The sequence below is a fragment of the Tessaracoccus sp. genome, assembly GCF_016714275.1.
GTDB lineage: Bacteria > Actinomycetota > Actinomycetes > Propionibacteriales > Propionibacteriaceae > Arachnia.
This window is the reverse complement of the sequence record NZ_JADJNP010000001.1, coordinates 1129927-1839588: the sequence shown is the minus strand read 5'-3', so window position 1 is coordinate 1839588 and position 709662 is coordinate 1129927. Positions and strand designations below refer to the sequence as shown.

639 protein-coding genes, 9 tRNA genes, 10 pseudogenes and 2 riboswitches (1 of these 660 only partly in view) are annotated in these 709662 nt (G+C 68.7%); of the genes and pseudogenes, 409 read left to right on the top strand and 249 right to left on the bottom strand.

The annotated features are described in order from the left end of the window. Positions 1-372 (top strand): annotated as a pseudogene (locus tag IPJ61_RS08540) (anthranilate phosphoribosyltransferase); the annotation flags it as partial. Between the two features lies 1 nt (position 373). On the opposite strand, the gene IPJ61_RS08535 reads toward IPJ61_RS08540, so the two are convergent. Further along, positions 374-1009 (bottom strand): prepilin peptidase, encoded by a 636-nt coding sequence (locus tag IPJ61_RS08535; protein ID WP_297105445.1) that lies wholly within the window; start codon positions 1007-1009, stop codon positions 374-376. A 48-nt stretch (positions 1010-1057) separates the two neighbouring features. On the opposite strand from IPJ61_RS08535, the gene IPJ61_RS08530 reads away from it, so the two are divergent. The 5 genes from IPJ61_RS08530 (at position 1058) to IPJ61_RS08510 (ending at position 5497) form a co-directional block, all read left to right on the top strand. Then, on the top strand, positions 1058-2257 hold the full coding sequence (locus IPJ61_RS08530; protein WP_297105442.1) for a winged helix-turn-helix domain-containing protein: 1200 nt from the start codon (positions 1058-1060) through the stop codon (positions 2255-2257). A gap of 56 nt (positions 2258-2313) precedes the next feature. Beyond that, complete coding sequence (locus IPJ61_RS08525; protein WP_297105440.1) at positions 2314-2541, top strand: ribbon-helix-helix domain-containing protein; 228 nt, start codon at positions 2314-2316, stop codon at positions 2539-2541. Next, positions 2538-3002 (top strand): type II toxin-antitoxin system VapC family toxin, encoded by a 465-nt coding sequence (locus IPJ61_RS08520; protein ID WP_297105437.1) that lies wholly within the window; start codon positions 2538-2540, stop codon positions 3000-3002. Before IPJ61_RS08525 ends, IPJ61_RS08520 begins: the two co-directional genes overlap by 4 nt. A gap of 196 nt (positions 3003-3198) precedes the next feature. Beyond that, positions 3199-4296 carry an SDR family oxidoreductase gene (locus IPJ61_RS08515; protein ID WP_297105636.1) on the top strand — a complete coding sequence of 366 codons (1098 nt, stop codon included), beginning with the start codon at positions 3199-3201 and terminating at the stop codon, positions 4294-4296. Positions 4297-4669: 373 nt separating this feature from the next. Further along, complete coding sequence (locus IPJ61_RS08510) at positions 4670-5497, top strand: hypothetical protein (protein ID WP_297105434.1); 828 nt, start codon at positions 4670-4672, stop codon at positions 5495-5497. Positions 5498-5569: 72 nt separating this feature from the next. Here IPJ61_RS08510 and IPJ61_RS08505 read toward each other — a convergent pair whose 3' ends face one another. From IPJ61_RS08505 to IPJ61_RS08475, 7 genes are all read right to left on the bottom strand, one after another. Continuing rightward, positions 5570-7057 carry a class I SAM-dependent DNA methyltransferase gene (locus IPJ61_RS08505; protein ID WP_297105431.1) on the bottom strand — a complete coding sequence of 496 codons (1488 nt, stop codon included), beginning with the start codon at positions 7055-7057 and terminating at the stop codon, positions 5570-5572. A gap of 58 nt (positions 7058-7115) precedes the next feature. Then, positions 7116-8015, bottom strand: coding sequence for an Abi family protein (locus IPJ61_RS08500; protein WP_297105428.1), 900 nt, complete (start codon positions 8013-8015; stop codon positions 7116-7118). A gap of 92 nt (positions 8016-8107) precedes the next feature. Then, positions 8108-9010 (bottom strand): GIY-YIG nuclease family protein, encoded by a 903-nt coding sequence (locus tag IPJ61_RS08495; protein ID WP_297105425.1) that lies wholly within the window; start codon positions 9008-9010, stop codon positions 8108-8110. Next, positions 9007-10344, bottom strand: a complete 1338-nt coding sequence (locus IPJ61_RS08490; protein ID WP_297105423.1) for a restriction endonuclease subunit S — start codon at positions 10342-10344, stop codon at positions 9007-9009. Before IPJ61_RS08490 ends, IPJ61_RS08495 begins: the two co-directional genes overlap by 4 nt. Then, complete coding sequence (locus tag IPJ61_RS08485; RefSeq protein ID WP_297105420.1) at positions 10341-13121, bottom strand: type I restriction endonuclease subunit R; 2781 nt, start codon at positions 13119-13121, stop codon at positions 10341-10343. Before IPJ61_RS08485 ends, IPJ61_RS08490 begins: the two co-directional genes overlap by 4 nt. Before the next feature lie 207 nt (positions 13122-13328). Further along, complete coding sequence (locus tag IPJ61_RS08480; protein ID WP_297105418.1) at positions 13329-14069, bottom strand: hypothetical protein; 741 nt, start codon at positions 14067-14069, stop codon at positions 13329-13331. 355 nt (positions 14070-14424) lie between these two features. After that, positions 14425-15330 carry a sunset domain-containing protein gene (locus tag IPJ61_RS08475; protein WP_297105415.1) on the bottom strand — a complete coding sequence of 302 codons (906 nt, stop codon included), beginning with the start codon at positions 15328-15330 and terminating at the stop codon, positions 14425-14427. Between the two features lie 144 nt (positions 15331-15474). Here IPJ61_RS08475 and IPJ61_RS08470 point away from each other — a divergent pair, with 144 nt between their 5' ends. Further along, positions 15475-15984, top strand: coding sequence for a peptidylprolyl isomerase (locus tag IPJ61_RS08470; RefSeq protein ID WP_297105412.1), 510 nt, complete (start codon positions 15475-15477; stop codon positions 15982-15984). On the opposite strand, the gene IPJ61_RS08465 is transcribed toward IPJ61_RS08470, so the two are convergent. Continuing rightward, entirely contained in the window at positions 15930-17690 is a 1761-nt protein-coding gene (locus IPJ61_RS08465; RefSeq protein WP_297105410.1) for a DEDD exonuclease domain-containing protein, read from the bottom strand. The two genes, IPJ61_RS08470 and IPJ61_RS08465, sit on opposite strands and share 55 nt — an antisense overlap. 122 nt (positions 17691-17812) lie before the next feature. Here IPJ61_RS08465 and IPJ61_RS08460 point away from each other — a divergent pair, with 122 nt between their 5' ends. Further along, positions 17813-18892 (top strand): C40 family peptidase, encoded by a 1080-nt coding sequence (locus IPJ61_RS08460; RefSeq protein WP_297105407.1) that lies wholly within the window; start codon positions 17813-17815, stop codon positions 18890-18892. 57 nt (positions 18893-18949) lie between these two features. On the opposite strand, the gene IPJ61_RS08455 is transcribed toward IPJ61_RS08460, so the two are convergent. Further along, complete coding sequence (locus IPJ61_RS08455) at positions 18950-19699, bottom strand: alpha/beta hydrolase (protein WP_297105404.1); 750 nt, start codon at positions 19697-19699, stop codon at positions 18950-18952. Continuing rightward, positions 19696-20607, bottom strand: a complete 912-nt coding sequence (locus IPJ61_RS08450; RefSeq protein WP_297105397.1) for a helix-turn-helix transcriptional regulator — start codon at positions 20605-20607, stop codon at positions 19696-19698. The genes IPJ61_RS08455 and IPJ61_RS08450 overlap by 4 nt, the downstream gene beginning before the upstream one ends. Before the next feature lie 208 nt (positions 20608-20815). On the opposite strand from IPJ61_RS08450, the gene IPJ61_RS08445 reads away from it, so the two are divergent. The 14 genes from IPJ61_RS08445 (at position 20816) to adhP (ending at position 34239) form a co-directional block, all read left to right on the top strand. Beyond that, the gene (locus tag IPJ61_RS08445) at positions 20816-21958 is read left to right on the top strand and encodes an ethanolamine utilization protein EutH (RefSeq protein ID WP_297105394.1); all 1143 of its coding nucleotides are present in this window, start codon (positions 20816-20818) and stop codon (positions 21956-21958) included. Positions 21959-21962: 4 nt separating this feature from the next. Further along, complete coding sequence (locus IPJ61_RS08440; protein ID WP_297105391.1) at positions 21963-22253, top strand: EutN/CcmL family microcompartment protein; 291 nt, start codon at positions 21963-21965, stop codon at positions 22251-22253. Between the two features lie 18 nt (positions 22254-22271). After that, positions 22272-23756 (top strand): ethanolamine ammonia-lyase reactivating factor EutA, encoded by a 1485-nt coding sequence (locus tag IPJ61_RS08435; RefSeq protein WP_297105388.1) that lies wholly within the window; start codon positions 22272-22274, stop codon positions 23754-23756. A gap of 30 nt (positions 23757-23786) precedes the next feature. Then, entirely contained in the window at positions 23787-25154 is a 1368-nt protein-coding gene (locus IPJ61_RS08430) for an ethanolamine ammonia-lyase subunit EutB (protein WP_297105634.1), read from the top strand. Positions 25155-25158: 4 nt separating this feature from the next. Then, positions 25159-26070: an ethanolamine ammonia-lyase subunit EutC gene (gene eutC / locus IPJ61_RS08425; RefSeq protein ID WP_297105385.1), complete on the top strand. Its 912-nt coding sequence runs from the start codon at positions 25159-25161 to the stop codon at positions 26068-26070. 14 nt (positions 26071-26084) lie between these two features. Then, a complete protein-coding gene (gene eutL / locus IPJ61_RS08420) occupies positions 26085-26741 on the top strand; it encodes an ethanolamine utilization microcompartment protein EutL (RefSeq protein ID WP_297105382.1) in 657 nt (218 codons plus the stop codon). 12 nt (positions 26742-26753) lie between these two features. Continuing rightward, on the top strand, positions 26754-28265 hold the full coding sequence (locus IPJ61_RS08415) for an aldehyde dehydrogenase family protein (protein WP_297105379.1): 1512 nt from the start codon (positions 26754-26756) through the stop codon (positions 28263-28265). Positions 28266-28434: 169 nt separating this feature from the next. Then, complete coding sequence (gene eutM, locus IPJ61_RS08410; protein ID WP_366505387.1) at positions 28435-28722, top strand: ethanolamine utilization microcompartment protein EutM; 288 nt, start codon at positions 28435-28437, stop codon at positions 28720-28722. A 44-nt stretch (positions 28723-28766) separates the two neighbouring features. Continuing rightward, positions 28767-29381: a cupin domain-containing protein gene (locus IPJ61_RS08405; protein WP_297105376.1), complete on the top strand. Its 615-nt coding sequence runs from the start codon at positions 28767-28769 to the stop codon at positions 29379-29381. Positions 29382-29386: 5 nt separating this feature from the next. Continuing rightward, positions 29387-30280, top strand: a complete 894-nt coding sequence (eutJ, locus tag IPJ61_RS08400; RefSeq protein WP_297105373.1) for an ethanolamine utilization protein EutJ — start codon at positions 29387-29389, stop codon at positions 30278-30280. Next, positions 30280-30912, top strand: a complete 633-nt coding sequence (locus IPJ61_RS08395) for a hypothetical protein (protein WP_297105370.1) — start codon at positions 30280-30282, stop codon at positions 30910-30912. The genes eutJ and IPJ61_RS08395 overlap by 1 nt, the downstream gene beginning before the upstream one ends. Positions 30913-30921: 9 nt before the next feature. Beyond that, entirely contained in the window at positions 30922-31197 is a 276-nt protein-coding gene (locus IPJ61_RS08390) for a hypothetical protein (RefSeq protein WP_297105367.1), read from the top strand. A 4-nt stretch (positions 31198-31201) separates the two neighbouring features. Continuing rightward, on the top strand, positions 31202-33214 hold the full coding sequence (pta, locus tag IPJ61_RS08385; protein ID WP_297105364.1) for a phosphate acetyltransferase: 2013 nt from the start codon (positions 31202-31204) through the stop codon (positions 33212-33214). 2 nt (positions 33215-33216) lie between these two features. After that, on the top strand, positions 33217-34239 hold the full coding sequence (gene adhP, locus IPJ61_RS08380) for an alcohol dehydrogenase AdhP (protein WP_297105361.1): 1023 nt from the start codon (positions 33217-33219) through the stop codon (positions 34237-34239). An 85-nt stretch (positions 34240-34324) separates the two neighbouring features. Here the strand turns inward: adhP and IPJ61_RS08375 are convergent, their stop codons facing one another. Continuing rightward, positions 34325-34768, bottom strand: coding sequence for a VOC family protein (locus tag IPJ61_RS08375; protein ID WP_297105357.1), 444 nt, complete (start codon positions 34766-34768; stop codon positions 34325-34327). Positions 34769-34873: 105 nt separating this feature from the next. On the opposite strand from IPJ61_RS08375, the gene IPJ61_RS08370 reads away from it, so the two are divergent. After that, positions 34874-36229 (top strand): DNA polymerase IV, encoded by a 1356-nt coding sequence (locus tag IPJ61_RS08370; protein WP_297105354.1) that lies wholly within the window; start codon positions 34874-34876, stop codon positions 36227-36229. A 136-nt stretch (positions 36230-36365) separates the two neighbouring features. Here the strand turns inward: IPJ61_RS08370 and IPJ61_RS08365 are convergent. The 4 genes from IPJ61_RS08365 to bcp all read right to left on the bottom strand — a co-directional run bounded on the left by IPJ61_RS08365 (position 36366) and on the right by bcp (position 38261). Next, positions 36366-36447 (bottom strand) — tRNA-Leu (locus IPJ61_RS08365). Positions 36448-36467: 20 nt separating this feature from the next. Further along, entirely contained in the window at positions 36468-37031 is a 564-nt protein-coding gene (gene thpR / locus IPJ61_RS08360) for an RNA 2',3'-cyclic phosphodiesterase (RefSeq protein WP_297105353.1), read from the bottom strand. A 101-nt stretch (positions 37032-37132) separates the two neighbouring features. Further along, a complete protein-coding gene (locus tag IPJ61_RS08355) occupies positions 37133-37789 on the bottom strand; it encodes an IMPACT family protein (protein WP_297105351.1) in 657 nt (218 codons plus the stop codon). Beyond that, positions 37782-38261: a thioredoxin-dependent thiol peroxidase gene (bcp, locus tag IPJ61_RS08350; RefSeq protein ID WP_297105349.1), complete on the bottom strand. Its 480-nt coding sequence runs from the start codon at positions 38259-38261 to the stop codon at positions 37782-37784. The genes IPJ61_RS08355 and bcp overlap by 8 nt, the downstream gene beginning before the upstream one ends. A gap of 138 nt (positions 38262-38399) precedes the next feature. Here bcp and IPJ61_RS08345 point away from each other — a divergent pair, with 138 nt between their 5' ends. The 3 genes from IPJ61_RS08345 to IPJ61_RS08335 are packed head-to-tail and all read left to right on the top strand — an operon-like array spanning position 38400 to position 39962. After that, positions 38400-38732: a DUF3618 domain-containing protein gene (locus IPJ61_RS08345; protein ID WP_297105347.1), complete on the top strand. Its 333-nt coding sequence runs from the start codon at positions 38400-38402 to the stop codon at positions 38730-38732. After that, on the top strand, positions 38729-39052 hold the full coding sequence (locus IPJ61_RS08340; RefSeq protein WP_297105344.1) for a GroES family chaperonin: 324 nt from the start codon (positions 38729-38731) through the stop codon (positions 39050-39052). Before IPJ61_RS08345 ends, IPJ61_RS08340 begins: the two co-directional genes overlap by 4 nt. A 13-nt stretch (positions 39053-39065) precedes the next feature. Then, positions 39066-39962: a ribokinase gene (locus IPJ61_RS08335; RefSeq protein WP_297105340.1), complete on the top strand. Its 897-nt coding sequence runs from the start codon at positions 39066-39068 to the stop codon at positions 39960-39962. A gap of 55 nt (positions 39963-40017) precedes the next feature. Here IPJ61_RS08335 and IPJ61_RS08330 read toward each other — a convergent pair whose 3' ends face one another. Both IPJ61_RS08330 and IPJ61_RS08325 read right to left on the bottom strand, forming a co-directional pair. After that, the gene (locus tag IPJ61_RS08330) at positions 40018-41436 is read right to left on the bottom strand and encodes an MFS transporter (RefSeq protein WP_297105338.1); all 1419 of its coding nucleotides are present in this window, start codon (positions 41434-41436) and stop codon (positions 40018-40020) included. Between the two features lie 66 nt (positions 41437-41502). Next, a complete protein-coding gene (locus IPJ61_RS08325) occupies positions 41503-42468 on the bottom strand; it encodes a nucleoside hydrolase (RefSeq protein WP_297105335.1) in 966 nt (321 codons plus the stop codon). A gap of 197 nt (positions 42469-42665) precedes the next feature. Here IPJ61_RS08325 and IPJ61_RS08320 point away from each other — a divergent pair, with 197 nt between their 5' ends. After that, entirely contained in the window at positions 42666-43457 is a 792-nt protein-coding gene (locus IPJ61_RS08320) for a GntR family transcriptional regulator (RefSeq protein WP_297105333.1), read from the top strand. Positions 43458-43466: 9 nt separating this feature from the next. Here IPJ61_RS08320 and IPJ61_RS08315 read toward each other — a convergent pair whose 3' ends face one another. Continuing rightward, a complete protein-coding gene (locus IPJ61_RS08315; protein ID WP_297105330.1) occupies positions 43467-45146 on the bottom strand; it encodes an AMP-binding protein in 1680 nt (559 codons plus the stop codon). A gap of 123 nt (positions 45147-45269) precedes the next feature. Between IPJ61_RS08315 and hxlA the strand changes: the two genes are divergently transcribed. Both hxlA and hxlB read left to right on the top strand, forming a co-directional pair. Beyond that, positions 45270-45938 (top strand): 3-hexulose-6-phosphate synthase, encoded by a 669-nt coding sequence (gene hxlA, locus IPJ61_RS08310; RefSeq protein ID WP_297105327.1) that lies wholly within the window; start codon positions 45270-45272, stop codon positions 45936-45938. Then, complete coding sequence (hxlB, locus tag IPJ61_RS08305; protein ID WP_297105324.1) at positions 45935-46495, top strand: 6-phospho-3-hexuloisomerase; 561 nt, start codon at positions 45935-45937, stop codon at positions 46493-46495. Before hxlA ends, hxlB begins: the two co-directional genes overlap by 4 nt. A gap of 176 nt (positions 46496-46671) precedes the next feature. Here hxlB and IPJ61_RS08300 read toward each other — a convergent pair. From IPJ61_RS08300 to IPJ61_RS08290, 3 genes are all read right to left on the bottom strand, one after another. Continuing rightward, a tRNA-Lys gene (locus IPJ61_RS08300) sits at positions 46672-46747 on the bottom strand. A gap of 16 nt (positions 46748-46763) precedes the next feature. Then, complete coding sequence (locus IPJ61_RS08295; protein WP_297105321.1) at positions 46764-48488, bottom strand: SulP family inorganic anion transporter; 1725 nt, start codon at positions 48486-48488, stop codon at positions 46764-46766. A 19-nt stretch (positions 48489-48507) separates the two neighbouring features. Beyond that, a complete protein-coding gene (locus tag IPJ61_RS08290) occupies positions 48508-49056 on the bottom strand; it encodes an HdeD family acid-resistance protein (protein ID WP_297105318.1) in 549 nt (182 codons plus the stop codon). 180 nt (positions 49057-49236) lie between these two features. On the opposite strand from IPJ61_RS08290, the gene ptsP reads away from it, so the two are divergent. Both ptsP and IPJ61_RS08280 read left to right on the top strand, forming a co-directional pair. Then, positions 49237-51819, top strand: coding sequence for a phosphoenolpyruvate--protein phosphotransferase (gene ptsP, locus IPJ61_RS08285; RefSeq protein ID WP_297105315.1), 2583 nt, complete (start codon positions 49237-49239; stop codon positions 51817-51819). A gap of 3 nt (positions 51820-51822) precedes the next feature. Further along, positions 51823-53613, top strand: a complete 1791-nt coding sequence (locus IPJ61_RS08280) for a PTS transporter subunit EIIC (protein WP_366505385.1) — start codon at positions 51823-51825, stop codon at positions 53611-53613. 57 nt (positions 53614-53670) lie between these two features. Here IPJ61_RS08280 and IPJ61_RS08270 read toward each other — a convergent pair whose 3' ends face one another. After that, complete coding sequence (locus IPJ61_RS08270) at positions 53671-54747, bottom strand: GNAT family N-acetyltransferase (RefSeq protein WP_297105313.1); 1077 nt, start codon at positions 54745-54747, stop codon at positions 53671-53673. A gap of 16 nt (positions 54748-54763) precedes the next feature. Beyond that, complete coding sequence (locus IPJ61_RS08265; RefSeq protein WP_297105310.1) at positions 54764-55012, bottom strand: hypothetical protein; 249 nt, start codon at positions 55010-55012, stop codon at positions 54764-54766. Between the two features lie 334 nt (positions 55013-55346). On the opposite strand from IPJ61_RS08265, the gene IPJ61_RS08260 reads away from it, so the two are divergent. From IPJ61_RS08260 to IPJ61_RS08205, 12 genes are all read left to right on the top strand, one after another. Beyond that, positions 55347-56162: an alpha/beta fold hydrolase gene (locus IPJ61_RS08260; protein ID WP_297105307.1), complete on the top strand. Its 816-nt coding sequence runs from the start codon at positions 55347-55349 to the stop codon at positions 56160-56162. A 79-nt stretch (positions 56163-56241) separates the two neighbouring features. Continuing rightward, positions 56242-56856, top strand: a complete 615-nt coding sequence (locus IPJ61_RS08255) for an esterase/lipase family protein (protein WP_297105304.1) — start codon at positions 56242-56244, stop codon at positions 56854-56856. A 205-nt stretch (positions 56857-57061) separates the two neighbouring features. Next, positions 57062-58420, top strand: a complete 1359-nt coding sequence (gene mgtE, locus IPJ61_RS08250) for a magnesium transporter (RefSeq protein ID WP_297105302.1) — start codon at positions 57062-57064, stop codon at positions 58418-58420. Between the two features lie 182 nt (positions 58421-58602). Continuing rightward, positions 58603-60984: a nitric-oxide reductase large subunit gene (locus IPJ61_RS08245; RefSeq protein WP_459251272.1), complete on the top strand. Its 2382-nt coding sequence runs from the start codon at positions 58603-58605 to the stop codon at positions 60982-60984. Beyond that, complete coding sequence (locus tag IPJ61_RS08240; protein ID WP_297105299.1) at positions 60981-61619, top strand: hypothetical protein; 639 nt, start codon at positions 60981-60983, stop codon at positions 61617-61619. The genes IPJ61_RS08245 and IPJ61_RS08240 overlap by 4 nt, the downstream gene beginning before the upstream one ends. After that, positions 61612-62475 carry an SPFH domain-containing protein gene (locus IPJ61_RS08235; RefSeq protein WP_297105297.1) on the top strand — a complete coding sequence of 288 codons (864 nt, stop codon included), beginning with the start codon at positions 61612-61614 and terminating at the stop codon, positions 62473-62475. Before IPJ61_RS08240 ends, IPJ61_RS08235 begins: the two co-directional genes overlap by 8 nt. Beyond that, positions 62472-62768 (top strand): hypothetical protein, encoded by a 297-nt coding sequence (locus IPJ61_RS08230; protein WP_297105294.1) that lies wholly within the window; start codon positions 62472-62474, stop codon positions 62766-62768. Before IPJ61_RS08235 ends, IPJ61_RS08230 begins: the two co-directional genes overlap by 4 nt. Further along, positions 62765-63187, top strand: coding sequence for a hypothetical protein (locus IPJ61_RS08225; protein WP_297105292.1), 423 nt, complete (start codon positions 62765-62767; stop codon positions 63185-63187). Before IPJ61_RS08230 ends, IPJ61_RS08225 begins: the two co-directional genes overlap by 4 nt. Then, complete coding sequence (locus IPJ61_RS08220) at positions 63184-63366, top strand: hypothetical protein (protein WP_297105289.1); 183 nt, start codon at positions 63184-63186, stop codon at positions 63364-63366. Before IPJ61_RS08225 ends, IPJ61_RS08220 begins: the two co-directional genes overlap by 4 nt. Positions 63367-63420: 54 nt before the next feature. Continuing rightward, positions 63421-64320 carry a siderophore-interacting protein gene (locus IPJ61_RS08215; protein WP_297105286.1) on the top strand — a complete coding sequence of 300 codons (900 nt, stop codon included), beginning with the start codon at positions 63421-63423 and terminating at the stop codon, positions 64318-64320. A 146-nt stretch (positions 64321-64466) separates the two neighbouring features. Next, entirely contained in the window at positions 64467-65351 is an 885-nt protein-coding gene (locus IPJ61_RS08210) for an HhH-GPD family protein (protein WP_297105284.1), read from the top strand. 155 nt (positions 65352-65506) lie between these two features. Continuing rightward, positions 65507-66040 carry a hypothetical protein gene (locus IPJ61_RS08205; RefSeq protein WP_297105281.1) on the top strand — a complete coding sequence of 178 codons (534 nt, stop codon included), beginning with the start codon at positions 65507-65509 and terminating at the stop codon, positions 66038-66040. Between the two features lie 14 nt (positions 66041-66054). Here the strand turns inward: IPJ61_RS08205 and IPJ61_RS08200 are convergent, their stop codons facing one another. The 3 genes from IPJ61_RS08200 to IPJ61_RS08190 are packed head-to-tail and all read right to left on the bottom strand — an operon-like array spanning position 66055 to position 68339. Next, positions 66055-67092, bottom strand: a complete 1038-nt coding sequence (locus tag IPJ61_RS08200; protein ID WP_297105278.1) for a LacI family DNA-binding transcriptional regulator — start codon at positions 67090-67092, stop codon at positions 66055-66057. A 36-nt stretch (positions 67093-67128) separates the two neighbouring features. Continuing rightward, entirely contained in the window at positions 67129-67995 is an 867-nt protein-coding gene (locus tag IPJ61_RS08195; protein ID WP_297105275.1) for a carbohydrate ABC transporter permease, read from the bottom strand. Beyond that, the gene (locus IPJ61_RS08190) at positions 67995-68339 is read right to left on the bottom strand and encodes a carbohydrate ABC transporter permease (RefSeq protein ID WP_297105624.1); all 345 of its coding nucleotides are present in this window, start codon (positions 68337-68339) and stop codon (positions 67995-67997) included. The genes IPJ61_RS08195 and IPJ61_RS08190 overlap by 1 nt, the downstream gene beginning before the upstream one ends. Here IPJ61_RS08190 and IPJ61_RS22175 point away from each other — a divergent pair. Together IPJ61_RS22175 and IPJ61_RS08180 are read left to right on the top strand one after the other, a co-directional pair. After that, positions 68262-68798: an ABC transporter ATP-binding protein gene (locus IPJ61_RS22175; RefSeq protein ID WP_366505419.1), complete on the top strand. Its 537-nt coding sequence runs from the start codon at positions 68262-68264 to the stop codon at positions 68796-68798. The genes IPJ61_RS08190 and IPJ61_RS22175 overlap by 78 nt on opposite strands. Further along, positions 68791-70713: an ABC transporter ATP-binding protein gene (locus IPJ61_RS08180; protein WP_297105272.1), complete on the top strand. Its 1923-nt coding sequence runs from the start codon at positions 68791-68793 to the stop codon at positions 70711-70713. Before IPJ61_RS22175 ends, IPJ61_RS08180 begins: the two co-directional genes overlap by 8 nt. Positions 70714-70797: 84 nt before the next feature. On the opposite strand, the gene IPJ61_RS08175 is transcribed toward IPJ61_RS08180, so the two are convergent. After that, positions 70798-71148 carry a hypothetical protein gene (locus IPJ61_RS08175; protein WP_297105269.1) on the bottom strand — a complete coding sequence of 117 codons (351 nt, stop codon included), beginning with the start codon at positions 71146-71148 and terminating at the stop codon, positions 70798-70800. 29 nt (positions 71149-71177) lie between these two features. Here IPJ61_RS08175 and IPJ61_RS08170 point away from each other — a divergent pair, with 29 nt between their 5' ends. From IPJ61_RS08170 to IPJ61_RS08160, 3 genes are all read left to right on the top strand, one after another. After that, positions 71178-72611 carry a sensor histidine kinase gene (locus IPJ61_RS08170; RefSeq protein WP_297105266.1) on the top strand — a complete coding sequence of 478 codons (1434 nt, stop codon included), beginning with the start codon at positions 71178-71180 and terminating at the stop codon, positions 72609-72611. Further along, positions 72599-73243 carry a response regulator transcription factor gene (locus tag IPJ61_RS08165; protein WP_297105263.1) on the top strand — a complete coding sequence of 215 codons (645 nt, stop codon included), beginning with the start codon at positions 72599-72601 and terminating at the stop codon, positions 73241-73243. The genes IPJ61_RS08170 and IPJ61_RS08165 overlap by 13 nt, the downstream gene beginning before the upstream one ends. 67 nt (positions 73244-73310) lie before the next feature. Continuing rightward, positions 73311-73583 carry a DUF7218 family protein gene (locus tag IPJ61_RS08160; protein ID WP_297105260.1) on the top strand — a complete coding sequence of 91 codons (273 nt, stop codon included), beginning with the start codon at positions 73311-73313 and terminating at the stop codon, positions 73581-73583. A 108-nt stretch (positions 73584-73691) separates the two neighbouring features. On the opposite strand, the gene IPJ61_RS08155 is transcribed toward IPJ61_RS08160, so the two are convergent. Together IPJ61_RS08155 and IPJ61_RS08150 are read right to left on the bottom strand one after the other, a co-directional pair. Beyond that, complete coding sequence (locus IPJ61_RS08155; protein ID WP_297105257.1) at positions 73692-74225, bottom strand: VOC family protein; 534 nt, start codon at positions 74223-74225, stop codon at positions 73692-73694. A 118-nt stretch (positions 74226-74343) separates the two neighbouring features. Beyond that, complete coding sequence (locus tag IPJ61_RS08150; protein ID WP_297105253.1) at positions 74344-75039, bottom strand: helix-turn-helix domain-containing protein; 696 nt, start codon at positions 75037-75039, stop codon at positions 74344-74346. A gap of 64 nt (positions 75040-75103) precedes the next feature. On the opposite strand from IPJ61_RS08150, the gene IPJ61_RS08145 reads away from it, so the two are divergent. After that, positions 75104-75760 carry a CueP family metal-binding protein gene (locus IPJ61_RS08145; protein WP_297105251.1) on the top strand — a complete coding sequence of 219 codons (657 nt, stop codon included), beginning with the start codon at positions 75104-75106 and terminating at the stop codon, positions 75758-75760. A 57-nt stretch (positions 75761-75817) separates the two neighbouring features. Here IPJ61_RS08145 and pdxT read toward each other — a convergent pair whose 3' ends face one another. Together pdxT and pdxS are read right to left on the bottom strand one after the other, a co-directional pair. Further along, positions 75818-76405, bottom strand: a complete 588-nt coding sequence (pdxT, locus tag IPJ61_RS08140; RefSeq protein WP_366505417.1) for a pyridoxal 5'-phosphate synthase glutaminase subunit PdxT — start codon at positions 76403-76405, stop codon at positions 75818-75820. After that, the gene (pdxS, locus tag IPJ61_RS08135) at positions 76399-77295 is read right to left on the bottom strand and encodes a pyridoxal 5'-phosphate synthase lyase subunit PdxS (protein ID WP_297105247.1); all 897 of its coding nucleotides are present in this window, start codon (positions 77293-77295) and stop codon (positions 76399-76401) included. Before pdxS ends, pdxT begins: the two co-directional genes overlap by 7 nt. A gap of 138 nt (positions 77296-77433) precedes the next feature. Between pdxS and IPJ61_RS08130 the strand changes: the two genes are divergently transcribed. Next, positions 77434-78114, top strand: a complete 681-nt coding sequence (locus tag IPJ61_RS08130; protein ID WP_297105245.1) for a GntR family transcriptional regulator — start codon at positions 77434-77436, stop codon at positions 78112-78114. 32 nt (positions 78115-78146) lie between these two features. Here IPJ61_RS08130 and IPJ61_RS08125 read toward each other — a convergent pair whose 3' ends face one another. Continuing rightward, positions 78147-79079: a carbamate kinase gene (locus tag IPJ61_RS08125; RefSeq protein WP_297105242.1), complete on the bottom strand. Its 933-nt coding sequence runs from the start codon at positions 79077-79079 to the stop codon at positions 78147-78149. A 73-nt stretch (positions 79080-79152) separates the two neighbouring features. Between IPJ61_RS08125 and IPJ61_RS08120 the strand changes: the two genes are divergently transcribed. From IPJ61_RS08120 to IPJ61_RS08085, 8 genes are all read left to right on the top strand, one after another. Continuing rightward, on the top strand, positions 79153-79761 hold the full coding sequence (locus tag IPJ61_RS08120) for an ankyrin repeat domain-containing protein (RefSeq protein ID WP_297105238.1): 609 nt from the start codon (positions 79153-79155) through the stop codon (positions 79759-79761). A 13-nt stretch (positions 79762-79774) separates the two neighbouring features. Further along, entirely contained in the window at positions 79775-80632 is an 858-nt protein-coding gene (locus IPJ61_RS08115; protein WP_297105234.1) for an oxamate carbamoyltransferase subunit AllH family protein, read from the top strand. 11 nt (positions 80633-80643) lie between these two features. Beyond that, the gene (gene fdrA / locus IPJ61_RS08110; RefSeq protein WP_297105230.1) at positions 80644-82203 is read left to right on the top strand and encodes an acyl-CoA synthetase FdrA; all 1560 of its coding nucleotides are present in this window, start codon (positions 80644-80646) and stop codon (positions 82201-82203) included. After that, a complete protein-coding gene (locus tag IPJ61_RS08105) occupies positions 82200-83624 on the top strand; it encodes a YlbE family protein (protein WP_297105227.1) in 1425 nt (474 codons plus the stop codon). The genes fdrA and IPJ61_RS08105 overlap by 4 nt, the downstream gene beginning before the upstream one ends. A gap of 138 nt (positions 83625-83762) precedes the next feature. Next, a complete protein-coding gene (locus IPJ61_RS08100; protein WP_297105224.1) occupies positions 83763-85286 on the top strand; it encodes a SulP family inorganic anion transporter in 1524 nt (507 codons plus the stop codon). Positions 85287-85345: 59 nt separating this feature from the next. After that, positions 85346-86530: an amidohydrolase gene (locus IPJ61_RS08095; RefSeq protein WP_297105222.1), complete on the top strand. Its 1185-nt coding sequence runs from the start codon at positions 85346-85348 to the stop codon at positions 86528-86530. A 44-nt stretch (positions 86531-86574) separates the two neighbouring features. After that, positions 86575-88011, top strand: a complete 1437-nt coding sequence (pdxR, locus tag IPJ61_RS08090) for a MocR-like pyridoxine biosynthesis transcription factor PdxR (RefSeq protein WP_297105219.1) — start codon at positions 86575-86577, stop codon at positions 88009-88011. A gap of 26 nt (positions 88012-88037) precedes the next feature. Further along, positions 88038-92801, top strand: a complete 4764-nt coding sequence (locus IPJ61_RS08085) for an NAD-glutamate dehydrogenase (protein WP_297105216.1) — start codon at positions 88038-88040, stop codon at positions 92799-92801. A 6-nt stretch (positions 92802-92807) separates the two neighbouring features. Here IPJ61_RS08085 and IPJ61_RS08080 read toward each other — a convergent pair whose 3' ends face one another. The 6 genes from IPJ61_RS08080 to IPJ61_RS08055 form a co-directional block, all read right to left on the bottom strand. Continuing rightward, positions 92808-93743: a cation diffusion facilitator family transporter gene (locus IPJ61_RS08080; RefSeq protein ID WP_297105214.1), complete on the bottom strand. Its 936-nt coding sequence runs from the start codon at positions 93741-93743 to the stop codon at positions 92808-92810. Then, positions 93740-96007 (bottom strand): heavy metal translocating P-type ATPase, encoded by a 2268-nt coding sequence (locus IPJ61_RS08075; protein ID WP_297105210.1) that lies wholly within the window; start codon positions 96005-96007, stop codon positions 93740-93742. The genes IPJ61_RS08080 and IPJ61_RS08075 overlap by 4 nt, the downstream gene beginning before the upstream one ends. Beyond that, positions 96004-96189: a hypothetical protein gene (locus tag IPJ61_RS08070; RefSeq protein ID WP_297105207.1), complete on the bottom strand. Its 186-nt coding sequence runs from the start codon at positions 96187-96189 to the stop codon at positions 96004-96006. Before IPJ61_RS08070 ends, IPJ61_RS08075 begins: the two co-directional genes overlap by 4 nt. 173 nt (positions 96190-96362) lie before the next feature. Continuing rightward, a complete protein-coding gene (locus IPJ61_RS08065) occupies positions 96363-96956 on the bottom strand; it encodes an NADPH-dependent FMN reductase (protein ID WP_297105205.1) in 594 nt (197 codons plus the stop codon). 100 nt (positions 96957-97056) lie between these two features. Beyond that, complete coding sequence (locus IPJ61_RS08060; RefSeq protein ID WP_366505377.1) at positions 97057-97425, bottom strand: DUF2200 domain-containing protein; 369 nt, start codon at positions 97423-97425, stop codon at positions 97057-97059. A 19-nt stretch (positions 97426-97444) separates the two neighbouring features. Further along, complete coding sequence (locus tag IPJ61_RS08055; protein WP_297105201.1) at positions 97445-98158, bottom strand: hypothetical protein; 714 nt, start codon at positions 98156-98158, stop codon at positions 97445-97447. A gap of 147 nt (positions 98159-98305) precedes the next feature. Here IPJ61_RS08055 and IPJ61_RS08050 point away from each other — a divergent pair, with 147 nt between their 5' ends. The 4 genes from IPJ61_RS08050 to IPJ61_RS08035 are packed head-to-tail and all read left to right on the top strand — an operon-like array spanning position 98306 to position 101478. Next, entirely contained in the window at positions 98306-98500 is a 195-nt protein-coding gene (locus IPJ61_RS08050) for a hypothetical protein (RefSeq protein ID WP_297105199.1), read from the top strand. Between the two features lie 6 nt (positions 98501-98506). Continuing rightward, positions 98507-99304 carry a Bug family tripartite tricarboxylate transporter substrate binding protein gene (locus IPJ61_RS08045; protein WP_297105616.1) on the top strand — a complete coding sequence of 266 codons (798 nt, stop codon included), beginning with the start codon at positions 98507-98509 and terminating at the stop codon, positions 99302-99304. Then, on the top strand, positions 99301-99927 hold the full coding sequence (locus IPJ61_RS08040; RefSeq protein ID WP_297105196.1) for a tripartite tricarboxylate transporter TctB family protein: 627 nt from the start codon (positions 99301-99303) through the stop codon (positions 99925-99927). Before IPJ61_RS08045 ends, IPJ61_RS08040 begins: the two co-directional genes overlap by 4 nt. 3 nt (positions 99928-99930) lie before the next feature. Next, on the top strand, positions 99931-101478 hold the full coding sequence (locus IPJ61_RS08035; protein ID WP_297105193.1) for a tripartite tricarboxylate transporter permease: 1548 nt from the start codon (positions 99931-99933) through the stop codon (positions 101476-101478). 6 nt (positions 101479-101484) lie between these two features. Here the strand turns inward: IPJ61_RS08035 and IPJ61_RS08030 are convergent, their stop codons facing one another. Both IPJ61_RS08030 and IPJ61_RS22520 read right to left on the bottom strand, forming a co-directional pair. Beyond that, complete coding sequence (locus IPJ61_RS08030; protein WP_297105190.1) at positions 101485-102153, bottom strand: 4a-hydroxytetrahydrobiopterin dehydratase; 669 nt, start codon at positions 102151-102153, stop codon at positions 101485-101487. A gap of 134 nt (positions 102154-102287) precedes the next feature. Continuing rightward, positions 102288-102587, bottom strand: a complete 300-nt coding sequence (locus tag IPJ61_RS22520) for a DUF1016 N-terminal domain-containing protein (RefSeq protein ID WP_459251257.1) — start codon at positions 102585-102587, stop codon at positions 102288-102290. Between the two features lie 74 nt (positions 102588-102661). Between IPJ61_RS22520 and IPJ61_RS08025 the strand changes: the two genes are divergently transcribed. The 4 genes from IPJ61_RS08025 (at position 102662) to IPJ61_RS08010 (ending at position 105257) form a co-directional block, all read left to right on the top strand. Then, complete coding sequence (locus IPJ61_RS08025; protein WP_297105187.1) at positions 102662-103225, top strand: GNAT family N-acetyltransferase; 564 nt, start codon at positions 102662-102664, stop codon at positions 103223-103225. A gap of 106 nt (positions 103226-103331) precedes the next feature. Further along, positions 103332-104072 (top strand): dienelactone hydrolase family protein, encoded by a 741-nt coding sequence (locus IPJ61_RS08020; protein ID WP_297105185.1) that lies wholly within the window; start codon positions 103332-103334, stop codon positions 104070-104072. A gap of 151 nt (positions 104073-104223) precedes the next feature. Next, complete coding sequence (locus IPJ61_RS08015) at positions 104224-104835, top strand: sugar O-acetyltransferase (RefSeq protein WP_297105182.1); 612 nt, start codon at positions 104224-104226, stop codon at positions 104833-104835. An 11-nt stretch (positions 104836-104846) separates the two neighbouring features. Further along, positions 104847-105257, top strand: a complete 411-nt coding sequence (locus tag IPJ61_RS08010) for an arsenate reductase ArsC (RefSeq protein ID WP_297105179.1) — start codon at positions 104847-104849, stop codon at positions 105255-105257. Between the two features lie 76 nt (positions 105258-105333). Here IPJ61_RS08010 and IPJ61_RS08005 read toward each other — a convergent pair whose 3' ends face one another. After that, complete coding sequence (locus tag IPJ61_RS08005) at positions 105334-105903, bottom strand: dihydrofolate reductase family protein (RefSeq protein ID WP_297105176.1); 570 nt, start codon at positions 105901-105903, stop codon at positions 105334-105336. Positions 105904-106106: 203 nt separating this feature from the next. Here IPJ61_RS08005 and IPJ61_RS08000 point away from each other — a divergent pair, with 203 nt between their 5' ends. Then, a complete protein-coding gene (locus IPJ61_RS08000; protein WP_297105173.1) occupies positions 106107-106766 on the top strand; it encodes a Type 1 glutamine amidotransferase-like domain-containing protein in 660 nt (219 codons plus the stop codon). A 150-nt stretch (positions 106767-106916) separates the two neighbouring features. Here IPJ61_RS08000 and IPJ61_RS07995 read toward each other — a convergent pair whose 3' ends face one another. Together IPJ61_RS07995 and IPJ61_RS07990 are read right to left on the bottom strand one after the other, a co-directional pair. Continuing rightward, positions 106917-107108, bottom strand: a complete 192-nt coding sequence (locus IPJ61_RS07995; RefSeq protein WP_297105170.1) for an adenine nucleotide alpha hydrolase family protein — start codon at positions 107106-107108, stop codon at positions 106917-106919. Further along, complete coding sequence (locus tag IPJ61_RS07990; protein ID WP_297105167.1) at positions 107105-107488, bottom strand: AlbA family DNA-binding domain-containing protein; 384 nt, start codon at positions 107486-107488, stop codon at positions 107105-107107. The genes IPJ61_RS07995 and IPJ61_RS07990 overlap by 4 nt, the downstream gene beginning before the upstream one ends. A 445-nt stretch (positions 107489-107933) precedes the next feature. Here IPJ61_RS07990 and IPJ61_RS07985 point away from each other — a divergent pair, with 445 nt between their 5' ends. The 3 genes from IPJ61_RS07985 (at position 107934) to IPJ61_RS07975 (ending at position 110300) form a co-directional block, all read left to right on the top strand. After that, positions 107934-109172 (top strand): IS256 family transposase, encoded by a 1239-nt coding sequence (locus tag IPJ61_RS07985; RefSeq protein ID WP_297105164.1) that lies wholly within the window; start codon positions 107934-107936, stop codon positions 109170-109172. A gap of 185 nt (positions 109173-109357) precedes the next feature. Beyond that, the gene (locus IPJ61_RS07980) at positions 109358-109687 is read left to right on the top strand and encodes a helix-turn-helix domain-containing protein (RefSeq protein WP_297105161.1); all 330 of its coding nucleotides are present in this window, start codon (positions 109358-109360) and stop codon (positions 109685-109687) included. Next, entirely contained in the window at positions 109680-110300 is a 621-nt protein-coding gene (locus tag IPJ61_RS07975) for a hypothetical protein (protein ID WP_297105158.1), read from the top strand. Before IPJ61_RS07980 ends, IPJ61_RS07975 begins: the two co-directional genes overlap by 8 nt. On the opposite strand, the pseudogene IPJ61_RS07970 reads toward IPJ61_RS07975, so the two are convergent. Continuing rightward, a pseudogene (locus IPJ61_RS07970) lies at positions 110225-111397 on the bottom strand (IS3 family transposase). The gene IPJ61_RS07975 and the pseudogene IPJ61_RS07970 overlap by 76 nt on opposite strands. A gap of 330 nt (positions 111398-111727) precedes the next feature. On the opposite strand from IPJ61_RS07970, the gene IPJ61_RS07965 reads away from it, so the two are divergent. From IPJ61_RS07965 to IPJ61_RS07920, 10 genes are all read left to right on the top strand, one after another. Next, on the top strand, positions 111728-112264 hold the full coding sequence (locus IPJ61_RS07965; RefSeq protein WP_297105155.1) for a hypothetical protein: 537 nt from the start codon (positions 111728-111730) through the stop codon (positions 112262-112264). 10 nt (positions 112265-112274) lie between these two features. Beyond that, positions 112275-112985 carry a hypothetical protein gene (locus IPJ61_RS07960; RefSeq protein ID WP_297105152.1) on the top strand — a complete coding sequence of 237 codons (711 nt, stop codon included), beginning with the start codon at positions 112275-112277 and terminating at the stop codon, positions 112983-112985. Between the two features lie 91 nt (positions 112986-113076). Next, positions 113077-114186 carry a hypothetical protein gene (locus tag IPJ61_RS07955; RefSeq protein WP_297105150.1) on the top strand — a complete coding sequence of 370 codons (1110 nt, stop codon included), beginning with the start codon at positions 113077-113079 and terminating at the stop codon, positions 114184-114186. Positions 114187-114625: 439 nt separating this feature from the next. Beyond that, a complete protein-coding gene (locus IPJ61_RS07950; RefSeq protein WP_297105147.1) occupies positions 114626-115360 on the top strand; it encodes a helix-turn-helix domain-containing protein in 735 nt (244 codons plus the stop codon). Between the two features lie 269 nt (positions 115361-115629). Then, a complete protein-coding gene (locus tag IPJ61_RS07945; RefSeq protein WP_297105145.1) occupies positions 115630-115992 on the top strand; it encodes a hypothetical protein in 363 nt (120 codons plus the stop codon). A gap of 121 nt (positions 115993-116113) precedes the next feature. Then, positions 116114-116860, top strand: coding sequence for a hypothetical protein (locus IPJ61_RS07940; RefSeq protein ID WP_297105141.1), 747 nt, complete (start codon positions 116114-116116; stop codon positions 116858-116860). Between the two features lie 3 nt (positions 116861-116863). Continuing rightward, the gene (locus tag IPJ61_RS07935) at positions 116864-118021 is read left to right on the top strand and encodes a helix-turn-helix domain-containing protein (protein WP_077351351.1); all 1158 of its coding nucleotides are present in this window, start codon (positions 116864-116866) and stop codon (positions 118019-118021) included. Positions 118022-118056: 35 nt separating this feature from the next. Next, on the top strand, positions 118057-118296 hold the full coding sequence (locus IPJ61_RS07930) for a DUF2188 domain-containing protein (protein ID WP_297105138.1): 240 nt from the start codon (positions 118057-118059) through the stop codon (positions 118294-118296). Between the two features lie 60 nt (positions 118297-118356). Further along, positions 118357-121545: a DEAD/DEAH box helicase gene (locus IPJ61_RS07925; RefSeq protein WP_297105135.1), complete on the top strand. Its 3189-nt coding sequence runs from the start codon at positions 118357-118359 to the stop codon at positions 121543-121545. A gap of 75 nt (positions 121546-121620) precedes the next feature. Then, a complete protein-coding gene (locus IPJ61_RS07920; RefSeq protein WP_297105132.1) occupies positions 121621-122673 on the top strand; it encodes a DNA-processing protein DprA in 1053 nt (350 codons plus the stop codon). Here the strand turns inward: IPJ61_RS07920 and IPJ61_RS07915 are convergent. Together IPJ61_RS07915 and mobF are read right to left on the bottom strand one after the other, a co-directional pair. Beyond that, the gene (locus IPJ61_RS07915; protein ID WP_207473693.1) at positions 122654-123028 is read right to left on the bottom strand and encodes a sulfate permease; all 375 of its coding nucleotides are present in this window, start codon (positions 123026-123028) and stop codon (positions 122654-122656) included. The genes IPJ61_RS07920 and IPJ61_RS07915 overlap by 20 nt on opposite strands. A gap of 140 nt (positions 123029-123168) precedes the next feature. After that, a complete protein-coding gene (mobF, locus tag IPJ61_RS07910; protein WP_297105123.1) occupies positions 123169-126789 on the bottom strand; it encodes a MobF family relaxase in 3621 nt (1206 codons plus the stop codon). A gap of 272 nt (positions 126790-127061) precedes the next feature. Here mobF and IPJ61_RS07905 point away from each other — a divergent pair, with 272 nt between their 5' ends. Further along, positions 127062-127694 carry a DNA cytosine methyltransferase gene (locus IPJ61_RS07905; protein ID WP_297105119.1) on the top strand — a complete coding sequence of 211 codons (633 nt, stop codon included), beginning with the start codon at positions 127062-127064 and terminating at the stop codon, positions 127692-127694. A 115-nt stretch (positions 127695-127809) separates the two neighbouring features. Here IPJ61_RS07905 and IPJ61_RS07900 read toward each other — a convergent pair whose 3' ends face one another. From IPJ61_RS07900 to IPJ61_RS07815, 18 genes are all read right to left on the bottom strand, one after another. Then, a complete protein-coding gene (locus IPJ61_RS07900) occupies positions 127810-129315 on the bottom strand; it encodes an IS1634 family transposase (protein ID WP_297105117.1) in 1506 nt (501 codons plus the stop codon). 189 nt (positions 129316-129504) lie between these two features. After that, entirely contained in the window at positions 129505-129768 is a 264-nt protein-coding gene (locus IPJ61_RS07895; RefSeq protein WP_297105113.1) for a hypothetical protein, read from the bottom strand. Further along, positions 129765-131495 carry a UvrD-helicase domain-containing protein gene (locus IPJ61_RS07890; RefSeq protein ID WP_297105110.1) on the bottom strand — a complete coding sequence of 577 codons (1731 nt, stop codon included), beginning with the start codon at positions 131493-131495 and terminating at the stop codon, positions 129765-129767. The genes IPJ61_RS07895 and IPJ61_RS07890 overlap by 4 nt, the downstream gene beginning before the upstream one ends. Continuing rightward, entirely contained in the window at positions 131492-133345 is a 1854-nt protein-coding gene (locus tag IPJ61_RS07885; RefSeq protein ID WP_297105106.1) for an ATP-dependent nuclease, read from the bottom strand. Before IPJ61_RS07885 ends, IPJ61_RS07890 begins: the two co-directional genes overlap by 4 nt. After that, positions 133345-135474 (bottom strand): BREX system Lon protease-like protein BrxL, encoded by a 2130-nt coding sequence (gene brxL, locus IPJ61_RS07880; RefSeq protein WP_297105103.1) that lies wholly within the window; start codon positions 135472-135474, stop codon positions 133345-133347. Before brxL ends, IPJ61_RS07885 begins: the two co-directional genes overlap by 1 nt. Before the next feature lie 14 nt (positions 135475-135488). Continuing rightward, positions 135489-137984, bottom strand: coding sequence for a BREX-1 system phosphatase PglZ type A (gene pglZ, locus IPJ61_RS07875; RefSeq protein WP_297105100.1), 2496 nt, complete (start codon positions 137982-137984; stop codon positions 135489-135491). Beyond that, positions 137981-138925, bottom strand: coding sequence for a PDDEXK nuclease domain-containing protein (locus IPJ61_RS07870; RefSeq protein ID WP_297105097.1), 945 nt, complete (start codon positions 138923-138925; stop codon positions 137981-137983). The genes pglZ and IPJ61_RS07870 overlap by 4 nt, the downstream gene beginning before the upstream one ends. Further along, positions 138918-142337, bottom strand: a complete 3420-nt coding sequence (gene pglX, locus IPJ61_RS07865) for a BREX-1 system adenine-specific DNA-methyltransferase PglX (protein WP_297105094.1) — start codon at positions 142335-142337, stop codon at positions 138918-138920. Before pglX ends, IPJ61_RS07870 begins: the two co-directional genes overlap by 8 nt. Before the next feature lie 12 nt (positions 142338-142349). After that, positions 142350-145880 carry a BREX system P-loop protein BrxC gene (brxC, locus tag IPJ61_RS07860; RefSeq protein WP_297105091.1) on the bottom strand — a complete coding sequence of 1177 codons (3531 nt, stop codon included), beginning with the start codon at positions 145878-145880 and terminating at the stop codon, positions 142350-142352. Between the two features lie 5 nt (positions 145881-145885). Beyond that, the gene (locus IPJ61_RS07855) at positions 145886-146482 is read right to left on the bottom strand and encodes a DUF1788 domain-containing protein (protein WP_297105088.1); all 597 of its coding nucleotides are present in this window, start codon (positions 146480-146482) and stop codon (positions 145886-145888) included. Then, positions 146482-147102 (bottom strand): DUF1819 family protein, encoded by a 621-nt coding sequence (locus tag IPJ61_RS07850; RefSeq protein WP_297105085.1) that lies wholly within the window; start codon positions 147100-147102, stop codon positions 146482-146484. Before IPJ61_RS07850 ends, IPJ61_RS07855 begins: the two co-directional genes overlap by 1 nt. A gap of 89 nt (positions 147103-147191) precedes the next feature. Next, the gene (locus IPJ61_RS07845; protein WP_128773205.1) at positions 147192-147392 is read right to left on the bottom strand and encodes a helix-turn-helix domain-containing protein; all 201 of its coding nucleotides are present in this window, start codon (positions 147390-147392) and stop codon (positions 147192-147194) included. Positions 147393-147526: 134 nt separating this feature from the next. After that, positions 147527-148033: an alpha/beta hydrolase family protein gene (locus IPJ61_RS07840; RefSeq protein WP_297105610.1), complete on the bottom strand. Its 507-nt coding sequence runs from the start codon at positions 148031-148033 to the stop codon at positions 147527-147529. Beyond that, entirely contained in the window at positions 147925-148662 is a 738-nt protein-coding gene (locus IPJ61_RS07835) for a hypothetical protein (protein WP_297105641.1), read from the bottom strand. Before IPJ61_RS07835 ends, IPJ61_RS07840 begins: the two co-directional genes overlap by 109 nt. Beyond that, the gene (locus tag IPJ61_RS07830; protein WP_297105078.1) at positions 148659-149300 is read right to left on the bottom strand and encodes a DUF6545 domain-containing protein; all 642 of its coding nucleotides are present in this window, start codon (positions 149298-149300) and stop codon (positions 148659-148661) included. The genes IPJ61_RS07835 and IPJ61_RS07830 overlap by 4 nt, the downstream gene beginning before the upstream one ends. Continuing rightward, positions 149297-149671, bottom strand: a complete 375-nt coding sequence (locus tag IPJ61_RS07825; RefSeq protein WP_297105076.1) for a hypothetical protein — start codon at positions 149669-149671, stop codon at positions 149297-149299. The genes IPJ61_RS07830 and IPJ61_RS07825 overlap by 4 nt, the downstream gene beginning before the upstream one ends. Beyond that, positions 149668-150132, bottom strand: a complete 465-nt coding sequence (locus IPJ61_RS07820; protein WP_297105073.1) for a hypothetical protein — start codon at positions 150130-150132, stop codon at positions 149668-149670. Before IPJ61_RS07820 ends, IPJ61_RS07825 begins: the two co-directional genes overlap by 4 nt. Before the next feature lie 61 nt (positions 150133-150193). Next, positions 150194-150625, bottom strand: a complete 432-nt coding sequence (locus IPJ61_RS07815) for a hypothetical protein (protein WP_297105070.1) — start codon at positions 150623-150625, stop codon at positions 150194-150196. A gap of 311 nt (positions 150626-150936) precedes the next feature. Between IPJ61_RS07815 and IPJ61_RS07810 the strand changes: the two genes are divergently transcribed. The 13 genes from IPJ61_RS07810 (at position 150937) to IPJ61_RS07750 (ending at position 161989) form a co-directional block, all read left to right on the top strand. Continuing rightward, positions 150937-152025: an ImmA/IrrE family metallo-endopeptidase gene (locus IPJ61_RS07810; RefSeq protein ID WP_297105066.1), complete on the top strand. Its 1089-nt coding sequence runs from the start codon at positions 150937-150939 to the stop codon at positions 152023-152025. 106 nt (positions 152026-152131) lie between these two features. After that, entirely contained in the window at positions 152132-152956 is an 825-nt protein-coding gene (locus IPJ61_RS07805) for a bifunctional DNA primase/polymerase (protein ID WP_297105063.1), read from the top strand. Continuing rightward, the gene (locus IPJ61_RS07800) at positions 152956-153642 is read left to right on the top strand and encodes a helix-turn-helix domain-containing protein (protein ID WP_297105060.1); all 687 of its coding nucleotides are present in this window, start codon (positions 152956-152958) and stop codon (positions 153640-153642) included. The genes IPJ61_RS07805 and IPJ61_RS07800 overlap by 1 nt, the downstream gene beginning before the upstream one ends. Continuing rightward, positions 153639-154049: a hypothetical protein gene (locus tag IPJ61_RS07795; protein WP_297105057.1), complete on the top strand. Its 411-nt coding sequence runs from the start codon at positions 153639-153641 to the stop codon at positions 154047-154049. Before IPJ61_RS07800 ends, IPJ61_RS07795 begins: the two co-directional genes overlap by 4 nt. A 92-nt stretch (positions 154050-154141) precedes the next feature. Further along, positions 154142-155017 (top strand): hypothetical protein, encoded by an 876-nt coding sequence (locus IPJ61_RS07790; RefSeq protein ID WP_297105054.1) that lies wholly within the window; start codon positions 154142-154144, stop codon positions 155015-155017. Then, complete coding sequence (locus IPJ61_RS07785; RefSeq protein ID WP_297105051.1) at positions 155014-155688, top strand: ParB N-terminal domain-containing protein; 675 nt, start codon at positions 155014-155016, stop codon at positions 155686-155688. Before IPJ61_RS07790 ends, IPJ61_RS07785 begins: the two co-directional genes overlap by 4 nt. A 7-nt stretch (positions 155689-155695) precedes the next feature. Next, on the top strand, positions 155696-156010 hold the full coding sequence (locus tag IPJ61_RS07780; protein WP_297105047.1) for a hypothetical protein: 315 nt from the start codon (positions 155696-155698) through the stop codon (positions 156008-156010). A 36-nt stretch (positions 156011-156046) separates the two neighbouring features. Continuing rightward, entirely contained in the window at positions 156047-156739 is a 693-nt protein-coding gene (locus IPJ61_RS07775) for a hypothetical protein (protein WP_297105044.1), read from the top strand. Between the two features lie 11 nt (positions 156740-156750). After that, on the top strand, positions 156751-158367 hold the full coding sequence (locus IPJ61_RS07770; RefSeq protein ID WP_297105041.1) for a M23 family metallopeptidase: 1617 nt from the start codon (positions 156751-156753) through the stop codon (positions 158365-158367). After that, complete coding sequence (locus tag IPJ61_RS07765; RefSeq protein ID WP_297105038.1) at positions 158367-158633, top strand: DUF6112 family protein; 267 nt, start codon at positions 158367-158369, stop codon at positions 158631-158633. Before IPJ61_RS07770 ends, IPJ61_RS07765 begins: the two co-directional genes overlap by 1 nt. A 152-nt stretch (positions 158634-158785) precedes the next feature. Beyond that, complete coding sequence (locus IPJ61_RS07760) at positions 158786-159106, top strand: DUF6112 family protein (RefSeq protein WP_142113274.1); 321 nt, start codon at positions 158786-158788, stop codon at positions 159104-159106. A gap of 30 nt (positions 159107-159136) precedes the next feature. After that, a complete protein-coding gene (locus tag IPJ61_RS07755; protein WP_297105035.1) occupies positions 159137-160516 on the top strand; it encodes a conjugal transfer protein TrbL in 1380 nt (459 codons plus the stop codon). 3 nt (positions 160517-160519) lie between these two features. Beyond that, positions 160520-161989 carry a PrgI family protein gene (locus IPJ61_RS07750; RefSeq protein WP_297105032.1) on the top strand — a complete coding sequence of 490 codons (1470 nt, stop codon included), beginning with the start codon at positions 160520-160522 and terminating at the stop codon, positions 161987-161989. Positions 161990-162119: 130 nt separating this feature from the next. Here the strand turns inward: IPJ61_RS07750 and IPJ61_RS07745 are convergent, their stop codons facing one another. Then, positions 162120-162797, bottom strand: a complete 678-nt coding sequence (locus tag IPJ61_RS07745) for a hypothetical protein (RefSeq protein WP_297105030.1) — start codon at positions 162795-162797, stop codon at positions 162120-162122. A gap of 89 nt (positions 162798-162886) precedes the next feature. On the opposite strand from IPJ61_RS07745, the gene IPJ61_RS07740 reads away from it, so the two are divergent. The 8 genes from IPJ61_RS07740 to IPJ61_RS07705 all read left to right on the top strand — a co-directional run bounded on the left by IPJ61_RS07740 (position 162887) and on the right by IPJ61_RS07705 (position 170676). Continuing rightward, a complete protein-coding gene (locus tag IPJ61_RS07740; protein ID WP_297105027.1) occupies positions 162887-163714 on the top strand; it encodes a hypothetical protein in 828 nt (275 codons plus the stop codon). Then, the gene (locus IPJ61_RS07735; protein WP_297105024.1) at positions 163711-165195 is read left to right on the top strand and encodes an ATP-binding protein; all 1485 of its coding nucleotides are present in this window, start codon (positions 163711-163713) and stop codon (positions 165193-165195) included. Before IPJ61_RS07740 ends, IPJ61_RS07735 begins: the two co-directional genes overlap by 4 nt. Beyond that, positions 165192-165746 carry a hypothetical protein gene (locus tag IPJ61_RS07730; protein WP_297105021.1) on the top strand — a complete coding sequence of 185 codons (555 nt, stop codon included), beginning with the start codon at positions 165192-165194 and terminating at the stop codon, positions 165744-165746. Before IPJ61_RS07735 ends, IPJ61_RS07730 begins: the two co-directional genes overlap by 4 nt. Continuing rightward, positions 165743-167518, top strand: coding sequence for a type IV secretory system conjugative DNA transfer family protein (locus IPJ61_RS07725; RefSeq protein ID WP_297105018.1), 1776 nt, complete (start codon positions 165743-165745; stop codon positions 167516-167518). The genes IPJ61_RS07730 and IPJ61_RS07725 overlap by 4 nt, the downstream gene beginning before the upstream one ends. Before the next feature lie 43 nt (positions 167519-167561). Beyond that, complete coding sequence (locus IPJ61_RS07720) at positions 167562-168038, top strand: single-stranded DNA-binding protein (RefSeq protein ID WP_297105015.1); 477 nt, start codon at positions 167562-167564, stop codon at positions 168036-168038. Between the two features lie 172 nt (positions 168039-168210). Next, the gene (locus tag IPJ61_RS07715; RefSeq protein ID WP_459251256.1) at positions 168211-168609 is read left to right on the top strand and encodes a hypothetical protein; all 399 of its coding nucleotides are present in this window, start codon (positions 168211-168213) and stop codon (positions 168607-168609) included. A gap of 3 nt (positions 168610-168612) precedes the next feature. Further along, entirely contained in the window at positions 168613-168819 is a 207-nt protein-coding gene (locus IPJ61_RS07710) for a hypothetical protein (protein WP_297105013.1), read from the top strand. A 177-nt stretch (positions 168820-168996) separates the two neighbouring features. Next, a complete protein-coding gene (locus IPJ61_RS07705) occupies positions 168997-170676 on the top strand; it encodes a recombinase family protein (protein WP_297105011.1) in 1680 nt (559 codons plus the stop codon). Here IPJ61_RS07705 and IPJ61_RS07700 read toward each other — a convergent pair. The 3 genes from IPJ61_RS07700 to IPJ61_RS07690 form a co-directional block, all read right to left on the bottom strand. Continuing rightward, positions 170669-170744, bottom strand: a tRNA-His gene (locus IPJ61_RS07700). The two genes, IPJ61_RS07705 and IPJ61_RS07700, sit on opposite strands and share 8 nt — an antisense overlap. Positions 170745-170824: 80 nt before the next feature. Next, positions 170825-171751, bottom strand: a complete 927-nt coding sequence (locus tag IPJ61_RS07695; protein ID WP_297105008.1) for a VOC family protein — start codon at positions 171749-171751, stop codon at positions 170825-170827. Between the two features lie 94 nt (positions 171752-171845). Then, positions 171846-173261 (bottom strand): serine hydrolase domain-containing protein, encoded by a 1416-nt coding sequence (locus IPJ61_RS07690; protein ID WP_297105005.1) that lies wholly within the window; start codon positions 173259-173261, stop codon positions 171846-171848. A gap of 114 nt (positions 173262-173375) precedes the next feature. Between IPJ61_RS07690 and IPJ61_RS07685 the strand changes: the two genes are divergently transcribed. The 6 genes from IPJ61_RS07685 to IPJ61_RS07660 all read left to right on the top strand — a co-directional run bounded on the left by IPJ61_RS07685 (position 173376) and on the right by IPJ61_RS07660 (position 179838). Next, the gene (locus IPJ61_RS07685) at positions 173376-174662 is read left to right on the top strand and encodes an efflux RND transporter periplasmic adaptor subunit (protein WP_297105002.1); all 1287 of its coding nucleotides are present in this window, start codon (positions 173376-173378) and stop codon (positions 174660-174662) included. Continuing rightward, positions 174659-175345 (top strand): ABC transporter ATP-binding protein, encoded by a 687-nt coding sequence (locus tag IPJ61_RS07680; protein ID WP_297104999.1) that lies wholly within the window; start codon positions 174659-174661, stop codon positions 175343-175345. Before IPJ61_RS07685 ends, IPJ61_RS07680 begins: the two co-directional genes overlap by 4 nt. Further along, positions 175342-176568, top strand: coding sequence for an ABC transporter permease (locus IPJ61_RS07675; protein WP_297104996.1), 1227 nt, complete (start codon positions 175342-175344; stop codon positions 176566-176568). Before IPJ61_RS07680 ends, IPJ61_RS07675 begins: the two co-directional genes overlap by 4 nt. 17 nt (positions 176569-176585) lie before the next feature. Next, positions 176586-177437 (top strand): hypothetical protein, encoded by an 852-nt coding sequence (locus tag IPJ61_RS07670; protein ID WP_297104993.1) that lies wholly within the window; start codon positions 176586-176588, stop codon positions 177435-177437. Then, positions 177434-179341 (top strand): HlyD family efflux transporter periplasmic adaptor subunit, encoded by a 1908-nt coding sequence (locus IPJ61_RS07665; RefSeq protein WP_297104990.1) that lies wholly within the window; start codon positions 177434-177436, stop codon positions 179339-179341. The genes IPJ61_RS07670 and IPJ61_RS07665 overlap by 4 nt, the downstream gene beginning before the upstream one ends. A 74-nt stretch (positions 179342-179415) precedes the next feature. Further along, a complete protein-coding gene (locus IPJ61_RS07660) occupies positions 179416-179838 on the top strand; it encodes a glyoxalase/bleomycin resistance/extradiol dioxygenase family protein (protein ID WP_297104987.1) in 423 nt (140 codons plus the stop codon). Between the two features lie 57 nt (positions 179839-179895). Here the strand turns inward: IPJ61_RS07660 and orn are convergent, their stop codons facing one another. Further along, the gene (gene orn, locus IPJ61_RS07655; RefSeq protein ID WP_297104984.1) at positions 179896-180510 is read right to left on the bottom strand and encodes an oligoribonuclease; all 615 of its coding nucleotides are present in this window, start codon (positions 180508-180510) and stop codon (positions 179896-179898) included. A gap of 202 nt (positions 180511-180712) precedes the next feature. On the opposite strand from orn, the gene IPJ61_RS07650 reads away from it, so the two are divergent. After that, a tRNA-Arg gene (locus IPJ61_RS07650) sits at positions 180713-180786 on the top strand. 3 nt (positions 180787-180789) lie between these two features. Here IPJ61_RS07650 and IPJ61_RS07645 read toward each other — a convergent pair. After that, on the bottom strand, positions 180790-181380 hold the full coding sequence (locus IPJ61_RS07645; protein ID WP_297104982.1) for a 2'-5' RNA ligase family protein: 591 nt from the start codon (positions 181378-181380) through the stop codon (positions 180790-180792). 57 nt (positions 181381-181437) lie between these two features. Between IPJ61_RS07645 and IPJ61_RS07640 the strand changes: the two genes are divergently transcribed. The 4 genes from IPJ61_RS07640 (at position 181438) to ettA (ending at position 187889) form a co-directional block, all read left to right on the top strand. Next, positions 181438-182817, top strand: a complete 1380-nt coding sequence (locus IPJ61_RS07640; protein WP_297104980.1) for a PrsW family intramembrane metalloprotease — start codon at positions 181438-181440, stop codon at positions 182815-182817. Beyond that, positions 182814-184538: a P-loop NTPase family protein gene (locus IPJ61_RS07635; protein WP_297104977.1), complete on the top strand. Its 1725-nt coding sequence runs from the start codon at positions 182814-182816 to the stop codon at positions 184536-184538. Before IPJ61_RS07640 ends, IPJ61_RS07635 begins: the two co-directional genes overlap by 4 nt. Further along, complete coding sequence (locus IPJ61_RS07630) at positions 184538-186139, top strand: GTPase (protein ID WP_297104974.1); 1602 nt, start codon at positions 184538-184540, stop codon at positions 186137-186139. The genes IPJ61_RS07635 and IPJ61_RS07630 overlap by 1 nt, the downstream gene beginning before the upstream one ends. A gap of 70 nt (positions 186140-186209) precedes the next feature. Continuing rightward, entirely contained in the window at positions 186210-187889 is a 1680-nt protein-coding gene (ettA, locus tag IPJ61_RS07625) for an energy-dependent translational throttle protein EttA (protein WP_297104971.1), read from the top strand. A 62-nt stretch (positions 187890-187951) separates the two neighbouring features. On the opposite strand, the gene IPJ61_RS07620 is transcribed toward ettA, so the two are convergent. From IPJ61_RS07620 to IPJ61_RS07610, 3 genes are read right to left on the bottom strand one after another with little or no spacing between them, the layout of a single operon-like run. Next, positions 187952-188878, bottom strand: coding sequence for a hypothetical protein (locus tag IPJ61_RS07620; RefSeq protein ID WP_297104968.1), 927 nt, complete (start codon positions 188876-188878; stop codon positions 187952-187954). A 59-nt stretch (positions 188879-188937) separates the two neighbouring features. Then, positions 188938-189867, bottom strand: a complete 930-nt coding sequence (locus tag IPJ61_RS07615) for an integrase core domain-containing protein (protein ID WP_297103143.1) — start codon at positions 189865-189867, stop codon at positions 188938-188940. Between the two features lie 18 nt (positions 189868-189885). Next, a complete protein-coding gene (locus IPJ61_RS07610) occupies positions 189886-190203 on the bottom strand; it encodes a helix-turn-helix domain-containing protein (RefSeq protein WP_297104965.1) in 318 nt (105 codons plus the stop codon). An 83-nt stretch (positions 190204-190286) separates the two neighbouring features. On the opposite strand from IPJ61_RS07610, the pseudogene IPJ61_RS07605 reads away from it, so the two are divergent. Then, positions 190287-190556: pseudogene (locus tag IPJ61_RS07605) on the top strand (hypothetical protein); the annotation flags it as partial. A 175-nt stretch (positions 190557-190731) separates the two neighbouring features. Here IPJ61_RS07605 and IPJ61_RS07600 read toward each other — a convergent pair. From IPJ61_RS07600 to IPJ61_RS07585, 4 genes are all read right to left on the bottom strand, one after another. Then, the gene (locus IPJ61_RS07600) at positions 190732-191271 is read right to left on the bottom strand and encodes an AAA family ATPase (protein WP_297104963.1); all 540 of its coding nucleotides are present in this window, start codon (positions 191269-191271) and stop codon (positions 190732-190734) included. Next, entirely contained in the window at positions 191268-192443 is a 1176-nt protein-coding gene (locus IPJ61_RS07595) for a hypothetical protein (protein ID WP_297104960.1), read from the bottom strand. The genes IPJ61_RS07600 and IPJ61_RS07595 overlap by 4 nt, the downstream gene beginning before the upstream one ends. A 656-nt stretch (positions 192444-193099) precedes the next feature. Beyond that, complete coding sequence (locus IPJ61_RS07590; protein WP_297104958.1) at positions 193100-195892, bottom strand: FAD-binding and (Fe-S)-binding domain-containing protein; 2793 nt, start codon at positions 195890-195892, stop codon at positions 193100-193102. Positions 195893-195897: 5 nt separating this feature from the next. Beyond that, a complete protein-coding gene (locus IPJ61_RS07585; protein ID WP_297104955.1) occupies positions 195898-196353 on the bottom strand; it encodes a MarR family winged helix-turn-helix transcriptional regulator in 456 nt (151 codons plus the stop codon). A 112-nt stretch (positions 196354-196465) separates the two neighbouring features. Between IPJ61_RS07585 and IPJ61_RS07580 the strand changes: the two genes are divergently transcribed. Genes IPJ61_RS07580 through araB form a run of 3 tightly spaced genes read left to right on the top strand, consistent with a single transcriptional unit; the run spans position 196466 to position 200874 of the window. Further along, positions 196466-198298 (top strand): AMP-dependent synthetase/ligase, encoded by a 1833-nt coding sequence (locus IPJ61_RS07580; protein ID WP_297104952.1) that lies wholly within the window; start codon positions 196466-196468, stop codon positions 198296-198298. Next, positions 198299-199165, top strand: coding sequence for an acyl-CoA thioesterase (locus IPJ61_RS07575; protein ID WP_297104948.1), 867 nt, complete (start codon positions 198299-198301; stop codon positions 199163-199165). Between the two features lie 59 nt (positions 199166-199224). Continuing rightward, positions 199225-200874, top strand: coding sequence for a ribulokinase (gene araB / locus IPJ61_RS07570; RefSeq protein WP_297104946.1), 1650 nt, complete (start codon positions 199225-199227; stop codon positions 200872-200874). 32 nt (positions 200875-200906) lie between these two features. Here araB and IPJ61_RS07565 read toward each other — a convergent pair whose 3' ends face one another. After that, entirely contained in the window at positions 200907-201830 is a 924-nt protein-coding gene (locus tag IPJ61_RS07565; protein WP_297104942.1) for an arabinan endo-1,5-alpha-L-arabinosidase, read from the bottom strand. Between the two features lie 101 nt (positions 201831-201931). Further along, complete coding sequence (gene arfA, locus IPJ61_RS07560; protein ID WP_297104939.1) at positions 201932-203428, bottom strand: arabinosylfuranosidase ArfA; 1497 nt, start codon at positions 203426-203428, stop codon at positions 201932-201934. A gap of 241 nt (positions 203429-203669) precedes the next feature. Here arfA (IPJ61_RS07560) and IPJ61_RS07555 point away from each other — a divergent pair, with 241 nt between their 5' ends. From IPJ61_RS07555 to IPJ61_RS07540, 4 genes are all read left to right on the top strand, one after another. Further along, positions 203670-205019, top strand: a complete 1350-nt coding sequence (locus IPJ61_RS07555) for an ABC transporter substrate-binding protein (RefSeq protein WP_297104936.1) — start codon at positions 203670-203672, stop codon at positions 205017-205019. A 66-nt stretch (positions 205020-205085) separates the two neighbouring features. Then, positions 205086-206018: a carbohydrate ABC transporter permease gene (locus tag IPJ61_RS07550; protein ID WP_297104934.1), complete on the top strand. Its 933-nt coding sequence runs from the start codon at positions 205086-205088 to the stop codon at positions 206016-206018. Between the two features lie 13 nt (positions 206019-206031). Then, entirely contained in the window at positions 206032-206868 is an 837-nt protein-coding gene (locus IPJ61_RS07545; protein ID WP_297104931.1) for a carbohydrate ABC transporter permease, read from the top strand. 1 nt (position 206869) lies between these two features. After that, complete coding sequence (locus IPJ61_RS07540; RefSeq protein WP_297104928.1) at positions 206870-207523, top strand: YesL family protein; 654 nt, start codon at positions 206870-206872, stop codon at positions 207521-207523. Between the two features lie 9 nt (positions 207524-207532). Here IPJ61_RS07540 and IPJ61_RS07535 read toward each other — a convergent pair whose 3' ends face one another. Together IPJ61_RS07535 and arfA (IPJ61_RS07530) are read right to left on the bottom strand one after the other, a co-directional pair. Next, positions 207533-208552 carry a LacI family DNA-binding transcriptional regulator gene (locus IPJ61_RS07535; protein ID WP_297104925.1) on the bottom strand — a complete coding sequence of 340 codons (1020 nt, stop codon included), beginning with the start codon at positions 208550-208552 and terminating at the stop codon, positions 207533-207535. Between the two features lie 97 nt (positions 208553-208649). Beyond that, positions 208650-210146 carry an arabinosylfuranosidase ArfA gene (gene arfA / locus IPJ61_RS07530; protein WP_297104921.1) on the bottom strand — a complete coding sequence of 499 codons (1497 nt, stop codon included), beginning with the start codon at positions 210144-210146 and terminating at the stop codon, positions 208650-208652. A 145-nt stretch (positions 210147-210291) separates the two neighbouring features. On the opposite strand from arfA (IPJ61_RS07530), the gene IPJ61_RS07525 reads away from it, so the two are divergent. Genes IPJ61_RS07525 through IPJ61_RS07510 form a run of 4 tightly spaced genes read left to right on the top strand, consistent with a single transcriptional unit; the run spans position 210292 to position 213377 of the window. Further along, positions 210292-211128, top strand: a complete 837-nt coding sequence (locus IPJ61_RS07525; RefSeq protein ID WP_297104918.1) for a type 2 periplasmic-binding domain-containing protein — start codon at positions 210292-210294, stop codon at positions 211126-211128. Positions 211129-211187: 59 nt separating this feature from the next. Then, positions 211188-211601: a hypothetical protein gene (locus IPJ61_RS07520; RefSeq protein WP_297104915.1), complete on the top strand. Its 414-nt coding sequence runs from the start codon at positions 211188-211190 to the stop codon at positions 211599-211601. An 8-nt stretch (positions 211602-211609) separates the two neighbouring features. Continuing rightward, positions 211610-212503: a carbohydrate ABC transporter permease gene (locus IPJ61_RS07515; protein ID WP_297104911.1), complete on the top strand. Its 894-nt coding sequence runs from the start codon at positions 211610-211612 to the stop codon at positions 212501-212503. Continuing rightward, positions 212496-213377 carry a carbohydrate ABC transporter permease gene (locus tag IPJ61_RS07510; protein WP_297104908.1) on the top strand — a complete coding sequence of 294 codons (882 nt, stop codon included), beginning with the start codon at positions 212496-212498 and terminating at the stop codon, positions 213375-213377. Before IPJ61_RS07515 ends, IPJ61_RS07510 begins: the two co-directional genes overlap by 8 nt. A gap of 27 nt (positions 213378-213404) precedes the next feature. Here IPJ61_RS07510 and IPJ61_RS07505 read toward each other — a convergent pair whose 3' ends face one another. The 5 genes from IPJ61_RS07505 to IPJ61_RS07485 form a co-directional block, all read right to left on the bottom strand. Further along, complete coding sequence (locus tag IPJ61_RS07505) at positions 213405-214430, bottom strand: LacI family DNA-binding transcriptional regulator (RefSeq protein ID WP_297104907.1); 1026 nt, start codon at positions 214428-214430, stop codon at positions 213405-213407. A 98-nt stretch (positions 214431-214528) separates the two neighbouring features. After that, positions 214529-215386, bottom strand: coding sequence for a DNA-formamidopyrimidine glycosylase family protein (locus IPJ61_RS07500; protein WP_297104904.1), 858 nt, complete (start codon positions 215384-215386; stop codon positions 214529-214531). Next, a complete protein-coding gene (locus IPJ61_RS07495) occupies positions 215379-220094 on the bottom strand; it encodes a DEAD/DEAH box helicase (RefSeq protein ID WP_297104901.1) in 4716 nt (1571 codons plus the stop codon). The genes IPJ61_RS07500 and IPJ61_RS07495 overlap by 8 nt, the downstream gene beginning before the upstream one ends. 178 nt (positions 220095-220272) lie before the next feature. After that, complete coding sequence (locus tag IPJ61_RS07490; RefSeq protein ID WP_297104896.1) at positions 220273-220788, bottom strand: AAA family ATPase; 516 nt, start codon at positions 220786-220788, stop codon at positions 220273-220275. Between the two features lie 46 nt (positions 220789-220834). Beyond that, complete coding sequence (locus IPJ61_RS07485) at positions 220835-221431, bottom strand: class I SAM-dependent methyltransferase (RefSeq protein WP_297104894.1); 597 nt, start codon at positions 221429-221431, stop codon at positions 220835-220837. A 44-nt stretch (positions 221432-221475) separates the two neighbouring features. Between IPJ61_RS07485 and IPJ61_RS07480 the strand changes: the two genes are divergently transcribed. Continuing rightward, entirely contained in the window at positions 221476-222150 is a 675-nt protein-coding gene (locus IPJ61_RS07480; protein WP_297104891.1) for a class I SAM-dependent methyltransferase, read from the top strand. 10 nt (positions 222151-222160) lie between these two features. Here IPJ61_RS07480 and IPJ61_RS07475 read toward each other — a convergent pair whose 3' ends face one another. The 5 genes from IPJ61_RS07475 to pyrR all read right to left on the bottom strand — a co-directional run bounded on the left by IPJ61_RS07475 (position 222161) and on the right by pyrR (position 227271). Further along, complete coding sequence (locus IPJ61_RS07475; RefSeq protein ID WP_297104889.1) at positions 222161-222763, bottom strand: GNAT family N-acetyltransferase; 603 nt, start codon at positions 222761-222763, stop codon at positions 222161-222163. Positions 222764-222971: 208 nt separating this feature from the next. Next, the gene (gndA, locus tag IPJ61_RS07470; protein WP_297104886.1) at positions 222972-224414 is read right to left on the bottom strand and encodes an NADP-dependent phosphogluconate dehydrogenase; all 1443 of its coding nucleotides are present in this window, start codon (positions 224412-224414) and stop codon (positions 222972-222974) included. A 95-nt stretch (positions 224415-224509) separates the two neighbouring features. Beyond that, the gene (locus IPJ61_RS07465; protein WP_297104883.1) at positions 224510-225772 is read right to left on the bottom strand and encodes a dihydroorotase; all 1263 of its coding nucleotides are present in this window, start codon (positions 225770-225772) and stop codon (positions 224510-224512) included. Positions 225773-225784: 12 nt separating this feature from the next. Continuing rightward, entirely contained in the window at positions 225785-226720 is a 936-nt protein-coding gene (locus tag IPJ61_RS07460; protein ID WP_297104880.1) for an aspartate carbamoyltransferase catalytic subunit, read from the bottom strand. Next, complete coding sequence (gene pyrR / locus IPJ61_RS07455; RefSeq protein ID WP_297104877.1) at positions 226717-227271, bottom strand: bifunctional pyr operon transcriptional regulator/uracil phosphoribosyltransferase PyrR; 555 nt, start codon at positions 227269-227271, stop codon at positions 226717-226719. Before pyrR ends, IPJ61_RS07460 begins: the two co-directional genes overlap by 4 nt. 171 nt (positions 227272-227442) lie before the next feature. On the opposite strand from pyrR, the gene IPJ61_RS07450 reads away from it, so the two are divergent. After that, positions 227443-227637: a hypothetical protein gene (locus tag IPJ61_RS07450; protein WP_297104874.1), complete on the top strand. Its 195-nt coding sequence runs from the start codon at positions 227443-227445 to the stop codon at positions 227635-227637. A 62-nt stretch (positions 227638-227699) separates the two neighbouring features. Here the strand turns inward: IPJ61_RS07450 and IPJ61_RS07445 are convergent, their stop codons facing one another. After that, complete coding sequence (locus tag IPJ61_RS07445) at positions 227700-228428, bottom strand: FadR/GntR family transcriptional regulator (RefSeq protein WP_297104872.1); 729 nt, start codon at positions 228426-228428, stop codon at positions 227700-227702. A 94-nt stretch (positions 228429-228522) separates the two neighbouring features. On the opposite strand from IPJ61_RS07445, the gene IPJ61_RS07440 reads away from it, so the two are divergent. From IPJ61_RS07440 to IPJ61_RS07405, 8 genes are all read left to right on the top strand, one after another. After that, positions 228523-230145, top strand: coding sequence for an ABC transporter substrate-binding protein (locus IPJ61_RS07440; RefSeq protein WP_297104868.1), 1623 nt, complete (start codon positions 228523-228525; stop codon positions 230143-230145). 75 nt (positions 230146-230220) lie between these two features. Continuing rightward, a complete protein-coding gene (locus IPJ61_RS07435) occupies positions 230221-231186 on the top strand; it encodes an ABC transporter permease (RefSeq protein WP_297104865.1) in 966 nt (321 codons plus the stop codon). Further along, the gene (locus IPJ61_RS07430) at positions 231186-233252 is read left to right on the top strand and encodes a dipeptide/oligopeptide/nickel ABC transporter permease/ATP-binding protein (RefSeq protein ID WP_297104862.1); all 2067 of its coding nucleotides are present in this window, start codon (positions 231186-231188) and stop codon (positions 233250-233252) included. The genes IPJ61_RS07435 and IPJ61_RS07430 overlap by 1 nt, the downstream gene beginning before the upstream one ends. After that, entirely contained in the window at positions 233253-234044 is a 792-nt protein-coding gene (locus tag IPJ61_RS07425; RefSeq protein ID WP_297104858.1) for an ATP-binding cassette domain-containing protein, read from the top strand. Between the two features lie 16 nt (positions 234045-234060). Beyond that, the gene (locus tag IPJ61_RS07420) at positions 234061-234978 is read left to right on the top strand and encodes a dihydrodipicolinate synthase family protein (RefSeq protein WP_297104855.1); all 918 of its coding nucleotides are present in this window, start codon (positions 234061-234063) and stop codon (positions 234976-234978) included. Beyond that, positions 234975-235901: an ROK family protein gene (locus tag IPJ61_RS07415; protein ID WP_297104852.1), complete on the top strand. Its 927-nt coding sequence runs from the start codon at positions 234975-234977 to the stop codon at positions 235899-235901. Before IPJ61_RS07420 ends, IPJ61_RS07415 begins: the two co-directional genes overlap by 4 nt. 38 nt (positions 235902-235939) lie before the next feature. After that, positions 235940-236617 carry an N-acetylmannosamine-6-phosphate 2-epimerase gene (locus IPJ61_RS07410; protein WP_297104848.1) on the top strand — a complete coding sequence of 226 codons (678 nt, stop codon included), beginning with the start codon at positions 235940-235942 and terminating at the stop codon, positions 236615-236617. Further along, positions 236598-237677 (top strand): sialidase family protein, encoded by a 1080-nt coding sequence (locus IPJ61_RS07405; RefSeq protein ID WP_297104845.1) that lies wholly within the window; start codon positions 236598-236600, stop codon positions 237675-237677. Before IPJ61_RS07410 ends, IPJ61_RS07405 begins: the two co-directional genes overlap by 20 nt. A 1-nt stretch (position 237678) precedes the next feature. Here IPJ61_RS07405 and pepN read toward each other — a convergent pair whose 3' ends face one another. Next, the gene (gene pepN, locus IPJ61_RS07400; protein ID WP_297104842.1) at positions 237679-240264 is read right to left on the bottom strand and encodes an aminopeptidase N; all 2586 of its coding nucleotides are present in this window, start codon (positions 240262-240264) and stop codon (positions 237679-237681) included. A gap of 50 nt (positions 240265-240314) precedes the next feature. Here pepN and ligA point away from each other — a divergent pair, with 50 nt between their 5' ends. Together ligA and IPJ61_RS07390 are read left to right on the top strand one after the other, a co-directional pair. Beyond that, a complete protein-coding gene (gene ligA, locus IPJ61_RS07395; RefSeq protein ID WP_297104838.1) occupies positions 240315-242408 on the top strand; it encodes an NAD-dependent DNA ligase LigA in 2094 nt (697 codons plus the stop codon). 220 nt (positions 242409-242628) lie between these two features. Then, positions 242629-243486 carry an Fpg/Nei family DNA glycosylase gene (locus tag IPJ61_RS07390; RefSeq protein ID WP_297104835.1) on the top strand — a complete coding sequence of 286 codons (858 nt, stop codon included), beginning with the start codon at positions 242629-242631 and terminating at the stop codon, positions 243484-243486. On the opposite strand, the gene IPJ61_RS07385 is transcribed toward IPJ61_RS07390, so the two are convergent. Beyond that, positions 243462-244133, bottom strand: a complete 672-nt coding sequence (locus IPJ61_RS07385) for a fructose-6-phosphate aldolase (RefSeq protein WP_297104831.1) — start codon at positions 244131-244133, stop codon at positions 243462-243464. The genes IPJ61_RS07390 and IPJ61_RS07385 overlap by 25 nt on opposite strands. Before the next feature lie 71 nt (positions 244134-244204). Between IPJ61_RS07385 and IPJ61_RS07380 the strand changes: the two genes are divergently transcribed. The 4 genes from IPJ61_RS07380 to IPJ61_RS07365 are packed head-to-tail and all read left to right on the top strand — an operon-like array spanning position 244205 to position 249532. Continuing rightward, complete coding sequence (locus IPJ61_RS07380; RefSeq protein WP_297104828.1) at positions 244205-244996, top strand: HAD-IIB family hydrolase; 792 nt, start codon at positions 244205-244207, stop codon at positions 244994-244996. Between the two features lie 20 nt (positions 244997-245016). Next, a complete protein-coding gene (locus IPJ61_RS07375; RefSeq protein ID WP_297104825.1) occupies positions 245017-245730 on the top strand; it encodes an HAD family hydrolase in 714 nt (237 codons plus the stop codon). Continuing rightward, on the top strand, positions 245730-248231 hold the full coding sequence (locus tag IPJ61_RS07370; RefSeq protein ID WP_459251271.1) for a glycoside hydrolase family 65 protein: 2502 nt from the start codon (positions 245730-245732) through the stop codon (positions 248229-248231). The genes IPJ61_RS07375 and IPJ61_RS07370 overlap by 1 nt, the downstream gene beginning before the upstream one ends. 2 nt (positions 248232-248233) lie before the next feature. After that, positions 248234-249532, top strand: a complete 1299-nt coding sequence (locus IPJ61_RS07365) for a hypothetical protein (RefSeq protein ID WP_297104819.1) — start codon at positions 248234-248236, stop codon at positions 249530-249532. 1 nt (position 249533) lies between these two features. On the opposite strand, the gene IPJ61_RS07360 is transcribed toward IPJ61_RS07365, so the two are convergent. Genes IPJ61_RS07360 through IPJ61_RS07340 form a run of 5 tightly spaced genes read right to left on the bottom strand, consistent with a single transcriptional unit; the run spans position 249534 to position 254377 of the window. Beyond that, the gene (locus tag IPJ61_RS07360) at positions 249534-250550 is read right to left on the bottom strand and encodes an exo-alpha-sialidase (protein WP_297104816.1); all 1017 of its coding nucleotides are present in this window, start codon (positions 250548-250550) and stop codon (positions 249534-249536) included. Then, positions 250547-252043 (bottom strand): tripartite tricarboxylate transporter permease, encoded by a 1497-nt coding sequence (locus tag IPJ61_RS07355; protein WP_297104813.1) that lies wholly within the window; start codon positions 252041-252043, stop codon positions 250547-250549. The genes IPJ61_RS07360 and IPJ61_RS07355 overlap by 4 nt, the downstream gene beginning before the upstream one ends. Next, positions 252040-252522, bottom strand: coding sequence for a tripartite tricarboxylate transporter TctB family protein (locus IPJ61_RS07350; protein WP_297104808.1), 483 nt, complete (start codon positions 252520-252522; stop codon positions 252040-252042). The genes IPJ61_RS07355 and IPJ61_RS07350 overlap by 4 nt, the downstream gene beginning before the upstream one ends. Before the next feature lie 3 nt (positions 252523-252525). Beyond that, positions 252526-253497: a tripartite tricarboxylate transporter substrate binding protein gene (locus IPJ61_RS07345; RefSeq protein WP_297104805.1), complete on the bottom strand. Its 972-nt coding sequence runs from the start codon at positions 253495-253497 to the stop codon at positions 252526-252528. Positions 253498-253519: 22 nt separating this feature from the next. Next, positions 253520-254377, bottom strand: coding sequence for a dihydrodipicolinate synthase family protein (locus IPJ61_RS07340; RefSeq protein WP_297104802.1), 858 nt, complete (start codon positions 254375-254377; stop codon positions 253520-253522). A 118-nt stretch (positions 254378-254495) separates the two neighbouring features. Between IPJ61_RS07340 and IPJ61_RS07335 the strand changes: the two genes are divergently transcribed. Then, positions 254496-255155, top strand: a complete 660-nt coding sequence (locus tag IPJ61_RS07335) for a GntR family transcriptional regulator (RefSeq protein WP_297104800.1) — start codon at positions 254496-254498, stop codon at positions 255153-255155. Positions 255156-255174: 19 nt separating this feature from the next. Here IPJ61_RS07335 and IPJ61_RS07330 read toward each other — a convergent pair whose 3' ends face one another. Continuing rightward, a complete protein-coding gene (locus IPJ61_RS07330) occupies positions 255175-255978 on the bottom strand; it encodes an HAD hydrolase family protein (RefSeq protein ID WP_297104797.1) in 804 nt (267 codons plus the stop codon). Between the two features lie 121 nt (positions 255979-256099). Here IPJ61_RS07330 and IPJ61_RS07325 point away from each other — a divergent pair. The 9 genes from IPJ61_RS07325 (at position 256100) to IPJ61_RS07285 (ending at position 267621) form a co-directional block, all read left to right on the top strand. Continuing rightward, positions 256100-256170: transfer RNA gene (locus tag IPJ61_RS07325), tRNA-Gly, on the top strand. A 25-nt stretch (positions 256171-256195) separates the two neighbouring features. Next, positions 256196-256271 (top strand) — tRNA-Pro (locus tag IPJ61_RS07320). A gap of 78 nt (positions 256272-256349) precedes the next feature. Further along, positions 256350-257741: a trigger factor gene (gene tig, locus IPJ61_RS07315; RefSeq protein WP_366505347.1), complete on the top strand. Its 1392-nt coding sequence runs from the start codon at positions 256350-256352 to the stop codon at positions 257739-257741. Between the two features lie 202 nt (positions 257742-257943). Then, entirely contained in the window at positions 257944-258537 is a 594-nt protein-coding gene (locus tag IPJ61_RS07310; RefSeq protein ID WP_297105604.1) for an ATP-dependent Clp protease proteolytic subunit, read from the top strand. Further along, complete coding sequence (locus IPJ61_RS07305) at positions 258537-259184, top strand: ATP-dependent Clp protease proteolytic subunit (protein WP_297104794.1); 648 nt, start codon at positions 258537-258539, stop codon at positions 259182-259184. The genes IPJ61_RS07310 and IPJ61_RS07305 overlap by 1 nt, the downstream gene beginning before the upstream one ends. A gap of 102 nt (positions 259185-259286) precedes the next feature. Continuing rightward, positions 259287-260567, top strand: a complete 1281-nt coding sequence (clpX, locus tag IPJ61_RS07300) for an ATP-dependent Clp protease ATP-binding subunit ClpX (protein WP_297104791.1) — start codon at positions 259287-259289, stop codon at positions 260565-260567. A 64-nt stretch (positions 260568-260631) separates the two neighbouring features. After that, positions 260632-263874, top strand: coding sequence for a S41 family peptidase (locus IPJ61_RS07295; RefSeq protein ID WP_297104788.1), 3243 nt, complete (start codon positions 260632-260634; stop codon positions 263872-263874). An 80-nt stretch (positions 263875-263954) separates the two neighbouring features. Then, entirely contained in the window at positions 263955-266702 is a 2748-nt protein-coding gene (locus IPJ61_RS07290; protein ID WP_297104784.1) for a CHAP domain-containing protein, read from the top strand. A gap of 100 nt (positions 266703-266802) precedes the next feature. Next, positions 266803-267621 (top strand): CHAP domain-containing protein, encoded by an 819-nt coding sequence (locus IPJ61_RS07285; RefSeq protein WP_297104781.1) that lies wholly within the window; start codon positions 266803-266805, stop codon positions 267619-267621. A 6-nt stretch (positions 267622-267627) separates the two neighbouring features. Here the strand turns inward: IPJ61_RS07285 and valS are convergent, their stop codons facing one another. Both valS and IPJ61_RS07275 read right to left on the bottom strand, forming a co-directional pair. Further along, entirely contained in the window at positions 267628-270171 is a 2544-nt protein-coding gene (gene valS, locus IPJ61_RS07280; protein WP_297104778.1) for a valine--tRNA ligase, read from the bottom strand. A gap of 26 nt (positions 270172-270197) precedes the next feature. Further along, positions 270198-271016 carry a DsbA family protein gene (locus IPJ61_RS07275; RefSeq protein WP_297104775.1) on the bottom strand — a complete coding sequence of 273 codons (819 nt, stop codon included), beginning with the start codon at positions 271014-271016 and terminating at the stop codon, positions 270198-270200. A 160-nt stretch (positions 271017-271176) separates the two neighbouring features. On the opposite strand from IPJ61_RS07275, the gene IPJ61_RS07270 reads away from it, so the two are divergent. From IPJ61_RS07270 to IPJ61_RS07235, 8 genes are all read left to right on the top strand, one after another. Beyond that, the gene (locus IPJ61_RS07270; protein ID WP_297104773.1) at positions 271177-272520 is read left to right on the top strand and encodes a bifunctional folylpolyglutamate synthase/dihydrofolate synthase; all 1344 of its coding nucleotides are present in this window, start codon (positions 271177-271179) and stop codon (positions 272518-272520) included. Then, positions 272517-272870 (top strand): DUF4233 domain-containing protein, encoded by a 354-nt coding sequence (locus IPJ61_RS07265; protein WP_297104771.1) that lies wholly within the window; start codon positions 272517-272519, stop codon positions 272868-272870. Before IPJ61_RS07270 ends, IPJ61_RS07265 begins: the two co-directional genes overlap by 4 nt. Further along, a complete protein-coding gene (ndk, locus tag IPJ61_RS07260; RefSeq protein ID WP_297104768.1) occupies positions 272867-273274 on the top strand; it encodes a nucleoside-diphosphate kinase in 408 nt (135 codons plus the stop codon). The genes IPJ61_RS07265 and ndk overlap by 4 nt, the downstream gene beginning before the upstream one ends. Before the next feature lie 7 nt (positions 273275-273281). Then, positions 273282-274328, top strand: coding sequence for a CPBP family intramembrane glutamic endopeptidase (locus IPJ61_RS07255; RefSeq protein ID WP_297104765.1), 1047 nt, complete (start codon positions 273282-273284; stop codon positions 274326-274328). Positions 274329-274390: 62 nt separating this feature from the next. Next, on the top strand, positions 274391-276343 hold the full coding sequence (locus IPJ61_RS07250; RefSeq protein WP_297104762.1) for a TIGR03960 family B12-binding radical SAM protein: 1953 nt from the start codon (positions 274391-274393) through the stop codon (positions 276341-276343). A gap of 282 nt (positions 276344-276625) precedes the next feature. Beyond that, positions 276626-276877 carry an addiction module protein gene (locus tag IPJ61_RS07245; RefSeq protein WP_297104759.1) on the top strand — a complete coding sequence of 84 codons (252 nt, stop codon included), beginning with the start codon at positions 276626-276628 and terminating at the stop codon, positions 276875-276877. Next, on the top strand, positions 276874-277062 hold the full coding sequence (locus tag IPJ61_RS07240) for a hypothetical protein (RefSeq protein WP_297104756.1): 189 nt from the start codon (positions 276874-276876) through the stop codon (positions 277060-277062). The genes IPJ61_RS07245 and IPJ61_RS07240 overlap by 4 nt, the downstream gene beginning before the upstream one ends. 74 nt (positions 277063-277136) lie before the next feature. Then, the gene (locus IPJ61_RS07235) at positions 277137-278627 is read left to right on the top strand and encodes a DUF1846 domain-containing protein (protein WP_297104753.1); all 1491 of its coding nucleotides are present in this window, start codon (positions 277137-277139) and stop codon (positions 278625-278627) included. Between the two features lie 24 nt (positions 278628-278651). On the opposite strand, the gene IPJ61_RS07230 is transcribed toward IPJ61_RS07235, so the two are convergent. Then, entirely contained in the window at positions 278652-279839 is a 1188-nt protein-coding gene (locus tag IPJ61_RS07230) for an MFS transporter (protein WP_297104750.1), read from the bottom strand. A gap of 73 nt (positions 279840-279912) precedes the next feature. Between IPJ61_RS07230 and IPJ61_RS07225 the strand changes: the two genes are divergently transcribed. Further along, positions 279913-280611, top strand: a complete 699-nt coding sequence (locus tag IPJ61_RS07225) for a TIGR03936 family radical SAM-associated protein (protein WP_297104747.1) — start codon at positions 279913-279915, stop codon at positions 280609-280611. Between the two features lie 194 nt (positions 280612-280805). Next, positions 280806-283430: an Rne/Rng family ribonuclease gene (locus tag IPJ61_RS07220; protein WP_297104744.1), complete on the top strand. Its 2625-nt coding sequence runs from the start codon at positions 280806-280808 to the stop codon at positions 283428-283430. Positions 283431-283443: 13 nt separating this feature from the next. Here IPJ61_RS07220 and IPJ61_RS07215 read toward each other — a convergent pair whose 3' ends face one another. Further along, positions 283444-283629, bottom strand: a complete 186-nt coding sequence (locus IPJ61_RS07215; RefSeq protein WP_297105601.1) for a hypothetical protein — start codon at positions 283627-283629, stop codon at positions 283444-283446. 143 nt (positions 283630-283772) lie between these two features. Here IPJ61_RS07215 and IPJ61_RS07210 point away from each other — a divergent pair, with 143 nt between their 5' ends. The 5 genes from IPJ61_RS07210 (at position 283773) to IPJ61_RS07185 (ending at position 288913) form a co-directional block, all read left to right on the top strand. Next, positions 283773-284192 (top strand): peptidoglycan-binding domain-containing protein, encoded by a 420-nt coding sequence (locus IPJ61_RS07210; RefSeq protein ID WP_297104740.1) that lies wholly within the window; start codon positions 283773-283775, stop codon positions 284190-284192. A 132-nt stretch (positions 284193-284324) separates the two neighbouring features. Continuing rightward, positions 284325-284510, top strand: coding sequence for a 50S ribosomal protein L28 (gene rpmB, locus IPJ61_RS07205; protein WP_297104738.1), 186 nt, complete (start codon positions 284325-284327; stop codon positions 284508-284510). A 105-nt stretch (positions 284511-284615) separates the two neighbouring features. Further along, positions 284616-286853 carry an ATP-dependent DNA helicase RecG gene (locus IPJ61_RS07200; RefSeq protein WP_297104735.1) on the top strand — a complete coding sequence of 746 codons (2238 nt, stop codon included), beginning with the start codon at positions 284616-284618 and terminating at the stop codon, positions 286851-286853. Next, positions 286850-288013 carry a dephospho-CoA kinase gene (gene coaE / locus IPJ61_RS22170; protein ID WP_366505344.1) on the top strand — a complete coding sequence of 388 codons (1164 nt, stop codon included), beginning with the start codon at positions 286850-286852 and terminating at the stop codon, positions 288011-288013. The genes IPJ61_RS07200 and coaE overlap by 4 nt, the downstream gene beginning before the upstream one ends. Before the next feature lie 84 nt (positions 288014-288097). Further along, complete coding sequence (locus IPJ61_RS07185; protein WP_297104732.1) at positions 288098-288913, top strand: hypothetical protein; 816 nt, start codon at positions 288098-288100, stop codon at positions 288911-288913. Between the two features lie 165 nt (positions 288914-289078). Here IPJ61_RS07185 and IPJ61_RS07180 read toward each other — a convergent pair whose 3' ends face one another. The 6 genes from IPJ61_RS07180 to uvrB form a co-directional block, all read right to left on the bottom strand. Then, entirely contained in the window at positions 289079-289354 is a 276-nt protein-coding gene (locus IPJ61_RS07180) for a DUF1540 domain-containing protein (RefSeq protein WP_297104729.1), read from the bottom strand. 154 nt (positions 289355-289508) lie between these two features. Further along, the gene (locus tag IPJ61_RS07175) at positions 289509-290321 is read right to left on the bottom strand and encodes an ABC transporter permease (RefSeq protein WP_297104725.1); all 813 of its coding nucleotides are present in this window, start codon (positions 290319-290321) and stop codon (positions 289509-289511) included. A gap of 88 nt (positions 290322-290409) precedes the next feature. Then, a complete protein-coding gene (locus IPJ61_RS07170; protein ID WP_297104722.1) occupies positions 290410-291291 on the bottom strand; it encodes an ATP-binding cassette domain-containing protein in 882 nt (293 codons plus the stop codon). A gap of 89 nt (positions 291292-291380) precedes the next feature. Then, positions 291381-291884 (bottom strand): Clp protease N-terminal domain-containing protein, encoded by a 504-nt coding sequence (locus IPJ61_RS07165; RefSeq protein ID WP_297104719.1) that lies wholly within the window; start codon positions 291882-291884, stop codon positions 291381-291383. Continuing rightward, complete coding sequence (locus IPJ61_RS07160; RefSeq protein ID WP_297104716.1) at positions 291877-292113, bottom strand: hypothetical protein; 237 nt, start codon at positions 292111-292113, stop codon at positions 291877-291879. Before IPJ61_RS07160 ends, IPJ61_RS07165 begins: the two co-directional genes overlap by 8 nt. Before the next feature lie 237 nt (positions 292114-292350). Next, entirely contained in the window at positions 292351-294414 is a 2064-nt protein-coding gene (gene uvrB, locus IPJ61_RS07155) for an excinuclease ABC subunit UvrB (protein ID WP_297104715.1), read from the bottom strand. A gap of 97 nt (positions 294415-294511) precedes the next feature. On the opposite strand from uvrB, the gene IPJ61_RS07150 reads away from it, so the two are divergent. Then, positions 294512-295159: a hypothetical protein gene (locus IPJ61_RS07150; RefSeq protein WP_297104712.1), complete on the top strand. Its 648-nt coding sequence runs from the start codon at positions 294512-294514 to the stop codon at positions 295157-295159. A gap of 40 nt (positions 295160-295199) precedes the next feature. Here the strand turns inward: IPJ61_RS07150 and IPJ61_RS07145 are convergent, their stop codons facing one another. Continuing rightward, complete coding sequence (locus IPJ61_RS07145; protein ID WP_297104710.1) at positions 295200-295886, bottom strand: maleylpyruvate isomerase family mycothiol-dependent enzyme; 687 nt, start codon at positions 295884-295886, stop codon at positions 295200-295202. A gap of 26 nt (positions 295887-295912) precedes the next feature. Between IPJ61_RS07145 and uvrA the strand changes: the two genes are divergently transcribed. Beyond that, positions 295913-298756, top strand: coding sequence for an excinuclease ABC subunit UvrA (gene uvrA / locus IPJ61_RS07140; protein ID WP_297104707.1), 2844 nt, complete (start codon positions 295913-295915; stop codon positions 298754-298756). 3 nt (positions 298757-298759) lie between these two features. Here the strand turns inward: uvrA and IPJ61_RS07135 are convergent, their stop codons facing one another. Next, complete coding sequence (locus IPJ61_RS07135) at positions 298760-299416, bottom strand: hypothetical protein (RefSeq protein WP_297104704.1); 657 nt, start codon at positions 299414-299416, stop codon at positions 298760-298762. Positions 299417-299519: 103 nt separating this feature from the next. Here IPJ61_RS07135 and uvrC point away from each other — a divergent pair, with 103 nt between their 5' ends. The 7 genes from uvrC (at position 299520) to IPJ61_RS07100 (ending at position 307858) form a co-directional block, all read left to right on the top strand. Then, on the top strand, positions 299520-301439 hold the full coding sequence (gene uvrC / locus IPJ61_RS07130) for an excinuclease ABC subunit UvrC (RefSeq protein ID WP_297104701.1): 1920 nt from the start codon (positions 299520-299522) through the stop codon (positions 301437-301439). Between the two features lie 99 nt (positions 301440-301538). Beyond that, complete coding sequence (locus IPJ61_RS07125) at positions 301539-302117, top strand: hypothetical protein (protein ID WP_297104699.1); 579 nt, start codon at positions 301539-301541, stop codon at positions 302115-302117. A 110-nt stretch (positions 302118-302227) separates the two neighbouring features. Then, positions 302228-302824: a biotin transporter BioY gene (locus IPJ61_RS07120; protein ID WP_297104695.1), complete on the top strand. Its 597-nt coding sequence runs from the start codon at positions 302228-302230 to the stop codon at positions 302822-302824. Then, entirely contained in the window at positions 302821-303519 is a 699-nt protein-coding gene (locus tag IPJ61_RS07115) for an energy-coupling factor ABC transporter ATP-binding protein (RefSeq protein WP_297104693.1), read from the top strand. The genes IPJ61_RS07120 and IPJ61_RS07115 overlap by 4 nt, the downstream gene beginning before the upstream one ends. Beyond that, the gene (locus IPJ61_RS07110; RefSeq protein WP_297104691.1) at positions 303516-304142 is read left to right on the top strand and encodes an energy-coupling factor transporter transmembrane component T family protein; all 627 of its coding nucleotides are present in this window, start codon (positions 303516-303518) and stop codon (positions 304140-304142) included. The genes IPJ61_RS07115 and IPJ61_RS07110 overlap by 4 nt, the downstream gene beginning before the upstream one ends. A gap of 126 nt (positions 304143-304268) precedes the next feature. After that, complete coding sequence (locus IPJ61_RS07105; protein ID WP_297104688.1) at positions 304269-306095, top strand: ABC transporter ATP-binding protein; 1827 nt, start codon at positions 304269-304271, stop codon at positions 306093-306095. Further along, on the top strand, positions 306092-307858 hold the full coding sequence (locus IPJ61_RS07100; RefSeq protein ID WP_297104685.1) for an ATP-binding cassette domain-containing protein: 1767 nt from the start codon (positions 306092-306094) through the stop codon (positions 307856-307858). The genes IPJ61_RS07105 and IPJ61_RS07100 overlap by 4 nt, the downstream gene beginning before the upstream one ends. A 22-nt stretch (positions 307859-307880) precedes the next feature. On the opposite strand, the gene IPJ61_RS07095 is transcribed toward IPJ61_RS07100, so the two are convergent. Then, complete coding sequence (locus IPJ61_RS07095) at positions 307881-308348, bottom strand: 2'-5' RNA ligase family protein (protein WP_297104681.1); 468 nt, start codon at positions 308346-308348, stop codon at positions 307881-307883. 137 nt (positions 308349-308485) lie between these two features. On the opposite strand from IPJ61_RS07095, the gene IPJ61_RS07090 reads away from it, so the two are divergent. After that, positions 308486-309010 carry an HIT family protein gene (locus tag IPJ61_RS07090; protein WP_297104678.1) on the top strand — a complete coding sequence of 175 codons (525 nt, stop codon included), beginning with the start codon at positions 308486-308488 and terminating at the stop codon, positions 309008-309010. A 220-nt stretch (positions 309011-309230) separates the two neighbouring features. Here the strand turns inward: IPJ61_RS07090 and IPJ61_RS07085 are convergent, their stop codons facing one another. Then, the gene (locus IPJ61_RS07085) at positions 309231-309371 is read right to left on the bottom strand and encodes a hypothetical protein (RefSeq protein WP_297104676.1); all 141 of its coding nucleotides are present in this window, start codon (positions 309369-309371) and stop codon (positions 309231-309233) included. 328 nt (positions 309372-309699) lie between these two features. Here IPJ61_RS07085 and rapZ point away from each other — a divergent pair, with 328 nt between their 5' ends. From rapZ to tpiA, 6 genes are all read left to right on the top strand, one after another. After that, on the top strand, positions 309700-310560 hold the full coding sequence (gene rapZ / locus IPJ61_RS07080) for an RNase adapter RapZ (RefSeq protein WP_297104674.1): 861 nt from the start codon (positions 309700-309702) through the stop codon (positions 310558-310560). Continuing rightward, positions 310557-311504, top strand: coding sequence for a gluconeogenesis factor YvcK family protein (locus IPJ61_RS07075; protein ID WP_297104671.1), 948 nt, complete (start codon positions 310557-310559; stop codon positions 311502-311504). Before rapZ ends, IPJ61_RS07075 begins: the two co-directional genes overlap by 4 nt. 30 nt (positions 311505-311534) lie before the next feature. Then, positions 311535-312518, top strand: a complete 984-nt coding sequence (gene whiA / locus IPJ61_RS07070; RefSeq protein ID WP_297104668.1) for a DNA-binding protein WhiA — start codon at positions 311535-311537, stop codon at positions 312516-312518. 111 nt (positions 312519-312629) lie between these two features. After that, positions 312630-313625, top strand: a complete 996-nt coding sequence (gene gap, locus IPJ61_RS07065; protein ID WP_297104665.1) for a type I glyceraldehyde-3-phosphate dehydrogenase — start codon at positions 312630-312632, stop codon at positions 313623-313625. 99 nt (positions 313626-313724) lie between these two features. Beyond that, positions 313725-314939 (top strand): phosphoglycerate kinase, encoded by a 1215-nt coding sequence (locus IPJ61_RS07060; protein WP_297104663.1) that lies wholly within the window; start codon positions 313725-313727, stop codon positions 314937-314939. Beyond that, a complete protein-coding gene (tpiA, locus tag IPJ61_RS07055) occupies positions 314939-315718 on the top strand; it encodes a triose-phosphate isomerase (protein ID WP_297104660.1) in 780 nt (259 codons plus the stop codon). Before IPJ61_RS07060 ends, tpiA begins: the two co-directional genes overlap by 1 nt. Positions 315719-315782: 64 nt before the next feature. Here tpiA and IPJ61_RS07050 read toward each other — a convergent pair whose 3' ends face one another. From IPJ61_RS07050 to IPJ61_RS07040, 3 genes are all read right to left on the bottom strand, one after another. Then, positions 315783-316682: a carbohydrate ABC transporter permease gene (locus tag IPJ61_RS07050; RefSeq protein ID WP_459251255.1), complete on the bottom strand. Its 900-nt coding sequence runs from the start codon at positions 316680-316682 to the stop codon at positions 315783-315785. Beyond that, positions 316679-317572, bottom strand: coding sequence for a carbohydrate ABC transporter permease (locus IPJ61_RS07045; protein ID WP_297105592.1), 894 nt, complete (start codon positions 317570-317572; stop codon positions 316679-316681). The genes IPJ61_RS07050 and IPJ61_RS07045 overlap by 4 nt, the downstream gene beginning before the upstream one ends. Before the next feature lie 77 nt (positions 317573-317649). Beyond that, the gene (locus tag IPJ61_RS07040) at positions 317650-318966 is read right to left on the bottom strand and encodes an ABC transporter substrate-binding protein (RefSeq protein ID WP_297104657.1); all 1317 of its coding nucleotides are present in this window, start codon (positions 318964-318966) and stop codon (positions 317650-317652) included. 319 nt (positions 318967-319285) lie between these two features. Between IPJ61_RS07040 and IPJ61_RS07035 the strand changes: the two genes are divergently transcribed. Genes IPJ61_RS07035 through IPJ61_RS07020 form a run of 4 tightly spaced genes read left to right on the top strand, consistent with a single transcriptional unit; the run spans position 319286 to position 325575 of the window. Further along, a complete protein-coding gene (locus IPJ61_RS07035; protein WP_459251270.1) occupies positions 319286-320050 on the top strand; it encodes a DeoR/GlpR family DNA-binding transcription regulator in 765 nt (254 codons plus the stop codon). Further along, complete coding sequence (locus tag IPJ61_RS07030) at positions 320047-321441, top strand: 6-phospho-beta-glucosidase (RefSeq protein WP_297104652.1); 1395 nt, start codon at positions 320047-320049, stop codon at positions 321439-321441. Before IPJ61_RS07035 ends, IPJ61_RS07030 begins: the two co-directional genes overlap by 4 nt. After that, a complete protein-coding gene (locus tag IPJ61_RS07025) occupies positions 321434-324556 on the top strand; it encodes an alpha-mannosidase (protein ID WP_297104649.1) in 3123 nt (1040 codons plus the stop codon). The genes IPJ61_RS07030 and IPJ61_RS07025 overlap by 8 nt, the downstream gene beginning before the upstream one ends. Continuing rightward, positions 324553-325575 (top strand): alkaline phosphatase family protein, encoded by a 1023-nt coding sequence (locus IPJ61_RS07020; RefSeq protein WP_297104645.1) that lies wholly within the window; start codon positions 324553-324555, stop codon positions 325573-325575. The genes IPJ61_RS07025 and IPJ61_RS07020 overlap by 4 nt, the downstream gene beginning before the upstream one ends. Positions 325576-325582: 7 nt before the next feature. Here the strand turns inward: IPJ61_RS07020 and IPJ61_RS07015 are convergent, their stop codons facing one another. Continuing rightward, on the bottom strand, positions 325583-326554 hold the full coding sequence (locus IPJ61_RS07015) for a carbohydrate kinase family protein (protein WP_297104642.1): 972 nt from the start codon (positions 326552-326554) through the stop codon (positions 325583-325585). Between the two features lie 108 nt (positions 326555-326662). Here IPJ61_RS07015 and IPJ61_RS07010 point away from each other — a divergent pair, with 108 nt between their 5' ends. From IPJ61_RS07010 to IPJ61_RS06995, 4 genes are all read left to right on the top strand, one after another. Beyond that, positions 326663-327307: an HAD family hydrolase gene (locus IPJ61_RS07010; protein WP_297104640.1), complete on the top strand. Its 645-nt coding sequence runs from the start codon at positions 326663-326665 to the stop codon at positions 327305-327307. 11 nt (positions 327308-327318) lie between these two features. Next, positions 327319-328587: a glycoside hydrolase family 125 protein gene (locus tag IPJ61_RS07005; RefSeq protein WP_297104637.1), complete on the top strand. Its 1269-nt coding sequence runs from the start codon at positions 327319-327321 to the stop codon at positions 328585-328587. Positions 328588-328652: 65 nt separating this feature from the next. Further along, entirely contained in the window at positions 328653-328913 is a 261-nt protein-coding gene (secG, locus tag IPJ61_RS07000) for a preprotein translocase subunit SecG (protein ID WP_297104634.1), read from the top strand. 57 nt (positions 328914-328970) lie between these two features. Then, on the top strand, positions 328971-329327 hold the full coding sequence (locus IPJ61_RS06995) for an RNA polymerase-binding protein RbpA (RefSeq protein ID WP_297104630.1): 357 nt from the start codon (positions 328971-328973) through the stop codon (positions 329325-329327). Positions 329328-329345: 18 nt separating this feature from the next. On the opposite strand, the gene pgl is transcribed toward IPJ61_RS06995, so the two are convergent. Genes pgl through zwf form a run of 3 tightly spaced genes read right to left on the bottom strand, consistent with a single transcriptional unit; the run spans position 329346 to position 332521 of the window. Then, positions 329346-330077 carry a 6-phosphogluconolactonase gene (pgl, locus tag IPJ61_RS06990; RefSeq protein WP_297104627.1) on the bottom strand — a complete coding sequence of 244 codons (732 nt, stop codon included), beginning with the start codon at positions 330075-330077 and terminating at the stop codon, positions 329346-329348. After that, a complete protein-coding gene (locus tag IPJ61_RS06985) occupies positions 330077-330982 on the bottom strand; it encodes a glucose-6-phosphate dehydrogenase assembly protein OpcA (RefSeq protein ID WP_297104625.1) in 906 nt (301 codons plus the stop codon). Before IPJ61_RS06985 ends, pgl begins: the two co-directional genes overlap by 1 nt. Before the next feature lie 9 nt (positions 330983-330991). Continuing rightward, positions 330992-332521 carry a glucose-6-phosphate dehydrogenase gene (gene zwf / locus IPJ61_RS06980; RefSeq protein ID WP_297104622.1) on the bottom strand — a complete coding sequence of 510 codons (1530 nt, stop codon included), beginning with the start codon at positions 332519-332521 and terminating at the stop codon, positions 330992-330994. Positions 332522-332956: 435 nt separating this feature from the next. Between zwf and IPJ61_RS06975 the strand changes: the two genes are divergently transcribed. The 3 genes from IPJ61_RS06975 to IPJ61_RS06965 all read left to right on the top strand — a co-directional run bounded on the left by IPJ61_RS06975 (position 332957) and on the right by IPJ61_RS06965 (position 336712). Beyond that, positions 332957-333868: a heme o synthase gene (locus IPJ61_RS06975; protein ID WP_297104619.1), complete on the top strand. Its 912-nt coding sequence runs from the start codon at positions 332957-332959 to the stop codon at positions 333866-333868. Between the two features lie 91 nt (positions 333869-333959). Then, on the top strand, positions 333960-335276 hold the full coding sequence (locus IPJ61_RS06970; protein WP_297104614.1) for a DUF4921 family protein: 1317 nt from the start codon (positions 333960-333962) through the stop codon (positions 335274-335276). 23 nt (positions 335277-335299) lie between these two features. Further along, the gene (locus IPJ61_RS06965; RefSeq protein WP_297104611.1) at positions 335300-336712 is read left to right on the top strand and encodes an MDR family MFS transporter; all 1413 of its coding nucleotides are present in this window, start codon (positions 335300-335302) and stop codon (positions 336710-336712) included. Here IPJ61_RS06965 and IPJ61_RS06960 read toward each other — a convergent pair. From IPJ61_RS06960 to IPJ61_RS06940, 5 genes are all read right to left on the bottom strand, one after another. Further along, positions 336709-336999: a hypothetical protein gene (locus IPJ61_RS06960; RefSeq protein WP_297104608.1), complete on the bottom strand. Its 291-nt coding sequence runs from the start codon at positions 336997-336999 to the stop codon at positions 336709-336711. The two genes, IPJ61_RS06965 and IPJ61_RS06960, sit on opposite strands and share 4 nt — an antisense overlap. A gap of 71 nt (positions 337000-337070) precedes the next feature. Continuing rightward, complete coding sequence (locus tag IPJ61_RS06955; protein ID WP_297104606.1) at positions 337071-338246, bottom strand: TRAFAC clade GTPase domain-containing protein; 1176 nt, start codon at positions 338244-338246, stop codon at positions 337071-337073. Between the two features lie 102 nt (positions 338247-338348). Next, positions 338349-338891, bottom strand: coding sequence for a GNAT family N-acetyltransferase (locus IPJ61_RS06950; RefSeq protein WP_297104603.1), 543 nt, complete (start codon positions 338889-338891; stop codon positions 338349-338351). Further along, entirely contained in the window at positions 338884-339159 is a 276-nt protein-coding gene (locus tag IPJ61_RS06945; protein WP_297104600.1) for a type II toxin-antitoxin system TacA family antitoxin, read from the bottom strand. The genes IPJ61_RS06950 and IPJ61_RS06945 overlap by 8 nt, the downstream gene beginning before the upstream one ends. 58 nt (positions 339160-339217) lie before the next feature. Beyond that, complete coding sequence (locus tag IPJ61_RS06940) at positions 339218-339805, bottom strand: TetR/AcrR family transcriptional regulator (RefSeq protein WP_297104597.1); 588 nt, start codon at positions 339803-339805, stop codon at positions 339218-339220. A gap of 102 nt (positions 339806-339907) precedes the next feature. Between IPJ61_RS06940 and IPJ61_RS06935 the strand changes: the two genes are divergently transcribed. From IPJ61_RS06935 to IPJ61_RS06925, 3 genes are all read left to right on the top strand, one after another. Next, positions 339908-340717: a sugar phosphate isomerase/epimerase family protein gene (locus IPJ61_RS06935; protein ID WP_297104594.1), complete on the top strand. Its 810-nt coding sequence runs from the start codon at positions 339908-339910 to the stop codon at positions 340715-340717. After that, on the top strand, positions 340717-341847 hold the full coding sequence (locus IPJ61_RS06930) for a Gfo/Idh/MocA family protein (protein WP_297104592.1): 1131 nt from the start codon (positions 340717-340719) through the stop codon (positions 341845-341847). The genes IPJ61_RS06935 and IPJ61_RS06930 overlap by 1 nt, the downstream gene beginning before the upstream one ends. A 233-nt stretch (positions 341848-342080) precedes the next feature. After that, positions 342081-342545 (top strand): aminoacyl-tRNA deacylase, encoded by a 465-nt coding sequence (locus IPJ61_RS06925; protein ID WP_297104589.1) that lies wholly within the window; start codon positions 342081-342083, stop codon positions 342543-342545. Here IPJ61_RS06925 and IPJ61_RS06920 read toward each other — a convergent pair. Genes IPJ61_RS06920 through IPJ61_RS06900 form a run of 5 tightly spaced genes read right to left on the bottom strand, consistent with a single transcriptional unit; the run spans position 342542 to position 347447 of the window. Next, complete coding sequence (locus tag IPJ61_RS06920) at positions 342542-343108, bottom strand: DinB family protein (protein WP_297104586.1); 567 nt, start codon at positions 343106-343108, stop codon at positions 342542-342544. The genes IPJ61_RS06925 and IPJ61_RS06920 overlap by 4 nt on opposite strands. Beyond that, a complete protein-coding gene (locus IPJ61_RS06915) occupies positions 343108-345084 on the bottom strand; it encodes a M3 family metallopeptidase (RefSeq protein WP_297104583.1) in 1977 nt (658 codons plus the stop codon). Before IPJ61_RS06915 ends, IPJ61_RS06920 begins: the two co-directional genes overlap by 1 nt. Continuing rightward, positions 345035-346003: a COX15/CtaA family protein gene (locus IPJ61_RS06910; RefSeq protein WP_297104581.1), complete on the bottom strand. Its 969-nt coding sequence runs from the start codon at positions 346001-346003 to the stop codon at positions 345035-345037. Before IPJ61_RS06910 ends, IPJ61_RS06915 begins: the two co-directional genes overlap by 50 nt. Further along, positions 345991-346749, bottom strand: a complete 759-nt coding sequence (locus tag IPJ61_RS06905) for an ABC transporter permease (RefSeq protein ID WP_297104577.1) — start codon at positions 346747-346749, stop codon at positions 345991-345993. Before IPJ61_RS06905 ends, IPJ61_RS06910 begins: the two co-directional genes overlap by 13 nt. After that, entirely contained in the window at positions 346746-347447 is a 702-nt protein-coding gene (locus IPJ61_RS06900; protein ID WP_459251254.1) for an ABC transporter ATP-binding protein, read from the bottom strand. The genes IPJ61_RS06905 and IPJ61_RS06900 overlap by 4 nt, the downstream gene beginning before the upstream one ends. Positions 347448-347597: 150 nt before the next feature. Between IPJ61_RS06900 and IPJ61_RS06895 the strand changes: the two genes are divergently transcribed. From IPJ61_RS06895 to IPJ61_RS06855, 9 genes are all read left to right on the top strand, one after another. Beyond that, the gene (locus tag IPJ61_RS06895; RefSeq protein ID WP_297104576.1) at positions 347598-348278 is read left to right on the top strand and encodes a helix-turn-helix transcriptional regulator; all 681 of its coding nucleotides are present in this window, start codon (positions 347598-347600) and stop codon (positions 348276-348278) included. Positions 348279-348292: 14 nt separating this feature from the next. After that, positions 348293-349735 (top strand): Fe-S cluster assembly protein SufB, encoded by a 1443-nt coding sequence (gene sufB / locus IPJ61_RS06890; protein ID WP_297104573.1) that lies wholly within the window; start codon positions 348293-348295, stop codon positions 349733-349735. Positions 349736-349777: 42 nt separating this feature from the next. After that, the gene (gene sufD, locus IPJ61_RS06885) at positions 349778-350953 is read left to right on the top strand and encodes a Fe-S cluster assembly protein SufD (protein WP_297104570.1); all 1176 of its coding nucleotides are present in this window, start codon (positions 349778-349780) and stop codon (positions 350951-350953) included. Between the two features lie 74 nt (positions 350954-351027). Further along, on the top strand, positions 351028-351309 hold the full coding sequence (locus IPJ61_RS06880; protein WP_459251269.1) for a non-heme iron oxygenase ferredoxin subunit: 282 nt from the start codon (positions 351028-351030) through the stop codon (positions 351307-351309). Positions 351310-351323: 14 nt separating this feature from the next. After that, on the top strand, positions 351324-352088 hold the full coding sequence (gene sufC, locus IPJ61_RS06875; protein WP_297104567.1) for a Fe-S cluster assembly ATPase SufC: 765 nt from the start codon (positions 351324-351326) through the stop codon (positions 352086-352088). Between the two features lie 219 nt (positions 352089-352307). Beyond that, positions 352308-353585 carry a cysteine desulfurase gene (locus IPJ61_RS06870; protein WP_297104564.1) on the top strand — a complete coding sequence of 426 codons (1278 nt, stop codon included), beginning with the start codon at positions 352308-352310 and terminating at the stop codon, positions 353583-353585. A 4-nt stretch (positions 353586-353589) separates the two neighbouring features. Further along, on the top strand, positions 353590-354033 hold the full coding sequence (sufU, locus tag IPJ61_RS06865; protein WP_297104560.1) for a Fe-S cluster assembly sulfur transfer protein SufU: 444 nt from the start codon (positions 353590-353592) through the stop codon (positions 354031-354033). Between the two features lie 74 nt (positions 354034-354107). Next, a complete protein-coding gene (locus IPJ61_RS06860; RefSeq protein WP_297104557.1) occupies positions 354108-354500 on the top strand; it encodes a metal-sulfur cluster assembly factor in 393 nt (130 codons plus the stop codon). Positions 354501-354568: 68 nt separating this feature from the next. Continuing rightward, positions 354569-355399, top strand: a complete 831-nt coding sequence (locus IPJ61_RS06855; protein WP_297104554.1) for an alpha/beta fold hydrolase — start codon at positions 354569-354571, stop codon at positions 355397-355399. A gap of 213 nt (positions 355400-355612) precedes the next feature. On the opposite strand, the gene IPJ61_RS06850 is transcribed toward IPJ61_RS06855, so the two are convergent. The 3 genes from IPJ61_RS06850 to IPJ61_RS06840 form a co-directional block, all read right to left on the bottom strand. After that, entirely contained in the window at positions 355613-356782 is a 1170-nt protein-coding gene (locus tag IPJ61_RS06850) for a sensor histidine kinase (RefSeq protein ID WP_297104551.1), read from the bottom strand. A gap of 42 nt (positions 356783-356824) precedes the next feature. Beyond that, on the bottom strand, positions 356825-356965 hold the full coding sequence (locus tag IPJ61_RS06845; protein WP_297104548.1) for a hypothetical protein: 141 nt from the start codon (positions 356963-356965) through the stop codon (positions 356825-356827). 337 nt (positions 356966-357302) lie between these two features. Then, the gene (locus tag IPJ61_RS06840; protein ID WP_297104545.1) at positions 357303-357950 is read right to left on the bottom strand and encodes a response regulator; all 648 of its coding nucleotides are present in this window, start codon (positions 357948-357950) and stop codon (positions 357303-357305) included. Between the two features lie 122 nt (positions 357951-358072). Here IPJ61_RS06840 and rarD point away from each other — a divergent pair, with 122 nt between their 5' ends. The 5 genes from rarD to IPJ61_RS06815 all read left to right on the top strand — a co-directional run bounded on the left by rarD (position 358073) and on the right by IPJ61_RS06815 (position 363210). Beyond that, entirely contained in the window at positions 358073-358990 is a 918-nt protein-coding gene (rarD, locus tag IPJ61_RS06835) for an EamA family transporter RarD (RefSeq protein ID WP_297104542.1), read from the top strand. A 4-nt stretch (positions 358991-358994) separates the two neighbouring features. Then, positions 358995-360593: an ABC-F family ATP-binding cassette domain-containing protein gene (locus tag IPJ61_RS06830; protein WP_297104539.1), complete on the top strand. Its 1599-nt coding sequence runs from the start codon at positions 358995-358997 to the stop codon at positions 360591-360593. Between the two features lie 193 nt (positions 360594-360786). Beyond that, a complete protein-coding gene (locus IPJ61_RS06825) occupies positions 360787-362214 on the top strand; it encodes a phosphoglucomutase/phosphomannomutase family protein (protein WP_297104537.1) in 1428 nt (475 codons plus the stop codon). Next, positions 362214-362969, top strand: coding sequence for a 5'-methylthioadenosine/adenosylhomocysteine nucleosidase (locus IPJ61_RS06820; RefSeq protein ID WP_297104534.1), 756 nt, complete (start codon positions 362214-362216; stop codon positions 362967-362969). The genes IPJ61_RS06825 and IPJ61_RS06820 overlap by 1 nt, the downstream gene beginning before the upstream one ends. Positions 362970-363021: 52 nt before the next feature. Then, positions 363022-363210: a hypothetical protein gene (locus IPJ61_RS06815; RefSeq protein WP_297104531.1), complete on the top strand. Its 189-nt coding sequence runs from the start codon at positions 363022-363024 to the stop codon at positions 363208-363210. Between the two features lie 258 nt (positions 363211-363468). Here IPJ61_RS06815 and IPJ61_RS06810 read toward each other — a convergent pair whose 3' ends face one another. The 5 genes from IPJ61_RS06810 to IPJ61_RS06790 are packed head-to-tail and all read right to left on the bottom strand — an operon-like array spanning position 363469 to position 368745. Next, complete coding sequence (locus tag IPJ61_RS06810; RefSeq protein ID WP_297104528.1) at positions 363469-365436, bottom strand: alpha-glucosidase; 1968 nt, start codon at positions 365434-365436, stop codon at positions 363469-363471. Then, positions 365414-366826 (bottom strand): glycoside-pentoside-hexuronide (GPH):cation symporter, encoded by a 1413-nt coding sequence (locus IPJ61_RS06805; protein WP_297104524.1) that lies wholly within the window; start codon positions 366824-366826, stop codon positions 365414-365416. Before IPJ61_RS06805 ends, IPJ61_RS06810 begins: the two co-directional genes overlap by 23 nt. Positions 366827-366857: 31 nt before the next feature. Next, positions 366858-367649 (bottom strand): putative RNA methyltransferase, encoded by a 792-nt coding sequence (locus IPJ61_RS06800; RefSeq protein ID WP_297104521.1) that lies wholly within the window; start codon positions 367647-367649, stop codon positions 366858-366860. Beyond that, the gene (locus IPJ61_RS06795) at positions 367646-368413 is read right to left on the bottom strand and encodes an SURF1 family cytochrome oxidase biogenesis protein (protein ID WP_297104518.1); all 768 of its coding nucleotides are present in this window, start codon (positions 368411-368413) and stop codon (positions 367646-367648) included. Before IPJ61_RS06795 ends, IPJ61_RS06800 begins: the two co-directional genes overlap by 4 nt. Next, on the bottom strand, positions 368410-368745 hold the full coding sequence (locus IPJ61_RS06790; RefSeq protein WP_297104515.1) for a DUF3099 domain-containing protein: 336 nt from the start codon (positions 368743-368745) through the stop codon (positions 368410-368412). Before IPJ61_RS06790 ends, IPJ61_RS06795 begins: the two co-directional genes overlap by 4 nt. 71 nt (positions 368746-368816) lie before the next feature. On the opposite strand from IPJ61_RS06790, the gene fabG reads away from it, so the two are divergent. The 5 genes from fabG to IPJ61_RS06765 all read left to right on the top strand — a co-directional run bounded on the left by fabG (position 368817) and on the right by IPJ61_RS06765 (position 373020). Next, positions 368817-369530: a 3-oxoacyl-ACP reductase FabG gene (fabG, locus tag IPJ61_RS06785; protein ID WP_297104513.1), complete on the top strand. Its 714-nt coding sequence runs from the start codon at positions 368817-368819 to the stop codon at positions 369528-369530. 32 nt (positions 369531-369562) lie between these two features. After that, entirely contained in the window at positions 369563-370336 is a 774-nt protein-coding gene (gene fabI / locus IPJ61_RS06780; RefSeq protein WP_297104510.1) for an enoyl-ACP reductase FabI, read from the top strand. Between the two features lie 117 nt (positions 370337-370453). Then, positions 370454-371239 carry an ABC transporter ATP-binding protein gene (locus tag IPJ61_RS06775; RefSeq protein WP_297104506.1) on the top strand — a complete coding sequence of 262 codons (786 nt, stop codon included), beginning with the start codon at positions 370454-370456 and terminating at the stop codon, positions 371237-371239. Continuing rightward, complete coding sequence (locus IPJ61_RS06770) at positions 371236-371712, top strand: NfeD family protein (protein WP_297104503.1); 477 nt, start codon at positions 371236-371238, stop codon at positions 371710-371712. The genes IPJ61_RS06775 and IPJ61_RS06770 overlap by 4 nt, the downstream gene beginning before the upstream one ends. Positions 371713-371745: 33 nt before the next feature. Continuing rightward, positions 371746-373020 carry an SPFH domain-containing protein gene (locus IPJ61_RS06765; protein WP_459251268.1) on the top strand — a complete coding sequence of 425 codons (1275 nt, stop codon included), beginning with the start codon at positions 371746-371748 and terminating at the stop codon, positions 373018-373020. Here IPJ61_RS06765 and IPJ61_RS06760 read toward each other — a convergent pair. Continuing rightward, positions 372922-374556 (bottom strand): annotated as a pseudogene (locus tag IPJ61_RS06760) (chorismate-binding protein); the annotation flags it as partial. The gene IPJ61_RS06765 and the pseudogene IPJ61_RS06760 overlap by 99 nt on opposite strands. A gap of 83 nt (positions 374557-374639) precedes the next feature. Between IPJ61_RS06760 and IPJ61_RS06755 the strand changes: the two are divergent. Beyond that, the gene (locus IPJ61_RS06755; RefSeq protein ID WP_297104497.1) at positions 374640-375413 is read left to right on the top strand and encodes a TrmH family RNA methyltransferase; all 774 of its coding nucleotides are present in this window, start codon (positions 374640-374642) and stop codon (positions 375411-375413) included. Positions 375414-375416: 3 nt separating this feature from the next. On the opposite strand, the gene def is transcribed toward IPJ61_RS06755, so the two are convergent. Next, a complete protein-coding gene (gene def / locus IPJ61_RS06750; protein ID WP_297104495.1) occupies positions 375417-376034 on the bottom strand; it encodes a peptide deformylase in 618 nt (205 codons plus the stop codon). A gap of 101 nt (positions 376035-376135) precedes the next feature. Here def and IPJ61_RS06745 point away from each other — a divergent pair, with 101 nt between their 5' ends. Next, positions 376136-377038, top strand: a complete 903-nt coding sequence (locus IPJ61_RS06745; protein WP_297104492.1) for a tyrosine recombinase XerC — start codon at positions 376136-376138, stop codon at positions 377036-377038. On the opposite strand, the gene IPJ61_RS06740 is transcribed toward IPJ61_RS06745, so the two are convergent. After that, a complete protein-coding gene (locus IPJ61_RS06740) occupies positions 376991-377581 on the bottom strand; it encodes a murein hydrolase activator EnvC family protein (protein ID WP_297104490.1) in 591 nt (196 codons plus the stop codon). The two genes, IPJ61_RS06745 and IPJ61_RS06740, sit on opposite strands and share 48 nt — an antisense overlap. Positions 377582-377882: 301 nt before the next feature. Here IPJ61_RS06740 and rpsB point away from each other — a divergent pair, with 301 nt between their 5' ends. From rpsB to IPJ61_RS06665, 15 genes are all read left to right on the top strand, one after another. Next, positions 377883-378746, top strand: coding sequence for a 30S ribosomal protein S2 (gene rpsB, locus IPJ61_RS06735; RefSeq protein ID WP_297104487.1), 864 nt, complete (start codon positions 377883-377885; stop codon positions 378744-378746). A 38-nt stretch (positions 378747-378784) separates the two neighbouring features. Further along, a complete protein-coding gene (gene tsf / locus IPJ61_RS06730; protein ID WP_297104484.1) occupies positions 378785-379594 on the top strand; it encodes a translation elongation factor Ts in 810 nt (269 codons plus the stop codon). 97 nt (positions 379595-379691) lie between these two features. Next, a complete protein-coding gene (gene pyrH, locus IPJ61_RS06725; RefSeq protein ID WP_297104481.1) occupies positions 379692-380399 on the top strand; it encodes a UMP kinase in 708 nt (235 codons plus the stop codon). A gap of 33 nt (positions 380400-380432) precedes the next feature. Next, positions 380433-380987, top strand: a complete 555-nt coding sequence (gene frr, locus IPJ61_RS06720) for a ribosome recycling factor (protein WP_297105582.1) — start codon at positions 380433-380435, stop codon at positions 380985-380987. 2 nt (positions 380988-380989) lie between these two features. Next, positions 380990-381838: a phosphatidate cytidylyltransferase gene (locus IPJ61_RS06715; RefSeq protein WP_297104479.1), complete on the top strand. Its 849-nt coding sequence runs from the start codon at positions 380990-380992 to the stop codon at positions 381836-381838. A gap of 29 nt (positions 381839-381867) precedes the next feature. Further along, positions 381868-382992 (top strand): dual-specificity RNA methyltransferase RlmN, encoded by a 1125-nt coding sequence (rlmN, locus tag IPJ61_RS06710; RefSeq protein ID WP_297104476.1) that lies wholly within the window; start codon positions 381868-381870, stop codon positions 382990-382992. 60 nt (positions 382993-383052) lie between these two features. Beyond that, complete coding sequence (locus IPJ61_RS06705) at positions 383053-383553, top strand: ECF transporter S component (RefSeq protein WP_297104473.1); 501 nt, start codon at positions 383053-383055, stop codon at positions 383551-383553. Next, positions 383550-385514, top strand: coding sequence for an ATP-binding cassette domain-containing protein (locus tag IPJ61_RS06700; RefSeq protein ID WP_297104470.1), 1965 nt, complete (start codon positions 383550-383552; stop codon positions 385512-385514). The genes IPJ61_RS06705 and IPJ61_RS06700 overlap by 4 nt, the downstream gene beginning before the upstream one ends. Positions 385515-385645: 131 nt before the next feature. Continuing rightward, positions 385646-386986, top strand: a complete 1341-nt coding sequence (gene gdhA, locus IPJ61_RS06695; protein WP_297104467.1) for an NADP-specific glutamate dehydrogenase — start codon at positions 385646-385648, stop codon at positions 386984-386986. 383 nt (positions 386987-387369) lie between these two features. Next, positions 387370-388497: a sensor histidine kinase gene (locus tag IPJ61_RS06690; RefSeq protein ID WP_297104464.1), complete on the top strand. Its 1128-nt coding sequence runs from the start codon at positions 387370-387372 to the stop codon at positions 388495-388497. Beyond that, positions 388490-389119 (top strand): response regulator, encoded by a 630-nt coding sequence (locus tag IPJ61_RS06685; protein ID WP_297104462.1) that lies wholly within the window; start codon positions 388490-388492, stop codon positions 389117-389119. Before IPJ61_RS06690 ends, IPJ61_RS06685 begins: the two co-directional genes overlap by 8 nt. A 172-nt stretch (positions 389120-389291) precedes the next feature. After that, the gene (locus tag IPJ61_RS06680) at positions 389292-390050 is read left to right on the top strand and encodes an ABC transporter ATP-binding protein (protein ID WP_297104458.1); all 759 of its coding nucleotides are present in this window, start codon (positions 389292-389294) and stop codon (positions 390048-390050) included. A gap of 91 nt (positions 390051-390141) precedes the next feature. Beyond that, positions 390142-391419 carry a hypothetical protein gene (locus IPJ61_RS06675; protein WP_297104455.1) on the top strand — a complete coding sequence of 426 codons (1278 nt, stop codon included), beginning with the start codon at positions 390142-390144 and terminating at the stop codon, positions 391417-391419. Beyond that, a complete protein-coding gene (locus tag IPJ61_RS06670; protein WP_297104453.1) occupies positions 391416-392099 on the top strand; it encodes a hypothetical protein in 684 nt (227 codons plus the stop codon). The genes IPJ61_RS06675 and IPJ61_RS06670 overlap by 4 nt, the downstream gene beginning before the upstream one ends. A 90-nt stretch (positions 392100-392189) precedes the next feature. Further along, positions 392190-392459 (top strand): type II toxin-antitoxin system Phd/YefM family antitoxin, encoded by a 270-nt coding sequence (locus tag IPJ61_RS06665; protein ID WP_297104450.1) that lies wholly within the window; start codon positions 392190-392192, stop codon positions 392457-392459. Between the two features lie 156 nt (positions 392460-392615). On the opposite strand, the gene IPJ61_RS06660 is transcribed toward IPJ61_RS06665, so the two are convergent. Continuing rightward, a complete protein-coding gene (locus tag IPJ61_RS06660; RefSeq protein ID WP_297104447.1) occupies positions 392616-392966 on the bottom strand; it encodes a hypothetical protein in 351 nt (116 codons plus the stop codon). Positions 392967-393308: 342 nt separating this feature from the next. Between IPJ61_RS06660 and IPJ61_RS06655 the strand changes: the two genes are divergently transcribed. Beyond that, the gene (locus tag IPJ61_RS06655; protein ID WP_297104444.1) at positions 393309-393908 is read left to right on the top strand and encodes a nucleotidyltransferase domain-containing protein; all 600 of its coding nucleotides are present in this window, start codon (positions 393309-393311) and stop codon (positions 393906-393908) included. After that, entirely contained in the window at positions 393908-394324 is a 417-nt protein-coding gene (locus IPJ61_RS06650) for a hypothetical protein (RefSeq protein ID WP_297104443.1), read from the top strand. The genes IPJ61_RS06655 and IPJ61_RS06650 overlap by 1 nt, the downstream gene beginning before the upstream one ends. Before the next feature lie 5 nt (positions 394325-394329). On the opposite strand, the gene IPJ61_RS06645 is transcribed toward IPJ61_RS06650, so the two are convergent. Next, a complete protein-coding gene (locus IPJ61_RS06645; RefSeq protein ID WP_297104440.1) occupies positions 394330-395040 on the bottom strand; it encodes a phosphotransferase in 711 nt (236 codons plus the stop codon). 31 nt (positions 395041-395071) lie between these two features. Between IPJ61_RS06645 and dxr the strand changes: the two genes are divergently transcribed. From dxr to IPJ61_RS06620, 5 genes and pseudogenes are all read left to right on the top strand, one after another. Next, positions 395072-396274 (top strand): 1-deoxy-D-xylulose-5-phosphate reductoisomerase, encoded by a 1203-nt coding sequence (gene dxr, locus IPJ61_RS06640; RefSeq protein ID WP_297104437.1) that lies wholly within the window; start codon positions 395072-395074, stop codon positions 396272-396274. After that, a pseudogene (locus IPJ61_RS06635) lies at positions 396271-397553 on the top strand (M50 family metallopeptidase). Before dxr ends, IPJ61_RS06635 begins: the two are co-directional and overlap by 4 nt. A gap of 19 nt (positions 397554-397572) precedes the next feature. Further along, positions 397573-398715, top strand: a complete 1143-nt coding sequence (gene ispG, locus IPJ61_RS06630) for a flavodoxin-dependent (E)-4-hydroxy-3-methylbut-2-enyl-diphosphate synthase (protein WP_297104434.1) — start codon at positions 397573-397575, stop codon at positions 398713-398715. 10 nt (positions 398716-398725) lie between these two features. Next, on the top strand, positions 398726-399562 hold the full coding sequence (locus IPJ61_RS06625) for a GNAT family N-acetyltransferase (RefSeq protein WP_297104431.1): 837 nt from the start codon (positions 398726-398728) through the stop codon (positions 399560-399562). 54 nt (positions 399563-399616) lie between these two features. Next, positions 399617-401371, top strand: a complete 1755-nt coding sequence (locus IPJ61_RS06620) for a proline--tRNA ligase (protein WP_297105579.1) — start codon at positions 399617-399619, stop codon at positions 401369-401371. 92 nt (positions 401372-401463) lie between these two features. Here IPJ61_RS06620 and IPJ61_RS06615 read toward each other — a convergent pair whose 3' ends face one another. Beyond that, a complete protein-coding gene (locus tag IPJ61_RS06615) occupies positions 401464-403038 on the bottom strand; it encodes a glycoside hydrolase family 32 protein (RefSeq protein ID WP_297104429.1) in 1575 nt (524 codons plus the stop codon). A 372-nt stretch (positions 403039-403410) separates the two neighbouring features. Between IPJ61_RS06615 and IPJ61_RS06610 the strand changes: the two genes are divergently transcribed. The 8 genes from IPJ61_RS06610 to IPJ61_RS06575 all read left to right on the top strand — a co-directional run bounded on the left by IPJ61_RS06610 (position 403411) and on the right by IPJ61_RS06575 (position 414235). Continuing rightward, entirely contained in the window at positions 403411-404418 is a 1008-nt protein-coding gene (locus IPJ61_RS06610) for a LacI family DNA-binding transcriptional regulator (RefSeq protein WP_297104427.1), read from the top strand. A 63-nt stretch (positions 404419-404481) separates the two neighbouring features. Further along, positions 404482-406173 carry an ABC transporter substrate-binding protein gene (locus tag IPJ61_RS06605; protein ID WP_297104424.1) on the top strand — a complete coding sequence of 564 codons (1692 nt, stop codon included), beginning with the start codon at positions 404482-404484 and terminating at the stop codon, positions 406171-406173. A gap of 62 nt (positions 406174-406235) precedes the next feature. Then, a complete protein-coding gene (locus tag IPJ61_RS06600; RefSeq protein ID WP_297104421.1) occupies positions 406236-407213 on the top strand; it encodes an ABC transporter permease in 978 nt (325 codons plus the stop codon). A gap of 10 nt (positions 407214-407223) precedes the next feature. Beyond that, on the top strand, positions 407224-408186 hold the full coding sequence (locus IPJ61_RS06595) for an ABC transporter permease (protein ID WP_297104418.1): 963 nt from the start codon (positions 407224-407226) through the stop codon (positions 408184-408186). Positions 408187-408189: 3 nt separating this feature from the next. Then, complete coding sequence (locus IPJ61_RS06590; protein ID WP_297104415.1) at positions 408190-409104, top strand: ABC transporter ATP-binding protein; 915 nt, start codon at positions 408190-408192, stop codon at positions 409102-409104. Continuing rightward, on the top strand, positions 409101-410126 hold the full coding sequence (locus IPJ61_RS06585; RefSeq protein ID WP_297104411.1) for an ATP-binding cassette domain-containing protein: 1026 nt from the start codon (positions 409101-409103) through the stop codon (positions 410124-410126). The genes IPJ61_RS06590 and IPJ61_RS06585 overlap by 4 nt, the downstream gene beginning before the upstream one ends. Before the next feature lie 128 nt (positions 410127-410254). Further along, positions 410255-411586 (top strand): glycoside hydrolase family 32 protein, encoded by a 1332-nt coding sequence (locus IPJ61_RS06580; RefSeq protein WP_297104408.1) that lies wholly within the window; start codon positions 410255-410257, stop codon positions 411584-411586. Between the two features lie 66 nt (positions 411587-411652). Further along, the gene (locus IPJ61_RS06575; RefSeq protein ID WP_297104405.1) at positions 411653-414235 is read left to right on the top strand and encodes a PEP/pyruvate-binding domain-containing protein; all 2583 of its coding nucleotides are present in this window, start codon (positions 411653-411655) and stop codon (positions 414233-414235) included. A 218-nt stretch (positions 414236-414453) separates the two neighbouring features. Here IPJ61_RS06575 and IPJ61_RS06570 read toward each other — a convergent pair whose 3' ends face one another. The 3 genes from IPJ61_RS06570 to IPJ61_RS06560 form a co-directional block, all read right to left on the bottom strand. Beyond that, positions 414454-414759: a monooxygenase gene (locus tag IPJ61_RS06570; RefSeq protein ID WP_297104402.1), complete on the bottom strand. Its 306-nt coding sequence runs from the start codon at positions 414757-414759 to the stop codon at positions 414454-414456. Positions 414760-414795: 36 nt separating this feature from the next. Next, the gene (locus tag IPJ61_RS06565) at positions 414796-416268 is read right to left on the bottom strand and encodes an MFS transporter (RefSeq protein ID WP_297104399.1); all 1473 of its coding nucleotides are present in this window, start codon (positions 416266-416268) and stop codon (positions 414796-414798) included. Between the two features lie 97 nt (positions 416269-416365). After that, on the bottom strand, positions 416366-416851 hold the full coding sequence (locus IPJ61_RS06560) for a MarR family winged helix-turn-helix transcriptional regulator (RefSeq protein ID WP_297104396.1): 486 nt from the start codon (positions 416849-416851) through the stop codon (positions 416366-416368). 107 nt (positions 416852-416958) lie between these two features. Here IPJ61_RS06560 and IPJ61_RS06555 point away from each other — a divergent pair, with 107 nt between their 5' ends. Beyond that, on the top strand, positions 416959-420573 hold the full coding sequence (locus IPJ61_RS06555) for an efflux RND transporter permease subunit (protein ID WP_297104393.1): 3615 nt from the start codon (positions 416959-416961) through the stop codon (positions 420571-420573). On the opposite strand, the gene IPJ61_RS06550 is transcribed toward IPJ61_RS06555, so the two are convergent. Next, positions 420469-420900 carry a hypothetical protein gene (locus tag IPJ61_RS06550; RefSeq protein ID WP_297104390.1) on the bottom strand — a complete coding sequence of 144 codons (432 nt, stop codon included), beginning with the start codon at positions 420898-420900 and terminating at the stop codon, positions 420469-420471. The genes IPJ61_RS06555 and IPJ61_RS06550 overlap by 105 nt on opposite strands. Before the next feature lie 18 nt (positions 420901-420918). Then, on the bottom strand, positions 420919-421854 hold the full coding sequence (locus IPJ61_RS06545) for a hypothetical protein (protein WP_297104388.1): 936 nt from the start codon (positions 421852-421854) through the stop codon (positions 420919-420921). Positions 421855-421975: 121 nt separating this feature from the next. Between IPJ61_RS06545 and rimP the strand changes: the two genes are divergently transcribed. The 3 genes from rimP to IPJ61_RS06530 are packed head-to-tail and all read left to right on the top strand — an operon-like array spanning position 421976 to position 425273. Further along, the gene (rimP, locus tag IPJ61_RS06540; protein WP_297104386.1) at positions 421976-422458 is read left to right on the top strand and encodes a ribosome maturation factor RimP; all 483 of its coding nucleotides are present in this window, start codon (positions 421976-421978) and stop codon (positions 422456-422458) included. Between the two features lie 2 nt (positions 422459-422460). Then, positions 422461-423435 (top strand): transcription termination factor NusA, encoded by a 975-nt coding sequence (gene nusA, locus IPJ61_RS06535; RefSeq protein WP_297104383.1) that lies wholly within the window; start codon positions 422461-422463, stop codon positions 423433-423435. Between the two features lie 20 nt (positions 423436-423455). After that, positions 423456-425273 carry an LTA synthase family protein gene (locus tag IPJ61_RS06530; protein ID WP_297104380.1) on the top strand — a complete coding sequence of 606 codons (1818 nt, stop codon included), beginning with the start codon at positions 423456-423458 and terminating at the stop codon, positions 425271-425273. 25 nt (positions 425274-425298) lie between these two features. Here the strand turns inward: IPJ61_RS06530 and IPJ61_RS06525 are convergent, their stop codons facing one another. Then, entirely contained in the window at positions 425299-425883 is a 585-nt protein-coding gene (locus tag IPJ61_RS06525; RefSeq protein WP_297104377.1) for a hypothetical protein, read from the bottom strand. Positions 425884-426006: 123 nt separating this feature from the next. Between IPJ61_RS06525 and IPJ61_RS06520 the strand changes: the two genes are divergently transcribed. From IPJ61_RS06520 to IPJ61_RS06500, 5 genes are all read left to right on the top strand, one after another. Beyond that, entirely contained in the window at positions 426007-426261 is a 255-nt protein-coding gene (locus IPJ61_RS06520; protein WP_297104374.1) for a YlxR family protein, read from the top strand. 164 nt (positions 426262-426425) lie between these two features. Beyond that, on the top strand, positions 426426-429293 hold the full coding sequence (gene infB / locus IPJ61_RS06515) for a translation initiation factor IF-2 (protein WP_297104371.1): 2868 nt from the start codon (positions 426426-426428) through the stop codon (positions 429291-429293). Next, positions 429293-429730 (top strand): 30S ribosome-binding factor RbfA, encoded by a 438-nt coding sequence (gene rbfA, locus IPJ61_RS06510; protein ID WP_297104368.1) that lies wholly within the window; start codon positions 429293-429295, stop codon positions 429728-429730. The genes infB and rbfA overlap by 1 nt, the downstream gene beginning before the upstream one ends. Further along, complete coding sequence (gene truB, locus IPJ61_RS06505; RefSeq protein WP_297104365.1) at positions 429727-430590, top strand: tRNA pseudouridine(55) synthase TruB; 864 nt, start codon at positions 429727-429729, stop codon at positions 430588-430590. Before rbfA ends, truB begins: the two co-directional genes overlap by 4 nt. Before the next feature lie 20 nt (positions 430591-430610). Then, positions 430611-431519, top strand: a complete 909-nt coding sequence (locus IPJ61_RS06500) for a bifunctional riboflavin kinase/FAD synthetase (RefSeq protein WP_297104362.1) — start codon at positions 430611-430613, stop codon at positions 431517-431519. 10 nt (positions 431520-431529) lie between these two features. Here IPJ61_RS06500 and IPJ61_RS06495 read toward each other — a convergent pair whose 3' ends face one another. Continuing rightward, complete coding sequence (locus IPJ61_RS06495) at positions 431530-432009, bottom strand: GNAT family N-acetyltransferase (RefSeq protein WP_297104359.1); 480 nt, start codon at positions 432007-432009, stop codon at positions 431530-431532. A 188-nt stretch (positions 432010-432197) separates the two neighbouring features. Here IPJ61_RS06495 and rpsO point away from each other — a divergent pair, with 188 nt between their 5' ends. Beyond that, positions 432198-432461: a 30S ribosomal protein S15 gene (rpsO, locus tag IPJ61_RS06490; protein WP_297104355.1), complete on the top strand. Its 264-nt coding sequence runs from the start codon at positions 432198-432200 to the stop codon at positions 432459-432461. Positions 432462-432603: 142 nt separating this feature from the next. Further along, positions 432604-433788 (top strand): cytochrome P450, encoded by a 1185-nt coding sequence (locus IPJ61_RS06485; protein ID WP_297104351.1) that lies wholly within the window; start codon positions 432604-432606, stop codon positions 433786-433788. Between the two features lie 42 nt (positions 433789-433830). Here IPJ61_RS06485 and IPJ61_RS06480 read toward each other — a convergent pair whose 3' ends face one another. Genes IPJ61_RS06480 through IPJ61_RS06470 form a run of 3 tightly spaced genes read right to left on the bottom strand, consistent with a single transcriptional unit; the run spans position 433831 to position 436505 of the window. After that, a complete protein-coding gene (locus IPJ61_RS06480) occupies positions 433831-434274 on the bottom strand; it encodes a CBS domain-containing protein (RefSeq protein WP_297104348.1) in 444 nt (147 codons plus the stop codon). A gap of 54 nt (positions 434275-434328) precedes the next feature. Then, a complete protein-coding gene (locus IPJ61_RS06475; RefSeq protein ID WP_297104345.1) occupies positions 434329-435729 on the bottom strand; it encodes an FtsX-like permease family protein in 1401 nt (466 codons plus the stop codon). Further along, a complete protein-coding gene (locus IPJ61_RS06470; RefSeq protein WP_297104342.1) occupies positions 435729-436505 on the bottom strand; it encodes an ABC transporter ATP-binding protein in 777 nt (258 codons plus the stop codon). Before IPJ61_RS06470 ends, IPJ61_RS06475 begins: the two co-directional genes overlap by 1 nt. A gap of 109 nt (positions 436506-436614) precedes the next feature. Here IPJ61_RS06470 and IPJ61_RS06465 point away from each other — a divergent pair, with 109 nt between their 5' ends. Together IPJ61_RS06465 and IPJ61_RS06460 are read left to right on the top strand one after the other, a co-directional pair. After that, the gene (locus IPJ61_RS06465) at positions 436615-437775 is read left to right on the top strand and encodes a sensor histidine kinase (protein WP_297104339.1); all 1161 of its coding nucleotides are present in this window, start codon (positions 436615-436617) and stop codon (positions 437773-437775) included. Continuing rightward, entirely contained in the window at positions 437772-438419 is a 648-nt protein-coding gene (locus IPJ61_RS06460) for a response regulator transcription factor (protein WP_297104336.1), read from the top strand. Before IPJ61_RS06465 ends, IPJ61_RS06460 begins: the two co-directional genes overlap by 4 nt. Positions 438420-438639: 220 nt before the next feature. On the opposite strand, the gene IPJ61_RS06455 is transcribed toward IPJ61_RS06460, so the two are convergent. Continuing rightward, the gene (locus IPJ61_RS06455) at positions 438640-439896 is read right to left on the bottom strand and encodes an MFS transporter (RefSeq protein WP_297104333.1); all 1257 of its coding nucleotides are present in this window, start codon (positions 439894-439896) and stop codon (positions 438640-438642) included. 43 nt (positions 439897-439939) lie between these two features. Beyond that, complete coding sequence (locus tag IPJ61_RS06450; RefSeq protein WP_297104331.1) at positions 439940-443215, bottom strand: bifunctional proline dehydrogenase/L-glutamate gamma-semialdehyde dehydrogenase; 3276 nt, start codon at positions 443213-443215, stop codon at positions 439940-439942. 241 nt (positions 443216-443456) lie between these two features. On the opposite strand from IPJ61_RS06450, the gene IPJ61_RS06445 reads away from it, so the two are divergent. After that, positions 443457-445658, top strand: coding sequence for a polyribonucleotide nucleotidyltransferase (locus tag IPJ61_RS06445; protein ID WP_297104328.1), 2202 nt, complete (start codon positions 443457-443459; stop codon positions 445656-445658). 260 nt (positions 445659-445918) lie between these two features. Next, entirely contained in the window at positions 445919-446650 is a 732-nt protein-coding gene (gene dapB / locus IPJ61_RS06440) for a 4-hydroxy-tetrahydrodipicolinate reductase (protein ID WP_459251267.1), read from the top strand. Here the strand turns inward: dapB and IPJ61_RS06435 are convergent. Beyond that, positions 446647-447183 (bottom strand): GNAT family N-acetyltransferase, encoded by a 537-nt coding sequence (locus IPJ61_RS06435; protein ID WP_297104323.1) that lies wholly within the window; start codon positions 447181-447183, stop codon positions 446647-446649. The two genes, dapB and IPJ61_RS06435, sit on opposite strands and share 4 nt — an antisense overlap. 76 nt (positions 447184-447259) lie before the next feature. Between IPJ61_RS06435 and IPJ61_RS06430 the strand changes: the two genes are divergently transcribed. The 5 genes from IPJ61_RS06430 (at position 447260) to proB (ending at position 452318) form a co-directional block, all read left to right on the top strand. Further along, positions 447260-448924: a ribonuclease J gene (locus tag IPJ61_RS06430; RefSeq protein WP_297105576.1), complete on the top strand. Its 1665-nt coding sequence runs from the start codon at positions 447260-447262 to the stop codon at positions 448922-448924. 120 nt (positions 448925-449044) lie between these two features. Further along, entirely contained in the window at positions 449045-449353 is a 309-nt protein-coding gene (rplU, locus tag IPJ61_RS06425) for a 50S ribosomal protein L21 (protein WP_297104320.1), read from the top strand. A 10-nt stretch (positions 449354-449363) separates the two neighbouring features. Beyond that, positions 449364-449615: a 50S ribosomal protein L27 gene (rpmA, locus tag IPJ61_RS06420; protein ID WP_219080266.1), complete on the top strand. Its 252-nt coding sequence runs from the start codon at positions 449364-449366 to the stop codon at positions 449613-449615. 110 nt (positions 449616-449725) lie between these two features. Further along, positions 449726-451234 carry a GTPase ObgE gene (gene obgE, locus IPJ61_RS06415; protein ID WP_297104309.1) on the top strand — a complete coding sequence of 503 codons (1509 nt, stop codon included), beginning with the start codon at positions 449726-449728 and terminating at the stop codon, positions 451232-451234. After that, positions 451224-452318 (top strand): glutamate 5-kinase, encoded by a 1095-nt coding sequence (gene proB / locus IPJ61_RS06410; RefSeq protein WP_297104307.1) that lies wholly within the window; start codon positions 451224-451226, stop codon positions 452316-452318. Before obgE ends, proB begins: the two co-directional genes overlap by 11 nt. 33 nt (positions 452319-452351) lie before the next feature. Here the strand turns inward: proB and IPJ61_RS06405 are convergent, their stop codons facing one another. After that, positions 452352-452993, bottom strand: a complete 642-nt coding sequence (locus tag IPJ61_RS06405; RefSeq protein WP_297104304.1) for a response regulator transcription factor — start codon at positions 452991-452993, stop codon at positions 452352-452354. Between the two features lie 122 nt (positions 452994-453115). On the opposite strand from IPJ61_RS06405, the gene IPJ61_RS06400 reads away from it, so the two are divergent. The 3 genes from IPJ61_RS06400 (at position 453116) to IPJ61_RS06390 (ending at position 455554) form a co-directional block, all read left to right on the top strand. Then, positions 453116-453574 carry a hypothetical protein gene (locus IPJ61_RS06400; RefSeq protein ID WP_297104301.1) on the top strand — a complete coding sequence of 153 codons (459 nt, stop codon included), beginning with the start codon at positions 453116-453118 and terminating at the stop codon, positions 453572-453574. Next, on the top strand, positions 453571-454827 hold the full coding sequence (locus tag IPJ61_RS06395; protein ID WP_297104299.1) for a sensor histidine kinase: 1257 nt from the start codon (positions 453571-453573) through the stop codon (positions 454825-454827). Before IPJ61_RS06400 ends, IPJ61_RS06395 begins: the two co-directional genes overlap by 4 nt. A gap of 121 nt (positions 454828-454948) precedes the next feature. Beyond that, positions 454949-455554 carry a hypothetical protein gene (locus IPJ61_RS06390; RefSeq protein WP_297104296.1) on the top strand — a complete coding sequence of 202 codons (606 nt, stop codon included), beginning with the start codon at positions 454949-454951 and terminating at the stop codon, positions 455552-455554. Positions 455555-455594: 40 nt separating this feature from the next. On the opposite strand, the gene IPJ61_RS06385 is transcribed toward IPJ61_RS06390, so the two are convergent. Beyond that, a complete protein-coding gene (locus tag IPJ61_RS06385) occupies positions 455595-456329 on the bottom strand; it encodes a cobalt-precorrin-6A reductase (RefSeq protein WP_297104293.1) in 735 nt (244 codons plus the stop codon). Between the two features lie 54 nt (positions 456330-456383). Here IPJ61_RS06385 and IPJ61_RS06380 point away from each other — a divergent pair, with 54 nt between their 5' ends. Then, positions 456384-456947: a histidine phosphatase family protein gene (locus IPJ61_RS06380; protein WP_297104288.1), complete on the top strand. Its 564-nt coding sequence runs from the start codon at positions 456384-456386 to the stop codon at positions 456945-456947. 5 nt (positions 456948-456952) lie between these two features. Here the strand turns inward: IPJ61_RS06380 and IPJ61_RS06375 are convergent, their stop codons facing one another. Then, complete coding sequence (locus IPJ61_RS06375; RefSeq protein ID WP_297104285.1) at positions 456953-458827, bottom strand: DUF2207 domain-containing protein; 1875 nt, start codon at positions 458825-458827, stop codon at positions 456953-456955. Between the two features lie 217 nt (positions 458828-459044). Between IPJ61_RS06375 and IPJ61_RS06370 the strand changes: the two genes are divergently transcribed. The 12 genes from IPJ61_RS06370 (at position 459045) to IPJ61_RS06315 (ending at position 472522) form a co-directional block, all read left to right on the top strand. Next, positions 459045-460748 carry an RCC1 domain-containing protein gene (locus IPJ61_RS06370; protein WP_297104282.1) on the top strand — a complete coding sequence of 568 codons (1704 nt, stop codon included), beginning with the start codon at positions 459045-459047 and terminating at the stop codon, positions 460746-460748. 130 nt (positions 460749-460878) lie between these two features. Then, positions 460879-461862: a pirin family protein gene (locus IPJ61_RS06365; protein WP_297104278.1), complete on the top strand. Its 984-nt coding sequence runs from the start codon at positions 460879-460881 to the stop codon at positions 461860-461862. A 3-nt stretch (positions 461863-461865) separates the two neighbouring features. Then, positions 461866-463380, top strand: a complete 1515-nt coding sequence (locus IPJ61_RS06360; RefSeq protein WP_297104276.1) for an ATP-dependent DNA ligase — start codon at positions 461866-461868, stop codon at positions 463378-463380. A 13-nt stretch (positions 463381-463393) separates the two neighbouring features. Then, positions 463394-464413: a cobalamin biosynthesis protein gene (locus tag IPJ61_RS06355; protein WP_297104273.1), complete on the top strand. Its 1020-nt coding sequence runs from the start codon at positions 463394-463396 to the stop codon at positions 464411-464413. Further along, the gene (locus IPJ61_RS06350) at positions 464410-465852 is read left to right on the top strand and encodes a cobyric acid synthase (RefSeq protein WP_297104270.1); all 1443 of its coding nucleotides are present in this window, start codon (positions 464410-464412) and stop codon (positions 465850-465852) included. Before IPJ61_RS06355 ends, IPJ61_RS06350 begins: the two co-directional genes overlap by 4 nt. Before the next feature lie 66 nt (positions 465853-465918). Next, entirely contained in the window at positions 465919-466770 is an 852-nt protein-coding gene (pdxY, locus tag IPJ61_RS06345) for a pyridoxal kinase PdxY (protein ID WP_297104265.1), read from the top strand. Between the two features lie 84 nt (positions 466771-466854). Beyond that, positions 466855-467337 (top strand): cytochrome c nitrite reductase small subunit, encoded by a 483-nt coding sequence (nrfH, locus tag IPJ61_RS06340; RefSeq protein WP_297104262.1) that lies wholly within the window; start codon positions 466855-466857, stop codon positions 467335-467337. A 5-nt stretch (positions 467338-467342) separates the two neighbouring features. Continuing rightward, the gene (locus tag IPJ61_RS06335) at positions 467343-468818 is read left to right on the top strand and encodes an ammonia-forming cytochrome c nitrite reductase subunit c552 (protein ID WP_297104257.1); all 1476 of its coding nucleotides are present in this window, start codon (positions 467343-467345) and stop codon (positions 468816-468818) included. Continuing rightward, the gene (locus IPJ61_RS06330) at positions 468796-469626 is read left to right on the top strand and encodes a tetratricopeptide repeat protein (protein WP_297104255.1); all 831 of its coding nucleotides are present in this window, start codon (positions 468796-468798) and stop codon (positions 469624-469626) included. The genes IPJ61_RS06335 and IPJ61_RS06330 overlap by 23 nt, the downstream gene beginning before the upstream one ends. A gap of 2 nt (positions 469627-469628) precedes the next feature. Continuing rightward, entirely contained in the window at positions 469629-471035 is a 1407-nt protein-coding gene (locus tag IPJ61_RS06325; protein WP_297104253.1) for a cytochrome c biogenesis protein ResB, read from the top strand. Beyond that, positions 471028-471942 (top strand): c-type cytochrome biogenesis protein CcsB, encoded by a 915-nt coding sequence (gene ccsB / locus IPJ61_RS06320; protein ID WP_297104251.1) that lies wholly within the window; start codon positions 471028-471030, stop codon positions 471940-471942. Before IPJ61_RS06325 ends, ccsB begins: the two co-directional genes overlap by 8 nt. Further along, a complete protein-coding gene (locus IPJ61_RS06315; RefSeq protein WP_297104248.1) occupies positions 471935-472522 on the top strand; it encodes a TlpA family protein disulfide reductase in 588 nt (195 codons plus the stop codon). The genes ccsB and IPJ61_RS06315 overlap by 8 nt, the downstream gene beginning before the upstream one ends. Positions 472523-472561: 39 nt before the next feature. Here the strand turns inward: IPJ61_RS06315 and IPJ61_RS06310 are convergent, their stop codons facing one another. Both IPJ61_RS06310 and IPJ61_RS06305 read right to left on the bottom strand, forming a co-directional pair. Beyond that, positions 472562-474574, bottom strand: coding sequence for a SulP family inorganic anion transporter (locus IPJ61_RS06310; protein ID WP_297104245.1), 2013 nt, complete (start codon positions 474572-474574; stop codon positions 472562-472564). Positions 474575-474632: 58 nt separating this feature from the next. Further along, positions 474633-476705 carry a hypothetical protein gene (locus IPJ61_RS06305; RefSeq protein ID WP_297104243.1) on the bottom strand — a complete coding sequence of 691 codons (2073 nt, stop codon included), beginning with the start codon at positions 476703-476705 and terminating at the stop codon, positions 474633-474635. A gap of 383 nt (positions 476706-477088) precedes the next feature. On the opposite strand from IPJ61_RS06305, the gene IPJ61_RS06300 reads away from it, so the two are divergent. From IPJ61_RS06300 to IPJ61_RS06245, 12 genes are all read left to right on the top strand, one after another. Then, positions 477089-485410 (top strand): DUF6603 domain-containing protein, encoded by an 8322-nt coding sequence (locus IPJ61_RS06300; RefSeq protein WP_297104241.1) that lies wholly within the window; start codon positions 477089-477091, stop codon positions 485408-485410. A gap of 1 nt (position 485411) precedes the next feature. Further along, a complete protein-coding gene (locus IPJ61_RS06295; RefSeq protein WP_297104238.1) occupies positions 485412-488390 on the top strand; it encodes a hypothetical protein in 2979 nt (992 codons plus the stop codon). A gap of 13 nt (positions 488391-488403) precedes the next feature. Continuing rightward, positions 488404-494133, top strand: coding sequence for a hypothetical protein (locus IPJ61_RS06290; RefSeq protein WP_297104237.1), 5730 nt, complete (start codon positions 488404-488406; stop codon positions 494131-494133). A gap of 8 nt (positions 494134-494141) precedes the next feature. Continuing rightward, a complete protein-coding gene (locus IPJ61_RS06285) occupies positions 494142-495932 on the top strand; it encodes a hypothetical protein (protein ID WP_297104235.1) in 1791 nt (596 codons plus the stop codon). 341 nt (positions 495933-496273) lie between these two features. Beyond that, a complete protein-coding gene (locus IPJ61_RS06280; protein WP_297104232.1) occupies positions 496274-496858 on the top strand; it encodes an AAA family ATPase in 585 nt (194 codons plus the stop codon). Positions 496859-496948: 90 nt separating this feature from the next. Beyond that, a complete protein-coding gene (locus tag IPJ61_RS06275) occupies positions 496949-497212 on the top strand; it encodes a helix-turn-helix domain-containing protein (protein ID WP_297104230.1) in 264 nt (87 codons plus the stop codon). Then, positions 497209-498462, top strand: a complete 1254-nt coding sequence (locus tag IPJ61_RS06270; RefSeq protein WP_297104227.1) for a HipA domain-containing protein — start codon at positions 497209-497211, stop codon at positions 498460-498462. The genes IPJ61_RS06275 and IPJ61_RS06270 overlap by 4 nt, the downstream gene beginning before the upstream one ends. 45 nt (positions 498463-498507) lie before the next feature. Continuing rightward, a riboswitch (cobalamin riboswitch) is annotated at positions 498508-498617 on the top strand. A 31-nt stretch (positions 498618-498648) separates the two neighbouring features. Then, positions 498649-499386, top strand: coding sequence for a precorrin-2 C(20)-methyltransferase (cobI, locus tag IPJ61_RS06265; protein ID WP_297104224.1), 738 nt, complete (start codon positions 498649-498651; stop codon positions 499384-499386). Beyond that, positions 499383-500219 (top strand): precorrin-4 C(11)-methyltransferase, encoded by an 837-nt coding sequence (gene cobM, locus IPJ61_RS06260; protein ID WP_297104221.1) that lies wholly within the window; start codon positions 499383-499385, stop codon positions 500217-500219. The genes cobI and cobM overlap by 4 nt, the downstream gene beginning before the upstream one ends. Next, the gene (gene cobJ, locus IPJ61_RS06255) at positions 500216-502588 is read left to right on the top strand and encodes a precorrin-3B C(17)-methyltransferase (RefSeq protein WP_297104218.1); all 2373 of its coding nucleotides are present in this window, start codon (positions 500216-500218) and stop codon (positions 502586-502588) included. The genes cobM and cobJ overlap by 4 nt, the downstream gene beginning before the upstream one ends. Beyond that, the gene (locus tag IPJ61_RS06250; RefSeq protein ID WP_297104215.1) at positions 502585-503811 is read left to right on the top strand and encodes a CbiX/SirB N-terminal domain-containing protein; all 1227 of its coding nucleotides are present in this window, start codon (positions 502585-502587) and stop codon (positions 503809-503811) included. The genes cobJ and IPJ61_RS06250 overlap by 4 nt, the downstream gene beginning before the upstream one ends. After that, positions 503811-504461 (top strand): precorrin-8X methylmutase, encoded by a 651-nt coding sequence (locus IPJ61_RS06245; protein ID WP_297104211.1) that lies wholly within the window; start codon positions 503811-503813, stop codon positions 504459-504461. The genes IPJ61_RS06250 and IPJ61_RS06245 overlap by 1 nt, the downstream gene beginning before the upstream one ends. A 38-nt stretch (positions 504462-504499) precedes the next feature. Here the strand turns inward: IPJ61_RS06245 and vapC are convergent, their stop codons facing one another. Both vapC and IPJ61_RS06235 read right to left on the bottom strand, forming a co-directional pair. Next, positions 504500-504898, bottom strand: a complete 399-nt coding sequence (vapC, locus tag IPJ61_RS06240; RefSeq protein ID WP_297104208.1) for a type II toxin-antitoxin system VapC family toxin — start codon at positions 504896-504898, stop codon at positions 504500-504502. Next, positions 504895-505104, bottom strand: a complete 210-nt coding sequence (locus IPJ61_RS06235) for a type II toxin-antitoxin system VapB family antitoxin (protein WP_297104205.1) — start codon at positions 505102-505104, stop codon at positions 504895-504897. The genes vapC and IPJ61_RS06235 overlap by 4 nt, the downstream gene beginning before the upstream one ends. A gap of 242 nt (positions 505105-505346) precedes the next feature. Between IPJ61_RS06235 and IPJ61_RS06230 the strand changes: the two genes are divergently transcribed. Genes IPJ61_RS06230 through IPJ61_RS06215 form a run of 4 tightly spaced genes read left to right on the top strand, consistent with a single transcriptional unit; the run spans position 505347 to position 507895 of the window. Next, positions 505347-506030 carry an energy-coupling factor ABC transporter permease gene (locus IPJ61_RS06230; protein ID WP_297104202.1) on the top strand — a complete coding sequence of 228 codons (684 nt, stop codon included), beginning with the start codon at positions 505347-505349 and terminating at the stop codon, positions 506028-506030. Further along, on the top strand, positions 506023-506346 hold the full coding sequence (locus IPJ61_RS06225; RefSeq protein WP_297104198.1) for an energy-coupling factor ABC transporter substrate-binding protein: 324 nt from the start codon (positions 506023-506025) through the stop codon (positions 506344-506346). Before IPJ61_RS06230 ends, IPJ61_RS06225 begins: the two co-directional genes overlap by 8 nt. Continuing rightward, positions 506343-507098 (top strand): cobalt ECF transporter T component CbiQ, encoded by a 756-nt coding sequence (cbiQ, locus tag IPJ61_RS06220; protein ID WP_297104195.1) that lies wholly within the window; start codon positions 506343-506345, stop codon positions 507096-507098. Before IPJ61_RS06225 ends, cbiQ begins: the two co-directional genes overlap by 4 nt. Further along, on the top strand, positions 507095-507895 hold the full coding sequence (locus tag IPJ61_RS06215) for an energy-coupling factor ABC transporter ATP-binding protein (protein ID WP_297105574.1): 801 nt from the start codon (positions 507095-507097) through the stop codon (positions 507893-507895). The genes cbiQ and IPJ61_RS06215 overlap by 4 nt, the downstream gene beginning before the upstream one ends. Here the strand turns inward: IPJ61_RS06215 and cbiT are convergent. Further along, positions 507892-508494, bottom strand: coding sequence for a precorrin-6Y C5,15-methyltransferase (decarboxylating) subunit CbiT (gene cbiT, locus IPJ61_RS06210; protein ID WP_297104192.1), 603 nt, complete (start codon positions 508492-508494; stop codon positions 507892-507894). The two genes, IPJ61_RS06215 and cbiT, sit on opposite strands and share 4 nt — an antisense overlap. Positions 508495-508792: 298 nt before the next feature. On the opposite strand from cbiT, the gene cobO reads away from it, so the two are divergent. The 9 genes from cobO to IPJ61_RS06165 all read left to right on the top strand — a co-directional run bounded on the left by cobO (position 508793) and on the right by IPJ61_RS06165 (position 520702). Continuing rightward, positions 508793-509389, top strand: a complete 597-nt coding sequence (cobO, locus tag IPJ61_RS06205) for a cob(I)yrinic acid a,c-diamide adenosyltransferase (protein ID WP_297104189.1) — start codon at positions 508793-508795, stop codon at positions 509387-509389. A 55-nt stretch (positions 509390-509444) separates the two neighbouring features. After that, positions 509445-512087 carry a cobyrinate a,c-diamide synthase gene (locus tag IPJ61_RS06200; protein ID WP_459251253.1) on the top strand — a complete coding sequence of 881 codons (2643 nt, stop codon included), beginning with the start codon at positions 509445-509447 and terminating at the stop codon, positions 512085-512087. Next, positions 512072-512827 carry a uroporphyrinogen-III C-methyltransferase gene (cobA, locus tag IPJ61_RS06195; protein WP_297104183.1) on the top strand — a complete coding sequence of 252 codons (756 nt, stop codon included), beginning with the start codon at positions 512072-512074 and terminating at the stop codon, positions 512825-512827. The genes IPJ61_RS06200 and cobA overlap by 16 nt, the downstream gene beginning before the upstream one ends. Positions 512828-512941: 114 nt before the next feature. Continuing rightward, positions 512942-514210 (top strand): Na+/H+ antiporter NhaA, encoded by a 1269-nt coding sequence (nhaA, locus tag IPJ61_RS06190; RefSeq protein WP_297104181.1) that lies wholly within the window; start codon positions 512942-512944, stop codon positions 514208-514210. A gap of 28 nt (positions 514211-514238) precedes the next feature. Continuing rightward, positions 514239-514443: riboswitch (cobalamin riboswitch) on the top strand. Between the two features lie 11 nt (positions 514444-514454). After that, a complete protein-coding gene (locus IPJ61_RS06185) occupies positions 514455-517064 on the top strand; it encodes a ribonucleoside-diphosphate reductase subunit alpha (protein ID WP_297104178.1) in 2610 nt (869 codons plus the stop codon). A 57-nt stretch (positions 517065-517121) separates the two neighbouring features. Next, positions 517122-518102, top strand: coding sequence for a ribonucleotide-diphosphate reductase subunit beta (locus IPJ61_RS06180; RefSeq protein WP_297104175.1), 981 nt, complete (start codon positions 517122-517124; stop codon positions 518100-518102). An 82-nt stretch (positions 518103-518184) separates the two neighbouring features. Continuing rightward, on the top strand, positions 518185-519105 hold the full coding sequence (locus tag IPJ61_RS06175; RefSeq protein ID WP_297104173.1) for a metal ABC transporter substrate-binding protein: 921 nt from the start codon (positions 518185-518187) through the stop codon (positions 519103-519105). After that, positions 519102-519842 carry a metal ABC transporter ATP-binding protein gene (locus IPJ61_RS06170; RefSeq protein ID WP_297104171.1) on the top strand — a complete coding sequence of 247 codons (741 nt, stop codon included), beginning with the start codon at positions 519102-519104 and terminating at the stop codon, positions 519840-519842. The genes IPJ61_RS06175 and IPJ61_RS06170 overlap by 4 nt, the downstream gene beginning before the upstream one ends. Next, positions 519839-520702, top strand: a complete 864-nt coding sequence (locus IPJ61_RS06165) for a metal ABC transporter permease (protein ID WP_297104169.1) — start codon at positions 519839-519841, stop codon at positions 520700-520702. Before IPJ61_RS06170 ends, IPJ61_RS06165 begins: the two co-directional genes overlap by 4 nt. A 266-nt stretch (positions 520703-520968) precedes the next feature. On the opposite strand, the gene IPJ61_RS06160 is transcribed toward IPJ61_RS06165, so the two are convergent. The 3 genes from IPJ61_RS06160 to IPJ61_RS06150 all read right to left on the bottom strand — a co-directional run bounded on the left by IPJ61_RS06160 (position 520969) and on the right by IPJ61_RS06150 (position 524232). After that, entirely contained in the window at positions 520969-521649 is a 681-nt protein-coding gene (locus IPJ61_RS06160) for a metal-dependent transcriptional regulator (protein WP_297104166.1), read from the bottom strand. Next, positions 521576-522898 (bottom strand): TIGR04053 family radical SAM/SPASM domain-containing protein, encoded by a 1323-nt coding sequence (locus IPJ61_RS06155; RefSeq protein ID WP_297104164.1) that lies wholly within the window; start codon positions 522896-522898, stop codon positions 521576-521578. Before IPJ61_RS06155 ends, IPJ61_RS06160 begins: the two co-directional genes overlap by 74 nt. A 230-nt stretch (positions 522899-523128) precedes the next feature. Beyond that, complete coding sequence (locus IPJ61_RS06150; protein WP_297104162.1) at positions 523129-524232, bottom strand: cobalt-precorrin-5B (C(1))-methyltransferase; 1104 nt, start codon at positions 524230-524232, stop codon at positions 523129-523131. 150 nt (positions 524233-524382) lie between these two features. On the opposite strand from IPJ61_RS06150, the gene IPJ61_RS06145 reads away from it, so the two are divergent. The 6 genes from IPJ61_RS06145 to IPJ61_RS06120 all read left to right on the top strand — a co-directional run bounded on the left by IPJ61_RS06145 (position 524383) and on the right by IPJ61_RS06120 (position 528216). Further along, positions 524383-525624, top strand: coding sequence for a glutamate-5-semialdehyde dehydrogenase (locus IPJ61_RS06145; RefSeq protein ID WP_297104160.1), 1242 nt, complete (start codon positions 524383-524385; stop codon positions 525622-525624). Positions 525625-525653: 29 nt separating this feature from the next. Then, complete coding sequence (locus tag IPJ61_RS06140; RefSeq protein WP_297104158.1) at positions 525654-525791, top strand: hypothetical protein; 138 nt, start codon at positions 525654-525656, stop codon at positions 525789-525791. Then, positions 525788-526459, top strand: a complete 672-nt coding sequence (gene nadD, locus IPJ61_RS06135) for a nicotinate-nucleotide adenylyltransferase (protein WP_459251252.1) — start codon at positions 525788-525790, stop codon at positions 526457-526459. The genes IPJ61_RS06140 and nadD overlap by 4 nt, the downstream gene beginning before the upstream one ends. Further along, positions 526446-526853, top strand: coding sequence for a ribosome silencing factor (rsfS, locus tag IPJ61_RS06130; protein WP_297104156.1), 408 nt, complete (start codon positions 526446-526448; stop codon positions 526851-526853). Before nadD ends, rsfS begins: the two co-directional genes overlap by 14 nt. Positions 526854-526868: 15 nt before the next feature. Continuing rightward, positions 526869-527474 (top strand): histidine phosphatase family protein, encoded by a 606-nt coding sequence (locus IPJ61_RS06125; RefSeq protein ID WP_297104153.1) that lies wholly within the window; start codon positions 526869-526871, stop codon positions 527472-527474. Between the two features lie 502 nt (positions 527475-527976). Continuing rightward, entirely contained in the window at positions 527977-528216 is a 240-nt protein-coding gene (locus IPJ61_RS06120) for a hypothetical protein (RefSeq protein WP_297104152.1), read from the top strand. Between the two features lie 18 nt (positions 528217-528234). On the opposite strand, the gene hemQ is transcribed toward IPJ61_RS06120, so the two are convergent. From hemQ to IPJ61_RS06105, 3 genes are read right to left on the bottom strand one after another with little or no spacing between them, the layout of a single operon-like run. Further along, entirely contained in the window at positions 528235-528945 is a 711-nt protein-coding gene (gene hemQ / locus IPJ61_RS06115) for a hydrogen peroxide-dependent heme synthase (RefSeq protein ID WP_297104151.1), read from the bottom strand. An 11-nt stretch (positions 528946-528956) separates the two neighbouring features. Further along, on the bottom strand, positions 528957-530000 hold the full coding sequence (locus tag IPJ61_RS06110) for a ferrochelatase (RefSeq protein WP_297104150.1): 1044 nt from the start codon (positions 529998-530000) through the stop codon (positions 528957-528959). Continuing rightward, on the bottom strand, positions 529997-531265 hold the full coding sequence (locus IPJ61_RS06105; protein WP_297104148.1) for a glutamyl-tRNA reductase: 1269 nt from the start codon (positions 531263-531265) through the stop codon (positions 529997-529999). Before IPJ61_RS06105 ends, IPJ61_RS06110 begins: the two co-directional genes overlap by 4 nt. 57 nt (positions 531266-531322) lie before the next feature. Here IPJ61_RS06105 and hemE point away from each other — a divergent pair, with 57 nt between their 5' ends. From hemE to hemC (IPJ61_RS06075), 7 genes and pseudogenes are all read left to right on the top strand, one after another. Further along, positions 531323-532330, top strand: coding sequence for a uroporphyrinogen decarboxylase (gene hemE, locus IPJ61_RS06100; protein ID WP_297104145.1), 1008 nt, complete (start codon positions 531323-531325; stop codon positions 532328-532330). Then, complete coding sequence (locus IPJ61_RS06095) at positions 532327-533610, top strand: protoporphyrinogen/coproporphyrinogen oxidase (protein ID WP_297104143.1); 1284 nt, start codon at positions 532327-532329, stop codon at positions 533608-533610. The genes hemE and IPJ61_RS06095 overlap by 4 nt, the downstream gene beginning before the upstream one ends. After that, positions 533607-534491 (top strand): annotated as a pseudogene (hemC, locus tag IPJ61_RS22515) (hydroxymethylbilane synthase); the annotation flags it as partial. The gene IPJ61_RS06095 and the pseudogene hemC (IPJ61_RS22515), both read left to right, overlap by 4 nt. A 57-nt stretch (positions 534492-534548) precedes the next feature. Next, positions 534549-535232 carry a uroporphyrinogen-III synthase gene (locus IPJ61_RS22510; protein ID WP_459251266.1) on the top strand — a complete coding sequence of 228 codons (684 nt, stop codon included), beginning with the start codon at positions 534549-534551 and terminating at the stop codon, positions 535230-535232. Next, a complete protein-coding gene (gene hemB / locus IPJ61_RS06085; protein ID WP_297104139.1) occupies positions 535232-536197 on the top strand; it encodes a porphobilinogen synthase in 966 nt (321 codons plus the stop codon). The genes IPJ61_RS22510 and hemB overlap by 1 nt, the downstream gene beginning before the upstream one ends. Beyond that, on the top strand, positions 536194-537480 hold the full coding sequence (gene hemL, locus IPJ61_RS06080; RefSeq protein WP_297105570.1) for a glutamate-1-semialdehyde 2,1-aminomutase: 1287 nt from the start codon (positions 536194-536196) through the stop codon (positions 537478-537480). The genes hemB and hemL overlap by 4 nt, the downstream gene beginning before the upstream one ends. A 35-nt stretch (positions 537481-537515) precedes the next feature. Continuing rightward, complete coding sequence (gene hemC, locus IPJ61_RS06075; protein ID WP_297104137.1) at positions 537516-539192, top strand: hydroxymethylbilane synthase; 1677 nt, start codon at positions 537516-537518, stop codon at positions 539190-539192. A 10-nt stretch (positions 539193-539202) separates the two neighbouring features. Here the strand turns inward: hemC (IPJ61_RS06075) and IPJ61_RS06070 are convergent, their stop codons facing one another. Next, positions 539203-540036 carry a CHAD domain-containing protein gene (locus IPJ61_RS06070; RefSeq protein WP_297104135.1) on the bottom strand — a complete coding sequence of 278 codons (834 nt, stop codon included), beginning with the start codon at positions 540034-540036 and terminating at the stop codon, positions 539203-539205. A 189-nt stretch (positions 540037-540225) separates the two neighbouring features. On the opposite strand from IPJ61_RS06070, the gene IPJ61_RS06065 reads away from it, so the two are divergent. Together IPJ61_RS06065 and IPJ61_RS06060 are read left to right on the top strand one after the other, a co-directional pair. Beyond that, positions 540226-540298: transfer RNA gene (locus IPJ61_RS06065), tRNA-Ala, on the top strand. Positions 540299-540511: 213 nt separating this feature from the next. Then, positions 540512-540982 (top strand): methylglyoxal synthase, encoded by a 471-nt coding sequence (locus IPJ61_RS06060; RefSeq protein WP_297104133.1) that lies wholly within the window; start codon positions 540512-540514, stop codon positions 540980-540982. Between the two features lie 48 nt (positions 540983-541030). On the opposite strand, the gene IPJ61_RS06055 is transcribed toward IPJ61_RS06060, so the two are convergent. From IPJ61_RS06055 to IPJ61_RS06045, 3 genes are all read right to left on the bottom strand, one after another. Beyond that, on the bottom strand, positions 541031-541564 hold the full coding sequence (locus tag IPJ61_RS06055) for a dihydrofolate reductase family protein (protein ID WP_297104131.1): 534 nt from the start codon (positions 541562-541564) through the stop codon (positions 541031-541033). Between the two features lie 314 nt (positions 541565-541878). Next, positions 541879-542745 (bottom strand): alpha/beta fold hydrolase, encoded by an 867-nt coding sequence (locus tag IPJ61_RS06050; protein ID WP_297104129.1) that lies wholly within the window; start codon positions 542743-542745, stop codon positions 541879-541881. Positions 542746-542841: 96 nt separating this feature from the next. After that, positions 542842-543528, bottom strand: a complete 687-nt coding sequence (locus IPJ61_RS06045) for a HEAT repeat domain-containing protein (RefSeq protein WP_297104127.1) — start codon at positions 543526-543528, stop codon at positions 542842-542844. Positions 543529-543574: 46 nt separating this feature from the next. Between IPJ61_RS06045 and IPJ61_RS06040 the strand changes: the two genes are divergently transcribed. From IPJ61_RS06040 to IPJ61_RS06020, 5 genes are all read left to right on the top strand, one after another. Beyond that, the gene (locus IPJ61_RS06040; protein ID WP_297104125.1) at positions 543575-544600 is read left to right on the top strand and encodes a nitronate monooxygenase; all 1026 of its coding nucleotides are present in this window, start codon (positions 543575-543577) and stop codon (positions 544598-544600) included. A gap of 79 nt (positions 544601-544679) precedes the next feature. Beyond that, a complete protein-coding gene (locus tag IPJ61_RS06035) occupies positions 544680-544835 on the top strand; it encodes a hypothetical protein (protein ID WP_297104123.1) in 156 nt (51 codons plus the stop codon). A 114-nt stretch (positions 544836-544949) separates the two neighbouring features. Further along, entirely contained in the window at positions 544950-545459 is a 510-nt protein-coding gene (locus IPJ61_RS06030; RefSeq protein ID WP_297104120.1) for a hypothetical protein, read from the top strand. Between the two features lie 66 nt (positions 545460-545525). After that, positions 545526-545711 (top strand): DUF5302 domain-containing protein, encoded by a 186-nt coding sequence (locus IPJ61_RS06025; protein WP_297104118.1) that lies wholly within the window; start codon positions 545526-545528, stop codon positions 545709-545711. 79 nt (positions 545712-545790) lie between these two features. Next, complete coding sequence (locus IPJ61_RS06020; protein ID WP_297104117.1) at positions 545791-546753, top strand: squalene cyclase; 963 nt, start codon at positions 545791-545793, stop codon at positions 546751-546753. On the opposite strand, the gene IPJ61_RS06015 is transcribed toward IPJ61_RS06020, so the two are convergent. Together IPJ61_RS06015 and IPJ61_RS06010 are read right to left on the bottom strand one after the other, a co-directional pair. Beyond that, entirely contained in the window at positions 546754-548358 is a 1605-nt protein-coding gene (locus IPJ61_RS06015; RefSeq protein WP_297104115.1) for a trypsin-like serine peptidase, read from the bottom strand. It lies immediately after the preceding gene. Positions 548359-548367: 9 nt separating this feature from the next. Continuing rightward, on the bottom strand, positions 548368-549492 hold the full coding sequence (locus IPJ61_RS06010; RefSeq protein WP_297104113.1) for an endonuclease/exonuclease/phosphatase family protein: 1125 nt from the start codon (positions 549490-549492) through the stop codon (positions 548368-548370). A 56-nt stretch (positions 549493-549548) separates the two neighbouring features. On the opposite strand from IPJ61_RS06010, the gene IPJ61_RS06005 reads away from it, so the two are divergent. Then, positions 549549-549851, top strand: a complete 303-nt coding sequence (locus IPJ61_RS06005; RefSeq protein WP_297104111.1) for a putative quinol monooxygenase — start codon at positions 549549-549551, stop codon at positions 549849-549851. A 27-nt stretch (positions 549852-549878) separates the two neighbouring features. Here the strand turns inward: IPJ61_RS06005 and IPJ61_RS06000 are convergent, their stop codons facing one another. The 8 genes from IPJ61_RS06000 to IPJ61_RS05965 all read right to left on the bottom strand — a co-directional run bounded on the left by IPJ61_RS06000 (position 549879) and on the right by IPJ61_RS05965 (position 557713). Then, on the bottom strand, positions 549879-550610 hold the full coding sequence (locus IPJ61_RS06000) for a PIG-L deacetylase family protein (protein WP_297104109.1): 732 nt from the start codon (positions 550608-550610) through the stop codon (positions 549879-549881). 43 nt (positions 550611-550653) lie between these two features. After that, positions 550654-551949 carry an MFS transporter gene (locus IPJ61_RS05995; RefSeq protein WP_297104107.1) on the bottom strand — a complete coding sequence of 432 codons (1296 nt, stop codon included), beginning with the start codon at positions 551947-551949 and terminating at the stop codon, positions 550654-550656. A 46-nt stretch (positions 551950-551995) separates the two neighbouring features. After that, positions 551996-553348 (bottom strand): L-serine ammonia-lyase, encoded by a 1353-nt coding sequence (locus IPJ61_RS05990; RefSeq protein ID WP_297104105.1) that lies wholly within the window; start codon positions 553346-553348, stop codon positions 551996-551998. Next, positions 553345-554055 (bottom strand): DUF3100 domain-containing protein, encoded by a 711-nt coding sequence (locus IPJ61_RS05985; RefSeq protein ID WP_297104103.1) that lies wholly within the window; start codon positions 554053-554055, stop codon positions 553345-553347. The genes IPJ61_RS05990 and IPJ61_RS05985 overlap by 4 nt, the downstream gene beginning before the upstream one ends. After that, positions 553985-554692: a DUF3100 domain-containing protein gene (locus IPJ61_RS05980; RefSeq protein WP_297104101.1), complete on the bottom strand. Its 708-nt coding sequence runs from the start codon at positions 554690-554692 to the stop codon at positions 553985-553987. The genes IPJ61_RS05985 and IPJ61_RS05980 overlap by 71 nt, the downstream gene beginning before the upstream one ends. Before the next feature lie 61 nt (positions 554693-554753). Then, on the bottom strand, positions 554754-555965 hold the full coding sequence (locus tag IPJ61_RS05975) for a M20 family metallopeptidase (protein WP_297104099.1): 1212 nt from the start codon (positions 555963-555965) through the stop codon (positions 554754-554756). A 246-nt stretch (positions 555966-556211) separates the two neighbouring features. Continuing rightward, positions 556212-556499, bottom strand: coding sequence for a hypothetical protein (locus tag IPJ61_RS05970; RefSeq protein ID WP_297104097.1), 288 nt, complete (start codon positions 556497-556499; stop codon positions 556212-556214). Further along, positions 556499-557713, bottom strand: coding sequence for an inorganic phosphate transporter (locus tag IPJ61_RS05965; RefSeq protein WP_297104095.1), 1215 nt, complete (start codon positions 557711-557713; stop codon positions 556499-556501). The genes IPJ61_RS05970 and IPJ61_RS05965 overlap by 1 nt, the downstream gene beginning before the upstream one ends. Positions 557714-557828: 115 nt before the next feature. Here IPJ61_RS05965 and IPJ61_RS05960 point away from each other — a divergent pair, with 115 nt between their 5' ends. The 3 genes from IPJ61_RS05960 (at position 557829) to IPJ61_RS05950 (ending at position 560881) form a co-directional block, all read left to right on the top strand. Next, entirely contained in the window at positions 557829-558557 is a 729-nt protein-coding gene (locus IPJ61_RS05960; RefSeq protein WP_297104093.1) for a M48 family metallopeptidase, read from the top strand. 93 nt (positions 558558-558650) lie between these two features. Further along, positions 558651-559829: a L,D-transpeptidase family protein gene (locus IPJ61_RS05955; protein ID WP_297104091.1), complete on the top strand. Its 1179-nt coding sequence runs from the start codon at positions 558651-558653 to the stop codon at positions 559827-559829. Between the two features lie 110 nt (positions 559830-559939). Then, on the top strand, positions 559940-560881 hold the full coding sequence (locus IPJ61_RS05950; protein ID WP_297104089.1) for a hypothetical protein: 942 nt from the start codon (positions 559940-559942) through the stop codon (positions 560879-560881). Here IPJ61_RS05950 and IPJ61_RS05945 read toward each other — a convergent pair. Continuing rightward, positions 560878-561495 (bottom strand): hypothetical protein, encoded by a 618-nt coding sequence (locus IPJ61_RS05945; protein ID WP_297104088.1) that lies wholly within the window; start codon positions 561493-561495, stop codon positions 560878-560880. The two genes, IPJ61_RS05950 and IPJ61_RS05945, sit on opposite strands and share 4 nt — an antisense overlap. Positions 561496-561628: 133 nt before the next feature. Here IPJ61_RS05945 and IPJ61_RS05940 point away from each other — a divergent pair, with 133 nt between their 5' ends. The 7 genes from IPJ61_RS05940 to IPJ61_RS05910 all read left to right on the top strand — a co-directional run bounded on the left by IPJ61_RS05940 (position 561629) and on the right by IPJ61_RS05910 (position 570127). Further along, positions 561629-562537 carry a DUF4192 family protein gene (locus IPJ61_RS05940; RefSeq protein WP_297104087.1) on the top strand — a complete coding sequence of 303 codons (909 nt, stop codon included), beginning with the start codon at positions 561629-561631 and terminating at the stop codon, positions 562535-562537. Positions 562538-562601: 64 nt separating this feature from the next. Beyond that, positions 562602-563525: a carbohydrate kinase family protein gene (locus IPJ61_RS05935; protein ID WP_297104085.1), complete on the top strand. Its 924-nt coding sequence runs from the start codon at positions 562602-562604 to the stop codon at positions 563523-563525. A 106-nt stretch (positions 563526-563631) separates the two neighbouring features. Continuing rightward, on the top strand, positions 563632-566103 hold the full coding sequence (gene leuS / locus IPJ61_RS05930) for a leucine--tRNA ligase (RefSeq protein ID WP_297104083.1): 2472 nt from the start codon (positions 563632-563634) through the stop codon (positions 566101-566103). A 334-nt stretch (positions 566104-566437) separates the two neighbouring features. Next, the gene (locus IPJ61_RS05925; RefSeq protein ID WP_297104081.1) at positions 566438-567055 is read left to right on the top strand and encodes a helix-hairpin-helix domain-containing protein; all 618 of its coding nucleotides are present in this window, start codon (positions 566438-566440) and stop codon (positions 567053-567055) included. 44 nt (positions 567056-567099) lie between these two features. After that, positions 567100-569421: a ComEC/Rec2 family competence protein gene (locus IPJ61_RS05920; RefSeq protein WP_297104079.1), complete on the top strand. Its 2322-nt coding sequence runs from the start codon at positions 567100-567102 to the stop codon at positions 569419-569421. Positions 569422-569496: 75 nt separating this feature from the next. Beyond that, on the top strand, positions 569497-569724 hold the full coding sequence (locus IPJ61_RS05915; RefSeq protein ID WP_297104077.1) for a hypothetical protein: 228 nt from the start codon (positions 569497-569499) through the stop codon (positions 569722-569724). Beyond that, positions 569717-570127, top strand: coding sequence for a PIN domain-containing protein (locus tag IPJ61_RS05910; RefSeq protein WP_297104075.1), 411 nt, complete (start codon positions 569717-569719; stop codon positions 570125-570127). Before IPJ61_RS05915 ends, IPJ61_RS05910 begins: the two co-directional genes overlap by 8 nt. A 36-nt stretch (positions 570128-570163) precedes the next feature. Here the strand turns inward: IPJ61_RS05910 and IPJ61_RS05905 are convergent. Further along, a pseudogene (locus tag IPJ61_RS05905) lies at positions 570164-570535 on the bottom strand (cupin domain-containing protein); the annotation flags it as partial. Between the two features lie 13 nt (positions 570536-570548). Then, complete coding sequence (locus IPJ61_RS05900; protein WP_297105639.1) at positions 570549-570851, bottom strand: hypothetical protein; 303 nt, start codon at positions 570849-570851, stop codon at positions 570549-570551. Here IPJ61_RS05900 and IPJ61_RS05895 point away from each other — a divergent pair. Together IPJ61_RS05895 and IPJ61_RS05890 are read left to right on the top strand one after the other, a co-directional pair. Then, positions 570738-571235 (top strand): helix-turn-helix domain-containing protein, encoded by a 498-nt coding sequence (locus IPJ61_RS05895; protein ID WP_297105567.1) that lies wholly within the window; start codon positions 570738-570740, stop codon positions 571233-571235. The genes IPJ61_RS05900 and IPJ61_RS05895 overlap by 114 nt on opposite strands. Before the next feature lie 34 nt (positions 571236-571269). After that, positions 571270-572049: an NAD-dependent epimerase/dehydratase family protein gene (locus tag IPJ61_RS05890; protein WP_297104073.1), complete on the top strand. Its 780-nt coding sequence runs from the start codon at positions 571270-571272 to the stop codon at positions 572047-572049. A 19-nt stretch (positions 572050-572068) separates the two neighbouring features. Here IPJ61_RS05890 and IPJ61_RS05885 read toward each other — a convergent pair whose 3' ends face one another. Genes IPJ61_RS05885 through IPJ61_RS05870 form a run of 4 tightly spaced genes read right to left on the bottom strand, consistent with a single transcriptional unit; the run spans position 572069 to position 577352 of the window. After that, positions 572069-573055 (bottom strand): Gfo/Idh/MocA family protein, encoded by a 987-nt coding sequence (locus tag IPJ61_RS05885; protein WP_297104069.1) that lies wholly within the window; start codon positions 573053-573055, stop codon positions 572069-572071. Between the two features lie 41 nt (positions 573056-573096). Continuing rightward, complete coding sequence (locus IPJ61_RS05880; protein ID WP_297104067.1) at positions 573097-573945, bottom strand: PRD domain-containing protein; 849 nt, start codon at positions 573943-573945, stop codon at positions 573097-573099. A 27-nt stretch (positions 573946-573972) separates the two neighbouring features. Next, entirely contained in the window at positions 573973-575424 is a 1452-nt protein-coding gene (locus tag IPJ61_RS05875) for a glycoside hydrolase family 1 protein (protein WP_297104066.1), read from the bottom strand. Beyond that, the gene (locus tag IPJ61_RS05870; protein ID WP_297104065.1) at positions 575421-577352 is read right to left on the bottom strand and encodes a beta-glucoside-specific PTS transporter subunit IIABC; all 1932 of its coding nucleotides are present in this window, start codon (positions 577350-577352) and stop codon (positions 575421-575423) included. The genes IPJ61_RS05875 and IPJ61_RS05870 overlap by 4 nt, the downstream gene beginning before the upstream one ends. A 323-nt stretch (positions 577353-577675) precedes the next feature. On the opposite strand from IPJ61_RS05870, the gene IPJ61_RS05865 reads away from it, so the two are divergent. Both IPJ61_RS05865 and holA read left to right on the top strand, forming a co-directional pair. Continuing rightward, the gene (locus tag IPJ61_RS05865) at positions 577676-579703 is read left to right on the top strand and encodes a beta-galactosidase (protein WP_297104064.1); all 2028 of its coding nucleotides are present in this window, start codon (positions 577676-577678) and stop codon (positions 579701-579703) included. A 37-nt stretch (positions 579704-579740) separates the two neighbouring features. Continuing rightward, positions 579741-580706 (top strand): DNA polymerase III subunit delta, encoded by a 966-nt coding sequence (holA, locus tag IPJ61_RS05860; protein WP_297104063.1) that lies wholly within the window; start codon positions 579741-579743, stop codon positions 580704-580706. 108 nt (positions 580707-580814) lie between these two features. On the opposite strand, the gene rpsT is transcribed toward holA, so the two are convergent. Then, complete coding sequence (rpsT, locus tag IPJ61_RS05855) at positions 580815-581075, bottom strand: 30S ribosomal protein S20 (protein ID WP_297104061.1); 261 nt, start codon at positions 581073-581075, stop codon at positions 580815-580817. 136 nt (positions 581076-581211) lie between these two features. Between rpsT and lepA the strand changes: the two genes are divergently transcribed. Further along, positions 581212-583053, top strand: coding sequence for a translation elongation factor 4 (gene lepA, locus IPJ61_RS05850; protein WP_297104059.1), 1842 nt, complete (start codon positions 581212-581214; stop codon positions 583051-583053). Positions 583054-583394: 341 nt separating this feature from the next. Here lepA and hrpB read toward each other — a convergent pair whose 3' ends face one another. Genes hrpB through IPJ61_RS05830 form a run of 4 tightly spaced genes read right to left on the bottom strand, consistent with a single transcriptional unit; the run spans position 583395 to position 589021 of the window. Continuing rightward, positions 583395-585932 carry an ATP-dependent helicase HrpB gene (gene hrpB / locus IPJ61_RS05845; RefSeq protein ID WP_297104057.1) on the bottom strand — a complete coding sequence of 846 codons (2538 nt, stop codon included), beginning with the start codon at positions 585930-585932 and terminating at the stop codon, positions 583395-583397. Between the two features lie 2 nt (positions 585933-585934). After that, positions 585935-586759 (bottom strand): carbohydrate ABC transporter permease, encoded by an 825-nt coding sequence (locus IPJ61_RS05840; protein ID WP_297104055.1) that lies wholly within the window; start codon positions 586757-586759, stop codon positions 585935-585937. Then, the gene (locus tag IPJ61_RS05835) at positions 586756-587718 is read right to left on the bottom strand and encodes a carbohydrate ABC transporter permease (protein ID WP_297104053.1); all 963 of its coding nucleotides are present in this window, start codon (positions 587716-587718) and stop codon (positions 586756-586758) included. The genes IPJ61_RS05840 and IPJ61_RS05835 overlap by 4 nt, the downstream gene beginning before the upstream one ends. Before the next feature lie 10 nt (positions 587719-587728). Next, the gene (locus IPJ61_RS05830; protein WP_297104050.1) at positions 587729-589021 is read right to left on the bottom strand and encodes an ABC transporter substrate-binding protein; all 1293 of its coding nucleotides are present in this window, start codon (positions 589019-589021) and stop codon (positions 587729-587731) included. A 112-nt stretch (positions 589022-589133) separates the two neighbouring features. Between IPJ61_RS05830 and hemW the strand changes: the two genes are divergently transcribed. Then, on the top strand, positions 589134-590324 hold the full coding sequence (gene hemW, locus IPJ61_RS05825; RefSeq protein ID WP_297104048.1) for a radical SAM family heme chaperone HemW: 1191 nt from the start codon (positions 589134-589136) through the stop codon (positions 590322-590324). Between the two features lie 166 nt (positions 590325-590490). Continuing rightward, the gene (locus IPJ61_RS05820; protein WP_297104046.1) at positions 590491-591387 is read left to right on the top strand and encodes an alpha/beta fold hydrolase; all 897 of its coding nucleotides are present in this window, start codon (positions 590491-590493) and stop codon (positions 591385-591387) included. Positions 591388-591394: 7 nt separating this feature from the next. Here the strand turns inward: IPJ61_RS05820 and IPJ61_RS05815 are convergent, their stop codons facing one another. Then, a complete protein-coding gene (locus IPJ61_RS05815; protein ID WP_297104044.1) occupies positions 591395-591670 on the bottom strand; it encodes a hypothetical protein in 276 nt (91 codons plus the stop codon). A gap of 268 nt (positions 591671-591938) precedes the next feature. Between IPJ61_RS05815 and IPJ61_RS05810 the strand changes: the two genes are divergently transcribed. The 8 genes from IPJ61_RS05810 (at position 591939) to araA (ending at position 598801) form a co-directional block, all read left to right on the top strand. Beyond that, positions 591939-592316, top strand: a complete 378-nt coding sequence (locus IPJ61_RS05810) for a GntR family transcriptional regulator (protein WP_297104042.1) — start codon at positions 591939-591941, stop codon at positions 592314-592316. Further along, entirely contained in the window at positions 592313-593017 is a 705-nt protein-coding gene (locus IPJ61_RS05805) for an ABC transporter ATP-binding protein (RefSeq protein ID WP_297104040.1), read from the top strand. The genes IPJ61_RS05810 and IPJ61_RS05805 overlap by 4 nt, the downstream gene beginning before the upstream one ends. Then, the gene (locus IPJ61_RS05800; protein WP_297104038.1) at positions 593002-593817 is read left to right on the top strand and encodes a hypothetical protein; all 816 of its coding nucleotides are present in this window, start codon (positions 593002-593004) and stop codon (positions 593815-593817) included. The genes IPJ61_RS05805 and IPJ61_RS05800 overlap by 16 nt, the downstream gene beginning before the upstream one ends. 14 nt (positions 593818-593831) lie before the next feature. Then, positions 593832-594671: a DUF3097 domain-containing protein gene (locus IPJ61_RS05795; protein ID WP_297104036.1), complete on the top strand. Its 840-nt coding sequence runs from the start codon at positions 593832-593834 to the stop codon at positions 594669-594671. 24 nt (positions 594672-594695) lie between these two features. Then, positions 594696-595469: an inositol monophosphatase family protein gene (locus IPJ61_RS05790; RefSeq protein ID WP_297104034.1), complete on the top strand. Its 774-nt coding sequence runs from the start codon at positions 594696-594698 to the stop codon at positions 595467-595469. Between the two features lie 2 nt (positions 595470-595471). After that, complete coding sequence (locus IPJ61_RS05785; protein ID WP_297104031.1) at positions 595472-596470, top strand: LacI family DNA-binding transcriptional regulator; 999 nt, start codon at positions 595472-595474, stop codon at positions 596468-596470. Between the two features lie 92 nt (positions 596471-596562). After that, positions 596563-597282 (top strand): L-ribulose-5-phosphate 4-epimerase, encoded by a 720-nt coding sequence (locus IPJ61_RS05780; protein ID WP_297104029.1) that lies wholly within the window; start codon positions 596563-596565, stop codon positions 597280-597282. 7 nt (positions 597283-597289) lie between these two features. Further along, on the top strand, positions 597290-598801 hold the full coding sequence (gene araA, locus IPJ61_RS05775) for an L-arabinose isomerase (protein ID WP_297104027.1): 1512 nt from the start codon (positions 597290-597292) through the stop codon (positions 598799-598801). On the opposite strand, the gene IPJ61_RS05770 is transcribed toward araA, so the two are convergent. Continuing rightward, on the bottom strand, positions 598802-599581 hold the full coding sequence (locus IPJ61_RS05770; protein WP_297104025.1) for an MBL fold metallo-hydrolase: 780 nt from the start codon (positions 599579-599581) through the stop codon (positions 598802-598804). It abuts the gene before it with no gap. 70 nt (positions 599582-599651) lie between these two features. Between IPJ61_RS05770 and hrcA the strand changes: the two genes are divergently transcribed. The 4 genes from hrcA to tgt are packed head-to-tail and all read left to right on the top strand — an operon-like array spanning position 599652 to position 603832. Beyond that, on the top strand, positions 599652-600653 hold the full coding sequence (hrcA, locus tag IPJ61_RS05765) for a heat-inducible transcriptional repressor HrcA (protein WP_297105564.1): 1002 nt from the start codon (positions 599652-599654) through the stop codon (positions 600651-600653). Positions 600654-600693: 40 nt separating this feature from the next. Further along, positions 600694-601860 carry a molecular chaperone DnaJ gene (gene dnaJ, locus IPJ61_RS05760; protein ID WP_297104023.1) on the top strand — a complete coding sequence of 389 codons (1167 nt, stop codon included), beginning with the start codon at positions 600694-600696 and terminating at the stop codon, positions 601858-601860. After that, the gene (locus IPJ61_RS05755) at positions 601848-602615 is read left to right on the top strand and encodes a 16S rRNA (uracil(1498)-N(3))-methyltransferase (RefSeq protein ID WP_366505285.1); all 768 of its coding nucleotides are present in this window, start codon (positions 601848-601850) and stop codon (positions 602613-602615) included. The genes dnaJ and IPJ61_RS05755 overlap by 13 nt, the downstream gene beginning before the upstream one ends. Further along, positions 602612-603832, top strand: coding sequence for a tRNA guanosine(34) transglycosylase Tgt (gene tgt / locus IPJ61_RS05750; RefSeq protein WP_297104021.1), 1221 nt, complete (start codon positions 602612-602614; stop codon positions 603830-603832). The genes IPJ61_RS05755 and tgt overlap by 4 nt, the downstream gene beginning before the upstream one ends. 85 nt (positions 603833-603917) lie before the next feature. On the opposite strand, the gene IPJ61_RS05745 is transcribed toward tgt, so the two are convergent. Next, positions 603918-608624 (bottom strand): RCC1 domain-containing protein, encoded by a 4707-nt coding sequence (locus tag IPJ61_RS05745; protein WP_297104019.1) that lies wholly within the window; start codon positions 608622-608624, stop codon positions 603918-603920. Between the two features lie 466 nt (positions 608625-609090). Between IPJ61_RS05745 and IPJ61_RS05740 the strand changes: the two genes are divergently transcribed. Continuing rightward, complete coding sequence (locus IPJ61_RS05740; protein WP_297104017.1) at positions 609091-610008, top strand: hypothetical protein; 918 nt, start codon at positions 609091-609093, stop codon at positions 610006-610008. A 90-nt stretch (positions 610009-610098) separates the two neighbouring features. Here IPJ61_RS05740 and IPJ61_RS05735 read toward each other — a convergent pair whose 3' ends face one another. Beyond that, complete coding sequence (locus IPJ61_RS05735) at positions 610099-610803, bottom strand: queuosine precursor transporter (RefSeq protein WP_297104015.1); 705 nt, start codon at positions 610801-610803, stop codon at positions 610099-610101. 139 nt (positions 610804-610942) lie between these two features. Between IPJ61_RS05735 and IPJ61_RS05730 the strand changes: the two genes are divergently transcribed. The 11 genes from IPJ61_RS05730 to IPJ61_RS05680 all read left to right on the top strand — a co-directional run bounded on the left by IPJ61_RS05730 (position 610943) and on the right by IPJ61_RS05680 (position 623999). After that, a complete protein-coding gene (locus tag IPJ61_RS05730; protein ID WP_297104014.1) occupies positions 610943-611365 on the top strand; it encodes a DUF5709 domain-containing protein in 423 nt (140 codons plus the stop codon). A gap of 72 nt (positions 611366-611437) precedes the next feature. Next, positions 611438-612466 carry a PhoH family protein gene (locus IPJ61_RS05725; RefSeq protein ID WP_459251265.1) on the top strand — a complete coding sequence of 343 codons (1029 nt, stop codon included), beginning with the start codon at positions 611438-611440 and terminating at the stop codon, positions 612464-612466. Further along, positions 612463-612918: an rRNA maturation RNase YbeY gene (ybeY, locus tag IPJ61_RS05720; protein WP_297104013.1), complete on the top strand. Its 456-nt coding sequence runs from the start codon at positions 612463-612465 to the stop codon at positions 612916-612918. Before IPJ61_RS05725 ends, ybeY begins: the two co-directional genes overlap by 4 nt. A 72-nt stretch (positions 612919-612990) precedes the next feature. Beyond that, positions 612991-614307 (top strand): hemolysin family protein, encoded by a 1317-nt coding sequence (locus tag IPJ61_RS05715; RefSeq protein WP_297104012.1) that lies wholly within the window; start codon positions 612991-612993, stop codon positions 614305-614307. Further along, on the top strand, positions 614300-615226 hold the full coding sequence (gene era, locus IPJ61_RS05710; protein WP_297104011.1) for a GTPase Era: 927 nt from the start codon (positions 614300-614302) through the stop codon (positions 615224-615226). Before IPJ61_RS05715 ends, era begins: the two co-directional genes overlap by 8 nt. A 138-nt stretch (positions 615227-615364) precedes the next feature. Next, positions 615365-616633, top strand: coding sequence for an ABC transporter substrate-binding protein (locus tag IPJ61_RS05705; RefSeq protein ID WP_297104009.1), 1269 nt, complete (start codon positions 615365-615367; stop codon positions 616631-616633). A 16-nt stretch (positions 616634-616649) separates the two neighbouring features. Beyond that, positions 616650-617528: a carbohydrate ABC transporter permease gene (locus IPJ61_RS05700; protein ID WP_297104007.1), complete on the top strand. Its 879-nt coding sequence runs from the start codon at positions 616650-616652 to the stop codon at positions 617526-617528. Positions 617529-617531: 3 nt separating this feature from the next. Next, the gene (locus IPJ61_RS05695; RefSeq protein WP_297104005.1) at positions 617532-618386 is read left to right on the top strand and encodes a carbohydrate ABC transporter permease; all 855 of its coding nucleotides are present in this window, start codon (positions 617532-617534) and stop codon (positions 618384-618386) included. Between the two features lie 216 nt (positions 618387-618602). Then, positions 618603-620369 (top strand): 2-isopropylmalate synthase, encoded by a 1767-nt coding sequence (gene leuA / locus IPJ61_RS05690; RefSeq protein ID WP_297104003.1) that lies wholly within the window; start codon positions 618603-618605, stop codon positions 620367-620369. Positions 620370-620477: 108 nt separating this feature from the next. After that, entirely contained in the window at positions 620478-621353 is an 876-nt protein-coding gene (locus tag IPJ61_RS05685; protein WP_297104001.1) for a metallophosphoesterase, read from the top strand. A 93-nt stretch (positions 621354-621446) separates the two neighbouring features. After that, positions 621447-623999 (top strand): DEAD/DEAH box helicase, encoded by a 2553-nt coding sequence (locus tag IPJ61_RS05680; RefSeq protein WP_297103999.1) that lies wholly within the window; start codon positions 621447-621449, stop codon positions 623997-623999. A gap of 16 nt (positions 624000-624015) precedes the next feature. Here the strand turns inward: IPJ61_RS05680 and IPJ61_RS05675 are convergent, their stop codons facing one another. Both IPJ61_RS05675 and IPJ61_RS05670 read right to left on the bottom strand, forming a co-directional pair. After that, positions 624016-625182 (bottom strand): ankyrin repeat domain-containing protein, encoded by a 1167-nt coding sequence (locus IPJ61_RS05675; RefSeq protein WP_297103998.1) that lies wholly within the window; start codon positions 625180-625182, stop codon positions 624016-624018. Positions 625183-625373: 191 nt separating this feature from the next. Continuing rightward, complete coding sequence (locus IPJ61_RS05670) at positions 625374-626138, bottom strand: isoprenyl transferase (protein WP_459251251.1); 765 nt, start codon at positions 626136-626138, stop codon at positions 625374-625376. A gap of 32 nt (positions 626139-626170) precedes the next feature. Here IPJ61_RS05670 and recO point away from each other — a divergent pair, with 32 nt between their 5' ends. After that, a complete protein-coding gene (gene recO, locus IPJ61_RS05665; RefSeq protein ID WP_297103996.1) occupies positions 626171-626893 on the top strand; it encodes a DNA repair protein RecO in 723 nt (240 codons plus the stop codon). A gap of 101 nt (positions 626894-626994) precedes the next feature. Here the strand turns inward: recO and IPJ61_RS05660 are convergent, their stop codons facing one another. From IPJ61_RS05660 to IPJ61_RS05645, 4 genes are read right to left on the bottom strand one after another with little or no spacing between them, the layout of a single operon-like run. After that, positions 626995-627402, bottom strand: coding sequence for a Fur family transcriptional regulator (locus tag IPJ61_RS05660; RefSeq protein WP_297103994.1), 408 nt, complete (start codon positions 627400-627402; stop codon positions 626995-626997). Further along, the gene (locus IPJ61_RS05655; RefSeq protein WP_297105553.1) at positions 627389-628372 is read right to left on the bottom strand and encodes a metal ABC transporter permease; all 984 of its coding nucleotides are present in this window, start codon (positions 628370-628372) and stop codon (positions 627389-627391) included. The genes IPJ61_RS05660 and IPJ61_RS05655 overlap by 14 nt, the downstream gene beginning before the upstream one ends. Continuing rightward, positions 628372-629124: a metal ABC transporter ATP-binding protein gene (locus tag IPJ61_RS05650; RefSeq protein WP_297103992.1), complete on the bottom strand. Its 753-nt coding sequence runs from the start codon at positions 629122-629124 to the stop codon at positions 628372-628374. The genes IPJ61_RS05655 and IPJ61_RS05650 overlap by 1 nt, the downstream gene beginning before the upstream one ends. Further along, positions 629111-630100, bottom strand: a complete 990-nt coding sequence (locus IPJ61_RS05645) for a metal ABC transporter substrate-binding protein (protein WP_297103990.1) — start codon at positions 630098-630100, stop codon at positions 629111-629113. The genes IPJ61_RS05650 and IPJ61_RS05645 overlap by 14 nt, the downstream gene beginning before the upstream one ends. Positions 630101-630200: 100 nt before the next feature. Here IPJ61_RS05645 and IPJ61_RS05640 point away from each other — a divergent pair, with 100 nt between their 5' ends. Further along, the gene (locus IPJ61_RS05640) at positions 630201-630503 is read left to right on the top strand and encodes an antibiotic biosynthesis monooxygenase (protein WP_297103988.1); all 303 of its coding nucleotides are present in this window, start codon (positions 630201-630203) and stop codon (positions 630501-630503) included. Between the two features lie 70 nt (positions 630504-630573). Then, on the top strand, positions 630574-632721 hold the full coding sequence (locus IPJ61_RS05635) for an alpha-galactosidase (RefSeq protein ID WP_297103986.1): 2148 nt from the start codon (positions 630574-630576) through the stop codon (positions 632719-632721). A gap of 3 nt (positions 632722-632724) precedes the next feature. Here the strand turns inward: IPJ61_RS05635 and IPJ61_RS05630 are convergent, their stop codons facing one another. Together IPJ61_RS05630 and IPJ61_RS05625 are read right to left on the bottom strand one after the other, a co-directional pair. Next, positions 632725-633675, bottom strand: coding sequence for a LacI family DNA-binding transcriptional regulator (locus IPJ61_RS05630; protein ID WP_297103976.1), 951 nt, complete (start codon positions 633673-633675; stop codon positions 632725-632727). 95 nt (positions 633676-633770) lie between these two features. Continuing rightward, positions 633771-634982, bottom strand: a complete 1212-nt coding sequence (locus IPJ61_RS05625) for a Gfo/Idh/MocA family protein (RefSeq protein WP_297103974.1) — start codon at positions 634980-634982, stop codon at positions 633771-633773. 245 nt (positions 634983-635227) lie between these two features. On the opposite strand from IPJ61_RS05625, the gene IPJ61_RS05620 reads away from it, so the two are divergent. The 5 genes from IPJ61_RS05620 (at position 635228) to IPJ61_RS05600 (ending at position 639723) form a co-directional block, all read left to right on the top strand. After that, positions 635228-636148 (top strand): carbohydrate ABC transporter permease, encoded by a 921-nt coding sequence (locus tag IPJ61_RS05620; RefSeq protein WP_297103971.1) that lies wholly within the window; start codon positions 635228-635230, stop codon positions 636146-636148. Between the two features lie 14 nt (positions 636149-636162). Further along, positions 636163-636678: a carbohydrate ABC transporter permease gene (locus IPJ61_RS05615; RefSeq protein ID WP_297103969.1), complete on the top strand. Its 516-nt coding sequence runs from the start codon at positions 636163-636165 to the stop codon at positions 636676-636678. Between the two features lie 146 nt (positions 636679-636824). Beyond that, on the top strand, positions 636825-637913 hold the full coding sequence (locus tag IPJ61_RS05610; RefSeq protein WP_297103968.1) for an ISAs1 family transposase: 1089 nt from the start codon (positions 636825-636827) through the stop codon (positions 637911-637913). A 9-nt stretch (positions 637914-637922) separates the two neighbouring features. Beyond that, positions 637923-638366 (top strand): carbohydrate ABC transporter permease, encoded by a 444-nt coding sequence (locus IPJ61_RS05605; RefSeq protein ID WP_297103966.1) that lies wholly within the window; start codon positions 637923-637925, stop codon positions 638364-638366. Positions 638367-638499: 133 nt separating this feature from the next. After that, positions 638500-639723, top strand: coding sequence for an ABC transporter substrate-binding protein (locus IPJ61_RS05600; RefSeq protein ID WP_297105551.1), 1224 nt, complete (start codon positions 638500-638502; stop codon positions 639721-639723). A gap of 59 nt (positions 639724-639782) precedes the next feature. Here IPJ61_RS05600 and IPJ61_RS05595 read toward each other — a convergent pair whose 3' ends face one another. The 3 genes from IPJ61_RS05595 to IPJ61_RS05585 are packed head-to-tail and all read right to left on the bottom strand — an operon-like array spanning position 639783 to position 642836. Beyond that, positions 639783-640778, bottom strand: a complete 996-nt coding sequence (locus tag IPJ61_RS05595) for a LacI family DNA-binding transcriptional regulator (protein ID WP_297103964.1) — start codon at positions 640776-640778, stop codon at positions 639783-639785. Between the two features lie 4 nt (positions 640779-640782). Continuing rightward, positions 640783-641400: an alpha-amylase family protein gene (locus IPJ61_RS05590; RefSeq protein WP_297103962.1), complete on the bottom strand. Its 618-nt coding sequence runs from the start codon at positions 641398-641400 to the stop codon at positions 640783-640785. Then, entirely contained in the window at positions 641397-642836 is a 1440-nt protein-coding gene (locus IPJ61_RS05585) for an alpha-galactosidase (protein WP_297103960.1), read from the bottom strand. Before IPJ61_RS05585 ends, IPJ61_RS05590 begins: the two co-directional genes overlap by 4 nt. A 172-nt stretch (positions 642837-643008) precedes the next feature. Here IPJ61_RS05585 and dusB point away from each other — a divergent pair, with 172 nt between their 5' ends. The 3 genes from dusB to IPJ61_RS05570 all read left to right on the top strand — a co-directional run bounded on the left by dusB (position 643009) and on the right by IPJ61_RS05570 (position 646675). Further along, the gene (dusB, locus tag IPJ61_RS05580; RefSeq protein WP_297103958.1) at positions 643009-644160 is read left to right on the top strand and encodes a tRNA dihydrouridine synthase DusB; all 1152 of its coding nucleotides are present in this window, start codon (positions 643009-643011) and stop codon (positions 644158-644160) included. Between the two features lie 85 nt (positions 644161-644245). Continuing rightward, the gene (locus tag IPJ61_RS05575; protein WP_297103956.1) at positions 644246-645532 is read left to right on the top strand and encodes a citrate synthase; all 1287 of its coding nucleotides are present in this window, start codon (positions 644246-644248) and stop codon (positions 645530-645532) included. Between the two features lie 78 nt (positions 645533-645610). Further along, on the top strand, positions 645611-646675 hold the full coding sequence (locus IPJ61_RS05570; protein WP_459251264.1) for an HD domain-containing protein: 1065 nt from the start codon (positions 645611-645613) through the stop codon (positions 646673-646675). A gap of 10 nt (positions 646676-646685) precedes the next feature. Here the strand turns inward: IPJ61_RS05570 and IPJ61_RS05565 are convergent, their stop codons facing one another. Then, positions 646686-647450, bottom strand: coding sequence for an ABC transporter permease (locus tag IPJ61_RS05565; protein ID WP_297103952.1), 765 nt, complete (start codon positions 647448-647450; stop codon positions 646686-646688). 67 nt (positions 647451-647517) lie between these two features. Here IPJ61_RS05565 and dnaG point away from each other — a divergent pair, with 67 nt between their 5' ends. Further along, on the top strand, positions 647518-649359 hold the full coding sequence (gene dnaG / locus IPJ61_RS05560; protein ID WP_297103951.1) for a DNA primase: 1842 nt from the start codon (positions 647518-647520) through the stop codon (positions 649357-649359). On the opposite strand, the gene IPJ61_RS05555 is transcribed toward dnaG, so the two are convergent. Continuing rightward, positions 649307-650176 carry a sigma factor gene (locus tag IPJ61_RS05555; RefSeq protein ID WP_297103950.1) on the bottom strand — a complete coding sequence of 290 codons (870 nt, stop codon included), beginning with the start codon at positions 650174-650176 and terminating at the stop codon, positions 649307-649309. The genes dnaG and IPJ61_RS05555 overlap by 53 nt on opposite strands. A 104-nt stretch (positions 650177-650280) precedes the next feature. Between IPJ61_RS05555 and IPJ61_RS05550 the strand changes: the two genes are divergently transcribed. The 3 genes from IPJ61_RS05550 to IPJ61_RS05540 all read left to right on the top strand — a co-directional run bounded on the left by IPJ61_RS05550 (position 650281) and on the right by IPJ61_RS05540 (position 651632). Next, positions 650281-650772 (top strand): hypothetical protein, encoded by a 492-nt coding sequence (locus IPJ61_RS05550; protein WP_297103948.1) that lies wholly within the window; start codon positions 650281-650283, stop codon positions 650770-650772. Between the two features lie 66 nt (positions 650773-650838). Continuing rightward, a tRNA-Asn gene (locus IPJ61_RS05545) sits at positions 650839-650914 on the top strand. 352 nt (positions 650915-651266) lie between these two features. Next, complete coding sequence (locus IPJ61_RS05540; RefSeq protein WP_297103945.1) at positions 651267-651632, top strand: hypothetical protein; 366 nt, start codon at positions 651267-651269, stop codon at positions 651630-651632. A gap of 581 nt (positions 651633-652213) precedes the next feature. Here the strand turns inward: IPJ61_RS05540 and IPJ61_RS05535 are convergent. Next, complete coding sequence (locus tag IPJ61_RS05535) at positions 652214-653605, bottom strand: alpha,alpha-trehalose-phosphate synthase (UDP-forming) (RefSeq protein ID WP_297103943.1); 1392 nt, start codon at positions 653603-653605, stop codon at positions 652214-652216. A 100-nt stretch (positions 653606-653705) separates the two neighbouring features. On the opposite strand from IPJ61_RS05535, the gene otsB reads away from it, so the two are divergent. The 6 genes from otsB (at position 653706) to IPJ61_RS05505 (ending at position 662154) form a co-directional block, all read left to right on the top strand. Beyond that, complete coding sequence (otsB, locus tag IPJ61_RS05530; protein WP_297103941.1) at positions 653706-654560, top strand: trehalose-phosphatase; 855 nt, start codon at positions 653706-653708, stop codon at positions 654558-654560. Between the two features lie 125 nt (positions 654561-654685). Beyond that, the gene (locus IPJ61_RS05525; RefSeq protein ID WP_297103940.1) at positions 654686-656152 is read left to right on the top strand and encodes a M15 family metallopeptidase; all 1467 of its coding nucleotides are present in this window, start codon (positions 654686-654688) and stop codon (positions 656150-656152) included. Positions 656153-656223: 71 nt separating this feature from the next. Then, positions 656224-656297: transfer RNA gene (locus tag IPJ61_RS05520), tRNA-Ile, on the top strand. Between the two features lie 225 nt (positions 656298-656522). After that, positions 656523-659369, top strand: a complete 2847-nt coding sequence (leuS, locus tag IPJ61_RS05515; RefSeq protein WP_297103939.1) for a leucine--tRNA ligase — start codon at positions 656523-656525, stop codon at positions 659367-659369. Positions 659370-659490: 121 nt separating this feature from the next. After that, the gene (locus tag IPJ61_RS05510) at positions 659491-661260 is read left to right on the top strand and encodes a hypothetical protein (RefSeq protein ID WP_297103938.1); all 1770 of its coding nucleotides are present in this window, start codon (positions 659491-659493) and stop codon (positions 661258-661260) included. A gap of 45 nt (positions 661261-661305) precedes the next feature. Then, complete coding sequence (locus tag IPJ61_RS05505) at positions 661306-662154, top strand: phospholipase A2 (protein WP_297103937.1); 849 nt, start codon at positions 661306-661308, stop codon at positions 662152-662154. Between the two features lie 28 nt (positions 662155-662182). On the opposite strand, the gene IPJ61_RS05500 is transcribed toward IPJ61_RS05505, so the two are convergent. Then, entirely contained in the window at positions 662183-662809 is a 627-nt protein-coding gene (locus tag IPJ61_RS05500) for a YdhK family protein (protein ID WP_297103935.1), read from the bottom strand. A 47-nt stretch (positions 662810-662856) separates the two neighbouring features. Continuing rightward, positions 662857-663348, bottom strand: coding sequence for an SRPBCC domain-containing protein (locus IPJ61_RS05495; protein ID WP_297103933.1), 492 nt, complete (start codon positions 663346-663348; stop codon positions 662857-662859). 16 nt (positions 663349-663364) lie between these two features. Here IPJ61_RS05495 and IPJ61_RS05490 point away from each other — a divergent pair, with 16 nt between their 5' ends. Further along, on the top strand, positions 663365-663718 hold the full coding sequence (locus tag IPJ61_RS05490; protein ID WP_297103931.1) for an ArsR/SmtB family transcription factor: 354 nt from the start codon (positions 663365-663367) through the stop codon (positions 663716-663718). Here the strand turns inward: IPJ61_RS05490 and IPJ61_RS05485 are convergent. From IPJ61_RS05485 to IPJ61_RS05465, 5 genes are all read right to left on the bottom strand, one after another. Next, complete coding sequence (locus tag IPJ61_RS05485; protein ID WP_297103929.1) at positions 663699-664721, bottom strand: LLM class flavin-dependent oxidoreductase; 1023 nt, start codon at positions 664719-664721, stop codon at positions 663699-663701. The two genes, IPJ61_RS05490 and IPJ61_RS05485, sit on opposite strands and share 20 nt — an antisense overlap. A gap of 168 nt (positions 664722-664889) precedes the next feature. Then, complete coding sequence (locus tag IPJ61_RS05480; protein ID WP_297105548.1) at positions 664890-667940, bottom strand: ATP-binding protein; 3051 nt, start codon at positions 667938-667940, stop codon at positions 664890-664892. 5 nt (positions 667941-667945) lie between these two features. Further along, the gene (locus IPJ61_RS05475) at positions 667946-669757 is read right to left on the bottom strand and encodes a trypsin-like serine peptidase (RefSeq protein ID WP_297103926.1); all 1812 of its coding nucleotides are present in this window, start codon (positions 669755-669757) and stop codon (positions 667946-667948) included. Beyond that, on the bottom strand, positions 669754-672555 hold the full coding sequence (locus IPJ61_RS05470; RefSeq protein WP_297103924.1) for a S8 family serine peptidase: 2802 nt from the start codon (positions 672553-672555) through the stop codon (positions 669754-669756). The genes IPJ61_RS05475 and IPJ61_RS05470 overlap by 4 nt, the downstream gene beginning before the upstream one ends. Before the next feature lie 139 nt (positions 672556-672694). Further along, entirely contained in the window at positions 672695-673621 is a 927-nt protein-coding gene (locus IPJ61_RS05465; RefSeq protein WP_297103922.1) for an antibiotic biosynthesis monooxygenase, read from the bottom strand. A 186-nt stretch (positions 673622-673807) separates the two neighbouring features. Between IPJ61_RS05465 and IPJ61_RS05460 the strand changes: the two genes are divergently transcribed. Then, complete coding sequence (locus IPJ61_RS05460) at positions 673808-674272, top strand: helix-turn-helix domain-containing protein (RefSeq protein ID WP_297103920.1); 465 nt, start codon at positions 673808-673810, stop codon at positions 674270-674272. A gap of 13 nt (positions 674273-674285) precedes the next feature. Then, on the top strand, positions 674286-675578 hold the full coding sequence (locus tag IPJ61_RS05455; protein ID WP_297105545.1) for a serine/threonine-protein kinase: 1293 nt from the start codon (positions 674286-674288) through the stop codon (positions 675576-675578). Between the two features lie 36 nt (positions 675579-675614). On the opposite strand, the gene IPJ61_RS05450 is transcribed toward IPJ61_RS05455, so the two are convergent. Then, complete coding sequence (locus IPJ61_RS05450; RefSeq protein ID WP_297103918.1) at positions 675615-676454, bottom strand: CPBP family glutamic-type intramembrane protease; 840 nt, start codon at positions 676452-676454, stop codon at positions 675615-675617. Between the two features lie 61 nt (positions 676455-676515). On the opposite strand from IPJ61_RS05450, the gene IPJ61_RS05445 reads away from it, so the two are divergent. Further along, positions 676516-676842: a YqfO family protein gene (locus IPJ61_RS05445; protein ID WP_297103916.1), complete on the top strand. Its 327-nt coding sequence runs from the start codon at positions 676516-676518 to the stop codon at positions 676840-676842. A gap of 95 nt (positions 676843-676937) precedes the next feature. Here IPJ61_RS05445 and IPJ61_RS05440 read toward each other — a convergent pair whose 3' ends face one another. Beyond that, entirely contained in the window at positions 676938-677516 is a 579-nt protein-coding gene (locus IPJ61_RS05440; RefSeq protein ID WP_297103914.1) for a nitroreductase family protein, read from the bottom strand. Between the two features lie 100 nt (positions 677517-677616). After that, positions 677617-678546 (bottom strand): DinB family protein, encoded by a 930-nt coding sequence (locus IPJ61_RS05435; protein ID WP_297103912.1) that lies wholly within the window; start codon positions 678544-678546, stop codon positions 677617-677619. Between the two features lie 89 nt (positions 678547-678635). On the opposite strand from IPJ61_RS05435, the gene IPJ61_RS05430 reads away from it, so the two are divergent. Further along, entirely contained in the window at positions 678636-679325 is a 690-nt protein-coding gene (locus IPJ61_RS05430) for a DedA family protein (RefSeq protein ID WP_297103910.1), read from the top strand. A 61-nt stretch (positions 679326-679386) separates the two neighbouring features. Here IPJ61_RS05430 and IPJ61_RS05425 read toward each other — a convergent pair whose 3' ends face one another. Beyond that, the gene (locus IPJ61_RS05425) at positions 679387-679944 is read right to left on the bottom strand and encodes a pyridoxamine 5'-phosphate oxidase family protein (protein WP_297103908.1); all 558 of its coding nucleotides are present in this window, start codon (positions 679942-679944) and stop codon (positions 679387-679389) included. Between the two features lie 172 nt (positions 679945-680116). Between IPJ61_RS05425 and IPJ61_RS05420 the strand changes: the two genes are divergently transcribed. Next, positions 680117-680812 (top strand): peptidoglycan-binding domain-containing protein, encoded by a 696-nt coding sequence (locus IPJ61_RS05420; RefSeq protein ID WP_297103906.1) that lies wholly within the window; start codon positions 680117-680119, stop codon positions 680810-680812. 93 nt (positions 680813-680905) lie between these two features. On the opposite strand, the gene IPJ61_RS05415 is transcribed toward IPJ61_RS05420, so the two are convergent. Next, entirely contained in the window at positions 680906-681298 is a 393-nt protein-coding gene (locus IPJ61_RS05415) for a DUF4259 domain-containing protein (RefSeq protein ID WP_297103905.1), read from the bottom strand. 152 nt (positions 681299-681450) lie between these two features. Between IPJ61_RS05415 and IPJ61_RS05410 the strand changes: the two genes are divergently transcribed. Both IPJ61_RS05410 and IPJ61_RS05405 read left to right on the top strand, forming a co-directional pair. After that, positions 681451-681735, top strand: coding sequence for a type II toxin-antitoxin system Phd/YefM family antitoxin (locus IPJ61_RS05410; RefSeq protein WP_297103903.1), 285 nt, complete (start codon positions 681451-681453; stop codon positions 681733-681735). After that, entirely contained in the window at positions 681722-682141 is a 420-nt protein-coding gene (locus IPJ61_RS05405; RefSeq protein ID WP_297103902.1) for a type II toxin-antitoxin system VapC family toxin, read from the top strand. The genes IPJ61_RS05410 and IPJ61_RS05405 overlap by 14 nt, the downstream gene beginning before the upstream one ends. Before the next feature lie 25 nt (positions 682142-682166). Here IPJ61_RS05405 and IPJ61_RS05400 read toward each other — a convergent pair whose 3' ends face one another. Continuing rightward, complete coding sequence (locus tag IPJ61_RS05400; protein ID WP_297103900.1) at positions 682167-682805, bottom strand: dihydrofolate reductase family protein; 639 nt, start codon at positions 682803-682805, stop codon at positions 682167-682169. 278 nt (positions 682806-683083) lie between these two features. On the opposite strand from IPJ61_RS05400, the gene IPJ61_RS05395 reads away from it, so the two are divergent. Beyond that, positions 683084-683461, top strand: a complete 378-nt coding sequence (locus tag IPJ61_RS05395; RefSeq protein WP_297103898.1) for a YqfO family protein — start codon at positions 683084-683086, stop codon at positions 683459-683461. A gap of 581 nt (positions 683462-684042) precedes the next feature. Here IPJ61_RS05395 and IPJ61_RS05390 read toward each other — a convergent pair. From IPJ61_RS05390 to IPJ61_RS05355, 8 genes and pseudogenes are all read right to left on the bottom strand, one after another. After that, positions 684043-684327 (bottom strand): metal-binding protein, encoded by a 285-nt coding sequence (locus IPJ61_RS05390; RefSeq protein WP_297103896.1) that lies wholly within the window; start codon positions 684325-684327, stop codon positions 684043-684045. Between the two features lie 65 nt (positions 684328-684392). Further along, the gene (locus IPJ61_RS05385) at positions 684393-684956 is read right to left on the bottom strand and encodes a DUF3293 domain-containing protein (RefSeq protein ID WP_297103894.1); all 564 of its coding nucleotides are present in this window, start codon (positions 684954-684956) and stop codon (positions 684393-684395) included. Between the two features lie 78 nt (positions 684957-685034). Then, positions 685035-685325, bottom strand: a pseudogene (locus tag IPJ61_RS05380) (IS3 family transposase); the annotation flags it as partial. Between the two features lie 503 nt (positions 685326-685828). After that, positions 685829-686848 (bottom strand): annotated as a pseudogene (locus tag IPJ61_RS05375) (IS3 family transposase); the annotation flags it as partial. Between the two features lie 1119 nt (positions 686849-687967). Next, complete coding sequence (locus tag IPJ61_RS05370) at positions 687968-688177, bottom strand: hypothetical protein (RefSeq protein ID WP_297103892.1); 210 nt, start codon at positions 688175-688177, stop codon at positions 687968-687970. Then, positions 688174-688515 (bottom strand): transposase, encoded by a 342-nt coding sequence (locus tag IPJ61_RS05365; RefSeq protein WP_297103890.1) that lies wholly within the window; start codon positions 688513-688515, stop codon positions 688174-688176. Before IPJ61_RS05365 ends, IPJ61_RS05370 begins: the two co-directional genes overlap by 4 nt. Before the next feature lie 266 nt (positions 688516-688781). Further along, entirely contained in the window at positions 688782-688994 is a 213-nt protein-coding gene (locus IPJ61_RS05360) for a hypothetical protein (protein WP_297103889.1), read from the bottom strand. 254 nt (positions 688995-689248) lie between these two features. Continuing rightward, complete coding sequence (locus tag IPJ61_RS05355; RefSeq protein ID WP_297103888.1) at positions 689249-689428, bottom strand: hypothetical protein; 180 nt, start codon at positions 689426-689428, stop codon at positions 689249-689251. A 94-nt stretch (positions 689429-689522) separates the two neighbouring features. Here IPJ61_RS05355 and IPJ61_RS05350 point away from each other — a divergent pair, with 94 nt between their 5' ends. Further along, positions 689523-689852, top strand: a complete 330-nt coding sequence (locus tag IPJ61_RS05350) for an ATP-binding protein (protein ID WP_366505412.1) — start codon at positions 689523-689525, stop codon at positions 689850-689852. Here the strand turns inward: IPJ61_RS05350 and IPJ61_RS05345 are convergent. The 4 genes from IPJ61_RS05345 to IPJ61_RS05330 form a co-directional block, all read right to left on the bottom strand. Then, positions 689845-690093, bottom strand: coding sequence for an integrase core domain-containing protein (locus IPJ61_RS05345; protein WP_297103887.1), 249 nt, complete (start codon positions 690091-690093; stop codon positions 689845-689847). The genes IPJ61_RS05350 and IPJ61_RS05345 overlap by 8 nt on opposite strands. Before the next feature lie 52 nt (positions 690094-690145). Then, a complete protein-coding gene (locus IPJ61_RS05340) occupies positions 690146-690553 on the bottom strand; it encodes a hypothetical protein (protein WP_297103886.1) in 408 nt (135 codons plus the stop codon). Further along, complete coding sequence (locus tag IPJ61_RS05335) at positions 690516-690764, bottom strand: hypothetical protein (protein WP_297103885.1); 249 nt, start codon at positions 690762-690764, stop codon at positions 690516-690518. The genes IPJ61_RS05340 and IPJ61_RS05335 overlap by 38 nt, the downstream gene beginning before the upstream one ends. Before the next feature lie 106 nt (positions 690765-690870). Beyond that, on the bottom strand, positions 690871-691056 hold the full coding sequence (locus IPJ61_RS05330) for a helix-turn-helix domain-containing protein (RefSeq protein ID WP_459251250.1): 186 nt from the start codon (positions 691054-691056) through the stop codon (positions 690871-690873). Positions 691057-691239: 183 nt separating this feature from the next. Between IPJ61_RS05330 and IPJ61_RS05325 the strand changes: the two genes are divergently transcribed. Then, positions 691240-692277 carry an ApeA N-terminal domain 1-containing protein gene (locus IPJ61_RS05325; protein ID WP_366505266.1) on the top strand — a complete coding sequence of 346 codons (1038 nt, stop codon included), beginning with the start codon at positions 691240-691242 and terminating at the stop codon, positions 692275-692277. A gap of 1965 nt (positions 692278-694242) precedes the next feature. On the opposite strand, the gene IPJ61_RS05320 is transcribed toward IPJ61_RS05325, so the two are convergent. After that, positions 694243-696126: a 2OG-Fe(II) oxygenase gene (locus tag IPJ61_RS05320; protein WP_297103881.1), complete on the bottom strand. Its 1884-nt coding sequence runs from the start codon at positions 696124-696126 to the stop codon at positions 694243-694245. Between the two features lie 146 nt (positions 696127-696272). Here IPJ61_RS05320 and IPJ61_RS05315 point away from each other — a divergent pair, with 146 nt between their 5' ends. The 4 genes from IPJ61_RS05315 (at position 696273) to IPJ61_RS05300 (ending at position 702537) form a co-directional block, all read left to right on the top strand. Next, the gene (locus tag IPJ61_RS05315) at positions 696273-696395 is read left to right on the top strand and encodes a hypothetical protein (RefSeq protein WP_297103877.1); all 123 of its coding nucleotides are present in this window, start codon (positions 696273-696275) and stop codon (positions 696393-696395) included. A 223-nt stretch (positions 696396-696618) separates the two neighbouring features. Next, entirely contained in the window at positions 696619-698898 is a 2280-nt protein-coding gene (locus tag IPJ61_RS05310; RefSeq protein ID WP_297103875.1) for a DUF4011 domain-containing protein, read from the top strand. A gap of 43 nt (positions 698899-698941) precedes the next feature. Then, positions 698942-700054 (top strand): hypothetical protein, encoded by a 1113-nt coding sequence (locus tag IPJ61_RS05305; protein WP_297103873.1) that lies wholly within the window; start codon positions 698942-698944, stop codon positions 700052-700054. A 38-nt stretch (positions 700055-700092) separates the two neighbouring features. Further along, on the top strand, positions 700093-702537 hold the full coding sequence (locus IPJ61_RS05300) for an AAA domain-containing protein (RefSeq protein ID WP_297103871.1): 2445 nt from the start codon (positions 700093-700095) through the stop codon (positions 702535-702537). A 37-nt stretch (positions 702538-702574) separates the two neighbouring features. On the opposite strand, the gene IPJ61_RS05295 is transcribed toward IPJ61_RS05300, so the two are convergent. The 3 genes from IPJ61_RS05295 to IPJ61_RS05285 form a co-directional block, all read right to left on the bottom strand. Next, positions 702575-703774, bottom strand: coding sequence for a DUF6895 family protein (locus IPJ61_RS05295; RefSeq protein WP_297103869.1), 1200 nt, complete (start codon positions 703772-703774; stop codon positions 702575-702577). Between the two features lie 20 nt (positions 703775-703794). Beyond that, positions 703795-703986, bottom strand: a complete 192-nt coding sequence (locus IPJ61_RS05290; protein ID WP_297103867.1) for a hypothetical protein — start codon at positions 703984-703986, stop codon at positions 703795-703797. A 444-nt stretch (positions 703987-704430) separates the two neighbouring features. Continuing rightward, entirely contained in the window at positions 704431-705453 is a 1023-nt protein-coding gene (locus IPJ61_RS05285) for a DUF6924 domain-containing protein (protein ID WP_297103865.1), read from the bottom strand. A 109-nt stretch (positions 705454-705562) separates the two neighbouring features. Here IPJ61_RS05285 and IPJ61_RS05280 point away from each other — a divergent pair. Then, a pseudogene (locus IPJ61_RS05280) lies at positions 705563-705799 on the top strand (HigA family addiction module antitoxin); the annotation flags it as partial. 56 nt (positions 705800-705855) lie between these two features. Here IPJ61_RS05280 and IPJ61_RS05275 read toward each other — a convergent pair. Then, the gene (locus IPJ61_RS05275; RefSeq protein WP_297103863.1) at positions 705856-706839 is read right to left on the bottom strand and encodes an ADP-ribosylglycohydrolase family protein; all 984 of its coding nucleotides are present in this window, start codon (positions 706837-706839) and stop codon (positions 705856-705858) included. Positions 706840-707072: 233 nt separating this feature from the next. Here IPJ61_RS05275 and IPJ61_RS05270 point away from each other — a divergent pair, with 233 nt between their 5' ends. Next, complete coding sequence (locus tag IPJ61_RS05270; RefSeq protein ID WP_297103861.1) at positions 707073-708080, top strand: hypothetical protein; 1008 nt, start codon at positions 707073-707075, stop codon at positions 708078-708080. On the opposite strand, the gene IPJ61_RS05265 is transcribed toward IPJ61_RS05270, so the two are convergent. Then, positions 708077-708445 carry an ArsC/Spx/MgsR family protein gene (locus IPJ61_RS05265; protein ID WP_297103859.1) on the bottom strand — a complete coding sequence of 123 codons (369 nt, stop codon included), beginning with the start codon at positions 708443-708445 and terminating at the stop codon, positions 708077-708079. The genes IPJ61_RS05270 and IPJ61_RS05265 overlap by 4 nt on opposite strands. A gap of 72 nt (positions 708446-708517) precedes the next feature. Here IPJ61_RS05265 and IPJ61_RS05260 point away from each other — a divergent pair, with 72 nt between their 5' ends. Continuing rightward, positions 708518-708916, top strand: a complete 399-nt coding sequence (locus IPJ61_RS05260) for a DUF1801 domain-containing protein (protein ID WP_297103858.1) — start codon at positions 708518-708520, stop codon at positions 708914-708916. 96 nt (positions 708917-709012) lie between these two features. On the opposite strand, the gene IPJ61_RS05255 is transcribed toward IPJ61_RS05260, so the two are convergent. Further along, on the bottom strand, positions 709013-709662 hold the 3' portion of the coding sequence (locus IPJ61_RS05255; protein ID WP_297103856.1) for a YdeI/OmpD-associated family protein. 19 nt of this gene lie beyond the right edge of the window; 650 of the gene's 669 nt are visible here — the last part of the coding sequence; its start codon lies off the right edge, out of view; the stop codon is at positions 709013-709015.

Below are 709662 nucleotides of genomic sequence, written 5' to 3'. Positions count from 1 at the left end.
TTCGACGGCCTCGACGAGCTCACCACCACGTCCGAGTCCGACGTCTGGCTGGTGGCCGAGGGTCGTGTGCACCGCACCTCGCTCGATCCGACGACGCTGGGTCTCGAGCCCGCCGCGCCGCATGACCTGACCGGCGGTGACCCCGCGCACAACGCGCAGGTCGTCCGCGATGTCGTCGGGGGCAAGCCCGGCCCGGTGCGCGACATCGTCGTGCTCAACGCGGCCGCCGCACTGCTGGCCTACCGCGGGATCTCCACGGTGCAGGAACTCAAGGACCAACTGGCGCAGCCGCTGGCCGACGCCAAGGAGGCGATCGACTCCGGTCAGGCCGCTGCCACGCTCGACGCGTGGATCGCTGCCACGCAGCAGTAGGTCAGCCGAAGAGCGCCGCGACGATCGGCCCCAGCCAGAGCGCGGGGCCGTAGGCGAAGTGGCGCTCCCGCGTCGGGTCGCGCCGGGCCCAGAGTGCGTGGCCGATCCCGTGCAACGCGCCCAGCACGGTGCCCGCGAGCAGCGCCGTCGTCCACGCCGTGACGCCTGACTGTCCCGCGACCGCGCCGATCAACAGCGCCAAGCGGACGTCCCCGAAGCCCAGGTTGGCCGTGAGTCGGTAGGCGACGAAGAAGAAGACGAACGCCGCGAGGGCGCCTGCCAATGCGCCCAACGCTGCGGTTGGGTGGACGACGGCGAGCGTGACGCCGCCGACGACCATGCCGCCGAGGGCCACGTAGTGCAGCCGCCGGGGCAGGAAAGTCGTGCGCAGGTCGACAGCGACCAGGGGCGCGCCCACTGCGAGGTAGGGCACCCAGAGCAGCCACGCCGTCGGCTCCTCGCGCCAGAGCGCGAGCCCGCAGAGCAGCGTGGCGACGGCGACCAGGAGGGTCGAGTGCCAGGAGGCGAGCGATTTCAGGTCGGGCGCCTCGGGATCGTCGATCCGGATGCGCGGCACGATGAGAGACCAGATGACGGCGGCGACCACCGCCGCGCCTGCCGCCCCCGCCATCGTCATGGGCCGACCCTACGCGGTCTTGTCGGCGGCGGCCGATAGTCTGCGGCGATGGCCAAGAGACTCACCGCTGCCGCAGCCCGCAGGATCGCCGTCGCCGCCCAGGGGCTGGCCGCGCCCCGACCTCGGGTGGCGGGTGCGGCCGCGCTGAACCGCGCGATCTCGCGGCTCGGGGTCTTGCAGATCGACTCGGTAAACGTCTTCGAGCGGGCGCACTACCTGCCGCTGCTCGCACGTGTCGGCCCGTACGACCGCGCGGACCTCGACAAGCTGCTGCACCACGACGCCGGGAGGGGGCTCGGGCGCTACACCGAGTACCTGGCGCACGAGGCGGCCGTCCTGCCGGTGGCGGACTGGCCGCTGTGGGCCTGGCGCCGGGAACTGCCGGTGCGCGACGGCTTTCGCGAGTGGGCCGCCGAGCGGGGCACGCTGATCGATGAGGTGCTCGCCGAGGTGGCCGAGCGTGGCGAGACCCGGGTCCGCGACCTGGAGCACCCGGCCAACGTCTCGCTCGGCGGTGGGTGGTGGAACCGCAACGACGTCCGGATCGCGGCCGATTGGCTGTTTCGCCACGGCGACCTCGTCGTCACCGGGCGGCAGCGGTTCGAGCGGAGGTACGCCGTCGCCGATGCGTTGCCGGCCGCCGCGCGCGAAGCCGTGCCGCGGGAGGAGGCGGTTGTCGAGCTGGTGCGCCGTGCGAGCGTCGCATACGGCGTCGCGACCCTCGACGACCTCGCGGACCACCCCCGGGTGAAGTCGGCGACGGCGCGGGCCGCGGTCGCCGAGCTGGTCGCAGCGGGGGAGTTGGAACCCGTCGAGGTGGAGGGCTGGGCCGAGCCCGCCTACCTCGCCCCGGGGGCGCGCATCCCGCGCCGGGTCGAGGCCGCGGCCCTGCTCGCGCCGTTCGACCCGCTCGTCTGGTACCGGCCACGGGCGCTGCGCCTCTTCGGGTTCCACTACCGGATCTCGATCTACACGCCCGCCGCGCAGCGCGAGCACGGTTACTACGTGCTGCCGGTGCTCGTCGATGACGAACTCGTCGGCCGGGTGGATCTCAAGAGCGACCGTCAGGCCGGCGTGCTGCGGGTCCGGCACGCGCACGTCGAGCCCGACGCTGCCCCCCGCGCCGTCGACCTCGCGGAGAGGGTCGCGCCGCTGCTACACGAGGCCGCAGCCTGGCAGGGCCTCAGCGACGTCCAGGTCGACGCCGTCGGCACCTGGGCCGCGCCCCTGGCCGGCGCCGTCGGCTGACGCGGCTTGGTCGCCACGGGCCAGGTCGCCCCCGAACGTAGGGTAATATGTAGGGCATGGTGAAGACGAGCGTGTATCTCGATGAGGCCCAGAAGGCGCGGCTCGACGAGGCGGCGGCCGTCTCCGGCCTGTCCCAAGCCAGTCTGATTCGCCAGGGGATCGATCAGGTGATCCAGGATCACCTGCACATTCGTCCGAAGATGAAGGCACACGTCAACGCCCCCGAACTGGTCGGCCGCACCGACGAACTCCTCGCCGACCTGGGCAGCGAAGCCGCGTCGTGAGAGTGATTGCGGACACGGGCGGCATCGTTGCCGCCATCAACACGGCAGAGCCCGGCCACGCCGAGTTCCTTGGAGTCCTCGAGTCCGCGTCGGCAGTGTTCGTGACGCCGCTCGTGGTGACAGAGGTCCACCACGTGCTGACGTCCGCCGGCCTCGGCGAGGCCGCGGACGACTTCCTCGACGACGTCGGCGGCGGCTTCTACGACCTGGTGAACCCCAGCGTCGCCGACTTCGCCAAGGCCAGCGAGCTCGTTCAGCGCTACCGAGGATCCATGCAGCGCAAGCGCCGGAAGCCCGGATCGCTGGACCTCGCCGACGCGATGAACGTCGTCGTCGCCGCAGCGAAGGGCACGAACCTCATCGTGGCCACCGACCAGGACTATCGCCGGGTCGTCCCCCTGTCCGGGCACCCCGCCTTCGCCCTCCTCCCGCAAGACCTCGGTGCATCCATCGGCGGCTGAGCCTGGTGGGAGGGCTAGCGTGTACGTCAGAGTCAGATAGTTGACTTTGACGCGCACGTTCTCCGGTTCAGGCCGCGGATCGAACGTTTGCAGCCACGGTAAAGGTCTGAGGATCCTCTGAGCGGTGCGGCGGCGGAACCACGTAGAGGGAGGAGAATGGTTAACAACAAACTCGCGCGGAAGGCCGGTGAGGCGGATGGAGAGTGTTCTAGTCGCTGGAGCGACCGGCTACCTTGGACGCCACCTGGTTGTCGAGTTGGCCGGACGGGGTCATGCCGTACGCGCTGTCGTAAGGTCACGGGAACGCGCTGAGCAGCCGGGTCCCTTTGGTGCGCCGAGTATCGCAGGAGCCGTCGCCGAGTGGATCGAGGGCCCCGTCACCGAGCCCGACTTTGTCCGCGGTCTCACCCGAGGGGCGGAACGCGTCGTTTCCGCGCTGGGAGTCACCCGCCAGAAGGCCAGTCCGTGGGACGTCGACTACCTTGCCAACCGTCACCTGCTGGAAGATGCCGAGCGCGAAGGTGTCCGCTCGTTCCTGTACGTCAACGTGATGCATGCAGACACCGGCACCTCGCTGATCCTGCGTTCCAAGGCCGCATTCGCGGCGACCCTTGAGCGCTCCGCAATCGCCCATCAAGTCATCAATCCGTCAGGCTATTTCTCCGACCTCACCGACTTCTGGGCGATGGCCAGGCACGGACTCGTCCTGTTGCCTCCTGGCGGTGACACCCGTGTGGCACCCATCCATGGCGTCGACCTCGCGGTGTTCTGCGCAGATAAGCTCGGCGACACCAGCGGGACCTGGGACGTCGGCGGGCCCGATGTCCTCACCTACCGGGAGATCGCCGAAATTGCTATCAAAGCATCAGGGCACGGGGCCCGTATCTTGGCCATCCCCCACGGCGCGCTCTCTGCGGCGGTCTGGGTCGCGTCCCGGTTGGGTGAACGCCCCCGAGACCTCGCCGAGTTCTTTGCCGAAGGACTCACCCACGACGCGGTGGGTGAACGCTTCGGCACCCGTCACTTGGCAGACTACTTCGCGAGCCTCCGGGGGCACGGCCCCGATGAGCAGGTATCACTCGGCGGCCGTCGTGGGCGAGCGTCGGTGGAGCCAAGGAGGCTGACGGGCAGGGAGAGGGACCGCACGACGGTCCGGCTCAGCCCACACCTACACCCTGGATTGCGAAGGCACTTTGGGTGGACTCCATCGACCACTACGGGAACAGGCGACGCTGGGTCGAGCGGCTCGTTCCCGCGTGGAGTCAAGGGTCTAGAGTCGCCGTTGAACTCGTAAATGAGCCCGATGACGCGCTTGTCGCGGCGTCGACAGAGCCAAGGAGACGCGCTCGAACTCGGCTGACGTACGAGGAAGTGGACGCTATGCGAACAGCCGCGCCAATGGCGCCAGCGTTACCGCGTTGGCGAAGCAGTTCGGCGTCCACCGCGGCACCGTCTGGACGAAGACCCACCGGTATAGCACTCCAAAGTCCAGGCCATCGGAGCGTCACCGAGTTCTGTACTGTCGCCACCTGTAGATTTCGACACGCGAGCAACGGCCCGACAGATCGATGATCGGCTTGTCGGGCGTGGAAGCTGAGGTGCCACGATGCGGAACCTCCCTCGAGTCGTGGCGGCCCGAGCGCAACGGCTGTATGACAAGGACATGGATGCATGAGAACGGTGGCGCAGACGACGCCCTGACGAGGATGATTGCGTCGGGCGCGGGTGCGCTTGGAATAGCCGCGGGTGCGGCACTCGGCACAGCTGTGGCTGGCCCTCCTGGAGCAGTTGTTGGAGCGGCGGCAGGTGCCCTTCTACAGGATGGCATGAAGTCCGTTGCCGGTGATGTGGCGGCGCGATTTACGGCGCAGACCGAGCAGGATCGCATGGGCTCGTTGTACGTGCTCGCTCAGAACCAAGTAGTGGAACGCCTGCACGGGGGTGAGCAACTGCGGTCGGAGTCCTTCTTCAGGCCGCGAGAGCGAAAGAAGGCGAAGAGACTCCGCTCCGAGGCAGATGAGCTACTTGAAGGGACCTTCTTGGCGGCTCGGAAAGCCTTTGAGGAACGAAAGGTAGCGCTCCTCGCAAACTTCTACACCAACGTGGTGTTCAGGGATGATCTCGACTCCGGACACGCCAATTACATCTTGTCGCTCATGGAGTCGCTGACCTACAGACAGCTCATTGGCATCTTCATCATCGGCAGCGGGCAGCTATCGAGCGCAGTGAGAGCAAGAGATTTTCGAGGAGGGGGAACTCTCGATCCACTCCAGGTCGGCGTTCTCTTTGAACTCTATCAACTGGTCAAACTCGACCTGCTCGCCGATTCTGGGTCGAGTTACATACTTGGAGTCGCCGACATCAATCCGTCGCAGCTGCGGCTCCAAGGAACCGGAGCTGAACTCTTCAATCTCATGAGACCACTGAACCTCGACTTCGACGAGTACGGATACTTCATCAACGCGTTCAAACCGGATTTCATGAACTCTCAGTAGGTGGCGCGATGGGAGCAGCACCACCACCTCGGCGGTTTCTCCGTTCAGACGCCTCGATGCAACCCTGCTGACCTACTCTGCGGAGGCGGCTTCCAAAGCGGCAGCAACCGCTTCGAACTCGGCGAGAGCCGCGGTGAGGTCTTCGACGATCTCGCGTGCGATGACCTCGGGTGCGGGCAGTGAGTCGAGGTCATCGAGGGAGTCGTCGCGCAGCCAGGTGATGTCGAGGTTAACCTTGTCGCGTGCGATCAGTTCGCCATAGGTGAACGACTTCCAGCGCTCCGACTCTGCGGACTCCACACGGTTGTCGCGCGACTCACCCGGCCGGTACGACTGCACGAACTCATCCAGATGCGTCCGCCGAAGTGGGTTCTGCTTGAGGGTGAAGTGCTGGTTGGTGCGCAGGTCGTAAAGCCAGAGTTTGCGCGTCCACGGTGTCTCACTCGCGGGCTTCTTCTCGAAGAACAGGACGTTCGCTTTGACTCCCTGCGCGTAGAAGATACCGGTGGGCAGTCGCAGGATGGTGTGGAGGTCGAAGTCGGCAAGCAGCTTGCGACGCAGCACCTCGCCTGCTCCTCCCTCGAAGAGCACGTTGTCGGGGAGCACGACGGCGGCACGCCCGCCGATGTCCAGGATTGTCATGATGTGCTGCAGGAAGTTGAGCTGCTTGTTCGAGGTCGTGGTTACGAAGTCAGCCCGCTCGATCTCGGTGTCTTCCCTGGACTCGCGCCCGTCGGCGCCGACCATCGTTACCGAGGACTTGCGACCGAACGGCGGGTTCGAGAGCACCACGGAGTAACGGCCGCCAGGGTCGGCGATGAGTGCGTCGCGCACGTCGATCAATGAGTCGCCATCGGGGGTTCCGATGCCGTGCAACAACAAGTTCATCGCGGCGAGCCTTGCCGTGCTGTCGACGAGCTCGGTGCCGTGAACGAAGGAATCCCGTAGGTGATCGCGCTGGGTGGGCGTGAGGTCAGCGGCATGCTGTGAGGCGTAATCGTGAGCTACGAGCAGGAAGCCGCCGGTACCACATGCCGGGTCGATCACCGTGTCGTCTGCGGTTGGCTGAATGACGTCGACGATTGCCTGAATCAGATCGCGAGGGGTGAAGTACTGCCCCGCACCCGAGCCTTTGTCGGACGCGCCCTTCGCGAGCAGCTGCTCGTACGCGTCACCCTTCAGGTCGCTGCCTGTGGCGGACCATTGCTCCTTGTCGATCAAGTCCACGATGAGACGCTTGAGCTTTGCCGGGTCTTGGATACGGTTCTGCGCCTTGCGGAAGATCACGCCAAGCGTGCCGGGCTGCTGCGCGAGACCAACCAGGATCTTCGTGTACTCGAACTCCAGTGCCACGCCTTCGGCGTCAAGCAGTCGCTGCCAGGAGTACTCATCGGGCACGATCTGCTGCGGCTTGAGCCTACGGGTGGCGCGCTCGTGCGCCATCTTGAGGAAGAGCAGGTAAGTGAGCTGTTCGATGTAGTCGAGCACACCCACGCCGTCGTCGCGCAGCAGGTTGCGAAACGAGTCGAGCTTGTCGACCAGGCGGCGGGAATCAGTCATTGCGGCCTCCTCGACCAAAACGGATCGTCATACCAGCTGTCGGGAACCCCCATGCCCTTCAACGGCACGTCGGGATGCGCCTCGAATAGCTCGCGGAGCCTGACGCCCCATGTGGATCGTGGGGAGATCGTGTGCAGAATCGTCTGCAACGAGACAAGCACTGGATAGAGACGCTGCCTTCGCCAGTGATCGTCGTGGGGTCGGTGAGCCAGGCGACCGAACGCGATTTCGGGAGTGCTGGATAGACACCAAGACCACGGTTCCACAGACGGCCATGATGAGCACAGATGTTGCGGACCCGCTGGTAGCTCTTCAGCCAAGACGACAGGACGGGTGCAACGACCCCGAGCGAGCGCGCAATGTCGGCTTGCATCTCTCGCGAGGCAAGGCCGTCGAACACCGCCCTGGTGGTACCGAAGTTGAGTTCCTCGAACACGATCCATGTCGGTGGGCGCAGCGGCTGGTCGTAGTTGGCAACGTAGTGGTCAAGAGCGGAGACGAACCGATCCCCGCTCAGCCCGCTTTCGGGACGCCGTGCGCGCTGGAGCCGCAGCATTTCGTCAACATCGGCGAGGAGCTTCGCATGGGTACCACTGTTCGTGAAGTGCTTGGGGTTCTCATACCAGTGCGGGCCGTCGATACGCGACAGATGGTCGCTGATTGAGGCGCGCAGTGCGACTTCGACGCGCTCGATGGCGTCAAGAAGGTGCAAGCGGAGCTTACGGTCGAATATGTACAGGTCAAGGACATCATCGAAGGTAGTGCCAGGTCGCAGCACATCCCGCTCAGCGCCTTCGAAGCTTCTGACGTATGCGGAGAGCCGATAGTAGCCGATGTGCCGGAGGTAGCGAAGTGCCCGCCGCTCGTCGGGAAGCAGGAGGCCCTTGGACCGCCACTGCCTCAGCAACTCGCTCTCCGTCAAAGCAGGTTTGATGTAGGTGCGGGGAGTCTCAGACATGAGAAAATCCCCCGGTTGCGCATCGTGGAGAGGCTCGGGAGATGTTGTGCTTCCACACTACACGACCTCCCCGACACTCGCCAGCACCGGGCCTACTCATCCTCGACCCCACGGGTCTCCCACGCACCGAAGGAGCCCTCCGCGCTCACCCACTCCACACGCCCGTTGCAGGAGCGGCCCAGAGCGACGGCGCCAGCCGTCGAGGGCGACGAGAACACGATGTCTCGCATAGTGCGCGCCCTGGTGCCCTCGACCACGATCGAACCGTCAGCGATCAAGCCCTCATGCTGCGCACGATAGCTCGCATAGGCCTTCTGGGTACTCGCAGCGCTACCTACCCCATGCCAAACCGGAACAACGACGGAGCCTGTGAGCATGATGAACTCGCCGTCTATCTGCTGAGCACGAGCATCGACGCCCTGCCGCTTGCTCGTCAACGTGAACACAGGAGATTCCACTGACTCCGAATGATCAGATGGCGCCTTCGTCGTTCGCACCCTGATTACGTTCACTCCGAGCACGGGAAGAACGATCTGCAACTGACCGAGGAAGTACTCCATGTCTGACACGTCGGCCTCAGGCAAGCGCGGACGGGGTGGAGCGGTGCCGTTCTCCAGCGTGACCCGGCCAGCCTGGTGGGCCAGCTCGATCAGACGAGACTCCAGATAGCGAACGTGCGATTTGGTGAGATTCGTGTCCTTCGACGTGATGAGCACCGCGTGACTCCAGAACGGCTTGTCCTTGGCATGACTGCGCAGCCGCGTCGCCACCACGTCGGCCTCGCCGACATAGCAACGAGTGTCACCGACCGCTTCTTCATCTTCGCCAAGCAGCAGGTAGACGCCGGTGCGCTCAGCCTCCTCACGCCGCAGAAGCTCAGCGAGATCAGATCGCCGCGCCGAGACCACACTGCCAGTCCAGTTCGTGATCTCTGCGGTCGTCAGACCACCCGGGCTGCCATCGACGAGGAAAAGTTTGACCTGCTTGCCATTCATGTCCCCGTCCTCCCAGCCACCACTGACATCTCTTCCGCGGAACCAGTGAGGCGACCGGAGAAGGCGGCGGTGAGGAGGGAACGGCGGAGCGCCTCAGAACGCTTCTTCGCACTCTTGAGCGAGCACTCTAGACGTCGGTTGTTCTCACGAAGCTCCTCCCAGCGCGAAACGAGTGTTCTCTGGGTGGCCAAGGGTGCGATGGGGACTGGAAACTTCTGAATCGCCGTCTTATTTAGAGCTGGTTGCTGGCCGCCCGCCCCACCCCGTCGCGTTTCCAGATAGCGCTCCTCAAGATATCCGTAGATGTACTCGGGGAGCACCTGAGTCTCGGATACACGGATCGAGGCACAGTTCTGATTGTGCGCGGCCTCAACATCGAGAATCGCAGCTTGGCCTCGTGTCTTTCCCTCGCCGATCATCGCGAGCAGTATGGTTCCGGGAGGCTGGATACGTGTTCTGGGATTACCGGCTGCCGCACGTTCGATTGTTTCCCGGGTAGATGCTAATCGACAGAACGAGACTTCACCGCTCGATACCCAGGGAAGGTCTCCGGACCAAGCATGGCTATCACCGCGCGGTGGGGTCGAACCGATGTTGACCTGAAACAGGTCTCCGATCCTCGCCCAACGCCAAGAGCTGGGAACTGACCAAACTCGATCCTGCTCGCCGGCTTCAAAGACGACGTCGTCCGTGAGAAGTGCGGATGCGCCACCCTCTGACAAGTCATCAGGCACAAGCTCACCACGAAGCCCCACGGTGAGTGCCGAGCGGAGGAGCGCGGCCCCACACCTTCGTGCCTTCCGGAGCTGCTCATCAGCGGCGTCGAGGCGGGAGAGTTGGTCTTCGAGGATCGCGATGATCCGGCGCTGCTCCTCCAGTGGTGGCACCGGTAACTCAAAGTTGTACCATCGGGGCATTTCGATCGAGGCGACCGTGGTCCCGGCCTTGCGAGTGTCGCGTAGTAGGTCGCGTTCGAATGCGCGAAGGCCCCAGGCGATCCAGCGAGCATCGATGCCCGAACCGGGTGCGACGGCCTTCATGTCCTGGTTCATGGTCGTCTCGAACGGCACCAGAGCGACAGGAATCGTTCTCTCAAGGATGCCTGATCTTGTGACCACAGCCACGGAGCCTGCGGGCACGAGCTTGGTGGATGACGCGGTAATCGCCGCTCGTGTGACGTGATCCTGCGTGTCGGCCAGTGTCTCAGCGCCCATGTCCTTCGGCGAAAGCCATGGGATGGTGCCACCCGTCCAGAAGTCCAGGTTTGCCTTTGACGGAGTCCCCCCGCCATACCAGGTCCCAAGGTCTCTGAGGCGCACGCGCTCCCAGCTCACGCGGCGAGCTCTCGGTTGAGTTCTTCGATGAGGTCTCCGGCTCGGTCGCCGAGGTCGCGAAGGGCACCGTCGATGCCGCCGCGCTCGTCGAAGGGCGCGTTGTCGAGGTCGTCAACGTCAATCCCTGCCGATGACGCGATGATCCTTGCCATCTGATCCAGCCACCATCGCTGGGTCTCGGTGAACACCGCTCCCGCCTGCTCTTGGCGAGAAAGCCAGTTCGCATAGCGTGACTCAACCTGCTCCATGTACGGCATGAGAGCATCGTCGACGCCGGCTTCGAGGCGCAGCAGGGAGATCAGGTCGGTTGCCGCGTGCCGGTTCCGATTTTCGGGCCGACCCTTGTACTCCACTTCAAGGGAGAGGTAGGCGTTCCAGATGAAGTCGACGGTCCAGTTGTGGGGTGGACGGGCGATGCGATCGGCGAGTTCCTGAATCTGCTCGAAGCGGATGCCTCGCCCCTTGGCCTCGAACATCAACTCGATGGCGCTGATCTCGCTTCGGTGCTCTTGCAGGTATTCCCGCCATGAGGTGATGGTGTGCTTGGCTTTGTCAGGGTCGATGACGCCATAGGCGCCGAGCACCTCGTCCCGGCTCACTTCATCGATGATCTGATCCTTCGCGCGGCGTAGCTCAATGATCCTCGTGCGAAGTTCGGGGTTCGACGCAAGCGGTTCGATCGCAGCATCTAGCAGTTCCTGCACGACCTCTGCGGGGTCGCACTCCGGAGCCGCCGTGCGCGCTGCTGCCTGGGCTTCGGGGTCGACCGCATCGACGAGTGCCCGCACGATCTGGTGCATCGATGTGTGCGCAACTTGGTCAAGTTCGGAGCGCTCTGCCGGGGTGAGCTGCCGATCCAACGCCGCCAAGCGGCTGGCGAGGGTGGCCGTTTCGTCCTCGGTGAGATTCAGAGTTGCCGCCTTATCGAGGAGCTTCTTCAGGCTGATCGACTTCTCTCGGTTGAGCGGCGGCTCGACGAAGTCGTGCTCGGTGACTCCGATCGCGTCCACTATGACGAAGCGGGTCTTCGCGGTCGCGTCGTCGGTGACGGCACGAAAGTCTGCGGGGTCAATGGTGCGGGCGCCGCGGCCCTTCATTTGTTCGAAATACTGCCCGCTGCACACGTCACGCATGAAGAACACGCACTCCAGCGGCTTCACATCGGTGCCGGTCGCGATCATATCGACGGTCACCGCGACGCGCATGGCGGGGCTCGTGCGAAAGGCTTTCAGGTGTCCCTTCGGGTCTTTGGCGGAGTAGGTGATCTTTGCGGCGAAGTCGTTGCCCTTGCCGAATACCTCGCGCACGGTCTGCACGATCTCCTCCGCGTGGTTGTCGTCCTTGGCGAAGATCAGGGTCTTGGGCACCGTGCGGCGTCCGGGGAAGATCTCGGTGAAGACGCGGTCGCGGAAGGTCTCAAGTACGAGTCTGATCTGATGCTTTGCTGTCACCGCGCGGTCGAGTTGTCCCGGCGTGTAGTCGAGGTCGGTATCGAGTCGCACCAGCTTCTGCTCTCGCGAGGTACGGTCCACGGTCGGCACATAGGTGCCCGCGTCGATGGTTGAGCCGTTCTCCGTGATCTCGGTCTTGATGCGGTAGATGTCGAAGTCGACGTTCACGCCGTCAGCGACGGATTGCGGGTATGTGTACTCCGAGACGAGGTTCTGCTGGAAGAAGCCGAAGGTCTGCTTGCCAGGCGTCGCGGTGAGGCCGACGATATGAGCGTCGAAGTACTCCAGCACCCCGCGCCAGACGCCGTAGATCGAGCGGTGTGCTTCATCCACGATGACAAGATCGAACGTTTCGGGCGGTAGCTCCGGGTTGTAGCTGACTGTGACGGGCTCGTCCGGGCGGAACTCGTCGATCCCCTGGTCGTCACCGTCGGGCACGTCTTCATTCTTGATCGCTTTGAACACGCGTTGGATCGTTGAGACCGCAACCCTAGTCGAGTCGGGCATCCCGCCCCTGGAGAGCTTCGTGACGTTATAGAGCTCCGTGAAGCGGCGACCGTCATCGGGCGTGCGATAGTTTTGGAACTCGCCCATGGTCTGATCAGCAAGATTGTTGCGATCCACAAGGAACAGCACTCGCTTGAATCCGCCCCACTTCAGCAACCGATACGCCTCGGTCACCGCCGTATAGGTCTTGCCCGCACCGGTGGCCATCTGCACCAGAGAGCGACCGTAGCGCTGCTCGGCAAGGCTGCGTTCAATCCCGTGAATCGCGTCAACCTGCGCGGGCCTCAGCGGACTTGGGTCGAGAGCGGGCAACGTGCGTACTCGGCCCCGCCAGGTCGGCGACTGATCCGGGTGTTCACGAGCGGCGCGGACTGTGATCGCGAGTGTCTCTGGCCTCGGGAATGCGAAGATGCGCCGTGCGCGCGGCTCGGGGTCGAAGCCGTTCGTGAAGTGTGTCTCGGTTCCTGAGGATTCGAAGACGAACGGTAGGCGGCCTTCGGGGTCGAGAGCCTTTCTGCGCACATCGTCGGGCAGCCCGGTCGCGTACATTGCCGACTGCCATTCGACACCCGAAAGCGGCGTGCCCATCGGTTTGGCCTCGATCACGCCCACTACTTCTTTGTCGACATACAACAGGTAGTCGACGCGGCCGTGCCCGGGCTTCATGATGGCCTCGCGCACCGCGATCCCGCGCTGTGGAGCGAAGAGATTGACGGAACCACGATCCTGCACCGCCCAGCCCGCAGCATCCAGCTGGCGGTCGATCAGCACCCGTGCCCGCTGCTCCGCCGCCAGGCGCTCGTCTCCCTGCTCAACCATCAGCATCGATCCTACCGGGGGCACTGATTCTTGTGCTGGCCAGCCGAAAGGACGGACCTCCGTTTCCCGAGAACGGCTGCTCGCCGTCGGGTTCGCAACTACGATCCCGATGCACCACCACCACTCTTCTCCGTTGACTCCGGGTCCCGCCGGGTGAAGCGTTGCATGTTGCGCTGCACTGGGTTCAGCGGTTCGGCCTCCTCCTCCTCAGCTTGCCCGTCGGGTTCTGGTGGCTCGTAGCTTGCGGCGCGCTTGACCAGGGCCTCGTAGAGCACCTCGGTGTTGTTGTAGGAGGTCCCAGAACCTTGGCTGATCGGGGCTGAAGGCGGGGTCGTGGCCTCCTCGGACGGCTTCGATGAGTGCCCAGATCACGTTCACGAGCGCATCGTCGTTGGCGAACACCTCGAGGATGCACTCGGTTCGTGGGTGCGGCACATCGATGCGGCGTTCCCTGATCTCGGTGACAACGCGCTCCACGACCTGGACATTGACGGCTCCGTCTCGATGGGCGCGCCGATCTTCGTAGGCGGCCTTCCGGCAGGCCGGGGAGCAGTAGATGCGCGGTCTACCCGTCGGCCTCACATCCTTGAGTTGGCTGCCGCAGCGAGCGCATTTCGTGGGTAGCTCGACGGTGCCTCCGATGCGGGTCGTGCGGTCAAGACGGCGCTGCCTGGCCTTGTGCAGTTCACGGATGCGTGCGGTTTCGTGTGGGCGAAGCTCGCTGAGGAGGACGATCAGGCGTTGCTCCATCGCCCGCTGCCCGGGCCTTCCGAGGTCGTCGCTCTCGACGGCGAAGAACCTGTCGAGCACCCGGCTGTTTAGGGTGGGGATCGCGATCGTGGCTTCGAGGAGTTCGGCTTCGTCGCCGGGTTCGAGGGCGTCAAGCCATCGCTGGTAACGGGTATCGGACTCCGCCTCGCCGACATCGATCAGCGCCTCACCCAGCACGACGAACACCACACGGGCGCGCGGGCGTTCCTCCGCGACCCGCTACGGCTTCTCACCGACGCACACCATGCCTACGCTCGATCCGGCGACGCCGACCGGTGCTTGGCGAACCAGGCGTTCTACGACCGGCTTGAGATCACCGACGACGAGCAGCTACGCCCCCGCCTCGCGGAGCCGTTCGCGACCATCGTCACCGAGGCGATGAGCGCCGGGGCAGACAAGGAAGCCAAACGGGAACACTCCACACCTTCCGATGTCGCGTGTTCCCGTAAGACACTTGGGGTGGACTTGTTGCGCCTCGAACATGCGACGGCGGCGGCCCCGGGAGGGACCGCCGCCGTCTGTGCGCGTGAGGTCAGCGCTGGGCCTTGACGAAGCCGGCCTCCGCCGCGGCCTCCTCCGAGTTGAACCAGACCTCGGCGATGGTGCGTTCGTACCCGCCGGTACCCGGCAGGTGGTACTTCTTCGAGCGCTCGTTGCCCTTGATGGTGTAGCCCTCCGGGGGAGTTGCGCCGACGAAGGCGCCGTCGCCGTAGCCGGCATGACGCGCGGCGTCTTCACCGGTGACGAACTCGGCGTCCGGGGCGGGACCACCCTCCGAGGTCATGTCGTCCTGCTCCTGGATCTCCTCCTCGGTGACGACCTCGATATGGTCCTCCTTGGCCTCGGCCTCCATATCGGCCGCGAACTTCGCCGCGTTGGAGAAGGTGTCGTTGTTGTTGACGTACGCTTTCGACGGTTCGTGCGCCGTCCAGCCGTCGTCCTTGGGGGAAAGGAAGTGACGCAGGGCCGCCACGGCGCCGGCCACAGCCGCCCCGATGGCCAGGAACTTCACCACCGACTTCAGCTTGCTCTTCTTCTTCTCCGGCTGGACCGGCTCCAGATCGCCCGCCAGGGCCTGCACGGCCGCGGTGCCGCGCTGCGTGGCCTCGACGACGAGCGGATGTTCCGCGGCTTGGTGCAGCACATCCTGCAGCTTCGGCAGCAGATCCTCTGCAACCTTCTCGCGTGCGGCCTCGACGGCAGGCGTTACCTTCTCCAACGCCTCCTTGATGTGCGGCTCGAGGTCGTCGAGGCGCTTCGACGCGAAGTCGGCGGTGCGGACCTTTGCGTCGTGCAGCGCTGGCCCGGCCTGCTTCTGGGCTTCTGCCAGCAACTGCTGGGCCAGCTCCAGCCCGTCCTTCAGTGCGGCGGATGAGTACTCGGCGGCGGCGGAGGCGGTCTCCACGGCGGCCTTCTTCAGCTCTTGTGACTTGTTCACAAGTTCCTCCAATGGTTGTGGCTCGTGATCGAGCACTCACAACGCTACCGGGGTGTGGGGAAACCACAAGAGGGAACGTCAGATTGGCCTCGCCGCGAGGATGGGCCAGACTTGGTCGGGTTAGAGCCCGAAAGGAAACCCCACGTGAGCACCATCACCCTGCACACCAACCGCGGCGACGTCGTCATCGACCTGTTCGAGGATCAGGCCCCCAAGACCGTCGCGAACTTCGTCGGCCTCGCCGAGGGCACCAAGGAGTATGTCGACCCCGAGACGGGCGAGCCGACCACCGGCAACTACTACGACGGCCTCAGCTTCCACCGCGTGATCGACGGTTTCATGATCCAAGGCGGCTGCCCGGTCGGCAACGGCACCGGCGGACCTGGCTACGAGTTCGCGGACGAGTTCCACCCCGAGCTCAGCTTCAACCGTCCCTACCTCCTGGCGATGGCCAACCGCGGGCCCGGTACCAACGGCTCGCAGTTCTTCATCACCGTCGTGCCGACCCCGCACCTGAACCGTCGCCACACCATCTTCGGTGAGGTGACCGACGCCGCCAGCCAGGCCGTCGTCGACGCCATCGCCACCACCCGCACCGGCTACGGTGACCGCCCCGTCGAGCCTGTCGTGATCGAGTCCGTCACCGTCGGCTGAACACAGCGCTGCCCGAGGATTTCCTCGGGGAGTGCGGAGGCGGCGACGCCGGCGTGCAGGGGCCAGGCCCATTCGCCGTCGGTCTCGATGAGCCGCACCCCGGGAAGCTCGAGCCAGGCGGCGATCCGCTCGGCCTCCTCGACGCTCCCCGCGGGCAGCCCCTCCGGCGGGGGCAGCACCGTCTCGGCCGCTGCCTCCGCCTCCTCCGCTGCCGCCCTCGCTCGCTCCGACGGCGCGGAGGTGGCCGCCGCGAGACGGCCGTAGCGGATCACGTGAATGTCCCACCCCCGGGACGATGGAAGCGCCGCCACGATCTGGCGCGTCGTCGCCAGGGAACGGAGGCGATGGAACCTCAGCGATGCCCGGTGGTAGTCGGTGAGCCGGCCCGCTACTTCTCCCGCCTCCTCGTAGCGCTGCTGCGCCACGAGATTCCTGAGCCGGTCCCGGGCGCTGCCCAAGACGGGACGCACATCGCCCAGCCAGCTCTCCCGCAGCGCGTCCACGGACGCCTGATAGCGCTCGGCGCCGACGCCCAGCTCGCACGGCGCGAGGCAGCGCCCCATCTCGCCCAGCGCGCACGACGACGTCGGCCTCCGCGCGCTCAGCCGTGCGGTGCATCGTCGCACGCGGAAGGCGTCGTACAGTGCGAGCGCTGCCTGGTCAGCCGCCTCTCTGCTGCGGAACGGGCCGAACGCCGGACCGTCTCCGGGCCGCCGCACGATCGACAGCCGCGGGAACGCCTCCTGCGTGAGGCGCAGCCAGATCAGCCCGCGCTGGTTCTTGGAGCGCCGGTTGTAGCGTGGCGACAGCGACTCGATCATGCGCAGCTCCCTCACCTCGGCCTCCAGGTCCGTTGCGCACGTGACGTAGTCGACACCCGTGGCCACGCGCACCATCTCGTGGATCCGGCCGCGTTTCTCCGCGGCGGAGAAGTAGGAGCGGAGGCGCCGCCGCAGGTTGTTCGACTTGCCGACGTACAGCACCTCGCGCCGTGCCCGCCCGTCTGCGTCCACACCGTCGGCGTAGAAGGAGTAGACGCCCGCGGCCTCCGGTGCCGCGGAGGCCCACACGCGCTTTGCCCTGCGGTCCGGCGAGACCTGCAACGCGAACTCGGCGAGGTCCTCCACTGTGTGGACGCCGAGGTTGCCCACCCGCTCGAGTAGCCCGTGGAGCACGTCGACCGTGGCGCGTGCGTCGCTCAACGCGCGGTGGTTGGGTTCCGTGGAGGAGCGGAAGTAGCGCGCGAGCGTGGCCAGCTTGCAGTTGGGTACCTCGTCGCGCAGCAACGCGGTCCTCGCCACCGCGACGGTGTCGACGACGGTGGGCCGTGGCCACGCCATCCCCAGTTGCTCGTAGCCGCGGCGCAGGAAGCCCGTGTCGAAGCGGGCGTTGTGGGCAACGAGCACCGCGCCCGCCGCGAACTCCGCGAACGCGGGAAGCGCGGCCGCGGGCGGGGGAGCGGTGGCCACCATCGCCGACGTGATCCCGGTCAGCACCTGAATCATCGGCGGCACCGGCCCGGACGGCCGCACCAGCGTCTGGAACTCGCCAAGGACCTGCCCGCCGCGCACCTTCACCGCGCCGATCTCCGTGATCTCGGCGTCGGCTGCCCCACCTGTGGTCTCCAGGTCCACGACGACGAATGTCGTGTCCGACAAGGGGAAGCCCAAGTCGTCGAAAGAGGGCTGAGTAGCGGTTGAGGTCATGCCACGAGGCTAGGAGGACCGACTGACAATTCTCGGAGCCGGAAACGCCGCCCGGCGGGTTTGGGAAACCCCTGAAGGACGTTTAGGATTCTCTCAGACTTGTACCCGTCGATGGAGTCCTCGTGAATCGAATCCGCGCCTCGGTAGCCGCCGCCATCGCGGTCGCCTGTCTGGTGACCGGCAACGTCGTGGCCCACGCGGATCCCGATGCGGTGGCTGAGGCGAAGGCCGAGCTGGATCGCATCCATCAGGAGGCCAGCGCGATCGACCAGCAGATCATCGAGGCCCACGAGGCGGCCGATGCCGCCACGGCGAAACTGAAGACGTTGAGCGCCGACCTGAAAGCGCAGGAGACGAAGGTCGCGGCGCTCGCCTCGCAGCTCGGCGACGCCGCCGTCCTGCAGATGCACACGGACCATGTCTCGCTCGCCGCCCAGTTGCTGACCACCACGGACGCCGAAGCGTTCCTTTCCGGACTCGGCGCGATGCAGGCGGAGGTCGACCGCTCCAACGCCGGCGTGCAGCGCTTCCAGTTGGACCAGGCGAAGCTCACGGCGCTGCGCGCCGACGCCAAGGACGCTGAGGCCGAGCTCGCGAAGCAGGCGAAGGCCAAGGAAGAGCTGGCGAAGGAGTACGACGCGAAGGAGGCGACCGCGCAGGCCGTCTTCGACCGCCTCTCCGCCGAGGAGCAGGCCCGTCTCGCAGAGCTCGAGGCGCAGCGGCTCGCGGAGGCGGAGGCCGCGCAGGCCGCCGCCGAGGCTCGCACCGACCGCGACCGCCCCAGCCGAGACGGCTCCTCTGAGAAGGCGGAGGAGAAGGACGACGCTCCCGTCGAGACCGGGTCGTCGGACCGTGCCCAGGCTGCCGTCAAGTACGCGCTCAGCAAGGTCGGCAGCCGCTATGTCTGGGGCACCTCCGGCGAGAGCACCTTCGACTGCTCCGGCCTCACGAGCTGGGCCTACCGCAAGGTCGGCATCAACATCACGCGCTCCTCGCGCGGCCAGTGGTCGTCGGTAGGCAAGCGGGTCTCCAAGTCCGAGCTCCGCCCAGGCGACCTGGTGTTCTACTACAGCCCCGTCAGCCACGTGGGCCTGTACATCGGCGGCGGCAAGATCGTCGACGCCGCTAATCCCCGCCGCGGCGTCAGGGTCACCAGTCTGGACTCGATGCCCTTCACCGGCGCGCGCCGGGTCGTCGGCTGAGGCTACTGGCTCGCGTCCATTGGTTTCGACACGGGCGCTCGTTCCTCGCGGCCCGGCTCAACCAGCGGTAATGAACCTTCGCGACTCCTCGAAGATGAGGGACGCGTCGTTGTCGAGGGTCGCCACGTGGTAGCTGTTCGGGAGCTCGACGAAGCGAAGGTCGCTGACCTTCTTCCGGAGGATCTCTGCGGTCAGATCGTCGACGACGTGGTCCACCGCTGAGCGCATCAGGAGCACTGGTGCCGAGAGGCGGCCCAGGTTCCTGCGCACGTCGCGCCACAGGGAGGTCATCGTCGCAAGGCTGGTAACGGAGAAGCGCGGGTAGCCCATCTCGGTCGCGCCCGGGAGAGCGATGTCGTCGGCCACGCCCGTCTGTGAGGGCATCAGCCGGTGGAGCAGGGCCGCAGGGGGAACCCGTCGGTCCCTCGTGGCGATCGCGGGGTTGACAAGCAGAGTTCCGGCCACGGACTCGCGCTCCGACAGCCGAAGGGCCAGCGCCCCGCCCATCGAGAGGCCTGCCACGAACACGCGGTCGCACTGGGCGTTCAGTTCGTGGTACGCGTCCTCGACCGCGCCGTACCAGTCCCACCACCGGGTGCGTGCCAGATCGCGCCAGTGTGTCCCGTGGCCCGGCAGCCTCGGGGCGACGACGCGGACGCCCTGCCAGTCGGGTCCCGGCTCGGCGAGCGCCCGCGCCCACGGAGCGATCGACTGCACGGAGCCCGTGAAGCCGTGGCTCATCACGACGCCGACGGGGCCGTCGCCGAGCCGCAGCGGCCGTGCCTCGGGCCAAACGGGAGTGTTCATGCGGCATCCCTCGCAAACTTCTGCCGGTACTGGCTCGGCGTGAGGCCCACGTACTTCTTGAACGTGCGTGAGAAGTAGTTGACGGGCTGGAAGTCCAGCTCGGTGGCGATCCGCAGCACGGGCCTTTCCGTGTGCGTAAGCAGGAGCTTCGCGCGCTCCACCCGCTTGCGGGTGATGTACGGGATGTAGTTCTCTCCGGTGTGCTGCTTGAACTGGCGCGCGAAGTAGGACTCGGAGAGCGCGAGGTGAGCGGCAGCCTTGCCGACGGTGAGGAACGCCGTCGGGTCCCGCTCGATCTCGTTCAGTAGCGTCGTCATCGTGGGGCGGCGCTCGGATTCCGCGGGCTCCAGCAGATCGTGCAGACGGAGGAGGAGCCGCTCGCAGTGCACCTGGCACTCGTACCGGTTCATGGCGGCACGGCGGAACTCGCGCTTGCCTGCGATCGCGGACGCCATCGACCGCGCGCAGCGCGGGCCATCCGACGCCGCGAGCTCCGTCAGTGCGCGCTCGAAGGGGGCGAGGGCCTCACGCGAGACCTTCTGGCTCCAGCGGGGCAGCAGCCGGTCGAGGTAATCGTTCAAGAGTTCGAGATTGGCGACGACGTCGCGATGTCGGAGATGCACGGCGAGCGCCTCGACGTCGAGCGCGGCGCCGACTTCGGGTCGTATCAGCGGCGTCGTGGAGGACTGCCCGAGGGTGTCACTGGCCGCCCGGACGATCGCATCGGCCGCGCGCTGCAGGTCGTCGAGCGTGGCGGCCTCGTGCTCCTCGTCGAGCAGCACGGTTCCCGCGAGGACCGTGCCCGCAACGCTGCCGATGGTGATCGAGACCGAGAAGTCGACCGGGCCGTTTCCCTGTTCCGCGGCGCACCCGTGGGAGATCCAGTCCTGGACGTCGGTCGTCTCCATGGGGCCCGCTCCCTCCGCAACGCTGCACCGGTTAAGGCATCGTAACAGCGCCTTCCGGCGCCCCGCGGGCGGCCCCGACAAGTCGGCTTTGTGTAACAATCCGACCGATTCGTGTATGCGATGCGCGCTAGCGCCTCCCTAGGCTTCCGGCTAGGTGGACGACACCGTTCACCGAAGACCTTTCAGTGCTGAGGGGGTTTGATACGTAATGGGTATCAACGACATCATCGTCTGGATCCTGATGATCTGCATGGTCCTTGGCGGCCTCGACCGGGCGATCGGCAACAAGTTCGGGCTCGGCGAGAAGTTCGAAGAGGGTTTCAATGCCATGGGCCCGTTGGCGCTGTCCATGGTGGGTGTCTACGCGCTTTCCCCGGTCCTGGCAAAGGTGCTCGGGCCCATCGTGAAGCCCGTCTACGAGCTCTTCGGCGCCGATCCCGCCATGTTCGCGGGCACGCTGCTCGCCAACGACATGGGTGGCTGGCCCCTGGCGCAGGCGATGACGGACAACCCCGACGCGCAGCGCCTCTCGGGCCTGATTCTCGGCGCCATGATGGGCGCGACGGTCGTGTTCACCATCCCGGTCGCGCTCGGCATCATCGACAAGTCAGACCGGCCGTTCCTGGCGAAGGGCGTCTTGGCGGGCATCGTCACCATCCCGATCGGCGTCATCGTCTCAGGTGCCGCCGCCGGCATGCCGATGGGGTTCGTGTTCGTCAATGTCATCCCGATCATCCTGACCGCAGCGCTGATCGCGTTCGGCCTATGGCGGGCACCCGACGCGATGACGAAGGGCTTCATGGCGTTCGGCAAGGGCTTGGTGTTCGTGATCTCGATCGGCCTCGTCATCGGCGTGTTCGAGACGGTCACCAAGGTCAGGATCATGCCGGAGGGCTGGGAGCTCCTCCCCGTTGAGGACGGCATCGCGATCGTCGGCTCCATCGCCATGATGCTGCTCGGCGCCTTCCCCGCGGTCCACCTGATCGTCACCTTCGGCGCGAAGCCGCTGTCGGCGCTCGGCAAGCTCGTTGGCATCAACAAGTCGGCTGCCGGCGGCCTGATCGCGACGCTGGCCAACAACATTGCGATGTTCGAGATCTTCAAGAACATGGACCGGCGCGGAAAGATCCTGAACGCTGCCTTCGCCGTCGCCGCGGCCTTCGCGCTCGGCGACCACCTCGGCTTCACCGCGGGCGTCGCGCCCGACATGATCGCCCCGATGATCGCGGGCAAGCTCGTCGCCGGCATCACCGCCGTCGCGCTGGCCTACCTCCTGTTCGCCAAGTCCAACCCCGCGGTGAGCGCGGACGAGGAGGCGGCGGAGGACGCCGCGGCAGGGTCGGAGGGCTGACCGGATGATCATCGCGCGTGTCATCGGTTCGGCGGTGTCGACCATCAAGGTCGACTCGCTGCACGGCAGCAAGCTCCTGGTCGTCCAGCCGGCGACGGCCAGGGACGAGCTGCACGGCGAGCCGTTCGTCGCCGTCGACGCCATCGGCGCCGGCGAAGGCGAGCTGGTGCTCATCGCTCGCGGGAGCGCCGGCCGCCACACGGACCGCACCACCGGCGCCCCGGTCGACGCCGTGATCTTCGCCATCCTCGACTCGCTCGAGGTCGATGGCGAGACCACGTTCAGGAAGAGCTGAGCGGGGAGGACGGGCGAGATGGCCACGAGGAACATGCTGAGCGTCGGGATCGACGTCGGCACGACCACGACCCAGCTCGTACTGTCCGACCTCGCCATCAGCAACCAGCACCGGCTGGGGCTCGTTCCGAAGCTCGACATCGACGCCCGCGAGGTGCGGTACCAAGGCGACGCGCACTTCACGCCGCTGCGCGCAGCCGACGAAGTCGACGTCGACCGCCTCACCACCCTGATCCGTTCCGAGTACCGGCGTGCGGGGGTCGACCCTGCGGAGGTTGAGACCGGCGCGGTCATCATCACGGGGGAGACGGCGCGCACCCGCAACGCGGAGGACATCCTCCACGGCCTCGGCGACCTCGCCGGCGACTTCGTCGTCACCGTGGCGGGCCCGAACCTCGAGTCACAGATCGCGGGGCGTGGATCCGGTGCGGCGGAATGGTCCGCGACCAACTACGCCTCGGTGGTCAACGTCGACATCGGCGGCGGCTCGTCGAACGCGGCCCTCTTCCGGTCCGGGCGTCACATCGCATCGGCGGCGTCGATGGTCGGGGGGAGGCAGGCCGTCCTCGAGACGGGCACCGGACGCCTCCTCCACCTCGCACCGACGGGGCGGATCATCGCCGACAACCTGGGCCTCGATCTCCGCGTCGGACAGGTCCCGAGGCTCGCCGACCTCGGGCGCCTCGCCGCGGCGATGGCGGACATCGTCGTCGACCTCTGCCTCGGCATCGAGACGCCGCTGGGCGACCAGGCGGCGCTCAGCCCGCGCCTGGACGTCGACGGCAAGGTCTCGGCCTACTTCGTCTCCGGCGGTGTAGGCCAGCTGTACTACGACAACGCCCCGGCCTCGACGCTGGCGGAGGTCAGCACCTACGGGGATATCGGCCCGCTGCTGGCGCAGGCGCTGCGTGAGAACCCGCGCTGGGGCGAGTTGCGGGTTGAGCGGCCCGCACAGACGCTGCGGGCCACCGTCCTCGGCGCGGCGAGCCAGCAGGTGACCCTTTCCGGGTCGACGATCTGGGCGGAGAAGGACCACCTTCCGCTGCGCAACGCGCCGGTGATTGAGCCGCGGCTGCTCGAGCGGGACCCGGGGCTGACCAGCGCCGAGGCCATCTCGGCCGCGCTCGGCGAGGCGGTCGAGCGCTGGGATCGGGGCGCGGGCAAGGAGGGCGACTTCGCGGTCTCGCTTCCGTTGCCGGGGCGGATCGACTTCGCCCAACTCACCACGCTCGCCGACGGCGTGGCGCAGTTCGCCCGTCGGCACCTGCCCCCCGACCGGCCGCTCGTGCTGGTCATCGAGCAGGACTACGCACAGGTGCTCGGCCAGACGGTCAAGCAGAAAGCGCCGGAGCTGGCGCTCATCGTCGTCGACCAAGTCCAGTTGGGCGAGGGCGACTTCATCGACATCGGCGAGCCACTCTTCGACGGGCGCGTGGTGCCCGTCTCCGTGAAGACGCTCGTCTTCTATCAGGCAACCGAGAACAAAACACGACCCGGGAGTTGACATGGGCAGAAAGACCAGGGGGTGACGGAGATGCTGTTGCGGACGAAACTGTTCGGACACACCTACGAGTTCGCCGACATCAAGGACCTGTTGGCCAAGGCCAACGAGGAGAAGTCGGGCGACCAGCAGGCGGGCATCGCGGCCCGTAGCGCTGCGGAGCGCGTGGCGGCTAGACATGTTCTCGCCGAGGTACCGCTGAGCGTGCTGCGCGAGAACCCGGTGGTCCCTTACGACGAGGATGAGGTCACCCGGGCGATCGACGACGCCGTCAACGAGCGGATCTATGACGAGGTCAAGGGCTGGACGGTCGGCGACTTCCGCGAGTGGCTCCTCTCGAACAAGACCAGCGGCGACGAGATCCGGCGCGTGAGCAACGCGCTGACCGGCGAGATGGTGGCAGCCGTCACCAAGCTCATGGGCAACCTCGACCTGGTGGTCGCGTCGCGCAAGATCCGGGTCGTCACCCACAACGCCAACACGATGGGCCTGCCCGGCACCCTCGCCTCGCGGCTCCAGCCGAACCACCCGACCGACTCGGTCGACGGCATCCGCGCGGCCACCTACGAAGGCCTCTCCTTCGGCTCCGGCGACTCGGTCATCGGCATCAACCCGTCCGATGACACGGTTGGCTCGGTCTCCCGGCTCCTCGAGATGACCTGGGGAGTCATCGACAAGTGGGAGATCCCGACGCAGAACTGCGTGCTCGCGCACGTCACGACGCAGATGGAGGCCATGAAGCGCGGTGCGCCCGTCGGACTGATCTTCCAGTCCATCGCCGGTTCGCAGAAGGCGATGGAGAGCTTCGGCGTCTCCGTCGGCCTGCTCGACGAGGCCTACGCGCTGGCGCAGAAGCACTGCATCACAGCCGGCCCGAACTACATGTACTTCGAGACCGGGCAGGGATCGGCGCTGTCGGCCGACGCCCATCACGGCGCCGACCAACTGGTGCTCGAGGCCCGCAACTACGCCATCGCCAAGCGGTGGCATCCGTTCCAGGTGAACACGGTCGTCGGCTTCATCGGCCCCGAGTACCTGTACGACTCGGTCCAGATCATCCGCGCCGGCCTTGAGGACCACTTCATGGGCAAGCTCATGGGCATCTCGATGGGCTGCGACGTGTGTTACACCAACCACGCGAAGGCTGACCAGAACAGCAACGACAACCTCGCCGTCCTGCTCGCCAGCGCAGGCGTCAACTTCATCATGGGCATCCCGATGGGCGACGACGCCATGCTGAGCTACCAGACGACGAGCTACCACGACGCGCCCTCGCTGCGGCAGGCCCTCGGGCTCCGGCCGCTGCCCGAGTTCGAGGCGTGGATGGAGGAGGTGGGCCTGTGGAAGGACGGCCAGCTCACCGACATCGCAGGCGACGCGTCCTTCTTCCTGAAGAGGTGAACCGATGAGTGTGGATGTGAATATCGAGGACATCGTTGCCCGGATTCTCGCCGAACTGCGGCAGGAGGGGCTCGAGCCGAAGGCGGCCGCCGATGCGTCCGGTCCTTCGGTCATCAACCGCGACGGCGGCGACCTGGTCATCGACCTGGCCGACCCGACGCTCGACGCGCCCCGACACGCGATGCTGGTCGACGACCCGTATGACGCCGACGGCCTGCGCAACCTGATGGCCACCACCAGCGCGCGGCTGGGCGTCGGCAGGGCGGGCCCCCGCCCCAAGACGGCGACGGCGCTGCTGTTCCAGGCCGACCACGGCGTCACGCAGGACGCCATCTACGGCGTCGTCTCGGACGAGGTGCGAGATGCCTTCAACCTCTTCACCGTGACGACTCGCGTGGCGGACCGTGGCGAGTACCTGCTGCGCCCCGACCTCGGCCGCCTCCTCAGCGACGAGGGAAAGAAGCTCATCGCCGAGCGCTGCGTGAAGGGTCCGGACGTGCAACTGTGCGTCGTCGATGGCCTGTCCGCCGCGGCGATCGACAACAACCTGCGCGACATCTACCCGGTGATCGAGCAGGGACTGAAGTCGGCGGGGCTGAGCGTCGGCACGCCGTTCTTCATCGAGAACGGCCGCGTCGGCATCATGAACGACGTCAACGCGATCATCAAGGCGAAGGTCGTCGTCCTGCTCATCGGCGAGCGTCCCGGTCTCGGGATCGCGGACGCGATGAGCGCCTACATGGGCTTCGACCCGCAACCGGGCAAGTCCGACGCCGACCGCGACCTGATCTGCATGATCACCACGCACGGCGGCACCAACCCGCTGGAGGCCGGCGCGTACATCGTCGAGTTCATCAAGCGGATGATCAAGTACAGCGCCAGCGGAGTGCGGCTCCGCGAGGTGGCCGGGGACTAAGGGAAGGAACGGAAATGGGAATCCTCGAACCGGTTAAGCCGTCGATCCTGGCGGTGCGCATCATCTCCAACATCGATCGGGGCCTTGCCGAGAAGCTGAATCTCGAAGACCACCAGCGCGCGATCGGGCTTCTGACCTGCGACATCGACGACTCGCTCTACGTGTCGCTCGACGAGGCGACGAAGTACGCCGAGGTCGACGTCGTGTACGCCAAGAGCTTCTACGCCGGCTCCGGCTATCCGTCCGGCCCGCTCTCGGGCGAGATCATCGGCATGCTAGCCGGCCCGACACCGGCTGAGGTCCGGGCAGGTGTCGACGCCTGCATCTCGTACTGCGAGGAAGAGGCGTGGTTCTACTCCGCCGACGAAGCGGGGGAGCTGAACTTCTTCCCTCACCTGATCTCCAGCACGGGCAGCTACCTGTCGAAGGAGGCGGGCATCCGGCAGGGCGAGCCGCTCGCCTACCTGATCGCCCCGCCCCTGGAGGCGACGTACGCGCTCGACCTCGCGGTGAAGGCCGCTGACGTCTCCGTCGCGACCTACTTCGAGCCGCCCAGCGAGACCAACTTCTCGGGTGGCTGGCTGACCGGATCGCAGAGCGCCTGCCGGGCCGCCTGCGCCGCCTTCCAGGACGCCGTGCTCGAAGTGGCGGCCCATCCGAAGAAGTACTGACGGAGGAACGCCATGAACTCCAACAACATGGATTCCGACCTCCGGTCGGTGCAGCAGGCCCGCGACCTCGCCGTCGCGGCCCGGGAGGCGATGCGCGCATTCCAGTTCGCCCCCCAGGAGGAGGTCGACCGCATCTGCGAGGCGATGGTCGCCGCCGCGATGCGCGAGGCGGGACGCCTGGGGCAGATGGCGCACGACGAGACGGGTTTCGGGTATCCCGCGCACAAGAAGCTGAAGAACGAGTTCGCCGCGCAGGGCGTGTGGGACTCGATCAAGGACATCCCTACGTGCGGCGTGCTGCGGCGCGACGAGGCCAGGAAGATCGTCGAGATCGGAGCACCGGTAGGCGTGCTCTGCGCGCTGACGCCGTCGACGAACCCCACATCGACGGCGATCTTCAAGATCTTGATCGGCGTGAAGGCGCGCAACGCGGTCATCGTCGCGCCCCACCCGTCGGCCAAGAACTGCACTGCGGAGGCGGCCCGGGTGATGATCGCTGCCGGCGAGGCGGCGGGCATGCCGAAGGGCCTTGTCTCCTGCATGACGGAGCTCAGCATCCAGGGCACCAACGAGCTGATGAACCACTATGCGACGTCCATGATCCTCGCCACTGGCGGGCCCGGAATGGTCCTCGCGGCGCATTCGTGCGGCAAGCCTGCCCTCGGCGTCGGTCCGGGCAATGTGCCCGCCTACGTCGACCGGACGGCGGACGTGACGCGGGCCGCACAGATGCTCGTGGAGTCCAAGTCGTTCGACTGCTCCACCATCTGTGCGACGGAGCAGGCGGTCATCGCCGATCGGCCGATCGCCGAGCAGCTCAAGGCCGACATGCAGCGCTTCGGCGCCCAGTGGCTCACCCGTGACGAGGCGGACCGGTTGGCGGGAAAGATGTTCCGCCCGAACGGCATGATGATCGCCCCCTACGTGGGCCGTACTCCGCAGGAGCTCGGCAGGCTGGCGGGCATCGATGTCCCGGCCAGCACCCGGATCCTTGTGGCGGAGCTCGACGGCATCGGGCCGAAGTACCCGCTGTCGCGCGAGAAGCTGACGTCGGTGCTCGGCTGGATGGTCGAGGATGGCTGGAGGGCGGGCTTCGAACGCGCCACCCAGATGCTCACCTTCGGCGGCGACGGCCACTCGGCGGTCATCCACTCGGGTGACGAGGAATCGATCATCGCCTACGGCATCGAGCAGCCCGCGTTCCGCGTTCTCGTGAACACGTGGGGCTGCCTCGGCGGCGTCGGCTACACCACCGGCGTGCGGCCGTCGTTCACGCTCGGGCCTGGAGGCGTCGGCGGCGCGGTCGTCAGCGACAACATCACCGTCGAGAACGTGCTCAACGTCAAGCGCCTCGCCTCCCACCTGCGCGACGCCCCTGCTTCGGCGCGCGCTCATGGGGGCATCGTCGACGGCGCGGTCCCGCAGGCCGGGGGAGCGACGTCGGCGAGCGGCGGCACAGCGGAGGCGAAGGTCATCGAGGACGTCGTCCGTCGGATCCTCACCGAGCTGAAGCAGAAGAGCTAGGAGGTAGCCCATGAGCGAGTCCCCACCCCCTGCGCCGAAGCGCACCCGAAAACGACCGGCCGCCCCGGCGGCAGGCACAACTGAAAAGTCCACCGTCCAACGGGCAGATACATCGTCTGCCCCTGACCCAGCACCCACCCAAACCGCTGCTACCAGAAGGAGCACTCCCATGGCAGATGTCCAGATGATCGCCCTCGGCATGGTCGAGACCAAGGGCCTGATCGGCGCTATCGAGGCCGCCGACGCAATGGTCAAGGCCGCCAACGTCCGGCTGATCGGCAAGGAACAGATCGGATCCGGCCTGGTCACGGTCTTCGTCCGTGGCGACGTCGGCGCCGTCAAGGCCGCCACCGACGCCGGTGCGGCCGCCGCCGGCCGTGTCGGCGAACTCGTCTCCGTGCACGTGATCCCGCGCCCGCACGGCGACGTCGAGATCATCCTCCCTCACCGGGACTGATCGTTTCCTCTACACGTTCCACGAACCAATGAGTGAGTGAAGAAATGGGTAAGCCAGTCATCACCGCAGCCGAGGTCCAGCAGGCCTCGGGAGGGACCCTCGTCGTCGCGCGCGACGCGATCGTGACGCCCCTGGCGCGCGACATCGCCCGCGACCGGGGGGTCGACATCGTGCGCGAGGGGGAGGCCCCGCCTGCCCCCGCGCCGTCGGGCGGTGACCCGCTGGCGGACCAGGTTCGTGCGCTCGTGACCGCGATGCTGGGATCGGGTGGGGGCGTACTCACCGCCCCCACCACCACGGCGCGGCATCCCGTCAAGCTGGCCCGCATCGGCGAGTCCCGGCTCGACCCGTTCCCCTACCCGGGCCCTCCGCCCGGCATGCAGGTGGCCACCGGCGACGTCGTGACCGACGCGGATGGCGCGCCCATGGCGGCGGGGTACATGACCATCACCCAGGGGAGCTTCCCCTGGACCCTCAACTACGACGAGGTGCAGATCGTGCTCGAGGGAGAGCTGCACCTGGGAGGCGACGCCGGCGGTAAGATCGGCCGGCCCGGCGACATCCTCTACGTGCCCAAGGGGTCGAGCATCACCTTCGGGACGCCGACCTGGGCGAAGTTCGTCTACGTCACCTTCCCCGCGAACTGGGAGGACGCGTAATCCCCATGTTCTCTCCTCGTAGCGACGCGCGCGGCCGGCCCCGACCTGAGGGGCCGGGGGTTTCGCGCGACGTCACGAAACGGATGAAGCAGGCGGCCGCCGCGCTCAGGCGCCCTGCGGCGATCCCCTCATCTGTCCCTATCAAGGTGGGCGTGGACCTCGGCACCGCGTTCACGGTCATCGTCGTCACCGACGAGGCCGGGCGCCCGCTCGCCGCGGCGAACGTCTTCGCCGACGTGGTCCGCGACGGCGTGGTGTGGGACTTCACCGGCGCCCAGCAGGTGGTCAGAGGACTGAAGCACCGGCTAGAGGAGGCAACCGGGCGCGAGCTCACGCGGGGCTCCGTCACCATCCCGCCCGCCGTCACCACCTCCGATCACCGCGCCCACCGCTACGTCGTCGAGGGCGCGGGCATCGACTGCACAGCGGTCATCGATGAGACCACCGCGGCGAACGCGGTCCTCGGCATCACCGACGGAGCCGTTGTCGACATCGGCGGCGGAACTACCGGCGTGGCCATCCTCAAGGGCGGCGAGATCGTCGCCAACATCGACGAGCCAACGGGTGGGACCCACCTCAGCCTCGTCATCGCAGGGGCACACAAGATCCCGTTCGAGAAGGCGGAGAAGCGCAAGCGTTCGCCGAAGTGGCAGGCCGAGTTGCTGCCCGTCGTCCGTCCGACCCTGGAAAAGGTGGCCACGATCGTCGGCCGCGCCATCGCAGGCCACGAGGTCGACACGATCCACCTCGTTGGCGGCACGGCCGCGTTCCCCGGCATCGCCGACATCATGACCGACATCACCGGGGTGCCCTCGTCCGTCGCACCCCAGCCCATGCTCGTGACCCCGCTCGGGGTGGCCGGGTGGGCAGAACCAATCACATCGAAGGGAGGCCGATGATGGCCGACAAGTCCGAGTTCCAGCTGAGGGCGTTCTGCCACCTCGACCGCATCCAGCCGCAGTTCGCGGCGTTCGTGGGGACCATCGCGGCAGGCTCGCCCCCGGTTGAGGGCATGAGCAGCCTCTACGTCGAGATGGCCCCGGGCAACTGGGTCTTCCGCGTGGTCGACAGCGTCCTCAAGGCGGTCGACGTCAAGCCCGGCGCCCAGGTCGTCGAGCGTCAGTTCGGCATGTTCGAGGTGCACTCCGAGGCGCAGGCCGAAGTGCTCCGCGCCGGCGAGGTCGTCCTGGAGTCGCTCGGCCTCTCCGTCGAGGACCGGTTGGCGCCGAAGGTGGCCTCCGAGCAGATCGTGACCAACATCCATCCGCTGCAGGCGCAGGTGCTCAACAGGTTCAACCAGGGCACGATGATCGAGGGTGGCCAAACGATGCTCGTGCTCGAGGTCGAGCCCGCCGCCTACATCACGCTGGCGGCGAACGAGGCCGAGAAGGCCGCGCCCGTGTTCCTCAACCACATGAGCTCTATCGGCGTGTACGGCCGCATGTGGATGTCGGGCACCGAGTCCGACGTCATGGCGGCCCGTGACGCGGCGATCACCGCGATCAACGCGGTGTCGGGGCAGCAGAGCTAGGAGCGGACCATGGCGCGCCGCATCCTCACCACCGCCACCGTCGACGAGTTGCTCGCCGCAGGGACGACGGAGCTCAGGCTGGGCCCGGGAGACATCGTCACGGCGCTCGCGCGTGAGTACGCGCTGAAGAAGGGCGTCCGGCTCATCCCCGGCGACGCGCCCGCGCCCGCGGCGGGAACGGCAGAAGAGCCCACCACGGCCGTGCGGATCCACACCGCCGTCGTGAAAGCGCTCGGCTATGAGCCCGATGACCTGGACGCCATCATCGCCCGTGCCCTGAGGTGACCCGATGATCGCCCTCTATCTCTGCCCGACGCTGCACTGCCCGCACCTGGTGCAGCTGGGCGCCGGAGCCCTGGCCCACCTCGCCGCGCGCGGGGGAGTCGTGCGCGTCTTCCGGCCGATCGTGGCGGAGGCGGTGGGCGACCCGGTGCTGGACGCTCTCGCGGAGGTGGCGGGTCAGGACCCGACCGCGGCCTGGGGTGCCACCGCGGAGGAGCTGCTAGTCAACCCGACCGCGGCCGTCGGGCAGGTCATCTCGCGCTTCCGCGCATGTGCGGACGGTGCGGACCAGGTGCTTGTCCTTGGCAGCGAGTACGACTGCTCACTCGCGCCCGTGGAGTTCGCCTGGAACACGAGGATCGCAGCCAACCTCGGCGCGCCGATGGTGCTGGTCGTGCCGTCCGACGGCGGGCCTACCCAAACCCGTGCGCGGATCGACGTCGCCCTCGACGAGGCCTGGCGGAATCTCGCACAGGTGCTCGCGGTGCTCGTGCCGACGGCGGAGACGTCGATCGACGTGGGGTCGGCGGGGGTGCCGGTGCATGCGGTCAGCGACGCGCTGCCCGCGCGCACCCTCGGCGATGCCCTCGCCGCGCTCGGTGCGACGTCGGTCGGCCAGGCGCCGGTCCCCGCGCGGGCCGGGGCGGTCGTCGTGGCGGACATGACGCTCACCAACCTGTTGCCGCAGGTCCGCGATGACTCGGTCGTCGTGTTCTCCGCCGACCGTGCCGACATCGGCGTCGGGCTCGCAGTGGCGGGGATCAGCGGTACGTTCCCCTTCCCGGCCGTCGCGCTCGCCGCGGGGCCGTGGCCGCTCGCCGACGGCGTCGCCGACGTCTGGGCGCGCACCGCGTCCCGGGTTCCGCTGCTCCGCACGCCGCAGCCGGTCGAGGTCGCCCGGCTCGCGTTCGCTGCGCACTCCGCGCCCGGAAGGATCGACCCGGCCGTCGTCGCGGAGGCCGAGCGCGACCTGCGGGCCGCCGTCGACCTCGATGCCTTGGTGTCCGCCGCCGCCCAGGGCCGTTCCGATGTCGTGACCCCCTTGATGTTCGAGCACCGGCTCCTGGAGGACGCCCGTGCCGCGAACCAGCACATCGTGCTGCCTGAAGGCACCGAGGAGCGCGTCCTCAAGGCTGCCGACCGGCTGCTCGCACAACGTGTCTGCCGGCTGACGCTGCTCGGCGACGAGGCCGCGATCCGTGCCCAGGCCGCCAAGCTGGGCCTGAGCCTCGCCGGCGCGCAGATCGTCGACCCCGTGACCAGCGAGCTGCGCGACCGCTTCGCCGCCAGGTACGCGGAGTTGCGGGCCAAGAAGGGCGTCACGCTCGAGCAGGCCCACGAGCGCGTGGCCGACGTCAGCTACTTCGGCACGATGATGGTGCTCGAGGGGCTCGCCGACGGCATGGTCTCCGGCGCCGTCAACACCACCGCGCACACCATCAGGCCCGCGCTCGAAGTGATCAAGACCCGCCCCGGCATCTCTGTGGTCTCCTCGGTGTTCCTCATGTGTATGGCCGATCGCGTGCTGGTCTTCGGCGACTGCGCCGTCAACCCGAACCCCACGCCGGAACAGGTCGCGGAGATCGCGATCGCGTCCGCCTCGACGGCGCGCCAGTTCGGGATCGAGCCGCGCGTGGCGATGCTGTCCTACTCCACCGGCGCCTCCGGCAGCGGGCCGGACGTCGAACAGACGATCGAGGCGACGCGGCTGGTGCGCGAGCGGGCGCCGGAGCTCGCCGTCGACGGGCCGCTGCAGTACGACGCCGCGGTCGACCCGGACGTTGCGCGCACGAAGATGCCGAACTCGCCGGTGGCGGGTAAGGCGACCGTGTTGATCTTCCCGGACCTGCAGACCGGCAACAACACATACAAGGCCGTGCAGCGCAGCTCCGGCGCGCTGGCGATCGGTCCGGTCCTCCAGGGCCTCAACAAGCCCGTCAACGACCTGTCCCGTGGGGCACTGGTCTCCGACATCATCAACACGGTCGCAATCACCGCCATCCAGGCGGGAATGGAGTAGCCATGAGCGCGACGATGCGCGCCGCGGTCGTCACCCGGTTCGGCGAACACCTCGACCTCCGGGACGTCCCCGTCCCGGTCCCGAAGCACGGGCAGGTGCTGGTCCGGGTCCGCGCCTGCGGTGTCTGCCACACGGACCTGCACACAGTGCACGGGGACTGGCCCGACAAGCCGACCCTTCCCCGGATCCCCGGCCACGAGGCCGTCGGCGAGGTCGTCGAGGTCGGCAAGGGCGTCGAGGAGGTCGAGGTCGGTGACCGGGTCGGGGTGCCGTGGCTGCACCGCGCCTGCGGGCGTTGCGACGACTGCCTCTCCGGCTGGGAGACGCTCTGCGCGAAGCAGGTGCGCTCCGGCTACGACGTCGACGGCGGATTCGCGGAGTATGTCGTCGCCGACGCGGCCTACGTCGCGCATATCCCGGATGGCCTCAGCTACGAGCAGGCCGCGCCGCTGATGTGCGCGGGACTCACCGTCTACAAGGGCCTGAGCGTCGCGGACGTGATCGCGGGAGACTGGGTGGTGATCTCCGGTGTCGGCGGGCTGGGTCACCTGGCCGTCCAGTACGCCCGGGCGATGGGGTACCGCGTCGTGGCCGTCGATGTCGACGACGCGAAGCTCACGCTGGCCGCCCGGCTCGGCGCGCACATGACCGTCAACGTGCGCCAGACCGACCCGGTCGGCTATCTGCAGCGCCGGATCGGCGGCGCGCACGGCGCGCTGGTGACCGCCGTGTCGCCAGCGGCGTTCGGGCAGGCGGTGGGGATGATGCGCCCGGGCGGCACCGTCGTCCTGAACGGGCTGCCGCCCGGCGCGTTCCCGCTGGAGATCTACGACATGGTGATGCGCGCGATCACGTTGCGCGGGTCGATCGTCGGCACGCGTTTCGATCTGAAGCAGGCGCTGATCCTGGCAGCCCAGGCGGGTATCAAGGCCGAGGTGCATCCCGCGCGGCTCGACGACGTCAACGACGTCCTCGACAAGATGGAGTACTCGTCCCTCCCTGGCCGCACGGTCTTGGAGTTCTGACCCACCGCTGGTTGAGCCCACCGCTGGTTGAGCCGGACCCCTGCGCGAAGCGTCGGGGTCCGCCTAGAAACCGATAAGCCGATGGTCAGTGCACGTCCTGCACGAGTTCGACGGGCGTTCCGTCGGGATCATTCAGGTAGGCGACGATGTTGCCTGCCCACGGGCCGTTCGGCACGACCTGCGGCTCGGAGTTGAAGGCGACGGTGTCCTTCAACCGCTCGTACACGCCGCGGACGTCGTCGCAGTTGAGCGCCACGTGCATCGCGCCGACGTCGCGGTTGGGGCGATCGTTGTCCTTCTGCCCTTCGGGGTGCGTGTACTCGAGCAGTTCGAGCACGGTGCCGTCGTCCATCTTGAGGAACGCGACGTCGATCACCGCCTCGTCCTCCGCGACGAGGTTGCTCAGCCACTCGCCCTGGATGGTGAACACCATGTCCGCCGGCGGTTCGCCGAAGCCGAGTTGAGTGTAGAACGCGATGGAACGCTGCAGGTTGCCTACCGTGATGCCCACGTGATTGAGGAGACCCATGAGGTCGTGTCCTTCCTTGTGACGTCGATGTCGAAACGTTTTAAGTCTAGCGGCCGGACGGGTGGTGGTGCCGTCTTGTGGGTTGGTCGCCACTACTCTCTGGGCATGACCCGAAGGATCCTGCACCTCGACCTGGACGCGTTCTACGCGGCCGTCGAGCAGCGCGACAAGCCGTCGCTGCGAGGGAAGGCGGTGGTCGTCGGCGGAGCGGGGCCGCGAGGCGTGGTGGCGACGGCGTCGTACGAGGCACGTCGGTTCGGGGTTCGCTCGGCCATGTCGGGGACGGAGGCGCGGCGGCGGGTGCCGCACGCGGCGTTTCTCGGGGGACGTTTCGAGGCGTACCGGGAGTCGTCGCGGATCGTGATGGGGCTGCTGAGGGAGGTGTCGCCGCTGGTGGAGCCGCTGAGCCTCGACGAGGCGTTCGTCGATCTCGCTCCTGCGGGATGGACGGCCGATGAGGTGCCAGATCGCGTGGTCTGGCTGCGACGTGAGCTGACCGAGCGCACCGAGGGCCTGACCGCATCGGTAGGGGTGGCGACGTCGAAGTTCCTCGCGAAGCTCGCGAGCGAGGCGGCGAAGCCGGACGGCGCGCGCATCCTCGATCCCGCCGACGAGCTCGGCTTTCTGGCGCCGATGCCGGTGCGGGCGATCCCGGGGATCGGTCCTGCCACAGAGCAGCGGCTTGTCGCGATCGGGTGCTACACCGTCGATGACGTGCGCGCCGCGGACCGTGCAGAGTTGGTGCGCGAGCTGGGGTCGGCCGTGGGCAACGGGCTTGCGGAGCTGGCGTGGGGTCGCGACGAGCGCCGGGTCGAGTCGCGGCGGGAGCCGAAGTCGATCTCGACGGAGGACACGTTCGCGACGGACCTCACCGATCGCGCCCAGCTGGAGGTGATCCTGATGCGTGACGCCGCCGCGGTCGCGGCGCGCCTGACCAGAGCGGGGCTGTTCGCCAGGACGGTGACCGTGAAGGTGCGCTTTCCGGACTTCTCGACGCGAACCATCGCCCGGAGCCTCGGCGGGGCGACGGACGCCGTCGACACCATCACCGCCGTGGGCCTCGCGCTCCTGCGGGAGGTCGACGTGCGGGCGGGCGTCCGGCTGTTGGGCATAGGTGTCAGCGGGTTCGCGACCGCGGCGCAGGAGAGCCTGTTCGGCGAGGAGCCGGAGCTGACGGAGGCCTCGGCGACGACGCGGGAGTCGGCGGAGCTGAGTGGGGTCCGCGGCCGCGGCTGGTTCCCCGGCGCCGACGTCGCGCACGACGAGCGCGGCCGCGGTTGGGTCTGGGGCGCGGGCCTGGGCCGGGTCACGGTCCGGTTCGAGACAAGGACCACCGGCCCCGGCCCCATCCGCACGTTCGCCGCCGACGACCCGGCGCTCCACACCGTCGGCATCGAGCCGCTGGCGCGGGCGCTGAGCCATGGGGGCGAACGGGACGAGGAACTCTCCGACGAGGAGTGAATACGCCTCGCGGACACGTCGAAAATCACCTGCGTGGTCGGAACGACGTTACTGCGGCTGCGTGCGTCGCCCTGGGGACGGAAGCAGCCGCGTTAGCCAAGAAAAGACGCATCGGCGACCAACAGGCACTTGCAGGTACCGCAGAAGGGACTTGAACCCTCACGCCCGAAGGCACAGGAACCTAAATCCTGCGTGTATACCAATTTCACCACTGCGGCTCGCCCCGACTGGAGCGGACCTAGTCTAGGCCAGTGGTGGCGAGGGGGAAACGCTGGACCACGTCGTAGCGGCGGCCGATCTGGTGCGACTCGATCAGCACCAACTCTTCCGCGGTCCACTCCCAGACCGGGAACGATGACAGCACTTCCAGCCAGCGCTTCGCCGAAACCCCGCGGTGGTGTCTCGCGAGTGTCATGTGGCCGACGTAGCGGGCGCCGTCGACATCCACCCCGGCGCGGTTCGCGGCCGACCGGGTCGATGCCGCCACCGCGGCGAGCGGCTCATGTCCGATCCCAACGGCGAGCGCCAACACCCGCGCCTTCATCGGATCAGGGAAGGTGACCCCACCGGCGAGCGCCAGTGGGAACGGCGCGGTCCGGGAGGCAACCTCGGCCAAGTTCTCCTCCAGCGTGTCCAGCCGGTAGCGGTCGACGCTTGCCATGAACGTCGTCGTGACGTGCCAGCCGTCCGGGCGCGTCCAGCGCAGCGACGAGTCGGCTTCGCGGCGCGGGTCGAGCAGTCTGTCGAGCTCCTCGACGACGTCGCGGGGTGGAAGGACGGCGGTAAACATGCGCGCTGCCATGCCGCCAGCCTATCGGCAGCGCGATTCCGACGGATAAGTCCCTCGAGATGCTTCGGAAACGTTCGCAATCGCCGGAGTGCCGATGTAACAGCACTTGTCCGTCAGAAGTCGGTCCAGCGTTCGCCGATGGGTGTCGCAGTGAGCGCGCCGGCCGAAAGGGTGGCCAGTGCCGCAGTCAACTCTGCGGCGAGCGCGGTGGGCACCGCGACATCGATGTGGGCGCGATCCATCCACTCCACGCCGTCGACGATCACCGGCGCCCCGCTGGGGAGGACGAGCCCGCGGAGCTGATCCTCGACCTGGCCCGCGGCGGCGAAGTCGACGTCGACCCGGAACAACCCGGTGAGCCGCACCTCCCGCGTCCCGACGGCGGCCACGGCCTGCGCGACGGCGTCGGTATAGGCCCGCACCAGGCCTCCCGCGCCGAGCTTCACCCCTCCGAAGTAGCGGGTGACGACGGCGACGACATCGGTGAGTCCCACACGTTGGAGCGCGGTGAGCATCGGGACGCCCGCGGTTCCCGCAGGCTCGCCGTCGTCTGAGCTGCGTGCGGTGCGACCATCCGGGCCGAGGATGAACGCGGAGCAGTGGTGCCGTGCGTCGAAGTAGGTCGAGCGGCGCTCCTCGACGACGGCGCGCGCCTGCTCCTCCGTCGCGACCCGGCGGATCCTGGTCAGGAAACGGGAGCGTTTGATCTCCAACTCGACGTCCACGCCCTCGCCGGGCGCGGCGTCGATGGTGAGGAAACGGTCAGACACCGAGCTCGCGGCGCAGCTTCGCGACGTGACCCGTGGCCTTGACGTTGTACTGCGCGACGCGGACCTGGCCCACGCCGTTGGCGTCGACGTCGATCACGAAGGTGGAGCGCAGCACGCCCTCGATCTCCTTGCCGTACAGCTTGCGGAGGCCGTAGGCGCCATAGAGGTTGAGGACGCCCTTGTCGGGGTCCGCCAGCAGGGTGAAGCCCAGGTTGGAGCGCTCAGCGAACTTCGCGAGCTTCTCGACGGGGTCTGGCGAGCAACCGAGGACGATGTAGCCGGCGTCCGTGAAAGCGGGCATGGCCTCGGAGAAGTCGACGGCCTGCGTGGTGCAGCCGGGCGTCATGGCGGCGGGATAGAAGTAGAGGATGACGGTGCGGCCGGCGTAGTCGGAAAGCGAGACGTCCGTCCCATCCTGGTTGGGCAGCGTGAACGCGGGCGCCGTCGAACCGGCCGTCAGTCGTGCAGTCATGCGGCACAGTGTATCCGCGCGGGTAGTTCGCATCGGCCGACGACATACGAAGCCAATCGCCGCATGGCCTCCTATACCCGCGCATCTGCGCGCGACGGCCCACTAAGCTGTGAGGTGACTTCGAGGAGGACCACCGACATGGGCAACCGAACCGTGGAGCAAATCCGCGCAGATCTCGCCGCTAACCGGGCGAAGCTCGTCGACGCGACCAACGAGGCCGTGGAGGCGCTGAAGCCGCAGAACATCGCCCGCGAGTCTGTCTCTCAGGTCAAGCAGTTCGCGCGCGCCGAGTTCGACAGCGCCACGTCGCAGTTCCGCGACGAGAAGGGCGGATGGCGCCGCGACAAGATTCTGCTGATCGGCGGGGCGGTGCTGGGCGCAGTCGTGTTCGCCGTCGTGCTCTCGCGCGCCGCCAACCAGCGCCAGCTGAACACCGCGGCCCGCAAGGCCCTTGAGGCCAGTCGCGCATGAGCGAGCAGCCGCTGGCTATCCGCATGCTGCACGATCGCGTACTCGTTGACCCGGACTCTGGGGCCTCCGAGCGACGCAGCGGCGGGGGGATCCTGATCCCCGCGACCGTGCAGATGGGACGGCGCCTCTCCTGGGCGAAGGTCGTTGCGATAGGCCCGAACGTGCGCTCGGTCGAGGCGGACGACCGGGTGCTGTTCGACCCGGAGGAGCGCGCGGAGGTCGAGCTCCAGTCGAAGACCTACGTGCTCCTGCGGGAGCGCGACATCCATGCCGTGGCCTCCGGCGTCATCGTCGACGGCGGCACGGGGCTTTATCTATAGAAGGGACTTCGCGATGTCGCGAGTTGTCGTCGTCGGGTCGCTGAATGTCGACCTGCATTTGCTGCTTGAGCGGCACATCCTGCCAGGCGAGACGCTGCTCGCCGGCGGGGGGACCTTCTCCCCGGGGGGCAAGGGAGCGAATCAGGCCTGTGCCGCCGCATTGGCCGGCGTGCCAACCACCATGCTGGGCGCGATCGGTGACGATGCCGCGAGTTCCGTGGCGACGTCGCGGCTGGAGGAGGCAGGTGTCGACCTGACCCACGTCGCCCGTGTGCCAGGACCCAGTGGCCTTGCCGTAGTGAGCGTCGACGCGCAGGCCGAGAACACCGTCGTCGTGGTCCCGGGCGCGAATGCGCTGGTCACGCCGGAGATGGTCGAGGGCTGGCGGAAGCAGATCGAGGCGGCCGACGTCGTGGTGCTGCAGGGTGAGATCTCCGCGGAGAGCAACCTGGCTGCTTCCCGGCTCGTGAAGGGTCGGCTGGTGGTGAACCTGGCGCCGGTGATCCAGGTCGACCCGGCCATGCTGCTGGCCGCGGACCCGTTGGTCGTGAACGAGCATGAGGGCGCGGAGGCCCTGACCCAGTTGGGCGGCCCCGAACTGACGGAGCCAAGCGAGATCGTCGCGGGGCTGCGCGCCGCGGGCGTCGGGACGGTGGTCATGACGGTCGGCTCGGCGGGGTCGCTGGTCGCCGAGGGCGACGCCGTGACCGCGGTGCGGTCGCCAAAGGTCAAGGCCGTCGACACCGTCGGTGCCGGTGACGCGTTCTGCGGTGCCCTCTCGGCCCGCCTCGCCGCGGGAGACTCCCTGCTCGACGCCGCCGCCTACGCCAGCCGGTTCGCGGCGTACACCGTGCAGTTTGAAGGCGCCCAGTCCTCGTACCCGGCGCCCGGCGCGGAACTGCCCGCCTGACGCATAGCCGAGGCCCGCATGCAGGAGCGTATGCGGGCCTCAGCTGTGCGTCAGGTCAGTCCTCCTTGGCGACCTGAGGCTTGGGGAGCAGCAGCGTGACCGCCCAGGCTGCGGCGACGATGCCGATCGCGATCCAGAGGGCGCTGACGTAGCCCGCTGTGGACGTGGAACCGACGGCGGATCCCGAGGTGATCGCCTGACCGAGGATCGTGAAGCTCAGCCCCGCGCCGATACCGAATGAGGCTCCGTTCAGACCCGGCAACAGGCCGGTGGCCTTCGCGGGCGAGAGCAGGATGCCCAGGCCATTGAGCATGACGTTGGTCACGCCCGCATAAGTGATGCCGAGCAGGAAGACGAGGACGCCGAAGGCTACGGCGTTGCCCATGCCGAACAGGACGAGGGCGACGAGCACCGCCAGGGAGGAGAGAAGCCCTGCCTGGAGCATCCGCTTGTATCCGTACCGGGGCGCGAGGCGCCCGGCGAAGGGGCCGATCAGCCAGCCGACAAGGGCGTAAGGGGCCATGAACAGCAGCGAGGTCGTGGTGGCCGACATGCCCCAACCCGCGGTGGGGTTCTGTGTGAAGGAGGGGACGAGGAGGTTGACGACGGCCATGATGCCGGTCAGCGTCAAGATGGTCGTCAGCGGCATCGCCCAGATCGCGCGGTTGCCGAGCTGATCGGAGGAAATCAGCGGGTTCGCCGTGCGACGCTGGTGAGCGATGAACGCCACGCCGCACAGCGCCGCGACGAGGATGTAGCCGATGCTCCACACGCTGGGGAAGCGGTGACCGAACGGGTCGCCGCCCACCGCCCACGTGAGGCCGACGACCACGACGGTGATGAGAGCGACGCCGGGCCAGTCCATGCGCTCGCCGCGCGACGGGGCGGACTCGGGGATCCAGCGGAAGGCGGCGACGAACGCGAGGATCGTGGCCACGAGGGTGAAGGCGAGGATGGAACGGAAGCCCCAATGGTCGGCCATCCAGCCGCCGAGCACGACATCGACGCCGGCGATACCGCCGTTGATGGCGATGATCACCCCGAGCTTCGTCCCGTACTCCTTCTCGGTGGTCGTCGCCTCGCGCAGAGTCAGCAGCGCGATCGTGAAGACCGGCCCGCACGCGCCCTGGATGGCGCGACCGAGATAGAGCCATCCGACGGTGGGCGCCACCATGGCGATGACGGTGCCGATGGTGAGGATCCCCAGGGAGATGAGCAGGATTCGCCGGCGACCCACCATGTCGGAGAGCCGGGGCATGAACACCTGGAAAACGGCCTTCGAGAGGAAGAACATCGCGGTCGTGAAGGCGATCTGCGCCGTCGTCGCGCTGAGTTCGTCCTGCATGTGCTCGACGGCGGGGTTGAGCATGGTGGCATTCAGCTGGAATGCGACGACGGAGAGGACGAGGCCGACGAGCAAGGTGGTCTTGCTCGAGCTGATCGGGTGCGCGTCGGTGAGCGTGGGATCGGACATGGTGATGAGTCCTTCTGTGAGTGTGTGGGTGGGGGATGTAGCGGGCTGCGGAAGCGGTGGGGCGAGCTACGGAAGCCTGCTCAACACCTCGACGAGGTGCGGTGCGACGGGGGAGCCGATCTCCAGGACAACCCGGCAGTGGGCGCCGTCCTGCGCCGGGAAGTCTCGGTACAGGCCGCTGAGGGCGCAGAGGGTCTGGCCGCGACCGGGTCCGCGCGTGTCATCGACATCGACGTTGACTACCGGGGCGAGCTTCGGGCCGATGCCACCGGCCGCGATGATGGCGGCGAGAGGGTCGTGTAGGGCTGAGCAGCGTCGGCCGTAGACGTCGAGATGGAAGTCGAAGTAGAAGTCGAGGACCTCTGCGAGTAGCCGGCATGTCGTGCTGCCGGAGGCGAGGAGCGCCTGGCGGTGCTCCTCCTCGAAGGTGTTGGCCATGGTGACGTCGAGTCCCGCCATGGTCATCGGCCAAGGCTGGGCGTACACGATGCGGGCCGACTCGGGATCCTTTCCGATGTTGGCCTCGGTGACGGGGGAGATATTGCCCGGGTGGAGCGCAGCACCGCCCATGAGCGTCAGGTGCTTGATCAGGTGCGGCAGTTCCGGCTCGATCACGAGCGCTTCCGCGATGTTGGTGAGCGGGCCGACGGTGATGATCTCGAGTTCCCCGGCGTGCGTCCTCGCGAGATCCACGAGGAGCTCGGCCGCGCTGCCGGCGATCGGCGTCGTGTCCGACTCCGGAAGCCGGACCGCGCCCGTGCCGTGCTCGCCGTGGATGTGCTTGGGGCCGCCGCGGTACTCGCCATGGCTGGGCCCCTTCGCGCCGACGGCGACCGGGACGTCGGGAGCGCCCATGACCGACAGCCAGTCGCAGGCGTTCCTGGCCCCGATGTCGGCTGGGCAGTTTCCGAAGACGGTCCCGACGCCGACGAGCCGGACGAGCGGGCTGGCCACCAGGTAGCCGAGGGCAAGAGAGTCGTCGACTCCGGGATCGCAATCCAGGTAGATCGGGCGGCGGATAGGTGAGTCCATGTGGATCTCCTCGTTGAAATCGGTGAGCGCTCCCCGGGGACGAGGGAGCGGAGATGCGGTGTGCGGCTTGGGTGCCCGAGGCATGGAGTCGCTTCGATGCGTCCACCCATATGCTCCTGCATCTGAGTAAGTATGATGTTATACCTCTTGGTTAGACTTTGACAAGGGGGTGTGAGACTCGTGGTTGAATTACCTTCATGACAACGCTTGTCGATGAGTTCCTTGCCCCGCCGCTGCTGGTGCGGACCGGGCAGCCGCTCCGGGTTGCGCTGTATGCCCGCATCGCCGAGGGAATCCGGTCAGGGGTGTTTCCGCTCGGCTCGATGCTGCCGCGCGAGACCGAGTTGGGTGTCGCGGTGGGGGCCTCCCGGACGGTCGTCCGCGAGGCGCTGATGCTGCTCGAGGAGGACGGTCTGGTGGTAACCAGGCGGGGCGTCGGACGCTTCGTCGCCGACCAACTCCCTGAAACGGGGCTGGAGGAGTTGCGCCCGTTCGAGGAGGTTCTCGCCACGCGGCGGATGCCCGTGACGGTACGCTCCGGCGAACTCGTCCTTCAGGCCGCCACGCCCTACACCGCCGGCCACCTGGGAATCGACGAGGCGGCCAACACGTGGTTCTGCGAGAGCGTCGTCGAGTCCGATGGACGTCCCGTCGCCATCGTCCAGGAGCACCTACCCGCCGGCAGGTATCTGAGCGATGCGAGCCGCCTGGTGGCGTCGAACCTGGAGCCAGCGCACGCCGATCCGGGCACGATCCTCGCCGCGCTGATCGAACGCTGCGGTCCGATCTTCAGCTCCGGGGTCTGTGAGGTGACGGCGAATGTCGTCGGGACGTCGAGAGGCAAGCTCCTGGGACTCGGTCCCGCGGCGCCCGTGCTGATCCTGACGCAGACCGCCTTGGTGGGCGCGCATGCCGCGTACGTCGCCAAGTGCATCGTCTCCTCCGAAGTAGGAAACCTCAAGGTCTTCCAGTCGGGTTCGCCGGCCTAGTGGTGTGCCTCAGCGGCGCTTGAGTTCCGGGAAGCTCTCGTAGTGGAAGTCGTCGATCTCCGCGGCGGGATCGTGCTCGCGGGCACGGAGCGCAACACGGCGGACCTTGCCGCTGATGGTCTTCGGCAGGTCCGCGAACTCGATCCGGCGCACGCGCAGGTACGGTGCCAGGTTGTCACGGGCGTAGAGCAGGATCGAGAGCGCGGTCTCCCGGGTGGGCTCGTAGCCCGCGGCCAGCTTCACGTACGCCTTCGGGACGGCGTGCCGGATGGGGTCCGGGGCGGGAACGATCGCGGCCTCGACGACGGCGGGGTGCTCGATCAGCACCGACTCCAGTTCGAACGGTGAGATCTTGTAGTCGGAGGCCTTGAACACGTCGTCGGTGCGGCCGACGTAGGTGAGGTAGCCGTCGTCGCTCACGGAGACGAGGTCGCCGGAGTGGTAGCGGCCGTCCTCATCGGCGGTCGCGGGAACCCCGCCGAGGTAGCCGGGTGTGAGGTTGAACGGCCACGGGTCCAGCGGGAACGTGATCTCGCCGTGCTGCGACACCTCGCCGGTGTCGGGGTCGACGACCTCGAGCCGCACGCCGGGCATGACCTTGCCCATCGAGCCCGGCCGCACCTCCTCGCCGGGCGCGTTGCCGACGGTGCATGTCGTCTCGGTCTGGCCGTAGCCGTCGCGGATGGTGAGCCCCCAGGCCCGCTCCACCGACGAGATGACCTCGGGGTTCAGCGGCTCACCGGCGCCGACGGCCTCGCGCAGCGACGACGGCTTCTCGCCCAGATGGGCTTGGATCATCATCCGCCACACGGTCGGGGGAGCGCAGAAGGTGGTGACCGCGGAGTCGTCGAGTTCCTTGAGCATCGCGGCGGCGTCGAAGCGCTCGTAGTTGTAGCTGAACACCGTCGCTTCGGCCAGCCAGGGGGAGAAGAAGCTCGACCAGGCGTGCTTGCCCCAGCCGGGGGAGGAGATGTTGAGGTGCACGTCGCCGGGGCGCACGCCCAGGAAGTACATCGTGGAGAGGTGCCCGACGGGGTAGCTGACCTGGGTGTGGACGACGAGCTTCGGCTCCTTCGTGGTGCCCGAGGTGAAGTAGTAGAGGACGGGATCGTCGGCGTCGGTGACGACGGCGCGGGGTTCCGCGGGGAGGGCGGAGGCGTCGGCCATGGCGAGCCAGTCGTCGTGCGCTGGCCCCGTCGTGATGCGGGTGATGCCGTTGATGCCGTCGAACTTGTCCTCATCGATCGCGTTGGCGATGACCGCGGACGCGGAGGCCCGGGCGACGCGGTCGGCGAGGTCGTGGTGTTGCAGCGCCTGCGCCGTGGGCAGGATGACGCCACCCACCTTCATGACCGCGAGCATCGCGTCCCACAGTTCCACCTGGTTGGCGAGCATGAGCATGACGACGTCGCCCTTGCCGACGCCGTGCGCCTTGAGCCAGGCGGCGAGCCGGTCGGAGCGCTCGACCATATCGCCGTAGGTGTAGCGCTCGTCCTGGCTGTGCTCGTCGCGGAGCCAGAGCGCGATGTCGGTGCGGTCGCGGCCGACGGCGTCGAACCAGTCGATGGCCCAGTTGAACGGCCCGGCGATCTCGGGCCAGGCGAAGGCGGCGCGGGCCTCGTCGCCCTGGCCGCGCAGCCCGAGCAGCAGATCGCGGGCGGAACGGATGGCCTCGGTGGCGTTCGACATGGTTCTTCCTCACTCACGGATGCTGAGGAAAAACTACTACCGCTGGACGATGAGAGGCCCCAGATAGGAGATCATGGTGGTCGGCGCCGGGAACAGGACGGGCCTGAAGGTGGGAAACGTACGGTGAAGATCCAACTCGCGATCGATGACATGGCGCTGGCGGAGGCGGTCAGCCTGTGTGTGCAGATCGCTGACTACGTCGACATCGTCGAAATCGGCACGCCGATGATCATCCAAGAGGGGATGCGTGCGGTACGAGCGATCCGAGAGGTACTGCCCGACCATGTGGTCCTGGCGGACACCAAGATCATGGACGCCGGCGCGTACGAGGCCGATCTGGCCTTCGACGCGGGCGCCAACTACTGCACGGTGCTCGGCGTAACCGACGACCTCACCGTCATGGCATGTCTCGAAGCAGCGGCGGCCAAACGGGCGGGGGTATTCGTGGACCTGATCTGCGTGCCTGACGTCGCGCGGCGCACCCGCGAGTTGGAGAAACTCGGTGTGGACCTGATCGCGGTCCATACTGGCGTTGATCGGCAAGCGGAAGGGGTCACCCCGTTCGCCGAGTTCCTCCAGGTCGAGGCTGCTAGCTCTGTCTCGGTGATCTCCGTGGCCGGCGGCATCAATGAGGACAGCATCAGCCAGTACCTTGCCGAAGGATGCGACATCGTCGTGATTGGGGCGGGAATCACGCGGGCGGCGGACCCGGTCGAGGCGGCACGCAGGCTGTCCCTGCTGGCGAGACGGAAAGCCGGCCACCACCCACTACAGGGAGGGAACTCCACATGAGCGTCACCGGGAACCTCTCCCAGATCCTGGTCGAGCTCACCACTAACCAGCGCGTCATAAGGGAAGAGGCGCTGGAAGCACTGGTCACGGAGATCTGCCAGGCGAACCACATCTTCCTCGCCGGCGCCGGACGCTCCGGCATCGCCGTCCGCGGCTTCGCCAACCGTCTGATGCACCTCGGCAAGTCGGTTTCGTTGGTTGGTGACGTCACCAACCCCCACAGCAGTCCCGGCGACCTCCTCATCGTCGGGTCGGGCTCGGGCGAGACCGAGAGTTTGGTCGCACTCGCCCGCAAGGCCCGGCGTGGCAACGTCAAGATCGGCCTGATCACGATGGACGAGGCGTCCACCATCGGTCAGCTCGCCGACGTCGTTGTGGTCCTGCCTGGCGTCTCGCCCAAACTTCGGAGCATGACCCAGGTGACCTCCGTCCAGCCGATGGGCTCCGCGTTCGAACAGATGTCCTTCCTCACCTACGACGCGATCATCCTCGAACTCATGCAGCAGACGGGCGAGACGACCGACACCATGTTCCCCCGCCACGCCGACCTCGAATGACGGTACTGCGGCTGCTTCCGTCGGTCCGTCGTCTCGGAATGGGTTACTGCGGTGCGCGCGTCGGCATAGCGACAGAAGCAGCCGCGTTACCTGTCAATCGGCCTCGGGCTCGACGGACGCAGCCGCACTCATCGAGGAGAGCAAAAACGCCCCGGTCGTCGACCGGGGCATTTGTCTGGTACACCTCCAGGGACTCGAACCCTGAACCCGCTGATTAAGAGTCAGCTGCTCTGCCAGTTGAGCTAGAGGTGCGCGGCGAGAAGTAACTCTAGACCTCGTCGGTGGGGCTGTCCAATCGGGCGGCGGCAAGCCAGCGCTCGTAGGCGTCGACGGCGGTGGGGAGTGTGGCGTACAGGCGGTCGGGGCCGAGGCGGCCGAGGAAACCCGCCGCGTCGAGCTGGTCGCGGAGGTCCTGCTTGACTCGGGCGAGGGCGAACCGAACGCCGCGCTCGTGCAGCCACACGCGGAGTTGGTCGAGCATGTCGATGGCCGTCAGGTCGATTTCCACGTTCGCCTCGGTGTTCAACAGGAACCAGTGCACCGGCTGCTCGGCGTCGGTCACGGCCGCCTTCGCGCGGGAGAGGAAGTCGTCGGCGTTCGCGAAGAACAACGGGGAGTCGTAGCGATAGACGACGAGGCCAGGCACCTGGGTGGCGGTGGGGTAGTCGTCGATGTCATGCATTCCGGGCACGCCGGGGACGTGGCCGAGCACGCCGTCGTGGGGGTGCGAGATGCGGCGGATGAGGTCGAGCAGCGACAACGCGACGGCGATTCCCACGCCGACGAGTACATCGAAGAGAATGACTGCGGCCGCCGTCGACAGGGCCAACACCAGTTCGCTGTGCCGGAAGCGCCCGATGCGTCGCAGCTCCGCGATGTCGATCAGCCGGGTCGCCGCGTAGATCACCAAGGCGCCGAGGGCGGCGGTCGGGAACGACTGCAACACGGGGCCCGCGAAAAGCAGCGTTACGACGACGCACGCCATCGCCAACAGCGAGTGGAGCTGCGTGCGGGAACCGACGGTGTCACCGATCACGGTGCGGGACCCGCTGGACGATACGAGGAAGCCCTGGAAGAGCCCCGTCGCGACGTTGGCGACACCGAGCGCGAGAAGCTCCTGACCCGCGTCGATCTCCTCCTCGCGGCGGGCGGCGAAGGCCCGGCCGGTGAGCACGTTGTCCGAGTACCCGACGACGGCGATGCCGGCGGCCAGCGGCAGGAGTGCCCAGACGGAGAGGTCGCCCAGGGCTGGCACATGAAAGGCGGGAAGGCCGAGCGGGACGTGCCCGATGACGTCGATCCCGAGGCCGTCGAGGCCGAACCAGCTGACCGCCGCCGCGGCGGCCAGCAGCACGATCAGAGGGCCGGGCGCCCTGGGCGCGAGGCGCCGTCCGACGAGCAGGAGCAGCAGCGTCGTCGCAGCCAGGACCACGGTCGGAAGATGAGCCTGTGGAAGCAGGCCCAGCACGGACCAGGTCTTCTGGAGGACGTTGCCGCTCGCCACCGTGAGCTTCGTGACGGTTCCCAGCTGGCTGACGATCATCAACACGGCGACGCCGACCATGTACCCGACGAGCACTGGTCGCGACAGCAACCGGGAGAGGAACCCGAGCCGGCCGAGCCAGGCAGCCAAGGACACAACTCCGACGGCGATCGCCAACAGCGCCGCGACCTCCGCGTAGCGCTCGCCTCCGCCCGCGGCCGCGACCAATGCGCCGACGCCCGCGGCGGTCATCAGGGCCGTCGTCGACTCCGGGCCGACGGATAGCTGACGCGACGAGCCGAGGACGGCGTAGACGAGGAGCGCGGGCAAAGCCGCCCACAGCCCGACGACGGGCGCAAGCCCCGCGATGGCCGCATAGGCCATCACCTGCGGAACCAGGTAGGCCGCGACGGTCAGGCCGGCGACGGCGTCGCCGGGCAGCCAGGCGCGGTCATACGACCGGAGGGCGGCGGCTCCTGGGAACAGACGCTCCCAGGAGGGTCGTTCCATACCGACGCCAGCCGGTGCGTCAGTCCTTGTTTCGCCCGAAGATCGCGCGGCCGACGTTCAACGCGCCCATCGCGATCATGCCGACGGCCAGGAACCACCACAGGAACACCGCGCCCATCAGCGGGCTGCTGATCAGCGTGAAGCCGGCGATGATCGAGATCAGCGCGAACAAGATGGTGAGGCCCTTGGACTCGGACTGGCCGAGGGAGAAGAGCGCCACGAATCCCTCGACGACCCACAGGGCGCCCATCATGATGACCAGGAAGATGGCGAGGAAGGCCGCGGACTGCTGCAGCTGGGTGAAGGCGATGATGCCGGCGCCCGCGTACAGAAGGCCGAGCAGGACGTTTCCGACACGGCCGCCGACGCCGAGCTCCTTCGCGGTGATGCCGCGGGCGAGGTAGATGATCCCGCCGACGATGGCCTGGAAGGCGATGACGCCGGTAAGCGCGATGGCCGTCTTGGCGGGCCAGAAGAGGATGACAACGCCGAAGGCGATGGCCGCGAGTCCGGCAGCCAGCAGGATGGTGCGGCTGATCCTCGCGGGAGAGGCAGTGGTGGTGGACATGTGGGCCTCCAAAGGGGAAGGGCGACTCTTGCGTCGAACTCTATTCCCCTCGCGGCCGATTGGGCACAAAGTGGCTGCCGCGAGTTGTGTGTCCCTTGCCAGGTCCCGTGGCACCTCCGATAGGCTCCGGCTTGAGCGTTGCGCTGATGCAGCGCGCCACACGAGTGGAAGTGAGTGCCGATGAGCGAGCAATCGACTGTCACCCGCACCGAGATCTCTGCCCCGCTGACCGGCATCATGGTGCCGATCGAGCAGGTGCCGGATCCGGTGTTTGCCAGAAAGATGGTGGGAGACGGGTTCTCCATCGATCCCCTGAGTAATCTCCTGGTCGCGCCGGTCGCGGGTGAGGTCGTCGACCTCCAGCCGTCGCACCACGCGGTGACCCTCCGCACGGCCGACGGGCTTGAGATCCTGATGCACATCGGGCTCGACACCGTCTCGCTGCTGGGCAAGGGCTTCACCCCCAAGGTGAAGGAGGGCGCCACCGTCGCGGTCGGTGATCCCCTCATCGAGTTCGATCTCGACATCGTGGCGCGGGAGGCCAAGAGCCTCCTCACCCAGGTCGTCATCACCAACACCGAACGGGTCGCGAGCATCGTGCCGGCGACGGGCCTGGTCAACACGGGCGATGTCGCGGCCACCGTAGAGCTCGCCGACGTCGAGGAAACGGCCGACCGTGCGGCCGGCGGTGACGTGACGGTCACCTCCGAGGCGCTCATCGTGCCGAACCCGACAGGTCTGCACGCCCGCCCGTCCGCGACGCTGGTGAACCTCGCCAAGCAGTACTCCTCTGACATCCGGCTCCGCCGCGGCGACGACACAGCCAACGCCAAGTCGATCGTCTCGATCATGGGCATGGCCGTCGGCTACGCCCAGAAGATCGTCATCACCGCGCACGGCGCCGACGCCGCCGAGGCCGTCGAGGCAATCGCCCAGGCTGTCAGGGACGGCCTCGGCGAGGACTGCCCGCCCCCGTCGGGGACCGAGGACACCGCACCCATGCGGGCCATCGAGGTGGAACCCGAGCCCGAGCCGGAGCCGACGGGCCCGCGCTCCGGCGACTGGAACCTCCTGCTCGGCGTTTCCGCCTCGCCCGGCTTGGGCGTCGGCACCGTTTTCCAGCTGCGGCGCGAGGACATCGTCGTCACGGAGAACGCGAGCGACCACCACCTCGAGCGCCGCAAGCTGAACTCCGCTATCGATCGCGCCCTCCTCGACCTGTCCGCGCTCGAGCGCAAGCTGGAGCAAGACGCGTCTCCGGACAAGGCCGCGATCTTCGCCGCACACCAGGAGATCCTGGGCGATCCTGAGCTCCTCGACATCGCGGCCAGCGCCATCGACAAGGGCAAGTCCGCCCCGTTCGCCTGGCGCGCCGCCTACCTCACCTTCGCCGATCAGCTCGCAGGTCTCGCCGACGAGGTGCTCGCCGGCCGCGCCAACGACGTCCGTGACGTCGGCCAGCGCGTGCTTGAGGAGCTGACCGGGCAGCGCAGCGAGAAGCCGGAACTCGCCGAGGGCACCATCCTGATCGCCGAGGACCTCACCCCTTCTGACACCGCGCAGCTCGACCGCAGCAAGGTCGTCGGCTTCGCCACCACCGGCGGCGGCGCATCGTCGCACGTCGCGATCATCGCCCGCTCGCTCGACATCCCCGCCGTCGCGGGCATCGAGTCGCGCGCGCTGGACATCGCCGACGGCACCCGTGTCGTCCTCGACGGCTCGAAGGGCACCCTGCAGCTGAACCTCTCCGACGAGGAGATCGACGGCATCTTCGACCGCCAGAAGCGCCTCGCCGAGCGCAAGGCGGAGGAGGACTCGCACAAGGATGAGCCCGCCACCACCACCGACGGGCACCGGGTTCACGTCGTCGCCAACATCGGCGGCGTCGAGGACGCCCAGAAGGCGATGACGAAGGGCGCCGAGGGCGTCGGCCTGCTGCGCTCCGAGTTCGTGTTCATGGGCCGCTCGACGGCGCCGACGGAGGCCGAGCAGGCCGAGGTCTACGCCGACTGCTCCCGCGCCCTCAAACCCGGGCAGCCGCTGGTCATCCGCACGCTTGACGTCGGCGGCGACAAGCCTCTCGACTACCTGCCGATCCCGGCAGAGGAGAACCCGTTCCTGGGCGTCCGCGGCGTGCGTGTCGGGCTGGAGAAGCCGGAAGTGCTGCGCACGCAGCTGCGCGCCATCCTCGCGGCGGCCGACGCCGGTGCGGAGCTGTACGTGATGTTCCCGATGATCGCCACGATCGACGACTGGCGCCAGGCCAAGGCGATCTGGGACGACGAGAGGGCAAAGAGCGGCGTAACCGCCAAGGTGAGCGTCGGCATCATGATGGAGGTTCCCTCAGTCGCGGTGATGGCCAAGCAGTTCGCCGCCGAGGAAGGCTGCGACTTCTTCTCCGTCGGCACCAACGACCTCACCAGCTACACGCTGGCGATGGACCGGGGCCACCCGAAGCTGGCCGCGCAGGTCGACCCGTGCAACCCGGCCATCCTGACGCTGATCGGCAACGCTTGCGAGGCGCTGCACGAGCGTGGCAAGTGGCTGGGCATCTGCGGCGGCGTCGCGTCCGATCCACAGGCGGTACCGATCCTCGTCGGCCTCGGCGTCGACGAGCTCAGCTGCTCGATCCCGGCGATCCCCGCCGTCAAGGCCGCCGTGCGGTCCTACTCCCTCGAGCAGTGCAAGGAGATGGCAGCCAAAGCCGTCCTCTGCTCGACGCCCGAAGAAGTCCGTTCGCTCGTCCCGGTGGAAGAGGTCTGAGTCATGAGTGCAGCAGAAGAGATCGTCGACGTCGTCGGCGGCGCCGACAACATCGTCAGCCTGACCCACTGCGCCACGCGCCTGCGCTTCCAGCTGGTAGACGCGTCGAACATCGACGTCGCGCAGGTGGAGTCCATCAAGGGCGTCATGGGCGCCGTCCCCCAGGCGGGGGAGCGGTTCCAGATCATCATGGGCGGCGCCGTCCAGACCTACTACGAGCAGATCAACGCCCTGCCCGTGATGCAGGGTAAGCGCCAGCCCACGGACGAGGAGATCAAGGCCGCCGCCCGCGCGGGCGGTGTGCGCGGCAAGTTCGCCTGGGTGGACTCGTTCTTCGAGTTCCTCTCCGACTCGTTCCGCCCTATCCTCGGCGCGCTGCTGGGCGCGTCGCTGTTCATCACGTTCATGGCGCTGATGTCGTCGCTCGGTATCATCGGCAACTGGGCGGACCCGCGAACCGAGCTGGCTCCCGGCTGGCAGTTCGTCAACCTGATGTGGCAGTCGGTGTTCGTGTTCCTGCCGCTGATGGTGGCCTACAACGCGGCCAAGAAGGTGGGGGCCGACCCCTGGGTGGGCTTCGCCATCATGGCGTTGGTGATGCTGCCCGGCTATACCGCGCTGCACAGCCACCCAGACGTCTACGTGCGCATCGTCGCCGGCAGCGAGATGAACATGCTCGACATCTTCGGGGTCCCGCTCACGTTGTTCACCTACAACTCGCAGGTGTTCCCGCCGCTCTTGATGGCGGGCGTGCTCGGCCCGCTGTACAAGCTGCTGAAGAAGATCATCCCCGAGAACCTGCAGCTGATCTTCGTGCCCTTCCTCGCGATGCTGATCATGCTGCCGCTGACCGCCTTCCTGATCGGCCCCATCGGCGTGTACGTGGGCGCGTGGCTGGGCGGCGTGCTCGGCGCGATCAACGGCTTCAGCCCGCTGATCTTCGCGCTCATCATCCCGATGATCTACCCGTTCATGGTGCCGCTCGGCCTGCACTGGCCGCTGAACGCCGTCATGCTGGCCAACATCTCCACCCTGGGCTACGACTTCATCCAGGGCCCGATGGGTGCGTGGAACTTCGCCTGCTTCGGCGCCACCGCCGGTGTGCTGGTGCTCGCCATGCGCGACAAGGAGGTCCAGATGCGGCAGACAGCGACGGGCGCGCTGGCCGCCGGCCTGCTGGGCGGCATCTCCGAGCCGTCGCTCTATGGCATCCATCTGCGGTACAAGAAGATCTACCCGCGCATGCTGGTGGGCTGTGTCGTCGGCGGCCTGACGATCGGCATCGGCGGCATGCTGGCCGGCGGCGGCGTCACCACGAACGCGTTCGTGTTCACCTCGCTGCTGACCATTCCGGCGTTCTCGAACATCCCGCTGTACGCCATCACGGTGGCGGCGGCGTTCTTCAGCGCCATGGCGATGGTCGTCATCTTCGACTACCGCACGCCGGAGCAGAAGGCCGCCGCGCGTCGCGCGGGCGCCGGTCTTGAGGACGCGCCCGTCGTCGAGACCAAGGTCATCGTCGTCGGCGACATCGAGACCAACCAGGCGAAGCAGTGGGTGGCTGCGCTCGGCGGCGAGGCGAACATCGTCTCGGTCGCGCCGATCGCCGAGACCCGCGTCCGGGTGGAGGTCAAGAACTCCTCCGCGGTCGACGCCGAAGCCCTGCGCCGCGCAGGGTTGGCGGGTGCCGTCGAGGTGTCGCCAGGGGTGTGGCACCTGGTTGCCGGCCTTGAGGCGGAGCAGTACGCCGAGGGCATGCGCCGAAGGCTCGCCTCCGTCGCCACGGCGGTCTGACGCCCACGCAATACGCCCGCCCCGCAGTCGCGGGGCGGGCGTTTCGCGTGTGATCGGTCAGAGGGTGATGGTCTTCTTCCAGGCGCCGATGTAGGCCAGCGGCGCAAACCCCATGGCCTCGTTGACGTCCAGCATGTACCGGTTCTCCTCCGCGTTGTAGGTGATCACCTTGCCGGAGTCGGGCGCGATCTCCCGCCACGCGAGCAGGTTGGCGCACTTCAGCCACTGGCCGAGGCGGTTGCCGCGGTGCTCGCTCAGCACGAGAGTGTCGACCTGGCTCGTGACCAGGGTCTTGTCCTCGCCGATGGCCAGCTCGGTGAACCCGGCCAACTGGCCGGTGGCGTCGTGCCGGGCCGCGGTGACGAGCACCGTCTGGCCGCCGTCGAGCATCCTCTGATCGTGGCGTTCGACGCGCGCGGCGTCCCACGCCTCCGCGTCGTACTCCATCTCGCCGGAGGGGGCGTCGGTCGACATCCGGCTCTTCATCCGGGCGTAGTCGTCGACGTACTCGTGCGGCGTGGGCAGCATCCAGCGGACCAGCGAATAGCCGTCGGGCCGTGCCTCGTCGAGCAACTGCTCGACGAGCGCGAGCGATCCGTTCAACTCGAGGCCGCTCTTGCGCTCGATCTGCCCCAGTTCGTAGCCGTGCCGGACATAGAAGCGCGCCACGTGGTCCATGGGCACCGTGCCGAAGCCCGTAGGGGCGGCGACGCGGTCCTGGTCCTGGTCGTCTGACTCGGCGTGCTGGGCCCACGACTGAAGGAGCGTGCGGCCGTGACCCCGCGCCGTCTGCTCGACCAGCGGAAGGGCCGACGTGCCGATGCCACGACCCCAGTAGGCGCGCAGCAGTTCGACCTGCCAATAGGCAGAGCGAGAGCCCTCCTCGAGCGGGATGTCCACGCCGACGCGTCCGATGACCTCGCCGTCGGCGAGGACCAGCCAGCCGTGGTGGATCTCGTCCGGGCTCGGCTGCCAGTACGGAAGCAGCTCAGCCGCGGTCATGTCCTCGTCGCCGTTGCCGTTGATCTCGCGGTAGATGACGTTGCGGATGTCAGCCATCGCGACGAAATCGGCGGCATCCGCGCCGTCGAGGTTCGTCGGTACGACGAGGGTACGGAACTCGATGTCGTTCATATCTTTCTTCTCTCTTTTAGTTCAGGGGAAGGCGCAGGTGGCGGAGCTCCCAGGAGAGCTCCCGCTGTGCGCGTTCGTTGTCGTTGTGGATGTTGTGGGCGTCCTCGCCGTATGTCGAGGCTGGGCGAGTGCTCCAGATGAGCACGCGCAGCGCGACGTGCATCGCGACTCGGGTGAAGAGCGACGTACGCGGAACGCGATCGGACAAGGGCGGCAGCGGGGCGTCGGTGATGACCGGATCCAGCTGCACGGTGATGGCAGGCATGATGTGGCTTTCGCTGAAGATGAGGTGTCATATGCCGACGGTGGGCCGGCGGAAGAGTCGAGCGACTCGTGAAGAGGTCACAGTTGTGCCCTGGAAAAGGGCAGAGTTATCCCGTTATCGGGTCAGCTGACCGGTGTCAGGACAGGGAACGCACCGAAGGAGACGAACCCGCGACGCACGACAATCGCGTCTGTGCGAACCAAAATGGTCATCATCATTGCGGGCCTCCTTTCTCGACTTCGAGTTCCAGGGGCGACGTTAGTCGCGGAACGGGCCAGGAGTCAAGGGAAGAGGACGACCCCAGTGGTGCGACACGCGGCACTAGGCTGAGGGCATGTCTTCACGGCGCCACTCGTCCCGGGTCGAGGAGCGCTACCGCAAGCGGTTCATCGGCGACGTCGAGTACCACACCAGCCGCTCCGGGTACGGCGATGCCTCTCTCGTCGCCTACCGGTTCCCCTGTCAGGTGCCCGAGAAGGACGGTCCCGACTTCGTGCTCGTGCACGGCATCGGGGTTTCGGCCCGCATGTACGGCCCGACGGCGGTCGAGCTCGCCCAGCGCGGCGACGTGCATCTCATCGATATGGCGGGCTACGGGCGCTCGCCGCGGCCAAGCCGCGACCTGACGATCGCCGACCACGCGGAGCTGATCGCCCGGTACCTGGAGGAGCACGAACTGGAGCGGCCGGTCGTCGTCGGGCACTCGATGGGGGCGCAGGTCGTCGCGGAACTGGCCGCCGGGTTCCCGGACCAGGTGGACCATATCGCGCTGATCGCACCGGTCATCGCCCCGACGGCGCGGACGCTGGCGAAGGTGGGGCCGCTGCTGCTCGCCAACGGCCTCAAGGAGCCGGGGCTCGTCACGTTCCTGGCCGTCTACGACTATTTCTTCCGCGCGGGCATCCCGTACATGATCCAGCAGACGCCCCATCTGCTGGCCACGGATCTCGACGACATCGCCGCTCGCGTCGCGGCGAAGACCCTTGTGATCTGCGGTCTTGACGATCCCATCGTGCCCCTGGAGTGGGGCAAGGAGCTGGCGGACGCCTTCCGGCACGGCTGGTACGCCAGCGTCCCAGGCCCGCACGCCACCATGTTCGCGGCCCCGCGCACCATCGCTGCGCTGATCGACGAGCATGCCCACCGGTAGCCGTCGCCCGGGCTCGCGGAGACGGCGCGTCTTCTCGGCGATCACACGAGGGCGGGCCTGGGCTGCCGACTATTGGTGGGTGAGCCGCGCGCTGGCCGGCGGACTCGTCCGCCGCGACGTGCCAGAGGCGTACACGAAAGGCGAAGGCGCGCCCGTCGTCCTCATCCCGGGCGTGCTCGAGGAGTGGACGATGATGCGCTCCATCGCCGACGCGTTGAGCGCGGCCGGGCACCCGGTCCACACGTTGCCCGATCTGAGGCGCAACACAGCGACGGTGGCGGATGCAGCGGCGCTCGTCGGCACCTACCTGTCCGCGAAGGACCTCACCGGGGTGCTGCTCGTCGCGCACAGCAAGGGCGGGCTCATCGCGAAGTGCCTGCTGCTGGGGGAGGAGGGGCATCGCGTCCGGGGCGTCGTCACCGTCGCGACGCCCTTCGGGGGCTCTGTTCTCGCGCGGCTGGTGCCGCACCCCGTCGTCCGGTCGCTGGCGCCCGACGACGCGACCATCGTCGAGCTGGCGGCCCGCTCCGAGGTGAACCACCTCATCACATCGATCTGTCCCGCCTTCGACCCGCACATCCCCAGCGGCTCCCGCCTGGAGGGGGCGACCAACGTCCCCGTCGCCGCCATGGGCCACTTTCGCGTGCTCGCCGATCGGGACGTGATCGACGCCGTCGTCGCGGCCTGCGCCTGAGCGGGCTAAGCTATCCGGTGGCCAAGGCCGACAAGACCGCACCCGAAGAGGTGCCCGACGGTGAGTGAGGTGAGTCCGATGAGTAGCGACAGTTGCGACAAGAGTCACCATCCGGAAACCGCACCCGCGCGCCGTCCCGTCCTGTCCTCCTGAGTCCACGTCGGGGGCGTCGTGCGCGCGTGCCCTTGACGAAACGAGCAGCGCCATGACCACTCAGCGCATCGAGGAACTGACCGACATCACCGACCGCATCGTCGGCCACATCAACCACGGCGACCTCGCCGGTCTCGCCGACACGATCGCCCCCTTTTCGACGCCGGAGCTTGTCGACATCTGCGAACGGCTCAGCGGACGTCACCGTGCGGTGATGTACCGCCTCCTGCCGAAGCAGCGCGCGCTGGAGGTCTTCGAGGCGCTCGATCCCGCGCTGCAGAGCGACCTTGTGCGCGGCCTCCAGGACGCGGAGGTCGCGGAGCTCTTCGCGGCGATGGACCCTGACGACCGCGTGTGGCTGCTCGACGAGCTGCCGGCGTCGGTGGCGCCGCGGCTGCTCCGCGGCCTGCCCGCCCGCGAGCGGCAGCTGACCGCCAACGTGCTCGGCTACCCGCACGGCTCCATCGGTCGCAGGATGAGCCCGGAGTACGTCAGCACCCACCCGAACCTGACGGTCGCGGCGACCCTCGCGCGCGTCCGTCTGCGCCTCGACGACGCCGAGACCGTCTACACGCTGCCGGTGCTCGACGGCGAGCGCCGAGTCGTCGGCGTCGTCAGCCTGCGCGACCTGCTCGGTGCCGACGAGACGACCCTCGTCGGCGACATCATGCGCGCGGCTCCCGTCGCCACCGCGGACACGGAGGAGGAGGTCGCGGCCCGGCGCTGCGCGGAGCAGGGCCTGCTGGCGCTGGCCGTCGTCGACAGCGAGTCGCGGCTGGTCGGCATCCTCACCATCGACGACGCGGTGCGCATCCTCGAACAGGAGGAGAGCGAGGACGCCGCGCGTCAGGGCGGCACCGAGCCGCTGCGCCGGCCGTACCTCTCCACGCCGATCCGCACCCTCGTGCAGTCGCGGGTGGTCTGGCTGCTGGTGCTCGCCGTCGGCGCGACGCTCACCGTTCAGGTGCTGTCGGTCTTCGAGGACACGCTGGCCCAGGTGACCGTGCTGGCGCTCTTCGTGCCGCTACTGATCGGCACGGGAGGCAACACCGGAAATCAGGCGGCGACGACCGTGACCCGCGCCCTCGCGCTGAACGACGTGACGCCCCGCGACCTGGCCAAGGTGCTGTCGCGGGAGCTGCGCGTCGGCTTCTCGCTCGGCGTCCTGCTCGGCACCATCGGGTTCGCGCTGTCTGCGCTGTTCTACGACGTGCGCATCGGGCTGGTGATCGGCCTCACCCTGCTCGCGGTCTGTACGGTCGCTGCGACGATCGGCGGGATCATGCCGCTGCTCGCGCGCGCCATCCGCGTCGACCCCGCGGTGTTCTCGAACCCCTTCATCACGACCTTCGTCGACGCCACGGGCCTGGTGATCTACTTCCTGATCGCGCGTGCGGTCCTCCAGATCTGAGTTGGTGCGGGCGGAGCGTCGACGGGGGCCGCCCGCGTCGATGACCCCATCGTCGACGAGTTTTTCCAAGAAGTTGCTGCAATACCCGTCGTCTGCCCGTAGTGTCTATGGTCAACACACAAGCATCGCGGCTTGCTACGGGCCGTCGTCCCTCCGGTGCGGAAGGTGGATCTGGCGTGAGTATCACCGACAAGGGCCTCCAGCAGCCCTCCAAGGCAGAGATCACGATCTCGAAGGCATGGGTCCAGGGCGTCGCCCTTGTGCTGATCTTCGGGTTCTTCGTCATGGGAGTCCTGGCGTTCCGTACCTATACCGCCGCCATGCCGCAGCCGCAACGGGTGGTGAGTCAGACGGGTGAGGTGGTGTTCACCGGTGACGACATCACGGCCGGGCAGGAGACCTTCCTGCGACGCGGGCTCCAGCAGTACGGCTCCATCGTCGGTCACGGCGCCTACCTCGGGCCCGACTTCACCGCCGAGTATCTGCGCATGTCGAGCGAGCACGTGCTCGCGGCGCTGCAGGAGCAGGGTGTGGCAGATTCGGCTGACGCCGTCGTCGAGATGATGCGCGCCAACCGCTACGACGAAACGACCGGCACTCTGGTGTTCACCCAGGAGCAGATCGACGCGTTCGCGGCGGCGCGCGACTACTACGCGGAGTTCTTCGGTGTCCCCACCACTGAACACGGACTCCTGCCGTCGGTGATCGACGACCCACAGGAGATCCACGAGCTCACCAGCTTCTTCGCCTGGACGGCCTGGGCGGCGGCGGCGGAGCGCCCGGACCACGACTACTCGTACACGAACAACTGGCCGGCGGAGCCGCGGGTCGACAATCGGCCGACGGCCGACATCCTGGTCTGGTCGGCCATGTCCTTGATTGCGCTGCTCGGCGGCTTGGGCGCACTCTTCGCGCTCTACGGCAGGTGGAGCAAGACGATCGGCTGGCACGGCAGCGAAGCCCCAACGCTCGCCTTCCTCCAGCCCGGGACGGTCGGGATCACCAAGACGCAGCGAGCAACGGCGTGGTTCTTCCTCGTTGTCGCCCTGCTGTTCCTGATCCAGGCCACCCTCGGGGCGGCGATCGAGCACTACCGCGCCGACCTGTCCAGCTTCTTCGGACTAGACCTCGCGCGGCTCCTGCCGTACAACCTCGCCCGGACCTGGCACGTCCAGCTCTCCCTGTTCTGGACGGCCGCGGCATTCCTGGCCGCCGCCATCTTCCTCGCCCCGATCATCTCCGGCCGCGAACCGCGCAGGCAGCACGTGCTGGCCTACGGCCTGCTCGGGGCGCTGGCCATCGTCGTCGGCGGGACCCTGGCGGGCACCGCGATCAGCACCTTCGGCCCGGAATGGGCAAAGGGCTCCATCTTCTTCGACCAGCAGTGGGAGTACCTCGACCTGCCGCGCTTCTGGCAGATTCTTCTTGTCGTCGGGCTGTTCCTCTGGATCCTGATGATCTACCGCGCGATCCGGTCGCGGCTGCGCACCGAATCCAAGTTCAACATGCCGTGGCTGTTCCTGTACGCGGGCCTGGCGATCCCGGCGTTCTACGCCGTCGGCCTGCTCGCCACGAACGGCACCCATCTCACCGTGGCCGAGTTCTGGCGATTCTGGGTCGTCCACCTGTGGGTGGAGGATTTCCTGGAGCTGTTCACCACGGTGATGGTCGCCTACATCTTCGTCATGCTCGGCGTGGTGCGGCGCAAGATCGCGATCCAGATCATCTTCCTCGACGTGATCCTCTACTCGATCGGTGGCGTCATCGGCACGATGCACCACCTGTACTTCTCCGGGACGCCGGTCGAGCACATGGCCCTCGGCGCGTTCTTCTCGGCGCTTGAGGTCATCCCCCTGACCTTCCTCACGGTGGAGGCATGGACGTTCCTGCAGCTCGGATCCCGGCAGGAGTCCCGCAGCAACGCGCCCTTCCCGCACCGGTGGGCGGTGATGTTCCTGGTCGCGGTCGGCTTCTGGAACTTCGTCGGCGCGGGCGTCTTCGGCTTCCTGATCAACCTGCCGATCGTCTCGTACTACCAGATCGGGACGGCGCTCACCGCCAACCATGCGCACGGCGCCATGATGGGCGTCTACGGGATGCTCGCCGTCGGTCTGGCCCTGTTCGCGCTGCGCTACATCATCCCGCCGGAACGCTGGTCGGACCGCCTGGCCAAGTTCTCGTTCTGGGCGCTGAACCTCGGCCTGGCGTGGATGGTGTTCGCGACGCTGCTGCCACTCGGCGTCCTGCAGTTGTGGTATTCGGTGAGCGAGGGCTACTACGAGGCCCGCACCCTCGGCTACATCGCCCAGCCCGGGAACGCCGTTCTGGAGTGGATGCGACTCCCTGGTGACGTGGTCTTCCTCGTCGGCGTCCTGCCGTTCCTGTGGCTGGCCTGGCTCGGCGTCCGGTATGGAATCAAGCCAACCGTCACGCGGATGGAGCCCGAGACCTTGTTCGTCGAGGAACATCGGCAGGCCCGCGAGGACCGCACCGGCGACGGCCGGCCATCCAGCCGCTACGCGTCCGATCGCCGGAGTGACGCGGAGGAGGAACCCGCGCCATGACCGGCATCGAGGTGGCTGCGTGGCTGGCTGCCGGCTACGGCGTCGTGCTCGTCCTCATCGCCTACGGAATCGACCTCTTCGCCCGACGCGCCCACACCAGGCTTGAGGACACTCGGACGCCTGGGTTCAGGTACCACGAAGACCACGACGCCTGGTTGTGCCCCGAGGACCAGTGGCTGTGGCCGCGGTCCTTCGACCCGGAGAACCGGGTCATGCGCTATCGGGGCAGCCCGAGCGTGTGCAACTCCTGCCCGGTCAAGGACACCTGCACCACCTCCAACGACGGACGCGAGCTGCGTCGCGGAGTGGACACGTGGCCGGCGTCGGAATCGGCGCGGTTCCACCGCGGCATCGCCTGCATGGTGACGGTGTTGGCCGTTCTCTGGCCGCTGGTCACCGCCTTCACCGTCGACCAGTGGAGCAGCCAGCTGCTGCTTCTCGTCGTTGCCCTGGTGATCGGGTTGGCCTCCCTGCCCTTGTGGGCTCACCTGCGACACACCCCGGCCGACCCCCACGGGGTGCTGGTGAAGTCGCTGGAGGAGAACGTCGAGGAGAGGACGGTCGCCGCGGCTGCCCTCGTGCGGCGCCGCACGACCTACGCCTCCGATAGAAGGGAACCCGAACAGCATGCCTAGTCAGCTCCTCGCGGTCATCGTGATCGGGGTGGTCCTCGTCATCTTGGCGGTCGCCTCCGTGCGTGTGGTGCGCGAGTACGAGCGGGCGGTCGCGTTCCGCCTGGGCCGGCTGCGCGGGGCGCTCGGGCCGGGCGTCGTGTTCGTGCTGCCGTTCTTGGAGAGGATCGTACGGGTGGACCTGCGGATCGTGACGCTCACGATTCCCCCGCAGGAGGTGATCACGCGCGACAACGTGACGGCCCGGGTCAACGCCGTTGTGATGTTCAAGGTCGCCGATCCGGTGCAATCGGTCATGGCCGTTGAGAACCACGCGGTTGCGACGTCGCAGTTCGCCCAGACCACGCTCCGTTCCGTCGTGGGACGCGCCGACCTCGACACCCTGCTGGCCCATCGCACCGAGCTCAACGAGGATCTCGCCCAGTCGATTGCTCGGCAGACCGAGTCCTGGGGTGTCGAGGTCTCCGTCGTAGAGATCAAGGACGTCGAGATCCCCGAGATGATGCAGCGAGCCATGGCCCGTGAGGCCGAGGCTGAACGTGAGCGCCGGGCCAAGGTGATCAGCGCCCACGGCGAGCTGCAGGCGTCCAAGGAGCTGCGGGACGCCGCGCTCACGCTCAGCGAAGCACCCGCGTCGCTGCAGCTTCGCTACCTGCAGACCCTGCTGGAACTCGGGGCCGACCAGAACTCCACCGTCGTCTTCCCGCTGCCGATGGACATCGTCGGCCCGTTGGTGAAGGCCGTGGAGAACTTCAGTTCCGGCCCCGCCGTCGCGGAGAGTAGGAACTCGTTCGAGGCCACGTCCGAGCGACCTGGCTTGACGATGGTCGACGATCGCATGGAAGGTGGAACCCGATGACTGAAGACACAGCTCTGTCCGCTCCGCCCGGACGACCCGTCCGGCTGATTCCGGCGCCGCCGGGTTTCTGGATGACCCTGCTCGGCGTGGCGACCGCAGCGATCGCGCCCCTGTTCGGCTTCCTCATCGGCTCGATGATGGGAGCCCCCACCGGCGAGACGGTGCTGAGCCCGATGTACTGGGGCCTGTTCATCGGCATCGTCATCGGTGGCGTGGGCGTTCTGGCAGCGGTGGCGGGCGGTTACCGTCTCTGGAGGCACCTGCATGGAAAAGCGGGCGGTTCGTCGTCATGAGTCTTCCGGCCGACGCGTCCGTCGCCGAGCCTCTCGCGCCCTCGATGTACCGGTCGGATGGCCCTGCGGACCGGTTCATGCGACGGCTGCTCCGGGTCGGGGAGCTGGATCGACGCTCCGGCGCGGGTGCGCATCGGGCCTTCCGTATCTCGGTGGTCGTCTCTGGCGTGCGGTGCCTGATCACCTACCTGGCCATCCCTCTGCTGGTGCCCATTGCGAGTCTCGCCGGATGGCTCGCAACGCCGATCAGCATGGCGCTGTGCGTGCTGGCATTCGTCAACGGTATCGTCAGCGCCCGGCGATTCTGGAAGTCCGACCATCGCCACCGTTGGCTGTACACCGCGTTCATCACCGTCGTCTTCATCATCCTCGCTATTGCGCTCGCTACTGATCTGCAGCGGCTGGAGGTGATCACATGAGCATGGACACGCAGCCCAGCACCGACATGGAGGAGCCCCCGGCCGACCTCGCCTCGGCCCAGCAGACCGACCTCGATGATCCAGAACCTCGAGAGCTTGAAAGCGCCCTGCTGAGCTTGGCCCTCTTCGGCGGCCTCATTCTCTTCGGCATCGGTTGCATGGTCTTCGGGTGGAACTGATGAGCCGTCCGTCGGGGTAAGGTCCGTCATTGTGTGGAAAGAACCTGCAATCCCATGACCAAGGCGGGCGTGAACCTCGTCCACCGCGTCGAGGTCGCGGAGGTCCATCGGCTCACGCCCGGAATGGTGCGCGTCGTCTTCGCCGGCGAGGGACTCGACGGCTTCCGCTCCACGGGTGTGGGGGACGAGTACCTGCGCCTCTTCCTCCCCGCTGAGGGGCACGTCGAACCCACCCTCCCCGAGCCCACGGAAGACGGATACTGGCGCTTTCTCGACGGCGTCGAGCCCGCGGTCGTGCGCACCTACACGGTGCGCGCGTGGGATGAGAAGGCCCGCCGTGTGACGATCGACTTCGTGGTGCACGACGGCGGCGTCGCGGCACGCTGGGCCTTGGGCGCGAGGCCGGGTCACGTCGTCGGCATGAACACCCCGCGGGGCCTGTACGCGCCGGGAGCCGCTATCGAGTGGCAGCTCCTCGTCGCCGACGCCGCCGGTCTGCCAGCCGCGCTCCGCCTCGCGGGACAGACCCCGCCCGGCGTCCGTACCCGCGTGGTGATCGAGGTCCCTGGCCCCGATCACGAGCATCCCGTCGCGCTGGCCGAGGGCGTCGAACTCGTGTGGGTGCATGGCGGCAACGGTCACGGGCCCAGCAGGCTGGAGGACATCGTCAGGGCGACGAAGTTCCCACCCGGCCCGGGGTACGTGTGGGTGGCCGGGTCCGCGAAGGTCACTCGGGCCGTGCGCAGGTATCTGCGCCACGAACTTCGCTGGCCGTCGAGCGCCTACAAGGTGGTCGGCTACTGGACCGAGGACCTCGAGCGGTGGCTGGAGCGCTACGACGCCCTCGACGACGACGTACGCGCCCGGTTGAGGGACATGTGGGCCGACAGCGAGCGCGACGTCGAAGAGGTCACTGACGAGTACGAGGCGACCCTTGAGGCCCTGGGCCTCTGAGAGCCGGTTTGGCGGCCCGCGAGGCTAAGCCGCTCGGATTTTGGTAATCGTGAGCTTCGGGTTTTGGTAAGTTGAACCCCGCAGCTTCATGGTCTCGGTTCTCTTGGCGTCCGAACGCCATCGGCGCGTCGGGCTAGGGTCGTCCCATGACTTACCGAGTCGGGCAGGCCGTCGCTCAACGCCTCGTCGACTGGTACGGAACCCATGCCCGGGATCTGCCTTGGCGGCATCCCGAGTTCGGCGCCTGGGGTGTACTCGTAAGTGAGTTCATGCTGCAGCAGACGCCCGTGAACCGCGTGATCCCGATGCTGGAGGCCTGGCTGGAGCGCTGGCCGACACCCGCCGCGCTCGCCGCGGCGTCACCCGCCGAGGCGGTGCATCAGTGGGCCAACCTCGGCTACCCGCGCCGCGCGCTCTGGCTTCGCGAGGCGGCCATGGAGATCAGGGACCGGCACGGCGGCGTCGTCCCGCACGACGTCGATGACCTCTTGGCGCTCAAGGGGATCGGTGACTACACGGCGCGGGCGGTCGCGGTCTTCGCGTACGGTGAGCGGCGTCCCGTCGTCGACACGAACACCCGACGGGTCCTGGCGCGGGCCCTCGACGGGCGCTCGCAGCCGGGTCCACCCTCCCGGCGCGACCTCGCGACCATGTCGCGTCTCCTGCCGGACGAGGCCGGCGCCGCGGCGGTGGTCAACGCCGCAGCGATGGAGCTCGGCGCGACCGTGTGCCTGTCGCGGGAACCGCGCTGCGGCCGGTGCCCCGTCGTGGACCTGTGTGCCTGGTACGCCGCCGGGCGGCCGGACACCGGCGACGGGCGGCGGAAGCAAGCCGCATACGTTGGAAGCGACCGGCAGGCGCGCGGTGCCGTCCTCCGGGCCCTGCGGCACGCGGCGAGCCATTGTTTACCCACCGACGCCGTGTGCGCGGGTTGGCCGGACCCCGACCAGCGCGACCGGGCGATCGCCTCGCTCACGGCGGACGGCCTGGTCGAAGAGGTTGACGGTCTGCTGCGCCTGCCAGCCGCGTAGCAACGGTGCCATGTCGGCCACCCCTCGTGGTACCGAAATACCCGTGAGATCAACTTTCGGCGAATGATCCGCGCCCTTAAGCAGGGTGCCCGCGGCGCCCCCCGGAACAGGCGGCATACGCGCGCCGACCCCTCGTGGGACGCGACAATGGGCGCATGAGTGGTGTACCTGCGAAGGCACGGGATCTAGAGTCGCCCGTCTGGGCGATGCTGGCGTCGGAGTCAGCGGTGTACGGGGTCGTGCTCGTCTCCGGCCTGCTCGTCATCGTGGCCAACAAATCGGAGGCCGAACCCGGCGCGGTGCTCCTGAAGGTCCTGGGAACCGCGCTGGTCTTCTGGCTCGCCCATGTCTACGCGGGCGCGCTCTCCCACCTTGCGGACGAGAGGGAACCGGACGCCTCGGCCGCGGAGCGGCTCGCCCATGCTGTCGGGCACTCGCTGGGGCACCTCTGGGGGATGCTCGTTGCTCCCCTCGTGCCCGCCGTCATCCTTGGCGCCGGCGCCGTGGGATGGATCTCGCCTGAGCGGGCGATCTGGGGGACGCTCTGGGGCAACGTGGTGCTGCTGGCGGTACTCGGGTACCGAGGCGTCTCCCGCTGGTCCGGACGAACCTGGCTCCGTCTGGCCGGCGCGCTCGTCACCGCTGGGCTGGGCCTGATCCTCGTGCTGCTGAAGGCGCTGATCCACTAAGAGGGACGTGCGGCTCAGGGGGTGACCGCGCGGACGGAGTCGCGCGCGACCACCGGGCAGTCGAGCCGCATCGTGGCGCCTGCCGCCAGCTTCTCGTGCCCGAGCAGCACGCGGACTCCGGCGGCGCCGAGCTCGTAATGCGGTAGCTGGACGGTGCTCAGTGGAGGGCGGAGGTGCGCGGAGATCACCTCCTGGTTATCGAAACCGACCACGGCGAGGTCCCCGGGAATCTTCAGGCCGCGCACGCGCACCGCGTCGTACAGGCCCATGGCGACGCGGTCGTTGTGACAGAACACGGCAGAGGCGCCGGACTCGCGGATCCTGTCGTACGCGTCGTAGCCGCCCTCCTGGTCAGAGACGGCGTCGATGACCAGCGTCGGGTCGAAGGGCACGTCGTACGCCTCGAGCGCCTGTCGGTAGCCCTGGAGGCGGCCGACGCGGGCGGGGGACTCCGTCACGGTGTTCACCATCGCAATCCGGCGATGCCCTTGGGCCAGCAGCATCTCGGTGGCCGCCCGCCCGCCCTGCACCTCGTCGGGTACGACGGAGCGCACCGTATCGTCGTCGGAGTAACAGTTGACGAGGACGGTATCGGCAATGGGCAGGCCGCTCGGCACCGTGACCCGACGGTGGAACCAGGTCGAGTACAAGATGCCGCGCACCCGATGATCCAGCATCATCTCGATGGCCTCGGTCTCGACTGCGGTGTCGGAGTCCGTGTTGGCGACCAATAGGACGAAGCCGTGCCGCCAGGCCTCGTCCTGGGCGCCGCTGATGATCTGTCCCGCGAACGGGGTGGTGGCGATGGCGTCGGCGACCAGCCCTATGAACTGCGAGCTGCCCTTGACGAGGTGTTTCGCCAAGGCGTTCGAGCGGTAGCCGAGCTCGTCGATGGTGGCCTGCACCCGCTGCCGGGTCTTGTCTGACATGCGCACGTCGGTGCGCCCGTTGGCGACGTGCGACGCCGTGGCCACCGAGACGCCTGCGGCCTTCGCGACGTCGTGGAGCGTGACGGCCGGACGGCGTCCACCGGTCGCTCCTGCCACGTTCATGACCGAAACGATAGCGGGCGGACGCCGTCGCACCTCTTATCCCTTGGTCGCCCCGCTCTCCAAGCCGTAGATGATCGACTTGTTGAGGACGAGGAAGACCAGCAGCAGCGGCGTGACGGTGACACATACCGCCGCGAAGGTGGCCGTCCAGTCCACCGAGCCCATCGCGCCTATGAAGTTCTGCAGACCCAACGGAATGGTCTTGAGCCCCTCCTCGAACACGAACGTGTTGGCGAAGATAAAGTCGTTCCAGATGAAGATGCCGTTGACGAAGACCACCGTCACGACCGTGTTGGTCGACAGGGGCATCGTGATCTCGAAGAACACCCGGTATGGCCCCGCGCCGTCCAACGCCGCGGCCTCGTAGGTCTCCCTCGGGATGTACTCGAAGAAGGAGACGAACAGGTACACCGCCGTCGGCAGGGCGAACCCTACCAGCGGGATGATCATCGACTGATAGGTGTTGAGCAGCCCGACGCGAGAGTAGTTGACGAACAACGGCACCAGCGCGATCTGCACCGGCACGATGATGCCGATCAGGAACGCGACCATGACGACCTTGCTGCCCTTGAATCCGAGAACCTTGATGGCGTAGGCGGCCATCATGCCGAGGACCACGATCAGGATGCTCGAGGCGCCCGTCACGATCAGGCTGTTCAGGATGTTGCGGCCGAGGTCCGCGGTCTCGAAGGCGCGCACGTAGTTGTCGAGCGTGAGCGCCCGCGGGATGCCGAAGGCGTTGCCGGAGGCCAGTTCCTGGTTGGGGCGGAGGCTAGTCACGAACAGCCAGAGCAGGGGATAGACCTGGACGGCGACGATCAGGACCACCAGCACGTTGACGAACTTGCGAGCCAGGTGGAGCCGACGGCGCCGCTCCGGCGCGGAGATGGAGGAGGTGGTCATCACTTGTCCTGTCCTCGTCGAAGCAGCAGGAAGATCAACCCGACGGCGACGATGCACTCGATCACGATGAAGACCGCGATGGTGCTGGCGTAGCCGAAGTCGGTGCTGCGGAAGGCGGTCTTGAACATGTAGGTGGTGAGCAGCTCGGACGCCTGTCCCGGACCGCCGTTGGTGAGCAGGTAGGGGATGTCGAAGCCGCGGAGGGCGTAGGTGGTGGCCATGATCATGATCGTGACCCACACCGGCCGGATGTAGGGGAACCGCACCTGGGTGAAGATCTTCCACCGGGCCGCCTCCTCGAGTTCCTTCGGCACCGCCAGGATCGCGGCATAGAGGATCAGCATGTACAGGCCGGTGAAGACGCCGTCGACCCGTGGGGCACGCACACCCGCCGGGAGGCGGAGGCTGCCCTCATCACGGCGTGCGCCGAGGACGTCTTCGACGCGCTGCCCGGTGGGTGGCAGGGAACCGTCGACGAGAAGGGCCGCGGGCTGTCCGGCGGCCAGCGGCAGCGCGTCGTGCTCGCTCGCGCCCTCGTCGCCGACCCCGACGTGCTGTGCCTCGTCGAGCCCACCTCTGCCGTCGACGCCCACACCGAGGCGCGGATCGCGCCCAGGCTGGTCGCGCACCGCGCGGGGAGGACCACCGTCGTCGCGACGGCGTCCCCGCTGATCCTGCATTCGGCCGACGAGGTCGCCTTCCTCGCCGATGGGCGCATCGTCGCCCGCGGCCGCCACGTCGACCTGCTCAAGAGGGCCGATTACCGCCAGGTGGTCGCCCGAGGAATGGACGATGATGACTGACCTGCTTTCCGAGGAGCTCCCCGGCTCGAGGGCAACGTGGCGCGAGGGGGCGCCGGAGCCGCGGATTCCCGCGGAACTGACGGTCGACCGCACGCTCACCCCGTCGGAACGACTCGCCGCCTGGAAGCACCGGCACGCCGTGCGGGCGGAGCGCGCCCGGGCGGTGTTCAACGCCTCGCGCAACCCGGAACGTGGCCTTCCCGTCGCGCGGGCCGGCCGTGCGTTCGGCTTCGTGCGCGAACTGCTGTCGACCCGCAAGGCAGCCGCCGTGGCGCTGGTCGGCTTCAACGTGCTTGCCGCTGCTTCCGCCCTCGTCATCCCGCGGATCCTCGGCGACCTTGTCGACGCCGCGGCTACCGGAGCGGAACTCGGCAGCACGGACGCGGTGCTCGTCGGCGTCCTCGTCTTTGTGCTCGCCCAGGCAGTGTTCACGTTCCTCGCGAAGCGTGCAGACGCGGTGCTCGGCTACGACCTGCTCGCCGCGGCGCGCGAGTACATCGTGCAGACGGTGCTGCGGCTGCCGCTCGGAAGGGTCGAGTCGGCGTCCAGCGGCGACCTGATCACCCGCATCACCGCGGATGTCGGCAAGATGAGCTCCTCGGTGCGCTGGGCGCTGCCGCAGATGGTCACTTCGCTCACGATGGTGGTCCTGACGGTGGTGGCGCTGCTGCTCAACTCGCCTCTGCTCACGCTGCCGGTCGTCACCACGGTGGTCATCCTGTTCTTCGCCTCGCGGTCCTACCTCCGGCACGCCGCAGCCGGGTACATCACCGAACAGTCCACCTACAGCCGCATCAACTCCACCATCACCGAGACGGTTGAGGGTGCACGCACCGTCGAGGCGCTCGGGCTCGGGGAACTGCGGCAGCAGAGGCTTGACGACGACATCGCCGAGTCGGCGCAGGCCGAGCGGTACACGATGAGCCTGCGCAACCTTCTGTTCGTCTGGCTCGACTTCGCCTTCCAACTGCCCATCGTGCTGGTCATCCTGCTCGGCACGTGGGGCTTCGATCAGGACTGGGTCACGGTGGGCCAGGTGACGACGGCGGCCATTTACCTGCAGCAGCTGATCGGACCGCTCGACCGCCTGATTCAAATCGCCGACAACCTGCAGGTCGGCGTCGCCGCAACCACCCGTCTCCTCGGGGTGGCCGAGGTCCCCGACGACCGCACGCCCGGCGACCTGCTTCCCGCCGCGGCCGATGTCGAGGGGCACGATCTGAGGTTCGCCTATCGGGACGGCCACGACGTGCTGCACGGCGTCGACCTCGCGCTCAAGCCGGGGGAGCGGCTCGCGATCGTCGGACCGTCGGGCTCAGGCAAGTCGACGCTGGGTCGGCTCGTCGCAGGCATCAACCGCCCACGCACGGGCGAGGTCGAGGTCGGCGGCGTGGATGTCATGGATCTGCCGCTCGACGTGCTCCGTACTGAGGTGTGCCTTGTCACGCAGGAACACCACGTGTTCGTCGGCAGCGTGCGCGACAACGTCGTGCTCGCCCGCGAGGGGACCGCGAGCGATCAGGAGGTGTGGCGCGCGTTGGAGGCGGTCGACGCCGCGGAGTGGGTCGGACGCCTTCCCGGCGGCCTTGGCGCGCAGCTCGGCCACGGCCACTCGTCGCTGACGCCGGCGCAAGCCCAGCAGATCGCGTTGGCGCGGCTGCTGGTTGCCGACCCGCACACGCTCGTCCTCGACGAGGCGACGTCGCTGATCGACCCGCGCACCGCGCGCCACCTGGAGGGGTCGATGGCGGCGTTGCTAGCCGACCGCACGGTCGTCGCCATCGCCCACCGCCTGCACACGGCCCACGACGCGGACCGCATCGCGGTGGTCATCGACGGCCGAATCGCCGAGTTCGGCAGCCACGACGAGTTGCTGGCCGCAGACGGTGAGTACGCCCACCTCTGGCGCACCTAGAGCAGCTAGACCCATCACTGCCGGCAACAACGGCTACTCACCAGCCCGAAAAAGGCTAGTGAGTAGCCAATGCCTCGTGTCTGACTATCTCCGTCGGGCGGTTGCGATCTGCCATGCCCCGAAGATCACCAGCGGGAACATAGATAGCAGGAGGGCAGCCGCTGCCAGCCCTGTGTGGAAGGCGAGCAGCATCGCGGCTCCGAACAGCGCAATGACGACGGTCGTGGCCCGCGTGCGTGCCGTGATCGCCGCGCTCAGCAGCCAGGCAAGCACGCACAGGCCTGCGGTGCCGGCCAGGCCTTGGGTGACGACAAGGATCGAGAAGCCGATCATCTGCCGCGCGCCCGCCTCGGGCTGGATCGTGGCCAGCGCATCTCCGAAGCCCGCGAAGCTTTCCGAGTACATCGTCGAGTTCATGCCCGACGACACCAGCATCAGTGCTGGCCTCGGCGGTTTTCCTTGTCGTGACCGCAGCCGCTTCCGGCCTGCCCAACAACCCGCCCTTCCGGGATGTGCCCCCGCTTGTCAGCGATCCCACGCCGTGGCAGGAGGGGCTCTCGATCGTCGCCGTCGTCGTCTTCTTCGCGCTGCTGTGCCTCACGGCAGGTCTCGGGGTCGCGAGGGTGAGGGGCGCCGACGGTGTGCTTCGCGCTCAACTGCGGTGGGTCCTCGCCGGGGCGAGCGTGTTCCTGGTCTTCCCGCTCATCTGCGGCGCAGAGATACTCCTGCGCGGTCAACCGGGGTGGGGCAGCCTGATCGTCGCCGCCGTCGGGCTGGCGGCGCTTCCCGTGGGGGTGACGGTCGGGATGCTCAGGCACGACCTCTACGACGTCGACCGGGTGCTGGCCGAGGCCGTCTCATGGGCGCTCGTGGCCGGGGCCGCCACTGCGGTGCTGGGACTCGGGACGGCGATCGGCGGGTTGCTCCTCGGGGCGGGTTCGCTGGTCGGCACGGTGGTCGCCTCTGCCCTGAGCTTCCTTGCGTTGTTGCCGGCGTATCGCTTCATTAGGTCTCGACTGCTCGCGCGGTTGTATCCCACACGGCGTGCCGCCCTCGAAGCGATACGGGACCTGGAGTACAGGGTCGACCGGGGTGAGGGCGACCCTGAGGAACTGGAGCCCCTGCTGCGCGCCGCGCTCCGTGACGCGGCCCTGGCCATCGACTACCGCCGGGGTGAGTTGAGGTCGTCGACGGTGACTCCCAGGCTCCGGGAGGAGCTCACCGAGGCGGCCGTGCCGCTGTTCACCGTCGTCAGACTGCGGGCGGAACTCCAGGCGTCGCTCACCGAGGCGGAGGCCTCGCGGGCCCGGCTGGTCAAGGCGGAGGCCGAGACCAGACGTCGGTTCGAACGGGATCTGCACGACGGCGCGCAGCAGCGCCTCGTGTCGTTGGGACTATCGTTGCGGATCGCCCAGCGGGCGCTCGCCACGGGCAGCCTCGACGTCGCGGGAGTGCTCGACGGCGCAGTAGCCGAGCTGTCGACGGCAATCGCCGAGTTGCGGCGGCTCGCCCATGGTATCCGGCCCAGCGTTCTCGACGACGGTCTCCCTGTTGCCGTCGTCTCACTCGCCCGCGCGGTGCCGATCCCGGTCGAGGTCGACGCAGGGGACGTCGGCGTCGTTCCGGACGACGTCGCGATGACTGCCTATTACGTCGTTGGGGAAGCCCTTGCCAACGCCGTGAAGCACTCCGCCGCGGAGAGGATCCAGGTCGGCATGGCGGCGAACGCGGGCGAGCTTGTGATCACCGTGAGCGACAATGGCGTAGGCGGCGCGATGATCACCCCGGACGGCGGTCTGACCGGGCTTGAGGACCGGGTGCGCGCGGTCGGAGGGACAATGAGGGTCCGCGGTGGGTCCGGCACGACGGTGGAGGTGTGCCTGCCGTGCGGATCGTGATCGGTGAGGACTCCGCGCTGTTTCGCGAGGGCCTCGCGCGGCTGCTGGAGGATAGCGGGCACGAGGTCGTGGCCAAGGCCGCCGACGCGCCGTCGCTTGAGGCCATGGTGGAGGAGTTCCTGCCGGAGCTGGTCATCGCCGACATTCGCATGCCGCCCGATCACACCGACGACGGGGCGCGGGCGGCACGCGCGATCAGGGCACGGTATCCGGAGCTGGGGATCGTCCTGCTCTCGCAGCACGTCGAGTCGGCGCACTCGGTGGCGCTGACGACGCAGGGGTGCTTCGGGTACCTGCTCAAGGACCGCGTGCTTGACGTCGACGACTTCATCTCGGCAGCGGAGCGCGTGGCCAAGGGGGGTACGGCGCTCGACCCTGAGGTGGTCGCACGGCTGCTGAGGCCCGTCGGACGGGAGGATCGGCTCGCCGCCCTCACGCTGAGGGAGCGTGAGGTGCTGGCGCTCATGGCGGAGGGCCTCACCAACGCGGCCATCGCGCGTCGGTTGTGGCTGAGCGAGCGCACGATCGAGACGCACGTGACAGGGATCCTGTCTGGCCTGGGGCTACCCGATAGCGCTGACGATCATCGGCGCGTCCTCGCAGTGCTCGCCTATCTGGAGGCCGCTGGATAGCCGGGTGACCGACGCTGTTTGCTCACGGCGCGTGTGGGTACCGGGAAGTCTGACAAAGGAGGCACACATGCCCAAGCGAGAGGATCCAGGACCCGCGGTCAAGGACAAGGAACTGTACGAGGCGCTGCGTGACGACGGCGCGAGCAAGGAGAAGGCGGCACGCATCGCCAACGCCGCGGCGGGCTCGTCGCGGGAAGAAGTGGGGCGCAAGGGCGGTACCGCGAAGGACTACGACGACCGCACCAAGCAGGAGCTGCTGCAACGGGCGCGGGAGCTCGGCATCGAGGGACGCTCCAAGATGTCGAAGCCCGAACTGATCGACGCCCTGCGCAACCACTGAGTGCTGTGGGTCACCGCGACGTCGGATTGACTGTTCAACTGCTCATCGGAATGGTCGCGGGGGTCATCGCCTTCCCGTCTTCCTGTTTCTCTGGGTGGCGCTGCGGGGCTACTCGGCCTCGGGATCCTTGAGGTTCGCCATGATCTCCATCAGGCTGTCGCGGATGTAGGAGAGCTCGGGCGAGATGGCGCCCCAGTCCTCCGCGGGCGCGTCGCCGTCCCACGCGTCGGCGTTGGCGTCCTCGTCCCAGACCATCTCGCCGTGCTGCCAGATCCACCAGCTGTTGCCCCGCGGGTCTTGACCGCGGGAGAACACGGTGCCGAAGAAGTCCGTCGGCTTCGTGAGAACTCGCGCGCCGCGGGCGAGGGCGCGCTCGATGGTCGCATCGATATCATCGACGTAAATCTGCAGGAAGCTCGGGGTGAAGCCCCAGCCGGGCTTGCGCTCGGCCAGCATGATCGTGGTGGTGCCGACGATCACCTCGCCCTGGAGCAGCAACCCGTCGACGTCGACGGTGCGGGACTCGAGCCGCTCGGTGCCGCCGAAGACTTCGACGATGAAGGCCGTGATCTCCTCGGCGCCCCGCGTGATGACGAACGGGTTGACGGTGGCGTAGCCCTCGGGTGCGGTGGGAATGGACATCTCCTGCTCCTCTGTTCGGTGTAGCTGGTGCCTCTATTCCACCAATCCGGGTACCGCTGCGGATTGAAGATTTCCGCCATCACGGTCTGTCGTTCCTGAAGGCACGGAGAGTGGGCATTCAGGCGCGACGGGCAGCGAGGATGCGCGCGGGGGTCTCGCCGTGCAGTAGCCGCAACGACCGGGTCAGGTGCGCCTGGTCTGCATAGCCGCACGTCGCGGCGCATTCCGCGGGGACGACGCCCCCCTGAAGCAGAGCGTAGGCTTCTCGCGCCCGGGCCAGCTGCGAGATCTGCTTCCGCGTGATCCCCGTCGAGGCGCGGACCTGCCGCTGCCAGTGCCGCTCCGAGTACCCGGCCTCGTCGCCGGCCAACGCGCGGCGGACGTCGTCGTCGGACCGCAGGACGCCGAGACGCAGCAGTTGTTCGACGAAGTCCTCCAGGCCCTCGATTGAGGGCATAGGGAGGCGCTGCCCCGAGATCTCCACCTGGCCACCGGCGACAGGCAGCCGCACCTCGCCACCCAGGAGGAGCTTCTTGGCGACTCCGGGAACGACGACGTGCGCGCGCAACTGCACGCCCCACCCGTACTCCCCGACGACGGACGCGATCCACCGCGAGCCGAGAGCGGGGCCGGAGAGGCCAGCGACCATACGACCATCGGGCTCGCGCGCGAACCAGATGTCCCAGTGCTCGATGGCGGGGACCAGGTAGCGCTCCTCGCGCACCGCCCGCGCCTGCCATGTGCACTCGACGTGCGGCGAGGCGCCAACCCGCTCCTCGTACAGCCCCTCGGTGGCTGCGTCGTCGTCCGGCATGCCCGGATTCTACGAGGGGCCGGTGTCCGGTGGAGGACCTCCGCCTCGTAGGGTGGACCTCGATATGAACACTGAGATCCGCCGCACGCTGTCCGCCCCCGTCAAGGCCGTGCTCGCCGCCGCGTTGGCGCTGCCTCTCATCGCCGCCTGCGCCCCAACTCCGGTCTCGCCCGACCCCGCGTCGGTCTCTCCCCAGCCCGCGCCGTCGGTCACGCTCACCGAGGCCGCCGCGCCCAGCGGTGACCTGCTCGCCGACCACGGGCTGGAGGGTCTCGACGTCGTGGCGATCATCGACAAGCTCGACGCCCTCGCGCTCGCCGACCGGCCTACCGACCTGATCGCGTCGATCAGGCCCACCCACCTGCTCCTGAAGGACGAGAGCGGACGGGAGCAGAGCCTCCCGATGCCCGACGACGCGTTCTACGTCTCGTTCGCGCCGTACCTCACCCAGACGCACGACTGCCACTTCCACAGCCTCACCACGTGCGTCGGCGAACTGCAGCACGCGAACCTGGCTGTGACCATCACCGACGACGCGACGGGCGAGGTGGTCGTCGACGAGGCGCTCACCACGTTCGACAACGGGTTCGCCGGTGTGTGGTTGCCGCGCGGCATCGACGCGACGCTCACCGTCGAGTACGAAGGCAAGACGGCGACGGCGCCCATCACGACAGACGGCGACGACTCGGCGACCTGCATCACCACGCTGCAGCTCGCCTGATCGGGTCAGTCAACGCCGCATTCGGCATCCCTCGGACACCTCTGGGCGCTGCGCGTCTCAGCCTTCCGCATCGGTCAGGAGCCTGCGATGAAACAGGGGCTCCTCCATCAGCTCCGGGTGGAAGGAAAGGCCGGTGATCGCGCCCTGGCGGACGCCGACGATGCCGCCAGCGTGCCTGGCGAGGACCCCCACCCCACGGCCGACCTCCGTGACCTCAGGGGCGCGGATGAACGCCACCCGGGCGGGGCCGTCGGCGGTGTCCAGGTCGGTCTCGGTCGAGTCGACCTGCGGGCCGAACGCATTGCGGCGCACGACGATGTCGAGAACGCCGAGCGATTGCTGACCCGGAGCAGGGTCCAGTACCTCCCGGGCCAGCAGGATCAACCCCGCGCAGGTGCCGAGGGTGGGCAGGCCGCCGCGGATCGCGGTGGCCAGCGGGTCCTGGAGTTCGAAGAGGCGCAGCAGCCGGTCGATCGTCGACGACTCGCCGCCGGGCAGGACCACGGCGTCGACGCGCAGCCCGTCCGGGCCGGTCAGGTCGGCGGGAACTCGCAGCAGCGTGGTCCGCGCCCCGAGACCCTCTACCAGGCGCACGTGTTCGCGCACGCCGCCCTGCAGCGCGAGCACGCCGACGGTGGTCACCAGCCGCGCTCGGCGAGGCGGTGCGGCGCCGGGAGGTCAGCGACGTTGATGCCCACCATGGCCTCACCGAGACCCCGCGATGCCTCCGCGATGGCGGCCGGGTCCTCGTAGAGGGCTGTGGCCTTGACGATGGCCGCGGCGCGCGCCGCGGGATCGCCGGACTTGAAGATTCCCGAACCGACGAACACGCCGTCGGCCCCGAGCTGCATCATCATCGCCGCGTCCGCGGGCGTGGCGACCCCGCCCGCGGTGAAGAGCACCACCGGAAGGGATCCTCGCTCGGCAACCTCCCTGACGATGTCGTACGGCGCCTGCAGCTCCTTGGCCGCCACGTACAGCTCGTCGGGGTTCGCCTCGTAGGTGGCCTTGAGGACGGCGATCTCCCGCCGGATCGTGCGGATGTGCTTCGTCGCCTCTGAGACGTCGCCGGTTCCGGCCTCGCCCTTGGAGCGGATCATGGCCGCGCCCTCGGCGATGCGGCGCAGCGCCTCGCCGAGGTTGGTGGCGCCGCACACGAACGGGACGGTGAAGGAGTGCTTGTCGATGTGGTTGACGTAGTCAGCGGGGGAGAGGACCTCGGACTCGTCGATGTAGTCGACCTTCAGGTGTTCGAGGACCTGGGCTTCGACGAAGTGCCCGATCCGTGCCTTCGCCATCACGGGGATGGAGACGGTGTCGATGATGGCACTGATCAGGTCCGGGTCGCTCATGCGGGCCACGCCGCCCTGGGCGCGGATGTCGGCGGGGACGCGCTCGAGCGCCATGACGGCGACGGCGCCCGCGTCCTCCGCGATCCGGGCCTGTTCCGGCGTGACGACGTCCATGATGACGCCGCCCTTGAGCATGTCGGCCAGGCCGCGCTTGACGAGGGGGGAACCAGTGGATTCATTCATGCGGTCCATCGTGGGGTCAATACCGGACCATTTCTAGAGCCAGAATCTACGTATTCTGCATGGTCCAGTAAGTGTCGGGCTCTCGGCGACCCGTGCGACTACGCGTCGCGCGGCTGTCAATCGCTACACTCGGCCTCTATGGCGACGCGCGAGATTCCAGACCGGGGCAAGCCCGGTGCCGTCGTTCCGTCGCTCGCCGATGTCGCTCAGGACTACATCCGCGACCGGATCACCGGCGGCGACTACTCTCCCGGTTACCGGTTGAAGGAGCGCGACCTCGTCGAGGAGATCGGAATCTCCCGGATCCCGCTTCGGGAGGCCCTCCGCAGCCTCGCCACCGAGGGGTTCGTCACGCTCGTTCCCCGCAAGGGCGCCGTGGTGACGCAGCTGAAACCCAACGACCTCGAAGAGATCTTCGAGGTGCGCGAGGCCCTGGAGACGCATCAAGCGGTGCTGGCGACGCGCAAGGCCACGCAGCCGGAGGTCGCGGAGTTGTTTCGCGAGGTCGAGGCCTCCGAACGGGCGTGGGCCGCGGGCGATCGGCAGGCGGCCGACCGCGCGAACGTCGCGTTTCACGCGGTCCTGGTGCAGATGACGCACAACGACCTCTTCACGCGGCTGCTTGAGCCGCTGCAGAACCGCCTGAACTGGCTGCTTCGCCAGAACGCCGACCAGCGCGAGCTCTGCCTCGAGCACCGCGACCTCGCGGAGGCGATCGCGGGTGGCGACGAGATCGCGGCCCAACGCCTGGCGCGGCAGCACGTCCACACGTCGAAGCGGGTCGCCCTTGAGCTGCTGTTCGGCGACGAGCCCGACTGACGTGATCGAGCCGCTGAGATGTCGGCCGGCGCTCAGGGCACGACGATGGTGCCTGCCTCTCCGGTCAGCGCTCCGCTGATCCGCTCGAGCGACGTGATCACGGCCTTTGCCCCGGTCCGCTCGACGAAGCGGCAAGCCGATTCGACCTTTGGGCCCATGGACCCGGGCGGGAACTGCCCTTCGGCGAGGTAGCGGCGCATGTCCTCGAGCCTCACCTCGTGCAGCGGGCGGGCGGTCTCTTTCCCCCAGTCGAGCCACGCGTTGTCGACGTTTGTCGCGATCACGAGCGCGTCGGCGCTGATCTGGTCGGCGAGGAGGATCGAGGAGAGATCCTTATCGACGACGGCCTGAACGCCGTGCAGGGTGCCGTCGTCGTGCCGGATGACGGGGATACCGCCGCCGCCGGCGGCCACCACGAGGAAGCCGGCGGCAAGCAACGACTCGACGGCCGGGGCTTCGATGATTTCGATAGGCTGCGGGCTCGCGACGACGCGGCGCAGGCCCTTGTCGTCGATCCGGACGTAGTGCTGGCCGAACTGGGTGAGACGTCCAGCGGTCTCCTCGTCGACGAAGCGACCGATGGGCTTGGTGGGGTTGTCGAAGGCGGGGTCATCCGCGGCGACAAGGGTCCGCGATACCAGTACGACGGAGCGGACGTCGGAGCCCTCGGCGAGAAGCGCTGCGTCGAGCGCGTTCAGCAGCACCTCTCCGATAGAGCCTTGGGAGTTGGCCACGCACCAGTCGAGCGGCACGGGGGTGAGGGCGAATGAGGCGAGATCGTTCTTCGCCAGGATGTTGCCCACCTGGGGTCCGTTCCCGTGGCTGAGGAGGACTTGATGGCCCGCCGTGACCAGTTGGGCGACCTGGCCGGCCGCGGATTCGGCGGCGGCGATCTGGTGATCGGGGCGGACGGATTCGTTGGGGCCGACTAAAGCGTTACCCCCCAGAGCAATCAGGATTCGCATGGCATATGGTATACCAGAGATGAACGGGCTCGGCTGGATTTCGCCGAGGAAGAACGAACGAAGAGGTTGCTCAATGAGAACACCACCGCAGACTGCAGGCGACTGGCCGACGCTGGCCGCAGCCGGGTCCGTCGAGGAGATCCGCGACGCCTTGGAGGGCGGCGCGCAGATCGACGCCACCGACACCCAGGGCCGCACCGCGATCCTGATCGCGGCCAAGGCGAACCGGCTGGACGTGGTGCGCCTGCTCATCGCGGCAGGTGCCGACATCGATGCCCAGGACCAGGTGAACCTGAACCCCTTCCTCTGGGGCTGCATCTCCGGAAACCTCGACCTGGTCACGACGATGGTCGAGGCCGGTGCCGATCTCGATCGGCACACCCGGTTCGACGGTGTGGGCATTCACCCCGCTGCCGAGAAGGGCCATGTCGAGATCGTCCGCTACCTCGCCGAACAGACCGACATCAACGTCAACTACACCAACCTCTGCGGCTGGACCCCCTTGCTCGAGGCGATCATCCTGCGCGACGGCGGACCGGCGCAGCAGGAGATCGTGCGCCTGCTGCTGGCGGCCGGGGCCGACCCCGCCATGGTCGACCAGTGGGGCGTTTCGCCGCTCGCGCACGCCCAGGAGAAGGGCTTCGCCGAGCTCGCCGACCTCCTCCAAGCCGCGCTGGCCTGACGACCCGCTGCCGATGACGACGATGTTGATGGATGCCCTGAGCGTGGACGCCGAGCTGCTGCCGGCGCTCTCCGGCGACGCCACGGTCCACTCGGTGTTCGGCTCTGTCGTCAACGTCGTCGCCGGGCAGCGGCTGTGGAGCCTCGGCGCCCGCCACGTGCCACTTGCACCTGGCGCGATCCGGGTCTCCGTCGACGACTTCGACGGCCTCGGCCTGGCCCCCGGCACCCTCGTGCGCGCGGGCCAGTCGACGATCCGGCTGGGCGAGATCACGGTCGACCTTTCCGGGGCCGCCCGCTGGAGGCCCGAGCCGATAGCCGGCCCGGTGCGGGCGGACCGGTTCGAGGCGTTCGCCGCCGAGCTGGCCGCGCACGGGCGACCCGGCGGTGTCGTGCCCGGCCAGGACCCGTTCTCGCGGGCCGTGGCCGAGCGGATCGCCGACGGCCTGAGCGCGATCGAGCGGGCCGTCGTCCGCGACGACCCGCAGGCGCTGGGATCCGCCGTCGCCCGCTTGGTCGGCCTTGGTACGGGCCTGACTCCTGCCGGTGACGACCTGCTCACAGGCCTCGCCTTCGCCTCCGCCACGCTCGGCGGATCGCTCTCGGCCATTCCCGCGGCCGTCGCCCGCGCCGCGCGGCCCGACGCCACCCACGTCGTCTCCGTCGCCGCGATGCGGGAGGCCTGTTCGGGGCGCGCCGTCGAGCCGCTGTCTGACGTCCTCGCCACGCTCTGCGGCCGGGGACCCGACGGACGCACTCCCGAGGTCGTCGCCGCCCTGCTGGCGATCGGCCACACCTCCGGCACAGACCTGGCGCACGGCCTCGCTGCCGCCGTGCGACTACACCGAACCACCCCACTCACCCAGAAGTAGCGAGGAAAGTGATGCCCACCAGGACGCTCATCAAGAAGAACACCTACATCGACTCCGTGTCGTTGATGTCGATCTCGACCAAGGCCGCCGCCTTGGAAGGGGTCGTCAACGCGGTGGCTGCGATGGCCACCGCCATGAACAAGGAGATCCTCACCAACCAGGGCCTGATCACCCCGGAGATCGAGGAGGCCACCCCCGGCGACCTCGTGCTGATCGTCGTCACCGACGGCGAGGAGGACGCTGCGGACGCCGCCCTCGAGGGCCTCGTCGGACTGCTCGACCGCAAGCCGAGCGGGGAGGCCGCGGAGGTGACCTACCGGACGATCGCGACCGCGGCCGCCGGGCGTGCGGACGCCAACTTCGCGGTGATCAGCGTCAACGGGGCCTTCGCCGCGGGGCAGGCCCACAACGCGCTGGACGCAGGGCTGAACGTGATGCTGTTCTCCGACAACGTCGCGCTCGAGGACGAGATCGCGCTGAAGAGGAAGGCCCACGAGGCCGGCCTGCTGATGATGGGACCCGACTGCGGTACGGCCATCATCAACGGCGTCTCGCTGTGCTTCGCCAACAAGGTGCGTCGCGGCCGGATCGGTATTGTCGCGGCCTCCGGCACCGGCGCCCAGGAGATGAGCGTCCGGATCCATGATTTCACCGGCGGCGTCAGCCAGCTCATCGGCACGGGCGGACGCGACCTCTCGGCGGAGGTGGGCGCGATCATGATGCTCGACGGCATCGATGCCCTCGACGCCGACCCCGCGACCGACGTCCTCGTGGTGATCTCCAAGCCGCCGGCGAGCGAGGTCGCCGAGAAGGTGCTCGATCGCCTCGCCGCGTCCGACAAGCCCGCCATCGTCTGCTTCCTCGGCGCAGGCGACGAGGTGGCCGAGGCGGCGAAGGCCCGCGGCATCGCCTTCTTCGACCGCACCAAGCCTGCCGCGCTGGCCGCGGTGGTCGCCAGCGGCGTCGACGAGTCGACGCTCGACCTGCATCCGCTCAACTGGCCGCTGATCGAGGAGGTCCGGGCCAAGCTGAACCCGGAGCAGAGATACATCCGCGCCCTGTTCTGCGGCGGCACGCTGTGCGACGAGTCGATGTTCCTCGCGATGGAGAAGTACGACGACGTGTACTCCAACCTCGCCAAGGACCCGGCCAAGAAGCTCGGCGGAAACGACGCCTCCCGGGCGCACACCTTCCTCGACTTCGGCGAGGACGAGTTCACCAACGGAAAGCCGCACCCGATGATCGATCCGTCCAACCGGATCGAGCGGTTCGCGGTCGAGGCGACCGACCCGGAGGTCGGCGTGATCGTGCTCGACTTCGTGCTGGGCTACGGCGCCAATCCGGACCCGGTGGGCGTGATGCTCCCGGCCATCAACGCGGCCAAGGCGAATGCTGCTGCCGCCGGCCGCCACCTGGAGATCCTCGCCTTCGTGCTCGGCACCGCGGAGGATTCCCAGAACTTCGACGACCAGGTCGCCAAGCTCGCCGAAGCCGGCGTCACCTGGGCCTCGTCGTCCACCAACACAGGGCTGCTGGCCCGCGAGTTCGTCTACAAGGGAGAAAACGCATGAGCAAGATCGCGGACATCTTCGACCGCCCGCTGTCGGCGGTCAACGTCGGCGCGGCGATGTTCGCCGAGGACATCGCGGCCCAAGGGGCCTCGGTGACGCACTTGGACTGGACGCCGCCGGGTGGCGGCCGTCCGGACGTCGTGGCTGCGCTGGCGACGCTGGCCCGCCCCGACCTGGCCGAGAAGATCGAGGCAGCCAACGCCCTCGCGGTGGAGCGGATCGTCACCTCGCAGCCGGTGCTCGTCGGCTTCGGCCAGGCCATCGACGTGGTGCCCGGCATGACCAAGAAGACCATCCTGCACGCCGGCCCCCCGATCTCCTTCGAACGGATGGCCGGCGCCATGAAGGGCGCCGTCACCGGCGCGCTGGTCTTCGAGGGCCTCGCCAAGGACCTCGAAGAGGCCTACGAGCTGGCCGCCTCCGGCGAGATCGACTTCTCGCCCTGCCACGAGCACAACGCGGTGGGCTCGATGGCCGGCGTCACGTCGGCATCGATGTTCATGCACGTCGTAGAGAACCGGCCCTACGGCAATTACGCCTACACCAACCTCTCCGAGCAGTTGGCGAAGATCCTGCGGATGGGCGCCAACGACCAGACGGTGATCGACCGGCTCATCTGGATGCGCGACGTGTTCGGCCCGATCCTGCGCGACGCGATGGTCTCGGCCAAGGAGATCGACCTTCGGATGATGCTCGCCCAGGCGCTGCACATGGGCGACGAGGCGCACAACCGCAACAACGCAGGCACCACGCTGCTGATCCAGGCGCTCGCACCGCACATCCTCGACTCCGGCTTCTCCACCAAGGACAAGCAGGACGTGTTCAACTTCGTCGCCAGCTCGGACTACTTCTCCGGGCCGACCTGGATGGCCTGCTCAAAGGCCGCCATGGACTCGGCGCACGACATCGAGTACTCCACCGTCGTCACCACGATGTGCCGCAACGGCGTCGACTTCGGCATCCGGGTCTCCGGTCTGGGGCAGGGCACCTGGCTCACCGGGCCGGCGCAGGTGGTGGAGGGGCCGCTGTTCGCCGGCTTCACCGTCGACGACCGCGGCCTCGACATCGGCGACTCGGCGATCACCGAGACCTACGGCATCGGTGGCTTCGCCATGGCGTGCGCCCCGGCGATCGTGCCGCTGGTCGGCGGCACCGTCGACGAGGCGATCGGGTACTCCCGCACCATGGCGGAGATCACCACCACCACCAACCCCGCCTTGACCATCCCGATCCTCGACTTCCGGGGAACCGCCACCGGCATCGACGTCAGGAAGGTCGAGGAGACCGGCATCCTCCCCGTGATCAACACCGCTATCGCGCACAAGGAGGCCGGGATCGGGATGATCGGCGCAGGCATCACCCACCCGCCGATCGAGGCCTTCCACGCCGCCACCCTCGCTCTGGCGGAGAAGTATCAGTAACACCCTGGCCCGCAGCCACTGAGCCTGGCCCCACCGTTTCCGCAAGGCGATCGAAGCGCCCGCGGAGGTGGAGCCAGGCGTTGGTGGGCGAACCCCTGCCTTCCTGCTTTTCCACTTTCATTCAGAAGGAATTCGTCCATGTCACAGACTACTCTCGCCCCTCCGAAACCCCAGTTCTGGGCGAAGGGCGACTGGGCCGCCTACTTCGGCCTCCTCGTGAACAATCTCACCAACCTCCTGACCATGGTCTCGCTGCTGACCCTCGTGGTCGGCCTGCCCGTCGACATGGTGTTGGGCCGGATCGCACCGGCCTTCGGCCTCGCCGTGTTCGTAGCCAGCGTCTGGTACACCTTCCTCGGGTACCAGATGTACAAGCGCACCGGCCGCAAGGACATCACCGTCCTCCCTTCGGGCCCGAGCGCACCCTCGATCTTCACCGTCACCTTCCTGGTCCTGCTGCCGGTGTACCAGACCACCAAGAACGCCGAACTCGCCCTCGCGATCGGCCTGGTGTGGTGCCTGGTGGAGGCGAGCATCCTCGTCGTCGGCTCGTTCGTCGGCGACTGGCTGCGACGGGTGATCCCGCGGTCGGTGCTGCTGTCCTGTCTCGCCGGCCTCGGCCTGCTCCTGCTGGCGATGAACCCCATGCTCCAGTCGTTCCACACGCCCGTCGTCGCCTTCGTCGTGCTCGTCCTGATCTTCATGAACTGGTTCGGCCGCAAGCCGCTGTTCGCGAAGATCCCGACGGGCCTGCTGATCCTGCTCGTCGGCACCGGTCTCGCCTGGCTCTCCGGCATGATGTCGCCCGAGGCGATCACCGTCGCGCTCGCGGAGGCGGGCTTCCAGCCGCCGACGCTGCACGTCTCCAACATCGTCGAGGGCATCCCGATGTCGCTGCCGTTCCTCGCCTCCGCGGTCCCGCTCGGCTTGGCGAACTACGTCTTCGACCTCGAGAACATCGAGTCCGCGCACGCCGCAGGCGATCCCTACCCGACGCGCTCCGTCATGCTCGGCAACGGCATCACGTCTGCCATCGGTGCGTGCTTCGGCAACCCGTTCCCGGTCACGGTCTACATCGGCCACGTCGGCTGGAAGCAGCTGGGCGCCCGGATGGGCTACTCCGTCGCCTCCGGCTTCACCATGCTGATCTTCGGCATCTTCTCGCTCGGCGCGGTGCTGCTTTCGATCATCCCGATGGCCGCCGTCGCCCCGATCCTGGTCTACATCGGCATCGTGTCGGCCAACCAGGTGGTGAGGGAGACGCCGCGCAACGAGGTTCCCGTGATCTTCGTCGCCCTCTTCCCGTGGATCGCGAACTGGGCCCTCACCCTCATCGGAAAACGTGCTCAAGGCCGCAGGCACGAACGCCGGCGAGGTGGGCGGCGACGCGCTCCAGGCCGCCGGCGTCGACTGGCTCGGGCTGAGCCATCTCGGCAACGGCGCACCGCTGGCTTCGATCCTCTGGGGCTGCATAGCCATCTTCGCGATCCGCAACCAGAGCATCCGCGGCGCCGTGATCGCGGTGATCTCGGCGGGCCTGTCCGCGTTCGGCATCATCCACTCCGCGACGGTCGGCTGGCTCACGGGAGACACCGGCGTCGTCGCGCTGGCATATCTGCTTGTCGCCGCGGTGTTCGTCCTCAAGTACGTTACCGACGGTGACAACCGCGGGCCGGTGGATCTGCCGGACAGCGCGCTACACAGCTAGGAAAGAAGGAGCCATGTCACACCCTCACGCAACGGTCTACCGGTCCGGGCTGATCGCCGGCCAGGTAACGGACCTCTACGTGGTCGATGGCCGGATCGCCGCCGTCGGTCCCGATCTCGAGGTGCCCGCGGGCACCACGTCGGAGTCGCTGGCCGGAACGGTCGTCATCCCCGGGCTGGTCGACGCGCACGCCCACCTGGACAAGACGCTGTGGGGCGGTCCCTGGGTGCCGAACACCGCCGAGCCGGGCCTCGCCGGACGGATCCACAACGGCCGCGTCCGCCGACCCGAGTTCGGGATTCCCAGCGTGGACTTCGTCACCGCCCTCCTCACGGAGATGGTGACGTTGGGCACCACGCACGCCCGCTCGCACGTGGACGTCGATCCCGATGTCGGACTGGGCTCTGTCGAGGCCGTGCGCAAGGCGGTGGCGAACCTCGACGGCCGCATCACCGTCGAGCTGGTGGCCTTCCCCCAGACCGGGATGCTGATCAGCCCCGGGACCGAGGAGCTCATGGACGCCGCGCTCGCGCAAGGAGTCGAGCACGTCGGCGGGATCGATCCGGCAGGCCTCGAGCGCGATCCGGTTCGTCACCTGGACACCATCTTCGCCATGGCCGTTAAGCACGGCTCGGGCGTCGACATCCATCTGCACGACGGAGGCTCCCTCGGCATCTACCAGTATGAGCTGATCATCGAGCGCACCAAGGCGCTCGGGCTCGCGGGCCGGGTGACGATCAGCCACGGCTTCGCCCTCGCCGACGCCGACCCGGCGACGCGGGCGCGCCTGATCGAGGGCCTCGCCGAGGCCGGGATCTCGATCGCCTCCGCCGCGCCGTCGAGGGCGCTTCCGCAGCGGGAACTGGCCGCCGCAGGGGTCCCGTTCGGCCTCGGGAACGACGGCGTGCGCGATCTGTGGAGCCCCTGGGGAACCGGCGACATGATCGAACGGGCCGCGTTCCAGGCGAGGCACTCCGGTTTCTCGTCCGACGAGGAGATCGCGCTCGCGGTTGACGCCGCCACCTACGGCGGCGCGGGCGTCTGCCGTCTCGAGGACTACGGGCTGTCGGTCGGCAGCCGCGCGGACTTCATGGCCGCTCCTGGCCGGACCCTCGCCGAGGTCGTCGTCACCCGCCCCGGTCGAAGGATCGTGGTCAAGGGCGGGCGCGTGGTCGCCCGCGACGGTCAGCTCGTCTGAGGCGTCCAGACCGGCGTGCTCTTCCTCGGCAGTAGGCTGCCGGCGTGCGCAGCACTCCGGAGATCGCCCTTCCCCTCCTGCTCGATCGCGGGCCGGGGGAGGGCTCCCTGCCCGCACGGATTGCGGCCGAGTTCCGTCGCCTGATCGGGGAGACGGTGCTGGCGCCAGGCGACGTCGTGCCGTCGAGCCGCGCGCTGGCGGCTCACCTCGGGGTCTCGCGCGGATCCGTGGTCGCCGCCTACGACCAGCTGCTGGCGGAGGGATACCTCAGCGCCACCGTCGGCCGTTCGACGGTGGTCAATCCCCATCTGCGGCGGGTGCATCCGGCCCTGCGTGCCGTGTCGGTCCGGCCGCTCCGGGATGGGCCGACGACGTCAGGCGCGCCGGCCACCCTCGATCTTCGCCCGGGCCAGCCCTGGGCAGCGGACGTCGTCGGCGCGGCTTGGAAGGCGGCCTGGAGGGAGGCGTCGGCAGCGCGGGTGGACGGCACGGTCCCCGCGATGGGTCTGCCGAAGCTGCGCTCGGCCTGGGCCGAGCACCTGCGCCGGATGCGCGCGGTGCTGAGGGATCCTGCCCAGATCGCGGTCTCCGGTGGCGGCAGGGAGGGGTTCGCGCTGCTGCTCCTCGCGCTCGGCGAAGGGAACCCGTCGCGGCTCAGGGTCGGAGTCGAGGAGCCCGGATACCCATCGCTGCGCCGGGTTCCCACCCGCTTCGGCGCGACGGTGGTGCCCGTTCCGGTGGACGAGCGCGGCCTCCGCGTGGAGGACCTGCCCGCGGGCTCGGATGCGCCGGACCTGCTCATCGTCACGCCCAGCCACCAGTACCCGCTGGGAGGCTCGTTGCCGGTGGACCGGCGACAGATGCTGCTGGACTGGGCGCGGCGTCACCGGGTGGTTGTCGTCGAGGACGACTATGACTCCGAGCTGCGCTACACCTCGGACCCGTTGCCCGCGCTGGCCGCCCTGGACGACCCGGTCGACGGCCGGGTGGTCCTGCTGGGCACGCTGGCAAAGATCCTGACCCCGGCGCTCGCCACCGGGTTCCTCGCGCTGCCCGCCTGGCTGGTGCCGGCGGTGGCCGAGGCGCGCGCGGAGCTGGGGCAGCCCGTCGGTCTCGTGGCGCAGCGCGCCGTCGCCGAATATCTGGACAGCGGCGCGCTGCGGCTGCATACGCAGCGGGTGCGCAACCGCTACCGGCGCCGTCGCGCCCAGGTGGTGGCGGCGCTGTCCGGTGTGCCCGGCCTGCGCGTCTCGCCGATGGACGGCGGCCTGCACGCCGTCGTCGAGACCCGGCGTTCGGAGGCTGACGTCGTCGCCGAACTCGCCGCGCGCGGCGTGACCGTCAGCCCGCTGTCGGAGTACTGGTCGGGAGCGGGCAGCTCGGGGATCGTGTTCGGCTTCGGCGCCGTCAGCGAGGCGGAGCTCGCCCATGGCCTCAACTTGATCGCCGCGATCTCCACATCGGGACTAGATTGGGGGTAGCGCGACCCAAGGAGCAGTGATGCACCATGACCGTCCTCGACGAGCGAAGAGAAGCACTGCTGGCGGAGGCCGCGAGCGGCATCGACACCGCCCCGATCGCCCCGCGGGAGCTGATCGACGCCTACCACCGGCACGTCCTGACTGAGGACCTCGCGGAGAGGTATCCCGACGACATCCGCGGGGCGGTGCTGAGTCACCTGGCGCTTGCCAGGACGCGGAAGCCGGGCGAGATCCTGGTCAGCGGCTTCACGCCGCGGGTCGACACGCATGGGTGGGCCACGGGCAACACGGTGCTGCAAGTGGTGACCGACGACGCCCCGTTCATCGTCGACTCCGTCACCGCGGAGCTCGACCGGCAGGGTCACGGGGTCAGGCTCCTGATCCATCCACAGCTTGAGGTCTCCCGCGACGCCGAAGGGGTCCTCATCGGTCTCGGCGACGGGCCGCGCGAGTCCTGGCTGCACATCGAGATCGGGCGCGTGGTGGGCCAGGATGCTCTCGACGCCCTCATCACCCGGGTGCGGGCGGTGCTCACGGACGTGGCCACGGCGGTCGCCGACTGGGAGCCTATGGTGCGGCAGGCCGTCGAGGTCTCGGCCGCGCTGGCGGCAGGCCCCGAGTCGGTCCCGGCTGCGGAGCGGCAGCAGGTGCGTGACCTGCTCGACTGGCTGGTCGATGACCACTTCGTCTTCCTCGGCTACCGCAGCTACCGCTACTCCGACGACGACGGCGTGCTGGAGCAGGTGCCGGGCAGCGGACTCGGCCTCATGCGCGGCGACTCCGGCACCTCGCGGCGTGCGCTCCGCGGCAGAGTCGGCGAGAAGGCGGGCGAGCGGCAGCTGCTGATCATCACGAAGGCCAACTCGCGCTCGACGGTGCACCGCTCCGTCTACCTCGACTACATCGGCGTCAAGACGGTCGACGAGAACGGCGTCGTCAACGGCGAGCACCGGTTCATCGGCCTCTTCACCTCGAACGTCTATCACGGCTCGGTGCGGGCCATCCCCTTCCTCGCCGCGAAGGTGCAGCGGGTGATGGAGGCCAGCGGGTTCGCCCCGGACAGCCACTCGGGCAAGCGGCTGCTGAACGTCCTGGAGACCTACCCGCGCGACGAGCTCTTCCAGGGCGACGCCGAGTACCTCACCGACGTGGCGCGCCGGATCGTCGCCTCGCGCTATCAACGCCAGACGCAGCTGTTCGCGCGCCCGGACGTCTACGGCAGGTTCACCTCGTGCCTCGTGCTGCTGCCGCGCGACAGGTACAACACCGACGTGCGCCTCCGGATCCAGGACATCCTGATGAACTCGTTCCATGGCACCGGCGTCGAGTACACGACCCGGGTCGACGACTCGGCGACGGCGATGGTCCATTACGTCATCCGGCGCGACGCCAGTAGCGCGCCCCCGGCGGAGGATCTCGACGACCTGCAGGAGTGGTTGCGGCGCGCGGTCCAGACGTGGGACAGCGACTGGCAGGCTGCGATGGTCGCCGAGTTCGGCGAGATCGAGGCCGCGCGGCTGGTGGCCCGGTGGGGCGGCGGCCTCGACGAGGCGTACAAGGCGATGCATCAGCCGCGGATGGCGGCGGTGGACGTGCGGCGTCTCGAGGAGCTCGTCGAAGGCATCGAGGCCAGCCTGTACCAGGAGATGTCGGCCCACCCCGGCGAGCGCCGCCTCCGCCTGTACTGCGACCGGGCCCTCGGCCTGACCGAGGTCCTGCCACTGCTGCTCGACTTCGGCCTCGCCGTGTCCGACGAGCGGACCCACCGTGTCGTCGCTCGCGATGGCGTCACGCGCCACATCCTCGACTTCGGCGTGTCCGCGGGGGACGAGAGCTGGTGGGCCCCCTCCGACGGCGAGGGCGCGGGCTTCCTGGCTGCCTTCCTCGCGGTGTGGGAGCGGCGGGCGGAGAGCGACCGGTTCAACCAGCTCATCGGCTCGGTCCGGCTCACCTGGCGGCAGGTCATCATCCTGCGCATGATCGCCGCCTATCTGCGGCAGACGATGCACTATTCGACCGGTTCCCTTGAGTCGGCCCTGGTGGAGAACCCGGACATCGCGCGCCAGCTCGTCGACGTGTTCGAGGCCCGGTTCCTGCCCGGAGACGTGACCGACCGCGATGCGCGGGAGCAGGCGGCGGCTGACGCCGTGCTCGCCGGCGTGGCGGACGTCCCCAGCCTCGACCACGATCAGATGATCCGTGCGTTTCTCGCGGTGATCCGCGCGGGTGAGCGCACCAACTTCTACCGTCCGGAGTCCGGCGGCGCCGTCGCCTTCAAGCTCGACCCGCAGCGCGTGCCGCACCTGCCCGCTCCGCGCCCGTTCGTGGAGACGTGGGTGTACAGCACGCGGCTGGAGGGCGTCCACCTGCGCTTCGGCAAGGTGGCGAGGGGTGGTCTGCGCTGGTCCGACCGGCGCGACGACTTCCGCACCGAGGTCCTCGGTCTCGTCAAGGCGCAGATGGTCAAGAACGCGGTCATCGTTCCGACGGGAGCGAAGGGCGGCTTCTACCCGAAGGGCTTGCCCGACCCGCAGCGCGACCGCGCGGCGTGGCTCGCGCAGGGCCGCGCCGCCTACCGCGAGTTCGTGAGCGCGCTGCTCAGCGTGACCGACAACCGGGTCCAGGGCCACACTCGCGGCCCCGACGGCGTGGTCCGGCACGACGGCGACGACAGTTACCTCGTGGTCGCCGCGGACAAGGGCACCGCCGCATTCTCCGACCTCGCCAACGAGGTCTCCACCGAGGACGGCTTCTGGCTGGGTGACGCGTTCGCGTCGGGCGGCTCGACCGGGTATGACCACAAGAGCATGGGCATCACCGCCCGCGGCGCGTGGGAGTCGGTGACGCGGCATTTCCTCGAGCGGGGCACCGATCCTCAGACGACCGACTTCACCGTCGTCGGTGTCGGCGACATGAGCGGCGACGTGTTCGGCAACGGGATGCTGCTGAGCGAGCACATCCGGCTGGTCGCCGCGTTCGATCACCGGCACGTCTTCGTTGACCCCACGCCCGACCCGGCGACGAGCTTCGCGGAGCGCGGGCGCATGTTCGCGCTGCCGTTCTCATCCTGGGCGGACTACGACACCACGCTGATCAGCGCGGGCGGCGGGGTGTTTCCCCGCTCTGCCAAGTCCATCGCGATCACGCCGGAGATGCGCGCGGCCCTCGGCCTCGGCGACGACGAGCACCTGACGCCTGCCGAACTCATGACGGCGATCCTGAAGGCTCCGGTCGACCTCTTCTGGAACGGCGGCATCGGCACGTACGTCAAGGCATCGACGGAGCAGCACGGTGAGGTCGGCGACCGGGCCAACGACGCCGTCAGGGTCAACGGCGCGGACCTCCGCTGCCGCGTCGTCGGTGAGGGCGGCAACCTCGGCGTCACGCAGCGCGGCCGCATCGAGGCGGCCCAGCGGGGGATCGGTATCAACACCGACGCCATCGACAACTCAGGCGGCGTCGACTCGTCGGACTACGAGGTCAACATCAAGATCCTGCTCGGCAGCCTCCTGGCGAACGGGCAGATGACAGAGCGGCAACGCAACGACCTGCTCGCCTCGATGACCAACGAGGTGGCCGCCAGCGTGCTGCGCACGAACTACGAACAGAACGTGCTCCTGAGCAACGCCCGGCACCTGGGCGGCGCGATGCTCGGCCCGCACGAGCGACTGATGGCGTGGCTGGAGGAGCACCGCGGGCTCGACCGTGCGCTCGAGGCGCTGCCCAGCGCCGCGGAGATGGAGCGCAGGGCGAAGGAGGGGCGCGGCCTCACCTCGCCGGAGTTCTCGGTACTGGTGGCTTACGCGAAGCTGGCGCTGAAGGATGCGCTGCTCGCCTCGACGGTCCCGGATGATCCGTGGCTGGAGTCCGAGCTGGCCGCCTATTTCCCCGGCCCCCTGCGCGGATTCGCCCAGGCGCGGCAGGAGCACCCGCTGCGCAGGGAGATCATCGCCAACCGGATCGCGAACTCGGTGGTCAACCGCGGCGGCATCACGTTCGCGCACCGTGCGATGGAGGAGTCCGGCGCCGGCCTCGCCGAGGTGGCGAAGGCGTTCGTGATCGCGCGGGAGGTGTTCGACCTGCGCGGCTTCGTCGGTGCGGTCGGTCAGCTCGACGGCGCGGTGCCGACGGCGATGCAGTGTCGGCTCTACGTCGAGTTCCGGCGCCTGCTGGACCGGACCGTCCGGTACCTCCTCGCACGGCGTCCCCAGACGGCCGACATCGGTAGCGAGATCGAGGCGTACCGCGGGACCGTGCAGCAACTGGCCGCCACGATCACCGACCTCTACGACGAGGCGGGCCTGGTCCGCTACCGCCAGCGCGTCGCCGACTTCGCCGCGGGCGACGCCCCCGACGAGCTTGCCGCCCGCACGGCGGGTCTGCTCGACGGCGTCGCGTTCCTCGGCGTGGTGGACCTCGCGCGCCAGGTCGACCTCGATCCCGAACTCGTCGCGCGCGGCTACCTCCACCTCGCGGGAGTCGTGGGCCTCGACGACCTGCTCGAGATGCTGGCTCGGCTGTCGAGCGAGGGCCGCTGGGACGCCGTCGCGAAGTCCGCGCTGCGCCAGGATCTCTACCGGCTCACGCTGTCGCTCACCGCCGATGCCCTCTCAGGCGACGACGCGGAGGACCCGGCCGAGCGGGTGCGTCTGTGGGCGACCCGTCACACGACGGCGCTGGCCGGTCTGCGGGCGACCCTCGGCGACCTGCAGGGGGAGTCGGCGGCGGGCCTCGGCCAGATGTGGGTGCTGGTCCGCGACCTCGGTCTGCTGACAGGCGCGCCGGAGTAGCCCGAGCTATCCGTGTTTCGTCGCGTCCGGTTCGTGTTCGGCGATGTGCGCGGTCTCGATCTGGAACGTTGAGTGGTGGACGGACACGTCGAAGTGCTCGGCGACGCACTCCCGGACGTCGTGCAGCATCCGGGCGGCGTGCCCGTCGGTGAAGCACTCGTCGTCGACGACGACGTGCGCGGTCAGCGTCGGGAGCCCGGTGGCGACCGTGGAAGCGTGCAGGTCGTGGACGTCTCGGACGTGGTCGAGGGCGAGGATGTGGCTGCGCACCTCGTCGAGGTCGAGGCCCTTGGGCGTGAACTCCATCAGCACGCTTGTGGTCTCGCGCATCAGCGTGAACGCCCGCGGTACGATTAGCGCGGCGATGACGAGGCCCGCGATGGCGTCGGCCTGCTGGAACCCCGTGGTGGCGATGACGATCGCGGCGACGATCACCCCCACCGAGCCGAGGGCGTCGTTCAGGACCTCGAGGAACGCCGCGCGCATGTTGAAGTTCGCGCCGCGGCTGGACGCGAGGACCGCGATCGCGATGACGTTGGCGACGAGGCCGATGATGCCGAAGACCAGCAGCTCGGTGGCGGGAACCTCCGGCGGCGCGAACAGACGCCGAACCCCCTCGACGGCAGCGTAGATGCCGACGGCGAGGAGCAGGACGGCTTGGCCGAGCGCTGCGATGACCTCGATCCTGCGGAATCCCCAGGTGCGGTGCGAGTCCGCGGGCTTGAGCATGAGCGTCGCGGCGATGAGCGCCACGAGCAGGCCTGAGGCGTCGGTGATCGCGTGCGCGGTGTCCGTGAGCAGCGCGAGGCTGCCGGTGACGACCGCGCCGACCGCCTGCGCGACGACGATGGTGGCGGTGATCGCGAAGGCGATCCACAGCCGGGCCCGGTGATCTCCCGGCTGCCCGGCCTCGGCGGCGTGCCCGTGGCTGTGCCCGCTCATGCGGCGGTGACGCTCCGGAACCCGCGCAGGCGGAGGCTGTTGCCGACGACGAAGACGCTGGAGAACGCCATCGCCGCGCCCGCGAGCATGGGGTTGAGCATGCCGAGCGCCGCGATCGGGATGGCGGCGACGTTGTAGGCGAACGCCCAGAACAGGTTGGTTTTGATGGTGCCGAGCGTCCTGCGGGACAGCCGGATGGCGTCGACGGCGCCGCGTAGGTCTCCGCGGACAAGGGTGAGGTCCGAGGCCTCGATCGCGACATCGGTGCCTGTTCCCATGGCGAGGCCGAGGTCCGCCTGCGCGAGCGCCGGGGCGTCGTTGACGCCGTCGCCGACCATCGCGACGATCTTGCCCTCCTTCTGGAGGCGAGCGACGACCTCGACCTTGTCCTTCGGCAGTACCTCGGCGATCACCTGGTCGATGCCGACCTCGGCGGCGATCTGGCGGGCGACCGTCTCGTTGTCGCCGGTGAGCAGCACGGGTACCAGGCCGATCTCCTTGAGCTCGGCGACGGCCTGCGCGCTGGTGGGCTTGACCGTGTCGGCGACGACGAGGAGGCCTCGCGCGGCTCCGTCCCAACCGGCGGCGACGACCGTCTTGCCCTCGCGCTCCGCCTCGGCCTTCGCCGCGGCGAGTTCAGGGGAGAGAGGGAGCGCGTCGTCGGCGAGCAACGACTGGCGGCCGACGACGACGGAGCGGCCATCGACGACGCCACGCACGCCCTTGCCCTCCACGTTGGCGAAGTCGGTGGGTGTCGGGAGCTGCCCGACCTCCTTTGTGGCAGCCTTCGCGATCGCCTGCGCGATGGGATGCTCAGAAGCATCTTCCAGCGCGCCCGCGAGGCGCAGCAGCTCGCCGCGGTCGACGCCGGGCCCTGCCACGACATCGACGAGCGTCATCTTGCCAGTGGTGACGGTGCCGGTCTTGTCGAGCACGATGGTGTCGACCTTGCGGGTCGACTCCAGCACCTCGGGGCCCTTGATCAGGATGCCCATCTGGGCGCCGCGCCCCGTGCCGACGAGCAACGCCGTCGGCGTGGCGAGTCCCAACGCGCAGGGGCACGCGATCACGAGGACGGCGACCGCGGCGGTGAAGGCGGCGGTGGCCGGGAACCCCGCGCCGAGCCAGGCGCCCAGCGTCGCGACCGCGATGACGATGACGATGGGAACGAAGACGCCGGAGATCCTGTCGGCCAGCCGCTGCACCTCCGCCTTGCCTGTCTGCGCGTCCTCGACCAGCTTTGCCATTTGCGCGAGCTGGGTGTCGGAGCCGACGCGCGTCGCGCGGACGACGAGGCGACCGCCTGCGTTGACGGTGGCGCCGGTGACGGGATCCCCGACGCCGACCTCCACGGGGACCGACTCGCCGGTCAGCATCGAGGCGTCGACGGCGGAGGTGCCGGACACGATCACGCCGTCGGTGGCGATCTTCTCGCCCGGGCGGACGATGAACTCGTCGCCGACCCGCAGATCCTCGATCGCGATCTTGACCTCGGCGCCGCCCCGGACCACCGAGACCTCCTTCGCGCCCAACTCGAGTAGGGCGCGAAGCGCGGCGCCTGCCTGCCGCTTTGAGCGCTTCTCGAAGTAGCGTCCGGCGAGGATGAACATCGTCACGCCGGCGCCGACCTCAAGGTAGATGTTGGCCGCGCCGTCGGACGGGGCGATCGTGAGCTCGAACGGGTGCACCATGCCCGGTGTGCCCGCTGTTCCGAGGAACAACGCATACAGCGACCAGAGGAACGCTGCGGAGGTGCCCATCGAGATGAGGGTGTCCATCGTCGCGGCGCCGTGCTTCAGGTTGGTCCACGCGGCCTTGTGGAACGGCCACGCCGCCCAGACGATTACCGGCGCGGCGAGCGCGAGCGAGGCCCACTGCCAGTAGGTGAACTGCAGCGCGGGGATCATGGCCATCGCGATCACGGGGACGGTGAGCACGATCGACCCGATCAGCCGCTGCCGCAGCGCCGTCAGTTCGGCGTCGTCAGCGGTACCCCCGGAGTCGACCGGTGTTGCCTTCTCGACCTTCGGCTTCGGGAGCGCTGCGGTGTAGCCGGTCTTCTCGACCTCGGCGATCAACAGCGCGGGGTCGTACCCCTCCGGGACGGTGACCTTCGCCTTCTCTGTCGCGTAGTTCACGGTTGCGGAGACGCCGTCGAGCTTGTTGAGCTTCTTCTCGATCCGGTTCGCGCAGGAGGCGCAGGTCATGCCGCCGATCTCCAACTCGAACGTGGGGATCCCGCCCGGAATCGGGTGCGCGCTCATCGCTCCTCCTCGGTCTCGTCGTGGCCGTCGGATCCGTGGTCTGGCGCGCCGTGGCCGTCGGCCTGGTTCATCCACGAGGTCACGACGCTCTCCGGCACGACGACGCTGGCCAGCCCATAGGCCGCGCCGAATGCTGCCAGCAAGCCGACTCCGTAGATCGCGAGCTTGGTGCCTGCCTTCATGGATCTCCTCGTGTCTCAGTACCCCCATAGGGTATCTCTCTCTGAGAACCGTATACCCTATGGGGGTATTCCACAAGGGCCGAGATGGCGCCCCGCCATGACTCCCTCCTCCGCCTTTTCACTCATCCCGCCTGACGCCGCGTCCTATCCGCACCTTTGGACGCGACAGACCACTAGGAGCGTGGGATCACCGCGAGTACCCGGCGCATGTAGTCGTAGAAGGCGGCCATGAAGTTGGTCAAAAACTCGCGCGTCGAGTCGACCGTGACGGTGCCGTCGTCCTCGATGAGGCCGGGTGTGAAGTGGACGTATGCCTCGGGTGAGGTCATCTGACGGGCATTGAGGAAGCTCAGGGTCGCGCGCAGCGACTGCTGCCCGACGGCGGTGCCGATCGATCCCGGCGAGGCGCCGATGACGGCCGTCGGTAGCTGCGCCCACACGTTCTCTCCCCATGGGCGGCTGCCCCAGTCGATGGCGTTCTTGAGCGCCCCGGGGAGGGAGCGGTTGTACTCGGGGGTGACGAACAGAAGCGCGTCGGACGCCGTAATCTTTTCCTTGAAGTCGACGGCGGCCCGCGGGTAGTCGGCGTCGAAGTCCCGGTTATACAGAGGGAGTTCGGCGTAGGAGATCTCGTGGAACTCGAGCTGGGGAGGCGCCAGCCTCTCCAGCGCGTTGGCCAGCTTGCGGTTGATCGAGTCGCGCGAAAGGCTGCCGATGATGACGCCGACGCGGTACGGCGGCTCGTGCTCGAAGATCTGAACGGGCATTGCTGTCCCTCCTCTGGGCTGGGTGTACTGTCCCCAGCCTCCTCCTTCGACGGCGCTCCCGCCAGCCCCGTTTTCTACGGGCTGAGGGCGTCGCGCGGCGTCAGCCTGCTGCCGGCTCCCGGAGGATGGAGGCCATCTTCTTGCCGCGGGCCAGTTCGTCGACCAGTTTGTCCATGTACCGGATCCGCTGCATCAGCGGGTCCTCGATCTCTTCGACGCGGTAGCCGCAGATCACGCCGGTAATGAGCGACACGTTCGGGTTGATCGCGGGAGCTTCGGCGAAGAAGGACTCGAGCGTCTCCTCGTCGTCGATCGCCTTCTGCAGGCCGGCCTTGTCATATCCCGTCAGCCAGGTGAGGACCTGATCGAGCTCCTCGCAGGTACGGCCCTTGCGCTCGACCTTCTCGATGTAGAGCGGATAGATGCTCGCGAACGGCATCCGGAAGACGCGCTGGAGGTTGTGTGCCACGAAAGGCAGTCTCTCACGGTCAGGCGGCGACCAGCTGGCCCGAAGGGTTGTCGGAAGGAGCCGGGCTTCCTCCGCGCCCGATGTTCCAACCGAGGACGCCGACGAGCAGGCCGCAGATCACCATCAGCGCAGCGGTGAGGTAGCCGCTCCCGGGCGGCATGTCCCAGTTGGCGTCGCTGAGACCGATCATCATCATGTAGTCGAGCACCGTGTGCGCGACCCCGAAACCGGTCACCGCGAGCAGCCCGAGCAGGCTGAGGGAACGCTCGCGACCCTTGGGCGACCAGACGAGGATCACGATGGCAGCGACCAGCCCTGCCAGTTCGATCGCCCCCGAAGTCCGAGTCAACTCCCAGAGCGTGTCGGCGTCGAGCGTCCGTCGCGTCTCCATGGCGTACCACACGAGCGGAACGACTGGGAGCAGGACAACCGTCTTCAGCCGCGCATTCAGGCGGAGCCGGGGGACGAAGGTCAACCAGCCCACCCCGAGCAGCAGGGCTGACAGCGCCTTGGCCTCCGCGGTGCCGGCGGCGAGCGGCACGGCATCACTGCCATCCATGCGCTGTAGGCAGGCATCAGTGAACTCGGCCGGGTATTGGTAGCCGGCCAGGATGCTCCCGCTGAGTCCGGCGTCGTCGCACGGCAGCCACGCCAGCCAGGTCGCGACGCCGGCGGCGATGCCGGCCGCAACGAGTGTCAGCGAAAGAAATACATACGCGAATCTTGCCCCCATGCAAGGAGCGTAACCTGTACGCCGACGCAGGGGAAGGGCGGGCCGCGACGCCGCGAGCGTGGTGTCCCCATCGCCTTTCGGTGATTGACGCGACGGCATGTCGCCTACCACTATAGGGCGCAGCCCGGTAGACGGAGGACGTACTCCATGGCAACGAAGCTCAACATCAAGGCGACTATCGGGGTGCTCGTCGTAGCCGTCCTGGCCGGTTTCGCCGTCGCAGACGCGCGCGACACCGACACCAGCGGCCGATCCCGAGCCGCCCTCACCGTGATGGCGCCGGCCGCGGCCGGAGGCGGATGGGACCTGGTCGCGCGCGAGACGCAGGCCGCGCTGCGGTAGAACCGCATCGTCAGCACGGTCCAGGTCTCGAACGTGCCCGGTGCCGCGGGGACCATCGGGTTGAGCCAGCTTGCCCGGATGAAGGGCAAGCCCGACATCATCATGGTCACCGGCACGGTCATGCTGGGCGGCATCGCCCGCGGCTCCGACTTCACCCTTGCGGACACGACGCCGATCGCCCGGCTCGCCGAGGACTTCCAGGTGATCGCCGTCCCGAGCAGCTCCCCGTTCCAGACGCTTGACGACCTGCTTGAGGCGTGGAAGGCCGATCCCGAGTCGATCCCGATCGGCGGCGGCTCGGCGGGCGGCGTCGACCACTTGGTCGCCGGGCAGATGGCGCGCGCCATCGGGCTCGATCCCGCCGAGGTGAAGTACACGCCCCACTCCGGCGGTGGCGAGTTGACGATCTCGCTGCTCTCCGGAGCCGCCGGCACCGTCAACGTCGGCATCAGCGGGTTCAACGACTTCCGCGACATGATCGAGGCCGGCCGCATCCGCGGACTGGCCGTCGTCGCCCCTGAGCCGCTCGCCGGCGTCGAGATCCCGACGATGAACGAGCTGGGCTATCCCGAGGTGAACCTCACCAACTGGCGCGGCTTCGTGGCGGCCCCAGGCATCACCGAGGCCGACCGCGCGGAGCTGATCGCGATCGTGAGCGAGATGGTTGTCACCCCCGAGTGGCAGGCGGCGGTCGAACGTAACCGGTGGAAGGAGAACTTCCTCGCCGGCGACGACTTCAGGGCATTCATCGATGAGGAGCAGGAGTCGATCTCGACGCTGCTGAAGGAGCTGGGACTGGTATGAACGCACCTGAGAAGAACCTGCCGTCCGCCGACGCCTCGGCTGAGAGCGGCGTCCCGACGCGACCCGCGCCGGTGCGCGGTGTCCTCGTGATCGCTGCGGTCCTCGTGGTGATCGCCGGGCTGCTGATCTACGGCAATCTGACGATGAAGGTGGCCAACCCCGGGCCGTTCGGGCCCCAGGTGTTCCCGTGGATCGTCGCCGTCGTCTGCCTGCTTGCCGCCACCCTCATCGTCATCGAACAGATCCGGCACCCCCGAACCGTTGCCGACGGCTTCAACCCGGACCCGTTCTCGGGTGTCGGCGTGGTCCACGACCCGTTCGACGAGAGCGTCGCCCCGCAGCTCAAGGCGGAGGCCGCAGAGGATGCTCCGCCGGAGGGCGTCAACTGGGTGAAGCTCGGCTCCGCACTCGCGACGATGGTCGTGTTCACGCTCATCCTTGAGCCCGTCGGGTGGCTCATCAGCGCGACCCTGCTGTTCGCCGCGATGTCGCTGTCGCTCGGCGGCACGAAGGTGGTGCCCTCGCTCGTCATCGGGTTGGGCCTTGCGTCGGTCATTCAGGTGGTATTCAGCGGCATGCTCGGCATGACGTTGCCCGCCGGGATCCTGCTTCTGGGGGTGTGAGTCATGGAACAGCTGTCCCACCTGATCGAGGGCTTCGGCCAGATCCTCACTCTGCAGAACCTGCTGTGGGTCACCATCGGTGCCTTCCTCGGCACTGCCATCGGCGTCCTACCGGGCCTCGGGTCGGCCATGGCCGTCGGACTGCTGCTGCCGCTCACGTTCACGCTCGAGCCGCTGTCGGCGTTGACGATGTTCGCAGGCATCTACTTCGGCGGCCTCTTCGGTGACTCCATCGCCGGCATCCTGATGAACACGCCGGGCAACAGCACGGCGATCGCGAGCGCGTTCGAGGGCCACATGATGGCCCGGAGGGGCAAGGCTGCCCAGGCGCTCGCCACCGCTGCCATCGGTGCGTTCACCGGCGGCATCATCGCAACCACGCTTGTGGTGTTCTTCGCGCCGTCGATGGCCTCGCTTGCCGAGCAGTTCGGTCCCGCGGAGTACTTCGCCCTTGCGTTGTTCGCGTTCGTCGCGATCTCGACGGTGGTGGCCGACTCGGTGGTCCGCGGTCTTGCCGCCCTGGCCATCGGCCTGGCGCTGGCGATGGTCGGCATCGACCAGTCGACGGGCACGGCGCGCTTCACATTCGGCATCCCGGCCCTTTTCGACGGCATCTCGGTGGTGGTGATCACGGTCGCGCTGCTGGCGATCGGCGAGGTGCTGCACGTCGCGTCCAAGGTGGGGCGCCCCGACGACAAGACGCTCATCAAGACAGAGGGCCGCCCGTGGCTCAGCAAGGCGGAGTTCCGGGCGGCCCTGCCCGCCTGGCTCCGCGGCACCGCGTTCGGCGTCCCGTTCGGCATCATCCCCGCGGGCGGCGCGGAGGTCCCGACGTTCCTCGCCTACGGCACCGAACGCAAGCTCGACGCCCGCCGCAAGGTCCCGATGTTCGGCAAGGGATCCATCCAAGGCGTCGCCGGACCGGAGGCCGCTGGCAACGCCACCGCCGGCTCCGCGATGGGTGCGCTGCTGGCGCTGGGCCTTCCGACGTCGGCCACCGCGGCCCTGCTGTTGGTCGCCTTCCGCCAGTACGGGATGCAGCCTGGGCCGCTGCTCTTCGAGCGCAGCGCCGACATTGTGTGGGCACTGCTCGCTGCGCTGTTCATTGCCATGGTGATCCTGCTGATCCTCAACCTGCCGTTCGCGCCGATGTGGGCCATGTTGCTGCGGGTGCCGAAGGAGTATCTGTACGCGGGGATCACCGTCTTCGCCGCGTTCGGCGTGTACGCCGCGGGGGCGTCGACGATCGACCTCGCCGTCATGATCGCGATCGGCCTGCTCGGCTACGTGATGCGCCAGTACGACGTCCCGCTGGCGCCCGTCCTGATCGCGCTCATCCTTGGCCCGCTCGCGGAGTACTCGCTGCGCGACGCGATGGCGAACTCGGGCAACAACCCGGCGGTCCTCGTCAGCTCGCCGATCACGATCGGCCTGTATGCGGTGCTGATCGGCGGCGTGATCTGGAACGGCTACCGCCGCGTCCAGGAGAAGAAGTTGGCGGCCGAACTGATGGCGGTCTCCGAGGCCGACGAGGAGTCGACGACCCGTTGACGCCCCTCAGCCTTCGAGTGGTCCGGCGACCGAGCAGACACAGGAGCGGTTGCCGTCGGCGTCCTCGACGACCCAGAACGACGGCGCCATCGCGTCGCTGACGAGTGTTCCGCCCGCTGCCAGGATGGCGTCGACGCGTGCCTCGGCTTCGTCGATCGGGACCCAGACGTCGAGATGCCAGCGCTGCGGCGGGGACGCCGGCGGCAGCAGCGGCGTGTCGGTACTCGGCTCCTGGAACCACATCGGCGGCGCCTGCCCGGGAGCCAAGTCACCGCTCCCGGTGTCCTTCGCGTCGAGGAGGGCGGCGTAGAACCCGACGACGGCGGTGTGATCGTCGGTGTCGAGGGCGAGATCGACATCCGTGATCGATGTGTCGTGGCCGATGCCGAGGTCGGCCGCGATGGTTGAGATCTCGCGCGCGAGGTCGATGTCGCGGCCGGTGATTCCGCCGAGGTCGTGGCTCGTGAGCGACACTCCGACCTCGGGGTAGGTGAGGGTGATGTCCGGGTGGTGGTTGCGGCGCTCGGCGGCGTCGCCGATGCGGTTGATGAGTTCGAGGCCGCGGGCGAAGTCGCCGGTGCGGAATCGGGCTCGCAGGGTGTGCCGGATCTGTCGCCATTCGGCGAGGCCGGCCGCCGCGACCTGCGCGGGCGAGAGACGTGTCTGATCGTTCATTCCTCCACCTTGCCACCGTCTGGATCTGCCGTCTGCCGTGATCGCGCGTCGGTGGGGGGAAGCCGAGGAAGTAGGGGTCGCGGAAGCTGTCGATGGGCAAAGCCGAACCGCCGAGAGCCTGCGCATTCCCGATGTCATTGCGCTCGAACCCCTGACGGCCGATGAGTTCCTTGAGCGCACGGACGCTCAGACGCCCGTCGAGGGTCTGGGCCACGTAGAAGCCCCCGCCTCGGGGGTCCCTGACGGGAATAAGCGCCGCGAAGTGGCTCCAACTCGATTGTTGCGACAAGTGTCCCAACAGCTTCCGCCTGAGGGAACGCGCGAGCGAACGTCACCATCCGGTGCAAGTTGGACCGACCGAAACCCCGGCCGAGCGTCCTCCTCAATTGTCGCGACAGCGTGGCGACAATCTCTTGGTGCCGGGCGCGGAACAAGCACCCGCTGCATAGCCCGCGAGGCGGTCTGCTTGAATGTGGATCCCGGCGTCAGGAACACGAGAAGGCTGAACATGCGATTCATCACCGACCGGTTGACGATCCGTCGATTCGAGCCGGACGACTGGCGAGATCTGCACGACTACCTATCCCGGCCCGAAGTCGTCGCATACGAGCCGTACGACGTTTACTCGGAGGCCCAGGCGAGGGAGGAGAGCGCGCGTCGGGCGGAAGACCCCGCGTTTTGGGCGGTCGAGGCGAGAGGCGAGGCCAGGGTCGTTGGCAACGTATGGCTGGGCGAGAACGGGGTGGAGACCCGGGAGCTGGGCTATGTGTTCAACTCCCGCGACTGGGGAAAGGGGTTCGCGTCAGAGGCCTGCCGGGAACTGGTCGGATGGGCGTTCTCCGAAGGAACGCGTCGGATCGTCGCCGAGTGCAACCCGCTCAATCTCGCGTCGTGGCAGCTGCTGGAGCGGCTCGGCTTCCGCCGTGAGGGGCACCTGATCGAGAACGTGGCCTTCCGCCGAGACGACGAGGGGCGCCCGGTGTGGCAGGACACCTACGTCTACGCACTGTTGGCCAGCGAGTGGATGCCCAGGCATGGGGCTATGCTCGGTCATGCCGTGCGAGCTGAATGAGGAGGTGGTGCCCGTGACCGACACGAACTGGGTGCTCCCCTCGGGAGACACGGTCGGGCGATAGGTCGTCCGGGAGCGCCCCACTGCACTCCCGAAAGGCACGACCATGCATTTCCTCTCTGAACGACGCCTCGATGAGGGCGTCCTCGAACGCGACTTCGCGCTGGGCGACGTGCCCGGCACCCTCTGGACCCCGCCCGACGCGACCGCGCCGGTGCCCCTGATCCTGCTCGGTCACCCCGGCGGACTAGACCGGATGTATCCGCGTCTCCTCGCCCGTGCGCGACACTCCGCTCGCCGCGGCTTCGCGGTGGCGACGATCGAACTCCCGGGCGGCGGAAGCCGTCCACCATTGCCCGACGTCGACAGCGCACGGGTCGATCTCCGGCAGGCGATCCGCGCGGGGCAGCCTGTCTCGAACGACGTCGTGGACCGGCTCGTCCTGCCGCTCGTGGAACGGGCGGTGCCCGAGTGGCAGGCGACGATCGACGCGCTGCTCGACCTGCCCGAGATCGACGGGCCGGTCGGCTTCTCCGGCGGCGTGATCGCGATCGGTGTCCGGCTCGCGGCGGTCGAGCCGCGGATCCGGGCCGCCGGGCTGTTCGCGGGCAGCTTCGTGCCGCGCTCGATCATTGAGGAGGCCAGGAAGGTCACCATCCCGCTGCTGATGCTGCTCCAGTGGGACGACGAGCACAACGACCGCCAGATGGCGCTCGACCTGTTCGACGCGTTCGGTTCCACGGAGAAGACGCTGCACGCCAACATGGGCGGCCACACCGGCGTCCCTGCGTTCGAGGCCGAGGACAGCGGCGGCTTCTTCGACCGCCACCTCCGGGGCGTGGCATGACATAGTCGCCGATTCGCGCCCGCATGGGCGGCCGGCGCTGCGATCACGAGGCTGGGCTTGCCGGGGTCGGGAATCTGACCAGCGGCCCCTGCGCGTCGCTGCTGGCCTAGGCTGAGCCGCGACACACAGCGGTGACGACACGGAGGACAGTATGACCGACAGCACGGAGCGCGAACGGATGATTGCGGGCCGCACCTACCGCTCTACTGATCCCGAGCTCACCGCGATGAGGGCCGCGGCAAAGCGCGTGCTGCACGAGTACAACAACACCCACCCTGACGATGAAGAGCGTCGCATGGAGCTGCTGCGCGGCCTTCTCGGCAGCGTCGGACAGGCGTGGATCGAGCCGCCGTTCCGCTGCGACTACGGTGCCCAGATCTCGCTGGGGGAGTTCGTGTTCGCGAACTACGACCTCACGATCCTCGATTGCGCGCCGGTAACCATCGGCAACATGGTGCTCTTCGGCCCCCGCGTGACCCTTGCGACGGCGAGCCATCCCATCGACTTCCAGCAGCGCACCGTCGACATGTTCGAGTATGCGGAGCCGATCACGATCGAGGAGGGGGCCTGGCTCGGTGCGCACGTCATCGTCGGACCCGGCGTCACCATCGGCGCGCGCTCGGTGATCGGGGCGGGCAGCATCGTCACGCGTGACATCCTGCCGGGCGTCGTCGCCGTGGGGAACCCCTGCCGGGTGATCCGCGAGATCACGGAGCAAGACCGCGCCGACTATCTCGCCGCGTACGGTGCGGCCGCGTCCTGAGGGGCACCCCGATGACTGAGTTCACACCGACCGTTCTCTTCGTCTGCGTCCACAACGCTGGGCGCTCGCAGATCGCCGCGGGGTATCTGCGGCACTACGCGGGCGACGATATTGAGGTTCGCTCAGCGGGCTCCATCCCCGCGGAGCAGATCAACCCCGTCGCTGTCGAGGTCATGAGTGAGGTCGGCATCGACATCACCTCGGAGCAGCCGAAGGTTTTGACCATCGACGCCGTCCGGACCGCCGATGTCGTCGTCACCATGGGCTGCGGCGATGCCTGCCCGTTCTTTCCCGGCAAGCGCTACGAGGACTGGAAGCTTGACGATCCGGCCGGCCAGCCCATCGAGGTCGTGCGTAGCATTCGCGACCAGATCGCGGCCCGCGTGCGTGACCTCATCAACTCGCTGGCTGCCGACGTCTAGGCGGGCTGCATTCGTCGTCCTGCCGCTCGGCCTTGTGCGTGGCGCTCTTTGTACCAGCGCCGCGGGAGGCGGTCAGTCAGGTCCGGGGATGTGCGGGTCGGAAGCGCAGGGCCATGGCCCCGGACCGGAACTCCCGGCGATCGACGAGCTCAAGCCGGATGCGCTCGTGCAGGCCCGCGAGCAGCGTCGGACCGTGGCCGGCGAGGATCGGCTGGATGAGGAACTCGTACTCGTCGATCAGGCCCAGGTCCGCCAGAGCGCGGGGGAGTGTCACTCCACCCACCCAGAGGCCCTCGCCCGGCTCCTGCTTGAGCTGCTGGACTGCTCGGGCCAGGTCGCCTCGCAGGAGTTCAGCGTTCCAGTCGACCTCGTTCAGGGTGCTCGACACGACGTACTTCTTCGCGCCGTCGATGGCCTCGGCGAACGGGACCTCCCACTCTTCCATCCAGTCGGGCCACGGGCCACCGGCGGGCTTCCGCCAAGCCGACTCCATCATCTCGTAGGTCGTCCGGCCGAGGAGCAGTGCGTCAGCCCGTCCCATCTCGGTGGTCCAGTAGGTCATCGACTCCTCGTCCGGAGGCAGCCCCGCCTCGTGGTGGCAGCAGCCATCGAGCGTGACGTTGATCGAGTAGCGAAGCGTTCTCATCGCGTTGCTCTCCCTTGATGCGCGTGGCGATTCGGCCGGATGGTGGCCAGGTTACCGCTGGAGGCCCGCCTGGCGGGGTATCTGGTCTGTGGCAACCGGGCGTCGTGGCTGGCCTAGGCTAGGCCCGCGACACACGGCGGTGCCCGTTCGCGCGGGACGTGGGCCGCGGTCGGAGACCGTGAGCGGGAATCTGAGGAGAAACCGTGAAGCTCTTGCTCACATCAGGCGGCGTCACCAACCCGAGTATCCGCGCGGCACTCGTACAGCTCCTCGGCAAGCCGATCGCCGAGTCCCATGCCCTCGTCGTCCCGACGGCCCAGTGGGGGCACCCGATGTGCGGGCCGGCGTCAGTGCGCGGCCTTGTCGCCGCGGAGCCCCGCTGGGAGCACCTCACGGGCTTGGGGTGGAAGTCGCTCGGTGTCCTTGAACTCACCGCGCTGCCCACGATCGGCAAGGAGCGGTGGTTGCCTTGGGTTCAGGAGGCCGACGCGCTCCTTGTCGACGGCGGCGACGCGACCTACTTGAGTCACTGGATGCGAGAGTCCGGCCTTGCCGCGCTGATTCCGTCGTTCCCTGACACGGTCTGGGTGGGGGTGAGTGCGGGAAGCATGGTGATGACTCCCCGGATCGGCGAGTACTTCGTCGAGTGGCCGTCGGCTCCCGACGACCGCACGCTGGGGATCGTGGACTTCTCCCTCTTCCCTCACCTGAACCTCTTCCCGACGAACACGCCGACCCACGCAGAACGCTGGGCTGCGGATATCGGCGGTCTGGCGTACGCCATTGACGAGCAAACGGCCATCAAGGTTGCCGACGGTGCTGTGGAGGTCGTCTCCGAAGGCAACTGGACCATGTTCGGGTAACAGGACGAAGCCAGGATCTCGACATCGCTCATCCGGTCGTACGCCGGACCGAGGTTAGCGTTGGAGCGAGCCTCGTTTCCGGTCTACCGCAGTGCTTGTCAGCGGCGCAGGTCGAGCTCTATCGCAACGACGTCGGAACCTCGACGCCGTCTACGGGTGACCGGGGGCGGGAGGAATGGACGCGATGCTCGGTGCCGCCTCGGGCCAGACGAGCAACACCGTGCAAGGTGCATGGTCGACGACGAAACGGGTCTCACGCCCGAGGCTCCGAGGCCCCAGCCGTTTCATGTCGCCGTCGCGTCCCAGGATGAGATAGTCGGCTCCGGCCGCGGCAGCAGTCACGACGCGTTCCGTCGGACCGGTCTCCAGCCGTACTTCTGCCTCACGGGAGAGGCGATGCTGCGGGTGCTCAGAGGAACGTCAACGATAAGGATCGTCGCGTCGTCGACGGTGACGAGGTCGATCGCGGGGACCAACTGCGGCGAGATCCGATCAGCAATCAAGCTCGTGATGCGCTCTTCCTCGCTGAGCGGATCGGAGACACCAACAACCGTGCCATCGTCCTCAACGCCGATGACCAGGCGACCGCCGGCGGAGTTAGCGAACGCGACTATCGTTCGCAATGGCCTTGTCGGCGAGGACAGATCACGTTTGAACTCCAGGATCTTTCCTTCGAGCGCCCGCACCCGACCATCCTCGTCGAAATCGAGGACCTCCTGCATGATGCTTCACCTCCACCGATTGCTGTTCCTGCGAGACTCGGACCGGGATGGAGTTGGAGACTCTTCCTGCCTCGGGATACCGGTCGTTAGTTTCCGCTCATCTGTCGGCGGACACGGAAAAATGCCCAGTGACGGTCATGTAGTTGCCCGCTGGCGGTCATGAAATCTGCCCGGTGGTGGCCATGGGATCTGCCCGACACGTTCGTCTGTTGCCTGGCCGCGTCCGCGGTTGGGGCCCCTTCCTCGAGTAGCGATGGCGGTGCTGAAGCGCTGAATCCACTCGAGGAAGGGACATGTTGAAGTCTGCCGAGGAGATCATGGAAAGTAGAGCCCCTTAGAGTGGTGTAGCGCCCAGGGTGGCCGGTGTCGTCTGGGACGACGGCGCGGTCACCGTGGGATCCTTCGAGTTCACGTCTCAAAGCTCTTCTCAAAGGACCAGATCACGATGACCGCTCCTCATATTGTCGACCCTGCCCACGTGCTGAGCAACCTCCTGACCGAGGCCTCCCCGGACATGATGCGCAGCCTGTTGCAGACCATGATCAATCAACTCCTTTCCGCCGACGCCGATCTCGTGTGCGGCGCCGAATGGGGTCAACCCTCGGCAGGGCGGGTAGCGCAACGCAACGGCTACCGCCACCGGCCCCTGGACACCCGTGTCGGCACGATCGACGTCGCGGTGCCGAAACTCCGCTCGGGGACCTATTTCCCCGAGTGGCTGCTGGAGCGCCGTAAACGCGCCGAAGCGGCACTGATCACGGTGATCGCGGACTGCTACCTCGCCGGGGTGTCTACGCGCAGGATGGACAAGCTCGTCAAAACCCTCGGCATTGACGGGCTCTCGAAGTCCCAGGTGTCCCGGATGGCGGCCGAGCTGGACGAGCACGTCCACCAGTTCCGGCACCGCCCCCTTGACCAGGCTGGCCCGTTCACGTTCGTCGCCGCCGACGCGCTCACCATGAAGGTCCGCGAGGGGGGCCGGGTGATCAACGCCGTCGTCCTGGTCGCGACCGGGGTCAACGGCGACGGCCACCGCGAAGTCCTGGGCCTGCAGGTCGCCACCAGCGAGACCCGCAGCGCCTGGAACACGTTCTTTGCCGACCTCGTCGCCCGCGGCCTGGGCGGGGTCCGCCTCGTGACCTCCGACGCCCACGCCGGGCTGGTTGAAGCCGTTGCGGCGAACCTGCCCGGCGCCTCGTGGCAGCGCTGCAGGACCCATTATGCCGCCAACCTGATGGCCGTCACCCCGAAGAGTCTCTGGCCGGCGGTCAAGGCGATGCTGCACTCGGTCTACGATCAACCCGACCAGGCATCCGTGGAGGCGCAGTTCGACCGGCTGCTGGACTACACCAGCGAGAAGCTCCCCGAAGTCGCCGAACACCTCGAGCAAGCCCGCCCCGACGTGCTCGCGTTCGCGACGTTCCCCAAAGACGTCTGGACCCAGATCTGGTCCAACAACCCCGCCGAACGCCTGAACCGGGAGATCCGGCGCCGCACCGACGCCGTCGGGATCTTCCCGAACAGGGAAGCGATCATCCGGCTCGTCGGCGCCGTCCTGGCTGAACAGACCGACGAATGGGCAGAGGGCCGCCGCTACCTCGGCCTCGACATCCTCGCACGCTGCCGACTCACCACCATCACCAACATCGAGGAGGTGACCGAACCCCTCACCCTCACCGCCTAGACGAAGGAACCGCTTACACCACTCCCCGGGACTTGACCCTGTGCGGAGGGCTCTGGTCGAAGCCAGCGCAGCCGGGGAGCCCGAATGAACCGCCACCGTGAGGAGGAGTTGTGGGCCCAGCGCTCGACTAGCAATGTGGACATTTAGCGATGTGTAAGTGGTCACGGCGGAGTATGCTGGGGAGCATGAGCAGCATGACGGTGGACCCGGCGCACCTGTCGAATGAGGACTGGGTGCGGGTGCGTGCGTTCCTGGACTCGGCGAAGAAGCGCGGTGAGGTCGTCGACTTCTCCACTCGGGTGGAGTTGCTGACCCCAGCAGAGGTCGCCGGGCGGCTGGGGATGTCTCGGTCCACGGTGTTGCGCCGGATCGCCGACGGCGACATCAAGGCAACGAAGGTCGGCACTCACCACCGCATACCACTGAACGAGTACGAGCGATACAGCCGCGAACTCCTGCGCCGCATGGCCGAGGCGTCTGCTGCCGATATCGAGGCCGAGTTGTTCGGTGAGTAACGCACCGCTGCTCTTCTTGGACGCCAACGCGCTCGCTTCGCCGGTGACCCGCACCTTGCTGATCGCCGGGGCCCGTGCGGACGGTCTGAGGTGGACGTGGTCGAGGCACGTCGAGGTCGAAGCCGATCGGCACGCGCGCGGCCAGGCATCGCGGACATCGATCGTTCGTACGAAGATTCTGGGCACGGAGTTATCGCCGACCGCGCAGAGCACCGAAGGTCTAGTGACTGACACGACCAAGGATCGGCAGGTGGTGGCTGACGCGATCTGTGCGGGAGCCAGGTATCTGATCACGACCGATGTCGATGATTTCGCACTCGATGATCTCGCGGCGCATGGAATGAGCGCGGTCAGCCCGGACTACTTCATGGCGTTACGGTTCACCGAGCAGGCATACCGAGAAGGCGTTGATCTGCTCGCAGCTGTGCAGAAGAACCCGTCGCGTACGGCGACCGAGGTACACCGGATGCTCGGCCGCAGACATCCCCGCCTGGTCGCACAGTTGGGTCCGCTGAAGGTTTGGTTGACCTCCGGGGTTTATGCCGCCAGTCTAGCGGTTGGTTTCATGATGAGTTCGAACTCGACCGGGGTGAGTTTCCCGAGCCTGCGTTGACGGCGTTTCCGGTGGTACTTCCCCTCGATCCAGGACACGATCGCTAGCCGCAGTTCCTCTCGTGTACTCCAGGACCGTCGGTCGAGGACGTTCTTCTGCAGGAGCGCGAAGAACGACTCCATCGCGGCGTTGTCACCGCATGCCCCCACGCGGCCCATGGAGCCGGTCAGGCCGTGGCGTTTGAGGGCCTTCAGGAAGCGTCTGGGCGGAATTGGGACCCGCGGTCGGAATGCACGATCACCCCGGCGGGCCGGCCTCGGTGGGCCACTGCCATCTGGAGCGCGTTGACGGCGATACGGGCCTTCATCCGCGAATCGATCGAGTAGCCCACGATCCGGTTGGAGAACACGTCCTTGATCGCACAAAGGTAGACCTTGCCCTCGCGGGTGCGGTGCTCGGTGATGTCGCTCAGCCATAGCTCGTTGGGGCCGTCGGCGCTGAACTGCCTGTTGACCAGGTCATCGTGGACGGGAGCGCCGGCCTTCTTGTACCGGGTCTTGCGCCTGGTGAACACCGACTGGATGCCAGCGACCCGGCACAGCCGCCACACTCTGCGCTCCGACAACTCGTAGCCCAACTCGGCAATGTCATCGGCCAGGACGCGGTAGCCGCCCTCCGGGTCATCATCGTGGAGCTGGTGGAGCACGTCGATCAGCTCACGCTCTTCGGCCTCGCGGGCCGACACCGGCTGCTTGAGCCACTTGTAGTAGCCCTGCTTGGAGAATCCCAACACCCGACACGCGACCGCCACCGGCACCCTCACGGTGGCACCGACCGCAGCCATCTCCTTCACGAGCGGGTAGATCATTTTGGGGGCGTGATGTGAGCCTGCGACAGATACGCCGCCGCTCGCCGTAGGACCTCGTTCTCCATCTCCAGCTCGCGGATCCTGCGTAACGCCTGGGCCATGTCCTTGCGCTGCTCAGGATCGGTGGTCGGGGTCATCCGTGGGACTGGAAGCGAGCGTCGCGGACCCAGGCTTGAAGGGTGGTCTTGGCCATCCCCATGTCCTTGGCGACCTGCTTCTGCGGGATGCCTGAGGCGACCAGCGCGACCGCGTCGCGCTTGAACTCGTCGGTGTAAGCGATCTTCGGCATGGATGCCATCCTTCCAGCACGACCCTCTCGTGAGAGTCATGCGATCTTGGAGTCAACCAAACCTTCAGCAGTCCCGTTCGCTGATGCCTACGACGCGACACCGGTCCAGGCCGACCCAGACCAGCCGAGCACGATCTTCCGAGGCATCGCCTGCGTCCGCTGTGAGGCGTATCTTGACGATGCGGTGGGTCTACAACACGGACTGTGTCCCGAGCACCGGGTCTGACCGGGCATCACTTGTCAGCGGCGCCAGCTACGGTTCTGAGTATGGCGAGTAGTTCACAAGTGAGCCCATACGGCTCGGCGCGCGATCTTCCATCTGTCAAGGAGATGGAGCAGCAGATGGCGGCGTTTAGGTTGCTCGGTTTCCTGCTGTCGAAGGACCAACGGAAGCAACTCAAGGACCTACAGCGTGAGCATCGGCGCATCACCGAGATCGTGGACACGTTCTATGCACTTCTCGGAGAACGGAACTGGGTGTTCACTAGCGACCTCAACCTCCCCGCGGTCGAGCACGTCATCGCTGCTGGAGACGCGGAGACCGCGGAGGCGCGTCTCATCGACTACTACAAGACGGCTGATCGCATCACGTTCCCACTCCGCCGCCTCCACCGCTTCGAGGCGATGCGCCCTCGCATCGACCTGCTGCAGAAGGCGCTGACCGATTACCAGGCCGGTCGCTACTACAGCACTGTCCTGGTGCTGCTATCCGTGATGGACGGTTTCGTCAACGACCTGGACACCGCGGCTCGCCAGGGTCTGCATGCGCGCGCGGTGGAGGACATGGTGGCATGGGACAGCGTGGCTGGGCATCACCTGGGCCTGAGTCACGCTCCAGTCGTTCGTCAAAGGGGTCTACAAGACTGACACGGCCGAAGTGACCGATCTGTTCCGCAACGGCATCATGCACGGCACCCTGGTCAACTTCGACAACGAGGTCGTCGCCACCAAAGCCTGGAACCGTCTCTTCGCCGTTGCCGATTGGGCAGATGCGCGGAGACGGCAAGCGAAACCCGTCGAACCCACCCCCACCCTGCGGGAGTCGCTCAACCGATGGCAAGAGGTCCAGAATCAGAAGGCCAGGATCGAAGAGTGGCAACCCCATGAGTACGAACCCGACCTCACCGCTGGAGACCCACCAGAGCTTGCGCGAGTCTGCGCGGACTTCCTCGCAAGGTGGCAGAAGCAGCAGTGGGCACCAGTCGGTGCGCACTTCATGGAACTTGGGAGCACCCGATCGTCCGTCGGCAAGCTCGCTGTTGAGGCCAAAGACCTCTATCGGACCCATGAACTCTCCTCCTGGATGATCCTGCGCGTTCGTCACGTCGCGGCCGCCGTCGCGCACACTGATGTGGAGATTGTGGTGAATGGCGCCACCTACCGGACCGACTTGCGATGGGTTCGCATCGACGATGCCGGAAGTACCGCAACGGAGTGGGAGCCAGGACGCTGGGCACTTTCGATGTATGGGCCTTCGCACTTCCTAAGACGTGAAGCCATCATCGAGCAGCCAGAGTCGCATGGTTCTCCGACGACTGGAACGGAGCCTTCATCTCCTGGCCAAGACCACGATAACGAGATGGCGTGACGCCTCCCGCCCTGCGGAACTGGGGCTGGCGGAATCATGGTCGCGCCACTCGAATGCGTGGGGTGATCAGACGACGAAGAGAGGCCCTGCCATGACGGTGGCACACCTTCCCAATCACCCTATTTCGGTCGCTCGTCAGATGGTGGCAGAGGACGCTCGCTGGATTGCCGATGTTCTGCTGTTCGCTGGACGGGCCAGCGAGCCGATCGTTCCGCTGCTGTTCGTGGGTCATGCCGGCAGGATCGTGTATGAGGGAACCGCACTGGCTCGATCGAAGACGAAAGCGGTCGCTGATCCTGCCCTTGCGGCACGGCTACCGTCCTCGCACGATGACCTGATCGAGAGAGCGCGGCACGCCACCAAGCTGTTCGATGACACCTCACGCCCTTACGAGGTTCTGCTGAGCCACATGGATGCCGATCTGGCCCAGGCACGACAGGAGTTCCTGGGTAACACGCCTTTCAGATGGGCGCGGCGATTCGAAGGGGATCTTGGCATGTTCCGACGCGGGCGTCGGCTTGTCGCCGTGACTCCCACCTTGTCCTACCGGATGGGTGAACCGCCTGAAACGTCGGCGGTCGATTTGGCGGCCAAAGTGCTGTCTGTGTCTACCGCCTACGGTCAAGCGATCAGCGTTCTCGCGGAATCTGCTGGACATCCGTACGCGGCCACTCGAACTCTCTCCCTCAAGCACTTGGGTTATCTATCCCACCGAGATCGTCGCTCCGACAAGTATCTGTCACGTAGGTTCGACGCATCGTACGCCGAGCCGCTGAAGCTGGTCCTGACGCACGTAGCCGGCGAACTCAATGCTCTTCGCTATGTCCTTCCGAGTCTGGCGGTCGGACACGAAGACGCAGCATTTCGCGCCACTGTGGTTGGTGTCTATCACGCGGTCAGCGCCTTGGAGCACGCAGATAAGGAGCAACCCGCGCCAGCTTCCCGGCATGTGGACCGCATGCGAGCGCTGCTCGGCTCGCCGGAGTGGCAGCGATTGATCTCGCCGCACGGAAAACTGGTGCGGAATCGGTCCATGCACTACGAGATCAGAAACAAGCTCACAAGCCCGCTTAATCCGGCTCAGCCCATGAACGGCATCATCGAGGCGCTCCCTGGTGGCCGCTCTTACGTCGACTATCTCGCAGATCTCACTGCGGTTCACATTGAAGCATCGGATCTGCTCCACTACTGGCGGTCCTAGTCGAGGTAAGCGGTGTGCAGACCTTGGCCCAGAGTCACCATCGCGCACGGGACTGTAAGAGATAACGGCGTGTGGCGGCGTGATCTGATCCGAGAGGGTCTGCATCACGTGTTGGTTGGATGAGGCCATGAAGACACCTGGCCTGACAATGGCGTCGTGAGCGTGGACGGGGAGAACGTGCCACCGACGAGAGGCGATCCGGAGATCCGGGGGGCTGCTTGAGTCCCTGATGCTGCCGCCCGACCCGGCTCAGCAGAGACTCCTGGAACTGATCAAGAAGCACCCCGAGATGCTGGGGCCGCAGGAAACCTCGGGGAACTCCGAAGGTCGCGAGCAGCGAGGACGATCGGATCGCGGAGGACGAGCCAGCGGTGCGCATGGTTATGGCCCGGGTGGTGGTGAGCGAAGGGACACGGGTGGCGCGAGGAGTAGTCCGGCGGTGTTGTTGCCGCTGGTGGTGGACTATGCCAATGGCATGACGCAGGTCGAGATCGCGAGGAAGCATCGGCTTCACGTTCAGACGGTGAGGAAGCGGCTTGGGGAGGCTGGCGTGCGAGTCCGTGAGCACAATCGTGTGCTCAGCGAGGAGGACCTGTGGCACGCTCGGCGCCTCTTGAATGGCGGGGTCGGTTCCCGTGAGATTGCGCAGCGCTATCAGGTCGCGCACACGACGCTCTTGCGGGCTCTCAAGCGGGAAGTCTCCCCGGTAGAGCACAGGGCGGCGCAACGACCGTGGCGCGACGATCGGATGGAGGAGAGCAGCCCCGATGGGGTGTCGGGCGGCGAAACGGGCGTGTTTCTGCCGCAAGGGCGGGGCGGCGTTGCCGATGCGCGTGGCAGGGTGGTTCGATCGTCGGAGCATCGGCTTTTCCCGCGATATTTGACGCCCCACGAGGTGGACGCGCTTGTGGCTGACTATTCGGCGGGGATGCCGGTGGGGAAGATCGCTGAGAAGTATGGGATCCATCGGGCGACGGTCACGGCACATCTTCGTCGTCGCGAGGTTCCAGCTGCTGCAGCGGGGCTTGATCGGGAGCAGAGAGCCGAGGCACTCCGCCTCTATCGCGAAGGCTTGTCGCTTCGTGAGGTCGGCCGGCGGATGGGGACGGATCGGAAACTCGTCCGGGCGGCGCTGGTGGCAGAGGGCGAGGAAATCAGGCCGCGTCCGACATGAGAACCACCATCGCGCACCAGCGGCGGCGTTGAAATCGTGAGCCTTTCGCCATTGCGCACCATGGTGAAACCGGCTCCGACAAGGGGAAACGCGAGAAATAGTCCTGGCCCCAGCGTCGAGAGCTGGGGCCAGACTTGGGGTGCCTGAGTAGCACGTTCGGCAACTCCGCCCCCAAGACAAAAACGCTGGTCAACCGCCTAGACCGTGGAGTCTACGAGGTCTCTCGACGCCCCCAGAATACCGCTCCGAAGGACGATCGTGGCCCCGTCGTGAGGACTGTCGAGACGGCTCAAACTTTTCTCACCGCCGCCGAGGTGGACGCGCTCGTCGGCGACTACCTCGCCGGGATGAGCGTCAAGGCACTCGCCGAGAGGTACGGCATCCACCGCGCCACCGTGTTCTCGCACCTGCGTCGCCGCAACGTGCCGAGCCGCCGACCAGGGCTGGGAATCGACGAGAAGGCCGAGGCCGTGCGCCTCGCCCGAGCGGGCGTCTCGATGCGAGCGATCAGTCGCCGGATGGGCGTGGACCGCAAGGCAGTACGTGCAGCGCTGGTCGAGGCTGGACTCATCGTGGATGACACCGACGATTCGCGTCTTGACCGACTCGCCGGGTCCGATCTGACAGACTGAGGGTGTTGAGCCGAGTGAAGAGTGACCTCGGCAGCCATCCTGTTGGTGCTAACTCTGACGGATTGCCGCGTGATACTAAAGTTGTGTGCTAGAGTCCTTCGTGACGACGAAGGAGGCCCCGGTGGCTCAGCAACACGACAGCGACGACTGGCGCAGCGAGTTCCAGCCAGCAGAGCTCGCGGCACTCCGCGAACGAATCCCGACCGCGATCCAGCGCAGCCAGGATCGCTCGGCCCGCGCTCAGGCAGCATATGACGATCCCGATGGGGACCAGGACGTGTACGGGGCTGGCATGGCCCGTGGTGTGCAGAAGGAGCTCCGCACACTTCTGTCCGACCTACCTACCTATCGGGAGGCAAAGGTCCCGACGACCCGACGGATGCTGACCTTCGTCGGCAACACACTCATCTTCGCGCAACGGGTGGGCAAGCAGATGCCGCGCAACGTTCGCCGTGTTCGGCTCAGCTACTTGCCTGACTCGCGCCGTGAACTCCTCTCGAAGACGAGCAACGTCAAGTACTCGGACCCCGGGCTCTTCGACATCAGTGACGTTCTCGAAGGAGATCAGCCTGCATCGCTTGAGGATGCGCTCAGCCACGTCGAACTGGCTGTGCCTCGCACTACGCTCTTCGTTCCCTACTACAGCAGTACGCCGCAGGGTGTGGGAACGGTCTACTTCGCACCTGCGCGACTGAACGGCCGGTACCTGGAGTTTGCAGACCCCGAGCGGCTCACCTATGAGCGCACGCCTTCTTCGGTCGATGCTCCGCACACCATGTTGAAGCCTGTCGCTGGGTTCAACAGCGGCGACCGTCCGCGTACCTCGGTGAAGCTGCGCCAGCGGCGGTCCGAGCAGGAAGGCAACTGACCCATGCCGACTGAGTACGTAGGCGACGCTGACCTAGCGGCGGTTGCCAGGATGTTTGACCCAGCGCGGCTAGCTCAGGCTCGTCGGATCAGCAAGATGTCCAAGGCTGACCTTCATCGCAAGGTTGGCGTATCGGCCGCCGCGATCGGGCAGTACGAGCGTGGAGAGGTGCGTCCCCGCGCAGAGACGGTCGCTGCCCTAGCCACGGCGCTCGGTGTTCCGCCGGGCTTCTTCGCGCTCGGGCGTCCACGCGTCCAGGTGGACATCGCTGAAGCGTCGTTCCGTCGACTCCGTTCAACGACTGTCACGCAACAGCAGCAAGCGACTGCGTATGTCGAACAAGCCTGGGAACTCAGCTGCTACCTCGAAGAGAGCGTGGAGTTCCCTGATCTAGACCTCCCTACCTGGGCGCAGGTCGACTCATCGGATGTGCCCGACCCCGTGACAGCAGCGCGAGCCATGCGCCAACACTGGATGCTCGGGACCGTGCCGATCAATCACCTCGTGTACGAGCTTGAACAGCATGGCATCCTGACAGTCTTCTTCTCCATGAAGGAAGACCTCGCACTTGACGAGAAGAGCCGGATCGACGCCTTCTCGACCACCGCACTGCCACGTCCCATGATCGTGCTGACCCCAGACAAGGCCAACGATGTTATGCGGCATCGGTTCTCGGCCGCGCACGAACTTGGACACATCGTCCTTCATCACGGCCGGCAAGGAACAGATAGCCAACTTGAGCGGCAGGCAGACATGTTCGCGGCCGAGTTCCTCACTCCTCGCGATGCGATCCGTGACCAGTTGCCTCGGCGCATCAACTTCAACCGGTACGAGGAACTTAGCCAGCTGTGGGGGGTCTCCATCAACTCTCTGATCTTCCGGTCCCGGGAGCTTGATCTTATCTCGGAGTCCACAGCCCGTCGCGCGTACATCACGCTGAATGGGATCGCTCGGCGACCTATGCCGGTTCACGACTATCCCGGCGAGCGACCCGAACTCCTGAAGTCCGCGCTTGAGCTGCTTGACCAGGCAGGTGTGCCACTGACTCAGGTCGCGGAGGACCTCCAGATGACGCCTCGTCACATACGACGGCTAGCTGGCATCGACGATCCCCAGCCCAAGCTGACGCTGGTGAAAGACCACCCAGACAACAGGAAGTAGTGGGCAGCAGTCCCATCCGAGAAAGAGGAAAGATCATGACAGAACCCAACAAGCGAGTAGTCCAGCGCCGAAGCGACGGCGACTGGGACGTACGGAAGCCAAGAGCTGATCGTGCCAGCGCCGTAACCTCGACACAGGCCGAAGGCATTCAGCGCGCCCGCACGATCCTCGGCAACGACGGAGGCGGCGAGCTACAGGTCCGTTCGCTCAAGGGGACGATCCGCGCGCAAGACACGATCGCACCTGGGAACGACCCTAGGTCATCCAAGGGGTGATCGCGGCGCACTTGTTGGCAGTCGCGTTCCTTGGATAGGCGAAGAAGAAAGAGGCTCGACGTGGAATACCGCACCGAGGATGTCTGGGCGACGTCCCACGTCACGGGCAAGAACGTAGTCCGTCAACTGCTGGTCCCGACGTGCGACGACATCGAGGTGTTTGAGACCGAGCCAGGCATCGAAGTGGTGAAGACACCCTTCGGACAGTGGCCTACAACGTGCACTGCTGATCTTCCGACTGATGGGCCGCTCGCGGCGAGGCTCCCTGGAGATCACTCCCCGAACGCCCAGATCGAATGGGGCGGTAGTCGAGAGGCGGCTCAGGCGAGCGAGGTCATCCAATCCTTCGAAGGTGCCATTGGGTTCACTGCGCATGACCTACCCCGCAGCCTGAGACGACCGCAGATCGCAGCGCTTCACTCCATCGTCGGTTACCAGTCGTCCGGCCTGTCTGAGCCCGGGATCGTGGTCATGCCGACAGGCACAGGCAAGACAGAGACGATGCTGGCGTGGCTCGTGGCACAACGGCCCGAACGTGTGCTGGTGGTCGTTCCCTCCACTGCGCTTCGCGATCAGATAGCGAGCAAGTTCGAGACCCTGGGCATCCTTCAGATCGAAGGCATCGTCGACCACCGCGCGTTGCGCCCCAGAGTCGGCCGGGTAGAGGGCCGGTTCACCGATGGTGCCGAAGCGAGGGCTTTCGTCGAGGCAGCGAACGTCGTCGTTGCAACACCCAACGCGATCCACGCCAACGAGCCTGACGTGCGCGCAGCCTTCTTCGAGAGCTTCACACACCTGCTCGTCGACGAGGCGCACCATGCGCCGGCTCGAACATGGACAGAGATCATCCGTGTATTCGCGAACCGGCCAACGCTTCTGTTCACGGCGACACCGTTCCGTCGCGACGGATTGACACTGCCCGGCCGCGTCATCTTCCGCTTCCCGCTACGGGAAGCTCAGAAGGAGGGATACTTCAGCACCATCGACTTCACTGCGGTACTCGATCTGGATGATGACGATGAGGCATTGGCACTCGCCGCAGTCTCGCGGCTTCGAGATGACTTGGTCGCCGGCCACGAGCATCTGCTTCTGGCACGGGTGGGGTCGAAGGCGAGGGCGGATGAAGTTCATGCGCTCTACTCACGCATCGCTCCCGAGCTCACGCCGAAGGTCATCTACGACTCGATGTCAGCACGCCGCCGAGCCGAGACGCTCAAGGCGATGCGCGACCGGACGAGCCGTGTGATTGTCTGCGTCGACATGCTTGGCGAGGGATTCGACCTACCGACGCTGAAGGTAGGGGCATTTCACGACGCACACCGATCGCTGAGCCCGATGGTGCAACTCATCGGTCGGCTCGCGAGGACATCTTCTCCACTCCCGATTGGCAGGGCGAGCGTCTACGTGCGCCAGGACCCACGTCACGCGCTCTCGCCGATGCGGTTCCTTCTTCGTGAAGACCCTGACTGGGACAAGGTGCTGAGCGACATCACCGAACGCGCCACTGAACGTGCAAACGAGGTCAGTGAGTTCGAGGCGTCGTTCGTTGACAACCCTCCGGATGTGCCAGTCGGCCTCTTGGAACCCAAGATGAGCGCCAAGGCCTTCGCGACATCCACCATCGACTGGGACCCGCTCGCAGCACGCGAAGTCTATGGAGACGCCGTGCTGGACGACCTCATCAGCGTGAACGCAGAGAACACCATTGCGTGGTTCGTGGTCGAGACCATTGCGAACCTCCGATGGGGTGACATCCCGTCGCTGCGCGCCACTGACTACACACTCCTCGCCATGTACCTTGATCGTGCGCAAGGCATCCTCTACATCCACTGTTCTGACACGAAGCACAGTCTCGCCGACCTCGTCGAGGCAGTGCTCGGCCACGAGCCGAGACCACTCAACGGATACGACACCTTCAAGGTCTTCTCGAAGCTGGACAGGCTCATCCCCACCAACATCGGCCTTCTCGATGCCCGCGATCGCGACAAACGTTTCTCCATGCACGTCGGCAGTGACGTGGAGACAGCGCTCACGGAGGCTGAACGCACGCACAAGTCCAACACCCACGTCGCGGCGAAAGCGTTCGAGGAAGGCGAGCGCGTCACCATCGCAGCATCGCTCTCGGGAAGGTTCTGGTCCATGCGCACGGCGCCGAACCTTGCCGAGTGGCGCACCTGGTGCCGACAGCAAGGCGCGAAGCTGAACGACGGCAGCGTCGATATTCATTCGCTCTTCCGCTCCATGATCATCCCGACCGACGTAAGCGAACGACCAGGCTTCCCCGTCCTGGCGATGGAGTGGCCCTGGAATCTGTACCTAGGCAACGGAACATCCTCCAGACTTAGCCACAAGGACTCAAGCGTGCTCCTCACCGATGCCGAGTTCAGGATCGACGACTTTGGCACCAGCGGCCCGCTCCGCTTCTCGATCATGACTCCCGGCTGGGAGTTGGCCTACGAGGGGCAGTTCGGCTCGCACGGTCTGCATTACAGCGCAAAGGGTGATGATGCCGAGGTTATCGGCTGGCGAGACGCGACGACCCCCTTCTCGACCTGGCTCAACAACCACAAGCCAACCCTCTTCCTGTCGGGAGATCGGATGGTGACAGGCGACGATCGGCTCCTCGCGCCACGGACCGAGCTGGCTCCATACCCGCGCGAGCAGCTCCGAGCCCTCGACTGGGTGGGCAATGGTGTTGATATCACTGTGGAATCGCAAGGGACCGACCGCAAGGCGAACTCTATTCAGGCGTACATGGCCCGATTCCTGTCGCAAGACCAGACTTTCGATATCCTCATCGACGACGACCGCGCTGGCGAAGCCGCCGACCTTGTTGGTATCCGCGTCGACAAGGGCGATCTTCTTGTCACGCTGGTGCACTGCAAGTACTCATCGAAGCCCACAGCCGGCTCACGCCTCAGCGACCTGTACGAGGTATGTGGGCAAGCGATGCGAGGTGCGCGATGGCGCGATAACGGAGCCCTTCCGTTGCTGGAGCATCTTGACCGCCGCGCCAAGGCGTACACCATGCGCACTGGTCTCAGCCCTTTTGAGATCGGCGATCGAGAAGCCCTCTTCCGCATCCGGCAGCAAGCCCCCCAACTGTTCCCCCGCATCTCGACCGTCATCGCCCAACCAGGCCTCAGCATCAAGGCATCCTCAGACGAACAACTCAGGCTGATCGCTGGGGCAGCGTCGTACGTGCAGAGCGTCACCAAAGGTAGCTTCGACGTCTACGCGTCTACATAGGTGGTCCAGGCGCACTCGACCATTCAGGCGACGTAAGCGCACCTCGTCGGTATCAAATCCCGAGAGGAACCGACGATGGCTGGGCTGAGTGACCTCGCAGACGACGAGCGAACCGCGCGGATGGTGCTGTCCATGCTCGTCGAGCCCAACGATCCGGTGACGGGCCGAGTCATGAATGGACTCGGGGCGATGGAGACGCTCCGACTTGCCGAGCGCGACGGCGCCGTGGTGGGTCTTAGCGCCGTCGGCGCGCAGGTCTGGCGCGACCACTTCGACGCACCTGCGGCGAAGGACATCGCTGCCCGTCTCGACCAGGCTCAGCAGTCAGGCATCCAGGTTCTTGTCCCCGGCGACGCCAACTGGCCGGTCGCCCTCAACGACCTTGGCGATCTCGCTCCCTACGTGTTGTGGACGCGCGGCGCCTCATCGTTCCTCGCTCGCCCGTTGCAGGACTTCGTCACGATCACCGGGTCGCGCGCATCCACTTCCTACGGCGACCATGTTGCCCGCGAACTCGCCGCTTCGACGGCCGCGGATGAACGAGTGGTCGTCGCTGGCGGCGCCTACGGGATCGAAGGTGCTGCGCACCAAGCCGCCCTCGCGGCAGGTGGCGACACCATCGCGATCCTCGCCAACGGCGTCGACCGTCCTTACCCTGCTGGCCACTGCGACCTACTCGAACGCGTGGCTGATGTCGGGCTTCTCGTCAGCGAGGTGCCGCCTGGCACAGTTCCGACACGGCATCGGTTCATCGCTCGCGGGCGACTAATGGCGGCGCTCGCGTCTACGACGGTGATCGTCGAGGCAGCAGGCCGGTCAGGCTCGTTGGAGGTGGCGCAGCACGCTTTCGAGCTGGGCCGGAAGGTGGGAGCAGTGCCTGGCCCGGTGACGAGTGCCGCGAGCGCCGGGCCGCATCGGCTCCTGCGGGAGGGCACCGCGTCACTGATCGCCGACAGCGTTGATCTTGCGCGTCTGGTGGAACGCGGCAACGCGCGCCAGGTCTCAGCGCCGCGTACGCAAGTTGATGCGGATCGAGTCCGTCCGGCTACGCCTGAACCAACACGGTCGTTGCAGCAACGCTGCGACGGCGGAATGGGCGGAAGTGTGCTCAGCGGCTGCTGCTCGTGAGTTCACGCGTAGACACTTCAGCGTCTACCTCGCGCTCGGCACGCTTCCGGGCCTGGCGTTCCCTGGCGCGTGCCCTCACGAGCAGCGCCACGCTCACCGGGCCGATGATGACCATCTTGAGAGCGTTCCAGATACAGACCAGGACCACGAGGTGGAGCCATCCGGGGCCGCCGGACTCGATGAGAGTAGTGCACCAGGCAGCGACGCCCAGGTACGGAGCGGCCAGCAGCATCGCTGGCACGCCCCACTTCAGCCCGTTCCTCGTTCGGATCAGGTCGAGAAGGACGTTGCTCGGCATGTAACGACGTAGGAAGTAGCGGACCTCCGTGCTGACTGTCCACAGTAGGCGGATCATGATGGGCTCCTCTCAACACGCACGTATGTTGTCGAGACGGTGCGTGGGGAGTGACCCGAAGGTCTGCCGCGAGCGGCCCAAAGGTAAGGAGAAATCCGCCTCGCTTCAAGGCTACGTCGAGGCGGGGACATTTGGAAGGGTCAGATGCTGCGTCCTGTCTGAGGTTGCTCCCGCCTGGCGGTGTTGAGCCCAGCCTCCGGCGAAGCGCTCTGGGCAGTGAGAAGGAGCATCCTGTCGAGTGCTGCTCGCGCCCTCGCGGCGTCGATCTTCTGCGCGGCCGACTCGGCCGGGGCACCAAGGGGTGCATCGTCGGTGATGCGGTACCGGTTCCGGTAAGCGGCAACGACTCGTGCAGCCCTGCGCCAGGTCGCGGCTCGTCGTCGCTCGTTTGGTGGCGTTCCGAGTGCCCTTGTCCACGAGACGCCTTCGGCAAGCGCGGTGTCGAGCATGGCGTCGGCGCGGGCTTCGATCAGCGTCTCCCGCTCGTCGAGTGCGGCTCGCATCTCGGCGTCCACCACGCCAACGGCGTGTGGGATGAGTCCGGCAATGAGGCGCGGCGGTTTCCGGGTTCGTCCTGATCCCGCTGGTCGAGAGGTCGCGCGCTCGACGCGGTAGTGGAGGACGGCGGCGATGTCGTCGGCGTCGCCGAACCCGAGCGCGGCCACGAGGCGCGGCAGGAGCGTATCGACGTTGTGGTGGTTGGCCTCGGCGCGGCGGAGCTCGGCGGCGAGTGGGCCGAATGCCTCGGAATCGATGGCGCTGTCGGCCTGGTCGTCGGTGAGGCCGGAGCTGCGGATGAGGGCAGCCCAGCGGTCGTGTTGGGCTGCGGCGGCGATGGTCTCGTACTCGGCGGCGAGCTGGGCGATCGAGCCCCACTGCTCCTGCTCGGCAACGATGGTCTCGTGCGCCGAGAGCTCGGCTCCGCTGTGCTGGAGAACGCCGTAGAGCACGCTGCGGGTGGTCGCGTTGGGGTCGTCGCCGGGGTGCGGCTCTGCATGGTCGTCGGCGCGGTCAAGGGTGACGTAGGCGCGGTTGGAGTGGCGGCCTCGGGTCATTGCGACATAGAAGGTCTCTCTGGTCGAGGTCGGTTCGACCAGTACGTGCGCAGTGTCGGTCGTGACGCCTTGGGCACGGTAGGCGGTGACTGCGTAGCCGAGATCGACATGTTCGGCTACATACGAGGCTGGGAGGACGATGCTGCCGCCGAACCTCCGTCCGCGCTTCCGAGCACTGATGGTTCCATCGGCGCGGACGGTGGTGCCGGTCCCGTAGTCGCGTGCGATGGTGATGGTCCCGTCGTCGCCGACGGCGGTGATCGTCCAGATGTCGCCGTTGCGCACCCAGTCCCGCCCGGCCAGGGTGCGGAGGTTCCGGTTGTTGAGTCGGGTGATGATGGTGTCGCCGACGCCGGCGGCGGTGCCGTCGCGCAGTTCGACCTCGCGGTCGGGGTTCAGCGTCTTGTTGAGGATCAGGTCGGCGCGGGCGCGTCGGTTGAGCTCCGTCACGTCTTCGTGGGTCTCGGCGATCAGCACCGAGACGAGCCCCTTGTCGCGGTCGGCTCGCCATGCGTTGTAGGCGGCATCGGTCATGGTCTCGGCGTCGCCGCCGGTGATGCGCTGATGGGAGAGGTAGGCGTCGACGGCCTGGGCGCGTCCATGGCGCAGCTCGAGTGAGGCGGCCTTCTCCCACGGATGGGTGAAGCGGTAAACTTCGACCAGTTCCGGGGTGTCGTCCCGGTCTCTGGCGATCATCGCGAATGCGCCGCCGGCGTCCACGGATTGCAGTTGGGCGTAGTCGCCGACCAGCAGCACCTTCGCGCCCGCGTCCTGGGCGAGGTGGGTGATGCGGTCCAGTGACAGGGTGCCGGCGAGGGAGGCTTCGTCGATGATGACGAGTTGTCCCGCCTCGAAGGTGGTGCCGTGGATGAGGTGGTTCTGCCACCACTTCGCCGTGTTCTCGGTCGCGATCCCGAGATCGTCGGCGAGAACCTGTGCGGCGACCGCTGACGGTGCGAGACCGACGACGGAACCGGGGCCGTGCTCGGCTTCCCAGGCGCGGCGGAGTGCGTTCATGGCGGTGGTCTTGCCCGCCCCGGCGGGGCCGACGAGCACGTCGAGCATCCGTCCCGACACCGCGATGCGGGTCAAGGCGTCGGCTTGGTCGTCGCCGAGCATCCGCCCTTCAGGGTCGGCGCGACGCGTGATCTTCTCGACCGTCGCGAGCGCAACTGTCGGCCCGGCCAGGTTGCTGGCGCGTTCGAGGAGTCTGTCCTCCGCCGCGAGCTGGGACTCGGAGGTGAACACCGTCGAGCTCTTCGGACGGAACACGGAGCTGCCGTCTGGCCGACGGAACACAACCGGTGACGTGGCGAGTTCAGGAGGCGTCAGCCGGAGGGAGACCCGTTCGGCGGCGTCGGCGACCATTGCGACGATGGCTTCTCGGTCTTGCATGGTCGCGAACCGCCAGCCCATCGTCTGCCTGGATGCCTCGGCCATGAGGTTCCATCGTCGCCAGGTCGAGCGCTTCTCACCGACAACCTCCACGACCGAGCGCCCGATCTCGCCGATCACGTCGAGCGGCACGTCGTCGGCGCGAAGCAGCAACGGCTTGTCGTTGTCGGTCACCTCGCGCGCCCACATCGTCGCGTCCCGGCCCAGCGTCTTCGTAGCGCGGTCGCGCCACTCGGCGGTCAGGTCGGCCAGGGACCGGACCTGCTTCTCCGGCCGAGTCGTCAGGGTCGCTTGGGCTCGCAGTTTGAGGATCGTCGCGTTCGATGGTTGGCGTCCGTGCTGGGCAACGTACTCGTCGATGAGTCGGTTCTTCTCCGCGTCGATGTGGCGGGCGCGGGTGGAGAACTCCGCGACCAGCTCCTCTAGCACGCCGGTGATCGCCCACGCTGGGTTCCGGTCGCGGCCCATCTCGCGCGCCTCCCAGGAGACGCCGAAGGTGCGCGTCATGTGGTCGGCGAACACGGCTTCGTGTAGTTCGGAGAGCGCGACGACGGCGGCGTGCATCGGTCTGCCGTCGAGCGAGCGCCACTTCCCGTCGAGGACGGTCTTGGCCTTGTTGCTGATGACGACGTGCGTGTGGAGGTGGGGGTCGCCGGCTCGGGAGTCGAAGTGATCGAACGCGGTCGCGATGAGCCCGGTGACATCGACCTGCGCAACCGCGCCGTCCCCGGCGGTTGCGCCCGTGCGGGTGGCTGCAACCTCGCGTTCCATGAACGCAACCACCTCCGCAACCGCTCGATGATGCGCCTCGGCGATCAGCGCCTGCACTCCGGCGTCGGCGACTGCCCACAGCACTGATGCGGACTTCGGGATGGAGAAGGTGAAGTCGAAGCCCGCCACCGCACGCCGTGTGCTCCGGGCGCTCTCCTCGGCAACGATCTGCGCGACGGCTTCGCCTTTGGCGCCAGGCGTCATCGTCGGGTCGAGGTCGGCGATCCGCACCTCGATCCGCTGCTCCTGGCTCTTGTAGGTCGGGAACGCTCGACCGAGCGGCTCGTCGGTGATCGGATCGTGGCCCCTCCCCATCAGTAGCTGGAGTTGGTGTTCTGATACTCGGTCGCCCACCTGAATCTCGCCCTTGCCCAGGGCCGCCACGCCCGTGCCGAGCCAACGACCAGGTGGGGTGCCTTCTTCCATGTAGTAGCGAGTGAGCGGCGTGGAGAGTGGCCTGTTGCCGTCGGCGGCCGCGACCGTCTTGAGCAGGTACTTGTAGCCGTCACCCGCCGACATCACGCGCATCGAAACCGTCATGCTCGCCTCCGCTCCTGCCTGGCAGGTGAGCAACCGCACCCGGTGACTTCTGCCGCGGTAATGCCTGACTCAACCTCGATCTGCAAGACGCGTGTGACCTCGGATGGCGGTCGGAGCTGAGGCCGGAGATGGAGGACCTCGGACGGCGGCAAGCGGGGACTCGGTTGAGCAGCGGGCGTGTGGCGGAGTCGTGCACCTGACAAGTGACCAGCTCGGCATCAGTTCTCGACTAAGCACGGATGCCGGGGACGACCGTCACCGGAGCAGACTTCATGCACGACCTCAACGCCCGCGGCGACTCACGACTCAGGATCGGGTCGCTGTTCAGCGGCTATGGCGGCCTCGACCTCGCCGTCGAGCACGTCTTCAACGCCAAGACCGTGTGGTTCTCTGAACTCAACGAACCCGTCGCCCGCGTCTTCTCTCGCCACTGGCCCGAGGCTCCGAACCTCGGTGACATCACGACCATCGACTGGCGCCAGGTCGAGCCCGTGGACATCCTCATCGGCGGGTTCCCGTGCCAAGACGTTTCGATGGTCGGCAAGCGGGCCGGCCTCGCGCCTGGGACACGCTCGGGCCTGTGGGCGCACATGGCCGCCGCCATCGACGCGCTCCAGCTCGAATGGGTCATCATCGAGAACGTCCGCGGGCTGCTGTCCTCCCCAGCGACACGGCCACCCGCAGAAGGAGACGACCATGACCAACGCAACCCCGGCGATGCAACCCCCGACGGCGCAACCCTTCGCGGCATGGAACCCGACCCGTGGCATCTGGGAGACAACGCAGCTCGACCTCTACGGGCTCTCGGCGCCGTTCTCGGCGATCTGGCCGACCTGCGGCTGGATGCACGTGATGGCGGCACCTTCCACGACTTCCAGGAGGTAGGTGGTGGCCTCGTTGCTTGACAGGGCGCGAAGGCTCTCGTGGTGGGCTGCGCCCAGGACCGAGCGGCAACGTTCAACCGCTTCGGAGTGCACTGGCAGCGGATCACGACCCGACTTGGGCCATCGTGGTGTCCCCTCAGCGGGCGGCGTGATCGATCTTGGTGAGGGCTTCGCGGAGGTCGTCGGGTAGCGGTTTCCTGATCGGCACGGTTTGGGTGCCGAGTTTGGCCCAGGTGGTGCGGTAGCGCCTGGCGGTGGTGATGAACTTCTTGATCGACCATCCCGTGGTGGTCTCGATCCAGTGGCTGACGGCCATCGCGGCGAACACGATGGTCAGGTGCGCGTCGATCGACTCGCGTAGCCGGTGGTAGACCGGGCGCACGGCCAGGTCGGACTTGGCCATGCGGAACGTCTTCTCGATCTTGTACAGGTTCTGGTAGGCGCCGATCACGCGTTCGGGGGTCGGGTCCTCGATGTTCGTCAGGTAGGCCTTGAACCCGGCCAGGGCGCGGGCCTTGGCTTCCAGGTCCCGGTTGATCTTCTTGGTCGCACCGTCGAGTTTGATGAACCGGTTGCGTTTGACCGTGTCCTTGCCAGCGACCTGGGCTTCGGCCTTGGCGATCTGCTTGTCGATCCCGCGCAGCGTGCGCGCGGCCCGCGCTTGCTTGAACTGGTAGTAGGTCGCGTGATCGGCGCGGTTCTTCTTGCCCGTGCCCACCGGTTCGCGGGCGACCCACACCTGCCCGTCGGCGTACTCAGTATCGGGGTGGTCGGTGCGCCATCGCTGCACGACGTAGGGCACCTGGGGGATCTTCGCCCCCAGGACGAAGGAGAGTCCTTCGGCTTCGATGGCCTTCCAGTTCGCTTCGGAGATCATCCCCGCGTCGGCCACGACCACCACGTCACGCAACTGGTGGGCGGCCATAAACGCCTTCAAGGTGGGGATCATCGTCTTGGTCTCAGCGGTGTTGCCCTCCCACGCGGTGATCATCAACGGCATCCCGGTCGCGTCAGCGAGCAGCCCGATCTGAATGAGCGGGTCGACCCTGCGCTCCTTGGAGAACCCGGGGATGCGGAAGTCGTCTTCCTTGTCGGTCTCGAACCACAAGTTCGTCACGTCGAACAGCACCAAGCTCGCCGGCCCCAGCTTCGCGGCTCGGGCGCACGCGGCGGCCAGCGAGTCACGAAACCCTTCGGCCGCATACAGGCGCAACCGCCGCTTGACGGTCCGGTAAGACGCGTGCGGAACACCGATCTCGGGCAAGACCCGCTCGACGGCCGCTTGCTTCGAGGTGGGCTCGACAATCCTGGCCAGGACCAGATCGCGGAACACCTCATCGTCGGCCGCCTCGTCGAAGCCCAACGCCCCGAAGGCCGTGGTCAACGCCTCCCACAGCACCGCCATCTGCGAAGCGACTTCTTCCAGCGGCTCACCCGGGTGGCGCGGGCCGTCAACATCGAGGTCCAGGACGCCCTGGCCTGCGTTGATGCGCTCACGGGCCTGGGCGAGCAGGAGCTCAATCTCCTCATCCGTGCGCCCAGAGCCGACGTACTCGACCTTCCGCTTGCCCTCGCGCTTGCCCCACGAGATCTGGACCTGGCGCGTGCCATTCGCACGCTTCAGCACCCGCGGATGAGCCATCCCGCCAGCCTATGGTGCCCCCCGTGGTGTCCCCTCCAGGCCACCACCCCACACATCACCGCAGGTCAGGAACCCGCCGACCAGTCACGCCCCCGAACCTGGCCCAAGTCGGGTGCAACCCCCGACGGCGCAACCCTTCGCAGCGTGGAATCCGACCCGTGGCATCTGGGAGACAACGCAACTCGACCTCTACGGGCTCTCGGCGCCGTTCTCGGCGATCTGGCCGACCTGCGGCTGGATGCACGTGATGGCGGCACCTTCCACGACTTCCAGGAGGTAGGTGGTGGCCTCGTTGCTTGACAGGGCGCGAAGGCTCTCGTGGTGGGCTGCGCCCAGGACCGAGCGGCAACGTTCAACCGCTTCGGAGTGCACTGGCAGCGGATCACGAGCCATCGGTTCAGGTCCGAAGAACTGATCACGCGCCTGGGGGCTCCAGTCGTGTCGCGCCTTCATGCTGCGGGCCCTTCAGATGCCGGAGGACACGTGAGGGGTGGCGCGGTACTCGGGCGCACGAGAATGACCTGGTGACGTGCTCTGGTGATCCCGACGCGGAGGAGGCGGCGAGTCGCGGCGAAGGGTGGTCTTTCTCGTTTCTCGTTGAAGAATGCCCCGGCGTACTGGCCCTCCACGATGACGACACCATCGAACTCCTTGCCTTTGGACTTGTGCAAGGTCATCAGCACAACCCCACGAGGCTCGGTCTCGGTCGCCAGCAACTTTCCCATATTGAGGGCGCGTTGGACGATGATTCGGGCACCTTGGTAGGTTCCAGATTCGGCCCACTGTGCTGTCAGTCGTCCGCCGATCTCATCGGTTGCTCGGAAGAGCCTTACGAACCGCGCGGCGGTGAGCAGTTCCGCGAGTTTGTCGCTGGACTCCAGGATCGCGCGCGCAGTGAGCCAGTCAGCGATCGCGTCACCCGAGAAGGCGAGACCGGCCTCGCAGGCGCGCTTGACGGCCTTCGCGGCTGCTGATCGAGGTTCCTTGCCTGCTCGGACGTTCGATGCTGCCGCGCGGTAGCTGGCTGCTGTGGTCTGGGCAGACTTGCTTGGATGCTCCGCGTTCTTCATGTCGTAGAAGTCCGCAATGCAGTCCAGAGTGGACGCCGCCGCTGACGTGATCTCGCGGAGCGGCCACTCAAGGATCGAAGCAACGACTTGGGCAGCTGCGGCCGTCAGCTCTGCATCCCAAACGACGTGATGTTCCAGTGGATTCAGAGTGTGCTGCTTGTACGTGTGCTCCCTGCCGAGCATGAGCGAGATGTCGCTCACGTAGCCATTCGACCGACCGAAAACTGCGACGCTTGGAGATTCGATTCCGGCCTTTCGAAGCTGCGACATCATCCAAGTGACGGCAGCATGTACCGAGGCTTCGTGGCTCCTCTGGTACGTGGAGAGTTGCTTCACATCGCTGGTGGACGGCAGTGCCTCGTTTGTCATGACGGCATCCGCAAAGGACAAGATGCTCGCGTTGGGGCTGCGGTGATTAGTACCACCGAAGTCGAACTCCTCCGGCGAAAAGGCTGCGCGGTACTGGTCCAGCCGACGTGGATCGATGTCCGCCTGGTAGTCGAAAATCCGCTGGTCGGGATCGGCGAGCGTTACCAGAGTGCTGTCGAGCGCGAGTTGCTGCACGAGCGCCCACTGCGCATCGTCGGTGTCCTGAAACTCGTCGAGGATCACGATTGGGTACATTTCCGAGATCAGCTCCCGAACGCTCGACGAGTGGGCGAGGAGGGCAGCAGCGCGGTCGGCGAAGATGGAGAAGGCGTATCTTCCCTCCTCAAGAGCCAGGCGCTGCACTTCTACCGCCCAGTCGCCGCCGTACTGGGCCTTGGCGAGCCGTTCAGGACCAGGGAACAGGATGGTTGGAGGCTTCCCGTTGAGGAGACGACCGTGACTCCTGAGGATGTCCATACAGAAGGCGTGGTACGTCCTCACTGCGATCTGTCTGCGTTCCCCCGCGGTGAGGATGTCCTTACACCTCAGAAGCACCTGTCGAACGGCCGCCCGCGAGAAGCTCAGGAAGAGAACCTCTTGGCCGGGTTCTAGCGAGGCGATCTGCCGCTGCGCCTTGAGGAGCGCGAGAGTGGTCTTCCCCGATCCAGGCCCGCCGGTGACGAGCACAGGCCCGTCCGCCTCAAGTGCGGACAGGCCCACATCGGAGAGAGTGATGTTCATTCGTCGCCGTCAGCAGCTTCATCGTCAACGGGCCGCCCGTAAGCGTCAGCGGCAGTGGTTGCCGGTGACAAGACTTCGTTTATCCGTTCGAGAGCAGCAACCAGGAACTCTGGCAGGTCGTCTCGGCTCTGGCAGCCTTCGATGAGCAATGCGGCATAGCCGTAGGCATCGCCCTTGCGCGCCTTCAGTGTCTTCAGTGCGATCTCGGGGAGCTGGGCATCCGTGGTCGAGGAGTCGTACTTCGCCTGGTGTGTCGGGAAATCTGGCAGTTGAACCGCTTCGTCCATGAAGCGCCGCAGCACGGCAGTCGGTACCTGGGAAACGATCAGCTCTTCGATACCTTCGACCGGCGACTCCCAAAACTCCTCGAAGGACTTGAGGGCCGTTGCGTTGACTCCGCTGTACGGTTTGCCCTGCTTGTCGACCATTCCGAACGGGACCTTGCCAAGCGCTCGGAGGATCGGTGCCCATCGGGGCACGTCGCCGTCGCCGTTCGCGGTGAAGATGGTGACGCCAGCAAGGTCTGGGTGGATATAGTCAGCGCTCGACGTCTCCAAGACTGCTGCTGCGATCGGGATAATGGACGCTTCGGTCTCGCCCTCGACGACGAGGACTCCCCGGCTCAGGATTGCTTCGGAGAATTGGCGACGTTGGCTGCGATAGCTCTTCAGCTTGATGCCCGCTGGGTCGATGGGCATACCCTCCACGTCGCCGCCGGATTCATGACTGAGCATGACGATCTCGTTCGGTTCGAACTGCTCAATGACGTACGGCGAGTGCGACGTCACGATGGCCTGCCCCATTTCCCTCTTCACGAACCGCGCTACTCGGCGCTGAGTGTGTGGAGGGAGCGCGATTTCGGGCTCTTCCATCGCGAAGATGACGGACTGTCGCTCTTTCAAGTCAGCAATCATCGTGAGCAACGCGAAGACCAAGAGGTTGACGGTGCCTGTCCCTTGTCGCGTAAAGGGGACGGCGTGATCACTTGGCCCTGTCGCTACGAACAGCCTCACGACTTCCCGAAGGTGCTCACGGGTGAGGTCCGAGGCAAAGAAGGCCGTGGCGTCCTCGTTGCCTGCCAGCCGAACGAAACCGCCCGCTCGTTCGCGAATCTGAGTGAGGAGTGACTCCAGGTCTGGGATTGCACCGATCGCCGGGTCGAGGTCACGCATCTGCCGAAGCGTTTCCATCCACATCTCGGCAGAACCCTCTTCGCTCAGCCGGAGGACCGTGTCGAGGAGTGACCCGCGCTGGAGTCCAAGCGCTCGCGATCCAGTGCGCAGAGCGCGGAGATACACGAACCCGCAGAGCCGCTTGTGAGCCCTGGTGAAACGATCGCGTCCCTCGCCGAGTGAACTCGCCTCGTCGTCATCAAGCTCGTCAAGTTCCGGAAGTGGATGCTCAAAGAACGTATCAGCTTCGAAGTCGTCCTCGACGGCGTCATATCGCGCGCGGAAGGAGACTTGAAGCGCCCAGGTTACGCCCTCGTCGTCAGCGTGCTCCGCGCCATTCTCCAGATCATCGACGAAGCTCCGATCCGTGTCGTTCCACCGTCGGAGGTGGCCTCCGAACCTTCGGCGTGCTTCGTCGGGCAGGTCAACAACAACTGCGCGAATAATGATCGGGACGGCCTTCTTGTCAGCGTCCACGTATGTGCTCCTGTGGAAGTCGTGCTCGTCCACAACAGGGCGCCGACTCGTGCGCTCGGGCCCAAGGACGAGGTCAAGAGCCTCGCAGACGGTTGACTTGCCGACGTTGTTCCCACCAACCAGCAGAGTGTTGTCGGCGAAGACAACCTTGCCCGCGCGGACACCACGGAAGTTCTCGATTTCCAGCTGGCGAACCTTCATCAGTTCGCCTCGGTTTCAGTCTCGCGAATGTAGGTGATGCCGAACGCGAAGACCTGACGGAACTCCTGGCGGCGGGAGCCGAGGTCGAACTGGCTACCAGAACCTTTCTGGAAGATGTCGAGGCCGCGTCCGAGGAGGAGCTTCCAGCCGTGCTCCGTGCGGATCGACCGGTCATGGATGGTCTCATCCCAGTTGACGGTGAACTGGATGCCGACGGTGGCGGCGCTGTCCTGGATGTCCTTGAGCATGAGGAGGTGCTGCTGGGCGTACTCGCCGCGATCTTCCTTGGTCACCAGCGTCACCGCGATCTCGTCGGCAGGGTCCTTGGCCGCTGCCAGCAGAGCGAGCAGATCGACGAGGTTGCGTCCCTGGTGCGGGAGCCGGATGTAGGGGTCGACGATGGTGATGTCGGTGGCACCGCGCAGGTAGGGCATGAGCAGCGTCTCGTACGAGACTCCACGCTGGTTCTCCTGGAACTCCCGGTGTCCCTCGAACAGGGGCGCCGCCACCTCTGGCGCCACTGGAGCCACAACTTTGGCTTCTTCTTGCGCGGGCTCGGACTCCGCCGACGGCTCTGCCTCATGCTCGGTCTCGGGGCGGCGAGCTTGATAGTAGTCGGGGTACTCGTCCTCTTCCAGTGTCGTGACACCGCGCCAGGCACCGGTCTTGTCGGAGTAGCCGAAGTTGACGGCGGCCATTGTGGAGTCGATCCGAAGAATCTGGTCCTTGACGCGCTTGCGTCCTTCGACGGCGAAGCGCAGCAGTTCTTCGATCTCCTCTTGCGTTGCCTCGCCTCCGGGGTAGATGAGCTTCATCAGCCCGGAGAAGGTCTTGTGGATGCCGTCGCGGTCTCGTGTGGAGATGTCTGAGCCGAGGGTGAAGTGTTGCTGGTAGCGGTCGGAGTAGTCGGTGTTGCGCATAGATCGCAGCACTTCGGCGATGTAGTCGACGACGAAGCCGTAGCCGGAGGAGAACATCTCGCTGCGGATCGTGTCTACCTCCCAGCCGGGGATGTAGAAGTGGAGTCGGTCGAGGTAGGCGGAGTCGTGGTACGCCTCCGGAAGCTCGTCGAAGAGGTCAGAGTGCTTGAGCATGTGGGGCACGTTGTGGGAGGTGTTGCCCACGAACACCATCGACGCTTCAGCTCCAAGGGTCTCGACGCCACGGGAGAACGACTTGTTCGCCATGTAGTTCTTCATGATGTCGACGAGCGCCTTGTCGGTGCGCTTCTTCTTGCCGGCGAACTCGTCGAAGGCGACGACGTCCCAGTAGCCGACGAGGCCGATGCGGCCGTTGGCGTTGTTGACGAAGAGCTTGGGAACGGTGACCTCGCCACCAGAGATCAGCATGCCGTGGGGCGAGAACTCGGAGTAGATGTGCGACTTGCCGGTGCCCTTCGGTCCCAGCTCAACCAGGTTGTAGTTCCGCTCAACGAACGGGATGAGACGTACGAGCTGCAGCAACTTGGCCCGCCGCCCGAACATCTCAGGGTTGAACCCGATGGACTGGATCAGCAGGTCGATCCACTCCTCAGTATTGAACCCCGTCCGCGACGCAAGGTACCCCTCGTAGTCAAAACTCGACATCTGGATCGGCTTCAGGCTCCCCAGAATCCAAGGCACGACGCGGGCGTCATCGCTGTGGAAGTACTCGATGTCGCAGATGCACCACACGCCGCCGACCAGCAGCTTCGGGTTCGCCTTCACTGTCGAGGGTTCGACGATCACGCCGGTAAGCCCCAGATTGGCGAACGAAGCCTGGTACACATCTTGCTTGTCGTTCAGCGTCACTGTCACCTTGTCGATGATCCGGTGGCGACCCTTCTCGCGGATGGTGGACTTCACCAGTTCCGACTCGTTGCGGTGCACGTAGTGGTCGGCAAGAATCTTTCGCACCGCGTCGATACCCGCCTGGATCGTTGCTTCGTCGTCGGAGGCGGCGTACTGGCCGAGCAGGTACTCAAGAACGTAGGAGGGGACGATCGCGTTGCCCTTGACGGCCTTGACGAGGTCTTTGCGGACGACAGAGCCGCCGAACAGCAGGTTGATCTTATAGTCAAGATCGCTCTGCTGCGGTGTGCCGGGCTCGCCGCTCGGTGTCTCGCCGGAGTGGCTCTCGGTGTCCGTCATGGCTGCTGCTTCCTCTAGAAATCGAAGTCCGATGTGAACGAGCGCTTGAGCAGGTACTGAGCCCGCTGGTAGACGCGCCACTGGGTTGTGTTGGGTATCTGCTCTTCGAGCCGGAACTCGACCGTGCGGTTGTTGAACTCGTTGGCGTCCTGGCTGAGGAGCATCCGTGCACTCTGGTAGCGGTCGCGCTTGTCATCGGAGGGCTGGTCGAAGAGCAGCTCGGGCTGATTCGAGATCAGGGTCTCGCCGACGTAGAGGCCGCCGCGTAGCGTGCGAGCCTGGACCTTCTCGCCAACCGGCTCGGACTGGAAGAGCTTCACGACGAGCTGGCCGGTGGTGATCTTGTCCGTCTCGGGCAGCACCTCGACGTTGACGGGGCGAGTGTCGCTCTTGCGCTTCTTGTTGACGGTGAGCACCGGAACAACGATTTCCTGGAGTGCGGCGCCGCCGTGGACGAACCTGGAGCCTGCGCCCGGCAGCTTGAGTCGATGGATCGACTTGGGAAGCTGCACCTCAAGGTCGCTACTCAGCCCGAGCTGTTCAGGCTCGAACTTTCGGAACGCGGGATCATCCTTGAGTCCCCGGCCGAGCACGTATCGACGGTTCGTCACCACGAGCTCGTCCCCCTGCGGCTTGGTCGAGAGGTAGGAGACATCGGCAAGCGCGGTGTCCTGGTAGAGGAAGCCGTGGTCAGCAGTCACCAGGATGTTCGTGGCGTTCGCGTTCGTCAGTCGCTTGATGAGGTCGACCAGTTCGCGCAGCGCGTCGTTGGCGGCCTCGAACACCTGACGTTCGGTGCGGGCCTTGTCGCCTGCGGCGTCGATCCGGTCGTGGTACACGTACAGCACTTGGTGCGCTCCGTAGAGTTCGCGCAGTTCGCCGCGCGGCATCGCGAGGACGTCCTCTGCCTGGATCGCGAACCCGTCCACCGGAGCCAGCACCTTGTTGCGGTTCGCCGTCCCGTCGGAACGCTGGCCGTCAACGAGCACCGGGTCGCCATCGTGCGAGTGGGCCAGCGTCTTGTGCGGAAGCAGGGCGGCCATACCGAGTTGGGTGTAGCTCGGAAGCACGCCCAGCATCGTGTCGAGTTCCGCGTCGAAGCGGTCTTCCTGACGGATACGTGAACCCAATTCTTCGGCGACCTCGTAGCGCAGCGCATCGGAGATGATGACGACGGCCTTCCGGTTGCCCTTACGGACAATCGGCTCGACGTGATCGGTGAAGAACCTCGTCTGCGGGCGGAGCGTGACGGACCGCCAGTCGTGCACAGCATCGACCTGCTGCTGCCAGGAGTTGCCAAGTTCGTAGAGGTACCGATTCGCGTAGTGCTTCTCCACCTCGACCCGGAGCGCTTCGAGTGGGCCGGCGTACTCGGTGGTGCGGGCGGCGAAGTGGAACTGCCGGTAGAGCTGGTCGATACGGAACCAGTGCTTGCGGTACCGGTCAAGCCCTTCATCAAATGAGGCGATCTCGAATCGCGCCGTCGCGAGTTCGCTCAGCAGGTCAGAGGCGGCACCGAGTGCCGCGTACAGCTCCCGGTATCCGTCGACCCAGATGCTGCTCTGGCGAGCACGGATCACCTCGGACACCTCGCGCGCGCTCATGGTCCGGCTGACGACCGCGTGAGCGAGCGCACTGATGACCTTGCGCTCCACGTCCTCGAAGAGGTCGTTACCCACCAGGTCAGCAAGTTCTGCGTCTTCGATGCTGCTGGCGTAGTCGAGACTCTCCGCTGCACTCCGAGCCAGGATGGCGAGAGCATCCGCGCTGCGCCGGTCGTTGCGCAGGCTCGCGAAGTCGAGCTGAATGTTGCGCAGGGCTCCGGGCGTGTCTGACGCGAACCCGTTGATTGCCTGCCGGAACATCCACAGCACGAAGTCATCGACGCTGGGCTCACTTGCTTCGTAGCCGTAAATCCTGGCAACGCCGGCCCAGTGGAAACCGTCCAAACCCTGCTCGACCAGCGCGGAGTACTTGGTGTGCGCGCCCCGCGCGTTCTCGATCAGCAACGCGCGCGTGAGCTCCAGCATGCTGTGCTCGCGCTGACCAAGCACCACGGCCGACATCTTCGCTTGCAACCTGTCGGCGTCGTCGTCCGTCGCGAGGAGTGCCTTGAGGCTCTGGACTCGCTTCCCAGCACGGAAGAACTTTTCGTGCTCCCGCACCACCTCGACGATCCCGTTACCACTGAGACCGAGGTCCTGACTCACGAGCGCGGTCCGGTCAGCAGTGAAGACTCCGTAAGCCAGCTCAAGATCAAGCAGCCAGTTGCCAATGCCCGAAGGCACCGGCGCGCCTCGGTAAAGGAGGAACTTGCCGCTTGGCTCGTCGTGGAGCACTCGGTTCTTCACGGCGTACTCGTTGTTCTCTACCCGCAACGTGGTAATCCCGGCGAGGTGGAGTGCGTCGAGGTCAGAGGCGTACTCGCCTTCGGCGTCGTGCCAGAAGACGAGTCGCTGCGACTCGAACCGCTGTTCCAGGTGCGGCAGGACTGCGCTGAGTGAGCTCATTCAGCATCCCCCTGTTCTGAGGGCACTTCGATCTCGCGCCTTGCGACCCGTTCGGATGCCGCTCGGTAAATCGGCTGGATGCGCGCCTTCAACTCAGCCTTCGGAGGCAGCGCAGTCCAGTACTCCGCGACGACGATCCCGTCCTTGTGCATCTCCAGCAACTCGACTTGCTCGCGGCTCGTCTCCGTACACAGGATCAGACCTATCGGCGACTCTTCGCCTTCTCGACGTTCGTAGCGATCAAGCCACTTGAGGTAGAGCTTCATCTGGCCCTCGTAGGCGGCCTTGAACTTGCCGATCTTCAGTTCGACGGCGACGAGGCGGCGCAATGGTCGGCTGACGAAGAGCAGATCGAGGTGGTAGTCATCGTCGTCGATGATCATCCGCTTCTGCCGTTCGACGAAGGTGAGGCCGTTCCCCGCTTCGAGCAGGAAGGCCTCCATGTCGCGGAGGATCGCGGCCTCAAGATCGCGTTCGTGGAAGGTGTCTTCCAGACCTAGGAAGTCCTGCAGATACGGGTCGCGGAACACATCGCGCGGCACGGCGGTCTTGACGACGATCTGCGCGTTAGCGATCTCAAGCCGCTCGTAACCCTTCCGTGCGATCCGCTGCCGCAGGCCGCGAACACTCAGCCCCTGGCCTACTGCCTCCTGCACGTAGAAGGCACTGGCTTCGGGAGACTTCAGAGGAATCAGCGCCCGGAAGTGGGCCCAGCTCAATTGTCGTCCCAGTGAGACGACAATCTGCTCCCCGTAGGCTGCGCGCTCCGAGCCGAGCACCTCCTCGCCGACGAGGCGGCTGAGCCGCCAGAAGGTCAGCGTGAGAGCCAGGTTGGCCTGGCGAGCGGCCGCAGCTTGCCCCTCTTCGATCACCGCTGAGGCGCGAGCAATCAGGGCTCGCTCTGCCCCTCCGCCGCCGCTGCTCCGAGCAATCTCAGTCATCGACAGCCTCCAACCCCGTGATCTTCTTGAGGGCCGGGTAGAACTTCGGGTAGTTGACCTTCACCCCATCATCGAGATCGATTGCGATCTGCTGCGATGCCAGGGGGTAAAGCACGTCATGTTCATACTCACTGAGCTCCACCAGCACCTTGCGAAGCCGCTCAGCCTCCTTCAGTGCCGCTGCCTTCTCGCGAGGCGTACCATCACCGGCTGCGAGACGCTCCTGGTGCTGAAGATTCGCTTCCAGCTTCGACTCGAACTCACGCAGGTACTCGTTGAGCACCGTCGACACCGTCGAAGGCGTGTAGCGGTGCATGTAGATCAGCGCATTGAACGACCCTCGCGGGCTGGAGAACAGCCAGTAGATCGGGCGCTTCTTGTACCGCTTCACATGATCGTCGTAGAACCTCGACCGCCCAGCGCGGGTAACGAAGTACTCCCGCAGAGTCTTGACGCTGAGTGACTCCTCAACGAACCGCAGATTCTCCTCGAAGTGCTCCTCGCCGAACGCTACCCGCAGGAACTGTCGGAAACGCGCCACGATGTCGTCCTCAAACCACTCGCCGTCAACAATCGGCAGAACGTTGTCTGCATCAGGAGCGAACGCAGGCTCCGGTACCTTGGCGAGATAGTCCTGCACGGTTGCACCCTGGTCGGCCAGGACCAGCCCCGGCTCATCGAGGCTGTAGCGACCAAACATGCAGCCGACCGCGTGCGAAACAAGATCTCTCGCCAGTGCTTCATCCCATGCAGTTATGTCTGGCGCTGCATTCGGCTCCCTTTTCGGGCATGCCATACCCCAGTCCTCGGAGACAACTATGTCGATAGCTGAGAGCGTTCGGGCGACAGCCTCCGATTCCTCCCGCGCCTGCTCTCGCCGCTCACTGGCTACCTCGCGCAATGAAGACTTCTGGACGCCATCGCAAAGCGCGGTACTAGCTACGAACTTCGGGCTGGTCTCGCGATACTCGTGTCGCTCATCGGCTAGCCGATAGGCCGCTCTAGCCAATGGCGCAAGTTGGTCGAGGGACGCAGCTCCCAACGTCGGCAGAGAGAGGATGTTGCCGACCACTGTGTTCATGGTCGGATTGATTGCCTCGAGGAGCCTTGCTGCGGCCGAGGAGTTCAGTACGGCCAGGTAGGCCCAAGCCTCCTCTTCGCTGTCACAGACAATCGTCGGGCTACCCGAGCTAAAGAGATCGTCAGCCCCTCGAAGGCGGAAGGAATCAGCAGCGGAGCCGACTAGCGTCCAGGTGACTCCCAGACGACCCATCGCTTCGGGCTTAGGCATCCCCCCGTTTGCGGCGTAGTTGCGTTGGGCGTCGATCGACCAGTCGGCGACCTCCTCGTCGTTGCCATAGAATGCCGCTCGGGTTCCGCCGTTGTGCAAGAACCGCCACTTGTCCCCGCTTGCCGCAGATACCTCCCACCAGTGACGTACGTAGCGGGCATTGTTGTGCGTCTTCAGACGTCCTGCCGAAGTGAAGCGACTCCCGAGGTTCTGGCGCGTGAACACCCGACGCTCATCGAGATCGTAGGCGATTGGAGCACCTGGAACGAGTTGGAAGTGTGGTGATGGGACACGGAAGGTGTGCCCGCTGCCTGTGCGCAGCGAAGCGAGGTAGCCCTCTTCCTTACCAACCTCACCGATGGAAGCAGTCAAATCAACGTAGTAGCCCGGATGGTCTGTGACACGACCGGCATGGAGCACGAAGGCGCAAGTGGACACGACAGAGCCGCCGATAGTGGAGAAGGCCCCTGGTCCCAGATGCACAAGCGCGTCAATGGATGATGCATCAAGCAGTCGCGTCCGCAACTTCTCAAATGACGTGAGGTACATCCAAGACTGCATCGTAATCATGGCTACGCGACCATCTTGCGCAGCTAAAGTGAGGCACCGTTCGATAAACATGGCGAACAGATCGGACCACGAAGCCGGATAGGTTTCCTTCCCGAAGCGCGTGAGTGCGGGCCCCATGTTCCCGCCGCCCATGTAGGGCGGATTGGCGACGACAGCGGCGTAATTGCGGGCAAGGAAGCCGGCCTGCCGCACGGCGCGTTCGGCCCGGACGATTACGTCTACCTTTAGCAGGTCGCCTTCATCATCAAGAGCCTCAAGATGCATCGCGAGGCGAGTAGTCAGGCCCAGGTCCGGCTTGATGAGAGACCCAAGAGTGTCGGCCTCGGTGAACTGGTTCCAGAACGCCTCCTCGGCGTGCTTGTCCCCATCCTTGCTGATGAGGGAGTCCAACTCGTCGGGGCTGAATGAGATCGGTTCAATCACGCAGATTCTCGGCTCGACCTGCTTGTTGAAGAAGGTTCGCTGCTTACCACGGGCCTTCATCGCCAATGCAAACGCCGCTAACGATCCAGCGCGCGGGTCGATCTCGGTGCCATAGAGGTTGTGAGTGAGGATCAGTTCGGGGATCTCGGAGGGTGGGTAGCCTTCCTCCTCGTAGATCGCGTGGAGCAGGTCGAAGGCGTAGGTGAGCATGTGACCAGAGCCGCAGGCCGGGTCTATGACCGTCAGCTCTTCGGGCGCGGTGATCTTGAGGAAGTCCGTCTCTTCGTCGACAGGTGCGATGTAGTAGTCCATCTGCTCGACGAGCCGAGAGGACGGATGGTTGAGCATCCAGAGTCGGCCAACGGAATTCTCGACTAGATAGCGGACGATCCAGTGCGGGGTGAAGAGCTGTGTCGCAGCGGGGATTTCGGCAGCTCCGGCCTTATTGCCCTTCTTGAATCCGGCGAAGACTTCGTCTTTACGTTCAGAGATGTAGAACTGGTAGAGCCAGCCGATGACCTCGACGTCCTGGCAGACCTGCTCGGTGAGTGCTTCCGTGGCCTTGGTGAGGATGGAGTCTGCGGCGAGGAGGTTTGCGGGAATGAGGAGTTCCGTATAGTCCCCCTCACGCTCGAACATGAACGGCATCGAACGGTTCCAGCAGCGGCAGTACTCGGCGAGCAGAAGCGTGTAGGCCTCGCTTTGGGGGTCTGGGCTGGGGCGGGTTCCATCCAGCAGTCCGACGATCGTGTCGAGAGTGCGATTGTTGCTGACAACAGCGGGGTCGATGCTGCCACGCTTGGCATCTGCGAGTATCTCTGGCTGCCCGGTCTGCTGGCCGTGGGCTGGCGAGACGATGCCGATTCCGGTGTATCCGTTGGCGTCCATGAAGCGGAGGGCGATGATGCGGTTGAACCAGGTGTAGGCGACCTTGTCAGCGATGGTGTCCTTGCCCTTGGCGCCGCCGCCCGCGGCCGTGATGTCGCGTTCGAGCACGGCCACGGCGTGCTGGTTCTCGACTCGCTCTGGTGACGCGGGCGCGAGTACGGCTGCCAGCCGGGCGCTGACCTGGGTGATGAGTTCGCGCCTGGCCCAGGTGGCGAAGCTCTTCAGCGGTGCGGTATCCATGCGTGTTGTCTCCTACAGCGCGATGCGCTTGTCGTCGTTGAGAGCCTGGACCAGTGCTACGCGCAGCGCGTCGAGGTAGCGATCGATGTCTTCTTCGGTCTCCAGCACCCCGTGTATGCCGGGGGCACTGATGCTCTTGACCGAGACGGTCTGCTTCTTGATCGGTGTCGGCTCGTCGCTATCGTTTGCAGTGCTGACGCTTGGGGACGCGGCGAGTTGGTCGAGGATGGCTGGGTAGGTGCGTTCCTCGAAGGTGTTCGCGATCTCGCGGACGACGGCGATCTGGTTCTCCCGGCTGATCCGATCGAGGATCGCGTTGACCTTCTGGCTCACGCTTCGCTGTGCGTCGTCCGTGGCCTTCAGATAGATCGTGCTGGTCTGTAGAGGCGCCCACCGGGAGTCGATCTCCAAGACTGCTCCATCACGGTTGGCTGCGAGCGCTTCGTCGATGCGGGATTGGAGCTCGACGGCGGCTGCCTTGAGTTTGGTCATCCGGTTACCGCGGAAGGCTTGTGGATCGGCGAGGAGCTGCGCCACCTCCTGACTGCTGCCCGAGGGGAGGTAGTTGAGGTTGCTGGCGTTGTCGGCGAGCAGCTGGGTCGCCTCGTCAAAAATCTTGCGCTGAGCGCCTCGCTGCTTCTCGTCACCGAAGAAGGCTTGGATCGGGTCGATGATGTCGGTCTTCGCATCGAGCAGATCGTCCGCGAGCGCGAAGTCGCTCAGGTACCAGTCGTCAGGCTTGCCAACCACGGATTCCAGCAGTGCGATGGGGGCTTCGAGCTGAGTCACGAAGGGGTACTTCGAGCCGCTGACTCGCGCCTTGAGCTCCTCACACTTGGCGCGGAGGCGTTCGCTCGCGTGCCGGGCCAGTTCGAGCGGGTCCTTCGGCGCCGTGGGCTCATCAAAGAAGTCCGTACAGAAGGTGCGCAGCGCTGCGATCTTGCGCTGGTCGAACGTCTTCTGCGGGGCGACGACGGCATGGGAGTGCTTCTGTGTGTTGCGCAACACGGCGGCGACTTCGCTGCGCTTAAGGGTGTTCGAGTCGACGGTGAGGGTGATCTTCGAGGTGCCGACGAGCCAAGCCGTGACGCACTCGATAGAGGGAAGGTCCCAGCCGTAGGGCTTGGCCTGGAAGTGATCGACGATCTTCTTGACGGTGACTTGCTCACCGAGCCGGTCTCGTTGCAGCAGGTACGACAGCACCTCATCAGCCGGTGCGGCGAGCGCGTGGATCGAGGAGTCGTCGATCATCGCGGACTGGTCGGGGTTCGCGAACCCAGCGACTTGCTGCTCGGAGTAGGTGCGCCCGCCGAGGAGGCTGAGCTGCGTGTAGGTGCGAGCGATGAGATCCTGGAATCCCTCGGTAATCCGGGTGAGCGCGTCCTCCGAACCCGCTGTGAGGTCTGCGGCATTGATCACGAGACCGGCGCGTCCGACGGCGCGGCGGATGCGCTCGACCAGTTCCTTCTCCCGTTGGGCGTTCTGGGTTGCCTTGGCGCGCAGAATCTGTTCCTCGACCGGCGACAGCGAGCTGGTCTGCTTGCGCTTGGTGTACTTCTCGGTCTTGATCAGCAGCCGGAGGTCCGCCAGCACCCGGTCGTCGGGGGCCAGGATCACGCGCAGTTCGTCCTTGCCTGCCGAGTGCATCCGAATCTCCTCCGGTCCGTAGGGGTACTCGGGAGTGATGAAGTGCACTGAGAGTTCACGCTGCTGGCCGAATGCCTGGTCGTCGAGTTTGTACCCGAACGCAAAGTCCTGACCGTTTTTGGCGTAGCGGAGTTTGGAGGTCTTGATGACATCGCCGGAGAGGATCTTGTTCAGCCGAGTTGAGACTTCGGAGGAGTCGATCTCGACGTTCTTGATCTCTTCCTCGATCACCTGTTCTTCGTTGGTCAGGTACTCGTAGAGGTTGCCGTTGCGCTGCACGTACGTCTGCGTCTCCAAGAGCGTGAGCGCTTCCTGGACCTGCTTGGACAAGGCGGGTAGATCAAGCCCGAACCGGTCATACATCAGCACGGTCAGGTTGCGCGGGGTGGCTTGGAAGCTCTCGACATACTTCACCAGGAAGAGTGCCTTGAGGAGCCGTACCGCGAGCTTGGTGACCGGTGAGCCGCTGTCGGGGAGGTCACGCTCGGCACGGTCGATAGAGCGTTGGGCTGCGGATTTCAACGAAGCACGGATACCGGCGAACATGGCGTCGAAGGTGGCCAGCGAGCCGATCTCGACATCGCCGATGTCCTTGGCGACCTGCTGCACGACGCCGAGCATGGAGCGCTCGCCGACGGAGCTGTTGCGGCCCTCGAACACGTTGTGGTCGGAGATGCCCTCGATCGCCGCTTGGAACAGCGGGAACTGATAGCTCACGAACGGGTAGGTGCCGACGAAGTGGCCCTCGTCGGTGAAGTTGCGATATGTCTTCGCGCCGTCAACGAAGTCGAACAGGGTCTTGAAATTCGCCGACTCCTGCGCGTAGACGGCTTCGAGGACCTGGGTGCCCTTGTCGTTCTTCTCCAGGAGGCGTTTGCGGATGACCTCTTCCACGTCAGCGGAGGTGAGCTTCACTCGGGTCTTGAACCGGGCCTGAATCTTCGAGAAGTCGTTGCCCTGCTGCTTGGTGCGGTCGCCGACAACCTTGTCCATGTCCTCCTGCGAGGTCACGAACACCCAGGCTCGGCCGCCGCACTTCGTGTTCAGAGACTCGGCGATGGTCTGAAGGTTCAGCATCAGGTGTGTGTTGGAGCCGATGAACTGTCCAACCTCATCGACGAAGAAGTTCAGTCGGTAGCCCGCGGGCTGCTTGTCCAGCCATGCGCGGACCTCGTCGGCGAAGTCCTCGATCGACACCGAGTAGGTGTCTTGGTACGTCTTGAGGATGTCGGGTGTGTTCGTCGCGTCAAGTCCGGTGATCTGGGCGTATGCCTCGTTGACCTGGCGGCGTACGGTCGGGAGCCCGAAGCTCGGGCGGCGCTCCACCCAGTCACGTCCCGACACCGCACGGAACGCGTCCTTGAAAGCGTCGAGCTGGCCCTCGTCGTCGAGCTGCCGCTCAAACCGCGCGATGTGGCCCTGATCGCCGTAGTAGCCGCGGGACTCGTCGAAGACCTTCACGAAGACCCGCAGCAGGGCATCAGTCTGGTCCTTGCTGATCAGGGTGGCCTTCTGGTCGATGTTGAACAGCAGGCTCTTCGCCGGGATGCGCTCGGCCTTGTTGAGCAGCGGCGGAAGGAAGGCATCCGTCGCCTTGGCGCGGAAGCTTTCTGAGACGCGTTCACGGGGGAAATCGTCGCCTTCCACGTCGCCGAGGAGGTGCGCGAGCATCTTCAACAGGTGCGACTTACCGGAGCCGAAGAAGCCGGAGATCCAGACACCGTTGGCGTTGGTGTAGTTGGTGTAGGCCTCAAGCAGGATTTCGAGCCCCTTGGCGGCCTCGTTGGTCAGGACGTACTCGTCGACCTCGGTGCCCAGGTGGGCAACGTCATCAGCCTTGATGACGCCCTCGATGGGCCGCTGAACGTCCTTGGCGAAAATCTCAGTGAGGTGCATGGCGGTCACGGTTCCTGTTCCAGAATGTTCTTGGCGCGGTAGTACTTGTCGTCCTTCAACCTGCCGAACAGCACCAGCGATGAGCCGAGCGTGTCGGACTGCTCGTAGCGGCCGGGAAAGAACATGAGCATCGGTCGGCCCACCACGACGCTCTGCAAGTTGTTGAGCACGTTGTGGGAGCGGATGTAGGGGAAGACCTCGCCGATCCCGGTCAGGAACACGATGTCGAAGTCGCCGTCTGCGAGTCGTGCTCGGATCGCTGGTGCGAGGTGCTGCTGCGGGTTGAGCATGGACTGCAACATTTCGGTGAACTCGACCTTGTCCAGTTCGGGCTCGACCTCAAGCACCTCGTCCCAGTCTCCACGCGCCTTGAGCACCTCGACCGAAAGGTCGTAAAGGTTGATCTCGCGGACCTCGATGCCGCTGCTGGCCAGACGGTTCTTGACTCGCTTCTTCGCCTTGGCCACATCGAGAGCATGTTCCGGCTCGTACGGGTATATGAAGAACGGGACCTCGTTCGACAATCCCTCCATCTTCAAGAAGCGATCGCCACTGAGCACCGCAAACAGATGCTCTTCCTGGCGAGTGAGTTCATGGGACATCACAGCGCGACCTCCTTGTTGTCACGAGTGGGGAGGAACCGAACGTCGCTTTGAACCTGTGCATCGAGCGCATCTCGGACTCGCTCGGACAAGGGTGCATGGACGATCTCATCGTCAACGAGCAAGCCGGCCTCGGTCAGCATCCTGAACACCGTCGACCGGAGCTTCTGCAACGTCGAGTCCTTCACCTCAGCGAGTTCCGGGTGCCATAGGGCCTTGCCGCGAACGAAGCTGTCGAAGTCGTCATAGCCCAACGTGGGGGTGAGCAGCAGGAAGCGTTCGCGCACAACTTCCTCGGCGAAGTCGCCGATGAACGCGTAGCGGCGGCATGCCGCAATCCACATCAGGTGACCGCGTTCACTGGGGCTGGCGTCTTGCAGCAGGTCCAGTTCGGCGTCCGTGAGCACCGCCAAGCGCTGGGCCACCTCGCGTGCCAGCCGGAACCCCGACGAGGCCGTTCGAGCCTGGAGCAGGTTCTCTGCACGGAGCCGATTGCGGACCGCGTTCCAGTCACGAACCTCAAGGAACAGCGGCGCGGCGATGACCGCCTCCCGAGTCAGGAGGGCACCGCTGGTGAAGGACAGGGCGTATCGGTCATGTCCCTGAGACGCGATGCTCATCTGGTGCCTCCTTCCGATTTTGGGCAGTGGATCAGGATATGGGGTGCCACCGACAAAGTGTCAGCGGCGACTCGAAGCGAGCGAAGCGCTCACCCCGGCGGAGAGGGGTCGGAGTCGGCGGCAGCACCACCTCGGCGCACCCAGTCGTCGATCTCGCTGGCTTGGAACTTCCAGAGGCGTCCGACCTTGTGGGCGGGCATGGCCTTCTCGGCGATCCAGGTGTAGACGGTGTCTTTGGTGACCCCGAGGTGGGCGGCGATGTCGTCTGCGGACAGCCACGGCTCAGCCACGTTGGTCCTCCCTCGCTCTATGGCCAGGCAGGCCAACACTCACGATGATACCGGCGGAGGTACGGCTTGAGTGGGGTTTCTCCGGGCGTGGCCGAACGAGATGGGTGCCGAGGTTGGTCGCTCCGTTCAGCCGATCAGCGTGGGACACGCGCCTGGAGCCAGGCGGTCACTGCGTCCTGCCATCGGTCGGGGTCGGTGTTCCAGCAGAGCGTGTGGCCGGCGTCGAAGGTCTCCAACTCAATGATGTCCGGGCGGGCGTTTCGGAGTGCTTGTGAGAGCTGGAGCGGTACGGAGTCGTCTCGGGTGCCGTGGAGGATCAGGGTCGACGTGGTGAGGTCTGCGGCTCGAGCGGTCCAGTTGAAGGAGCGGAGTGGGATGCGGTCTGGCAGGCCTGTCGCGCGTGCCAGTGCGCCGCTGGTGAGCCACGGGATCGCGAGGTGTCCGGCTGCTACGGGTATTCCGCTTCGGGCGCAGTTGGTCTTGATGACTTCGGTCCAGTTGAGGACTGGTGAGTCGAGTACGAGTGCGGCGATCAGCCCTTGGTGTCGGGGGTGGTCGGTGAGTTGGAGGGCGATGGCGGCCCCCATCGACCAGCCAAAGAGCACGACTTGCTGCGCTCCGCGTCGAACGGCGTATCCGATAGCTTCGTCAACGTCGCTCGTCTCGGTGTGGCCGAGGGTTGTTCGGCCGGTGCCGACTCGTGGCCCTTCTGTGGTGTGCGGTGGCTGACGACGAGGGAGGTGTAGCCGAGTTCGGTTGCGGCGAGGACGCCGCGGAGGGTGCCGGCGCGGGTGCTGCCGAGGCCGTGGATGTGGATTGCCCAGGTCGATGGGTCGCCGTCGATGCGCCAGGCCGGGCAGCTTCCTGCGGGGGTCGTGATGGTGATGTTGCGTGCGTCGAGTCCGGCCTCGTGCGGGGTCGCGTAGTAGATGCCGCTCCACGAGGTGCGATCACCGGCTCTCGGCGCGAGGTCTGAGGCTGTTCCAGTGATCAGTCGCGCGATGCGGGTTGGCCCGCGGTCGTGGACTTCTGCGGCGAGCTGTGCCCAGCCGCCGTGCTCGAACCAGAGGTTGTAGATGCCGTGCGCGGTGGTCTGCTCGGTTCGGTCGAGAACGATCAGGTCGCCATTGTCGTCGTGCTCAACGCTGCGGATGGTGAGGTCGAACGTGCGTGGGCCGACGGGTGCCGTGAGTCGCCGCGCGATGGTCCACCCGAGCCCGGCAGCCGCTGCCGCCGCGATCCCGCCGCCAAGCACGATGCGGCCGATCACGCTCCACGCTCCTCAACGTCGGGAACGGGCAAGGTCGCTGCGAGGGCGCTATCGCTTCCGACGAGGTGGCTCTCGGCGCGTTCGAGTAGGTCGCGGTCGTCGGTGCTGATGTCGAAGGTGATGCGGGGGTCGATCATCGCGTCGCGGATTTCGACGATCACTCGGTGGAGGTGTCCTTCGGGGTCTTCGCTGTTGGCGGCGAGGGGGTCGGCCTGGCTCAGCCCGGGTCGCGCGCGTGTCGCTCGGAGCCAGAGCGGCTCCAGCTGCGCCGTGAACGAGATCGTGTTCCGTCGTCGGGCGCGGTGCTGGGCTCGGCGGACGGCGGGCTGGACCGCGAACCCGGCGCAGAGGAAAACGAAAGTGAGGACGGACAGCGGATCGTAGGCGGCCTGGATGACGTGCATGAGGTCGAGGTGGTCGGCGGCGTGGGCGATGTCCATGACGATTACGGCGAGGCAGAGCGTGACACCGAACGCCGATCCCAGGCTGAGCAGCGCGGCGGGGAGGCGCTGGATGCCGGCGCTGTGCCGATACTGCCGGGCTGCGAGGACGAGCATCGTCGCGATGACGAGTGCTCCGTAGCTGAAGTTGATGATTGAGTAGACCGCTGCTGCTGGCTGTGCGCCGAGGTCGCTCATGAATCGTGTGGTGGTGGTGCCGCGGTCGATGAACAGGAACGATGCGGTGATCGCGAGTAGCGCGATGAGCAGGACATGGGTGCGCTGACGGCGGCGCGGACGAACCTGGGCCGGTACTCGCCGGACTTCATGACGCCGCGCCCGAGGAAGAACAGCCCGGTCATCAGGAGCGCGTCCGCGATCAGCGTCGCGATGTTCGTGCCGCCGAGGCGCGGATCGACGACCGTGTAGATGCCATCGACGTTCAGGGTCATCGCGATGGCGATGGTGATCGCGGCGTAGGTGATGCTGCGGTCGGTGCGTTTGCGGCGGAAGATGAGCAGGCTCGCCACGAGCGCCCACATGAGCGTCGCGACGAGCGTCTGGATCATCCGAAGACCTCCGAGTAGGCCGTCTCGGCGAACACCGATCCTCGGATGCCGGCGGCGAGCCGGTCGGCGAGGGACTCGGCGGCAATCTCGGTTTCGCTGTCGAGGTCTTGCCGAGTGAGCAGGCGTGCGCGGGTGTACGGCGGGATGTTGGGCAGCAGTGCTTCCTCGACGGCGCAGTCGTCGCCGTCGCAGTGCCCGAGGATCATGTGAGCAAGCTCGTGGAGCACGAACTGCTGGCGATGGAGTGCGGAGTCGCTGCGGGCGTGGAGCACGAAGTCTTCGGCGTCGGTGGAGAGCAATGCCGCGCAAAGGCCGTCGTGGGCGTCGAGGTCTGCGAGTTCGACGATGCGGAGCCGCCGGTGCCGCCGGTCTTGGACGGTGTGGCGGAGGTTGTCGAAGGTGAAAGTGTTGCCGAGATGAAGGCCCGCGACGGCCGCCGATACGGTCTGTTCGATATTCACGGTTCGCCCCTTGTCTGTGGGGAGCAGAGACCGGTATCGGCTCCGTGTCGTGCGGTACCGGTCAGTGCTCGGGCATGTGTGTCATTTCCTCGTCCAGGAACTTGGTGATGGCATTGAGTGCTTTCGGCGAGATGTCGCCGAGTGTGCGCGCTGCGTAGGACTTCACCTTCGCTGCCCGCATGGACCGAACCAGATCGAGCTGCGCTGAGACCTTCTCGGGGGTAGCGGCACCGTTCTCACCGAGCAGGAACGCGGCGTCCACGCCGAAGAACGCGGCCAGCCCCTCGAAGACGGCGGGGTCTTGGACGTAGCGGTGGCCGTTGACCATGTACGTCCAGCGCGACCGCGACAGGTTGGTGCCTCGTTCGCGGAGGTAGTCGGCGATCTGCGAGTAGGTCGGTTCCGTGCCGGACTCGGCGACGGCGACATCCATCAGGAGCCGCAGACGCTTGGCGAGGTCTTCGGCCGCAGCCTGGCTCTCGTCTTCGGTCATAACGGTGACCCCCTTCCCTTCGCGACGGGCAAGGCATCCATGTGATCCACCCCGGAGGGTGGTTGTGCATGCTCAAACCTACTCGTTGAGCATGCACAAATCAAGGCTTGCGCATGCTCAACGGTCGGTGTTAGAACAGGACTCCAGGACATTTTGAGCATGCTCAATGCTGCGTCCCGGTCTCGGCTCGGGCTGCCTCAGGGAGGTGAACGATGTCCAGCTCACGGTCCGGGCGCGGGTGTTCGCGCCTACCTGCCAGGTGTACCGCCGCGCGCAATCTTGGCGCGGCCCGCCGAAGAGGAGGCCGGAGCATGGCATCGAACGAGGACGCCCGCGCGGCGCGAGAGGCGAAGCTCGACGAGCTGCACGAGAAGCTGACCGGCGCGGTCGAGTCGCTGGTCTCGGGTGACGACTGGCGGCAGGCGCTGGCCTTCGCGGCACGGTTCCGGTCGCGGTCGTTCAACAACACGATGCTGATCTGGGTGCAGCACGAGGCGGCGTTCGAGGCGGGCCGGGTGCCGGAGCCCTTCCCGACTCTGGTTGCCGGGTACCGGCAGTGGCAGGGGCTCGGGCGGCAGGTGATGAAGGGCCAGCCGGGCTACATGATCTTCGCGCCCGTGACGGGCCGGTTCGCCTCGTCCAATCCTGCCGATCCGAACTCGTGGCGGCGGCTCGGGCCGAGGGAGAAGCCGAAGGCCGGCGAGGTGGTGCGCTCGCGGATGGTCGGAGCGCGCCCGGCCTACGTGTGGGATGCCTCCCAGACCGACGGAGAACCATTGCCAGTTCCGCCCGCTCCGACGCTGCTGGAAGGTGAAGCACCTGCGGGGCTGTGGGAGGGGTTGGCCGGGCAGATTCGCGGCGCGGGGTTCGAGGTGCTGCGGGTGCCGCACGAGGGGATGATCTCCGGCGCGAACGGCATGACCGACTACGAGGCGCGCACGGTCGCGGTGCGGGAGAACATGGACCCTGCCGCGCAGGTCAAGACCCTCGCGCACGAACTGGCGCACGTGGTGATGCACGATCCCGACGACGAGGAAGCCCGGCAGCATCGCGGCATCCGCGAGGTCGAAGCCGAGTCCGTCGCGCTGATGATCGGTGCCGCGCACGGCATGGACACCGCCGGGTACACGATCCCGTACGTCTCGACCTGGGCCGCCCGCGTGGACGGCCAAGAGCCCGCCCAGGTGGTGCAGGCCACCGGCGAACGCGTCCGCAAGACCGCGCTGACGATCCTCGACCAGCTCGACACCCTCCAGATCGGCGACGGCACCCCACCCGGACTCGAACGCGACACACCCGCGCGCGGCTCGGCCGCCGTGAAGCAGGCGGCGTCTCCCGCGCCGTCGGCGGAGCGGGAGCGTCCGTCGGGTGTGCCGGTGCTGGCGGGGCGGGGGCTGTGATGCCCGACCCATTCGATGTCCTTGCCGCGCTGATTCGCGCGGATGGTTCACCGAGCCTCCCGGTGGCGGCGCGCAGCCTCGCTTCGGCGGGCGTGCCCGTGTTCCCGTGCCTGCCCGGGGGGAAGCGTCCGCTGACCCGCCGCGGGTTCCTCGACGCGAGCAGCGACCCGCGCAGGTCGCCGCGTGGTGGTCGCGCACCCCGAACGCGAACATCGGCATCCCGACCGGCGCCACATCCGGTGTCGTCGTGGTGGATGTCGATGTCCACGGGCCTACCGATGGCCGCGTGGCATGGAAGCGCGCTGCTGACGCGGGGCTCGTCAGCGGAGCGGGTCTGCTGGTGCGCACCCCAACCGGTGGTACGCACGCGTACTTCCCGGCGACGCCGGGCAGGGAGCAGCGGTCGTGGCAGGCCGCCGCCGCGGGGGTCGATTTCCGGGGCGATGGTGGCTACATCATCGCCCCTCCCTCCCAACGGATTATCGACGGCAGCGTGAAGCGGTACCGGGTCGCCGACCTCGCTGCGCACTCGGTCGGCCCCGTGGACGCGGTCCGGTTGCGGGACTTCCTCGACCCACGCCCCGTGGCCCCCGCACGACCCAGCACCGGCCAGGTGGGTGTGGATGCTGAACGACTGGGCGCATGGGTCGCCGGGCGCGGTGAGGGCGAACGGAACCGCTCGCTGTTCTGGGCCGCCTGCCGCCTCGCGGAGAACGGCATCTCACCAGGTGACGCGCTCGATGCTCTGGGTGCCGCGGCGCAGTCGGTGGGCCTGAGTGATCGCGAGATCACCACGACGGTGCGCTCCGCCTACCGTGCCACCCAGCCCACCTCCGAAGGCCCGTCGCACGGCGGGACGCGGAGCAGGGATCGGTGGTGCGACCGCGCCGGGAACACGCCATCGGCCGTGTCGGGGCGGGCGGGCCTGTGATGCGTGAGGTCAAGGCGCGACGTTGGGCCGCGTTGACGGCGGTCGCCGGGACGGTGTTCATCGCCGCTGGCGCGTTCTGGCTGTCCTTCACCTCGCTGGCCGATCTCGCCGCACGCTCTGGGATCGGGGCCGGGCAGGCGTGGGCCTGGCCGCTGATCGTGGACGGCATCATCGTCGTCGCCACGGTCGCCGTCGTCGCTCTCGCCGGGCAGCGTTCGGCCTGGTATCCGTGGGCGCTGCTGGTCGGCGGCGCGCTCGTCTCGGTGACGGCGAACGCCATCCACGCCGTCGTCGCCGCAGACGCCGACGTGCCACGCATCCTCGCCGCATCCGTCGCCGCCGTCCCGCCTGTCGTGCTGCTCGCGATCACCCACCTCACCGTCATCCTGACCCGCACTCCCGAGACCAGGCCGGAGGCCCGGCTGTCGCGTCGTTCCCGGCGGTCGCCGGGCGAAGCCACGCACGCGCTGCCCTCCGGCGACCTAGACCTGAGCACTCCTGACGACGGCAGCACGGCGGCGGATCGGCGGGCTCGGGGCTGGGAACTGCGGGAGGCCGGCTGGTCGAACAAAAGGATCGCCCGCGAGCTGGGCGTGCATCCCTCGACGGTGGGCCGCTGGTTCGCCGTCGCGCACCTGACCGGCACAACCGACACCGCCGACGAGCGGGAGGAGACGACCCCATGAACACCACCGACAACCCCCAGCAGCACCACGACACGAACCTGCCCGATCCAGCGCGCCCGGTGCCCAGCGAGCCGCGCGAGCGTCCCGAGCCTCTGGAAGCAGCGACGGCACCGGAGGCGGTGCGGGCCGCGCAGGTCGCCCGCGAGGACAAGCAGCACGCGATCGTTCGCGGTCGGGGCGTGGAGTGGGTGCGCCCGACCGACCTGATCGCCCGACACTCGGCACACGCCGCCGGGCGTGGTCTGGACTTCCAGGCCGAGCTGGCACGCCGCACCCGCACCCCGATCGGTGCCGGTGTCCGTCGCCTCGGGGACCGTGCCCGGCGGCTGCCGCCGATCTCAGCGTTTGGCCGCAGCACCGCCCCGCAGACCCGGCAGGTGTCCCGGTCCGGGGTCTCGATGAGCTGAGCGTGGTGACAGGTCATGACCCCGACGGCATCGGCAGGAGGACGCGCTCGTGGGAGCGAGTGCGCACCTGCCTGCCAGGAGGTGCCGACACCATGACCACAACCACCACCGGCTTTCCAGAACCGGCTGAGGACTTCACGACCAGCGAAGGGCTACGTGCCCTGTTGATCCGGCTGTATGAGGGTGGTGAGGATGCCTGGGTTCACGACCCGGTGGCCCGCGACCTGATGGAGTTCGCCGCCGACAAGTACCGAGCACTGGCACGCAAGCACAAGCTCGACACCTGGGAGGCCGTCGCGGCGGCGTTCGACGCGATGCAGTACCGCTCGACCCGCGAAGCCAACGACCCGTGGGCGATCATCACCCACGCCGTGCGGATCACCTGCGTCTACGAGGAACGCGCCCAAGGCCTGCTCTGCTCGGTGCACCAGGCCCGCCGCGCGCACGTCTCGGCGTTCCACGACCCCGAACGATTCTCCGACCGCGACACCGCGCTGGCCGACTACCATCCCGCGTTCCACACCACCGACACCCACCCCTCCGACATCGACACCGAGCCCCGCGACGTTCTCGGGTCGGCGCAGGCGTGCATGTCCGCCGGATCGGCGGCCGAGGATGCGATCGCGATCTTGTGCCTGCTCGACTGGCCCGCCGACACCGCCCGTGCCTCGGTGGAACACGTCTGCGGCGCGTTGATGAAGGCTGGCACCCGCCAGTCCGCCTACGAGGCACTCCGCCGCGACCGCCACGCCCGGGCACTGCTCGATCTGCCGCGCCGCTCCTGGACCGCCCTGCTCAAAGCACTGCTCGGGAACCCGCACCCGGCCTACGCGGCCACCACGACCGGGCGCGGCGTGCTGCTGCGGCTGCTGCTCGGCGAGACCCTCGACCTGCTGCTCCGCGACGACGACCTGATCCTCGCGCTCGCACTTGCCGCTCCGAGTGGTGGAGGCGGTGAGTCGTCGTGACCGAGCCGCAGATCGGCAGCATCCAGCTCGACCGCACCGTCGATTCGATCCTCGTCGGCACACGGCACCGCGCCGACCTCGGCGACATCGACGCGCTGGCCGCGTCCATCGAACGCGACGGCCTCCTGCAACCGCTGACCATCACCATCGACGGCGTGCTCGTCTGCGGAGCCCGACGCCTCGCCGCCATCAAACGGCTCGGCTGGCGCACCGTCAACGTGTGGGTGCGAAGCGGCCTGTCGGACCGGCTCGGGCAGCTCCTCGCCGAGCAGGACGACAACATGCTCCACAAGCCCTACACCCAGCTCGAAGCCGCCGGTCTCTACCGCGAGATCAAGCAGGTCATGGCCGAAGACGCCGCCCGCCGCAAGGCCGCAACCCAGTTCAGCAGCGAGAACCAGCCAGGTGATGACGGTCCCGGAAAATTTCCGGGACCGTCAGGTGCACTCGGCGACGCACGAGAACTCGCCGCTGCGATGATCCCCGGCGGCGCGTCGTACAAGACTGGAGAAGATCGGCTACCTCGAAGACATCGCCAACAACCCCGCTCAGCCCGAGACGTTGCGCGCCGAGGCCGCCGCCGGGCTGGAGCGGATCGAGGCCGGCGATCCGGTGCATCCGATCTACCAAGCGATCCGCGAATCTGCCGAGACCGCCGCGCAGGCGCGTGAGGCGACGATGCACGCCCGCGCCGAGGATGCCGTCGCACGCGCCAACGCCATGAAGAAGGGCAAGAAGCCCAAGCCGCGACTCAAGCCGCTCGTGCCCGACGACGCACCGCCCGTGCAGTACCCAGTGCGGGCGTTCGTCCAGACCTGGGGCGAACTGGCCAACTGGTGGACCCACTACGACGCCGACACCCTCGCGCGCGAGCTGACCGACGAGCAGTTCGACAACTTCCTCGCCACCGTCGAAGGCACCACCCGCTTCGCCGCCGCACTCCACGCCGCCCGCGACGACACCGCCGTGCGGCCACGCCTGCGCGCACTCTGACCACCGGCACGGGCAGCGGGTGCGCACCTGCTCGGCATGAGCCCTGCACCCCCTGATCCCTCGAATCGTCGCCGACTCGTCGCCCTCATCGCCGCCGGTATCGTCCTGCTGCTCCTGGCTGGCGTCGGCATCTACGGACTTCTCACCGGCCCCCGCACCACGGCCACCAGCACTGACGATCCGAAACCAGGACCGGTCACGACGGCACCGCCCCGGTGGCCGCCGGGCACGCCCGAGCCGCCGCGGGTTCCGGCGGTGCCGCGTTCCGCCGACCCGGCGACGTTCGCCCAGGGGGTCGCGTCCACGCTCTTCTCGTGGGACACCGCCTCGGGGTTGTGGCCGCTGGACTACACCTCGGCGATCCTCGCGGTCGGTGACCCCAGCGGAGACGAACAAGCCGGGCTCGCCTCCGACGTGGCCGCGTACCTGCCGAACCGGGACGCCTGGATCGAGCTGCGCCAGTACGCCACCACCCAGCACCTCACCATCGACACCGCCTACATCCCCGACGCCTGGGCCGACGCCGTCGAGCAGGCACAGCCCGGACAGCTCGCCCCTGGAACGGTCGCGGTCACGATCGAGGGCACCCGCCACCGCGAAGGCGTCTGGAACGGGCAGCCGGTCACCTCGCAACACGAGGTGACGTTCACCGTGTTCGTCGTCTGCGCACCGACCTATCCGACCTGCCACCTGCTGCGGTTGTCGCAGCTCGACAACCCGCTGCGCTGACAGGTGGCGTCGTGTTCCGCAAACTCGCCATCGCAGCCCTCGCGCTTATGTTCTTCGCACCCGCCGCCACACTGCTCGGAATTGGCGTGCTGATGAACCCCGCCGCCGCCCACTGCGTCACCCCCGCAGGGACTGTGAACCTCGGCCCGATCCCGGACTCGCTCACCGTGACCACCGCGAACGGTGAGACCTCCACCCTCAATCGTCAGCAGCTCACCCACGCGGCCACGATCATCGCCATCGGCAACGGCCAAGGCGAGGTAGGACGGCCCGGAATCAAGATCGCGCTCATGGCCGCGCTCACCGAGTCCACGTTGCGGATGCTCACCAACACCGGCACCTACCCCGAGTCGGCGAACTATCCCAACGACGGCAACGGCTCCGACCATGACAGCCTCGGCCTGTTCCAGATGCGCCCCCAATCCGGCTGGGGCACCGTCGCCGAACTCATGGACCCCACCTACCAAGCCCGCGCGTTCTTCGGCGGACCGACCGGCCCGAACTACCCCTCACCGCGCGGCCTGCTCGACATCCCCGGCTGGCAGCAGATGGACCCCGGCTCCGCCGCCCAAGCCGTCGAGGTCTCCGCCTACCCCGACCGCTACCGCAACTACGAACCCGTCGCCGAAACCATCCTCACCGCCCTCACCAGCAGCCGCGGGCCTGGGCTCGGAGCAAGTGGCCCCGCAGTGGTGTCGTCGCGGGTGGTGTTCCCACTGCCCGAGGGCACCTGGGTGCTGACCTCCCCGTTCGGGATGCGAACGCACCCGATCACCGGGGAACGGAAGCTGCACACCGGCACCGACTTCGCCGCACCCGACGGCACCCCGATCCTCGCCGCCGCCGACGGCGTAGTCACCGTCGCGGAGTTCTCCGGCGGCTACGGCGGCCTCATCGTCATCGAGCACACCATCGACGGCCAGACCGTCGCCACCGCCTACGCGCACATGTGGCAGCACGGCATCCACGTCCACGCCGGAGACCGAGTGAGCGCCGGGCAGCACATCGGCGATGTCGGCAGCTCGGGCATGAGCACCGGAGCCCACCTGCACTTCGAGGTCCGCCCCGGCGGCACCAACAGTGAGGCCATCGACGCCGCCGCCTGGCTCAACCAGCACGGAGCCGCGAACCTCCCCACCGCGACCAGCGGATCACCAGCCGCCTGCAACACCGCCGGCACGCCCGGCGCGCCAGGCGGCGTCGACGGAGACCCCGACCGGCTCGTCGACGATCCCACCAGCAACGGCAAGATCACCGCCCGGATGCTGCACCTCTACCAGCAGACCCTCACCGCGTTCCCCGACACCGGCTGGGGCTGCTACTCACCCCGCCCCGGCACGAAGTCCGAGCATCCCCTCGGCCGCGCCTGCGACATCACCTTCGGCAACCAGATCGGCCAACGCCCCAACCCCGCGCAGCTCGAAGCCGGGTGGCGAGTCACGAACTGGATGAAAGACAACGCCGACGTACTCGGCGTCCAGTACCTCATCTGGCAAGGCCAAATCTGGTCCCTCGCCCGAGACGCCGACGGCTGGCGCCCCTACAACGGCGGCGGCATGCACGACCCCGCCTCCATCACCGGTGGCCACTACGACCACCTCCACGTCACAGTCAAAGTGGGTGCGTGATGGGCGTCTTTCCCGACTTCGACGGCCTCGGCGGCATCGGAGACCTCCGTGCCATCGTCGGCGCGCTCTTGACCTTCGTCCTCATCGTCGCCGTCCTCATGCTGATCGTCTCGGCGATCGTGTGGGCCATCGCGACCGCCCACGGCAACTACGCCACTGCCAGCAAAGGACGCACCGGAGTCCTCGTATCCCTCGGTGCCGCCGTCCTTGCCGGAGGCGGCGTCGCCTGGATGAACTGGCTCCTCAACCTCGGGCAACAACTCTGAGCCGCAACCCCCAACCCCGGCGGTGCCCACGTCCTCAATGACGTGGGCACCGTCGTCTCTGCTGCCGGCCGAGCGGGAGCGCGGGCGCACCTGTCGCGTGTACCCCGTCTGCGAGTTCGTGGGCGGGCCGCCCGTCGCCAAGGAGACCTACCGTGTTCGATCTGCTCGCCAACGTCATGTCCGCGCCGCTGCTGGTGCCGATGGACATCAACATCGACCCCAACACCAACGGGTTGCCGGGGATCAACCAGCTGCGCACCATCGTCGGCGCGGTGATGACCATCGGCCTGATCCTCAGCGTCCTCGCGCTGATCGTGTCCGCGATCGTGTGGGGCTTCGGAGCCAACTCGTCAAACCCGCATCTCGCTTCGCGCGGAAAGATCGGCGTGCTCGTCTCCTGTGGCGCGGCGGTGATCTGCGGCGCGTCGGTGACGCTCATCAACTTCTTCTGGAACGTCGGCCAGCAGGTCTGAGCCGCCGGTCGTCGAGAGCTGGAGTTCGACATGGGCGTGTGCGACGTTCCCGTGATCTCCTCGGTGTGCGATGCCGTCGGCGAAGGTGCCGCTTCCTTGGTTGCGGCCCCGTTCGACTGGCTTGCCCAGGCGATGGGCGCCGCCGCCGGGTGGCTGTTCGAGGCGGTCTGGTCGGTGTTCGACACCACCACGCTGGTGGATGTCACCAAGCCCGGCTACGTCGCCGTCTACAACCTGCTGTTCGGCATCGCGGTCTTCGTGATGCTGATCTTCTTCTGCCTCCAACTCATCACCGGCCTGATCCGCCGCGACCCCACCGCGCTCACCCGCGCCGCGCTCGGACTGGCCAAATCCGTCCTCGGATCGTTCGTGGTCATCACGCTCACGGCGCTGCTGTTGGAAGTCGTCGATCAGCTGTGCATCGGGATCGTGCAGGCCGCCGGGGAGACCACCGAGTCGATGGGCGACAAGATCGCCCTCCTCGCCGCCGGGCTGGTCGGGATCAATATCGCCGCCCCCGGTGTCGGAGCGATCATCACCATCTTCATGGCCGGCCTTGCGATCACCGCCGCCGCCATCGTGTGGCTGTCCCTTCTCGTCAGGAAAGCGCTGCTGCTGGTCGCGGTCGTCTTCGCTCCGCTCGCGTTCAGCGGCGCATCCTGGGACGCCAGCCGGGGATGGATCGGGAAGTGGGCGATGTTCGTCGTCGCGCTGATCTGCTCCAAGCTCGTCCTCGTCGTGATGTTCCTCGTCGCGATCACCCAGGTCTCCGCACCCATCGACGCCGACCTCGCCTCGGTCAGCGATCCCATCGCGGGGATCGTGCTGATGGCGATGGCCGCGTTCGCCCCGTATCTCACCTACAAGTTCATCGCGTTCGTCGGGTTCGACATGTACCACGCGATCGGCTCCGAACAGGACGCCAAGAGCGCACTCAACCGCCCGATCCCGGTCCCGTCCAAGCCGCAAGGCGGCGGAGACCCGAAGAAGGTACTCGACGGCAGCAGTGGCGGCGGCAACGCGAGCGGAAGCTCCGGCAGCGGGAGCAGCGCGCCGCCACCGCCGAAGACCCCGGCACCTACTCCCGCTGCGAGCGGCGGAGGCGCGGCAGGCGGTGGAGGTGCCGCAGCGGGCGGGGGCGGTGCAGCCGCGGCCGGCCCCGTGGCCGCGGGCGTGGTGATCGGGGCGAGTGTCGCCAAGGGTGCCGCCACCGCCGGACCGAAGGCCGGGACGGCGCTGGGAGCCCAGGGCGAGCACGCCGCCGACGCAGCCGCGCAGACACCGCCACCGCCCGCCGCATCGCCAGCGGTGGCACCGCCGTCCAGCCCGGCACCACGACCGCCGAGCACCGACCCGTCACCGCCGCCGAAGCAGCCCCCGCAGCCCGCGCCACGCCCACCGAAGGAGTAGACGATGAGCAGCACGAACAACGACCGGCCGACCGCGGGCGAGCTCGTGCCGGTGAAGTTCTCCCGCCTCACCCGACGCGGTGTCCTCCTCGGGCTGTCGCTGACGCAGCTCATCACCCTCGCGATCGGCGGAGCGACGTTGATCGGTGCGTTCTACGCCGGCGGCGGGATGCTGCTCGCCTACACCGCCCCGGTCTGGGTACTCGCCGCCGCGCTGACCTGGATACCCATCGCAGGCCGACCGATCGTGGAATGGCTGCCCATCGCCTGCTGGTGGCTGTGGCGCACCACCGGCGGGCAACTGCTGTACCGACGCAGGATCGTCGTGCCGCGCCCCGTCGGGACGCTCGCGCTGCCCGGTGACATGGCGCGGTTGCGCGAGTACACCGACCCCGAGACCAGCGCGGGGATGATCCACGACCCGCACGCCGCCACCCTGACCGTGGTGTGCGAGGTCACCCATCCCGCGTTCGTGCTCCTCGACCCCGGCGAGCAGGAACGCCGCGTCACCTCCTGGGGCCGCGTGCTCGCCACCGTCTGCCGGTCCGGGCGAATCGCGACCCTGCAAGTCCTCGAACGCACCCTCCCAGACTCCGGCACCGGACTCGCCGAATGGTGGGCCACCCACGGCACCCCGGACGGATCGTGGGCGGCCGACACCTACGCAGAGCTCATCGACCGCGCCGGACCCGCCGGCGAACGCCACGCCACCACGCTCTCGCTGTCACTGGACATGAAGACCAGCGCCCGGCAGATCAGAACCGCCGGCGGCGGGATACGCGGTGCCGCCGCCGTCCTGCGGCAAGAGATGAACACCCTCGTCGCCGCGCTCCGCTCGGCCGACCTGTCACCCTCGGAGTGGCTCACCCCAGGGCAGATCGCGGTCATGCTGCGCTCGGCATATGACCCGGCCATCGCTGCGACTCTGGAACGTCACGGCAGGCTCGGCCAGTCGCTCGCCACGGCGGGGCCGGTTGCAGTCACCGAGACCTGGGGCCGGCTGCGCACCGACTCCGCTCACCACGCGGTGCTCTGGGTCAGTGAGTGGCCGCGGTCGCTGGTGTATCCGGGGTTCTTGTCGCCGGTGCTGCTGTCCACCGGCATCCAGCGGTCGTTCTCGCTGATCTGCACCCCGATGCGCTCCGACCAGGCCGCCCGCGACATCCGCAAGAAGAAGGTCGAGCACATCTCCGACCAAGCCCAGCGCGCGAAGATCGGCCAGATCGAGGACGCCTCCCAGACCGCCGAGTACCACGACGTGCTCCAGCAGGAAGCCGACCTCACCGCCGGGCACGGCATCCTGCGCTACACCGGCCTGGTCGCCGTTTCCGCGCCCACCGTGGAGGAACTCGACGCCGCGGTCGCCGCCATCGAGCAAGCCGCGATCCAGGCATCCTGTGAGACCCGGCTCCTCGTCGGCCAGCAAGCCGCCGCGTTCACCGCCGCCGCGCTCCCGCTCTGCCGGAGGGTCTAAAACAAAGGGCGTGGGAGCTACTCAGTCGCGTCCTTGGGGTAGCTGGCGGAACTCTTCCTGGGCAGGGCGATTGACTCTCGCAAGCACGCTTGCCAACTCGGCCAGCGTCTCTTCGCCGAGCATTGAAGGATCAGTGACCATCCTGGACATCAGCTCCCGCACCTCGCTGGGCGGCAGTTCGCGCTCCTCGCTTCGACCTCGGCGAGGTGTTCTCCGATCTGAGGATGTCCGCGCTCCGAACCATCCTCATCTGCTCCTCGCTGAACGCGCGCGCGGCCATTGCTGCGAGATACCGGGCTTGGGCTTCTGCGCTGGACATCTTCGGGCGAGGGAGGCCTGCAGCGCGACCTGGAGCTGGGAGGATTGACTCGGAGTCATCGGAAGGGCGGTCAGATTCGAGGGAAACGCGGTCTGCCTTCAGCGGGCGTCTTGGACGCCGCTGGGACAACCGGACGCGCTGTTCGCCTACGAATGGACGAACTGACTCCGTCCACCACCTCTTGACGTGTGGCTTGGCCCGCTCGATTCCCTTGGCCATGAACGCGATGAGCACCTCGCTGATGAGATCAGCCAGCTCCTGTTGTTCTGGGGTCAGGCGCCTTTCCTCAGCCGGAACATAAACGTGCTCTGTGACGTACTCCGTGACATAGACGGGATCGGGGTCAACCTCATCCGCAGGGACGAACCGCGCACTTCCCTTCAAGCTGCCGTCAGCATCGAACAGGTTCTGGTGAAGCCCGCCCTCCTTCTTGCGTCCCGGGGTCAAGTCATCGTCGTCCCACTCGTAATACCCCGGAATGCGTCCCACGAACCCATCGTATCGAGCGAGTTCGCGAGCCACCGGAGAAGTGGATGACTCAGCGCACCTCCCAGTCACACGCACCAGGGAGGTCCATGATGCCCACGTTCTTCGATTCGACTGCCGACGCCGCTGAGGCGTCTGAGGCTCTGCGGGGTCTGGCTCATGCGAGCCGGGGCTTCGATCAGCCCGCGCAGATGTACGGGGTGATCGGTGACCTGTCGTCGGGGATGCGGTCGCTGCGGCAGGTGCTCGACCAGATCGCCGATGTTCACGAGCGCAAGGCCGCGCACGCGTTCAACGACGACGGCAACCACGAGGCCGGGGTTCGGGACGCGCTGGCTGCTGCGGAGGAGTTGCGCCAGGCGGCGAACCTCGTCGACCACGCCTACGACCGGCTCGCGGAGGGCTTCATCGCGGCCGGCAAGATCGCCTGGCACCCCGACCCCGCCGTCGAGGAGGCCGCGCCGTCCAGGTGGGTCAACGTGGTCTTCCTCCAGGGCGATGAAGCCGACAGGCCGTTGCGCATCCTCGGTGAGCTGGGGCATGTCGATGCGGTGGACTACCTCGCGCAGTGGGACTACGGCGACGAGACCACGCAGGCCGCGCTGGAGAACGGGTACGTCTACGACGAGCCCGGCGAGGGCACCAACGACCAGGTGGCGATCTCGGGCGACTACGCGCTGGTCGTCAACCCGCACCTCGGCTACGTCTCGCTGCTGCGCCGCTACACCGAACCCGACACCGAGACCCAGGATGCCGAGCTGGCCGGGCCGTCCCCGATGCGGCACGGCCCGGAGTTGCTGGTGTCGTACTCATCGCCAGGCGCGCCGAAGCGAGCGGATGTGCCATCGAAGCGGGATGGGTCGTGGTTCGAGTCGACGAAGATCGCTGCGGTGAAGCAGGCGCGGGGGCTGGGGCTGTGACCCAGGATCGCGAGCGGCTGCACACCGCCGTTCTGGTGGCACCGTCGAAGGAACGCCGAAAGCTCCGCAAGCAGCGCCGCCGCGCAGAAGCCCGCTTGCATGCCGAGCAGCGCAAGAATGTGCTCGCTGCCGCGAAGGCGAAGGCCGAGCAGGAGCGGACCGAGCGGCGCGCCACGGTCTACCTGCCGAAGGCCGGCGAGCCAGGTGCCGCGCGGTTGCGGACGCCGGGCCGGTTCCATCTGATCCGCCATCAGGACACGTCGGCGACGTTGGCGGGTGCGTATCCGTTCGTCGCCGAGGGTGGTCTCGGTGCGGATGGGGTGTTCGTGGGTCAGGACCTGTACTCGGGTGGGAGCTTCGTCTACGACCCGTGGGTGTTGTACGCGCGCGGGATCATCACCGCCCCGAACGTGGTGCTGGCCGGGATCGTCGGCTCCGGGAAGTCGAGCCTCGCCAAGTCGCTCTACACGCGGTCGTTGCCGTTCGGGCGGCGCGTGTACGTGCCCGGCGACCCGAAGGGCGAGCACACCGCCGTCGCCAACGCCGTCGGCGGCCGGGCGATCGTCCTCGGCCACGGCCTCAACACCCGCCTGAACCCGCTCGACGAGGGCCACCGACCCGCCGGGCTGTCGGATGAGCAGTGGGCCTCGACGGTTGCGGCCCGGCGTCGTGACCTGATCGGCGCGCTCGCCGAGACCGTGCTCGCGCGAGGGTTGTCGCCGTTGGAGCACACCGCGATCGACATCGCCCTGACCCAGACGGTGCGGGAGAACGATGTGCCGATCCTGCCGATGGTCGTCGAACGCATCCTGACCCCCAGTTCGGATGCCGACGGCAGGCTGGCAGAGGACGGTCGGCTGGTCGGTCACGCGCTGCGCCGTCTCGTGGCCGGTGACCTGGCCGGGCTGTTCGATGGGCCGTCCACGGTCAGGTTCGATCCGTCGTTGCCGATGATCTCCCTCGACCTGTCCCGGGTCACGGAGAACTCGACGCTGATCTCGGTGTTGATGACGTGCTCGTCGGCGTGGATGGAGTCCGCGCTGCTCGACCCGAATGGCGGACAGCGGTGGGTGATCTACGACGAAGCCTGGCGGCTCATGTCCCACCCGGCGCTGCTGCGGCGGATGGACGCACACTGGCGACTCGCCAGGCACTACGGGATCGCGAACATGCTGATCTTCCACAAGCTCACCGACCTCGACAACGTGGGCGACCAAGGCTCAGCGATGCGGTCCCTGGCCAACTCGCTGCTCGCGAACGCAGAGACGAGGATCGTGTACCGGCAGGAGTCCGACCAGCTCGGGCCGACCGCGACCGCCCTCGGTCTGACCGGCACCGAGCAGCAGCTCTTGCCGAACCTCGGCGTCGGCCAAGGGCTGTGGCGGATCAAAGCCAGGAGCTTCGTTACCCAGCATCAGTTGCACCCTGCCGAGCTCGCCCTGTTCGACACCAGCAGCCGCGCGGCAGGAGGCCACAGATGAACCTCACCAGCCCGCGCCGATCCCACCCGAACGACGACGACGAGCAGCCGGTTCCGGTTGAGCTGCCGCACGTCCTCGTCACCGTCGCCGCGGACGGCACCCTCGCCGCGACCGTGGACGGAACACCGTTCCCGTCGCCGGACGCGAGCGCGTGGACGCGGGCGACGTTCGGGCCGCTCATGGATGCCATCACCAAGGACCGAACCGTCGCGGTCCGGGTGGAGGTACGCGAGTGCGACGGGAGCGTCTTCACCGACATCATCCGCCCCCGCACACCCCGACGCGCCGCACCCCTGTCTGAGAAGCCGGTGCCGGAGACGCGGCGGAGTCGTCACGCACGCCGGGTGCCGCGCTTGATGGAGGTCACCGCCGACGGGTTCGTCCCCGGCGAGGATGTCGCCGTCGCGGTGATCGTCTCCCACACCGACGCCACCGGAACCGGCGACGCCCGCGCGCTCATCGACCTAGACACCCTCCCCGACACCACTGGGCAGGAAGTCATCCTGCTCGGCCGTATCTCGGGCACGTACGCGGTGCGGCGGCTGACATGAACCAGCGACAAGCCGGGGGCATGGGCGACGAACTCACCAACGCCGCCCTCATCGGGCTGATCGGCATGTTCGGCATCGCGCTCGTCCTGCGCGCAGCCGGCAGCATCACCGCGTTCCTCACCGGCCTGCCACAGCCGGACGCCGGCCCGGCCGCGGGCCTCGGAGTGCTGTTCAACCCCGCCGACCCCGCGACCGCACTCGGTGCCGACGGGCTGAACCCGATCCTGTACTGGCTCGTCAGTGCCGTCATGCTCGGAGGGCTCGCCGCCGTCGCGGTCTGGCTGTGGATCGTGCTGCGCCACCACACCAGGAAGACCGAGACCGACCCGCACCGCCTCGCCGGGACCGCCACCAGCCAGGAAGTGAAGACAGCCGCGTCGGCGAAGGCACTGCTGCATCGCGCTGGGACGCTGCGGCCGTCGCTGGAATCCCCAACGCCGGAGGATGTCGGCTACCTGCTCGGAGCCAGTCGCGGCACGAAGGTCTGGGCATCGGTCGAGGACTCGATCCTGCTGATCGGCCCGCCCCGCTCCGGCAAAGGCCTCCATGTCGTCATCAACGCGATCCTCGACGCCCCCGGCGCTGTCGTCACCACCAGCACCCGGCCCGACAACCTCACCGCCACCCTCCGCGCCCGCCGCCGTCGCGGCGGCCCGGTCGCGGTGTTCGACCCCCAACACCTGGCCGAGGGCATCCCTGCCGGGCTGCGCTGGTCACCCGTGCGCGGCTGCCACGACCCACTGACCGCGATGATCCGCGCCAACGGCCTCGCCGCCGCCACCGGCCTCTCTGCTGGTGGGGTCGAGTCCGGTGGCTTCTGGGAAGGCAAGACCCGCACCGCGCTTCAGAGCTTGCTGCACGCCGCCGCGCTCGACGGCAGACCACCAGCCGAACTATTCAGATGGACCCTCGACCCCAGCGCTGCGTCCGAAGCGGTCGCGATCCTCAACTCCCACCCGAACGCGGCGATGGGTTGGGACGACTCCCTGGCCGCGATGATCGACGCCGACCCCAAGACCCGCGACAGCATCTGGCAAGGCGTCTCCCTCGCACTCTCCGCGCTCGCCGACCCCCGCGTGCTCGACGCGGTGTCACCGGGGCCGCACGAGCAGTTCGACCCCGAGACCTTCCTCACCGAACAGGGCACCCTCTACTTGCTCGCCACCGGCGCCGGGGCCGGTGCATCGGCGTCGCTGGTCGCGGCGTTCGTCGAAGACCTCATCGAGACAGCGCGCAGGCTCGCCGCCCGCTCGCCTGGTGCCCGACTTGATCCGCCGCTGCTGCTCGCGCTCGACGAGATCGGGAACCTCGCGCCCCTGCCGTCGCTCCCGACGCTCATGGCCGAAGGCGGCGGAACCGGGATCACCACCATGCCCGTGTTGCAGTCGCTCGCCCAAGCCCGCGACCGGTGGAGCGAGCACCAGGCCGGCGCGATCTGGGACGCCAGCATCGTCAAGATCATCCTCGGCGGCGCATCCAACAGCCGCGACCTCCAAGACCTCTCCACCCTCATCGGCGAACGCGACGAGTACACCGACAGCATCACCCTCGGCGATCGCGGCACCCGGTCGAACCAGCGCTCCGTCCGGCGCGTGCCGATCCTGCCGCCAGACCGCATCCGAACGCTGCCGTTCGGCACCGGCATCACCATGCTCCGTTCCGCACCACCCATCGTCACCGACCTACGCGCCTGGCCCACCCGGCAGGATGCCGCGCAGCTCCGTAGCGATCGCGCCGAACTCGAAGCCCTCCTGCGCCGCCCCACACCCTGACGACTCTGGGTGCCGGGGCGCACCTGCCTGACACAGCGACCACATGCAGCTGGTCGCCCGAGTTCAGGAGGACGCCATCATGGCCATTCGCACCCACCAGTCCATCTCCGGTTTCGTTGCTTCGGACCCGCAGCTCAGTCAGACCGAACGCGGCGACGCACGCCTCTACTTGAAGGTCGGCATCGAGCACTACCGCAAGGAGCCCGACAACACCTTCACGCAGTTGGAGACGACCTTCCACGACCTCATCGCGTATCGCGGTGCCGCCGAGCAGGGGGCTGAGCGTCTGGCCAAGGGCGACAACATCATCGCCGACGGCCGGGTGCGCGACTACTCCTACGAGCGGAACGGCCAGCGGTACGAAGGCGAGGAGTTCATCGCGACTCGCATCGGTCACGACCTCGCACGCACGCGCTACGAGGTGGATCGCACCGAGCGGTCTGCGTCCGGGCGCGACTCAGCCGCCTTCGCTGCACCTCAGCAGGCCGCGACGTCGAGCGCGACCGCAATCGGGATGTGAGTAGGCATCATGACCGATCAGTTCCCTGAACATGACGACATGCCACCCGAGCCGGTCCTGGCGGCACCCCGGTTCGACACGCCTGAGCCGCCGCACCCGGTCAACTGGAACCTTCTGACCGCGAACGATCTCGAAGCCGAGTTGCTCGAACTGAATCGCTGGGTGGACTGGCTTGCGCCACACGTACGGTCTTCCGTCCAGCGTCGTGCCGCCGTACTGGCACCGCCATGCCGAACTCCTGTGGGAGCTGTCCGCGCTGCATCTTCACTGGCTGTGCGCCTACGACCCCGACCAGAACGGCTCTGCGCCGCTCGGCTGGCACCGCGACTTCGCCGATGCACGCGCCAGACTTCGCGATTGGGTGGCCGCCTGCGGAACGCGCCTCGACCGCGACCGACCGACACGCCAGACGAGCTGGCCGGGCGAAGACCCCGCACAACCCATCGAGGACTCTCCGATCACCGACCGCGACGAAGACTTCGTCCGGTTCGTCCTAGACGAGGTTGCGGCGCGTCAAGAGGCAGAGGACGCCTTCTTTGCCGCTGCCGACCCGGAGACCGGTGAGGTGTGAGTCATGGCTCGCCGCTACGCACGGAAGACCGGACAGCGCCAGCAGAGCGAGCGCGAGCTGACGATCCGCGCCGACTTCCACGATCCGCCCGACCTCGACAAGCTCAGTGAGCTGCTGATTCGTATGGCGCTCCAGCAGTCGGGCTCGTTCCGTTCAGGAGATGCGACTCGACCGAAGCGTCCCCGGGCTTCGGCGGGCTCGTCGTCGTAGAATGAACACATCCGCCGCGGATGGCGGATGTTGTGGTCCTAGCGCTTCGCCTCCACGGCGAGGCAAAGTAAACGTGGCCGATCCGGCCTAGTCCTACAGCCTTCGGGCTCTTCTCACGATCAACATCCGCCGTCACATAGTCCGCGTCGGCAGGACCAGTGACTGTGGAGAAGAACCATGACGATCATCGACGCGGACCGCACCGCGATAGACAGCCTCGTAGCGCCAACGCCGTTCCCCGGATCGTTCGCCGTCTCGTACCTGCGAGTGTCCACGAAGGAGCAGGCGGAGAAGGGCGGACAAGCGGAGGGCTTCTCGATCCCAGCGCAGCGCGAGGCGAACCAGCGCAAGGCCGACCAGCTCGGCGCAACGATCATCGAGGAGTTCGTCGACGCGGGCGAGTCCGCGCGCAAGGCCGACCGGCCCGAACTGATGCGGATGATCCAGTACGTCGCCAAGCACAAGACGAACTACTGCATCGTCCACAAGGTCGACCGGCTCGCCCGCAACCGTGCCGACGACGTGACCATCCACCTCGCGCTCAAGGACGCCGGAGTCACGCTGGTATCGGCCACGGAGAACATCGACGAGACCCCATCGGGGATGCTGCTGCACGGCATCATGTCCTCGATTGCCGAGTTCTACTCCCGCAACCTCGCCACCGAGGTCGTCAAGGGTCTGTCGCAGAAGGCCGCGCAGGGCGGCACGGTGACGAAGGCACCCATCGGCTATCGCAACGTCGGCGTGCGCGACGACTTCGGGCGCGAGGCACGCACCGTCGAGATCGACGAGGAGCGCGCGCGGCTGGTCAGGTGGGCGTTCCAGGTGTTCGCCTCCGGCGACTGGACCACGAGCCAACTTCATCAGGAGTTGGTGGCGCGCGGGCTGACGACAGCTGCGACGCCGCGGCGACCTTCTCGGCCCATCGCCAAGTCGTCCGTGCACCGGATGCTGACGAACCCCTACTACAAGGGAAACGTGCGCTACCAAGGCGTCACCTACGCCGGAGTACACGAGGCAATCGTCCCCAACGAGGTGTGGGACCAGGTGCAAACCGTGCTCGGCACACACCGCTCGGCCGCGGACGCGACCCAGGTGCACGAGCACTACTTGAAGGGCACGGTGTTCTGCGGGCAGTGCGGCTCGCGCCTGATCGTGTGTAACGCGAAGAGCAGCCAGGGCACGATCTACCCCTACTTCGTGTGTGCGAGCCGGCATGGCGGCAGGGGCGACTGCACCCGACAGGCGATGCTGATCGAGCAGGTGGAACGGCTCATCGAGCGCTTCTATGCCAAGGTCCAGATCGACCCGGAAACGATCGAGGCGGTCTCGGCGATGATCCATGCCCGGTTCGACGAAATGATGGCCGAAGGAGCCGCCGAACTCGCCGACCTCGCGTCCCGGAGAACACAACTCGGAGGCGAGCAGCAGAAGCTGCTCCAGGCTCACTACGCCGGGGCGATCCCGCTCGACCTGCTCAAGAAGGAGCAGGATCGGATCACCGCGTCGCTGGAGACCATCGAGCACCGGATCACCGCGCACCACGGCCACTACGCCGACGCGAGAGCGAACCTCGACGACTCACTGAAACTGCTGTCCAACGCCGCCGACATCTACGAGCACGCCGACGATGCAAACCGTCGGCTCCTCAACCAGGCGCTGTTCAAGACGATCTACATCGACGAGGACAACGACGTGCGCGTCGGCTACCGCAACCCGTACGACGGGCTGAGCATCCCCGGCCTCCATGCCGACGCACTGAGTTGGGCCGCGGAGGCAAAGAAGATGGGCCAGGCTGAACCCTCGACCAAGGGTGGCCCCTTGGTCGAAAGTTCAAACCTGACCCGTTTGGGGTGAGTAACGGGACTTGAACCCGCGACATCCTGGACCACAACCAGGTGCTCTACCAGCTGAGCTATACCCACCATCGTCGCTTGCGGCGACTGCGAGAGTCTAGCGCACCGCGGCGGCGCCGCGGAAATCGGCGTGCGCCGTCTGCCGGCGTCTATTTCGTGAGCAGGTCGGCAGCGGCTGACCCGGGCAGGGAGAGGGTGACGCGGGTGCCCCACGGGTCGTCGACCGCGATCGACGACCCGTCGTCGGCGAAGTCGAGGCCTTGATCGCGCAGTCTCGTGGCGAGGGCGTCGAGGTCCTCGCGGGTGGGGAGGGTCACTGCGACGTCGGCGAGGCCGAGCGTGGCGGCGCGCGGGCCTGCGCCGCGGCTGTTCCACGTGTTCATCGCGACGTGATGGTGGTAGCCGCCCGCGGAGGCGAAGAGCGCCGTCGGATGGATGCCGGCGGTCACCTCGAAGCCGAGCGTGTCGATGTAGAAGGCGCTTGCCACGCCCACGTCGCCGACCTGCAGGTGCACGTGACCGACCCTGCCCGACTGGCGCTCGACGGCGTCGAGCACGACCTCGTCGAGATGCGTGGACAGGTAGGCGTTCGGGTCAAGGTAGAGCGTGTCCATGTGGAGCTGGCCGTTGACGCGGCGCCACGTCTCGCGGGGTCGGTCGGTGTAGAGCTCGATGCCATTGCCCTCGGGGTCGGTGAAGTAGAACGCCTCGCTCACGAGATGGTCGCTGGATCCAGCGAACCTGCTGCGCGGGTCCCGTGCGGTCCGGAACACCGTCGCGGCCAGGCTGGCGGCATCGTCGAAAAGGAACGCCGTATGGAAGAGGCCGGCCGCGCGCGGATTCACCGCGGGAAGGCCCGGGGTGTGCACCAGCCGCACCATCGGCACGTCGCCGCGTCCCAGCACACGATGCACCTCGGAGCCTCTCGATCGCTCCTCGATGGGGATGAGTGCGAGCGCGTTCTCGTAGTACCCGCTCATCTGCTCGAGGTCGCCGACACGCAGGGTTACCGCGTCCATCGCGAGGCCTGCCGAGAGCGTGCGCTCGTTCGTGGTGAGGTCCTGATCGGTCGCCATGCTGATCTCCTGCGACAAGAAGTAGTTTGAGTTTCAACTAAATCTTAGCCGACGTCAACCGAAACTCAACTGTTCAAGCGAGTAACGCCTGGCCTTAGAAGGCGAACGCGGCCGTGGACAACGGACTGGGACCGGTGAGCGGCTCCAGGCGCCAGTTCAGCCGCGCCGCTCCCGTCTCGGGGTCCAGCTCCACGAGGATCGTGTGGGGGGTCTCCACCAGGCGCAGCTCGGCCGTGAAGACGTCGCCCTGCCAGGCGCCGCTGGCGGCCACCGATACCTCCGGACCGCGCGGCGTCGGCCACTGCGACTCCAGCCATTCGCCGTCGCCAACCCGCGTGGTCAGCGGCCCGGACGGCTGATGGAGCAGCAAGACGTGCCCGCTCTCCGTGGGAACCAGCGTCGCGCTGGTGAACTCCGCAGGCAGCTGGGACGACTCGTCGCGGGGGAGCGTCAGCGGAGGGCGGCGCTCGTCGCCGGAGAGCGGCCGATGCGCGAGATCGGCGAGCCGTCGGGCCAGCTCGGCGTCCGCTCCTGGGTCCGTCTCGGCGTCGATCGCCGGGATCAGGTGCTCCCACAGCAGGTCGAGCACCTCCTGCATGTTCTCCACCTCGGACGTGATGGCCACCGCCACGTCCTGCTCAGGGACCACGACGGCGAACTGGCCGAACGCGCCGTCGCCGCGGTAGCCGTGGCGTTGCCCCCAGAAGGAGTGGCCGTATCCGCGGGACCAGTCGCCGACGTCGGTGCTAGCCAGTGAGGCGGCTGTGGGCTGCGGCGCCACCGGGGCGAAGCCCGTCGGCACCACCCATTCGCCCTCCCACACGCCGCCGTCGAGCCAGGTCTGGGCAAGCGCCAGGATCGACGGCGTCGTGAGGCACATCCCGCTGAAGCCGAGGTCGCGACCCTGGTGCGTGCGCTGCGCCTTCGCGGCCGCACCGCCGAAACGGTCGAGGAGCCGCCGCACGTGCGCGGTCACCGGCTCGCCTGTCGCCGCGGCGATCGCCTGCGCCACCAGGTACGTCCCCACCTGGTTGTACGCCCACACCTCGCCCGGTTCGCCGTCGGGCTCCCGGTCCAGGATCAGGGGCAGGAGCTCGTCGTCGGACTCGAGGACGCGGGGCGTCGGCTCGCTGTCGCCGCGCCAGTCCCACGCATCCTCCGTGTGGCCGACGGTCATGGTGATGCAGTGCCGCACGGTGACCCGGCGCCACTTCTCGGGGATCGTGTCGAGGTCGGCGAGGTAGGACCACACCGGGGCATCCAGCGCGATCAGCCCGCGGCCGGCCAGCTCGCCCAACACCGTGGCAGTGAAGCTCTTGCTCAACGAGTAGGCCAGATGCACGCGGTCTCGGTCGTAGGGCGCCCACCAGCCCTCCGCGATCACCTTCCCGTGCCGAGCAATCATGATGGAGTGGAACCCGTGGCCGGGTGTCTCGAACGCATCAAGCAGAGCGAGGAGGCCCCTCCCGTCAACTCCTTCGGCGGCGGGTGTGCTTCGTGGCATCGTCATGGGATTCAGCCTAGTGCCGTCGTGTGCGCCGAAGCGCATTGCGGTGATGTCTCCACAGGTGGCGCATAGGGAGCGCCAAGGGTCGCTACAGGCGGGTCCACCACGCTGCTCGGTGTGAGTGAACACGACCTCGAGACTCCCGACGCCCCCAGCACACCCAGCCGACCCACGCGCACGCGCAGGCGCCGACGGCGTTGGCCCCGCACCGGCAAGGGCCGCGCCGTCCTGGCTTCCGTCCTCGCCCTCGCCCTCGCGGGCGGCGGCTTCGCCGCCTGGAGCCTGTGGCCCCGCGAGGCGCAGGCCCAGGCCATCCGACAGGAGATCACGGTCTCGCCCACGGCACTCAAGACGACGGTGAGCGCCACCGGCACCCTCGAGGCCGCCCGCCGCGCCGACCTCAGTTTCGAGACCTCGGCCGCCGTCACCTCCGTCGACGTCGAGGTCGGCGACCGCGTCGAGGAGGGCCAGAGCCTCGCCGCGATGAACGACGACTCCCTGCAGATCGCGCTGCGCTCAGCCAAGGCCGACCTCACCGCGGCCAAGGAGTCCCTCGTGGACCTTGAGGACGACGACGATTCCTCGGACACCGCCATCCGGGCCGCGGAGGCAGGCGTCCAGGTGAAGAAGAACGCCGTCGCGCAGGCCAAGCTCAACCTCGCCGCCGCGACCCTCACCGCCCCCTTCGCCGGGGTCGTCGCCCAGGTCAACGTCGTCGAGGGCGACACCGCCGGCGGCTCGGGCGGGTCGTCGCAGCCCGCGGGGCAGGGCGCGTCCAGCAGCTCCACCGACGCCGACATCGTCGTCATCGCTGAGGACGCGTTCACCGTCAGCGCTTCGGTCTCCAGCGCCGACATCGCCAGTGTCAAGCGCGGGCTCCAAGCCGAACTCAGCGTGGGCGGCTCCGAGGACATCGTCTACGGGACAGTCGCGAGCGTAGCTGTCGAGGCCACGACGTCGTCGTCCGGTACGAGCTCGTTCCCCGTCACCATCGACGTCACGGGGCACCCCGAGGGACTCTTCGCCGGATCGACCGTGACAGCTGCGATCGTCGTCGCCCAGCACACCGACGTCCTTGCCGTGCCCGCGGCGGCCATCACCACCGTCGACGGAGCGTCGACCGTCACGAAGGTCGTCGATGGCGTCGACACCCCGACTGCCGTGACAACCGGCGAGACCATCGACGGCAGCGTCATCGTCACCGACGGCCTCGCCGAGGGCGACCAGATCGTGATCGAGAGGTACGCACCCGGTGGCTCCCAGAGCACCGGCCAGCAGAACCAGGGCGTCTCTGGCGGCGACCGGGTCGTCGGCGAGGGAGGCTTCCCCGGCGGTGGCGGGTTCCCGGGCGGCGGCGGAAACTTCCAGCCCCCGGCGGGCTTCGAGCCGGGCGGCAACCGATGAACGTCCTCGAACTGATCGACGTCACGAAGACCTACGCCAGCGGCGAGCTGGAGGTCCAGGCGCTGCGCGGCGTCTCACTGACCGTGGCGCAGGGCGACTACATCGCCATCATGGGCCCCTCCGGCTCGGGCAAGTCCACGCTCATGAACATCCTCGGCTGCCTCGACGTCCTCACCACCGGCACCTATCAGCTCGCCGGACGCGACGTCGCCCACCTCGACGAGGAGGAGCTTGCGGACGTGCGGAACCGCTACACCGGGTTTGTCTTCCAGCAATTCAACCTGCTCCCCGCGCTCCCGGCATGGCGCAACGTCGAGCTGCCGCTGCTCTACGCGGGCGTCCAGAAGGCCGAGCGGCGAGCCCGGGCGATCGAGGCGCTGGAGCGCGTCGGGCTCGGCGACCGCGTCGCCCACCGGCCTAGCGAACTCTCCGGCGGCCAGCAGCAGCGCGTCGCCGTCGCCCGGGCGCTGGTCGGCGAGCCAGCCATGATCCTGGCCGACGAGCCCACCGGCAACCTCGACTCGCGCTCGACGGAGGACGTCCTCGCCCTGCTCGACGAACTCCACCAGGCCGGCCGCACCGTCGTGCTGATCACGCACGAGGCCGACGTCGCGGCGCGTGCCGGGCGCGTCCTGCACGTCCGCGACGGGCTCGTCACCTACGAGGAGGCGGTGGCCGCATGAGGTTCCGCAACATCCTCGTCGTCGCGCTGGAAGCGGTGAAGCTCAACCGCACCCGCTCCCTCCTGACCGTGCTCGGGATCACGATCGGCATCGCTTCCGTGACGCTCACCGTCGGGCTGGGTCTCGGTGCGCAGCAGCAGGTCAAGGACCAGATCGGTGCGCTCGGCAGCAACCTTCTGATCCTATCGCCCGGCAGCGCCACCAGCGGGGGAGTGCGTGGCGGCTTCGGCAGCGCGACGACGCTCACCCGCGCCGACGCCGAGGCCCTCTCATCCGACGATGTCGCGCCCAGCATCGCAGCCGTCGCCCCCACGACGTCGAGCAACCAGAGTCTCGCGGCGGGCTCGACCACGTGGACCTCGCAGGTCGTGGCGGTCACACCGTCGTGGCAGACGGTGCGCTCCCGAGACCTCTCCGTCGGCACCTTCCTCACCGACGACGATGTGGCGAACCGCGCGAAGGTAGTCGTGCTCGGCTCGTCGACGGCCGACGAACTGTTCGGCGGACGCGGCGGGATCGGCCAGACGGTTACCATCGGCGGCACCGACTTCACGGTCGTCGGCATCCTCGACAGCAGCGGATCGTCGTCCAGCGGCACCTCGGAGGACGACATGGTCCTCATGCCATGGACCACCGCGGCGGCGACGCTCGGCACGTCGGCCTCGACAGTGTCCACCATCTACGTGACCGCCGCCGACGCCGACCTCCTCTCGGCCGCTTACCAGGAGGCGACGGCCGCGCTCAGCGCGCGCCACGGCATCACGGCCGACGACGACGCCGACTTCAGCATCACCACGCAGGAGGCCATCGTCACGGCGGCCACCTCCACCGACCGCACGATGACGATCCTGCTCGGAGGCGTCGCCGCGATCTCGCTGCTCGTCGGCGGCATCGGCGTGATGAACATCATGCTCGTCAGCGTCACCGAGCGGATCCGAGAGATCGGCCTGCGCAAGGCACTCGGCGCGAAGCCGAAGGTCATCCGCACGCAGTTCCTCGTCGAGGCGGGTGTGCTCGGCCTCGTCGGCGGCGTACTCGGCCTCGGCATCGCCGCCGTCGGCGCCGCGACCCTCCCCAGCCTGATCGACCAACCCGTCCAACTTGTCTGGTGGGCGATCGCCGGCTCGCTCGTCGTCGCTGTCGGCGTCGGCCTCGTCGCGGGTGTTTATCCCGCGAGCCGCGCCGCGCGCCTCGCCCCCATCGACGCCCTCCGCCACGAATGACTGCAAAGGAAACCCTCATGATCTCTCCCCGCATCAGCACCGCCGTCGTCGGCCTCGCTGCCGTCTGCGCCCTGAGCGCATGCTCGGCGAGCGAGCCGCCCATTCCCGTGGCGGACTCCTCGCCGACGGCGCAGGCTACGACGGGTCCGGCAGACCAGCAGGGCCAGCAGGATCGACCGCAGCAGGACGGGTCGCGGGGTCAGCGCATGCCCGGCGTGCAGGGCCTCATCGCGCAGATCGACGGCAGCACCATGCAGGTCCAGGGCAGCGACGGCCAGACCGCCGTCGCCTGGACCGACGACACCACCTTCACGCGCCAGGCCGCGGGATCCGCCGAGGACATCCTCGCGGGCGCCTGCATCACCGCGTTCGGCGACGCGGCCGAGGGCTCCGACGGCGTGCGGGCGACCCGAGTCACGCTGACTGATGCCGTCGACGGCGAATGCAGCGCCTTTGGCGGCGTCTTCCCGGGCGGCGGCGGTACCCCACCGAGTGGCATGCCATCGGACGCGCCGCAGCCTCCGGATGGGCAGGCCGGAGAGGCTGGGGGCACGCCGCCATCGGGCGCGCCCAGCGGCGGCCCAGGTGGCGCCGGAATAGGCAACGTGGTCAGCGGGGAGGTCGTACGCGTCGACGGCTCCACCATCACCGTCGAGCAGGCCCCTCCCGGCGCGGACGCGACCACGGCGACCTTCACACTGACCGACGACGCGACGATCACCGCCACCGTCGATGCGAACGCCGAGGACGCGATCGTCGGGCAGTGCGTCTCGACGCAGGGCGAGACCGACGACGTCGGCGCCGTCACCGCGACCACCATCCGGCTGAGCGAGGCTGTCGACGGCCAATGCACCGGAGGCCGGCGGTGAGGGCCAGGAAGACGAAGAAGCGACGCGGCGCGGTCGTCGGCCTGGTCGTGGCCCTCGCATTGGGTGGAGCGGGGGTCGTCGTCCTCACCCGCCCATCCGCCGCCGACCAACTGGTTCTCGGCGCGACGACGCGCGGCTCGCTGACACAGACTCTGTCCTCCACGGGAACGGTCACCGCGGTTGACCAGGCCAGTGCCTCATTCCCGGCGTCGGCGACCGTGACCGAGGTGTCAGCGGTCGTCGGCGACACAGTGAAGGCTGGTCAGGTGCTCGCCACCATCGACGACACCGCGCTGAGCGACGCACTCGACAAGGCCGCGCTGGACGTCGCCGAGGCGAAGGAGGCCCTCGCCCAGGCAGAGGACGCGGAGGACGAGGGCGACTCGACCTCTTCCTCGTCGTCGGCGTCCTCGATGCCCAGCTCGTCGGCGACGAGTACCCCCACCGCGTCGAGGAGCCCGTCGGCCACCGTTACCCCGACCGCGAGCCCGACAGCGACACCCACGCGGCCCGCCACTGAGGACGCCGTCGCCGCCGCGAAGACCGGCCTCGACCAGGCCCAAACCGCTCTCGACGAGGCCTGGACCCGCTTCAGCGAGGCACTTTCCACAGCAACCGCGGCCTGCCTCGCGACGGAACCTGAGCCGACGCCGAGCCCGTCGCCCATGCCCGAGCCGAGCGCGTCCGCGCCGCCGGAGCCCTCGGCCTCACCGACGCCCACCGCCACGGTGACGCCAACCGTCGAGCCGACCCCGGAACCAACTGAGCCGACCGAGGAGACGTCGGCCGAGCCGACGGGAGAGTCCAGCGTTGAGGCCGCAGAGAGCGCGGGCGACGATGCGGGCCTCACGGCCAATCCGGACGTGGCGAACACCGCCTATGGGAGAGGGACGGACGCGTGTATAGCTGCGCTCGAGTACCTGACGGACCTCGAGGAGGGCCTCGGCGGCGCGCGTGACGCGCAGGCCCGCGCCGTCGATGCCCTTGTAGCCGCCGCCACGACGCCGCAACCGGACGCCGATCCCGGCACGTCGCAGACGCCCGATGACCAAGGTGACTCCTCGCCGACCACCGGCTCCGGGACCGCGCCGTCGGGGGACTCGTCGGCCACCGTCGGATCCGGTTCGGCCCCCAGCGGTTCCACGGGGCAGGCGTCGGGCTCTGGACAGGAAGGCCCCGGCGGCAGTCAGACCGTCGCCCAGGCAGAGGCCGCGCTCGAGGTGGCCCAACTCGCGCATGCCAACGCGGCGCTCGCGCTGGCCGCAGCGACCCTCAAGGCGCCGGCCGCTGGAGTGTTGACGGCCTTGCCGTTCACCGTCGGCCAGGCGGCGTCGACGTCCGACGCCGCGACCGTGCGCACCGGCGACGCGCTCGCCGTGCCGCTCGAGGTGGCGGTCACCGACATCGCCAAGATCGCCGTCGGCCAGGAGGTGCGGCTCGCCTCGGAGACCGGGGGAGCGTCCTCGGGGGCCGTCGGTTCCATCGCGCTGGTGCCCACGACGTCGGAAACCGGATCGACGACCTACACGGTCACTGTCGCGGTGGAAGAGCAGGAGCAGGGCCTCCGGGTGGGGACGACGGCGACGGCCGAGGTCGTCGTCGGCGATGCCCACGACGCAGTGCTGGTGCCGGTGTCGGCGGTGACCCTGACCGGGTCTGACTCCGGGACCGTGCGGGTCAGCAAGGCGGGCACGGTCAGCACCCAGGAGGTCACGCTCGGCGTGCGGGGCGCGACCCACATCGAGGTCGTGGAGGGGCTTGAGTCCGGCGACCAGGTTTTGCTGTCGGACCCGAGCCAGGCGATCCCGAGCTCGACGCAGTCGACAAGGACGAGTGTCCGCATCGGCGGAGGGCTCTCCGGTAGCGGTCTCGAGAGAGGAGGCTTCGGCGGGCCGCCGCGGTAGGTCCCGCCGCGCGAGCGAAGCGAGGCCCAGGATTCCCCTGGTCAGAAGGATCGGGCGTGGGTAGTTTGTGGGTCATGACACAGAACCTCGCCCCGTACATCGCACTCCCGGGAACGACCGCCGAGGCCATGGAGCACTGGCACGAGGTCTTCGGCGGCGAGCTGGAGATTCTCCGCTACGGAGACATGGAGCTTGAAGGGATGCCGTTCACGCCACCGCCGCACGCCGTCGCGCACGCGACGCTCACCCTGCCCGCCGGCGTCATCGCGGGCGGCGACGCCATGGACTTCGATAACGACTACCCCGTCCGCGGCACCGCATACTCCCTGCTGTTCACGACCGACACCCCGGATCAGGCGCGGGAGTTCATCGGCAAGCTGATCGATGGCGGCGGCGAGGCGGGCATGCCCTTTGAGAAGGCCCCCTGGGGCGACTGGTACGGCACGGCCTTCGACCGCTTCGGCGTGATGTGGTCGTTCTCCTGCTCCGCCGCGTAGAAGCGCCACCTATCCGCGGGACCTCTCCCGGGTACCCGCGGGACCGCTGAACTCCTGCTACTCCCCGGAGCCGGTGAGGGCGCCGCGGTGACGGGCGGCGATCTCGCGGAGGTCCGCGCTCGTCGGCCCGGGTTGCGGGACGAACAGCGCCTCGCGGTAGTAGCGCAGTTCCTCGATCGACTCCTGGATGTCGGCTAGCGCACGGTGGTTCCCGCTCTTCGCGGGCGCCTGGTACAGCACGCGCGGGTACCAACGCCGGGCCAGTTCCTTGATCGACGACACGTCGACGTTGCGGTAGTGCACCCACTGCTCGAGTTCAGGCATGTCGCGGGCGAGGAACATGCGGTCGGTGCCGATGGTGTTGCCCGCGAGGGGCGCGCGCCGCGCCGCGGGTACGTGCTCGCGGATGTAGTCCATCGCGAGCCGGGTGGCCTCCTCGATCGTCGTCCCCGAGGCCAGGTCGTCGAGCAGCCCCGACTTGGTGTGCATCTCGCGGACGAAGTCGCCCATGTTGGCGAGTTGTTCGTCCGTCGGCTTGATCAGGACGTCGACACCGTCGCCGAGGACGTTCAGGTCGCCGTCGGTGACGAGCACCGCCACCTCGATCAGCGCATCGTTGACCGGGTCCAGGCCGGTCATCTCGCAGTCGATCCACACCAACTTCTCGCTCATGGGGCCTAACCCTAGGACCTTTGCCCCCGCCAGTCTCGCCGGGTGGGCGTCGTTGGGCGCGGGATACTTGGGGAGGCGACCGGAATCGCCACCAACTGCCCGGTTCTGGAGGGATCCCTCCCAGAACGCCGAGTTAGCGCTCGATTCGTGCGCCTCGGCGAGTAGAGGCGTCCCTCGCGCGACCCGATATGCTTCGCTCGATGCCCCAGTAGCTCAGCTGGATAGAGCAGCGGCCTTCTAATTCGCTGGTCGGAGGTTCGAGTCCTCCCTGGGGTGCCGCTACAGCTCGATGTTCGCCAGTTCGATCCAGTCGAACGTGCCAACCTCCGGGCGGACCGTGACCGACACCAGGTGGACGCGGTCGATGCGCATCGGCCCGACCTGCGGAGCACCCTCCAGCCGCGCAAGGACCGGGCCGTCGTCGATGTCCTGGATCGCGTATGCCAGCGACGTGTGCGGCGTCCGTGGGGGAGCGGGCAACTCGCCGCCCAGGGAGTCCGAGGCCGCGCGCCGGACCCCGGACACCAGCGCCTCCCACTGCGGCACTGACGGCCCCGAGCAGCCGACGGTGTCCGTCGACACCCACGGCGCGCTGAAGTCGATGTCGAACGCGCCGATGCCCTCGACCTCGCGCCCGAGCGCCGCGGCCAGCCGCGTCAGTTCCGCCGCAGGCAGATCGTCGAACTGAGCCAGCCGACTCACCGTCATGTGCAGCCACGACTCCGGCATCCTCGGCAGCCCGACGACGCCATCGATCAGCAGCGACGCCTCGACCAGCCGCTCTCTCACCCGGTCGTCGGGCAGCGCGTACACGTGCAACGATCCCTCGTTCCGGAGCCAGGGCGTCATGTGGTCGAAAAAGCTGCGCATGTTCGGAGCCTATCGGCGGGACCGCCCGCGTGGTCGCGGCCGGTACTCTTGCCCATCATGAGTACTGCGGACGCCGCCACCCGGGACCGGTGGCTCAACGGCTTGGCGACGGTGGACACGCGCCCCTGGTACCGCCGTCTCCTCCGCAGCCCGCTGTTCTGGATGACGGTCGTCCTCCTCCCGGCCTACGCCTACTTCCTCTATGCGCAGTACTGGATGCTGGCCCCCGCCCAGGAGTTCGAGGACGGGTCCATGACGCTCGGCATCTCGAACGAGGCGTTCCGCAAGGCGGGGTTCGCCGCGATGTGGACCGCGCTTGCCTACAGCGCCCTCTTCATCTGGCTAGACCGCTTTCGGGCCTCGTCCCCGGTCGTCTGGTTCCTGACGTTCGGATGGGGGGCCTGCGCCGCCACCTGGTTCTCGATTCACGTCAACAGCTGGGCCGGGCAGATGATGGCGACGACGGAGGCCAACTCCGACGCCGGCTCGCGCGCCGCGATCTTCGCCGCGCCGTTCGTGGAGGAGCTCGCCAAGGCCACGATCCTCGTGCTGCTCGTGGTGCTCTGGCGCAACAAGATCGTGTCGAGGCTGTCGATGGTCGCGCTCGCGGGGCTGTCCGCCGTCGGCTTCGCGTTCATCGAGAACATCATCTACTACGCCCGCGTCTGGATGCAGGCCACGCACGACATCACCATCGCCGACCCCGACGCCACCATGCACGAGCTGGTCATGCTGCGCGGCGTCTACACCTCGTTCGGCCACCCGCTCTTCGGGATGATGACGGCGTCGGGCCTCGTCATCGGGCTGTCCGCGCGCAGCAAGATCGTTCGCGTGCTCGCGCCTCTCGGTGGCTTCATGCTCGCCTGCGCGGGGCACATGTTGTTCAACGGGTTGTCCTCGACCAACCCGATCGAGGCCCTCATGCGCCCCTACTACATGGCGCTGATCGTCATCGCGATCATCGTGGCGTCGCTGATCATCAGCGTGATCGGCAACGCGCAGCTGATCCGCACGCGACTCACCGACTACCAGCGTGCCGGCTGGCTGACGGAGCGCCAGGTCGAGCTGTACGGGCGTCCGATGCGCCGGGTCAAGCTCGTCTGGTACGCGATGATGCGCGGCCCGCGCGCCTGGTGGCAGACCACGCGGTTGCTGCGCCGCGTCACAGAGCTCGCCTACCTCCGCAACCAGATGACGCGCGGGACAGTCGCGGGGCCGGGCGACGCCCGCGCCCGCGAGCTCATCCACCTCATCGACAAGCCCGGCCCTCGCGCACTCACCGACTACCAGGGGCTCCGCATGTTCCCGCCGCGCCGGCGGAAGAACCTGCCGCCCCCGCCGCCTCCCGGGCAGTCGCCCGGTCAAGTCACGCCCCACTACCCGCCGCCCCAGGCGCCCGGCCCCGCTGGTGTCGGCGGCAACTGGCCGGCGCGGTGACCGGCGCCGAGCGGCTGGCCGCCGCCTTCAACACTCTCCAGGACGCGCTGCCCGCCGCGCAGTACCCCCTGCCGATCGAGGGCGCCGACGGCCTGCGCCAGCTCGTCGGCGGGCTCACCCAGCAGACCCGCGACTACCTCATCCCGCGCGCCGCGAGCCTCGACGCCCCGCTGCTGGCCGTCGTCGGAGGGTCGACGGGGGCGGGCAAGTCGACGTTGGTGAACTCACTGCTCCGCGCCCAGGTCACAAGGCCGGGTGTGCTGCGTCCGACGACCAAGTCGCCGGTCCTTATCTGCCACCCGGCCGACGAGGCCTGGTTCCGCTCCGACCGGGTCCTTCCGGCTTTGGTGCGCACGGAAGCCCAGCTGCACGACTCGCGCGCGCTCCACATCATGGCCTTCGACGGCCTCCCGCCCGGCCTCGCGCTGCTCGACGCGCCCGACATCGACTCCATCGACGATGACAACCGCAGCCTCGCTCGGCAGCTCCTCCTCGCCGCCGACCTGTGGCTCTTCGTCACCTCCGCCGCCCGCTACGCCGACGCCGTGCCGTGGGAATACCTCTCGGAGGCCGCGCACCGGAACACCGTCATCAGCGTCATCGTCAACCGCTGCCCGCCCAGCGCCCTCGTCGAGGTCTCGGGGCACCTCTCCCAGATGCTCGCCGAACGCGGGCTCGCCGGCGCCCGGCTGTTCGCCGTCGCGGAGCGCGCCCTGCCTTCAGACGGCATGCTCCCGCCGGACGACGTCTCCGGCCTGAAGCAGTGGCTCAGCCAGCTGGCGGCCGAGTCCGAGGCCCGCTCGCAGGTGGCCGTGCAGTCGCTCGCGGGCACCGTCCGCTCGATCGACACGCAGCTGCACGAGCTCATCGACGGCGTGCAGCGGCAGCGCGATGCACTGGCGGAGCTGCGCCGCGAGTCCGTCGCCCCCTACCAACGCGCGGCCGCCACGGTCGCCGACGTCGCAGGCGACGGCTCCCTGCTCCGCGGCGAGATCCTCAGCCGCTGGCAGGATCTCGTCGGCACCGGCGAGTTCATGCGCTCGATCGAGGAGCGCATCGGCCGCCTGCGCGACCGCCTCGGTGGCTGGTTCCGCGGTGAGGCGAAGGAGGAGGCCATGCAGGCGGCCATCTCAGATACGCTCACCGCCGTGCTCCGCGAAGCCGGCGACCGCGCCGCCGAGGAGACCTGCGCCGCCTGGTCGCTCACCCGCTGGGGCCGCGACATCGTCGCGGCGGAACCCGGCCTGCAGCGCGCCTCGTCGCGTTTCCACGCCGCGGCGGCCGACGCGGTGCGCGCGTGGCAGGCCGACGTCATCGAGCTCGTCAACGAGCAGGGCCGCGGCAAGCGCATGAAGGCGCGGTTCCTCGCCATCGGCACGAACCTCGCGGGGCTGGCCCTCATCGTCGTGGTCTTCGCATCGACCGGCGGCCTCACCACGGCAGAGGTCGGCATCGCCGGAGGCACGTCGCTGCTGGCCCAGCGACTGCTGGAGGCCGTGTTCGGCGAGGATGCGGTGCGCCGGCTAGCCGACCTCGCGCGCCGCCGCCTCGCCGACCGCGTCGAGGGGCTCCTTGCCGACGAGGCGTCCCGCTTCACCACCATCCTCGACGCGCTCGCCGTCGACGCCGACGCCACGGACCGCCTCGAGAGTGCGGCCTCCGCCCTCCGCGACGGCGCCCGCGCGGCCTTCGACGACCTCACCGCCCCGGAGCTGGGCTGATGGCAGATCTCGCCCGCCAACTGGAGCAGCTCGCCCGCGCCGTCGACCTGACAGCTGGACGCGTTCCCGACGACCTCACCGCCCGTGCGCTCGGCGTGCTTGACCACGCGGACCGCCGCCTCGCCGCAGGCCCGCAGACAGTTGTCGCGCTCGGCGGCGCCACGGGATCCGGCAAGTCCAGCCTTTTCAACGCGCTGAGCGGGACCCGTCTCGCACAGGAGGGCGCGCGCCGCCCGACGACGTCGAGGACGCTGGCTGTCAGCTTCTCCGCCACGAACTCCGAACTGCTCGACCTGCTGGGCGTCGTGCGGCGCCGTGAGGCCGTGCCCCCGTCGCCCGACCTCGCCGACGTCGTCCTCCTCGACCTCCCGGACCACGACTCGACGGTCTCCGACCACCGCGTCGAGGTCGACCGGATGGTGCGGCTCGTCGACCAGTTCGTCTGGGTCCTCGACCCCCAGAAGTACGCCGACGCCGCCATCTTCGAGCGCTACCTGCGCCCGCTCGCGGGCCACTCGGAGGTCATGACGGTCGTCCTCAACCACGCGGACCTTCTGACGCCCGCGCAGCTCGACGACTGTCTCGCGCATCTCCGCCGCATCCTCGACGACAACGGCCTGGCCGTAGTGACGCTGCGTCCCACCAGCGCGGTTACCGGGATGGGCGTGGGGGAGCTGCGTGCCCAGCTGGGCAGGATCGCCACCGGTAAGCGTGCCGCCGCAGCGCGGCTGGCGGGCGACGTCGCGGCGATCGCGCGCGAGCTGCACGCCGCCGTCGGCCCCCCACGGCCGAAGGGCGCGGGCGAGCCCGGGGTGGCGGTGCTCGTGGCGCAGCTGTCCGCCGCGGCGGGCGTTCCCGTGGTGGTGGATGCCGTGCGGGGCTCGGTGAAGCATCGCGGGCACCTGGCGACGGGGTGGCCGATGGTGTCGTGGGTCGGGCGGCTGCGCCCGGACCCGCTGAAGCGCCTGCGGCTGGGCGGTGCACCGAAGGAGCTGACGACGGGGGAGGCGATCGTCGACCACAGTTCGCTGCCGGCGCGCTCCGCCAGCTCCGGCGCGCAGCTCGCCATGGGGCTCCGCGAGGTGTCCGAACGGATGGGCGAGGGCCTTCCGCCCGCGTGGGCGCGGGGCGTGTTCGACGTCGTGCGCGCCGCCGAGCGCACGCTATCCGCCGACCTCGACCACGCCGTCGTCACCACCGACCTCAAGGTGGGGCGAACGCCCGCCTGGTGGCATATCATCCGCGCCACGCAGTGGGTGCTGATCGCCGCCGTCGCGGTGGGCGCGCTGTGGCTGACCCTCAACGCGATCCTGAACTACTTCGGCCTCCCGCCGTTCGCGACCTACCCCGTCGGTCCCGAGGGCGGGCTGCGCGTCCCGATGGCCACCGTCCTCGTGCTCGGGGGCGTCGTGGCGGGCATCGCGCTGTCGGGGGTTTCGCAGCTGATCATCGGCGCCTCGGCGAACGGCGCGGCGCGGCGGGCACGGAAGGCGCTGGAGGCGTCGGTCGCGGAGGTGGCGAGGGAGCGGGTGCTCGCCCCAGCCGAGGAGGTCGTCGCCGCGCACGCAGCTGCCAGGAGGGCCGTCGACGCCCTCCTCTGACGAATCGGGGTTCGCGGCGACAAGCTGGCATACTGGCACGCGGTCTACGCGAAAGGGAGCTAGCTCAAAAGTGGCCGAATTCATTTACACCATGCACAACGTCCGCAAGACGGTAGGTGACAAGGTCATCCTCGACAACGTCACGCTGTCGTTCTACCCCGGTGCCAAGATCGGCGTCGTCGGGCCGAACGGCGCGGGCAAGTCCACCATGCTGAAGCTGATGGCCGGCCTCGACCGCGCCAACAACGGCGACGCCAACCTCGCAAAGGGCGCCAGCGTCGGGATCCTGCTGCAGGAGCCCCCACTCGACGAGGACAAGACCGTCATGGAGAACGTCGAGCTCGCCGTCCACGAGACAAAGTCGATGTTGAAGCGCTTCGACGAGATCGGCATGGCGATGGCCGAGCCGGACGCCGACTTCGACGCGCTGCTCGAGGAGATGGGCCACCTTCAGACCGAGCTCGAGCACCGCAACGCGTGGGAGGTCGACTCGATGCTGGAGCAGGCGATGGACGCCCTGCAGTGCCCGCCCGGGGATGCCGACGTGAAGGTCCTCTCCGGCGGTGAGCGCCGCCGTGTCGCGCTGTGCAAGCTGCTGCTTGAGGCGCCCGACCTGCTCCTTCTCGACGAGCCCACCAACCACCTCGACGCCGAGTCCGTCGACTGGCTGGAGAAGCACCTCAAGAACTACCCGGGCGCCGTGCTGGCCGTCACGCACGACCGCTACTTCCTCGACAACGTGGCGCAATGGATCTGTGAGATCGACCGCGGCCGCCTCCACCCGTACGAGGGCAACTACTCCACCTACCTGGAGACCAAGCGTCAGCGCCTCCAGATCGAGGGGAAGAAGGACGCCAAGCGTGCCAAGATCCTCGAGAAGGAACTCGAGTGGGTGCGCGCCAACCCGAAGGCGCGCCAGGCCAAGAACAAGGCCCGCCTCGCCCGTTACGAGGAGCTGGCCGCCGAGGCCGAGCGGAACCGCAACGTCGACCTCTCCGAGATCAACATCCCGCCGGGCCCGCGCCTCGGCTCGGTCGTGCTCGACGTCAAGGACCTCAAGAAGGGCTTCGGCGACCGCGTTCTCATCGACAACCTGTCGTTCACGCTGCCGCGCGCCGGCATCGTCGGGATCATCGGCCCCAACGGCGTCGGCAAGACGACCCTGTTCAAGACCATCACCGGCCTGGAGGAGCCCGATTCCGGGTCTGTCAAGGTCGGCGAGACGGTCTCGTTCAGCTATGTCGACCAGAACCGCTCCGGCATCGCGCCCGACAAGAACGTGTGGGAGGTCGTCTCGGACGGGCTCGACTTCATCAAGGTCGCGAACTTCGAGATGCCGTCGCGTGCCTACGTCGCGTCGTTCGGCTTCAAGGGTCCTGACCAGCAGAAGCTCGCGGGCGTCCTTTCTGGCGGTGAGCGGAACCGCCTGAACCTGGCGCTGACGCTCAAGCAGGGCGGCAACGTCCTCCTGCTCGACGAGCCCACCAACGACCTCGACGTCGAGACCCTCCAGTCTCTGGAGGACGCCCTGCTCGAGTTCCCGGGCTGCGCCGTCGTGATCTCCCACGACCGCTGGTTCCTCGACCGCGTCGCCACCCACATCCTCGCGTGGGAGGGCACCGACGAGGACCCGTCGAAGTGGTTCTGGTTCGAGGGCAACTTCGCGGACTACGAGGAGAACAAGCAGGCCCGCCTCGGCCCGGAGGCCTCGCGGCCGAAGTCGTCGGCGCACCGCCGCCTGACCCGCTGACGGCAGCACACACGGGCCCTGAGCGCTGAGCGCTGGGGCCCGTGTGGCTCCGGGGGAGGCGGTTACTTGACCAGGGTTTCGACCGTCTCTTGCATAGCGGCCGGGATCAGGCACTGCTCGGGAATGTGTTCGTCGTCGGGCGCGATGGAGCAGTTGTGGTCCGGGCCGTAGACGTCCTGGGTCACCCACAGCACGCGGTCGCCGGCGCGTACCAGCAGGGTGTCGGAGAACAGGCCGCCGAACTCACCCGGCGGGTCCATTCCGACGCTGGTCAGGAACGCGTGGTCGGTGGGGGCGCCACCGGCCCACTCCGGGTCGAACGGCAGGTCGGCGGTGTTGTCGTAGCCCTTGGGGTTCGGGTACTTGCCGATCTGCTCGATGCGTTCGGGGCAGTTCGCGACGCCGTCGCGCAGCGTGGCGAACGCCTGCTCGGCACGCTCGACCGACGGGTAACCCAGCACGGTGGCCCAGATGGACTCGCTGATCTCCGCTTCGGGTGAGCCGAAGACCCTCACTAGTTCCGTACTCGGCGTGCCGTAGATGCGGCCCGGATCGCAGTAACCCCGGCCGGACTCGCCTTCGCCCTCGAACTCGCCGACGAGGGACACCCACGGGGCCTGCTGGCGGGCGTTGAAGATCTCCGCGGTCGGCAGGTTGGCCCAGGTCGGAGGGATGACTGCGGGCGCGACAGGGGAGCCCGTGGGGTCGGCCGGCTGCGAAGGTGAGGTGAGCGGGTTCAGCGGCGTCTGGGTGGTTGGTGTTGTGGGTCCCGGGGCCGCCCATTGGGGGGTGCGGATGTTGTCGAGGAGGGGGCTGTTCCATACGGTCACACCGCCAACTGTGAGGGCGAGGACGGCGGCGATGGCGCTGGTGGTGTGGCGGGTGGCGCGGCGGCGGTCGCCGCGGCGTCGGATCTCTGCTGGGGACAGCATGGGGGTCTCCTTTGCGGCGGTGGCGAGGTCGTCGAGTTGGGGGATGCGGTCAGGCATGGTGGGCCTCCAAGTCGGTGTTGAGGAGGCGGGCGAGGGTGGTGCGGCCTTGTCCCGCGTCAAGTAGTTGGCAGGATTTCTTCTCTTTCGAAGTTGGGGATGGTGGGGTCGGCCAGGCCCAGGTGCACCTCCATCGGCCGGTTCCAGGCGATGGCCTCGTGCGGGCGGATCTCGTTGTACTCGATGCGGTAGTCCTCGGCGCGTTCGACGAGCGTGAGCGCGTCGGGGATGTCGTCGAGGAACAGCCGCTCGTACTTCAGCGTCCCGAACCCGCGTTCGCGTGACCCGTTCTGCCCGGGCGATTTCACTCGGGTGCGGACGTGCCGCAGCTCGGGGTGGCGCATGATGAACAGCTCGAAGTTCAGCGACCGGAACGGGCCGCCGTTGTCCGTGACGATCGTGACGACGGGCAGTAGCTCTCCCGTCTCGGCATCGACCTCGCACTGGTCGATGAGCGGGTGCCCGAACATGACCTCGTAGTCGGCGAGGGCGAGCTCGATCGCGGCGATCGCGTCATGCTGATTCGCCGTCGGTGACGTGTGAAACGGATGCTCGACCTTGGAGAACCAGTCCCGGCACCCCGCGATCCGCCACGTCCCGCCGGTGGTGGTCTCGAACTCGCTGAAGTCCAGCTGCCACACCTGATTCGGTCCCGTCGGGTTCCTCGCGAACGCGGCCTTGCGGTCCTTCGCCAGCTCCCGACGCTGCTTCTGATATTCGGACGGCAGGATCAGCCCGTCATCGCGCAGCAGCCGCAGCACGGTTGCCTGCGACACTTTATGCCCGTCGTGGCGGGTCATCGCCCAGATCTTCCGATGCCCCCACTCCGGCTTCTTCAACGCATGCGCGGTGACCAGCGGCCGGGCCGCGTCCCGCGCCGGCTGCGGCCACGGACCCTTCACCGGCCGTTCGGTCTTCACCTTGGCCTGCCAGCGCCGCCAGGTCCGCTCGGGCATGTCGATCAGCTTGCAGAACCTCGCGGTCGACATGCCCGACTGCCACACGGATCACCTCGAGGTCCTCGAAGGGCCCAGACGGCCCTCGGCACTCTTCTTCCACACACGGATCTCGACCGCCGCCTCGCCGAGGGCCTGGGTCAGCTCGGCGACCTCGTCCTGAAGCTGCTGCTCCCGCGACGAGGGCTTGGACTTGCCCGCCTCGATGCCGGCCCTCCCGCCCTCGAGGAACTGACGCTTCCAGTTCCCGATCGCCTGCTCGGACACCTTCTCACGACGGGCCGCCTCAGCGATCGAGATCTCACCCTGCAGCACGGACAACACAATGCGGAGCTTCTTCTCCACCGGGATCGTCGGGGGACGACTCATGACTCAGACCTTTCGATAGGGGCGTTGCCTCAGCAACTAACTACCCCTGCCACATAGTCTGACGCGCGACATTCTTCGGCCACCTCAAGACCGAACACCCACACCTGGACACCATCGACGACCCCGCCGTCATGCGCACCGAACTAGACGCCAGAAGAGAGCACTACAACAACGTCAGACTCCACGAGGGCATCGGCTACGTCACCCCCGCCGACGAGCACTACGGCCGCGGCGACGCGATCCGCAAGGCCCGCCGCGACGGCCTAGCCGACGCCCGCGCGACCCGCATTGCCACCCGCCGCGCCATGCGGCACAATCAACCCAAACAGACCAGCCCGGATGAGGACAATTAAAACCCGCTACTGGTTAATTATTTCAGAAACGTGGCGGGTTGCACCACTTCGCCGGGTTTCTGCCGGGCTAATCCGTGCTGCTCCTCCGCCGCCTTCGGCGGTGTTGACGGATAAGTGCTGTCAGATCGGCATTCCGTGGAACTCGGGGCGACGGCCGCTCGTCGGCGTCCTGGAGTCACTCCCGCCCAGACGGGTCCACGCCGTTGCGGTGGTTGGCGCGACCCTTGTCCAGGATTAGTCGGAGTGTTTCGTCAGCACTTTGGTCGGTCGAGGCGATCCACCATGCGTTGGATCCGAAAACAGCTCTCATATCGTCGACGAGTTCGTCATGCCCGTTGAAGTCGAACGGGTCGTCACGTTGCAGATTCCGCTCGCGGCAGGCCTCGGCTCCTGGGTCGAGGGCGATGAGCCATATCGGTAGCGATGCGAGCCCTTCGACGAACTGGGCCAGCTGCTCGCCGTCTGGGATGATCCAGTCGACGACCGGCGTGAAGCCGGCCTCGGCGCAGTTCTTCGCCAGAGCGACGAGGTTCTGGTTGCCCAGGCGAGTCTGACGGTCGGCCTCGTCTTTCGGCTCCCCCAGCGCCCACACGCGGCCCCCGACGACGAGCGAGTGGATCTGGTCCCCGCCCAGCCATGCGGAGCGTTCCAGATGCTCGGCGAGCCGACGCGCCAGCGTGCTCTTGCCACTCGCGGGCGCCCCGGTGATGATCACGCAACACTCGCCGTGGTCGATACCCGCCGAGGGGGCTCGCTGAAGGAGCCGGCCCGGTTGCGTGCCAGCGAATCGCGGAGCGTTCGCACGTGCTCGTCGGGGTCAGCCCCGCTGACATCGACGGCGTAAACCGGCAGGGCGACTGCGGCGTACTCGCCACGCTGCCGCAGAGCATGCGCGAGCACCGCGGCCTGGGAGTGGCTGTTGGCACCCTTCAGGTCATCACCAGCCAGTCGGGCGCTGTTCCCACCGGTGCGAGCGGTGATGCGGTCGGCGAGTACGTCCCGCGGTGCGTCCAGGTGCACCAGTCGTGCCCGGGACCCACGGAGGGTCGCGATCAGGGGCGGCGTCAGATTGCCGTTCACAATGGTTCGGACGGCACCGGCGTCGGCGAAGTTCTGCCTCAAGGACACAACGGCGCGCTGGATCAGTTCGTCGCGTACTACGCCGTCGGCGTGGATGAACCCGAGCTGGTCCGCGTCGAGATAACCGGTTGGCTCGCCGCTGCCGGCGCAATCCATGAACAGGCCCCACGAGATCGTGGACTTTCCCACCGCGCGCGGCCCGTAGATGACCACGAGGTCACTACTGTCGCCCGGTTCGACTCTCAGAGACGCCTGGCCCGTGGCGGTAGGCCGCAGGGCCAGGAGCGTATCGGCCGTTCTTGCAGCGTCGGCGGGAGTCGTGGCAGAGGTGTCGATGCGAGCGGCCAGCGGCGCAGTCCGCCAGGCGTGCGCATCGGCGAGGACCATGTCGACCAGTTCTTCGGGCCAGCCTCGCTCTCGGATGCGACGGCCCAGCGTGTCGTCGTCGGCGTCCACGCAACACCACGTCACGACGGCCTTCCCCGCTACGCCGGCTTCCAGAACCGGGAGTTGATCCGGGTCGATAACGCCACAGACGATCAACGCTTGGGTGCCAAGATCGCGATGTACGTCAACGATGCTGGCGAGGTTGGCGACAGCCAGATCGAAGGGGTCGCTCGGCCCAGGTGCGAGCATCTTGAGCTGGTCGATATCGACGTGGGCGACCTGTTCATCATCGCGGCTGCAGAACAGCTCCCACGCGACCGCTGACTTGCCGGACCCCGGGGCTCCGCAGATCCACAGCACGGGCAGTGCCCCGCCGGCGGCGTCCAGCTGGGCAGATAGGGCGCCGTCCTGGTCAGTCATGCTCGCAGGCTAGTGCCCCGCCAGCGGTCGCGACGACCGGAACCTTGCCGGCGCCCGCATTCGAACCCGACGGGTAAGTGCTGTCAGATTGAGGCTCTGCCGAATTGGACGTTTGCAGAGCATCTCGCCGCACCTTTCCGGCGTCGTTCGGCTGTAGGCCTACGCGACCTTGGCCAGGAGCCGACGAAGGACGGGCATCAGAGTGTCCATCGTCTCCGCCGTGAACCGGAGCACCGTCCACCCAGCGAGGCGAAGAGCGACGTCGCGTCGGAGCGTACGTTCCCGGCAGGAGCGGCGTGAGTTCGCCGCGCTTTACTGCCGCGTCGATACGTCCGATGAGGTGTGGGTGTTGGCGCCGACTGAGGATGTCGTCGACGGCGAGGGCGTCGTAGAGAGCGGAGTGCATAGCCCAAGGAAACGCCGGGGATGAGGAGAAAGCCAGGGGCCTGCCGCGCACTGTTGATAACTCGACTCTGTCTGTGGATAAGGATAGAGGGTGGGTTTTTCGGCGTTCCGCCGAAAAAGTACACCGAAATGCTTCGCAAACCCCCGATTTTGGGAGAACCCTAATGCGACAGCACTTATCCGTCAGGACTTGGTCGGTCAGTGACGAGGGGAGAGGGTTTTGGCGCGGAGGAGAGGCGGGAGGCTGCTTCTCAGTGCGTGGCGAGGAGCTCCGCGAGCGACATCGACGCGCGGCCGGCCAGCGACTGGAGCTGGGTCTGGCAGCTGAAGCCGTCGGCGAGGACGATGGCGTCGGGATGCGCCTCGATCGCCGGGCCGAGGTCGTGCTCGAAGACCTTCACGCTCACGTCGTGGTGGCCGATCTCGACGCCGAAGTTGCCCGCCAGGCCGCAGCAGCCGCCGACGACGACGAGCTCGGCGCCCGTCGTGGCCAGGAGCGCGCGATCCTTTGCCCAGCCCAGCACCGACGCGTGGTGGCAGTGCGGCTGAGCGACGATCGTGTGCCCACGAAGGTCCGGGGCAACGAAGTCGGGGTCATCGGCGAGGAACTCCGCCAGGGTCCGGACCGCGCCGTTCAGCGCCGCGACGTCGGCGTTGTCGGGCAGCAGCTCGGGGGCGTCGCTCCGCCATACCGCGGTGCACGACGGCTCGACGCCGAGGATGGGCACGCCGTCGGCGACGTAGGGGGCCAGCACCCTCGCCGCGTTCGCGAGCTGGCGCCGGGCGCCGTCGAGCTGTCCGGTGGAGATCCAGGTCAGCCCGCAGCACGCGGTCTCGTTCAGGACCTCGGGCTCGTAGCCTAGCCGGACGAGCACCTGCACCATCGCGGCGAAGGACTGCGACTCGAAACAGTCGGAGAACGAGTCGACCCAGATGAGGACGCGGCCCTTCTTGCCCGGCTCAACCAGTGGTAGCAGTGGTAGCTGCGAGCGGGCCGTGCGGGAGGCGAACTTCGGGATCTCGCGGCGGGCGTCGACGCCGGCGGCCCAGCGGAGGGCGCGGCCGAGGCCGGGGGCCTTGCCGACGGTGTTGATCAGCGCGCCGAGGCCCGGCACCGTCGTGATCAGGCGGCCCCAGCGCGGCAGCCAGCCCAGCGCGTAGTGGTTGCGGGGGCGTAGCCGACCCTTGTAACGCTCGTGTGTGACCCGCGCCTTGTAGGCGGCCATGTCGATGCCGGTGGGGCAGTCGCGTGCGCAGCCCTTGCAGGAAAGGCAGAGGTCGAGCGCCGCGTGGACCTCGGGGGAGCGCCAGCCCTGCGAGATCAGCGAGCCGTTGACCATCTCCTGCAGCGCCCGGGCGCGGCCCCGCGTCGAGTCCTTTTCGTCGCGCGTGGCCTGGAAGCTCGGGCACATCACGCCGCCTGCGGCGGTCGAGTTGGCGAGGCACTTGCCGACTCCCGAGCATTGGTGCACGGCCTCGACGAACTCGGCGTCGGTGCTCGACAGTGGAGACCGGCTGGCCGCGACCATGCGCAGGTTCGCCTCGACGGGGTCTGGGTCGACGAGCACACCCGGGTTCATCAGGCCCTTGGGGTCGAAGATGGCCTTGACGGCGCCGAAGATCCGCAGCGCCTCGGCCGAGTACATGTAGGGGAGCAGCGCGGAGCGGGCGCGGCCGTCTCCGTGTTCGCCGGACATCGAGCCACCGAATCGGGCGACGAGGCGGGCGGCCTCGTCGACGAACGCCTTGTACCGCGCTGCCCCGTCGGGCGCCTCGAGGGGGAAGTCGATGCGGCAGTGGACGCAGCCGTCGCCGAAGTGCCCGTAGGGGAGGCCGTGCAGGCCGTGCTTCGCGAGCAGCGCGTCGAACTCGCGGAGGTAGCTTCCCAGGTGCTGCGGCGGGACGGCCGCATCCTCCCAGCCGCCGTACGCCGGCTTCTCGAGGCTCACCCCGGCCAGGCCCGCACCGTCGGCCCTGATCTGCCAGAGCTGCGCGGCGCGGACGGGGTCGTCGACGACCCAGCCCTCCGTCGAAGCGGCGCGCGCGACGATCGCCTCGGCGCGCGCGCGCACTTCGGCGGGATCATCGCCGACGACCTCCAGGAACATCCAGCCGTCGCCCTCCGGCAGCACGCCGACGGCGTCGGGCCCGAACTTCCCGACGACGACGTCGACGATGCGGCGGTCCAGCCCCTCGCAGGCGGTGGGGCGGAAGTCGAGCAGGTTGGAGATGTCGTCGCCGGCGTGGGGCATGCTGGGGTAGCCCAGCGCCACCATCACGCGGTGCGGTGCGTCCGCGACGAGCCGGACGGTGGCACGAACGATCACTCCCAGCGTGCCCTCCGTCCCGGCGAAGAACTTCGGCACGTCGAACCGGCGCTCCGGCAGCAGGTGCTCCAGCGAGTAGCCGGAGACCTGGCGGATGAACGTGCCGAACTCTGTGCGGATCACCCCGAGGTTCGCGGCCACCAGCGCACGCAGTTCCGGAAGGTCGTCGACGCCGAGCGTGACCAGCTCGCCCCTGCCGTCGATGATGTCGAGGCTGACCACGTTGTCGGCCATGCGTCCATAGCCCAGCGCGCGGGGTCCGCACGCGTTGTTGCCGATCATGCCGCCGACGGTGCACCGCGACGACGTCGACGGGTCGGGCCCCAGCCGCAGCCCGAACGGGCGGCCGGCGGACTGCAATTGCTCCTGCACGACACCGGGGTCGATGACGGCGGTGCGGGCCTCGGGGTCTATGGAGTGGATCCGGTTGAGGTGTCGCGCGACATCGATCACCAACCCTGGACCGACGGCGTTTCCCGCGCACGAGGTGCCGGCGCCGCGCGCGGTGATCGGCATCCCGACCTTCAGCGCGGCCCGGACCACGGTGACCAGTTCGTCGGCGGTGCGCGGGCGGGCGACGGCGGCCGGCGCGATCCGGTAGAGCGAGGCATCGCTGGAGTACAGGGCGCGCGTCAGTGTTGAGGTGTCGACGATCTCCGCCAGGTCCCCCAACTCGGCCAACAGCGGAAGCTCAGGGGTGAGGAGGGCGCGATTCACGGCGCCTAGTCTGCCACCGCCAGCACGGCCTCCATCGCGCGGCCCAGGGCGATGTAGTCGTCGGCGTCGATGGCGTCGACGAACACGCGGCGCACCGAGTCGACATGCGCGGGCGCGGCGCGCTCCAGGAGCGCGAGGCCCTTGGGTGTCAGGCACGCCTGCACCCCGCGGCCGTCCGAGTCGCACGCCGAGCGCGCGATCAGGCCGGCGGACTCCATCCGCTTGGCCGTGTGGGTGAGGCGTGAGCGCGAATGGCCCACGGAAGCCGCCAACTCGCCCATGCGAATGGTCTGGCCCGGGGACTCGCTCAGCCGGACGAGCAGCTCGTACTCCGCGAGGCTCAGATCGAATGCCCGGAGTGCTGCCTCCAGGTACTCGTTGATGTGCGCGTTCGCCAGGAGGTAGGCGCGCCAGATGCGCTGCTGCTCCTGGGAGAGCCACCCTGCGACCGGTTCCGACATGCGGCCCACCTTACCATGAAAGTTGATTCTTCAAGCAGTTGTGAGCGAACGTCCTAGTGGTGTGTCCCGGGACCCGTTAGGCTTGCCTCCAACCGATTCGGAGGGTTTCAGCGTGGACATTCGAGATCAGCTCTTGGAGCAGGCAGCCAACAGTGTGGGGGACATGCTGCGGAGGAGGGTCGCCGAAACGCCGAATGGCAGGGCATTCCTTTACCCGCAGGGGACGGCTGAACCCACCAACTGGGTGACGCTCACCTGGAAGCAGACCAACGACATCGTCGAGCAGTTGGCCGCGGGCCTCCTCGCCCGTGGTCTCGCCTACGAGGAGCGGGTCGCGATCTGTTCCAATACCCGCATCGAGTGGATCCTCGTCGACCTCGCCATCGCGGCCGCCGCCGGCGCCACCACCACCATCTACCCGTCGACCGGCCCCGACGACGTCCACTACGTTCTCTCGGACTCCGGGTCGGTCATCCTGGTCGCTGAGGACGCGGCGCAGGTGGAGAAGATCAGCGGCTTCGCAGACCTCGCAGAGCAGATCCGCACGATCGTCGTCATCGACCCCGCGGGCGTCGAGCTGAGCGACCGCATCATCTCCTACGACCAGCTCAAGGCCGACGGCGTCGCCTACCTCGCCGAGCACCCCAGCGCCGTCGACGACTCGATCGCCAGCACCAACCGCGACACCCTCTCCACGCTGATCTACACCTCCGGAACGACGGGTCGCCCCAAGGGCGTGCGGCTCAACCACTTGTCGTGGGTGTACGAGGGTGCGGCCACCAAGCACCTCAACGAGCTCGATGAGAACGACCTGCAGTATCTCTGGCTTCCTCTGAGTCACGTGTTCGGCAAGGCCCTCATCGCGGTGCAGCTGGCCTACGGCTTCGCGTCGGCCGTCGACGGCAGGATCGACAAGATCGTCCAGAACCTCGGCGAGGTGCGCCCCACCTTCATGTGCGGTGCCCCGCGCATCTTCGAGAAGGTCCGCGGCGCGGTCCTGACCAATGCGACGGGCGTCAAGGCGAAGATCGCGCGGTGGGCCTTCTCCGTCGGCTACGCGTCGATCGACGACCGACTGGCCGGCCGCGAGCTGAAGGGCGCGCTGGCGGTCAAGTACAAGATCGCCGACAAGCTCGTGTTCTCGAAGCTGAAGGAGCGCCTCGGGGGCCGCATGCGGTTCATGATCTCGGGCTCGGCGAAGCTCAGCCCGCAGGTGCAGCGGTGGTTCTACGGTGCGGGCATCCTGATCGTCGAGGGCTACGGCGCCACCGAGACCAGCGCGATCGCCACGCTTGACCTCCCGGAGGACCCACACTTCGGCAGCATCGGCCCGGTCCTGCCCGGGATGGAGGCGAAGCTGGCCGACGATGGTGAGCTCCTGCTCCGCGGCCCCATCATCACGCCCGGCTACCACAACCTTCCGGACAAGACGGCCGAGGTCCTCACCGACGACGGCTGGTATCACACCGGCGACATCGCCGAGATCAGCCCCGCGGGCATCATCAAGATCACCGATCGCAAGAAGGACCTTTTCAAGACCTCGGGCGGCAAGTATGTCGCCCCCCAGAAGGTGGAGAGCGCGATCCAGGCGAACATTCCGTACATCGCGCAGTCGATCGCCGTCGGCGAGGGGCGGAAGTTCGTGTCGGCGCTCGTCGTGCTCGACCCCGCGCTGCTGCAGAAGTGGGCGGACAAGCACGGCCACACTGGGAGCTACGCCGAGCTGTCGCAGCGTCCCGAGATCAAGGCCTCCATCGAGCGCCAGATGGCGCGGGTCAACGAGAAGCTCGAGCGCTGGGAGACGGTGAAGAAGTTCGCCATCCTCGACCACGAGCTGACGGTGGAGAACGACGGCGTGACGGCGAACATGAAGATCCGCCGCTCGGTGGTCACGGACAAGTACAAGGACATCGTCGACGGGCTGTACCCGAAGGAAGAAGACTGAGTGTTCGTCGTCGAATGCCCGCTGCGCTGGTCTGACCTCGACGCGCAGGGGCACGTCAACAACGCCGTCATCGTCGACTACCTGCAGGAGGCCCGCGTCGCGTTCCTTCGGCGGGGGCCGGCGTCGGATCTGCTCGACAGCGGGATCATCGTCGTCTCGCACCAGGTGGAGTTCCGCGGTTCGATCTCCTATGAGACTGGGGCGGTCCGGGTGGAGTTGGGGGTATCCGCGCTGGGCGCGGCACGCCTGGAGATCGCCTATCGGGTGTTCGCATCTGAGGGCGCGGGTGCGGCCCGCGAGGTGGTCGCGGCGCGCACGGTGCTGTGTCCTTTCGACTTCGACCTGCAGCGCCCCGTGCGACTGCGGCCGGAATACCGGGCATTTCTGCAGGAGCACAGGATCGACGCCGAGCCGTTCCGGGAGTTGGCGGCGCCTGGCCTCGACGGGCGCGCGACGGCCGTGCCGCTCTTCGTCCGCTGGACCGACCTCGACGCGTACGGCCACGTCAACAACGCGAAGGTCTACGACTACTTGCAGCAGGCGCGCGTCACGGCGACGACAGCCTGGGATCCGACGATGGCTCGCGCGGGCGCAGAGGGCAGCGAGCATCTCTGGCTCGTGGCCCGTCAAGACGTCGACTACATCGCTCAGATCGAGCACCGCCTTGAGCCGTATGCCACGCGCATCGCGCCGGTGCGGTTGGGGACGTCGTCGTTGACGCTGGCCGCGGAGATCATCGACGGCGACTCTGTCCTGGCGCGTGGCCGCACCGTCCTAGTGTGTGCTGACAAGGACTTCCGCCCTGTTCCGCTGACCGAGGAGATGCGTGCGACGCTCGGTTCCTACATCGTTGAAAGCGGTGTGTGACCTCCTGCTAGGGTGAGCGGAAACGGGCCCGGGTCGGGCCCCGTCGAGGAGGACGAGACGTGGCCGACGAGCTGGTGGTAGGGATCGACTTCGGCACGCTGTCGGGCCGCGTCGTTGTGGTCAGGGTGAGCGACGGCGCGGAGCTCGGGACCGCGGTGCACGAGTACGAGCACAAGGTTATGGAGGAGCGATTCACGGCCGGCGACGGGCGTCGGCTGCCCCCGGGGTGGGCGCTGCAGAACCCCGACGACTACCGTCAGGTGCTCCGCACGGCCGTGCGCGAGGCCCTCAGGGATGCGGGCGCCGACCCTGCCGACGTCGTCGGCCTCGGCCTCGACTTCACGGCAGCCACCTTCATCCCCGTCCTCGCCGACGGCACACCGCTCTGTGAGACCGACGAGTTCCACGACAACCCGCACGCCTACGCGAAGCTGTGGAAGCACCACGCCCCGAAGTCGCAGGCAGACCGCATCACGGCGCTCGCCACCGCGCGGAACGAGCCGTGGCTGTCGCGTTACGGCGGACTGGTCTCGGCGGAGTGGGAGTTCCCGAAGGCGCTCGAGCTGTACGAGGAGGCGCCCGAGGTGTACGGCGCCATGCGCTACCTCGTCGAGGCGGGCGACTGGATCGTCTGGGAGCTCACCGGGAGCTATGTCCGCGGCGCGGGCATGGCCGGCTACAAGGGCCTCTACCAGGACGGCAGCTACCCGAGTGCGGAGTTCCTCGATGCGCTCGCCCCAGGGTTCTCGGGCCTCGTTACGGAGAAGCTCGACGTGCCCATCGTGCCGCTGGGCGCGCGGGCCGGGCTGCTGACCGCAGAGGGAGCGGTGCGCACGAGTCTGCGCGCGGGCATCCCTGTCGCCGTGGCGAACATCGACGCGCACGTCACCGCTCCCGCTGCCCAGGCCGTCGACCCCGGCCAGCTCGTCGCCATCATGGGTACCTCGACGTGCCACATCGTGTGCGGCACGGAACTGCGCGAGGTGCCCGGTATGGGCGGTGTCGTCGACGGCGGCGTCGTCGCCGGGAGCTACGGCTACGAGGCCGGGCAGTCGGGTGTGGGTGACATCTTCGCGTGGTTCGTGGACAACTGCGTCCCGGCCTCCTACGCGGAGGCCGCCGCGGCCGCCGGGATCTCGGTGCACGAGCACTTGACCGCTCTCGCCGCGCAGCAGGCGGTGGGCGAGCACGGTTTGGTCGCGCTCGATTGGCACTCAGGCAATCGCTCCGTGCTCGTCGACCACGAGCTGTCCGGCGTCATCGTGGGTCAGACGCTGCGGACGCGCCCCGAGGATCAGTACCGCGCGCTCATCGAGGCGACGGCGTTCGGCACTCGCACCATCGTCGACACCTTCGTAGCCGCGGGCGTCGAGATCACTGAGGTCGTCGCGGCGGGTGGGCTGCTGAAGAATGCGTTCCTGATGCAGCTCTACGCCGACGTCCTGCAGCTACCCATCGCCACCGTCGGTTCCGCGCAGGGCGGGGCGCTGGGGTCGGCCATCCATGGCGCGGTTGCGGCCGGCCGCTATCCGGACGTCCCGACGGCGGCCCGTTCGATGGGCCGGCGCGGCGAGAAGACCTACCTGCCGAACCCCGGCAACGCCGCGGCCTACGACCGCCTCTACCGCGCCTACACCCGCCTCCACGACTGGCTCGGCCGCGAGTACCGCGACCTGATGCACGACCTAAGAGGTTCCGCGGGCAGGTAGCCGCCTGTTGCGACGAGTAGTCCTGGTGACGACTAGGAATCCTCGGGTGCGGTGGTTTGCAGGATCGGCCAGCCATCAGCTGTCCACCCCAGTTCACGGAGAGCCAACCGAGGCTCGCCGGCAAGGGCGGCGTCGTAGTAGTGAAAGGCCATGACGTTGCCGGACACCGACTGCCCTCCCGGTCCGATCCGGTCGCCCTCAGCCTCCAGCAGGAGCGTGCCGCCGCCTTCGGAGAGAGCGACGCCGTCTGCGTCGAGGTAGGGTCCTTGGACTTCGCGGGCACGCCCGACGTTGATGTTGTAGGTGCTCGCGGTGCCTCTGCAGCATGAGTCGAACGACACGAAGAGGTAGTACCACCCGTCGCGGTGCAGCAACGCGGGCGCCTCGATGGCGTTCGGCGGCGAGCCGCGGTCGGCGATCGTCGCCGGCTCTGCACCCACCGGGGGCTTGCCTGAAGGAAAGTCGATGGGGAGTAGCTGGATCCCGCCCCAGAACGAGCCGAAGGCCATCCATCCTTGGCCGTCCTGGTCGATCAGGAGGGTGGGATCGATGGCGTTGTAGTTGCGCGTGCCGTCCGAACTCCACACTTCGCCGCGGTCGATCCACCCGTCGGACGGCCGTTCCGGGTCGAACGAGTCGTTGGTCCGGAGTCCGATGGCGGAGGTATTCGACCCGAACGTGGAGACCGCGTAGTAGAGGTACCACGTGCCATCGTGGACAAGGACCTCAGGTGCCCAGAAGTTCTCGACGCCGGTGATCTTTTCCACGGCCCAGACCGGCTCCGTCGAGGGCGTCCACACCACCCCGGCGTCGGTCCATTCCCTGCCGTCGGGTGAGGTCCGGAGCTGGATGGCGCCCAGGCCGACCCGCAGGTCGCCGGTCGAGAAGACCAGCCAGGGACGTGTGGAGGTGCCGACGACCAGGCCCGGATCATGCACCCGGGTGTCGCCCGACACAGGAATCTCGATAGCGACCGGTCGAGCCGCGGATTCTGGTTGGCTGCATCCTGCGAGAAGCGTTGCGCATCCTAGCGCGGCGGCCGCCCAGTGCCGAGAGCTCACCGGGCCAGCCTGAGCATCGTCCAGGAGACCGGGGGGAGGGTGACGGCCACCCCTGTCGTGTGGAGGACCGCGGTGTCGTTGGACCGAGGGGCCACGGTGGTGTCGTCCGTCGGGCTTGCCTGCCACCGCGGATCGTCGTGAGCGAGGGTGATCGCCTCGACCAACCGATGGCCAGGTGGCACGGCGATCTCCATCGCGACGGCCTCTCGCTCATGGCGGTTGACCATGAAGATCGCCCCTTCGTCGGAGTCCCAGGTCGCTACGGCATCGACGGCCTGGACCGTTCCGAACTCCTGGCTGGCGATCGTGGGTCCGTCGAGAACGACCCGGAGGACTTTCCCCTTCGCGTATGCGGAGGTGAGGGCGAAGGGATGGAAGATTGTTTGCTTCCACGTTGGGCCGCCGGGCTCGGCCATGATGGGCGCGATCACGTTGACCAGCTGCGCCAGGCTGGCCGACCATACCCTGTCGGTGTGGCGAAGCAGCGAGATCAGGAGGTTGCCGACGACGATGGCGTCGGCAACCGAGTAGTTGTCCTCTAGGAGCCTGGGAGCGACCGGCCAGTCGTCCCCGGTTGGAGGGAGCGAGGGCGTGCGATCCTGGTACCAGACGTTCCACTCGTCGAACGAGATCCCGATGACCTTTTCGCTCTTTCTGGCGGCGCCCACGGCGTCGGCGGTCGCGGCTACCTGGTCGATGAAGCGGTCCATGTCCTCGGCGCTCACAAGGAACTCCTGGAGGCCGGCCTCCTTCTCCCAGTAGTAGGCGTGTGCAGAGATCATGTCGACCTGGTCCCAGGTCTCGGAGAGTACCTCGCGCTCCCACTCGCCGAACGTCGGCATCGCTCGGCCCGAGGAGCCGCAGGCGACGAGCTCCAGACTCGGGTCGATCATTCGCATGGCTCTGCCGGTCTCGGCCGCGAGGCGGGCATACTCGGCCGCCGTCTTGTGGCCGATCTGCCATGGGCCGTCCATCTCGTTGCCGAGGCACCACATCCTGACGCGGTAGGGCTGGTCGGCCCCGTTGGCCCGGCGCTGCTCGGCGAAGTGCGATACGGCTGGCACGTTGCAGTACTCGAGGAGGTCGAGGGCTTCCTGCACGCCGCGGGTGCCGAGGTTGACGGCCATCATCGGTTCGACGCCGGCCTTCTCGGCCCAACGCATGAACTCGTCGGTGCCGAACGTGTTCGGGTCGGAGGAGTGCCACGCGAGGTCCAGGCGGTGGGGTCGCCGCTCGACGGGCCCCACGCCGTCCTCCCAGCGGTAGCCGGACACGAAATTGCCGCCGGGGTAGCGGACCGTGGAGACACCTAGCTCTCGGATGAGTTCGAGCACGTCGGTGCGGAGCCCCTCCTCGTCGGCACGAGGATGCCCGGGCTCGAAGATCCCGCTGTAGACGCAACGTCCGAGGTGCTCGATGAAGGAGCCGAAGGTGCGGCGGCGAACGGGGCCGACGACGAAGGTGGGATTGATGGTGAGGCGTGCGGTGCGCAAGGCGGATCAACTCCTGCGTTGATGATAGGTACATCGATGAATCATCATCATGGCAAGCGGATTTCCCTGGGTCAACCCCGTAACTGAGCGTAATTCTGACTCGCTCGACGTCGGTCGCCGGGTTGATATGTTCATCGATTACCTTCAGACTGATACCCAGGAGTAACCCGGTCTTGGCCACCTCGTACATCGCCAAGGAAGGCAATCGCGTGGCCGTGACCCTGAAACGAAAGGGGCGAGTATGTCCAACACAATCTCCCGCCGCTCACTGCTGACCGGCATCGGAGCAACGGCCGTGGCGGCGGGACTGACCGCATGCGGAGGAAGCGGCACGCCCAGCCCGCAGGGCACGTCGGGAACGACGGGCGGCGGCTCCGGAGCAGGGGCGGAGCTCACCTACATGTTCCGCGGCGGAGCGGACGAGCGGGAGGCGTACAACAAAGCCATCGCACAGTTCGAGCAGCAGACCGGAGCGAAGGTGAAGGTGATCGTCACTGACGCGGACCAGTACCGCACCAAGCTCCAGGCGGCCATCGCGGGCAACCAAGTGCCGGACGTGTTTTACCTGGAACAGGGATCTGTCATGGCGTTCGCCAAGAACGGCGTCGTCCGCAGCATGTCACCAGACATCGCGAGTGCCGGCCTGGACATCAGCAAGATCTGGAAGTACGGCGTCGACTCGTACCGTTTCGACGGCGACAGGGTCGGCCAGGGCGACATCTACGGCCTCCCCAAGGACGTCGGTCCGTTCTCCTTCGGGTACAACAAGACCATGTTCGAGAAGGCCGGCATCCCGCTGCCCGACAAGGACACGCCGTACACGTGGTCTGAGTTCCGCGACGTCGCCAAGAAGCTGACCAGCGGCGAGCAGTGGGGGACCGGCCTCAACGTTGTGTGGAACCTCCAGGCGTGGGTCTGGTCGAACGGCGCGGACTGGGCCGACCCCGAACGTCGTACGGTCACCATCGATACACCGGAGTTCGCGGAGGCACTCCAGGACTTCGCCGACATTCAGTTGATCGACAAGTCGACCCCGTCCATCGAGCAGGCGCAGACCATGGACACCTATCAGCGATGGATGCGCGGTCAGATCGGCTTCTTCCCGGTGGGGCCGTGGGACGTGAGCACCTATCAGAAGCTCGACTTCGATTGGGACTTGATTCCCTATCCAGTTGGAAGGACGGGGCAGACGGCCACCTGGCTGGGGTCGCTCGGCATCTCGGTATCGAACAAGACGAAGCATCCGGAACTCGCGACGCAGCTCGCGATGTTCCTCTCGGCGGACGAGGACGCGCAACGCAGCCTCTACCAGGCAGGCATCCAGATCCCCAACCTCGTCGATATGGCGAAGGGGGAGTACCTCGAACAGGAGGGGAAGCCGGAGAACCGGGAGGAGTTCGTCAAGATCGCGGACCGGTACGGCCGTGCGCTGCCGGCGGCGACCACGTGGTCGCCCGAGTGGTACGACGACTTCTGGGTCGACATCCAGCAGGTCCTCGACGGCAAGGTCACAGCGGCGGAATGGCTCCCGGGGGTCCAGACGCGAATGCAGCAGAAGCTCGACCAGGCCAATCAGGCCGCGGGGCGCTGACCATAACCCACTTGACGGGGCGGACCCCTCAATCGGGTCCGTCCCGTCCCAACGTCGGAGAACCGCATGAGCGCACTACTGATCGACACGCCGACACCGCCGCAGAGTCGACGCACATCCACCCTCTACCGCCGGGAGCACAGGGTCACGGCGGCCTTCATCGCGCCGCCGCTGCTGGGCTTTCTGATCTTCGTGATCGCCCCGTTCCTGTACAGCGTCTACGCGTCCTTCACGAACTGGAACATGTTGAGTTCGCCGACTTGGGTGGGCTTCGCCAACTACGTCCAGGCTTTCAACGACCCCTACTTCCTGAAGTCGCTGTACAACACCTTCTTCTACATGATCGGCATCCCGATCGGCCTGGTCATCTCGCTGACTCTCGCTCTGGCGATGAATCGTAGGATGCCGGGTCAGTCGTTCTTCCGATCCATCTACTACGTGCCGGTGGTGTCGTCGCTGGCCGCGGTCTCCATCCTCTGGCAATGGGCGTACAACGGTGACTTCGGCCTCGTCAACCAGGCGCTCGCGGTCTTCGGCATCGACGGCCCCAACTGGCTTCAGGACGTCCGCACGGTCAAGCTGGCCCTGATCATCATGGCGGTCTGGAAGGGTCTGGGATACTCAATGCTCCTCTATCTCGCCGCCCTGCAGAGCGTTCCTCGGACGCTTTATGAGGCGGCGGAACTCGACGGCGCAGGTTCCTTCAAGAGATTCCTCCACATCACGTTGCCCATGGTGCGGCCGGTCACGTTCTTCCTCGTGGTCACGAGCATCATCGGAGGCTCGCAGATCTTCACCGAGATCAACATCATGACCCCCACGGGAGGGCCCGAGTTCTCCTCGGCATCGGTGGTCTGGTACATCTGGCGCCAGGCGTTCTCGAACCTGCAGATGGGCTATGCCTCAGCGATGGCCGTGCTGCTGGGAACCCTCGTCTTCGCCATCACCGCGTTCCAGTTCTGGCTGAACGCGCGCAACTCGCACGAGGGAGTGGAGTGACGTGGCCAGATCGATGAAACAGAGCTACCGCACCGGCAGCATCCTCGTTGCGATCGCCTTACTGATCGGGGGCGTCTTCATGGTCGCCCCTCTGCTCTGGATGGTGTCGACGTCGCTCAAGACGCAGGAGGGCGTGTTCGCGCTTCCCCCTGAGTGGATCCCGCCGGTTCCTCAGTGGGAGAACTATGTGCGCGTCTGGTCGGCAGGTCCGCTGCTTTCGGGCATAAAGAACTCGTTGGTCGTGTCGCTGACCGTGACGATCGTCGGATCGATCACGTCGACGCTGGCTGCTTTCGCGTTCGCGAAACTACGCCTTCCCGGGAAGAACGCGATCTTCCTGGGCATGCTTGCCGGCTTGATGATTCCGTTCCCCACGCTGATGATCCCGCAGTTCGTCATGTTTGCGAACCTGAACTGGGTGGACACGCTGCTTCCGCTGATCATTCCCGGCCTGTTCGGAAACATCATGATGATCTTCTTCCTGCGGCAGTATCTGCACAGCGTGCCCGACTCGCTGATCGAGGCCGCCAAGATCGACGGAGCGGGGTACCTCCGGATCTTCGGATCTTTGATCCTGCCGTTGATCCGGCCGGCTATCGCGGCGCAGTTCATCCTCTGGTTCATGGCGGTGTGGAACGACTATCTCGCGCCCTTGATCTACCTGAACACGCCGGAAAAGCAGACGCTGCAGGTGGTCATCGCGAACTTCAATGCCAACTACGCCATCCAGACGGACTATCCCCTGATCATGGCGGCGTCGGTGATTGCGCTGATTCCGGTCTTCGCGATCTTCGTGGCCTTCCAGAAGCAGATCATCGAGTCGGTCGCGCTGAGTGGCTCGAAGGGCTGACGTGGCGGGCTCGGGCGAGGCCGGCGACTGGTCCCACGCGGCGATGCGCTGGCTCGGTCGCGTGACACAAACGGTCGAGGTCTCCGTGCTCTCGCTGCTGGGGACCGCTGCCGGTGCGGTTCTTCTCGGTTGGCTTCCCTCCGGGGTTGCCGCCTGCGACGTCCTTCACCGGCTCTTGTCGGAAGAGCCGAGCGGACAGCCGATCCGGGAGTATGCCGATGCGTGGCGCGCCAGCTTTGCGCGGGCTAACCGAGTCGGGTGGCCTGCGACGCTCGCCGTGGCCGTCCTGGCGCTGGACTTCTGGATCCTGCGGGGGTTCAGCGGTCCCTGGGCCGGGACGGCCCTGGTGCTCACCGCCGTCGTCGCGGCGTGGTTGTTCTTCGCCATCGGCTTCCTCGTCAACCTGCTGGCGCTTCCGGCGGCCGAGGAGGCTACGGCCTGGTCGCTGTGGCGCATCGCCCTGGTGATGCCCCTCGTGTCGCCTGGTCACGTGCTGGTGTGGTTGACCTGTCTGGCCTCGATCGGAGTCCTGGTATGGGTAGCCCCGGTGGCCGCGGTCCTACTTGCGCCCGGCCTCATCGCGCTTCTGACGGCCTGGCTGGCACGCAGGCGGCTGCACATCGTCGGCGTGCCCGTTGACCCGCGCCACCCCTGACCGTCGGCGTCAGCCGCTCGACTCCCGAACGACAACCTCGTAGTCGGCAAGGATGCGCTTAATCGGTGCTCGGCTCTCCAGGGGGAGGCGGGTCTCGCCGATCCTCAAGGTGAGCAGTTCGACCGCTTCGCGTGCGATCTGTTCTCTGCCGGGCGCGACGCTGGTGAGCGTTGGCCTCGTGTATGCCGCCTCGTCGATGTTGTCGAATCCCACGACCGCGACGTCGTCCGGCACTCGGAGACCATGGGAATGCAGGCTCCGCAGGACACCCATGGCGAGCGTGTCGTTCAGAGCGAAGACGGCGTCGAAGTCGACGCCGTCTTCGAGTAGTTCGTCGGTCGCGGTCGCACCGGTGTTGCGGTGCCACATCACGGTCGTCCGGATGAGGGCCTCATCGATGGGGAGCCCTGCGTCGCGCAAGGCCTCGCGGTACCCCTGTTCACGCAGCGCGGCCGAGCCTACCCGCTCTCCCGGGTGCGCGCCGACGACCGCGATCCGGCGGCGCCCCCGCTCAAGGAGGTGGCGGGTAACCGCCTTGGCTGCCTCGACATTGCTCATGGTGATGTGGTCGTTGACGGAGCCGAACACTCGTTCGCCGAGCAACACCAAGGGAAAGTCCACCCTGAAAAGACCGATGTCCTCCTGACCCAGCGCGAGCGGCGAGAAGATCAGGCCATCGGTCATGAGCCGTCGCTGACCGTGGAGCACGTCGATCTCGCGAGCACGGTCGGAGTTGGTCTGCTCGATCATCACGCGGAGCCCGACTGCCTCAGCCTCGCAGATGATCGAGTCGGCCAGTTCCGCGAAGTAGGGGAGCTTCAACTCCGGCAGCGCCACGCCAATCAGCCCGGTCCTGCCCTGCCGGAGGTTTCGTGCCGTGAGGTTCAGCTCGTAGCCGAGTTTGTCGATCGCGTCCTGCACCCGCTCCCTGGTCGCAGCGCTGACTCGTGGGTGGTTGTTGACGACGTTGGAGACCGTCTTCGCGGAGACCCCCGCGAGCTTGGCAACATCCTGCATGGTCGCCGCCATACCAGACCCCCTTCGATCGGTTCAGCGGTTGGCAGCGGCCATTGTGTCACAGGAGGCGATGCGGCCGGAGCGGCCCAGCCGCGTTCGCAGCGAGGGTTCAGCCGAGGCGCACCATCGACCAGCTGACCGGTGGCAGGTCGAGGGAGAGCTCGTCGTCGGTCAGCGAAGCCGAGGCGTTCGGCTGCGGCACGACGGAGTCGTGGTCACCGGCGCTGGCCTTGTACTGGTTGTCTTCGTTGTGGAACGTGACGGCCTCGACCAAGCGGGCGCCGGGGACGGTGGCCCGGACGGTGATCGTCTCGGTGGCGCTGCGGTTGACCAGGAAGACCGCGGTCTCGCCGGAGGCGACGTCGTGCGTGGCCACGGCGTCGATCGCCGGCGCCTCGCCAAACTGCGGGGAGTCGATGATCGGCGCGTCGAGATTGACGCGCAGCACCTCGCCCTGCGCGTGGCGAGCGGTCAGCGCGAACGGGTGGAAGATGGTCTGCTTCCACGCCGGACCGCCGACCTCGGTCATGATCGGTGCGATCACGTTGACGAGCTGGGCCTGGTTCGCGACCCAGACGCGGTCGGTGTTCCGGAGAAGGCTGATCAGCAGGTTGCCGACGACCACCGCGTCGGCGACGGTGTAGTTGTCCTCGAGCAGATGCGGAGCCACCGGCCAGTCGTCGCCGGTGGGGGTCTGCGAAGCCTCACCGTCGCTGTACCAGACATTCCATTCATCGAAAGAAATTCCGATCCGCTTTGTCGACTTCCTGGCGGCGGCTACGGCGTCGGCCGTCGCGGCGATGGAGGCGATGAAGCGGTCCATGTCGACGGCGCTGAGGAGGAACCCCTGCAGGTCTCCGTCCTTGACCCAGTAGTAGCTGTGCGCGGAGATCATGTCGACGTCGTCGAAGCACTCCTGCAGCACCTCGCGCTCCCAGGTGCCGAAGGTGGGCATGCCAGAGTTCGACGAGCCGCACGCAACCAACTCGAGGTCCGGGTTGACCATGCGCATGGCCTTCGCCGTCTGGCTCGCGATCCGGCCGTACTCGTGGGCCGTTCGGGCGGCGGTCTGCCAGGGACCGTCCATCTCGTTGCCGAGGCACCAGAGTGTGATCCGATGAGGCTCCTCGGCGCCGTTGGCCCGGCGCTGGTCGGAGAGCGTCGTGCCGCCAGGAATATTGGCGTATTCGAGGATATCTAGGGCCTCAGCCACGCCGCGGGTGCCGAGATTTACGGCCATCATCGGCTCGATGTCGGCCTTATGCGCCCAGTCCATGAAGTCGTCCAGGCCCACCCAGTTGGGGTCCGTGGAGTGCCAGGCGAGGTCGAGGCGCCGCGGCCGCTGGTCGCGCGGGCCGACGCCGTCCTCCCAGCGGTACCCGGAGACGAAGTTGCCGCCGGGATACCGGACGGTGCTGACGCCCAACTCCCGCACGAGCTCGATCACGTCGCCGCGGAAACCCTTGGCGTCGGCGGTGGGATGGCCGGGCTCATAGATGCCCTCGTACACGCACCGTCCGAGGTGCTCGACGAACGACCCGAACGTGCGTCGGCGGACGGGTCCGACGACGAAGTCCGGTGTGAAGGTGATGCGCGCTTCGCTCATGGTCTTCTCCTGAGGGTGAAGGGTTCGGCTGTCTCTGGTGCCGCGCCGGTGCGGTCGACTCACACTAACACGAATGCGTTGACATCGATGTAAATTTGACTTACTGTCGGGCGGCAGGACCACCAACGGAGGAGGTCATCCGCAAATGACACCTATTTCCACACGACTCAGCCGACGGCGGCTGATCCAAGGGGCCGGCGCGATCGGCGTGGCAGGCGCCCTGTCGGCCTGCGCTTCGGCGACGGCAGACGGGCGCGTCCCCGTACAGCTCTGGCACCTGTTTACCGGCGGCGACGGCGGCGTGTTCCAGAGCATGATCCAGACCGTGCAGGAGAGCCTGCCGGAGTACCAGATCAACCCCGTCGTCCTCACCTGGGGCGGGCCCTACTACACGAAGCTGACCATGGCGTCGGTGGGCGGGCGCGCGCCCGACCTCGCCGTCATGCACCTGACCAGGGTCTTCGGCTACGCGCCCGGCGGGCTCCTCGACCCGTGGGATCTCGACAGGCTCGCCAGCATGGGCATCACGGAGGACAAGTTCCAGCCTGCGCTCTGGGAGCGGGCCTTCGTGGGCGACAAGATGTATGCGCTGCCGCTCGACTTCCACGCGTTCGTGCAGTTCTTCAACACGGACATCTGCGGCCAGGCCGGCGTCCTCGACGGCAATGGTCGGCTCGTCGGCGTCGATTCGCCTGACGGCTACGTCGAGGTGGGCCGAGAGGTCGCGAAGGTTACGGGCCAGCAGGGCATCAGCTACGGCTACACCTCCGACGGTGCCCAGATGTCGCGCATGTTCTGGGGTCTTTACCACCAGACCGGCGCCGATGTCGTCCTCAACCCGGGCTCCCAGGCCGTGTTCGACACGGACGCAGCGGCCGAGGTCGTCAAGTTCGTCCAGTCGTGGCTCGATGACTCCATCGCGCTGCGTAACCAGGACTACGGCAGTTCGCTCGCGTCTTTCTCCAACGGTCGCTCGGGCTGAACTGGAACGGCAACTGGGAGGTTGCCACCTTCAAGGGGGCGGAACTCCCCTTGGGCGCGATGTCGTGCCCGCAGATCTTCGACCGCCCCGGAACGTACGGCGACGCGCACTCCTTCGTGCTGCCGCACCAGAGCGTCGTCGACGAGGAGCGCCGCGAGGCTGCCTACCGCATCGCGGCGGGCATGCTCCAGAACTCGCTCGACTGGGCGCAGGGCGGCCACATCCCCGCCTACAAAGACGTCGTCAACTCTCCCGAGTACAAGGCCATCAAGCCGCAGTCCGACTATGCCGATGCGATGGAGAACCCGGTTTTCGACCCGCAGGCCTGGTTCACCGGCTCCGGTTCGACCTTCCAGGGCACCTTCGGCGTGCCGATCGAGGAGGCATGGCTCAACTCCGCAGACCCGGGCAAGACCGCCCAGCAGCTGAAGGACATCCTGAACGCCGCCCTCCAGACCCAACCCCCAGCGTGAGGTGAGACATGGCTAACACAACCTCTCGCACGACCGCCCGCACCGGAAGCGGCTGGCCGTTCGTCGCGCCGTTCCTGCTGCTGGTCGTTGCGTTCCTGATCGTGCCCACGCTCTACGGCGTCGGCCTCTCGTTTACGAGCCAGTCCCTCATGGGACGCGGCGGCTTCGTCGGCTTCGACAACTACGTGAAAGCGTTCTCTGACCCTGTCATGTGGCAGACCATGGGCAACACCCTGCTCTTCACGCTGCTCAGCACCGTCCCGCTCGTCGTCGTCGCGCTCGCGATGGCGCTGCTCGTGCAGACCGGAATGCCAGGGCAGTGGCTGTGGCGGTTCGCGTTCTTCGCCCCGTACCTGCTGCCCGTCGCCGTCGTCGTCCAAATCTGGGTGTGGCTCTTCCAGCCCCAGCTCGGCCTCATCAACAACGCGCTCGAGGCCATCGGCATCCCGGGCCCGCAGTGGCTGACCCAGCCCGGCGTTGCGATGTGGGCGATGGTGATCCTGACGCTGTGGTGGACGGTGGGCTTCAACTTCCTGCTGTACCTCTCCGCGCTCCAGGCCATCCCCGACCACCTTTACGAGGCGGCCTCGATCGACGGCGCGGGCCCCTGGCGCCGTCTCTGGTCGATCACCATGCCGCAGCTGAACGGCACCACGATGCTGGTCGTCGTGCTCCAGGTCATCGCATCGCTGAAGATCTTCGACCAGATGTTCATCGCCTTCAACGGGGGCCCCGGTCCGCAGGGCTCGACGCGGCCGATCCTGCAGTACGTCTACGACACGGGCTTCACCGACTACCGGGTCGGCTACGCGTCGGCCATCAGCTACGTCTACTTCGCGCTGATCATCCTGATCACGCTCGTCCTGCAGTTCATCATCCAGAGGAGGAACCGCAATGTCTAGGGCAACTCACGCCGCGGAGCTGAAGCGGGCGCGCACCCTCGCGCTCGGCAGCTCGAAGACCGCGCGCATCCTCGCGGGCGGCGTGCTCGTCCTGCTCGCCGTCACTTGGCTCGTCCCCTTCGTATGGGCCGTCGTCACCGCGTTCAAGACGGAGCTCCAGGCCCAGCGGCTTCCGCTGGAGTGGATCCCCGCGGACGGCTTCACGCTCGAGCAGTTCCGCACCGTGCTCTCGCGCGGCGACGTCCTGCTGTGGATGGGCAACACGTTCATCATCGCCAGCATCGTCACGGTCGTCGGCGTCACCGTCTGCGCGCTCGCGGGATACGCGTTCTCGCGGACGAGCTTCCGCGGCCGCAACTGGCTGTTCGCGGGCACGATCGCGCTGATCATGATCCCGACGCAGATCCTGATCGTGCCGCTGTTCAAGCAGATGGTGCTGCTGAACGCCGTCGACACGTTCGCCGGCGTGATCCTGCCGCAGCTCGTTGCCCCGACGATGGTGTTCATCTTCAAGAAGTTCTTCGACGCCATCCCCCAGGAGATCGAGGACGCCGCCCGGGTCGACGGCGCCAGCCAATGGAGGATCTTCTCCGCCATCGTGATCCCGATCTCGCGACCGATCGTCTCCGCCGTCGCGATCTTCGTGTTCATCGGCGCGTGGAACAACTTCATGTGGCCGTTCATCGTCACGAACGACCCGGACCTGATGACGCTGCCGGTCGGCCTCGCCACGGTGAAGGACGCCTACGGCGTGATCTACGCCCAGACCATGGCCGCGGCGCTCGTCGCATCGCTGCCGCTGATCATCGTGTTCATGCTGTTCCAGCGTCAGATCATCAAGGCCGTCGCTACGACGGGCCTCGGCGGTCAGTAGCGCCAGAAAAGGGGAGTCCTCGGGCCGTCAGCCACGGCTCGTGGACTCCCTTTGCATGACCTGGAAACCGGCTTGGATGTTCTGCACGGGCAGGCGCCTGAGGGACGGGTCGGCCGCCTCGGCGATGCGGTACAGGAGCAGGCGAACCGCCTCCCGGGAGATCTGGGCGCGTCCGGGCTGGACGGTGCTGAGCGTGGGGTGGGCGAACGACGCGTCCTCGACGTCGTCGAAGCCGATCACGGCGATCGCGTCCGGCACCGCGATGCGGTGGACGTTCAAGCTGTGCAGGATGCCCAAGGCCAGAGAGTCGTTGGCCGCGAAGATGCCGTCGATGTCGAGGCCGTGGCGGAGGAAGCTGTCCATGATGCCCGCACCGGTGGTGCGATGCCAGGGCCCTGCCTCCACGATGAGGCGCTCGTCCACGGGGATGCGGGCCTCGGCGAGCGCCGCGCGGTAGCCGCGCTCGCGCAGCGCTGCCGACCCGACCACCTCGCCGGCGTGCGCCCCCATCATCGCTATCCTGCGGCACCCGGCGTCGATCAGGTGCTTCGTCGCGGCCTGTGCCGCCTCCACGTTGCTCATGGTCACGTGGTCGTTCGGGGAGCCGAAGATGCGTTCGCCCAGCAGTACCATCGGGAATCGCACGGAGAAGTGCTCGATGTCGTCGGGACCGAGCGCGAGTGGGGAGAAGATGACGCCGTCGACGATGCGGCTGGCGCTACCACGGAGCAGCTCAAGCTCACGCTCGCGGTCGCCGTTGGTCTGTTCGACGAGCACCCGTAAGCCCACCTTGTCCGCCTCGGCGATGATCGCCCCAGCGAGTTCCGCGAAGTACGGGACGCGCAACTCGGGCAACGCAAGGGTGATCAGGCGCGTGCGGCCGGTGCGCAGGTTGCGGGCGCTGATGTTGACCTCGTAGCCGAGGGCGTCGATGGCCTCCTGCACCCGGGTGCGGGTCTTCGCGGAGACATGCACGTACTCATTGACGACGTTCGAGACGGTCTTCACCGAGACGCCGGCCAGGCGCGCGACGTCCTGCATGGTCACTGCCACCCGGCACCTCCCTCAGCTGATCTACGGAACCATTGATCAATCGCTCCTCGGCTGCGGCGCACTGGATGATCAGTGCCTCCTAACCGTTGGGGAAAACCCTATCCCCTCCGGAGGTGCGCTCCGACCTGGCACCTTGGGCACCACCAGATGAGGCGCTCCTGGCCGGCCTGCGGGCCGGCGGCGCTGGAGGCTCCGCCCAGGGTGTCGGAGAGGATCGCCGTGCCGCAGCGCAGGCAGGGGCGGCCCTTCCGGCCGAAGACGAAGGTGGTCTCGCCCTTGCGGTGATCACCGGTGAAGGTGCGCACCGGGCTCTTCAGGTTGCCGCGCATCAGCTTGACTGCGAAGTCGACGACGGCGGGGACATCCACGTCGCGCACCGGGAGCGCGGGGTGGATGCCGCGGAGGAAGCAGACCTCGGCGCGGTACTCGTTGCCGATCCCCGCGAGGTTGCGTTGGTCGAGCAGCGCCTCGCCGATGCTGCGACCGGGATCCGCGAGGATCCGGCGGAGCGCCTCGTCGCGGCCGGTTGGATGCCACCGGCCGGGTGCTGCCCAGTCGTCGGCGAGAAGGTCGGGGCCGAGGTAGCCCATGTGTCGATCGAACTGGTCGGCGGGCCACAACTCGACCAATCCGAGGCTGTGGCCCACGAGTTCGATCCCTCCGGATACCTGCACGACGAGCCGTGCCGTGTGCGCCGGGCTGGACCAGCGGGTGCCGACGGCGTGAATCCGCCAGTTGCCCTCCATCCGCAGGTGCGTGTGCAGGATGCGGGTGCCCGCGTCGTCGTCGAGGCGCCAGAACAGGTGCTTGCCGTGCGGCCAGACCCGGGCGATGGTGGCGCCGTCGAGACTGGCCGTCGCGAGCTGCGGCACCCGGAAGCTGGAGCGCTCGACCGTGCGGCCGACCAGCGGCTGCAGCCGCTCGGACAACCGCCAGACGGAGTCGCCCTCAGGCACGGTGGGCCTCGATCGAGATGCCCTTTGGGGTAAGCCGTGCCCCGGCATCCAACAGTGCGGGCTCGAGCCCGCTGGCGCCGGGACGTGCGCCGTCGATCTCCTCGATGCGCAACCGCGACATTCGGCCCTCGGCGACGGCATCCTGCAGCGCCCGGACCACGAGGCCCGCGCGCTCCTCGCGGTGTTCGGCGCCGAAGAGGGTGAGCACCCGGCCGCCGCGGGTGAGGTGCGCGAGGCACACGCCGTCGGCGAGGACGACGATGGCACCCGCGGAGCGCGACGGCCGTGCCGTCGCGTGGTCGGGCCAGGGGAGCACGCTGCCGTACGGGTTGGCGGGATCGAGCGCGGCGAGGACCAGCGGGGCGGGGTGCCTCGTGCCGGACGGCCAGTCGCCCTGGTCCGGGGAGTCGGCGAAGCCGCGCAACTGACCTACCGTCTCCTGGGTGCTGAACTGCGCACCTCCCAACCCCTCGACGAGGTACCCCCGGATCAGCTTGCCCGCCGACTCGAGCTGTGCGAGCAGACGATAGGCCGCGGCGAAGCCGCCAGGGATGCCGTCGGTCGTGACGCCGCCGCGGGTGATCACGCCGAAGCGCGCGAGCCAGGAGGAGGCCAGCGCGAGAGCGGCGTCGGCTGGCGAGGGCTGCGGATCCCGGACGCGGTACCAGCGGCCGATCGCCGACGGCGGCGCGCCCGGGACGGTCAGCGCCCGACCGAGCCGCGGCAGGCGGGCGCGCCGCCGCGGTGACGGGCGTGAGGCCTTGTGCGCACCGCGGGTGGCGCCCCCGACGCGGGCACGCACGGGGGCCATGGACGCGGGCGCGATGGCGCCCTCTTCCGCGGTCCGCCACCACTCGTCGACGGCGGCGGTGCGCTCCGCGCCGTCAAGACTGGGAACGTTGCGCGTGGCGGCCCATCCGGCGAAGGTGCCGTCGCCCTCGGCCAAGGCGGTGGCGACCGCGAGAGACTGTTCGCTGGGCGGTGCGGCAGGTGGGGCGACCAGGTCGAGGTCGTCGGCCGGCACGATCGCCACCAAGGGATCGTTGGGACCCGCGGAGCCCCGCACGCGGATCATCGCCTCGCCCTCCGCGAGCAGGGCATCGAGGTGGGCAGGGGAGTAGTGCCGCAGACGGGCGGGCAACACGTGCGTCTCCCAGGCCGAGGCGGGCAGCGCGGCGCCGGCGAGGCCCTGCAGCGCGAGGAGCACCTCATCAGGGCTGGACTCCGGCCGGTCGTCGAGCTGCTGCGTCGAGGCCAGGAACCGCGCATACCCCGTCGCCGAGACCGGCTGCAGCTGGGCGCGGGCGCGGGCAAGGGACCGCGAGCGGAGCCGCCGCAGCACCTCCGGGTCGACGAAATCGGCGTCGGCGTTGCCGGGGGTGAAGCGCCCGGTCATCAGCCTTCGCGCCGCAGTCTCCCTTTCCAAGACCAGGCCGACCGTAGCCACGCCTAGCCCGAAGGCGGCGGCCACCTCGGCGGCCGTGAACGGCCCATGAGTGCGGGCGAACCGCGCCACCAGCTGGGTGAGGGGGTCGCGGCCCTCCGCGCTCGCGGGCGCCGAGCGGCCGAGAGGGAGCGGGATGCCGAGCGCGTCGCGGAGGAGACCGAGGTCCGCGGCAGCGACGAGGTGCGGCTCGCCGGCCAGCTGCACGACGGCGATTCGCGCGCCCAGCGCGGGGATCGCTTCGTCCGGGTCGAGCCCTTCAATGCGCTCTGACAAGGAACTGAGTGGGATCGGACCGAGGATGCGGGGAAGGTCGGAGAGGGCGTCGATGGTGCGAGCACGGCGGTCCGGCGCCGTGTGTTGCAGCTCGGCGGCGACTTCCTCTACGACGTCCGGATCGAGCAGCTCGCGGAGATCGAGCGAGCCGAGAGCGGCGGCCAGCAGCTCGGGGTCGAGCGAGAGCAGCGCGGCGCGGCGCTCGGCGAGCGGCGTGTCGCCGTCGTAGAGGAAGGCGCCGGGGTACCGGAAGAGGAGGGTGGCGGCGAACGGGCTGGGCTGTTCGGTGACCACCTCCACGAGCCGCACGCCGCCGGAGCGCAGCGCGCGCGCCAGCTCGACGAGCGCGGGAACGTCGTAGACGTCCTGCGTCACCTCGCGCACCGTCTCCAGCACGATGGGGAACCGTGGGTGGTGCCGGGCGACCTCCAGTAGCTGAGCCGAGCGCTGGCGCTGCTGCCACAGGGGCGCTCGCTTACCGGGGTTCGGCCGCGGCAGCAGCAGGGCGCGTGAGGCGCACTCGCGGAACCGGCCGGCGAACAGCGCGGTGCCGCCCACCTGCTCGGTGACGATCTGAGCCACCTCGTCGGGCTCGGGGAGGAGGAACTCGGGCAGGCGCTCGATGGCGTCGGAGTCCGGCAGGCGGAAGACGATGCCGTCGTCCGCGGCCATGGGCTGGATGTCGAGGCCGGCCTCGCGGGACAGCGCCTCGCCGATCACGAGCGCCCACGCGGCAAGCACCCGCCGACCGAGAGGGGAGTGTACGACGACCCGCCAGTCGCCCAGCTCATCGCGGAACCGCTCGAGGACGACGGTGGCCTCGTCGGGCACGACGCCGGTTGCGGTGCGCTGCTCGGCGAGGTAGCGGGCGAGGTTGGCGCGCGTGTTGTCGTCGAGGTATGCGCCGTCGAGCCGCTCGGGCTTGCGGGCCGCCTCGCGCTGGAGGCGCCCGATCTGACGGCCGAGCTCCGCGGGGCGTCCCTCGTCCTCGCCCTTCCAGAACGGCAGCCGCCCGGTGTTGCCGGGGGCGGGGGAGACGCGCACCTGGTCGCGGGTGATCTCCTCGATCCGCCACGACGACGCGCCGAGCGTGAAGACGTCGCCGACGCGCGACTCGTAGACCATCTCCTCATCCAGTTCCCCTACGCGCCGCGCCCCCTGTTCGTCGCCGACGAGGAAGACGCCGAAGAGGCCGCGGTCGGGGATGGTGCCGCCTGACGTCGCGGCCAGCCGCAGTGCCCCCGGGCGCGCGTACAGACGGTGGTCGTCGCCGAGGACGAGGCGTGCGCGAAGGTTCCCGAAGTCCGCTGAGGGGTAGGCGCCGGTCAGCAGTTCGATCGTCGCGTCCAGGAGCGAGCGGTCGAGAGAGGCGTACGGCTGGGAGCGCCGCACCGTCGCGTACCACTCGTCGATGTCGAGGCCCGCGTCTCCCGCCCCCGCCGCGGCGGCCACCGTCTGCTGGGCCAGAACGTCCAGCGGAGCGCGCGGGACCCGCAGCTCCTCGATCTGCCCAGCGAGCATCCGTTCGGTGGTGACGACGGCGGCCGCGAGGTCGCCGCGGTGGAGCGGATAGACGTCGCCCGCGGACACGGCGCCGACGACGTGCCCTGCGCGCCCGATCCGCTGCAACGCGCTCGCCACCGACGGCGGCGCCGACACCTGGATGACACGGTCGACTGCGCCCATGTCGATGCCGAGTTCCAGCGAACTCGTGGCTACGACACAGCGCAGCTCGCCGGACTTCAGCGCGGCCTCGACCTGGGCGCGCTGCTCCTTGCTGACCGACCCGTGGTGCGCCCGCGCAATCACCAGGGGCGCTCCCCGCCCTGTGCCCGACTGGGCGATGATCTGCGAAGGCGGCCGTGCGGGGATCGGCGGGAGGGTCGCGGGGTCGTTCTCCTCGGCCCACAGCTCGTTCAGCCGGGCGGTCAGCCGCTCTGCTGTGCGCCTGCCGTTAGTGAAGACGAGCGTCGAGCGTCCCCTCTTCACCGTCTCGTAGACCTGCTGCTCGACGTGCGGCCAGATCGAGCCCGTCGGCGCGTCCGCGGTCAGCGTGTCAGTGTTGGAGCCTGCAAGCAGGGGATCGATGGCGACCTGTCCGTCGAGACCGATTGCGGGTGCGCCGCCTGTTTCCATCGTCGAGGCGGAGGCTCGTGCGGGGCCGGGTGGTGTCGGCGCAGGCCCGGGGTCTGCGATGTCCTCTACGGGGAGCCGGACGGTGACGTCCCAGCGCTTCTCAGCGGGCGGTGCGACCACGGTCACGGGCCGGTCGCCCCCGAGGAAGGCGGCGACGCGCTCGATGGGCCGCACCGTCGCCGACAGCGCCACGCGTTGCACGTCGTGCCCGACCAGAGCGTCAAGGCGTTCCAGGCTGAGTGCGAGGTGGCTGCCGCGCTTGGTGCCCGCGACGGCGTGGATCTCGTCGACGATCACGGTCTCGACACCGGTCAGCGTCTGCCGTGCGGAGCTGGTCAGCATGAGGTACAGCGATTCGGGAGTGGTGATCAGGATGTCCGGCGGCCGCCGCAGCAGCGCCGCGCGCTCCCTCGACGTCGTGTCGCCCGACCGCACGCCTACCGTCACATCGGCGAGCGGGACACCGAGCCGTTCGGCCGCGAGCCTGATCCCGGTCAGCGGCGCGCGTAGGTTCCGCTCGACGTCGACCCCGAGCGCTTTCAACGGTGAGACGTAGACGACCCTCGTGCTCGCCCGAGGTTGCGGACCCTGTGAGACGACGCCGTGCCCGGCCTCGCCCGGGCTCTCGTTGCGCCGGCGCGTCGTCTCCTCAAGGAGCGATGAGGTCAAGGAATCGATCGCCCAGAGGAAAGCCGCCAGCGTCTTGCCCGACCCGGTCGGCGCGACGACGAGCGCGTGCTCGCCGGCGGCGATCGCCTGCCACGCCTTGGCCTGCACGGCCGTCGGCGCGGGGAACACACCGGCGAACCACTCCCTCGTGGGAGGGGAGAAGCGCGCCAGCGGGTCGGTCATGGAAGAAGTCTGCCAGCCGCCACTGACAAGGCGAGCCCGGTGGAGCAATGCGGCTGCGTCCGTCGGACTCAGGGCTTGTTACGGACTACTGCGGCTGCTTCCGTCGCTCTACCGACACAGGCAGCCGCAGTAACTCGGATCTGCCTGTGAACCCGACGGAAGCAGCCGCGTTGGCGCTTCAGTTTCCTTCCTTGTGCGTGGCACAGGGGTTTTCGGTCAGGAGTTCGTCGGCCGACGGCGGCTCGAACTGACCAGTCCACTCCTTGAGCTTGGCCTCAGGCACAGGGAACGCGCCGGCGGGTGAGTGGGCGTTCCTGGCTCTGATGCGGCTCAGCATGAGCTCGTCCGAGGCGCCCGAGTAGTGGATCTGGAAGCCGACGCCGAGGTCCTGGGCGAGGGCGCGAAGTTCGTCGCGCTCGCTCCTGGCCCAGAATCCGAAGTCCAGAATCACGTCCACCCCCAGGGCGAGCACCCTCGTAGCGGTCTCCTGAAGGAGGGCCTCGACTGCTGCGTGACGCTGGTCATGCAGTAGCCAGGCTGCGTGATCGCTGTCGTCGTCGACGTCGGACCCGAACAGTCGAATGTGCCACTCATCGACGGTGAGCCTCAGTGCAGAGTGCTCGGCCTCAAGCCTCCGCGCCGTGGTGGTCTTTCCGCTGCCAGGAAGCCCCACCATCAGATGCAGCGTCGTCATGAGCCAATTGTCCAACGCTGCCCACGGTCGCCCGGGGCGGGCTCGGTCAGCGGACGGCGAGGATCGCGCCGTGCGTTCGGTTCGGGCGGTCGGTGCGGGACTCCGTGTGTCTCACGGTGAAGCCTGCGGCTTCGACCTTCGATGCGAGCAGGTCGATCGGCCAGTGGTAGGCGGTCGTGATCGCGTGGGCGAACGAGCCAAGCTCCGAGCCCGCGAAAAAGCCGACAGCGAGACCGCCGTCCGGGCGCAGGCAGCGGGCGAACTCCGCGAGCGGTTCGTCTATGCGCGCGGGATCGGTGTGGATGAGCGAGTACCACGCGAGCACTCCGCCGAGTGTCCCGTCGTCGACGCCGAGGCTCTCCGACCTGCCCGCCCGATAGCGCACACCGGGATACGTCGCCCGTGCGTGCTCGATGAACGCGGGCACGGGGTCGACGCCCTCGACGGACACGCCCAGCTCCATGAGATGGTGCGTCCACTGGCCAGGCCCGCAGCCGACGTCCAACACGTGACCCTCCAGCGCGGTGGCCCACTGCGTCACGAGTGCCAGGTCTGCCTCAGCCACGTGTTCGATGCGCCCGACGGCATCGATGTACTCGACAACCCGCGAGCCGTAGGCATCGGAGATCGATTCGAGAGTCACGTCGTCACCCTAATCTCGGGTTGCGTCGATGCGAGGATGGAGTCATGGCAGGACAACGGATCAGCGACGCGGTGGGCGCGGCATTCCTCGAACGCATGCGGAGGCTGAACGCTCGGCATCCGTGGAGTCACAACGATCATTTTCACAGCTGGATCGTCGCGAACCTGCCGGAGCCGTGCCGGTCGGTGCTGGATGTCGGCTGCGGACGGGGCGAGCTCCTCGCAGCTCTCGCGCCGCATGTCGGGCGGGTCGTCGGGGCTGACATCGACGCCGAGATGCGCGCGCACGCAGCGAGCCGCTGTACGGGGTTGCCAAACGTCTCCATCACCGACCGGCCGTGGAACGAGGTCGACGGCCAGTTCGATGCGGTGACGATGATCGCCGTGCTGCACCACCTGCCGACCGAAGAGGCGCTGCGCGATGTGAGGCGCCTGCTTTCCCCGGGCGGGCGCTTCCTCGCCGTCGGACTGGCTGTCCCCGCGAGCGTCGTCGATCACGCGTGGGACATGGTGTCGATGGCGACGAACCCGCTGATCGGGATGGTCAAGCACCCATGGCCGAGCCGCGTGACGGAGTCGTCGGACCCGTTCCCTGTGAAGGACCCCACGCTGTCGTTGGCCGAGCTCGAGGAGATCGTGCAGAAGGTCTTGCCTGGAGCGGTCGTGCGCCGTCACCTCGGCTTCCGCCACACCATCTGGTGGACGAAGCCAGCGGCCTAATCCCCAGCCGTCAGCTCGCCGGTTCTCCAGCGTTCTCTCGTGGCTCACTCAGGGTCTGCCAGGTGTGGCGGTCGATGGCGAAGTCGAGGTGGGGCATGTCGACGCCGCGGTAGTGCTTCATGAAGCGTCGACGCACCGTCATCCCGTTGCGGATGGCCACGTTCATCGACGCGATGTTCGTGTCGCGGATGATCGAGTGGATGCGCTCGGCGCCGAGTTCGCGGAAGGCCCAGTCGCGGCAGGCCCGCGCGGCTTCGATGGCGTAGCCGCGGCGCCAATGCGCGCGGTTGAACAGGTAGCCGACCTCGAGGACGCGCTCGTCGCCGACCAACTGCCACGTCACGCCGCACTGCCCGATCATCGGGCCGGCGCCGTCCAACTGCACGGCCCACATGCTGAACCCGTCGGTGCGGTCGCGCTCCTGCATCCGCTCCAACCAGCGTTGCACTTCCTCGTCGCTGAAAGGACCCTCGTAGGCCACCATCGTTTCGGAGTCCTGCAGGATCGCGGCCAGATCCGGCAGGTCAGCGTCGACCATCCGGCGAAGCCCCAGCCGCTCCGTCGTCAGCACGAAACCATCGTCTGCGGGTTTGTGCGCGAGGGAGTCGGTCATGCGAGGAAGTCTGCCAGGCAGGAACTGTACGGGCGCGGTGCGACGGAGAAAGTCGTCTGAAGTGGGTGCTACTCGGCAACCCGAACGGATCCACCGCTACTTCGCCTTTTTGGGAGGAGATCCTCCCAAAAAGGCCAGTTAGCGGCGGATCGAGTCGGGTTGCCGAGTATGCGGGCGAGGAGAGCCGACGGTACGGCTCCCGGCCGGGTCAGTGGCCGTCGGTTGCGCTGATCTCGGCGCCGTCGGTCGACCAGTTGACGTGGAAGGCGCCCTCGCGGTCGATCCGCTTGTAGGTGTGGGCGCCGAAGTAATCGCGCAGGCCCTGGGTGAGGGCCGCGTTCAGACGCGGGGCGCGGGCCTGGTCGTAGTGGGCCAGGGCGGCGGCGAAGCCAGGGACGGGGACGCCGGCCTTGACGGCGACGGCGACGACCTCGCGCCACGCGTCCTGCGCGTCGGCGAGATCGGCCGCGACCGACGGCGCCTCCAGCAGCGTGACCAGCTGCCCGGCGGCGTACTCGGAGCGGATGCGCTCCAGCAGCTTCGCGCGGATGATGCAGCCGCCGCGCCAGATCTTCGCGACCTCGCCGACGTTGATGTCCCAGCCGTACTCCTCGGCGGCCATGCGAATCTCGTCGAGACCTTGCGCGTACGCGACGACCTTCGATGCCCACAGCGCCTGCCGGATCTGCTCAACGAAGACGTCGCGGTCGGCGACGGCGATCGTGCCGTCAGGCCCGCTCAGCGCCTTCTGTGCCGCGGCGCGCAGCGCGGGAGACGAGGAGACGGCGCGGGCGAAGACGGACTCGGCGATCGTGTTGACCGGCGTGCCCAAATTCAGCGCCGACTGCACCGTCCACGTGCCGGTGCCCTTCATGCCTGCAGCGTCGACGATCACCTCGACGAGCGCCTTGCCCGTGGTCGCGTCGACCTTGCGCAGCACCTCGGCGGTGATCTCGATCAGGTAGGAGTCGAGATCGCCGGTGTTCCAGGTGGCGAAGACGTCGGCCATCTCGGCGTGGCTGAGGCCAAGGCCCTTCAGAAGCTCATAGGCCTCGCCGATGAACTGCATGTCGGCGTACTCGATGCCGTTGTGCACCATCTTCACGAAGTGCCCTGCGCCGTCGGTGCCGATGTAGGTGCAGCACGGCTCGCCGTCGACCTGAGCGGCGATGGACTCCAGGATCGGGCCGAGGGCCTCGTACGAGGCGGGCGAGCCGCCGGGCATGATCGACGGCCCCTCAAGCGCGCCGACCTCGCCACCGCTGATACCCGCGCCGACGAAGTGCAGGTTGTGCTCGCGCAGCGCCTTCTCGCGGCGACGCGTGTCCTCGAAGAAGGCGTTGCCACCGTCGACGACGATGTCGCCCTCGTCCAGCAGCGGCACAAGCGCGTCGATGGTGGCGTCGGTGCCGGCACCGGCCTGGACCATGATGATGATCCGACGGGGCTGCTCCAGCGAGGCGACGAACTGGGGCAGGTCGACGGCGGGGCGGAAGTCGCCCTCGGTGCCGTGCTCGGCCATCACGGCGTCGGTCTTCGACGTCGTGCGGTTGTAGATGGCCACGCGGTGCCCGCGGCTCGCCAGGTTGCGCGCCAGGTTCGAGCCCATCACGGCCATGCCGATCACGCCGACGTTCGCCAGCTCAGTCATATCGTCTCCTGTAGTTCGGTGTTGTCGGGAGTCTATTGGTTTCACTTCGACACGACTCGCGCGAGCTTCACCCAGCGAGTCGGCTCGGCTGCGCCTCAACCAGCGCGATAGGTCTCCCTGCCGCGGAGGTAGGTGGCCACGACGGGGTCGGGGAGGGTGAGTCCGTGGTACGGATTGTTGCGGCTCAACGACGACGAGGCCTCCCGGTCGACGGTGTGTGTGCGCGACGGGTCGATCAGCACGAGGTTCGCGGGTTCCCCGACGGCGAGAGGCCGCCCCTGTCCGGTCAGCGAGGCGACGCGCGCGGGGGAGTGGCTCATCCGCTGGGCGACGCCGGCCCAGTCCAGTCGACCCGGCTTCACCATCGTCTCGATCACCACGGCCAACGCCTGCTCGAGTCCCAGCATTCCGGGGCGGGCATCGACGAACGCGTGGTCCTTGTCCTGGGTCGCGTGCGGTGCGTGGTCGGTGGCGACGACGTCGATCGTGCCGTCGGCGAGCGCCTCGCGCACGGCCTCGATGTGCTCGGAGGTGCGCAGTGGGGGGTTCACCTTGTAGACGGTGTCGTAGCTCGTCAGGTTCTCGGTCCCCAGCAGCAGGTGATGCGGCGTGACTTCGGCGGTCACGTTGATGTCGCGCTTCTTGGCCCAGCGGACGACCTCGACGCCCTCCGCGGTCGAGATGTGGCATACGTGCAGGCGCGACCCGGTGGCCTCGGCCAGCTGTACGTCGCGCGCGATGATCGTCGACTCCGCGACGGCGGGCCATCCCCCCAGACCGAGGCGGCCGGACAGCTCGCCCTCGTGGCAGCAGGCACCCGGACCGGCGAGATACGCGTCCTGGGAGTGCTGCGCGATGACGCCGCCGAAGGGCTTGACCCATTCCAGCGCGCGCCGCATCAGCTGCGGATTCATGACGCATACGCCGTCGTCGGAGAACATCGTCACGCCGGCGCGCGAGCGGTTCATCAGCCCCAGCTCGGCCAACTCCTCGCCGCGCAGGCCCTTGGTGATCGCCCCGATGACGACGACGTCGACCAGCCCGGCCTCGCGCCCCAGCTCGAGGATGTGTTCGGCCTTCTCCGCCGTGTCGGTGACGGGCGTGGTGTTGGCCATGGCGCACACCGCGGTGAACCCGCCCCGCGCGGCGGCCTCGGACCCGGTGCGGACCGTCTCGGTGTCCTCGCGCCCGGGCTCGCGCAGGTGCACGTGGACGTCCACGAGGCCTGGCAGTGCGACGAGACCTTCGCAGTCGACGACGTCGGCGCTCGGCGCCTCGGTCGCGATCGCACCGTCGACGATGGCGAGGTCGGTGCGCGTGCCATCCGGCAGGGTGACTCCGCGGAGAAGCGTGCTCATATCTGGATCCTCTCAGTTGGCCGTGCCGTCGCCGGCGAGTAGGTGGTAGAGGACGCTCATCCGCACGGCGACCCCGGCGCTGACCTGGTCGAGGATGATCGAGCGGGAGGAGTCGGCTGCGGCAGAGGAGATCTCGAGCCCGCGATTCATCGGTCCTGGGTGGGCGACGCACGCGCCCGGCTTCAGGAGCGCAAGGCGCCGGGGCGTGAGCCCGTACGCGTCGATGTACTCGCGCTCCGAAGGGAAGAACCCACCGCTCATCCGCTCACGCTGTACGCGCAGCATCATCGCGACGTCCGCGTCGGGCAGCACAGCGTCGAAGTCGTCCGAGAGGTCGACCCCCCAGGTCTCGACGCCGGGCGGCATCAGCGTCGGCGGCGCGACCAGCACGACGGACACGCCAAGCAAGCCGAGCAGCAGCACGTTCGAGCGGACGACCCGCGAGTGCAACAGGTCGCCCGTGATGGCGACGCGCTTGCCCTCCAGGTCGCCCAGGTCATGTGCGCGGAGGTGGCGGCGGATGGCGTGCGCGTCGAGCAGCGCTTGCGTGGGATGCTCGTGCATGCCGTCGCCGGCGTTGATCATCGACGCCCGCACCCAGCCCGCGGCCTGCGCCACCGAGCCGGATCCTGCGTGCCGCATCACGATCGCGTCGACGCTCATGGCGTCCAGCGTCATCAGCGTGTCCTTCATGGACTCGCCCTTGCTGACGCTGGATCCCTTGGCCGACACGTTGATGGCGTCCGCCGACAGCCACTTCGCGGCCAGCTCGAACGACGACCGGGTGCGCGTCGAGTCCTCGAAGAACAGATTGACGACGGTGCGGCCACGCAGCGCGGGCAGCTTCTTTATCGGCCGCGACTGCACGTCGTGCATCTCCTCCGCGGTGGCGAGCAACTGCTCGGCCTCCGCACGCGTGAGGTCGGCGATGCTGAGGAGGTGCTTCACGAGGCGCTCCGCTCGCTCGGGTCGGCAGCGGGCCGCGACAGCGTGACGAGGTCCTCGCCGTCAGACTCCGTGAGGCGTACGCGGACGCGTTCGGCGCGGGCGGTGGGGAGGTGCTTTCCGACGATGTCCGCCTGGATGGGCAGCTCGCGATGCCCGCGGTCGATCAGCGTGACCAGCTGCACCGCGCTCGGGCGGCCGAGGTCGGCCAGCGCGGCGAGCGCCGCCTGAACGGTGCGGCCGGAGTACAGCACGTCGTCGACGAGGACGACGACCTTGCCGTCGATCGGCCCGGGGATGATGGTGTGGCCGACGGGGCGCGTCGGGTTGGTGCGCAGGTCGTCGCGGTACATCGTGATGTCGAGCTGCCCGTGGGGGAGGGGGTGCCCCTGCGCCTCCGCGATGGAAGCCAGCCGCGCGGCGAGCGGCGCGCCGCGGGTCAGGATGCCAAGCAGGACGACGCCGTCGGCGCCCCGATTACGCTCCAGCAGCTCGTGCGTCATGCGGGTCAGCGCCCACGACATGTCGACGGCGGAGAGGATGGTGCGGTCCATCGCCTGCCCTTCTGAACCGGTGTCGGTTCATCGGTTTCACCGGAGTGCGTCACGTCGCCGTCCGGCTCAACCAGCGGTTGTGGTCGGGGGCGAATCTACCGCAGAACGGTGCCCGTCCGGTGCCTCGAAAAGGACGGCGAAACGGGTGCGGGTTCGGGTAGAGTGCCGCGCATGAGCATGCTGCTACTTGAAACACTCCCCGGTTGGCCCGCCGCGGAGCCGATGTCCACCATGCACCTGCTCCTGCTCACGGTCTTCGGGCCCCTCGCCGTGGGCGGTCTCTTCGCGCTGCTGTACTTCATGCGGAAGCTGACGGGCAAGGAGACGGACGCGCCGAGCACCGAGGTCGCCACGCGCGACAACTGAACGCTGTAGACGGGGCGGCCGGGATTATCCCGGCCGCCCCGTCGTCGTTAGTACGCCACGCGTCAGTGCACCCGGCTCGGAACCGGGGTCGCGTCCAGCACGCGGAGGAGTGGCGCGTAGTGCGCCTCGACCGCAGCCCGGTAGCTGTCGAGGTCGCCTTCGACCGCGGCGTTGAGCATCTCGCGGTGCGCGCGGACGGTGTCGGCCAGGTCCCGCGGCGTCGCGACACCCAACCGGGGCGCGACGAGCGTGTACACGTCCCAGAAGGCGGCGACGAGCTGGCCGTAGAGCTCATTGCCGACCATGTTCGCGATCGTCAGATGGAAGCAGCGATCCTCGACGCCGAAGGTCTCGCCACGGTCGCTGTGCTCGGCCATGGCCGAGCAGAGTGAGTCGAGCTCCGCGAACTCCGCGGGGTCGGTGCCCCGCAGGTGAGCGACGACGCTGGGCGCGATGGCGAGATCGAGCGCCTGGCGCACCTCGACCACCTGCCTGAGCGTCTCGAAGTCCTTTCCGGGAAGGACGACGCCCTTGAACGTGAGTCCCTCCACCAGCGGTCGCAGCGACATAGGGCCGACGAACATACCCGTCCCGTGGTGTACCTCGATGATGTCGAGCGTTGCCAGCGTGCGGATCGCCTCGCGGAGGTTCGCGCGGGAGACGTCGATGAGGTCGGCCAAGTGGGCCTCGGTGGGCAGCGCGTCGCCGGGTTTCAGGCCCTGCTCGAGGATCAGCTCCTTGATGGCATCGATGGTCTGGCGCAACCGCTGCGGCGCACGATCTCTCGACATGCGACCCTCCTCTTCTGGATGGCGTCTCCTCCTTGACGACGACGAAATCATGGCACATGATTAGACATCAGATGTCTGAACTCTAGGAGGACCAATGACGAACCCCCTACGGCGGCGCGAGCTGTTCACGCTCACCGGTGCCTTCGGTGCTGCCGCCGCCTTTACCGCGACCCTCTCGGCCTGCGGCTCGCAGCCGCCAGCGACGACTCCGGGGACGACGCCCGCTACGGGCCCGAGTGCGGCTCCAGGTGGGGAAGCGGGGGCCGGCGACATCGTTGCCCCCATCTCATACGAGCTGGGGACCAACGGCTACGACCCCATGACCACCACGTCCGCCCTTACCGTCGCGGCCAACTGGCACACGCTCGAGGGCCTCACCGAGCTCGATCCCGCCAGCCGCGAGACTTACGCCGCGCTTGGCAAGGAGCTCCCGAAGCAGATCGACGACAAGACCTACGAGGTCACCCTCCGCGACGGCGCCGTGTTCCACGACGGGACCCAGGTAACCGCCGACGACGTCGTCTTCTCGTTCGAGCGCGTGCTCAACCCCGACAACGCGAGCCTGTACGCCTCGTTCATCCCCTTCGTCGATGCCGTCACGAAGAAGGACGACGCGACGGTCACGATCGCCCTCAAGTACCCCTTCTCGCTGGTGGCCGAGCGCGTCGCCGTCGTGAAGATCGTGCCGAAGGCCGCCGTGGAGGCGGATGCGAAGGCGTTCGACCTGAACCCCGTCGGCTCCGGACCGTTCAAGATGACCGACAACGGCGCCAGCTCGCAGCAGGTCGTCTTCGAGAAGTTCGACGGCTACACCGGCACCCGTCCGGCCAAGGCCGCCACGATGACCTGGCAGATCATCCCCGACGACTCCACGCGAACCAACGCGCTCAGCTCCGGCACCGTGCAGGCCATGGACTCCGTCCCGGCCGCGAACCTGGCGTCGCTCGCCCAGGCCAAGACGGTGGCCGCACAGCAGGGCTTCGGCCTGCTTTTCTTCATGTTCAACTGTGGTTCGGCGCCCATGGACGACGTCCGCAACCGCCAGGCCATCATGTCGGCGCTCGACTACGAGAAGATCTGCACCGTGGGCATGTCGGACCTGGCCACGCCGGCCACGAGCTTCGTGCAGAAGGAGCACCCCGCCTACAAGGCCGCGAAGGTGCAGTATGTCGGGCAGCAGGCCAAGGCCAAGGAGCTGCTCGCGGAGACCGGCCTGAAGAAGGTCCGCCTCCTCTCCTCCGACCACGGCTGGTTCGCCGCCGTGCGCCCGATGATCAAGGAGGCGCTGGAGGCCGCGGGCCTGAGCGTCGACTACGAGGAGAAGAAGTCGGCCGACGTCTACGCCACCATCGACGGCAACCCGGATGCCTTCGACATCGTGGTCGCCCCCGGCGATCCCTCGGTGTTCGGCGACGACGCCGACCTGCTGCTGCGCTGGTGGTACGCGGGCGACACTTGGACCGACTCGCGCATGCACTGGAAGGGCCAGGACTCGTACAAGCAGGTCCAGGAGCTCCTCGACAAGGCCGCCGCGGCCACGGGCGACGAGCAGCTGGGCCTCTGGCATGAGATCTTCGACGTCGTCAGCGACGCCGTCCCGCTGTACCCGGTGTTCCACCGCAAGTCGCCGACGGCGTTCGACCCCGAGACCCTCGTGGACTTCAAGCCGATCCCGGTGACCGGACTGTCGTTCCTGGACGTCTCCTCCACGAAGTAGTCCATCCGCGGCCGACGGGGTCGGCGACTCGCACGAGCGAGGACCGGCCCCGTCGTCCCGGAGAGGAGCTCCCTTATGGCCAATCTTCTTCGACTGCTCGGCCGGCGCATTGTCGCGCTGCCGATCATGGTGCTCGGCGTCACGCTGCTTGTCTTCATCGTGATGTCCTGGTCCACCGCAGACCCCGCCCGTCTCGCCTTGGGCGAGAGCGCCTCCGCCGCCGCGCTGGAGGCCTACCGCGAGGCCCACGGCCTCAACGATCCACTGCTCGTGCGCTACGGCCGCTACATCGCGGGCCTCCTGCAGGGCGACCTCGGTCAGTCCTTCACGGGCGTGCCGATCTCCCAGATGGTGGCCAAGAACTTCCCCATCACGCTGCAGATCACGTTTGTCGGCCTCGTGTTCGCCGTGATCCTCGCGCTGGTGATGGGCATCCTTGCCGCGCTGTACCGCGACCGCTGGCCCGACCAGGTGATCCGCCTGATCTCGATCGCCTCGCTGGCGACGCCGTCGTTCTGGCTCGCGCTCCTGCTGATCCAGGCCTTCGGCAACGTCCCGGGAGGCACGCATACCTTCCCCGCCGTCATCACGCAGTGGGTGCGCTTCGGTGACAACCCGGGCGGCTGGTGGATCCAGATCTTCCTGCCTGCCTTCGCCCTTGCCGTTCCCGTGGCGGGATCGCTGACCCGCGTCGTTCGCACGGCGATGGTCGAGGAGCTCGACCGCGACTACGTGCGCACCGCCATCGGCGCGGGCATCCCGCGCGGGGTCGTCGTCGGCCGCAACGTGCTGCGCAACGCGCTGATCACGCCGCTGACCGTGCTGGGCCTCCGCGTCGGCTACCTGATGGGCGGCGCCGTCGTCATCGAGATGATCTTCAACATCCAGGGCATGGGCCAGCTGATCTTCCAGGGCATCACCCGCAACGACATCAACATCGTCCAGGGCGTGACGATCACCGTCGCGATCGCGTTCATCGTCGTCAACGTGATCGTCGACCTGCTCTACGTCATGGTCAACCCACGGATCAGGAGCATCTGATGCTTGCTGCAGAATCTCGCAAGAAGCTGGCGCAGCCAGGGCTGCGCTTCCAGGGCCTGAAGGCCATGCCGATGGGCTCGCGCATCGCGCTCGGTGTGCTGTTCCTGATGGTCCTGCTGGCGATCTTCGCCCCGCTCGTCGCGCCCTACTCGCCCGACGCCGCAGGCCTCGTCCCGCCGGACATGATGACAAAGCAGGAGATCACCATCGAGGGCGTCGGCACGACGGTGGTGGCCGACAGTTCCATCCCGCCGAACGGCTCGTTCTGGTTCGGGACCGACGAGCCGGGCCGCGATGTCTTCTCCCGCATCGTCTTCGGCGCGCGCGTCTCGCTGATCGTCGGCCTCGCTGCCACCGGCCTCGCGCTCGTCGCGGCCGCCGTGCTGGGATCGGTCGCTGCGACGGCCGGCAAGGTCGTCTCCGAGGTGCTCATGCGCGTCCTCGACATCGTCATGAGCTTCCCCGGCATCGCGCTGGCGGCGGTCATGGTGACGGCGCTGGCGTCGCGACTGCCGATCCTTCCGGTGGTGATCATCTCGATCGCCTTCCTCTACGTGCCGCAGCTCACCCGCGTGGTGAGGGCCAACGTGCTCGCGCAGTTCGGCGAGGACTACGTGGCCGCGTCGAAGGTGATGGGCGCGAGCACCACCTGGATCCTGATCCGTCACGTGGCGCGCAACTGCCTCGCGCCGATCATGGTGTTCGCCACCGTGCTGGTGGCCGACGCGATCGTCTTCGAGGCCTCGCTGTCATTCATCGGCACCGGCATCACGTCGGTCAATACGCCGACGTGGGGCAACATGCTGAGCGAGGGCAAGGCCTTGCTGCTTTCGGGCCACTGGTGGGTGACGTTCTTCCCCGGCCTCTTCATCCTGATCACCACGCTCAGCCTGAACGTGCTGTCCGAGGGCCTGACCGACGCCTTGGCCTCGCCCCGCATCCGCAGCAGGGCCACCGTCGTCGACGTGGCCGAGGCCGAGCGTGGCGCCGCCGCCATCGCGGACTCGTACGCCGCCCAGGGCGCATCTCTCGCCCAGCGGCTCACCGCCCTGGAGAGGGCGGAGCTCGCCCGCGACGACCGCCTGATCCTTGCCGACCCCGGCGCGGCCCCGCTGCTCGAGGTCGAGAACCTGAGCATCTCGTTCCCCGGCGCGCACGGCGACGTGCGGATCGTCGACAACGTCTCCTTCTCCGTCCGCCCGGGCGAGACGATGGGACTGGTCGGCGAGTCGGGCTGCGGCAAGTCGATCACCTCGATGGCGATCATGGGCCTGCTGCCCGACACGGCCCGGTTCGAGGGCTCCATCCGGTTCGCAGGCCAGGAGCTGCTGACCATGGGCCCGAAGCAGCGCAACGCGCTCCGCGGGCACGAGATGAGCATGGTCTACCAGGACGCGCTCAGCTCGCTCAACCCGTCGATGCTGATCCGCTCGCAGATGGCTCAGCTGACCAAGCGTGGCGGACAGCGCTCCGCGGAGGAGCTGCTGGAACTGGTGGGCCTCGACCCGGTCCGCACGCTGAAGTCGTACCCGCACGAGCTCTCCGGCGGGCAGCGCCAGCGGGTACTGATCGCCATGGCGCTCACCCGCAACCCGCGCCTGGTGATCGCCGACGAGCCGACCACCGCGCTCGACGTCACCGTGCAGGCGCAGGTCGTCGACCTGCTGAACGAGCTGCGCGAGAAGCTGGGCTTCGCGATGGTCTTCGTCTCGCACGACCTCGCGCTGGTCGCGAAGGTGGCCCACCGGATCACCGTCATGTACGCGGGCCAGGTTGTGGAGCAGGCGGCAACGGCCGAGCTGCTGACCAACCCGGTGCACGAGTACACGCGAGGCCTGCTGGGCGCCGTGCTCTCCATCGAGGAGGGTCACGGGCGGCTGCATCAGGTGCCGGGAACGGTGCCCTCGCCGCGCGAGTTCGTGGCGGGGGACCGGTTCGCGCCCCGCTCCTCGCACCCGACGGCCGGGCTCGACGCGAAACCGACGCTGCGTCGGGTCGACGGCACCGACCACCTTTTCGCTCGCACCGACGAGCTGGCCGCCGTGCTCGCGAAGGAGGGCCGATAGATGACCGAACCCGTGATCGAACTCAGAGACGTGCACGTCGTCCACAAGGCGCGCACAGGGAAGCTGTTCCGCCCCGACCGCGTACACGCGGTCAACGGCGTGAATATCTCCGTGAGCAAGGGCGAGACGCTCGGGCTGGTGGGAGAGTCGGGATGCGGCAAGTCGACGCTCGCCCGCGTCATGGTGGGCCTTCAGCCCGTCACCAGCGGCGAGGTCCGGCACAACGGGGCGCCCATGAAGCTGAACGCGGCGGGCCGCCGTGAGCTGGGGCGGGCGGTCTCCGTCGTGTTCCAGGACCCGGCGACCGCGCTCAATCCCCGCATGGCGGTACGGGACACGCTGCTCGACCCGTTCCGGGTGCACGGCATCGGCACGCCGGCCGCGCGGGAGGCGAGGGTCAAGGAGTTGCTCAGCCTCGTGGGCCTGCCGCAGTCGGCGCTCGACGTGCTCCCGCGGCAGATCTCCGGCGGCCAGCGCCAGCGCGTGGCGATCGCCCGCGCGCTCGCGCTGGGACCGGACGTGATCATCGCCGACGAGCCCACCTCCGCGCTCGACGTGTCGGTCCGGGCCCAGGTGCTCAACCTCCTGACCGACCTGAAGGACGAGCTCGGTCTCGGCCTTGTGTTCATCAGCCACGACATCAACACCGTGCGGTTCATCTCGGACCGGATGGCGGTGATGCTCGCCGGCCAGGTCGTCGAGACCGGACCGGCGGACCAGGTGTTCGCCAACCCCTCCAACGACTACACGAGGGACCTCCTCAGCGCCGTCCCCTCCCTCCTCGAACAGTGATAGGAAGTCTCACGCAATGACCGCCATCCGGGGACTCGTTCCCCCCGTCGTCACCCCGTTCCACGCCGACGGGTCGCTCGACCTCGACAGCCTCGACCGTGTCGTCGAGCATCTCATCGCCGGCGGTGTGCACGGCCTGTTCATCCTCGGCTCGTCCGGACAGGTCGCCTATCTGACGGACGAGGAGCGCGACGACGTCGTACGCCGCGTCATCGCCACGGTGGCCAGCCGCGTGCCGGTGCAGGTCGGCACGCCCGATTTCACCGCGCGCCGCATGGCCGCGCACGCTCGCCGGGCCCAGGACATGGGCGCCGACGCCGTCGTCGTCACCGCGCCGCTGTACGCGCTCAACGACCAGGCGGAGATCGACCGGCACTTGCGCATGGTGTCGAGCGCCGTCGACATCCCGGTCTTCGCCTACGACGTGCCGGTGCGCGTTCACACAAAGCTGGGGCTGAACCTGCTGATCAACCTCGGCCGCGACGGCGTGATCGCCGGCGTCAAGGACTCGTCCGGCGACGACGTCGCCTTCCGTCGCCTCGTCATGGCCAACGCCGAGGCCGGTCACCCGCTCGAGCTGCTGACGGGTCACGAGGTGATGGTCGACGGGATGCTGCTGCTCGGCGCCGACGGCGCGGTTCCCGGCCTCGCCAACGTCGATCCGGCCGGCTACCGCCGCCTGTGGGACGCGGCGCAGGCTGGCGATTGGGCGGCAGCCCGCACCGAGCAGAACCGCTTGACGGAGCTGTTCGAGATCGCGTTCGTGCCGCAGGGTCGCTCGGGCGACGCCGGCGGCATCGGCGCCTTCAAGGCGGCGATGGCGCTGCTCGGCATCGTCGACTCCGCCACCATGCCCGCCCCTCTCGAGGGCCTGAGCGGCGCCGACGTGGCCGCCATCCGCGAGATCCTGGTCAAGGTGGGGCTGCTGGTATGACGGCGGCCGTCGCGGTCGACCTCGGCGGGAGCAAGACCGCCGCCGCCCGCGTGTCGGCAGACGGTGGGATCGGCGAGGTGCTGGTCGCGCCGACCCCGGCAGCCGACGGCCCCGAGGCCGTGCTCGACACGGTCACCGGACTCGTCGCACGGCTGTGGGACGACCATGTCGTGGGCGTCGGCGTCGGCACCGCCGGCGTCGTTGACCCCGAGACCGCGACCATCGTGTCGGCGACCGACGTGTTCGCCCGCTGGGTCGGCACGAACCTGGCCGACGGCGTGCGCGGCCGGCTCGGCCTCAGCGGGGACACCGTGGTCGAGGTCCGCAACGACGCCGACGCCCACGCCCTCGGCGAGTCCTGGCTTGGCGCGGGGCGCGGCCGCGGCTCGATGTTGATGGTCGCCGTCGGCACCGGGGTCGGCGGGGGAGTGATCCTGCCCGGTGGGCTCTGGACCGGCGCCCACCGGCTGGCCGGTGAGGTCGGCCACGTCCCGACGCCGGGTGCCGAGGACTTCCGCTGCCCCTGCGGCCGCCTCGGGCACCTGGAGGCGCTTGCGGCAGGCCCGGCGATCGAGCGCCGCTACGCCGAGCTCGCGGAGGAGGTGCTGCCCGGGCCGGAGATCACGGCGCGCGCGGAGGCGGGCGACGCGACCGCCGCGTTCGTCGTCGCGGCCGCCGCAACAGGGCTGGGCACCGCGATCGCAGGCATGGTCACGCTGCTCGATCCCGCCTGCGTCGTGCTGGGCGGCGGCGTCGCCCAAGCGGGGCCCGCTTGGTGGACCCCGCTGCAGGCCGCCTGCCGCGCGACGCTGGTAGACCTCGTCGCCGACATCCCCCTGCTGCCCGCTGAATTGGGGCCACGCGCCGCCCTCTTCGGCGCCGCGAAGGCCGTCTTCGACGGCGTCTCCGTTCCCACCCGATAGTCCCCGCGCCATTTCCGTCCGATAGCTTGGAGAACGCTATGACCGACATCCTGACCGCGCTCCGCGGGCGACTGATCGTCTCCTGCCAGGCCTACCCCGGCGAGCCGATGCTCGACCCCCGAACTATGGCCCAGGTGGCCCAGGCCGCCGTCGCGGGAGGCGCCGCGGCCATCCGCGGCAAGGGCCTCGACGACCTGCGCGCCATGCGGGCCGCGGTGGACGTGCCGATCATCGGCCTGGTGAAGGAGGGAGCCGAGGGGGTCTACATCACGCCGACGCTTGAGTCCTGCCTCGCCGTCGCGGAGACGGGCTGCGAGATCGTCGCGCTCGACGGCACGCGCCGTCCCCGCCCGGACGGCCGGACGCTGGCCGAGACGATCGAAGGCCTGCGCGCGTCCTATCCCGATGTGGTCGTCATGGCCGATTGCGGGTCGATCGGCGACGCCGTCGCCGCGCTCGAGGCGGGCGCCGACGTGATTGGCACCACGCTCGCCGGCTATTCGGGCGAGCGTCCGAAGACCGCTGGCCCCGACTGGGAGTTCGTCGATGAGGCCGCCCTGCTGCCCGCGCCGGTCTTCGTCGAGGGCCGCGTGCATTCGCCGGCCGACGCGGCCGAGGCCATCCGCCGCGGAGCCTGGGCCGTGGTCGTCGGAACGGCCATCACACACCCGAGCACCATCACATCCTGGTTCGCCGATGCCGTCGCGGGGGCCTGACGTGGAGATCTTCTCGCTGGCCCGGGTCGGCGACGTCGTCGAGGGCGCTGCCTTCGAGCGCACGTGTCCGCGCATCCCGGCGCTGTGCGTCACGCCGACCGGACGGGTCATCGCAGCCTGGGACGTCCGTGCGGACTGGCGGGACCTTCCCGGCGCGTTCGACATCGCATACCGCGTCTCCGACGACGACGGCCGCACCTGGGGTGCGGTGCGGATCCTGCGGCGCCACGAGGGAGCGCACGGCTTCGGCGACGCGAGCCTCATCGCCGATCCGGCGACGGGGCGGCTGCATTGCTGGTGCGTCGGCAGCCGCGGTGAGAGCTACTTCTCGGCCGAGCCCGGCCGCGAGGGGTTGTCCTTGTGGCTGTCCACGTCCGAGGACGACGGCGAGACGTGGACGCACCGTGACCTCACCGCGCTGCGCCCGGCGGACGTCGGCGGCATGTTCGCCGCCTCGGGCAACGGCTGCGCGTTGGCGAGCGGTCGGCTGCTGCAGGGCTTCGTGCTGCGGGTCGACGACCAGAACTACACGGCCATCGGACGCAGTGACGACGGTGGCGACACCTGGGCGCTAGGCCCGCGCATGGGTCCGGACTGCGACGAGAACAAGGTCCTCCCGCTGGCGGACGGTTCGGTGCTCCTGCACGCACGCGCGCGGCCGCGTCGGCGCTGGGCCGTCTCCACCGACGGCGGGGAGACCTTCGGGGAGCCGGTGCCGCACGATGCGCTGATTGACCCGGCTTGCAACGGTGGCCTCGCCACCTGGGGCGACCTCACCGTCGCGACGCTGCTCGACGACGAACACGAACGCCGACGGCTGACCCTTCGCTTGTCTTTCGACGATGGTCGAACCTGGCCGGGACAGGCGCTGCTGGATGCAGGCCCGTGCGCCTACTCCGTTGCCGCCGAACTCTCGGATGGCGCCTTCGGCGTCCTCTGGGAGGCCGGCGACTACGAGGAACTCCTTTTCGCGCGCATCCCCGCCGGAGGCGCGGCCGACGTTGTCGCTCGCGGCGGTCCCGCCGGCGCCGCGACCCCGCCGATGGTCGGGGTCGTCTGAGCTAACCGCGGCTGCGCTCCTGGGCGCGCAGCGCGCGGCGGGCCTCGTCGAGACGTTCGGTCACGGAGCGACGCACCTGCTCGGAGGGTTCGTTGCCGGCCAGCCACGCCGACACCGTCGCGACGAGCGAGTCGGTCACCAGCGGCGTCGGGAACAGCCAACGCAGAGCGGTACCGATGATCGCATAGCCGCGCTCGGACCAGACGCCCTCGCGGCGCGAGATCTTACCCAGCAGGTCCAGGTACGCGGCCGGGTACGGTTCCAGCACCTCGTCCTGGCCGAAGCGCCAGAACCCCATGCAGATCGCGCGGTGCGTCTCGTTGGGCACGTCCGGGTCACTGGTCGCGAGCGCCCAGGCCTCGGCCTTCGCGTCGGCGTCAGGCAGCGCGGCGGCGGCTCCCGCGGCGCTCTCCGCGCCCGCGGAGGTGTTGTCCCGCTCCAGTTCGGCGGCGATCCGGTCCTCGCCGACTACGCCCAGCTTCGCCAGCGCGGAGACGATCGTCCACCGCATGCCAGTATCGATGGCGAGCCCTGCGGGGACCTCCTCGCCGTCGAGCCACCCGGCGATGAGCGTGGCGCCCTCGCCCGCGCGAACGGCGGAGATCAGGGCCTTGGCGACGAGGACCTGCTTGTCGGAGCCGGGTTCGGCCTGCTTGAGCAGGCGGGCGAGGCCTGCCACCAGGCGGGTGTTCAAGCCGTCGCGAAGCTCGGGCGCGGTGAACGCCAAAGCCGCGTTCGACGCCTGGGCAAGCAGCGTCGAGACCGCGGCCATGTCGTGCTCGCTCGGCAACCCGGCCAGCACAAGGGTGACGAACTCCTGGGCGGGCAGCTCGGCGTCGCGGGTGGCCTCCCAGAACGATGCCCACGCGACGGCGCGGGCGAGCGGGTCGGCCAGGCCGCCGAAGTGCTCGGCGAGCACGGCGCGGCTGTCGGCGTCGAGGTGGATCTTGGCGTAGGTGAGGTCGCCGTCGTTCAGGAGCACGACGTCGCCGCGCTTCTGGCCGACGAGCTGCGGGATCTCAGTGAGCGCGCCGGCGACGTCTGATTCGACCAGCTCGCGGCGCGCGAGCGTGCCGTCTTCGGCCAGATCGTAGAGGCCGATGCCGAGGCGGTGCGTGCGCAGCGTCGGCCAGTCGGGGTGTGCCGACTGCACGACGGCGAAGCGTGTGAAGCGGCCCTCATCGTCGACGTCGAAGTCGGCGGTGAGCGTGTTGACGCCCGCCGTCTCCAGCCACTCGGAGGAGAACCAGCTGAGGTCGCGCCCGGAGGCGGCCTCCAGTTCGACGAGCAGGTCGCTCAACTGCGTGTTGCCCCAGGCGTGCTTTCCGAAGTACTCGCTCACGCCGGCGAAGAACGCGTCGCGACCGACGAACGACACGAGCAGCTTCAGTACGGAGGCGCCCTTGGCGTAGGTGATGCCGTCGAAGTTCTGCTCGACCTTCTCCAGGTCCGACATGTCGGCGGCGATCGGGTGCGTGGTGGACAGCTGGTCCTGCAGGTAGGCCCAGGCCTTGCGCTCGTTGCTGAACGACGCCCAGGGATTCGCGCCGGTGCCGTACTGCTGGGCGATCTCGTGGTTGGCGAAGTGGGAGGCCCACTCGGCGAACGACTCGTTCAGCCACAGGTCGTCCCACCAGCGCATGGTCACGAGGTCGCCGAACCACATGTGCGCGAGTTCGTGCAGGATCGTGTTGTCGCGGGCGTCCAGTTCCCGCGCGGTCACGCGGGAGCGGAACAGGTACTCGTCGCGGAACGTGACGCAGCCCGCGTTCTCCATCGCGCCGGCGTTGAACTCCGGCACGAAGATCTGGTCATAGGTGGCGAACGGGTACGGCACGCCGAAGGCGGCCTCGAAGACCTGGAAGCCGCGGTCGGTGGTCTCCAGGATGCGGTCGGCGTCGAGGTACTGGGCCAGCGACTGGCGGCAGGCCACCGACGCGGGCACCGGCCCGTCGACGGAAGTGACCTCGCCGCGGACGACGTGGAACTCGCCCGCGACAAGGGCGGTGATGTAGGTCGAGATGCGAGGGGTGGCCTCGTGCTCGAAGCAGCCGTTCCCGTCGCCGATGTCGGTCGGCGCGACGCTCGGCGCATTGGTGAACACCTCCCAGTGCGACGGCGCCAGCACGGTCAGCTGAAAGGTCGCCTTCTGGTCGGGCTGCTCGGCGACGGCGTACATGCGCCGCGAGTCGGCCGTCTCGAACTGGGTGTACAAATAGGTCTTGCCATCGGCGGGGTCGACGAAGCGGTGCAGGCCCTCACCGGTGCGCGAGTAGCGGCAGGTCGCGACGACACGGATCACGTGCTCCCCGGGGGAGAGCTCGGGCAGCGGTAAGCGGTAGCCGTCGAAGCCGGAGGTGTCGAACGGGTCGCCGTCGAGCGTGGCCTCGCGGATGTCGTCGGCGATGAGGTCCAGGTGCGTGCTGCCGCCCTCGGACTCCAGCCACAGCTCGGTCGTGGAGACGAACGTGCGCTCGGGATCTGTCACCTCGCAGCCGGTCAGGTCGACGACGACCCGGTACGCCTCGGTGCGGATAACCTCGGAACGCGCCGCGGCCTCTTCCCTTGTGATGTTTGCGGTAGCCATAGCACTGAACAGTAGTAGGACTGTCAGAACGGTGTGGAACGATGGCGCTCATGACCGAGGAGAACCAGGCAGAGGCGGGCGTCGAGTCGCCGGAGTTGCGGCGCCGGTGGACGGATCTGAACGCCGCGCTGACCGAGGCCCAGGAGGCGTACTACGGGGTCGACCAGCCCGTCTTGTCCGACGCGGAGTACGACGAACGGATGAGGGAGTTGGAGGCCCTCGAGGCCGCATACCCGTCGCTCGTGACGCCGGACTCGGTCACCCAGCGCGTGGGCGCCGCGCGCATCACCGACTTCGCACCGGTCACGCACCGCCGCCGGATGCTCAGCCTTGACAACGTGTTCAGCGACGAGGAACTCGAGGGGTGGCTGACGCGCACGCCGTCGGAGCGGTACCTATGCGAGCTGAAGATCGACGGCCTGGCCGTGAACCTGCTGTACCTCGACGGCAGGCTGGCCGTGGCGTCAACCCGCGGCGACGGGCGCGTGGGCGAGGACATCACCCCGAACGTGGAGCGGGTGACGGGCGTGCCGCGTCGGCTTCCCGCGGGTGCGCCGTCGGTGCTGGAGGTGCGCGGGGAGGTGTTCTTCCCCGTCGCCGGGTTCGAGCAGCTGAACGAACGGCTGGTCGCCGAGGGCAAGGCCCCGTTCGCCAACCCACGTAACTCGGCGGCGGGGTCACTGCGGCAGAAGAATCCGGAGGTCACCGCGTCGCGGCCCTTGCGGATGCTGGTGCATGGCGTCGGCGAGGTCGAGGGCGCGACGTTCGCGTCGCAGTCCGAGGCGTACCAGCACCTGGGCGAGTGGGGTCTCCCGGTTCCGGAGACGGCGCGCGTGGTCCGGTCCCCCGCGGAGGTCGCGGAGTTCGTGGCCTACTACGGCGAGCACCGCCACGACCTCAGCCACGAGATCGACGGCATCGTGGTCAAAGTGGATGCCATCGCGGAGCAGGACCGCCTCGGGTCGACGTCGCGCGCGCCGCGCTGGGCGATCGCGTACAAGTACCCGCCGGAGGAGGTCAACACCAAGCTCCTCGACATCCAGGTCAACGTCGGCCGGACGGGGCGCGTGACGCCGTTCGGCGTGATGCAGCCGGTGTTCGTCAGCGGCTCGACCGTCGAGATGGCGACGCTGCACAACGCGTTCGAGGTGGAGCGCAAGGGCGTGCTGATCGGCGACACGGTCGTCCTGCGGAAGGCAGGAGACGTCATCCCGGAGATCGTCGCCCCCGTCGTCGCGCTGCGCGACGGCACGGAGCGGGCCTTCGTCATGCCGACACACTGCCCATCCTGTGGCACCGAGCTTCGACCGGAGAAGGAGGCCGACAAGGACATTCGCTGCCCGAACGCCCGCTCCTGCCCCAGCCAGCTGCGGGAGCGGCTGTTCGGCCTCGCAGGGCGCGGCGCCCTCGACATCGAGGCGCTCGGCTGGGAGGGAGCGGGCGCGCTGCTCGACTCCGGCATCCTCACCGACGAGGGCGGCCTCTTCTCCCTCACCGCCGACGACCTGCGCCGCACCGAGCTCTACACGCGCGCCGCGAAGCCCGCCGAGCTGGCCGACGGCAAGGGCGTACGCGACGGGCGCGTGCTGTCGACCGTCGGCCTCAAGCTCCTCGCAAACCTGGAGACGGTGAAGGAGCAGCCGCTGTGGCGCGTGCTCGTCGCGCTGTCGATCCGCCACGTCGGCCCCACCGCGGCGCGCTCGCTCGCGGCGCGGTTCGGCTCCATGGAGGCCATCCGTGCCGCCACGGTCGAGGAGCTTGCCTTCGCCGACGGCGTCGGCGGCGTGATCGCGGAGTCCGTGAAGGCCTGGTTCGAGGTCGACTGGCACCGCGACATCGTCGAGGCCTGGGCCGCGGCGGGCGTGCGCATGGCGGACGATGTCGACGAGTCGACGCCGCGCACGCTGGAGGGGCTGACGGTCGTCGTCACCGGTTCGCTGGAAGGGTTCACCCGCGACGGTGCGAAGGAGGCCATCATCTCCCGCGGCGGGAAGGCCGCGGGATCGGTCAGCAAGAACACGGACTATGTCGTCATCGGCGCCAATGCGGGGTCCAAGGCGGCCAAGGCGGAGCAGCTCGGCCTCCCCGTGCTCGACGAGGCCGGCTTCGTCGAACTGCTTGCCAACGGCCCGTCGGCGGGCTGACGCCGGGGGAGGAGCTTGGCGCGGAGGGCACGGTCGCGGTTGACGAGGCCCGACACGCCGTCGCGCCCGAACTCCCGCTGCTGCTCCTCCGCCATGGTCCCAGCCTAGTGGTCCGCCGCGCCTGAAGGTGCGGATCAGGACGCGGGCAGGCGCGACGGGCCGCCGCTGGGGCGCCAGAAGCCGCAAGCTACTTGCGACACGCGGCACTAGGGTGGCTCCCATGCCCGAGGGTCACGTCATCCACCGCCTTGCCGACGAGTTCACTGCCACGTTCGGCGGTAGACCCGTCTCCGTGTCGTCGCCGCAGGGACGGTTCGACGTCGCGGATCTCGATGGCGCGGTGCTGGAACGCGGGGACGCCGTGGGCAAGCATCTTTTCCTCGACTTCGCGACGGGCGAGACGGTTCACATTCACCTCGGGCTGATCGGGAAGCTCCGGTTCGAACCCTTCGGGCCGCCGGTCGGGCAGGTGCGGCTCCGTGTGACCGACGGCGTGACCGCCGCCGACCTGCGCGGCCCGCAGTGGTGCCGCATCATCACGCCGGCGGAGCGCGATGCCGTCGTCGCGGCCAGCGGACCGGACCCGCTGCGTGCCGACGCCGATCCGGGTGTTGGGTACGAACGGCTGCGGAGGAGCGGGAAGTCGATCGCCGCGCTGCTGATGGACCAGCGGATCGCCGCAGGCATAGGCAACATCTTCCGCGCTGAGGTGCTCTTCCGGCACCGCCTCGACCCCACCGTCCCCGGCCGGGAGCTGTCCAGGAAATCATGGGACATCCTGTGGGACGACCTCGTGGGCCTGATGGAGACCGCTGTCGAGCGCGGCCGCATCGACACGGTCGATGACGACCATTCGCCCGAGATCCAGGGGCGCCCGCCGCGGGTGGACCGCCACGGCGGCGAGGTCTACGTCTACAGGCGCACCGGCCAGCCCTGTCTCGTCTGCGGCACCGAAATCCGGACAACGATGCTTGAGGGGCGCACCATGTACTGGTGCCCGCGCTGCCAGCGACGCAAGACCGCGGCGCCGACGAGAGAGTCACTTTCTGCGGCTCAGGGAAGGGTCGTCGTGCCGTAGACGGACTCCCAGTCGGCGATGAAGTCGTCGACGGCGTGGGCGATGTCCGGCGCGGAGAGAGCCTGGCGGAACAGCTTCGGCGAAAGGGTCACGGCATCCGCGCCGGACTCGAGTGCGTGCGAGACCTGGGAGATGTTCTTGAAGCTGGCGGCCATGATCTTGCTCGGTGCGTTGAAGCGCGTGATGAATCCAGAGAGTGCTTCGAGCGTGCCGCGGGTGTCGATGTCGAGGGCCTGCATCCGGTTGTAGTACGGGGCGAGGTAGTCGACGCCGGAGGCGATGGCGAGGAAGCCCTGGGTCTTGGAATAGATCGCCGTCGCGGTGACCTTGACCCCCTCTTCCTTGAGGATGCGCATGGCCTTGAGCCCCTCCTCCGTCAGCGGGATCTTTGGATAGACCTGCGCGTCGATCTTGTCCAGGAGGCGGTGTGCGTCGTCGATCATTCCCTGTGCGTCCTTGGCGAGGACCTGGACGTGGAGCGTGCGCTTCGTGCCGATGATCTCCCGGATCCGGCGGAAGTGCGCGTAGAAGTCGACCTTGCCCTCGGCCTTGAGAATGGTGGGGTTGGTGGTGACTCCGGTGACCGGGTAGATGGGGGTGAGGCGCTCGATGTCGCGCAGGTTCGCGGTGTCGAAGAGGATGTCCATGCGGCGAGGCTACTCTCGGGGAGCACGCGTTGTCGGCAAACTGTTCTGTCGGCCGTGAAGTGAGGAGCGATATGGAATACCGGTTGGCCATGCTGGACATCGACGGCACCCTGCAGCACGCGGGGTCCTGGAATCCCGGGGCGCCGGAACTGCTCGACCTCCTGCGCACGCGCGGCATTACCGTCGCGCTGTGCTCCGGCCGCACGTCGGCGTCGATGACATGGCTGGGCGACCGCGTGCCGCACGCCGCGTTTGTGGCAGCCAACAGCGGCTCGACGGTGTGGGAGCGCGTCGGCGACGAATGGACGGTCCTCGCGCACCGGTCTCTCGGAGCTGCTCAGGTGGGTGAGATCGTGGCGACGGCGGAGGCCGCGGGCATCGAGGTGTGGGCCCACACGGAGCGCGACTGGCTCGCGCGGGAGCGCACCCCGCGCGTGGAGCGGGACGAGTCCTTCGTGGGCGACACCGCGCTGCTCGAGGACGCCACCAGCCGCGACGACGTCGGCAAGCTGCTCCTGCTCAGCAGCCACCCCTCCCACGAGCCGGTCGCGCGTAGCCTCGCGGCTCTGCCCGGCGTCGCCGCCGTGTCCTCTAGCGAGATCTTCATGGACCTCGTGCCGGAGGTGTCGGCCGCGGGCAAGGGCGGGGACGTGCTGGTCGAAAGGCTCGGCATCGGGTGGGACGAGGTGATCGCGATCGGCGACGGCGAGAACGACCTGGGTATGATCTCCCAGGCTGGCCTCGGCATCGCGATCTCCCCGATCTCCGTCGACGACCTCGCCCCCGCCCGCCCAGGCCAAATCCGGCACGGCGTCGCAGACACGGCGGGCGCGCTGTCCGTTCTTCGGGCGAGTCTGGGCTGAGGGCATTAGGCTCTTCGTCCATGACATTGACCGAGTACGGTGCCGTCCTTTTCGATCTCGACGGTGTGCTGACGCCAACCGCGGACGTGCACATGCGCGCGTGGAGCGAGTTGTTCAACGGCTACCTCACGGGGGTCCCGGGGCAGGAGCCCTACACGGACGACGACTACTACCGCTTCGTCGACGGCAAGCCCCGTTACGACGGGGTGCGCGACTTCCTTGCCTCACGCGGCATCGTCCTGCCCGACGGCGACCCCGCCGACGAGCCGGGGGAGGTCACCGTGTGCGCGCTGGGCAACCGCAAGAACGCGGTGTTCAACGAGGTGATCGCGCGCGACGGGATCGAGCCCTATCCGGGATCGTTGCTGCTCGTGGAGCAGCTGGCCGCGGCGGCGGTGCCGATGGCGGTGGTGTCTTCTTCGAAGAACGCGCCCGCCGTGCTGGAGGCCGCGGACCTCGCCGACTACTTCCCGGTGGTCGTCGACGGCAACGTCGCTGCCGCCGAGGGGCTGCCCGGCAAGCCGGCGCCCGACACGTTCCTGCGGGGCGCGGCGCTGTTCGGCGTCGACCCTTCCGATGCCGTCGTCGTCGAGGACGCCGTCTCCGGCGTCGCGGCGGGAGCCGCGGGCGGCTTCGGCCTCGTCGTCGGGGTCGACCGCGGCGTCGGCGAGGACGAACTCGCCGCCGCCGGGGCCGACCTGGTGATCGCCGACCTCGAGGAGCTGACCCGATGATCCGCGAGATCGCCGCCGATCCGCTGGATCGCCGCCGCTTCCCCGTCGATCCGTGGCGGTTCGTCGAAGCCGACTACCGCGAGAGCGACGTCGGCACCACCGAGACGCTGTTCGCCGTCGGCAACGGCTACCTCGGCATGCGCGGCAACCCGGAGGAGGGGCGCACCAGCTACGCGCACGGCACGTTCATCAACGGTTTTCACGAGACGTGGCCCATCAAGCACGCCGAGGAGGCCTTCGGGTTCGCCCACACCGGTCAGACCATCGTCAACGTCCCCGACGCGAAGCTGATGAAGGTCTACGTCGACGACGAGCCGCTGATCCTCTCGATGGCCGACCTCGACGCGTACGAGCGCGCCCTCGACTTCCGCGAAGGCAGACTCACCCGCTCGCTCATCTGGCGTACCCCGGCGGGCAAGCGCGTGCAGATCCGCAGCTCGCGCATGGTGAGCTTCACCGACCGCCACCTGGCGTTGATGGAGCTGGAGATCACGCTGCTGGAGGGTGACGCGCCCGTCGTCGTCAACTCGCAGGTCGTCAACCGCCAGGACGGCTTTACCGACTACCGACGCCCGAACACCGGCGCCGAGGGCTGGGATCCACGCCGCGCCGCCGCGCTCGGCGAGCGCGTCCTGCTCCCGCAACTCAACTGGCACGACGACGCCCGCATGGTCATGTGCTACCAGGTGGCGCGCTCGGGAATGACGATCGGCGTCGGCGCCGACCACTCCATCGAGACGGCCAACCCCTACGAGTCCGTCACCTCAACCGAGGACGACATCGGCAAGCTGGCGTACCGCATCGAGGCCCGCCAGGGCGTGCCGATCGTCGTGCGGAAGGCGGTGGTCTACCACACCTCGCGCGGCGTGCCCGCGAACGAGCTGAACGACCGCTGCCGCCGCACCCTCGACCGGGTCGCCGAGTGGGGCTTCGACCACTACTACGCGCGGCAGCGCGAGTGGCTGGACGACTTCTGGCTGAACGCCGACGTCGAGATCGGCGGCCAGCCCGCCATCCAGCAAGCCGTCCGCTGGTGTCTCTTCCAACTCGCCCAGGCTGCGGCCCGCAGCGACGGGATGGGCATACCCGCCAAGGGCGTGACCGGCTCCGGCTACGAGGGGCACTACTTCTGGGACACCGAGGTCTACCTCGTCCCCTTCCTCATCTACACGTCCCCGCGCGTGGCGCGCAACGCCCTGCGGTTCCGCGTGAACCTGCTCCCGCAGGCGAGGGAGCGGGCCACCGTCATGTCCCAGCGCGGGGCGCTGTTCCCGTGGCGCACCATCAACGGCGAGGAGGCCTCCGCCTACTACGCGGCGGGCACCGCGCAGTATCACATCGACGCCGATGTGGCCTTCGCCTTCGCCAAGTACCGCGACCTCACCGGCGACACCGCCTTCATGTACCGTGACGGTGCCGCCGTCCTCGTGGAGACGGCCCGCCTGTGGGCCGACCTCGGGTTCTGGCGGATCGGGGCAGGGGGCACCCGCGCCTTCCACATCCACGGCGTCACAGGACCCGACGAGTACACCGCCGTCGTGAACAACAACATGTTCACCAATGTGATGGCGCGGGCGAACCTCCGCAGTGCCGCAGCGCTCGTGCGCGAGATGCGCGACGCCGACCCTGCGGCCTACGCCCAGCTCGCCCTGGACCTCCAGGTCAGCGACGAAGAGGTCGCCGAGTGGGACGCGTGTGCAGACGGCATGGTGGTCCTCTTCGACGAGACCTTCGGCATCCACCCGCAGGACGAGAAGTTCCTGACCTCGGAACTGTGGGATCTCGAGAACACGCCCGAAGACAAGCGGCCCCTCCTGCTGAACTACCACCCGCTTGTCATCTACCGGTTCCAGGTGCTGAAGCAGGCCGACGTCGTGCTGGCCCTCTTCCTGCAGGGAGACCAGTTCACGCCTGATGAGAAGCGTGCCGACTTCGAGTACTACGACCCGATCACCACCGGCGACTCGACGCTTTCGGGCGTCGTGCAGTCGGTGATCGCGGCCGAGGTGGGCTATCAGGACATGGCAATGCAGTACTTCCTGACCGGCCTCTACGTCGACCTGGCGGACCTGCACTCCAACGCCCGCGACGGCGTACACATCGCCTCCACTGGAGGCGTGTGGAACGCGTTGGTCCACGGCTTCGGCGGGCTCCGCGACCACCACGGCCGGATCGCGTTCGACCCGCGTCTGCCGCAGGGCTGGTCGCACCTGACGTTCCCGCTGCAGATCCGGGAGTCGCGGCTGCGCGTGCACATCGAGCCCGGCTCGGTGACGTTCACCGTCGAGACCGACGGGCCGGTTGAGCTGTCAGTCCGTGACGCGCCGTACGTCGTCGGCCCCGGCGAACCCACCGTCGTCCCCCTAGCCGATCAGGGGCCGCGACGGGCGTCGCTGACGGGGAGCCATCCCATCGTCGGCGACCAGCGGGAGGACGGCTCGGTCGTCCAGGCGATCGTGCCGGAGTCGCATCCGCAAGACGGCATGGTCAGCGAGGACTAGGCGTGTCGGTCGAGGTGGTGGGCCTCGTCTCCGAGGCGTTCGAGTCCGGCTTCGACGACGGCGCGTTCGCGCTCCGCGGCGAGGGCAGGCTTCGGCTGCTCTCGGTGGGGTTCGGCGACGAGTGGCTGACGCAGCGCCCTCTCGAGGAGTCTGTCGGCTCCGTCGTCGAGCACGAGGCAGGAGTCCTGGCGCACGTCCGGGTCAGTGGCGGGCGGCGACTGCGGCTCGACATCGTCCTGGAGTCGGTGGTCGACGACGTGCTGACCGTGCCCGGCCCCGTCCTCCATGTCGAGGGGGAGCGCGAGCCCATCAGCTGGCACGCCGGTGCCTCCGCCGAGATCCTCCTCCCGTCGGCGGATGGCCCGGGCGTGCTTACCCAGCGGCGCGGACTGTCCGCTCCCGGCGAGGGGCCGGTGCTCAGCCACCCGTTGGGCGAGGAGGTCACACTCGCGCCGCGGCAGGTTGTCAGCGCCGCGTGGACCTACGAGGCCTACCCCGGCGGTCTGTTGGACGCACCCGGCGAGCAGTCGTGGCTGCCGTTGGTGCGCTACGTGCCGATCGGGGACTACATCCAGGTGGTCGCGCCCGACGGGACGGTCACCGTCGAGGGCGAAGAACGCAACCTCCTCGACGACGACGGCGAGTTCGAGGTGCCCCCGCCCGAGGGCCTTGGCCACGTCGTCGTGTGGAACGCCTCGGGCGCCACCCGGGTGGAGATCGGCGGATACAGGCGGATCGAGGAGTTGCGCGAGGCCCTGGCGGCCACCTCGGGCTCGTCGGATGTCTGGGCCTACGTCGCGACCCGCCATCTGTTGGACGGGCCGCTCCGGGAGGAACTCCTCGACCGCGTCGACTGGGTGCTCGGCACCCACGCGGAGAGCCCGACGGCGTGGTCGGTGTCTGCCGCGCAGCTGGCCGTGATGCTCGGCCTGCCCGCCCCGCGGCTCGACGAGGCCGCGGCCGAAGTGCTGGCAGGGGGACGCCCGGACGACGCGATCCTGCTCGCGCTGCATGGGCTCGCGCCCGAGGTGCTGGCCGGTGGCTGGCCCGTCGGCGACCTCATCACTGCTGGGGTCGACGCGGTCGCCCGCCTCAGCTACGGACGCCCACACACGGACGGCCGCCCCGAGCGCGGCCGCGACGTCGCGGTGGCCAAACTGCTCGCCGCGGTGCTGGGGGAGCGCGAAGAGGGCCTCCACGTCGCCGCGTACGCGCGCTCCGCGGAGGCCCGTCTCCTGTGTCAGCTGACGACGCGTCCCGACCCGGTGGACATCGCCTGGCTGTCGGTCAACGCGGGCTGACTCAGCCCAGTTCGTCAATCGGCAGCCGCGCCAGCGCGATGGAGCGGCGCTGCCACGAGTACGTGATCCACAGTTCGTCGTCGACGAGGACTGCCGACGGGTAGGAGTACTCGCCGTCGCCGGTGGTCACGATGCCGGTCGCGCCGGCTGCGGTGGGCGCGCCGTCGGCCCCGCCGGGGGTGCCGTTTTCGAGGACCGCGACCTGGCGCCAGGTCAGGCCGTCGTCGTCGGAGCGCGACACGACGAGCCGGGAGCGGGCGCCCCAGTCACCGGCTGCGTCGTTGTGGACGCAGGCCAACGCCCCGCCGGGAAGGTCGACGACCGCGATGCCGCTGTTGTTGTTCGGCAGGGCCGTCGGGCGCAGCTCCGGCCAGACGGCGGGGTCGTCGGTGACGGAACGGAAGACGGCTCCCGCGGTGCTGCGCGCCAGCATGACGAGCGCGGTCTCCGTGCCGGGCACTACCCAGGGCTGGATGCAGCCGGCACCCTCCGTCGCCGCGTGGTCGAGCGGAATGCGTACCTGCCGCCAGCTGTCGCCGTCGTCGGTGGAGAGATCGACGAAGCAGTCCCACCGCGGGGTCGTCCACTCCTCGACGGATCCCGCGGCGAGCCACGTGGAGCCGACATGGACCGGAGCCTGCCGAACCGGGCCGCGGCCCCCGGAGCGGTCGCCGGGCACCAACTCGAACGGCTCGCGCCAGGTGCGGCCTTCGTCGGGCGAGACGGCGACCCAGGTGGTCCACTCGTCGATGCGGTGGCCGCGCTTGAAGAACAGCCACACGGCGCCGTCCGGTCCCCAGGTGAGGACGGGGTTCCAGTGGGGCTGGGCGTCGCCTGGGAAGAGGTCGACGATGATGTCCTGGCCATCGGCGCGACGCAGCACCCGGATGGCCGTGTCGGGATGGCCTTCGTGCGGCCCGGCGAACCAGGACACCAACACCCCGCGCCCCGGGAGGGGGAGCAGGGTGCTGGCGTGGACCTGGACCCCGGGGGAAGCGGGGAACAGACGTCGTGTCACGCTGAGGTGACCTCCTTTGCGGCCTTCCGGCGATCGATGGATCTCTTGATGACCGGCCAGAGCAGCGATGCGGCTGCGAGGAGCAGCAGAATCAGCGAGATCGGGCGGGTCAGCAGCTCGATGGGGTGTCCGATGAGCAGCGCGCGGCGCAGGTTCGACTCCGCAAGCGGGCCGAGCAGGAAACCGAGCACGATCGGGCCCGCCGGGATACCGGCGCGGCGCAGCGCAAGGCCGAGGACACCGAAGCAGAGCATCTGCACGACGGTCAGCACGTTGTTGGTGGTGGCGTACGTGCCGACAACACAGAACACGAGGATGACGCCCCAGAGCAGCTGTGGCTTGAGGTCCAGCAGCTTCGTCATGCCCTTGGTGCGGATCAGGCTGATGATGGTCGAGCCGATGGTCGCCATCAGCATGATCGCCACGATCGTGACGATGATGTCCGGCCGCCGCTCGAACAGCGAAGGTCCGGGCTGGATGCCCCAGATGATCATCGAGCCGAGCATGATCGCCATCACCGAGTCGCCCGGGATGCCCAGGGCGAGTGTGGTGGTGACCGCGCCACCCAGCGTCGAGCTGGATGCCGTGTCGGAGCCGACGAGACCCTCGATGGAGCCCTTGCCGAACTCCTCCGGGTGCTTCGAGATCGCCTTGGCGCGGTTCCATCCGACGAGGCCGGCGATGTCGCCTCCAGCCGCGGGAACCACGCCGATGACGACGCCCAGCGCACCGGACTGGGCCATCGGCTTCGCCACGCGCTTCAGCTCCGACTTGTTCGGCCACCAACGACCGAGCGACGTGATGGTGTGGCTCTTCTTCTCCGAATGGGTCAGGATCTGGTCGAGCACCTCGGTGATGCCGAACAGGCCGATGATCAGCGCGATGAAGTGCAGCCCGCCGCTCAACTCGTTGATGCCGAACGCGAACCGCTGATCACCCGTGATCGGGTCGAGCCCGATGATGCCGAGCGCGATGCCGAAGAAGCCGGCGAAGATGCCCTTTGCGAGCGAGTTCGACGCGATCGAGATGATGACGGTGAGGCCGAAGACCACCAGCGCGAACATCTCGAACGGCCCGAACTTCAGGGCGAAGGCCGCGATGGGCTGCGCCAGGAAGATCAGCACCAGCATCGACATCATGATGCCGACGGTCGTCGCGATCGCCGAGATCGACAGGGCGAGGCCTGCCTGGCCCTTGCGGGCCATCGGGTACCCGTCGAGTGTCGTTGCGACGGCGGCAGGCGTGCCGGGCGTGTTCACGAGGATCGACGGGATGCGGTCGCCGTACTGCGCGGCCACGTAGATGGCCAGCAGCATGGCGAGGCCCTGGGCGGGCTCGAGCGTGAGTGTGAACGAGGTGGCCAGCGCGACGGCCATCGAGATCGTGATGCCCGGGAACACGCCGACGAGCATGCCGAGGCCCAGCCCGATCGCGAAGCACAGGAGCGCCGTCGGCTCGAAGACGGCAGCGAGGCCTTCCGCGAGCCCGTTCACAGCGGAACCTTCAACAGGAGCATGAACACCAGGTAGAGGAGCCCCGCGATGATCGCCGGGAACAACAGGAGCGTCGTCCAGCGACGGAGCCCGTACACCCAGTTCGTGGCGATGAGGTAGGCGGGACCGAGCACGAGGAAGCCGACGCCGAAGTGCCACAGCACGAGGACGACGGCGAGGGCACCGACGGTGATGCCCACCTGGATCCAGCCTTGGCCGCTCGATTCGTCGACCGTACGCTCGATGGCGACGCCGCGGAAGGCGTTGAACGTCATCCACAGGCCGCACGCGATGATGCCGACCGCGATCACGGTGGGCCACCACCGCGGATCAACGCCGCCCGGCTCGTTGCGGAGCACGATGCCGCGCGCCGCAACGAGCATGGCGAGACCGAAGACGGTGACCACCGCCGCTGTGAGCTTCTCCATGATCGGAGACTCGGGCGTGGTCACCTCCTCAGCGAGGATGTCGTCGGTCATCGACTAGCTGCCGATCAGCTCAGCGAAGCGCTTGGCCTCGGCCTCGGCGAACGCGGTGAAGTCTGCCGAGTTCTTGTAGACCACGAGGTTGCCGCTGGAGGTGATGACCTGCTTGTACGAGTCGGCCTCCACGGCCTTGGCGATGCTCTCCTCGAGCTTCTTGTGGACGTCCTCCGGCAGGCCCTTGGGGGCGTAGATGCCGCCCCAGCCGCCGATCTCGATGTCGACGCCCTGCTCCTTGGCGGTGGGCACGTCGGGGAGCTCGGGGTGACGCTCGGAGTGGAAGATGGCCAGCACCTTGAGCTTGCCGTCGGCGAGGTTCTGCTTGACCTCGTTGACGCCCGACGCCGCAGCGTCGACCTGCGGCGGGTCGCCGAGCACGGCCGCGACGGCGGGGGCGCCGCCGTCGAACGGAACCGGCTTGATCTTGGCGCCGGTCTCGGTGGCGAGGCTCTTTCCGAGCATCTCCCAGATGGAGCCCGCGCCCGAGTTGGAGACCGTCATCTCCTTGTCCTTCGCGGCTGCGACGAACTCCTCCAGCGTGTTGTACGGGCTGTTGGCGGGTACCGAGAGGACGCCGGGTCCGAGCATGATCTGGCCGAGCATGTCGAAATCGGCCGGCTTGATGTCGTAGTTCATGCTGCCGAGCATGGCGATCTCCACCGGGCCGAAGCCGATGGTGTAGCCGTCCGGCTTCTGCTCCTTCACGTGCAGCATCGCGGTGGAGCCGGAGGCGCCGGGGCGGTTCTCGACGATGATGGACTTGCCGATGATGGGCTCCATCGCGGTGGCGAGCGCGCGGGACGACAGATCCGAGCCGCCGCCGGCCGCGGCCTGCACGATCAGCGTGATGTCCTTGGTGGGGAACTCGGCACCGCCGCCGGCGTTGCCGCCGCCTTCGTTGCGGGTGGTACAGGCGGCAGAGCCGAGGGCGACGGCAGCCGCCGTGGCGATAATGAGAGCTCGACGCTTCATGGTGGGTTTCTCCTTCTTCGGATTAGTTGGCCAGGGCGACGACTTCGTCGATCTGGGTGAGGGTCTCTGGGGTGGGGGAGTCGATCACCATGCGGCAGGCGCCGCCGGTAAATCCTTGCTTGTCGAGGGCGACCTTGAGGTTCGCGATGCTGGGGCCGAGCACGGGAACGACCCGCGCGATGATGGCCTGGGCCTTTTCGGCGGCTTCCTGGTCGCCCGCGGCCATGGCGTCGCGCAGCGCCGCCCAAGGCAGGGGGACGGCGCAGCTGACGCCGGAGACGGTGCCGGTGCCGCCGGCGGCCATGACGTTGGGGACATCGGCGTCGTTGCCCGACCAGAGCTTGAAGCCCTCGGGAGCGTTGGCGAGATACTCGACGACGCGCGTGGAAGCCGTCGCCGAGACCTTGATGCCCGTGATGCCGGAGGCGAGGACCTCGGGCAGTTGCTCGGGCAGGAGGTCGGTGACCGCGACGTCAGGGAAGACGTAGCCGTAGAACTCGCCGTCGCACGCCTCGTTGATGGCCGACCAGTGGCGCAGGATGCCCGCGCTGCTCGCCTTCAGGTAGTAGGGCGTGATGGCGGCGAACCGGATGGCGCCGAGCTGGCTGGACTGCCGGGCGAGCGCGACGGCGTCGCGCGTGCTGGCCGCGCCGACGTGCACGACCACTCGGGCCGGGCCGAAGACGTCGAGCGCCGTGGTGATCACCTGCTCGTGCTCGCCCTGCGACAGGGCGAGGAACTCGCCCGTCGTTCCGGCGGCGAACACGCCGTCGACAAGGGGTTCTATGCGCCGCAGGTTGTGGGTGAGGCCGGCGAGGTCGAGCTCGCCGTCTGGAAGGAACGGCGTGATGATCGCCGAGAGGACCTCAGGAGGGGTCATGTGTAAGTCACCTCATCGTGTCGTTTACCGTTAACGGTTGTCGAAACGCTAGCGGGCGGCGTCACGATGTGCAAGAGTTCGGCAAGATTTGTTACCGAAACGAGAGGGAGTGGGTCCGATGAGCTCGATGCAGATCCGTTCGGTGGCGCTGGGTGAGCAGCTGGCGCGGCTGCTGCGCGCACGGGTGGTCCGGGGGCAACTGCAGCCCGGCACCCACCTCGTGGAGGACACCCTGGCGGCCGACCACGGCGTCAGTCGTGGCCCGGTGCGCGACGCGTTCCGCATGTTGCTGGCGGAGGGGCTGCTGGAGTCGCGACGGCGCGGCTTCTATGTCAAGGCTTTCACCCAGCATGATGTCGCGGAGTTGTACGAGGTGCGTGCCGCCGCAGAGCGGCTGGCGGGTCGGCTGGCGATCGCGCGGGGCAGTGAGGCGGACTGGAGCGGTGCCGAGCGGAACCTCGACCGGATGCGACGCTGCGCCGAGGTGCGCGACGAAGCCGCGTTCGCCGTCGCCGACCTCGCCTTCCACACCGAGTTCTACCGCGCCTCCGGCAACTCTCGCCTGTTGGCGCTCTGGCAGCAGTATGAGCCGACCTTCGCGACTCTGTTGGAGATCACCAACGCGCAGGACGCCGACCTGACGCCGTCGTACCAGGATCACAAGCTACTGCTGGACCTGGCGAAGGAGGGCGATGTCGACCGCTTCGTCGAAGCTTTGGACGAGCATCTCGACGGCTCCCGCCGTCGCCTGAGCAGCGCCGTCCCGTCCGACGAGTAGGTCTTCGCATCGCGGGAGCTCAGGAGATGAGGCCGAGTTCCGCGAAACAGTGCGCGACGCCCGCCTCCGCAGGCCCGGGGATAACGCGCTGGGCCGCAGCGAGCACCACGTCAGGCGCTCCGGCGACCGCGATGCCCGTGCCGGCGTACCCGAGCATCTCGAGGTCGTTCATGCCATCGCCGATCGCGACGATGTCCGCCCTGTCGAGCCCGAGGTGCCGCTCTACCGTCGCGATGCCCACAGACTTGTCGACACCCTTCAGGTACAACTCACCCGCGTGCCCGCTCAAGCCGGTGATCGAGCTGGGGAGGGCGCCGATCTCGGGGCCGATGCGACGGGCGAGCTCGTCGACGAGGACGGGCGAGTCCATGACGGAGACCTTGCTGAAGGAGCAGGTGTCGAGGTCGGTGCGCGCCTCGATGTCTGGGACGTCCTCGTTTCCTTTGACTCTGATGCGGGCGAGGAATGCGCGGAGCCGGTCGGCCGATGAGGGCGAGGTGAGGGAGCGGTCGGGCGCCTCGAGAGTGAACATCGCGTCGTGCTCCACGAGCACCGCCGCCGTCCTGGCCGCGAGCTCCTGCGGGAAGCGAATGTCAGCCAACACCTGGCCGTCGATCTCGACGTAGCCGCCCGCGGCGCAGACGATGCCGTCGAAGACGCCGTGCAGGTACCGGTTCGGCACGAAGGCCTTGGGGCGACCGGTGCAGAGGAAGACGAGGTGGCCGGCCCGTCGGGCATCGGCCAACGCCGCCAGGTGGGCAGGCGGGACCTCGCCGTGTTCGGCGAGGGTGCCGTCGAAGTCGATGAAGATACTCTGTGCCATCGCCCCGCGACGCTACCAGAGCCTCCGTGTCGGAGCGTGGCTGCCAGGAGCGGGGTGCTGAGGCCGCGCCGTCGGCGTCGACGAGTAAGCGGTGGTCTCTGGTAGAGTCTCCCGCGGTTCTGCGGATGTAGCTCAATGGTAGAGCCCTAGTCTTCCAAACTAGCTACGCGGGTTCGATTCCCGTCATCCGCTCTAGCTGGGGTCTACCCCGGCTCCACGGGGCGTAGCGTAGTGGCTAGCGCGCCTGCTTTGGGAGCAGGAGACCGCAGGTTCGAGTCCTGTCGCCCCGACCATCCACCTCCCGATTGGTGGGCCGCGCGTGTGCCGGTAGAGTGTCCGGCGGCAATCTTTCGTCTTTCAGGAGTCCATTCGTGCCTAGCACCGCAGAGAAGCTGAGCCCGACGCGGGTCAAGCTCACCGTCGAGATCCCGTTCACCGATCTCAAGCCCCACCTCGACAAGGCCTACAAGGACATCGCCGAGCAGGTCAACATCCCCGGTTTCCGCAAGGGCAAGGTGCCTGCGGCGGTGATCGACCAGCGGTTCGGCCGCGGTGTCGTGCTGCAGGAGGCGATCAACGACGCGATCCCGCCGGCGTACAACGCCGCGATCAGCGAGGCGAAGGCCGTGCCGATGGCGCAGCCCGAGATCGAGGTCACCAAGCTGGAGGACAAGGAGCTCGTCGAGTTCATCGCCGAGGTCGATGTCCGTCCCGAGATCACGCTGCCGGACTTCGCGACCGTCACCGCCACCGTCGACAACGTCGAGGACCTCGACGGCATGGTGCAGGAGCGCCTCGACATCCTGCGTGAGCGCTTCGCCACCACCACCGAGGTGGACCGCGCCGCCCAGGATGGCGACGTCCTGAGCATCGACCTCGTCGCCTCGCAGAACGGCGAGCCGCTGCCCGAGGCCACCGCAGAGGGCATCACCTACAAGGTCGGCCAGGAGAACATGCTCGAGGGCCTCGACGACGCGGTCACCGGCCTCACGGCCGGGGAGTCCGCCACGTTCACCTCTTCGCTGGTCGGCGGCCAGTTCCGCGGCCAGGAGGCCGAGATCACCGTCACCGTCAACACCGTCTCGGAGCAGGAGCTGCCCGAGGTCGACGACGACTTCGCCCAGCTCATCTCCGAGTTCGACTCCGTCGACGACATGCTGGCCGACCTCCGCAAGGGCGTCGAGCAGCAGGCGAAGGCCGAGCAGCTCGCCGACGCGCGCGACAAGGTCCTGGAGGCCGTCCTCGAGGCGACCCCGTTCGACCTGCCCGAGGGCGTCCTGAAGAACGAGCAGGAGGCGCGCCGCGAGGAGGTGCGTCGCCAGCTCGCCAACGGCGGCCTCACCGTCGAGCAGTACCTCGAGCAGGCCGAGGACGAAGAGGCCGAGGACGAGGACGCCTTCTGGGCGACCATCGACCAGCGCGCGGAGCAGGCCCTCAAGGCCCAGGTCGTGCTGGACGTCTTCGCCGACGAGAAGCAGGTCGACGTTTCGCAGCAGGAGCTGACGGAGCTGATCTTCCGCAAGGCGCAGCAGAACCGCACCTCGCCGCAGGACGAGATCAACCACATGATGGAGCACGGCCACATGGCCGACTGGATGCAGGAGATCCGCCGCAGCAAGGCGCTCGCCGAGATCGTCGCGGTCGCCTCCGTGACCGACGCCGACGGCAACGTCGTCGAGACCGCGCTCGCGTCCGACGAGGCGGAGGACGAGACCGAGGACGAGGCTCCCGCCGTCGAGATCATCCGCTCCGACGCCGAGTGACAACTCCCGCTCATTGAGCCGATTGACGGATCGCCGTCGACCCCAACCGGGGTCGGCGGCGATCCGCGTTTTCCGGGCGGCTCCCGCACTGCCGCGGGACACCGCCTTCCGTTCTCAGTGAACATCGCGGCGCCGCGCTTGGGAGGTTGCGAATTGCCGGTAAGTTAGCGGGGTGACTCAGACTCGAATCGACGACCCCCGTATGGCGGGCCCCGGTGGCGGCCTCGGGATGACGGACAACGTCTACCAGGCATTGCTGGCCAACCGGATCATCTTCCTCGGTTCGGAGGTGCGCGACGAGAACGCCAACGCGATCTGCGCGCAGATGCTCCTGCTGAACGCCGAGGACCCGCACAAGGACATCTACCTCTACATCAACTCACCCGGCGGCTCGGTAGACTCCGGCATGGCGATCTTCGACACCATGCAGTGGATCAGCAACGACGTCGCCACCGTCGCCATGGGCCTCGCGGCCTCTATGGGGCAGTTCCTGCTCTCCGCGGGCACCCCCGGCAAGCGGTTCGCGCTCCCGCACAGCCGCATCATGATGCACCAGCCGTCCGGTGGTCTCGGCGGCACGGCCTCCGACATCCGGATCCAGGCCGAGCAGTCCCTGCACATCAAGCGCACGATGGCCGCGCTCATCGCGAAGCACACCGGCCAGACCGTCGAGCAGATCGAGGCCGACTCGGACCGCGACCGCTGGTTCACCGCGGAGCAGGCCCTCGAGTACGGCTTCATCGACCACGTCTACGAGCGCGCCTCGCAGATCACCTCGGAGGCTCCGAACCAGTGATGACGACCAACTTCATGCCGCAGGGCATCGCGCCGAAGGGCCCCGAAATGAACTACTACATCCCCCAGTGGGAGGAGCGCACCAGCTACGGCGTGCGCCGTGTTGACCCGTACACCAAGCTGTTCGAGGACCGCATCATCTTCCTCGGCACCCCCATTAACGACGACGTCGCCAACGCCGTCATGGCGCAGCTGCTGTGCCTGCAGTCGATGGACCCCGAGCGGCAGATCTCGATCTACATCAACTCGCCCGGCGGCTCGTTCACCGCGCTGACGGCGATTTACGACACGATGCGCTACATCAAGCCCGACATCCAGACGGTGTGCCTCGGGCAGGCCGCGTCGGCCGCTGCGGTGATCCTCGCGGCGGGCACGAAGGGCAAGCGGCTCGCGCTGCCGAATTCGCGCATCCTGATCCACCAGCCGGCCACCGAGGGCGGCTACGGTCAGTCCTCGGACCTGGAGATCCAGGCCAAGGAGATCCTGCGCATCCGCTCTCTCATGGAGGAGATGCTGGCCTCTGACACCGGCCAGGACGTGGCGAAGGTCAGCCGCGACATCGAGCGTGACAAGTACCTCACGGCGACCGAGGCCAAGGAGTACGGCATCGTCGATGACATCCTTCCCTCGCTGAAGGACCTGTCCTAAGCCGACGGCGCGCTGGCCGGGTGTGTCTCGCCCGGCCAGCGCGGCACCACCGGGGTAGGGTGGCAAAAAGGGTCAGATCGAATCGAACCGAAGGGGGTAGGCGTGGCACACATCGGCGAGTCCAGCGAACTCTTCAAGTGCAACTTCTGTGGCAAGAGCCAGAAGCAGGTCAAGAAGCTGATCGCAGGCCCTGGCGTCTACATCTGCGACGAGTGCATCGGCCTCTGCAACGAGATCATCGAGGAGGAGTTCCCGGCATCGACGGAGTCGGTGCTCGACGACGAGCTTCCCAAGCCGCGCGAGATCCGCGACTTCCTCGACTCCTACGTGATCGGCCAGGACAGGGCGAAGAAGACCCTCTCGGTCGCGGTCTACAACCACTACAAGCGCATCCAGGCCATGCAGGCCCCGCAGGGACGCCGCGGCGAGCACGACGACGTCGAGGTCGGCAAGTCGAACATCCTGCTGATCGGCCCGACGGGCTGCGGTAAGACCTATCTCGCCCAGACGCTCGCCCGCATGCTCAACGTGCCGTTCGCGATGGCGGATGCGACGGCGCTCACGGAGGCGGGCTACGTCGGCGAGGACGTCGAGAACATCCTCCTGAAGCTCATCCAGGCCGCCGACTTCGACATCGCGAAGGCCGAGACGGGCATCATCTACATCGACGAGATCGACAAGGTGGCCCGCAAGTCGGAGAACCCGTCGATCACGCGCGACGTGTCGGGCGAAGGCGTGCAGCAGGCTCTGTTGAAGATCCTCGAGGGCACCGTCGCGTCCGTGCCGCCGCAGGGTGGCCGCAAGCACCCGCATCAGGACTTCCTGCAGATCGACACCACGAAGGTGCTGTTCATCGTCGGCGGCGCCTTCGCCGGCCTCGAGACGATCATCAACCAGCGGGTCGGCAAGCGCCCGCTCGGGTTCAACGCGTCCGCGGACGCCCGCCGCCCGGACGCCGACCCGTTCTCGCTCGTCCGTCCCGAGGACCTGCACAGCTTCGGCCTCATCCCGGAGTTCATCGGCCGCCTGCCGATGATGACTACCGTCGAGCCGCTCGACCGTGAGGCGCTCACCCGCATCCTCATCGAGCCCCGCAACGCGTTGACGCGTCAGTTCCAGAAGCTCTTCGACCTCGACGGCGTCCAGCTCGACTTCGAGGACGAGGCCATCGAGGCCATCGCCGACAAGGCGCTGAGCCGCGGCACCGGCGCCCGCGGGCTCCGGGCCATCCTGGAGGAGCTTCTGCTCGACGTGATGTTCGACGTCCCGTCTGAGGAGGACATCGCGCAGGTGATCGTGACGAAGGCGGCCGTCGACGGCGAGGAGGAGCCGATCCTGGTGCCGCGCGCCAAGCTGGCACGCCGCCGCAACCTGTCTGCCTGAGCGGGTCGGCCCGGGCGGATCTGGGCCGAAATCGTCGTCGGTGCGGGGCGGTATCCTCGCCCTCATGGTCTACTCCCGCTACCCCCATCTTCACCGTGACAACGTGGTGTTCGTCGCCGACGACGACCTCTGGCTTGGCCCCCTCGCGGGCGGTCGCGCGTCGCGGATCACGCTGGGGGAGGCCACCCCGCGCAACCCACGATTCTCGCCCGATGGCGCCCGCGTCGCGTTCACCTCGACGACGGAGGGCGGCTGGGACGCGTACGTCGTCGAGCTGGACGGCGGCACCCGCAGACTCACTTGGCTGAGCGCAGGTCGCATGCTGGTGTCGGGGTGGCTCGACGACGAGCACGTCCTCCTGTGCTCGGACCACCAGGCGGTGCACCGGATGGACGCGCGTTTGTACTCGCTGTCCCTCGACGGCCGCCTGGAGCGCCTGCCCTGGGGAGCCGCGACGTCGGGGGCGGTCAGCCGTAAGGGCCGCGTGGCTGTTGCGTCGGCGAACTTCCGTGACCCATCGGGATGGAAGCGGTACCGCGGCGGGATGGCGGCGCAACTGCACGTGTCCACGGACGGCTCGGGCGACTGGCGGCGCGTGCTGGCGGATGTGCGCGCCGGCCTGTTCTGGCCCACCTGGGTGGGGGAGCGGCTGGTCTTCACCTCCGACCTCGGCGACGGCCCGGACGTTCAGGCCCAGGTCTGGTCCGTGAACTCGTCGGGGCATGACCTGCGCCGGCACACCGCCCACACCGTCGACGACGGCTACGTCCGTGATGCCGCTGGCGACGGGACGGGCGTCGTCTACCACGCCCGCGGGCGGTTGTTCCACCTCGCGGGCCTCGACGCCGAGCCGCGGCCGATCGAGCTGAGCACCGCCGTCGGCCGCCCGCGTCCCGTGCAGGTGGCGCCCACGGATCGGCTCGACGCCATCGCCCCGGATCACGGCGGCGACGCCTCGCTCGTCGAATGGCGCGGGGCCGCCTACCTGCTCACCCATCGTGGCGGTCCGGCGCGCGCGTTGGCAGACACCCCCGGCGTCCGCGTGCGCGAGCCCCACTTCCTCGACCGGACGGGGCGAGGCGTGTGGGTCAGCGACGTCGACGGCGAGGACTGCCTGGAGGTCCGCCAGATCGACGGTGACGCGAAGCCGCGCCGCATCGCGACGGGCAGGCTCGGGCGGGTCCTCACCCTGGAGCCGAGTCCCACGGGCGCGAAGGTCGTCGTCGGCAGCCACGACGGCACCGTGTCGCTCGTCGACGTGGCACGTGGCTCTGTGAAGCGGATCGGGCGCTCGACGGTCGGTGAGCCCACCGGCTTCGCCTGGTCGCCCGACGGCCGCTACGCGGTGTGGCGCAATGGCGTCGGCAACGAGGGCCTGCTGGGGCAGCTTGTCGGCTACGACCTCAAGGAAGAACGCGCGTTCACCCTGACGAGGGGTCAGTTCAACGACTTCTCGCCCGTGTTCACCCGCGACGGAAAGTACGTGTGCTTCCTCTCCAGCCGCACGATCGACCCGTCGTACGACGAGCTGGGCTTCGACCTCTCCTTCACCAACACGATCCGCCCGTGGCTCGCGCCGCTGAGCGCGCTCGAGCCCGCCCCGTTCGGCCCGACGGCCGACGGCTGGCCGCTGAGCGATCCCGAGGACAAGGACGAGAAGGACGGGACGGGCGACGACAAGCCCGCCGCCGGTGACGCGCAGACCCCGGCCGAGCCCGAGCCGGGAGTTGAGCTCGACGTTGCGGGCTTTGAGGACCGCATGGTGCCGTTCGCGGTGCCTTCCGGTCGCTACACCGCCTTGCAGGCCACCAAGGAGGGCGTCGCCTGGATCACGCTGCGCGCGTTCGGCGAGCTGGGCGCCGCCCGGGCCGGCGTCGACGGGGAGATCAAGGACGCCGTCGAGCACTACTCGTTCAAGACCCGCAAGACCACCACCGTCGTCGACTCGTGCGACGGCGCCGCCGTCTCCGGCGACGGTGAGCGCCTCGTCGTGCGCAGCGGCGAGGACGTGTGGGTGCAGCCGGCCGAGCACGCGCCGGGGGAGGACGACGACGCGCGCGTGAACATCGACCTCAGCCGCCTGCGCCGGGCACTCGACCCCGCCGCCGAGTGGCGGCAGATGTTCGAGGAGAACGCCCGCCTGATGCGCGACCACTTCTGGCGCGAGGACTTCGACGGTGTCGACTGGGCAGGCGCGGTCGCGCGGTATCGGCCGCTGCTCGCCGACCTCGTCACCCACGACGACCTCGTCGACGTGCTCTGGGAGACGATCGGCGAGCTCAACACCTCGCACGCCTACGTGGTGCCGCCGCTCGGCGGGGACGATGCGCCGCGGGTCGCGCACCTGGGCGCCGAGTACGCGCGCAACGCGAAGGGAGAGGTCGTGATCACCCGCGTGCTGCCGGGCGAGACGTCCGACCCCTCCGCCCGGTCGCCGCTGCGGGCGGCGGGGGTGGCGGCACAGCCGGGTGATGTGATCGTCGCGGTGGATGGCCACCCGACGACGGGGGCGCCATCGATCGGCGCGCTGCTCCTGGGTGCCGCGGAAAAGGTCGTCGAGTTGACGCTGGCAAGGGGCAGGCAGAAGCGCAGGGTCGCCGTCGTGCCGACGGCGCGGGAGACGTCGCTGCGCTACCACGAGTGGGTCGCGGGAAGGGTCGAGTACGTGACGCGCGCCACCGGCGGGCGCGTCGGCTACATCCACGTCCCCGACATGGTGGCCACCGGCTGGGCGGAGTTCCATCGTCTCGTCGACAGGGCGATGCGTTGTGAGGCGGTCGTCGTCGATGTGCGGTTCAACGCGGGCGGGCACACGTCCGAGCTGGTGATCGAGCGGCTGATGCGCCGCGTGATCGGCTGGATGGGTGGGCGCCACCACGACGTGCCGGTCAGCTATCCACAACAGGCGCGCCGCGGCCCGGTCGTGTTCGTGACCAACCGCTTCGCGGGGTCCGACGGTGACATCGTGACCGCCGCGGCCCAGAACCTCGGGCTGGGTCCCGTGGTGGGGGAGCGCAGCTGGGGCGGCGTCGTCGGTATCGACGGGCGGTTCACGCTCGTCGACGGCACCGAGGTCACGCAGCCGCGCTACTGGACCTACTTCGACACGCAGGGCTTCGGTCTGGAGAACCACGGCGTAGACCCGGACGTCGTCGTCGAGATGGGGCCCGCCGACTGGGAATCGGACGCGGACGTGCAGCTCGACACGGCGATCGGCCTCGCGTTGGCCTCTCTCGCGGAGGCTCCTGCCGCGCGCCCCCCGGCCTTTGAGGCACCCCGGTTCGCGCTGGACGGCCGAGCCATGTAACCTCTGCCCCAGGCTGACCGACCGCTTCCCCATCTTTGTCGGCTGGATGGTGTTCCTACCCCCCAAGGAGCGGTTTTTCCATGCGCGGATTTTCCACGCGTCGTGCCAGTTTCCGTGCCGCCGCGGCGGCCCTGGCCGTCGCGCTCGTCATCGGACTGGCAGGCGTCACTCTGCCTGCCTCGGCAATCACCTGGTACACGAAGATGTGTGTCGGCTTCTCGCAATGCGAGGGGCGCGGGTACGGCAACGGCGGCTACAGCGCCGTGTACAAGAAGTCACACTGGAACATGTACGGCGGGCACAACTGCACGAACTACGTGGCGTACCGGCTGATTCAGCGAGGCATCTCGCAGTTCACGGTTCCCGGCCGCGGCAACGCCAAGTACTGGGGCGAGCACGCCAAGGCCGCGGGCTACGCGGTCGACGGCTCGCCCCGCAAGGGCGACGTCGCCTGGTGGTACGACATGGGCTCGGCCGGCCACGTGGCCATCGTCGAGTCGGTGAACCTCTCGGCCGGCACGGTGGTCGTGTCGGAGGACCACTGGCAGGGCGACTTCAACTGGCGCACCTACAAGATCTCCGACATCACCGGATTCCTGCACGTCGGGTCGTCGGCCTCCGTGGAGTCGCCCCCCGCGACGACGCCGCTGACGGCGGGAACGCCGACGATCTCCGGCACCGCCCAGGTCGGCAAGAAGCTCACGGCCGCGCCGGGCACCTGGGACTCCGGCGTGTCGTTCGCGTACCAGTGGCTCCGCGACAAGAAGGCCATTGCGGGCGCGACGAAGTCGTCGTACACGCTGACCGGGGCCGACCTCGGCGCCAAGATCACCGTGAAGGTCACCGGCTCGAAGAAGGGCTACCTCTCGGCCGCGAAGACATCGGCGGCGACCGCGAAGGTGCTTGTCGGAGTGCTGACGAAGACGCCGGTCCCCGCCATCGTCGGCGAGGCGAAGGTACTCAAGAACCTCACCGCCGACGCGGGCGCGTGGTCGCCGTCGGGCGTCGAGCTGACGTATCAGTGGCTGCGCGACGGCAAGAAGATCAAGGGCGCGACGGCGCCGTCGTATGTGCTGTCCGAGGTGGACCTCGGCGCGCAGGTCGGCGTGACGGTGACGGGAGCGAGGGACGGGTTCACCAGCGTGACCACCGCGTCCGAGCCCACGGAGGCCGTGGCAGTCGCCGACATCGTGACCGCTCCGGCAGCGCGGCCGACGCTCGCAGGCACTCCGAAGGTGGGGCAGAAGCTGACGGCGAAGACAGGCGCGTGGGCGCCGTCGGGCGTTACCCTCGGCTACGCCTGGTTCCGCGACGGCGCGGCCATCAACGCCGCCAAGAAGTCGTCGTACACCCTCACCGCCGATGACCTCGGCGCGCGCATCAGCGTGCAGGTGACGGGCGCGAAGAGCGAGTACGTCGACGCGGTGATCACCTCCGAGCCGGCGCCCGCCGTCGAGCTGGGGACGCTCTCGACGACGCCGAAGCCGACGATCTCCGGAACGGCCAACGTGCTCAGGAAGCTCACGGCCAAGCCGGGGACCTGGGCGCCGACGGACGTGAAGCTGTCGTACCAGTGGCGACGCGACGGGAAGTCCATCAAGGGCGCGACCGCGGCCAGCTACCGGCTGACCGCAGCCGACCGCGGCGCGAAGATCAGCGTGAAGACAACGGGCAAGAAGGCCGGATACACCACCGTGTCGACGACCTCCGTGTCGACGGCAAAGGTCGGCGCCGCGCAGCCGGTGACGGCGCCGAGCACGAAGACGACCATCTCCGGTACCGCCCAGGTCGGCAAGAAGCTGACGGCGAAGACGGGTACCTGGAAGCCGTCGACGGTGAAGCTGGTCTACACCTGGCTGCGGGACGGCAAGGCGATCGCGGGGGCGACCTCGTCGTCGTACACCCTGACGGCCTCGGACCGCGGCGCGAAGATCAGTGCGACGGTGACCGGCACGAGCCCCAGCTACCTTCCGGTGACGAAGCCCTCCGCGGCCACGAAGGCCGTGGCGGCGGGCGTGCTGTCGGCGACGCCGAAACCGGTCCTCTCTGGAACCCTGCGCGTGGGCCAGGAGCTGACGGCGACGGCGGGGGCCTGGAAGCCGGCATCGACGAAGCTGGCCTACACGTGGCTGCGCGATGGCGTTCCCATCCCGGGCGCGACGGCGTCGAGGTACACGTTGGCCGCCGAAGACCTCGGCGCGAAGATCACCGTGACGGTGACCGGTTCGAAGGCCGGCTACACCAGCGTCATGACCACGTCGTCGGCGACGGCGATGGTCAAGATCGGGCGGTTCTCGCCGCCGGTGCCTGTGGTCTCCGGCCGGGCGAGGGTGCTGGCGACCCTCGCTGTCGACACGGGCGCCTGGGCGCCGACCGACACGGCCTTGGCGCTGCAGTGGCTGCGCGACGGCGTCGACATCGCCGGGGCGACGGGCGCCACCTACAAGTTGGTCGTCGAGGATCTCGACGCCGCGATCAGCGTCCGGGTGACCGGGGTCAAGGAGGGGTTCACCTCCGCGGCGATCACGTCGGTGCCGGTGGTGGTCGGCGATGCCGAGGCCGTGGCGGCGCCGAGCGCGAAGCCGACGATCTCGGGCACCGCGAAGGTGGGAAAGAAGCTGACGGCGAAGCCCGGCACCTGGGGCCCCGCACCGGTGACGTTGACCTACCAGTGGCGGCGCGACGGCGTGGCGATCGACGGCGCGACGAAGTCGACCTACACGCTGGTCAAGGCCGACAAAGGCGCCAAGATCACGGTGAAGGTCAAGGGTAAGAAGAGCGGCTACACCTCGGTGTCGAAGACCTCGACGTCGGTGTTGATCGGCTGACCTTGCATTCCTGAGAGTTCTTCAGGTAGCGTTCAGGTCGGCTGACCGCTTCCCCTCTTGTCGGCTGGAGTCCTGACCCCGACCCCTGGAGCGGAACCGAATGCGAAGCAGCACCCGCCGGCCTGTCACCCTGAGAGCGTTCGTCGCGCTGATCTCCGCGGCCTTGGTCGTCGGCCTGTGGGGGCTGGCCGCGCCGGCAGAGGCGTTGTCGAGGTCGCCGAAGGAGTGCGTCGGGTTCTCGACCTGCTCGAAGCTCGGCTACGGCAGTTCCGGCTACTCGAAGGTGTACCGGAAGTCGCACTGGGGCATGGTCGGCGGGCACAACTGCACGAACTACGTGGCCTATCGTCTGCAGCAGGCGGGCGTGAAGAAGATCACGAAGCCGGGCAGGGGGACCGCGAAGCACTGGGGTCCCGCCGCGAAGGCGAAGGGCATCAAGGTCAGCAAGAAGAACCCGAAGGTCGGCGATGTCGTCTGGTGGAGCGCGAAGGCCTTCCGCAACAGCACGGGACACGTCGGCTACGTCGAGGCGGTGAACAGGAAGGCCGGCACCGTGCTCGTCTCGGAGGACAACTACCGCGGCAACTACCAGTGGCGGACGTACAAGATCTCCGAGGTGAGCGGCTTCATTCACGTGGGGGACGACGTCCGCAACGCCGTGAAGGGCAAGACGCCCGCGATCACCGGCGAGCCGCAGGTCGGCGAGAAGCTGAAGGCGAAGGCGGGCGCGTGGCGGCCGGGCGCGGTAAAGATGACCTACCAGTGGCTGCGCGACGGCAAGAAGATCGACGGCGCGACGAAGTCCACCTACGAGGTGAAGAAGGCCGACAAGGACGCCGAGATCACCGTGAAGGTGAAGGGCGCCAAAGCGGGCTACGCCTCGACAACGAAGACCTCGAAGGCGATTGTCGCTGGCTGAGCGCGGTTACTCGGCGAGTTCGACGTCGACGGTCAGCGGAGCCTCCGACTCGGTCCAGGTGACCTCGCCGACCAGGCGGCCGACGGCGCGGAGGTCCGGCTCGATCCGCCGCAGGCGGGCGATGGTCGCCGCCGGGCCGGCGAATGCCGCACGGGACACCTCGGCCTTCATCGACACCTTCGCCGTCGACTTCGCGCCGCGGATGGCGATCAGCGCCGCGGCAACGTCGTCGAGCAGGGCGGGGTCACCGTCGGTCGCTAGCTCGTCTGCCGTCGGCCAGGCGGCCAGATGGATCGACGAGTCATTCGTCCAGCGCCAGACCTCCTCGGCCACGAACGGCAGGAACGGCGCGAACAAGCGCAGCTGCGTCTCCAGCGCGAGGAAAAGGGCGGCCTGCGCGGACGCCTTCTCCTCCGGTGAGCCGGTGTAGGCGCGCTCCTTCACGAGCTCCAGGTAGTCGTCGCAGAACGACCAGAAGAACGTCTCCGCGGCCTCTAGCGCCGTGGTGTAGTCGAACTCCTCGAAGCCGGCGGTCGCCGCATCGACGACTCCTGCGAGTCCCGCGAGCATGGCCGTGTCGACGGGGTTGGTCACCGCGGCGAGGCCACCGGGCTCCTCGGCAAGCGACAGCACGAACTTGCCCGCGTTCAGCACCTTCATCGCGAGGCGACGCCCGACCTTCATCTGCGTCTCGTCGAACGGCGAGTCCATCCCGGGGCGGGCCATCGCGGCACGCCAGCGGACGGCGTCGGAGCCGTAGCGGTCGAGGATGTCGGTGGGCACCACCACGTTACCCTTCGACTTGCTCATCTTCTTCCGGTCGGGGTCGACCACGAAACCGGAGATGGTCGCGCGCTTCCACGGCAGGGAGCCGTTCTCGAAGTGGGCCCGCACCACGCGGCTGAACAGCCAGGTGCGAATGATGTCGTGGGCCTGCGGGGCCATGTCCATCGGGAACGTGAGCCGGAACAGCTCGTCGTCGCGCTCCCAGCCGGTGGCTAGGTGCGGGGTCAGCGACGATGTCGCCCACGTGTCCATGATGTCGGGATCCGCCATGAAGCCGCCCGGTACGTTGCGCTGCGCCTCGTCGTAGCCGGCGGGGGCGTCGCTCATGGGATCGACGGGGAGCGACGCCTCGTCGGCGGTGATCGGGTGGTCGTAGTCCGGCTCGCCCTCGGCGTCCAGCGGGTACCAGACCGGGAACGGCACGCCGAAGAAGCGCTGCCGCGAGACCAGCCAGTCGCCGTTCAGGCCGCCGACCCAGTTCTCGTAACGGTGCCGCATGTGGTCCGGCGTCCACTTCAGCTCGTCGCCGAGCTCCAGGAGCCGGGCCTTGAGGGCGTCGTCGCGGCCGCCGTTGGTGATGTACCACTGGCGGGTGGCGACGATCTCGAGCGGCTTGTCGCCCTTCTCGTAGAAGTTCGCCATGCGGGTGGTCGCCTTGGGGTCGCCGTCGAGGTCGCCGCTCTCGCGCAGCGCGGCGACCGTGGCCTCGCGGGCGGAGAACGTCGTCTTGCCCGCCAGCGGCGCATACGCCTCGTCGTTGACGATCCACTCGGGCGTCTCGGACTGGAGCCGGCCGTCGCGGCCGATGACCGTGCGCGTCGGCAGGTTCAGCTCGCGCCACCAGGTGACGTCGGTCAGGTCGCCGAAGGTACAGCACATCGCGATACCCGCGCCCTTGTCGGGCTCGGCCGCGTGGTGCGCCAACACGGGAATCTCCACGCCGAACAGCGGCGAGGTCACCGTCGTCCCGAACAGGTCCTGGTACCGCTCGTCGTCGGGATGCGCGATCAGCGCGCACACGCTGACCAGCAGCTCCGGGCGTGTGGTCTCGATGTAGACGGGGGAGCCGTCGGGCTTGTGGAACGCGACGCGGTGGTAGGCGCCGGGGTACTCGCGGGCCTCCAGCTCGGCCTGCGCGACGGCGGTGTGGAACGTCACGTCCCACAGCGTCGGCGCGTAGCTGAGGTAGGCCTCGCCGCGGGCGTGGTTGCGCAGGAACGCCTTCTGCGCGACGGCCTGCGCGTCGGAGGAGATGGTCGCATACAGCGTCGACCAGTCGACGGAAAGGCCCAGCTGCTTCCACAGGTCCTCGAACGCCTGCTCGTCGACCGCGGTCAGCTCGTGGCACAACTCGATGAAGTTGCGGCGGCTGATCGGCACCTGGCGCTTCGGGTCGGGCTTCGCCGGGGGCTGGAAGTCGGGATCGTAAGGGATCGACGGGTCGCAGCGCACGCCGTAGTAGTTCTGCACGCGGCGCTCGGTCGGCAGGCCGTTGTCGTCCCAGCCCATGGGGTAGAACACGCGCTTGCCGCGCATCCGCTGGTAGCGGGCGATCGTGTCGGTGTGCGTGTAGCTGAAGACGTGGCCGACGTGCAGCGAGCCGGACACCGTGGGCGGCGGGGTGTCGATCGAGAAGACCTCGTCGCGGCTGTCCGGGCGGTGGAACGCGTAGGTTCCCTCCTCGCCCCATACCTGTCCCCACTTGGCCTCCAGGCCTTCGAGGACGGGCTTTTCGGGCAGCGAGCGACGATTCGGCGTATTCACGCGGGCAATCCTAGCCCGCGCACCGGCTACTTCTCGATCTGCTTGCCGCCCTTCTCCCAGGACTGCGCGAGGATCTGGTAGAAGCCGTCGGGGGAGTTGTCGACCACCGGCTGACCGGCGTTGTCGACGAGCCCGGGCAGCTGCTCACCCGAGACCAGGTAGACCGGCGTGCCCCGCAGCCCGTCCTTGCTCCACTGCTCCTGTGCGCCCGCGGTGAAGTCGTTGAACGCGCGGGTGTCGAACAGGTCCTGGAACTTGGTCAGTGCGTCACCGGTGATCCCGGCCTGGTTCGCGAAGTCCTCGCGGAGCTGACGGGCGGGGTACGCCGCTGCCGCCTCCTTGTGGTTCGCGAAGATGACCGCCTGGTACTGGGAGTAGAAGCCGACCTCGTCAGCGGCCGCCGCGGCGACGGCGGCGCGGCGCGACGGCCCGTCCTCCGCTTGGCCGTCGAGGAAGTGAACAGTGCGGTACTCGGCCGTGATCCTGTCAGCCTTCACGAGTTCCTCGATGGCCTCCCCGTAAGCAGCCTCGTACATCGCGCACCAGGGGCACTGGAAATCCTGGTAGACGATCAGGTGCGGCTTGTCCGTCGACGGCTGCTTGCCCTCCAGGAGAATGCCGTGGTTCGCGGTCGCGTTGGGCGGCGTCAGCTGCTCGGTGGCCACCGGCTTGTTGGTTGGTGCGGCGAGCGCCTGCCAGATCACGATTCCCAGGACGACGACCGCGACGAGGGCGAGGAGGCCGAGACCCGCGCCGACGATCCGCTTGGTCTTCTTGGTGCGCTCCTCGAGCTCCTGCTGCTGCCGCAGGGCGGCGCGCTTGCTGAGCGATGAGTTGTTCGACATGCGGAGGTCTCCTCGGGCGGGGCGTCGGGCGAGAGGTTCGCGGGGGTGTGACGGGCCCAATCCTAGACGCACGGCGAAGAAATAGAGACTTCAACTAAAACTGGGCGGGCGCCCTGTGCGAACGCGGCTTCGGGTCGAGCCCAGTAGGCTGAGGCTCACCATGACCCACAACACCCACGCAGAGCTCGTGCGCGAGCTGACCAGCCGCTGGCCCGAGCATCGGGTTGCGCCCAGCCTGAGCCGTATCGCCGCGTTGACGGAGCTTCTCGGCGACCCGCAACGCGCCATGCCGGTGATCCAGGTCGCGGGCACCAACGGCAAGGGCAGCACCGCCATCATGATCGAGACCGTGTTGCGCGCCGCGGGGCTGCGCACCGGCCGGTTCGCGAGCCCGCATCTCAGCGACGTGCGCGAGCGCATCGTCATCGACGGCGAGCCCATCAGCGAGGAGCGGTTCGACGAGGTGTGGGCCGACATCGCGCCCTATGTGGCGATGGTCGACGAACAGGCCCATGACGGCGTCGCCATGACCTTCTTCGAGGTCATCACCGGCATGGCCTACGCCGCCTTCGCCGACGCTCCCGTCGATGTGGCGGTGATGGAGGTCGGTCTTGGCGGGCGCTGGGACGCGACGTCGGTCGCCGACGCGACCGTCGCCGTCGTCGCACCCATCGGGCTGGACCACACGCACATCCTCGGCACCACCATCGCCGAGATCGCGGGGGAGAAGGCCGGCATCATCAAGCCGGGATCGACGGCGGTGCTGGCGGGCCAGGACCCCGCCGCCGCGCGGGTGCTGTTGGAGCGCGCCCTCGAGGTCGGAGCGAAGGTCAGAGCCGAGGGACCGGACTTCGGATTGATCGATCGGCAGCTCGCCGTCGGCGGCCAGCTGCTGCGGCTCGAGACCGCCGGCGGGCCCGTCAGCGATGTCTTCCTCCCGCTATACGGCGAGCACATGGCCCGGAACGCGGCGCTCGCCGTCTCCGCCGTCGAGGCGTTCCTGGGATCCCAGCCGCTGAACCCGGAGATCATTGTCGAAGGGTTGGGTGCCGTCGAGGCCCCGGCACGGTTGGAGCTGGCGCGCACGTCGCCGCCCATCGTCATCGACACCGCTCACAACCCGCAGGCGGCGCGGGCCACGATCGACGCGGTGACCGAGAGCTACGACTTCGACCCGGTCGTCGGCGTCGTCGCGATGATGCAGGACAAGGACGCAGACGCCGTCCTCGAGATCTTCCGCGAGGCCATGGACCAGGTGGTGATCACGCAGGTGACGTCGACGCCGCGGGCCCGCCCCGTCGACGACCTCGCCGCCCTGGCCGAGACCGTCTGGTCCACTCACCAGGTGCATCGCGCCGCGACGATGGCGGAGGCGCTCGAGCTCGCCGTCATGCTCGCAGACACCGCGGACGGGCAGGCTGGCGTGCTCGTCGCCGGCTCCGTGATCGCGGCGGGCGAGGCGCGCGACCTGCTGGTCGCCCAGGGAGAGGGGGAGCGGCGATGACGCTCGCCCCCGGAAACCCGATGCGCGGCGCCGCGATGTCGGTGCTGATCTTCGAGGTCATCGTGATCTGGCTGGGGTACATCGGCATGATCCAGATAGCCGACGTCCCTATGCGCACGGGAGCCATCTGGTGCGGCATCGCGACGGTGCTGTGCCTCGTCGCCTGCGGCGGCCTTCGCAAGCGCTGGGGCTACACCGTGGGGTGGCTGGCCCAGGTGGCCATCGTCGCGCTCGGCGTCCTCACCCCGTGGATGTATGCCATGGGCCTGATCTTCGCCCTGATCTGGGTCACGTGCATCGTGCTCGGCCGGCGAATCGAGAACAAGCAACAGGAAGGCGGCGCCCAATGAGCGAGCAGACCTTTGTCATCATCAAGCCCGACGCCGTGGCCGCAGGGCTGGTCGGTGCGATCCTCCAGCGCTACGAGGCCGCCGAGCTCCGGCTCGAGGCCGTGGAACTGCGCACCATCGACGGCGCGTTCGCCGACCGTCACTACGCCGAACACATCGGCCGCGACTACTACCCGCCGCTGCGCGCATTCATGACGGAGGGCCCGCTCGTCGCCGTCGTGCTGAGCGGAGAGGACGCGATCGCCCGCGTGCGCGAGCTCAATGGCGCCACCGATCCCGCGAAGGCCGAGCCGGGCACGATCCGGGCCGACCTCGCCGAGTCGATGCGGCGCAACGCCGTCCACGCCAGCGACTCGGCGGTCTCCGCGGCCACCGAGATCGCGCTCTGGTTCCCCGGCCGCTGAGGCTCGCGTGACCACCGACGATCCGCGCCCGGACTTCGCTCCGCCGGCTTGGCCCGCGCCGACAGCGGCGCAGGATCCGGCGTGGCCGCCGCCGCAGCCCGCTCCGGGGTGGGGCCCGCCGACGGTGCCCTGGCAGCCGCCGCCTCCGCCGTCGCCCCTCCCGACGTCGCCGACGACCTATCCTCACTTCTGGCGCACGTCGGGCATCGCGGTATGGAAGCCGATCCTGATCGTCTTTGTCGGCGCCGTGGCCTTTCTGATCGTCACCACCGGCGTAGTCGTCGTCGCGATGCTGATCGAGGTCGCGTTCTCGGGCGTGGATCCTGAGGCGCTGCTGCTCGACCTCGCCGCGATGCGCCTCACGCCGCTCATCGTCTTCGCGAACAGCCTCGCGCTCGGCGTGATGCTTCCCGTCGCTATCGGGCTCGGTCTCATCGCGGGGCAGCGCGGCGGCTACCTGTCGTCGGTCACCGGTCGCTTCCGGTGGCGGTTCGCGTGGCTGGCTGGCGCCGTCGCCCTCGGGATGCTTCTGCTCTACACCGTGATCTCGGCGTCCGGCGAGGACCTGGGGCTAACGGTGTACCCCTACACGTGGTGGCTTTTGGTGGGGATGATGCTGGTCACGCCGTTCCAGGCGGCGGCGGAGGAGTACCTGTTCCGCGGCCTGCTGTTCCGCGCCATCGGGTCCTGGATGCCGACACCGCTCCTGGCGCTGATCGTCGGCGGCGTCCTGAACGCGGCCCTTTTCGCCGTCGTGCACGTCTCGACCGACCCGTGGCTGAACCTCTTCTACTTCTCGCTCGGCCTCCTGCTCAGCTACCTGACCTGGCGCACGGGCGGACTGGAGGCGGCCGTCGCGATCCACGTGGCCAACAACATGGTGGGAATGGCGCTGCTTCCGTTCCAGGACCTGACGGAGGTGCTGGATCGTTCGGCAGGCTCCGGAAGTCCCGTCGTCGCGCTGCAGTTGCTTGCGGTGGCGGTGGCCGCGGCGGTCATCGTCTGGCTCGCGCGCCGCCGAAACCTCGCCCGCACCGGGCCCACCATCCTCTAGGAATCCCGCCGCCTTCCGATTATTGTGGGCGCCGCTCGCTGACGCCCTCGGAAAGGCCGCCCATGACGACGACCGCGCTGCCCACGCACTCGGTGTACGACCGGCTCGAGCCGTTGCTCGCCCAGGTAAGCAAGCCCATCCAGTACGTCGGTGGCGAGCACAACTCGGTCGTCAAGGACTGGGACGCCGTCGACGTCCGCTGGTGCCTGACGTACCCGGACGCGTACGAGGTCGGACAGCCCAACCAAGGCGTCGCGATCCTTTATGAGGTGCTGAACGAGCGCGACTGGATTCTCGCCGAGCGGACCTATTCTGTCTGGCCGGACATGGAGGCGCAGCTGCGTGCGAACGGCATCCCGCAGTTCACGCTGGACGCGCACCGCCCCGTCGGTGAGTTCGACGTGCTGGGTGCCTCATTCTCCACCGAGCTCTGCTACACCAATCTACTCAACATGATCGATCTGGCGGGCATGACGCTGCATGCCGCCGAGCGCGGCGAGGACGAGCCGATCGTCATCGCGGGCGGGCACGCCGCGTTCAACCCGGAGCCGATCGCCGACTTCATCGACGTGGCCGTCCTCGGCGACGGCGAGGAGGCGGCCCTGCTGATCTCCGACATCATCCGCGAGTGGAAGGCCGACGGCCGCGAGGATGGCCGCGACGGCCTACTGCTGCGGCTGGCGCTGACCGGCGCGTTCTACGTCCCGAAGTTCTACGACGTGGACTATCTCGACGACGGCCGCATCCAGGTCGTCGCCCCCAACCGTCCCGGCGTGCCCCACCAGGTGCGCAAGCACACGCTGATGGACCTCGACGCGTGGCCGTACCCGAAGGCGCCCATCGTGCCCATGGCCGAGACGGTGCACGAGCGCTACTCCGTCGAGATCTTCCGCGGGTGCACGCGTGGCTGCCGGTTCTGCCAGGCCGGCATGATCACTCGGCCCGTGCGCGAGCGCACCATCGAGACCATCGGGAAGATGGTCGCGGGCGGGCTGAAGTCGACGGGGCTGGAGGAGATCGGCTTGCTGTCGCTTTCGTCGGCGGACCACTCCGAGATCACCGAGGTGACAAAGCAGCTTGCCGACCGCTACGAGGGGTCGAACGTCTCGTTGTCCCTGCCGTCGACCCGCGTGGACGCGTTCAACATCGACCTCGCCAACGAGCTGTCCCGCAATGGCCGACGCTCCGGCCTCACCTTCGCGCCCGAGGGCGGCTCCGAGCGGATGCGAAAGGTGATCAACAAGATGGTCACCGAGGACGACCTGATCAACACGGTCGCCGCCGCTTTCTCGTCCGGCTGGCGTCAGGTGAAGCTGTATTTCATGTGCGGCCTGCCCACCGAGACCGACGAGGACGTCCTTGCGATCGCCGGGCTCGCGACGCGGGTCATCGAGACGGGCCGCCGGGTCTCCGGCACCCGTGACATCCGCTGCACCGTCTCGATCGGCGGGTTCGTGCCCAAGCCGCACACACCGTTCCAGTGGGCAGCCCAGGCGAGCGCGGAGACGATCGACAACCGCCTCATGTTGCTGAAGGACGCGATCAGGCAGGACCGCAACTACGGCAAGGCCATCGGGCTGCGCTACCACGACGGCAAGCCCGGCATCGTTGAGGGCCTGCTGTCGCGGGGCGACCGGCGCGTCGGACGCGTCATCGAGCGCGTGTGGCGCGAGGGCGGCAAGTTCGACGGCTGGAGCGAGCACTTCAGCTACGAGCGCTGGACCGCGGTCGCCAACGAGGAGTTGGCCCGGTTCGGCATCGATCTCGACTGGTACACCGTCCGCGAGCGCGGCTACGAGGAGGTCCTTCCGTGGGACCACCTCGACGCCGGGCTGGACCGCGACTGGCTGTGGGAGGACTGGCAGGACGCCGTCGATGAGCGCGAGGTCGAGGACTGCCGCTGGACGCCCTGCTACGACTGCGGCGTGTGTCCGCAGATGGACACGGAGATCCAGATCGGCCCCACGGGCCGAACGCTCCTGCCCCTCTCAGTGGTCAAGCCCGACCTCGTCTGACCGCATGCGCGTCGCCGAGGTCGGGTGCTTGACCGTTGTGGCACGAGTGCAACGTGCGCGCAACCGACTAAAATAGAGATCATCAAGCTCGTCACCAAAGCCAGAGACGATGCCGTCGTGAATGAGTTCGCGAAGCTTTGACTCGGCCACCTCATCGAGAACGGGGCGAGGCATGTCTACGTGGCCGGAGCCGTGGGTGTCTGTCATGTCGATGAAACAAACAGGTGCTTTGGGGCCGGATGGAATCCGGAGGTTGTCATAGCGGGGTCGTAGACTCTCGTCATGGGATTGCGAGCTGATGAGGTCTACGAGGCGGGCCTAGAACTTGACCTCGACGAGCGCACGATCGTTGCGCACCGACTGCTCGCCAGCCTGCACCCAGAGGACGACGCCGGCGTGCCGGAGATCGATGAGGCGTGGCGCGAAGAAATCGCGTCGCGCCTGGATGATGTCCTGACGGGACGGGTCGAGCTGGTGCCGTTCGAACAGACGAGGGAGAAGACGCGAGCGCTCATCGAGGCGCTGAGGCGGTGACGGAGCCGCATGTTCACCCGGACGCCGACGCAGAGTTGCTGGATGCCGTTCGCTCTTACGAGCTGACATCGAGGGGGCTGGGCGCCGAGTTCGACGAGGCCGTTGCTCACGCGGTCGATGATCTGGTTGCGTTCGCGCACCAGAGCCGACGATCGGGGTACTGGACGGAAAGGGTCGCGGATTGAGAGGACGTTCGTGCTGAGGGGCAAGCGGCGGGTGCGGCCCATGGATAGGGCATCGAGAGGTAGGCTCTGCACCCGTGGCTGACCTTGGATTCGATCGCGAGCGGTACCTGCAACTCCAGTCCGAGCACATCGACGAGCGGCGCCGGCGCTTCGGCGGCAAGCTGTACCTCGAGTTCGGTGGGAAGCTGTTCGACGACCACCACGCGTCCCGCGTCCTGCCCGGGTTCTCGCCGGACCTTAAGATCCGGATGCTGGAGACGCTCAAGGACGAGGTTGAGGTCGTCGTCGCCGTCTCAGCGCACGACCTCGCCCGCAACAAGGTCCGCGCCGACCTCAACATCTCCTACGAGTCCGATGTGCTGCGCCTCATCGACGAGTTCCGCTCCTACGGACTTTTCGTCGGCAGCGTTGTCATCACGCAGATGACAGACGAGCACCGCCAGGCGCGCGCGTTCAAGCGCAAGCTGGAGCGCCTCGGCGTCAAGGTCTACCGGCACTACCCGATCAAGGGGTACCCGAACGACGTGAACCTTGTCGTCAGCGACGCCGGCTACGGCCGCAACGAGTACATCGAGACCGAGCGCGACCTGATCGTCGTCACCGCTCCCGGGCCGGGTAGCGGCAAGATGGCCACCTGCCTCTCCCAGCTGTACCACGATCACCAGCGCGGCATCAGCTCCGGCTACGCCAAGTACGAGACGTTCCCCATCTGGAACCTGGCGCTCGACCACCCCGTCAACCTCGCCTACGAGGCCGCTACCGCCGACCTCGACGACGTGAACATGATCGACCCCTACCACCTCGCCGCGTACGGCGAGCAGGTCGTCAACTACAACCGCGACGTCGAGGTGTTCCCCGTCCTCAAGCTGCTCTTCGAGCGCCTCACGGGCGACTCGCCGTACCAGTCGCCCACCGACATGGGCGTCAACATGGCGGGTGTCTGCATCGCCGACGACGAGGTGTGCCGGGCGGCGTCGCGGCAGGAGATCATCCGCCGCTATTTCAAGGCCCTCGTCGCCGAGCAGCGCGACCAGCTGGAGCCGACCCTCTCGGACCGGATCGCCCTCACCATGAGCCATCTGGGGCTGAGCCGTGAGGACCGCCCCGTCGTCGTGCCCGCGCTCGAGGTGCAGCGGCGCACGAAGGCGCCGGCCGCAGCCATCCAACTCGCTGACGGCCGCATCATCACCGGCAAGACCTCGCCGCTCCTGGGTTCGTGCTCAGCGATGCTGCTCGACGCGCTCAAAGCGCTCGCCGGGATCGATCCGGAGGTGCGGCTGCTGGCGCCCGAGTCGATCGCACCGATCCAGAGCCTCAAGACCGAGCACCTGGGCAGCGCCAATCCGCGTCTGCACACCGACGAGGTCCTGATCGCGCTCTCGGTCAGCGCCACGCACGACGACAACGCCCGCCGCGCGCTCGCTGAGCTCCAGCATCTGCGCGGCTGCGACGTGCACACCACCGTGATCCTCGGCTCGGTCGACGAGGGCATCTTCCGCAACCTCGGCGTGCAAGTGACAAGCGAGCCCGTCTACCAGAGCAAGAAGCTGTACAAGAAGCGCTGACCGCCGTCTGGGGCCGGCGGGCGTCTAGACCCGCGTGAGCTCGTCCTCGATCATCGCGGGGCGGCACGCGTAGAGGCCGGCGACGATCATCGGCGCGCACAACGCGAGCTGGACGACGATGGGCGCCGCCCAGATGCCGGTCACCTCGTGCAGCACGCCGAAGGACAGCGGCCCCAGCATCGCGATGGCGTAGCCGACCGACTGCGCGAACCCGCTGAGGGCAGCGGTCGCGGCGGGTGTCCGGGCCCGGAGCGCGAAGAGCGCGAGCACCAGGGGAAAGGAGGCCTGGCCCAGTGCCAGGAGCGCCGCCCACAGCCAGGGAAGCGTCGACGGCGTGGTCACCAGCCCGATGTACCCGGCGATGAGGCACGCCATGATGCAGAGGAACAGCCGACTGGGATGCGCCATGCGGGCGACGAGCACCGGGACCAGGAACGCGGGCACGATGCCGACGCCGGTGGCGATTCCCAGCATGTACCCGGCCTCGACCTCACTGAGCCCCGCCGACTGGTACACCGACGGCAGCCAGCCGAAGATCGAGTAGGCCTGGGCCGACTGGATGCCGAAGAAGATGGCGAGGGCCCACCCCAGCCGCGTTCGGGCAATCCGCCCCAGGGAGACGCGCTGGCCGCCGGACCTGCGAGGTCCACGGGCCCTCAGCAGGAGCGGCGCCCAGATGGCGAGCGCGATGGCGCCGGTGACGATCCACACGACAAGCGCCGAGCGCCACCCGCCGAGGGCGTGGGCGATCGGCACCGTCGCGGCGCTGGCGGTCGTCACGCCGAGGGTCAGCGTGAGCGAATAGAGCGCCGTCGCAGTGCCGATCCGGCCGGGATAGTGCATCCGCACGAGGGTCGGCATGAGGACGTTCGCGAGGGCCATCCCTGCCAGGGCAAGCGCCGAGAAGGCAAGGAATGAACCGGGGGAGCCGACGACGAGCCGCCCCGCCTGGCCTGCGACGAGCGCGACCAGCCCCAGGCTGATCGTGGGCACTACGCCGATCCGTTGCGACACCCACGGCGCCAGCGCGCCGAAGGCGGCGAAGCAGGCGGTGGGGAGGGCCGTGAGTACGCCGGCGGTGACGCCGTCGAGGCCTATGTCTGCGGAGATGTCGGCCAGCACGGGGCCGATCGACACCGCGACGGGACGCAGGTTGAAGGCCAGCGCGAGGATCGCCACTAACGGCCACCAGCGCTTCAGGGACTCCAGCACGGCACTCACTTTCGGGGGTTCGGTCGGGCCCGGCCACCTTACTCCGCCGACGGATGGCCTTACACTGCACGCCGTGGGTAATCGACAGCCGCCGGTCCAGCAGGCGCCTCCTGCACAGAAGCTCCGCCTCCGCTACGCGAAGCGGGGGCCTGCGCGGTTCACGTCGCACCGTGACTTCGGCCGCGCGCTCGAGCGGGCGCTGCGCCGCGCGGAGATCCCGATGGCCTACTCCTCAGGGTTCTCTCCCCACCCTCGCATCTCGTACGCGAACGCGGCGCCGACGTCGGCGGCCTCGGAGGCGGAGTACGTCGAGCTCGGCCTGAGCGAGGTCTGTGAGCCGACAAAGGTGCAGGCCGCGCTGAACGAAGTCCTGCCCGACGGCTTCGTCGTCCTCGACGTCGCGGAGGCGCGCCGCGAGGCACTGGGCGATCTCCTGCAGGCGTCCGAGTGGATCCTGCGGCTCGACGGCGCCGAGCCGGGCGTGCTGGAGGGCGCCGTGGCGACGCTCCTTTCGCAGAACGAGCTCATCGTCGAGCGCATGACGAAGGGCGGGATGCGGGCGTTCGATGTCCGCCCCGCGGTGTTGGAGCTGACAGTGACCGCCGACGATACGGTCTTCCTCCGCTCGCTGCACCAAGCCCCGCTCGTCCGGCCCGACGACGTGCTCTCCGCCCTGCGCCAGCTCGATGGGCGGGTGCCCGTTCGGGCGCTCCTGACTCGACTCGTTCAGGGCCCTCTCGCGGACGGCGCGATCGGCGACCCACTTCGCTAACGGCGTGAGATGCCGCCGTTGGCGGCCGAGCTGTGCGATAATAACGATTAGGTCACGGCACCGCCGGTGCCACCCGGGTGCGGCGAGCTGCACCGCGGCAAGTCTGCCGCGACTGCTCGCGTCCCGCGGTCGACCACAGTCTTAGCGCACGGCTAGTCCGTGCCTGTCCGCGCATTGCGCGTTAGGAGCCGAAGATGCTCGATACCGAATCAGGTACTGAAAACACGCCTACCGAGAAGGCGGCCGCCGCTCCGCGCCGGCGCCGCGCCGCGTCTCGACCGGCCGGCGCGCCCGCGAAGGTGGACCCGCCCGCGCTCACCGCGCCGCCGGCCCCCGTCGCCATCGATCCCGCCCCCGCCGCGCCGGTCGCGCCCGCGATCGACCCGGTTCCCGCCGCCGCGGCCCTTGAGGCCGCGCCGGAGCCGCAGGCCGACGAGCCCACCGCTGATCTCACCCCGAAGCGTCGCCGCGCCAGCACGAAGGTTGGCGAGCCTGCCACCACGCGTCGTCGCAAGGTCGCAACCCCCGAGTCCCCCGACGAGGCCCCCGCCGCCGCTGAGCCCACCGCCGTCGACTCTGCGGTGGAGGCTCCCACCGAGGAGCCCCAGAAGCCCGCGCGTCGGCGCGCCACGCGCAAGACCGCCGCCCCCGCTCCGGTCGAGGAACCTGCTGCTGAGGCCGTGGCCCCCGCGGCCGAGGAGGTCCCGGAGCCAGCCCCCGAGCCGGTCGCGGAGGCACCTGTCGTCGAGGCCGTGATCGAGGAGCCGAAGAAGCCCAGCCGCCGCCGGGCCACACGCAAGTCCGCGGCGCCGGAGCCTGCCGCGCCGTCGGACGACCCCATCGGCGATCGGTTGCGCGAGGCGGAGAAGCTGGCCGAGGCCCGCAAGGCTGTGCTCGCCGACCCCTTCATGACGTCAGAGGCCCGCCAGGCGGAGCTCGCGGCGCTCGCCGGGGCGATCGCCGCAGACGCTCCTGTGGATGACGGGATCGTGGCGGAGGACGCCGTCGAGGTCGTCGATGAGGACGAGGAGATCATCGAGGAGGGCGCGGACGCCGCGCAGGAGGACGAGAACGAGGACATCGATTCGGACGACGCCGAGGATTCCCAGGACGACGACCGGCCGTCGCGTCGTCGTCGCCGCCGCGGGGGCCGCCGTCGCCGTCGTGGACGCGACGAGGATGCCGACGAGGACACCCCCACCGACGACGAGTCGGACGAGGAACCCGCTGAGGGCGGCGAGGAGCAAGCCGAAGGGGCCGAGCAGGCCGATGCCGAGGGCGCCGAGGAGGGCTCCTCGACGACGCGCCGCCGCCGCCGCACGCGTCGTCGCCGCGGCGAGTCCGAGGCCGGCACGTCGAGCGACGACGAGGTCACCGGCATTGAGGGCTCCACGCGCATGGAGGCTAAGCGCCAGCGCCGCAAGGAGTCGCGCGCCGCGGGTCGCCGTCGGGCCCCGATCCTCAGCGAGGCGGAGTTCCTCGCACGCCGCGAGTCCGTCGACCGCCGCCTGGTGATCAGGCAGAACGACGACTACACGCAGCTCGCGGTGATCGAGGACAACATCCTCGTCGAGCACTACGTCGACAAGGCGTCGGCCACCTCGCTGATCGGCAACATCTACGTCGGCCGGGTGCAGAACGTGCTGCCCAGCATGGAGGCCGCGTTCATCGACATCGGCCGCGGCCGCAACGCCGTGCTGTACGCCGGCGAGGTCGACTGGTCGGCATTCGGTGTCACAGGCGAGGACCGCAAGGTCGAGAACGTCCTGAAGTCCGGCCAGTCCGTCCTCGTTCAGGTGACGAAGGACCCAGTCGGCGCGAAGGGTGCCCGGCTGACCGGCCACATCTCGCTGCCCGGCCGCTACGTCGTCTATTCGCCGGGTGGCCACCTGAGCGGCATCTCCCGCAAGCTGCCCGACACGGAGCGCCAGCGTCTGCGTACCGTGCTCGGCACGCTGATCTCCGACGACGAGTCCGTGATCGTGCGGACAGCCGCGGAAGGCGCCTCCGAGGAGGAGTTGATCCGCGACGTCAACCGGCTGAAGGCCCAGTGGGAGGTCATCGAGAAGAAGTCGAAGCAAGGCGGCGCCCCGCAGGCGCTGTACGCCGAGCCCGACCTCACGCTGCGCATCGTGCGCGATCTCTTCACCGAGGACTTCGGGCACCTCGTCGTGCAGGGCAACGGCGGCCAGGACGACGCGTTCGACGCGATCTCGGCCTACGTCTCTCACGTCGCCCCGCACCTCGCCGAGCGCGTGGAGCGCTTCGAGGTTGGCGAGGATGGCAGGGATCTCTTCGCCGAGTACAAGGTCGATGAGCAGATCGCCAAGGCTCTCGATCGCAAGGTCTACCTGCCCTCCGGCGGCTCGCTCGTGATCGACCGCACCGAGGCAATGACCGTCGTCGACGTCAACACCGGCCGTTTCACAGGCTCTGCCGGCAACCTCGAGGCCACCGTGACCAGCAACAACCTGGAGGCGGCTGAGGAGATCGTTCGGCAGCTTCGCCTGCGCGATCTCGGGGGCATCATCGTGATCGACTTCATCGACATGGTGCTCCCCAGCAACCGCGAACTGCTGCTTCGCCGCCTCGTCGAGTGCCTCGGCCGTGACCGTACCCGCCATCAGGTGGCGGAGGTGACGAGCCTCGGCCTCGTGCAGCTGACCCGCAAGCGGATCGGCACCGGCCTGCAGGAGGCGTTCACCGAACCGTGCGAGCATTGCCACGGCGCCGGCTACGTGCGCTTCGACGAGCCCGTTGACTCGCAGGCGCCGGCCGACGGCGGGGAGCGCAAGCCCCGCCGCCGTCGGGGCAAGTAGCTCTCGGGGAGCGTCAGCGACCGATCAGCTTCGCGAAGAAACCGCCTTGGGTGGCCTTCGCGGCGTCGATCTGTGCCTGCGTGTGCTTCCCGCCGCACCACTGGGCGGCGGGCACGCTCGCCTTCACGGAGGCGACGTGCTGGCCGCAGCCCGCCCAGGTCGTCTTGCCGCAGATCTTGCATCCCACGGGTCGGCACATGTTGATGGTCCTTTCTTTCGTCTCGGCCACGAACAGTGGCACGCGCTCAGTATACCCCCAGGGGTATATATCGTGGAACGGCTTCTGAATGACGACAACATGCTCGGCTATGCTCCGGACGAACCTATCGAGAGGATCCTCTGATGTCCCGAATCAAGCGGGCGGTCGTCGCTCTTGTCGTCGCTGTGAGCTCGATCGGTTTTCTCGGCGGCGCCGCGTCGCCCGCTGAGGCCGCCACCCCGTGCGTGCAGAAGCTGTATCGCTACGGATCCAAGGGCGACTGTGTCCGCTACGTCCAGGCGCTAGCCAACTACCACCGATACGGGACGCCTGTGCTTGTTGTCGACGGCGTCTGGGGATCGAAGACAGAGGTTGCCGTGCGACGGATCCAGGAAACCTGGGCGATCCTCAAAGTCGACGGCATCGTCGGACCCAAGACCTGGGGTGTCTTGTGCACGCCCGCCCAGGGAAGCGTCGAGGCCCCGAATCGCGTACCCGGCAACTACCCGATCTGGGCGGCGCGGGGTGCGGGTTGTCCCGGCGCCAACAACTACTACTACTGATGCGACCCGGTCCCTCGGTTTGGCCCATTCCGGGGGATCGGGTTAACATTGTGCGGTTGCCTTCGCGAGGGGGCGCCCCAAGAACGACACCAGGCCTCGGCCTGGGAGTAGAGAACTATCGAGGAGACTCCAGTGGCTGCCAAGTGTGATGTCTGCGCCAAGGGACCCGGCTTCGGCCACAACGTGCCTTGGTCGAAGAAGAAGACCAACCGCCGCTGGAACCCGAACGTCCAGCGCGTACGCGCCGTCGTCGGTGGTACCGCGCAGCGCGTCAACGTGTGCACCTCCTGCCTGAAGGCCGGCAAGGTCACGCGCTGATCCCAGACGCATTCGACGGCGGTCCGCTCCTGCGGGCCGCCGTCGTCGTCTGCATGGCGCCTGACTCCAGGCCGGTTGTCGGCCTGCGCCGCTAGGGTGACTGTCATGTCGTGGCGCACCAACATCTACCGCGAACTCAGCCGTCGCCTGGCCGACGTTGTGGGTGGGAAGACCGCCGCCGAGTTCGCCAAACTGGGGCTCGTCACCGTCGACGATCTCATGCGGCACGTGCCGCGCCGCTACCTCGCGGGCACGGAGATGTCGGACTTCAGCACGCTCGTCCCCGGCGAGGATGTCGCGGTCGTCGCCAAGGTGCACGCTTCGACCATCGCCACCTCCAACGGCGCCATCCGGGTCAACGCCTCGCTGACCGACGGCAACCGCAGCTACCTCTCCATCACGCTGTTCGCGCCGCGCAACCCGAAGTTTCAGAAGAGGGCGATGGGCTACGCCAACCACTGGCTCAGCCTGCTGCAGCCGGGCGCGCGGGGGATCTTCATCGGCAAGGTCTCGGAGTTCAACGGCACCCGGCAGCTCAGCCACCCGGACTTCGTCATGCTCGACGCTGCGTCGGTCTCTGGGTCGCCCAAGAGCGAGAAGCAGGTCGCGCGCGCGGCCATGGGGCGTGCGGTGCGGCGGGCGACGATGGTCGGCCTGTATCCAGCCACGGCGAAGCTTCCCACGTGGGTGATCGCGGAATCCATCCAGATGGCGCTGCCCGCCATCTCGGGCGACACCCTCCCGGAGTGGGTCGTCCGGGACGCGGGCGTGCTGCCGTTCGAGCAGGCGCTGACCGCGGTGCACGAGCCGACCGAGCTCGCGCAGGCCGAGGCGGGCATCCGGCGGCTGAAGTTCGACGAGGCGTTCGGCATTCAGCTTGCGATGGTGCGCCGTCGACGAGAGAACGCGGCGCTGCTCGCCACGCCGCGCCGGCGTAGGGTCGGCGGGCTGCTCGACGCGTTCGACGCGCGGCTCCCGTTCGAGCTCACCAACGGGCAGGTGAGCATCGGCGAGACGATCTTCGACGAGCTAGCCGGGACGTCGCCCATGCACCGGCTCCTGCAGGGCGAGGTGGGCTCGGGCAAGACGCTGGTAGCGCTGCGGGCGATGCTCGCCGTCGTGGACGCCGGGGGGCAAGCCGTGATGCTCGCGCCGACGGAGGTGCTCGCCAAGCAGCACTACCAGTCCCTCACCGCCCTCCTGGGCGACCTGGGGGAGGGCCGTAGTCTCGGCGCCCATCCGGACGCCACGGGCGTGGCCCTGCTCACGGGCAGCCGCTCGACCGCTGCGCGCCGCGACGCGTTGAACGCCATCGTCACGGGGGAGGCGGGCGTCGTCGTCGGCACGCACGCGCTGCTGAGCGATCCCGTCACGTTCTTCGACCTCGGCCTCGTGGTGATCGACGAACAGCACCGGTTCGGCGTCGAGCAGCGTGCCGCGCTCGCCGCCAAGGCGGAGCGCAAGCCGCACACGCTGGTCATGACGGCCACGCCCATCCCGCGCTCGATCGCGATGACCGTGTTCGGCGACCTCGAGGTGAGCGAGCTCCGCGAACGGCCGAAAGGCAGGCAGCCGGTGCAGACCGTTTTCGTGAACACACTGCGCAACCCCACATGGGTCGAGCGGGCGTGGCAGCGGATCCGGGAGGAGGTCTCGGCGGGCAGGCAGGCATTCGTCGTGTGCCCGGCGATCACTGCGACGCAGCTGGAGTCGGGCATCGAGGGCGCGGGAGACCGCACGCTCGCAGCCGTCGAGGACGTCGCACCGCAGCTGGCAGGCGGTCCGCTCGCGGGCTTGCGCGTGGGTGTCGTACACGGAAAGCAGCCCGTCGCGGACCGCGATGACACCATGGCCGCCTTTGCTGTGGGATCCATCGACGTCCTCGTGGCCACCACGGTCATCGAGGTGGGCGTCGACGTTCCCAACGCCTCAGTCATGGTCGTGCTCGACGCCGATCGCTTCGGCCTCAGCCAGTTGCACCAGCTCCGCGGCCGCATCGGACGCGGAGAGCACGCCGGCCTCTGTCTGCTGCTCGCCCCGGTCAGCGACCAGCTCGACGCGCAGGCCCGCCTCGACGCGATGACGCGTACGTCCGACGGGTTCGAGCTGGCGGACCTCGATCTCCAGCTGCGGCGCGAGGGCGACGTCCTCGGCGAGGCTCAGTCGGGCGGTGGGACGCTGAAGCTGCTGCGGGCCCTGGATGACGCCGAGGTGATCCGGGGCGCCCGTGACCTCGCCGAGCGCGTGCTCGACGACGAACGCTCAGCGGCGGATCCGCTGCTGGCGGACCTGATGACGAAGGCCGAGCTGCTGGCCGCGGGAGAGTGGATGGAGAAGTCGTGAGCCGGATCATCGCGGGCAGCGCGAAGGGGCGCAGGATCGCCACGCCGAAGGGTGCCCACACGCGTCCGACGACGGACCGTACCCGCGAGGCGCTGTTCTCGGCGCTCGCCAGCTGGTTCGACACGGCGGACGAGGCGCCCGAGCGGCAGCTCGACGGCGTCGGGGTGCTGGACCTGTTCGCCGGCTCGGGCGCCGTCGGGCTGGAGGCGGCCAGCCGCGGCGCGCACCCCGTCGTGCTTGTCGAGTCGGATGGCCCGACGGCGAAGCTGATTGCCGCGAACGCGCGCGACCTGCGGCTGCGGGCCGACGTCAGGGCGGCGCGCGCCGAGACTGTCGCTGCAAGTCCCGGGCATCGGTTCGATCTCGTCTTCCTCGATCCTCCCTACGATCTCCCGACGCTGGTGGTGGAGTCCATCCTCGCGTCGCTCGTCGAGCACGCGCTGGCTCAGCGCGCCCTGGTCGTCGTCGAGCGTTCCGCACGGGACCGACCCCCTGTGTGGCCGGCGGCACTGACCGAGACGTGGTCGCGCGACTATGGCGAGACCAAGCTGTACTTCGGCGCGCTTCCGCGGCGTCCCCGCGTCGCGCTCACCGGCGGCATCGCGTCAGGCAAGTCGTTCGTCGCCGACGAACTGGCGAGGAGGGGAGCGGTGATCATCGACGCCGACCTCCTCGCGCGCGAGGTCGTCGAACCGGGCACGCCCGGCCTCGCCGCCGTCGTCGCGCGGTTCGGCGAGGATGTCCTGAAGGCCGACGGCACCCTTGACCGCCCCAAGCTGGGCGAGGTGATCTTCGCCGACGACGCCGCCCGCGCCGATCTCAACGCGATCGTGCATCCGCGGGTCCGTGCCCGTGCCCAGGAGATGGAGGATGAAGTTGCCGACGGCGTTGTTGTTCACGTGATCCCGCTCCTGGTGGAGGCGGGACTGGTCGACGGCTTCGACACCGTGCTGGTCGTTGACCTCCCGGTGGAAGAGCAGATCGTGCGGCTCATGGCGCGCAACGGCGTCACCAGGGCGCAGGCGGAGGCACGCGTTCGTGCCCAGGCGACGCGGGAGGAGCGGCTGCACGTGGCGGACCGCGTCGTCGACAACTCCGGTGATCCTGCCTCCACGGTGGCCCAGATCGACGAAATCTGGACCCGGTTGCACGATCGTTGATCCGACAGGTTAGGCTAGCCTCGCTAACGAATACCGCAAGGTGATTATCACCTAATTGCCTGGCGAGGATGGAGACAGCGCGGCATGACCACGTCGTACGAGCACCACTCGGTTGCAGCCGACCCAAGGGCCGTCTCGCTTGCCCTCCGCATGCTGCAAGGTGCGGGCGCCGCGTCGCTCTACGCCTATCGCTTGGATGAGTCGGTCGAGTTCCTCGCGCACGGCCTGCTGTCCGACGGCACGCTGGTCGTCGCCGCCGCTCCAGAGGGCATGCTCGGAACGCTGGCGCCCGGCTTCGAGGTGGAAGTGCGGATGGACATCGTGAAGAAGACGCCGGATCCGTCCGTCGCGATCGTCGCGGGTTCGACCCACCTGCTCGGCAGCCTCGGCTGGGTCGCGCGCAGGGAGATGGCGGCGCTGGTCTCGAGCGGTGAGTTGCCGCCCCTTGTGGAGGCGACGCTCGGGCTTCCTGGCGCCCGGCTGGGCTTCGTCGAGGTGGAGAAGGTCGTGCTGCACGACCTCACCGGCGCCACCGTCATCCCGCTCGACGCGCTGAGCCGCCCGTTCACCGTCGTCGAGGACGAGCACGCCGCGTTCGATGCCATCGCGCGCTACGACCAGGCGGCGCTCAAGGATCTCTGCTGGGCGGTGATGGTGGAGCGGGTCCCGGGCGTCGTGGTCAACAAGGGCGCGCTGCCGAACGTCTGCGAGCACACCGCGGACCGCGTGTTCTGCGTCGACATCGATCCCAACGGAGTCACGGTGATGCTCGTCAGCCGCCAGGAGACGCTGGTGATCCACGCCTGCTTCGACGCCCCCGCCGCGTCGCAGAGCGAACTTGAGGACCGGATCACGCGCCTCATGAAAGACTCGGCCCCGCTGCCCATCCGGCGCATCTGACAAGCGTGGTCGAGAGCGCGTGGGCCCCGTTTCGACGGGGCCCACGCACTCGTTTCCCGGGGCCGATGAGTCCAGCGCCCGCTGCGCGTCGCGGACGTCTTCGTCCCGAGCACGCCAAAAGGCCCCGCTTTCGCGGGGCCTCTCTGGGTAAAGGGGTGGTTCGGCTCAGCGGGCCTGGTAGGTGAGGCAGGCAGCCGAATCGGAGATGTCGACGCCCTCGGCGGTGCACATCAGGTCGGCGTTGTGCACGCACTCGAGGCGCTGGCACGCCCCGACGTGACCGTCGGCCGTCGGCAGGCCGCCGCGCGCGTCGAGCGTGAGGAACGTGATGCAGGAGGCCTTCTCGGCTCCGGCGATGGTGACGGCGAAAGCCGTGCAGCCGCCCGCGTTGTAGGCGCAGGACGTGGTGGCGCAGGTCTTGATGTTGGTGATGGTGCTCATGGCGGTTTCCCCTTCTTCCTTGCGCATCTGACGAACCAAACATTACGAATTACGCACGAGGCCGTCAAGACAGGGAAACCTTACTTCACAAGGACTTTTGCGCGAAACACTGCCGATTTTAAATACCGAGAAGGTTCGTAAATAGGGGTTGGTGTCAGGCCTTGCGCATGTAGGCGTGCACGGTGAGCGGCGCGAAGACCGCCACAACGACCGCGGCGCCCAGCAGCGCGATGGTCACGTCGCCGGTTGCTTGGGTCCCGTTGGCGAGCGCTCGGGTGCCGCTGATGAGGTGCGACACCGGGTTGGCGGTGGCAAACCAGCGCAGCCAGCTCGGGAGCGTTTCGATCGGGACGAAGGCGTTCGAGAGGAACGTCAACGGGAAGAGAACAAGGAAGGACAGCGACTGCACCGTGGTCGCCGAGCGGGACACCACGCCCAGGAGGGCGAAGATCCAGCTGATCGCCCACGAGCACGCGACTACCAGCAGCCCGGCGAGCAGGACGCCGACGACCCCGCCCGCCGGGCGGTAGCCGATCGCCATTCCGACGACGAAGGTCATGGCGGTGGCGACGGCGTAGCGCAGGGTGTCGGCGAGCAGCGCCCCGGCCAGCGGCGCGATTCGAGCGATCGGGAGGGTGCGGAACCGGTCGAAGACCCCGGTGTCCATGTCCTCGCGCAGCTGTACGCCCGTCACGACCGACGTCGTGATGACCGTCTGCACGAGGATGCCCGGGATCAGCGTGGGCAGGTAGGAGCCGACGTCGCCTGCGATGGCGCCGCCGAAGAGGAAGGCGAACATCACGGTGAAGATGACGGGTTGGAGGATAACGTCGGCCCATTGCTCGGGCGTCCTTCGGACGCGCAGGAGGGAGCGCCAGGCCATGGTGAGGGTATCGCGCAGCGCCTGTGCGGCGGACGCGTGGGCCGTGAGGGTTCTGTCGGAGACGGGGGTGATGGTGGCGGTCATGCCGCGACCTCCTCTGCGGTGTTGGCGGGTGCGCCGGTGATGGCGAGGAAGACCTCGTCGAGTGTGGGCTGCTGGACGCTCAGCCCGATCAGGTGGAGCCTCTATCCCGGAGCGCGATGAGCAGGTCGGTGACACGGTCGGCGTCGGCCATGGGGGCCGTCACCTTGGCCGCCTCGGGAGAGAGCGTGGGGCGCGTGCCGAGGACGGCTTCGACAATCTCGGCGGCACCCGGCGCGTCGGTCGCCGAGGCAAGGGCGAGCTGGAGCGTCGAGGTGCCCACCGACGACTTCAGTTCGTCGGAGGTGCCCTCGGCTACGACGCGCCCACGGTCGATGACGGCGATCCTGTCGGCGAGCTGGTCCGCCTCATCGAGGTACTGCGTGGTGAGTAGCACCGTCGAGCCGGTAGCGACCAGCGCGCGGATGGTGTTCCACATCTGGCCACGCGTGCGTGGGTCCAAGCCTGTGGTGGGTTCGTCCAGGAAGAGCAGAGGGGGTTGCGCGATGAGCGAGGCCGCGAGATCGAGTCGGCGGCGCATGCCGCCGGAGAACTGGGAGAGGGGCTTACGGGCGGCCTCTGTTAGGGCGAAGCTCTCCAGGAGTTCGTCGGACTTGGCGCGCGCCGCGCGGGTGCTCAGCCCGAGCAGCCGGCCGAAGATGACGAGGTTCTCGGTGGCGGAGAGCTTCTCGTCGACGCTCGCGTACTGGCCGGTGACGCCGACCAGCTGGCGGACCTGGTGGGACTCGCGGACGATGTCGTGGCCGAAGACGCGGGCGCTGCCGCCGTCGGGTTTGAGGAGGGTGGCGAGCATGGAGAGGGTGGTGGTCTTGCCTGCCCCGTTGGGGCCGAGGACGCCGTAGACGCTGCCCTCGGCGACGCGGAGGTCGACGCCGTCGACGGCTCGGTTGGTGCCGAAGAGCTTGACGAGGCTGTCGGCCTCGATCGCCCACGGCGTGGAGTGAGAATGCATGGTCGAGTTCCTTTCAGGCGCGCCCGTTAGAGCGCGATGGGGAGCGGACCGCCCGTGTGGGCGTCCGCGGGAGAGTCGTGGTGCGGGGCTTAGGAGGCGGGGCCTCGGGCTGTGGATAGGAGGCGCTCACGGTCGATGCCGGCGTAGGCGAGCGCGCGGGGTACGGTGCCGTATTCCAGGTCGAGCAGGCCTGCCAGGAGATCGAGTTGCCGGAACGCCCGCGGGTCGCGTCGGCCGCTGCTGCGGGCCAGATGTGCCCCACGGTTGATCACGTCGCGCAGGGTCGACCCCCACCGGGCCTTGGTGATGGGCAGTCGGGTCGGCCGGAGGTGCTCCGCAGCTGCGGGGTCGACGCCGGCCGCCCTGAGTGAGTGGGCACGCTCGGCCTTGAGGGCGGCGAGGGTGCCTGCGTGGTCGAGGCCAACCTCGGCGAGGAGTGCTCCCGCCGGCGTGAGTGGTTCCGCGGCCAGCGCGAGGAGGAGGTGCTCGGCCTCGGTGGTGGCGAGGCCCAGGCGCTGAGCCTCGACGGCCGCCCCCATGAGCGTGGCCCGCGCGCTTTGGCCGAGGTCCGGCAGGCCCGACGGGTCACTCATTTCGCCTCCTCAAGGGGATGCCGGTCGCCGCGAGTCGCCGGGAGTGGCGCTTGTGGACCGCCTGCCGCGTGACGCCGAGGGCCTCGGCGACTTGTATCCAGGTCCAGCCCTCCGCGAGCGCGTGCTCGACCGCGGCGTCCTCCCTGAGTTCCACGAGCTCGCGCAATGCGAGCACCGCCGCGAGCTCGTCGGCGACGCCGCCGATCGGGGCGGGTTGTTCCTTTGCCATGCAAGCAACTGTAGTTGCCTATTGAGGACTAAGCAACCTGAGTTGCTTAGAAGTTCCAAGATGAGAAGGTCTGCGAGACCCTCCCAGGCTAGGCGAGGCTTGCGCTGGATTGGACGGTGCCGGGCGGCGGCTCGACGTCGATCCGGTCGTGGTCTATCGGAAGCGGAGGCCATGAGCATTCCGAACGAGACGTACAGCATGTCGACGCTCGCTTGTTCGTGACCAAGGTTAACCGTGCTACTTGTTCGCCTCGATCATCTGGCGGAGTTCCTTCTTCAGGTCGGAGATCTCGTCGCGGTGTCGGGCCGCGACCTCGAACTGGAGCTCCGATGCCGCCTGGTGCATCTGCTCGGTCAGGTCCTGGATGAGCTGGCGCAAGTCGCCGATGGCCATCGACGACGGGTCGAGGCCCTTGCCGCGGCCCGGCTTTCCTGTGCCGGCGGCGCCCAGCAGCTCATCGGTGTCCGCGTCCTCCCGGGCCAGCATCTCGGTGACGTCGGCGATGCGCTTACGCAGCGGCTGTGGGTCGATGCCGTTCTCGGTGTTGTACGCAACCTGAATGGCGCGGCGGCGGTTGGTCTCCTCGATCGCGGCCTCCATCGATGGCGTGATCTTGTCCGCGTACATGTGGACCTGGCCTGCGACGTTACGGGCGGCGCGGCCGATGGTCTGGATCAGCGAGCGCGCCGAGCGTAGGAAGCCCTCCTTGTCGGCGTCGAGGATGGCGACAAGCGACACCTCCGGCAGGTCGAGGCCCTCGCGGAGCAGGTTGATGCCCACCAACACGTCGTACTCGCCCAGCCGCAACTCGCGCAGCAGCTCGATGCGCCGGATGGTGTCGATGTCGGAGTGGAGGTAGCGCGTCTTGATGCCGTGGTCCATCAGGTAGTCGGTCAGGTCCTCGGCCATCTTCTTCGTCAGCGTGGTGACGAGCACGCGCTCGTTGCGCTCCACGCGCAGCTTCACCTCCGCCATGAGGTCGTCGATCTGGCCCTTCGTGGGCTTGAGGATCACCTCGGGGTCGACGAGGCCTGTCGGGCGAATGATCTGCTCGACGATGCCGGTGGCCCGCTCCATCTCGTATGGGCCCGGTGTCGCGGACAGGTAGACGGTCTGGCCGATGCGCTCGACGAACTCGTCGAACTTCAGCGGCCGGTTGTCCATGGCGCTGGGTAGCCGGAACCCGTGCTCCACCAGCGTCCGCTTACGGGAGGCGTCGCCCTCGTACATGCCGCCGATCTGCGGGATGGACACGTGCGATTCGTCGACGACGAGCACGAAGTCCTCGGGGAAGTAGTCCAGGAGGCACGACGGCGCGGAGTGCGCCTGGCGGCCGTCGATGTGGCGTGAGTAGTTCTCGATGCCGGAGCAGGTGCCGATCTGGCGCATCATCTCGATGTCGTAGCTGGTGCGCATGCGCAGCCGCTGCGCCTCTAGGAGCTTCCCCTGCGCCTCGAACTCTGTCAGCCGCGTTGTCAGCTCTGTCTCGATGCCCCCGATGGCGCGCTCCATCCTCTCGGCGCCTGCGGAGTAGTGCGTGGCGGGGAAGACGTAGGCTTCCTGCTCCTCGAGGATGACGGTGCCGGTGAGCGGGTGCATGGTGGCGATGCGCTCGATCTCGTCGCCGAAGAACTCCACCCGCAGCGCGTTCTCCTCGTACATGGGGAAGATCTCGACGGTGTCGCCTTTGACGCGGAACGTGCCGCGGCCGCCGCCGATGTCGTTGCGCGCGTACTGGATGTCGACGAGGTGCCGCAGGAGCGCGTCGCGGTCGAACCGGTCACCGACGCGCAGCGTGACCCGCTGCTCCAGGTACTCCTCGGGGGTGCCGAGGCCGTAGATGGCAGACACCGTCGCGACGACGATGACGTCGCGCCTCGTCAGCAGAGAGCTGGTGGCCGCGTGCCGCATCCGCTCTACCTCCTCGTTCAACGAAGAGTCCTTCTCGATGTAGGTGTCCGTCTGTGGCAGGTACGCCTCGGGCTGGTAGTAGTCGTAGTAGGAGACGAAGTACTCGATGGCGTTGTTGGGCATGAGTTCGCGCAGCTCCGTGGCGAACTGCGCGGCCAGCGTCTTGTTCGGCTGCATGACGAGCATGGGCCGCTGCAGCCGCTCGGCCAGCCAGGCCACCGTCGCCGTCTTTCCCGTGCCCGTCGCGCCCAGCAGCACGACGTCCTTCTCGCCCGCGCTCAGCCGGCGTTCCAGGTCCGCGATGGCGGTGGGCTGGTCCCCGGACGGCGTGTAGTCCGAGATCACCTCAAAGGGGGCCACTTGGCGCTGGAGTTCCTCGATCGGTCGCATTCCACCAGCCTAGTGAGGGCCTCCGACAATTTCCGTTCGCTCACTGACGCGGGCTCAAGAGGCCGGTGAGCTCGGGGCAGCGGTGCTAGGTTGAGTCATGCACGATTCATCCCTTTTGTCGGGCCCGATGTCTCGTCGCGCGGTGCTCGGGGCGGGGGCGGCGGTCGCGGGGACGTTCATGGTTGGCGGCTGCGCGCCCGAGAAGCGCGTCGCCCCGAAGGTCACGTCCCAGGCCTTACGGGTCTGGCGGTACGGATCCTTGAGTGAGCTCGCCGAGGACTCGACGGCGATCGTCGTGGTGAAGGTCACCGGGGACAGGTGGAGGACGGGGCCCTACTCGGACAGCAAGCATCGCCTCGTCACGGTCACGCTGACGCGCCTCATCTCCGGCGAGTTGAGCGTGGGATCCGATCAGGGAACGGAGTTCCTCGTCTACGACGCCGTTGGCACCGATGTGGAGGGCGACCCGGCATTGGCCACTGGATGGTCCTTCGTGATGTTCCTGCAGCCCATGGCCTACGGCGTCAACGATCCGCACCCCGACGGCGCGTACGTCCAGATCGGCGGGCCCTCGGGGGCGTTCGCAGAGGTTGAGGATGGCGTCTTCTACCGGATCGACGAGGAGGCCCCGGGCTTGCCCGCCCGCGTTCCGCTGGCCGATATCAAGTCCCTTCAGGCAGGAAAGGCCGAGGAACAGGTCCTCGCCGAGGGGGCAGCAGGTCAGCGCGGGATGGGTGATCGATAGCGAGGTCGCTGCGCGACCTGGGTGACGCGCACCCGCCGGGTCAGGACTCCCGGATCAGCCGGTCCGACTCGACGCCGCGGGCGAGCCAGGCCGTGAGGTCCGCGGCCGGGCCGCGAAGGGTCTCGCGGTCGCCGTCGGGGCCGACGGTCCCCTCGTAGCCTTCGTCCGCCACCAAGAGCGTGGGCGGGATGTCGGGGTGGGCGCCGATGCGCCAGACCTGGAACTTCAGCAGTGCGCGGGCGATGCCCGGGGCCAGGTCGTCGTCGGAGAGCCGCCAGCCGAGGTCGATGTGATGCAGGACGACCTCGCTGAGGCGGGCGAGCGGGATGGTGGAGGCCGACACCCGGTAGCCGGAACGCAGTTCGACCTGCTGGTCGTCGTCCTCAAGCCCGGCCAGCTTGCTCTGCAACTCGCTCGCGCTGGTGTCGAGGCCGATCTGCAGCTCAAGCCCGCTGCCAAGGGCCCCTAGCTCCATCGAGCGGCGGCGCGACTCCTCGGACTCGTACATGCGCAGCGGGGTCCCGGCGTGCAGGCCGTCGATCACGCGAATCATGCCGCGGGCGCCGTCGGCGAGGTGCGCGGCGACGTGGCTGCGCGTCCATCCGGTAAGCGCTGTGGGTTCGGCCCAGTCGTCGGCGGAGTAGCCGATCGTCGTGCCCAGGAGCATCGAGGTGTGCTCGCGCACCGCGTCAAGGACCGCGGAAAACGGCGCACGAAGTTTCGGCATGGGGCCAAAGTTAGCAAACCCGTACCATGGCGGGCGTGAATGATCGGCTGATCGTGCGCGGAGCACGCGTACATAACCTGAAGAACGTCTCCCTCGACCTGCCCAGGGACGCGCTGATCGTCTTCACGGGGCTCAGCGGTTCGGGCAAGTCCTCCTTGGCGTTCGACACGATCTTCGCGGAGGGGCAGCGCCGCTACGTCGAGTCGCTTTCCGCCTATGCGCGCATGTTCCTCGGGCAGATGGACAAGCCCGACGTCGACTTCATCGAGGGCCTCTCGCCGGCCGTGTCGATCGATCAGAAGTCGACAAGCCGTAACCCGCGGTCCACCGTCGGCACCATCACCGAGGTCTACGACTACCTCCGCCTCCTGTACGCACGCATCGGCGTGCCGCACTGTGAAGTGTGCGGCGCCGTGATCGGGCGGCAGACGCCGCAGCAGATCGTCGACCGGCTGATGTCCGAGGAAGAGGGCACGCGCTTCCAGATCCTCGCGCCGCTGGTCCGGGGCAGGAAGGGCGAGCACGCCGAGCTGTTCCGGCAGCTCATCGCCGACGGTTACAGCCGCGTCCGCATCGACAAGGCCACCTACCCGCTGACCGAGCTGCCGTCGATCGACAAGAACCGCAAACACGACATCGAGGTCGTCGTCGACCGCGCCGTCGTCCGGCCGAACGCCAAGCAGCGCATCACCGAGTCCATCGAGACCGCGCTGGGCCTCGCGTCCGGCGTCGTCACCATCGACTGGGTCGACCTCCCCGCCGACGACCCCGAGCGCGAGCGCCGCTTCTCCGAGAAGATGGGCTGCCCCAACGAGCACGACGTCAACATCGACGAGCTCGAGCCGCGCCAGTTCTCGTTCAACGGCCCCTGGGGCGCCTGCCCCGAGTGCTCTGGTCTCGGCACCCTGCTCGACCCCGACCCCGAGCTGATCATCCCCAACGAGGACCTCTCGCTCGACGACGGCGCGATTGCGCCCTGGACCGCGCCCACCGTCAAGGCGCACTATGCGCACGTGTTGGGCTCGCTCGCCGAGGAGCATGGCTTCGCGACATCGACACCGTGGCGGAAGCTCCCCGTCGCCGCACGCGCCACGCTGCTGCACGGCGCGAAGGGGAACGTCGTCGTCAGCTATCGAAACAGGTTCGGCCGCGTGCGCTCGTTCTCGCAGCGCTACGAGGGCGTCATCCCGTTCATCCGGCGCCGCTACGACGAGGCGGAGACCGACTCGGCGCGCGACCGCTGGGGCGGCTACATGCGCGAGGTCGCCTGCCCGGCGTGCAAGGGCACGCGGCTCAAGCCGTCGTCGCTGGCCGTGACCGTCGCCGACCGCACGATCGCCGAGCTGTCCGACATGTCGATCGGCGAGGCGGCCGACTTCCTCCGCGGCCTCCAGCTCACCGAGCGTGAGGCGGCGATCGCGGCGCGGCTGATCAAGGAGATCAACCTGCGGCTGAAGTTCCTGCTCGACGTCGGTCTTGACTACCTGACGCTCTCGCGGGCCTCCGGCACGCTCTCCGGAGGCGAGGCGCAGCGGATCCGTTTGGCGACGCAGATCGGCTCCGGCCTCGTCGGGGTGCTGTACGTCCTCGATGAGCCGTCGATCGGTCTGCACCAGCGCGACAACCTGCGCCTGATCGAGACGCTGCACCGGCTCCGCGACCTGGGTAACACCCTGATCGTCGTCGAGCACGACGAGGACACGATCCGCGCGGCCGACTGGGCCGTCGACATCGGCCCGGGCGCAGGCGAGGGCGGCGGCGAGGTCGTCGTCTCCGGGCCCGTCTCGGAGTTGCTGGCTAATCCCGAGTCGAAGACCGGCGCTTACCTCTCCGGGCGGCTCGAGATCCCCGTCCCGGCCATCCGGCGTCCGGGCAACGGGAGCCGCATCGTCGTGAAGGGGGCGCGCGAGCACAACCTGCGCGGCATCGACGTCGCGTTCCCGCTGGGCACGTTCATCGCTGTGACGGGCGTGTCCGGGTCGGGCAAGTCGTCGCTGGTGAACTCCATCCTCTACACCGCGGCGGCCAAGGCGATCTACGGCTCGAAGGCCGTTCCCGGTCGCCACAAGGTGTTGGAGGGCTTGGACAACATCGACAAGGTGATCCAGGTCGACCAGTCCCCGATCGGCCGCACTCCGCGCTCCAACCCCGCCACCTACACCGGCGTGTTCGACAAGATCCGCGCGCTGTTCGCGCAGACGCCCGAGGCGAAGGTCCGCGGCTACATGCCCGGGAGGTTCTCGTTCAACGTCAAGGGCGGGCGCTGCGAGAACTGCATGGGCGACGGCACCATCAAGATCGAGATGAACTTCCTCCCGGACGTCTACGTGCCGTGCGAGGTGTGCCACGGCGCGCGCTACAACCGCGAGACGCTCCAGGTGCACTACAAGGGCAAGACCATCGCGGAGGTGCTGGACATGCCCATCAGCGAGGCCGTCGAGTTCTTCGAGTCGATTCCGGCCATCGCACGCTTCCTGCGGACGCTGACGGAGGTCGGCTTGGGCTACGTGCGGCTCGGGCAGCCGGCGACGACGCTTTCCGGCGGGGAGGCGCAGCGCGTGAAGCTGTCTGCTGAGCTGCAGAAGCGCTCGACGGGCCGCACGCTCTACGTGCTCGACGAGCCGACGACAGGCCTGCACTTCGAGGACATCAGGCGTCTGCTCGCGGTGCTGCAACGCCTCGTCGACGCGGGCAACACCGTCGTCACCATCGAGCACAACCTGGACGTCATCAAGTCCGCGGACTGGATCATCGACATGGGCCCCGACGGTGGCTCTCGCGGCGGCACCGTCGTCGCGAAGGGCACCCCTGAACAGATCGCGGGGACGGAGACCTCCGCGACCGGCCAGTTCCTCCGCCCGCTGTTGTAGCAGTCAGCTGGGGACGACGGGGCGGGACGACTCCGGGTGAATGCGAGCGGCGGCGTACGTGCCGGCGAAGTAGGATACCAGGCCGACGACCAGGAACGGGAGCGCCTGGAGCGCCAAGCCCAGCAGGCGGTTCTGCACGATGTCGAGCGACTCGTGGGCGAAGGCGGTCACCCCGTCGTTTCCACCCTCACAGAAAACCCGGTAGCCTCCCTCGGAGACGTGGAAGAGGCTGGCCTCCATCGGTGGGTTGCCCGGCAGGGAGATCGGACGCTGGGGGATGTCGACGCCGTCGAGGTCCGTGATGGAGCAGACGGGCAACGTCTTGGCCTCATTGGTCAGTGCGTAGTTGCCGTCGCGCAGGATGGTGATGGAGCCGTCGGCGCCTGGCACGTAGCGCTGCGCGAGGAACGACCCGGGCATGGACGTCATGGAGCCGAGCGTCAGCGCGACACCGATCGCGAGCAGCAGGATGGCCAGCACGGTGGTGGACACACGCACGAGGAAGGCGTACCGGCCGCGGCGGCGGAAGTCTGCGAGTTGCGCCTGGTAAGCGGTGGTCTCGGCGTGTCGGGCGGCAGGGTCATCGAAGCGCCATTCGACGGCGTGCGGCTCCCTTTTCAAGCCGGTCGGGCGCACGTCTCGATCCACTTTGTTCGACATGCCATGAGCCTACTCCCGCTCGCGGGGCTCAGCCAGAGCCGATACGGGTGCCGCGGCGTCGTCGGACCGTTGTCGGAACGGACCCGACGTATGATCGGGGACCATGGCCGACCCCGCGACGTATCGCCCCGCGCCGGGGAGCATCCCTACGGACCCCGGCGTCTACAGGTTCTTCGACGCGTTCGGAAATGTCATCTACGTCGGTAAGGCCAAGAGTCTGCGGCAGCGGCTCAACTCCTACTTCGCCGATCCCGCCGGCCTGCACTTCCGCACCCAGACCATGGTGCGGACGGCCGCGAAGGTCGAGTGGACGGTTGTCGCCAACGAACTCGAGGCGCTGCAGCTCGAGTACACGTGGATCCAGCAGTTCGACCCGCGGTTCAACGTCAAGTACCGCGACGACAAGTCCTACCCGTGGCTTGCGGTCACCATGAACGAGGAGTTCCCCCGGGTATTCGTCGGCCGCGGCGCCAAGAAGAAGGGCGTGCGCTACTTCGGGCCGTTCGGCAAGGCGTGGGCCATTCGCGACACCGTCGACCTGCTCCTGCGGGTCTTCCCGATGCGGAGCTGCACGCAGGGCGTCTTCAACCGGGCGAAGGCCTCGGGGCGCCCGTGCCTGCTGGGCGACATCGGCAAGTGCTCCGCGCCCTGCGTAGGGCGTGTCTCCAAGGAGGAGCATCGCGAGATCGCGGAGGACTTCTGTTCGTTCATGGGCGGCAACACTGGCGGGATCATCGGGAGGATCGAGCGCCAGATGTATCAGGCGTCGGCCGACCTGAACTTCGAGCGCGCCGCCGTCCTCCGCGACTCGCTCACCGCGCTGAAGAGCGTGCAGGAGAAGAACTCCGTCGTGCTGACCGACGGCCTTCGCGCCGACGTCGTGGGCCTCGCTGACGACGGGCAGCAGGTCGCCGTGCAGGTGTTCCACGTCGTCGACGGCCGCATCCTCGGCGAGCGCGGCTGGATCGCCGACCGTGCCGACGACCGCTCGCTCACCGATCTACTCGAGGCTTTCCTCGAACAGCTGTACGCCGAGGACCAGGAGATCCCGCCGCACATCCTTGCCTCCGTGGAGGCGGAGACGACGGTGGCGGCTCACCTCAGCGCGCGGCGCGGGGCCGGCGTCAGCATCAGGGTGCCGCTACGGGGGGAGAAGCGTCGGTTGCTCGACACCGCCGTCCGCAACGCCGAGATGGCCCTCGACCAGGCCCGCCTCCATCGCGCCACCGACCTGACGACGCGCAACACCGCCCTCGACGAGGTGGCAGAGGCGCTCGATCTCGCGCAGCCGCCGCTGCGGATCGAGTGTTACGACATCTCGCACACCATGGGCACCGAGGTCGTCGGGTCGATGGTGGTGTTCGAGGACGGCATGCCGCGGCGCAGCCAGTACCGGCGGTTCCTGATCAAGAGCTTCGAGGGCAGCAACGACGTCGCGGCCATGGATGAGGTGCTGAGCAGGCGCCTGCGTCGCCTCGTCGACGACCGGGCCTCCGAGGTCAAGGTCGACGCCACAACCGGCGAGGCGGCCCGGTTCTCGTACCCGCCCGCGCTGGTCGTCGTCGACGGCGGCCTACCGCAGGTCAACGCCGCGGCCGAGGTGCTCCGGCGCTTTGGCCTGGAGGACGAGATTGCCTTGTGCGGGCTGGCCAAGCGACTGGAGGAGGTGTGGCTGCCGGGGGAGGAGTACCCGCTCATCCTCCCGCGCGCGTCCGAGGGGTTGTACCTGCTGCAGCGGCTGCGCGACGAGGCCCACCGTTTCGCGATCACGCACCACCGCTCGCGGCGGGCGAAGAACCTGGTGGAGTCCGTGCTGGACGACGTCCCCGGGCTCGGCGAACTGCGGCGCAAGGCGCTGCTGACCTACTTCGGGTCGCTGCGGAAGCTGCGTCAGGCCACGGTCGAGGAGATCGCGGAGGTGCCGGGCTTCGGCCCGACGCTCGCGGCGGCGGTCAAGGCTGCGCTCGCGGGCACCGGCGGCGAGGCGATCAACCTCACCACCGGCGAGGTCACGGAGCTCTAGACGTCTTTCCCTAGGTGCGCCCGCGCGAAAGACACATCCGTCATGGTGGGACCATGGTCTCCTGGGCGTATCAGTGCCCGTCGCGCGCTGGGAGATGAAATGAAGAAGCTCCGTGGCTCCGCCGTCATCTGGGTGGTGCTGGTAGCGCTGGTGGCGGCATGCAGTCCGGCGGATCCCTACCTGGAGGACGACGACCCGCCTCCCGCCGTCGTTTCGCTCGATCCCGATGCATGGACGGGTGGCGTTGTCTACCACGAAGCCAGCGACTGGTTCGACATCACCGTCTATCCGGCGAGGCTTGTCAGTGAGGAGGGGACGAAGGAGCTCGTCTACCGTCTCGAGGTTGACACCAAAGCCGACCGCGGCTTCGACGGCTTCTACATCACTCTGCTCCCGGACCCACAGCTGGATCCCTACCTCGCGGCGGGGAGACCGCTTCTGCCGTTGCCGAAGTTCGACATGGTTCCCGCAGACGCTCCGACGAAAGGCAGCGAGGCAAAGGGAGCAAGTGCGGAGGTCCGACGACTATTGAGCGATGAGGGCTCGATGGGTGATGCTGGCCTCGAGTACGCCGACATCGTCCACATCGGACGGAACTTTGAGCTGTGGCTCAGATGGGACGGCGGGGAGGAGCGGCTAGCGTTGACTACCGACGTCATCGATGAGTTGGGGCAGTGAGTTTCGAGTCCTACCTCTGCGGCGACAGCGGGCGGCGCGCTTTGCGGGGGCGTGTTGAACACTGTTCAACTTCTGGTGTTAGATGATGTCATCGACCTTGGAGGACTGCCATGACCAGCCACGTTGACGCCCCCGCCGCACGGCGTGCGGCCACGCCCGCCGATCTCGCCTACATCGCCGTCTTCGCCGCCCTGTTGGCCGCGCTGTCGCTGACGCCCGCGATCCCCATCGGCATCGTCCCCGTCCCGATCACGCTCCAGCTCACCGGCGTGGCGCTGGCGGGACTCTGCCTCGGCTGGTGGCGCGGCGCCGCAGCCGTCGGTTTGTACGTCCTTGTCGGGCTCGCGGGGCTTCCCGTCTTCGCCGGTGGCAAGGCCGGCATCGGGGTGCTGTTCGGCCCGACGGGCGGGTACCTCGTGGGCTTCGTCCTCTCCGCCGCCCTCATCGGGTACCTGGCGCAGAACGTCGTCCGGCGCGGGCTTTCGGCGTCCACCGTGCTGTGGTTCTTCCTCGCGTGTGCGGTGAGCCGCGTCGTCATCGTCTGGCCGCTGGGCGCGCTCGGCATGGCGCGCGCCGCGGGCATGCCGGTTGGCACGGCGTTCCTCACCGACCTCGCGTTCTGGGTCCCCGACATGATCAAGTACGCCATCGCCGCGGTCCTCTCCCTCGCCGTGCACAAGGCCTTCCCGAGGCTTCTCGCCCGATGATCGAGCTGCGCGCGGTCAGTGTCGTGATCCCGGCTTGGCGCCAGGGTGAGGCCGATCGCGTGCTGCTCGACGACATCTCGCTGACGTTGCCGGAGCACCGGATCGCCGTCGTCGGGGCCAACGGTTCCGGGAAGTCGACCCTGCTCCGCCTCCTCAACGGGCTGCGTACCCCGACGTCGGGCAGCGTTCGTGTCGACGGGCTGGACAGCGTTGCCGACGCGAAGCGACTGCGTCAGCGGGTCGGCTTCGTCTTCACGGATCCGCTTGCGCAGCTGCTGATGTCGACGCCCGTGGAGGACGTCGCGCTCAGCCTGCAAGGCCGGATCCGGGACAAGAAGGAGCGCACGCTCCGGGCGTTGGGCCTGCTGGAGGAGCGCGGTGTCGGTCACGTGGCGCACCAGAGCATCTACGACCTGAGCGGGGGAGAGCGCCAGCTCGTCGCGCTCACCAGCGTGCTCGCGGTCGAGCCTCGCGTGATCGTCGCCGATGAGCCGACGACGCTGCTGGACCTCCGCAACAGGCAGGCGCTGCGCCGCACACTGGCCGGGCTGGAACAGCAGGTCATCTACTCCACGCACGACCTCGAGTTCGCCGCCGACGCCGACCGCGTCGTCGTCATCGACGACGGTCGCGTCCTCGCCGACGGCGTGCCCGCAGAGGCGATCGACGCGTATGTCGGGGCGATGGCCCGATGAACGCGCACACCAGCCTGCTCGGCGTCTTCGAGCCCGGCGACGGGTGGCTGTTCCGGCTCCCCATCGGGGCGAAGTACCTGCTGATGCTGACGCTGGCCATCGCGCCGATCCTCGTCGGGTCGTGGTGGGCGACCCTCTTCGCGGTCGCGGCCCTGACGGCGCTGCTGCTGACCTCCGCTGTTCCCCTGCGCCGGATCTTCGCCATCGGCTGGTACCTGTGGATTCTGCTCGCCGTGCTCGTGATCTACCAGCTGATCTCGCTGCGGCCTGAACAGGCCGTCGTCGTTCCGGGCAACCTGCTCGCCGCGGTGCTGGCGGCGCGGATGCTGACGCTGACGACGTCGACCCCGGACCTGATGGACGCTTTGACCCGCGCGCTGTCGCCTCTCCGCTGGATTCGGGTGAACCCGCAGGCGGTGACGCTGACCGTGGCGTTGATGATCCGTTCGATCCCGTTCCTCGCGGGCGCCGTCCAGGACGCCCGCGACGCCGCCCGCGCCCGGGGCAAGGACCGCAACCCCGCGCTGCTCCTGACGCCCGCGGTCGTCGGCGCGGTCGCCTACGCGGAACGCACAGGCGAGGCCCTCCACGCCCGCGGCCTTCCGGAGGATCCCTCTACTTAGGTGGGGACCCGCGCAAGGCTGATCATGGAGCTTTGGTGGGAGTTGTATCGGCGTGCCGTAGAGTGTGCGACCCAGATGGCTAACGCGCGTTAGTCGTCGAACCGGCCGTTCGCGAGGAGGTGTGCGGTGCTTGCTCGGGTGCGGGACATGGTGGCGGAGCGGCGGCGGCTCCTCCGGCTTGTCCTCCTCGCGGCGCGGCCTCCTCTCCTACTGTATGGCGCGCTGGGCATGGTGACGGCGTTCGCGCCGGTGGCGACGTCCCTTCTGACGGGCCGGCTGGCCGAGCAGCTGAGGCGAGAGGGCGACGTCGGTCAGGCGGTGTGGGCCGGCGTCGGAGTCGCGGTCTCCATCGTGCTCCTGCAGCAGGCGCTCGCGTTCATCACTCCGTTGTCGACGTGGGTCGCCTCGTCGATCGACGGCCACATCCGGTCGCGGGTGCGGCACCTGGCGAGCGAGGTGCTGTCGTTCGCGACCGTGGAGAGCGCGGACTTCCAGTCCGATGCCTCACGCGCGTGCGACCCGGGTGCGCTGGACTGGCGAAGCCGAACAGCGGGCGCCGCAGCGGTCGGCCAGCTGTGGCTCACCTTTCGCGTCGCCTCCGCGCTGGCGCTTGGCGCGGTCATCGCGGCCTACAACGTCCCGGTGGCTGTGATCGCCGTCGTCGGGGCGTTCGCGATCCGGGCGATCATCCGCGCCGAGTGGGTGCCGTTCCTCCGCATCGTCGACGCCCACGCCGATGTCGCGCGGGAGGCCGACGAGATCTGGAAGTCGTTTGCCGAACCCAGGCATGCACGCGAGTTCGCCGTGTTCGCGTTCGGTTCGTGGCTGACGGACCAGTTCCGCATGAAGGCTACCTCCGCCAGCGCGGCGAGCATCCGGGCGCTCGTCAAGATCGTCCGTGAGCAATGGATCACGGGGTGCATCGCGTTCGCGATCGCGGTGATCGCGTTCCTCTGGCTGGGCATAGACGGTCTCTCTGGGCGCCTCTCCTCCTCCGACCTGGCGGTCGCCATGATCGCCGTCACAGGAACCATGAGCATGTCGTTCATGGGCTGGGAGGCCTGGGACATCGACTACGGGCTCGCGTCGATGCGTGCCCATGGGCGGATAGAGGCGTTGGCCGCCGCGCACGAGCGTGACCAGGAGCGCGGACCGCACCGGCGCCGGGTGGCGGCGGGCGCTCCCGCCCTCGGCATGGCGCCCCGGATCATCCTCGACCAGCTTGCCTTCGGATACCCCGGGCGAGGGGTCCTGGACTCGGTCTCCCTCGACATTCGTCCCGGCGAGCGCCTCGCCCTCGTGGGGCGCAACGGCGCGGGCAAGTCCACCCTCACGAAGCTGCTCGGCGGGCTCTACGAGCCGGCCTCCGGCAGCATCTCCTTCGACGGGCACCCGATCCACAGCGCCGAGGGCAGCCGCCTGGCGTCGGGCGTCGCGATCATGAACCAGGAGGCCCTACGCCTTCCGCTGGACATCAGGATGAACGTGACGCTGGGGGCGTCGGCGACAGACGAGGAAGTGTGGAGAGCGCTCGAGATCGCCGGGCTGGGGGAGCTGTTCAAGCGGCGGGGAATCACGTTGGCCACGCCGCTGTGGAACACGAACGAGGCCGCCACGGACCTCTCCGGTGGCCAGTGGCAGCGGCTGACCCTTGCGCGGGCGATCCTGGCGGCTCGGCGCGGCAAACGCGTGCTCATTCTCGACGAGCCCACCTCTCAGCTAGATGTTCGTGGCGAGACGGACTTCTACAACACGGTGATGGCCGAGCTCGCAGGCGTGACGGTCGTGCTGATCACGCATCGCCTATCGACGGTCCGACGCGCCGATCGCATCGCCTTGCTCGAAGAAGGGCGGATCTCCGAGATCGGCACCCATGACGAACTCCTCCAGCACGACGGGGCTTATGCCGCGATGTTCCGGGCGCAGGCAGACAGATTCCGGGAGATCGCATGAGGGCGGCGCTGGACGAAATGCGCCGAGCACTTCGTCTGGCGTGGGGATATGCGCCCGTCGCAATGGTGCTCGCCACCTTCCTCTCGCTGCTGACCGCCGTGTCGACGGCCGCGTCTGCGGCGGTTCAGCGAGCACTCGTCGATAGCGTCGGTCAGGCAAGCCTGGGGCGGATCGTGGTCCTCGCTCTCCTGGCCGGTCTTGTCTTCACGACATGGCTCGTCCTGCAGCGGCTCGGAGTGAACCTCTGGTCGATCGTGAACGACCGCACGGTTCCGGAGTTGCGGGCCCGGACGCTGGCCCTGATCGACGGTCGAGCGGAGTTCGAGTCGATCACCGACCCGGCCTTCCTCGACGACGTCGAGCGCCTGCGCAAGACCCCGCACGTTCCGATCGATCTGCCGTGGGTCGTGCTGTCGGCGACCAGGACGCTGATCGGCCTCGGGCTGTCGGTCGCGTTGCTGATCTCGGTGGACTGGCGGCTCAGCGTCATCGTCCTCGGCGCGCTGGCCTCGCTCGCCGTCTCCCTGCTCGCCTCCCGGAAGGAGATCCGCGAGATCGAGCTGCTGACGCTTCTCGAGCGCAACGAGCGCTATCTCCACGAGATCTGCGTCGAGCCCCGCGGGGTCGAGGAGATCCGGTCCTACGACTGCGGCCCCTCGCTCAGTTCCGCAGCCGCCGCGCTCCGGGTCGACATCGCCGCACGGCGCTTCAGGACCCAGCTCAGGGCGCTGTCCTGGGTGGGCGCGAGCTGGATCGTGCTGGGAGTCACGCTCGTCATCGGCCTCTTGACCGTCGCTGACGGGGTGCCGACGGGCGAGCACACCGTCGGAGACCTGGTCCTGGTGATCACGCTGTCCATCGCGTTGCGCGGTCAGTTGGCGGGCACCTTGGAGACCGTCAAGTCCGTCGCCCCGCTCTGGTCGGCGATGCAGGCGCTCGTCCGGCTGCGTGGGCGGGTCGGAGAGCGTCGGCCCCCGGCAGCGGCTCGGCGCGAGCTTCGCGAGGGCATCAGCCTCGACGGCGTGGAGTTCGCCTATGCACGATCGGATGCGCCCGTGCTGGCCGACGTCGACATGCGCCTGGAGCGCGGCTCGCTGATCGCCATCGTCGGCGAGAACGGGGCGGGGAAGACGACGCTGGCGAACCTCCTTCTCGGTCTGCTCGAGCCCACCCGTGGCCGGTTCCTCGTCGACGGGGGCGAGGTGGATCCGGCGGCCTGGCGTCAGCGGACATCTGAAGCCTTCCAGGACTTCATGAAGCCGCGTTTCACGGTGCGCGAGGCCGTGGGCATCGGAGAGCCGGCCAGGATCGACGACCGGGACGCTATTCAGGCGGCGATCGTCGTCGGCAACGCCGGCGACTTCGTCGCGAGTCTCCCTGACGGAATCGACACATCGCTTGCCCCACGCCAGGGCACGGACCTCTCGCACGGGCAGTGGCAGTTGATTGCCCTGGCACGCTCAAGGATGCGCGAGGCCCCCCTGCTCCTGGTGCTCGACGAGCCGACCTCCGCCCTGGACGCTCACGCTGAGTTCGAGCTCTTCCAGTCCTTCGCCGCCGCCGCGCGCGAGGCCGCGGCCGCCCGCGGCGCGATCTCGGTGATGATCTCGCACCGGTACTCCGCTGCGTACCTCGCCGATCGGATCCTCGTCGTGGACGAAGGACAGATCATCGAGCAAGGGAGCCATGCGGAACTCATGGCCCTGAACGGCCGCTACCGCGAGATGTTTGACCTTCAGCGGATCGCCTACCTCGGCTCCTGACAGTGCTTTGTCGCCTGTTGTACTACGGACTTAGCGGAAAGCGCGCGAGTACCTCTGCGGCAGCTTCGGACCACCACGTCAGCGTCACCTCGTTTGCTGTTGTCCTGATCGGAAGTAGCTCGCGGAGCGCCGCCAACTCGGTCTCTGGAAGGTCTTCTCCGATGGATAGATGAGGGACAACCGCGTCGAACGCGCCGCCGTATGGCGGCCACAGCGGGAAGACCTCGCTGAACATCTCCGTGAGCCGAATGAACGGCTCTGCAGGGGTGGGTGCCAAGTAGATCAGCCGTTCAGCGAAGTGCGCTACGTCGGAAAGCTGGAAATCGAAGGCCCGAACCGGCGCGAGAACCTCGCTAATGGTGTTCACGAGATCTTTGTCGACCTCGTGCTGATCGACGAAGGGTCCGAGCAACGTGATGTGGGGACACACGGGTGTCCGCACACCCTGCTGAGCGATCAGTTCAAGCGCAGGTACGGGAATCTGAATCACGGTATGTCCCACGCTTGATCAGTCTGCCCTAGGCACCTGGTCATCGACATGCAAAGTGTGACGTTTCGTAACATATGTTGTTCCCGGTCGATGAGTAGATCCGGCTGGCTCGGCCACCCAGTCCCTACAGTGGGTGTATGACGTCGACGATAGTTTGTCCCTTCTGCGAGATTGCCGCAGGGCGCGGCGAGGCGAGCATCGTCCACACCGACGCCCAGGCTCTGGCGTTCGTGACGCTGCGGCCGACGCGCCCTGGCGAGTGCCTTGTGGTTCCGCGCGAACATATCGACCACTTCACGGACATTCCGGACGATCTCGCGGCCCACATCATGGTTGTGGCGCAGAGGATTGGGCGGCGGATGCGCGAGGAACTGTCGCCGCTGCGAGTCGGGATGGTCGTGCACGGGTTCGGTGTAGCCCATGCTCATCTGATCCTGGTGCCTCAGCACGATCCGACCGATATCGTCTCCGCTCGTCACGCCTATGTCGAGAACGGTGAGACGAGATACGACGTGGCGCGCGTCCCGGCGTCGTCTCGGTCCGAGTTGGACGCCATGGCCAACCGACTCAGGTACTCCGGTTTCGCCGCGGCTGACGCGCTGGCTGCGCTGCATAGCGGTAGAGGCGCGCATGAGGAACCTGTATTCCGTCCTAGGCCTTGACTGACCACTGAGGTTGTTTCGGTCGGCCGAGATGGCCTCTCAGGTCGGATCCGTCATCTCCGGCAGCTGCAGCCGGTCAGCGAGGTTACGGACGTCAGTATCCTGACGGATCAAACCTGGCCAGTCCCAGATCGCGGGGCAACTGAACGAAATTGACCTCGCAGGCCGCCGACGGTTCAGGCGTCGGCCCGTTGCGCGTGCGGCGCTGGGCGTTCCCGGATCAGCGCGTCGTGGTGAAGCGGGAGGCTGCGTCGGCCGTCGTCGCGCCGGCTCCGGCGGGGATTAGGACCGTGGCGAGCGCGATCAGGACCGTTTGGCGCAGAACCCGGGTGGTCTTGTGAGCGGCATCGATGGGACGCATGCTTCCTCGCCTTCGTGGTGGGTCAGACGTAGTCAAGCAGTAACGACGACGGGAGGGGCCGCTTCGTGCTTGCTGCCGTGCTTGTGTCCTCAAAGCGATGACACGGTGTCGGCTCGCGCGGCTCCGTGACGCCTGTCCTCGGACGAAGCCGCCTGCGTTTGATGGTGGCGCCTGCGCTGGAGGGCCGTACGGGGCAGGCGCCACGACGTAACGCTGGCGTCGTCGGTGGGACCCTGGCGTCACGGTGCGCTAGGCAGGCGTCACGATGCAGCGCTGGCGTCACCGACAGCGCCTCGCCGATGGGTCGATGCGGGATAGGCTGGCCCGCATGACGGACCCGTTGCAGATCGCGCTCATCACCGGCCTGTCGGGGGCCGGGCGGCGCACCGCGGCCCACACCATGGAGGACCTCGGCTGGTACGTGGTGGACAACCTCCCGCCGGTGCTGATCCCCACGCTGGTGGAGACCATGCGACGCGACGGCACTTTCCGCATCGCCGTCGTCGTCGACGTGCGCTCCCGCGAGCAGTTCGAGCAGCTCCCGAAGGCCGTGGCCGACATCAAGGCGCTCGGCGCCACCGTCACCACCGTCTTCCTCGAGGCCGACGACGACGTCATCGTCCAGCGCCAGGAGTCGAACCGGCGCCCGCTGCCGCTGCAGGGCGACGACCGGCTGATGGAGGGCATCCGGCGCGAGCGGCTGCTGCTCGCCGACCAACGCGCAAAGGCGGACATCGTCGTCGACACCAGCAGGCTGTCCGCCCGGCACCTGGTTCAGCGGATCGCCAACCACTTCGGCGACGACACCGCGGACCGGCTCAAGATCTCACTCATCTCGTTCGGATTCAAGAACGGCGTCCCGATCGACGCCGACATGGTCTTCGACGTCCGGTTCCTGCCGAATCCGTTCTGGATCCCGGAACTGCGCCCGAAGTCGGGGCTCAGCCGCGACGTCGCACAGTACGTCCTGAAGCACCAGGCCGCCCAGGACTTCCAAGACCACATGATGTCGCTGCTCGCGACGGTCGCGCCCGGCTACCTGGCCGAGGGCAAGCGGCAGGTGACGGTCGCGATCGGCTGCACGGGAGGAAAGCACCGGTCGACGTCGATGGCCGAGGAACTCGCCGTCCGCCTCCGCGAGAACGGCTATCCGAGCACCGTCCTCCACCGCGACCTGGGCAAGGAATGAGCATCCACGACCTGCCCCGCGTCGTCGCGCTGGGTGGGGGACACGGACTGGCCGCTTCGCTGACCGCGCTGCGGCGGATCACCGACCGCCTCACCGCGGTCGTCACGGTCGCCGACGACGGGGGCTCCTCCGGCCGCCTGCGCGAGGAGTTCGACATCCTTCCTCCCGGCGACCTGCGGATGGCGCTGGCGGCGCTGTGTTCCGACGACCACGACGGCCGCGCCTGGGCCGACGTGCTCCAGGCCCGGTTCACGGGCGAGGGGCCGCTCGCCGGCCACGCGATCGGCAACCTCCTCATCGCAGGCCTCTGGCAGCATCTCGGCGACCCGGTGGCCGGCCTCGACATGGTCGGCAGCCTGCTGCGCACCCGCGGCCGCGTGCTTCCCATGAGTTCCGTGCCGCTCGAGATCGAGGCCGATGTGGTCGGACTCGACCCGATCGCGCCCGACGAGGTGTGCACGCTCAGCGGCCAGGCGACCGTGGCGAAGTCCCGCGCGACCGTGCAGCACGTCCGGCTGGTTCCCGACAGGCCCCCGGCGCGGCCGGAGGCGGTGCAGGCGGTGCTGGAGGCCGACAGCGTGGTCCTCGGGCCGGGTTCGTGGTTCACCAGCGTGATCCCGCACCTGCTCGTCCCGGAGCTCGCGGAGGCCATCCGGACGACGACGGCGCAGCGGGTCCTCGTGTTGAACGTCGCACCCGCGGCGGAGACCGACGGCTTCACCGCCTCGCGGCACATCGAGCTGCTCGTCGAGCACGTGGAACAGCTGCGGCTCGACGTCGTGATCGCAGACGAGCGGTTCGCCGCGACCGACCCTCAACTCGAGGGGATCGTCACGTCTCTGGGGGCGCGTCTCGTCAAGGCCGACGTCGCGGCGCGCGACGGCTCGGCAACGCACGATCGGCATCGCCTGGCCGCGGTGCTGAGCGAGGTCATCTCGAGGTAGGCGGCCGGCCGGGTATGGCACACTGCCATGGTGGCTTTGACACAGAAGGTGAAATCCGAACTGGCGAGCGTGCCCGCCCCCCACGCGTCGGTGGCGCGCGCCGAAGTGGCGACCATGCTGCGCTTCGCGGGCGGCCTGCATCTGGTGGGTGGACGGATCGTCGTCGAGGCCGAGTTCGACACGGGCGCGGCGGCCCGGCGGCTGCGCGCCTTCATCGGTGAGTTGTTCTCGATCGAGTCCGAGCTCCTCGTGATCAACGGCTCGGGTCTGCGTCGCGGTCCCCGCTACACGCTCCGCGTCGTGCGCGAGGGCGAGCAGCTAGCGCGGCTCACCGGCCTTGTCGACCAGCACCGTCGTCCCGTACGCGGCCTGCCGCCCGCCGTCGTCGGGGGCTCGGTCGCCGACGCCGTCGCCGTGTGGCGCGCGGCGTTTCTCGCCCGTGGCTCCCTGACCGAGCCCGGGAGGTCGATGTCGCTGGAGATCACCTGCCCGGGGTCTGAGGCCGCGCTCGCGCTCGTCGGCGCGGCCCGGCGCCTCGGCATCGTCGTCAAGTCCCGCGACGTGCGCGGCGTCGAACGCATCGTCCTGCGCGACGGCGACGCCATCGCGGACCTCCTCACCCGCATGGGCGCGGCCGAGTCCCGCATCGAGTGGGACGGCCGCCGCAAGCGCAAGGAGGTCCGGGCCAACGTCAACCGGCTCGCCAACTTCGACGACGCCAACCTTCGAAGGTCCGCCCGCGCTGCCGTGACGGCCAGCGCGCGCGTCGAGCGAGCCATGGAGATCCTGGGCGACGACGTGCCCGAGCACCTGCGCGAGGCCGGCCAGTTGCGGCTCACCCACCGCCAGGCCAGCCTGGAGGAGCTCGGCCAGCTGCACACCCCGCCGCTGACAAAGGACGCCATCGCCGGGCGCATCCGCAGGCTCCTCGCCACCGCTGACAAGGCGGCGGAGGACGCGGGGCTCCCCGGCACGGAGGCCAGCCTCCCCCCGGAGCTACGCGACGGAGAGTAGATCCCGCCAATATTGGACCCCTACGGTTGCCAGGACGGTTCAGACGGTTAGGATGACCACGTCCGTATGCGCCTCTTTGGGCGCAAGGTAGCGAAAGGGATCACATTCCTCATGACCGTTAAGGTTGCAATCAACGGCTTTGGCCGCATCGGCCGTAACTACTTCCGCGCGCTCGTCGCGTCGGGTGCCGATCTCGACGTTGTCGCAGTCAACGACCTGACCGACAACAAGACTCTGGCCCACCTCCTCAAGTACGACTCGATCCTCGGCCGCTTCCCGGGCGAGGTCGCGTACGACGACGACGCGCTGATCGTCGACGGCAAGGAGATCAAGGCCTTCGCCGAGCGGGATCCCGCGCAGCTGCCCTGGGGCGAGCTGGGTGTCGACATCGTGATCGAGTCCACCGGCTTCTTCGTGGACGCCACCAAGGCCAAGGCTCACATCGACGCCGGCGCCAAGAAGGTACTCATCTCCGCCCCGGCGAAGAACGAGGACATCACCATCGTCATGGGCGTCAACGACGACCTGTACGACAACGCGGTGCACAACATCATCTCGAACGCATCCTGCACCACCAACTGCCTCGCCCCGATGGCCAAGGCGCTGAACGACGGTCTCGGCATCGAGCGTGGCCTCATGACCACGATCCACGCCTACACCCAGGACCAGAACCTGCAGGACGGCCCGCATAAGGACCTGCGTCGCTCGCGCGCCGCGGCCCTCAACATGGTTCCCACCACGACCGGCGCAGCCAAGGCCGTCGCGCTCGTGCTGCCGGAGCTGAAGGGCAAGCTGGACGGCTACGCCATGCGCGTTCCGACCCCCACCGGTTCGGCCACCGACCTGACCTTCGAGGCCTCCCGTGAGACCACCGTCGACGAGGTCAACGCGATCGTCAAGGCCGCCGCCGACGGCAAGGTCCTCGTCTACACCGAGGACGAGATCGTCTCCAAGGACATCGAGACCGACCCGGCCTCCTGCGTCTTCGACGCCGGCCTGACCAAGGTCATCGGCAACCAGGTGAAGGTCGTCGGCTGGTACGACAACGAGTGGGGCTACTCCAACCGCCTCGTCAACCTGACCGAGCTCGTCGCCTCCAAGCTCTGATTTAGTGGCTTGACAGACGGCCCCGCGACCCCAGCTATGGGTTGCGGGGCCGTCTGCGCTTCCCCCCAACCCCCGAACACCCTCTAGGAAGGCTCATCAATGAAGTCTGTTGCAGATCTCGGCGATCTCTCAGGCAAGCGGGTCCTCATCCGCTGCGACTTCAACGTCCCGCTGGACGCTGAGAAGAACATCACCGACGACGGCCGCATCCGCGCCGCGCTCCCGACGTTGACCGCGCTGCGCGAGGCTGGCGCCCGGGTCGTCATCATGGCCCATCTGGGCCGCCCCAAGGGCGAGGCCAACCCCAAGTACTCGCTGGCCCCCGTCGCCGCCCGCCTCGGCGAGTTGCTCGGCGTGGACGTCAAGCTGGCCGGTGACGTCGTCGGCGAGTCCGCGCAAGCCACCGTCGCTTCCCTGGCCGACGGTGACGTCGCCCTCCTGGAGAACGTGCGCTACGAACCGGCGGAGGAGTCGAAGGACGAGGCCGAGCGCCAGGCGCTCGCCGCCAAGTACGCGGCCTTCGGTGACATCTTCGTCTCGGACGGCTTCGGTGTCGTGCACCGCAAGCAGGCCTCCGTATACGACGTCGCCAAGCTTCTCCCGAACGCAGCGGGCTTCCTCGTCGCCAAGGAGGTCGGCGTCTTGAAGCAGCTGACCGAGACCCCCGCGCGCCCCTACGTCGTCGTCCTCGGCGGCGCAAAGGTCGCGGACAAGCTGTCGGTCATCGAGAACTTGCTCAAGGTCGCCGACACGCTGGTCATCGGCGGCGGCATGACCTTCACCTTCCTGAAAGCCCTCGGCAAGAACATCGGCAATTCGCTGCTGGACGAGTCGAACCTCGACACCTGCCTCGGCTACCTGGAGACCGCGAAGGCGGAGGGCAAGCAGATCCTGCTGCCGGTCGACGTGCGCGTCGCGACGGGCATGGATTTCGACGCCCGCACCGTCATCGGCGAGGTCGACGTCGTCTCCGTCGACGACATCCCCGAGGACAAGCAGGGCCTGGACATCGGTCCCGAGACCGAGAAGCTGTACGCCGATGCCATCCGTGGCGCCAAGACGGTGTTCTGGAACGGCCCGATGGGCGTGTTCGAGATTCCGGCGCTCGCCAGCGGCACCGCGGCAGTCGCCCAGGCGCTCACCGAGGTCGATGGCCTCTCCGTCGTCGGCGGTGGAGACTCCGCCGCCGCCGTCCGCGTTCTCGGTCATGCCGACGAGGCGTTCGGCCACATCTCGACCGGCGGCGGTGCGTCGCTCGAGTTCTTGGAGGGCAAGGAACTGCCCGGTATTTCCGTTCTTGAGGAGGACAACTGATGAGCCGCAAGCCGATCATGGCCGGTAACTGGAAGATGAACGTCGACCACGTTGAGGCCACTGGACTGGTGGAGAAGCTCCACTACACCCTCGTCGACAAGGACTGGGACCCGGCGAAGTCCGACGCGGTGCTGTGCGTGCCTTTCACGGATCTCCGCACCGTCCGCACCCTTATCGACGGCGACCGCCTGCACTTCGGTCTCGGCGCGCAGAACGTGTCGCAGCACGACAACGGCGCCTACACCGGCGAGATCTCCACCTCCATGCTGTCGAAGCTGGGCGTTGCCTACGTGATCGTCGGCCACTCGGAGCGTCGCGAGTACTACGGCGAGACCGACGAGATCATCAACGCGAAGGCGAAGAAGGTCCTCGCGGCCGGCATGACCCCGATCGTCTGCGTGGGCGAGGGCCTTGACATCCGCAAGGCCGGCGACCACGTCGAGTACACCCTGAACCAGGTGCGCGGCACGCTGGCCGACCTCACGGCCGAGCAGGTCGCGGGTCTCGTCATTGCGTACGAGCCGGTCTGGGCGATCGGCACCGGCGAGGTGGCCACCCCGGCCGACGCGCAGGAGGTGTGCGGCGCCATCCGTCGAGAGGTCGCCGCCCTGTACGACTTCGCAACGGCCGATGCGGTGCGCATCCAGTACGGCGGCTCGGTGAAGTCCGGCAACGTCGCGCAGATCATGTCGGAGCCCGACATCGATGGCGCCCTCGTGGGTGGCGCGTCGCTGCAGCCCGACGAGTTCGCCGCGATTGTGCGGTTCTACCAGCTCTGAGAGCCGCAAAGGGCCGGTGCCGATCCTCGATCGGCACCGGCCCTTTGCCGTGTCCAGGGCGCCGCTACCCCTTGACCGCGCCCTCGGTGATGCCCGACATGAACTGCTTCGCGCCGAGGAAGAAGATCACGAGCAGGGGGAGCACCGCGATCAGCGACGACGCCATCAGCATGCCGTAGTCCGTCCCGTGTGCGGTCTTCAACTGACTGAGCGCCACCTGGAGGGTGAGCTTGCTCGGGTCCGTCAGCACGATCAACGGCCACATGAAGTCGTTCCACGAGCCGATGAAGGTGAAGATGCCGAGGAACGCCAACGCGGGGCGGATCGTCGGCAGGCAGACGTGCCGGTACTGGCGAAGGAACCCGCAGCCGTCGATGGTGGCGGCCTCCAGCAGCTCGTTCGGGATCGCCGAGGTCGCGTACTGCCGCAGCCAGAAGACGCCGAAGGCGCTGGCGAGCGAGGGGAAGATGAGGGCCTTGAGGTCGCCCACCCAGCCCAGCTTGCTCATCAGCAGGAACTGCGGGATCGTCGCCAGCTGCGAGGGGAGCAGGAACGTCGCGAGCACGATGGCGAAGAGCAGGTTCTTGCCGGGGAACTGGTACTTCGCGAACGCGAAGGCGGCGAGGGAGGCGACCAGCAGCACAAGCACGGTGACGCTCAGCGCGACGACCGCGGTGTTGGTCATCGACGCCCAGATGTTGGTCTTCTCCATGATCGTCGCGATGTTGGCGCCCAGCCTGTCGCCCGGGGTCATCACCGGCGGGAACTGGTAGATCACCGCGGAGGGATGCGTCGCGAGCACGAACATCCAGTAGAACGGGAACAGCGAGACGACCGCGCCGACGATGAGGCCGCCATGGCGCAGGAAGACACTCGGCCTGATGGGCCGTCGGCGGCGAGGGCTGCCGGTCTCGATCGCCGGCCCGGCCAGCGCGGCGGGGACGGCCTTTGCGGACATGCTCATCGTGCCGCCTCCTTGCGCTCACGGGTCACGAGCCAGTTGATGGCGGAGAAGAACATCACGACGACGAACACGCCCCACGCGATGGTGGCGCCGTAGCCGTAGCGGTTCTCCTGGAACGCGACGGCGTAGAAGTAGAGCACCATGGTCAGACCCGAGTTGCCGACGCCACCCGCGGAGGCCGCGCCCGACGACATCGACGACGTGAGCACCTGCGCCTCGGTGAAGCTCTGGAGCGAGCCGATCGTCGACATCAGGGTGATGAACAGCACGATCGGGCGCAGCTGGGGGAGCGTGATCCGGAAGAAGGTCTGCCAGCCGTTGGCGCCGTCGAGCGCCGCCGACTCGTACTGGGTCTTGTCGATGGCCTGGAGGCCGGCGAGGATCAGCAGCGAGTTGTAGCCGACGAAGGACCACACCGTCAGGGCCGAGATCGCGATCTTGATGCCCCACTCGTTCTGCAGCCAGGCGATGTTGCCGAACCCGAACAGGTTGATGATGGCGTTGGCCAGGCCGAACTGGCTGGAGAACAGCGAGCTGAAAAGGATACCCATGGCGACGAGGGAGGTCACGTTGGGGATCAGGTAGATGACCCGGTAGGTGGTGGAGAACCGGAGGGTCGAGTTCAGCATCAGCGCGACGATGGTGGACAGCGCCAGGGTCGGCACGGTTCCCATGACCCAGAGGATGAGGGTGTTGAGGAGAGACTTGTAGAACAGCGGGTCGGTGACGAGGTAGCCGAAGTTCTCGAAGCCGATGAAGGTGATGTCACCCAGCCCTGACCAGTTCGTGAACGCGAGCACCATGGTGAAGACCATGGGCATCGCGCCGAACACGAAGAAAAAGAAGAAGTACGGGCCGAGCGCGCCGTACTGCGGCAGCGCCTTCTTCATGCGCTGCCGGGTGGACGACGTGCGGTAGCCGTCCACCGGCGGGGGCGACATGCGCCCCCGCCGCGTGGTCGCGACGCTCATTCGACGGTGAGGCCGACTTGTTTGGCGAGGCGCTTCGCCGCTGCGACGGCGTCGGCCCATGCCTTCTCGGGGTCCTTCTTCGAGTTCTCGACAAGGTCGATCTCGGCGAAGAACGGGGCGTTGACGGTGTTCTCGTTGGGGTCCTCGAACAGCGGCCGGACCGTCTCGGCGGCATGGCCGAACACTTCGGCGGCCTTCTGCCCGCCCAGGAACTCGACGGGACCGGCGACCTCCGGCATGTCGAACGAGGCGGGGGTCGCCGGGAAGTTGCCCTTGTCCTCGAACTCGTATGCCTGGTTCTGCGGGTTGAGGATGAAGGAGATCAGCTCGAAGGACGCGGCCGGGTCGCTGACGCCCGCGGGGATCGTGAGGAACGAGCCGCCGTTGTTGGTGGCGTCACCAGGGTGTTCGCAGACGTGCCACTTGCCCGCGGTGTCGGGCGCGTCGACCATTAGGTCGGCGAGGTGCCACGATGCGCCGAAGTCGGCGGGCAGCCTGCCCTCGTTCACGGCAGCGGCCGAGTCGGCGGTGTTCGAGGCGAGCGTGGCGACGATCCCGGCGTCGAGGGCCTTCATCGCGGTGGTCCACGCGTTCTTGATGTGGTCCTGATCGCCGATGAAGGTGCCGTTCTCGTCGATGAAGCCCTTGCCGCTCTGCTTCCACACGGTGTCGAAGAGCCCGCCGGTGTTGCGCACGAGGTACGTGTCGGGCTTCTTCGCCAGTAGCTCCTTGCCGATCTCGAAGTACTCGTCCCAGGTGCGGATGGCCGCGGCGAGCTCGACAGGGTCGGAGGGCAGGCCCGCGTCCTCGAACACGTCGAAGCGGTAGAACAGCGCGGTGGGGCCGATGTCGATCGGGATACCGAGTTGCTGGCCGTCGGTCGTCGTCGCCTGGGCCCACTTCCAGTCGAGGTAGGCGTCCTTGATGTCGGCCGCGCCGACGGTGTTGAGGTCGACGAAGTACTTCGCCTGGGTGCGGAAGAACGCGATGTCCTCGCCCTTGACTCCTGTGATGTCCGGCAACCCGGTGCCGGCGGTGAAGGTCGTCGTCAGCTTCTGCTTGAAGTCGCCGCCGATGATGTCCTGGCGCAGCTGGTACTGCGAGAACTCTGCGGCGACCGCGTCGAGGACCTTCTTGCCGAAGCCCTCCGGCCAGGTCCACAGGATCTTCTGGGTGGCACCGGCGCCGCCCGTGGCGCCACCGGTGGGGGCGGGGACGGGGGCCGCAGTGGAGCAGGCGGCGAGGCCGCCGAGCCCGAGGACGCCGACGCCGAGGGCGCCGCCGCGGAGGAGGGTGCGTCGTGAAACGGTCATTGTCCGAACTCCTTCGGTTCGATCGGTAGCCGCCGAAACCGGCGGAACCATTGAGCAAGATGATTGATTTGGAGTAGTTGTGGGGACTCAGCGTCCGAGATGAGGGGTGTCCCTCGGTCTAGGCAGGTACCCGGACACGAGGGGAATGCGCAAAGAGCGAGTAGCCGCGACTCGACAGCGTGGCGGTTGACTTCGTTGTTCAGTACCTCCGATCGTCCCCGATCCTTGTGACAGGTGGAAATCTAGCACCCTCGCGCACTATCTGAAAGATTTTGATTGAAATGCGTAAATCTGAGCGAGCGGTTCGGATCTCCGCTAGATTGGTCGGGTGTTGAAGACAGTGCGCCACGAAGCGCTCGTTGGCCTCGTGCAGGCCAAGGGAGCGGCATCGGTCGCGGAACTCGCCGCAGAGTTGGGCATCAGCCCCGCCACGACCCGCCGCGACATCGTCGAGCTCAAGCGCCTCGGTAAGGTGGAACGGACATGGGGTGGGGTCCGCCTCGCTGTTGACGTCGACGATCCCTTCCAGGAGGCGCTCGTCCGCGCCGGCGCAGGCAAACGTCGCATCGGGACTGCGGCCGCAGAGCTCGTCCCAGAGGGCTCCACGGTCATCCTGGACATCGGCACGACGGTGCACCATCTGGCGCTCGCGCTGAAGGACCGGGAGGTGACGGTGCTGACCGCCTCCCTTCCCGCCTTCGAGGTGCTGCGTGCCGGCGGGCGGGCTGCCATCATCCTGCTCGGAGGCCACTGGTCGGAGCAGTACCAGTGCTTCACCGGCGCGCCGGTGGTGGATGCCCTCGTCCACCAGCAGGCCGACATCGCATTCCTCGGCTGTTCCGGCGTCTCCGCCTCCGGCCGGGTCAGAGACACGTCCTACTCGCAGAGCGGCATCAAGCGCGCGATCCACGCGGCCGCCACAACGACCTACCTGTTGGCCGACTCTGAGAAGTTCCCCGGAAAGGGCGGAAGCTCGCCCTTCGAGGTCGGTCGGCTCGACGGCATCATCACCGACGCGCGGCGCCTGCCGGATTCACTGGTGGAGCACTGCCGCACGCACGATACGGAGGTAACGCTGGTATGAAACTCACCATCATCGGCGGCGGCGGGTTCCGCGTACCGCTCATCTACAAGGCACTGATCGCGGATCGCTCCGCGGAGCGGGTGACGGAACTCCGGCTCTACGACACCGATGAGAGCCGGCTCGGGGCCATCGCGGAGGTGCTGCGCGAGCTCGAGCAGCACGCGGACGAGGCCCCGGCGGTCATCACGACAAGCGACGCCGAGACTGCGCTCGCCGGAACGGACTTCGTGTTCTCGGCGATGCGCGTCGGTGGCACGCACGGCCGCGCCGTCGACGAGCAGGTCGCGCTGCGCCACGGCGTCATCGGCCAGGAGACCGTGGGCGCGGGGGGCATCTCCTATGCACTGCGCTGCATCCCCGCCGTCCTCGACCTCGTCGAGAAGATCAAGACGCACGCCCCGCACGCGTGGGTGATGAACTTCACCAACCCCGCCGGCGTCGTCACAGAGGTCATGCAGCGCCACCTGGGCGACCGGGTCATCGGCATCTGTGATTCGCCGCTCGGGCTCGCGCGACGCGCGCTCGACGCGCTGCGCAGGGCCGGCCTGATCGCGGCCGACGTCCCTGCGCCCGACTCGGGCTCCGACCGGATCCGGATCGGCTACGCGGGCCTGAATCACCTCGGCTGGATCAGCACGCTCCACGTCGATGGCACGGACGTGCTTCCGCTGCTGCTGGCGCGCCCGGATCTCATCGAGACCTTCGAGGAGGGCCGGCTCTTCGGCGCGCCCCTGATCCGTACGCTCGGAGCGCTGCCCAACGAGTACCTGCACTACTACTACTTTTCCCGCGAGGACCTCACGATCGATCTAGCCTCCGACCGGACGCGCGGCGTGTTCCTCGAGGCGCAGCAGGCCGGGTTCTACCGCGAGGCGCGGCGCGCCGGCGACGGTGCCTACGACCTGTGGGAGCGTACCCGCCGGGAGCGGGAAGAGACCTACATGGCCACCAACCGCGAGGCGGCGGGCAGCTTCGAGCGTGACGACGCCGACCTGGAGACGGGCGGATACGACCAGGTGGCCCTCTCGATCATGCATGCCATCGCCAACGACGAGCCGGCAACCCTCATCCTGAACGTCGCCAACCGCGGCACCCTCCCCGATCTCGACGACGCGGCGGTCGTCGAGATCCCGTGTCGCGTCGACGGGCGTGGCCTGCAGCGCCTGCCCGGCGCCGTCTTGCCCGAGCACGGCCGTGGGCTCGTCGTCAACGCGAAGGTGGTCGAGCGTTACACGATCGCCGCTGCCACCGAGGGCTCGCGCGAGGATGCGGTCCTCGCGCTGATGTATCACCCGCTCGTGGACTCCTACGAGGTGGCGGTCTCCCTTCTTGACGAGCTGATCGAGAGCTTCGAGGAGCTGAACTACCTGCGGGACGCGGCTCATGCATGACGATAGGGTGCTCGTCGAGGAGCGCATCGCGCGGCTGCGTGAGCGGGTCAGCCAGCGGCTCTACACCGTTGTCACGAGGCTCGACGTGTCCGCCTGGCGCGCGCCCGGGGAGCCGGTCGCCTTCGAGGAGGCCCTTGCGGGCAGCTACGCGGACTTCCCGCCGGGCACCTGGTGGGGTCCGGCGTGGAGCACGTGGTGGCTGCGCGTCGAGGGTCGTGTCCCCGCCCACGCGCTCCGCGAGAAGCTGGACTTGCGCGTCGATCTCGGGTTCGTTGGCGACTGGGCTGGCAACCAGTCGGAGGGCATGGTGTTCACCGACGACGGGTGGCCCCTGAAGGCGGTCAACCCGATGAACCGCACCGTCGCCTTGAACCACGGCGCACTGGCCGCACGCGCCGAGCGCGCGTCCCGTCCCCTGCTCGCCGACGAAGGGACGCTCCGCCTCTATGTCGAGGCCGCGGCCAACCCGAACATGTCGACGCACACCATGGAGCCGACGCTGCAGGGGGATACCCGCACGGCTTCCACGGACCCGGTGTGGCGGTTCGGCGGGGCGGACGTCGTCATCCGCAACGACGAGACCTGGGCGCTGTTGTGCGACCTCGAGGTCCTCGACGGCCTGATGCGCGAGCTGCCCGAGCAGTCCACGCATCGCGCCCGGCTGCTGCGCAGTCTGGAGGACGCGGCAGATGTCGTCGACGCTGGCGACATCGTCGCCCGAGCGGCAGCTGCGCGGCAGGTGCTCGCGCCCCTGATCGCCAGCGGAGCCAACAGCTCCGCCCAGCGGATGACCGCCGTCGGGCACGCGCACATCGACTCCGCGTGGCTCTGGCCGATCCGCGAGACCCGGCGCAAGGTGTTGCGCACGTTCGCCAACACGGCCGCGCTCGCCGAGGAGTACCCGGACTTCCACTTCGCCTGCACGTCCGCGCAGCACTACCAGTGGTTGAAGGAGGCCTCCCCGGAGGTGTTCGACCGGGTCCGCGAGGCCATCGCCGCCGGTCAGTGGCATGTGGTCGGCGGCATGTGGGTCGAGTCCGATACCAACCTGCCCGGCGGCGAGTCGCTCGTGCGCCAGCTGACCTCCGGGCTCCGGTGGATGGGTGAGGAGCTCGGCGCTAGACCCGACTGCCTCTGGCTGCCCGACTCCTTCGGCTACACCGGCGCGCTCCCGCAAATCGCGCGGCTCGCAGGCATGCGCTGGTTCTTCACCCAGAAGCTCTCCTGGAACCGGGTCAACAGCCTCCCGCACCACACCTTCTGGTGGGAGGGGATCGACGGCACAAAGATCTGGACCCACTTCCCGCCTGTGGACTGCTATGACAGCATCGTCAGCGCCGAGGAGGTGAAGCGCGCCGAAGCCAACTTCAAGGAGAAGGGCCGCGCCGCGCACTCGCTGCTGCCCTACGGCTACGGCGACGGCGGGGGCGGTCCCGTCCCGGAGATGATGGAGCGGGTGCGCCGCTTCGCGGACATGGAGGACGCCCCTCGGCTCGCTCCCGGAGGCCCCGCCGAGTTCTTCGCGGCGGCACGCGCGGAGTACCCGGACCCGCCGACCTGGACCGGCGAGCTCTACCTGGAGTTCCACCGCGGCGTCTACACCACCCAGCATGCGCTCAAGCAGGGAAACCGCCGGAGCGAGTCGCTGCTGTCCGTCATCGAGTTCCTCGCGGCGCTGGGACCGGAGGTCGACTACCCGGCCGACCGATTGGAGGCCCTCTGGCGCCGGCTTCTCCTGCTGCAGTTCCACGACATCCTTCCCGGCAGCAGCACTGCGTGGGTGAACCGCGACGCCGCCGAGGAGTTCGCCGCCCTCGTCACCGAGTTGGAGACCCTTCTCGCCCACATTGCGCGGTCCTCGGGTGGGGCCGGGGGCGTGCTCAACGCCGCTTCACACGCTCGTCGCGAGGTGATCGAGATCGGCGGGCGGCTCAGCCTCGTCGAGGTTCCCGAGCTCTCCGTCGCCGGCCTCTCGTCGGCTGTCCGCGAGCCGACGCGTGCCGTCGAGGCGACCTGGGAAGGCTCGTCGGTGGTGCTGAACAACGGGCTCGTACGGGCGCGGATCGCGCCCGACGGAACGCTTTCCTCTGTCTGGGACCACGCCGCACGCCGGGAACTCCTGCTCCCTGAGGGGCGGGGCAACCTACTCACCCTCCATCCCGACCACCCCAGCTGCTTCGACGCCTGGGAGTTGGAGGAGCAGTACCGCCGCCAGGCCATGCCGCTCGACGCCGTCGACGACCTCCGTATCGTCCAGGCCGGTCCGCTTCGGGCACGCGTCGAGATCACCCGCTCGTTCGGCGACTCCCGGGTCGTGCAGGGCGTCGCCCTCGATGCCGAGTCGACGGCCGTGGACTTCGACCTGGTCGTCGACTGGCGGGAGCGATCGCGCGTCCTCAAGGTTGGCTTCCCGTTGGCCGTGCGCGCCGCGCGCGCCACCGCAGAGATCCAGTTCGGCCACATCGAGCGGCCCGTCGCCGTCAACACGTCGTGGGATCAGGCGCGGTTCGAGACGTCGGGGCAGCGTTGGCTGCTGCTGCGCGAGCCCGGCTACGGCGTCGCGCTGGCCAACGACTCCAGCTACGGTCACGACGTCCACCCGGCCCGCACCGCACCGGGCGCGTCGACCGTCGGCGTCGATGCCGGTCTCACGCTGCTGCGGGCGCCCAACGCGCCGGACCCGGCCGCCGACCTCGGCTCGCACACCTTCGCCTACAGTCTGACCGTCGGCGCCGACGTGCGCGCGGCTCACCGCGCGGGCATCCGGCTGAACCTTCCGCTGCGGCCGCTCGACGGCGCGGCCGAGGCCGGGCCGCTGGTGCGGCTGGGCACGCCGACGAAGCACCGCTTCGTCGTGATCGATGCCGTCAAGCGCGCCTTCGACGGCTCGGGCGACCTGATCGTCCGGCTGCACGAGGCCGCCGGCGCCCGGAGCGCGACCACGTTGACGCTCGGCCGGGACGCTGCCTCGGTGCAGGAGGTGGACCTCCTCGAGGACCCCGTCGCGGAGCCGACCCAGGCACTGCCCGCCGACGGCCTTGCCTCGGGCGCCGCCGTCGGCCTCGCGCTCCGACCGTTCCAGATCCTTACGCTCCGCTTTGGAAGGTCCCGATGAAGCTGCTTCTCATCTGCCTCGACGGCGTGCGCGCCGACCTGGCGTTCCCCGACCTGGTCGCGGCCGACCCGCTCTTCGCCGCACCGGACCACCCGTCGGACCAACGGTTCGGCTCAGGAGGTGCCGACGGCACCGTGCCGCCGGCCGAAGCCGAACGCCATGGAGTCCTCGCGCCGACGCTCCGGCGGCTCGCGGTCGGCGATGCGCGGTCGGAGGGGAGGATCATCCCGATGTGGATGACGCCGCCCACCGACTCCGGGCCCGGCTGGTCTTCGCTCCTTACCGGCGCGACGCACGAGGAGTGCAACGTGTGGTGGAACGAGTTCGTCGGGCACGACCTCGCCAGGAACCCTGACCTGCTGTCGCGCGTCTTCTTCGCCAACCCGAAGGCCCGCACGCTCGCGGCGGCCACCTGGGACGCCTTCACCGATCCCGCGGGGCCCGGCCCGATGATCCACCAGCGGCTCGACCAGCAGAAGACGGGACAGCACCAGGCGTTTCAGCCCGACCTGCGGCGCGGCATCGCCTTGGCCGACGCCGCCGTGTGCCAGTGGGCGTCGTGGAAGCTGCTGCACGAAGGGCCCGACGCTTCTGTGGTCTACTTCGAGGGGACCGACGACGCGGGCCACACCTTCGGCTCCGACTCCGCCGAGTACCGCGCCGCCATCGGCCGCGTGGACGAGCACACCAGGTACCTGGTCAAGGCCGTCGCCGAGCGGCACGAGCAGTTGGGCGAGGACTGGCTGATCGCTGTGACCACCGACCACGGGCACAAGGCCGAGGGCGGGCACGGCGAGGACGAGGTCGAGGTGCGGCGTAGCTTCCTGATCGTGCATCGCGTGGGTGGGCGGCTCCCGGCCCCGGCCGCCGCGACGCGGTCGCTGCGCAGCCATCAGGTCGCAGGCCTCCTGTTGGACGCGATCGGCGCACGGCAGGGACAGTTGGACGACCCCTCGGTCGGCGTCTTCCGCGACATCGAGCCGCTGGGACCGACGAGGGACCTCGCCTTCGAGTGGTGACGCGCGTTCAGGCCCGGCCAGCGAGGGCGGCGGCGATGTGTCCGGCGCGCGGGTCATCAATGGTCCGTGCCCGGGTGAGGAGCTCGTCGGCGTGGGGCGGATCGGCCGCCCCTGATGGGCTGGAGAGGATCGTGGCGACCACGAAGGCCACGACGTCCAGCCGCTGAGCAAGGGTGAGACTCGGCAGTCGGTTGGCGAAGACGAACGAGGCCAGCGCGGAGTCGCCCGCGCCCGTGGTGCCGGTCGCCTCGACGGCGAAGGCGGGCGCCTCCGCCTCCTCGCCGCGGGCCGCGTCCACGGCCAGCAGCCCGGAGGCGCCCCTTGTCACCACCACCAGCGGCACCTTGGCCGAGAGCAGCCGGGCGGCCTCCCGTGCGTCCTTCGCGCCCGTGAACGCGGTGGCCTCGAGCTCGTTGAGCATCCAGACGTCGCAGGCGCCGCCGCGAATGAGGGCCTCGGTCGACCACGCTCCCGTGGCGTCGAAGCCGCGCGAGGCATACACGACGGCTCCTTCGGAGCGGACCCGGTCGATCCAGGGCAGCACCGGATCGCGCATATCGACGATGACGGAGTCGGCCTGAAAAGAGGCATTGTCCAGATGCGCGGTCACGCCCCCGGGCGGGGCCACCTCGACCGTGGCCATGGCGCGGTCCTCCGACGTCGACAGTGCCACCGTCGTGGGGAGCCGCCACCCGGGATGCGTCCGTGAGAGTGACATGTCGATGCCGAGCGCGGTCATGTCGGACACGAGCTGCGCGCTGGCCACGTCGTCGCCCAGCGGCGTGCTCATGGCCGTCCGCAGCCCGAGCGCCCGGCAGACGCGCGTCATGTTGCTGATGCCGCCCCAGGTCTCGTGTAGCGCCGTGGCGTGGCGCTCCTCTCCGAGCCGCGGCAGGGAAGGCAGCCCCGTCATGATGAGGTCGCGGTAGGTGACCCCGACCGTCAGCACGTCGGTGTCGAGTCTCGGCGCGTCGCCCATTGCCGCTCCATGCGTAAAAGTGACTAATTTGCTCAAATTGTGAGCGTTTTCCGGGGTTCAGTGTAGGGGGCGATGCGTGAATCTGCGCGGTTCTCTAGTGTTTAGGCCATGACAGGGCTTCCTCGCCGGATCTCGGCTGTGCTTTTCGACATGGACGACACGCTGGTGGACTCGGAGGCTGCCTGGTTCGCGGCGACCGAGGACATCTGGCGCGACGCGGGGGGAGACCCCACGGGCAAAGGCCTGCTCGGCGGATCGATGGCGGACCTCGTGGTGCAGTACACCGCCGACTTTCCCGGTTCGGATCCCGCGGAGATCGAACGAAGGCTGCGCGAGCGGCTGTCGCACCACATCGGGGAGTCGGTCGAGCCGATGCCCGGTGCGGTGGAGCTGATCACCCGGCTCGGCGCGGAGTTCCCGATCACGATCGCGTCGAACTCGCCGTCCGACATCGTGGTCGACGTCGTGCGTTCGTTGGGCTGGGAGTCGCTGTTCACCGCCCGTCTCGGCACCGAGGACGTCGCCCTCCCCAAGCCTGCGCCAGACCTCTACCTGGCGGCCGCGGCAGCGTGCGGCGTCGACATCGCCGAGTGCGTCGTCTTCGAGGATTCGCCGGTCGGTGCCCGCGCCGGACGCGAGGCGGGGGCGTTCGTCGTCACCGTCGGTCCCGCCGCGGTAGGCGTCGGCCAGGCCAACGTCGACTCCCTCCTGGATCCGCGTATCCTCACCTGGGCACCCGCCCCCATCCGCTGACAAGGAAAGCCATGCGAGAGATCACCAACCCCGCCGGGGTTCAGCTGACCGCCGAGATCGCCCGCTGGGCGGCACGCATCGCCGCGCGCTGCGGCGCGGAGGCGGGGGAGCGCTTCGAGCGCATGATGCTGGACACCTGGTGCACCACCATGTCGGCCAACGGCGACGGCGTCTTCGTCGTCACCGGCGACATCCCCGCCATGTGGCTGCGTGACTCCTCGGCACAGGTGCTGCCCTTCCTGCGGCTGCAGCACGTGCCGCAGGTCTCCGAGACCCTACGCGGGATCGTGCGCGAGCAGTGGCGGCTCATCGAGCTCGACCCCTACACCAACGCGTTTAACGCGGGCCCGACCGGGGCGCACTTCGACGAGTCCGACGAGGAACTCGACCCGAACGTCTGGGAGCGCAAGTACGAGATCGACTCGCTGGGATTCCCCGTGCGGCTCGCCCACCAGATCTGGAAGGACAGCGGCGACGCCGCGTATCTCGACGAGCGGGTGCGCCGCGGCTGCCAGGCCATCGTCGAGCTGTGGCGGCGCGAGCAGCGCCACTTCGAGCTGTCGGACTACCGCCACGTGCGCGACTCCTATCCCCCAGACACCCTCGGCGAGGACGGCCGCGGCACGCCTGTAGCCGTCACCGGCATGACCTGGGGCGGGTTCCGTCCCTCCGACGACGCCTGCCGCTACGGCTACAACATCCCGGCCCAGTTGATGGCCGTCTCCGCGCTGCGCTGCATCGCAGAGTTCGCCGCGCACTGGGACGACGCCCCGCTCGCCGCCGAGGTGCGGCAGCTCGCCGCCGAGATCGCTCAAGGTATCCGGGAGCACGGCGTGATCGACGGCCGGTACGCCTACGAGGTCGACGGCCTCGGGGGAGTGCTGTGGATGGACGACGCGAACATGCCGTCGCTGCTGTCGTTGCCGCTGACCAGCGATGTTGCGGTCGACGACCCCACTTATCTCGCGACCCGTGCGTGGGTGCTGAGCGACCAGAACCCGTTCTTCTCCCGCGGCGCCTTCGCTCAGGGCGTCGGAAGCCCGCACACCCCCGACGGATACATCTGGCACATCGCGCTGGCCGTCCAGGGGCTGACGGGAACCGACGAAGAGGCCGACGCGTGCCTGGCGATGATCCTCGCCACCGATGGCGGCACAGGGCTGACGCACGAGGGCTTCGACCCCGACGACCCGGGCCAGTTCACGCGGCCCTGGTTCAGCTGGTCGAACTCGATGGCCTGCGAACTGATGATGGTCATCGCCGGTCGGGAAGGGGCGTAGGCGGTGGCTCCGGCTGCCGGGACCCCGATGTGGATTAACCGGGGGCGTCGGTTAACATGTACCGCGTGATTGTCCCCCTGGTGTCCTGGCCCATTACGACGCTGTCGATCATCGCGATCGTGCTCAGCATCCTGTTGGCGGCCACAGTCCTCCTCCACAAGGGGCGAGGGGGCGGAATGTCCGATCTGTTCGGCGGTGGCATGTCCACCACGATGGGCGGTGCCTCCACCGCTGAGCGGCGCCTCGACCGGATCACCGTGGTACTCGGTCTCGTCTGGCTGCTCACCATCGTCGGGCTGCTGTTCCTCTACAAGCTCGCAGGCTGATCACACGCGAGACGGACCCCCGTCTTCGCACATCAACGCTCCAAGGAGAAAAGCAAAGTGGCTGGTGGCAACGCCATTCGCGGCACCCGTGTCGGTGCCGGTCCCATGGGTGAGGCTGAGCGTGGGGACACCGCTCCGCGCTTCTACGTGTCCTACTTCTGCGCCAGCGGGCATGTGACCCGCCCGGCGTTCGCGGCGGACGCGCAGATCCCCGAGTCCTGGGACTGTCCGCGCTGTGGCCTTCCCGCCAACACCGACGCGGAGAACCCCCCGCCGCCGCCGAAGATCACTCCCTACAAGACGCACCTCGCCTACGTGAAGGAGCGTCGCACCGAGGCCGAGGCCGAGCAGATCCTCGAAGAGGCCGTCTCCGCGCTCCGCGCACGCCGCGCCTCCGGCGAGGTCATCTACTGACCCCAGGATTCCTGCGCCTCAGAGCGCGCAGATGTAGGGCTCCGGAAGTTCGCCCGCGGCCGCCTCGTCGATGAACCACAGCGTTGCCTCGTCGCCCTGCACGTGCGCGGCGGGCAGGGCGAGGTCGCCGGCGAGGGCCCGGGCCACCGCCCCTGCCTTCTCCTCCCCGTTGGCGAGGAACCACACCTGATCGGAGCGGTTCAGCGTCTGCAGCGTGAGCGAGATCCGCTCCGCTGGCTCCTTAGGGGAGTCCTCGACGCCGATGACCGCGAGGCTCGTCGCCTCGAAGCTGGGGTGGTTGGGGAAGATCGAGCCGACGTGGCCGTCGATCCCGATGCCGAGCAGCATGATGTCGAAGCGGGTGTCGCCCAGCTCCGCCTCGTACTCCGCGGCGGACTCGTGGCTGTCCTTGCGCCCGTCCTTCGCTGCCATCATGTGCGTGTGCGCCGAGTTGATCGACACCGTGCGCGCGAGGCGGCTGATGGCCTGCAGGGAGTTCCGGCCCGGGTCGGTGGCGGGCAGGAAGCGCTCGTCGCCCCACCAGAGCTGCAGCTTCGCGGGGTCGAGCCCGGAGCCCTCGGCCAGTTCGGCGAACCGCTCGTACATGGTGTTGGCCGCGTCTCCGCCCGTCAGGCACAGATGCACCATCTGCTGGGTCTGCTGGAGCTCGACGATGTGCCCCAGCAGGCGGGCGGCGACGACGTCGGCGACCTCTGCCTCGGTCGCGAGCCGCACCACGCGCGTGTACATCAGGCGACCTCGGAGTCGCGGGCCACGCGCAGCGTCGCGGCCTCGAAGATGTCGTCGGCGTCCATGCTCTGCAACTCCTCGGTCAGCAGGTCCGTCAGAGGCCTGCGGCGCAGCGCGACGGTGCGCTCCGGCTCGCCGGGAACCTGGTATACCGCCATCCCCTCGGCGATGCGACGCACGGTGATGTCGCCTCCGGTGGTGTTCAGCACCACGGAGTTGACGCCGATCATCGGCCCGTCGGTGCGCGCCACGTCAACGCCGAGGCGCTCGCTCAGCCACGCGGCGAGGAGGGTCGCCGGGGCGTTGTCCGGGGCCGATGTCACGACGGCGCCCGTCACCTCGGCCTCGGTCTGGTCGAGTGCCGCGGCGAGCAGCGCCCGCCAGCGGGTCAGCCGGGTCCAGGTGAGGTCGGTGTCGCCGTCGGCGTGGTTGTTGGCGCGGCGGACGAGAGCGGCCTGCGGGTCCGCGCAGCCGGCGGCGTCGGTGATGCGGCGGTCCGCGAGGGAGCCGATGGGGTCCGTCGCGAGGTTGTCGGGGGCCTCGTTCGGCCACCATGCGATGGTGGGGGAGTCGGGAAGGAGCAGGGGCAGGCATACGGCGTCGGCGTGGTCGCGCAGCTCGCCGGAGAGCCGTAGGACGATCATGTCGCCGGGCAGGCCCTCGCCCACCTGCACGGTGGCGTCGAGCCGGGGTTCGTCGCCGTCGACGTAGGTGATCAGGATCACGCGGGAGGGGTGAGCCGTGCCCGACGCCTTCGCCGCCTCGATGACGTCGTCGAAGTGGTCGTCGGTGGTGACGATCAGCAGGGTCAGCACCATGCCGCTGGCGCTGCCTGCCATGCGGTGAGCGTGGAGGAGGCTGGCGGCGATCTCGCGGGACGAGGTGTTGCTCAGTTCGATGATCATCGGGTCTCCTTAGGGACGGCGCCAGGCGAAGCCGTCGCGGGCCAGCATGTCGACGGCCGACTGCGGGCCCCACGTGCCCGAGCGGTACTGCTGGGGGATCTCGTCGAGCGAGGCCCAGTAGTCGAGGACGGGGTCAAGGATCTGCCAGCTGAGCTCCACCTCTTCCTGCTGCGGAAACAGCGGCGGCTCGCCGAGCAGGACGTCGAGGATGAGGCGCTCGTAGGCCTCCGGGGAGCTTTCGGTGAAGGAGCCGCCATAGCCGAAGTCCATGGAGACCTCGCGGATCTCCATCTGGGTGCCGGGGACCTTCGCGCCGAAGCGTAGGGTGACGCCCTCGTCGGGCTGGATGCGCATGACCAGCGCGTTGGTGCCGAGTTCCTCGGTGTCGGTGGCCGTGAACGGCAGGTGCGGCGCGCGCTTGAAGCTGAGCGCCACCTCCGTCACGCGTCGGGGCATGCGCTTGGCGGTGCGCAGGTAGAAGGGGACGCCAGCCCACCGGCGGTTGTCGATGTCGACGCGGATGGCGGCGTAGGTCTCCGTGGTGGAGTCGGGCGCGACGCCCTGCTCCTCGCGGTAGCCGATCACCTTCTGGCCGCCCTGCCACCCGGCGGCGTACTGGCCGCGCGCGGTGTGCAGGTCGTAGCGCTTGGGCACGTGCGCGGCGGCGAGCACCTTCTTCTTCTCGGTGCGCAGCTGGGAGGCCTCGAAGCTGGTGGGCTCCTCCATGGCGGTGAGGGCGAGGAGCTGGAGGAGGTGGTTCTGCATCACGTCGCGGGCGATGCCGATGCCGTCGAAGTAGCCGGCGCGGCTGCCGATGCCGATGTCCTCGGCCATCGTGATCTCCACGTGGCTCACGTAGTGGTTGTTCCAGATGGGCTCGAACATCTGGTTGGCGAACCGCAGCGCCAGCATGTTCTGCACCGTCTCCTTGCCCAGGTAGTGGTCGATGCGGAACACCTCCTGCGGCTGGAAGAGGGTCTCGACGACATCGTTCAGCTCCCGCGCGGAGGCGAGGTCGTGGCCGAACGGCTTCTCGATGATGACGCGGTTCCAGTCGCCGTTGCGGCGCTCGACGAGGCCGTGGCGCGACAGCTGGGTCATGACGGGCTCGAAGCTCGACGGCGGGATGGAGAGGTAGAACGCGTGGTTGCCGCCGGTGGCCCGGGCGGTGTCGAGCTCGCGGATGGTCTCGCGGAGGCGGACGAACGCGTCGTCGGAATCGAAGGTGCCGGAGACGAACCGGATGCCCTCGAGCAGCTGCTGCCACACTTCCTCGCGGAACGGCGTGCGAGCGTTCTCCTTGACGGCGTCGTGGACGACCTTCGCGAAGTCCTGGTCCGCCCAGTCGCGGCGCGCGAAGCCGACGAGCCCGAAGCCGGGTGGCAGCAGCCCCCGGTTGGCCAGGTCGTAGACCGCGGGCATGAGCTTCTTGCGGGACAGGTCGCCGGTGACGCCGAAGATGACAAGCACGCACGGCCCCGCGATGCGGGGAAGCCGGCGGTCCTGCGGGTCGCGCAACGGGTTCACGTAGTCGTTCATCAGGGGACACCCTAGCCCCACCGCTTATCAGAGGGAATGCGTGCGACCATCGTCGTGCACCCCCGGCGACCGATTGATCAGTGCCTCCCTTAGGACTCGTGTGCGGAGCGGAGGATCTGGTCGGCGAGTGTGGCCTGCTCAGGAAGAAAGGTCACCTCGACCCTCGTGCCGGCGACCATCACCCAGTCCACCGTCCATGCGCTCGATGAGGAGCGCCACCACAGCCACTCCCAGCGTGGGTGCTGTTTCCTGTTCGGTCCTTGCCAAGGTGGCTGAGAGGCCTCCCTCACGGCATACACGCGCGAGACCGACGAATCGTGCGGAGTGGCCTTCCGGCGGCCCTCCGTGCCGAAGAATGGGCGCGCCTTCGCGCGAGTGGCGTCGGGGCTTCTGGCCGGTAGACTGCCGAGAGGTCTACATACTGGAGTCGCAGTCGTGAGTGTTGCAGCGTCGTCGCGGGCGCCGTTCGGCGATGTCGTGAAGGCATACGTGGCACTCACGAAGCCCCGCATCATCGAACTGCTCCTGATCACCACCGTTCCCGCGATGTTCCTGGCCGCGGGCGGGTTCCCGCCGTGGCAGCTGGTCGTCTGGACGATGCTGGGCGGGCTGTTCGCCGCGGCGTCGGCCAACACCTTCAACTGCGTGATCGACGCCGACATCGACGAGGTCATGCGGCGGACGCGCCGTCGGCCCGTGCCGCGGCACCAGGTGTCGGCCCGCAACGCGACGATCTTCGGGGTCGTGCTCGGCATCCTCGCCACGCTGGTGCTCGGGTTCGGCGCCAACTGGTTGTCGTCGTTCCTCGCGCTGGCCGCCAACGCCTTCTACGTCTTCGTCTACACCATGTGGCTGAAGCGCCGAACGTGGCAGAACATCGTCTGGGGCGGCATCGCGGGCTGCTTCCCGCCGCTGATCGGCTGGACCGCGGTGACCGGGTCCGTCGCGTGGCCGCCGCTGATCCTGTTCGGCATCGTGTTCCTCTGGACGCCGCCGCACACCTGGGCCCTCGCGTTCCGCTACCGCGACGACTACGCCGCCGCTGGCGTCCCGATGCTGCCCGTCGTCAAGCCGGCCCCTTACGTGGCCGCCCAGATCTTCTGGTACTCGCTGGCCACCGTCGCCGTGTCGCTGCTGCTGTGGCCCGCAACGCCAACCGGATGGCTGTACCCCGCGGCAGCGGCCGCCTTCGGCGCCGTGCTGCTCTGGGAGGCCGCGCAGCTCTGGCGCCGCGCCCGCGCCGGCCTCGAGGTCGCGCAACTGAAGGCTATGCGCCTGTTCCACTGGTCGAACACCTACTTGGCGCTGATCTTCCTTGCCGTCGCGTTGGACCCGCTCCTGACGTAAAAGTGCGGCCAGATGAGGATTCGGGCCCCAGCCGCCCCGAATCTCTATCTGGCTGCACTTTTCCGGCGCTCGTCCGGCCTATCGTGGGTGAGTGGCTACCGAAGGCGAGTACCTGACCGAACTGCGCGACGGCACGATCAAGCAGGTTAACCCGTTCACGGGCACCGAGGTGTGGACCGTGCCAGGGCGGGGGAATCGCCCGCTATCGGCCCCCGCCGCGAACCCGAGGCCGCTGGAGCCCGGGCAGGAGCGCCGGGCGTGCGCGTTCTGCCAGGACCGCTACCTTGAGACGCCGCCGGAGAAGTCCCGCGTCATCCGCGACGGCGACGGCTTCCGGACCCACCACGGCACCACCGTGGAGGAGCTGTTCGAGACCGTCGCCGAGTTCCGCCGCGTGCCCAACCTGTTCGAGATCCTGAGCTACGAGTACTGGCACCTCAACTACGGCTACGAGCTGCCCGACTGGATCCGCGACCGCAGAGACGCCTACTTCGCCTCGCCCGACGGCCGCACGCACGTGCTGAGTGTCATGGCGGCGAAGCTGCGCGCGTCGGGCCACAGCCCCGACGTCATCAGCGCGTTGGGCGAACAAGAGATGCTGCGCCGGGCCTCCGCGTTCTTCGGCGGCTGCCACGACGTCGTGATCGCCCGCAGGCACTTCGTCGACGGCGCGGCCGACGACTCTGCGCTCGCGTCGTCGGGCACCCTCACGCCGGACGAGCACGGCGCGTTCCTTGTCTACACCGTCGAGGCCGCCCAGCGGATGCTGACCTTCAACCGCTACGCCCGCTATGTCACGGTGTTCCAGAACTGGCTGAAGCCTGCCGGGGCGTCGTTCGACCACCTGCACAAGCAGCTCGTGGCCATCGACGAGCACGGCAACCAGCAGGCGTCGACCTTGCGCCGGCTCGCGGCCAACCCCAACGTGTTCAACGACGCCGCCGTCGGCTACGCGGTGCGGCGGGGTCTTGTCATCGCGGAGAACGACCACGCCGTCGCGTTCGCAGGGTTCGGGCACCGCTACCCGACGATCGAGGTGTTCTCGAAGGCTGAGGCGAGCTTCCCCTGGGAGCAGGCGGCCGACGAGGTACGCGGCATGTCGGACCTGCTGCACGCCATGCACGCCGCGACGGGGCCGGACGTCCCCTGCAACGAGGAGTGGCACTACCGGCCGGTCGACACGCCGCTGGCGATGCCGTGGCGGATCATGCTCAAGTGGCGGATCTCGACGCTCGCCGGGTTCGAGGGCGCGACGAAGATTTACCTGAACACCATCGCGCCGGGTACTCTTCGTGACCGCGTCGTCGCCCGGCTGCGCGAGCTGCGACACCTCGGGGTCCTCGCCCCCGGGCTGGCGATCGCGGAAGAGGCGACCACCGCGCCGAACCCGCTCCGTTATCGACGGTAGCGGTCGACTCCGAGAGGGATTCCATGACACGAGACCAGCGATCCTCTGTCATCCCGATCCTTCTGGTCGCGGCCTTCGTCGTCATCCTCAACGAGACGACGATGAACGTCGCCCTGAGCTCGATCATGACCGACCTGGGGGTCGACGAGCGCACCGCGCAGTGGTTGACGACGGCGTTCATGCTGACCATGGCCGTCGTCATCCCCATCACGGGGTGGCTGCTCGACCGGCTTCCGACACGCCGCGTCTTCCAGCTTGCGATGGTCTCGTTCAGCCTCGGCACGCTGATCTGCATGGTCGCGCCCAGCTTCGCGTTCCTGCTCGCCGGCCGCGTCGTGCAGGCCTCGGGCACCGCCGTCATGATGCCGCTGTTGATGACCACCGTCATGCAGTTGGTGCCGCCGAACGGGCGCGGGAAGGTGATGGGCAACATCTCGATGGTGATCTCGATGGCGCCCGCCGTCGGCCCGACGTTGTCCGGCATCATCTTGCAGCTCGGCTCGTGGCGGCTGATCTTCGGCACCGTCTTGCCCATCGCGCTGGCCATGCTGATCCTCGGGAGCCGCAAGCTGGGCGACGTCGGCGAGCGCAAGCCGACCCCGCTCGACGCGATCTCCATCCCACTCAGCGTCGTCGCGTTCGGGCCGCTTGTCTATGGCCTCAGTCTCGTCGGCGCGGAGCATGTCGAGTTCTGGGTGCCGATGCTGTCGATCGGGATCGGCGTCGGGGGTCTCGTCGCGTTCGTCGCGCGGCAGCTCGTGCTGCAGGGCAGGGGAGAGGCCTTCCTGGATCTCCGGACCTTCACGCACGGCGCCTTCACCGTCGCGCTGACGATGATGGCGATCGCCATGATGGCCATGTTCGGCACGATCATCATGCTGCCGCTCCTGCTGCAGCGCGCGTACGGCATGGAGCCGCTGCAGGTCGGCCTGATGATGCTGCCCGGCGGCCTTGCCATGGGCCTGCTCGGCCCCGTCGTCGGTCGCCTCTTCGACCGGGTCGGCCCGCGCCCCCTCGTGCTGCCCGCCGGCGCCGTCGTCCTCGGGGTCTTCCTGTTCTTCTCCACGCTGAGCCTCGGCACCCCGTGGTGGGCGATCATGATCGCCCACATCGCGATGAGCGTCGGCTTCGCGTCGATCTTCACGCCGCTGTTCACGATCTCCCTCGGCGCTCTTCCGAAGAACCTGTACTCGCACGGCTCCGCGGTGATCGGTGCGGTACAGCAGGTCGCGGGCGCCGCCGGAACCGCGCTGTTCGTCACGGTGTTCGCGATGCAGACGGCCGCCGCGGCCCCGACGGCGCCCTCGGAGGCCGCCGCGATGCTCGCGGGGGCGCACTGGGCCTTCCTCGGCGCGGGCGCGATCTGGACGGGCGCCGCGATCTGTGGCTTCTTCCTCCGCAAGCCCGACGACGCCGTCGCCGGCCCCGCGCACTAATCGTCGAACGCCGCCCGGATCTCCGCGTGGGTAGGCGGACGTTGGCTCAACCACAGCGAGGCATATGCGTCGGCTACGAGCGGCCAGATCCTCTGCGTTCCGTCCTCGAGAGTACCGATGTTCGCCGCCGACGCCCCCCAGACGACGAAGTCGTGCTGGATGATGCGTCCGGCGGAGTCCTGGCGGCCCAACGGATCGAGGATCCGCAAAGCAAGGTGATTACCTGTGCGTCGATAGAAAGTTGCCTCGTTCTCCGCTCCTGCGAAGGCGCGTTCGTAGATGGCCAAGGGGTCGCCAAGGCCCCCGTCGAGTAGGAAACGAAAGCCCCATTTGTGCCCGCAAGTTGCCCAGACGGTGCCTACCACTGGCACTTGCTCAGCAGCCCCTCGTCGACGCCCCGGTCAAGGTCCAGCCGGAACTCTGTAAGCATCGCCGTGGCGTAGTCCCGATTCTCCAGTGCCTGAGAATGTGTCTCCCGCAGCTTGGCGGCGCTGAACTGAGCAGCCTCAGCTAGAGCGGGTACAGCCACTGGTCCGAGGATCTTGCCGACCTTGGGTACCTTCCCGAGGAGCTTGCCCACGACGCCGGCGCCTGCGCCTGCGAGCACCACAGCCAGAGTGTCCGCGTTGTCCACCAACTTGCCCAGTACCTTGAGTGGGACGTCGAGCTTGTCGAACCATTGGCCAAGTCGCTCCAAAGGAAGGAGAGAAGCTACGGGAAGGATGAGGTCGAGTCCGCGACGGGTCGTCACGTCGATCTTCCCTGGCTCGAACTTCGCAGACGACAGCACCAAGAAGTCCTCGCCGAGGGACAGCGCCTCGGGAACCTGAACAAACTCCTTCAGTGTGTCGCTCAGCGCCGCTACCTCATCTGCGGCTTTGTGGATGATGAGGCTCTGGAACTCGTGGACGTCGAGGTCTGGGAGTAAGTCGGCCTTGGAGAGGGCCAAGACCCAGATGCGCGGGAACTCCTCCAGCGGCTGGCCGTCAGGGAGGATGTCATCCTGCAACGCCTGGAGTCCTGCGCCAAGGCCCCGCAGCAGCGACTTAAGGTACTTCTCCTCTTCGCCTGCGTAGTCCAGGAGCTTCTGGCCGTCGACGAGGATGAGGGCAACATCTGACTTGAGCAGTGTGGTGAACGTCTCGATGCGCCGCCGGGCCTCCTCGTGACTGCTCGGATCCTCTGTGAACCACTCTCCCGGATAGTCGTGCCAGATGAAACGCAGGGCGCTGAAAGGTGTCCTCTTCGCAGCCTCGGCGTTGTTGTCCTTTTTCGGTTTGATGGTGAATGAGTAGGAGGTGGAAGCGAAACGTGTCTTCGGGGGAGCTTGGGCATCCTTGCGCATCTTCAGATAGTTCTGAAGGAGCCGGGTTCCTTGGCCGACGTCATCGGCAACCACCTTGTAGAGGCTATCGCCGCGGAATGCCGGCTCCTGTGTCGCCCCGTAGAGGGACGAGAGGAGAACGGTTTTTCCGCTTCCTGGCTCGCCGAACACCGCGATGTTCTGTTCCTTGATCTTGCTCTTCTGCGCCATGTCGGTCGCGCCCTTCCCGCTGAAACCGTTACGGCTCTCGATGATAGGGCCCGGCCGCAGACGGCATCGGTCCTATTGGACAACTGGTCCGAATCGGCTGGATCACTGCCCGTGCGTCGCGTGCCCTCCGCATTGGTCCCGCGCGGACTCCAGCGAGGCCTCAATGTCCGCGATCTTCTGCACGAGCAGCAAGCTGTCAGGGATGCGGCGGAAGCCCAACGCCTCGTAGAAGCGCGCAACGGGCTCCGAAAGCGCGTCCACGACCACGAGCCGGGCCGCAACCGTCCGAGTCGCCGCGACGACGCGTTCGAGGGCGTCCGCTACGAGGACAGCGCCCAGTCCGCGCCCTCGAAGCTCTCGGGAGAGCGCCAAGCGGGCGAGCAGGACGGCCGGAACCTCCGCGGGGCCGCCTCTGCCGATCTTGGAGGGGATGTCGCCGCGGGCCACCTTGTGCGCCGCCAACGCGTAGTACCCGACGACGCGATCGTCAGCATCGACCCACACCCAGGTTCGGGCGGTGCCCCGCTTCGTCGCGACCCCCGCCTGCTCCTTGAGCCAGCGGTCCAGGGACTCCTCACCGCAGCTGAACTCCGCGACGGCATGCCTGCCAGGGTCGAAGCGATGGGAGCGGAGCCGCTCAGTCACGGACGACGGTCTCGCTCAGGCGGGCCGCGGCCGCCGCCAATGCGGGGTTGCGGACGGGTGGCTCGTCGAAGGCCTCGATCAGGTCGTCGAAGAACTCGGGCGGGACGACGGTGACGGCCTCGTGCTCGCGCAGGATCTTCTCGGCGCGCTCCTCGGCCGCGGTGCGCGCGAAAGCGGTCACGGGTTCGCCTGCGAGCTGCGCAGCCCTGACGATGAGCGCCCTATCCTGCGGTGTGACCCGGAACTCCAGTCGTGCGGTTGCCGTCATCTGCCGCTCCTCTCTCGTACGGACAAATGTACGTGCGCGGTGCCGTTCGGGCAAGGGTTCACGCAGAGAGGAGTCTGATCAGCGCCTCCAGGTGGGTGGTCATGTCGATGTCCGGGTCGAGGAGCCACTGGATCTGCAGGCCGTCCATCGTGGCGACGATGAGCGTCGCCACCTGCTCGGCGGGGAGGTCTGCGCGCGCCGTGCCCGCCTGCTGGGCGGCCTCGACTTGGCGGACGAAGCCAGCCCGGGTGCGGGCGTAGCGGGCGACGAAGTAGTCCCGACGGCTCGTGGGCTCCGGATCGGCGGCGGCGAGCGCGGACATCACCGCGAAAAGCGCGATCAGGCCCGGCACGGTCGCGTTGTGGGCGACCAGCTTCGTGGAGCCCGCGAAGCCCGGTTCGACCGGGAACGAGCGGTGGTTGACGGCGTCGCGGTGCTCCACGATGGCCAGAAGGAGCGCGTCGCGCGACCCGAAGTGGTGCAGGAGCCCGGCCTTCGAGCGGCCGACCTCGTCGGCGATCAGCTGGAGCGTCGCCGCATCGAGCCCGTGGGCGGCGACGAGGCCGAGGGCGGCGTCGAGCACGTCCAGCCGGAACTGCTCCGTCTTGGCGTAGGGGCCCCGTTTGCCCTCGGTCGAACTCGTCATGGACTAACCCTACCCTCGGTCGGGTTTTCTGGGTATGATCTCTGTCAACCTCGACCGTTGGTCGGAGTTCATCGGATCCGCTCGTCTCACTGGAGAGAACCCATGACATCCGCAGCCCTGTCCCTTCAGCTCTACACCGTCCGCGACGCGCTCGCCGCCGACCAGGACGGAACCCTCGCCCGCCTCGCCGAGCTCGGCTTCGTCGACGTCGAGGCCTTCGGGTTCGTCGGCCGCGCCGCCGAGCTCCGTGCGTCTCTCGACGCCGTCGGCCTCCGCTCGCCGAGCGCCCACGCCTCGTTCCTGTCCGACCAGCTGGAGCCCGGCGCCGCGAAGATCGAGCTGCCGCCGATCGAGCACGTCCTCGACGAGGCGGCCACGCTCGGCGTCGAGATACTGATCGACCCCTTCGTCGCCGGCCCCTTCTGGACGCAGACCGACGACATCGCCCGCACCGCGGAGCGCCTCAACGGCTACGTCGACCTCGCCGCTGAGCGCGGCATCCGCCTGGGCTACCACAACCACTCGCACGAGTTCCATCACAGCTTCGACGGCGTCTCCGGCCTGGAGGCCTTCGTGGCGCTGCTCGACCCGCGCGTCGTGCTCGAGATCGACGTGTTCTGGGCGGCGATCGGGCGCCACGACCCCGTCGCGCTGCTGGAACGGCTCGGCGACCGGGTCCGGCTGCTGCACGCGAAGGACGGCGTCATCGGCGCCGACCCGCACCTCCCCGGCGCCGAGGGCGTCGTGCTCGACCAGCGCCCGGCGGGCGCGGGTGACCTCGACATGGCCGCGATCCTCGCCGCCGCGCCGCAGACCGAGTACGCCGTCGTCGAGTTCGACTATTACGACGGCGACCTCTTCCGCGCCGTCGCCGACAGCGCGGCCGCCCTGCGCGCGCTGGGCGTGCGCTGATGAGCGGGCCGCTGGGCGTCGGCTTCATCGGCGCCGGAATGATCTCCGACACGTACCTGGCCAACCTGACGTCGTTCCCGGACATCAACGTCGTGGCGGTGGGCGACCTCAACGAGGCCCGCGCCGTGAGCCAGGCCGCGAAGCACGGCATCGACGTCGCGGGATCGCCCGAGGACGTCCTCGCGCACCCCGATGTCGAGCTCGTGGTGAACCTGACGGTCCCCGCTGCGCACTATGAGGTGAGCCGCGCCGCAATCGCGGCTGGCAAGCACGTCTGGAGCGAGAAGCCCATTGGCGTCGATCTCGTCGAGGCGCGTGCGCTCCTCGATGCGGCCGTCGCGGCGGGCGTCCGATTCGGAGTCGCGCCGGACACGGTGCTCGGCCCTGGCTTGCAGACGGCGCGGCGGGCGATCGCGCGCGGCGACATCGGGGTGCCGCTGGCCGCGCAGACGTCGATGGCCTACATCGGCCCTGACACCTTCCACCCGGACCCGGAGTTCCTGTTCGCCAGAGGAGCCGGTCCTCTGATCGACATGGGACCGTACTACGTGACGGCGCTGGTCAACATGCTTGGGCCGGTGGCGCGGGTCGCCGCCGTCGGTGGGAAGGGCCGCGACCGCCGCACGATCCTGGTGGGCAAGCGCGCGGGCTTCGAGTTCCCCGTCGAGGTGCCGACGATGGTCAACGCCATTTACCAGTTCGAGCAGGGCGTGACGGGGCAGAGCATCTTCAGCTTCGACTCGCACCTCACCCGCACAGGCGTCGTCGAGATCTCCGGCACGGAGGGCACGCTCTCCATCCCGGACCCCAACACCTTCGGCGGTGAGGTCCGCCTCACGCGCGCGCCGGTCGACTCCGGGGAGCCCCTCGACGTCTCGCCGCAGAAGTGGGAGACGCTGGCCCCGGTCGGCGTCGAGGCGGGCCGCGGCCTCGGCGTCCTCGACATGGCGCGGGCGATCCGCGACGACGTGCCGCACATCGCGACCGGCGAGCTGGCCTACCACGTCCTTGAGGTGCTGACCAGCTTGGAGGCCTCGGTCGCCGGCGCCTCGTTCCTGGACATCGCCAGCACCGTCGGCGACATCCCGCTGGTCCCCGAGGACCGGGACCCCTTCGCCCGGACCCTCTGACGGAGTCGGGGCGTCAAGAGGTCGCGCGGCAGGTGGCGCCGCGCGACCTCCAGCGCGGCTGCAAACGTCGGTTTCCGCGGCCTTCGGCATGGCTGCGGTTAGTCGGGGGTCCCGAACGCGCACCACTTGGTCATTTCAGAGTTCCCAGCCTCATGTCTATGGATCTAGCAGTACCTGGACTATGGATCCAGCGGCACGCAGGAAAATGGGCGGCGCGTCGATAGGCTCGGTGCATGAGCGGGGAGACGCGGGCGTTGGCGGCGCTGGATGAGCTGGGTGTCGCGTACCAGGTGACAAGGCACGGGCCGGTGCGGTCGCTCGAAGAGGCCGCGGCGGCGCGGGGGATCGAGCCGCGGGACCTGGTCAAGACCATCGTCGTGCGCCGCGGCGACGACGACTACGTGTTCGTGCTCGTCCCGGGCGATCGTGAATTCTCCTGGCCGAAGCTGCGGGCGTTGCTGGGCGTGAGTCGGCTGTCCATGCCCGACGCCGCGACGGCGAAGGCCGTGACCGGCTACGAGCGCGGGACCATCACCCCGTTCGGCGCGACGACTGCGTGGCCGGTGATCGCCGATACCGCGATGCTCGGCCGGACCATCTCCATGGGCGGCGGAGCGCACGGCGTGGGTGTCACCGTCGCGGCCGACGACGTGGTCGCGGCCCTCGGCGCAACGGTCGCGGACGTGTCGGGAGACTAACTCCCGTCGGCGAGGGCCCGGAGACGAGCGACGTGGGCGGGCCAGCCGTCCTCCGGCTCCCACAGGTTGTCGCCCGCAGCGCGCATGCCCGCGACGCCGTCGATGCCCTCGCGAACGATGTCGGCCTGACCCGCGTGACGGGCGACCTCGGCCAGGACGTGGGGGAGGAGCACCGCCAACGTGGTCGCCCCGCGCTCGCCCCACCAGGGCACGGTGGCCGGCGTATCGAGCGGCAGCCGCGCGACGGTGGCCCCGACCACGTCAGCGACGGCGCGATACCGCGCCACGGCCTCGGTGAGCGACTCGTCAGCGGTGAGGTAGAGGTCACCGTTCGGATCCGCGTCGAAATCGATCTTCGGCAGCTCGAGCGGCGACGGCTGGCCGAGACACTCGACCAGATAGCCGTGCTCGATCATCGCGCAGTGCTTGAGCAGCCCGGCCAGGTTCGTCCCGGTCACCGTGCGCGGCGACCGCGCGTCCCGCTCGCTCACCCCCTCGACCTTGCCGATCAGCGCGCTCCGCACACTCGCCAGATAGGAGACGAGTGAGTCCTTGATGTCCATCAGAGGCTCAGGCCGAGGCGGTCCAGCAGCGGCTGGAGCTGCGGGTCGCGGCCGCGGAAGCGGCGGTAGGTCTCCATCGGGTCGACGGAGCCGCCGGGGGCGAGCAGCGTGCGACGGAAGTGCTCGCCGGCGTCGCGGACGGAGCCGTCCTGCTCCTCGAACCAGGCGACGGCGTCGGCATCCATCACTTTCGCCCAGGCGTAGCCGTAGTAGCTCGACGCGTAGCCGCCGCCCCAGATGTGCGCAAAGTACTGCGACCGGTAGCGCGGCGGGACCAACGGCTCGACCAAGCCGAAGCGCTCCAGCGCGGCACGCTCGAACGCCTCGACGTCGTCCGGAGATGCGGGCAGCTCGTCCAGCGGCGTGGTGTGCCAGACGAGGTCGAGCAGCGACGAGATCTCCGTCTCCGCCGTCGCGTACCCCTGGCCGAACTTGCTCGCCGCAACCAATCGCTCGACCCACTCCGCGGGCAGCACCCGGCCGGGCGTCCAGGCCCAGTGCTCGTTGACCTGGCTGGGGAACTCGACGAAGTCGCGGGGCGTGTTCGCGCCGGAGCGCGACGCATAGCGGCTGTCCGCGAGCAGGCCGTGCAGCGCGTGGCCGAACTCGTGGAACATGGTGATGACCTCGTCCCAGGTGATCGCCGTTGTCGTGGGCGAGTAGTTGCAGTTGTTCGTGACGACGGGGAGGGCGCCGTCGCGCGTCGATTGGTCGACGAGGTTGCTCATCCAGGCGCCGCCCTGCTTCGTCGGGCGTGCCCAGAAATCCATCACGAACAGCCCGACGACCCCGCCGTCGGCGTCGTGCACCTCGTAGCTCTGTGTGTCCGGCGCGTGGCCGACGAGATCCTCGCGGAGGTGGAAAGTCAGGCCGTACAGTTCCTCGGCCGCCGCGTAGACGGAAGCCAGCACGCGGTCGACCTGCAACCACTCGGCAAGGTCCGACTCGTCGAACGCGAAGCGCTCCCGGCGCACGATCGACTCGACGAACGCCCAGTCGGCGGCAGTGAACTCCGCCCCCGGGTTCAGCTCGGCGTACCGCGCGCTCAGCTCCGCGGCCTCCTCGCGGGCCTTCGCCAGCGCAGCCTGCGCCAACGGGACCAGCATCTCGAAGATGGAGTCGGTGGTCTTGGCGCAGCCCGCCTCGGCGACGATCTCCGCATGGTTCGCGTAGCCCAGCAGGGCGGCGCGCTCGGCGCGAGCCCGGGCCGCCTCGACCAGCGTGGCGCGGGTGTCGAAGTCGCCGGCCAGTGCCCGTTTCGTCGACGCCTCGAGCAGCCGACGGCGCACACCCGCGTCGGTGAGCTTCGCCGCGAGCGGCTGCTGCGTCGTGTTGAGCAGCTCGATCCGGTACCCGTCGTCGGACTTCAGCGCATCGCGCTCCGCGTCCGACAGCCCGCCCAGGTCGGCTTCCTCGACGTCGATACCCCCGGCGTTGCGGGCCTCGCGGTTCAGGCGCTCGAAGAGGCTCGAGAGTTCGGCGAGGCGACGGTTGAGCTCCCGCAGGCGCGCCTGGTCTGCGTCGTCGAGGGCTACGCCCGCGCGGCGGAACGCGCGCAACGTCTCGTCCAGCGCGTAGGCGTCCTGCTCATCCAACGCGACGTCGCCGGCGTCGGCGCGGCGGCGCAGCTCCTCGAAGCGGGCGAAGAGGCCCTTGTCGAGGTAGATCGCGTCGGAGTGCTCGGCGAGCCGCGGCGCCATCTCCTCCTCGATCGCGTCGATCTCGGCTGTCGCATCCGAGGCCTGCACGGCCCAGAACGCGTTCATCGCGCGGAGAAGGTCCGCCCCTGCGTCCTCGAACGCCCCGAGGACCGACTCCACGGTCGCGGCTGCGGCGTCCTCCCGGAGCGCGGCCAGGAGTTGGAGCTCGGTGGCCATGCCGTCCTCGAGCGCGGCGCGGTAGTCCGCGGGCGTCGCTGCCGCGAAGTCAGGCAGCTGAAAGGGCAGGTGCTTCGTCAGTACCGGGTTGTTCGACATGGGTCCTCCTCGTCGTGGTGACCAGCAGCCACGCGGCCGCGGCGGTCACAAGGGTCAACCCAACCATATGGAGCCACACGATGCCCGCAGGGACGCCGAGGAAGTACTGGAGATAGCCGATCGCGCCCTGGAGAAGGACGGTGAGCAGCAACAGTCGGGCGGCCCGGGCCACCCGCGGGGCGCCGATGCGGTGGAAGAGCCAGACGCACGCGACGGTGAGGGCCGTCACCAGCCAGGCCGACAACGAGTGCATCCGCGCCACCACCTCGATCTCAAGGCCGGTGCGCACGGCTCGCGCGTCGCCGGCATGGGGACCGGAGCCGGTGACGACGGTGCCCACCCAGATCGACAGCATCGTGGCGGCGAACGTGGCGATGACCAGCCAGCGCGCCCCGGGCGCGACGGCGACGACGGGGGCGCGGTAGCCCACTCGCAGTGCCCACACGCAGATGACGATCAGGGCAACGGAAAGCAGGAGGTGCAGTGCGACGACGTAGGGGTTGAGGTCTGACCAGACGGTGAACCCGCCGATCACGCCCTGGAACGGGATGCCGAGGCCAACCCCCAGCGTGATCCACCACAGTTTCGCGCCGCGCCCCCGGTTGCTCCAGGCCGCGAAAAACGCGCCGAGCGCGGCCGCGATGAGCACGAAGGTGAGGGTGCGGTTGCCGAACTCGATGATGCCGTGGATGCCCGCCTCGCCGTGCGGGACATAGCTCGTCTCGCTGCATTTGGGCCACGTGTCACAGCCGAGGCCCGACGCGGTGAGCCGCACGACGGCACCCGTCACGACGATGCCCATGTTGCAGATCAGCGAGGCCCACAGCCAGGTTCGGAGCGCGCGCTCGCCGGCGACGAGCCTGCGCAGGGGAGCGAGCAGCCTCCCCAGGGAGCTGACCAGCCTTGTCAGGAGGTCCATGTGAACACCTTCCACGCGAGGGCGAGCAGGGCCGCGCACCACAGCGCGGCGACGAGGAGGGGCCACAGCAGCGCGTCGCCGACGGAGGCCGCGCGCAGGGCCTCGCCCAGCGCGCCTGTCGGCAGCACCTGGACGATCCGCGCGACCCCGTCCGGGAGGCGGCTCGTGGGAAGCAGGATCCCGAGCGGCATCCCCACCAGGTAGAGCAGGTTCGCGACGGCGAGGGTCGCCTCAGGGCGCAGGGAGCCGGAGATCGCAAGACCAAGGCCCGCGAACGCGCCCATGCAGAGCAGTGCCGTCGGGACGGCGACCGCGAAGGAGGCGACGGTGAACGAGGGATGCCATCCGAGCGCAAGAGCGGCCAGCCCCAGCAGGACGACCTGGCCGACGGTGATCATCGCAATGGCCAGCGCCTTGCCCGCGAGGATCCCGGGCCGGCCGAGCGGCGTCGCCGCCAGGCGCTCGAGCACGTTGTAGCGCCGCTCGAAGCCCGTAGCGATGGCCAAGGTCGTCAGGCACGAACTCCACATGACGAGGGCGAGCACCGAGGGCGCCGTCGTCGGCAGCCCGAGTCCCAGGCGATCGCCGAGGAACGCCCCGCCCAGCAGGACGGCCAGCGGGATCACGATCGCGAGAATGGCCTGCTCCCCGTTGCGGAGGATCAGGCCGGCCTCGGTGCGCGCGTGCGCCCACACCCGAGCAGGGGCGGGGGCCGCGGCAGGGCGGGGCGAGAAGTCGAGTGTCACGGGCGGTCTCCGGTGGTGTGGCGGAGGTAGGCGTCCTCGAGAGAGCCGTCGCTCGCCAGCTCGCCGACGGTTCCGGTGGCCGTGACCCGCCCGGCGTCGATGATGTGTACGTGATCGGCGAGTTCGGCGGCCTCCGCCATATCGTGGGTGGTCAGCAGGACGGCGGCGCCGGCGTCGCGGACGGCCCGCACCACATCCCAGGTCCGACGGCGTGCGCGCGGGTCGAGGCCGGCGGTGGGCTCGTCGAGGAAGAGGAGGTCGGGCCTTCCGACGAGCGCCCCGGCCAGGTTGACGGCCTGTTGTTGTCCTCCAGAGAGGCGACGGTAAGGGGTGCGGGCGAACGCGTCGATCCCGAGCAGCGCCATGAGGGCGCCCACCGGCTGCGGGGCGGCGTACAACCGGGAGAGGTAGCGCAGCAACTCTCCGGCCTTGATGCCGGCCCACGCACCGGTCGCCTGGGGCATCAGGCCGATCCTCGCCAGCACCGCGGGCGAACCCGGGAGCTCGCCGAACAAGGTGAGGGTGCCGGCAGAGGGGGTAGCGAGCCCGGTGCAGCAGCGGATGAAGGTGGTCTTGCCTGCACCGTTGGGGCCAAGTAACGCTGTCACGCGGCCGGTCTCGGCGGTCAACGAGAGCCCGTCGAGGGCCGTAACAGGGCCGAAGCTGAGCCGCAGGTCGCGGGCGTCGATCGCAGACACCCGGCCAGCCTAACGGCTCCGCGGACCCTCATCTCACGCGGGGCTTGGACTTAGGGCGGCCTTCCTTGAAATGGGGAGCACAATTAGAAAGACTGGCCTGACATTATTGGGCGCTTCTTACTGGCGTCGAGCGTGAGCGAGGAGTTGTGTATGACAGCCACGACTGACATCGAGCACGAGGTGCCGACCCGCCAGCGCGTCGTTCAGCTGATCCTCGGTGACGGCCCGCAGACCGCCAAGCAACTCGCCGACAAGCTCGACCTGACGCCGGCCGCCGTCCGCAGGCACCTGACGGTGTTGCTGGACGAGGGCGTGCTCGACTCGCGCGCCGAGCGCGTCTACGGCGCCCGCGGCCGCGGCCGGCCCTCGAAGGTCTTCGTCCTGACGGACGTCGGCCGCGCCGAGTTCCGGCAGGCCTACGACGACCTTGCCATCGCCGCGCTCCGCAGGCTCACGGCCGTCGCTGGCCCGAACGCGGTCCGTGAGCTCTCCCGCGAGCGCCTGGACGAGGTCGAGCGCCGGTTCCGCGAGTACCGCGAGGAGAACCCGGACGGCCGCGCCATCGAGGCGCTCGTCGAGGCCCTCGCCGTCGACGGTTACGCGCCGTCGGTGCGCCCGGTCCACTCCGGCGACCAGCTTCTACAGCACCACTGCCCGGTCGCGCATGTCGCCGCCGAGTTCCCGGTGCTCTGCGAGATTGAGACTCAACTCTTCGCGAGCTTGCTTGGCACCCACGTCCAGCGGCTCGCGACCATCGCCCACGGCGACGGTGTGTGCACGACGCACATCCCTAAGCCCCTGCCTACGCCGAATATTCCGAAGAGAAAGTAACGGGGAAGAAGATAATGACCCAGACTGCACCGCAGGCACCCGGATTGGGAGCCACGCAGGACGAGCATATTGAGGCGCTCTCCAGCTACCAGTGGGGCTGGCACGACGCCGATGTGGCGGGTGCCGCCGCGAAGCGCGGCCTGAACGAGGCCGTCGTCACCAATATCTCGGATATGAAGAGCGAGCCCGCGTGGATGCGCGAGCTGCGCCTGAAGGCCCTGCGTCTGTTCGACAAGAAGCCCATGCCCAGATGGGGCGCCGATCTCAGTGACATCGACTTCGACAACATCAAGTACTTCGTGCGCTCCACCGAGAAGCAGGCCCAGACCTGGGAGGACCTCCCGGAGGACATCAAGAACACCTACGATCGCCTCGGCATCCCGGAGGCAGAGAAGGCCCGTCTCGTCGCCGGCGTCGCCGCGCAGTACGAGTCCGAGGTCGTCTACCACAAGATCAACGAGGAGCTCGAGCGCCAGGGCGTCATCTTCCTCGACACCGACACGGCGCTCAAGGAGCACCCGGAGATCTTCAAGGAGCACTTCGGCACCGTCATCCCGGTCGGCGACAACAAGTTCGCGTCGCTGAACACGGCCGTGTGGTCCGGCGGCTCGTTCATCTACGTCCCCAAGGGCGTGCACGTCACCATCCCGCTGCAGGCCTACTTCCGCATCAACACGGAGAACATGGGCCAGTTCGAGCGCACGCTGATCATCGTCGATGAGGGCGCCTACGTGCACTACGTCGAGGGCTGCACCGCGCCGATCTACAAGTCGGACTCGCTGCACTCCGCCGTCGTCGAGATCATCGTCAAGAAGGGCGCCCGCTGCCGCTACACGACCATCCAGAACTGGTCGAACAACGTCTACAACCTCGTCACCAAGCGCGCCGTCTGCGAGGAGGGCGCGACGATGGAGTGGATCGACGGCAACATCGGCTCCAAGGTCACCATGAAGTACCCGGCCGTCTACCTGATGGGCGAGCACGCGCGCGGCGAGACGCTCTCGATCGCGTTCGCGGGCGAGGGACAGCACCAGGACACCGGCTCCAAGATGGTCCACTGCGCGCCCAACACGTCCAGCTCGATCATCTCGAAGTCCGTCGCCCGCTCCGGCGGCCGCGCGTCCTACCGCGGCCTCGTCCAGGTCGAGCCCGGCGCGACGCACTCGGCGTCGTCGGTGAAGTGCGACGCCCTACTCGTCGACAACGTGTCGCGCTCCGACACCTACCCCTATGTCGACGTCCGTGAGGAGGACGTGTCGATGGCCCACGAGGCGACCGTCTCGAAGGTCTCCGACGACCAGCTCTTCTACCTGATGTCCCGCGGCATGGAGGAGGACGAGGCGATGGCGATGATCGTGCGCGGCTTCGTCGAGCCCATCGCGCGCGAGCTGCCGATGGAGTATGCCCTCGAGCTGAACCGCCTGATCGAGCTGCAGATGGAAGGCGCGGTCGGCTGACGCCACCCGCCCGGTCCCTTCGATTTCCTGAAAGAGTTTTCATTGTCTACCGCAACCGTGCCCAACGTCGCCGGCGCCATCGAGACCATCGAGTCCCACCTGCACCCGGAGCCAAGCTACGACTTGGCGAAGCATCCCAAGCCCACCGGCCGTGAGGAGATCTGGCGGTTCACGCCGCTCAAGGCCTTCAAGAACCTGCTGGTCGAAGGCGAGCCGCTCCCCGGTCTCGACTGGGCCGGCGAGATCCCCGACGGCGTCGAGATGACCATGATCTCGCCTACGGAGGCCCGACTGCTCGCCATCGAGCCGCCGGTCGACCGTGTGGCGGCGATCGCCGCGCAGCGCACCGGCCAGGCCGCCTACCTCAAGGTGCCGGCCGAGGCCGAGATCGGCGAGGCGATCGTCTTCACTGCGACCGGCAACGGTGGCCAGGCCGCCGAGACGTTCGTGGCCGACTTCGGCCGCCACAGCCGCGCCACCGTTGTGCTGCAGTTCCAAGGCAATGCCGAGTACGCCGCCAAGTACGACTTCCGCGTCGCCGACGGCGCCGAGATCAACCTCGTCTATGTCAACGACTGGGACGGGGCGGCCGTCCACGGCGCGCAGGTCTCGCTCGAGATCGGCCGCGACGCCAAGGTCCGCACCGTCCACGCCTCGCTGGGCGGCAAGGCCGTCCGCATCGCGGAGCGCGCCAAGTACACCGGCCCCGGCGGCGAGCTCGAGCAGTTCGGCTTGTACTTCGTCGACGGCGGCCACCACGTGCAGCACCGTCTGTTCGTCGACCACAATGCCCCGCACACCAAGAGCAACGTGGACTACCGCGGCGCGCTGCAGGGCAAGGGCGCGCACTCCGTGTGGATCGGTGACGTGCTCATCCGCCATGTCGCCCTCGGCATCGAGACCTACGAGTCGAACAAGAACCTCCTCCTTTCCGAGGGCTGCCAGGCCGACTCGGTGCCCAACCTCGAGATCGAGACCGGCGACATCGCCGGCGCCGGGCACGCCTCCAGCACGGGCCGCTTCGACGACAACCAGCTCTTCTACCTGATGAGCCGCGGCATCGAGGAGCGGGAGGCGCGCCGCCTCATCGTGCACGGCTTCTTCAACGACATCATCCGCCGCATCGGCGTCGATGAGATCGAGCAGAAGCTCATGGCTCACGTCGAGCGCGAGCTGGAGCTGGTGCACGGATCCACCCTGACGGCGGTCGAGGCGTGACCTTCGTCACCGTCGCCACCATCGACGAGCTGAACGACGACGTCCCTCTCGCCTGCGATGTGCCCCCCACGGGCATGGGCAGGGAGGATGACGACGAGCTCGTGGTGGCCCTCGTCCGGCACAAGGGCGAACTGTTCGCCATCGAGGACGAGTGCAGTCACGCGAAGGTCCCGCTCAGCGAGGGCGACGTCGTTGACTGCACCATCGAGTGCTACCTGCACGGGTCGACCTTCGACCTCCGCACCGGGCGGGCGATGAACCTGCCCGCCACCCAGCCTGTGCGCGTTTTTCCCGTCCGCATCGACGGCGACGACGTCCAGGTCGACCCAGACAACCCGCTTCCCACCGACTTCTAGGAGTAACCCCAGTCATGTCCACGCTCGTCATCTCCGACCTGCACGTCGATGTCCTCACCGAGGAGGGCCCCAAGCCCATCCTCAAGGGCGTCAACCTCACCGTGAAGCCCGGTGAGATCCACGCCATCATGGGCCCCAACGGCTCCGGCAAGTCCACCCTGGCCTACGCCATCGCCGGCCACCCCAAGTACGAGATCACCAGCGGATCCGTCACCCTCGACGGCGTTGAGCTCACCGAGCTCTCCGTCGATGAGCGCGCCCGCGTCGGCCTTTTCCTCGCCATGCAGTATCCCGTCGAGGTCCCCGGCGTCTCCGTCGCCAACTTCCTCCGCACCGCAAAGACCGCGCTCGACGGCGTCGCACCCAAGGTCCGCACCTGGGTCAAGGACGTCGAGAAGGCGCTCGGCGACATGCACCTCGACAAGTCCTTCGCGGCCCGCTCCGTGAACGAAGGCTTCTCCGGTGGTGAGAAGAAGCGCCACGAGATCGCGCAGCTCGAGCTGCTGAACCCCAAGGCCGCGATCCTCGACGAGACCGACTCCGGCCTCGACATCGACGCCCTCCGCGTCGTTTCCGAGGGCGTCAACCGCTACGCCGCCCAGGGCGACCGCGCCGTCGTGCTGATTACGCACTACACCCGCATCCTGCGCTACATCGAGCCCACCTTCGTGCACGTGTTCGTCGACGGCCGCATCGTCGACGAGGGAGGCAAGGAACTCGCGGAGAAGCTCGAGGCCGAGGGTTACGTCTCGTACGTTCAGGCCGCTGCGAACGCCTGATGCCGAAGTGGGGGCTGTGGTTCCCGTCTTGCGTGACGGTCGATGGGCCCGCTCCCGCCCACGTGTCGGTGACCTTCGTCCCGGCTTTGCGCTGGTGCAGGGGTCACCGACACGACGCCCACCCACCTGCTCGCGGGCCCATCGACCGTCTGAGGGGTATCCGCGGCCAGGCTCTCGGCACAGGGATGGCATGCGGCCTGGAAGGTGACGATCGTCTTGATGGCCTCGAGTTCTCAGGAGAGAAGAGGAGACAACGTGTACGACGTTGAACTGATCCGGGAGGACTTCCCGATCCTGCAGCGCAGGGTGGGGGGGCGCCCGCTCGTGTACCTCGACTCTGCCAACACGTCGCAGAAGCCGCGTCAGGTCGTCGACGCGATCGCCGCGCAATACCTGACGCACAACGCGAATGTCGCGCGAGCCATGCACCTGCTGGGTGCGGAGGCGACCGAGGCGTTCGAGGGCGGCCGAGCGAAGGTGGCGGGTTTCGTCGGCGCGGCGACGTCCGAGGAGATCGTTTTCACGAAGAACGCGTCCGAGGCGCTGAACCTCGCCGCTTCGTCGTTGGGGGCGTCGCTGAGGCCGGGCGACGAGGTGGTCATCTCCGTGATGGAGCACCACTCGAACATCGTCCCGTGGCAGCTCGCCTGCCAGCGTTCGGGGGCCACCCTGCGTTGGTTCGACACCACCGACGACGGCCGCCTCGACCTCGAGAAGGCCGAGCGCGACCGCCTCATCAACGAGCGTACGAAGGTCGTCTCGCTGACCTGGGTCAGCAACGTGCTCGGCACCCGTAACCCCGTCGCGCAGATCGCCGCGCAGGCTCACGCCGTCGGTGCGGTGATGGTCGTCGACGCGTCACAGGCCGTTCCGCACCAGGCCACCGATGTGTCGGCGTTGGGCGCGGACCTCGTCGCGTTCACCGGGCACAAGATGGTCGGGCCCACCGGCATCGGAGTCCTCTGGGGGCGCTACGACCTGTTGGCGGAGCTGCCGCCGTACCAGGGCGGCGGCGAGATGATCGAGATCGTCGAGATGGAGCGCTCGACCTACGCGGCGCCCCCGCACCGGTTCGAGGCGGGCACTCCGCCGATCGCCCAGGCCGTCGGCCTCGGCGCCGCCGTCGACTACCTCACGGACCTGGGGATGGACGCCATCGCCCAGCATGAGCATGAGTTGACCGCCTACGCGCTGGACAAGCTGACCAGCATCGACGGCGTGGTCATCCTCGGCCCGACGGAGGCGGTCGAGCGCGGCAGCGCCATCTCGTTCAACATCGCCGGCGTGCACCCGCACGACGTGATGCAGGTCCTCGACTCCCGCGGCGTCGCCATCCGCGGCGGTCACCACTGCGCGCGGCCGCTGCACAAGCGCCTGGGTCACCAGAGCTCGACCCGCGCGTCGTCCTACCTCTACACCACGCAGGGGGAGATCGACGCGCTCGCCGACGCCTTGGTCTTCACCCGCGACTACTTCGCACCCAGGTTCGGAGGCTAGCCACGTGAACATCGACGAGCTGTACCAGACGATCATCCTCGACCACTACCGCGAGAAGCACCACAGCGGGCTGCGCGACGGCTACGACGCCGAGGTACACCACGTGAACCCGTCCTGCGGCGACGAGCTCACGCTCCGCGTCCACCTCGACGGCGACACCATCGCCGACATCTCCTACGCGGGAGAGGGCTGCTCGATCTCGCAGGCCTCGACGTCGGTGATGACCGATCTCCTGATCGGCGGATCCACCGCTCACGCCCTGGAGTTGCATGACCAGTTCCTCGAGATGATGCAGTCCCAGGGCCGGATCGAACCCGACGAGGATGTGTTCGAGGACGCCATCGCCTTCGCCGGCGTCTCCAAGTTCCCCGCCCGTGTCAAGTGCGCCCTCCTTGCCTGGTCAGCCGTCCGCGACGCGACGCTCCGCGCGACCTCTTCCGCTGGTTGAGCGGGGCTAACGAGGCGCTAGCCGAGTGCCCGCGTCGAAACCAATAGACTGAACCAACAAGCCAAGGAGAAGCGATGTACAACCCTGAACAGCGACCCAGTGACCTGGTCAAGGATCAGCTGCCCGATGTCGACCTGAGCGATCCTGCGCCGTCGGCCGCGCCCACGGAGGACGAGGTCCTCGAGGCGATGAAGGACGTCGTCGATCCCGAGTTGATGGTCAACGTCGTCGATCTCGGCCTCGTCTACGGCGTGCAGCTCGACGATCAGGCCAACGCCACGATCGACATGACGCTGACGTCGCCTACCTGCCCGCTCACCGACAAGATCGAGTACGACACCAAGTATGTCCTCGACGGCCTGGTGAACTCCGTGACCATCAACTGGGTCTGGCTCCCGCCGTGGACGCTGGAGATGATCAGCGAGGACGGCCGCGAGCAGCTGCGCGCCATCGGCTACAACCTCTGATCTTGTCCTCCGTGAGCCGCGGCCGATAGGCGTAGGCTGTCGCCTAGACCCAAGCTGAGGAGGCGACGATGCCGACATTGATGACCGCTGACGGCGTGCAGCTGCACTACACAGACACGGGCGGCGAGGGTCGTCCCGTTGTCCTTGTCCACGGGTGGCCACTGTCTGGGGCCTCGTTCGAGGCCAACATCCCCGCGTTCGCGGCCGCTGGCCATCGCGTGATCGCGTACGACCGGCGCGGTTTCGGGCAGTCCGACCAGCCCGAGACAGGCTACGACTACGAGACCCTCGCCGACGATCTGGCCTCCCTGCTTGCGCAACTCGATCTGGTCGACGCGGTGCTCCTCGGCTTCTCGATGGGTGGTGGCGAGGTGGCGCGCGTTGCGGGCGGGCGGGTCGAGCCGCGCGTCGGCGCCGTCATCTTCTCCGGCGCCATCACCCCGGCGCTGTGTCTGACCGACGACAACCCGGACGGTGCGATGCCGTTCGATGCGTTCCAGGGGATGTCTGATCAGTGCGCGGCGGACCGTGACGGGTTCCTCGATCAGTTCATCACCTGGTTCTACAGCACCGGCGGCGGTGGGCTCCAGGTCGACGAGGCGACGCGGCAGGCCGCATTGGCCATCGCCCACCAGTCGAGTCCCATCGCGGGGCCGGCCACCATCCTGATCTGGGCCGACGACTTGCGTGACGACTGCCGCGGCATCGCGGTGCCCACGCTCGTGATTCACGGCGACGGCGACATCAACGTGCCGCTGGCCAAGTCCAGCGCGCGCATGCCGGAGTACGTGCCGCAGGCTGAACTCGTCGTGATCGACGGCGCGCCCCACGGCGCGAACGTCTCTCACCAAGCGGAGTGGGAGGCCGCCGTTCTCGACTTCCTGGCGAGGATCAGTTGACCCGGATGTCCCGGGATCGATCCAATTCGCTCGGGATGTCTACTTTAGTTGACTGAACGGATACGGAGGAGGGTCCGAGCTTCCAAACGGACCCTGAGACGGACAGACTTATCTCACAAGCGGCCATCCGAGATGCGTTCCCCCCCAGCGTCAGTGGATGGCCGCTTCACTTTATGTCCCGGGCTGTCCCGAGCGGCGAGGGGGCCGATCTGCTCAGCGTGGTGAGGTAGGGGACTCCGTGTTCGCCCTCACTTCGTACCCGGTAGGTAGGGTGACGCGCAGGAGCCAGCGGCCGTCCAGCAGCTCGCTCGTGCAAGTGCCCTTGAGGAGGTTGGCCCGTTCGCGGATCCCAACCAGGCCGAAGCCGCTGGTGGGGCGGATCTCGCGCAGCCGTGTGGGGTTTGAGTACTCGGCCACGAATGAGTCGTTGGTGGCCTGCATCGAGATGCAGGTACGACCGTTGGGTGTGGAGTGCTTGATCATGTTGCTGGTCGCTTCAACTGTGATCTTCGCCAGCGTCGTCGCGCGCGCGGCGCTGATGCTGTCGATGTCGAAGTGCACCTCTGCGTCAAAGCCCGCCTCGATGAGTCGTTGGGCCTGCTGCTCCACGGCCTCGCGGAGGCCGGAGGCGTCGGCGACATGCCACGTACCCACCTCGTCCAGCATCTGGCTGTCACGCAGGCTGGAGAGAAGCTGGCGCAGGTCCTGGGCGGCCGAGCTGCATTCCTGGGCGATGTCCTCCAGCTCTTCTCGGGCGGGTTCGCCCAGTGCTGGGTCAGCCGCCACCATGTACGACCGCATCGACGCGTGTGAGAGCGTCTGCGCGACGGTGTCGTGCAGGTCGCGTGCGAGGTCGAGGCGCAGGTCCTGGAGCCGCCGCGTGGCCGCCTCGCGCTCCAGTCTGATGAGGTCGACGGAGCGGCGCCACAGGATGCCGGCTCCGATGCTGAGCACGATCAGGACAGCGATCAGGACGATGACGCTGATCTTGTCGGCTAGGCCCTCTCCCTCGCCTGACCGGAGCAGCAGGACGCTGACTTCCGCGCCGCCGAGAGTGATCACGAGGAACGGGACGATTCGTAGTCGCAGCCGGACCGCGGCGAAGACGTGGACCGCGACGACCAGGCCGGACGGCCCGATGAGTGAGGGATCGACGGTCAGCTGGGTGAGCAGGCCGACGAACGTGAGCGCGGCCCCAGGCCAGGGGAAGATGGCCGAAAGGGCGGCTCCTACGCAGATCAGGACGTTGGCCACCCACGCATGGGCGGGTACACCGAAGCCGATCGATGTCCCGATGACCAGGGCGAAGAGGAGCGCGGCTAGCGCTGGCTCCAGCCACCAGGTGGGGACGGTCTGGGTTCTTGTGCGAAAGGCTCGAAGCATGGCGCGAACTCTACGCACCCTTGAGCGTCGAGGCTTCGACCGTCACCGGCAGAACTGCAGGATGCGGCAGACGATCATCTGCAGGCGGGGCTTCATCAGCGACTTGGGCAGGACGCGGTTGGCGGCCTTGACGACCTCGCGGCGCGGAACAACGGAGGTGAAGGGGGCGATGGTGTCTAGCATGATGTCTCTCCATTCGGAAGTGCGTTCTCTCCGATAGTAGATAAATCAGGGACGCCAGTTTAGCCCTGGAGGTACGAAAGGGTACATATCGTCACCCTCCGTCGATTAGGCGATCCACTTTGGATGATTGTTCCTGAGCGTATCCCTCTGGCAGTCGTGGCGGAATGCCTCAGGGAGATCTGACAAGGGGGGATTTGTGCGCTTTGCTGCCATAGCCGACACGGTGCCGGGACCGCGGCCAGACGCGAAGGCGCCCCGTCGGCGCAGAGTCGCCGACGCTCGGCCCGCTGAGGGGTCGACGCCGCGCCTATATGGAAGCCCTCCTCGGAGGGGGCAGTCAGTTCTCTATGAGGCCCCACTGATAGGCCAGTGCGGCCAGCGCGGCCCTGTTTTTTCGGTCCAGGCGCGTCAGGAGGCGGCTCACGTACGTTTTCACGGTGCTGGTGGCCAGGTGGAGCTCCTCGCCGATCTCGGCATTGCTGAGTCCCTGCCCGATCAAGGTGAGCAGCTTGGTGTCGATCTGACCCAGGTCCGGCGGCGGCGCGGTGCGGGCGAGCGTCGTGCTGAGCAGGGTCGCCACGAGTTTGGGGGAGACGAGCGAGTCGCCGCTGTAGGCGCTGCGGATGCCGTGCATGATCAGCGCCGGGCTGTCGGTCTTCAAGAGGAAGCCGGAGGCGCCCATCTGGATGGCGCGGGTGAGCGTCCGATCGTCGCCGAGGGCCGTGAAGCACACGGCCTTGCAGTTCAGCGGCGGAGCCGTGACGATGCGGGTGACTTCGATGCCGTCCATCTTCGGCATATGGACGTCGACGAGGCAGACGTCGGGGTGCAACTCGTTGGCCATCTGGACTGCCTGTTCACCGTCAACCGCCATCCCCACCAGCTCGATGTCCGCTGCGCGGCTGAGATACGTGTCGACGGCGCGCCTCGCTAGAGGGTCGTCCTCAGCGAGAAGCACGCGAATCGTCGGTTGCGCATCGTCCATGGCGCCACCCTATCGTCCGTATGAGCGTTCCGTTAGCGCAGCCCGCCGCCTTGTCGGGAGCAATTCTCGGGAGCACGTACGCGACTCGAGCGCGGGGACACGAGGGCGCTAAGCTGCCCGGCGTGAGCGAGCGGCGTGCGGGACTGGGATTCGGGCTCGCGGCGTACCTCCTGTGGGGACTGTTTCCGCTGTACTTCCTGCTCTTCGCGCGTTCCGGCGCGCTCGAGGTCGTGGCCCACCGCGCGGTGTGGTCGCTCGTCTTCTGCGCGGTCCTCCTGACGGTGCTGCGCCAGTGGGGAACCCTGCGCGCTGCCCTCGCCGACCGGAGGCTCTCGCTGGGTCTCGCCGTCGCCGGGGTGCTGATCGTCGTCAACTGGTTGACCTACGTGTTCGCGGTCTTCTCCGGCCGAACGCTGGAGACGGCGCTCGGCTACTTCATCAACCCGCTCGCCGTTGCCGGTCTGGGCATCGTCGTGCTCGGAGAGCGCCTGCGCCGCCTGCAGTGGTTCGCCATGGCCTTCGGCGTCGCGTCGGTGCTCGTCATGGTCGTCGGCTACGGGCAGATGCCGTGGATCGCGCTCGTCCTCGCCTGCAGTTTCGGCACCTACTCCCTCGTCAAGAAGGTCGCGGGACGCTCCGTCGGAGCGCTTCCCGGGCTCGCCATCGAGACAGGCGCCGTCGCTCCCCTCGCGCTGGGTTACCTGGGATGGCTCGCGGTCACCGGACAGGCGACAGGGGCCCCCCTCAGCGGCTACGGCGCTCTCCTCGCAACGACGGGGATCCTGACGGCCGTGCCTCTCCTCCTCTTCGCCTCGGCCGCCCGTCGGGTGTCCATGGTGACCATCGCGGTCCTGCAGTACATCGCGCCGATCGGCCAGTTCCTGCTTGGCTGGCTGGTCTTCCACGAGCCGATGCCGCCCATGCGCTGGGCCGGCTTCGCGCTGGTCTGGGCGGCCGTCGTCGTGTTCCTCGTCGATGGGATCCTGGCGTCGCGTCGGCGGCGACCGGTTTGCCCCGCGCCGCCGGGCCGGGAACACTAGTCCGGTGCTACAGGTGAAGGACATAGAGGTGCGCGCGGGTGCGCGGCTGCTGCTCGCCCCCGTGTCGTTCCAGGTGATCTCCGGCGACCGGATTGGCCTGGTGGGCCGCAACGGTGCGGGCAAGACGACGTTGACGCGAATCCTCGCCGGGGAGGGCCTTCCCGCCGCGGGCACGGTCGCCCGGTCCGGACAGTTCGGCTACTTGCCGCAGGATCCCCGTTCCGGGGACCCGGAGCAGATCGCGCGCGACCGCGTTCTCGGAGCCCGCGGGCTGGACCAGGTGGTGCGCCGCATGCGTCGCGCGGAGGAGGCGATGGCCACGGCCGACGGTGAGGAACGCGAGTCCGCCATGGCCGCCTACACCCGGGCCGAGGCGGCGTTCGTCGCAGCGGGGGGCTACGCGGCCGAGTCCGAGGCCGCCAGGATCGCGGCCAACCTCGGGCTACCGGACCGCGTGCTTGCGCAACCGCTGAAGACGCTCTCGGGCGGCCAGCGCCGTCGGATCGAGCTGGCCCGCATCTTGTTCTCCGACGCCGAAACGCTGCTGCTCGACGAGCCGACCAACCACTTGGACGCGGACTCGATCGTGTGGCTGCGGGGCTACCTGCAGGGCTTCTCCGGCGGACTGATCATCATCTCCCACGACACGGAGCTGCTGGACGCCGTCGTCAACAAGGTGTTCCATCTCGACGCCAACCGGGCGGAGATGGACGTCTACTCGATGGACTGGAAGCGGTACCTCGCCCAGCGGGAGACCGACGAGAAGCGCCGTCGACGCGAGCTCGCCAACGCGGAGCGCAAGGCGTCGCAGCTGATGGCGCAGGCCGACAAGATGCGCGCGAAGGCAACGAAGGCCGTCGCCGCGCAGAACATGGCCAAGCGCGCCGAGCGGCTGCTGGCCAGCGTCGAGGGGGAGCGTCAGGTCGACGCCGTCGCGAAGATCCGCTTCCCGGACCCCGCCCCGTGCGGCAAGACGCCCTTGCGCGGGTTCGATCTCAGCAAGTCGTACGGTTCACTCGAGGTGTTCACCGCCGTCGATCTAGCGGTGGACAAGGGTTCGAAGGTCGTCATCCTCGGCCTTAACGGCGCGGGCAAGACCACGATGCTGCGGATCATGTCCGGCATCGAGGAGCCGTCGAACGGGCGCGTCGAGCTCGGCCACGGCGCCCGCCTCGGCTACTACGCGCAGGAGCACGAGACGCTCGACGTGAACCGGAGCGTGCTGGACAACATGAAGACGTCGTCGCCCAGCCTGAACGAGACGGAGGCGCGCAAGGTGCTCGGCTCGTTCCTGTTCACGGGCGACGACGTCGAGAAGCCCGCGAAGGTGCTCTCCGGTGGTGAGAAGACCCGTCTCGCGCTCGCGATGCTCGTCGTCTCGGCCGCCAACGTGCTGCTCCTCGACGAGCCCACCAACAACCTCGACCCCGCCTCGCGGGCCGAGGTGTTGAGCGCCATCCGTACGTACGCGGGCGCCGTCGTCCTCGTCACGCACGACCCGGGCGCCGTCGAGGCCCTGCAGCCGGACCGCGTGCTTGTGCTGCCCGACGGCGTCGAGGATCTCTGGTCCGACGACTACGCGGAGCTGATCGACCTCGCCTGACCTGCACGCTTGTTGAGCCAGCCGTGAGACTCCTGCTGGTTGAGCCGACGCGCGAGGCGCAGCCGAGCCGTCGTGCTGAAAACCAATGAACCCTGCCGATGAACCCGACCAATGCGCGCATTTTCCGTGCACACCTGAACGGTGCCAGGTCCGCGCCAGCGGCTGGATGAAGCTGACCGCCTAGGCTTCAGGCGTGGCACGAATCAGTTTTGGTACCGGCGGTTGGCGAGCGATCATCGGAGACGAGTTCATCCGGGCGAACGTCCGGCTGCTTAGCGCGGGACTCGCCGAGCGCATGCGCGACGAGGGCGTGGCTGACCAGGGGATCGTGATCGGCTACGACCGCCGGTTCCTGTCCGATGTCGCGGCCCAGTGGGCGGCGGAGGTGTTCGCGGGCTACGGCATCCCGACGAGCGTGATCAAGGTGGCACAGGCGCCCACGCCGCTGATCATGTGGACGGTGAAGGACCGCGACCTGCCCTACGGGATGGCGATCACGGCGTCGCACAACCCCGCGCTGTACAACGGCATCAAGGTGTTCACTCGCGGCGGTAAGGATGCCGACGAGGACGTGACCCTCGACATCGAGGACCGCATGGCCGCCCTCCAAGGGCCGGCGGAGGCCGCCATCCCTTCCATCCCTTACCCGAAAGCGATCGCAACGGGTGCCGTGGAGGAGATCAATCCCTTCAACGGCTACATCGACTCGATCGAGGCGCAGATCGACATGTCCGCGATCCGCGAGGCGAAGCTCAAGGTCGCGCTCGATCCCATGTTCGGCGTGTCCAAGACGTCGCTCCAGACCATCCTGATGACGGCCCGGGTCGACGTCGAGGTCATCAACGACCGGCATGACACGCTGTTCGGCGGCCGGCTGCCGTCACCGACGTCGCACACGTTGCAGGCGCTGTCGCGCTATGTCGTGGAGAACGGCTGCGACCTTGGCATCGCCACCGACGGCGACGCGGACCGGATCGGCATCATCGACGACACGGGCGCGTTTCTGCACCCCAATCAGTTGCTGGTGATCCTGTACTACTACCTGCTCAGATACAAGGGGTGGTCGGGTCCTGTGGTGCGCAACGTGGCGACGACGTCGCTGCTCGACGATGTCGCGGAGCGCTTTGGCGAGCAGGCGTACGAGGTGCCCGTCGGGTTCAAGTGGATCTCGGGCAAGATGCTGGAGACCGACGCCATCATCGGCGGCGAGTCCTCCGGCGGCTTGACCGTGCGTGGCCACATCGCGGGCAAGGACGGCATCTACGCCGCCGCGCTGCTGGTCGAGATGATCGCCGTCGTGGGCAAGCCGATGAGCGAGATCTATGCCGAGATCACCGGCCAGTTCCCGCCGCACTACATGGCCGAGACCGACTTCCCGTTCGACCCGGAGCGCAAGCCGGAGATCCTGAACACGCTGATGGTCGAGCGTCGGCTGCCCGAGTTCAGCGAGCCGGTCGTCAGGACGAGCTACGCGGATGGCTGCAAGGTCTACTTCGAGGAGGGCTGGATCATCGCCCGCTTCTCCGGCACCGAGCCGCTCCTGCGCATCTTCTGCGAACTCCCCGACCGGGAGCGCGCCGAGCGCTGCTGCGACGAGTTCCGCGCCTTCCTCGGCCTGTAGTGATCGCGATCGTCGCCGCTCTTCGAGCCGAGCTGTCGTCCGTCCTCGAGGTGGCCCGCGAGTACGGCGAGGTGACTCGGCACGTCGTCGCGGGACGGAGCTTCCTTGAGGGCCGGCTCGCTGGGCACGACGTGATGGTGGCGCTTTCCGGCGTCGGTAAGGTTGCTGCTGCGGCGACCGCGACCCTCCTGGCCGAGCGTGCGGACGCCGTCGTGATGGTCGGCACCGCGGGTGGGATCGGCTCGGGCGTGCGGACCGGCGACGTGGTCGTCGCCGATGCGCTGCTGCAACACGACGTCGACGCCCGGCCGCTGTTTCCGCGCTGGCAGGTGGAGGGAACGGTGCGATTTCTGCCCGACGAGGCGCTCACCCGTGCCCTGAGTGCTGCGGCCCGGCAGGTGGTCGAGGGGCACCGAGCGGCCCTGCCCGTGCCGTTCCGGGAACTGGGGATCGAGGCGCCGTCGGCCCACACGGGCCTCGTCGCCAGCGGGGACCAGTTCATCGCCACCCGCGAGGACAGCGACCGGCTGCGCGCCGATCTCCCCGACCTGCTCGCCGTCGAGATGGAGGGTGCCGCGCTGGCCCAGGTCTGCGCCACGGCGGGAGTCCCGTTCGCTTTGGCCCGCACGATCTCGGACCGCGCCGACGATGACGCCCACCTCGACTTCTCGCGATTCCTCGACCTCGTCGCCGCCCCGTACGCCCACGACCTCGTCCTGGGTCTCCTCGCCCGGCTTCCGGCGGGCGGCTCGTGAGCGATTGTCCTCGCCGTCTTCGGGACGTACGGTGCCTGATACAGGAGGGATCATGACCGACGTGATCACGCATGCCGCAGACGCAGAGCGGGAGGTGCTGGCCGATCTTCGCATCGTCCCGCTCGGCGCGCAGGCGTTGACAGCATGGGAAGCCCTGAACGATCCCCCTGCGCAGGAACTGCCGGGTCTGGCTGCGCTGTTCCGCCGTCCCTCGCCGTTCGTCGAGTCCATCGCTGGTTGAGCCGGACCCCCGCTGGTTGAGCCGAGGTGCGTCGACGACGTCGACCGCGACTCGTGTCGAAACGAATGGGCCGCGCCGATCTGCGCTGATCCTCGGACTTGAGCACAGCAAGGCAAATCTCCGGAGCGACGAAGGCGAGTTACAGCCTGACGTCGGCGAATGCCGGTGCGAGGATCTCGGCGAAGGTAACGGGCAAGAAGTCCGGCTACACCACGGTCTCGAGGACGCCGAAGGCGACGAAGTTGGCTGAACCCCTGGTCAACCAGCGGCGACGCGGCTGACGGTCGCCTCCCAGGGGGACATGCGGCCCGGGCTTCTCGTGCCGAGGACGGTTTGGGCGACGTGCGGGGTGCGAGGGCGGCGCAGCGGGCGGTCCGAGGTGTTGCACTCGACGAGGAAGGCCTCGTCGCCCAGGGAACGGACGTAGGCGAAGTAGTTCTTCCTGCCGGGCGCGACCCAGGTCAGGTCACCGCGGGTGAGAGCAGGGTGGCGTCGGCGGAGCGCGATCAGCGCCTTGTGCCACGCGTACACCGATTCGGGGTCCGCGATCTGTTCCGCGGCGGAGAAGCCGACGGCGTCGTCGGTGCCGACCAGCCAGGGGACTCCTGTCGTGAACCCGCCGTCCGAGGTCCAGCGCAGGGGGACCCGGGCGTGGTCCCGGCTGCCCGCGAGGACCTCGTTCCAGGCCTCGGCGAGGGAGCGGCCCGTGATGAGCAGCGCCTTGTAGCGGTTGATCGACTCGACGTCACGGAGCTGGAAGACGTCGGTGAAGCGTTGGTCCACCGCGGCTAGTTCCTGCCCCTGGAACAGGAACGGTGTGCCGCGCATCGTGAGCTGGATCGTGGCCAGGAGCTTCCCGACGGCCGCGCGTACCCGTGGGTCGTCCTCGCGCCCAGCGGCGATCTTGCTCAGCATCCGAGGATTGTCGTGGTTGTCAAGGAACACCGAGATCCAGTCGGCGGGACCGATGCTGTCCAGGTAGCGGCGGTAGAAGCCCTTGAGGTACTCGGGGTCGTAGGCGTACCGGTCCCATCGGGTCTTGCCCAGCGTGTCCAGGACGTCGAAGTTGAACGTGAGGTCGAGCGCGTCGCGGCCGACACCGCTCAGCATCCGGCCGAGCTGCACGCCGATCCCCGGCGTCTCGCCGACCATGAGCCCCACCTCATCCGGAGTCAGTTGCTCGCCGAGCGAGCCGTCCGGGAGGCGCCTGCGCACGGTTGACGCAGGAGGTTCCGCGCGCGTGAAGCCGTCGCGACGCAGACCCTGCAGGTACTCCACGAGATGGGGGCCGTAGAAGTACTGCTCGACCCCGGTGAACTCCAGCAGGTCGCCGACGAACGGGTGGCCGTCGGGCAGGCCCTCGGGCTTCGAGATGTAGTTGATGACGTCGAGCCGGAACCCGTCGACGCCGCGGGCGAGCCAGAACTGGACGATGTCCGCGACCTCGCGGCGCACGTCAGGGTTGTCCCAGCGGAGGTCCACCTGGCCCTCGGCGAACAAGTGCAACACCCAGCGCTCGGCCTCCGGCAGCCAGCGCCAGGCAGACCCGGAGAAGAACGACAGCCAGTTGTTCGGCGGCCGGTCCGGCGTTCCCTTCTCGAAGAAGTAGTAGCGGCCGTACGGACCGTCCGGGTCGGCGACGGCGCGGCGGAACCACTCGTGCTGGTCGGAGGTGTGGTTCACCACCAGGTCGAGGATCAGCCGCATGCCGCGTTCGTGGCAGCCCGCGACGAGGTCGTCGAGGTCGGCGAGCGTCCCCATCTCCGCCATGACGTCCCGGTAGTCGCTGATGTCGTAGCCCATGTCCTGGTTGGGCGAGGCGAAGATCGGTGAAAGCCACACGCAGTCGACGCCGAGGTCGGCGAGGTAGTCGAGGCGCTCGACGACGCCGCGCAGGTCGCCGATGCCGTCGCCGTTGCTGTCGGCGAACGAGCGCGGATACACCTGGTAGAAGACGGCGTCGCGCCACCACGGCGTGGACACCGGCTCCGCAGTAGGGGGAAGATCCGGCTCCGCGTTGGTCAGCTCGATCAGCGAGTCGACGATCCCCGGGCCGAGGAAGCGGGTGGCCGCGCGGTCCACCGTCGAGAGCCTCAATCCTCCGAGCGCGCGGGGCAGCGTCCGTGGCAGGCCGGCCTGCAGCAGCACTTTGTCCACGATGTCGCGCCCCGCCGGGGTGGCGTATAGGTCGCGGACCCGATCGCTACTGCGGAGTCGCCGCCTCATCGCGCCCCTTCAGTTCGTCGATGATGCGAGCGTACGTGGTCTCGTCTAACCGGTACCTCGCCCGCAGGATCAGGTAGCTGACGATGACAAGGGCCATCGGCACCACCATCATCGACCCGCGGAAGATCGCGGCACCGGAGGCCGTGACGTCGGCGGGGCCGGTCGCGCGGTCGATGCCGGTCCAGATCAGCGTCGCGCCGACGATGCCGCTGGCGATCGCGTTGCTGAACTTGTAGATGAACGGCTGCAACGAGAAGGTGACGGACTCGTTGCGGCGGCCGAGCTTCCATTCGCCGTACTCGACAGAGTCCGCGATGAACATCACCATCAGGAGCTGGATGGCGCCCTGGCCGGTGAAAAGCAGCACCCCGGCGACTCCGACGAGGACCAGCGAGGTCCCCGCGATGAGGAAGAACGAGTAGCCGGCAACGCATAGCGCCGTCGCGATGAGATGGATCCGGGCGCGGGGCAGCCGCTTCGACACAAGCGGGAACAGCGCGAGGGCGGAGATCTGCGAGACGCCGAGGATCGCGGCGAAGAGGGGGAACGCGCCCTCGTCGCCGAAGATGTACTTGAAGTAATAGAGGCCGAACGACGTCGTGGTGCCGTAGCCGATCATGTACGCGACCATCGCCAGCGTCACCCACAGCAGCTGATCATTGCGGGCGATGACCGAGAACAGCTCCCGCAGCGGGGTGGCCTCGGGCGTCGTCGCCACCCGCTCGCGCGTGAAGATCAGCGTCAGGGACTGGAAGGCCAGCATCACCACAACGAGCGCAGCGGCGAGGATGAACCACGCCGTCTGGGCGGACCCGAGCGCAGCCTCCAACCCCTTTGTGACGGGAACGAGCGCCACCACCATGGCGAACAGCCCGACGTTGGCGCAGATCCGCGCGATCACACCGATCCGCTCCCGCTCTTTCTGGTCCCGTGTGAGCGACGGCAGCATCGACCAGTAGGCGATGTCGTTGATGGTGTAGGCGACCTCGTAGACGAGATAGACGACGGTGAAGAGGACGACGTAGCCCCAGCCGTCGACGCCAAAGTCGAAGAACAACGCGAGGGTGGCGGCGCCCCAGAGCAGGGCACCCCAGAAGATCCACGGCTTGAACTTGCCGTACCGGGTGTGGGTGTTGTCGACGATCACGCCCATGAACGGGTCGTTGACGGCGTCGAAGATCCGCATGACGACGAGGATCACCGTGATCGCTGCGAGCTGCGCGCCCGACACGTCGAGGACGTCGGTGAGGTAGAACATGAGGTACATCGAGACGAGCGCCGCGACCATGTCGCGCCCGAGCGTGCCCAGCCCGAAGCCCCAGCGGGCGCGCGCAGGCCTGCCGAGCCCCCCGGACGGGACTCGGCGCGTAACGGCGTCGCCCACGTTCATGCCGCGAGCCTAGATCACGAGGGAGCCAGCGTCACGCTTTCGCGAGCGTGAGGACCCATACGTCGACTAACGATGCACAGGCGGCGGTAGTCGCGGGAAGCCCGTGAAAGGCGTTGGGGCCCATGGCGATGACGTCGGCGACGCCGTCGGGGCTCAGATCCATCCGGTAGCTCAGCCGCTGCTCCTCGGCGCGCCAGCCGGCGAACGCGTCGCGCACCCGTCCTGCCTTGTCCTCGCCGACACCGAGGAGTCCGTAGCGATCGCGGAGCTCGCGCAGGTGGCCAGGCCCGGGGACGACGACGACCGCCCGGCCACCGGGCCGCAGCACGCGCGCGAACTCGGCGGGGTTACGCGGGGCGAACACGCAGAGCAGGCGGTCGGCCGCGCCGTCGGGCAGGGGCAGGCGCCGCCAGGTGTCGGCGACGACGGCTGCGGCCCTCGGGTGGCAGCGCGCGGCGCGGCGGGCGGCCGCGGGGGAGACGTCAGTGGCGAGGCCCTCGGCGTCCGGGGTCGCGTCCAGCGTTGCGGCAAGGTAGTAGCCGGTCCCTGCGCCGACTTCGACGATCCGGTTGCCGCCACGGGCGGCGTCGACCACTGCCTCAGCGATGGGCGCGTAGTGACCGTCGCTCAGGAAACGGGCGCGGGCGGCGAGCATCGCGGCGGTGTCGGCGTTCTCCGGGGCGGCCCGCCCGAGCAGGTTCACGTAGCCCTGGCGCGCGATGTCGAAGCTGTGGCCGGTGGGGCAGCGCAGCACCGCGCCCTCGCTGGCCAACCCTTCCTCGCACACAGGGCAGGCGAGCCAGCCGAGCCCGCCCACGCTCACGACCCCTCGGGGGCGTCCGCCACCGGCGGCTTCCGCGCCGCCCGTTCGCGCGCCTTCCTGCGGTCCCGGATGTCGGCGCGGATCAGCACCACCAATCCGACGATCGCGATGACGGAGAACGAGAACCACTGCAGCGCGTAGCTGAAGTGCGAGCCCTCGTTGAGATTCGGGACGCCGAGGGGGGTGAGGCCGCTGGGGTCGGCAGGCGACGACTCGATCAGCGAGACGTAGCCGTCGACGACGTCGGCGCCCAGCGCGCGGCCCAGTGCCTCGGAGTTGATCAGCCTGACCTGACTCTCGTGTGGAGTCATGGCGTTCTCGTCGCCGCGGTCGTTGCGGCGCACGTAGCCGGTCACGGTGACCTCGCCGGTCATCACGGGCGGCATCTCTCCGTCGGGATAGCCGGCCTGCCGGGGCAGGAACCCGCGGTTGACGAGGAGAAGGTTGCCGTCGTCGGTCCGCAGCACCCCAACGATCTCCGACCCGTACATCCCGTCGAGGCTGCGGTAGCGCACCTGGAACTGCTCGGGAGCATAGACGCCGGTGGCGGTGACGCGGTACCACTGCTCCTCCTCGCCGATGACGCGGTTCATGACCTCGCCATAGGGCCGGAGGGGCTCGTTCTCGTGCGCGACGACGGCGGAGTTGCGGTCGCGGCGCTGCTCAAGGCGGTCGAGCTGCCAGCGTCCCAGGTTGACGAACGTGACGACCAGGACGACGACGAGCAGCCCCATCGCGACCCAGCGCAGCGCCTGACGGCTCACGCGGTCTCCTCTTCCACCGGTTCGGCGCCCTCGACCGCGCCGGTGACCACCTCGCCGCCGGTGATCGCGAGGCGGCCCTGCCCGTCGTCTGCGCCGACGGTTGCCGGCGCGTGGTGGTCGCTGTTGTTGGCAAGCAGCACGGCGAGCGCGGGCAGCAGCGCCGCGGCGACCAAGGTCACCACCTTCCACCAGCCAGGCACGACCAGGAACGCGAGGAAGCAGCCCGTGCGGATCCCCATCGTGATCAGGTACCGACGCTGTCGCTCAGCGACGTCAAGGCTCAGCCCCTTGTTCGCGTTCGTGATCAACGTCGCGTCGGTGGTCTTGGCCATACGCCTACCTTAGTCCTCGTCGCGTGGGCGAAATCCGGGCCGACGACGGGCTCCTGCGATAGGTTGCTCCCGTGGCTGAATCATCACGCGTAGTACTCGTCACCGGCGGCTCAAAGGGCATCGGCCGGACCCTCGCAGAGCGCTTCCGCGACGCCGGATACCGCGTCGCCGCGACGTACCGCTCCGGCGGCGTCCCCGACGGCATACTCGGCCTGCAGTGCGACATCACGGACCAGGAACAGGTGGAGGCAGCGTTCTCGGCGGTCGAGGCCGAGCTCGGCCCCGTCGAGATCCTCGTCGCCAACGCCGGCGTCACGAAGGACACACTGCTGATGCGCATGTCCGACGAGGACTGGGACACCGTCATCGACACCAACCTCACCGGCACGTTCCGCGTCGTGCGGCGCGCGAGCCGCCCCATGATGCGTGGCCGGTTCGGGCGCATCATCCTTGTCTCCTCGGTCGTCGCGCTGCTCGGCTCGCCCGGCCAAGTGAACTACTCCTCGTCGAAGGCGGCGCTGGTCGGCATGGCCCGCAGCATCACCCGCGAGTTGGGCGTGCGCGGGGTCACGGCGAACGTGATCGCGCCCGGATTCATCGAGACCGACATGACCGCCCCCCTGCCCGACGACGTCATCTCCGACTACAAGAAGCGCATCCCCGCAGGCCGTCTCGGTGTCGTCGACGACGTTGCCGCCGCCGCTCTGTTCCTCGCCGGCGACCAGGCCGGTTACATCTCCGGCGCCGTGCTGCCCGTCGACGGCGGCCTCGGCATGGGTCACTGAGCCCGAGACACTCGATCACGTTAGGACTGAACATGGGAATCCTCGAGGGCAAGAACATCCTCGTCACGGGCGTGACGATGCGCACATCGATCGCGTACGCCGCCGTCGAGATCGCGCAGCGGGAGGGTGCGAACGTCGTCGTGTCCGCCGCGGGCCGCGCCGTCGCTCCTGCCACCCGCGCCATATCGAGGCTCGACCCCGTTCCGCCGATCGTGGAGGTCGACGTCACCAACCCGGAGCACCTCGCCACCCTTCCCGAACTGCTCAGCGAGCACTTCGACGGCGGCCTCGACGGCATCGTGCACTCCATCGCCTACGCAGACCCGGAGAAGGCGCTGGGCGGCGCGTTCCTGACCACCGACTGGGACTCGGTCGGCAACGCGCTGCACATCTCGGCGTACTCGCTGCAGTCGCTGACCATGGCGGCCAAGCCGATCCTGAACCGCGGCGCCAGCGTCGTCGGCCTCACCTTCGACGCGCGCGTCTCCTGGCCCACCTACGACTGGATGGGCGTCGCGAAGGCCGCCCTGGAGTCGACCTCGCGCTACCTCGCCCGCTACCTCGGCCCGGACGGCATCCGCTGCAACCTTGTCGCCGCCGGCCCCGTCGACACCGTCGCAAAGAAGGCCATCCCCGGCGCCTCGGCGTTCAACGACATCTGGGCCGAGCGCGCGCCGCTGTCCTGGGACGCGAGCGACGCCGTTCCCTCTGCCAAGGCGATCGTCGCGCTGCTCAGCGACTGGTTCCCCGCCACCACCGGCGAGATGATCCACGTCGACGGCGGCCTCCACTCCACCGGCGCCTAGGAGCCTGCTGAACGGGCATTCCTCGGCCGCGGCGCACCAGATCGCGCGACCTACGACCCCCATATCTTGACGAGTATGTAGCGCCGGCTCCCCGCGCCGTCTAGTAGGTTTGTTGTCATGGCAGCGGTGGCGGAACTTGCGGGTGTGACGATCAGGCGCGGCAATGCGGTCCTGTTGGACAACGTGTCGCTGATGATCGACGAGGGCGAGCGCTGGGTCGTGATCGGACCCAACGGCGCAGGCAAGACCACGCTGTTGCAGCTGCTCTCCGCGCAGATGCACCCGACGGAGGGCGTCGTCGGGATACTCGACGAGGTGATCGGTGCCGTCGACGTGTTCGAGCTCCGTCCCCGGATCGGCCTGACGTCCTCTGCGCTCGCACAGCGGATCCCCGACGGCGAGCGCGTCCGCGACCTCGTGCTGTCGGCGGCGTACGCGATCGTCGGCCGCTGGCGCGAGGAGTACGACGAGTACGACGTCGCGCGTGCCGAGCAGCTGCTGGCGTCGCTTCGGGTCGACCACCTCTCCGACCGGACATTCGGCACCCTCAGTGAGGGGGAGCGTAAGCGCGTGCAGATCGCCCGCGCGTTGATGACGGATCCCGAGCTGCTGCTGCTCGACGAGCCCGCGGGCGGCCTCGACCTCGCGGGGCGCGAGGCGCTCGTGCAGACGCTGTCGGAGATCTGCCTCGACGAGGACTCGCCCGCGACGGTGCTCGTCACGCACCATGTCGAGGAGATCCCGGAGGGGATCACGCACTGCCTCCTGCTGAACTTCGGCCGCGTCGTCGCGGCCGGGCCCATCGACGAGACCCTGACCGGCGTGAACCTGAGTATCGCGTTCGGTATGCCCCTGAACGTCGGCAAGGTCGACGGGCGGTGGAGTGCGCGGGGGATCAGATGAGCGAGTTCCTGGACTGGGTGTCTGCCCACTTGTGGGCCGGCTGGGGGCTGCTCGCCGTCGGGCTGGCGGCTGCGGAGCTCTTCACCCTGGACATGACGCTGCTCATGCTGGCCGCCGGGGCGCTCGCCGGCGCCGGAGTCGCGCTGGTGTTCCCGGGCCTCGTCTGGCTGCAGGTCGCCGTCGCGCTGATCACCGCCGTGGCCACCCTCTTCCTGCTGCGCCCCACGCTTCTGGAGCGGGTGCGGCGCGCCCCCGGCTACCGGTCCAGCCTCGACACCCTGATCGGCGCCTCCGGCGTGACGACCACCGCGATCACGGCGCACGCCGGCGAGGTGAAGGTCGACGGCCAGGTCTGGGAGGCCCGCAGCTACGACGGCTCCATCGAGATCTCCGCGGGGGAGAGCATCGAGGTGCTCGGACTCGACGGAATCACCCTGCTCGTGTACCCCGCCAACCGCCCCCTCGGGAGGTAAGGAGAAACCATGCCCGACGTCAGCATCTTCATCATGATCGGCGTGGCCGTCCTGGTCATCGCGACCCTCGCGGCCACCCTGAAAATCATCCGGCAGCAGCAGGTCGCGCTCGTCGAACGGCTGGGCAAGTTCCGCAAGGCACTCAAGCCCGGCCCCCACCTCGTGGTGCCGTTCATCGACCAGATCCGCTACACGCTCGACATGCGCGAGCAGGTGGTGCCGTTCCCGCCGCAGGGCGTCATCACCGAGGACAACCTGATGGTGTCCATCGACTCGGTCATCTACTTCCAGATCGTCGATCCCGCCCGCGCCGCGTACGAGGCGCAGAACTACCGCGCCGCCATCGAGCAGCTCACCATGACGACGCTGCGCAACATCATCGGCGGCATGGATCTGGAGGCGGCGCTGACCTCGCGCGAGGAGATCAACCAGCGGCTGCGGACCGTGCTCGACGAGGCCACCGGCAAGTGGGGCATCAAGGTCAACCGCGTGGAGCTGCGCGCCATCGAGCCGCCGCCCACCATCCGCGACGCCATGGAGAAGGGCGCCCGCGCGGAGCGCGACAAGCGCGCAGCGATCCTGTTGGCCGAGGGCCAGCGCCAGTCGCAGATCCTCGCCGCCGGCGGCGACAGGGAGGCCGCGATCCTCCGCGCCCAGGGCGACCGGGAGGCCCAGGTGCTCCGCGCCCAGGCGGAGCGGCAGGCTCAGATGCTGCGCGCCGAGGGCGAGGCCCAGGCCATCTCGACGGTGTTCGGCGCCATCCATGCCGGCCAGCCGGATCAAGCGTTGCTCGCCTACCAGTACATGCAGATGCTCCCGAAGCTGGCCCAGGGCGACGCGAACAAGGTGTGGATCGTGCCCAGCGAGCTGAACGACGCGCTGAAGGGGCTCGGGCAGGTCGCCGACGCCGAGGGCGTCCGCGACTACGTCTCGCGGGCCGTCGGCGACGTCGTCGCCCCGCCGAAGATCGACGTGCATGCGGAGATCGAGGAGCATGCCCGAGAGGAGCGGGAGCGGTCGAACAAGACCGTGGAGCGCGCCATCGCGGACGCCCGCGCGTTGGACGCACCGGCGCCGGGTCGGGTCCGCGGTCCGATGCCCGCGATCTCTCCGACGACCGCCGCGGAGCTAGGCCTTCCGGTCGAGGAGCCGGGCGGGCAGGACGCCCCTGACGGCGTTGGCGACGGCGATCCGGTCCGCGGCCCGCAGTTCGTCGATGGTCAGAACCCGCTCGACGAGCGGCCCGCCCCCCAGCGGGCCGGGATCGAGGAGCAGGGCGGCCCGCTGGACGCCGGGAAGGACTCCTAGCCACGCCGGGGGCGTGACCCAGACGCCGCCGACCAGAGCGAAGACGGTGCTGCGTCCGCCCTCGAGCACGCGCCCGGCGTCGTCGTGGCCGATGGTGTCGAAGGCGCCGAAAGACTCCGCCGTGCGCCAGGCATCGTCGAGGTGCGCGCGCCAACTTGTCTTGTGCCGCGCCAGCGGACTGTCCGGCCAGGGAGCGTGGGCGAGGAGCAGGTCGACCGGTGTTGTCAGGGGCGCGAGCGGCGTCCTGGAGACCTCGACGCGTCCGTTCGGGAGCAGCTCGATGCCGACGCGCCACGAGCCGTGCGGCGTCTCCGCCACCGCTTCGGCGATTGCGTCGTCCGGAGGCGGGAAGCCCAGGTCCGTGGCGGAGGCCGAGAGCCGCGCCTGGTGAAGGTCACCGAGCGGGCAGGCGCCGTCGATGACGCGCAGCGCCTCCTTCAACCGGAGCGACTCCGGGAGGCGCGTGACGAAGGCGGCCTTCGCGCGGCATTCGGCCCACTCGGAGGCCGCGGTGCTGTCGGCGACGATGCCGGAGCCGACGCCGAACGAGCCGTCGCCGTCCTCGTCGATCTCGAGGGTGCGGATGGCGACGCTGAGGCAGAGCCGCCACCCGAGTGGCCCAGGCGCGGGTTCGATCAGGCCCATGCTCCCGGTGTAGATCCCGCGCGGCTCGGCCTCGACGGCGCGGATCAGCCGCATGCTGGACAGCTTCGGCGCGCCCGTGATCGAGCCGCACGGAAACGTGGCGTCGAGGAGCCCGCCGACAGTGGTGCCGGGCGCGAGCCGCGCGGTGACCGTGCTCGTCATCTGCCAGAGTTCGCCGACCCGCTCCACCTCGAAAAGGCGAGGAACGGCGACGGTGCCCGGTACCGCGACGCGACTGAGGTCGTTGCGCAGCAGGTCGACGATCATGAGGTTCTCGGCCCGATCCTTCGGGCTGGTGCTGAGGTCGTGTGCGTCGGTGTCCGCGGAGGCGGTGCCCTTCATGGGGCGGGCGGTGACCGTCTCGCCGTCGACGTCCAGGAACAGCTCGGGGGAGAGGCTGAGCGTCCACGGCGCCGCAGGGCCGGGCAGGTGGGCGAGGACGCCGAACGCGGCGGGCTGGCGCTCCCGCAGCCTCCGGTAGAGCGCCTCCGGCGCGCCGACGGCACGGCCACGTACGGCGTGGGTGTAGTTGACCTGGTAGGTGGTGCCGGCGGCGATGGCCTCTTGCAGCAGCGCGATCCGATCCGTGAAGGCCGCTTGCTCCACGGTGGGGTGGGCGACCGCGAGGAAGGCCGGGTCGTCGGGAAGTGGACGTCGCCCCTCGGTGTGTTCGGCGAACCAGTAGAGGGCGCCGACGGCGGGCCCTCGGATGCCGAGGTGCGCCTCGCCGAGGTCGTACGGGAGCCAGGCGAAGCAGTGCAGGCCGTCCGCCCAGCCGGCGGCCAGGGCGTCGTCGACCTCGGGAATGGTCACCTCGTCGACACGCCGGAGGTCCGTGAGGACGGTTTGCGCGGCGCGCGTCGCGTCGTCGAGCACCACGTACCAGTCCATGACGGCAAGGCTAGTGGGCCAGTGGGCTGTCGCCCTCAAAGGCCACTAGTCGCCGGGCGGTGGGAAGCACCTACCCTTGTGTCGTGCTGATCGACGTGACGGACCCGTCCGACCCGCGGCTGGGCGACTTCACCCGGCTGCGCGACGCGCAGCTGCGCAGGGACGAGGACCGGTTCGTCGCGGAGGGGCTCAAGATCATCGAGCGCGCGTTCGCGGCGGGCTGCCGGCCGCGGGCTCTCCTGCTGCAGCCGCGGTGGTTGCCGGGCCTTGAGTCGGTGCTGGGCGCGTACCCGGACGTGCCCGTCTATGTCGCACCCGAAAGGCTCATCGAACAGGTCAGCGGCTTCCACGTGCACCGCGGCGCGCTGGGATCGTTCGACCGCCCGGCAGAGGCCTCCTGGGAGACGCTCCTGGCCGCGCGGCGGTTGGTGGTGTGTGAGGAGGTGGTCGACCACGCGAACACCGGCGCGATGGCGAGGGTGGCCGCTGGGCTCGGCTGGGACGGGCTGCTCGTCTCACCGGGTGGCGCGGATCCGCTGTACCGAAGGGCGATCAAGTCGTCGATGGGAGCGACCCTTGAGTTGCCGTGGCGCAGGATGTGCGGCGACGCAGACCTGGATCTGCTGCGCGAGGCCGGGTTTCGGTTGGTCGCGGCGACGCTGTCGCCGTCGGCCATCGCGCTGGACGACTACCGGCCCGCCGGAAAGGTCGCGCTGCTGCTGGGGACCGAGGGCGTGGGGCTGAGCGAGGCGTGGCAGGCCGCGGCTGACGAGCACGTCACCATCCCGATGACGGACCGCGTCGACTCGCTGAACGTCGCGACGGCGGCGGCGATCCTGGCCTACGCGCTGCGCTGAGGCTTACGTGGCCGAGGGCTCCGCGGCGCCGGGCGGGACGGCGGCCTTGAGCTTGGGCGAGACGGGCCAGTCGTCCGGGTAGCGCCACGCGAGGTCCTTCACCTGCTTGTCGAGGAGACGGCGCGAGCGGCCGGAGATGCGGTCGCCGAACACGGTGCCGCCGAGGTGGTCGGTCTCGTGCTGGAGGCACCGCGCCAGGAGCCCGGTGCCCTCGATGCGGATGTCGTTGCCGAACGCGTCCTGACCCTCGCAGGTCGCGAGATCCGGGCGGGCGACCGGCTGGTAGCCGCCCGGGTAGGAGAGGCAGCCCTCGTCCGTGGAGTCCAGGTTGCGGTCCTTGCCCTCGGGGAGCGTGACCACCGGGTTGCAGACGACGCCGCGCTGCAGCTTGTCGTCGCCGTCGGGGCATTCGTACACGAAAACCGACAGACCGATGCCGACCTGGGTCGCGGCGAGGCCGACGCCGTCGGCGGCGCGCATGGTGGCGAACATGTCGCGGACGAGCGTGTGGAGGTCCTCGCCGAACTCGGTGACCGGCGCCGTCTGCGCGTGCATCACCGGCGTGCCCCACCGTGTGATGGGTAGCACGGTGCCGCCCGTGGTCAGGTCAGCCTCGCTCATCTCATCCTCCATGTCCTCGCCTGGGCCGGTGCGCCGACAAGTATGCCGTACGCCCGTGCGTCGCGCCCGGCCAGCGGGCCTCGACCGGCCAGACTGGGGATATGGATCTTCCGCCGGGATGGGACGCGCTGCTGGGCGAGTACGCCGCGCACCTTCAGGCCGAGCGCGGGCTGTCGCCGCATACAGTGCGCGCGTACCGGGCGGACCTCTCCGAGCTCGCCCGACACGCCGACGTGGAACCGCCCCGGGTGAACCTCTCCCGCCTGCGCAGCTGGCTGGCCGAGATGACCGACGCTGGCGCCGCGACGACGACGGTGCAGCGGCGCGTCGCCGCCGTCCGTGGCTTCTTCGCCTGGGCCACCCGGGAGGGCCATCTCGCCGCTGATCCCGCTGCCCGGCTCAAGGCACCGCGGACCGGGCGCTCCCTGCCCCGTGTACTCCCCGAGTCCGCCGTCGCCGACGCCCTCGCGGGGGCCGAGCACCGCGTCGCCGAGGAGGGCGACGCCGTCGCCGCCCGCGACCTCGCCCTGGTCGAGCTGCTCTATTCCAGCGGCCTGCGCGTCTCTGAGGCCTGCACGCTGCGGCTGGGTGCGGTGGACCGTGAGCGTCGTAGCGTGACCGTCCTCGGCAAGGGCGGGAAGGAGCGCACGGTGCCGCTGGGCGGCCCCGCACTCCGCGCCCTCGACGCCTGGCTGGCCCGCCGCACGGAGCTGGTCACGGCCGACAGCGGCGACGCCGTTTTCCTCGGCGCCCGCGGAGGAACCCTCGACCCCCGCGTCGCGCGGCGCGTGGTGCACGCCGCCACGGACGGCACCCCGGGCGGCGGCATCGGCCCGCACGGTCTGCGACACGCGATGGCGACCCACCTGATCGAGGGCGGCGCGGACCTACGCAGCGTCCAGGAGATGCTCGGGCACGCCTCCGTGGCCACCACCCAGATCTACACGCACGTCAGCTCAGAGCGGCTGCGGAGCGCCTACCGGAAGGCCCATCCGCGAGCCTAAACCCTCCCACGGATCCTCCTCAGAGGGCAGTTCGGGAACCGCCGCGGCACCGATCGACGGCGCGGCCCGCGGCTCCGCGTCGGACGGGAGCAACCGCACGGGACGCAACTCCAGGTAGGCGGTGGGATCGGCGTAGAAGATGCCGTCGGTCAAGCCCCAGTGCAGGCAGGCGGAGCCGGGGCAGTGCCCGGCGCGCAGCGTCCCGAGGCCATCGCCCGCAGCCACCTCGTCGCCCTCGGCGACCCAAGCCGCGACGGGCTGGTAGGTGGTCCGCCACCCATTGCCGTGGTCCACGGAGACGGTCGGTGTCCCGGCCACGGATCCCGCGAAGTACACCCGCCCGTCGGCGGCGGCGCGCACCACCTCGCCCGCGGAGCCCGCGAGGTCGACACCACGGTGACCCGCGGAGAAGCGCGCGACGTCGTCGAAGGTGCGGACGACCTGACCGTCGAGTGGGGGAGCGAGGATCAGGCCGTCCGCACGTGCGGGGGACGCGCCGAGCAGGAGCAGCGCGGCGAGGAGGATCGAAAGGAGGTGTCTCATACCTCCGTTATGTCCATCGGGCACCCCCATTTACCGCGGGGCGGCAAATCTGTGGATAAGGCAGGGTGCTTTTGTCACCGCGCGCGGGCCGCAGCTAGGATGGCCCCCGCAGCCCTCATGGGTTGACATCGCATGTGCCTCGCGGGAGACCGCCGGCAGCCGTGTGGTCCCGCCTCGGCGGGCGCGGCACCGGGCACATCAGGAAGGGCCCCGACCCCGGGGCCGGATACCAACCACCAGTGGGTCACAGGCCCACGAGACCTCAGGTGTGGCACGCGTGCCCACCGCGAAAGGAACGGCCATGGCCGTCGTCACCACGCGCCAGCTGCTCGAGTCCGGCGTTCACTTCGGGCACCAGACCCGTCGTTGGAACCCGAAGATGAAGCGGTTCATCTTCACGGAGCGCAACGGCATCTACATCATCGACCTGCAGCTCTCCCTCGGCTACATCGACAAGGCCTACACCTTCGTGCGCAACACCGTCGCGCGCGGCGGCCAGGTCATGTTCGTCGGCACCAAGAAGCAGGCCCAGGAGGCCATCGCCGAGCAGGCCACCCGCGTCGGCATGCCCTACGTGAACCAGCGTTGGCTGGGCGGCATGCTCACCAACTTCCACACCGTCACCAAGCGGATCCAGCGCCTCAAGGAGCTCGAGGGCCTCGACGCCGCCACCAGCGGCCTCACCAAGAAGGAGCTGCTCCAGCTCGACCGCGAGCGCACCAAGCTCGACAAGACCCTCGGCGGCATCCGCGACATGGTCAAGACCCCGCAGGCCGTGTGGATCGTCGACACCAAGAAGGAGCACCTCGCCGTCGACGAGGCGCGCAAGCTGAACATCCCGATCGTCGGCATCCTCGACACCAACTGCGACCCCGACGAGGTCGACTACGCCGTGCCGGGCAACGACGACGCCATCCGTTCCGTCGCGCTGCTGACCCGCATCATCGCCGACGCCGTCGCCGAGGGCCTGATCGACCGCTCCTCCGGCCGCTCCGGCGAGCAGGTCGAGGCCGAGCCGATGCCCGACTGGGAGCGCGAGCTGCTCGGTGCCGAGGACGCCCCGGCCGAGGCCGTCGCCGCCGAGGAGACCGACACCCAGGCCGACGCCCTTGTCGAAGAGGTTGAGACCGCTGCCGACGAGGCCGCGGCCGCCGAAGCCAACTGACCACATCCCACACAAGAAAAGACGGGAAACAATCACCCATGGCTATCACTGCCGCTGACGTGAAGAAGCTCCGCGACGCCACCGGCGCGGGCATGATGGACGCCAAGAACGCCCTCGTTGAGGCGGACGGCGACTTCGAGAAGGCGATCGAGGTCCTTCGCATCTCGGGCCTCGCCAAGCAGGCGAAGCGCTCGGACCGTGAGGCGAGCAACGGCATCGTCGCGGGCCGCGACGGCGCCCTCATCCAGTTCGCTGCCGAGACCGACTTCGTCGCCAAGAACGCCGAGTTCGTGGGGCTCGCCGAGGAGATCGTCTCCGCGGTGCTCGCTTCCGGCGCGAAGGACGTCGCCTCCGCCAACGAGGCCGCCCTTGCCTCCGGCGCAAAGGTCGAGGACGCCGTCAAGGAGCTCGGCGCCAAGATCGGCGAGAACATCTCGGTCTCTGCCGTCGCCAACTTCGGCGAGGGTGCGCACCTCTACCTGCACCGTCGCGCCTCCGACCTGCCCCCGCAGGTCGGCGTGCTCGTGGAGTACACCGGCAACGACGACCTCGCGCACCAGACCGCGCTGCACATCGCCGCGATGTCCCCGCAGTGGGTCACCCGCGACGAGGTGCCCGCTGACCTGGTGGAGAACGAGCGCCGCATCGCCGAGGCGACCGCGAAGGAGGAGGGCAAGCCCGAGGCCGCCCTCCCGCGCATCGTCGAGGGCCGCGTCGGCGGCTTCTTCAAGGACGTCGTTCTCGTCGACCAGCCTGCGGTCTGGGAGGACAAGAAGACGGTCGGCCAGTCCCTGGCCGCCGGCTCGACCGAGGTCGCGCGCTTCGTGCGCTTTGCCGTCGGCGCCTGAGCGCCGTCGGCACTCTTGAAGTAGAGTTACGTGCGCCGCGACCCCACGTGGGTCGCGGCGCACGGCCATGTTCACCCTCGAACACCCAGGAGATTAGGTGTCGTACCAGCGCGTGTTGTTGAAGCTGTCCGGTGAGGTTTTCGGGGGTGGCAAGCTCGGCGTCGACCCCGTCGTCATCTCTGCGATCGCCGAGGAGATCGCCGGCGTCGTCAGCAGCGGCACTCAGGTGGCCGTCGTCGTCGGTGGTGGCAACTTCTTCCGCGGCGCCGAGCTCTCGCAGAGCGGTATGTCGCGCGATCGCGCCGACTACATGGGCATGCTCGGCACCGTCATGAACGCCATCGCGCTGCAGGAGTTCTGCGAGAAGGCCGGCATCGTGACTCGCGTGCAGTCGGCCATCAACATGGCGCAGGTCGCAGAACCGTACATCCCGCGCCGCGCGGAGCGGCACCTGGAGAAGGGGCGCCTCGTGATCTTCGGCGCCGGCTCCGGGATGCCGTACTTCTCCACCGACACGGTCGCAGCCCAGCGCGCGCTCGAGATCGGCGCAGAGGTGCTCCTCATGGGTAAGCAGGGCGTCGATGGCGTGTACAACAAGGACCCGAACGTGCACGCCGACGCGACGAAATTCGACCATCTCACCTATGACCAGTACCTGGCCGAGGACCTGAAGGTCGCCGACGCGACCGCCATCTCGCTGGCCCGTGACAACGCCCTGAAGATGGTGTTCTTCAACCTCTCCGTTGCCGGCAACATCGCCCGCGCCGTCGCCGGCGATCCCATCGGCACCCTCGTTTCCCGCTAACTCTCTTCCCGCCACATCTAGGAGACCACCATGATTGACACCATCCAGAAGGACGCCGCGGACAAGATGCAGCACGCCGTCGACTACGTCCGTGAGGACATGGCGACCATTCGCACCGGCCGCGCGCACCCCGCCATGTTCAACAAGATCAACGCGGAGTACTACGGCGCGCCGACGCCGTTGCAGCAGCTGGCGCAGTTCACGTCGCCGGACCCGCGTTCGCTGCTGATCACACCCTTCGACCGCAGCGCCATCGGCGCTATCGAGAAGGCCATCCGCGATTCCGACCTCGGCGTCAACCCCAGCAATGACGGCAACTCCGTGCGCATCGTCGTGCCGCAGCTGACCGAGGAGCGCCGCAAGGAGTACATCAAGCTCGCAAAGGGCAAGGCCGAGGACGCCCGCATCGTCGTGCGCAACGTGCGCCGCCACGCGATCGACGCGCTGAAGAAGCTGCAGAAGGACGGCGAGATCAGCGAGGACGAGCTTTCCCGCGCGGAGAAGAGCCTCGACGGCACGACGCGCAAGTTCGTCGACGGCATCGACGATCTGTTGAAGCACAAGGAAGCCGAACTCCTCGAGATCTGAGCATGACCCGATCCAACCCGACGCCGAAGGCCGGCCGGAACCTCCCGGTCGCCATCGGCGTCGGCGTCGGCCTTTTCGTGCCGCTCGCCGCCGGGCTCATCTGGGCCCCCTGGTTCTTCACGCTGATCATCGCCGTCGGCCTCGGCCTCGCCGTGGTCGAGGTACACCGCGCACTCCTGCGGAAGGACATGCGCGCCGAGATCGTGCCCATCGTGATAGGCACCGTCGTCAGCGTGCTCGGCGGTTACCTCGCGGGCCGCGTCGACCTGCACATCTCCGCGGTGGGCTTCGCCGCGATCTGCCTCGCGGCGACCATGCTCGCCGCACTGACGTCGCGTCTTTTCCGCGGCGCGGATGGTTTCATCCGTGACGCCGCAGCCAGCGCCTTCCTGATCGCCTACATCCCGCTCATGGGCGTGTTCGTGCCGCTGCTGCTCGCGGCCGACCACGGGCGCCTGCGGATCCTGATCGTCATCATGTGCGTCATCGCCTCGGACGTAGGCGCGTTCGCCGTCGGCGTCCTCTTCGGGCGACACAAGATGGCACCCAGCATCAGCCCAGGCAAGACCTGGGAGGGGTTCGCTGGCGGCGTGACCGTGACCGCCATCGTCGGCGCGCTCGGAGTGTCCTTCCTGCTCGACACGCCCTGGTGGGTCGGGCTCATCCTCGGTGCTCTCTGCGCCCTCGGCGCCACCGTCGGCGATCTCGTCGAGTCGCTCATCAAGCGCGACGCGGGCCTGAAGGACATGTCGAACTTCCTGCCCGGCCACGGCGGCATCATGGACCGCATCGACTCGATGCTGGTGGCCGTGCCCGTCGGCTGGCTCGTGCTGCACCTCGCCCTCGGCTGACCGCCGACCCGATCCGTCCCAGGAGACCAATGTCCCCGACCCTCTTGCCGCTCGTCTTCGAGGCGCCCCGCCGGGGCAAGCCGCCGAAGCACTGGTTCGACCTCTCCCGTGAGGAGCGTGTCGACGCCGCGACGAAGCTGGGCCTGCCGCGCTTCCGCGCCGACCAGATCTCGCGGCACGTGTTCGACCGCCTGGAGGACGACGCGACGGCGTTCACTGACCTGCCCGCGGCCATCCGCGCCGACCTGGGCGAACAGCTGTTCCCGCGCTTGCTCGAGCAGGTGACGCGCCGCATGACCGACGACGGTGCAACGGTCAAAACGCTCTGGAAGCTCTTCGACGGCTCGCTGCTCGAGTCCGTGCTGATGCGCTACCCGAACCGTACGACGCTCTGCATCTCGTCGCAGGCCGGCTGCGGCATGGCCTGCCCGTTCTGCGCCACCGGCCAGGGCGGCCTCAAGCGCAACCTGTCGCAGGCCGAGATCGTGGCGCAGGTGCTGGCTGCGGACCAGCAGCTCGCCTCAGGTTCCGTCCCCGGCGCCTCGGGGCGGCTGAACAACATCGTCTTCATGGGCATGGGTGAACCCATGGCCAACTACAACGCCGTCCTCGGCGCCATCCGCACCTTCCTCGAGCCCGGGCCGAACGGCTTCGGGATGAGCGCGCGTGGCATCACGGTGTCCACTGTCGGCCTCGTGCCGCAGATCGTGAAGCTGACCGAGGAGGGGCTGCCACTGACGCTCGCCGTGTCGCTGCACGCGCCCGATGACGAGCTCCGCGATGAGATCGTGCCCGTCAACAACCGCTGGAAGGTGGCGGAGGTCGTCGACGCCGCGTGGGAGTACGCGCGCACGACCAAGCGCCGCGTCTCCATCGAGTACGCCATGATGCGCGACATCAACGACCAGGTTCACCGGGCCGAGCTGCTGGCCGATGTCCTCAAGCGCCGCGGCGACTGGGGCTGGGTGCATGTGAACCTCATCCCGCTGAACCCCACGCCGGGATCGAAGTGGACGGCGTCGCGCAAGGCCGACGAGCGCGCGTTCATCGAGACGCTCGAGCGGCGCGGCGTTCCGGTCACGCTCCGCGATACCCGCGGCCAGGAGATCGACGGCGCTTGCGGGCAGCTCGCTGCGCGCGTGTCGGAGGCGTAGTCGGCATCCCCTGACCTCCGGGCGTCGGAGGGACCCGATACGCTCGTGGGCGGAGGACCGATGACAGTTCAGAGCAGTTCCACCCGCCGCATCGCCCGAACGGGCATCCTGATCGCGCTGAGCGTCGTCGGCGCGCTGATCAAGATCCCGAGTCCGACGGGGAGCGTCGCGCTCGACGCCGCACCCGCGTTCCTAGCCGCTTTCGCGTTCACGCTGCCGGAAGCGATGCTCGTCGCCGTGCTCGGGCATCTGGTCTCCGCCGCGACGGCGGGGTTCCCGTTGTCGCTTCCCGTCCACCTCATCATCGCAGTGACCATGGCGGTCGCTGTGGCAGGGGCCGGATGGGCCGCCCGTCGCGTCAACCTGTGGGCGGGTGTCGCGGTCGGCATCCTCTTGAACGGGGTCGGCGCACCGCTGGCGCTCGTGCCCCTTTTCGGGTGGGGCTTCTTCGTCGGGATGCTGGTGCCGCTCCTCGTGGGGGCAGGCATCAACGTGATCCTGGCGGCGCTGGTCGCCAAGGCTTTGACCGCCGCCGGCCTGGCGGAGCCGTCGCGCACGTGACGATCGTCGTCGCCGACGGCGTGGGGGTCGCCTTTCGAGACGCGGCCCGGCCTGCGCTCGAGGCCGTCGACCTCGTCGTCGGAGAGGGGGAGGTGGTTGCGGTCGTCGGGGCCACGGGGGCGGGTAAGAGCACGTTCGCGCGGCTCCTGGTCGGGCTGATTCCGGGCCATGTTCCTGCCGAGGTGCGCGGCCGACTGACGAGGCCGGACGTCGTCGGGTATGTGCCGGAGCGCGCTGAGGCCGCGCTGATCGAGCCCCGCGTGGGTGACGATGTCGGCCTTGGCCTGCCCATCGACGGTCGTGCCGAGCGCGTGGCGGAGGCTCTTGTATCCGTGGGACTTGTCGGTTTCGAGGGCCGAGCCACCGGCGAGCTCAGCGGGGGACAGGTGCAGCGCGTGGCCATCGCCGGCGCGTTGGCCCGCGGTGCGGAGTTGCTGGTCCTCGACGACCCTACTTCGGAGCTCGACGCCGACGGTCGCGCCGCACTCCTCTGCGCGCTCGACGGCCGGACCGCGGTGGTCGCGACCCACGACCCCTACCTGGTCGAGGGCTGCACGCGCGTCGTCGCCCTCGACCGCGGGACGGTCGCCTACGACGGCTCGCCGTCGGCACTGATCGCCGACCCTGAAGCCTGTCGTCGGATCGGGCTGCGGACGACCCGTGGAGAGCCGCTGCGCGTCCGCATCGGCGCGCCGCCTCCGCCCGTCTCCGGCGAACTCGTGGCGCGCGTCGCCCACCTCGACTTCGCCTACCCCGGCGGGATCGTCGCACTCGACGACGTGAGCCTCGAGGTCTCCCGGGGCGAGATCGTGGCGCTGCGCGGTGCGAACGGGGCGGGCAAGTCGACCCTCGCGCGGTGCCTGCTCGGGCTGCTGCCAACCCCCGACGGGACGGTCGCCGTCGAGGGGACGGTGGCGATGGTGCTGCAGGACCCCGACACCCAGCTGTTCCACGACACCGTAGGCGCCGAGGTCGGCTTCGCGCCGCGCTGCCAAGCCCTCGTCCCGGAGGCGGTCGAGGAGCGGGTGGCAAGGGCGATGGCGGCTGTGGGGATCGCTGACGATGCGCACACGCACCCGCTGCGCCTGGCCCGCTCGCGACGGCAGCTGGTCGCCGTCGCCGGCGCGTTGGCCGCCGAGCCCGACCTCCTCATCCTCGACGAGCCCACGGGCGGCCTCGACCGCGATGCCTTCGAGCGGGTCGCCGGTGCGGTCGTCGACGCCGCGGACCGGGGCGCGGGCGTGCTGCTGATCACCCACGACGACGACCTCGCCTCGCTCGCCACCCGAACCGTGACCCTGACCGCTCCGCCGCTCGCGCCGTCGAACACGCAGGGGGAACCCCCGCGGACGCGACGCTGGGACGTGCGCGCGGTCGCCGGCGCGACGTTCCTGTCGATGGGGCTGATGGTTTCGGGGTCGTGGCCGGTCGTAGCCGCGGTGCTCGCCATCGGTCTCGTCCTGTTGGCGACGACGGTGCCCCGCGGGCTGCGCGGGGCAGGCTCCGCGCTGCTGCCGCTGGCTCCGGTGGCCGTTTTCGTCGGGGTCTTCGGCTACCTGGTGCCGCCGGGCTGGGTGAACGATCCGGCAACCTACGCGACGCTGCTCGTCCTCCGCCTGGCAGGCATGGTGATCTGGACCGTGTGGGCGCTCGCGAAGGGCGACGGTGAACAGGGGATCGCGCTGGCGAGGGCGTCGCGCCTGCCGCCGTCGCTCGTGCTCGTGGTCACCATCGCGCTGCGCTTCGTGCCGACCCTGACGCGCCGCAGGGAGCGTATCGCGCTCGCTCAACGGGCGCGCGGAGCCCGGCTCGACGAGGGCGGCCCGATTCGCAGGGCCCGCGCCCAGCTCGTCGTGCTCGTGCCGCTGTTCGTGGGGGCGATCGCCACCGCGAACGATCTCGCCGCGGCGCTGACGGTGCGCGGCGTCGGCACCGATGCCGAACCCGACACCGCTCGTTGAGCCGATCCCAGCGCAGCGCCCGGACCCTCGTGGAAGCGTCGTCGTGAGACGAAGCTGGCCAAAGTCGGCGAGGGGGCCTCGTGGCAACTACGATCGGCTTGTTTGTGGTCAGTTGATTGTTGAGGAGCAGCATGGAATCGCAATTGGAGCGCGTCTTCGAGTCCGTCATCGCTCGCAACCCTGGTGAGGCAGAGTTCCACCAGGCCGTTCGCGAGGTCCTTGAGAGCCTTGGCCCCGTGATAACGCGCCATCCCGAGTACCTCGAGATGAAGATGCTGGAGCGCATCTGCGAGCCGGAGCGCCAGATCATCTTCCGCGTTCCGTGGCAGGATGACAAGGGCGAGGTGCACATCAACCGCGGCTTCCGCGTCGAGTTCAACTCCGCGCTCGGCCCCTACAAGGGCGGCCTCCGCTTCCACCCCAGCGTCTACCTGGGCGTCATCAAGTTCCTGGGCTTCGAGCAGATCTTCAAGAACTCGCTCACCGGCCTCCCCATCGGCGGCGGCAAGGGCGGCTCCGACTTCGACCCGCGCGGCAAGTCCGACACCGAGGTCATGCGGTTCTGCCAGTCGTTCATGACCGAGCTGTACCGCCACCTGGGCGAGTACACGGACGTCCCCGCCGGTGACATCGGCGTCGGCGGCCGTGAGATCGGCTTCATGTTTGGGCAGTACAAGCGCATCACCAACCGCTACGAGTCCGGCGTCCTGACCGGCAAGGGCATCGGCTGGGGAGGCTCGCTGGTCCGCACCGAGGCCACCGGCTACGGCACCGTGGTCTTCGCCAACGAGATGCTGAAGACCCGCGGCGAGACCTTCGACGGCAAGCGCGTCATGGTCTCCGGCTCCGGCAACGTGGCCATCTACGCGGCGGAGAAGGCCGCGCAGTTGGGCGCCACCGTCGTCGGCTTCTCGGACTCGTCCGGTTACGTCGTCGACGATCAGGGCATCGACCTCGACCTGCTGAAGCAGATCAAGGAGGTCGAGCGCGGCCGCGTCTCCGACTACGTCGACCGTCGCCCCTCCGCGGAGCTCGGCAAGGAGGGCACCAGCATCTGGGACGTCCCCGTCGATGTCGCGCTGCCCTGCGCCACGCAGAACGAGCTGAACGGCGAGCAGGCCGCGACGCTGGTGAGGAATGGCGTGAAGGTCGTCGCCGAGGGCGCGAACATGCCGACGACGCCCGAGGGCATCGTGATCTTCCAGCAGGCCGGCGTGCTGTACGGCCCCGGCAAGGCGGCCAACGCGGGCGGTGTGGCCACTTCCGCGCTGGAGATGCAGCAGAATGCCAGCCGTGACTCGTGGAGCTTCGAGTACACCGAGGATCGCCTGACGGAGATCATGGTGAACATCCACGAGCAGTGCGCGGAGACCGCCGACAGCTACGACGCTCCCGGCGACTACGTGGTCGGCGCGAACATCGCGGGCTTCGAGAAGGTCGCGAAGGCCATCCAGGCCTTCGGCCTCGTCTGAGCACCGCTGGTTGAGCCGGACCCTCCACCGCTGGTTGAGCCGGGCCGCGAGGTACGAGCGCCCGTGTCGCGTCGTACTGAGCCGGCGCCGCGGGCGAAGCCACGCCGTCGTGTCGAAGTGAAACCAATTGGCCGCGCCGGTCTGTGGACTGGGGACGAGTCTGTGTGTGCGGTCCTGAGAGAGTTGTCGTGCGGCGCGTGCGGTGCTGGGGCGGTGTTCTGGTTCGCCGTCGCGTGCGGTGTGGGCTTTCTTCGACGCGCCGCCCGACAACTCTCTCAGGACCGCCAGCGTCCGGGTTCGCTCGGTGCAGCAACCGCGGCTCACCGGCTCCCGGGACGCCCGTTCCGGAACGCGGTCCCGGCTGCGGGCGATAGGCTCGGCGCATGGCGGAGTTGTCGTGGCAGAGCCCAGACTGGCGTGGGTGGCCCTGGGTGCGGCGAGCGCTGTTCCTCCTCCCGCTGGGCTTGGTCGGGACCTTCTTCTGGATAGCGATCGTCGACTACTCCGATATCGCGCCACTGCACATGGTGCTGTTCGCGCTGACGTGCTGGCTCGCAGCGAGTCGGCGACCGCAGATCGTCGTCACGGTCTTTCTGGCCGTGTTCCTCCTCAACCTCGTCGTCTTCCCGACCCACCTTGGCCTTTCTGACGGCCCTGCTTGGATCCTTGCGATGGCGGTGGTGCTCGACGCCAACTCGCGTTCACCCGTGTGGTTTGGCCTCTTCACCACGTTGGTTGTGGCGTCGGGCCGCGCCCCTGTCGTCCTTTACGAGGCCACGGCGGACAACGAGACCTTCCTTGTTGTACTTGCCCTCATGGGTGCGACGCTGATCGGGCAGCTGATCCGAGGAGCCTTCGCGGCCGGGCGGGCGGCGGAGGCTGCGGCAGAGGCGAGGCGGTTGGTCGAGCGGCTGGAGATGAGGCACGCGGTGCACGACTCCGGGTCGGCGCGACTAGCCCAGCTGATGCTGCTCACGCGCGCGCTGCGGGACCGCCCCGAACTCCCGGCGGAGTTGCGCGGGGACGTGGACCTGATGGTTGACGTCGCGACGTCCGGCGCGCAGGAACTGCGCGCGGTGATGCAGCCACGCGCAGACGAGCCCGCGGCGCTGGCGCGCGAGTGGCGGCGCAGCGTCGACGTGCTCGGCTCCGCGGGGTTCGAGGTCGTCGAGGCGTCGCTCTCGCTCCCGCCGCTCGGCGACGACATCGAGCGCGAGGCCGTGCGCGTCGTCCGCGAGGCCACCTCCAATATCTGCAAGCACGCGGCCCCGCGCGGCCGGGTGGTCGCCGCGTCGGCCGTCGGTGGCGAGACGCTGACGCTGACCTGGCTGAGCGACTGCGAAGGCGCCCCCGGCGAGGGAAGTGGCCTCGGGCTCGCGGGCATGGCCGAGCGCATCAAGCGGATCGGCGGCACCGTCCAGACCGCGCTGGCCGACGACTCCTTCCGGCTGTGCGTCACACTCCCGACGGCCGCCCGGTGCATCACACTCCCCACGGCGACCCATGGCTGACCCCATCCGGGTGGGGCTCGTCGACGACGACCCGCTCATCCTGCGGCTGCTCACCGACATGCTGACCGGCGCCGGGTTCGATGTCGTGTGGGTCGCCGCGGGCGGGGTGGAGGCCGCAGCCCGGCTCGCGGAGGCACCCGCGCCGGAGGTGATCGCCGTCGACGTCCTGATGCCCGGCGAGGACGGGCACGCGCTGACGCGTCGCCTCCTTGCCGGCTTCGGCCCGCTCGCAATCGTGATGCTGACCTCGCTCGACGACCCGGACTCGCTGTCCCGCGCATTGGCCGCCGGCGCCGTCGGGTACCTGGTGAAGACCGATCCACCGGAGCGGATCGTGGCGGGGTTGCGTGCTGCCGCTGCGGGGCTCCGCCCGTTCTCGACGGCGCTGCCCCCGCCCGCGGCGCCTGGGCCCACGGGCTCGGCCGATCCGCTGTCCGAGCGAGAGCTGGAGGTGCTGCGGCTCCTCGCCCAGTCGCTGACCAACGAGGAGGTCGCCGCGCGCCTGGTGATCTCGCCCGCGACGGTGAAGCGTCATGTCGCGTCCATCCTCGCCAAGACCGACGCCACGGACCGCCTCGGCCCCGTGATCTGGGCCGTCCGACGAGGGCTCATCGTCCCTTAGCCGCGGGAGCATGGAGAATCGGCGCACAACTCCCTGTTTTCTGCTCTGTAGAGCACCACGGCCGGGGTTAGGAGCGGATTCTCCATGCATGGCCCGATCGGGCCATTGACCGCTGCCGATTTGGCCTGTTCGGGCGACGCGCGCACACGTCCAGGGCCGCTGGGATGGGGGCATGAGTTCTCCTTCCCCGAGCGTGACCGTCCGCGAGGTCACGCACCGCTATGGCAGGCGCGTCGCGCTGGCCGACGCCACCCTCGACCTCCCCGTCGGGGTCACCGGGCTGCTCGGGCCCAACGGCGCGGGCAAGTCCACCTTGATGAAGCTGATCGCCACCGCGATGCCGCTGCAGAGCGGCTGTGTTGCGGTCGGTGAGCTCCCCCTCGTCCGCGACAACCTCACGGCCGTCCGCGCGCAGCTTGGCTACCTGCCGCAGCGGTTCGAGCTGATGGGCTGGTCCACGGTGCGGCGCAACGTCGAGTACGCCGCGTGGGCGCACGGGCTGCCTTCGCGCGAGGCGGGGGAGCGGGCCGACTGCGCGCTGGCACTGCTAGGGCTCTCCGACCGCGCCTCGTCCCGCGCCCGCGCGCTCAGCGGCGGCATGCGCCAGCGGCTTGGACTCGCCTGCGCGCTGGTGCATGAGCCCCGGGTTCTGATCCTGGACGAGCCGACGGTCGGCCTCGACCCTGCGCAGCGCCGCGGGCTCCGCGACGCCATCGCCGCGGCGGCCGAGCGCGCCGTCGTGCTGATCTCGACCCACCTGGTCGAGGACCTGGCAACGCTCGCCGACCAGGTCGTCGTGATGCACGAGGGCGCGCTGCGGTTCGTCGGAACGCTCGACGATCTGCGCGCGCTGGGTGCCGACGACGCGGCCGGCCACGCCTCCGTCCTCGAGGCCGGCTACCACGCCGTCGTGGAGGGGCATCATGGGTAGGCGTACGGATCGTACGAGGCTTCGACACGCCGACTCGGCTGGCGCCTCGCGCGGCGGCTCAACCCGCGGTCGTCTGACGAGGCCCTACGGGTTGCTTCCCGTGCTGGTGGCCGCGGCGTCCGGGGCGCTGATCGGGTTCATCGGCGCGGGGCCGGTCAGGGGTTTCGTCGATCTGCGCGACGTCGTTCAGTCCGCTCGGCTCGCGGTGCCGTACGCGGCCCTCCCCATCGGGTGGCTGATGGTGTGGGCGATGTCCGTGCACCGGCCGGACTCGGTTCTGATCGGGCCCGCGCCCGGGCGGGGGAGGGGTGGGATCGTCGCGCGCCAGGTGGCCGTGCTCACCGTCGCGCTGCTGGTGGGCTTCGCTCTCGGCCTCGCGCCGATGGCTGCCTACGCCGCGGCCACCCAACACTGGACGCTAGCCGACCCCGTCTCGCTGCTGACGGTCGCCGCGGGGCTGGCGTCGTTGGTGCCCATCGCGGCGGGCGCCGCGCTGCTCGTCGGCCCGCGGCTCGGGCTCCTCGTCGCTCCTGCCGTGGTGGCCGCGGTCACGGCTCTCCCCACCTACCCGCTCGAGATGACGCTGCTCGCCGACTCCTCCGCCTCGGTCGAGGTCGTTTCCTACGTCTGGGGGCGCTCGCACCCGCTCCGTGGGGAGATGCTGGTCTGGCAGGTGGAGGCATTCCGAGTGGCGTACTTCTTGCTGGTGGGTGCGGCGGCGCTGCGGGCGGCGAGCGCCCTCGCGGAGTGGCGAGCGGCGCGCGATGTACGTGCCCTCGGCGGGCTTGCGGCGCTCGCGGTCCCGGCGGCAGTGGCGGCGGTCGTCGCCGTGGTCCACCTCCCACTCACCGCCCCCGACCCTGCGGATGTCGTCCGCTGTGCCGACGACCGCGGCCTGACCCTGTGCCTATACGCCATCGACGAGCCGAACCGGGCGGAGGCGGTCCGCACGCTGGAACCCTTCGCCCTGATGTTCCCGTCCCGCGACTTCGTGTTCACGCAGGACAGGTCCGCGCCAGGGATCGTCATCGGGCGCATCGGGGCCGACGCCGCCGAGCGGCTTACCGTCGAGGTGCGGGGCATCGGCGGCTCGCTCGTCGAGGGCGACGACGTGAGGGCGTGCAACGAGGCCCCCTACGAGGCCAATCAGGTGAGTTCGGCCGCGCTGCGGCAGGTGTTCGTTCGTGGCGGGAATCAGTCCGACGACCCGGCGGCACGCGCGATCTGGCACGGTGTTCTCGAAGACGACTACGCGTCGGAAGCGACCGCAGCCCTCGACCGGCTGAGCTACGACGAGTTCCTCGCCTGGCTCGAGGCCCATGCGGACGACGTCGCCGCGTGCCGGGCGATGCCAGAGGACCTCCCGTGACCGGGGTCGGCTGGCACTCCGGCCGCGCGCTCTGGATGCCGCTCATGGCGTTCGCCCTCGGCGTCGCGGTGCTCTATCCGTTCCTGTACGTGTCGTTCACCGGCCCGTGGGCGCCGTTCGAGGCGCCGCGGTGGGTGACGCTGCTCGAAGTGGCGTCGATCGGGGGCGGCACGGCGGGGCTGTACGGGATCGCGCCCCAGCTGGCCTGGGTGGAGCGCCAGTCGCCGCGCGCCATCTGGGCCCGCGACGCCGCCGCGGCCGCCGTCGTCATGGCGGTGTTCGCGGCGCTGCCCCTGGCCGTGCGCTGGCTGTGGGGGCTCTCGGACGTCTACCGCTGGTTCCTGCCACCAGACCGCCAGGACTGGATGACGCCCGACCTGGTCGCCAGCACCTTCACTTATGACACGCTCGCCGCGTGGGGCCTCAACATCGCCGCGGTGCTGGCGCTCGCCTGCTTGACAACCCGCGTCGTCGGCCCGCTGCTCGGGCCCGCGTCCGCGGCGCTGTGGTTCGTCGGGCTGCTGGTCGCCCAGGGCTACGGCCGCTGGCCCATCCTGACCCGCGCCGACGAGGCGGCCCCCACCTTCACCGCCCCCGACGCGGCCCTGCTCGCCACCCTCATCGCCGCAGGCGCCCTCGCCTACGCCTTCCCCGTCCGGTTAGCGCGGCGTACTCTCTGAGGTCGGAGGTGCTGGTGTAGCTACGGGGCGTTTCCTGGGTCTTGGTCGACAGCAAACCAGTCATCCGACTAGTCATTGGGGGAGGGTGCAATGTCCGAGGCGATGCCGGTGTGGCCTGTGCAGAAAACGAAGGCGCGTTTCAGCGAGCTGCTTGAGGTATGCGTAGCTGAGGGCCCGCAGCTCGTGACCAAGCGTGGGAGGGAGACCGCCGTTCTCGTCCCGATCGATGAATGGCGGCGGTTGCAGCGCGATTCCCGCCCGTCGCTCAAGCAGCTCCTTTTCTCTGATCAGGCGCGGTTCGACGACCTCGTTCCCGAGCGGGGCAGTGCGAGGCGTAGTGCCGTCGAGCCGATCGTCTGACTGGTCGCCAGCAGCTATCAGGTCCTGCCCCTGGACGGCAGCGCGTTCCGTCGGTGGGCGCGGCTGATGCACCCGCAGGTCGAACGATATGACCGAGTTGTCACGGCAGTGGCCCGGACGGCGTCGACTCGCTTCCCGGAGAGGCTTTGGCGCGGATCAGCTCGCGCAGGTCGGCGACGCGGCGTTCGGCCTCAAGCTGAGCTGAGCCGAAGCGGTCCTCGTCGGCGTCGGCGAGGCTCCGGTAGACATCGGCCGCTTCGATGGCGGCCGTAAGGCCTCCTGATGGGCGCTGGCGGTCACGCTGCCCTCCGCCCGCGCGAGCGAGACCTCGACTGCGAACTGTGCGATGCCCAGTAATAGCGCGACGAGCCCGGCCACGAGGAGCGGAAGAGAGAGCGGACGCCCGCCGATCAATGGCCAGTTCTCGGGCAAGGTCCACTTCGCCGTCCCCTCGATACTGGCCAGCAATAGCAGCACGGCCGCCAGCAGGACGATGGCGATCGTCACCGGCCATCGCGCCCTGCGGCGCCTCTTCCTTGGGCCACAGCCACCTCCCCCGGATGCAGTCCTTGTCTGATGAACTGGACCACGCGGTCAAGACGCTACAGGGTGTTAGGGGACCTCACGACGCGTATGCCAAGGAACGTCGCGATGGACCAGCCACCGGCAGGATCCATCGGCGCCGCGTCCACGCGCTGCGTGATCTGCCTCGGCACCCTCCGACGCCATCTGTCTCCGATTGCGAGGTATGCCCTCCGCGACGAAGAAGATGTAGTATTCTACGGATATCCATAGAAATATGAGGATATCCGCACTTTGGTGGTGAACTGCATGGATGTTGGTAGGCCAATGACGGCGCTCGTGCCGTCGCTCGACGGTCCGGTGTTGGAAGCCCTCGCGCGCACGTCGCGCCCAGTGACGGGGCGGGAGATGCACCGGCTTGCAGGCGCTGGGAGTGAGTCGGGGGTGAGGCTCGTGCTGACGCGCCTCGTGGAACACGGTCTGGTCAACGCAAGCCAAGCCGGGAGGGCGACGCTTTACGTCGCGAATCGCGAGCACGTCGCCTGGCCGCTCGTCGAGGGTCTGGTCAACCTCCGCCGCGAGTTCTTTGGTCGTCTTCGCCAACTTGCTGCCTCCTGGCCGCTCGTTCCCGTAACAGTGGCTGTCTTCGGTTCGGCGGCGCGCGGCGACGGTGACGTCGATAGCGACATCGATGTGTTGGTCGTACGAGCCGCTGGTGACGACACTGCTTGGGATTCGCAGCTGGGTGATCTCCGCGAGCGCATAGCCGCGTGGACCGGCAACGCCTGCCAGGTGTACGAGCTGACCGAAGACGAGCTCGCTGAGCACATAGCCGTACGGGAGCCGATTGTGGATGACTGGCGACGTGACGCAGCTGTCGTCTTTGGCCAACCGGTAGACCGACTGACGACGAAGGGTGCTCCGTGATGTTCGCCGGCGAAGGCCGGACCCAGAGTTGCGGCGTCGCAGAGGCGCGGGTGCGAACGGCCCAAGCCCGCAAGTTCCTCGACACCGCCGAGTTGATTCTCGACGTCGACGACGACCTCGCGACCCCTGGAGTGGCCGCTGCGCTTGCGGTACTCGCCGGGATCGCCGCGTCGGATGCGCTGTGCTGTCGTTCTCTGGGGCGTCGTGCCCGCGGGCAGGACCATAGGGAGGCGACAGGTCTGCTGGCCCAGGTCGAACCGGGTGGAAAGGAGCTTTCTAGGGCGCTTGCGCGTCTTCTCGATATCAAGGATGGATCTCAGTATGGTCTGGCGTTCCTCAGCGCGGCGCGAGCGAAGACCGCGGTGAGGAACGCTGCGTCGTTGACCGCAGCGGCGGAGAGCATGCTGAGGGCCTGATAGCTCTACGAACCGCTGGACGTCGGGGCCTCGCCCCAGAGGTGGCGGTAGCGCGCGATGCGGTCTGGGTCCGGCGCGATGCCGTAGGCGTCCCAGAACGGTTGGTCATGGCCGGGGCCGAAGTTCCATTCCAGGGACCAGGAGGCGATGGCGAGGTCGGCCCAGCGGTCGGCGACACCCAGGTCGCCGACGTCGACGTGCGCGAGGAACGCGCCGTCGTCGGACAGCAGCGTGTTGGGCGCGCAGGCGTCGCCTTGGACGACCACCAGCTGGTCGACGTCGTCCTGGTATCCGATCCATTCAGGCGTCTCGAACAGGCAGTCCGCCGGGTCCAGCGAGTGGAGGAGCCCGAGGCCCTCGCCGATCGCGTGCGCCGCGACGTCGGGCTCCGCCTTCCACCGCGGGGCGACGGCGTTCGTGCCGGGAAGACCGAGCGTGACGACCAACCAGCCGTCGTCGAGCTCCTCGTAGTCGATCATCCGGGGCGCGGGGTGCCTGCTCGACAGCCACGACAGCCGCTCCGCCTCCGGGAGAAGGTCGAACGGGCTCCATTTCGCGTACACCGGCGTCGCATCCGGGGCGACGAGCCGCGCGGTGATCCCGCCGAGCTCGTTCCGCCAGACGAGTTCCTCGACGGTCCGACGATTGACCGCCGCCCACTTCGTGATGGCGAAGGGAACAGGGGTGCCGGGTGGGGGAGAACTCGCGAGGGACATGCCTCTGATCGTCGCACACTAGAATCGGTTGGTGCGCACCATCGTCCTGCTCGGGAGCACCGGCTCCATCGGCACCCAGACCCTCGACGTGATCTCGACCCGGCGGGACCAGTTCGACGTCGTGGCGCTCGCCGCGTCAGGGGGGAACCTGGAGTTGCTGGCGCGCCAAATCGTCGAGTTCGCGCCTGCGGCCGTCGCCCTCGCCAAGCCGAGCGCCGCGCGCGAGCTGCAACGCCTCCTCTACGCCGAGGCAGACCAGCGCGGCTGGAACGAGGGGGAGTACCAGCTCCCGAAGCTGCTGCTTGGGCCCGACGCCGCCGCGCAGCTCGCCGCGATGCCGTGCGACGTCGTCGTCAACGCGGTCACCGGGGCCGCCGGCCTCGCGCCGACACTCGCAGCCCTCGACGCCGGGGTCACGCTCGCGCTCGCCAACAAGGAATCACTCGTCATCGGCGGAAGGCTGGTCACGCAGGCCGCGGCTCCCGGGCAGATCGTCGCCGTCGACTCCGAGCACTCGGCCTTCGCCCAAGCCCTGCGCTCAGGGAGGGCCGACGAGGTGCGTCGGCTCATCCTCACCGCTTCAGGCGGACCGTTCCGCGGCCGCAGCCGCGACGAGCTCATCGATGTCACCCCGCAGCAGGCCATGGCCCACCCCACCTGGGACATGGGTCGGGTCATCACCATCAACTCGGCAACGCTCGTCAACAAGGGGCTGGAGCTGCTCGAGGCGGGGCTGCTCTACGGCGTAGACCTCGACGACATCGTCGTCGCCGTCCACCCGCAGTCGATCGTGCACTCGATGGTCGAGTTCCACGACGGCTCCACCATCGCGCAGGCCTCCCCACCCGACATGCGGTTGCCCATCGGCATCGCACTCACCTGGCCGGATCGCCTTCGCGACGCCGCCGCCCCCTGCGACTGGACGACGGCCACGTCCTGGACCTTCGAGCCGCTGGACTCCGCGACCTTCCCCGCCGTCGAGATCGCCCGCCGCGCAGGCAAGGCCGCGGGCACCGCGCCGGCGGTTTACAACGCCGCCAACGAGGCCTGCGTCGACGCGTTCTGGGATGGGCGGATCGGCTTCCTCGACATCACGCGCATCGTCGGCGACTGCGTCGACGAGCACCTCGCGGCCGGCCACGTCCCCGACGACGACCTCACCGTCGACGCCGTGCTCGCCGCCGACGCCTGGGGCCGCGCCCGCGCCGCCGAGATGGCGGGGGTGACCGCATGACCACCGTCCTGATCGTCTTCTTCGCGCTGCTGTTCTTCGCGCTCATCATGGCGTCGATCGCCCTGCACGAGGTGGGGCACCTCGTGCCCGCGAAGCTGTTCGGCGTGAAGGTGACTCAGTACTTCGTCGGCTTCGGCAAGACGCTGTGGTCGCGCACGAAGGGCGACACCGAGTTCGGCGTCAAGGCGATCCCGCTCGGCGGCTACGTGCGGCTCGTCGGCATGTACCCGCCGGAGAAGCCCGTAGCCAAGCCGAACTGGCTCACCCGCTTGGCCGACCAGGCGCGCCGCTACGAGTACGAGGAGATCACCGCGGCCGACGACGGGCGCCTCTTCTACCAGAAGAAGACCTGGCAGAAGGTCATCATCATGCTCGGCGGGCCGGCGATGAACATCCTGCTCGCCTTCCTCATCTTCCTGGGCATCAACGTCTTCCACGGCGTTTACCAACCCGGCCTTGAGGTCGCCTTCGTCTCGGAGTGCGCCATCCCCGCCGACCGCGCGGACCAGACCTGCACCGACGCCGACCCCCTCACCCCGGCCAAGGAGGCCGGAGTCCAGGTCGGCGACAGGCTGGTCAGCTTCAACGGCGTCGCGCTCACCGGCTGGGAGCAGATGGGCGACCTCATTCGGGCCAACCGCGATGCGCCGGCTACGGTCGTCGTCGAGCGGGCGGGCGCGGAGGTCACGCTGCCGACGGTGAACACCGTCCTCAACTACGTTCCCGACAGGCTCGATCCGACGAAGTACGTCGAGGCAGGCTTCCTCGGGGTCTCACCCAGCCAGGAGCTGGTCCACGGCGGGCCCGTCGCGACGGCGCAGCAGATGTGGACCCTGACGAAGCAGTCGGTGGTCGCGCTCGCGAGCTTCCCCGTCAGGGTGTACACCGTCGCGGTTGACCTCGCCACGGGACAGCCGCGCGACCCCAACTCTCCGGTCTCCATCGTCGGCGCCTCCCGCGTCGCGGGGAGATCGGCGCTACGGATCAGCTCAGCGTCGGAGACAAGGCCGCGACCTGGTTCTCGCTGCTCGGCTCCGTCAACCTCTTCGTCGCGCTGCTGAACCTCGTTCCGCTGCTGCCACTCGATGGCGGGCACGTCGCCGGGGCGATCTACGAGTGGCTGCGCCGCCTGGCCGCCCGTCTCCGCGGTCGCTCCGACCCGGGCCCCGTCGACACGGCGAAGGCCCTGCCCCTCACCTACGTCGTCGGCGGCTTCCTGCTCATCGGCGGCGCCGTGCTCATCGTGGCGGACCTCGTCAGCCCCATCCAACTCTTCTGAGAGAGATAAACTCCTGCCTATGTCCGTGAACCTCGGTATGCCCGCCGCGCCCGCCCCCGTCCTGGCTCCGCGCCGCAAGACCCGCCAGATCAGGGTAGGGAAGGTGCTGGTCGGCGGCGATGCGCCGATCAGCGTGCAGTCGATGACGACGACGAAGACCACCGACATCAACGCAACGCTGCAGCAGATCGCCGAGCTGACCGCGACCGGCTGCGACATCGTGCGCGTTGCCGTGCCCAGCCAGGACGACGCCGAGGCGTTGCCGATCATCGCGATGAAGTCGCAGATTCCGGTCATCGCCGACATCCACTTCCAGCCGCGCTACGTGTTCGCGGCCATCGATGCCGGGTGTGCGGCCGTGCGCGTCAACCCCGGCAACATCAAGCAGTTCGACGACAAGGTCGCCGAGATCGCGAAGGCAGCGGCCGACGCCAACGTGAGCCTGCGCATCGGCGTCAACGCAGGCTCCCTCGACAAGCGACTCCTCGCCAAGTACGGCGCCCCGACGCCGGAGGCGCTTGTCGAGTCGGCGCTGTGGGAGGCGTCGCTGTTCGAGGAGGTCGGCTTCTACGACTTCAAGATCTCCGTCAAGCACAACGACCCCGTCGTCATGGTGCGCGCCTACGAGCTGCTGAGCGAGAGGTGCGAGTACCCGCTGCACCTCGGCGTCACCGAGGCCGGCCCGGCGTTCCAGGGAACGATCAAGTCGTCGGTCGCGTTCGGTGCGTTGCTCAGCCAGGGCATCGGCGACACCATCCGCGTCTCCCTCTCGGCTCCGCCGGCGGAGGAGGTCAAGGTGGGCCTGAAGATCCTCGAGTCGCTGAACCTGAAGCCCCGCAAGCTCGACATCGTGTCCTGCCCGTCGTGCGGCCGCGCGCAGGTCGACGTCTACACGCTCGCCGAGCAGGTCACGAAGGGCTTGGAGGGCATGCAGGCGCCGCTGCGCGTCGCGGTCATGGGCTGCGTCGTCAACGGCCCGGGCGAGGCCCGCGAGGCCGACCTGGGTGTCGCCTCCGGCAACGGAAAGGGCCAGATCTTCGTCAAGGGCGAGGTCATCAAGACCGTCCCGGAGGACGAGATCGTGGAGACTCTGCTCGTCGAGGCACGCCGCATCGCGGCCGAGATGGGCGAAATCGGCGCGCCGGAGGTCTCCGTCTCCTAGTCTCAGCCGCATGACCGTCCGGCTGCGCACCCTTGGCACCGCGGACCGGGAGCTGGCGGCGTCGTTCCTCGCGGAGAGCCCGACGGAGAACCTGTTCCTGGCCGCGAAGGTCGCGTCGTTCGGACTCGACCGGCGCAGATTGGGGCGCGTCCACGCATTCGAGCGCGACGGAAGGGTCAGCGCACTGCTGCTCGACGGTGGGACGGTGTTCGTCGCGGGCTTCGACCCCGAGGCGCTGCCTGCCTTCGTCGCTCAGCTGGGGCCGATCCGGCGCTGCACCTCCATCCTCGGCCCGGTGATCAGCGTGCTGGGCCTCCACCTCGGGCTCACCGAGCGGTGGCCGACGGCGTGGGGCAACGTCGTCAACGTCCGACGGCGCCAGCCCCTGATGCTGCTGCAGGAAGCTCCCCGCGCGGAACCTGACGCGCGGGTCCGCGTCCTCACGCCCCGCGACTACCCGAGCTACCTCGACGCATCGGTGGGCATGTACACCGAGGAGATCGGGTCGTCGCCGTTCAAGTACGGCGGCGGCTACGAGAAGTACGTCATGGAGCGGCTGCGCCGCGGCGACGCGTACGGCATCGTCGGCGACTCCGGCCGCGTGATCTTCAAGGCCGACCTCGGCCCGCAGCTCGGCACGCAGGCGCAGCTGCAGGGCGTATGGGTGACGCCGGAACTGCGCGGCACCGGCCTCAGCGTTCCCGCCCTCGCCGGGATGCTGCGGCTCGCCAGGAGCCGCTTCCCTTCGATCAGCCTGTACGTCAACGACTTCAACGCCCCGGCCATCCGCGCCTACGAGCGGCTCGGCTTCGAGGAGGTCGGCGCACTCGCGACGGTCCACTACTGACTGCGCCGCATGAGGGGCGACGGGCCACTAGAGTGGGGAACCGTGATTGCCAAGCTGTCCTCCCTGTTCGTGCGCACGCTCCGCGACGACCCCGCTGACGCCGAGGTGCCCAGCCATCGCTGGCTTGTGCGTGCCGGCTACATCCGCCGCGCCGCGCCGGGCATCTACTCCTGGCTGCCGCTCGGGCTGAAGGTGCTGCAGAAGGTCGAGGGGATCGTCCGCGAGGAGATGGACGCGATCGGCGCTCAGGAGGTGCGCTTCCCGGCGCTGCTGCCGCGCGAGCCCTACGAGTTGAGCGGCCGATGGACCGACTACGGCGACAACCTGTTCCGCCTCACCGACCGCAAGGACGCCGAGATGCTGCTCGGCCCCACGCACGAGGAGATGTTCACGCTGCTGGTCAAGGACCTGTACTCCTCGTACAAGGACCTGCCGCTTTCGCTCTACCAGATCCAGACGAAGTACCGCGACGAGGCGCGTCCTCGCGCGGGACTTCTGCGCGGTCGCGAGTTCGTGATGAAGGACTCCTACTCGTTCGACATCGACGACGCGGGCCTCGACGTGAGCTACCAGGCCCACAGGGCGGCCTACCAGCGGGTGTTCGAGCGACTCGGCCTCGAGTTCGTGATCGTCTCCGCCATGGCCGGCGCCATGGGCGGGTCGAAGTCGGAGGAGTTCCTCGCGGTCGCGGCCAACGGTGAGGACACCTTCGTGCGGTCGCCCGGTGGATACGCCGCCAACGTGGAGGCGGTGCGTTTCGCCCGCCCCGAGGTCCTCCCGTTAGGGGAAGCGCCGGCGATGGAGCTCGTCGACACCCCCGACGCCGGGACGATCGCGGCCGTCGTCGAGATCCTGAACCGCGACGTGCCCGGCCGGGAGTGGACCGGCGCGGACACCCTGAAGAACGTTTTGTTCAAGGTGACCGAGGCTGACGGCAAGACCCGCGTGCTCGCCGTCGGGCTCCCCGGCGACCGCGAGGTCGACGTCAAGCGCCTCGCCGCCGCCGTCGAGCCCGCAACAGCCGAGCCGTTGACCCCGGAAGACTTCGCGAAGTACCCGGACCTTGTCGTCGGCTTCCTCTCCCCGGTCTCTCTCGACGGCACCCGCGTGCTCGGCAAGGAGTCGGTCACCGGTATCGAGTACCTGGTCGACCCCCGCGTCGTCGACGGCACCTTCTGGGCCACCGGCGCCAATGTCAAGGACAAGCACCTGACCGGCGTCACCGCCGGCCGCGACTTCACCGCCGACGGCGTCCTCGACGTCGCCGACGTCCGCGAGGGCGACCCGGCCCCCGACGGCTCCGGCCCGCTGACGCTGGCCCGCGGCATCGAGATGGGCCACATCTTCCAGCTCGGCCGCAAGTACGCCGACGCGCTGGGCCTGAAGGTGCTGGACCAGAACGGCAAGCTCGTCACGGTAACCATGGGCTCCTACGGCATCGGGGTTTCCCGCGCCGTCGCCGCCGTCGCCGAGTCGACCTGCGACGAAAAGGGCCTCTGCTGGCCCGTCGCGCTCGCGCCGTACCCGGTGCACATCGTGGCGACGGGCAAGGACCAGTCTGTCTTCGACGAGGCGGAGCGGATCGCCCGCGAGCTGGAGGCCAACGGCGTCGACGTCCTGGTCGACGACCGCAAGGCCAGCCCGGGCGTGAAGTTCGCCGACGCCGAGATCATGGGCATGCCCGTGATCGTGGTCGTCGGCCGCGGCCTCGCCGACGGCGTCGTCGAACTCCGCGACCGCCGCTCCGGGGACAAGCGGGAGGTCCCGGTCGCCGAGGCGGTGTCAGAGACCCTCGCCGCGCTCTCCTGAGGGCTCGCGAACACAAATCTGCGTAGGCTTGCTCGGCTGTGCACTAGGTACGGCTCGTGCAGCCTACGCAGACTTGTGTTCACCGCCCAGGATCAGCGGCCCTTGAACTCCCGGATCGTCAGGTCCTTGAACGTGGCGCCGCCGTCGTAGGCGTAGAGCCGCAGGCCGGTGTCGGACGGGTAGTGGAACACGCGGTTCGAGTGCACGTGGCGGCCGTCGTTCACGAACAGCTCGACGCTGGTGTTGTCCACCAGGATCCGCAGCTTGACCTTCCTCGACGACGTGTCGAACGGCGTCTTGGACTCGTCAGGGCCTGGGTGGAAGGTCGGGCGCCGGTTCACATAGGCGTACGGGGCGGGGACGTAGACGCCGACGGCGACGTGACGGCCGACCTCGGCGGCGCGGCGCACCTCGATGCCGGCGTTGGGCTGGACGCCCTCCCTCCACTCGAGCTCGCAGGTGATCTCGTACGTCTTGGCCTTGACGCTCAGTTCCTTCGCGCCGTCGAGGGCGATGTCGCCGAGCCGATGGGTCTTGGTTACGTACTCGCGCAGCGCCGCTGTGGGGGTGGAGGCGAGGTAGTACTCGCTGGAGCCCTTCTTCAGGCGGATGTCGCGCACGATCATGTCGTCGCCGTTGTAGCCGTCGCTGAACACCGTCGGGGCGTTGTGCGGGTAGTCCCAGAAGTTCGCCCAGCCGAGCGCATGCCGGAGGGTCGGGTCCTCCTTGCCGCGCTTGTCGTGGTGGGAGTAGGTGACCGCGCCGTAGAAGTCGTAACCCCAGTCGAGCCACTGGGGCTCGTCCTGCGACGTGGTGAAGCGGGTGCCGTCGAATGCCCCGACCCAGTAGGCGTAGGTCGCGGGCAGCCCCCGGCCCTTGCCGTTGGCGCCGACGCCGAGCAGCCAGTGCGTGGTGCCGTCCTCGGCCACCATTCTGAACAGGTCCGGGCACTCGAGGGTGCCGATGTCGCCGCGCTCGAAGTCGCTGACGTAGGTCCAGTCCTTGAGGTTCGGCGAGGTGTAGAAAGCGAGGCGGCGGCCTTCGGCGTTGACCATCACCCACCGTCGGCGCTCGTCATCCCAGATTACCTTCGGGTCGCGGAAGTCCCAGGTCCCGGGGTTGGGGAGCACGGGGTCGAGGCCACCGGCCTTGAAGGTGCGGCCGCCGTTCTTCGAGTACCAGAGGTACTGCGCCTGCTTGCCCTCCGGAGCCTGGGTGACGATCGCGATGAGCGTGCCCTTGCCGTACCCCGCGGTGCCCTTGGCGTCGAGGACGACACAGCCGGACCAGACGTCGCCGTTGCGGTTGGTGAATTTGGGAATCGCGATGCCGCGGTCCTTGAACGTGACGTGGTCGCGCGTCGTGGCGAGCCGCCACGCGGTGCCGCCGCGGCCGGCGATGTAGTCGGCGTTATACAGATAGTAGTAGAGGTACTCGCCGTTCACGTAGATGGGGCGCTGCGGGTCGTTCTTCCAGTTGTCGGGAGCGCTGAAGTGGTAGTCGGGGCGCAGGCTCAGCTTCGACGGCCTACCGGCGTCCTTACCACCCTTGCCGTGCGCCTCGGCCCTCTCCGCGCCGAGGAAGCCGAGGCCCAGCGCTGCCCCGCCGAGGGTCGCGCCGCCGGCGCCGAGGAACGTGCGACGGGTCGCGCCGTTGTTCGTAGTCATGATCGTTGTCCTTCTGGATGCGTGCGCGCAGGGAGAGAGTCCCCTCGCGCTGGGGGATGGATGTTCCTGAACTGCCGGGCCGGCGGGCTGCGTCTGCGCAGCCGACCTTGGGCGACGGGCCTTCTCGGGAGGCCTCCGACGGTTACCCAGGGGAGCGGACGACTCCCCGGGCGGCACCAAGCTAGGCAGGAGAGCCCTGCCTTGTCAATGCCCAGTCGCCCTGCGGATGTGCCCCTTTCGGTTGGGAGGCCGGATCGCAGGGAAACAGAATGTCTCAGTTCGATAACAAACTCTTGACGAAACAATCTAACCCGCGTTAGTGTCCAGCTAACGCGGGTTAGCCGCAGGGTTGGGACTCGAAGGCGAGGTGTGATGGTAGGCAAAGCGGTCACGATGCGTGACGTCGCCGACGCGGCGGGCGTCTCCCGTACGCTCGTCTCACTCGTCCTGAACGAGAGCACGTCGGTGACCGTAGCCGAGGAGACGAGGGCCCGGATCCTGGCGCTCGCTACCGATCTCGGCTACCGGCCGAACGCCACCGCACGGGCTCTCGCGCACCAGCGCAGCGACTACTACGGCGTCCTCACCGAGATCGTCACGGACCCGTTCGCCGTCGACATCATCGTGGGCGCCCAAGGTGCCGCGCTCAGCCACGGCAAGCACATCCTGCTGGCGTCCGCGCAGGCGGACCCCGCCGCCGAGCGCGCCGAACTGGAACGGCTGCTCGTGCAGCGGATCGAAGGACTGATCTACGGCGCGGCCTGGCACCGCGCGGTCGAGGTGCCGGACCTGGCACGAGAGGTTCCCACCGTCCTGGTGAACTGTTTCGACGCTGAGGGCCGGTTCCCCGCGATCGTGCCTGACGAGCACCTCGGCGGCCTACGCGCCACCGAGCGGTTGCTCGCCGCAGGGCACCGGCGCATCGGACTGGTCAACATCGACGACGAGATCCCCGCTGCCATCGGCCGCCGCCGCGGCTACCAGGAGGCCCTGCGCCGCGCGGACATCGTGATCGACGAAAACCTCGAGGCCTGCGCCGAAGCCATGGCCGACGGCGGCTACGAGGCGGCCGGGGCCCTGCTCGACCTTCCCGAGCCGCCGACCGCGCTGTTCTGCGCGAACGACAGGATGGCCATGGGGGCCTACGACGCCATCAAGGAGCGCGGCCTCCGTATCCCCACAGATGTTGCCGTCATCGGATTCGACAATCAGGAAGTGATCTCGGCCTTCCTGCGTCCGAGCCTGACGACGGTGGCGCTGCCCTTCGACAAGATGGGCGCGATGGGCGTGGATCTCCTCGCCCGGATATCGGCGGGTGAGCCGACCAGCACCAAGACGGTGATGGTCGACTGCCCGCTCCTCGAACGCTCGTCCGTGTGACTGGACATCCCTCTGGGCGAGCGTTCCTTCGTCTTCCAGGAAGAAGAAAGGAACCACACAATCATGGCACGACTCACGAAGCTGGCGCGCGCCGGGGCAATCGCCCTGGCGGCGACCTTCGCGCTTGCCGGCTGCACCGGAGGTAACACCCCCGGAGGCGGAGGCGGCGGCAGCGAGAAGCCCCCGGCAGGCGCAGGCCTCGACGGCTCGCAACTGCTCACCATCCCGCGCGAGGACACCGGCACGTTCGACCGCAACTTCAACCCGTTCTCGAACCCCGACTTCCCGATGACCAACCAGGCCATCTACGAGTCGATGTTCATCTTCAACCCCGCAAAGGGTGAGGTCGTCCCGTGGCTGGCCACCGAGTGGCAGGCAAAGGAGGACGGCACGGGAGCCACCTTCACGCTGCGCGACGGCGTCAAGTGGTCCGACGGCGAGCCGTTCGTTGCCGAGGACGTCGTCATCTCGTTCAAGCTCCAGAAGGAACTGCGCGGCGGCTACGACTATCTCGACAAGGTCACCGCCGTCGACGACCACACCGTTCAGTTCGACTTCAGCGAACCCTTCACGCCTGGCCTGATGGACATCGGCCAGCAGATCATCGCCCCTGCCCACATCTGGAGCAAGTTCGATGACCCGAACAAGGAGACCAACGCCGATCCCGTCGGCACCGGCCCCTACACGCAGATCATCAACTTCGCGGCGCAGTCGTTCGACCTGGGCAAGAACCCGAACTACTGGCAGCCGGAGAAGCAGAAGATTGCCGGCATCCGCGTGCTCGCCTTCGCAGGCAACGACGGCGCGAACCTTGCTGCGGCGAACGGCGACGTCGACTGGGCGCCGCAGTTCATCCCGAACATCGAGCAGGCCTTCGTCGCGAAGGATCCCGATCACCGGTTCTACTGGTTCCCGCAGACCGGTTCGATGATCCAGTGGATGTTCAACACCACCAAGGCGCCGTTCGACAACCCGAACGTCCGCAAGGCGCTGTCGATGGCCGTCGACCGCGAGCAGGTCACGGCGATCGGCATGCAGGGCTACACCTCGCCCGCCGACTGCACCGGCCTCTCCGGCCTGTACGACACCTGGCGCGACACCGCTCTCGCCGGTGCCTGCACCTGGACCAAGCGCGACCTCGAGGCGGCGGGCAAGCTGCTCGACGAGGCAGGCATCACGCTGGGAGCCGACGGCAAGCGCACCTTCGAGGGCCAGCCGTTCGCGTTCGACTACTCGGTGGGCTCCGGCTCCAGCGACTGGGTCTCGGTCGGCAACGTCATCTCGCAGAACCTGGCCGAGCTGGGCGTCACGGTCACCGTCGCCGCGCGCGACTGGGCTGAGATCGTCGCCGGCTACGAGAACGGCACGTTCGACTCGGGCATCGTGTGGAGCGCCGGCGCACCCACCCCTTGGCAGTACTACCGCGGCGTGATGTCGACGGAGACCGTCAAGGCCGTGGGCGAGCAGACGTTCGACAACTACCACCGCTACGGCAGCGAGAAGGCCGACGCGCTGCTCGACGAGTTCGCCAAGAGCCCGGACCCGGCAGAGCAGACCCGGATCATGAACGAGCTGCAGGCCGTGTTCAACGACGAGGCCCCCGTCGCCCCGCTCTTCACCGGCCCCGAGTGGGGTGCGGCTAACACCCTCCGGTTCACCGGATGGCCCAAGGAGGACAACCCGTACGCGACCCTCTCCACGAGGTCCCGCACCACTGTGCTCGTCCTGACAACTCTGGAGCCCGTCGTCGGCTGACGACATGGGTGACGCCGAGCTGGGTCCCGACGCGTTCGGGGCCCAGCCCGGGAGATACCGCTATGGGTTTCATTCTTCGGCGGCTGGGGTTCTACCTGGTCGCGTTCTGGGTGTCCATCACCCTGAACTTCGTGCTACCGCGCCTCATGCCCGGAGACCCCGTCTCCCGCATGGTTGCGCGCCTTCAAGGGCAGATTCGCCCCGACCAGATCGAGGCCCTGCGCGCCTCGTTCGGACTCGACGACGCTCCGATCTGGGTGGCCTACTTCCGTTACTGGGGCCAGCTGTTCAGCGGTGACATGGGCTTCTCCATCTCCCGCTTCCCGACGCCGGTGACCGAGGTCATCGCCAGTCAGATCGGCTGGACCGTGCTGCTCGGCCTCACCGCGCTGATCATCGCTGCCGTCATCGGCAACCTGCTCGGCATCCTCGCGGCATGGCGCCGCGGCGGCATCCTGGACTCGGCGGTGCCGCCGTTCCTGGTGTTCATCGGCTCCTTCCCCTACTTCTGGCTCGCCATGGGGGCGCTGTGGCTCTTCGGCGTGAACCTCGGCTGGTTCCCGCTGCGGCACGCGTACACCGTCGGCACGTCGCCGTCGTTCTCGCTCGCGTTCATGGTCGATGTCGCCTATCACCTCGTCCTGCCCGCGCTCACGATCGTCCTCGTGTCGATCGGCGGCTGGATGCTCGGCATGCGCAACACGATGATCGCCACCAATGCAGAGGACTACATCGTGATGGCCGAGGCCAAGGGGCTGAAGCAGAACCGCATCATGATGCGCTACGCCGCCCGCAACGCGATGCTGCCCTCTGTGACCGCGTTCGGCATGTCGCTCGGCTTCGTCGTCGGCGGCGCGCTGCTCACCGAGGTGGTCTTCGCCTACCCGGGCGTCGGCTACCAGCTGCTCTCGGCGGTCCAGAACCTCGACTACCCGCTGATGCAGGGGCTGTTCCTGACGATCACCACGGCCGTGCTCGCCGCAAACTTCCTCGTCGACATCCTCTACGTCCAGCTCGACCCGCGCGTGCGCGTGAACTGAGGTGAGTTCCATGTCCAACGACACACCTACAACCATCGCCGAGGTCGCGGCCGTCAAGCCGGTGAAGAGGTCGAAGCAGGGCGGCCTCGTGCGCGGTCTGCTCGGCAACGTCAAGGCCGTCATCGGTCTCGCCATTCTGGCCATCTTCGTGGTGGTGGCGCTGCTCGCGCCGGTCATCGCGCCCGGTGACCCGATGCTGATTCAGGGCCTCGGCGCGCAGCCGCCGTCGGCCGAGTACTGGCTGGGCACGACGCCCAAGGGCCAGGACGTGTTCGCCTTGAACATGCACGGCGCCCGCGCCTCGCTGTTCGTGGGCTTCATCGTCGGCACGGCGGCGACGTTCGTCGGCCTGCTCGTCGGGTTGGCCTCGGCCTACTTCGGCCGCACCATCGACAACACGCTGTCGCTCGTCACCAACGTGTTCCTGCTGCTGCCGGGCCTCCCTCTGCTCGTCATCCTCGCCGCGTTCCTGCCCCCGGGTATGGGGACGGTCATCGTGGTGCTGATCATCACGGGCTGGGCGGGTTCAGCCCGCGTGCTCCGCTCGCAGGCGCTCTCGATCCGCGGTAAGGACTTCGTCGCCGCGTCTCAGATCACCGGCGAGAAGTGGCCGCGGATCATGTTCCGCGAGATGCTGCCGAACATGGCGTCGATCGTCATGAGCACGTTCCTGGCCTGCGTCATCGGCGCGATTGGTGCCCAGGCGGGCCTCGAGTTCCTCGGGCTCGGCGACATCAGCACCATCAGCTGGGGAACGAACCTCTACTGGGCAAGCAACGACGGCGCCCTGCTCACCGGCTCGTGGTGGGTCTTCGTGCCACCGGGCGTCGGCATCGCGTTGGTGGCGTTCGCGCTCGCGCTGGTCAACTACGGCGTCGACGAGACGACCAACCCCCGCCTGCGTCGGCCCCGCCGTCGCACCACCGCCGGCGCGCCCACCGCGGTGCGCTCCACTTCCTCGAAGGAGGGCTGATACGTGAGCACACCTTTGTTGGAGGTCACGGACCTCAGCATCGAGTACGTCACCGACGAGCGTGTCGTCCGTGCCGTCGACCGTGTCACCTTCTCCCTCGCGGAGGGCGAGATCTTCGGTCTCGCGGGTGAGTCGGGATGTGGCAAGTCCACCATCGCCAATGCGATCCTGCGGCTCCTGCGCGACCCTGCGGTCGTCGCCGGAGGCTCCATCTCGTTCCGTGGCACCGACGTCCTGAAGCTCAGCGCGGCCGATCTCCGGTCGTTCCGGTGGCGCCAGGTCGCCATGGTGTTCCAGAGCGCGATGAACTCGCTGAACCCGGTGATGACCGTCGGCGACCAGATCATCGACATCTTCACGACGCACACCGACCTCAGCAAGCGCGAATGCGTCCAGCGGGCGGGCGAGCTGCTCGATCTGGTCGGCATCCCGCGGACGCGCTTGAAGGCGTACCCGCACCAGTTGTCGGGCGGCATGCGGCAGCGCGCGGTGATCGCGATGGCGACGGCGCTGCGTCCGCCGTTGCTCATCATGGATGAGCCGACGACCGCGCTCGACGTCGTCGTGCAGCAGGAGATCCTTGCCCAGATCAAGGACCTGCAGGACGAACTGGGATTCGCCATCTTGTTCATCACGCACGACATGTCGCTGATGGTGGAGCTCTCGGACCGGATGGCCGTCATGTACGGCGGTCGGTTCGTCGAAACCACAACCGCAGACAGGATGTTCTCCGCACCGCAGCATCCGTACACGAAGGCGCTGATGAACGCGTTCCCGCCCATGAGCGGCCCGCGCGTTCCCCTGACGGGCCTGGGGGAGGGCGTCCGGCTCGGTGCCGTCCCCGACCTCGTCGAGGTGAGCCCTGGCCACTTCGTCGCCCCGACGACCGATTCGATCCTCCCGGAGGTGACCAAGTGAGCGCCGCAGAAAAGACGCCGGTCCTGTCGGCCCGGAACTTGGAGAAGGTCTTCACCATCGGTGGCCTGTTCTCGACGAAGAAGGTGCGCGCCCTCGGCGGCGTGAACCTCGACATCGCTCACGGCGAGATCGTCGCGCTCGTGGGTGAGTCCGGCAGCGGGAAGTCGACCTTCGCACGGCTCGTGGCTCGGCTCGAGCAGCCCACGGGAGGCACGTTCCTCTTCGAGGGCGAGGACATCATGAAGACGCAGGCGCGGCGGGCGAAGAAGGAGTACCGCTCTGCCGTGCAGATGATCTTCCAGGATCCGTTCGGCTCGCTGAACCCCGTCCATCGCATCGGTCACTTCCTGGAGCGGCCGCTGCTGCTGCACGGGGCGACCCGCGGCGGTGCCGCGCTGGAGGCTGCCAAGGAGCGGCTGATGGAGAAGGTCGACCTGCCCGCGGAGCTGCTGCACCGCTACCCGCACGAGCTGTCGGGTGGTCAGCGGCAGAGGATCGCGATCGCCCGGGCGCTCGCCGTGAACCCACGGCTGATCCTGGCCGACGAGCCGACCTCGATGCTCGACGTCTCCGTGCGCATCGGCGTGCTGAACCTGATGCGCAAGCTGTGCGTCGAGCAGGGCATCTCCATGCTGTACATCACGCACGACCTGGCTTCGGCGCGATACCTCGCCGACCGGATCGTCGTGATGTTCGCGGGCGAGTTCGTCGAGGGCGGCGAGTCGATGGAGCTGCTCGCCAACCCACAGCACCCGTATACGCGGCTGCTGATCTCGGCGGCGCCGGATCCGGAGCGCGACGGCGGGTACGACCCCGTCGAACGGGCCCAGTTGCGGCGCGAGGTCATGTCGGCGGACTCCTGCGCCTGGGAGGGGGACCGGGCGACGCCGTGCTCGACGGAGAAGGCGGTCTTCCACCGCATCAGCGAGCAGCCAGAACACTGGGTGCGCTGTGGCCTGTACAGCCCGCCGTCGGATGCGCCCGGCACCGCGCTCCAGGCTGCTGTCGAGCAGAGCGCCTAGCGGGTTCCGCGGGACCTCCAGCGATCCGTTCGAGGAGGGGCATCCCTCCTCCCGACCTACCGGGGATGCGTCAGGATTGGGCGCATCCCCGGACCCACATCAACGAGCAGTCACGAAAGGCGAATCCCATGCCCCCCGTCGCGTCCCACCCGGACCGCAGCTTTCCCCTTCTCCATTCCCGACCGGCCAAGGGTTGGCTGAACGATCCCAACGGTATCCACCATTCGGATGGCAGCTGGCACGTGTTCTTCCAGTACAACCCGGACTCTGCCCGGCATGGTGACATCACCTGGGGGCACATGACGTCCACGGATCTGCTGCGCTGGGAGCAGGAGGGCATCGCCCTGAGGCCGCAGCCGGGCGCGGGCGACGAGCACGGCTGTTGGAGCGGCATCGCGACCATCGACGACGGCGTGCCGACCCTCGTGTACTCGGGCGTGCGCGACCTGTGGGGCCACTCGGACGTGATGCTGGCCCGGCCGTCCTCCGACGGTGAGGGTTGGGTACAGAGCGACCACGTGGCCGCGCCGATGCCCGAGAACCGACGCGTCCTGGCGGTGCGCGACCCGTTCCTGTTCGAGTTCGAGGGGCGCCGTTGGGGCCTTCTCGGCGCGAGCCATGCGCCGGGCATCGGCGCCATCTTGCTGTACGACGCCTCCGACTTGGCGCACTGGGAGGAGCGCGGCGTGTTCGCGCATGCCATGACGCCGGAGGGCAAGCGGCTGAGGCCCGCGAACATGTGGGAGTGCCCCCAGCTCGTGAGGGTGGGCGACGACTGGGTGCTGCTCTTCTCCTTGTGGGTGGGCGGCCACACCGACCGGGTCTGCTACCTGATCGGGTCGCTGGCGCTGGATGAGGCCACGGGGCTGCCCCGGTTCTCGCCGCGGGCGGGCGGGCTGCTCGATGACGGCGTCAGCTTCTACGCTCCGCAGGCCGTTCAGGACGGCGGTGCCGCCGACGGCGCGGACCGCGTGCTGCTGTGGGGATGGGCGCGGGAAGTCGCACCCGACGGCGTGCGTGGGCGCTCCGAGGAGGAGGCCGACGAGGTCGGCTGGTCCGGCATCCTCACGTTCCCCCGCGAGCTGGCCGTGGACGGCGATGCGGTCTACGCCGCGCCCGCCCGCGAGCTGATCGCCCTGCGGGGCGCTTCGCTTCGCGACCTCGCCACGCTGGGGGGCCTCTCGGTCTCCCTCCCTGACCAGGCGGAGTTGCTGCTGGGAGGGACCGGCCCCGTCGAGCTGTTGCTCGGGCCCGAAGACGAGCCGGGGCAACTCCTGTACCGGGCGGAACTCGCCGGCGGAGGGGTGCGCATCCTGATCGACGCCTCGCTCGTCGAGGTCTTTCCGGAGGGTGCGACGCCGACGACCCTGCGCGCGTACCCGTCCGACGGCGAGACCTACCGGCTGATCGCCGGTCCGGAGATCGTCGTCGAAGGGTGGGAACTGCGACTGCCCGAGTGAGATGCCGCGGGGCGTCGCGTGCTCAGCACGGACGGGCGTAGGCTCGGTGAGTCTAAGGAGTTCCAGATGAGCTGGGTCACACCGCTGCGCGACGTCACGCGCCACGACATCGTCACCGCCGGAGGCAAGGGCGCCAACCTCGGCGAGTTGGTCCGCGCCGGGTTCCCCGTCCCCGATGGGTTCGTCGTCACCACCACGGCGTACAACACCTTCGTCAGACGCGCCGGGATCGTCGATGAGCTGAAAGGCTCCGACGGCGCCCGCCTCCGGGCGCTGTTCGACCGTGCGGTGCCCGCCGACCTGGCAGAGGCCATCGTCGACGCCTACGTTGGTCTGTCGGATGGCGCCGACGCCGTCGTCGCGGTCAGGTCGTCGGCCACCGCGGAGGACCTCGCCGGTGCGTCGTTCGCCGGCCAGCAGGACACCTACCTGGGCGTCGCGGGGCGCGACGAGGTGCTCGACGCCGTCCGCCGGTGCTGGGCGTCGCTCTGGACCGACCGCGCCATCTCCTACCGCGCGAAGGCGGGGATCGATGCGTCCGGGGTCAGCCTGGCGGTCGTCGTGCAGCGGCTGATCGATGCTGACGCCGCGGGTGTCCTCTTCACCGCGAACCCGGCGAACGGGCGCCGCCACGAGGCCGTCATCAACGCGGCGTGGGGGCTGGGGGAGGCAGTCGTCGGGGGAGAGGTGACACCCGACGAGCTCGTCGTCGACGGCGACCGCGTGCTCACGCGAACCGTGGCCGACAAGGCCGTTCATACCGTCCGCGATGCGCGAGGAACGCATGCGGAGCCCTTGACTGACGAGCGGCGGATGGCGTCGGTGTTGGATGACGACCACGCGGTCGCGCTCGTGGCCCTAGGCCGCGACGTCGAGCGGCACTTCGGTGCGCCGCAGGACATCGAGTGGGCGCGTGCCGACGGCGTGTTCTGGCTGACCCAGAGTCGGCCGATCACCGCGCTCCCTGCGCCGACCGGCCCTATTCCCACCACCTGGCCCGTCGCCCGCGCCGATGGCATGTACATGCGCGCCTCGATCGTGGAGCAGCTGCCCGACCCGCTGTCGCCACTGTTCGCCGACCTGATTCGTCCCGCCGTCCGGCACTCGCTCGCCCGGGTCCTCTCCCGCTACTTCGGCGAGGGTGCGCTGCGCGACGACGACAGCGACTTCCCGACGGTGAACGGCTACGGCTACTACTTCTACTCCTCCGCGGGCATGAGGCGGCTGTTCCGGCTGGCACCGAAGGGCATGAGGACCGCGTTCGGGGACTCGGAGAAGAACGGCGTGGTGCTCTGGCGCGAGCAGGGCCTGCCCGCCTATCGACGCACGGTCGACGAGTGGTCCGGGAGGGACGTCGGGGAGCTCCCGGCCGGCGAGCTGCTCCGCGGCGCCTCGGCGCTCGTCACGGCCGGTGCCGACTACTACACCTACGTCCAGGCCGTCATCCCGCAGGCGGCGACACCCGAGATCATGTTCACCCGCATCTACGGCGCGACGGTGCTGGGTACGCCGGGCGTGGACAAACCCCCGGCGTTGACGTTCCTGCTCGGTTTCGAGTCGGCGCCCATCCGGGCCGAGCGCTCGCTGTACCGGTTCGCCCGGTGGTGTCGCGAGACGCCTGGCGTGGCCGAGGCGGTGCTGGCCGGCTCGGGGGAGCGGGCCGACGGCTTGCCAACGCTCGTGCGTCGGCTGCCACCGGGGCACGCGGCGGCGTTTCGGCGACGGCTGGACGAGCACCTCGCCCAGTTCGGGCATCTCACCTACAACCTGGACGTCATGCAGCCCGTCGCGGCCGACGACCCTGCCCCAGTGCTGGCGGCGCTCGCGTACGCCGTGTCGGGGCGGGCAATGGACCCCGATGCGCGGTTGGCCCATCTCGCCTCGGAGCGACGGCGCGCGGAGGCCTGGCTTGAGCGCAACGTGGGGCCCGTCCGTCGCAAGATCCTTGAGGGCTGGTTGGAGAAGGCCCACAGGCTCGGTCCGCTGCGCGAGGACGCTCTCGCCGACGTCGGCCTTGGGTGGCCCGCGGCGCGGCGGCTGCTGCGGGAGTTGGGCACGCGGCTCGTGGCCTCTTTCCTGATCGAGGACGCCGACGACGTCTTCTGGCTCACGCTGGATGAGGCGGGGCGCGCGGCAACGGCGCTCGACGTCGGTGCCGCCACGGGTGCCTCCCTGGGAGACGCTGTCGCGCAGCGCAAGGAGACCTGGCGCGGACAGCGGTTGGCGGCACCGCCGCCTGGCTGGCTGCCCGAGGGCGGCTTCTACTATCGGTTGTTCCGGCGGTTCATGCCGAGCAACGAGGCTGAGCAGAAGGGCGACACGCTGCAGGGCCTCGGCGCGAGCGCGGGGCAGGCCACCGGCCCTGCCCGCCTCCTGCGCGGCCCGGAGGACTTCACCAAGATGCGCCCCGGAGACGTGCTCGTCGCCCCGATCACGACCCCGGCGTACACGCCGTTCTTCGCCATGGCGTCGGCTGTGGTCACCGACGTCGGCGGCCCGTTGTCGCACAGCTCGATCGTCGCCCGAGAGTACGGCATCCCGGCGGTGCTGGGTACCGGCTCGGCGACCCGCCGCATCCACGATGACGACCAGATCACCGTCGACGGCGAGCGCGGGCTCGTCCGCCTCCCCCAGAGTCCCCGCGGATAGGTGGCACCTATCCGCGGAACCTCTACGTCCCCGTGGCGCGCGATCAGCCAGCCGTCGCGCCGCCACCCAGGTTAATTCCGTTCAGTTGCCCGGCGATCTGGGGTTACCCAGGTTGGATCCGTCAGCATGCTGACGTCGGTGACCTGGCTGACTCTCAGTGGCATCGATCAGTGACGGATCTGGCCGCGCACGGTCAGCCGCCCAGAAGGGATGGCGGATCAGCTGGCGAAGCCGCGGGTGATCGCGCTCAGGCCCTCGTTGACGTCGAAGCTGCGGGCATCGATCTGCGTGATCCCGAAGCCGGCGAGACGCTCGGTGTGGAACACGGTGTACCGGGCCGCGTCGGCAGCGTTGTCGAACAGATACACGCCGCCGGCGACCTTGCGGTCGGCGTCCTCCGTCCACACCTTCCAGATCAGGCCGTTCTCCTGCGAGATGTGCTCGGCCAGGCCCCGGTAGGCGGCGACGGCGTCGGCGCCGAAGGGTCCGTCGCTGGGGAACTCGAAAACGAGGAGGGTGGCCATGGAGATGCCTTTCGTCAGGGACGGGATGCGCAAAGGCTACCTCGCCGAGACGCCACGGCGGCGGGCGTCGGCGAACGCGATGCCTAAGGCAACGCCGAGGATCACCACGTTCACGGCCAGGGAGAGCGCCAGCGCGTGCGCGTAGGCCTCGACGTCGTCGCCTCCCGAACCGACGCGGGCGAAGTAGATCGTCGTCAACAGCGCCAAGCCGACGGAGCCGCCCAGACGCTGGAAGGTCTGCAGAAGACCGGCGGCGGTGCCGGCCAACGCCGTGGGGACGTCGGCCAGCGTCAGCGTCTGATTTGGGGAGATCACCAAACCGCTGCCCCAACCCGCGACGCCGAAGACGACGGGAATCGCCCACTGCGCAATCAGGGGCGGAACCAGGGCGGCGGTGGCGATGATCGCGATCACCGACACCGTCATGATCAGCAGTCCCTGCACGACGATTCCGCGGCCTGCGCGCATCACTCGACGACCGGACCAGCGCGACGCGATCGCGGAGGTGATCGCGAACGGCATCTGAGCGAGGCCCGCGACCAGCGCCGACGTACCCAGCCCGTCCTGATAGAACATCGTCATCACGATGAAGATGCTGGTGAACCCGGCGAAGTAGGCGGCCGCGAGCGTCGCGCCCATGACGAAGCCGGTGTTGCGCACCAGCGCCGCGGGGAGAACCGCCGGCCGCGAGGCCCGGTTCAGGCGTCGCTCCCACCACACCAGCGCCGACCCGAGCACCGCGGCCACGGCGAGCAGCCACCACGGCGCCCCCGCAAGCCCTTCGGCGTGCGACGAGCCGGTCACGAACGGCCACATGAAAGCCACGACGATCGCGGCGATCAGCAGGAGCCCCGGAACGTCCAGCCCGAGCGGGCGCCGTCCGTCCGATGACCCCCTTTCCCTCGGCGGTGGGAGGAAGCGTGCGGCGAGCGGAAGCAGGACCAGGCCGATGGGGACGTTGATCAGGAACACCGAGCGCCAGCCGTGCTCCGCGCCGATACCTGTCACGAGCACGCCGCCGAGCAGCGGGCCGATCGCCGTAGACAAGCTCACGGTCATGCCGAACATGCCGAACGCCCGCGCCCGATCGCCGCCCTGGAACAGCTCCTGAATCAGCGCGGAGATCTGCGGGTTCATCACGCCCGCGAACGCGCCCTGGATCAGGCGCAGCACCGCGAGCATCATCGCCGACGGCGCGAAGCCGCACGCCAGCGACACGAGCGTGAATCCCGCCAGCCCGACCAGGAACATGCGCCGCCGCCCGAACACGTCGCCGAACCGCCCCGCGGGTACGAGCATGAGGCCGAAGGTGAGCGAGTAGCCAGCCACGATCCACTGGATCTCCGACGCCGTCGCCCCCAGCACGGACTGGATCGACGGCAGCGCGACGTTGACGATCGACACGTCGAGCAGCGTCATGAACCCGCCGCCGAGCACCATCGCGAACGCACGCCAGCGCTGTGAGTCCGAAGCAGTCGGCTCTCGAGGGTGCGATTCAGGTGTGCTCATTGGCCCGATCGTTCCAGCTCAGGCGAGGGAGTGGCGCTGCATCTCACGGTCATTGGCTTCACGTCGGCTCGGTCCGGGCGCGACACGGGCACTCGGCTCAACCAGCGGTGGTGCGGTCCGACAGGGCGCTCTCGACGGCGTTGAGCATCGCGAGGCTGCCGTTGCGGATGGCGCGCAGATCATCGAGCGCGATGGCGGGGACGACGGTCTGGATGAGCTGGTCGAACACCGAGTCGATGCTGCTCAGCAGATGGTTGCCGTCGGCGGTGAGCTCGATGCGGCGCACGCGGCGGTCGTCGGGATCCTCGACACGGGCGAGCAGGCCCTTCGCGGCGAGGCGGTCGACGATCCCGCTGGCGGTCGGGGCGCTGACGCCGAGCCGCGCGCTCAACTCCTGGCCCGTCAGGCCGGGCTCGTGTCCGATCAGGCCGAGGACGCGCATCTGCTGCATGGTCAGGTCCTCGGGGAGCTCGACCGGGCCGAAGAGCTCCATCGACCGGGCGTGAATCCGGTCGTTGGTGCTCATGATCTCGGCCATCAAGGCGTCGCGCTCGGGATCTCCCGTGCTCGGTGGACGCTTCATGGGGGCCATCATGCCGAACATCCGCGTGTTCGGTGGCTCTTTAGCCTCGTGCTAACCTTCACGATGCTTAGCCTAACGCTAAGCAGTTAGGCACTCCGAGGAGCCCCATGAGCCGACTCACCCACCTGAGCCTCGCACACCGCACCGTGGTGATGCTCGTCGCGCTGCTGACCATCGGGCTCGGCGTGTACTCCGCAGGCGCGCTCAAGCAGGAACTGATCCCGTCGATGAGCGTGCCGCAGGGCGCGATCATCACCGTCTACCCGGGCGCGACCCCGGGCGTCGTCGAGGCGGAGATATCCAAGCCCATCGAGTCGGCGGTCAAGGCCGTAGACGGCATCACGAACGTCACCTCGACGAGTTCCAGCTCGGTCTCCCAGGTCTCCATCCAGTGGGACTACGACGTTCCCGCCGACACGATCGCCTCGGATGTGAACTCTGCCATCGACGCGATCTCCGGCACCCTCCCGTCGAACGTCGATCCGCGCGTGGTCACCGGCAGTCTCGACGACATCCCCGTCATGATCCTCGCCCTTTCCTCCGACGCGGAACCTGCGGCGCTCTCGGAGCAGGCCAACGACGTCGTCCTCCCGGCTCTGCGCGCCCTCGCCGGTGTCCGCGACGTCACGCTGTCGGGCCAGGAGACCCGCGAGGTCATCGTCACTTACGACCGCGACAAACTGAGCGACGCAGGTATCGACGCCTCCACGATCGGCCAGTTCTTCATGGCCAACTCAACGGCGATCCCGTCGGGGACGCTCAAGACGGACGCGGCGAACCTCGACGTCCAGACCGGCACCACCTACTCGTCGATCAAGGACCTGAAGGGACTCATGCTGCAGGGGACCGATGGCCCGGTAGCGCTGGGCGACGTCGCGACCGTCGTCGAGCAGCCGGTTGAGACGTCCAGCGTCAGCCGCGTCAACGGCCGCCCTTCGTTGACGCTGTCGGTAACCAAGACAGCCGACGCCAACACGGTCTCGGTCGCGCACGAGGTGAGCGGTGCGCTCGACACGCTGCTGCCGCAGTTGGGTAAGGACGCCTCGGTCGCCGTCGTCTTCGACCAGGCCCCTTTCATCGAGCAGTCGATCCATGACCTCTCCGTCGAGGGAGGCATCGGCCTCGCGATGGCGGTGCTCGTCATCATGGTGTTCCTCGGCTCGATCCGCCCTACCCTCATCACCGCCGTCTCCATCCCGCTCGCGCTGCTGATGGCGCTGCTCGGGCTGTGGGCGGGCGGCTACACGCTCAACATCCTTACGCTCGGCGCGCTCACGGTGGCGATCGGCCGCGTCGTTGACGACTCCATCGTCGTCATTGAGAACATCAAGCGGCACCAGTCGATGGGCGAGTGGGGGCACGGCTCGATCGTGGGGGCCGTCAAGGAGGTGGCTGGCGCCATCACCAGTTCGACGCTCACGACCGTGGCGGTGTTCCTGCCCATCGGGCTCGTCGGCGGCCAGGCGGGGCAGATGTTCCGCCCGTTCGCGCTCACGGTGACCATCGCCCTGCTGGCGTCGTTGCTCGTGTCCCTGACGGTCGTGCCGGTGCTCGCGTCATGGTTCATGAAGCCGAAGAGCGGCGCAGCCGACCATGCGGCGCTCGAGGAGAGGGAGACCAACACCTGGCTCCACAAGGCCTATCACCCGGTGCTGGGGTGGTCGCTGCGGCATCGCCTCCTCACGCTGCTGATCGCGCTCGCCATCTTCGGCGGCACGCTTGCCCTGACCCCGCACCTGAAGACGGACTTCATCGGATCGGCGGGCATGGACAGCGTCCAGGTCACGCAGGAGCTCCCGCTGGGCACCCCCCTCGCCGACACGGACAAGGCCGCCTCCCAGGTCGAGGCCGTTCTCGCGGACGTCCCGGAGGTGGAGAGCTACTCGACCTCCATCGGCGGCTCATCGTCGATCTTCCTCGGCAGCCAGAACGCCGTCAACAAGGCGACGTTCACCGTCGCGCTCAAGGCGGGCAGCGATGCGACGGCGGTCTCCGACGCCCTGCGCACGCGGCTCGGCGCGCTGGACGACGCCGGAACGATCGAGGTCGCGATCGGCATGAGCGACCAGTCCAGCCAGATGATCCTCTACGTCGAGAGCCACGACTCCGAGGCGCTGGCAGCAGGCAGCGCGCAGGTGCTGGAGATGATGGAGGGCATCGCGTCGCTCTCGTCGCCGTCGAGCGATCTGTCCATGGAGAGCGACATGCTCGCGGTGAAGGTGGACAAGAAGGCCGCCGCGAAGAAGGGGATGACGCAGGCGCAGATCGGTCAGGTGGTGGCCCGCGCGGTCCGCGGCGAGCGGATCGGCAGCCTCACGCACGACGACACCACGCTGGACGTGTACCTGCGCTCGCAGGACCCAGTCCGCAGCGTCGAGGAGCTGCGCGACCTCGAGCTTCCCGTCACGCAGACCATGATCATGAACGCCCGCAAGAAAGCTGCGGACAAGGTGACGAAGCGCCAGGAGAAGATGACGGCCGACGCGAAGGCCAAGGCCGCCGACGCCTTCGACGACCAGGTCGCCTCGCTCCGCGACGCCCGCACCGAGGCGAAGCGGGCCTCCGCGAAGGCCTCCGACCAGCTCAAGCAGGCGAAGTCGCAGTTCGCTGCTCTCCAGAAGCAGCTCGCCGCGCTGCAGACACCGCCGACGACGCTTCCCAACCCCGACGCGCCGACAGCGCCCACCGTCCCGGCCGACCCGCCGCTGACGATGTCGGTCTTCCAGCTGACCAAGCAGATCGATGCCGTGACCCAGCAGGTGATCCAGCTGAGCCAGGGCGTGGCGGCGGCCGACGGCCAGGCGAAGGCGCTCGACGACCAGATCGACGCCGTGCTTGAGCAGCGCGACTCGTCGCTACAGTCGCAGGCCGACCAGGAGGTGCTGGCCGACGACGCAAAGGCCGCGCAGGAGCTGAACCCCAAGCCGATCCGCCTGAGCGCCGTCGCCGACGTCGAGATCGTGAGCTCGCCTGGCTCCATCACGCGCGTCAATGGGGTGCGCGCCGCGACGCTGACCGCAGGCATCCAGGGCGGGGACCTCAGCACGACCACCGCCGAGGTCAAGGCAGGCATCGACTCCCTCGACCTGCCCGACGGCGTCAGCGTCCGGGTCGGCGGCGTGACCGAGCAGCAGCAGGAGGCGTTCGGCCAGCTGGGCCTCGCGATGGTCGTCGCGGTCCTCGTGGTCTACCTGATCATGGTGGCGACCTTCGGCTCGTTGCTCCAGCCGCTGATCCTGCTGGTGTCGATCCCGTTCGCCGCGACGGGCGCACTCGGCCTCTCGCTGATCACCGGGACGCCCATCGGCGTACCGAGCATGATCGGCCTGCTGATGCTGATCGGCGTCGTGGTCACCAACGCCATCGTCCTGATCGACCTCATCAACCAGAAGCGCAAGGCCGGTGCCGGCGTGGATGAGGCCATCGAGCAGGGGGCGCGCCTGCGGCTGCGCCCCATCGTGATGACGGCGCTGGCGACGATCTTCGCCCTCATCCCGATGGGCCTCGGCCTCACCGGCGGCGGCGTGTTCATCTCGAAGCCGCTGGCGATCGTCGTGATCGGCGGCCTCGTGAGCTCGACCCTGCTGACGCTGCTGCTCGTGCCGGTGCTCTACGACCTACTTGAGAAGGGGCGGGAGGGCTCGGCGGGCCGCAAGGAGCGCCGCCGCCGCGCCACCGAGGAGCCCGATGAGCGCGACCGCCTGCTGCCACTGGAAGGTTGAGAGGACGGCCGACCAACCGACGAGGATGATCGCGCCCGCCAGCGCCCACCACGCGGGTGCGCGGCGGGCGCGTTTCACGGCGAGGCCGTACCACGCGGCCGCGGCTGCGATCAGCGCGCAGAGGAATGTGGCCGGCGCGTGGAAGGCGCCGTAGCCGAGGGGAGCACCGCTGATCCAGCTGTGATAAGTGACGGGGTTCGGCTGGCCGAGGCTCGGGTCGATCCCCCACACCATGGGAAAGGTCGGCGCGATCGTCCACGCGACGACGGCGGTCAGCAGCGCTGCCGAGGTCACCTGCCAGCCCGCCCTGCTCGTCGCCACGCTCATGGCGAGAGCCTACGTGACTCAGACCCAGCCGGGCCAGAACGACAGGTGCGCGCCCAGGTCGGCCAGCGGACCCACCTGCCCGCGCATTCGCGCCCGCCAGGTGGGTGCGTCATCGCCGGCGACGGCGGTGGCGTACCCCTCGAGGAGGTTCCGCTCGAGCGCAGCCCAGCCGGCTTCGATGGTCTTCGAGGAGTCCATCGCCGTCGGCAGCTCGAACGCCGCGGGCTGCGCGGGGGTGTCCGTCCCGAGTGCGGCCCGCAGCTCGTTGCGCAGCTCCCGTGCAGCGTCGAGCCGCGAGAGGCCCCACGCGTGCAGCGGATCTCGCGAACTGAGCCTGCCCAGGCCGACGCCCAACCCGTAGACCAGCGCCCACGTGTGCGAGATGGCGACGCCGAGCGCGGCCTTCCGCGTCGGCGCCGCGAATCGCCGGGGCGCGGCCTTTCCGGGGACGGGGGTGACGCGCTTTCCCGCCAGCGCCGCGGCAGCCGTCGCCGCGGACGCCCAGGTGAGCCGGAGGTCGGGCGAGCCTGCCGCGTCGGCGGCCGCCTCCAGTGCCGTCGCGGCGGCCTTGGCCCGCGCCTTCAGCTCCGCGCCGACGGCTTCGGCGTCGGTCCCCGTGCCCGCGATCGGCGCGGGCGCCGCGAACGGCTCCTGCTCCGCCGCCGACAACGGATCCGGCAGCGACAACAGCGCCAGGTGCGCGCGGCACTGCTCGGCCCCTGCCAGAGCCCACTCCTTCTTCTTCCACGCGGCCAGACCTGCTGCACGAGTCAGTTCGGCCTCCAGGGCGCCCACCGCGGCCTGGGCCGCGGCGGCCTCCGGCGCCTGGGTCGGCTCCGGGGGTGTCTGCGGCGTCGGGGCGACCGCGGGGTCGCCGTTGACGACGGGACTGCTGCACCCGGCAAGGACGACGGCGCCCGCGGCCGTCAGCGCGACGCGGCGGGAGAAGGGCATGACTGACAGCCTAACCTTCGCCGAGGGCCGCGTTGGCGCGTGGCCTCCGGGAAGCAATAGGTATGCTGGGCGTTCACGACTTTCCACAATCAGGCGCACAACCGGATACGGAGCAAGACTTATGCAGGAATCACAGCTCGCTGCGGTTATCGAGCCGATCCTTGCCGAGCACGGGCTTGAGCTCGACCGGCTCGACGTGACCCCCATCGGTAAGCGCTCCGTCCTCCGCGTCACCATCGACGGCGACGGCCCGGAGGGTCGCGGACCGCTCCTCGACGACATCGCGACGGCCTCGTCGGCGATCTCCGAGGCGCTGGACGCCAGTCCCGCCGTCGGCAACGCGCCGTACACGCTCGAGGTCAGCTCCCGCGGTGTCAGCAAGCCGCTCACCGAGGCCAAGCACTTCCGCCGCAACCGTGGGCGTCTGGTGAAGCTGTGGCTGCCGGGCGAGGAGACGATCGCCCGCATCCGCGACGTCGACGACGAGGTGGTCACCGTCGAGGCCGATGGCGCCGAGCGCCGGGTCCTGCTGGGAGACATCACGAAGGCTGTCGTTCAGGTCGAGCTCAACCGCGCGGCCGACGACGAGGGAGAGGACAACTGAACATGGACGTCGATCTTGCTGCACTGAAGGCCATCGAGCGCGACCGCGACATCCCGATGGACTACCTTCTGAAGACGCTGGAGGATGCGCTGCTGAACGCCTACCACAAGACCCCGCACGCGCTGCGCGGCGTCAAGGTGGAGGTGGACCGCAAGTCGGGGAAGGTCTCGGTGCTCGCGCCCGAGTTCGATGACGACGACGAGATCATCGGCTACTTCGACGACACACCGGAGGACTTCGGCCGCATCGCCGCCGCGACCGCCCGCCAGGTGATCTTCCAGCGCATCCGCGAGGCGGAGGACGACCAGAAGTTCGGCCACTTCTCCGGCGCCGAGGGGGACATCCTCGTCGGCACCGTGCAGCAGGACCGCGACTCGCGTGCGGTCCGCGTCGATCTCGGCTCGCTCGAGGCGATCATGCCGCTGGCCGAGCAGGTGCCCGGCGAGGACTACTCGCACGGCCGCCGGATGCGCGTCTACGTGGTGAGCGTGCGCCGCGAGCTGCGCGGGCCGCAGGTCGTCGTGTCCCGCACGCACCCGAACCTCGTCCGCAAGCTGTTCGCCCTTGAGGTCCCGGAGATCGAGAAGGGCGTCGTCGAGATCATGGAGGTGGCGCGCGAGGCGGGTCACCGCACGAAGATCGCGGTCAAGTCCAACGAGCCGACGGTGTCGGCCAAGGGCGCGTTCATCGGTCCGATGGGCCAGCGCGTGCGTGCCGTGACCAACGAGTTGGGGGAGGAGAAGATCGACATCGTCGACTACTCCGAGGACCCGGCGAAGTTCGTCGCCGCGGCGCTGTCACCGGCGAAGGTGCTGTCGGTCACGGTCGTCGACCCGGTCGCCCGCGCCTGCCGCGTCATCGTCCCCGATTATCAGCTGTCCCTCGCCATCGGCCGCGAAGGCCAGAACGCGCGCCTCGCCGCCCGCCTCACCGGATGGCGGATCGACATTCAGCCTGACGTCGCCGCGCCCCGCTGATGCAGCGCCAGCCTCGCCACATGTGGGGGCGCCTCGTTGTGCTCCTCGTCCCGGTCACCATCCTGGGCGTGTGGTTGAAGGCGATCCGCATCCGCATCTTCTACCCGGGTTCGGGGCCGCTCGACATCGCGGTCAAGATCGCCTCTGACGTGGCTTTCGGCGGCGCCTGGCTGCTGCTGTGGCTCGTCGCGTGCCATCTGGCGCGGGGGAGGGCGCGAACGGTGGTCTTCTGTCTCGCGCACCTGGCGACGCTGATCGTTGCGCTCGTGTTCGTCACCAACCACGAGTACATGATCCGCACCGGCAATCCGGTGACCTGGGACTACTTCGTCACCTTCGCGAGGGAGCTCGCCGAGCTGGGGCCGATGATCGGTTCGCAGATGACGGCCGACAGCTACGTCCTGATCGCCGTCGCGGTCGGGAGCGTCGTGGTGTTGCCGCTGCTGCTCGGGTGGGCCGTGGAGCGCCCGCTCCGGGAGCCCAGCGCGTTGGTGCGGCGGCTCGCGGTGGTGGGCGCCGTCGGCCTGCTGGCGGCGAGCGTGTGGAGCGCGCCGACGGTGTCGGCCGCGTTCGCGTTGGCGCCGCCGGTCCAAATCGCGATGGGGGAGGTGCGCGAGGCGCTCGCCTACCCCGAAGCGCTCGCCGACGACATCGACCCGCAGCCCGCACAGACGCGTCTCGCGCCGCGTGGGGAATGGCAGAAGAACGTCGTCGTGATCACGCTGGAGTCGCACAGGGCGACGTCGACGCTGCCGGAGACGAGGTATCCGGTGACCCCTGTCCTTGACGCGTTGGCTGAAACGAGCATCACGCCCGAGCGCGGCTACAGCGTGCTGCCACACACCTCGAAGGCGCTGACGGCGGTCTACTGCGGCATCGCGCCGCCCCTCGACCAGCTGAACACCGAGGCGGACCCTGGCAGCCTCCCCGCCCGCTGCCTCCCGGAGCTTCTCGCGGAGCAGGGGTACGCGACCGGCTTCTTCCAGACCGCGACCGAGCGTTTCGAGCGCCGCCGCGGCACCGTCGCGAACCTCGGCTTCGACGACTTCATGGCCGTCGACACGATGAGCAGGGCCGGCTACAACAGGGCCAACTACTTCGGCTACGAGGACGACATCATGCTGCCGCCGCAGCGCGCGTGGCTGGAGCGGCACCGCGACCAGCCGTTCCTGCTCGGCATGCTGACCGTCACCGGCCATCACGACTACGCGCTGGAGGGTTACGAGACCATCGACTTCGTCGACGATCCGCTGCTCAACTCCTACCTGAACAGCATCCATTACCAGGACCGGTTCGTCGGCCATGTGATCGAGATCTTCAAGGAACTCGGCCTCTACGAGGACACGGTCTTCGTCATCACTGGTGATCACGGCGAGGGCTTCGGCGAGCATCGCGTCTACCAGCATGACAACACCATCTACGAGGAGGGCCTGCGCATTCCCTACCTCGTGCACGACCCCTCCCACGCGGGAAAGCTCGTTCCCGGGCCGGTCAGCCAGCTGGCCGTTCTGCCGACGGTGGTCGACGCCGCGGGCTTCGACCTTCGCAGTGTCGACGAGTACTACCCCTCCCTGCTGAGCGACGAGCCGCAGCCGCCGGCACTGGCAACCTGCTACGCCCGGGGGCGGTGCGCGGCGACGATGGAGGGCGACATGAAGGTCATCCATCACTTCGGCGACCGGCGCGACGAGGTGTACAACCTCGTCGATGACCCCTACGAACTGAATGACCTGGCGGCCGAGACCGACGGCGCCTGGATCCGGGAGCAGGTGGACAAGACCCTGGCCTGGTACCTCAACTCGGAGCAGAGGTACCAGGCCTTCCGGGGTGAGGGCTAGGTCTCCTTCGGTCTCGTGCGGGGCCTTAGCCGCGGGGGCCTCCCCGCAGTTCGACGATGCCCTGGTCGATGGCCTTTGCGACGGCGTCGGCCTCGGCCTGGGTCAGCTTCCCGTCCGTGACGGCGGAGGCCAGCTTCTCCTTCTGTGAGGCTTCGCGCTCTGCCGTGCGCTCGGCCCGTGCCTCCTCGACGGCGCCGGCGACCTTCTCCTCGTCGAGGTTCAGTTCCTTGGCGACGGCGGAGACGAGCGCCTTCTGCCGCGTCTCACGGGCCGCTCGACGCTGCTCGTCGGACTGCTCCGACGGCGAGGTCGTCTCCGAGGGTGACGTCTCCTCGCGTGCCTTCTCCAGCGCGGACTTCAGCGCGTCCTCGGTCACGCCGAGCTTGGCGGCCAGCGTCGCGGTGTCGGCACCGAACCCGCCCCTCTTGCCGTGCCCGCCGCCGCGGTGGCCGCGTTCGGGCTTGCCGGAGGAGCCGGCGTCTGTGCCGGAAGAGGCCGACGGCGTGGGCGTCGGACTCGTGGTGTCGGCGTTGGCGAGGGCCCCGGCGCCGAGCCCGAGTCCTGCGGCCAGGGCCGCGGCCGAGAGGCCGGCGATGGTGGTCTTCTTCATGTGGGTTTCCTTCCCAGTCGGTTGTCAGGCCGGGTTGTGCGACCTGAGCCGACTCTCGGCGTCGACCATGTGCTGAGCCTGTGCCTGCCCTGGGAATCAGGTCAGAGTCGCTACTCTGAGGCTGTGACTCCCATCCGCACGTGCATCGGCTGCCGCGCCCGCGACGAGCAGGGCGCGCTGCTGCGCCTTGTGCGTCGGGGCGACGTCGTCGTCGACGGCACGCGTCCGAGGCTGTCCGGGCGCGGGGCCTACGTGCATGCAGGGTGCCTCGACCTCGCGGTCAAGCGCCAGGCGATCCGGCGTGCGTTCGGGGCGGCGGCGACGCTCGCCGAGATCGTCTCGTCGCCAGGTGGAAGTGGGATACCACCCGCGATATGATGTCCGTCGGCCTGCGCACGCGCGGCCACATCGTTCACACGCCTCGCTGAGGCGGCAACCAGAAGGTGGGCTAACGCTCATGACCACTCGATGAGTACCCAACGATGACCAAGCACAACTAGCGGTTCCGGCCTTGGCAGGTCGGAGCCTCAAGAAGGAGAGCAGTGGCTAAGCCCCGCGTCCACGAGATCGCCAAGGAAATCGGGATCACAAGTAAAGAACTACTGGCCAAGCTTGGCGAGATGGGCGAATACGTTCGCGGCCCGTCCTCCACGCTCGAGGCCCCTGTGGTGCGCAAGATCAAGGAGAGCCTGGGCGGCTCTCCTTCCGGCGCGCCCAAGACCGAGCAGGCGCCCCGCCCGGCTGCGCGTCCCAGCGCCCCGGCCGCGCCCGCCGCGCCCAAGGCGCCGACCCCGGCTCCCAGCGCTCCCGCTGCGCCTGCGGCGCAGACCCCGGCCGCACCGACCCCGGCACCGACCCCGACCCCGACATCGGCCCCGCGCCCCGGCGCACCCCGTCCTGCCGCGCCGCGGCCTGCGACGCCTCCGGCGGCCTCCGTGTCGCCGGCGCCGTCGCGTCCGTCGACCCCCGGTGGTGCCGCCCCCGCGCCGCGCCCCGGCGGCGGTTCGTCCGGCCCGCGTCCCGGCGCCGGCGCCACACCCGGGCCCCGTCCCGGTGGCGCGTCGCGCCCCGGTGGCGCGACCCCCGGCCCGCGTAAGCCGGGCGGTCCCCGCCCGGGCAACAACCCATTCGCCCCGGCGCAGGGCATGGGCACGCAGCAGCGTCGTCCCGCCCGTCCCGACGGCCAGCGCCGCGAGGGCGGCGCGCCGCGTCCCGGCGCGACGGGTGGCCTTCCCGGCATGCCTCGTCCCGGCGGTACCGGCGGCCTTCCCGGCATGCCGCGGCCTAACCCCGCCATGATGCCCAAGACCGCGAACGCGGCCATCGGCTCCCGTCCTGCCCGTCCGGGCAGCGGCGGTCCCGGCCGTGGCCGTCCCGGCGCGGGCGGTGGCGGTGGCGGCCGTCCCGGCGCGGGTGGCCCGCCCATGGGTGGTGGCGGCGGCGCGCCTGCTGGTGGCCGCGGCGGTGGCCGTGGCCGCAGCGGCGGCACGCAGGGCGCCTTCGGCCGCGGCGGCTCCGCCGGTAAGCGGGGGCGCAAGTCGAAGAAGCAGCGTCGGCAAGAGTTCGACCAGATGGAGGCCCCGACGATCGGCGGCGTGCGGCTGCGGAAGGGCGACGGCGCGACCGTCCGCCTCCGCCGCGGCGCCTCACTGACGGACCTCGCCGAGAAGATCGGCGTGGAGCCGGCCTCGCTGGTGCAGGTGCTGTTCCACCTGGGCGAGATGGTGACCGCCACGCAGTCGGTCGCCGACGACACCCTTGAGGTGCTGGGCGCGGAGCTCGACTACAACATCGAGGTCGTCTCGCCCGAGGACGAGGACCGCGAGCTGCTCGAGAGCTTCGACCTGGAGTTCGGCGAGGACATCGGCGACGAGTCCGACCTTGCGGCCCGCCCGCCGGTCGTCACCGTCATGGGCCACGTCGACCACGGCAAGACCAAGCTGCTCGACGCGCTGCGCAAGAGCAACGTCGTCGCGGGCGAGGCCGGCGGCATCACGCAGGCCATCGGCGCCTACCAGGTGGAGACCGAGGTCGACGGCAACGAGCGCAAGATCACCTTCATCGACACCCCGGGCCACGAAGCGTTCACCGCCATGCGCGCCCGCGGCGCGAAGTCCACGGACATCGCGGTGCTCGTGGTCGCCGCGGACGACGGCGTGATGCCGCAGACGATCGAGGCGTTGAACCACGCGAAGGCGGCCGACGTGCCCGTCGTCGTCGCGGTCAACAAGGTGGACAAGGAGGCGGCCGACCCGGTCCGCGTCCGCGGTCAGCTTTCGGAGTTCGGGCTGATCCCGGAGGAGTACGGCGGCGACACCCAGTTCGTCGACGTCTCCGCGGTCTCCGGCTACGGCCTCGACGAGCTGCTGGAGGCCATCGTGCTCACGGCGGACGCCGCGCTCGACCTCCGCGCCAACCCGGACATGCCCGCGCAGGGCGTGGCCATCGAGGGTCATCTCGACAAGGGCCGCGGCCCCGTCGCGACCGTGCTCGTCCACCGCGGCACGCTCCGCATCGGCGAGTCGATCGTCGCGGGATCTGCTCACGGCCGCGTCCGCGCCCTGATCAACGACCAGGGCGAGAACGTGACCGAGGCGCTCCCGTCGATGCCGGTCCAGGTGCTCGGCCTGACATCGGTCCCCGGCGCCGGCGACAACTTCCTCGTTGTCGACGACGACCGCATGGCCCGCCAGATCGCAGACAAGCGCGAGGCGCGCATGCGTGCCGCGCAGCAGGCGAAGACGAGCCGTCGCAAGACCCTCGACCAGCTGTTCGACGAGCTGCAGAGGGGCGAGGCGCAGGAGCTCCTGCTCATCCTCAAGGGCGACGGGGCCGGCTCCGTCGAGGCCTTGGAGGATGCGCTCAGCAAGATCGAGGTCGGCGAGGACGTGTCGCTCCGGGTCATCGACCGCGGCGTCGGCGCCATCACCGAGACCAATGTCTCGCTGGCCGCCGCCTCGAAGGCTGTCATCATCGGCTTCAACGTCCGCCCGACGCCGCACGCGCAGCAGATGGCGGACCGCGAGAACGTGGACATCCGGTTCTACTCGGTCATCTACTCGGCGATCGACGAGATCGAGGCCGCGCTCAAGGGCATGCTCAAGCCGATCTACGCCGAGGAGGTGCGAGGCCAGGCGGAGATCCGCGAGGTGTTCCGCTCCTCGAAGTTCGGCAACATCGCGGGCTGCATGGTCACCAGCGGGTTCATCCGGCGCAACGCCAAGGCGCGCCTGCTCCGCGACGGCGTGGTGGTCGCCGAGACCTCCATCGCGTCGCTGCGGCGCGAGAAGGACGACGCCACGGAGGTCCGCGAGGGCTTCGAGTGCGGCATGACCCTGAACAACTACAACGACATCAAGGTCGGCGACGTCGTCGAGACGTTCGAGATGGTTGAGAAGGAGCGCGACTGATGAGCGGACGCAACGCGAAGCTGGCCGATCAGATCAAGGTGGTGATCGCCCAGACGCTCGAGCGCCGGGTGAAGGATCCCCGCTTGGGGTTCCTGACCATCACCGAGGTGCGGCTGAGCGGCGACAACCGCGAGGCGACCGTGTTCTACACGGTGCTGGGCGACGACGCGGAGCGGGCAGGCACGGCCGCCGCTCTGGAGTCGGCGACCGGCATGCTGCGCACCACCGTCGGCCAGCAGCTGGGCGTCAAGTTCGCCCCGACGCTGGAGTTCGTGCTCGACGCGACGCCGGAGTCGGCCAAGCAGATCGAGGACCTGCTCGCCCAGGTGCAGGCGGCGGACGCCGCGGCCGCCGCGTCGGCCGTCGGCAAGGAGTTCGCGGGCGAGGCGGACCCGTACCGCAAGCCGCGCGAGGCCGAGGAGGACGACGAGCAGTGAGCTCGTCCTCCGGGGTGGTGATCGTCGACAAGCCGTCGGCGGTCACCTCCCACCAGGTGGTCGGCCGCCTGCGTCGGCTGCTCGGCACCCGCAAGATCGGGCATGCCGGCACGCTGGATCCGATGGCGACCGGGGTGCTCATCCTCGGCGTCAACCGGGCGACGAGGCTGCTCGGCCACCTGGCCCTGCACGACAAGCGCTACCTGGCAACCGTGCGCCTCGGCGCGTCGTCGAACACCGACGACGCCGATGGGGAGGTGCTGCCCGTCGCCGATGCCTCGGGCCTGACGTTGGCCGAAGTCGATCGCGCGCTGGAGCCCCAGCGCGGCGACATCCTCCAGGTACCCACGACCGTCTCGGCCATCAAGGTCGACGGCAAACGCGCGTATGCGCTCGCCCGCGCTGGTGAGCGGGTGGAGCTGAAGGCCCGGCCCGTCACGGTTTCGCGGCTCGACGTCCTCGATGTCAGAGCCTCGGGCGAAATGTGCGATGTCGACCTCGACGTCGAGTGCTCCTCCGGCACCTATGTCCGGGCCATCGCCCGCGATCTCGGTGCCGCGCTCGGCGTCGGCGGGCACCTGACGAAGCTCCGCCGCACCCGCATCGGCGGCTACACCCTCGACGACGCGGTGGCCCTCGGCGACGATCCGCCGGCGCTCATGTCCATGGCCGACGCCGCCCGGCTCAGCTTTCCCGTCGTCGAGCTGACGGAGGAGCAGGCGCGCGACGTCGGCTTCGGCCGCCCGCTTGCGCTGCCCGTGCCGGCGAATCCGACGGGCCTGATCGCGCCGTCGGGCGAGCTGATGGCGCTGTACCGCCCCACAGACGTCGGCTCGCGGCCGGTTGCGGTGCTCGGGTGACCGTGCCACATTTGGCCATTGTGGGAGACAGGACGCAGCAGACGGTCGTCGTCATCGGCAACTTCGACGGCGTGCATCGCGGGCATCAGAAGGTGCTCGCGGAGGCGTGCCGCGACGTCGACCTTCCGCTCACCGTCGTCACGTTCTGGCCGCACCCGGTCAGCGTGCTGCGGCCGGAGCAGGCGCCGAAACTTCTGACGGACCTCCGCACGCGCATCGACCTGCTCAAGCACGCGGGTGCGCATGAGGTGCGCGTTATCCGTTTCGGACCGGACGTCGCGTCGATGACGCCGGAGGAGTTCGTCGATCGCTTCCTTGTGCCGCTGCACCCCGCCCGGATCGTGGTGGGGGAGAACTTCCGCTTCGGCGCCCGCGCGGCCGGCGACGTCGGCACCCTCGTTCGCTTGGGGGAGGGCCGCTTCGAGGTCCGGCACCTCGCGCTCGAGGAGGTCGACGCGAAGGTCTCCTGCTCCACCGGCATCCGGGCTGCGCTGGAGGACGGCGACGTCGCGGAGGCCGCCAGGCATCTCGGCCGACCGTTCCGGTTCCGCGGTGTTGTCGTGGTGGGGGACCAGCGCGGGCGCGAACTGGGCTTCCCGACGGCGAACCTGACCGTCCCGCGCGAGATGGCGGTGCCTGCCGACGGCGTGTACGCCGGCTGGGTGACGGTCCTCGACGAGCCGGGGGCAGGTCCCCTGGCGGCGGCGATCTCTGTCGGGAGCAACCCGACCTTCGACGGCACCGACCGGCGTGTCGAGAGCTACGTCCTCGACCGCACCGACCTGGAGCTGTACGGCTCGGAGATCGCAGTCGACTTCGTTGCTCGCCTCCGCGGCCAGGTCCGGTTCGACGGTATCGATGCGCTCATCACGCAGATGGGCGCGGACGTGGAAGAGGCCCGCCGGATCCTCTCCGACGGGCCCCGCTAGCGTCGACTGCTCAGCGCGCGGTCAACGACTTCTTGTAGATCGCGTAGTGGGTGCTGGGCTGTTGGCCCTCCTCGACCTGCTGCACCTCAGGGTTGTCGACGAAGAGGTGCTCGCCGGTCGGGTGATACTCCAGCGAGATGTACAGGGGAACGGCCTTGTAGTTGTTGGGGTCGACGGCGAGGTAGACGGCGGTGTGGCCGGCGCGACGGGCCTCGTCCTCGATGTAGCGGGTGAGCGCGCGACCGGCGCCCTTGCGGCGGGCCGTCGGGTACACGTACATGTTGCGTAGCTCAGGCGTCATCTGGTCCGCATCGAAGTCGAGTATGGCGGTGCCGAGCGGCTCGTCGCCGTCGACGGCCACCGCGAAGATGAGCCGTCCCGTCTCCTGCTGGGCGAAGTGTTCGTCGACGAGATTGAGTTCCGGGCGATACTGCAAAGGACGCAGCAGATCCAGGTCGTCGGCCGTTGCGCGACGCACGGTCACAGCCATGGGTCCTCCTCAAGGTCCTTGTCGGGGTGGGGATCCCAACCCTACCTGATCAGGAACCACCGATTAGGCCGGGCTGTCGCAGCGGTGCTAGCCTTCTCAGGTTGCCGTAAATCGGCCACGGCCCTGTAAGAGTCCCGACCGCACCCGCGAAGGGGACGCCGTGCAGCGAACCGAGAGGAGCCCCAGGTATGGATGCTGATTTTAAGAAGAAGGTCATCGAAGAGTACGCGACGTCCGAGGGCGACACCGGCTCGCCCGACGTGCAGATCGCGCTGCTGACGAAGCGGATCGCTCATCTCACCGAGCACCTGAAGCAGCACAAGCACGATCACCACAGCCACCGCGGCCTGATGCTGATGGTCGGCAAGCGCCGCCGTCTGCTGAACTACGTCGCGAAGAACGACATCGAGCACTACCGCGCTCTGATCGCTCGCCTCGGCCTGCGTCGCTGAATCCTCCGCTGGTCGAGCCGGTCGACGAGGCACCAGCCGAGCGACCGTGTCGAAACCAACAGACCTACACCAGTCGGGGCACCCCGCATGCGGGGTGCCCTGATTCGTTCCCCAGGTCGGCCGATCGTCGTATTGTCGGAGCATGTCCGAACCTGCCGACGCCACAACCGACATCACAGCCGACCCGCACTCGGAGGCGGGTACTCAGCCCGATCTGCGCGTCATGCTCGACGCGCAGCGGGAGGCGTGTCCCGTGCTCAGGGCCCCGGACGGCACGGTGATGCTGCTCGGGCACGCTGACGTGCGCGCCGCCGCACTCGACGCACGCACGTTCTCCAGCGCCGTCTCCGCGCACCGGGCGCTGCCCAACAGCCTCGACGGGGAGGAGCACCGCGCCTACCGGGCGCTGATCGATGCCTACCTCACCGACGAGGAGGTGGCCGCCCAGGAGCCGCAGTGTCGTGCGCACGCCGAGGCGATCGTCGGGGCGCTGCCCCGGGGGGTGACCGTGCGGACCGTGCTGGACGTCGGAACCCCTTTCGCGGTGCGGGCGCAGAGCACCTGGCTTGGCTGGCCGGCCGACATCGAGGACGAGCTCGTCGCCTGGGTGGCCGACAACCGCGAGGCGACGCGCTCCGGGGAGCGTTCGCGGATGGCGGAGGTCGCAGGACGGTTCGACGCCATCATCACCCGGCTCCTTGACGCGCGCCGCGGCGGCGGGATCGACGACGTGACCGCGCGTCTGATGCGCGACGGGATCGACGGTGACCCCCTGCCGGACAAGGAGATCGTCTCGATCCTGCGCAATTGGACCGCCGGCGACCTCGGCTCGCTTGCCGCCTCCGTCGGCGTGATCGTGCACCACCTCGCCACCGACGTCGCGGTCCAGGGTTACCTGCGCGGCCTCGTCGCCGCCGACCGCACCCGGGAGTTCGAGGACGCGCTCGAGGAGATCCTCCGCATCGACGATCCCTTCGTCTCCAACCGCAGGATCACGACGACCGACACGGTCGTCGGCGGCGAGCGGATCGGTGCGGGGACCCGTGTTGTGCTCAACTGGACGGCGGCGAACCGCGACCCACTGGCGTTCGCGGAGCCGGACGCGTTCAATCCACACGAGCATGCCGCAGACAACCTCGTCTTCGGCATCGGCCCGCACGTCTGCCCCGGGCGAGCGCTGACGCTCATGGAGCTGCGCGTGATCGTCTGGGAGCTGCTGTCGCAGACCGCCCACATCGGCATGTCGCGCGAGCGCGGCGCAGTGCGCGAGCTGCCGCCGGTCAGCGGCTGGGCAAAGGTACCCGTCGTGCTCGATCCGGTAGCCTAGGGAAGCACTGATCAGCCGGTGCCCTATTGATCAAGTGCTTCCCTAGACCCTGTCCGGCCCCGTCGCCTGCAGGTAGTTGACGAGCTGCTCCTGCTCGCTCTGCAGCTGATCGATCCGGCTCTTGACGATGTCGCCGATCGACACGATCGCGGCGAGCTGCCCGTCCACCACGACGGGGAAGTGCCGGACCCGCATCTCGGTCATGGCCGCGGCGACAGCCGACAGCTCGTCGCTCATCCCGCAGACGTGGACCTCCGCGGTCATCAGCGAGGAGATCGGATCGTCGAGGGCGGAGGTGCCGCGGTCGTGCAGGGCGCGCACCACGTCGCGTTCCCCGGCGATGCCGACGATCCGGTCGTCGTCGGTGATGACGACGGCGCCGATCCGGTTCTCCGCGAGGAGACGGACCAGATCGCTCACTGGCTGTTCGGCGCGCGCGGTGATGACCGTGCGGCCCTTGCTGTCGATGACGTCGTTAATGCGCATGCTCAACGCTATCCCCGAACGGGGGGCGAAACCAGGCAAACCGGGGGTTTCGGCCTACTCGGCCGATAGTTGGGCAACCACCTGGCGCGCAGATCTGCGCAGCGAAGGCAGCACAGGCAACGTCGTCGAGGCGACGACGACCGCGCCGCAGATCAACACGACGGACACCAGAAGGCCCCACGGCATGATGACCGAGGCGGGGAGTCCGATCTCGTTCAGGCCGACGACGAACACCACCAGGCCGCTCGCGGTCATCGCCAGACCGAGGATGGTGGCCGTGACGGTGATGATGACGCCCTCCAGCACGGGGATGAGCGCCTGCTGACGCGGCGTCGCGCCGATGACGCCGCTCAGCGCCAGCTCGGCCTCCCGTTGCCGCGACATCATCAACAACACGCTCACGCCGCCCGAGATCGAGATCACGAGCGCGAGGGCGATCAGCACGAGGAGGGAGACGATGGTGACCCCCTGGACATCCTCGTAGCCCATCGAGTGCATCAGCTCGACGGCGGAGGCGCCGATGAACCCGAGGCCGACGAGCAGCCCGACGGTCAGCATGATGGGGGTCACGGTGCGGGCGAGCCGCTCGCCCTTCGTGATGACGATGGCGCGCGCGATCGTCCACGCCGCGGACCTGCTCGGAATCAGGGCCGTCCACGCGCGCGTCAGCGCCCCGATCGTCAGCGGAGCCGCCACCGAGAACACCGAGCCCGTGAGCAGGATGCACAGCAGCGACACCTGCAGGATCATGTCGGCGCCGTCACCCTTGAGGAGCGACGCGAACACGATTGCAGCCACCGCAATGCCGACGACGAGCAGCGCCAGCAGGATCGCCCCCACCCAGCGCCCGATCATCCGTCGTCGAGGGGCCGCGCCGGGAACGGTCCGCAACGCCTCGACAGGGGGGATCTTCGCCGCCACCCGCGACTGCCGCAGCCCGGCCAGCAGCGCCACGGCCACGAACCCGGCCGCCCCGCCGAGCGCCAAGGACAGGTCGGGGCGCACGACGGCGAGGGCGCCGTCGACGTTCCGGTCACCGAGCAGCGCGGCGAGGGCGGTGGGCAGGGCCGCCACCGCGAGTGCCGTCCCGAGCACGGCGCCCGCTGCGGCAACCAGTGTGAGCTGCGCCATCAGGATGCGTGACACCTGTCCGGGCGTTGCCCCGGCGAGCGCGAGCCGCGCCAGTGCTCCGCGCCGCGCCTGCACCACCAGTGCGGTCACGGCCCCGATCACGCTGAGCGTCCCGATGATCGCCAATCCCAGGTTCCACGCGGGGACGAACTGCAGCGCGGGTACCTCCTCGGGAGGCATGAGCCCCGTCGCGACGGTGTCGGCGACGCTGCCGATCGCCAGCAGGGCGAGCACGATGGAGAAGCTCGCCGCGACGAACGCGATGAGCACTGCGCACCATGAGCTCCACGCGCTGCGCAGCTCCGCGACGATCAGGGAACGCATCAGGCCACCGCCCCGGCGTCGCGGCCCGCGGCCTCTTCCTCGAGCTGCGCGAGCTGGGCAGCCACCACCTCGGTCGACGGGGCGGTCAGTTGGCGCACGAGCAGGCCGTCGCGCATGAAGACGACCCGGTCGCAGGCCGCCGCGACCGCGGGATCGTGCGTGACGATCAGCACGCATTGGCCGGGCGTCCTTCCGATCCGGCACAGCTCGGCGAGCACCGTCCGCCCGCTCGCGGTGTCCAGCGCGCCGGTGGGCTCGTCGGCGAAGACGATTCGTGGCTGCTGCGCGAGCACCCGCGCGATGGCCACCCGCTGCTGCTCGCCACCGGACATCGATGACGGCAGCGCGGCCCCACGATCGGCGAGGCCGACGGCGGCCAGCGCCTCCTCGACCCGCGCCCGGTCGACGCGCTCGCCGCGGAGCAGGGAGGGCAGGGCGACGTTCTGCGCGGCGGGCAGCGTCGGCATCAGGTTGTAGGACTGGAAGACGAACCCGAGCTCGCGGCGTCGCAGCTCCGCCAGTCGGCGCCGAGACAGCTGGCCGATGGGCTCCCCGAGCAGTGAGACCGCGCCGCCGCTCGGCTGCTCCAGCCCGGCGAGGCAGTACAGCAGCGTCGACTTGCCGGAACCGGAGGCGCCCATCACGGCACACACCTCGCCCTCGCTGACGGTAAGGGAGACGCCGTGGAGGATCTCCACCCGCCGGGCGCCGACGGAGAAGGAGGCGGTCACGTTCTCGGCGACGATGAGGGCGCCTGCGGTCGTTGCGTTCGTCATGCCACGATCCTCGTCGCGCGCGCCCGGCGGCGCGTCGCCCGACCGGATCGCACCCAATACGACGATAGATGGACACCGCAGGGGTCCGATGGCCCACTACTGTCGTGTCATGAGCGGCGTGGAGGCGAACCCCCGGCCGGCCGGCGTTGCCCCCGACCGGAGCTGGAGGATGCGTTGGGGCGCGAACCTCATGTACTTCGCGGCGATCGGACTGATGTACTTCAACGCCCGGCTGCCGACGATGACGCCCTGGCTGTGGGTCCTCGTGGCGGTGCTGGTGCCGATGGTGATCGCGGGCGTCGTGTGGCGCGTGCGTCTCCCGTACCTGCTGCCTATCGCGAGCGTCGTCGCTGCGCCGCTCTACGGCTTCTCGCTGTTCCTGATCGGCGTGGTCAGCCTTTCGATGCGCCGCAAGGGCCTCGGGGTGTGGCTGATGACCTCGCTCGGCGCCGTCGGGACCATGGGCTGGCTCTACGCCCACGACTATCACGACGGCGTGCCACCCGCGGATTCGGCGGTGAGCGCGCTGCTTCTGATGCCTTTCCTCTTCGCCCCGATCGCCGTCGGCCGCTACATCAGCGCGCACCGGCGGCTGGCCGCCTCTGTCGCGGAGAGCGCGGCGCGGGCGGAATTCGAGCGCGAGCTTGCCGCGAGCCAGGCGGTCCATAGGGAACGGGAACGGATCGCGCAGGAGATGCACGACTCGCTCGGCCACGTGTTGGCGCTGGTGACGATGCAGGCGGGCGCATTGGAGGTCGGATCGAAGGATCCGGACGTCGCCAAGGCCGCGGAGCAGATCAGGTCGACGGCACGCTCAGGGCTTTCCGAGCTGCGCGCCGTCGTGCATGCCCTCGGCGAGGATGAGCGCCGCGACCCGACGCCCGGGCTGCAAGGCCTGCCCAGACTGATTGGGGAGAGCAGGGACGCGGGCGCCGTCGTCACCGTGCGCGACGGGCTCGCCGAGCAGGATCGGGCCGCGCTTCCGCCGTCGACGGGGCGCGTCGCCTATCAGGTGATCCATGAGGCGTTGACCAACGCGCACCGGCACGCGCCGGGCGCCGCGGTCGACGTGGTGCTGTCCGGCGCGCCGGGGGAGAGCCTCGAGGTGCGGGTCGGCAACCCGCTCACGCCCGGCGGCGAATCCGGCGCCGGGACCGGTCTCAGCACCCTGCGCGGGCGGCTCGCGGTGCTCGGCGGCGAGTTGGATGCTCGCGCGTCGCGCGGCCGTTTCGAGCTGTGCGCGCGGCTCCCCTGGGAGGCGACGGCGTGATCCGCGTTGCCATCGTCGACGACGACCCCCTCGTCCGCGCGGGGTTGCGCGCGATCCTGTCCACGGCAGCGGACCTGGAGGTGGTCGGAGAGGCTGACGACGGCGCGGGCGTCCCGGAACTCGTGGGTGCCACTCGGCCGGACGTGGTCGTGATGGACATCCGGATGCCCAGGGTGGACGGCATCGAGGCGACTGCGCGCCTCACCGCGGCCAGCGGGCCGCCGCGGGTGCTCGTGCTCACCACCTTCCAGCTCGACGCGCATGTCTTCGCCGCGATCGAGGCCGGGGCGAGCGGGTTCCTGCTGAAGGACACGCCGCCCTCCGAGCTGATCGAGGCCGTACGCGTCGTCGCCGCCGGAGACGCCATGCTGAGCCCGGCGCACACGAGGACGCTCTTCGACCGCTTCGCCGATACGGGTGCGGACCGGCGCCGCACCTCCGCGCGTCAGCTGCTGGAGCGCCTCAGCCCACGGGAGCGCGAGGTGGCCGAGTGCGTCGCGAAGGGCCTCTCCAACGCCGAGATCGGTGCAGTGCTCTACTGCTCCGAGGCGACGGTGAAGACACACTTGACAAGGGTGTTCACCAAGCTCGACGACATGAACCGGGTCCGCCTCGCCCTGCTCGTCCGCGACGCCGGGCACTAGGGAAGTACTGGTCAATGGTGCGCCGCAGCCGGTGCCCGATTGACCAGTGCTTTCCTAGGAGCCTGCTGAACAATCATTCCTCGGCTGCGGCGCACCAGATCGGGCGATCTACGACCCCCATATCTTGACGGGTATGTCCCAATACGCTTACAAGATCTGGGGGTCGTATCTCATCCCGCCTGGCACGTCCTCGCCGGAGGAAGCATTGTTCAGCACGCTCCTAGGTCCGGGGGAGCGGGCGCGCGACGAGCACGCAGAGGGGGAGGAGGGCGACCATCGTCAGCACCGAGAGCATCGGGAAGCTGCTGGCGGCGAGCAGCGGGCCCGCGCCGAAGGCGGCGACCGCGCCGAGCAGGTTGGACAGCGCGTCGACCCCGCCCTGCGAGGAGGCGCGGACATCCGTCGACACCGTCGATGTGAACAGTGCCGAGCCCGCGACGTTCGTGAAGCACCAGCCGAGGCCGAGCAGGAACAGCGACGTCATGACCCAGGCCGTGTCGTCAGGCCAGGCTGCGGCGATGACGAGCGACGCCAGGAGGATCGCGATGCCGGCCCAGATGGCAGGCCGCGGGCCGAAGCGGTCGCTGAGCCAGCCGACGATCGGCGAGAACGCGAACATGCCCGCGATGTGGATGCTGAGCGTGATGCCCACGACATCGATGTCGCCGCCATGGTGGACGATGTGCACAGGGGTCATGGTCATGATGGCGACCATCACCACCTGGCCGGTCAGGATGGCGACGACAGCGACCCGCGCCGGCCGGTTCCCGCCGAGCTCCGCGCCCATGGCGCGCAGCCGCTGGCGCAGGCTCGCCTTGCGCGTCGTCGTCGGCGTGCCGACGCGCTCGGCAAGCATGAGCAGGGGGTCGGGGCGCAGCGCGACGAAAACCACGGCGCCCGCGAGGATGAGGAAGACCGCCGCGATCAGGAAGGCCGCTGCGAACACCGTCAGCCCGGTGACGGCGCCGAGGATCTTGCCCGGCGCGCCCAGGTTCGGCCCGATGACGGTCCCGAGCGTGCCGAACCAGACCACCATGGACAACGCGCGGCCCTTGTGGTGCGGCTGAGCGAGGTCGGTCGCGGCGAACCTGGCCTGCAGGCTCACCGCGGCGCCGGCGCCGATCAGCAGCAGTCCCACAAACAGCGGCACGACGAGGCTCCGCTGGGCGGCGACCACGAGGATCGCGCTGCCAAGTCCGGCGATCCACCAGCCGGCGGCGAGTGAGAGTCGTCGGCCCCGACGCGCGGCGAGGTTGCCCAGCGGGATCCCGAAAAGGGCCGCGCCCAGGGTGCTGGCCGTGCGTGCCAGCCCGGCCCACGCCTCGCTGTTGGTGACCTGCTCCGCGAGCAGGATGCCGATCGATGGCGCCACGCCGACGCCGACGGTTCCGACGATCTGCGTGATCACCAGCACGACCATCGTGCGGCGCTGCACGCCAGCGAGCGACGCGAGCGGGTCGGAGGGGGCGTGATTCACGGGGCTCCTGATTTCGGGACTGGGCCGCAACAGCCTATCGGGGTCAGAGCGCGAGGCTCGTCGTCAGGCGGCTCGGGTGCCCGAACCGGTGGTTGGTGATGCTCACGGACTGCTCGCGCAGGTACGGCAGCAGAGCGACCCGGCCCGGGAGGACTGACGGACCGGCGTAGACGGTGAGGTCGATCGAGCCGCCCGCGTCGGCCAGCAGGTCGCGCGTGCCGAGGTGGCGCACGCGGCCCGTTGCCGCGGCATCGAACTCCTCGTCGGGGGCGACGACGACGCGGCGGCCCGCCAGCGCGATCCGCACCTCGGGCGCGGGCTCGCCGCGGAACGAGAACGTCGCAGGGGCCCGCGCCGTCGACGCGGCTGCCGCCTCGCGGAGGACGTCGCGGACCGGCGCATCCTCGACCCGGACCGTGACGGGGACGGGGCGGTAGCGCAGCACGTTGATCTCCGCGGAGAGCCCGGTGCGGTCCTGCCTCCGGAAGTGGCTGCGCAGCGCGGCCTCGTCCGACGCCCGTGCGGCGGCGAGCCAGGCATCGTCCGGTGCGGCGTCGAGGTCTGGCTCCCAGCGGCCGAAGGCCAGCAGGTAGTTGGGTCCGCCCGCCTTCGCGCCCGGGCCGACGGCGGAACGCTTCCAGCCGCCGAACGGCTGCCGGCGCACGATGGCGCCGGTGATCGAGCGGTTCACGTACACGTTGCCTGCCTCGACCCGGTCGAGCCACGTCTGGACCTCCGAGGGGTCCAGCGAGTGCAGCCCCGCGGTCAGGCCGTAGGGGGTGCCGTTTTGCCAGGCGATGGCCTCATCCAGCGTCGCCGCCGACATCAACCCCAGCACCGGCCCGAAGTACTCGACCTGGTGGAACTCGCTGCCGGGAAGCACGCCCTCGCGGACGCCCGGCCGCCACAGCCGCTGGTCGATCCGCTCCGGCTTCAGCAGCCAGCGCTGCCCGGCCTCCAGGGTCGTGAGCCCGCGGAGCAGCTTCTCGCCGGGCGGCTCGGTGAGCGGACCCACCTCCGCCAGCGGGTCGTCGGGCCAGGCGACGACGAGCGAACGGGCCGCGTCGCAGACCTGGTCCAGGAACCTACGCGAGCGCGCCACGGAGCCGACGAGGATGCCGAGCGACGCCGCCGAGCACTTCTGGCCCGCGTGGCCGAACGCGGACGCGACGAGATCGACGGCGGCGAGGTCGAGGTCGGCTGACGGCGTGATGACCAGCGCGTTCTTGCCGGAGGTCTCCGCCAGCAGCGGGAGGCCCGGCCGCCAGGACCGGAACAGCTCGGCGGTCTCCGCCGCGCCGGTGAGCACCACGAGGCCCACGCGCGAATCCTCGACAAGGGCCCGGCCGAGTGGCCCGTCGTCGACGTGTGCGAGCTGGACGACGCCCTCGGGGAACCCTGCCCGCAGGCAGGCCTCCGTGAGCACGGCGGCGACCCGACGCGCGGGCGGCGCCGGCTTGAGGATGACCGCGGACCCGGCCGCCAGCGCTGCCGCGACGCCGCCCAGCGGGATGGCGATGGGGAAGTTCCACGGAGAGGCCACGAGTACCAGCCGCGGCGGCACGCGGAGGACGCCGTCGACCCGCTCCTCTGCCAGACCCGCGTAGTAGCGCGCGAAGTCGCAGGCCTCCGAGACCTCGACGTCCGCCTGGTCGATCAGCTTGCCCACCTCGTCGGCGGCGATGCGGATGAGGTCGGCGCGGGCCGACTCCAGCTCGTCGCCGAGGCGCCGCAGCAGGCGGGCGCGCTCGGCGGGGGAGACGTCGGCCCACCGCGTCCCCGCCTCCACACCCCGGGCGAGTACCCCGTCGACGGCGCCCTCCCCGTCGAGGCGCGCGACGGCCAGCGTGGCGGCGCCGAGCTCCGGGGCGGGTAACCCCGCACGGATCGACTCCGCCCATTCCTGGTTCGCGAGCAGCGCGGGGTCGGTGTCGACGGCGTTCGCGAACCCGGGGTGCTCGGGGCGAACCTGAGTGGCCCACTCCTTCGGCGTCGCGTCGTCGACATGCGAGAGAGCAGCCCGGAACCGCGCCTCCTCACGATCAAGGAACCCAGCGTCGGCGCCCAGCGACGCGGCACCGGACATGAAGTTCTCGGGCGCCGCGTTCTCCTCGAGCCTGCGGACGAGGTACGAGATGGCGGAGTCGTACTCGGCGCGCGGCACCACCGGCACGTACAACCGCAGCCGGCCGACCTCGCCCTGGATCACCCGCTGCAGCGGCACACCCATGCCCGACAGCATCTCGACGTCGACGGCGTCGGTCACGCCCCGTGCCTTCGCCAGCTCCCAGGCGGCGGCCAACGTGTAGATGTTGTGGCTCGCGACGCCGATCCGCACCCGCGCTGCGCGCTCGGGCGTCAGGCACTCGCCCAGCGCGCGCAGGTACGAGGCGTCGGTCTCCTCCTTCGTCGCGTGCGCGGGGTTCGCCCAGCCGCGCAGCTCCGCCTGCACGCGCTCCATGGCGAGGTTCGCGCCCTTGACGAGCCGGGCCTTGAGAGGCGCACCGCCGGCCGCGATCCGCGCGGCCGCGATGCGGTCAAGCTCGCGCAGGACGAGCGGCGACTCCACCAGATAGCACTGCACCGCGAGGCCCGTCCGCAGCCGCAGCAGCTCAGGTTCCAGTACGAGGCGCTCGAACACCTCGAGCGTCAGGTGCAGGTCGCGGTACTCCTCCATGTCGATGTTGACGAACGTGTCCTCGCGGACCGCCCGGAGGAACAGCGGCCGCAGCCGTTCGACGGCGGCGTCGGCGACGGCAGCCTGGCCCCAGGGGGCATGCTGACCCAGCACCGACGACACCTTGATGGACACATAGTCGACATCCGCGCGCGACAGGAGCCTCGTCGTCGCTTCGAGGCGCGCCCGGGCGTGCTCGTCGCCCAGGACGGCCTCGCCGAGCAGGTTCACGTTGAGCTCCGCCCCACGGCGCCGCAGGCGTCGCAGCGCAGGAGCGAGGGAGGAGCCGACGTCGACGACGAGGTCGCCGACGAGCATCTCGAACACCTTCCTGACGAGCGGGAGCAGGGTACCGGGCGTGGCCGCCACCGCGGTGCGCAGCCCGAGTCGCAGGGGAGCCGGCAGGAAGCCGACGTCGCGGCGGGCCAGCTCTCGCAGCGCGGCGGCGGCGACCGTCGGATCCTCGGGACGGATGACCGTGTCCACGAAGTCGAGGGTGAAGCGAAGCCCCTCGGGGTGACGCAGGGCGGCGGCCAACAGCTTCGTGGCCCGGGGTTCGGGATGGGTGCGGCAGGCCTCGGCCCACCGTCGCGCCGTCGCGATGGCGGCGTCGCCGATGACGTGCACGGACGATGTGCTCATGAGCTCATCGTGCCACGTCGCGAATACGGTGGAAGTGAGGCGAGGGGGTAGCATGATCTCGGACCATTTCGTGGTCCGAGAGAGAAACAGCCGCCCAACCGGGTGTGAGTCTGGTCCTCGGTAGTGGCCTTCGGGTGCAGGAGATTGCGCACCCGCGGGCCTCGATCGAAGACCGGCTGGCGCTTCGCGGGGAGAACACCCGCGCGGGTTTGGGCTGCGCCCGAACGAAAGGAGCCTGTCCGTGGAAGGACCGGGCATCGAATTCGCCGAGGCCGTGATTGACAACGGCCGCTACGGCACCCACACCGTCCGCTTCGAGGCCGGCGCGCTCGCGCAGCAGGCCGACGGATCGGCCGCCGTCTACCTCGACGGCGACACCATGTTGCTGTCGGCGACGACCGCGCAGAAGACCCCGCGCGACGCCATCGACTTTTTCCCGCTCACCGTCGACGTCGAGGAGCGGATGTACGCCGCGGGCCGCATCCCCGGCTCGTTCTTCCGTCGCGAAGGCCGCCCCGGTGAGGGCGCCATCCTGGCCTGCCGCCTGATCGACCGTCCGCTGCGTCCCGCGTTCGTCAAGGGCCTCCGCAACGAGGTCCAGGTCGTCGTCACCGTGCTCTCGCTGAATCCGGCGGTCATGTACGACGTCGTCGCGATCAACGCGGCCTCCATGTCGACCCAGCTCGCGGGCCTGCCGTTCTCCGGCCCCATCGGCGGCGTCCGCGTCGCCCTCATCGACGACCAGTGGGTCGCGTTCCCGACCGTCGAGCAGGTGGCCAAGTCCGCCTTCCAGATGGTCGTCGCGGGTCGCGTGCTCGCCGACGGTGACGTCGCCATCATGATGGTCGAGGCCGGCGGAACGGACGCCACCTGGGAGCTCGTCCGCGCGGGCAAGACCGCGCCGACCGAGGAGATCGTCGGCCAGGGACTTGAGGCCGCCAAGCCGTTCATCAAGGCGCTGTGCGACGCGCAGTCCGAGCTGGCCGCGAAGCTGCCCAAGGAGACCTACGACTTCCCGGTCTTCCGCGACTACCAGGACGACGTCTTCGAGGCCGTCCAGGAGCTCGCCAGCGACCGTGTGGCCGAGGCCATGCGCATCGCGGGCAAGCAGGAGCGCGACGAGGCCACCCACGCCATCCGCGGGGACGTGCAGGCCCAGCTGGCCGAGCGCTTCGCCGACCGCGGCAACGAGGTCTCCGCGGCCCTCAAGGCCCTGACCAAGAAGATCGTTCGCCACCGCACCCTCACTGAGGGCGTCCGCATCGACGGCCGCGGCCCGAGCGACATTCGTGAGCTCTCCGCCGAGGTCGCGGTCATCCCGCGCGTGCACGGTTCGGCGCTGTTCCAGCGCGGCGAGACCCAGATCCTGGGTGTCTCGACGCTGAACATGCTCGACATGGAGCAGAAGATCGACACGCTCTCGCCCGAGTCGACCAAGCGCTACATGCACAACTACAACTTCCCGCCGTTCTCGACGGGCGAGACCGGCCGCGTCGGCTCCCCGAAGCGTCGCGAGATCGGCCACGGCGCTCTCGCCGAGCGGGCGATCGCGCCAGTGCTGCCCACTCGCAACGAGTTCCCGTACGCCATCCGCCAGGTCTCCGAGGCGCTCGGCTCCAACGGCTCGACGTCGATGGGCTCGGTCTGCGCGTCCACGCTGTCGCTGCTGAACGCCGGCGTGCCGTTGAAGGCCGCCGTCGCGGGCATCGCGATGGGCCTCATGAGTGAGGACGTCGACGGCGAGACCAAGTACATCGCGCTGACCGACATCCTTGGCGCCGAGGATGCCCTCGGCGACATGGACTTCAAGGTGGCGGGAACGCGTGACTTCGTCACCGCCCTCCAGCTGGACACCAAGCTCAACGGCATCCCCGCCGTCGAGCTGCAGAAGGCCCTGCTCCAGGCCCGCGACGCCCGCCACACCCTCCTCGAGGTCATGGGTGAGGCCATCGACGCGCCGGATGAGATGTCCCCGTACGCGCCGCGCATCATCTCGCTGCGCATCCCGGTCGACAAGATCGGCGAGGTCATCGGCCCCAAGGGCAAGGTCATCAACACGATCCAGGACGAGACCGGCGCGAACATCGCGATCGAGGACGACGGCACCGTGTACGTGGGCGCCGACAGCGGCGAGGCCGCGGAGGCCGCGGTCGCGCAGATCAACGCGATCGCCAACCCGCACCTGCCTGAGAAGGGCGAGCGCTACCTCGGCACCGTCGTCAAGCTGATGCCGTTCGGCGCGTTCGTGTCGCTCATGCCCGGCAAGGACGGCCTCCTGCACATCTCGAAGCTGCGCGCCCTCGCCGGCGGCAAGCGCGTCGAGGATCCGGAGGACGTGCTGAGCGTCGGCCAGAAGCTGCAGGTCGAGATCTCGGAGATCGACGACCGCGGCAAGCTGTCGCTGGTCCCGGTCGTCGAGGAGACCGAGGCCGCGGCCGAGTGACGACTGCTGGCGGAGCCGCCGCGTGAGCGATAGCGAACCGGCGAGTCGAAACCAATGAGCCGATGAGGCGCCGGGACCATCTGGTCCTGGCGCCTCTTTTGCCTGGGTCTGCCCTCTGCCGACGGTGCAGGACTGCCAGCGGCGGCCTGCGCTCCGGCTGTGAACCTACACCGGGCCTGTCTACGGCCTCGGTCCCCTCGATGATGGGTAACGTTGGGCCTAACTGTGAGGAAGAGGGAAGGGAACCAGCGGTGAATGAGATCCGGGTCGGCGTTTTCGGGGCGAGCGGAAAGATGGGCAGCGAGGTGATCCGCGCCGTGGGGCGCGCCGAGGGGATGACCGCTGTCGGAGGGGTCGATCTCGGAGAGCCGCGGGAGCAGATCGGGCGCGCGCAGGTCGTCGTCGACTTCACCCATCCCAATGCCGTCATGGAGAACATCGAATGGGCGGTGAGCCGCGGGATGCACATGGTCATCGGCACGACCGGGTTCACGCCGGAGCGCCTCGATCTGGTGCGTGACGTGCTCGCCGAGAACCCAGGCGTCGGCGTGCTGATCGCGTCGAACTTCTCGATCGGTGCCGTGCTCATGATGCAGTTCGCGGCGAAGGCGGCCGCGTTCTACCCGTCGGCGGAGATCGTCGAACTGCACCACCCGAACAAGGCCGACGCGCCGTCGGGTACCTCCGCGACGACAGCGCGGCGCATCGCCGCCGCCCGCGCCGAGGCCGGCCTCGGCGCGGTCCCGGACGCGACCGTCCACGACGACGGCGCCCGCGGTGCGGTCGTCGACGGCATCCACGTCCACGGCGTGCGGCTCCAAGGCCTGGTCGCGCACCAAGAGGTGCTGTTCGGTGCGTTGGGGGAGACGCTCACCATCCGCCACGACTCGTTCGACCGGGTCTCGTTCATGCCCGGCGTCGTCGCCGGCATCCGCCACGTCGTCGACCACCCCGGCCTGACCCTCGAGATGGAGTCGGTGCTCGGAATCTAGTGTCCCGCGTCGGCGATGCGGGTGTGCAGGCGCACGAGCCTGAGGCGTGCGCCCGCGTCGTCGACGGCGACCTCCTGGTGCGCGCCGTCTGACGCCCACCCGCAGCCGGTGAGGAACGCGCGGAGGGCGTCGTCGGCTGCCTGGACCCAGATGGTGGCGACGTCATAGCCGTCGGTGCGCAGCGTGTCGACGGCCGCGTTCAGCAGCCGCGAGCCGTGGCCGCGGCCGCGCTGGCGGGGGTCGACGACGAACTCGCCGATGGTGCCTACGCGTTCCTCCGCGTCGTCGTCGGGGCTGGGTCCGGTGACCGCGAACGCGACGACGCCAGGCTCGCCGATGGCGACGAGCACCCGGAAGTGAGCCAGCGGCGGGCGGACAATGGCGTCGTGCCAGGCGCGGGTTGCCTCGTCTGCCCCCATCCCCGCGACCGCGGCCGCAAGCGCGCCGGACTCCGACCACGCACGTCGCTGGATGCGGGCGAGATCGACGGACTCGGACGGCATGGCCAGGCGGACGGTGTCGACGGCAGACATGCGGACCATCCTAGGGGCCTCAACGAGGGCCGCTGACCAGCGAAAGTCCACTACCCTGTGGGCCATGACAGAAGTGATGACGCCCCCGAAACTGGCCCCCGGCACGCTGCGCGTGATTCCCTTGGGTGGTCTCGGGGACGTCGGCCGCAACATGACGGCGTTCGAGATCGACGGCCAGATCGCGCTCGTCGACTGCGGCGTCCTCTTCCCGGAGGACCACCACCCCGGCGTCGACCTCATCCTCCCGGCCCTCGACTACCTCGACGGACGCCTGGATGACATCGTCGCGCTCGTCCTCACCCACGGGCACGAGGACCACATCGGCGCCGTGCCCTACCTCCTGAAGCGCCGCCCGGACATCCCGATCTACGGCTCGAAGCTGACGCTGGCTTTCGTCGCCGCGAAGCTGCGCGAGCATCGCCTCCGCGACTTCGTCCTCGACGCCGTCGAGGAGGGCGACATCATCGAGATCGGGAACTACGAGTTCGAGTTCCTGGCCGTCAACCACTCCATTCCCGACGCGCTTGCCGTCGCCATCCGGACCAAGGCAGGCCTCGTCCTGCACACCGGCGACTTCAAGATGGACCAGTTGCCGCTCGACGGCCGGATCACGGACCTCCGCGGATTCGCGCGCCTCGGCGAAGAGGGCGTCGACCTGTTCCTCGCGGACTCCACCAACGCCGAGATGCCCGGCTTCACTACGCCTGAGAAGGACATCGAGCCCGCCATTGCGCGGGTGTTCGAGGGCTCGAAGGGCAAGCTGATCGTCGCCTGCTTCGCCTCCCACGTGCACCGCGTCCAGCAGGTGCTCGACATGGCGGTCAAGCACGACCGCAAGGTCGTCTACGTCGGACGCTCGATGGTGCGCAACATGGGCACCGCGCGCGACCTCGGCTACCTGAAGGTGCCGGCGGGGACGCTGATCGAGCTGAAGGAGATCGACAGGTACCCGGCCGACAAGGTCGTCATTGTCTCGACCGGCTCCCAGGGCGAGCCGCTCGCCGCGCTCAGCCGCATCGCCAACCGCGACCACCCCGTCATCCAGGTCGGCCCGGGCGACACGGTCCTGCTCGCCAGCTCGCTCATCCCCGGCAACGAGAACTCCGTCTACCGCGTCATCAATGGCCTCTCGAAGCTCGGCGCCACCGTCGTGCACAAGGGCAACGCGCTCGTGCACGTCTCGGGCCACGCATCCGCGGGCGAGCTCCTGTACTGCTACAACATCCTGCGTCCCAAGAACGCGATGCCGGTCCACGGCGAGGTCCGCCATCTGATCGCCAACGGCAAGCTGGCCGAGGCAACGGGTGTTCCCGCGGAGCGCGTCGTCATCGCGGGCGATGGTGACGTCGTCGATCTCAAGGACGGCGTGGCGCGGAAGGTTGGATCGGTTGACGCGAGCTACATCTTCGTCGACGGCTCGACGGTGGGCGACATCTCTGAGTCGATCATGGACCGCCGCATCCTCGGCGAGGAGGGCTTCGTCTCGGTGATCACCGTCGTCGACGTCCACAACCGTAGGATCGTCAGCGGCCCGGAGATCCAGGCCCGCGGTCTCGCGGAGGACGGCTCGGTGTTCGAGGAGGCCCGTGGCCGCGTCTCCGACGCGCTGCTTGAGGCGTTGACCGACGGCGTGGACGACACGATCCGCCTACAGCAGGTGACTCGCCGTGCCTTCGGCCAGTGGATCTCGAAGCGTCTTCGCCGCCGCCCGATGATCGTCCCGGTGGTGGTGACCACCTAATGCCGGTTTGACCCCCTGCGGGGTGCCGCGTAGAGTAATCCCTCGGTGCTTTGCCCCTGGACGGTATTCGTTCGGATGGGCACCCAAAGACTTTGCTAGTTAAACGAAGGTAGGTCAGTCGTGTACGCGATCGTGCGCAACGGTGGTCGACAGCACAAGGTTGCTGTCGGCGACGTCCTGAACATCGACCTGGTGTCGGAAGAGGTCGGCGGTACTGTCGCCCTGCAGCCGCTGCTGCTGGTCGACGGCGACAAGATCACCTCGGATGCCAAGGCTCTCGGCAAGGTGAGCGTCACCGCCGAGGTCGTGGGCGAGACCAAGGGTCCGAAGATCCGGATCCTGAAGTACAAGAACAAGACCGGCTACAAGAAGCGCCAGGGTCACCGCCAGCGGTACACCCAGGTCAAGGTCACTGGTATCGAGGCCTGAGGAGTAGAAGATGGCACACAAGAAGGGCGCGTCCTCTACGCGCAACGGTCGTGACTCGAACGCCCAGCGTCTGGGCGTCAAGCGCTACGGCGGTCAGGTCGTCGGTGCCGGCGAGATCCTCGTCCGCCAGCGCGGCACCCACTTCCACCCGGGCGACGGCGTCGGACGCGGTGGCGATGACACCCTCTTCGCCCTTGTCGAGGGCCAGGTCGAGTTCGGTGTGAAGCGCGGTCGCCGCGTGGTCAACGTCGTTCCCGCCTGATCACAGATCCACAGTGAGGCCCGCCCCTTCGGGGCGGGCCTCACTGCTTTCTGTGCGCCGGACCCCGGTTGGAGGCTGCGGGGATCGTGCCGGGATAGACTGACCCGCCTATGGCTATTCCTTCTTTCGTCGACCGCGTCAAGCTCACCGTCCAGGCTGGCAACGGCGGGCACGGCTGCACGTCCATCCATCGCGAGAAGTTCAAGCCGCTCGGCGGGCCCGACGGCGGCAACGGCGGCGACGGCGGGTCCGTGGTCCTGCGCGTCGACGACTCGCTGTCGACGCTCGTCGAGTACCACCGCCAGTCGGTGCGCAAGGCGACCAACGGGCAGCCGGGCAAGGGCGACCACCAGCACGGGGCGCGGGGCGACAGCGTCGTTCTGCCCGTGCCGAGCGGCACCGTCGTCACCGACGCCGAGACCGGCGAGGTGCTCGCGGACCTTACGGAACCTGGGCAGGAGATCGTCGTTGCCCAGGGCGGAAGGGGCGGCCTCGGCAACGAGGCACTGGCGAGCGCCTCCCGCAAGGCGCCCGGCTTTGCGCTGCTGGGCGAGGAGGGCGAGTCGCGGCTCATCCAGCTCGAGCTGAAGGTCGTCGCCGACGTCGGCCTCGTCGGCTTCCCGTCCGCGGGCAAGTCGTCGCTCGTCGCGGCCATCTCGCGCGCACGGCCGAAGATCGCCGACTACCCGTTCACGACGCTGGTGCCGAACCTGGGCGTCGTCGTCGCGGGCGAGGTCACCTACACCGTGGCTGACGTGCCCGGCCTGATCGAGGGCGCGTCCGAGGGGCGTGGCCTCGGCTTCGACTTCCTCCGGCACATCGAGCGGTGTCAGGCCATCGTGCACGTCATCGACCTCGGCACCTACGAGCCTGGCCGCGACCCGGTCGCCGACCTCGAGGTCATCGAGGCAGAACTGGCCGCGCACGGCGGGCTGGAGGACCGGGTGCGGCTCATCGCGCTGAACAAGGTCGACCTGCCCGATGCTCACGAGCTCGCGGAGATCGCCAAGCCGGAGCTGGAGAAGCTCGGCCACCCGATCTTCGTCATCTCAACCAAGACCGGCGAGGGCCTGAACGAGTTGAAGTTCACGATGGCAAAGATCGTCGCGGCGCGCCGCGCGGCACTGCCCGCGCCCGCCCCGACGCCCGTGCTGCGGCCGGCGCCCGTCGCCTCGCGCCGCGGAACGGCCGCCGAGGAGTTCACCATCGTCAAGAAGGGCGACGGCGAAGGCGGCTTCGTGTGGCGCGTGCGCGGCGAGAAGCCCGAGCGCTGGATCCGCCAGACCGACTTCAACAACGCGGAGGCCGTCGGCTACCTCGCCGACCGGCTCAACCGGTTGGGTGTCGAGACGAAGCTCCTCGACCTCGGCGCGCGCACGGGCGACGCCGTCGCGATCGGCGGCGAGAACGCGGTCGTGTTCGACTTCGCCCCGCAGGTGGAGATCGGCGCCGAGATCCTCAGCCGCCGCGGTGAGGACCAGCGCCTGGAGACCGAACGCCCCGCGGCCGCGCGTCGCCGGAAGCTCGACGCCGAATACCACGCGGCCAAGGCCATCGACTACGCCACCAGCGGCTTCGAGCCCGACGATGAGGGGGATCCGGACGACGATGAGGGATGAGATTGCGTCCGCCAAGCGGATCGTCGTCAAGGTCGGCTCCTCTTCGCTGACGCTCCCGAACGGGCAGCTGGACCAGGCACGCGTCGCACAGTTCGCCCATCACCTGTCGGCGCTTCACGAGCGCGGCGTTCGCGTGGTGCTGGTCACTTCCGGCGCCATCGCCGCCGGCATCGGCCCGTTGGGGCTGCGCCGTCGGCCCCGCGACCTCGAGACGCAGCAGGCGGCGGCCGCCGTCGGTCAAGGACAGCTGGTCAGGGCGTACTCCGACGCGTTCGCCGAGCATGGCCGCCTGATCGCTCAGCTCCTGCTGACCGTCGAAGACGTGCTGCGACCCAAGACATACCGCAACGCCCTGAACACGATCTCGCGGCTGTTTCGCCTGGGCGTGATCCCCATCGTCAACGAGAACGACACCGTCGCCACGCACGAGATCCGTTTCGGCGACAACGATCGCCTCGCCGCGCTCATCGCTCACCTCGTCCGCGCGGACGCGCTCGTCCTGATGAGCGACGTCGACGGCCTCTACACCGCGCACCCCGACACACCCGGGGCCGAGCGGATCGACCGGGTCGACGACCTGGCGACGCTGGAGGCCGACACCTCCCGAGTCGGCTCCAAGGTGGGCACCGGCGGCATGACGACCAAGCTCATCGCCGCCGACATCGCCACGCAGGCCGGCGTCAGCGTCGTCCTCGGGCATGCGGACGACCTCGGCGCCGCCCTCGCGGGCGAGGAAGTCGGGACGTTCTTCCCCGCGCGCAAGCGGCGTCGCCCGCGCCGCCTCCTCTGGCTGGCATTCGCCGCCGAGCCGAGGGGCGCTCTGCACGTCGACGACGGCGCTCGCGCCGCCCTGCGCCGCGGCAAGGCGTCGCTGCTGGCCGCAGGCATCACTCGCGTCGAGGGAACCTTCGCCGAGGGCGAGCCCGTGGAGATCGTCGGCCCCGACGGCGAGCCCCTCGGCCGCGGTTTCGTGGGCTACTCGAGCGCCCAGCTCACCTCTGAGGCCGGTCATTCCAGCGCGGAGCGCGGCCACGAGCGGCAGCGTCCCGCGGTCCATCGCGATCAGCTGATGCTCGCCGACTGACACGGCTCCAGAGCTATCCGTCCGCGGAACGTCTCAGCCGAGGAGACCGTGGTCCCTGGCCAGCAGCGCGAGCTGCACGCGGTCGGCCGCACCCAACTTGACGAGCACGTTCGAGAGCTGATTGCGCACGGTCTTGTCCGCGATCGACAGGCGCCTGGCGATCTGCGCATTGCCGACACCGGCGGCGACGAGCCGCACAAGCTGAAGTTCTCGCGGGCTCAGCCGGTCGAAAGGACGGGGAACGTCGCCAAGCGGCTTCGCGAGCACCTGCCGCGCGTCGGGGAGGTGAGGGCCGACGACCAGGCCGCCATCGCGCACCGTCCGAATGGCGCCGAGGAGCACCTCCGGGTCGGTCTCCTTCACGAGAAAGCCCGAGCCGCCGGCGGACAGTACCGCCCGCGCGAGATCCGGTTCCGCTGTCATGGTCAGCACGAGCACTGCCATCTCGGGATGGGCCGCCTTCAACCGTCGGGTCAGGTCGACGCCGTCGCCGTCGGGGAGGCCCACGTCGACCACGGCGAGCCGCACGGGATGCTCTGCGGCGAGCTCCTCGGCCAGGGCAACAGTGTCGGCTTCGAGTACATCGCCTACCCATGTCTCCGAGCAGAGCAGCGCCGCGACGCCGCGCCGGACGACGGGGTGATCGTCAACCACCAGCACGAGTGTCTTCTCCACCTCCGGTTCGCCCTCCTCCAAAGTTGACCTTCTCCCCAATGCCTCGACCCTAGCCGCGGAGCCCTGCCATACTCGCGGGAACCGTCCCACGAGATCCATCGGAGCACGGCGAGGAGAAGCAGATGCAAGACCGACCACCACCCGCAGAACTGGTCGTCGCGATTTCCAGTACCGACGACTGGTTCCAGGTAGGAACTCCGGCCCAGCTCATCGCACACGGCGCGACCCATGGCGGACACCATGCGGAACATGAGGGCAGACGGCTGGAGCTCGACTTCTTCGACGCGTCAGGGCGTCCACTGCGCCCCCTCCTCGGGCTGGACCTGTCGTTGACCGGGTTCGCGCCGTTCGGCCGGCCTGCGCCGGTCGCCGTCGAGGCCCGCATGCGGCGGGTGGTGAGACGCGTACACCTGCATCTCGCCCAGCATCCGTCGGACGCAGCGACGACGGCCCTGCAGGCGGTTCCCGAACCGGGCGACCTTCCCGCGCTGGTGCGCTGGGCCCATTGGGCCACGATCGACCGCTCCAGCGGACACATGGCCGGCTGGTTCCACAACCTGCTGCACACGCTGATCGGGTGAGTGCGCCGACGACCGTTCCCGCCGTCGTCCTGGCGCTTGGCTGCCTGCCCGTCGGCGCCTTTCTCCTGCGTGCCCGCCCAGCCAACCGGGTGGGCCTTCTGCTGACGCTGGTCGGGGTTGGAGCGCTGCTCGCGGTCGTAGCGGCGGCGTTGGGAGGGACCCGCATGGGCGCCTGGGTGGAGCAGTGGGCTTGGTGGCCGCCGTGGGCGCTGCTCGTCGCTACCCTTCCGTTCTATCCGGAGGGGAGGCTGAGGGGGCGGACGAGACGGTGGCTCGTGACTCTCGCCCTCGGGGCGGGCGCGGTGGCGACGGTGGGTCTGGCCGTCGGCACCTTCCTCACGCCAGGGCTGCTGGTCGCCGCCGCTCCGGCTCACGGCGCCACGCGCGGGGCGCTCCTGGTGGCTGCATCGGCGATAGCCGTGGTGGTGGGCGTCGGGGCTGCCGCCGTTGTAGAGCTGGTCCTCCGAGCGCGACGCGCGGCTCGGCTCGAACGTACCCAGATCCGCGCCCTACTGCCCGCAGGGGTACTGATTGTGCTTGGCATCGTGGTGGAGGCGCTCGGCCTGCCGTACGCGACCGTCCCCGGTCTGTTGGCCGTGCCGGTGGGCATGGGGATCGCGATCCTCGCCTATCACCTCGACGACCTCGACCGGCGCGCCCGGCACTCGGTGGTGCGAAGCCGCGAAGAGGAACGGCTCCGCATCCGCAGGGACCTGCACGACGGCCTCGGCCCGGCCATCGCGGGGGCGAGGATGCAGGCCGCGGCGGCCTCCCGGCCCGAGGCCGACCCGACGGAACTCCTCGCCTCGGTGCAGGAGACGTTGAGCGAGTGCAGCCAGGAGATGCGGCGGATCGTCGACGGGCTGCGGCCGGGCGCCCTGGACCGAGGGCTCCTGGCCGCGATTCAGCAGCGGGCTGACGCCATCGGCCCGGAGCCGACAGTCGCGGTCACGGCGGTGGGGCGGGTGGCCGATCTCGACGCTGCGCTGGAGGTGGCGGTGTTTCGCATCGTGACGGAGGCCTTGTCGAACGCGGCCCGCCATTCGGGGGCCTCGCGCGTGTGGGTGACGCTGGATGGGACGGGTCCCGACCTTCGCGTAGAGGTCGGCGACGACGGCCGTGGCGGCGCGCGGTACCGAGAGGGTGGCGTCGGGATGGAATCGATGCGGCAGCGTGCCGAGGAAGTGGGAGGGAGGCTCACCGTCGAGAGCGACGAGACGGGCACCCGAGTCCGCGTGCAGTTGCCGCGCTGAACGTCGTGATCCTGTCCCGCGGGGAGAGGGTCAATGTCCCTCCACGACGGGACGCCGCGCAGTCGATGCTGAGGTCACATCCCGGAGACACCGGGTGCAACGGCTCAAAGGAGTAACCATCATGAGCATCCTGAAGTCCTCCCTCTCCCGCATCGCCGTGGCTGCCGCGGTCGGCCTTGGCATGCTCGGCCTGTCCGGCGCGCAGGCCGCAGCGGTCCCGACGACGCTCCTCGCCCCGGCCGCGACCCAGTGTGGCACGCCGGTCGGCACGCCGGGCTACATCCAGGCGCTCTCCTTCCACAAGCGCAGCTGGCCACTGACCGGTGGGCTGCACATGGACAGCGCGGGCACGTTCGACCGCAACACGGGGACGGTGTCGGCGGTCGTGCACCTCTACAACAGCTACTTGGCCACCGGCTACACCGGCACCACCACCATCCTGATGCGCGATAAGTGTGGAGGGCTCGTCGGCGTTACGAAGCCCGGCAAGTGGGGCGTGGAGGCCAAGGCGTGGTTCTGGAACGCGAACGAGCGCCGCGTCGTCTGGACGACCAGCATCGACCCGCGGCTGGCCAACCGCGTGGCTTCCGTCGAGGTCGTTCACGACCGCTTCACCACGGGCGAGAACATGAAGGTGGCCTACAACATCACGCGCGAGGCCGCGTGCCTCTATATCCGGACCCAGATTCCGATCCTGCCCGGATGCCCGATTCCGACGCTGAGCTGACCGCTCCCGATCCGCGAGGGGCCCTGGGATGTCCAGGGCCCTATTCGCTGTCCCGACCCAGGCAGGCGAGTGCCTCCGCGGCGTCACGCACCCGTTCGGCGCCAGCGGGGGGCGGGGGGCGTCGGATCATGACGACGACCGCGCCCGCCTCATCAGCCGCGTTGAGCTTCCCCGATGTCGCCTCCCCGCCGGAGTCTTTCGTGACGAGGCAGTCAATGCGATGTTCCGCGAACAAGTGGCGCTCGCCGTCGAGCGAGAACGGCCCGCGGGCCAGCTCCAGTCGCCATCCGACGGGCAGTCTCCCCGCCGGCGGCTCCGCGACTCGGGCGAGGACGAAGTGGTCATCGAGCATGGGCGAGTAGTCGAGTGCGTGCTGCCGTCCCACGGTCAGCAGCACCCGGCAGCATGCGCGTGCCGCTGTGGCAGCCGCCGTGTGGTCGTCGACCCAGGTCCACCGGTCCGCATGCGGATGGCCGGCCCAGCCGGGGCGATCCACCCGGATCAGCCGCACACCCAGTGAGGCGCAGGCTTCCGCGGCGTTGCGGGTGATGCCGTCGGCGAAGGGATGCGTCGCGTCGACGACGGTGGTGACGCCCTTCTCGGCGAGGAAACGGCGCAACCCTTCGGCTCCGCCGAACCCGCCGACTCTCACCGACGCCGACACCAGCGGGTCCGCGGTGCGACCCGCCAACGACTGCAGGTTGGCGACACCGCGCCGGTCGAGTTCGGCGCACAGCTCGCGGCCCTCCGTCGTGCCGCCGAGTACCAGGATCACGGGGCAAGGGTAGCCCGGCCGGCACCGTGCGGGGAGGCTGCGTAGGCTACGGCCGTGATCCTGCATCTCCTCCGCCACGGCCAGTCCCTCTGGAATGTGGAGCAGCGCGTGCAGGGCCAGACCCATGGCGTGCCTCTCACCGCCGACGGCGTGCGCCAGGCGGAGCAGGCCCGCGACCTGCTGCGCGACGTGCCGCTCACCGCGGTCCTCACCAGCGACCAGGTCCGGGCGCGCCAGACGGCCAACGTTGTCGCGGCCGCGCACGGGTTGCCCGTCCGCGAGACGGAGCTGCTGCGCGAACAGGCGCTGGGGGCGCTGGAGGGCAAGCACTACGACGAACTCGAGGAGGAGACGACGCCCGAGGGCATGCACGTCTCCGAGGTGCGTTGGGGAGGGGGAGAGTCGATGGCCGATGTCGCCGCCAGGCTCCGCATCCTCGTCGACGAGCTGCGCGCCGAGTTCTCCGACGGCGACCATGTGCTGCTTGTCTCCCACGGCGACACGCTGCGCATCCTGTTGGCGATCCTCGACGGCGGCGGTCACCGCGACGTCGACTGGGTCACGTACATCACCTGGCCCAACGGCCACATCGAGTCTCGGTCTCTTGCTGCCGGCTGAGCTGGTTACCAGCTGCGGCCGCCGCCCCCGCCCATGCCGGAGCCGCTGGAACCGCTGCCGCCACTGGAACCGCTGGAGCTCGACGACCAGGAGGAACCCCCGGAGTTGGAGCTGGAACCCATGGCGCGCAGCGAGCTCCCCACCGCGCTGAAGCCGCCGCCGACCGATCGGTTGGCCGCCCCGAACCATCGCGCACCCGATTCGTTGGGCTCGTACGCGCGGGCGGCCTCAGAGGAGGTCGAGGCGCGCAGGACGTCGGCCAGGGACCAGGCGCCCGAGTCGACGGCAGCGACGAACGAGGATGCAGGGGCAGCATGGCGGCCCAGCAGCTGCGCCCAGCTGTCCTCGACGCCGAAGATCACCGCGTAGGGGAGGAGCCGCTCGTACAGCCGGACGAGGGACCGCCCATCGCCGTCGACCCGCGGTGCGGTGGTGACGCCCTGCAGCCAGGCGATGCGGTCCGCCTCCGCCATGGTGACGAACGAGTGCAGGCCACGGAGGTGGTGGTAGGCGTCGCGGCCCTTGGCCGTCAGCGGCCCCGAGGTCGGCCAACGGTAGACGCTTGCCACCATCAACAGGACGGCGACGAGTCCTGCGATCAGGCTCCACCACCACGGCGCGGCCGCGGTGTAGGCGACGTAGCCGGCCACGGGAGCGGCGACCAGGAGGATGAGCGTGAACCGGCCGAGCACCGAGGGCTCATCGACGGGGCGACGCCACCCGCCGCTGACTACTACGTCACGGTGTCGTCGAGCCAGGGCCGACGGCACGAGCGGCGTGGAGCCGAACCCGTAGGCGAACTGGGCCTTGACGATGTCGTCCCCGTCCTGGCCGGGCAGCGCGTCCAGGTTCGAGAGCGCGAGGCCGGACCTGAGCCGACGGAGGTCGCGCCGGCTGAGGCGGGTGGGGGCCGCCGCTGGGGCCGCCCCGCCTAGCCCGGCGTCGACGGTGAGCGTCACCCTGCCGTCGATGACGTGGCCGAGCAGCTGCGCCAGTGCGCCCCGCTCGGGCCGCCCCCAGAGGTCGGCGGCGACGAGCGGCGGGACGTCGTCGGACGGCTCGAACTCCGTGACGAGGACGCGACGGCCGGCGGCCCGGGAGCGCCAGGTCTGCGCCCAGGACCAGGCGTAGAGCAGGAGCCCCAGCGCGGGAGCGACGGCGAGGCCCCACGGCACCTCGCGGCGCGGGGTGTAGGCCGTGGCGAACGTGTCGGGCTCGAAGCCGACAGCCATCGTCACGGACTGGAAGGCGCCCAGGCCTGTCTCGCTGCTGGTGGTCGTCGTGCCCTTCGTCTGGATGGGGCACGTCGTCGTTGACCCGGAGGGGCCTCGGTAGCAGGCCAGGTTGCCGTTCAGGTTGTCGGCGAGGTCGGCTGGCACGACGATCCGGCCGGTGACGGCGTCGGCGGGCACGGCCCAGTCGGTGCCGTTGATGTCGAGCGCCACCTCCTGGCCGCTGCCGTCGGGGATGTTCAGCGCGATGTCGGTGAGCCGGTACCGGATCTCGTAGTGCTGCTCGCCGCTGTAGAGCGTGTAGATCGGGTCGCCGATGCGGATGGCGACGGCACCGTCTTCGCGCTCAACTTTGTGGGGCGGGACGGGGCCGCTGTTGCCGAGCGCCACTTCCAGGGTGCGGACCTTTCCCGTGACCTCGATATCGGTGACGGTGTTCTCGTGATCCTGGTAGCGCAGCGGGATCATCCGGATGATGCCGTGCTTGTCCTCGGAGGAGAAGTTCGTGGTGATGCGTTCGGTGACCAGCGCGTCCAGTCTCCCATCGGGCTGTGGGTCCAACACGTACTCGCCGTCGAACGAGGTAATGCGGAAGGCGCTGTCGGGGATGAGCCTTCCTGCCGCGAGCGTGCCGATGAGCGCCGCCACACCGAGGATGGCCGCCGTGACGACCAGGTAGCCGAACCAGGAGCTGATCGAGCGCTACATGCATTCGAGTGTAGGCGACGGCCTCGGCCGGCTGGACGATCCTGATGACGCCTGACCGCTATGGACGATGATGGCGAGCAGGGAGTGTGACGCTATGATTCCCGGCAGCGACGTCGTGTGTTGGGGGAGACAGATGCGCAAACTGATTCTGGGACTGATGTCCGTTCTGGTGGCCGTAACGGGGCTCGTCGGCCTTCCAGAGGCCGCGATTGAGGCGCACGCCGACTCACCGGTCAAGCTCACGGTCTCGCCGGCGAAACCTGTCAAGGGCGAGTCGTTCGCCGTCACCGGCACGCTGAAGTCGAAGGTGAAGCGGCCCGTGGAACTCCAGGCGAAGGTCGGCGGCGCCTGGAAGCGGATCGCCAAAGGCACCGCCAGCAGCAAGGGTGCGTTCTCACTCAAGGCGTCGACGAAAACGTCCTCGCTGACCGTTCGCGTTGTGGCTCCGAAGACGAAGGTCGGCAAGACCATCCACGCCAAGGTGACCTCGGCGTCGGCGAAAGTGACGACGGTCGGACAGTCGGCGAAGTTCACCATGAAGTCCCCGGTGTTCGTACACCAGAAGGTGAGCGCGGCGTTGACGCTCACGCCCGCACGCTCGGGCCGGCCTGTGCAGCTGCAGGTGAAGAAGTCCGGCAAATGGGTGTCGGCGGCTAAGGGGAAGCAGGACAAGAAGGGCCGTGCCACCCTCAAGGTGACACCTACCACGCCCGGCACGTTCCCCTATCGGGCGCATGCCCCGGCGTGGCGAGGCGCGCCCGCGGTGTCGTCGAAGGCCGTGAAGGTGACGATCAAGCCCGACGATGTCAAGGTGTCCGGCGGCGGAAAGCACACCTGCGCCATCGTGCTCGGGGGAACCGTCAAGTGCTGGGGAAACAACCAGCATGGCACGGTGGGCGACGGAACCACGGAACCTCGACGCACGCCGACGAAGGTCTCAGGGCTGTCCAACGTCACGAGCCTGGCCGCCGGCGGGGCGCACAACTGCGCGCTTCTAGCCGGTGGCACGGTCAAGTGCTGGGGAAACAACGGACACGGCCGGCTGGGCGACGGGTCGGATACAGACCGAACGAAGCCGGTCGACGTGAAGAACCTGAAGAGCGTCCGGAGCATCGCGGCCGGTGACTACCACACGTGTGCGGTGCTCTCAGACGGCACCGTCAAGTGCTGGGGATCGGACATCAACCACCAGTTGGGCGTGGCGAACGCGCCGAACCGGCAACTGCTACCGACGACCGTCCCCGGCGTCGCGGGAGTCACCGAGGTGGCCGCTGGGCAGGGGCACACGTGCGCGCTGCACTCCGACGGCACAGTTTCCTGCTGGGGCAACAACGCTCGTGGTGCGTTGGGTAGCGGCGACCACTGGGTCAACTGGGCCTCGAGAAAGGTTGTCGGTGTGTCCACGGCAACCAGCATCGCCGCGGGCGGGTCGCACACCTGCGTCGGGCTGTCCGACGGCACCGCCAAGTGCTGGGGTTCGAACAGCTTGGGGGAGTTGGGCGACGGGACCTCAGAACAGCGTGACCTCCCGGTTTCGGTGTCCGGGCTGAAGGGCGTAGCCCGGGTGGTGGCGGGCGGATCCGCCACCTGCGCGCTGCTGCGCGACGGCACCGTGTGGTGTTGGGGATGGGGCGAGTCCGGCAATGGAGAACCGAGCAATGGGAAGCTGGAGACCAACCGGAAGCCGGTCAAGGCCGCGTCGCTGTCCAAGGTGACGGATATCACCGCTGGCCTTCTCCACCGTTGCGTCGTCGTCGCCAACACGACCGCGAAGTGCTGGGGTTGGAACGGCGACGGCCAGCTTGGCGACGGCACGATCGCGCGTCGTTGGTCGCCCCTGACGGTGGCGGGCCTTCGCTAACGACGTCGAACACGACGGCAGAGCGCCGCGCCTCCAAGCGCTGCCGTTCTGAACGCCGGAGTTCGAGGACCGGCGGTCTTGACGGCCAGGGTTGACCCGAGGAGGGTGGGCGGTGACCAGAGGAGTCGCCGTGAGCAACACCGAGACCAACGCCCCTGTGCTCGACTGCCCCGTGCCCGTCGAGCACCATCCCGGCCAGGTGGACACGTATCCGCCGAAGGATGTGCCGCTCGGCGGCGAGGACGCGCTCCGCGTGCGCCGCACGCTGCCGAACCTGCGCCGCTCCTTCGTCGGCGCGTGGTGCTTCATCGACCATTACGGTCCCGAGGAGGGCGCGTGCATGGACGTGCCGCCGCACCCGCACACGTCGCTGCAGACGGTGAGTTGGTTGTTCTCCGGAGAGATCGAGCACCGCGACTCCGGCGGCGTGCACGCGATGGTGCGTCCCGGCCAGGTGAACCTGATGACGTCGGGCTACGGCATCGCGCATTCGGAGGTGTCGATGGCGAGCCGCGCCGCCCTGCACGGGGTGCAGCTGTGGGTGGTGCTTCCCGATCGCGCCAAGGACCTCACGCGCGAGTTTCAGCACCACGAGCCTGGCGTGTGGGACGACCACCCCGGCGTGCAGGCACGCACCTTCATCGGCTCCCTCGGTGCCTCGAGCTCCCCGGTCCACACCGAGACGCCGCTGCTGGGATCCGAGATCTGGCTCGCGCCGGGCGTGACGTGGGAGACGGAGGTCGACCCCGGCTTCGAGCACGGCATTCTCGTCGACACCGGCCACGTCGACTTCGACGGCGTACGTCTCGACAACAGCGTCCTCGGCGTCCGCGACGCCGGCCTCGGCCACCTGCGGCTGCACAACCCGACCGACGCGCCCGCCCGGATCATGCTGCTGGGCGGGGAGCCGTTCGACGAGGGGATCGTCATGTGGTGGAACTTCATCGGACGCAGCCACGACGACATCGCCCGACTCCGCTCCGAGTGGAACGAGGCGCCCGACGACCGGTTCGGCCGCGTGCCCGGCTACCGCGGCTCGGTCCCGCGCCTACGCGCGCCGGAGCTTCCCGACGTCACCCTCAAGCGCCGGTTCCGGCGTGGCCGGGAGGCGTGAGGAATGCTGCTCGCCGAACTGGTCGCCACGTCCGCGGAGGTCGCAGGGACCCGATCGCGGTTGGCCAAGGTAGCCGCGCTCGCGGGGACGCTCGGCCGGAGCGCACCCGAGGAGGTGGAGATCGTCGCCGCCTATCTCTCGGGTTCGCTGCGGCAGCGCCGCACCGGTGTCGGCTGGCGGTCCGCATGGGCGACCGTCGAGCCCGCCGCTGAACCGAGCCTCACCGTCGTCGACGTGGACGCCGCCTTCGAGGCGATGGCGGGGCTGTCCGGCCCGGGCTCGCAGACGGCGCGTCGAGCCCAGCTCGACGACCTGATGGGCCGCACGACGCACCTGGAGCAGCGCTGGCTGGCAGGGCTGATCACGGGGGAGACGCGCCAGGGCGCGCTCGACGGCGTCATGGTCGACGCGCTCATCCGCGCCAGCGGGCTGCCCGCCGCAGACGTTCGTCGAGCGGTGATGCTGGCGGGCGACGTCGGAGCGGTCGCCCACGCGGCGCTGTTCGGGGGTGCCGAGGCGGTGGCGGGGATCGGGCTGGTCGTCGGACGAGCGGTGCGACCCATGCTGGCCGCGAGCGCGAAGACCGTTGCCGATGCGATGGGAGTGCTCGGCGGCGAGGTCGCCGTGGAGGCGAAGCTGGACGGCATCCGGGTCCAGGCGCACCGCGACGGCGACGACATCCGGCTGTTCACGCGCAGCCTCGACGACATCACGGCCCGGCTGCCTGAGGTGGTCGAGGCCGTCGCGGCGCTGCCTGTCCACCGCGCGATCCTCGACGGCGAGGCGCTTGCCCTCGCGGCCGACGGTCGGCCGCGGCCGTTCCAGGAGACCGCCGCACGCTCGATGAGCGTGGACGATCGGGGACGCCCGCGCATGACGCCGTTCTTCTTCGACGTCCTCGCCGTCGACGACGAGGAGCTGCTGGACCTGCCCTTCCACGAACGCGCAGCCAGGCTCGCGGGGATCGTGCCGGAAGAGTTCCGCGTCGCGCGGGCCGTCACCGACGACGTCGCCGCCGCCGAGGCGTTCACCGAGCGTGTCCTCGCCGACGGCCACGAGGGGGTGGTGCTGAAGGACCTGGCGGCGCCCTATGAGGCAGGCCGGCGCGGATCGTCCTGGGTCAAGGTGAAGCCCGTGCACACCCTCGACCTCGTGGTGCTGGCCGTCGAGTGGGGCTCGGGTCGGCGCCGCGGCTGGTTGTCGAACATCCACCTGGGCGCCCGCGACCCCGCAACGGGGGGCTTCGTGATGCTGGGCAAGACGTTCAAGGGCATGACCGACGAGATGCTCGCCTGGCAGACCGCCCGTTTCCTCGAGCTGGAGACCCACCGCGACGACTGGACGGTGTACCTTCGTCCCGAACAGGTGGTCGAGATCGCGTTCGACGGCCTGCAGCGCTCCACGCGCTACCCCGGAGGTGTCGCCCTGCGCTTCGCCCGAGTGCTCCGCTACCGCGACGACAAGTCGGCGGCCGACGCCGACACCATAGGCGCCGTCCAGGCGCTGAGGGGCGACTGATACCCTCGCGCTCATGGCCCACACCCTCAGCCGCGCCGTCGGAGTCGCCGTGGGGGTGCTGGCGGACCAGCTGCTGGGTGACCCGCGCCGCCACCACCCCGTCGCCTGGTTCGGGACCTGGGCGTCGAAGGTCGAGAGGCCGCTGTACGCCGACGACCGAGCCCGGGGAGCGGTCTATGTCGTGGCCGCGGTCGCGCCGATCGCCGTCGCAGGGCTGGTGGTTGAGCGCGCCACGCGTCGTCACCCCCTCGCCCATGCCGCGGCGACGGCGCTGACGACCTGGGCCGCGCTCGGCGCACGCAGTTTGGCGCGCGAGGGCGAGCTGATGGCCGACCGCCTCGACGACGGCGACCTCGACGGGGCGCGAGCGCGGCTCGGCAATCTCTGCGGGCGCGATCCCGAAGGACTCGATGAGCCCGAGCTGGCCCGCGCCGCGGTCGAATCGATGGCGGAGAACACCGCTGACGCCGCCGTCGCTTCGCTGTTCTGGGTCTCGATGGCGGGCATCCCCGGCATGGCAGTGCACCGCGCGGTGAACACGCTCGACGCGATGGTCGGGCACAAGAACGACCGCTACCGCCGCTTCGGCACCGCCGCGGCCAAGCTCGACGACCTCCTCGACTGGCTGCCGGCCCGGATCACGGGCGCCGCCGCCTGCCTGCTCGCGCCCGTCGTCGGGGGTGACCGCGCCCACGCCTGGCGAATCACGCGTCGCGACGCGCACGACCATCCCTCGCCGAACGGAGGCTGGTGCGAGGCCGCCTGGGCGGGCGCGCTCGGCGTTCAGCTCGGCGGCCGCAACGTGTACTTCCAATCCGTGGAGGAGCGCGGCCTCCTCGGCGACGGCCCGCGCCCGACCGCGCGCGAGCTGCGCAAGGCGTCGAGGCTGGTCACCGCCGTGACCGTCGTGACGACCGCAGCAGCGACGGCTCTGCTCGCCGCCCGCTCCTTCACAAAGCCGCGTGGACCTTTCGACACGACGCTCGGCTGGCGCCTCGCGGTCGGCTCAAGGAACGAAGGCAGGGACGCATGACCGGGCTGCTGATCGCGGGGACGTCGTCGGACGCAGGCAAGAGCCTCTTCGTCACCGGGCTGTGCCGGGTGGCGAGGAGGCGTGGGATCGACGTCGCGCCGTTCAAGTCGCAGAACATGAGCAACAACTCGATGGTGTGCCTGGACGGCTCGGAGATCGGGCGCGCGCAGTACCTGCAGGCGACCGCGGCTGGGGTCACGCCGTCGTCGCTGCTGAATCCGGTGCTGCTGAAGCCGGGCACGGACCGGAGGTCGTTCGTCGTGCTCCGCGGGCAGCCGCACGGGACGCTGGAGGCGGGGGAGTATGCGACATCGCGGCGGCACCTGGCCGACGCCGCATACGCCGCCTACGCGGAGCTCGCCGCCACGCACGAGCTGATCATCTGCGAGGGCGCCGGCTCGCCCGCGGAGATCAACCTGCGCAAGGGCGACTACACCAACATGGGGCTGGCCAGGCAGTTCGACCTGCCGACGGTGCTCGTCGGCGACATCGACCGGGGCGGCGTCCTCGCCTCCATCTACGGCACCTGGGCACTGCTCGACGACGCCGACCGGTCCCTGCTCGCCGGCTACGTCATCAACAAGTTCCGCGGCGACCAGTCGATCCTCGACCCCGGCCTCGACGACATCACCGGCCGCACCGGGCTGACCAACTTCGGCGTACTGCCGTACCTGCACGGCGTGTGGGTCGACGGCGAGGATGCGCTGGAGGTGGGGCGTTGGCGGAACGACGGCGCCAAGGACGCCGACGACGACCTCACCGTCGCCGCCGTCCGGCTCCCGCGCATCTCGAACGCCACCGATGTCGACGCGCTGGCCCAGGAGCCGGGTGTCAGGGTCGTCGTCACCGTCGACCCGCGCGAGGTCGAGCGGGCCGACATTGTCGTCCTTCCCGGCTCTCGTTCCACGCTCGGCGACCTGGCGTGGCTGCGGGAGACGGGCATCGCCGACGTCATCGCCCGCCGCGCCGCGCGGGGCCGCCCGGTGCTCGGCATCTGCGGCGGCTTCCAGATGCTCGCCCGCACCATCGACGACGACGTCGAGGGCGACGACATCGCGCCCGGACTCGGCCTGCTCCCCGTCGACGTCCGGTTCCATGCGGAGAAGGTGCTCGGCCGCCCCGTCGGTGAGTGGCGCGGCCACGCCGTCGACGGCTACACCATCCACCACGGCCGCCCCGCCGTCGACGCCGGCGTCGAGCCCTTCCTCGACGGCGCCCATGTCGGCTCCGTCTGGGGCACCATGTGGCACGGATCGCTGGAGTGCGACGACTTCCGCCGCGCCTGGCTGGCCGAGGTCGCGCGGGAGGCGGGCTCGCCCTGGCGTCCGCGTGAGGCGGGGCCTGGCTTCGGGGCCCTCCGCGAGCTGATGATCGAGACGACAGCCGACGCCATCGAGGCCCACATCGATGTCGACGCCCTCCTGGGACTCGCCAGATGAGCTGAGGGCGACGCGACTGGCGAACAGGTTGTGAACGGGAACGCCCGAGGTGGCAGGATCGGGCGCATGCGCGTGCTGTCCATCCAGTCCCATGTCTCCTACGGCCACGTCGGCAACTCCGCGGCGGTGTTCCCGCTGCAGCGCCTCGGCCATGAGGTGATGCCCATCTACACCGTTGTGTTCTCCAACCACACCGGGTACGGCGCGTGGGGAGGGCAGCTCATCTCCGGTGACGTCGTCCGCAGCATCGTGCAGGGCATCGACGACCGGGGCGGCCTCACGGATGTCGACCTCGTCCTCAGCGGCTATCAGGGCGGCGATGACATCGGTGACGCGATCCTCGACGCCGTCGCGCTCGTCAAGGAGCGCAACCCACAGGCGATCTACGCCTGCGACCCCGTCCTCGGCAGCGCGCAGTCGGGATGCTTCGTCGCGCCCGAGGTGCAGAACCTGATCCGCGACCGCGTCGTACCACGCGCGGACCTGATCTCGCCCAACCAGTTCGAACTTGGCTTCGTCACGGGCACGGACCCGCACACGCTCGACGAGACCCTCGCGTCCGTGGACCTCGCTCGCGCCATGGGACCGTCGACGGTGCTCGTCACCAGCGTCTTCCAGCCCGACCGCCCCGCCGACACCGTCGAGATGCTCGCCGTCACCGATGACGGCGCCTGGCTGGTTCAGACGCCGTACCTTCCGGTGAAGCGCAACGGCTCCGGAGACGTCACCTCGGCGCTGTTCGCGGCCCACTACCGCGCCACGGGCAACGCCGCGTTCGCCCTGGGGCAGACCGCTGCCAGCGTGTTCGAGCTGGTGGAGAACACCCACAACGCGGGCGTGCGGGAGCTGCTGTTGGTCGAGTCCCAAGAGGCGTACGTCGCGCCGCAGCGCGCGTTCGCCGTCGAGAAGGTTCGGTAACGAACATTCTGTTTCCCTGAATGTAGGGGGTGAACACACCCGGCGACACCCTCTCTACTACTATTCGTCGTAGGAGTTACTGCGATGAGTATCAAGGGTGTGCTGAGCCGGCTGACCAGGACAAACGTCCTGGTGGCTGTCGGTGTGTTCGTCGTAGGCTCTCTGATCGGCGTCGGGCTTTTCACCTTCATCTACGCCAAGGGCATCTCGTACCTCTTCAACGATCCCGCGACGTGCGCCAACTGCCATGTGATGGAGCGCCACTACGACGCCTGGATAGCAGGCAGCCACTCGAACGTGGCCACCTGCAACGACTGCCACGCGCCGCACGACAACATCGTCCACAAGTATCTCGTCAAGGCTGACAACGGGTTCTGGCACGGATTGAAGTTCACGACGGGGCAGTATCCGGAGAACATCGAGATCCGGGAATCCAACAGGACGGTGACGAACGAGGCGTGCCTGTATTGCCACGCCGAATTCACCAGCGACATCCGCATGACCTCAGGCGGCGACCAGATCAACTGCACGCGCTGTCACTCCGACGTCGGGCACAAGACAAGGTAAGGACCATGGAGAACAACGACGCTCCCCAGCAGGAACCGACCACGGCCAAGGCGAAGAAGGGACGAAGGGTCGGCATCATCGTCGGCGCGATCGCGCTGACCGCGGTGGTGACGGCCGGCGCAACAGCAGTGCTCGCCAATGTCATCGAGCGGATGTCGGAGGCGAAAGACCCGTACACGAAGGTCGTGGAGCTGGACGACACCATCTCCGACCCGGCGGTGTGGGGACAGAACTTCCCACTCCAGTACGAGGCCTACCTGCGCAGCTCCGAGATGACGCCGACGGTGTTCGGCGGCTCCCACAAGGAGGAGCGCACGCCGACGGCGACCGACCCGCGCACGGTGATCTCCACGAGCAGGCTCGAGGAGGATCCGCGGCTGAAGGACATGTGGGCGGGCTACCCGTTCTCCGTCGACTACCGCCACGCACGCGGGCACGCCTACATGCTCGAGGACCAGCGCTACACGCTGCGCGTCCTCGAGTTCAACCAGCCAGGCACCTGCCTCAACTGCCACGCGTCGACGGTGACGATCATGAACGAGCTGGGCGACGGCGACCGCCAGGCCGGGTTCGAGAAGATGAACCAGATGCCCTACGTGGACGTGACGCAGCTCGCCGAGCACCCGGTGGCGTGCATCGACTGCCACGACCCGAAGACGATGGAGCTGCGGATCACGCGTCCGGCGTTCGAGAAGGGCATCGCCGCCTACAAGAAGACCCAGGGCGTCGAGGACTACGACGTCAACCGCGACGCGACGCGCCAGGAGATGCGCAGCTTCGTGTGTGGCCAGTGCCACGTCGAGTACTACTTCGAGAAGGAGTCCAAGGAGCTCATCTTCCCCTGGACGAAGGGCCTCGACATCGACGAGATCTGGGAGTACTACCAGGAGGACGGCCACAAGGACTTCGAGCACAAGACCACCGGGGCGAAAGTCGTCAAGGCGCAGCATCCCGAGTTCGACATCTTCTGGTCCAACTCGATCCACGCGGCCAACGGCGTGAGCTGCGCGGACTGCCACATGCCGTATGAGGCCGAAGGTGCCCGAAAGGTGACCAACCACCACATCCAGTCGCCCTTGCTGAACGTCAACGCGTCCTGCATGACCTGCCACAGCGCGACGGAGAAGGAGATGACCGACCGCGTCGTCGGCATCCAAGACCAGTTCATCGGCACCCGCGACCGCGCGTTCGACTCCCTCGTCAGCCTGATCCGGGCGTTGGAGAAGGCGCAGACCGACGGCATCGACGAGGCAACGCTGAACGCCGCGCGCGAGTTCCAGAACAAGGCGAGCTTCTACCTCGACTACGTCTACTCCGAGAACTCCTACGGCTTCCACGCCCCCGCCTACATCCAGCGCATCCTCGCCGACTCGCTCGACGCGTCTCGCAAGGGCCAGCTGGTGCTGCAGGGGTCCGACCCGGCCTCCTTGGAGGCCTCCGACATCACGACGGCCAACCGTGAGCGCGCAGAGCAGCGCTGACGGCGCGAGGCCCGGGGCCCCCGGCAACGACGCCGCGGGGCACCTACCCGAGCACGCCGACGAGCTGCGGGCATTTCTGGAGGGGGCGCCTGAGTCGCTCCGCGGATGGGCCGACGCGCAGCTGGCGGGCCTGGGCGAGTCCGCTGCCGCAGATGAGACGGCCGTCGAAGATGCCCCCATCGGGCGTCCGGAGGCAGACGACGCCGACCTCGCTCTCGCCGAGCTCGGCGAGGACGACGTGCCCCGCAGGCCGAAGGTTCACACCCCCCTCGACAAGGTGAACACCCCGGTGGCGGCCAAGAAGAAGGGCCGCTCCGCGCTGGTCCCGGCGCTGGGACTGCTCGTCCTGGCCGCGGTCGTCTACGGCGTCTTCCGGATGGGGCTGCCCGCGGACACCTCCGCCGCGGCCCCCGGAACCGCGCCCACAAGCGCCGCGACCACCAGCGACGTCGCGCGCATGGCGGAACTCGAGGCCAAGCTGAGTTCCTCGCCCGACGACGTCGCGATCAACCTCGAGCTGGGCGTGCTGCGGTTCAACTCCGGCGATCTGGAGGGCGCCGAGAAGCTGTGGAGGAAGGTCACCGAGGTCGACCCGCGCAATCCGCAAGCCTGGTACAACCTCGGCTTCCTGCGCCTCGCCCAAGACCCGCCGGACGTCGAGGGAGCCCGCGCCGACTGGCAGGCCGTGCTCGACGTCGCGCCCGACTCGGACCTGGCCGCCACCGTTCAGTCGCATCTGGCCGCGCTCGACGCGATGCCTTCCGGCAGCCCTTCGCCGACCTCCAGCCCCACGCCGACCCAGGAGTAGCCATGCGTGAACTGTTCGGCTGGGTCTATCGCATCCTCTACTCGAAGATGCTGGGTGCCGTTGTCATCATCGCCATGGCGGTGCTCGCGCTGCTCGGCACGCTCATCTCGCAAGCGCCCGCCACCGCCGACGCCGCCGCGCACGCCGCGTGGCTCGAAACGGTCCGGCCCCGCTACGGCGGCTGGACGCCGGTGCTCGACTACCTGGGGCTGTTCCGGCTCTGGACCTCGCCGCTGTTCCTCGCCGTGACGGTCCTGTTGGCGCTGTCGATCATCGCCTGCACCGTGCACCGACTCCCGCAGCTGTGGGCGCGGGCCACCCGGCCGCGCGTGCACGTCACGGAGAAGTTCTTCGAGCGCGCCCAGTACCGCGCCGAACTGGAGTTGCCGCTCACCGTCGACGAGACCGCCGACCACGTCGGCTCCGTGCTCCGGGCGCAGCGCTACCGCATCCTGCCCGACGACGCGCTCACGGGCCAGCGCGGTTGGTACTCGGACCGGTTCCGGTGGGGGCCGTTCGGCACGGCCATCGCGCACGCCGCGATGGTGGTGATCCTGATGGCCTTCGGCGTCTCCGCGTTCACCGGCTTCGAGCAGAACCTCGACATCGCGGTGGGGGAGAGCGTCGACGTCGGCCACGGCACCGGGCTGACCGTCACCGTCGACTCTTTCAAGGACGCCTACGACGACATGGGCCGCCCGACCGACTACGTGAGTCACCTCGTCGTCGCGCGCGACGGCCAGGTGGTCGCCGAGCAGGAGGTGCGCGTCAACGCGCCGCTCCGGATCGACGGCACGGCCATCCACCAAGCCTCCTTCGGCATCGCGGCCGGCATCACCGTCGCCAAGGACGGCGCGCCGCTGTTCCAGGGGGCAGTGCCGCTGAAGTGGCAGAGCAACGACGGCCGTTACGCCATCGGGAAGATCCAGCCTGCGGGCACCGGGCTTGAGGTTCTGGTGGTCACCCCGGCCTCCGGTGCCACCGACGCCGCGATCGCGGCGGGCAGCGCCGTCTTCGAGGTCTACAACGTCGCGAGCGGCGAGAAGCTCGACGTCGTGCCGGCCGAACAGGGCGACGAGGTCGAGGCTGCCGGGCTCGCGCTGACCTTTGAGCGCGAGCTGCGCTACACCGGCCTGATCGCGCGCCAAGACCCGGGCGCGATGTGGATGTGGGTGGGCTCCACCCTGCTGGTGGTCGGCATGAGCATGACGTTCATGCTGCGGCACCGTCGGCTGTGGGTCAGGATCGCGCCCGTCGACGGCGGATCGCGGCTGCGGCTGGCCTCCGCGGAGAAGCTCGACACCACCTTCGAGCGGCACTTCCGCAGCCTGGTCGCGCGCATCGACGCCACCGCGCCCGAGGCCTCCCCAGACCCCTCCCCGGACGACAAGGAGCTGATCCATGCTTGAGCTTGCCGAATACCTGGTGACCGCCACCATCGTCACCGTGCTGCTTGCCCTGCTGTGCGGGATCGCGCTGGCCACGTCCAGCAAGCACAGGGCCGTCGCCCAGACCCGAAGCCGGGCGACGGTCAGCGTCGGCGGCGGCGAGCCCGCGCCCCTTGAGGCGCCCTTCTACGCCACCGTCGACGGCGCGCCTCCCCGCAGCAGCCTCGCCTGGTGGGCCACCGGCTTCCAGGTCGTCGCCCTCGTGCTGTTGACGACCTACATCGTCATTCGCATGAGCGTCACCGGGCACGGCCCGTTCTCCAACCAGCACGAGTTCGCCGTCGCCTTCGTGTGGGGCATCCTGCTCGTCAACCTGTTCTTCGAGATGCGCTATCGGATCAGGATGCTCTCGCTCGCGGTGCTCCCGGTGGCCGCGGTGCTGCTCGTGTACGCGCTCAGCCTCGACACCGGCGTGAAACCGCTGATCCCGGCGCTGCAGAACAACCTCCTGCTGACGCTGCACGTCGGCTTCGCGATCATCGCGTACGGTGCCGCGTGCGTCTCGTTCGGCGCTGCCGTGCTGTATCTGCTGCACCCCGCGCTGCCGAAGCGGCTCCCGCTGCCCCGGCAGGACGTGCTCGACGACGTGGGCTACCGCGCCGCCGTCGTCACCTTCCCGCTGTTGACGATCATGATCGTGCTCGGCTCGGTGTGGGCGAACACCGCCTGGGGCCGGTACTGGGGCTGGGACCCCAAGGAGACGGCGGCGCTGGTTACCTGGCTGGTCTACGGCGCGTTCCTGCACGTGCGCGTGGTGCGCGACTGGCGCGGCCGTCAGGCGGCCTGGATGCTGGTGATCGGCTTCGTCACGGTGCTGTTCGCGTACTTCGGCAACCACTTCTTCGGCGGCCTGCACGCTTATGCCTGACGCGCGAACGAAGCACCCCGCGAGCCCGGGTGCGCCGGGCCGTGGCCGGCTGCTGTCCGTGCTGAGCCTGGTCCTGGTGACGGCGCTGGTCGTCGGCGGGGTGTTCCTCGTCCAGGGGATGCCCGAGTCGGCGCCGGCCGCGGCGGTGAGCGCCGACGACGCCGCGCCGAAGGTGGGTGCCGCCGCGCCCGACTTCAAGGCCTTCGACATTGACGGCAACCCCGTGACGCTCTCCGACCTCAAGGGGCAGCCGGTATGGCTGCTGTTCCAGGCTACGTGGTGCTCGTCCTGCCGGGCGGAGCTGCCCGACGTCGAGGCGATGAGCGACCGCGTCGAGGTGGTATCTGTCTACCTGAAGGAGGACAGGGACACGGTCTCCGACTACGCCGAGCGCCTCGGCTTGACTATCCGCAGCACGCCTGACCCCATCGGCGAGATCTCGCTGAAGTATCTGACGACGTCTGTCCCCACACACTTCTTCATCGACGCCGACGGCGCGATCGCCTCGGTGGCAAAGGGCGCACTGTCCCTCGCCGAGATGGAGGAGCATCTCGCCAAGGTCGGCATCCCGACCGGTTGAGCTAGTGGACCAAACCGACATCCGGCCACAGGATGAGGCTCAGCGAGCGACGAAGACCCAGGCAGACTCGCCTGAGGTGAGCTCGACCCACTCGCGGCGGAAGAGGCGCTCGTTCACGGCGTCGACGGCGGCCAGCTCGGACTCGTTGACGGTGTACCGCTTGCCGGCGACGATGTCGTCGTCGGTGCCCTTGACGGCCACCGGTTGGGTTGTGATGCCGAGCACCTCGGTCTGGTCCGACGGCACCGCGACGAGCTGCAGCTTGTAGCCCGGCAGCGAGTCCAACTGTCCGACGAGGCGCCGGCCGTAGACGCGTCGGTGCACGTTGGTCTGGGTGAAGCTCCCGTAGCTGAACAACTGCGTGGTCTCGCCGGTCACGACGGCGTGGTCGGGGTTTCCGAGCAGCCGGCACATCAGGTCGATGGCCTCGGGGAGCTCGGCCGCATGGCGTCCCGGCTCGATGGCGCCGACAGCCTCCGCGATGCGGAGCTGGGGCTCGGTGAGGCCCTGCACGACCATCGGGATGTTGCGGTGGCTGAGCGCCTCGTTCGCCTCGCGCAGCGCCTCGGAGCCGGAGGCGTCGAGCACGCGCGTGCGGTGGGCGCGGACGATGACGCCCTTCACGTCGCCGACGCCGCTGACGGTGTCGATGAATCGCCGTGCGTCGCCGTAGAAGAGGGCGCCCTCGATCCGGTAGACGGCGACGGTGTCGTGCATGACGTGAGTGGGGAAGTCGACGAGCCCGGCCGGGGTCGAGACGGGGAGGTGCTCGCGCCGCACCGCGGACGTGGATGCCATGTGGCGGAGGCTGAGGATGGCGGCCATGGCGACGCCGAGGAGGACCGCGGTGATGAGGTCGAGCACGACGGTGGTGGCGAGGGTGACGGCGAACGTCATCCGGTCCGAGCGGGTGGTGCGCCAGATCCGTCGGGCCACGGCGACATTGATCATCCGCGCGGCCGTCATGATCAGCACGCCGGCGAGCGCGGACAGCGGGATCAGGGAGACGATGGGGCCTAGCGCGTAGATCACGACGACGAGGACGAGCGCATGCGTGACCGACGCGACTCGAGTGCGGCCTCCGACCCGCGCGTTGACGGCCGTGCGGGCGATGGCTCCCGTTGCGGGGAGTCCGCCGAAGAGGCCTGAGGCGATGTTGGCGAGGCCTTGGCCGAACAGCTCCCTGTCCGGGTTGGTGCGGGGCACATCAGGGACGAACCCGTCGGCGACGCGGGCGCTCAGCAGCGACTCCAGCGCCGCAAGCGCGGCCACGGCGATCGCCGGGGGAGTGAGCTGGGTGATCAGCTGCCACGACCAGTCGGGCACCGCGGGCGCCGGAAGCGACGCGGGCAGCTCGCCGATGCGCAGCACGGGGAGGCCCAGCAGCTCCGCCGCGAGCGTGGCGAGCACGATGGCGATCAGCGACGCGGGCAGCGCCTTCGCGAACCGCTGCAGGACCAGATGCACGACGACGACGCCGAGGACGACCGCGAGCGGGGCCGTCGCCGTCGCCCAGTCGGTGGCGAGCATCGTCTGCCAGCTGGACACCAGCGTCGACTCGGCCTCGCCCTTGGGGGTGTCGAGCGCGAGCGGCACCTGCTGCAGCGCGATGATGATGCCGATGCCGAACGTGAACCCCTCGACCACCGGCCAGGGGATGATGTCGACGGCGCGGCCCATGCCCGTGACCGCCATGACGACGACGAGCACGCCCGCGAGGATGGCGAGCAGCGGAACCTTGTCGACGCCGTAGTGGGCGACGACGGGCAGGAGCACCACCGTCATGGCCCCGGTGGGGCCGGAGACCTGAAGGTGTGAGCCGCCGAACACGGCGGCGACGAGCCCGGCGACGACCGCGGTCACGAGCCCCGCGGCGGCGCCCACGCCGGAGGCGACGCCGAACCCGAGCGCCAACGGCAGCGCCACGATGCCGACGGTGAGCCCCGCGAGGAGTTCCGTGGGCAGGCGCGCGGTCAGTCCGCGGTAGTCGTCGCGGGAGGGGACGAGCGCGCGGAGGGACGCGAGGGGGACCTCTACTCCTACGACCTGCACGGCGCGGACTCTACTCCCCGACGGGCCGTCGTAGCGAGGGCGTCGATGCCGCCGAGGGTCAGTCGTCCCACTGGGCGGCGATCCAGACCGCCTGCCGGGCGCCTCCCCACGTGATCTGCCCGTTGGCCACCGGACACCCGTGGCCGTCGCCGTACTGGTCGACGACGACGATTCCCGATGGCTTTCCGTTCACCACGGGCAGGTACCTCTGGAAGAGCGGCGAGTGGCCGTATTCCTCGATGTCGCCGACCCTGCTGCGCTCCACCCGATAGTCCGTCGTCAGGTTCCAGAACTGGAGCATCGTCCCCGGAGTCAGCGCGGTCAGCATGTCGTCCACGTTGGCCGTGAGGTCGGCGGCGGTGGGATGCGGGGCCGCGTGCGGCGGGCGCGTCAGGAACCCCGACGACAGCCCGACGGCGACGATCGCCCCCGGCGCCCCGGTACCCACGAACTCGTTCGAGAAGTTCCGCTTGGTGCCGTTGCCCTTGAGCACGCCCTCGATGGTCTGCCACAGCGCGTAGAACATCTCGCCGCCGGTGTAGACCTTCGTGCGGGCGAGGCTCCCGGTGCCGTCGATGTCCTGGGCCGGGACGTCGTCGGGGAAGAAGGCGATCCAGACGTTCTCGAGATCCCGGGCGCGTCCGGGTGGAGCCGACGGCGGAGGGTTCGCGTTCAGAAGTATCCGGGAGGCGACCTTCAGCGCCTTCCGCACGCGCTCCGGCGCGGCGGGGTCGGCCGGCCACGCGGCCGCCATCAGGTCGCGGGTCACGGGGGCGGTCTTCGCGCGCTCGTGGGCGAGTCTGCCGCCGGTGACGCGATGGTCGACGAACGCCCGCGTCGCCCGCCGCAGCGACATGTAGGTGCACCGCGCGCCCTCCGGCGCGGGGAAGACGGGGTCGGCGAGGATCTCCTCGCGCAGCGGCCGGCGCAGGATCACGTGGGTCGGCTTCGCCGTCGAGAGGACGACGGGCGTCGTCCTGCTCTTCACCCGCCACGCGTCCGGGGTCGCACCGTCGAGGAAGGTCGTCGGCAGCGGCGTGAAACCCGTCAGGGACAGCGACGGGGTCGCGGGAGGCGTCCCGGATCCCGGGTCCTGGGGCACGAAGACCACCCCGTGCGCGGGGAGCCCCAGCGTCATCGTCGGCGCCGTCGAGATGTCGACGACGGCGCTGCGGGGCGGGAAGAGGACCGAGAAGTTGGGGACGTCCTGCCACGTGCGGGTGACCCGGAACGGGAAGTAGCGCCGCGCCGCGGGCCAGGAGGCCAGGCACGCGTCGGGCACCGCGGAGCCGACGGCGGCGTCGATCATGTGCGGCCGCAGCGTCCGGTAGACCTCCCGGGCGGGGAGCGGGGCGTTGCGCGGGTGCCGGGGATCGGCGGCGGCGATCCCCGGGGCCAGGGCGTCGAGTGCCGAGTCCGGGCCGTCCTGGGGCGACTGCGCGCGGGCGACGACGATCCTGAGGCTCACGTCCCCGCCCGGGGCCATCACGACGGTGGGCATCGGGTGGGCGATCACGTCGTCGTCCGCCGCGACCGTGCCGAGGCGCAGCACCGGTGCGTGCGAGCCCTGGAGGAACCGGGAGACCGCGTGCCTCGGCCAGGCGGCGTTCGCGGGCCGCACGACCGTGCCCGCGCCCTTGACCGTGTCCTTCCTCAGCCTCGTCGGCAGCGTGGTGAGGAGGAAGTCCTGGGACAGCTGGACGGGGGAGTAGAACGCGACGTTGGGCTGAACCCCGAGGGCCGAGGTGTGGTCCTTCAGCGCGGCGTCGACGGCGGCGTCCGTGACCGTGACCCGCAGCGTGCCCCGCGTCCGCCAGGTGGCGTAGCCGGCGGGGGTCAGCTGGGTCGCCGCGGGCTCGGGCAGGGTGCCGGGTGCGGCGGGGTCGGCGACGAAGGTGAGGGCGCCCGGGAAGAGGGGGCGCAGCTGCGGCGGACCCGCCAGGGGATCGAGGACGGTGAACGAGACGTCCATCGACGCGGGGCCGTCGAGCGGGCCCTCGCTCACCCGAAGGCTCCCCGGCGCCACCCGCGCGGCGTCCGCGGCCGACAGGAAGAACCTGAGGAACGCCCGCGGCGCCCAGGCGGGGGTCAGCGTCAGACCCAGTGCTGCCAGGATGTCTTCGACGGCCACGATAACCCCTTCGTCTTCTGTGGATTCTCCTCCACCTCCGCCGCGTTGGCTAGGAGCCCGCTGAACAATCATTCCTCGGCTGCGGCGCACCAGATCGGGCGATCTACGATCCCCATGTCTTGACGAGTATGTCCAGGCATGTGTCTCCCCATCCCTCGTCGCGAGGGATGGGGAGGCACGCCCTGGAGCCCGGGAACGAGGAAGAGTGCCCTTTCGGAGACACTTGGCCGCGAACCCTTGCCGCCCCGATCGGCCGCTGGTTACGCTGACCGTGCGTCGCGCCAGTACCGATAAGACGCCGTCACGAAGTCGACCTTTCCCGTGACACCACGCCGGTGGTCGAGCCGAAGACCATGCGTCCAGCGCCGGAGCCGGGGGGTGCGATGACTCTTACCGTCGGGGTCGACCCGCAGACAGCCGGCCTGCTCACCGCCATCGGCGTGCTCGACGACGACGGGCAGCTCGTCTCGACCTGGTTCGAGGACCCGCTCTCCGCGATCCGCAGGATCCTGTCGAATCCCGTGCAGCGCGCCGCGCTGCTCCGCCTGCTCGACGAGCTGCTGCCCACGGATCCGGGCCTGGACGGCTGGTACCCGCTGCTCGACACCGACGCGGGCAACCTGTACCTGACCGTTGAGGACGACGTCGTCGGCGTGGCCGCCGCCCTGTCCAGCGGCGTCCTCGGCGACGGCGTCGGCCGGGTCCGGGGCACCGTGCGGCTGCCGCTGGTCAGCGTGGCCGACGAGCTGGAGGCGATCGCCGTCACCGCCGACGGTCCGCTGCGCGTCGGCGTGGAGGTCGGTTTCACCGACCCGGCCATCCCGATGACGAGGATCGGGGCCGCGGTCGGCGTCTACGCCGACGACGCCGCCCCCCTCGGCGTCCAGGCGAGCGTCCGGGTCACGGTCGACGACTTCAACCTGGGCGCGGGCGACCCCGTCGACCTCGTGATCGACTCGGCCACCGTCGGCGCGGACCTCCTGCAGGCTCTGCGGCTGTTGCTGGGCGAGGTCCTCGACCTCCTGGTCGCCGAGGCCGGCGGCAATCAGCAGCTCGCGCGCCTGAGCGAGCACCTGTTCGCGCTGTTCGGCCTCGACGACGCCTCCGGCGTCCCGCCGCTGCCGCTGGAGGAGCTGTTCGGCCGCCCGGAGGCGGCGCTGGACTGGCTGGTCGACATCGTCGACAGCCCCGACACCCTGATGGCGTGGGCGACCCACCTGGCGGGCCTCGTCGGCGACGACCTCGCCGTCGGCGGGACCGGCGCGGAGGGCGATCCGTTCCGCGCCCGCCTGCTGGACTCCGACGCCGTCGACCTGTTCCTCGTGCTGGAGGCGACGGCCGACCGCCACCTCCTGATCGGGATCGACGTCCGCGTCGACGCCGGGCCGGTCGCGCTCTCGGCGGCCGCCACCGTGCTGCGCATCCCGCTGCCGCCGCCCGGCGGCGCGCCCGCCGACCCCTCCGCGCCGGTCCGGTTCGCGCAACTGGTGCCCGAGGTGAGCGTCGGCCTCGTCGCGCCGACCGCGGGCCGCCTCGTCGACGACGCCCCCACCCTGCAGGTCGGGAGCGTCGAGGCGGGCTTCCGCCTGGCGCACGGGGCGCTGACGCCCCGGCTGGAGATCCGCGGCGTCGTGCTCGACGGCGACGACCACGGCACCGTCGACCTCACCGACGCCGACGCGGTCATCGGCATGGCCGGCGACGCGGCGCTCGGCATCCTGGAGGACGCCCTCGGCGACAGCCCGGTGGCGCGCGCGCTGTTGACGCTCGTAGGGCTGCGTCGCCCCGACTCGGATCCCGCCACGCCCCACCTGCTGGACCCGGTCGCGCTGGGCCGCGGCCCGACGGCGGCCCTGGGCGCGCTCCACCGGGAGATCCTGGCCGACCCCGCGCATCCGTGGTCGCACCTGCTCGCGCAGGTGGCGCTGCTCGTCGGGCTCACGCCCGCCGTCGAGGGGGGCGGCACCGCCGACGACCCCTGGGCCACGCCGATCGCCACGGAGGGTCCCCTCAGCCTCGCGCTCGCCGCGTGGAACGCGCGCGCGGACGACGACCCGGCCGGCCTGCAGCGCCTCCGTCTCGGCCTCCTCGCCCAGGCCACCCAAGGCGCCTTCGACGGCCGGCTCCTGATCGAGCTCCTGGCGATCGACCTCCCCGCCTCCGGACAGGGCGCCGTCGCGCTCGTCGGGCGCTCGGAGCTGCGCCTCCGGGTCACCCCCGATGGAGAGCTAGACCTCTCCGGGCTGACGCTCGAGGCCGGGTCGCTCACCGCGCTGGCCGGTTGGCGACCGGGCGAGGCGCCGACCTGGCAGATGGGGGTGACGGGCGTCACCGTCACCGTCGACGGCGCTGCTCTCGGGCCGTACGAGGTCGCCCTGCCAGGCAGCCTCGATGACCTCGGACTCGGCGACGACGCCGTCCGCCTGGTGGGGCAGCTCCTCAGCTCCGGGCTGCGCTCGTGGGCCGGCGAGCCCGCCTACACCCTGGCGGCGCTCCTCGGCCTGCACCGCGACCTGCCCGGCCTGCCCGCCGACTGGCCACTGCTCGGCGACCTCTTTGCCGGGGCCGACCAGCTCCAGCGCCTGCTCGACGACCCGCCGGCCGCCCTCCGCGCGCACCTGCAGCGGCTCGTCACCGGGGTCGCCGCCGACGGGACCGCGTTCGTCACCGAGGCCCTGCGGCTGCTCGGCGACCTCCTGCCCACGGGCATCCACCTCGGCGGCGTCGACATCGGCGGCCTGTCGCTTGCAGGTGTCCCCGTGCTGCGGGAGGTCACCGGCACCGGAACCTATGACGATCCCTGGGCCCTCCCGCTCAGGGACGAGGCGGCCGACCCGTCCGAGGGTGTCGCCGGTGTCGACGTCCTCGCCTGGCTGGAACCCGCGGGGCCCGGGTCCGTCTCGCGGGTGGAGGCGCTGCTCCGCGGCCGCGCGCGCGACGCGCTGGCGCTGGGGCTCGACGAGCTGGCCGAGTGGCTGGCCGAGGGCGACGGGCTGGTCCCGCTGTCCTCGCAGCTGCCGGACGGCTGGGACCACGGCACGACGGTGGCTGTGCCGCACGGCCTGCTGCCGAGGGACCCCGCGGTGATCGGCCAGGTCGTGACCAGGCTGGCGGGCGGGACGGGCCCTGTTCTCCTGGTCGCGGCGCCGTTCGCCGACCACACCGTCTGGGACGAGCTGGTCCGCGCCCTCACCGGGGCCGCGCCTGGCCCGGGGAGGCACTTCGACCTGCGCGCCCTGCCCAACCCCTCCGAGGTCGACCTGACGCGGATCGTCGAGTCGTCCGGCGTCTACACCGCCGACCTGACCCCCGACCACGCGGTGGCCGAGCTCGACCAGCTGCGGGCGGTCGCCGAGCGCATCCGCGCTCTCACCGGGCAGGCGCCGAGGGTGGTGGCGCACTCCACCGCCGGGGTCGTCGCGCGGCGGTTGGCGGCGGCGCACCCGGGGGCGGTGGCGGGACTGGTGACGCTCGGCGCCCCGCACGCCGGCTCGGACCTGCTGCCGCTCCTGGACACGACGACGGCCGACGCGGTGCGCGTGGCGGCCGCCGTCCTGGGCGTCGACACGACCCTCGGCGGCGCCGTCGGGTGGCTGAACGGGCTCCTCGACGGAGGGGGCGGACCAGGCGGCGGCCCCGTCAGGCCCGGCTGGTTCGCCGGCCAGGGCAGGGAGCTCGTCGACACGGTGCCGCGGCTCGCCATCGGCTCGCAGCTGACCGGAGACCTGGCCGCGCTGCTCACCGGCGCCCCGGCGGACCCGGCAGGCGACCCGCCGACGCACCTGGCCTTCGGGGCCCGGCTCGGCCTGACCACTCCCGAGTCCGACGCGCCCGAGGACGAGGAGCGCGGCATCGCGCTCGCCGTCGACGCGCGGATCGACCTCGCCCGGCTGCGGCTCGTCCCAGACGCGATCGAGCCGGCCCGACCGGCGATGGCCCTCAGCCTCGGCACCACGACGCTCCGCCCCGACGGCTGGCTCGTCGGCGACGGCGCGCTGTCCGACGGCCCCCTCGGCGTGCGTGTGCGCAGGCTCCAGGCGGGCGTCAGGGTCACGCCCGAGTCGGGGGTCACCCCTTGGCTGCGGCTGGTGGACGCCGCCGTCGACGCCTCCCCGCTGCGCGACGCGATCTCGCTGGGGGAGGCCGAGCTCCGCGCCGCGCTCGACGCAGTCCTCGACGAGCTCCGCGCGGCCGCGGCCAGCCCGCCGGTCGATGCCGTGCTGCGCCTCCTCGCTGCGGCGGGCGCCACCGTCGAGACCAGCGAGGGGCCCCGCGCGTCGATCGAGGGCATCCTGGCGCTGGCCACCACGCCGACCCGGACGCTCACCGACCGCCGCGCCGCGCTCCTGGCCGTGCTGCGCGACATCGTCGGCGACTCGGAGCTGCTCGACCTCGACACCGGCGCGCTCGACGTCTCGATCGGCGTCGGTCCCGTGGTCTTCCACCTCGCCGCCGCCGGCGGGCTCACCGTGACGGCCGCGCCCGCCCTCACGACCACGCTCGTCCTGGTCCCCTTCGACTCGGATGCCCTGCGCGCGCGACTGGAGCAGCTGATCCCCGACCTCGCCGTCTCCGCCGTGGTCTCCGCGGTCCTCGGCGAGTACGCGCCGAGCCTCACGATCGGCCCGATCAGCGGTTTGGTCCGCGACCCCGTCGGCTGGCTGCGTGATGCCGGCGGGCTGGCCACGCCCGACGGGCTGCTCGACGGCGCCCGCATCAACGACCTGCTGCGCTCGATCGGCGACGCGCTCGACCTGGACGCCACCCAGGGCCTCGCCCTGCCCGGCGGGTTCCTCCTCGCCACCTCCGGCTCTGCGCCGCTGCACCTGCAGCTCTCGGGCGGCTTCGGCGACGACGTCGTGGGCGCCACCGTGGCCCTCGGGCTCGACCTGCTCCGGACCGGGCCGCTGCCGACGGACGTGCGCGCCACGCCGTCGGGCGCGATCACCCTCACCGTCGACCTGCCGGGCGACTGGGGCGCCATCGGCATCGCGTTCGGCGTCGACGCCGCCGGCGTCCGGCTGCTGGTCACCCCCGAGAACGCGGGCGAGATCCAGCTGTTGCCCACGGTCTCCGGCCTGGGCGAGGTGCTCGGCGCCGCGGCCACGGCGCTCGTCCCCAGGGTGCTGCAGGAGATCGCCGACGCGCTGTCGGCCAACGCCACGCACCCGGTGCTCGACGTCGCGCTAGACGTGGCCGAGGCGCTGGGCATCTACGACCCGGCGGCGGGCGGCTTCGTCGGCACCGCGCAGTCCGAGCGGCTGCGCCACATGCTCGACCCCGGCTGGCTGGAGGCCCAGGTCACGGACCCGGCGCTCCTCGTCGGCCACATCCGGCGGCTCTTCCCCGACGGGGCCACGCCGGGCGTCGTCGCGCTCCCGCCCGGCCACCGCGTCCTGCGCGTGGCCGACCGGCTGCGCTGGGAGATGGACCTGCTCGGGGGCGGCGAGCTCGGCGCCGAGCTGGGCTGGGGCGCCACCGGCGCGCCGCAGGTGCTCGTCACGCTGGCGGACCTCGACGCCGGCCCCGTCACCATCGGCGAGGCGCGGCTCGGCCATCTCGACGGGATCGAGGGCCTCGTCCGTGCGCGCGTCGACGTCGGCGAGCCGCTGGAGTGGTTCGCGCCCGAGGTGGAGTTCGCCCTGGCGGGCGATCGCGTGGCGCTGCGCATCCTCCCGCTGGGAGCCGACGCCGCCGATGACGTCCGGGTCGTGATGGTGCCCGTGCCCGACCTCACGCTCACGCCGGAGGGCGGCCTGCTGCTGACCTCGTCGTGGCTCCTGCCGCTTGTCACCCGCTACGTCGTCCCCGAGCTCGAGGCGCTGCTGACGCAGCCGCTCTGGGAGGACGGCCCGAGCGCGCAGCGCATCCTGCACGGCGCCGCCGTCGTGACCAGCGTCGACGGCCCGGTGCGCATCGCGGCCCCGTTCCCCGCGCCCGCCGTCATGGGGTTGGGGGCCCTCAAGGCGGCGCTCTCCGGGGTGAGCATCGAGCTCGCCGAGGGCCTCGAGCTCGGGTTCGCCGAGGACGCGGGCCGCCTCGGCATCCGGCTGCGGGGCGAGGTGAACCTCCCCGGCGAGGTCTCGGTCGGGCTCCTCTTCGGCGCGCACGACTGGATAGGCGAGGGCCGCGGCATCACGGCGTGGGTGATCGGCCCCTCCGACGATCCGGCGCTCCCCGTCGCCCCGGCCCCCGGCCTCGACGTGACGGGACTGGGCCTGCGGATCTCCGGCGCCGACGACGCCCACCCGCTGTTCGGCGGGGACGACGGCGTCGTGCAGTTGGGCGGCATCGCCGCCATGTTCTTCGGCAGCTTCGACTTCTGGGACCCGGCCGCCCACCGGCCGCGGTTCGCCGTCGACAGCCTGGGCGGCGCCGTCGAGCTGAGGAACGCCGCCGTCCGCGTCGACGGCGGCGACGGCGACTCGTTCGTCGCGAAGCTGATCCCGACCGAGCTCGGCGCGGGCTTCACCATGGCCGTCGCCTACCGCGACGACCGGCTCGAGGTCCACGGCGGCCCCGGAAACCTCGACAACGGCATCGAGCTCACCTTCCCGCTCAACCTGAACATCTTCGACGTCGTCCTGCTGCGCGAGCTGTACCTCGCCGCGGTGTTCGGGCAGTGGACCGACGTGACCGCGGCCCTCTCCGGCAACGCCGAGCTGGGCCCGATCGCCGTCACGGTCGACCGAGTCGGGCTGCGCGTGCGGATCTCGAGCTCCGGCGCCGTGCTGTCGTTCAAGCCGCCGGACGGTGCGGGCTTCTCGTTGGACGCCTCCAGCATCCGGCTGGGCGGTTTCCTGCTGGTCGACGAGGCCCGCGGCCGCTACGTCGGGGCCCTCGAGATCGCGGTGCTCGAGAAGTTCGCGCTCACCGCGATCGGCATCGTGACCACGAAGAACGCCGACGGGTCGCCCGGCTTCTCGCTGCTGATGCTGATCACCGTCTCCCTCCCGGTGCCCATCCCGCTCGGCTACGGCTTCTTCTTCGCGGGCGCGGGTGGCCTGCTCGGCCTCAACCGCGGGATGGACGTGGACCGCATCCGCGACGGCCTCCGCACGGGCACGGCCGACTCCATCCTGTTCCCCACCGACATCGTCAACCGCATCGACGTCATCATCCGCGACCTCGAGGAGTCGTTCCCGGTCCAGGAGGGGCACTTCCTGATCGCGCCCATGGCCATGATCACGTGGATGAACCCGGCGCTGGTCACGCTCAAGATCGGGATCATCCTCGAGATCGCGCCCCAGGCATCCGTCGCGCTGCTTGGCGTCCTGCGGCTGGCGCTGCCCACGCCCGACGAGGCCGTCGTCGACCTCAAGGTGGCGTTCATCGGCGGCATCGACGTCCGGGCGGGCCTGTTGTACTTCGACGCCTCGATCTACGACTCGTTCATCGGCTACGGCGACTTCAAGCTCAGCCTCGAGGGCGACATCGCCGTGCGCTTCTGCTGGGGCGCGAAGCCGGATCTCGTCATCTCGGTGGGTGGCTTCCACCCCGCCTACTCGCCGGCCTCGCACCTCAGGCTCCCCGCGATGCGCCGACTCACGCTGTCGCTGCTCAAGGACAACCCTCGCCTCACGCTCAAGCTGTATTTCGCCATCACGAGCAACACCATCCAGTTCGGCGCCCGGCTGGAGTTCTTCGTCGGCGTCGACGGCTTCTCGATCAGCGGCGACCTCGGCTTCGACGTGCTCGTCCAGTTCGTGCCGTTCCTCATCGACGCCAGCATGTGGGGCAGGCTCGCCGTGACGGCGGGCGGCTGCGACATCTGCTCGATCGACCTCCGCCTGCGGCTGCGCGGCCCGACGCCCTGGTACGCGCACGGCACCGCCAGCATCCGCATCCTGTTCTTCTCGATCAGCATCGAGGTGGAGGCCACGTTCGGCGACGCCCACGAGGCCAGCATCCCCGCCGAGCCGGTCCTGCCCCGGCTGCTCGATCAGTTCCGCGACCCGACGAACTGGAGCGCCGAGGTGAGCTCCTCGTCGTCGGCGGGTGTGGCGCTGCTCCCGCCGCCGAGCGGCGCGCTGGTCGTCGACGCCGCGGGCCTGCTGTCGGTGCGGCAGAACCTGGTGCCGCTGGAGACGGACATCGGCTTGGTGGGCAAGACGCCGCCGAGCGACGTGCGGCGCGTCGCCATCACGGGGTTCTCGCTCGGCGCCTCGACGCCGGTGCCCGTCGCGTTCGACGACGTCACCGCCCCCTTCTCGCCGTCGACGTTCGCGGGCGCAGGAAGCACCGACCCCGACCTGCTGAAGGCCCCGGCGTTCGAGGAGCGGCCCAACGGCGCGCAGGCGACCTCCGGGCAGTCGCTCGCGGCAGACTTCGTGCTGCACCACCCGCAGACCTACCAGATGATCGTCATCGACGACCCGGACCCCGATGCCCCGACGCCGCCCCCGGTGCAGGCGAACCCGCACCTGAACTTCTCGCAGCTGGTGGCGGGCGGCGCGATCGCCGCGTCCGTGCCGTCGAGGGCGCAGGCCAAGCTGGCCGAGCGCGGCCTGGTCAGGCAGGCCGCCGTCGCCGAGCCGCTGTTCGCGGTCACGGCCGCGGACTCGCTCGTGCCGCTGGGCGTCGACGGACTGCCCGCGACGTCGGCCATGCTGCTCAGCCGCACCGACGCCGAGCAGAGGCTCGCGGCGCTCCCCGCCGACGGGCGCCACTTCCAGATCGTCCCGGGGGTGCAGGTTGTCCTTTGAGTTGCCCGAGTACAGCTTCCTGCCGTGGTCGCGGCGGGGCGTCGCCACGCAGGTCGACCAGGTGGACCATCTGGGCGCGACCCCGGACGTCGGCCCGAAGGACCGCGCAACGCTGACCGCGTCGCTGACGGTCGAGTCCGTGCCCGTCCCGGGCGCCCCGACGATCGCCCCCGTCGCCGTGAGCCAGTCCGTCGCGCTCGTGGGGCCGGGCGACGTCAAGGGCTTCCGTCCCGACTCGGTGCTGCGCGTCATGCCGGTGGCCGGCGGCCTCACCGCGACCCCCGGCGAGCTCGCCTACGTCGAGTTCTACGACGAGGACTTCCCCTGGCGGTACACGCCCGCCAAGGCGACGGCGGACCACCGGCTGCGGCCGTGGATCGCGCTGCTCGTGCTGGCCCAGGGCGAGTACACGGTGACGCCCGTGCCGGGCGAGGTGGCCATCCTCACCGTGACCGACGCCGCGCCGCTGCCGAGTCCCACCGAGACCTGGGCGTGGGCACACGTGCAGGCGCACGGCGACCTGAGGGGCGGAGACCCCGGCGCCAGGCTCGACGACCGGGTGAACGCGGCCCCCGACCTCGCGCTGTCGCGGCTGCTCAGCCCGCGGCGGCTGGAGCCGAACACCGGCTACCGGGCCTTCGTGGTGCCCGCGATGGAGACCGGCAGGCTGGCGGGGCTCCGGATGCCGGCGAAGCCTGGAACCGTCGCGGCGCAGAAGCCGGCGTGGGGCCAGGGGCAGCCGCGGGTCTTCCCCGTGCTCTACGACTGGACCTTCCGCGCAGGGGAGGTCGCCGACTTCGAGTCCCTCGCGCGGCGCCCGAAGGCCTTCCGTGCCGAGGCGGACGGCTTCGGCACCCGCGACCTCGACATCTCGAACCCGGGCGCGGGCGTCGAGGTGGCGCCGGACACCACCGTCGGCTTCGAGGGCGCGCTCGCTCCTGTGGACTTCGCGGGGCGGACGCCCTACCCGGGGTCGCCGGGCGCGCCGGTCAGCGACCAGCTTCGCGACCTGGTCGACCTGGCCGTCGACGTCCGCGGCAGCGGAGCCGACGCCGGCGAGGACCCCATCGTCACCCCTCCCGCCTACGCGAGGAAGCACGCGGGGCTGGCGCGGGTCGCCGACGCCACCTCCGCCGAGACCCGCTGGGTGGCGGAGCTCAACCTCGACCCGCGGAACCGGGCCGCCGCAGGGCTGGGCGCCGAGATCGTCCGCCGGCGCGACGAGGAGTACATGGAGCGCGCCTGGGCGCAGGTCGAGGAGATCGAGGCGGTCAACCAGCGGCTGCGCGAGGCCGACCTCGCCATGACCGCGAGCGACCGCGTCTACGCCAAGCACATCGCGCACGCCGGCCCCGACCGGGTGCTGGGCCTGAGCGCCGGCATCCAGTCGGCGTTGCGCGCCGCGGACACGGGCGCGACGACGATCCGCGGCGAGGTCGACGCCAGCCGCGTGCCCGCCGCCGCCCAGGCGCCCGCCTTCCGCCGCATCACCCGCCCGGCCCGGCCGCTCATCGCCACGCTCACCACCACGCCCGGATTCGGCATCGAGACCGGGCTCCTCTCGCGGCTCAACGAGGACCCCGGAGCGGCCGCGGCCGTCTCGGCGGCCCCGCCCGCCCCCGATCCCGTGCTCGGCGTGGCGCCGACGCTCGTCATGCAGGCCATCGACGCCGTCGCCCAACAGGTGCCCCGCGGCCGGGACGTGTTCCCCGTGCTTGTCGGGGAGGAGGTCGAGGCGCGGCGGCTCGCGGGCACGCTCGCCGGCCTGACCGTCGCCCAGCTGCGCGCCGCCGCCCGAAACAGGCTGGACGCCGCCTTCCCGGCGGTCGACACGGCGTTCGCGGATCTCCGCACCGACGCCGTCGCACTGATCGACGCGGTGACGGCGGTCGCCCTCGGCGTCGGGAACAACCCCACGACGGTGCGGATCACGGCGGCCGCGTTCGCCGATCACTACGGCACCAACATCGACGGCAAGAGCTACCTCGGCACCGTGATCGCGCCCGCCTCCGGCCTCGCGCCAACGACCATCGCGCCCGCGGCGGGCCTCCAGAACGCCCAGGACTTCCTCTCCGCCTTCGGCGGACTCACGGACCTGGCCGATGCGCGGCCCATCCCGGGTCCCGCCGCCGCGCTCTCGCCGCTCACCGCGCTCGCCGCCCAGGTGTCGATGCAGTTGGCACCGCAGGTGACGATCCTGGCGAAGGTGGCGTCGGTCGTCGGCGGCGAGGAGGAACTCGCGGCCGGTCTCGCCGAGGACCACAGGCTTACGCCGGTGATGGCCTATCCCACCTTCGACGACGCGCTCTTCGAGCCCTTACGCCTGCTGGGGCAGGACTACATCATCCCGAACATCGGGGGCCTCCCGCCCGAGTCGATCTCGCTCATGGTGCCCAACGTGCGCTTCATCGAGTCGATGCTGGCCGGCGTGAACACCGAGTTCGCGAGGGAGCTGCTCTGGAACGAGTACCCCACGGATCAGCGCGGCACCTACTTCCGGAGGTTCTTCGACGCGGGCGACGCGGGCGCCGTCCGGCCGCCCGACATCCCGGTGCTGCCCGGGTGGAGGAAGGATCTGGGGACCAACTCGCCGCAGCTGTCGGGGCTGCTGGTGCTCGTCGTGCGCGCGGAGCTGCTGATGAAGTTCCCGGACACCGTCGTCTTCGCCCAGCGCGCGAAGTGGGTCAACGGCGGTCGCACCCTGGACGTGAATGGCGAGGTCCGGTACCCGGTGATCCGCGGCGGGCTCGACCCGGACGTCTCGCTCTACGGCTTCGAGATGACGCCGGCGGAGGCCGCGGGCACCGCGACCGACGCGGGGTTCTTCTTCTGCTTCATGGAGCGCCCCGGCAAGCCGCGCTTCGCGGCGCCGACGACGCCCGGTGTCCCTGGCGCCACCGCCGCGCACGTCGCCTCCGTCCTGTGCAAGAACCCGGTGTGGCTCGCCAGGCACGCCACCGACATGCTGCCGGCCGGCTGAGGAGGGAGGCGTCATGAGCACGAACACCGTCGATTGGTCGACGTTGACCGCGGACCCCGCCACGAGCGGGGCGGTCGACACGCTCGCGGCCCTGGCCGCGGGATTCGACACCCAGGTGCCGGCCGTCCTCCTCCCGCTGCGGGTGGAGACGCGGTTCGCCACCGTCGAGGTGCCCGACGACACGGACCACCTCGGCGAGCTGCTGCAGCACATCGATGTGCTGAACGCCACCCTGAAGAGGCTGCAGGCCCGCCGCTACGGGACGACGCTCGTGGGCACGGTCAAGGAGAAGAAGGAGTTCAAGACCAAGGTCGAGGCGCCGCTCGTCCAGGCGGCGTCGGCGGATCTGGACCAGGTCTCGGCCGCGATCGAGGCGATGCGGCCGCACCTGGAACGGCCGCTCCTGACCGGCTCTCCGGCGCAGAGCAAGCGCCTCGCGTCGGCGCTTCCGGCCGCGCGGGCGGCGCTCGAGGCCGGGGTTGCCGCGCTCTCCCAGCTCCGCTCGGAGTATCAGCGCGATCAGCAGGTGAGGCGGCTGGAGGCCCAGCGGGCAGACGTCGAGCCGATGTTCCGCACGATCGAGCAGCGCGTGGCGCCGACGGTCAGGACGCTCCCGGGCCGCGGCGTCCCCGCCACCGCAGGCCCCACCCGCACCGTCCACCAGTTGCTGGTGCGGATCTATCCGGAGCCCCTCGCCGTCGACAGCCACGAGGATGGGCTCACCGACCTCGAGCTCTCCGACGGTGCCGTGTTCTGGACGGCCACGACGGCGGCGGGCGCCGACGAGCAGCTGCGCCTCGGCGCCTGGCGGGCGCTGTGCATCGGGCGGAGCACCAGGCGGGCCGCGTGGATCGCCCGGGTCACCGAGCCGGCGGAGCCCGAGGAGACGGCCCCGACCCCGGGCGCCGAGGCGGCCGCCGCGATCAACGCGGCCCTCACGGTGATGGAGAAGCGGCTGTCCGGGCTGGACGCGGAGGCACCCGTGATCCGGGAGCGGCTCCTCGAGCGACGCCCGATCGACCTGCGTCCGCGTGACGCGCCGCCCGCGAAGTCGCTGGGCGCGCGGCAGATCTCCGCCGTCGAGAAGGCGCTGCAGGTGATGGAGTCCTCCGTCGAGACCACCGTCGCTCTCGCGGAGGCGGCGCTCGCGCCCATCCAGGCGCGGTTGCAGACCGTGCTCGCGGCGGTGGAGGGGCTCGCCAAGACCTTCGTGGACGTTCCCGCGGAGTGGGCGCGCCGGCTCGGCCTGCTGGGTCGTGCGGTGCGGCGGATTCCGGTGGAACCGGCCCCGGAGCCGGAGATCCCCGGCGTCGGCCACCGGACGGGCACCTGGACCAGGGCGGCGTCGTCGTCGGTGCTGCCGCACCGCTTCGCCGTCTTCACCGTCAACGACGGCATGGCGGTCAAGGTCGGCGCGGGACGGCCCATCCCGCCGGAGCTCGCGCTCGGCCTCGACCCGGGCACCGACACCTTCAGCCTGGAGGACGGCCTCCTCGTCGTGCCGGACACCATCCGCTGGATGACCGACTTCGACGAGGCCGAGGCCAAGGGCATGGCGCTGAGGCTGACCCTCACCCCGGAGGAGGCCGCGCGCGGCTTCGACGAGCTCCTGGTGCTCGGCCTCTCCGACGGCGACGCGGCCGACGGCGAGGGGCGGCTGACGGCCATGCTGGAGGCCCACCACTACACCGGGGAGGGCCTCTCGCTGCTGTCTGTCGGCACGCCGACCAACAACACCGAGGACGACCAGGCAGGGTTCTCGACCGCCGATGACCCGGACGCGGCGTACGCCATCGAGCGCGGACCCTCGCTCGTCGCGGCCCAGGACTCCGACGGCGGAAGGCTCGCCGCGGCGCTCGGCATCGCGCCCGACGTCGTCGCGCACGTCGCGGGCGCCTCCGCGACCGATGCCAAGGACGCGCAGCTCGCCAACCGCGTGCTCTACCCGGGCACCGTCGGCCATGCGCTGGAGGAGCTCGTGCCCGGGCTCGTCAGCAGGGACGCCCGCGACCGGCTGCGCAGCTACGCGCTGGGCGACGTCTCAGGACGCAGCCTGCTGCCCGCCGTCCGGGTGGACGACCAGCCGTACGCGCTGCTGCCCGCGCTCGCGCTCAGCCGCGTGAAGTCCGACCTGCGGGACTCCGGCCTCGGCTCCGCCGCGGCGGAGGAGCGCGCCAAGCAGCAGAGGTTCGAGGACACGCTGCTCGCGCTGTTCCGGCACCTGCACCGCGACTGGTCGGACCTGCGTCGGGGCGCGGACGGGCGACCCGGGGTGAAGCACGTCCAGAGCCCCGAGGTCGGAGAGCCGGGCTTCGACGCGCAGCAGCACTTCCTGGGGATGCTGGGGCTGGAGGCGTCATCCGTGGGGGCCGGCTACCGCTTCTCCGTCAACGTGGCCGACCGCGGCGAGGCGCGGGGTCAACCCGACCTCGGCCTCGGGTTCGGGGTTCCGCCGAAGGACGGGTCGACGAACCCGGCAGCGAACTTCGGGCCGTTCGCCCTGATGCAGCACCTGGCGGGCGTGCTGCGGCTCGCGTTCGACGTCCCGGCCGCCGTCCCGCCGCGGCACCCGACCACCGGCGGCGTGCCGACGGAGTGGCAGCCGGTGTACGAGCGGATCAGGACGTCGCGCGCCTACGGCCTCCGGCTCCTGACAGGCCTGCGGCCGTTGCTGGGTCAGGTGGCGACCGCGCAGGGCACCGGCACCGGCCGATGGATTCTCAACCTCTTGGACCTGTCGCTGGACCAGTTGCGCGCCCGCACCGAGCAGGACCTGTCGAACGTCGGGCTCGCGGAGCTGCTGGTCCGGCACGCGCTGCTCGCCGAGGCGCGGCGCGCGGCCGCCGAGATCCTGGTCACCCGAGGCCTGCTGACCGACGCCGAGGTCGCCCTGCTCGGCACGTCGTCGATCTACCAGACCTGGTCGAACGGCACCCTGTCGCAGACCTCGTCCTGGGGGCTGCTCTTCGAGACGACCGACCAGCTGGTCCGGGTCTCGGGCTCGGGCGTCGGCATCCCGCCCGATCTCCAGAACCGTCTGATGACGGGCGTCGTCGCGCAGCAGGCGCCGCCGGTGATCGCGGAGCACCGCGCGGCCGTCCAGGCCTTCGCCGCCCTGCCCCCGGCCCGGGTGGCGGCGCTCACCCGCGAGCACCTCGATCTCAGCAGCTACCGGCTCGACGCCTGGGTCGGCGGGCTCGCGCACCGTCGCCTGCGCAGGCTGCGGGAGGTGCGCCCGCGCGGCGCGCAGGTGGGAGCGTACGGCTGGCTCGAGAACCTGAGGCCCGCGCCGACCGTCCCCGCAGCCACCGGCGTCCCCGCCGCGCTGGCCGACCTGCCGGGCCGGCCGCTGATGCGCGACCTGTCGGGGGAGGGGTTCATCCAGACGCCGTCGCCGTCGCACGCGGTGACCGCCTCCATCCTGCGCGCGGCCTACCGGTCACAGACCGCGGAGGGGTCGTTCGGCAACGAGATGTCGGTCAACCTGTCGTCGGGCAGGGTGCGGGTGGCGCTCTCGCTGATCGACGGCGTGCGCGCGGGCAACGACCTCGGGGCGCTGCTGGGCTATCGGCTGGAGCGGTTCCTGCACGAGTACTACGCCCGCCCCGACACCCCGCACATCGTGGAGCTGGACGCGGCGATCTTCCCGCTCCGCCGCGCCTACCCGACGGTGGCCGCCGTCAACCCCGACACCGCCGCGGTGACCGAGCCGACGCGCTTCGTCGTCGACGGTCTCGCGCTGGTGCGCGCGGTCCTCGGCTGGGTCGAGGAGCACGCCGCGGGCGCCACCGGCACGCTGTTCCAGACGCTCGCCTCGCGCCCGGCGGGCTATCCGTGGGGGACCAAGCCGGGAGCCCTGCCCCTGCCGACCGAGCCGGACAAGCTGACCGGCGTGCTGCGGGGAATCGACGCGATCGCCGACGCCCTTGATGCGCTGGGCGACCTCACCACCAGCGAGACCGTCTATCAACTCGCGCGCGGCAACCACGCCCGCGCCGCCGCCGTGCTGAGCGCGCTGGCGGAGGGCACGGCGATCCCGCATCCCGAGGTGACCGAGACGCCGCGCACCGGCCTGCCGGTGAGCCACAAGCTGATCCTGCAGCTGCCGGCCGTCGCGGCCGCCCCCGTCGCGGGGCCTCCGGGGTGGGACGCGGTGCCGCTGACCGCGCGGGCCGCGCTCGAGCCGTCGGTCAATCACTGGCTGGGCGGCCTGCTCGGCGACCCGGCCCAGATCCGCGTCCGGCTGGCCTCCGACTCCCTCACGCCGGGGGCCGCGCTGCCCGAGGTATCGGTGGCGGAGCTCGGCCTGCAGCCGCTCGACCTGGTCGCGCTGCTGGCCGATGGGTTCGACGCCGCGGTGGGGTCGCTCACCGCCCGGGTGCTCGACCGGCTGCGGCCCGCCGAACTTCCGCCCGACCAGCCCGGAGTGGTGGTCTCGGACGGGCCGCAGACCACGGTCACCGACGCGTGGCGGATCGAGCCCGCGCGGGCCGCCGCCTGGGGTCCCGCCATCCGGAGCATCACGGACGTCGCGCCGCTGCTGGAGGCAGCCGTCGACCTGCTCGGCACCTCGAAGCCCGCCACCGCGGCGGACTACGCGGCGCCGGAGTTCACGGCGACGGCGGGCGACGGCATCGACGTCGCGGATCTCTCGGTGCGCGTGCGGCGCCTGCTCGACGGCGCGATCGCCGACGTGCTCCGCCTGGCCCGGCTGCTCGCCGACGATCCGACGCTGGACCCTGTGTTCCTCGACGACGAGGACCCGGCGGTCTGGCTGGGCGCGCAGCGCGCGGCACGGCCGGACGGCGGGGCGTGGCTCGACGGGGTGTGGGCGGGGCGCGACGCCTGGCTCGACGCCGCACGGGCGGCCCAGGCGTACGGCATCCGGGTGGGCCTGCCGCGGCGCTACCTGTCGAGGGTGCAGGTGAGCACGGAGCTGCTGCAGTCGGCGGAGGTGGCCTTCCTCGACCTCGCGGCGCGCTGCCGCGCGGCGTCGGCGACGCTCGCCGCCGCGTCCGATCCGAGGCCCGCCAGCGCGTGGACCCAGGCGGCGAAGGACCTGCTCGGCGACGGGCTGACGCTGGTGCCGCGGGTGGGGCTCGACCCCGTGCGGGCGGACCTGCAGACCGCGCTGGACGCGCGCCTCGTCGGCCCCGACGAGGTGGACGGCTGGCTCGAGGGCGCCGCGGCCGTGCGGCGGGGCGCCGCGGACCTCGCGGACGTGCAGGTGTTCGCCGAGGCGCTGGGCCGCGGCGCGGCGACCGGGGCGGTGGCGCAGCTGCCGCACGTCGACGACGACCCGTGGGTGGGCGGGGCGCTTCCCGACCCGTCCGCGCTCACCGGCAAGGTCAGCGTCGTGATCTATGGATCGGGCAACCTGCCCGCCGTCGGCTCGTCCGGGCCGGCGCTGCTCGTCGACGAGTGGAGCGAGACGGTGCCTTACCGCGAAGAGGTCACCGGCGTCGCGCTGCACTACGACCAACCCGACGCGACCGCCCCGCAGGCGATCCTGCTCGCCGTCGCGCCCGTGCGCGACCAGGCCTGGACGCTCGCCGACTTCGCGGCCACCCTGCACGACACGCTCGAGCTGGCCCGCAACCGGACGGTGGAGGTGGAGCACATCGGGGCGAGCCGATACGGGCAGTTGCTTCCGCTGCTCGTCGGCGAGGTGGTGCCGAACGCCGCCCACGAGGACGTCGCAGGCGACCGCGTCATCCTCGACTTCCATCAGAACAACCCGTAGGAGCTCCGATGGCCTTCATCTCATCGACCTGCGAACCGCTGCGGATCTGGTCTCGTCTCGAGCCCCGGGCCCGCCAGGTGGACTTCGCGGGCACCCTCTCCGCCCCGATCGCCGACCCCATGTTCCTGCTCGGCAGGCAATGGCAGTTCGGAGAGTTCGCAGGGACGGACGCCGGCTCGGCCATCTTCGCGACGTTGGCGCGTGAGATCCATCCCATGACGGTCCCCGGAGCGGGGCCGGACGACGGCGTTGACGCCGTCACCGAGCGGTTGCCGATCGCGTTCCCGCTCGTCGTCCGCGCCCGGCTCGGCCGGACCCTTCTGAGCAGGATGGACGCGGCGTTGATCGCCTCCGGCGCCGATCCCGCCTACGACCCCGAGGCGCTCCGGGAGATCTTCTACCGGTTCTACGGGCCTGAGGATCCCGAGCCGGTCGACCCGATCCGGGCGGCCCGCGACCGGACGACGCCTCGGGCGGTGCGGGCGCGCCACGCGCTGCGGGGCCGCAGCGTCGACGGCGTCCGGGTCTACCAACTGACCCCGCCGAATGTCACGACGGCGACGCTCCCGGCCGCGTTCCGGGCCGCGCTTCCCCCGGCCTGGGTGCCCGTCGTTCGCGACACCCTGCGCGCGTACCGCGCCTGGTTCGAGCGCACCTACGAGCTGCCGGGCCGGGAGGGGATCGGCAGCCGCTGGGAGGGCGACCAGCTGGAGTACGCCGTCGGCGGCGCCATCACCCGCCAGGGTGCGGAGACCGCGCTGGAGGCCGCCGAGCACGAGGGCGGCCACCTGGACTGGTACTCGTTCGACCAGGGCGCCACCCGGTTCCTGGCTGACGGCGAGCCTGCGGGGACCGTCGTCGACGTCCGGTCCGTGATCCCCGTCCCCGCGGAGTATCCCGGCATGCCGAAGCCGCGCTGGTGGCAGTTCGAGGACGCCGCCGTCGACCTCGGAAAGCTGAGCGCGGACGCGACGGATGTGGCGCGCATCGTCGTCAGCGAGTTCGCCCTGCTCTACAGCAACGACTGGTTCACGGTCATCTGCCGCCAACCGGTGGGCAGCGTCGCGGAGCTTCAGGGCGTCGTCGTGACGGACACGTTCGGCTGGCGCACGCTCGTGCAGCCCACGGTCCAACCCGCGGGGGCGGAATGGACGGGTTGGGACGCCTTCAGCCTCTCGCCCCGGTCGTCCGGCGCCGCGCAGGCGCCCCTGCCGCAGCACCTGTTCCTGCCGCGCACGCTGCCGCACATCGTCGACGGCGAGCCGCTTGAGCAGGTCGCCTTCGTGCGTGACGAGACCGCCGACATGGTGTGGGCGATCGAGCAGCGGGTCCCCGACGGGCTCGACGCCTCGCGCGACGCGGCGGAGGCATCGCGGCGGATGCGCCAGCAGATCGATCCGACGGCCGACGCGCCGCCGTCGCCGTCGGCCGGGCCGCTGCGCTACACGCTGCAGACCGAGGTCGCCGAGAACTGGATCCCCTTCATCCCGGTGCACCTGGATGGCCAGCAGCGGGCGATCCAGCTGCAGCGCGGCACGCTCCGCCGCACGATCGGCGAGGAGGACACGCTGATCAGGCCCGTCACGTCGATCCTGCGAGAGGGCATCGATGACGACGACAACCGGCTGGCCGCCTACTACGTCCACGAGGAGGAGGTCCCCCGGGCGGGCGTCCAGGTGCAGGGGCTGCTGCGCCGCGCGCGCCGATACGACGGCACCCCTGTGGTGTGGCACGCCCGTCGGGTCACCACAGGGAGGGGAGAGGCCCGTTCCGGCCTCGCGTTCGACCGGGTGACCTGACGCGCCACCGCTGGTTGCCCCGGCCACCGCCGGTTGAGCCCCACCACCGCTGCGTGAGCCGGGCCGCGGGGAACGAGCGCCCGTGTCGAACCAATGGCCCGCGCCCGGAGAACGTCCGCAAAGGGGGTTGACAGGCGCGTTGTGCGGGCGGACGATGAGGACACCATTGGAAGTGCTGAGCACACTCGTCTTTGTCGCGGGGAACAAGAAGAATTTCTGAACTGATGGGAGTCCTCCTGGGCGGACGTCGTGCGTTCTTCGCTGCGGATGCAGGGTTCCGTCTCGGCTCACCGTTCAGGGGGCACTTAACCTTTGTCGAGTCACCTGTGTACGAGATCGTCATGCATTTCATCGTCCTGACCGGTCTGCCCGGAGCGGGGAAGACCGAGACGCTCGCGCGGCTCGCCGCCGCGGGCGAACAGGTCGTCGACCTCGAGGGGCTCGCGCGGCATCGCGGATCCAGCTTCGGTCGGGTGGGCATCTCCGAGGAGCAGCCGACGGAGCCCGAGTTCCACGCCCTGATCGCCGCAGCGCTCGATGCCTGCAACCCCTCCCGACCCGTGTGGTTGGAGGACGAGGGGCCGCACATCGGGTCGCTGTGGCTTCCCCCTCGGGTCAGGGGGGCCATCGCGTCGGCTCAAACAGTTGAGCTGACCTGCCCCTTCGACGAGCGGGTGGAGCGGATCGCCGGCACCTACGGCACCGCGCCCCCGGAGGAGCTGATCGCGGCGACGCAGCGGATCCGGCGACGCCTCGGCAACAGCAGGACGGACAGGGCCATCAGCCACTTCCACGCGGGCCGCCCGCGCGCCGCGATCCGCGTCCTGCTCGACTACTTCGACGAGGCGTACACGCTGCGGGCCGCGGGCGACACCCGGGTGCCGCTGCCCGCCGGGGCGATCCCGCCCTCGATCGCGTTGTCCTGACCGCAGAGGCGCAACCGCAGAGGAGCAGCAGGGGGTTGTTACCGATCCTGCACATAGGTTAATGTGAAGGATCGGTGACAGGAGGTGCTCATGGCGTCGGCAGGAACGGCAGCCGATTTGGGAGCGGCCGTGCGCGAGGCGCGGCAGCGCGCCGGTCTCACCCAGGAAGAGGCGGCCCACAAGGCAGCGGTCTCTCGACGTTGGCTCATCGACCTCGAGCGCGGCCACAGCAACGCTCAGCTAGGCAAGGTGCTCCACACGATGGCGGCCCTGGGCCTGCGGATCGAGATCGTTCCGGTGACCATGCCGGAACGCAACAGCCTCGATGACCTCGTCGAATCGCTTTATCTATGAAGGACCTGGCGGTGTTCCTCTCGGGAACGCGGGTGGGCACGCTGTCCCAATCCGCCGGACTCAGTTTTGCCTATGACGAGGACTATCTCGCGCAGCAGGATCCGACGCCGCTGTCGTTGTCCATGCCGCTTCGTGGAGCGCCTTTCGGCCATCGAGTCACTCGGTCCTGGGTCGAGGGCCTCCTGCCGGGTGATCCGAGGGTTCGGGCACGGGTGGCGGCCCGCGGCGAGGTGAAGGCTTCGAACCCGCTGGCGGTCCTGTCGATCATCGGTCTCGATTGTCCGGGTGCTGTGCAGGTCTGCGAGGTGGATCGAACCGACGAGGTGAGACACGACGGCCTGCTCGTTCCCGTGGACGAGGCGTGGATCGGCGCCCGCCTTGCACTGCTCCGTCGCGATGACGCCGCGTGGCAGGTTGCCGACGAGCGCTGGAGTCTGGGCGGTGGGCAGTCGAAGTTCACACTTGCCCGAGGCATCGACGGACAGTGGTATGACCCGCGCGGCGCCGCCCCGTCGACGCATATCGTCAAGCCGGGCGTGCATCACGCGAAGCATCAGGCGCTCAACGAGCACGTCTCGCTGATTGCATTGCGCGGCCTCGGCATTCCGGTGGCGCCCTCGCGGTATGTGGAGTTCGACGGGGAGCCGGCGATCGTCGTGGAGCGGTTCGACCGCGGTAGGCAAGGCCCTACGGTTGTTCGACGCCACGCGGAGGACCTCTGCCAGGCGCTCGGGAACCAGACCATTTACGAGCGAGACGGCGGACCGACCGCCACGCAGATCCTCGACCTTCTCGGCGACCGCGCCGGGAAGCGCAGCAAGCTGCGGTTCGTCGAAGCTCTCATCGGCACCTATTTGTTGGGTTCGCCGGATGGGCACGCTCGCAACTACTCGGTCCTTCTTGAAGGGGGACAAGCGGCGCTGGCACCGCTCTACGATGTCGCGAGCTCGCTTCCGTACGACATCGCGGACAGCGGAATCATGACCTTGCGCACCATAGCGATCGCAATAGGCGGCGAGCACACCTTCGGAATGGTCGGGTTGGCCCAGTGGCAGCGGTTCTTCGCGGCCAACTCGATCGATGCGGACTGGGGCATCGACACGATCAAGCGCCAAGCGACGCGGCTCCCCGATGCGCTCGCGGACGCGTTCGCAGAACTGACTGGCGTCGCTGCTACGGATGAGCTCAGGCCGCGATACGTGGACGCCGTCGCGCGCTCCTGCCGTCAAGCGCTGCAGGCCGTCGAGTAGCCCGGTTAGGCGACCCCGGGGCGCGAGGCTGAGGCGTCGCCTGCCAGACTGGGCCGCGCACGAGGGTGCGAGGAAGCCGGTGAGAGTCCGGCACGGTCCCGCCACTGTTACCCCGCCCGGGGGAGTCAGGAACTCGTCTCGTGCGAGTCGTTTCCATGGGCGAGGACACCCAGAAAGGCAGGCCCAGTGGCGCATCCCCTTCTCGTCGGCGTAGGCGTAGGCCCCGGCGATCCCGAACTCATCACCGTCAAGGCGGTGCGGCTGCTGTCGGCCGCGGACGCTGTCCTCGTGCCCGCAACGGAGGAGTCCGGCGACGGCCCCGGGCGGGCCGAGCAGATCGTGACGGCCAACTGCCCGGAGGCGCGGATCGTACGGATCCCGTTCTCCATGGCCTGCAAGCGCGGTATCAGCGAGAAGCGCAAGGCATCATGGCAGGCCTCCGCCGATGCGGCCGTCGGCGCCTTCCGCGACGGCGCGGAGGTCGTCGTGTTCGCGACGGTGGGCGACCCCAGCGTCTACTCCACCTTCTCCTACCTCGCCGCGCACGTCGTCGAACTGCTGCCGGAGGTCGAGATCCAGGTGGTGCCGGGTGTCACCGCGATGCAGGCGCTGGCCGCTGAGAGCCGCACGCCGCTTGTCGAGGGCACCGAGACGCTCGCACTGGTTCCCGTGACCGCCGGCTTGGAGAAGCTCGGCGAGCTGCTGGACGCCGTCGACACCGTCGTCGCCTACAAGGGCGGACGGCGACTTCCCGAGGTCGCGGCGACCATCCGCGGCAAGGGCCGCGACGCCGTGCTCGGCGTCAACATCGGGCTCGAACGCCAAGAGCTGCATCGGTTGAGCGACGTCGAGGACGCCGCCGCGCCGTATTTCAGCACCGTGCTCGCGCCCGCGCGCCGCGGGGATACCGGGGGGCGGTTGTGAAGGGGAAGGTCGTCTTCGTCGGCGCCGGGCCCGGGGCCGACGACCTCATCACCGTGCGCGGGGCGCGCGTGATCGCCGAGGCCGACATCGTCATCTGGGCGTCGTCGCTCGTCCACCCCGGGATCGTGGCGGGCACCAAGCCGGGTGCGGTGATCGTCGACTCCGCGGCCGAGGCGCTCGAGGACACGGAGGCGCACTACCGGCGCGCGGCCGAGGAGGGGCTGCTGGTCGCCCGCGTGCACACCGGAGACCCGTCGATCTACGGCGCGACGGGGGAGCAGTACGAGCAGTGCCGCCAGCTGGGCCTCGACTACGAGACCGTCCCCGGCGTCTCCGCCTACTCCGCCACCGCCGCGCGGATGAACGCGGAGATCACCATCCCCGAGGTCTGCCAGTCGTTCATCCTCACCAGGCTCGAGGGCGGGCGCACGCCCATGCCCCCGCGCGAGACCGTCCGCGGTTTCGCGGCCCACGGCGCGACGATGGCGCTGTACCTCTCCGCCGCGCGCAACAAGCAGCTCCAGGACGAGCTGCTGGCCGGCGGGTACCCGCCCGAGACGCCGTGCATCGTCGGCTACCGGGTGACCTGGCCCGACGAGATGATGATGCGCTGCCGCCTCGACGAGCTGTCGGCCACCATGCGCGAACACAAGCTGTGGAAGCACACCATCGTGATGGTCGGCCCCGCGCTCGCCGAGGGCCACAGCGGCACCCGCAGCCACCTCTATCACCCCGGATTCCGACACGAATACCGCGCCGCCGAGGCGGGCGCCCAACGCGACCTGCGCGCCCACGGGGCCGGCGCGGTCCACACCCAGGAGCACACCGTATGATCCACGTTCACGGCTACCTCGGAGAGCTCTCCGACGACACCCGCGCCCTCGCGGAGGCCGCCGCCCTCGTCGTCGGCGGGCGGCGCCACCTCGCCGATCTGGGCGTGGGCCCCGAGCGCCAGGTGGTGCTCGGCGCGCTGACGCCGGCGCTGGAGCGCCTCGGCGCGCTGCGGCCCGACCAGGACGCGTTGGTGGTCGCCAGCGGCGACCCCGGCTTCCACGGCATCGTGCGACGCATCCGCATGGCCGGGCACCAGGTCCGGGTCCGCCCCGCGGTCAGCTCGGTCGCCGCCGCCTTCGCCGCCGTCGCGCTGCCCTGGGACGACGCGCTGGTGGTCTCCGCGCACGGCAAGCCCGTCGACGAGGCCGTCGCCGCCGCGAAGTGGCACCCGAAGGTGGCCGTGCTCACCTCGCAGGGCGCGGGCATCGGCGAGCTCGCCGCCGCCGTCGGCCACCTCGGCCGCACATTCGTCCTCGCCGAGCGGCTCGGCGAGGCGGACGAGCGCGTGCGCGTGCTGACCGCCCGCGAGGCCACGGCCCTCGACGACGTCGCCGAGCCCAACGTCGTCCTGATCCTCGACGGCACGCCCGACACCCGCGCGCTGATCTCGGGCGCGTCCTTCGCGCGGACGGAGGATGACGAGCCGGTCGTCGGCCAGCTCACCAACTCGCCCGCGGCGCGCCGGCACGCCGACCAGATCGACGGCGTGCTCGGCGTGGCCTCGATCCGCTACGACGGGACCGCCTCCGAGCTGCTGCCCAGGGCTTGGGCCGAGTGCGACCTGATCGTCAGCCACCTCGCGCTCGGCGCCACGACGCGGCTCGTCGCGCCGCTGCTGCGCGACAAGAAGACCGACCCCGGCGTCGTCGTCATCGACGAGGCGGGCCGGTTCGCCGTGCCGCTCGTCGGCGGCCACGTGGGCGGTGCCAACGACCTCGCCCGCCGGATCGCCGAGGGACTAGGCAGCACCCCCGTCCTCACCACCGCCACCGACGCGCTCGACCTCCCGGCGCTCGACACCCTCGGCTGGGCCTACTCGGGCGACGTCGCGGGCGTCACTCGCGCGCTGATCGACGGCGCCCCCGTTCGGGTCGAGAAGGCCCACCCCTGGCCGCTGCCCCCGCTGCCCGCCAACGTGGCGGTGGATGCGGGGGACGCGAGGGCGAGGATCGTCGTCACCGACCGGGTGAGCGTGTCGCCGTCGGAGCTGCCGACGGTGGTGCTGCACCCCAAGAGCCTCGTCGTCGGCATGGGCTGCAACCGCGGCACCCCCGTCGAGACACTGCGCGCGCTGCTCACCGAGACGCTGGCCGCCCACGACCTGGCCCTGGAGTCCGTGGCGGCCATCACCACCGTCGACCTCAAGGCGGGCGAGATCGGCCTGCTGCAGCTGGTGAAGCAGCTGGGCGTGCCGCTGCTCGACTTCACGCCGGAGACGCTGGCCGAGCAGGACGTGCCCACGCCCAGCGCGCTGGTGCAGGGGCATGTCGGCACGCCGTCGGTCGCCGAGGCGTCGGTGCTCGCGCAGGGTGCCGAGCTGCTCGTGCCGAAGCAGCGCAACTCCGACGCGACGTGCGCCGTCGGACGGATCCCCGTGCGGGGCAGGCTCAGCGTGGTCGGCCTGGGGCCCGGCTCCCGCGACCTGCTCACCCCCCGCGCCGTCGAGCGACTCCGCCAGGCCACCTTCATCGTCGGGTACGGGCCCTATGTGAAGCAGATCCGCGACCTGATCCGCCCCGGCACCCGCGTGCTGGCGTCCAAGATGGGCACCGAGGAGATGCGCACGGCCGCCGCGATCGACGCGGCACGCGACGGCGAGAACGTCGCCCTGGTCTGCGGCGGCGACCCCGCCATCTACGCGATGGCCAGCCCCGTCCTCGAGCAGGGCACCGACGGCATCGACGTCGACATCGTTCCCGGGGTCACCGCCAGCCTCGCCGTCTCCGCAATCCTCGGTGCGCCGCTCGGCCACGACCACGTGACCCTCTCGCTCTCCGACCTGCACACCAGCTGGGAGAACATCGAGAAGCGCCTCTTCGCTGCTGCGGACGGCGACTTCGTCGTCGCGCTGTACAACCCGCGCAGCCGCACCCGGCTGAAGCACCTGCCGCGCGCCCTGGAGATCCTCGGCGCGAAGCGCGCGCCCGACACGCCCGTCGCCGTGGTGCAGCAGGCCTGCCGCAAGCGGCAGAAGGTGATCACGAGCACGCTGTCGGAGTTCCGGCCCGAGTGGGTGGACATGAACTCGCTCGTGGTGGTGGGCTCGTCGACGACGAAGTTCGTCACCACCGGCGGGGGAACCACGATGATCGTGACCCCGCGCGACTACAAATGGATGCCAACCGACACCGAGGAGCACACCGCATGACCACGCCGCTCGTGATCGCCGCCCACGGCACCCGCGACGCCGAGGGCGAGGCCGTGTGCCGCGCCCTCGCCGACCGGGTGCAGGAGCTGCTGTCGGACCGGCGCGTCGCGCTGGGCTTCGTCGAGCTGAGCGGGCCATCGATCCCCGATGCGCTGGTCGACGTGCTGCGGGACCAGCCGGAGCCGCGCGCGGTCGTCGTGCCGCTGATGCTGGGCACCGGCGGACACGTCCGCGTCGACATCCCCGAGTTCATCTCGGAGGCGCTGGCGGCCGTCCCGGGAGCGCAGGTCGACTACGCGGCCCACCTCGGCCCGGATCCTCGACTCATGGACGCGGTCCGCCAGCGCGTCGCCGTCGCCCTGGGGGAGTGGGACCGCGCGGAGACCACGCTGGTATTGGTCGGCCGCGGGGCGCTGGTGGCTGACGCCAACGCCGACCATGTCCGTCTTGCCCGCATGTATCTGGAGGAGGACGGCTGGGGCGACGTCGTGCCCGGCTTCATCCAGGTGACGCGCCCGTCGCTGCCCGAGGCGCTGGACCGCGCCTACGCGGCGGGCGGGCGGCAGCTTCTTGTCATGGGTCACTGGCTCTTTCCCGGCCGGCTGCGCACCTGGACCTTCGAGCAGGCGGCGGACTGGGCCGCTGCCCACCCTGATGCCGAGGTCCGGCTCGCCGAGCCGATCGGAGACTGCGACGAGCTCGCGGCGGTCGTCGTCGGCCGGTATCGCGAGGCGCTCGTGGACGCGCCCGGGGTCGGATCCCCGGCCTATCTCAGCGGTTTGCGGTTGAAGGGTCGGCGCGTGGTGGTCGTCGGGGGTGGGTCGGTGTCGACACGGCGCGTTCCCCGGCTGTGTGAGGCCGGCGCCGACGTGACGCTGATCTCCCCGACGGCGACGCCCGGACTGGAGGAGTTGGCCGCCGACGGCCGCATCGCCTGGGAGCGCCGGGAGTACGCTGCGGGCGACCTCGACGGCGCCTGGTACGTCCTGGCGCAGACCGATAGCCCCGAGGTGAACGCCCGCGTGGCCGCCGAGGCGGAGGCGAGCCGCACGTTCTGCGTGCGCGCCGACGACGCTACCGGCGGAACGGCCTGGACTGCGACCACCATGAACGCCGACGGCGTCACCGTCGGCGTGCTCGGCACCAGGAACCCCGTGCGTTCGCGCGGCGTCCGCGACGCGCTGCTCGCCTCCGTCCGCTCGGCCCTCGCGCAGGAGGGGTGATGGTCGCCTATCTCAAGACCGGCGAGGAGATCTACGAGGAGTCGTTCCGGATCATCCGCGCGGAGACCAACCTGGCTCGCTTTCCCGCCGACGTGAGCCGCGCCGTCGTGCGCATGGTGCATGCCGCGGGGGCAACCGACATCGCCGACGACGTGGCCTTCACCCCGGGCGTCGTCGCGGCGGCCAACGCCGCGCTCCGGGCGGGGGCGCCGATCTTCTGCGACTCCTCAATGGTAGCCACCGGCATCATCCGCTCGCGGCTGCCCCGGGACAACGACGTGGTGTGCCACATCAAAGACCCGTCGTTGGCCGAGGTCGCGGCGGCGAAGGGAATCACCAAGACCATGGCCGCCGTCGATCTCTGGCTGCCGCGTCTGGAGGGCGCCGTCGTCGCGGTCGGAAATGCACCCACAGCGCTGTTCCGGCTGCTGGAACTGGTGGGGGACACGGGGGTCAAGCCCGCTGCGGTGATCGGCATCCCGGTCGGCTTCGTCGGCGCGGCGGAGTCGAAGGACGCGCTGGTCGCCAACCCGTTCGGCCTCGACTACCTGGTGGTCCGCGGCCGCCGAGGCGGCAGCGCGATGACGGTTGCGGCGGTCAACGCGATCGCCAGCACCGACGAGCTGACCAACACCTCCCGCCAGGACTGAGCAGGGCACCGGCCGCTCCTGCTGGTGGCTGTTGCATGTCAGTTCAGGGAGACAGTGCGTAGGCCCGTGTGCCTGGCGAGGACATCGAAGTCGCGGTCGCGGTGCAGAACGGGGACGTCGAGCCTGAGCGCGACGGCGGCGATCTGGCAGTCGCCGAGATTTCGCACGGTGTCGCCGGCTCGTCGACAGGCGCGCTGCAGACTGGCGGCGAGGAGGCTGTCGGAGACGGGGACGGTGGGGACGATGTCGAAGGCCTCGAGCATGCGTTGGCGTTCGCGGGCTTGGTTCTCGTCGGTGGTACCGCTGAGCAACTCCATCAGCACGGTCTCTGGAACCGCGATCGGGTCGCCGTTTCGGATCATCCGTTCCAGATGGTCGCCAGCCGGGCTGGGGCCGGGCCGAAGGAACTCAATCCAGACAGACGTGTCGACGATCATCCCTCTACCAGCCAGTCGCCTTCTATGTCTTCGTTGGTGGCGTCAAAGCCGCTGCCGCGCATGGTCAGCACCTCGTCGCGGGACATTGGTGCGACAGCCAGTTGGCGCAGGGCGTAGTCGACGGCGCTGCGCTTGGACGGCAGGTGGTACCGCTTCATCACGTCTGTGATGAGGTGCTCGTCGATGTCGATGTTCGTGCGTGCCATACACCAAGTCTACACAACGCGGATTCGCGAGTGCGACGGTCGTCCTAGGCGACCCCGGTGGAAGCCGCGAAACGAGGGTCTGGAAGACTGGCCGCACAACAACAGATTGCTTCGTGCAGGCACAGGAACCCGGGAGTTGTCCGGGACGGTCGCGCCACTGTGAGCCCTCTCCAAGGGAAGTCAGAAACTCGGCCTGCGCGAACCCGACGTCCGGGGCGCAGAATCCCGGCGGAAGGAGCGCGATGCACATCGCAGAGGGGTTTCTCCCCCCGGTTCATGCAGCGGCCTGGTTCGTGGTCGCGACACCATTTGTCATCCACGGCGCGCGGGCCGTGGTTCGAGAGGCGAAGAAGTCTCCCGAGAACAAGCTTCTGCTCGCCGCCGCAGGCGCCTTCACCTTCGTCCTTTCCGCGATCAAGCTGCCGTCGGTGACGGGAAGCTCCTCGCACCCCACGGGAACCGGGGCGGGCGCGATCCTGTTCAGGCCGCCCGTGATGGCCTTCCTCGGGACGGTGGTGCTGCTGTTCCAGGCGCTGCTGCTCGCGCACGGCGGCCTCACCACCCTCGGCGCCAACGTCTTCTCCATGGCCATCGCCGGCCCATGGGCTGGTTACGGCGTGTGGAGGCTGCTGAAGGCGGCCAAGGCGCCGACATGGCTGGGGGTGTTCTTCGCGATGGCCGTGGCGAACCTCGTCACCTACTGCGTCACCTCGGTCCAGCTCGCGCTGGCCCACCCTGACGCCGCCACCGGCTTCTGGGGAGCGCTCGTGAAGTTCGCCGGAATCTTCGCCGTGTCGCAGGTTCCGCTGTCGATTGCGGAGGGTGTCCTCGGTGTGCTGCTCTTCGGCTTCTTCACCCGCGTCGCACCGGCCGAGCTGATTCGCCTGGGTGTCATCTCCAAGGATCGCGAGGTCGCCCATGTTTAAGCGCAACGACTGGTTCATCGGGTTGGGGCTCGTGGCGGCGCTCGTCGTCATCTTCGTCCTGTCGTTCACCCTGGCTCCCGCGCCGGCCGATGGCGAGGAGGCGTTCGGCGGAACCGATGCCGCCGTGACCGCGATCCTCGAGGAAGACAACGGCGTCGAGCCCTGGTTCAACCCGATCTTCGAGCCCGGCAGCGGGGAGATCGAGTCCGGCCTGTTCGCCGTCCAGGCGGCGCTCGGCGCGGGCATCCTCGGGTTCGCGCTCGGGCAACTGCGCGGTCGTGCTGCGATGAAGCGTGAGCTCGCCTCACTCGAATGACGACCCACTCCATCGACGATGCCGCCTGGGCCAGCCCGTGGCGGCGCCGTCGGGTCGGGGAGAAGGTGGCGCTCAGCCTCGCGCTCGTGCTCACCGCCCTCCTCACACCCCCCTGGCCCGGATGCGTGGCCGTGGCCCTGGTCTCCGTCTCATTGATCGTCGGCCCGGCCCGCATCCGTCCCTCCCTCCTGGCCACGGTGCTCGTCGCGCCCGTGACCTTCCTGATGATCGGTGCCCTTCCCGTCGCCTTCCACTTCGGCGGCGACGGGTGGGGCGTCGGCCCGCTGCGGGTCACCGAGGCGGGCCTGGGGACCGCGGCGGGGCTGTTTGCGCACGGCGTTGCGGGAACGCTCGCCATCATGGTGCTGGCCACCACCACCCCCATGGTGGACGTGCTGACCTGGCTGCGCGGTCTCCGCGTGCCCGACCCGTTGCTGGAGATCGCCTCCCTCACCTACCGGTTGCTGTTCCTTCTGCTCGCCACCACTCTGGCGGTGCGCCAGGCACAGCACGCCCGGTTGGGCGGCGAGGCCTCGTTCGGGCGGCGCTGGGCCACCGTCGCGTCGACGACAGGCAGCATCATCCTGCGCACCTGGGACCGGGCCGCGCGCCTGCAGCGCGGCCTGGAGGGCCGCGGCTACGAGGAGTCCTTGGTGACGCTCGCCCCCGTCCGGAGCCGTAGCTGGCGGTTCATCTCGATGAGCCTGGCCGGAGTCTCCGCGGTGTGGCTGGTCTGCTGGGCCGCGGCATGACCGAGACGCTCTCCGCGGTCGACCTGACCGCGGGCTTTCCCGGTCACGTCCCGGTGCTGGACGGCGCGAGCCTGTCGATTCGGCGCGGCGTGCGCATGGCGCTACTCGGCCCGAACGGGTCGGGCAAGACGACCCTGTTGCGGTGCCTGTCCGGGGCGCTCAAACCGATAGGCGGTTGCGTGCGCGCGGGAGGGGCCGAGCTATCGCGCGACCGGGCCTCGTTGCGCGCACACCGTCGGCTCGTACAGTTGGTGCTGCAGGACCCGGACGATCAGCTGTTCTCCGCCGACGTCACGCAGGACGTGTCGTTCGGCCCGCTGAACCTGGGTCTCACCGAGGCGGAGGCCCGCGCCCGCGTCGAGGAGGCGCTGGAGTTGTTGGCCGTCACGCACCTGGCCGAGCGCCCCACCCATCAACTGAGCTACGGCGAGCGCAAGCGCGTGGCCATCGCCGGCGCCGTCGCGATGCGCCCCGCGGTGCTGCTGTTGGACGAGCCGACGGCGGGCTTGGATCCCGCAGGTGTCGCCGAGCTGATGGCCACGTTGGACGGCCTCGAGACCACGGTCGTGCTGGCCACGCACGACGTAGATCTTGCCCTCAGCTGGGCCGACGAGGTTGCGGTGGTCGGCGACCGCCGCGTCAGGCAGGGCGACCCTTCGATCCTCGGCGACGAGAACCTCCTCGCCTCCGCTCGCCTCCGCCGCCCCTGGCAGCTGGAGCTCCTGCACCGGCTCGGAATCCCCGCCAGCCCGCTGCCCCGTACCGTCGCCGACGTGGCACGAGCGATCCAGTGTTAGTGCCGCGTATCGCCCTTCTCGACCGCCCACTGGATGACGGTGCGGTAGGGCTTCCAGCCGAGCAGCGACCCGAGCGGTTCGGCGTTCTCGACCTGCATCCGGGAGAGGTGCCCGCCCCAGCGTTCGTGGGCGGCGACGCACAGCAGTTCGGCCTCGACGGTGATGCCGTGCACGACGAGCCGGCCGCCCGGGGGCAGCGCCGACATGGCCTGTTCCAGTACCGGGGTGGTGCCCCCACCGCCGACGAACACCGCGTCAGGCGCGGGAAGCTCTGTGAGAACCTCGTCGGCGGGACCCTCGACCAGCCGGAAGGCGCCTGCAGGAGTCAGGCGCTCGGCGTTGGCCAGGGCCCTCGACGCGCGGTCCGCGCGGCGCTCCACGCCGATGGCGCGCGCCCCGTCGGCGGCGCGGCACCATTCGATGGCGATCGAACCCGCGCCCGTGCCGATGTCCCACAGCAGCTGCCCCGGCAGCGGCCGCAGGTGCGCCAGCGCGCTCGCGCGCACCACGCGCTTCGTGAGGAGGCCGTCGCTCTCGAACACCTCGTCGGGCAGTCCCGGCGCGCGCCCGAGCAGCGCCCCGTCGCGGTCGATGATCATGCCCGCATCGTATCCACCCTGTCCCTTGAGCCTCGCTGTGATGCGCGGCCAATGGTTTCGACACGGGCGCTCGTTCCTCGCGGCCCGGCTCAACCAGCGAGAAACGCGGTCCGGCTCAACCAGCGAGGAACGCGGTCTGGCTCAGCCAGCGAGGAACACGGTCTGGCTCAGCCAGCGAGGAATGTGGTCTGGCTCAGCCAGCGAGGAACACGGACTGGCTCAGCCAGCGAGAAACGCAGTCTGGCTCAGCCAGCGAGGAACGCGGCCCGGCTCAACCAGCGAGAAACAAGGAGGACCTGTGACCAAAGGACAGACGCCCGCGCCCGAGGACGGGCTCACCACGAGGCAGCGGCGCAACCGTCCGATGTTGATCGTCCACACCGGCGATGGGAAGGGGAAGACCAGCGCCGCCGTCGGCATGGCGCTCAGGTCGTGGGCGCAGGGCTGGTCCGTCGGGGTGTACCAGTTCGTGAAGTCCGCGTCGTGGAAGACGGGGGAGTATGTGGCGCTGACCAGGCTCGGCGAGCTCGAGGGCGACGTCACGTTCGAGCGGATGGGCACGGGCTGCACCTGGATGCGCTCGGCCCACGGGGGAGAGGTCAGCGCGGAGGAGGCGGCGCGGGCGGCGTGGGCGCACGTCCGCGAAGGGCTCGCGGAGGAGCGGCACCAGTTCTGGCTCCTCGACGAGTTCACCTACCCCATGGTGTGGGGCTGGGTGGATGTCGACGAGGTGGTTGAGGTGCTGCGGTCGCGCCCGGGCACCCAGCACGTGGTGATCACCGGCCGACGCTGCCCGCAGCCGATCCTCGACCTCGCCGACCTCGTCACGGAGATGACAAAGGTCAAGCACCCCTTCGACAAGGGCCAGAAGGGCCAGGCGGGGATCGAATGGTGACGCCGTACCTCACCCGCCGAACACAGATCTCTCTATGTGGGAGGCGAGGCCACATATGAGCCTGGAACGGCGTATAGAGAGAACCGTGCACGAGACTCCCAGGTGTGTGATCGCGGCACCGGCCTCCGGGCATGGCAAGACGACGGTGGCCACCGGCGTCATGGCGGCGCTGCGTGAGCGAGGCGTCGAGGTGGCGCCGTTCAAGGTCGGCCCGGACTACATCGACCCGGGCTACCACACGCTTGCGTCGGGGCGCCCCGGCCGCAACCTGGACCCGTTCCTCTGCGGCGAGGACCTCATGGCGCCGTTGCTGCTGCACGGGTTCGAAGGTGCTGACGTCGCCGTCGTCGAGGGCGCGATGGGGCTGTTCGATGGGAAGCTCGGCACGGATGGGTTCGCCTCGACGGCGCATGTGGCCCGGCTGATCGACGCCCCCGTCGTGCTGGTCGTCGACGCGCGCCACGCGTCGCGCAGCGTCGGCGCGTTGGTGCTCGGCATGGCCACGTTCGACCCGGGCATCCGCATCGCCGGCGTGGTGCTGAACCAGATCGGCAGCCCGCGCCACGAGGCGGAGGCGCGCGCGGCGGTCGAGCGCGTGGGTGTGCCTGTGCTGGGCGTGCTGCCGCGCAACCTGGAGATCGAGGCGCCGTCGCGCCACTTGGGCCTGGTCCCCGCGGCGGAGCGCGACGACGCGGGCATCCTCGCCATGGGCCGCGTCATCGCGGAGCACGTCGACCTTGATGCCCTGCTGGCCATCGCTCGCACGGCACCTCCGCTGAAGGCAGAGCCGTGGGTTCCCTCTATTGGCTTCACTTCGACACGACGCCGGGGCTCCGCCCGTGGCGTCGGCTCAGCACGGCGCGACACGGATGGCGGTCGACTCCGTCGACGCGATCCGGCTCAACCAGCGGCTGACCACGACCGCTCGTTGAGCCGGGCGGCTGCGCGAAGCGCCGCGCCCGTGTCGAAACGAATAGACCCAACCACAGACACCCGACCCAAAGTCGCCATCGCGGGCGGGCGTGCGTTCACGTTCCGGTACCCGGAGACCGACGAACTACTGATCGCCGCGGGATGCGAGCCCGTGATCTTCGATCCGCTGACCGACACGGAGCTTCCCGCAGGGACCGCAGGGCTGTGGCTCGGGGGCGGATTCCCGGAGATGCATGCGGGTGACCTGGCGGCGAACACTCCGTTGCTCGCCGCGATCCGGGAGGCGGTCGCCGACGGCATGCCCACCGTCGCCGAGTGCGCGGGATTGCTGTACCTCAGCGAGGAACTCGACGGTGAGCCGATGGTCGGCGCTCTGCCAGGGACCACGGCTATGACCGCGCGGCTCACGATGGGCTACCGCGAGGCGACGGCCGAGGCCGACTCGCTGCTCGGCCGCGTCGGCGAGAAGGTCACCGGCCATGAGTTCCACCGCACTACCGCCGATCCGGGAGAGACCGCCGCCTGGCTCCTCGACGGCCGCCGCGACGGCGTCGCCACGCCCACGCTCCACGCCTCGTACCTGCACGTCCACTGGGCGGGCCACCCGCAGTTGGCCCGGCGCTTCGCAGAGGCCGTGCATGGCTGGGCGAGCCGGGTCACCGCTATTGGTTTCGACACGGGCGCTCGTTCCTCGCGGCCCGGCTCAACCAGCGAAACCAATGAGCTGCACCCAGTTTCCTACGGCACAGACATACTTCACCACGGTGACAAGGACATCCAGCCAGGGTTGGTCGACTTCGCGGTCAACGTGCGCCAGCCGCACACACCGGACTGGCTCGTCGACGCCATCGCGCGCGACGCGGACTGGGCCGTCTATCCGGATCCGGCGCCCGCGCGCGCGGCGATCGCAGCACATCACGGGGTTGGTGAGGAGATGGTCCTCCCGGTCGCGGGCGGGGCCGAGGCGTTCACGCTGATCGCGCGGGCCATCCCGGGTGAGGCCCTCGTCGTGCACCCGCAGTTCACCGAGCCGGACGCCGCCTTGCTCGCCGCCGGGCGGACCCCGCGCCACCACATCCTGACCGTCGACGCGGGCTTCCGCCTCGACCCCGGCGCGGCCCCCGCCGCCGACCTCGTCCTCGTCGGGAACCCGACCAACCCGACGGGCGTGCTGCACCGTCGTGAGGACCTCCTCGCGCTGCGCGCGCGTACCCTCGTCATCGACGAGGCCTTCCTCGACACCGTCCCGGGCGAGCCGGAGACCCTGATCGCCGCCGACATGCCGGGGAGGCTCGTGCTGCGCTCACTCACCAAGACCTGGGCGATCGCGGGTATCCGGGCGGGCTATGTCGTCGGAGATCCCCGGCTGATCGCCCGGCTCGCGACGCAGCAGCCGCCGTGGTCGGTCTCCACGCCGGCCATCGCCGCGACAGTCGCCTGCCTGGACCCCGAGCGCCGCGACGAGTCCTCCCGCCTCGCGGCCGACGGGGTCGCGGCTCGCCGGGATCTCGCCGACCGACTCGGTGCCGTCGGATTGCACCCGGTGCAGGGCGAGGCTCCCTTCGTCCTCGTCGACACCGCGGACGTCGCCCCGCGGTCCCTGCGCGAGGAACTCGCGGCCCGGGGCTACGCTGTCCGTCGCGGGGAGTCGTTCCCCGGCCTCGGCCCTACGTGGCTGCGGCTCGCCGCCCGCACGCCAGACCACCACGCGGGGCTCATCGCGGCCCTGCTCGACATCAAGGAAGCCCGATGCAGCAAGAACTGACGCCCGGCGAGGTCGTGCTCGTGGGCGGTGGTCCCGGCGACCCCGATCTCCTCACCGTCGCCGGGCTGCGCGCCGTCCGGCAGGCCGACGTCGTCGTCCACGACCGACTGGGGCCCGTCAGCTCGCTGAACGAGGTGAATCCCGGCGCGGAGCTGGTCAACGTCGGCAAGATCCCGCGCGGCGCGTTCACTCCGCAGGAGGAGATCAACGCGATCCTGATCGACCGGGCGAAGAGGGGGCAGCGGGTCGTCCGGCTCAAGGGCGGCGACAGCTTCGTCTTCGGCCGCGGGGGAGAGGAGTGGCAGGCATGCGCCGAGGCCGGAGTTCCCGTCCGCGTCATCCCCGGCGTGACCTCCGCCGTCGCCGTGCCTGCCCTCGCGGGTGTCCCCGTGACCCACCGCACGCTCTCCCAGGGCTTCACCGTCGTCTCCGGCCACGTCCCGCCGGGCGACCCGCGCAGTCAGCTCGACTGGCACGCCCTCGCCCGCACCAGCACCACGCTGGTACTCCTCATGGCGGTGAAGTGTCTGCCGGAGATCACTGCGGCCCTGATCGACGGGGGCCTCCCCGCCACGACGCCCGCGGCCATCGTCGCCGACGGCTCGACCCCCGCGCAGCGCTCGTGGACCGCCACCCTCGCGGACATCGCCGCCGTCGCCGAGGAGAGCGGCGTCCGCCCGCCTGCGATCGTCGTGATCGGCGACGTCGCAGGCCTCGGCCTCGGAGATGCCTCCGCCTGAAACGCGTAGACTCTGCCGGTGCGCGATGCTTGGTAGAGTGCTCCTCCGGTGAGCCGGGAAGTCTGGTCGGCACGCCCCCGACAAAGGGGTGCGGAGACGAGACCAGGAGCGCCCATGACCCCACGACCACGAAGCCGCATCGTCCGCCTCGTGACCCGAGAGACGACGGGCGGCCTGCTGTTGTTGCTCGCGGCCGCCGTCGGGTTCGCTTGGGCGAACTCACCCTGGCGGGAGTCCTTCGCCGCGCTGTCCGGGCTCTCGTTCGGCCCTGCGGCGCTGCACCTGAATCTCCCGCTCTCGGCATGGGCGGCCGACGGGCTGCTCGCCGTCTTCTTCTTCGTTGTGGGGGTCGAGCTCAAGCACGAGCTGGTCGCCGGCAGCCTGCGCCAGCCGAAGGAGGCCGGCGTGCCCATCGCCGCAGCCGTCGGCGGCATGGCGGTACCCGCGGTGCTCTTCAGCGTGCTCGTCGTCGCGCTAGGGGAACGCGAGGCGCTCCACGGCTGGGCCGTGCCGACGGCGACCGACATCGCGTTCGCGCTCGCGGTGCTCGCCGTTCTCGGCCGCGGGCTGCCGCGCGCGCTGCGCACGTTCCTGCTGACCCTCGCCGTCGTCGACGATCTGCTCGCGATCGTCGTCATCGCCGTCTTCTACACCGACACCCTTCACCCCGTTGCCATCCTCGGTGCGCTCGTCGCCGTCGTGGGTTTCGGTCTCGTGGTGCGGTCCCGGCGACCGTACTGGTGGCTGCTGGTGCCCTTGGCCGCGGTCGCATGGGGATTCGTGCATGCAAGCGGCGTGCACGCCACGATCGCAGGGGTGGTGCTCGGCCTCACCGTCCCCGCCGTCGCTCGGCGCGGCGAGACCGCGCCCCGAACGCATGCGATGGACGCGGCCATCCGCCCGTGGTCGGCGGGCGTCGCCCTCCCCATCTTCGCGTTCTTCGCCTCCGGGATCACTGTTGTGGGCGCAGGCGGGCACGGGCCCAGCAAGCAGGTACTCGTCGCGGTCCTGGTGGCTCTGGTCGCGGGAAAAGTGATCGGTGTCCTCGGCACGGCGAGCCTCGTCACCCGGCTGACGCCGTTGCGCCTGCCCGATGCGATCGGCATCAGGGACCTGCTGCCCATCGGATTTCTCTGCGGCATCGGTTTCACGGTCTCGCTCCTGATCGCCGAGCTCTCTTTCGCGGACTCGTCGCACCTCGTCGGGGCGAAGGTAGGCGTTCTGGTGGCCAGTCTCGTCGCCGCGGGGCTCGGTGGCGGGCTCCTGCGGTGGGATGCGCGCAAGGTGCGCACGGCGGACATGAACGAAGACGGCGTGCCCGATATAGACCTGGCGAGGATCGGCGACGAGGACACGCCGACTGCCGGCAGGCCCAACATCTAGTGGTTGACGCCGCCGCAGTGATCCACATATAGTTCCCGAAGCATGTGGTTCTGCCCACCGCCTGGTGGGTGGCTAAGAGGGAATCCGGTGAGAATCCGGAGCTGCCCCGCAGCGGTATGCGAGAACGACCGCCGTCATCAGCACTGGGAGAAGGACTCCTGGGAAGCGACGGCCAGTAGGTGCCGGAAGGCGCGCTCGCGAGTCCGAAGACCTGCCACGAGACAGTGCTTCGAGGGAAGACATCATGAATACCGTTTCCATTCGCGTGCAGAAGCGCGACGGATCCCTGGTCGACTACGACGGCACCGAGGTCGCCGTCTCCATCGCCGACGCGGCCCGCGGGCTCGACGACGAGCTCACCCGCGCGGTGCAGTTGCAGTCCGAGGTCGAGATCACGCTGTTCGACAAGATCAGCACCGATCAGCTCGACGACGCGGTCATCCACGTGGCGCTCGCCAACGTCAAGGACGATCCCGCCTACGACACCATCGCCGCGCGGCTGCTCACCAAGAAGCTGTACAAGCAGGTCTTCGGCGACACCCACGACCTGTTCGGCGACGGCGCGCCCGAGACCATCCAGCAACTGCACGTCGCGCACTTCCCGGGTTACGTCGAGCGTGCCGTCCGCGCCGGGCTGCTCGCGCCCGAGCTGGCGACGTCGTTCGACCTCGACGCCCTGGCGTCGGCGCTCGCGCCCGAGCGCGACGACCTCCTGCGCTTCATCGGCGTCCAGACCATGCGAAACCGCTACATGCTGACCGACGAGGCGCGTCACTCCATCGAGGTGCCCCAGTTCTTCTGGATGCGCGTGGCCATGGGGCTTTCCCTCAACGAGGCCGATCCCACCGTCGTCGCGCTCGAGCTGTACGAGGCGATGAGCCGGCTGCTGTACCTCGCGGCGGGCTCCACCCTGGTCAATGCGGGCACCCGCTACGCGCAGCTGTCCAACTGCTTCGTCATGCAGATGGACGACGAGATCGAGCACATCGCGAAGTCCGTCCGCGACGTCATGTGGCTGACGAAGGGCACCGGCGGCATCGGCCTCTCGGTGACGAAGCTGCGCTCCGAGGGCTCGCCCATCCGGTCCAACAACACCACCTCGACCGGTCCCATCCCGTTCATGCACACCATCGACTCGACGCTGCGCGCGGTCTCCCGCGGCGGCAAGAAGTTCGGAGCGCTGTGCTTCTACATGGAGAACTGGCACCTCGACTTCGCCCAGTTCCTCGACCTGAAGCAGAACTCCGGTGATCCCTACCGCCGCGTCCGCACCGCCAACACCGCCGTGTGGATCAGCGATGAGTTCATGAAGCGCGTCCAGGCCGACGACGACTGGTACCTGTTCGACCCGCTGGACACAGCGGACCTCGTCGAGCTGTACGGCGCCGCGTTCTCGCGCCGCTACGCCGAGTACGTCGCGATGGCGGAGTCCGGCGAGCTGCGCCGGTTCAAGAAGACGCGCGCCCGCGAGCAGTGGAAGGCCATCCTCGTCACGCTGCAGACCACGTCGCACCCGTGGCTGACGTGGAAGGACACCATCAACACGCGCGCGCTGAACAACAACACGGGAACCATCCACCTGTCCAACCTGTGCACCGAGGTCTGCCTGCCGCAGGACGCCGACAACGTCGCCGTCTGCAATCTCGCCTCGATCAACCTGTCGCGGCACCTCGTCGGGACGGGCCGCGGCGCGCGGTTCGACTGGGACCTCATGGCGCGCTCGGTTCGCACCGCCGTGCGCCAGCTGGACAACCTCGTCGACATCACGGCGTCGTCGGTGCCGGAGGCGGAGCATGCCAACCGAGAGAACCGCGCCGTCGGCCTCGGCGTGATGGGATTCTCCGACATCATCGAGCGCCTCGGCTTCGCCTACGACTCGCCCGAGGCGTGGGACGTGATCGACGAGGTGGTCGAGTTCATCAGCTGGCACGCCATCGACGCCTCCTGCGACCTGTCCCGCGAGCGTGGGCCCTACGCCAACTTCGTCGGGTCGCGCTGGTCGAAGGGCCTCGTTCCGGTCGACACCCTCGACGAGCTGGAGCGTGACCGCGGGGTCGCCGTCGAGGTGGACCGCGCCGCTCGCCTCGACTGGGACCACCTCCGCGCCCGCGTCCGCGGAGGGATCCGCAACGCGACCCTCATGGCCATCGCCCCGACGGCGTCCATCGGGCTGGTCGCGGGAACCACACCCGGCCTCGATCCGCAGTTCAGCCAGATCTTCAGCCGCACGACGTCGTCGGGCAAGTTCCTGGAGATCAACCGAAACTTGGTGGCGGACCTGAAGGGCCTCGGCCTGTGGGAGCAGGTGCGCGACGACCTGCTGCGCTTCCAGGGTGACCTGAGCAAGGTCGACGGCGTGCCCGAGTGGCTCAAGGCCACCTACCGCACCAGCTTCCAGGTGGATCCGACGGCATACCTGCACGTGGCCGCGCGGGCGCAGAAGTGGATCGACCAGGCGATCAGCCGCAACGTCTACCTCGCCGACCGGTCTGTTTCGACCATGGTGGACCTGTACCAGCTGGCCTGGCGGATGGGCGTCAAGACCACGTACTACCTGCACATGATGCCGCGCCACCAGGCCGAGCAGAGCACCGTGAAGGTGAACAAGGCCGCGGAGATCGCCGGCGTGGGTGCCGGTCCCCGCCGCGGCTTCGGCGCGCGCCCCTCGTCGAGCGCCACGCCGGCCCCGGCCGCCCCTGCACCTGCCGCGCCTGTCGGCTTCGGTGCTCGCGCCGCGGCCCAGACGATCCAGCTGGAGCCCGCGCCGTCGGCCGGGCTGGAGGTCGACGTCGTCGACGGCGCCGCCTGCCCGGTCGACCCGCAGGAACGCCTCCAGTGCGAGTCCTGCCAGTAGTCCCCCAAACTTCGGGCGCCAGCGTTCCTGCGCGCCCTCCAGCAAGGAGATTTCCCCATGACATCCATCCTCGGCACCGGCATCCAGGAAGGCCTGCTGCTCAAGCCCGTCACCTATCCGTGGGCCTACGACCTGTACAACCAGGCCGTCGCCAACACGTGGTTCCCCAACGAGATCCAGCTCGGCGAGGATCTGGCCGACTTCGCCCGTATGACCGACGACGAGCGGCACGCCCTCACCTACCTGATGAGCTACTTCAACCCCAACGAGCTGCTGGTCAACAAGGCGCTCGCGTTCGGGGTCTACCCCTACGTCAACGCCGCCGAGTGCCACCTCTACCTGGCCAAGCAGATGTGGGAGGAGGCCAACCACTGCATGGCCTTCGAGTACGTGCTCGAGACGTTCCCCATCGACCGGGAGCAGGCCTACGAGTCGCACGTGACCGTCCCGTCGATGGCGGCCAAGGAGGAGTTCGAGGTGCGCTACATCCGGCGCATGACCGAGAACACCCTGGACATCACGACGGTGGCGGGCAAGCAGGACTTCGTCCGCAACCTCGTGGCCTACAACGTGATCCTCGAGGGCATCTGGTTCTACTCCGGCTTCATGGTGGCGCTGTCGTTCAGGCAGCGGAACCTGCTGCGCAACTTCGGCTCGCTGATCGACTGGATCGTGCGCGACGAGTCACTGCACCTGAAGTTCGGCATCAACCTGATCCTGACGGTGCTGGAGGAGAACCCGGAGGTCGCGACTGACGAGTTCGCCGTGGAGATCCGCCAGATGATCCTCGACGGCGTGGCGATGGAGGAGGCCTACAACCGCGACCTGCTGCCCACCGGCATCCTCGGCCTGAACGCCAACGTGGTCAACGACTACGTGCGCTACCTGACCGACCGCCGCCTGGAGGAGCTGGGCTTCGAGCCCGAGTTCAACGTGGCCAACCCGGCCAAGTGGATGGCCGCGGCGAACGACACGTTCGAGCTGGTCAACTTCTTCGAGGCCACCAACACGTCCTATGAGGTCAACGCCCAGGCCTGATCGACCCCCACGCCCCGGCCGAGATCTTCGGGAGTACAATCACAAATGTTCGTCTAGACGAACATTTTGCTGAGGAGGGCCGATGCGCGCGAGATGGCGAGGTGTGGCGGCGGTGCTCGTCGCCGCCATGATGCTGGCCGGGTGCGCGGCGACGCCGTCGCGCGGGCAGCAGGACCCGGGGAAGCCGGTGGTGCTGACGACGTTCACCGTGCTGGCGGACATCGCGCGAAACGTCGCGGGGGAGCGTCTCCAGGTGGAGTCGATCACCAAGACCGGCGCGGAGATCCACGGCTATGAGCCGACCCCCGGCGACATCGCGAAGGCCGCCGACGCCGACCTCATCCTCGACAACGGGCTGAACCTCGAGCTGTGGTTCGCGCAGTTCGTCGAGTCGGCGGACGTGCCCCACGTCGTCGTGTCCGACGGCGTGGTGCCGATCGACATCGCCGGGGACGCCTACGCGGGAAAGCCGAACCCGCACGCGTGGATGAGCCCGGTCAACGTGCAGACCTATGTCGACAACATGGTGTCGGCGTTCAGCGACCTGGCTCCGGAGCACGCGGGCGAGTTCGAGGCGAACGGGCGGGCGTACAGGGAGCAGTTGCAGGAGATCCAGAACGCGCTGGTGACTGAGCTCTCCGCGCTGCCGCCCCACCAGCGGGCGCTGGTGACCTGCGAGGGCGCGTTCTCCTACCTCGCGCGCGACGCGGGCCTGACCGAGCGCTACATCTGGCCGGTCAATGCCGAGCAGCAGGCGACTCCGCAGCAGATCGCCGCGACCATCGACTTCGTGCGCGACAACGACGTGCCGGCCGTGTTCTGCGAGTCGACCGTCTCCGACAAGCCCATGCGGCGCGTCGTCGACGCCACCGGCGCCCGCTTCGGCGGGGTCCTCTACGTCGACTCGCTGTCCGAGGCCGACGGCCCGGTCCCGACCTATCTCGACCTGATCCGCTACGACGCCGACACGATCGTGGCGGCCCTGAGGGGGCAGGCCTCGTGACCGTCCCGATCCAGGTCCGCGACGTCGTCGTGCGCTACGGCGAGATCGTCGCCCTCGACGGCGTGGACCTCGACGTCCGGGCGGGCGGCGTGACCGGCCTCGTCGGGATGAACGGATCGGGCAAGTCCACGCTTTTCAAGGCCATCATGGGCATGCTCCGGCCCGATCGCGGCACGGTCCTGATCGACGGCGTCGACCCCGACGTCGCGCGCAGGCGAGGAGCGGTCGGCTACGTGCCGCAGCGGGAGGCCGTCGACTGGTCCTTCCCCGTCTCGGTGCGCGACGTCGTCATGATGGGCCGCTACGGGCACCTCGGACCCACGCGCCGCCCGCACCCCGCGGATCGGGCCGCCGTCGCGGAGGCACTGGACCGCGTCGAGCTGAGTGACCTCGCCGGCCGCCAGATCGGGCAGCTCTCCGGCGGGCAGCGCAAGCGCGCGTTCGTGGCGCGCGGGTTGGCGCAGGGCGCCCGGATCATGCTGCTGGACGAGCCCTTCGCCGGCGTCGACAAGCGCAGCGAGGCCACCATCGTGCACGTGCTGCGCGAGCTGGCGGACGACGGCGCGACCATCCTCGTCTCGACCCACGACCTCCACGCGCTGCCCAGCCTCGCCGACGAGGCCGTCCTGCTGCTGCGGAAGGTGCTGTTCCAGGGCCCGGTGGCCGACGCGCTCACGCCGTCCAATCTGGCACGGGCCTTTGGGCTCGATACCCTCGATCAGGGCGGCGCGGCATGAGCGTCCTCGACCTCCTCCTCGCCCCGCTCCAGTACGAGTTCATGGTTCGCGCGCTCGCGACGACCGTGGTCGCCGCCGTCGTCTGCGCGCTGCTGTCCTGCTGGTTGGTGCTCGTCGGCTGGTCGCTCATGGGCGACGCCGTCTCGCACGCGGTGCTTCCCGGCGTCGTGCTGGCCTACATCGTCGGTGCGCCGTTCGCGCTCGGCGCGCTCGTCTTCGGTTTCCTGGCCGTCGCCCTCATCGCCGCGATCCGCGACACCAGCAGGGTGAAGGAGGACGCGGCGATCGGCATCGTGTTCACGACCCTGTTCGCGGTCGGCCTCGTGCTGATCTCGGTCACGCCGAGCCAGACCGACCTCAATCACATCGTCTTCGGCAACATCCTCGGAGTCTCCGACGCGGACCTCGTCCAGATCGGGGTCCTCGCCGCGGTCGCCTTCGTGGTGCTGATCGTCAAGCGCCGCGACCTCACCCTCTACGCGTTCGACCCCACCCACGCCCACGCGATCGGGCTGTCGCCGCGGCGGCTGGGGGCGCTGCTCCTCGGCCTGCTTGCCCTGACCGCGGTGGTCGCACTTCAGGTCGTCGGCGTCATCCTCGTCGTGGCGATGCTGATCATCCCCGGGGCGACCGCGCACCTGCTCACCGACCGCTTCAGCCGGATGCTGGTGATCGCGCCGGTCATGTCGGCGTTCTCTTCGGTGCTGGGCATCTACCTGAGCTATTGGCTGGACGCCTCCTCGGGCGGCCTCGTCATCGTCGTCCAAGGCACGGTGTTCGCGCTGGTCTACCTGTTCAGCCCCCGGCACGGGTTGATCGGCCCGAGACTCGGCCGCGGACGTGCCGTGACCGCTGGTTGAGCTGCGGACGTGCCGTGACCGCTGGTTGAGCTGCGGACGTGCCGTGACCGCTGGTTGAGCTGCGGACGTGCCGTGACCGCTGGTTGAGCTGCGGACGTGCCGTGACCGCTGGTTGACCTGCGGAAGTGCCGTGACCGCTGGTTGAGCCGCCGCACGAGGCGCAGCCGAGTCGGCGTGTCGAAACCAATGAGCCGGCCACCGACAGTTCATTGGTAACGACAACGGACCCGGCGCTCCGCGCGGGGGTCCGGCTCGACCAGCGGTAGTCAACCAGCGGCTAGATCGACCGACACCCACACCGACGCCGCCGCCGTCGGACCGAGCGCGACGCCGTCGTCGTCGATCAGGATCTCGATCGCGTCCGAGTACGGGGGGCCCGGCCTGGTCAGGAGGGTTGCGCCGACGCCGATCCCGCGCTCCGCGAAGTACTGCAGCAGGTCGGGGTCGGTGTCCGCGATCCGCTCCACCCGCACGCGGGCTCCGGGCGCGACCTCGACCAGCGGGACGGCGTCGGGGCGCGTCACCCGACCGTCAGCGGCGGGGATCGGGTCGCCGTGAGGGTCTCGCGTGGGGTGTCCGAGGTGCTCGTCGATTCGGTCGATCATGAAGTCCGACACCGCGTGTTCCAGATGCTCGGCCTCGTCGTGCACCTGATCCCAGCGGTAGCCCAGCACCTCGACGAGGAACGTCTCGATCAGCCGGTGCCGGCGGACCATCGCAACGGCGTGGGACCGTCCGTCCGCCGTCAACGCGACCGCGCCGTACGGCATGTGCTCGAGGAGGCCTTGATCGGTCAGCCTGCGGATCGCGTCTGAAGCGCTCGAGAGCCTGACGCCGACCCGTGCGGCCAGCGTCGACGCCGTGACGGGGGCGTCAGACCACTCGCCCAGGCTCCATACGGCCTTGAGGTAGTTCTGGCTGCTCGTCGACAGCTGGGACACCGACATGGGGCGAAGTATGCCAAACCTCTGTGCGGGTGGCCGTCGGCTGCCAGATGCAGGTGGGGTCCGAGGCCAGGGGATCGCCGAGCATGGCGTGCGCGCGGGCGCGGGAGCCGCCGCAGATCCAGTTGAACTCGCAGACCCCGCACTTGCCGGAGTAGCTCGCGGGGTCGCGCAGCGCCTTCATCATCGGCGCCTCGGCGTAGATCTCCGGGAAGGGCTTCTCCTTCACCGAGCCGCACTTGTACGGCAGGAAGCCCGAGGGATAGACGTCGCCGATGTGATCGACGAACGCGAAGCCGCGCCCGGAGTTCACGCCGATCGGCGGTCGGGGCGGGCGGCGCTCGGTCACCTCGCCGAGCAGTCGGTCAGTCTCGGCCATCAGCCAGGCGTGCAGCTCGCCGGTCGGGGGCATGGGCTCGCCGGCGGCACGGGCGTCGTCGCGCTGGATGGCGACGCGGCGGTAGTTCGGGGCCTCTGTCACCTTGATCGCGATCCGGTCCGAGACGTCGTGCAGCCAGTGCAGGACGTCCTCCATCTCCTCGGGTGTCAGGGGCTCCAGGTTCGAGCCGCGGCCCATGGGAACGAGGAAGAGGAGGTACCACATCCAGGCGCCCATCGACTTCACGGTCGCGAGGATCTCGGGCAGCTCGCGCAGGTTGTTGCGGCAGATGGTGGTGTTCACCTGGAACCGGAACCCGTGACCCACGACGAGCTTTGCCGCCTCCAAGGAGTCGGCGAAGGTGCCGTCGATGCCGCGGAACGAGTCGTGCGTCTCCGCGGTGGCGCCGTCGAGCGAGATGGAGAACGCCTTGACGCCGGCTGCGCGCACGGACGCGAGGCGCTCGTCGGTGAGCAGCGGGGTCACCGACGGTGACAGAGCCATCGGCAGCCCGATCGAGGTGCCGTAGGCGATCAGCTCTTCGAGGTCGTCGCGCTCGAACGCGTCGCCGCCCGAGAGGATGACGATGGGTCGGGGCGTGCCGTACGACGCGAAGTCGTCGAGCAGCGCCTTTCCCTGCTCGGTGGTGAGCTGGCGCGGGTCGGCCTTAGTGAACGCGTCGGCGCGGCAGTGGCGGCACGCGAGCTGACACGCTCGGGTGACCTCCCACACCAGCACGTGCGGGCGCTCGCCGGGGTCGTGATGCAGCGTGCGCACCACGCCCTTGCGGGCCAGATGCGGGTGCTCGGCGGCGCCGGGGTGACCGGGATGTCCGCCGGGATGGCCGGGGTGGACGCCAGGATGAGGGCTCATGAGTCGATACTACTGAGCGTAGTTCCCGCTCCTTGAGCCGGGCGCATCGACGAAGTCGATCGCAACCGTGTCGAAAGGTCCCGCGCCTTCCGCGGGTACCTGCCCGCAGTCGCGGACCTTTTACTTCGACACGACGGCGGCTTCGCTCGCGCGTCGGCTCAGCACGGCGCGACACGGGCGGCGGCTCCTTCGTCACCGTTGCCCAGCTCAAGGAACGGATGTGACGCGGGTCAACGAGCGGTGCCGACCACGGCGCCGGCCCGGTCGATGCATACGACGTCGACGCTCACCGGGGCGCCGCGGAGGACGCCCTCGGCCTCCGCGCGGGCGGCGGCGGCGACGGTGTCGCCCAGCGGCACGCCCGCGGCGTGGCAGCTCTGGAGGGCGCCCATCGCGGTGTTCGACGACCGCACCTCCTCGGCGAGCTCGGGGGAGGCCCCGGCGGAGGTGGCGAGCTCGGCCAGGTGCGTCGTGTCGACAGCGGTGCGGTGGGAGTGCAGGTCGAGGTGGCCCGCGGCAAGCTTGCTCAGCTTCGCGAAGCCCCCCACGAGCGTCAGCCTGTCGACGGGGTGGCGCGACACGTACTTCAGCACGGCGCCGACGAAGTCGCCCATGTCCAGCAGCGCGAGCTCCGGGAGCCCGAACAGCTCCGCGGCGACGCGCTCCGACGTCGACCCCGTGCACCCGGCGAGGTGCATCAACCCGGCGGCGCGGGCGACGTCGACCCCGCGGCGGATCGAGTCGATCCACGCCGAGCACGAGTAGGGGACCACGACCCCGGTGGTGCCGAGGATGGAGATGCCGCCGACGATCCCGATCCGCGGGTTCCAGGTCCGCCGCGCCAGTTCCTCCCCGCCGTCGACCGAGATCTCGACGACGGCGTCGGCGGCCACGCCGAGGCGCGCGGAGGCGCGGCTCAGGTTCTCGGCCAGGTACCTGCGAGGGCCGGGGTTGATCGCGGGCTCGCCGACCGCGAGCGGCAGACCTGGCAAGGTGACCCGGCCGACGCCGGGTCCGCCCCGGAAGTCCAGCCCCGAGCCCGGCGCGCCGCGCCAGACACGCGCGCGGATCACGGCGCCGTGCGTGACGTCGGGGTCATCGCCCGCGTCCTTCTGCACGGCGGCCATCGCGACGCCGTCGCCGAGTTCCTCCTGGGTCAGCGCGAACGCGGGACCTTGCCCGTTGGGCAAAGCGACCCGCACCGGGTCCGGGAACTCGCCGGTGTGCAGCGCCTCCCACGCGGCCGTTGCCGCGGCGGTGGCGCAGGCCCCCGTCGTCCACCCCGGGCGCAGCCCCGACGACCTGAGCTGGCCCTCTCGTCCTCCCGCGGTCACGAACCCAACCCTATCGGGGGCCTCCAGAGCTCGCCCTCGCGAACATAAATCTGCGTAGGCTGCATCAGCTGTACGCATGGCACAGCTGATGCAGCCCACGCAGACTTGTGCACGGCAGCGGCGTCCGGGACCGCGGTAGACTTCCTGGCCATGGAGTTTCTGAGCCAGGCAGCCGCGGCGCGCGCGGCCTCCGTCGAGTTGGTCACGCTGACCCGTGCCGCGAAAGACAAGGCGTTGAGCGCCATGGCCGACGCGCTCGCCGAGGCTGAGCCCGAGCTGCTCGAGGCCAACACCGTCGACGTCGCCGCCGCGCGCGAGGCAGGCACCGAGGAGTCCATCGTCGACCGCCTGGTGCTCACCCCGGCGCGCGTCGCGGGAATGGTCCAGGGCCTGCGCGACCTCGCGTCCCTGCCCGATCCGGTCGGTGACGTGGTGCGCGGCTGGCGCCTCCCCAACGGCGTCAGCGTCCGCCAGGTGCGGGTGCCGTTCGGTGTCGTCGGCATCATCTACGAGGCGCGCCCGAATGTGACGGCCGACGCCGCGGGCATCTGCCTGAAGTCCGGCAACGCCGCCCTGCTGCGCGGGTCGTCGTCGGCGCTCAACACCAACCGTGTCACCGTCGCTGCCTTGCGCCGCGGGCTTGAGGCCGCAGGCGTCACGCCCGACGCCGTGCACCTCGTCGAGGGCGGCCGCGAGGTCACCGGCGAGATGATGCGCGCCCGCGGGCTCGTCGACGTCCTCATCCCGCGCGGCGGTGCCGGGCTGATCCGCGCCGTCGTCGATGGATCGACCGTGCCCGTGATCGAGACCGGGACGGGCAACTGCCACGTCTACGTCGATGCGGACGCCGACATCGACCAGGCCGTGACCATCCTCCTGAACGCCAAGACGCAGCGGCCCAGCGTGTGCAACGCGGCGGAGACACTGCTCGTCCACCGCGACATTGCGGGCCGCTTCCTACCCGCCGCGCTCCGGGCCATGGCCGGGGCGGGCGTCACCGTCCACGGCGACGATGCGACCCGCGCCTTCTCCGACGCGGTCGTTCCTGCCGGTCCGGACGAGTACGACGCCGAGTACCTCACCCTCGACCTGGCGGCCAAGGTCGTCGACAGCATCGACGAGGCGCTGGCCCACATCCGCGCCCACACCACGGGCCACTCGGAGACGATCGTCACCTCCGACAGGCGTGCGGCCGAGAGGTTCGTCGCAGAGGTCGACGCCGCCGCCGTCCTGGTCAACGCCTCCAGCCGGTTCGTCGACGGCGGCGAGTTCGGGTTCGGCGCGGAGATCGGCATCTCGACGCAGAAGCTGCACGCCCGCGGCCCCATGGGCCTCGCGGAGATGACCAGCTCCAAGTACGTCATCGAGGGAGACGGGCAAACCCGGGACTGAGTGCCTGCCCGCTGCTAGGATCGCGTGCCATGAGCCTTCTTCTGGAGACCGCGGCCTCGGCACCGGATGTGCCGACCTGGGTCATGGGCGCCCTTGCGCTGTTCATCCTGTTGTTCGCGCTCGGCTGGGTCATCGGCTTCGGCTCCGGGCGACCGAACTCGAAGTGACGTCCACAGAGCTGGCGCTCGCACGCACCGAGCGTGACGGGCGACGCTACCGCCTCGGTGTGATGGGCGGAACGTTCGACCCCATCCACCACGGCCACCTGGTGGCGGCGTCCGAGGTCGCGGCCGAGTTCGGCCTCGACGAGGTCGTCTTCGTCCCCACCGGCGTGCCCTGGCAGAAGCGCGACCGCGACGTCTCCATGGCCGAGGACCGCTACCTGATGACCGTCATCGCGACGGCGTCGAACCCGCGCTTCTCCGTCTCCCGGGTCGACATCGACCGCGAGGGGGACACCTACACCGTCGACACGCTGAAGGACCTGCGGGCCGAGCGCGGCGACGACACGGACCTGTTCTTCATCACCGGTGCCGACGCGCTGAGGCAGATCCTCACGTGGCGGGGCGCGGAGGAGCTGTTCGACCTTGCCCACTTCGTCGGCGTGACCCGTCCGGGCGTCCCGCTCACGGCGCGCGACCTCTCGCACCTGCCCAACGGGTCGGTCACCCTGCTGGAGGTGCCTGCGCTGGCGATCTCCTCGACGGCGTGCCGCGAGCGCGTCCGCGACTTCAAGCCCATCTGGTACCTCGTGCCCGACGGCATCGTTCAATACATCGCAAAGCGGGGCCTCTACCCGGCCCCCGGATCCGGAGTCTCTGATGACCGTTCCTGACACCGTCCTGGCGTCGGTGCTCGTCGCCGCCCAGGCCGCGGCCGATAAGAAGGGCCGCAACATCGTCGCGTTCGACGTGTCCGAGCAGCTCGCCATCACCGACGTCTTCCTCATCGCCTCGGCCAACAACGAGCGCCAGGTCGGGGCCATCGTCGACGGCGTCGAGGAGGAGCTGCTGAAGCACAAGCTGAAGCCCACGCGCCGCGAGGGCGACCGCGAGAACCGCTGGGTGCTGCTCGACTACCTCGACTTCGTCGTCCACGTCCAGCACACGGAGGAGCGCACGCTCTACAACCTGGAGCGCCTGTGGAAGGACTGCCCGCAGCTCCCGCTCGACATCCACCTCCCCGAGGTCGACGACGACGAGGACGCGGAGACGCCCGCCTGGATCTGACAGGGCTAGGAAGGCGTGAAGGAGAAGCCCATGGTCGAGGGGACGACGCTGGTCATGCTGCGGCACGGCCAGACGGACCTGAACGCCACCGGGCGGTTCCAGGGCCAGGCCGACATCCCGCTGAACGCCAAAGGGCGCGAACAGGCGGAGGCGGCGCGCCGTCGGCTGACCGGCGTCCGGTTCGACGCCGTGTACTCCTCGCCGCTCAGCCGCGCGCTGGAGACGGCCCGGCTGATCCGCCCGGACGCCGACATCGTGACGGACCGACGCCTGATGGAGATCGACGTCGGCAGCTGGTCCGGCCGCACCTGGGACGAGGTCAAGGCCGAGATCCCCGACTACGACCGCCGCTACGCCAACGGCGAGGACTTCCGGCGCTCACCGACGGGGGAGACGCTCGCGGAGGTCGTCGCCAGGGGCGTGCCCGCGATGCGTGAGATCGCGGAACGCCACGCGGGCGGGTTGGTGCTGGTCGTCGCGCACGGGCTGCTGCTCAATCGGGTGATCCATGCGCTGCTGGGCATCGAGGGCCGGGCGCTCGGCGGCCTCGGCAACGCGCACCACTCGGAGCTGCTCTACACCCACGGCGCCTGGCGCCTCCAGGCGCATAACGTGTCCTGAGACCTGGCCCACCTGAGGGGTATGGATGTGCCTCGGGGTTGCTTAAAGTTGACACTTTCACCTGGGACTAGTCGCGGTCGCTGTTCGCAACTACATTGCGTAGTAGATGATCCATTGCCTAACTAACTAACTAACGAGTAGATCAAGGTGTTTCACATTCCTCTTCGTGGCGTAGCGTTCTCACTCGCGGCGGTTTTCTGCTCGCTTCGCGAGCGTTGCCCAAGCCGAGGTCGTTGCCCCCTCCGAGTAGTACCGAAGGATGGTATTACTGGGAGACTAGCTCGTGACGTGCATCAACCGTCTGTGGGTGGTAGCCGTGTGCGCGTCATTCGCGATGATGTGCGGATGTGGCAGCGCGGAGTTGCCGCCCAACCCTCCGACGTCGTCACCTTCCCGTGAAGTGTCCCCTACCCCCAGTTCGGTAACTCCGGTGCCGCCTATCCCAGATCTCTTCAAGGACGCTATCGCGCATGTGCGGGTGGTGGGAGGAGAGATAAGTTCCGTGAATGGTGAAGCCGAAGACTCTGAACGCTATCTGGTCCATGCGATCTGCCAGGGCGGCGCGTCGATGAGCTACGTCTTACGGGTAGACGGTGTGGCCGCGTCGAGCAGCGAAATCAAGTGTGGTGTGGACACGGTCTCCAGCGCATTCGTCGGCCCCGCCGATCTCGTGGAAATTGAGCTGACCGGCTCATATTCGACGAGCTTTGAAGCGTTGGCGGAAGTAGTTCCAGAAAGGTGATCGAAAGACCCAGCGTGGTCAGGCGCGGGGCTGGCGCTCGATCCACTCGGCGAGCGACACCCGGGGGCCGGTGAAGAACGGGGTCTCCTCGCGGACGTGGAGCCTGGCCTCGACCCCGCGCTGATGGCGCATCGCGTCGACGAGGCTGTGCAGCTCGTCGGCCTCGAAGGCCAGCAGCCACTCGTAGTCGCCCAGCGCGAACGCGGCGAGCGTCGAGGCGACGACCTCCGGGTACTCGCGGCCGGCCATGCCATGCTCGCGGAGCATCTTGGAGCGGTGCTCCTCATCGAGGTAGTACCAGTCATAGCTGCGCACGAACGGGTAGACCGTCAGCCAGGGGCGCGGCGCGAAGCCGGCGAAGCAGCTGGGCACGTGCGTGCGGTTGAACTCCGACGGCCGGTGCACGCCCACGCTCGACCACACCGGCTCGAGGGAAGCGCCGAGCTCGCTCCGGCGGATGGCGTGGTAGGCGGCCTGGAGCTTCGCGGGGTCGTCCGACAGCAGCCACACCAGGAGGTCGGCGTCGGCGCGGAACCCGCCGATGTCGTAGAAGCCGCGGACGGTCACGCCCGTCGCGGCGACCGCATCCTCGACATCGGCGAGAGTGCCGTCGGCAGGCAGCGGCGCGGCCGTAGCGAACACGCAGTACATCGCGTACAGCGACGAGGCGTTGATGGCCTCAAGGTCCACATCGGTCTGGTCGCGCTCGTCGCGTCCGGGGTGCTTCACGGTTCTTCTCCTTAGGAAACGGATCGGCGGGGGAGGCAGCAGCCGCCGATGGGGGCGCAGGCGAGGGCGGGGGCCGCCAGCTCGCCGCGGGCCAGGGCGGCCATCTCCACGAGCCTGTCGACCAGCAGCGCGACGAACTCGGGGTCCGTGTCGACGGTGGCCGCGCGCTGGTATGCGAGGCCCTGGGCGTCGGCGGTCTCCTTGGCCTGGGTGTCGAGGTCGTAGCGGACCTCCATGTGGTCCGAGATGAAGCCGATGGGCGCGGTGACGACGCCGGCGACGTCGTCGAGCTCCTCCATCCGGTCGTTGACGTCGGGCTCCAGCCACGGCACGTGCGGCGATCCGGACCGCGAGCAGTAGGTGAGCTCCCAGTCGAGGTCCTCGCCCAGCTCCGCCGACGCCAACTCCGCGACCGCGGCAGCGACCCGCAGGTGCTGGGCGTCGTAGCGCGACTCGGGCTCGCCGGACCCCGACCGGGCGTTCATCGCCAGGGGGATGGAGTGGGTCACGAAGAGCAGCTTCAGCGGCGCGTCGGCCCCGACTCGGGCGCGCAGCTCTCGCCATGCGGCCACGACGGCGCGCGCCTGGGCGCGCGCGAACGCCGGCGACTCCGCGAACGGGCCCACCTTGTCGAACCGCACCCGGCCGTCGACGCCCGCCTCGGCCGCATCCAGGTCCTCGCGGTACTGCCGGCAGCTGGAGTAGGAGGAGTAGGCCGACGTCGCGAGGGCCGCGACGCGCTCGTGGCCGGCGTCGGCGAGCGTGCCGACCGTATCGGCGAAGAACGGGTGCCAGTTGCGGTTGCCGATCACGACCGGGACGTCCACGCCGCGGCGACGCAACTCCTCGGACACGCGCGCCAGCAGCGCGGCGTTCAGTTCGTTGATGGGCGATTTCCCGCCGAACAGCTCGTAGTGCTGCGACACCTCGACGAGGCGCTCGTCGGGGATGCCCTTGCCCGCCGTCGCGTTGCGCATGAACGGCAGCACGTCTTCGGACTTGTCGGGCCCGCCATAGGACGCGAGCATCACCGCGGTGTAGGGGGCGAGACTCACATCGCCTCCGCGACCGTGTGAATCGTCTCCAGGTCGCACACCTTGAGATTGGTCACCGGGCACGTCAGCTCCTCCATCACGTTCGGGTTGATCTCGACCGGCGCACCGATGCCGTACAGCTCCTCCATGGCGTGGAGATACTCGTCGGTGCGGCCCTGCTCCGCGGCCAGCCGCGCCCGCGACGAGGGCACGTGCAGGAGACGCGTCGCCAGCCGCCGCAGGGCGAGCGCGGCGTCGTCGGGGGTGAGGGGTCGTTGGGGGAGCCGCGCCACCTCGTCGTCGACCAGCGCCATGACGGACTCCCGCAACCCGACGACGGCCGGGTCGACCACGCGGGAACGCAGCTTGGTGAGCGCAAGGGCGATGCCCTCGTTGACGATGGCCTGCGCGCGGCGGGTGTCCTCGGCGATGCCGCCGCCGAGCGAGTCCTGGATGGCGGGCAGATCGATCAACCGGATGCCCGTGAGCTGCCCGACCCTGGGATCGACGTCGCGGCGCAGCGAGAGGTCGAGGAAGGTGGCTGAGCGGGTGACGTCGTCGACGCCGACGACAGTGGCACCCTGGCCGCGGCAGGTCACCACGAGGTCCGCCATCGCCACCCCTTCCGCCACCGATGTCACCTGGGCGGTGCCGTGGCTGGCCGCGAACTCGGCGCCGCGCCCGCTCGCGGAGTGAACGGTGATGGTGCGGACGCCGCGGGCCCGGGCGGCGGCGACGACCGCGCCCGCGTAGGACCCGGTGCCGATCAGCAGCATGTTCGTCGAAGCCCAGTCGGCGGCGACCAGGTCGAGGCCCGCGCTCACGACGGAACGACCGGCGCCCTCCAGCGTGGTCTCGCGCGCCACGCGCCGTGAGGCCTTGAGCGCCTCCTCGACGGCGATCGTCAGGGCGAGCGACGAGCGCCCCTCGACCTGTGCCTGGGCCAGCGCCCTGCGGAGCTGTCCTGAGATCTCGCGCTCGCCGACCACCATCGAGTCGAGGCCAGCTGCGACCCGGAAAAGGTGGCCGAGCGCGGCCTCGCCGAGAAACAGGTCCCAGGCGGGCGGCACGGCGAAGCGTTCGTTGATGACGGCGCGCATCATGCTGCTCGTGATGCCGGGATCGGTGTCGAGCAGCACCTCCACGCGATTGCAGGTGCTGAGCAGCAGGGCGCCGGTGACGCCGTCGATGTCGTGCAGGCGCTCGGCGAGGCCTGCCGCGTCGTCACTGATGCGCTCGACCTCGGTGAGACCCTGTCGGGCGTGTTGGATGGAGAAGATGGTCATCGTCACAGTGCCCCCCATTCAAGCACTCATGCCATCGTGCGGCAGAATCGACCCACCATGAGTTCACTTCTCGCCGCCCTGAGCGGCCACCGCCCCGATCGACTGCCCGTCTGGTTCATGCGTCAGGCGGGCCGTTCCCTGCCGGAGTACAGGGAGGTGCGCGGCGGGACGACGATTCTTGAGGCGTGCCTCTTGCCGGAACTGGCGGCGGAGATCACGCTCCAGCCGGTGCGTCGCCACAAGGTGGACGCCGCCATCTTCTTCTCCGACATCATGACGCCGCTCGTGCTGGCCGGCGTGGACGTCGACATCGTCTCGGGCATCGGGCCGGTGATCGACGAACCGGTCCGCACTGCCGCGGACGTCGACCGCATCGTCGGTCTGGTCGACATGGACCCGGGCGCCGTCCAGGAGGCCGTGCGGATCGCGATCGCGGAGTTGGGGGAGGAGACGCCGCTGATCGGGTTTGCCGGCGCACCGTTCACCCTGGCCGCGTACCTCGTCGAGGGTCGCGGCTCCCGCGACCACCTCGCCGCCCGCGCCATGATGCACGCCGATCCGGCCGCCTGGAATCGCCTGCTCGCCTGGTGCGCGGAGCTGTCCGGGCGCTTCCTCTCGGCGCAGGTCGACGCCGGCGCCCGCGCCGTGCAGCTGTTCGACTCCTGGGCCGGCTCACTCACCCGCGCCGACTACGTCGCCCATGTCGCGCCGCACTCTGCGGCCGCGTTGGCGACGGTGGAGGGACGCGTCCCTCGTATTCACTTCGGCACCGGCACCCGCCATCTGCTTCCGGACATGGCTGCCTGCGGCGTCGAGGCCATGGGCATCGACTACCGCACCCCGCTCGACGAGGCCGCGGCGATCCTTCCGGGGCTGCCGCTGCAGGGCAACATCGATCCGGCGCTGCTATCGGCAGGCTGGGGGGCGCTTGAGGCGCACGCTCGCGAGGTGGTCGAGCGCGGGAAGGCCGCGCCCGCCCACGTGGTGAACCTCGGTCACGGTGTCCCGCCGACGACGGACCCCGGTGCGATCACCGCCCTCGTCGATCTCATCCACTCGCTATGAGCCGCGTCGCCGTCGTCGGGGGCGGGCTCGCCGGGATGCTCGCCGCACTGCGACTCTGCGAGGCGGGCCATCAGGTGCAGCTGCGCGAGGCGGGATCGGCCGCTGGGGGAATGATCGCCGCCGCAGACCTCGCCGGCACGCTGGTCGATGCCGGCGCTGAGGCCTACGCCGCGCGCGGCGGGACCGGCCGGGCGCTCTGCGACGAACTCGGCATCGACGTCGCCGGCCCCTCCGGCGTCGCCCACATCTGGCGCCCCTCGGGCGCATCTCCCATGGCGGAGGGTGTCGTCGGCATCCCCGCAACGCTCGACGACCCGGCCCTCCGCGCGCTGTCTCTCGAGGGGCGCGTGGCGGTCGCCCGCGACGCCGACCTGGGTCCGGACGCAGGGGCGGACGCGACGACGGTGGGCACCCTCGTGCGCGCCCGTCTCGGCGACGAGGCGCTCGCGACCCTCGTCGAGCCCGTGACCCGCGGCGTCTATGCCACCCCGGCCGACCGGCTCCCGCTCACGGCGGTCGCACCCGGCCTGACCGCCGCGCTGCGCGCGCAGGGGTCGCTGCTGGCTGCGGTGGCAGCGACGCGCGCCGAAGGCCCCACCGTCGAGCAGCCGGTCGGCGGTATGTTCCGGCTGATCGCGGAGATCGAGCACCGCGTCAGGGCGGCGGGCGGCGACGTCCGCTGCGCCGCCGCCGTCACCGCTCTCGCGCGCGACGGCGAAGATCTCGTCCTGACCACCACTACGGGCGAGGTCCTCCGCGCGGACCGCGTGGTGCTCGCCACGCCGGCCACCGTCGCGGCGCGACTGCTGGCGCAGGTCGGCGTCGAGATCGTCCCGCCTCCGGTGCGGTCCGCGCGGTTCGCGATCCTCGCGGTCTCGACGCCCGAGCTGGCCGGCGACCCTGTCGGCTCCGGCGTGCTCGTCGCCGACCCGGCCCCGGGACTGTGCGCAAAGGCCCTCACGCACTACTCTGCCAAGTGGCCGTGGGCTCGCGCCGAGGGCCGTGAGATCCTGCGCCTCTCCTACGCCGCCGACATCGACCCCTCCCGGGAGCAGGCAGTCGCCGACGCCTCGCTGCTCACCGGCATCGCTATCGATCCCGCCGAGGTGGCCGAGTTCGCGTCGGTAGAGTGGGCGTCGATGCCCGCCCGAATCGACCCCACAGCCCGCGACAGCTTCCTCAGCGACGCCGCAGCGGTCGGCGTGGATCTCGTCGGCGCCTGGATCGACGGCAACGGCATCGCCCCCGTAATCCTCGGCGTGGGACGGGTTGTTCGATGAAGCTCACGCTGGGGACGCGGGGCTCCGCGCTCGCCGTCGGTCAGTCCGAGCTGGTCGCCGCACAGCTGCGCACGCTCGGCCACACCGTCGAACTGGTGCGCATCCGGACGGGCGGCGACATCGAGCGAGGCTCCCTCACGAGGCTCGGCACGCTGGGGATCTTCGCGGCAGAGCTACGCACCGCCATCCTCGACTGCCGGTGTGACCTCGCCGTTCACTCGCTGAAGGACCTGCCGACGACACCCGTGCCCGGCCTCGCCATCGCCGCGATCCCCGCGCGCGCCGACGCCCGCGACGCGCTCTGCGCCCGCAACGGCCTGACGCTGGACGGGCTGCCTGCGGGGGCGAAGGTGGGAACGGGCTCGCCCCGCCGGGTCGCCCAGCTGCGGGCGCTGCGGCCTGATGTCACGTTCGTCGACATCCGCGGCAATGTCGGGACGCGGTTGGCGCGTGTCGCGGAGGGAGACCTCGACGCCGTCGTCCTCGCCGCCGCAGGGCTCAGGCGGCTGGGCCTGGAAGCCCACATCACCGACCTCCTCGACATCCTGCCCGCGCCAGGACAGGGTGCCCTCGCGCTCGAGTGCCGCGCGGACCGCCTCGACCTGATCAACGCGCTCGCCCGCATCGACGACGCCACGACGCACGACGAGGTCGACGCCGAACGCTCCGTCCTCGCGGGGCTCGGTGGCGGCTGCGCGGCCCCCATCGGCGCCTGGGCCCGCGACGGCGTCCTCCGGGCGGGCGTCTTCTCGCTCGACGGCACGGCGGCCGCCCACGCAGAGCGACCTCTTGGGCCGGGGGCCGACGACCTCGTCGTCGCGGATCTCCTCGACGCCGGGGCCGCCACCGTCGCCCAACTCGACGCCTCCCGCCCCTCACGCCTGGCCGACCTGCACGACGACACCTCCCTCTGGGGTGGCGCGCGCAGCCTCGCGGGCGTGCGGGTCCTGCTGCCCCGGGCCGACGGCGCGCTGGCCGACGGCATCCGCGCGGCCGGGGCCGAGGTCGTCGCGCATCCCGTGCAGCGCAAGGTCTTGCTGCGCCCCGGCGGCGGGCTCGACGGCGCCGACTGGGTCACGCTCACCTCCGCAACCACGCTCGACGCCCTCGAGCAGCTCGGCCTGACCATCCCCGAGTCGGCCCGCGTCGCCGCCGTCGGAGCCACAACCGCCGCGGCGGCTGCCCGGCGCGGGATCCGCGTCGACCTGGTGCCGCAGGGCGAGGCCAGCGCCGCCGCGCTGGTCGCGGCCTTCCCATGCGGCACGGGCCGCGTCGTCGCGCCCGGCTCCGCGCTCGCCAAGCCGACCCTCGCGCACGGGCTCTCCGCCAAGGGCTGGGACGTCGAGACCCTGCCCGTGTACACCGTCGTGCCGCTGCGGGAGCTGCCCGACCGCCTCGGCGAGGAGTGGCGGGGCGGCCACTTCGACGTCGTCGTGGTCACCTCCGGATCCGTCGGTCGCGCCGTCGGCGAGCTGCTCGGGTACCGTCGCGGCATCCGGGTCGTCGCGTTCGGGGAGCCGTCCGCCGCCGCGCTGCGCGAGTTGGGCGTCGAACCCGACGCCCTCGCCGCCACCCAGGACGCCGCCGGCGTCGTCGAAGCCATCGCATCGCTGGAGGAGTAATGACCGTCATTCGCCCGAGAAGGCTGCGCACCACCCCCGCCATGCGGCGGCTCGTCCGGGAGGTCGAGGTGCGGCCATCGCAGCTGGTGCTGCCGATGTTCGTCGCCGAGCGCCGCGGCGAGATCTCGTCCATGCCCGGCGTGGTCCGCCACGACCTCGACTCCGTCCGCGGCGCCGCGGAGGAGGCGGTAGCCGCGGGGGTCGGCGGCCTGATGCTCTTCGGCGTGCCCGACGACGCCGTCAAGGACGACCGCGGCTCCCAAGGCTGGGCCGAGAACGGGATCCTGCAGCGCGGCCTCGCCGCGGTCCGCGGCGCCATCGGCGACGCGACGGTCGTCATGGCCGACACCTGCTTGGACGAGTTCACCAGCCATGGCCACTGCGGCTTCCTGACCGCCGACGGCCGCGTCGACAACGATGCGACGCTCGCGGCCTACGTCTCCATGGCCGTCGCGCAGGCGCGGGCCGGCGCGCACGTCGTCGCCCCGTCGGGGATGATGGACGGCCAGGTCGAGGCCATCAGGGCAGGGCTCGACGGTGAGGGGTTCGAGGACATCGCCATCCTCGCCTACGCCGCGAAGTACGCGTCCGCGTTCTATGGCCCGTTCCGCGAGGCCGTCGCCAGCTCGCTCGACGGCGACCGCCGCACGTACCAACAGGACCCGGCGAACCGGCGCGAGGGCCTGCGCGAGGTCGAGCTCGACCTCGCTGAGGGCGCCGATATGGTCATGGTGAAACCCGCAGGCTCCTACCTGGACGTGCTGGCCGACGTCGCCGCCGTCGCGGATGTGCCCGTCGCGGCCTACCAGGTGTCGGGGGAGTACGCGATGATCTGCGCGGCCGCAGAGCGCGGCTGGATCGACCGCGAGGCCGCGGCGCGGGAGTCGGTGACCGCCATCGTGCGGGCCGGCGCCGACATCGTGCTGACCTACTGGGCGAAGGAGATGGCCGCGTGGTGCAAGTGAACGAGGACCAGGTGCTGTTCGACAGGGCGCGTGCCGTCATTCCCGGCGGCGTGTCGTCGCCGGTGCGCGCGTTCGGCTCGGTGGGCGGCACGCCCCTGTTCATCGCCGAGGCGCGCGGCCCCTACGTCGTCGACGCCAACGGCGACGCGTTCGTCGACCTCGTCTGCTCGTGGGGTCCCGCGCTGCTGGGCCACGCGCACCCGCAGGTGGTCGCCGCCGTGCGGGACGCCGCCGGCCGCGGCCTGTCCTTCGGGGCGCCGACGGCCGCCGAGGTCGAGCTGGCCGAGGCGATCCGCGCCCGCGTGCCCGTCGCCGAGCAGGTGCGTTTCGTGTCAACGGGCACTGAGGCGACCATGACGGCCGTGAGGCTCGCGCGCGGCGCGACGGGCCGCGACGTCATCGTGAAGTTCGCGGGTTGCTATCACGGTCACTCCGATGCGCTGCTGGCAGCGGCCGGTTCCGGCGTCGCCACCCAAGGGCTTCCGGGATCCGCGGGCGTGACGGCCGCGGCCGCGGGCGACACCGTCGTCGTCGACTACAACGACCTTCACGCGGTCGAGCGCGTGTTCGACAAGGTCGGGGACCGGATCGCCGCCGTCATCACGGAGGCGGCCCCGGCCAACATGGGCGTCGTCCCGCCCGCGCCCGGCTTCAACGCCGCGCTGCGCGACATCACCGCCCGCCACGGTGCGCTGCTGATCCTCGACGAGGTGCTGACGGGCTTCCGCGTCGGCCCCGGCGGCTGGCTGGGCCTCGAGGGCGGCTACGCACCCGACATCGTGACATTCGGCAAGGTCGTCGGCGGCGGGATGCCACTCGCCGCACTCGGCGGGCGCGCGGAGCTGATGCAGCTGCTGGCGCCGGTCGGTCCGGTGTATCAGGCAGGCACCCTTTCCGGCAACCCGCTGGCCACCGCCGCGGGCCTTGCGACGCTCCGGCTGGCCGACGACGCGGTCTATGAACGCGTCAACCACCGGTCCGCGGAGTTGCAGGTCGCGGTCGGGGAGGCGCTGCTGCGCGCTTCCGTGCCGCACGTCATCCAGACCGCGGGCAGCCTGTTCTCCGTGTTCTTCCGCGACGGCGAGGTGGCCGACTACGAGGCCGCGAAGGCGCAGGACCAGGCCGCGTTCGGCCGGTTCTTCCACGCCATGCTGGAGGGTGGGGTGGCGCTGCCCCCGTCGGCCTTCGAGGCCTGGTTCCTGTCCGCGGCGCACGACGACGCGGCGATGGAGCGCATCGTCGCGGCTCTTCCGCGGGCCGCGCGAGCCGCCGCGCATCCGTGAGAGACTAGTCCGCAGGTTTCTGGGAAGGATCAAGGGTGAAGCTTCGACTGGGTACGCGGGGATCGGCATTGGCGTTGGCGCGCTCCGAGCAGGTGGCAGATCTTCTGCGCAAGGCGGGGCACGAGGTGGAGATCGTCCGGGTCTCGAAGACCTCGGGCGACAGCAGCCAGATGCCCGGCAGCGGTCCGGCGATCGGCACGTCGACGCGCGAACTGCGCAAGGCCCTGCGCAAGGGGCTCTGCGACGTCGTCATCCACTCCATGAAGGACATCCCGCTCGACGAGGAACCCGGCGATCTCGTCATCCGTGCCATTCTGAAGCGTGGCGACCACCGCGACGCGCTCGCGACGCTGTCGGGTCTGCCGCTGGCCGCCCTGCCGCGGAAGTCGCGCGTCGGTGTGACCTCGCTGCGGCGCATGGCCCAGCTTCGAGCCCTGCGGCCGGACCTGACCTTCATCGAGGTTGGCGGCTCCGTGGAGGAGCGGCTGCGCCGCGTGGAGCCGGGAGACCTGGACGCCGTCGTGCTGTCGGCGGTGACGCTGAAGGCGCTGGGGCTTGAGGACCGCATCGCGGAATACCTGCCCATACTGCCCGCCCCGGGTCAGGGTGCGCTGGCGCTGGACTCGCGCGCCGACGACGCCGAGGTCAGCGCCGCGCTGGCCGAGCTCGACGACATCGAGACCCGCATCTGCGTCGAGGCCGAACGTGCGGTGCTGACCGGCCTGAACACCACCTACATCGCGCCCGTCGGCGCCCTCGCGTCGCGCCGCGGCATCCTCGGCCTGAAGGCGGGCGTTTACTCGGTGGATGGCACGAAGCGCGTGGTCTTGGAGATCGGGTTGCCGACGTCGCACCTTCACGCGCAGCGCACCGGCCACAACGTCGCGAAGGCGCTGCTGCAGCGCCGCGCCGAGCGCTTCTTCACGCCGGAGGTGCTGTCGGCGGTCGACCTCACCGAGCATCACGACGACGAGTCGATGTTCATCGAGTGGGGGAGCGACGACGACCGCATCCGCGTCCTCCTCCCGCGCCTCGAGGGTCAGCTCTCGCAGACGATGCGGCAGAACGGGCTGCGAGTGGACTGCGTGACGCTGCAGGAGGGCCGCCTCATCGCAGCCGACAACATCATGGCCGGTGCCGACTGGGTCGTCATTCCCTCCGGTCAGACCATGTGGGCGCTCCGCGAGCGCGGATGGGACATCCCGGCCAGCGCCAAGATCGCCGCGATGGGTTCGATCACCCAGCAGATCGTGGAGGAATCCGGGTACACCGTCGAGTTGTGCCCCGACGGAACGGCAAGCTCGCTGCGACTCGTGGACGAGTTCCCGCCTGCCGAGGGCGACGTGCGTGTCGTCGTCGTCGGCCCCGATCAGCTGTCCACCAAGTTGGAGGACGGCCTGCGGGCGAAGGGCTATACCGTCGATCGCTGCGAGATCTACACGATGGCCGACGTCACCGACCTCGAGCCCGAGCTGCGCGAGAAGTGGGATGAGGGCGCCTGGGACGCGGTCCTGCTCAGCCAGCCGTCGCTTGCTCACGCCTATGCGCACCTGTTGGGCCACCGCGACGATGTCGCGGTCCTTGCCTGGGACGAGCCGACGGCGGAGGCTCTGGTGGCGGAGGGGGTCCCGGTGTTCTCGACGGCGAAGAGCAAGGACGTCTTCGGTGTCGCTGCGCTCGCCCGCGAGCTGGCAAAGCACTACAACAAGTAGTCTCGCGGCGCTATAGCCCCGCCGCGAGCGCGGTGTCCAGCTCGGCCCGGCCATGCGCCAGGGCTGCATGGCCGCGGCCGGACTGGAACGCGAGCAGGGCGTCGATCACGGGGTCTCCAGTCAGGTCGGCGAGCGCCTCCTGGGCGACGACGGAGTCCTGCACCTCGCCGAGGGCGTCGGTGACGGCTTCCCAGGCCGCGGCGTGCCGCAGTGCCCGGCGGCCGAAGACGGGGGCGAGTGCCTCCGCACCGTATCTGACAGCCTTGGCCGCCTTGCGTACCTCATGCCACCCGCCGAGGCTTGCGGGGTCGGCGAGCGCGGCCGCGTAGCGGATGGCGGCCCTGCCCCGCGCGCGGTCGAGCAGGCCGTGCAGCATTGGCTGGGCGGGTGCCGCGGCGGCTGCGGTGAGTTCCGGAGCAGCCTGCCAGCAGGTCAGCGCGCGCCGCAGGGCGTCGTAGCGTGGGGTGACCATGGCTGCGACCAGTTCGCCGTGCGCCCGGGCGTGAGCGTCGGTCAACCGATTGCTGACCTCGCGACGCTGGGCGGCATCCACCGCCACTCCGATGCTGTCCAGGGCAGCGAGCAGGCCGTCGCGCAACACCTCGGCATCCCTCGGCGCCCCCAGCTCGGCGGCGTGCCAAGCCAGTTCGGAGCGCAGCCGTCGCACTCGTCGATGGGCGAACAGCGGCTCGAAGGTCGCGAGGGCCGAACGCATGCGCCGGGTCGCCACGCGGCTGCGGTGGACCGCGTCCGGCTCGTCGGAGAGGACCCCGTCCTCCAGGGTCTGCAGGACGCCCACCTGTGCGCGGAGGTAGTCCAACACCACGTCTCCGGCCTTCTCCACGCCGCACACGCTACACGCGGTCGTCGGCCTCCGAGACGGATCGTCGGAACGGCCGCGCCGGCGTTTGTCAGCGGGCGTCGCACGTCGGTGAGGCCCTTGTCAGCACCGATTTTCCAACCTGTGCGGAGATGCGCTAAAGTTCTTCGAGTCGCCGCAAGGCGGCAGGGTCACCGAGAGGTGAACCAACCTGGGGCTATGGCGCAGTTGGTAGCGCGCTTCCATGGCATGGAAGAGGCCAGGGGTTCGAATCCCCTTAGCTCCACAACCTCAAGAATTAGCCCCTGACTAGGCAATATGCCAGAGTCGGGGGCTTTTCGTTTCCACGCGAGAACAGGCGACGAGCTGCCGATCATCGTGCCCGGCCCTGCTCGACGGCCAACTCTTCGACGTTCTTAACAAGCCAGCAGCGTGTGGTTAACCTCCCCGCAACCTTTTCCGCGCAGCATGGTGGACATCCTGAGTAGTGAGAACCGATATGAGTACTGAGAACCGACGTAAGATCGCGCTTGTCGCGCACGACAACATGAAGACCGAGTTGCTGAGCTGGGCCGAGTTCAACCGGGACACTCTGGCCCAGCATGACCTCTACGCGACGGGCACCACCGGCACGATGCTCGAGTACGAGCTGGGGATACCGGTGCACCGGTTCCTCTCCGGACCCGTCGGCGGAGATCAGCAGATCGGCGCGCGTATCGCCGAGGGTGAGCTGGATCTGCTGGTCTTCTTCTGGGATCCGTTGGAGGCCCAGCCCCACGATCCTGACGTCAAGGCCCTGCTGCGGATCGGCGCGGTGTGGAACATCCCGATGGCCTGCAACGTGGCCACCGCCGACATGGTCATCTCCTCGCCGCTGCTCTCCAATGGCTACCTGCATCGACGCCCGGACCTCACGCCGCGGGACTGGGACCACACCGCCGGCGTCTCCTCGGGGCGGACTGCAGCCTAGGTGGTACTCCTGGTGTGAGGTCGTGAACGCGGGTCGAGCGGGTCTGGCCTACCGGGGCAGACCCTTGCGGACCCGGTAACGGGTACAAGCGAAGTCGCGGTTGCGGACGACATCGATCAGGTCGAGTTGCATGGCTCGGGTGAATAGTGGCCGACCCGAGCCGAGCATCACCGGTGCGAACTGCACCCAGACCTCGTCGAGCAGACCGGCTTCGGCGAACTGTCCGGCGAGGTCACCGCCACCCATCACCCAGACGTCATTACCGTCGGCAGATGCGGCGATATCGTCGATGACCTGGGAGGGCGGTCCCTGTGAGAACCGCACGTCGGCACAGTCGGGGACCCGCAGCTCCCGGTGGGTGAAGACCCAGGCGGGTCGTGTGTACTCCCACGCCTCTTGGTTCTCCAACAGCCACTCGTACGTGGAGGCCCCCATCACCAGTGCGCCGATCCGTCCGATGAACCCGGGGTATGCCATCGGGCCGTTCATGTCGAAGTCCTGTGCAAACAGCCACTCAAGCGAGTGGTCGTCAGTCGCGATGAACCCATCGAGCGACGACGCGGTGTAGAAATGCGTGGCCATGTGCAAACCCTAGGTGAGAGTGAACGGCGAGATTGTGGCTGCGATAGACGCGACCCCGGGCCTCTGTTCCGCGACGCGACGCCAGCCTTGGATCGCGCCTGGCTCCACGTCATCTGGCACTGCTGGCAAGACAGCCTCGTCTACCACCCCGAAACCCACCGCGCGCTACAACGCGTCCTCACCCAAAAGCACGGCGGCTTGACATAGGGCATCTGACGAATCCCGCCCGGGTAACGCCGGATCGCGGAGCAACTGGACGGAACTAACCTGGCAGGCGACGCGATCCGCGGGTCGGGCATGGGAACACCTGGCGTTCAGACGGTTCCGATCCAGGCCAGAGCGTCTGGGGCGCCGTCGAGAACGGTGATGTGCCCCGCCTCCGGGATCAGTCGCAGCGCCGCCGTCGGGCAGCGCGCGGCGAGCCATCGGCCGTGGTCAGTCGGAACCATCCTGTCGTTCCCCCCGTGCATCACGAGGACAGGGACATCGATGTTCCCTGGGTGGAACCCCCAGGGCTGGACGGCAGCGAGGGTGTCCTCCAGCATCCCCTCGTTGCCCTGTTCGATTGCCTTTCCGGTGACACCAGCCAGCCATGACCAGTCCCCGCCGAGAGCCGCGACGTCGGCCTCGGTGAAGAAGGCGCTCATGTCCTCGGGTTCAGTCTGGGCCCAGTGTGCGCGTAGCGCGGCGCGACCACTCGTCGCCGCACGGTTCTCCGCAGCGATGCCGGGCGACCAGCCAGCGAACCAGTCCAGCCCTTCCGCCGCGAACGGTGCGGGAGCAGCGATGCTCACCGCCGCGATCACCCGTTCCGCGAGCAGTGCGGCGCACGCCAGCGCGTGAGGGCCTCCGCCGGAGTGGCCGAGCACGGCGAAACGCTCGATACCGAGTGCGTCGGCGATCGCGGCGACATCGGACGCCGCCGACGCGACCGCCCTGCCGTCGTGCGGGCTCGGCCCTCCGTATCCTGGCCGGTCGTAGGAGATCCAGCGCAGGCCGTGCGCGGCAGCGGCGGCGAACAGCGGTTCGGGAGGGGAGCCGAGGTTGGGTGAGCCGTGAAGCCAGAACACCGCGGTCGCGGACTCGGGTGCCTCGCCGTCGGCGACAGACGGTCCCGAGCGTGTGTCGTAGGCGTGCAGCGTACGGCCGTCCTGTAAGCGCACATCGAGTTCGATCGTCATCGCCTCAGCCTATGGTTCGCCACACGCTCGTCGAAAACGATCGCGAACTCCTCGTCAGTGATGACCCGCAGCCCGGAGCACCGCCTCGCTCGGGTGTCAGAGCAGCGAAGACAGGCGCTTCTTCCGCGAGTTCTGGGTGACGATCCAAGCGACGTCGGCGTCCTCGGTGTCCAACTCGCGAAAGGCAGGAAGACCCGCCGCAGGGTCCGCGGCGACGGCGACGCTCCAGCAGTAACCGAGCGCCTGTCGCAGCGTCCGCGCGTCAGGCATCTTGCGCCGGGCCGGTGGTAGCTGGCAGAGGTTGCGCGTCGCGACGCGGCATACGTCGACGGCGAGGGCCGCGGTCTCTGGGGTGCGAAGGAGCCTCGGCTCGCAGATCGCCGCTGTGGCGGCGCGCTGCACCAGTGGATCGTCGCCGTCGGCCCAGCCGCGCACGATACGAGCCAGCTGGGACGGCGCCGTGTCGCCGAGGAGCTGGAGTCCGAGGGCGACGCCCTCCCTCACCCTCCATCGGGTATCGGAGGCCAGGTCCCGCGCGCGGCGCTCGCTGGCCGGATCGTCGGCGCGGGCGCCCAGTGCCGCAGCGGCGCACATCGTCTGGAACTCCCTGCCGTCGCGGAGGAGCTCGCCGACGACGGCGGGGTTCGCGCGCAGTGCGACGGCGGTGGCGAGCGGGAGGTTGGCTCGCGGTCCGGGAAGCCCGGAGTGCGCGCCCAGGTAAGCGGACCACTCCGACGGTGGGAGCGCCCACAGTGCTGCATGCTCGGCGATCGCGTCGGCCATGGCGCGATCGTAGTCCTCGGCGGCAGGGCGGTCATAGGCTGGGTGCATGGGACGACTACTGGACTCGCGCCTGCCACTGGTTGCCGCGCCGATGGCCGGCGGGCCGACGACGGTCGAGTTGGCGATGGCCGCCGCGCGGGCCGGGGCGTTCGCTTTCCTCGCGGCGGGCAACAAGGCGGCCGACGAGGTGGCCGGCCAGGTCGAGGCGATGAGCGCACTCGGTGCGCCCTTCGGCGTCAACCTGTTCGTTCCTCCGCGGGGCGCCGTCGACGCGGAGGCATTCCGCGCCTACGCCGCCGAGCTCCAGCCGGAGGCCGACGTCTACGGCCTCGTCCTTGATGCCCTTCCCGTGAGCGGCGACGACGAGTGGAGAGCGAAGGTCGATCTGCTGGTGCGGCGTCCCGTTCCCGTCGTCTCACTGACCTTCGGCCTGCCGGACCGCGACGATGTCGAGGCACTCAGGCGCACCGGATCGGTGGTGCTCGCGACCGTGACGAGCACTGATGAGGCCCGTGCCGCGGAACGGCTCGGCGTCGATGGGCTCGTCGTACAGGGAATCGGTGCGGGCGGCCACAGCGCCGTGCACGACCCGCGCGCCACGCCCGACGACCTGCCGACGGGCGAGCTCGTGCGTAGGGTGCGCCGCGTCACCGCCCTTCCGCTGGTCGCCGCCGGCGGCGTCGATGGCCCGGCCGCGGTCCGGGAGCTGTTGGCAGCGGGGGCGGAGTCGGTCGCCGTCGGCACCTTGCTGCTGCGCACCGAAGAGGCGGGGACTTCGCCCGTCCACCGTGCGGCCCTCGCCGCAGGCCCGGCGTCCCACGGGAACAGCACGGTCCTCACCAGGGCGTTCACGGGACGGCCCGCACGAACCGTGCGCAACGGCTTCGTCGATCGCCATGACGCGACGGCCCCGACCGGGTACCCAGAGGTGCACTACCTCACTCGGCCCCTCCGCCAGGCTGCGGCGCGTGCAGGAGACGCCGAACGCCTCCACCTGTGGGCAGGCACCGGTCACCGGAGCGCCCCAGACGGCCCCGCCGCCGATGTCATCGCTTGGCTGTCCGGCGCGTAGAATCGGTCGACGCCATCGAGTACATCCTTAGCGCACGGCACCACCTATCCGCGGAACCTCGAAGAGGAAGGAGCTGAACATGTCCAAGAAGAAGCCGGTCATCGGCGCCAACCCGCTGATGGCCCAGGCCGCCCGGGAACTGCGCCGCTCCAGCGCCGCGAGCCCTCATGTCCCCGAGCCACGCAAGGGGACTCGCAGCTTCGCGAAGAAGCGCGCGATCGCCGACCAACTGTAGATCGCGACGGCCGATACGGCACTTGTACGCAGAAGCAACATGGAGAGCCGATCGTCGACGGCTGATCGGGCGCACCGTCGCCTTTGCGCCGGCATGCCGGGGTAGTGTCGGTACATGAAGGCCAACGCTGCGCTGCAGATCATCTTCGCGTTCTTCCTCGGGCTGGTCGTCGTCGCCTTCGTGGGCATTGGCGCCAACACCTTCTATCCGAGCCCGAACTACCCGGCGGACCCTTACGATCCGGAAGTCTGGGAGGCCGCACATAGCCAGTGGGCGCTGATCACCGGCGTCGTCTTGCTGCTCTGTGCGACGGCGCTGCTCGCCGTGTCGCTGTTTCTCCCCGAGCACCAGGCGGTGCTCTCGAACGGCATCCTTCTCGGCGGCGTGTTCACCATGATCTATGCGGTCGGCATGGCGTTCTCCGCCGACACGAGCCTCGTCCGGTTCGGTGTGGTGACGGTGGCACTGGCCGTCACCATCGCCGTCGGGTACCTGAAGTTCGCCCGGGGGCGCCCTGCAGCCGGGCCGACGGCGCAGGACCACGGTGAGGTGGGGGAGTTGGGCGAGCGCCTCACCGCTGTTGAACGCAAGCTCGACGCCCTCGGGCGCGCCCTCCACGACTGAGGTCTCGGCGGCTCGTTGACGGCGTTTGCCCTTGCCCGCCGAGCCTCTGCAACCTACGGTGGGGTCATGGCTGAGACTGAGAACAACGGGCCCGAGAAGCTTGACCCGAAGGAGGCCATGCGGCAGGCGCTGGAGCGCAAGAAGCAGGCCGAGCACATGTCGGCTTCACACGGGATCACGGCCGACCGCGAGGCCGGGCACATCCACGGCAAGGCGGCGGGCAAGCGCGAGTTCCGCCGCAAGTCCGGCTAGATCGACTTCCGAGCTACCGCGTCGAACTCCCACGTCGCCGCCCTGGCCCGCACCGAGGGGGACGGAGTAGCGTCGGTGCATGGAAAAAGGCATCCGTGAGTGGCTCCTCGACGCCGACCCCGCGCTGCGCTGGCAGGTGGAGCGCGACCTGCTCGGCGCACCGCCGTCCGTGTGGGAGGCGACCCGGGCGCGAGTCGCGCGCGAGGGATTCGGTGCGGCGCTGTTGGCCCAACAGGGCGAGGACGGTCAGTGGGCCGGTGGCGCCTACTTCCCGGCCGGCTACTTCGACAGCCCTGAGCAGGCTGAGCCGGGGCAACCGTGGATCGCGACGACATGGTCGCTGAAGGACCTGCGCGATTGGGGCGTCGACCCCTCTGTCCTCCGCGACACGGCCGAGCGGCTCGGCAGGTTCTCGCGCTGGGAGTACGACGACCTCCCGTACTGGGGTGGAGAGGTGGACGTGTGCATCAACTCGTACACGCTCGCGACCGGCGCCTGGTTAGGGGCGGACGTCTCCCGGCTCGTCGCCTGGTTCCGCGACCACCGCCTCGCCGACGGCGGATGGAACTGCGAGGCGGAGGAGGGGGAGTCGGTGCGGTCGTCGTTCCACTCGACCCTCAACGCGCTGCGCGGCATCCTCGCCTACGAGAAGCTGACCGGCGACACCTCGCTCCGCGCCACCCGGCACGGCGGCGAGGAGTACCTGCTCACCAGGCGGCTGATGTATCGCGCCTCCACCGGGGAGGTCGTCGATGACTTCGTCACGCACCTCTTCTACCCCAACCGGCACGTGTACAGCGCCCTGGCCGCGCTTGATCACTTCCGCGAGGCCGCGGAGTTCGACGGCACCTCGCCCGACGAGCGGCTGTCGGACGCCGTCGATCTGGTGCGATCGAAGCGGCAGCCCGACGGCAGCTGGATTCAGGAGTACAAGCTGGCGGGGCGCACCTGGTTCGACATGGACGTCCCGGTCGGGGAGTCGTCGAAGTGGCTCACGCTGATCGGCACTCGCGTCCTCGACTGGTGGGACGCGGCAGGGTAGTCACCGGCTGGCGATCGGGATCCTGACGACGTCGGTGGCGTTGCCTGCCTGGTCGAGGCCGTAGATGCAGTAGGTGGCGGGCAGGTCCTCGGCCATGAGCGTCAGCGGAACGATGAAGAAGTCCTGGAACGTCTCGGTCGCCGGGCATTCCGCATCTCCGGGCACCCATGTGAACCGCACCGTCGACAACTCCGGCGGATTCAGGAACGGGGAGACGGACACGTTGCCGTCGCCGAGGTCCTCGACGGAGCCGCCGGGCTGGAACAGCGGCGGCGTCCGGTCGACTTCGAACAGCACCGACGCGGCGCCCGCGTAGTCGTCGTTCGCGACGGCACACAGCGCATAGTGGCCCTCATCCTCGGGCAGCTTCACCGGGAGCACGTAGCCGTCGTCCCAGTCGTGACCTACGGCGGGGACGGTGACGGTGGGGGCATCCGAGTAGGTCGCCGGGTCGCCGCACACCCCCGAGTCCGTGAGCTCCACGAGCACGGTGCGCACCGGCGCCGAGTCGGCGACCGCGGGGTTGACGACGAGGTTTGCCCGCGGGGGTATGCCGGTCGCGTCGGGAAGGTCACCGCCGCGGAAGATGCCGCCGCCGTTGTTCGCCCACACCGATGGGACCTCCAGCGGACAGTCCCCGCCGAGCGCGAAGGAGCCCTTGGCATCGAAGCAGCGGCCGATCCCCGCGACCGAAACCGCGTAGGACGTCTTCTCGACCATCGTCGGGCCGTCTGGGCTGAGCTCGCAAGGCCGGTTGAGGAAGCAGTGCCCGCCGTTGGCGGGGTCGGCGGCCCAGGTCGTCGTGTTGACGATCGCCGCGATGGCCTCGGGGGCGCCGTCGGCGCCGACGGTGAGCAGCGGCGAGCCGGAGGAGCCCTGCCGGACACCCGGGCAGTCGGTCGCCCATGCATCGCGCCACAGCCAACTGAACTCGATCAGGTCCGTCTGGTGGGTGAGCGTGCAGTCGCCGCCGCGCAGCACCCACTTCTCCTGCGCGATGTCCTGGACGGGGGCCGCGATGTTCCTGACCTTTGTCCCTGGCGCGGGCTCTTCGTCGACGATCGGGATGGGCGCGATACCGAGCGTCTTGAGCTCGCCCAGCGTCTCAGTGAGCCGCACGAGCGACACGTCCCTGCCACGCATCGTCGAGTACTCGAGCACCTCCGCATCGACCGGGTACGGCGCGGGGTTGTCGTGCGTATCGAGCAGGAACCCCTGCCCGAACCAGTCCTCGCCAACGGTCGCCGACTGCGGTGGACGCCCGACGTCGCCTGTGCAGTGCCCGTTGGTGAGGATGTAGGCAGGCCCGTCGTCGACGCCGGTGTCGACGACGGTGCCCGTGCAGTTGGAGCCCATCTCCAGCCGAGCGACGCCGGTGAAGGCCCCGAGCTCGGCGAGGGAGAGGGCGGGGGCGAGGTCAGGAAGCGGCGCACCGACCCCGGGAAGATCCGGCGTCTCGGTGGTGGGGCCCGAGGGGGGCGACGACGGCCCCGGGGGCGGTGCGCCCGTACATGCGGCGAGCGCGAATACCACCGCGAGTGTTGCGCCGGCCGCGATCGTCCTTGTCACGCCGCGTCCGTGCCCATGGTTCTGCCTCGTCGCCATGCCGTGATCCTAAGCTCCTTGTCGCGCCGATGATGGGCGTCGAAGAGAGACCCCTAGAAGTGAGGGCCGTGGAACGGCGCGCTGCTCACTTGATGATCGTCGTGGCCCGCAGCATGTTGTGGTCCGACGGGATCGTGCCCTGAACTTGCCGGTCTTGGGGTCGACATCGATCACGGTCTCCCATTCGGGCACCTGGATTCCTGTGCTCGTCCAGATGTAGTCGATGTAGATGCCGTTTACCCACGCGGGCTTCACCGGGGCGGTCCGCTTCCACGCGTTGTGGCTGGAGTACTGCGTGTTGATGCGTTTCTTGACCGTCGCGCCGCCGGTGGTCGTCGTCGACAGGTAGGTGTTGCCGAGCGGGTCCACGTAGCCGGCCTTGCGCATCGCGTCGTAGGGCTTGTTGCCGCCGTCGGTCCACTTGTGGGAGTTGAAGTCGCCCACCACGTAGGTGGGGAGGTTCTTCGGGTTCTTGGCCGCGATGACGGCGAGGATCTCCTTCATCTGCGTGGCTCGGGTCTTGATGCTCTTCTTGTCCTTGCCGGGGTCGAGGTGCACGTTGACGAAGAAGAACTTCTTGCCCGTCGCCTTGTGCTGGAAGTGCGCCCACTCGACGTAGCGCTGCTGCTCCATCTTCGTCTTCTGGCTCGTCGTCTTCTTCGACCCCTGCTTCAGCAGCGTGAGCGTCGAGCTGTTGTAGACGATCTTCTGGCTGTTCGCCGCGCCCTGGTACTTCTTCGCGCACTTGTATGGCGTCTTCGGGTTCTTGCAGTTGTATCGGGCGGTGTTGGCCATCTTGTACGGCTTGCCGAGGCGCTTGACCAGGTCTTCGGCCTGGCTGAGATCCGGTTGGTTGGTGCTGCCGGTCTTGCCGAGCTTGCCCTGCGAGGCCTCCTGGAAGCCGATGACGTCGGGCTTCTGCTTCAGCACGGCCGTGACGACGGCGGAGCGGCGCTTCGTCCAGGGGTGGGTGTCAGTGTCGACCGTCTCGGACCCGACGTTGTAGCTCACGACCCGGATGGTCGCCGACGCTGCGGCAGCGCCCTGTGGCGGCAGCAGCGCGATCAGGACGGCGAGGACGACGGCGAGCCGGGCCAAGACTCGGGGCCGGGGGAATGTGGCGACGGTGAGCACGGCGTCAGTCTATGCAACAGCCCGCCGGGAGCAGCAGGGCCCGAGTAGGCTGAGGCATGACTTTCGCCAATGTGGGCACGCTGGGAACGCTGCCGGGTAAGCGCGACGAACTGGTTGACCTGCTCACGAGGTGGAGCCCGGAGCTCACTGAGGCCGGCTGCCTGCTCTACGAGGTCGGGGTCAACGACGACTTCCCCGACACGGTGTTCGTGGTGGAACTGTGGGCGTCTGAGGACGCCCATCAGTCCTCGCTGCAGCTGGACAGCGTTCGCGCCTCGATCAGGAAGGCGATGCCGCTGCTTTCCGGTGAGATGGATGGGACGAGGTTCTCCGTGCTGGGCTCACCGCTGCGCGACTGAACTCCGCGCGGACCGGCGGATCGAGGCTTAACCGCGCAGACGCTGGGCGGCCAGCGTGACGGCCCGCTCCACGCCGGCCAGCTCGCCTTGTCGCTTCAGCATTTCCGGGATGAAGTCCTGAGGCGCCGGATGCCAGGGGAGGTCGGCGAGGTAGGCCTCGTGAGCGGTCAGGGATGCCACGCCACGGCGCTCGTCGTCGGCGTCCAGCGCGACGAAGTGGGTGGGTTTCGTGGCGGTTAGCAGCAACCAGGTCGTGCCCCAGGGCTCCAGACCTTCGTCGAGGAGGTCGCGGAACACCCAGCGGTTGTCGGCGTCGCGGACGGCGTCGATGGTGGCGATGCCGGCCGCGCGGTGGTCGGCGTGGTCGATGCCCCACGGGGTGTGCAGTTCGCCCGCGCCGCTGAGCACGGCGTCGGGACGGAATCGACGGATCTCCCGGGCGACGGCGTGGCGTAGGTCGAGGCCGTACTCCAGCATCCCGTCGGGGAAGTCCAGGATGGTCAGGCTCTCGACCCCGACGATGTCGCAGGCGTTGCGCTGCTCGATGGCGCGGAGTGGGCCCGCCTCTTCCGGTGGCCGCTGCATCCCTGCCTCGCCGGCGGTCAGGAGAAGGTAGCCGACCTCGACACCCCGGCTGGTCCAGTGCGCGACGGCCGCCGAGGTGCCGTACTCCGCGTCGTCGGGATGGGCGACGACGATGAGGACACGCCGGAAATCGGCGTCGTCAAGCAGCTCCAGTGCAGGCTGTGTTGTCTCCATGGCGCCACAGTACGCCGCCGCGTCAGCCCTGCCCAGGGTGCGTTTACGCGGGCGAAGGAGCTTCGTCGTGTTGCTGCGTGTGCGTGGTCACCCAGAACCGTCCCGCGACGATCAGCCCGAGTACCAGGAGCGCCGACGTCAGCAGGAACGGCCAGCTGCGGTCCATGCTCGACAGCCACCCGCTGATCCAGCCGAAGGGAGCGGTGACGAGCATCACGCAGGTGCGCTGGATGGCCATCACGCGGGACCGCTCGTTCTGGTCGACGTGCAGCGCCACGAGGGACTCGGCAAGCACGAAGAGGATGCCCGCGCCCAACGCGTCGAGGACAAGGCAGCCCGCGAGCAGGACATAGGTGGAGGTGACGGCCGCGCCGTCGGAGGCGGGGATGCCCACAAGCAGCAGCTGGCTGGCGAGGTAGATCCCGAAGCCGATCAGCGTGGGCGCCTTGAGCCGCTGGGCGTGCGTCAGCCGTGGGATGAGGGTGAAGAAGAACAGCACCGACAGCAGCGACCGGACCATCGGGAAGAACGGCAGCAGCGCGTCGGGGATGCCGAGGCGCTGGTTGATCACGACCTGCCAGAACGTGCCGTTGACGAGCGTGACGGCGCCGACGATGGCGGCGATGATCAGCGAGAAGATCGTGCCCTTCGACCGGACGATGAGGCCCAGCACGCCGCGGTACTCCGACAGCGAGGTCCAGATGCTCACTCCGCGGGTCTGCTCCATGCGGACCCGTCCCGTGGCGGTCTCCGTCGTGTAGTGGTAGAGCAGCCAGATCTTGACCGCCATGATGAACCCGGCGTTCAGGTAAAGGATTCGCACGGCCAGTTCGAGGCCGAGGTTCGAGACGAGCACGGCCGCGATCGGCGCGAAGAGGGCGGAGAACTCGGCGGCCACCTTGATCAGCGAGTAGACCTTGGGGATCTCCTTCCGGTCGACGTCCTCGACAAGCAGGCAGTCCCACGAGTTCTGCGTGACCTGCCAGGCGCCGTTGACGACCGACGCGATGAGGAACCACCAGAAGTTCTGGGCGAACGCCCAGATCACACAGGGGATGACCCAGGCGATGATGTCGAACACCGCGGTCGTCACCCGTCGGCCCATCTTGTCGGTGATCACCCCGCTGAGCAGGCCGAACACCACCTGGGAAAGGATCGAGATGGTCGCAAGCAGGCCGATCTGCGTGTCGTGGACACCGAGCGCCAGCATGAAGACCGACGCGTACGGCAGCACCAGCATCATCGAGAGCCCCCAGAGGGGCTCGGTGTAGACCGAGGCGCGGCCGTTGCCGCGGAGACCGAGCAGGGACACGATCAGGGGGTTGCGGACGCGGCTCACCGGCCCAGTCAACTCCGGTCCGTGCACGTTGTCCAACGGGGGATCGTCAGCACTCCACGACGTTGACCGCGAGGCCCGCGCGGCTGGTCTCCTTGTAGCGCTCGGACATGTCAGCGCCCGTTTGGCGCATCGTCTCGATGGTCGTGTCCAGGGGGACGACGTGGGTGCCGTCGCCGAGCAGCGCGAGACGCGTGGCCATGAGCGCCGTCGACGCGGCAATCGCGTTGCGCTCGATGCAAGGGATCTGAACCAGGCCACCGACGGGGTCGCAGGTGAGGCCCAGGTGGTGCTCGATGGCGATCTCGGCGGCGTTCTCGATCTGGGCGGGAGTGCCGCCACGCAACGCCGTGAGGCCCGCCGCGGCCATGGCGCAGGCGCTGCCGACCTCAGCCTGGCAGCCCGCCTCCGCGCCGGAGATGGAGGCGTTGGCCTTGAAGATGGAGCCGACGGCCGTCGCCGTGAGCAGGAACGTGCGGATGGCGTCGGCGGGAAAGCCGCTCGCGACGGTCGCGTAGTACAGCACGGCGGGCAGCACCCCCGCTGCTCCGTTGGTGGGCGCCGTGACCACCCGGCCTCCGGAGGCGTTCTCCTCGTTGACCGCGAGCGCATACATGGCCAGCGCCTCGCCGGACTGCCGGGAGACCTCGGCCATCAGTCGCCGCCAACCGGCCGCGGCCCGACGGCGCACCTGCAGTCCGCCCGGGAGCACGCCGTCGGCGCGGAGGCCGGCCTCCACGCAGGCGCGCATGGCGCCCCAGATCGCGTCGAGCCCGGCCGTCACCCGCTCCTCGCTGTGAAGGGCGATCTCATCCTCCCAGGCGATCTGCGCGATGGACCTGCCCTTCGCCAACTCGAGCAGTTCGGCCATGTTCGCGTAGGCGTGAACGCGCGTCGGAGCCGTTGTATCACCCGAAGGTTCGTCGCCGACGCGGCGGATGAAGCCCCCGTCGATGGACAGATAGGTCTCCTCGACGATCCTGCCCGCGCCGACCAGCGCGTACAGGATCATCGAGTTCGGGTGCCCCTCATGGCGGGAGAGGGGCGCGAACTCGAGGTCCTCCCTATGCAGCGGGACCCCGCCGATGTCGAGGACCTCGCCGTCGTACAGTCGCCGCCACTGCCCGTGTACGAGCGCCGGGTCCACCGTCTCCGGTTCGTGACCGCGCAGGCCGGCGATCACGGCGTCGGGGGTGCCGTGGCCGATGCCGGTGGCGGCGAGCGACCCCTGGAGCCGGCAGCGGAATCGTGTGACGTCGCCGAGGATCCCGGCCTCGCCCAGGCGACGCCGGAAGTCCAGACCCGCCCGCATCGGCCCGACCGTGTGAGAACTGGATGGGCCGATGCCGATGGAGAAGATGTCGAGCGCGGAGGTGTAGACGGCGCGCTTGGGGTCGGTCATCTGTGCAGGATAGCCAGCACGGCCTCGGCGATCACAGTGGAGGCCAGGAAGGTGGCCGCTATGACCACGAAGCCCACCGGGAGGATCTTCCAGCCGATCTGCCTGAGCATCGGTAAATCCTTGCCGATGCTGAGCCCTGCGATGGCAAGCATCAGCGTGATGACGGAGAGGAAGTTCACCGACGCCGAGGTCTCCAGCACCCACGCGGCACCCGGGAACCACGGCGAAGTGATGTAGGCGCCAATCACGATGACGACGATGAGCGCCGGTACCTTGCCCTTTGTGAGCTTCGCGAGCCACAGGCCGACGGCGACAATGGCCGCCATGAGCAGGTAGGTGAGCACCATGTCGAAGGAGAAGCCCTTAGCCGCGATGACAGCGGTGACGAGACCCGCACCGGTCAGGATGATCAGGCTGGTCACCCAGGACAGGTTCACCTTGGGAGCCTCGAGTGCCTTGGAGATCTCGCCGATGGTGCTGGTGGCCTCGGCGACCGTGGGGTTCTTCTGATTGCGGGTGAGGAAGCGATAGAACCGGTCGGCCAGCGGCAGCGAGATCCAGAGCGCGAGCGGCACGCCGGCGAGGCTGGCGATCAAGTTGGCAGTGGTGGCGAAGGCGGCGATCTGGTCCGTGAACTCAGGATGGGCCGCGGTGACCGATGCGATGCCTGCGGCCATCATGGAGCCGGAGCCGACGCCGGAGCCCATCGCGAGGGCTTCCCAGCGGAAGATGTTCAGCGACGAAACGACCGAGGGCCAGGTGGCTGACGATGATGGCGCCGAAGATCGACCCGAAGACGTACATCGAGAGCACGCCGCGGTACTGCGGCGAGTCCGCGCCGAACCGCGAGGTGACCATGGCGAAGGACGGCTCGCGGTCGATCGAGAAGGTTGCGCCGACGGTGGCGGGGCCCATTCGCAGCAGGACGGCGAGCGGCAGGGCGAGCAGCAGCGAGCCGAACACGTTGCCGAGCTCTTGCAGCAGCAGCGCGGGGCCCGCGCTGAGCAGTTCGGGGATCTGCTGCCCGAGGGTGAGCGCGAGGCGTCCGCAGAGGACGAGCACGGCGACGGCCATGATCGCGTTGGCCGTGTGCTGCAGGTCGTGGGGGAGCGGCTTGAGCCGCTGGCCGGAGACGAGCACACCCATCAGCAGCGCCCAGATCATGGGCAGCAGCATGATGGAAACCTTGCCGAGCGGAATGGTGGCCGGCCCGATCAGCTGGGCGATGGCGGCGATCACGGTCATCAGGCCGATCAGGACCCAGAGGCCCTTGTCGCCGAGGCCGATCGTGAATTCGCGAGGGGTCGTGACCGAGGGGGAGCCGGTCTCAGGAGGTGTGGTCATCGGTGTCTCATTTCGGTAGGTGGGCCCGGGATTTGCCACGGGCCCACACCAGCTCAAGCGATCAGGCGGAGAACTTCGCCTGGGTGGCCCCGGCGGGGCGTTCGGCCTTGCGGCGCTGGAAGTCGGCGCGCAGGTACGGGGTGAGGGCGACGTCGACCACCGTCGCGGCCATGGTGACCGCTCCGTCGACGATGGCGTCGTCGGCTTCGGGGCTGGCCGCGATCTCGGTGAAGGCCGGGTTGTGGGCCGGCGCCTGCTTGCCGCGGAAGGTAAGGAGCGGATGGATCGACGGCACCACGAGCGAGACGTTACCCATGTCGGTGGAGCCGCCGCCCAGCTGTTCGGAGTAGTCGAGGACGCGTCCGCGGGCCTCGAAGTTCTTGTCCCAAAGGTCGGCGAGCGCGGGGTCGTGAACGAGCGGAGCGTACGGGTGCTCCGTCGGCCGCCATTCCCAGGTGCAACCCGTGGCAACCGCTCCGGCCTCGAAGCAGCGCAGCACCTTCTGCTTCATGTCGCGCCAGATGCCCAGGTCGTAGGCGCGCAGCTCGACCTGTACGACGGCGCGGTCGGGAATGATGTTGGTGGCCTCGCCGCCGTGCGAGATGAAGGCGTTGAGATTGACCTCCTTCGGCAGGTGCTGGCGCAGCATCGCGAAGGCGTTGAGGGCGAGGATGGCCGCGTTCGATGCGTTGATGCCCATCTCCGGCATGCCCGCGGCATGCGCGGTAAGGCCCGTGTAGATGACCTCGAAGCGGTCGACCGCCGTGGAGTTCATCGAGCGCGCGCTGTGCGAGTCGCCGGTCATGCCCGGTGTCGAGGTCATGCCGTGCACCATGAGCGAGATATCGGCGTCCTCGAAGGCCCCGGCCTCCAGAAGCGAGACCTTGCCGCCGCCGTGCTCCTCGGCCGGGGTGCCAAGCAGCTTCACGCGGAGCCCCGCATTGGCTGCCACCTCAGCGAGGCCCAGCGCCGCCCCGACGCCGGCGGAGGCGATCACGTTGTGCCCACACGCGTGGCCGATGCCCGGGAGCGCGTCGTACTCGGCACAGATCACGACGGTGAGGTCGCCGTCGCCATAGACCGCCTCAACCGCGGTGGGGATGTCGTAGGGGCCTACCTCGACGGCGAAGCCCGCCTCCCGGAGCGCATCGGCGACGAGTGCAGCCGCGGCGTGCTCCTCCCAGGACAGCTCCGGGTTCTCGTGAATGGCGTGGCTGAGGGCGACCAATTGGTCTTTCCTTCGCTCCACCTCTTCTGTGGCGCGCTGCTTCACGGCCTCCAGCGTGTCGGGGTTGCGGTCACGATGGGCTCCTCACGGGTCGATAGACGACCGTGCTGTCGCATTGCTGCCAGCACGTTGCCTCATCGTAGACCCGGGTATAGGGGTATGCGGGACGGTTTCGTCAAGAGGTCCGCGGGTAGGTGGCGCCGTAGCAGGTGCCACCTACCCGCGGAGACTCTAGGACGGCGTTAATCCATCTCGCCCCGTTGGAGCCGTGTCACCCCTGCGCGGAGCGCGTCAGAAGCCGGGGATGAACCGTTCGAAGCTGAGCTTGATCCCGAAACCGTGTGCGACGATGACGGCGATACCGAGGCCGATGGCGCCGATCACCAGTGAGAAGCAGACGATGGCGCCGATCTTGCCGATCAGGTGCGTGCGATGGTTCGGGTCGTCGGCGTCGTGCCCGGTGCCGTAGGACAGCGAGCGCAGCCCCAGCGCGAAGACCGCGGGGAGCCCGGCGCCGAGGATGACGCCGGCGAGGAGGACATGCCATGCGCCCTCGAGCGCGAGCCAGAGATTGTTCATCAGTGCGTCCTCACCGGAACGGGACGGTCGGTCACGTCCTCGACCCAGTCGTCGTTCACGTTCTTGTGGTCCACGCGATTACGGCGCGAGTAGACGTACATGACGCCGGAGAGCGCGATCAGGATCGCGAACACAAGCAGCGCGCCCAGCAACCCGCCGACGCTGTGTCCGATGAACCAGGTCAGCGCTCCCGCGATGCCTGCGGCCGGAAGCGTGATGACCCATGCGATGACCATGCGGCCGGCAACCGACCAGTTCACCGCGGCGCGGCGGCCGAGGCCGCTGCCCAGGATGGAGCCTGTTGCGACGTGCGTCGTCGACAGCGCGAAGCCGAGGTGGCTGGAGGCGAGGATGACCGCGGCCGACGAGGACTCCGCGGCCAGCCCTTGCGGCGGGCAGACTTCGACGAGCCCTTTGCCCATGGTGCGAATGATGCGCCATCCGCCGATGTAGGTGCCGAGTGCGATCGCGACCGCACAGGCCAACTTCACCCAGAACGGCACGCCGTGCAGATCCGTCCAGGAGCCGGTCGCGATGAGTGCGAGCGTGATCACGCCCATGGTCTTCTGCGCGTCGTTGGTGCCGTGGGCGAGGGAGATGAGGGAGGAGGATCCGATCTGGCCGAGCCGGAAGCCCTTGTCGCGGAAGCCCTCGGCGACCGATCGGGTGACCCGGAAGACGAGCCAGGTGCCGATCGAGGCGACGACGATCGCGATCGCGGGGGCCATCAACGCGGGCAGGATCACCTTGCCGACGACGCCGTCGAGCTTGGTGCCGTCGCCCGCCCACTTGACGCCGTCCGCGCCGAGGCCGAGCATCGTCGCACCGATGAGCCCGCCGAAGAGCGCGTGCGATGAGCTGGAGGGTAGTCCGAAGAGCCAGGTGAGGAGGTTCCAGAGGATGGCGCCCACGAGGCCCGCGAGGATGATCAGCAGGAGGCCCATGCCTCCGTCGGCGATCAGCTCGGGGCGGGGGGCGCCGTCGGTATCCTGGATCCGGACCACGGCGTTGGTGACGGTGAGCGCCACCTCCACGGACAGGAAGGCGCCGATCAAGTTGAGGATGGCCGACAGTGTGACGGCTACTTTTGGCTTCAGCGCGCCGGTCGCGATGGACGTTGCCATGGCGTTGCCGGTGTCATGGAAACCGTTGGTGAAGTCGAAGGCCAAAGCGACGACAACGACTAGTGAGAGCACGACCAGTTCTGCGGGCACCCTCCTAGTGTGACCCGAAATCGGCGAATCGTCATCATCGGGGTCGGCTAAGCGTTCGGTGCGGCACGTTTCGCGCTCCATGAAGGATGTCGGAGGGGCGGTCTAGCATGCGGCTATGCCTCGTAAAGCACACCGCAGCCAGCGTATCGAGCACGCCGGATTGGTGGTGGATGTCACATGGAAGGACATCCGCAGCATCCGCCTGCGGGTGCTGCCGCCGGACGGCCGGCTCGCGGTGTCGGCGCCGTTGCGGGTACCGGTGGAGACCGTGCGCGGCTTCTTGGAGGCCAACCGGGAATGGGCCGCGCACGCCAGCACCCGGGTGCGGATGAACGCGCCTGTCGTCGAGCCGCTCCGTGACGGGGGTCGCGCCAGGTTGTGGGGGAGGTGGAGGGAGGTGAGCGTCTCGCCTGCTGCCCGTGCCGTCGGACGGGTGGACGAACGCGGCGTGATCTGCCTCTCAGGCGGCGACGACGCCAGCCTGCGACAGGCTTTGGATAGGGTCTACCGCGCCGAGTTGGAGGCGGTGGTGCCGCACTTGCATGGGGTGTGGGAGTCGAGGATCGGGAGGTCGGCGAGCAGGATCAGGCTGCGGCGGATGACCACGAGGTGGGGGAGCTGCAACACCGGCTCCCGGTCGATCACCCTTAATATCGCGTTGGCGGAGCATCCGCCCGAGGCGCTGGAGTCCGTCCTTGTGCACGAGATGGTGCACCTGTGGGAGCGGGGCCACGGCCCGCGGTTCCAGAGACTCATGGACGAGATGCTCCCGGACTGGCGAGCACGGCGGGCGGCGCTCAACGAAAGGCCGCCGAGTCGCTTCCCGGGAGATGCGGGTGGGTGAGCTATCGTCGGAAGAGTGCCCCCGAAGCGGGCGCGGCGGCTGCCGCGTCCCGCTCCTGAGGCCGGACCCTTCCCCCACAGAGGTCACGAGCAGATGAGTATGTTGACCCGGGCGGCGAGCATCGTCGTCCTCGCAGCGCTGACGATGATGAGCGCGTGCGCACCCGAGCCGGTGACCGGCGAGCCCATCGATCCTCCGTCGACGGTGGCGACACCCGTCGCGCCGGCGCCCACCACGTCGTCCCCGGTCACGCCGGAGCCGACCGAGCCGTCGGTCGAGCCGTCCGTGCTACCGCCGGTGACGCCGTCGGTCGAGCCCACCGTGGATCCGACGGCGGAGCCGACCACGTCCGAGGTTCCCGAACCGACGCCGACGAGCACCGCGCTGGTGAAGCTCGGCGACGAGGGCGACAAGGTGCGTGAGCTGCAGCACCGACTGCTGCAGCTGCAGTGGTGGGAAGGCAAGATCACGCCCACCTTCGACGAGGCGACGAAGCTCGCCGTCGAAGGATTCCAGGGCAAGCGTGGCTTCCCGGTTACCGGTGAGGTCGACAAGGTCACCTGGGACAAGCTCGTCGACATGACGCGCACGCCCACCAAGGACGAGATGATGAACATCATGCGTCCCGGGCCCGCGCTCATGAAGAAGGGGGACAAGGGCGACGACGTCAAGGACCTCCAGGCGCGGCTGAAGCAGATCGCCTGGTTCTCGGAGCGGATCACGGGGAACTACGGCGACGTCACGGCGGCGGCCGTCAAGGGATTCCAGGCCAAGCGCGAGATTCCCGTGACCGGCGAGGTGGACCAGCGCACGCTGGACCGGCTGCGTGCCATGACGCGCAAGCCGACCACCGACGAGTTGAACAACGTGCCGAGGCAGACAGGGTCGTCGTCGATGAGGCTGGACGACCGTTGTCTCGAGGGCCGCGTGATCTGCATCTCCAAGAGCCAGCGCCGCCTGGCGTGGGTGGTGGACGGCAAGATCCAGCGGACGATGGACGTGCGGTTCGGCTCCGAGCTCACACCCACCCGCAACGGTGTCTTCTCCGTCTACTGGAAGTCCCGCAACCACGTCTCGAAGCTGTACGACACCCCGATGCCGTACGCGCTGTTCTTCAGCGGCGGTCAGGCCGTGCACTATTCGGCAGACTTCGCGGCCCGCGGCTACAACGGCTCCTCGCACGGCTGCGTCAACGTTCGCGACCGCGCAGCCGTCAGTGAACTGTTCGACCTCGTGCGCGAGGGAGACAAGGTCGTGGTCTTCACAGGCTGAAAGTCCGCGGAACCTCCGCGGTGTGACGACCGCGAGACCGTGGTCCGATGGGCCTCGCCGTGAGGCTCGGGTAGGCTGCGACCGATTTCACGCAGCGGAAGGGCACACCCGTGACATTCGAAAACGGTCTTGCGATCGCCATGCAGGTGGTCTCGTCGTTCCTCTTCGCGAGCGGAGCCATCCTGCAGAGCCTGGGCGTGAAGTCCACCTTCGACCCCAATGCGACGGCGTCGTCGAACCAGCTCACGCTGAAGGGCATGTTGCGCCTCTTCCGCATCCCGAAGTGGCTGCTCGGCCTGCTTTTCGTGTTCACGGGCGCGGGCATCCATTTGGTGGCGCTGTCGTTCGCGCCCGTCGCCGTGGTGCAGCCGGTCGGCATCCTCGCGGTGCCGTGGTCAGTCCTGCTGGCCGCCCGCATCCACAAGCACCACGTCTCGGGCAAGCTCTGGGGCGCTGTCGGCGTCACCGTGCTCGGCGTGGTCGGCTTCACCTACTTCTCCACGACCTTTGCGACCGGGGAGAAGCCCATCCACTTCGGCCCTATGGCGTGGTCGTTCCTCGTGGTGTGCGCGGTCTGCGGCATCCTCTCGTTCTTCGCGCGCCGTGCGGTGCCGTGGGCTAAGGCGACCCTGTGGTCGGCCGTCGGCGCCACGTTCTATGGCCTGGCGTCGGGTTTCATGAAGGCGGCGATGTCGCTGTTCCAGCAGGGGCATCCGCTGACCGGCCTGCATTTCGTCTCGGCGGTCGCGATGATGCTGGCCTGTTACGGCATGGGCGTGTGGATGATCCAGCAGGGCTACGCATCCGGCCCGGCCGAGATCACCGTCGGCACGATGACGACGGTGGACCCGTTCGTCGCGGTGCTGTTCGGGCTCATCGTGCTCGGCGAGGGTATGGGCATGGGCCCGCTGCCCATCGCGGGCATGATCGTCACCGGGGCCATCGCCGTCTGGGGTGTCGTGCTGCTCAGCAAGGATCATCCCGACGCTGTCGCGGAGCGTGAGAAGGCCGCGCTCGAGGCGGCGCAGGCGGAGGCGACCAACAACTCCTAGCCGGAGACGGGGAGGGCGTTGAGGGCGATCCGTCCCGACGGCGTCGCCAGCACGATCGTCGCGTCCGCCCTCGGCATGATGAAGGCGACGTCCGCCTCGTAGGGGGTTCCTGCCCGCACGGTGAATGCGGGCTCGCCAACCGGGTCGAAGCTCTCCCGAGTCTCGTTCGTGAATGCGAAAAGCGAGAACCCGTACTCGCCGTTCTCGACTTCCACGCGCACGCGCAGCGAGAGATGGTCGTCCTCCCAGCGGTAGCTGACGATCTCGAAGATGCCGTCCCCGTTGCCCTCGAACGGGATGAAGTTGCCGGTACGGGTCGGCTCAGGGGCGGCGGTCGCCGTGGTGGGTGCGGTCGGCTGCGGGTCCTCCGTGGGCGGCGAGCCGAAGAACTGCATCGCGATGATGATCGCGCCGACGACGACGATGGCGGCGAGCACCAGCCACATGCTCCGGTTCGGGCGCCGCGGCGGCTGCAGGTCCTGATAGTCGTACCCCTGTGGCTGCGGCTGCTGTCCGAAGGGCTGGCGCGGATCGCGGCCCTGCGTGTCCCCGAACTGCTGCGGGCGCCAGTTCGGGTCCTGCCGCGCCCAGGGGTTCTCTTGCTGGTTGCTCATGATGCGCCCAGCGTACCCACGGCACTGCACCCGTCTGGTGCCGCTCGCTACGGCGCCCACCGGTGGATCGAGGCTTATCCACAACTTGGGCCGGAGGTGACGAATCGAGTCCCGTTCTTGCCATTACGCCTATATGAAGACTCTCTCGATCCGCGGCCGGAGCCGCGAAGACCTGCTGGCCATCCCTCCTGTCGTCCTCGGCTACCACCCCGAGGACTCGGTCGTCGTGCTCGCCCTCTACGATGGCGTCCTCCTGATGTCCGCTCGGATACGCCACGACTGGCACCTCGAGCACCACGAGGAGACCTTTGCCCAGCTGTCCGCAGCCATCGACAACATCCCGGGCTGCCGCTTCGCCCTGCTCAGCTACGGCGAGCGGGAACGCGCGTCGGTGTCGCTGCTAGAGCTGGCGGACATCATCGGTCACCACCTCGTACTCGAGGCGCTCGTGACCGACGGCAAGCGTTCATGGGACCTCGGAACGGGCGACCCACCCGAGCCGTACCGGTTCGAGGACACCGCGGTTGCTGCGCAGGCGGTGTTCAACGGCGTGAGCATCGCGCGCAACCGGGAGGAGGCCATCGCCCCTGTCGTGGAACACGAAGCGCCGAACCCGACTCTTGTGGCGATCGCGGAAGACAAGGTCGCGCGGCTGTCGCCGAAGAGGGCGATGGCCAGGATGTCTCGCCTGGTGGAGCAGGAGAGGGCCCTGACCCCGGCTACCGCTGTCGAGTTGGCCGTGTTCCTCGACGATGACGAGCGCATGGTCTCGGTGCTGGCGGCACTGAACCGGGAGAACGCAGACCGGGTGTGGCGGAACCTGGTCAGTGCCCGGCGGCTGTGCCCGCCAGGGTGCGAGGCGAACGTGCTCGCCCTGCTCACGGCCGCCTCCTGGCTGAGCGGCAGGGGAGCGGTGCAGACCGCCTGTCTCGAGCAGTTGGCGGAACTCGATCCCCGACACGTTGTCGGCCGGATGATGGCGGACCTGCATCGTCGGGGCGCTCCTCCCTCCCGGTTGAGCGAGGAGGAAGCGGAGGAATGAGCTGATGCCTCCGCAACTGTCTGGGCGAGCCCCACGAAGGGACGGCGTGCCGTAGGGTTTGCCCATGCGTTTCGTGGTGTGCGGTGAAGCACTTATCGACCTGATGCCCGAGGAGCAGCTCTCCCCCCAGGAGAGCCGCTGGATCGCCCGCTCCGGCGGCGGCCCCATGAACTCGGCGGTGGCCCTCGCCAAGCAGGGGCTCGACACCCATTTCCTCGGCAGGCTCAGTTCGGACTCCTTCGGGCGTCAGCTGCGCAGTCATCTGGAGGAGGCAGGCGTCGAACTCGACCTCGCCGTCGCCACCGACGACCCGACCACCATGGCCGTCGTCTCCCTCGACGAGGACGGCAAGGCCACGTACGCCTTCCACTTCGACGGCACCACGAACTTCAACTGGAAGGCCGACGAGTTCCCGCAGCTCCGAGCGGACGACTGGCTGCACTTCGGGTCCATCGCCGCAGTCATCGATCCGGGCTATGCCCGCGTCCTCGAGTTCGTGGGCGCGACCGACGCGGCGGTCAGCTTCGACATCAACGTCCGGCCATCGACGATGCCTGACCGGGCAACCTACTTCGAGCGTGTCAGCGCGTTCATGGCCGCGGTCGGCAACGGCGGCGGCATCGTCAAGGCCAGCGATGAGGACATCTCGTGGCTCGTCGACGACGAGGAAGACCCGCTCGGCTACGCGGAGGGCTGGGCGGCAGAGTACGGCCTCGCGTTGTTCATCGTCACGCTCGGTGCCGACGGCATCGCCGCGGTGACCCGCGACGGCCGCCGCGTGCAGGTTCCCGGCTTCCGGATCGACGTCGTCGACACCGTCGGCGCCGGCGACACGTTCATGGCAGGTTTCCTCGCCGCCTACTCGGAGAACCCGGCGGACCTGGAGGCCGTACTGCGCCGCGGCGCGGCGGCCGCCGCCATCGTCTGCACGCGCAAGGGCGCCCACCCGCCGACTGCCGCGGAGATCGACGCGCTTCTCGCGAGCTGACGCCCCGGACTGCGGCCTTTCCCGCGCGACGAAGCGGAGGCGTTGTCGCGGTATATTTGGCGCCCGTGTGCGACCGCGCGCACGAAGACGCACAAGGGAGAAGCTCGTGAGCTCGGAGCCAGGCCAGTACAACTTGGTGCAGGCGCAGGAGAAGTGGCAGGCATTCTGGGAGGCCGATCAGACCTTCCAGCCGCTCGACGACGGCAGCCGCGAGCGTCGCTACGTGCTCGACATGTTCCCGTACCCGTCCGGCGACCTCCACATGGGCCACGCTGAGGCCTACGCGATGGGCGACGTCGTGGCCCGGTTCTGGCGACTCAAGGGCTACGACGTCCTGCACCCCATCGGCTGGGACTCCTTCGGTCTCCCCGCCGAGAACGCTGCGATCAAGGCGGACGCGCACCCCGCGACGTGGACGTACAACAACATCGAGACGCAGGCGCGCTCCTTCAAGCGCTACGGCCTGAGCCTCGATTGGTCGCGCCGCCTGCAGACCTCCGACGAGGACTACTACCGCTGGACCCAGTGGCTGTTCCTGCGCTTCTTCGAGCGCGGCCTCGCCTACCGCAAGGACTCCTACGTCAACTGGTGCCCGAACGACCAGACCGTGCTGGCCAACGAGCAGGTCGTCGGCGGCCTGTGCGAGCGCTGCAAGTCCGAGGTCACCAAGCGCAAGCTCAACCAGTGGTACTTCAAGATCACCGACTACGCCGAGCAGCTGCTGGACGACATGGCGCAGCTTGAGGGTGGCTGGCCGGACCATGTGCTGGCGATGCAGCGCAACTGGATCGGCCGCTCCGAGGGCGCGCACGTGGAGTTCGTCGTCGATGGCCGCGAGGAGCCCATCACGGTGTTCACCACACGCCCTGACACGCTGTTCGGCGCGACCTTCATGGTCGTCGCGCCCGACGGCGACCTGGCCGCGGAGCTGGTGTCCGACGAGCAGCGTCCCGCGTTCGAGGCCTATCTCGAGCAGGTCAAGCGGATCACGGAGATCGAGCGCCAGTCGACGGAACACGAGAAGACAGGTGTCTGGCTGGGCATCACGGCGACCAACCCGGTCAACGGCGAGCAGGTCCCCGTCTGGGCCGCCGACTACGTGCTGGCCGACTACGGCACCGGCGCGATCATGGCCGTGCCCGCGCACGACCAGCGCGACCTCGACTTCGCCCGCAAGTACGGCCTGCCCGTGCGCACGGTGATCGATGTCGACGGCACGGATCCTGCCGTGACCGGCGTCGCGACCTCCGGTGACGGCACCTATCTGAACTCCGGACCGCTCGACGGCCTCACCGACAAAGCCTCCGGGGTCTCCACGATCATCGCGCAGCTGGAGGAAGCGGGCACCGGCACCGGCACCATCCAGTACCGCCTGCGCGACTGGCTGTTGTCGCGCCAGCGCTTCTGGGGCTGCCCCATCCCGATCGTGCACTGCGCCGCGTGCGGCGAGGTCCCGGTTCCCGACGACCAGCTCCCGGTGCGCCTGCCAGACCTGCGCGGTGCGGCGTTGTCCCCGAAGGGATCCTCGCCGTTGGCGTCGGCCACCGACTGGGTGAAGACCACCTGCCCGACGTGCGGCGGCCCCGCGGAGCGTGACACCGACACGATGGACACGTTCGTCGACTCGTCGTGGTACTTCCTGCGGTACTGCTCGCCCGGCTACACCGAGGGCCCGTTCGATCCGGAGCAGGTCCGCACCTGGATGCCGGTGGCGCAGTACGTGGGCGGCGTCGAGCACGCCATCCTCCACCTGCTCTACATGCGCTTCTTCAGCAAGGTGCTGCGCGACATGGGCATGCTGGACTTCGACGAGCCCATGCAGCGGCTGCTGAACCAGGGGCAGGTCCTCAACCAGGGCAAGGCCATGAGCAAGTCGCTGGGCAACGGCGTCGACCTCGGCAAGCAGATCGACGAGTTCGGTGTGGACGCGGTGCGCCTGACGATGGTGTTCGCCGGTCCGCCGGAGGACGACATCGACTGGGCCGACGTGTCCCCGGCGTCGAGCCTGAAGTTCCTGCAGCGCGCCTATCGTCTGGCCGACGATGTGACCTCGGCCCCCGGCGTGGACTTCGCCGAGGGTGATGCCAGCCTGCGCAAGGCAACGCACAAGGCCATCACGGAGGTGTCGCAGCTGCTGGACTCTGGCCGCTTCAACGTCGCCGTTGCCCGCACGATGGAACTGGTCAACGCCACCCGCAAGGCCATCGACGGCGCCGCAGGCCCCGCCGATCCCGCCGTGCGCGAGGCCGCGATGTTCGTCGCGCAGTCGCTGAGCGTCGTCGCCCCGTACGTCGCGGAGGAGATGTGGGAGGTCCTCGGGCTGCCGCCGTCGATCGCCAACAGCCAGTGGCCGACACCGAACCCGGCGTTGATCGTCGACGACACCGTCACGATGGTCGTCCAGATCCAGGGCAAGATCCGCGGCAAGCTTGAGGTGCCGGCCGATATCACCGAGGAGGCAGCGCTGGAACTGGCGCTTGCCGACGAGGCGGTGCAGCGCTCGCTGGCCGGCCGCGAGGTCGTCAAGGTCATCGCGCGCCTGCCCAAGATGCTGAGCTTGGTCCCCACCGCTGGTTGAGCCGGACCCCCGCGCGAAGCGCCGGGTCCGTGTCGAAACCAATAGACCGGCACTGCTTCATCGACTTGTCCACAGATTCGCACCCCGATGGGAAATCGGGGTGCGTTTTTGACATCACGCTCGTATGGAGCGTGTGGATGTCGAGGAGGTGGCCCGCGCCCGGCTTGCGTACATCAGCGCCGGGCACGGGGCCATCGGCGGGCCGCGGCGGGCTGTCGCGGAGAGCGCACCGGAGCCACCCGTAGGGTCCGCGCCCGCGTCTCCTGATCCGATTCCGCCCGCATCGGAGACGCGCCCGCCTCGGGCCGGAGGGCGGTGGCATCTGCCGCGTGGCGTGACGTTGCAGCATGTACTCGTCGTGGCGCTGCTGCTGCTCAGCGGAGTGGGAGTGGCCGTCGCGGCACTGAGCCGCAGTTCGGCGACGGAGGTGCCGCTGGCGCCCATCATCAGCACAGCCGTGGCCGCCACGCCCCCCGCGCCCTCGCCGTCGCCCACGCCGCCGAGGATTCGGGTGCATGTGACCGGTGCCGTGGTGAACCCCGGCGTCGTCGCGCTGCCCGAAGGAGCCATCGCGCAGGACGCCATCGTGGCAGCTGGTGGGCTGGCCGACGATGCGGATCCGGCGCTGCTGAACTTGGCCGCACCGCTGGCCGACGGCGTTCAGGTGGTGATCGGAACGAAGAAGGAGCCGCTGGGCGAGCTCCGCGGGGCGGCCCCGGGAGGTAACGGTCACGGTGGCTCCGCGGCGAGTGGCGCCGGCGCGGCGCTTGACCTCAACATGGCGACGGCGGACCAACTCGAGGCGCTTCCCGGCGTGGGTCCGGTGATGGCGTCGGCGATCCTGGCCTGGCGTGAGGAGAACGGGCGATTCACGAGCGTCGACGAGTTGCAGGAAATCAGCGGCATCGGGGCCAAGACGCTGGAGAAGCTGCGGCCGCTGGTGAAGGTATGACCTCGCCGAGCTCTGCGCACGAGGGTGGCGAGAGGGAGGGCCCGGTGCTCGCGCGGCATGACCTCCGCCTGGTCCCGCTCGCGGTCGCCTGCTGGGGCGGGGCGTTCATCGGCGTGTCTGGCTGGCGCCCGGAACCGGGAGCGTTGTTCTCCCTGACCGTCGGGGTGGGGCTGCTGGGAGTCCTAGCGCTGCGTGCCCGGCGTCCGTGGCTCGCTATCTGCGTCGCGGCGCTCCTTCTCGCGACGTTGGCGGCGGGCGCGCGGTCATGGGTGCTGCACGAGTCCCCGGTCGCGGCCCTTGCGGCGGATAGGGCCAGCGGGGTGGTCGAGTTCCGGCCGCGCGCCGAGCCGCACCCGTCCGGCGATGTGGTCGTGGTGCGGGGTGAAATGCTGAGCTATGAGGGGCGTGGTCGGCGGATCGAGTCGCGGGTCCCGGTGGTGATGATCGGGGTTGGCGCGCAGGGTGAGGCGGCTCTGCGACTGATCCCCGGTGCCCGCTACCAGGCGCGCGTGCGCCTAGGCGCCACAGAACCGGGCGATGCGGCGGCGGCACTGCTGAGCCTGCGACAGGACCCCGTTCGTTTGGACGATCCTGGTCCGTTGGACGCCCTCGCCAACGGCCTGCGCTCCGGGCTGCGTGCCGCGGTGGCCCACTCCCCGCCCGAGCAGGCCGCGTTGGTTCCCTCGCTGGTCGTCGGCGATACGTCGGCGGTGTCCGAGGAGATGGGTGAGGCGTTCAGGGCCACGGGACTCACGCACCTGATGGCGGTATCGGGCGCCAACCTCACGCTCATGCTGGTCGTCCTCTTGGCCGCTGTGCGCGGTGCAGGCCTGCGCGGATGGTGGGTGCGAGGCGCCGCGGTGGTGGGAGTTGGTGGGTTCGTACTCGTGTGTGGGCAGGATCCGTCCGTGCTGCGCGCCGCGGCGATGGGGCTCGTCGCGCTCGCGGCCACGGGCGCGAGCAGGGGATCGCGGAGCGTGCGGGGACTCGCGGTGGCCGTGTGTGTGTTGATGTGGATCGATCCCTGGCTCGCGAGCTCGGCGGGCTTCGCTTTGTCGGTGGCGGCGTGCGCAGGGATCGTCCTGTTGGCTCCCCGGCTTATCGCAGCGATGGTCCATTGGTGCCCGCGGTGGGCGGCGGAGGCGCTGGCGGTCGCCCTTGCCGCGCAGCTGGCTACCCAGCCGATCGTGACGGCGATCAGCGGTCAGGTGTCGGTGGTCGGGGTGCTGACCAACGTGCTGGCGGCGCCCTTCGTCGGGCCTACGACGATCCTTGGGCTGGCGGCTGCCCTCCTGAGCTTCTGGCCGGTGCTCGCAGCAGGACCAGGCTGGGCGGCGGGTTGGTGCGCGCAACCCATCCTCTGGCTGGCGCATGCCGGTGCGTCCCTGCCGGCCGCCGCGTGGTCCTGGTCGGCGACGCCGATCGGTGTGCTTCTGGTGGGCGTTGGGTCGGGTGCCCTGGCAGCTCTGTTGGTGGTCGCGTTGCGTTCGCCATGGGGAGGGGCGGGCTTCGTTGCCATCCTCGTCGCGATGTGCCTCGTGCGTCCGGTGCCTCTGGGTTGGCCGGGCGAGTGGACCGCCGCCTTCTGCGACGTGGGTCAAGGCGATGCCACCGCCATCCGGGCAGGTCCGCGGGCAGCCGTGCTGATCGACGCCGCGCCCGACGGCCGCGACGTCGTCGCCTGCCTGGACTCGCTCGGAGTACGGGAGGTGCCGCTGCTGATCCTGACCCACTATCACGCGGATCACGTCGGAGGAGCCGACGACATTCTCTCCCGCTACCGCCCACGACTCGTGTTGGTGCGGGCGGGCGCGCCGCCAGCCTGGCTGACCGAGGCCGCGATACAGACGGGCGCGCAGCTACACACGCCCGTTCCCGGAGAGACGATCACGGCGGGAGAGGCGACGTGGCGCACGGTGTCCGTCGGAGAGGCGGGCGCTCTGGCCGAGGGAGTCGATGAAGGCCGCGACGGCCTGGGCGACGGGGAGGCCGAGAACGACGCGTCCATCGTGGGCGTCGCCGAGTCGGCCGGGTTGCGGGTCCTGTTGGCGGGCGACGCGGAACCTGTCGGGCAGGCGCGGGCGTTGAGGTCGGCCGCGCTGCTCGGCCTGGACCTGCGGGCTGACGTGCTCAAGCTGCCGCACCACGGCTCGGCCCGCCAGGAGCCGCGGTTCTTCGCGGCGAGCGGGGCGAGCCTCGCCGTCGCGAGCTCGGGCGCCGATAACGACTACGGACATCCGGCGAAGTCCGCGCTCGACCTCGCCACCACACATGGCATGGCCATCGCACGGACGGACACGCAGGGCACCATCCTCGTCGCGCGGCGCGACGAGGCACTTCGTGTCACCACGAGGAAGGAGCAGTGATGGGTGTGGGTCTCGCTATCGGGAGGTGGGGTTGCAGGTTGCACGTGTGGCACGGATTCAGTGTTACACTGATGCATGGCGAACCTGACGATCACGGTCGACGATGTGACGCTCAAGCGGGCGCGCATGCGTGCGTTGCAGCGCAACGAGTCAGTGAACGCGTACCTGGCGCAGGTGCTGCGACGCTATGCCGACGATGAAGGCTCTGCGATGGATGAGGTCATCGCGCTGGCACGGCAGAGCAGTGCTGGCTCGGAGGCACAGGGTCGTTCCTGGACGCGTGACCAGGCCCACCGTGGCTGAAGTCTTCCTCGACACGAACGTTCTTGTCTACGCCTTCGACACCTCTGACGAGGCGAAGCGTACGCGGGCGTTCGCTGTGCTGACTGACCATCCTGACGCGGTCATCAGTACCCAGGTGCTCCTGGAGTGGTTCACCATCGTGACCCGGAAGCTGACGCCGACGCTACCGCTCGCCGATGCGGTCACGGCGATGGGTGTTCTGGCCCGGTTGGATGTCGTGCCGGCCGACGCTGATCTCGCGCTCCGCGCGGCGCGCACCTCCGTGGAAGCGCAACTGTCGATCTGGGACGCGATGGTGATCGAGGCGGCCGCCATCGCCGGCTGCGGGACGATCTTGACCGAGGACCTCAACGACGGCCAGGTCATTCGTGGAGTGAAGGTCATCAACCCGTTCGCGGACTGACCATGCGGCGCGGTCCGAGTCGGCCGCCGTAACGCGCTAACGCCTGCTGGAACGTAGCGAGTTGAATCGGACGGGCACGTCGCCCGGGTTCGCGTAAGAGTGCTCGGCGTCGCCATGGAACGTCAGCGCATCCCCTTCGCCCAACTCGTAGGTGCGGCCGACCGCCTGCACACGCATCCGACCCCCGAGGACCTGGAGGAGTTCCCGGGTGCCCGGGGAGTGAGCCTCGCTGAAGTGCTGCTCTCCGGGTTCCAGAACCCAATCCCACAACTCGACGACATCTGGTGGTGCGATCCCGGCGACCAGGACGCCCCGTCCGCCGCGCGCACCGGTCCACAGCGCCGCGCCTTCTCCGTGGCGGGTGAGCTTCGCAGTGGCCGGTGCCGGCGGCTCGACCAAGGCGGGCAGTTGGGGGCATCTCTCAGGGACTGCCACGACCACGGCGCGCGCCCCTACGGTTGGGGGCATGGGTAGAAGGCAGGAGGAGGTGCGGGAGTTCCTGGTCGCCCGCAGGGCGCTGGTCACGCCGGCTCGAGCGGGACTGCCCGAACTCGATGAGGAGCGACGTGTGCCCGGCCTGCGACGCGAAGAGGTCGCGGCCCTGGCCGGCGTGAGCGTCGGCTACTACACGCGCCTGGAGCGCGGCGAGGTTCGTGGTGCATCGGACAGCGTCCTTGAAGCCGTCGCGCGGGCGTTGCAGCTGACGGATATCGAGCGCGAGCACCTCTTCCGCCTCGCGCGCACCGGTTCGACGACATCAGGGTCGGCCGGCGAAGGGTCTCCGGTGGAGGTGGGGGTTTCCCTGCGGCACCTGGTGGACAGCATCGGCGTGCCGGCGATCGTGCAGACTCCTCGCCTGGACCTGGTGGCGAGGAGTGAACCACCAAACCACCTGGGCACGGCTCGGCCACCGCACAGTCGTTCCGACAAGCAAGGAGAAATGCATGAAGATCGTCGTCATCGGCGGATCCGGCCACATCGGCACGTACCTCGTCCCGCGCCTCGTGCGCGCAGGCCACCAGGTGGTGAGCCTGACGCGTTCATGACGCATCCGCTACGCGGCAGCCCGGGAGTGGGAGCAGGTCGTCCACGTCGCCGTCGACCGTGAGCAGCAGGATGCCGACGGCGCTTTCGGCGCCACCGTGCTCGCCCAGAAGCCGGACGTCGTCATCGACCTGGTCTGCTTCACCCTGGACTCCGCGACCGCACTGGTAGAGGCGCTACGCGGGAAGGTGGACCACCTGATCCACTGTGGGTCGATCTGGCGCTACGGTGCCAGCCGCAAGCTTCCCATCGTGGAAGGCAGCGACTCGGCGGGCCCGCCGTTCGACGAGTACGGCGCGGAGAAGGCCGCCATCGCCGAGATGCTCAGACGGGAGACCGCGTCCGGCGGTATCGCCACCACCTCAATCCATCCCGGCCACATCGTCGGCCCCGGCTGGCACCCGACCGGACCGCTCGGCAACGTCAACCCGGAGGCGTGGCGCCTGTTGTCGTCGGGTGGCGTCATCCGCATACCCGGCAGCGGCACCGAGACGCTGCACCACGTTCATGCCGACGACCTCGCCCAGGCCTTCGAGCTCGCCGTCGAACGGCGCGGCGCCGCCGTGGGGGAGGACTTCAACATCGTGGCGTCGACGGCGCTGTCCGTGCGCGGCTACGTCGAGATCGCCTCGGGATGGTTCGGGCAGTCGGCGACCGTGGAGCCGATCACCTGGGACGAGTACTCGGCGTCTACGACGGAGGAGTACGCGAGGGAGACCTGGGGTCACCTGCATCGCAGCCAGGTGTTCAGCATCGAGAAGGCGAAAGCGCTGCTCGGCTACGCGCCCGCGTACGAGCCTGAGGCGGCCATCCTTGAGTCTGTCCGTTGGCTGATCGACAACGATCAGCTCACGGTCGACCGCCCGCTTCAGGCGTGAACTGTCCTCGGGCGAAGCGTCAGTCGCGCGGGTTCAAGCCCGCGGCACGGTACATGGCGTCGATCGCGACCATCGTGGCGACAGAGTCCGAGGGTCCGGTCAGGACCGGCGCGCCATCGCGCACCGCGGCGACGAACACCTCCAGCTGGCGAGCGTAGCTGCTGGGCAGCTCCGCGACGTTGATCTCGGTTGCCTCGCCGTCGACAGTCAGAGTCAGGCTGCAGCCCTCCTGCGGCTTCACGAAGCCTTCGACCTGGATCACGCCGCGGGTACCGGTGATGGTGGCCGACTGCCGTTCAACGTCCTCCAGCAGGGAGCTGGAGATCGTGCCGGTGACCCCGCCGGGGAAGCGGACCTGGGCAGTCAGGGCCTCGTCGAGGCGTGGGTCCGTCGACGGCCGGAAGGTCGCGGAGACCACCTCGGGCTCCTCGCCGACGATGCTGCGCGCGAAGTGCAGCGAGTAACAGCCGAGATCCATCGTGGAACCACCAGCGAGATCCTGGAGGTAGCGGATGTTGGTCCGGTCGGGGAGATTGACGTCGAACCAGGCGCTGACGTCGACCAGCTCGCCGACGGCCCCCTCGCGGACGAGGCACAACGCCTCCTCGAACAGCGCGTGGTAGCGGTAATGGAAGGCCTCCATGACCACGCGGTCGGAAGCCTCGGCGCGGGCGGCGACGGAGCGGGCCTCTTCCGCGTTCGACGCGAACGGCTTCTCGACAAGCACGTGCTTGCCCGCGTCCAGCGCGGCGATGGTCCAGCGGCCGTGCTCGGAGTTCGGCAGCGGGATGTACACGGCGTCGACATCCACGTCGGCCAGCAGGTCCTGGTACGTGTCATGGACGCGGGCGATCCCGTGGGTGGTGGCGAACTCCTCGGCCCGTGACCGGTTGCGCGCGGCGACGGCGTACAGCTCGACGTCCGGGTTCTCGATGGCGGGGGCGATCAGCGCGGACGGCGTGATGCCGGCGGCGCCCAGGATGCCAAAACGCAGCGGCGCGGCCATGGACTTCTCCTTGAGAGGCGGGAACTGTGTCCCGTCGGAGCCTACTCGCCTGTCTGCGTGCTTTCGGTCAGACGCTGGATATGCAGCGCCAGATAGGCCACCTCTTCGTTCGGCAGCGTCACCTGCTCGGTGCTCGACACGTAGTGCCGAACGCGTTCGGCCGTGCGCAGTGCTTCCGGGTATTTCACCGCGATCTGCTCGAACAGGAAGTCGTCGTCGCTGGCGAGGAGCTTGCCGGACAGGTACCGCTCCGCGAAGAACTGCAGATGCGTGATGAACCGCGCCCAGTGGAGGCGGGTCTCCTCCGTACGCTCCGGCGTGCGGTAGCGGGTGATCGTGGTGACGGCATCGATCAGCTGCACCGCCCGCAGGGCGTTGAAGTCGGGCACGCCACGCGACGCGTTCACGAGATGGAAGGCGATGTTGGCCGCCTCGTCGTCGGGCAGCGTCACGTCCGGGACGTGCGCACGCAGCCGGGCCAGCGCCTCCTCAGCCAACGCGTACTCGTCGGGGTAGAACGAACGCATCTCCCAGGCGAGTCGGTTCCGCACCTCCAGACCTTCGCGTGCCCGTTGGACGGCGAAATGCAGATGGTCGGTGAGCGTCAGGTAGATATGTTGTGAGAGGTCGTGGCGGAGGCGCCCGCTGGCGAGCGCCACGATCTCGTGCGTGAGGTCCAGGTACCAACCCGGGATCTGCTGGAGGAGGTCGGCGAGGACGCCGGCGTCGGAGCCGCGGCTGATGAACACCCGATCGACGGCCTCCTCATCGATCGGGCTGCCGGCCTTGCGCGCATAGCCGAGACCGCGGCCCATGAGGACGGCCTCAACTCCAGCGTCATCCTCGACGAGGACGACGCTGGAGTTGAGAACCTTTGTGATTGTCCACACGGGTGAGTGTTTCCCCTTGGCAGATCGTTAGGCGAGGTCGGTGCCGTTGGATGCGATGACCTTGCGATACCACTCGAACGAGTCCTTACGGTACCGGTCATAACTGCCGGCCCCCATGTCGTCGGCGTCGACATAGATGAACCCGTACCGCTTCGAGATCTGAGACGTCGAGGCGCTGATCAGGTCGATGGGGGCCCAGCTGGTGTAGCCCATGAGATCGACGCCCTTCTCGATCGCCGCGGCCATCTGCTCGATGTGCGCCCGGAAGTACGCGATCCGGTACGGGTCGGCGATCCGCCCGTCGACGAGCTCGTCACGCGCCCCGATCCCGTTCTCGACAATGAACAGCGGCAGCCCGTAGCGGTCGTACAGCTCGATGAGAGACGTCTGCAGGCCGACGGGATCGACCTGCCAGCCCCACTCGGACGACGGCAGATACGGGTTCTTGACCCCGAGCACAGTGTTGCCCGGAGTGCGCTCTGCCTCGGGGTCCACCGACTCCGTCATCGTCATGTAGTAGCTGAATGAGACGAAGTCGACCGTGCCGTCGGCCAGCAGCTCTGCGTCGCCGTCCTGCCAAGGAATCGCGACGCCACGGTTGGCAAGCCGCCGGAGGATGAGCGGCGGGTAGGAGCCACGCACGTGCACGTCCGAGTAAGACACGTTCTCGAGGTTCTTCTCCAACGTGGCGAGGACGTCGTCGGGATGACAGGTGCGCGGATACGTTGTCAGCTTGGTGATCATGCACCCGACCTTCGAGCCCGGCACCAGCTCATGGGCGAGCTGGACGGCTCGGGCAGAGGCAAGGAACTGGTGATGCAGCCCGCGATAGACGGCCTGTTCGATGCCGTCCACGCTGAGGTCGGGCAGGATGCCCGCCGTCGTGAACGGATGCCGAATGATGCTGTCCACCTCGTTGAACGTGAGCCACAGCCCGACCCACTCGCCGAAGCTCTCGAAGCACGCCCTGGCGTAGGTCTCGAAGAAGCCGACGACGCGTCGATCCTCCCAGCCGTTGTACTTGAGCGAGAGGGCCGCGGGCATCTCATAGTGCGACAGCGTGACCAGCGGCTCGATGCCGCGCTCGCGCATGCCCGCGAACAAGTCCGCATAGAACCGGATGCCCGCAGGGTTGGCCTCGGCCTCCTCACCTGTGGGGAACAACCGGCTCCACGAGATCGAGACCCTCATGGTGCGGAAGCCCAGCTCGGCGAACAGGTCGAGGTCCTCGCGCCAGCGGTGATAGAAGTCGATGCCGCGTCGCTTCGGATACCAGGTGGTGTCGGGATCGGCCAGAGCCGCACGGACGGACTCGCTGCTGACCACGTGATGCGCGGCATACTCCTTGGGATCGACGTTCGGCTTGTAGGTCGCGATGTCGGCGACCGACGGGCCGCGTCCATCGACGTCCCACGCACCCTCGACCTGGTTGGCGGCTACCGCGCCGCCCCACAGGAATCCTTCGGGGAATGAGCTCATGCCACGGTTTCCTTGGTGTCGACGGCGACGAGCGGGGTGCCGATCGTCACGTCCCGTCCGGTCTCGAGCGGCGAGACCGACAGGACTGCGGAGTTCATGACGACCATCGGGGTGACCGTCTGATAGCCCGCGGCGGTGATCGCCTCAAGGTCGGCGCGCAGCAGAGGCTGGCCGGCGGTGACCCGGTCCCCGTTGGAGACGAGCACCTCGAAGGGACCACCGTCGAGCTTGACCGTGTCGAGGCCGACGTGAATGAGGATCTCGATCCCGGAGTCGGTCTTGATGGCGACCGCGTGGCCCGTCTTGAAGACGGTCGCGATGGTGCCGTCCAGCGGTGAGACGACCTCGCCCGAGGTGGGCCGGATGGCGATGCCTTCGCCGAGCGCGCCGCCGGCGAAGACCGGATCGGGAACCTCGGACAGCGGGATGACGGTGCCGGTCATGGGGGAGAGCAGGTCGACGCTCTCGGTGGTGACGACGGCGCCCGCCGCGTCGTCGGCCGCCGAGGCGGTGGGCGCCGATTCCGTTGTGACCCGGTCGGCAGGGGCGACGGCCGCGCCGGAACGGGCGATGGTGGACGACTTCGCGTCACTCCAGAGGAGGAGCGAGGAGACGAGCCCGCCTGCGAAGGCGATGCCTGCGCCGATGAGGGCGTTGACGAAGTTCATCGGATTCTCGGGGTTGATGAACATGGAGAGGCTCGCGACACCCGGCCCCACGATCGCGAAGCCCGCCACGTGGGTGAGGCCCACGTACGCCCCGCCGAGGCCCGCGCCGATGAGCACGCTGAACAGGGCGCGACGGTTCTGGATCGTGACACCGTAGAGAGCGGGCTCCGTGATGCCGAAGAGTGCCGAGATACCCGCGGAGATCGAGGTGGAACGCATGTCCGCGTTCTTGGTGCGGACCGCAACGCCGAACATGGTCCCGGACTCGGAGATGTTGTGCGCCAGGGAGGCCGCGAGGTAGAGCGGCTCAGACCCGGTTGTCGAGTACTGATTGATCGCGTAGGGCAGGAACGGCTTATGCATGCCGAGCGACACCAGGAAGGGGAGAGCCATGGCGAGCAGCGTGGTGGCGACCCAGCCGAATGTTGTGAACACCCAGATGATGCCGCCGGTCAGTAGCGTTCCTGCCTGAAAGCCGAGCGGGCCGAGGAAGAGCAGGCCGATGGGGACGGTGATGAGCAGGCTCATCATGGACACGAAGAAGATGCGGATCGGCTTCGGCGAGACCTTCGTCCAGAATCGTTCCATGATGGCGAGGAAGCCCACGATGAGCATCGAGGGGAAGACCTGCGCGTTGTAGGCCACTTGCGTGATCGGGAGCCCGAGGAAGTCGAGGCCAGGGTCGGCCATCTTCGCCGTGAGCGCGGGGAACACGAGCGGAGCGGTCGCCGCGATCGCGACAAGGCGATTGATGTTGAGCTTCGTCGCGGTGGTGCCGGCGACCATGAGCGGCAGGAAGAAGAACGTCGCATCGGCGATGGACGCGAGCACGAAGTAGGTATTCGACTCCTTGTCCATCCAGCCCAGGCTGGACGCCAGCAGCAGCAGCGACTTCAGGACGCCGGCGCCGGCGATCGCGGGGATCAGGGGCTGGAAGACGCCGACGATGAAGTCGACGAGAGTTGCGCCGAGCGACCTCTTCGGGGCCGGGCCGGCGGCCGCTGCGGCACCGACGCCGGTGCCCGCGGCCTCTTTCAGGGCCCGGAAAACCTCAACGACCTCGTTGCCGATGACGATCTGGGTCTGGCCGGCGGTCACGACGCCCAGCACGCCCGGGATTGCCTTGAGCGCGGTGACGTCGACTTTGGAGTCGTCGGCGATGGTCAGCCGTAGCCGCGTGCTGCAGTGCTCCATCGCCCGGATGTTGCCTGCGCCGCCGACCTTCTCCAGGATCCGGCGTGCGGTGTCCTTGTAGTCCATCTGTGTGTCCCCTCGTTGGGTCCGATGTGCGCCTGATAACAAAAAAGGATCCAACGAAGCCAGTGCGCGTTCACGCGTGGCGTCCGTTGGATCCTGCCTGCTGACCAGTCACATGTCCGTTGGTGCGCAGTTATCACAGCATGGACGCAAGCCCTTGTCAATGAACCTCGGCGGGAAAGGACGCAGTCGGGCGCGAACGCGGGTCCGCGCATCGGTTTTTCGCTATCGTCGCGAGAGTAAGGAAGCGTTGATCAGCGCCTTCCGCGCCGCAGCCGAGGAACGATCGATCGGCGGTTCCGAACGACCCTGGACAAGGACGGACCATGGAAAAGCTCATCTACGGATCTGCCTACTACGACGAGTACATGCCCGTCGACCGCATCGACAAGGACGTCGCGATGATGACGGCGGCCGGGCATACCACCGTCCGGATCGCGGAGTCGACGTGGAGCACGCTTGAGCCACAGCCCGGCGTGTTCGACTTCACGCATGTGGACCGCGCCGTCGACGCGATGGAGGCTGTCGGCATCGATGTGATCGTCGGAACCCCGACCTACGCGGTGCCGTCGTGGCTGGTGCAGTCCCATCCCGATGTGCTGGCGCTGACCCGCGCGGGGGCACCGCGCTACGGCGCTCGGCAGATCATGGACATCACCAACCCGGCTTACCGGTTCTATGCCGAGCGGGTCATCCGTCGGCTCATGGAGCACACGGCCGACCGTCGCGCCGTCATCGGGTTCCAGCTCGACAACGAGACGAAGTACTACAACACGGTCTCGCCGTATGTGCAGCGCGCGTTCGTCAAGCACCTCCGCGAGCGCTTCGACGGCGACCTCGCCGCACTCAACCGGGCGTTCGGGCTCGACTACTGGTCGAACAGGATCGACGCATGGGAGGACTTCCCCGACGTCCAGGGCACCATCAACGGGTCGCTCGGCTCGGCCTTCGACCGGTTCCGGCGGGGGCTGGTCGAGGAGTTCCTCGCCTGGCAGGCGAGCATCGTGCGGGAGTACGCGCGCGACGACCAGTTCCTCACCCAGAACTTCGACTTCGACTGGAAGCCCGGCTGGTCCTACGGCATGCAGCCCTCCGTCGACCATTTCGCCGCCGCGCGCACCGTCGACGTCGCGGGCGTCGATATCTACCACCCGACGCAGTCACACCTGACGGGCATCGAGATCGCCTTCGGCGGCGACGTGATGCGCTCGGTGAAGGGCGGCGCCAACTACCTCGTGCTCGAGACCCAGGCACAAGGGCAGATGGGTTGGCTGCCGTACCCCGGCCAGCTCCGACTGCAGGCCTACAGCCATCTCGCCAGCGGCGCCGACGGCGTCATGTACTGGCACTGGCACTCCATCCACCACTCCTTCGAGACGTACTGGAAGGGGCTGCTCTCACACGACCTCGCCCCCAACCCGACCTACGAGGAGTCGGCGGTCGTCGGCCGCGAATGGGCGGAGCATGCGGCGTCCCTCCTGCACCTGAGGAAGAACAACCGTGTCGCGATCATGGTCTCCAACGAGGCGCTCACCGCCCTGCAGTGGTTCACGCTCGAGACGGGCTTCATCGACGGGGCCTATCGCCCGTCGATCGGCTACAACGATGTCCTGCGGTGGATGTACGACGCGCTGTTCGCGCTGAACGTCGAGGTCGACTTCATCCACGCCGAGAGCGAGGACCTCGACCGCTACGCCCTGATCCTCACCCCCGCCCTGTACAGCGCGCCGCAGCAGACCGTCGACCGGCTGCGTGCGTACGTCGCCGGGGGAGGGCACCTCTTCTCCACCTTTCGCACCGTCGTCGCCGACGAGAACGTCGAGGTGTGGCACGACGCCGCTCCCCACGGCCTCACTGACGTCTTCGGCGCCACCTACAACCAGTTCTCGACCCCCGACGGCGCCCGCGTCGCCTTCGCCGACGAGGCGATCCCGACGGCCGATGCCGAGGCGGTGCTTGAGCTGCTCCGGCCCACCGGAGCGGAGGTGCTGGCGTCCTACGCGCATCCCGCCTGGGGCGAGTATGCCGCGCTCACCCGCAACGGGTTCGGCGAGGGCGAGGCCACCTACCTCGCCACGAAGGTCGCGCCAGATGCACTCGGACAGCTCCTGGCCGACGCCGTCCGCCGGGCGGGGCTGTGGGACTGGCCACAGGATCTGGCGGGCAGCATCACCGTGCGGCGCGGCACCAACGGCCGTGGCCGAGCGGTCACTTACTTCCTCAACTACTCGGGAGGTCCTGTGACGGTCGAGGTGCCGACGCCCGGTGACGTCGTCGTCGGCGATCCCGTGTCGGAGGGCAGGCTCACCGTCGCTCCTTGGAGCCTCGCCGTCGTCGAGGAGGCCGGGGAGTAGGTCGCGGCTGTCGGTGGGCGCTGGCATGCTTAGACCCATGTCGTCGCCCTTCGGCTCATCGCTGCTCGTCACCGGTCCAGAGGCGCTGCTCGCGCAGCGCGTCGTCGCGGACGTCAAGGCGCGCGCGCTCACCGCGGAGCCGGGGGCGGACGTGAACGAGATCAACGCCGCGGACCTTGAGTTCTCGATGCTTTCGGAGGTCGTCGGCGGGTCGCTGTTCTCCAGCCACATCGTCGCGATCATCGACGACGTCGGCGCCTGTCCGGCGAGTGTGGTCGAGCAACTGGTCGCCGTGGCCGCAGACCCCTCGGACGAGCTGTGCCTCGTCCTCGTCCACCCGGGGGGCAACAAGGGCCGGGGCCTGATCGACAAGCTCAAGAAGGCCAAGGTGCCGGTCGAGACGGTCGCGCAGATCAAGCCGTGGGACCTGCCGAAGTTCGTGACCGACGAGGCCCGCCGCCGAAGGGTGAAGCTTGGCCCGGACGCGGCCACGGAGCTCGTGAGCGCCGTAGGCCACGACCTGCGCGCGCTGGCGGCTGCCGTCGGCCAGCTTGCTGACGACTCGGACTCCGGCGAGGTCACGGCCGAGTTGATCAAGCGCTATTTCGCGGGTCGCGCGGAGGTGACGTCCTTCGCTGTCGCCGACGCCGTCCTTGCCGGCAATGCGAGCCTCGCGATGGAGCGCCTGCGGTGGGCGCTCGGTACGGGTGCGGCGCCCGTTCTCATTACCAGCGCGATGGCCGGCGCGTTCCGCGGTCTGGCCCGGTATCTCGACGCGCAGGGCTCGCGGATGAGCGACTACGACCTCGCTCGCCAGATCGGCGTGCCGCCGTTCAAGATCAAGGAGTTCTCGCGCGTGTCGCGGAACTGGCGGTCCGGCGGCGTAGCCAAGGCCATCACCCTGGTCGCGGTCGGTGACGCGGAGGTCAAGGGCGCTGCGACCGACGCGGACTACGCGCTCGAGCGCATGGTGCTGGGAGTGCTGCGGCTGCGCCACCGCTGACGGGAACGCACCGCTGACGGGAACGCACCGCTGACGGGTACGCAAAACAGCGCCTTGACGACCGAGGGTCAAGGCGCTGCGTTGCGGATGTTCAGGAAAGAACGAGACTCAGAGAGCGGCGACGGACAGCGAGATGGCCGACTTGCGGTTCGCTGCCTGGTTCTTGTGGATGACTCCCCTGCTCACGGCCTTGTCGAGCGCGCGGTTCGCGACCGAAGCCAGCTCCGCGGCCTTCGCGGCGTCGCCCGCGGCGACGGCGGTGCGGACGTTGCGCACGTGGGTGCGGAGAGCCGACTTGACGGCCTTGTTGCGCTGACGCGCCTTCTCGTTGGTGAGAATGCGCTTCTTCTGGGACTTGATGTTCGCCACTGGGCAAGCCTCTTTACAGATGATGTTGGTGTACTCGGTCTGGCGTTTGCACGCGACGATCAAGCTTACCCGACCGTGGCGGAGGCGGCCAAATCTCCGGTTCCGTGAGAGACTGACCACTGCCCATTTTCACCCGATGAGGAACTGCATGTCCGCACCGCGCCCTGGCAAGACCGATCCGGCGATCATCCGCAACTTCTGCATCATCGCCCACATCGATCACGGCAAGTCGACCCTCGCCGACCGCATGCTGCAGCTGACGAAGGTCGTCGACGCCCGGCAGATGCGCGCGCAGTACCTCGACCGGATGGACATCGAGCGCGAGCGCGGCATCACGATCAAGTCGCAGGCCGTGCGCATGCCGTGGGACAAGGACGGCAAGACCTATGTCCTCAACATGATCGACACGCCGGGCCACGTCGACTTCACCTACGAGGTGTCGCGGTCGCTGCAGGCCTGTGAGGGCGCGATCCTGCTCGTCGACGCCGCGCAGGGCATCGAGGCGCAGACGCTCGCGAACCTGTACCTGGCGCTCGAGGCGAACCTCACGATCATCCCGGTGCTGAACAAGATCGACCTGCCCGGCGCGAATCCCGAGAAGTACGAGGCGGAGATCGCTGGAATCATCGGCTGCGACCCGTCTGAGGTGCTGCGCGTGTCCGGCAAGACCGGCGTCGGCGTGCCGGAGCTGCTGGACACCGTCGTCGACCTCATCCCCGCGCCGGAGGGCGACCCTGCTGCACCCGCCCGCGCGCTCATCTTCGACTCGGTCTACGACACCTACCGCGGTGTGGTCACCTATGTCCGCGTCGTCGACGGCGAGCTTAACCACCGCGAGCGCATCCGCATGATGTCGACGAAGGCCACGCACGAGCTGCTCGAGGTCGGCGTCATCTCCCCGGAGCCGGTCAAGGCCGAGGCGATCGGCGTCGGCGAGGTGGGCTACCTCATCACGGGCGTGAAGGACGTGCGGCAGTCGCGCGTCGGTGACACCGTCACCGGTGAGTACCGCCCGGCCACCAAGGACCTCGGCGGCTACCGGCACCCCAACCCGATGGTCTACGCGGGCCTGTACCCGATAGACGGCGACGACTTCAACGAGCTCCGCGAGGCCCTCGAGAAGCTGCAGTTGAACGATGCCGCGCTCACCTACGAGCCGGAGACCTCGGGGGCGCTCGGGTTCGGCTTCCGCATCGGCTTCCTCGGCCTGCTGCACATGGAGATCGTGCGTGAGCGGCTCGAACGCGAGTTCAACCTCGACCTCATCTCGACCGCGCCCAACGTCGTCTACCGCGTCGTCATGGAGGACGGCTCGGAGCACACGGTGACCAACCCTTCGGAGTACCCGACAGGGAAGATCGCCGAGGTGTACGAGCCTGTCGTCCGTGGCACGATCCTCGCACCGGCCGAGTACATCGGCACCATCCTCGACCTGTGCCAGACGCGCCGCGGCATCCAGCGCGGCCTCGACTACCTCTCCGAGGACCGCGTCGAGATCCGCTACACGCTGCCGCTGGCGGAGATCGTCTTCGACTTCTTCGACGCCCTGAAGTCGCGCACGAAGGGCTACGCGTCGCTCGACTACGAGCCCGACGGCGAGGAGGCCTCGGAGCTGGTGAAGGTCGACATCCTCCTCCACGGCGACCCCGTCGATGCCTTCTCCGCCATCGTCCACAAGGACAAGGCCTACTCCTACGGCCTGATGATGGCCGCGAAACTCAAGGAGCTGATCCCGCGGCAGCAGTTCGAGGTGCCTATCCAGGCGGCCATCGGCTCGCGCGTGATCGCCCGCGAGACCATCCGCGCGATCCGCAAGGACGTGCTCGCCAAGTGCTACGGCGGCGACATCTCCCGCAAGCGCAAGCTGCTGGAGAAGCAGAAGGAGGGCAAGAAGCGGATGAAGATGGTGGGCCGCGTCGAGGTCCCCCAGGAGGCCTTCGTGGCGGCGCTCTCGACCTCCGAGGCGCCCAAGAAATAACCCCTGCTCGCTGAGCCGGTCGACGGCGCCGCGGACCCCACGCTGGGTGCGAGACGGCGCGGCGCCTCCTCAGGGAACGATGGTCGCCTGAAATGCGTGGATACTCGGCTAAGCGAACGGAATGTGCGCTAACTGGCCGCGTCTGGAGGGATCTCTCCAGATGCGGCCAGTTAGCGGTGGATCGGGTCGGGTAGCCAGGTATGCGATTGCCATGTGGATCCCCTCCGATCGGGTGACAGGTCGCTGTTGTCTGTACGCGGATAGGCGGATAGAAGGAGTAGAGGTGGATAGGATCCACGCACACCCGGCCACTGTGCGTAGTTTCTGTCCTCGATGCCGACTCATCGGCGGCGGCGGAGGTTGGTTCGTGCTGTTGCCGGGGCTGACCAGGGGTTCTCAGGCCATGGGTGCTTGGGGTAACGGCCCCGCATCTCTGCCCGGACCTGGGCGTACGGGCCGGACCAGAAGGAGGCGAGGTCGCCGGTGATCGCCAGGGGGCGGCTCGCGGGGGACAGCAGGTGGAAGACGACATCGACCCGGCCGTCGACCAGGCGTGGGGAGACGGCCAGGCCGAAGCACTCCTGCAGTTTCACGGCGACGACGACCGGCCCGACCTCGTCGTGGGGTGGGTAGTCGAGGCGGATCTGCGAGCCGCTGGGCACCTCCAACCGTTCCGGGACCAACTCGTCGAGCCGCCCGGCCTCGGGCCAGGGGAGGAGCCTGCGGAGCGGCGCCGCGAGGTCGATGCCCGCGAGCCTGCCGGTGCTCGCCGCCGACGCCAACTCCGGGCCGAGCCAGTCGTCGAGCCGCGCCAGCAGCGCGTCGTCGCTCACGTCCGGCCATGGGTCGCCGAGCACGCGGCGCAGTAACGCAAGCCGACGACGGACCCGGTCCGCCTCGTCGGACCAGCCGAACAACGCGAGGCCGCGCTCTCGGATCAGGTCCTGCACCGCGTCCGGCCCGAGGTCGCGTGCCGGGACCGGCGTCGAGGACAGCTCGATCGCGCCCAATGCCGCGACCCTCCGAGCCCTGAGCCGCCCGTCGACGAGCTCGCCCCGGATCTCCTCGGCAAGGAGGTGGTCGGCCAGGCGGGCGGTCGCCTCGTCGATGGGCGCCGCCGACCGGATCACGGCGCCGGTCCCCGCGGCCGACACGCCGTCGGCCCTCGTCACCTCGGCGACGGCGAGCCACTCGCGGCCTGCAAGCTCGGGCAGGGCCGCAGCCCGGGTGCCCGAGGCGAGCAGGTAGACGTCGCCGACCTTCCGCGCCACGCGCTCCGGGAAGGCGAGGACGACGACGGCGCCCGCTGCGGAGCCGATGCCTGCGCCGACGCCCGTCGCAGCGGCCCGGCTCATGGCACCTTCCGTTCCCTTGGCCGTTGGCCCGAGGCGTTCCAGCCGGTCGGCCTCGGCCTTCCAGCGTCGCGCCTCAGGGGAACCCGACCGGCGCAGGTGTGCGATCTCCCGCGAGAGGTCTCCGGAGACGCCCAGCTCGGCCGCGGCGACGACCTCCGCGGCCAGGCGCGTCCCGACCAGCGCCGCGCCGTCGACGAGCGCGCGCGCCCAGCGCGGGGCGGCGGGGATCTCAGCCAGCCGACGTCCGGACGGCGTGGCTCGGCCCTCGCCGTCGACCGCGTCCAGCGACCGCAGGACAGCCTCGTCATCGCGCACCGACCCCGCGGGCAAGGGCGATGGCAGCCGCAGCGCTTCGCCGCGCGGGGATCCCCACGCGGCCAGCGTCAGCAGCGCGCCGGTGAGATCCGCCGTCTGCGACTCGGGCGTGACCTGCGGGCGAAGGCCCAGGTAGGTCGGCTCGTCGTAGCACCGCCACACCACTCCCGGGCCCTGACGGGCGGCCCGGCCCGCGCGCTGGTCCGCCGACGACCGGGCGCACCGCACGGTGACGAGCCCGGACATGCCGCGGGAGGCGTCGCGTCGCGGCTCGCGGGACAGCCCCGCGTCGACGACCACGGAGACCCCGTTCACCGTGACCGACGACTCGGCCAGGTTCGTGGAGACGACCACCCGTGACCCATCCCCGGGGCGACGGCCCGCGATCGCCCTGTCCTGGTCCCGCCCCGGCACCTGCCCGTGCAGTTCCAGAACCTCGGCTGGCAGCCGCCCACGGAGCTCCTCAGCGACGATCCTCACCTCCCGCGCGCCCGGCAGGAACACCAGCACGTCGCCGTCGCCGGGCCTGCCCTCGAACGCCTCGGCGGTGACCCCGGCCACGTGCCGGAGGAAGTCGCGGGTGACGCCGCGCGCGTCGAGAGACAGCGGCCCGGGCGCGAACCGCGCCTCCAAGGGATGCGGCTCCGCGGGCACGCCCACCACGGGCGCGGGGGAGTCGCCGCCCAGGAGAGTGGCCAGCCCGGCGGCGTCGGCGGTTGCCGACATGGCGACGACGGCGAGGTCGTCGCGCAGCTCCCGCACCTCGCCGAGCAAGCCGACCAGTAGATCGGTGTCCAGCCCGCGCTCGTGCACCTCGTCGAGGATCACCGCACCCACGCCGTCGAGCGCCGGATCGCGCAGCAGCCGGCGCAGCAGCACCCCGGGCGTCACCATCTCGACGCGTGCGGCCGCGCCGACCACGCGCTCGCCGCGCACCGTGAAGCCGACGACCTCGCCAACGCCGGTTCCGGTCAGGTGAGCGAGGCGCCGCGCTGCCGCCCGTGCCGCCACGCGCCGCGGCTGCGTGACGACGACGCGGCCCTCCACGAGGCCCGCGACGACGGCGGGCGCCAGCGTCGTCTTCCCCGTGCCGGGAGGCGCCTCGACGACCGCGACCCGGCGCGTCCGGACGGCGTCGGCCAGCGCGGTGCAAGCCGCGGCGAAGGGAAGGCCGCAGCCGTCAGCGACCAGCGCGGAGAGCGATACCACCGTCAGCGGATGCCCGAGGTGGTCAAGCCCTGCACGAGGTAGCGCTGCAGGAACAGGAACACCACGAGCATGGGGGCGACGGCGATGAGCGTCCCCATGAACAGCTCCGGATACTTCACGCCCTGGCTGGTCATGAACTGGCTGAGCGCCACCTGGATGGTGCGGGTGGCGTCGCGGCCGATCAGCGACGGCCACAGGAACGCGTTCCAACTGCCGATCAGCACGATGGTCCCGACGGCGGCGATGATGCCCTGCGAGTTGGGCGCGACGACGCGCCAGAAGACGCCCCACTGGTTGCAGCCGTCGATCAGCGCGGCGTCCTCCAGCTCGGTGGGGAAGTCGAGGAAGAACTGTCGGAAAAGATAGGTGGCGAAGGCCGAGAACATGCCGGGGATGACGAGGCCGCGGAAGCTGTCGATCCAGCCGAGCTGTGCGGTGATGATGAACATCGGCACGAACGTCGTCGCGGCAGGCACCATCAGCGTGAACACCGTGATCGCGAGGAGGATGCGTGCGAGGCGGTGCGTGTAGCGGGCCAGCGCATAGCCTGCCATCAAGCTGACGAACACCGTGCCGCCGGTCTGCAGCGTCGCCATGATCGCGGAGTTGAGGAGCGCGCGCCCAATGCCGATCGAGTCGTTGGCCAGCAGCGACTCCAGGTTGGTGAGGTTCAGCTGGTCGGGCAGCCAGTGCCAGCGCGGCGACGTGATGAGCTGTCGCGTGGAAAACGCGTTGCGCAGAATGATGTAGAGCGGCAGCAAGAAGAACAACGCGAGCGCGGACAGAAGTCCGTAGCGGAGCCCGGTGACGAGCCGTGAGTTCTTCATCGCGCCGTCCTCTCGCCGCGGCTCAGCACCCAGTTCTGCGTGACGCCGAAGAGCACGATCAGCGCGGTCAGGATCATAGTTCCCGCCCCGCCGACGCCCAGGTCCTGCTGCCCGCCGCCCAGCGCGATCAGGTAGAGGTGCACGAGCGGCGGGCGTCCGTATGGCGGGAACGAGCCGATCGAGCCCAGCATGTTGTAGAACTCGTCGAAGGCCTGGAACGCGTTGATCAGCAGCAGCATGACGACGGCGGCCGACGCGGCCTTCAGCTGGGGGAGAGTGATCCACCGCAGCAGCCGCCAGCCGGACGCGCCGTCGAGGGCGGCCGCCTCATAGGTCTCGGGCGGGATCTTGTTGAGCCCCGCGATGAGCAGGATCATGTAGAACCCGACCTGCAGCCACAACCGGACACTGACCAGCGCGACCCAGTACAGGTTGTTCCCGCCGCCCAGCCAATTGACGGGGTCGATGCCGAAGTTCCGCAGGAACGAGTTGACCATGCCGAACCGCGCCCCGGAGAAGAAGCCGAAGCGCCAGATGATGGCGGCGATCACGTAGGACACCGCCGTCGGGATGAAGAACACCGAGCGGAAGAACGCCTGGCCCCACTTCATCCCGTTCAGCAGCAGCGCGAGGCCCAACGAGCACACGTAAGTGAGCGGCACGATGAAGATGGCGAACACCACGAACACCACCAGCGAGTTCAGGAACAGCTGGTCGTTCAAGAGGTAGCGGTAGTTGTCCCAGCCGACGAACCGGGTGGGGGTGACGGTGTTGCGTGCCTCGAAGAAGGAGAGATACGCGCTCCACACGATGGGGATGTAGACGAAAAGCAGCAGGCCGACGATGAAGGGCGCGACGAAGGCGAGGAACCACAGATTGCGGCCCTGCGGTCCACGGAGCCGATGCCACAGCCCCGACCTCGCGGCCGGGGCTGTGGGCGTCGTCGGTGCTGCCGACATGGTGAGTGACTCAGCCCTTGAGCTTCGCCAGCTCGGTCTCGGCGACCTTGGCGACGGCCTCGAACTCCTTCTTCGGGTCCTTGCCGTCCTTGATCACGTTGCTCACGGCAGCGTTGTACGCGGCACCGAGCGCGCCCGACCACATGATGTCGTTGGCGAAGCCGTTCTCAGAGACGAACTTCGCCGCGTCGGCACCGGGGCCGTCGGCGAGCTTGGTGGCCTTGGGCACGAGCGCGACCTTGGCCGGGATGTGCGTTCCGAAGGCATCGGAGAACTCGACCTGCTTGTCCTCCTGCTCGATCCACAGCCACTTGACGAAGTCCTTGGCCGCGTCGACGTTCTTGCCCTTCGCCGCGACGCAGGAGCCGAACGCGCCGAACGGGACGGCCGGGCGACCCTTCGCGCCCATAGCGGGGAACGCCAGCACGCCGACGTCGTCGCCGTGCGCCGCCTTGATGTCCGGCAGCGACCAGAGCCCGCCCCACTGGAACGCGGCCTCGCCGTTGGCGAAGGCGTCACCGGAGTACCACTCGGCCGAGGCCGCCTCGACGACGGCGCCCGACTTCAGGAAGTCGCGGTAGGAGGTCAGGGCGTTGTAGAAGTCGTCGTTCAGGAATGCCACCGCGCTGCGGTCCTCGGTGAGCTGCTCGTTGCCGGACGCCCAGATGAAGACGGTGCCCAGCACGCCGATGCCGCCGTCGTTGCCGGCGAAGAAGCCGCCGATATCGGCGGTCTTGACCGCCTTGGCAGCGGCGACGAGCTCGTCGAAGTTCGTGGGCACGGCGACGTTCGCGGCCTCGAGCAGCGAGGGCCGGTAGTACAGCAGCTGCATGTCGATGGTCTGCGGGATGCCGTGGATCTTGTCCTCGAACGTGAACCGCTTCATGACCGAGGGGTTGAACTCCGCGAGATAGGGCGCGATGAGGTCGGTGAGGTCGGCCAGCTGGCCGGCGCGGATCATGTCGAGGCTGCCGCCCTGCTCGACCTCGAAGACGTCGGGGACGTCGTCGGTCAGGAGCTGCGCCGCGAGGATCTGGCCGTACTCGCCGGGGACCCATTTCACGGTCACGTTCGCGGCCTCGTACTCAGCGGCGAAGCGCTCGACGGCCTCACGCACGCCGGCCTCGCCGTACTCGTGGTACCACTGCTGCAGGTCGACCTTGGGGCCTGCGGGTGTGGAGGTGCCGCCGGTGGGCGACGGGGTGGAGCCCAGCCCGCCGGTGTTCGACCCGCACGCGGCGAGCACGGCGGTGGCGGACAGGCTTCCGCCTGCGATCAGGAGGGTACGACGGTTGATGTTCATGAGTGACACCTTGGCACAGTTCTTGCCATCTGGGCAGCACCGTTTCGCTGATTTCGCCGTCGGCAATTCGCAGTGACCTGGGGACGTCGACGAGACGTCTAGGCTGACCGTCGTGGCGAAGCTTCCTTCCGGCGACCCGGCCCCCTCCGATGGCGCGTTGCCGTCGTCGGCGCTGAACCCGGACGCTCTGCTCTCGCTCTACCTGCATGTGCCCTTCTGTCGGGTGCGGTGCGGCTACTGCGACTTCAACACCTACACGCCGGGCGAGCTGGGCGACGTCGACCAGGACGGCTTCCTCGGAGCAGCTGTCGCCGAGCTCGACCTCGCGGCGCGCCTCCTCGGCTCCCGTCGGGTCGAGACGGTGTTCTTCGGCGGAGGCACGCCGACGATGCTTCCCGCGGAGGCGCTGACCGGGTTGCTGGGGGCCATGCAGGACAGGTTTGACCTCGCGCCGGACGCCGAGGTCACGACCGAGGCGAATCCGGAGACGCTGACCCCTGCCTACCTCGCGACGCTGCGGGAGGGCGGCTTCACGCGGCTCTCACTCGGGCTGCAGTCGGTGGTGCCGCACGTGTTGCGCGTGCTCGAACGGGTCCACACCCCCACCCGCGGCCTTGACGCCGCGCGATGGGCCAAGGATGCGGGCTTCGACCACATCAGCCTCGACTTGATCTACGGCACGCCGACCGAATCGCTCGACGACTGGCGCGCGAGCCTCGATGCGGTCACTTCGACGCCTGTCGACCACGTCAGCGCCTACTCGCTGATCGTCGAGGACGGCACGCGGCTTGCCCGCCAGGTCCGGCGCGGCGAGATCGCGATGCCGGACGACGACGACCTGGCCGACAAGTACGAGCTGGCTGAGGAGACCCTGACGGCGCTGGGCTTCGCGAACTACGAGGTCAGCAACTGGTCGCTGCCCGGCGGGGAGTGCCGGCACAGCCTCGCCTACTGGCGGGGCGGCGACTGGTGGGGCGTCGGCCCGGGCGCGCACTCGCACGTCGGCGGGGTTCGATTCTGGAACCGCAAGCATCCTCGCAGCTACATCGCTGCGCTCGCCGCGGGCGAGTCCCCGGCGCTTGCCCGGGAGATCCTGACCGACGATGAGCGCCGCGTCGAGCGCGTCCTGCTGGAACTCCGCATCGCCGACGGCCTCCCCGTGGACGTGCTCACCCCGTCGGAGCGGGAACGTGTCCTTGCCGTCGTCGCTTCGGGCCTCGCGGACGTGGCAGATGGTCGCCTGCGCCTGACCCGCGAGGGCCGGCTCCTGGCGGACGGCGTCGTCCGCGACCTCCTCGACTAGGACCTGTTGCGAAAGCGGAACTGACCAGCCATGGAGTTTTCGCGCACGAGTAGGCCTTCTGTGCCCTATCCGGCACTACAGACCGATTTGTGCGTCAAAACTCCATGTAGGTCGTGGACTTAGCGATGATCGCCGAGGCTGAGCTGTCATTTGTAGGATCTGCAGTATGCATACCGAGCCGCTGATCGGACGTGGTCTCCTCGGAGACGACCGCTTCGTCGCCGCCCCGAAGGGGCGACGACTACGAGCGATGGTCGCGGGCAGCGGCGAGGATCTGGTGGTGCTCGAAGGTGGGCTCGGCGTCAGCGGCCTGTACTGGGGCCCGGTTCACGCGCTGTTGGCGCAGCGCGTGCGCGTGGTTGCCTACGAGCGCGCCGGATTCGGCGCGAGCACGCCCGCGAGGGGTGAGACCCGCGACCTGTCGCATCTCGCCGACGACCTGTCAGCCGTCGTCGATGCGTTCCCGCACCGGCGCCTCGTTCTCGTGGGTCACAGTTGGGGCGGTCCGATCGTGCGGACGTTCACCGCGCGCCACATCGCCGACGGTCGTCAGCTGAGCGGGCTGGTCCTCGTCGACCCGAGCGACGAGCATGCCGCCGATCTGTATGCGTCGCGGTGGGCTCGCGGGGCCAATGCCCTCCTGAATGCGCTCCTTGTGCCTCTCGCGCGCGCCCGCTTGCTCGCGCCGTCGTTGAAGGCGCAACTGCCTGGTCTGTCCGGCGACCTCCTGCGTGCCGTGCTCGCCGCGTCGAGCACCGTCGACGCCGCCCGGGCAGCTGTCGAGGAGAACAGGCACGTCGCGGAAGGGCTTCTTGCGCTGAAGGCGGAACCGCCGGTCCTTGACGCCGTCCCGTTGAGCCTGATCTCCGCACGGGAAGACAATTTCCTCAACCGCCGGATGCATGAGCGCATCATGCGCGCGCACCGTCAGACCGTGGACGCGCATCCTGGTGCGCGGCTCGTCGCGGCCCATCGCTCCAGTCACATGATCCCCGGGACGGAACCCGAACTGGTCGCTGAGGAGGCCCTGCGTCTCCTCGGCGACACCCTGACGGCGACTTGACCGTTCGCTATGTGTCCAAGCGGTCCGCGACGGCATACCCCCATTCGTCGCCGGCATCTGGCTTGAGCAGCCAGGTCTTCGCGTCGAGGGCGGTGCCCGCCGACGTGGTGTAGGGAGCGACGCTGAGCAGGAAGCGGTCGCCCTCCCAAGGCTCGAGGAGGGCATCGACCTCCGCGCCGTCGGAGAATACGACCTGCACCGGGGTGGGAGCGACGACGTCGGCCGGCTCGCCGCGGAGCCGGGCACCGCGAAACAGGTGGGTGTGAGAGACGAAGAGCACCATTGGTGAACCCTAGGGAAGCACTGATCAATCGGCCACCGGCTGCGGCGCACCAGATCGGGCGATCTGAACTCTCAATATCTTCGGTGTTATGTCCAATAGCACCCTCAGATATTGAGAGCCCAGCTCATCCCGCCTGGCACGTCCTCACTCGGCACCCCATAGATCAGTACCTCCCTAGAGGTTCCGCGGGATCTCTTGCCCGGGTTTGACAGCTTCGCCCTCTTGTCCTACTGTATTAAGTACCTAATACAGCGATACAGGGGGTGACATGCAGTTCGATCCGAGTGCACCGATCTGGCTGCAGCTCGTCGACGAGTTCGTACGCCGCATCGTGACCGGCCGATGGTCGTCAGGGGAAAAGATCCCCGCGGTGCGGGAGCTGGCCGTCGAGCTTCGCGTCAACCCGAACACGGTGCAGCGCGCGCTCGCAGAGCTCGAACGCAGGGGACTTGCCCGCGCCGAGCGCACCGCGGGGCGTTTCGTCACCGACGACGCCGCGGTCATCGACGAGGCGCGCGGCGACTTGGCGGCGGGAGCCGCCACCGACTACGCGCGGCGGGCGCAGCGGCTGGGCATGAGCCTGACCGCCGCCCGCGACCTGCTCGGCCGGCAATGGCAGAGCGCAACAGAAGGAGAGGATGCATGAGTGCCATCGACATCACGGGGCTGACCAAGCGCTACGGCGCGTTCCCCGCGCTCGACGGTCTGACGCTGAGCCTGCCCCCGGGGCAGATCGTCGGGCTGCTGGGCGAGAACGGCTGTGGCAAGACGACGCTACTGAAGGTCCTTGCGGGCGCATTGACCCGCTATGAGGGGAGCGCCAGCATTCACGGTCACGCCCCGGGGCCAGAGAGCAAGGCGATCGTCTCGTTCCTCCCGGACGCGAGCTTCCTGGCCGACAACTCGACCGTCGACGGCTGCGTCCGCCAGTACCGCGACTTCTTCGCCGACTTCAACGAGGCGAAGGCCCGCGACCTGATCCAGTTCTTCGGCTTGAACCCCGCCGCGAGGCTGTCGACGCTGTCGAAGGGCATGCGGGAGAAGGTGCAGATCGCGCTGGCGATGTCGCGCGATGCGAAGGTGTTCCTCCTCGACGAGCCCATCTCGGGCGTCGACCCCGCCGCCCGCGAGGTCATCCTCGAGGCGATCATCCGCGATCTGTCGCCGGACGCGCTCGTCGTTATCTCCACCCATCTCATCCACGATCTCGAACCCATCCTCGACGGCGTCGCCTTCATGAGGTTCGGGAAGGTGCTGCTGGCCGGCGCGGTCGACGACCTGCGTGCGCAGCACGGCAAATCCATTGACGAACTATTCAGGGAGGTGTACCGATGGTCGCCACGTTGATCCGGTACGAATGGCTGCGGACCTGGCGTTGGCTAGGCGTTCTTGTAGGGGGAGCCACGCTGTTCGTCGCGGCGGGCGCGCTCGCGGGTTCACTCTTCCCGGCGCCACTGAACGGGATCCTCGGCGGCATGGGCATGGTGGTCGCGACAGCGTTCCCGATGCTGCTGCCGCTCCTGCTCGGGGTCGACTACTACCGCTCCACGTTCTCCAAGACGGGCTACTTCACCGCGGCGATCCCCGCCCGCGGCGCCACGATCTACTGGGTGAAGCTGGCCTACGCCTATCTCGTGACCGCGCTCGGCTTCGTCGTGACGAGCGGCCTCATGGTGCTCGCTGGCATCGGGATGATGCGCCCGATGGGCATGGAGACCAACTTCATGCTCGACGCTCTGCAGAGTATGGGAGACCTGTTCGCAGTTCTACCGCTGGGCGGGAAGGTGGCCCTGACGGTGCTGCTCCTGCTGTACCCGCTGGTCTCGCTCGCGGGCTTCTTCTTCGCCGCGACGGTGGGCAGTGAGTCCGCGTTCAACAGGATGGGGCTGGGCGGCGTCGTCCTGGCCTGGGCGCTGTACTACGTGGCAACCCAGGTCCTCGGCGTGCTGGGGCTCCTCCTGCCGCCGTCGCTCTTGCTGTCCGACTTCCCCAACCTGTCGCTGAGCTGGGCGCCGATGGCATTCTTCACGCAGGCTGAGGATGCCGCCTACCTGCCGATCTTCGCCCTCCTGCTCCAGTTCGCCGTCGGCGTGGCGGCGATCCTCTGGGCGAAGGTGTCGTACGACAAGAGGCTGGAGTTGCGCTGATACGGTCTTTGACCGTGGATCGCTACGCAAAAGACGTGCTCAGCCCCGGCTGGCAGAAGTCGCACCTCAAGAAGTCCCGTGATGTGCCCGTCGAACTCGACCTCGTGGTCGAGTTCGACGACTTCTGCGGGGCGGTGGTCGGCTGGGAGAACGGCATCGTCCTCCTCGAGGACCGAAAGGGCAAGCGCCGTGGTGCCCCGCTCGGCTCGGGCTTCCTGCTCGAGGGCGAACCGGTCGCGCTCCGTCCTCCGCTCCGCGGCGGGGCCGTGAAGCCGCGCTACACCGCGTCGGGTTCGCGCGTCTCGGAGGAGCCGGCAAAGGCGAAGGTCGCGCTGCCGAGCCGCATCTACGTCGAGGGCCGCCACGACGCCGAGCTGATCGAGAAGGTGTGGGGCGACGACCTGCGCCACGTCGGTGTCGTCGTCGAGTTCCTCGGCGGCATCGACGATCTCCCCGCCATCGTCGCCGACTTCGCGCCCGAGCCGGGGCGTCGGCTGGGCGTGCTTGTCGACCATCTGGTGCCGGGCTCGAAGGAGTCGCGGATCGCGCGGCAGGTCTACCAGGCGGGCTACCGCGAGACCGTGCTGATCGAGGGTCACGAGTTCATCGACATCTGGCAGGCGGTCAAGCCGGCCCGGATCGCGCGGAAGGCCTGGCCATCGGTTCCCCGCGACGTCGACTTCAAGCTCGGGACCCTGAGGGCGCTGGGGCTCCCGCACGCCGACCAGGCCGACATCGCCCGCGGCTGGAAAGCGCTCCTGGACCGCGTCACGAGTTGGCGCGACCTTGAGCCGCAGCTGAACACGAAGGTCGAGCGCCTGATCGACTTCGTGACGCAGGATCACCTGGGCTGACCGGCCACCACTATGTTTGCTCCCATGGACACCGAAGGCATCCTCGGACTGATGCAGGAGACGGCCGCCGAGGTCATCACCCCACGGTTCCGGCAGTTGGCCGGCGCGGACATCGACGAGAAGAGCCCGGGCGACTTCGTGACCGTCGCCGACCGTGAGGCAGAGGTCTACCTCGGGAACCTCCTCGCCGGCGCGTTTCCGGACGCGTTGATCGTCGGTGAGGAGGCCACCTTCCACGACAAAACCCTTTTGAGGCAGCTCCCCAACGCCGACCACGCGTTCGTCATCGATCCGATCGACGGCACGGGCAACTTCGTGCGCGGCAATGACGAACATGGCGTGATCCTCGCGGAGACGCGCGCGGGCGTCACCACCCGTGGCTGGATCTGGCAGCCGCAGTTCGGCCGCGGCTACGTCGTCGAGCGCGGTGCGGGCGTCCGGGTCAACGGCGCTCCCCTCGTTCGACGCACGCCGGCAAGGAAACCGCTGCCCGGTACGTCGACGAAGCGGCTCCTCGGGTATGACGGTGATGGGTACCTGAGCCCCGCCGTGCGCAGCCACTACGCGTGCGCGTTCGACTACCCGGCCGTGCTGGAGGGCGAGTTCGACTTCGCGATCTACACCAACACGCACCCCTGGGATCACCTCGCGGGCAGCTTGATGCTGGCCGAGACCGGCGGCGTTTCTCGTACGCTGGACGGCATGGCCTACACGGCCCTGACGAGGTCAAAGGGCCTGCTGATCGCGGGCGACACCATCAGTTGGTTGGCCGCGCAACAGCACTGGCCGGTCGGCTGACCATGGCGGAGGCGGGAGCGAGGCGGCCGTCGATCCGCGATGTCGCGGCGGCCGCCGGAGTCTCCTATCAGACGGTCTCTCGCGTCCTCAACGATCCGGCGCTGGTGCGTCCTGCCACCGCCGAACGCATCCAGAAGGTGATCCAGGAGCTCGGCTACCGGCCGAGCAAGGCCGCGCGTTCGCTGGTGCGCCGCGACTCGCTGACCATCGGCGCCGTCGGCATCCATGGGGATCTCCATGGGCCTACGCAGATGACCGTGGCGATCGACGAGGGCGCGCGGGCGCGAGGCTACGCGTCGGCGTCGCTGGCGGTGCGCGACGATTCGGAGGCTTCCCGGACCGAGGCGCGCGAGCATCTGTTGAACCTGGGAGTCGACGGCGTGATCGTGGTCGCATGGACCGAGGCGATGATGGACCTGGCGCTGGACTTCGCGAAGGAGCTGCCGACGTGCGTCGTCACCGAGGGCGACATTCCGAGCGGGCTCGCGCGCGCCCACAGCGACCACGTCTCGGGCGCCCGCCAGGCGACGGCAGCACTGCGCGAGACGGGCCGTCGGCGGATCGCTCACCTGTCCGGACCCGCCTCGTGGATGGAGGCCCAGTCGCGGGTGGCGGGCTGGAGGGAAGCCGGGGGAGCGGCGTGTGGCCCGCTCGTCGAGGCCGGATGGGCGCCGCGCGACGGGTACGACGGTGTGGACCGGCTGCTGGCGGCGGCCCCGGATCTCGACGCGATCTTCGCGGCCAACGATCAGGTGGCCATCGGCGCCATGCGTCGCCTGCAGGAGATCGGTCGCACGGTGCCCGGCGACATCGCGGTCGTCGGTTACGACGACATCGACGTCGGCCCTTTCCAGGCGGTGCCTCTCGCCACGGTCCGTCAGCCGTTCGCCGATGTGGGGTCTACCGCCGTCGATCTGCTGTTCCAGGTGATGGGCGGAGGGCAGGCGGCATCGTGCACGCTGCCGTCGGAGTTCGTCTGGCGCGAGTCCGCCGGTCGCTGATTGCCACGATGTAAGGAAGTCGGTCCCGATGTCGATGTGACCGTTCACTTCCGCTAGAGTGAGCGCGTCGAAGCCGACCCCACGGAGGACCCATGACTCTCATACTCACCGACTTGCCCGAGGCCGTGCAGCAGGAAGTTGCCCGGGTGCGCCAGGTCGTCTCGGACCTGCACGCGGAGCTGCCGCGCTGGGAACTCGTGGTGTGGACCGCGGGCAACGTCTCGCAACGGATCCGCTGCGCGGACCAGGTCGGCGAGGACCTGTTCGTCATCAAGCCATCGGGTGTCTCCTACGACGACCTCGGCCCCGAGCAGATGGTGGTCTGCACGCTCGACGGCGCCAAGATCGTCGACGGCACGCCGGACAAGCTGCAGCCGTCCAGCGACACCGCGGCGCACGCCTACGTCTACACGCATATGGAGCGCATCGGCGGCGTGGTGCACACCCACTCGACCTACGCCACCGCGTGGGCGGCGCGCGGCGAGGAGGTGCCCTGCGTGCTGACGATGATGGCCGACGAGTTCGGCGGCCCCATTCCGATCGGCCCGTTCGCACTCATCGGCGACGACTCGATCGGCCGCGGCATCGTCGACACCCTGGAGGACTCGCGCAGCCGCGCCGTCCTCATGCAGAACCATGGCCCGTTCACCATCGGGACCGACGGCCGCGACGCCGTCAAGGCCGCCGTCATGGTGGAGGAGGTCGCCCGGACGGTGCACATCGCGAAGCAGCTCGGCCCCGTCATCCCCATCGAGCAGTCGAAGATCGACTCGCTCTTCGATCGCTATCAAAACGTCTATGGACAGAAGTAGGGACAAAATGGAAAATCCGTATCTCGGCCGCAAGGTCTGGTTCTTCACGGGCTCGCAGGACCTCTACGGTCCCGAGGTGCTGCTCCAGGTGGAGGAGCAGAGCAAGCAGGTCGTCGCCGACCTGAACGCCCCGTCCGAGATCCCCCTGGAGATCGAGTGGCGTCCCATCCTCAAGGACCGCGTGGCCATCCACCGCGCCATGGTCGAGGCGAACGCGGACGAGAGCGTCGTCGGCGTCATCACCTGGATGCATACCTTCAGCCCGGCCAAGATGTGGATCCAGGGCATCGACGCCCTCGCCAAGCCGCTGCTGCACCTGCACACGCAGGCCAACGAGGCCCTGCCGTGGGACACCATCGACATGGACTTCATGAACCTGAACCAGGCTGCGCACGGCGACCGCGAGTTCGGCTACATCGTCAGCCGCCTCGGCAGGCAGCGCAAGATCGTCGTTGGGCACGCCACGCATGACGACGTGCGCCACAAGATCGCCGTCTGGTCGCGCGCCGCGACCGGCTGGACCGAGCTCCGGGCGCTGAAGCTCACCCGCTTCGGCGACAACATGCGCAATGTCGCCGTCACCGAGGGCGACAAGACCGAGGCCGAACACAAGCTGGGCGTCAGCGTGAACACCTGGGGCGTCAACGACCTGGTCGCCGCGGTCGAGGCGGTCGAGGAGTCGGCCGTCGACGCGCTCGTCGCCATCTACGAGGAGCTGTACGACGTCGTGCCGGAGCTCCGCGCCGACGGCGACCGCCACGAGTCGCTGCGCTACGCCGCGCGCGAAGAGCTCGCGATGCGCGCCTTCCTCGAGCAGGTGGGCGCGAAGGCCTTCACGGACACGTTCGAGGACCTCGGCGGGCTGCGTCAGCTCCCTGGCCTCGCCGTGCAGCGCCTGATGGCCGACGGCTACGGCTTCGGCGCGGAGGGCGACTGGAAGACCGCGGTCCTCGTCCGCCTCGCAAAGGTGATGGGCTATGGCCTGCCCGGCGGTGCGTCGCTGATGGAGGACTACACGTACGAGCTGACCCCGGGCAAGCAGAAGATCCTCGGCGCGCACATGCTCGAGATCTGCCCCTCGCTGACAACCGTAAAGCCGAAGGTCGAGATCCACGCCCTGGGGATCGGCGACCGCGAGGACCCCGTCCGCATGGTGTTCGACACCGATCCGGGTCAGGCGATCGTCGTCGCGCTGTCGGACCTGCGCGACCGCTTCCGCATGACGGCCAATATCGTCGATGTCGTGGAGCCGGACGCGCCGCTGCCGAACCTCCCCGTCGCCCGCGCTGTCTGGGAGCCACGCCCGAACCTGTCGACGTCGGCAGAGTGCTGGATCACCGCCGGCGCCGCGCACCACACGGCGATGTCGACGGCCCTTACCCGCGACTACTTCGAGGACTTCGCCGACATGGCGGGCATCGAGCTCGTCGTCATCGACGAGAACACCACGACCCGCCGCTTCGCCGACGAGCTCCGCTACAACGCGGTCGTCGCGAAGTTCACGGAGGGCCTGAGGTAGCTAGACGCCGAAGATCGGGAGCTGGCGCTTGGGGGTGATGCCCTTGAGCGCCAGCTCCTTGTAGGCGAGGGGGAGCGCGGACGCGATGGCCTCTTCGCCGAACGGCCATTCGGCCGCCGCGGCTGCGTCGTCTAGTTGCACGCCCTGCTCGACCAGCATCTCTGCCTGGCTGTAGAGCATCGAGAGTTCCGCGCGCTGGATGAACGCGAAGTCGCGGTCGACGGTGGTGCCGTGGCCGGGAACGAAGATCGTCGAGGCGGTGGTTGCCCCGAGGATGCCGTCGAGGAAGGTCGCCCAGTTGCCGAGCGCGGTCTTCTCGTCGAACTGCGGGTCGGTGCCCTGTTCGAGCAGGTCGCCGACGAACACCGTGGAGGTGCTGGGCACGAAGATCACGACGTCGGAGTCGGTGTGAGCCGCGCCGAAGTTGATGATCTCCACGCGCTGGGAGCCGAGATCGAGCGAGACGGCGACGACGAGCGACCGCGTCACCTCGACGCTGGTCAGGTTCTCGTGCGCGATCACGGTCACGTCGCCCGCGGCGCGGACGCCGGCGAGTCCGCCGACATGGTCGTGGTGATCGTGGGTCAGCACGACGTGCGTGACGCGCACCCCGGCCAGCTCCTCGGCGGACGCGCGGAGCTCTGCGCCTTGGGTCTCGGTGTTGCCGGTGTCGACGAGCATGGCGCCGTCGTCGCCGACGATAAGGCCGACGTTCACGCGGTGGGGTTCCATCGTCGCGACGAACACGCGGTCGGCCACGGGGGTCCAGGTCACTGACATAGCCGTATCCTAGGCGCGCTGTATGCTGGCACTCGACATCGGCGAGTGCCAGCTTGGGAGAGGAGGCGACATGCTCGACGACCGCAAGCTCGAAGTGCTTCGCGCGATCGTGACTGACTATGTCGCCAGCCGCGAGCCTGTCGGCTCGAAGGCCCTCGTGGAACGCCACCGGCTCGACGTCTCCGCGGCCACCGTGCGCAACGACATGGCGGCGCTGGAGGAGGAGGGCTACATCACGCAGCCCCACACCAGCGCCGGCCGCATCCCCACCGACAAGGGCTATCGCCTGTTCGTGGACAGGCTCGCCCAGATCAAGCCGCTGTCGTCGGCTGAGCGGTCCGCGATCGCCGCGTTCCTCAGCGGAACGGCCGACGTCGACGATCTGATGATGCGCACGGTGCGGCTGCTCGCGCAGTTGACGCGCCAGGTGGCCATCGTGCAGTACCCCGTGGCGCAGCGCTCGGTCGTGCGTCACGTCGACCTCGTGCCGCTCACGACGCACCGCCTGCTCGTGATCGTCGTGCAGTCGACGGGGCGGGTCGACCAGACGATGTTGGAGATCGCCAACCTCGACGACGACCGCCTGCAAGGCGTGCGGGCGCGGATCGCCCAGGCGATCGTCGGGCGCACCGCCGGGGAGGCGGCCGTCGTCCTGGGCGGGCTGCTGGAGTCCATCGCCCCCGAAGACCGGCCCTTCGCCGGACCCGTCCTCGCCTCCGTGCTCGAGGCGATCGCCACCGAGCCCGCCTCACAGGTGGTCGTGGCCGGCGTCCCGAACCTGGCCGGCGGCGTGTTCGAGGCGAACCTCCGCCCGCTGCTGGAGGCGTTGGAGGAACAGGTCGTCCTGCTGCGGCTCCTCGGGGAGTCGGCAGGCGAGGACGTGACGGTGCGCATCGGGCAGGAGAACGTCGCGCAGCCCTTCCAGGGCAGCAGCGTTGTTGCCACCGGATACGGCGCCGACTACGGCTCGAGCCTCGGCGTCGTCGGACCCACCCGCATGGACTATCCGTCGACCATCGCGGCCGTCAGGGCCGTGGCCAGATATGTGAGCAGATTCCTCATCGAAGGGTGAGGGACGCGCTCCACGTGAACACTGACAAGACGAAGAAGATATGAGCAAGGACTACTACGACATCCTCGGCGTCGAGCGCGACGCCACGCCCGAGGCCATCAAGAAGGCCTATCGCAGGCGCGCCATGAAGGTGCACCCCGACGTCGCCCCCGACGATGCGGGGGCCGCCGAGAAGTTCAAGGAACTCAGCGAGGCCTACGAGGTGCTGAGCGACCCGAATAAGCGCGCCGTGTTCGACCGCGGCGGCGACCCGATGGGTCCTGGAGGCGCCGGCTTCTCCGGCTTCGGCGGCGGGTTCGCTGGCGGCTTCGACTTCTCGAATCTCGTCGACGCCATGTTCGGCCAGGCGGGCACCCGTGGGCCGCGCTCCCGGGTCCGGCAGGGCCAGGATGCGCTGGTGCGCGTCGGCCTGACGCTCAGCGAGGCCGTCTTCGGCGTCACCAAGCCGGTGAAGGTCCAGACCGCCGTCGTCTGCCCGAAGTGTTCCGGCAAGGGCGGTGAGCCCGGCTCCGAACCCGTCACCTGCGGCACGTGTGACGGCAACGGCGAGGTTACGCAGATCCAGCGCAGCTTCCTCGGCGACATCCGCACCAGCCAGGCCTGCCCGACGTGCCGCGGCTTCGGCACGGTCATTCCTCGCCCGTGCGGCGAGTGCTCCGGCGAGGGACGCGTCCGCACCACGCGCACGCTGCAGGTCAAGATCCCCGCGGGCGTCTCGACCGGCATCCGCATTCACCTGGAGGGCCAGGGCGAGGTCGGCCCGGGCGGTGGCCCCGCCGGCGACCTGTACGTGGAGCTCACGGTCGCCGAGCACGACACGTTCCGCCGCGACGGCGACAACCTCGAGATGGTCGTCAGGCTGCCGATGACCGCCGCCGCGCTCGGCACGACGGTCGACGTCGCCACGCTCGAGGCCGAGTGGGAGAAGTCCGATCCCGCGGACCGCACGGTCGCCGTCGAGGTACCCGCGGGCACGCAGTCGGGGACCCGGATCTCGATCAAGGGCCGCGGCGTGCCCCGCCTCCGCGGCGGCGGCCGGGGCGACCTCGGCGTCACGCTGCTCGTGCAGACGCCGACCAAGCTCGACGATCATCAGCGCGAGCTGCTGCGCCAACTGGCTGATGCGCGCGACGAGGCCCGCCCCGCGGCCGTCGCGGCCAAGGGCCACAAGGGCGTGTTCGGCAAGCTCTCCGAGTGGTTCTCGTGACGGATCCGCTGTTCCTCGCCGACTTCGACGAGGATGTCGCGCCCGGTGCGCGGGTCGTCGTCGACGGCGAGGAAGCGCACCACGCGGCCGTGAAGCGGCTGGCCGCGGGGGAGTCGGTGCTGCTGTCCAACGGCCGCGGCGTCGGCCTGGCGGGCCTCGTTGTGGAGGCGTCGAAGCGGTCGTTCGTCGTAGAGGTCTCCTCAGTGCGCGCGGATCCCGGTCCAGCGCTGACGTGGACCGTCGCCCAGGCTCTGGCCAAGGGCGACCGCAGCGAGCTCGCGGTGCAGTTGGCCACGGAGGTCGGCGCGCGGCGCGTGCTGGCGTGGCAGGCGTCGCGCTCGATCGTGCGCTGGCAGGGTGACCGCGCGGCGAAGTCGCTCGAGCGTTGGCGGCTCACGGCCCGCGAGGCGGCCAAGCAGTCGCGGCGGCTGTGGACCCCGGAGGTCGAGCAGGCGAGCACCGCAGCCGTCGAGGCCGCGATCGCCGCCGCCGATGTCGCGCTAGTGCTGCACGAGTCTGCCGAGACCCACATCGCCGACGTCTCCCTCCCCGCCGCGGGGACGGGGGTGATCGTCGTCGGACCAGAGGGCGGCATCTCCGACGACGAGCTGGCCCGCTTCGTGGCCGCGGGTGCGGCGCCCGTGCTGATCTCCGACGGGGTGCTGCGGACGTCGTCGGCCGCGGGTGTCGCGCTCGGCCAGCTTGACGTGATCGCGCGGCGCGCACATCTCACGACGACGGGATCCGCAGCGTGAGCTTCGACGTCACCCACCGCCTGGACGGCGCGCGCGGCCGGGCGGGCGTGATCCACACGCCGCACGGCGACGTCGAGACCCCGGCGTTCGTCGTCGTCGGCACGAAGGCGACGGTCAAGTCGGTGCTGCCGGAGACCGTCGCCGAGCTCGGCGCGCAGGCCGTCCTTGCCAACGCCTACCACCTGTACTTGCAGCCTGGCTCCGACCTGATCGACGAGGCGGGCGGGCTCGGCCGGTTCATGAACTGGCCAGGCCCAACGTTCACGGACTCCGGCGGCTTCCAGGTGATGAGCCTGGGTGCCGGGTTCAAGAAGGTCCTCGCGATGGACACCACGGGCCTACAGAACGACGACGTGATCGCGGAGGGCAAGACCCGCCGCGCGACGGTCGACGAGGACGGGGTGGTGTTCAAGTCGCACCTCGACGGCGCCTTCCACCGGTTCACGCCGGAGGTGTCGATGGGGATCCAGCACCAGCTGGGTGCCGACATCATGTTCGCGTTCGACGAGCTCACCACGCTGATGAACACGCGCGCCTACCAGGAGTCGTCCGTCGAGCGGACCCACCGCTGGGCCGTCCGCTGCCTGGCGGAGCACGAGCGCCTCACCCAGGAGCGCGCCCACAAGCCGTATCAGGCGCTGTTCGGCGTGATCCAGGGCGCGCAGTACGAGGACCTGCGCCGCAAGGCGGCCCGCGACCTCGCCGAGCTCGAGGTCGACGGGCGCTCGTTCGACGGCTTCGGCCTCGGCGGCGCGCTGGAGAAGGCGAACCTGGGCACGATCGTCGGCTGGATGGTCGACGAGCTGCCCGACGACAAACCGCGCCACCTGCTGGGCATCTCGGAGCCCGACGACCTGTTCGCCGCCGTCGAGATGGGCGCGGACACGTTCGACTGCGTCAACCCCTCACGGGTGGCCCGCAACGCGGCCATCTACACCGCCGACGGCCGGTACAACGTCAACACCGCGCGGCATCGCCGATCGTTCATCCCGCTGGAGGACGGCTGCGACTGCTACACCTGCACGCACTACACGCGGGCGTACCTGCATCACCTGTTCAAGGCGAAGGAGATGCTGTCGGCCACGCTCGCGACCATCCACAACGAGCGCTTCACCGTTCGCCTGGTCGACAACATCCGCGCCGCCCTGAAGTCCGGCGACTTCTACGCCTTCAGGGACGAGTTCCTCGGCCGCTTCTACGGTGCCCACGCCGGTTGAGTAAGCCCCACGACAGTGCGCGAGCGTTAGGCGGGAGCCTTTAGTTGGTCTACCAACTAAAGGCTCCCGCCTAAGGGTCCGAGACCTACCCGAGCCCGACGACCGTCACCGGCGTCGACCGGTTCTCGGTGGTGCCGTCACCGAGCTCGCCGAAGCGATTGAAGCCCCAGCATTTGACCGTCCCGTCCGACAACAACGCACACGTATGGACTTGGCCGAACGTGAGGGCGGTAGCGCCGGACAACCCGGAGACCGTCACCGGCGTCGACCGGGGCTCTGTAGATCCGTCGCCGAGCCCCCAGCCGTTGTAGCCCCAGCAGTTGACCGTCCCGGCCGACAATAACGCACAGGTACGCTCATCGGCGGCTGTGAGGGCAGTGACGCCTGACAACTCGGAGACTGATACTGGTGTCGACCTATCCTGGGTGGTGCCATCACCGAGGCGCCCCCAGCCGTTGTAGCCCCAGCACTTGACTGTCCCGCTCGACAACAACGCGCACGTATGGCTGCTACCAGTGGTGAGGGCGGTGGCGCCGGACAACTCGGAGACTGAGACTGGTGTCGACCTATCCTGGGTGGTGCCGTCACCGAGCTGGCCGGACCAGTTAGTGCCCCAGCATTTGACCGTCCCACCCGACAACAACGCGCACGAATGACCATCTACGACGGTGAGGGCGGTGGCGCCGGACAACCCGGAGACCGTCACCGGTGTCGACCGGTGCTCCTGTGTGGTGCCGTCCTGTGTGGTGCCGTCACCAAGTTGCCCTTCACCGTTGTAGCCCCAGCATTTGACCGTGCCGCCCGGCAACAGCGCGCACGTATGGCCGTTACTAGTGGTGAGCGTGGTGGCGCCGGACAACCCTGAAACTGTTACCGGCGTGGGCCGATCCTGCGTGGTGCCGTCACCGAGTTGTCCGGACGAGTTCCCACCCCAGCATTTGACCGTGCCGTCCGACAACAGAGCACAGCTATGCTCACCGGCGGCGATGAGGGCGGTGGCGCGGGACAACCCTGAAACTGCGACCGGTGTCGATCGGTCGTGGGTGGTGCCGTCACCGAGTTGTCCGGACGAGTTCCCACCCCAGCACTTGACCGTGCCGTCCGACAACAAAGCACACGTATGAGAAAAGCCGGTGGTGAGGGTGGTGGCCCCGGACAACCCTGAAACTGCGACCGGTGTCGACCGGCTTTCCGAGGTGCCATCACCGAGATTCCCCTGGCCGTTCTGTCCCCAGCATTTGACTGTCCCGCTCGACAACAAAGCACACGTATTGGCGGCGGTACTAGCAATCTGAACAACCTTCGTGTGAGAGTTGTCGCCGCCCCCGCCCGGATCGGTAGGGTCGATTGGCCCGGGCCCCGCGCCATCGTCTGCCACCGGCGCGGAGAACTTGATGCCGATTTTGAGGTTCCACTTGCCTTCGATCGGGAACTGCGAGTCGACGACGGTGAAGTCGATCACGGGGATCTTGAGGATCACCCCGATGGCGCCCTTGGCTTTGACGTACAGCTGCCCCTCGAACTCGATACTTGTCTTCCCACCCGTCGTGGTTTTTCCCTTGACCTCAGCGGAGAACCCTGCTGACACTCCGGCCTCAAGATAGGGACCGGCGGCCTCGTAGAGCATGAACGAGATTCGAAGCTTGGGGCCGGCCTCGCCCATCAGTTTCGCGGACGCACTCAGCGCGAGTTCTGGCTCCATCTCCGGGCCTGAACCAGTCCGCTTCGACTCATCGATCGGTTTGTAGCCGTTCTTGGTTGAGTAGGTGAAGCCGTTCTTGGCCTCCCACGACTGCTCGAACGAGACCGAGGCCTTCATCTCCAAGCTCACCTCAGAGGTGATCGAGAAGGTTCCTTCGACCTTGATCACGATCGGAACGAACCCGATGGCGAAGGTATGCGTCCCCAACGGAAGCTTGGCGAGCTGTCGTTCATACTTCTTGGTCAGCGCCCACTTCACGCTTGCCTCGAGCGTCACGCTCGACTCGATGGACGTTGTGGTGTAGACGCTGAACTCCCTGGTGACGACCTTCGGGATCCCCCACTCCCATTCGAGGTTGATATCGACCTTGAGGTGGAGCTTGAGGCTCAGCTTGGCCTTGGCTTCCAGTTGCACCTTGCTCTCGACTGAGCCTCCTTTCTCCCAGGACTTGGCGCGGCTCAGGTCCTTGACCTTCACCGTGTCGGACTTCTTGTCCTGGTAGTAGACGATCGCCAGCTTGCTTTCGATCTGGTTGCCGGCGGAGACGTCGAGTCCCTGCGGGCCGATCGCTCGTCGGGCCGCGCCGGGTGTGGTGATCACGACGTCGTCGACGCCCTCGTCGATGAACTCCACATCGGGCGCCTGCCCGGGGTCGGTCGGCTGGAGGATCGCCTCGGAGGTGACCAGATCGACCACCTCGTCCACCTCGGCCTGCAGAACGACGTCGGTGATCGCGGCCGGCTCGGTCGTGACGACCCACTTGCCGTCGACCTGGTCGATGGCGGACACCTTGCGCAGGAGCCCGTTCGGGGCTTCTGGTGTGGCGTCAGAGACGATGGGCTGCCCCGGCTGCAGGTCAGGTCGCTTGTCCAGCACCACTGCGTCGTCGGTGACCTTGGTGATGTTGACGGGTTCCTGGTCCAGGAGGACGGCCTGGTCGTTCAGGACCACTTCGGTGGAGGCGGGTAGTTCGACGCGCACCGTTCGTCTTGCTTCGGCGGTCTTGTCCTGGCGGGTGATCGCGACGACGCGGAAGGTGGTCGAGCCCGACTTCGGGGCCGCCGTGCGGAGACGCCAGGTCTGGCCCTTGGGACGGATCGACAGCTCAGCGACGCCCACGAAGTCGTCGCCGTTGTAGATCTCCACCCGGTCGATGGCGTTCGGGCCGGCCACGGTGCCGGTGAGTTCGATCATCTCTTGGGCGAGGTCGATGGTCGCGTTCTCGGCGGGGCCTGTGATGGCCAGGGCAGGCGCGGCCTGGGTGGCGAGGTCTGGTCCTCCGAGCACCGAGGCGACGGGGAAGGCAGTCACGCTGGCGGAGCCGACAGTGGTCTTCACCGCGCCGCCGCGTCCCTTCGCGGCGACCAGCTGCGGGAGCGCGCCGGCGGTCTTGTCGACCACCGCTCCCGCCTTCGAGAGGGATACGTCGCCGTCGAACCGGGGGCCAGCGCTCGTCGGCGCTACGGATACCAGTACGAGCTGAGATGCGGAGTCGGCGAACGACGCATCAGCGAGCTTTGCCCCGGCAGTCGTGGCGCTCAGGGACTGAGCCTTGGGATTCACGGCGGGAAGGACGCTGCCGGTCTGGTTGACCTGACCATCGGGACCGGCGGTCTCGGTCACGTAGGCGCGCACATCCAGCAGCAGTTCTCCGGCGGCTCCGTCCGTGCGAACGGCGACATCGCCGGTATCGGATGGGGTGATCACGGTCGTGACGGTCGACGTCCCCTTGGGCAGGGCTAGCGACTGGCCGTCGAGCGTGACCTTGCCGGGCTTGTCCAGCGTGGCTGTGAGCGTGACGAACACCTGCCGAACGCCAATGGTCGGCACGCCGCCCTTCCCAACGAGGCCGACCGTCACCGGCGTCGTTCCGAGCTTCGCGCCCGCCAAGTCATCACGAGTGTCTGCCCGTCGCTCGGGGGCATCGAGCACGATCACCGAGCCCGGCGCGGCCGGGGTAGAGAGGAGGGTTGCCACGGGCTCGACGTCCACGCGAATCGCAGCCGTCGAGGAAAGCGCCACCTTCCCGTCGGTGGCCTTGGCGATGAAGGTGGTGGAGGCCGAGGTCCCCTTCGTCACAGTCATGATGGGCGAACCACCTTGCAGGACGGTGGCGTCTTTGTCTGTCGGATGCGCGACCACGCGAACCAGCACCGCGCCCCGGGCACTCGCCGCAACGTTCACCGGAACGGACGTCTCTTTCGCACCGAGGGCATAAGCCCCAGGCAGAACACCGATCGCATCGGTGGGTTTGGAGGTCAAGGTGACGCTCGTGTACCCCTTCTTCGAGCCCGTCACCGCGACGCTGATCTTCTTGCCCTTGTCGCTGGCCGTCAGGGTGTACGACGACGTCGTCGCCTCCTTGATCTTCTTCCCATCGCGCAACCATTGGTAGCTGAGTTTGACCCCCGACGGCTTCCATGTGCCCGGCTTGGCAGTCAGCTTGCTCCCCACTTTCGTGCTACCCGAGATGCTCGGCGTCGCACCCGTGACGGTAGGAGCGGGTTTGGCCACCTTGGCTGTGGGCTTGGAGGTCTTGGCGACGCTCTTGTACCCCTTCTTCGACCCAATCACCTTCACGGAGATCGTCTTGCCCTTGTCGCTGGCCGTCAGGACGTAGGACGGCTTCGTTGCGCCCTTGATGCTCTTCCCGCCGCGCAACCACTGGTAGGCGAGCTTCACTCCCGATGGCTTCCATGTCCCTGGATTGGCGGTGAGCTTCTTGCCCACCTGAGTCGTGCCCGAGATCTTCGGCACCGGAGACTTCGACAGCGTGCCCGTCTTCACCTTGGCGGTGGCCTTCGAGGTCTTCGAGACCTTCGCGTAGCCCTTCTTCGAGCCGGTCACCTTGACGGTGATTTTCTTACCCGTGTCGCTAGCGGTCAGGGTGTACGACTTCTTCGTCGCCCCCTTGATGCTCTTCCCATCCCGCAGCCACTGATAGCTGAGCTCCACCGGGGCCGGCTTCCACGACCCCGCCTTCACCGTCAGCTTCTTGCCAACCGCCACAGTCCCCGAGATCGTCGGCGTCGGAGTCGCCTTCAGCTTCGACGCCGCACTGGCCGGCCCGGCGACAAGCCCGGCGAGCATCAGTGCGATGGCAAGACACAGAACGACCGCGCGACGGAGTGCGCGCGCGGTACCAATGCTGTTCGAACGTTGATGAGTCGGCATTCAGATGTCCCTCCCCATGGCGGCGGGCATCACCCGGCCGTCACACACCCTGAGCGTCGTATTGGTGCGCTCATTTATGCCGGACCGTAGCAGCACGCGCTCGGGCGTCGCCACTCGTGTCGGCCTATAGATCAGCGCTTCCTTTGGTGGGAGGGGTTTGTTGGTAGACCAACAAGGAACTCCCGCCTAAGCCGCGGTCGACTGGTGAGGCACCCTCGTGGTGGATCACCCGTGCCAATTCTGGCGGTTGCCACTGCGGCCCAGGCTTGCGGGGCCCTTGGTCTTCACAGTTGACTCACAGCTTGTTGTCCGAAGGGCGTTAGGTGTTGTCCGTCCTCGCGGGTGTTGTGACCTGGGGTAGCAGCGCTGCCAACGTTGCGGGATGAGACCGAAACGAGCGCTCCCCGAGGCCACGTTGCGACGGCTCCGGGAACAGCATGGCGTGGTCCTCGTCACTCAGCTACTTGAGGACGGGCTGAGCCGCGAGGTGTGCCGACGCGTTGTCGCGGCGTGGACGCGGTTGGCACCCGGCGTGTACCTGGCCGGGGTGTCGAGCTTCGAGGCCGCGGCGTGGGCGGGGCACCTGATCGCAGGCCCCGACGGCGTCGTCGGGGGCGATGCGGCCGCCTATTTCGGCGGGGTCCTCCGTGATCCGCCTGCCGACGTCGTCGTGTGGTCACCAGAAAGACGTAGGCCGTTCGAGGTAGGGAGCTGGAATGTCGGGTTTCGCCGCGGGCTTCGGTCTGGACGAGGCACGCCGCCACGTCTGGCGATCGAGGACAGCCTGCTGGATCTGGCGCGCGACAACGACGAGACAGGCGCGCTTGACGCCGTCGCCCGCGCCCTGACGAGGCGGCTCACCACCCCCGACCGCGTTCTCTCTGCCCTCGCTCAGCGGCGTCGAGTGCGGCACTCAGGCGCCATGGTGCAGTTGTGCGTCGCCGCAGGCCCCGGGATCGAGAGTGGCTTGGAGTGGCTGTTCCAGCGGGACGTCGTGAGTGCACACAGGCTTCCGGTCCCGCGGCGACAGGAGGTCACCGTCGAAGGCCGCGTGGACTGTATGTACGACGAGTGGGGCATCATCGTCGAACTCGACGGGATGCGGGACCACTCCGACTGGTCGAAGGACATGCTTCGCGACAACGCTCATGTCCTACGCCTGAATGCGGTGACCCTGCGCTACGGCTGGAACGCCGTCGCTCGGCAGGCGTGCACGGCGGCGCGCCAGGTCGCCGTCGCGCTCACCGACAGGGGGTGGATGGGGCGGGTGCGTCGATGTCGGCGGTGTCCGTCCTCGTGAAGGGCTCGGCCACCGGAGTGAATCACCTTAGGAGGGAGATGTTTGTTGGTCTACCAACAAACATCTCCCTCCTAAGGTGCCGATTCGGGCTCAACCGGCGCTGGTGGCGTAGGTGGGCTCGCGGCGCTTGACGGCGGCGATCACGCGGTAGGTGATCGGCAGGCAGATGGCCTCGACCGAGACCTTCCACAGGTAGCCGACCAGGATGTAGTTGACCATCGTCCCGCCGCCGATGATGCCGCCGAAGGCGATCAGGCAGAACAGCGTCGTGTCCGCCGCCTCGCCGACGACCGTCGAGCCCAGCAGGCGCGCCCACAGCAAGCCGTCCGGGGCGCGCTCCTTCAGCTTCACCAGCACCCAGGCGTTCAGCAGCTGGCCCGCCAGGTAGCCGATCAGCGACGCCGCGACGATCCGCGGCACGAAGCCCAGCACGGCGTCGAACGCCTCCTGGTTCGGCCAGTCCGCCGCGGGCGGGAGGGCGCCGACGGCGAGGAACGTCAGCGATGCCAGCGCGGAGATGACGAAGCCCAGGAAGATCGCGCGGCGCGCCCCGCGCATCCCGTACACCTCTGCGAGGACGTCGCCGAGGACGTAGGTCAGCGGGAACAGCAACGCGCCGCCGTCGGTGATCAACGGCAGCAACGGAAAGCCGCCGACGGTGAACTCCGGTCCGAGCGCGATCAGCTTCACCGCCGCGACGTTGGAGATCAGCAGAAGCGCGCAGAACAGCGCGACCACGAGGTCGTACACGCCGGGCGGCCGTTGGGCGAACGAGGGCTGTTTCAGGGCTGTCACCCGGAGATTGTACGAGAGTCACGGTGAGCCGCCGACAAGCGACGCAACCGGCTGGGACCTGTCGCCGCTTCCGCCACCGATTCCATGAGAGTCGGCCCGATCACCGCCCGGGATGCCGATTCGGTGGCAGACTCTCTACATGAGCGACCAATTCGATGAGGCAGTCCCCGAGGAGTCCGAGCAGCTGGACCAGCTCCAGCAATCCGACTCGCTGATCGACCGCGGCGTCCAGGATGTCCTGGATGAGGGCTACATCGCCCCGGATCACTGGTCGCCCGCGATGGGCTTCGGCAACACGCCGGCGGAGATGCGCCAGGGCGAGACGATCGAGATGCGCGTCCACCAGGAGGAGCCGGAGCGCGCGCCCAACGACGACAACTGGAACCCGTACAAGGAGAACCGCCAGGTAGGCACCGAGCGCGCCGGCAGACTCATGGCCGTCCAGGGCGCAGGGCGCGAGGACACGCTCGGCGTCGACGTCGGCATCAGCGGCGGCGCCGCCAGCGCCGAGGAAGCCGCGATGCATATCATCACCGAGGACGACGACGACATCATCGAGTAGGGCGCTCCTACGCGCGCCGGGGGTAAGCTGGCCCGGCAGACGGGCCCAGCCCGCATCACACGACTCTTGGGAGTGGAAACCCTGAACAGCAACGCCCTTGACACGCCGGCCGCGACGCGCATCGTCGCTGTGCCGCTGTCGATCGACATGGTCAACCTGCTCGGCCCCCGGGACGACTTTCTCCGCATCCTCGAGGACCGGCTCCGCTGTGACATCCACGTCCGCGGCAGCCGCATCAGCCTTACCGGGGACGCGGCCGAGGTCGCCCGCGCCGCCGAGGTCTTCACCGAACTCGTCACCATCCTGCGCACCGGCCAGGGCCTCACCGGCGAGACGGTCGAACGCGTCATCCAACTGGCCAACGACGGCACCTCGCCGACGGAGATCCTCACCCAGAACATCGTGTCGGCGCGGGGCAAGACCGTGCGGCCGAAGACGCTGAACCAGAAGCGTTACGTCGACGCCATCGACCAGCACACCGTCGTCTTCGGCATCGGGCCCGCGGGCACCGGCAAGACGTACCTCGCCATGGCGAAAGCCGTGCAGGCGCTGCAGGCCAAGCAGGTCAGCCGCATCATCCTGACGCGCCCGGCGATCGAGGCGGGGGAGCGGCTCGGGTTCCTGCCCGGCACGCTGAACGACAAGATCGACCCGTACCTGCGCCCGCTCTACGACGCGCTGCACGACATGGTCGACGCCGACTCGGTTCCCAAGCTGCTGACTTCGGGCACGGTGGAGGTCGCGCCTCTGGCCTACATGCGCGGACGCACCCTCAACGACGCGTTCATCATCCTCGACGAGGCCCAGAACACGTCGATGGAGCAGATGAAGATGTTCCTGACGCGGCTCGGCTTCAACTCGAAGATCGTCGTCACCGGCGACATCACCCAGGTCGACCTCCCCGGCGGCCAGAAGAGCGGCCTCCGCGAGGTGCAGCACGTCCTTGACGGGCTCGACGACATCGCCTTCTGCACGCTGACGGCGCGCGACGTCGTCCGGCATCGCCTCGTCGGCCGGATCGTCGCCGCTTACGACCAGTTCGAGAGCCTCCAGGCTGCCGCCGCGGAGAACCGCCATACGGAGCGCAAGGGGCGTCGATGATCGACATCAACAACGAGTCCGGCGTCGCGGCCGACGAGCTCGGCCTGGTCTCGCTCGCCCGGTTCGCGCTGGAACAGTTGCGCATCCACCCGCAGGCGGACCTGTCGATCCTGCTCGTCGACGAGACCACCATGGCCGACTACCACGAGCGGTTCATGGACCTCCCCGGGCCGACCGACGTGATGAGCTTCCCCATGGACGAGCTCCGTGCGCCCGCCGACGACGAGGAGGCGCCGCTCGGCCTGCTGGGCGACATCGTCCTCTGCCCGACGGTGACGGCCCGCCAGGCTGCGGAGAACGGCCGCGAACCCGACGCCGAGGCCGAGTACCTGCTCATCCATGGGCTGCTCCACCTGCTCGGCCACGATCACGCGGAGCCCGACGAGAAGGCGATCATGTTCGGCCTGAACGACAAGATCATCGCCGCCTGGGAGTTGGCGCGCCCTCGCTGAGCGCCGCCATCGCTTCGCTGAGGTAGAATCCGCCAAGCCGTATCCCCGAGCCGAGCGAGTTGACCGATACCTGTGTCCCCCTCTGATTGGACCCAGCTGATCCTCGCGGTGCTGTGCGCCGTCGGGGCCTCCCTCCTGGTGGCGGCGGAGACCGCGCTGTCGATCATGACGAAGTCCCGCGCGGAGCGCATGGTCGAGTCCGGCGATCGCGGTGCGGAGCGCATCGCGCTGATCGCTCAGGATCCCGCGCCGTCGATCAACGCCGTCCTTTTCACGCGGCTCCTGCTGGAGACGAGCTCGATCGTGCTCGTCACCATCATGCTGTTCCAGCACTTCGCCCACGACTGGGCACGAGCGCTGACCGCGATCGCCATCATGTGCGTCGTCTCGTTCATCCTCTGGGGCGTCGCACCGCGCACGCTCGGTCGGCAGCGCCCGGGCGAGACGCTGCGCGCCCTCGGCAGCGTCGTGAGCGGCGTGACGTCCGTGTTCGGCCCCATCGCCCAGCTGATGATCCTGCTCGGCAACGCGCTGACCCCCGGCAAGGGCTATGCAGACGGCCCGTTCGCCAGCGAGGCCGAACTCCGCGACTTCGTCGACATCGCCGAAGCCAATGAGCTGATCGAGGCGGGCGAGTCGAAGATGCTGCACTCCGTCTTCGAGCTGGGCGACACCATCGTCAAGGAGGTCATGGTTCCGCGGACGGACATGGTCTACGTGACGAAGGACAAGACGCTGCGCCAGTTGATGAGCCTCGCGCTGCGCTCCGGCTTCTCCCGCATCCCCGTCGTCGGGGAAGGCCTCGACGACATTCTCGGCGTCGTGTACTTGAAGGACGTGTCGAAGCGGATCTACGACTTCCCCGACGCCCAGCACCAGGAGAAGGTCGCCGACCTCATGCGCGCGGCGGCGTTCTGCCCCGACTCGAAGCCCGTCAACGAGCTGCTGCATGACATGCAGCTCAGCCATTCGCACCTGGTCATCGTGATCGACGAGTTCGGCGGCACCTCGGGCTTGGCGACCATCGAGGACATCCTCGAGGAGATCGTCGGCGAGATCGTCGACGAGTACGACCACGACGCCCCCGCCGTCTCCGAGCTGGGGGAGGGCCGGTACCGCGTCTCGGCGCGGCTCCCGCTGGACGAGTTCGGGGAGTTGTTCGACGTCAAGCTCGATGACGACGACGTCGAGACTGTCGGCGGCCTGATGGCCAAGGAACTCAACCTGGTGCCCATCCCTGGCTCGCGGGCGTTGATCGGCGACATCGAGCTGATCGCCGACCGCGCCATCGGCCGCAGGCACCAGATCGGCACCGTGCTCGCGCGGCGCCTCACGCCAGAAGAACTCGCCGTCGAACGCGGCGAGGAGCAGGAGACCGAAGATGACTGAGACCACCTACCGCTCGGGCTTCGCCTGCTTCGTGGGCCGCCCCAACGCCGGCAAGTCCACGCTCACCAACGCGTTGGTCGGACAGAAGATCGCGATCGCGTCGAGCAAGCCGCAGACCACGAGGCACGCGGTCCGCGGCATCGTGACCCGCGAGGACGGCCAGCTCATCCTCATCGACACCCCTGGCCTGCACCGCCCACGGACGCTGCTCGGCCAGCGCCTGAACGACCTGGTCTACGAGACCTGGTCCGAGGTCGACGTCGTGGGTGTCTGCCTGCCGTGCGACCAGCGCATCGGCCCTGGTGACCAGTTCATCATTGGGGAGATCGCCAAGCTCCAGAACCGTCCGAAGCTGGTCGCGCTGGCCACCAAGACCGACCTGGTCAGCAAGGAGCGCCAGCTGTCGCACCTCGTCGACATCGGCGAGGTCGCCACCGAGCTCGGCATCGAGTGGGCCGACGTCGTGCCCTGTTCGGCGGAGAGCGGCGAGAACGTCGACGTCGTGGGCGACGTGCTGCTCGGCCTCCTGCCTGCCGGCCCGATGTACTACCCCGACGGCGAGATCACCGACGAGCCGGAGGAGACCCTCATCGCGGAGCTGATCCGCGAGGCAGCGCTGGAGGGCGTGCGGGACGAGCTGCCCCACTCCATCGCCGTGATGATCGACGAGATCCTGCCCCGCGAAGGGCGCCCGGAGGACAAGCCGCTGCTCGACGTGTTCGCGACCATCGTCGTGGAGCGCGACTCCCAGAAGGGCATCATCATCGGCCACAAGGGGGAGCGGCTCCGCGAGATCGGCTCGGTGGCGCGCCCGCAGATCAACCGCCTCCTCGGCACTCGCGTGCACCTGAAGCTGCACGTCAAGGTGCTGAAGGAGTGGCAACGCGACGCCAAGTACCTCAACCGTCTCGGTTTCTAGGGCCCGCCGGTTCAGCGGTGGTAACTATTTGGTCACGAGTGCGCGCGGCCGCTTGCCCGGTGTCTTTCGATTCCTAATATCGATCTCACGAGATCAGGGTCCGACGATGTGAGCCTGACCGATTCGAAAGGAAACCACGTGTACAAGCGTGTACTCCAGCTGAGCGCGGCCGCGTTGATCGGCGCGCTGGCCCTGACCGCCTGTGGCGGCGACAACGGCGGAGGTGGGGGTGGCGGCACCGTCGGCCCCGGCGACCTCGAGACCACCATCAAGATCCTCGCCCCGTCCTACGCGGACTCCTCGCAGGCGGACTGGGAGGCGATCAAGACCGAGTTCAACAAGACCTATCCCAAGGTCAAGGTGGAGATCCAGATCGAGGGCTGGGACGGCTTCTCCGACAAGGTCGCGGCGCGGATCCAGGCCAACGACTACCCGGACATCCTCAACGACAACGCGTTCGCCGCCTCGGCCGAGGCCGGAATCCTTTACCCGATCAACGAGGTCGTGAGCGCGGACACCCTCGCCGCCATCGAGCCTTCGCTGCTGAAGAACGGCCAGAGCGCCGACGGCACCCAGTGGGCGGCACCGGACATCGCGAGCGCCCGCATGCTCATCTACAACACCGAGCTGTTCACGCAGGCGGGGATCGGCGCGCCGCCGAAGTCCTGGGCCGAGCTCGAGGATGCGTCAAAGAAGCTGGTCGCACTCGGCGGCGGCGTCGTCGGCTACGGCATGCCGCTCGGCCGCGAGGAGGCCCAGCTCGAGTCGTCGCTGTGGCTGTGGGGTGCCGGCGGCACCTGGGTCGACGGCGAGAAGCTGAACGCCAACACCCCGCAGGCCGTCGAGGCCTTCGGCCAGATGCAGAAGATGCACACTGACGGCCTCACCCAGCCCAAGCTGGAGGACAACCGCCAGGATGTCGCGAACCTGTTCCACGCGGGCAAGCTCGGGATGATCGTCGGCCACAGCCAGATCGTCGCCGACGCCGAGGCCAAGGGCATCAAGCCGGCGCTCGCGGCCGTGCCCGACAAGGATGGCGGCGACGGCGTGGCCACAGGCGTGACCGACTTCATCGCCGCGTTCGACAACAAGGACGCGGCGCGCAAGCAGGCCACGGGCGCCTTCCTCGACCTCATGTACTCCGATGCGATGTACGAGGGCTGGTACAAGGGCACAAAGCTGCTCCCGGTGACCACGTCGATGATCGAGAAGGCGAAGGCCGAGGCTGCGACGGACAACGAGAAGGGCTTCCTGGAGGCGCTCTCGATCGTCCAGTTCCTGCCCGTCAGCAACCCGCAGTGGGATGTGTTGCAGGCGGCGCTACAGGGCTCGGCCTACCAGGTCGGCACCACCGATCCGGCCGAGCTGCTCACGCAGATCCAGGCCCAGGTGGATGCTCAGGGCTAACCGACGACGAGAGGCGGTGGGCGCGCTGCCATGGCTCGCGCCCACCCTTGTCCTGATCGTCGGCGTCGTGCTCTTCCCGGCGGCGCTGATGGTCTACACGTCGTTCTTCAAGTACAACAACAAGGGCATTCGCCGCAGCGACGAACCGATCGGCCTGGACAACTACATCGGCCCCGCGGGCGCACTGACGTTCCCGGGCGTCCCCATCGACCGGATTCTGCTGAACACCGCGGTGTGGGTCGTGGTCGTCGTGCTGTGCACGGTGCTGCTCTCGCTGCTCATCGCGCAGTTCCTGAACAAGCCTTTCCGCGGCCGCAAGCTGCTGCGTCTCTTCGTCATCCTGCCCTGGGCCTGCTCGGTGGTCATGACCGCGACGGTCTTCCGCTACGGCCTGCAGGAGAACGTCGGCCTCTTCAACCGGCTGCTCGTCGACACAGGCATCCTCGAGCAGTCGCGCGCGTGGACGAAGGACCCGACGAGTGCGTTCTGGATCGCCGTGTTCGTCGCCATCTACGTGTCGCTGCCGTTCACCACCTACACGATCCTCGCCGGACTCCAGGCTGTGCCGTCGGACGTCCTCGAGGCCGCACATGTCGACGGCGCCTCGGCGCCCCAGCGGTACTGGCACATCGTGTTGCCGATGCTGCGCCCCGCGATCGCCGTCGCCGCGCTGATCAACATCATCAATGTCTTCAACTCCCTCCCGATTCTGAGGCTCCTTCAGGAGACGCCCGGCTATCACACCGGTCACATCACCACGACGCTGATGTTCGAGTATCAGCGTGCGCTCGGTCCGGGCGTTTCGTCGGCGCTGTCGGTGCTGAACTTCCTGTTCTGCCTCGTCATCATCGCGATCTACCTGGCCGTCGTGCAGCCCACGAAGGAGGTGGCCTGAGCCATGGCGCGAACTCCCCACCGCGGCGGCATCGACCGTCCGCCGAGCCCTTGGTTCGTGGCGCTCGGTTCCCTTGCCATCGCCGTGTTCTTCGGCTTCCCTTACGCGCTGATGTTCATCACCTCACTCAAGACGCGTCTCGAGGTGACCGACATCCCGCCGGTGTACTTCCCGGCCCAGCCGCAGTTCAGCAACTACCTCACGGTGTGGGCGTCGTCGGTCAATCCCGCGTCCGCTCTGCTGTCGACGACGGTGATCGCGGTGGGCGCGACGCTGCTCGTGCTCGTCGTCGCAACCCCAGCCGCCTACTACGTGGCCCGCTTCCGGTTCCCCGGGCGCCTCGTGTTCCTGTTGCTCGTGCTCGTCACGCAAATGCTGCAGCCGACGGTGCTCGCCGTCGGCCTCTTCCAGCAGTTCAAGGGCTGGCAGGGCTACACCGTGTGGGCCGCGCTGATCCTGATCAATGCCGCGTTCAACCTGTCGTTCGCGATCTGGATCATGCAGGCCTTCTTCGCGGGCGTGCCGAAGGAGATCGACGAGGCGGCCCTGATCGACGGCCTCGGCCGGCTCCAGACCATGTTCCGGATCTCGCTGCCGCTCGTCTGGCCCGGCATCGTCACCGCTATCGTCTTCGTGTTCGTCAACACCTGGAATGAATACGCTGCCGCGCTGATCCTCGTCCAGCAGACGAACCTGCAGCCCTTGACCGTCGCCATGCCGCGTTTCCTTGGCCTGTACATCCAGGATTGGCAGTACCTCTTCACCGTCGCCCTGATCGCGATCATCCCCGTTATCGTGCTGTTCGCGCTGATCGAGAAGCGCCTGATCGGCGGGCTCACCGCCGGCTCGGTGAAGTGATCGCTGGTTGAGCCCGCACGAGCGCCAGCGAGTCGCCGTGTCGAAACCAGTGGACCCGGCCAAATCTGCACAACCCGTGCTAGTCTCTGCGACGTGGCACGGCAGAACCTGCTCCTTGGTTGCCGCAGCGAGGCCCAGTAAGCACTGAGCCAGATCTCCTCGCTGCGGTGCTTCTTCGCGTCTGGCACCAAGATCCCCAGCCAGGAGACTTCTGAAATGACTCAGTTCAACACCCGCCCGCAGTCCGTTCCCGTGCAGCAGCCGACCACGATGCCGGTGCACCGCTACACCCCGTTCATTCCCGTCGACGTGCCGGACCGCACGTGGCCGTCCCAGCGGATCGAGAAGGCGCCGCGCTGGCTGTCGACCGACCTGCGCGACGGCAACCAGGCCCTGATCGACCCGATGACCCCGTCGCGCAAGATGCGCATGTTCGAACTCCTGGTCTCGCTGGGCTACAAGGAGATCGAGGTCGGCTTCCCTTCGGCGTCGCAGACGGACTTCGATTTCGTCCGCCAGCTGATCGAAGGCGACAAGGTCCCCGACGACGTGACGATCTCGGTGCTGACTCAAGCCCGCGAGGACCTGATCTCGCGCACCGCGGAGTCGCTGATCGGCGCGCGCAGCGCCACCATCCACATGTACAACGCGACGGCCGAACTCTTCCGCAAGGTCGTGTTCCGGATCTCCGAGCAGCAGTGCATCGACCTGGCTACCCGCGGCACGGAGCTGGTCATGAAGTACGCCGATCAGCACCTGAGGGACGTCGAGTTCGGCTACCAGTACTCGCCTGAGATCTTCACCCAGACCCCCACCGACTTCGCCGTCGAGGTCTGCAATGCCGTCTCCGACGTGTGGCAGCCGGGCGAGGGCCGAGAGATCATCTTCAACCTGCCGGCGACCGTCGAGCGCTCGACGCCGAACACGTATGCGGACCAGATCGAGTACTTCATCCGGCACGTGAAGAACCGCGAGAACGTGGCGGTGTCGCTGCACCCGCACAACGACCGCGGCACCGCCGTCGCCGCCTCCGAGCTGGGCCAGATGGCCGGCGCTGATCGGGTCGAGGGCTGCCTGTTCGGCCACGGCGAGCGCACCGGCAACGTCGATCTGGTGACGCTGGCGCTGAACCTGTACACCCAGGGCGTCGACCCGCAGCTGGACTTCTCCGACATCGACCACGTGCGCCGCACCGTCGAGTACTGCACCGGCCTGCCCGTGCACCCGCGCCATCCGTACGCGGGCGACCTCGTCTACACGGCGTTCTCCGGGTCGCACCAGGACGCGATCAAGAAGGGCCTGGAGTACCTGGAGGATGCGGCCGTCGCCGCGGGCAAGCAGGTCGGCGAGATGCCCTGGGAGGCGCCGTACCTGCCGATCGACCCGCACGACGTGGGCCGCACCTACGAGGCGGTTATCCGCGTCAACTCGCAGTCGGGCAAGGGCGGCATGGCCTACCTGATGAAGAACGAGTTCAAGATGGATCTGCCGCGTCGCCTGCAGATCGAGTTCAGCCGCGTCGTGCAGCAGCACACCGACGTCGCCGGCGGCGAGGTCACGGCGGAGGAGATCCACCAGATCTTCCAGCGCGAGTACCTGGCCAACGGGCCGTGGGTGCTGACGGCGGCGGGGTCGACGTCGAGCAACGGCGAGTTCCACGTCCACGCCACGGTCGACGGCCCGACGCGCCACCAGGTCGACGTCGAGGGTGAGGGCAACGGCCCGGTGTCCGCGTTCGTCGATGCTCTGGCTTCCGAGGGCGCGCACGTCCGGGTCCTGGATTACGCGGAGCATGCGCTGCAGTCGGGTGGCGACGCCAACGCCGCGGCGTATGTCGAGTGCGAGATCGGCGATGGCGACGACGCCCAGGTGCTGTGGGGTGTGGGCATCGACCCGAGCATCACCAGCGCCTCGATGAAGGCGATCCTGAGCGCGCTGAATCGAGCAGAGGCGATCCACGCGGCCACGCGTAACGCCGTCTGAGCTGAGCCCGTCTTCTCACTGCAACGCCGACGTCCCACAGGACGTCGGCGTTGCCGTGTCCCCAATCTCGGGGATGCCCCACTAGGCTATACCCCGGGGGGTGAGCTTATGGCTCTAGATTTTCATGGTGCGGAGTGGGGCGCGCTGCGCCGGAAGCCGCCGTTCGGCGGGTGGCGACGCATCGTCGCGGTCTTCCTCGCGGCTCTGCTGCTGACGGTAGCGACGGTGGCGCGGGCCAATTGGGAGGTGCGCAACACGCAGCTCGTCGAGACGACGTTCGTGACTGACGAACTGGTTGGCGAGTTGCGCGTGGTGCAGATCACCGACTTCCACAGCCTTCCGCGCCCGTCACAGGTGGACCAGATCGTCGAGTTGGTTCGCGGCGCGGAGCCGGATCTGATCGCGCTGACCGGCGACTTCGTCAACACCAGCCGCGACGACCTCGAACCGGTGGAGCACCTGGTTTCGGGCCTAGCAACGATCGACGCTCCGAGGTTCTACGTCGACGGCAACCACGACCAGGGCGAGGGTGTGCAGGGCAGGTTGCACGCCCTCTTGGAGAGCTACGGAGTGCGTGTGCTGGCGAACGAGAACCTATTCGTTGACGGCGACTTCGGCGAGGTGCAGCTCGTGGGCGTCGACGACTACTACAGCGGTCACGGCGACCTCGGCGCCGCGGTAGCGGGGCTTCCCGGCGACGGCTTCCGTATGGTGCTGACGCACTCGCCGCAGATCCTGCCCGAGCTCAACCGGTACGGTGTCGACTACGCCCTGTGCGGGCACACGCACGGCGGCCAGGTGCGGGTGCCGGTGATCGGTCCGCTCTACCAGGCCGGCGGCGACTACTTCCCGAAGATTTCCAAGGGCGTCTACACCGACGGCGATGCGACTCTTTTCATCGACTCCGGCGTCGGCGTGACCGGCCCGGCGGTGCGGTTCCTCAACCAGTCGCAGATCACCTTGCACCGGATCGGCCCCGCTTGACGTCACCGCGGCTTCTTCCGTCGGCATAGCGACGCAGGCAGCCGCGCTGGCGGCGGGAGCGGCCGCGGGAGGTCAGTCGATAGGCTGACACCCATGCCCAAGCTCACCGACCGCGTCTCCGGCGACGCTGACGCCCTCTACGAGCACTTCCAGGCGTGGGCCGTCGCTCAGGGTATCGCGCTCTACCCGCACCAGGACGAGGCATCGATTGAGCTGTTCAGCGGCAACAACCTGATCCTGGCGACGCCGACGGGCTCGGGGAAGTCGATGGTGGCGCTGGCCGCGCACTTCGCGGCGCTCGCCACCGACCGGGTGTCGTTCTACACCGCGCCCATCAAGGCTCTGGTCAGCGAGAAGTTCTTCGCGCTGTGCCAGATCTTCGGGGCCGAGAACGTCGGCATGGTCACCGGCGACGCGTCGGTGAACTCGGATGCGCCCATCATCTGCTGCACCGCCGAGGTGCTCGCCAACATCGCGCTGCGGGAGGGCAAGGGTGCCGACGTCGGCATGGTCATCGCGGACGAGTTCCATTTCTACTCCGAGCCCGACCGCGGTTGGGCCTGGCAGGTGCCGCTGCTGGAGCTGCCGCAGGCGCAGTTCCTGCTGATGAGCGCGACCCTCGGCGATGTCACCGGGCTCGCCGCGCAGCTGAGCGAGCGCACCGGCCGCGACACCAGCCTGATCGACGACGCAGAGCGCCCCGTGCCGCTGCTGTTCGAGTGGTCGACGACCCCGTTGCAGGAGAAGGTGCTGGAGCTTGTGCAGGAGCACAAGGCCCCCGTCTACATCGTGCACTTCACCCAGGCCGACGCCCTTGAGCGCGCGCAGAGCCTGCTCAGCGTCAACCTCATCACCCGGCACGACGCCGACCGGATCGCGGAGGAGATCGGCGCCTTCCGGTTCGGCAAAGGCTTCGGCAAGATCCTCTCCGGCCTCGTCAAGCGAGGGATCGGCGTGCACCACGCGGGCATGCTGCCCAAGTACCGCAGGCTCGTCGAGCAACTCGCGCAGGAGGGACTGCTCAAGGTCATCTGCGGCACCGACACCCTCGGCGTCGGCATCAACGTGCCCATCCGGACGGTCCTGTTCACTGGGCTGACGAAGTTCGACGGCACCCGCGTGCGAAAGCTGCGGTCGCGAGAGTTCCACCAGATCGCAGGGCGCGCCGGAAGGGCGGGGTTCGACACCGTCGGCTTCGTCGTCGTCCAGGCACCCGAGCACGTGATCGAGAACGAGCGCGCGCTGGCCAAGGCCGGCGACGACCCGAAGAAGCGCAAACGCGTGGTGCGGAAGAAGGCGCCCGACGGGTTCGTCGCGTGGAACGAGGAGACGTACGAGCGGATCACCGTCGCTCAGCCCGAAAACCTCGTCTCGCGCATGCAGGTGACCCACGGGATGCTGCTGAACGTGGCGCAGCGGCCCGGCGACAGCTACGAAGCGATGAAGCGCCTGCTTGACTCGTCGCACGAGACCCCCGACAAGCGGCGGGCGTTGAAGCGCAGGGCCCTCGCGCTCACGCGCGGCCTGCTCACCTCCGGGGTGCTGGTCAAGCGCACGGAGCCGGATGCCTACGGCGGCTGGTGTGCGCTGGCCGAGAGCGTCGGCGAGGACTTCGCCCTCAACCAGCCGTTGGCGCCGTTCGCCGTCGCCTCGCTCGATCTGCTCGACCGGGAGTCGCCGACCTACCACCTCGACGTCGTCTCCGTCATGGAGGCCGTGCTCGAGGACCCGTTCCAGGTGCTGCTGGGGCAGCAGCATCTCGCCCGCGGCGAGGCCGTCGCGCAGATGAAGGCCGACGGCATCGAGTACGACGAACGCATGGAGTTGCTCGAGGAGATCACCTGGCCCCAGCCGCTCGGAGAGCTGCTGGAGCACGCCCTGGACGTCTACGTGCAGTCGCACCCGTGGCTGGCAGGGGCGTCGCTGTCGCCGAAGTCGGTGGTGCGCGACATGTGGGAACGCGCGGCGGGTTTCACGACGTTCATCTCCACCTACAAGCTGCAGCGCAGCGAGGGCACCGTCCTGCGCTACCTCTCGGACGCCTACCGGGTGCTCAGGCACACCGTCCCCGACGACTACCGCACCGAGGAGCTCGACGACCTCGTCGAGTGGCTCGGGGAGACCGTGCGCCAGACGGACTCGTCGCTGCTCGACGAATGGGAGGCGCTCACCGACCCGGAGAAGGTGGCCGCCGCGGCGGAACTGGCCGCCCAGGGCGCCCCTCCGCCCCCGCCCCGTCCGGTCACCGGCAACGAGCGCGCGTTCACCGCCATGATCCGCACCGCGATGTTCCGCCGCGTCGAGCTGGCGGCGCGGGACAAGTGGGACGAGCTCGGCGCGTTGGAGGAGGCGACGGTGAACCTCGCCGACCCGCCCCTCGAGGTGCTGATGGACCGCGCCGCCTGGGACGACGCGCTGGCCGACTACTGGGACGACCACGACGAGATTCTGATCGACGGCGAGGCCCGCGGCCCCGGCCTCTTCCGCCTCGCCAAGGGACCCGCGCTGTGGATCGCCACCCAGGTCATCCACGACCCCGACGGCGACCACGACTGGCGGATCACCGCCGAGGTGGACCTCGCCGCCAGCGACGCCGCCGGCTCGGCGATCGTCCGGGCGACCGCGTTCGACCGCCTGGACGCATGAACGGCCCGGCAGGTTCTCAGTCGTCGAGGAGTTCGACGATCTTCGTGTACCCGCTCCTGCGCGCGTGCTGGAGAGCTGTGACCCCGTCCTTGTCGGCGATCGATGGATCGGCGCCCGCGCCGAGGAGGATCCGGACGATCTCCTGATGGCGTGGGCCGCCGTCGCCGAGGATGACCGCCTCCAGCAGGGCCGTCCACCCCAGGTCGTTGACGTGGTCGACGTCGATCCCGGTCTCGACGACGCGGCGCACGTAGTCGACGTGCCCGCGTTCGCTGGCTGGGATGACGGAGACGCCGCCGTATCGGTTTCGGATCGTCATGTCTGGATGGGCCGGAAGCAGGACCTCAAGCATCTTCACGCTTCCGGTCACTCCGGTCACGAGCCACGGCGTGTCGTGCCGGTCGTCGAGCGCATCCGGCGACGCGCCGAGCGCGACGAGTACCCGCGCCGTGGCGACGTGATCCTCGGTGACGGCGAGCAGCAATGCGGTGCGTCCGCGTTCGTCGCGCGTCTCCAGATCCGCGCCAGCCCGGAGCGCGAGCGCCACCGCGTCGGCGTCGCCGCGGGAGGCCGCCCGGAGCAGCGCCTCGTCCGGCCGGGGGCTCTTCGTCGCCGTGTCCGCCGCGGCGAGGATCCGCTCGAGACCCGAAAAGCCGCGCCTGCTCGCCATCTGCAGCGGCGTCAGCTTCTCTGTGCCAGAGGGACGGTCTAGCTGGACCCCGCCGGCGATCAGCGCGCGAACGGTTGCGGCGTACGTCCCGGTATCGGCACCCAGCCACACCGCTTCGTGGATGGCCTGATAGCCGATCCGGTTGACGTGGTCGCGATCGATGCCCGACTGAAGGAGCTCGCCGACGACGAGGTGGTGCCCGCGTTCGGCGGCGCGAATCAGCCCGGTCCCGTTCCAGCTGTCCTTGGCGTCGATGTCCGCACCGTTGTCCAGAGTGAGACGCAACAGCTCCAAATAGCCCTCGCTCGTGGCGACCAGGTAGGCAGACTGCTCCGTGGAGTCCTTCGCGTTGACGTCTGCCCCTTGCTCGATCAGCGTGCGCGCGCGAGGCACGTCGTCGGCCCACGCGGCCTCGCGCAGCTGCTCATCGAGCTGCTCCTGGGTGAGCGTTGTCTCCGCCGACGGTGAGGGCGAGGGCGTGGGGCTGGGGGAGGGCTGGCTGGGTGTGGGCATGGTGCTCCTCTGAGGGCTGGGCGACGGGGGACCCTGGGCATCTCCGGTGCACGCGGCGAGGCTCGTCGCGACGGCGAGGACGATGAGGGTAGGCAGGCGGCGCAAAACGGATGGCTCCAATCGGGTCATTTTGGTATACCAACCATAGCCCGTGTCCGAAACACTGGGGCCGCAGCGCCTCTGGCCAGCTCCTAAGCCGTGCCGAACCGGCGCTCTCGTGTCGCGTACTGCGCGACCGCGGCCCAGAGGTCGCGGCGGTCGAAGTCCGGCCAGAGGCGGTCGAGAAAGATGAACTCCGCGTAGGCCGACTGCCACAGCAGGAAGTTCGACGTCCGCTGCTCGCCCGAAGAGCGGAGGAACAGGTCGACGTCGGGGATGTCTGGCTCGTCGAGGAACTTCGCGAATCGGTCCTCGGTGAGCCGCTCGGGATCGAGCCTCCCAGCACGCGCCAGGCGGGCGATCTCTCTCGCCGCATCGACGATCTCCGCACGTCCGCCGTAGTTCACGCAGAACTGGAGCGTGAGCGTGGTGTTGTCCTTGCTCATCTCCTCGGCGACCTCGAGTTCCTTGATCACCGAACCCCACAGCCGGGGGCGGCGGCCGGCCCAGCGGATGCGCACGCCGAGGTCGTTCAGCTCGTCGCGCCGCCGGTGGATCACGTCGCGGTTGAAGCCCATCAGCCACCGCACCTCGTCGGGGGAGCGTTTCCAGTTCTCCGTCGAGAACGCGTAGGCGGACAGGTACGGGATCCCCAGCTCGACGGCGCCATGGATCACGTCGAGCAGCGCCGACTCGCCCCGCGCGTGCCCCTCGGTCCGCTTGAGCCCGCGCTGCTTCGCCCAGCGCCCGTTGCCGTCCATCACGATGGCGACGTGCCGCGGCAATGCCTTCGCCGTGATCGCGGGCGCGGTGGCACCGCTCGGGTGCGGGGTGGGACGACGGCGAGGCTCAGGCACGCGTCGAGCCTACCGATCTACACTCAGGTTTCGTGCCTACCTATCGTGATGAAGCCGTCGTGCTGCGGACGCACCAGCTCGGCGAGGCCGACCGCATCATCACGCTGCTCACGCGCACGCACGGCAAGGTGCGCGCCGTCGCGAAGGGAGTGCGGCGCACGTCGTCGAAGTTCGGCGGCAGGCTGGAGCCCTTCCAGCACATCGACATTCAGTTCGCTGAGGGCCGTGGGTCGCTCGAAGTGGTGACGCAGGTCGAGGCGCTGCATTCCAGCAGGCTCGGCGCGGACTACTTCCGGTTCACGGCCGCGGAGGTCCTCGTCGAGACCGCTGATCGGCTCGTCGCGGAGGAGGGCGTGCCCTCGCTGCAGCAATATCGCCTGCTGCTCGGCGCCCTACTCGCGTTGGAGGCAGGGGACCGCCCCGCGCCCCTCATCGTCGACTCCTACCTGCTGCGCTCGCTCGCCGTCGCGGGCTACGCAGTGTCGACGACGGCATGCGCCGGGTGCGGCGACGTGGACGTGCGCTGGTTCTCTCCCCAAGGTGGCGGGGCAGCATGTGTGTCGTGTCGAACCCCCGGATCTGCGCAACTGGGTGAGGCCGAGGCCGCGCACATCGGCGCGCTGCTCGCCGGCTCGTGGGACGAGGCGTTGGCCGCAGACCGCGCCGTCGCCCAACGCGTCGACGGCATGGTCGTGGCCTACGCGACCTGGCACTTGGACAGGGCGCTGCGGTCGCTGCCGTACTTCGAGAGGTAGCACCCGCTGGGTGAGCCGGGCCGCGAGGAACGAGCGGTCCCGGCGCTTCGCGCGGGGGACCGGCTCAACCAGCGGTCATCTCGCCAACGCTCAACCAGCGGTCAGCCAGCCGTGGGGGTGCAGTCGCGGCAGAGGCCGAACAACTCCAGCTCATGGCCGGTATCGGTGAAGCCGTGCTGCGACGCGATCTGCGCGGCCCAGGACTCGACGAAGGCCGCCTCGATCTCGACCGAGAAGCCGCAGCGGCGGCAGACCAGGTGATGGTGGTGGCCCTCAGAGCAGTGTCGGTAGGCGGCCTCGCCCTCCGGGGTGCGGATCACGTCGACCTCGCTGGCGTCGGCCATCGACTGCAGCGCCCGGTACACCGTCGCCAAGCCGACCCTTGCGCCCTCGTCGCGGAGCCGATCGTGGATCTGCTGCGCGGTGCGGAACTCCTCGCCGCCCTCGAGTAGGTCGCGGACGGCGGCACGCTGCCAGGTGTGGCGCGTGGCGGGCTTAATGTTCGTCATAGTGATCTCCATGACGGGCGTGCCGGTGCCCGTCGTGGACGTAGTCTAGATGGTCGCCGTGCTGGATGACCTTCACTCCCGCGGCGTGCGCGTGGCTGTCGTTGTGATTCTCCGCCTGCTGGTGCGGCTGCGCGCCGTGATCCTCGACGAAGGGAATGAACCGATCGGAGCGACGCAGCCGCGAGCCGACGACCCAGCTCACGCCGAGCAGCGCGATGGCGGTCACGACGATCGTCGCCCCCGTCGCCGTGTCCAGATAGAACGAGCCGACCGTGCCGGTCACGGCCGCGAGCACACCGACGCCCATCGAGCCGAAGAATGCGGGATAGAACCCGACGAACGCCTGCTGTGCGGTGGCGACGGGAATCACCATGAGCGCGCTGATCAGCAGGAGCCCGACGGTGCGCATCGACACCGTAACGGTCACGGCCGCAAGCACGACCACCAAGAGGTTGAGCAGCTTCACCCGGATGCCGAGCACGCGGGCGAAGTCCTCGTCCACCGCGACGGCGAACAGACGCGGGGCGAGGCCGATGCTGAGCACCAGGATCACGACGGCGAGGCCGACGATGACGTAGAGGTCAGTGGGCGTGACGGAGGTCAGCGACCCGAAAAGGTACGCCGATAGCCCGCCGGCACCCTGGCCCGCGATGCCCGCCATGAGGACGCCGGAGGCGAGGCCGCCATAGAAGAGGATGGCCAGTCCAAGGTCGCCGGAGGTCTTGCCGTGCTGCCGCAGCAACTCGACGATCACCGCGCCGACGACGCACGTGACCACCGCTACAGGCAGGGGCGCCCAGCCGGTCATGAGGGCGAGGCCGACGCCCATGATCGCGACGTGGCCGAGGCCGTCGCCGAGCAGGCTCATCCGGCGCTGCACGATGTAGGTGCCGATGGCCGGCGCGATCAGCCCGCTCAGGACCGCGGCGAGCAGAGCGCGCTGCATGAAGGGGAGCGCGAGGACCTCGATCACGAGATCACCCCGGCGATCGGGTCGACGAGGCCGACGGCGGATGGCTCTGTCGGCGCGCCGCACTCCTCAGCGGCGTGCGTGTGTTCGTCGTCGACGACGCGGCCGTCACACAGCGTCACGGTGCGATCGAGGACGTCGCCCATGGGGCCGCGCTCGTGGAGCACGACCAGCAGGCCGAGTCCGTCATCGCGGAGGCCGCCCAGCAGCTCCGCGAGGCCGGCCTGGCTGTGGAGATCTACGCCGGCCAGAGGCTCGTCCATGACGAGCAGGTCCGGCCGGGTAGCCAAGGCACGCGCGATCAGCACCCGCTGCTTCTGCCCGCCGGACAGTGCCGCGAACGGCCAGTGCGCCCGATCGGCGAGGCCCACCTGCGCGAGTGCGTCGTCCATGGCGGCGCGGTCGTCGGCGGTTGCCCACCGGAACGGCCGGCGGTGCGCAAGGCGGCCCGATGACACAATCTCGCGCACCGTGGCGTTGGCGACGTTGATGGCGCTCGTCTGCGGCACGTAGCCGACCCGGCGCCAGTCGTGGAACTGCGCCAGCGGCGTCCCGAGCAGCGCGATGCGACCCTCCTGGTGGGGGATGAGCCCCAGAAGGGTGCGGATCAGCGTCGACTTCCCGGATCCGTTGCCGCCGAGCAGCGCGACGGCCTCACCTGGCGCCACGCGGACGGTGACGTCGCGGAGGATCGGCATGCCGTCGAGCGAGACGTAGACGCCTTCGGCGTCGACGAGGTCATTGACAGCCATTCGCCGCCCGCAGGGCTTCGAGGTTCGCGCGCATGATCGAAGGGTAGTCCGTCCCGGGCGAGTTCTCGGTCACCCCCTCGAGCGGGTCGAGCACGGCCGTCTTCAGGCCCAGGTCGCCGGCGATGGCCTCTGCGACGGCGGGGGAGGTCAGCGTCTCGAAGAAGATCGTGGTGATGCCGTGTTCCTTGGCCTCCTCGTGGATCGCCGCGATGCGGGCGGGAGACGGCTCGGCGTCGGGGTTGATGCCGGAGATGCCGATCTCGGTGAGGCCGTACCGCTGCGCGAGGTAGTTGAATGCCTCGTGGGTGGTGATGAACTCGGTGCGCTCGCAGGACGCCAGGCCTGTGGCGAACTCGCCGTCGACCTTCTCCAGCTCGGCGACGGTCGCGTCGGCGTTGGCGGTCAGTGACGCGGCGGCATCCGGCCCCACGGTGGTGAGCGTGGTCGCGAGTTCCTTCACGACCGCTGCCATGCGGGTCGGATCCTGCCAGAAATGCGGGTCGATGTCGCCGTGATCGTGACCGTCCTCGGCGCCGTGGCCGTGCTCATCTTCGTCGTGGCCCTCCTCGTCCGTGTGGCCCTCGTCGTGCGAGTGTCCGTCTGCGGCGGGCAGGAGGTTCGCGACGGTGCCCACGTCGAGGACGTTCTTCGCGCCCGACTGCTCGATGGCGCTGTCGACGGCGGGCTGGAAGCCCTTGAGATAGACGACGAGGTCGGCGTCGGCGAGTGAGGCGATCTGGCGCGGGGTGAGTTCGAGGTCGTGCGCCTCGACGCCCGGCGCCGTCAGGGTGTCCACCGTGCCGGCGTCGCCTAGCACTTGCGCGGAGGCCCACTCGAGCGGATAGAACGCGGCGACGACCTTCGCCGATCCCGCAGGCGGGGCGTCGGGGCTTCCGCCGGACGGGCCGGTGGCAGGGCCGCCGCACGCCGAGAGGGCCAGGACGGCGCTGAGGGGAAGGACGAGACGCTTCAACATGAAAACCATTATCAACAGGTCTGCGGCGAGGATCAAATCGCCTGGCGCGCCGGGCTCTTGTGGAGACGACGCATCGGCGGGCCTTCTATAGGTTTGGGTCATGCTCGTCGTGATCCGCTTCCGCGCCCCCGGCCCCGTGTTCGAGGCGGAGGCCCGCCCTGTCATCCAGTGGTGGGGGATGCGCGAGGGGTGCCAGGGCATCGAGCTTGTCCGCAATCTCGACGACCAGGAGCTCTGGGCGCTGGTCGGCCGCTGGGAGTCGGTGGGCGCCTATCGGCGCTCGTTCAACGGGTACGAGGCGAAGATGTTGCTGACCCCGCTGCTGGCCGCCGCCATCGATGAGCCGACGGCGTATCTCCCGCCCGAAGACCTCGGCGACAACGAGCCGCGCGACCTAAGGTGACTCGTGTCACCATCCGGCCTTCGGGGCCGCTAGACTCGGCGTCGCCGGTCTTCGAAAGGGTGGAATGAACATGGATACTCGGGTCTGCCTGCGCGCCGACGGCGTCGCGCTCGTGCTTGTCAGCGACCAAGGCGGGCTTCCGCGTGTCCTGCACTGGGGAGCAGATCCCGGGCCCCTCGCTGATGCCGACATCTCGGCCCTCACCGTCGCCGACCGTTGGGCGCCTGCGCCCAACGGGCCGGACACCGGGATGGTACTCGGCATCGTTCCTGAGGGGCGGTTCGGGTGGTCGGGGACGCCGGGTCTCATCGGATCCCGTGATGGCGCCGACTGGAGCCCCGCCTGGACGCTGATCGGCGCGAGCATCGACGGCGCGCCGCTGGGCGATGACCTGGTCGACGCCGGCGCGGGCGTCGTCGAGTACCGCGCGGAGGCCCCGGCCTCCGGGCTCGCGCTCACCATCGTCGTCGAGATGCGGGCGACCGGCCTCGTGCGGGCAAAGGCGGAGGTGACCAACCTCGGCGAGACGACCTACCGCGTCGACGAGCTGACCGTGAACCTCCCGGTGCCGAGCCAGGCACGGGAGATCCTCGACTTCGGTGGCCGCTGGGGCAACGAGCGCGCGGTGCAGTATGGCGCGCTGAACCAGGGCGCGCACCGTCGCGAGAGCAGGTTCGGGCGCACCAGCGCGAACTCGGCCTACGTGCTGAACCTGGGCGTGGCGGGATTCGGCTACCGCGGGGGAGAGGTGTGGGGCGTCCACACCGCGTTCAGCGGCAACCACGTGCACCAGGCGCAGCGCGACTACGTCGGCGCGAACGTCGTCGGGGGCGGCGAGCTCCTGCTCCCCGGCGAGGGAGACCTGGCCGGCGGCCAGTCCTACGCGACGCCGTGGGTGTACTTCGCCTACGCCGATGGCCTCGATGCCCAGGCCGCGCGCTTTCACCATCACCTGCGCGCGCTCCCCGTCCACCCCGAGACCGCGCGCCCCGTGACCCTGAACGTCTGGGAGGCCGTCTACTTCGACCACGATCTCGCGCGCCTGAAGGACCTGGCGGACAAGGCCGCCGTGCTCGGCGTCGAGCGCTACGTCCTCGACGATGGCTGGTTCGGCGCCCGTCGGAACGACTTCGCCGGCCTCGGCGACTGGGTGGTCAGCGCGGATGTCTGGCCGGACGGCCTCACCCCGCTGATCGATCACGTGCGTGGGCTCGGCATGCAGTTCGGGCTGTGGATCGAGCCGGAGATGGTCAACCTCGACTCCGACCTGGCGCGCGCCCACCCCGAGTGGATCCTGCAGCCCGGCGGCGGACGGCTGCCGATCGAGCAGCGGCACCAGCAGGTGCTGAACCTCGCGATCCCCGGTGCCTACCAGCACGTGCTCGACCAGCTCAGCGCGGTCTTCACCGGCAATCACATCGACTACATCAAGTGGGACCACAACCGCGACCTGATCGACGCTGGGACCGCACCGTCGGGCCGGCCGGGCGTCTCCGCGCAGACAAGGGCGTTCTATCGCCTCCTTGACGAGCTCCGGTCCCGCTTCCCGCACATGGAGTGGGAGTCGTGTTCGTCGGGCGGCGGCCGCGTCGACCTCGAGGTGATGGAGCGCGCGGAGCGCATCTGGGTGTCGGACAACATCGACCCCGAGGAGCGGCAGCGGATGCTGTGGTGGACCGCACAGCTGCTCCCGCTCGAGCTGATGGGCAGCCACGTGGCCTCCGGCCGTTCGCACACGACCGCGCGCTGGCACGACCTCAACTTCCGTGCCGCGACCGCCGTGTTCGGGCACTTCGGCATCGAGTGGGACCTGACGACGGCCACCGACGAGGAGTTCGCCCAGCTCGGCTGGTGGATCGGCTGGTACAAGCGCAACCGCGACACCATCTGCACCGGCCGCCTCGTCCGGGCAGATCTCGCCGACCCCGAGGTGTACTTCAAGGGCGTCATCGCGGCTGACAAGGCGATCTTCTCGCTGTCGATGCTGCGCGTCACGAGCTCCGCGAGCCTCGGTCGGCTGCGGTTCCCGGGCCTCGATCCCCAGGCGCGCTACCGCGTCACGGTGATCGACCGCCAGCACATGCCCGAGACGCTTCGCCAGGAGTGGACGAGGCACCCGCTCGAGGCCACGGGGGCGCAGTTGTCGATGGTCGGCCTCCGGGCCCCCTACATGCAGCCGGCGACGGCGGTGCTCTTCGAGCTCGAGCGGATCGGCTGAGCGTCAGCAACCGCAGGAGCGGCGGATCAGCAGCGTCGGCGGGAAGACCTCGTGCGTCGCGTCGTCGGCACCGTCGATCATCAGCGCGACCGCGGTGCTGGCCATCTGCTCGACGGGCTGCGCGATCGTCGTGAGCGGCGGCCACGTGTACGCGCCATCCTCGGCGCCGTCGAAGCCGACGACGGCGACGTCGTCGGGGATCCGCACACCGGCCTCGTGCAGGGCGAGCAGCAGGCCGGTCGCCTGGCGGTCCGAGCTCACGAAGAGAGCAGGGGGGAGGGTGCCGTCGGCGAGGAGCCTCTTCCCCGCCTCGTACCCGCCCCCGTGATTGAAGGGGACGGCGACGACCGGGCCCTGCTCCAGGCCGAGGCCGGCCAGGGCGTCGATCCAGCCCACGTGGCGCGCGTCCTGGAGTTCGTCCGTCCCGATCACGAGCCCGATGGTGCGGTGCCCGTGGCCGGCGAGGTGCTCGACGGCGAGCCGTGCGCCGAGCTGCATGTCGACGCCGATCGAGGTGATGCCCGGCGGGTGCACCGCATGGTTGAGGAGGACGACGGGAATGCTGTCGGCGCGCAGGCCCGCAACGGAGGGCCGGTAGACATTGCTGCAGAGGAGGACGCCATCGACCCGGCGAGCGGCGAACTGGTCGAGGAGGCGACGCTCGCCGTCGAGGGAGCCGTCGGAGTTGCCGACGATCAGGTCGTAGCCGCGCTCGATCGCGGCACGCTCGACCCGGTGGGCGAGCGCCGCGAAGTAGGGGTTCGTGCTGTCGGGGACCACCATGCCGAGGGTCTCGGTGGAGCCGAGGCGGAGTGAGCGGGCCGCGGAGTTCGGGCGATAGCCCAGCATCGCGATGGCCTGGCGCACGCGCGCTTCGGTCTCGGGGGAGACGCGCTTGGAGCGGTTGACGACGTAACTGACGACCGCCGGGCTGACCCGCGCGAGGCGCGCCACGTCGTTCCTCGTGGCAGCGGGCTTCGCGGGTGATGGGGCGGACGCGCGCGCCATCCTAATCGAGGGTTGCGCGCGTGCCCGCATGAGAGCTTTCCCTATCCCTGGGGCGCGTCCCCGAAGTCGGGGACCGGGAGCCGCACGCCTCCCTGTAGTGCGGACTGGTGAGCGATGATGCCGGGCAGCGTGTACCGGGCTGCCACCCAGGCGTTGACGGGCGGCAGGGTGCCGTTGGCGACGGCAACCACGAAGTCGTCGACGAGAAACTGGTGGCTGCCCTCATGGCCGCTGGGCAGCGTGCGCAGCTCCTCCGGCAGGCGGCTGGGGTCGTGCACCGGGGCGAGGCCGGAGACGAAGGCGTCGCGCAGCGCGGGATCGATGCCGGCCAGCGAGGGGTCGTCCAGGCTCATCGTGGGCTTGGTCTCGATCTGGTCGGTGACGCGGGTGGCCGACTCCTTGTCCTGCCATACGGCGTAGTCGACGGTCTGCTCGAAGCTGCCCTCGGTGCCGAAGTAGCGGAACCGGCTCTCGCGGATGTGGCAGGGGTAGCCGACGCGGCGGAACTCGTTGATCCGCATCGAGCCGCCCCCGGCCAGCTCGAACAGTGCCGAGGCGTTGGAGAAGTCGTTGTCGAACATGCTGACCTCGCGGTCGAACACGCCGTCGCCGCGGTCGTCGCGCACGCCGATGCAGCTGACGCTCACGGCGTGGCCGCCGATGGCGCCGAGCACGCCGCCGACCGAGTGGGTCGGGTAGAGCATGGGCGGGTAGCTGGCCGTCTTCTTCCAGTCCTCTCCGCCGCTGTACTGGTAGGCGGCGTAGAAGCCGAGGTCCATGTCGTGGACGTAGTCGCCCTCGGCGTAGAAGATGCGGCCGAAGGCGCCCTCCTCAGCCTTCTCGCGCGCGAAGATCGTCGCCGGGTTGTAGTAGCTGGTCTCGCCCATCATGTAGATGAGCCCGGTCTCCTTGACCTTGGCGATGATCTGCTCGATCTCCTCGACGGAGATGGCCATCGGGACGGCGGAGTAGACGTGCTTTCCGGCGTCGAGGGCCTTCAGGACCAACGGGCCGTGGGTCCAGCGCTGCGTGAAGAGCGCGACGGCGTCGACGTCGCTGGCCAGCAGGTCCTCGAACGAGTCGAAGGTGCCGTCGAGGTGGTACTGGACGTTCAACTCCGCCGCGCGCTCGGGCAGCAGGTCGGTGACCTGAACCGTCGAGACGAGGGGGTGTGCCTTGAAGAGCTTGGCGAACTGGCCGGCGAACTGGCCCGCGCCGACGATGCCGAGGGAGAAGGGTGAAACTGCGTTCATGACACGAGTCTATTGACAGATGGTGACACGAGTCAACAGGTCACGATTGGATAACGTCGGTCTTGGTCTGGCGCGATCCTAAGGACGCGCAAATCGCTGTTGACAAGGTAAAAGAATCGGCAAGACCGCTACCGAAGGACCGTCGGCGTGTATTGCGAGGTGGCAATCTGATGACACGTCTTGTTGCAGTCTTGGTGACTCGTGTAACGTCCGCGCCAACACAAGTCCAACGAAGGAGTGTGTCTGTGAGTAATACAGCCATCGCGGGGTCTGCCCCGGACGTCTCACGACGTCGAAAGCACCGCAGCGACCTCGGTTCAGCGCTGCTGTTCATCTTGCCGGCGTCGATCGGCCTCGTCCTGTTCTTCATCTACCCGACGATCCGGGGCCTGTACCTGAGCTTCACCGAGTACAGCATCCTCGGCTCGCCGGAGTGGGTGGGGATGGACAACTACGCGGCGATCGCGAGGGACCCGCTGTTCCACAACGCGATCCTCGTCACCGTGCAGTACGTGCTCATCAACATCGTGCTCCAGACGGCTTGTGCGCTGGGCCTTGCGTTGCTGATGAACGGGATAGCGCAGTCGACCTTCATCCGCGGCACGCTGCTGATGCCGTACCTGATGGCGAACGTCATCGCCGCGCTCCTCTGGTTCTGGCTCCTCGACTACAACATCGGCATCGTCAACCAGTTCATCGAGTGGGTCGGGCTGCCGCGCGTCGCGTTCTTCGGCTCCGAGACCTGGGCCATCCCGACGCAGGCGCTGATCAACACGTGGCGCCACATGGGCTACACCGCGCTGCTCATCTTCGCGGGCCTCCAGGCCATCCCGAACACCGTGTACGAGGCGGCGGCGATCGATGGCGCGAACCCGATTCAGGTATTCCGCCGCGTGACGCTCCCGCTGTTGCGCCCCGTGATCGCGCTCGTGCTGGTGCTCACCGTGACCGGCTCGTTCCAGATCTTCGACACCGTCGCGGTCACCACCCAGGGCGGCCCCGTCAACGCGAGCCGCGTGATGCAGTTCTACATCTATCAGCGGGCCTTCGACCAGCAGGACTTCGGCTACGGCTCCGCCCTCGCCGTGATCCTGTTCATCATCCTCGGCGTCATCGCCTTCCTGCAGATGAAGTTCCTGCGGGGCAACGAGTCGGACCTGGGCTAAGGGAGCACCTGAACATGCAATCGTCAATCGCCACTGGATCGAAGTGGTCCGCCGGGCGCATCGCCGCGTGGGCCGTCCTGATCCTCTTCATCTTCATCAGCATCGCTCCGTTCTACTGGGTGCTGCGCACGGCCCTTTCTACCAACGGATCCCTCGCGGCAAACTCCGCGAGCCTCTTGCCGGCCGACTTCAACCTCGGCGCCTTCAAGCGCGTCTTCGGTATGCAGTCGCAGGCCGAGGCGATGGCCGAGGGCGGCTCGGGCGCCTCGATCAACTTCTGGCAGTACATGATGAACTCGGTCATCTTCGCGACCGTCACGACGGCGTTCGCCGTGTTCTTCAGCTCGATGGCCGCCTACGCGTTCTCCCGCCTCCAGTGGAAGCACCGCGACAAGGTGTTCGGCCTGTTCCTGGCCACCGTGCTCGTCCCGCCGATCTTCACCTCGCTGCCGAACTTCCTGCTCGTGCGAGACCTCGGGCTGCTCGGTACCCAGGGCCCCGGCAAGGTTGTTGAGGATGCTCCTGGCTAGGGGTTTTGCTGGGTTTGTCGGCGTGTCGTGGACCAAGAGACGCGGTCTTCGGGTTGAGATCGGGGTGTCAACCCATCCGTTCTCGTCTCGAAGGACCGCGTCCAGTGACATCTTCCCCTGTCACGGCCGCCCATGTCGAACCTGGCATGCCGCACGCCGTTAACATCCTCGAACTACTCACCCAGGTCCCGGACCCCCGGCATCGGCGCGGTCGGCGGCATCGGCTGGAGGTGATCCTCACGCTCGCGGTTGCTGCCGTCGCGGCCGGTGCCGAGTCGCTGGTCGGGATCTGGGACTGGGCTCAAGACCTCGGCCCAGCCCTGCTGCGACGGGTGCAGATGTCGACACCGATCCCGTCGGAGAGCACGATCCGTCGGGTGCTGGAAGCCTGCGATCCGGTCATGTTCAACCTGCTGTGCGGTGCCTGGATGCGACAGCGCCACACCGGGGTCGGCGGAGCCCGGGCGGTCGCGGTCGATGGTAAGACGCTGCGCCGATCCGGCGGGACCGATGGTTGCCTACCGCATCTGGTCTCGGTGCTCAGTCACGACACGGGCCTGGTACTGGCCCAGGCACGGGTCGATGCCAAGACCAATGAGATCCCGGCATTACGGGATCTACTAGGCACGATGGACCTGACCGGAGTGATCGTGTCCGCGGATGCGCTCCATACGCAAACCGCCACGGCTACCTTCCTCACCGACAACGGCGCCGACTTCGTCTTCACGGTGAAGAAGAACCAGCCCACCCTGCACAAGCAGATCGCCGCCCTGCCCTGGACCCGGATACCAGTGGGCTGTACTACCACCGAAGTCGGTCATGGCCGCAAGGCCACCCGCACCGTCAAAGCGATCGAGGTGCCGGCCTGGATCGACTTCCCTGGGGCCAGGCAGGTGTTGCAGGTCCGCCGTACCACCACCCGTAAAGGCAAGCGCAGCGTGGAAGTGGCTTACCTGATCTGCTCCAAGCCGATGTCACAGGCACAGCCTCGCGTCGTGGCCAACTGGGTGCAGCATCACTGGGGAATAGAGAACCGCCTTCATTGGGTCAGGGATGTCACTTTTGACGAGGACCGCTGCAGGGTCCACACCGGCACCGGCGCCGAGATCATGGCCACCCTCCGCAACATCGCCATCAGCCTGCTACGTCTGGCAGGCTGGGACAACATCGCCGCTGGCCTACGCTATATCTCCCGAGACATCAACCGGGCCGCCGACCTGCTCCTGACAACGTGAGATAGGACTATGCCGGGACCCTGGCTCGGTACCTACGCCGGCCTGATGCTGCCGTACATCTTCATGACGCCGTTCGCCATCTTCTTCATGCGGCAGTTCTTCCTGAACATGTCGCGCGAGGTGGAGGAGGCCGCCATGATCGACGGCGCCCGCCAATGGCGCATCTTCTTCCAGATCGTGCTCCCGCAGGCTGCCGCGCCTCTCTCGACTCTCGCCCTGCTGACCTTCATGGGCCAGTGGAACGACTACTTCTGGCCGCTGCTCGTCAGCAACGAGCAGACCCGCGTGCTCACCGTCGGCCTCGGCGTCTTCAAGTCCCAGTCGCCTCAGGGCGCCCCCGACTGGTCCGGACTGATGGCCGCGACGCTGGTCTCGGCGACGCCGATCCTCATCCTCTTCTTCATCTTCGGCAAGCGGATCGTCAACTCGATCGGCTTCAACGGCACTAAGTAACTCACCCAACGAAAGGAAACATCCATGGGTAAGAAGACGCGCTTTGGCGCAATCCTGGCTCTTTCCGCCCTCGCCCTGACGGCATGCGGCGGGAACGGCGGCACGCCCTGGCGGCGGCTCCGCCAGCGGCGAGATCAGCTACTGGCTCTGGGATGCGGCCCAGCTTCCCGCGTACCAGCAGTGCGCGGATGACTTCGCGAAGGCCAACGAGGGCGTGACCGTGAAGATCACCCAGACGGGCTGGGGCGACTACTGGGGAAAGGTGACCAACGGCATGGCCGCAGGCACCGCTCCCGACGTGTTCGCCGACCACCTCGCCAAGTACCCGGACTTCGTCAAGACCAAGCAGCTTGCCGAGATCAGCGAGGACGGAGTCGACATGGCGGGCTTCGCCGACGGCCTCGCCGACCTCTGGGTGGGCCAGGACGGCAAGCGCTACGGCCTGCCGAAGGACTGGGACACCGTCGCGCTGTTCTACAACAAGGACATGGTGAAGGAGGCGGGCATCTCCGATGACGAGATGGCGAACATGACCTGGAACCCGCAGGACGGCGGCAGCTTCGAGAAGGCTGTCGCCAAGCTCACCGTCGACAAGAACGGCAAGCGTGGTGACGAGGCGGGCTTCGACAAGAACAACGTCGCGGTCTACGGCCTCGGCCTGCCCGCCTCGGGCGCCGGTGTCGGCCAGACCGAATGGTTCTGGTTCGTCGGCAGCACCGGCTGGCGCCACACCGACACCAATCCCTGGGGCAGCAAGTACAACTTCGACGACCCGAGGTTCCAGGACTCCATCGCCTGGTGGGCCGGCCTGATCGAGAAGGGCTACATGCCGAAGCTGGAGACAACGGTCGGCGCGTCGATGAACGACAATTTCGGCGCGAGCAAGACCGCGATCAACGCCAACGGCTCGTGGATGATCAACACGTACTTCGGCTACAACGGCATCAACGTCGGCCTCGCGCCGACGCCTGAGGGTCCCGAGGGTCGCGTCTCCATGTTCAACGGCCTCGCCGACTCCATCTGGGCAGGCAGCAAGAACCAGGAGAACGCGGCGAAGTGGGTCAAGTACATGGCCTCGCCGGCATGCCAGGACGTCGTCGGTGAGATGGGCGTCGTGTTCCCGGCGCTGAAGAGCGGCACGGAGAAGGCCTCCGCGGCCTTCAAGGCAAAGGACATCGACGTGTCTTCGTTCACCGTGCACGTGGACAACGGCTCGACGGCCCTGTTCCCGATCACCGAGAACGCGGCCAAGATCGAGGGCGTCATGAAGCCCGCGATGGATGCCGTCCTGGCCGGCAGTGCGCCCGCGAGCTCGCTGACCGCGGCCAACGAACAGGTCAACGCGCTGTTCAACTAGTGGTGTGAACCGGGAAAGGGCCGGTGCCAGTCCGCGGGACTGGCACCGGCCCTTTCCCGTCAGCAGCCGCAGGAGTGGCGCACGACCATGTCTGCCGAGTAGGTGAGATGCGTGCCCGGCCTGCTTTCGGGGTCGAGCACGAGGTCGACGGTGTCCGCGGCGATGCGCTCGATGGGCTGCGCCATCGTCGTCAGTCCGGGCCCGATGTAGGGGGCGATCCGGGTGCCGTCGAACGCGACGATCGCGATGTCGTCCGGGACGTTCAGGCCGGCCTCGCGCAGGCCGGCGATGCAACCCATCGCGAGCGCGTCGCTGGCGACGAACAGTGCATCGACCTCCCCGCGGTGCTCCGCCCCGAGCCTGCGGCCCGCCTCGTAGCCGGCGTCGATCGGCCAGTCGCAGTCGATGGCAGGGCCGGGCGTGAGGCCCGCGCCGTCGAGCGCATCGCGCCACGCCGGATAGCGCAGGTCGTGGAGGAAGTGGCCGACGAAGCCGATCCGGCGACGGCCATGACCGACGAGGTGCCGCACCGCTTCGATGGTCGCCGTGCGGTAGTCGACGATCGCCGAGCTGACCCCGTCCGACGGGGCCATCTCGTTCAGGACGACGAGCGGAAGCCCCTCCGCCTGGGCATAGGCGACATCGGCTTGGTGCAGGTCCGCGGCGACGATCACGGCGCTGACGTCGTGCTCCGCGAGCGACTCCAATGCGGTGACCTGCGCGTCCTTCGGCCGGTGGACGGCGCTGACGGTGATCAGCGTCATGCCGCGGCGGAACAGCTCGTTGTCGATGGCGGCGGTGAGCTCCGCGTAGAACGGGCTCGTGTTGTCGACGACGACCAGCCCTACCTGCTGGGACCGGCCGCGCGCCAGCGCGCTGGCGGCCTTGTTCGGACGGTACCCGAGCTCGGCGACGGCCTGCTCGACGCGCGCCCGGGTCGTCGCTGCGACCGGTCGCGGCCCGCCGTTGATCACGTAGCTGACCACCGCCGGGCTCACACCCGCCAGACGGGCGACGTCCAGGCGCGTGCTGCGCGCGGTCCTCTCCGTGGGCACGGAACTACCGTAGATCGATCCGGAACAGCCGCGCCGTCGGTCCGGCAGGGGCATCAAGGGAGAGGGTCCGGCCGCTGGGGTCGATGCGGGCGGCCCAGCCGCGCAGCCCGGCGGGGTAGACCTGGCGCACCGCGCCCGCGGTGAGACCGGCCGGGAGTTGGAGGTCGACCGGCGCGGCGACGTCGGAGCGGTTCCACACGGCGATGTGGGCCGCGCCGTCGGGGCCGAGCAGGCCGACCGACAGCGTGTCGTCGCTCCACCGCGGCAGGCCGGTGGGCCAGAACGGCACGGAGAGGGTGACCTCGTCGCGGATGGCCTTCCAGGTGTCGGCCGCCTCCCGGACGAGCGCGAGCTGCGCGTCTGACATCCTGTCGAGGTGCCCCGAGAAGTAGGGCCGGCCGGAGAGGCCGGTGACGTGCACGAAGGCGATCTCCTCTTGCGTCATCTCGGGCTGCGCGTAGGCCCAGTTGCCCGCCTGCTCGGGCAGCAGCATCATGGGCGCGCCGACGGCGATCGGCGGGTAGAGCAGATAGTCCTGCTGGTCCGAGGTCGACTGCAGGTCGAACCGCGACACCTGTGCCCAGTCCTGGCGCATCGCGCCGGAGCCGCAGTTCTCGATCACGACCGACGGGTGACGTTCGCGCAGCGCGTCGAACCACGAGAGTGCGGCATCGACGTGGATTGGAGGCCGCCGCCAGGCTCGCGGCCGCCCGAGTCGGCGCCCAGGCCGGGCGTGACGTTGTAGTCGAGCTTGAAGAAGCCGACGCCCATGGCGACTAGACGGTCGAATGCGGCGTCCAGGTGCGCGCGGGCCTCCGCGGACCGCAGGTCGAGGAAGTAGCGCGTGTGCTCGACGATCGGCCGCCCAAGCCTCCGGAGGAACGCCGAAGGCGGAAGCTCGTCCACCAGCGGCGAGCGCACGCCGACGACCTCGGGCTCCAGCCACAGGCCCGGCACCATGCCGCGGTCGCGGATGGCGTCCAGGACGCCCTGCAGGCCGACGGTACCGAAGCGCGTGGTCGATGGGAGCCATTCCCCGACGCTCGGCCACCAGTCGCCGGAGTCGTCGTACCAGCCGGCGTCGATGCAGAACACCTCGGCGCCGGCGTCGGCCGCGGCGGCGATGAGCGGGAGCAGCTTCTCATCGGTGGGATCGGCCATGAGGGTGTTCATGTAGTCGTTGAAGACCAGGGCTGTGCGGCCCAGCGGGGTGGTGCGCGCGGCGGCATCATCGCGACGGTGCCGGGTGAGTTCGCGGATGGCGCCGTCCCAGCCGTCGGGGGAGGAGGCAACGATCAGCTCGGGGGTCGTGACGTTGTCGCCGGGATGGAGAGTCACGCTCCACGCGTGGTCCACGTGTGTGGCGCCGCTCCCGGCCAGGAGGAACCGGCCAGGCTCCGTGGAGTCGAGCTCCCATCGCCAAGGGCCGCCACCCGCGACCTGCCACGCGAGGCCGTCGCCGGTCATTCGGTCCTCGAGCCCGCCGACCGGCAGCGGGCCGTCGGTGGTCCAGGTGGAGCGGCCGACGCGGGCTATGGTGGCGCTGCCGGGCACGGCCATGCGGGCAGAGCCGCAGTCGACGAGGCCTGCGTCCTCCAGCGTCTCCGTGCGCCAGCGATTCTCGGCGCACCAGGAGGAGCGGCCGGTGACGACGTCGGTGTCCTTCATCGAATAGGGGATGGGCAGCACGCCGGAGGTGACGGACTCGACGATGAGTGGAACGGCGCCGGTGTTGGTGAGCGTGGTCTGGAAGGCGAGCGAGCGGTCACGGACGACGATGCGCGTCTCGGCCGCGAGGGCACCGTCGGTCGAACGTTGCCAAACGATGTCGGCCCCGTCGTCGGCGAGGTGGTGTCCCGCGTAGCGGAGCGCCTGTCCGCCGCCCGTCCTTGTCAACCCTCGGGTCTGGTTGGCCGCCCTGCCTTCGCCCAACAGCAGGACCTCGACGAGCGGTGTCAGCGGCGTGTCGATGCCGCCGACGGCCTCGACCTGGACGGGGTGCTCGTCCGAGGTGGTGAGCCGTATCGAGAGCCGGTCATTGCCAAGCATCAGGGACATTCGTACCTCCGCGACGGTGTGGGTGACGCCATTGTCAACGCGCGTTGAATGCGTGTCAAGGTAGACCCACCGCTGGTTGAGCCGGACCCCAGCGCGAAGCGCCGGGTCCGTGTCGAAACCAATGAACCGCACCGGAAAGGTAAACTGACCCGTCGCCGATCCCAGGAGAGTCATGACCACCCACGCGCCCTTGCGCCTGCACGCGCCGAGCCGCCGCGACGCCGTCGTCGTGCAACTGCCGGTGGTGCTCGCGCCGATGGCCGGCGTGACAAACGCGGCGTACCGGCAGCTGTGTCGGGAGCAGGGCGCGGGGCTGTACGTGTGCGAGATGATCACGTCGCGCGGGTTGGTCGTCGGCGATCACAAGACCAAGGACATGCTGGCGTTCGACCCGGGGGAGACCACGCGGTCCGTGCAGCTGTACGGCGTCGACCCCGACGTCATGGCCGACGCCGCTCGGATCCTGGCTCGCGACTACGCCGTCGACCACATCGACCTCAACTTCGGCTGCCCCGTGCCGAAGGTCACGCGCAAGGGCGGCGGGGGAGTGCTGCCGTACAAGCGCGACCGGCTGCGCGCGATCGTGCGCGAGACGGTGCGCGCAGCCGACGAGTTCGGGGTGCCGGTCACCATCAAGACGCGGATCGGCATCGACTCCGAGCATCAGACGTTCCTCGACGCGGGCAGGATCGCCCAAGAGGAGGGGGCGGCGGCCATCGCGCTGCACGGCCGCACCGTGCAGCAGGCGTACTCGGGCGAGGCCGACTGGGAACGCATCGCGGAGCTGGCCGACGCCGTCGACATCCCCGTGCTCGGCAACGGCGACATCTGGGAGGCAGAGGACGCGCTGCGCATGATGGCGGAGACGGGATGCGCCGGCGTCGTGATCGGCCGCGGCTGCCTGGGGCGCCCGTGGCTGTTCGGCGACCTTGCCGCCGCGTTCCGCGGTGAGGAGCTGCGGCTGCGGCCCAACCTGGGCGAGGTCGGTCGCATGCTGCTGCGCCACGCGGAGCTGCTCGCAGGGCTGCAGGGTGAGCGCCACGGCCTGACCGACCTCCGCAAGCACATGGCCTGGTACTTCAAGGGATACCCGGTAGGCGACCTGCGTCGTCGGTTCGCGATGGTGTCGTCGCTGGCGGAGCTGACGGAGCTCGTCGGCCTCCTCGACGCCGACGCGGAGTTCCCCGTCGGCGAGCTCGGCACGCCCCGCGGCCGTCAGGGATCGCCGCGTGGCAAGGTCGTTCTCCCGCACGGCTGGTACGACGACATGTCCGGCTCCGAGCTGGACCTGAGCGAGGCCGAGGTCGGCGTCTCGGGCGGTTGACGGACCCCAACAGCCCGCCCGATCCCCGGACCGATAGATTCCCCCTACGCGGCCTGCACCCCGCGGGCCCGGAGGGGAGACGCACATGACGGACTTCGTGACTCTGACGATCGACGGCGTGGAGCATCAACTGCCTGTCGTGACGGGGACCGAGGGCGAGCGCGGGATCGACATCTCCAAGCTCCGCTCGAAGACCGGATTCATCACGCTCGACGACGGCTACGGCAACACGGGTTCCTGCCGGTCGGCGATCACGTTCATCGACGGAGAGTTGGGCATCCTGCGCTATCGCGGCGTGCCGATCGAGGATCTCGCGGCGCGGTCGAGCTTCATCGAGACCGCGGAGCTGCTGATCTTCGGCGAGCTCCCGGACGATGAGGAGCGCGACGAGTTCCGCGACCTCCTCACGGAGAACTCGGCGTTGCACCGCGACATGCGCAAGCACTTCGACGGCTTCCCCTCGAACGCGCACCCGATGAGCATCCTGTCGGCGATGATCAGCGCCCTGCAGAGCCATGACATGCCCGAGCACCAGTTCACGGACTCGAACGGCTTCAAGGCGGCCGCCGCGAGCCTCATCGCGAAGACGCGGACGATCGCTGCGGCGTCGTACAAGTCGCACATCGGCCAGCCGATCGCCTACCCGCGCTACGACCTGCCGTACGCCGAGAACTTCCTCCACATGATGTTCTCGGTGCCCTACCGCGACTATGAGGCGACGCCCGAGGTGGCGCACGCGCTCAACATGTTCCTGGTGCTGCACGCCGACCACGAGCAGAACTGCTCCACGTCGACGGTGCGCATGGTGGCCTCGGGCGGCGCGAACATGTACGCGTCGGTCTCCGCGGGCGTCAACGCGCTGTGGGGACCGAAGCACGGCGGCGCGAACATGGGCGTGATCGAGATGCTGGAGTCGATCCGCGACGGCGAGATGACGGCCCAGCAGTACGTCAGCCTCGCGAAGGACCGCAACTCGGGCGTGAAGCTGATGGGCTTCGGGCACCGCGTCTACCGCAACTTCGACCCGCGCGCGAAGATCCTCAAGGAGGCGGCGGACTCGCTGCTGGACGCGATGCACATCACGGACCCGCTGCTGGACATCGCCCGCGAGGTGGAGCAGGCGGCGCTCGCCGACGACTACTTCGCGTCGCGCAAGCTATACCCGAACGTCGACTTCTACTCGGGCATCATCCTGCGCGCGATCGGCATCCCCGTCGACATGTTCACGGTGATGTTCGCGATCGGCCGCACGCCGGGCTGGATCGCGCACTGGAAGGAAGTCAATGACAACCCCGCGCAGCGCATCTACCGGCCGCGGCAGATCTACGTCGGCAACCAGCAGTCGGAGTGGAAGGCGCGCTCGGAGCGTTAGTGGTGCGCGGTGCAGTAGGTTGGCGCTGACATGAACGACGACACCCCGCTGCCGCGTGCGAAGCTCTGGGCCGCCACCATGCACGGCCACGGCGCGGACCTGATCACCGCCCACGAGACGTCGAAGGCGCGGGTCGCCTCGCGCGAGCCGCGCCGTCGGGCCGCGCGCGAGGAACTGGAGCGGCTGCTGTACGTGCCGGAGGCGAGCTTCGCCGACGGTGCCGGCGACCGCGTGGTCGCGGAGGAGCCCGACGAGTTCCGCACGTGCTTCGAACGCGACCGCGACCGGATCGTGCATTCCGCCGCGTTCCGGCGGCTGGCGGGCAAGACGCAGGTCGTCGTGTATCCGACGGACCACCAGCGCACCCGGTTGACGCACGCCATCGAGGTGGCGCAGGCCGCGGTGGCGATGGCGCGCGGGATCGGCGTGAACGTGACGCTGGCCGACGCGATCGCGCTCGGCCACGACTGCGGTCACGGCCCGGGCGGCCATGCCTCCGAGGACGCGTTCGACGCGTATATCGAGGGCGGCTACGACCACGGTCCCTGGGGCGCCGACGTCGTGCTGACCAGCCTCAATCTCACCGCACAGACGCTCGACGGCATCCGCAACCACTCCTGGTCGCGGCCCGCACCGTCGACGGTGGAGGGCGAGATCGTGTCGTGGGCGGACCGGATCGCCTACTGCGCGCACGACCTCGAGGACGCGATCTACGCGGGCATCGTCACGCTCGACGACGTGCCCGAGGTGGTGCGCGAGGTCGCCGGGGTCACGCGCCGCCAGCAGCTGGCGACGTTCATCAACGCGGTGATCAATACGACCAGCCGCACGGGCGTCGTCGGCATGGACGCGGTGACCGCCGAGGCGCTGGGCGAGCTACGCCGGTTCAACTACGAACGGATCTACACGCGCCCGGAGTCGGTGGCGCAGTCGGTGACGGTGGTCAAGGTCCTCCGCGCGCTGGTCGACCATTACCTCGAGAACCCGGCCGCGATGCCGGAGGAGTACCGCGACGAGGACCTCGTGCGCGGCGCGGTCACCTATGTCGGCGGTATGACGGACCGCTTCGCCTTCGAACGCGCGAAGCGCCTCCTAGGCTGGGACCCGAAGCGCCTGCCCCGCGGCATCGGACGCGGCGCTTAGTGGGGCGCCGCTAGGGACGCAACCGCAGCTTGAGGTCCGGTGGCAGCAGCCAGGTCTGCGACATCAGCCAGCGGGCGGTGACCGCCACCGACACCTGCGCGGTGTTGATGCCCACGAGGACGAGGATCTGCGCGGCTGCGGCGGCCCACGGCGAGCCGCCGCCCAGCAGCACGCCGATGTAGGCGCCGGGGAGGGTGACGAGGCCGACGGTGCGGGTCTGGTCGAGCGCGGGGATGAGGGCCTCGTGGAGGTTGGGAGAGACGACGTTGTGGATGGCCTGCGAGCGCCAGTACCCGAGCGAGAGGTACGCCTCGTACTCTTTGGTCCCATCGCGGAGATCGGCGAACGCGCGACGGCCGGCAAGCGTGTGGACCGACATCACGTTGCCGACGAGGATGCCGGCGATGGGAACGATGGCCGGGCCGTTCAGGGGCGCGACGCCGGAGGCGAAGATGACCACGAGCACGGGAAGCGCGCCGGCGAGCATCGCCAATGCCGCTGAGGCGCGTCCCAGCCAGGTCGTCAGGCCGGTGCGCTGCGCCGTCGTGTAGGCCCCGATGAGGAACATGACGGCCACGAAGGCGATGGCGTACGCGACCTGCTGCAGGGCGAGGCCGACGACAAGGGTGACGGCCAGGAGTTGGACGCCGGCGCGGACGGCGGCCCAGGGAATGGACCTCGCAACGGGCACTCTGCCCGCGACGGCGACGGCCCCTCCGCCGACGATCAGGACCCCGAGCGCCAAGGCCAAGGGCCATCCGATCTCCACCGTCACGACGCCAGGATAGGGTGGCGTTCACGGAACGTTCGCACGGTCCGCGAGGCGGCTACACTCGTGCGTCATGGCGGGCCGAATCAACGAGGAAGATATCGCCGCCGTCCGCGAGCGCAGCCGCATCGAGGACGTGGTCGGCAGCTACGTCGCGCTCCGCAACGCCGGCGGAGGATCGTTGAAGGGGCTGTGCCCGTTCCACGACGAGAAGACGCCCAGCTTCCAGGTCACGCCGTCGCGCGGCTTCTACTACTGCTTCGGCTGCGGGGAGGGCGGCGACGTCATCACGTTCCTGCAGCGCCAGCAGAACCTTTCCTTCGTCGAGGCCATCCAGGTGCTCGCCGACCGCGCGGGCATCGTGCTTCGTATCGAGGACGACGGCACGCCGGGCCAGGCGCCCGGCCTCCGTAAGCGGATCCTCGAGGCCAACGAGGCCGCGGAGGAGTTCTTCTCCGCGCAGCTCGACTCACCCGAGGCCGTTGAGGCGCGTCGCTTCCTGCATGGCCGCCAGTTCGACCGTGCCAACGCGCTCCAGTTCAGCGTTGGCTACGCGCCGCGGCACGGGTCGGCGCTGCGGCAGACGTTGCACGCGAAAGGCTTCGAGGAAGACGTGCTGAAGGCCGCGGGTCTGATTCGCGATCGCGGGCGTGATTTCTTCGTCGGCAGGGTCCTCTGGCCGATTCGCGACTCGGCCCAGGCGGTGCTCGGCTTCGGCGCGCGCCGGATCTTCGACGACGACCGTCTCCCCGCCAAGTACATCAACACCCCGGAGTCGCCGGTCTACAAGAAGTCGCACGTCCTCTACGGCCTCGACCTGGCTCGGCGCGAGATCGGCCGCAAGTCGCAGGCGGTGATCGTCGAGGGCTACACCGACGTCATGGCCGCTCATCTTTCGGGTGTCGGCACAGCGGTGGCGTCCTGCGGCACGGCGTTCGGCGAGGATCACGCGCGCCTCCTGCAGCGCCTGATGGGCACGTCTACCGGCCTGCACGGTGAGGTCATCTTCACGTTCGACGGCGACAAGGCGGGCCAGGCCGCGGCCCTGAAGGTATTCAAGGGCGACCAGAACTTCGTCTCGCAGACGTACGTCGCCGTCGAGCCCAGCGGACTCGATCCGTGCGACCTGCGGATGGAGCAGGGCGAGGCGGCGGTCCGCGAACTCGTCGGCCGCCGGATCCCGCTGTACCGGTTCGTGATGAGCAACATCGCCAAGAGCTACGACCTCGACCGGGCCGACGGCCGCCTCGCGGCGGCGCGCGAGGGTGCCGCGCTCGTCGGCGCGATCCGCGACCAATCGCTCGTCAGCCAGTACCTGCGCGAGCTCGCGGGGATGCTGGGCATGGACGTCGACGACGTGCGCCGGGAGGCCGCCCGGGTGGGGCGGCGCGCGCCCGCGCAGGTGGTGGACCTTCACGAGCCGCCCCCGGACGACGAACCTCCGGCGCCGGACCCGGCGTGGCCGAGCCCCGACGACCCTGCGCTGCGCATCGAGCGCGACACCGAGAAGCTGATGCTGCAGTACCCGCTGACCTTCGACGCCGCCTGGAACGGCGTGGAGGTGCATGACTTCACCCATCCGGGCTACCAGGCCGTCTTCCGGCTGATCACGGCGGTGCCGTTCGGCGACAACTGGACCGACCGCCTCCGGGCCGAGGCGCAGAACGACCTCGTCCGGCAGTTGCTCGTCGCGCTGCTTGTCGAGCCGCTGTTGCGCGAACCCGACGAGCTGTACTCGTCGACGCACGTGGCGCGGCTGCGCCTGGCGACGGTGACCCGTCGGATCGCGGACGTGAAGTCCAAGCTGCAGCGGACGGATCCGCTGAAGGAGTCGACGAGTCATCGCGCACAGTTCGCGGAGCTCACCGAGCTGGAGATGCAGCGCAAGAAACTGCTCGCCGTCGGGCTCGGCTAGACGGCTCGGGACGCTTCATCGTCGTCCGATCAGCCGTCAGCAGGGTCCGCGCCTCGACCAGTGCGGCCCGCTCCCAGCGCGCGACCGTCGACGGTGACCTGCGTAGCTCCTTCGAGACCTGGGCGAGGGTCTGCGGTGCCCGGCCGATCCCGTAGCGGGCGGTCAGGATCTGCGCGTGTGTGGGGTGGAGGAGCGCGAGGAAGTCGGTGCCGCAGCCGATCGGCTCGTCCTCGGGTTCGGCCGGGAGTTCCTCGGCCCACTCGATCCCCAGGCTGACGGTCTCCATCGCGCCGCGGATGGCGGCCGTGGTCGACACGCCGACGGCCTTGGCGGCGTCCGCGAGGGTGGCGGACACGCCGAGGTGCAGCAGCCGGTTTCGTTCGGTGGTGGCGAGGGCTGCGGCCCAACGGTCACCGCGCGTCGGCGGCAGTGTGCCCGGCCTGTGCCGGTAGGCCTCGACAAGCACCTGGGTGGCGCTCTGGTAGACAAAGCTCGTGAATCGCATGCCACGGGTGTGGTCGAAGCGGACGACGGCCTCGCTGAGGGCGAGGTAGGCGTCCTGGACCAGGTCGTCGACCGGCAGCAGTTGGATGGCCGCCACCTGGTGGGCGAGGTGGGCGGCCACGCGCGAGCCGGCCCACCACAGTCGCTCCTTCGCCCGTTCGCCCGCAGCGACGACCTGCTCCAGGCTCGCGTCCGGTCCGTGCTCCTTGAGGAGATGAGCTGCGTACACACCCGCCTCAAGGGCGCGGGCGAGGGCGATGTCCTCGCCGGGCTCAAGGGTGATCATGGGCAGGTCGCTGTATCGGAGTCTCATGCGGCGAGCCTGCTGTTGTCGACGCCGCCGCGGAAGGCCCCGAGGTGATCTGTGGACAAGTTCGACGGACAACACTTCTTTTCCACAGGCGGCAGAATGGGAGCATGGCTTGGTTCTCGCGCCCCGATCGTTCCCTCTTCGCAGGCCTCGATGACGCCGTCGGGCACCGCGCCGACGTGCTCGCCCACGCCGTCGGCGACGGTGTGCTGCTGGCCGCCACTCGCCAGGAGCTTGCCCTCAAGCGCGGCGAGACCTGGACCGTGTGGCCCTGGGCTGAGGTGGGTGGCGGCGCCTGGAAGGCGGAGGCGCAACGGTTCCGGTTCCGGACGATCGACAACCAGCAGCATGAGATCTCGCTCACCGAGGTCAACCGACTGCCCGAGGTGTTCCGGGAGCGGGTCAACGCGTCGATGGTGGTCAGCACGGTGCTCGACGTGGCGCGCGGCCAGGTGCAGATCGTCGCCCGCCGCGGGCTGGGCGCGGACTCGGTGTTGCACTGGTACGCGATCCCGTCAGGCGGCGCCGACCTGGGCGACGAGGCGACGCGAGCCATCGTCGTCGCGGAGACTGACCGGCTGAAGGTGGAGTACGCGTAGCGGCGCCCGTCGATTGGCCCGGTGTCGGCATCTCTGCTAACGTTCTTTCTCGCGCAGCAGTGCCATTCCCTGGTAGCTCAATTGGCAGAGCATTCGACTGTTAATCGAAGGGTTACTGGTTCGAGTCCAGTCCGGGGAGCCATGCTGATACACGCCCTAGCCAGAGCCTGGTTAGGGCGTGTGTCATGTGTACGTGTGTCCTGTTTGCCCCTGTATTGCCTTAGTGCAATACGGACTGAGCTGCGCCTGGCACAATGGGGGGACTCGGGTGGCCTCGCAGGCGAGGCCTTGGCGGCGCTGAAGGGGGAGTAGGCAATGGGCTGGAGGTATGGCCGCATCGCTGCCGCGGTGACGGGTGCAGTCGTGTTGTTCTCAATGGGTTGTGCCGCGCCGATCCCGAGCGAGGAGGTGCCCGTAGACTGGGCGCTGAGTGTTCACCAGCCGGGCGAATGGTGGAAGCAGCCCGCGATCCCGCGGTCGGTCGTCGTCGACCGATGCCCACCGAGACCCGGATGGGCCTCCGATTCCGACCTGAGCGCGACAACGGGACTGCCGCCATCGACGAGCACTCGACTGTCGTCGGCTGCATGGTCTCCCGGCTCCCCAACTGGGGCAACGCGGCACTGGAGCTTGCTGTCGGGGCGAATGCCGAGCCTGGGCCCCAGGCGTGCCCGGTCCAGCCGAGCTCGTTGGCGCGCAGCGAGGAGGGCACCGTCGAGGAGTACGGGCTGCGAGGGACCGGCGCCGTTCGTGACGACAGCGGGACGGTACGCACCGACGCCACGGCGGTGCGACTGCGCCTGGTCGGTGACACCGCGACGACCTCGCATCCCGTTGTTGACGGTGTCGTGATCGCCTAGGCGACGGTGAGACCGGAGGCGGATATTGCGCTCGACTGGGATCGGCCACCGCAGATCGAGGGTGAGGTCCTTGGCCAGGACGGTGAGGTCGTGGCCACCTGTCGCGGTTGAACCACGAGGTCTTTCCAATGTCCCGGCTCCGCGCCATCGGCGCCATGTCGACACCGCCGAGAAGCGACGGGCGTGGCGCGAGTCGGGTGCGTGGGCTTCACTCACGAGGCTCGGCGACAGGTCAGGTCTGTTCACCGTGAAGGTGTAGCTCGCCAGTCAGGTGAAGAGCCGGTACAGCAGGATGGCGGCGGTCGTGAGTATCAGGATGCCGCCGCCCACGATGGCGACGGCGATGAGGTTGGCGACGTAGTAGCGGACGGTGCATTGCATGCTGCTTGCCGAGCCGTGACACAGTTCGCACGTCTCGGCGTGGATTGCCCGGGGGGCAGGGCGGTCCTGGCTAACATCCATCTCGCTGTCAACGTACTGCACCCCATGGACGAAAGGGTGGCCGGCCCTTCTTAGGGTGTTGGGTTGTGCACCTAAGTGCATGGGGCGTCGTCGGAACGAGTCGGCGCCCCGCGTGCCTGCTAGGTCGTCACGGTGGCGAGGTCTCCGAGGAAGCGGTCGGCCCACTTGTCGATGTCGTTGGTGGCCACTTGCTTCTTCAGCGCGCGCATCCGCCGCTGGCGCTTGGCGCGCGGGTCCGTGGCCGCCTGGATGATGGTCTCCTTGAGCCCGTTCAGGTCGTAGGGGTTTACCAGGTAGGCCTGGCGAAGCTCCTGGGCGGCGCCGGCGAACTCGCTCAGCACCAACGCGCCGTTCGTGTTCGGGTGGCAGGCGACGTACTCCTTGGCGACGAGGTTCATGCCGTCGGCAAGCGGCGTGACCACCATGACGTCGGCGATGCGGTACATCGCGGCCATCGTGGAGCGCGGGAAGCCGGCGTGGCGGTACACGATCGGCGGGCGCCCGACTCCGCCTACCTCGGAGTTGATGCGCCCCACGAGGAGGTCGATGTCGTCGCGGAGACGGCGGTACTCGTCGACCCGCTCGCGCGACGGCGTGGCGACCTGCAGGAAGACGGCCTCCGACGGGTCGAGCTTGCCCTCCGCGAAGAGTTCGCCGATAGCGCGGACGCGCTGGCGCAGGCCCTTGGTGTAGTCGAGCCTGTCGACGCCGAGCAGCACCAGCTTCGGGTGCCCGAGCTCGTCGAGCAGCGCCTCGGCCTCCGCGATCGCCGCGGGGGAGTTAGCCAGGTCGGCGAAGCCCTGGGTGTCGATGGCGATGGGGTATGCGCGGGCGTAGCAGGCGCCATGGTCTACGGTGACCCGGTCCCGCTCGACCTTGCGCTTCGTGCGGGCCCGCACGAGCCGTCGGAAGTTCGCCGCAGCGGTGGGGATCTGGAAGCCGACGAGGTCGGCGCCCAGCAGGCCCTCCAGGATCTCCTTGCGCCACGGCAGCTGCGAGTACAGCTCGACGGGCGGGAAGGGGATGTGCAGGAAGAAGCCGATCTTCAGGTCCGGCCGCAGTTCCCGCAGCAGCTTGGGCACCATCTGGAGCTGGTAGTCCTGCACCCACACCGTCGCGCCCTCTGCGGCGACCTCCGCGGTGGCCTCGGCGAACCGCTGGTTGACGATGAGGTACGCGTCCCACCATTCGCGGTGAAACTCCGGGAACGCGACCGTGTCGTGGTAGAGCGGCCACAGCGTCGCATTGGAGAAGCCCTCGTAGTACTCCTCGTACTCGGACTGGCTGAGCGGCACGGGGACGATGGCGTAGCCGTCGTGCTCGAACGGCTCAAGCGCCTCGTCAGGGGCTCCGTGCCAGCCGACCCACGCGCCGCCGCGACGGCGCATCACGGGCTCGAGGGCCGTGACGAGGCCACCGGGCGACGTGCGCCACGAGACCTCTCCGTCCTCGACGATGCGGTCGACAGGCAGCCTGTTGGCGACCACCACGAACTCTGCGTTAACGGCCATAGGGATTCCTCCTCGGTTCGTGACAACCATAGCGAGGCGCTCTGACAGTCTGGTTACGACGATCTGAGGCGGCGTCTGACCAACCTGGCAGAGTAGGGCCATGACGAGTTTCCGCGCCCAGACAGACTTCGCCACCCAGTTCCTCCAAGCCGCGGCGGCGCGGCCAGGGAAGGTCTTGCTTGCGACCGACTTCGACGGCACGCTGGCGCCCATCGTCGAGAACCCTGAGGACTCGCGGCTGCTTCCGGCGGCTGCGGAGGCCTTGGCGCAGTTGGGCCCCGCGCTGGGTGTGGTGGCGATCATCACCGGGCGGGGGGTCGCGAAGGTGCGAGAGCTGGGTCGGCTGGAGGGTAGGCCCGGGCTGGAGCGCCTCGTGGTCCTCGGCCAGTACGGCGCCGAGCGTTGGGACGCGGCGACCGGGAAGGAGACCCCGCCCGAGGTGCCGACGTCGATCGCCTCGGCGCGGCCTGAACTCGAGGCCCTGCTCGCCGACCCTCGTTTCGTCGGCGTCCGCCTGGAGGACAAGGGTCGTGCCTTGGGGGTGCACACCCGCCCGGCGCCCGATCCCGTCGGTGCCTACGAGGCGCTGCGGGAGCCGTTGGCGTCCATCGCCGCGCGCCACGGCCTGGTGCTGGAGCCGGGTCGGAGCGTGCTGGAGCTGCGCGCCTCGTCGCTGACGAAGGGGGACGCGCTGCGGGCATTGGTCGCGGAGACGGGCGTGTCGGCCGTCGCGATGTGCGGCGACGACCTGGGCGATCTGCCCGCATTTGGCGTCTTGGACGAACTGCGCGCCGAGGGCCTCGCCACCTGCGCCGTCGTCGCCGCGTCGGCGGAGCAGCCCGCGCTGGCGGAGCGCGCCGACGTCGTGTGCGACGGTCCCGAGGGCGTGGCGGCCTGGTTGGCCACGCTCGCGCTCACACTTAGGTCGGCGGGGCAACCCAACGCGCGAAGCTGATCGCGGTGCGGGTGCGCGACCATCACCGACGTCTTCGTCGGAATGTGCTGTCACGCAACGAGGGCACGAACGCGTACATCAATGAGGGGCGTCGCCTCAACTCACCACCAGTGGAGGCTCCCCGAATGACCCATCTCGTCCGAATCCTCGTCCTCGTTGCTGCCCTTGCTGTACTCGGCGGTGCCGACATGGCCGCAGCAGACAGCGCCGCACAACCCGTAGTGGTGGAGCCGGCACCCGAGCCGATCCAGATCGCCATCTCCTCAGCGACCGGGCCTGAGACGTTTGGTGGGGGAGAGGTCGTCGTTGTGGGGACCCTCGACCGCTCGTCGTCGGCCACGTTAGAGCACCTCATCGACGGACACTGGACGGCCGTCGTGGACGCGCCCGAGGCCGACACGTTTTCCTTCGCATACAACCCGACCGTGTCCGGCGCCCTCGAGTTCAGGGTCGCAGCGGACGACCAGACGTCGGAGACAGTCACGATCCCGGTTGCCCCCAGCGTCAAGGTCACCGCTCGTCCGTCGAAGGTCGAGGTCGGCTCGACGGCACGAGTCGAGGCAACGCTTGGCGGTGAGTCGTCCGCGAAGGTCACTCTTCAGGTGAAGGTCGACGGGAGCTGGAAGAGCCACATCAGCGCGGACGTGTCCGGGTCGAGCTTCACGCTCACCCCCACGCACCAGCTCAACAAGGCGTCGAAAGCCACCTACCGCATCAAGGCGGCAGGCAGCGCCCGCGCATCCTCTTCCGATGAGTTCACCATCACCCGAACCCCGCGGGTGACGCTCACCACCGTGCCGGAGACCGCCGAGAAGGGAAAGAAGGCCACGGCCAAGGGCCGCGTCGTCGGCGAGGGTGGCCGCGTCGTCCGCACTCAGGCCTACGTGAGTGGGGCGTGGAAGAACGTCTCCAAGGTAACGTCGGACGCCAAGGGGTATTTCGCCATCGACCTTGCCCACGACAGGAAGAAGGCTGGCAAGGTCAAGTACCGCGTTCGGGTGGACTCATCCGTGGGGGAGTACCACTCGCCGTCGTTCACGTTGCGCCGTCGGGGATGGGAGTCGTCGATCCGCAAGACGAAGGCGTCAGAGGTGAAGTACACGTACAAGAAGGGGTGCTCGGTCGACCCATCGAAGCTCTCCACCATCCGCATGACCTACCGCGACTACGACGGCAACATCAAAGATGGCGTGCTGATAGTCCGCCGAACCGTTGCCAAGGATGTCGAGGCGGCCTTCAAGGAGGCGTTCAACAAGGGCTTCCAGATCGCGCAGATGCGCAACCCTGATGTGTGGAAGGCCAACGACATCAAGATGATGGCCGCGAACAACACGTCGGCCTACAACTGCCGCAAGGTCACAGGCAACTCCAAGCGGGTCTCCCCGCACAGCTACGGTAGGAGCATCGACATCAACCCGGCACAGAACCCATACCGTGTGGGCGGGAAGTGGTACCCGGACGCCACCTACGCCACCAAGCGCCCGACGAAGACCCCCGGCCTGCTGCACAAGAACTCACCGATGGTGAAGGCGCTCACGAAGCGCGGCTTCGCCTGGTACGCCGGCTGGGATTGGCACCACTTCCAGAAGTGAGGCAACGTCGCCTCCAGAGGGGGCGGTCGATGAAAGCGTCTGGTCCGCTACGATCGTGGCCTATCTGCTGAGGGGCGTTAGCTCAGCCGGTTAGAGCAGGGGACTCATAATCCCTTGGCCGCGGGTTCGAGCCCCGCACGCCCCACCCAAAGCGCTTACGAGAGCACATCGCGTTGGACGATGGCGCGTGTTCCCGCGTGGCCTTCCGGCGTCGTTCATCGACTCATCCTGGGGTGCCTAGTGATGTGCGTGTGATAACTTAAGGCCATGAGGGCCGATCTGCTCCTTACCTAGCCGCACGATGGTTTCGTGCGGCGCACCTCCCTGCACGGGAGGTTTTTTTGTGCCCGGAGCAAGCAGAGGAACGACGATGAGCACCACCCCGTACCGGTACACGGCCCAGTTGGCCGAGACGATCGAGCGCGCCTGGCAGGACCGCTGGGAAGCAGAAGGCACGTTCAATACGCCGAACCCGGTCGGCGATCTCGCCGACGGTTCCCTCGTGCCCATGGAGTCGTTCGTCGTGATGGACATGTTCCCCTACCCGTCCGGTAAGGGCCTGCACGTCGGACATCCGTTGGGATACATCGCCACCGACGTCGTGGGGCGCTTCACGCGGATGCGCGGCGCAAACGTGCTGCATGCGTTGGGTTACGACGCCTTCGGCCTGCCGGCCGAGCAGTTCGCTGTGCAGACAGGGCAGCATCCGGCTATCACCACCGAGCAGAACATCGCGACGATGCGGCGCCAGTTGCGCCGCCTGGGCCTTGCGCACGATCCGCGCCGCTCGTTCGCCACCACCGACCCCGATTTTGTTCGCTGGACGCAGTGGATCTTCCTGCAGGTCTTCAACTCGTGGTTCGACGCCGACGCGACCGCTCCCGACGGCTCGCTGGGCGCGGCGCGGCCGATCAGCGAACTGGCAGCCCAGTTTGCCGACGGCACGCGAGCGCTGCCGGGCAACGCGACGTGGGAAGCACTCAGCCCGGCCGAGCGCGAGCAGGTGCTGGCCGAGTACCGGTTGGCGTTCGTCGACCAGGTGCCGGTGAACTGGTGCCCGGGTTTGGGAACGGTGCTCGCGAACGAAGAGGTGACGGCAGATGGCCGTTCCGAGCGCGGCAACTATCCGGTGTTCACGTCGAACCTGCGGCAGTGGGTCATGCGGATCACCGCCTATGCCGATCGGCTCGTCGACGACCTGGCCGACCTGGACTGGCCCGACAAGGTCAAGGCCATGCAACGCAACTGGATCGGCCGCTCGCATGGCGCCCACGTCGACTTCGACGTGGCAGGCAAGGCTTTGACTGTGTTCACCACCCGTCCCGACACGCTGTTCGGCGCCACCTACATGGTGGTCGCGCCCGAACATCCGCTGGTGGACGCGCTGGCCGAGGCAGCCCCCGAGTGGCCCGCCGGCATCCCCGCGGTATGGACGGGCGGCGCGGAAACGCCCGCCGAGGCCGTCCGCGCGTACCAAGCCGCCGCTGCCGCAAAGACCTCCGAGGAGCGCCAGGCGGAAGCCGGCTCGAAGACGGGCGTCTTCTCGGGCGGCTACGCCGTCAACCCCGTGAACGGCGAGCCCCTGCCGATCTTCGTCGCCGACTACGTGCTCATGGGGTACGGCACCGGCGCGATCATGGCCGTTCCGGCCCACGACCAGCGCGACCACGCTTTCGCCACCGCGTTCGAACTACCGATCATCGAAGTCATCTCGGGCTCTCCCGACGGCGTCGCCGATGCCGCGTGGACGGGCGACGGTGTGGGCGTCAACTCGTCCAACGACGAGGTCTCGCTGGACGGCTTGACCGTGGCCGATGCCAAGCAGGTCATCACCGACTGGTTGGAGAAGAAGGGCACTGGACGCGGCGCCATCACCTACCGGCTGCGCGACTGGTTGTTCTCGCGGCAGCGCTACTGGGGAGAGCCGTTCCCGGTGGTCTACGACGCCGACGGCCGGGTGATCGCCCTACCGGAGGACATGCTGCCGGTCGAACTGCCTGAGGTTGCCGACTTCTCGCCGCGTACGTTCTCCGAGGACGACGCGACGTCGGAACCGGAGTCGCCGTTGTCGCGCGCGACCGACTGGATTGAAGTCGATCTCGATCTGGGCGACGGGCTCAAGACGTATCGCCGGGACACCAACACGATGCCCAACTGGGCGGGCAGCTGCTGGTATTACCTGCGCTACCTCGACCCGCGCAACTCCGACGCTGCGGTCGATCCAGAGCTGGAGCGCTACTGGATGGGTCCGGGCGGCCCGCGTGGGCGCGTGGGTGGCGTCGACCTGTACGTGGGCGGCGTCGAGCACGCGGTGCTGCACCTGCTGTACTCGCGGTTCTGGCACAAGGTGCTGTTCGACCTCGGTCACGTGAGCTCGGCCGAGCCCTTCCACAAGCTGTTCAATCAGGGCTACATCCAGGCCTACGCCTTCAAGGACGCTCGCGGGGTGTACGTGCAGGCGTCCGAGGTCACCGGCGACGAGCAGGCGGGCTTCACCTGGAACGGCGAGCCGGTCACGCGCGAGTACGGGAAGATGGGCAAGTCGCTGAAGAACATGGTCACGCCCGATGACATGTACGACGCCTACGGGGCCGACACCTTCCGCGTCTACGAGATGTCGATGGGCCCGCTTGACGTGTCGCGGCCGTGGGACACCCGGGCCGTCGTCGGCTCGCAGCGGTTCCTGCAGCGGCTGTGGCGCAACGTGATCTCCGAGGAGACCGGCGAGGTCACGGTGACCGACACCGTCGCCGACACCGAGACTCAACGGCTCGTCGCGCGCACGATCGCCGACGTGACCGCCGAGATGGCCAACATGCGCGTCAACACGGCTATTGCGAAGCTCATCGTGCTGAACAACCACCTCACGGGTCTCGGTGCTGTGCCGCGCAGCGCGGTCGAGCCGCTGGTGCTCATGACCGCACCCGTGGCGCCGCACATCGCTGAGGAGCTGTGGCGACGGCTGGGGCACCCCGAGAGCCTCACCTACGCGGAGTGGCCGACGGCCGCCGAGGCGCTGCTGGTGGCGGACACCGTGACCTGCGTCGTGCAGGTCAAGGGCAAGGTGCGAGACCTCCTCGCCGTCCCCCCGTCGACGACGGCCCCCGACCTGGAGGCCCTGGCGCTGGCGTCGCCGAAGGTGCAGCGGACCATCGGCGACGCGCCGATCCGCACAGTGATCGTCCGGGCGCCGTCCCTGGTCAACATCGTCATCTGAGCCCGCCACGCGTTCGCGCTGCCGTGAGGAGAAGGACTCATCGGCGCGACCGTCGCGGGATCTGGCGAGCTATTGCCCCACCTGCGCGTCGTAGAGGCCATGGATGTCCTAGAGTCTCGCTATGTACCGCCTTCTTGCGCGCATCGGCGCCTTTGCGCTTGTCGCCCTGCTCTTTGGAGGAGTGAACGTCGCGCGTGCGGACGAGGCGCCTCCGCCCACCGGCTTCACCGTCGTGCCCGGCGACGCGCTCGTCCTCAGCCAGCCGACCAGCGCCGGCCCCGCGATAGGGACCATCACTGTCGGGAACGGCACCAATCAACCGGTCGAGGTCCGAGTCACCGCTGTCCTGCGAGATGCGGACTCGAGGAAGGTGACCCCGACCTCGCTCCTAGAGCCAAAGACGCTCCTGGTCGGCGACGTGGAGGAGTTCGAGATCAGCGCGACAGGGGTCGAGGAAGGCGTCGTCCTTGTCGCCGCCATCGGGGTTTCTGACAATGCGCAAGTGGCCGTTGTGGAACTGCCGGTCTCCACCGTCACGAAGGACGATCCGAAGACCCCTCAGCCTGCAATCAGTGAGTGGAAGGTGACCCGAGGCGCCTGGCGAACGGACAAGGCGGTCGTGACGATGAGCATCCCGCAGAAGGCGAAATGCGACCCGAACTGGAAGGCGCAGGATGTGGTGCTCGCTGGGAGCAGCGGTTCTGTGCCGACGAAGGTGACCTGCAACTCCGACGGCCAGCTCGAGGTCTCCTATGCCAGCGACGGCATCAGGCCCGGCGTATACACGGGAACGATCAAGTTCGGCGACGACGCGCTGGCCATCACTCTCACGCAACAGCGGCCGCTCTGGATGGCGCTGGTGCTCGCGTCCCTTGGCGTGCTCGTCGTCTGGGCCGCCACGGCGGTCTGGACAGTTGTGCGGCCACTGCAGAAGATCGACAAGGGGCTGACCGTGGCGAGACAGGCCGTGGAGGATGCCGCCCGGGCTATCTCTATCGAGGTGGAACCCGATTTCGCGGCGGAGACGAAGCTGGTCGCCTCCTACCGCAAGCCGAAGTTCTTGTGGCCCCTCGTGACTGTCCTCACGCCAGAGGCGACCACAGAGCTGGAGAAGGCGCTGGCCTCTCGAGAGGAGGACGCCGGTCTGCTGACGAAGCTCAAGGAAGCCCGAGACACGCTCGAAGACAAGCGGTTGTGGCTTGCCGACGGGACGCCGCTTCGCAAGCGAGCAGACGCATACTTCGCGGAGACGCCGGGTTGGACGTATCGAGGGGCCGAGACCATAGCCAAGATCGCTGCGCTTGCTCAGATCGCAACCTTGAGAGAGGACCTCCGAAACGTCAAGGACACCGCCGTCAGCATCGGCGCATGTCCGCTCCGTCCCACCGAGCGCACCGAACTCAGGGCTGTTCGTGCCGAGATCGAGCGGCTTTCCTCACTGGTGGACGACTCCGACGACGCGGCCGCACTGCTGACGGGAGGCCTCGTCGACTCTGTGCGTGCGGTTCGCGCCAACTGCACCGCCCTGTTTGCGTCGGTGCATGCTGGCACCTCAGCGGGCGCTGGGACAGGCGCGACGCCGGAGGGGACAGGCTTGCCGACCCTTACGCACATCGTGAGCCCCGCAGGTCTGCCGATACCGGACCTTCGTCCGATCCTCGACAGCCTGGCCAGGGTCGCAACAACCGCGGCAGGAGCAGCGGCCCCATGGATCCTCTACCTCGTCACCGCTGCGATCGCCTTCTACGCGGGCCTCGAGGCGTTCTACTTCGACAAGCCGTGGGGAACAGGCCGCGACTACGTCGCCGCGTTCATCTACGGCGCTACCGTGCTGGCGGTTTCCCTGAGCCTGGGCACGTTCTTCAGCAAGCGAGGACAAAAGGAAGGCTGAGCTGACCTGAGAAACGGGAGCATCGCGAACGGAAGGATCGAACACATGCGAATTCTCGGAGTGCTCCTGCTGAGCCTCATCCTTATGCTCGGCGGCTTCGCGGCCGTGCCGGCTCATGCGGCCAGCGCACCGGTCAACCTCACGATCTCCGCCGCGTGGGCCAAGGCCTCCCTGAAGGTCGTGCGCACAGGATGGACCGTGGAAGTCACCGGCACCCTTACCGACACCCGGGCCGACGGCGACTGCGTGTACGTCGAAGCTGTTCTGGAAGTCGACGACTGGTGGGATCCCGACAAGCGCACTCCCGACTTCTGCAAGGGCAAAGGCAAGAGCAGATCGGTGAAACTCTCCCTGAAACCAGACTGGGGGTCGAAGCTGTCCCGCCTGCGGGTCCGTGCGTGCGCCGCCGACTCCTTCAAGGACAGTTGTCTGGAGAAGATCATAAAGGTGCCCGCCGAGCGCGCGGCCAAGCCCGACCTCAAGGTCCGGGTGGACAAGCAGATGGACACGTCGCTGGCGAAGTTCATGAAGACCCAGAAGGCGGAGTACGCCAAGCAGAAGGAAGGCAAGCCCACGAGGTACGGCCTGGACTGGGAAAACGACGGCTGCTCAGGTCCGGCGAAGAAAGTCGCGGCCCGCTGGGCGAAGGTGTTCAAGAACGCGTGCATCCGACACGACTTCGCCTACCGCAACTACGGCGGGCAGAAGCTCCGGACCGCGCCTACTGATGCGATCCGCAAGAAGGCCGACGACAAACTGCTGAGCGACGCCCGCAAGCGGTGCAACTCCTCCTACGCAACCGGCAGCAGGACCTGGAGCGAGTGCCATGCCTATGCGAAGGCATTCCACCAGGCAGTTCGCAAAGAGGGCGGCAAGGCGTTCTACGGCGGCTGATCGTGGACGCCTCAGCCTCTTCCGAGGCCTACGGGTTCCCGCACAGGACGCAGGCCGGCGGCGTGGGAGTCTCTCCGCGGGCCTGCATCTCGCTCTCGACGACCCACTTGTGGTTGATCACCGTCATGCCGTCCGCCTCGTAGTCGACGACGTAGACGGTCTCGTCCGTGGAGCTGACGATCGTGGCCTCTGCGCCGTCCATGCCCTCCATGTGGGCGGCAGCCAGGGCGACGGCGGCGCCGTCGGGGAGGCGCTCGCTGCCGGCGTCGCGGATCTCTTCCTGCACGACCCAGCGGTGGTCCTCGACAGGGTCGCCGCCGGTGGTGGGCGTGTAGGTGACCGAGTAGGTGTACGTGTCGTATGCGCCGACGACGGTGGCCACCGCGCCGCTCATACCGGGCATGTGGTCGGCCGTCAGAATGACCTCGTCGCCGACCTTGTAGGTGGAATCGGTGGCCTCGACCATCCCCTCGGGCACCGGACCGCCGTCGGCGGGGTGCTCCATTCCGGCGTGACCGTTGCCGCCGTGCGCAGCTCCCGACGGGGAGGTGGACGGCGCCGTCCCGGTGGAGGTGTCAGGGCCGGAGCAGCCCCCGAGGAGGAGTGCCGCGCTGGCGATCCCCGCGGCGACGATGGATCCGAGGCGGGTCTTCATGGTGGTCCTTTCGGGTGGCTCACAGCACCACGGGCCCATTGTTCCAGTTATCGGTAGAAACCTTCGCGGAGGTTGATCCCGTGTTCGATCCATACCTTGAGTGCCGCCAGCATGCCGGTCCAGCCTTCGCAGTTGCCGAACGCTGCCGCGGCGCCTGCCGACGTCGGACGCCAGGAGGTCTCGGTGATGGTGACGAGGGTGCGAGTGTCGTCGTCGAGGGACTCGAACTCGAAAACGACACGAGTGGTGCCGGCGTCCGTGGTGCCCTCCTCGGCGCCCCACTGGATGACGAACCGGCGCGGCGGATCGGCTTCGAGGACGTCCACCGGAAAGGCGCCCGGGAAGTCCGCGAAGTCCCAGGTGACGTCGGAGCCGGGCTCAAGTCTGCCGCGGGCGCCGCCGGTGGTGAAGTAGGCGGAGAGCTGTGCGGGGTCGGCCACCGCCTCGTAGACGCGGGAGCGTGGCCGGGACACGCGGCCGGAGACGGTGAAGGACAGTTCCGCGAGTGCGGCGGGTTGGGTGGGTGCCGAGGAATTCATGTTATATTCTTACAACATGAATGGGTCGTTCGACAAGAGCCAGGATGACGATCTCGTCTTTAAGGCGCTCGCCTCTCCCATACGCCGTCGGATGCTCGACGTGCTGAAAGAGGGTCCGCGAACGACGGGCGCGTTGTGCGTGGAGATCGAGGGACTGGATCGCACGACGGTCTTGCAGCACCTTCGGGTCCTGGAAAGGGCAGGGCTCGTGGACGCGCGCAAGGTGGGCCGAGAACGTCGCCTGTCGCTCTCGCCGCTTCCGATCAAGCGAATCCATGACCGCTGGATCGGCGAGTACATGCACGCAGCCGTCAACCTGCTCGCGCATCTCGATGAACTGGGGGAGGACCCTACGCGAGCATGTCCTTGACCAGCGGGACGACCTTCTCGCCGTAGAGCTCGATGGAGCGGCGCTGCGCCGCATGCGTGACGGGCTGGTCGTACTTGAGGTCGAAGCGGTCCACGCGCAGCGTCTTCAGCGTGGCGGCGATCTTACGGGCGACCGTCTCCGGCGAGCCGACATAGAGGGCGCCGCCCTGTATCTCGCGCTCGAACTCGCCGACAGCGGGCGGCGGCCAGCCGCGCTCGGCACCGATCTTGCGGCGCATCTCGAACCACCCGTCCCGGACGAGTTCGCGGGCGTCGTCGTCGGTCACGGCGACAAGGCCGGGGGAGTGGATGGCGATGGGTTTGCGCTCGACGCCGAACTCGTCCTGGGCCTGCTCGAACAGGTCGATGTACGGCGCGAAGCGCGCCGCCGGGCCGCCGATGATGGCGAGGAACAGGCCGAAGCCGTAGCGGGCGGTCCGGACCACGGACTCGGGGCTGCCGCCGACCCCTACCCAGGCGCGGATGCCACCCTCGGTTTCGGGGTAGACGCGCTGATCGGTGAGCGAGGCTCGGGTGCTGCCGCTCCAGGTCACGGGCTCCTCTGTCAAGAGCGCGGCGAGCAGCTCGAGTTTCTCCTCGAACAGCACCTCGTAGTCGCGGAGGTTGTACCCGAAAAGCGGGAAGGACTCGATGAACGAGCCGCGCCCTGCGACGATCTCCGCCCGGCCGCCCGACACGGCGTCGAGAGTGGCGAAGCGCTCGAACACGCGCACAGGGTCGTCGGAGCTCAGCACGGTCACCGCGGAGCCCAGCCTGATGGTCTCCGTGCGCGCCGCGATTGCCGACAGCACCATCTCCGGGCTGGAAACGGCGAAGTCGGGGCGGTGGTGCTCCCCGACGGCGAAGAAGTCAAGACCCAGCTGGTCGGCGACGATGCCGTCATCGACGAGATCACGGATGACCCGCGCGTGAGGGACGGGGGCACCGTCTGCGTCCGGCGTCACGCCGCCGAAGGTGTCTAGTCCGAACTCGATCTCGCTCATGTCGGCATAACGCTCCGATCCACGAACTATTCCCGGCCGCCGCGTGAGGTGTCGAACATACGTCTGCGTAGGTTCGCTCAGTTGTACGTATGGCACCTGCTCAGGCAGTCAACTCAGACATCTGTTCGGACCCGCGACGGGCGGGTGGGCCGGGGCCCGATATGGCCCTCAGCGGAAGCTGGGCAGCTCTCCGCGCGGCTTCGCGAACGGGAACAGCAGATTCTCGAGGCGCTTGATCCCCGCGAGCAACTGGTGTGCCAGCCGAGCGCCGGTCCCCGCCGCGGCTGCCTCGACCAGGTCGGTCAGCAGTCCGCAGCTGTCGGCGGTCTCGATCAGGCCTGTGAGGGTGGTGGGGGAGAGGCCCGCGCTCATTCTGCCGATGGCATCAGCCGTCTGGTCCGATGGCCAGAAGATCGACCGGTTCTCGATGCCGCTGATGATCTCCAAGAGGGAGGGCTGATCCAGCGGGTCCAGAGTGGCCCGGACGGCTCCGTACAGGAACGCGAGCGGCGTCGGGGCCGCCCGCAGGCTCGTCGCGTCGAGCACCAGCGCCGGGGTCTCCTGCCTCAGCGCGACGCGGAGTCGGTTGAGGTCCCCGGTCGTCGGCCGCCGGGTGTACCGCCCCGTCTCCGCCACCAGGCGCTCGGATGCCCGCGCGTCGCCGGTGGCCTCCACGATCACGGAGAGGTGCGAAAGGCGGAACATGTCGTAGGCGTCGCCGGTCACGCGGATGCGGAGTTCGGAGAGGCCGCCGAGGGACTCCGCCGCCTGGATGATGATGGCCCCTTCGACGCTGTCGACGGCCCGCTCGGAGATGCCCAAGTCGCGGGCGTGTCCCTGCAGCTCAGAGGCATCCAGCGACTCAAGGACCAGGTTGTGTCCCACCCGGTCCCCGGCGAGCGCCGTGAGCGCCGCCGCATAGAGCCGGGTGTGCGGGTGAACCGGCTCCAGCAGGGCGATGGTCTCCGCGGAAAGCAGCCGTTCCCGACGGTTGTTCAGCATCAGGTGTGCGAGCGCGATGTACCACGGATGCTCATGAGTGCTGGGGAGGAGCATGCTTCTCTGCCCACGAGACTCGAAGAAGCGGTCGATAGTGCGCAGCGACCGCGCCGAGTCGCGCATGAACTCATACTCGCCGCGGTCGAAAAGCAGCACCCAGCGCGAGTCGGGGATCGTCGCGGCCGCCCCGGCACCGGGACCGGCCGCGTCGAGCTGCCTCTCCTCCCAGCTGGAGTGGCTGACGTCGCCCAGGCTGCGGTACTTGTCTATCCGTGCGCCGCGAGTCATGTACTGGTCTTCCCAACTCAGCGAGGCGACCTCCTCCTCGGAGAGGCTCTCATGCCTGCCCGCCCACGACTTCACCCTCGCCCGCACGCGCAGCGGCCAGAATTCGAGGTCCGGTCCGAGCGCCCGCACGATGTCGTCCGCCTCCGCCGGGGCGAGTCTCCAGTAATCGTCGTCCAGGAAGCCGAGGTGGTAGTTCTCCTCGATCCGCGCGGTCCGCGGATCCACGGACGGCGGGCGCGTCGAGTAGTAGTCCACCGCCTCAAGGTGGATCCTCCTTGCGTCGATCTCCGGGCTGGCCTCCAGGCCGGGAACGAGGAGGCGGCGGACGTCCGCGCGGTGCTCGACGACGTCGTCGCCGACCCTGTTGACGAGCCACACGTGCTGGGCGAGTTCGGCGAACGCCTGCCGCGCCTGGGCCTCGGTGTGAACGTCCAGGGGGATCGACGACGCGGGTGCGAGCACCCGGAGGATGAGCTCCGGGGTGACGCGCCGCAGCACGACTCCGGGGTAGGCGAGGGCTTGCACGACCGGGTTCTCGATGCGCTTCAGGATGCGTTCGTACACGAAGCGCAGGCCGATCTCGGCCGTCGGCGATTGGCGTCGCGCGGCCCGGCCGTCGCTGAGGAGCCGCGCGACGCTCGCCGGGTCGTTTGCCGCGATGAACCTGCGGAGCAGCTTCAGGACCAGCGGGTTGCCGCCGAAGACCGGCGGAAGGTCAAACGCGGTGTGATCGGAGACGCCGAGCTCCATGAGCAGCGTCGTGGCGTCGATGTCGGAGAGGTCGCCCACGGACAGCGGAGGGCCGACCTCGTTGAACATCGCGCGGACCTCCTCGGGCGAGAGGTGCGGCGCGTCCGGGATCACGGCACGCCCGCAGACGACGAGGCGCAGCTGCGGCAGGAACGCCGCGTCGCGCAGATCGGCCGCCCACTGAAGCACGTCCCACACCGCGGTGTAGCCGCGGATCGCGACCTCTTCGAACGTGTCGAGCACGACCGTGATAGGCCCCTCCCGCTGGGGCCAACCGCTGAGGACGGAGCCGAGGTCGCGCAGTGCGGCGGCCGCCGTGCCACCGATGGCGTCCACCCCGGCGCTGGGATCGCTGTCGCCGAGCAGCGCTTCGGAGCGTTCGCGGAAGTCCGTGAGCTCCGCTTCGAGCGCGCCGTCCGCAAGGCCGAGCTGCCGGGTGAACTCGATGGTCAAGTCGACGGGGCCTGCGCCGATCAGCCGGGCGCGGTCGAAGTCGAAGTAGATCAGGGGGGCGCCGTCGGGGTCCCGGCGCTGGGTGTAGACGAAGGTGGAGACGAGCGCTGACTTCCCCGCCCCTCCGGGGCCCTCGATCACAAGGCTCGGCACCCAGCGCGACATCGGCAAGGGGGCCGCGCAGTATGCCGAGAGCCGCGCGAGGTGCTCGTCGCGCCCGATGAGCCGATCCGGGATGACGGCCAACAGAGCCTCGTCGGCGTCGTTGAGCGCGATCTGCCGGCGGACGTTGCTTTCCGTCGTGCCGTAGTCGGTCTCCGAGTCCGAGATGTCGTCGAGCAGCCGAACGGCTTGGAGAAGCTCGTCGAGGTCGACGGCGCCCGAAGGACTCTGCGCACCGGGGGCGCTGGGTTCCCGCACGGCCGCTCCCGCGAGGCCGTCGACGAGGTAGGTGGCGAACCGATCATCCGCGGGCACCTCCACGGAGGTGAGGAGTTCGGCGAAGTCTGGCTGCTTCTTCAGCGACCGCAGCACGTCTCGCCGCGCGTCCCCCTGCATCTGCCACTGCCGGTGGGTCGCGCCGGCGACCTCGACCTCCTCGCACACGGCGGCGAGCGCGTTGATCGCGCTAACCGGTTGCTCGGCGAACTGGAGCGGATCGAACGTCGTCGATACGGCGGCCGCCAGCCGGAGACCGGCGTCCAGCTGGTTGAGGCCGTCGGTCTGCATCGTGCTCACCGCGCATCCTCGGTTTCGGAGGACAGCATGCGGTCAACCTTTTCGGAGATGTAGTCACTCAGCTTCCCGATGTTCGTGCCCGCGGTGAGCATGACCAGACGGGTCAACCGGTCGATCTCTTGCGTGGAGTACGCGAGCCCCTTCGCCGTCAGGCCGTAGCGGATGTAGGAGGCGACGTCGGCGGCCTGGGGCGGCAGGATGTCCTCGTTGTGTGCCAGCCCGTTCGGGAAGCCGCTGGGGACGGTGCGGAGGCCGAGCAGCACGATGCGCAGGTTCGCGAATCCCGACGACCGGCGATAGAGCTCGGAGAGGAAGTCCTGCACGCTGCCGTCGGGGACCGCGAGCTTGCGCTTCGCGAGGTCGTCGATGACAAGCCAGACGGTGCGGCCCGGGAACGCCGCTGCCAGGCGCGTGATGAACGCCGTCGCCAGGTTGCTGATCCATACGCCGCGGCTGGAGTTCGCGTCGGCGATCGTCGGCAGTCCCGCGGTGTCGACGCCGAACCGGCTGAGGATGAGCTCCGCGGTGCGGAGCGCGTCCGAGTGAAGTTCGCTCGCGCTGAACGTCTGGATCAAGTGGCTACCGGGCGGCAGGCACGCCCGCATGATCTCGACGGTGAAGCTCACACCCTTGTCCCTGGGCGCGGCCTTGACGCGGACGAGGGGCTGAGGCACGCGCCGGATCCACTCCTGGCATCTGGTGCGTCCCAGGATGGGTCGGCTGCCGTCGGCGAGGCGGTAGGCCTGCGCGTAGGAGCTTTCCAACAGGTCGATGTTGCGGCTCCGGACGTCCGCTCTGATCGCGACCGCCGAGATGGCCGTGTTGATGACGGGGTTGCCGTACGCGCCCTGGTGCAGGCCGACGAGCGCGTGATCGCCGTCGAGGAGGAGGCCACCGGAGGACCCGCCCAGGGAGTTGGCGTCGTGGTCGAGCCGCTCGTTCTTCGACCCTGGGCGGAAGCCGGTGAGCGTGCCGACGGCTTGGCGTTGCTGGACGCCCTCCGGGTGCTGAAAGAGGTGGACCGTGCCGCCGATGATCGGATCGACCGCTGCGGCCAGGTCGTAGTATCCCCGCTCGGCTCCCGGGGAGCCGGCGAGGAGGATCACGGCGTAGTCGAGGTGCCCCGCCAGCGCATCGGCCGCCGCCGGCTCCTGGAGCTCGACGCCTCGCTCCTTCGTCCTGCTGACTTCGTCGGGGTGCGGCGGCCTCGCGCACACGAGCCAGGCCTCCGGCACGCGGTACACGCTGGGCTGGTTCGCGTCGGTCGCGTGGTCGAAGCGGACGGTGAGTTGGCGATGCGACTCGGGTCGCGGCGTGGCGGTGGCGGGGTCGACGAGCGTCGACACCACATGAAACGAGGTGACGATGGTGCTGGGCCCGACGAGGTACCCGGTGCCGGTGACCGCGCTGGGCTGGCCGTCGATCTCCACGTCCACCCGGCACAGCCGTGCCCGGGCCCGCAGACCGCCCCGCTCGACGTCGGCGGTGTCCGGGAAGCCCAGCTTGCGCTTCACCACCGCTTGAAGGGTGGTGACCGGCGGAGCGCCGGAGCGCAGGAAGCCGTCGCGGAGGAGACGCTCGCCGAGCTCGGTGAACCAGCCCTCGTCGTCCGCGCGCCGGAGCGCACTCTCGAACGCGAGGCTGTCGCTGCCGGCGCCCAACACGGCGACCATGAAGGAGCGTGTCTCGCGATCCTTCGGGCGCACCTCGTCGTAGAGACGCTCGAAGTCCTTCCGGTTGCAGGTGATCTGCCCGGCGAGATCGCGCAGGTCGAGGGTCGGCGCCGCACCGGCACCGGTGTCGTTCATCGCAGGAACCCTGCGATCTCGGCGTGAACCCCGTCCATCGCGTGGGCGAAGTTCGCGCGCAGCCAGTCGCCCGCGAAGTGCAGGCCGGCGACGTCGAGGTTGTCGTCGAAGGAGAGGACACAGGATCCGCTGTTGCCGCCGAGAGACGTCGCGTCGTGCGTGAAAACGCGGGGGTTGGGGTCGTCGGGACGAAACTGCGTCGGCGTCTGCATCACGAGGCCCGGGCTCAGGTAACGCACGCCGAACGTCGTTCCGTAGATCTCACCCAGGCGACGGACGACGTCCATGCGCCGCCGTCCTTCTTCGTCGGAGGGGAGCGCGGTCGGCATCGCCGGGTACCCGATCACGAACAGTTTCGCGCCCTCGCCGGCGGACATGTCGGAGAGCCGTAGGGGCGGGGGTGGCTCGCCGTCAGTGTTGGTCTTCTCGATCCTCAGCAGCGCGAGGTCGAGGTTCGCGAAGTTGACCACGTCCGCCGGGTTCGGGCCGCTGAAGGCCACCTCGCGAATCGCGAAGGTGCGTGAAGGGTCCTTTCCGGAGGGTGAGAAGTTGATGGTGGGACGGCCATGAAGCACCCAGGTCGTTGGCTGGACGCGGCGCGGGGCGGGGAAGGCGAGGGTCTCAAGGACGTGACGGTTGGTCATGACGAGGCCGTCGCCGACGACGAACCCGGTTCCGGCGTGCGCGCCGCCGGCGGTGTCGATCCGGCCGATCGAGCCGTGGATTCCGCGGAGCCGATCCTGCTGGAGGAGGAGCGCACCGGCCCATTCGCCGATGCCGGGATCGTCGGGGTCGACGACGTCATCGGTCATCCGCAGCGCCGGCCGTCCCTCGAGCTGCACGAGCGCCTCGAGCCCGACCCGCGCGTCGATGTCGTCGGGGACGGGCTTGCCCGCGCTCAGCCGCTTCACGACGCGTCGGGTATCGCGCAACAACTGATCGTGCAGGGGCTTCAGTTGCGCGGCGCGCTCAGTCTTGGCGAGCGACGCGCGCACGCTCTTGAGCCGCTCGCTGATCGCGTCGACCGGGGCGTCCCGATTGGCCGCGAGCAAGTCGCGCGCGGCCTCGGGCGAGATGTCCGCCGCGGCCTCGAGCCCGCCCGTGCGGGTGGCGACGAGCACGACGGGGTCGGGGGCGAGGACCGGGTCCGCGCGCGTGGTCGGTGTCGTGCGACCGGCAGGGGGCGGCGTCGTCGGGCCGATCGCGGCGGCCAACTGGGGGCTGACGCCGTTGCGGGCCATGCTCGACTCGGCTCCACCCGGCTCTGCGGCGCCGACGCGGGCATCCTCCAGCGCGAGCGTGCTGAGTTCCAACTGGAACCGGGGATCTGTGGCGACGCCGCTGAGACGGACCGCGTCGACCGCTCCCCAGGCCTCGGCCAGTAACTCGAGAGTCTCCGGAGGGGGCGCTCCCGGCGCGGCCTCTAGGTGGATCGGGCGCGGACTGTCGAGCGGCCGGGCGAGGAGCGCGCCGGCGTCGACGATGCCGACCCCGAAATCAGAGGTATCCCAGTTCGCGGGCGTGCGAGCGGTGGCGACGAGGGACTCGCGGAAGAGCTGCTGCACGGTGGTCCCGCGCTGGGCCGCGGCCTCCCTGACCTCTTCGACGCCGTGGTGGGAGAGCCAGAGGGCGGCGGTCCCGGCCGTGAGGGCCACGGCAAAAGAGGTGCCTTGGCCGCCGGCGGTGTCCGTGCCGGTCGGCCCGGCGACGGCGCGCCAGACGTTCTCGCCGGGTGCCGTGATGTCGACGCGCGGACCACGGCAGGATCCGCGCCACGGTAGGTCTCGCACGTTGCTTCCGGCCACGGCGATCACCTCGTCGTAGCGGGCGGGGTACACGACGAGCCGCACGCAGTTCCCGGCGGCCGCCAGCACGATGATGCCTTCGGCGATGGCGTTGTTGATCGCCTGCCGCATCGCCCTGCTCGGTGTGCCGCCGAGGCTCATGGTGATGACGTGGGCGCCGTGGCGGCGGGCGTGGTCGACGGCCTTCGCGATCGCGGAGCCGTTGAAGAGGAGGATGACGGACTCGACGGCGCGGATCGGGATGAGCGTCGCGCCGGGAGCGGAGCCGTTGACCTGGCCCGCGGCGCCGCTGACGGCGACGCTCGCCGTCGATGTGCCGTGCCCGGGGAATCCGTTGGCGGCGAGCGGGTCGGTCGGGTCGGGTCTGTTGGTGAGGATGTTGAAGCCGTCGCGTTGGTCGACATCGGACAACTCGACGTGCTTCGTGACGCCGGTGTCCGGTTGGGCGATGCTGATGCCAGCCCCCCGCGCCGGGGACGCCGCCCACGCCGACAGCACACCCGCCCGTTCGAGGGCCCACAGTGTGTCTTTCGGAGGGTCCGTATCCACGAAGCAGGTTCCCGCGAAGGCGCCCTTGATGACGCCCTCGGGCGCCGCGTCGGGAGGGAGGGGCTCGACGTAGATCTGCGTGCCGAGGTCTGGTTCGACGGTGACCGCGTCGAGCTCGTCGGCCAGCTCGTACCCCATGGCGAAGAGCATCTCGTTGTCGACGGTGCGGTCCAGGCCGGGGAACTGCAGGACGTAGAACTCGCCGAACTCGGCCTCGGAGGGGGCAGGCGGCTGCTCGTCCGGCACGCCGTCGAACAGCGGATAGAACTGGAAGGAGTCGGGCTCAGTCTCGAGGAGGTCGGCTATCCGTCCCTTGACGGCGTCGATGTCGATGACCGTCCGGAACTCCACCACGAAGCGCAGCGTGGCGAGGTCGAGTCCCGTGACCTCCGCGTCCGGGTCGCGGGCGGCAAGCAACAGCCTGAGGACGTCAATGCCTTTCATCGCGGACCCCTTCCGCAGCACGCACTCGTGCTTGTGAGCGCCACTATCCTCCTTCGGATAGAGCGAAGCAAGACCCCGTCGTCCCTAGCTTCCCTAGGCGCCGGGCGCGCGTACAACAGGGCTCACGGGCGCGCGGACGTCAGTGCTGCAGAAAGCCCGTGACGCCGAAGAGCGTCATGAAGATCGCGAAGCCGGCGAGCACCGTGAAGACCCCTCGGACGTTCTCCTGCGGAGTCGAGCCCTCGACAGGATCGAGCCAACGGTGCAGCAGCCTGTGACCCAGCGGCATCAGCACCCAGGTGAGGACAACGATGGTGAGCGCCACGCTCACGAAGGTGGCCAGCCACGGCAGTGGGAAGATGTTGCCGAGCATCGGGTTCACATACTTCACGAAGACCACGATCAGCGGGTACAGCACGAGCTGGATGAGGAGGGCCGTCTTCCACTCGGGCGTGACGGCGGGCGCGCCGTCGGATACCCGCACGGTCGAGCCGAAAGCGCTGGCCGTCATCACTTGCGACTCCTGGGCCAGGTGCGCGTGGCGATCGGGCAAGGCGCCGGCGAGCTCCGGCGACCGCAGCCAGGCCTCGAGCTGGGCGTCGGTGCGGAAGCGGACCACCGCCGACCACGCGTTCGGATCGTCGCCGCCTGGTGGGAAGAGGCTGGAGCCCTCGTGCCCGAGCTGGGTGCGCTCGAGCTGCGCGACCTGCTCGGCGGAGGCGATCAGGTCGGCCTCGTGTCCGGCGTCGGGCCTCTCGCGCACCCGCAGGACGCCGGGGGTGCGGGGAAAGCCGTCGATGAACACAGCGAGACCAGAGCGGAGATAGCCGTAGTCGGCGAGAAGCTCGCGGGCGCCGTCCAGCCACGCCTCGAGGCGCGGCTCGTCGACGAAGCTGACGGCGATTCCCCACTCGAGCACCGCGGAGGTCGTGACCGAGTGCTGCCAGCCGACGAAGCCCGCCGCAGTCTGAGCGTTCGCACCGATCCGCCGCGCAACCGCTTCGAAGTCTGCCGCGTCGTCGGTGCGGTGAACGGTCAGTACGGCCGTCGCGTGTCCATCTTCCATGTCGGGTACCTGCCTTCGCCTCGTCGCGTGGGTGACGCGTGGGCGTCAGGTGAAAACAGTAGCTGCTCTGGCTTTCATTTGGCGGCAATGCCACGATGTCGCAGATGACAGCCTCATGGCCCTGTCGTACTATTGCAGATGCAAATGGCCGGATCGGTCAGCGACTAGAGATTGTTGGTGCGAAGCATGACCGAGCCGTCGACGAACGCCCAGATCGAGCTCTACGGGGCCACCTGGGCGACCCGATTCGCGGCGCTGCGCACCGCCTACGGCCTGTCGCAGGGCGCCCTGGCGTCCATCGTCGGGTTGAGCGCGCCGATGGTGAGTCAGCTGGTCAGCGGCCATCGGGTGAAGATCAGCAACCCCGCGGTGCTGGCCCGGATCGTGTTCCTGGAGGAGCGGTTGGGGGAGCCGGAGGTCGTCGCGGGGGACCGGGCCGCAATCGAGCGGGTGCTGGCCGCGGTGTCGTCGTCGACGCCTGAACTGCGGAGCACGGTGATGTCGACCCGCGAGACCCACGAGGCCGTCGTCGGCTGGCTGAGCGCGCACGCGTCGTCGTCGGTGCTCGCCGAGCTGGCGGCGCACGCGAGCAGTCTCGACGCCGTCGAACTGGCCACCGCGCTCGGTGAGGCCGCGACCAGGCAGAATTAAGTCCGTGGGAGAGATGATCGCGGGCAGGTGGGAACTGCTCGAACCGATCGGCAGCGGCGGCACAAGCGTCGTCTGGCGCGCCCACGACCATCGCCTGGGCCGGCCCTGTGCAGCGAAGCTGCTGAAGCAGCGCGACGCCGGCGAGATCCTGCGGTTCGCACGGGAGCAGTCGCGCCGTCTGGTCGGGTCGCACGTGGTGGCGCCCTACGCGTGGGCGGCCGACGACGAGACCGCGCTCATCGCCTTCGAACTCGTTACCGGCGGTTCGCTGCGGGCGCTCATCGGCGACTACGGGGGACTGTCCGACGGCACCGTCGTCGCCGTGGTCGACCAGCTGCTCGACGCCCTCGACGACGTGCACCGCGCCGGCATCGTCCACCGCGACGTGAAGCCCGCCAACGTCCTGCTGCGCGCAACGGGCGACGGCCCGTTGGACGTCGCGCTCACCGACTTCGGGATCGCCGCCTCCGCGCACGAGGGGCGCCTGACGCAAGCGGGGTTCGTGATCGGGACGCCCGGGTACGTGCCGCCCGAGGTGCTGCACGGCGACTCGGTGCCCGCCGCGCATCAGGACCTGTACGCGCTGGGCCGGGTGGCCGTCGCGCTCGTGCTGGGCCACGAGGACGGGACGCCTGAGCAGGCGCTGGAGGTGGTCGAGGACGTACACCTCGCGCGGGCGATCGACGCCATGACGCACCCTGACCCCACCCTGCGGCCGCACGACGTCGGACAGGCGCGCGGCCTGCTCGCGGGCGCCGCGCGTGACGCGCTGCCTCGCGCACGGGACGGCGAGGCCCTGACCGTCTTCGAGCACGTTCTGGCCGGCCCGGGGGAGCGGGAGGAGCCCGAGCCTCCCTCGGCGGTGCCGCTCGCGGTTGCGCCGACGCTGGTCGCGCGGCCCGAGGACCTGCGCATCCCGGAGGCCGACCCGGTCATCGTCGAGCCGGCGCTACCGGAGCAGGTGTCGCGTCGGCGTGCACTGGGGAAGCCGATGGCGGCGGGACTGGTCGTCGTCGGCGTCCTCGGAATCGGTGCCGCGGTCTGGTCCAACTTGGACGGCGGGGGCACGCCGAGGGAGGGTGAGACCCCTGGTCCGACCAGCCCGACGAGCGTTGTTTCGACGCCGACGCCGACGCCGACGCCGACGCCGACGCCCACGCCGTCGGTCCCGACGGCTCCGGTGACCCAGCGCGCGGTCGGTGAGGAGTGCAGCTGGCAGGTCGAGGGCGACTTCGCCACAGCCGCCGACGGCACGAAGCTGCGCTGCCAGCGAATCGACGGTGCCTACACCTGGCAACCGGAGTAGCGCTTCTTCGCCCGGCTCTGGTCACAGCTGTCGGCGCTAGTAGATGAAGATAGCGAACCATTCGGGGTTGTGCGCGTGGACGATCGCCATGAAGACGATGGCGTCGAACAGCAGGTGCACCACAAGGACGTAGAGCAGAGAGCCGGTGCGCGCGAAGAGGAAGCCTTGGATGAGGGCGAAGGGGATGGTCAGGAGCGGACCCCACTCGCGGTAGCCGAGCTCCCAGAGGAACGAGACGAAGATGGTGGCCTGCAGCAGGTTCGCGAGCCACACGGGGAAGTGGCGGCGCAGCAACGCGAAGCAGGTGCAGATGAAGAACAGCTCGTCCCAGGTGCCGACGGCGTTGACGCCGACGAAGAACCGCAAGAGTTCGCTGGTGTCGGTGATGTGCGGCCAATTGAGGTAGGCGCCGGAGCGGATGAAGTAGAACGGCAGGATGGCCCAGCCGAGGAACGGCACCGCGAAGACGTAGATCGTCTCGGTCTTCGTCCACCGGTGCTCGCCCCGCCAAGGGAATCGGATGGCGCGGCGGCGGTAGACGACGCGGTCGATGAACAGCGGCGTCGTGACGGCGAGGATCAGGACGGTGCCGATGACGAGGAAGCGGTCCCAGCTGACGTCCGCCTCGACCGACGTCGTGCTGACGATGGCGACGCCGACGCCGATCAGCAGCAGGTCTTTGCCCAACTCGCGGCTCCGCACGAACGCGCCGACGAGGCTGAGCACCAGGAGGAGGTGTCCCCAGCCGGCGAGCTGAAACCCGAAGAGCAGGAACGCGGCTACGGAGACCCCCGCGGCTGGGAGGAGATCGGCGACGTTCCATGCTGGGGTTGCAGGGGTGGTCGGTGAGGTCGTCGGCGCTGGCGGTGAGCTCATGGTTCAGCATGTCAGAAAGATCGCCGTCGCGCCGCGACGATAGTCGGGCAGGATGGCAGGCATGAGAGAGCCGCTCGACGTCCTCGTTTTCTACGTTCCTGTCGTGGATACCGACGATGTGCTCGCTGCGTTGTTCGCCGTCGGCGCCGGGCGCGTGGGCCACTACGACAGCTGCGCGTTCGTGGCGGCCGGGACCGGGCAGTTTCGTCCGTTGCCGGGCGCCGACCCCGCGATCGGCGAAGTGGGGGCGTTGGAGAAGGTGGCGGAGAACCGCGTGGAGCTGACCTTCCCGAGGTCGCTGCGCGAGCCGGTGGTTCGGCGCCTCCGCGAGGCGCATCCCTACGAGGAGCCTGCCTTCCACGTGCTGCGGAACGAGGCGAGCGGATAGAGATCTACCGCTGGTTGAGCCGGACCCCCGCGCGGAGCGCCGGGTCCGTGTCGAAACCAATAGACGGTACGAGGCGTATCAGGAGACGTCGAGAGTCACACGTCCAAGAGGAGCGTGAGGTCGGCGAGGTTGCGACGCGCGCGCGGGGCGAGGTCACGCTCACGGATAGCCGGGGCGACGTCGTCGGAGTCGTCGTGGCGCCCGACGGCGACCACCGCCACGGGTCGCAGGCCCTCGTCGAGGCCGAACGCTTCGCTGAGTGCCTCCGCCGTGAACCCGCCCATCTGGTGGGTGACCAGGCCGCGATGGGTGGCCTCGATGCTGAGGTGTGCGACCGCCTGGCCGAGGTCGTACTCGGCCCAGCGCATCGGCTTGCCGTCGCGAGTGACCTCGGCGATGGCGACGATGAGCGCCGACGCGTTCGGTGCCCATTCGCGGTTGAAACCGGTGAGGGCGTCGGCGATGGTGTCGAAGGTGGTGGTGCCGCGGCGGGCGACGACGAACCGGGTCGGCTGCAGGTTCGCCGCCGACGGCGCCCAGCGGGCGGCCTCGCCGAGCGCGGTGAGGTCGTCGGCGGAAAGCTCGAAGGTGGGGTCGAACGCGCGCGGGCTCCAGCGTTGCGCGATCGGATGTGCGACGGGGACGCGGGTGGGGTTGCGCACGGCGGTAGTCATCTTCGTTTCCTGTCTTCGAGGTCTTCCCCTTCAGGATATCGAAGATGCTTGAAGTCTCAACTAAGAGGTCGGGCGTACGGTTGTGCCGAACGCGAACAGCTCAACCAGCGGGGGTCAGCCGGGCCGCGAGGTCGGCGTGGCCGAAGTGGTCGGCCCAGCCGGCCGGGGTGAAGCCGAACGCGCCGTCGACCGCCGTCGGGTCGGCGCCATGCTCGAGGAGGTAGTCGACGACGTCTTGATCGCCTGCCGCGGCGGCGTAGTGGAGGGCGGTGACGCCGGTCTCGGTCGGGTTGGCCACTGGGAAGCCCGCGTCGATCAGTTCGCGAACGACGGCCCAGTGCCGTAGAGCGGCGACGTCGGCGAGCAGGGTCGGCTCGTCGCGGACGAGCTGGCCGATATCTCGGGAGCCGAGGAGTTGCTGGACCTCGCCGTCGTTTCCGGCGTAGGCGAATCGGACGAGCGGATCGTCCTGCAGCACCTGGACGCGGTAGAGGTCGCGCAGCAGGCAGATCTCGGCGCCGTGTGCCATCGTCTCGCGGTTCAGGTGCATGCCCAAGGCGGCCATGGAGTCGTCGGCGAATGGTCCACCTTTCGGGCCGAGCGGGCGGAGGAGGGCGTCGTCGTCGAGGGCGGCGATGCCGTCGCGCCAGAGGGTGTAGCCCTGTTCGAGGAGCGAGAGGCCGCCCGCGGCGGTGAGGGGGAGCGGTTCTGGCCAGTGGCGGTCGTCGTACATGTCGGCGTCGTCCGGGGCGTCGGAGCCGCCGAAGAACGCGCGGGCGCGTTTGCCGAGCACGTCCCTACCGATGTGTGCCATGCGCCAGGCGATCGTGGTGATCGGCGGGACGGGGGGTTCGGGGGAGAGGGACTCGATGCGGACGACGCCGTCGTCACCTTCGCCGAGCGACCACGCTCCGTCGCTCGGCTCCCACAGGTACTCGTCATCGGTCAGGTCCTTCAGGCGCGGTTGGAGGTGGAAGTTCCAGTAGAAGTCGAGCTGGTCAAGCAGGAGGTCGCGCCACGAGGTCGTCATGACTCCATGGTGGCACTGCGCGGGGCTCGGCGGCAGTGGCGGCCACGCCGGAAATCGGGCCGTGGCGGCTGTCCAGGTAGGCTGTCCGGGTGAATGCACTGCTCCTGGTCCTGTTGATGCCCAACTGGATGAACCCCGAGTACATCATCCACTGGTTGGGGAACTGGGCCCTGTGGGGGTGCGCCTTCATCATCTTCGCGGAGTGCGGGCTGTTCGCCATCCTGCCCGGCGACTCCCTGCTCTTCACCATCGGCATGTTCGTCGCGCTGGGGTCCATCGACCTCACGGGAGACCCGGTCAGCACGCTGATCCTGACGTGCATCATCCTGACCATCGCCGCGATCGCGGGCAACGCGGTGGGGTACTGGCTAGGCAGACTGATCGGCCCACCCATCTTCAAACCCCGCGACGGTTTCATCGGCAAGCTGTTCGACCCGAAGTACGTCGCCCGCACGCACGATTTCATGGAGCACTACGGCTCCCGCGCCCTGATCCTTGCGCGCTTCGTGCCCATCGTGCGCACCTTCGTCACGCTCGTGGCGGGGGTCGCGAAGATGAGCTTCCGCACGTTCATGATCTACACCGCCATCGGCGGCGTTCTCTGGGCGACGGGCATCACCGTTCTCGGCTACTTCCTGGGCACCGTGCCGTTCATCCACGACAACCTCGAGGTTGCGCTGATCCTGATTGTCGCCGTGTCGCTGATCCCGATGGGCGTCGAGTACCTCCTGCATAAGCGCCGCCGCGCCGCCGCGCCCGCCGCCGAGGCGACGGAGTAGGCACCCGGCCACAGAAAGCAATTGTCCAACAGGCTGTTGGCCAATTGCCGAGGCTGCTCGGTTAGGCGCGCAGCGCCGGTTCAGGAAGGCCGGTGGGGAGGCCGTCGAGGCTGACCCGGTTCTTCTCCTGCTGGTAGGCGACGATGCCGTCGTCGCCCTTCTTCGCCGCCCATTGGGCCATGGTCTGTCGGTCGCCCTGAAACGCCATGAGGGGGACGCCGAAGCCGCAAGAGGTCTGCACCAAGTCGATGTCGAGGACGAAGATGTTGCGGGCGCCCTGCATGGGTGGGAACAGGCCGAGCAAGTCGTCCCAGTCGGAGTCGCCGGCATGGACGGCGCGTCCGGTGCCGTAAAGGCGCAGGATCAGCGGCTTGGCGTCGACCGAGCAGAACATGAGGGTCATGCGCGGGTGGTCCAGGAGGTGCGCGGCGGTCTCGTTGCCGCTGCCGGTGCCGTTGAGCCACGCCACGCGGGTGGGGGTGAGCACCCGCAGCGAGTCGAGGCCCTTGGGCGAGATGTTGACCCGGCCGTCGCGTGCCGCGGTTCCGACGAAGAACACGTGCTGCGCCTCGATGAAGCTCCTCAGCCGTTCGGAGATCTCGGAAAACTGCTGTCCCATAGCCCCATCCTTGCGGGCGCGCGCGTGGTCTGTCTGCTGGGTCTCACGCCTCACCGTGCTGACGGGATTGGCCCGCTCGGGCGCGACGTCGTCGATCCCGTTGTCTGACACCGGATATCGCGGATGTGGGCAGTGCGTAGTCTGCGTTCGGGACGTCTACAGGAGGTGCGTGATGACGGCGGAGTCGATCCAAGGGGCTGCGGCGCGGATGCGCCGGGCGGTCGTGGCGCTGGCGCTGGCGACGGTGCTGCTGCTGGCCGGCAGCGTGGTGTTCGGTAGTGAGGAGGCGCACGCCGCGGCGTCGGGATGTGTCGCCAAGGTCTACCGCAAGGGCGCCAGCGGTAAGTGCGTCACGTACATTCAGCGGATTCTGAATGCCTCGAACGTGACCAAGGACATCGACGACGACGGTGAGTACGGGCCCGCGACGAAGAAGGCCGTCGAGGCGCTGCAGCGGAACCGCGGCATCAAGGACGACGGCGTCGTCGGTCCGCACACGTGGAAGAACCTTTGTGCGGTGACGCAGTCTGGGGCGGCGACATCGAAGTCGAAGGCCGGGTGCGCGAGAATCAAGGGTTGGACGAGGGCGTTCACGCACAAGGACTTGAGGATCTCGGCCTGCAACAACGGCACACACAACGAGCTGCGATTCGAGCTGGGCTCGTCGAAGAAGGCGATTTCCCACGTGGCCGTGGGAAGCATGTCTTTCGGCGTGAAGCTCGGCACGAAGCGCAAGAACGCTCACGTGAAGGCCGCCTGGGGCGACGCCAAGTGGCCGGTGCAGATCCTGCCCGAGACGGGCAAGCTTGAGTACGTGCACATCGGCTGGGTGACGCTGAAGCGTGCGAAGTACGCGCCCTGCAAGTGACTCCGCCGACCTTCGGCATGAGCTCGGTGTGACGGCGCGGCTCTTGCCTGCGGTGCCCTCGACCCGCATGGACACATGACAAGAGTCTCGGTATCAACTCGGGGAGAGCTGTTGCAGGATCCGTCGGGAGACCGTGAGCCACGCCTCGAAGTCGGGGGTCTCCTCCCATAGCTCGTAGAGCTCAGAGTGTTCAGCGTCCGAGAGCGTGCGCTTCACCTGCGCGTGGATGAACGCGACATTCTCGGGCGTGAAGTGCACAGCGACGGCCGAAAGGTCGAGATCACTGACTGGCGACGGCGCATTCCGCCGGATCGCGACGGCGACCTCGGCAAGCGCGAGCGCCATCTGCCCGCCGTCGACCTCCAGGTACTCCTCGTCCTCGAAGGCCCAAGCCAGGCCGTCGAGGTTGAAGTCGCCGGCCCGGAGGTCGGCGACGAAGTCCATAGCGCCGTCGTTCTCGAATGGCCCGACCCCCCATGCTCCCATGGCGGGATCGTACCGGTCGACGGCGTCGCGAAAATGTCGGTGGCGTCGAGGAACATGGTGGACATGGCCGGGTCAACTGCCCACCTCGGCGGGCTTCGCAACGTTCTGGCGCATGAAGAGAAGATGTAGCATGTAGATGCTACATTGAGGTGATGGAGAGCATTACGATGACGGAGTTCAACCGACGGGTCTCTGCTGTGACCCGGAAGGTCATCGAATCGGGTGAGCCGCTTCAGGTGACGAATCGGGGTCGGGTGGTGCTGCGGCTCGTCCCGGAGTCGCAGACCTCGGAGGACCCGCTAGAGGCGCTCGTCGCGGCTGGGCTGGCGACGGCGGCGGTCGCACCGCGTCGTCGACTTAGGCGCCGCGAGCCTGTACCCCTCTCTTTGGGCGTCGACGAGCTGCTTGACGAGGTGAATGCAGATGCTGAGTTCTGAGGCTCGCCCCCGAACGCGCTGGTATCTCGACGCGTCGGTCGCGCTGCGCCTCCTGCTCGGACACAGTGCCGAGGCAGTGGACTGGTTCGACGAGCGCGCGGCCGCCGGCGACGCCTTTGTGTCGTCGCGACTGCTGGAGCTTGAGATCACGCGCGTCTACCGGCGGGAGGGCCTCGCGGTTGGCGAGGTGGGGGAGTTCGTCGAGAGGGTCAACCTGCTTGCCGTCGATGATGCGCTGGTGGCGGAGGCCGGGGCTATCCGTCCGCATATCAAGTCACTAGACGCGCTCCACCTGGCCTCGGCACAGCGCATCGGCGTGGGAGCGGTGTCTGTGGTCACGCACGATGCGGCGATGGCGAAGGCGGCCGACATGCTGGGGTTTGACGTCTTCGACCCCGTCGCCTGAGGGTCGCGGCTGGCGGTTTCTCGGGCTAGGCCCGAGACATGACCACGTGGATCACGCCCGACGGGGAGGTGACGCTCTCGACGCGGCTGAAGTTCGCCTCGATGCCCTCGAGCCCCTCCCAGAGGTTGACCCCGCGGCCGACGACGATCGGCACCACGACCAGGTGCAGGTAGTCGACGAGGTCGGCGGCGAGGAACTCCTTGACCGTCGTCGGGCCGCCGCCGATGCGGATGTCGCCCGGCGCCAGCTCGTGCGCGGCCGCAATGGCCTCGTGCGGCGTCGCGTCGAGGAAGTGGAACGTGGTGTCGCCCACCTCCAACGCCGGGCGGGGGTGGTGCGTGAGGACGATGACCGGCGTGTGGAACGGGGGAGTGTCACCCCACCAGCCCTTCCATCCGTCGTCGGTCCAGGGGCCACGCGACGGCGTGAACTTGTTGCGCCCCATGATCTCGACGCCGATGCCGTCGCCCCAGCCGCGGACGAACGCGGCGTCGATGCCCTCGGCGACGCGACCCCCGCCGTGGATGGCGCTTCCCATGGGGGTGTCGAAGAACCACTCCATGAGCCGCGCGCCGACGTGCCCGAACGGTGCCTCAAGGCTCTGTCCCTCGCCGGTGGCGTACCCGCCGAGGGAGATGGCCAGGTGGTGTACTCGCTGCGCCATTGTGGTCTCCTTCTGTGCTCTTCGCTTGTGCTCATCCTCGTACGGAGATCGGCATCGCGGTAGGGGGGGCAGCAGACCGACGCACAGGTGCCTGGTGCTCCGCAGGCGGGCCGCGGAGACGGACTTTCGCGTCGGTCGTGCTGCAGCGGTGTCCGGCTGGGGGCGATATGCCCGACTGACGGCTGTTGGCAATTGTCGGATGCCCGTGATCTCGATTGTGGTCCCACTGAGACCGCAATCGTCGGGAATGGCGAGATGACAGAGCCACTCGACGTATAGTGTTCTACGTCCCGATCGCGGACACCGACGGCGTGCTGGCCGCGCTGTTCGACGCCGGTGCAGGCCACGTGGGCTACTACGACGGCTGCGCGTTCGTGGCCGCGGGAACGGGCCAGTTCCGCCCGTTGGGTAGCGCGAAACCCGTGATCGGAGAGGTGGGATCGCTAGAGAAGGTGGCCGAGAACCGCGTCGAGCTGACGTTCCCGAGGTCGCTGCGCGAGAAGGTGGTGGCGCGCCTGCGTGAGGCGCACCCCTACGAGGAGCCGGCCTTCCACGTCCTGCAGAACGAAGCCGACTCACCGCTGGTTGAGCCTTCCCCGCTGGTTGAGCCGGGCCCACGGCGACGAAGGAGCCGCAGCCCGTGTCGAAGCCAATGAGCCCGGCCACCGCGACGAATAAGCCGCAGCCTGCGTCGAAACCAACAGCCCCAACCACCGAAGCTGGACCGCCGTTGACCAGGTTGCCCGCGCCCAGGCGATCGCGACGATTGCGCACCGAGGCCAGGTCGACAAGCTGGGCCTCGACTACATCCATCACCCGGCGGCGGTTGCGGCCGCGTTCGATCCCATCACGCAGACGGTCGAGCACTGCGCGGCGTGGCTCCACGACGTCATTGAGGACACCGACATCACGGCTGATGACCTCGCAGCGGCGGGGATCAGCGCCGAGGTGATCGACGTCGTCTTGCTCCTCACCCGAGTGGACGGCCAGGGCGACGAGTACTACAAGCGGATTGCGGCCAACGAGTCCGCTCGCGCGGTCAAGCTGGCCGACCTCGCGCACAACACGTCCCCGGAGCGGGTGTCTGCACTACCCGCAGACGTCCAGGCGAGGCTGCGAGAAAGTACACGCACGCTCACGAACTCCTTGGCGCTACGCCGTCGTGGGAGTCCAGAGCCGCGAGGCTGTGAGGCTCCACACCGGGCTGGCGGCTTGGCCGATGCGACAGGAACGGCCACTACTTGCCTTCCTGCGCCGCCTTCCACACCTTGTACTGAGGGCGGATACACGTCCCGCAGGGGCGGAACCCCGCGGCGACGGCGGTCGCCTCGTCCGCGAAGAACACGCGGTGCTGGATATACACGGCTGCATGCTCGGGGTTGCTCAGGGCGCGCCGGGCGGCCGAGCAGTCGAGATGTCCGTAGATCTTGTGCAGCCCGTTGCCGCCGAGCTGTCCCCTCGACGCGGATGCGTAGGGGAGACCATCTGCTCCCATCAGGGTGAAGGTCTTGGGCTTGGTCATGTGTCTCCTGCGCGTCGTGGTAGCTCGACCTTACCGAGGACTACGCCTGCTCAAGGCAGCTACCACTAGCTGTCGTTCATTTGGTCGCGTGTGAGAGGTGGCCCGTATTGCCAGCCGCCGTCGCGTGTGGGGACGAACAGATCGATGGCGCCCACCGGCCCGTCCCCGCCGTTTCCCTGGCAGACGTCGCAGCCGAACGCATCGAGCAGCATCGCGCGGTGCCGCTGCCACATCAGCGCAGCGCTTATGGAAGATCTTGTCCACGGTCCGCCGTACATTTTGCACACCCCGTCGGCGCCTCCGCGTAGCGGGCACCCGGTCAGCGCGGGAGCGATGCGAACGGGCACCGGGGTGGGGTTGCCGACATCCACGCCTGCCATCGTGGGAAGGGCAGTGAGTCCGGTCTGGTCCCAGCGCAGCACGACCGCCTGGCCGTGGAACAGGGCCAGGTCGAGGACCTCGTCTTCATCGACGCCTCGGATCAGCGCGCCGCCTTCGACCCACTGCCGGTCCGGTGAGGTGCTCACGGTCAAGCACCAGTCCCACTCGTGGAAGTCGAGCCGCCACCGCAACTGGTGCAGCGACTGCGCGTTATCGGTCCGTGTGGTGGGTCGTCCGAAAGCGTTCACGCCGGACAGGACGTAGACCGCACTGTCCTCGGACTCGAATAGGAGGGGTCCGCTGAAGGTTTGGTTGACCTCCGGGGTTTATGCCGCCAGTCTAGCGGTTGGTTTCATGATGAGTTCGAACTCGACCGGGGTGAGTTTCCCGAGCCTGCGTTGACGGCGTTTCCGGTGGTACTTCCCCTCGATCCAGGACACGATCGCTAGCCGCAGTTCCTCTCGTGTACTCCAGGACCGTCGGTCGAGGACGTTCTTCTGCAGGAGCGCGAAGAACGACTCCATCGCGGCGTTGTCACCGCATGCCCCCACGCGGCCCATGGAGCCGGTCAGGCCGTGGCGTTTGAGGGCCTTCAGGAAGCGTCTGGAGCGGAATTGCAGGTTCACCGCGTACACCGCTCAGGCCCAGGACCCTTGGGCCGTGCGGACTTGTGCCGCCAGGCAAGGTGTGAGTGCGTTGCGGGGGAGTCGCCCCGCGGACGCTCGGCCGTGACCGGTCGCGACGGCCCGTCCAGATCAGGCTCGCCGGAACCCGCTGGGGCTTGTCCGCCCCGCCCGCAGTCACCAGTCCGGCGCCCGAAGGCTTGGAGGGCCCGGCTGACGGGGCCAAGCCGCGCCGCGCCTTCGACCGCCCGTGTGTTCAACCCTTTCCAGACGGCGGTCAGGGCCCGGCCGGCGGGCGACCTTGCCAGCGCCGCCTGCTCCGCGCCGGGACCATCTTCGTTGGGATTCCGCCTGCCTTCCGCCACGTCCCGGCCCACGGCTCGCGCAGCTGACTGTGCAGGATCCGACCGTCCCCCAACCCCCCCTGAGCCTTAAGTCCACTCCTCACGCTGGCGAAGGACGGTAGCGGCCACTCGCTCGGCCAGGCGCTGCCGCCGTGACGAAACCGCGACCCCACCCCCCCCCCCCCCCCCCCCCCCACGTCGCCCGCGACATCCCCGCAACCGCCCCCCCGCACGCCGTCTTTCGACAGCCCGCCCATCACACACCTTCCGACGGGGCGAACCGCCTTGGGACCCGCGGTCGGAATGCACGATCACCCCGGCGGGCCGGCCTCGGTGGGCCACTGCCATCTGGAGCGCGTTGACGGCGATACGGGCCTTCATCCGCGAATCGATCGAGTAGCCCACGATCCGGTTGGAGAACACGTCCTTGATCGCACAAAGGTAGACCTTGCCCTCGCGGGTGCGGTGCTCGGTGATGTCGCTCAGCCATAGCTCGTTGGGGCCGTCGGCGCTGAACTGCCTGTTGACCAGGTCATCGTGGACGGGAGCGCCGGCCTTCTTGTACCGGGTCTTGCGCCTGGTGAACACCGACTGGATGCCAGCGACCCGGCACAGCCGCCACACTCTGCGCTCCGACAACTCGTAGCCCAACTCGGCAATGTCATCGGCCAGGACGCGGTAGCCGCCCTCCGGGTCATCATCGTGGAGCTGGTGGAGCACGTCGATCAGCTCACGCTCTTCGGCCTCGCGGGCCGACACCGGCTGCTTGAGCCACTTGTAGTAGCCCTGCTTGGAGAATCCCAACACCCGACACGCGACCGCCACCGGCACCCTCACGGTGGCACCGGACCGCAGCCATCTCCTTCACGAGCGGGTAGATCATTTTGGGGCGTGATGTGAGCCTGCGACAGATACGCCGCCGCTCGCCGTAGGACCTCGTTCTCCATCTCCAGCTCGTGGATCCTGCGTAACGCCTGGGCCATGTCCTTGCGCTGCTCAGGATCGGTGGTCGGGGTCATCCCGTGGGACTGGAAGCGAGCGTCGCGGACCCAGGCTTGAAGGGTGGTCTTGGCCATCCCCATGTCCTTGGCGACCTGCTTCTGCGGGATGCCTGGGGCGACCAGCGCGACCCGCGTCGCGCCTGAACTCGTCGGTGTAAGCGATCTTCGGCATGGATGCCATCCTTCCAGCACCACCTCTCGTGAGAGTCATGCGATCTTGGAGTCAACCAAACCTTCAGCAGTCCCGTGCGGTGCCTGGATGCGACAGCGCCACACCGGGGTCGGCGGAGCCCGGGCTGAACCACCCCGGGTTTAGTGGAGAGTTGTGTGTTCTTCGGCGGCGGTCGCCGCGGAAGGGTTCTGAGAGCATCGTAGGCGTGCTCGTATGCGGCGGGTGCGGTAGTCGCACCAGGTGTGTGCGGGCCGTGTTGTCCAGTCGACCCATCGGAGAACTTCCAACTCGACGTGCTCAAGAGTGCGCCACGGCCCTCGACGCCGGATCAGCCGGTCTTGAAGACACGGTTCAACGCCTCGGCGGCGGCGTTGTCGTAGGAATCGCCCTGGACCCGACCGAGGCGACGATTCCGAGTTCCTCCAACCGTTCGGTGGCGGATCGCTCGATACTGGACGCCGCGGTCGGCGTGGTGGACCAGACCCGACAGCACCCCCGTCGCGCGCGCCGGATGGCCTGCTCGAGGGCGTCCAGGGCCGGGTCGGTGTGCAGTGATCCGGAGACCCGCCAGCCGACGATCCTGGAGACAGGTCCATCACGCCACGTGGACGAACCGGCCCATGTTGGCCGTAGTGATGTCAGCGACCCACCGGTTGTCCGCGCCGGGGACGTGAAGTCGCGGTTGGGGTTGGTCTGCCGGATGGGCGTCCTTGGCCGGTGGGGTCGTGCGGGGCCGCTTGTGATCACCGGCGACCGCTCCGGTCAGACCCAACGCCCTCATACGGCGGGCCGGTGCACCGGGCCACCGGTGGATAGTGGGCCCCGGTGGTCCGGCCGTGCTCGTCTCGGACCTCCTGCCGGTTGAGGACCTTCCACATCTTCATCACCCCGTAGACCTGGTAGTTCGCCTGGTAGGTCGCTTGGATGCGCTCATCCAGCGCCGCGTCGGCCAGCGCCCGCTGCGACGGTGAGCGCTTTTGGCCGCGTAGTAGGTGCTCCGGGCGATCTGGGCGCCGGCTTGGGGCACGGCGCAGATCGGCTCGACCCCGAAGCGGTCCGTGCTGATCGATGTAGTTGATCAACGTGGAGAGGGGCGGTCGAGCTCCGCGTGCTCCTATGTCAAGCGGCCGCGGGAAGGCCGTGGTCGCGGTCTTGTTGCCGGGACGCTAGCGTGATCGCGGCGTCGGTCCTCAGGGCGGCGAACACGGTGTCGGAGAGGCGCCGTCGTAGGAGTCGGAGTCCAGCGACTCGGTCCTTGCCCCGGGCTTGCTGTTTTGTCAGGTAGTCCTTGCCAGGACCGATGCCGCGGGCTTGGGTGACGGCGATCATGGCAGTGCCCAGTTCATCTGGCGGTTCCCGCCTCGGTTGAGCCGGACCTTGCCGACGGAGGAACCCGACCACACCGGGACGGGTGCTGTGCCCGTGAACCGTGCATAGGCGTCCTTGTTCCGGAATCGCTCAACGCCAGCGGTCTCGCCGACGATCAGGGCTGCTGACAAGACACCGCAGCCTGGGATCTCCAGCAGGGCCGGCGCGTGCTGCTTGACCAAGGTGGTCAGTTCCTTGTCGAGTTGGGCGATCTGCTGGTTCAACTCACCGATGCGCTGCGTCAGCTCCCTGGCTAGCCGGGCGACGGTGCCCGACATCGACGCGAGCACGGTGCGCACGCGCTTGAGGTGGTTGTGATGCCGTAGGCCTCGGGCAGGAATATCCAGGTCAGGTCAGCTCGTGCGGGAACCAGCGGATCTGGCAACAGGCGCGGGTCCGCTGCATCACCAAGTCGCGGCGATGGTCCGACAGGAGCTTGATGTCGCGAGCTGGCCCGTCGGTTGGGCTGTCGGCAGGTCGGGATGGCGCAGGGCGGCGATGGCACCGCCGGCATCGATGGGATCTGACTTGCCCGGTTGCCGTGCGATGCGGCGAGTCTCACCCATCAGTCGTGGGCGCAAAGGACCTTCTGGCCGGCGCGCAGCAGGTCACGTTCGAGCCGACGGGTGACGTGCCTGCAGTCCTCGAGAGCGAAGATGACCTCGTCGAACTGCTCGGCCCAGGTCAGCAACCGCAGGTGGCCATCGGTGTTTGTGCCGACCGTGATCTGGCCTAGATTCTCCGACTGGATCAACGGCGACAGTGTGTGGGACTTCATGTGGCAGTCGGCCCGATCGTGATAAGCATCCTGTTCTCCCTCCATGGTGACGTGGCACCAGGCCTGGCCACCGGACTGGTGGGCAGGCGTCAATCGAGAGCCTGGCAAGCTCCTATCAGGCCACGCCCGCCCCGATGGCTAGGCGTCCGGCAGAGCCGCACATCGGACGAAGCCACAACCTCAGGCAACGAAGAAAGGAGGCTCTGCCGGACACTTCAAGCGTGGCATTGACGCGAAGAAAGCCGAGGCCGACCTCAGTATCGCGTTCGCTCGACGGGCTCCCGGTTCTCCTTCTCCAGCTGCACGAGCCGAGCATGCGGATCGGTCTCCACCGCCGACGACCCGACCCCGCCGGGGCCCGCAGCCAGTTCCGCAGCGTCGATCCCGGGATCCCGCTGCTCGCCCACCTGGTTGCAGGCGCGCTTGACCGGCATCCCCGGGTTCTCCTGATCGTCTCGTTGACCGTGCGGACCGCACGCTCACGCAACTCGTCGTTGTACTTCCTTGGTGCAGGCATGACTCCACCTCCTGAAGCGGTCAAGACCCTCCACCAAACCCGGGGCGGTTCAGCTCACCATCGCGGAGAAGACCGACTCCCGCAGCCAGGTCCTCAAACGGCTCGTGAGCCTGGACCTGCTCGTGATCGACGACTGGTTCCTCAGCGCGCCGACCCGGGACCAGGTCAAGAACCTGCACACCCTGATCGACAGGCGCACTCGGGTGGGCTCCACGATCTTCGCCACCCAACTCCCGCCAGCGAAGTGGCACGACCGGATGGAGGAGAAGATCCTCGCCGACGCGATCATCGACAGGATCACCGCAGCAGCTCACACCGTGACCGTGAACTGCGTCAAGTAGTTGGCAGGATTTCTTCTCTTTCGAAGTTGGGGATGGTGGGGTCGGCCAGGCCCAGGTGCACCTCCATCGGCCGGTTCCAGGCGATGGCCTCGTGCGGGCGGATCTCGTTGTACTCGATGCGGTAGTCCTCGGCGCGTTCGACGAGCGTGAGCGCGTCGGGGATGTCGTCGAGGAACAGCCGCTCGTACTTCAGCGTCCTGAACCCGCGTTCGCGTGACCCGTTCTGCCCGGGCGATTTCACTCGGGTGCGGACGCCGCAGCTCCGGGGTGGCGCATGATGAACAGCTCGAAGTTCAGCGACCGGAACGGTCCCGTGTCCGTGACGATCGTGACGACGGGCAGTAGCTCTCCGTCTCGGCATCGACCTCGCACTGGTCGATGAGCGGGTGCCCGAACATGACCTCGTAGTCGGCGAGGGCGAGCTCGATCGCGGCGATCGCGTCATGCTGATTCGCCGTCGGTGACGTGAAACGGATGCTCGACCTTGGAGAACCAGTCCCGCACCCCGCGATCCGCCACGTCCCGCCGGTGGTGGTCTCGAACTCGCTGAAGTCCAGCTGCCACACCTGATTCGGTCCCGTCGGGTTCCTCGCGAACGCGGCCTTGCGGTCCTTCGCCAGCTCCCGACGCTGCTTCTGATATTCGGACGGCAGGATCAGCCCGTCATCGCGCAGCAGCCGCAGCACGGTTGCCTGCGACACTATGCCCGTCGTGGCGGGTCATCGCCCAGATCTTCCGATGCCCCCACTCCGGCTTCTTCAACGCATGCGCGGTGACCAGCGGCCGGGCCGCGTCCCGCGCCGGCTGCGGCCACGGACCCTTCACCGGCCGTTCGATCTTCGCCTTGGCCTGCCAGCGCCGCCAGGTCCGCTCGGGCATGTCGATCAGCTTGCAGAACCTCGCGGTCGACATGCCCGACTCCACACGGATCACCTCGAGGTCCTCGAAGGGCCCAGACGGCCCTCGGCACTCTTCTTCCACACACGGATCTCGACCGCCGCCTCGCCGAGGGCCTGGGTCAGCTCGGCGACCTCGTCCTGAAGCTGCTGCTCCCGCGACGAGGGCTTGACTTGCCCGCCTCGATGCCGGCCCTCCCGCCCTCGAGGAACTGACGCTTCCAGTTCCCGATCGCCTGCTCGGACACCTTCTCACGACGGGCCGCCTCAGCGATCGAGATCTCACCCCTGCAGCACGGACAACACAATGCGGAGCTTCTTCTCCACCGGGATCGTCGGGGGACGACTCATGACTCAGACGTTTCGATAGGGGCGTTGCCTCAGCAACTAACTACCCCTGCCACATAGTCTGACGCGCGACAACCGTGAACTGCACCGACTCCATGCGCCGACACTTCGCCACCAACGAGTAAAACCCGCCTACCCTAACGGTGGGTCACCCAGAACCACCGGGTGGCTCACCGCCCCAGCGGCCCGGCTCATCCGACCCAGTCGGGGTGGCTCAGTCCAGCCTGAACTACCGGCTCAAACCCGCCGCAGTATGCAGTAAGGTAAATGGTCTAAGATCCGAGATCGATGGCCTAGCTGCGTGGCTTCGCTTGAGTGCTCATGCGACGACTACTTCTTTCACGCAGGAGGGGCGTCCTCTTCAAACATCAACCACGATGTCAGCTGTTCCCGACGTCGCGCTCGCGAGAGTCATGAACCTCTCGGCAATGGTGATCGGACGGCTCCCCACTCCTAGCCGGTCCGAGGTGGTATATAGAAGCCGTGTGTATATTAGGACCCTCCGTGCCCGTGAATGCGACTGGGAGTCCCATCTGGATATTCATTTTGCGATTTGCAATCTCCTCCGTATCGCAGCCTGGAAAAGGCTGGATTTTCTCTCTCATGAGGCGCATAATTCTCGCGAATGTATCCAGATCCCGGGAGGTGTGTCGTTGCCGGAATGGTATGGCGTGCGTACGGCGCTGACGGGGGTGTCGGTTCCCGCTTGGAGTGAACGAGACCGTTTTATGTTCGACTACCAAGATATCGGAAAAGTGGGCGTGCGAAAGTGGCTGCAATTGGCTAAGAGGTATGCGCGAGGCTTGGATCCATTCGTGAGTCTTCTCGATTTAGAGGGCGCCACGATAGATGCCGGTATCGCGCAGCTGGGAATTGCTTTCGAGGCCATTGGCTACGAGTTGTTTCAGGAAAGAGGGAAGTCAGAGAATGCGGCGAATAAGAAACCAGTTGTTGATCGGGTCGACCTGTTGGTGCAAGATGTGAGTCGAACCCTGAGCTTCCAACCTTCAACGTTTGGAGGGCGATTCGCGGAGTCGTATAATTCAGTGAAGCATGCAAATCGGCCACAGATTGATCCGGCGCTCAAGCAGGAGCATTTCCAACAAGGGGTTGAACTTGTTCGCAAGTGGATTGCGTATAGGCTCGGCGTCTCAGCTCAGACGCTCCGGTCCGCTGGGTAGGTCTGAACAGGGGCCGAAATCTTGTTCAACAAGCATGCCCGGGGTGCAGAGATCCAAGAAGTCATTCACAATATAGAGCTAGATGGCGCGAGTGAGCTGGTAGTGGGTCATTACTCACAGATTAGGAAACGTTTGCCGGATTATCGCAACTAGTTCCCGAGCGGTCGACTCGTTGATCTGGATCGACTGGCTGCTCTTTGCTCTCGAAATGCGGTCGTCCGACCCAAATGTTGACAGATGCAGATACCGAGAGCCGTCTTCAGTCAGCACGACCTGATGAAAGCAATCGACCTCGGACGGATGAACATGGACATCTTGTCGTCCCGGTGAAATCGTTCTTATTCGTGCCATCAGCGTTCCGTCCCTCCCCCCCGCCCCCGGGCCCCCCCGGCCCCCGGCCCCCCGGCGCCGCCGCCCCCCGGGCCCCCCCGGGGCCGGGGCCGGGCGGGGGGGGGGGGCCGGCCGCCCCCCGCCCCCCCCGGGGCCCCCCGGGGCCCGGGGCCGCGGCCCCGCGCCGGCGCCCCCCCCCCCGGGGCCCCGCCCCCGGGGGGCCCGGCGGGGGCCCCGCCCCCCCCCCCCCGGCCCGCCCCCCCCGGGGCGGCCCGCCCCCCCGCGGCCCCCCCCCCCCCGCCGCCCCCGGCGCGGGGGGGGGGGCGGCGGCGGCCCCCCCCCCCCCCCGCGGGGGGGCCCCGCCCGCCCGGCCCCCCCCCCCCCCCCCCCCCCCCCGCCCCCCGGGGGGCGCCCCGCCCCCCCGCCCGGCCCCGGCCCCCCCCCCGGGGGGGCCCCCCCCGGCCGGGGGGCCCCCCCGCCGCCCCCCCCCCCGGGGGGCCCGCGGCGCCGCGGGCCCCCCCCCCCCCCCCGCCCCCCGGGCGGGGGGGGGGCCCCGGGCGGGGGGCCCCCCGCCCCCGCCCCCCGCGGGGGGCCCCCCCCGCCCGCCCGCCCGCCCCCCCCCCCGGGCGCCCCCCCGCGGCGGCCCGCCCCCCCCCCCCCCCCCCCCCCCCCCCCCGCCCCCCCCCCCCCGCGCCCCGCCCCCCCCCGGCCCCCCCCCCCCCACCCCCCCCGGCGGCGGCCCGGGGGGGGGGGGGGCGGGGCGGGGGGGGCGGGGGGGGGCCCCCCGGGGCCCCCGGCGGGGGGGGCCCCCCCCCGGGGCCCCCCCCCCGGGGCCGCCCGCCCCCCCCCCCCCCCCCCCCCCCCCCCCCCCCCCCCCCCCCCCCCCCCCCCCCGCCCCCCCCCGGCCCCCCCCCCCGCGGGGGGGGGGGGCCCCCCCGGGGGCGGGGCCGGCCCCCCCGGCGGGGGGGCGGCCCCCCCCCCCCCCCGCGGGCCCCCGGGGCCCCCCCGCCCCCCCCCCCCCCCGGCGCCCGGCCCCCCCGCCCGGGGGCCCGCCCCCCCCCCCCCCCCCCCCCCCCCCCCCGCCCGGGGGCCCGCGCCGGGGGGGGCCCCGCCCCCCCCCCCCCCCCCCCCCGCCCCCGGCCCCCCCCCCCGCCCGCCGCCCCCCCGCCCCCCCCCCCCCCCCCCCCCCCCGCCCCCCCCCCCCCCCCCCCCCCCCCCCCCCCCCCCCCCGCCCCCGCCCCCGCCCCCGCCCCCCCCCCCGCCCCCCCCCCGCCCCCCCCCCCGCCGCCCCCCCGGCGCCCCCCCCCGCCCCGGGGGGCGGGGCCGCCGGGCCCCCCCCCCCCCCCCCCCCCGGCGGCCCGGCGGCCGGGGCGGGCCCGGCCCGGCCCGCCCCGCCCCCCCGCCCCCCGCCGGCCCCCCCCCCCGCCCCCGCCCCGCCCCGGGGCGGGGCCCGGGGCCCCCGGCGCCGCGCGCGGGCCCCCGCCGCCGGGCCCGCCGGCCCCCGGCCCGCCCCGCCCCGCCCTTGGGTCTCCCCGCGCCCGCGGGGCCCCGCCCCCCCCCGCCCCCCGCGGCCCCCCCCCGCGGGCCGGTCAGTCAAGAGCAGGATAGCGTGGTTCGTCGGGCGGTGGGAGTGAATCACGCCGGGAGAGCGGCCTGCAGCGACGCGAGGGTTTCGCCTGCGCTTTGGCGGGCCCGGTCCTCGCGGTCGAACAGTTCTTCGGTCTTCGTCAGCACCAGGGTGAACGGGCTGCCGGTGCGGCGGGTGACGTGCGTAACAGGAAGCCCTGTGACGTCGATGGTGCGGTGGATCGTCTGGCGGCGGGGGCCCGCGAGGCGCCACTCCAGAGTGCGGTTCTCCGCGGAGTTGAGGAACGCGGCGAGGCGGTCAAGGTCGGCATCGTCGCCCGGGCTGACCCAGGCGATCGACCAATCGTCGGCGGCGCGGGGCGGCCGGGCCAGGATCTGCTCCAGCCAGGTCTGAGCCGCGCGGGCGAGATTGTTGACGCCGTCGGTCCAGGGCGGGGGAGTGCTGCGAAGGATGGACACGAGGAGAGGGAGCGCGACGACATCGAAGTCGACGAGCTTCCGGGTGATCGTCTGGCGCCAGACGTCGTCGGCGGCGCCGAGTATCGCGGCAACGGCGGGCCCGAGGGCGGTCAGGTCGCCGTCGCGACGCTGTGGGTTGGGCTGGCGCAGCGCAGCCTGGACCTGCTGCTCGGCCCAGTCCCAGAGCCAGCCCACGAGCCAACTCGCTACCACCTGGCCATCCACTGCGCGGAGTTCCGTGGTCAGCGGAACCAGGTTGCTCTCGACCCATTTGCGGCGCTCGTCGCCCGCGGCCCAGCCCCTGCTCTCCCACCTGGTGCGTAGCGATGCCCACCACGAAGCGGGATACGACTCCGGCAACATAGAAAGAGGCGCGGCATGCTCGACGGTGAGGGCCTCCAACCGGAAGGGCGTGAGCACGTCGAGCGCGAGGTCGGGATCGGCCACGCCGAAGGCCAGGCCCAGCGCGACGAGCAGGTCGTCGTCGGACACATTGCGCCACTCCCGGACCAGTCTGGCGACCTCCGCCCGCGCCTGCTCGATATCGCGGCGGCGGACGGACTTCAGCGCCGTCCGCAACGCCCAACCCGGGTTTGCTGCAGCGCGCGCGGCGAAGCCGTCAGCCCGCGGCCAGATCACCAGCGCCGCACGGCGGTACCAGCGGTCCATCGTGTTGCCGTAGTTGCCCATGTACCCGGTGTAATCGGCGTTGTAGGGCGTCGTCTGATGCGACGGCGTGACGGCGCACGCCTCGATGTCGGCGATGCGGAGGTCGATCTTGCCCTTCGTCTTCGTGTCCGTCCACCACGTCAGCGTCGTGGAGCCGTCGATGAGCTGATTCAGCACGTCCGGCTCGTCGTCCTCGTAGTCGTCGGGGAAGGGGCTGCGGAACTCGTCGTAGACCCCGGCGTCCCAGGTTTCGGCGATCTCCGCCTGCGCGAGCGCATACTCGCAGTCCGCAAGCGCCGCCGCCGCGGTCAGCGTGGCGACCCGCTCGACGTCGGTCCCCTTCAACAGACCCTGGCTCAGCCCGCGCTGGCTGTACTCGTGATCGAGCAGGACGCACAGTCTGGCCGGGGTCTCGGGAGCAGAGAAGGAGTAGGCCTTCGTCGGCGTCGTGAAGTGCTCGGTGAGCAGTGCGGCGGCCTCCTCGACTGGGCCGTTCGTCGTCGCCTCCGGATTCGTCTCCAGCCGCAGGTTGAAGGTGAGCGTCGCACGCGTGCCGGTCTTGACCGGAAGCACCTCGTGACGCCTGTCCGCGTAGAACGCGACGAGGACCAGCTCCTGCCTCGACGCGGGATAGCGCTTGAACGTGCCGCGGTCGTCGACGACGAGCTCCCCGCCGGTGTGCGCCGACGGCAGGGCGACGACGAGCGTGGCGACCATGTCGTCGTGCTTCTCCGAGTCCTGATGGGCCGCGAAGAACTGCCCTTTTCCGTAGACGAGGAGCGAGTGCAGTTCGGGCCGGAGCATCGACGTCGAGGGGATGCCCAGGTCGTCGGACAGGTCGCGCAGCGCCTGAGCGAGTGCAGCATCCAGCGCGGACCCCCGAGGGTGACCTGCGCAGGGGTGAGCTGCCAGGTGTCGCGCACGGAGGTGTCCAGCAGCGTGTCCTCCCCGTGGCCGAAGTGCGCGGGCTCGCCGGCGTCGATCAGCTTCTTGATCTGGGCAGGCTTCAACGGCAGGTCGACGCGGCCGATGCCGTCGACGGCGAGTTCGAGGACCTCGGGAGGGAGCTTTAAGGAGGCGCTGTCGTGCTGCTGCAGCGTGCTCCCGGCAAGGAGCCGGACGAGCTTGTGGCGCGGGGGCTTCGGCATGTTGCCACGGTAGCGAGTATCGGCGCGAGGGTGCTATCACTACCGGCACGGCGCTGCGCTTGTCGAGGCGCGCGGTGTCGACTGAGCCCGTGCCCAGTCTGTCGGTGGGCACCCCTACGATGTCGTGGGTAACTCAAGGAGGACGACGATGTCGCAGGTCACCGTCACGGCCGTGGTCACGCCGGTCATCAGCCACGCGATGGCGCACACGGGAATCTCGCCGGTACGGCAGATCGAAGTCACCAACGCGGGGCCGGCGCGAGAGGCTGCGGAACTCAGCGTGTCGGTGGTCGACACCCAAGGCGCGCTGTCACGTCCGTGGACGAGGCTGCTCGACCTCGCGGCGGACTCGTCGATTGTGCTCAATGACATCGGCCTGCGTCTCCTTCCGGAGGCGATGGAGCAGGTGGAGGAACGGCGTCCGGGAAGCGTACACATCGCCGTGGTCCACGACGGCGAAGAAGTGGCCAGCGTCGATGAGGACGTCGCGATCCTCGCTGGAAGCCAGTGGCTCGCGGTGCCACCGGGGCTCGCGGAAGAGCTGCTCGCCGTTCACGTCATGCCGAACGCGCCACAGATCACTGCGCTGATGCCACGCGTCGCCGACCTCGCGAAGGCCCAGAGCGGGAACGCGGCCCTCGACGGGTACCAGTCCGACGACCCCGATCGGGTCGACCTGCTCGCGGCGGCGGTGTTCGCGGCGCTCCAAGAGAAGGGCATTAACTACGCCGAGCCGCCCGCAAGCTGGGCCGACGTCGGACAGAAGGTGCGCACCCCAGCGGCGGTGATCGACGGGCGCTTGGGAACCTGCCTCGACACCTGTGTAGTTATGGCCGCCGCGCTGGAACAGGTAGGCCTCCATCCGCAGATCTGGATCCTCAGAGGGCATGCGGTGCTCGGATACTGGCGGGCCGAGGTCGAGTCGTCGTCATCGGTCACCTACGACGCCTCTGACCTCCTCAACTTCATCGACCTCGGATACCTGGCCATCGTCGAGACCACGATGCTGACGCGCCCAGACGCTGCCTTCGAACAGGCGCGTACAGCCGGGGGACAGGCCGTGCGGCGGAATCCCGACGACGTCCTCCGTGTTCTCGACGTCTACGCCGCCCGGCGCAGCCGCATCACGCCGCTGCCCGCCATCGAGCGGAGAGACGGCGTCGTCAACGTCGTCGAATACCGACCCGCCGAGCACAGCGTCGCGCCGGCCGAACAGGTCCCCACGACGGCGCCACCTCCAACACAGTCAGACGCGCGGCCCATGCCCGCCCGGGTACGGCAGTGGAAGAACGCGCTGCTGGATCTCGGTCTGCGCAATCGACTGATCAATTTCACAGCGCGCAGCGCCGTCCATCTGCACCTTGATGCCGACAGCCTTCGGGCCCTCGAAGATCACCTCAACGCGCACAGGCTCGTCGGTCTGCGTCCATCCGACGACGTGCCGGACGCATTGAAGGCGCAGTACGGCCGCACCGCGGCCGACCTGCCCGAGCAGTTCCTCCGGCAGACCTACGCCGACCAGCGCGCCGTCTACACCGACATCAGCTCCGCCACGTACCTCAGCCGGCTGCGTTCGCTGGCGTACAAGGCGCGCACCATCCAAGAGGAGACCGGAGCCAACAACCTGTACCTTGCGCTCGGCTCGTTGGTGTGGGACCTCGACGGCCGCACGCTTCGGTCTCCGCTGGTGCTCGTCCCGCTCGTGCTGCAGGCGGGGCGGCGCGGGGGGATCTACCAGATCACGGGGGACGAGGCGGGCCAGAGCACGCCGAACTATTGCCTTCTTGAGCGGCTCCGGCAGAGCTTTGGCCTCACTGTCCCAGGGCTTGAGAACCCGGTGCTCGACGCATCGGGAATTGATCTCGGAGCGGCCTTCGGGGCCATGAGGCAGGCACTGGCCGAGAAGGGACTGCCCTTCCGCGTCGAGGAGACCGCGGACATCGCCATCCTTCAGTTCGCCAAGTATCGGCTCTGGAAGGACATCGACGAGGGCTGGGAGCAGCTCATACAGGCGCCGCTCGTGCGGCACCTGGCACTCAGCCCGACCGAGGAGTTCGTCGATCCGGTTCAGGCAACGCACCAGGCCGACCTCGAAGAGCTGGCGACGCAGTGCCCCATCCCCGCCGACGGTTCTCAGCTCGTTGCCGTCTCCGACGCACTCGCCGGCCGGACCTTCGTCCTTGAGGGGCCGCCCGGCACCGGGAAATCCCAGACCATCGCCAACCTCCTCGCCCGAGCCATCGCAACCGGCAAGAAGGTGCTGTTCGTCGCCGAGAAGCGGGCGGCGCTCGACGTGGTGAGCGGTCGGGTCGACGATGTGGGGCTTGGCGCATTCACCCTGGATCTGCACGACAAGCTGAGCAAGCCCGCCACGGTGCGACGACAGATCGCGCAAGCCCTCGACCTCACCGCCCGGGGGCGACCTTGAAGGATTGAGGGCTCGCACCGAGGTGAACCGATCCTCCGGAAACGTGCTTGACCGCTACGCCCGCCGGCTTCACGAGACCAATGCCGCCGGCCTCTCCATGTACTCCTCTGAGACCCAGCGTCTCGCGTTCAACGGAGCTTCGGAGCCCGAAATCGCCGTTCCGGAACGCCTCGTCCAGCCCGGAAACGAGGCCGCGATCGACGAGCTGCGAAGGGTGATGCGGCTGCTGCCTGAGGTGGCAGATCCCGCGTCTCCCTCGCCGAACGCCCCCTGGGGTTTCGTGGGAGCGGATGCGCCGGAGCAGATCGATATCGCGGCGGTCGGATCCGCGGTGCGAGCCATCGATGACGCCGCCCGGAACGCCCCGCCGTCCACGGCGTTTGGCCGCGCGGTTCGGACGGTGCGCCGGCCTGCGGAGGCGCGTCTACTTCAGCGGCTCATCCACGCGAGGCCGCCTTTGACGCTGCTCGACGAGGCGCGCACGGAACGCTGGAGGAGCGCCATCCAGGGCATCGAGACCGCCCTCACGCAGTTCCAGTCGGGCGCGCTTCCCGCCCTCAGTCCCGCGACGCCGAGCATTCTTGACCTTCCGCTCGGGGATATCCTGGCCCGCGCGCAAGCGGCAGCTCGGTCCTCGTTCTGGGGCAGGAAGAAGCGCCAACTCGCGGTTATCGAGGAATTCAAGGGGTCGGTTGCGGGTGTCGGCATCGACCGCAAGGAGGCCGTCACGCACCTGACAAGGTGGCTGGGCATTCAGCAGCACATGCGAAGCCTGGTCGCTCAGGCCAACGCAGTGCCCGGGATCTCGTTGCCGACTGACTGGAATGTGCTTGCGGGCGAGGGCCTGACGCACCTCACCCAGCAAGCCGCATGGTTGCAGGAGATGGCTGACGCTGTTGATCCGACCACGGATGACGGGGCGTTGACGGGCGCGCTCCGAGACCTTCTTGCCGTCCCCGCCGCTCCTGATCCAGCCTCGATGGCTCGACTGGACGCCTTCGCGGTGGCGCTGGGGAGTTGCCCGGCCTCGTTGGAACGAGCGCAGCGTCCCTTGAGGCATGGGCAGGCCAGGAGGGATTCCTTCCGCGGTGGCTGGCCACGTCCGCCCGTCGCGAGCCACTGGACCCGCAGCTGCGATCGTTGGTCCGCTGGGTAGAGCTTCGGCGGCACCTCGCACCGCTTGCCGGCCACGGCATGGACGATGCGCACCGGCAGCTTCTCACGGGTGAGTTGGCCAGCGACGCGGCCTCGGTCGCGCTCGAACGAGGGCTCACAGCGGCGTCGCTCGCCGAACGGACCCAATCGCAGGGACTGGAGGGATTCGACGCAGGCTCGCATCAGCGAGCCATCCAGCGGTTTGTCGAATCGAACGCGGAGATCCGGGCAACGCTTCGCGGTGCCCTGGCGGCCCAGGCGCTGGAACGCCGCACCTTCTCGGGCGACAGCACCGCCGGGCAGGTCGGCCGGCTCAAGCGCGAGCTGGGCCGGCAGCGTGGCGGCCTCAGCGTTCGCGAGCTGATGGCGCAGTTCGGCAACCTCGTCACAGAGATCATGCCCTGCGTACTGGTCAGCCCAGACTCGGTCGCGCGCTTCCTCCCGCTGGGCTCCCAGGTGTTCGACATCGTCGTCTTCGACGAGGCGTCCCAGATCCGCGTGGCGGACGCCATCGGGGCCATCGGTCGGGCCCGCTCGGTGGTTGTCGTCGGCGACAGCAAGCAGATGCCTCCTACCTCGTTCGCCGAGGTGAGCTGGCGCTCCGACAGCGAGGAGGAAGAGGACGGCCCTGAGGGCGTCGTAGAGGACGAGGAGTCGATCCTGTCGGAGTGCGTCCAAGCACGGGTACGGCGCGAATGGCTCACCTGGCACTACCGCTCGCAGGACGAGACGCTGATCGCATTTAGCAACGCGCACTACTACGACGGCAAGCTCTCGTCGTTCCCGTCGCCCACCGTCGGATCCAGCGACAGATCCATTGACGGGCACGGAATTACCCTGGTGCGCGTCGACGGCGAGTTTCTCCGCTCTGGCGGCGGCAAGCTCAAGCGCACCAATCCGGCCGAGGCGAAGGCCGTCGTCGAAGAGATCCAGCGAAGGTTCGAGCATGCCCCAGAGGGCAGCGTGCCCTCCATCGGCGTGGTGACCTTCAACCAGCAGCAGCGCGCCTACATCGAGGCGCTCCTCCGTGACACCGGCGACGACCGCTTGGTGGAGGCGCTCGACTCCCCAAACGGAAACGGGCTCTTCGTGAAGAACCTGGAGAACGTGCAAGGCGACGAGCGTGATGTCGTGTTGTTCTCGACAGCCTTCAGCGTCAACGAGCGCGGCGTGCTGCCCCTGAACTTTGGTCCGCTAAACCGGACGGGCGGCGAGCGACGACTCAACGTCGCCGTCACTCGCGCGCGCCGCCAGGTCATCGTGTTCTCCTCCTTCGACCCGTCCCAGCTACGTGCCGAGGAGACGTCGTCGGTCGGAATCAAGCATCTCCGGGGCTACCTCGACGTCGCGGCATCCGGCACAGGCACGCTTGAGCGGGCGGTGACGCGCGCGCTCAACATCGACAGGCATCGTGAGGAGATGGCGGAGGCAGTTCGCGGCCGCGGCCTGGCGGTCTTGACGGACGTGGGGCTCTCCGACTTCCGCGTCGACCTGCAGCTGGCCGAAGCGTCGGATCCCGAGCAGCCACTCGTCGCGGTGCTCCTCGACGGCCCGCTGTGGGCGGGAAGACGCACTGTCGGCGACCGTGACGGAATGCCGAGCGACGTGCTCCGTAAGGCCATGCGTTGGCCTGCCGTCGAGCGAGTATGGCTGCCCGAGTGGTTGACTGACCGAGATGCCGTTCTCGATCGCCTCGTGCAGGCCGTGACGACGGTCAGGGACGCTGTGGCGGAGCCTGCTTCCGCGCCCCTGCCCCGTGAGGACCAGCCCGGCGTCCTGCGCGCAAGGCGCTCAGCAGCGGGTGATGAAGAGCCCGATCGGGGGATGGACCTGACGAGAGACGAACAAGCGGACGGGGTAGGCGCCGTGGGTGCGTTGCGTGCAGCACCGGCGGCGTCACCTGTCACCGCTGCATCAAGTCCGTCGCTCAGCCGCGCGTTTGATCCCTGGGATCCCGGATACGCGGGACCTCTGGACGTACTGGATGCGCTCGACGCGCGCTCTGGATCTTCCCGCAGCGCCGCGCGACGCGTGAGTGAGGTCCTCTCGGCTGGTATTCGTCATGAGGGCCCCATCCATGTCGATCGCCTCGTGAAGCTCACTGCGGCGGCGTTCGGGCTGTCCCGGGTGGCGGCGTCGCGCTCGGCGGCGATCCAACGTGCGGTCGTCGGCAGCCCCGACACCAGTGGTTTCTACTGGCCACCCGACACGGACCAGCGCGCATGGCTGCTCTATCGAGCGGACCCGCTGGGACAGCGATCGATTGACCAGATCTCAGAGATCGAACTTGCCAACGCGATGCGTGACCTCTGTATCAATGCCCACGGCATGGAGGACGACGAGTTGCGGACGGAGACGCTTCAGGTGTTCGGGATGAAGCGGAGAACTCTAAAGGCCGTGCAAAGCCTGGACCGCGCTCTCGCTGTCGGTCTGGCCTGGGGACGGCTAGTGCGGAACGGAGATGGCCTACTGCTTGGCAGTTGAGTCAGATTCAAGAGAGAACACAGAAGGATGGGTCTACTCACGCCGGTTCCGTGTTCGGGGCCGCGGCGCGGCGTCGGACTTGGGCGAGTTTGGCGCACACGGCAGCGGTAGCGAGGAGGCGGCGGGACTGACGCAGGGCTGGGGTGGCTGGGAGCCCGGAGTCATCGGCGTCCCGGACGATCGTCGCGATCGCGGCGATGTCCGCAGTGGCGACTGCGCGGCGGAGGGCCATGGTTACCGTGGCGGGATCGGTGTGGGTCTGGCGCGATGTTAGGAACGCGGGCAGAGCCGGCGCGGCGGGGCCGACTGCCGCAGCCAGCAGCATGCCGTGGACCAGTGTGGTGTGGTAGCTGGTCTGAAGCAGGTACGCGTCCTGCTCCGCCGCGGGCAATCGGTCCAGGATGGCTTCGTCGAAGCCTGGGCCGGGCAGGAAACCGGTGGTGAGCGCAATGTTGGCGAGAAGATGCCACGCCTCCACGGCGAGTTGGGACCACGGGATGTGGAGCATCGGCCACGTCCACAGGATTTCGGCGGCGACGTCGTAGTTCTCAGCGGCCAGGGCGACGGCGAGGATGCCGTCGGCGTCAGCCACGATCTGGTCAACAGGCCGAGGGAGCGGGATGCGTCGTCGGCCGTGGTCCGTGGCATACAAGATGGCGTGGGTGAAGGCGTAGGCGTCGTCGGTGGTGCCGCTGAGGTGGTCGAACTCCCACGCGAGACACGATGAGTGCGCGACGGCGTCGACCGCTGTCGAGTCGACCTCGCCTGTCCACAGCGACTGCAACCACAACTGCTCAAGCTGTCGGTTGGCGGGGCGTTCGGGGCCGTGCAGCCGGTCGTTGAGGATTGCGTCCAAGAGTGCATCCACGCGCGGATCGCTGCGGCTGATGTCGCGCAGATGTAGCGGGACGAGTGCGAGATCGATCGCTATCCCGGGATGAAGACAGAGCCGGACCCCGAGCTCGCCGACGTCGCGGGTGGCGAGGTCGTCGGCCAAGCCGTCGAGTTCAGCGGACAGGTCTGGCGTGCTCGTTCGGAGCGGCCACGCGGAACGCAGCAGCATCGCCGCCTCGTTGCGCACCTTCTCGCCGATGAGTGCCGGTGCGGCGTCGGTTCCCCGCGGCCCCCTGGAGGCAGCGACCACCCTCCGGGCCAGCCGGACGGCGTCAAGGAGCAGGCGCGCGACATCCTCGGCGCCTGCTCCTGAGACGATCTGAAGTGGTGCGGACTTCAGCATGGCCGTACGAACTCGGTTCCTCAGCGCTGCATGTCGCGAACGGCGTCCAGGCTGAGGATCTCCGGTCCCGGCCAGCCGCAGTTCCAGATCGCGTTCCCGTTGACGATGCTGACCAGAGCGTCGCCTTCGAGCGCGGCCTGTGCACCGTACTTGCCGAACAGGCTGCCGATGGCCTCGAAATCGATCGCTCGCGTCTCGACGAGCTCACGCATCACGCGGTCCTGCAATGCGGTCCTCTTCTGAATAGGCATGGTTGTTCCTTCCATCTGTACGCCCGATTTGGTCCGTACACGAGGAAAGAGCGGGCGACCCCGTCGGTGATACATGTCCCCAGAAATGTGGGGCTTCAGTGGCAACAGCCGAAGACCGGTCCACGAACCGGGTGCCAGTTGATTGGTTTCGACACGGCCCCCGGCGCTCCGCGCGGGGGGCCGGCTCAACCAGCGGTGGGCGGCTCAAGCAGCGTGGGGGCCGGCTTCAACCAGCGCGGGGGCCGGCTCAACCAGCGGTGGGCGGCTCAAGCAGCGTGGGGGCCGGCTTCAACCAGCGCGGGGGCCGGCTCAACCAGCGGTGGGCGGCTCAACCAGCGTGGCGGGCCGGCTCAACCAACGCTGGTCGGCTCGACCAGCGGTTGTTGGCTCAACCGGCGCTGCAGGCTAGGCGTACCGGAAGACGCCGTCGGCGTCGGCTTCATCGGCGAGCTCGAAGAAGCTCACGTTCCCGATCTCCAAGTTCACGACGATCGTCTCGACGGCCTCGGGAATAGCTCGGAAGGTGCGGCCGATCTCGTCGGAGTACCTGCTCAGGTCCATGAACAGGATGGTGTTGTCCCGCATGGTCTGGCTGTCGGCCACCGCCAGGACGAACAGATCCGCATCCCGGGGCAGCGCGACGATCTCCTCAGGGGTCAGGCCGTCCAGTTCGGGACCCTCCAACGTTGTCAACGCCGCTCCCACGTTCCACTCGCTCCCGGGATACACCGCCGTCGCCGCCTCCAGTGCCGTGCTCCACGCGGCGTCGTCGGAGTAGTCGGTGCGGAGGAGAAGGAAGCCCGCGTTTGCAGGTAGGGGAGATGAGTACACGCCGTCCTCCCAAGGCAGAGGCGCGTATGGTTCCGGCTCGGCCCGGCGCGGGCCTCCACGGTACAGGTCCAGCAGTAAGCAGATCGCGGCGCCCTGAGTCGCCGCCTCCCGGTTGAGATGGAGCACAAGAGCCGCCATGGACTCATCGGCGAACAGATCGCCTTTCGGGCCGATCGGGCGGAGGAGAGCGTCGTCGTCAAGGCTGGCGATGCCGTCGTGCCAGAGCGTGTAGCCCTGTTCGAGGAGCGCGAGTCCGCCTTCTGCCGTCGGGGGGAGCGTCTCCGGTTGGTCGGGGTCGTGGCCGAACAACCGAACCTCGTCGAGCGCCTCAGACCCGCCGAAGAGTACCCGTGCTGGTCTGCCGAAGATGTCCCGGCCGATGTTCGCCATTCCCCATGCGATCGAGATGATCTGGGGCCCTGAGACGATGAAGGGGCCGCCCCCCCACATGTCGTGGCCGTGGTTGCGTAGCCATTCCTCGTGGATGGGCTCCCGTAGGTACTCGTCGTCCGTCAGGCTCTCCAGCTGCGGCTGAAGTTGGACCTTCCAGTAGAAGTCGAGCTGGTTCAGCAGGAGGTCGCGCCACGTTGTCGCCATGAGTCCATCCTGGCATGGCGGCTGGAGGCATTGATCTCTTTTTGTCGGTGCCGGTTCATAGAGTCATCACTTGGAAGCCAACGTGTCAGGCAGGTAAGAGCTTCTCGAGCCGCTCAGCATCTCGCAGTACAGGCTTGCGCAGGCAACAGGGCTCCCGCAGACGCGGATCAGTGAGATCGTTCGCGGCAGGCGGTCGATCACCACCGACACGGCGTTGCGCCTATCCAGGGCGCTTGGTGTTGATGATCGGTTCTGGATCAACATCCAGACCGACTACGACCTCGAGGTTGCACGCGACCAGCACGCCGACGATCTGAGTCGGGTTGTGTTGCTGGTCGCGGGGTAGGTTGAGTTGTTGCGTCAGTGACGCCACAACTGCCTTCTGCTGGAAGAAGGTGCCGACTAGCCGTGGCCGCGGTCGATCCTGACGTGGCCGTTGAGGGCGGTGTCCAGGGCGAGGCGGCGGAGGTCGTCGGCGCGGAGGCCCGGCCATCCGTGGACCGCGTCGGCCCACTCAGCGGGAATCGCGGAGGCGCCGTACCGGGCGCCCAGGAGTGCACCCGCGATGGCCGCGACGGTGTCCGTGTCGTTGCCGATCGCCACCGCAGTCTGTAGGGCCGCCTCCAAGTGGGCGGCGCCATCGAGGTGACGCGTCGCGTGGATCGACGACCACGCCGCCTGAAACGCGCTCACCGTCCAGCCGTTCGGCGTGAACGCATCGGGATCCGACGACTCGGCCTCCTCGATCCACGCCTCCCACGCGTTCGCCGACTCCTCAGGCAGCAGATCCAGCCCGCCGCGCACATCCAGCTTCCCGGTGAGCACGGCTATCCGCACGGCCTCGGACCACAGCACGCTCGACTCGACGCACAACCGGTGCGCGTGCGTCAGCTCCGCCGCGTTGGCCGCGGCCTCGGCGCCGTACTCGCGGTCGTACAGCGACACGAGTCCGACGATGCCCGTGCGCATCAGCGCGCCATTCCCGGCACGATCCCCGACGGCGAACGACCGCGACACCTCCGTCATCCGGCGCGCGAGCGCAGGTCCGGGGGAGACGCCGTCGAGGACGTCGCGGGTCAGATTGCCGATGTCCGAGGCACCCCACGCGCGCCACTCGAGGAACCGCGCCGCGACGGCGTCGAGGCCGGCGTCGGTGTTGAGGTCGCCGCCGTCGGCGGTCACCTGCGCGATGCAGCAGGCCATCTGCGTGTCGTCGGACCACTCGCCGGGCGCATACGGCCCCAGCCCGCCGCCGATCATCTCCGCCGACCCGATTGGGATGCGCGGCCCGAACTCGTACGGGACGCCGAGAGCATCGCCGACAGCCTGGCCCAGCAGCACGCCGGACACCCGGTCCTTCTGAATCTCGGTGAGCTGGATGGTCATACCCCGAGCCTAGAGGCGGAGGTACCCGGGAACCACCCTCCTAGTGCGCTAGCTTTGGCGAGGCGAGGAGGTGAACGATGGATCCGAGACCAGGGCCGGACTTCCTGCCGCCGCCATCCCCGACGACGCCCTCTCCGCCCACGCCGCCTGCTCAGGGGCAACCTCACTACGGGCCACCGTCGTACGCGCCACCCTCGTACGAGCCGACTTCACCGACCCTCACCTCGCCGGGGATGCCTCAGCGTGGATCGCGCGCGCGGTCCACGGGGCTCGTCGCCGGCGTGATCGGCCTGGTGGTCGCGCTCATCGCCGGGGCTTCATATCTGTTCTGGCCGCGGGCCACCCCGGAGCCGATCCCCACAACGTCGTCCTCCAGCGCGCCTGAGCCCGCGCCCAATGCGCCCGCGCCGGAGTCGCTGCCGACCACGCACCTCCCGACCGGAACGCTCCCCAGCCTGGCGCCGCTCCCGCGCCCGGAGGCGATCACACAGCTCGCGGCGCAGCACGGCCTCGACTGCGTCGACGAGGAGATCGAGCCGTGGAAGATCGTCGGCTGTTACCGGTGGGAGCCCGGGCGGATCGCGACCGCGCGGTTCAAGCTGACCGACGACGCCGAGATCGAGAAGTTCCAGGTCACCCTGCTCGACCACGCGATCACCCAGCAGGAACGCAGCGAATACGTCATGACGATGGCGGAGCCTGTGCTCGACGCCATGGAGGTGCCCGGGGCGGACGTCGAGGCGCTGAAGGCCGCCGTCGCCGACCTCAGCCCGCTGCACTTCAAGAAGTTGGAGAGCGGCATCGTCTACGTCACGCACGACGGCGTCGCCGTCCTCGGCCTTTCACCGCACGAGCTGGAGTGGCACCCGTTCCGCTCCCTCGGCACAGAGGTCGCGGCGATGCTGAAGGTGCTTGGCGAGCGCGGCTACAGCTGCTTCGAGCCGGAGGGCCGCTTCGAGTGCCTGCACCCGAGCGGCGCGTCCTTCAGCGGCGCGACCTGGGAAGACGGCCTGCTGACCGCGTCGATGATGTTCCCCCGCGGCGTCACCCCCAGCGACCCTTACGACCCCCGCCTGCTGGACACCTACGCGGCCCTCGAGGCCATCGGCCCCGAAGGCCGTGTCCTCAACGAGGCCGTCGCGCGCGTGGTGATCGACCGGTCAAAGCACGCATTCGTCGACGGCTTCGTCGTCGATCGCTGGGAAGGCCACATCACCTTCACCGGCGTGGACTTCCCCTAGCGGGCGAGGAACTCCGGAACCGCCTGCTTCGGGCGGCCGATGATCGCCCGATCGCCGTCGGGATCGTGACGAATGAGGATCGGGCGCTGCAGCAGTTCGGGATGCTCCGCCAGCACGGCGACGACCTGGTCGGCCGTCTGCACGTCGGCCTCGGTCAGGCCCGCCCGTGCGAAGTTCGGATCGCGACGCACCAACTCCGTGACGTTGCCCTCGAACAGCGAGACCAGGTCCCGGAGCTGCTCGACGCCGAGGGGCTCCTTCAGGTACTGCACCACCTCGAACGATCGGTCCGATGTCTCGACGGCCTCCAACGCGGCGCGGGAAGTGGAGCAGCGGGGATTGTGCAGGATGGTGATGTCGCTCATCGGGCCATTCTCGTCGGTGGTGCGTCGATCGCGGAAGGGGAGAGCACGCGGAGGCATCAATAGACTGCGGTCATGGCGAAGACGCACCCGCACATCGAGGCCCCGAGCGACGAGCAGCTGGCCGCTCTCGTCAAGAACCGGCCCGAACCGCTAGCCGAGGTGTATCTCGAACTTCATCGTCTGATCGTCGAGGCGCTGCCGGAGGTGACGAACTCCGTCGACACCGTCGATGCGAGCATCGGCTACGGCGCCCATCAATACGGCTACAACGGCTGGGGCATGGCAGCCGTCACGCCGTTCGCGAAATGGGTGTCCCTGACCCTGCTGCACGGCGCCGACCTCGCCGACCCCGACGCGCTGCTCACTGGCACGTCGAAGATGCGGCACGTGAAGCTGAAGCATCCCGAGGAGCTTGCCGCGGCCCGCGGCCCCATCGCCAGGCTGATCGTCGCCGCCGCCGAACTGCACTAGACAGCTCAGCTGACGGATAAGTGCGGCCAGACAGGCTTTCTTCGCCCCGAGAGGGGAGAGAGTCCATCCGGCCGCACTTATCCGTCAGACGTAGGGTCAAGAGGCGTCCGACGTGGGCCCGAGGCCAAAGGTGGCCCGGTTGCGCGCGACCCAGACCGGTTCCTCGCCGTAACGCTGGCTGGGGATCAGCCGGCCGGCTGCGGAGTCCTCGATCAGCTGCGTCATCCGCCGATCCCTCGTCGCCTGCTGCTTCGCCGACGACACCCAGTTCATCGCGATGCGCCGGTACGTCGCCGTCGCGGCGTCCCACCAGCGCTGCGCGTCAGGGTTGGCCGCGAGCAGCGCCGCGTGTTCCGCGGTGAACGCGTGATCGTCGCGCTCGAAGCTGTAGATGCCGGTCCTCGCCGCCTCCCTGGCCTCGAAGGCTGCCAGCCCGGCCGGGGTCATCCGGCCCTCCGCGATGAGCCGCTCCACATGAGCGACGTTCACGTTGCTCCAGTTCGAGGTCTTCTTCCGCGGCGTCCAACGTTGCCGGGTGGCGTCCTCGTCGATGCGCTGCGCGACCGAATCGATCCAGCCGAAACACAGCGCCTCCGGCACCGCGTCGTCCCAGGTCAGACCCCGATCAGGCACGTGCTTCTTGTACAGCCCCATCCACAACTCCGTGGCCGTGGCATGGTTCGCCTCCAGCCAGGAACGGAACTCTGCTGCGTCCGAGAAGAAGAGCGCGGGCCGTTCCGGGGTCC

Coding starts and splice junctions, on each gene's coding strand:
- IPJ61_RS06050 (WP_297104129.1), bottom strand. CDS start 542,745: ATGACGATCGAACTCGATGTGCGCTTACAGGACGGCCGTACGCTGCAC.
- IPJ61_RS07520 (WP_297104915.1), top strand. CDS start 211,188: ATGTCGTGCCCGCAGATCTTCGACCGCCCCGGAACGTACGGCGACGCG.
- IPJ61_RS06175 (WP_297104173.1), top strand. CDS start 518,185: ATGCGCGCGAGATGGCGAGGTGTGGCGGCGGTGCTCGTCGCCGCCATG.
- ccsB (WP_297104251.1), top strand. CDS start 471,028: ATGCTTGAGCTTGCCGAATACCTGGTGACCGCCACCATCGTCACCGTG.
- IPJ61_RS06805 (WP_297104524.1), bottom strand. CDS start 366,826: ATGAACGTGGGCGACGCCGTTACGCGCCGAGTCCCGTCCGGGGGGCTC.
- IPJ61_RS07825 (WP_297105076.1), bottom strand. CDS start 149,671: ATGATCCAGACGCTCGTCGCGACGCTCATGTGGGCGCTCGTGGCGAGC.
- mgtE (WP_297105302.1), top strand. CDS start 57,062: ATGACCACTCAGCGCATCGAGGAACTGACCGACATCACCGACCGCATC.
- IPJ61_RS06025 (WP_297104118.1), top strand. CDS start 545,526: ATGGCTGAGACTGAGAACAACGGGCCCGAGAAGCTTGACCCGAAGGAG.
- IPJ61_RS07270 (WP_297104773.1), top strand. CDS start 271,177: ATGACCCACAACACCCACGCAGAGCTCGTGCGCGAGCTGACCAGCCGC.
- IPJ61_RS08035 (WP_297105193.1), top strand. CDS start 99,931: ATGGAACAGCTGTCCCACCTGATCGAGGGCTTCGGCCAGATCCTCACT.
- IPJ61_RS06880 (WP_459251269.1), top strand. CDS start 351,028: ATGGGCAGGGAGGATGACGACGAGCTCGTGGTGGCCCTCGTCCGGCAC.
- IPJ61_RS05640 (WP_297103988.1), top strand. CDS start 630,201: ATGCTCGTCGTGATCCGCTTCCGCGCCCCCGGCCCCGTGTTCGAGGCG.
- IPJ61_RS05635 (WP_297103986.1), top strand. CDS start 630,574: ATGGATACTCGGGTCTGCCTGCGCGCCGACGGCGTCGCGCTCGTGCTT.
- IPJ61_RS06530 (WP_297104380.1), top strand. CDS start 423,456: ATGTGGGGGCGCCTCGTTGTGCTCCTCGTCCCGGTCACCATCCTGGGC.
- IPJ61_RS06045 (WP_297104127.1), bottom strand. CDS start 543,528: ATGGCCGACGCGATCGCCGAGCATGCAGCACTGTGGGCGCTCCCACCG.
- IPJ61_RS06650 (WP_297104443.1), top strand. CDS start 393,908: ATGTTCGCCGGCGAAGGCCGGACCCAGAGTTGCGGCGTCGCAGAGGCG.
- IPJ61_RS06335 (WP_297104257.1), top strand. CDS start 467,343: ATGGAGAACAACGACGCTCCCCAGCAGGAACCGACCACGGCCAAGGCG.
- IPJ61_RS08330 (WP_297105338.1), bottom strand. CDS start 41,436: ATGTCCGATCCCACGCTCACCGACGCGCACCCGATCAGCTCGAGCAAG.
- IPJ61_RS07645 (WP_297104982.1), bottom strand. CDS start 181,380: ATGCGCAGCTTTTTCGACCACATGACGCCCTGGCTCCGGAACGAGGGA.
- IPJ61_RS07885 (WP_297105106.1), bottom strand. CDS start 133,345: ATGAAGGTTCGCCAGCTGGAAATCGAGAACTTCCGTGGTGTCCGCGCG.
- IPJ61_RS06655 (WP_297104444.1), top strand. CDS start 393,309: ATGACGGCGCTCGTGCCGTCGCTCGACGGTCCGGTGTTGGAAGCCCTC.
- IPJ61_RS08370 (WP_297105354.1), top strand. CDS start 34,874: ATGACCCGAAGGATCCTGCACCTCGACCTGGACGCGTTCTACGCGGCC.
- ptsP (WP_297105315.1), top strand. CDS start 49,237: ATGAGCGAGCAATCGACTGTCACCCGCACCGAGATCTCTGCCCCGCTG.
- IPJ61_RS06765 (WP_459251268.1), top strand. CDS start 371,746: ATGATCGGCGTGGCCGTCCTGGTCATCGCGACCCTCGCGGCCACCCTG.
- IPJ61_RS07380 (WP_297104828.1), top strand. CDS start 244,205: ATGGAATACCGGTTGGCCATGCTGGACATCGACGGCACCCTGCAGCAC.
- IPJ61_RS05800 (WP_297104038.1), top strand. CDS start 593,002: ATGGTCGCCACGTTGATCCGGTACGAATGGCTGCGGACCTGGCGTTGG.
- IPJ61_RS05875 (WP_297104066.1), bottom strand. CDS start 575,424: ATGAGCTCATTCCCCGAAGGATTCCTGTGGGGCGGCGCGGTAGCCGCC.
- IPJ61_RS05295 (WP_297103869.1), bottom strand. CDS start 703,774: ATGCTGAAGTCCGCACCACTTCAGATCGTCTCAGGAGCAGGCGCCGAG.
- IPJ61_RS08455 (WP_297105404.1), bottom strand. CDS start 19,699: ATGAACACTCCCGTTTGGCCCGAGGCACGGCCGCTGCGGCTCGGCGAC.
- IPJ61_RS08205 (WP_297105281.1), top strand. CDS start 65,507: ATGAGTGGTGTACCTGCGAAGGCACGGGATCTAGAGTCGCCCGTCTGG.
- IPJ61_RS07690 (WP_297105005.1), bottom strand. CDS start 173,261: ATGACGATGCCACGAAGCACACCCGCCGCCGAAGGAGTTGACGGGAGG.
- IPJ61_RS06230 (WP_297104202.1), top strand. CDS start 505,347: ATGCACATCGCAGAGGGGTTTCTCCCCCCGGTTCATGCAGCGGCCTGG.
- IPJ61_RS07015 (WP_297104642.1), bottom strand. CDS start 326,554: ATGGGCGACGCGCCGAGACTCGACACCGACGTGCTGACGGTCGGGGTC.
- IPJ61_RS07615 (WP_297103143.1), bottom strand. CDS start 189,867: ATGTCGACCGCGAGGTTCTGCAAGCTGATCGACATGCCCGAGCGGACC.
- leuA (WP_297104003.1), top strand. CDS start 618,603: ATGACTCAGTTCAACACCCGCCCGCAGTCCGTTCCCGTGCAGCAGCCG.
- IPJ61_RS06575 (WP_297104405.1), top strand. CDS start 411,653: ATGAGCTGGGTCACACCGCTGCGCGACGTCACGCGCCACGACATCGTC.
- IPJ61_RS06040 (WP_297104125.1), top strand. CDS start 543,575: ATGGGACGACTACTGGACTCGCGCCTGCCACTGGTTGCCGCGCCGATG.
- IPJ61_RS07965 (WP_297105155.1), top strand. CDS start 111,728: ATGGAGCAGCAGATGGCGGCGTTTAGGTTGCTCGGTTTCCTGCTGTCG.
- rimP (WP_297104386.1), top strand. CDS start 421,976: ATGCAGGAATCACAGCTCGCTGCGGTTATCGAGCCGATCCTTGCCGAG.
- IPJ61_RS08055 (WP_297105201.1), bottom strand. CDS start 98,158: ATGGGGGCAAGATTCGCGTATGTATTTCTTTCGCTGACACTCGTTGCG.
- IPJ61_RS07390 (WP_297104835.1), top strand. CDS start 242,629: ATGCCCGAGGGTCACGTCATCCACCGCCTTGCCGACGAGTTCACTGCC.
- IPJ61_RS07425 (WP_297104858.1), top strand. CDS start 233,253: ATGACCGAACCCGTGATCGAACTCAGAGACGTGCACGTCGTCCACAAG.
- IPJ61_RS07670 (WP_297104993.1), top strand. CDS start 176,586: ATGATCTCTCCCCGCATCAGCACCGCCGTCGTCGGCCTCGCTGCCGTC.
- IPJ61_RS08085 (WP_297105216.1), top strand. CDS start 88,038: ATGACCGTCCTCGACGAGCGAAGAGAAGCACTGCTGGCGGAGGCCGCG.
- IPJ61_RS05495 (WP_297103933.1), bottom strand. CDS start 663,348: ATGAATTCCTCGGCACCCACCCAACCCGCCGCACTCGCGGAACTGTCC.
- IPJ61_RS06315 (WP_297104248.1), top strand. CDS start 471,935: ATGCCTGACGCGCGAACGAAGCACCCCGCGAGCCCGGGTGCGCCGGGC.
- IPJ61_RS05440 (WP_297103914.1), bottom strand. CDS start 677,516: ATGACTACCGCCGTGCGCAACCCCACCCGCGTCCCCGTCGCACATCCG.
- IPJ61_RS05510 (WP_297103938.1), top strand. CDS start 659,491: ATGTACCGCCTTCTTGCGCGCATCGGCGCCTTTGCGCTTGTCGCCCTG.
- IPJ61_RS07800 (WP_297105060.1), top strand. CDS start 152,956: ATGCGTGAGGTCAAGGCGCGACGTTGGGCCGCGTTGACGGCGGTCGCC.
- IPJ61_RS06840 (WP_297104545.1), bottom strand. CDS start 357,950: ATGGACGATGCGCAACCGACGATTCGCGTGCTTCTCGCTGAGGACGAC.
- IPJ61_RS08070 (WP_297105207.1), bottom strand. CDS start 96,189: ATGAAGGCAGGCACCAAGCTCGCGATCTACGGAGTCGGCTTGCTGGCA.
- IPJ61_RS06470 (WP_297104342.1), bottom strand. CDS start 436,505: ATGACGAACGCAACGACCGCAGGCGCCCTCATCGTCGCCGAGAACGTG.
- IPJ61_RS05780 (WP_297104029.1), top strand. CDS start 596,563: ATGACTCTCATACTCACCGACTTGCCCGAGGCCGTGCAGCAGGAAGTT.
- IPJ61_RS06690 (WP_297104464.1), top strand. CDS start 387,370: ATGGCGGAGTTGTCGTGGCAGAGCCCAGACTGGCGTGGGTGGCCCTGG.
- IPJ61_RS06955 (WP_297104606.1), bottom strand. CDS start 338,246: ATGGCGCAGAAGAGCAAGATCAAGGAACAGAACATCGCGGTGTTCGGC.
- IPJ61_RS07385 (WP_297104831.1), bottom strand. CDS start 244,133: ATGGACATCCTCTTCGACACCGCGAACCTGCGCGACATCGAGCGCCTC.
- IPJ61_RS08230 (WP_297105294.1), top strand. CDS start 62,472: ATGACTGAAGACACAGCTCTGTCCGCTCCGCCCGGACGACCCGTCCGG.
- IPJ61_RS07980 (WP_297105161.1), top strand. CDS start 109,358: ATGAGCAGCATGACGGTGGACCCGGCGCACCTGTCGAATGAGGACTGG.
- IPJ61_RS07220 (WP_297104744.1), top strand. CDS start 280,806: ATGCTCGATACCGAATCAGGTACTGAAAACACGCCTACCGAGAAGGCG.
- IPJ61_RS05570 (WP_459251264.1), top strand. CDS start 645,611: ATGCACGGCCACGGCGCGGACCTGATCACCGCCCACGAGACGTCGAAG.
- IPJ61_RS08065 (WP_297105205.1), bottom strand. CDS start 96,956: ATGCCCGTTCAGATCTTCGAGCACGAGCCGCCGTACCGCGTCGGCGTC.
- IPJ61_RS05675 (WP_297103998.1), bottom strand. CDS start 625,182: ATGCCCACACCCAGCCAGCCCTCCCCCAGCCCCACGCCCTCGCCCTCA.
- IPJ61_RS08175 (WP_297105269.1), bottom strand. CDS start 71,148: ATGCTGGTGTCGTCGGGCATGAACTCGACGATGTACTCGGAAAGCTTC.
- cobJ (WP_297104218.1), top strand. CDS start 500,216: ATGATCCACGTTCACGGCTACCTCGGAGAGCTCTCCGACGACACCCGC.
- ligA (WP_297104838.1), top strand. CDS start 240,315: ATGACCGAGGAGAACCAGGCAGAGGCGGGCGTCGAGTCGCCGGAGTTG.
- rsfS (WP_297104156.1), top strand. CDS start 526,446: ATGACCGTTCCTGACACCGTCCTGGCGTCGGTGCTCGTCGCCGCCCAG.
- IPJ61_RS05990 (WP_297104105.1), bottom strand. CDS start 553,348: ATGACCGACCCCAAGCGCGCCGTCTACACCTCCGCGCTCGACATCTTC.
- IPJ61_RS06745 (WP_297104492.1), top strand. CDS start 376,136: ATGGATCTTCCGCCGGGATGGGACGCGCTGCTGGGCGAGTACGCCGCG.
- thpR (WP_297105353.1), bottom strand. CDS start 37,031: ATGGCAGCGCGCATGTTTACCGCCGTCCTTCCACCCCGCGACGTCGTC.
- IPJ61_RS06060 (WP_297104133.1), top strand. CDS start 540,512: ATGAGTACTGAGAACCGACGTAAGATCGCGCTTGTCGCGCACGACAAC.
- obgE (WP_297104309.1), top strand. CDS start 449,726: ATGGCTATTCCTTCTTTCGTCGACCGCGTCAAGCTCACCGTCCAGGCT.
- IPJ61_RS07085 (WP_297104676.1), bottom strand. CDS start 309,371: ATGCGTCCCATCGATGCCGCTCACAAGACCACCCGGGTTCTGCGCCAA.
- IPJ61_RS06770 (WP_297104503.1), top strand. CDS start 371,236: ATGAGCGAGTTCCTGGACTGGGTGTCTGCCCACTTGTGGGCCGGCTGG.
- IPJ61_RS06355 (WP_297104273.1), top strand. CDS start 463,394: ATGGCCCACACCCTCAGCCGCGCCGTCGGAGTCGCCGTGGGGGTGCTG.
- IPJ61_RS06580 (WP_297104408.1), top strand. CDS start 410,255: ATGCCCCCCGTCGCGTCCCACCCGGACCGCAGCTTTCCCCTTCTCCAT.
- gap (WP_297104665.1), top strand. CDS start 312,630: ATGACCGTTAAGGTTGCAATCAACGGCTTTGGCCGCATCGGCCGTAAC.
- IPJ61_RS07275 (WP_297104775.1), bottom strand. CDS start 271,016: ATGTCGAACAACTCATCGCTCAGCAAGCGCGCCGCCCTGCGGCAGCAG.
- IPJ61_RS08210 (WP_297105284.1), top strand. CDS start 64,467: ATGACTTACCGAGTCGGGCAGGCCGTCGCTCAACGCCTCGTCGACTGG.
- IPJ61_RS07850 (WP_297105085.1), bottom strand. CDS start 147,102: ATGAGCATCGCGTCTCAGGGACATGACCGATACGCCCTGTCCTTCACC.
- IPJ61_RS07125 (WP_297104699.1), top strand. CDS start 301,539: ATGAAGAAGCTCCGTGGCTCCGCCGTCATCTGGGTGGTGCTGGTAGCG.
- tpiA (WP_297104660.1), top strand. CDS start 314,939: ATGAGCCGCAAGCCGATCATGGCCGGTAACTGGAAGATGAACGTCGAC.
- def (WP_297104495.1), bottom strand. CDS start 376,034: ATGAGCGAGGCTGACCTGACCACGGGCGGCACCGTGCTACCCATCACA.
- IPJ61_RS07285 (WP_297104781.1), top strand. CDS start 266,803: ATGCGAAGCAGCACCCGCCGGCCTGTCACCCTGAGAGCGTTCGTCGCG.
- IPJ61_RS08130 (WP_297105245.1), top strand. CDS start 77,434: ATGGCGACGCGCGAGATTCCAGACCGGGGCAAGCCCGGTGCCGTCGTT.
- IPJ61_RS07075 (WP_297104671.1), top strand. CDS start 310,557: ATGAGCATCCACGACCTGCCCCGCGTCGTCGCGCTGGGTGGGGGACAC.
- IPJ61_RS07920 (WP_297105132.1), top strand. CDS start 121,621: ATGGCTGGGCTGAGTGACCTCGCAGACGACGAGCGAACCGCGCGGATG.
- IPJ61_RS07295 (WP_297104788.1), top strand. CDS start 260,632: ATGGTCTACTCCCGCTACCCCCATCTTCACCGTGACAACGTGGTGTTC.
- tsf (WP_297104484.1), top strand. CDS start 378,785: ATGGCTATCACTGCCGCTGACGTGAAGAAGCTCCGCGACGCCACCGGC.
- IPJ61_RS08340 (WP_297105344.1), top strand. CDS start 38,729: ATGAGCGAGCAGCCGCTGGCTATCCGCATGCTGCACGATCGCGTACTC.
- pepN (WP_297104842.1), bottom strand. CDS start 240,264: ATGGCTACCGCAAACATCACAAGGGAAGAGGCCGCGGCGCGTTCCGAG.
- IPJ61_RS05290 (WP_297103867.1), bottom strand. CDS start 703,986: ATGCGTGAGCTCGTCGAGACGCGAGCGATCGATTTCGAGGCCATCGGC.
- IPJ61_RS08295 (WP_297105321.1), bottom strand. CDS start 48,488: ATGGAACGACCCTCCTGGGAGCGTCTGTTCCCAGGAGCCGCCGCCCTC.
- IPJ61_RS06555 (WP_297104393.1), top strand. CDS start 416,959: ATGAGCCGACTCACCCACCTGAGCCTCGCACACCGCACCGTGGTGATG.
- IPJ61_RS07955 (WP_297105150.1), top strand. CDS start 113,077: ATGACGGTGGCACACCTTCCCAATCACCCTATTTCGGTCGCTCGTCAG.
- IPJ61_RS05660 (WP_297103994.1), bottom strand. CDS start 627,402: ATGACGAACATTAAGCCCGCCACGCGCCACACCTGGCAGCGTGCCGCC.
- IPJ61_RS06565 (WP_297104399.1), bottom strand. CDS start 416,268: ATGAGCACACCTGAATCGCACCCTCGAGAGCCGACTGCTTCGGACTCA.
- IPJ61_RS05485 (WP_297103929.1), bottom strand. CDS start 664,721: ATGAGCGAGATCGAGTTCGGACTAGACACCTTCGGCGGCGTGACGCCG.
- IPJ61_RS08240 (WP_297105299.1), top strand. CDS start 60,981: ATGACCGGCATCGAGGTGGCTGCGTGGCTGGCTGCCGGCTACGGCGTC.
- lepA (WP_297104059.1), top strand. CDS start 581,212: ATGAGGAACTGCATGTCCGCACCGCGCCCTGGCAAGACCGATCCGGCG.
- IPJ61_RS08465 (WP_297105410.1), bottom strand. CDS start 17,690: ATGACCTCAACCGCTACTCAGCCCTCTTTCGACGACTTGGGCTTCCCC.
- IPJ61_RS06550 (WP_297104390.1), bottom strand. CDS start 420,900: ATGAGCGTGGCGACGAGCAGGGCGGGCTGGCAGGTGACCTCGGCAGCG.
- IPJ61_RS05260 (WP_297103858.1), top strand. CDS start 708,518: ATGGCGAAGACGCACCCGCACATCGAGGCCCCGAGCGACGAGCAGCTG.
- IPJ61_RS05745 (WP_297104019.1), bottom strand. CDS start 608,624: ATGCTCGCCGGGCTTGTCGCCGGGCCGGCCAGTGCGGCGTCGAAGCTG.
- IPJ61_RS06235 (WP_297104205.1), bottom strand. CDS start 505,104: ATGGCACGCACGAACATCGACATCGACGAGCACCTCATCACAGACGTG.
- IPJ61_RS06325 (WP_297104253.1), top strand. CDS start 469,629: ATGCGTGAACTGTTCGGCTGGGTCTATCGCATCCTCTACTCGAAGATG.
- IPJ61_RS06435 (WP_297104323.1), bottom strand. CDS start 447,183: ATGTCTGCCGTCGACACCGTCCGCCTGGCCATGCCGTCCGAGTCCGTC.
- IPJ61_RS07175 (WP_297104725.1), bottom strand. CDS start 290,321: ATGACCGCCACCATCACCCCCGTCTCCGACAGAACCCTCACGGCCCAC.
- IPJ61_RS06270 (WP_297104227.1), top strand. CDS start 497,209: ATGAAGGACCTGGCGGTGTTCCTCTCGGGAACGCGGGTGGGCACGCTG.
- IPJ61_RS08525 (WP_297105440.1), top strand. CDS start 2,314: ATGGTGAAGACGAGCGTGTATCTCGATGAGGCCCAGAAGGCGCGGCTC.
- IPJ61_RS05885 (WP_297104069.1), bottom strand. CDS start 573,055: ATGGCCGCGCCGCTGCGTTTTGGCATCCTGGGCGCCGCCGGCATCACG.
- IPJ61_RS06985 (WP_297104625.1), bottom strand. CDS start 330,982: ATGATCATCGAACTGAGCAACACCTCGTCCCGCGAGATCGCCGCCAGC.
- IPJ61_RS06300 (WP_297104241.1), top strand. CDS start 477,089: ATGACTCTTACCGTCGGGGTCGACCCGCAGACAGCCGGCCTGCTCACC.
- IPJ61_RS06940 (WP_297104597.1), bottom strand. CDS start 339,805: ATGACGAGTTCGACCGAGGGCAAACGGGGCCCCTACGCCAAGACGGAG.
- IPJ61_RS07310 (WP_297105604.1), top strand. CDS start 257,944: ATGGCGGGCCCCGGTGGCGGCCTCGGGATGACGGACAACGTCTACCAG.
- IPJ61_RS08020 (WP_297105185.1), top strand. CDS start 103,332: ATGCATTTCCTCTCTGAACGACGCCTCGATGAGGGCGTCCTCGAACGC.
- IPJ61_RS08440 (WP_297105391.1), top strand. CDS start 21,963: ATGATCATCGCGCGTGTCATCGGTTCGGCGGTGTCGACCATCAAGGTC.
- IPJ61_RS06740 (WP_297104490.1), bottom strand. CDS start 377,581: ATGAGACACCTCCTTTCGATCCTCCTCGCCGCGCTGCTCCTGCTCGGC.
- IPJ61_RS07610 (WP_297104965.1), bottom strand. CDS start 190,203: ATGAGTCGTCCCCCGACGATCCCGGTGGAGAAGAAGCTCCGCATTGTG.
- dnaJ (WP_297104023.1), top strand. CDS start 600,694: ATGAGCAAGGACTACTACGACATCCTCGGCGTCGAGCGCGACGCCACG.
- rpmA (WP_219080266.1), top strand. CDS start 449,364: ATGGCACACAAGAAGGGCGCGTCCTCTACGCGCAACGGTCGTGACTCG.
- IPJ61_RS07100 (WP_297104685.1), top strand. CDS start 306,092: ATGAGGGCGGCGCTGGACGAAATGCGCCGAGCACTTCGTCTGGCGTGG.
- gndA (WP_297104886.1), bottom strand. CDS start 224,414: ATGACTGAGCTGGCGAACGTCGGCGTGATCGGCATGGCCGTGATGGGC.
- IPJ61_RS05265 (WP_297103859.1), bottom strand. CDS start 708,445: ATGAGCGACATCACCATCCTGCACAATCCCCGCTGCTCCACTTCCCGC.
- IPJ61_RS05270 (WP_297103861.1), top strand. CDS start 707,073: ATGCCTCAGCGTGGATCGCGCGCGCGGTCCACGGGGCTCGTCGCCGGC.
- IPJ61_RS05805 (WP_297104040.1), top strand. CDS start 592,313: ATGAGTGCCATCGACATCACGGGGCTGACCAAGCGCTACGGCGCGTTC.
- IPJ61_RS08495 (WP_297105425.1), bottom strand. CDS start 9,010: ATGAATGGCAAGCAGGTCAAACTTTTCCTCGTCGATGGCAGCCCGGGT.
- IPJ61_RS07870 (WP_297105097.1), bottom strand. CDS start 138,925: ATGACTGAGATTGCTCGGAGCAGCGGCGGCGGAGGGGCAGAGCGAGCC.
- eutC (WP_297105385.1), top strand. CDS start 25,159: ATGAGTGTGGATGTGAATATCGAGGACATCGTTGCCCGGATTCTCGCC.
- IPJ61_RS05450 (WP_297103918.1), bottom strand. CDS start 676,454: ATGAGCTCACCGCCAGCGCCGACGACCTCACCGACCACCCCTGCAACC.
- IPJ61_RS05410 (WP_297103903.1), top strand. CDS start 681,451: ATGGAGAGCATTACGATGACGGAGTTCAACCGACGGGTCTCTGCTGTG.
- IPJ61_RS07790 (WP_297105054.1), top strand. CDS start 154,142: ATGACCACAACCACCACCGGCTTTCCAGAACCGGCTGAGGACTTCACG.
- IPJ61_RS06215 (WP_297105574.1), top strand. CDS start 507,095: ATGACCGAGACGCTCTCCGCGGTCGACCTGACCGCGGGCTTTCCCGGT.
- IPJ61_RS07595 (WP_297104960.1), bottom strand. CDS start 192,443: ATGACTGACCAGGACGGCGCCCTATCTGCCCAGCTGGACGCCGCCGGC.
- IPJ61_RS07005 (WP_297104637.1), top strand. CDS start 327,319: ATGCGAGAGATCACCAACCCCGCCGGGGTTCAGCTGACCGCCGAGATC.
- IPJ61_RS07535 (WP_297104925.1), bottom strand. CDS start 208,552: ATGGCGGCGACCATGCAGGATGTTGCCAAGCTCGCGGGGGTCTCCGCG.
- IPJ61_RS08415 (WP_297105379.1), top strand. CDS start 26,754: ATGAACTCCAACAACATGGATTCCGACCTCCGGTCGGTGCAGCAGGCC.
- IPJ61_RS08180 (WP_297105272.1), top strand. CDS start 68,791: ATGACTGACCTGCTTTCCGAGGAGCTCCCCGGCTCGAGGGCAACGTGG.
- IPJ61_RS05465 (WP_297103922.1), bottom strand. CDS start 673,621: ATGGAAGATGGACACGCGACGGCCGTACTGACCGTTCACCGCACCGAC.
- IPJ61_RS06850 (WP_297104551.1), bottom strand. CDS start 356,782: ATGCTTCGAGCCTTTCGCACAAGAACCCAGACCGTCCCCACCTGGTGG.
- IPJ61_RS07525 (WP_297104918.1), top strand. CDS start 210,292: ATGACACCTATTTCCACACGACTCAGCCGACGGCGGCTGATCCAAGGG.
- IPJ61_RS06525 (WP_297104377.1), bottom strand. CDS start 425,883: ATGAAGAAGACCACCATCGCCGGCCTCTCGGCCGCGGCCCTGGCCGCA.
- IPJ61_RS05420 (WP_297103906.1), top strand. CDS start 680,117: ATGACGGCGGAGTCGATCCAAGGGGCTGCGGCGCGGATGCGCCGGGCG.
- IPJ61_RS08080 (WP_297105214.1), bottom strand. CDS start 93,743: ATGAGCGGGCACAGCCACGGGCACGCCGCCGAGGCCGGGCAGCCGGGA.
- proB (WP_297104307.1), top strand. CDS start 451,224: ATGAGGGATGAGATTGCGTCCGCCAAGCGGATCGTCGTCAAGGTCGGC.
- IPJ61_RS07290 (WP_297104784.1), top strand. CDS start 263,955: ATGCGCGGATTTTCCACGCGTCGTGCCAGTTTCCGTGCCGCCGCGGCG.
- IPJ61_RS07430 (WP_297104862.1), top strand. CDS start 231,186: ATGCTTGCTGCAGAATCTCGCAAGAAGCTGGCGCAGCCAGGGCTGCGC.
- IPJ61_RS07855 (WP_297105088.1), bottom strand. CDS start 146,482: ATGTCCCATGAACTCACTCGCCAGGAAGAGCATCTGTTTGCGGTGCTC.
- brxL (WP_297105103.1), bottom strand. CDS start 135,474: ATGACGGACACCGAGAGCCACTCCGGCGAGACACCGAGCGGCGAGCCC.
- IPJ61_RS05680 (WP_297103999.1), top strand. CDS start 621,447: ATGCCCAAGCTCACCGACCGCGTCTCCGGCGACGCTGACGCCCTCTAC.
- IPJ61_RS08485 (WP_297105420.1), bottom strand. CDS start 13,121: ATGGTTGAGCAGGGAGACGAGCGCCTGGCGGCGGAGCAGCGGGCACGG.
- IPJ61_RS08125 (WP_297105242.1), bottom strand. CDS start 79,079: ATGCGAATCCTGATTGCTCTGGGGGGTAACGCTTTAGTCGGCCCCAAC.
- IPJ61_RS07550 (WP_297104934.1), top strand. CDS start 205,086: ATGAGCGCACTACTGATCGACACGCCGACACCGCCGCAGAGTCGACGC.
- IPJ61_RS06815 (WP_297104531.1), top strand. CDS start 363,022: ATGACCGACGTGATCACGCATGCCGCAGACGCAGAGCGGGAGGTGCTG.
- IPJ61_RS06145 (WP_297104160.1), top strand. CDS start 524,383: ATGGAGTTTCTGAGCCAGGCAGCCGCGGCGCGCGCGGCCTCCGTCGAG.
- IPJ61_RS07510 (WP_297104908.1), top strand. CDS start 212,496: ATGTCTAGGGCAACTCACGCCGCGGAGCTGAAGCGGGCGCGCACCCTC.
- IPJ61_RS06370 (WP_297104282.1), top strand. CDS start 459,045: ATGTCCGTTCTGGTGGCCGTAACGGGGCTCGTCGGCCTTCCAGAGGCC.
- IPJ61_RS05980 (WP_297104101.1), bottom strand. CDS start 554,692: ATGACCACACCTCCTGAGACCGGCTCCCCCTCGGTCACGACCCCTCGC.
- IPJ61_RS05585 (WP_297103960.1), bottom strand. CDS start 642,836: ATGTCCCTGATGCTTGGCAATGACCGGCTCTCGATACGGCTCACCACC.
- uvrA (WP_297104707.1), top strand. CDS start 295,913: ATGGCGGGCGTGAATGATCGGCTGATCGTGCGCGGAGCACGCGTACAT.
- pta (WP_297105364.1), top strand. CDS start 31,202: ATGATCGCCCTCTATCTCTGCCCGACGCTGCACTGCCCGCACCTGGTG.
- IPJ61_RS06465 (WP_297104339.1), top strand. CDS start 436,615: ATGAGCGGCGTGGAGGCGAACCCCCGGCCGGCCGGCGTTGCCCCCGAC.
- IPJ61_RS08290 (WP_297105318.1), bottom strand. CDS start 49,056: ATGTCCACCACCACTGCCTCTCCCGCGAGGATCAGCCGCACCATCCTG.
- IPJ61_RS07495 (WP_297104901.1), bottom strand. CDS start 220,094: ATGACCGACCCGCTGGCGCGCTTCTCCCCTCCCACGAGGGAGTGGTTC.
- leuS (WP_297103939.1), top strand. CDS start 656,523: ATGAGCACCACCCCGTACCGGTACACGGCCCAGTTGGCCGAGACGATC.
- vapC (WP_297104208.1), bottom strand. CDS start 504,898: ATGATCGTCGACACGTCTGTCTGGATTGAGTTCCTTCGGCCCGGCCCC.
- ndk (WP_297104768.1), top strand. CDS start 272,867: ATGAGCGAGCAGACCTTTGTCATCATCAAGCCCGACGCCGTGGCCGCA.
- pyrR (WP_297104877.1), bottom strand. CDS start 227,271: ATGGACCGCACCATCCTCTCCGCCGTCGACATGTCGTGGGCGCTGACC.
- IPJ61_RS08100 (WP_297105224.1), top strand. CDS start 83,763: ATGTCACAGACTACTCTCGCCCCTCCGAAACCCCAGTTCTGGGCGAAG.
- IPJ61_RS07730 (WP_297105021.1), top strand. CDS start 165,192: ATGAACCTCACCAGCCCGCGCCGATCCCACCCGAACGACGACGACGAG.
- IPJ61_RS07330 (WP_297104797.1), bottom strand. CDS start 255,978: ATGGCACAGAGTATCTTCATCGACTTCGACGGCACCCTCGCCGAACAC.
- fdrA (WP_297105230.1), top strand. CDS start 80,644: ATGCCCACCAGGACGCTCATCAAGAAGAACACCTACATCGACTCCGTG.
- IPJ61_RS08050 (WP_297105199.1), top strand. CDS start 98,306: ATGGCAACGAAGCTCAACATCAAGGCGACTATCGGGGTGCTCGTCGTA.
- IPJ61_RS06245 (WP_297104211.1), top strand. CDS start 503,811: ATGGTCGCCTATCTCAAGACCGGCGAGGAGATCTACGAGGAGTCGTTC.
- IPJ61_RS08160 (WP_297105260.1), top strand. CDS start 73,311: ATGCCCAAGCGAGAGGATCCAGGACCCGCGGTCAAGGACAAGGAACTG.
- IPJ61_RS05870 (WP_297104065.1), bottom strand. CDS start 577,352: ATGGACTACAAGGACACCGCACGCCGGATCCTGGAGAAGGTCGGCGGC.
- IPJ61_RS06180 (WP_297104175.1), top strand. CDS start 517,122: ATGACATCCATCCTCGGCACCGGCATCCAGGAAGGCCTGCTGCTCAAG.
- IPJ61_RS06680 (WP_297104458.1), top strand. CDS start 389,292: ATGAGTTCTCCTTCCCCGAGCGTGACCGTCCGCGAGGTCACGCACCGC.
- IPJ61_RS07660 (WP_297104987.1), top strand. CDS start 179,416: ATGACACAGAACCTCGCCCCGTACATCGCACTCCCGGGAACGACCGCC.
- IPJ61_RS07915 (WP_207473693.1), bottom strand. CDS start 123,028: ATGATCCGCCTACTGTGGACAGTCAGCACGGAGGTCCGCTACTTCCTA.
- IPJ61_RS07340 (WP_297104802.1), bottom strand. CDS start 254,377: ATGACCCCTCCTGAGGTCCTCTCGGCGATCATCACGCCGTTCCTTCCA.
- IPJ61_RS06030 (WP_297104120.1), top strand. CDS start 544,950: ATGAAGGCCAACGCTGCGCTGCAGATCATCTTCGCGTTCTTCCTCGGG.
- zwf (WP_297104622.1), bottom strand. CDS start 332,521: ATGAACGACTACGTGAACCCGTTGCGCGACCCGCAGGACCGCCGGCTT.
- ispG (WP_297104434.1), top strand. CDS start 397,573: ATGTCCGTGAACCTCGGTATGCCCGCCGCGCCCGCCCCCGTCCTGGCT.
- IPJ61_RS05835 (WP_297104053.1), bottom strand. CDS start 587,718: ATGTCGGCAGCACCGACGACGCCCACAGCCCCGGCCGCGAGGTCGGGG.
- IPJ61_RS07475 (WP_297104889.1), bottom strand. CDS start 222,763: ATGACCGACTCCCTCGCGCACAAACCCGCAGACGATGGTTTCGTGCTG.
- IPJ61_RS06015 (WP_297104115.1), bottom strand. CDS start 548,358: ATGGCGACGAGGCAGAACCATGGGCACGGACGCGGCGTGACAAGGACG.
- IPJ61_RS06360 (WP_297104276.1), top strand. CDS start 461,866: ATGCTGCTCGCCGAACTGGTCGCCACGTCCGCGGAGGTCGCAGGGACC.
- IPJ61_RS08270 (WP_297105313.1), bottom strand. CDS start 54,747: ATGAACGACATCGAGTTCCGTACCCTCGTCGTACCGACGAACCTCGAC.
- IPJ61_RS07160 (WP_297104716.1), bottom strand. CDS start 292,113: ATGGCAAAGGAACAACCCGCCCCGATCGGCGGCGTCGCCGACGAGCTC.
- IPJ61_RS06965 (WP_297104611.1), top strand. CDS start 335,300: ATGACACGAGACCAGCGATCCTCTGTCATCCCGATCCTTCTGGTCGCG.
- IPJ61_RS05470 (WP_297103924.1), bottom strand. CDS start 672,555: ATGAAAGGCATTGACGTCCTCAGGCTGTTGCTTGCCGCCCGCGACCCG.
- IPJ61_RS06020 (WP_297104117.1), top strand. CDS start 545,791: ATGGAAAAAGGCATCCGTGAGTGGCTCCTCGACGCCGACCCCGCGCTG.
- IPJ61_RS08395 (WP_297105370.1), top strand. CDS start 30,280: ATGGCCGACAAGTCCGAGTTCCAGCTGAGGGCGTTCTGCCACCTCGAC.
- IPJ61_RS05435 (WP_297103912.1), bottom strand. CDS start 678,546: ATGACGACCTCGTGGCGCGACCTCCTGCTTGACCAGCTCGACTTCTAC.
- IPJ61_RS07090 (WP_297104678.1), top strand. CDS start 308,486: ATGACGTCGACGATAGTTTGTCCCTTCTGCGAGATTGCCGCAGGGCGC.
- era (WP_297104011.1), top strand. CDS start 614,300: ATGACTGAGACCACCTACCGCTCGGGCTTCGCCTGCTTCGTGGGCCGC.
- IPJ61_RS05960 (WP_297104093.1), top strand. CDS start 557,829: ATGCCTCGTAAAGCACACCGCAGCCAGCGTATCGAGCACGCCGGATTG.
- IPJ61_RS08215 (WP_297105286.1), top strand. CDS start 63,421: ATGACCAAGGCGGGCGTGAACCTCGTCCACCGCGTCGAGGTCGCGGAG.
- IPJ61_RS05285 (WP_297103865.1), bottom strand. CDS start 705,453: ATGGCGACAACGTGGCGCGACCTCCTGCTGAACCAGCTCGACTTCTAC.
- IPJ61_RS08515 (WP_297105636.1), top strand. CDS start 3,199: ATGGAGAGTGTTCTAGTCGCTGGAGCGACCGGCTACCTTGGACGCCAC.
- cobA (WP_297104183.1), top strand. CDS start 512,072: ATGCAGCAAGAACTGACGCCCGGCGAGGTCGTGCTCGTGGGCGGTGGT.
- IPJ61_RS05390 (WP_297103896.1), bottom strand. CDS start 684,327: ATGACCAAGCCCAAGACCTTCACCCTGATGGGAGCAGATGGTCTCCCC.
- IPJ61_RS08075 (WP_297105210.1), bottom strand. CDS start 96,007: ATGAGCGCGCACCCGATTCCGGGCGGGATCCCCACGTTCGAGTTGGAG.
- IPJ61_RS06475 (WP_297104345.1), bottom strand. CDS start 435,729: ATGCGTTCCCTGATCGTCGCGGAGCTGCGCAGCGCGTGGAGCTCATGG.
- orn (WP_297104984.1), bottom strand. CDS start 180,510: ATGAGCGAGAAGTTGGTGTGGATCGACTGCGAGATGACCGGCCTGGAC.
- IPJ61_RS06545 (WP_297104388.1), bottom strand. CDS start 421,854: ATGCCCTTCTCCCGCCGCGTCGCGCTGACGGCCGCGGGCGCCGTCGTC.
- IPJ61_RS06595 (WP_297104418.1), top strand. CDS start 407,224: ATGTCCAACGACACACCTACAACCATCGCCGAGGTCGCGGCCGTCAAG.
- IPJ61_RS07185 (WP_297104732.1), top strand. CDS start 288,098: ATGACCACGTCGTACGAGCACCACTCGGTTGCAGCCGACCCAAGGGCC.
- IPJ61_RS08450 (WP_297105397.1), bottom strand. CDS start 20,607: ATGGAGACGACCGACGTCCAGGACTGGATCTCCCACGGGTGCGCCGCG.
- IPJ61_RS07450 (WP_297104874.1), top strand. CDS start 227,443: ATGAGCATGCTGCTACTTGAAACACTCCCCGGTTGGCCCGCCGCGGAG.
- IPJ61_RS06290 (WP_297104237.1), top strand. CDS start 488,404: ATGAGCACGAACACCGTCGATTGGTCGACGTTGACCGCGGACCCCGCC.
- IPJ61_RS05770 (WP_297104025.1), bottom strand. CDS start 599,581: ATGTCAGTGACCTGGACCCCCGTGGCCGACCGCGTGTTCGTCGCGACG.
- IPJ61_RS07445 (WP_297104872.1), bottom strand. CDS start 228,428: ATGTCGAGAGATCGTGCGCCGCAGCGGTTGCGCCAGACCATCGATGCC.
- IPJ61_RS05550 (WP_297103948.1), top strand. CDS start 650,281: ATGGCTTGGTTCTCGCGCCCCGATCGTTCCCTCTTCGCAGGCCTCGAT.
- IPJ61_RS07620 (WP_297104968.1), bottom strand. CDS start 188,878: ATGCCTGACCGCATCCCCCAACTCGACGACCTCGCCACCGCCGCAAAG.
- IPJ61_RS07740 (WP_297105027.1), top strand. CDS start 162,887: ATGCCCACGTTCTTCGATTCGACTGCCGACGCCGCTGAGGCGTCTGAG.
- IPJ61_RS05415 (WP_297103905.1), bottom strand. CDS start 681,298: ATGGGAGCATGGGGGGTCGGGCCATTCGAGAACGACGGCGCTATGGAC.
- IPJ61_RS07695 (WP_297105008.1), bottom strand. CDS start 171,751: ATGGCGACCGATCAGGACCTCACCACGAACGAGCGCACGCTCTCGGCA.
- IPJ61_RS06790 (WP_297104515.1), bottom strand. CDS start 368,745: ATGGCCAAGACCACCGACGCGACGTTGATCACGAACGCGAACAAGGGG.
- IPJ61_RS08280 (WP_366505385.1), top strand. CDS start 51,823: ATGAGTGCAGCAGAAGAGATCGTCGACGTCGTCGGCGGCGCCGACAAC.
- IPJ61_RS06560 (WP_297104396.1), bottom strand. CDS start 416,851: ATGAAGCGTCCACCGAGCACGGGAGATCCCGAGCGCGACGCCTTGATG.
- IPJ61_RS05865 (WP_297104064.1), top strand. CDS start 577,676: ATGGAAAAGCTCATCTACGGATCTGCCTACTACGACGAGTACATGCCC.
- IPJ61_RS07410 (WP_297104848.1), top strand. CDS start 235,940: ATGACCGACATCCTGACCGCGCTCCGCGGGCGACTGATCGTCTCCTGC.
- IPJ61_RS07630 (WP_297104974.1), top strand. CDS start 184,538: ATGGCAGATCTCGCCCGCCAACTGGAGCAGCTCGCCCGCGCCGTCGAC.
- IPJ61_RS05645 (WP_297103990.1), bottom strand. CDS start 630,100: ATGTTGAAGCGTCTCGTCCTTCCCCTCAGCGCCGTCCTGGCCCTCTCG.
- IPJ61_RS05915 (WP_297104077.1), top strand. CDS start 569,497: ATGGCGAACCTGACGATCACGGTCGACGATGTGACGCTCAAGCGGGCG.
- nrfH (WP_297104262.1), top strand. CDS start 466,855: ATGAGTATCAAGGGTGTGCTGAGCCGGCTGACCAGGACAAACGTCCTG.
- IPJ61_RS08145 (WP_297105251.1), top strand. CDS start 75,104: ATGAACACTGAGATCCGCCGCACGCTGTCCGCCCCCGTCAAGGCCGTG.
- IPJ61_RS06160 (WP_297104166.1), bottom strand. CDS start 521,649: ATGTCGGTGTCCCAGCTGTCGACGAGCAGCCAGAACTACCTCAAGGCC.
- IPJ61_RS06000 (WP_297104109.1), bottom strand. CDS start 550,610: ATGGAGACAACACAGCCTGCACTGGAGCTGCTTGACGACGCCGATTTC.
- IPJ61_RS05650 (WP_297103992.1), bottom strand. CDS start 629,124: ATGGCTGTCAATGACCTCGTCGACGCCGAAGGCGTCTACGTCTCGCTC.
- IPJ61_RS06485 (WP_297104351.1), top strand. CDS start 432,604: ATGTCCGAACCTGCCGACGCCACAACCGACATCACAGCCGACCCGCAC.
- sufB (WP_297104573.1), top strand. CDS start 348,293: ATGACCCAGACTGCACCGCAGGCACCCGGATTGGGAGCCACGCAGGAC.
- IPJ61_RS08430 (WP_297105634.1), top strand. CDS start 23,787: ATGCTGTTGCGGACGAAACTGTTCGGACACACCTACGAGTTCGCCGAC.
- IPJ61_RS07145 (WP_297104710.1), bottom strand. CDS start 295,886: ATGCCGAAACTTCGTGCGCCGTTTTCCGCGGTCCTTGACGCGGTGCGC.
- IPJ61_RS05575 (WP_297103956.1), top strand. CDS start 644,246: ATGACGGACTTCGTGACTCTGACGATCGACGGCGTGGAGCATCAACTG.
- IPJ61_RS06250 (WP_297104215.1), top strand. CDS start 502,585: ATGACCACGCCGCTCGTGATCGCCGCCCACGGCACCCGCGACGCCGAG.
- IPJ61_RS07900 (WP_297105117.1), bottom strand. CDS start 129,315: ATGGCTCATCCGCGGGTGCTGAAGCGTGCGAATGGCACGCGCCAGGTC.
- IPJ61_RS05475 (WP_297103926.1), bottom strand. CDS start 669,757: ATGAACGACACCGGTGCCGGTGCGGCGCCGACCCTCGACCTGCGCGAT.
- IPJ61_RS08510 (WP_297105434.1), top strand. CDS start 4,670: ATGCATGAGAACGGTGGCGCAGACGACGCCCTGACGAGGATGATTGCG.
- IPJ61_RS08435 (WP_297105388.1), top strand. CDS start 22,272: ATGGCCACGAGGAACATGCTGAGCGTCGGGATCGACGTCGGCACGACC.
- IPJ61_RS08190 (WP_297105624.1), bottom strand. CDS start 68,339: ATGCTGATCCTCTATGCCGCGATCCTGGCGGTGCCGAAGGAACTCGAG.
- IPJ61_RS07830 (WP_297105078.1), bottom strand. CDS start 149,300: ATGAGCGACCTCGGCGCACAGCCAGCAGCAGCGGTCTACTCAATCATC.
- IPJ61_RS05335 (WP_297103885.1), bottom strand. CDS start 690,764: ATGTCGACCGCGAGGTTCTGCAAGCTGATCGACATGCCCGAGCGGACC.
- IPJ61_RS05455 (WP_297105545.1), top strand. CDS start 674,286: ATGATCGCGGGCAGGTGGGAACTGCTCGAACCGATCGGCAGCGGCGGC.
- nhaA (WP_297104181.1), top strand. CDS start 512,942: ATGACCCCACGACCACGAAGCCGCATCGTCCGCCTCGTGACCCGAGAG.
- eutM (WP_366505387.1), top strand. CDS start 28,435: ATGGCAGATGTCCAGATGATCGCCCTCGGCATGGTCGAGACCAAGGGC.
- IPJ61_RS05730 (WP_297104014.1), top strand. CDS start 610,943: ATGAGCGACCAATTCGATGAGGCAGTCCCCGAGGAGTCCGAGCAGCTG.
- IPJ61_RS07890 (WP_297105110.1), bottom strand. CDS start 131,495: ATGAACATCACTCTCTCCGATGTGGGCCTGTCCGCACTTGAGGCGGAC.
- IPJ61_RS06645 (WP_297104440.1), bottom strand. CDS start 395,040: ATGTCCCTCGCGAGTTCTCCCCCACCCGGCACCCCTGTTCCCTTCGCC.
- IPJ61_RS07990 (WP_297105167.1), bottom strand. CDS start 107,488: ATGCAGGAGGTCCTCGATTTCGACGAGGATGGTCGGGTGCGGGCGCTC.
- adhP (WP_297105361.1), top strand. CDS start 33,217: ATGAGCGCGACGATGCGCGCCGCGGTCGTCACCCGGTTCGGCGAACAC.
- IPJ61_RS05490 (WP_297103931.1), top strand. CDS start 663,365: ATGAATGGGTCGTTCGACAAGAGCCAGGATGACGATCTCGTCTTTAAG.
- IPJ61_RS06685 (WP_297104462.1), top strand. CDS start 388,490: ATGGCTGACCCCATCCGGGTGGGGCTCGTCGACGACGACCCGCTCATC.
- IPJ61_RS06845 (WP_297104548.1), bottom strand. CDS start 356,965: ATGCTAGACACCATCGCCCCCTTCACCTCCGTTGTTCCGCGCCGCGAG.
- IPJ61_RS06715 (WP_297104479.1), top strand. CDS start 380,990: ATGACCCGATCCAACCCGACGCCGAAGGCCGGCCGGAACCTCCCGGTC.
- IPJ61_RS05400 (WP_297103900.1), bottom strand. CDS start 682,805: ATGGCGCAGCGAGTACACCACCTGGCCATCTCCCTCGGCGGGTACGCC.
- IPJ61_RS06605 (WP_297104424.1), top strand. CDS start 404,482: ATGGCACGACTCACGAAGCTGGCGCGCGCCGGGGCAATCGCCCTGGCG.
- IPJ61_RS07420 (WP_297104855.1), top strand. CDS start 234,061: ATGACCGCCATCCGGGGACTCGTTCCCCCCGTCGTCACCCCGTTCCAC.
- IPJ61_RS07025 (WP_297104649.1), top strand. CDS start 321,434: ATGCATGACGATAGGGTGCTCGTCGAGGAGCGCATCGCGCGGCTGCGT.
- IPJ61_RS07030 (WP_297104652.1), top strand. CDS start 320,047: ATGAAACTCACCATCATCGGCGGCGGCGGGTTCCGCGTACCGCTCATC.
- IPJ61_RS05460 (WP_297103920.1), top strand. CDS start 673,808: ATGACCGAGCCGTCGACGAACGCCCAGATCGAGCTCTACGGGGCCACC.
- IPJ61_RS08200 (WP_297105278.1), bottom strand. CDS start 67,092: ATGAACGTGGCAGGAGCGACCGGTGGACGCCGTCCGGCCGTCACGCTC.
- ybeY (WP_297104013.1), top strand. CDS start 612,463: ATGATCGACATCAACAACGAGTCCGGCGTCGCGGCCGACGAGCTCGGC.
- IPJ61_RS08220 (WP_297105289.1), top strand. CDS start 63,184: ATGAGCATGGACACGCAGCCCAGCACCGACATGGAGGAGCCCCCGGCC.
- IPJ61_RS05830 (WP_297104050.1), bottom strand. CDS start 589,021: ATGAACATCAACCGTCGTACCCTCCTGATCGCAGGCGGAAGCCTGTCC.
- IPJ61_RS07765 (WP_297105038.1), top strand. CDS start 158,367: ATGGGCGTCTTTCCCGACTTCGACGGCCTCGGCGGCATCGGAGACCTC.
- IPJ61_RS08260 (WP_297105307.1), top strand. CDS start 55,347: ATGTCTTCACGGCGCCACTCGTCCCGGGTCGAGGAGCGCTACCGCAAG.
- IPJ61_RS05320 (WP_297103881.1), bottom strand. CDS start 696,126: ATGCTCCGGCCCGAACTGCACTCGCTCCTCGTCTACGGAAAAGGGCAG.
- pdxS (WP_297105247.1), bottom strand. CDS start 77,295: ATGAATGAATCCACTGGTTCCCCCCTCGTCAAGCGCGGCCTGGCCGAC.
- IPJ61_RS05940 (WP_297104087.1), top strand. CDS start 561,629: ATGAAGACTCTCTCGATCCGCGGCCGGAGCCGCGAAGACCTGCTGGCC.
- IPJ61_RS07755 (WP_297105035.1), top strand. CDS start 159,137: ATGGGCGTGTGCGACGTTCCCGTGATCTCCTCGGTGTGCGATGCCGTC.
- IPJ61_RS07545 (WP_297104931.1), top strand. CDS start 206,032: ATGAAACAGAGCTACCGCACCGGCAGCATCCTCGTTGCGATCGCCTTA.
- IPJ61_RS05970 (WP_297104097.1), bottom strand. CDS start 556,499: ATGAACAATCTCTGGCTCGCGCTCGAGGGCGCATGGCATGTCCTCCTC.
- IPJ61_RS06105 (WP_297104148.1), bottom strand. CDS start 531,265: ATGACCATCTTCTCCATCCAACACGCCCGACAGGGTCTCACCGAGGTC.
- IPJ61_RS06925 (WP_297104589.1), top strand. CDS start 342,081: ATGAGCGGGGAGACGCGGGCGTTGGCGGCGCTGGATGAGCTGGGTGTC.
- IPJ61_RS06665 (WP_297104450.1), top strand. CDS start 392,190: ATGTCCGAGGCGATGCCGGTGTGGCCTGTGCAGAAAACGAAGGCGCGT.
- IPJ61_RS07335 (WP_297104800.1), top strand. CDS start 254,496: ATGAGCTCGATGCAGATCCGTTCGGTGGCGCTGGGTGAGCAGCTGGCG.
- IPJ61_RS06935 (WP_297104594.1), top strand. CDS start 339,908: ATGACATCCGCAGCCCTGTCCCTTCAGCTCTACACCGTCCGCGACGCG.
- IPJ61_RS07050 (WP_459251255.1), bottom strand. CDS start 316,682: ATGAGCATGTCCGCAAAGGCCGTCCCCGCCGCGCTGGCCGGGCCGGCG.
- eutL (WP_297105382.1), top strand. CDS start 26,085: ATGGGAATCCTCGAACCGGTTAAGCCGTCGATCCTGGCGGTGCGCATC.
- IPJ61_RS07110 (WP_297104691.1), top strand. CDS start 303,516: ATGAACGCGCACACCAGCCTGCTCGGCGTCTTCGAGCCCGGCGACGGG.
- IPJ61_RS05790 (WP_297104034.1), top strand. CDS start 594,696: ATGGACACCGAAGGCATCCTCGGACTGATGCAGGAGACGGCCGCCGAG.
- IPJ61_RS08155 (WP_297105257.1), bottom strand. CDS start 74,225: ATGTCCATTCCCACCGCACCCGAGGGCTACGCCACCGTCAACCCGTTC.
- pglX (WP_297105094.1), bottom strand. CDS start 142,337: ATGGATACCGCACCGCTGAAGAGCTTCGCCACCTGGGCCAGGCGCGAA.
- IPJ61_RS07305 (WP_297104794.1), top strand. CDS start 258,537: ATGACGACCAACTTCATGCCGCAGGGCATCGCGCCGAAGGGCCCCGAA.
- IPJ61_RS06705 (WP_297104473.1), top strand. CDS start 383,053: ATGACAGTTCAGAGCAGTTCCACCCGCCGCATCGCCCGAACGGGCATC.
- IPJ61_RS05945 (WP_297104088.1), bottom strand. CDS start 561,495: ATGAGCAACCAGCAAGAGAACCCCTGGGCGCGGCAGGACCCGAACTGG.
- IPJ61_RS08405 (WP_297105376.1), top strand. CDS start 28,767: ATGGGTAAGCCAGTCATCACCGCAGCCGAGGTCCAGCAGGCCTCGGGA.
- arfA (WP_297104921.1), bottom strand. CDS start 210,146: ATGAGCGAAGCGCGCATCACCTTCACACCGGACTTCGTCGTCGGACCC.
- IPJ61_RS06155 (WP_297104164.1), bottom strand. CDS start 522,898: ATGAGCCCTCATCCTGGCGTCCACCCCGGCCATCCCGGCGGACATCCC.
- IPJ61_RS05955 (WP_297104091.1), top strand. CDS start 558,651: ATGAGTATGTTGACCCGGGCGGCGAGCATCGTCGTCCTCGCAGCGCTG.
- cbiT (WP_297104192.1), bottom strand. CDS start 508,494: ATGATCATCGACCGCGACGGGGCGCTGCTCGGGCGCGCGCCGGGACTG.
- IPJ61_RS07705 (WP_297105011.1), top strand. CDS start 168,997: ATGACGATCATCGACGCGGACCGCACCGCGATAGACAGCCTCGTAGCG.
- IPJ61_RS05810 (WP_297104042.1), top strand. CDS start 591,939: ATGCAGTTCGATCCGAGTGCACCGATCTGGCTGCAGCTCGTCGACGAG.
- IPJ61_RS07040 (WP_297104657.1), bottom strand. CDS start 318,966: ATGACCGTTTCACGACGCACCCTCCTCCGCGGCGGCGCCCTCGGCGTC.
- IPJ61_RS07115 (WP_297104693.1), top strand. CDS start 302,821: ATGATCGAGCTGCGCGCGGTCAGTGTCGTGATCCCGGCTTGGCGCCAG.
- IPJ61_RS06140 (WP_297104158.1), top strand. CDS start 525,654: ATGAGCCTTCTTCTGGAGACCGCGGCCTCGGCACCGGATGTGCCGACC.
- IPJ61_RS08445 (WP_297105394.1), top strand. CDS start 20,816: ATGGGTATCAACGACATCATCGTCTGGATCCTGATGATCTGCATGGTC.
- IPJ61_RS08535 (WP_297105445.1), bottom strand. CDS start 1,009: ATGACGATGGCGGGGGCGGCAGGCGCGGCGGTGGTCGCCGCCGTCATC.
- IPJ61_RS05785 (WP_297104031.1), top strand. CDS start 595,472: ATGGCGGAGGCGGGAGCGAGGCGGCCGTCGATCCGCGATGTCGCGGCG.
- IPJ61_RS06400 (WP_297104301.1), top strand. CDS start 453,116: ATGCAAGACCGACCACCACCCGCAGAACTGGTCGTCGCGATTTCCAGT.
- nusA (WP_297104383.1), top strand. CDS start 422,461: ATGGACGTCGATCTTGCTGCACTGAAGGCCATCGAGCGCGACCGCGAC.
- dnaG (WP_297103951.1), top strand. CDS start 647,518: ATGGCGGGCCGAATCAACGAGGAAGATATCGCCGCCGTCCGCGAGCGC.
- IPJ61_RS06945 (WP_297104600.1), bottom strand. CDS start 339,159: ATGACGGCAACCGCACGACTGGAGTTCCGGGTCACACCGCAGGATAGG.
- IPJ61_RS07180 (WP_297104729.1), bottom strand. CDS start 289,354: ATGAGCACCATCACCAACATCAAGACCTGCGCCACCACGTCCTGCGCC.
- IPJ61_RS07245 (WP_297104759.1), top strand. CDS start 276,626: ATGGGATTGCGAGCTGATGAGGTCTACGAGGCGGGCCTAGAACTTGAC.
- IPJ61_RS06810 (WP_297104528.1), bottom strand. CDS start 365,436: ATGAGGCGGCGACTCCGCAGTAGCGATCGGGTCCGCGACCTATACGCC.
- holA (WP_297104063.1), top strand. CDS start 579,741: ATGTCGTCGCCCTTCGGCTCATCGCTGCTCGTCACCGGTCCAGAGGCG.
- pgl (WP_297104627.1), bottom strand. CDS start 330,077: ATGTACACGCGCGTGGTGCGGCTCGCGACCGAGGCAGAGGTCGCCGAC.
- pglZ (WP_297105100.1), bottom strand. CDS start 137,984: ATGAGCTCACTCAGCGCAGTCCTGCCGCACCTGGAACAGCGGTTCGAG.
- IPJ61_RS07120 (WP_297104695.1), top strand. CDS start 302,228: ATGACCAGCCACGTTGACGCCCCCGCCGCACGGCGTGCGGCCACGCCC.
- IPJ61_RS06430 (WP_297105576.1), top strand. CDS start 447,260: ATGACGCCCCCGAAACTGGCCCCCGGCACGCTGCGCGTGATTCCCTTG.
- rbfA (WP_297104368.1), top strand. CDS start 429,293: ATGAGCGGACGCAACGCGAAGCTGGCCGATCAGATCAAGGTGGTGATC.
- IPJ61_RS08320 (WP_297105333.1), top strand. CDS start 42,666: ATGACAACGCTTGTCGATGAGTTCCTTGCCCCGCCGCTGCTGGTGCGG.
- pdxY (WP_297104265.1), top strand. CDS start 465,919: ATGCGCGTGCTGTCCATCCAGTCCCATGTCTCCTACGGCCACGTCGGC.
- IPJ61_RS05370 (WP_297103892.1), bottom strand. CDS start 688,177: ATGATCGCCGTCACCCAAGCCCGCGGCATCGGTCCTGGCAAGGACTAC.
- IPJ61_RS05300 (WP_297103871.1), top strand. CDS start 700,093: ATGGACGATGCGCACCGGCAGCTTCTCACGGGTGAGTTGGCCAGCGAC.
- IPJ61_RS06280 (WP_297104232.1), top strand. CDS start 496,274: ATGCATTTCATCGTCCTGACCGGTCTGCCCGGAGCGGGGAAGACCGAG.
- IPJ61_RS06625 (WP_297104431.1), top strand. CDS start 398,726: ATGACCGTCCGGCTGCGCACCCTTGGCACCGCGGACCGGGAGCTGGCG.
- IPJ61_RS07795 (WP_297105057.1), top strand. CDS start 153,639: ATGAACACCACCGACAACCCCCAGCAGCACCACGACACGAACCTGCCC.
- IPJ61_RS07250 (WP_297104762.1), top strand. CDS start 274,391: ATGACGACGACCGCGCTGCCCACGCACTCGGTGTACGACCGGCTCGAG.
- sufC (WP_297104567.1), top strand. CDS start 351,324: ATGTCCACGCTCGTCATCTCCGACCTGCACGTCGATGTCCTCACCGAG.
- IPJ61_RS07930 (WP_297105138.1), top strand. CDS start 118,057: ATGACAGAACCCAACAAGCGAGTAGTCCAGCGCCGAAGCGACGGCGAC.
- IPJ61_RS08025 (WP_297105187.1), top strand. CDS start 102,662: ATGCGATTCATCACCGACCGGTTGACGATCCGTCGATTCGAGCCGGAC.
- hrcA (WP_297105564.1), top strand. CDS start 599,652: ATGCTCGACGACCGCAAGCTCGAAGTGCTTCGCGCGATCGTGACTGAC.
- IPJ61_RS06095 (WP_297104143.1), top strand. CDS start 532,327: ATGAGCCGCGTCGCCGTCGTCGGGGGCGGGCTCGCCGGGATGCTCGCC.
- IPJ61_RS07415 (WP_297104852.1), top strand. CDS start 234,975: ATGACGGCGGCCGTCGCGGTCGACCTCGGCGGGAGCAAGACCGCCGCC.
- IPJ61_RS05840 (WP_297104055.1), bottom strand. CDS start 586,759: ATGAAGAACTCACGGCTCGTCACCGGGCTCCGCTACGGACTTCTGTCC.
- IPJ61_RS06920 (WP_297104586.1), bottom strand. CDS start 343,108: ATGGACATCAAGGACTCACTCGTCTCCTATCTGGCGAGTGTGCGGAGC.
- IPJ61_RS08120 (WP_297105238.1), top strand. CDS start 79,153: ATGAGAACACCACCGCAGACTGCAGGCGACTGGCCGACGCTGGCCGCA.
- IPJ61_RS05685 (WP_297104001.1), top strand. CDS start 620,478: ATGGCTCTAGATTTTCATGGTGCGGAGTGGGGCGCGCTGCGCCGGAAG.
- IPJ61_RS05555 (WP_297103950.1), bottom strand. CDS start 650,176: ATGAGACTCCGATACAGCGACCTGCCCATGATCACCCTTGAGCCCGGC.
- IPJ61_RS08530 (WP_297105442.1), top strand. CDS start 1,058: ATGGCCAAGAGACTCACCGCTGCCGCAGCCCGCAGGATCGCCGTCGCC.
- IPJ61_RS08030 (WP_297105190.1), bottom strand. CDS start 102,153: ATGAACGATCAGACACGTCTCTCGCCCGCGCAGGTCGCGGCGGCCGGC.
- IPJ61_RS08015 (WP_297105182.1), top strand. CDS start 104,224: ATGACCGACAGCACGGAGCGCGAACGGATGATTGCGGGCCGCACCTAC.
- IPJ61_RS07720 (WP_297105015.1), top strand. CDS start 167,562: ATGCAGCTGGTCGCCCGAGTTCAGGAGGACGCCATCATGGCCATTCGC.
- IPJ61_RS06610 (WP_297104427.1), top strand. CDS start 403,411: ATGGTAGGCAAAGCGGTCACGATGCGTGACGTCGCCGACGCGGCGGGC.
- IPJ61_RS05525 (WP_297103940.1), top strand. CDS start 654,686: ATGACCCATCTCGTCCGAATCCTCGTCCTCGTTGCTGCCCTTGCTGTA.
- IPJ61_RS07435 (WP_297104865.1), top strand. CDS start 230,221: ATGGCCAATCTTCTTCGACTGCTCGGCCGGCGCATTGTCGCGCTGCCG.
- IPJ61_RS05405 (WP_297103902.1), top strand. CDS start 681,722: ATGCTGAGTTCTGAGGCTCGCCCCCGAACGCGCTGGTATCTCGACGCG.
- araA (WP_297104027.1), top strand. CDS start 597,290: ATGGAAAATCCGTATCTCGGCCGCAAGGTCTGGTTCTTCACGGGCTCG.
- IPJ61_RS06055 (WP_297104131.1), bottom strand. CDS start 541,564: ATGGCCACGCATTTCTACACCGCGTCGTCGCTCGATGGGTTCATCGCG.
- IPJ61_RS06390 (WP_297104296.1), top strand. CDS start 454,949: ATGAGCATCCTGAAGTCCTCCCTCTCCCGCATCGCCGTGGCTGCCGCG.
- IPJ61_RS05275 (WP_297103863.1), bottom strand. CDS start 706,839: ATGACCATCCAGCTCACCGAGATTCAGAAGGACCGGGTGTCCGGCGTG.
- IPJ61_RS05615 (WP_297103969.1), top strand. CDS start 636,163: ATGCAATCGTCAATCGCCACTGGATCGAAGTGGTCCGCCGGGCGCATC.
- IPJ61_RS07465 (WP_297104883.1), bottom strand. CDS start 225,772: ATGAGCACGCTTCTCCGCGGAGTCACCCTGCCGGATGGCACGCGCACC.
- IPJ61_RS08265 (WP_297105310.1), bottom strand. CDS start 55,012: ATGCCTGCCATCACCGTGCAGCTGGATCCGGTCATCACCGACGCCCCG.
- IPJ61_RS08150 (WP_297105253.1), bottom strand. CDS start 75,039: ATGCCGGACGACGACGCAGCCACCGAGGGGCTGTACGAGGAGCGGGTT.
- uvrC (WP_297104701.1), top strand. CDS start 299,520: ATGGCCGACCCCGCGACGTATCGCCCCGCGCCGGGGAGCATCCCTACG.
- IPJ61_RS06775 (WP_297104506.1), top strand. CDS start 370,454: ATGGCAGCGGTGGCGGAACTTGCGGGTGTGACGATCAGGCGCGGCAAT.
- IPJ61_RS07345 (WP_297104805.1), bottom strand. CDS start 253,497: ATGAAGCGTCGAGCTCTCATTATCGCCACGGCGGCTGCCGTCGCCCTC.
- IPJ61_RS08505 (WP_297105431.1), bottom strand. CDS start 7,057: ATGACTGATTCCCGCCGCCTGGTCGACAAGCTCGACTCGTTTCGCAAC.
- IPJ61_RS05540 (WP_297103945.1), top strand. CDS start 651,267: ATGCCCACCGAGACCCGGATGGGCCTCCGATTCCGACCTGAGCGCGAC.
- bcp (WP_297105349.1), bottom strand. CDS start 38,261: ATGACTGCACGACTGACGGCCGGTTCGACGGCGCCCGCGTTCACGCTG.
- IPJ61_RS08390 (WP_297105367.1), top strand. CDS start 30,922: ATGGCGCGCCGCATCCTCACCACCGCCACCGTCGACGAGTTGCTCGCC.
- IPJ61_RS07585 (WP_297104955.1), bottom strand. CDS start 196,353: ATGTCGGAACCGGTCGCAGGGTGGCTCTCCCAGGAGCAGCAGCGCATC.
- dusB (WP_297103958.1), top strand. CDS start 643,009: ATGACCACCCACGCGCCCTTGCGCCTGCACGCGCCGAGCCGCCGCGAC.
- IPJ61_RS08115 (WP_297105234.1), top strand. CDS start 79,775: ATGACGACGATGTTGATGGATGCCCTGAGCGTGGACGCCGAGCTGCTG.
- IPJ61_RS06350 (WP_297104270.1), top strand. CDS start 464,410: ATGACCGGGCTGCTGATCGCGGGGACGTCGTCGGACGCAGGCAAGAGC.
- IPJ61_RS08235 (WP_297105297.1), top strand. CDS start 61,612: ATGCCTAGTCAGCTCCTCGCGGTCATCGTGATCGGGGTGGTCCTCGTC.
- IPJ61_RS05310 (WP_297103875.1), top strand. CDS start 696,619: ATGTCGCAGGTCACCGTCACGGCCGTGGTCACGCCGGTCATCAGCCAC.
- IPJ61_RS07905 (WP_297105119.1), top strand. CDS start 127,062: ATGCACGACCTCAACGCCCGCGGCGACTCACGACTCAGGATCGGGTCG.
- hemB (WP_297104139.1), top strand. CDS start 535,232: ATGACCGTCATTCGCCCGAGAAGGCTGCGCACCACCCCCGCCATGCGG.
- IPJ61_RS08500 (WP_297105428.1), bottom strand. CDS start 8,015: ATGTCTGAGACTCCCCGCACCTACATCAAACCTGCTTTGACGGAGAGC.
- IPJ61_RS06615 (WP_297104429.1), bottom strand. CDS start 403,038: ATGACTACGAACAACGGCGCGACCCGTCGCACGTTCCTCGGCGCCGGC.
- cbiQ (WP_297104195.1), top strand. CDS start 506,343: ATGACGACCCACTCCATCGACGATGCCGCCTGGGCCAGCCCGTGGCGG.
- IPJ61_RS06570 (WP_297104402.1), bottom strand. CDS start 414,759: ATGGCCACCCTCCTCGTTTTCGAGTTCCCCAGCGACGGACCCTTCGGC.
- rpsB (WP_297104487.1), top strand. CDS start 377,883: ATGGCCGTCGTCACCACGCGCCAGCTGCTCGAGTCCGGCGTTCACTTC.
- IPJ61_RS05605 (WP_297103966.1), top strand. CDS start 637,923: ATGCCGGGACCCTGGCTCGGTACCTACGCCGGCCTGATGCTGCCGTAC.
- IPJ61_RS07640 (WP_297104980.1), top strand. CDS start 181,438: ATGAGTACTGCGGACGCCGCCACCCGGGACCGGTGGCTCAACGGCTTG.
- IPJ61_RS07020 (WP_297104645.1), top strand. CDS start 324,553: ATGAAGCTGCTTCTCATCTGCCTCGACGGCGTGCGCGCCGACCTGGCG.
- IPJ61_RS05360 (WP_297103889.1), bottom strand. CDS start 688,994: ATGAAGTCCCACACACTGTCGCCGTTGATCCAGTCGGAGAATCTAGGC.
- IPJ61_RS07480 (WP_297104891.1), top strand. CDS start 221,476: ATGGCAGGACAACGGATCAGCGACGCGGTGGGCGCGGCATTCCTCGAA.
- IPJ61_RS05445 (WP_297103916.1), top strand. CDS start 676,516: ATGAGAGAGCCGCTCGACGTCCTCGTTTTCTACGTTCCTGTCGTGGAT.
- IPJ61_RS07265 (WP_297104771.1), top strand. CDS start 272,517: ATGACGCTCGCCCCCGGAAACCCGATGCGCGGCGCCGCGATGTCGGTG.
- IPJ61_RS05480 (WP_297105548.1), bottom strand. CDS start 667,940: ATGCAGACCGACGGCCTCAACCAGCTGGACGCCGGTCTCCGGCTGGCG.
- IPJ61_RS05425 (WP_297103908.1), bottom strand. CDS start 679,944: ATGGGACAGCAGTTTTCCGAGATCTCCGAACGGCTGAGGAGCTTCATC.
- IPJ61_RS08105 (WP_297105227.1), top strand. CDS start 82,200: ATGAGCAAGATCGCGGACATCTTCGACCGCCCGCTGTCGGCGGTCAAC.
- IPJ61_RS08010 (WP_297105179.1), top strand. CDS start 104,847: ATGACTGAGTTCACACCGACCGTTCTCTTCGTCTGCGTCCACAACGCT.
- IPJ61_RS07515 (WP_297104911.1), top strand. CDS start 211,610: ATGGCTAACACAACCTCTCGCACGACCGCCCGCACCGGAAGCGGCTGG.
- IPJ61_RS06855 (WP_297104554.1), top strand. CDS start 354,569: ATGCCGACATTGATGACCGCTGACGGCGTGCAGCTGCACTACACAGAC.
- IPJ61_RS06200 (WP_459251253.1), top strand. CDS start 509,445: ATGAGCCTGGAACGGCGTATAGAGAGAACCGTGCACGAGACTCCCAGG.
- IPJ61_RS07985 (WP_297105164.1), top strand. CDS start 107,934: ATGACCGCTCCTCATATTGTCGACCCTGCCCACGTGCTGAGCAACCTC.
- IPJ61_RS06930 (WP_297104592.1), top strand. CDS start 340,717: ATGAGCGGGCCGCTGGGCGTCGGCTTCATCGGCGCCGGAATGATCTCC.
- IPJ61_RS07490 (WP_297104896.1), bottom strand. CDS start 220,788: ATGACGACGCTGCATCTGATGGTGGGGCTTCCTGGCAGCGGAAAGACC.
- IPJ61_RS07150 (WP_297104712.1), top strand. CDS start 294,512: ATGCACGATTCATCCCTTTTGTCGGGCCCGATGTCTCGTCGCGCGGTG.
- IPJ61_RS06480 (WP_297104348.1), bottom strand. CDS start 434,274: ATGCGCATTAACGACGTCATCGACAGCAAGGGCCGCACGGTCATCACC.
- IPJ61_RS06870 (WP_297104564.1), top strand. CDS start 352,308: ATGGCCTCGAGTTCTCAGGAGAGAAGAGGAGACAACGTGTACGACGTT.
- IPJ61_RS05820 (WP_297104046.1), top strand. CDS start 590,491: ATGCATACCGAGCCGCTGATCGGACGTGGTCTCCTCGGAGACGACCGC.
- uvrB (WP_297104715.1), bottom strand. CDS start 294,414: ATGCGACCGATCGAGGAACTCCAGCGCCAAGTGGCCCCCTTTGAGGTG.
- eutJ (WP_297105373.1), top strand. CDS start 29,387: ATGTTCTCTCCTCGTAGCGACGCGCGCGGCCGGCCCCGACCTGAGGGG.
- IPJ61_RS06035 (WP_297104123.1), top strand. CDS start 544,680: ATGTCCAAGAAGAAGCCGGTCATCGGCGCCAACCCGCTGATGGCCCAG.
- IPJ61_RS08335 (WP_297105340.1), top strand. CDS start 39,066: ATGTCGCGAGTTGTCGTCGTCGGGTCGCTGAATGTCGACCTGCATTTG.
- IPJ61_RS07810 (WP_297105066.1), top strand. CDS start 150,937: ATGGCATCGAACGAGGACGCCCGCGCGGCGCGAGAGGCGAAGCTCGAC.
- brxC (WP_297105091.1), bottom strand. CDS start 145,880: ATGCACCTCACTGAGATTTTCGCCAAGGACGTTCAGCGGCCCATCGAG.
- IPJ61_RS07405 (WP_297104845.1), top strand. CDS start 236,598: ATGCCGTCGCGGGGGCCTGACGTGGAGATCTTCTCGCTGGCCCGGGTC.
- IPJ61_RS07170 (WP_297104722.1), bottom strand. CDS start 291,291: ATGCATTCTCACTCCACGCCGTGGGCGATCGAGGCCGACAGCCTCGTC.
- IPJ61_RS08345 (WP_297105347.1), top strand. CDS start 38,400: ATGGGCAACCGAACCGTGGAGCAAATCCGCGCAGATCTCGCCGCTAAC.
- IPJ61_RS07200 (WP_297104735.1), top strand. CDS start 284,616: ATGTCGTGGCGCACCAACATCTACCGCGAACTCAGCCGTCGCCTGGCC.
- IPJ61_RS07750 (WP_297105032.1), top strand. CDS start 160,520: ATGAGCAGCACGAACAACGACCGGCCGACCGCGGGCGAGCTCGTGCCG.
- IPJ61_RS07935 (WP_077351351.1), top strand. CDS start 116,864: ATGCCGACTGAGTACGTAGGCGACGCTGACCTAGCGGCGGTTGCCAGG.
- IPJ61_RS05610 (WP_297103968.1), top strand. CDS start 636,825: ATGCCGCACGCCGTTAACATCCTCGAACTACTCACCCAGGTCCCGGAC.
- rapZ (WP_297104674.1), top strand. CDS start 309,700: ATGACGGACCCGTTGCAGATCGCGCTCATCACCGGCCTGTCGGGGGCC.
- otsB (WP_297103941.1), top strand. CDS start 653,706: ATGACGAGTTTCCGCGCCCAGACAGACTTCGCCACCCAGTTCCTCCAA.
- IPJ61_RS06275 (WP_297104230.1), top strand. CDS start 496,949: ATGGCGTCGGCAGGAACGGCAGCCGATTTGGGAGCGGCCGTGCGCGAG.
- IPJ61_RS08005 (WP_297105176.1), bottom strand. CDS start 105,903: ATGAGAACGCTTCGCTACTCGATCAACGTCACGCTCGATGGCTGCTGC.
- IPJ61_RS07780 (WP_297105047.1), top strand. CDS start 155,696: ATGCACGCCCGCGCCGAGGATGCCGTCGCACGCGCCAACGCCATGAAG.
- IPJ61_RS05740 (WP_297104017.1), top strand. CDS start 609,091: ATGAGACCGAAACGAGCGCTCCCCGAGGCCACGTTGCGACGGCTCCGG.
- IPJ61_RS06600 (WP_297104421.1), top strand. CDS start 406,236: ATGGGTTTCATTCTTCGGCGGCTGGGGTTCTACCTGGTCGCGTTCTGG.
- IPJ61_RS07440 (WP_297104868.1), top strand. CDS start 228,523: ATGACGAACCCCCTACGGCGGCGCGAGCTGTTCACGCTCACCGGTGCC.
- IPJ61_RS07010 (WP_297104640.1), top strand. CDS start 326,663: ATGACAGGGCTTCCTCGCCGGATCTCGGCTGTGCTTTTCGACATGGAC.
- IPJ61_RS08315 (WP_297105330.1), bottom strand. CDS start 45,146: ATGTCGAACGCCACCGAGGCCATCCGTTCCGCCCGCGATCTGCTGCTC.
- IPJ61_RS06285 (WP_297104235.1), top strand. CDS start 494,142: ATGGCCTTCATCTCATCGACCTGCGAACCGCTGCGGATCTGGTCTCGT.
- IPJ61_RS08375 (WP_297105357.1), bottom strand. CDS start 34,768: ATGGGTCTCCTCAATCACGTGGGCATCACGGTAGGCAACCTGCAGCGT.
- IPJ61_RS06165 (WP_297104169.1), top strand. CDS start 519,839: ATGAGCGTCCTCGACCTCCTCCTCGCCCCGCTCCAGTACGAGTTCATG.
- IPJ61_RS07675 (WP_297104996.1), top strand. CDS start 175,342: ATGAGGTTCCGCAACATCCTCGTCGTCGCGCTGGAAGCGGTGAAGCTC.
- IPJ61_RS05695 (WP_297104005.1), top strand. CDS start 617,532: ATGGCGCGAACTCCCCACCGCGGCGGCATCGACCGTCCGCCGAGCCCT.
- hxlB (WP_297105324.1), top strand. CDS start 45,935: ATGAGCGTCACCGGGAACCTCTCCCAGATCCTGGTCGAGCTCACCACT.
- IPJ61_RS05935 (WP_297104085.1), top strand. CDS start 562,602: ATGCGTTTCGTGGTGTGCGGTGAAGCACTTATCGACCTGATGCCCGAG.
- IPJ61_RS08225 (WP_297105292.1), top strand. CDS start 62,765: ATGAGTCTTCCGGCCGACGCGTCCGTCGCCGAGCCTCTCGCGCCCTCG.
- IPJ61_RS05815 (WP_297104044.1), bottom strand. CDS start 591,670: ATGGTGCTCTTCGTCTCTCACACCCACCTGTTTCGCGGTGCCCGGCTC.
- IPJ61_RS08095 (WP_297105222.1), top strand. CDS start 85,346: ATGTCACACCCTCACGCAACGGTCTACCGGTCCGGGCTGATCGCCGGC.
- IPJ61_RS06860 (WP_297104557.1), top strand. CDS start 354,108: ATGTACAACCCTGAACAGCGACCCAGTGACCTGGTCAAGGATCAGCTG.
- mobF (WP_297105123.1), bottom strand. CDS start 126,789: ATGACGGTTTCGATGCGCGTGATGTCGGCGGGTGACGGCTACAAGTAC.
- IPJ61_RS08040 (WP_297105196.1), top strand. CDS start 99,301: ATGAACGCACCTGAGAAGAACCTGCCGTCCGCCGACGCCTCGGCTGAG.
- IPJ61_RS05985 (WP_297104103.1), bottom strand. CDS start 554,055: ATGGGCTCCGGCGTCGGCTCCGGCTCCATGATGGCCGCAGGCATCGCA.
- hemE (WP_297104145.1), top strand. CDS start 531,323: ATGAGTTCACTTCTCGCCGCCCTGAGCGGCCACCGCCCCGATCGACTG.
- IPJ61_RS06005 (WP_297104111.1), top strand. CDS start 549,549: ATGACTTTCGCCAATGTGGGCACGCTGGGAACGCTGCCGGGTAAGCGC.
- IPJ61_RS07215 (WP_297105601.1), bottom strand. CDS start 283,629: ATGTGCCGACCCGTGGGATGCAAGATCTGCGGCAAGACGACCTGGGCG.
- gdhA (WP_297104467.1), top strand. CDS start 385,646: ATGGAATCGCAATTGGAGCGCGTCTTCGAGTCCGTCATCGCTCGCAAC.
- IPJ61_RS07210 (WP_297104740.1), top strand. CDS start 283,773: ATGTCCCGAATCAAGCGGGCGGTCGTCGCTCTTGTCGTCGCTGTGAGC.
- IPJ61_RS06915 (WP_297104583.1), bottom strand. CDS start 345,084: ATGTCGAACAACCCGGTACTGACGAAGCACCTGCCCTTTCAGCTGCCT.
- IPJ61_RS07725 (WP_297105018.1), top strand. CDS start 165,743: ATGAACCAGCGACAAGCCGGGGGCATGGGCGACGAACTCACCAACGCC.
- IPJ61_RS06450 (WP_297104331.1), bottom strand. CDS start 443,215: ATGAGCACATCGTCCGTGCACGTCATCGGCGACGCCGCCATCGCGACG.
- IPJ61_RS06910 (WP_297104581.1), bottom strand. CDS start 346,003: ATGGACCTCCTGACAAGGCTGGTCAGCTCCCTGGGGAGGCTGCTCGCT.
- IPJ61_RS07375 (WP_297104825.1), top strand. CDS start 245,017: ATGACATTGACCGAGTACGGTGCCGTCCTTTTCGATCTCGACGGTGTG.
- IPJ61_RS07775 (WP_297105044.1), top strand. CDS start 156,047: ATGAGCCCTGCACCCCCTGATCCCTCGAATCGTCGCCGACTCGTCGCC.
- IPJ61_RS08195 (WP_297105275.1), bottom strand. CDS start 67,995: ATGACCACCTCCTCCATCTCCGCGCCGGAGCGGCGCCGTCGGCTCCAC.
- rlmN (WP_297104476.1), top strand. CDS start 381,868: ATGTCCCCGACCCTCTTGCCGCTCGTCTTCGAGGCGCCCCGCCGGGGC.
- IPJ61_RS07680 (WP_297104999.1), top strand. CDS start 174,659: ATGAACGTCCTCGAACTGATCGACGTCACGAAGACCTACGCCAGCGGC.
- IPJ61_RS06185 (WP_297104178.1), top strand. CDS start 514,455: ATGAATACCGTTTCCATTCGCGTGCAGAAGCGCGACGGATCCCTGGTC.
- IPJ61_RS08325 (WP_297105335.1), bottom strand. CDS start 42,468: ATGGACTCACCTATCCGCCGCCCGATCTACCTGGATTGCGATCCCGGA.
- IPJ61_RS06225 (WP_297104198.1), top strand. CDS start 506,023: ATGTTTAAGCGCAACGACTGGTTCATCGGGTTGGGGCTCGTGGCGGCG.
- IPJ61_RS07710 (WP_297105013.1), top strand. CDS start 168,613: ATGGCTCGCCGCTACGCACGGAAGACCGGACAGCGCCAGCAGAGCGAG.
- IPJ61_RS07045 (WP_297105592.1), bottom strand. CDS start 317,572: ATGAAGAAGGCGCTGCCGCAGTACGGCGCGCTCGGCCCGTACTTCTTC.
- IPJ61_RS07165 (WP_297104719.1), bottom strand. CDS start 291,884: ATGAGTGACCCGTCGGGCCTGCCGGACCTCGGCCAAAGCGCGCGGGCC.
- IPJ61_RS07895 (WP_297105113.1), bottom strand. CDS start 129,768: ATGAAGGCGCGACACGACTGGAGCCCCCAGGCGCGTGATCAGTTCTTC.
- IPJ61_RS07060 (WP_297104663.1), top strand. CDS start 313,725: ATGAAGTCTGTTGCAGATCTCGGCGATCTCTCAGGCAAGCGGGTCCTC.
- IPJ61_RS06495 (WP_297104359.1), bottom strand. CDS start 432,009: ATGGCTGTGACCGTGCGTCGCGCAACGGCCGACGACCTGGATCTGCTG.
- IPJ61_RS05535 (WP_297103943.1), bottom strand. CDS start 653,605: ATGGCCGTTAACGCAGAGTTCGTGGTGGTCGCCAACAGGCTGCCTGTC.
- fabI (WP_297104510.1), top strand. CDS start 369,563: ATGGGAATCCTCGAGGGCAAGAACATCCTCGTCACGGGCGTGACGATG.
- rpsO (WP_297104355.1), top strand. CDS start 432,198: ATGGATGCTGATTTTAAGAAGAAGGTCATCGAAGAGTACGCGACGTCC.
- IPJ61_RS07815 (WP_297105070.1), bottom strand. CDS start 150,625: ATGACCGAAGACGAGAGCCAGGCTGCGGCCGAAGACCTCGCCAAGCGT.
- IPJ61_RS05355 (WP_297103888.1), bottom strand. CDS start 689,428: ATGCCGGTCAAGCGCGCCTGCAACCAGGTGGGCGAGCAGCGGGATCCC.
- IPJ61_RS07350 (WP_297104808.1), bottom strand. CDS start 252,522: ATGACCGACGACATCCTCGCTGAGGAGGTGACCACGCCCGAGTCTCCG.
- IPJ61_RS05625 (WP_297103974.1), bottom strand. CDS start 634,982: ATGAACGCAGTTTCACCCTTCTCCCTCGGCATCGTCGGCGCGGGCCAG.
- IPJ61_RS06895 (WP_297104576.1), top strand. CDS start 347,598: ATGACAGCCACGACTGACATCGAGCACGAGGTGCCGACCCGCCAGCGC.
- IPJ61_RS07555 (WP_297104936.1), top strand. CDS start 203,670: ATGTCCAACACAATCTCCCGCCGCTCACTGCTGACCGGCATCGGAGCA.
- IPJ61_RS05500 (WP_297103935.1), bottom strand. CDS start 662,809: ATGAAGACCCGCCTCGGATCCATCGTCGCCGCGGGGATCGCCAGCGCG.
- IPJ61_RS05505 (WP_297103937.1), top strand. CDS start 661,306: ATGCGAATTCTCGGAGTGCTCCTGCTGAGCCTCATCCTTATGCTCGGC.
- IPJ61_RS07135 (WP_297104704.1), bottom strand. CDS start 299,416: ATGTCGAACAAAGTGGATCGAGACGTGCGCCCGACCGGCTTGAAAAGG.